The sequence below is a fragment of the Clostridium pacaense genome (assembly GCF_020709765.2).
Lineage (GTDB): Bacteria > Bacillota > Clostridia > Lachnospirales > Lachnospiraceae > Enterocloster > Enterocloster hominis.
In genome coordinates, this window is record NZ_JAJFEB020000001.1 from 1 (window position 1) to 864,381 (window position 864,381).

Here is an 864,381-nt window from a genome sequence, read left to right on the forward strand (position 1 = left end):
TACCTATCTGGGGTTCATATGCATTGCTTCAATCTTAATTTGGTTAAAATGACTAAGGATATATAATTTTCAAACACGCTCTAGGGCCTGATATAAGCATATCCCTGGGACTGCCGCGTCACAAGTTCCATGACTCCGGCAGGAACCGTGACAACAAAGGACTGTAGGTCCTCTTCTGTGAGATGGCTGGCCCTCATGGCATTCCTGCATGCGGCGAAGGTGACGCCTTCCCGGTGCAGGGATGCCATCTTTGCGGTAAGGCTTTGGTCCGATTCATTGCCGTTTCCCAAAATGGAGGAAGCGTACTTCTGCACGGCTTCGCCGTTGGCCAGGACCTCCACGGTCATGTGCCCGGATTCCGAAGCAGCAAGAAGGTTTTCCACGTTTCCTAAGAGCATCTGCCACCTGGCATTCTCATCAATATGGAAGATTACTTTATATTCCATCTTCATTACCTCCTTCTGATTTCATTCTTTTTCATTTTCATATCCATATGTAACATATTCCATCATCTGGTCCGTGGTCTCATCGTTGCGGATGAAATTCATCAGGATGCGGTATAATTTGCCGATGCGTTCATCCGCAGGCTCGCCGCCTATATCGGTATCTAACTGGGCCCGCATATCAAAGAGCGTGTCCTTCCTGGCAGGCATATCCAGTTTCATGGCTTTTGCAATGGTGCCGATGGCGCAGTATGCTTCCAGGGGGGAGGTTATGGGCGCAGGCGGTTCAAAACGTGCTTTGATGTCCAGGGCCATTTTAATTATATAAGACATGTTCTAACACCTCGATTGATTGGTATTCCTTATCATACCACAAAAACGGATGTTTGTGTATAGTTCCTTTCACACCTGTTCCCGATGCCGGTATTCCTGCCTGCGTGTTAAAATTGTGTAAAAATTCCCCCGGAATACGCGGGTTTGTCAAAACACAATTGCTGGAACCATCTGCTTATGTTATACTGAATCTTGAGTCCGGGTGTATGACCTGGAAAAATGACGGTATACTTTAAACATAGGAGCAGAATACATGAAAAACCCAAGATTCAAAAATTATATTTACTGGGGGACAACGGCCCTGGCAGTGATTGCCCTCAGTGTGGCATTTGGATTTTTCCTGTCCCGGTTCGAACTGGTGTCCGGTGCGCTTGGAAAGATTGCATCTATCTTAATGCCCATCATATATGGGGCGGTGCTGGCATATCTGATGCTGCCCATCTACAATAAAACCAGGGCATACACAACCCTGAAGCTCAGCAAGGCAATCAAGGACCAGTCCATTGTGGACCGTCTTGCCAAGGCGGCCGGAACCCTGGTCAGCCTGGTTGTGCTGGTTGCCATTGTGGCAGGCCTGTTCCGGATGATCATTCCGGAGATTTACAACAGTATCATCCGGCTGCAGGAGAGCATTGGCGAGTACATCAACAACCTTACCATGTGGATGAACAAGATGTTTGAGGATAACCAGGATTTTGAAAAGTTTGTCATGCCCTATTATGAGCAGGGGGTATCTGAATTCCAGAAGTGGCTGACTGAAAAGCTGGTTCCCAACATGTCCATGATCATAGGACAGCTGTCCACCGGGCTTTTAAGTGTGGTTACCGTGGTTAAGAACATACTTATTGGCGTGATTGTCATGGTGTATTTCCTGAATATCAAGGATACCCTGGCAGCCCAGTCCAAGAAGATTGTATACAGCATACTCAAGCTTAAGGATGCCAACCGCCTTGTGAGCGAGGTGCGTTTTGCCCACGGCATATTCGGCGGATTCATCACGGGGAAGCTGCTGGATTCCCTGATCATCGGAATCATGTGCTTTTTTGCCCTGCAGTTCATGGATATGCCCTATGTGCTGCTTATCAGTGTAATCATCGGCGTGACCAATGTCATACCGTTTTTCGGTCCCTTCATCGGCGCGGTTCCAAGCGCCTTCCTGATCTTGATGATCAGCCCCATGAAGTGCCTGTATTTCCTCATATTCATCCTGATATTACAGCAGTTTGACGGTAATATCCTGGGCCCGAAAATCCTGGGGGATTCCACGGGCCTGCCCAGCTTCTGGGTCCTGTTTTCCATCCTGCTCTTCGGGGGGCTTCTCGGCTTTGTGGGAATGATCATCGGCGTGCCTGCATTTGCAGTCATATACAGGCTGGTATCCACCTATGTGAGCAATAACCTGAAAAAGAAGGATCTGTCCCCGCGGACAGAGGATTATATGGAACTGGACCATATCGATGAGGAAGAGAAGATATACGTTGACCGGGACGGGGCTGAGTAACAGCCGGACCGTCCGTGTCAGGTGCGGACTATCCTGAGGGCCTGCCCTCCTGCCATGGGGGCAGGCTCTTTTTGACGGGGAGGAGGAAAAACATATGAGCGACCTTGAGACAAGATATCTGGAGCGGCTGTCCGAGCTGTATCCTACCATTGCGGCTGCTTCCACGGAGGTAATCAACCTGGAGGCAATACTGAACCTTCCAAAGGGCACGGAACATTTCCTGACGGATATCCATGGGGAGTACGAGGCATTTTCCCATGTATTGAAAAATGGTTCCGGCGCAGTACGGCGCAAGGTCAACGATGTGTTCGGCAACACATTGAGCAGCCAGGACAAGCAGACCCTTGCGACCCTTATCTATTATCCAAGGGAGAAAATGGACCAGATTTTAAAGCAGGTACATAACAGGGAGGACTGGTACAAGATTACCCTGTACCGTCTGATTGAGGTGAGCAAGCGGGCGGCCAGCAAGTATACCCGCTCCAAAGTGCGCAAGGCCCTGCCGCCGGAGTTTGCCTATGTGATTGAGGAGCTGATTACGGAAAAGGTGGATGTGAGGGATAAGGAATCGTATTACAGCGCCATTGTCGCAACCATCATACGGGTGGGAAGGGCAAAGGAATTCATTGTGGCGCTCAGCGAACTGATCCAGCGGCTGATCGTGGACCATCTCCACATCCTGGGGGATATCTATGACAGGGGGCCTGGCCCGCATATCATCATGGATAAACTGATGTCCTACCACTCCCTGGATATCCAGTGGGGAAACCATGATGTGCTCTGGATGGGCGCCGCTGCGGGCCAGAAGGGGTGTATTGCCAATGTGATCCGTATCTGCGCAAGATACGGCAACCTGGATATCCTGGAGGAAGGCTATGGGATCAACCTGCTGCCCCTGGCCACATTTTCCCTGGACATGTACGGGGATGACCCCTGCGCCTGTTTTGCGCTTAAAGGAACCAATACATGCAGCCCCAGCGAGACGGAACTGAACATGAAGATGCACAAGGCCATCTCCATCATCCAGTTCAAGGTGGAGGGACAATTGGCAAAAGAGCATCCCGGATTCCAACTGGAAAACAGGAACCTGCTTCACCTGGTGGATTGCAAAACCGGCAGTATCTGCATCAACGGTGCGGTATATGAAATGCTGGACAGCCATTTCCCCACCGTGGATCCTCAGGACCCTTACCGTCTGACGCCGGAGGAAGCGCTTATCATGGAACGTCTTGTCAATGCCTTCAGGAACTGTGAAAAACTGCAGCAGCACATGCGTTTCCTGCTGGCCAAGGGAAGCCTGTACAAGGTATATAACGGAAACCTTCTCTATCATGGATGTATTCCGCTGAACGAGGACGGAAGTTTCAGGGAAGTGGAGATATATGGAAGGAAATGCAAGGGGAAAGCGCTTTATGAGTGTCTTGACAGCTATGTGCGGCAGGCCTTTGTGGCCATTGACTGCGAGGAAAGGAAAAAGGGCCGGGATATCTGCTGGTATATCTGGCTCCATGAAAATTCCCCTTTGTTTGGAAAGGATAAAATGGCTACCTTTGAGCGGTATTTCCTGGCGGACAAGGAGACACACAGGGAGAAGAAGAATCCTTATTACAGCCTGCTGGAGGAGGAAGATACGGCGCGGGGGATCCTCAGGGAATTCGGCCTGTCCGAGGAGGACGGGCATATCATCAACGGACATGTGCCGGTTAAGTCGAAGAATGGGGAAAATCCGGTCAAATGCAACGGCAAGGTCCTGGTCATTGACGGAGGATTCTCAAAGGCGTATCAGAAAGAAACAGGGATTGCAGGCTATACGCTGATTTATAATTCCTATGGACTGATCCTGGCCGCCCATGAACCCTTTGAGTCAACGGAGGCAGCCATTGAGAAGGAGAGCGATATCCATTCGGAGAGTATCATCATCAAGCGTGTCTCCAACCGTAAGCTTGTGGGCGATACGGATATCGGATGCCGGCTTAGGGCGAAAATCGTGGATTTGGAAATGCTCCTGGAGGCGTACCACACAGGCCGGATTGTTGAAAAATTCCCTGTCAGGGGAATCTGATATCCACCAGATCCGTCATTCCCAGGGCAGGGGACAGTTTAAGGAATGATATGAATGAATCTTAATGTGATGCTACAGCTTTTCTGCTGTGGCAATCACAATAAGTTGACTTTGTTTCTCCTTTGTGGTATAGTAAAACAACATGATGCACGTGCATCACAAGTCAAGGGCGACATGATGTATTAAAGTCACCCTTATTTTAATTGTAAGAGGAGGAAATATTCATGAAAAAAATCATGGCATTATCAATGGCAGCAGTTATGGCCCTTTCAATGGCGGGATGCGGCTCCAAACCAGCGGCAGATACCGCTGCCGCGACCGAGGCGTCTGCAGACACCACGGCTGCGCAGGCAGAGGATACCACGGCTGCTGAATCAGAGGCGGCTGCATCAGCATCTGGCAAGAAGTATGTGATCAACACAGATACCACCTTCGCACCGTTTGAGTTTGAGAATGATAAGGGCGAGATGGTGGGAATCGACCTGGATATCCTGAAGGCGGTTGCCGAGGACCAGGGCTTTGAGTATGAAGTCATCCCGGTTGGTTTTTCCGCAGCAGTAACAGCTCTGGAGGCCGGTGAGTGCGACGGTGTCATCGCAGGTATGTCCATTACCGACGAGAGGGCTGCAAAGTATGACTTTTCCGAGCCTTACTATGATTCAGGTGTTGGAATGGCGGTGCTTCAGGGTTCCGATATCACGTCCTATGACCAGTTAAAGGGGCAGAACGTTGCTGCTAAGATCGGTACGGAGGGCTGCACCTTTGCCGAATCCATCGCAGACCAGTATGGTTTTGAGGTAACCCAGTTTGAGAGTTCTTCCGATATGTACCAGGCAGTGCTTGGCGGGGAGGCAGTTGCCTGCTTTGAGGATTATCCTGTTATCGGATATGAGATTTCCAGAGGACTTGGACTGACCCTTCCCACACCTATGGAGAAAGGTTCCTCCTATGGGTTTGCAACCCTTAAGGGCGCCAATCCTGAACTGGTTGAGATGTTCAACAAGGGACTGGAGAACATCAAGGCCAGCGGCAAATACGATGAAATCTTAAGTACCTACATCGCGAAATAATTGATGGGATCATGTCTGCCGCCGCCAGGCGGCAGGAGGACGCCGGTTTCTGTCAGGGCACGCCGCTTACGACGTGTCCTGGAAGCAGGGGCCGGCGCCTGAATGTGCGGAAAGGTTATGGATAAATTTAAAGCAGTTATTCAGAAAGCCGGGCTTAAGTGCTTTAAATTTGGCTATAACAATCCGGTGCGGGATGGGGATTGGTTTACAGGATTCCCGTGGCCGGAGCCTGCAGACAGCAGATTAAAAAAAGAAAAGGATGATAGTATGCAGATTATTAACGTTTTAACCCAGTATTACCCGTCATTTTTCAAAGCGCTTGGCGTTACGCTGCAGATGACGGTTATTTCGCTTTTTTTTGCCACGATTCTTGGCGTCATCTTCGGATTGTTCAAGGTATCTGACTTTAAGGCGCTGAAATTCATTGCCAATATTTACATTGACATCATAAGGGGGACGCCGCTGCTGGTACAGGTCTTCATCATGTACTATGGCGTGGGAAGCATGCTGCGCCCGTATGGGTTCCAGTGGAACATGATAGGAGGGGCATTCTCGGCAGGCTGCGTGACCCTGAGCCTGAATGCCGGCGCCTACATGGCGGAAATAATCAGAGGCGGTATTGAAGCCGTGGACAAAGGACAGATGGAGGCGGCCAGAAGCCTTGGCCTTTCCTATGGCAAGGCCATGCGCAAGGTAATCCTGCCCCAGGCGTTCCGTACCATGCTGCCCACAATCATCAACCAGTTCATCATTTCCTTAAAGGACACATCCTTAATATCGGTCATTGGACCAAGGGAGCTGACGCAGAACAGTAAGATCATAGCTGCCAACGCATCCTCCATGGTCATGCCTATATACCTGTCGGTGGCCATATTCTACCTGGTCATCTGCACCATCCTGTCCAGGGTGGCAAAATATGTGGAGAGGAGAGTGTCCTATGGAAAATAAGATTTCTGTAAAGCAGCTGAAGAAGAATTTTGGTGACCTGGAAGTCTTAAAGGACATCAGCATTGAGATAAGGGAAGGGGAGGTCGTGTGCATGATAGGGCCTTCCGGTTCCGGTAAAAGTACGTTCTTAAGGTGTTTAAACCGGCTTGAGAAAATAACGTCCGGGGAAGTGGTGGTGGATGGACACCCCATATCCGACCCCAATACCAATATCAATAAGGTGCGTGAGAACATCGGTATGGTGTTCCAGCATTTCAACCTGTTTCCCCATCTGACGGTCCGCGACAACATAACGCTGGCGCCTACCCAGCTGAAGCTTATGAACAAGGCTGAGGCGGATAAAAAGGCGCTGGAGCTTTTGGGACGGGTGGGACTGTCGGACAAGGCGGATGTGTACCCGGGCCAGTTGTCCGGCGGACAGAAGCAGCGTGTGGCGATTGCCCGCTCCCTGGCCATGAACCCGGATATCATGCTGTTTGATGAACCCACCTCCGCCCTGGACCCTGAGATGGTTGGTGAGGTACTGGAGGTCATGAAGCAGCTGGCGGCGGATGGAATGACCATGGTTGTGGTGACCCATGAGATGGGATTTGCCAGGGAAGTGGCCGACCGTGTGATTTTCATGGATGACGGTTATATTGTGGAGCAGGGCACGCCGGAGGAAGTGTTCGGTAACCCCAGGGAAGAGCGTACCAGGAGTTTCCTGAATAAGGTATTATAGAAGACAGGAACCGGATTAGGTCTGGGAACAGAAGATGTGGACAGGTCTGGACGGGTTTGGAGCAGGATAAACTGGCTCCGGACCTGTTCCGGACAATTAGAAAATAAGAAAAATTTAGGAAAATTAGGAAAATTTAAAAATATACTTGAAATACTAGAAATATATGGTATAATATCCTTGTTGCGCAGATGTAGTTCATCGGTAGAACACCAGCTTCCCAAGCTGGGGAGGCGGGTTCGATTCCCGTCATCTGCTTAAAGGGTCTGAGAACAGACCTGAATGCAAAATAGCTTTCCGATATGGAAAGCTATTTTTGCGTTTATGCCCGGAAAGCGGGAACCATCATCGGCCCATATATCATTTATGGCATAGGATGATTGTATGTTGGCATAGGGCTGTTCGGAAGAGGATAGCCCTGGGGAGGACATTCATACTGGGAAGGACATCCATACTGGGAAGGACAGCCATACCAAGGTGACCATCCGTACTGGGCAGGGCAGCCGGAGTGGGCAGGACAGCCGCACCGGAGAGTGCAGCCATATTGAGCCGGACAGCCGCACCGGAGGGTGCACCCATACTGAGCCGGACAGCCGTGCCAGGAAGTGCAGCCACACCAGGGAGTACAGCCACACCATGGAGTACAGTTGCATTGAGCAGGGCAGCAGTACCGGGAAGGGCGGCAACCGGACGGATAACAGCAGGGATGACAGCAGTGACAGCAGCAGGGCGGGACCGGCGGAGGGACCGGTGGATTAAAGGGCTCCCACACGGCATAAAGGGTTACATCTGTTGCAGGCATCAGGAACGTATCCCCGTCCTGGTATACAGGCCCGGAACCGTCCGGGTCCATGGACCAGCCGGCAAACACATAACCGGATCTGGAGAGATTTCCTGTATTCCCAAGGACAATCACGGTATCGCCCGCCTCATAGGCTTCCGGTCCGGCCGGGATTGTGCCGCTTTCAGCCCCGTTTCCATCATACACCACCGTGTAGGGGACGGGAGGGACGGCTTCCCACAGCGCGTATAGGACCACATTGTTTTCAGGCATCAGGAAGGTGTCCCCTCCCTGATAGACGGTTCCGCTTCCATCGGGAGTGAAGGTCCAGCCAATGAACCTGTATCCCGCGCGCACCAGGTTCCCTGTGTTGCCCAGAACCGTCACAAGGCTGCCTGCATAATAGGGATTGCCGGGATCCATGGGAATACTGCCTCCGGTAGCGCCGTTCCCATCATATGTTACGGTATATTCGGGAAGGGGAGCGGCTGTCAGTTCCACCGGAATATGGATTGTGTGGGTGCTCTCAGAATCCAAAGACACAATCCCGCTGTCCATAGGACCCTGGCGGAAGGCTGTCAGTATGCCGGAACCGCTTAAAACTGCATGGATACCCTGGCCGTCAGGAGAACTGGCAACTGCACCGGATCCAGAGGTGATGTTCCAGGTGTAGTTCCTGTAATCTGTAATGTTTTTTCCTGTTTCATATGGAATCTGGTATGCTTCGTCGAAATATTCCGTCCTGGAATAATTCTCTATGATACGGGAATCCACAGCCGTTATGCTCCCTGCGGCTATGATGGCGCCGTAGCTGCCCTGGGAATCGGCGCCGTAGGCATAGGTATAGCCGTCCGCCGTGCTGCTTCGGGCTGTCAGGCTGCCTCCGGTATAGATACCGCAGCGGCTGCCTTCACCGCGTATCTGGCTGTTTACGGCAGCCAGCCCCTCATTTTCCACATAAATCCCATAACTGCCGGCGGTGGGGCTGCCTGTGGCGGTAAGGGTTCCGTCCGTGACGCGGACCGGGCCGGAGGAAATGCTGCGCAGGCCGTAGATACCGCCGGACGCAGTGAGGGTCCCGCCGTTGATTTCATATCCATAAACCATGATGATACCGGCATATGCGCCGGACTGGGCCGATGCGGTAACATCTGCCAGGGGTCCCACGGCAATGCTGGCCTTATCGCCCTGGATCCCATGGGATATGTTCAGCCCGCCGCCAGTGCCTGAGAGGGAACCGTCCACAACCGCCGGGCCGCCAAGATAGACCCCCACCGCAGCGATGCCGCTGACAGAACTTCCGGCTGAGACCGACATGGCGGTGGTCATGGCGTGTCCGGCATCGCAGAAAACGCCATAGGTACTGTAAGAGTCCATGGCCCCTTCACCGGAAATCCGGCTGTTTTCCGTGACCACGATATTACCTCCGCAGTAAACCCCGTATTTGGAGGCGCCGAGAATGGAAGTATTCATTCCTGTGGTTTTTCCGTAGATGGAACTGCCTCCGGTTACAGTGAGGGTATTGGAGAGTCCTGCGCAGTAGATGCCGTCATTCAGGCCCACGGCTTCAACGGATGCGCCGCCGCTGACCGTGAGGCTGCCGTAGGAGCGGATACCGCTGGCGCGGCTTAGGACAGGCGTATCCTGGTTATCTGTCTGTATGGTTCCGGGGCCTGTGATTTCCAGGCTGCCGTTAGGGATTGAAATCATTTTTGCACGGACCGGCTGTGTGTTCTGAAGCCGGATGGACACGGCGCTGACGGAAGGGGCGGTAATCAGGGTATCCGGCCCAATGGTGTCGGAAGAGACGGTGCTGCCGCCGTCCAGCGAATAGTATCCTCCGTCGTAGATGATCAGGGAATTACCGATGGTTAAGTTTCCCTGGATGGGATTGGCATAAGGCATGTTGCTCATGGTTTTACCTCCTTTTACCCTAAGGTATGTCCGTGGATGGACATTGGTGAAAATGGGTCTGTTATCGGCACCGGCGCGGGTATGCGCCGCCTTCAAAAACCGGATGGAGAAAAATTCTCCGCCCAAAACTTGCCAAAACAAACTAAATATGTTTTAATACTATAAGATGAAACGTACGTATGTACTTATTGGATATGGAGGATTGCAATGGCAAAGGAACAGTATAATGCGGACAGTATTACGGTATTGGAAGGATTGGAAGCAGTACGTAAGCGTCCGGGCATGTATATAGGAGGTGTTGGCTCAAAGGGCTTGAACCATCTGATTTATGAAATCGTGGATAACGCGGTGGACGAGCATCTGGCCGGTTACTGCAGCAGTGTCTGGGTAACACTGGAGGCAGATGGTTCCTGCACGGTGCGGGATAATGGGCGGGGCATCCCGGTGGGGATGCACAAAAAGGGGCTTTCAGCTGCCAGGATTGTACTTTCCACCCTGCATGCAGGCGGTAAATTCGATAATGACGCTTATAAGACCAGCGGAGGACTTCACGGTGTGGGCTCCTCCGTAGTTAATGCCCTGTCAGAGCACATGGACGTAAAGGTGTACAGGGACGGTTATATCTACCATGACGAATACGAAAAGGGAAAGCCCATCATCAAACTTGAGAATGGGCTGCTTCCCGTTGTGGGCAAGACCAGGGAGACAGGCACCCGGATTAATTTCCTTCCGGACGGGGATATTTTTGAGAAGACCAGGTTCAAGGCCGAATGGCTGAAAAGCCGCCTTCATGAGACTGCCTACCTGAATCCCATGCTGACCATCTGCTATGAGAATAAGCGGGCGGGCGAGAATGAGAAGATCACCTACCATGAGCCGGAGGGCATCATTGCCTATGTAAAGGAACTGAATACGGGCAAGGCTGCGGTACATGACCCCATTTATTTTAAGGGCACGGTGGACAGGATTGAGGTGGAAGCGGCCATCCAGTTTGTGGATACCTTTGAGGAGAATATCCTGGGCTTCTGCAACAACATCTTCACACAGGAAGGCGGTACCCATCTGGCTGGGTTTAAGACCAAGTTCACCGCATTAATCAACAGCTATGCCAGGGAGCTTGGGATATTAAAAGAAAAAGATACCAACTTTACGGGAGCGGACACCCGCAACGGCATGACGGCAGTGGTGGCAATCAAGCACCCGGACCCCATATTCGAGGGACAGACAAAGACCAAGATGGCCAGTGCGGACGCTACCAAGGCCGTGTTCACCGTAACAGGGGACGAACTGCAGCTGTATTTTGACCGCAACGTGGAAGTCCTTAAGGGCGTGATTGCCTGTGCGGAAAAGTCTGCCAGGATACGCCGCGCCGAGGAAAAGGCCAAGACCAACATGCTGACCAAATCCAAGTTCTCATTTGACAGCAACGGCAAGCTGGCCAACTGTGAGAGCAGGGACGCGGATAAATGCGAGATTTTCATCGTAGAGGGAGATTCTGCCGGAGGTTCTGCAAAAACAGCCAGGAACCGCCGGTATCAGGCCATCCTGCCCATCAGGGGAAAAATCCTCAACGTGGAAAAAGCCTCCATGGATAAGGTGCTTGCCAATGCGGAAATCAAGACCATGATCAATACCTTCGGCTGCGGGTTCTCAGAGGGCTATGGCAATGACTTTGACATCACGAAGCTGCGTTACAATAAAATCATACTGATGACGGATGCCGATGTGGATGGAAGCCATATTGACACCCTTCTCCTTACATTTTTATACAGGTTCATGCCGGAACTGATTTATGACGGTCATGTATATATTGCCATGCCGCCCCTGTTCAAGGTGATTCCCAAGCGTGGCGAGGAGCAGTACCTGTATGACGAGAAAGAACTGGAACGCTACCGCAAGACCCACACCGGGGATTTCACCCTCCAGCGGTACAAGGGTCTTGGTGAAATGGACGCGGAGCAGCTGTGGGAAACCACCCTGGACCCGGAACGCCGGGTATTGAAGCGGGTGGAGATTGAGGACGCCAGGATGGCTTCTGAGATAACGGAGATGCTCATGGGAAGCGAAGTGGCTCCCCGCCGTACCTTCATCTACGAGCACGCGGACGAGGCGGAGATTGATGCGTAAAGCATTCCAAGCGCATAGGACAAGGAGAAGACAATAACATGGCTGAAAAGATAATAAGGACAGAATATAGCGAGGAAATGCAGAAGAGCTACATGAATTACTCCATGAGCGTCATTACTGCAAGGGCCATACCGGATGCCAGGGATGGATTAAAGCCGGTACAGCGCCGGGTCCTCTACGATATGAGCGAGCTGCGCCTGGACCACGATAAGCCCCACAGGAAGTCGGCGCGTATCGTGGGCGATACCATGGGTAAATATCATCCCCACGGCGACAGCTCCATTTACGAGACACTGGTTGTCATGAGCCAGGAGTTCAAAAAGGGAATGGCATTGGTGGACGGACACGGTAACTTCGGTTCCATTGAAGGGGACGGGGCTGCTGCCATGAGGTACACGGAGGCGCGTCTGGAGAAATTTGCCCAGGAAGTGTATCTGAAGGACCTGGATAAGACCGTGAACTTCATACCCAACTACGATGAGACGGAAAAGGAGCCGGAGGTCCTTCCGGTCAGGGTGCCCAACCTTCTGATTAACGGGGCGGAAGGCATCGCGGTGGGCATGAGCACCAGCATCCCGCCCCATAACCTGGGGGAGGTGGTGGATGCGGTCAGGGCGTACATCGATGACCCGGATATTTCCACGGAACAGCTCATGGAATACATGCCCGGGCCGGACTTCCCAACAGGCGGGATCATTGCCAATAAAAGCGAGCTTCCGGTCATCTATGAGACCGGGGCAGGAAAAATCAAGCTGCGCGGTAAGTTCGAGGTGGAGCTTGGAAAGCGAAAGGCGGATAAGGACAAGCTTGTCATCACCGAGATTCCCTATACCATGATAGGGGCCGGGATCAATAAGTTCCTGGTGGACATCGCAGACCTTGTGGAGAGCAAGAAGCTGACCGACGTGGTGGATATCTCCAACCAGTCCAACAAGGAAGGCATCCGCATCGTGCTGGAGCTGCGCAAGGACGCGGACATTGAAAAGATTAAGAACATCCTTTATAAGAAGACTAAGTTTGAGGATACCTTCGGGGTCAACATGCTGGCCATTGCAGGCGGGCGTCCGGAGACACTGAGCCTCAAGGGAATCCTGCGCAATTTCCTGGATTTCCAGTATGAGAACACGGAGCGCAAGTACAATGTCCTGCTTCAGAAGGAGATGGATAAGAAGGAAGTGCAGGAGGGCCTGATTACGGCATGCGACTGCATTGACCTGATCATTGCCATCCTCAGGGGTTCCAAGAACCTGAAGGATGCCAAGGCATGCCTGACAACCGGCGATGTGTCCAACATCCGGTTTAAGGTGCAGGGATTTGAGGAGGATGCGAAGAAACTGCATTTCACGGAGCGCCAGGCTTCCGCCATCCTGGAGATGCGGCTCTACAAGTTAATCGGCCTGGAGATCCTGGCCCTGGAGAAGGAACACAAAGAAACCTTAAGGAAGATTGCTGGATATAAGAAGATCCTTGGCAGCAGGGGAGAGATGAACCGGGTCATCAAGGATGACCTGGCCGCCATCAAGGAGGAATTCTCCGTTCCAAGGCGCACCCTTATTGAGGATGGCCCGGAAGCCGTGTACGATGAGAGCGCGGTCCAGGTCCAGGAAGTGGTCTTTGTCCTTGACCGGTTCGGATACTGCAAACTCCTTGACAAGTCCACCTATGAGAGGAACCAGGAAACCGTTGATACGGAACAGGTCCATGTAGTCCGCTGCCTGAACACGGACAAGATCTGCCTGTTTGCCGCCAGCGGAAACCTGTATCAGATTAAGGTCATGGATGTGCCTGCCGGCAAGCTGAGGGACAAGGGCGTGCCCATTGAGAATCTGAGCAAGTATGACGGCGCCAAGGACTCCATTGTCTATCTTACATGCGCCCAGGATTTAAAGGGCGCCACCCTTGTGTTTGCAACTAAGATGGCCATGGTGAAACAGGTCCCGGCAGAAGAGTTTGAAACCAATAACCGGATGGTTGCGGCCACCAAGCTGCAGGAGGGCGACCAGGTCATATCCATCCTCCCGGTGGAGGGACAGGAGGAAGTGGTGCTGCAGACCACAAGCGGCGTGTTCCTGCGGTTCCCGCTGGAGGAGATATCCGTCTTAAAGAAGGCGTCCAGGGGCGTGAGGGGCATTAAGCTGGCCAAGAATGAGGAACTGGAGAAATTATACCTGATTGGGGATAACCCTGTCATTGATTATAAGGGCAAGGAAGTCCACATGAACCGGCTGAAGCTGGCCAAGAGGGATGGAAAAGGGAGTAAGGTGCGCCTGTAAGTATTTTCCCACAACATGTATTGGCCTGTCCGCATACAAATGGCAGGACGTGTCCGCGTGCAGGATACAAATGTGCGCAAAAGACGAATTTCCTGTTGCATTTTTACTGGATTTGGTATAGGATAGGGAAAGATTCCCCGATACAGGAATAATTCCCCCACAGATTAAGGAAGGGTTCCTCCACTGGCGGATGAAAAATGGACAATGAGGAGAATGAAGGGACTATGGAAAAGAAATTAAGAGTCGGCGTATTAGGTGCAACGGGTATGGTTGGCCAGCGGTTTATTTCCCTGCTGGAGAACCACCCATGGTATGAGGTGGTGACAGTGGCCGCCAGCCCGCGTTCCGCAGGCAGGACCTATGAGGATGCGGTGGGAGACCGCTGGAAGATGGCCACCCCCATGCCGGAGGCTGTGAGGCAGCTGGTTGTCATGAATGTGAACGAGGTGGAGAAGGTTGCGGCAGGCGTGGACTTCGTGTTCAGCGCAGTGGATATGACCAAAGATGAAATCAAGGCCATCGAAGAGGCATATGCAAAGACCGAGACCCCGGTTGTTTCCAACAACAGCGCCCACCGCTGGACCCCGGATGTCCCCATGGTGGTGCCGGAAATCAACCCGGAACATTTTGACGTGATTCCGTTCCAGAAAAAGCGCCTTGGCACAAAGAGCGGATTCATTGCGGTGAAGCCCAACTGCTCCATCCAGAGCTATGCACCGGCCCTGACCGCGTGGAAGGAATTTGAACCATATGAGGTGGTTGCAACTACATACCAGGCCATCTCCGGCGCAGGCAAGACCTTTAAGGACTGGCCTGAGATGGAGGGCAATATCATTCCCTACATCGGCGGGGAGGAAGAGAAGAGCGAACAGGAGCCGCTGCGCCTGTGGGGCAAGGTGGAGGACGGCGTGATTGTAAAGGCTGAAAGCCCTGTCATCACCTGCCAGTGCATCCGTGTTCCTGTGCTGAACGGACATACGGCGGCGGCATTTGTCAAGTTCAGGAAGAAAGTGACAAAGGAACAGCTGATTGAGAAGCTGGTAAGCTTTAAGGGACTTCCCCAGGAACTTGGACTTCCCAGCGCCCCAAAGCAGTTCATCCAGTATCTGAATGAGGATAACCGTCCCCAGGTAACGGCGGACGTGGATTTTGAGAATGGAATGGGTATCTCCATTGGCCGTTTAAGGGAAGACAAGGTATATGACTACAAGTTCGTGGGCCTGTCCCACAACACGGTCCGCGGGGCGGCCGGAGGCGCTGTGCTCTGTGCGGAACTGCTGACTGCAAAGGGCTATATCCAGGCAAAATAATTACCAGGAGGAGGAACATATGGCAATCGCAAAGGAACTATTCGGGACAATGCCGGACGGCACTGAGGTTTACAGGTACACGCTGGTAAATAAGAACAAGGTATCGGCTTCCTTCATTACCCTTGGAGGCGTGTGGGTGTCCATGATGGTGCCGGACAGGGATGGAAGACTGGGGGATGTGGTACTGGGATATGATGATTTGGACAGCTACAGGAAGAACCCGCCCCATTTCGGCGCGCCGGTAGGGCGCAATGCCAACCGCATCGGAGGCGCTGTTGTTACCATTGACGGCAAGGATTATCCCCTGGCTGCCAATGACGGACCCAATAACCTGCACAGCGGCCCGGACCTGTATCATGACAGGGTGTGGGCGTGCAATGCCTCTGAGACAGGGAAGGGCAGCAGGCTGGATTTCTATCTGGACAGCCCGGACGGGGACCAGGGGTATCCGGGCAATGCAAAGATTACCGTGAGCTATACCTTGACGGATGACAACAGTCTTGTACTGGATTATCATATGGTGTGCGACGCCGACACGGTGGCCAACTTTACCAACCACAGCTATTTTAACATGGCGGGCCATGACAGCGGGGATGTGCTGGGCCAGGAGGTATGGCTGAATGCCAGCCATTACACGCCTGCGGACCAGGTGTCCATTCCCACCGGGGAGATTGTCCCGGTAGCCGGCACACCCATGGATTTTACGCAGATGAAGCCCATTGGACGGGATATTGGCCAGGATTTCGAGGCCCTGGTGTTCGGAAAAGGTTATGACCACAACTGGGTGCTGGACCACCCGGAAGGCGAGCTGGCCCTGGCTGCAAAGGCCATGGATCCTGCCAGCGGACGCGTGATGGAGTGTTATACGGACCTTCCGGGCATCCAGTTCTATACAGCCAATTTCCTGAATGATGAACTGCCGGGAAAGGGCAATGCCCACTATGATTACCGCCATGCATTCTGTTTCGAGACACAGTACTACCCGGACGCAGTGCATAAGCCGGAATTTCCTTCCCCTATCTTAAAGGCGGGGCAGGAATATAAGACCACTACAATCTATAAATTCCTGACCGTATAAGACAATGGCAGGGGCGCTGATGGATGATCCGGCGCCCCTGTATTTATTACAAATATGTAACTAAAGTATGAATTAATTCCTCCCATCATTGCCACGGACCGGATTTAATGGTATACTATACGAATACGCGCTGTGACGGGCACTGGAAAATCTGCCCATTTTGCGCCGCGTATAGCAGAGAAAGCAAAAGAGGGATTGGATGTCAAAGTCATTATACATAGCGGAAAAACCCAGTGTGGCGCAGCAGTTTGCAGAAGCCCTTAAGATAAAGGGCAGGCGTCAGGATGGGTATATTGAATCGGATACAGCGGTTGTCACATGGTGTGTGGGCCATCTGGTGACCATGAGTTATCCGGAAGCCTATGACACGAAATACAAGCGCTGGAGCTTTCAGACCCTGCCGTTCCTTCCCAAGGAATTCAAGTACGAGGTCATTGGAAATGTTGCAAAGCAGTTTGAAATTGTCAAAGGTCTCTTAAACCGCCCGGATGTGGATACAATCTATGTGTGCACGGACTCGGGGCGCGAGGGGGAATATATATACCGGCTGGTTGCCCAGCTGGCTGATGTGAAGGATAAGAAGCAGAAGCGGGTGTGGATTGATTCCCAGACAGAGGAAGAGATATTAAGGGGAATCCGGGAGGCTAAGGATGAAGCCGAATATGATAACCTGTCGGCCTCGGCCTACTTAAGGGCAAAGGAAGATTACCTGATGGGAATCAATTTTTCCAGGGCCCTTACACTGAAGTACGGTCCGGCCCTTTCCAATTACTTGGGGACCAGGTTCACGGTCCTGTCCGTGGGCCGCGTCATGACCTGCGTGCTGGGCATGGTGGTGCGCAGGGAACGGGAAATCCGCAATTTCGTAAAGACTCCTTTTTACCGTGTCATCGGAAACTTTGAGTCACCGGGAAAGGATGGGGCGCCTGTCCCATTTGACGCGGAGTGGAAGGCAGTGGAAGGTTCCAGGTATTTCGGCACCCCACATCTGTACAAGGATAATGGATTCAAGGACAGGGAGCACGCAGAAGAACTGATTGCCATGTTAAGGGAAGAACCGCCCATGGAAGCAGTGGTGGTTTCCAAGGAGAAGAAGAAGGAGACAAAGAATCCGCCCCTTCTCTACAACCTGGCAGAGCTGCAGAACGATTGTTCCAAGATGTTTAAGATCAGCCCGGATGAGACCCTTAAGGTGGTCCAGGAGCTTTATGAGAAGAAGATGGTCACCTATCCAAGAACTGATGCCAGGGTGCTGTCCACCGCTGTCTCCAAGGAGATATATAAGAACATCGGCGGCCTTAAGAATTACGGCCCCATGGCGGAATTTGCCCAGGAAATCCTGGATGGCGGTTCATTTAAGGGAATAGCCAAAACCAGGTATGTGAATGACAAACAGATTACGGACCATTACGCCATCGTGCCCACGGGACAGGGAGCCGGGTCGGCAAGGAACCTGCCGCCGCTTTCAGAAAAAGTATATCAGGTCATATGCAGAAGGTTCTTAAGCATCTTTTATCCGGCTGCCGTCTACCAGAAGTACAGCCTGGAGCTGGAGCGGATGAAGGAACATTTCTTTGCCAGCTTCAAGGTGCTGGCCGAGCCTGGATACCTGAAGGTGGCGGATGTGAACCTGGCTAAGAAGACCGGCGTGGAGGAAACCTTTGAGGAGGGCCAGTCCGGCAAGGCCGGGGACGATGCCCAGAACCAGGAAAACACCGGGGAGGCGGAGGTACAGTCTCCAAAAGTTGACAGGACAGTATTGCTGCAAATGCTTGCAGATCTGAAAAAAAATGATATACTTACTCTTGTGGATCTGAATATAAAAGAAGGGGAGACATCCCCGCCCAAGCGGTACACCTCTGGTTCCATCATCCTGGCCATGGAGAATGCGGGCCAGCTCATAGAGGATGAGGAACTGCGCGCCCAGATTAAGGGAAGCGGTATCGGGACCAGCGCAACCAGGGCCGAGATACTGAAAAAGCTGTTTAACATCAAGTATCTGAGCCTTAACAAGAAAACCCAGGTCATTACCCCGGCCCTGTTAGGCGAGATGGTGTTCGATGTGGTGGAGAATTCCATCCACCAGCTTCTGAACCCGGATCTGACAGCCAGCTGGGAAAAGGGACTTACCTATGTGTCAGAGGGCTCCATCACTTCAGATGAATACATGGAGAAGCTGGAGCGTTTTGTGGCAGGCAGGACAGTGAATGTAATCCGGATGAATAACCAGTACGATATGCGCAGGTTTTTTGATTCGGCTGCCGCACACTATAAAAGACAGGAATCTAATAAAAAGGAGAACTAATTTATGAAACTGGAACAGATGACAATCAAAGAACTTTTGGACACAAGCCATACAATTGCAGAGAAGCTGTTTGAAGGACAGGTATATCCGTGGGAAGTGCTTCCCAATATCGGGGCATTCATTGAAGAGATAGGGCCAAACCTGCCGGAGACCGAGTATAAGAAGGTGGGCAAGAACATCTGGATTCACAGATCTGCCAAGATTGCCCCTACCATTGCCATGGGCGGACCCATGATTATCTGTGCCAAGGCAGAAGTGCGCCAGAGTGCATTTTTAAGAGGCCGTGTCATCATCGGCGAGGGCGCTGTTATCGGCAACTCCTGTGAGATTAAGAACTCCATCATCTTTGACGGCGCACAGGTGCCTCATTTCAACTATATCGGGGACACCATCATGGGCTACAAGGCGCATATGGGCGCCGGCGCAGTTACCTCCAATGTCAAGTCTGACAAGTCCTTAGTCAAGGTCCATGCCGAGGATGGGGATGTGACCACGGGCTTTAAGAAATTCGGCGCAATCCTGGGTGACCATGTGGAGGTTGGCTGCAACAGCGTGCTGAATCCGGGAACCATCATCGGAAGGAATTCCAATGTATATCCCCTGTCCAGCGTAAGGGGCTGTGTGCCTGCTGATTCCATCTACAAGAACCAGGAGAACATCGTAATCAAAGAAGCCAGGGAGACAGAGGAAGCAGCTGAGCCCGCTGCCGAGCCGGGAAAAGGCGGACTGAAGGTCGTTAAGTAATAGGCCGTGTTTGAAAATGCATTCCTGCCCTTGTGCATATTAACCGAATTTGCCCTATCTATTTTGGCAGAATTTAATATTGCAATGTCAAAGACAGTCTGATAAACTTAATTACGTCTTAAGACAATCAATTGAATAACAGTGAATGAGGCTGTTACTGGTAATGCAGGCAAGACCAAATCATATGGACACATATAGTGTCTGTTATGTTTGGTCTTTTTTTTGTGCACTTTTTATGAGTTTATCTGAGAACCGCGAGAGGAGAGATTGGTATGGATTACAGGAAAACAGGGCTGGAGGTCCTGGAGGCAGTTGGAGGAAAGGATAATGTGGCAATGCTGACCCATTGCGCAACCAGGCTCAGGTTTGGGTTCAGGGACAAAGGGAAGGTGGACCGGGAACGGGTGGAGAAAATCCCCGGGGTTATCAGCGTGGTTGACAAAGGGGGACAGTTCCAGGTTGTGATTGGCAATGAGGTACAGACAGCTTACAGGGCCATCAAGGAAATTACCGGCGAAGGACAGGGTGGCGGTTCCCAGCCGGACGGTTCCCATGCAGGCGGATCCGCGGAAAAAGAGAAGTGGCTCACAAGGATTATCAGCATCATTTCCACTACCTTTACACCTGTGATACCTGCGCTGGTGGGCGGAGGTATGATCAAGGCGGTGCTGGCAGTGCTCACCCTTATGAACCTGGTGAACACGGACGGAAGTACCTACCAGATGCTGAACATGATTTCAGACGGCGCATTTTACTTCATGCCAGTGCTTTTAGCTTACGGCGCCGCAATTAAGTTTGAGTGCAGTCCTATCCTGGCCATGACGCTGGCCTGCACCCTGCTGCATCCCACCTGGAGCGGCATGCTGTCAGCCGGGGCGCCCATTACGTTTTTTGGGATACCGGTCATCCTATCGGATTATTCCTACAGCGTGCTTCCCATCATCTTTACGGTTTGGATCATGTCCCATGTGGAGCGGTTCGCGGAAAAGGTATCCCCTTCCATGATAAAGTTTTTCACCAAGCCGTTGATTACATTATTTGTGACAGCGCCCATTGCATTCCTGTTGGTAGGCCCCATCGGGGTATTCCTGAATGATGTCATTGCGGCCGGGGCTGAGTTCATCAACGGGAAGGCCAGCTGGCTGATTCCCGCGCTTATGGGCGCGCTGCAGCCCGTGCTGGTGGTATCCGGCACAGCCTGGGCCATGACACCCATTGCCACCATGCAGCTTACCAAGACCGGGTCTGAGATGATTAACGGACCTGGCATGCTGGCCTCCAATGTGGCCCAGGGCGGGGCAACCCTGGCGGTGGCCTTAAAGACAAAGAACCAGGAATTAAAACAGCTGGCAACCTCCACAGGCATCACTGCTGTCCTGGGTATCACGGAGCCGTCCCTGTACGGCGTCACACTGAAGTTAAAACGCCCCTTGATTGCATCCATGATTGGCGGCGGCATTGCGGGAATCTATGCGGGTCTGTCTGGACTGGTGCGGTATGCCTTCGTATCCCCCGGCCTGGCAGCGCTTCCCGCCTTCATCGGCGAGAATCCCATGAATATTGTCCATGCGGTCATTACCTGCGTCATTGCCTTTGCGGCGGCCTTTGCAGCGGCCTGGTTGATGGGATTTGAGGAGCCGGAAGGGAATGGTAAGGAAGGAAAGCCCGGGGAAGGGGAAGGTAAGGAAGATAAGTCCATGGAAGGGAATGGTAAGGAAGGAAAAGGCGGCACAGAGGAAAGCCTGTCCGTAAAGGCCGTAGCCGGACAGAAGGCATTTTCCATCCAATCCCCTGTAAGCGGCCGTGCGGTTCCCCTTTCAGAGGTCAGGGACGCCGTGTTCTCCAGCGGTGTCCTTGGAAAGGGCATGGCGGTCATACCGACAGGAGATACCATCGTATCGCCGGTGAAAGGACGGATAACCGCTTTCTTTGAGACAAAGCACGCCATCGGCATCACATGCGAAAACGGCGTGGAGGTGCTGATCCATATCGGCATTGATACGGTGAATCTCCAGGGAAAACATTTTACCGCCCTTGCTAGTGTGGATGACCTGGTGGAGCCAGGGACCCCCCTGGTGAAGATTGAGCGCCAGGCAATCCTGGATTTGGGATATGATCTGGTCACGCCCGTCCTTGTGGTGAACAATGGCAGCCTGTCCGAGGTGCTTACGACACAGCCGCGGGACGTGGAAGCAGGGATGGAACTGATGAAACTCTGCTGATGAAAGACATGCCAGGGAAACGGTATGGGAAGAAGGCTCTGGCAGGAACCAATGGGCCGGAGCCGCTTTCCCGGAGCTGTCCGGGCGCAGGTTTTGGCAGACGCATGAATTTGGATGCAGGAAAGGAAGCAGGAGATTAGATGATTTATCAGAGAATAAAAGAGTTTCCAGAGGATTTTTTGTGGGGCGCCTCCACCTCAGCCTATCAGGTGGAGGGGGCATGGGACGAGGATGGGAAATCGCCATCCATCATCGATATGTGTGAACATCCGTCCGGAACAGCGGATTTTAAAGTGGCAAGCGATCACTACCACCGCTGGGAGGAGGACATTGCGCTCATGGGGGAGATGGGACTTAAGGCATACCGCTTTTCCGTGGCATGGACCAGGATACTGCCTGAAGGCACGGGGACGGTGAACCGGAAAGGCATTGCCTTTTATGACCATGTGATTGAAGCGTGCATAAAGCACGGGATTGAACCTGTCATTACCATGTACCACTTCGACCTGCCTTATGTGCTGGAGGAAAAGGGCGGCTGGAGCAGCCGGGATACCATTGAGGCATTTGTCCAATATGCAAAGGTTCTGTATACCCACTTTGGTTCCAGGGTAAAATACTGGCTTACCATCAATGAGCAGAACACCATGATCCTCCATCCGGGAGCCATCGGGGTTCCTAAGGGAAAGGGGCTTCCTGACAAAAAAACACTGTATCAGCAGAACCACCACATGCTTCTGGCCCAGGCCCGGGCCATGAAGCTGCTGCATCAGATGTGTCCCGGCGCCAAAATCGGCCCGGCTTTAAATATAACGGCCATGTATCCTTTCACGTGCAGCCCCGGGGACTCCATTGCAGCCCATAACTGGGAATCCATCCGGTGTTGGAATTTCCTGGACGCTGCCGTGTACGGGAGATACAACAGCCTGGCGTTTTGCTACCTGGAGGATAGGGGAATCGCGCCTTCCATCATGGACGGGGACATGGAAATCCTGTCCGGCGCCAGACCGGATTTCATTGCAATGAACTATTACTCCACAGCCACCATCGGAGCCAGCAGGGGAGATGGTTCTGATGTGGCGCCAAGGGCAGGGGACCAGCAGATCATGCTGGGGGAGCAGGGCGTGTACCGCCCGGAGGAAAACCCCTATGTGGGAAAAACAGAATACGGCTGGGTGGTGGATCCTGAAGGACTGCGCCTTACCCTGCGCAAGGTATATGAGCGATATCATCTGCCGGTGCTCATAACGGAAAACGGCATCGGCGCTCCGGATGTGCTGGAGGAGGATAAATCCATCCACGACTCTTACCGCATTGAATATCTGGCCGCCCACATAAACCAGTTGAGACTGGCAGTGACGGACGGCGTGGAGGTCATGGGATACTGTCCATGGTCTGCCATTGACCTGGTAAGCACCCATCAGGGCTATGGAAAGCGGTATGGATTCATCTATGTTGACAGGGGTGAGTTTGATTTAAGGGAAATGAAACGATATAAAAAAGACAGTTTTTACTGGTACAGGGACGTGATTGCCACAAATGGGGCTTGTGTGAAATAAAAATATCCGTTACAATCATATCTGCAAAGGGGGTGGGATTGTGAAGGTCCTGAAAATACTGAATAATAATTTCATATTGGTTGAAAATGCAAAAGGCCAGGAGGAAATCGTCATGGGACGCGGCCTGCGTTTCAAGACCCAGGTTGGAGGCAGATTGGAAGAAAAGGATGTGGAGCGCCGCTTTGTGTCCGGTCAGGGAGGAATCCTTAAGGATTACAGCCGGATGATAGAAGAGATTCCCCAGGAAACCCTGGAGGCCGTACAGGAGGCAGTGGACGCTGCGGGGAGCAGCCTTTCCTGTCCCCTGGACAGCCAGGCGTTCTTTACCCTTCTGGACCACCTTATCTATGCCATGGAGCGCTGTCAGAAAGGCATCGTTCTCCAGAACCGCCTTCTCTGGGAGGTGAAGAAATTCTATCCCAGGGAATACAGGGCCGGAAAAGATGCGGTGGACTATCTGAACCAGCGTCTGGGGCTTAAGCTTCCGGAAGAGGAAGCGGGCAACATTGCCTTCCATCTTGTCAATGCCCAGACAGAAGGCATGACCATGGAACGCACCATGTCATCGGTGAAAATGGTAAAGGACATCCTGACCGTGGTCCAGTTCCACATGAAAAAGGAACTGGATACGGAAAGTCTGTACTTCTCACGGTTTGTGACCCATCTGCAGTTTTTTGTCCAAAGGCTTTTAGAAGGCCGTATGCTGGAGGAGACGGATTCCTTCCTCTATGAGCAGATCAGCCGCCAGTACCCCAATGAACTGGAGGCCGCCATGAAAATCAGCGGATATGTGGAAAAGTCCACGAAGACCCTTATTACCCGGGAGGAAATCCTGTATCTGACCATCCATATCACGAGGGTGTTCCGGTGAAACAGCTGTATTCCGGTGAAGCAGCTGTATTCCAGTGAAACTGTATTCCGGTGAAACAACTGTATTCCAGTGAAACAATTAAGGCAGAGGATGAGCAACCTATGTTGCATCCCTCTGCCTTTTGGCATTATATCTTTTATTTCATTTTTTCTATTGTAATTCCTTAAAATTTCTTAAACCTACTTGGTTCCGAAAATCCGATCCCCGGCATCGCCCAGTCCGGGACAGATATAAGCGTTCTCGTTCAGGCAGCGGTCCAGATGGCCCACATAAACCTGAATATCAGGATGTGCCTTATGGAGACGTTCAAGTCCTTCAGGGGCAGCGATGATTGCCATGAATTTAATCTTTTTGCCGCCGTGCTCCTTGATGAAATCCACTGCAGCCACACCGGAACCGCCGGTTGCCAGCATGGGGTCTGTCACAATGATGGTGCGCTCCTCAATAGGGTTGGGAAGCTTGCAATAATACTCGTGAGGTTCATGTGTCACCTCGTCGCGGTACAGACCGATATGGCCTACCTTGGCGCTGGGAACCAGTGCAAGGATACCGTTCACCATGCCAAGTCCTGCACGGAGTATGGGTACCACGGCCAGCTTACGTCCGGAAATCATAGGCGTCATACACGTCTCAATGGGGGTTTCAACCTCCACATCCTCCAGGGGAAGGTCGCGCAGGGCCTCATAACCCATGAGCATGGCAATCTCCTCAATGAGGGCGCGGAACTCGTTGGTTCCTGTAGCTTTGTTGCGCAGTATGGAAATCTTGTGCTGAATCAACGGGTGGTCAAAAATCATTACGTTATCCATAGTTGTAGCTGCTCCTTTATCTATTAGAATTAATGATAATTATATATCAAATATCTTATGATATCAACCAGAATGTTTTACCACGGTTATTTGGTTGACGGGTCAAATGCAACTATGACATAATCTCCCAGGGCATGGGGGACCGGCATGGAGAAGTAGATGGTTCCCTGCTTCTCATAGCTGAAGGACTCCGGCCACTGGGTGTCAGATGACAGGGGGAAATCCGCGCCGTCAAACACCGTTGTCAGTGTGTCGATATCCAAGGAACTTCTGTATTCCAGTACCGCGGCTTCCACATCGGCGGAGATACCGTTGAACTTCACATCGTCGCTAAGCACATATCCTGCCATGGTATAGGCATCGGTAAAATCATCAAACCCAAGATCCTGGACCTGCAGGAGGTTCACCGTGTTGGCATAGAACAGGCTGACCGGATAGGAGCCGCCATCCCTTGAAACACTGCCTGTATAGGTGGCGGTGACACGCTTGCGGTCAACGGATATGATCTTGCATTTGACGGAAAGGGTGTCCTTTGCCTCATCAATATCATTGGCCTTGATGACGGAAAGGGCATTGGATTTTAACAGTGCGTTGATTTTATCCTGATTCTGAGTATCATCCATGGTCAGGATGGGGTACTGGATTGAAACCTTGCCTGAGGTGTAGGTCCCTATATCCGCTGTCACGCTGGAAGCGGCATCCGTGTGCTCAGAAGTGGGGGCTGTCTCTGCCTCCGTGGTGGTGGGCGGCAGGGTTTCCCTGGGCGGTTCAGTGGCCGCCTCCGTGTGTATGGTTGTAAGGTCTGCCTTCTCCGGTGTCCGGCTTAAGATCAGGCCGATGGCGACCCCTCCGATTACCACGGCAGCACTGATTGCGCCGATTAATATTTTCTTGTTTGTATCCATCATGATTCCTCCTTTGTATTCCGATGCTAAATAATTATACATGATATTCATGGACGGGGTTTGAAGAAAAACTTACAAATTATTGAAGTACGGAGCCGGTGTCTAAAATCCTGGAAGAAACGTGGACATTAAAGAACTGGACAATAGGCCCCAGGCCAAATGCTGCCAGAAGGGTGCCAAGGCCGATGATACCTCCGGACAGCCAGCATATAAGGGCGCAGAAGGTATCCGTACTGATCCTGTACCAGAAATATGGCACATGAGGTTTCTTACCGCACCATATCAGGGAAATGCTGTCATAAGGCGCCACACCCACATTGGGATACTGGTACAGGGAAACCCCGAAGCTGGTTATGATGACCCCGGTTAAAACAGTGATGACACGTTGGATCATCTGTTCCGGAGTGCCGATGAAGGTAAGCCATATATCATAAAAGAAGGTTGCTATGTACCCCAACAGGAAGGCATTGATAAGCGTACCGGCGCCGATCAGTTTCCTGCCTGCGGCGATTTCATACAGGAACAGGACTGCATTGACCATCACAAGGAAAAGGGCGTATGTGATGCCTGTCCTGTCAGAAAGCGCCATGACCATGCCGCTGAACGGGTCATTGCCCAGGCCGGATAATTTGAATATGCTGATTCCCATTCCGAGAAAAACATTGCCTATTGTCATGACCGCAAAACGGCGCATTCCTATTTTCTTAAAATAGCCTGTTAACATGATCCGTAACCCTTCCATGCTCCTGCATAAGTGGAAATTATAAATTAGAATATCTTCCACATTATATTATATGGCAACTATAAAAGCAAGAGAGGATATGGAAAATCATGTAATAATAGCAGATAAGGCTTGACTCGAACATGTGTTCGTGATATTATGTATGTATAAAGAACATATGTTCTTCGTGGGCGTTTCAGGGATGTGATGACAGGAGCATATGTCATTTAAATATATGTCAATTTGAGAGAAGCTGTGGATAAGGAATGGAGTAAGGAGGTACCCGATGAAAATCACAAAGAACAATCTCAATGAAGTCATGTTTGAAAATCAGGATGCTAGACTGCTCATCGAGGACGTGGTGACCCATACAGGTGCAAGTCTTTATTACTATCATGATATGGAGATAACGGTTCAGAGGGCGCTGGATATCTGGTACAAGGCCATGGGCGCTGAGGAGGAGGAGGACAGGCCTGTCCCGCTCTTTGATTTTCCCAATAGGCTGCGCCTGGAGCCGCTTTTTGCATAATATATAGTATCATGGCAGAAAACTGATTATCATGGAGGAAGACAGATGGGAAACTACACGGGAGGGACTGCCGGATGCCCCGGGGCGGGCGGGGACATCAGCTTTGACAATTTATATCATTTTATCCGTGCCTCGCTGGTGGCGCTGCAGCCCACGGACGGATTCGGCGAAGCTGATTTCGTGTGTCCGGTGTGCGGCAGCCGGGCGCATATCAGAAGGATGAAGGGGGAGATTTACAATAAGGGAGAGATAGAGTGTCCGTGCGGATATTCCTTTCATTTTTAAGTGCCATATTGTATGTCCTGACCTGACGTGGTAAGATTAGGATACCAGGGAATGAATTTTTAAACAGGCCCCAGGTCATGTGTGAGGAAAAGCGATGAGGACACTTATTTTATATCCGTCTGATTATTTTAATATAAGGAAGCCGGATCCGGATTATGAATATGAATATAGGGAAGCAGTCCGCTTCCCTGATTTAATGGCTGTTTTTTATAATTATGATGAATTTGCGGTAACCGGCCGGCTTAAGTTTTATCCTGTGGACCTTAAGCCTGGCCCCTGTATTTACCGGGGCTGGATGCTTAAACCAGATCAGTACGGTTACCTTTATGACACCCTGCTGGAACAGGATGTCAGGCTGGTTAATTCACCGGAAGAGTACAGGCTCTGTCATGAATTTCCCAATGTTTACCCATATATAAAGGGGAGTACGCCGAGGATGACTGTTTTCAGGCAGGATGAACCGGTAGACTGGCAGGAGATAAGGAAGCAGTATGGACGTTTTCTGATAAAGGATTATGTCAAGTCAGTGAAAGGGTCTGACTTTCCCGCGTATTTTGATGCCAGCTATACGGACCAGCAGCTGGATGGATATCTGGAGCGTTTTAAAAACCTGAGAGGAAGTCTTTTTGACGGCGGGATTGTGATAAAGGAATATGTGGATCTTGCAAAGGTACAGGGCAGGACCAATGAATACAGGGCATTTATCCTGGATGGGAATGTGCTGTCTGTAACAGCCAACTCCAACCAGGATGCTTCTCGGCCCAGGGTGCCCATGTCCCTGGTCCGTCAGTTCACCGGGTTGAACAGCCATTTCTATACAGTGGACTTTGCAGAACTGGAAGACGGTTCATGGACAATCATAGAAACAGGGGATGGGCAGGTATCAGGCCTGTCTCCGAATCAGCTGGTATTTCCGTTCTATGAGGGGATAGTGAACCGCGGGTAGTTCCACAGGCGTTTAATACATCATCCATACCTGCAAAGTGCATAAAATTATTTTTCATCCATCCTAAAGTTTGTGCACACTTTTTTTAAAGCCTGTGCTATTATAATAGACGTAACCCCCCCAATACATTATATAGTTTTTGCTACACCCCATAAGAAACGAAATACCTTCTCCTAAAATGACCAGTTCCCCGACTGGTCATTTTAATTTTACCATTTTCCGTTTACTTTCATGGAATCTTTCTTTGTGTCATTGAATATAATATTAGGCCGGCATTTATATTGGCTGGGGAAAACATGTTGAAAGAGGGGGAAACATGACACAATTGGAATTAGTGGCAGAAGTAGGGGGAGAGGCAGCCAGGCTTGCATGGATATACGTTGAGGGCCTGCTGACATTGACGGAGCTGGTTAATATACTGGGGGAAAGAAAGGCAATGCTGATACATCAATATGTAAGTGACTGTGCGGTATGAATGTGGTATAATATTGAGAAAATCCGCATGCAATATCAAGAGAGGGAGATACCATGGAAGGACTGAAGGGAATCATTGTAATTGCTGTCATTGCCGCAGGTCTTCTGTATGCAGGCATATGGGACAGGCATCACAGGAAATAGGACGTATAAACCAGTAGGTTCCAGGTAAGGATCAGGAATATATTGACAATCAGGCATATGGACACAGACGGCCGCCGCGGCCACTGTCTGAATGCACAGATACCGCCAATCAACAGCCAGACAATAAAAGAAAAGCCTAAAAATGGAATGACAGCCAGATAAGGCAGGTAATCCATGGGCCTGTGCAGGAAGAAACCAGCTATATAATAAAGAAGGTTACACAGCGATGTGAGTATGGAAATAACGGCCAGGACGCAGCCCTTTATGTAGCCGCGTACAACCGAATAGACAATCCCGCCTAATAATATAAGTGGAATGATGAACCAGATTGGCTGTAGTTCCATTATTACCCCTCCCGCCGAATGTATGTTCTTATTCTATCACAAATCTACAAAAATTTCACCACTTTTCTTTAGAGAAATAAAATCCTATGGTTTTATGGATGTAACTTTGCTATAATGAAAGAGTCGCACAGAGGAATAAAGCGGAGGGATTATGAGAATAGAAGCCTTAAAATACCGTAATAACAATTTGGATATCATTATTTTTGTGGACTTTGATGTGCTCAGCGGTGAACATACAAAGCGGTGGAGCATTGCGGAGATAGCGTATAAGAAGCTTATGGTGAACAAGTATAATTTTCTCAGTGATACATATTGCGATGACGATGAATATTATCAGATGCCGCCAAAAGAGCGGGAAATGTATATTCTGAAAAAGCAGATGGAATTTGCAGGCGAGGACAGATTAAGGGAAGCACTGACTGCTGCCTGGAATAAGATCAAACCGGATGCAGACCAGATACTTGGATTAAAATAGAACCGGAACCATATCATCATATAATGGCAGGATATGGCAAGAGAGACAAAACCGTTCATGGCTTTGTCTCTTTTTTTATCCATACAGGTTCTGCCATATACGGTCATTCCTATCCATATATGGTCATGTTTAGACTTCTGTATTTTGGGATAAAATATAAAGAAAAGCAGAAAATGGAAATCTGTATACAAAATATAAGGAGTTTACATGAAAAAAATATTGATATCCGGTATGGCAGCCTTTATCCTTTCTTTGGCGGTTCCCTGTGCAGTATATGCAGAGGAATATATGGACGGCCGGACAGAAGATGGAACAGCGCTGTCAGTACAGGCCATGGCAGTAACAGAGGATATCCACCGTGTGGTGGATGTGCTGAAGACAGGGAGGATGGATGAAGGCAGCGCCGGGGATGCTTCCTTTTGGCAGCTGGGCGCAGGAACATTTTCCATGAGCAGGAACATCATGGAGGCAGCCCAGGCCCAGGCGCCTGCAGGCGCCAGATTATCCTCCTACACACAGGATGATTTATATATTTTAGCCCATGTAATCTGTGGTGAGGCACAGTCCTACCCGGATGATGAGCAGCTTTACGTGGGTTCTGTTGTCCTTAACCGGGTCAGCCACCCGTCATTTCCTGATTCGGTAAGCGCAGTGGTGTTCCAGCGCGGGCAGTATGCATGTACCTGGGATGGGAACTATTACAGGGAACCAACGCCGCAGAACTGGGCTAATGCCCGGTATTTACTGGAGCATGGAAGCGTCCTGCCCGGCAATGTGGTATGGCAGTCAGGAGGCAGGCAGGGCAGCGGGGTATATATAAGGACCAGATACCACTGTTATTGTTACTGACTGTTTCCGGCAGCCGGATGCTTCATATCCGGGGACCGTGCTGGCTGAATGGAATGAGGAATTCAGGGATACCCGCCGCATAGGGGGCAATATCGTACTGCTGGTAATAGATAATGATTCCGTCCGGCACTAAGAAGAAGTTCCCGGGATGGAAATCTTCCAGCTGCAGCCGCTTTCCGGATGTAAAATCCCATGTATCGGAATAACGCATGACTGAACCGTGTGCCCCGCCCATATAGGTGGATTCATCCCTGTATAAGCTGGTAATACAGCCGGAGTTAAATGTCACCGTATAGTCTGACGTGAACCCGTACATCTCAAAGGCCGGATGATTGTCCGGGATATAGCGGGCGGCTTCCACGGCCTGGGGATAGAGTACGGTACGGCAATAATCCTCCTTCCCTGCGGCAAGGTCCGCATAATATCCGTTGATAAATGCAGCAGCTGTCTGGCTGCAGTCAGAGGTAAAGACAGGGTAGCGGATGGTATATCTGAAAACAGGGATATCTTTATAATACAGGATGTTGCTTAAGGTGTCAGGGGATATGGTCTGCATATAGGCTCCAGAAGATCGTTTATCTGTTATACATTATATGCAAAAAATACTTGCCAAAGTCCCTATCCTGTGATAAAATAATCAACGTTGCTAAGATAAGCCGGCATGTCGGAATGGCAGACGAGGCGGACTCAAAATCCGTTGATGGCGACATCGTGTGGGTTCAAGTCCCACTGCCGGCACTACACCCTTGGCAGGGAGAAGTCTCAGAATTGACGTGTTTGCGTCACTTTTGGGACTTTTTCTTTTATAGGCGTCCGACGGTGCATATGTTTTGTTGAAAAAGCAAATGATTTATTGTATGATGTAAGAAGATTTGATGATTGGGACAGACAGGAGGTGCGGCTGTGACCTGCAGGGAAGCGGAACGTCTGGTAATGCCTTATATCAACGGCAGCATTACGGATGAAGAGTTGGAGGAATTCCTGAAGCACATTGAAGGGTGCGGGGAATGCCGGGAAGAGCTGGAGATTTATTTCACGGTGGACGTGGGCATACGGCAGCTGGATGAAGGGACCGGGACCTATAATATCAAGGGCGCCCTGGAGACCGCGCTGGAGCTGTCCAGGCAGCGTATCCATACACTTATGCTCCTTAAGACAGCCAGATATGCAGTGAATACCCTGTGTTTCTGGGCGCTTCTCATGATATTGGTGCTCCAGTTCAGGATGTGGGGGCAAAGCGGCTTTTTGGGATTATAGAGAAAGGACTATCAAAGGATGGATAAATTAGTTTTAATCGACGGACACAGTATTCTTAACCGGGCATTTTACGGGGTACCGGACCTGACCAATTCGGAGGGCCTTCATACCAACGCGGTGTACGGTTTTTTAAATATCATGTTTAAAATCCTGGAGGAGGAAAAGGCAGACCATCTGGCGGTTGCCTTTGACCTTAAGGAACCCACCTTCCGGCATAAGATGTACGATGCCTATAAGGGCACCAGGAAACCCATGCCGGAGGAACTCCACCAGCAGGTGGACCTGATGAAGGAGGTCCTGACAGCCATGGGCGTGCCGATCCTGACCCTTGCAGGATATGAGGCGGACGATATACTGGGCACGGTTGCCAGGAAAAGCCAGTCACAGGGCATCGACGTATCGGTGGTCTCCGGTGACCGGGACCTGCTCCAGCTGTCGGATGAACACATTAAGATCCGCATCCCCAAAACCAGCAGGGGAGGGACCGAGGTCAAGGATTATTATCCTGCGGACGTGGAACGGGAATACCAGGTGACACCCACGGAATTCATTGACGTAAAGGCCCTGATGGGGGATTCCTCGGACAATATACCGGGCGTTCCCTCCATTGGTGAAAAGACGGCCACCAGCCTGATTGCTGCCTACAAAAGCATTGAGAACGCCTATGCCCACCTGGATGAGATTAAGCCTCCCAGGGCCAGGAAAGCCCTTGAGGAGCATTACGACATGGCCCGTATGAGCAAGGAACTGGCCACCATATGCACGGACTGTCCGGTGGAATTTAACTATGAGGATACCAGGATTGACAATCTTTATACGCCGGAAGCGTACCAGTACATGAAGCGTCTGGAATTCAAGTCCATCCTTTCCCGCTTTGACGCCTCCGCCATGGGGGATGCGTCCGCTTCCAGCCTGGAAGACCATTTTACCCTTATCCGGGATGAAACGTCTGCTGCGGACGTGTTTGCCAGGGCGGCTGCCAGTGGCGTGACAGGACTTCAGCTTATCATAGGAACCCAGGCAGGCGCCAAGGCGGCAAAGCCGGAGGCGGCAGAACAGTTGTCCTTCAGTTTTGATGAAAACGGGGAGGTAAAGGCAGGCAAGAAGGCAAAATCCGGCCTGAATCCGGTTACCGGACTGGCCCTGTGCCTGGGGGAAGAGGATATCTATTGTATGGCGGCCGGAGAGAAGCTGTCCGGGGAGTTCCTGATCCGGCAGGTGAAAGCCCTGTGCGCCTTAAAGCCTGGCTCCAGCCATGAGGTATGGGTGCTGAACCTTAAGGAAATGCTGCCTTATCTGGAAACAGGGGATACCGCTCCGGTATATGACGGCGGGGTGGCCGGATACCTCTTAAATCCCCTTAAGGACACCTATGGGTATGATGACCTGGCAAGGGATTACCTGGGCCTGACCGTGCCGTCCAGGGCAGATCTGCTGGCCAAGGCGGATCTGGGGGACGCCCTTTGGAATGAAGATGCCAGGGCAGTGACCTGCGCCTGCTATATGGCTTATACGGTATGGAAGGCAGCGGCGCCCCTGACGCGGCAGCTCAAGGATACCGGCATGTACGGTTTATACAAAGAGATTGAAATGCCACTAATCTACAGTCTTTACCACATGGAACAGGAAGGCGTCAAGGTGGAACGGGCCGAGCTTGAAGAGTACGGCAACCGCCTGAAGGTGCGCATCGTGGACCTGGAGCAGGAGATTTACCGCGACACGGGAAAGGAATTCAATATCAACTCCCCGAAACAGCTGGGGGAAATCCTCTTTGAGGACATGAAGATGCCTGGGGGCAAGAAGACAAAGACCGGCTATTCCACGGCAGCGGATGTGCTTGATAAGCTGGCGCCTGATTATCCGGTGGTCCAGAAGATACTGGATTACCGCCAGTTGACAAAGCTGAACTCCACCTATGCGGAGGGCCTGGCCGCCTATATCGGTGAGGACGGCAGGATCCACGGTAAGTTCAACCAGACCATCACTGCCACTGGAAGGATCAGCAGCACGGAGCCTAACCTTCAGAATATCCCTGTGCGCATGGAACTGGGACGGGAAATCCGAAAGGTTTTCGTGCCAAAAGAGGGCTGTGTGTTTGTGGATGCGGACTATTCCCAGATAGAACTGCGTATCCTGGCCCATATGTCAGGGGATGAACGCCTGATTGAGGCGTACCGTTCCGCCCAGGACATCCATGCCATCACTGCCTCTGAAGTATTCCATGTGCCCCTTGGGGAGGTCACGCCCCTCCAGCGGCGCAATGCCAAGGCCGTGAACTTCGGTATTGTTTATGGAATCAGCGCATTCGGGCTTAGTGAGGACCTGAGCATTTCCAGAAAAGAGGCAGTGGAGTATATCAATAAATACTTTGAGACTTATCCGGGGGTAAAGATATTCCTGGACGGCCTTGTAAGCCAGGGCAAGGAACAGGGATATGTGACCACCCTTTACGGCAGGAGAAGGCCGATTCCCGAGCTTAAGTCCGCCAACTTCATGCAGCGCCAGTTCGGCGAGCGGGTGGCCATGAACTCGCCCATCCAAGGCTCTGCGGCGGATATCATGAAGATTGCCATGATTGCAGTGGACCGTGAACTGCGGGCCAGGAACTTAAAGTCCAGGATCGTGCTCCAGATCCACGATGAACTGCTCATTGAGACAGCTGAGGACGAGATTGGGACGGTAAAGGAAATCCTGGTGGATAAGATGAAACATGCGGCTGAACTCAAGGTTTCACTGGAGGTGGAGGCCGAGGTGGGCAGATCCTGGTTTGATGCAAAGTAAAAAGGCATGTCCGGGGATGTAAAAGGAGCAATCAGAATTGGAAGAATGTGGGAACGTTAAGGATAAATTCATTTTAGGCATCACAGGCGGGGTAGGTTCCGGGAAAAGCAGGATCCTGGATATCCTTCAAAAGGATTATGGATTTCATGTAATCCAGGCAGACCAGGTTGCCAAAGGGCTGATGGAGCCGGGAATGGAGGGCTACCATGCGGTGGTGGATTATCTGGGGCCATCTGTTTTAAAAGAGGACAAAAGCCTGGACCGGGCCGTCATGGCCGACATCATTTTCCATGACCCGGTAAAGAGGAGACGGGTGGATGAACTGACCCATCCCCTTGTATGGAAGGCTGCAATGAAGGAGGCCAGGGAGGCCAGGGAAGGGCGGGTGGTCATAGAGGCCGCCATCCCCTCAAAAGAATTCCGTGACAAGTGTAGCAAAATGTGGTATGTTTATACATCGAGGGAGAACCGCATGGAGCGTCTTAAGACGGGCCGCGGATATACCCGTGAGAAGACATTAAGCATCATGGACAATCAGGCCAGTGATGAAGTGTTCCGGTCCTTTTGTGACTCGGTCATTGACAATGATAAAAGCCTGGAAGAGACAAGGATGCAGATTGCCGCGCTGATGCGGCACATATCCCCGTAAGAGGACTAATTAGGAAGAGGACTGTACAGACATGAGAATGGTAAGCATTGCAAGCGGAAGCAGCGGGAACTGTATTTACATAGGTTCCGATGACACACATATCCTGGTGGACGCGGGTATCAGTAACAAGCGGATCCAGCAGGGCCTCAATGAAATCGGGCTGACCGGGAATGATATGAGCGGTATCCTGATTACCCACGAACATTCAGACCATATTAAGGGGCTGGGCGTATTATCCAGGAAGTACCATATCCCTGTTTACGGGACCAGGGAGACATTGGATGAGATTGCATGCTCAAGCAGTCTTGGGGAGTTTGACAGGGAACTGCTTACGCCTGTCTGCCCGGACGTGGATTTCATGCTGGGCGACCTGCATGTGAAGCCCTTCAGCATTGACCATGACGCCGCCAACCCGGTTGCATACAGGGTAAGATGCGGCAGCAAGTCAGTTGCGGTTGCCACGGATATGGGTCATTTTGACCAGTACATAATTGACAACCTGCAGGGGCTGGATGCGCTTTTGCTGGAATCCAACCATGATGTCCGCATGCTGGAGACAGGTCCTTATCCATATTACCTGAAGCGCAGGATCCTGGGCGACCACGGCCACCTGTCCAATGAAAATGCAGGCAGGCTGTTAAACTGCGTGCTGCACGACAAGCTTAAGAAGATTTTCCTGGGCCATCTCAGCAAGGAGAACAACTACGAGGAACTGGCCTATGAAACAGTAAGGCTTGAGATTGACGAGGGCGACTGTCCTTACGGGGCTTCTGATTTTTCCATATCGGTAGCTGGCAGGGACTGTATGAGCGAGGTCGTGTATCTGTAAAAGGATGAAGGATAAGATATGTTTTAATCATATCGGCCGGGTAATATACCTGGCCGGTATTTTTATGGCTGTGTTTTAAGGTCAGTGTTTTAAAATAAAAAATCTCAAAACCAATGCAGACATTTTGGGGAACATATGCTACAATGTACGAAAGATAAATTTACACCCATGTATTTCCGGGAAAACAATGGTATGAGGAGAATGAAAATGAGCAAAGCAATTATCACTGTAGTAGGAAAAGACACAGTAGGAATCATCGCAAAAGTATGTACATATCTGGCTGAGAACCAGATTAACATCCTGGATATTTCCCAGACCATCGTACAGGGATATTTCAATATGATGATGATTGTGGATGTCAGCAACATGACCAAGTCCTTTGGACAGGTGTCGGAAGAACTGGAGCAGGCAGGAGAGGAAATCGGCGTAAGGGTTAAGATCCAGCGCGAGGATATCTTCATCAAGATGCACAGAATCTAATACAGCACCACATAAGAAAGGGACAAGCGGACATGATTAATATATATGAAGTAAATGAAACCAATAATATGATTGAGCATGAGAAACTGGATGTGCGTACCATCACCCTGGGCATCAGCCTCCTGGACTGTGTGGACAGCAATCTGGACGCCCTCAATGATAAGATTTATAATAAAATCACCACCCTTGCCAGCAACCTGGTGGCCACGGGCCGGGATATTGAGCGCGATTTCGGGATTCCCATTGTCAATAAACGTATTTCCGTGACACCTATCTCCCTGGTGGGCGGCGCTGCCTGCAAGTCACCGGAGGATTTTGTGACCATTGCAAAGACCCTGGACAAGGCTGCGAAGGAAGTAGGCGTGAACTTCATCGGCGGTTATTCTGCCCTTGTAAGCAAGGGAATGACGGCTGCGGATAAGAACCTGATCCTTTCCATTCCCCAGGCGCTGGCACAGACCGAGCGTATCTGCAGTTCCATCAATGTAGGTTCCACCAAGACAGGCCTTAACATGGATGCGGTGGAGCTGATGGGAAGGATTGTAAAGGAGACGGCAGAGGCCACCAGGGATAACGACTCCCTGGGCTGTGCAAAGCTGGTGGTGTTCTGCAATGCGCCGGACGACAATCCATTCATGGCCGGCGCGTTCCACGGCGTCACGGAGGCGGATGCCATCATCAATGTAGGGGTCAGCGGCCCGGGCGTTGTGAAGGTGGCTCTGGAGAAGGTGAGGGGGGCAAACTTCGAGGTGCTCTGTGAAACCATCAAGAAGACCGCGTTTAAGATTACCCGTGTGGGCCAGCTTGTTGCCCAGGAGGCATCCAGGCGTATGGGAATCCCGTTCGGCATCATCGACCTTTCCCTGGCCCCCACTCCTTCGGTTGGGGACAGCGTGGCCGAGATACTGGAGGAAATCGGCCTGGAGCGCGTAGGAGCGCCGGGAACAACGGCAGCCCTTGCCATGCTCAACGACCAGGTCAAGAAGGGCGGCGTCATGGCCTCCTCCTATGTGGGAGGGCTTAGCGGCGCTTTCATCCCGGTCAGTGAGGACCAGGGGATGATTGATGCGGTAAGCCTTGGCGCGCTGACCATCGAGAAGCTGGAAGCCATGACCTGCGTCTGCTCCGTTGGGCTGGATATGATTGCCATTCCCGGGGATACGCCTTCCACCACCATTGCGGGCATCATTGCGGATGAAGCGGCAATCGGAATGATTAACCAGAAGACCACCGCGGTCCGCCTGATTCCGGTCATCGGCAAGAAGGTGGGCGATTCGGCGGAATTTGGCGGACTTTTGGGATACGCGCCCATTATCCCTGTGAATACATTTTCCTGTGAGAAGTTCGTGACAAGAGGCGGAAGGATTCCTGCGCCGATCCACAGCTTCAAGAACTAAGGGATGGGAAGGAAGGTTTCAACCGGACTTACGGCGTGTTGGAACCGGAGGAGGATGGATGAAGCTTTATCTGATCCGCCACGGACGCCAGTGCAGCAGGCTCTGCAATGTGGACGTGGATTTAAGTGAAGAAGGATACAGGCAGGCGTCTCTCTTAGGAGAACGCCTGTTTCGTGAAAAGATACAGGCAGTGTATTCCAGCAGTCTCCTGCGGGCGGTGGAAACAGCCCAGGCAGCCAATCTGTACTGGAATGTGGAGCATTTTGTCCGGCCTGAACTGGGAGAGATTTCCTTTGGGGACATGGAAGGAATGTCAGATGAGGAAATTGCAGCGGCCTATAAGGACTTTAAGGCGCAGCAGGGCCGGATGGAGGAGGACCTGCCGTACCCGGGCGGCGAATGCGCTGCGGATGTGGTGCGCCGGGCAGAACCTGTTTTTATGGAAATGGTCCACAGCGGATACGACAGGATTGCCGTGGTGACCCACGGCGGCGTCATCCGCTCCATGGTTGCCCATTACCTGGGCATACCCATGGCCAGGTGGAGGATTCTGGGCGCCAGCCTTGAGAACTGCAGCATAACCCAGCTGGACTGGGATGAGGAGAACAGCCGTTTTTTACTGGAACGGTTTAATGATTACGCGCATTTGGAAGCCTTCCCCGACCTTCTCAGAAGGGCATGGGTGGGTACTGAAAATTAATGCTGTGATGAGAGAGGGGCAGGAATGAAAAAGGGTATCATATTTGATGTGGATGGGACACTGTGGGATGCGGCGGTCCAGGTGGTGGATTCCTGGAATGAGGTATTGTCCATGCATCCGGGACTGGATGTGACCATAACGGTAGAGGACATGAACAATAACATGGGAAAGACCATGGATGAGCTGGGCCGGGCTTTCTTCCCTTCCTTTTCCCATGAGGAGCGGACCAGGTTCATGAAAGAGTGCATGGAGTACGAGAACCGGTATCTTGAGACACATCCCGGAATCTTGTATCCGGGGGTAAAGGAGACAATCATCCGGCTGGCCCGGGACTATGAACTGTTCATTGTAAGCAACTGCCAGTGCGGTTATATTGAGGTGCTTCTTAAAAGCTGCGGTCTTGGGGAATACATAAGGGATACGGAATGCTTCGGCAATACGGGCCTGCCCAAGGGCGACAATATACGGATGGTGGTCCAGAGGAACCATCTGGATAAGTGTATCTATGTGGGGGATACGTCCATGGACCAGGAAGCGGCAGCCATGGCAGGGGTTCCCTTTGTCCATGCCGCATATGGCTATGGCACCGCGGATGCGCCGGAAGGCAGCATTGAATCAATGGAACAGCTGCCCGGAACCGCAAGACAGATGTTAGGTTAGGAGTGGATATATGGATCAGGAAGAATGCAGGGAATTAGGACAGGCTTTGGACCTGTTCCTGGACGAGGCCCTGGAGCGGATACTTTTCAGCAACCCGGTGGACCGGGAACGGATTGCCAAATCCAGGCTGCGTCCGCTGCTCATGAAAGGCAGCCTGGTGTTCCAGGCAGAGGAGCAGGTGGGCAGACAGGCATTCCACCGCAACCTGTCCAGGGAGGAGGCCCTGTCCTATATCAGGGAACTGCTGGACGGAAGCTTCAGGCAGGCAGAGATTGTGTCAGGCCATGGGACCGGGCTGATTCTTGTGAGCAGGAAGGGAAAGGTCACGGTCAAGGTAAAGAGGAAGGCGCACAGCGGGGGAGCGGAGGCCCAGCCCGCCCGTATACAGCCTGCATCCGGGCTTATGTCCCATAACCGCCAGAAACGCTATATCCTTAAGGAGGGCTGTGCCGTCCCGTTCCTGGTGGACCTGGGGGTCATGACAAGGGAAGGGAAGATTGTTAACAGCCGGTATGATAAGTACCGCCAGATTAACCGTTTCCTGGAGTTCATTGAGGACATCCTCCCCAATTTAAACCAGGAAGAGGAGACAACCATCATTGACTTTGGATGCGGCAAGTCCTATCTTACCTTTGCCATGTACTATTACCTGAAGGTGCTGAAGGAATACCCGGTGCGCATCATCGGGCTGGACCTGAAGCAGGATGTGATAGACCACTGCAACCGTCTTGCCAGGCAGTACGGATATGACAGGCTGGATTTCTATCACGGGGATATCGCTTCCTATGAGGGCGTGGACCATGTGGATATGGTGGTGACCCTGCACGCCTGTGACACGGCCACTGACCATGCGCTGGCAAAGGCGGTGAACTGGGGTGCGAAGGTAATCCTGTCCGTGCCCTGCTGCCAGCATGAACTGGCAAAGCAGATAAGCTGTGACATACAGAAGCCGGTACTGCAGTATGGTCTGATTAAGGAAAGGATGGCGGCCCTGTACACCGACGCCATACGTGCGCAGGTGCTGGAACGCTGCGGATACAGGACCCAGATACTGGAATTCATCGATATGGAACACACGCCTAAGAATATCCTTATCAGGGGCATCCGCCAGGGGAAGAAGGCCGGGAATGAAGGGCAGTTAAAAGAACTGCTGGGGTTCCTGGGGGTGACGCCTGCCATTGTGAAGCTGCTGGCTCCGGAACTTTGGATGGAGCATTAGAGGATGCACCAGAGGATGCACCAGATGATGCACCAGATGATGCATTAAATGATGCACTAGATGATGCATACGGGCTGGGTGTATTCATTGCGGCACCTGTACCCATAGGCGTGGGCCAGGATGGCCTGGCGGATATGGGTGGCATAGATATCCTTTTTCAGCATGCTGAGGGAGGTGCCCGTGAGGATGCGCGGGGCGTCGGCCGTCTTTGTGATCAGCGGGATGGAGGACTGCTTCTTTATCATGGAGAGCAGCCCTGCTGAATCCTTTTTAAAACCGAGTATACGGGCGTAGGGTGCATACCCTGCGCTTTTATATTGGGCCATATCCTGGTCTGTCATGCCTAAAAGGATGTGGAGCAGGGCGCGGCTGATTCTTGTATAGGTATACTGGCGCGTCTTGAGCTGACGGATCCGTCCTTCCCAGTTTTCATATTCAAGAAGCCGCGTCCTCAGCCTGGAAGCCATCTCCTTTGACACATCCGCATAAGAGGAAAAATCAATCTCCTGGCTGGCCATGGTAAGCAGTGTGTAGTTCAGCAGCCCTGAAAGGTCATTCACCCCCACGGCCGGTTCCGTACCATACATGGACAGGACAGCCGGGGGCACATGGGCTGAGAGACGGGAGGAAAGGCTGGACAACGGGTCCGTGTGTGCATTACCTTCTGTCAGCAGGCGCCTCAGGGCGGACGCAGAAGCCTGGCCCTGGTCCAGTTCCCTGTCGTGGTAGCCCTGGCCCATGCGTTTGATGGTCACAGGCTTCAGGTGGCTGTTGCTGCGGATGATGGCTTTGCAGTATTCAATCCCCAGCAGGTTGTTGGGGGAGCCAAGAAGACGGTCCAGGCTTTCAGGCTGCAGGGGAAAGTCCGGCACGGTCCCTGCCATCTGGATCAGGGCATGGTTCCTGGCCTGGGGCCAGCTTAAGCCCTGTCTCAGCCCCTGGTCCAGGAGTCCGGAGAAGGCCGGGCTTTCCTCGGCCAGCAGGGAGGCGGCTGTCAGGATTGGCCGGACCTGCCCGTCCTCACTGCCAAAGCATATGGTATCCACGGCGCCAAGGGCAGTAAGGAGGGACACGCCGCAGGCCGCAAAATCCTCAGCGCTGCTGACGGCAAAGGCGGAGGGCAGTTCCACCACCAGGTCCGCGCCGCAGCACAGGGCCATGCGGGTCCGCAGGTATTTGCTATAAAGCGCAGGTTCCCCGCGCTGCACAAAGTCGCCGCTCATGACAACCACGCAGAAGTCGGAGTCTGTCAGTTCCTTTGCTTTTTTAATATGAAATTCATGTCCGCTGTGGAAGGGATTATATTCTGCTATGATTCCGGTCAGTTTCATGGAATACCTCGTTCTTTCTCTCTGCAAATTATCATGTCCATTATATCGGGAATCAGTCAATCCGTCCAGCCTGAATCGTCCGGTCTGGCCCCGCCTGCCCTGAATCCGTTTATTTCCAGTTTATAAATCTATAATATTTCGAACACAATTTCTCCACAATCGCTTCACAATTCCACCATAAATCAAGGGTATATTTATAACTGTCAAAAGGAAATAGATGAAATATCCAAAACATAGAGAATTGTATGAAAGGAGACTTTTTTATGTACGGGAATGAAAACAGGAATTTAAATGGAGATAACAGCACAGAGAGGAACATACCGGAAAGGAACATACCGGAGACAACCGTTAACTGGACCACCCCCAATATGGATGAGGGCCAGGGAAACAGGAACAGCGGATTCAATCCATCCCATGAAGGCAGCCGCCAGCAGGGATACAATGTGTATTCACAGCAGTCCGGGAACAGCGGCAGCGGCGGGAACCGGGAACCAAAGAAAGGCATGTGGATGAAACGGGCAGCCGGAATCACGGCAGCGGCGGTCCTGTTCGGCGCCGTATCCGGCGGGGTGATGACAGGCGTTAATTATCTGGGAGCCAGGATGACAGGCATGTACGGCAACGCAGGCGCCCAGGCACAGGCACAGGTCCAGCCGCAGATCCAGCAGGTGGCGCCCGCCGTGACCACGCAGAACGGCGGACAGGGAGCGACCACGGTGACCGCGGTCACCGATGTGTCAGGAATCGTGGAAACAGTGATGCCGTCCATTGTGGCCATCAATGATACCATGACCGTTCAGCAGCGGGACTTCTTCGGAATGCCACAGACCTACCAGGCCCAGAGCAGCGGTTCAGGCATCATCATCAACCAGAGCGATACGGAGCTGCTGATTGCCACCAACAATCATGTGGTTGACGGGGCGCAGGATTTGAAGGTTACATTTGTTGACAACAACGACGTAAGCGCTGCTGTCAAGGGTACGGATTCCGCCTCTGACCTGGCAATCATCGCAGTCCAGTTAAAGGATATCCCGTCCGACACCATGAGCAAGATTAAGGTGGCTTCCCTGGGAGATTCCGACAACATAAAGGTAGGCCAGCAGGTGGTGGCAATCGGAAACGCACTTGGATATGGACAGTCCGTAACCGTCGGCTATGTCAGCGCACTTGACAGGGAAATCACGGACGGCAGCGGAATCACAAGGACCTTCATCCAGACCGATGCAGCCATCAACCCAGGCAACAGCGGCGGCGCCCTGATTGACTTAAACGGCAATGTAATCGGTATCAATGCGGCCAAGACAGCTTCCACGGAGGTTGAGGGCATGGGCTTTGCAATCCCCATCTCCAAGGCGCAGGATATCTTAAACAGCCTGATGACCAAGAAGACCCGTGTGGCCGTATCTGAGGGCGCCCAGGGGTATCTGGGTATCCAGGGAACCAACATTGACGCATCCGCGGCACAGGAATTCGGCATGCCGGTAGGCATCTATGTCTATAAGATCGTGGAAGGCGGGGCAGCCGCATCCTCTGATTTAAAGGAAAAGGATATCATTACTAAGTTTGACGGACAGTCTGTTACGAACATGGAAGAATTAAAACAGATGCTTACGTATTATGAGGGCGGATCCACCATTACCCTGACCGTCCAGTCCCTGGTCAACGGCGCTTACGTGGAGCATGATATACAGATAACCCTGGGAACAAAGCCGGCAGCTAATTCATAAAATATTAACACCTATTTTATGGAAAATATGATATACTGGACCTAATAGACAATCAATTAAGGAGGTTCAGCTTATGAAATTAGTATATGCAATCGTAAGGAACGACAACGAAGATGACGTAGTAAGCCAGTTAACCCAACAGCACTACAGCGTAACCAGGCTGTCCACCACCGGCGGATTCCTGAAAAAGGGCAATACCACACTGATGATCGGTGCGGAGGATGATAAGGTACAGGAAGTGATTGATATCATTAAGCAGGAGTGCGGGCAGCACCAGAAGCTTACGGTGAATATGCCATATATTTCCGGAACCACCATGGTGAACTACGCAACCATGCCCATGAACGTGGAGGTGGGCGGCGCCACAATCTTTGTAATTGATGTGGACCGGTACGAGAAAATTTAACAAATATTAGCAAGGATTCTCCCATCCTCTAAGGTGGTGAGATGAATTGCCAAAAACAGACTTAACGGTATGAAAGAGGTATCTGCGCTATACGATATGCCCCTTGTCCTGCAGACAAGGGGCATATCGTATCAATTGCAGATGCCTTTTTTTTGATGCAGGAACACAAGGATTCCTGTTTATAATATCATTCGCGCCCTCTAAATGCATTTTCAGACAATAAAAAGGAATTAAAAAGAGGTTTCTTAGTGAAAATGTTCAAAGAGGTATTGACATAACTGACATTAGGTGCTATTTATAATATAAACCTATTTACTAAACCGATTTATTATAATAAAACACTAAATAATTAACAATCAATAGGAAAAAATTAACAGTAAATACAAAAATCATATAATCTAGGAGGGACAGCAATGAAAGAGAGAATGGAAGCAGGCGAGGTCTTAAACAATGTAAAGACATGCTCCTCGCCGTCGGAACTGAGGATTACGGATATCCGCTTTGCAGATATCTGGAATGCCCCCATGCACTGTATCCTGGTTAAGGTATTCACCAACCAGGGACTGGTGGGATACGGGGAGGTCAGGGACTTTGCGGATAAGCGCTATGCGCTGATGCTGAAAAGCAAGCTGATTGGCGAGAACCCCTGTAATGTGGACCGCATCTTCCGCAAGATGAAACAGTTCGGAGGACTGTCACGCCAGGCAGGCGGGGTCTGCGGAATCGAGCTTGCCCTGTGGGATCTGGCTGGCAAGGCATATGGGGTACCGGTGTACCAGATGCTGGGCGGCAAATTCAGGGATGAGATCCGCTGCTACTGTGACACGGATGTGGAAGGGAAAAACAGCGGGAAGAAGATGGGGGAGGCCCTAAAAAAAAGGATGGAAAAAGGCTTTACCATGCTTAAGATGGACCTGAGCATCAGCCTTTTGTACGACGTGCCGGGCGCCCTCAGCGCTCCCCTGGGATTCATTGATAAGCTCAGGGAAGCAGAGGACTGTGATGAAATCATGTGGAAGCAGGGGACCCTGGATGAGCGGTATCACATGAACCGTGTCAGGGAAGTCCAGAACATCGAACATGGGATGACCGCTGTGCAGATCACGCAGAAGGGCCTGGAATATCTGGACCAGTACATGTCGGATGTGCGCTCTGTCATCGGCTATGAGATTCCCCTGGCAATCGACCATATCGGACATATCGGCCTGACCGAGTGCATCAAGCTGGGCAGGATGCTGGAGAAATACAATATTGCCTGGCTGGAGGACGCGCTGCCCTGGCATTATACGAAACAGTACGCCATCTTAAAGCAGTCCGTCAATGTCCCCATATGCACGGGCGAGGATATCTATCTGAAGGAAGGCTTCCGTCCCCTTCTGGAGGCAGGCGGCGTTTCTGTGATACATCCGGACCTGCTCACATCCGGCGGGATCCTGGAGAACAAGAAAATCGGCGACATGGCCCAGGAATACGGGGTGGCCATGGCCGTACATATGGCGGAGAGTCCTGTGGCCTGTCTGGCTGCCGTGCACAGCGTAGCCGCCACAGAGAACTTCCTGGCCCTGGAGTTCCATTCCAACGATGTTCCATGGTGGGATGATCTGGTCATCGGAACCAGGAAACCCCTGATACAGAACGGATATATCAAAGTACCGGATGCCCCCGGATTGGGAATTGAAGGACTGGTGGACGATGTGATACGGGAACATATTGACAATGAGAAAATCCCCGGCCTTTGGGAGGCTACCGATGACTGGAATAACAGCTACAGCCACGACCGTCTGTGGAGCTGAGCATCATATCAAATAAAAATATAAAGGAGGAATACGATTATGTTACCAGAAAACAGGGAGTACACCATACCAAGAGAGGAAATCCGCCATCTGGACATCACGGACCTGGAGCGCATTGAACGTTTTAAGAAAGCCGGGTACGGCGGCAATGTTTCCGACTCACTCTGGTCCCTTGGCGTGTGCGACACAGTCCTGTCGCAGCGTTTTAAGGCGCTTCGTCAGGGAATGCAGCTGGTGGGCCGCGCCCTGCCGGTCAAACTCCATACCCTGTCCATTGACACTTCCTACCTTCCGGGCGAATCACTGGATAAGTTCTATGAGGACTATCTGGACGGCCGGGAGCATCCCCAGAAAATCATGATGCGCACGGTTGCCTCTGAGCCGGATGGGAGCATCTTATGTTTTGACTGCGGAGGGGATATGCAGCCCGCTCATTTTGGGGAAATGAGCTGCCAGCTGGCCTATGCCCATGGATGCCGCGGAATGCTTCTTGCAGGGAACTGCAGGGATACGCAGTATGTGCTGAAAATGCAGGATTTCCCAATGTATTCCTTTGGGACTGCGCCTAACGCGTTCGGCGGATGGATTGTCACCGATGTCAATGTCCCGGCCATGCTGCCCGGCCATGTCACTCATTACGTAACCATTTATCCGGGGGATTTCATATTTGGGGATAATGACGGCGTGCAGGTAATCCCGAAGGATATCGTGGATGAAGTGCTTCTCAGGGTGGAGGCAATCTATGAAAAAGAGAATAAGCAGCGTCAGATGCTGGCGGACGGAATGCCCATTGACCAGGTATATGCAGAATTTGGGGTGCTGTAAAAAGAAATACCGTTTATAATGGAAGGTACATGTTAGCAGATTGTATATGAGGAGGAATAACATGAAGCGGGGAAATAAGGTTTACAGAAAACAGATAGGTACATTATTATTGGCAGCAACCATGGCAGCGGCAGCCATGCTTACCGGATGTCAGGGAACCACAAAAGCAGATACAACGGCGGCAGAACAGACAGGCACATCCGCAGCACAGGCTGAAAGCAGCGGTGAGGATAAGCTGGTTGTATATTTCAGCAGCGGGATGGCAGGGGGAGCTGCATGGGGCCAGGCGGAAAAAGGATTCAATGACGCGTGTGCCGAGCTTGGGTGGGAGGGCCACTACCTGGCGCCCCAGACACAGGGTAATACCCAGGACATGGTCAATAATACGGAAACAGCCCTGACCAATGGGGCGGACATCATATTGATAGCGCTGACCCAGGAGGACGCTGCAGAGGATGTCATGAACCGCGCGGTAGAGCAGGGCGTAACCCTGATTGGTATTGCCACGGATAATGATATTCCCGCGGCATACATAGGCACTGACCCGGTTAACCTGGGATACTCCGTTGCAGAGGCCCTGATTCAGGCCATGGGCGACAAACCCATTAAGGTGCTCACCATGCAGAGCAACCTGACCATGGAACAGCAGAATGACCAGGTGGCTGCATTTGAGGAAAAACTGAAGGAACTGAGGCCGGATGCCATTGTGGCGGATAAGACGGAGTGTATGTCCAATGCAGCCACGGCACAGGATAAGATATCTGCCTCCTATCTGGCGGACCCGGATATCAACTGCATGGTTTCCTTTGACAGCTATGCAGGCCTTGGAGGCGCTGCCTTCGTACAGGAGAACGGGCTTCAGGACAGCTTCTGCGTGGTGGGGATTGATGATGCGCCTGAAATCTTAAGATGCGTGCAGGACGGCAGCATGGTATGTACGGTAGCACAGCACTGGTACAACGTGGGATATGACGGGGCATATCTGGCCAAGGCGGTCCGTGACGGCGGGCAGTACGAGCGCGGCAATGACTCAGGAACAACAACCCTGTTCATCGACGATATTGACGGCTGGGTAAAAGAACGCGGCATTGACATGGGTGAGTAGGCTGGCTGCGGCGGCTGCGCCGGAAAGGAGAAGGAAAATGGAAAAACAACCGGATAATGCCCAGGTTAAGAAAAGTGCGGTCCTACATGCGCTTTTAAACAAAAACGAATTAGGGACAATCCTGCCTCTGTGTCTTCTGCTGATTGTGGTGGGCTGTGTGAATCCCAACTTCTTTGCAATGAACAACATCCTTGATATACTGAAGACATCCAGCTTTTCGTTTATTGTCGCCGTACCTATCACATTTCTGATGGCTTCCGGCGGAATGGATCTTTCCATAGGCGCCGCCACCAGTTTCGGAGGTGTTGTCTGCGCCTTTGCACTGAAGGCAGGAATGCCGATCCCGGTTTCCATTGTGCTGGCCCTTGGGGCCGGCGCAGTGGTGGGGGTCATCAACGGCATTGTAATCGTGTATTTTGACCTGCCTCCATTCATCGCCACCTTGGGTACCCAGTATGCGTTTAACGGAATCATCGCAATCACCACGGAAAACCTGGCAATATCCGGTTTTTCCAGCAGTTTTAAGATGATAGGACAGAATAAACTGTTCGGGATGGTCCCTCTGCCTGTTGTCTATGCACTGATCATCGGTATCATCGGACATATCATACTGGTAAAGACCAAGTACGGCCGCGCCATCCTGGCCATCGGCGGAAACAGGGAGACTGCCTATCTTGCAGGCATCAACGTACGCGCCAAGTGCCTGACGGTTTTCATCGCCACCTCCATGCTTGCAGCCTTATCCGGCGTGCTGATGGCTTCCCGTTTTGCCAGCGCACAGCCGGCAGCCGGAACAGGCACCGAGCTGACAATCATGGCTTCGGTCATCATTGGCGGCACAAGCATGTTTGGCGGCACCGGGACCGTCCTGGGGTCGGCCCTTGGCTGTATCCTGCTGGCCACCATCACCAATGCCCTGATTGTAATGAAGGTATCCACGTTCTGGCAGAACCTGATATTCGGCGTGATTCTTCTTGCCGCCATATTCATTGACAAGTACCGCAGGAAAGCAGGAGGCGCAGAGTAAGGGAAAGGAGGCATACATATGGGCGAAACGATATTGGAGATGCGTAAGGTTACAAAGCGTTTTCCCGGTGTAATCGCGCTGAAAGATGTATCCATCGAGCTGAGGAAAGGGGAAATCCTGGCAGTGTGCGGGGAAAACGGCGCAGGGAAATCCACCCTTATGAAGGTCCTGAGCGGAAGCTACGTGGCCGGGGAGTATGAAGGGGAAATCCTCATCGACGGCAAACCGGCGGAGATGACCTCTGTGGCCTCAGCCGAACGCTATGGGATTGAGATGGTCTACCAGGAGATGAACATGATGCTGGATGCCACCATAGCGGAAAATGTTTTTGTGGGAAACCTTCCCGGCAAAAACGGCTTTGTCAATTACCGCAGGCTCTATGCGGACACCAGGAAGATACTGGATGATATCGGACTGGATATTGAACCGGACACAAAGGCCAGAAGCCTGAACAGCGGCCAGATGCAGATGCTGTCCATCATGAGGGCCCTCAGCAGGAATCCCAGGATCATGGTGCTGGACGAACCCACCAGCGCGCTTACGGACCAGGAAACCGAACTGCTGATGAAGCTGATGGACGATTTGAGGAAACGTGGCGTTTCCTGCCTGTTCATTTCCCATCGTCTGGACGAGGTGTTCCGGATAGCGGACCGGGTGGTGGTCATGCGTGACGGGGCCTTCATATCCTGCCGCGAGATAGGAAGTGTCTGTGAGAAGCAGCTGGTTGAGGAGATGGTGGGCCGTACCATCGAAAACATGTATCCCAAAGAAAAGGCAAGAATCGGCGAGGAAATCCTGCGCGTGGAGAACCTGTCCGTCCCCCATCCGACGATGAAGAATAAGAACATAGTTGAAAATGTAGGCTTTCATGTGAGGAAAGGCGAAATCCTTGGAATCGGCGGCCTGGTGGGAGCGGGGAGAAGCGAGATGCTGGGCGCTGTCTTTGGGCAGATCACAAAAGGCGTGAAGAAACAGGTGTACATCGGCGGAAAGAAGGTTGAAATCAACTGCCCCGGCGACGCCATCCGCAATGGAATCGGTTTTGTGACGGAGGAGAGGAAGAAATCCGGTTTTGTCTGGGTATTCACCATCAGGGAAAACCTGTCCCTGGCCAGCCTTAAGAATATATCAAAAGGCTGCTTTATCGATAAGAAGTACGAAAAACAATGGGTCAAGAAGATGTTTGACCGGCTCCGCGTAAAAGCCCCGTCCATTGAGACTGTAATCGTTAACCTTTCAGGCGGCAACCAGCAGAAGGTGGTGCTGGGAAAATGGCTTTTGGAGGAACCGCAGATATTATTCATCGACGAGCCTACCAAGGGAATCGATGTGGGCGCCAAGACGGAAATCTATAAAATCATGAATGAACTGACGGAACAGGGCGTTGCAATCGTCATGGTCAGCTCCGACATGCCGGAGCTGATATCCATGAGCGACCGCTGTATCGTGCTCAGCAATGGCCGGATTACAGGCGAATTCAACAACGAGGAGATTACCCAGGACCGTGTGATGCAGGCAGCGCTTGCAGAATAGAAAGGGGATTGGAATTAAAATGGAGAGTATGAACGAATGCCTGCAGGGCCGCATCAATACCTGCTCCGCCCCAGGCGGACTGAAGATAACGGATATCAGGTTTGCCCATGTAAAAGCCTCATCCATGCACTGCATCCTGGTGAAGATAGACACGGACCAGGGCCTGGTGGGAATGGGGGAGGTGCGGGACGGGGCCAGCGCCACCTATGCCGCCATGTTAAAAAGCAGGCTCATAGGCGAAAACCCGTGTGATGTGGACCGTCTGTTCCGCAAGATAAAACAGTTCGGCGGTCCTTCCAGGCAGGGCGGGGGCGTCAGTGGGATTGAGATGGCCTTATGGGACCTGGCCGGCAAGGCATACGGTGTCCCGGTGTACAGGATGCTGGGAGGACGGTTCAGGGAACAGGTCAGGGTGTACTGCGACCTTGGCCGGACCCCGCCTTCCCAAAGGGTGAACGGAACCCTGAAAGCCAGGGCCATCAGGGAGCGTATGGACCGGTTCGGGATGAAGATGTGTAAAGTAATCGTGGGCATGGAAGAAATCCAGTACCTGTACCCGGACGAAGAACTTCTGTCAGGGCCTCAGGATTACATTGACCAGATCCTGGCAGGCCATGAGAACCTGCTGAAGGAGGATCCGGTGACAGGACTGGCGGACATAGATGATAAGCCGTTTAAGCGGAGGATGGAGGATTACGGCATGGTGCAGCATCCCTATACCTTCATACGTCCAACGGAACGGGGCCTTGACCGCTACGAGGAACATGTGGCCCAGATAAGGGAAGAACTGGGATACAGGGTGCCAATCGCCATCGACCATCTGGGTCATCTGGGACTGGATGACGCCAAACGGCTGCTAAGACGCCTTGAGAAATACAACCTGATGTGGTGCGAGGACGTCCTTCCATGCACCATGGCACAGGAATACAGGGCGCTCCGTGATTACACATCAACCCCGCTGGCATGCGGGGAGGACCTTACCTATGTGGAAAATTATGAGGCACTGTGCGCACCGGGCGGCGTGGCCGTCATCCATCCGGACATCTGTTCCGCAGGCGGGATCCTGGAATGCAAGCAGATTGGGAATATGGCCCAGAAGTACCATACGGCTATGGCGATGCACATGTGTGAGACGCCGGTGGCGGCCCTGGCAACCGGGCATGTGGGACTGGCAACCGAGAACTTCATTGCCATGGAGTTCAATGCGCCGGATGACGATTACTGGCAGGACCTGGTGACAGGCCTTCCTGAGCCGTTAATCCGGGACGGGTATCTGCATGTGCCGGAAGCTCCCGGTCTTGGGGCCGAAGGCTTTAACGACGAGGTAATCCGCCAGCATACATGGCCCGGGTATCCTGAAATCTGGGCGCCTACCGGGCAGTGGGACCGTGAATATTCCAGCGACAGGCTGTGGAGCTGATGAAAAGAGGAGTGTGTTATGGGATTAGAACATAAAATGGTTGCTGTGACTGATGGAAGGACGGCCGTTGGCAGGGAATGCATCACCATGCTCTGCAGGGAGAAGGCCGGTATCCTTATATTCATGCACGGGGAACCCATGGACCAGGCTTTAAAAGAAGAGCTGGACACCTGCCATGCAGCCTATATGGTTACGGATGCAGGGCTTTCTGACAGGGAGGCCTTAAAACAGGCTGTCAGGGAGGCGGAGGAGGCCCTTGGGCCGGCCTATGGGGTGATTTATAATTATTTTACAGTGGTGGAAGGTTCGGTTTCAAATCTTACAGAGGAACAGTTTGAAAAAAACTATAAGGAAAATATCCAATCCGCCATGACAGCTGCCCAGGTATTCGGCGCTGCTATGGACAGGGAGATGAACGGTAAGCTCATCTTCATCGGCTCCATCCACGATGATAAGCCGTCTGGGGCCTATCCGCTTTTCTCCATGGCAATGGGAGCGGTGAAGAACCTGTCCAGGGAAGCGGCCCTGGGCCTGGGGGTGAAAAACGTGTGTTCCGTATTCGTTGAACTTGGCCCTATTAAAGAGGATGTATTTGCCCCCAAAAGCAGTTACACCACCTTATATGAGGGATACCAGTACAAGATACCGTCCGGTACGGTGGGGAGCGCGTCCGATACCGCCCAGCTGTGCGGCTTTCTGTTGGATAGCCGCTGCCGGTATGTAAATGGCACGGAAATACGCATGGACGGCGGACTGCTGCTGCATTATATTGACGAAAAAGCAAACCACAGGGGATTGATGAGAGGGTAGGGATACGTATGTTTGATTTAAAGGGTAAAACAGCGCTGGTAACAGGAGGGGCCAAAGGAATCGGGGAAGGAATCTCCATGGAACTGGCCAGATGCGGCGCTAACGTGATTGTCAATTATCATACATCGTCTGACGGAAAGGCCATATGTGAGAAACTGAACAGCCTGGGGGCAAAGTGCATTGCGGTGCAGGCGGACGTGACGGATAAAGCGCAGGTGGATTCCATGATTGCGCAGGGAATGGATGCATTCGGCGGTATTGACATCCTGGTCAACAATGCGGCATACCAGTGTAATATCCCCTTTGATGAGTATGATGACCAGCATCTTTCCAGGATTTTCCATACGAACCTGTACGGCTATATCCTGTGTATGCAGGGCGTGCTGCCTTATATGAAGGAAAAGAGATATGGCAAGATCATTAACATTTCCTCGGTCCATGCGAAACGGCCCACCAACTTTGACCCGGGCTACAGCATGACAAAAGGGGCCATCAAGATGCTGACCAGGGAAAGCGCCTTGGAACTGGCGGATTACCACATTAATGTTAATTCCGTGGAATATGGTTATGTCGATATCGGGGTTAAATCCGGCAAGCCCAGGGACGTGGTGGAAAGCGGCCTGGCTGATGAGGAGCGTCTGTTTCCGTTTTCAAAGCTGAGCCTGGCTGACCGTATCAACGAGCCAAAGGACGCGGCCCATGTTGTGGCATTTCTTGCCTCCGACGAGGCGGAAATGATCCACGGCACAGCCATAAGGGCTGATTCAGGAACAATACTGGCATAGGAGGATATATGGATGTCTAAAGTTTATTATACCAATATGCATACAACGCTGAGCGAGAACCTGCTGCAGAAGCTGGCAAGACTTGTGAAACAGGCGGGAATGCTGGAGCAGATTGATTTTTCCAATAAATACACTGCCATTAAGCTTCATTTCGGGGAGCCGGGAAACCTGGCCTATCTCCGTCCCAACTATTCAAAGGTGCTGGTGGACCTGATCCGTTCACAGGGCGGCAGGGTTTTCCTCACGGACTGTAATACCCTGTATGTGGGCCGGAGGAAAAATGCCCTGGACCATCTGGACAGTGCGTATGAGGATGGCTATAATCCATTTGCCACGGGCTGCCATGTAATCATCGGCGACGGGTTAAAAGGTACGGACGATATCCTTGTGCCCGTGGATGGGGAGTATGTCCGGGAAGCCAAGATAGGAAGGGCTGTCATGGACGCGGATATCATCATATCCCTGACCCATTTCAAGGGCCATGAGGCGGCAGGCTTTGGCGGAGCCCTTAAGAACATCGGAATGGGCTGCGGCTCCAGGGCAGGCAAGATGGAGATGCATAACTCCGGCAAGCCCCATGTGGATGCGGGACTCTGCGTCGGATGCGGGGCCTGCGTCCGGCAGTGCGCCCATGGTGCAATAACCCTGGAATCCGGTAAAGCTTCCATTGACACCGCAGTGTGCGCCGGATGCGGCAGATGCATCGGAACCTGTCCCATGGACGCGGTGGCTGCGGATAACAATGAGGCCAATGACATCCTGAACAAGAAGATAGCGGAATATGCGCTGGCCGTGCTTCAGGGCCGTCCGCATTTCCATGTAAGCCTTGTGGTTGATGTGTCGCCATACTGTGACTGCCACTCGGAAAATGATATCCCCATTGTCCCAAACGTGGGCATGTTCGCTTCCTTTGACCCGGTAGCCCTGGACCTGGCGTGTGCCGATGCGGTAAACCGTCAGCCCGTAATAGAGGGCAGCGTGCTGTCCGGCAGAAACCATTGCCATGGGGACCATTTTACGGATACCCATCCCGATACCAACTGGAAGGTTGCCATTGACCATGCGGTTAAGCTGGGCCTGGGAAGCAGGGAATATGAACTCATTACGGTTTAGGAGGTAAAGCGCCGATGAAGACTTGTTTATGGGTGGGGACTTATACATGTGATGTGGAGTCCGGTGAAAGACGCGGCACGGACGGGCAGGGGATTTATGCCTTTGAATTTGACGATGAAACCCAAAGGGCCAGGCTGTGTTCCATCTATGAAGGGTGCCGCAACCCTTCCTTCCTGGCCGTATCCGGCAATATGCTGTATGCTGTCAGCGAGATGGCGGAGGGTGGATGCGTCACGGCCCTCCGGTATGATGCGGGTCAGGGCAGGTTTACCTATGTCAATGAGATGCCCATCCCGGGTTCGGCTGCCTGCCATGTCCTTATCTGGAAGGAAAAGAACTGCCTTGTAATAACCAATTACCTGTCCGGGAGCATGGTAAACCATGCGCTGCTGCCGGACGGATCCATCGGCGCCAGGAACGGTTTTTTCCAATATGAAGGAAGGGGGGAGGACCCTGTGCGCCAGGAGGGTCCCCATGCCCACTCGTCCATCCTGTCGCCGGATGGGAAGACCCTCTTTGTGGCGGACCTGGGTACGGACCGGCTGCATCATTACAGATGGGATGAAGCCAGCCAGGGACCGGTTCCCTGTGAAACCTGTCCTGAAACCTATGTCGGTCCGGGGGAAGGACCCCGCCATATGTGTTTTTCACCGGATGGAAGGTACCTGTACCTGGTCACGGAACTGAAGGGCAATGTTTTCTGCTATCAATATAACAGTGAGGACGGGCACCTTACCTTTGTCCAGAAAATCCCGTCCCTGCCGGCTTCCTACACGGGGTTCAATCTTGCGGCCGACATCCATATGTCATCCGATGGCAGGTATCTGTATGTCTCGGAGCGGGGCGCGGATATCATCAGCGTGTTTCAGGTGGACAGGGAGACAGGACTTCTGGGAACATGCAGGTTCCAGCTGTGCGGGGGAAAGAGTCCCAGGAATTTCTGCCTTTCACCCTGCGGGCGGTATATCGTGGCAGCGAACCAGGATTCCGGTAATCTGGTAATCTTCAGGAGGAATGCGCAGGACGGGCTTTTAGGGGAAGTCGTGGAGGAAATCAGGATACCGTCGCCGGTCTGTGTCAGGATGGCTGACCGGGACAGTCTTCCTTAAAGCATCCGGGATTGGAAAATGGATGTGGGAATATGATTTGAAACGTTGAATTCCGGCGCAGGACATTATATAATAAGAAATAATGTAATTTACCCGGCAGGATGGGCTGCCGGTGCCAGAAAGGAGTTCATGTGAAAAAAGCTAAAATAGCCGATGTCGCAGAGGCAGCAGGCGTTTCCACATCAACCGTATCGAATTATCTGAATGGCCGTTTCCATACAATGTCCGGCCCCACGAAAGAAAAGATTGAACAGGCCATTGCCAGACTTGATTATGTCCCGTCCTTAAGCGCCAGGAGGCTTTCCTCAAAAGGGAAGGGGCAGACGGTCTGTGTCATAGTGCCGACCCTGTTATTTAATAATGGATTATATGACAATGGTTATGGGGCCATGATCCATGCCCTGAGCAGCCTGGCAATGAAAAAGGAGTACCATATCCTGGTATATGTCCGTACCATGCATGACATACAGAAAGAAATTGATTTTATCAGAGGCATGTCGGCCTCCATCATCGATGGGTTCATCTGTTATGACTTAAGGGAATCAGACCCTTACTTCCAGTGTTTTGAAGCAGAACAGATCCCATATGTCTGTATCGGCAAATACCGTAATATGGAGGACTACCACTACGTGGCTTCCGACCATGGAAAGGTGACAAAAGAAGCAGTCATGTATCTGGCCGGCCTGGGACACAGGAAAATACTCCTCATAGCAGAGGGCCTGGGTAATATCGTGTACGATGTCCGCCTGTCAGCGTACGAGGAGGCGGTAAGGGAGGCAGGGCTTCCTTTTGAACCGGATTACATCATGGAAAGCGATTATATAACAGAAGAGGGAAGGGAAGCTGACAGCCGGAGGTTTGAACATCTCTGGAACAGCCCGCGGCGCCCAACGGCTGTCATCGTGGTACAGTCAGCGCTGGGAATCATAGAGCGTGCGGTTCCCAAGTTCCATATAAGGATACCGGAAGAGTTATCCGTCATTGTCCTGAACTACCAGAATAACGGCACGCTGGGTCTTAAGTATACCAACAGCCCCACGCAGATAGCCGATGTGGTGGGCGTTGCCTTCAAAAAGCTTCTCCGGAATATCGATAACCCCAAGCAGCGTTTTAAATCCCAGCTGGTGCAGCTGGACTTTGTGGAAGGCGAGACAACGGCAGGACCCGGGCACCTTGAGACGGACGGCTGATAAAGATGGAATAAGGTTTACCGGGCAGGATAGCGGTTAAAAGAAAGGAGATGGCAGGTGTCATCTCTTTTTATTTGGATATAATATAGATAATCCAATAAATATACTTATGCAGGGTACTTAAAAAAATGCAAGAATTTGTGAAATACAACTTGTTTCCCCCATTCACAACGTATATAATAAGCCTATATGCATTATTTACAATAAGGAAAGGGGTATACCATGGGATTTATTGATGTTATTAAAGAAAAAGCAAGAGCAGATAAGAAGACCATTGTTCTTCCGGAGTCTATGGACCGCAGGACATGGGTTGCTGCTGAAAAGATTTTAAAAGAGGATCTGGCAAATCTGGTCATTATCGGAACACCGGAGGATATCGGCGAGCACAGCAAGGGACTGGATGTGTCCGGAGCAACCATCATCAATCCGCAGACATATGAGAAGACACAGGAATATATTGATTTATTCGTGGAACTGAGGAAAGCCAAAGGAATGACCGAGGAAAAGGCCAGGGAAACCATCCTGAACGATTATGCATACTACGGCTGCCTGATGATTAAGAAGGGCGATGCCGACGGCATGGTATCCGGCGCCTGCCACTCCACTGCCAATACACTGCGCCCCTGCCTCCAGGTCATCAAGACCAAGCCAGGCACCAAGCTGGTATCCGCATTCTTCCTTATGGAAGTTCCCGACTGCCAGTTCGGGGATAACGGAACCTTTGTATTTGCTGACTGCGGTCTGAACCAGAACCCGAACCCGGAAGAGCTGGCTGCCATTGCAGTATCCTCTGCTGAGAGCTTTAAGCTGCTTACGGGAAGGGATGCCAAGGTTGCGATGCTTTCCCATTCCTCCAAGGGCAGCGCAAGCCACGCGGACGTGGACAAGGTGGTTGAGGCAACCAGACTGGCCAAGGAGATGGCTCCTGAGCTGGAACTGGACGGCGAACTCCAGCTGGATGCAGCCATTGTTCCTGAAATCGGCGAGTCCAAGGCACCGGGCAGCAAGGTGGCCGGACATGCCAATGTACTGGTATTCCCGGACCTGGATGCAGGCAACATCGGCTACAAGCTGGTGCAGAGGCTTGGCAAGGCAGAGGCCTACGGTCCCATGTGCCAGGGCATTGCAAAGCCTGTTAACGATCTGTCCAGAGGCTGCTCTGCAGATGATATCGTAGGCGTTGTGGCCATTACCGCTGTACAGTGCCAGAATAATTAATAAGATTAAGGAGAAATTACAAATATGAAGATTTTAGTTATTAACTGCGGCAGCTCTTCCTTAAAGTATCAGTTAATCGATATGGAGAATGAAAGCGTAGTGGCAAAGGGCCTCTGCGAGAGGATTGGGATTGAAGGCTCCAAGCTGACACATCAGCCGGCCGGGAAGGACAAGTTTATTATTGAGAAACCGATGCCTACCCATAAGACGGCAATTGAGATGGTCATGGAAGCCCTTCAGGATGCGGACCATGGCGTGATTAAGGATACAAGCGAGATTTCCGCCATTGGACACCGTGTACTTCACGGCGGTACTGTTTACAGTGATTCCATCGTTGTCAATGAAGATGTGAAGAGGGTCATCCGCGAATGCTTCGACCTGGGCCCCCTGCACAATCCAGCCAACCTGATGGGTATCGAGGCCTGCGAGGCAGCCATGCCCGGAACGCCTAACGTTGCTGTGTTTGATACTGCATTTGGCATGTCCATGCCAGAGAAGGCTTACATGTATGCAATTCCCCACGAGTACTTTGAGAAGTACGGCATCCGCCGCTATGGCTTCCACGGAACCAGCCATAAGTTCGTGTCCGGCGAGGCAATCAGGTTCGGCGGCCTGGATCCTGAGACTGCAAAAGTCATTGTATGCCACCTGGGCAACGGCGCCAGCGTATCTGCTTCCATCGGCGGCAAGTGCGTGGACACCAGCATGGGCTTAACACCTCTTGAAGGTCTGATCATGGGAACCAGAAGCGGTGATGTGGACCCGGCTGTGCTTCAGTTCATCATGAACAAGGAAGGCATCGATATCAACGAGATGCTGGATATCTTAAATAAGAAGTCCGGCGTTTACGGTATGACCAACGGAATCTCCAGCGACTTCCGCGACATTGAAAACGCCAAGGCTGACGGGAACCATCTGGCAGAGGTTGCGCTGGATGCATTCATCTACCGTGTGACCAAGTACATCGGTGCATATGCTGCTGCAATGAACGGCGTGGATGCAATTGCATTTACAGCAGGTGTTGGTGAGAATGACAAGACCGGAAGAAAGGCAATCTGCTCCAACCTGGCTTACATGGGCGTTAAGATTGACGATGAGGCCAATAATGTACGCGGCGAGGAGAGAGTGATTTCCGCTGCTGATTCCAAGGTAAAGGTAATGCTGATCCCGACCAACGAAGAGCTGGCAATTGCAAGAGAGACCCTGGAACTTGTTCAGTAAATTTCCATATAAATTTGCGTAATTTTGGAAACTTTTTATTGACAAACCCCTTGCGCCTATGTATAATAGCATAGGTGCATATCAAGGAGTATGATATGCTGATTAATTTATCGGAACTGTTTCCCGTTGAGGGAAAATCTAAAACATATACCCTGGAATTGGAGATGACGCAGTTTCATGCATCGGATGGTGTTTATGAGGTTGTGGAGAAGCATCCCGTTACCCTGGTGATTACCAACCAGGGGGATAAGGTGCTGACCGTGACAGGTGAAGCTGATGTGTGTCTTGAGATGCCGTGCAGCCGATGCCTTGAGTCGGTAAAGGTTCCATTCCATCTGGAGATTGACCAGAAAGTGGACATGAAGCAGACGGATGAGGAAAGGGCAGCTGATTTGGATGAACAGTTCTATATTAATGGTTATAATCTGGATGTCGACCAGCTGGTTGGTAACGAGTTAACCTTGAACCTGCCTATGAAGGTTCTCTGCAGTGAAGACTGTAAGGGAATTTCTAATAGATATGGTACAAATCCGGGCTCTGGGGAAGGTGACTGTGAAGACGGCCCACTGGACCCAAGAATGTCAGTTATCCAGGATATTTTTAAACAGTTGAAGGAGGTGTAAACCATGTCTATCTGTCCAAAGAATAAATCTTCTAAAGCAAGAAGAGACAGCCGCAGGGCAAACTGGAAGATGAGCGCTCCAAATCTGGTAAAGTGCAGCAAGTGTGGCGCCCTGATGATGCCTCACAGAGTTTGCAAGGCTTGTGGTTCTTATAACAAGAGAGAAATTGTAAGCGTTGAGGATTAATTCCAGACAAATTAAAATTCTGTGAAAAGCCAGTCAATATGCGGTCTTTGGGGGATTCCCCCGGGACCGCATATTTTTTGGTTCCATGAATAAGCCAGGCCATTGGCATGCAGTAATCCTTCATGATTTAAAGAACCGCCTTTTAGGGATATCGATGGCTCCTGTCCATGTGAAACCCTGTCCTTCTAAAGTTAATCTTTATTTCCAGGAAATATAAGGAAAAGGAAAGGAATGCAGAAATCAGAACTGTTATAATAAAAACAGATTAGTAAATGTGGATTTTATCAGAGAGGGGAGGGCCTGCCATGAAGAAAAGTGCAGTATCTGTTTTTATTGCAGCAGGGCTGATGTCTGTCCTGCTGTCCGGTTGCCAGTTTGGGGGAGGGACAAACAAAGAAGCGGAGGAGAATGTATCAGTGCCGGCTGCCGGCACAGGGCAGTAGCCAGGAGCGGAAACATGGGAACCGGAAACACGTGAACCGGAAATACGTGAACCGGAAACACAGGAACCGGTTTCCCTTCTGCCATATCAGTTTGCCGGAGCGTATGGAATCATCCGGTCGGAATACCCGGTTTACGAACTGGATACGGTAATTGAATCGAAGCTGCCTCAAAAAGAAAAGACCATATCCCTGACATCTGCCCTTCACCAGAAGCAGGAGCTGCTTGTAAGCATGGTCCTGGACGATTATTCGGAAGTACATAAAATCCCGGCAGGCGGGGAACCTCCCGCAGATGGTATGTATATAACGTTAAGCGACGGGAGCATGATGATTGTCTCGGAGAAATATCAGGACGGGCTTTGGAAATCAGGCGAAGGCCTGTTCCTGACAGGACCTGGTATTCCGGAAAACGGAATTAAGCCTGTGGAATCAATATATGGGGATTATCCTTCCTATTTTGAGGCATATGGGAACAGACGTCATATCATCGAGGCAAGATTTGAGTTACCAGCCGCTCCGGCGCCTGAAGACACGTTATCCGGTTATGCGCTCCGCCTTCTCGATTTTGAGGATCCGGTGGAATTTACCCTGAAACGTGTGCCTGAATATGGAACGTTGGAGGGACTTGCAGAAGCGGAACACGGAAGCATGGATACCCATGATGGCATTTCTATCATAAGCATGGGGGAAAAGGTAAGGGAGGGAATCCTCATATCCTGGTATGTATACAGTGAAGCTGGGGAAACGCCCATAAGCATTGCATATAAACCGCCTTCCCTGGATATGGACCTGCCAACCATATCCGGCAGCGGGAAACAGTATGCAATCAGGGAATTGTCTGCCAATCCCTATTGGGACAATCTTGGCCACTACCGGCTGTCAGATGTGAGACAATATGGACGGCGTACCAGATGCCTGTTCGATGTTCCGCAGGAAGAGCAGGATGGGTCTTTCCAGATTAATATTCCCGGAATCACGTTCTTGAACCGTGAGGAATCCGCGCCTGTCACGCTGCCCATCCCGGAGGACCGGGAAGGATTAAACGAACTCATTCCCTGGCAGGACGGTTCTGTGCGTATCCTTGGCATTGCAAGGTTGAAGGAACCCCGTCCGGCGGAAACAGGGGGTAAAAGAGATGAAGTTAAAGCGGTGGGCAGACCGGAGGTATACATCAATGTGACGGCAGTGCATGAAGACAGGGACCTTACATTAAAAGGCCTGCTCTGCCAGCGGAAGTTAAGCAGGGGAGGATGGGAACGTGAGCAGTATGACTTTGACGGGAAGGGCAATCTCAGCGGCTTCCATATTTATTATGACGAAGGCGACACTGAAGTAACGCTGAAGTTCCATGGCGCGGCGTTTTACTGGAACCAGCCTTATGTGATGCGGCTTGACGGCGCTGAAATGGCTTCTGTTCCGGTTTTTTGGGAACATCCCTTGTAAATCGGGCCGCGCTATTGCTATTTTCGACTGCTTTTGTTATACTGAAGAACATATATGTATGTGAACAATTAACTGCTTTGTCAATTGGCAGTGTTTGGATATAGGTATAGGGATAGTAAAAAGCAATTCGATATATCAGATCAGGAATAGGTGGTTGAATCATGGTAAACTTGGCAGGGCAAAGCGGGGATTTATTGTTTCAGGATGCAGGGGGGAGCTGTCCGGCCGCGCTGGATATGCTGAAAACTGGTATTATCTGTTGCCTTCTGGATAAGGACATGACATTCCAGTGGGGGAATTCCGGTTTTTTCAGCAGTATCGGTCATTCCAGGGAAAGTTTCCACAGCAGTTTTTGCAGCCTGCGGCAATACTATGCGGCGCTGCCGGATGAGTTTGAGTTGATTCGCAGTGAATTGACGAAGGCGGATGAGGGTGGAAGATGCGATATCGGGATGACCGTACGTCTGCCTCAGAGAGAGGGGGGACATGCCTGGGCCAATCTTAGCGGAACCATCCGGATAGACCCTGCAACAGGAGCGCCGGTGCTGCAGGCCGAGTTTGCGGGCGTGGATACGCTGGTTGCCGTGAAAGAGGAGCAGGAACGGCTTTACCGGCAGAAACTGCAGTATTTCCATTGGATGCTGGATACATACGAGGGTAATGTTTATGTAAGCGATATGGATGACTATGAGTTGCTGTATGTGAACCAGCATTCCTGTGATGTGCTGGGAATGCCTGCCGTTAAGCTGGTTGGACGGAAGTGCTATGAGGTGATACAGGGCAGGACAACTCCCTGCCCCTTCTGTACCAATAACAGACTGACTGAGGATGACTTCTACGAGTGGGAATTTCAAAACCCGGTCCTGGAACGGACGTTCTGGATTAAGAACCGGATCATCGATTGGAAGGGGCACAGGGCGCGGCTTGAACTTTCCCATGACATGTACAGTACGGAATATAAGCTGGCCAAAAAGGATCAGGAAAGAGAGGCGCTGATTCGCAGCATCCCGGGCGGATTGGCCAGGATAGATGGCCGCGATATGCAGACCGTCCTGTGGTACAGCGGCGGTTTCCTGGAACTGATTGGTTATACAGAAGAACAATTTGAGGAGGAGCTGTGTTCCCAATGTGACTACATTCACCCGGATGACATTGAGCGCATAGCCGGTGTCATGGAGCAGTCCAGGATAACAGGCGGGGCCACGGCTGCGGAAATCCGTATCGTGACCCATGACGGTACCGTTAAGATCCTGATGGTAACCTACAGCTATGTCAGCGAAGACAAGAGCTGGGATGGGGTTCCTTCCTATTACAGTGTAGGCGTTGATGTGACGGCGGAGCGCAGGGAGCAGGCCCGGCAGAAGCAGGCCCTTGAAGATGCATGCAAGACTGCGCAGATTGCCAATGATGCCAAGACCAACTTCCTTTCCTCCATGTCCCACGATATCCGTACGCCCATGAACGCCATCATCGGTATGTCGGTCATTGCCCAGGCAAACCTTAAGTCCCCGGAAAAGATACAGGACTGCCTGAACAAGATTAATGTTTCCAGCCGGCATCTCCTGAGCCTCATCAATGAGGTCCTGGATATGTCGAAAATCGAAAGCGGGAAGATTGACCTTATCTCCGAGACAATCTCACTGCCAGAACTGATTGAAGATGTCATGGATGTATTCCGCCCCCTGGCTGCGGAAAAGCATCAGGAGCTGCAGGTTAACGCCGACCATGTGCGGCATGAGAACGTGATAACAGATCAGAACCGCCTGCGTCAGGTGCTGGTTAACCTTCTCTCCAATGCAGTTAAATATACTCCTGATGGCGGATGTGTGGGATTATGGATCCGGGAAGTGCCGTCTTTTGCCAAAGGACGGGGACAGTATGAATTCATTGTCACTGACAATGGTATCGGGATGTCTGAAGAGTTCCTTCCTCATGTTTTTGAACCCTTTGCCCGTGCAAAGGATCCTACAATCAATCAGGTACAGGGTACAGGGCTTGGCATGGCAATCACACAGAATATCGTGCGGATGATGAATGGCACCATTGAGGTCAGGAGCAATCCTGGACAGGGGAGCCGTTTCATTGTGGCTGTTTCTTTTGAACTGTGTGAAGAGGCGGAGGATGACCTGGGGGAGTTGACCGGCCTGCCAGTGCTGGTGGTGGACGATGACCAGATCATCTGTGAGAGTGCAGCAGAAATCCTGGACGAGCTGGGCATGCATAGCAGCTGGGTGCTGAGCGGAAGGGAAGCTGTGTGCCGCGTGGTGGAAGCCCACGAGGCAAAAGAGGACTTCTTTTCTGTAATCCTGGACTGGAAGATGCCGGAAATGGATGGCCTTGAAACCCTTAAGATAATCAGGAAGAAGCTGGGGATGGATATTCCTGTCATTGTCATTTCGGCTTACGATTACTCCGATATTGAAGACGAGTTCCGGCGGGCAGGTGCAGACGCCTTTATTACAAAACCACTGTTTAAGTCCAAGATATCCCACACCTTCCACCAGTTCTGCCAGAGCGGGCGCTCTGACGCAGCGGCATACCCTGCCGCGGAAGCAGGTTCCAGTCTGGAAGGGAAGAAAATCCTGCTGGTGGAGGACAACCGGCTTAACCGGGAAATCGCATCGGAACTGCTGATAATGTTTGGCCTTGTTCTCGATGAGGCAGAGAACGGGAAGTCTGCAGTGGAGAAATTCGAGGCATCCGCGTCAGGTGAATACGACTGCATCCTGATGGACATCCAGATGCCGGTCATGGATGGCTATGAGGCAACCGAGGCCATACGGGCGCTGAAGAGGGAAGATGCCAAAACGGTTCCCATCCTTGCGCTGACAGCCAATGCATTTGCCACGGATATTGGAAAGGCCCACAGCGCGGGCATGAATGACCATGTGGCAAAACCCATTGAAGTCAAACTGCTTATGGAGACCCTGCAAAGATGGATCCGATAGGGGATGGAATGGGGATTCCCGAAGCAGTCCGGAATCAGGGGCAGTCTGGAAGCAGGATGTTCCTTGTTCCCGGAATATGAAGCTGGGACATGGACTCCATGGTCCTGTGGAATTCATCAATGATAAACTCTTCCAGAAGGGCGGAGAACCGGACAAAATCCCGTTTTTCCAAAGACGCGGTCAATGCTTCCTGATACGGGGCGTATATGGCATTGATGGATTCCTGGTTTTTCTCCATCATGCCCCGGAGCGCGTAAGCCCAGAAAAACTGACGGAGCAGTTCTGAATAAACGGTACGTATGGTCTGATAGGGAGCGTGTTGCGCAATCAGATTCAGTATGAAATAAGACAGGGTCTCCCCGTGCCCTGCCTTTTTCTGTGCCTTCAGTTCCTGGCACATCCGTTCGATTGAATCAGGGGAGAGGGAGGAGAGGGTGAGCGTGGATACGTCTTTGCAGGATAATGCAAGCATCTGGAGGCTGTCAGCCGTATCCAAAAGCCTGCGCTGGAGGACCGGTTTGGTAAAATCGCTGTTCTCCGTGGCGTTTTCAAACGGAAGTACCTGCGTGCCCACATATCTGGAAGCCTTGATTGCCCCCACGCTGGCCAGCAGTTCAAGTGCCCTGCGGACCGTGCTCAGCGAAATCCCCTTTTGATTGGCAAGCTCCTTCTGGGAAGGGAGAATGCTTCCGGCAGGATATATTCCCCTGCTGATTGAGATAAGCAGTTCCATGGCAAAGGAGTAGCACATCTGCTGGCTTTTTTTGTAGGAACTCCAGGCAAAAGCCATCTCCTCTTCCGGGGCTGGCATGGTAATCCTGTCCCTGTAAAACCGTGAAATGGCAGTAGACAGGTTTTCAACCGGCTGTTCCACTGCGGCGCGCAGCGCCTTCCAGTCCCTGTTTTGGCAGATACGCAGGATATTCGGCAGATAATCAAGAGAGTGGTCAAAGTACTGCCTGTTTTCCGCAATGCTGAAAAAGGGATTATGTAAAAACATGAAGGACTGCCAGACAAGGCGCATGAGAAGGTTATTTCCAAGAGCATCATATTTCTGGTTGAGGTGTTTCAGTATGGCATAAGGCGCCATCTGATTTATCCCTCCAAAAATCCCTTCCATGGCCGTCAGCATCTCCGGGGAAGCATTTTTCAGCCCAAGGTACTGGGCATTGCAAAACAGAGGCTGTATGGAGCGGCCTAAATCAATGATTGCATGTTTACGTGTAGAAAAAAAAGTTTGGATATATTCCTCTGTCTCTTGGGCATTATAATCCACTTTAACAGTGGCGCCCACGTTTTTCGACAGGGTGATATATCCTTTTTCTTTGAGTTTAAGGTATGCGGACCGCGCCGTATCCACGGATACGCAAAGCCGTGCGCTGGTTTCTTCTATGGTGGGGAGCTTTTCACGGAAATGATAGACTCCAAACTGTATCTGGGTAAGCAGGACATTGTAAACGACCGTACGCAATTCTGTGCTGTTTTCCAAACTTTTTCCTCCATTGTAATGTTAATGTAAAATTTCCTATATAGGTAGTATACCATTTCTGGGACTGCGTTTCCACGATTTTTTCCGGCTTTCAGCAAGAGATTGCTATTTTCATCTTTCTTTGCTATACTTAGCATACATATGTATGTGGACAATTAGGGGTTACCCAGTAAAGACGGAAAAGCGAGGAGCCAGGACCGATGCGTAGGATGAAGAAGAAACGGAAGAATTTTGTAGGGCGCAGCCTGCAGATGAGTGTTGTCAGCACGGTAATCCTGATTCTGCTGATGTTTTGTTATCTGGCCATGACCATCGTGAATTCCACCAAGCTGGCAGATCAGACAGAGGTCATATCAACCCACCCGTTTGAGGTGGTGATTGCTGCTGGCGATATTAAACTTTATGTATCGGAAATGGGCCTGCGCACCGAACGCCTGAAGCGCCACCATGACAGCGAGGATGTGGAGATTGCAGGCGCCAGGCTGAAGGAACTGGTCCTCTCCCTGGAAGAACCGGTTGCGCGGATGGAGGAACTGTATCTAGGGGATGCAGAAGATGTGCAGGCGCTTAAGGATACCCTGGTACATTTACAGGCGGAGCAGGACGGTTACCTGGCTTTTTGCACAAACCGGCATATAACGGAAAAGGAAATCGAGGCTTACGATCAGGAACATCTTGAACCCCTCTATGACCAGGCCCTTCAACAGACCGGGAAGATCATAAGTATTGCCCAGGCCAAGAAAGTGGGATATGGCGTCACCGCTGAAAGGCTGAGGGTTACCAGCCTGACCGGTTCCATTGTACTGATGGGAATGATGCTTGCCGTGCTTCTGGTATCCCAGTATGTGCTGCACCGGCAGCGCAGGGAACTGGTTTACCGCAGTAAGCTTTTTGACAAGCTATCGCTGAGCATTGATGACGCGTTCATCATCCGGGATGCCGATACCGGATATATCAGCTACCGCGGGCTGAACCTGGAACGGATACTGGGAATCAGCATGGCGGAAGTAGAAAACTTTTATAAAGGCCTGAAAGAGGAGGATGCCCTGGCAATCCGGGAGGGAATCAGGAATCCCGGCTTCAGTTCCCCTTATGAAAGACTGGTGGAATATACAAAACCGAATAAGGAAAAATTCTGGATGCTGGTCCGGGTCTACCGGGCGGATGACCTGAACACGCCGCAGCTGATTACCGTATTTTCCGACCGTACGGAAGAGGTACGCTCACGCCAGGCCCTGCAGGAGGCCATGATGTCCGCCGAGAGGGCCAATATGGCGAAAAGCGAATTCCTCTCCAGGATGAGCCATGAAATCCGCACGCCGTTAAATGCCATCATCGGCCTGACCACCATTGCGGCGGCCTCAATCAGGGATACCGCCAAAGCGGAAGACTGTCTTGCCAAAATCACCTTCTCATCCAAGCATCTGCTGATGCTGATTAATGATGTGCTGGATATGTCAAAGATTGAGAGCAGCAAAATGGTTCTGCAGGACGAACCATTTGATATATTTGAGCTTGTCAATGGGTTTGTATCCACGGTATACGCCCAGGCAAAGGAAAAAGGCATTGAGTTCAGGGAAACGATGGAGGGATTCGGGGAGGATACCGTCTTTATCGGCGATTCGCTGCGGCTTAACCAGATTCTTTTAAACCTCAGTTCCAACGCAGTGAAGTTCACCGCGCCCGGGGGCTGTATCCGTTTGGAGGTTTCCCGCCACAGGAACGGGAATGCGGCGGATGTGCTCCGCTTCATCCTCTCCGATACCGGAATCGGTATGACAAAAGATGCAATGGAAAGAATCTTCCAACCGTTTGAACAGGCCGATGCCACCATCTCGAAGCGTTACGGAGGCACGGGACTGGGGATGTCCATTACCAGGAACCTGATAACGCTGATGGGCGGCCAGATCCAGATAGAAAGCGAATCCGGCGTTGGAACAACCTGTATTGTGGATATTCCGTTTAAGAAAGGGGAAGGGAGCTGCCTGCCGGAGCCTGATTTTGCGCAGCAGGGCCTCCAGGCGCTCATTGTGGACGATGAGCAGCAGGTCTGTGAACAGACTGCGGTTCTGCTGGAAAAAATAAAAATCAGCGCAAAGTGGAGCCTGTCCGGCGCGGACGCCGTTGACCATGTTAAAAAAATGCACCGGGAAGGCCGGGATATCGACCTGTGCCTCATCGACTGGAAAATGCCGGACATGGATGGCGTTGAGGTGACCCGCCGCATCCGGCGGGAAGTGGGCAATGACATTCCTATCGTGATGATTTCGGCATACGATATTTCAGAAGTGGAAGAAGAGGCACGGGCGGCCGGAGTGAATGGTTTCCTTCCCAAACCCCTTTACCGTACCTCTGTCTATAATGCCATCAAGTCGGCTTTGGGGGGTAAGGGAGGGACATCCTGTGACGGGGAAGGAAAAACCGGCGGAAAGCCTCTGGATGGTTTCCGTCTGCTGATGGCCGAGGACAATGCGCTCAATCAGGAAATCGCGGCAACACTGCTGCGCATGAATGGGGCTGACGTGGACTGCGTGGAGGATGGACAGCAGGCGCTGGATTCCTTCCTCGCTTCAAAACCAGGTGATTATGATGCCATCCTGATGGATGTGCAGATGCCGGTCATGGACGGGCATGAGGCAGCCAGGCGTATCCGTGCCTCGGGCCATCCGCTGGCCCTCACGATCCCCATCATTGCGACAACAGCCAATGCCTTTAATGATGATATCTCCGCGGCCCTGGCAGCCGGGATGGACACCCATGTCAGCAAACCTCTGGATATCACCCAGCTCTGTAAGACCCTTGTGGACTGCATCCGCAAACAGGATGCCTGAAATTAAGAGGACACCTGGACATCCATATGCCGGTTCAGGGATGAAAGACCTATACGTACTATAAATAAGGATACATCTACAGGAATCCGCCGCCATCATCAGGAGCATTAACCGATATGATGGGGAGCCGGGATTTTTGCAGATGTATTTTATTTGCCCAATCCTAAAAAAGAATGAAACGAATAAAAAGTCCTTGCAATATACCTATATGGGGTATATAATAAACCCATCAGATATACCCCATATGGGTATGTGAGGAGGATGGATATGGAAAAAGAACAATGCTGCTGCCATAAGACAAAGGAGCGTTCCCAAGAAGAATATAAAAATCTGCTGAACCGCCTGAACCGTATTGAAGGACAGATCCGCGGAATCAGGAACATGGTGGAAAAGGATGCCTACTGTACGGATATCCTGGTACAGGTAGCTGCGGCCAATGCCGCGCTGAACAGTTTCAGCAAAGTACTGCTGGCCAATCACATGCGCACCTGTGTGGTGGATGATATCCGCGCAGGAAAGGATGAAACCATTGACGAACTGGTGGCCACTATCCAGAAGCTGATGCGCTGATGCAGGCATCCATCCGGAGAATGCTTTATGGACAAAGAGGAAGGAGAGAAGATATATGGAACAATATACAGTGACAGGCATGAGCTGCGCTGCCTGCAGCGCCCGTGTGGAGAAAGCGGTATCCAAGGTACCGGGGGTTACCTCGTGTTCCGTCAGCCTGCTGACCAACTCCATGGGAGTGGAAGGGACCGCGTCCCCCCGGGACATCGTAAAGGCGGTTGAGGACGCAGGATACGGGGCAGCGGCCAAAGGAGAGGAACCCAAAGGCACGGCAGCCGGGAATGTGGCGGCCCATGATACGGAGGATATGTTAAAGGACAGGGAAACGCCTGTTTTAAAGCAGAGATTGTATGCATCCCTGGGATTCTTGATTGTACTCATGTATTTTTCCATGGGACATATGATGTGGGGCTGGCCGGTCCCGGCATTTTTCGCTGATAATCATGTGGCCATGGGATTGCTGCAGCTGATCCTGACAGCCATTGTCATGGTGATTAACCAGAAGTTTTTCATCAGCGGTTTCAAAGGGCTGATACACAGGGCGCCCAACATGGATACGCTGGTGGCCCTGGGGTCGGGAGCTTCCCTTGTCTACAGCGTATATGCCCTGTTCGCCATGACTGGCGCCCAGGCGCGCGGGGATATGGCCGGGGTCATGGGGTATATGCATGAGTTCTATTTTGAATCCGCGGCAATGATCTTGACCCTGATTACCGTGGGCAAGATGCTGGAGGCGCGTTCCAAGGGAAAGACCACGGACGCCCTGAAGAGCCTGATGAAGCTGGCTCCGAAGACAGCCACCCTGTTAAGGGACGGGGTGGAGACAGAGGTTTCCATTGACCAGGTGAAAAAGGGGGATGTTTTTGTGGTCCGCCCAGGGGAGAACATACCCGTGGATGGTATTGTTCTGGAAGGCAGCAGCGCGGTGAATGAATCAGCCCTCACCGGGGAGAGCATCCCGGTGGATAAGGGGGAGGGGGACCACGTGTCGGCGGCAACCCTTAACCAGTCAGGCTTCATTAAGTGCCAGGCCTTAAGGGTGGGGGAAGACACCACTCTGTCCCAAATCATCCAGATGGTCAGCGATGCGGCGGCTACAAAGGCCCCCATTGCCAAGGTTGCGGATAAGGTATCGGGTGTGTTTGTTCCGGCTGTGATTGCCATATCGGCGGTCACCATCATTGGATGGCTGATTGCAGGGCAGGGCATCGGGTTTGCCCTGGCGCGCGGGATTTCCGTGCTGGTCATCAGCTGCCCCTGTGCCCTGGGCCTTGCCACGCCGGTGGCAATCATGGTGGGCAACGGCATGGGCGCCAGACACGGCATCATGTTTAAGACCGCTGTTTCCCTGGAGGAAGCAGGCAAGATGGAGATTGTGGCCCTGGATAAGACAGGGACCATCACAAACGGAGAGCCAAGGGTGACCGACATCATACCGGCTGAGGGTATCTCGGAGACACGTCTTCTGGAACTTGCATTTACCCTGGAGAAGAGAAGTGAGCATCCACTGGCAAGGGCGGTTATGGTCAGGGCGGAGGAGGAGAAGCTGGACGCCGGGGAACTATCTGATTTTAAGGCGCTGCCCGGCAATGGATTATCCGCTGTCATGGATGGCGTCGTGCTGTGCGGCGGCAACTTCAACTTCATCAGCAGCCAGGCGCCGGTAACGCCTGAGATGAAAGCCCAGTCCGAACGGCTGGCGGAAGATGGAAAGACACCGCTGTTCTTCAGTATGGACAGCCGGATGATTGGAATCATCGCAGTTGCCGATACTATAAAGGAAGACAGCCCACAGGCGGTTAAGGAACTTAAGGACATGGGAATCCATGTGGTCATGCTTACAGGCGATAATGAGAGGACGGCCAGGGCCGTAGGGCAGCTGGCCGGTGTGGATGAAGTGATTGCCGGCGTGCTTCCGGATGGAAAGGAAAGCGTGATCCGCCGCCTGAAACAAAAGGGCAGGGTAGCCATGGTGGGGGATGGGATTAACGATGCGCCTGCGCTTACCAGGGCTGATATCGGCATTGCCATTGGAGCAGGAACTGATATTGCCATCGATGCGGCGGATGTGGTCCTTATGAAGAGCCGCCTTAGCGATGTCCCGGCAGCCATCCGCTTAAGCCGCGCCACCTTACGGAACATACACGAGAACCTGTTCTGGGCATTTTTTTACAACGCCGTGGGTATTCCCCTGGCAGCAGGACTGTGGTATCCTGTCTTTGGATGGAAACTGAATCCCATGTTCGGGGCGGCGGCCATGAGCTTATCCAGCTTCTGTGTGGTGACCAATGCGCTCCGGCTGAATCTTTTTAAGATGTATGACGCTAAAAGGGATAAGAAAATCAAAGGAAAGAGAAAGGAAGGAAAAAAGATGGAAAAGACAATGAAAATTGAAGGTATGATGTGCGGCCACTGCGAGGCAAGGGTTAAAAAGTGCCTGGAGGAGCTTCCCGAAGTAACTGCCGCCGCTGTCAGCCATGAATCAGGAAGCGCGGTGGTCACACTGAATGCTCCGGTGGATGATTCGGTGCTGAAGAAAACCGTTGAGGACCAGGATTACAAGGTGATATCCATCCAGTAAACCGGACGGATGAAATACGGATAAGGCGACAGGCAGTATTTTATCAGCAGCTGGATGCGCATTTCCCTGGACTTAAGAAAAAGTACATGGATACCTATGGAAATGCCTATGCGGTGGGCACTCCCCACAGGAAGGAACTGATGAAGCTGTTCAAGGACGCGTGCAGGGACAGCGGGCTGAAGACAGATATCAGCCCGCTGTTTTCCTACATCCATGAATTTGAGGACAAGAGGGAAGGGGAGCAGTTAAGCTTTATGGATTTCATGGGCGGGTGAGACGCAGGGGATGGGGGTGGGGAAGTGTCATGCCATGCCCCCGCCTTACTCCCACCGGAAGAACCGGAGCGCAACGCCGCTGCAAAGGACGAAGACGGCCCCCAGTATCAGGACAGGAAACCACACCTGGTCCAGGGGCTGTCCCAGGGAGGCTGCCTTAAGCAGCTTGATTCCCTGGGTAAGTGGCATCAGGCCGGCTGCCCTTTGCATGGGGCCGGGCATGATTTCATAAGGCAGCGTGGCGCCGGAAAACAGGAGCATGGGAAAGTAGAGGATACTGGCAATGATACCTGCTGTCTTTGTATCAGGCGCAAGACCGCCTGCCACCAGGCCTATGCTGAACATGGACAGCATCACCAGCAGATAGCTGAGGATGAAAGCCGGGACAGGACCCTGCATCCGGAAACCAAAGAATACAGCCGCCGTCCCATAGACCAGGATCAGGGAGACCAGGGCATAGATGGCATAGATGACAACATGGACCGCCAGGATCAGGGCAGGGCTTACCGGGGTAACCCGGAAACGTTTCAGTATCTTTTTCTGCCTGTATTCGGAAATCAGGAGTGGAAGCCCCATTACACCGCCTGCGCAGATGGCAATGGCGGACAGTGCGCCAAAGGCTTGCTCAAGGAAGGTATGGGAAGCGCCCTCAAAGGCCGGCCTGTTCCCAAATACCGCGCCAAAGATCACAACCATGACCACGGGCAGGCACAGCCCGAAGATGACCATGTCCATACCGCGGACAGACAGCTTTAATTCTGTTTTAAGCATTGTTCTGAATGTGTTCATTTTCTTCCTCCTCCGTAAACCAGATATAGGCGTCCTCCATGGTCCTGTATGGACTCGCATCAATTGCTTCTTTTACCGTGCCCTGAAAGATGACACGGCCATGTGCCAGGATGGCGATGCGGTCGCACAGCGCCTCCACCTCATCCATGAAATGGGATGTCAGGAAAATGGTGGTGCCATTCTGTTTCAGTTCCAGCAGGTGTTCCCATACATCACGCCGAGCCTTTACATCCAGGCCGGTTGTAAGCTCGTCCAGGAAAACCACTTCCGGGTCCATCATAAGCGCAAGGACAACGGACAGGCGCTGTTTCTGCCCGCCGGATAAATCGTTTATCATGCTCCCTGATTTTTCCTCCAGGCCGAACCGGCGCAGCAGGTTCCCATAGGGAATCGGATGCCTGTAGAGGGACATTATTTCCTCACACAGTTCACGGACCCGGATGCGGTCGGGATAACTGGATTCCTGGAACTGGACGCCTACCCTTTGGAACAGCTCCCTGCGGTTCATGATTGGGTCCATCCTGAGGATGGATACGGAACCGCTGTCAGCCTTTCTTGTTCCAAGGATACACTCGATGGATGTGCTTTTTCCTGCCCCGTTAGCCCCCAGAAGCCCAAAGGCTTCCCCTTTCCTTACATCCAGGGACAGGTTTAGAAGGGCAGCTATCCCGTCATAGTATTTTGAGAGTTTTTCCACATGGATGGCTGAATCCATATGGGCCGGATCCGTTTGGGCCGGATCCATATTCGTTGAACCAATGTCTGTTTTCATGACATGACCTCCTTGATTTTTTCTACCAAAGAATAACACCAGGACAAAGCCTGGTGTTAAAGTGGAGGGTTTAAATGATATTTTTCTTTCATCCTGCACAGGTTATGGTGAATCCGGTCCGCATTTGCCGCTGCGCGTGAAAGTGAGGAAAGCAGATTGTCACAGGCAGTGATGACCGTTTCATCGGCCGCATCGATAACGGCGCGGATATCCGTATCCGGGTCAGCGGACAGGGCGGTCAGCATCCGCAGGATGGCGGTAAGGGAGTAGTTGGCGCACCGCAGGGAGCGGATGATTTTCAGCCGTCTGATGTCAGCATCCGTATAGATGCGGTATCCGTTTTTCTTCCGCTTAATCCTTAATAGTCCGTTAAGCTCCCAATTGCGAAGGGTATCAATGGTGATTCCCAGATATGCGGCTGTTTCACTTCTGCCCAGGCAGAGTGTCCCGGCCCCCTCATCCCTTCCGGTCCCCTCATCCCTTCCGTCCCCCTCATCCCTTCCGGCCAGCATGTCCTTCACAATTCCAATGGCTTCTTCCGCATGACCTGTCTCGGTTTCAATCTGGCGGCAATATGTTTGGGAGAGATGGATTGCCTTGTCAAAATCACATTCAGCCGTGGCCCTGACAATATCGACCGCCAGACGGCGCAGGCCATTCTGGAGGATTTCCACCTGAAATGCCAGCCTGGCATTGATGAACTGGTCCAGGTGAAGGTCCGTGAAAATCCTGTAGCCATTTGGTTTTCTCTCTGGCGCTGTTATCAGGTGCAGTTCTTCATACAGGCGCACTGTATTGGGATGGATTCCTATGATACCCGCCAGCTCTGATGTTGTATAAGTCCGTTCCATGGGCATGTCCTCCTGGGTATAGTATAGCACAGAGTATGACACAGATGGATGTTTTCATGCATCTGGATTGCCAAAACCGTCCAATCGCCCTGGACTGGCGCCATGAATGCGTATATAATGGGAGGACAGGAGGTAACGGAACCATGATAATATTAATTGCAGGCTGTTCCCATACAGGGAAGACATTCCTGGCACAGCGGCTGTTGGAAAGGCTTGGATATCCCTATCTGTCCATGGACCATCTGTAAATGGGCCTGATCCGAAGCGGCATGACAAACCTTACGCCGGCGGATGACGAAGGGCTGGTTTCGTATCTCTGGCCAATGGTCAGGGAAATCATCAAGACCGCCATAGAAAACCGCCAGAACCTGATTGTGGAAGGCTGTTACATCCCTTTTGACTGGAAAGAAGGCTTTGGGCCGGAGTATCAGAAGGAAATCCTGTACGGCTGCCTTATCATGACCAGTACCTATATCCGCAGCCATTTTAAGGATATCCTGTCATATGCCGGAATCATCGAACAGCGGATGGACGATTCATACTGGACAATGGAACGGCTTCTTAAGGAAAACAGCAGGTACCTGGAACAGTGCAGGAAATCCGGCTGCCCTTATACCTTAATCAACGATGACTATATCCGGAATACAGATGCGCTGGTCAGCCGGCTGGAAGCTGAAGCAGGGGCATGCGGCACAAACATGGAACATAGGAGGAAAAACATTTGATACCATCCATTTTAAACAGACGCAGTATAAGGAAATACAAAGATACGCCGGTTCCCAGGGAAGCCATCGGGGAAATCCTTTATGCCGGAAGCCTTGCGCCCTCCTCCAAGAACCGCCAGCCCTGGAAGTTCATCGTGGTTTCAGGGGAAGCAAAAAAGGGAATGCTAAAAGCCATGGGCCAGGGCCTTTTGCGGGAAAAGGAGGGGAGGGATGCCCTGCTTCCTGAAAGCAGGCAGCACATAGGCGGCGCAGGGTACACCCTGCGCATCATGGAACAGGCGCCCGTGACCCTGTTCGTCATCAATCCCCTGGGCCTGGACCTGGATTCCCCGGCCACGCCGGAACAGCGCATCTACGAAATCTGCAATGCACAGTCAATCGGCGCCGCCATGGAGAACATGACGCTGGCGGCAACGGAACTGGGGCTGGGCAGCCTGTGGATATGCGACACCTTCTTTGCTTATGAGGAGCTGAACAGGTGGCTGGGCGTTAAGGGGACCCTGGCGGCAGCCATGGCATTGGGATATGCGGATGAAGCCCCTGGGCCAAGGCCGAGAAAATCCATGGAGGAACTGGCGGTGTGGAGGTCTTAGGGCCTTTTTTTAACACCCCCTTCTTTTCAGAAAACCGGATAAAAAACATATTGATTTATAGAATGATATCTAGTATATTATAAGTTGTATGCAGGACCGAAAGGAGAGTCATTATGATTAAAGTAGCCGTAGACGCCATGGGCGGGGATTATGCGCCGGGCGAAATGGTGGCCGGTGCCGTAGACGCCGTGAACGCAAAACCAGGAATCCAGGTGCTTCTTGTGGGGCAGGAGCAGGCAGTAACTGCTGAATTAAGCAAATCCACCTACAATAAGGAACAGATCCAGGTGGTAAACGCCACCGAGGTAATTGCCACGGATGAACCGCCGGTTAATGCAATCAGGAAGAAGAAGGACTCTTCTATAGTGGTAGGTATGAACCTTGTAAAAAAGGGGGAGGCTGATGCCTTTGTTTCCGCCGGAAGCTCCGGGGCCATCCTGGTGGGCGGACAGGTGATTGTGGGACGCATAAAAGGGGTGGAACGACCGCCGCTGGCTCCCTTGATCCCAACGGAAAAAGGCGTATCACTTTTGATTGACTGCGGAGCCAATGTGGATGCCAGGCCATCCCATCTGGTACAGTTTGCACAGATGGGTTCCATCTATATGGAACATGTGATGGGAATCCGCAATCCACGGGTCGCAATCGTCAATATCGGTGCGGAGGAAGAAAAGGGCAATGCGCTGGTGAAGGAGACATTCCCTCTGTTAAAGGAATGTCCGGGTATCAATTTCATCGGCAGCATTGAAGCCAGGGAGATTCCCCATGGCGCGGCGGATGTCATTGTCTGTGAAGCATTTGTGGGCAATGTGATCCTGAAGCTCTATGAGGGGGTTGGGGCCACTTTAATCGGCATGGTCAAGGGCGGCATGATGTCCACCTTAAGAAGTAAGATCGGGGCGCTGCTTGTGAAGCCCGCCCTGAAGGAGACGCTGAAGGCCTTTGACGCCAGCCAGTATGGAGGTGCGCCGCTTCTGGGCCTTAACGGCCTGGTGGTCAAGACCCATGGCAACTCAAAGCGCACAGAGGTGCGCAATTCCATTATTCAGTGCGTGACGTTTAAGGAACAGGGGATTAACGACAAGATCCGTGGATCCTTAGGTACGGACCGCGTGGAATAAGTCCGAAGGACGAATATAAAAACAAGATTTAAGAAAGAGGAGCTAAGAGATGGAATTTGAGAAATTACAGGGTATTATCGCAGAAGTGTTGAACATTGAACCGGAGGAAGTGACAATGGCGGCTACATTCGTAGATGACCTGGGTGCGGACTCACTGGACATTTTCCAGATTATCATGGGAATTGAAGAGGAGTTTGACATTGAGATTCCAAATGAAGCTGCAGAACAGATTGTGAGTGTTGGCGACGCAGTAGAGCAGATTAAGAACGCATTAAATTAATGATGGCACAGGGGCTGTGTGAGCACAGCCCTTTTTGTGCGTTTTACAGCCAGGGCATGGGACCAATCCGGTTCTGGCATTTTGCCTATCATGTAAGAAAGAAGGGATAGTATGAACGGCCATTTGAAAGAATTGGAAGAAAGGATTGATTATCAGTTCAAGGACCAGAGCCTGTTTTCCCAGGCCCTGACCCACAGCTCCTATGCCAATGAGCACCGCCTGGACCACAGCAGGTGCAATGAGCGTCTGGAATTCCTGGGGGATGCTGTCCTTGAAATCGTGACCAGCGATTTCCTGTACCACAAGTATGCCACGCTGCCTGAAGGCGACCTGACGAAAATCCGCGCCAGCATTGTGTGTGAACCCACACTGGCATACTGCGCAGGGGATATCCGGCTGGGGGAGTATCTGTTCCTGGGCAAGGGCGAGGATGCCACCGGCGGGCGGGGACGCAATTCCGTGGTAAGCGACGCAATGGAAGCCCTGATAGGGGCCATCTACCTGGACGGTGGTTTTGCTAATGCAAAAGAGTTCATTCATCGTTTCATCCTGAACGATATTGAACATAAGCAGCTCTTTTATGATAGCAAGACTATCTTACAGGAAATGGTGCAGAGCCGGCAGGCAGAAGCCCTGTCCTATGAAATCCTCAGGGAGGAAGGACCGGATCACAACAAGTCATTTGAGGTCTGCGCGAAAATCGGCGATGCGGAAATCGGCCGCGGCATGGGACGCACCAAGAAGGCCGCGGAACAGGTGGCTGCCTATAACGGTATCCTGAAACTCAGGGCTGAGGACATTGAGACAGACGCAAAATAATAAGCAGGTGAAGTATGTATTTAAAAAGTATTGAGATCCAGGGGTTCAAATCTTTTGCCAATAAGCTGTTGTTTGAGTTCCACAACGGCATCACGGGTATTGTAGGCCCTAACGGAAGCGGTAAGAGCAATGTGGCGGACGCAGTGCGCTGGGTGCTGGGCGAACAGAGGATTAAGCAGCTGCGCGGCGCCAGCATGCAGGACGTCATATTTGCCGGGACAGAGATGAGGAAGCCCCAGGGCTTTGCCTATGTGGCCATTACCCTGGACAACAGCGACCATCAGCTGTCCATTGACTATGACGAGGTCACCGTATCCCGGCGCCTGTACCGTTCCGGGGAAAGTGAATACATGATTAACGGAAGCGCATGCCGCCTTAAGGATATCAACGAACTGTTCTATGACACGGGTATCGGTAAAGAGGGATATTCCATCATCGGCCAGGGTCAGATTGATAAGATCTTAAGCGGCAAGCCGGAGGAACGGCGCGAGCTGTTTGACGAGGCTGCCGGTATTGTTAAATTCAAGCGCAGGAAGAACATTGCCCAGAAAAAGCTGGAGGACGAGCAGGCCAACCTGGTCCGTGTAAGCGACATCCTGTCGGAACTGGAGAAGCAGGTAGGCCCCCTGGAGCGCCAGTCCAAGGCTGCCAAGGAATACCTTCAGTTAAAAGAGGAACTGAAGGTCTGCGACGCCAACCTGTTCCTTATGGATACGGATAACATCAGCAGACAGCTGGAAGAGGTGGGCAGGCGGCGCAGCCTTTTGTCAGGGGACATGGAGGATACCAAAAAGGAATCCGAACGTCTTAAGAACGAATATGAGAAGCTGGAGCAGGGACTTGCTGGTCTGGAAGGACAGATTACATCAGACCGCCAGGAGCTGAACCAGGCGACCGTGTCAAAGGGCAGCCTGGAAGGCCAGATCAATGTCCTGAACGAACAGATACATACCGAGGAGATGAATGAGGAACACCTGGAAAGCCGCAGGACCGTCATCACCGGGGAGTTGGAGGCCAGGAGAGGGCAGCTTTCCTCCTATGAGGAAGAATATGCCAGGATGGAAACACAGGTAACCGATGCCAGGCAGCGCCAGGAACAGGCCCAGGAACAGCTGAACAGCAAGGATGGGCTTATACGGAGCCTGGATGAGTCGATTGAGGCGGCAAAGGGCATCATCATCCAGTCCCTCAACGAGAAGGCAGCCCTGACAGCGCGCCAGCAGCGCTATGAAACCATGCTGGAGCAGGTAAACCTGAGGCGCAGTGAAGTGACCCAGAAGCTGCTTAAATATAAAAGCGATGAATCGGTCCAGGACGAACTGATTGCCAGGGAGCAGGCTGCCCTGGATGAGGTGAGGCAGCAGCTGGAAGACAGGCAGTTTAAGGCCCAGGAGGCGGAAGACGCCATGACGGAGGCGGAAGCCGATGCCAAACGGTTAAACCGCAACCAGAACGACACCCAGCAGGAATACCATATGGCCTATACCAAGCTGGAGTCCTTAAAAAACCTGGCGGAACGGTATGACGGATACGGCAACAGCATCCGGCGCGTCATGGAGGTCAGGGACCGGGTCCACGGAATCCACGGGGTGGTGGCCGACATCATTTCCACGGAACAGAAATACGAGATTGCCATCGAGACAGCCCTGGGCGGAAGCATACAGAACATTGTCACGGATTCAGAGGCAACCGCCAAGCAGCTGATTGAATACCTGAAAAAGAACCGATACGGAAGGGCCACCTTCCTGCCCCTGACCAGCATCAACGGCAGCCAGAACTTTTCACAGCCGGCGGCCCTTAAGGAAAAGGGCGTCCTGGGACTGGCCCACGACCTGGTCCAGGTGGACGGACAGTATAAGGGGCTGGCCCGGTATCTTCTGGGGCGGGTGGTTGTTGTGGATACCATTGACAACGCCATTGCCCTTGCCAGGAAGTACAGGTACAGCCTGCGCATCGTCACCCTGGAGGGTGAGCTTTTAAGCGCCGGAGGTTCCATGACAGGCGGCGCCTTTAAGAACAGCAGTAACCTGCTGGGACGCCGCAGGGAGATTGAGGAGCTGGAGGAAACCTGCAGCAAGGCCCTGGTTCAGATAGAGAAGATCCAGAATGAACTGGCATTAAAGGAAAGCCTTGCCCAGGAGAAGAAGGGCGAGCTGGAGCAGTTAAAAGCCCGGATACAGAAGCTGGTATTACAGGAAAATACAATCCGCATGAACATTTCCCAGCTGGAGGACAAGAAGGCTGAGATTGCGGATTCTTCCAGCGACCTTGTCAGGGAACATGGACAGCTGGAGGAGCAGGTAAAGGAGATTGCCCAAAGCCGTTCCACCCTGGAGGACGATACCCGCGGGCTGGAGCTTAAGAACAGCCAGGCCAATGAGGAGATTGAGGAGAAGAGCCTTCTCCTGGAGGATGCGAGGAAGGAGCGGGAGACAGCCGCCACGGCCCTGTCCGCGGTTCAGATGGAAACAGCCAACCTGACCCAGAAACAGGATTTCATCAAGGAGAATACAATCCGTGTGCGCGGGGAAATCCGCAAGCTGGAGGAAGAATTCCAGTCCCTGGAAGCTGGCAGCGGCAGTTCGGAACAGATCATCCTTGGGAAGAAGCAGGAGATTGAACGGATCCGGGAACAGATTGCAGGCGCACAGGCCAGGATGGAAGAACTGGAGACAGTGATTGCAGGACATACAGCCAGGAAGGATGCAATGGCGGCGGAGCAGAAGGGGTTCTTTGCCAAGCGTGAGGAACTGACCGCCCGTCTTGCCGAACTGGATAAGGATATGTTCCGCGTACAGGCCAGCCAGGAAAAGCTGGAGGAGAAACTGGAGGCATCCACCAGCTACATGTGGACCGAATATGAGATGACCTTCTCCACTGCGCTGGAACTTAAGAAGGAAGAATACCAGTCAGCCTCCGAGGTCAGGAAGCGGATTGATGAGCTGAAGTCCAGGATTAAAGGCCTTGGCAACATCAATGTCAATTCCATTGAGGACTATAAGGAAGTGTCTGAGCGGTATGGATTCATGAAGACACAGTATGATGACCTGATCCAGGCCCAGGCCGAGCTGGAGAAGATCATCGAGGAGCTGGATATGGGCATGCGCCGCCAGTTCCAGGAGAAATTTGCTGAAATCCGGGCTGAATTCGACAAGGTATTCAGGGAATTGTTCGGCGGCGGCCGGGGAACACTGGAACTGATGGAGGATGAGGATATACTGGAAGCAGGCATCCAGATCATCGCGCAGCCCCCGGGCAAGAAACTGCAGAACATGATGCAGCTGTCCGGCGGCGAGAAGGCCCTGACAGCCATATCCCTGCTGTTTGCCATCCAGAACCTGAAGCCTTCGCCCTTCTGTCTTTTGGACGAGATTGAGGCGGCGCTGGATGACTCCAACGTGGACCGGTTTGCCGGGTACCTGCATAAGCTGATTAAGAATACACAGTTCATTGTCATCACCCACAGAAGGGGAACCATGATGGCGGCCGACCGCCTGTACGGTATCACCATGCAGGAAAAGGGCGTGTCCACCCTGGTTTCCGTGAACCTGATTGCAGATGACCTGGAAAATTAAAACGGAATATGATATGATGATTGATAAATTGATATGACAGATAAGGAGTAAAGGTTATGGCTGAGGGAAAAAAGGGTTTTTTCGGACGTCTGGTAGAAGGACTTGCCAAGACCCGCAACAATATCGTATCTGGAATTGACTCTATCTTCAGCGGATTTTCCGCCATTGATGACGACTTTTATGAGGAGATAGAGGAAACCCTGATCATGGGCGACCTGGGCATCCAGACCACCATGTCCATCGTGGAGGATTTAAGGGCCAAGGTAAAGGAGCAGCACATCAAGGAGCCGGAGGAATGCAAGGAGCTTCTGATAAACAGCATCAAGGAGCAGATGGACCTGGGCGAGAACGCCTATGAGTTTGAACACAGGAAGTCCGTGGTCCTGGTCATCGGCGTCAACGGCGTGGGCAAGACCACGTCCGTGGGCAAGCTGGCTGGACAGCTTAAGGATTCAGGACACAAGGTGATCCTGGCGGCGGCGGATACCTTCCGTGCGGCTGCCATCGAGCAGCTGACCGAATGGGCGGGCCGGGCCGGGGTGGACATCATTGCCCAGCAGGAAGGCTCTGACCCCGCGGCCGTCATCTATGACGCGGTGGCTGCCGCCAAGTCCAGGAAGGCGGATGTGCTGATCTGTGACACGGCGGGACGGCTCCACAATAAGAAGAACCTGATGGAGGAACTCAGGAAAATCAACCGGATCATTGACAAGGAATATCCGGATGCATACAGGGAGACTCTGGTGGTCCTGGACGGCACCACGGGACAGAACGCCCTGGCACAGGCCCGCCAGTTCATGGAGGTGGCTGATATCACAGGCATCATACTGACCAAGCTTGACGGTACGGCCAAGGGCGGCATCGCGGTTGCCATCCAGTCTGAACTGGGGCTTCCGGTCAAATACATTGGGATCGGCGAGCAGATTGATGATTTACAGAAGTTCAATGCAGACGATTTTGTCAATGCACTTTTCAACGTACAGAGGAAGACAGCAGAGTAATGGCGCCCAATCCATCCTTGAATTTAATGAATTGACGTGATATAGTAAAGGATATTAAAGGGAAAGAAGGACTGATTATGGAAGAACTGACACTGGAGAAATTTGAGGAGGCGTCCGACCTTGTAAGGGAAGTGACGACAGAAACAAAACTTGTATACAGCGAATATTTTTCATCCCAGACCGACAACAAGGTATACTTTAAGCCGGAGAACATGCAGTATACAGGCGCATACAAGGTAAGGGGCGCTTATTATAAAATCAGTACCCTGAATGAGGAGGAGAAGGCAAAGGGCCTGATTACCGCCTCAGCCGGCAACCATGCCCAGGGCGTTGCATATGCAGCCAAGCTGGCCGGCGTCAAGGCAACGGTGGTGATGCCGACCACGACCCCCCTCATGAAGGTGAACCGTACCAAGAGCTACGGCGCCGAGGTGGTCCTGGAGGGGGATGTGTTTGATGAGGCCTGTGATTATGCCTATAAACTGGCGGATGAGCAGGGCCTGACCTTTGTCCATCCATTTGACGACCTGGCCGTTGCCACGGGACAGGGCACCATTGCCATGGAGATCATCAAAGAACTCCCGACCGTGGATTACATATTAGTCCCCATCGGCGGAGGCGGCCTGTGTACGGGCGTCTCCACCCTGGCCAAGCTTCTCAATCCCAAGATTAAGATCATCGGCGTGGAACCGGCAGGAGCCAACTGCATGCAGGAATCCCTGCGCCAGGGCCAGGTGACCACCCTTCCCGAGGTCAATACCATTGCGGACGGCACCGCGGTCAAACGGCCGGGTGAGAAGCTGTTTTGCTATATCCAGGAAAATGTGGACGATATCATCACCATTGATGACAGCGAGCTGATCGTGGCCTTCCTCGACATGGTGGAGAACCACAAGATGATAGTTGAGAATTCAGGGCTGCTCACCGTGGCCGCGCTGAAGCACATGGATGTGCAGAAAAAGAAGATTGTTTCCATCTTAAGCGGAGGCAACATGGATGTCATCACCATGTCCTCCATTGTACAGCACGGCCTGATCCAGAGGGACCGGGTATTCACTGTCTCCGTGCTGCTTCCTGATAAGCCGGGCGAACTGGCCAGGGTTTCCTCCCTGCTTGCCAGGGAACAGGGCAACATCATCAAGCTGGAACACAACCAGTTCATCAGCATCAACCGGAACGCTGCCGTGGAACTGCGCATCACCATGGAGGCGTTCGGCACCGAACACAAGAATCAGATCGTTGCCGCGCTGACAGGCGCAGGCTACCGTCCAAAGCTGGTTAAGTTCAAAGGCACATACAGCGAGATGTAAGATACAGGGGGGAAATATCATGCAGCCGGAACAACATACGGTTACCCATACAATCAACAGGTACCGGAGTTTTCGCTATGAACTGATTTTGGAAGGAGTGGCAGTGGGTGCCATTGCAGGCGCGGTGGTGGTGGCTTTCAGGTATCTGATCGGATATGCGGATACACTTTTAAATGCCATATTGGATTACGGGAAGGCCAACACCTGGTTCATCCCGGTTTGGTTCCTTATCCTGGCAGCGGCAGCCTTTGTGGTGGCCGGGCTGCTTAAATGGGAATCCCTGATTTCGGGAAGCGGCATACCCCAGGTGGAAGGCGAGATCATAGGCGAGATTGACGAATGCTGGTGGCGGGTCCTGCTTGCCAAGCTGGGCGGCGGGATACTGTCCCTTGGATGCGGCCTGTCCCTTGGCCGTGAAGGCCCCAGCATCCAGCTGGGGGCCATGGCCGCCAAAGGATTCTCAAGACTGACAAAAAGGGTCAGGACAGAAGAGAAGCTGCTCATCACCTGTGGGGCCAGCGCGGGCCTTTCAGCTGCCTTTAACGCACCCATTGCAGGTATCCTGTTCTCCCTGGAGGAGGTACATAAGCACATTTCACCGGAACTGCTGTTATCCTCCATGGCGGCCTCCATCACATCCGACTTTGTATCCAGGAATGTATTTGGCCTGAAACCTGTATTTACCTTTACCATCACCCACATGATGCCCCTGAACACTTACGGGCATGTGCTCCTTCTCGGTGTGCTGATTGGGGCCATGGGAGTGGTCTACAACACGGTCCTGTCAAAGACCCAGGACCTGTACGAGAGGATTCCCTGGCGCCTGGTGCGGGTACTGATACCCTTCCTTCTTGCAGGCGTGTTCGGCTTTCTGTACCGCGGCGTTCTGGGCGGCGGGCATGCGCTGGTGGAAGAGATGTCTGCCGGTGATTTTGTCCTTGGTTCCCTCTGTCTTCTGCTGGTGGTCAAATTCTGCTTCTCCATGGTCAGCTTCGGCTCCGGGGCGCCGGGAGGCATATTCCTGCCATTGCTGGTGCTGGGGGCCATCATCGGAAGCATCTATTACCGTCTGGCGGAACCCTTAAGCCCGTCGCTTTCAGGGCTTTTGGTCAACTTCATCATCCTTGGCATGGCCGGGTACTTTTCAGCCATTGTAAGGGCGCCCATTACAGGAATCATCCTGATCAGCGAGATGTCAGGTTCTTTCTCACACCTGCTGACCTTGTCCATGGTGTCCCTGGCAGCCTATCTGGTGCCTGATATCCTGCGCTGTGCGCCGGTATATGACCAGCTGTTACACCGTCTGTTGGCCAAGCAGAACCCGGATAAGAAGGCCACGCTCACAGGGGAAAAGGTCCTGGTGGAGGGAATGATTTATCACGGAAGCGCCGCCGAAGGACAGAAGGTGGCTGCCATTGCATGGCCCAGGACCTGCCTGGTGGTTTCGCTGATGCGGGGCGACGCCGAGTTCGTACCCAGGGGGGATACGGTCCTGCGTGCCGGGGATAAGATTGTCGTACTGTGCGATGAGACTTCAGAAGGCCAGCTGCACCGGACCCTCCAGGAGTATTGTGAGACAGTTGGGCTGGAGCGCAATTAAGATTGCATCGAAGGGAGGAATGTATATGGATTTTTATATGAAGACCGGTAAAAGGGCAGTCCTGCTCACTGCAGTGCTGGCATCATGCATGATTGGCGGGTGTGCAGGCAAGGAACCTGCGCCAACCGAAGCCACGCCGGCTGAGACGTCTGCCAGGGCGGAGGAATCCACTGGGAATGCGGGCATACCCAACCCCATGGAGGAGGTGGACAATGTCCTGGCCTTTGAGAAAATCGGGGTTCATATGGTGCTGCCAAAGGAAGCAGTGGAGCCGTCCTATTTTATTATTAACGGAGAGGTGGCTGATATCCATTTCACCTTCAATGATATAGGGTATACCTACCGGGCATCGGATACTGCAGAGGATTTTGCTGGAATATTTGAGCGTTTTAAGGACGGCGTCCTGACCGAAACAGCCGGAAGCAGCGGACAGACGGCTGAGATTCAGATCAAGACCACGGAAAGCGGCGGACGGCTGGCTGCCTGGGAATGGGGCAGTACGAAATACACCCTTTACACGGTCAGCCAGGTGGAGGACGGGGATATCAGCAGCCTTGCACTCACCCTGGCAGAACTGGGTGAGAACGAGAAATAATCCCGATTACTTCAGACAGGCAGGTGTGTATTATGCTGGAATTAAAAGATTTCATGCCTGTTAATTTCCTGAAGAAGGAAAAGTTTACGGGCAGCCATCAGGGAATGCGTTTCCGGATGGAAAAGACAGAGGTGGAAGGTGAGGAAAAGCCTAAGCTGGGTGTCTGCGTGTGGCCGGAGCCATATGGATACGATGCTACCCCAAAAGAGGAGAAAGAAAAAATCCTCCTGGAATTTGACGCGGATGGAATCGCCAAAGGCGTGGACTGGCTGAATGAACAGTTTGTGGCCCAGGCCAGCCGCTGGAAAGCTGCAAACAGAAGATGATTTCTACGTTTTGCTGAAAATAGGATATATTTTATGGTTTTTTTATAATTTATTAACGAAATATTTATTTGTGGTTGACTTTTAAAACATGGGACACTATAATAAGCCACATAAAGAAAAGCGCTGGTGCTTAACACCCGGCGCTTTTCCTGTTCTTACGTGAGTAACAGAGTACACAAAGGGGTGTATTGCAATCGTCAGGTACCGGCGGCAATACACCCTTTTGTATTTCAGACATCCCCATTACAAAACTCAAGGAGGAACATTCTATGGAATTTTCAGCAGTAAACACAATCTGGGTCTTGCTGGGCGCAGCCCTTGTCTTCTTCATGCAGGCAGGCTTTGCCATGGTGGAGACCGGTTTTACAAGAGCTAAGAATGCAGGCAACATCATCATGAAGAACCTGATGGATTTTGCCATCGGCACCCCGCTGTTCTGGCTTACCGGATTTGGCATCATGTTTGGCGGGGCAGGCGCCTTGATTGGAGGATTTGACCCCCTGGTAAGGGGTGATTACAGCAGTATCCTTCCTTCCGGTGTTCCCCTTCCGGCTTTCCTGATTTTCCAGACGGTTTTCTGTGCAACAGCAGCAACCATTGTTTCAGGAGCAATGGCGGAGCGCACGAAATTCATATCATACTGCATCTACAGCGCTGTCATCAGCGCGGTTGTATATCCTATATCCGGGCATTGGATCTGGGGCGGCGGCTGGCTGGCCCAGATGGGCTTCCATGATTTCGCAGGTTCAACCGCAGTACATATGTGCGGGGGCGTGGCTGCGCTGGTGGGAGCCAAAATCCTTGGTCCCCGTATCGGAAAGTATGATAAGGACGGAAAACCCAACGCCATCCTGGGCCATAGCCTCACGCTCGGGGCCTTGGGCGTATTCATCCTCTGGTTCTGCTGGTTTGGGTTTAACGGCTGTTCCACGGTATCCATGGATAATGACGCATCTGTTTATTCAGCCGGAAATATTTTCGTGACAACCAATCTGGCTGCCGCAACCGCAACGGTTGCAACCATGATCATCACCTGGCTGCGTTATAAGAAGCCGGACATATCCATGACACTGAACGGTTCCCTGGCAGGTCTGGTAGCCATTACGGCCGGCTGTGACCTGGTAACGCCGGCTGGCGCATTCTTCATTGGTCTGATTGCTGCTTTTGTGGTTGTATTCGGCATTGAGTTCATTGATAAGGTGTGCAGGATTGACGACCCGGTGGGCGCCATCGGGGTCCATGGGATGTGCGGCGCAGCAGGCACCCTGCTGACCGGAGTGTTTGCAGCGGATGGCGGACTGGTGTACGGGGGAGGCTTTCATTTCCTGGGTATACAGCTGATTGGCGTGGCGGCAGTAATTGTCTGGGTCGCGGTAACCATGACCATTACCTTTACCGTGCTGAAGAAGACAATCGGACTGCGCGCCAGCAGGGAAGAGGAGACAAAGGGGCTGGACGCAACCGAACACAACCTTTCCAGTTCTTATGCGGACTTCATGCCAATGGTATTCACGGGTAAGGAAACGGAAGAAGATACACGTGATGTGTCCGTTGAGAAGGCTGTTGCAGTGGAACATTTCCCAGCCTCCGTACCAGTGTCCGGTACAACAAAGTTGACCAAGATTGTCATGGTGTTTAACCAGGCCAGGTTCGTCCCGCTTAAGGATGCGCTGTCGGGGCTGGGCGTGACCGGGATGACGGTTACCCAGGTCATGGGCTGCGGCACCCAGAAGGGCCATGTCAATTACTACAGGGGCATTAAGGTGGAGGAAGTGGCCTTCCTGCCAAAGATGAAGCTGGAGGTGGTCGTAAGCAAGGTTCCTGTGTCCGAGGTGATTGAAACTGCCAGGAAAGTCCTTTATACGGGAAATATCGGAGATGGGAAGATTTTCGTATATGATGTTGAGAACGTGATTAAGGTGCGGACGGGAGAGCAGGGTTTTGATGCGCTCCAGGGCGAATAGGGGATTGCATTCAGGCAGGGACTGTATGACGTTGGGTTGTGCAGCCCCTGCCTGTTTTGCGCCCTCTCACTCCTCGGATACCGACCAAAACATCCGGTTTCCTTCCACATATGCAGTAAGCCTGCCTTCGTCCTTCAGCCAGGAAAGGTAGGAACGGATGGTGGAACCTACCAGGACATGCTGCTGGAAGGTCATGGTCAGGCCATAATCATCAAAAACCATCTTAAGGACGGATTCAAAGGTCTGTGGAATGGTACAGATGTCCAGCAGCTTAAGGGCAATTTCATGGACACATTGTTTATTGTATATGGCAAGGTCCCTGATGCTGTCCGTGGCTTCGGCATGGGCCGGGACAAAAAGCGGGGCTTCCATTTCCATGACCCGGTCCAGGGTTTGGAGATAGGAGGACACATCATAGATGAATGATACCTTGTATTTGTCAAGGGTTGCCCGGCTGCTGAGACAATCTGCCAGAAAAACGGTTCTGTCCGGGGTCCGCACTCCGATCATCTCAAAAAAGTGGCCCGGCAGCGGGATGATTTCCAGTTCAGAAAGCGCCGTATCCTCCTCCATGGCGCTTATGTCACATACCTGGCTTTCCGGGGCCATGAGGAATTTGTGCCGCAGGTCCTTGAAGGGATAGCCGCCGTACAGGAAAGCGGGTTCCAGCTGGGGATGGCTTGTAAATGCCGCCTCCACGCCTTTGGCGTAAATCTTACAGCCGGTCTGCTGCTGCAGGTATTTATTGCCGCCGATGTGGTCTGCATTGGAGTGGGTGTTGACGATGGCGTGCAGGCTCCATCCTTCCCGGTCCATGATCTGGCGCACTTTCCTTCCGGCATCCTTATCACTGCCGCTGTCAATCAGACATATCCGGGTATCATCAATCTTAAATACGCCGATTTTGGCAGGGCAGTTAATATAGAAGCTCCTGGCGCCTGTCTGTATCAGTTCATACATACTATACCTCCTTGCTTTTATGAGTTAAATTAGCACTATGATATCACATAAAAGGGAAAAATGAAATACAGGTTTATATTTTACTTGAAATTCCCCATATTTCATGTATAATTGTGGGGAGAAATCGACAGGAGGGAATTTGTGTGCTTTTAAACGGAATCAGAGGGTTCTGTATGGCCATGGCGGACAGCGTGCCGGGCGTGTCAGGCGGAACCATTGCTTTTCTACTTGGATTTTATGATGAGTTCATTAACTCGTTAAATGATTTGATGGGAAAGGACAATGCCAGAAGGAAACAGGCATTCTTCTTTCTTTTTAAATTAGGCGTGGGATGGGTGGCCGGATTCTGCCTGTCCGTGCTTGTATTGTCGGGACTGTTCCAGGAACATATATATGAAATCAGTTCCGTGTTCATGGGACTTACCTTTTTTGCGGTGCCCATGGTCATACGGGAGGAGAAGGATTCCATCCGGGGAAGATATGGGAACCTGGTGTTCACGGTTCTCGGCATTGGGCTGGTGTTCTGCATCTCCTATTTTAATCCGGCGGGAGGACAGGGCATTAATGTCTCGGTGGAACATCTGTCGATGGGTCTGGTGGCCTATGTGTTCCTCACCGCCATGGTGGCCATCACCGCCATGGTGCTGCCCGGCATATCCGGTTCCACGCTGCTTCTCATATTCGGCATCTATGTGCCCATTATCGGTGCTGTGAAGGAATTGCTTCACATGAACCTGAATTACGTACCCATCCTGTTCGTGTTTGGCATGGGTGTCATCACCGGGATTGTGGGAATCATCAAAATCATTAAAATGTGTCTGGAGCGTTACCGTTCCCAGACCATCTACGCCATCCTGGGTCTGATGGTCGGTTCGCTGTATGCCATTACCAAGGGGCCGACTACCCTGGATGTACCCATGGAGCCTTTGGGGCTTCAGACCTTCAGCATACTGTTTTTCCTGCTTGGCGGCCTGATCCTGGCCGGGCTGGAGTTGTTAAAGACAAGGTTGGAGAAGTAAACAGATATCCATCAGACGGGAGGGGGATGCATGGGAAAGATTGTCCTTCTGGTGCCAAGGGAAGAAATGCTTTACCAGGCCCATAATATTCTTCAGGAAAAAAAGTATGCCATCAGCGACATGCGCGTCATCCAGACTGAAAATGCCGTGATGGAGGCCAGGAAAGCCATTGCGGCAGGGGCCTCCATCCTGATTGCCAGGGGCCTTCAGGCCTCCGTCATCAAGCAGTACACGGACATACCCGTGGTTGAGATTGTTGTCACGGCCCAGGAGATGGCCCTTCTTGTGGTGAAGGCAAAACAGATTGTGGGAAGGGACATGCCGGTCATCGCGGTGGTGGGCGTGAAGAACATGTTCTGTGACATGTCATACTTTGAAAGCATCTATGATATCAGGCTGAGGACCTACTTTGCTTCCAACGGCGCAGGGCTTAAGGAACAGTCCAGGCTGGCCATTGAGGAGGGGGCTGACCTGGTGATTGGCGGGGATGTGGCTGTGGGGACTGCGAAGGAAGCCGGATGTCCGTCCCTGTTCCTATCCATGACAGAGGATTCCCTGCGCACCGCCTTTGCCATGGCGGAGAGCATGGACTTTGCCATGGGGGCAGAGAAAAGGAGCAATGCCCAGATTGAGGCGCTGTTGGATTACTCCTTTAACGGCGTGGTCAACATGGACAAGGATGGAGTGATCACTGCCGTGAATCCTGTGATGAAGGATATCCTGGGACCGGACGGGGGACAGGTGGCCGGCAGGAAGATGGAGGATGTATTTAAGGACATTGACCACGGCAAGCTGACAGAGGTACTGGAGGGAAAGCAGGAGAGTTATTCCTCCTTCATGCAGGCGGGCAGCACTGCTGTTTTTGCAATCCTGGCACCGGTCAGGGTGGGGGATGAGACAGAAGGCGCAATCCTGACCTGCCATAAAGTCAAGCGCCAGGGACAGACCAGGGACCGGCAGGGCGCCGTGGCGGAGGGGCAGTTGAAGCACCACGGCCTGATTGCCAGGGGATGTTTCCAGTCCGTCCTGCAGCAATCAAAAGCAATGCAGGACTGTGTACATCTGGCCAGGCTGTATTCCCAGTCAGGACTGCCTGTACTGATTCTCGGGGAGACCGGAACGGAACAGCGACTGCTGGCAGAGAGTATGCACAATGCAGGGTTATATAATGACGGGGCATTTTTCTCCCTTTCCTGCAACGGGCTTTCGGAAACAGAACAGCACAGCATGATCTTCGGGGACAAGGGCGCCGTATTCCTGGCCAACCAGGGCACCATCTATATAGAAGACGTGGAACAGATGTCCCTGTCCAACCAGTTCGGCCTGTACCAGCTCATACGGTATAAAACCGGCAGCAGCAGGGATTTTGCCAGGACCGTACGCTTTGATGTCCGAATCATGGCATCCACTACAATGGACCTTAAGGGATTATGGGACCTGGCCGGGGCAGGCGGGTTCAGGAAGGATCTGCTGTATCTGATCAGCGGGCTGATGCTGTGTGTCCCGCCCTTAAGGAAACGCCCAGAAGACATGGAATTCCTGACAGAGGCATTATTAAAAGAATGCTGTGACAAATATGCAAGATACCATGTGCTGACCAGGGGCGCCATTCAATGCCTCATGGAATATGACTGGCCAGGCAACCGCCTGCAGCTGGAAACCTATATGAACCGGCTGGTGCTGACAGCGGAAAAGAGAAGTATCGACGAGATAATGGTACGCAGGCTCCATGACCAGCTGTACCCGGACCGCGGGCAGACACAGGATGGTGATGCTGCTTCAGGCCTGTCAGGACCCATCCGCGGGGAAGAGGAACGGCTCATACGCCAGGCCCTTGGAAGGTTTAACGGGAACCGGGAACGGACCGCTGACAGCCTTAACATCAGCAAGGCAACCCTTTGGAGGAAGATGAAGAAGTATGGTATTGATTCTTTTGAGACAAAAATGAAATAAATATTTCAATTATGAAATCATATTTGAAACAATGGGCGGCTTGTATAAAAAAAGCCGCCTTTTTCATTGACAATGCCAATTGTGGGAAAGGGCAGGCTCCGCTATAATGTGGTCATAGGTCATTCACAATGACAAGTCACTAATAATTGAATCTGAAAGGTGAGGTAACGAGATGAAAGTAGGTTTTATCGGATTAGGCATCATGGGAAAGCCAATGAGCAAGAATTTATTAAAAGCTGGTTATGAACTGGTTGTTTTTGATTTTAATAAGGACGCTGTGAACGAAGTAGTTGGATGCGGCGCTGCTGCAGTGAACAGCGGTAAGGAGGTTGCAGAGCAGTGTGAGGTCGTCATCACAATGGTTCCCAACTCCCCACATGTGCGTGCGGCTGTATTAGGTGAGAACGGCGTTGCCGACGGCGCAAAGCCAGGCACGGTTGTAATTGATATGAGTTCCATCGACCCAACCGAGAGCAAGGCCATTGGCGCTGAGCTGGCCAAGAAGGGCATTGACATGCTGGACGCCCCTGTATCCGGCGGGGAGCCAAAGGCAATCGACGGAACCCTGTCCGTCATGGTAGGCGGCAAAAAGGAACTATTTGACAAGTACTATGACATGCTGATGGTAATGGCAGGCTCAGTTGTATACGTGGGCGAGCTGGGAAGCGGCAATGTGGCCAAGCTGGCGAACCAGATTGTGGTTGCCGTCAACATTGCGGCTGTATCTGAAGCGCTTACATTTGCCAAGAAGGCAGGCACTGACCCGGAACTAGTATACCAGGCCATCAGGGGCGGACTGGCCGGCTCCACTGTCATGGATGCAAAGGCTCCCATGATGCTTAGCAGGAACTTTAAGCCGGGATTCCGCATCGAACTGCATATCAAGGACCTGAACAATGCCCTGAACGCTGCGCATGCAATCAGTTCACCGGTTCCGTTAACAGGACAGCTGATGGAAATCATGCAGGGATTAAAAGCAGACGGCTATGAGAAGGAAGACCATTCCAGCATTGTCAAGTATTATGAGAAGATTGCCAATACCACAGTAGAGTCATAATCAGGCCTAAAAGGAGAAGCGTCATGAATACAGATTTTATCAAGGGTGTCATTGTCCCCATCCTCACCCCGATCAATGAGAACGAATTCATTGATGAGGCTAAGTTAAGAGACCAGGTTAATTATGTGATTGACGGCGGCGTGCTGGGCATCCTGGCATTTGGCAGCAACGGCGAGTTCTATATGATTGAAGAAGATGAGATGGAGCGCGGCTTGAAGATCATGATTGACCAGGCCGGCGGACGGGTTCCCGTATACTTCGGCATCGGTGCAATCAGCACTAAGAAATGCTGCAGGCTTGCGAAAATGGCTGCCGCCAATGGCGCTGCCGGTATCTCCATACTCCAGCCCATGTTCTTAAAGCCCACGGAAGACGAGCTGTTCCTTCACTTTAAGACCATTGCGGAGACTGTGCCGGAGACCCCTGTGCTGCTTTACAATAATCCGGGCCGTGTCAATTATACCATGTCCGCCAGGCTGGTAGAGCGTCTTGCCCGCGAAATCCCCAATATCGTGGGAATGAAGGATACCAGCGGCGATATCACCCAGACATCTGAATTCATCCGCAGGACGCGTGACACAGGCTTCAAGGTATTTGGCGGAAAGGATACCCTGTTATATGCATCCATGTGCCACGGCGCCGTGGGCGGGGTTTGTACCGCAGCCAACTTCATGCCTGAGCTGATAGTGGATGTGTACAACAAGTATGTTGCAGGTGACCTTGCCGGTTCCCTGGAAGCCCAGTTCAAGCTGAATCCCGTAAGGCTTTCCATGGACGGCGCAAGCTTCCCTGTGGCAGCCAAGGATATGGCTAACTTAAGGGGCAGGAACATCGGGCTTCCCTATACGCCCAACCTGGCAACTCCCGAAGGTCCTGTATTGGACAGGATTAAGGCTGAGATGAAGGGTGCAGGCCTTATCTGACCGGCTATTTACTGATTATTTACCACCGCCTGGTGCGGATTTGATTACTCCATAGTTTAAATGCAGACAGGCCGTCAGCGCTGGTTACATAGCTGACGGCCTGTCTGCTGTCCCTGTTCACTTTGACAGACTGTTATTTTATGCCTTTTTGTATGAAATACTGGCATCCCCCCTGGTGTCATGTTATAATCTATTTAATGATTTAGAGAAAAAATTATAACATGCTGGGTGGGCGGTATGAGGGAGTGTGGGAGATACATCAAATATATATGGTTAACTGTCTTTTTGGCACTGTCCATCAGTGCCTTGTTCCTGTTTCCGGCCAGGGCCGCTGACAAGGTACGTGTGGGCTGTGTGGATATTGGGAACTTTATCCAGATGGATCCGGACGGCCGTGCCTATGGCTATGGGGCAGAGTACCTGGATAAGATAGCGGAATATGCGGGATGGGAATACGAGTATGTACAGGCCTCATGGGAAGAGTGCCTTAAGATGCTTAAGACAGGGGAGATTGAACTTCTCCTTCCGGCCGAGTACAGTGAGGAGCGGGCCAGGGATTATCTGTTCAGCAGCTACGAATGCTGCTTTGATTTCGTTGCACTTGTGGGGCGCAGGACGGACAACCGTCTGTATTATGATGATTACGCCGGATTTGACGGTATGCGTGTGGGCATGATAAAGGGCAATTATCTCAACGGCCTGTTTGAGGAATATGCGGGAAGCCACGGTTTTACCTATGAAACCGTATTGTATGACACCGGTACAAAGCTTCTCAATGCCTTGGACAGGGAAGAAGTAGATGCCATCATAAACGGCAACATGGAGTTCAATGTCAATCAGAAGCTGTTGGCCAAGATTGACTATATGCCGGCTTATTTCATAACCTCGGTGAAGCGTCCGGACCTGATGGAACAGCTGGACCAGGCGCTGAAACAGGTTTTTATTGAAAATCCCTACTACTCAGCCTCCCTCTATGACAAATATTACGGGGACATGGAAGGCCAGTTTGCGGAGTTCACCCGTGAGGAAATCCAATTCATCAAAGGCAGCGGCCCGGTGACCGTGCTTATTTCGCCTGACGATTATCCCTTTGAATGGTATGACAGGCCTTCTAAAACGTGCAGGGGCGCATTTGTGGATTATATGAGATACCTTGGGAAGATAAGCGGCCTTCGGTTTGATTTCGTTCCAGGCAGTTCAGGCAGTTCCCTCAAGGATGACATTGCCGATGAAGACGCCCAGGTAATCATGAGTATATTCAGGAACCGTCTGGACAGTGATGATGAAGGCCTGTCCTATACCTCGCCTTTTTACAGCTGCAGCTTCAGTCTGGTGGGCAAGCGGGATGAGGCGCTGAACCTTTCCGCCCATCAGCGGATTGCCGTGGTCAGACAGGCGGAAGGCCTGATGGAACTGCTGAAGAAAAAATACCCACTGTGGGAGGTACTGACCTTTGGGACTCCGGAGGACTGCCTGAAGGCAGTGGAGGACGGGACAGCGGACTGTGCCATGGTTTCCTCAATCAAGATTTCAGCGGACAGGAACATGCTGGGCGCCAGGCTATTGGTAGTGGATGGAAGCACGGCCAGTGCCTCGGTATATATGGCAGTGACGGAACAGGCGGACCCGCTGTTAGTCCATGTCCTCTCAAAGACCATTGCCAAGGCCGGTTCCAGTCCCATTGATGAGGCGGTTTACAGGACCGTCCTGTCCGCCGGGGAACGCAAAGGGTTCAGTTACTTTGTGCGCACCTATCCGGTACAGTTCGCGGTCACGGTCATAGCCATATCGCTTATGGTCATGGGAATCATTTTCATAAGCTATGACAGCAGGCACCAGAAGCTGCAGAACCTGATCCTGCAGAAAAAGAATGAGGAACTGAAGGCAGCCATTGCCATGCAGAAGCTTCTGCGCCGCAAAGCCCAGACAGACCAGCTGACAGGCCTTACAAATAAAACCACCACAGAGGAACTTTGCCGTGCCTGCATTGAGGATGCAGATGGAAAGAACCTTGCCCTCTTCATCCTGGACCTGGATGACTTTAAGCATATTAACGATGAACGGGGACACCAGGCAGGCGATACCGTGCTGAAAGCCTTCGGCGCCACCCTTCAGGGCTGCATCCGCCAGGACGATATAGCGGGCCGGATCGGCGGCGATGAATTCATGCTGTTCATGTCAGGGGTAAAGGATAAGGAGCAGGTGGCAAGGTCGGCAGAACGGATTTACACGGCCCTTAAGGAGAATCCTGACTTTAATGCCACCTGCAGCATGGGAATCGTACTTGCCAAAGGCGGGCAGATGCCTTATGAGGAAATGTTCCGGAAAGCAGACGCTGCCCTGTATGCTGCAAAGGACAGCGGTAAGAACTGGTATCACATCACAGAAACAGCATCAGAAGGGGAATCGTGACCAGGGATAGGATGGTGGTCGTCACGATGCACCGGGATGCGTAGTCCTCATCGGCCCCGTATTTGGCTGCCAGAAGCGCGCTGGTGCTGCCTGCCGGCATACCGGTAAGGATCAGTGAGACGCCTGCCAGCATTGGTTCCACGCGGATGATGTTAAGGATGAGAAGTGCCACCATGGGCAGGGCTATGAGACGGATGAAGGCCAGGTAGAAGAGGCTGGGCTCCAGTAACTTTTTCCATGGGACGCCAATCATCATGGTGCCGATCACCATCATGGACAGCGGGGAAGTGACAGCGCCTATGTTGCCGATGGCAGTGTCCAGGAAACCGGGGACAGGGAAACCGCTGATCCTGCGCGCCAGGCCCAGGAATACGGTGATGATACATGGATTCAGCAGGATATTCCTGCATTTTGTCTTAAAGTCGGCGGTGGTGAACACGGCAAGTCCTGCGGTCCACATGAAGATACGGTTCGGGATGATGAAAATGGACGCTGCAAACAATCCGTCGGCCCCGTATACGGAGGATACCATGGGCATTCCCAGGAAACCTGAATTATTCACCAGGGTGCAGTACTGGAGGATGCTTTTCTTGTCCTGGGGATATCTGTTGTAGATTACCTTTCCCAGCAGATAGGAGAGGATGGAGATGCAGAACGCCACTGCCAGGATCATGGCGGTCTGGACCAGGATCTGGGGGGTCAGGGGCTTGTTAAAGGAATTGAAGATCATACAGGGAAGGGTTATCTTAAGGATCAGGTCCACCAGTTTCTTCTTGGTTTCCTGGTCAATGAGATGTATTTTCATGCAGTACATTCCTACTGCCATATAAACTAAAAGGATGAGCTGGGCATTCAGCATTTTTGTGAAACTATCCATGATGTGGGTCCTCCGCGGTATCATTCATCGGCATGCTCTGTCATTGCATACCGTATAAGAGTATACCTCAGTTCATGCAGGAAAGCCAATAAGTTTTTTTGAGAGATAGGATAAGAAATTTTAATAGGACCTTTAATTGATTGACAGGGGACCCGGATTAAAATATAATCATGGGTAGGCTGTTTGATTCTTAAAATATAGAAGAGGTACATATGCGTCGCTTATCATACATCATAGTAAGTTTAATCATGGTCTTAACCATGTCTTCCATAACCGCTTTTGCAAGGCCTGACTGGCCCACGGACACAGGGGTGCAGTCGGAAGCAGGCATTGTCATGGATATGGATTCGGGGGCTGTGCTCTTTGCCCAGAACATACATGAGCAGAAGATTCCCGCCAGCATCACCAAGCTGCTGACCGCCCTTGTGGTCATTGAGAACTGTGATGATCTGGACGATAAGGTTACCTTCTCCCATGATGCAGTATACAACGTGGAGTCTGGAAGCGGCAACAAGCTGGCCTTGGAGGAAGGGGACGTGCTGAGCGTCCGCGAATGCCTCTATGTGATGCTTCTCCAGTCCTCCAACCAGGCGGCCAATGCCCTGGCGGAATATATCGGGGGCAGCCGCTCCGGGTTCGTGGACATGATGAACCGGAAGGTGGCGGACCTGGGATGCCAGGAAAGCCATTTTGCCAACCCTTCCGGGCTGAATGACGACACCCAGCGCACGTCCGCCTATGACATGGCCCTGATTGCCAGGGCCGCGTTCCAGAACCAGCAGCTTTTAGAAATCAGTTCCACAAGGAAGGCATCCATCCCGGCTACCATCAACAATCCGGATGGAAGGACATTTTCCATGGAACATAAGCTTCTGATTACGGAAGACGAGAACAGCGTGGAGTATTATCCGGACGCCGTGGCTGGAAAGACGGGCTGGACCTCCCAGGCAGGCCAGACCCTTGTGACCTATGCCAGACGCGGCGGCAGGGGAGAGATTGCAGTCACCTTAAGAAGCACCCAGAAAACCCATTACTCAGACACAAAGACCATCCTGGATTTCGGCTTTGCCCGGTTCCAGAATGTCAACATAGCTGATAATGAGACAGAATACGTGACAGGCGATACGCCGGTCACCATTGGCGGTGAGACATATCAGCCGTCTGAGCTTTATATCGATAAGACGGCCGTCATCACCATTCCCAATGAGGCCGGGTTCACGGATGCTGAAAGGGAACTGGTGACGGAACTGCCAAAGGACCATCCCAAGGAGGCCGTGGCAAAACTGGTCTATACCTATAACGAAAGGAAGATAGGCGAGGGATGGCTGTTCACCACAAGGGCCCAGTCCGTGGACGCGGCTGCCCCTCCTTCGGAAGGGGAGTCCCCTGCGGGAACAGAACCGTCCGGGGATGGAACGGGCCAGGAGGCCCCTGGCTTCAAACTGCCCACCCCCCTTCTCATGGCTGGGATTGGAGTCCTCTGCCTGGCAGCGGTCATTGCAGGGAGCTGGCTCTGGGTTAAAAAGCGCCGGGACGCAGAGCGTGAGCGCCAGCGCCAGCTGCGCGAGAAACGCAGACAGAGGCTGGCTGATATCGGGTTCACGGAAGAGGATTTTGAACGGATCCTGGAAGAGCGCAGACAGCAGCGCGATATGCGCTGACTGAAGCAGCGTCCAAAGAATGGGTGCGCAGTCATGCCAAAAGGCACGGATGAAAAGACAGGATACTGGATAATATGCTGGAATGAGACGCGGGCAGATGAAAATGTCTGTCTGCGTCTCATTCAGTGTCTTTGGCCTGACAGACCGGGTACAGGCATGAATTGAAGGAGGTATGGATTTGGCTTATTTTCCGTTTTTTGCAGATATTGAGGGAAGGAAGTGGCTGATTGCAGGCGGAGGGGAGGTGGCCTGCCGCAAGGTGCGCGACCTGATTCCCTACGGTCCACTTATCCAGGTGGTATCGCCCTGCCTTTGTGAGGGACTTTTGGATATGGTGCAGGGCGGCGTTTACGGGGATGCCCTGTCCGTGGCACGGCGTGGGTTCGAAGACAGTGATATTGAGGACGCTGATTTTGTGATTGCAGCAACCAGCGACACTGCATTAAACAGCCACATATCCAGCCTTTGCCGTATTAAGAAAATCCCGGTCAATGTGGTGGATGTGAAGGAGGAATGTTCCTTTATCTTTCCCTCCATTGTCAGGGATGATCCTGTGGTGGTGGGCATATCCACAGGAGGGATGAGTCCTGTCATAGCCAGGTACTTAAAGGACAGGATAAAGGCGGCAATGCCTGAGGGGCTGGGAGGTCTGGCCGCCAGGCTGGGCGGATACAGGGCGCAGGTCAAGGAACGGTTTCCCCATTCCCCTGCCATACGTTCTGCTGTTTTCTATGAGCTGGCACAAGAAGGCCTTCAACATGGCTGCCATCTCACGGACACCCAGGCAGAGACTATCATAAACAGAAAGCGGGAACAAGAACATGAGTAATATCATCCGTATCGGCACAAGGAAAAGCGCCCTGGCCCTGATCCAGACCCATCTGATTGCAGACGGACTGAAACGGGCATGGCCTGACATAGAGGTGGAACTGGTCACCAAGGAGACACTGGGAGATAAAATCCTGGATAAACCGCTGCAGGAATTCGGAGGTAAGGGGGTATTTGTCTCTGAATTTGAACAGGCCATGAAGGAAGGCGCCATTGACCTGGCCGTGCACAGCGCCAAGGACCTGCCCATGGAACTGGGTGAGGGACTGGTGATTGCAGCCGTATCCGGGCGCGGGGACCCCAGGGATGTGCTGGTGACCATGAAAGGCGCCCCTAAGGACAGGGAACATATTGTAATCGGCACCTCCAGTCCCAGAAGACAGCTGGAAGCAGTGGAATACCGCGGGCAGCTGTGGCCGGGGGCCGCCAGTCTAACCTGTGCCACCCTGCGGGGAAATGTCCACACACGGCTCAGGAAGCTGGAGGAGGGGCTTTATGACGGTATCATCCTGGCCGCGGCCGGATTGGAACGTCTGGACCTTCTAGGAAACCCTTCCTATGATTTTAAATATCTGGACCCCACGGTGTTCATTCCCGCCGGAGGCCAGGGAATCATGGCGGTGGAGGCCCGGGAGGGCAGTGACGCCGCCAGGCTCTGCCAGGCCATTGACAGCCGGGAGGGGCGTCTGTGCCTGACCCTGGAGCGCATGGTGCTGAAGCTTCTGGACGCGGGCTGCCATGAACCCATCGGCATCTATTCCAATATCATGGATGGAAAGATGGAGGTATGGGGAATCAGCAGGCCGGACCGTGTCACGAGACGGATCAGCCTGGAGGGAGCGGTCACGGAAAAAGAACTGGAAGCGCTTGCCCTGCAGGCAGGAAGGGGACTGATGTAAGATGGATAGATTGGGATGTGTGTATCTGGTAGGAGCAGGCCCGGGAGACCCCGGGCTGATGACGATAAAGGGCAGGGAACTTCTGTCCTCCTGCGACGTGGTGGTTTACGACCATCTGGCGTCGAAGCGGTTTCTGGACTGGGTTCCTGAAACCTGCAGGAAAATCTATGTGGGAAAACAGGCAGGGCATCACTCCATGAAACAGGAGGAGATTAACGACGTCCTGGTGGAGCTGGCCTTATCCGGCCATACGGTTGTAAGGCTGAAGGGCGGGGACCCCTTTGTGTTCGGACGCGGAGGGGAGGAAATCCTGGCCTTGGAAAAACACGGCATTCCTTACGAGACAGTGCCCGGCGTGACCTCCGCAGTTGCCGTACCGGAATGCGCCGGGATACCGGTGACCCACCGGGCTGTCAGCCGAAGCTTCCATGTCATCACAGGACATACCCAGGCCGGAATGGAATGCCTTCCGCCTGATTTTGGGGTATATGGGACATTACCCGGCACCTTGGTCTTCCTTATGGGGCTGGGGCAGCTTCCACTGATTGCAAAGCAGCTGATTGACAGCGGAAAGTCTCCTGACACACCGGCGGCTGTCATAGAGAACGGGACGCTGCCGGGCGAGCGGGTTGTACGGGCCCCATTGTCCCAGATAAGCAGCCGTGTCAGGGAAGCCGGGCTTGGGACCCCGGCCATCATTGTGGTCGGGGATACGGCCGCATATGAGATGAAGTACAGGACCGCAGGCCCCCTTGCGGGCAGGCGGGTGGGGATTACCGGAACAGAGCAGTTTGCCAGGAAACTGGCAGCAGCCCTTTCGGAACAGGGGGCGCAGGTTTCCTGGCTGGTAAACATGAAGGTGGAGGACCACATAGAGGAAGCCCCCATGCAGGCCGCGTACCGGAACCTCCCTTCCTATACCTGGCTTGTGTTTACAAGCGCCAACGGTGTAAGGCTTTTTTTCCAGGGGCTGTTCAAAGACGGAAGGGATTGCCGCTGCCTGGGGCATGTGAAGTTTGCGGTAATCGGGGACGGTACGGGCAGGGAACTGTCCGGGTATGGATTCAACGCGGACTATATGCCGGACACATACTGTGCGAAAGCCCTGGCAGACGGCCTGGTCCATGCGGTAAGCCCGGGGGACAGGCTGCTGATTGCCAGGTCCGCAGGCGGTTCCCCCATACTTGCGCAGACACTCCTCAATGCGGGGATCCACTTTGATGACATTGTCCTCTATGAAGTGACGGGCCAGCCGTCCGCTTCCTTTATCCCGGAGGAGGTAATGGGATTTGACTACATTACATTTGCCAGCGCGTCCGGGGTCAGGGCATTTTTCGACTGTCTGACCCAAGGGGGAACCGGGGATAAGGCGGTTGGGATACAGGGGATTGCAGGACATCCAAAGGATACGAAACTGGTCTGCATCGGCGCGGTCACTGCCCGCGAACTGGAGCGCCAGGGATATAAGGCGGACATCACCGCAGCACAGTATCATATTGAAGGTCTTGTTAAGGCAATCATAAAGGATTCATTTGTATAACCTGAAGTTATTAAAAATATATAAATAAAGTATAAACAAACCGTTAATTTTCCATTGCCATCTTCACGCTGAAGTGATAAACTCCTTGTCATCAAGACTTGATGATAAATACTTAATGTGAGGAGACCTGAATATGAACGGTTTATTGATGATGTTGTTAGCTGTAGTGGTTTTAGGCGGCGCTTATCTGATTTACGGCAGATACCTTGCCAGGAAATGGGGCGTGGATCCCGATGCAAAGACGCCTGCCTATGAGATGGAGGACGGGGTGGACTATGTCCCTGCTGATACCAATGTTGTGTTTGGACACCAGTTCGCATCCATTGCAGGAGCCGGTCCCATTAACGGTCCCATCCAGGCAGCCATGTTCGGCTGGCTTCCCGTGATGCTGTGGATCCTGTTGGGAGGCGTGTTCTTTGGAGCGGTACAGGATTTTGCATCCATGTATGCTTCTGTCAAGAACAAGGGGCGTTCCATCGGCTATATCATTGAACTCTATATCGGCAGGCTGGGAAAACGGCTGTTCCTGCTATTCACCTGGCTGTTTTCCATCCTGGTGGTAGCCGCCTTTGCAGATATCGTGGCCGGTACCTTTAATGGATTCGATGCCGCCACAGGAGAGCGCATCGCTGCCAACGGCGCAGTGGCGTCCACATCCCTGCTGTTCATCCTGTTTGCAGTGGCCCTTGGCTTTTTCCTGAAGTTCGGGAAATGCGGCAAACTCATGAATACACTGGCGGCCATCGGGCTTTTAGTCCTCGCTGTTGCGCTGGGGCTGGCATTCCCGGTATATGTTCCCCAGGGCAGCTGGCTTATCTTTGTATTCCTGTATGTGATCGTGGCATGTGTCACCCCGGTCTGGGCGCTGCTCCAGCCAAGGGACTACTTAAACAGCTACCTGCTGCTGGCCATGATCATCGGTTCGGTCCTTGGAATCTGTGTCTACAATCCATCCATGAACCTGCCATCCTTTACATCCTTTGCGTTCATGGACGGGAACGGCAACATTTCCTATCTGTTCCCAACCCTGTTCGTGACCATTGCCTGCGGCGCTGTATCCGGGTTCCATTCACTGGTTTCCTCGGGAACGGCCAGCAAGCAGATTAAGAATGAAAAGAACATGCTTCCGGTTTCATTCGGCGCCATGCTGCTGGAGAGCCTGCTGGCCATCACCGCGCTGATTGCAGTGGGCGCCCTGGCCACGGGCGGGACGCTGCCAACCGGCACGCCTCCCCAGGTATTTGCCAAGGCCATTGCCATGTTCCTTACCTCCCTGGGACTGCCGGATTCCGTCAGCTACACCCTGATCACGCTGTCCATTTCCGCCTTTGCCCTGACCAGCCTTGACTCAGTGGCCCGTGTGGGACGCATTGCTTTCCAGGAATTCTTTACAAACGATGATGTTGCTCCAGAAAACCAAGGTTCCTTAAACCGGGTGCTGACCAACAAGTACTTTTCCACCATACTGACCCTGGCCCTGTGTTATGCGCTGTCAAGGGCAGGCTATGCAAGCATCTGGCCCCTGTTTGGCTCTGCCAACCAGCTGCTGTCCGCACTGGCCCTGATTGCATGCGCCGTGTTCTTAAAGAGGACCCACAGACAGGGCGTGATGCTCTGGGGACCCATGGTCATCATGCTGGGCGTTACCTTTACGGCCCTGGCCCTTAAGATACGGGACCTGGTAACCGCCCTTTCCAGCCAGTTTGTGTTCGGCAATGCGCTCCAGCTTGTATTTGCAGTCCTCCTTCTGGTCCTTGGTGTGATTGTGGCCTTTGAGGGAATCAGGAAACTTCTGGAAAAGGATACGGAGGCAGCAGATGGTGCGTCCGGTAAAGAGGTGACCGCTTAACACGGCCTAGTGCTCCATCCAGTCAGAAACCGTACTGCCAGTGCTGGATATTTTGTCAGCCTGCAAGGCGGAGGAGGGAAGCGGAGTGGGTCCTCCGCTGACTGACGACAACGCGGCAGATGGCAAAATAGGCAGTGCTGGAAGTACGGTTTCTGGCTGGATGGAGCACTAGATTAAAACAATCGTTAAACAAATGAAATATTTTCCTAAGGAACATCTGCTAAAATAGTAAGCAAACAATTAAGGACAGGGAGGCAGGGTCTTGGGAGATGTAAAAAGGAACCATAAGGTGAGGCAGGGAATCCTGGTGGGTGTTTTGGTGCTGGCCTGCATACTGACAGCGGCAGCTGTCTGGCTGACCAGAAGAGGGAAGGGGGCAAGCCAGGTCACAGGGGACGCCTATTATGCGGGCCGGTTCCCTCTGGAGGCATATTTTGACTACAGCCAGAGGGACGATGACTGGGCCGGCAATACCCTGGGCGGGTCCGGGGATACCATGGCGTCCTCCGGCTGCCTGACCTGCTGTATCGCAGCGTCTTTAAAAGCCCAGGGGATATATGACCATACGCCTGGTGAACTGAACCGGATATTCAATGAAAACGGGGTTTACAATGAAAACGGCGCCATCCTGTGGGCGGCCCTTGAGGAAGCCCTGCCAGGGGTCTATGTGGATCTGTCTGACGATACATCCGCCGCGTCCGTCAACCGCATGATAAGGGAAGGAAGGTATCCCATTGTCAAAGTGAAACGCAAAAGCGGGGCCGTGCACTGGATCATGCTGACCGGCACGGAGGAGGATGGTTTTGACATCACGGCCATGGACCCCATTGACGGATACGTCCATCTGAGCGACTACTCCAATCTGATTTACGGGGTCAGGATTGTATCCGCAGAAAAGGGTATAGGACAGGCATCTGCAGGGGAAGCAGATGATGCTGGTGCTGCTGGTGGTGATACGGGCGGTGATTCCGGCCATCAACCAACGGATGGATCATACAACAATCCTGGCAGCGGTACGGATAGCATAGCCATCAATCCGGACGGAACCTGCCTGGAGGAACGTTTTCCCGCCCCTGCCGGATACACAAGGGAGGATGCGCCGGAAGGAAGCTTCCAGCAGTATCTGAGAAGGTTTCCCCTGAAAGCGGATAAAAGCCCTGTCCTGCTTTATGACGGCAGCGAGAAGGGGAATCAGGGCGCCCACGAAGCCGTATTTGACCTGCCTGTCTTTGACAGCGACCTTCAGCAATGCGCGGACAGCATCATCCGCGTTTATGCGGAATATTTCTGGTCCACAGGGAACCAAGACAGGATTGCGTTCCACCTGACCAATGGTTTTCTGATGGATTATCCCTCATGGAGGGAAGGGAACCGGCTTCAGGTGGACGGGAACCAGGTGTCGTGGGTAAAGAAGGCGTCCTATGATGATTCCTATGAAACCTTCCTCCTGTATCTGAAATATGTGATGATGTATGCGGGAACCCTGTCCCTGGATGAGGAGGGTTCACCCATATCCCCGGACCAGCTAAAGGCAGGCGACATGTTCATCAAAGGCGGCAGCCCCGGGCACTGCGTCATGGTTGCGGATGTGGCCGTGAACGGGGACGGGGAGACCTGTTTCCTTCTGGCCCAGGGCTATATGCCTGCCCAGGAGTTCCATGTCCTGAAGAACCCGGACAGCGAGGGGAATCCCTGGTATTTTACCAAAGACCTATCCTACCCCTTCCTCACCCCTGAATACGTGTTCCAGGAGGGAAGCCTGAAACGATGGGGAGGATTTTGATTTCTCATTGTCACATTTCCTGATTCCTGTTATAATAGTACGGAAAACCGCTGCCAAAAGCAGGTTGTTTCCGGAGGCTTAGGATGATACTTATGAATGAGATACCGGACCGGTTTTGGAGCTTATTCCGCTCCATTAACCGGTCTACTTATATTGAGGCACTGTTGAAAATCAACGAGGAATACGAGTACAGCAACTATTTCCTGAGCAGGGAAATGTGTATCCAGCTTCTGGGCGAATATTTTTCCAGGAAGAAGTATGTGCTCTGGCAGGACGAGACAGAGGATGACTGGGACACCCTGGAACCGCCCGCCACACGCGTCCTCAACTGGCTTTTGAGGAACGGCTGGCTCAGGAAGGTGGATGATTATGCCAATATGACCGTGAACATCGTCATACCCGATTACGCGGCCGTGATGATTGAAGCATTTGCAAGGCTGGCAAGCGATGAGGAAGATGAGACTGAAGTATACATCCAGAATGTCTATGCCATTCTTTTTTCTCTTAAAAATGACCCCCGTTCCAGTATAACCCTCCTGAATACAGCCCTTGTCAATACCAAGAAGCTGAACAAATCCCTTCAGGACATGCTGCACAATATGGATAAGTTCTTTGGAAGCCTGCTGGAGCAGAAGAATTACAGCAGTCTGTTAAAGGAGCATCTGGACCGTTATGTGGAGGAAATCGTCAATAAAAAATACCACATCCTGAAAACCTCGGACAATTTCTATCTGTACAAAACAGATATCAAGCGCTGGATCACCGCCATGCGCCAGGACGAGGAATGGACCAGGCACATGTGTTCCAGGGCCACGGGTTTCTTTGGCCGCAGGCCGCCCGATGTGACGGAGGCCCAGGTCATGGAGAAGCTGGACCAGCTGGAGCGGGGCTTTGATGATATTGAACACCGCATCGCCAATATGGACAAGGAGCATACCCGGTATGTGCGCGCCACGGTCACACGGCTTAATTACCTCCTGAACCAGGAGGACAACATGAAGGGCCTTGTGATCCAGCTGCTGAACCACCTTTCTGAATATGACTGCACGGACCAGGATGTACAGGTAATAGGCGGGAAAATGAACCTGTCCCAGCTAAACATCCTGTCGGAGAAATCCCTGTATAAGAAACGCAGGACAAAATCAGATTTTAAGGAACATCTAAAGGACGAGGACGTGTCTGAGGAACTGTCCATGGAAGAGGTGCTGAACCTGAACAAGGTAAGGAACCGTTACAGCAAAAAGGAAATCGAGGACTTCATCGAGGACAGGATGGAAAACGGGATCATGGAAGTTGACAAGGACACGGCGCGCAGCGATGAGGAGTTTGAGAAGCTGATCCTGGCCTATGATTATTCCACCAGGCAGAAAAGCCCGTACACGGTGGAAAACCCGGAGCCTGAGATGATACATAACGGCAGGTACAGCTATCCCAGGTTTGTATTTGCAAGGAGGAAGAGATAATGGCCCTTGAAGAAGGCATTGCCTATTATGATACGTTGCTGCAGGAGGAACAGGCGCGGCTCACCGCGTCCATACGCCTCCTGCTTCACCAGACCTTTATCCTGGAACGCAAGTTTGACCGCCGTTCGGGGCGGTTCCAGTATAACCCGGATTTCAGGGACTGCAACAAGCATCTGGAATTCATCCGCAGTTATTTTGCTGTCAGCGGGATTGAGGTCATGGAAAATACCCAGACAGGAATCATCTATATCCAGGGCGGGAACCTGATGGGGGATAAGCTGCCCAAGCTGGCAACCCTGTACCTGCTGGTGTTGAAGCTGATTTATGATGAACAGATGGAAAGCGTGTCTACCAGCGTGAATGTGTATACCACCCTCAGGGAGATACACGAAAAGCTGGGGAATTACCGCCTTTTTAAGAAGCAGCCCTCGCCCACGGATATCAGGCGGGCCGTGACACTGCTGAAAAAGTACCAGATACTGGAACCCCTGAATCTGCTGGAGGATTTAAACAGCGAGAGCCGCATGATTATCTATCCCTGCATCAACGTGGTCCTGATGGGCGATGACGCCCGGCAGCTGCTGGCTTTCTTTGACGAAAGCGCGGAGGATGAGGGCGTACAGGTAAAGGCGGATTTGGATGAGGTGGACCGGGAACGTCTGATACAGCCCCCCGGACTGGACGACAGAGGAGATGAGGACGATGGAACAGATGAATATGGGTCAGATGAATATGAATCAGTTGGAACCGAACCAGGCGGAAATGAGCCAGATGAAAATGAACCAGACGGAAATGAACCAGATTGAACTGAACCAGACGAAGATGAATCAGATGGAAATGCCCCGGAAGCGGACGGAGAATAAAGGCCGTTTTCTGGCCCTCTCCAGGATCTGCCTGAACAACTGGCACTATATCAATAAACGTATCCTTTCGTTTAATGAGGACATCAATTTCTTTACCGGACATTCCGGCAGCGGGAAATCCACTGTGATTGATGCCATGCAGATCCTTCTGTACGCCAACACGGACGGCAGGGGATTCTTTAACAAGGCAGCAGCCGATGACTCGGACCGGAGCCTGATTGAATACCTGCGGGGCATGGTGAACATTGGGGAGAATAACGAATTTTCCTATCTCAGGAACCAGAATTTTTCCTCCACCATTGTCCTGGAACTGAAGCGCAGCGACACAGGGGAATGCCAGTGCGTGGGAATCGTGTTTGACGTGGAGACATCCGCCAACGACATTTCCCGCCGCTTTTTCTGGCACAAAGGCCCTATGTGGGACAATGCATACCGCACAGGGAAGCGCACCATGTCCATAGCGGAGGTGGAATCCTATCTCCAGGAACATTTCAACAAGGAGGAATGCTTTGCCACCTCCCACAATGAACGGTTCCGCAGGGTGCTGTATGACACTTACCTGGGCGGACTGGATTCTGAGAAATTCCCCTTACTGTTCAAACGGGCCATCCCCTTCCGCATGAACATAAAACTGGAAGATTTTGTAAAAGAATACATCTGCATGGAGCAGGACATCCACATTGAGGACATGCAGGAAAGCGTCATGCAGTATGGACGCATGCGCAAAAAGATAGAGGACACCTGCGCGGAGATAGAGGAACTGAACCGTATCCGGCAGGCATACGGCGTTTACCAGGAAAAGGAACAGCAGCTGGAGAAATATGCCTACTTCGTGAAAAAGCTGGAAATCCTGGACCTTCAGTCCCAGGTCAGGACACTTGCCGACCGGCTGTCCTTGGCAAAGGAGGACCTGAAACGCCAGGAGGATACGCGAACAGCAGTGGAAACCCAGATTGCGGACCTGACCGAACAGGGGGACGATCTGCTGCGCCGCATTGCCTCAACCGGCTATGAGGACCTGAAAAAGCAGGCGGAGGCCCTGAACCAGCTTCTGGAGCGCCTGGGCAAAAGCGAGGCCAGGTGGCAGCAGACCACCCAGTCCCTCAAGGCATGGGAAGACGAGGATATCACCTCCAATCAGACACTCTGGGATATTGAAGAATTTGAAAACCGCACCATTGACAATAAAACCCTTTGCCGCCTGAAGGAATCCATTGCCTCCATGTGCGCGGACACGGAAAAGCAGCGCCAGGAGGCTGCCGCTGAGATCAGGGACCTGAAAAACAGGGAAAAACAGACAAAGGATGAACTGGAAAAGCTGCGTTCCGGCAACAAGGCATACCCTAAATACCTGGAGCATGCCAGAAGCTTCCTGCAGCGCCGCCTGCTGGAAGAAACCGGAAAGGGCGTGGACGTCCATATCCTTGCCGACTTGCTGGATATCAAAAAGGACCAGTGGCGCAATGCGGTGGAGGGGTATCTTGGCAGCCAGAAGCTGAGCCTTGTGGTCCCTCCTAAATATGCCCATATTGCCCTGGAAATATATGGGGAACTAGATAAAAAAGAGTATTATAACGCAGCTGTCCTGGACACGGAAAAACTGTCCCAAAGCCAGCCCACGGTCCTTGCGGGCGCCCTATCCGAAGAGGTGTCGGTGCGTGAGTCCTATATCCAGCCCTACATCGACCTTTTGCTGGGAAAAGTAATCAAATGCGCCACCACCCAGGAACTCCGCCAGTGCCGGATCGGCATCACCGACAGCTGCCTGCTCTACCACAGCTTCCGGCTCCAGCACATCAATCCTGAAAACTACAGTAAGTTTGCTTACATCGGCAAGGACAGTGTGAGGAAGCGCATCCGGCTTCTGGAGCAGGAGCTTAAGTCCATGGAGGAACAGAAAAAGCCTCTGGAGGAAATCGTACGTGAGTGCCAGCGCATCCTCAGCCTTGAGCGTCTTGGCGGTGAGCCGGAGGAATATCTGGAATGGTTAAGGGATATGGGCGCCTGGAATGAAAAGCAGCGTGAAAAGAAGCAGCTTCTGTCAAAGCTTGAGAAGCTGAAGACCCAGGACGTGGACCAGCTGGAGCAGGAGAGGAAGGCGGTGGTAAGCCTTTGCGACGGCAAGAAGCGGGAGCGGGACGGGCTGATGAACCTGATCCGGGACAAGGAAAATGAAATCAGCCGGTACCAGAATACAGCCATCAGCCTGAATGCGGCCCTGACGGATCAGGAACGGGGCTGGGTAAGCAACAGCGGGCTGGACACGGAACTGGCCGGATACCTGTCGGCCAAGGACCATCCAAGGTATGACCGGGAAAAGGAAAGCTACAGCACAAGGTGCAGCCGGATTTCAGAAAGCCGTGACACGGCCTTCCAGGACCTGATGACCGCAAGGACCGACTACCTGCGCCGTTATCCCAACCGGAATTTCCCGGTGAACCATAAGGATAACCAGGCATATGACCACCTCCTTAAAAGCCTGTCCTGCGACCATCTGGAGGAATACAGGCAGAAGGCAGCTGACCAGGCCCGGGCCGCCGTGGAGCATTTTAAAAATGACTTCATGTATAAAATCCGCAGCGCCATACGGGAAGCCATGCTCCGCGGGGACGAGCTGAACCGCATCATCAGCCGCCTGGATTTCGGAAAGGACAAATACCAGTTTGTCATCGGGCGCAACAAGGGTGCGGACGGCAGGTACTATGATATGTTCATGGACGAATCCCTGGAAGTAAACCCGTCCCAGCTGACGGATTCCTTCGACAACCAGCTGGACCTTTTCACCACCCAGCACGAAAACCAGTACGGGGTTTTAATCAATGACCTGATCGGCATCTTCATACCGCCGGAAAACGCCACGCCCCAGGAGCTGGAGGAGGCGAAGCGCAATATGGATAAATATGCGGATTACCGCACCTATCTGTCCTTTGACATGCAGCAGCTGATCCGGAATGAGGATGAGGTGATTAAAATCCGCTTGAGCCGGATGATTAAGAAAAATTCAGGAGGGGAGGGCCAGAATCCCCTGTATGTGGCCCTTTTGGCCAGCTTCGCCCAGGCATACCGCATCAACCTATCCCCCAGGATGGAGCGCAATCCCACCATCCGCCTGGTGGTGCTGGACGAGGCATTTTCCAAAATGGATGCCGAAAAGGTGGCAAGCTGCATCGAGCTGATCCGCGGCCTTGGGTTCCAGGCCATCATCAGCGCCACCAATGATAAGATACAGAACTATGTGGAGAACGTGGACAAGACATTCGTGTTTGCAAATCCCAATAAAAAGTCCATTTCCATTCAGGAATTTGAACGGGACCGTTTCCAGGAACTGGTAAAAGATTTGGAAGAAGAATAGGAAAGTATTGCAATAATCGGTAAAATATATTAAAATAGTACCATTACTGATTTCATAGGAGGAAACTATATCGAAAACGGAAAGGAGAGATTTGCATGATTCAGACAAAGGAATTTATGGACAATGTAAGTCAGTGGGCAGATATCTGCCTGAATGATGAGAGGATTGATTTGGGGCTCTACGAGAAGTACGAGGTGAAACGGGGGCTCCGCGACAAGAATGGTAACGGTGTTGTGGCAGGACTGACGAAAGTGTCCAAAATTGAGTCCAACAAGGTTGTGGACGGGGTAAAGGTGCCCTGTGAAGGAAAACTATTCTACCGGGGTTATAACATTTATGATTTAATAGGCGGAGTGGTGAGAGACAACCGGTATGGGTTTGAAGAGATTGCGTATCTGCTTCTTTTTGGTGAGTTGCCCGGTGACAGCCAGCTCACAAAGTTCAGGGAAAGCCTGGCATTCAGCCGCACCCTTCCCACGAATTTTGTCAGGGACGTTGTGATGAAGGCCCCATCCAGGGATATGATGATATCCTTAAGCAAGAGTATCCTGACCCTGGCAAGCTATGATGACAAGGCATGGGATATCTCCATCCCCAATGTACTCAGGCAGAGCATGATGTTAATCAGTGTCATGCCTATGCTGGCCGTTTACGGCTACCATGCTTACAACCACTATGAGAGGGATGCCAGCATGTATATCCACCGTCCGGACGAGAACCTGTCCACGGCAGAGAACCTGTTAAGGCTGCTGCGCCCGGATATGAAGTACTCCGAAGTGGAGGCACATGTGCTGGATCTTGCACTAATCCTTCATATGGAGCATGGCGGCGGTAATAACTCCACCTTCACCACCCACGTGGTCACCTCTTCCGGAACCGATACATATTCCGTTGTCTCCGCGGCCCTGGCCTCCTTAAAGGGACCAAAGCACGGCGGCGCCAACATCAAGGTAGTGGAGATGATGGCTGACTTAAGGAAGAATGTAAAGGATTTAAAGGACAGGGAGGAAGTGGAAGATTACCTGAAGAAGCTTCTCCACAAGGAGGCATTTGATAAAAAGGGCCTTATCTACGGAATGGGCCACGCCGTATACTCCAAGTCGGACCCAAGAGCTGAAATCTTCAAACGCTTCGTAAGGCAGCTCTCAGAGGAAAAAGGCCGTGAGGATGATTTTGAACTGTACTCCATGATTGAGGAGCTGGGTCCAAAGGTCATCACCGAAGAGCGTAAAATCTACAAAGGCGTCAGCGCCAACGTTGATTTCTATAGCGGTTTTGTTTACAGCATGCTGGATATCCCGGAAGAGATGTTCACACCTATCTTTGCAATTGCAAGGATTGTGGGCTGGAGCGCACACCGCATCGAAGAGTTAATCAATATGGATAAGATTATCCGTCCCGCATATACCAGCGTAATGCAGGAAGAAGTTTATAAGCCATTGTCAGAGCGGTGAGCATAGTATATCATGCTCTGTAATAGGGTGCGGTTATCCGTTGTAAAAAGTAAATAAGAAGAGGTCCGTCTGCCCTGTGGGCGGAACGGGTCATGGATGGGGATTTGGGCGCCGGACGTTCCATATCCCCATTTTTTTACATAAAAACAGGAATCATTCCTGAATCTATATACAATCTTTATACCCGCCCTGCAAATTCCAATGGTATCTTTATGAGCAATACCATTATAATGAAGGCAAATATCATAAGAGAAAGAGTTGTTGTTATGGGAAAATTTGATTATAAATTCGTGGAAGTTCCCTTAGACGGAAACTTGAAAAATGGCAATATGGAGACTCTGGAGCGGTGTAAGGAAATCATCATGAGCGAGGCTGCCCAGGGATGGCGGCTGATACAGATCATCAGCCCGGCCGGCGAGCGCAGGATGATAAGCGGCGGCAGTTATGAAATTGTATTGGAAAAGGAAAACTGAGGAGGTTTTCCTTTTTTTGTATTCCATTTCCGGTATACCTAGTGTATAATGGATTAGCGTTACCACAACATACAAAGGAGGCCGAATCATGGCAGATGCATTGGATTTACATGAAGGTGAACAGATTGAAAAAGAACTGAAAGGTGATTATTGGGAAAAAACCCTTTGTTTTTACAGCCAGAAATCCGGTAAATATTGGTTCACGAATGAACGGATCATCTTTAGGGGCGGGTTTGTGGCGGCCCTGGACCTTCCATATTCAGAGATGGAATCCGCAGGCCTTTGCAAGGTCGGACCGCTTCTTCAGTTCCTTCCCACCGGAATCAAGGTTTCCATGAAGGACGGGAAAACATATAAGCTGTCTGTCCTTAAGAGGAAGGAAGTACTTGAACTGATTCAGTCCAAACTTTAAGAATAAGAATAAGCCGCATTTATTGACGGGGTCCTGTATATGTCCGGGGACTCCGTTTTTTATTTCCCATGGGACCATATCTCCCCCTCCCAGGGACATTTTGCAATCCTCTTAATTAATGATTGACAAACAATAAAAAACATACTAATATTAGCTGTGTTAATAATAAACGTGAAAAATATGAGAAAAAAGAATAAGTACACAAAGGAGAAGAGAGGGGCATGAAAATGGATGCAAAAACAGCAAGGGTAAAAATCTGGGAAGAGTTACTTAAGGTGGCAAGGCCGGATTCCAAATTCAGCTGGCAGTTTTCAGAGTTTATCGCGGATTATGAAGGCAGTGACAAGGGCGCCGCACTGCTGGCGTCCACGGATATGTATAAGAACGCCAAGGTGATTTTCATAACGCCGGACAATAACCTGGAAACGCTGCGTGAAACAGCATTCCGTGACAGGAAGACAGTTGTCATGACCAACTACGGGATTACCAGGGGATTTTTCCTCATCCGTCCTGAGTACATCCCGGAAGGGAAGGAAGAGGTTGCCTCCCTGCTTGACGGGGTCTCCCGTTACTGGAAGCACCAGACCCTGGAGCAGTTAAAAGAGTCCGTGGGCCACATCGATATGCTGGTGACCGGCGCATCTGCCATCACGCCCAGCGGCATCCGTTTCGGCAAGGGACATGGGTACTTTGATCTGGAGTGGGCTATGTTATATACCATGGGCATTGTGGATGAAACCTCTGTGATTGTGGGGGCCGGCCATGACTGCCAGGTGGCTGACGTGGACGTTACGGTGGAAGAGTATGACACCGCCATTGACTACATCGTGACACCTACGCGCATCATCGAGACGCGCCATGAGTTCCCAAGGCCCACCAAGGGAATCATCTGGTGCCGCCTTGCCCCAGGCATGAGGGAGCAGATTCCTCCGGTACAGGAACTGTGGTGTAAGGTACATTGCAAATAAGCAGGAGGGCATACATGGACAACCAGACTCCGTTACTTGAATTAAAAGGAATAACAAAGACCTTCGGCAGCTTTACTGCCAATGAGGATATCAACCTTACCGTGTATCCTGGAGAAGTCCATGCCCTGCTGGGGGAGAACGGCGCCGGTAAAAGCACGCTGATGAATGTAATCTACGGTATCTATAAGCCGGACAGGGGAGAGGTATTCCTTTCCGGGAAACCGGTCCGGATCCACTCTCCCAAGGATGCCCTCCGCCATGGCATCGGTATGGTCCACCAGCACTTCATGCTGGTGGATGTGTTCTCGGCCATTGAGAATATCGGCCTGATGGGGGATGTGAAGACATTTTCCATCACAAACCGCAGGAAGATTGAGGACACGCTGGAACAGCTGAAGCAGAAATACGGCATTGACGTGGACCTGCACAGCCCGGTGGAACAGCTGAGCATCGGCATGCAGCAGAAGGTGGAGATATTAAAGCTTCTGTATACTGGCGCGGATGTGCTTATATTTGACGAACCCACAGCGGTCCTGCTTCCCCAGGAATGCGACGGCCTGTTTGAAATCATAGCCAATCTGGTCAGCGAAGGCAAAGGCGTCATCTTCATCAGCCATAAGCTGGATGAGGTGCTGAAAATCAGCCGCCGCATCACGGTCCTTACCAAAGGAAGGGTAACGGGCCAGATTGACACAAAGGATGCGGACAAATCCACCATTGTAAGGATGATGGTGGGGGAGGAAGTAACGCCCCCGGAATTTGACAAGATCCGCGGTGACCACAGGGACAGGGTGCCCGTGCTCTGCGCCCAGGACCTGAAGGCGGAGGACGACCGCAGGGTCATGACCTTAAACGGCGTGTCCCTGTCCGTGTATCCCGGCGAAGTGGTCGGGATTGCCAGCGTGGAAGGAAATGGACAGATGGAGCTGGCCGAAGTACTGGCCGGGGTAAGAAGGGCGGCCGGGGGCCGGGTCCTGATTGACGGCGCTGAGGTTTCCACCAGGAATGCCAAGGATTTCATTGACCGGGGGATTTCCTACGTGCCTGCGGACCGGAATCACGTTGGCAGCGTGCCGGACTTCCCTCTTTATGAAAACTGGATACTGCGCAACCGCAGGCCGCCGAAAAAGGGTTGTTTCCTGGATTACCGTTTTATTAAGACCCAGGCAGCAAAGGCCATGTTTGACTTTGACGTAAGGGCCAGGGGAATCACGGACAGAAGCGCCAACCTTTCCGGCGGTAACCTTCAGAAGTTCATACTGGCCAGGGCGCTGAGCAAACATCCAAAGGCCATGATATGCGCCTATCCCACCAGGGGACTGGATATCAAGGCCACCTGGTTCATACGTGAAAAAATCATTAAGGCCAGGGATGAAGGAATGGGACTGCTCCTGCTATCCGGTGATTTTGAAGAACTGTTTGCCCTTTCCGACCGGATTGTGGTGCTCTACCGGGGCAGGATCGTGGGGGAGGTCCTTCCCGAGGAAACAACGGTGCGTGAAGTGGGAATGATGATGATGGGGGTGACTGCCAATGAAACTACTTGATTCCATCCATGAAGCAGGGGCGGCTGCTAAATGCCTCATTACACTGATTGCCGTGGCGGCAGCCCTTTTAATAGGAGGCATCTTCATCAGCATCCTCCATGTCAATCCCCTGGAAGCCTATTATTACCTTCTGATCCGCCCCTTCCGTTCCTTCCGGAGCATTGGGGAAATATCCGTAAAACTGGTGCCCATCCTGATTGTGGGCCTGGGAGTATCCTTTACCTTCCAGGCAAAGCTCAGCAACCTGGGCGGAGAGGGGCAGATATGCCTGGGCGCCATTGGAATGACCATTGTGGGAATCTCGCCCTTTGCCAGGGCCATGGGTCCGGCATGGATTTTCCCGGGGCTTCTTGTGGCAGCCTTGTCCGGCGCATTGTGGGCCGGGATTGCAGGCTTTTTTAAAACACAGTTCAAGGCCAGCGAGATCATCACCACACTGCTTTTAAACTACATAGCGGTCCAGTTCCTGAGTTACTGTGTTTATTATCCCCTGCGGGACTCCAAAGGCAACATCCCGCAGTCCGCAAAGGTGGCGTCCACCCTTCCCAAGCTGTTTGAAGGTTCCCGTATGAACGCAGGCATCCTGATTGCCCTGGCCGGACTCCTCATCTACTGGATTGTCATCCGTAAGACCAGCTTCGGGTACCGTCTCCGGGTCCTTGGCGGCAGCATCCGGGCAGCGGCCTTTGGCGGCATCAGTGAAAAGAAATACTATCTGTCCGCCATGCTTGTCAGCGGCGCGTTTGCAGGCATTGCAGGGGCGGTGGAGATTGCAGGCACCCAGACACGTCTTCTGGAGGGCCTGGCGGGTTCCTATGGTTTTGACGGTGTGGTGGCAGCCCTTCTCGGCATGCTCCATCCCGTTGGTGTCCTGGTGTCCTCCATCCTTTTGGCGGCCCTGTCCTCGGGAGCCGAGACCATGCAGGTGAAGACAGGTGTGTCCTCCCTGTTCCTCAACGTCCTGCAGGCCCTGATCGTGCTGTTCATCCTGCTGGGCTTCAGCTTTTTCGGAACCGCAGGCAAAAAGAAACGCTCTGACAAAAGAGAGGTGAAAAAATGAGTGAGATTTTAACAGCCGCATTTTTAGTTCCTCTTTTTACGGCAGGCGTGCGCATGAGCGTACCCCTGATATTCGGCTCGGTGGGAGATGTGGTGTCTGAGCGTTCCGGCGTCATGAACATCGGACTGGAAGGGGAAATGTTAGTCAGCGCCCTTATATCCTTCATGGCAGCCTATCACACGGGCAGCCTTTTCCTCGGTATCCTGGCCGGAGGCATGGCCGGGCTTGCAGGCGCCCTTCTCATCGCGTTCTGGGGTGTCAGCAGGAAGCAGGACCAGTCCGTGGTGGGAATCATGTTCAACATATTTGCCCTTGGTTTCACCAACTTCCTGTACCGCGCCGTGTACGGCGTCAGCACGGATAAGATCAAGGTGGATATCCTTAAGAACATAGAAATCCCCGTGCTTTCAAAAATCCCGTTTATCGGCGACATTCTCTTTAAGCACAATGCCCTTGTGTACTGTGCCCTCATAGCTGCCGCCGTGGTATGGTTCCTGTTAAAGTATACCAACCTGGGATTAAAGGTGGACGCGGCAGGGGAGAATCCCAAAGCAGCCGCGGCAGCGGGTATTGATGTTGTGAAAATCAGGTATAAGACATATATGTTCAGCGGCTTCATGGCCGGCATCGGCGGCGCCTTCCTGTCCTGCGGCATTGTGGGCACATTTACGGAAAACATGTCCTCGGGCCGCGGCTTCATCTGCCTGGCCATTACCATCCTTGCCAGATGGAATCCTGTATTTGCCGTGTGCGCGGCCTTTATGTTCGGAACAGTGGAAGCCCTGCAGCTGCGGCTTCAGGCCCTTGGTTCAACCCTTCCATACCAGTTTTTCGTGGCCCTGCCCTATGCAGTAACCCTGCTCAGCCTCGTCATATTCGGGCGCAACATCCACGCCCCCGGATATCTGGGCCAGATATACAATAAGGAGAGCAGATAACAATATATTCTAAAAGGAGAAAACAGTTATGAAAAAGTCTACACGCGTATTATCATTCCTTCTGTGCGCAGCCATGACCGTATCCGCCATGACAGGCTGCGGTTCCAAGACAGAGGGGACCAAGGCAGCGGACGCTGCCAAAACAGAGCAGTCAGAGGCAGCCGGTGCCGGCGCTGACACCACAGGGGAAAAGGCTCCTGCAGGGGAAGTGTCCAGGATTGCCATCCTCCTTCCGGGCTTTATCACGGACAAATCCTGGAACCAGGGCGCTTATGAGGGATTAAAGGAACTGGAGGCCCAGGGCTATGGGATTGCATATACCGAGGACGTACAGGCCGCCGACATGGAATCCACCTTCAGAAGCTACTGTGAGGAGGACTATGATTTCGTGATTGGTCACGGTGTGCAGTACGGGGATGCATGCGTCCGGGTGGCGGAAGATTATCCTGAGAAATATTTCTTCATCACAGGCAACCCGCCGGAGGGCGAGGAGACCCCTGGAAACATTGCATTCTATGACTATAAGGAATATGAAGGCGCATATGTGTGCGGGGTCCTGGCAGCCATCCAGAGTGAGAGCGGGGTCATCGGCTATATCGGCGGCGGCGACAATACCACCCAGGCATCTGACAAGAACGCATTTGTCGAGGGCGCCAAGGCAGCAAGGCCTGACGTGGAGGTGAAGACAGTCATAACCGGAACCTTTAACGACTCATCCAAGGGCAAGGAGACTGCCCTGGCAATGATTGAACAGGGTGTGGATGTAATCCTCCAGACCTGTGATGAAACCGGGCTGGGCGCGTTTGAGGCATGTGAGGAAAAGGGTGTATTCTGTATCGGATATACCTCCGACCAGGCGTCCCTTGTAAAGGATGACCTTTGCCTGACCTCCCTTATGGTCAGCATCCCAACCATGATCACCTCCCAGATTGACATCATCAAATCCGGTGAATTCGGCGGACTTGAGAATCCCGGTTTAAAGGAAGGCGTCATCAGCATCGCGCCATACAGCAGCAAGGTAACGGAAGAAGCCGCCGCGGCTGCGGATGAGGCCAGGGAAAAAATCATAAGCGGTGAGATTGTCCTGACACCGAACTATAACAGCAACTAGCAGTCAGATAAAACCGGACGCTGCCAAAAAGGCATGCCGGACACAGACGCGGTCCCGGAAGGTATTTACCTCCCCGGGACTGCTTTTTTGCTGACATTTTTCTTAATATCCCGGGATTTCCTTGACTGTCCAGTTCCTGTATGGTTTAAAATGGAGGTACAGAAAGAGATAGGAGGTATTCCTTATGAAGATAAAGGAAGTGGAAGCCCGTACCGGGCTGGTCCGGAAAAACATCCGGTACTATGAAAGCGAGGAACTTCTGACGCCTGGACGTGAAGAGGGGAACCGATACCGCAATTACAGCGAGGAAGATATAAGCCGCCTCCTGAAGATAAAGCTGTTACGGCAGCTGGGTGTCCCCATCAGGGACATACGGGAATATTTTGAAGGTTCCCTTGGATTGAGGGAAATCATGGCCAGACGGCGGTCCCAGATTGACCAGGAGTTGGAACAGTTGAGGAAAATGGGACAGCTGTGCCTCCGCCTGGAGGATGAGCCGGAACTGGATCCCGGCAATGTGGAGCAATGCCTGAAGGAAATCAGTGAAGAGGAGAAAAAGGGGTCCCTGTTCCAGAACATCCGGAGGGACTGGACCAATTATAATAAGGAACTCCATGAGACCTTCATTTATATTGAAGCGGAGGGAGAGCTGCTGAACCCCCATGATTTTGCGAGGGAGACTGCAATTTATGCCCAGAAACACCATATGGCCTATGAAACGGTGCGCCTGGACCAGACGTATGCCATTGTAAAGCTGGAGGGAATCCAATATCTGGCATCCTATACATGCATCCGTTTCCGCTTTGCCAAGATACCCATGGTGAAGCTGACCAGGTGCAAGCCGCCAAAGGAACGGGTTTCCCTGGGGAAGTTCATCTTTTTAAGTATCCTGCCCCTGCTGCTTATCATGGGCGGCATCGCATTCAATATCCTTGGGAACACATATTTCCCAGGACATCCGCACCTGTACCAGTTCGTGCCCATGGCCTGCTTCGTGGGTTCCTTCTTCCTGGTTTCCAGCAGCAGGAATATCCGTTACCACGATTAAAGCAGCACCATCATACAAATATTTTTTATTGTCAAGTAAAAATGCTTGACATTCATCCCGTCATCGTGTATGATATCACAGGTGGTTGAAATGGAAAAGATTGTGGAACAAGGTTTGTTGTATGATTTTTATGGGGAACTGCTGACAGCGCACCAGCGCAAGGTATATGAAGACGTGGTGTTCAATGACCTTTCCCCCAGTGAGATAGCCGGGGAGCTGGGAATCAGCCGTCAGGGTGTCCATGATCTGATGAAACGGTGCGACAAGATACTGGAAGAGTACGAGGCCAAGCTTCATCTGGTGGCCAAGTTTGTGAAAATCCGTGATATGGCCAGGGAAGTAGAGCAGCTGGCAGACGAATGCGCCCGGACCAGGGATATGGCTCTTATAGAGCAGATTCATGGCCTGGCGGGAAAAATCACCGGCACCCTGTAAGTTGACAGAGGTGCGCCCTTAGGAGGTTATCCATGGCTTTTGAAAGCTTATCTGATAAATTACAGAATGTATTTAAGAACCTGCGCAGCAAGGGAAGGCTGACCGAGGCAGATGTCAAGGCAGCCCTGAAGGAAGTCAAGATGGCCCTTCTGGAAGCGGACGTAAGCTTCCGTGTGGTGAAACAGTTCATCAGCGACCTTCAGAAGCGGGCGGTTGGCGAGGACGTGTTCGGCAGCCTGACACCGGGACAGACCGTGGTCAAGATTGTAACCGAGGAACTGGTCAAGCTTATGGGGTCCGAGACAACAGAGATTGCCCTTAAGCCAGGTAATGAGATTACCATCATCATGATGGCTGGTCTTCAGGGCGCCGGTAAGACCACGACCACTGCCAAGATTGCAGCCAAGCTTAAGGCCAAAGGCAGGAAACCGCTGCTGGCAGCCTGTGACGTATACCGTCCCGCAGCCATTAAACAGCTGCAGGTCAACGGGGAAAAGGTAGGAATCCCGGTTTTCTCCATGGGTGATAAGAACAAACCAGTGGACATTGCCAAGGCAGCGGTGGAACATGCGGCCAAGAACGGCATGAACGTGGTTATCCTTGATACGGCCGGCCGCCTTCATATTGATGAAGATATGATGGAAGAGCTGATTGAGATCAAGAGCAATGTGGATGTGCATCAGACCATTCTTGTGGTTGATGCCATGACGGGCCAGGATGCGGTTAATGTATCTGGTTCATTTAATGATAAAGTTGGTATTGACGGTGTCATCCTTACAAAACTGGATGGCGATACCCGTGGCGGCGCAGCCCTTTCCATCCGTGCAGTCACAGGCAAACCGATCCTATATGTTGGTATGGGCGAGAAATTGTCCGATTTGGAACAGTTCTATCCGGACCGTATGGCTTCCAGGATTTTGGGGATGGGGGATATCCAGTCCCTGATTGAGAAGGCCGCGGCTGAAGTGGATGAGGAACAGGCCAGGGAACTGAGCCAGAAGCTGCGCAAGGCGGAATTCGACTACAACGATTTCCTGACCCAGATGCAGCAGATTAAGAAGATGGGCGGCATGGGAAGCATTCTCTCCATGATGCCGGGGATGGGCAGCCAGCTCTCCGGCGTTGATATGGATGAGGGCGAGAAGTCCATGCACAGGGTGGAATCCATCATCCTTTCCATGACCAAGGAGGAGCGGGCCAATCCCAACCTGATGAACCCCTCCAGGAAGCAGCGCATTGCCAGGGGCGCAGGTGTTGAAATCAGCGAGGTTAACCGTCTGGTCAAGCAGTTTGACCAGATGAAGAAAATGATGAAGCAGATGCCCGGACTTATGGGCGGCGGTAAGAAGCGGGGCGGATTCGGCGGTCTGGGCGGCCTTATGGGCGGCAAGATGAAACTGCCATTCTAGCCGGTATGGTTAAGCTAGTCAAACAGGTTATCCTGTATGTCTAATATAAGAACAATCACAAGGAGGTGAAAATCACATGGCAGTAAAGATGAGATTAAGAAGAATGGGACAGAAGAAGGCTCCTTTCTATAGAATCGTAGTTGCTGATTCCAAATCCCCGAGAGATGGAAGATTCATCGAAGAAGTTGGTTACTATGACCCCACCAGGGAACCAAGCGTAATCAAATTCGACGAGGAAGCAGCTAAGAAGTGGTTAGCAACAGGCGCACAGCCCACTGAGACTGTTGGAAAGCTCTTAAAGATCGCCGGCATTCAGTAAGACGCAAATGAGGTGGAGAGATGAAGGAATTAGTCGAAGTGATTGCAAAAGCACTGGTCGATAACCCGGAAGAAGTTGTCGTTACCGAATCAATGAAAGGCGAAGATACATTGATTGAACTAAAGGTGTCTCCTGCCGATATGGGCAAGGTCATTGGCAAACAGGGCAGGATAGCAAAAGCAATCCGTTCCGTAGTCAAGGCCGCTGCATCCAAAGAAGACAAGAAAGTAATTGTTGAGATTCAGTAATTGATAGACCGCTGGCCCCAAGGCTGGCGGTTTGTTTCTTACTTGAGGTTTTTTCACACATTTCACAGGGAAAGGTTATAATATATGGAAGACATGCTGAGAGTAGGCGTCATCGCATCTACCCACGGGGTCCGTGGAGAAGTGAAGGTGTTCCCCACCACCGATGACCCCGGCCGTTTTAAACAGTTAAAAGAGGTAATTCTTGACACGGGAAAAGAGCATCTGCCCCTTGAAATCCAGCAGGTAAAATTCTTTAAGAACATGGTGATCCTTAAATTCAAGGGCTATGATAATATAAATGACATCGAAAAATACAAGTCCAAAGACCTGTTAATCCCCAGGGACCAGGCAGTGGAGCTGGAGCCGGATGAATACTTCATCACGGACCTGATCGGTCTTGAAGTACGCACGGAGGACGGGGAAATCCTGGGCACCATGAAGGATGTCCTCGAGACAGGGGCCAACGATGTGTATGTGGTCCAGATGAAGGACGGGAAGGAACTCCTCCTTCCGGCCATCGGCGACTGCATCCTCAATGTGGACCTGGAGCAGGGAATCATGACGGTGCACATCCTGGACGGTTTGATGGATCTTTAAAAAAGGGCTTGTTTTTTACGTGGTTTTGTTGTATATAAAGAAGGGGGATTTGTCAGGCGGAAGGCCGCCTGTGTGGCAAGGAAAAGGAAGCCTGTATGAGTGCAGAAGGAACGCTGGACAGAAATCATCCGGCCTGTTATACCATTGACATGAAGATGACCCAGGAATCACTGTACCACATGGTATCAGTGGAAAAGCAACTGAACCCCTCCGCCCCGCTCAGGGTGTGGACCACATTCGGTTTTCTGCTTTGTCTATGCTTTATATGCTTTCTGGCAGCCCTTATCATGTGTGTTATCAAGGTATCCATGGGTGAATACAGGATACGCGGCAGCCTGATGGCGGCCTCCGTATTCCTAAGCCTTACTTTTTTCATCCGCACCCTTGGCCCGCGGTTCATCCGCAGCGGACTCTTTAACTCGGACCGTTCCAACCGGATGCAGCTGGATACGGCATGGAGGCGGTTCCTCATCAAGAACGGGGAGCCCCGCACGGTGACCTATGAGTTTTACCGGAATTATTTCAGTACCTCCGGCGGCCGAGGGACCCTTGAGTACAGCCAGATATCGCGCATCTGCGAGACAAACCAGTGCCTTGTGCTTTATACAAGGGACCATGGAGGCTATCTGCTGGATAAGAAGCAGATAGGCGCAGCCTGTTTAAGCGGCCTGCGCACCTTACTTACGGAACGCTCAGGCAAGACGGTTAAGTGGGTGCAGGTCAGGGAATTTACCCCAGAGAAGAACAATTAATAAAAGCCGGCCCTGGCAAAGGTTTGGGGCCGGCGTTTTTGGAGTTGGCAAGCCACATACAGAAAGGAAGCATTTATGGCCAATATAACCGTATTAGACCAGAATACAATCAACAAGATAGCAGCAGGGGAGGTAATCGAGCGCCCGGCTTCCGTTGTCAAGGAGCTTCTTGAAAATGCCATCGATGCCCAGGCAACCGCGGTGACCATCGAGATTAAGGACGGCGGCTGCAGTATGATCAGGGTTACGGATAATGGCAGCGGCATAGCAAAAGACCAGATTGCCCTGGCATTCCTGCGCCATGCAACCAGTAAGATTAAATCCGTGGAAGACCTTTTCACCGTATCCTCACTGGGGTTCCGGGGTGAGGCGCTGGCAAGCATCGCGGCAGTTGCCCAGGTGGAACTGATTACCAAGACATCGGACAGCCTCACCGGCACCCGGTATCAGATAGAAGGCGGTATGGAAAAGGGGCTGGAGGAGATTGGCGCCCCGGAAGGCACCACCATCATTGCCAGGAATCTGTTTTATAACACCCCGGCCAGGAAGAAATTCCTCAAAACGCCCATGACAGAGGGCGCCCATGTGGCTGCGCTGGTGGAAAAGATTGCCTTGTCCCATCCTGACATCTCCATCCGCTTTATCCAGAACAACCAGAATAAGCTTTACACCTCAGGCAACCATAACCTGAAGGATTTAATCTATACCGTGTTCGGAAGGGAAATCGCAGCCAACCTTCTGTCCGTGGACTTTGAACAGCCGGGCATGCAGGTAACCGGATTCATCGGTAAGCCCGTAATCGCCCGTTCCAACCGCAATTATGAAAATTATTTCATCAACGGGCGTTATATAAGGAGCAACATCATATCAAAGGCCATAGAAGAGGCGTACAAGCCATTCATGATGCAGCACAAATACCCGTTCACCATGCTGCATTTTACCATACAGCCGGATACCCTGGACGTGAATGTCCATCCCACCAAGATGGAACTGCGTTTCAGCGACGGGGAAAGCGTATATAAATCGGTGGTAAAGGCGGTGGGCGATGCCCTTGCGCATAAGGAACTGATTCCCGAGGTAAGCCTGACTGAAAAAAGGGAAAAAGAGGCCGCCAAACTGGCGGAACGTCTGGCCCCCAGACCGGAACCCTTCGAAGTGCGCAGGCGCCAGGCCATGGCACCAGGGGACCGACCCCTTGAAAATGCAGCGACGGGGGACAGGCCCTTGGGAGCCAGGCCATCCCAGGCCGCGGCACCGGAGACCATGCCCTTGGGAGCCAGGCCATCCCAGTCCGCAGCGCCGGGGGCCATGGCGCTGGGAGCTAGGCCATCCCAAGCCGCGGCACCGGGGGGCGTACCATCGACACCACAATCCGGCAGCCAGGCAGTATCCTACAGCCAGACCCCGCCGCCAAAACCGTCCTATGTAAATGACCTGATGCCGGACTGGCTGAAGGAGAGAAGGCGGGAACAGGCAGAAGCCGCTGCAAAGGCTGGGACTGGACAGGCTGGCAGCCAGACGGAACATGGAGGAATATCCACAGAAGAGGGAACCGGGGCTGCGGTGATGACGGAAAGTCCGGCTGGACTTGGAAGGCCAACCACCTCAGAAAGACCAGCCGGATTGGGAAGTTCCATCGAAAATGAACAGAAGGAAATAACCGGTCCAAGCCCCACGACGGCAACAGATTCCTGCGTTTCTGGAGAATTTTCCTCCACCGATATTCCTTCCAGGGCGATTAAAAGAGGAATTTCCTCCACTTCCGATACAGACTCGCCTTTAGGTACTCCTGAGATGATAGAGGAAAATCCTCAGCAGTTGGATCTCTTTGACGGTAAACTGCTGGACCCCAAAGCCCGTCTGAAGCACAAACTCATCGGACAGCTGTTTGATACATACTGGATGGTGGAGTACAATGAGCAGCTGTTCATCATCGACCAGCATGCCGCACATGAAAAAGTACTATATGAAAAGACCATCAAAACCCTGAAGACACGGCAGTATGACACACAGATGGTAGAACCTCCCATCATCCTTACCCTGAATATGAACGAGGAACTGCTGTTAAATAAATATATGGAATACTTTACCGGAATGGGATTCGAGATAGAGCCTTTTGGCGGCAGGGAATATGCGGTGCGCGGGGTTCCTGCAAACCTGTTTTCCATTGCCAAGAAGGACCTGCTCATTGAGATGTTAGACGGGCTGTCCGATGATATGTCGGTACATAACCCGGATATCATTTATGAGAAGGTGGCTTCCATGTCCTGTAAGGCAGCGGTTAAGGGCCATCATTCCATGTCCTTCTCGGAGGCCAATGAACTGATTGACCAGCTGCTGGGGCTGGACAACCCATATGCCTGCCCCCATGGCCGGCCCACCATCATTTCCATGAGCAAATATGAATTGGAAAAGAAATTCAAACGGATTGTGTAAGGCATGGTTTAGACATGACCTGGACATGACCCAATAGGAACGACCAAGATATGACTGAAAGGAGCAGCCCGCATATGAAGCAGCCGCTTATTGTACTGACCGGCCCAACGGCAGTCGGAAAAACATCCTTGTCCATCAAACTGGCCAAGGCCATAGGAGGTGAAATCATCAGCGCCGATTCCATGCAGGTATACCGGCACATGGATATCGGTTCGGCCAAGATTACGGCCCATGAGATGGAGGGAGTCCCCCATCATCTCATCGATGTGCTGGAACCGGATCAGGATTTTAATGTTGTCACATTCCAGCATATGGCAAAGGAGGCGCTGGAGGAGATTTACAGCCATCACCGCATCCCTATCATTGCAGGAGGTACCGGCTTCTATATACAGGCCCTTCTCTATGACATTGATTTTAAGGAGAATGACGATGAGAGCCTTGTGCGCCGGGAACTGGAGGAACTGGCTGCCAGGGAAGGTGAGGCTGCCCCTGCTGTGCTGCACGCCATGCTGGAGGAAATCGACCCGGAATCCGCTGCACGGATCCATGCCAATAATGTAAAAAGGGTCATCCGCGCCATTGAATATTACCGCCTGACAGGTGAGAGGATATCGGTCCATAATCAGGAAGAACGGATAAAGGAGTCCCCATATAATTTCCTATATTACGTGGTGAACACGCAGCGCCCTGTCCTCTATGGACGGATTGACCGGCGCGTGGACCAGATGATGGAAAACGGCCTGGTGGAGGAAGTGCAGGCCTTAAAGGCAATGGGCTGCCATCGTGGACAGACCTCCATGCAGGGCCTTGGATATAAGGAAATCCTGGATTACCTGGATGGCAGATGCACCCTGGATGAGGCGGTCTATATCCTCAAACGGGATACCCGGCATTTTGCCAAGCGGCAGCTGACCTGGTTTAAACGGGAACGGGATGTGCGCTGGCTGAACCTGCCTGATTTTGGGAATGATGCAGCGTTGGTTGTGGAACGGATAATAGAGGATTGCGTTGGGGCGGGGATTGTGCTACAATAGTGAGTCGGCGAAGGTCCGCACCGGATGGTCCATACACCCTGTTCAGACACGCTCGCGCTCGGTTTTGTACGCAGCGGTACTAAGGCGCGTGAGGGACCGCGCCTAAGTGCCGGCGTACAAAGATGGTCTTCACAGGGTGTATGGACCATCCGGCGCTGGGCGTTCGCAAGGAGAAATGGATGATTCTTGAAGGGCCTGGTTCTGCCTTGCGTAATTAATGGGTGCTGTTTTCAACGTTAATTGCATAAGGCAGTACTGGGGCCTGTTTGAAAATTTAGTTCCTCCATCTGCATGCCCTGATTTGGATGGGAGATATATGGTTTGATATGGGTGGTTTATGTCTGGGATATAGTGATTAGGATGTTGGGGAATGATATTTTGTTAATAATGGTGTTTTGTTAGTAATCATATTAAGGATTATATAGATATTAGATTTATAGTTTGTGTTTGGGATGTTAGGTTTGTGTTATTAAGTAGATGAATGGGAATGGAGATACGGAAGGGATATGGAGAATATTGAGTTAAAGGATATGTATAGGGAATTGGGGATTGGGGATGAGGTGCTGGGGTTTGGCGCTGAGATAGAAGAGGGGCTTCGGGAACGGTTTGCGGGGATTGATGCGGTTGCGGAGTATAATCAGATGAAGGTTATACGGGGGATGCAGGTTAACAGGGTCAGTGATATACATTTTGCCGCTACTACAGGGTATGGATATAATGATCTGGGAAGGGATACGCTGGAGGATGTGTATGCCAGCGTGTTTCACGGGGAGAGCGCCCTTGTGAGGCCGCAGCTGATCAGCGGGACACATGCGCTGCATGTGGCGTTGTCGGGGAACCTCAGGCCGGGGGATGAACTGCTTTCCCCGGTGGGGAAGCCTTATGATACATTGGAGGAAGTCATTGGAATCCGGGATTCCGTTGGGTCGCTTAAGGAGTATGGGGTGACTTACAGGCAGGTGGACCTGCTTGAGGACGGGGGATTTGATTTTGAGGGTATTGAGAAGGCGCTGAATGAGAGGACCAGGCTGGTTACAATCCAGCGCTCCAAAGGGTATGCTACACGGCCTACCCTTTCGGTGGAACGGATTGGGGAGCTGATTGCTTTTATTAAGAGCAGGAAGCCGGAGGTTATCTGTATGGTGGATAACTGCTACGGCGAGTTTGTGGAGAAGCTGGAGCCTACGGATGTGGGGGTGGATATGATTGTGGGATCGCTGATTAAGAATCCGGGCGGCGGCCTGGCTCCCATCGGCGGGTATATTGTGGGGAAGAAGGAGTGCGTGGATAAGGCTTCCTACCGGCTTAGCGCGCCTGGCCTTGGCAAGGAGGTGGGGGCCAGCCTGGGGATTAACCAGCAGCTCTATCAGGGGCTGTTCCTTTCACCGACGGTTGTGGCTGGAGCGTTGAAGGGGGCTATTTTTGCGGCGAATGTTTATGAACGGCTGGGCTTTGGGGTTGTTCCCGATGGAAGGGAGTCACGCCATGATATCATACAGGCCATTACCTTTGGCACGCCTGAGGGCGTGATTGCGTTCTGTAAGGGGATTCAGGCGGCTGCGCCTGTGGACAGCTTCGTGACGCCGGAGCCTTGGGACATGCCGGGATATGACAGCCCGGTCATCATGGCGGCAGGGGCTTTTGTACAGGGATCATCCATTGAACTGTCTGCGGACGGGCCGATTAAGCCGCCGTATGCTGTTTATTTCCAGGGCGGGCTTACCTGGTACCATGCAAAGCTTGGAATCCTTAAGTCTTTGCAGCAGCTTTTGGATGACGGTGTCGTGAATATCCATAACTGTCCGTAGGGCGTCATCCTGAAGGGATGTGTGCTGATTTTCGCGCAGTCTGGATTGTTACGAAAATTTTAAGATGACACCTCAGATAACTTATGGTAATATATACTAATCCGGCAGGGGAGTGCGTACACTCTGCTGTCCTGCTGGTGGGACCGGAGGACAAGGCATATGCATTACAGGAATTTCTGGATACTTTTAATCATGCTGCTGGCAGGTATTGTCCTGGGCGGCTTCATGGGACAGATGGCTGAGGGGATTTCATGGCTTGGCTGGCTGAATTTTGGACAATCCTTTGGACTGGATTCGCCTCTTGTCATTAATTTCGGTATCCTGGTCATCACCTTTGGGCTTACGATTAAAATCACCATGGCCAGTATCATCGGAGTGGCCATTGCCCTGATTATTTACCGGTTTATCTGATTTCCTGATTTTCTTAACTTTGTGCTTGGAGAGGTGCGTAGTTAGGAGAGAGATGGAAAGAATAAGAATGAAGGATTTACCAAGTGTGGACCGCCCTTATGAGAAGTGTCTCTGTTTTGGTCCGGGCGTCCTGACGGACGCGGAACTTCTGGCGGTCATCATACGTACAGGCAGCAGGGATCATTCCTCCCTGGACCTGGCAGGAAAGCTTCTGGCCCTTGGCAGCCCGGGTGACGGTCTGCTGGGGCTTTTACACCATTCCCTGAATGATTTCATGAAAATCAAAGGGGTGGGTAAGGTGAAAGGTGTACAGCTCCTTTGCATCGGTGAGCTGTCCCGGCGCATCTGGAAGAAGCAGACAGGCATCAACCGCATTTCCTTTGAACATCCCAGCCAGATATCTGACTATTATATGGAAGATATGCGTCATCTGGAGCAGGAGGAGATACGGGTCATGTTCCTGAATACAAAGCAGGGACTGATAAAGGATCTGCTCATATCCAGAGGAACGGTCAATGCTTCCGTGATGACGCCCAGGGAGATACTGATAGAGGCCCTCAGGTGCTGCGCCGTGTCCATGGTGCTGGTGCACAACCACCCCAGCGGTGACCCCAGCCCCAGCCGTGCAGACCTTATGCTCACGGAACGTGTAAAGGAAGCGGGCGTGCTTATCGGCATCACCCTCATCGACCATATCATCATCGGAGACAGACGGTATCTCAGTTTCCGTGAACAGAAAATATTGTAAGAGGAAGTCAATCCATGGAATCTAAACACAGCAAATATATACTTACAGGCCTTACGGTACTGTGCGTACTGTTAATCTGCATCACCTCCCTGAAAGACGGCGTCATGGATCCGCTGCGCACCGGAGTGGGATATTTCCTTATTCCAATCCAGTCCGGGGTCAACGCGGTGGGTACCGGTATCTACAACGAGATGAAAAATTATGGCACCCTGAAGGATGCCCTTGCCCAGAACGAGGAGCTGAAAGACCAGATTGCCCAGCTGACCGAGGATAATAACCGTCTCCAGGCCGAACAGTTTGAACTGGACCGTCTCAGACAGCTGTATGAGCTGGACCAGGAATATATGCAGTACAACAAGATAGGGGCCCGTGTCATTGCCAGGGACTCTGAAAAGTGGTTCCAGGTATTCCGGATCAACAAAGGCTCCGCGGACGGGGTGGCTGTGGACATGAACGTGGTGGCTGACGGGGGCCTGGTGGGTATCGTGACCGATGTGGGCGCCAACTATGCAACGGTCCGCTCCATCATCGATGACTCTAACCGCGTAGGCGCCATGAAGCTGGATTCTTCCTACACCTGCATCGTGGCAGGGGACCTGACCCTCTATGAGGAGGGAAGGCTTAAGCTTACTGATTTTTCAAAGGATGCCCAGATACGGGACGGGGATCAGATTGTCACCTCCAACATCAGCACCAAGTTCCTGCCCGGCATTTTAATCGGGTATGCGTCGGATGTGACCATTGACCCGGACCATCTGACCCAATCCGGGTACCTGATACCCATTGCGGATTTTGATAACCTGCAGGAGGTACTCATCATCACGGATATCAAAGATACAGGAGAGGCGGCTGCCCAGTGATTCAAGCAAAGGTAAAACAGGTTCTTATCAATATATTGTTCATCGTACTGGCATTTACGGTGCAGAACTGCGTATTCCCTTTACTGCCCTTTCTGTCAGCAACGCCCAATCTGCTTTTAATCCTTACGTTCTCCTTCGGATTCATCCATGGGAAGAATGCGGGGATGCTTTATGGGATTTTATCCGGGCTGCTGCTGGACCTGTTCTACAGCGGACCCTTTGGGTTTTATACCCTGATTTATGTATACATCGGATATGTCAACGGCATATTCACCAAATATTACTATGAGGACTACATCACGCTGCCCCTGATCCTGAGCATTGTCAACGGATTGTGGTACAGCCTGTATGTCTATGTATTCCGGTTCCTGATTCGTGGAAGGCTGAACCTTCCATACTATTTCAGGAATATCATCCTACCGGAAATCATTTTTACGGCAGTGACAACCCTTCTGATTTACCGGCTGTTCTTATCCGCCAGCAGACGTGTGGAGGATATAGGGAAAAGGAGAGACAAGAACCTTGTTTGATGAGCTTTTAGAGATAGTACGAGAATTTTTCAAAAAACTGTTCAGTTCCCGGCTTTTTGCCCTTTCTGTCATGTTTACCCTGATGTTCGCGGGCCTTGTGGGCAAACTCTTCCGCATGCAGATCCTGGACGGCAGTGATTATCAGAAAAAGTACATGCAGAAGACAGAGCGCAGCGTGGACACGCCGGGAACCAGGGGCAAGATATATGACTGCAACGGTTTTGAACTGGCCTACAATAAACTGGCTTATTCCGTGGTAATCCAGGATACCGGGGATTACCCCAAGACAGCCGACCGCAACCAGATGCTCCACAGGCTGGTCACCATCCTGGAGCGGCGCGGTGAGAAGGTGGAAGGCAAGCTTGAGATAGCCATGGACCAGAATGGGGAAATGTTCTACACCTTTACCTCGGACGCGGCAAGGACAAGGTTTTTCCTGAACTTTTACGGCCGTTCCTCCTCCAGTGAACTGGATGACCCCAAGGGCAGATACCCAACCAACATCACGGCCAGGGAGGCATTTGAAATCAAAAAGCACAGCTATAAGCTGGATGAGATGAAGGATGACAAGGGGAATCCTCTTGTACTTCCGGATAACATTGCCCTTGACATGGTCAATATCATCTTCACCATGAAGCTGACCGAATACCAGAAGTATGAAACCACTACGGTGTCCTCCAATGTCAGCGATGTGACCATGACTGAAATCAACGAGAACCTGGCCTATCTGAAGGGTGTGTCCGTGGAACAGTCCTATATCCGGGAATATGCGGACAGTCTGTATTTTGCCCCCATCATCGGCTATACGGGCAAGGTCCAGGAGGACCAGCTGGACGAACTCAATGACCAGTGGCGTGATACAGAAGAAGCCGCAGGCCTTCCCGAGGATGCCAGGAAATATGACCTGAACGACATCGTGGGCCGCACCGGCATCGAGAAGTCCATGGAGCTGGAGCTTCAGGGTGAAAAGGGCCATTCCAGGATGTATGTGGATAATATGGGGCGTCCCCGTGAAATCATTGAAAAGACGGATGCCAGGGCAGGGGATGATGTGTACCTTACCATTGACCATGACCTGCAGATTGCCATATATAAGCTGATAGAACAGCAGCTGGCCGGCATCATAAGCTATAACCTTCAGATAGACGACCTGGATCCCGATAAGACCTATGACTCCTCCAAAATCCCGATTCCGGTCAAGGACGCCTATTACCAGCTGATCAACAACAATGTCCTGTCCCTGGCGGACATGGCCAGGGAGGATGCCTCGGACATTGAAAAGGAGATATACGGCACCTATATGGCCTCCAGGGAACAGATCCTTAATTCCATCCGCAACGAACTTATGAGCGGACATGCCATGGCCATGAACGACCTGCCGGATGATATGTCTACCTATATGAATTATATCTATAGCTTTTTATCAGAATCCTCCATTGGTATCATCCAGAAGGATAAGATTGACCAGTCCTCCCCCCAGTACCAGGCATGGCGGGACGGTACCATCAGCCTGAGGGATTACATTTACAGCGGGATTGCGGGCAACTGGGTGGATACCACACGGCTGGATGTGTCCAGTAAGTATTCGGATGCGGATGATATATTCGGACAGCTGGTGGATTATGTGATAGAATCCCTTAAGAATGACAATAAGTTTACCAAGCGTATGTTCCGCTATCTGGTGAATGACGAGGTCATTAGCGGGAACCAGCTGTGCCTGGCCCTGTTTGCCCAGTGGGTCCTGGATGATAATCCCCAGGAGATTGCCGCCCTCAGGACAGGAGGCAGCGCTTATGCGTTCCAGTTCATCCGTGAAAAGATATCCAACCTGGAACTGACACCTGCGCAGCTGGCCCTGGATCCATGTACGGCAGGCGTGGTGGTGACAGATATCCGCACAGGCGAGGTAAGAGCCCTTGTGACCTATCCAAGCTATGATAATAACCAGATGTCCGGAAGCGTGGACGCGGCCTACTTTGCCCAGCTTCAGGATGACCTTTCAAGACCGTTATACAACAATGCCACCCAGGCATTAAAAGCGCCTGGTTCCACCTTTAAGCCAATCACTGCCGTGGCAGCGCTGGAAGAGGGGGTAATCGGCCTTACGGACACCATTGAATGTACCGGTATCTATGACCAGGTATCCAATCCGATTAAGTGCTGGATATGGCCCGGACGCCATAACGCCGAGAACATAGAGGAAGGCATACAGAATTCCTGTAACTACTTTTTTGCGGAACTGGCCCACAGGCTGTGCATCAAGCCTGACGGTACCTATTCACCGGACCAGGGTCTTACCACCCTTCGCAAATATGCGGCCATGTTTGGACTGGACCACACCTCAGGGGTGGAGATTCCTGAAAACGATCCCCAGATTTCATCGGAGGACCCGGAGCGTTCCGCCATGGGACAGGGTACCCATTCCTATACCAATGTACAGCTTTCCCGCTACGTGGCGGCCCTTGCCAACCGGGGAACCGTATTCGAACTGAGCCTTTTAGACAAACTTACTGACTCGGACGGCAATCTGATAACCGATTACTCGCCTGCAGCCAGTTCCCATATCGAAGCGGCCGACACCACATGGAATGCGGTGCAGACCGGTATGCGCCGTGTGATTACAGACAGCTCGGCCAAAAAGATTTTCTCAGACCTGCCGGTGGAAGTGGCAGGCAAGACAGGTACGGCACAGGAGAACAGGAACCGTGCCAACCATGCCTTTTTCATATCCTTTGCGCCCTACAGCCATCCGGAGGTTGCCGTTACCGTGAACATACCTTACGGTTATGCGGGTACTAACGCGGCTACCCTTGGCAAAAAGGTATATGAGTATTATTATGGATATACGACACTGGAGCAGATCATGGGTTCCGGCGCCTTAGGTGTATCAAATGTAACTATTGGTGATTAAACCAGCAAAAGAGGTGATTGTATGCACAATGCGGTAGTAATCAAAAGCAGTAAAGCGGGAATGACCGTAATCCTGGATCCTGGGCTTCCCTTTGAAGAACTCCTGGAGGCCATTGCCAAGAAGTTCAGTGAAAGCGCCAGGTTCTGGGGATCCGTACAGATGACCCTTACCTTGGAAGGACGGAGCCTTACTGCAGCCGAGGAATTCGAGATTGTTGATACGATTACGAGGAACTCACAGATTGAGATCCTCTGTCTCCTTGACACGGATGCAGAGCGGATTGAGCGCTGTGAAAAAGCACTGAATGATAAGCTGATGGAACTAAGCTCCCAGACAGGGCAGTTTTACCGCGGGACGCTCCGGCGGGGGGACTGCCTGGAGTCGGAGGCCAGTATCATCATCATAGGGGATGTGGAGCATGGGGCCAGGGTGACGGCCAAAGGCAATGTCATCATACTGGGGGACCTTAAGGGGACCGTGACAGCCGGCGTTGCCGGCAACATGGATGCGGTCATCATGGCCTTTGAGATGGCCCCGCTGCAGATCCGGATCGGCAGCAGGAGCAGCCGGTTCAATGAGCGGAACAAGCGTCTGGGACGTGGTCCCATGCTTGCTTTTGTGGAGGATGGAGAAATCCAGGTTCGCCCGCTCAAAAAAACATTCCTAAACAATATGTTAAATTTTGCTTAATGCCAAAAAAATACTGGTAAATTTACGAAATTTAATGTACAATAGGAAGGTAAAGTATTTTTCAGGAGGATTTCATTATGAGTGAGGTCATTGTGGTTACTTCTGGAAAAGGCGGGGTAGGCAAAACGACTACTTCTGCCAATGTGGGAACAGGACTGGCTATACTGGGTAAACGTGTAGTGCTGATTGATACGGATATCGGCCTGCGCAACCTGGATGTGGTCATGGGACTGGAGAACCGCATTGTCTACAATCTTGTGGACGTGGTGGAAGGCAACTGCCGTATGAAGCAGGCCCTGATAAGAGACAAAAGATATCCGAACCTTTATTTACTGCCGTCTGCACAGACGCGGGACAAGACTGCCGTGAATCCGGAACAGATGGTGAAGCTGGTAGAGGATTTACGGGAAGAATTTGACTACATACTGCTGGATTGCCCTGCAGGCATTGAACAGGGATTTTACAATGCCATTGCCGGGGCAGACCGTGCCCTGGTGGTTACCACACCTGAGGTCTCGGCCATCCGGGACGCGGACCGTATCATCGGGCTTCTGGAACATGCGGAGATTGACGAAGTGGACCTTATCGTTAACCGTATCCGGGCCGACATGGTGCGCAGGGGAGACATGATGTCCCTCAGCGACGTCACGGACATTCTGGCAGTAAACATTATCGGAGCAGTCCCCGATGACGAGTACATCGTCGTATCTACCAACCAGGGTGAACCGTTAGTGGGTATGGGTTCCCCGGCTGGACAGGCTTACCTGGACATCTGCCGGAGGCTGTTAGGGGAGAGTGTTCCCATGGCTAATCCCGGACAGTCTGAGACTCTGTTCGCCAGGCTGCGCAGCATATTACGGCGTGCTTAGAAGGGATGGTGTCAAGGTGAGATGGTTTTTAAGGTTTCATACCCGGCGTTCCGGAGAGACAGCTAAGATGCGGCTTAAACTTTTGCTGGTATCCGACAAGGCAGGCTGCTCACCGGAGATGATACTGATGATAAGGGATGACATGATTCATGCCATTTCAAAATACATGGAGATAGAAAAGGACAAGGTCCAGATACAGATGGAAACAGACAGTCCTTTATCCGGCAACAGCCGGGCCCTGCCTGTGCTTCATGCCAACATACCGATTCGTTCCATATCGAACAAGGGGCTATATTAAATGTTTTTGGATTATGATTTTAGACATTTTAACTTCCGGCTGGTTTTTTATATGATTGCACTCAACATCATCGGTGTACTGGTCATCAGAAGCGCCACCAACATGAATGCGGATGCAGTCAATAAACAGCTGTTGGGTGTTTTAGTTGGACTCGCAGTGGCGATAGGGTTGTCACTTATTGATTATCACAGGATCCTGAACTTCAGCATGGTCATATACGGCGTATGTATCGCCAGTCTGGTGGCCGTGCTGATATGGGGGAATGTGGTCAATAATGCGAAACGCTGGATTGAGGTGCCGGTAATCGGACAGCTTCAGCCGTCCGAATTTGTAAAGATTGGCCTGATTGTGACTTTTTCCTGGTATTTCATGAAGTATCAGGAAAGAATCAATCAGGTCAGCACGGTAGCAATTGCAGCTGCCCTGTTCGCAGCTCCGGCCGCCCTGATATTTGAGCAGCCGAATCTGTCCACCTGTCTCGTCATCATGGTAATGGTCCTTGGAATCGTGTTTGCCAGCGGCATCAGTTACAGATGGATCATGGGTACCCTGGCTGTTACAATACCGGTCGTTACCACATTCGTCTACCTGCTGCTCCATGGTATGATTCCTTTTATCAAGGAATACCAGGCAGGCCGTATCCTGGCATGGTTTTATCCGGAACAGTACGGAGAGGCCCGCTACCAGCAGAATAACTCCATCATAGCCATTGGCTCCGGCCAGTTAAAGGGCAAGGGGTTGTTCAACACAACGATTGCTTCTGTAAAAAACGGTAATTTCCTATCCGAGGAGCAGACCGATTTCATCTTTGCCGTTATTGGCGAGGAGTTGGGTTTTATCGGCTGTGTGGTGGTGATTACCCTGTTTTTACTGATAGTATATGAATGTCTTATGATGGCTGCCCGGGCCAGGGATCTGTCCGGCAGGCTCCTGTGTGTTGGCATGGCTACCCTGGTAGCGTTCCAGTCTTTTGCCAATATCGCGGTTGCAACGGGTATTTTCCCCAACACGGGTCTTCCGCTTCCTTTCATCAGTTTCGGAAGCAGTTCCCTGATCAGTATTTTCATTGGGATGGGGCTGGTGCTGAACGTAGGACTTCAAAGAGAGACAAGACATTTCTAATCCAAGGAGGGTTATATAATATGACAATTGGTTTGATTGCACATGACGCAAAGAAAAAGCTGATGCAGAACTTCTGCATCGCATACAGGGGAATCCTGAGCAAGAATACCCTGTATGCTACAGGGACAACGGGACGCCTGATTGAGGAGGTTGCCAACCTGAACATCCACAAGTATCTGGCCGGCCATCTTGGCGGAATGCAGCAGATGGCTGCCCAGATTGAGCACAATGAGATGGATCTGGTCATCTTCTTAAGGGATCCCAACAATCCCAAGCCACATGAGCCGGATGTGAACAATGTGGTCCGTCTGTGTGATATCTATAATATACCGCTTGCCACCAATCTGGCTTCTGCAGAGCTTTTAATCAAGGCTCTGGACAGAGGCGATATGGAATGGCGGGAGGTTGCCAGATAATGGCTGTCAGGGGCAGAGTGAAGGGCATGAAACGGGCATCTGCCCTTTTGTGTGCTCTTTTAATCACTGCGTCCGTTGGCCTGACCGGATGTTCCGGCGGTCTTAAGGATGCCTATGTTGCCGCGGAGCGGATTCCGGCGCTGGAAGAGGAGGCCGCAACCACACGTTTTTCAGATGCCTTTGCCTCTGATCTGTGCGTTGTCACGGATGAGGCTTCATTTGACCCTGGTTTTGCCACATCGGAAGCAGCAGCGCTTTTTGACTTGGATGACAGGGAAGTCCTTTACAGCAAGGATGCGTTTGAGCGTATGTATCCGGCCAGCATCACAAAGATAATGACTGCCCTGGTAGCCATCAGGGAAGGGGACCTTAAGTCCCGTGTCCTAGTGACGGATGATGCTGTCATCACGGAACCGGGCGCAACGCTGTGCGGTATTGAACCAGGAGACACGCTGACACTGGAGCAGCTTCTTTATGGTCTCATGCTTCCTTCGGGCAATGATGCGGGGGCTGCCATCGCAGTCCATATAGCAGGCAGTGTTGACGCGTTTGCGGATATGATGAACGAAGAGGCCCTCAGACTGGGCGCTACCGGCACCCATTTTGTGAATCCTCATGGTTTGAATGATCCGGACCATTATACCACGGCTTATGACTTATACCTTATATTCAATGAGGCCCTTAAGTATCCTGTATTCCGCCAGATTGTGGGGACAACGGCGTACACTGCCAATTACCACAACAAAAACAGTGAACCGGTGTCAAAGACCTGGAAGGGCAGCAACTGGTTCATGACAGGGGAAAGGGAGACCCCGGATGGCTTAAAGGTATTCGGAGGCAAGACAGGCACCACCAAGGCGGCGGGCTATTGTCTGATCATGGCTTCCAGGGATGACTCTGATAAGGAGTATATATCGGTTGTATTGAAGGCAGACAGCCGTCCCCATCTCTATGACAATATGACAAATATAATTTCTAAAATCGTCAAATAGTGATTGCGCTTTCTATGAAGTTATACTATAATTAGAGTAATCTTAATTGATTTTTTATACAACATATATAACTCAAGGAGGAGATTCATATGGTTCAGATTATTGCGGGAAAAAAGGGTAAGGGCAAGACCAAACATCTGTTAGATATGGCCAATGCAGCAATCAAGGGGGCCAACGGCACTGTCGTATATCTGGATAAGAGTGCCCAGCATATGTATGAGTTAAATAATAAGATCCGTCTCATTAATGTCAATGAATTCCCAATTAAAAGCAGTGAAGGATTTTTAGGATTTATCTGTGGTATCATTTCCCAGGATCACGATCTGGAGACAATGTACCTGGATAGCTTTTTAAAGCTGTCATGCCTGGAAGGCGAAGAGATTTCCGATACATATATGACATTGAAAAATATCGGTGAAAAGTATCATGTAACCTTTGTCCTGAGTATTTCCATGGATGCCGCCGAGCTTCCGGACTGCGCGAAGGGCGATGTGATTATTTCATTGTAATGATACATTTTTTGTGATAAGATAGGTGACAGGAGTGATAGGGCTGCCTGCCGTGCCGGGATTTGGATGCCTGGCGCGGCGGGCAGTTATTTGTTGGCTGCTATTTGGACCTGCAGGAAGATCTGCCGGTTTATCGTTCCATTTCAGTAAAAGGAGAGGCCTTGTTCCATGGCTAAAAAAAAGAACAAGAAGGTTGTCCGCTACAGGCGGCCGCTTAATATCAATGTGGGTATGATTATCTTTGCAATCATTTTCCTCTATCTGATATTCAGTGTATATACATATTTGAAAAGGGAGAAGATACAATTCTATGAAGTGGTAGACGGAGGAATTGTTAACAACAGGACATATAACGGTCTGATCCTCAGGGAAGAGCAGGTAAAGACAGCGGACCGTTCAGGATATATTAACTATTATCTGAGGGAAGGAAAGCGGGCCTCCGTGGGAAGCAGGATATATTCCCTGGATGAGACAGGTAATCTGGAGGAGTTATTAAAAGATAAAGCCGAGGACGGTAACGGACTTACGGATGAGAGCCTGTCCGACCTGAAAAAACAGCTTACATCCTTTGTGCTTTCATTTAAGGACCAGGACTTTTCCTCCATTTATGATGCAAGATATTCCCTGGAGGCAGCGGTGATGGAGTATTCCAGTTTCAGCGCTCTGGACCAGTTAGACAAGCTGGCCCAGGAATCAGGCGCTGTCTTTGAGCAGGTGCGCACGGATGTATCAGGTGTGGTCTCCTATGGATTTGACTCCTACGAGGACATGACCACGGCTGATATTGAAGCCGAAAGCTTTAACCGGGAAACGTACAGCAAGACACTTAAAAAGTCCGGTGACCTGATTGACAGCGGCATGCCGGCCTACAAGATCGTAACCTCGGAGAACTGGTCCATCGTATTCCCCCTGACCGAGGAGGATGCAGGCCTGTATGCGGGCAAGGACAGGCTGAGGGTCGTGTTCAGCGATTATTCCATGAACACGCCGGCCGCCTATTCCACCTTTACCGGAAAGGACGGCGCCACCTATGGCAGGCTGGATTTCACAAAATATATGGAACAGTTCATATCAGACCGTTTCATCAATTTCGAGATTGTGACGGAGCAGTCTGACGGGTTAAAGATACCGGTCAGCGCTGTGACGGAAAAAAGCTTTTACCTGGTGCCGCTGGAGTATCTTACCCAGGGCGGGGATACCTCGGAAAATGGTTTCAATAAGGAGGTTTACACGGAAAACGGGCCTTCGGTGGTATTTGTCCCTGCGGATATATATTCTTCTGACGAGGAATTCTATTACGTGGACATGGGTGAGGAAAATGGCTTCAAGGCAGGGGACTATATTGTGAAACCCGACTCACCGGACCGTTACCAGATCGGACGTACCGCATCCTTAAAAGGCGTTTATAATATCAATAAGGGATACACTGTTTTTAAACGGATTGAGATACTGGATTCCAACAATGAATTTTATACGGTGCGCCGCAATTCAACCTATGGCCTTTCTGTTTATGACCATATTGTGCTGGATGCTTCCATGGTGGAAGAGGGGCAGCTGTTATACCAATAATAAGACTGAACTTTACACGGAGGGATAGGATTATGATAAAAGAACATTTAATCGAAGTAAACAGACGGATTGAACAGGCCTGCATCCGGTCAGGCAGGGACCCAAAGGCGGTCACGCTGATTGCTGTCAGCAAGACCAAGCCCGTGCCCATGCTGGAGGAAGCATATGCCGCAGGAGCCAGGGATTTCGGTGAAAACAAAGTACAGGAAATCGTGGCCAAGAAGCCGGAACTTCCTGAGGATATACGCTGGCATATGATCGGCCATCTGCAGCGCAACAAAGTGAGCCAGGTCCTTGGGAAGGCAGTGCTGATCCACTCCGTGGATTCCCTGCGGCTGGCACAGCAGATTGAAACCGATGCAGCCAAAGCAGGTCTGGACGTGGATATCCTTCTGGAAGTCAATGTTGCAAGGGAAGAAAGCAAATATGGCTTCATGCTGGAAGAAGTAGAAGATGCAATTATGACAATTAAGGATTTTCCCCATGTTCATATCAAGGGCCTTATGACAATTGCGCCATTTGTAGAGAATCCAGAAGAAAATCGCGGAATTTTTAAAAAATTATTTGAATTTGCTGTTGACATAGATAAGAAAAACATTGATAATGTTACTATGGATGTGCTCTCAATGGGAATGACTGGGGATTATGAAGTCGCTGTTGAGGAAGGCGCCACCATGGTTAGGGTCGGCACCGGGATTTTTGGTGTACGATAAGGTGTTTGGCCAGGACATGCTGTTTTGATACGCAAACCAGCCTTATGTCCTGTAGACACTTCATATAGAGATTGGAGAGTGTAAAATGAGTCTGTTAGGTAAGTTAATGGATACCATGAGATTAAGTCCTGAAGAGGAAGAGGATGATTACTACCTGGACGATGACTTTGAAGAGGAAGCTCCTCGCAAGGGGCTGTTTACAAAGAAGAGTACGGAATATGATGACGAAGAGGAACCGGACAAGCCACGATTTTTAGGAAGATCCAATCCCAAAGTAGTGCCTATGAGACGCAGCATGGAGGTCACAATGATTAAGCCGACCTCAATGGAAGACTCCAGGGATATATGTGATTATCTCCTGGCCGGCAAGGCAGTGGTACTTAATATGGAGGGTATACATACAGAGGTAGCTCAGAGGATAATTGATTTCACTTCCGGGGCAACCTATTCCATGAACGGCAACCTGCAGAAGATATCCAATTATATCTTTATTGCAACCCCTGATTCCGTTGAGTTATCCGGAGATTTCCAGGATATCCTGGCTGCCGGCGGCGCCATGGGTATGGACGTGTCAGGACTTAATATCCGTTTATAAGATAGGATAAGAAGACGATATGGACGTGAACGCGGCAGACCATGGGAGTCTGCCGATTTTATGTTGTCCTGCACGCTGCCAAAGGGCGGCGCAGGCAGGCTTTTAGGAGGAAACTGATATGGCGGACAGAATGAACGTGTGCAGGGATGGAAAACCGATTTATGACATTGTGATGGATACCTCCTTTTCCGGCTTAAAGGAAGAGGCTGACCGTCTTTCATTAGAAGGACATAAAATATGCATTGTGACAGATTCCAATGTGGCGCCTCTTTATCTGGAGGAAGTGAAAACCATCCTGTCCGGCTGCTGCAGGCAGGTTTCTGTTTTCACATTCCCGGCAGGAGAAGAGAACAAGAACCTGGATACGGTGAAGAAACTGTATGAACACCTGATCCTGGAACATTTTGACCGGAAGGACGTACTGGCAGCCCTTGGCGGCGGCGTTGTAGGCGATCTGTGCGGCTTTGCAGCAGCTACTTATCTTAGGGGCATTGGTTTTTTCCAGATTCCCACCACCCTTTTATCCCAGGTGGATTCCAGCATCGGAGGCAAGACCGGTGTGGATTTTGACGCCTATAAGAACATGGTAGGCGCATTCCACATGCCGCTTTTTGTATACACCAACTTAAGTACCCTGCTTTCGCTGCCCAAGGAGCAGTTCTCTTCCGGAATGGGGGAGGTCATCAAGCATGGGCTTATTAAGGATAAGGATTACTACCAGTGGCTGGTGGATAACCGTGAAGGTATATTAAAACGCGACCTTGACCTGTGCCAGGCCATGGTATATGGAAGTAACCGGATTAAAAAGGATGTGGTTGAAAAGGATCCCACGGAGCAGGGGGAGCGGGCCCTTTTAAACTTTGGCCATACCCTGGGCCATGCAGTTGAAAAACTGAAGGATTTCACCATGCTTCACGGTCATTGCGTGGGGCTTGGCTGTATTGCGGCGGGATATATTTCCCATATAAGGGGAATGATTACAGAGGAAGAGTTCCTTGCGTTAAGGGATGTGTTTGCCGGATTCGGCCTTCCTGTCCATGTGGACGGCCTTGACTGGGAGGATGTAAGCCTGACAGCAAAAAGTGATAAGAAAATGGATGCCGGTGTCATTAAGTTCATCCTTCTTAAGGCCATAGGAGAGGCTTTCGTGGACAAAAGCGTTACCGGCAATGAGATGAAGGCTGGATTTGACATAATAGGAGGACACAGGGAATGACGAAACAGAAAAAATCCATGCTCGCCAGCTTTGTCATCGGATTCATCATCCTGGTGGGGCTGGACCAGTGGACCAAGGGGCTGGTAGTAGCCCATCTGAAAGGCAGTAAACCGTATGTTATCTGGGATGGTGTATTTGAATTCTTTTATTCTGAGAACCGCGGCGCTGCCTTTGGCATGATGCAGGAAAAGCAGCTGTTCTTTTTCCTGATTGCACTGGCAGTGCTGGGGGCTGTGGCTTACCTTATGCTCAGGATGCCCACAGACAGGAGGTACCGTCCCCTGTCCGTATGCCTGATGATGGTCAGTGCAGGTGCTGTCGGCAATATGATTGACCGGGTGACCCAGGGATATGTGGTGGATTTCCTGTATTTTAAGCTGATTAATTTTCCCATATTCAATGTTGCGGACTGTTATGTGACCATTGCTGCCGCATGTCTTGTGCTTCTCATCATGTTTTATTACAAGGATGAGGATATGGCCTGCTTTGCATTAAAAAAGAAGGAGTAATACCCTTGAAACAAGAATTTTATCCCACGGACCTGGAGTCCGATGTGCGTATTGACAGATACCTTGCCGAAACCTGCCCCGAATTAAGCCGCTCCTATATCCAGAAGCTCCTTAAATCAGGGCAGGTTCTGGTTAACGGCAGGCTTATAAAGGCCAGCTATGTGGTTACCGCGGATGACCATATTGAGGTGGATGTGCCGGAGGCAGTGGAGCCTGAGATTGAGGCGGAGCCCATGGATCTGGACATCCTTTATGAGGACCAGGACATCATACTGGTCAATAAGCCAAAGGGGATGGTTGTCCATCCTGCGGCAGGGCATTACAGCCATACCCTGGTCAACGGCCTGATGTATCACTGCAAGGACCAGCTGTCCGGCATCAACGGGGTCATGCGTCCAGGCATCGTACACAGGATTGATATGGACACAACAGGCGTGCTCATTGTGTGCAAGAATGATATGGCACACAACTCCATTGCCGCCCAGTTAAAGGAGCATTCCATCACCCGGCGATACCAGGCCATTGTCCACGGGGTCATAAAAGAAGATGAGGGGACAGTGGACGCGCCCATCGGACGCCATCAGACAGAGCGCAAGAAAATGTGCATCAATTATAACAACGGCAGGAACGCCGTCACCCACTACCAGGTGTTAAGGCGGTTTGAACAATATACCTACGTGGAATGCCGCCTGGAAACCGGCAGGACCCACCAGATCCGCGTGCACATGGCCAGCCTCCATCATCCCCTTTTAGGAGACAAGGTGTACGGCCCTGCCAAGTGCCCGGTGCCAGGCCTTACGGGACAGACCCTTCACGCAGGCGTCCTTGGGATCGTCCATCCCAGGACAGGGGAATATATGGAGTTCACCGCGCCTTTGCCCGAGTATTTTGAAAGGCTTTTAAGGAATTTGAGATAAAATACTTTTTGAGATAAAATGCTCATTAAGAGAGACAGTAGCAGACAAGTTGTCACTTTTGTCGAAAAGTTTTGGGTTATTTTATATTTTATTGCGCATTTCTATATACTTTTCTGAATTTTTGAGTTATAATACTTAATAGATAAAATATGACTCATTCATAACATGACATAGAGTGCAGAAAGGGGAATGTGGAATGACAAATAATCTTATTATCACAATTGGCAGACAGTGTGGAAGCGGAGGAAAATTAATAGGCGAGATGCTGGCTGAGAAGATGGGGGTCAAGTGCTATGACAAGGAATTGTTAGCCATGGCAGCCAAGCACAGCGGCCTCTGCGAGGAATTGTTTGAGAAACACGATGAACGACCCACCAGCAGCTTCCTGTATTCCCTGGTAATGGATTCCTATTCCATGGGATATACCGCATCCGGATATTCCGATATGCCCATTAACCACAAGATATTCCTGGCACAGTTTGATACCATCAAGAAACTGGCAGACGAGGCTTCCTGCGTTATCGTCGGACGCTGCGCGGATTACGCACTGGAGGACTATCCTAATGTGGTAAGCGTGTTCATCACAGGAGATGACAAGGATAAGCTGAAACGTCTTCAGGAGCTTTACAAGGTGGACGAATCCAAGGCAAAGGATATCATGATTAAAACCGACAAGCAGCGCTCCAACTACTATAATTATTATTCCAACAAAAAGTGGAGCGACCCGCGCAGCTATGATTTATGCATTAACAGCAGCAAGGTGGGGGCAGACGGCGCAGTGGACGTAATCATGAATTTTGCAAAAGTGAAACAGACGTGGAACAAACAGAAGTAATATCAGATATGAAAACAGCGGATGCTGCCGTACCAATCCAGTTTGGTGCGGCAGCATCTTTTTGATGGCAGGATGATGTACCCTTATTGGGCAGAAGTTGTGTCCATGTCAATCATTTGTTTTGCCATTGCCGTCAGCTCATCTTTTGAGACAGACTTTTTGATGTCCATAAGCATATAGTAAACATCCCCGTCCATCCAGGATATGGAGTTGGCCTGGTCCGTACTGTAATACAGATTCATTTCCCCATATTCCACAAGGGTGGAATCTTTTGAAAAGGACTGGCCGGATGCCGGTTCCGCGGACAGGGTGACCGTTTTGGCAGTGCTGCCGGATTGTTTCACATATTGGAAGTTGATGCCTTTCTGCCTGTTGACCTGAGCGCCGTCTGCGTCCATATCAAATGATTCCGTAATCCTTCCGCTGTCAAACTGATAGCCTCCCGCCAGTGCGGCCGGAGCCTTTGGCTTGAATCCCGCGTCTCTTTGCAGGGTCCCGCTGTCCGGCAGCGTTGAGTATTCTGTTCCCTGGGAACCCACATAACTGACCTTGACGGACTGGGATGCAAAGCAGGGCACCGTATTCATCAGGCAGGCACCTGTAAGTAAAAATAAAGCGATTCTCTTTTTCATGTTTAACTCTCCTTTATTAATAGTTGAATCATTTCCTATGATTGTAACTATAGCAGATGATTCTCTAAGCCACATCTAAAGGCAGCATGGATCTGAAAAAGAGAGGATTGGGGCGGGATAGCGCCCCAATGGAATCATTCCACGGTAACTGATTTGGCCAGGTTCCTTGGCTGGTCCACATCCAGGTTCTTGCCGATGGATGCATAGTAGGCAATGAGCTGAAGGGCAACGGCAATGGGGAATACGGTGAACCGGTCCTCCAGATCCGGTATCCGCAGCTCCATATCCGCAACGCCGTCCTCCAGCTGGGCCTGCTCTTTTGCGAGAAGGATTACGTAAGCCCCCCTTGCCTTCACCTCCCTGACATTGGAAATGGTCTTGGCAAATACGTGGTCCTGGGTGGCGATTGCGATGACAGGCACATTGTCATAAATCAGGGCAATGGTCCCGTGTTTTAATTCACCGGCAGCATATGCCTCGGCATGGATATAGGATATTTCCTTCAGCTTCAGTGCGCCTTCCAGGGAAAAGGCATAGTCCAGTCCCCTTCCGATGAAGAAGGTGTCCCTTTCACGGATCAGGTGGCGTACAAAGGATCTGATATGGTCCGACTGGCCAATCATTGCCTCCATGGCCGGAATCACCGCCAGAAGGTCCTCCATGAACTGCCCGGCCTGAGCTTTGGTGCAGCGTCCCCTGGTAAGGGCCATGCGGCAGCAGAGCATGTAGAGGGCGGCCAGCTGGACAGAGTAGGCTTTTGTGCTGGCAACCGCTATCTCCGGACCGGCGTGGGTATAAAATACATGATCACTTTCCCTGGCAATGGTGGAACCTTTCACATTGACAATTGACAGTACAGGCGCCCCAAGGGACTGTGCCAGCCGCATGGCAGCCAGCGTATCAATGGTTTCGCCGGACTGGGAAATGACGATTGCCAAGGTTTTCCCGTCCACCAGAGGGTCCTCATACCGGAATTCCGATGCAATGGACACCGTGACCGGAATCCTCAGAAGGGGTTCCATCAGCGCCTTAGCCACAATCCCGGCGTGCATGGCTGTTCCGCACGCAATGATGCGTATCTGGTTACAATCCAGGAACAGCTCATCCGGAATACCGTCCGCGGTAAAGTCCGGCAGGTTCCCTGCCAAGCGTGGAAGGATGGTGTTCCTCAGTGCCTCCGGCTGTTCATGGATTTCCTTCAGCATGAAATGGGGGAAGCCGTTCTTCATGGCCGCGTCCATGTTCCAGCTGACCTCCAGCATTTCCGGCTCAATCCGGTTGTAATCCATGTCATATACCCTTACCTTATAAGGGGTCAGACGGACAATATGTCCCTCGGGCACTACAAAATATTCCTTTGTGTAGGAGATAAGCGCTGTCAGGTCGGAGGCAATGATGGCCCCGGAACGGGTGTAGGCGGCCACCAGCGGGCTTACATTGCGGACTGCATATATTTCCCCTGGCCGGTCATCAAAAAGGATGCAGAAGCCGTAAGAACCAGCCAGTTTCTTTACAAATGCCCCGATGGCAGCTAACGGGTCGTGGCGACAGTCCCTGTACACCGCATCCAGAACCCAGGCAGCCACCTCGCTGTCGGTCTGGGATACCAGTTTATCCCCAAGTCCATATTCTTCTGTAAGCTGGTGGTAATTCTCTATGATACCGTTATGGATCAGGGTTACCTGGCCCGCCCTGTGGGGATGGGCATTCTTATCCGTCACACCGCCATGGGTTGCCCAGCGCGTGTGGCCGATGCCGCAGTGTGACACCTCCGCGGTCTTTTTGACACATTCCCTGAGGGCAGCCACCTTGCCCACGTTCTTAATGATCCTGACCTGGGATGCCGTATTAAAATAAGCAATCCCGGCGCTGTCATAGCCTCTGTATTCCAGCCCTGCCAGACCGTTTAAAAGCAGGTCCCTGGCCTCTAATGGTCCTGTATATCCAATGATTCCACACATAATATGATTCCGCCTTTCTTTTCTCAATTAGTTTACAAGTAAATGTCACATAGACGTGAATGATACATGGCGCGGCACAAAAAAGGCCGCACAAAAATAAGCTGTCACCGCAGGACAGTTCTTTCGTATCCGTAATTCTGTTTTTGAAAAATTTTTCCGGTTATGCTGCCTCTGTTTTGCGGTTACCCGCATATTTAACAGCATATCACACGCCCGGACGGCATGGGAGAGTACCCGCCGAATATCTCGATAATCTCTCCACCTCGTTAACCTTCTTACCGGCAGCATTTGTCCTGCTGTTCACGGTCCCGGTAAAAGGTGCATGGCGCTTAGCTTTGCTATGGGTCCCTATTCCTCCTAAATAGATTGGGATTATTATATCTCACTCTATTTTATGCGTCAACCATATTTTGGGTGTTATGCGGGACCAGGGTAAAGATGGTTATTCCAATCTGTGCTCCTTTTGGACCTCCTCCTGAGGAAATACGGCTTTTATTTTGTCGAAATACGGTGTATGATAGAAACAATATAAGGAGGGGGATGTTATGGATCATGTTGAACTTTTAAAGAGTGCGGCCACAGTCCTGGCGGCAGTCATATCAGCAGTGGCATTGATAAAGGTAAACCGGATAGATAACCAGGACAGGATCAGGCGTTCCCTGTGGGCCATGGAAGAGTATATGCTGGCTTTAGGAAAATGCATTGAAAATCCAAAAGAGGAGAACAGGGAAGCGTACGAAGCGTGTTATATGCTATGTAATCTATATGCGGATGAAGGATTGAGGTGAGATGCAGCGGATATCATTAAATGGTTGTCTTATTAAGGTACTTTAATTAATGATTCTTTAAGAGTTTTGTTCTATTTTTTCTTTTGTCCGTATGATATAATGGGGAACGGTGTAATTGCATATGATACCTGTGACGGTAAGGATTATAAAACAATGCGAGATATAATACAGAATTTCCTGAAACTATTTCATACATATAAACAAAGCATATATAAAACATGTGCCCTGGCCCTTGTGTTCCTGGCAGGCTGCTTCCTGTCATTTACAATGGGCAGGCGTTTTGGGCAGCTTAGTCTGCCGCCTGCCCCAAAGCCTTCGGCCATAGGCACACCTTCCACAGCAGAGACACTGAATGGTACCCCACATTTTGAATTTCCGCCATCCGCATCCTATTCAGATGCCACCCCTTCCAATGCCGTCCTGATGAGCCCGGACATTTTAAACCTGGCTTATCTTTATGAGGATGGGGCTGATACTTCCCAGCCCTCCTACAGTTATGCTGGCCGGCTTTATGACCAGCTGGCCGGACTGGATGCCAAGTGGTCCTCCGGAATATATGATTTATATCACTATACACCGGAACGTCTGGCAGCGCTGTTAGGACTTCCGGTTGAGACAGTGACAACCCCTTCCGGGGTGATTCCTGAATTTAAAAATGTGAACCTGCAGTTCCTGGATGGGGACGGACAGGCCTCCGACAGTACTTCTAATGCAAGGAACATTGTTTCCATGGCAAATATCCTTTATTATCATGGCGTCCTGAATGATTCAGGACAGCTGGAGGCATATGTCTCGGATATGTGGAAAGCTTCCCACAGCTATTCGGTACATATGGGGGAAATCTATTACTGTGACGGAAGCTGTCTGGAACATGAGGAAATATCCACTGATGTATCTGCGGCAGACGGTACACCCCTGAATCCGGCTGCTTCAGAAAGCGGGGAGGCAGCGGACCATGAACAGTCAGCTGATAAATCGTCCCCATCATCATCGGAAGCAGAGGAGGACGTCGGGGCAGAACAGGCGGCCAGTGATGCCGGAACAGCTGACAAAACAGGAGAGATGACCGATCATGCGGCAACTGCAGCATCAGGACAGACGACCAACAATGCGGCAACTGCGGCATCAGGGCAGATGACCGATCATGCGGCAACTTCGGCATCAGATTCCAACCACAACAGCAAAGGGCCGGGTGAAACAATCAGCGCGGAGGCAGAAGCCGTGCCGGACACCACAGATGGAACAGGAATCCCGGTGAATCCATGCCCCGGTCATATAGACTTTTCCATCAACATCACGGTAAAAGGGATTACAGAAGCCAACGGACTCTTCCAATCTGACCAACAGGCTGGCAGCGCAGCAGGACAGGGGAGCTGGAAGGGCTGGGATGAACCTGCGATGGAGCAGGTCCGCTATCTGAGCGGACAGGACTGGTACCAGACATACGGTATCAATACCACGGACCTGTTTGTGCGCAATCCACTGACATCTGCTGAGATAGACATTTACATGACCATGGTTCCGGAAGATGCCAGCCAGCAAAAGAAGGATTTTGTCCGCTATGCCCTTTCCTCTGTTGGGAAAATCCCTTACTACTGGGGCGGTAAGCCCAGTTCACCAGGGTACACGGGCAATGACTTTGGTTCCGTCACAGCGCAGGATGAGGACGGACGTTTCCTGAAAGGCCTGGATTGTTCCGGGTGGATTAACTGGGTATACTGGTCCGTTACTGGCAGGGGACTGGGAGCTGCAAGCACAGGTACCCTGATTTCCAGCGGCAGGGCCATTACAAAGGATCAGCTGGTTCCGGGCGATATCTGTATCCGCACAGGCCCCTCCGCCCATGTGGTCATCTTCCTTGGATGGGCGGCAGACGGACAGATGCTGTGTATCCAGGAAACCAGCGGCAATGTGAACAACGTGGAAGTTGGGATTGCTGCATCGGATTGGCAAAGCTACCGGCGCATCCTTGAGTAGGCCGGATAAACATAACGAGAAAGATAGATGAGGTGTGTGTCATGAATTACAATGATGATGATGAGCTGGAACGTATGCGTGCCAGGAACAGAAGAGGGACAAGACGCGGCCCTTCAGCTTCCAGCCCGGCAGCGGGCAGGCAGGTACCTCCTCCCAGGAATGGGAAACAGGGGTACGGCAGCCGCAGCCATTACGATGAGGAATACTATTATGATGAGGAGTTCGGGCAGGAGGAATACGGGCGCGATGCTTACAGCCACGGAGAACGCCGCCAGAACCGCCATGACCAGGCCGGTTATGATTACGGGAACGATTATGGTTACCGGAACAGGGAAGGTTATGGGGACGAGTATGATTACGGGGATGGGGAAGGTTATAGGGATGAGTATGGTTACGGGGATGGGTCCGGGGGCATCATCCTGGAGGATGAACAGGAATACAGACAGCCCAACGGACGCATCCCGTCATCCGCCCATACTTCCCGCACCGGTAAGACTGCCAGGACCGCTGCAGGCAGCAGCGCTTACAAGGGTAAAGGTTCTGCACGCCAGACAGCGTACACGGCAGAAACAGGGCAGCGCAGGCAATATGACGACATTCATGCAGACAGCAATGGAAGGAGCCGCAACGCCTCAGGAAGGCGGGGACAGGGACAGATGGCAAAAAAAAGGAAGAAGAGAGGGTTAAAAAGCATTTTATTGATATTGCTGGCGGCCTTCATCGCATATGGGGCATGGCTGTTCATCCACAGGCCTACCGGGATATGGAACATAGCTGTGTTTGGCGTGGATAGCAGGGACGGCAATACGAAGAATGCACTGGCTGACGTACAGATGATATGCAGCATAGACCGTTCAACCGGTGAAATCAAGCTGGTCAGCGTATACAGGGACACCTATCTGAAAATCAATTCAGAGGGAACCTACCACAAGATTAACGAGGCATACTTTAAAGGCGGACAGAAACAGGGGGTTGCCGCCCTAGAAGAGAACCTGGATATAAAAATTGACGACTATGCCACCTTCAACTGGAAATCCGTTGCTGAGGCAATCAATATCCTGGGCGGTATCGATATTGATATTACCCCGGCTGAATTTAAATACATCAATGCATTTATTACGGAAACCGTCAACTCCACGGGAATCGGTTCCGTCCAGCTGGCCCAGGCAGGCCCCAACCACCTGGACGGGGTACAGGCAGTGGCCTACAGCCGTCTCCGGCTCATGGATACGGACTTCCAGAGAACGGAACGTCAGAGAAAGGTTGTCATGCTGGCGCTTGAGAAAGCAAAACAGGCGGATGCAGCCACACTGACCTCACTGGTCACCTATATGATCCCGCAGATTTCCACCAGCGTTGGGGTAAATGATGTAATCCCGCTGGTAAAGGATATTAAGAAATACCACATCGGCGACACGGCCGGGTTCCCATTCTCCAGACAGACCATGAGGGTGGGAAGAATGGACTGCGTCATCCCCACCACCCTGGAGAGCAATGTGGTGATGCTTCACCAGTTCCTGTATGGGGAGGATACAAGCTACCGTCCATCCTCAGCCGTAAAGAAGATCAGTGCCCATATCTCAGAAGAAACAGGCTTATATGAGGAGGGCAAGGCAGCTCCTTCCGGGGGAGGTTCCTCCGGCGGATCATCCGGCGGTGCGTCCGGCGGAGGCCAGGTGCCGGTCCAGACCTCCCCTCCTGAAACAGTGCCGGAAACAACCGTAGAAGAGAGCACCCAGGAAGAAACAACAAAAGCGCCTGAAACGACAGAGGCAGAGACAACGGAGCCAGAGGAAACAGAAGAGGTAGGCCCGGGTGTGACAAAGCCTTCCAAGGAACCGGATAAGCCGGAAGAAGGAACCACTGCTCCGGAAGAAGGCGGCCCGGGCGCACAGGACGATACAAAGCCTGCTGTGAAGCCAACCCAGCCGCTGGAAGCAGGAACCACGGGTCCTGGAGGTCCTGGAGGCTCAGAAAACAATTCCGGCGGACCAGGCGAAGCCGGACCAGGAGTATGATAAAACCGTATATCCCGATATGATCCAGGGATGAATGATCATAAAAATGGCCTCAGGCGTTACTTAACCGCCTGGGGCCATCCCTTTATATTCCCATCCAGGATTGCATGGAACATACAGTCCTTCAGATGGGGATTATCCTTCTGAAGCTCTTTGATCAGATCCTTAATGTACTGTCTCTTGGTATATCCGTCCATTGGACATGGATTCTTGCACACGGGCAGCTGATATTTATTCTTGAATCCAACGATATCCGCCTCTGTCACAAACAGGAAGGGGCGTATGACCGTCAGGTCCATGCGGTCCAGGTAGGTGTAAGGTGAGAACGAATAGAACCTTCCCTCATAAAACAGGGACATCAGCATGGTCTCAATCACATCATCCCTGTGGTGGGCATAGGCAATCTTATTACATCCCAGTTCCTTTACCTTTTCATTCAGCGCGCCCTTACGCATCTTGGCGCAGAGGGAGCAGGGATTGGATTCTTTGCGGATATCAAATAGGACCTTTCCAATCTCAGTGGGGATTACCGTATAGGGCACGCCAAACTCCCCGCACAGCTCCCTGACCGGTTCCAGGTCCATGTTCCCTAATCCCAGATCCACCGTAACCGCACACAGTTCATACTTCCTGGGATAAAACCGCTGCAGATGATGCAGCGCATACAGCAGCGCCAGGCTGTCCTTTCCCCCGGACACCCCCACTGCAATCCTGTCCCCGTCCTCAATCAAATCATACTTATCTAGCGCCTGTCTCGTCAGGCTTAATAGTCTCTGAAGTTTCATCCTGTCATTTTTCCTTCCAACTGTTATCTTTCCAGACAATTCCGTAATTCCGCATATACTAACCCCTCTATTCTACATACATACCCGTCATCTTGTCAAGAAATCCTATTCCAATCATTGTGGGGTGATTCCACCCCATCCCATAAACCCTTGTGCACTTTCCCCAACTATGTTAAAATGAGGGGAGGAAAAACAAAGGATGATGATAAGATGATTACTTACAAATATGTTATTTCAGACAGACAGGGCCTCCATGCAACCAATGCCATGAGCCTGTGCCGCGCGGCTTCCGGTTATGAAAGCAGCATTTACCTGAAAAGCGGAACAAAGACAGCTGACTGTAAGAATGTGCTGTCCCTCATGAGCCTGGGCGCACGCCAGGGCGAGAGCCTGGAACTGCAGGTGGAAGGACCGGACGAGGGACAGGCAGCCGGATTCCTACAGGGCCTGCTTCGCACAATTTTATGATTTCCTAGCTGTTAGGAAATATATTTACCTCTCTTTTTTCTGGTAATTGGTTATATTATATATAGCATACCAGATAGAACAGGACTGGGAAACAGTCTTATTAAGAAAGAGGGGTATTTATTATGGCAAGATTAGGTATTTCCGTTTATCCGGAGCATTCTACTGCCCAGCGTGACCAGGAATATATAAGGAAGGCAGGAAGCCTTGGATACAAGCGTGTCTTTACCTGCCTGCTGAGCGTGGGGAATAAGAGCAGGGAAGAAGTGGTAGGAGAGTTTTGCCAGCTGGCAGACACGGCCCATGGGTGCGGCATGGAAATCATCCCGGATGTAAGCCCGGCCGTATTTTCCAGGATGGGGATTTCCTATGAGGATCTGTCCATTTTTAAAGAGATGCACGTGGACGGCATCCGTCTGGACGAGGGCTTTGACGGCATGAAGGAAAGCCTGATGACCTATAATCCACAGGGGCTTAAGATAGAACTGAATGCCAGCACACAGTTAGTCTATGTGGAGAATATCATGGACCATCACCCGGACCGGTCCAAACTTGTTACCTGCCATAACTTTTATCCGCAGCAGTATACGGGCCTGAGCCTGGAGCATTTCAACAAATGCAACATGAAGATGAAGTCCATGCACCTGCCGGTGGCTGCATTCATATCCAGCAACAACCAGGGAACCTACGGCCCATGGCCGGTTAACGAAGGCCTCTGCACCCTTGAGATGCACCGTGGCCTGCCCATGGACTTCCAGGCGCGCCACCTGTTTGCCACAGGAATGGTGGATGATGTGCTGGTGGCCAATGCCTATGCTTCCGACGAGGAGCTGGAGGCCTGTGCGGCCGTGAACCCAAGCATACTGACCTTTGGGCTGGTCCTTGAGAAGGAACTGACTGAAACAGAGCAGAAAATCCTGGATTATGGACCAAGGCACGTGGTACGGGGCGATATGAGCGAGTACATGATCCGGTCCACATGGCCAAGGGTTACCTTTGCAGATGAACCGGTTCCCGCTGCCAACACACGTGACTTAAAGCGCGGGGACGTGGTCATCTTAAATGACGGGTACCTGAAGTACAAAGGTGAACTGCACATTGTCCTTAAGGATATGCCCAATGACGGACGCAAGAACGTCATCGGACATCTGCCGGAATACGAGCATGTGCTGTTAAATTATGTAGAACCGTGGAAGGTATTTGCCTTCTGCAAAGCATAAGCAAAAGAGATAAGGAGTCTAACCATGCAGAACGTGAGACAGGAACAGCTGCTTGCCATACTTTCAGAAAGAGGGGACTGGATGACCAGCAGGCAGCTGGCCGGCCTCCTTGGAGTATCAGACAGGACCATCCGCTCTGATGTGGAGGCTATCAACAAACGGATAACCCCGGCGCCCATTGAATCCAATGTGCGCCAGGGTTATCGTGTTATGGAGGACGCCAGGACAAGTATTCCTGTGCCGGAGAAAAAGAACCTTGGGCCGGAGGTCCCCCAGACCCCGGGGGGACGGTGTATATACATTATACAGAAGCTTTTGTTTGAGACCAGGGAGCTGAACCTGGTCTCTCTTCAGGATCAGATTTTTGTCAGCGGTTATTCCATTGACAATGATCTCAAGCGCATACGCAGGATGCTGGAGCCTTACACCAACCTGAAACTGGTACGCAACAGGGAATGTATTTCCCTAAAAGGGGATGAGGCCAGCAAACGGCGTTTTTACAGGGACCTGCTTGTGGCTGAGGTACAGGAGAATTTCCTCAACATGAACCTGCTTGCGGGCCTTTATAAAAGCTTTGACCTGATTGCGGTCAAGGATATCTTTGTGGATGTGCTGGAGGAATATGATTACTCCATCCACGAGTCCATGTTCCCCATGGTCATCCTTCACGCAGGCACAAGCATTGAGCGGATGAACTGCGCCAATTATGTGAATATGGATAACGGCTCCCAGGGCCTTGAGGATACCATTGAATACCAGATTTCCATGACCTTTTTCGACCGTATCTCAAAACGCCTCCACATCGAGGTCCATGACGGCGAGGTGGGGATGTTCGCCCTGGTCATCATGGGCAAGCGGGCCTCCAACTATACAAGTGATTTTGTGAATTTTGAAGGGAAATGGCTGAATACGAAAAAGCTGGTTGCCGAAGCCCTGGATGGGATCTATTCCCTGTTCGGACTGGATTTCCGGGAGGACGGGGACCTGATTGCCGGGCTTAAGATGCACATCCACGGCCTCATAGACCGCGTCAAGGCCAAAGCCCATATGCAGGATGTATTCGTGGAGGAAATCAAGCGCAAATACCCTCTGGTGTTCGATATGGGCATCTATGTGGTGGAGCTTCTGGAGGAAAAACTGGAGGCTTCCATATCCGAGGTGGAATCCTGCTACATTGCCCTCCATCTGGGCGCTGCCAGCGAGCGCATCAACAGTGTCAGGAAGTACAGGACCATCATGATCATCCCCCATAACCAGACATTTTCCGATATGTGTGTGAAGAAGATATCGGAAATGTTCCGTGAGAGGGTGGAGGTGGTTGGGATTTTCCGCTATTTCGAGGAGGAGACGGTTTCCTCCCTGGACCCGGATCTGATACTGACCACATTTCCCCTGGAACACAAGCTGGATGTGCCGACGGTCCCAATCAACCTGTTTGTGGATTCAGAGACAGAGTCAGGCATCCTCCAGGCGGTCAATAAGCTGGACAAGAAACAGTTCCAGCTGGAATTCACCTCCCATATCGGCAGCCTGATACGCAAGGAGCATTTCCATGAAAACGTGACCCTTGGGACGCCGGAGGAAATCATACGCCTGCTGTGCCGCGGCCTTGAAAAGGAAGGCATCGTGGAGCCGGACTTCAAGGATATCGTACTTAAAAGGGAACAGATGTCGCCCACCTCCTTTGTGAATGCATTTGCGATTCCCCATGCCTTCGGGGCCTTTGCCAGCCATTCCACCATTGCGGTGGCCCAGCTGAAAAGCCCGGTCCGCTGGGGGAACTTCGATGTGGGCCTGGTCATGCTCTTTGCCATCAACGAAGGGGATGAGCGGATGATTAAGATTTTCTTTGACTGGGTCAGCAATGTGGTGAACCGGCCTGAGGAGCTGGCAAAATTAGTGTCGTCCTGCACCTATGAGGAATTTATTGACAGGATAATGGGTTGAATTTCCTAACAGCTAGGAAATCCGATTAATGAAAAAAACTGAATAAAGGCCTTATAATAAAGGCAACTTAATAAGAGATGCAGCAAACAGACGGTTTTGTTGCATTTTCTCATTTACGATTTTAAGCAAAACAGCAAACAGGAGGTAGCATTATGGTAGAGGGATTAGAGATGACATGCTTTCAGATCATTTCCAATGTAGGCGCTGCGCGTTCCAGCTACATTGAAGGAATCCAGAAAGCAAAGACGGGGGATTTTGACGGGGCAAGAAAATGCATCGAGGAAGGACAGAAGCTGTTCTTAGTCGGGCATGAGGCACACTTTGAGCTGATCCAAAAGGAAGCACAGGGCGTTGAGGTAGGCGGCTCCCTTATCCTGGTACACGCGGAAGACCAGCTGATGAGCGCGGAAAGTTTTAAGATCATTGCCGAGGAAATGATTGCCAGCTATGAGCGTATCATTGAACTGGAAAAGAAGCTGGAAAATAAATAATCATTAAAAATAAAAAAACAACCATAATAAAGAATGAGGACATAAGGAGGATTTTATAATGAAACGTGTATATTTATTCTGTAGCGCAGGTATGTCAACCAGTATGCTGGCAAGCAAGATGCAGGGTGTTGCCAACTCCCATGACCTTCCCATCGAGGTAGAGGCATTTCCGGACGGCAAGATTGGTCAGATCATCGATGAGAAGCATCCGGATGTCATCCTGTTAGGGCCCCAGGTTAAATACCGCTATGCCGAGATTGTTGAAAAGTACGGCAGCACAGGTATCCCGATTCAGGTAATTGACCAGACCGACTATGGTATGATGAACGGCGAAAAAGTCCTCAAATCAGCCATCAAGCTGATGAAGTCAGCGAAATAAAGAACCATCCGGCGCCAAGGCGCACAATAAAAATATCTGATATGGGGGAATAGAAAATGTTAAGTAAGTTAGAGTCCGTACTCATGCCGCTGGCAGAGAAAATCGGTAAGAATAAGTATCTGATAGCTGTCCGTGACGGTTTCCTTTTATCCATGCCACTGTTGATTGTAGGTTCCTTCTTCCTGCTGATTGCCAACTTCCCGATTCCGGGATGGAGCAATTTCTGGGCAAGGTTCTTTGGTGAGAACTGGACCTCCTACTTCTCCAAACCAACAGACGCCACCTTCACCATCATGGCAATCCTGGCCGTTATCGGCATCGGTTATTCCTTTGCAGAGCAGATGGACGTGGATAAACTGTTCGGCGCCGCAATCGCCATGGTATGCTGGTTCCTGATCATGCCGTATGAAATCATATCCGGCGACACAACCGTAACCGGCATCCCCCTGGGATGGGTTGGTTCCAAGGGAATCTTCGTCGGTATCATCGTGGCGTTCCTGTCCGTGCATATCTATGCATGGGTGAATAAAAAGGGATGGGTCATCAAGATGCCTGACGGCGTGCCGCCCACCGTATCCAAATCCTTCTCAGCCCTGATTCCCGCAGGCGTGGCAGTGCTGGTGTTCTTTGTGGTCAACATCGTATTTGCCATGACTCCATATAGGGATGCATTTACCTTTATCTTCACCATCCTTCAGACACCGCTGTTAAAGCTGGGCAACACGCTTCCGGCCATGGTAATCGCTTATATATTCCTGCACTTCTTCTGGTTCTTCGGGGTAAATGGCGGTTCCGTGGTGGGCGCGGTGTTCAACCCGATCCTGCAGACACTGTCCGCCGACAACCTGGCTGCATTCCAGGCCGGCCAGGCACTGCCAAATATCATCTCACAGCAGTTCCAGGACCTGTTTGCCACCTTCGGCGGCTGCGGTTCCACCTTGTCACTGTTAATTGCCATGCTGTTATTCTGCCATTCCAAACGTATTAAGGAACTTGGCAAGCTGGCATTGATTCCAGGCGTGTTCGGTATCAATGAACCTATCGTATTCGGCCTTCCCATTGTGCTGAACCCGATGATCCTGATTCCATTCATGCTGGTGCCCACCATCAACATTGTTATTTCCTATGTATGCATGAGCATCGGCCTGGTTCCCCTGTGTTCCGGCGTTGCGATTCCATGGACCATGCCGGTCGTGCTTTCCGGTTTCCTGGCAACAGGGTGGCAGGGCGCCGTGCTCCAGCTGCTGCTCCTGATCCTGGGCGTGTTCATCTACATGCCATTCATCAAGATGATGGATAAACAGTATCTGGCGGACGAAGCCAAGGCCGCTGACAGCAAGGACGACGATGACATCGACTTCGATGACCTTTCCTTTGATGACCTGTAGGACGCAGTCCTTCATGAATGATAAATGAATGTAACAAGTAAACCTGTGACTCCATTAACATGCCGGGCCTGTACCTTTTGTGCAGGCCCGTTATATAAACAAGAGGTGTATGATATGAAGATAATTATGATATATGACCAGATTCAGTCAGGACTTGGCACAAAGGACGATACCATGGTTCCCCTTACAGGAAAAAAGGAGCCTATCGGTCCCGCGGTCATGATGGAACCCTTCTTAAAACAGGTGGATGGGCACGTGGCAGCATGCCTGTGCTGCGGCAACGGGACCTATCTTGCAGACCCGGAGGAAGTAAGCCGCAAGCTCTGCGCCATGGTTAAGAAGCTTCAGCCAGATGTGGTCATGTGCGGACCGGCCTTTAACTATGCGGACTATGCAGCCATGTGCGCAAAGGTTGCCTGTGATATCAATGCAACCACCGATGCAAAGGCATTTGCAGCCATGTCCGTGGAAAATGCGGAGACAATCGCGGCCTACAAGGATAAGGTAGCCATTGTGGAAACCCCGAAGAAGGGCGGAATGGGATTGAACGACGCCCTTAAGAACATGTGCACCATGGCTAAGGCACTGGCTGACGGAGAAGACATAACCGGACTTAAGAATACATTCTGTTTTAAATAATTCATTGGATGAGGAGGAATCTGCCATGTGGGGAATGATTGCAACCTGGCGTATGGCCGTGGAAGGGATTACAAAGGGGTCTGAGCTTTTAAAGGCCGGAAAGGACGCGGGGGATGCCATTGAGACAGCCATCCGTGAGGTGGAGGATTTTCCATACTACAAATCCGTGGGATACGGCGGACTTCCAAATGAAGAGATGGAAGTGGAGATGGACGCCGCGTTCATGGACGGGGATACGCTGGATATCGGGGCTGTTGCGGCCATTAAGGATTTTGCCAACCCGGTTTCCATTGCAAGGCGCTTGAGCCATGAAAAGGTCAACAGCCTGCTGGTGGCCGAGGGCGCTGAGAAGTTTGCACATAAGGAAGGATTTGAGCGCAAGAACATGCTGACGGACCGGGCCAAGGCACATTACCGCAAGCGGGTGAAGGAAGTGGCTGCCCAGGAAATCAAGCCATACTCCGGCCATGACACGGTTGGCATGGCATGCCTGGACATGACAGGTAAAATGACTGCCGCCACATCCACCAGCGGGCTTTTCATGAAGAAAAAGGGACGGGTGGGTGATTCGCCTATCTCAGGTTCCGGTTTTTATGCGGACAGCAAGCGCGGCGCCGCCAGCGCCACCGGGCTGGGTGAGGATTTGATGAAAGGGTGCATTTCCTATGAAATCGTAAGACTCATGGGGGAGGGCATGCATCCCCAGGAGGCATGTGAGACAGCCGTGAATAAGCTGGACGCGGAGCTGAAGGAGAGAAGGGGCCAGGCCGGGGACCTTTCCCTGATAGCCATGAACCCAAAGGGTGAATGGGGCGTTGCCACCAACATTGAAGGGTTTTCCTTCGCAGTTGTCACGGAAAACCAGGAACCCACGGTTTATCTGGTAACCCGGGGAGAGGACGGACACTGTACCTTTGAGGTTGCTTCAGAGGAGTGGATGGAAAACTACATGAAGACGCGTATGGCGCCTATCGAGGAATGATTCATGGGCTTAAATAGGGACTTTGATATGGGTTCGGATATAGGTTTAGATATGGGTTTAGATCAGCGTATCATAGAGGCCGTGGACAGTTTAAAGGATGAGATGATTGACAGCATCCTTGAGCTGGTGCGGATTGACAGCGTGGAGGGGGCCGGGTCAGAGGACGCCCCGTTCGGCCCGGGCGTGAAGCAGGCTCTTTTAAGCGCGCTGGATATCAGCGGACGCCTTGGCTTTGACACGGTGAATCTTGACAACTACATCGGCTATGCCCAGTATGGCAGGGGAGAAGACGGATACGTCTGCGCCATCGGGCATGTGGATGTGGTGCCGGTGGGGGAGGGCTGGAAACAGCCGCCCTTTAGCGGATATATGGAGAACGGGGTCATTTACAGCAGGGGAGTATTGGACAATAAAGGGCCTGTGCTGGCCTGTCTTTACGGGCTGGCGGCCCTTAAGAAGCTGGGCCTTGGGTTAAGGCGCCCGGTCAGGATCATCTTTGGCTGTGACGAAGAAACAGGCTTTGAGGATCTGAACTATTATCTCACAAAGGAGAAGCCCCCTGTATATGGGTTTACACCGGATTGTAAGTATCCGGTGGTGTACAGTGAGAGAGGACGGGCCGTTGTGCGGATCCTTGGGGAGAAAGAAAAGCTGGAACCATTTTTTGAATTTGTGAACCAGTATTTTATCGGGGCCAGGAATACAGGCGACCGCCTGGGGATTGACTTTTTCCATGAGGAATACGGGACCATGGAGATGCGGGGATATAAACTGGGATGCATGGACGGAATGGTCAGTTTTGATGTGACCCTAAGCTATCCGGGCGGATTCTCCATCCAGCAGATCATGGATAAGGTTCAGGGGAAGGCTTTGGAATCAGGGCTTCGTGCAGAACTGGTCATGAATTATGACCCGGTCATATTTGAAAAGGACAGCCCCATGGTAAAGGCGCTTCAGGAAAGCTATGAGATCGTAACGGGACAGGACGGGACGCCGGTTACCACCACAGGAGGGACCTATGCCAAGGGGATGCCGGGAATCGTGCCCTTTGGGCCAAGTTTTCCGGGACAGAAGGGGATTGGACATAATCCCAATGAATGGATGACAGTGGATGACCTGATGACAAACGCACGGATATATGCTTTGGCTTTGTACCGGCTGGGGCAGCTGCAGCAGACAGCGGGGAACGGCTGGCGGACAGGCCTGTGAATCAGATACGGAGGAATGGAACTATGTTGGAAATATGCTGCGGCAGCTACTATGATGCGGTCCAGGCCGCGTCCGGGGGCGCCAAAAGGATAGAGTTAAACAGCGGGCTGCATCTGGGAGGGCTTACCCCCTCCCTGGGCACCCTTGAGCTTGTGAAGGAACACTGCGGTATCAGGACAGTGGCAATGGTCCGTCCCAGGGGCGGCGGCTTCTGTTACTGCAAGGAGGATTTTGAGGTGATGGAGATGGATACCAGGATCCTGGTCAGCCATGGCGCGGACGGAATTGCCTTTGGCTGCCTGAACCCGGATGCCACCATTAACCGTGAGCAGAATGAAAGGCTGGTTTCCATCATCCATGAATATGGGAAGGAAGCCGTATTCCACCGTGCCTTTGACTGCACGGACAATCCTTACAGGTCCATGGAAATCCTGATTGACATGGGGGTTGACCGGGTGCTGACCAGCGGACTGAAGGCCAAGGCAGTAGAAGGCACGGCTCTTTTAAAGGAACTTCAGGCCATGTATGGGGACAGGATTGAGATTCTGGCAGGAAGCGGCATTAACGCCGGTAATGCCAGGAAGCTGATGGATGACACCGGCCTTACCCAGGTGCACAGTTCCTGCAAGGACTGGGTGGAGGACCCAACCACCATTGTAAACAGCGTTTCCTATGCCTTTGGGGCTGCTCCCAATGAACGTGCTTATGATGTGGTCTCGGAGGAGCTGGTGCGCAAACTTCTCATAAGTATTGGGGAAGCAGGGGAGACAGGGCTATGATTGCCAAATACAAGAAGAATATCATGGTGCGCAGGCTCATAACCATTGCAGCGGTCATCGCCTCCGCACTGCTCCAGACCTATGTAATCCAGGCATTCATCCGGCCAGCCAACCTATTGTCCAGCGGTTTCACGGGCGTGGCAATCCTGATTGACAGGATTGCCTCTTTATATGGACATAATATCTCCACGTCCCTGGGAATGCTGGTCCTCAACATACCTGTGGCCATCCTGTGCAGTAAAAGCATCAGCATGCGATTTACCTTTTATTCCATGCTGCAGGTATTCCTTGCCAGCTTTTTCCTGAAGGTGTTCCATTTCCAGCCGCTGTTCAATGATGTGCTTCTGGATGTGGTGTTCGGCGGCTTCCTGTACGGCATTGCCATTGCCATCGCGCTGCGCGGAAATGCCTCCACAGGCGGCACTGACTTCATTGCGCTGTATGTGTCCAATAAGACCGGGAAATCCATATGGGAATATGTGTTTGCAGGCAACTGTGTCATCCTTTGTATTTTCGGATATATGTTCGGATGGCTTTATGCTGGGTACTCCATCTTATTCCAGTTTGTTTCCACCAAGGCCATATCTGCCTTCCACCACAGGTATGAGCGGGTCACGCTGCAGATTACCACCACCAATGCAGAGGACGTGATTAAGGCTTACGTGAAAGAGTACAGGCATGGGATATCCTGCGTGGACGCCATGGGCGGCTACAGCCACAGGAAAATGTACCTGCTGCACACAGTGGTTTCCTCCTATGAGGTGAATGATATCGTCCATTTGATGCGGGAACAGGATCCGCATGTGATTGTGAACATGATTAAGACGGAGAATTTTTATGGCGGGTTTTATCAGGCGCCCATTGAATGAGGTTGCCTGGATGTCTGGATATTTTTTTATTTGGTATTCCATTCTTTCTTTTGTTCCTGTAATATATTTGATATAAGACGGAAAAGGAGGGTTATATGAAACTCTGCATTGCATTAACTGGAATAGTCCCAAAACAATAATTGATGAATCAGGAGGATTATAATGACTATTCCAGACAGCAGCAGGATTTATCCCAGAACGGGAGATGCGCAGATTGTATATTTGAAGAATGTAATTGGGAATCCCAATATTGAAATAGGGGAATTTACCATTTATAACGATTTTGTCCACGACCCAAGGGATTTTCAAAAAAATAATGTCCTTTACCATTATCCAATCAATAAGGACAGGCTTATCATCGGGAAATTCTGTTCCATTGCATGCGGCGCCAGATTCCTGTTCAACAGTGCGAACCACACCATGGGTTCCCTTGCCACCTATACATTCCCCTTGTTTTATGAAGAGTGGGGACATGGCATGAGACCGGACATGGCGTGGGACAATAAGGGTGATATTGTCATTGGCAACGATGTGTGGATTGGATATGAGGCTGTTATTTTAGCAGGGGTCACCATTGGCGACGGGGCCATCATCGGAACCAGGGCCGTTGTCACCAAGGATGTGCCGCCTTATACAATCGTAGGAGGTGTCCCGGCCAGGATGATACGGAAACGTTTTTCAGATGAAGATGTCAAAACATTACAGGAGATGAAGTGGTGGGACTGGCCGGTGGAGAAGATTTCATCTGCCATACCGTTCATACAGGCAGGGGATATTGATTCATTAAAGAGGCTTCATCTGTAGATAGGATGGGTTTATACCGGCAGGCAGCTGTGGATTGCAGTTGTCTGCCGGTTTTTATGATTCCGGATGCATAGGATGGGAGAGTGGTCTGCATAATGGAATGTGTGAAAAATCTCCGTAAAAATAGCTTTACCTCAGCAACATGTTAACATAATATTTTTATGTAAACTTAATGGCTTCTTAATTCATTTTTTAATCCTGTCATATATACCAAATCCCCTTGACAATCAATCCACAATCATATATCATGATAGTATCAAGTTGTTATTAACAATATATTACTATCATTGCAATACGATTGATGCAAATATCCAGCATGATACCATAAGGAGGAGAGTGGCATGGTTTATTCATTGGAAGATTTGAAAAAGGCATATAACAAAGGACAACATTATAAATTCCTGTTCTTTTGGGGCCACACACCGGATTCCAGCGGGCGTATAACCGAGACCTGCCTGAGCCAGTGGTGGATGGCCCGCTTTGAAGTAGATGGGATTACATATTCCTGCGCAGAGCAGTTCATGATGGCGGAAAAGGCAAGGATGTTCCATGACCAGGAGATGCTTTCACTGATTTTGGAGGCAAAGCAGCCAAAGGCCATGAAGGCATACGGCCGGAGTGTCCGTAATTTTGATAAAGAGACATGGGACAATGCATGCTATGGCATTGTCAAACAAGCCAGCATGGCAAAGTTTTCCCAGAATCCGGAATTGTGGGAATTCCTGCGTTCCACTAAGAACAGGATATTGGTGGAGGCAAGCCCAAGGGACCGCATCTGGGGAATTGGTATGGGAAAGAGTAATCCGGATGCGCAATGCCCGGTAAAGTGGAAAGGTACGAATCTTTTGGGATTTGCCCTGACCGAGGCCAGGGATATCCTTATGGAACAGGAAAAGGAGGCATGACAGGGATGGACAGGGACACCAGGATACTTGACCGGAATGGCCTGACTGAAGCCGAGTATTTACAATCCTATGATCCCGGCCACTATGAGCGGCCCTCGATGGCTGCCGACATGGCTATTTTCACGGTTTTGGAGGAAACAGAAGATAATTACAGGAAGCTGCCTGAAAAGGAACTGGGCATACTGTTAATCCAAAGAGGGGTTCATCCCTATCTGGGTTCCTGGGCCCTGCCCGGCGGCTTTGTACGGCCGGACGAAACCACGGAACAGGCAGCCAGAAGGGAACTCATGGAAGAAACCGGGCTTAACCATGTATACATGGAACAGCTGTATACCTTCAGCGACCCGGGCCGCGACCCACGCACCTGGGTCATGAGTTGTTCTTATATGGCGCTTATTGACAGTTCCAAAGTCCGGATAAAAGCAGGGGATGACGCGGATAACGCCCGCTGGTTCCACATTTCCTTCTACCTGATGGATGAACACACGGATTATCCTGTTCCCACGGACGGAGAGGAACCAAAGGTTGTCCGTATCCAGCATTATAAGCTTGAATTAACCTCGGACAACATCTGCCTTTCCTCTGTCATTGAGAAATCCATGACCAAAACAGAAAACGGCACATTTACAGAATATGAGATAACGGAAAACAATGGCCTGGCTTTTGACCATGCCAGGATCATCACCTATGCCCTGGAACGGCTCCGGGGCAAGGTTGAGTACAGCGGACTGGCCCTTCACCTGATGCCTTCTGAATTCACATTGACACAGCTGCAGCAGGTATATGAGGTGATTCTGGGAAAACGCCTTTTAAAGGCAGCTTTCCGCAGGAAGGCAGCATCCCTTGTGGAGGAGACAGATTCCTACACAGGGAACGAGGGCCATCGTCCATCCAGGCTGTACCGTAAAAAATGGAAGGAGTTTTAAGTATGGATAGAAAAGCAACTGCCAGAGAAACACTGGAAATCATGAGACGTGGAACCTACGAAACCCATGGCAGGATAATTGATATAAGGAAACAGCACAGGGCATCTGTGGACAACAGCCTTTTATTCACACCGGAACAGGCAGAGACACTGGCCGCAACATACGTCAAAGGGGAACCTTCCGGTATGTTACCTGTAATGAAGACCATGAACTGTTCTACCGTGGAGGCCATCCTTAGGCTGTCAGGGGATGGGGTGGCGGATCCCGGGGTACTGAACTTTGCCAGCGCCAAGAATCCCGGAGGAGGGTTCTTAAACGGTGCCATGGCACAGGAGGAGAGCATAGCTGCTTCCAGCGGACTCTACCAGACCCTGACCAGACACCCGGAATACTATCAGAACAACCGGAACTGCCCGTCCATGATATATACCAACCATGCCATCTATTCCCCTGAAGTTGTATTTTTCCGTGATGGCCGGTTTGAACTTTTAGAGGAACCTGTGACAGCTTCCGTACTTACCCTGCCTGCTGTCAACATGGGGCAGGTGATGCAGAAGGGGGAGGATATACATAAGGCGGAAACAGCCATGTATGAACGCATGAAGGTGGCCCTGTCCCTGTTCGTGCAGATGAATCACCGTCATCTCATCCTCGGGGCTTACGGATGCGGCGTATTCCGCAATGACCCGTACAGGATAGCCAGCTGGTGGAAGGAACTGCTGACAGGATACTTTGCAGATACCTTCGATACCGTGGTGTTTGCTGTCATGGACCGCTCCAGGAAAGAGGATTGCCTGCGGGCGTTTGAGGAGGTATTTGGCGCGGATGAGGCAGGAACGATTGCCCGCGGAATAAATTGAAGAAGGATTCCAAAAAATCCTTTCAGAAGTTTAAGCATGCCATCACGTCTATTCATGCAGAAAACAGGCTTTTCATGCAAATCCATTGAAAATACACGGAATTTATTATATTGTAAGTATTAAAAAGGGGGGAATGGTAAACGTGTATCTAATTTATGGACGGAAAAGATTCGTTATTCCATTTTTTTTAATCATATTAATAATCTTGTCAATTGGTTATGTTATTCTGAAAAACATAACTCCACAATCGCCTATGGAGTTTGCAGAATTAAAAAGAATAGCGGAAATGAATGGATATGAATGGATTGATATAAGTGAAGCGAAGGACAATTTCATCTTGCATTCCGGAAAAGTATATATAGATGATGGCATCAATATAGAATATGCTGAAACAGACTCAACGGAACATGCCCGTATGTTAAGGGAAAACATGGAAGAAAAAATAAGGGAACAGGCAGGAGGGAAAAACTATACATTAAGTGTGGGCCGGTATTATAAATATTCAAGAAGAAATAAGGATGATACTTATGAACTGGTAATCCAGATTGATAATACTTATGTTTTTGTAAAAGTTCCATATGAACACAAAAAGACCGTACTAAGTTTTTTAAGGAAAATAAACTATGTTTAATCACTTATCCTCAACATATGAACGGAGATATCATGATGGATCGTTCCATTGGATTGTTAATCATGCTTACTGCAATCTATATATCTATTATCATAATACTTTTCAATGCATATAGCACAATTAAGGAAAAGAATATGGATGTAATACGCAGATGTATTAAGAAAACCATAGGGCAGATTGATTATCTATCTACGGGTGTCTATGTTGAGTATCTTAAACGCACTCATAACAGGTATATTACAGCGCCATCCATACCACATCGTTTCACAATATATAAGTTCAGCATTGGGAATCAGGAGTGTAATGGTATGGATTCAAGGGTTCCTTATGCATTTCTTTCAGTTGGAAAGCCTGGGGACGAGGTGGATATTTACTATAACCCGAATGATATAACAGACTTTTATTGCCCCAGAGAGGATAAAAATATAAAGATCATTCCATATTTATTCATTCTAACTGCATTATTGTGTGCCGTTGTTTTATATTTTCTATATTCAATCTTCTGAGAACAAAACATTTTTCTATGGATAGTGGTTGATATTCCTCTTATTAGGGCGTGTTTGAGGAATCAAGGCTGGATATTAATTTATCCAGCCTTGATTGTTTTACCGGACAAGGAGGAAGGGCATTGGGAATCTAATTGTCGGATTTGTATTGATGTACCTATATTTTTCTTTTATTATATTGGTAGGTGCGGCGGATACTTAAAAGTACGGTGGCTGATCCTGATTGGTGATTTGAAAGAATTAACTTGGGTTTTTGCACGAATTATCTTTTTTTTGCATGAGTTGATACCCGGTTATAGTTGTATTTGGTGGAGGAACATGAGAAAATGATAGAAGTAGCCATTAATTTTGTGGAGACGGGCATCTGCTGGTATCTATTTTATCGGATTTTAGGTGGGACTGGCCGTTACCGTTACCGTCAGCTGATAGGTGGGATCTTCCTGGCATTTGTAATTACCTGGATTGATTCACTGTATTTCCATCCTGTTATACGGTTAGCCTGTGTCACCGCACTGCAAATCCTGTATTCCTATACCTGTTTCCCGGGGCGCAGGGGAGGAAAGCTTATATGCGGCTGTTCCTATATGCTGGTTGCCCTGATATCCGAGCATATTGTATTCCGCATAACGGATCTTTTATTGCAGATCAGCATAAAACAGCTATTGAAGCCGTCTGCTGAACGCTATTATATGGTTGCATTATATCTGATCATAAGCTTCATTGTTGCCACAGGCCTTATCCAGCTGTTGAAAAATCAATCCGTCCTGCCCCGAAAGGTACAGATACTGCTTCTTGCCATGACGTTGTCTACCCTGGCCTTACTGGACCAGTTTGCCAATATCTCCATAACCGTCAGCTCCCTGGAGGTTTATGAGGATATTGCCATCATGACAGATATTGCCTACCTGTTCATTATCATCCTTACCATTACAACATTGAGTATCATGATCTGGTTTGCAAAGGTCTGTCAGGAAAGGAACCGCCTTCTGATGAAACAGCAGCGGGATGAAAACAGGATAAAGGAACTGGAAGCCGCCCAGGACGCAGTCACAGCCCTGCGCACCTGGCGCCATGATATGAAGGGCCATATACAGATGGTCACCGGGTTCCTCGAATCCGGTCATGTAGAACGGGCGCTTAGTTACATACGGGACAATTCCGGCTTTACAGAATATGCAGGTCTGCTGACCAACAGCGGCAACCCGGCCTTGGATAATGTGTTGTCCGCCGGATTCATGAAGGCAAAACGGCATGGAATCCATATTATTTATGCCATAAATGACTGCAGGGATTTCCCCATGAGTGATGCGGATATCTCATCCCTGTTTGGGAACCTGTTGGACAATGCCATTGAAGCTGTCCTGCATTTATCCAATATAAATAGCCGTTATATTGAACTAACAGTAACGCAGGTGGATAATATGTTCCGGATTGTCATCAAGAATAGCTGTGACGGTATTTACAATTTTGACGGTGAGGCATTGGAGAGCCGCAAAACAGAACCAGGACATGGAATCGGTCTGTCCCAAATCAGACAGATTGTTGAACGTGCCGATGGATTCTATCGATTAAATCCCCAAGAGACATCCTTTGAAATCATAATAGTTATACCATCACAAAGGAGGCATGGTTAGGAATGCTTTGTATGCAGATTGCAATCGTTGAAAATAATGAATCGGACAGGGAAAAGCTGGAAGAGAAGCTGCATGCCTGGGCGGCCATGAACCGGAAATGTGAGCTGATTATCCGGCATTTCACGACGGGTGAGGACTTTTTAAAAGAGGACTTCAACGATTTCCATTTTATATTCATGGACATCGAACTTGATGGAAAGCTCAATGGCATTGACACGGCACAAGCTCTTAATAAGAACGGCTCCCACACCCCGCTGGCGTTTCTGACCATGCATGATATATATGTGTATGACGGCTATGGGACCAATGCCGTTGCCTTTATCCTGAAACCGGTAATGTATGAACGGATTCATGCATGTATGGATACCGCATTGGAGCGTGTTTCAAATGCCAAATACATTTATAACAGCAAAGATACCATCCTTTCCATCCCATACCGTGACATACTGTACTGTCAGGCTGCTTTGCATTATACAGCGCTGGTAACCGTGTCCGGGACCATCACACACAAAATACCATTTTATCAGATGATGGAACAGCTTCCTAAACAGTTTATCCGCTGCCACAGGACAACGTCAGTCAACATCATGCATGTAAAACAAATAAAAGGCCGGGAATTGCTGATGGGCAATTCCATCTGGCTTACCATCAGCAAGCCTTATCTGACCCAGGTACGGGATGCATACATGGACTGGATCAGTATATGAAACATCCGCAGGGAGACTGGGGATTCAAACAAGGAAAAGCCTGCCGGGATATCTGCATCATATGGGCGGATACGGCCGGGGAAAGGAGGATACGTGGATTATAAAACAAAGTCAGCGTATATTGAAAATGAAATAACCCCCATATTGATGCCCCAGGGATTCCGTTATGAAACTTGGGAAGCGGACGGTGACGGAAACGGTTGGCAGTATGTAAGGGGAAGTCAAAAAATTGATATTTATGATAAATTTACCTACGTTGATATGCGTTTCATGGTTGACTACCCAATCAGAAGAGTAGTCAGCGCAAAAAACCTGTCTACGAAAGAGCTGCATTTGTACGATCCCCGTTGGACTTTTGGTTATGACTATAAAACGCAGGATGACTTTGAAGGGATTGTGATGGGATTTAAAGATATCATCTGTAATTATGGAATTAGAAAACTGGAGGAATTATGTAAGCCTGTCACAGATGAAACGCCCATCAGAAATATGGAATATTTTAAACAACTTGAACGTCATAGAGAACGGGCGGTACGAGATTTTTTAACTACCGGTAAAAGGAATAATCCCAGTTTGGAATTAGCAGGGTTGGAACTAAAAATCAGCCGCCTGAGTGATAATCTGTTTTGTGATGCGGTTGATGCCCTGATAGATATTGCGGCGATCTACGGAGACTGGATCATAAGGAATTTTGGCGGGGAGTGGAAAAACAATAATGGTATTTTGGAAATCATTCATGTAGGCGAAAGAAAAGCAACGATAGTTCCTACAGATGATATCTTTCAAGCATGGTCAAAAAATGCGCCTATCGCATACGATGACATATGCGGAAAATATGGGAACAGAGGCTGAATGTCATAAGCCAACCAGCCTTGTAATAGTCAGGAGGCCCCAATCAATGAAAACCTTCTTCCGGCGTATCAGGGCAGTCAGTCCTATCATGACAATCATATGGATTCTATTTTGCTGCGGATATGCACATGCTGCGGAACCTGCTGAATCAATCGCACAAACTTTTATTCTATCAAACGAAAATGAAATAAAAGATATAAGCAAATATACAGAAGATATAAGAAAGTCAGACAGCGAACATATGACTGACGCCGTACTTAAAGTATTTGATGTTTCTGATGACGGGGATATGATTGTAGGATTCAGGGATGGGTATATGAATGCATATAACCAGAATGGGGAATTTATTTTTGGGCTTGTAATCGATACCAAAGCACATTATTATCTCCAATTCCATGGCAATCATATACTCATATCTTCAATACGGTCCAATATGGTATATGAGGTAACACGGGATGGGGAAGTGTGTAAGGTATGGAATAAAGGAAAGGTGGACACGGATGCCGAAAGCAGGTTAATACAATATTTAGATAAGCCCAGCCGGACGATTGATGGGTATACATATGAACGTTCTGCTTATCCATCCCAATTTGTAAGAATATCCCCAGACGGAGAACGGCAGGTTATATACAAAGCCCCTCACATATATCCCATTGGGGGCTTACTCTATTTCTTATTTTTTACACTGGTCGGATTGCACGTTTTCTGGTCGCTTGGGAAAGGACATTTTAAAACCAGCCATTATGGAAAAAATAATGTATCTTTATGGAAAAGCCAAAGAAATGTACGATAGGAGGGAAAACCATGGCATTTCTAATATGGATATTTTTTCAAATGATTACATCTATAATAAATGGACTCTGTTTTTCTATCTTCTCATCATTGGATTACATAGCTAGGTCTATTATGCTCTATACAACCCAAGGCATATCCTACATAGTGTTCATTATATTTTTTAAAAAATATTTATCTGGTACCAATCTTAAAAAACGTTTTACATCATCCGGGTGGAGACCATATCTTTTATGTCTATTAACCGGCATAGGTATATGTATGTCCCATAAACTGATTTTCATGCTTATTCCACAGATTGGGGCAGGCTTGTTTAATCAGATTGGAAGTGAAACATTCCATGCCATACAGGATAGTTCGAGAAATCCAGTCATTATTATTTATACGTGCCTTATCCTGCCTGTTTTAGAAGAATTATTTTTCCGTGGTATTCTGTATAATAGTATAAAACGTTATCACAGAAATATTTATGCCGTTATTTTTTCCGCCATATTGTTTGGTATAAGCCATATGAATTTGGTCCAGTTCATTAGTGCGGTTTATATGGGTCTGATTATCGGCTATGTGATTTCAATTACAAATGATTTAAGACTAGGTATGCTTATACATATAGCCAATAATACCTATTCCCTTATCTTGAATTATTTTATGAAATCCGATTTTATTCCATATCATGTTATGGTTTCTTCTATTTCCATTGGATTTCTGATTCTTATCTTTAGTTTGATTTTCCTGAAAAAGTATATAAAAGATCAAGCTGACCCGGAACTAATATGAAGAGGTACGGTATTGCCCGATTGAATCCAATCCATGCAATACCGTACCTCTTCCCCAATCATCCGTATCCCGTCATCCTCAGCATCTAGCTGTCCTTGGCGCTATGGAATCCGCATAATCGGCTCCCGGAAGGGTATACCCCCCATTAACCAGCAGGCACTGGCCGGTGATGAAAGACGCCTCGTCGCTGGCCAGGAACAGCACGGCATTGGCCATGTCCTCAGGCTCTGCCACACGCCTTAAAGGGACCGCCCTGGCGTATTGTTCCATGAACTCCGGGGGAAGCACCTTGACTGCGTCTGTTTTTGTAAATGGAGGCATCACAGCGTTGCACCGGATATTCTGGGGACCGTACTGGACGGCAATATGTTCGGTCAGCGCATTGACCGCTGTCTTGGCAATGCCGTACCAGCTTCTGGTCAGCTGGGGGACCACGGCTGTCTCGGAAGATATGTTAACAATGCTTCCGCCGCCTCCCTCTATCATATGGGGAACCGCATACTGGGCACACAAGGATGTGACGATGGTATTGAATTCAAATGCCTTATGTATGGCTTCCATATCGCTTCCCACGATATCCTTGTTCCCGGGCCTGACCCCGCCGCCCAGATTATTTACCAGGATGTCGATACGTCCCTCTGCCTCATAAACAGATTCCACCATGGGCCTGATGGTATCAAGGATATCCCCGTCAAAATAAACCACGTGCACCCTGCGCCCCAGCGCGTTATGGGCGTCTGCGATTTCCTGTCCCGCGTCCACCCTTCGCACAGCCATATAAACAATGGCCCCTTCCTCTGCAAAACGGTCCGAAATGGCCCGTCCGATTCCTCTTGTACATGCGGTTACGATTGCAACCTTGTCCTTAATCCTGTCCATTTTCCACCCTCCTTATCTGTCAGTGGGAACTGCGCCGCGCAGTTCCCATATAGTCCTATATTCCCAGCGCCATAAGCCCTGAATTCCCAGCACCGTAAGCCGTATATTCCCAGCACCGTATTAGCCCTATATCCCCAGCGCCGTATAATACCCGGCGGATGAGGAGGCTGCGAAGCTGTCCGGCATTTGGCTGTCACCGATATTGTAAAATTCCGGAACCATGGATGCCAGCTGGTCACACAGTTCATTGTTGGGTTTATCCCCGATACTGATTAACACGTCATCACAGACAATTTCCGTTTTCTTTCCTTCCTTGTCCTCGATAATGACTCCGGTATCCGTGATTTCCCTGCAGGTACACTCCATATATGCAGTAAGGCCATGTCCCTTTAAATGCCCCATAAGGATGGAGCGGGTAGTAGCGGCCATCTTCCCTGCCAGGGTGTCCAGCATTTCCACCACAGTCACTTTTTTGCCCTGCAAAAGCAGAAGTTCAGCTGTCTCACAGCCAACCACACCGCCGCCGATAATCACCACATGACTGCCTGTTTCCTTTCCGAGAAGCACCTCCTTGGCAGTGGAGACATTGGGTTTTTCAAAACCGGGTATGGGGAGTGCGGCCGGACGGACGCCGCAGGCCCAGATGACTGCGTCCGGTTTCCGGGACAGGATCCACGAAACATCCGCCCTGGTGTTCAGAAGGACCTGTACGCCGTTCAGCTTCAGCTGCTTTTCATAGTAAGGGTATAACTGTTTCAGGTTATCCTTGTAGGGAGGCGCCACCGCGTAGTCCAGCTGGCCTCCAAGGTGGTCATTCATTTCCACCAGGGTGACCTGGTGTCCCCTCATGGCAGACACCCTGGCAGCTTCCATCCCGGCGATGCCGCCTCCTACAACCAGGACATTTTTTTTGACAACGGCTGGCCGGATGGAATAGTCATTATCCCCATTGCCGAGCACTGCATTACAGGAACAGCGGATGTGGCGTCCATGGGAGAGCTGGTCATCGGCGCACAGGTTGCATCCGATACAGGGCCTGGCCTGGTCATAGCAGTCATGTTCCAGATAGTTCACCAGATGAGGCTCCGCCAGAAGCCCGTGTCCCATGAAAATGAAATCGCATTGTCCGTCAGCCAGGGCCTGTTCCGCCAGCTCCGGCAGGTATGTGCGTCCGCCGCCGATGAATACGGGCTGTCCCTTTTCACCCGGCATGGAGAGCACGGTCTTCTTGACAATGGAGCAAAGTCCCAGCATGCGTCCTGGTTTATCCGCCGTACTGGGGATATCGTCCAGATCCGGCTGCGGTTTCCAGGAACCTCCCATGACCTCAATCCCGTCAGCCCCTGCGGTGAGGAAACGGTTGGCGTAGTACATGCCTTCATCCATGGTAATCCCGCCCTGTTCCCCGGCCTCCATGACAGCCTGCTTCACCACAAGCCCGAACTCCCTGCCGCAGCCGCGTCTGATTTTTCCTATGATATTGGAATAGAAACGGCTCCGGTTCTCCGGGCTGCCGCCGTATTCATCCGTCCTTATGTTGGCGGTGGAAGAGAGGAACTGCTGTCCCATATAGTAACCGCAGGCGTGGAGTTCCACACCGTCAAACCCGGCCTTCTTAGCCCGGATTGCAGCCGCTGCATACCTGTCCTCAATCTCCCGGATCTCGCTGGTGGTGAGGGCCTTTGGTTCCTCATTGCCAAAACCCATCATGAAGGAAAATGGCATCGGCACGGCAGATGGTCCCACTGGCTGGGCGTGGATATTCTTCCTGCGCGCGCCGCGTCCGGTGTGGCTCAGTTGGAGAAAACATTTTGCGCCGTGTTCATGGATGGCAGAAGCCAGGCGTGTAAGCCCCGGTATGTACTTATCGTCATCGGCCACAAGCATGTTCAGCGTGTTCAGGCCCAGCGGGGTGTCCACGCAGGTCACCTCCACCATAATCAGGCCAACGCCGCCTTTGGCCCGCTCAACATAATGGTTGACAATGGCATCGTTGACGAATCCATGGTCCGACATGTTGGTTCCCATGGACGGCATGACCGTACGGTTGCGCACGGTAACATGCCCGATTCTTCCCGGTGTGAAAATATGTGGATAACTGCCCATAATAATACCTCCTTGAATGTTTGGTTGATTGGATTATCTTCACAAAAAGCAGCATTCCTGCTATAATAAAACCCGGAACAGATAAAACACGGGAAAGCAGGTAATCAATATGAGCCTTCGCCAAAAAGAAAAATCGGAAATGACCCATCAGGAGATTAAGGCCGCGGCCCTTAAACTTTTCCAGGAACGGGGATACAGGAATACCAGCGTACATGACATCGTGAAGGAATCCGGTTATTCCATTGGTTCATTTTACAATCATTATAAGACAAAGCGGGATGTGCTGGCTGATATCTGGAATGAACATGCCATAACATTCATCCGGCATTCCACAGAGGAAATCGGGAACCTGCGCACCCCGCGGGAGCTGGCCGATTATCTGATTGACAACTCCAATGCCTTTGACCGGGATGAAAAGACCGTCCGGCTTGCCAAAGCAGCCCAGGAGGACCAGGTGACCGTTGGAAAGAACTACGAGGGGGTTAGGGAGGCATCGCAGCTTTACCTGGAGCGGATAGCCGGACTGCTGGGAGAGTTCTGCCCGCATACGGGAAAGGAGATTCTGTTATCCCATGCCAGTGTGCTGGATTCCATCCAGTATGCCCATTCCGAAGTGACCAGGAAGAAGGTTGGATACTTCTTCCATGACGATACCGTTAAAAACGATATATTATCCCTCATAGACCATTGGATAGAGGAAGACCGCCGGACCAGATTTTAACCCGGCGGTCTTTTATGTATAAATACTCCCGCCAAAAGTGAATATGTTCATTTTTAGAATATATTCATTTATGTCCAATGTCAATGCTATTTTTGAAAATGTCTTCTTTTATCACTATTTTTTCTGATTTATACAAACCTTATCCCTTCTTTTTGTACATATTGTCCAAGATATTGATTTCATTTCCTTCATGTCCAAGGTTGTGTTTGAATCTTCATCCCTGTCAGTCTTGCGCCTTGCCATACGCATATTTTTATATTATAATAAGGGTTATTAAACGAATGGAGACATGATCATGAGCGCAGGAGAGTTATTCACAAAGCTGTTTGAAAATCCGGTCAATACGGCCGTTACCGTACTTACCGTTGTAATTGTGATTGAGCTGGTTAAGTATTTCATCAACCGCAAATAAAAGTTTTCTGTTTAGTGGTTGACATTTTCCGGCTTTCCCATTATAGTAAGTTCTAGAATAAGTGGGACGGCGGTCCTTCATAAGCAAAGGAGTGGTTGTTATGTTGGCAAATCAGATGGATCAGGTGAAAACAAGATAACAGTGTAAATCAGACAGGGACTGGCGTATGATATGTTTTTTTGCGCACGGCTTGTTGTCGTGTTTTTTTGTACCCTTTTTTACCTGTCAGCTTATGAAGGAGATTTAAGATTTGAATCAGGAAAATTGCATATTGATCAGTAATCAGAAGAATTGGGTGGAGCAGGCTGCCAAGGACCAGCTCTGCGGCGTGGGCAGGCTGCCCGGGGTCATAAGGGCCGTGGGGCTGCCGGACCTGCATCCGGGCAAGACGCCGGTCGGAATGGCGGTTCTCAGCCAGGGAAGGTTTTATCCCCATTTGATTGGAAATGATATCGGCTGCGGAATGAGCCTTTTTAAGACAGAGGTAAAACAGAAGAAATTCAAGATGGATAAATGGGTAACCCGTTTAAACTCCATACGCGGACTGGAAGACATCCCATGTGACATTCCCTATGAGGAGGCGTGTCCCATCCGGGATTTCGGGACCATCGGCGCAGGCAACCACTTTGCTGAATTTCAGTGCCTGGACCAGGTGTATGATGGGGATAGGGCGGAAAAGCTGGGGCTTATGGACGGAAAGATTTTTCTCTTAATCCATTCCGGCTCCAGGGGCTATGGGCAGGAAATCCTTTCACGTTTTTATTCGCCGGACGGACTTAAGGAGGGTACCTCCAAGGCGGATGCCTACCTGGCGGAACACGACAATGCGCTTTTGTGGGCCGGGCGCAACCGGCTGGCTGCCGCTGTCAAGCTTCTGGATTACCTGAATGTTGACAGCCGGACGGAACGGCTGACGGACAGCTGCCATAATTATGTGGAGCAGACAAGGGAAGGATGGCTGCACAGGAAAGGAAGCGTGTCGGCCGGACACCATGCCCTGGTCATTCCCGGTTCCAGGGGAAGCCTGACCTATGTGTGTGTTCCAGGCAGGGATACACACATATCCCTGGATTCCATTTCCCATGGAGCAGGCCGCAAATGGGCGCGCAGCATCTGTAAAAGCCGGATTGACCGCAAATACGACCGCAATTCCATACGCAGCACCAGGTATAAAAGCCAGGTGGTGTGCCACGACACCAACCTGCTGTTCGCAGAAGCGCCCGAGGCATACAAGAACGTGGAACAGGTTATGGAGTCACTGCTGGAATATGGACTGGTTGATGTGGTCGCAACCCTGCGCCCGCTCATCACATTTAAAGGGTAGGTGAGGATATGAGGGTACAGATCAGCTCCGGGCAGGGCCCGGCGGAATGCGAACTGGCAGTGGGATTATTTTACAGACAGCTCCAAAAGGAGAGGAGGGATATGCGCCTGGTCCAGAGTGTCCACGGAAAAACAGGCAGAGGGTATTCCTCCATCATGTTTGAGACAGAAGAAGATATGCGGGAACTGGAGGGAAGCGTGCTCTGGATATGCAAAAGCCCGTTCCGCCCGGAGCACAGGCGGAAGAACTGGTTCATTGACGTGAGTATCCTGGAACAGCTGCCTGATGCCAGGGAGGATATGAAGCTGCGTTTTGAAACCTTTTGCAGCGGAGGCAAGGGCGGTCAGCATGTGAATAAGGTGGAGACAGGGGTGCGCATCATCCATGTCCCCACCGGGATATCGGTTGTGTCAACTGAGGCCCGCAGCCAGCACATGAATAAAAAGCTGGCCATGAACCGACTGTGTGATATCCTTGCAGATATGGAACTGGAGAACAGACAGAGGGAAAAGGAGCTGGCATGGCTGGAACACACCCGCCTGGAACGCGGGAATCCAGTGAGGATTTACGAAGGCATGCAATTCATCAGGAAAAAATGATCCTGTGTGATTTGTCATAAAATCTTAATAGAATATATACTATCCATATTTTCCTTTCTAACTTAGAATAAAAGTAGTTATCCATTCTGTTTCATAAAACACAGGATTCACACGAAAGGAGAGGCTTATGAGGGCAAATAAATGGCGTCTGTGGGGATTGATTGCATTTCTGTGTTTCATTAACGGCCTTGCCTGCTGCCATATCAGGTACCGGCTTGCCGGGGAACGGTGGCTGGCCAATCCTGACGGCAGGGCCATATTGGTTGTGACGGTTGTTTCGGCAGCCGCCCTGGCCGGTTGTATCGTCATGGATGTCAGGAGGGGCAGGCGGCAGCATGGGCAGGGATAGTCACACCGTATCAAAGATTAAAAAATAATGTGAGGATTACCATGAAAAAACAGACAGATACAGACAAACAGGAGCCAAAGGGCATGAAGAAGGAAATCCTGGAATGGCTTCAGATCATCATCGTGGCGGCAGTAATCGCATTCTGCCTGAATACCTTTGTGGTGGCAAACAGCCGGGTTCCCTCGGCTTCCATGGAGAATACCATCATGACAGGCGACCGGATCCTTGGTTCCAGGCTTTCCTACCGTTTCGGGAACACACCGGAGCGGGGGGACATTGTCATCTTTACCCACAAGGCAGAGCCGGGAAAGGATAAGACACGGCTGGTAAAGCGGGTCATCGGCCTGCCTGGCGAGACAGTTGATATCCGGGAAGACAAGGTCTATATCAACGGTTCAGACATACCGCTTCAGGAGTCCTATCTGCCGGAGGCCATGGATTCAAAGGACTACCACTTTGAAGTGCCTGAGGACTGTTACCTGATGCTTGGCGATAACAGGAATCATTCCATTGACGCACGTGGGTGGGAGGACCCATATGTGACAAAGGATGAGATAAAGGCCAAGGTCCTGTTCCGGTATTTTCCCAACATGGGGAAGATTCAGTGAAACCACGATAACTGACAGGCTTATGCCTGCACAACTCCTGCCGTGAAAGGGGATGTAGTCATGAAAAAAATGATTGGTCCGCTGCTCCTTCCTGCGTGTGCCATAATCCTGATTGTATACGGGCTTGCAAACCACGCAATGACCATAAGGCTTATTGATCCGGAAAAGTATCATTGGGTGGATAGTCTTTTATTCTCATTAGTACCACTGATTGGCGCTAAGATATGCTGCCATAAAGAAAAGTATGGTCAGGCCATTGCCTGTATCATCGCAGCCATTGCGTTCCCGGTCATCTCATTTTTCATGTAAATATCCATGGCCGCACATGGCCCTGAACCGATGACACGAAAGAAAATCCTGGAATCCTGCCTTGGCACAGGAATCCTGGATTTTCTCAATGATTTTAATACATATCAACTTTTAACTGCCCTGTCCGGGATATCTGCCGCGCCTTATCATGTAAATAAACCGCGGAGCATGGTAAAGATACCTGCTGACTGTAAAAACAGGACCGCCATCATGACAGGCGTCACATAGCGTATCATAAATGCGTACATCTTCTTACGTCTGAATACATTTCCATTTACTTCCATCTCTTCGTCAATCCAGGACGGTTTGATGATCCATCCCACAAAGATACAGGTCAGCAATGAGATGAACGGCATCAGGAAGCTGTTGCTGATATAATCCATCAAATCCAGCAGCTGGGCGGTCTGTCCGTTTGGCAGGGGCATTTCAAAGTAAAAAATATTGTATCCCATGCAGATGACTGCGGCAGCGGCAGCGAACAGAACGGCAATGATCAGGCTCATCTGGCGGCGGGACCTGTGGAACAGCTCCATGCAGTTGGCAACCAGCGTCTCCATGATGGAGATACAGGAGGTCAGGGCCGCAAATGCCACCATGATGAAGAAGACAAGGCCAATCAGTGCGCCGGCCCGGCCCATGGCGTTAAATACCTTTGGCAGGGACACAAACATCAGGCTTGGGCCGGAAGCCATGCCTTCGGTTCCTGAGAACACGAACACGGCAGGAATGATCATAAGCCCGGCCAGGAACGCAACACCCGTGTCAAAAAATTCAATCTGGCTTAAGGAGCGGTTCAGGTTTACCTCTTTTTTCACATAGGAACCGTATGTAATCATGATGCCCATGGAAACACTTAAGGAAAAGAACAGCTGGCTCATGGCGTCCAGAAGGATTTCCAGGAAGCGCTTTAAGGTGATTCCATCCAGGCTGGGAATGATATATACCCCCAGTCCCTGAAGTCCTGTACGTGTGACCCCGTTCCCATCCGTGTACCTGAGGGTAAGTGAGAAAAGCGCAATACCCACAATCATGAAAATCAATCCGGGCATGATGATCCTGGAAAACTGCTCAATCCCTTTTTCCACGCCCCGGTACACGATAAAGGCGGTTGCAGCCAGGAATACCAGCATGAAAAAGACGGGAGAGGCCTTGGAGGTGATGAAGGATGTAAAGTATCCGTCCTGGGCCGCCTCCGCGCCCCTGGCAGTCATGTAAGTGACAATGTATTTCGTGACCCAGCCCCCGATTACGGAATAGTAGGTCATGATCAGGGCAGGAACCAGGAATGTGAGATATCCCAGGAAATTCCATTTTTTGTTGATGGCCCCAAATGCCTTGAGCGCATTCTGCTTTGTCTTCCTTCCAATGGCAACGTCCGTGGTCAGAAGCGTAAACCCAAAGGTAAGCACCAGGACCAGATAGATGATTAAGAACAGGCCGCCCCCGTCCTTGGCTGCAAGATAGGGAAAGCGCCATATATTTCCCACACCAACCGCACTTCCGGCCGCGGATAAAACAAATCCGATGGAGCCGCTGAAGCTGCTTTTCTTTTTGGTATCCATAAAATCCCCCGTTTATTCTTATGTTTTTATGATTCCTTATCTAAAAGGAAAACCTCAAATAGTTTATCAGATTTGCTTTATAAATCAAATGTGTCCGTGTTTCATTAAAATAAACTTTTTCGCATAAAAGTTTATTTAGAGTAGAATTATCCGGGAAGATAGTGTATGATAGGGAACTGGACGCATCAGATGCGGACAAGAATATATTTTAAAGAAACTTTCCGGATAGGTCAGGAGGAATCATGAGCAAAATCAATGAACACATTGGCGGGCGCATCCGCATGTACAGGAAGGCCAGGGAACTGACCCTGCAGCAGCTGGCGGACCTGATCCACAAAAGCAGGGCCAGTGTGAGCAAATATGAAAATGGTGAGATTACACTGGACGTGGAAACCCTGTCTGAGATAGCGGATGTGCTGATGGTCAGTCCGGGACAGCTGATGGATTTTACCCCGCCGGTTCCAAAGGCCCCGAAGCAGCCCCTGAACCATTCTGCCAAAAGTCCCTTTTATCAGGCCAAACGGCTGTATTTCTATTTTTATGACGGCCGTTATAAACGGCTGAAGGACGGAATCATCGATATTTATGAAAGGGAAAACTCGCCGGGGAACTTTGAGGCAACCCTGTCCATCAGCGCCGTGACGCCCACGGGAAGAAGCAGTGAGATATATTATACGGGCAAGGTGGTCTACAGTGATATGCTCATACGTTTTTCCTTCGTGAACCAGTGCAACGCCCTGGAGGAAGATCTGCTCTATATCTTCAATCCCCTGGAAATCCGCGATTCCACGGATGGGCTGCTGTGCGGGATATCCAGCGCCGACTTAATGCCCTGTGCATTCAAATGCCTTGTGACCCTGACGCCCCAGGAACACACGGAAAGCTTTAAGCAGCAGCTCCTCATCACCAGGAAGGAGATGCAGAAATGGCAGAAATTAAACATGTTGATAGTGGACAACAGAGGACTATAGAAAGAGGACAAATAGACCATATGACAAATAACTTTGAAGCATATAATTTATCACAGCCAATCCTTGACGCGCTGACACTTCTGGGCTACACGACGCCCACGCCCATCCAGGAGGCCGTAATCCCCAAGGCTCTTAACGGACAGGATATCGCCGCCCGTTCCCAGACCGGGACAGGCAAGACACTGGCCTTTGCAGTCCCTATCTGTGAGCAGGCCGTCTGGGAAGAAAACCTTCCCCAGGCCCTTGTACTGGAACCGACCAGGGAGCTGGCCGTACAGGTAAGCCGCGAGATCTTCCTCGTGGGAAGGAAGAAACGGCTGAAGGTCCCGGCTGTGTTCGGAGGATTCCCTATTGATAAGCAGATCCAGACCCTGAGACAGAAATCCCATATCGTGACAGGCACCCCGGGGCGGGTCATGGACCATCTGCGCAGGGGCAGCCTTTGCCTTTCAAAGGTCCGTTTCCTGGTGATTGACGAGGCGGACCTGATGCTGGACATGGGATTTCTGGATGAGGTGCGGCAGATTCTCTCCCTGCTTCCAAAAGACAGGAGCACCTTCCTGTTTTCAGCCACCCTGGACAGACAGGTGCGGGAACTGATGGGTGAGGCTGTGTCAGAAGCAGTGTTCATTTCCATGGAGGATGAGGTTAAGGCGCCGTCTGCAACCCAACAGTCCGTGTATCAGGTTTTGCAGGAAAATAAATACAACGCGTTTAAGAACATACTCATAAAGGAAAACCCGGACAGCTGCATGATATTCTGCGGAACCAGGGAGATGGTTAATGTGCTGTTCCAGAAGCTGCGCAGGGACCGGATTTTCTGCGGCATGATCCACGGGGAAATGGAGCAGGCGGAGAGGCTTAAGCATGTGGACGCGTTCCGCCGTGGCGGGTTCCGCTACCTGATTGCCACGGATGTGGCTGCCAGGGGCGTTGACTTTGAAGGCATTTCCCTGGTGGTGAACTATGATTTCCCGACAGGGCGCGAGACCTATGTGCACCGGATTGGCCGCACCGGCAGGAACGGGCAGTCCGGACGGGCAGTCAGCCTTGTGACTGAGGATGAACTGAGGATGCTTAAAAAAGTAGAAGAGTATATGGAAACCACCCTGCCGGTCAACCCCCTCCCCGAACCGGACCAGGCAGAGGAAAAGGAATTCTGGGCACTCCAACGGAAAAAAGCAGCGCCCAAAGCAGGTAAGGACGCAGCCCTGAACCATTCCATCCTGCGCCTGTCCATTGGGGGCGGCAGGAAATCCAAGATGCGGACAGGGGATATCGTTGGAACCATATGCAGCATTGACAGGGTGGAGGCAGAGGATATCGGGATCATCGATATCAGGGAAAGCCTTACTTATGTGGAGATACTCAACAGGAAAGGCCCCATGGTGCTGGAGCAGCTTCAGACAAAGACCATCAAGGGGAAGGTTCGCAAGGTAAGGACTGCTGGCAGCAGCGTGATATGACAGGAATGGAAGGACAGCGTTTGCATGTTAGATGATATCATTGTTACGGATTACACGGAGGATAAGAGAGGAATATGAAACGGAATTGGATCAGGCTCCCATTAAAAGGGGCACAGAATGTACGGGAATTAGGAGGACTGCCTGCAATGGACGGGCATCAGACTGCGTGGCACGCGTTTTTAAGGTCGGACCAGCTGTCCGGCCTGACTGCAGAGGACAGGGAAATGCTGCTGGCTTACGGCCTTTCAACGGTAATTGACCTGCGAAGCCCGGGGGAGACTGAAAAACGGCCTGACAGCCAGGAACTGCTGGATAGCATCCTGTACTGCCATATCCCGTTCATGGAGGCGGACATTTCGCCGGAAGGGCAGGCAGGGGCATTAGACAGCCTGCAGGATTTAGGCAGCCTTTATCTCTCCCTGCTGGAACGCAAGGATGTGATCCGACAGCTGTTCCGGCAGATGGATGAGGCCCCGGATGGCTGTATCCTCTTTCACTGTACGGCAGGGAAGGACAGGACCGGGGTCCTGGCTTTAATGCTGCTGATGCTGGCAGGTGTTGACAGACAGGACTGCGAGACAAATTACATGCAGTCATTCACGAATCTGACCAGGAACCCTCAGTTTGCCTATCTGAGCCAGAACGGATACCACTACCTGGTCAGGTCAGATGCAGAGGATATTGACAAAGCTTATGATCATATTGCATCCTGCCCCCATGGGATAAAAGGTTTTCTGGAAGGATGCGGGATTTCCCGCGCCTGTATGGAACGGGTATGCCATCGCATGCTGGGCTAAACCCGCCGGACAACAGACATCCCCGGACAATCCCCGTCCCAGTACAGAAAAATAGCTGATAAATCACAATAAATATTTAATAACTCCCATCCGCGGATATAGTATACTATACCTGTACATTTCAGGAAAAACAACCGCAGGGAGGGAGCGTATCATGACTGAATCCACTAACAGACAACCGGATAACAGGTTCCGGCGTCTTCTTGCCGCCATTACCGCAGTGGTCACCCTTATCATCATATGGGCGCTGTATGATTCGGAATTTCATTATGCCGATACTGCCAAGGGACAGAAGGAGGCGGTTGCTGATTATATAACAGATACCGCTGGGAACAACAGCCGCCATTCGGTCCGGCCCGGTGACCCGCTGCGTGTGATTGCGTCACGGAAAGTAAATAAACATCTTTTCATTTTCTACGGTGCCGGGGACCAGGATAACATTCATGGCCTCGTCCATCTGATACGGGGAATCAACGGCAGATACCGTCCGGTGGATGCAAGTCTCGGTCCGTTTCCATACACCGCTGGAATCCATGCGGAACAGCTGCGGGTTAAGGGAGGCGATATGGAACTGCTGGCGCTGGCAGGCGATGACTGCCAGGATATGGACGCGTTCCGGATTACCTATATAACATCAGAGGAAGGCACTGGGGCGGAAACGTCCTATGAGCAGATTTATCAGATAGAAGAACCGGATTTCCTATGGCTCAAGGACCTTAAGGAAGTGCGGGAAGAACTGGGCCTTAAGGATAATGCACAGATTCGCCTTTCTGCAAAGGAAATCCAGCTGATGGACAGGGATGGAAATGATATCACCCGCCAATTTAAGGATCCTTCCATAAGCCAGGGATGGGGCGGCGGAAAAGGCACGGCAGAAATGGGACTTCTGTATGTATTAATAGGGATTGTCGGAGGACTGGGCCTTATATTGGTCCGCTACCTCCTCTATGACGATAAAAACCATGGGAGGCATTAAATGACAGGAAGCAGGAAAAGACGGACCCGCCGGAGAGGAAGAAGAGGCGGGAAGGGACTCATACTGGCCCTTGTGCTGATTGTACTGGCAGGTGCCGGCATGGGCGGCGCATCTTATTATTATATACAGGCAAGGAATCAGGCAGCCATCCCAAAGCCGGATGAACTGTTTGTCCGGTACGTCTCCTTCCTGTCCCAGGGCAGTTATGGGGAAATGTACGGTATGCTGGATGACCAGAGCCGCCGGGAGATAAGCCTGGAGGATTTTGTTGCGCGCAATCAGAACATATATGAAGGCATTGAGGCCGCCCATATCCAGGCTGACATCAAAAGCGTGGAGGAGCCGCAGGAAAATATTGCCGTGGTGAATTACCAGATGAGCCTGGATACAGTGGCAGGTGCAGTCTCATTCCCCAATCAGGTGACCTTTGTAAGGGATGAGGAGGGATATTACCATATGTCCTGGAATGACCGGGTCATATTTCCTGAGTTCAGCAAAACAGATAAGGTCCGGGTGTATACGGAAAAGGCGGAACGCGGGGAAATCTATGACAGGAACGGAACGCTTCTGGCAGGCAGGGGCGCCGCATCCCTGGTTGGCCTTGTTCCTGGAAAGATGAGCGCCGAGCCTGGCCAAGACATGGAGCACCTTTCATCCCTCCTGGGAATTTCCACGGAGGGCATTGAAAAAAAACTTGGCGCGAAATGGGTGAAAGGCGATTCCCTGGTACCCTTAAAGACGCTTAAAAAGGTAGATGAGCTGAATCTTAAATCCGGGACGCCAAGTGAGGAGAACCTGCAGGACCGTGCCCTTCAGGATGAGCTTCTGACCATACCCGGCATCATGATCACGGATACGCCGGTCCGTTCCTATCCCCTTGGGGAGCAGGCCTCCCATCTGATTGGATATGTACAGAACGTGACGGCAGAGGACCTGGAAAAACATGCCGGGGAAGGATATCTGACTGACAGTGTCATCGGGCGGAGCGGCATGGAGGCCCTGTTTGAAAATGAACTGCGGGGCACCAACGGATGCACGGTTGCCATCATCCGGGAAGACGGTTCCATGAACCGGGTGCTGGCAGCCATCCCCAAGCAGGACGGCAGGAACATTACCCTTACCATAGACAGCGGTCTTCAAAGCGCCATATATCAGGCATTTAAGGAGGATAAAAGCTGTTCTGTTGCCATGAATCCTTATACGGGCGAGGTACTGGCCCTTGTGAGCACGCCGTCCTATGACAACAATGATTTCATACTGGGTATGTCCCAGGAAAAGTGGGACGCGCTGAACGGGGATGGGCGCAATCCGCTGCTGAACCGTTTCAGGCAGAGGTTTGCTCCCGGTTCCTCCTTTAAGCCCATAACGGGCGCCATCGGCCTGGATGCAGGAACCCTGGACCCGAACCGTGATTATGGGGAAGAGGGGCTGAGCTGGCAAAAGGACGAAAGCTGGGGGAATTATCATGTCACCACCCTCCACAACACCAACCCGGCCACACTGGAACACGCCATGGTGCTGTCCGACAACATTTACTTTGCAAAGGCCGCACTGGAAACCGGATATGATGCCTTTGCCTCCGGACTTGACCGCCTGGGCTTTAACCAGGACCTTCCCTTTGAAATCGCCGTGGCCCAATCCCAGTATTCCAATACGGACCGCATTGAGACGGAAATCCAGCTGGCGGACAGCGGTTACGGGCAGGGCCAGGTACTGGTCAATCCAATCCATCTGGCCTCCCTTTATACCATGTTCCCCAATAAGGGAAATGTGATGAAACCCCGGCTGGTCCATGACAAAGACATGGAACCGGAGGTGTGGCTTCCTGGTGTATTTACACCTGAAATCACAGACAGGATTGAAAATGCCATGAAGCAGGTGGTGTCTTCACCGGAAGGCACGGGACGGGCCGCGTACAGGGAGGACCTTACGCTGGCAGGCAAGACAGGGACAGCGGAAATCAAGGCATCCAAGACCGATACCAGCGGAACGGAGCTGGGATGGTTTGCCGTGTATACAGCGGACCCGGGACAGCCCGCGCCACTTCTTCTTGTGAGCATGGTGGAGGATGTGAAGCATGCAGGCGGCAGCGGCCTGGTAGTCAGGAAGGATAAGGCGGTGTTGGACGCCTGGCTGCCGGTTGCACCGCAGTGAGGGACGGGATGCCTGGCTGCCGGTTGCAGATTTTATGGATTGGCGGCTGAGTGGAAATTTCTATAGGTTGGCAGCCGAGTGGAAATTTCACAGTTGAATCATGCCATATATTCTGTTATAATAAAGCTATTAATAAGAGATTTGAAATGCGGATACGTGAAAAACGTGTTCGCATTTCGTCGTTTATGGGAAGATGAACAAATCTGTTCATCCAGCCCGGCACTGTCTTACGGCAACTACTACATATCAGGGGTGAGAAAATGAAAAAAATGGATGAACTGCAGGTGGAAAATGACCGGCTGAGGATACTTGCCAGACATGATTCACTGACAGGGCTTTTGAACCGCGGAGCAATGGAAGAGGAGGTGGGAGACTTACTCAAAAATAAAAAGGGCGGCATCTTCCTTATGCTTGATGTTGACCATTTCAAGGATATTAATGACGTTTACGGGCATCTGACCGGGGACCTGGTCCTTCAGGAGCTGGCCCGTATCATGGGATTTCTTTTTTTCAAAAAGGATATCATCGGACGCATGGGCGGGGATGAATTTGCCATCTTCATACCAGGTGAATACAGGAATGAACTGGTGGATTCCAAGGTGGAACGGCTTCATTCAAGGGCGGTCCAGGCCGGTAAGGATATGGGAATCGGAAACAGCCTGAAACTGACCATAGGCGCTGACCTGGTCCGCAAAAACGACACGTTCCGGACACTGTACAGGCGGGCTGACCTGGCCCTTAGGATTGGCAAACAGCAACGGAAAAAGGCCCTGTATCTCTATGAGTCCTCCATGGAGGACTGCCACCCGGATTCGGCAGCAAGGAACGAACTGCCGGCAGCGCCACATGATATGAGATACATATGCAGGCAGCTAAAGGAGCCTGAGTTTGCCCATGAAGCAGGCAGCCAGGACTACCGGACATTCCTAGCCATTTTCCGTTTTTTAGAAAGGAACCTGGGCAGGACAGGTCTTAATGTACAGATTATCCTCATCTCTGTCACAGACCAGTTCGGTTCCTTCGTCGCACTGGAGGAGCGTGAATTCCTGACAGGCAGGCTGAAGGACAGCATCTGTTCATCCCTGCGTTTCGGCGACCTCTATACCAGGTACAGCAGCTGCCAGTTCCTTATCATGACGCCGGGGGCGGCCTGTGAGAATATGGAACAGATCATCATGCGGATTCAGAAGAAATTCCAGGAATCCATTTCGGACCGCAAGGATATCAAACTTTTCTTCAGTTTTTATCCATTGCAGCAGACCGCACCGAAAAAGCAGGATCTTCTATGATTGACAAACCGCCTGCGTTAGAATATAATTCATGAAACATGAACCGTGTGATTCATTCAATATCAACAGACTCATATGAACCGTTAATTCATTCAATATCAACAGACCCATTCACTTTTTAAATTGGAGGATTATATATGGAGCATTCCTACCGACTGCTGGCAGTCGATGACGAACCGGATATACTGCGGACAAACCGCAAATACCTGGAGGCACGGGGGTATCAGGTGGATACTGCGGTCTGTGCCGCCGATGCACTGGAACTGTTGGGAAGGCAGGGTTATGACTGTATCCTGCTGGATGTACTGCTTCCGGACATGAACGGATTTGAACTCTGTGAAGCTGTCCGCTCCCTTACCAGCGCCCCAATCCTGTTTCTCAGCTGTATGGACGATGAGGCGGACAAGATAAAGGGGCTGATGGCCGGAGGGGATGACTATATCACCAAACCATACAGCCTGAAGGAACTGGCGGCGCGTGTGTATGCGCAGGTGCGCCGAAGTTCCATGAAAGGGTTTGTCATTGACCACCAGAACCAGCTTCTGCGGATTGACAACCGGATCATCCCCCTGGCGCAGAAGGAATTTGAGCTTTTCCTGTTCCTTCTTGGCAATTCCGGCCGGATCCTCTCGGCAGCGGAACTTTACCATGAGATATGGCGTACCGGGAAGCCTGACCCGGCCAATACCGTGGCAGTCCATATCACCCGCCTCAGGCACAAGCTGGAAGAATCAGAATCCGTCATCGGCCGGATTGAAACCGTGCGCGGGGAAGGATACAGGTTCTTACCAAAATCAGAAACGGGGATAAGACTATGAAACGGTTCCTTGCTATATTCCTGCTTATTTTCTCCCTGTGTCTGGCGCTGTTTTTTACTGCCTCCAAGCCCTTTGTCTCAAAAGGGCCGGAGGCAGTGGAAGGTGTCCTTGACGTCCGCGGGACGGATTTTACTTCCCAGGTATATGCACTGTCCGGGCAGTGGGAATTCTATCACGGCCAGCTCTACACCCCGGAGGACTTCCGGCAGGGAACTGCTAAAGGCGGGGAGTACATTGACCTGCCCGGTCCCTGGACCAGGATGGGGTATCCCAAACTTAGCTATGCAACCTACCGGCTCAAAATCCTGACGCCTCCCGGGCAGGTATATCTTCTCCATATCCCCGAAATCATGTCATCTTCCCTTATCTGGATCAACGGAGAAGAATTCTACGGCGCCGGAACGGTAGGTGGATTGGACGCTGATACGGTTACCGGGGTACGCAATGAACTTTTGGCGGCAGCTTCCCCCAACGGCACCCTGGAGCTGGTCATCCAGGCAGCCAATTACCGTATGAACGGCAGCGGCATTTTCTATCCAATCCTGATGGGCCGGGATACGGTCCTCATCCACCATGTGTTCTGGCAGCGCACCGTGGTGGCAGCTGCCCTGGGCGGAATCCTGCTGATTGGGGTATACCACCTGTTCCTCTATTTTTTCCGCAGGCGGGAACATCTGTACCTGACCTTCAGCCTGATCTGCCTGACCACGGTGCTGCGTCTGGGAATGGAGAGCAATGCCTTGGTCCAGTATTTTCTTCCGGGTGGGATTGGCTTTGTGCTCAGCCGGGTGTTTTTATTGCTGTTTACCCTGCACAGCCTGTGCATCTGTCTTTTTATGGTGCAGGCATTCTCCATAAGGCTGGGGCGTTTCCTGCGTGTCCTTTACCTGGTCTGTTTTATCCTGCCCATGGCGGGAATCTGTGTGCTGCCCTATGCAGCAGCAGTGAACGGCATGTTCATGGTCATGATTCCCTATGTCATCTCCATCTTCCTGGCTGTCCGGACCGGAAATATCGGCAGGGATCCCTACCGTCTCCTGTACTTATGCAGTATGGTAACCTATCTGTTTTATGGGCCGTTGACAAAAACAGTATTTGAAGGGGATATGTTTGTCCCTGGAATCGTGCCTAACATGTTCCTGATCCTCAGCCAGTGCGTCATGCTGTCGCGCAGCTACGCCCAGGCCCATGAGGAGGCAGAGCGGCTCAATGCCAACCTGGAAGAGCTGGTCAAGCAGCGCACGGCCCAGCTCAACCATGCCAATGAACAGCTGGAAGCCTCCCAGGCAGCGCTTCAGGAAATGATAAGCAACATTTCCCATGACCTTAAGACGCCCCTGACCGTGCTTAATAACTATCTGGAACTGCTGGGGGATGAGATGATTGCCCCCAGTGAACAGGAGAGGACAGAATACCTTGGGATAGCCTATCACAAGAACCTGGACCTTCAGCGGCTCATCCACAACCTGTTTGAGGTTACCCGCATGGAGGGAGGGACTGCTGTCTATCATCCGGAGTGGGTATCTGCCGATAAGCTCATGGTGGAGGCGGACAGGAAGTACGGCGACCTGGTGCGGGATAAGGGGATTACCTTCCTGGCCCGGGCAGAGGGTATGCTGGAGCTTCAACTCGACAAAAATAAAATCTGGAGCGTTCTGGATAATTTAGTTTACAATGCGCTGCGCCATACTCCGGAAGGAGGCAGTATTTCATTGTGCATATCCAGGGACGTGGACAACAGGGCCGCCCTCCGTGTGTCAGACACCGGTGAAGGGATTGCTGCCGCCCATCTGCCCCATATTTTTGAACGGTTCTATAAAGTATCGCCGGAGCGCGGGGAAAAGGACGGTTCCAGCGGCCTGGGCCTGTATATCGTGAAGACAACGGCCGAGGCCATGGGTGGTTCCGTCCGGGTAGAAAGCACGTTGGGGAAAGGAACTGTTTTTACCGTCACTTTTCCTGCAAGATAGGATTTTTAGCCGGACAGGGATTTCTAACCGTGTTTTAACCTTATATTGTATATAATGAATGCGTGATCACATCTCAGTACTAATAAAAATACAATATAACCGGAGGTAACAGATTATGATGAAACACAGAATGATGACCAGCCTGGCTATTGCAGCCATTGCAGCCGCAACCCTTGGGATTCCTGCATTTGCAGGGGAAATGAAACAGGAGGCTTATACCGTCACGGTAAAGGATGCCGTTGGCAGAGGGACAGACAGGACCTTGCCCGGCTTAAAAAACAGTGACGGCGGGGTTCAGTACTATGATACGGAAGACGGGGTCACGATTTCCGTTGTCCAGGCAGACGGTAATACCGCGCAGGAGGACCTGCCGCCTCAGAAAACCGATGAAAACGGAAACCGGTATTTTGAGATGGCAGATGGCAGCAGGATTTATGTTACCCCGTCAAGAAGCGCTTCTGTCAATTAACGGAAGGATATGATGTGCAATGAGACTTTTAATCATCGAGGATGAGGAAGATATGCGGGAGGCATTATGCTGCGGGCTGAGGAAACGCGGATACGCCGTGGACTCCTCGGGTGACGGCGCAGAAGCCGTCCAGCTGTGTTATATCAACCACTATGATCTGGTGGTACTCGATTTAAATCTCCCAGGCATGGATGGGATGGAAGTCCTCAGGCACCTGCAATCCCAGGAAAAGCATACAAAGGTACTGATTCTATCCGCCCGCTCGGAACTTACGGATAAGATAGCCGGACTGGACGGCGGGGCAAGTGATTACCTCACAAAGCCGTTTCATTTCCAGGAACTGGAGGCGCGTATCCGTATGCTGCTCCGGCGCTCCTTCACCCAGGCAGACGCCGCCCTGATATGGGGCGGCCTTTGCCTGGATACGAATGCAAGGACCGCAAGCTACAACGGTGTTTTGCTGGAACTGACCATGCGGGAATTTGCCATACTTGAATATCTGATGATGCATATGGGCAGACCGGTAAGCGCTGAGGAACTGATGGAACATGTGTGGGACAGTGAGGCTGACCCGTTTTCCAATCAGGTCAAGGTTTATATCAGCGTCATCCGCCGTAAGCTGCTTGCAGTTACCAAGGATGAAATCATAAGGAATATCCGGGGAGCCGGTTATCTCATTGGCGGGGAGGAGAAGAAATGTTAAAAAAGATATCGCTTCGTGCACGCCTGACGCTTCTGTCAGCCATGGTGATGGCATGTGTGGCGGTCATGCTGACCGGGATGTTCCTGGTTGGCGCTGACCGTATTTTTGTCCGCAACCTTCAGCAGCACTTTGTTACACAGTCAGATGAATACGATATTATATTATCCACCACGGAACTGAATCGGTCAGATGCCGGGGAAATTACATTTACCATAAAACAGGCAGGAAGCCAGTTTAATATATGGGGAGCGGCCGGACTGGCCCTCATGCTTTTCCTGGGAACCGGAGCCACCTGGCTCATGGCGGGGAAAGCGTTGAAACCGCTGAGGGAACTGACTGGCACCATTGAAGGAATCGGAGGCAATGACCTGTCCCGCCGTGTTGAGCATCAGGACAGGCAGGATGAGATTGGACAGCTTGCCGTTTCCTTTAATCATATGATGGACAAAGTCAGCGCTTCCTTTGAACGCCAGCAGCGGTTTTCAGCCAGCGCCGCCCATGAACTCAAGACCCCGCTTGCAACCATACTGGTGAACCTGGATGTACTGGACATGGAGGAAAAGGCTTCGGCAGCCCAGATGGAAAGGGTGCTGTCAATTGTCAGGACCAACACCGAACGGATGATCCAGCTGGTGGACAACCTGTTCCAGCTGACAGCAAAAACGGGGGATGGGATGTGTGAAGAGGTGCTGCTGGAAGAAATGTTTGCGGAAATCCTGGAGGAACAGACCCCTCAGCTGGATGCAAAGCACCTGAGTGTGTCCCTCAGCGGCCTTTCAGGAATGAAACTGACCGGAAACCCCACCATGCTCTACCGGGCGATGAGTAACCTGGTTGAAAATGCTATAAAATATAACCGTGAAAACGGCTCCATATCCATCTCTGCCAGCAGGCAGGAGGGGAACACAATCATAAAGATATCAGATACAGGCATAGGCATCCCCGAAGAAGAGTGTGAGCGTATCTTTGAGCCATTCTACCGGGTTGACCAGTCACGGTCGCGGTCTGTGGGAGGGTCGGGACTGGGGCTGGCCCTTGTGAAGGATATCGTGGAGAAACATGGAGGGAGCATCCGGGTAAACAGCAGGGCAGGACTGGGGAGTGAATTTATTTTATACTTATAAATAGACTGGATGGAAAAATGAATATCCATTATCTTTACTTGTATTATCCATACAGCAGAATTATAATGTATCCATGGAAGTGGCTGTATGGAATACATGATATCAAGGGACGCAGGCAGAAGAGGCTGTGGACAGCAGGAGAAAGAGGGCGGATGGTGAACAATGGAAAATAAAATTTTGCTGGTTGACGATGAGAAGGACATTGTTGATTTAGTAGAAGAAGTGCTGAGAAAAGAAGGTTTTCGTGTTATCCAGAAAGCCTATAACGGGACGGACGCGTTGAAAATCTGCCGGGACTTCCAGCCCGATGTAATTGTGCTGGATATCATGCTTCCTGATATTGACGGATTGGAAGTCTGCAGACAGATCCGGCAATTTTCTTATTGCTCCATTTTGTTCCTATCCTCAAAAAATGACGATGTCGATAAAATCCTCGGCCTTTCCTGGGGTGGGGATGATTACGTTACGAAGCCGTTCAGTCCGCGCGAAGTGGTATTCCGCATTAAGGCCCAGCTTCGCCGCCAGCAGTATCAGACTGCTTCCCCATTGCAGGAAGGAACCAGTTTAACTGTCGGTCCCCTTAGGATTGATAAAGAAAGCTGCAGGGCCTATAAAGGTGGGCAGGAGATTGGCTTAACAGGCCGTGAATATCTCCTGCTTACCTACCTCATGGAAAATGCAGATAAAATCATCAGCAAGGAACGGCTCTACGAGCAGGTGTGGGGAGAATACAGTTCTATCTGTGACAACACGATTATGGTGCATATACGGCATTTACGGGAAAAGATTGAGGATATCCCCTCTCAGCCGCAGCAGCTTATCACCGTGAAGGGGTTGGGTTATAAGCTCAAAAAAAGGATTGATTAAATGAAACGGTCTGGCTATCGTACAGTATTCCACATATACATGATTTTCTTTTTATCGCTGCTTGGCACTTTCCTGTTAGCGGGAAGCCTTTTCTTTTTAACGATTACCATTCAAAAGGCAGATGGCCAGATGGCAAGAAGCGACTGGCCCCAGCTATTTACAGACGAATTTAAGGAGCAGATTATTTTTATTGATATGGTCCCCCGGATTAAGCAATCCGGGATTGCTGCCCTGCAGGACAATGGAATCGGCCTTCAGCTTTTAGATGTTTCTGGCCGTGAAGTATTCAGCTATCAGAAACCGGAACAGGCAGATACGGCCTATTCCAGTATGGATTTGTTACAGCTCTGTCAGACCGGCCGGATAAAAGACAGTGGATTAACTGCTTGTATGGGTACGGTTTCCAATGCTGAAAGCGGGTACACTTATATTTTATATTTTCCTGTTAATATCTCAAAGGTTACGATGTATCTGAACGGAGAGCGGTTTACAGGCGGCAGGATGATAATCTTACCGATTTTGTCAGCTCTTTTCCTGCTTGTTCTGATTTCAGGCGTTCTCTATGGGCTTTTTACAACAAGGGCGATGAAACGGCTGACCACTGCCGTCCAGGAAATTTCAGGGCGCTGCTATCTCCCTGTTAAAGATTCAGGCGTGTTCCGTGATTTGTATCATAGCCTGAACACATTAAACGAGGAAATCAGGGCCAGTGACCGATTGCAGGTCCAAACAGAAAAAATGCGCGAGGAATGGATTTCCAACATTACCCATGATTTGAAAACGCCGCTTTCCCCCATTAAGGGTTATGCGGAAATACTCGGGGACACTGGCGGCCAAAGTGAAGAACAGTGCAGACGATATGCTGGAATCATACTAAAAAACGTTTCTTACATAGAAACGCTGATTGATGATTTAAAGCTGACCTATCAGTTGGAAAATGGAATGCTCCCCCTAAACAGGGAAAAGCAGGATATTGTCCGTTTTCTGAAAGAACTGGCGATTGACATTCTGAATACCCCGAAATATGAAAACCGCACCATACATTTTGAAGGCACGGCAGATTCCATAATCTTTTCATTTGACCAGAAACTTTTTACAAGAGCCTTTCGCAATTTAATCATCAATGCCTTTGTGCATGGCGATGAAACTACTGAAATCGCCTTATGTGTATCAGCCTCTGATACTGAATTAAAAATTGATGTATCTGATAATGGAAAGGGAATGGGAGAGGAGATGACCGGGCACCTTTTTGACCGATATTACCGTGGAACCAATACCGGACAAAAACCAGAGGGGAGCGGTTTGGGATTGGCAATCGCCAGGGATATTATCGGGCTGCACGGCGGCATGATATCCGTTGCCAGCATCCCCGATACCGGGACAAAATTCCAAATCGTCTTTTTGACTGATTAAGGTTAATTAAGGTTGCCTGAAAATCAGATTAAGGTTGGCAGACTATCATGATGTTAGTGATAGCTGCCAACCTTTTTGATTGAAGGGGAGGGCAGGATGATGGGAGGGTGCAAAAAGGCCGTCCATTAGAAAGTAGGTGTTCACATGAAAGTCATTTATAAATACATTCTTATGAATGTTAGAGAAAGAAAAACGCGGACCCTTGTGATGCTGTTATCCATTTTGCTTTCCACTACCCTGTTGTTTGTATCATTTTCCATAGGCGCGTCATATGAAAGTGCACAGCGGAAATTGGCGCGGGGGGCAGCCGGCAGTGCAACGGTTTCTGTAACCGCAGTAAATGGGGGGATAGACATCGGAATCATTCCAGAATTGCCTGGCATCCGGACGGTTGCAGGAGTGATGGAAGGCTCGGCCCTCTATCATGAAAACGGCTATTATGAAACCGTTGACCTGATTGCTGCCGACTTAAACCAGCTAAGTAAGATCAATCCTCCCCGTCTTGCAAACGGTGGCGGAATCACGGATTTTATCGGGAATCAGGTCATCCTTCCAGACCGTTTTACCTCAAAATATAAAATTGAAACGGGCGATGCCATTACGCTTCAGATAGAAGGGAAAACGGTGTCTCTGGAAGTTGCGGAAATTGCCGCTTATGATACAATTTTTCTCCGCCATACGAGAGGAGCTACTGCCCTTGTGCCTTTGGCCACATTGTCCGGATTATTAGGCAGTACTGAAGGTTATACAAAAATTTTAATAGAGCCTGCAGAGGGAACTTCCACTGCTGATTTAAAAAATGAATTGGCAGCAATGCTGCCTGACGGGGAATACCGGGTTTCCGAAGTGGTCAACGAGGCGCAGGTTTCCGCAGATGCACGGCAAAAATCCATGCCGTTTTTCCTGATCAGCTTCTTTTCCATGACAATGAGTATTTTTATCATTTATGGCAGCTATAAGGTTATTACCTTAGACCGCTTACCGGTAATCGGCACCTTCCGAAGCATTGGCGCAACGCAAAAAGCCGTAACCCGCATTCTTCTATTAGAAAGTATGCTGTATGGTGTGACAGGCGGCCTGATTGGGATTCCCGTTGGCGCATTGGCCCTGAAACTGCTTTTACAGGGGATGGACCAATCTCTTTCCCAGGGAATCCAGATTCCTGTCATAATCCCGGCATACAGTATCCTGTTTTCCTTTGCCGCCGCAGTCATTGTCTCATTGCTTTCCGCATGGCTTCCTGTGCGCCGGGCCAGCAGATTACCGATTAAGGATGTAGTGTTGGGCCATGTGGAAGAAAACCATATCCCCAGGCGTTTTATCATAGGCGCCGGAACCGTACTTTTTGCAGCCTCAATCATCCTTCCAAAGCTGGTATCTGGAAAGGCACTTTACCTAGCTGGCGGAATCTCCCTGCTGGGGCTGATTGCCGCCGCAATCCTAACCGTTCCGCTGATGACGGACCTGATTTCCAGAGGCCTGGAAGTAATCTATTGCGCTGTTTTGGGAAACGTGGGCAGGCTTGCCGCCCGTAATATGCGGGATAACAAAAATACTGCCCAGAATATAACATTGCTGTTTATCAGTATTTCCGCCGTGATTGCCATTACGAATGTTGGTAACTTTGTAACAACCTATGTGGGCGACGTATTCCGGGACGCAGAGCTGCAGGGCTTTGCGGATGGAACGATGGGACCGGAATTTGTGGAGCAGGTTAAGGAAATGGAGGGAATTGAAAAAGTGCTGCCGCTCTATGTTTACAAAAACCAAATGAAGGCAGACGGCACGATGTTGAGCCGCTTGGAGGCAACCGACAACCTGGTCTGGTACGGCTCCATGATGGGGCTCCATTATACGGAAAAGGACATGGAGGAACAGGCTCTTTCAGCGTTTTCCGATGAACGGGTTATTTTGTTCAGCGAGGCATGTTTGGAACGTACCGGACGTTCCGTAGGGGATGCCATCACCCTGACTGGCGCTGCCGGACAAAATGATTACCGGATTGTGGGGAGTTTCAAATCAAGGGCCACGGACGTGGAAGCGGTGATTTCTTCCACTAACGCGGTTTCCGATTTTAACTCATCCAGCTATGACTTCCTCGCCTACACTGCCGCCGACCCGGACGCCATAATGGTACAGATCCGAGGCCTATTTGGTAAAACCGCAAATTGGAGCCGGACAGTGGAGGAATTTAATGCGGACGCGCTGTCAACCGTAAGCGCCTTTTTACAACCCATGCACAATATGATTTATTTCATCCTGCTGTTGGCAGCCGTGGGAGTAATCAATAATCTGCTTATCAACTACATGCAAAAACGGCGTAGCATTGCCATGTATAAGTCGGTGGGACTTTCCAATTGCCAAAATGTCAAACTGACCCTGATTGAAGGTTTCTCCGCCGGGCTGATTGGTTCGGTCATTGCTATTTTTGTTTCCTATATGGAAATTCAGACAATCTTCCTTGTAGCGGGTCCCAAAATTGCGATGACGCCGGAACTGGACGCCTCCACTTTTTTGACCGCTGGCGGCATGGGAATCATCATTACCCTGATTGGTTCCGTTGTCCCTATCCTTAAGAGCCGCAGCATGAAACTGGTGGAGGAAATCAAATTTGAATGAACAGGAAGACAGGAGGTCTATTCAATGAAACAGAGCATCCGCAATATTGCCGTGGAAGGAAAACATATCGTAAAGGATTTTCGTCTTGGCACCACAACAATAAAAGTGCTCAAAGATGTTTCGTTACAGGTTATGCAGGGGGAATTTGTGTCAATCATGGGTCCATCCGGCTCCGGAAAAAGCACGCTGCTTTATATTCTTGGGGGACTGGATACCCCGACCAGCGGCCGCGTCCTCTTGGACGGCACTGACATTTCCTTTTTGGGGGATGAAAAAATGAGCCGCATCAGGCGGCAGAAGATTGGTTTCGTCTTTCAATTTTACAATCTCATTCCCAACCTGAGTGTCGAGGAAAACATCATGCTGCCATTGCTATTGGACGGCAAAAAGATGGGCAGCTGTAAAGGCAGGCTGGAACAGATTTTGAGGGTTACCGGCCTGTCTGACCGACGCAGTCATACGCCCCGTGAGTTATCCGGCGGCCAGCAGCAACGTGTGGCAATTGCCCGCGCTTTGATTGGTAATCCGGAAATTTTATTTGCAGACGAACCCACGGGAAACCTGGACAGCAGGACCGGGGGTGAAATCTTGGCCCTGCTGCAAAAAATCAATCAGGACATTGGCCAGACAATCATCATGGTAACGCACTCCCAGGAAGCAGCAAAAAGCAGCTCCCGGGTGATTACTGTCCAGGATGGCATGATTATTCAGATAGGCTGATGGATCCTACTTCTCCCTCAGCCTCACCTTATTCCGTGCACTGCGCCTGCGTTCATCCTCCAGGGCCGCATAATGGCGCTTTGTGGTATTCACATCTGAGTGGCCGAGGACATCCGCCACCAGGTAGATATCCCCGGTCTCACGGTACAGGTTGGTGCCATACGTACTCCGGAGTTTATGGGGGGTAATGGGTTTCAGGGGTGAGACAATCCTGGCATACTTTTTCACCAGGTTCTCCACACTGCGCACCGCCATGCGTCTGCGCTGAAGGGAGAGGAAGAGGGCATCTTCATGGCCCTTTTCCGGGATGATGCGGTCCCGTTCTTCCAGATAGTCCAAAAGTGCATCCTCCACCTCGGTCCCAAAATATACAGTCACTTCTTTTCCGCCTTTGCGGTAAATGCGGATTCCCCCATTCTTAAAGTCTATGTCGGCAATATTAAGCCCCACACATTCAGAGACACGGATTCCCGTGCCAAGCAGAAGGGTAAGCAGCGCCAGGTCACGGACCTTTGTCTTCTGGTGGTAGCTTTTCTGCTTATCCGTTAATTTTTCCCCCTGTTCCACTTCATCTAAAAGAAGGGCTACCTCATCAATATCCAGGCGGATGATTTCCTTTTCATGGAGTTTGGGAAGCTGCACGAGGGCAGCAGGGTTATTTTTAATGCGCTCATTGCGGTAAAAATAATTATAAAAACTTTTCAGGGAGGAAATCTTTCTCATGATTCCCCGTTCTTTATTCATCACTTCCTGCTTTTTGTCATTGAAGCGGTACTTAAGGTATTCCATATATTCCTCAAAATCCGTGACCGACAGCTGGTCCAGATGTTCCAGGGTAATGTCCCTTATCTCCAGCTTGGACAGCACGGGATTCTCCCGGTGCAGGAAATCAAAGAATACGTGAAGGTCATAGGCGTATGCAATCCGGGTCCTGGATGAAGTCCTGGGCTCGATGCCGCGGAAAAAATCACCGCAAAAGGGCGGCAGATCCTTGACCAATCCCCGCAGCTTTAATATATTTTCCCTGTCTATCTGTTCATGGTATGATAAATTACTCATTAAAAGCAATGCCTCACTTGTCAGTTGTTGTGTTCAGATACCGTTCTTCATACTCATCCGTGGAAATAGGCCTGCTGAACAGGAATCCCTGTGCCAGACCCACGCCGCAGGAGCGCAGGGTTGAAAACTGTTCCTCTGTTTCAATTCCTTCAGCCACCATGTCAATTCCCAGTTTGGTACAGATTTCCGAAATGGATTCCACAATCGCCTTTGTCTTAGGATTGACGGAGATATTATCAATCATGCTCTTATCCAGTTTCAGGACATCAAATTCCACCTCTGACAGAAGGGCCAGATTCGCGTACTCGGTACCGAAATCATCAATGGCAACCGTAAATCCCGCCTGGCGCAGCTTTGAAATCAGATGCTTAATATCCAAATCTTCCATGTCATGTACCCTTTCCGTAACTTCAATCTGCATATATCCGGGAGAGATATGGTAGGAACTGCAGATAGCAGTAAGCTGCTCAACAAAGGAGGGCTGCATCAGGGACGCAGTGGAAAAGTTCACGGAAACAGGAAACGCCTGCCTGCCCTCATCAATCCATCCCTTCAGCTTTGCACAGACAAACCGGAACACATAAAAGTCAATGAGACTGATGGACTCCGCCTCCTCCAGGAGCGGAAGGAAATTTCCCGGAAGTACCAGCGTATCCGAGTTGGAACGGTAGCGGATAAGGGCCTCGGCGCCTACCGGCGAACGGTCAGAGGAGGAAATCTTAGGCTGCAGATAAACCACGAAATGGTTCTGGTCAATTTCCTTCTGGAGCACGGACGGGTCTGCCAGGTGCAGGATTTCATCACTGTGATGGCGGTACCGGTGGGAAAAAGGATGTGTGCGGTAAAATTCCTTTTTATCTTCATACATTTCAGCATCCGCATTGGCAATGATCTGGCTTAGATTCTCAACCTTTTCCGTCCATTGGGAACCGATGGCCGCCTGATAATGAGGGTCATTCTGGAATTGGGCCTTCAATTCCCGAAGCTTGCTGAAAAAAACATCCTTTTTCATACAGGGGCAGATAATGACAAACTCATCGCCGCCTATCCGGTAAAAATCAGCTCCCATGAATACTGACTTCATACGCCTGGCGCATTCCACAAGAACCTTATCGCCATATTCATGTCCGTACTGGTCATTGATATCCTTTAGCCCATTCACATCCAGATAAGCGATGCCAACCGGTTTGCCTGTATGGGCCAGGGCATTTGTGTCTTCTATGTAACGGTTCCTGTTGTAAAAGGAGGTAAGCGTATCAAAATAACTCATATGTGACAGCTGCCTCTGGCTTTCCGCATGGCGGCGGGCCAGAAGGAGGAAATAACACAGTGTCTGAAGCAGCGGGGCGATATTCATGATCCGGTCCGGAGGAGGATTGTCAACACCGAGATATCCAAGCAGTTTTCCATCCTCCTCCAAAGGGGCTGCCACAAGACTGGATATGGACTGACCGTGCAGTACCTCATATTCATCTGGTTCTGACTCCTTAATCTGCTCCAAATCCTTTATGATGATACATTCCTTCCGGTTGAAATAGGTAATCCACCTCTCAATCAGTGAAAGCGGCAGCTCCTGCAGATAATCTTTCTGAGGTGATATCCCATCCGCACACCACTCATAATCATTGTACATCAGGCCATCCCTGATGTATATGATATAGGTACGGTCCGCTGAAAGGAAGCTTCCGAACAGACGCAGTACCTGTGTTGTGGTTTCCACGATATCATTCTGCTGGTATAAAGCGCTGATACAGTTGGTTACCATTTTTTCAGCATCCAATGTAAACTTCAGCTGCTGCTTTTCCTTTTCAGACTCAGTGGTATCAAATGCGATTTCCATTCTGGCCGGCCGGTTTTCCCATTCAATCAGGCGGTCCTTCAGGATGTAATGACGTCTGGTCAAAGGATTGGTAAATTCCCATGTATAATTCTCGCCTTCCTTCAGAAGATGGGTGGTGCAGAATTCACAGGGCGCATCCTTTCCCTGAAGGACCCGGTAGCATTTCTTCCCCTCCAGTGAATCCACGTGGAAGGTTTCCATGCCTGTCTTATTAAGGAACAACAGATCATAGTTCTCAACATCTGAAATATAGATGAGTTCCGATATATCATTCATAGGTCCCCGAAGGCCTTCTGCCATACGGGACAGGTGTTCCTTCCTTTTCCTGTTTTCTTCTTCCGCTTTCTGAAGTTCCTTCTGGCGTTTTGCCTGATTCGCACTATATATGTATAATAAAATCATGAGCAGCACAAAGGCACAGTTCAGGATGAACATGCTCTTTTCTGCAGAACGTACACTTTTTTCAGAAAACACTTCCGCTGTAACCACGGTCTGGTCCGCCAATCCGAAAAACGCTTCACTGTCCTCGAAAAGAGTATCCGTATCCCCTCCCGCACGTACAAGATAAATTTCCTCTTTCAGCTGTTCCCAGTCATCGCGCATCCTGACAATCAGCTCCTGGAACTCCTCACTGTCCAGGCGCGTAAGTCCGTGCTCCCCATGCCCGGTCTGCAGTTCCTCCAGGATACCTTCTATCTGCCCAATCAGCGCATCATTGGGCGAATGGTTTAATTCCTGTTTTATCAGACGCTGTGTGGCTCCACGGACCACACCGGCATAGTTTATGACCTTGGCATTCCCCTGCAGGTTATGGATGAAGAAGAGTGAGACCAGGCTTGAAACAAGAAGGGCCGCGGTCAATATGATTGGAAATATTTTCTTTTGCATGTGTACCTCCAGATTAAAATATAGCTAATAATCCATTCTTATAATCATAACAAATTGGGAGATAAAGTCAATAAGAACCCAAAACATTCTGCCGCAAAGCAGATATGTGAGAGAAATCAGTGTTGGTATAATTCATTATATTGTAAAAAAATAGTAAAACACTATTGACAGAGGGTATGTATAATGGGTATAACATGACAAGCTACAGATGAAGTGGCGAAGATACATGAAATGAGGGAGGAACGATATGAAAGAAAGAATCTGCTTATACCTGACGGCATTTTTTATGATCATGGGGTTGTCGGCATGCGCGGAAGGGACAGATGGGGTAGCCGCAGATACCGGGGAGATGACAGGAACTGTGGTAACAGAAACTGCGGCAACAGGAACTGCGGTAGAACGCAATTATGATGAATCTAAATTGGCGGGTACGGAGATGGGCAATACACAGACAGTGGCGGCGGAAGAGGATTGGAGGACAAGGGATTCTCAGGAGTCAGCAGGACAGGATGAGGATTTACAGGCCTATCGGGATTTTATGGCTAAATACCATATGAATGGCATCAACAGTACATTGCTGGCTGACCTAACCGGGGACGGCCGAGACGAACTTATCGTGGTCAGCAGTCAGGTCATGGATGGAGATGGTAAGCCACTGGACGAAGATTCGGAGATAGCAAAGGAGGCGAGAAAACATGATGAAGACTTGGGGCAGACAATGTTCGAAATTCGCAATACAGTGACTGAGCACCCATCTGTTTCCGCCTACCCCAGTATTGGCTATACCGGTTTCAATTCCATGATTGAAATTAACGTTTATACCAGGCGTGAGGAAACAAATACAATTGAATGTCTGTATGAATCCTGGGCCGCCTATCCCCATCCAGGCTGGAACTGGCTTTATCTGTACCATGAGAATGGCAGGGACTACCTGATGCAGTTTTCACCAATAATGTGGCAGGGCAGGGGCAGCTATATATATAAGATATTTTCCCTGTCAGACACAGGGGAAGAGCGTACATATCGGTGCGGGGAGGAAAACTATGGAACGGTTGATGTTGATGAGGAGCAGCAGAAACCGTTGTGGGAGCGGATGCATCTGTTCCTGAACCAGGTAGATACATACCGCATGAACAGTATTCCATTGGTGGAAATCGGTAACGATTATTTCGGTGGGGAATACGACTCCCTCAATGGCCGGGATTACAATTATGTGATTATGTGTGATGAGTTGGGGTATGACATTAATGAGTAGGCTCAGAAGGAATCGGGCAGGAACACCTTAATGAACACCTGTCAATTTTATGAACCCTATGCTATAATTAGGACATTGACTATTATTCAGGAAAGATTAAAGGGGAATTTGGGTATGGAAAAGACGGATCAGCAGATTTACGAGGAGTTTGCTTCCCAGCTCTGCCAGTGGGGAGAAAACGGGACCGCGCCTGTGACGGGAAACCAGGATATCAGTTACGGCCTGGAGCTTCAGGAAAAACGCCTGCAAAAGCATCACACCAAAATGGAGTTCCGGCTGACGAAACGGCAGGTCCGGCAAGGAACGGCTGCCACAGCTGTTTTTTCCGATACGCGCTATACCAACAAGCTGGTCTGGAATGCGTTTCACAGAGAAACGGATTATTATAGGGATGGAAAAAAATGTCTGACCGTCGGGGATGATGAACAGCTCTATACCGTCATAACCTGGCTCAACAATCAGGAAGATATCCAGACATCTTATGTCTGCCCCAACTGCGGCGCAATCAGCGCCGTGGGTGTTTTGCTGGAGGGATGTCCTTACTGCCACACCCGTTTTTTTATGTCAGACCTGTTTCCGAAGGTCACAAACTATTATTTTCTTCCGGATTACGGGATGGGAGAGCAGGAAGCCAGGAACCGTGTCGGTAAATGGATGGCGGCAGGAGGGGCAATCAGCTTTTTGCTCCGTCTGCCGGGGTTGGTCTTGGACATGATTCATGGGGAAAATCTGTTTCTTCTGCTTATAGCCCTGGTCTTCACCGTGGGAGTCGGCGCGGTGTTCGGATATTTCGCGCTGTCCATCCGCCTTCTGGTGCGGGTGTTCGGCGGAGCTTTTAAGATGGCGCCCAGAGCCGCAGGCCAGATATCGGCCAAGAAACGTCTGACGGATTTTATGAAGCAGTTTGATCCGGGATTTACATTTGAATATTTCTTCGGTAAGGTACAGGGATTGCTGAAAATTCTCATTTTTACCGATGACAGGAGCAGGCTCGCCGTGTACGACGGCCCGGAATTTGACGGCAGCGGGCTTGATAATATTGTGGATGCCCAGTTTGACGGCGCCGTCAGCCTGAACGGCAGCCGTATCGAAGGGGAATACTGCCATCTGGACCTGAATGTGTATATGACAGACGTGTACTGCCAAGGCGGCGGATTAAAGCGGACATCCGATTGCTTTCAGGTGGGGTTATGCCGGAATATCAGCCGCCCCCAGGACTACGGTTTTTCTGTCAAAAAGGTGAGCTGTAGGAACTGCGGCGCCAGCTTCGATGCCACCAAAGAGCGGTTCTGCCCTTTCTGCAGGACTCGCTATGAACTGCGCGAGGATGACTGGGTGATTACGTTTATCCGAAAGCGGTAGAGGACGGAACGGAATGGAGTGAATGGAACGAAAAACGTTAACTATTCGTTAAAGTTCCATATTGCAAATAATTGACGGCCCAGGAATGACTATGAGTGGGACCATTGTTTGCAAAGGTTCGGTTTAACGAATAGTTTTCAATCTACAAATTACAAGTATTATAGGATACCATCTAAAACATAAGATTCTGTACAATATCAGAGGATTGTATCAGTTGCCATTCGTAATCATCCAGAAGTTCCTGTAGCGCAGTAACATCTAACCAGCGTCAGAAGAGGATGCAACGGACATACAGACACCACCTTTATTCAATTTTTTTCATAATGGATTCAATACAGATATCTGATAGATAACATAGATTTTCCACTAACTATTCGTTAAAGTGGTCACTTTCACGAGTAATTGACGGCCCACGAATGTTGCATGAGTGGGACGGACATTAGTTGTGAAAGTGCAGTTTAGCGAATAGTTATCAATCTACAAATATTATCAGGATACCATCAAAAACATAAGATTCCTTAACATCATTGTTACCAAAACGCTTAATGCAGGATTGAGCAAGACCACCACCCAGGTAATCAATACCACCACCTCGCAGACGTTTCCTAATCGATATCTGGCCTATATAGTTCAGGCCAGTAAGCACCATATCAAGCGGCATACAGTCAACCCCCCATACATTCAGCCATTGCCATATTATACAATGACTTATTCATACGGTTCAGACCATTTTCCAGATTATCTTCTACAAATTCAAGGCTACCACCATCAGCCAGGATGACAGCGGCGAGAGTGGGCATAACCTGTCTTTTTATCCAAGTTTTCTTATCCTCCAAAGACTTTTCAAATTTCGGCACTGTTATTTTCAAGGACGAAATGCCATTGATAAAATCAACCCAAAGAGGATATATGGAGCACCGGGAACGGTTTGAATCGTCAAGTTCTATCATCCTTATGTAATGACTAAGAACACCAACGGCAACAACACCCAACGATAAATCAGAAAGAATCAATTTTACGACATTGACCGCCCTTTCGTTTTTAAGTTCAAGTTCCCAACGTGTCCACGGTGTATCAATACGGGAACCAGAATCAACAAGCTTACGATTGCGTTCCATCTGCTTATCATATACTCTAAGGAAGATATCACTGGTACGACTACCGAAATAGACAGTATGACCAGATTTCCTACCAGGAGCATCCCAGTCCTCAAAGTTACGGACATTACGGGTTTTAGTGACAATCTGTGTATTGGAATACAGAGCATATACATCATCCGTAGAAAAGTACCTACATCCGATATCATCCACAGCAATATCAAGCCGTGTAACATGACCATTATCCACAATACATTCAAGTAATGCTTTCATAAACGTACTATCAAAATCTATGTCATACCCCTCACCAAAAGGAGTATTTATCTTCAATGTTTCTGAGAAGCTACGGACAAGTTCACCTATGGCAGAGCCAGCCACGTCTATATGTATACCCATGTCCGGGTTACCATCGCACAGCACGCTGAGCGAGTAGCCATTGAGCCGGAACATGGTCTTATAGCCACGCGCGCCCCTTGGCATCCGTGTGAAATCCTCCATCACGTAGCCGAACATATCCAGCACGTCCACAACATCAGCCGTTGACATGACCGTGAACGACAGCCAGTCAACGGATACGACTAACCCGTTATCCAGGGTTATTAAGTTTCCTTCCATCCCAACCTCCACTGTATTTAGTACCCCCGTATTACCCTACGGGGGTTTTACAAGCCATCCCTAGCCAGGGATAGCGCAACGCAGGCGCATATACGCCTATCGGCTACCATGACGAATGATAACCACTGACTGACCTGGCACTGTGAGCAGACAAAGGAATGCGGGAAACCCCCAGCAAAGGGGCTGACCGGAACACAGGGGAACCAGCCAGCAAAGAAGAGTGAAAAGCAAAAAATCACTTGCAGACTACCAAGTCACAGACATAGCCACGGTTATTATATTCAACATCAACCATCATCCCCGGACGAATCTCAGCAACAGCCTTAATACCAAGGTTATCACTGACAAAGATAGAAGATACTGACTCACCTTCTACCTGGGCATCCTTGAATGAGGAATGTAACGTAACCCCCTTCACAGGGTTACCAGTCTTACGGCTGATATAATCAACAGCCTGAATACCTAAAACCTTAACTTTCATATCAAATACCTTCCTTTCATTATGCTATTGTCAACGTACCGCCCAGGGCGTTTGCATCAACCTGGGAGGGCAGTATTTCTGCCTAAAACCATCCGTCAGTTTCTCGATAGCCACTGACAAACAGACCGAACCAACAAAAAATCCTTTCCTCTGTGTTTCATGGGCTTGGAACCATCCACCAATCAAGGGGGCCACATTAAAGGGGAAGGGGCTAGGCCCCTTGCTCCACTATATTGTTAAGTTCGTCCCAAAGTGACGTAAGCTGAACAAATGAATCCGTTGCCTTGGCAATAGCATCAGCATCACCAGAATGGAACGCCTCCACCAGCTTACTGCTGGCAACATCCTTATAGCCTTGGAAAACCTGTTTCTCCTTTTTCGTCATGTCATTTTTCCCCTTTCAAAACTGCTATCAATCTGTTATACTTACCTTGGATTACCAGACCAGACCGTCTAGTGAAAATCCATATCTATCTTGTAACTATAGTATAGCACACTTGTGACATAGTGTATATAGGCACTTGTGACAAAGTGTGTATTGATTTTTTGTACACTTGTGACAAAGTGTACAAGAGGATACAAAAATGGGAGATTTTAACAAACAAAAGTATGATAATCAATACGCAAAAGAAAATTATGACCGATGCATATTTAACGTACCAAAAGGCCAGAAAGCAGTAATAGAAACGCACTGGAGAGCGAAAGGATATAAGTCCCTGAACGCCTACGTCAATGACCTGATAACAAGGGACATGGAGAGGGCAGGAGAGAAGCAGGGTATCCATGTCCAGAACAGCAACGGAGTGGTCATTGGCGATAATAACAAAGGCGTGGTAGTAGGAGATATAAACGGTAACATAAACATACAATAATAATCATCCCCCTCCAGCAATTCCATACAGTAGCAGGGGGGGGGGTATATTTTTGACGATTTTTTTACGGATTATCTATGCAGTACTGATGTGGGAATACACAGCCCACGTGTGCGCAATCCTCATATTATTAATCATCATAAGGGCCATGTACAGGAGTATGAAGGATGAATCAGACTGATATTGGGGCATCATCACAAGGAGGGGGAAGCACAGCCAGTCCCTGCGGTTCGGTCGCGCCATCCGGGCAGACCGGGCAGTCGCTCGGCGTGGCCCCCACGCCCCCTTCCTCGCGCCTGTCCGCCCTGTCCAGCAGGGCAAACGTATCATAGATACTGTAGTACCTTTTCCTGCACTGGAAGAACTCACTGCCGACCTTCTCTTTCATGGGATACCAGACCTTGACCTTGATGAAAAGGTTAGTAGGGGAGAGCAGGAGACAGGACAGGAATATACCCTTCAGCCCCATGTTGTTGACCTTCCGATGGATGTATTCGTACTCTATCAATCCCCGTACCTGCCTATCCAGCATCCGGTCAAACTGGGCGCACAGGATGATAAAGAAACCGAAGTGACGGTGCATGGTAAAGAACCAGTTCCAGCGGTCACGGCCCTTGGCAGACCAGTCACGTGCATTGAACAATAACTGGGCCTCGTCAATCACCAGGAGGATGCTGTCCTCCCTGCATGGACGGCCTGAAAAGTATGTCCTGGAAAAGGCCACCAATTCATCCGGATTAAGCTCACCGTTTGGAACAAAATGGATATCCTTCCTGCGCCTGACACGGATGTTATCCTCGTTGAGCGGGAAGTTACAGATGATAGGCGCGCCACGCCTACACCAGTTATAGATGGTCCTGGCAGTGTCCAGGGACTTACCGCTACCGGGCGTGCCGGAATATAACACAATCACACAGACACACCCCCTTAATCAATCGCATTGACCGTGCGCAGGATGGCACTGACAACATAATACAGACCGATTGCAGTCCCCCATGCAGTGAGGATTGCAATGAAATCACTCACTGGCACGAAGTAGTTGAAGAAGCTTATATACGGTATCGATGCAATGCTGTCAATGAATCCCCGGAACGGGGAATCAGGCAGTAAATCAATGGCTATCGACATCATATAGCTTAACGCCTTAAATACAACTGACATATCATCCTACCCCCTTATCATGTCACGCGTGACGGATATCAGACCAGCAATAAACAACAGGTCGAGCATAGTCCTAAGTATCTTAACAGCGGCATCCCAATCAGACATATCGACCACAAAGGTATGCGCATAATCAAACGATTGATAGTGTATCTCAAAGGGCAGTTCAAAGTGTGGTACTTCGACTGATGCATTCATTGCCTTGACCAGATATATCACGTCAAACGGGATACAGAACGGGAACTTATCGGCAATGGATGACGGCATCTTCATGTCCTCTAAGTCCTTGTCACTGTCCTCAGGTTCAAGCTTCTTATCGAACATGGCTTCAATCGCCATGGGGATGGCTTCGACCTTCGCAAGGATAGCCGCAAGGGTCGCCTTGGTTTCCGTGTCCTCACCTTCCCCGGTCGTTGCCGATTCCGTAGGCAGTACAACATCATTCCCCCAGCCAATCACTAAGCCAGCTTCCTTGAGTGCGGCTTCCAACTCGTCAATCCTATCCATGGCATCATCCAGACGTTCCAGCAGTTCAGCGGCATCCACCCCAGACTGAGGTAAGGTTATAACGGATGGCACAACCTTGACTTCCGTGGTCTGCGCCTGTTGGTTGACATTGGACACAGGAAGCCCCTGGCCTACCTTGTTATATACATCCTGCATAGACTGGTCAGCAACATATGAATCAGCGGCGGCCTTGTTCGCAAAGACAGGAAATGGAAGTTTGTGAATTGCTTCAGATGGGAGATAAAAGGCCCCGTCATTCGTATACTGTCTTGTGTCGTTGGATACAATACCGTTCGTCCGCTTATAGGAGTAAAACCAAGTAAAAACCTGCATGGAACGGGATTCACCGATATACGGGGCGATACCGTATATATACCGGGCGCGCAACAACCATCTGCCCTGGGCAGAATCATAAGACTCAAGATAGGCATAGGGTTTATGGAGCGGAGAGAAATCCACAGGATAATAATAGTTATATACCCATGTCACGTTACTGTCATTATAGGGAGTCTGGTAGGAACCAAGGACAGCCTGATATTGACCAGGACCGGGTTTACCCTTAAGGGCAATTTCCTGGAACGGAGTAAACATCTTGATATAATCCAATGCATCCGTGCCATAAGACGAGAATGTCTTAAGATACCCCTGTATACTCGCTGTAACATCAGCGGCAGTCCCCCTGACACCATCATACCAGCCATTCAGGATACCCTTGCCAAGCGGGACTTCCTTGCCGCCGGAACCAGACCAGTCAAGTTGCATCCAGTCCGTAAGGGTGCCTGCGTTCTCAATTGCTTTCTGCTTCAGGGCTTCCGTTTCAGCATTATGGGACAGGTCATACAGGTACTGGCTGTAACTGCCAAGTTCCCCCCGTTCCCCCTGTTCGAGATAGTCGTTATAATCCGACCACTTACCAAGCCAGGAATTAACTGACGTCAAAGGCACGTCAAGCCCATTCGCCGACAGAAGGGTGCTGAAAACATATTCAGCAACCGTGGGGACAGCAGGAGCCGCAAGGGCCGTCAGTGGGAACACGGACAGCAACAGGAGAGAGAGAAGAACACATACAAACCGCTTAAAAACAAGCATATCATTACCCCTTTCAAAATGGATTGGGACAGCCATCCCTATGACGACTGTCCCAATACAGATTAATTACGCCTTTCCAGCAATACGCTTGAACACCTTAAGTCCGATTGTAATCACCAGGCTCACGCCGACCAGCGGCAAAGCAATCGGTATCACACCGTTGATTGCGGCGGACGCACTGGACGCAATGGAAGTGCACGCAGACAGTAATGGGTCGGCGGCTTCGTCAGCCGCAAAGGATGTAACCGTGCCAAGCAGGAGAGGGGCGGCAACCGCCATACCACCAACCGCGCAACGTGCAACACAAACCTTGTCCTCAAATCTCTCTTTCATAGTCATAATTTCTTTCTCCTTTTTTAATTAGATTTTTTTAAATATATTGATAACCGCCTGGACACCCAAACCTGCCAGCATGGGTAGGCATCCAAACAGGAAACCAGCGCCTACATACGGGGCATACATCATCAACAGACCTTCAACCGTCATATCAAAACCCCCCTGTTCATAAGTCCGACCAATGTGATTACCACAAAGGCCGAAACCAGCATAAGGACCAACAAATCATCACCATTGTAACGCATAGCATCAACCCCTTAAGAAACGGCTGAATATAGAGCATAACAGGCAACCCAGAATCAGCGCGAGAAGGAAATCAGCGCACAGAAGAAGCTGTACGATATCAGACGTGTTCTGTGCAGTCTGATAGATACTTGCATTATCAACGGACGTATCCAATGATTCCGACTGCATCACCTGCCATTCGTAATCATCCAGCATTTCCTGTAGCGCAGTAACATCATAACCAGCATCAGAAGAGGATGCAACGGACATACAGACACCACCTTTATTCAATTTTATTCAATATGGATTTAATGATAGATTATCTGATAGATAACATAGATTTTCCACTAACTATTCGTTAAAGTGTTGTTTCGCGAATAGTTAAAGACATACCCTATTTATGCCCAAGCACCTTAAACCATTTTCCGATACACATGGTTTTTACCATATCATTTATGAAATCTGGCGCTACGCACGGCGAAAGCACTTCTTATTGTCGCGGATATGCTGTTTCCACCTGCCGCAGTCATTTAAGTGCAGGATAACATGGCGTGTCGGGGGCATTAGCAGCAGACCTGCTACGTCCTTTTTTTCCCAAAAGTCAAGAAGCCACAATGACTCTTCCTGGTCCGTCACACCGCTGGACTGTTTAACAGCCTCAAGTCCTTGGGCAGAAACCCTGCGCTTCATATCGTCTGCAGAAAGCGACTTTACAATATCCTGTGTCCTTTGTCCAACCGCATTCCGGTATGCAATGAGTTCTTTCATGTCCAGCCCGGCACTTAATTCCATGATTTCATCATCTGACAAAGCATTACCTGTGTCTGAAATGTGGACGTTCAGCTGTCTTTTCCATCTGCTGTCAAACACCTGCCCTCCCCCGTCAACAAGAATTCCCATGGTCAGATCTTCAATTCTTGCAATATGCCATAATACCCATGCAATTGTTTCATCTTTCGAGGTTGGCATGATACGGTATTCGCTGGGCATAAGGTCACCAAGCAGACTATCGGTTTCATTCTGTTCTGCCCCTGTCATTGATGATACATGCAGCTTGGAATGCAGTTCAAAAAACAGTGTCTTTGCCTCCTCCAATTTATCCGCTTTGCGGATAATTGTATTCAACTCTTTGTGCAGTTCACTTAATCCATTACCAAAGTATTTCATCCTAACCCCCATTCTGATCCGCTGACGCTTGCGGTACTTCCCGTTTCCGTCCCAGACGGCATTGGTAATGCCGATACAACCGTACCACTGCCGCCCCTAATCCAGCCCCCATTGTATTTAATACCAAATCATCCAGTTCTGACACGCCCGTCCCAAATATATACTGCAATGTTTCAATGATAAAGGATAGTAATAACCCGCATAATGCCGCACTCCAGATTCCCTTCACCTTACCGGATAACAGAAGCATGCTCCCAAATGGAACAAACCAGATAATATTGCCCACAAACAGGTACAGGAACAGAAACCATCTTCCCTGCCTGATGAAAGGAATATAGTCCTGAAACAAGGACAGGTTGATTGTTCCGTTCTCCATGACATGAAACAGGCTGAAGTTTGAACGGAAAACAGTAATGCGGAACAATGCAACCATATAAACCAGGAAAAATGCACACAGATATTTATCTTTTGTCTTTTTCTTATTTGCTTTCTTATCCTTATTTGCCAGCATCCCTCTTCTCCTCTGCCCTCCAACCATCTTCCGTTAACCCCGGACATCAAACCATCAACCCCAGCACCTCTAATATTTCATCATGCGGCCGTCCGGTATCTGCCTGGAATACCGCAATGTGGTTCAAATCCCCGCTCCTGTCGGTAAAGGCCGGGAATAAAAATCCGCACTCCGGCTTCCCCGGCTCATACTCCCCTGTCAATGGGCAGATGGCGCAAATCATGTATTCAAACACTTCTTCTGATTCCCAGAGTCTTTCATTATCAGAAGCTTTTGCCGGGATATCATACCGGTCATGGAAAACAAGGATGGTATAATCTGAAGATGTACGGTATTTTTCCATAACAACATCATAGAAAGTGTCCATCAAGGCATCGTTTTTCAGACCGCATTCGTTCATTGCCATCAGCAGCTGCCACATGCTGCCTGGTTTGCGCATACTCTGGGTAAATTCATATTTCTTCAGGTTTACATTCGTTGGTGAAAAAGGGATTTCCTTTGCAAGCTTCAGTTTCTTTGTCCGCTCTGCTGCCGATAGCTTTAGGAAATTCGTATTGAAGCTCCCGTCAAAATCACCATCCCTGTCCACATAGCATCCTGCTATCCTTGTAAAGGAGGTCCGTGAAAGCGTCATCCGTCTTGTCAGTTCCAGCATATCTTCTCTGTTTATCATTGCCAGTCATTACCTCTCTGTCATTTCTCTGTATTTTTCTGTTATTCATGGGCATATGGGTAAAGGAGGACAGGTCCACTGCCCCCTGTCACTATACCATAAAATCCCAAAACATGAAACCGGAAATCACTCCAGCGTATCATCCCGCAGGGCATTGGACAGATTGCACCGCAGCACCTTTCTCCCACCAAGATAATAGGCCAGTGCAACAAAACCAAAGATGGACAGACAGAAAACAAGGATTGGTATGATTGGTGCTTCAGCCATGAATTCCATTGGGTCTAAATAGCTGGCCTTTATCATGTATCCCATCACTGCCACAGCAATCGGCAGGGTAATGAGGACCGGGCGTCCTGCAATCACCAATGCTTCGATGCAGAACAGCCTGCGTATTCCTGACGGCGTCATGCCTATGGACATATACCTGGCGAATTCCCGTCTTCTCTGGCGCAGGAAGCCCAAGGTATTGGAAAACACATTGGCGATTCCAATCAGCGCAAGGATGGAACAAAGGCCGCCAAGAATCAGCTGATATCCGAAAATCATATAATCATTGGTGATTTTCTCCTGGATACGGTTTTCAATCCCAATCCCATACTTATTGCCAAGCAGTTCCAATACATCGCCCTCCAGCGCATCCATATCAGCCAGGGATGCCCCCTTTGCAGCCAGTATCCGTATACTGGTATCCTGCCTCACTTCCCCTATTTTCCCGGATATCTCCCCCCACAAAGACAATGGGACAAACTGCACAAATGCATGACCGTCATACTCCTCCCTTAAAACAGGAACTTCCTGCGTATAGGCAATGACCGGGATTTCCACGGTTGTATTTTTCCCGTTTCCTTCCCGTGTCGTCCTTCCTGTTCCATCTCCTGTCTCCCCGGCTTCCTGCAGAACAACCGTCCCAAGGCGTTCATCCACATAAGGAATATATCTGGGATATCGGAAATTGCTGTTCAGGCTGTCCCATATACGGTTCAGGACAATGGCTCCGTCAAGCCGTGGTGATGCTCCAATCCGCCTGCAGTATTCCATGAAGCTGTCATCATCCAGCACAACTACAGGCGCCTGCACCAGCCATGCATCATCCGCTTTCACAGCCAAAGGACCCGCAACCATGCCGATTCCCCCAAGGGCGGCCAGTTCCCGGCTTTGCCCTGTTTCAGGGATGCGGGCCGCAGCCTCCAGCCTCTGATACACGGCCAGGTCCCTTACACGGTCCAGCCCCTGCAGCTCCTTCCATTCCTGCGTCATCCTGAAATCTTCTATGTCCGTATCTTCCACAGTGGCCATGACATCCCACACTGACTGATACTTTTCAAAATAAGTATATCCTGTGCTGATGCCTGAAAGGGTAAAAAAGCACAAGGTCAGCGTAAAACCCAGCAATGAAAGGGTCAGGGACAGCGTTGAGGTATACATTGCCTTCCTCCTGGCCTTTATTGAATTCCCGGCCAGTTCGCCTTCAATCCCAAACAGGAACCGCAGGATATGGGAATGTTTTTCCTTTTTTAGTTTCCACTCACCAGTATTGCGGATGGCTTCCAATGGTGTCATTCTGCTCAGTTTTCCTGCCGGAAGCCATGCAGAACACAGTACGGTAAGAAAGGAGGACAGGATTGTGACCCCGAAAACCATGGGATGGTACCTGAAACCAGCTTCATGCCTGCCTGGAATATCTGCCGCTATCAGTTCAATTGCCTGGGTCACGCCAAAGCTGAGGGCGATTCCCAAAATGCTGCCAAAAAGAATGGGGGCCAGGCTGAGCACCACCGCCTCCTGTATCAGGCAGGTCCGTATCTGTCCTGGCGAGGCCCCCACACTGGAAAATATACCAAGCTGGTGTATCCGCGCATTCATGGACATTGCAAATGAATTGCGGATGATCAGGATCAGGGAAAAGGAAACAATCAACAGGATGACCAGGTAAAATGTCATTAGAAGCGGCGGTGATTCATCCTTTGGGTCATGAATCAGGTATCTGGATAAAAGCAGCAGATTGTAGGATACCGCATCCTCCTCAACCTCCAGCCTGTCTGCAATCAGGGGCATGTCCTGGAAAATGCTTCTGGCGTCCTCAAAATAAATATCAATAACGGTTTCCTGTCCATTGGACAAGTCCTTATTGACCACGGCTTTTTTCACATTACCAAAGCTCTGTATCATCGTCAAATCGTCCGCATCCATGATACCCGTAATACGCCCCTGCCAGTCCCCTTCCTCCAAAACAATCCCTTCTACCTCATACACCCAGAAACCATAAAACAGACTGCACAGAAAAGAAAGGAATAAGGCCGATATAAAGGCTGCCACAATGATGGATATGCTGGAAGCCCGGTTTTTCTTAATATAACTGATTGAATAATCCCTCCACATATCCTTACCCCCGCTTCCGGTCGCTTATGATACGTCCGTCCTCTATGGTTATGACACGGCTGGCTTCCAGAGCAATGGCCTCATCATGAGTTATGAGCAGAATGGTCTGGTTTAAGCTTTGGTTGGATAATTTCAGCATATCAATGATTTCCCTGGAATTCTTCCGGTCCAGGTTGCCTGTTGGTTCATCGGCCAGAAGCAGGGCCGGACGGTAAATCAGGGACCGGGCAATGGCGGTCCTCTGCTGCTGCCCTCCTGATAACTGGCCCGGCAGGGCTTCCAGTTTATCAGAAATGCCCAAAGACTTTACAATATGGTCAAAATATTCCTGGTTTGGCTTCTTTTTATCCAGCAGAAGCGGTATCAGGATATTCTGCCGGACCGTCAGGGTCGGAATCAGATTATAGAACTGGTAGACCAGTCCCACCTTCCTGCGCCGGAAGATGGCTGACTGGGTGGGATTCAGGGCAGCAATATCCCTGCCCTCTATGAGGACCCTCCCCTCAGTGGGCTTGTCCACACTTCCAATCACATGCAGCAGTGTGGATTTTCCTGAACCTGACGCTCCCACAATGGCAGTAAATTCCCCCTTTTGGACCGAAAGATTAATCTTATCCAGGGCAATGACCTTGTTATCCCTGGCACCGTATACCTTACTTAAATCCTCACATTTTAAAATTTCCAAGCTTTCTGCTCCTTTCCCTGTTATATTAACTTTGCTTTCATTATAACAGGCCAAAGTGACTGCTTAGTGACTGTAAAACCGGATTTCAAAGGTTCCGCCTCTGCCTGGTTGATTGACGGCCCGGATTGTGCCATTCTGGCGTTCAATGATTTCCCTGGAAAGGGAGAGGCCGATGCCGGTTCCATTGTCCGCCGCATTCTTCCCTCTGTAAAATCGTTCAAACAGATGGGGGATATCTTCCTTATCAAATCCTTTACCTTCATCCCATAGGATGATTTCCGTGTAAAGCGGGTTTTGGGAACAGGCGCAATGGACCGTTCCCCCTGGCGGCGTATATTCCGCACAGTTTTTGAAAAGATTCATCAATGCTTCCATGGTCCAGTCCAGGTCAGCCATTATCTCCATTTCCCCCATTTCAGGGATATCAACAGACAGTCCGGCGGCATCGAACATTTCCTGTAAATTGTCAGCGGCTAGGCTCACCACAGTATAGACATCCACTGCTTCTGTTTTCAAGGGAAGGGTTCCTGCGTCAAGACGTGACAGGAGAAGCAATGCCTCCTCCAGATGGGTCAGCCGTCCCAGCTGCTTATGCACCTGTGCCAGGTAATCCTGGGATGGATGTATTTCCATCATCTGTGCGCACAGGGAAATGGCCGTTATAGGTGTTTTAATCTGGTGGGCAATGTTGGACAGGTTTTCCGCAAACCCTTTTTTTGCTGTTACGGCAGCCTCCCTCGTCTGATACAGCATGGTAACGGTCTTGTATATCCCATCCTGCAGCTGTGAGAAACCGTCTTCTTTGGTTGTCAGGAGAAGGCCCGGGCTTCCTGTGTCCACTTTTTCAAGGTATTCTGTCAGCTCTTTTATGCGCATGGCCTCCTTTCTGCGCCAGTACCAGAAAACGGTAAAAAGCAGCAGCGCCCCAATGCCAAAGCCCGCCGTTGCAGGAAGGATGCTGTATCCGGATGTGTGTTTCAGAAAGTCAGACTCCCGGTAGCCATATGCCAAAAGCACATTGTCTTCCTCACCCAATGCTTGCTTGTTTTTAATTCTTTTTAAAACAGGAAACAGGGTCTGTTCTAAATCTGGATTTTCTTTAAGGATTCCCTGACACACACTGCCCAGCAGCTGGAACTGTGTCCGGTTATTCAGCCCTGTCATGACTGCGGCTGTAACGGACGATGCCAGCAGGCAGGCTGCCAGCATAACCCCCAGCAGTATTCCCATATTCTTCTGTCCAATCATACGGAGTCCTCCATACGGTAGCCAAAGCTGCGGATAGTCTTAAGGCAGGAGGGCTGGTGCAGCTTCCCGCGCAGGCGCTTGATGGTAACCGTAAGCGTATTGTTATTCACATAATTCCCGTTGCTGTCCCATACCTGTTCTAAAAGCATTTCCCTGGGAACGGTCCTGCCTTTATTCTGCAATAAGACCAGCAGCACCTGATATTCCGGCTGGCTTAAGGTGACTTCCTCATTCCCGCAGAATACCCTCATTCCGCTCGTGTCCAGTGTGATACCGTCACAGGTAAGATACTGCCCAGATACATATCCTGCCCTGCGCAGCAATGCGCAGATACGTGAATACAGGACCTCCAGTTCAAATGGTTTCACCACATAATCATCAGCCCCGTTCCTGAAACCCGATACCATATCATGGGATTCGCCGCGTACAGTGAGGAAAATAACAGGAAGCTCCCTCCACCTTAATCGGATCCATCTGCACAGCATGTCCCCCTGTCCATCCGGCATGTTCCAGTCCACCAGCACCATTGCAGGAACCTGGCGTACCATGGCCTGCCTGGCCTCTTCCATTGTTGTAAAAACCGAAACCCGGCAATTGTGCTGCTCAAGATATTCTTTGACCGCATGTGCAATCGCCTTATCATCTTCAATGTGATAAACTTCAATCATTTTGTCCTCTCCGCTGAATCAAGAAAAGAATCCGCCCACTTGTTAAACGCAGGGTTACAAGAAAAGAATCCGCCCACTTGGCAAACGCAGGGTTATAAGACAGATTGTGCCCCACAGCGCATATACGTTGTGAGGCACGAAGCACCATCCGGTGTGAATCCTATCTGATGTAAATCATCACAGGTCATAATAACGCTGGAACTCTGCCGGATGGGGAATCTGTGACATCTCGCGGCTCTCTTCCCGTTTCTTTTTAAGCCATACTTCAATCAGCCGTTCCGGGAACACCCCGCCCGCGGTCAGATAACCATGGTCTGCCTCCAGGGCATCCAGGGCCTCATCCAGGCTTTTTGGCAGGGACTGGATCTTTGCCTTCTCCTCATCCGGAAGTTCATAGAGATTACAGTCAAAAGGTCCCCACCCATGTTCTGCAGGGTCAATCCTGTTCTTAATCCCGTCAAGGCCGGCCATGAGGATTGCCGCATAAGCATAGTATGGATTGGCTGTTGCATCAGGGTTCCTCAGTTCGAAGCGTTTTGCCTTCGGCGTCTTTGCATAGGCCGGAATCCGGATGACGGCGCTCCGGTTGGATGTGGCATATCCGATGGTTACCGGCGCTTCATATCCAGGCACAAGGCGCTTGAAGGAATTGGTGGACGGGTTTGTAAATGCACACAGGGACGCCACGTGCTTTAACAGGCCGCCTATAAAATAGTGGGCTGTTTTACTCAGTCCGGAATAACCATCCTCGTCATAGAAAACCGGCTCCCCATCCTTCATCAGAAGCATATGGACATGCATTCCATTGCCGGCCTCTTTGTAAATGGGCTTGGGCATGAAGGTACATGTCCTTCCATCCTGGACCGCAGCATTATGGACAACGTATTTGACAATCATGGTCTTATCAGCCATGTCCACCATGTCGCCCAGTTCCACCTCTATCTCCATCTGACCCGAACCGCCCACTTCGTGGTGATGGTACTTCACATCCACGCCCCAGTCCTGAAGCATCATGCACATCCTGCTTCTTAAATTATACGCCACATCCTGAGGGGCGGCAATGTGGTATCCCCCTCCGCCAGGGACCTGGAAACCTTTGTTGTCAGTGCTCTCACGTCCGCTGTTCCAGGCAGCCTGCCTGGTATCCACTGAAAATGCCATGCGCTGCGGTTCCACCATAAAGCTCACATTGTCAAACAGATGGAATTCAAATTCCGGCCCAATGAGCATCTGGTCCGCAATCCCCTGTTCCTTCATGTATTCAATGGCCCTTAAGCTTACATTCCTGGGATACTGGTCAAAGGGCCTGTTTTCCTTTCCAATGACACAGACATCCCCGCACATGGTCAGTGTGGGAATCTCTGTAAACGGATCCACCACAGCAGTTTCCGGATTGGGTATGAATACCATATCACTTTTTTCCACTGGGGCATACCCATAATTGGAACCGTCAAAACCAATGCCCTGTGTAAAAATCCCATCATCAAACCTTTCAACCGGAATGGTGATGTGCCTCCAGCGGCCGCTTAAATCCGTCATCTTGAAATCAATCATCTTGATTCCCTTTTCTTCGCAGATACGTAAAATCCCTGAACTTTTTGACATGTCCTTCCCCTCCAAATCGTTTTTTAAAGCAATTGTGTCCTGCTATGTTGATTTTACCATATCTTCGGAAATTAATCGTCAATTAAATCTGTCTTTATCAACAATTTCTGCATTTTCATAATAGTCCGGGACATCCGGGGCTGTATTGACACGGCCTGTAAAATATGCGCCATATCCATACATCTTCACTCCCATGCGGCGGGCTATGTATTCATAGCCTTCAACCAGGATCCGTATATCCGGATCCGTGCTGTCTGTACCCATCCGCTCCTCAAGCCGGGCCATGGCATGTCCAATGTTTTTTCCTGCATGAAGGTCCGCGTCCATCCACTCTTTCTCAATTATCTGTATCAGTTGGAACTCTTGACCGCCACCGGTCATGGCCAGGAGTCCGGCACCGTAATCATACATCTTTAAACAGATATACTGTATCTTTGATTCAGCACCATCAACAATATCCATTATATCCGGGTCTTCCTCTCCGGTCCCCAGCCGTTTCCCCATACGTACCCGCGCTTCGTATATTTTGTTATACGCCTCCAGGCAGTCAGAACTCTCAGTAAATTCATTTCGCACATGGCGCTCTAATCTCGGATTAGCCCCTGCTATAAAATTCCCATTCATAATCTCAAATATATGTGTCTTATTCATCTTATTCCAACTCTTTCGCAAAGAAATGATGCTTTGTATATACTTGTGCTTCAAACCGGCTGTCGCCCATGTACGTCCTTGTTCATATGCATATATAGCACTTAGTATAGCAAAACATGGCTGAAATATCAATATTATGAATCCTATTCCTGCGCCCATGTCTTTAACCCACCTACCGGATTATGCGATAAAGAAAAGGCACCAATCATTAATATGACTGATGCCCTATGTAATGTTCCTGTTATTCAGCTGCTTCTATCCGAGGATGCTTTCCTTTTTATTAAGGATTGCCTCTACTGCCGCGCAGGCCGGGCAATCACAATATTTCGCCCCTGCAGCCTTGATTTCCTTGGCATGGGCAGCCACAACCCTGGCGTGGTCCGCTCCAAATACCTGTGCTCCGGCATCCGACTCCGCAAATCCGATTAAACCATCAATCGGCATGATGTCTGCTTCCAGTTCCTTCACATATGTTTTGGTTGCTTCCGCCTCGCCGTCAGTTCCCACCGCTGCCAGCCATGCCTCTGCGGCTGCCTTTGTCTCGCTGTTGCAGGATGCTGCGTTTATTAACTCGTTAGTCTTTTCTACAACAAAACTTAATACTTCCTTATCCATAACCAGTACCTTCCTTCTTCTGAATTTTAACTATATATTACCATAATTACCTGACTTTTGCAATTCGACAGCCGGAATTTAAACAATAATTTATGTTTACCGCCCCTATTCCGGCCGCTCCGGTCCATCACGTCTGCCCATATAATCGCATGGACCCTCTTCAAATATTCCGGCTGGAAGGTTTCCCCCACCTATGGTCATATTATAAGAATCACCCCATAACCCGTTATCAGAATCAATACCAGTGTCATGGGGCTGTCTGTTTTTTTGTTTCATTGCATAGAATGAAAACCTTAATTATACTTATCGCCTGTCTTATAATCATCCCTTGCCCAGTTGGGGGCATTGATGGGGCCTGCCTTGGCATTCCCGTTTTTTGCCGCGCCCTGAATCTCCGGCACCTGTGCCTGTTCATTTTTCGGATGATTCATCTTGTGATGGTTTTCTGTCCCATGGTTATCCGGGTCATAGGGACTTGGCCGTCTCATACCTGCTTTTGCCATAATGATACCTCCTGTCTGGTGATAGTTTTTGTATCCTGTCAGAAAGTATGCATGATTTCAAGTCCAAGCCATATTTTCCTTTCCCGCTTTATTCCATATTTCCAATCATTTCCTTGACTGTATCCGTATCCTTTAACCCTATGCATCTTAATGTTTTTTCTTTTCCGTATGATTCGCAATGCATTTCCCCAAAAGTTCCATCATAAGTCCTACCTGGATTGGCTTTGACAGGTGCCCGTCCATACCGCTTTCAATGGATTTCTTCGTGTCCTCATCAAATGCATTGGCAGTAAGGGCTATTATGGGAATGGTCCTGGAATCCGGCTTTCCCGAAGTACGTATCTGTCTGGCAGCCTCCAGGCCATCCATGACAGGCATGCGGATATCCATCAGTATGGCATCAAATTCCCCTGGCCCACTGCCGCAGAAGCAATCCAGGGCCTCGCGTCCGTCAACGGCGCAGGTTACGGAAAATCCGTTCATTTCAAGGATGCTCTGTGCAATCTCCCGGTTGATTTCGTTGTCCTCTGCCAGCAGGATACGGCGTCCATGGAAATCAGGCAGGGGGGCGGCTTCGTCCTGCGGTATATCGGATATGGCTTCCTGGGCATAATCAAAGCCCAGTGTAAAGAAAAATTCAGAGCCTTTTCCTATCTGGCTGCTCACTTCCAGGGTACCGCCCATCATCTGCACCAGGCGGCTGGCAATGGACAGTCCAAGGCCGGTTCCCCCATAGCTGGCCGCTGTTCCTGCCTCCGCCTGTTCGAAGGCGTTAAAGATACGGTCCAGGGCTGACGGTTCTATTCCGATTCCAGTATCGGCAACGGAAAACCTAAGGACTGCCCTGGGCGACTCCTCCAGCTGCTCCACTTTTACCGTGATGCCGCCCTGCTCCGTGAATTTAACCGCATTCCCAATAATGTTGATCAGCACCTGGTTCAGCCGCAGTCCATCTGCAATGAGCAGCCTGGTACTGCTGTATCTGTTCTCAAACCTCATATCCAGGTGCTTTTCCTCTGCCTGTGTACGGAACAGGGCTTCCAGCCCGTCTATCTGCTGCCTAAGGTCCATGGGGCTGGTGCTCAGTTCCATTTTACCGCTCTCAATGCGGGACATATCCAGTATGTCATTAATCAGGTCCAGCAGATAGGTGTTGGCTGATTCAATCTTCTCCAGGCAGTCCAGTGTTTTCTCCCTGTCATCCAGGACATTTTTGGCAATGGTGGTCATGCCGCTGATGGCGTTCATGGGTGTCCTTATCTCGTGGCTCATACGGGAAAGGAAATCCGTCTTGGCCTTGCTGACCGCATCTGCTTTGGATTTCATGACAAAGGATGGGACAATCCTGACCAGTTCCTTTAAGAGTTTGCGCTGTTCCTGTGACCACTGATAATCCGGCTCATCCACCTCAAAGCTCATGGAACCCACATACTCCCCATAGTTCCAGATACCTGCATGGAGGCATGATGCAATCCGTGAGATTCCGTCCCGGACATTATGGTCAGCCAGGCCATCCTCATCATACATATTGGAGCAGATATCAAAATCCTCCTTGGAGGCATAGAAATCCTGTCCCAGCTGAAGGTCCGCCCGGTTGCGCGCCCACTGATAGGAAAAGCGGTAGGACAGATAGGCCTGGCTGGCTTCAATAATGGATACCCGGTCCAGGCAGTACTTCTTGCCGATTCTGGAAAGCAGCAGGAACACAGCGTCATCCAGGTTTTTGGACTTGCCGAGAAGGTCCAGCGCAAAGGATACCAGGTCGTCATCCAGATGTGATGTCTCCATCTCGATTGCATTGAGAGGATGCTCTTCCGTATAGAGCTGTGTCAGGAACACTCCCAGTTCATTGGAAGTGTCCAGATAACAGGCCGCCCGGCCTTTTCCATTCTCCTTAACGTATTTGAGCGTGCTCTCCGCACAGCGGTAAAGGGCATTATATTCCTCTGTCACCTCGGTGCTGCACATCCCGATGCTGACTGAGACATGTATATCCTTTTCCATATTCACAAAAACATTCTGTACCTGGCCTGCAATCCTGGGACCTATGACCGTTGCCTGTGCCTTGTTGCTGTTTTTCACATAAAGCATGAATTCGTCCCCGCCAAGCCGGACCGGGATACTGTCCTTGCCAGCTTCCGCCCGGAGGATATCAGCGACTTCCTGGAGTACCACATCCCCAAAAATCCTGCCCTCCTTCTGGTTCACGTCCTCAAATCCATCCATGTCCAGAAGCATCAGGACCCCATGTTCCCCCGGTCCCCTGTCCGCCATGCATTCCTGCACCAGACGGATACCGCTTTCCCTGTTATAAAGGCCCGTAAGGCTGTCCCGTGTCCTTGCCTTTACAAGCGCCTCCTCCGCTGTTTTCTGCCGTGTGATGTTTTCCACAATGCCGATGACAAGCCTGGGGGAGCCATCATCATTGCGCAGGATGACAGACAAGGTCTGCCTGCACCAGAACGCCTGGTTGCGCCCCCTGAATTCGCAGCTTGCGGTGCGCTCACCATGATGGATGCGCTCATACATCTCATAAAAAGCAGGCCGGAACGGTTCATCCACCCGTTCCATGGCAAAGCTGTAGGGCAGGTTGTCGTAATGTTCCTGGCAGCAATACAGTTCACTGGTCCTGGCCGGCACCATACATTCCCTGGTATCCGGATAATAATAAAATTCACTGGTTGTAGTATGCTCCAATGCCATATGAAGCACCTTATCGCTGGCCTCCAGCTGGTCTGTGAGACGCTGATTGCGCTGCTCTGCCTTTTTGCTCTCATTAATGTCCAGATACACACTTTGGATGTATGCCTGGTTGCTGCTGTCTGACAGTACCTCGGCGCTGCCGATGATCCAGCATGGACTGCCGTCCTGCCGGCGCAGCCGGTATTCATAGCTGGCCTTATCTCCCGGTTTACTAAGCTTTGCAAACACATCCCCAATATAATCCCGGTCCTCTTCTGCAACCAGGTTATCCATCCGCCAGTACTTCCTGGCCCAGAACTCTTCCTCAGTATATCCGAAGATACGGATTGCTTCCCTGTTGGCATTCCTGAACACCACACCCTGGCTGGTTGGATGATACTGCACGATGCCGCAGAGCACGGACTGCAGCAGGTGATTGTACTGGTCTGCCAGCTGTTCCTGTTCCCTGGCCTGCTTTTCCAGGCGTATCCTGGATTCCACTTCCTCGGAAATATCCCGGATAACACTGATACAGACCTCCTGTCCATCCTCAGACCATCCCTTTTTCCCCACATCATTGACCCAGATATAACTGCCGTCCTTTTTCCTCATCCTGTATTGCACCTCGTAGTCAGTGCCTTTCTCAAAGGCCCCTGTCACCAGGTCATCCACCTGTTTCCGGTCATCCGGATGCATGCAGTTAATCACTTTCCCTTCAATTGCCTTCACGAATTCCTCATATGTATATCCCAGATAGGAAAGCATGAAATCATTGACATAATATAAAGGAAAATCCGGTTCCAGATATCCTCCCATCATTCCGCCCGGAATATTCTTTCCCAGGATATCTAGGGCTTTGGCTCCCAGACGGGCCTCCATCTCGGACCGACTCAGACCGGATGACGGAAAGAAACTGCCTTCCTCCTGCCGGCTGTCAGGGGTGGATGCGTGGATGGATGCAATGCGGCATATACCATCCCTATCCTCGACACAGGCAGCAGACACCCTGAACCACATGGCCGTGCCGGATGGCGTCCCCGGATATACCGTGGCAGTGAGAAGTACCAGGGAGCAATCATCCGTCCCATATGCCTCCTCAACGCTCTCATATTCAATCCTGCAGGATTCCGGAGCTTGGGAAAATTCCGCCTGAAGCGCCTCTTCTGCCTGGCTGCGGCCATACACCATCTCCGACTTCCCGGTTCCCACCCAGTGTATCCCCTCGGTCAGGCACCCAAGCGTATTCCCAATATCCCTCTGGTTCAGATACGCATCAAAAAACCGTTTTACGGTTCTTGCAGCCTCCCCTGACTGTATCATATTTGTTACCCCCTTCTGTCCGGGCATGTTCAGATATGGAACATAATCCTGTTTTTAAATTCCTGGGCCTTGCCGTCATTCCAGTCATGCACCGGCCTGTAATATCCGGCAATCCGGCTGTAGATATCCGCGGCAGCCCCACACTTCGGACACACCTCCTGGCTTCCGCGCAGATAGCCGCAGGAAGGACAGATGGAATAGACCGGGGATAAGGTACAGCAGGGGATATCATGTTCCGTGATGATCTTGTGGAGCACATCCCTTGCACTTCTCCAGTCCTCCAGTTCCTGTTCCACATACACATGGAAAACAGTCCCTGTAGTATAAAGAGGCTGCACCGCGTCCTGGTTACCCAGCGCATCATCAAGGGATATGCTGTAATCCGCAGGAAGCTTGGTACTGTTCGTATAGTACGGCGCATCCCCTTCCCTGCCGGCTGTCTTAAGTTCAGGGAACCGTTCCCTGTCAAGCCTTGCAAAACGGAAAGTGGCTGATTCCGCCGGTGTTGCCTCCAATCCATAAAGGGTACCATACTCCAGCTGGTATTCCACCAGTTTTTCACGCATGTGGTTCAGGACAGCCACCGCGAATTGCCTTGTCTGTTCCGCTTCCATGCCTGCCTTCAGCCATGAGGCATTTAATCCGGCCTCATTCATGCCGATGACACCGATGGATGAAAAATGGTGGGAAAAATCATCCAGATAGCAGGCGGTATAGGGGTAAAGCCCTCCCTTTAACAGGTTGCTGATTACCTTCCGTTTAATATCCAGGGAACGCGCGGACAGATCCATCATATAATCCAGGTTCTTATAAAATTCCGTCTCATCCTTTGACTGGTACGCAATCCTTGGAAGGTTGATTGTCACAACGCCGATGGCGCCTGTGTGCTCGCCATATCCAAAGAAGCCGCCGGCCTTTCTGTGCAGCACATGTAAATCCTGGCGGTCATCCCCATAGGTAACCCGGTCTTCCCCCTGTACAGCCCCGCCCCTTACATAGTTGATAAAATACGGGGTTCCATGACGGGATGCCAGCGAGAATAAAAGGCGGTTCTGTTCCGTGTCCGACCAGTCAAAATCCTCAGCCATCCCGTAAGATGGGATTGGATACTGGAACCCCTGTCCATTGGCATCGCCTTCCAGCATGGTTTCCAGGAAGGCACGGTTCACCATGTCCATCTCCTTCTGGCACTCCCCATATGTAAATTCCATCATCTTTCCACCAACAATGGCCTTTTCCCCGGCCATGTCCTTTGGCACCTTAAAATCCATGGAAATGTGTGAAAACGGCGCCTGGGTCCCCCATCTGCTGGGGGTATTCACACCGAACACAAATGCCTCCATGCACTTTTTAACCTTATCATATGACAGGCTGTCCGCCTTCACAAAAGGAGCCAGATATGTATCAAAGGAGGAAAATGACTGGGAGGCCGCCCATTCATTCTGCATGATTCCAAGGAAATTGACCATCTGGTTGCAGAGGGTTGCCAGATGCTTTGCCGGGGAGGCCGTAATCTTCCCTGTGATGCCGCCTAAACCGTCCATCAGAAGCTTTTTTAAGGACCAGCCGCAGCTGTAGCTGGTCAGCATGGACAGATCGTGGATATGGATATCCCCGTTCAGATGCGCATCCGCAATCTCTTTGTCATATATCTCTGTCAGCCAGTAATTGGCTGTCACTGCGCCGGAATTATTAAGTATCAGCCCGCCCACGGAATATGTGATGGTGGAATTCTCCTTTACCCGCCAGTCCTCTACCTTTACATAATTATCCACCACGTCCTTGTAATCCAGTGTGGTCTTTTCCAGGTTCCTGATTTTCTCGCGCTGTTTCCTGTACAGGATATATGCCTTGGCCACATCCGTGTACCCTGATTCCTCCAATACTTTCTCCACACTGTCCTGGATGTCTTCTACCGATATCCGGCCATCCCGCATCTTCCTCTGGAAATCAGAGGTTACCCTTATGGACAGCAGGTCAATGATGTCATCCGTATAGGACTTCCCTGTTGCCTTAAATGCCTTCTTTATGGCTGAAGATATCTTCTCCAGCTGGAACTCCACGGTCTCTCCGTCCCGCTTAACAACTAAAAACATGGCAGTGTCCCTCCCTTGTTAATATTTAGAAGCAATACATCCTCAAAAACATTTTCTTCTATTATATCAAAAACATGTCCGGAAATACAGTTCAGAAACAGTCATTATCCCAGAATTTCCTATTATTTTGCCATCTTACCTGGAATCAGGGACAGCCCAGGGCTGGAGGACGGCTTTCAGCTCCTTATCATAATCAAGACCAATCAGATAACTGTATTCCTCACCCTCCAATGTCCCCTGCGGAAAACCTACCTCCAGATTATCCGGAAACACAATGATATGCTCAGGCTTCATGGCTGCTTCCATTTCAGAAAGAAGTCCGGGGTCATTGATATCAGCGGCCTTTAACAGCCATTGTCTGGCCTCTGCCTCCGGCAGATTAAATAATTCCCAGTTGCTCAGCGCCCTTCCTGTCTCCCTGTCAAATACAGCGCCCAGCCGGATTTCCTGCATGGCTGCTCCGGTCATGGGAAGGGATACCGTTGTGAGGAAACATATGATGGTGTCATTGGAGGCCGTGGGTGAGATGTCCTGGCTTATGTACCGCACCTCATAGCCTGTTCCATTATCCCTGCACATCCTGTATTCACTGTAAGCATCCTCCAGTTCTCTATGGATATCATACAGCAGTCCCTGTTCTTCATAGTATGCCCTTATAGAATCCTGCGCGGTCCGGTTCAAGTCATCAAAGCCGTCAATCCCGCCCACATAAACATGGTCCGGCCCGGCAACGTCATGGACCGTGAGAAGGACAGTCCCATCTGTAAGCCTGTAACAGGAATATGGGCTGTGCACTGCCCGCCACAGATCTGCTGTGCCACCATCCGTGAAAGTGATGGCATGTTCCTGCTCAAGGACATATGTCTCTTCCCTGTACTGAGGTTTTTGAAGACATCCTGTAAGAAAAAACACGGCCGCCGGTAAAACCGCGGACAACGCTTTTATATATAATACCCTTATTCTCTTCATATGGTTCATTTCCTCAAAACCCCGGTATGGGCGGTTGGTGTGCTTTATGATATTATCATGATAAAAATGCAGGTCTGAAGTGAAGTATATCATTGTGTCCTCCTATCTGTCAAATGGTGCGCAATGTCCCTTTCTTCCCTATTATAGCAAATACACGGGTATAAATACAGAACCCCTTCTACGTCTTATCCACCTGAACAGGATATGAACAGCTTTTAATTTATCTTTTGTAATGCAACCATCCTGCCATAGGATGGTTATTTGCATCTATCGCTTTCATTTTTTAACTGTTTTCAAATAAAATGAACAATATATTGACAATATATGGATTAAGTGCTATCATTTCACGTGTTCAATATTTTACTATTTTATATATTTTTGAACGCAAAATTCAGGAGGAATCATATATGCACCCATTCTATCTCCAGAAACAATTAAAGCCAAGGCTTATATTTACCGTGTTTACGGCTCCGGCCCTCATATTCCTTGTTCTGTTCTGGGTGATTCCCATCATTGCATCCATAGGAATCAGCTTCACTGACTGGGATTACATGACTTCGGACTTCCACATGACAGGATTTAGCAATTACAGCTCGCTGTTTAAGGACAAATCCTTCCAGGATGCGCTCATCCATACGCTTTTGTTTGCCCTGGAAACCGTAATCCCTGTCACATGCCTTGGATTGCTGCTGGCGATGCTTGTTTATTCCGCCGGGAGGCATACCATCTACTCCCTGATCCTCTTCTCTCCCTGGATTACACCAGCGGTTGCCGTGTCCATTGTATGGACCTGGATTTTTGAACCGGATAGCGGATTGGCCAATACCCTGCTGCGTCAATTGGGGATGACCGGACTTCCCTGGCTTCACAGTTCTTCAACGGCATTGGCAAGCATTGCCCTTGTAACCGTGTGGAAAAACCTTGGTTATGTGATGCTTCTTTTCGCCGGGGCCTTATCAAGGATTCCCACGGAACTTTACGAAGCTGCCGCGGTTGACGGCGCAGGAAGCCTGAACCGCTTTGTACATATCACGCTTCCAATCCTGCGTCCTGCCATCCTTATGATAGGGATGATCATGACCGCGGATTCCCTGCGCGCCTATGACCAGATCCAGATCCTGACCCAGGGAGGACCTGCAGGAAGTACCAGGACGCTACTCTATCTGTATTACCAGCTGGGATTTGAACAGTTTGACATGGGCCGCGGGGCGGCGGCCGTGGTCATCCTCATGGTTATCGGCATCAGCCTTGCCCTGATCCAGCTTAAGATGAAAAAGGAGGAAAAATCATGACCAGGCCTGTCATTCCATGGGCACGGATCATCCGGCGCGCCGCTGTCCATGTTGTATTGGGATTCACCTGCTGTGTCACGGCATTCCCCTTCCTCTGGATGGCTGTCAGTTCACTCAAGACCAGGGAGGAGGTGATGGACACGGCTTCCTTCCTGCCTTCTGTCCTCCAGTTTGGGAACTACCTTTCCATCCTGGCTGATTCACCGGTTCCACGATACCTTGCAAACAGCTTTTTTGTATCCCTTGCAGTGGTTGCCATACAGCTTGTGTGCTGCGCCCTTTTCACCTACGCAGTAGCCTTCATGAAAGTAAAAGGCAGGAACATGCTTTTCCGGCTGGTCCTGTTTACCTATATGGTGCCCACTGCCGTCACCTACATTCCATGCTATATCATTTTATCCAGGATGGGGCTTTTAGACAGCTATCAGGGCCTTATATTATCCAATGGAGTCAGCGTGTTCGGCATTTTCCTGCTTCATCAGGCATTTGAGGCAGTCCCCATGGAAACCATTGAGGCGGCCAGGATGGACGGGGCCGGACATCTCTCCGTCCTCACAAGAATCATAGTCCCCATGACGCGGCCATCCTTTATGACCTTCATCCTTTTGTCATTCATCAACACCTATAACAGCTACATGTGGCCGTCCCTTATCACGGATTCCCCGGATTTAAGCCTCATATCCCAGGGATTAAGGCGATTTCTCTATGAGGGAGGCGCATACGGAACCCAGTGGTCCCTTGTGATGGCGGCAGGGACCGTTGCCGTACTCCCCCTGCTGGCGGTTTTCATATCTGCCTGGCGTCTGATTGTCCGGGGAATCACGGATTTTGGGTGCAAGGGATGAGCCTGATACAGCTTCGCACAGAAACTACAGCTTTGCACAGAAACCACAGCTTTGCACAGAAACCACAGCTTTGCACAGTAACCAGTACAGCCAATTTCATATAGACATAACAGGAGGAACATCAAATGAACAGAACATTCAGATTCAGTATCAGATTTAAGAAGAAAATCCTTACCGCGGTATTCCTGGCCACTGGCTGCGCCATGATGACGGGCTGCAATGCCCCGGGTCAGGCAAGGGATGCGGCGGTTGACGGAAAAGTACAGATCACATTCTGGTATTCCGGCGGCAAGACAGCCGCCGGCGTGATGGGGGACATCATCCAGGCCTTTAACCAGTCCCAGGACGAATACGAGGTGACGGGAATCCAGCAGGCGGATTATGACGAGACCTACACCAAGCTGCAGGCCGGGATTGCCGGGAAAAATGCCGCTGACATTGCCCTGCTGGATTCTGACAAATCACGCAACCTCATGCAGAAGGACCTGCTGGTTCCCATGGACAGATATACGCAGCAGGATACATCCTTTCACCAGGATGACTTCATCCCTGTTTTTTACAGCCAGTGCCTGGACAGTGACGGGGGCCTGTATGCCATGCCCGCTTACGGCACCACCCAGGTCATGTACTATAACCGGGACCTTTTTGAAAAGGCCGGGATCCAGCCGGATAAACTGGACACCTGGGAAAGTCTGGCCGACGCAGCCAGGGTCATTAAGGAGAGTACGGGCGGAACAGCCTATGGATGGGAACCCATGTGGGGTGAAGATAACCTGATTGACATGGCCTTAAGTAACGGCGGGTCCATGATAGATGAAGATGGAAAAAAGGTGCTCATCAACACGGATGCCTGGATTGATTCCTGGGAAGCTGTCCGCGGATGGATCCACGAAGATAAGACCATGACTGTCCACTACGGCGGACAGGGCTGGGAATACTGGTATGATACAATGGGCGATGTGCTTCAGGATAAGGCGGGCGGCTATACCGGTTCCTCCGGCGACCAGGCTGACCTGGATTTCCATAAGGTAGGCGCCATGGAACAGCCCGGCTTCGGCAAGCATGGATCAGCGCCTGTGGCCAGGGTACTGCAGCTGGTGATGATTGATACGGGCAAGGATAAGACAGTGGACGGCGCTTACCAGTTCATCCGGTATTTCGCAGACGCATCCCAGCAGGCGAAGTGGTCCATGGCCACCGGCTACATCCCGGTCCGAAAGAGCACCCTGGGAATCCCTGAGTATCAATCCTACACTGAACACAATCCCCATGCCCTGGTCCCCATATCCCAGGCCATGCACGCTTCCCCTGACCCGGTAGACCCCACGGGCGGCAAAATCTTTGACGCCCTGGCCATTGCCGCCGATAAGGTGGAGATAGAGAACATTCCTGCCAGGGATGCCCTGGATGAAGCTGCCAGGACAGCCCAGGCAGCGCTGGACGCGGTAAATCAGCCGCAGTAGGCGTCCTGCTTTGTAAAGAACCCATGGCCTCCCATGACGGCCTTTGCCTCAGCCAGCACCTTCTCCTCGTCAATGGTCAACAGCTGCCGGTCCTTCATCACAAGCTTACCATGAATGATGGAATGCTTTACGTCGGCTCCGGCCGCGCTCTCCACAAGGGAATTGACAATGCTGCCCGTTGCCATCAGATGGGGCTGGTCCAGATTCACTGCAATCAGGTCGGCAAGATTGCCTTCCCGGATGGTTCCAAGGTCCTCACGCATAAGGGCGCCGGCGCCTCCTGCGGTTGCCATGGCAAGCAGGGTCTTTGCAGGCATAATCTGGGGATTTCCAGTGGAAAGCCCATGGGTCACATTCATGACACAGCGGAACGCCCGCATTTCCCTGAACAGGTCAAGGCCCCCATGACCGGCCCCGTCGGAGCCAAAGGCCACCGGGATTCCTGCTGCAAGAAGCCTTGGTGTCTGTGGAACACCCTTTCCGCAGTTGCTGAACGGACAGTGTACTGCATGGATTTTATGGCTGCGCACAATCTCAATCTCTGATTCTGATAGCATGATACAGTGGGCCGCAACAAAGGAGTCCGACAGGGCGCCTATGTGTTCAAGGTATTCAAAAGGCCGCTCCTTATACCGTTCCATAAAGTCCAGGACCTCGCTGGCATACTCATTCATGTGGCATTCGGCCGGTATCTGCCTCTCCTTCGCGGAAAGGAAAACCGTACGGAACAGCTCCTCGGTACAGGCCATCAGGGATGTGATTGAATAATAAACGCTGATAAGGCCTCCTTTCCCGTCGTATTCCCGGTGGAACCGTTCCAGCCTTGGTACTGCGTCCTTTGTTTCAACACGCAGGGTATCCGGCACCTTCACGCCGTCCGTGGTCTGCCAGGTGAGGGCCCCCCGGATGCCTGCCTTTATGTATTCCTCGGCAGCCGCCTCTATGTGAGGGCCGCCGGCGTCCACAAAGGAGGTGGTTCCATTTTTAATCATCTCCGCTGCTGCCAGCCTTGCGCTCAGCGCCATGGTTTCCTCTGTCAGGGATGCCTCAAACGGCACATTGATACGTTTCCAGATAACCGGCTTCTCATCCAGCAGGCTCCCCTTTAAAAACTGCTGGCTGGTATGCAGGTGCCCGTCCGTAAGCCCCGGCATCCACAGAAGGCCGGAATCATCAATCACGGTCCCGGCCTCATAATCCCCATCACCTTCTGCAATCCCTATAATCCTGGAATCCTTAATCGCGATTGTCCGGTTTTCCGCAACCGACATATCCGGCATCAGTACCCTTGCATTCTTAATCAGGATATCACATGTAAACATAAATAAACCGCCCTCTTTCCCATAAGATTTTATATAACCATTATAGGAAAAGGACGGTTCATAAAAAAGGACATATGGGCATATTTCACATAAAATTTCAGGCTTCGATACCCAGGTCCGACGGCATGCGGATGGAGGCATCGTACATCTGGAAACAGCTTTTCCCCTTACCCTTTGCCCCATACATGGCAGCATCCGCACGCTGGAACAGTGTGTTGAAGTCATTGCCGTCAATGGGCTGGAAAGCAGCCCCTATGCTGCAGCTGGGGTGGATTACCATACCCTGCTTCAGGCACATGTCCTGAATGGAATCCAGGACCATGGCCATGCGTGTTTCAACGGTTTTTACATCCGGGACATGGGACATGAAAAGAAGGAACTCATCCCCTCCTATCCTTGCAAGGACATCCTCGCTGCGGAACTGCCGGGTCAGTATGTCAGCCACTGCCTTAAGCACACTGTCCCCGAACATATGGCCGTTGCTGTCATTGATTTTCTTAAAGTCATCAACGTCCAGGACCATCAGGGCCCTGTATCCCTGGACACAGGGCTCCTCCAATATGGCTTCAATGAGCCGTCTTGCCGTCCTGCGGTTATAGAGCTGTGTCAGCTCATCCCGCTCCGCCTGATACTGGAGGGCCTCCTCCGCCCGCTTCTGTTCATCCACATCAGCCAGCATCCCAATTACCCTGCTGACCCTGCCCGCCGCATCAAACTGGGAAGAGGCACGGAGCCTGCACCAGCGGTACCGTCCCGCTGCATCGGACAGCCTGAATTCAATCTCCCTGTAAATCGTCCCCTTCATCAGCGAATCCAGCATTTCCGTAAAATCAGGCACGTCAGCCGGATGGATATGGGATACGAACCGGATACGTTTGCTGAAATTGTTTGAAATGGGGGTATATCCAAACTTTTTCTCAAAATTGGCAGAGTGGGTGACTGTATCTTTTTCAATATCCCACTCAAACAGGGCATCCTCTGCCTGCTCCATGATGATTTTATGGCGCTCCAGGGAAAGACGGAGCTCTTCCTGGTCTTTTTTAGAAGCAGTGATGTCCATAAGGGCAAATACCAGATATTCCATGTTGTTTTTTCCGGTAATGGACTGACATCGCTCCAAAACCCAGATAATCCTTCCATCCTTGGCAGTAAGCCTGTATTCCAGTTCAACGGAATTACCAGACTCCAGCTGTCTCCCCGTCTCTTCCATGATCCGGCTCCGGTCAGCCGGGTAAATCATATTCAGGTACCGGTTGTCAAACCGGGTCTTGATCTCACCGTCGCTGTAGCCCAGCATTTTCCTCATACCGCCATTGGTCTCTACGATGGTAAACTCCTTATCGTTCAGGCAGGCCTGGACACATCCCACCATATGGCTTAAGACAGCATCATTAAACATCCTCATCTGCATGGTGCTGCCGGCCGGAACCGCATCCTCCTCTGCCTCCAGTTCTTCCCAGATAATCAGTGCCCTTTTCTGATAAGGGTTTCCTGTATTGATGCGGAGCATGGTGGCCCGGCACCAGCGGTAAACCTGCTCCACCTGGTTATATATGCGGTAGTTACGGCTTCTCTTATTAAATCCTTCCTTCATGAAATCCTTCATATAAGCACCCATAAGGGCCCTTGCCATCTCCCTGTCCTCAGGATGGACGGATGTCTCCACAAAATGATAAAAGGCATCCTTGAAGCTGCCGCCGGATTTCAGGCCGTCAAAGTCATGGTTTGAGAGATAAACCACATGGTAAACGCCTGTGTTAAAATCCACCTCCACAACAGTGGAATCCACATATTTAAGCAGTGTCAGATACTTCTGCTGGCCCATCTGCCTGCTGTCCCTATCCCCATCCATGCAAAGCCGTATATCGCTGTTGATGGCAGGCTGTTTCTGTATCTGCCCATCCCTGTACTCATCGGACAGCTTGGAAAATATTGCCTTTACATTCTTAAAACATTCCAAAAGCCAGGGTGAAAACGTACCGCACTCCCCGTTCAATATCATGTTGATGGCCTGCGCAGGCGGTATGGCCTTCTTATAGACACGGTCGGAGGTCAGGGCGTCATAACAATCAGCGATACCCACCACCTGGGCGCAGACCGGGATATTGTCCCCGCGAAGCCCGTCAGGATATCCCCTGCCATCCCATCGTTCATGGTGATAGCGGCATATATTGTAGGCATATTGCAGATATTCCCTGTCCCCCATGCGGTCAAGATTCACCAGCATCTCACAGCCCTTTGTGGTGTGGCCTTTCATGATCTCAAATTCTTCCTCTGTCAGCCGCCCAGGCTTATTGAGGATTGTATCCGGTATGGCAATCTTGCCGATATCGTGCATGGAAGAGGCACTGGAAATAATGTCAATCTGACGCCGGTCCAGGCCCAGCTCCGGGAAGTTTCCCGATATCTCCTCCAGCAGTATCCTGGTAAACATACGGATACGCTGTATATGCTGCCCTGTTTCCACGCTCCTGTACTCGATGATGGCGGATAATGCGTCAATCATCACCGCATTGGATTCCATTAACCGGGCGGCCTGTTCATCAATCCGCTCCTGAAGGTTCTGCTGGTTCCGGCTGAGGGCAATGCTGTTCTCCACCCTGCGCTTCACAATGACCGGATCAAAAGGCTTCATCACAATATCCGATGCGCCCAAATCAAATGCCTTCACCGTGTTGTCCGGCGAATCCTCGGATGTGATGATGATAACGGGACATTCCGGCAAAAGATGCATATCATTCATCTCCGCCAGGACCTGGTAGCCGTCCTTCTGCGGCATCACAAGGTCTAAAAGCACGGCAGCAATATTCCTGTGGTACTGTTTAAGCAGTACCATGGCCTGATCCCCGTTTTCCGCCTCCAGCAGATTATAATCCTTTTCAAAAATACTTTGCAGTATAATACGGTTTACCTCTATATCGTCTACAATCAGGATGGTATCCCTGCCCCTCAATTCCCTGTCTTTTACAGGGTATGGATTTATATCTTCCAACACGTTTCATTCCCCTTTTTCCAGCAGTCCAAGGGTTCCCGGGCCGCTGCGGATAAAAGCGGCCCTTCCCCGGCAGGGAGTGTCCGGAAATTCATTCCCGCCCTCTGTATTCCCCGGAACGGCCGCTTCATTCACAAATTTTCTATCTATACCATATCATTTTATCCCTGAAAATGCAATCATTCTTCCCCTCCCACATACAAAACCTCATGGGAAAGTCCTCCGGAAGACCGCATTTCATGCTGCCTGCCGGAGGACCCCAAAAACCTGTCAACTCTTTGTATCAAATCCTTATGCCGGTATCACGGCATAAGACCAGCTAATTTACGTCCTAACTCCCTGCACTGTGAAAGCGCGTCCTCATCCGGGGTTTCCTGGGCAATCACACCCTGGCCGCCCACGACAACCGCGCCTGCACCGGCCACACGTTCCTCCCAGTCGCGCATCCACTGTCCGTCCCCCCATCCATAAGAGCCAAACAGGCCAATCTGCTTTCCTCCGGCAAAGGATTCCACTTCAGCCATGAACGGCTCCATTTCATCCTCCTCAAGGACTTCCGCTCCCATGGCCGGGCATCCCAGTGCAAACACAGGCGCATCCTTCAAAACATCCGGGGTTATGGATGAAACCTCCACCGCTGCCCCTTCTTTCCCCGCTTCCTTCACTCCTTCGGCCACCTCATTGGCCATGGCCTGTGTGTTGCCTGTCTGCGACCAGTATACCACCATTATCTTACTCATGTTCCTGTCCTCCTAAATTGTCATTGATTTATATTGATGTAATCCATGGATCTCAAGAATATCCCCTATCCCCAGTCCACGGGAAACCATATGTATGAGCCTCTCCCGCGCCTGATTGTATCTCCTGAATATGCGCCTGCACTCTGACTGGTTGGAATAAACCTTCCAATAACCTGTGCACAGATAATTCCTGCCATTGTTCCGGATGAATCCCAGCACATCTGCAGGCGGGTACCCCAGAAGCAGTCCTATTTCATGTGGGAAGCCTCCATTTCCATTCATGTGTGCCGTATACTTTTCCGAAACACATTCCAGGATTTGTTCCAGCCCCAAGACATGATACCCGAAGCTTCCCATCAGCCTTTCTATATCCTCTTCTGCAAGGTATTCCATGAGCGCGGACCTTGAATACAGCAGGAATGTTGTCTTATCCCCGGAGCCATACAGCAGGTAACAGGATATTGCAGTTCCTTCAAACAGCCCCATGACCTCCTGAGTCCTGCTGCTTCTGACAGTGAGAAGATTGGATATCTTCATCCCGGTCAGAAGCGGCGCGCACTGAAGGGCAATCTGTGTTTCTAATCTGTCATGGTTCATCCTGAGCAGTAAATTCAGGGTCTCTTTGCTCATATCGGGTGCCTCCTTGATGTTATCATTTTCATTCAGTTAGTTTAAGCTAACTTACAATGGTTATTTTAACAGTAAATCCAGGGATTTTCAAGGTATATAGATGGGAATATTTCTCAAATAGGCCCGGAACAAATTTTCCATGCAAAAAAAAGCAATGTGTTATATAATGATTGATGAACAAATGAATAAGCAGAGGTAAAAAATGGAATTATTACAATTACGCTATTTTCTTACAACCGCAGAATACCAGCACATGACAAAGGCTGCCGAGCACCTTCAGATTGCCCAGCCCGCTCTGTCCCAGGCCATACACAGGCTGGAAAGTGAACTGGGGATTCCGCTGTTTGAGAGGAAAAACCGGAGTATTGAATTAAACGATGCAGGACGGCTGCTGCAAAAGCGCCTGATTCCAATCATAAGCGCCCTTGACCGGATTCCCGGGGAACTTATGGCCGGCCAGTACCAGTCCAGCCATACCATCCATCTGAAGCTTTTGGCAGCTTCCACCCTGATTACCAACCGTATCATAGCATACAGGACCCTGCGGCCGGATGTGAACTTCCAGCTGTACCAATCCGATACCAATGCGGACTTTGACCTGTGTGTGTCCGCCATACGCTCAGACCTTAAAAATGACGAATATTCCGACTATATGGTCATGCTGGAGGAGGATCTGTACCTGGCCGTTCCGACCCATTCCCCTTATGGGGATAAGGATTCCATCCGTCTGGCTGACACAAAGAATGCGGGATATATCTGCCTGGCAGGTTCACGTCCCATCCGGCAGATATGCAACAGCTACTTTTCAGAAGCTGATTTCGTGCCAAAAGTAATCTTTGAGAGCGACACCACGGAATCGGTGCGCAACCTCATTGCCGCCGGACTGGGAATCGGCTTCTGGCCCCAGTATTCATGGGGTCCCCTGTCTGCTGAATGGGGTCCGCTGTCCCCCCATTCCCCGGTCAAGCTCCTTCCCATCAAGGACCAGACCTGCCGGCGCCAGATCATCCTTATGTGCTCCGCCCATGGCAAGGAAAATCCCATTGTCATGGATTTCTGCAACTTTTTAATCCAGAACTCAAAATGGCTGTAGGTTTTTACCTGCAGCCATTATCTTATCCATATGAATCCATTTTCCAATGGTTATATCTCAATGGTTTTAACTCAACCGTTTTATCCCAATTCCTTGAGATGGCTTCCCTTAAGCCTTGACAGCGCCCTTGCCATGGATGCCTGGGTCATCCTGAATTCCCGCAGGCTCTGCTTCTGCCGCATCTGTTCCTCGGCCCGCTCAAGGGCTTCCCTGGCCCTTACCGCGTCAATATCTTCCGGCCTCTCCGCCGTATCCACAAGCATGGTCACACGGTTGTTGGCCACCTGTACGATCCCACGTCCCACAATGGCTTCCCTCCACTGTGTTTCCTGAGGCACCCTAAAGCGCAGTCCGCCTTCCTGAACGGCCAGGATCATGGCCTCATGGTGGGGAAGGATACCCATCTCACCATCATGGGCAGGGACCACCAGCGTCTCACAGTTTCCATTATAGAAAATATGGTCGCTGGCAACTATTTTCAGCCAAAATGTAGACATATCCGGGCTCCTTTCTATGCATCAGCCAAACCTCAGGACTCACTGTGTTCCATGGTCCCGGCCTTTTCCACCACCTCGTCAATGGTTCCCACATTGAAGAATGCGGCTTCCGGGTAAGAATCCATCTCACCCTCGATAATGGCCTTAAAACCGCGGATGGTTTCCTTTACAGGTACATATTTGCCGAGCACGCCTGTAAAGTTCTCAGCCACATGGAACGGCTGGGACAGGAAACGCTGGATCTTCCTGGCACGGTTTACCGTCAGCTTATCATCCTCCGACAGCTCCTCCATTCCAAGGATTGCAATGATATCCTGAAGTTCCTTGTACTTCTGGAGCATCTGCTGTACTTTGTTAGCCACCTCATAATGCTCCTTGCCTACCACATCCTCTTCCAGGATACGTGAGGTGGATTCCAGCGGGTCAACGGCCGGATAGATACCCTGTTCCACAATCTTCCTGGAAAGCACCGTGGTTGCATCCAGGTGGGCAAAGGTAGTTGCAGGGGCCGGGTCCGTCAGGTCATCCGCAGGCACATATACGGCCTGTACCGAGGTAACGGAACCGTTCTTGGTGGATGCAATCCTCTCCTGAAGCTCACCTACCTCGGTGGCCAGGGTGGGCTGGTAGCCAACCGCTGAAGGCATACGTCCAAGAAGGGCGGATACCTCGGAACCGGCCTGCACGAAACGGAAGATATTATCAATGAACAGAAGCACATTCTGATGCTCCACATCCCTGAAATACTCTGCCATGGTAAGTCCGGTCTCAGCCACGCGCATACGTGCGCCCGGCGGTTCATTCATCTGCCCGAATACCAGGGCTGTTTTCTCCAGTACGCCGGATTCCCCCATCTCGGTCCAAAGGTCATTACCCTCACGGGAACGCTCACCCACTCCGGTAAAGATGGAATAGCCGCCGTGTTCCGTTGCAATGTTGGTAATCAGTTCCTGAATCAGGACGGTCTTGCCGACACCGGCGCCGCCGAACAGGCCGATCTTGCCGCCCTTGGCATATGGGGCCAGCAGGTCAATGACCTTGATTCCTGTCTCCAGCATCTCCACGACAGGACTCTGGTCCTCAAAAGAAGGCGGGTCCCTGTGAATCACCCACTTCTCCTCATCCTCCAGGCTCTGTCCCCCGTCAATGGTATCGCCAAGGACATTAAAAAGCCTGCCCAGGGTCTTCTTGCCCACCGGCACCTTGATGCCTGCCCCGGTTGGCTCCACCTCCATATCCTTGCACAGCCCGTCACTGGATGCCAGCATGATGCAGCGGACCACATTACCGCCAACATGCTGTGCAACCTCCATGACGCACTTCTTTCCCTGGTTGTCAACAATCAGGGCGTCTTTTATATGGGGAAGGTGTTCATCTTCAAACGCCACGTCAACAACAGGTCCCATGACCTGTATGATTTTTCCCTTGCTCATGGCTGCCTCCTTCTATATCTACGAATTATGTTTCTTTTTCTGTGCCTTGGCACCGCTGATTACTTCCGTTATCTCCTGGGTAATAGCTGCCTGCCGTACACGGTTATATTCAATGGACAGGTCGCTTAAGATGGCATTGGCATTGTCGCTGGCCGACTGCATTGCCATCATCCTGGCATTCTGCTCGCTGCAGAAGGACTCCACCAGCGCGCCGAATATAAATCCTGTCACATAGTTTGGTACCACGTTATCCATGACCGCGCTGGGGGATGGGACCATCTGTATCTCCTCCTGGATGATGTCAGCCGGAATCACGATGTTGCTGAAATCCTCCCGCTTCAAAGGAAGCAGCTGGACAATCTCAGCCTCCATCTTCATGCTGTTAATCATCTGGGTATAAAGGATCCATACCTCATCCAGCTGGCCTTGCTCATAATCCTCCAGCACGGTGGAGGAAATCAGCCTGGCCCTGTGCATGGTGGGATTCTGTACCGTATAGTGGAACTGTTCCTCCACCGGTATGTGCTTGGAAGCAAAATAATGGCGTCCCAGCTCCCCCACCACATAAAGGCGGTGGTTGTCGCCCTGTTCCATCCACTCCTGGGCCATCTTTAACACATTGTGGTTATAAGCACCTGCAAGCCCTTTATCGCCCGTTATGACAATAAGGCCCTTCGTCCTGTCCGCTCCCTTGATTTCGCTTCTGGGATTAAAGTAAAAATGCTCCACATCCGGCATATGGCGCAGGATACGGCGGATTAAATCCTGCAGCGTATAGAAGTAAGGCTCTGTCTCCTCCAGCAGCTTCTTGCTTTTCTTTAGCTTGGTGGAGGAAATCAGGTACATGGCATTGGTAATCTTCCTGGTATCCTGGACGCTTTTCATGCGGCTCAGGATTTCTCTTGCATTTGCCATATTCTCTCCCTCTTCCCGGTTATATGGACGTCTTGTACTGGTTGGCAGCGTCCACGATTCTCTGTACCAAATCATCTGTCAGGGTCTTATTCCCTTCAATCTCCCGGCCAATCTCAGGATGCTTCACGTCAAACCAGCCCAGCATATCCATCTGGAATTCCTTAATCTTATCCACATCCACGTCAAGCATTACCTTGTGGGTTGCCGCGCAGAGCGTGATGACCTGCTCGTGAAGGCTTAAAGGCCTTCCAAGAGGCTGCTTTAACAGTTCCATCAGACGCTTGCCGTAAGCCAGCTGTTCCTTGGTCGACTCATCCAGGTCCGAACTGAACTGGGTGAATACCTCCATCTCCCGGTACTGCGCCAGGTCAATACGGATACTGCCCGAAGCCTTCTTCATGGCCTTGGTCTGGGCAGCGCCGCCCACACGCGATACGGAAAGACCTACATTGACAGCGGGCCTCATTCCGGAAAAGAACAGATCGCTTTCAAGGAAAATCTGGCCATCCGTAATGGAAATCACATTGGTTGGGATATATGCGGATACATCCCCTGCCTGGGTCTCAATGATGGGCAGCGCCGTGATGGAGCCGCCTCCCTTTGCATCACTCAGCCTGCTGGACCGCTCCAAAAGCCTTGAATGGAGATAGAATACATCTCCGGGATACGCCTCACGTCCAGGTGAGCGCTCCAGCAAAAGGGACAGTGCCCTGTAAGCCACCGCATGCTTGGAAAGGTCATCATAGACAATCAGTACATCCTTTCCCTGATGCATGAAAAACTCAGCCATGGCAGTCCCTGAATAGGGCGCTATGTACTGCAGCGGGGCTGCCTCGCTGGCAGTGGAGGACATCACGATGGTGTAATCCATGGCGCCGCTCTTCTTAAGGGTGGATACCAGTTTTGCAACCGTGGAAGCCTTCTGTCCGATTGCCACATATATGCAGACCACGTCCTTGCCCTTCTGGTTCAATATGGTATCAATGGCAATGGAGGTCTTGCCGGTCTGGCGGTCACCGATAATCAACTCCCTCTGTCCCCGTCCAATGGGGAACATGGAATCAATGGCAAGTATACCTGTCTCCATGGGAACGCCCACTGATTTCCTGTCCACGATGCCGGGGGCTTCTTCCTCCACCGGCCGGTAATCTTCCTCTTTTACCGGGCCAAGACCGTCAATGGGGTCTCCCAGGGCATTGACCACCCTGCCTAAAAATCCACTGCCGACCGGCACACCGGCACGTTTTTTCGTGCGTACCACCTTGGTGCCCTGGCTTATCTCAGTATCCTTTCCAAAAAGGATGACGCCTATTTCATCTTTGCGGATGTCCTGGACCATTCCCCGGACACCGTTTTCAAATATTACAATCTCTCCATACATGGCATGCTCCATGCCGTATACAATAGCGATACCGTCGCCAACCCAGATGACAGAACCTGTCTCCTGCTGTGTGGCTGCCTTGGTATCGAAATCCTCAATCTCGCTTTTTATGATGGAGATGATTTCCTGGGAACTGATTGTGCTCATATCAAGACTCCTATCTTACCACAGCCTGGCGCAGCTTTGACAGCTGCCCCTTCAGGCTGTAGTCATATTCTATATCCCCTGCCTTTAAGACGAATCCGCCTATAAGGTCAGGCTGCATCACCAGTTTAAGGCTGATATCCTTTTTATGGTATATCCTGCATAGGAACTGCTTCATTCCTGCAATCTGGGCCGCACCCGGCATGGTCACATAATGAAGTTCTGCCTCCATAACGCCCTCTTTTTCAAGGGAATATGACCGCCATGCATCAGCGATATCTTCCATCTGCCCGATGCACCCCGCATCGCAAGCCTTTTTTAAGAAGTTCACCATGAGTCCGGAGAATTCCGGTTCCCTGAATATCTTTCCTATGATGGCGTGCTTGCTCCTGGCCGGAACCACCGGGCTTGTTAAGGTCTTGATAAGCTGCTGGCTTTCTTTGAATATACCGGCCGCATCCTCAACCATCTGTCCGGGGATTCCTAATTCATATAATACAATGGCATATGTCCTGGCCTTCTCAGTCATTGCTCTCACCTGATCCTGCTAAAAATGAGTTATATAGGTTCCTGTCCCTGTCCGGTCCGGCCTGCTCACTGAGGAGTTTGGCGGCAGCCGTCATGGCCAGCCCTGCAACACCGGCCTGAAGGTCGTTCATGGCTTTCTCCCGCTCCAGCGCAATGGTCCTGTCTGCCTCTTCCATCTTCTTTGCGGCATCCTTCTTTGCCTGGTCCAGGATCCTGTTATATTCCTCTCCCGCCCTTGCCCTGGCATCCTCTATGATCCTTGAGGCTTCCTGGTCCGCGTTGCTCATGGAAGCTTCATACTCTGTCTTCATCTGTTCTGCCTGTGTCCTGGTATCCTTCGCGTCATCCAGGTCACGTTCAATCATCTGCTTCCTCTCATCCAGTATCTTCCGCACCGGCGCAACAAGGAAGTGCTTCATGAACAGGTAGAGCACCAGAAGGTTAATGACCGTACAGGCAATATTCCAAATGTTTAGATTTAACATAATAAAGCGCCTTCCTGCTATCGATTATTTTAAGAACAGAATGATTAAAAGGCCGATTACAAAGCCGTAAATGGCGGTTGCCTCGGCAAGGGCACATCCTAACAGCAGGGCCTTTGTGATCTTGCCGTCTGCCTCGGGCTGTCTTGCTATGGCATCCACTGCCTTGGAAGTGGCCATACCAATACCGATACCTGCACCAATACCTGTAAGAACTGCAACACCTGCACCTATAGCGATTAAACTTGTCATAATAAAATTCTCCTTTTTCTCATAAAATTTTCATTCCATTTGAAGCCATCAGCCTTTACCTCAGTCTTCAATTGCCTCTTTTATATATAGTGACGTGAGGAATACGAATACATAAGCCTGTATCACCCCGTCAAATATATCAAAGTAAAAACTAAACGGCAGAGGCACCACCAAAGGCACCAGATGCTTGATAAGCGCCATGACCACAATGGCTCCCAACACATTGCCGAACAACCGCATACACAGCGAAAGCGGCCTGATGAAAAGCTCCAGCACATTGATGGGGGCTATGATGGGTATCGGCTCCGCAAAGCTCTTGATCCAGCCCTTGACGCCCTTCTTGCGGATTCCCGCTGTCTCCACAAGCACAATGCTCATGACAGCCAGGGATGCGGTTACATTCAGATCCTTGGTCGGTGACTTAAATCCAAACAGCCCAATCATATTGGCTATCCCGATGTAAAGCACCACTGTAATCAGGTATGGTATGTAATCCCTGCCGTCCTTGCCCAGCAATCCTTCGAAGAAGTCATAGATAAAGGAAATACCGCTCTCCAGGGCCGCCTGCTTATTGTTGATCTGCCTGACCTTCAGGCCATGGACCAGAAGCAGGGACGCCGCCATGAGGACCGCCATGATGATCCAGGTCACCACAACCGATTCAAGTATGGGAATACCGCCAAACAGCGGTATGGTAAACACCACGTTGCAGTTAAGCTCCTCCATCAATGATCCCACTAAATCACTCATATCTTCCAACCCCCTTTCTCATCTCTTATGCATTGCCCTATTATAGTCACTGTATTTTATAATTTCAAATACATATTATTTATAAATTAATAATATTAAAGTTATCAAAATTAAATTTGAACAATAAATAATAAGATTCCGCTATAATATTTGTGTTATTTTTATCTGCATCTTATTTCTTTCTTTATACAATTTTAACGCTTCTTAAAAAAATTGTTATAATCACACTAAAAACTCCAGAAAATTATATGCAGATGTAACCGGTACCTCACGTCATACCTGACCCGCATTATACCACTCTATGAACCATGCCGTTCATTCAGACCTGTTATTCCTTATGGAATCATGAAAATAAAAATCCCCTGCAGACAAATATGCGCTTCCATGCACTTCTGTCTGCAGGGAACAACCAATCCCCTGTAATCCTATGATAAACAACAGGCCTTCCTACTTATAATAAACAACGGTCAGATACTGTCCCGCATGGATGGTATCCTTCTTAAGGCTGTTCATCTGCCTGAGCTGGTCCACATACTCATGGGTACTCATGGAACTTCCATCCTTATACTGGCTGGCAAGCCCCCACAGACTGTCCCCTTCCTGTATCTGGACACTCTTATAATACGGCGTGGCCCCGCTCTCCTCCTTTGCCATGGAGGTAAACATAGTACGCCCCATGAAAATGGTGACAAATAAAAGTACAGCAAAACAGGCAGCCACTAACTTAACCATTAACTTTCTCATATGCAACCTCCCTAAGGCGGTTCCGTTATGCGCGCACTACAGAACATGTGTTCTTTCGTATGTATATAATATAGCACCAGAACGCATGTTTGTCAATGGGTTTCCGGCAAAAAAGCGAACAAAGGTTTGCATTTTACCCGAACATATGTTACTATAAGAATAGAAAATGCAGGAGGTTGAATATGGCTCAGGATAAAATTACTTCTAAACAGCAGGAGATATTAGAATACATAAAAGAAACAATACTTAAGAAGGGGTATCCGCCCGCTGTACGTGAGATCTGCGAAGCAGTTCATTTAAAGTCCACATCTTCCGTGCACTCCCACCTCTCAGCGCTGGAGGAAAAAGGATTCATACGGCGCGACCCAACCAAGCCAAGGACCATCGAGATCCTGGATGACACCTTCAACTTCAACCGCCGGGAGATGGTCAACATCCCGCTCATCGGCACGGTGGCTGCCGGGGAACCCATCCTTGCAGAGGAACGGATTGAGGATTACTTCCCATTCCCGGCCGAGGCCCTTCCCAACGCAGAGACCTTCATGTTAAAGGTAAAAGGTGAAAGCATGATCGGAGCCGGCATCCTGCCTGGCGACCAGCTGATCATAGAACAGTGCCCCACTGCATTGAACGGTGAGATTGTAGTGGCACTGGTAGACGACTCCGCTACCGTCAAGCGCTTTTATAAGGAAAAAGGCCACTACCGCCTGCAGCCGGAAAACGAAGCCATGGACCCCATCATCACGGACCACGTGGAGATTCTGGGCAAGGTAATCGGCCTTATACGTATGATGTAATTAATTAGGTTAATGATTTGTATTTAATGATTTAGATGTAATAATTCAGATTATTTAAAAGAGGGCTGCATTCCTGCAACCCTCTTTCCTCTTTTTCAGCCCTATCGCAACCATCCTTCATAACAGCATATAACAAAAAAGCAGAATCCTGCATCCCCACAGCCATCCGCCTTCACTCAAGCCAAATCATCCATGAACCATATGGAAACGGGATACAAAACCCCAATCCCAGCTGCCGCCAATACACAGCAAGGGAAGAGGGAGGCTGAGGGAGGGCGCAGACCGTCCTGTCCTGGTGACATTTGGAGCGGTTCGGCCGGACTAGGGGGCGGGATGCAAAAACAGAAGGCGGATTTGGAGCGCTCCACGCCCAAATCCGGCTGCCCATGGAGGGGCAGGCATCAAGCCTGCGCCGTAATTGACAGCGAACCTTCTGTTTTTGCATCCCGGCCCCTTAGAGCGTGTTTGAAAATTGCTTTCCGTCGGCTGTGCGTCCCACTTTGTGGGAGATTTGGTCCCGATGCTGGAGGCGTAGCGGGCTACGCTGACTGAATTGGGGCCAAATATACCGCGAAGTGGGGCGTGCTTTGTCCGAAGGGGGTACCTCTGGTGGATTCCTTCGGGCAGACGGCGGGAATGAATTTTCAAACGCGTTCCAGTCCGGCCCACCGCGGAAACCAGGAACCAGGGCAGGACGGTCTGCGCCCTCCCTCGGCCTCCCTCTTCCCTTGCGTCCCTCTCAAGACTACAGTTCCTCAACGTCCACAAACGTCTTCCCATCCCTCCAGATCCGTTCCAAATCATAGAACAGCCTGTCCTCCTTACAGAAGATATGGACAATCACATCCTTATAATCCATGAGGATCCAGTTTGCATTCTGATAGCCCTCAATCTGTTTGCACTCACAGCCCTCTTTTCCCAGGATTTCTTCCACGTTATCCGCCATGGCCTGAACCTGGTTGGGGTTGCTTCCATCGGCAATGATGAAGTAGTCAGCCAGGACCGATACGGACTGGATATCGATGATTTTAATATCCTCCCCCTTTTTATCGCTCAGGGCCTTGTATGCCAGTTTAACCATTTCCTTTGAGTTCATTGCTGTCTCCTTTCAGCCTCTTAAAATATTCATATGCTTCTACGGTCATAGGGTCGATGTTCCCGCCCTTTTTGTCCAGATATTCCAGGGTTCCGGACAGGATGGCGTACATGGTGTCATCCAGGTCCTCAAATGCCATCTTCCGTATAATTGGAAGATTCTCCGCCTTATAACGCCTTGGCTCGATATAGTCCGCAATATAAAGGATTTTATCCAGGGTGGTCATATCAGTTTTACCGGTTGTATGGCAGGCAATGGCGTCCAGGATTTCCCGGTCCATTATCTGATATTTATGTTCTGCCAGCCAGGCGCCGTACTTTGCGTGAAGGACCGGCAAGGCCTTCAGCTCATCCTCCGTCACTTCAATCCCGTGTTTCAGGCATTTCCTCAATATTACGTCATCGGAATAACGTTTCCCACAGTCATGCATCAAACCGGCCAGTTCCGCCTTATCCATATCATAACCATAGCGCATGGCCAGGTTCATACAGGTAAATGACACACTCAGTGAATGTTCATAGCGCATGGGGTCCAGTCTTGACTTGAGTTTTTTCCTCATCATCATGATCTGGCTGCATTGTGTCTCCATATAATCCTCCTTACGCATCCTCATACTGGCATTGCAGCACGTTATCGGTATACAATCCATGGGACCGGATGTATTCCTCCACAGGCTCCGGCACCAGACCGCTGATTGACAGCCCCTCCGCCACCGCGGACCTGATTTTCTCAGATGACACATCCATCTGCGGACAGTGGATTGGGTAAATAACAGCGCCGTACTTATGGGAAAGATAGGCAATCTGCTCCTCCATGGTCCTGTGCCGGGTCTTGTATGCCCTCCCGGCCACCAGAAGCACGGCCTGTCCCATCACCAGCTCCGGATGATACCAGTGTTCGATTTCGTACAGTGAATCCGCGCCTATTATAAAATAGAACTCATCCTCACCGCGCTCCTTTTTCAGGAGTGTAAGGGTCTGGGCCGTATAAGTATTGCCCTTCCGTTCCATTTCAAAATCCGAATACAGAAAACAGGGGATATCCGCGATTGCCAGCAGGACCATGTCCCGGCGCATCTTCCCCTCTGTAATCCTATGATCCTTTTTGTGGGGCGGTATCCCGGAAGGCATGAACCAGACATGTTCCAGTCCGAATTCCTCGTATGCCTTTTTCCCTAGTTCCAGATGACCGTTGTGTATGGGGTCAAATGTCCCGCCCAGAATTCCTATCCTTGCCATAGAAATCCCTCTCCCTTATTTTTCAGGCAGCACGATTTTACGTTTCGACTCTTCCTTTGCCGGACGGTAAAGTACAATCTTCCTGCCGATTACCTGCACAACCTGTGAATGGGTGCGCTCTGCCAATACCTCAGCAATGGACCTGCCATCGTCCAGACAGTTCTTAAGGACCGTGATTTTAATCAGTTCCCTGGCTTCCAGGGCTTCATCCACTGCCTGTGTGATTTCAGGCGTAAGGCTGGATTTGCCAATCTGGAACACAGGAACAATGTTCATGGCCAGGCCTTTGAGATAGGCTCTCTGCTTACTCGTCATATTAACTCCTTTTACTTATAATAATCAAACTCCAGTCCATATATACGGACCGTATCCCCTTCTTTGATGCCTGCCTCTTCCAGTTCCTTAAGGATTCCTGTATTCTTGAGGAATTTCTGGAAGAAATCAAAGCCTTTCTCGGAGTCCAGATTGGTGTATCCCAGCATCTTCTCGATTCTTGGCCCTTCCACCACATAAAGTCCTTCCTCTTCCTTGGAAACAGTATATGGAAGGTTCCGGTCACCCTGGTACTCAATCTCGAATTCTTTTTCAAACACAACCGGTGCATCGTCCACTGTCTTTAACAGGTCATTGATATGGTAAAGCAGTTCCTTTACCCCCTGTCTGCTGACAGCTGATATGGCAAATACCTTGATGCCCTTTGGCTCAAATTCAGCCCTCAGCGCATCCAGTATCTCATTGGAATCATCCTCTGAATACACGGCATCCATCTTGTTGGCGGCAATGACCTGGGGACGCTTTAACAGTTCCGGGTTATATGCCTCCAGCTCTTTGTTAATGGTACGTATATCCTCCAGCGGGTCACGGCCCTCCACGGAAGCGCCGTCCACCACATGGACCAGCACTTTAGTGCGCTCAATGTGTTTAAGGAAGGCATGTCCCAGGCCCACGCCTTCGGATGCCCCCTCGATAAGGCCCGGAATATCAGCCATGACAAAACCGGCGCCATCCCCCAGGTCTACCACGCCAAGATGGGGATTGAGGGTTGTAAAATGGTAATTCGCAATTTCAGGCTTTGCATTGCTCACAACGGACAGCAGTGTGGACTTTCCAACATTGGGAAATCCTACCAGTCCCACGTCCGCAATCACCTTAAGCTCTAACTGTACAAACAGTTCGGCTCCCGGCTGCCCCGGCTGGGCGTATTTGGGTACCTGCATGGTTGATGTTGCAAAATGCATGTTTCCAAGGCCGCCCTTGCCGCCCCGGAGGATTACCTCCCGCTGGTTATCCCCTGACATATCGGCAATGACCTTGCCGGATTCAAAATCCTTAATCACGGTACCTTCAGGCACCTTTACTATCAGGTCTTCTGCATCCGCTCCATGGCAGCGCTTCTTGCCGCCCTGTTCCCCGTCCCTGGCAATGTATTTGCGGACATGGCGGAAATCCACCAGTGTGTTCTTACCTTTGTCCACCTGGAAAATGACGTCTCCGCCCCGTCCTCCATCGCCTCCGTCAGGACCGCCGTTGGGGACGTAAAGCTCGCGCCTGAATGACACATGACCGTCTCCGCCCTTGCCGGATTTAATAAATATTTTTGCACTATCGGCAAACATACATAGCACCTCCTGTGGTGTTGTCCCCAACAGGATATTCCCGTTGAAGAAAAAAGAGCTCCATACGCCAAGTATGGAGCCCTTCGAAATTATTCGTTGATTGCCCTTGGATATACAGAAACCTGCTTCCTGTCTCTGCCCTTCCTCTCAAACTTAACAACTCCGTCTACTAAAGCAAATAAGGTATCATCATTACCTCTGCCTACGTTGTTGCCAGGATGGATATGGGTTCCGCGCTGTCTGTACAGGATGTTGCCTGCCAGTACGAACTGTCCGTCAGCCCTCTTGGCGCCAAGTCTCTGGGACTCAGAGTCTCTACCGTTCTTGGTAGAACCAACACCTTTCTTATGAGCGAATAATTGAAGGTTCATCTTTAACATGTGTTACACCTCCTTGCTTTTCCACGATGTATTTTATCGTGGACTTTCCTTATACTTGACATTAATATATGATTTCCCGTAATCCTTCTCAATATTCCGTAATCCCAGAACAAGAGAATTCATAAGGAGCTGTGACTCAGGACTTATATCTGAAGTGAAGCAAAATTCGAACTGTACGTCCTCCTGGCCTGCCCCGCCTTCAAATTCATCTTCCGTAAATGCCTCCACCGAGTTAAAAAAGTTCAGGGCTAATGCAGATACAGCAGCACAGATGATATCCTCACCTTCCTCTGCATAACCAGCATGTCCCTCCATCACGATTCCCCTGTAGATGACATTGCCTGAATCTGTGGAATCTTTTAATACGGTTGCTTTAATCATATCATTTACGATTAAGCATTGATCTTGTCAATCTTAACCTGGGTATAAAGCTGTCTGTGGCCGTTCTTCTTATGATAGCCAGTTTTCCTCTTATACTTGTAAACGATAACTTTCTTAGCCTTACCTTCCTTCTCAACTGTTGCTGTAACAGTTGCTCCGGATACGGTTGGGCATCCAATCTGCAGCTCGCCGTTGTTAACAACCAGCACCTGGTCAAATGTTACGGTCTCGCCTGCGCCTGCGCCCAGTCTCTCTACCTTAATGACATCGCCTTCTGCTACCTTGTACTGCTTTCCGCCTGTTGCTATAATCGCGTACATGAAAGGCACCTCCTATAATCATTACTCGCCAGCTTCGGTGTCCCTGCTTCCCTGTCCTCAGACAAATGGGCAGAATCTTAGAACCTCGCTGTGCGGCATACTTGATTATAATAGCATTTCCATCTGCTGATGTCAACAGGAATTTCCACTATTTTTCAGCTAATTTACTTTTTCTATTGCGCTGACATCCATCAGTTCTATATACTGTCCTTCTGCCACCGTTACCTCCACCGGCTGGAAGAAGGTCTGGTAATCGTCCATGTAATCATAGTAATAGCGCACGTCGTTATACAAGGCATAGTGGGCGCCGTCGGATGTAAGGGGCGTCAGACGGTAGGTCCCAGGCTCCATATCACGTCCTGCCTTATACATTCCTGTGGGTCCGGGGGTAATGCCTGCCTGGTCCGCCAGTACTGCGTACCCCTTTGACAGGATCAGATGCTGGCCATTATAAAGGGTAATCAGGCCGTGGTGCTGGAAACGGAAGGTTCCAATCTTTTTTTCATCTGAATCATTCTTATATAAAGTAAGGGTGCTGGAGGAAAATGCACGGTTCCCCGAAGTATCTTCCGTAAACACGGCATACTCACCAGGGGGCATGTCCCGTCCGATGACATAGCTCCCGCGCCCATATATCTCAGGCATGTCCTCCTGTCCGGCCACTGCTTCTGCCGCGGCCTGTCCTGCCGTCCCCGATTCTGCCTGGATCTGTCCGTCCGTGTCAAAATCTGCCTGAATCTGTCCGTCCGCACCCGGATCTGCCGCAGCCTGTCCATCCGGTAATCCCTCTTGTTCCCATCCTGACGCCGCCAGTCCTTCACCGGCAGCATCCTGCCCATTTCCCTGGCTCTGCGCTGCCACTGTCCCGCTGGCAATCACCGCTGCCAGCAGGGAAGCGCTTGCGGTGTATATCAATTTGTGAATCCCTTTTCGGATCCGTATTCCAGTTTTTCCTGTCAACTGCATCCCTCCTTAATCCATGGATAAAAAAAGCATACAATACCCGTCAGGATCAGTCAAGGAAGGCCGCTGATTTTTCACTTACATTTCACAATTACATGCAATCCTGTGATACCGCCAATCCCCACTGCATCAGCTGCGTTTCCAGGTTCCCGGCGACAGGAGCACCAGCATTGGGAACAGCTCCAGCCTTCCTGCCAGCATGTCGAATATGAGCACGGTCTTGCTCAGATAGGACATCATGGAATAGTTGGAAGCCGGACCAACCACGGACATCCCCGGCCCGATGTTGTTTAAATTGGCAGCCACCGCTGAAAAGGACGTCATGAAATCAAAATTGTCCAGGCTGATGATCAGCGTGGAAATTGCAAATATCATGAAATACACAATGATATAGGCATTGAGGGAACGCAGGGTGTTGTGTTCCAGGGGCTTTCCTTCATACTTCAGTACCTTGACACTGCGCGGATGGATGACGGATGCCATTTCTTTTTTGATTTCTTTAAATGCAATCATGATACGGGATACCTTCATACCCCCGCCCGTACTTCCGGCACAGGCGCCGACGAACATGATAAGCAGGAGTATGCTCTTGGAAAATTCCGGCCATACATTATAATCAATGGTGGAATATCCCGTGGTTGTGATGATGGATGAAACCTGGAAGGCCGCCTGGTGGAAGGCCATGAACAGGCTCGGGAAAAGGGATCGTATGTTAATGGTGATAAGGAGGATGGCAATCACGACAATGGCCAGATATCCCCTCAGCTCCTCACACCGGAACGCATCCTTTGGCTTACGTATCAGCATCAGATAGTACACGTTAAAGTTCACGCCAAACAGCAGCATGAACACGGTAATGACCCCCTGCTGGTACACGGTATAATCAGCCTGTCCTGAATTACGGCAGGCAAAGCCTCCTGTACCGGCCGCGCCAAAGCTCATGCAGATACTGTCAAACAGGGGCATTTTCCCTATCAGGAGCAAAATCATCATCACAATCGTCATGCAGAAATAAATAGTGTACAGAAGCTTGGCCGTAATCCTTATCTTTGGCACCAGCTTTCCCACAGAAGGCCCCGGGCTCTCCGCACGCATGATATGCATATTATAATCCCCTGCCATGGGAAGGATGGCAAGGATGAATACCAGGATCCCCATGCCGCCAATCCAGTGGGAAAAGCTTCTCCACATCAGGGATGCCTTGGATAAATCCTCAACCTTTGGGATGATACTGGATCCGGTGGTGGTAAAACCGGAGACAATCTCAAACATGGCATCAATGATATGCGGTATTTCCCCGCTGATGACAAAGGGCATACAGCCGAAAAAACTCAATACTATCCAGCCAAGGGATACGGTCACAAACCCTTCCCTTGCAAAGAACATTTTCGTCTTCGGTTTTTTCCTGGTACAGGCAATGCCTAACAGTCCGCATACAACCGCCACCCCAAGATAGATAAAACCGATGTTTTCCTTATAAACAGCAGCTGTCAGAACAGGCAGCATCATAAACAGGGCCTCAATGTTCATTATCCAGCCCAGCATATACATAATTATATTCCGATTCATTTCCAGCCCGCCTTTACTTCAGGATATCCTTTAAGTCGTTAAGCCCTGTGTGTGTGGTCACGATGATGACCGTATCCCCTACCTGGATTGTATCCTTGCCTCGGGGAGTGATGAATTTACCGTTCCGGTTGATGCATGCAACCAGAAGATTACTCTTAGTCCTCAGGTCCTCCAGCGGGATTCCCACAACCGGCGATGCCTCCCTCACCCTGAACTCCAGCGCCTCGGCCTTGTCCGCAACGATTTTGTATAAAGTCTCAATGTTGCTTCCCATGGAATTCTGCATGGCGCGCACATACTGAAGTATGATGTCCGCAGTCAGCATCTTGGGGTAAATCACACTTCCCAGGTTCAGGGAATTGATGACATTCTCAAAGGCAATCTTGTTTACTTTCGTGATCAGCTTGGCTTTTGACTGGCTGGCCGCATACAGGGAAAGCATGATGTTCTCCTCATCAAAACCGGTCAGGGATGCAAATGCCTCGGTCTGGCGGATGCCTTCCTCCAGAAGAAGCTGCTGGTCAGAGCCATCGCCGTGGATGATCATGGCCTCCGGAAGCAGTTCACTGAGAAGCCGGCACCGCTCCTCATCCTGCTCAATGATCTTAATCTTTATCTTGGCCCCGGTCAGCGCCTTTGCAAGGTAGACGGTCAGCCTTCCTCCGCCCACGAACATGGCGGTGTTAACCGTATTATTCTCAATCCCCGCCTTGTGGAAGAACTCAGCCGAATCAGAGTGGGGCGCAATGAATGAGATTTTATCCCCGCCCAGCATGACAAAGTTTCCATCCGGTATCACCACCTCATTGCCCCGCTCCACAGCACAGATCAGCACATTGCTTTTTAACCGGCTGACCACCTCCATCACCTTCATCCTGTCCAGGATGGAACCCTGGGGAATCTGGAATTTCAGCAGTTCAATCCTGCCTTTTGCAAAGGGCTCAATCTTGATTGCACTTGGAAAACGCAGCAGCCTGGCAATTTCCCTGGCAGCAGCCAGTTCCGGGTTAATGGCCAGGGACAGGTTTAACTCCTCACGTATATAATTGATCTCGGCTGAATATTCAGGGTTGCGGATACGGGCAATGGTGTGGCAGTTTCCTGCCTTCTTGGCAATCAGGCAGCACAGCATGTTCAGCTCATCTGAGTTGGTGGTTGCAATCAGAAGGTCTGCCTCTTTAATACCAGCCTCCATCTGTACCTGATACACGGCGCCATTTCCCGTGACACACATGACATCGATGCTGTCAGCCACTGCCTGCAGCGCTTCAGCATCCGAATCAATCAGCGTGATATCATGCTGCTCCCTGTTCAGCTGTTCAGCCAGGGTGGTTCCCACCTTGCCGCATCCAACAATTATAATTTTCATTTTCCTTCCCCTTTTGCTCCTTTGTGTGATATTTTATGTTCAGACCTGCTCATAAAGCGGCTTCCTCACTTTTTTCCTGGTCACCTCAACCAGGTTCAGCCTGGTCATATCCACCACCGTGGTCTTGACCGGGTCCTTTGAAACAACGTCCCCCAGATGGCGCATCAGCATTTCCCTGTCCTCTTCCCGCTCCATATCGATAAAATCAATGAGTATGATTCCCGAGAGGTTCCGGAGCCTGAGCTGGCGTCCAATTTCATCTGCGGCCTCCATATTAATCCTGCATATGGTGTCCTGCATCTTTTTTTTACCTGAGTATTTGCCTGTATTCACATCAATGACAACCATGGCTTCCGTAGGCTCAATCACAAGGTATCCACCGGATTTCAGCCACACATGCTTGTTAAGGGCGTGTTCAAGGGCTGAATCCAGGCTGTAAAGCTTGGACAGTGGAAGCAGTTTATCCTCATACAGGGTCAGCTTATCCGCGTCCTCTGCCTGGTATTTCTCCAGATAATCCTTTAGTTCTTCATAATAGGCAGGTATGTCCGTCACGATTCCATCCAGTGTGCCGCTGTAGGAGTCCCTGATAGCCGCGATATATCCCGGCAATGCCCTGTAGATGCAGCTGTAACAGGTACGGCAGGACGCTTCTTTTGACAGTTTCAGATACATATCCTTCAGCTGCCTGTATTCCTGCAAAAGCACCTCATCCGTTGCACCGGCCCCGTTGGTGCGCACAATAATGCCAAACCGGTCCCCATCTTCTGCCAGGGCCTCATTCAACATGCTCCTGACCCTTGCCTTATATTTATTGTCCCCTATCTTATTGGAAAAACCGACTCCCGTCTTCCCAGCGGTAAGTACACAGTACCTGCCGGTAAATGCAAGCTTTCCGGTCAGGACCGGCGCCTTTGTCTTTACCGCGTCCCGGCTTACCTGGACCACGATTTCATCCCCGGCTTTCAGCTTCCCTGTGGAGGGTGAGGCAAACAGATGCTCCTTGTTTTCATCCAGGCTGTAATAGCCTGTCCTGCCACCGCCTATGTCCACGAAGGCCGCATTGATATTGCCGACCACCTTCTGGACCTTGCCGATATATATGTTATTTAACAGGGAGGAGGAATCCTCCGGCTCCATCATAAGCTGGGTAATACGGCTGCCGGATACAGCAGCCGTACATACCCGGTCATTCAATTGTGTTACAATCAGCCTGTCCATTACAATATTTCCTGCCCCAACTGTTCCAGTGATACAAACTCATGGCTTCCCTTTTCCTTCTGCGCATCCATTGCCATGTCGGCATATACCTCTTCCCGCTGCACCAGATAAGCGAAATCCGGCCGTTCCAGGCCCAGATGGGTATAATATGCATCCAGCACCAAATCAGGCTTTATATTGGAGGAACTTCCGGTGGAGATTTTCATGAAAAGGGCTGGACGGTCCTTTTCATGCGGGGATGTTCCTTCCTCCTGGCCCCCTTCCTCCCACCGGTCAAGGTAAAGCTCATAGACCAGGGGTTTTATATCCAGCTCAGTCTGTCCCCTTTTGGTCTTCTTGGTGACAATCACCTGAGGCTGTCCATAGAAATCCACCAGACCCCTGAACCAGTCCTCTGCCGTCATTCCCTCCGGCTCATAGCCGGGGCGGAAGGCAACCCTGTAGTCAGCGGCCGCCACAATGGACATGGCGTTGCCCGCCGTATCCGGCAATTCCCGGTAACTGACAATCTCAAACCCTTCTGACATGACCTGATTCAGGCGGCAAACCATGGATTCAGAATCCTCTGTGCCCTGCACTTCTATGTCCACATACTCCCCGTTGCTGGTAATCCCCACGCCCAGGGGCGCTGCAAATGACATGACCTGATGGGGGCTGAACCCGCCGCTGTAACAGATATCCACCCCTGAACGGCGGATGGCCTTCTGGAAATACCGCATCACATCCAGATGGCCGATAAATTTCATTGTACCGTGTTTTTTAAATTTAATCCGAATTTTCATATATTATCCCTTTACCGTTTCATAACAGACACCGCTGCCAAATGATTTTGCCCCACAGCCGGAACACCGCTGCCTGCAGTTGGGCGTTACCTGTTCATTGACCGCGGCATTCCACTCACGTATCAGGAACTCCTTGGTCACTCCCGCATCAATGAAATCCCACGGGAATATTTCGTCCAGGCTACGCTGTCTGGTGGTATAGAAGCCGATGTCCACACCGCAGGTCTCAAATGCCTTCATCCATATATCATTGTTAAAATATTCTGACCAGGAATCATAGATGGCTCCTGTGCGGTATGCCTCTTCAATCACGGCGCCCACACGCCTGTCGCCTCTGGCCAGCACGCCCTCAAGGACAGTCAGCTCCGCTTCATGCCAGTTGTATTTAAGGCTCTTATAGTTCCTCATCTCCCGGAACTTGCCGCGGACTATGTTGGCGCGCTCAATAAACTCCTCCTTGGTGCACATCCTGGCCCACTGGAAGGGGGTAAAGGGCTTGGGAACAAAGAATGAGGAACTGGCCACAATCTGCACCTTGCCATTTCTCTGGTCCTTCGGTATCTCATAATACTCTTCTGCTATTTTCTCGGACAGCAGGGCAATCCCCTCCATGTCCTCCACGGTTTCCGTGGGAAGGCCCAGCATGAAATACAGCTTCACCCGGTTCCAGCCAGACTCAAAGGCATCCCTGGCCCCCTTGAGGATTACCTCCTCGGTCAGGCCTTTGTTGATGACATCCCTTAAACGCTGGGAACCAGCCTCAGGCGCAAAGGTCAGGCTGCTCTTCTTAATATCCTGCACCTTACTCATGACATCCAGTGAAAATGCGTCAATCCTCAGGGACGGCAGGGAGATATTGACTCCCTTCCCCTTAAACTCATCAATCAGGAAATTCACCAGTCCTTCTAACTGGCTGTAGTCACTGGAGCTTAAGGAACTCAGGGATATCTCCTCATGTCCGGTGTTCTTCAACATATCATAGGCATAGCGCTTCAGGTATTCCAGGCTGTGCTCCCTCAGGGGCCTGTACACATCCCCGGCCTGGCAGAACCTGCAGCCCCGGATACAGCCGCGCTGTATCTCCAGCACCACCCTGTCCTGTGTCACCTTAATAAAAGGCACCAGCGGCTTTTCTATATAGCCCACATCATCCATATTGCTTACGACCTGTTTTGTCACCACCGGCGTGGCATGGCTGTTATTGGGCAGGAAGCTCTCAATGGTCCCGTCTTCCTTATAAACGACATCATAAAATGCCGGCACATAGATACCGGGTATCCCTGCTGCCAGCTCCAGGAAACCGCGTCTGGTCCCGCCTTTTTTCTTATTTTCCTTGTAACGGTCCATAAGCTCAAAATATACGGTTTCACCTTCCCCGATATAGAATATATCAAAAAATCCTGCTAACGGCTCCGGATTGTAGGCGCATGGCCCTCCGCCTATTACGATGGGATGCTCCTCCGTCCTGTCACATGCGTGAAGGGGAATCTGGGACAGATCCAGTATCTGGAGCACATTGGTATAACACATCTCATACTGCAGGGTAATTCCCAGGAAATCAAAATCCTTCACCGGGTCCTGGGTCTCCAGGGTAAACAGCGGAATCTTCTTCTCCCTGAGTATGGGGTCTAAATCCATCCATGGGGAATACACACGCTCGCAGTATATGTCATCCCGCTGGTTGAACATGGAGTATAGGATCTGGATGCCCAGATGGGACATGCCGATTTCGTAAACATCGGGGAAACACATGGCAAAGCGGATATCCACTTTTTTGGGGTCCTTATTCACCATGTTCACCTCACCGCCGATATAGCGGGCAGGCTGCTGAATGCTCAGTAACACTTCATCATTTAATGCTAGTTTTCTCATGATTTTTCCTTATTTATTGTGCTTTTACACAGTATTTTTGATTTATAGTAAAGGCCGGTATGAATTGAAAAGAAGCCGGACCTGTGTCCTGAACTGCTCTTCTTTGCTCCTTTTTTCACCCCTTTTTCTAAAAATCAGGCTTTTTTAATACAACGATTTTTAATCCCAGCTACATGACACGGGACGAAACAATCTGCCACAATGCATAATTATAATTCATTTCACGGTATTAAGCAACACTATTCGGCAGAACATGATTCGGATGATACAGTAAAAATGCACAAATAATTACCTGCAATCCTTCTGTCTGAAGAATCCCATCAATGAAACGGTCATACTCCGGAACACCGTGGCTGATGACCTGGTTCCCCCTCAGGATAAAGAGTATTCCAAATACCGAATATGATAAGTATATCATATTCCACCAAAATACTCCATATATCAGTACGCAGCCATCCCCTGTTTTATAACACGGAAGGTCCCCTTCTCCTTGTGGGCCTGGCGGATGGACCCATGGGCGGTTGAACCAGCTGCTTGGTCATCCAGACAAAGAGGTGCTGCATAGCTGGCTTATTCTGGCTACACAACACCTCCTGTATTGTATTTTTAGGTAAAGAAACCCCATCCACGACAGTATCCGATATACGGCATAATTATGGGGCACTTTTATAAACTAAACAACGCCTATTTACTTATTAGTTCAGAAATCTCACTGTCAATATCGTGTGTCAATTTTCCTAACGGACGTTTTCCCCACTCATTTTTATTAAGGCTCATCAAATACAAAGTGCTTTTAAGTTCATCTTCTGAAGAAAAAAGCCCGCCAAATATCTGATACAGCATTTTCAGATATGAATCATTAAATATATATCGCTTGCTAAACATTTTTAAAATATAATCTTTATGCTCATTATATAATTCTGTTAAATGGAATACCTGGTCAGACTGTACGGATCGGATTACGATATCTGTGTCCACATCATTTACGGCCTCCAAAACCACGCTAAACTCATCTTCTGTCTGTTCTGCCCCTGTCAGATACCGAATTCCGTTCTCTATCTGAGTTCGAAACAGGATATCCGTTCCCATTTCATCAAAATACGGATACAGGATATTGTTCTCACGTTCAAGCTTTGCCTGATTACATAGACCACAACATGGTATCAGATTCAAAAGTGATAATGCAAAATATGGATATTTCATTTTACTTTTAAAATGATCAAACTGTGGACGTGACTTTCCTTTGCCTTTCGAAAGCGTGACTGTGTATGAACGGTTACAATATGGACACACCTTCACATCCATATAGCCTGATAGTTTAGAAATATAGGCACTTCTTGAAAATGCCTTATATCTGAAAACCAGATTCAATAATAACTTGGCATCATCCCCTTGTATCTTTGGCAGTTCTTTTATATCCTGATCCAGATAATCCATTCTCGAAAACAGGAGTCTATGCAGATTTTCCTGATTCACTTTGGGAATTTTCCCTGGATTCTCCTCATCCAGTTTTTCATCATAAATGAAATCATAAAGTTTCTGATCCACACGGTAAACCGTCCTGGCTGCAATCAGATAATCTGCTTCAAATCGTTGATTCTTATCCATATGTTCATCATCTGAACAAGGCCGTTTTCCTGATTGTTCAATAAAATTTTCTGCCCGTATTTCTTCCCCTTCTACTATAATAACATCCGTCCCCAAAATATCTTCGGGTCTGAATGGCATAACTTTTGCAATCATATACAGATACAGATCCCTAATCTTTTTTCCTTCCGGATGCTCCATATATGGTTTAATCCGTATCATTTTTTCCTCCTTCGCTGCTCTGCCTTTAACTTTTTAATTTGACTTATTAATTCATCATCTGACATATCCGCAAACTCCATGTCTTCTTTTTCACTGGTAAGCGTATATATCACAGCGTCAATCTCATTTAATAGTTTATTGCGGACAATAGGTTCTGCTATCAATTCCGCCATAGGCTTATATACATTCTCTAACGGTTTTAGGGTTTGCTTTGCAATTTTGGATAAAGCCTTATTTCTTTTAGAAGAAGGTTGTTTTTTTGCTTTCTCGATTTTCTTTTTTATTTCATTTACAGCAATTATGATATTGTTTATTTTCTCCTGTGCAAAATGCCCCAGCGTACTTTCCAGAAAAAATCCATCTCGTAAAAGAAGGTGTATATTTTGTCCAAATGTCCCGATATGATTATTTCCGTCAATTATTATCTTTCTTGTACTTAAGTCGGATTTTAAATAAATCACATTTGACTCTGGGACATCCCCCAATAAAAGCGGCGAATGGGTCGATAGTATGATCTGTATATTATCGCAACAGGATTCCGGATAAATCCTCGTTAAGAATTGTGTGAGTAACCCGATATACTCCCGCTGCCATTCCGGATGATATGTAAGATCAGCCTCATCTATCAGAAGTATCACACTGTCACATTCAACCATATGAATTCCATACCATCGATTCTCAATTTTATAATTTCCATGTGTCTGATTTGTATAATCAGCGCCAAAAATATAATAAAAGGACGCAAACATACTTAGGAGATTATTTTCCCCACTGCTTAATCCCCATGAAAAATCAAGGAAATAATCCGGCTCGCATATATAGCGGTACTTCTGCAGGAATGACATGAACCATTCCGTATCATCTGTTTTTACGAATATCCTGTAATTGGATATCATATAAGTATATGGTAAATTATTATCTGAACTCTCTATTTGAAAATGATTTTGTAGTTCCGTTGGTTTCTTTACAAAATCCAAAAAATCCAAAAATGCATTCTGCAATCTGAAAAATCGTTGTAGTTCATCATTGAATTCTTTCCCTAATTCAAGCTCCAGGAAATCCCACAATTCTGATATAATCGTCATAAATGTATATGCTGCCGGGTCCTCTTCTATTACTTCCATTAGTGACTTCAGCCACTGAACGAAATCGTCTGTCTGTTTGTCACTCAGGCACCGCAGTATACTTCGGAACGCACAAAGAATGCATCCTCTGCATAGCTGGTATCCCAGATGTAAAACAGGGAAATTGGGAGCATCCGAAGCATTCGGATTTTCTGCCCATCTGTCATATTGCTTTTCAAGCTGTTTTGCATCCAATCCAAATAGTTTAGCTTCAAAGTTCTGTTCCAGTCCCAATTTGTCTGTATCAATCTGATTGTCCAGCAGAAGATTAATATATAAGCGCTCTGGAACAGGAACCGGGTAACCACATTTTTTCATATCCTGCAGTATTTTATACTGATTTCTGTCAAAAACGAATTTAATCTGTTTGTACTGTTCGTATATAAAATATGTTTCCAACTCTGCTATATGTGTATTTCCACTTCTGAATTCCCTGTTCACATCCAATTCAGCATCATTTTTTATGAGAGCGCTTGCTGAACAGTCATAAAAAAAATCGAACTTACCATATCGTTCTAATTGGTTGCGATATAAATCAGCCTGTGTCAATGCATTCGTCATATAAATCAGTTTTGTCTTCTTTAAATAACAGTACATATCACCTTTATCCATAATTGAAACATTCCATGCTCCAGATAAATCGGCTTCAAACTTAATATCTATACTATTTCCATTTACAGTCTTATAAATATATACATGCTTATCTTCTTTCAATACCAGAAAAGCGCTCCCATCACACTGCCTGTTTCCCACCGTCTCACAGAGGCTGTCTATCAGACAATGCATAACGCTTGTTTTTCCAGAACCGTTATTCCCTACAATCAGTGTCAGATTGCTAATATTATCACCCCAAAAACCAGATGGCAATGTCTTCTCAACAGGCCACCCCTTGAGAATCCCCGTCTGCCAGTCATAATGTAAGCGCAAATCCGTTCCAAAGTTAAGTTCCATTTTTTCGATATTTCTATATTTATGGATGTATAAGTAGATAAGTCCCACAGCCGTCCCCCCAGTGTAATATCAGTTTTATCTGTTTCATATTTTCTATAATTAATATTTTGATAGCGCACAAATAATACATCCTCTTCTTTTTCTATAAACCAAATGTATGCTAAAAAATGCTCATCGCATACTCCTTTCAGGTTGCCTCGGACCAATGTTACTTTACCTATGCTAAATTTAAAACATGATATTTATCCATTATAACAGAATTCCTAATTAATTCCCACATCATAATTTCATTTCCCAACACAGGCAAGCACCATGGTCAGGCAGGCCGTGCCGCATTCCATTATCTCCATCTGTAAACCCAAAGAAATCAAAGAAAAAGCCAAAGCCATTCCATTCCAATCACAGTTTAAAAAAAGTAAAATAAAGTCATCAAATTAAGAAAGAGGTGACAACATGAATCCCCACATACTTTACTTAGGTACAGTGCTTGCCGCAGGACTTTTTTCCTTCTTCTCCCCTTGCATCATACCTCTCCTGCCCGTATACATATCCCTGTTTTCTTCCGGCAAAACCGCCGGGGATGACGGTACCTCCAGGAGGAAATTCCGGGTATTCCTTAAAAGCGTCCTTTTCGTTGCAGGCATATCCGTATGCTTCATCCTTCTGGGGTTCGGCGCAGGGGCATTGGGATCAGTGATCAGCAGTAAATCTTTCCTGACTGTGATGGGCCTTATTGTAATTATCCTTGGGCTTCACCAGACAGGACTGATCCATATCAAGTGGCTGTACCATGAGAAAAAAGTGGATTGGGAACGCACCCGCAGGGGTGACTACATCGGGGCATTTTTATTGGGGCTTACATTCAGCTTTGGCTGGACCCCCTGTATCGGTCCGGTCCTGGGAGCAATCCTGGGGTTGTCCGCCACCAGCAGCCAGCCGCTGTACGGCGCTTTCCTGATGGCTGTTTACTCATTAGGATTCCTGATTCCGTTTCTGGCGCTGTCCCTCTTCTCCGATACACTGCTGACAAAGGTAAAAAAGCTCAATCAGTATCTTGGGAAAATTAAGATTGCCGGAGGCATCATCATAATCCTGATGGGAATTTTACTGATGACGGATCGTCTGGGCAGTATACTGGCTATCTTTGGTTAACACTTGAGAAAGGAAGGAATACTATGAGGAAGAATTTAATAGCAGGTGCAGCTTCTATATTTTTACTAATCTCCTTAACTGCCTGCGGCGCCGGAAATACCGCAGACGTCAAGGCTGCCGCCAGTCAAACCATGGAAACACAGGAAACCGGGATGATGGAGGGTCCTGATACGATGAGCGGAAATGAAAAAATGAATCCGGGAAAACCGGCCCCGGACTTCGAGATGATGGATTTAGATGGCAATACGGTTAAACTTTCTGATTTCAAAGGAGAAAGAGTTTATTTAAAATATTGGGCTTCCTGGTGTCCCATCTGTTTAGGCGGTCTGGAGGATATCAATACCCTCTCCGCTGAAGATAACGGCTTTAAGGTCTTAACCATTGTTGCTCCCGGACAGAAAGGTGAAAAGAACACCGCGGATTTTAAGACATGGTTTTCCGGTGTTGAGAATACCGCCGACATCACAGTACTGTTTGATACGGACGGAACCTATGGGACACAGACCGGTGTGCGCGGCTATCCCACTTCGGAATACATTGGTTCCGACGGTGTAATGGTTCAGTTGGTTCCGGGCCATGCAGATAATGATACCATCAGGGCCACCTTTGAATCCATAAAATAACCGTCATGGAAAGGAGAATGGATTATGAAAAATCATCGGACACTATCAATGGGTATAAGCATCGTGACTGCCGCCATGTTCCTGTTAACCGGCTGTTTTGCGGCCCAACAGGATACAGAAGCCATGATTGCGGGTAAAACAGTAAAAACCGCCGATACTATGTCTATGGAACAGGAGGAAGATAAGATGGATAACAATAATCTGCACACAATTTATCTGGCAGGAGGCTGCTTCTGGGGAATTGAGGCCTACATAAAAAAACTGCCAGGCATTTATGATACTGACGTAGGATATGCCAATGGAAACACTGAAAACCCAACCTACGAACAGGTATGCTACAACAATACCGGACATGCAGAAACGGTCAGGGTCGTCTATGACCCCATGAGCATTTCCACGGAACAGCTGTTGGATGGTTTCTTCAAGGTTGTGGACCCAACCAGCACCAACCGGCAGGGAAATGACCGGGGAAGCCAGTACCGTTCCGGCATTTACTATACGGATGAGGCTGACAAGGCCATAGCAAAGGCCGTGGCAGACAGACAGCAGGAAAAATATACTTCCCCTATTGTCACAGAAATCCTGCCCCTTGATAACTTCTATCTGGCTGAAGACTATCATCAGGATTATCTGGATAAGAATCCAGGCGGATACTGCCATATTGACTTAAACGATGCAGATGCATTCATAGAGGAGGAAGGACTGGGTATGTCCAATCTCTCCAGTTTAATCAGGCCCGAGGACTATCCCGTCCCAAGCGATGAAGTCCTTAGGGAAAAGCTTACCGACATACAATATCAGGTAACCCAGAAAAATGATACCGAACGCCCCTATACCAACGAGTATGCCAGCACATTTGAGAAAGGAATCTACGTGGACGTGGTCACTGGAGAACCATTGTTCAGTTCGGAAGACAAATTTGAATCCGGCTGCGGCTGGCCCAGCTTTTCCAAACCAATCATCCCGGAAGTGGTAACAGAAGATTCCGATACCAGCTTTAACATGGTGCGCACCGAGGTACGCAGCCGGGCAGGGAACACCCATTTAGGACACGTCTTTGACGATGGTCCCAAAGAACTGGGAGGACTCCGATACTGCATCAACAGCGCTTCCATCCGCTTCATTGCCTATGAAGATCTGGATACTGAAGGTTACGGCTTCCTCAAGCCCATGTTTGATATGTAATTAGTGATACAGGATATCAGCTGCAAAAATATAAACATAGCGCCGGAGCCAGAAGACTTGCCTTCCATGCTCCGGCGCTATATACTTATTAAAAAGCACAGGAATGATGAGGGAGGAGGACACGCTATGTATAATCTGCTAATAGTTGAGGATGAAAGCCTTATCCGCCGCGGCATCCGTGCCTTCATTGATTTTGACGGCCTTGGGATTGGCGGATTCTTTGAGGCGGAAAACGGTGAGGAAGCCCTGGATACCATCCGCAGACATCATATTGACCTAATCCTGGCAGACATCAATATGCCGAAGATGAACGGCCTTGATTTCTGTCTGCTTGCAAAGGAATGGGATCCGTCCATCAAGATAGCCATACTCACTGGTTACGATTACCTGGACTACGCCATACGCGCAATTAAAATCGGGGTGGATGACTATGCCTTAAAGCCCCTGTCCCGGGATGACATCCAGAAGCTGCTCTTCCATCTCGTTGAAAAGAAAAAGGAGGCGGATGATCTGGCGGCGGTCCGGCAGGCCGTGGACAGATTAGCTGGGAATACAGGCGTGGAGGAGGATTTCGATGTCCGCGCCCAGATGGCCGGCATATTGGAGGAGCATCTGTCTGATTCCGGTTTTTCACTCAGCGTTATGGCGGCAGAACTGGGATATAACATCAGTTATTTAAGTACGCTTTTCAAACGGTGCTTCGGAGAGAATTTCAGGGATTATCTGTTCAATCTCCGTTTAGAACACGCAAAAATCCTTCTGCTGTCCACACAGATGAAAAACTATGAGATTGCTGCTGCGGTCGGTATTGATGACCCCAATTACTTCAGCGTATGTTTCCGGCGCAAATACAAAAAAACGCCAAAGGAATTCAGGACGGAGGCAGGACATGGAAAAGAGATTTAAGCTCCGGGAATGGATCCGGCGTTTCGGTATTCAGCTCTCCCTCTTTTTCCTCGGCGCTGGCCTGGCTGTCATCCTGCTTCTCAGCGGGGCTGTTTACTTTTTTGCGTCCAATCTGCTGATGAACGAGACAGTCTCCAAAACCCATGATTTACTGGAGATGAGCGGCGCCAACATCGGTACATACATTGCCCGTGTAAAAGGGGAATCCAATGTCTTTGCAGCTAATCCCATGCTCCGTCAATATCTGTCCAAAGACGATGAAAGCCTGCGCGCCGGGCTGATGTCCCAGATCCATACGCTGCTGGAAAATGATTCCTATATCAAATCCATTGTCATAGTGTCCAAGGACGGACGGATCCTCTCCAATGAGGAAAATTTAGATATGTCGGTATCCAGTGATATGATGAAGGAAGACTGGTATATCGAGTCCATCCACAATACGATGCCGGTCCTCACCGGAGCCAGGATGCAGAGTTTTTCTTCCGACAAAGACAACTGGGTAATCTCCGTAAGCACTGAAATCACAGGGGATTCCGGCGACAACTTAGGCGTCCTTTTAATGGATATGGAATATAGCGTCATCGAGGATCACCTGCGCAGCCTGGATCTGGGCAGGGAGGGCTATGTCTTCCTCTTAAACGACAAAGGCGAGCCAGTCTATCATAAGGACACCAGTTATTTCTCCAATCCTGACAAAAAGAGGCAGCTGTTGGAAATCCAGTCATCCGGGGATGGCTACGATAAGGCTGGCAACCGGCTCACATACCAGACCCGGATAGGGAATGCCGGATGGACCATGATTGGCGTGGTATCATTAGACACCTTAAGGATGCTGGAACAGCAGCTGTTTGAGGCAGTGCTTCTGACGGGCGGACTGCTATTTTTCATGGTCCTGCTGTTCGGTACCCTATTTGCCCGCCGTCTGTCTAACCCAATTGCGGACTTGGAACATGGCATGAGCGAGATTGAGAAGCTGGCTGAAGTCCATGTACGCAAAAACAGTTTCTATGAAGTGGAACTGCTGGCCGGCAATTATAACCGGATGATCCACCGGATCCGCGGCCTGATGGATGAGATATCCGAAAAGGAAAAAACGCTGCGCCATGCCGAGCTTAATGCCCTGGTCAGCCAGATTAACCCACATTTTCTCTATAATACCCTGGATACCATTGTCTGGATGGCTGAATTCAACGACAGCAGCCGTGTCATTGCCCTCACCAAGTCCCTGGCAGCATTTTTCCGTCTGTCACTCAGCGGCGGCAGGAAACTGATTACCGTGGAAGATGAACTGGAACATGTGCGGCAGTATCTTTATATACAGAAGGAACGGTATGAGGAAAAACTGAATTATGTCATCGATGCCCCCGGGAACTTATTGGATTACACGGTACCCAAAATCATCCTCCAACCCATTGTGGAAAACAGTATCTACCATGGAATCAAACCCCTTAACGGGCCAGGCCAGGTTACGATAACCGTACAGGAAGAAGGGGAACGCCTGATTTTCACGGTTACGGATAATGGCGTGGGCTATGATCCGGCCGCAGTAACGGCTGATGGCTCCCCGCGTTTAGGCAGCGTGGGACTTAAGAATGTGGATGAACGCCTCAAACTTTACTATGGGCCGGAATATGGGGTGACCATACGCTCTGCCCCCGGTGCCGGATGCCGTGTAAGGCTTATGGTTGGGAAACATCTGCCGGACAGCCCCATCCATTCCGAACAGGCAGTCCGAAAAAACAAATAATTGAAAGGTTTTATAAGGTCTTCTATCGCACATAGAAGGCCTTTTATCATGGGATTCATGCCTCCCCTCTCCCCCGGCGTACCTTTGTGGACATATCCTGGGCTTGTGCATATCTTAATATTGTAAGGAACTTTTAAATGAAGAATTAGAGGAGGATCTGCTGTGATTAAAACTAATAATGCAAGACTGCAATCCAGACCATTTATAATCTACCCTGATTCAGATATCAGCGGAACCGCTGGCGGCAATCCCAACAGGGAAAATTACTGTGATTTAGATACCACCTCCGGATCCCGTTACCATCTCAATCGGGATGACCATAATAATATTTTCCAATTTTTTGGGAATATTTTAACTGCCACCAACAAACCGGTATACTGTTTAGATAAATTTGCCGACGGTCCATACAACGATGTCCCCTATGAGAGCAGGCCCTTTGAGACAATCTTCCCTGCGACCACGAATCGCCAAAAGAACATGTTCGGATGGATTATGGCCAATACCTATCCGGCGGTCAGCGCCGATGCCACATTTGCCCTGGCCGGTGTAGATTCTGCCGCGGATCCTGCCCTGGATGACAATGACGCCTACGCCGCCGTCCAGGTGGCCCTGTGGGTACTTCTGGGGCAGATTTCACTGGATGAAGTGTACTTCCTGGACTGCGGCACCGGAGAACCGCATCCCAAATCAGACCGCCTGAGGACAGCTGTGCTGAACCTGCTCCGGCTCGCCGGGGAATACGCTGACGGTGCCACGGATACCTCCCGCCCGTCACCATCCTCAGGCACAGGCAGATGCGCCAATGCCGGGATTAACTGCTGTAATAAGAGCACCATGCCCCCGGATCCCGGCGCTCCTTACTTCATATTCCAGGGATGCCCGGATGAAGTACGGACCGTCTGCGGACGGATGCTCATCGGACCTTTTAAAATACTGTCAAACTTTACCGGACAACCCCAGATTACCGTCACCCCGTTCTGCAGCTGTGGCGATGACTACTCCGTCACATTCATGGATTTCTGCGGCAATCCCATTGCGGATCCAGCGATTGGACAGGAATTCTATATCGCAGTGCGCGCCTGCCAAAAACAGATATGCCTTACCGTCACAGCATCCTATACCGGAACAATCACACGGGTGATTTCGATGGAGGCTCAGAGTACTGCGCTGAATTACCAGCCCATCGGAACCTCATTCGATGATGAACCGGTGACGCTCACGGCAGAACTCTGTCTCTGTGTTAACTCTAAGAAACATGGCAAAAAGAACGGTACCTCGTCTAAATCCGGCCAGTTCGGAGTTAATGTCAATAATAATAACAACAATAACAATAATAATAACAGCAATAACAGCAGCAATGCAGGCCCTTCCTGCGGCTTTCCAGTGCCATGTATGCCGGTTTGCTGGCCATACCCTCCACAATCGCCGTATCCGCCTATACCGCCCTACCCGCCGCAGCCACCGTACCCGCCGTATCCGCCAACACCACCATACCCTCCGTATCCGCCAACACCGCCATACCCTCCGTATCCGCCAACACCGCCGTACCCTCCGTATCCACCAACACCGCCATACCCTCCGTATCCGCCAAAACCACCGTATCCGCCATACCCTCCGTATCCACCAAAACCACCGTATCCGCCGTACCCTCCGTATCCACCAACACCACCATACCCTCCAGAGCCGCCCTGCCCTCCGAAACCGCCCTGTCCGCCAGAGCCACCCTGCCCTCCAAAGCCGCCATACCCTCCGAAACCGCCTTGTCCGCCAGAGCCACCCTGTCCGCCAGAACCGCCCTGTCCGCCAGGGCCTCCCTGCCCCCCGAAACCGCCTTGCCCGCCAGAGCCGTCCTGTCCGCCAGAACCGCCTTGCCCTCCGAAACCGCCCTGCACTCCGAAACCGCCCTGCTGTCAAAAGGCACCTTGCTGTTGCCAAAAGACACCTTGCTGCTGTCAAAAGACACCTTGCTGTTGTCAAAAGCCAGCCTGTTGTCTGCCTTGTAAGTGCGGCTGCTGCCGGCATCGGGATGCCTGACAGACCGGCGAGACCGATAGCCCCCAGAAGCCCATATGAAAATCCGCCTCATCATATACCGAATAAATGATGGGGCGGATCCGTGCTGCCAACACAATTAGCAAATTATGTCCTTCGGTTATTTTAACCCTGGCATTGACTTAAATAAAGAAACGGTTTCATTGGAGGTCAATGCCCACCAGCTTCTGCTGTCTGAACCCGGCGTATTCCTCCGCAAGCTCCAGGAGTCCCTGCCTGCGGTGGATTTCCTTCCACAGCTTCATCTGGATTTCCATTCCCTTTCCCTTTTTCTTACTTGTCCAGATGCCAGCCACCTCACCCCGGTACACCACTGCGCCCGGGTTGGCCACCAGCCTCCATATCTGTTTCTGCAGGGTCGGGTCCGGCTGCAGGACTGCCCGGTCCCGCTGGTCCAGGTATGGATCATGGCCACCCAAAAGGATTATTTCCCTGTCAAAGGATGACGGCGAAAAAAGCATCTCCCTGTCATCAGACAGGATAAAGGACTTTTTCCCAGCCAACGTGACCGGCTCCATTTCCTCTGAAACCATGTTCCATAAACGTCTTCCCTGTTTGCCGGAACATCCCAGCCAGTTCACAAATCCATCCACATTGGACGGGCCATAACAGTGTAGGTAACTGCGGACCAGCTGTTTGGATGCGTTTTCATCTGCTTTTAACATCTGCCCTGTCCAGTTTTTATAGGAGGTAAATGTGGGGCTGATTCCACTGCGCTTCCCGAATACCACCAGGCCGCTGAAGGCGCACGGCCTTAACAGGAAGGAGACAACTGCCCCGCCCACGGTCTGTTTGTCAGGGCTGCCATACATGGAGGGCTGGTTCCACAAATCCCTTTTGTCCGCAGGCAGCAGGGGCAGCATCCACTCAGCCAGTGTCTTATCCAGCGTAACCTTGCTCACGATAGTTGTGTCATCCAGTCGTGTCATGACCTGTTTCAGCGTCTCCAGCAATGTATTGGAATCCATCTTTAGGAAGTCCATGGCTCCGGCCATCCCATGGGTATAAATCCATGGTTCATCCCCGACTGGCACCAGGGCAGACAGGAATACCGGGCTTAGCGGGACCGGGAACAGGGCCGGTACCCCCCGAAGGCTCCACGCCTGCAGCAATGTCTTATCCCCATATAGATGCTGCTCCATGTCCGCCAGCCCGCACTCCGGCGCACGGTTATACATAGCTGTTTCCCATGCGCCTGGCGGGGTGTTAAGCATCCCACATGCACCGGCAAGCATTTCCATGTCCGTGCTTTTGTATACTGCATCCAGATGATGGTTACGCAGTCTGAAACTCCTTATCTGATCAACACAAAGCTCTGCCATATGGATACTCCTTCCGGGACTTTTCTCCTTGTATTTCCTTGCTGTTGCCGTTGGTTCCACATCGGATGGCTGCCTGCGGCACGAAATAATATGTCTATTATATCGGATGCACCATGGAAACGCAAGCGTGTGAAAACTTGACAACACCGCAAAACCTTGCTATAGTATCTTTGTAATATTTCTGTAACATTTACACCAGGAACAAAAATAACTCTATGGATACAGGGGGTTTTAAGAAACAGATGCATAAACACACTGACTGGAAATGGACATCCCTTGCCCTGGCAGCCGTTATAACCGCACTGGGAATATACCCGGCCGGACCGCTTAATCCGGCAGGTATTCCTGAGGCACTGACGGCAGAGGCTTCGCAGGAAGTTTCCATTTCCCCAATACCGGCTGACACGGCGGCGCCCAAAGCCTCCATCAGCCCCAATCAGGTGCCTGTCACCCATGCTCCTGCTGCATCCGAATATGACAACAAGGTGGTGGCCAATGTTACCGATGTCCTGAACCTGCGGGCGGAGCCATCCTTAGAAGGCAAGATCATCGGCAAGTGCTACAGAGGGGCTGGAGGCACCATCCTTGAGAAAAAAGACGGCTGGACCAAAATCCGCTCCGGCAAACTGGAGGGCTGGCTGAACAATGACTACCTTGTATTTGGACAGGACATCAGACCGCTTGCCAAAGAGCTGGGACTGTTTACAGCCAGGGTAACCACACAGACACTGAATGTGCGTGAGGAGCCAACCACCGAATCCGCCATAATCGGCCTGGCTGCCGGGGACGACTACTATCCTGTGCTGGAAGAAAAGGATGGCTGGGCCAAAATCCAGCTGGCCTCAGATACCAGCGGCTATGTATCCACTGACTACACTAAAATCAGCGTGTCACCTGGCAAGGCAATCAGCATTGAAGCGGAACTGGCCGCCCTGAAAGAAACAGAAAAACAGCAGACCAAGAAAAAAGCAGAAGAAGCGCCCAAATATGTCATCAATGTTTCCTCTGATGAGATTTACCTGCTGGCCTCCTGTGTCATGATGGAAGCCGGGGGCTATTCCTATGACGGCCAGCTGGCAGTGGCCAGCACCATTGTGAACCGCGTCAAATCCGGCCGCTGGGGCAGTTCCGTAACCGATGTCATATATGCACAGGGACAGTTTCCCGGAGCCACCTCCGGCCTGTTGGACAAGTACCTGACCAAGGGTCCCTCCTCCAGCGCCCTGAAAGCCACCAAAGCAGCCCTTAGCGGAACCAATAACATCGGCGACTATCTCTTCTTTAATTCCACCAAGAATGCGGATTATGAAAGTTATGCCTCCTATACCGTTGTGGACGGCAACTGTTTCTATAAGAAATAGCATATATCTGCCCTGTATATAGTATAAAAGACAGGCAGCCATGTCTCCAATCAATCCGGAGACAGGCTGCCTGTTTCTATACAGGGATATCAATCCTTATATGATGAATCCAGTCCACAAATGACCTGATTCAGTAACAATTATAACTGTGGGCCTGCGGAAACTAATGCTTTTCCTGCTGCATTGCCCTCATATTTTGCAAAGTTCTTGATAAAGCGCTGTGCCAGATCCTGAGCCTTTGTCTCCCACTGTGAAACATCGCTGTACGTATCACGTGGATCAAGGATTGCAGGGTCTACGCCTGGCAGCTCGGTCGGAATCTCAAAGTTGAAGTATGGAAGCTGCTTTGTAGGTGCATTGGCAATGGAACCATCCAGGATTGCATCGATGATGCCGCGGGTATCGCGGATGGAGATACGTTTGCCGGTGCCGTTCCAGCCAGTGTTGACAAGATATGCCTTTGCACCGCTCTTCTCCATTCTCTTAACAAGTTCCTCTGCATACTTGGTTGGATGCAGTTCCAGGAATGCCTGTCCGAAACAAGCTGAGAATGTTGGTGTAGGCTCTGTGATTCCACGCTCTGTACCAGCAAGCTTTGCTGTAAAGCCGGACAGGAAGTAATACTGTGTCTGCTCCGGTGTCAGGACGGATACTGGAGGAAGAACGCCGAACGCATCAGCTGACAGGAAGATAACATCCTTTGCAGCAGGAGCAGCGGAAACCGGGCGTACAATCTTCTCAATATGGTCAATCGGATAAGATACACGTGTATTCTCTGTCACGCTCTTATCGTCAAAATCAATCTTGCCGTCAGCATCCAGGGTAACGTTCTCTAAAAGTGCATTGCGCTTGATTGCATTGTAGATGTCAGGCTCGGAATCCTTGTCCAGGTTGATGACCTTTGCATAGCATCCGCCTTCAAAGTTGAATACGCCGTTGTCATCCCAGCCATGCTCGTCATCGCCGATAAGAAGACGCTTCGGGTCTGTTGAAAGGGTGGTCTTACCTGTTCCGGAAAGTCCGAAGAAAATAGCGGTATTCTCGCCATTCAGGTCGGTATTGGCTGAACAGTGCATGGAAGCAATGCCCTTTAATGGCAGGAAGTAGTTCATCATGGAGAACATGCCCTTCTTCATCTCGCCGCCGTACCATGTATTGACAATGACCTGCTCACGGCTGGTGATATTGAACATGGCAGCTGTCTCTGAATTCAGGCCCAGCTCCTTGTAGTTCTCTACCTTTGCCTTGGATGCATTATATACAACGAAATCTGGCTTAAAGTCCTCCAGTTCCTCAGCGGTTGGCTGGATAAACATATTCTTAACGAAATGAGCCTGCCATGCAACCTCAACGATGAAACGGATTGCCATACGTGTGTCCTTGTTTGCTCCGCAGAACGCGTCTACAACGAAAAGCCTTTTGTTGGAAAGCTCTTCCAGGGCAATCTTCTTTACCGTATCCCATGCTTCCTGGCTGGCCGGATGATTATCATTCTTATATTCATCAGATGTCCACCATACAGTGTCCTTGGAGTTCTCATCCATGACAATGAATTTGTCCTTAGGTGAACGTCCAGTGTAAATACCGGTCATGACATTAACAGCGCCAAGTTCGCTTACCTGGCCCTTCTCATAGCCCTCCAGTTCAGGTTTTGTCTCTTCTTCAAACAGCATCTCAAAAGAAGGATTGTAAACAATTTCTGTAGTTCCGGTAATACCATACTGACTCAAATCAACATTTGCCATCTTTCATTATCCTCTCTTTCATTTTATCGAAATCCTTCTTATTATCTCATTTTGTTAATTAAAAGTCAATATTTAAAAGGGCAAAATCTAATATAATGTTCGGATATTTATACAATCCCCTTCAGGACCCGGATAAGGGCTGTTTTTAATACTTCCATATCAATGGGCTTGGCAATATGCGCATCCATCCCCGCATCCAGTGCCTCCTGTACATCCTCGGAAAATGCATTGGCTGTCATGGCGATGATCGGTATCTGCCCCGCATCCCCGCGCTCCAAACCGCGGATGGCCCTGGCCGCCTCATATCCGTTCATCTCCGGCATGCGGATATCCATCAGCACAGCGTCATATGTACCGGGAGCAGCGTCCCTGTAGGCCTGTAATGCCAGGGCGCCGTTCTCCATCACATCAGACACTGCCCCCCGCATCTTAAGCAGTTCGCATAGTATCTCCGCATTGATGTCATTGTCTTCCGCAATCAGGAACCTGCGGCCTGCAAACGCCTGGTCCGGCCCGGTCCCCGTACCCCCTGCATCCTCCGCGCCAGCGGTCTCTGTATCCCTTCCACCGCAATCCGCGTACTCACATTCCAGCTCCACCCTGAATGTGGTACCCTTATGGATCCTGCTTTCTACGCCGATATATCCGCCCATGAGATCCACCAGGCCTTTGGTGATGCTGAGACCCAGCCCGGTTCCTTCCACCCTCGCCGTATTGCGGGTAAAGGGTTCAAAAATATGGGATAAGAACTCCTCCCCCATACCGATTCCCGTATCCCTGACCGTAAACCGGTAGCGGGCATAGCCCTGGGGCCTGATTGGCGTTATCTCCTCTGCCAGGAACTCCACGCTGCCGCCTTCCGGCGTGAACTTGACCGCATTGCTCAGAAGGTTTATGAGTATCTGGTTAATGCGCAGGCTGTCGCCATAATAATAGCCATGCTCAATCCCCCTGCTTTGGATGGTAAACCTAAGTCCCGACGCCTTGGCCTGGGGCTCCATGATATCGGACAGTTTTTCCAGAAGGCCGGACATGGATATCTTCATATGGTTCAGGCTGATTTTGGACTGCTCAATCTTGTTCATGTCAAGGATATCGTTAATCAGGCTCAGCAGATGGCTGGAGGAAACCGAAATCTTCTGCAGGCAGTCCGCCACCCTCTCCCGCTCATCCAGATGGGCCTTGGCCAGCACTGTCATTCCCATGATGGCGTTCATAGGGGTCCGGATATCGTGGCTCATGGTGGAAAGGAAGTCACTCTTTGCCTGGCTTGCCTCCCTGGCAACAGCCAGCGCCTCCTCAAGGGCTTTCTTCCTCCTGCGCTCCTCTGCCAGCATATCCGTCACATCCGCCCTTACAAGGCACACGGTACGGTGGTTCTCATCCCCCCACAGCACATTAATCTGCTTATAGCGTATCCCTTCATCCCCATGGTATGGGAAAACAAAATCATACCCCCCTGGTTTTGCTTTCAGGGTCCGGAGGATATGTTCCAGGCAAAACTGGCGGACGGACCCATCCTCCTCTCCTGGGGCATAATGGCCCACAAACCGCTCTGCCGCCTGTTCATAATCGTCCGCAATATAAGGCGGCAGGTTCTCCAGCACGGTCTGGCGCGTATGCATGGTCAGGCGGCCGGTGTATATATTGATAATCCCTACCAGGTCAAAGGTATATGCCATGATGTTAAGGAATCCCTGCTGCTCCCGCACGGAATCCGTTATATCCGTGCGCACCAGACAGACCCGGCCCAGACGAAGGTCTATTGCCGAAACCGTCATGTTCTTGGTACGGATATCCCGGTTCTCATCCATGATGGAAAATGAAAATGTATATGCCTCCTCCTTCTCCAGACGCCGCCTGATTTCCGCCGGGTCCAGGGAGCCTGCAAACTGTTCCCTGTCTTTTGGCACGATTATCGTCTTAAGCATATGTTCCAGATGTTCTGAGTGGCATCCTGACCGGCTGGGAAGGCAGCTGGCATTCTCATTACAGGTCAGGACCGTGTAGGTGTCCTGCTCCAGGTTCAGGTCTATGACAAAATCATAGCTGGTCACGGAAAGCTGATGCATGATACGGTCGCTGATGACCTGCTCCGTGATATCCGTCACGGTCAGGATCCCGGTCACATCACCCGTATCCGGCGCATCCACCAGATTTACCTTAAACTGTGCATAACGGCCATTCTTCTCATTGGGCAGCTTAATAAAACACCGGAGTATCTTCTCCGTATCCTGCTCCCGGAAAGCTTTCAGGGACGGCGCGTTCAGATAGGTATCCAAAAATGTCCGGCGCTCCGCCCCATCTTCCACCAGGCCTGCAATCCCTGTAAAGAACGCCTCCCTGTCATATCCAAAGGTCTCCAGCAAATGGGAACCCGTATGGTCGCTGATTTCAATGATCTGGTTCCGGGTGATATTGCAATGCCCCATGATCAGTACATTGGGGTCCGTTGTGCCATAATGCTGCATCAACCGTTCCTTAAACTGCCGGCGCAGCTGCTCCTGTTCCTCCCGCTCCTTTGTCACATCATGATAAACCGCATAGAACCGGCTCTCACCGCCTTCACTGAGAAGTGTGGAAAGGGTATTCTTCACCCAGACATAACTGCCGTCACCGCGCACCAGGCGGTACACCATTTCAAGGCTGCTTCCGCCCTGGTTTATGAACGCTGTTATCTCTTCAGCCACCCGCTCCTTATCATCGGGGTGGACACCCGACATGGCATCCTGGCTGTAAAGTTCCCAGGCCTGGTTAAGGGGCATGGCTGTCAGGGCCGCAAATCCGTCCGACATATATTCCGGCACCATGCTGCCGTCCTTCTCAAACCTTACCACGGCAATACCGCCCGGCAGGTTTTTTATCACGGTCTGGAAATACTCCTCCAGCCGTTCCTTCTCCCTGCGTGTCCTTACCTCCTCCGTCACATCCCGCACATACTTTATATACGCCGGAATCCCATTCCAGTCGCTCTCCTTGAAACGGGTCACATAAAAACGGTCTGAGCCATCTACCCGCATCTGATGTTCCTGTCCGTCCGCCGCATGGGTTTTTAAGGCGCAGAACCTGCAGGGGCTGTCCTGTCCATGGAGGGCCGCATAGCATTTCTGGCCCACACAGTTCTTTGAATCCGCAAAAAGGACCTCATTCTCATTCACATAGAGAAGGTCATAATTCTCCTTGTCAATCACATAGATGGAATCTGACATCTCATTGGCAATTGTCTGGAACAGGCGTGTCTCTGCCGACATACCTGTAACTACAATATAAAGCCTTGCGTGTCCGGTCAGGGGTCCCATGCGTCTTCCGTTCATATGTATCCAGACCAGGTGACCGTCCTTATGGCGGATCCGGTAAAATACATCCAGCACCATGCCGCTCTTCACTGCATTGTCAACAGCGCCGCGGACCCGCTTCTGGTCAGCCTCATGGACAATATCAAGGACATCCCTCTGAATCAGGGCTTCATACCCACTTCTCGTATATCCGGCAAGGGCAATCACACCGTCTGAAAGGAATTCGGCTTTATAGGCACCTTCTTCTTTTTGGAAAATGGCAATCCCGCCGGGAATGGAGTTAATCAGATGGTTCATTTCCAGCTGTGTCTCTTTCAGGTCGGAAATATTGTGGAACACACAGTGCAGCAGGGGGCAGCCCCTGTCCTCACCAATCCATTTCATCTGCACATGCACCCATACAACATGTCCGTCCCGGTGCTGCTTGCGGAACTCAAAACCATCCACGCCCCTCAGACGGATGACCTCCATTGCCCTGGATACCACCATGGCAGTATCCTCTTTGTAGGTCATCTCCGCCGCATCCCCTTTGACCAGCTCCCTGTACTCCTCCACCGTATAGCCGGACAGTTCCGGAACACCGTCTGAAAAATAAACGGTTTCAAAGATATCCGATACCCTGTAGATGGCCACACCGCCGGGAATGGCATTGATGATGTCCTCCATCTTGGCATTGGCATCAGCCAGTTCCTGTTCCGTCCGCACCTGGCTGCTCACGTCACTGAATACGCCATAAAGCATCATTTCCCCGCCTTCCAGCTTCCTTACGGATCCTTCCAGGCGGATCCAGCGGTATTTATCCTCCTTGTCATTAAACAGACGGAAGGTATGACAAAGCCTGCCTTTGTCTTGAATCAGGGCGGACAGTTTTCCCTTCAGCGGCCCGGCATCCTCGGGATGGACCCGTTTCAGGTCCAGGACCTGGCCTGCATCAGACCTGAGCGCATCGGAACAGCCCAGGATTTCATGAAAAGCCGGGTTGCAGAACCTGGGCAGGATCTGCCCGTCCTCAATCTGGTAAATACAAAGGCCGCAGGGAATGCTGTCAAAAGCCATCCTCATCTGTCCTTCATAAAAAGAAGTGCCTGTCATGATGATTACCGCCCTTCTTTCAGTGTTGCCCGAAGTTCATCCGCCCGTAGGAATTCAGACCGGATGATCTGATATAATGCGGTATAACCATCCGGGTCCTTACCGTTGCGAAGAGGCTCCACAATGGCGCAGACCGCGTTAAAAAGAGGGGTCAGCCCCATATTCCCCACTACCCCCTTAAGCGTATGGGCGGCAGCAAATGCAGCCTCATAGTCCTGCTGCCCAAGGGCTGTTCCCAGCTTCTCAAGGTTGTCATCCTTAAACAGCATGTCCAGAAATTTTACATACATGGCCTCATTTCCCATGAACCGCGCCATTGTGGAGTTGTAATCCGCCCCGTAGGCCTCAAATATTTTCCTGAACTCCCCCATTGTCAGGCCTCCTTTCCAAAAATAAAGTCATATAAGGTTTGAAACAGCCGTTCCGGCTCAATGGGTTTGGCCAGATGGGCATCCATGCCGGCTGCCTTGCTCTTTTCAATGTCATCATCAAAGGCATTGGCCGTCATGGCAATGATCGGTATGGTTCCGGCATCCGGATTACTCAGATGGCGTATGTTCCTGGCTGCTGTCAGGCCGTCCATAAGGGGCATGCGTATATCCATTAAGATGGCGTCATAATACCCATCCGGCGACTTGCCGTACATCTCCATGGCCCTGAGCCCGTTCTCCGCCGTATCAACCCCAAAGCCCTTTCCTTCCAGAAGCATGACCGCCACCTCGGTATTGATGATATTGTCCTCGGCAAGCAGCACCCGCTTCCCTGAAAAATCATAGTCTGATGCTTCCGGCTGGCGTTCCTGTTCTTCCTTTTCCCCCAAGGCCCTTGTGAACGCAGAAATCAGGGATGATTTAAACATGGGTTTGCTCATCAGCAGGTTTACCCCTGCCAGCTTTGCCTCATGTTCAATGCATATCCAGTCATAAGCGGTCATGATGATGATGGTCACATCCGGTCCCACAATCTGCCGGATGCGGCGCGCCGTCTCAATGCCATCCATTTCAGGCATCTTCCAGTCAATCAATATCATGTCAAAATACCTGCCGCCGGCCCACAGCATGCTTACCCGTTCCACTGCCTTGCGGCCGCTGTCCACCCATTCAGCCTTGATTCCCATTTCCTCCAGCGTGACAATGGCGCTTTCGCAGACAGCCACATCATCGTCCACCACCAGGGTCTTCAGATGGGAAAAATTATGGACGGCTTTCCTTTTATTGTGCCGGAGTTTTTCTTCCTCCGTAATTCCCAGCTTCACATCAACGGTGAATTCCGTGCCGATTCCCTTAATGGAGCGGACGTTTATCTTGCCATCCATCATATCCACAATACTTTTGGATATGGCCAGGCCCAGGCCAGAGCCTCCATAAGGAGTGGTGGTGCCTGTGGATTCCTGGGAAAACGGTTCGAAGATATGGGGGATGAATTCCTCTCCCATCCCAATACCCGTATCATTGACAATGAACCTCAGGACGGCGTCATTCTTGGTCTTCCTGCGCAGGGCTGCCGAGAGCGTCACCTTACCGCCCTCCTTGGTAAACTTGATTGCATTGCTCAGGATATTGATCAGGACCTGCTGCAGCTTCATGGCATCGCCCATGTAATAGTCATCCAGCACAGGGTCCACGATACACTCATAATCCACGCCCCTGGCAGCGGCCTGGGCGTAGCAGATGGAATTAATCCCGTTCAGGAAATCTTCTGTTGGTATTTTTTCATTTTTAAGCAGCATCTTCCCGCTCTCAATCCGGCTCATGTCCAGGATGTCATTAATCAGGGACAGAAGGAAACGGGAGGATATTCCAATTTTGGAGATACAGTCTTCCACCTGTTCATCATCCCCGATGGACTGGGCGGCAATGGTGCTCATTCCAATGATGGCGTTCATAGGGGTGCGGATTTCATGGCTCATCCTGGAAAGGAAATCAGACTTGGCTGCATTGGCCTGCTCTGCCGCAACCAGCGCCGCTGCCAGGTCTTCCTTCTGTCTCTGCTCCTTGCGAACAACATCGGTCACATCAGTGCGGGACATGCCCACACGACCCAGGGCCTTATTGATGTAGAAGACCTGAAACCGTTTTACACGCATCACGCCTGCACGGTCCCTCATCTCCACAATAAAGGAATAGCTGTCCTCTTTTTCCAGATGATCCTTAATGTATTGGTAATCCAGTTTCTGAAGATACTCCTCACTGGCCGCCTTTTCCATACACTGGGCCGCAATCCCCCGTATGGATTCCTGGAACCTGCCGGGCTTTGGCACCTGTTCCTTCTGATTGCAGCGGATGGAAACCGGACGGTGTGTGTCTTCCTGTATGTCAATCTCCGTCACTATGTCATAATCCAGTTCAGCTATCCTATAGAGCAGCTGCTCCTGAACCATCTTCTCGGTCACATCAAAGGTATAGAAAAAGCATATGATGTCGCCGCTTTCAGGATTCAGACAGAAGCGCAGGCTGGCGCTGCACCAGAAGGATCCCCGGCGGATGCTCCTGCGCTGGAAATCAAAGTGATAGGTTGTCTTGCCTGAGGCATAGCCGGCCAGCACCCGTTCCCGCTGTAAGTCATGGAGGATTTTCCTGCCGTATGCAGCATCCACCGCGGAACCTGCCAGCTTCGCAACTGCCTCCTCATATGTATCGCCTATTTCCGCAACGGATGCATCGTCTGTGGAGGCATGGCTCTCCAGCCTGTTCTGTGTAACATTAAGCCTTCCCTGTACCAGGCCTCCCTCAGAGGACAGTTCGGCAAAATAAAGCAGTTCTTTCTCATACAGTTCCTTGACCCGCTCCTGGACATTTTTCTCGTCCGTTGCATCTACGAATACACAGTAAAAATACTGTTCCCCATTTTCACCGGTGAACAGCTGCGCTTTAATGGAAATCCATTTTACCTGCCCATTTTTGCAGACCAGACGGTTTTCATTCTGGATGGTATTGCCATGCTTAAGCTGGGCCCTCAGTTTTTCCTCCATGACTGCCAGGTCTTCCGGATAGATGACTGCTGACATCCGGTTGCCCATTGCCGCGAATTCCTCCCGTGAATAGCCAAGGAAATCAAAAAGGCCGTCATTGGCATCAATCACGGAAAAATCAGGATCAAACCGGCAGCGGAAAACTGCTCCCGGGATATTATTGTAGATGTTCATTACCTCTAACTGGGCCAGCTTCTGGGCCGTGATATCACTGCACACGGATGTGATGGCAGGGCGGCCATCCTCTGCTACCGTCTTATGCCCGGTATCATGGATCCAGATATAGGATCCGTCCTTTTTCCTCATCCTGTACTCTACGGTGTACTCTTCCCCCCTGTCCAGCTGGGCTGCAATGGATTGTCCCGCCAAAGCCCGGTCCTCCGGGTGGATGCAGTTACTGATACATCCGTCAATCTCTTCCACAAACTCCTTTTCATCCAGGTAGCCCAGATATCGTAACATTCTCTGATTGATGAAATAAAAAGGGGAGCCATCCCCCATATAGTGGCCCATCATACCGCCTGCAAAGGCTTCATTCAACAGTTCCTGACGCTGCTTAGCTATATTCTCCATGACCAGCACCTTGGGATAATGCTCCCCGTTCCTCTGGCTGGAGGCTGGCTCAGAGAAATTAAGGGTACTTACCAGCCACCTTCCATCCTGGAGGTGGAGTACGAAAAAGCACCGCAAAAGCCAGGAATAAACCGTATTCCTCAATGTGAATTCCGAGGACAGGATGTAAACTGATTCCTCCGGATACTGCTCGTAGACAACGGAAAAATCCACTCCGAATGGTTCCGGTATCTCCCTGATATCCTGTAAGAGATATTGGAACATATCATCTTTTCCGCAGGCATATTCATTGTCCCCCGTGCCCACGAACCGTATATCATCCGCCACATATTCAAGGGCTGCCCCGGCATCCCTCTGTTCAAACCATGCCTGGCAGAACAGCCGCACTGTCTGATTTGCATCTATGTGGTCCATCATATTATTTCCTTTCTCCACAGGCAGTATTTATCCTTGTTTGTATTCTGAACCCCCGGGACCTCAGGATTCATGCGTTTCATGGCTTCCAGGGGCGTTTCTCCCTGCCGGGTCAATGCCACTCCAGCCGATGCGTAAAACAGGGCACTTCTCTGTATCCGTCTTGAAAGGCTCTGCATTAAATGTGGCTTTGCAATAAAATCATCAGCCCCCTGTTCCAGCGCCCTGTACTCCTGTTCCGGATCCGGCCCGGACGTGGTTATGACGGGAAGGTTCCACAGACTCCTGTCCTTCTGTATGGCCTTAAGGACCTTGAAACCGTCTGGTCCGGGCAGGGTCAGGCTCAATACCACCGCGGCGATATCCTGATTGTCCTCAATGAATGCCAGGGTATCGGTGCAATCCGCGGTACCGGCCACACGGTACCGGCCCTCAAATGCCTTATGCACCATGTCCCGGTAATCCTCATCCTCGTCCGCAACCAGCAGGATTGGAAGCTCATTCCTGGCCTCCGCGTCCGTTAAGGGTTCTTCTATCCCTGCTCCCCTGTAATCATCCAACAGCCCTTCGAATTCCTGACATGGCATCGGCTTTGCAAAATAATACCCCTGTACATAATCACAGCCAATCTCCGTAAGCCTTAAGAGCTGCGCCTTTGTCTCCACTCCCTCGGCCACAACGCTCAGGTTCATCCAGCGCGCCAGGTTGATGATGAACTGGAGGATTCCCTGGCTTTTGGGCTTTGCCATCTCGCTCCGTATGAACTTCATATCCAGTTTCAATATATCAATGGGCATGTCATTGAGCATGTTAAGGGATGAATACCCGCTTCCGAAATCATCCATCTCAATCACGAACCCCAGTTCCCGAAGGATTGTCACCGTATCAATGATCTGTTTGGGATTCTCCGTGTAGGCGCTTTCCGTGATTTCCAGGTGAAGACGTGACGGAGCCAGGTCATATTTCTCAATGATCTTAACCAGGGTGTCTGCAAGATCCTCATTATAGATATCTGCCCGTGAGACATTCACGGACACGGATATGGGATAATATCCCCTCTCATCCCAGTCATGGAGCACGGCGCATGCTTTCTCCCATACAAACCGGTCCAGCCTGGTGATGAATCCGTTCTTCTCAAATAATGGTATGAATTCAGCCGGGGATAAAAAGCCCCAGACCGGATGGTTCCAGCGCACCAGGGCCTCAGCCCCCACCAGGGCCTCGTCCTTGATTCTGTATTTGGGCTGGAGATAGACCAGGAACTGGTTCTGTGACAGCGCGGATTCCATGCTGTCCGTAATGGCCTGTTCCCTCAGAAGCTGGTTGCGCAGCGTATCATCATATATAGCAAAATACTTGCCGTACTGGCCTTTGATGCTCCGGGCTGCCAGCAATGCGCGGTCGCAGATCTGTTCAATGGACACAGATCTGTCCTCCACATTATAGATGCCCCATTTCATCACAATATTATGTATATCAAGCAATCCGTTCACCAGGGCGCTGGCCTCAATGAACATGTCATCTGCATAGTCACCCCTGTGCTCTACCAGGCATGCGAACTGGTCGGAATTAAGACGCCCGCAGATACCGATACCCTTTAACCGCTCCGCGTAAGCATTGCCGATTCCGCGCAGCAGGCTGTCTCCTGCCTTGACACCGAATACATCATTAATCAGTTTGAAGTTCTCAATATCCGAACATATTATGTCATACTGCTGGTCAGGGTTGCGCAGGAGCACCTCGCCTGCCTGCTGGTAAAAATACTGCTTGCTGTAAAGTCCCGTAAGCCTGTCATACTGGATCATGTTAATCATGGCAGCGGTTTCGCGCAGCCTGATGATTCCCGCCACCCGGTGCAGGATGACCTGAGGCTTATAAGGCTTTGCAACAAAATCCGTTGCCCCGTGGGACAGGGCCGCCACCTCATCTGACTCAGCATCGTTCTGGGTCGTGACAATGACAGGGATAGAGGAATAAGAAGGGTCTGCTTTCATAATGGACAGGAAGGTATAACCATCCATGACAGGCATGATGATATCCAACAGGATAAGGGATATCCCCTCTCCAAACTGCCTCAACACCCCAAGGGCCTCCTGGCCATTCTCTGCTTCCTCAACATCATAGTCAGCGGACAGAATCTGGCACAACAGGCTCCGGTTAAGTGCATTGTCTTCCACCACCAAAATCTTCTTTCGTGAAAACATAACTTTACTCCTCTTCTTTAGGATATAAATGGTATGAAATATAGATAATTAATCCATTTTATTTTAACATAGTGGTATCAAAAACTCAATGATGGGTTTTGGGGGATTTTAGGGGGAATATAAGGGGAGAAGGGGGAGGTGCATCCGTTCGTGAGCGGAATGGGGATGGGGGAGATGGACGCGGGCTGCGGACCTAGCTGGTCTAAGGGTGTGGGAAGGGGCGCTGGACAAGAGGCTGGCTGCCAAAACTCGCGCCTGGTCTTCTACCAGGTATTTTGGTATCGGGCTCAGACAATGGCGCCAGCCTCTTAGCGCCCCTTCCCACACCCTAAGTCCAGCACGGTCCTGTAGATGCATCCATCTCCCCCATCCCCATCCCGCTCACCCGCTACGTTTTATATTCCCTTCTATACCACTTAAATCGGGCCGGGAATTGAAAAGTATCGGGCTGTCTTTTAAATTTGTCTTTTTTTGGTTTAGATGGCAGATGGCGGAAGGCTCAGCGGCCTCTTCAGGAACCTTGGCAGGAGGAATGGGCGGGGGACAGGCAGGGGGACGGTTCCTTGTGGAGGGGGCTTGGTCTGCTTGCTCAAAAAGGCGGCGGAAACAGGGCCGAGGGAGGGCTTCCAAGCCCGAGTGCAGAGCGCCCACGGACGAAAAATCATGAAGATTTCTTCGGTAGTTGGCGCGCGGTGCCCTGTTTCCGGCGTCTTTTTGAGTTAGCAGGCCATGCCCCCGGAACCAGGAACCGTCCCCCTGCCTGTCCCCCGCCCATTCCTCCGGAGAACACAAAAAAGCAGAGGCTGCGTAACCTACGTCACACTCCCTCTGCCTCTCCCAACATCCCCCTACCGGTTCGCAAGCTCCTCTGTTATTTCTTCCCATGTAACACCTTTATCAGCCATTAACACCATCATATGATACAGGAAATCCGATATCTCATATTTGATTTCCTCCGGGTCCGGGTTCTTGGCCGCTATGATGATTTCCGTGGCTTCCTCACCCAGCTTTTTAAGGATTTTGTCGATTCCCTTGTCAAACAGGTAGTTGGTGTAGGAACCTTCCTTTGGATGTTCCTTCCGGTCCAGGATGACATGGTAGACATCCTCAAATACCTTCAGCGGATTGGTTTCCTTGTATTCCTTTTCCGCCAGGGTGGTGTAGAAACAGCTCCTGTTTCCGGTGTGGCAGGCTGCCCCTACCTGTTTTACCGTGGCAAGGATGGTGTCATTGTCGCAGTCTATCTTCAGGGACTTCACATACTGGTAATGTCCGCTGGTTTCGCCCTTAAGCCATAGTTTCCTGCGGCTCCTGCTGTAATAGGTCATCTTCCCGGTGGTCAGGGTTGCCTGGAATGCCTCCTCGTCCATATAGGCCAGCATCAGAACCTCCAGGCTTTTGTAATCCTGTACGATGACAGGGATAAGCCCGTCGCTGTTCAGCTTGAAATCATTCCATGACACGGCGCTCTCAAAGGTATCCGTTGATATGCCTGCGCTTTTTAATATCTGTTTCATCTCCATGCAGGAGCCTGTTTTTCCTTCCTGAAGGGTAAGGACAGCGCCCTGGACCTGGGGACAGCCGAAATGGATTTTCAACTCGCCGGCCATGTCCTGGATGGAGTCGTGGCCGCCGCAGAATATCAGTGTCCCATGTCCGCCCTCGCCGATTTCCCCCAGTTCCTGTAAGGATGGGACCTGGGCAGAGGTCCTGACAATCATCACGGATGCGCCAAGCTGCGCATACTCCTCCATCCTGGGGATATAGGATACGTTGGGGAGATAGGCATATATCTTTTCCCTTCCGAAACGGTCCGCGGCCTCCTTCATCATGTCCACATTATCTTCCCGGCCCACATCCAGAAAGACCGCGCTTGCACCTGCATAAAGATACTTTTTCACATCCTCCAGGCGTCTTACGCGGCCGCCTGCCAGTATGGGCTCATCGATTGTCCTGGCTGTTTCCTTCATGATGCCGATTACGGACTCGTGGTCCTCATCGCTTTCAGAATGGTCATATATCAGCACCTCGTCCGCCCCGTTGTCGCACCCCTGCCTTGCAAGTACTGCCAGAGGGCTGCCGTACACGGTCCGTCCGTCCCAGGTATATGCCCTGCCTTCCTTTACGCCAAATCCTAATATCAGCTTTTTGTAATCCGTCATAGTATGTATCTCCTAGTTTTCATAAAGCATTACGGCTTCCTTCAGATCAATCCTGTTTTCATAAAGGGCCTTTCCAATGATTGCTCCCCTGATTCCCGCCTCATGCAGTTCCTTCAGGTCCTGCATACAGGATACCCCGCCGGATGCTATGATGTCAAGTCCCGTATCATCGGTCAGACGTTTTGTGGCCTTTACATTGGGGCCGGACAGCATCCCATCCCTGGATATATCAGTGTACACAATATGCTTTACGCCATAGCCTTTCATCTTAAGGCATAGTTCACTGGCAGTCATGGAGCTGACCTTTTCCCAGCCCTCCACCGCCACCATTCCGTTCCTGGCATCCACACCGGCCACAATGGCGTCTTCCCCGAATTTACTGACCATCTCTTCCAGGAATTCAGGATGCTCCACTGCCTTGGTCCCGATGATTACCCGCTTCACCCCCAGGTCAAGCATGCCGCGGACTGCCTCCTCTGAGCGGATTCCGCCGCCTATCTCTATGGGTATGGACACATGATCCACAATCTTCCTGATGGCCTCCTCGTTAACGGAATGGCCCGCCAGGGCGCCATCCAGGTCCACCAGGTGCAGGAAGGTGGCTCCCTGCGCCTGCCACCAGGCCGCCACCTTCCAGGGCGCATCCGAATACACGGTAATGTCCTTAAATTCTCCCTGCCTTAAACGGACACACTGTCCGTCCTTCATGTCTATTGCCGGATATAACTGCATTGATTTCTCCTCTTTCTTTTTATTGTCCTGCCTGCCCGTATGTGTCCGGCATTGCCTGCCCCAGTTTCTTTTGAAGCATCCCAAGAATCTGTCCCCCATGCCTGCCGCCTGACACGATATGTGCATACCCATCCCTGGTGACGGCAATCACAAATCCCCCGCTGGCCTCCATCCGGTCAACGAAGGTGTATGGAATCACATCAAACCGGTAAAAGGATGTCACGATGAAATGCTCTGTCAGGTAAACGCGGCTGCCTTTGACGGCCTCATCCGTGTGCTGCAGTTCCAGGTCCGCCGCCCTAAGCTCCTCCGGCCTTCCAAACAGGCCCGCACGTTGGGCCTTCAGTCCCCTGAAGTACCGGAACAGCCGGTTCCCGCCAAGAACCAGTATGAATGCCGGAATCAAATAGAACAGGACGGACCAGGGATATTGCTCCAGGTAGGTCCTGGGAACCGTGTCCAGATAGTAGTTCCCCACTATCTGGGTCAGATCCTCCATGGTAATGGGCAGCTGGTTTTCCTCCCACAGCTGGCTGTAGTACTCCCTTGCGTATCCAAGCATTTCCGGCACAATGGGTCTTCCATAGCCGCATACATCCACTGCAGGAGGTGGCTCAGAAAGCCCATCCCCATATGTATAGTCCATGAGGGCCATCAGGTTCTCAGGCATATGGCCTTTCATGGAAATGATGTAGGGCCTGAACATAAAATCAAACCCGTAATAATAATTCTCTTCTGATTTTACGTGTTCCGCAAAACTATCCGTCAGATACTGCAGCCTGACATAGCTGTATCCACCCGGTTCACTGGAATCAAAGGGAACCGCGAGGTTCTGTTCCTCCCTGTATCCCCTTCTGGCCTCCTGGTCCAGCATCAGTCCGGCCAGGGCAGAAGACAATCCTAATATCAGCAGCAGGATTCCCGCCATAAGCTTTCTATTCCCGTATGCCAGGCCAATCATCTTTTTGGACAGGACATGGCCTCCTGCCATCCCTTCCCCTGCCGGTGTCCCTTCTCCCACTGCCGGCCTCCTTCCTAAAGGCTTCCTTTGGTGGAGAGCACGCCTGTAAGTCTTGGCTCTGCTGCAACCGCACTGTCCAGGGCCTTTGCAAATGCCTTAAAGGCAGCTTCAATGATATGGTGGTTGTTCATGCCTGCCATCTGCCTGATGTGCAGGTTCATTTCTGCTGCATAGGAAATGGCATAGAAGAATTCCCGGACCATCTCTGTCTCCAAATCCCCTACTTTTTCACGGTCCAGGTCCAGATCATAGACCAGATACGGCCTGCCGCACAGATCCAGGGCGCACAGGACCAGGGATTCATCCATGGGGAGGATCTGGGAACCATAGCGCACAATCCCTTTTTTATCCCCCACAGCCTGTTTAATCGCCTGTCCCAGGACAATCCCGGTATCCTCAATGGTGTGGTGATTATCCACTTCCAGGTCCCCCTTCACCTTTACGGTCAGGTCAAAGAACCCGTGACGGGCAAAACTGTTCAGCATATGGTCAAAGAATCCGATGCCTGTCTGGATATCCGCGTTCCCGCTCCCATCCAGGTTAAGGCTTATCTGGATTTCTGTTTCTTTTGTATTCCGTGTTACCACGGCCGTCCTTTCCATCATATATCCCTCCTAATTTCATGTGGCTTGACGATACCTGGCGCCGTCCGGGAATCCCACCCAGGAACCCCGACCAGGACCCCTGCCCCGGTATCATGAAGCGCGTTCACACCCAATTCCAAAAAACAGGCATTAAGCCTATGGTTCGAACCGTACCCGGATGGAATTGGCATGTGCGGTCAGGTGTTCGGACTCCGCAAACAATTCAATATCCTTATGAGCCTTCTCAAGCGCCTCCCTGGAGTAGTAAATGATGCTGGATTTCTTGATGAAGTCATCCACTCCAAGAGGCGAGAAGAATTTGGCTGTCCCGTTGGTGGGCAGGATATGGTTCGGTCCAGCGAAGTAATCCCCCAGGGGTTCGCTGCTGTATTCGCCGATGAAGATGGCCCCCGCGTTCTGGATCTTCGTCATGATCTCAAAGGGATTGGCCGTTACAATCTCAAGATGCTCGGGCGCAATATTGTTGGCTGTCTCCACCGCCTTTTCCATGGTATCCGCAACCAGGATATACCCGTAATTATCCAGGGACTTTGCAATGATATCGCTTCTGGATAATACCTTCAGGAAACCATCCACCTCATCCGACACCTTCTTAGCAAGCTCCATGCTGGTGGTCACCAATATGGCGCTTGCCAGCTCATCATGCTCGGCCTGGCTTAAAAGGTCGGCAGCCACAAAGCGCGGATTGGCGCTGTCATCCGCAATCACCAGGATCTCGCTGGGGCCTGCAATGCTGTCAATGCTCACATGGCCGTACACAGCCTTCTTGGCAAGGGCAACAAAGATATTGCCCGGTCCCACAATCTTATTGACCCTGGGTATGGACTGGGTGCCAAAGGCAAGGGCTGCCACTGCCTGGGCCCCGCCCACCTTATACACCTCGGTGGCGCCTGCCAGATGGGCGGCTGTGAGGGTGACAGGATTCACCTTCCCGTCCTTCCCCGGCGGGGTCACCATGACAATCCGCTTTACCCCTGCAACCTCGGCCGGTATGATATTCATCAGCACAGAGGATGGATAGGCCGCCTTGCCCCCCGGCACATAAACGCCCACGCTCTCAAGGGCCGTCACCTTCTGGCCCAGTATGGTGCCATCTGGCTGGGCGTCAAACCAGCTGTTCCTCTTCTGCTTTTCGTGGTAACGGCGGATATTGTCCATGGACTTTTTCATGACTGCAAGAAGGCCTTCGTCCACCTGGGCCATGGCCTCTCCTATCTCTTCCTGTGTCACCCGGATGTTGGATGCATCCAGGTCCGCATGGTCAAATTCCCTTGTATACTCAAACACGGCCTCATCCCTGCGGTTCTTTACATTTTCCACAATCGCTTCCACGGTCTTTGTATAGCTGTCATAGTTGTTCGGGTCGCGTCTGAGCATGTCAGCCAGGATATTCTTCATGGATGCATCGTCTAATGTTATGATTCTCATTTAATTATCCTCCTTAAGCAGTGCCTGGAAATCCTTGATTATCTTCGTGATACGCCCGTTCTCCGTCTTCATGCTCACCTGGTTCACCACCATGCGGGCGGACAGGCTGCATACCTCCTCCAGAACGGCCAGGCCGTTCTCCCTGAGGGTAGAGCCGGTCTCCACGATATCCACGATTACCTCTGACAGCCCCACGATGGGTGCCAGTTCAATGGAACCGTTCAGCTTGATGATCTCCACGGTCTGATACTTCTGGTTATAAAAATAATCCTTTGCAATATTAGGATACTTGGTGGCCACGCGTATCAGCTCATGATGCCTTAAGCTCTCCTTTGCCGATTCAGGACCGCACACGCACATCCTGCACCTGCCCATCCCCAGGTCCATGACCTCGTAGAGCTTGCGCCCCTCCTCCAGGATGGTGTCCTTGCCCACGATACCTATATCCGCCGCCCCATATTCCACGTAAGTGGGCACATCATTGGCTTTGGCCAGGAAGAAACGGATCCCCAGCTCCTCATTTACAAATATCAGCTTCCTGGAATCCTTATCCTTCATCTCGTCACAGGAAATACCGATTGCCTCAAACAGTTCCATGGCCTTTTTGGCCAGCCTGCCCTTTGCCAGTGCTATTGTTAAATATCTCATCTGCCTTCAAGCCCTCCGATAATTCAATTCTTACTCATACGCCTCAATGGGAATCTCATCCGCACTGCCGTTCACCATATCCATGGCAGTGACCACCCGGCCGTCATCCTTCAGATACAGGAGGTTCCTCATGTGGCGCCCCAGCGTCATGTCCCTGTAATCTTCCAGGCTCTTATCCTGCCGCCGCTTCATGGACTGGACGGCAAGGCCCTTTTCCTTAAAATAACGGCCCAGGCGTATGGCGTTATCCCTGGCCGGGGCTTCATAGAGGATAACCGTGTTCACCAGGGTCACAGGCGTATCTATCTGCTGTCTGGACAGGGCCGCCATGACCTGGTCCACCACAATGGCGAAGCCGACGGCAGGCGTATCCTTGCCAAACTGGACCAGAAGCTTATCATAACGGCCTCCGGTGACAATATAATCCCCTGTCCCATATGTATATGCCTTGAAAATGATTCCCGTATAATAATGATACTTGCTGAGCATCCCCAGATCATAGGACACATAATCCGCCAGTCCATAGCTTTGAAGGATGGCATGGACCTGCTCCAGCCGTTCAATGGCAGCCAGGGCCTTGGGGGAGGATGTCAGCTTCCTTGCCTGGACAATCTGTTCCAGGGAACCAAACAGCTCCGGCAGTTTCAAGAACACCTGCTTTAAGCCCTCATCAATATCCTGGCCCTTAAGCAGTTCAGCCACGCCAAAGTCATTCTTATTCTCCACCAGCTGGTTCAGCTCCTCTTCCACTTCCTCACTGAACCCCGCTTCTTCCAAAAGGCTGCGGTAAAATGCCACCTGTCCCAGTTCCACCTGGAATTCCTTAAGGCCCGCCGCCTTCAGGCTGTCGATGACCATGGCAATCATCTCGGCGTCCCCGTCGGCAGAATCATCCCCGATAAGCTCGGCCCCCATCTCGGCCCTCTCCTTGAGCCTTCCCTGGTAGCTGCTGTTGTTCTTAAAGGTGCGCTCCAGGTAGCAGAGACGCAGCGGCATGTCATCATCCATGAAATATTTGGCGACACACCTTGCAACGGCCGGGGTCATATCCGGGCGGAGCACCAGGGTATTATTATCCCGGTCAAAAAACTTGAACATCTCCCGGTCCGACACGCTTCCCCTGTCCTTGCTGAATATGTCGAAATATTCAAAGCTGGGCGTCTGTATATGCTCATAGCCGTACAGGTATAAGGTGTTCAATATCTTATCCTGCACCGCCAGTTTCTTTCTGCACTCCGCATTGTAACTGTCCCTCACGCCTTCCGGGGTGTGGATTAAACGGTTCTTTCCTGCCATCATGTCCCATCCTCTTTTATCATATTCTTTGGCTTTTGCCATTGCATCTGCATCATTATACCTGCAGCCTTTGTTATCGTTCACCTTCACTTTTTCGTAGTAAAGTGCTAATTCGATAACGTGATTGTATTATTATAGGGGATATCAGACGGATTGTCAATCAGAAATCCTACTGTCTCCCATAAAAGATTACCATACTCATCTCTGCATTTCCCGTCCCCGGATTGCGGTAACCGTGGGCCGTGTCCGCCTTAAAGCGGATGGAATCCCCCTCTGCCAGCTCCCACTCCTGTCCGGCCGCCTCTATGACGGCCTGACCACAAAACAGGGTTATATACTCCTCGGTTCCGGCCAGGTGCGGCCGGGCCTTTAAGCATCCTCCCGGCTTTATGACAATCCGGTATGTCTCAAACAGCTTCCTGTCATCAAAGGCAAACACGGGATAATTCATATAGTTTCCCCCGTCCTCCATGATAGGCGTGATATCGCCTGCCCTTATGACGGCGGCATCCTCCATGCCTGTCTCAACCAGCGAGGTAAAGGATACCTTATAGCCATTGGCAATCTTCCAGAGTACGGAAATAGTGGGGTTCACATCCCCCTTCTCAATTTGGGCCAGCATGCTCCTGGATACCCCGGTTGCTGCCGCGGCCCCGTCCAGGGTCAGTTTTTTTGCTTCCCTCAGCCGCCTGATATTGCGGCCCACTTCCAGATTAATATTAATATCCATCATTTCCTCCAATAAAGCCAGATACCTGATTGACAATATAATGGATTAATAGTACAATATAGTAGACTTCCAATATATTGGTTCCTACATTCCACTATATTATACTTTTATTTACATTTAAGGTCAATCCCAAGATAGCAAAGGAGGAAAAACACATGGCAGGTACACAATCAGAAACACATTCAGGAACACGTCCCGCATTCAGACGCTCCACGGATAAGGAAATTGACCGTTGCTGGGAAATCATAAAAGAGGCGCGGCAGTTCCTCAGGGACCAGGGGGTGGACCAATGGCAGAAGGAATATCCCAACCGGGATTCCGTGGCAGATGATATCAGGAACAACAACGGATATGTGATGACAGACGGGGACCGTATCATTGCGTATGCCTGCATTTCCTTTGATGGTGAAACATGTTACGAATCCCTCCGGGGGACCTGGAAAAGCCATCAGCCCTACGCCGTGATCCACAGACTGGCCATCGACAATACCTGCAAAGGAAGGGGGCTTGCATCCCTCATGTTCAGCCATGCCGAGGAACTCTGCCTTTCAAAAGGCATATACAGCATTAAAATCGATACGGACCAGGACAATGCCATCATGAGGCATCTCCTGGAAAAGAACGGATACGGATACTGCGGCGTGGTCACCTTTGACAACAGCGACAAGATTGCATATGAAAAACTGCTCCGCCCATAATCCATAAAAGACCTGGCAGCAAGGTCCTGCCATCCGTCACGGCCTTCTGTCCAGGTCTTTCTGTATCCCCTCCAGATAATGCACCAGCATGTCCCGAAAGGAGCGTATCCTCCACGCCTTATCCACTTCATCATAGGTAAAGCTTTTGCGTCCGCCGTCCTCCATCCGCTTCCAAAAGGTATATATATGCTCAAAGGGCATGTAATACATCTCGTTAAGGCTAGTAAAATACAGGATGATGAACGCAATCCCGCCCTGTTCCTCAAACTCCTTCATGAACTGGATCTGATGGGGATGGATGTTCTGAAGGGGAAATGTCTTAGCCGCGCATTCCTTTGCATCAAAGCATACCGGTATTCCCTGCACGGTCCCTATGTAATCCACCGTACTCTTCTGGTCAAAATACGCCAGCGTTATATGCCTGCTTGCCTTATCAATCTCAATGGGTGTTATGGGCGTGGGGATTTTCTGGATCAGCGCCAAATGCCTGTCCCGGTAGCTTTCATTGGTATGGTTGATTAAATCCTCCAGGGTGGATCCCCTTAAGCCTCTTGTGTTCCAGGTTCCCATGCAGATACATTCCTTTCAAAAAAACATTACGGTCAAAGTCATTTTCCCGTGTTCCATCAGTATACCAGAACATCTGTTTTTTCTCAAGTCATTTTCCCGGCCTGTCCTGGTCCTCCAGTCCGTCCTGCCCCTCCGCCCCGTCCTGCCTCTTCAGTCCATCCTGGCCCTCCACTTCATCTGTCTGTCCTCCTGTTTCTGTAAATTCAGCCCACTGCACCTCGTCTCCTGCAAACACGTTCAGGTCAATGAACCGCTCATCCCCCGTATATCCGTCCAGCCGCCCGCGGTTGCTGTACTGCCAGAACAGCCAGTCCGTATCCGTATCCGGCTGCCCCGTCACATTGCGTATCCAAAGGGGATATTCATCAAAGCGTCCCTCCAGATACATGTGGTAGGTTTCCTCCGTGGCATAGAGGATGGGCGTCATCCCATAATGCTGCCTCAGTTTCCCCAGCATGACCCACAGCTCATGCACCGTTGGTTCCACCGGGGGAGGGCTGGCTTTTTTATCACCGTAAAATTCAAAATCCACAACTGGCGGCAGCATCCCGTCAAACCCCTGGACGGTCTTAATAAAATGTTCTGCCTGTGTCTCTGCCGGACTGTCGAAACTGAAGAAATGATAGGCCCCCACCTTCAAATCCGTAACCGTTGCATGGTCCCAGTTTTCCAGGAACCTCCCATCCGTATGGCTGCTTCCCTCCGTGGCCTTGATATATGCGAACCGTATATCCTGTCCGCTTAAGACAGCCCAGTCAATCTCGCCCTGGTAATGGGATACATCCACGCCGCGGATTGGATATAGTTTCCTGGAAGGGTTATTAAGCAGGAACCAGCCCTGTAATATACCGTAACCGTAAATTGCTGCCAGGACTGCTCCGATACAGATAACTGCCAGGACTGCCCTGATTCCTGTTTGAAAAGGCTTTTTCACATCCCATCCTCCTTTCCTGTGTATAGGCAGTCCTGGCCATAAAGCCCACTCCCTGCAGGAATACCGCCTCCCATCGAGGACCAGTACAGCCCTGCATAGACAGCGGACGCCGTCTTCACCGTTCATTGCAAAGGTCTGTACCAGGGTCCTCCACATCCACGAACCTGACATAACGTCTCAGGGGATACTCCCCGTCATGCGTCCCGTCGGCAAATAAGGCTGACATGCTTCCCGCGTCTGTAATCCGGCTCACGCCGCAAGAACACAGAAGCTTCACCAGTTCCTCCCTGCATTCACCTGCACATATAAGTCCTGCTGTCTGCAGATGTCCTTTATGGCGGCGCAGGCATCCAAACGCCTTGTTTCTGGGCAGACGCTTTATCAGGCAGTTCCCAAACATAGGGGACAGTTCCAGTTCCATATCGCCGCATACGGTCACGCTGCATCCTTTTCCCTGGAATATCCTGTTCCCGCCTGTGCCCTCCCCATAAACAATCCGCTCCAGTTCATCATTGTAACGTCTGAGACTGATTGCGCCTGCCACAATAGGATTGCTGCCTGGAAATCTGTCTGCGGCCCGCTCCAGGTAATCCAGGAATCCCCTTCCGAACTCCAGGATTTCCTCATAGGATTCCGTATCAATGAATACGGTCTGGCACGAACTGCACAAAAGCTGCTTTGTGGCCATCATGTGCCCTGCCAGGGCAGCCAGTTCCGCTTCCCTGTCCGTGTATCCTGAAATATACGCAAAGCCCAGTTTATGTCCCCATTCAACCAGCCTGATTCCGGGAGGCGCCAGGCTCCTTACCTGGGTAACCGCCCCATCGCCTCCCCACACCACGATTCCGTCTGCCAGTCCTGCCAGCTGCATCAGCGCATCCCTGTCCTTAGAAGAGGTATCAAAAACATAGATATAATCAGCCAGTTCCGGCTGGATATCAATGAGCATGCGCAGCATTTCCAAGGACGCCCCGCTGTCCGCGCCCGGCAGCTTCAGTATGTTCACATTACAGGTTAGGAGGCCCTCTGCCACACTGTAAGCCGGAAGGAAATCCGCATTGCCTGCCCCGATGTGGAGCAGGGTTCCAAGAGGCATGACACGGGTGGAGATACGGCTATTGGGCGATGGCTTCACGGAACCATATGGACGGGCATTCCCCAGCTCCCGCATAAGCCTGTCCTCCATGGCTTCACGGCTAAACATTCCTGCGGCCTGCGGATACCCGTACCTCTGTTCCAGCTTCTGTCCCAGACAGGCCAGGGCGGATATCACCATGTCCGCCTCCAGATGTTTCCCTTCCATGGTCCTGTTAATCCGCTCCTCCATACAGGCAAGGACCTCTCCCTGCCTGCCGGAATCGTATAATTTTCCATTTGCCAGAATCATGTCCCAGTTCCTTCCCCCTCTCTCCTAAAGCATCCACTCCTGCCCGCGCAGATACGCCTCTGCCCCCGCCGCGCACGTCCTGATTTCCCGGATTCCTGCCCGCCCCTTCAGTTCCAGGTAAGGGGAGGCTATGCCGCATCCGCATCCTGCCCCTTCATGAAGCACTCCCAGATCATCTGTCATCACGCTGAGTATGGGCGTTGCTTTCATCATGGGCGTCACCAGGTTCACAAGTCCCTGCTTTCCATAGCCCAGCGGTTTCAGGGTATCCACATCGCGTATGATGACACGGCTGTAGACCGGGACATGGAAATGATGGTTCTTACAGGTACAATAAAGGACCGGATGCTCCACCGCGCTGAAGAACTCAACGATATCCTCCTCCCCGATTCCAAGCACCTGTCCTGCAAGGCGGTAGAGCACCTTTTTATCCACTTCCTCTGCCCCGTGCTGTTTCCATCCCCCGCTCAGCACAATCCGGGACCCCTTGGGGAAGGAAAGACGGATTCCCTTCTGTTCCAGCAGTTTCAAGGCAAACCATGTATAGGACGGAAACCCCAGTATCCGTACCGGGAAGGAAGATCTGCTGCACCTTATCATTTCCCGGACAACCCCATCCATATCCGGATAATACTGCCCGTCCTTCCATTCCAGGGCATAGGTCCGTCTAAGGGCAGGCGAAAAAAAGGTAGACAGGAACATGGTCCTTGTCACTCCTGTTGGGTTATCCCTATGGGGCCGGTATCCAAGAATGATATAATTAGCCGGTCTGGCAGACACGAGGCGGCTCCTGGCAGCCACCTTAAGTCCCATATATACCCCGCAGGCCATGGCTCCCGCATCATATCCGATACAGCTGGACATTCCGGATGTGCCGGAAGACAGGACTTTTGTCCTGATTTTATCCTCCGGCATGGAAAAGACTGCGTGGCGTTTAAAAAACAGGGTGGGAAGAAAGGGAATTCCCGCAATATCCCCCATTCCTTCTATGGATTCCGGTCTGAATCCGGTATAATCAAGGATCCTCCTGTATTCCGGACAGTTCCTGTAATGGAATGCACAGTTTTCACGGACCGCTGCCGCAAAAAGCCCCTCTGTCCTCTCAATATCATACATATCCCGGGTGCTGAATAGCCTGCCCCGGCATCCTGATTGTCCGCGCGGTACTGTACCTGTCATCTGTCTCCCCCTGTCTCGGCATTAACCCAGTCAAGGGCTGTCCAGCCGTTTTCTCCTTCCTTATTCACAAATACGGATGTGTGGTAAGGCGTTCCTTCATAAACCCGACACCTTTTTCATCGCACAACCTCCTCATGAACTAAGTATATGGTGCCCAGGGTTTCCAGTCAATGGAAGGACAGGCATATTAAGGATATATTCAGAAAATCGAAAATATTACCAGTACCCCATCCGTTCAGGATCCAGGTATTAAAAAAGGACCGGTCTTCCTGACGAAAAAAGACCGGCCCCATCCCTGCCAGATCATGCCTGACAGTCCATTCCCGCCATATGCCCTAAGGAACCCACCAGGCGGGACGCACAGCTGACGGAAAGCAATTTCCTGATACGCCCTGATTACTTCCTGACAGGAAAGAATATCTCTGTCACCCACTCTTCCGGAGGAAGCTTGTCAAAATGTGTCTTCAGATAGATTTCATAGGGCATTCCGTCCATCTTATACCCATTAGCGTTAATCCAGGCCACAATGGCCCCATATGCGTCAGGAAGACCGGAATACGCGCCTTTGTGAATCGTGGTTGCACAGAGGTGGCCCGGCAAAATAAAGTCCGCCTTGTCCCTCTCCGTAATTCCCACACCCAGTTCAATATCGCTGAAGGCCGGGTCAAACTCCTGGTCATGGTATATCGCCATCACAATGCCGTTGACTTCCAGGTGTTCCCTGGCAATCTTCTCATATATCTTCCCATAATAGGTGCCGAACTCTTCCACTGACATCTTCTGCCTGTGGGTGGCCAGTACCTGCTCCCCTGCTTCCTTTACCACTATCTCATAATTATTCTGATAACTCATGATATCACCTGTCCTTTCGAATTCTTCCAGATGATAGCCCATCTCCCTGATGGTAATGGAAATGTGCTCCATCTGCCGCTCCAAGCGGAATCTCTGCTGATGCATCTGGCGCAGCAGCTCCCTGCTATCTTTGACGGTCAACAGGCGTTGAATATCAGTGAGTGTAAAGCCATACCGTTTCAGCCTTCCGATAAGCAGCATGGTACCGATCTGGGAATCCTCATAATAACGGTATCCATTGGCTTCATCTGTTTTCTGTGGTTTCAAAAGGCCGATTTTATCATAGTGATGCAGCGTCTTCACACTCACACCGCAAACCCTTGACATCTGTCCTATGGTCAGCATGCTCCTGCTCCTCCATTCAATTTCTGTTTTACCTGATCCGGATCTGGATTCAGTATAATCTCTTACCTAAGGTCAGGGTCAAGGACTTTTTATCAGATTCTCCGTTTATCAGATTCCTGCAGTCATCCCCCGGCTTCAAGAAGTTCAATCCCGGTCTTATCCTGAAACATTGCCGCCCACTCAGGCGTATTATAAAAAAGGATTGCCCCCTGGCCATTGTCTCCCATGTAATAGAGGCGTTTTTCCTTCCCGCCCTCCATAAGGGAGCGGCCCAGGAATTGAAGGAACGAACTGTCTATCCAGTCATTCTCCATTTCCGCACAAAATCTTAGCGGCCTGCCGTCCAGGGTAAAGGTCACGTCAATGGTGCCTGTTCCATTTTCCCAGTCCACCCCGGACGTGTCCTCCTCCATATCCGACAGGATAAAATCATCCCCTCCAATGGCCTGTACCCCTTTCATGATGTCAATGTAATCCTCACTGATATCCCAGCCTTCAAAATCAAACCAGTACACGGTTCCTGACCAGCCTGTCTTCTCATACGTCTCCTCGTCATACTCCCCTGATCCGATTCCTGATAACAGGGAATAATATGGATAACCCTCCATGAAGGTTCGGCTCCACGGGTCCTGCTCCATCCACTTTTTGTATTCCTCCACAGTCCCTTCCTCCAGTCCGTCAATCCCAAGGGACTTAAGCACCTCCACCTGGATTTCAATGGGGACATAGTCCGGATAATCCGCCGGGTCAAAAACAAAGGCCTCCATGGTTCCCCGCTGCCCTGTTTTTTCCATTTCCATCCCTTTTTCCATTTCCATCCCTTTTTCCAATGACCCATCCTCCACCAGGCGTTCCATCCTCTGTTGGACCGAACCGGCGGCAATGGAATAAGCAATCCTGAGCTGGGCATATAAAACCACAAGCACCAGCAGCAGGACCCCGCATATGATCCATTTCCCTTTTTCCCTTTTCAGTGATGTCTGAATCCGTTCCTTCCTTATGGTCACGCCCCTGCTCCCGCAGAACCTGGCAAAGGCCTGCATCTCCTCCGGGCCGCTGAATACCCATTTGGGAACCGGCAGGAACTGGGCCTGCAGCACGCCGCACAGGCGGACCAGGAGGAACGTATCATCGGACTCCATCAGATATGCGTAATCCTGCCAGCTGCAGTCAAACAGCTGCTGCCCCTTACGGACCCTGATTGTTTCATCCATGAAAGCCATTTCCCAGATGCCGGTCCCGTCATTCCCCAGACGTCCATGTCCAGAGAACCTGGCGTACGCCTTTTCACTTGGCCATGGATTTCCCATGGCATATATGACAATGCCTATGATAAGATACGGCAGGGCATGGATTATGAAGCGCGTGATGCCATACAGCGGGCTTGTCATGAGAGTCCGTATATAGAACCCGGTTAAGACAAAAAACAGGATACACCGGATCCTCCTGATGCGGGGCGCCCTTAAAACACGGACAGCCTGCAGCATCTGGATATAGGCATGTGCCCAGGACCCGGGATCCATCCTGAAATAGTAATTAAACCTTCCCCCGCCTGCATGTTCCTGGCCGGCGGCATGGGCAGCCGGACAAAAGGCTGACAGGAAGGCTTCCATTTCCCCCTTATCCCCAAACACACGCTTCGGTATTGGGGTCGCTGCCAGATTATATCTTCCGCTTTCCCATCCCAGGACTATCAGGTGCCGGCTCTCCCAGCGGCGCACATAATCACTGCAGGGTATCCTGGTCCTGTTCTTTTCACAGCACAGACAGCCATCCTCAATCCAGTAGGCCGCCGGCTCCAGCATGCCTGCCTTAAGCGCCTGGCAATAGTTGATAAGGTACATGACAACAAGGAGGATTGCCAAAACACTCCCCCCGCTTATAAGGCTTAGGACAAAACCCTGCCAGGACCTCTGCAAAGCCACTGTCATGATAAGCTCCCCTGCCATGTACAAAATGAATAAAATCCAGAAAATCCACAGCTTTTGCAAAGCAACCAACGTCATCCTGGCTGCAAACTCCCTAATTTCCGCCTTTGTGAACGTAAATCTCATTACCCTTGACTGTCCCATACGCTTCCTCTCCAGTAAAAATACTTTAAACACATTATATCATAAAGAAAAAAGGATCCCTATGGTTTCAGGAATCCTCTTATGATTTTAATGATTTTCATTCTTCCATTTGACGGAAAGCAATTATCGGATACGCTTACTCCATCTCAGAACGGAACCGCTCTGCCTGCTCTGCAATCAGTTCCTTATCCTCGAAATAATTAATCTTCATGGCCCGCTTCATCTCTGCCAGGGTTTGTGCCGCCTTGGCCTTGGCCTTACGGCTGCCCTCTTCCAGTATGCGGTAAACGGCCGGGATGTCCTTGGCAATCTCCTTACGGCGCTCACGGATGGGGCGGAGTTCATCCTGCAGCACATTGTTCAGGAACTTCTTGACCTTCACATCCCCAAGGCCGCCCCTCATGTAGTGGGCCTTAAGCTCATCCAGGTTCCTGTAATCCGGCAGGTACTCTGCAAAATGTTCATCCCTGCAGAACGCGTCCAGATAAATGAATACCGGGTTGCCTTCCACCTGGCCCGGGTCCTCCACCCGCAGATGGTTGGGGTCTGTAAACATGGACATGATTTTCTTTTTGACTTCTGCCTCAGTGTCAGACAGGTAGATGCAGTTGCCAAGGGACTTGCTCATCTTGGCCTTGCCGTCAATGCCCGGAAGCCTCAGGCAGGCCTTGTTGTCCGGCAGGAGGATGTCCGGTTCAACCAGGGTTTCCCCGTAAACAGAATTGAACTTGTGCACAATCTCCCTGGTCTGCTCAATCATCGGAGCCTGGTCTTCCCCCACCGGCACCGTGGTGGCCTTAAACGCAGTGATGTCAGCTGCCTGGCTGATGGGATACGTAAAGAACCCAACCGGGATGCTCGCCTCAAACCCTCTCATCTGGATTTCGGATTTGACCGTTGGATTGCGCTGGAGCCTGGACACGGTCACCAGATCCATATAATAGAAACTCATCTCACACAGCTCCGGAATCTGGGACTGGATGAACAGCACGGACTTTGCCGGGTCCAGGCCGCATGCCAGATAATCCAGCGCCACCTCGATGATGTTCTGGCGCACCTTTTCCGGGTTGTCCGCATTATCAGTAAGCGCCTGGGCATCTGCTATCATAATATAAATCTCATCAAACCCACCTGAGTTCTGAAGTTCCACCCTGCGCTTCAGTGAGCCTACATAATGTCCTACGTGAAGCCGTCCCGTGGGACGGTCACCCGTCAAAATAATCTTTCCCATTTCAAAAATCCTCTCATTCTCATGTTACGCCAGGGTGTTTGGAACATGCTGCCCCGGTCCACATTTTATCGCTTGTACTATCATAACCTGAAGATGGCTTCCTGTCAAGAATCACAGGGTCATCCCTTCCCCTTTAAGCACCCTGGCAAACTGGTCCGGCAGCCCCGCGACCATCTCTTTCCCGCTTAGGTAATCCAGGGGCTGCGGCAGTTTATCAGGCATCACCAGACGCCAGGAATGGAGCAGCTGGGAACGCACGCCGTATTTCTTCTTCATGGCGTCGTTCAGGTCCTGTCTGCCGTATTTATAGTCCCCCACGATGGGATGGCCGATGGATGCCAGATGGGCGCGTATCTGATGGCTGCGGCCTGTGATTAAGGTCACCTGGAGAAGCGTGTGGCTTCCATTCCCTGCCAGGGGAAGGTACTCTGTCATGATGGGCACGCTGTCCTCCACCTCCAGCGGGTAGATTGTCACTGTATTCGCAGCCTCATCCTTGCGCAGGAAACCGGCTATCAGTTTCTTCTCCTTAATCTGTCCGGCCACCAGGCACTGGTAATACTTGTGCAGGCTCCTGTCCTTAAACACCCCGTTCATGACCTGAAGCCCTGCCAGGGATTTGCCAGCCACCACAAGTCCGCTGGTGTTGCGGTCCAGGCGGTTGCAGATGGAGGGTTTGAAGGTGCGCAGCTGGCTTATGGGCAGGCCGCCGGAATCAATCAGATAATTAAGGATATATTCATTAAGGGACATGTCCCCCTCCCTGGCCTTCTGGGACAGCATGCCTGAGGGTTTGTTCACCACCAATATGTGCCTGTCTTCATAGATGATATCCAGCTTTTTATATCCGTACCCGGCCGTTGACCGGGCCGGGGCCTTTGGGGCTGCCTGGAACTTCTCAATGGTCTCATCGGCCATGAACAGCTGGATTTCATCGCCTTCCTCCAGGTGTTCGGAGCCGTCACATTTCTTCCCGTTAAGGGTAATATTCTTTTTCCTCATCATTTTATAAAGAAACCCCTTGCCGGCCTGGTCCAGGTATTTGGCGAGAAGCTTATCCATGCGCTGCCCGGCCTCATTGGGGGTCACAGTCAATGTCTGCATATGGGGATTCTCCTTATCTTCAGATTATATGGTTGCACCACTCCATCATCCTGAGTATCAGGCGGTGCGGCAGGACCTTGCAGAGTATCCGGAAAGCTTTCATGGTAAGACCGTACACGGAAATTTCCTTTCCGGCCACGCTGTCCCTGATGGCCTTTGACACCACCCGCCTGGGGTTGGCCATGACCAGACGCTTGTACAGGGGAATCTCCCCCGTGGTCTCCGCTATGTCGAAAAATTCCGTTCTGACCGGTCCGGGGCAGACTGATGTCACATAAATGTTCCTGGCTTTCAGTTCCTGGTTTAACGCCCTGCTGTAACTGAGTACAAATGACTTGGTTGCCGCATAGATGGCAAATCCCGGCTGCGGAAGGAAGGCGGCTGAGGATGCAAACTGGATGATGCGGCTGTTGCATGTCATATAGGGCAGCACCAGACGTGTCACGGCGCACAGCGCTTCACAGTTTAAGCGTACCATGTCCGTCTCATCAACCAGGGCCAGGGACTCCACGGTCCCGATCTTGCCAAACCCGGCTGCATTGACCAGGAATTTTACCTGGGGATCCTTCTCTGAAAGCTCCCGCTCCAACACACGCAGATCCTTTTCTTTTGTAAGGTCCAGGGCAAACTTGCGCAGCGGGACCCCCACCTGGCGGTCCAGTTCGTCAAGACGTCCTTCCCTTCTGGCTATGATCCACATTTCATCAAATCCTTTAAAATGCTCCCACAGCTGGATGATCATTTCCCTTCCCATTCCGGAGGATGCTCCGGTTACTACGGCAATCTTCATTATCAGGATCCTTTCTTTTTATGAACGTTGCGGATTGTTTTCTTTGGATGGCCGGCTGCGGCCTGACCCGGCTGCTTCCCCTGGCCTTTTGCGGTCCGGCCCGGTTGGTTCATCTGACCCGCCGCTGTCCGGCCCGGCTGCTTCCCCTGGCCTTTTGCGGTCCGGCCCGGCTGGTTCATCTGGCCCGCCGCTGTCCGGCCCGGTCTGCTTCCCTGGGCGCCCTGTCCCTGGCCGTAGCTGCTTCTTGGCCTTATCAGGCATTTTTTATCAAATCCGATTAAATCCGTCCTTCCGGCAATCTTAAGGGCTTCCGCCACAAGGTCATGGTTCTTGGGGTTCCTGTACTGTATCAGCGCCCTCTGCATGGCCTTTTCATGGGGATTTACCGGAACATACACCTGTTCCATGGTCCTGCAGTCATACCCGGTATAATACATGCAGGTGGAGATGGTGGAAGGCGTGGGATAAAAGTCCTGGACCTGTTCCGGCATATAGCCCAGGTCACGGAGGTATTCAGCCAGTTCCACTGCCTCCTTCATGGACGAGCCCGGGTGGGAGGACATCAGGTAGGGGACCAGATACTGCTCCTTGCCAAGCCTGCCGTTCATCTCCTTATATTCCTTTACAAACTGCCTGTATACGCTGTTTTTCGGTTTGCCCATCATCTGGAGCACCTTATCCGCCACATGTTCCGGCGCAACCTTCAGCTGTCCGCTCACATGGAACTCACAAAGTTCCTTCAGGAATCTGCGGCTGGGGTCTGCCAGCACATAGTCAAAACGGATACCGGACCGGATGAATACCTTCTTTACCTTTGGCAGGGCACGGAGTTTCCTCAAAAGCGCAATATAATCGCTGTGATCCGCCTTAAGGTTCTTACATGGTTCAGGGAACAGGCACTGGCGGCCCGGGCATGCGCCCTTTGTCAGCTGCTTGTCACAGGCCGGGAACCGGAAATCCGCCGTGGGGCCGCCCACATCGTGGATGTATCCTTTAAAATCCGGCTCCTCAGTCAGAAGCTTTGCTTCCCCTATCAGGGATTCATGGCTCCTGGCCTGTATGATCCTGCCCTGATGGAAGGTAAGGGCGCAGAAACTGCAGGCGCCGAAGCATCCCCGGTTGCTGATAAGGCTGAACTTTATCTCGCGGATAGCCGGAACACCTCCCAGTTCTTCATAGGAGGGATGGTAATTCCTCATGTAGGGAAGGTCATAAACCGCATCCATCTCCTCCTGGCCCAAAGGCTTTGCAGGCGGATTCTGGACCACGAACACCTTTCCCTCATAAGGCTCCACCAGGCGCTTCCCGGAAAATGGGTCCGTGTTGCTGTACTGGACATAAAAGCTTCTTGCATACTCCTTCTTGTCCCTTAAAAGCTCCGTATAATCAGGCAGCAGCCTGTAATCATAGACGGACTCCAGGCTTTTGGCCTTATACACGGTCCCGTCGATGAATGTGATATCCTTTACGTCAATCCCGCTGTCCAGGGCATCCGCTATCTCAACAATGGAGCGCTCCCCCATGCCGTAGGAGATGATGTCGGCCTGGGAATCCAGGAGCACGGAACGCTTCAGCTTTCCAGACCAGTAATCATAATGCGCCAGCCTGCGCAGGCTGGCCTCGATTCCCCCGATGATGATGGGCGCATCCTTATACACGGAACGGATTAGGTTGCAATACACCACAACCGCATAATCCGGACGTCTGCCCATGACTCCTCCCGGCGTATAGGAGTCTTCCTTCCTGCGTTTTTTGGATACGGAATAATGATTCACCATGGAATCCATGTTTCCGGCCGACACCAGGAAGCCGAGGCGGGGACGTCCCAGGATTTCAATGCTTTTTTTGTCCTTCCAGTCCGGCTGGGCAATGATTCCCACCTTGTATCCATGTGCCTCCAGTATCCTGGATATGATGGCCGTCCCAAAGGAAGGATGGTCCACATAGGCATCCCCTGATACATAAACAAAATCGCACTGTTTCCATCCCCTGATACTCATATCATGACGGTTCATGGGTAAATAATCGTTTTTCATCCTGCCGCTCCATCTAATAATTCATAGTAATCCTTAATATAGTAATCCGCCAGCTGCATCTTCTCTTCCCTCATGTCCAGGGAAAATGCATCCTCCACCGCAAACACGGTCATCCCGGCATTCTTTCCCGCCTGGATCCCGGCCGGGACATCCTCAAACACCACGCAGTCCGACGGCGCCACCTGCAGGCGTCCTGCCACGTTCAGGTAGATGTCCGGGGCCGGTTTCCCGGCAGCCACCTCGCAGGCCGTTGCCACCACCCGGAAATACCTGCGTATGTCCAGGGAATCCAGGACCGCGTCCACCATGGCCCGGCCATTGCTGGTTGCAATCCCGGCAGGTATCCCTTTGTCCCATATATAGTCCAGGAATGCCCTGGCGCCGGGTTTTAAGGTAACCTCGTTCTTATATTTCTCAATGGACATCTGGACCCAGGCTTCCTTAATGCCATCCAGGGAATCCTCAAGGCCAAACCTCCTTTTAAAATAGGAGGCTGTCTCCGAAAAGCTCATGCCTTCAATCTCCCTCTGCAGATCATCGGGACATTCCAGGCCATATCTGGCAAGATACTCTATGTCAATGGTCTTCCACATCCACATGGAATCCACCAGTGTCCCATCCAAATCAAATATAACTGCCTTTTTCTGATTTATTTTCATTTTCTCCAATTCCTCTGTCCGTTAATCACTTACCTGTTCCCGCTTCCTTCAGGCTGCGGATTTCTTCCTCCGTAAGGGGACGGTATTGTCCAGGCTCCAGTTCCGGGTCCAGCCCAAGCGGCCCCATGGACATCCGCTTCAGATACTCCACATGGCAGCCCAGCGCCTCAAACATGCGCTTTACCTGGTGGAACTTGCCTTCCCGGATGGTGAGGAGGACTTCCGTCAGCCCCTCCGGGCCGTTTCCATGCCCCTCATATTCCAATAGGGCTGGAAGGGTCTTAACCCCGTCATCCAGGACAATCCCTTCCGAAAACCGCTCTTTCGCATTCACTGGAAGCTGGCCGGAAAGCCGGGCCATGTACACCTTATCCACATGTTTTTTCGGGGAAAGCAGATTGTGGGCCATTTCCCCGTCATTGGTGATGATGAGAAGCCCTTCCGTATCCACATCCAGGCGGCCCACCGGAAAAAGGTCCTTCCGCAGCGCATCACCAATCAGCCCCACCACGGTCGGATAACGGCTGTCCGTTGTGGCGCTCACCACGTCCTTTGGCTTATTAAGCATATAATATTCCATCCTGGCATATCCCACCACCGACTGGTCCACCATGACCTGGTCTGTCTCCGGCGCCAGTTTGGACTCGGGGGCCTTTATCACCTGTCCATTGACCTGGACACGTCCTTTCCTCACCATCTCTTTTATCTGGGTTCGGGTGCCGTATCCCATCTCTCCCAGGAATTTATCCAGCCTCATCGGGCCTGTCTTCTGTTTTTTCTTATCTGCCACTCATATCACCATTCTTCCCAAAACCCACATCCCGACCCAGACGGAACCGCCCGGCCAATCCTGGTACCGCTGCAGGAGCCATCCGGCATCCTACTGCCACCGCCAGCCGGGATAGTATTTATTCTTAAGGCTCATTCCGGTGCCCTTGGCCCAGCCCATGGGATAGTCTTCCATGGCCACCAGGCACCAGCCCTTTACAGGGCCTTCTTCCTCTGATAGTTCCACTGTCTCCCCTTTCAGGTAACGCACCACCCGTTCATCCTCATGTCCCAGACGGACAACCGTATCAAACTGGTCCGCCTTAAGGGCCATGGCCAGGGCCTGGGATGGCTCGAACCTGCCCTTTTTCAGTTCCCCAAGCAACAGTCCTGTGCGCAGGAACCGCAGGGGCAGGTTCCACTCCAGCCCCTCCGGCAGATAATACACATGGTCCTGATGAAGCACAATCCGTTCCTCATCCAGCTTGAGGGACAGGGATTCCATGAAACGGACCAGGTCGTCCTGGCGTTTCAGGGACTTTAAGGCTTTCGTGTTTTTCCGCCTGCATTCCGCGGGCATGTCCACATCCGTTTTCTTCTTTCTCAGCAGGGCAAGGAAATGTCCCTCTCCCTTCAGCCTGTGGGGAAAGAGCCGCAAACAGCCCTTAAGCCCGATTCCATCCACTGCGCCGGGTACGGCTGACAGATCAAGCATGCACAGCTCCATCTGCGGATAATGTTCCAGTACATACTCAATGTTCCCCTCATCCTCGGTCCGTGAAAAGGTGCAGGTGGAATAAAGCAGCATTCCGCCCGGCTTTAACATCCGGACCGCCTGGCCCAGGATCTGGCGCTGGATGGGTGCGTAGTATGAGGGTCCATTGGAGGCCCAGTCCTTCACCATGTCCTCATCCCGGCGGAACATCCCTTCCCCGGAACAGGGCGCATCCACCAGGATTTTGTCAAAAAATTCCGGCCACACTTCTGCCAGCTTTTCCGGGCTTTCGCTTGTGACGCAGATATTAGGGACCCCGGCCAGTTCCAGGTTCTTAAGAAGCGCCCTTGCCCTGGAATAGCTGATATCGTTGGACACCAGCATCCCCCGGCCCTTCAGCCTGGCTCCCAGTTCCGTGCTCTTGCCGCCCGGCGCCGCACAAAGGTCCAGGACCCGGTCCCCCGGCTTTACCGGAAGCATGGCGGCCGGGGTCATGGCGCTGGGTTCCTGGAGATAATAGAGACCGCAGTAATAAGCCGGATGCTTGGACGGCCGCGGGCCTCCATCTGCCCCTGCTTCACTGCCGTAGTAGAACCCGTTCTCCGTCCACGGCACCGGCTCCAGCTCCCAAGGGACCATTGCCCTCAGCCGTGAAGGCTCCGTCTTTAATGTATTAACCCTGAGTCCCGGCTGAAAGCCTTCCTCAAAGCTCTTAAGATACCTGTCGTATTCATCCCCCAGAAGCAGCTTCATTTCTGCCAGGAATTCCTTTGGGAGCTGTTTTACATCCGTCATCCTTTTACCTCATCCATCCTATAATCCTACTTATCATATCACAATTCACCTGGCCAGGCCACTCTAATATGTAAATGTCAGCCGCCCTTTTTCCAGATACCGGAGAATCCAGTACGGATTCACGCTCATTTCCTCCAGATGGTCCGTCTTGATATAGATGCCAAGATGGAGGTGCACATCAAAATTCCCGGTGGTGCCTTCCGTCTTCCCGTATCCAGTGTCCCCCATATAGCCCAGCAGTTCCCCGGCCTTCACCTGGTCCCCTTCCTTAAAATCCCTGGCATAACCGTACAGATGGGCATAGTAAAGATATGCCCCGCCCGGGCTTCGGATCCCGATGCGCCATCCCCCCATCTCCAGCCATCCAATCCGCTCCACAATCCCGTCGCTCATACTGACAACCGGATAATATCCCCTGGGCATTTTGGAACCCATGATATCGCAGCCCTCATGGTGGCGCTGGCCCTGGCTTTCGCCGTCCGTCCGGTAACTGCGCCCCTCCAGCCATCCATTTTCATAGACCACGTCCGGCGTTCCCTTATCAGAGCTTAACGGCACCGGAAAATACTTAAGGTCCCCCATCACGGTCTCATATGCCTGCCGCAGCTTCCTGTAATCAGCGGGCCTGGCAGCCATAAGGAGCGTATTGCTGTAGGAGCTGTCCTCCACCCCGGTCAGGTCATAATCGTGCTCTATCATAAGCGTGGTAAGCATGTCATAATCAATGGCCTTCTTCTCCGCCAGCATGGTTCCCAGCTTCATTGACCTGAATTCCCCGCTTTCCCAGGTATAGGGGCCAAGCTGGTAATAATCAGGATTCATGATCAGGTAATTGGTAATGGAACACTGGAACACTGCCAGCAGTAATATGAGAATCAAAGGCATAGCCCGCCACCCTTTACAATATATTGTATAAATCATTGTATTCAGGTGCTTATGAAAAAATCCATCTTAGGCTATCTGTCCGTCCTGTGCCTGCTCATGCTTCTGTTCAATCCGGGACTTGCACTGGAGGGCGCGAGACAGGGCATCCTTCTCTGGGGCAATGTGGTCCTCCCCACCCTTCTCCCATTCATGATATGCTCCGGCGTGATTGTTGCCCTTAACGCCATCCACATACTCACAGGCCCCTTTAAACCAGTCCTTTCAAAGGTATTACAGCTTTCGGACCAGGGAAGCTTCTGCCTGATGAGCGGCCTTTTATGCGGATATCCCATGGGCGCCAAGACCACCAGCGAGTTCATGGACAGCGGGCGGATTCCGGGTGAGGAGGGGCAATACCTACTGGCCATCAGCAACCATCCCAGCCCCATGTTTGTCCTTGGCTACGTGCTGGCGCAGATCCGGGTGATTCCGGGCATTGCGGCCTCCTATCCCATATGGGCGGTTGCTGCGGCCCTGTACCTTCCCGTTCTTCCCATATCCATATTAGCAAGGAAATGCTATCACTACAAAAAGAATCCTTATCCCATACCGGATAATACCGAATCAGCTAATCAGCCCTTTTCCTTTGATGACCATATGATGGGCTGCTTTGAGACCATGGTGAAAATCGGCGGATACATCATGCTCTTTTCCATACTTGCCCTGTACCTCACCGTATTTCCTTTTGCCATGCCTCCCCTTTTGCGCCCTGCCCTTTTGGGAGCCGTGGAAATCACCACCGGCATACAGGCCATTGCCCACAGTGTGCCCGGAATGTCCGGCGCAATGCTTATCATCGGCTCTGCTGCCTTTGGCGGCCTGTCCGGCATCTTCCAGACAAAGAGCGTATTAAAAAATGCCGGACTCTCCATCCGGCACTATATGCTATGGAAGCTGATCCACAGCGCATTATCCATTATCCTGTTTTATGTACTGGCCATGCGCTGATAAGGGAAGATGGTCGGATGCCTGTACTACATCTGTTCCTGGTCCGGTTCCTGCTGCATCTCCTGCTCTTCCTGACGGACAATTCCCCCTGACAGCTCGTTGCGGTTGGAGGATACGATGTCATAGCTGGACTGCATGGAGGTCATGAACGCATCAAAACGGCCCTTGGCCCCTTCCATGGTGTGGTTGATGATGGTCTGAAGGCTGCGCAGCATGTCATCCGTATACTGGATGGAACTCTGTCTGATATTGTTGGCATCATTCACGGCAGCATCCACAATGGCCTGGGCCTGGATGCTGGCCTGTTCCACCACCTGGTCCGCATGGGCGTAAGCCTGCTGCATGATTTCATGTTCATTAATCATCTCCGAGGTCTGTTCACTGACCTGGGCCATCATGGAATCCGCCTGTTTCTTGGCGTCCTCCAGCATGGCATCTGCCTGGGCCTGGGCTTCTCCCAGGATTGTATCCTGCTGGCTGATGATCTTCTGGTACTTCTTAATCTCATCCGGAATCCGGAGACGGAGCTCTACCAGCAGCTCTTCCAATTCTTCTTTATTAACAACAATCTTACTGTTGGATAATGCCTGGAATTTACAACTGTCAATATATTCTTCAATCTCGCTGATTAACTGCTCAATTCTACTCATCATATTACTTCTTCTCCTTATCCTGATAAAGAACCATCCTCAGACAAACGCCGCATACCGGGCCATATAAGCGCAGTGCTAGCCTCTCTCCTTCAGTTTCTCCCTCACGCGGGCGGCAATGGCCGGATGAAGGAATTCGCTGATATCCCCGTCGTATTCCGCAATCTCTTTTACAATGCTGGAACTCAAGTAAGAATACTTAAGGTTCGTGGTCAAAAATATGGTATCAACTTCAGGCGCAATCACCCGGTTGGTCTGGGCCAGCTGAAGTTCGTATTCAAAATCCGTGATGGCCCGCAGGCCCCTTACAATGATGGCCGCGCCATTCTGGCGTACAAAATCAATCAATAATCCCTCAAAGGACTGAACCTCCACATTGGGAAGGGAAGCAGTCACTTCCTTTAACATATTAACACGTTCTCCCGCAGAAAACAACGGGGATTTTGCCCTGTTATTCAATACTCCCAGTATGACCTTGTCAAATATCTTGGAGGTGCGCTCAATAATATCGTAATGCCCTAATGTAACCGGGTCAAAACTGCCCGGATAAACAGCTATCTTCATCTATTCTCCCCTGCCAGCAAACACATGCTTGTTGGTCTTGTACTCCTTGCTTTTTATCATGTGGTATCCTTTTTCCTCAAGCCATCCGAAATCAGTTTCCCTGGACGCCTCTATGACAAAGACGGTTTCATCCGATACCATCGGTGAATGGGCCAGATATCCAAGCACCTGCTCCTCATATCCATGATGATAGGGCGGGTCCATGAACACCAGGTCAAACCTGTAGTTATGTCCCTCCAGCCGCTTAAGGCCTGTCAGCACGTCACATGCCATGACCACGGCCCGTTCCTCCAGCCTGGTGGTTCCCAGGTTCTCCCGGATACAGGCTACGGCCTGGGGATTGTTCTCTATCATCACTGCCAGGTCCGCGCCACGGCTTAAAGCCTCTATTCCGATTGCACCGCTGCCGGAAAAGAGGTCTAAAAACTGACAGCCCGGTATCTGGGGCTGCAGCATATTAAACAATGTTTCTTTTATTCTATCCGTGGTGGGTCTGGTATCCATCCCGTCCACTGTCTTTAAAAGCAGCCTTCTGGCGCTGCCTGCGATTACTCTCATTCAATGCTCCTGTTTATCCATACTGCTAATCCGCAGCAAATTTCATTCCAAACAAGTATAATATGAAAATTCCAGATATACAAGGGGTTTTAAGGATTTTTTAGCATTTTTTTCAATACCTTAAGGGTGGTTCCCATCTTAGTTTGAGGTTGGCAGGCCCTGGGCAATCCTGCCCGTGAATTCGGCAATGTTCATGGTCTGCATATATATCTTGCCAGGTCCTGTAAGTCTGGTAAGAAACAGGCCTTCCCCGCCGAACAGCATGTTCTTCACTCCCTTGATTGTCTCAATCTCGTAAGACACCGTGGGTTCAAAGGCAAAAACATTACCCGTATCCACTTTCATCACCTCGCCCGGCGCCAGGGTCTTCTCAACCACATCGCCGTCCACTTCCAGGAATGCCATACCGCTGCCCTTCAGCTGCTGGAGTATGAAACCTTCCCCTCCAAAGAAACCGGCGGAAAGCTTTTTTGTGAATACCGTGCTCACCTCAACCGTGGGCTGGGCGCAGAGGAATGCCCCCTTCTGGCATATAAGGCTGGTCCTTGACATATCCACCGGCAGTATCCTGCCCGGAACCGTGGATGCGAACGCAATGATACAATCCGGCCTGACAGCCGTATAGGTGGCCATGAACAGGGATTCCCCTGTAAACATCCTTCCTATCCCCTTCATCAGCCCGCCTTTTATATTTGAATCCAGGGTCAGGCCCTCGCTCATCCACGCCATGCCGCCGGACTGTGTGTACATGGCCTCCCCGGCATTGAGCCTGACCTCAACAACCGGCAGTGTCTCTCCAAGTATCCTGTAATCCATCCTGTTTTTCCTCCTATATCATGCTGTTTTTCAGTATAACACAGGTTATGGCGGATTACTTTAAGTAAGTCTTAATATTTCCGGTCACTGCATCTGCCGCATCCCTGAACCATTCATCCTCCGGGTCTGACGACAGCACGAAACCTATCCTACCGCACAGGGACTGCAGGTACCTTAATTCCCCCTCTTCCCCCATGGCCAGATATCCGTTTTCGCCCCTATGCCTTAAATGTTCCCTTACCCCGTATTTCAGGCAGTAGTGGACCTCCTGCCTGAGCGCCCTCCTGTAGGGAAGGGGAACCTGGACCTTATCATTGACCACCATTCCTGTCACGGTCTGGCGCACATGACGGGTAAGGATTTTTGTTTTGGATTTATTAAGTTCAAAGCCCATGGACCCTAAAAATCCATTGGCCTTGCCCCACACCATGGAAGCACTGAAATCCCCTGAAAATGTCATATCGTCACAGTACCTGGTATAAACAATCCCCCTGTCCCTGCACCAGCCGTCCATATACGTATCAAAAGGCCTCATCACCAGGTTGGATATGGCTGCGGACGCAGGGGAACCCTGGGGGAGGCGGTCCTGGCAGCAGCACAGGGAGGTAAGGAGCGTTCCCACGGGAACCGGGAAGTACCGGCTGTTGAAGGCGCCCTGATGCACCATGGGAAAGGTAATGCTTCCAAAGAAATCCTTTATATCCAGCTTCAACACCACCGGCTTATCCATATGGGAGGCGGCATTCAACCGGACCGATGCGCCTTTGTGATAAGCCGTGGCGCAGGGGGAAATCTCCAGACCTTCCAGCACATGGTGCAGGATGTTCCTCTGGACAGTCTTAAGAACAGGGTCAGGCGCCATGATATGCCGCACGCCCCCGTCCTTTTTCACAAGCTTGTGTTTCCTGTAATGTTTCTCCGTATGATTGCTGATTGCGTAAAGACAGGAAAGGATCCTCCCATCCGTCCACTCCTCCCCTTCCAGGAGGCGGAGGGACAGGATCATTTCCCTGCAGTGTCCAGCCGTACAGTATTTCCATAAATCCGGTTCACCCATTTTATTTTCCTCATATGAATGTCCATTATAAACAGCACAAAACAGCAGCGGATGATACAAAAAGGGATTCCGTAAGATGCGCAGATGTACAAGCCGCAGGCGTGTGCACATGGAATGTGCAGTTGTACATTGGAGCAGATTACGGTCTTTCGGCCTTACTATCATGATGTTCCTGACAGCGACTCGCTGCCCGGCCGGATCCGTTCAGGATTCCGGAAATGCTATCATTCCGCTGCTGTTTTATGATTTTTTATTGTATCACACCTTGGACAGGGTTGCAACCTGCCAAGGCATACTATATCCCGGAAGATTTTATAGGATTTTCTTCATAAACCCGCCTGCCATCCTGTAATAAGCTTTTTTAGGGAGGAAATCTGCCAGGATTTTTATCAGCTTTCCCGACAGGTCCGGCACGGAGACTACATTTCCCTTTTCAAAACCCTTCATGGCCTCTTCCACCACCGAAAACCTTCCGATGTCTACCGCGATTTCAGTACCCGTTCCATGAAACCGCGTATGCCATCCGCCTTGTCCTCTGTTGAATACCCGTCATCCAGAATCACAGGCGATACCCCGTACAGCAGGAAGGATGCCGCCATGGGTATGCACGCCGCGTCCGTCAGTCCTTTTTCCTTCATTTTGTAAAGCTTTTTTTCCATATATGGTTTCAGCGTCTCACACAGATCAGCGGACAAAAGCTGGTGGAGGCTGTGGTTTTCCTTCTTATGAAAGAACAGGTGATACTTTTCCCTCCTGTTAACAATCATCCTCATTCTCAAATCCAGTCCTATATTAATATACCGGATATCGGAAGATACTATCAGCATAGCACTTTAAAATGAAGCTATCAATGAACATTGTTCATTCGAATCCATGGTCCATGTAAAACCGTTCTCCCAAAATTAGCCAAAAAACGAAAAACCTTCTAGTTTATTATTTTTGAATCATCACATAATAGGATTGTAGCACAAAACAAGCCGCACACAACTCAAACAAAAGCGGCAAATAAATTTTAAGGAGGCGTTTTATTATGTCTAACAATTCTAACAGAACAAACGTACCAGAAGCAAAGGAAGCAATGGACAGATTCAAGATGGAGGTTGCCAACGAAATCGGTGTTCCGTTAACCAACGGATACAACGGTAACCTGACTTCTGCACAGAATGGTTCCGTAGGCGGTTATATGGTTAAGAAGATGATTGAGTCTTACGAGCGTCAGCTGGCAGGTAAATAAATCCTCCGGTCCTGAAGGTTTTAAGAAGTAAGATCTGAACCTTGCTGGAAACAGCAGAAAGTCCCCAGGCTATGTGAACACACGGTCTGGGGACTTTCATTTTATTTCATTGCTTATATCCTAATCCACAATCACAACCTTGCCAATCCGTTCCTTTTCAGCCTTGGCGTCATCCGCATATCCCAATGCGGCCAATCCATAAACCACATGGTTTTCAGGTATTCCAAAGGATGTGAGTACCTGACGCACGGATGGCTCGTCGCAGATTCCCTGAAGCTGGTTGATCCAAACAGAGCCGATACCCATGGAATGGGCTGCCAGGAATATATTTTCCATGGCGCAGGCGTCATCCTCCCGTCCAAAGGGGCTTTCACGGTCATTGCTTGGAATGATGATGGCCTCCGGCTGGTACATATCGTAACCGTCCCTCTTAAGGACTTTTCTGATCACAGCAGCCAGTTCCTGGATTTTCTCCCTGTTTTTTACCGCTGTAAACTGCCATGTCTGCCTGCCCATGCCGCTGGGCGCGTGAAGCGCGGCCTGTATGATCTGCTGCAGCTCCTGCTCCGGTATGGGTTTGTTCAGGAATTTCCTTGTGCTTCTTCTGGTAAGTATGGCGTTCATTGTTTCGTTCATCCTGCATTTCTCCTTTCATTCCTATGCGCCGGCATACCTTGGCTCTTCTTAAGCATCCTTTATAGATTCAGCTTTTCGTAATTCGTGCCCAGATAATCCTCAATTTTCCGCTTCAGCTCCCTGTGTTCCTCCAGCTCCAGCTGAGGGTCCATGTCAAGAAGGCGGTCCACTTCCTCTGATACCCGTTTAAGGATATTGGCATCTGTAAAAATATCAGCCAGCTTAAATTCCATGTCCCCGCTCTGCCTGAGTCCAAAGATATCCCCCGGCCCCCTGAGCTTAAGGTCCTCTGACGCAATATAGAACCCATCATTGGAACGGTTCAGGATGTCCAGGCGTTCCCCCGTATCCTTGTCATGGGAGCAGTTGACCATGATGCAGTAGGACTGGGCTTTCCCACGTCCCACACGTCCCCTGAGCTGGTGGAGCTGGGCAAGGCCGAAGCGTTCTGCATTTTCTATCATCATCACCGTGGCATTGGGTACGTTGACGCCCACCTCAATGACCGTGGTGGATACCAGTACCTGTATCCCTCCTGCTGCAAACCGTTCCATGATTGCATTTTTTTCCTTAGCCTTCATCTTCCCGTGAAGGTATTCCACCGCGATTTGGGAGGGAAGCTCTGTCCGCAGGGACTTTGTGTAATCCAGCACATTCTCGGCCTCAATCATCTCGCTGGCCTCCACCATGGGGCAGATGATGTAGGCCTGGTGCCCCATCTCCACCTGTTTCTGGATAAAGGAATATGCCTTTGGACGGTATCCCGGGTCCACCACACAGTTCCTGATGGCCTGGCGGCCCTGGGGAAGTTCATCAATGACGGAGATGTCCAGATCCCCATAAATGATGATGGCCAGGGTCCTTGGGATGGGTGTAGCGCTCATGACAAGCACATGGGGCTCCTGTCCCTTTGTGCTGAGAAGTTCCCTCTGTCCCACCCCGAACCGGTGCTGCTCATCCGTAATGACCAGGGCCAGATTGTCATAAACCACCTTTTCCTGGATAAGGGCATGGGTCCCGATTATGATATCTGCTTCGTGGCCAGCTATTTTACCATAGGCCAGGCGCTTTTCCTTAGCAGTCATGGATCCGGTCACAAGCACCGGAACCTTCGTGATGCCATGGGCCTCAAAAAGGGAAATCATGGATTCATAATGCTGCCTTGCCAGTACCTCCGTGGGCACCATGAGGGCGCCCTGATATCCATTATATGCGGCCTGGACCAGGGCCAGGATTGCAATGATGGTCTTACCGGAACCCACATCGCCCTGGATCAGGCGGTTCATCACCAGCCCGCCCTCCATGTCCCTGTACACTTCCTCCAGGGCACGTTCCTGGGCTCCTGTAAGGGCGTAGGGCAGGGAGGATTTAAGGGCCTTGGCCTCCTGCACCCGTTTAATCACATAGGGGGAATGCTTATCCTCCCTGTGTTCCTTCATCCGCCTTACGCCCACCAGGAACATGAAGAACTCGTCAAACACAAGGCGTTTCCTGGCAAACAGCAGTTCCGTGCGGTCTGCCGGGAAATGGATGTGTTCCATGGCATAATTGATTTCCGCCAGTTCATACTTCCTTCTGAGTCCGGCAGGCATATATTCCCGTTCCAGCCTGCGCACCTCAAGGGCCTGCTGCTGTGCCTTTACAATCGTCTTATTGCTGAGTCCCCTGGTCTGTCCATAGACCGGCTGCATGGAATGGGCCACCGCCTCATACGCCTCGGGCGTAAATACCTCGGGCTGTTCCATGACCAGCCTTCCACGCTTTCTCACCACCCGGCCCCGGAATACATAGGTCTCCCCTGATTTCAGGTTGGCGCGCATATAAGGCATGTTATACCAGGACACCTGCAGGGAACCGGTAATATCCTTTAACTGTACAGACACAATCTGGATATGGTTCAAACGGACCAGGTCAGCGCCCTTTAGAAGCACCGACTCCACGGCCATCACTGTCTGGTCCTTCAGCTGGCCGATGCTCACCGGGGCCTCATACGTATCGTAAGCCCTTGGATAATAGGAAAGCAGGTCGTCAATGCTGAAAACGCCGAGCTTTTCAAATAATTTACCTGTCTTCTCACCAATCCCCTTTAATGAGTGGACCGGCTGTCCGTTTAACATGCAGCAATATACCTCCTGGAAAAACTATCGTGATGCATCAAGGGCATTGAGTCCAAGCTTGATGCATCCCATGATGCCCTGATTATCCTTAAGGCTGGCCGGAACAATGTAATTGTCCATATCCCCCAGCTCCTCCGTATTAATATATCCGTTTAACATCTCAAGCACCTTGGCCCGAATCATGGGGAACAGCTGCTCCTGATGCATGACGCCTCCGCCCAGGATGATCTTCTGTGGGGACAGCACCAGGATATAATCCACCAGGGCCTGGGCGATGTAGTAGCTTTCAAGTTCCCAGACCTCAGGCATGTCCACCAGTTCCACTGCCTTTTTGCCCCATCTGGCCTCAATGGCAGGCCCGCTGGCAAAGCCTTCCAGGCAGTTCCTGTGATAAGGGCAGATGCCTCCGTCCGGGTCCTCCAGGTGGCGCGGCAGGAAAATATGCCCTCCTTCCGGATGCAGCATGCCGTGAAGCAGGCCGCCGTTCACCCAGACGCCCACTCCCACGCCGGTTCCAATGGTGATATAGATGACACTGTCAAGACCCTTGGCGCAGCCGTAAGTCACTTCACCCAGACAGGAACCGTTCACATCCGTGTCAAGGCCCACCGGTATGCCAAGGGCCTTTTTCAGGCCTCCCACCAGGTCCTTGTGTCTCCATGCCAGCTTTGGTGAATCCAGGATATATCCAAAGGTCCCGGACTCCGTATTCACATCCACCGGCCCAAAGGCCCCGATTCCCAACGCCTCAATCTCCTTATCCTGAAAATACCCAATCAGCTTCGGTATGGTCTCCTCGGGTGTGGTTGTTGGGATTGATATCTGCTCCAGAATCGTTCCGTCCTCTTTTCCAATGGCACACACCATCTTGGTTCCGCCTGCTTCCAATGCTCCGATTAACATATGTGTTCCCCTTTCATTGTGGTGATTCAATGATTGAATTATACAATCATTTCCTGATTTTGGCTAGAGCGTGTTTGAAAATTGCTTTCCGTCAGCTGTGCGTCACACTTTGTGGGAGATTTGGTCCCGATGAGGGAGGCGTAGCGGGCTACGTTGACTGAATCGGGACCAAATATGCCGCAAAGTGGGGCGTGCAGATGGCGGGAATGAATTTTCAAACACGATTTAGATTAAATTGCATCAGGCCCTGACAGAATACACTGTCAGGGCCTTAAAGAAACCGGCAATAGATTTTAATGATTGTTTATTTCCTGCGGCCCAGCACGCGCAGCAGATAGATGAACAGGTTGATGAAATCCAGGTAAAGCTGAAGCGCAGAGAAAATGGAAGCCTTGGCAGCCATCTCCGGAACCTGGCCATAGTACTCATAATATGCCTGGATTTTCTTCGTATCATAGGCAGTGAAAATCAGGAACAGGAAAATGCCGAACATGGATACCCCTGTTTCAAATGCGCTCAAATCGATAAACATGGCCAGCAGCCAGTAGAACACCAGGAAAATCAATCCGCCGACCATGAATGGACGGAGCTTTGCAAAGTTGATATTCCCAAACCAGCCAATAAGGGCCATGATTCCAAAGAACACGGAAGTGATCCCGAATACCATCCACAGGATGGTCAGGTCAAAAATAATCAGATATGCGCAGAACACAAGTCCGTTCAATACGGCATACAGGAAAAACATGGTCCTTGCCAATCCCACGGACATCTTCTCAATCCTGGCTGAAAGGAACAGGACCACGCCGATTTCAGCTGCAAACAGGATATAGTACCAGTAAGGAATGGAGTACACATATGCTATGGCGCCTGTAAACAATCCGCCCACCGCAACCGCAAAGGTAATCAGAAGGCCGGCAAACATCCAGCCAAAAGTCTTGGCCGTGTAGCGTCCAAGGGACTCCCTCTCTACCTGTACTTCATAGGACCGGTTCATCATCTCTTCATTCATATATCATCTCTCCTCTCTTTATTTAAAAAATGAAAACAAAAATATCATATTAAGTATATAGCCCACAAGGGCGGCTATCACGGCCACTGTCCCCAGGATGACGGAGGCCCTGGCAATATTGCCCTTACTGGAGTTCCTGGCATTCTGCCCAAGTGAAATCCCCACGCTCCCAAGAAGGATTCCTCCCAAAGGCGACAGCATGAGCCCCACTATGATCCCCACGATGGAAACAACCATGGCCGGTACCGCATACTTTGCGTGGTCAGGCACCTGTATGGTGACCACCCTTCCGGCTTCCCCTTCCCGGGCCTCCGGTAACGGCTGGTGCAGGAGCCGGATAAGTTCCTCCAGGCTTTCCCTGAACATCTTCTTGGGCAACGCGCCCACAAATCCCTTCAGGGCATTCTCCCTGCGCTTGCCAATCCATGCCTCCAGATGGAACAGGCCATCGGAATATTCGTACCGGATGAACCGTGCGGAGGCCAGGAATCCCTCACCCTCCTGCCACACTTCCTCACCTTTATGGATTTTCTTTTTAAACCCGCCTTTATTCAGATAATCCTCCATCATGAACCGGACAAAGTCCTGGGGCTGGTCCAGCCTTTCATCTCTCGTCCACCTTGCCATATATTCTGTCCTCTTATCATTCCTTTGTCTTTACTCCGCTGTCTTTATTCCGCGGAAATCATATAATAATAAATGGGCTGCCCTCCGTACTGAAGTTCAATCTCCTTATCCGGATACATCTGCTCAGCCTGGCTCACCAGGGCTTTTGCCGCATTCTCAACCACATCGCTTCCATAATATACGGTGACCAGTTCGCAGTCATCATCCAGCATGCACTTTAAGGCATCCATTGCCACCCGTTCCACGGACTTGCCGGCTGCCAGCATCCCATGGTCCCCGATAGCCATGATATCCCCTTCCTCTATCTCCATTCCGTCGATATTGGTGGTGCGTACCGCATAGGTTATCTGGGCCGTCTTTACATTGTCCATCTCCTCTGTCATGGCAGCCAGGTTATCCTCGGCTGACAGGTCAGGCATGAAGTTTACAAGGGCGGTGATTCCCTGGGGCACTGTTTTGGAAGGAATGACGATAATGTTCTTATCTTCAGTCAGGTCCCTTGCCTGCTGGGCCGCCATGATGATGTTCTTGTTATTGGGGAGTATGAAAATATTGTCTGCGTTCACCTTATCGATGGCGTTGAGCATATCTTCCGTGCTGGGGTTCATGGTCTGCCCCCCTTCAATCAGGTAATCCGCACCGATTCCCTTAAATATCTCACTGAGGCCGTCGCCGCTTGACACTGCTATGAATCCGTATGTCTTGCGCTCGTTTGAAGGCTGCCCCACATCCCCGTCATTCCCGGCCGCCTGTTCCCTTGCCAGCCGTTCGGAGTCCTTGATGATACGCTCCTGATGCTCCTCCCTCATGTTGTCAACCTTCATGCGGGACAGGGAACCGTAGGTCAGGGCTTTCTCAAATGCAAGCCCCGGATGGTTGGTGTGCACGTGTACCTTCACAATCTCGTCATCCGACACAACCACAAGTGAGTCACCGATGGATTCCAGATAGGACTTTAACTGGTTTTCATCCTGGTCTGAATAATCCTTTTCCAGATTGATGATGAATTCCGTGCAGTATCCAAACTTGATATCTGCCGTGTCAATATCCGTCAGGGAGGCTGTTTGGGGCTTCTGCGCCGCCGGTCCCTTCTGCTCAGGAACCGCATCCAGCGAAACATCGGCCATCCTGCCTGTGAGTCCGTCAAATGCGCCTTTCACCACCTGCATCAGGCCCTGGCCGCCGGAATCCACCACGCCTGCCTGCTTTAACACGGGAAGCATCTCCGGCGTCTGGTCCAGTACATAGTCGCCGTAAGCAATGACTTCCCTTGCAAATTCCTCTATATCATCTGTCTTGGATGCCATCTCAAGGGCCTTATCCGACATGCCCTTTGCAACCGTCAGTATGGTTCCTTCCTTGGGCTTCATGACAGCCTTGTATGCTGTTTCAGTCCCCCTCACCATGGCGTTGGCCAGGGTTGTGGTATCAATCTCTGTTACGGATTTTATTTCCTTTGTAAAGCCTCTTAATAGCTGTGAAAGGATAACCCCCGAATTACCCCTGGCCCCTCTTAGGGAACCTGAGGAAATGGCCTTTGCCAGCTGGTCCATGGTCGGATTCTCCAGTTCTGCCACTTCCCTTGCGGCTGCCATGATCGTAAGCGTCATATTCGTCCCCGTGTCCCCGTCAGGTACAGGGAACACATTCAGTTCGTTAATCCAGTCTTTCTTGGCCTCCAGGCCTTTTGCTCCTGCCAGGAAGGCGTTCTTTAATTTCCCGGCATCAATTGTACTTATACCCACAAGTTACTTCCTCCTAATCAATCACTCTCACACCTTCCACAAAGATGTTGATTTTCTCAACCTCCATGCCGGTGAATTCCTCTACTCTATATTTCACGCTTTCGATTAAGTTGTCAGATACTGCGGATATGCTGACCCCATAGGATACGATTACATGAAAATCAAAGGATATCCTGTTATCATTAATAACCACATTAATTCCATGGGTCAGGCTCTCTCTTTTAAGCAGTTTGACCAGCCCGTCCTTCATACTGACTGCCGCCATCCCGACAATGCCAAAACACTCTACCGCTATGGTTCCTGCATATAAAGCAATCACGTCCGGGTTGATCTGTATTTCGCCCATCTTATTGCTGATTCTTCCCTTCATACACATGCCTCCATTCATTTACTAGAGACAGTATACACTATTTTCTGAAAAAAAGAAATAAATTTTTGTTTTTTCACTTGCAAATTTTATCACTTTCTGGTATCATACATTTGTTGTGGATTTTTCTTAATGGAAGAATTCAAGTAACGTGCTAAGGAGGTGCAATAGTATGGCTAAGTGTGTAATCTGTGAAAAGGCAGCTCATTTCGGTAACAAAGTGAGCCATTCCCATAGAAGATCCAACAAGATGTGGAAAGCTAATGTTAAGTCCGTTAAAGTCAAGGTTAACGGTGGAACCCAGAGAATGTACGTATGTACTTCCTGCTTACGTTCAGGCCTTGTAGAGAGGGCTTAATGAAACAGAATCCGGGTAGCGTCTGAGGGCATTGTGAAGCTTAACAGCTTTTACAATGCCTTCTTTAATTGTTTATAAAAGAATCTGTTTATAAAAAGGGCTTCCGCGCCAAAAAGCCACCCTGCAGTACTAGATACTGCAGGATGGCCCTGTATACCTATCTTACTTCCTCTTCGAACCGCTCCATCAACAGCAAAAGAGATTATATCCCAATACAAGACAGCCGATAACGAACAGGAAAGTAAAGATTGTCTCCGGAATAAAGAGCAGCACTGCCATCCCAAATCCGAAGCAGAACAGCATAAGACCGCATATTCTTCTCATATCTTAATCATATCCCCCATTCTGCAACAAGCTATACTTCATCATATGCAGAAATCCGGGATTCATTACCTTTGCCGCTTATTTTACCTGCCGGATCCATTTCCTTCAGTCACTTTATATCCATGTGTTCGGTTTTACCCGTATCATAGGCAGATGCAGTGTCCTTTGCAGCCTGCACGGTCTCATCCGACACCGCCGGCTTGCCGCCCATGAACTTATTGATGAAGTCCGGAGCCATGTCAATCACCTTCGTGATGGCATCCTGGTTCTTCACATTGACTAACTTGGTGACCCCGTTCTGGATTACAAGGACAGCGCTGGGGCTCATCTTGGCGCTCATTCCTCCTCCGCCCTTCTGCTTCTGTTTTGCGCCTTCTGCAAATGCTCCGGCCGCCATTCCGCAGGTTACGTCAATGAGGGGGACAATGATGGTCTCTCCAACCTGCACAGGCTCTCCCACCACGGTCTTGGTGGTGACAAACTGGTCCATGCCCTTGAATAATGTTTCTATTGTAGATGTGAACTGATTCTCTGCCATAGTATGTCCTCTTCTCTTTTATTTTATAAAACCGCGGATCATCCTGCGGGTATGTTTATCCATGAACACCTGAAATGCCAGCCACAAAGGATAGGCCAGACGTACCCTGCCCTTAAAACTACCCTCTGCATCCAATACCTTGTCATCAAACACAGGGTATACGGCAAGCTGTTTATGAAAGAACGGATAAATCAGGCTTACGGCCTGAAGCACCTGTCCCGTGGTATAGGGGTCGTCAAAGCCGAATGTGACGCTTCCCTTACCCTTTCGCGGCCAGATATGGGCAATCAGCCGTTTCACCTGCCTGTAAAGCAGCTTAAGGCTGGCCTGGTTCTTCTCATCCTCCAGCCATGCCTTCTTGTCCAGCGCAAACGCCTGCATCCCTTTTAGCTTATCACGGATGCGGGTAAAAGAAAACCTAAGTTTCTCCCACAGGGCCTTTACCCGGGACTTAATCCGCCCGGGAAGGGACAGAAGTTTTCCAAAAGCAGGTGCAGCATCCTTCCCGAACGCCTTCTCCCCGTCCGTCTCCGGATCATCCGGGGCCTTGGTTCCTTCGGATTGTGTTCCACCGGATGTATTTCCTTCATCCGTTTCCACGTATCCGCCCGAAGCCTTCCGCTCCTGCGCTGATTTCCTGAAATTGGCCTCGTCCTCCTCCAGTTCATCATACAGGGTCTGTTCCTCCTGGCCCAGGACATCCTCCGTCCCGTCTTTCACCGCATCCGCCGCGTCCTTTAAGGCATCCCTGTCATGCTTCCTTAACAGGTTGATGCCCAGGACCCTGACCACGAACTTCAGGCCCTCCTTCGTATAAATCGCGCGGAAGGAAAGCAGATGCAAAAACCAGCTGGCCTTCAGGGACAGATCCGGCTCCCCATGCCAGGAAAAATCAGCCTTATACCGGACCGGAACGAACAGTACGGCAAGTATGAGCACCAGCAGGATTCCCAGGATGACCAGAAGGATGATTCCGATTATTTTTAATATCATAAGCAGAATATGGATCATTTTCCCTCCTTAAATATCATCCCGTCTGTCTGCGGCGTCCAGATATCCCATGTATGCATTCCAGTCAAATGCCCCTGTGGCGCGGTACATGTCGTCTACCATGGACCTGACCACCTCACCGGCTTCCCCATACCCTTTTGCCACCCCCAGAATAAGGAAACTGTCATCTTCCCGTTCCTTTTCCGTCAGCAGCAGGACAGGACGTATGTCAAGTATATGATTCCCACTCTCAGGAAGAGTAATCACATATATGTCCGGGGTTGTCTTTCCCTCACGGATTCCCATAAGGACTTTGGCCCTGTTCTTTAAAGCCCTGTCACCCATATACAAATGCTTCCACCAGCGCATGCCTTCATCTCTCCTGTCACATTTAATCAATGCGCCTAAAATATATCATCCGGTTCCAGGTCTTCCTGCTCCATCATGTCTGTGATCAGCTTCATGGTAATTGCTTTTTCCATGTAATCCGTACAGCTTTCCAGACTGTTCCTGATATATTCCCGTACCTCATCCAGCGACTGGAAGAATACCGGAAGGCTGGAAAGGACCTTGGCCATGACGGCACGCACCAGCACCCTTGGCTGCCCCTCAAAGGCAGAGGAAAACTCTTCAAAGAACCGGCTGGCTGCTGCTGAAAGCATTGCCTGGTCCACAAGCTCCCCTGACTCCTGTCCAGCAGACGCAAGGGACATGAAGGAACTTCCTGACAGGAGCATCTCCACCTTATATAGCTTTGAGGCTTCGCCCTCCTGGCCTTTTATATCCCTCAGTTCACCGGACGAAAGCCCGTCCTCCATCCACTGTTCAAAATAAGCTTCCTGGCGTCCTTCCAGCCTGTCCAAAAGCCCTGTGATCCCATCCGGGATAGGTGCATCCGTTCCCGCCTCAAATAAAGACAGGATTCCTGAAAGGATCCGGTTCAGGCACTGTTCTTCGGAAACCTCCATCATGGCGCTGTCCCTGGAGATAAAAAGCACATACAGGTCATTCACCAGCTCCATCAGAAGCATCAGCTCTGCCGTGTCGTCCATCAGCATATGGCCGGCCCGCTTCATCTCATCCGTAAGGTGCCGGTAGGATTCCGGTGTCATGGACCGGTAGTCCGCTGTCCTTAACTCCTCCAGGATGGAATGCAGCTCCTCGTAACCGGTCACCATATCGGCAGGAACATACAGCAGGGCCTCAGAGCGCAGGATATAGAACATGTCATCCAGGCTTTCCCTGGTACTGCCGCGGTATACCGAAAGCCCTTCCTCCACCAGTGAAAAGAATTTATTCCTGGTCAGACGGACCGGAAGCTGCCCAAGGACAGAACGGATCCGTTCATTCACCGTCATGGCATCCTGCGAATCCGTGATATATCCCATGATGCGTTCCGTCATGGCTTCATCGTGGTCTTCCCCCGCCATGTTTCCTACTGGCTGCGGCGCAAACCTCCCCTCCAGCCGGTTCAGCACATACTCGTATGCCTGGAATGCATCGGTATAGGCAGTGGCTGTCTCCATCTCCGCCGCCACCTGGTTCCTCAGTTCCTCCAGGGCGTCCTCTGGGCAGGTTCCATCCAGGAATCCCCGCAGCAGGCCGTGAAAAGCCGCGTTAAGCGGCTCCAGCCTGTTGTCCAGTAATGAGTCCTCCAGCGAAGTCTCATAATACATATAATAATTCAGGGCCAGCCGTGTATAGGAATAATGGCAGGCCGCTGAAAGCTGTCGTTTCATTCTTTTTGTCTGCAATGTCAACAATCTCCCTGTTCTAATATACACAGACGCACCAGATCAAGGGCCTTCATCATGGATTGTTCCCGTATCTTATCCCTGTTTCCCTTAAAATGATATTCCTGCACCGTTACCTTTCCCTTAAGACAGCATGCCATATATACAAGTCCCACCGGTTTCTTATCCGTGCCGCCGTCCGGCCCGGCAAGGCCTGTGATGGCCACGCAGACATCGGTCCGGCTCATGGCAGCGCCTCCTGCCGCCATCTCAGCGGCTGTCTGTGCGCTGACCGCCCCGTAAGCCCTAAGTGTCTCTTCCTTCACTCCTAGAAGACGCATCTTGGCTTCATTGGAATAGGTGACCATGCCCTGCATGAACACCTGGGACACGCCGGAAACATTGACCAGCTTAGCTGCAACCATGCCTCCTGTACAGGATTCAGCCGTTGACATGGTAAGCTTATGCTTCTTTAACAGCTCCACCACCGCCATCTCCAGGCTGACCTTCTCATCCGTGGTATAGATTTTCTCCTTGAACCGCCTGCTGATTTCCACCAGCACCGGTTCAATCAGCGCCTCGGCCTGTTCCCTGTCCCCAGCCCTGGCCGTGATGCGCAGATGCACCTCAGCGGTCTTGGCATACGTTGCAATGGTAGGGTTGGTCTGGCTGTCAATCAGGTCCAGGATCATATCCTCCACCTGGCTCTCGCCGCATCCGCAGATTTTTACCATCCTGGATACAAGGACGGACTGCTGGCGCTTCTGAAGCCACGGGAACACCTGGTCATTGAACATGGGGTACAGTTCTCCCGGAGGCCCCGGCAGCAGGATGGCGGTCTTGTTGTCCCGTTCCAGGATCAGTCCCGGTGCCATGCCGTTATGGTTATCAAGGACCAGCGCCCCCTTTGGGACGGCAGCCATCTTCCAATTGTTATCAGGTATCTCCTTGTATATATTGTTGACAAAAAATGCTTCCAGATGCTTCCTTGTATGCGGGTCTTCCACCAGCTCCATGCCCATGGCCTCAGCGCATACTTCCTTTGTCAGGTCATCTTCCGTGGGGCCGAGGCCCCCGGTCAGTATGATAAGGTCCGAGCGCTCAAGGGCTGTCTCAATCACAGCCTTCATCCGGCCGTAATTATCCCCCACTGTCACCTGGTAATACATATCAAATCCAAGAAGGGCACACTTCTCCGCCAGGAACTGGGTGTTGCTGTTCACAATGTTCCCCATCAGCAGTTCGGTGCCCACTGAAATCAGTTCCGCCGTCATCCTACATGCCTCCCTCAGTGAGAATCCTGTAATTCTTGGCCACATAGTCCACCAGTGAGATGATGGTCAGGGCCACTGCAATCACCACGGTTATATTGGCAACCAGGCGCAGGGCCGGGATATCAAATATCAGCAGGATGACCGCAATCATCTGGAAGGTGGTCTTGAACTTGCCCCAGTAGCTGGCGGCAATCACCACGCCGTTGTCAGCCGCGACCAGACGGAAGCCGCTGATGATGAACTCGCGGCTGATGATCACAATCACGACCCAGGCTGGAAGCTGTCCCAGTTCAATCAGGCAGATAAGGGCGGAACACACCAGAAGCTTATCCGCAAGGGGGTCCATGAACTTGCCAAAGTTAGTGACCATGTTGTATTTGCGGGCAATCTTGCCGTCAAACAGGTCCGTAAGGCTGGCAATGATGAACAGGACATTGGCAACAATACGCATGGTATAGTTATTGCCATGGTCAAACAGCAGTGCAGCTACAAAAAAAGGAATCAAACACACTCTTACAATCGTCAGTTTATTGGGCAGATTCATCGTACACCTCTCCTATCAGATCATATTCAGCGGCTCCGGTCACCTTTACCCTTACAAAGTCGCCAGACATCAGTTCCATCTCAGCATTCACAAATATAAGTCCGTCCACACCCGGGGCATCCATATAAGTCCTTCCCACATAGACAGGCTCATCCACCACCTTCCCTTCAATCAGCACGGTCAGGATACGTCCCACCATGTCCTCACAGTGTCCAAAGGCAATGTCCTGCTGCAGTTCCATGATTTCATCCCTGCGTTCCTCCTTCACCTCCTGGGGCACCTGGTCCGGATAAGAATATGCAGGGGTGTCCTCCTCTGCGGAATAGGCAAATACCCCCAGCCGTTCAAATTCCATCTCATTGACAAAGTCCATCAGCTCCTCATGGTCTGCCTGGGTCTCCCCCGGGAACCCGGAAATCATGGTGGTGCGCAGCGCTATATCCGGTATCTCCTTTCGCAGCTTCGCAATGCGTTCCGTCAGTTCCTCACGGTTGGTCCTTCGCCCCATGCGCTTAAGGATCCGGTTGCTGGCGTGCTGGATTGGGATGTCCAGATAATGACAGACCTTTTCTTCTGAGCGTATGGCTTCAATCAGCTCGTCCGTAATCTCTTCCGGATAACAGTACTGGATCCGTATCCACTGGATGCCCGGAATCTGCGCCAGCTCATGCAGCAGCTTTGGAAGGGACTTCCCACCATAGATATCCTTGCCGTAAAGGGTGGTTTCCTGGGCTACCAGGATCAGTTCCTTTACCCCGCCGCTGGCCAGCTGCCTGGCTTCCTCCAGAAGCTGCTCCATGGGCACACTGCGGTAAGGCCCCCTCAGATAGGGGATGATGCAGTAGGTACAGCGCTTATCACATCCTTCCGCTATTTTTAAGAACGCATAATATCCGCCCGTGGTCACTACCCGTCCCGCCTGGGTGTCAGGAAGTTCCCCCAGGTCATGGAAGCTGGTCAGATGGGTGATTCCCTTGCCCTCCAGCACCTGTTTCACAATCCCAGCCACATCCTCATAGGACGTGGTGCCCAGGATGGCATCCACCTCAGGAATCTCATCCAGGATTTCCTGCTTATATCGCTGGGCCAGGCAGCCTGTCACGATCAAGGCCCTGCAGGCCCCTTCTTCCTTTAAACGCGCCATTTCCAGGATGGTATTCACACTTTCTTCCTTGGCGTCGCCGATAAAGCAGCATGTGTTGACCAGGATTACATCCGCTTCCATCTCATCATCTGTAAATGTAAAACCGGTCCCGCCCAGCAGTCCCAGCATTTTCTCCGTATCCACAAGGTTCTTATCGCATCCCAGGGACACGCAAAATAATTTCATGTTTTCCATATGTCAAATTTACTCCTAATGAACATTTAAGCCATCTCTGCTGTGCCCGCAGTGCCGGGAATGACCCTGCCTGCTGCGGTGTACAGGAGACGGCTTATGATTTTATGCGTTCTGGTTCTCATCTTCCTCAGATGGGTTTTCCTCTTCCGGAAGGATTTTCACCTTCTGGTGGTACAGTTCGTCAATGGCTATGGACAGCGGCTTCTTGCCTGCGGCGCCGCTTACCATGGGGTCTTCCCCCCCGATGATCTGTCTGGCACGTCTGGAAGCTGCAATGACAATGGAATAGCGGCTCTGTACCACAGGCTGCTCTCCTGGCTCGATATCGCTGTTAACTACGTCAATTAAATCGGTGTATGATGGATGTAACATATTACATTCCCCTTTCAATCTTTATATTTTATTTTCTGTCATCCAAGTGATATAAATCTTCCCGCATCCTGCTCAAGAAATCCAGGTGATAGGAGGTCTTATTGTGCTGGAGCTGGATCAGCTGATGCATCTGCTCCACACAGGACTGGATTTCATCGTTAATCAGCAGATAATCATATGCCTCCATACCTGCCGCCTCCTCTGCCGCGCGGCGCAGCCTTGCGTTAATGACCTCAATGGTCTCCGTGCCGCGTCCAACCAGACGGCGGCGCAGTTCCTCTGCACTGGGAGGCGTCACAAAGAGAAGCAGCGCGTCCGGAAAACGCTTTTTGACTTTCAGGGCGCCCTGGATTTCAATCTCCAGGATCACATCCTTGCCTTGTGCCATCTTCTTCTCAACATAATCCTTTGGGGTTCCGTAATAATGATTGACATACTGGGCATATTCCACCAGTCTGTTCTCCTCAATCATCTGCTGGAAATGCTCCTTTGTGACAAAGAAATAATCCTCCCCGTCCTTTTCGCCTTCCCTGGGCTGCCTTGTGGTGGCTGATACGGACAGCGCATAGTTATCGTATTGCTTCAGCAGCTCCTTCATAAGTGTTCCCTTGCCTGCACCGGAAAAACCGGATACAACCACTAATATTCCCTGATGGCTCATGGTGTACTCTCCTGACTTTCGTGCTGCATTTTATTCGATATTCTGTATCTGCTCCCTGACCTTTTCTATCTCGGTCTTAAGGGCAATGGCCTTGTCCGAAATCGACAGGTCGCTGGACTTGGAAAGGATGGTGTTGGCTTCCCGGTTCATCTCCTGGGCAATGAAATCCAGCTTACGTCCAACGCTCCCGCCGCTTAACAGGTCCTTCCTCGTGTTCTCAATATGGCTTCTCAGACGTACCGTCTCCTCATCCACGCAGATTTTATCCGCATAAATGGTAACTTCCGCCGCAATCCGGCCCTCATCTATGGCTGTGCCGTTTAACAGCTCCTGGACCTTGGCCTCCAGCTTGGCCCTGTACTCTGTCAGTATCTGGGGTGAACGCTCTTCAATGTAATCCACCAGGCCGGTCATATAATCCAGTTTGCCCAGAAGGTCATTCTTTAAATGCTCTCCTTCCACCTCCCTGGACTGCACGAACTTCACCGCAGCCTCCTCAAGTGCCGCTGACAGGATCCCCCACAGATGTTCCTCATCGTCCGGCGCCTGCTCCATGGAAAATACCTCAGGGAACTTGGCCAGTGTGGAAACCTTCACATCGTTCTGTATGCTGAATTCTTCTGCCATCTTGTTGAAATAATCCATATATTCAGCTGCCAGCGCCCGGTTGTACTTAAGGCACATGTTGCCTTCTGTATAGTCCTCATAGTTGATGAACAGGTCAACCTTTCCCCTCTGGATGTATTTCTTAAGAAGGGTCCTGATGGAAGCTTCAAAATAATTAAACTTCTTCGGCATCTTAATACTCAAGTCCAGATATCTGTGATTCACGGCTTTCATTTCGACAGAAATCCTATATTCATCGGTTATATTCTCGCACCTGCCGAAACCAGTCATGCTTTTTAACATAACGAATGCCTCTCTTTCGCTTTTATCCATAGTTAGATAGTATTATAATTCATCTGGGGATTCAAGTCAAGGAAATGATTGGGGATGGGGTTGTATGGGATGACGGGGAGGTGCATCCGTCCGTGAGGAAGGGAGCCGGAGAAGGGGGATGCGGCTGCGGAGCGAGAATCCCTAAGGCTCTGGAAACCGGCTAAGGACAAGAGGCCGGCTGCCCAAACTCGCGCTTTGGCTATCGCATGAATTTTGGTATTGGGCTCAGACAAAGGGCGCCTGCCTCTTAACGCCGGTTCCCACAGCCTAAGGGATTCTAACACTCCTGTAGATGCATCCCCCTTCTCCGGCTCCCTTCCTCACCCACTGGGTGTTTCTGATTGCTGTATCTTCATGCATGGGGGAAATAGCTTGGGGAAGCTCGGGGAGCTGGCGTAGGTTGGCCTTTTCTTATTGGATTTTTTATGTTATTCTTATAGTCAATGGCCGTGGCATAAGGGTGATTTTGGTTTTGTTTTTTGCTTTATGCCAAATCGGGCCTGACAGGAGTGAGATTTTATGGCATTTGACGGAATTACCATTGCCAGTCTGGTGCATGAGTTTAAGGATACCCTGGAGGGAGGGCGTATTTCTAAGATTGCCCAGCCGGAAAAGGATGAGTTGCTTATCGCCATCAAGAATAACAAGGAAAATTACAGGCTTCAGATATCAGCCAGCGCAAGCCTGCCGCTGATTTATCTTACGGATAAGAATAAGCCCAGCCCTATGACTGCCCCGAATTTCTGCATGCTGCTGCGCAAGCATATCGGGAGCGCACGGATTGTGGGTATCAGCCAGCCCGGGCTGGAACGGATTATTGAGTTTGAATTGGAACATCTGGATGAGATGGGGGATCTGTGCCGAAAAAAGCTGATTGTGGAGATTATGGGTAAGCACAGTAATATTATTTTCTGTAAAGAGGATAAGACCATCATCGACAGCATCAAACATGTATCGGCCCAGGTCAGCTCGGTCCGCGAGGTGCTGCCGGGCAGGGAGTATTTCATACCGCAGACCGTGGCTAAGGAGAATCCCCTTACGGTTTCCCAGGAGGAATTTGCAGGCCTGATGGGGAATGCCCCCATGACCGTGCAGAAGGCGCTGTATAACCGCCTTACCGGAATCAGCCCCATTATGGCGGAGGAAATCTGCCACCTGGCCTCCATTGATTCCGACCAGTCGGCCAATCAGCTTTCAGAGGCAGAGCTGGTGCATCTGTACCATACCTTCAGCCTGGTGATGGAGGATGTGCGGGACGGTAACTTTTCACCGGCCATTGTCCATGACGTGGATGGACCTGTGGAATATGCGGCATTTCCCCTTACCTGCTATGAAGGGGCTGATTACCATTTGGAACATGTGGCCTCCATCAGCGCGCTTCTTGAAAATTATTATGCGTCACGGGACACGGTGACCAGGATCAGGCAGAAATCCTCGGACCTTCGCAGGATTGTCCAGACAGCCCTGGAGCGCAACTATAAAAAGTACGATCTGCAGCTAAAGCAGCTGGGTGACACGGAGAAGCGCGAGAAATACCGTATCTACGGGGAACTCCTTAATACTTATGGGTATGAACTTCAAGGCGGCGAGAAGTCCCTCCGGTGCCTGAATTACTATACCAATGAGGAAATCACGGTCCCCCTGGATTCCCAGCTTTCTGCCAAGGATAATGCCAAGAAGCATTTTGACAAATATAACAAGCTGAAACGTACCTATGAAGCCTTAACCGACCTGACAAAGGAGACAAAGGCTGAGATTGACCACCTGGAATCCATCAGTTCAGCCCTGGATATCGCCCTTAAGGAGGATGACCTGGTCCAGATTAAAGAGGAACTGATGGAATACGGTTATATCAAGAAACGCAGGTCCGGTGACAAGAAGCCCAGGATTACCAGCAGGCCCTTCCATTATATCTCTTCCGATGGATATCATATGTACGTGGGCAAGAATAATTACCAGAATGAGGAACTGACCTTCAAGGTTGCCACGGGCAATGACTGGTGGTTCCACGCCAAGGGAATCCCCGGTTCCCATGTGATTGTTAAGTCTGAGGGGAAAACAGACCTTCCGGACCGGGTGTTTGAGGAAGCAGGCGCCCTGGCCGCCTATTATTCCAAGGGACGGGATAATGATAAGGTGGAGATTGACTATATACAGAAGAAGAATATTAAAAAGGTGGCTGGTTCAGCCCCCGGCTTTGTTATCTACCACACCAACTATTCACTGGTGGCAACGCCTTCCTGCAGCCTTAAGGAAGCGGACTGATATGGCCTGGGTGAACAGGAGCAGATAAAGGATTCCCGGACCGGAAAAGCAGGAACTTAAAAAACTAAAAAAACGTGCGCCGCAGGGCGCACGGCAAAAACAGCTGGCTGTTATGTTTCCATAACAGCCAGCTGATTTTACTTACCTCTGACAACCAGACTCACGCAGTGCATGCTGTGAATTAGTTGAATTTACGCTTACGGGCAGCTTCAGACTTTTTCTTACGTCTTACGCTTGGCTTCTCGTAATGCTCTCTCTTACGAATTTCCTGCTGAATGCCAGCCTTCGCACAGTTTCTTTTGAATCTGCGCAAAGCACTGTCTAAGGTCTCGTTATCTTTAACAATTACGTTTGACATCGCTCACACCTAACCTCCCTCCAGTTGTGTAATTGTGCATAATACAACTGTTTGGGTATTTTTAGCACTGCTATGATTATAGCATAAAAATACCGTACGTCAAGAAAAAAATGATATTTCTTGCAGTTATTTTGCATTTTTTTAAAGATAAGACTTATTTCGTCTGTTCTTCCACCACTTCAACTGCTTTCTTAAGGGCATTCTCAATGCCTGCCGGGTTCTTTCCGCCTGCCTGGGCCATGCCCGGACGGCCGCCTCCGCCGCCGCCCACAAGACCGGCAATTGCCTTAATCAGGTTGCCTGCATGGGCTCCCTTCTTCTGTACGGCATCCGTTGCAGTAGCCATCAGGTTTACCTTGCCGTCCTGTTCGGAGACAAGGACCACAACGCCGTCTCCCAATTTATCCTTTAACTGGTCCCCCAGGCTGCGCAGGCCGTTCATATCCACGCCTGATACCCTGGACGCCAGGACCTTGACGCCGTTTACTTCCTTCACCTGGCTCATCACGTCCCCAAGGGAATCATTGGCCAGCCTGCTCTTTAATTTCTCATTCTCAGAATTCAGGGACTTAATCTCATCTAACAGTGCGTGAATCTTTGAGGTAAGGGCTGCCGGCGTTGTCTTGGCTGCCTTGGCTGCCTCATGGAGTCCTGCCTCCATTTCCTCATAATACTTCATAAGTCCTTCTGAGGTAAGGGCTTCAATACGCCTTACACCGGCGGCAATGCCTGCCTCTGACAGGATCTTGAAGGAAGCGATATTGTTGGTATTCGCCACATGGGTGCCGCCGCAGAGTTCTGTGGAGAAATCCCCCATCTCAACCACGCGCACGGAGTCGCCGTATTTCTCACCGAACAGGGCCATTGCACCTGTCTTCTTGGCCTCCTCCAGGGTCATGATTTCAGTCACCACCGGAAGGGATGCCTGAATCTCCTTGTTGACCAGTGCCTCTACCTTTTTAATTTCCTCAGGCGTCATGGCTGAGAAGTGGGTGAAGTCAAAACGGAGCCTGCCCGCGTCCACATAGGAACCGGCCTGTTCCACATGGTCCCCCAGCACCAGGCGGAGCGCCTTCTGCAACAGGTGGGTGGCGCTGTGGTTCTTACAGATAAGGGCACGGTTCTTCTCGCAGACAGAAAGCGTCACGCTGTCATCCACCTTGAGCATACCCTTTGTCATTATACCCACATGGCCCACCTTGCCGCCCTGGAGATGTATGGTATCTTCTACTTTAAATTCACCGTTTTCATTGACAATCACACCCACATCGCCCTGCTGGCCGCCCATGGTGCCATAGAATGGGGTCTGTCCTACAATCACGGTTCCCTTCTGTCCGTCCGTAAGAGCCTGGACCAGTTCATCCTCCGTGGTCAGCACCGTAATCCTTGAAACCGCGCTGAGCTTATCATAACCCACGAATTCCGTTGTGATGGAAGGGTCAATGGACTGGTAAACGGTCACATCCGCGCCCATGTAATTGGTTGTCTTGCGCGCCTTCCTGGCTTTTTCCTTCTGCTCCTTCATGGCAGCGTCAAAGCCGTCCTCATCCACCCCGTATCCCTTTTCCTCCAGGATTTCCTTGGTCAGGTCCAGCGGGAATCCATAGGTATCATACAGTTTAAATGCATTGGTCCCGGACAGTGTCCTGCTGCCCTCCTTCTGCATCTCCTCTTCCATCTCGCCCAAAATCATAAGGCCCTGGTCAATGGTCTTGTTAAACTTATCCTCTTCCTCAGACAGGACCTTGAATATCATGACCTGCTTTTCTTCCAGTTCAGGATATCCATCCTTGCAGAGTTCAATCACTGTCCTTGAAAGCTCTGCCAGGAACCTGCCTTCAATCCCAAGCTTCCTTCCATGACGGGCAGCCCTGCGCAGCAGACGGCGGAGCACATACCCCCTGCCTTCATTGGAAGGCATGATTCCATCCGATATCATGAAGGTACAGGACTTGACATGGTCTGCCACAATACGCAGGGAGACATCTGTCTCATGGTCTTTCTGGTATTCGGTGTGGGACAGTTCACAAACCCTGTCAAGAAGGGCTTTGTTGGTGTCCACGGTAAACAGGGAATCCACGCCCTGGACCACCACGGCCAGACGCTCCAGCCCCATGCCTGTATCAATGTTCTTATGCTCCAGCTCCGTGTAATGGCCATGTCCGTCATTATCAAACTGGGTAAATACATTGTTCCACACTTCTATATAGCGGTCACACTCACAGCCCACCGTACAGTCCGGGCTGCCGCAGCCATACTGTTCCCCTCTGTCATAGTATACCTCGGAACAGGGGCCGCATGGACCGGATCCGTGCTCCCAGAAGTTGTCCTCTTTGCCGAACTTAAAAATGCGTTCAGCCGGGATTCCAATCTCCTTGTTCCAGATATCAAACGCCTCGTCATCCTCCAGGTATACGCTGGGATACAGCCTGTCAGCATCCAGGCCGACCACTTCCGTCAGGAACTCCCAGGTCCAGGCAATTGCCTCATGTTTAAAATAATCGCCAAAGGAGAAATTGCCCAGCATCTCAAAAAAAGTACCATGTCTGGCAGTCTTGCCGATATTCTCAATATCACCGGTACGGATGCACTTCTGGCAGGTGGTCACGCGTTTTCTCGGCGGAATCTCCTGTCCGGTGAAGTACGGCTTCAAAGGGGCCATACCGGAATTGATTAAAAGCAGGCTGTTATCATTATGCGGAACAAGGGAAAAACTCTTCATGGCAAGATGGCCCTTGCTCTCGAAAAATTCAAGGAACATCCGGCGGAGTTCATTCACGCCGCGGTACTGTGGTTCTTTCACTTTATCTTCCTCCATATCATCACATCATAAATTACATAACCGTCATTTTACCATATTGGTATATATTTATCAAGACTCACTTCACAAAATAAGCGGGAAAACCAAGGATTTTCCATTGGTTTTCCCGCTTATCCATTACTTTATGCATTCCCTTTCCCTGCCAGGCATATCAGATAACCGGGGTGAGCGCCTACTGCCCGGATACGGCATCCGTGGTTTCCTCTTCCACCGGGGCAGGAAGGCCGTTGGCCTGCTCATATCTGCCAGCCAGCTCATACGCCCTGTCCCTGGTAAGGCTTGCCAGGGTTGCCGCATATCCGATCCGTTCCACCGAACCGCCGCTTTTACCTGTGTTCTCTGCAGCCTTTGTCTCCCTGGTCTTCAGCCACTCCTGCTGTTCTGCAGCCAGCCTGGCCGCATCTTCCTGGGGCAGAAGCTCAAGGAGTGCATTATAAATGGTATTCAGTTCCCCTTCCCACATCTTAAGTTCGGTTTCAGCTGAGGTTTTGATGGAATAGACATTGGAATCCGTCTCCTGCTCGCGCATCTTCTGTATCTGCGAATCCAGGTCCATCAGGCGCTGCCTGTAATCTATGGTGAGGAGCATCTTTGATTCAGTCTCTTTTGCACCTGTCAGCGGTGATATGGGCATCTGTTCCACAGGCACTTCATCTTCCGAATATATCTGGACCGCCTGGACACCGTCCTCATCCGATGCAGCAGTCTCCTCTGCCGCGGCTTGGGCTTCTGCCCTGTCTTCCATAGGGGAGGAGGCATATGCGGCGCCTGGCCCGGCTCCTGCTGCCGGGGAAGCACTGAGGCTCCTGTCCATGGGGGCGGAAACCTCTGCGGCTTTCCCTGCCTTCTGTTCCTCTTCCTTCACTTCAGATGCAGATGCAGGGGAAGGTGCTCCTGCAGGCATCTCGCCAGCCGTTGTTGCTGCTGTATCCATGGCTGTTGCCTGGCTTTTTACGTAGTACTTGGTATAATGGGTGACCCCGGTCCCTATCACCAGGATGCAGATAATTACAATCCATATTCGTTTATCCTTCATCGTCACACTTCCCTGCTGTGTTCTTGTCACTACATTATCACAAAAAAACAGGAAAGGGAATATGCAGATGAAAGGAGTAATAGATTGTAAGAGATACGTAAGAAATCAGCTTTCCAGTCCCTCATCAACCATCAGGTCATCACCGTCAGCCGCCGAAGTTGCCAGCTGGTCGCAGCGCTCGTTCTGCGGATGGCCTGCATGTCCTTTTACCCAGATAAAGGTGACCTGATGGGGCTCCTTTGCTTTCAGAAGCCGTTTCCACAGGTCAATATTCTTGACAGGACCGCTTTTTCCGCGGTTCCATCCCTTTGCAATCCAGCTGTCAATCCATCTCTGGTTAAATGCATCTGTCAGGTACTTGGAATCGGAATACAACTCTACCTGGCACGGCCGGTTCAGCGTCTCCAGTCCCATGATGGCAGCCATCAGCTCCATCCTGTTGTTGGTCGTGCGCACGTATCCGCCGGACAGGGTCTTCTCATGCAGCTGTCCCTTATTGTCCGTGAAATGCAGCACTACCCCATAGCCTCCCGGGCCGTCAGGGTTCCCTCTGGCTGAACCATCCGTATAAATCTGTACTTTACTCATGTATTACTGTCTCCTGTCCTCACTGTCCTTATCTGGCCCATTTATCGCAGAGGGCCAGTATCTGTTCTGTAAAATGTGTTAAATCCTTATTGGCCCCTCCCTGGTTACGGTTAATCACATCCATAAGAAGCTTCCCCGCATCCACAAGACGTGTATAGACACCCGTTGCCCTGCGTCTGGCTTCCGTCTCTTTCTCAATCAGTACAGGCTCAGCTTCCTTAATCCAGCATCCCCTGATCAAATCAAACTGCGAACCGGAAAAAGGCGCCCTGGCTTTCAGTTTCAGCTGGGTATCCAGCATATCCGCAAATGCGGTGCAGGACTCCTCATCGCCATGGACCACAAACACATAATCCGGCCGTTTCTCAAAGGAGGATATCCATGTAAGCAGGCCATCCCTGTCAGCATGCCCGCTGATTCCTTCAATATTCTCAATATGGGCCCTTACATCAATCTCCTCGCCAAAGATCTTCACGGTCTGTGCACCGTCCTGAATCAGGCGCCCCAAGGTCCCCTCTGCCTGGTATCCGGCAAAAACAATGGAGCATTCCGGCCTCCAGAGATTATGCTTCAGATGATGCCTGATACGGCCCGCATCGCACATACCGGCCGCGGATATGATTACCTTGGGCGTCATATCGAAGTTGATGTTTTTCGATTCCTCACTGGTAATGGAAAGCTTAAGCCCAGGGAAGTCAATGGGGTTGATCCCCTTTTCCACCAGCGCCTTTGTCTCATCGTCATAACATTCCAGCATGTTTTCCTTAAACACATGGGTGGCTTCCACTGCCAGCGGGCTGTCCACATAGACGTCAAAGCCGTCATGTCCCTTGACCAGCTTTTCATCCTTGATATGCCGTATCAGATACAGCAGTTCCTGGGTACGTCCCACTGCAAAGGCAGGGATTACCACATTGCCGCTGCGGTCCAGGGTCTCCTGGATGATGCGGGCCAGGCTCTCCACATGGTTCACGCCTTTTTTGTGGTAGCGGTTGCCATAGGTGGATTCCATCACCACATAATCCGCCTCGTCAATATACTGCGGATCCCTTATGAGGGGCTTATTCTTATTGCCGATGTCCCCGGAGAATACAATCTTTTTAGTATGGCTTCCCTCGCAAGCCCATATCTCTATGGATGCAGATCCCAGCAGATGCCCCACATCCGTAAAACGCAGGGTCAGGTTATCATTGAGTTTGAATTCCTGCCCGTAAGCCACCCCTTCAAAATGCTTCAGCACATCTTCGGCATCCTCCATGGTATAAAGGGCCTCCACCTCGGTGCGGCCTGCACGGCGCGCCTTTCGGTTCTTCCACTCGGCCTCCATCTCCTGTATGTGGGCGCTGTCCTTCAGCATGATATTGCACAGGTCAACGGTTGCATAGGTGGCTATCACCCGGCCCCGGAACCCCCTTGCATAAATCCAGGGCAGCATGCCCGCATGGTCGATATGGGCATGGGTCAGGAATACATAGTCGATTTCACGGTAGCTTACAGGAAGTTCCGCGTTCTGATAGACATTGTTTCCCTGTTCCATGCCACAGTCGATTAATACCTTTGTTTCCCCTACTTCCAGAAAATGACAGCTTCCAGTCACCTCATGATCCGCCCCGATAAATGTTAGTCTCATCTGCATTCTCCCCTCTGCGTATAATATAGTCCCGCCGCATAAATATTCTGTCAATTCTGGCTACAGTATACCATGTTCTCGGTATGAATGCAAATAGTATCGCTATATTTACACAATTTCCTAAAACCTGTCATGCTTTCAACACACCGACGGGTAACTGTTGATTTCAGATAATGATGCATATCATCCCGCCGTTGCTGTCATTGATGATTTTCTGCAGGGTATCCTGAAGCTTAAGCTGACAGTCTTCCGTCATCTGTGAGACCTTTGCCTGAATCCCATCCTCCACAATCTGCTCAATGGATTTACCGAAAATGTTGGTGTTCCAGATTCCGTCATCGCTGTCCCTGGCATTTTCCTTAATGTAGGCAATCAGGTCCTGGGCCTGCTGTTCACTGCCCACGATTGGCGCAATCTCTGTCTCTATATGGGCCTTAATCAGGTTGATGGAGGGGGCTTCCGCCTTCATCTTCACACCATACTTGTTGCCATGCTTGATGACCTGGGGTTCATCCAGGACAATCTCAGAGCGTTCCGGCGTCACTACCCCGTAACCTTTAAGGCGTACCTGGGTCAGGGCGTTCTGGACCTTTTCGTATTCCTTCTGCATATTGGCCAGGCTGCTTAAGGTCTGCATCAGCTGGTATTCCCCCTCAATGGGAAGTCCCACATAGTCACTGAGGATCTGGTAATAATAGCTGTCATCCATATCCACCTGCACGGCCACCCGTCCGTCCGCCATCTGCATATTCTTTACATTCATGGAGCGTATGGTGTCCGTGTTCTGTCCAGACAGTTCACCGGCCACATCCTTCATATGGCTGACCTTCTGGATGACCCCCCTGGCAGCCTGGATGACCTGTGCCTTCAGCCAGTGGGTGGCAGGAAGGATTTCCAGCCACTTAGGAATATGGAAGTCCATCTCCGTGACCGGGAATTCCTTCAATACCCGCTCCAGGATATGGAAAACATCATCCTTTTTCAGCTGTTCGCAGTTGACCGGAAGCACGGATACACCGTATCCTTCCGACATTTCCTTGGCCAGCTTGGCTGTCTCATCGGAGTAGGGCTTCATGGAATTGAGCAGGACCACGAATGGTTTCCCAAGCTTTTTCAGTTCATCAACCGTCTGTTTCTCAGCCGCTATGTATCCGGGACGTTTTATTTCCCCTATGCTGCCATCCGTGGTCACCACGATTCCTATGGTGGAGTGGTCATTGATGACCTTCCTGGTTCCCAGTTCCGCGGCCTGGGTAAAAGGGATGTCGTAATCAAACCAGGGTGTCTTCACCAGGCGTTCCTCGCCGTTTTCCACATGGCCTGCGGCCCCGTCCACCATGAAGCCCACACAGTCAATCAGCCTTACCTTGGCTTCAATCCCATCGGCCAGATTAATCTTGGCTGCTTCCTTGGGGATGAACTTGGGTTCTGTTGTCATTATGGTCTTTCCGGCAGCACTCTGGGGCAGTTCATCACGGCTTAAATTGCGCAGGTTATCATCCTCCATTGCAGGAAGCACCAAAAGTTCCATGAACCGCTTGATGAACGTTGATTTACCTGTGCGCACCGGACCTACCACGCCTATGTATATCTCTCCGCCTGTTCTCGCTTGAATATCCTTGTATACATTAAAATTGTCCATAAATATACCCCCTTGCTATGCTTTTATAATATATGCACAGGGAATTATGGGTATGATAAAGAATTGCGGATGTTTTTTTATTGAATTATCAGTGAAAATATGGGATATATAATCCAGAATTGCCGCAGACGGCATCAAATCCATTGAATCAATCCGATAAACAGATAGGTATATAAGCCAGCCAAAGTTTGACTCCCGGGCTGGCTATGCTGATTTCTTTTCTAGAGCCTCCACTCTGCGCTCCACTTCCTGTATCATCTGCAGTAAAAGAGCCCCGTTAATATCATCCAGTTTCTTAATCCTGTAATACTCGGTCATCTCGTCCAGTCTCTGCTTCATGTCATCCAGCTGATCCTGAAGCTTAATATGGATACGGTCCAATTCGCCCAGTATCAGGTTCTCGGACGCAGCAAAACGCTTGTCCAAATGCTTCTCCAGCCATTCACGCTCTTCGGCAAACCGCATCTCCATCCGTTTTCCAAAGCACTCATCCTGTTCTTCGAAACGGGCATCGTTCCGTTTCTCCTGTTCTTCAAAACGGGCGTCTATACGCTTCTCCTGCTCCTCGAACCGCGCGTCTATCCACTTCTCCTGCTCCTCGAACCGCGCATCCATCCGGTCCTCCATGCGCATCTCTGATGCAGTTATCTCTTCCTTCATAACAAGACGGATCATTTCCAAGTCCTGTCTGTCAAGCATCGCCTCACTCCTTTCAAATATTTATTCCGGCCGTAAATTATATATAGCATAATCACGCAGGGATTTCAAGAGTGGATTTCAGAATATGGAAAGGAGCAGAATCCTGTATCAATCCCGCTCCCTTTCATTCATCTTTTTATATCCTTTATTCGCTCAGGTATGCCTTCTTCACCTGGTCGTTATTCATCAGTTCTTTTGCATCGCCGCTGAGCGCAATGTTCCCTGTCTCAAGCACATACGCCTTATCCGCAATGGACAGGGCCTTCTTGGCATTCTGCTCCACCAGGAGCACGGTAGTGCCGTCCCCGTTAATCTTCTGGATGATATCAAATATCTCATTCACATAGATAGGGGAAAGGCCCATGGAAGGCTCATCCATGACAATCATCCTGGGATGGCTCATAAGCGCCCTTCCCATGGCAAGCATCTGCTGCTCGCCGCCGGACAGGGTTCCTGCGGGCTGGTTCTTACGCTCCTCCAGGCGCGGGAAGCGGCTGTACACCATCTTAAGGGTTGCTTCCATCTCTTCCTTATCCTTCCTGGTGTAAGCCCCCATCTTCAGGTTCTGAAGCACGGTGAGGGTTGCGAACACACGTCTTCCCTCAGGCACATGGGCGATTCCCATGCCCACCAGCTTATATCCGGGAACCTTGGTTATATCCGTACCTTCATAAACAATCTTACCGGATTTTGCATTAATCAGCCCGGTAATGGTATGCAGGGTTGTTGTCTTACCTGCCCCGTTGGCCCCGATCAGCGCCACGATTTCTCCCTGGTCCACATCAAAGGAGATTCCTTTTATGGCCTGGATCACGCCGTAATAGACTTCCAGGTCCCTGACTTCAAGCATAGCCATACTATCCTCTCCTCCTATTCACCAAGATATGCTTTGACAACTTCCGGATTGTGAAGCACGGTGCTGGTAGGTCCCTGGCACAGTACCTGGCCGAAGTTCAGCACGGTCAGTTCCTCACAGATGCCGCTTACCAGCTTCATGTCATGTTCAATAAGAAGGATTGTCATATCAAAATTATCGCGTACAAAGCGGATGGTGTCCATAAGCTCCGCTGTCTCATTGGGATTCATGCCCGCTGCCGGTTCATCTAAAAGCAGAAGCTTTGGTTTTGTGGCAAGGGCCCTGGCAATCTCCAGCTTTCTCTGCTTGCCGTAGGGAAGGTTGGATGCCTTGTAATCGCACTCTTCATCCAGACCGAATACTTTTAAAAGCTCCATGGCCTTCTCATCCATCTGCTTCTCCGTCTTATAGTACTGCGGAAGCCGGAAAATACCTGCTGCCGTGGAATATCTGTACTGATTGTGCAGTCCTGCCTTTACATTGTCCAGCACGGACAGGTCCTTAAACAGGCGGATGTTCTGGAATGTCCTGGCAATGCCGGACTGGTTAATCTCCGTTGTCTTCCTTCCCGTTACATTGATGCCGTTTAACTCGATGCTGCCGGCATCCGGTTTATAAACACCGGTCAACAGGTTGAATACCGTTGTCTTCCCGGCGCCATTGGGTCCGATCAACCCATAGAGCTGTCCCTTATCTATGCTTATCTGGAAATTATCAACCGCCTTGAGGCCGCCAAAGGAAATGCTTAAATTCTTAACTTCAAGTAATGCCATCTTACGCTGCCTCCTTTGCCGGTTTCTTATCTTTCCTGCCAAACCTGTCCATGATGCGTTCACGCATCGTCACGAACTGCGGTGCGGAGTTGAAAAGCATGGCCAGGATCAGTACGATTGCGTACATAAGCATACGGTAATTGCTGAGTCCCCGGAGCATTTCCGGAAGGAGGTACAGGATGACCGTCGCTATGACTGAACCACGGATGCTTCCGATGCCGCCCAGGACCACATACACAAGGATCATGATGGACATGTTGTATCCAAAGTTCTTGGGCTGCGCGGTAAGGGTGGTCAGGTTATGGGCATACAGCACGCCTGCAACACCCGCAAGTCCTGCTGAGATGGAAAATGCCAGCAGCTTGTACTTCGTGATATTGATGCCAATGGACTCTGCTGCAATACGGTTGTCACGGATAGCCATGATGGCGCGTCCTGTACGTGAATTAACCAGGTTCATCACAATGAACAGGGTAATGAGCACCAGGATGACGCCTATGGTAAAGGTGGCTGCCTGGGGCGTGCCCGTGATTCCCTGGGCACCCTTAATGAGGATTTCCCCGCCCTCTTCCAGCTTCAGGGACATGGAATCCTTAAAGGATATGTGGAAACCGGAGGCATCCCGCCCCAGGTAAATGGCATTGACCAGATTCTTAATGATCTCGCCAAAGGCCAGGGTCACGATTGCAAGATAATCCCCCCTCAGGCGGAGGACTGGGATTCCAATCAGCATACCGAACACAGCCGCCGCCGCTGCGCCGATTACAATGGCAATCACCAGGCTCAGGGTGGGATTGATGGAACCCTTCATGCATTTAGAGAACAGGGCGCCTGCAAATGCGCCCACGCACATGAAGCCTGCATGTCCCAGGCTCAGTTCACCCAGAATCCCCACGGTCAGGTTCAGGGAAACCGCCATGATCACATAGATACAGAAAGGAACCAAAAGCCCCTTTAACAGACTGGATACATGGCCGGTGCCAACCAGGACCTGCATGATGATATAGGCTGCAATTACAATCCCATATGTAATCATATTATTGATGAATGTCTTACGTTTTGCATTACTCTTCATACCGGCACCTACACTTTCTCATTAATCTTCTTGCCCAGAATACCGGTGGGCTTGACAAGCAGTACGATGATCAGCACAGAGAATACGATGGCATCGGACATCTGTGAGGATATGTATGCTTTTGAAAGGATTTCAATCACGCCCAAAAGGATTCCGCCGATAAACGCTCCCGGGATGGAGCCGATGCCGCCGAACACGGCCGCAACAAAGGCTTTGATACCCGGCATGGAGCCTGTATACGGGGTAAGGGAGGGGTAAGCAGAGCACAGGAGCACACCTGCAATGGCGGCCAGTGCTGAGCCAATCGCAAAGGTAAGGGCAATGGTGCCGTTTACATTAATCCCCATCAGGGTTGCCGCGCCCCTGTCCTCAGAAACAGCAAGCATGGCCTGGCCTGCTTTGGACTTATTGATGAATGTGGTTAAGCCGAGCATGATGATGATACAGGTAAGGATGGTCACAATGGTCTCACCTGTAATGGTCATCTGTCCGTCTGCCAGCTTGATGGCAGGAATGGTGACAACGGACGTAAATGACTTCGTATCCGCGCCGAATATGAGCAGGGCCACATTCTGCAGCAGATAGCTGACACCGATGGCCGTAATCAGTACGGCAAGAGGTGAAGCGCCGCGCAAAGGCTTATACGCAATCCGCTCAATGGTCATACCCAGCAGCGTACATGCCAGGACCGCCACAAGAATACCCACCAATGGCGGGAACCCCATGGTGCTGACCGTGACAAATACCACGTAGCTGCCAATCATTATAACATCGCCGTGAGCGAAGTTCAGCATTTTGGCAATGCCGTAAACCATTGTATATCCAAGAGCTATGATGGCATATACACTGCCCAGGCTTATGCCGTTGATTAAATAGTTAATAAAGCCCATACCTGCACCTCTTTGTCTGAAGTCTTTTTTGATTTACCGCTGTGAAGCAGCGTAATCCTGTAACTTATGATATCATGAAACCTTACTATAAACAAGAGGGTTGTCATAGTGACAACCCTCTGTTGGGTTTTGTGTTGTGATAGCCCGTCCACTTTCCCGCGGATGGGAAATACTTACATGGCTGCGTATGCTCCGTCCACTACCTTAACGGCCTTTGGCGCCTTGTGCGGCTCACCGTCCTCGGTCCATGTCATGCCTTCACCGGTCAGTCCGTCTAACTTGATGTTCAGCATGGAAGCCTTCAGGGCGTCACAGATAGCGCTTGCATCCATGTCAGCGGTCACATTGGCATCTTCCATGGCTGCCTTCAGGGCATAGATTGCATCGTATGCATCTGCTGCGAACTGTACAGGAACTTCGTTGTATGCATCCTTGTAACTCTTTACAAAGTTAACCGTCAGGTCATCTGTTGCATCTGCTGCAAATGGTGTAAGCAGCATCAGGCCCTCTGCCAGGCTGGTGTCAAAGTTCTCAACCTGAAGGATACCATCCATACCGTCACATCCGAAGAACTGTGTCTCAAAACCGGCCTTGTCAGCCTGCTGTAAGATCAGGGACGCCTCTGTGTAATAGATTGGCAGGAATACCAGCTCTGCGCCTGCATCCTTAGCCTTCTGCAGCTGGGTGGAAAAATCCTTGTTGCTGTCAGCCGTGAACGCCTCAGCCGCAACAATCTCAAGCCCCTGGGCAGCAGCCTCTTCTGCAAACTTCTCATAAATGCCGCTGGAATAGATATCGGAACTGTCATAGATAACGGCAATCTTGGATGCCAGCTTGTTCTCGCCTATGTACTTAGCGGAAGCAGCGCCCTGGTCCGGATCGGAGAAGCAGATACGGAACACGTTAGGATTCGCCGCACACTCCACGGCGGAACCGGATGGGGTAATCTGGAACATGTTGTCAGCAGCCGTCTTATCGGCAACCGCGATACATGGGCCGGAAGTCACGGTGCCCATCAGCGCCTGCATTCCCCAGTCCTTCAATGTATTATAAGCACTTACGGACTTCTCCGGGTCATGCTCGTCATCCTGGAAATTAAATTCAACCGTGCAGCCATTGATGCCGCCTGCCGCGTTAATCTCATCAACCGCCAGCTGTGCCCCGTGCTGTACGGCCAGACCATATACAGCTGCTCCGCCGGTGGTGGGTCCGATACCGCCAATCTTAATCACGCCGCCTGCCGCTGCTTCTGTCTCACTGCTTTCACCAGCCGCATCCTTAGATGCCGCGGCAGTCTCTGCTGCCTTGGTTGTCTCTGCTGTGTTGGAACCGCCGCATGCCGTTAAAGAAGCAGCCATGGCTACTGCCAGACCAAGACTAAATAATCTCTTTTTCATAATTTTTCCTCCTCTTGCTTTTCCTTACCCTTCCGCGTCTGAATAACCGCGGACTTTCTTTATAAAGCTTTCTATATTATAGGTAGTTGCAGGAGGATTGTCAACCTTTTCATAAAAATTATAGGTTATTTTTCGTGAATGACCGAAAATTTGTGCCCAAATTCATCTTATTACCGCAAAAGCCCCCATTTTTTAAGGGAGGGGCGCCAATCCAGGCGTTCCCTCCCTTAATTTTCATGGCATTTGTCATTCCGCTTCCCATTCCAGGCCGGAATTCTCAATCCGTTTGTCCCTGAGCATCAGCTCTGACACGGCTTCCCTGGCCGGCATGCCGCCGAAGAGTATGGCATTGACCTGTTCGACAATGGGCATGGATACGTTATACTTCTCAGCCAGGGCAAGGGCTGCCTTGGCTGAGTAGACGCCTTCCACCACCATCTTCACCTCCGCCATGGCTTCCTCCATGGTGTATCCCCTGCCAATCAGTATGCCTGCCCGTCGGTTGCGGCTGTGCATGCTGGCACAGGTGACAATCAGATCACCGATTCCCGTAAGCCCTGCAAAGGTTTCCAGCCGGCCTCCCATATCGATTCCCAGCCTGGATATCTCCGCAATCCCCCTGGTAATCAGGGCCGCCTTTGTATTATCACCGTATCCCAGCCCGTCAGCCATACCGGCTGCCAGGGCAATCACGTTCTTTAAGGCGCTGCCCAGCTCAATCCCCAGGATATCCGGACTCGTGTACACCCGGAACACCTGGCTCATGAAAATCCCCTGTACCAATTCCGCCACATGCTTCTTATGCGCGCCCGCCACACAGGTGGTGGGCAGTCCCCGGCTTACCTCCTCCGCATGGCTTGGGCCGGACAGGACCGCCACCTCTGCCTCGGGCAGTTCCTGTTCTATGATCTGTGACAGGGTCATAAGGGTGTGCTCCTCGATTCCCTTGGCCACATTGGCAATGACCTGGCCCGGCCGGAGATATGCCTTCATCCTTTTGGCCGTGCTCCTGACAAATACAGAAGGCACTGCCAGGACCAGCAGGTCCTTATCCTCCATGGCTTCCTCAAGATCATCCGTAAAACCGATTGCCTCCGGAATCTCCACCTCCGGCAGGTTCCTGTGGGCATGGGTTGCCTTCAGTTCCTTTATTTCCTCTGGTATTGCCGACCAGATTACCACCTGATGTCCATTGCCATGAAGCAGCACTGCCAGCGCCGTCCCCCATGTACCTGATCCAATTACACCGATTGATGCCATAACTTCACCGTCCATTTTGATATTTTATTGCTTTTTCGCGCCTATCTTATTCTCCCTGCCCTGCACCAGCCTTACAATATTGGCCCTGTGCCTCCAGAAGGCCATGATGGATATCACCGCAGAAACCCCGTAAAATTCTAGTCTTGATGTCTGGGACAGACCATAGGCGCCCATCTGTCCCATCATGATATTCCAGATAAGGAAAATGGTGGAAACCACAAGGGATCCCAGCGACACATATCTGGTGACAGCCACAATCAGGATGAATGCAGCCAGACACAGCGCCGTCAGCCTCCAATCCAGGGAAAACATGATTCCCGCTGTTGCGGCAATGCCCTTTCCACCCTTGAAATTCAGATAAAACGGAAAATTATGCCCCAGGATCACACCGAATCCGGCATAGAGGATCAGGACATAGACATATTCCGGCCGGGATGCGAACAGGATGCGCACCAGGAAACAGGGAATCACGGTTTTCAGGAAATCCCCCAGAAACACAAGGGCGCCAGCCCTTACCCCCATGACCCTCAGGGCATTGGTACTTCCCGAATTGCCGCTTCCATGCTGGCGGATATCAATCCCCTTGACCTTGCCATATATATAACCCGTCTGAAAAAGCCCAAACACATATCCCATGACTAAACATATGATCCGTTCCATTCCATTATCCCCCTTGCTGTGCTTATTGATCCTTTGACTTACGCTCGCGGATAAGGAATTTTAAGGACGTGCCCTTAAACCCGAACGAATTGCGGATCTGGTTTTCCAGATACCTGGTATAAGAGAAATGCATCAGTTCCTTATCATTTACAAAGACTACAAATGTGGGCGGTTTCACTGCAACCTGGGTCATATAGTAAATCTTAAGCCTCTTTCCCTTGTCAGACGGCGGCTGCTGCATGGCCACTGCCTCTGTCATGATTTCATTCAGCACGCCCGTGGCAACGCGCAGGTTCTGGTTCTGCCGCACCGCGTCAATCATTTCGAACAGTTTTGGAAGACGCTGTCCCGTTGCCGCGGAAATGAAGATATACTCTGCATAAGGCATGAAGGAAAGGGTTTCTTTTATCTTATTGGTATACTCATAAATAGTCTTATCCGTCTTCTCAATGGCATCCCACTTGTTCACGGCCACAATGACACCCTTGCCGCGCTCATGGGCAATACCTGCAATCTTGGCATCCTGTTCCGTCACGCCCTCGACGGCGTCAATGACAACCACCACGATGTCCGCACGCTCCACCGCCGTCACGGTGCGGATGATGCTGTAGCGTTCCAGTTCTTCCTTAATCCTGCTCTTGCGGCGCAGGCCAGCCGTGTCGATGAACACATACGGCGTGCCGTTGTACACAATCTCCGTATCCACCGCATCCCTTGTGGTACCCGCGATGTCGCTTACAATGACCCGGTTCTCCCCAAGCAGCTTATTGATGATGGAGGATTTGCCCACATTGGGCTTGCCCACAACCGCAATCCTTGGGCGGTCGTCCTCTTCCTCCTCTATCTTCTCCCCGTCAAAATGCTTCACCACCTCATCCAGAAGGTCGCCGATTCCCAGCCTGGACGCAGCTGATACGGGAACCGGTTCGCCGATACCCAGGTTGTAGAACTCATATACGTCATTGCCGAACTTGGCTATGCTGTCCACCTTGTTTACCGCCAGCACCACTGGCTTGCGGGATTTGCGCAGCATGTCGGCCACCTTGGCGTCCGAATCCACCAGGCCCTGGCGCACATCCACGATGAAGATGATTACATCTGCAGTGGAGATGGCAATCTCGGCCTGTTCCCGCATCTGGGAAAGGATGATATCCTTTGTATCCGGCTCAATCCCGCCCGTGTCAATCAGTGTGAAATTCATATCCAGCCAGGTACAGTCCGCATAAATCCTGTCCCTGGTAACCCCCGGCGTATCCTTTACAATCGAAATGGTATCTCCTGCTATCACATTGAACAGCGTGGACTTTCCCACATTGGGCCTGCCCACAATCGCTACCACTGGTTTACTCATGTCATTTCCTCTCTTTCAAAGCATCCTATATCTGTTTCCTTACAATCCTGTATTCATCATCAGACTGGTAATAAGGACAGGCATACATAGTGTCACTTAAAAAACGGCCCATCTCGTCCTCGTCCAGATTCACTTCGCAGATATAGTAATCATTATCCTCATCATATACATAATTGCCACAGCACTCGCAGCTGGTCCTGCCCGGCTTCCTGCCTGATTCCATTGCGTACCATACCCTTCAGATAAAATTGCATCCGCTTGATTTTACTATACGTGTCCTTACTTGTAAAGTCTTTTAACTTATATAATAACAATATTGCCCTTTTTTGTAAATGACAAGTTCTTTTTAGGAAAATGTTTTGTTTTTTTTGAGGAAATATCTGCAACCCCTTGACCCGGTCAAATAAAAAATGGTATAAATCATATGTGATAATATGCAGACATATGAAAATTAGTAATTATTTACTTATTTGACAAAGGAGTACAGCTATCATGGCTAACAATTTCGTATTTAAAGATTCCCTTCCGGTTGCGCCCCTGAAAATCGCTGCCCTGGAAAGCTGCCAGGACCTGGCATCCAAGGTAAACGACCACGTGGTACAGTTCAGACGCAATGACATGGAAGAGCTTATGCGCCGCAAGGAGGACCTTCACTACCGCGGTTATGACGTGGATTCTTACCTGTTAAAATGCAGCTGCCCCAGATTCGGTACCGGGGAAGGCAAGGCTGTTATCGGAGAATCCGTCCGGGGCGCAGATGTCTTCGTCATGGTGGATGTAATGAACTACAGCATCCCCTATACCGTAAGCGGCTATACCAACCACATGTCGCCAGATGACCATTTCCAGGATTTAAAGCGCATCATCGGCGCCTGCACAAACGCCCACAGGGTGAATGTAATCATGCCTTTCTTATATGAAAGCCGCCAGCACAAGCGCAGCAAACGCGAATCCCTGGACTGTGCCATGGGTCTTGAGGAAGTGGCGGCCATGGGCGTGGAGAACATCATTACCTTTGATGCCCATGACCCGCGCGTACAGAATGCAATCCCGTTAATCGGCTTTGACAACTTCATGCCAACCTACCAGTTTGTCAAAAGCCTCTTCACCCATGACTCCAGCATCCAGATTGACAAGGAACACCTGATGATCATCAGCCCGGACGAGGGCGCCATGAACCGGGCGGTCTACCTGGCCAACAACCTGGGCGTTGACATGGGCATGTTCTACAAACGCAGGGACTACTCCCAGGTAATCGGAGGACGCAACCCCATAGTTGCCCACGAATTCCTTGGTTCTTCCGTGGAAGGAAAAACCGTGCTGATTATTGACGACATGATATCTTCCGGCGAGAGCATGCTGGATACCTGTAAGGAGTTAAAGGAGCGCAAGGCGGAGAAGGTCATCGTATGCTGCACCTTCGGACTCTTCACCAACGGCCTTGAGAAGTTCGATGAATTCCATACCCAGGGTTATCTGGATTATGTCATCACCACCAACCTGAATTACCGCACGCCTGACCTGTTAAAGAGGGACTGGTATCTGGAAGCAGATATGAGCAAGTACATTGCGGCCATCATCAATGCACTGAACCATGACCGTTCCATCAGCGCCTCCCTCTCCCCCACAGAAAAGATTCAGAAGCTGGTACAGAAATACCAGAATGGCGGATATGAGTATTTCCAGAAACTGGTATAATCACAGACCGGTGTGACTGGACCGGGAATGAATTTCCAAACAGATCCTGGTATCATTACAAACAGATAGCAGCCCTGGCTGCAGGGATAAAAGGATGCACGGCCCAACCTGTCATGGAATGGGCCGTGCATCTTTTTATGTATTTCATACTTTGCAAAAACCAGGCTACACCAGGTTCCATGAAGCCGGGTCATCCCCTTTTCTCTCCAGGAGGCTTTCCCCGCCGCCTTCCTTTGCCATTCTATATTCGTCCCCCGTAAGCAGCATCATCCACAGCAGGTTGACCGGTTCTCCCATAAAGCCGCTAAAAGCAGGGCCTGGGCGGACCCGGCACTGGGCCGGATCCAACAGCAGGACCGCCTCATATCCCGGCACCACGCCGCAGGGAATGGTATGTCCGTGACCCAGCCAGCTGATTTCCTTCCAGGGAAGAGAGGACTGGGCTGCCATATAATTCAGCACGGCCATCACACCTTCCTGGCTGCATCCGGCCGGAAACGCTGCCCCAAATTCAATCCTGCGGTACCTGTACGCCTCTTCCTGGTAATATCCTTCTATTTTCGGCTGTGCCAGCGCTCCATTGCCCAGTGTAAAGGCGTACAGATTCCCATCCTTCCCGCCCGTAACCAGGGCTTTGGGCGGGAACTCCTCCCTGTCGATGGCATAGTACTTTTTGTATGGTCCAAAAAACGCTTCCATGGCAGCCAGCTGTTCCTGCTGCATTTCCCCAAAATAATCCCCGTTCATGACATCCCAGTATGTCCTGCACCGGTCCAGCCGCGCCTTCAGGACATCCAGGGCATCTGAAAGCCCCCATGCAAAGGGTCCCATGCCCTTTGCGTAAATGGAATACCCGGAAAAATCCGGTCCGGACCAGCCGGGGATGACCGCAATCAGCCGTTCCCCCTCATACAGGGCCGCCCCGTCCCCTTCCTCAAACCATACGAGGGACAGCTCCCCCTCATCCAGTCTGATTCCTTCCGGTTCATGGGCCACAAAGGGCAGGGGCATTCTGGGCGCCCTGCCGCTTTTCATGGCGGCATGGTCCATGTCCTCTGTGCCGGGAACCGTGTTGCACACCCAGCAGTTCCTGATTTCTGCATGCCCGCTTCCCGGATGGACCCAGAGATAAAAATAGATGCATTCCCCGTTGTCCTCCACAAATGCCTGGATATCACAGACAGGGGACCTGTCCTCCAACAGTATCCTCTCTTTTCCCATACAATCCCATCCTTCCCCACAATGGATTCACGGCAGTTACCTGATACTTAAAAAGGCTGCCAGATTCCCCCGTTCCTCCCCCACCCTGCGGTGTGAAAACAGGTAATCACTGTTGCACATGGTGCAGATATTCGTGGTATGTATCTGCTCTTTTGGCACGCCGGCCTCACGGAATATGATTTCATTGGCCTTCCACAGATCCAACTGGTATTTGCCCGGCTTTCCATTGGCGCTGTATAATTCATCCCTGTATCTGGCATCAAAGGCTTCTGCAAACGCCTCTGCCACCTCTTCCCCTACCTCAAAGCAGTCCCTGCAGATGCTGGGGCCGATGCAGACCGTCAGATCCTCAGGCCGTGTCCCAAAGGCCTCCTTCATGGCGTCCATGGTCACCTGGCCCATGCGCTTAACAGTCCCCCTCCAGCCGGAATGGCTGAGTCCGATTGCACGATGGGCCTGATCTACCAGGTACAGGGGCACGCAGTCCGCATAAAAGGTTACCAGGGTGATTCCGGGCACATCGGTAATCAGGCCGTCCACATCCTTATAATCCCGCTCACGGATGACGCCTTTCCCCTCATCTTCCCGGGTGACCCTGCGCACATTGGTGGTATGGGTCTGGTAGGAAACCACCATGCGGTCACGCTCCACCCCCAGCGCATCCGCCATCCGCGTGAAATTCTCCAGCACATCCGCCGGGTCATCCTTCCTGCTGTAGGAAAAGTTCATGGTGGCGAACCGGCCTTTACTGGCCCCGCCCAGACGGGTGGAGAAGCCGTTTACCACCATCCCCGTGTCCTCCAGCGCCTTAAAAGAAAGGTATGGCACACCGCCGCGCTCCACGTTGCTGAAAACCTTCCTGTCGTCCTTATATATCCAGTTAATTGACATGGCATTCCCTCCTGATTCCTTATATCCCTGCCCGCCGGACAGGCTTTGCTAAAACGCATCCTGGATCAGTTCCACCTGATTCCCCAGGATTCCCACCACATCAAAACGGCAGGGACAGTCCTCCGGGATGTTGTGGCTGAACATATAGTAAACCGCTGCGGCACGGATGCGTTCCTGTTTGACCCGGTTCACCGCCTCCAGCGGCCCGCCCATGCGGCCGCTGGAACGGTACTTGACTTCCACGAACACCAGGTACCTTCCGTGACGGCAGACCAGGTCCACTTCCCCCTGCCTGCAGCGGTAATTCCTTTCAATGATGCGGTAACCTTTTTTCTGTAAACAAACAGCTGCCAGTTCTTCATAGCAGCTGCCTGTCTCCCGTTTATTCATATGTCTGCCCCACAAAATTCCGGATGAACGTCCTCCTGTGGATGGGGCATGGTCCCAGTTCCCTGATGGCCGCAATATGGGCTGCCGTCCCGTAGCCCTTGTGCTTTGCAAACCCGTAGCCGGGGAACATTTCCTCGTACCCCGCCATCATGTGGTCCCTTGTGACCTTGGCCAGGATGCTGGCCGCCGCAATGGACAGGCTTTTTGCATCGCCCTTAATGATGGGTACCTGTAAGATATCAAGGTCCGGTATGGTGACGGCATCGTTGAGCAGCACATCCGGTTTCACGGTAAGCTGGCCCACCGCCTCCCTCATGGCCTCGTAGGTGGCCTGGAGGATGTTGATTTCGTCAATCCTGGCAGGGGTCGCAATGCCCACGGACCATGCCACCGCCTTTTCCTTAATCTCCTCAAACAGTTCCTCCCTGCGCTTTTCTGAAAGCTTCTTGGAATCGTTGAGATAGAGGATCCGGCAGTCCTTTGGAAGAATCACCGCGCCTGCCGCCACAGGGCCTGCCAGGGGACCTCTTCCCGCCTCGTCAATACCGCATATGAAGGCGCTGCTTCCATACTCTTTTTCATATTCAGTCATGGCCTCCAGACGGGCCAGTTCCTTTTCCAGTCTTTCACCCTTTAATACTCTTGCCGCCACTGTCTGCCTTTCCGTGTCCCGTCCTATCCGGTCACTCTTTATCCTTATAGTCTTCGGGCCGCTCCAAGGTGACGCGTCCCAGTTTTCCTGCCCTGAAATCATCCAGCACCATGGCGGCCGCCCTGGCAATATCCAGCTCCCCGCCCTTCATCAGGCAGGAACGCTGCCTAGCCACGTCCTCCAGGATGGCTACCGGTTCCTTATCCTCTGTCTCAAGGCCGAACCGTTGGGTTACCATGCCGGGATACCGCTCCTTCAGGATACGGATGCACTGGCAGGCCAGGTCATCCTTGTTAAGGATCTGGTCGTTGATGGAGCCGATCAAAGCCAGCTTAAGCCCCACGATCTGGTCCTCAAACCTGGGCCAGAGGATTCCCGGGGTATCTAAAAGTTCCAGCGTCTTATTGAGGCGGATCCACTGGTTTCCCTTTGTCACACCAGGCTTGTTGCCGGTCTTTGCACATGCCTTTCCGGCAAAAGAATTGATGAAGGTGGATTTGCCCACGTTGGGAATCCCAACCACCATGGTGCGGATGGGACGGTTCATGATCCCACGTTTCCTGTCCCGCTCAATCTTTTCCTTGCATGCCTCCTGTACAACGGACTGCACCTGCTTTAAGGTCCCCTTGTTTCTTGAATCCACCTTCACGGCGTGGATGTTTTTTGCCTCAAACCATGCGGCCCACTGCGCATTAACCCGCTCATCCGCCAGGTCCGACTTATTCAGCAGCACCATCCTGGCTTTTCCCTTGGCCAAATCATCAATATCCGGATTCCGGCTGGACAGGGGCACCCTGGCATCCACCAGTTCGATTACCAGGTCAATCAGCTTGATATCTTCCTTCATGGCCCGTTTCGCCTTGGTCATATGACCGGGATACCATTGTATATTCATATCATTACTCCTATTCTATTTGGAATGGATGAAATCCAGCTTCAGGAGCGGAAGGATCCTGAACCAGACTTTTCCATATATCTGCTCTCTCTTTACATTGCCTATGTTGGAGAAACGGCTGTCCTCACTGCTGTCCCGGTTATCCCCCAGAAGGAAATATTCATCCTCCTCCAGCTGGATGGGGGTGTCTGCCCGGCCGGCCAGGGACACCTGCTCCAGACCGTTGTCCACACCCAGGACCTCACCGTTGATGAATACGAAACCGCCTTTTATCTGTACGGTTTCCCCCGGAAGGCCGATGACACGTTTCACGTTCTTTTTGTGGTCCTCGCGCTCAAACACCACGATGTCAAACCGCTCCGGTCCACCCACATCATAAACCAGACGGTTCACCAGCACCACGTCATCGGCGCTCAAGACCGGCTGCATGGAATTGCCGGACACGGGGACCTGGGCACAGAACGCATATACCAGGAACCAGGCAAGGGCCAGCACAACCACCACGTTCACGGCCCAGCGCACAATCCGGCGCAGCCAGGCCGTATCCTCATTCACATAAAACTCCATGCACCACACCCATTTCTCTGTATTATTCCATATGGAATTTAAGAAAGGGACAATTTGCATTGTCCCTTGTTCCTGTTTCCACTACCTGATTATATAACCGATTATTTAACTGATTCTTTAACCTTGGCAGCTTTACCGACCCTGTCTCTTAAGTAGTTCAGCTTAGCACGTCTTACTTTACCTTTACGTACGACTTCTACGTTGTCAACGCTTGGGGAATGTAATGGCCAGGTCTTCTCAACGCCGATACCATTGGAATTCTTCCTTACGGTAAATGTCTCCCTTGCTCCGCCGTTCTGCCTCTTAATGACAGTTCCCTCGAAAATCTGGATTCTCTCGCGGTTACCCTCTTTAATCTTGTTGTATACCTTAACGGTATCGCCAACATGGAATGTGGGTACGGTTTCTTTTAACTGGGCTGCTTCAATGTTCTTAATAATGTCGTTCATCGGTGTGAACCTCCTTCATCTATTGGATGTTCTTAATACCATCTGCGGTAAATCAAATTCACTGCGTTTCAGTAACAGAGGACCATCTATTTCTTGTCACAACGACTGATTCTATCATATATTCTTCCAAAATGCAAGCATTTTATGATTTAATCCCTGCCTTTTTCTTCATTCCTTTTTCTTCATTTCCGTAGCAGTTCAATATCTGATGTGAACTGTTACTCATTTTCAGGCAGGTAGATATGGATTTTGTCGATGCGGTTTTTTTCCACCTGTTCCACTACCAGGCGTACCCCTTCCCACTCCACTTCCTCCCCCTCTGCCGGAAGGTGTTCCAACCGGTCAATGACCCATCCGCCAACGGAATCATAATCCTCCGAGGCCAGGTCCAGGTCCAGCTTGTGGTTTAAATCATCCAGTTTCATGGCGCCTTCCACCAGGTACTCACCTTCCGACAGCTGTATGAGTTCATCCTCCTCGTCCTCATCGTACTCGTCCCGGATGTCCCCCACGATTTCCTCCAGGATATCCTCCAGGGTAATCAGTCCGGCCGTGGCCCCGTATTCATCCAGCACAATGACGATGTTGTTGGAGGTCTGGCGCATTTCCACCATAAGCTCCGACAGCTTTTTGGATTCAAAGGTATAAAGGGGCTGGCGCAGGTGGTCCGCAATGGAAAAATGCTCCCTGTCCTCAATGAGCAGCATGTCCTTTATGTTGATGATGCCGACCACATTGTCCGTGGTTTCCTCGTACACCGGGAGCCTGGTATAGCGTTCCTCCCGAAACACCTGGAGCAGTTCATCAAAACCTGCATTGATATTGATGAAAGTCATGTCAATCCTGGGTACCATGATATCCGTGGCCACAGAATCGCCCAAGTCGAATACGTTGTTAATCATTTCCTTTTCTTCTGACTCAATCACACCCTTTTCATGTCCCACTTCCACGATGGTCCGCAGTTCATCCTCCGTCATGTCGTCCCCCCGCTTATTGGGGTCCACATTCAGGGCCTTGAGGACACCAGAGGACATCCAGTTCACTGCCACGATGACAGGGGTCAGGATGACCATCAGCACATATATGATATGCCCGAACCTGAGGGCGTTCTTCTCCGCTTCCAGGGTGGCAATGGTCTTGGGGGTGATTTCACCGAAAATCAATATCAGAAGGGTAAGGATACCGGTAGCCGCGCCTGCCGCCCTGCTGCCGAACACCTCAGTGGCAAGGACCGTAAGCATGGAGGAGGCGGACAGGTTGACCACATTGTTGCCAATGAGTATGGCGCTGAGCATCCTGCCCTGGTCCTCGCCCAGCTTCATGACCCATACGGCAGATTTATTGCCTGCCTCGGCCAGGGTCCTGATGCGGATTTTGTTTACAGTGGTAAGGGCTGTCTCCGATGATGAAAAAAAGGCGGAAAGCCCCAGTAAAATAATGATAACAACTAAACGTATGGCGATCGAGTCACCAGATGGTTCCAAAATCATCAACTCCTATTTTTGCGTATTTTCATGAGATTGTACAATATTATGCCGCTTCTGTCAACGCCGCGCAGCCATTGTACGGGATTTAATAATCCTTTAATAATCCTTTTGGATTAACTTTAACCGCGCTTTACATACTTTGTAATAACTTTTTACATCGTTCAGGGTACAGCCGCCCAAAGCCAGCAGTTTCTTCACCTCGGACATGGCCCTGCGCTTGATTCTCGGCGCGGGTTCCCCCAGTCCGGGAAGCGGGCCGGTCAGGCCGGAAACTTTCCGGTCCTCCCGGGCGGACTGCCGGTCTTCCTGTACGGCCGCCCGGTCCTCTTGAACGGCAGCCCGGTCCTCCTGACCGCAGATTCCGTCCCTCTTACAGAACAACCGCTCCGCCTCAGCCGCATAGCCGTCCAGGATTTCCTCCAGTTCCAAAAGGCCGTCCTCTCCCCCTTTAAGCGAATCCAGGTACCGGTGCTCCTTAAGGGTCAGGCTGGCGCCGGGCAGAAGGTCGGGCCTGCGCTCCAGGGTCCGCCTGATGGACTCCTTCCTGCGCCATTCCTCAATGTTCTTATGGTGTCCGCTTAAAAGCACCTCGGGCACTTCCTTTCCGCGGAACACCTCCGGCCTGGTGTACTGGGGGTATTCCAGCAGATTGTCATGAAAGGATTCCACCTCTGCGGACACCTCATTGTTCAGGACCCCGGGCACCAGCCTGGAGATACAGTCAATCATGACCATGGCCGGAAGCTCCCCTCCGGTCAGGACAAAATCCCCCACCGACAGGTAATCCGTCACAATCAGCTCCAACGCCCTTTCATCTATCCCCTCATAGTGCCCGCACAGGAATACAAGTTCCTCCTCCTGTGCCAGTTCCTCTGCAATGGACTGGTTGAACACCCTGCCCTGTGGCGTCATGTAGATGACCCTGGGCTTTTTTCCCGTCCTGTTACACAAGTCCTCATATGCATCGCACACAGGCCCGGGCTGCATCACCATTCCGGCGCCGCCGCCGTAAGGCGCATCATCCACATGCCTGTGTTTATCCTTTGAATAATCCCTGATATCAATGGCATCCACCGAGATGGCGCCGCTTGCCATGGCCCGGCCCGTAATACTGGTGCCCAGGCCGTTCATGACCATTTCAGGGAAAAGTGTCAGTATATGGAACTTCATTGTGTCTCCTTCCACCGGTTCTTAAGCTTTGTCTGGAGCCGGTACAGGGTGTTGAGGGCGTCGATGGGCGTCATGGTTGACAGCTCCAGCCCATCAAGCTCCCTTACAATATCATCATCCTTCACCGTATCAAAGAAGGTGAGCTGCTGCATGTCCACTTCATCCGGCTTGGGGACCGCCTTGTGCTGTGTAATGTTGGAGCTGATCTCCGCTATCTCCTTGGCCCTGGCCGTGATGTCCGCATCGCTCAGTTCCTCTGCAATCTCCTTGGCCCTGGCAATGACGGAATCCGGCACCCCTGCCAGCTTGGCAACCTGGATGCCGTAGCTCTTATCCGCCCCGCCCCGCACGATCTTGCGCAGGAACACGATGTCGTCCCCCTGCTCCTTTACCGCAATGCAGTAGTTTTTCACCCCTGCGATGGTGCCCTCCAGCTCGGTCAGTTCATGGTAGTGGGTGGCAAAGAGGGTCTTTGCCCCCAGAAGCTTCGTGCTGCTGATATGTTCAATCACGGCCCACGCAATGGACAGGCCGTCAAAGGTACTGGTTCCCCTTCCGATCTCGTCCAGGACCAGAAGGCTGTTCCTGGTGGCATTGCGCAGGATGTTGGCCACCTCGGTCATTTCCACCATGAAGGTGCTCTGGCCGCTGGCCAGGTCGTCGGAAGCCCCCACCCTGGTGAAGATGCGGTCGCAGATTCCGATATCCGCTTCCTGGGCCGGGACAAAGCTTCCTAACTGGGCCATGAGCACAATCAGGGCCACCTGGCGCATGTAGGTGGATTTACCCGCCATGTTGGGTCCTGTGATGACGGACAGGCGGTTCTTCCCGTTGTCGAGGAACGTATCGTTGGCCACGAACAGGTCGTCCCGCATCATCTGTTCCACCACGGGATGGCGGCCGTTCTTAATCTGGATCACACCCTTTTCATTCATCATGGGCTTCACATAGTTCCTCCGGGTCGCCACCACTGACAGGGAACAGAACACATCCACGCCCGCAATGGCCTTGGCTGTTTTCTGGATGCGGACCACCTGGGCCGCAATGCTGTCCCTGACCTGGCAGAACAGGTCGTATTCCAGGGAAACCAGCTTCTCCTCAGCCCCCATGATGATATCCTCCAGATGCTTTAACTCATCCGTGGTAAAACGCTCCGCATTGGTCAGGGTCTGCTTGCGCACAAAGTAATCCGGCACCTGGTCCTTAAAGGAATTGGTCACTTCAAAATAGTATCCGAACACCTTGTTGAACTTGATTTTCAGCGTCTTGATGCCTGTTTTTTCTTTTTCCCTTGCCTCCAACTCCGCCAGCCAGTCCTTGCCTTCTGTCTTGGCCTGGCGCAGCCGGTCCGCCTCCTCATGGTATCCGTCCTTGATGATGCCTCCCTCCCGCACGGTCACGGGCGGGTCCTCCAGGATGGCCTGGTCAATCAGTCCATAGATATCCTGGAGCGGGTCCATTTCCTGCGCCAGTCCTCTTAACAGCTCCCCGGAAAACTCCCCCAGGATCTGCTTAATATGCGGAAGCATTTCCAGGGAGTTCTTAAATGCAATCAGGTCCCTTGGATTGGCTGTCTTATAGCTGATGCGCCCGATCAGACGCTCCAGGTCATAGATGGGATTCAGGTATTCGCAGATTTCCTCCCTGGAAATATAATTCATGTTCAGCTCTTCCACGGCTGTCTGGCGCTTTACGATCTCTTCCTTATGGATCAGGGGCTGTTCGATGTACGTGCGCAGCAGACGGGCGCCCATGGCTGTCTTGGTCTTGTCAAGCACCCACAGAAGGGTCCCCCTCTTCTGTTTTTCCCGCATGGTCTCCACCAGCTCCAGGTTCCTTCTGGTGGACGTGTCAATGACCATGAACTGTCCGGTGGAATAGGGGGTGATGGTGGTGATATGCTCCAGGGTGCTTTTCTGTGTTTCATACATGTACTGCATCACGGCGCCCGCGGAAATGATCCCGGTCCCGTAATCCGTAAGGCCCAGCCCGCTTAAGGAGCCAACTCGGAAATGCTCCCGCAGCACCTTCCGGCAGGACTCTTCCCCGAAGAAATGGCTGTCCAGGGCTGATATGATTACATTATAGCGGTTCTTTAACCCGTCAATGTCCACCCCTGACATATAAAAGGCATTGTTGCAGATGATCTCCGACGGGGAAAACTTGTTGATTTCATCAAACAATTCCCGGTCCGAATCCACCTCCGTGACCATGAAATCCCCTGTGGTGATGTCCGCGGTGGCGATGCCGTATATCCCATCCCTGCCTTTGCCCGTCTGGTTCGTCCGCTGGCCCACCTCATAGACAATGCCCATCAGGTAGTTGTTCTTTGTCTCATCCAGGGCCTGGACGCTTGTAATGGTTCCCGGCGTCACCACCCGGATGACCTCCCGCTTCACAAGTCCCTTTGCCAGCTTCGGGTCCTCCACCTGCTCTGCGATGGCAACCTTATATCCCTTCTGCACCAGGCGGTACAGGTAGGCGTCCAAGGCATGATAGGGGACGCCGCACATGGGCGCGCGCTCCGCAAGGCCGCAGTCCTTTCCCGTAAGGGTTATCTCCAGCTCCTTGGAAACCGTAAGGGCGTCGTCAAAAAACATCTCGTAAAAATCCCCCAGCCTGTAAAACAGGATGCAGTCCGGGTATTCCTTTTTTGTCTCCATGTAATGCTGCATCATGGGTGATAATTGTGCCTGTATCAAAATGCTGACCTCTCTTCTCTATCAGTCCCCGCGCCAAAGCCCGGCGCACGGACTGCTTTTATCTTTGCTGTCTTTCCATACCGGAACCTTATAGCGCCCCGTCCACCTGTTTTCCCATGTAGTAGAATCCCCTGCTTTCCTCCAGGTAAACAGGAACCAGCTTCCCAATCAGGGAGGCGTCGCCCGGGAAATGCACCACGGTATTATTGGACAGGCGTCCTGTCATAAGCTCAGGGGAATGGTCATTGACCTCCTCCACCAGCACCTCCTGTACGGTATGTTCATCACGGCAGCAGACCTCTGCGGAGATATCCTGTACCTCTTTTAACAGGCGGTCAAACCGCTCCTTCACCACGTCCTCCGGTACCTGGTCCTCCATGGCGGCCGCAGGCGTTCCCGTGCGTTTGGAATAGATGAAGGTAAACGCGCTGTCAAATCCCACCCTGCGCACCACGTCCAGTGTCTCAAGGAAATCTTCCTCTGTCTCCCCCGGGAATCCGACTATGATATCGGTTGTCAGGGAAATGCCCGGAACCGCTGCCTTTATCCGCGCCGCCAGGTCGAGGAACTGTTCCTTGGTGTAATGGCGGTTCATCTCTTTTAGGATGCGGCTGCTTCCCGACTGGAGGGGAAGGTGCAGGTGGCGGCAGATTTTTCCGGACCCGGCCATCACCTCGATCAGTTCATCGGACAGATCCTTTGGATGGGATGTCATGAAGCGGATACGGCGGATTCCCTCCACCTTCTCCACCTCCCTTAAAAGCCCGGCAAAGGTCATGGGCGTTTCCAGGTTCTTGCCGTAGGAATTCACATTCTGGCCTAACAGCATGACTTCCACCACGCCGTCGGATGCCAGCCTGCGGATTTCCTTTATGATTTCCTCCGGCTTCCTGCTTCTCTCACGCCCGCGCACATAGGGCACAATGCAGTAGCTGCAGAAATTATTGCACCCGAACATGATGTTGACCCCGGACTTAAAGGGGTACTTGCGCTCCACAGGCAGGTCCTCCACAATCTGGTCCGTATCCTCCCACACGTCTATGACCATCTTATGCTTATGGCCCTTGACAGGGGTCCCTTCGGCTGCCTTCCCGCTTTCATCCTCCCTTTTGCGGCTGTCCAGGCAAAGGGATACCAGTTCCGCCAGCTTGAAGATGTTGTGGGTCCCGAATATTAAATCCACATAGCGGTAGCTTTTCTTAATCTTGTCCACCACTTCCTTTTCCTGCATCATGCACCCGCAGAGCGCAATCATCATCTGTGGATGCTTCTTCTTATAGGCGCCCAGCTGGCCCAGGCGCCCGTATACGCGCAGGTTGGCATTTTCACGCACCGTGCAGGTATTGTAAAGGACAAAGTCAGCCTCCTCAGATTCCACGGCCCTGTAGCCGATGGTTTCCAGAATGCCCAGAAGCTTCTCCGAATCCCTGGCGTTCATCTGGCACCCGAAGGTGTTGATACAGCAGGTCAGGGGCCGTCCCAGACGGTCTGAGAGCTCCTTTACCTGTAATCTGGCCCGTTCCATGAAGTACTGCTGGCGTTCCGGCTCCATGGCCGGAGGTGTCATGTCTCTTTCTTCTATTGTAGTCCTGGATCCTTCCATTCATCTGCTCCTTACTGTTTCTTCCTTTATGCAGCCGGAAACCGGCGGTTTCGGGCATGCTGTAACACGCAAGCTGGCTGGACCGCATGGTCCAGCCAATTATAATCATTAACAGTATGAATTTTATATTAAAATATCCCAGAAGTCAATCCAGGTTTTTCAAAAAACGTTTCCCCTGCATTGTTTCAAAAGGAATCCCGTCAGCCTTCCTGACCGGACAGTTCCAGACGTATGGTGACTGTCTGGCCGTCAATCTCCGGCCTGGAGGTGTGGATATGTATGCCGGCTGTCCCCCTTGTACCGCTTGCGCACGTCCGTACCCAGAAGGCCGCGCAGCCTCCCATGGACGGGATCAGGGACGGCCCGATCAGTTCGATATCCCCGCTTACAGACACGCTGACCGCTTCCATGTGATGGTACAGACGGTTGCCGAACTCATCCATAAAGGTACAGACCACCCGTGTCTCATCCACCTGGTCGTTATAAAGGACCGTGTCATCCGGCTGGACCAGCAGCTGCGACAGTCTCGGATTATCTGAATACCGCTTCTCCGCCACTGCCTGGCCCCCAACATATCCCACAATCCTGGCCCCGGTCCATCTGTGCTGCCAGAACTCGCCGTTCTCAGTCACAAGCACCGGAGGATGGGCAAGCCCCGGAAATTTAACGCTGGGATAATAGGTCCTTGTTATGTCATTTGACAGGGTGACCTCAATATAGTCACAGTTTGTCAGCACATAAAAGGGAACCGGCTCACAGCGTTCCCCCCTTCCTACCATGGAACAGGGAACCAGGACAGCCCCTTTATCCGGGGATTTCTGGCTTGCATACAGATATGCTGCCCACTTGGGCACGCGGAACATATCCAGCACCCCATGGTAACATACCTTGTTAACGGAATTGTGGTCATTGTGGGTGTTGTAGTCAAACATGCACCACCCAAGGCCCCCCAGATACTGGTCGGATGTCATGATCTTACTCATGGCCCTTGCATGGCGGATCGCGAACTCTTCCTGCCGTTCCTCTGAGTCCACCGGCTTCGTGGGAAGGACAGCCCCGGTATGCTCACTCACCAGATACGGCATCCGTTTCGTGCTGCCCGTGGCCTGATGGGCGGTCAGCAGCATATGCTCCCCCTTATCGTCCTCACTGTAATCATTATAGCTGTATATGTCCTCAATCAGGTGGCTGCCGGTCTCCCAGCGCACGCCCGTGGTGGGCCTGGAAGGATCCATGGCCTTGCAGCGCCGGTTGGTTTCCTGGTAAAGCCCGTCATGGTCCGTTGTCTCATTCAGACGCGTTCCCCATATCACAATACCCGGATGGTTAAAATGTCCCAGCACCATATTTTCCAAATCCTGGAATACAATCTTTTTAAATTCCTCATCCCCGATATATCCCCAGCCCGGGATTTCCTCAAAGACCATAAGCCCCAGCTCATCGCACTTATCCAGGAAGTACCGTGACTGCATATAATGGGAGCAGCGCACCATGTTAAGCCCCATGAATTCCTTCAGCAGCAGGGCATCCTTTTCCTGTGCCCGCCTTCCCATGGCATATCCCACATACGGATAAGACTGGTGGCGGTTCAGCCCGATCAGTTTTGTCCGTTTCCCATTCAGATAGAATCCGTCCGGCTCCACCCGTATTGTCCTGAACCCAATCCTGGTCTGATACCGATCCACGCACCGGCCATCTTCATCCTGCAGTTCAACGCTGGCCTGGTACAGCTGGGGGTCCTCCGGCTGCCACAGCGCTACCTGTCCCACATGCCCGGGTTCCAGGGAAATGCTTCCGGTGCCCGGTGAAACCTGTATCTTCTGCCTGTTTTCCCAGACAGGGGCCCCATCCTTCTGCAGGGATGTCACTGCCCACAGTTCCCGTTTTGGCCCATGGCTTCCTATCAGGAGTTCCGGCTCCATGACCGCAGTTTCATGGTCCAGGCTGTAGCGGAACAGGGCCTGCTTCACATATGTCCCTTCCTGGATATACAGGGTCACATCCCTGTATATCCCTCCATAAATCAGGAAGTCCACGGTTGAACCGTTGGGCGGTATATCGCTTCTCTCATGGGAGTCCACGCAAAGGACCATCCGGTTCCCCCCCGCGGTGACATACTCCGTAATATCAAACAGTGCCATGGAGTAAGCCCCTTTGTGGCTGCCTGCCTTATGGCCATTTATATATAAATCATAGCAGGCGGAAACCCCTTCAAATGAAACCAGCGCACGTTTCCCCTCCATGTCCGGGAGCCGGAAGCTGCGTATATAGGTGGATACCATGCAGGTCATGGTCTGGTCAAAGCAGTCATAGGGAATCTCCTTCACCGTATGGGGCACATTAACCAGCCTGCCCTCCTCATCATTGCCGCCTGTTATGTATTCTTCCTTAAATCCCTCTTTAAATCTCCATCCCAGGTTTAAATTGCAGTATTTCTGCATTCCATCTTTCCCTCATCTTTCCCATTTTATGATTTGATTGCGCCTGCCGTGATATCTGCCGTGAACTGGCGGCTGAACAGCAGGAATATAATGAACAGCGGCAAGGTAGCCAGAAGGACGCCGCACATGACCATGCCGTAATCCGTACTGTTGTATGCCCCCTGGAGCTGGGCCAGGGCCACCTGAAGGGTATTCCTACTGGAATCGTTGGTCACGATCAACGGCCACAGATAATCATTCCAGCTGTCCATGAATATATAAATACATAAGAAGGCGCAGCCCGGAACCATGATGGGCAGTCCCACATGGAGGAACAGGCCGAAGGTGCCGCAGCCGTCAATCCTGGCAGAATGGATCAGGTCGTCGTGTATGGACCCAATACAATACTGGTTCATCCAGTAGATGCCAAAGGCCGGAATCAGTCCGGGAAGGATCAGCGCCTTGAAGGTGGAGAGCCAGCCAAACTTATTCATGATGATCAGCTGTGGTATCAGGTTGAGCTGGGGCGGGATCATCATGGTCACCAGGCACAGTGCAAATAAAAACCTCCTGCCGGGGAATTTAAACTTTGCAAAGTAAAAGGATGCCAGGGAACAGAAAAACACACCGCCCACTGTCTTGCATACAGCCACCACAAAGGTGTTGAACATAGCCCTTCCAAACTGGATGGAGTTCAAAAGATTGGTCATGTTGGTCATGAACTGTCCGCCGAACACCATGACCGGCGGGAACCGCATGAATGCCGCTGAACTGTTGGTGGCCATGACAGCCAGCCAGTAAAAGGGGAACAGGGATATAAGCGCCCCCAGGATAATGAATCCGTACAAAAGGATTTTGGATACCGCTTTATTCACCGTCATATCAGTCCACCTCCCGTTTGGTAAGAAGCCAGTTAACCAGGGAACAGAAGCCGATGATCACCACCAGCGCCCAGGAGATGGCTGAACCGTAGCCGAACTGCCGGTTGCCGAAGGCCTGGTTATAAAGATACAGCACCACCGTCATGCCGCTCTTGCCAATCCCGCCTGCTGTCCCCACCAGCATCTGGGCTTCCGCAAACAGCTGCCATCCTCCGATGGTGGAGGTGATTACCACAAACTGGATGACCGGATTCAGCAGGGGTACCGTGATGTAACGGAATATCTGGAACGTGGATGCCCCGTCCAGGCTGGCCGCCTCATAAAGCGAGCTGGATATCTTCTGCAGCCCGGCTAACAGGATGATGGCGTTATAACCGGTCCACCTCCATATGACAATGGCCGCAATGGCCACATGCACGCCCCAGGTAAGGGACATCCACTGAACCGGGTCAAACCCCAGACGGCTGATCAGGAAGTTGAGTATTCCATATTTGTTGCCGAATATATTGGCAAACACAATGGCAATGGCCACGGTCGAGGTGATATTTGGCAGATAGTACACGGTGCGGAAAAAGTTCTTTCCCTTTAAAAATGCGCCGTTCAGCAGGAATGCCAGTATGACTGCGATAATGACCATGGGAATGGTCGACAGCACCCATATGATCAGCGTGTTCTTGATTGACAGCAGGAACGCGCTGTCCTGTAAGAGATGCTGGAAATAAAAAAGTCCTACAAACTTCTTCTCCCCCACGCCTCCCCATTTATGGAATGAGAGAAAAAAAGAATAGAAAATGGGAAATATCCAGAATATCCCGTATATGAAAAAGAACGGGCTGATCAGCAGGTATATCATCCTGTTCTTATAGATGTCATGGAGTAATCCCCGGAGCCTTTTCCCATTTTTTTCCTGTGATTTCATCCTTTGCTTCATTGACTGTTTCCCTCCACGGCCTGCCCTTTCATGAAAATCATACAATCATCCAGGTCAGAATCAAATGATGGGCCACCTTGGCAGCGGCCCATACCATCAAGTTTATTTCATGTATTCCAAATCATAAATCTGTTTTGCCTCTTTTACCGCATCCGCCAATGCCTCCTCAGGATCCTTATCCTGGTCCTGGACCAGCAGGAGCTGCTGCTCAAACGCTGACTGGTAGGAACTGTAGTTGGGAGGATAGTAATAATCCTTGATTTCCTTTGCGGCCTTCACAAAATACTCATTGGCAACCTGATTGCCGAAAAATTCCTCCTCGTACATCAGCGCAGGGTCATCCAGGGCGGAAATCAGGGACGGGAACAGGCCCAGCTGTTCCAGGGATTCCACCTGGTTTTCCGTGTTGGTCATCCAGGTCAGCACCTTGTATGCCGTCTCTACATTTTTACAGTTCTTAGTGATGCCGATGGAAGAACCGCCCACATTGCCGGCCCCGCCCGGTGCGGTGGTCACCCTCCACTGTCCGGCCGTATCCGGCGCAGCGTCCTGAAGCTCCGGCTTCATCCACACAGCGCCCACGAAGGCAGCCACGTCCCCGTTGTTCAGCGATGCAGCCCACTCCGAGGACCATTCGGTGTCGCCGCCGTACACATAGGGCTTTCCTTCCACTGCGGTCATGAATGCCTGCCTCATATGATCCTGGTCCGCAATGAAGTTACCCTCTTCATCAATCATGTGCTGGGGCTGCTGTCCCAATGCCGCCACAAACAGGTGGCCCATGAAATCAAACATCTTTACATCCGGGGTTGCTTCCTGCAGCTTCCTGGCCGCCGCATATGCATCCTCCCAGGTGGACATGGCTGCCGCCACATCCGCCGGCTCCGTGGGAAGCCCCGCCGCCTCAAACAGGCTGGCGTTATAGAACATGCAGGTGGGTCCGATGTCCATGGGAAGGGCAATCAGCCTGCCGTCAACGGTCTCCCCACGTTTCCACTTCCACTCCACATACTGGTCTTCTATCTCCTTTGCATTGCAGGGAGCCTCATAGAGGTCCACAAACATATCCGGATACTGGAGAAGGTTGGCAATCCAGTCATCCATGGGAAGCAGGTCCGGCAGTTCCCCGCCGCTTGCAATGGTGGTGTTGATCTTCTCTTCTATATCGTCGGCGGAAAACAGCTCTGCCCGGATGGTGACTCCCGGGAACTGTTCCGATACCTGTGCAATCAGGTCCTCCCGTATGCTGTTCTTCCAATACCACATGGTTAACACTACTTCATCCGATCCATCCCCTGCATCTTTTGATGCTTCCTGGGATGCCTGAGGTTCTTTTCCCGGATCCGCGCTGTCTTTGGAACCGGAGCACCCGGTCAGCGCGGACATTACCATCGCTGCCGCCAAAAGGGCTGCCATTGATTTTTTTAACATAATCTCCCATTCTCCTTTGTTGTGAATTGGTATAATTATACACACTTACCCTCAGTGTACAAGGGTATTATAGCAAGATAAAAGGGCGCCTGCAAATCGCGGATCCGGACTGGGGGCAATGGCGTAAAAATAGTAATATTTTTCTGTCAGGAGGGCCTGTTCCCGTCCTATGATGGAAATAAAATCATGTATTCTGTCTCCCCATATCAATGGGCGTGTAAAATCCTAAAAATAAATTACTATTACAAATACGGAAAAAGTATCATCCTTAACAGGTTTCCCATATCCTGAGATTAATTTTACCATTTATTAGAAACGTAAAATTTTACTACTTTTTTCCTTTTAACCGTGATACAATAATAGAACTGATAACGGCATTCAGGGAGGGGTGGTTTTCGTGCAGACATACAGGGTCCATATCAATACGGTAAAAATGGTTTCCATTTTAAATCCCATATCAAAACTTTTAAAAACTCCAGTGCTTTTTTATGCAACGGAATCCAAGCAGTGGTTTGGGGCGTCGAAGCGGAACCTCCCCTTCTGCTATGCCATGGAGCGCTGTCCTGCCACCAACGCCTTCTGTGCGCATTGTGACCAGCAGGCGGACCAGCAGTGCGCCCGGCAGAAGCACGCCTATGCCTATCATTGCCATGCCGGCCTGATTGAGGTTGCATATCCTGTATATATTGACAATATCTATATCGGTTTCCTGATCATCGGGCAGTTCCGCACCAGGGATGCCGGACTGGACAAGGAATATGCCAGGAAGCTGGCCCTGCTATGCGAAACAGAGCCGGATGCATTATATAAAAAATACCACTCCCAGCCAATGATCGGTACAGAGGCAGTGGAAGGGATAAAGCTAATCGCCGGGATGATCAACAGCCGTCTCCTGGATGAAAAGGTCTTTTCCCTGGAGTACCATGAAGTCATAAAAAAGGTGGAAAACTATATCAACCAGAATATCTCCGGCCCCCTTCCCCTGAAAGACATTGCCCAGCATGTGTTTATGAGTTCCGCCTACTTAAGCACCACATACAAAAATGTCACCGGACGGAATATCACGGATTATATCCAGGAGCGCCGTGTATCCGCAGCCTGCTTCCTGATCCGCACCACCTCCGGATCCATTTCAGACATAGCACAGGAAACCGGGTTTTCCGATGCCAATTATTTTACCAAGGTCTTTAAGAAAAAAACGGGAATGACGCCCAGGGAATACCGCCAGCGCTGGAAAAACGGAGACATTGAAGAATAAGGGACGGGGACGGGTTGGACATGGGGTTTATTCCCAAGGACAGTAAGGCAGGGGCTTGGTCATCCCGGTCCGTTTGGCCTTGTCAATCCCGCCGCCCATATGGGGCAGGTTCCCGCCAAGAAATACGGCCCGCATGACAGAATCCTCGCCGTATCGGCTGCGTATCCCGTCAATGGCCTCGTCCAGCCTGGCGTATTTCTCATAACGGTCCATATCGAACAGATTGTACTGATAGGCCGTATCATGGGTAACCCGGCTGGTGTGGACCCCCATCTGGCGGATGGGGGCCAGGTCCCACAGTTCTTCAAATATGAGACAGGCCGCCCGGTACATCTCAAGGGTTGTATGGGTGGCCGAGACCAGGGTCCTCTGGCGCGAGGCATGCCTGAAATCCCGGTCCGTAATGGATATGCCCACACAGCCCGCCTTCATCCCATCCGCCCGCAGCCTGGCGCACACTGTCTCCGTAAGGGAAAGGATGACCTGGCGGGCTGTATCTGCATCCGTCACATCCATGGGAACCGTCATGGAATTCCCATATCCCTTATTCTCCGGCAGTTCCTGCAAAAAGGGGGAGGTATCCCTGCCGTTGGCGTAGTCCCAGATAAATTCCCCGTGTTTTTTCAAATGCTGTTTCATCAGTCCACGGTCCGCTGCCGCCAAATCCCCGATGGTGCGGATTCCAAGGGTTCTCAGCTTCCGGCTGGCGGCGCGCCCCACCCAGAACAGGTCCTCCACCGGCAGGGGCCACATTTTCTTTGGGATTTCGCCCTTAAACAGGGTGTGGACCTTGTCGGGCTTCTGGAATCCCGATGCCATCTTGGCCAGCAGTTTGTTATCCGAGACCCCGATATTAACCGTAAATCCAAGGGTACGGCGGATTTCCGCCCCTATCTGCTGTGCAAAGGCCACCGGATTCCCCCACAGGTTCTTCGTGCCGTCCATGGCGCAGAAGGCTTCATCGATGCTGTACTGGTGGATATGGTGGGAATACCGGCTCAGCAATTCCATGAGGGCCTTGGAACATTGTACATACAGGTCATAATCAGGCGGCGCTATGATAAGCCCCGGACACCGGTTCCTGGCCTCCACCAGTGTCTCCCCTGTCCTGATGCCAAACCGCGCCGCCGGTCCTGACTTGGCCAGCACAATGCCGTGGCGGTCCTTCTCACTTCCGCCTATCACGGACGGCACGGTGCGCAGGTCCAGGTCCCCGCCTTTGATCCAGATCTCATGGGCAGCGCTCCAGCTGAGGAACGCGCTGTTGACATCCACATGATACCACAACTCTTCCATCTTCCCTTCCTGTCCGTCCTCCTATCCTGTCCGCCCTCCTATGATAAGGTCCGGAACAATGACCACTTGTGGGTGGACACCCGGTAGCGCAGTTCAATGAGCCGCCTCTGCCCTTCTGCCGCAGCCCAGCACACAAAGCTGATATAATCCATCCCGCAGTATCTTTCTTCCTTTGACGAAACAACTTCCTCCACTTTAACCGTAACAACGGCGTGCTCTTCATTCTCATACCGGAACCACAACGGCGTCATGTCGCCCAGCGTGCTGCACGCCCCAACCAGCTGTATGGGTATGTTCAAAGCAGCCATTACCCTCACCTCCTGTTTTCACTATACAGGAACATATGTTCGTTTTCAAGTGGTAATTACTGCCAATGCCTGATGACAGCCTGATGACAAGCTAATTACGGAACCGTCACAAAATCTGAAAGCGGTTCTTCTCATAGGCAATCACGCCTTCCTTCTGCATTTTAGAAAGCTCCCCGGACAGCGCGCTTCTGTCCACGGAAAGATAATCCGCCATCTGCTGCCTGTTAAAGGGAACCGTGACCGTCCGGTTCCCCTGCTTCACCGATTCCTGGGACAGGTATACCAGGACCCGCTCCCTGAGGGACTTGGGTGTGATCACATCCATCTTCTTTGTGAGGACCAGGTTCTTATGGGCCAGCACATACATCAGGCTGCGTATCAGCCTGGCATGGAAATCACAGGCAGAAGGACATGTGGTCAGGATGCGCTTAACGTCCACAAACAGCACCCTGGCGGGTCCTAAAGCCTGCACGTCCACCATCATGGCCTCCCCCTTAAGGCACGCGTACGTCTCCGCAAAAATCTGGCCCTGCCCGATATTCTCAATGATTTTCCGGTTCCCCCACACATCATCCTTTATGATATTGACGGAACCTTCCATCACGATTCCCAGACGGCCCGTGATATCCCCTGTCCTGTATATATAGGCATCCTTTTCAAACTCCTTTTCCTCCGCAGAGAGGCACTGCAGCATGGCCTCTATCTCCTGCTCCTTGATTCCCTGGAACAGCGGGGTACCCGATAAAATACGGATATTCATATTTTCTCCTTTCCGTTGTCAGAACAACATACATGTTGTCAAGATTATAGTATACTCCACCCATAACAGTCAAGCCGGACATATCCGGATCATCACCCATAACAAGGAGGAAACCATATATGAGTCATGAAATGTTTTGTTTTCAATGCGAACAGACCGCCGGATGCAGCGGATGTACAGGAAAGGCCGGTGTCTGCGGAAAAACCGCAAACACCGCAAAACTGCAGGATGAACTGACCGGAGCCTTAATCGGTCTTGCCAGGGCGGCTGATAACACCACCCCGCCCAAAGAAGCGGACCAGCTGATCCTGGAAGGGCTTTTTGCAACCCTGACCAATGTAAACTTTGATGATGCTTCCCTGAGACAGCTGACACAACAAGTCCGGGAGGTGAAAAACAGCCTTTCACCGCTCTGCCATGGATGCACTTCCCAGTGTGCAAAAAATGACGGCTATGACCTGGATTCCCTGTGGACGGAAAACGAGGATATCCGTTCCCTTAAATCCCTTCTCCTCTTTGGCATGAGGGGCATGGCCGCCTATGCCTTCCACGCCCGCGTCCTTGGCTATGAGGATCCGTCCGTCACTTCCTTTTTCTACAAAGGGCTTTTTGCAGTGGGCTATGACGGCTATGCCATGGAAGACCTGCTTCCTCTTGTGATGGAGTCCGGCAAGGTGAACCTGGAGTGTATGGAGCTGCTTGACAGGGCCAACAGGGAGACTTATGGCATCCCGGCTCCGGCCCGGGTTTCCATGACCATTGAAAAGGGACCGTTCATTGTCATCTCCGGCCACGACCTCCATGACCTGGAACAGCTCTTAAAGCAGACCCAGGGAACCGGGATCAACATATACACCCACGGGGAAATGCTTCCCGCCCATGCATATCCGAACCTCAGGAAGTATCCCCATCTGAAAGGGAACTTTGGGACCGCATGGCAGAACCAGCAAAAGGAATTTGACCATATCCCGGCCCCTGTGCTCTTTACCACCAACTGCCTGATGCCGGTAAAACCGTCCTACCAGGACCGCGTCTTCACCACCTCGGTCGTGGCCTACCCCGGGATGGTCCATATCGGGGATGGGAAGGACTTCACCCCTGTCATTGAAAAGGCCCTGGAATTAGGCGGCTATGACAGGGATATGGCCATGACCGGCATCAACGGCGGGACCAGCCTTACCACGGGCTTTGGCCACGAAGCCATCCTTGCCGCTGCCGGGACCGTGATTGAGGGCGTTAAAAACGGGGATATCAGCCGGTTCTTCCTGGTAGGAGGATGTGACGGCGCCCGTCCGGGCAGGAACTACTACACTGAATTCGTAAAACAGGCGCCAAAGGATTCCATCATCCTGACCCTGGCCTGCGGCAAATACCGCTTCAACGACCTGGACCTGGGAACCGTGGCAGGACTGCCAAGGCTTTTGGACATGGGACAGTGCAATGACGCTTACGGCGCCGTGAAGGTGGCTGTGGCATTGGCCAAGGCCTTTGGCTGCAGTGTCAATGACCTCCCCCTGACCCTGGTGCTCTCCTGGTATGAGCAGAAGGCTGTGTGTATCCTCTTAAGCCTCCTGCACCTGGGAATCCGGAACATCTATCTCGGGCCTACGCTGCCGGCCTTTGTATCCCCGGGCGTGTTAAACTACCTGGTGGAACAGTTTGACATCCATCCGGTTTCAACGCCCAAGGAGGATATCAGGCAGATTCTTGGACAGCAGTAGCATTGTTTCATGTAAAAAGCCGGATAAGATGCAGACATTTCCCGTCCGCGCCTTATCCGGCCCATTCATTCTCAAGGCTTCCCTTTCAGGAACACATACTCCGTTTCACCGGACAGTTCCCCGTGATAGCAATACCCCAGCCCGTCAAAGCCTTTCAGCTCCTCCGGGCTTTCCACCTGGTGTTCCGCCATGAAGCGCACCATCTCGCCACGGGCCATTTTAGCCTCCGTGGCCTTTACCTTTACTTTGGGCCGGCCCTCCTTATCCGTCTCCAGCACACCGAACACACAGGTCAGGTATGTGATGTCCGGCGTCAGGAAAGGTTCTATGGCCTTGCTGTATTCCTTCGAAGCAAGGTTGACCACCACCTTGTCCTCCCTTACCAGTTCCCGGTACAGAAGATCCCCCCAGTATCCATACAGGCTTGTGATTTCCTCCTGCCCTGCGCGTTCCGGCGGCAGCTTTACCTTTGCCTGCATTTCCAGGCGGTACGGCACGATTCCGTCCAGCGGCCGCAAAATCCCGTAAAATCCCGACAATATCCTTAAATGCTTCTGTACATAGTCCCAGTGCCTTGTCTCAAACACCCCCGGCGCCATGTACTGGTACTGGATTCCCTCATAGGACAGAAGGGCCGGTGACAGCCGTCCGGTCAGGTCCATGGTCTGAAAACGCTCATAGTTAAGCCCGGCAATCGCTTCATTGCACGCCCAAAGGGTCCTTGCCTGTTCCAGGCTCAGGCTTCTTATGTATTCTTTTAATGTTTCTGCCTTTGAAAGGAAACAGGGAAGATTGGCCGGATCCAGCTCATCTTCCCTGACATTCATCTTCTTGGCAGGTGATATGATTATGTTCATCCTGTCATCTACTCCACTTTCCCGATTCTTGGATAATAGCAGAACAGTACTTTTGCCATGATATCCTTCTTTGGTACGAACTGGTTCTTCCAGAACCTGGCGTCCAGTGAATTGTTCCGGTTGTCGCCCATCATGAAATAGCAGCCCTCCGGCACCGTGTAGGGACCGTAGGAGCCTTCCATGGGTTCTGGCAGATAAGGTTCATCCAGGGGCGTGTCGGAATCATTGATATAGACCTTTCCGTCAATGATGTTCACGGTCTCGCCCGGAAGCCCGATTACCCTTTTCACATAATAAAGCTCCCTGTTGTCCGGGAACTTGAAAATAATCACGTCCCCACGCTCAGGGTCACTGTTTATATAGGACAGCCTGGAGCCGATCACCCTGCTTTTGGACATGATCGTGTTCTCCATGGAGCCGGTTGGCACACGGCTGTTGGCAATGATGAAGTTGTTAAGGACCAGGGCAATCACCACGGCTGCTATGATGATCTGGATCCAGCTGATGACTTCCTTTTTCCAGCTGAAGGGTTCCTCCTCCTTCTGCCTGCGGCTCCTTCCCCGTTCCTTTTGGTCTTCTGTCTCTTCCATTTCCTCTATGGACATGTTGTTACCTCTTTTCTATGGTTTTACCGGATCTGGCCGTCCCCGTAAATAATGTATTTGGTGGTGGTCAGTTCCTTTAAGCCCATGGGGCCCCTGGCATGGAGCTTCTGGGTGCTGATGCCGATTTCAGCGCCAAACCCAAACTCATCGCCGTCCGTAAAACGGGTGGAGGCATTGACATACACAGCCGCAGCGTCCACCTCGTTCAGGAATTTCTGCGCATTGAAATAATCCGATGTCACGATAGATTCCGAATGGCCTGTATTATAAGTATTGATATGGGAAATTGCCTCATCCACGGAATCCACGATCTTAAGGGACAGGATATAATCCAGGTATTCCTTTCCCCAGTCCTCCTCCGTGGCAGGGACAAATTCCGGAACAATACCACATGCGTCCTCATCGGCCCGGATTTCCACATTTTTTTCATCCAGGCGTTTCTTTAACATGGGAAGGAATTCCTCTGCAATCTTCCTGTGCACCAGAAGGGACTCGCATGCATTGCACACGCCAATCCTCTGTGTCTTGGAATTAAAGACAATATCCAGGGCCATCATAAGGTCGGCAGACGCATCCACATACACATGGCAGTTGCCGGTTCCTGTCTCAATCACAGGAATAGTGCTGTTCTCCACCACTGTCTTTATAAGCCCCGCCCCGCCCCTGGGGATCAATACGTCAATATAACGGTTCAGGCGCATCAGTTCCCTGGTGGTCTCCCGGCTGGTATCCTCTATAAGCTGCAGGGAATCCTCCGGAAGCCCTGCCCTTGAAAGCCCGGTCCTCAGGGCCTGTGCGATGGCCTTATTGGACTGGAGGGCGTCGCTTCCGCCCTTTAATATGACTGCGTTGCCCGACTTGAAACAAAGGCCGAAGGCATCTGCGGTCACATTGGGGCGTGCTTCGTATATCATTCCAATCACGCCTATGGGCACCCGCTTCTGCCCGATCTGCAGCCCGTTGGGGCGCAGCTTCATGGAAAGGACCTCGCCCACCGGGTCATCCAGGGCAGCCACCTTAAGCAGGCCGTCGGCCATGGACTGGATTCTTGCGGGCGTCAGTTTCAGACGGTCCAAAAGCCCCTGGCCCATGCCGCCTGCCTCGGCCCGTTCATAATCTTCCCTGTTGCCTGCGAGGATTTCCTCCTCGCTGTCCAAAAGAGCCCTGGCAGCTTCCTCAAGACCCATATTCTTCTCCCTGGAACCCAGGGTGTTAAGTACCCTTGATACATCCTTGGCACGTCTGCCCATCTCAGTTAATGTCATCCTGCTCTCCTCTCCCTTCTGCACATGGCGGAAAACCCTCTAAACTTCCTTAATCCCGCCGTACTTCTTACCCAGATCCGTGACGGAACCATCCTGTTCCTGTATGGAAATGTTATTCAGGTTGCTTCTCAGGCTCCCGCGTATGGCGGCAATGTATTCCCGCCGCAGCCTTGCCTGCTCTTCCTTTTCCTCATCCGTAAGCCCCACGGACTGGGACTTATGGTACAATTCGTTGATGCGGTCAATTCTGGATGCGTCCATGTCAATCACCTCTTTTAATATTCATTGTTCAGATAATGCATCAAATCAAAATCCAGGTTGGGATGGGCTAAGAACAAGGTGCCCTTTTCCTGACCCGCCATGATATCCAGGATGACCTCCACCTGGTCGCCGTTGGCAATCACCATGTCCGCCCCGCTGTCCGTGGCAATCCTGGCCGCCGCCAGCTTGGCCGACATGCCGCCCGTGCCCACATCGCTGCTGGAGGTGGACTTGCCCATGTTCAGGAATTCCGGGGTAATCTCCGGCACCAGGCTTACAAACCGCGCCTCAGGATTACTTCTGGGATCATCGGAATACAGGCCGTCGATATCGGAAAGCAGGATTAAAAGGTCTGCCCCAATCAGCGCCGCCACGATGGCTGACAGTCTGTCATTATCCCCAAAGCTGTCCACATAGGGAATCTCCGAGGTGGACACGGTATCATTTTCATTGACAATGGGAATGGCTCCCAGATTCAAAAGCTCATCAAAGGTGTTCTGGGCATTGTACCTGGATGAATCATTAATCATGGTATCTTTTGTGAGAAGGATCTGGGCCGCTGTCTGGTTATACTCCGCAAACAGCTTCTGGTAGACCATCATGAGGCGGGCCTGCCCCACGGCTGCAAATGCCTGCTTCTCAGCCAGGGTATCCGGACGCCTGTGGTGTCCCAGGGCCTGGCGCCCTGCCGCGATGGCTCCTGAGGACACCAGGACCACGTCCCGTCCCTCCCCACGCAGGTCACTGATGACCCGTATCAGCTTCTCTATCTTCATAAGGTTCATCTCCCCTGTCTGCGGATGGGTCAGGGAGGAGGAACCGATCTTAATCACAATCCTCTGCTTTTCCTTAAGGCTTTGGCGTTCCTGGATTTCCATGGTATGCTCCTTATGATTCTTATATTGATTCCTGTTTATCTTACACCAATTTACAGGTCACGTCAATTTCTATTCCTTTCCACCATTGATTTTATCGCGGTCTTCACACATTGTTAAGAATCTGTAAACGGCCTATACCTGCGGATGATTTCCTCCGCAATCCGGATACCGTCCATGGCCGCCGAGGTAATGCCTCCCGCATAACCCGCGCCCTCGCCGCAGGGAAAGATTCCCCTGACTCCGCTTTCCAGGTTTCCATCCCTGGGAATGCGCACCGGGGACGAGGTCCTGCTCTCAATTCCCGCAAATATGGCGTCCGGGCGGTCAAAGCCTTTTATCATATGCCCGAAGCCCTCCATTCCCTCCAACAGGGCCTTGGTAATGGATTCCGGGAGCATTTCCCTTAAATTAGCAAAACAGTACTGCCCCTTAAAGGCTGGCTTCACTTCCCCAAACGAAGCGGATATCCTGTTTTCCTTAAAATCCCCGTAGAGCTGGACAGGAATCATCCCGCCTCCCAGGCAAAAGGCGTCCTCCTCCAGTTTCCGCTGGAACGCAACCCCTGCAAGGGCCTCCCTTCCAGCCTCCGCCACGGGGAAATCCTCCGGGGTGACCGTTACGATAAGGGCGCTGTTGGCATTGTCCCCGGCCCTGTCATGGTAGCTCATGCCGTTGACTGCAAGACGTCCCGGTTCCGAGGATGCATTGACAACATATCCGCCCGGACACATGCAGAAGGAATACACTCCCCTGCCTTCTGCCGTCTGCCTTGTCACCTTGTAACTTGCAGGCCCCAGCTCCCTGCACTCTTCCATGCCGTACTGGCTCTGGTTGATGAGCTTCTGCGGGTGCTGTACCCGCAGCCCCACTGCAAACGCCTTGGCCTCCATGGGAATCCCCCGGTCCAGAAGGACCTCAAAGGTATCCCTGGCGCTGTGCCCGATTGCAGGCACCAGGGCCTCCGTGTCAATCCGCTCGCTTCCATTGACCATCACCGCCTTAAGGCGTCCCTGTTCCACGATGAAATCAGTGACCCGGCTTGAGAACCGCACCTGTCCTCCCAGGTCCGCAATCTCCCTGCCCATGGCCTTTACGATCCGGCTCAGCACATCCGTGCCGATGTGCGGCTTATTTACATATAGGATGGATGGGTCGGCCCCAAACTCCACAAGAAGCCGGAGCACTTCCCTGTTCCTTCCTGACGCATCCTTTACCAGGGTATTCAGCTTTCCATCTGAAAATGTCCCTGCCCCGCCTTCCCCGAACTGCACATTGGAATCAGGGCACAGCTTTCCGGTTTCCCAGAACCCAGCCACCCGCTTTGTCCTGGTATCCACGTCCTCGCCCCGTTCCAGGAGGATTGGGCGGTAGCCCTGCCTTGCCAGCAAAAGCCCGCAGAACAGCCCTGCGGGACCTGTACCGATGATGACGGGCGGATGGGAAAGGCCTGCTGTACCCGGCCTGGGCAGGCAGTATCCCCCGCCGTCCTGTACCAGCACATTCCGGTTCCTCAGCCGGTTCACCAGCTTTTCTTCCTTTTTCCCGGCAATGCCCCTCACCGTCACATCCACCGAATAGCTGTAGGAAATATCCGGCTTCTTCCTTGCGTCCACGGACTGCTTCATGATGTCCAATGTATGGATTTCCCCTGCCGGCACCCCCAGGACAGAGGAAACCTTTGCAAGCATGTCCTGCCTGTCATGTCCCAGTGGAAGCTTAATCTGGTTTATGCGGATCATCAGCGGCTCCTTCCCGCAGGCTTCTTCCCTGCCATGTTTTTTGTTTCCCCTGCGGCACTTCTCCCCGCTATGGCCCCGCTGGACCATGCAAACTGCAGGTTATAGCCGCCGCAGATACCGTCCACGTCCAGCAGTTCCCCTGCCAGGTACAGGCCCTTTTTGACCTTGGATTCCATGGTTGTCCCGTCCACCTCATGCACATCCACGCCGCCGCAGCAGACCTGCGCATTGGCAAAGGGGTTCACGGACATGACAATGGCCTCATAGGATTTAATCTGTTCCAGAAGGCGGCCTGCCTGCCTGGCGGATAATTCCCCTGATTTCATGGAAGGGTCCACCCCTGCCAGCCGGATCAGGACCAGGGCCAGTTTCTTATTCAGAAGACCGGTGAACATTTCCTCCACTGTCTTATAATCCATGCGGGCCGCGCGTTTCCTCAAAAGGCCCAATGCCTCCTCCTCCTTCCAGGACGGCATGAAATCCACCTTCACAACCACCCTCCTGCCCTCATCCAATGCCCTGGCCGCGAAACGGCTGACCTGGAACACGGGAATCCCTGACAGCCCGTAATCCGTCAGCTGCAGCTCTCCTTTATCCTCTGCCAGAAGGATCCGGCCTGCACCTTTCCCCGATTTACTTAATTGGGGATTTTCCGCACCTTTCCCCGATTTACCGAATCGGGGACTTTCCATGTACAGGCCCACCCTTGCTTCGGTGCGGATACCTGCCATCTGCTTATACATGTTCCCCTGGCATCTGAGCTGCACCAAGGCCGGAAGCGGCTTTATCACACGGTGTCCCAGGCGTTTGGCCAGTTCATACCCGCTGCCGTCAGAGCCGGTGGAGGGCGCGGCCTTAGACCCAGCAGCCAGGATCAGGGCATCCGCCTCCAGCATCCCCTGGCTGGACGAAATCCTATATGTGCCGTCATGAAGCTGCTCTATCCGGTCCGCCTCACAGGAGAGAAGCACCTGTACGCCAAGGTGCCCCAATTCCTGGCGCAGGACATCCAGCACAGCGGATGCCTGGTCGGAATTGGGATAGATATATCCGTTCCTGTCCCTGGTTTCAATCCCCAGACCCCTGAAAAAGCGCAGGGTATCCTCCACTGAAAAACCGCTTATGACCTTCATGGGAAAGCTCCCGTCGCCGCTGCGGTAGCATTCCGGCTCCATGTAAAGGTTTGTCATGTTACATCTTCCATTGCCCGTGGAGAGTATCTTCTTCCCCACCCGGTCCATATGTTCCACAACCGTCACACGGGCGCCCCGTCTGGCCGCCTCAATGGCCGCCACCAGCCCGGATGCACCGCCGCCTATAATCACAACCCTTTTTTCCATATCTATGTCAGGCTCCTTACTGTCCAATAAAAGTTTACAACTCATTTTATCCGCTTTTCTGTCATATTTCAACTACTAAATAATCCATTGGAAGAGGAATGGATGGAAAGCCGGGGATTTTATCCGGATTCCCGGTCAGCGCCTTATGTATCCATGTAACATAAAAGACGGGGTGGATTCCTGCATCAAAGCAGAAACCCATCCCCGCTCAGCTGGTGAACGACTCCAGGTAATGATACACATCCATCATGGAAGGGAACCAGATTCCCTCCATGAGCCTGGACCTCTCCTTCTCCGGAAAATCCGTCACCGGAATATGGGTGTAAAGGCAGATTGTACTTCTGTCACTGCAGAATACCAGCAGGAAACCGGACTCAGCCACCAGGTAGTACTCCTCTGCCGGTGACTGGCTCTCCAGGATGGGCTTTATCTGTTCCTGGTTCATGGCTGCCTTGTCATCCATATCATTGACAGTCTCAGTCTCAATCACCGTATTGGGAACCGCCTGCTCCTGTCTCACATTATATCTGGTAACCCCATAACCCACGATAAGGCATACAATCGATGTGGCAATAAACAGCAGGACACAGTATAATACTTTTTTCATCAGGCTAACCTCCTAACATGCTGGAGCATTTCTCAGACATGCTCTGGAACACGCTCTGAGGTTAGTATCTGCTTTCTATGCTGTTTTAATCATGTTTTCACAAATTTTTCCTGTTATCCGTCCCGGCATGCCGGAATCAGCGACCGGAATCAGCGGCCGGACACACCGGCGGCGGGAATGGATTATCAGACACGTCCCAGCCAGTCCCTACAGAAGATGGAGCCTGCTTAACAGCCTTACAAGCCTGCGGCCGCCCGGCATTCCATTTAATTCATCCTCGTCCACTGCCCGGAACCGGACCAGCAGCAGGGCATATACTGCAATGGCCACTGCCACGGAAGGCAGGACCACCATAGCCATCCCAAGCCTTCCCCGCATCATGGAGGAGGGAAGGAGGGCATAAATCCCCCTGTACACCCCATATGCCGCGGCGCCCATGAAAATGGAGCACAGGGCGGGCAGGAACACGGTCTTCCTATATTCCTGCTTATATCTGACGAACCGCGCAATGGCATGTCCGTTCAGCAGGCACATCACAAGCGCAAAGACGATATTGGCAATGACCACGCTGTAAATCCCCATCTTAAGCACCATAAGGCACACTTCCAGCACCGCCACATGGACCACCAGGGCAGCCACTGCGTGGCGTATGGGCACATCCAGACGGTTCAGGCCCTGGAGGATGGCGTTGGTGACGGTTGACAGGGAATAGAACACCACTGCCAGGGAACCGATCATGGAAAGGCGGATCAACAGGCTGTTGTCCTCGCTGATGAACAAAAGGTTGCAGACCGGCTTTGCCAGCACCGTGATCCCCACTGCCGCGGGGATGGCAATCAGCAGGGAGAAACGGATGGCGGTTGCGATGCGCTCCAGCTTCTCCTTCCTGTTCCTGCTGGCCACGGCCCTTGTAAGGGAGGGGATAAGGGAAGAGGATAAGGCATTGGACACTGCCACGGGGATATTGAAGAGCAGCTGGTACTGCCCTAATGCGCCCCAGTAGGTGGCGATGGAGTCTTCCATATATCCCAGCTTATCCATGCCCTGCCCGAACAGGTAATTGTCCAGCACATTAGAACAGTTATAGATTCCGCTGCTGATTACAATGGGCAGCACGGTGATGGTAAGGATCTTAACCAGCCGCCGGTAGCTCTCCGTCCTGCCCGACACGTCCTTCCTTGCCTGCGCCCGCATATCCCCGCCCTTTGAGAGGGTCAGGATGATAAAATAAACCAGGGCGGTCAATGCCCCGGCGCCCGTACCGATGGTCCCGCCTGCCGCTCCCAGGGCATAGGAATAGTCCCTTGCGCCCTGGGCTGCATTGATGGATACACCCACATCAAACAGGATGCCGGCAGCCACCACGCTTACGATGGCATTGATGATCTGCTCCAGGATCTGGGATACCGCCGTGGGCACCATGGTCCCCGTTCCCTGGAAATATCCCCTGAGCACGCCCAGATAAGCCATGATCCAGATGGTGGGGGCCAGGGTCTTAAGGGCATAACGGCTAAAGGGGGTCTTAATCAGCTCCGCAAACAGGTCCGCCCCAAACCACAGCACAACGGCTGCCACGCCCCCGATCACGGTGGCATAAATAAGAGCCGCCTTCAGGATGCGGCTGCAGTTTCTGTACTCCCCCCTGGCAATCCTGGCGGATATCATCTTGGATACCGCCACCGGCATGCTGTAGGAGGATAATATTAACAGGATATTATACACATTGAAGGCCGATGTATAGTATCCATTGCCCTGTTTTCCTATGATGTCGTTAAGGGGCATCCGGTACAGCATGCCGATGATGCGTACCAGGATGCCGGCCATTGCCAGGATGCTGCCCTGTATGACGAAGTTGGCAGCCTTTTGTTTTCTGGTTCTTTTCTTAGATGTGCTTACATTCATATCTCTTTATTGTGAGTCCTCATTTCCCAATTATTTCTGACTTGGCAAAATCCTTGGTGGAAATGATGCAGATCCATGTCTGTCCCTGGTTCAGCACCACTTCGTTGTGTTCCTGGTCATAATACCGGGTAACGCCAAACTCCCCATCCTTTTCCCAGCTGATGGGAACCGCCTTGCCGCCTGTCATAAAATACCCGCAGTCAGAGGTATGTACATTAATATTCAGATAATCCGTGGTGGCATAAAAGCCGGACTGGCAATACTGGAATATCACGTTCCTGGCCGTGATGGGACCTTCATCCCCCTGGTGCACACCGCCGTACTGATACCGGTGATACAGCCCGTCCGAGGAATCGTATACAAAATACGCCTGATTCATGGCATACCCCGGCTTTACCGTGCCCGCGTCCATGACCCCGGGACGGCCTTCCAATGATGCTTCCTTCCCATCCCTGGCAAAGAGGTAATGGCCCTTATAGGAGGCATCATAATCAGGAGCATAGCCTAACTTCTGGATGGACTCCGTGATACGCTGGCCGCTGGTATATGCGTTGTGGGGGGACTTCTTATCCTTTGTGCGGTAGAATGCAGTGGTCCCTATCCCTTCCAGGCCGTTGATATTGTCCACATTGTTCAGATAAGGTTTGGCAAATGTGCTCTGCCCGAAATGTACATAGACAGCATCAAATTCCCTGGCAAAATACGTATAGTAAGTCCGGCAGCTGCGCACGGAACCAATCCGCTCCAGATTATCATAATCCTCAATCAGCGACATATAGCGGTTCATCCCGCCCTCCACCGGCGCTTCATAGACCACCCCGGCCCGGTTGATGCCATACTGGGGACGGGCCTCCTTGTCGTTGCTCATCATGACGGCTGCCGGCCGCCGGTTTCCCTGGGACACAGGAACCATTTTCCCGGTCAGGTAGCTGCGTATCATGCCGTCCTTTTCTTCCCGTTCCTCCGGGAGATAGTAGTCCCCCGCCCCGTCTGGCTCCACGCCGTCTGTTTCACGTTCAGAATGTATGATGATTTCAGGCTCAGTGGTCACGGCAGGCGTCTCCACCCCAGCCATACTTGTAACCTCCACGCCTGCCTCCCTGGCACATCCGGCCATAAAGCAGGCTGCCGCCGTCATCACTGCCATCCATCTGAACCATTTCCTCATCTTGTATACCCCCTGGTTTCCAGAATCTTCCTCTGCCTGTCCTCCATCTGTTCCCGCTCCCCTTCCTCCATATGGTCGTAGCCAAACAGATGCAGCATGCTGTGCGCCACCAGGAATGCCAGCTCACGTGTCTCGGAATGGCCGTACTTTTCCGCCTGTTCCTCCACCTTGTCCACGGAAACCACAATATCGCCCAGCATCAGTTCCCCGGTCTCAGGATTAAAATAATCCTCCACAGCCTCCTCCACATGGTCAAAATCCGAGGGCGTCCCGTAATCCACCATGGGGAATGAGAGCACGTCCGTGGGTGAGTCAATCTCCCGGTATTCCCGGTTGATTTCCCGGATGGCCTCATTATCCGTAAGGATCACATTCACCTCTGCCTCATAAGGGCATTCCTCATAATCCAGGGCTGCCAGGACGATATCACGGATGATATCCCCGTAGGGCAGGTCCAGTTTTTTTTCTGCTTCGTATTCAATGGATATTGTCATGGGTAACCTCTCTCCGGCTTTTCCTGCCTACCTCTCCCTGCGGCGCTCACGCTTTACAGGCGGCGTATTCTTCTGTTCATAGGATTCATATGCCTGTACGATTTTCTGTACCAGCGGATGACGCACCACGTCAGAACTGGTCAGGTAACAGAATCCGATATCGTCTATCTTCCTCAGCACCTTAAGGGCCGTGTCCAGGCCGGATACGGCTCCCGAGGGAAGGTCCTTCTGGGTCTGGTCGCCGGTAATGATGACCTTGGAACCAAAACCGATCCTTGTAAGGAACATCTTCATCTGGGCAGGCGTTGTGTTCTGGGCCTCATCCAGTATGATGTAGGCATTGTCCAGTGTACGTCCCCTCATGTACGCCAGGGGCGCCACCTCAATCAGCCCCTTCTCAGAGTTATGCAGGTACGACTCAGCGCCCATGATCTGATACAAGGCATCATATAAAGGCCTTAGATACGGGTCAATCTTGCTCTGAAGGTCCCCTGGCAGGAATCCCAGCTTCTCCCCTGCCTCTATGGCAGGACGCGTCAGGATGATACGCCCCACTTCCCCGTTCTTAAAGGCCTGGATGGCCATGGCCATGGCCAGATAGGTCTTGCCGGTACCGGCCGGTCCGATGCCGAACACAATCATCTTCTTGCGGATGGCATCCACATAATTCTTCTGTCCCAGGGTCTTGGGCTTTACCGGCTTGCCGGTAATGGTCCTGCAGATAATGTCCTTGTCAATCTCCAGGATCTGGCCGTCCTTCTCCGTAAAGGAAAGGGACAGGGCATAGTCCACGTTCTGCTCCGTAATGGTATTGCCCCTTTTGGACAGTTCAATCAGGTTGTTGAACACGCTCCTGGCCTGGCCTATGGTCTGTTCCGGCCCTATGATCTTAATCTCGCCGTCCCTGGCAATCATGGTCACATGCAGGGTGCGCTCTATCTTCTTAAGGTATGTGTCAAACTGCCCGCAGACATTCTTCTCATGTTCAGCGGGGATGTCAATCATGGTCTCAATCACACTCATCTAAGCTTATCTCGTCTCCTCTGGCTCTGTAGTTGGCTGTGTATCCGGTTCCGTCATGGGTTCTGACATGGGCTGGGTCCTTACGATGGATTCCTGGGTCACTAACTCCCCCTTCAGCCTGCATTCAGATACACTTGTTTCTATTCTATCATTATTTTCAAGAATTTGTACCCCCTTTTCCTCTAAATTTTTGACAAATTGGTAATTTATGGCTTTTGATATGTGTTCCAATTCCTCCTTTGTATAATTGCTTTCATAGGAAACCATTTCCTTTCCCCTTATATCCCCTATGTAGACAGGCAGGTAAAAATTGGAAAACAGCCTCAGCTGCTGCTCTTCCATGGCATAATCCCATTCCCCCTGTCCCCTGACCGGAAGCAGGCAGGTGAAGGACCATCTGCCCGCCTTCACATACCATCCCCTGCGCCTGCGCCCTGTCCCTGCCCGTTCCCTGTGGAGCATGGGAAATGTCTTTTCATACTCCCTGGATGTCCTGGCCACCACATCCGCGTCCGCATGGACCAGATAGGCATTGATTTCCTCCTCGCTGTCACCGATAATGGGCACGCGGCCGCTGACCAGTACCTGTCCTTCCTCCACCTCATCCCCAACGGAAACCTGGGCAATCCCCTGGCGCACCACCATGGATGTGATGGTACCCGCCCGGTCAGCCACAATGTCACAGGGTGTCTCGTCCTTCTCAGGGACAATGGACAGCACTTCATTTTCCTTGATATGGATCAGGAGCCTGGTGCCCGATACCCTGGCCGACACCCAGGTAATCTCCGGAAAGCTGGTGCGGATGGACGCTTCCAGGTCCTCACAGTTAATCCTGGATTTAAGCATCCCATAATCAATGTCCTGGGAATCCAGGTAACGTATGAGGGTGTCGTAGGTATACCGGTAATTGCCGTCAAACTGGATATCCCATATGAACAGGGACATCACGTACAGCACCAGGAAAAATGCAGCCAGGCCAGCCCCGAAATACCAGCGTTTTCTGTATCTGTAAATAAAAAAGGGAATACCAAAACGCCCGATGATATGCAGCCTTACCTGGGCTTTGCGTACCAGGGGCTTTACACGGCGGTACCCTTCCACTGTCATATAAAATTCATAGTCCCCGTCCCGGTTGCATATAAGCCCCCAGACTTCCAGCCCCCTGGCATTGCACAGGTTGAGGAAACGTTCCGGCGAATAACCGTGAAGACGGAGTCTTACATATCCTTTCCAGTTATGTAACAGCCAAACAATCAAACAGGCCCCTCCTCGCTATGAGCATTTAGCGTCCGTCCCTCAGACGCTTACGGGCAGCCGCCCACTTATGTTTCGAATTCCAGCGAACCAATCTGACCGGTTATCTTCATCTCCTCAGATGTATAATAATCAATTCTCAAACGGTTTCCGTGGATGAGTACCTTACAGTTTTTCGCCTGAAGTTTTACCAGGGTATCTGTATATATAAGGATGCTCCTGTAATTTTCCACATTCACCTGTCCGCGGCCCACAAAGCTTACAAGCACATCGCCCAGGATCACGTCCCGGGGCAGACCCAGTGCAGACACAGCTGTTTTCTTTGGTTCCCATGACATACGATCCACGCTCCTGATACACTGGTTCTTTTTATTATATGCATAAATGGGTGGAAAATGCAGTTCCATTTCAACCATCCCGGGTATTTCCGTGACATGGATGTTTTTTTGAAAAATCACTCACATTTGGCCCTGCACCTGAATAGACTATACTGAATCAATCAATCAGTGAGGTCGTTATGAATAACCAATCCTATCATATGGACAGAGCAAATGGGTATCCGGACACGTTGGTCAGCGCTGCCGAGGTCAGTGAGGCGGATATGCCCATTACCCCTCTTCCCAATCCAGGCGAAGGCGGTCCTGTGGACAGCGGGAACAACATGGACAATGGCGCCGGCGTCCCTGTCATCCCCCTTCCCAACCCAGGCGAGGGCGGTCCTGTGGACAGCGGACGTCCAAACTTCCCGCCTATTTTCCGTCCCGTATTCCCAGGCGGCACAGGCGGTTCCGTCACCGTCATTCCCGGCATCACCTTCCCATGCTACAACTGCACCGCCACCAGCTTTGGCAGGGTGCGCATCCTCAATGCGTCCACGGGTTACCAGCCATTCTATGTGTACATCGGCAACTGGATGGTGGCAAGCGGGCTTGCAAACGGGGACATCACAAGCTATGTGCAGGCAGCCTCAGGCACGCAGACCATTACCGTGTCCGGCGCCAACGGATATGTCTACATCCAGAAACCGGTCCAGGTAAGGGCCTCCTCCTCCATGACCATTGCCATCATCAACACGGCAAGCGGCCTGGACATCATGGAAATCTCCGATATTTCCTGCAACGCGCCTTCCGGCACCAGCTGCCTGCGCACCTGCAACCTGTCACAGAACCTTGGGCCGTTCGACGTGTCCATTGGGAACCAGAACAATTCCTACGTGGCCTTTACCAATGTACGCTACCGGGAAGTGACGCCGTATACCAGCTTTTATCCGGGATGGTATCAGCTCTATATTGCCAGGACCGGCGCATTCCCATCCACCTATCTGGCAACTGCCGCCGCCAATATGAGCGCCAACAATTCCTACACCCTGTATATTTTCAATGCCCCCAATGCAACCGACGGGCTGCGCACCATGGTGGTCTCCAACTAAAACATAAAAAGGACCGGATGCGGCTGATGATTCAGCCACATGACCGGTCCTTCTGTCATTTCTTCAATATATGTTCCTATGGTAAGGCATTACTCATCCCAGTTATGGTACACGGCCTGGACGTCGTCATCCTCATCCAGCAAATCCAGGGTCTTGTTCAGCTTCTTGATATCCTCCTCATCGGTCAGCTCCACCCACGTCTGGGGAATCATGGTCACATCCGCTTCCATCATGGGAATATCCTGGGCCTCCAGGGCCTCACGCACAGCGCTGAAATCCTCCGGGGCAGTGATTACCTCATAGCTGTCCTCTTCCTCGGCAAAGTCCTCTGCGCCTGCATCCAGGGCAATCATCATCAGCTCATCCGGATCCATCTCACATTCTTCCTTGTCAATGATGATCTGGCCCTTCTTGTCGAACATGTAGGACACGCTTCCAGGGGTCCCTACGTTGCCGCCGCCCTTGGTAAATGCACTTCTCACATTAGCAGCCGTGCGGTTCTTGTTATCCGTCAGCGTGTCGACGATAATGGCTACCCCGCTTGGCCCGTATCCTTCATATGTAAGGATCTCGTAGTTCACGGATGCAGCATCGCCTGCTGCTTTCTTAATGCCGCGGTCAATGGTATCATTCGGCATGTTATTGGCTTTTGCCTTGGCAATTACGTCGCGCAGCTTGCTGTTGTTGGCCGGATCCGCGCCGCCTTCCTTTACAGCCACCGCAATCTCACGTCCGATTACAGTGAAAACCTTGCCCTTTGCCGCGTCATTGCGCTCTTTCTTATGTTTAATATTGGCAAACTTTGAATGTCCTGACATCGATAAAACACCCTTTCCTTCATTCTGCTTAATCTGTTTTTCTATACTTCATACAGCTTATGCTGTATTTTATACACATCTTTTCTATCTTAGCACGATTTTTTTTATATGGCAAGTAAAAAATCCTGCACGCCTTACCGGTCCGCCTATCCCTGCTGCACCTGTGTGGTCAGGTTCCTCAGCCACTTCTTCTGCCTGTAACGGATATAACCCAGCACGGCCTTATACACTTCCTCCAGCATGACCAGGCCATAGACCATATAGATGGGCAGATGCCACACAAGGGCGCCTAAGAACGCCAGGGGCACACCGATGAACCAGACCCCGCTGGTATCCAGGAACAGGCACATCTTCGTGTCGCCCCCGCTTCTTAACACACCCACCACATTCACATAGTTGAACATCTTGGCCGGCATATAGCAGGCAAATATCAGGATGCACATGTTCACATCATGGCCAACCGCTTCCGTGATGTTATAAAGCCCGATAAGCGGGCCTCTGATCCCGATTACCACAAAGGCCGATGCAATGGTGACAATGAACTGCAGGATGAAAAACTGGGTGGCGTATTTCTCGGCCCGCTTTATCTTGCCCGCCCCCAGCTCATTGCCCAGGATGACCGCGGTGGCCGCGCTGAGTCCCTGGAACAGCACCACCACAATATCCTGTATGGTGGTGGCAATGGTTATGGCCGCCACCGCCTCGTCCCCCATCCGGCCGTAAGCCAGGGAATACATGGTGGTGCCAAGGCCCCACATGAACTCGTTGGCAATGACAGGGACGGATGTGAGCGCAAATGCCTTCACAAATGCGGACGGCCATCCGAAAAGTCCTGAAAAGCCGCAGGCAATGGGCATTTTCCTGGTGTAAACATAGGTAAGCATGAGACACACCTCAATCACACGCGCGATGAGGGTTGCCAGGGCCGCGCCCGCCACACCCAGGGCCGGGGCGCCGAACTTGCCGAAAATCAGCACATAGTTAAGGCAGATATTAATCGCAATGGCGATACAGCTGCCAATGACCGGGAACACCACCCGGTTTACCGCCCTCAGCATGGCCACATACACATTGGTCAACGCAATGAAGGGATAGGTAAGGGCCGCTATCTTCAGATACTTTGCCCCAAGCTCTATGCTGTCCTGGCTGGTGGTGAAGATACGCATCACCGCCTGTGGACATAGGATTGCGGGTACCGCAAAAAACAGGGCGCCTCCCAGTGCAAGCAGGATGGACAGCCCCAGGACCTTCCTGATATTCTTTACATCCCCGCTTCCCCAGAACTGGGCGGCCAGGATCCCTGCGCCGCTGACAATCCCGAATACCAGCAGGGAAAACACAAAAAAGACCTTATTCGCCAGCCCCACGGCCGCAATGGCCGTTGCCCCCAGGGTGCCGATCATCAATGTGTCCACAAGGTTCACCACTGTGTTCAACATGCCCTGAAGCGCTACCGGGCAGGCAATCATAAGGGCCTTTCTTAAAAACCTGCTGTCACGGAACATTTCCTTCGTGCTCTCTATGATTCCTGTCATCTTTTCCTTCCACCAAGCCTTTTTTGGATTTATCTGATTGGGGATTGCCGCTGTCCTTCCCCTGTTCTGTCCGCAGGCCTTCCCTGTCCTTCCCGCTGTCCCCTTCCTCCTCCTGGTCCTTAAACACGTGGATGCTCTCTATCATCTTATTGCCGGCCTTGATTACCTCAAAGGTATAGCCGCCGAACCCCACCCGGGGATTCTCCCCCTCCTGGGGTATGCGGTCCAGACGCGATATCAGATATCCGTTCAGGGTATCATATGTATCGCTGTCCTCCTCCGGGAACTCGATATCCAGCACATCCATCACATCATCCAGGGGCGTAAGGCCGCTCATGATAAAGGAGCCGTCCTCCCTGACGGAAATGAAATCCTCTTCCTCATCATACTCATCCATGATGTTTCCTACGATTTCCTCCAGTATGTCCTCCATGGTCAGGAGTCCTGCCGTCTGTCCGTATTCATCCACCACGATTTCCATGTGGATCTTGCCGGACTGCATCTCCTTAAACAGGGTGTCGATGCTCCGCGTCTCAGGTATGAAGTTGGCTTCCCTGAGAAGTCCTGGGACCTCAAGCAATGGCCTGTCCTTATATTCTTCCATTTCCACATACACCATGGCGTCCCTCATATGCAGGATCCCCACAATGTCGTCTATATCCTCCCGGTACACAGGGTAACGGGTGTTGATGCCTTCATTTAAGATAAAATGCACCGCATCCCCCAGCAGCATGGAGCCGTCCAGGGCCGTCATGTTGGTACGGTGGGTCATGATATCGGAAGCTTCCTTGTCCCCCAGTTCAAAGATATTGGTTATCATCTCTGTCTCGTCTGCTTCCAGGACTCCCTGCTCATGGCCTTCATTTACCATGGACATGATGTCTTCTTCCGTCACATTGTCGTCATCGTCCGCTATATCCACCCCGAAAAGCCGGAGTACAAGGGCTGACACCAGTGTGATCAGCCTGGTCAGGGGCAGGAACACACCTGCGGCAAACAGGACCACGGGCAGCATATGGTATCCCCACTTCTCCGGTTCCTTGGCAGCCAGACGTTTGGGGATGATGATTCCGAAGCTGATGATGATAAGCAGCAGCACGATGGCCACGGCCACCATGAACAGGATCTGCTCCCACCACATGGAATCCAGATACCATGGGACCCTGGATGCCCCGTCATACCATCCGGCCATGGGCTTAAAGATATGGATGCGCCTCATCAGCCCGTTGACCAGCACAGGAAGTATGACCGCGCCTGTAATCATACCAATCAGATGGGTTGTGATCTGAATGGTGTGCACGAACCGCCCCGGCCGGTTGACAATCTCAAGAAGCCTGGCAGCCTTCCTGTTCCCCTGGCGTGCCTCATCTTCCAGCTTCCCTTCATTCACGTTCTGAATCGCCGAACCGAATCCATAAAACACAGCCTCCAGAAGGATAAAACCAATCAATACAAGTATACTGACAGGCGAATAACCATCGTCCATAATACTATAAAGACTCCTTTCGTACTCATGCCGCCCTGCTTTTTGTCATGTAAAAAGCAGAGCAACGCCCCTTAAATCACGGCATAACTCTGCTTATCATAACATTTTTCTTATATTTCGTCAATGGTGCCTGTGCCTATGTATGCAGTTCCAGGCTTACCATCAGCGCTTCATCCACCTTCTGCTGAAGCTCCTCGTCTATATGGCATATCTTTTCCTTCAGCCGCTGCTTGTCAATGGTGCGCAGCTGTTCCAAAAGGATGACGGAGTCCTTAATCATGGCACACCGCCTTGTATTCAGTTCCACATGGGTCGGCAGCTTTGCTTTGTTCATCCTTGATGTAATGGCTGCGCATATGACTGTGGGGCTGTGTTTGTTGCCCACGTCATTCTGGATGATCAGCACAGGACGGACCCCTCCCTGCTCGGAGCCCACCACAGGCCGTAAATCCGCATAATAAATGTCTCCACGTCTGATAATCACATCGTCCACACTCCGTCAATTTATTCAACCTTAGTATTGGCAATATCTGACCTGTGTATACATTGCCCTGTAACCTAATAGTATCATATGTTTCAGACGCTTATTTGGAGCATGGTAGGCTTTTACATATATCCGAAGCCTTCGTAAATATCATTAAAATAATCTTTTTTCCCAATCACCCTGCCGTGCCGTATATATACCCTGGGCACCCGTTTCCCGATGCCGCAGATGATTTCATAGTGGAAACCGCCTCCGGCCCCGGCCAGTTCCTCCACGGAAATGAATCCATCCCCGTCCCTTCCGATCAGTGTCACCTCGTCGTCTTCCGCCGCACCCGCAATCCCGGTCACATCCACCATGAACTGGTCCATGCAGATCCGGCCCAGTATCCTGGCCCTCTGGCCGCGGATCAGGACAGAACCGAGGCCGGAAAGGGAGCGCGGATAGCCGTCCCCGTATCCCACCGGGATGGTGGCCACGCGCATCTGCCTGTCAGCCACAAAGGTGCCTCCGTAGCTCACCGCATCCCCGGGTTCAATGGTCTTTATGTAGGTGATGAAGCTCTTAAGCTCCATGGCCGGCGTCAGCTTCACCGCATCCTTTCCCACCTCATCCGACGGATACAGGCCATAGATGGAAATGCCCGCCCGCACCATGTCAAGGCCGTTGGCCCCCAGCGACTCCACGATACCGGCGCTGTTGGAGCAATGCCTGATTGGGATGGTTATCCCTCTGCTGCCGAGCATTTCCACAAAATCATTATATTTCCCAAACTGCAGTCCATAGGTGGTCTTATCCGCCTCGTCTGCCCTTGCAAAATGTGTGAACATGCCCTCAATGCGGATTCCCTCCAGCATGTTGATCCTGTATACCATGTCAGCGGATTCCTGGTCCGGTTTCATGCCGATGCGGTTCATGCCCGTGTCCACTGCCAGATGGATATTGGCCTTCTTCCCCATGGCGGCTGCAACAGCCGACAGCTTTTGGGCCTCCCCGTAACGGAACATGGCCGGACGGATATCGTACTGAACCAGGTCCTCAAACCGGCTTTCATGGGTCACGCCCAGGACAAGGATCATCTTGCGTATGCCGTGGCGGCGCAGGATGATGCCTTCGTCCACGGATGCCACGGCATATCCGTCCACATACGGGTCAATGGTCCTGGCAACCGGCACTGCGCCATGTCCGTAACCGTCTGTCTTGACCACGCCGATCATGGACGTGGAAGCCGGGAGGTTTGCCTTCATGGCCTCCATATTGGCAGCCACCGCATCCAGATGGATGGCCGCATATACCCTGCTGTATGGTTTCATTTTATCTGCCTCCTGTTTTGTCTCATTCCATCGCGGGCTCCATAGCCCTCCCGATTGCATGTGCCAGATCCGATGCCAGAAGGCTGTGCTGCCCTGTCTGCCTGGCTGCCGCCTCTCCTGCCCTGCCGTGAAGGTAGACCCCCATCAGGGCGGCCTGTTCTTCCTCCATGCCAATGGCCGCGAGGCCTGCGATGATACCCGTAAGGACATCGCCGGAACCGGCCTTGGCCATGGCGCTGTTGCCGCTGGAATTAATGTAGAGCGTCCCGTCCTTGCCTGCCACCACCGTGGCAGCATCCTTAAGCACGCAGGTAATGCCGTACCGCCCCGCATATTCCAGCGCTGCCCCGGCCAGATTCTCCTTGATGGCATCGATGCCCTCCCCTGTCAGCCTGGCCATCTCCCCAAGATGGGGGGTGATTATGATGTTTTCCGTGTAGTAGGTGGTCAGGTACGGATGCCCGGCTATGGCATTGAGGCCGTCCGCATCAATGATCACAGGCACAAAGGCGCTGGTCAGTATATCCTCCACCAGGTATTCCACATATGGTTCGCTGCCAAGTCCCGGCCCCAGCACCACCACATCCGCCCAGTTCATCTGCTCCTCAATCATGCGCTTGAACTCTTCCCTGCCCGAAACCAGCTGGTCCGCCGTGTAGGTGACGATGATGGCTTCCGGCAGGCGTTCCTGAAGGATCTGGCGGTTTTCCTCCACGGTCAGGAGCTTAACCAGCCCGGCGCCGGTGCGGTAGGCAGCCAGGGCGCTGAGGTATGCGGCGCCGCACATGTTCCGCGACCCTGCTGCAATCAGCACCTTCCCAAAGGTTCCCTTATTGGAATAGGCGGGCCGGCCTGGAATAAGAGCCAGATCCTCCGGCCCGTAGGTGAAGGCGTATCCACACCCTTCCTCTGCCTCCGCCACGGCCCCAAGGGCTGTTTCCGGGAATCCGATATCGCATACCTTTACCCTGCCCGCGTATTCCCTGCCCGGATAAAGGGCTGTTCCGGTCTTCTCCCAGCCAAAGGTGACAGTGACATCCGCCTTCAGCGCAATGCCCATGACAGCCCCCGTGTCCCCATGGATTCCCGAGGGAACATCCACCGCGATGGTATGGGGAATCCTCTTTTCAGACAGCATTTCCATGCACTGTCTGTACTCCCCCTCGATGGGACGGCTTAAGCCCACGCCGAATACCGCGTCAATGAGAAGGCAGCACTCCCCATCCACTGCCCCGGTCCAGGGCCTGACCTCCATGCCCAGCCTGCGCGCAATGGATACCTGGGCCTTAAACTCCTCTGTCCCCTTTTCCAGGTTCCCCACCACGTAAATACAAGCCTGATATCCTTTCAGATAAAGCATCCTGGCCGCCGCCACGCCGTCCGCCCCGTTGTTGCCGGTGCCGCACACCGCCCAGACAGCATCCCTCTGTCCGGCCAGGGCCTCTGCCTCTTCTGCCACCCAAAGGGCCGCCCGTTCCATCAGGACCATGGACGGTATGCCTATGGTATGGATGGTATGGGCGTCCACCGCCTTCATCTGTTTTGCCGTTACCAGTGTTCTCATCCGCATTTACCTCCTGTAAAAAGCAAAGGCCGGCAAGCATAAAGAATGGCTCCTTTGCTTGCCGGCTGATTCTTACTTTGATGCTTTTCCCTCTTCCGTCTTCTGGTCGTACATGCTGCATACCCTGTATGACAGGCGCATCAGACTTTCAGACAGATGGACATTCTCCACTACCACATCATCCGGAACCACCAGATCAGTATGGGCAAAGTTCCAGATTGCCTTGATACCGGCCTGGACAAGACGGTCTGCAATCTCAGGCGCCTTTGTCTTTGGAATGGTCAGGGCCGCTATCTGAATCTCATTCTCCTTGATGTAGTGCTCCAGATCATCCACGGAGCGGATCTCAATCCCGCGGATTACCAGGCCAATCAGCTTGGGGTTAATGTCAAACATGCCCTTGATGACAAATCCACGCCTTTCGAAATTCGTATAGTTTGCAATGGCCTGCCCCAGATTGCCAGCCCCGATGATGATCAGGTTGTGCTGCTGGTCAATCCCTAAAATCTTTGCTATCTCGGCATACAGGTACTTGACGTTATAACCGTATCCCTGCTGGCCGAATCCTCCAAAATTATTAAGGTCCTGACGGATCTGTGATGCCGTTACTTTCATCCTGGCGCTAAGTTCATTGGAAGAGATGCGTTCCACACCCTCCTCAATCAGTTCACCCAGGTAGCGGTAATAGCGGGGCAATCTTGAAATTACCGCCTTTGATATCTCTTTGCGTTCCATTGTGTTCCACCTTCCCCTTACGCGTTTCTATAAATACCTAATGGTTCTATTATAAACAAGTGTCAAAAAAATGTCAAACACGTTTCAGTATGTTCTTGAAAAAATTTTCCTATTATATTATACTGGTGAAAGTATAATGTGGAAATCCCGGCGGTCTGGAGCCTTGAAAAACAGGCGGTATATGCGGGTTTCCTTCCCATATAAGCGCGTAAAGACAGCGCCCCGGTTCCCCGCCCGGATGGGGCGCCGGTGTACAATGCAAAGGAGTTTAACCATGATTTTATCATGCAGCAATATAACCAAGTCCTTCGGTGACAAACATATCTTAAAGCAGGTTTCCTTCCACCTGGAAGACCACGAAAAGGCGGCCATTGTGGGCATTAACGGCGCAGGCAAGACCACCCTTCTGAAAATCATCATCGGCGAACTGGCTGCAGACGAGGGCGTTGTGGCCCTCAGCAAGGGCTCCACCATAGGTTATCTGGCGCAGCACCAGGACCTGGACAGCGAAAGCACGATTTACGAAGCCCTTCTGGAGGTAAAGCGCCCGGTCATACAGATGGAGGAGCGGATCCGCAGCCTGGAGCTTAAGATGCATTCCGCCTCAGGCGATGCCCTGGAAGCCATGCTGGCGGAATACAGCCGCTTAAACCATGCCTTTGAACTGGCCAATGGCTATGCTTATAAAAGCGAGGTCACGGGCGTATTAAAAGGCCTTGGATTCAGCGAGGACGAATTTACCAAGCCCATCAACACCCTTTCCGGCGGTCAGAAAACCCGTGTCTCCCTGGGCAAGCTCCTGCTCACCAAGCCGGACGTACTGCTGCTTGACGAGCCGACCAACCACCTGGACATGGAGTCCATTGCCTGGCTGGAAACCTATTTGAAGGGTTATTCAGGCAGCGTGATCATCGTTGCCCATGACCGTTATTTCCTGGACCGTGTGGTTTCCAAGATTGTGGAGCTGGATAACGGCATCGGGACCATGTTCTCAGGCAATTATTCCGCCTACAGCGACAAGAAAGCCATGCTCCGGGATGCCAAAATCAGGGCATATCTAAACCAGCAGCAGGAAATCAAGCATCAGGAAGCAGTCATCACCAAGCTTAAATCCTTTAACCGTGAAAAGTCCATCCGGCGTGCAGAGAGCCGTGAAAAGATGCTGGATAAGATTGAGCGGCTGGATAAACCGGTGGAAATTGACGATTCCATGGATATACGGCTGGAGCCGGATGTAATCAGCGGCAATGATGTGCTGACGGTCAGGGAATTAAGCAAATCCTTTGACGCCCAGACCCTTTTTTCCCACGTGGATTTTGATATCAAACGCGGGGAACGGGTGGCTATCATAGGCAACAACGGAACCGGCAAGACCACCCTGTTAAAAATCATCAACGGCCTCCTGGAGGCTGACAGCGGCGAAATCCGCCTGGGTTCCAAGGTGCACATCGGTTATTACGACCAGGAACACCAGGTCCTGCACATGGACAAGACATTGTTTGAGGAGATACAGGATACCTATCCTGACATGAATAATACCCAGATCCGCAATACCCTGGCCTCCTTCCTGTTCACGGGCGATGATGTGTTCAAGCTGATCCGGGACTTAAGCGGCGGGGAACGCGGACGCGTGTCCCTGGCCAAGCTCATGCTCTCCGACGCCAACTTCCTTTTACTGGATGAGCCTACCAACCATCTGGACATCACGTCCAAGGAGATACTGGAAAGCGCCCTCTGCCGCTATACGGGCACCGTGCTTTATGTGTCCCATGACCGTTATTTCATCAACCGCACCGCCACCAGGATACTGGACCTGACCAGCCAGTCCCTGATTAATTATATCGGCAACTACGATTATTACCTTGAGAAGAAGGATGACGTGGAAGCAGCATTCGCAGCAAGGAATGCTGCGGGCCAGGCGCCTGCGGGAACGCCGGACAGGGATCTGGCCTCCTCTTCTGCCAGCGATATAAAGCTGGACTGGAAGGCCCGGAAGGAAGAACAGGCGCGCATACGCAAGCGCCAGAACGAACTGAAGAAAACAGAGGATTCCATCCATGCCCTGGAAACCAGGGACAGTGAGATTGACGGGCTGCTTTCCCTGGAAGAGGTCTACACCGATGTGGACAGGCTGATGGAACTGAACAGGGAAAAGGAAGAAATTGCCCGGCAGCTAGAAGAACTGTATGAGCGATGGGAAGAACTGGCTGAGGATTGATGGTTTCTGAGTGGATGAAAGGAGTAAATGCATGAAATTAAAACGGATCCTGGCCCTGACCGGAGCCTTGCTTCTTGTGGCGCTGTTTGTACTGGCCATTATCCTGGCCGTGACAGGCGCCCCAAAGAATTACCTGATGGCCGTGATTTTCTCCATGGTGTTCATACCCATCATCATGTTTGCCATGGGACTGATGACACGTGTCTTAAAGCCTTCCGAACCAGTGGATATGGAAGCGCTGAAGGCGGAGGCGGAAAAAGCCGGTATGGCCGGTACACAGGCCGGCGGACGGACAGCCCATGACAAAGCGGAGGATAAAGGGGTTGGAAAGACCAAAGGCTGTGATAAAACATCCAGGCCATAGGCTGATGGGGATGACTTTGGGAATGGGATAATCTTGAGAATGGAATGATTTTGAGAATAGAATGAACTTAAGAATAGAATGAACTTAAGAATAGGATAAACTTAAGAATTGTAAATGCCGGGAAAGCTGTGTCCTACAGGTTTCCCGGCATTTTGTATCCTGGATACAAAATGGACATTCAAAAGGTAATCACTCATAAAACAGTATCGGCCAATAAACTGAAACAGGCAGATACCAAATATACCGCAAAGTGGGCGTAATCTGTCCTAAGGAGGTACCTTTGGTGGAATCCTCAGGACAGATAGAGGGAATGAATTTTCAAACACGCTCCAGAAAGGAATCCTGCTGCTTACAGGGAGATATCATATTCCAATTGTTAAAATAATAGAAACGTCCACAATTATGTGATATAATCTCCTACAACAACGGTGCGGACTCCATATATAAATGCATATTCAAAAAAACGAGGTGACATTTATGAGAGCAAATTTTGATGAGATTTCTATACAATACTGGCTTGATAACCGTAAATATATTCAAGCAAAATCATATTCCTGTTTTCACAATGGATATGTTTACGGCGATAATATGCAGTTTGATAAAATTAATTTTGTATTCGTGGCTGGCGATAATGAGATAATAATTGACGGGGAAAGTCCTCGAAAAACATATATTAAATTCGTTGAGGCTGCCTGTAATCAGTCCATTGAGATTATGAATGGATTCCTAACCGCAAAAGCAGATAAATTTAAAATTTATCCGGAAACAGTTGTCCATGGCTTTACAGCAGGGCAGAAAAACAGTACACGGATACAGGATGAGAACAGTGCAATCATTATTTCGGACAAAAAGTATTATGTTGCAAATAATTTAAAGATATGCGAATTTTTCAATGCGGCTGCCAGTGCCCTGACTGAAGAATACAGGAAAAAATGGTATATAAGGATCATCTGTAATGATAAGCACAGAAATACCCCCTTAAAGGCGGTAGATGAGCTTCAACCAGCAGAAACAAAACCGTATAGCAGTTTTAAATTACTCATTGATGATGAGGACACTCCCACCAAAAGGAAATCAGCGCCAAAACAGACCACAAGGCCATGTAAGACAGATTATATCACCCTGAATGAAAAGAAAAAAAGCATTGGCGATTTAGGAGAATATATTGTTATTGAGTTCGAAAAGAAAAAGTTACGTAATGTAGGGTTAGTGGAACTTGCGAAGCAAATTGAACATACATCACAGGAAGTGGGCGATAACGAAGGCTATGATATTAAATCCTTTACCGAACAAGGGGAACTATTATATATTGAGGTAAAGAGTACAGAACAGAACCATGACGGCGGTTTCTATATTTCCCAAAATGAAATCACTGTTGCCAATAAGATGCAGCAGCAAAAGAAAAACTACAGAATTTACAGACTATACAATATTAACAAGAGAAAAGGTGAGGCCCATTTAAAGATATATGAACCTCCATTTGATACCGGGCGGTATGTCATGAAAGTAATGTCCTGGTATATTGAAAACGAAATTTAACAAATTCTTAAAATCAAGTGGGTAATTGGGGAATTAAAATGATAAATGAACATGGACCTGTTGGAAGTCCTGCTGCGTCTTTACTGAATGGGTCTGCATAACAGGGAAACGGCATAGCCCGCAAAGCTATGCCGTTTTCCAGAAAATATTCCTGATACCGTCTTGTAGGTACCTTTCGATTTAAATGTCCTTTTCAGAATTTATTTTCGAACCCTTACTATACTTCCCGAAGCGGCTTGCGCATGATAATGTCATCCCGTCCCGGTCCATTGGAGACCATTGCAATGGGAGCCTCAATCTCCTTTTCCACGAACTCTATATATTTGCGGCAGTTCTCAGGCAGTTCCTCATAATCCTTAATCCCGCGGATGTCGCATTTCCATCCCGGGAGCCTGGTAAGCACAGGTTTAGCCTTCTCAAGCCGTGCGGTGGTGGGGAATTCCTTTGTCACCTGACCGTCAATCTCATAACCCACGCACACAGGAATCTCATCCAGATACCCCAGGACATCAAGCACGGTAAATGCCACCTCCGTGGTTCCCTGGATACGGCAGCCATATCTGGTCGCTACCGCGTCGAACCAGCCCACACGTCTGGGGCGTCCGGTGGTTGCGCCATATTCGCCCCCATCGCCTCCGCGGTTCCTTAACTCTTCCGCCTCATCCCCGAATATCTCGCTGACAAAGGCGCCTGCGCCTACAGCGCTGGAGTAAGCCTTTACAACCGTGGTAATGTCCTTAATCTCATATGGCGGTATCCCTGCGCCGATTGCGCCGTATGCAGCCAGGGTGGATGAGGAAGTCACCATGGGATAGATTCCATGATCCGGGTCCTTAAGGGAGCCAAGCTGGCCTTCCAGAAGGATTTTCCTGCCCTCCTTAATGGCCTCATAGAGATACGCGGATGTATCACATACATATGGCTCAATCATGTCACGGTAACCGTGCAGCTCACTGAGCAGCTCCTCCGGATCTAACAGCGGTTTATGGTACAGATGCTCAAGCAGCACATTTTTCTGCTCACACACCCTGTATGCCTTCTCCTTCAGAAGCTCCTCGTCGAACAGCTCACTGACCTGGAAACCGATTTTGGCATATTTATCAGAATAAAACGGGGCAATACCCGATTTGGTGGAACCAAAGGATTTGCCTGCCAGACGCGCTTCCTCGTAGGTGTCAAACAGCACATGATAAGGCATCAGGATCTGCGCCCTATCCGAAACAAGGACCCTGGGCTTTGGAACCCCTCTGTCCACCAGTGACTGTATCTCATCCATCAGATATGGGATATTAAGCGCCACCCCATTGCCAATCACGCTGGTTGTATGCTGATAAAACACGCCGGATGGAAGGAGATGAAGGGCAAACTTGCCATAATCGTTAATAATGGTATGTCCCGCATTACTTCCGCCCTGAAAGCGTACAATAATGTCAGACTCCTTGGCAAGCATATCCGTAATCTTGCCCTTGCCTTCATCGCCCCAGTTAGCACCTACAATTGCTCTGACCATACAATAAATCCTCCTTCGGGTATCTTCCCGTCCATGCTCATTATCTTCCTTAAGCCCTATTCTGAGTCTGGTACAAACTCAAAAAAGACAGTTCTTACTTTACTACAATGCCCTTCATAAGTAAAGACGTTCTTTATTATGCTTCCCATAATGAGCGCTTATATCATATCCGTATCAATCCTCTGGCCGGTAATCATTTCCAGAAGCTTGCGTCCAGGCATGGATATAAGGTTAGATTCCCCGGTAACCACGCAAATATGCCGGGCAGGCATCTCCATTTTAAATTTCAGTTCAAATACATCCCCTGCTTCCACCGCGTCCTGGGCAAATCCCTCCATCACGCAGCCCACCCCCATATTGCGCTTGGCAAACTGTACGATCATGTCGCTGATAGCCAGTTCAAACTCCGGCTTCAGTTCAATCCCCTGTTTTAACAGGAAATCATCCATGAATGTCCTGGTGCTGGTATTCTTTTCCAGGAAAATGCAGGGCAGGCCTGAAAGCTCCGAATAATCCAGCTCCCTGTCCCTCAGCTTTTCAAAGCTGTTGCCGGCAATGAACACATTGCGTATGACCTTGACCGGAATCCGGTTCATGGTCCCCCTGCATTCAAAGGGAGTGGTGACAACGCCAAAATCAATCCTGCCCTCTTCCAGGCTCTTTATGGTTTCCGGCGTAGGCGCATTTGATACATTGACCTTGATTTTAGGAAACTCCTTGTGGAACTGTTCCAGGTAAGGAAGCAGGAAAAACTGAAGGGTCATATCGCTGGCCCCAATCCGCACCTCCCCCATATCCATGCCCAGGACCCGTTCCACCATCTTCTCGCCTTCCAAAAGGCTCTCCACCCCCACTTTAACATAGCGGTACAGCAGTTCCCCCTCCTTGGTAAGCTGTACGCCCTTGGATGTCCGCAGGAACAGCTTGATTCCCGCTTCCTTTTCCAGCTGGCGCACGGCCTGGCTGACTGCCGGCTGGGAGATACACAGCTCCCTGGCAGCCGCAGTCAGGCTCCCATGAACGCACACATAGTAAAACACCCTGTAATATTCCAGATTTACATTCATTCATGACCTCCCTTTCCTTTGTTCTTGTTGACTTGTCCTTATACTTGCTTATATTAAAACTATACCATTCCTTGCCGAGGTTCGCAATATGGGAACGTGGATTTATGAGGTGTGGGGTGAGGTGCATCCGTCCGTGAGCGGAAGGGGGATGGGGGTACGGATACGGCTGCGGGACTAGTGGCTCTAAGGCTGAGGAAAACGGCGCTGGACAAGAGGCTGGCTGCCAAACTCGCGCTTTAGGTGTTACCACCCATTCAGTCATCGGGTTCAGACAAAGGCGCCAGCCTCTTAGCACCGCTTCCCTCAGCCTAAGACCCACACGTCCCTGTAGATGCATCCACACCCCCATCCCCCTTCCGCTCACCCGCTACGTTCCTCCATCCCTGCATCTCATGAATCCGACTAGAAAAATAAAAAAATCCCCCCGCCAGTCCATCCCATATCTTCTGGAAACAGCTGGCACCGGAGATTTTATTTCCACTTCTGCGTTTGGCGCATGTCATGGCTGGAATACACAGTCCGCGAAGCGGGCCAGGGCGGGTTTTGGGCTGAGGGGGAGCGGGCGGGGACGGGGGGATTCCTTAGGGCGGCTGCGGGGCGGGCGCATTGTGGAGGAGGGAGCAGCTTCTTAGGTTCTGGCAAGCGGAAAGACGGGGTGGATTCCTGCATCAAAGCAAGAATCCAAGGTGCTCTGAGCTGAGAAAGTCCTTCAGGATTTCTCAGCGAATAGCACCGGTCCCCGTCTTTCCGCTTGTCAGGGCCTTAGAAGCTGCCCCTCCGGAACTTGGCGTCCGTCCCGCAGCCGTCCTAAGGAATCCCTCCGGCCCCGGCCGGTTCCCCTTAGGGCAAAGCCCGTCCTGGCCCGCTTCGCGGACGTAGCATCCGCAACTTCCTCACATGCCCCAATCCAACCTACACATTTATTTCCGCAGTCATCCCCAGTTCCCCTGCATTGTCTGCAAGCACCGGGCGGATTACCTCTTCCAGGAACTCTTCTACCTGCCTGGGCGCCCGTCCCACATAGCGGGATGGGTCCATGGCCGCCTTCAGGTCATCCAGGGAAAGATTGAATGCAGGGTCTGCTGCAATCAGTTCAAGGAGATTGTTATCCAGACCTTTTTCTTTTACGTTCTTTCCTGCTTCCATGGACAGTTCCCGGATGCGCTCATGGAGTTCCTGGCGGTCGCCTCCGGCCTTTACCGCATCCATCATGATGTTCTCGGTTGCCATGAAGGGCAGTTCCGCCATCAGGTGCTTTTCGATTACCTTTGGATACACCACAAGGCCGTCCACCACGTTCAGATATAAATCCAGGATACCGTCCACGGCCAGGAAGCCCTCGGGTACGGAAAGCCTCTTGTTGGCCGAGTCGTCCAGGGTCCTCTCAAACCACTGGGTGGAGGCCACCAGCATGGGGTTCATCATATCGCTCATCACATAATTGGCAAGGCTGGCAATCCGCTCGCTCCGCATGGGGTTGCGCTTATAAGCCATGGCGGATGAACCAATCTGCTTTTTCTCAAATGGCTCCTCCACCTCCTTCAGGTGCTGAAGCAGGCGGATGTCGTTGGAGAATTTGTGGGCGCTCTGGGCAATTCCTGCCAGGACGCTGATCACACGGCTGTCAATCTTCCTGGAATAGGTCTGGCCTGAAACAGGATAACAGCCCTCGAATCCCATTTTCCCGGCTATCCGCTCATCCAGGCGGCGGCATCTGTCATGGTCGCCGTCAAACAGTTCCAGGAAGCTGGCCTGGGTGCCTGTGGTACCCTTGGAGCCGAGAAGGCGCATGGATCCGATGAGATAATCCAGGTCATCTAGATCCAGCTTCAGCTCCATCATCCAGAGGGTGGCGCGCTTTCCAACCGTTGTGGGCTGGGCGGGCTGGAAATGGGTGAATGCAAGGGTTGGAAGTTCCTTATAGGTGTCGGCAAACTTAGCCAGTTCAGCCAAAACGTTGAGCAGTTTCTTCCTTACCAGCTTAAGGGCTTCTGTCATGATGATGATATCCGTATTGTCCCCCACATAGCAGGATGTGGCTCCCAGATGGATGATTCCCTTTGCCTTAGGGCACTGGACCCCGTAAGCATACACATGGCTCATCACGTCATGGCGCACTTCCTTCTCACGGGCCTTTGCCACATCATAATTAATATCATCTGCATGGGCCTTCAGTTCCTCAATCTGTTCGTCCGTAATGCCAAGACCCAGTTCCTTCTCAGTCTCGGCCAGGGCAATCCACAGGCGTCTCCAGGTCTTAAATTTCATATCCGGCGAAAAGATATACTGCATCTCACTGCTGGCATAGCGCTCGGAAAGAGGGCTTACATATCTGTCTGTGTTACTCATGTCATTTCCTCCATACTTTTCCACCATTGATTGTCCATCATGGTTTTTCCTCAATTCATGGTTTTTATCTTACCACAACAGGTGCATGTCTTCAACCGCTGTTTATTTATCGTAGCTTCCCCTTATATCCTCAGCCGGCGGATCTATGGGGTAATTCCCGCTGAAGCAGGCCGTGCATATGGAGCGGCTGCATGCCATCTCCTGTAGCCGTTCCATTTTCAGGTAAGAAAGGGAATCCGCGCCAATCATCTCCCGTATCTCCTCCACCGTATGCCCGTGGGCAATCAGCTGGTCCTCTGACGGGATATCCGTGCCAAAGTAGCAGGGATGGAGGAATGGAGGCGCACTGATCCGCACATGGACTTCCCTGGCCCCTGCGTCCCGAAGCATGTTCACAATCAGGGCGCTGGTGGTGCCGCGCACAATGGAATCGTCAATCATGATGATGCGCTTGCCTGCAACCGCTTCCTTCAGGACGTTCAGCTTAATCCGGACCGCCGACTCTCTGCTGCTTTGCTTGGGCTTTATGAAGGTCCGTCCCACATAGGAATTCTTCACGAATGCGGTTCCATAGGGAATCCCGGATTCCATGGAATAACCAAGGGCTGCCCCGTTCCCGGATTCGGGCACGCCCACCACCAGGTCTGCCTCCACCGGCGAATCCAGGGCCAGGAAACGGCCTGCCTGGATTCTGGAGTGATACACGCTTACCCCGTCAAAAACACTGTCCGGCCTGGCAAAATAAATATACTCGAAAATACATCTGGCCTCTTTTTCCGTATCCCTGAAACACATTTCAGTATTGGACGCAATCCCTTCCCTGGTAATAGTGACAATCTCCCCTGGCTTTACGTCCCTCACAAACTCCGCTCCGATTGTCTCAAGGGCGCAGGTCTCTGATGCAAGGATATAGGCATTATCCCTCTTTCCAATGCACAGGGGCTTGAATCCAAAGGGGTCCCTGGCCCCAATCAGCTTGCGCGGGCTCATGATGACAAGGGAATAGGCGCCCTTCAGCTTGCCCATGGCTTTTGCCACCGCACTCTCAACATTGGGCACGGACACCCTGGCCCTTGCAATATGGTAGGCAATCACCTCAGAATCAATGGTTGTCTGGAAAATGGCTCCCGTGTATTCCAGTTCCTGGCGCAGCTGCGGCGCATTGACCAGGTTGCCGTTGTGTGCCAATGCAAGGGTGCCTTTTACATAGTTGAGCACCAGGGGCTGTGCATTTTCCCTGGTACTGCTTCCGGCCGTGGAGTAACGCACATGCCCGACCCCGATGTTGCCGTGCATCTGCTCCAGATGTTCCGTTGAAAACACCTCGTTGCAAAGGCCCATGCCCTTGTGGGCGCTTACCTTCCCCTTCGGTCCCTCCGTGTCGCTGACCGCAATGCCGCAGCTTTCCTGCCCCCTGTGCTGCAGGGCAAAAAGCCCGTAATAAATAGTAGATGCCACATCATTCCCATCAAAATCATAAATCCCAAAAACCCCGCACTCCTCGCGCAGTTTATCTGCCCCAATGTCAAAGTCCAACTGGTTCTGCTCCATTCAGTCAAGTCCCTTTCTCTATAAGTCATGTGGAAAGTCCCCGATTGATTTAATCGGGGAAAAGCATTGAATCAGGCAACGCCTGGGTAATCAATGCCCAGGCGTTGTATGTAAGTTCATTACTGGATTCCCAATCTGCGGAACACTTCCTCATATGCATCCTCTACATTGCCAAGATCCCTTCTGAACCTGTCTTTGTCCAGCTTCTCATGGGTGTCCTTGTCCCACAGGCGGCAGGTATCGGGGGAAATCTCGTCAGCAAGGATTATCTTCCCGTGGTAACGGCCAAACTCAATCTTAAAGTCAATCAAATCGATGTTCAGGCCGTCAAAATACTCCTGAAGCACTTCGTTTACCTTGAAGGTATATTTGGTAATGTCATCAATCTCTTCCTGGGTGGCAAGGCCAAGTGCCAGCGCATAGTAGCTGTTGATGAACGGATCGCCCAGGTCATCATTCTTGTAGCTGAATTCCAGGGTCGGGCATTTGAACCTGATGCCTTCCTCCATTCCCATTTTCTTGGCAAAGCTGCCGGCGGAATAGTTGCGCACGATTACCTCAAGGGGCACAATCTCCACTTTCCTGACAGCAGTCTCCCTGTCATTTAATTCTTCCACCAGGTGGGTGGGCACACCCTTTTCTTCCAGCTTCTTAAAGATGAAGTTGGTCATACGGTTGTTGATGGCTCCCTTGCCCACAATGGTCCCCTTCTTTAATCCGTTAAATGCAGTGGCATCATCCTTATAGGATACGATTAAAACATCCGGGTCCTCAGTTGCATAGACTTTCTTAGCCTTTCCTTCATAGAGCATCTCTTTCTTTTCCATGGGTATCCACCTGTCCTTTTCTTTTATTCATATGGTAACATAGATATAAGATATAGATTTATAAGCTGACGCTATAAAAGAATACCATTTCAGAAGAAATTATAATACAATATCCAGTTGAATACAAGAAGTGCAATCATTAAAATTCCTAATGAATTTTCTATCCCCTTCTAATCACTCCCTGGTTCCATGTGTTCCTCCAACCGGAAAATACTCACAGACCCTTTGTCCAGAATGATAGTCACGCCTTCCTTCTGAATCTTCCCCTCATGACGGCCGTCCTTTTCCATCCTGTCCCCATCCGGTGCAGGTTCCACCCGCCCATTGCTGGTCATATGATCCCGTACCGCATCCTGTTCTTCCATATAACGGATCTGGACCATGTCTTTTAACGATGCGAAAAATCCTCCACGAATGGATGCATTCCAATATACAACCATCCCTATGGCAATTATAAGGATTTTTCTCGTAATGTGTTTTTTCCTCTTCACCGTCCTGTTTATGAGTTTTTTTCTCTTCCTTGTTTTTTGCCTGTAAATCCGCCTGTGTCCCTCATTCTCCCTGCCCTTCCACATCTTAATCATATGGCTTCTGTACAGGCGAAGCCATCTTCTGCGCCAATATGACTTCCACCATACCATCCTATGATTCCAGCCACATATCCTCCGGTTCAGGAATCCCATTCCTGGCTCCTTTCCCGCATCCTCTCCAATCCGGCCGCATATGGTCATTATAGTTCATCCCCGGTTCCATATCAAGACCAGAACACCCATTCCTCAGGACCCTGAACCAAGTTAAAAACGTTCTTTTCCTGCCCCGCCAGATACGCAAAGGGGATTCTTCCCCAGCTCCGGCAGATAAGCTAAAAGTCCCCACTCCCTGTCCCGCCAGCAATGCAAAAGGAACCCTTTCCCTGCCTCACCGGCCAAGAAAGGGTCCGCCCTGCAATAAATACCATAGAATAATGATTAGTGTGTTGCCTCTGTTGTGGCAGTGTTGCTGGTCTCACTGGTATTACCTGATTCGCCGGTCATGTCCTTGATGCCGTTGCCCACATCATCCACGCCGTCTTCCACGTCATCTACAAGATTGTCAAGCACGCCTCCGGTGGTTTCGGAACCGGATGTATTGCTGCTGCTCTCATTACTCCCTGCAGCGGTTGTGGATGTTGCTGCCGATGAAGAAGACTGGCTGGAACCTGTGGTGGACTGGGTGCCTGAATTATTGCTTCCGCAGGCCGTCACAGATAGAACCATAACGAATAGTAACATAGCTAAGATAGCAGGTCTGATTTTTTTCATAATAACATTCTCCTTTCTATTTCTACCCTTATTATGTGCGTTTGGAGAATATATTATGGTGGTATATCCTGCTATCTCAGGAAAATATTTCCTACAATTTAACCACGTCAGCCATAGTATAGAGTCCCGGGCCTTTTCCTGCCAGGAACTTCGCGGCCTCCAGGGCGCCTTTTGCGAAAATGGCTTTGGAATAAGCGGTATGGCTGAACGTGACCACCTCATCCCTGCCGGCGAAAATCACATCGTGTTCCCCAACAATGGACCCGCCCCTGACAGCGCTTATGCCGATTTCCGACACGTGTCTTTTTTCACGGCGGGTGCTTCTGTCATAGATATACCCGTAAGGCTCATCCATGGCCTGGTTAATGGAATCCGCCAGTGCAATGGCCGTGCCGCTGGGCGCATCCATCTTCTGGTTGTGGTGTTTTTCCACGATTTCGATGTCAAAGCCGGAACCGGCAAGTACCTTTGCCGCATCCTTCACCAGCTTAAGGAGCAGGTTGACGCCCAGGGACATATTGGCCGAGCGCAGCACAGCAGCGCTGGCGCTGGCGCGTTTGAGTGTCTCCAGCTGTGCTTCCGACAGCCCGGTGGTACACAGCACCACCGGCATACCTGTTTCGGAGCAGTATTTTAAAAGTCCGTCCACGGCTTTTGCCGAAGAGAAATCCACAATCACGTCTGCCTTCACGTTACATTGATCCAGGCTTTCAAATACGGGATAACCGCTGTCCTTTGCGGGGTGTAAGTCAATTCCCGCCACAATCTCAATAGACTCATCCTCTGCGGCCAGCCCTGTGATTACCTGTCCCATGGCCCCGCCGCAGCCGTGCATTATCATTTTTACCATCTGTGTCTTATCCTTTCCAGCCTTGGTTTACAGGATGCCGTATGCAGTCATGGCTGCTTTTAACTTCTCCTGGTTCTGGGGTTCCATCTCGGTCAGCGGAAGGCGCATCGGTCCCACATTCTTGCCCATCAGGTTCATGGCCGCCTTTACCGGAATGGGGTTCACTTCCGCAAACAGCTCTGTAATCAGCGGAATGGCATCCAGCTGCAGCTTGGTGCTTTTCGCCGTATCCCCTGCAAAATAAGCGGCGCAGATGTCATGGGTCTGTCTGGGAGCCACGTTGGAAAGCACGGAAATCACGCCCTTCCCCCCCAGGGAAAGCAGGGGTACGATCTGGTCGTCATTGCCGGAATACAGGTCCACCTTGCCGTCAGCCAGGCTCATCAGGGTTGCAATGGCTGAGAAATTACCGCTTGCTTCTTTTACGCCCACGATGTTATCCACATTCTTACAAAGGTCGGCTATGGTCTGGGGAAGGATCGTGACACCGGTCCTTCCAGGAATGTTATAAAGGAGGATTGGAATCTTCACGGCATCGGCAACCGCCTTAAAATGCGCCTTCAGCCCGTTCTGTGTGGCCTTATTGTAGTAAGGGGATACCAGTAAAAGGCCGTCGGCCCCGCGGCGCTCAGCCTCCACGGAAAGATAAACGGCTGTCTCCGTGCAGTTGGATCCGGTTCCCGCAATGACGGGGATGCGTTTTCCGGTCACCTTGCACACATATCCCACCACATCCAGGTGTTCCTCATGGCTCATGGTGGAAGCTTCTCCTGTGGTTCCGCAGACAATGATGGAGTCCGTACCCCCGGCAATCTGCTCCTCCACGATTTCTTCCAGCTTTTCATAGTTAACTTCCCCATTTTCCTTAAATGGTGTTACCAGCGCAACGCCTGCTCCTTCAAAAATAGCCATAATTTATTCTCTCCTTTTCTCTTGGTTCAATCACAGGATAGCAAAAAAGGGCTGAGGTAAATGTCAGCCCTTCACGTACGTATCATATCGTCATTCACGAATCCACGTTCTTCGGTAGCTCTCCATCCACCCGGATGACAGTCATATGGATGTTCACCATATGCCCAGAAAGAAACATGTTCCAGGTATGCTTCCCCCTTCGGCGTCTTTCCCTTTCCCCAAGCCGTCCTCTGTGCCTGCCACATCGGGCCTGGTTACTCTTGATTGACGCAACCTCTACTCTATGATTGTTGGTATTATATTATCATCCTATGATATGGATGTCAACAGGAAATCTCATTCATATCTGGTCTGGAGCTTCGTAACCTCATCCACATATGCATCCAGTGAATCCGGATACACATTGCCGGTGAGTATGAGCCTGATTTCAGCCTGCCTTGCCTGGCCGATAAGGGCGCACAGCTCATCCTGGGTAATGACGCCTTCATCCAGGATCCCAAGTATCTCATCCAGGATAAGGATATCGCATTCACCTGTCACCAGGACCTTCTTAGCAAAATTCAGCCCGTTGCGGATGCAGATCCTTGCCTCATCCTTTTCATCCTCTGACAGCTGGTCAAAAAAAACAGGAGTCTTCTCAAATCTGAAAATTTTAAATTCCGGTTCCAGGCGTTTCAGGATTTCCATGTTATCCATGTCCAGGGAACCTTTTAAAAATTGTACCATGATTACATTGCTGCCCTTGGCCAGCGCACTGATTCCCCTGCCCATTGCACTTGTTGATTTACCCTTGCCCGGCCCGCAGATAACCTGTATCATGCTTTCTTTCATCATCATGCACCTCATGCTTTACTTGCTTTTTCTTAAGAATGATGTTTCATTCATAGACTTTGCTCATAATAGCATAGTTTGACCAACTTTGCAAATATTTCTTACTTTTTCCGAAAGAAATTCCAAAGAGTCTTAAAAGATTATTCCTCGTCACATTCCAGTTTGCTGATGGAAACCTCATAGGCAATCCGCTTCTCACACTCGGTCTCGCTGAGTTTTTTGGTGTACTCCCTGCTCTGTACGCGGCCCCATATGCGCACCCTGGCGCCCACCTCAAAGCTGGATGCATAGCGGGCATTCCGCCCCCAGCTGATGCATGGTATGTAATCAGACTTGCCGTATGGACGGTTGACTGCCAGAAGGATATCTGCAATTTCACGGCCCAGAGGAGTTTTGCGGTAAATCGGCGGCTTGCAGATATAGCCGTCCAGGAATATCTGGTTTGTTTTTGTATAGTCCGTAAATTCTTCCATGAAATGGACCTCCCGGACAAAGATGGAAAGCATCAGCCTGTTCTTCACCCCTTCGTGGCGGTTATAGGAACGGAACTGGCCCAGCGCCTCAATGGTGCTTCCTGAATAGTCCTGGTGTACGTCCAACAGCCGCTCAGACACCATAAGCGGGATGATATCCGCCTGCTCGCTGAGCCGGTTCACAGCAACATCCACCATATAAAAGCCTTCTCCAAATACCTCGTGGCTAAAGGTAAATCCCGATACGATCTCACCGATAACACTTACCTTGTTGTTTTCAATCATTTTTTCTGACATAGTACATCTCCTCTTCGCTTCTAAATAAATTCTCACTTGGCCGTTTTTATTTTTTTCTTTCTGTTCAGCTTGCTTTCGTACGGCACATTGATAGTTTATGAGGAAATTTACCATAATAGACCAAAAAATAAGCGGATCCTGCCAGAACATTTCGACAGGATCCGCCTTTTTGTGTTTGATTATGTCGTTTTTACTTCTTAAAGGACGCCCTTTTACGCATGGTGGGGTCCAGGATCTTCTTGCGGATCCTCAGGCTTTCCGGCGTTACCTCCAGGAGCTCATCCGTGTCAATGAAGTCCAGGGCCTGCTCCAGGCTCATGATCTTCGGCGGCGTCAGCTTCAGCGCCTCATCCGCGCTGGAGGAACGTGTGTTGGTCAGCTTCTTGGTCTTGCAGACATTGATTTCAATGTCCTCCGCCTTGGGGCTTTGGCCTACGACCATACCTGAATATACCCTGGTTCCCGGTCCGATGAACAGGGTTCCCCTTTCCTGGGCATTGAACAGGCCGTAGGTAATGGCCTCTCCTGCCTCAAATGCAATCAGGGAGCCGGTCTGGCGGTAGAACAGGTCGCCCTTGTACTCTGCATATTCATCAAAAATAGTATTGAGGATACCATTTCCCTTTGTATCTGTCATGAAATCACCGCGGTATCCGATAAGTCCCCTGGAAGGGATGGAGAATTCCAGCCTGGAATATCCTCCCGCTGCCTGGCTCATGCCCTGGAGCGCGCCCTTGCGGCTTGTAAGCTTCTGGATGACCACGCCGGTGTATTCCTCCGGCACATCCACATAAGCCAGTTCCATCGGCTCCAGCTTGCGGTTCCTCTCATCATACCTGTACAGTACTTCCGCCTTACTCACCGCGAACTCAAAGCCTTCGCGGCGCATGTTCTCGATGAGTACGGACAGATGCAGCTCGCCGCGGCCCGAAACCTTGAAGCAGTCAGCGGAATCCGTCTCCTCCACACGCAGGCTTACGTCGGTGTTCAGCTCCCTGAACAGCCTGTCACGCAGGTGGCGGGAGGTGATGAACTTTCCTTCCTGGCCAGCCAGGGGGCTGTCATTTACCATGAAGTACATGGCAATGGTCGGCTCGGATATCTTCTGGAACGGGATTGCCTCAGGATGGTCCGGTGAACAGATGGTATCGCCGATATGGATGTCCGCAATACCGGAAATAGCCACGATGGAACCAACGGATGCCTGCTGTACCTCCACCCTCTTAAGACCGTCAAACTCATAGAGTTTTCCTATCTTGATTTTTTTGAATTTATCCGGGTCATGATGGTTGACCAGGACACATTCCTGGTTGACCTTAAGGCCGCCGTTGTCAACCTTTCCGATTCCGATACGGCCCACGAATTCATTGTAATCAATGGTGCTGATCAACACCTGGGTGTCCGCGTCCGGGTCACCTTCCGGGGCAGGCGTATGGCTGATGATGGTCTCAAACAGGGGACCCATGTCCATGTTGTCATCTTCCATGTGATACCTTGCAAATCCGCCCCTTGCGGACGCAAAGATAAACGGGCAGTCAAGCTGCTCATCCGATGCGTCAAGGTCCATCATTAGCTCAAGCGTCTCGTCAATCACCTCTGAAGGACGCGCTTCCGGGCGGTCAACCTTATTGATGCACACAATCACGGATAAATCCAGTTCCAGCGCCTTCTGAAGCACGAACTTGGTCTGCGGCATGGGGCCTTCATAGGCATCCACCACCAGCACGACTCCGTTCACCATCTTAAGCACACGCTCCACTTCCCCGCCAAAGTCGGCATGTCCGGGAGTGTCGATAATGTTGATTTTAGTATCTTTATAAAATACAGCCGTATTCTTGGACAGGATGGTGATACCGCGCTCGCGCTCAATGTCATTGGAGTCCATGACGCGTTCCTGGACCTCCTGGCCCACACGGAATACGCCGCTCTGCCTTAACAGCTGGTCTACTAATGTGGTCTTGCCATGGTCTACATGGGCAATAATAGCAATATTTCTTACATCTTCTCTTTTCATCTTCATAGTGATTACTCTTCCTTAATTATATACGTCTACAGCCACGGTTTTATAGTATAGCATTGCTATTTACATAATGCAAGGGATTTTACGGGAAAATGCCGCTGATTACGGAATTTTCTTCTAAAAAACAATGACTTTTCCGTCAACAACGCCATAATAGACCTCATCCACGTTCTTAATGGAAGCCCGCCCATTGGTCCCTTCCGTCAGCTGGGCCTTAAAACGGCCTTCCTCAGCAGCAGGCACCAGGAAGGTAAACAGAACCTGGTCCGTGTACTGGCTGTCCAGGGTATCAATGCCTGACTGGGCTGCAATGTACTGGATTTTCCCAACGCCGTTGTAATCCGTCCTGACCTCCAGGCAGGAGGCCAGCTTTTTCTCCACCACCACGCAGGCCTTAAGACCTTCCTTCAGCGCGCCGGAGTAGGCCCTGACCAAGCCTCCTGTGCCGAGCAGGGTTCCGCCAAAATACCGGGTCACCACGGCGCACACATCGTGAAGCCCCTCTCCGGCCAGCACGTCCATCATGGGCTTGCCCGCTGTCTGGGAGGGTTCCCCGTCATCGCTGCACCTGGCCGTCTGCCCCCTGTCGCCTATGATATAGGCAAAGCAGTGATGCCTTGCATCCCAGTATTTCCTTCGCATCTCCTCCACAAAGGCCAGCGCATCTTCCTCACTGGCCACTGGTTTTATATCCGCAATGAACCTGGACTTCTTCTCAACCAGCTCCCCGGTTCCGCCCTGATATACTATTTTGTAACGCTCTACCACTTTCCATACTCCTTTGTTCCAATTTAAGGGTATCATTCCCCACATTCCGACCTGTTTTTGCCTATTTTTTATCATAATATAGAAATACGGCGATGGCAAGGGCATATTTAAACCTTTTCAATTTTACAAAACTGGTGTATAATCTACAGGATAGACTTTGAAGGTAATCTTTATGTAGGAAAGGCCACGGTTTAGGGAACCGTGGAAAGGTAAAGGAAAACCCACGAAAAAGGAATCGTGGGAAGATTAAGGAAAGTCCACGAAAAGGAATCGTGGAACGATAAAGGAGAATATATGAACTATGGTAAGTATGAGACTGAACGCAGGATCAAGTCTCTCCACTCCAAATCAGGCAAATACGCCTCGCGGCTGTTCCTTAATATATTTAAGGCCCTGTTTGTCCTGTTTCTTTTCTTAGCAGTAGTGGGCGCGTCCATCGGTTTCGGTATGGTTAAGGGTATTATTGACAATGCCCCCTCCGTAGATATCTTAAACATCCAGCCTGACCGCTTTGCCACCACGGTTTACGATGCTGCAGGCAACCTGACGGACACACTGGTCACCAGCGGTTCCAACCGTGAATCAGCCACATATGAGGAACTTCCTCAGAACCTGGTCAATGCCTTCATTGCCATTGAGGATTCCCGTTTCAGGAGCCACAACGGCATTGATATCCGTTCCATTGCCCGTGCCGTAAAGGGCGTCATCAGCGATGACTATGCAGGAGGCGGGAGCACCATCACCCAGCAGCTCATCAAGAACAATGTATTTTCCGGCGGCATGGAGTCAGGCTGGGGCGCCAAGATTGAGCGGAAGCTGCAGGAACAGTACCTTGCGGTCCAGCTGGAGAAGAATTCCGGCATGAGCAAGGAAGACACCAAGAACCTGATCATCACCAACTACCTGAACACAATCAACCTGGGCAACAACACCCTTGGTGTGAAGGTGGCTGCCAAACGTTATTTTAACAAGAACCTGTCCGATCTGACCTTGTCCGAATGCGCGGTGCTGGCTTCCATTACCAAGAATCCGTCCAAACTGAACCCCATATCCGGACGGGAGAAGAATGCGGAGCGGCGCCAGATCGTACTGCAGTACATGTATGACCAGGGTTTCATTTCCAAGGAGGAGCAGGAGGAAGCGCTTGCAGATGATGTCTATGACAGGATCCAGAATGTGGATACCGCTACCAAGGAGACCAATAACCACTACAGTTATTTTACGGACGAGCTGATTGAGCAGGTCATAACAGCACTGATGGAAAAGCTGGATTACACGGAAAGCCAGGCCAGCAACCTTCTGTATTCCGGCGGACTTCAGATTTACACCACCCAGGACCCGGAACTTCAGGCCATCGTGGATGAGGAAATCAACAATCCGGACAACTATTCCGTTGCCAAGTATTCCGTGGAATACAGGCTCAGTGTCACCCATGCGGACGGCACCACGGAGCATTATTCCGAGGAGAACCTCAAGAGCTACCGCAAGACAATCCTGCGGGACACCTCCTTTGAGGGCCTTTACGCAAGTGAGGACGCAATCCAGTCCGATATCGACTCCTACAAGGAGTGGCTGTTAAAGGATGGGGACGAAATCATAGGCGAACGTCAGAACCCAATCCTCCAGCCACAGGCTTCCTTTGTGCTGATGGACCAGCACACAGGTGAAATCAAGGCGCTTTGCGGCGGCCGCGGTGAGAAGAAGGCCAGCCTTACCTTAAACCGTGCCAGCAATGTCTACCGTCAGCCTGGTTCCGCATTTAAGGTCATCACTTCCTTTGCACCTGCGCTGGATGCCTGCGGCGCTACCCTGGGAACGGTTTATTACGATTCCACTTATACCATCGGTACCAAAACCTTCAGGAACTGGTGGAACTCCGGTTATGGATTTGTGGGCTATCACAATATCCGTGACGGTATCATCTATTCCATGAATGTGATTGCGGTCCGCTGCATGATGGAGACAGTCACTCCACAGCTGGGCGTTGAATATGCGGAGAACATGGGCATCACCTCCCTGGTCAAGGACGACCTGGGCGCGGCCACTGCCCTGGGCGGCATCACAAAAGGAGTTTCCAACCTGGAGATGACTGCTGCCTATGCTTCCATTGCCAATGGCGGCGTGTATACCAAACCGCGTTTCTTCACAAAGATACTGGACCACAACGGCAAGGTGCTTATAGACAATGAACCGGAAACCAAGCAGGTCCTGAAGGATTCCACTGCATTCCTCCTCACGGACGCCATGGCTGAATCCATGAAGAGCAACCGCCTGTTTGCAAGATCCGGGATATCCATCAACTCCACCAGTACCAGGTCAGCGCTGACCGGAATGTCCGCTGCCGGCAAGAGCGGTACCACTACCGCTAACAATGATATCTGGTTCGTGGGGTATACGCCTTACTACACAGCAGGCATCTGGGGTGGATGTGACAACAACCAGAAGCTGAAACACGGTAATGTCAATAACGGCGGAACCTCCTTCCACAAGGATATATGGCGCAACATCATGAACCGTATCCATGAAGGCAAGTCCGACCCCGGCTTTGCCATACCGGACAGCATAGAGACCGCGGAAATCTGCCGTAAGTCCGGCAAGCGCGCCGTTGCAGGCGTATGTACGGCCGACCCAAGAGGCAACGCGGTTTATACGGAATATTTTGCAAAGGGAACAGCTCCCACGGAAGTGTGCGATAAGCATGTGGCGGTGACTGTATGTGCTGACTCAGGCATGCGTCCAACGCCCTACTGCCCCAACAAGACCACCAGGGTCTGCATGGTGCTTCCGGATGGAGAGACAGGCGCCACGGATGATTCAGCATTCTCCATCCCAGGCTACTGCAACATCCACACGGATGTTTCCACCATCATCAATCCAAATCCGGACGAGACCGGAGGCGACAGCCCCATTGTTTCACCTATCGGGCCTGGCTACCAGCCTTCCACGTCGGCGCCGGCCACAGAGGGTTATGGACCGGGGAATATACCATATTAGGCCCATTGCTTATGTGCGGATAAGTAATTAAGAACAATAATGAAGAACAACAAAAATAAGCCCGGGGCATTCCTGGGCTTATTTTTGTTCTGCCTCCACTGCTTTTTAATCCTGCTTCCTCCCCTATCTGATAGTAAGGAAATCGTGAGCGGCCCATAATATGATAAAAAAGAAGCCTTGGTAAAGTTCAAAGTTTTACCTGCATGGATTTCCAGGCAGACAGCCTCTTATTTCATCTTAGGCTTAAACACCAGGGATGCCAGATATCCGAATACCAGCGCCCCGCATATACCGGCGGAGCTGGCTGTCAGGCCTCCTTTAAAGATTCCCAGCACCCCGTCTTTCCCGATGGCCTCCTTAACCCCCTTCCAGAGGGTATTGCCAAATCCCAGAAGGGGTACCCCTGCTCCTGCTCCTGCCCATTTTGCAAACGGCTCATATATGCCGATGGCTCCAAGGATACATCCGGTTACTACCAGCGTTACCATGATCCGGCCAGGCATCATTTTTGTTTTTTCCATCAGGATCTGCACCAGTGCGCAGATAAGTCCTCCAATTAAAAATGCTTTCACATAATCCATGATGTCGATACCTCCTTAATCGTCAATGTGCTCAATGATGACTGCGTGGGCGATTCCGGGAATGCTCTGGCCTTCATTGAAGCTAACCGTAGACAGAAGGGCGCCAGTGGGGACAAACAGCACCCTTTTCCATGTGCCGTCCTGTACCTTAGGCAGGATATAGGAACAGAGTGTAACCGCACTGCAGCCGCAGCCGCTCCCGCCTGCATGTGTGTCCTGCTGTTCCTTATCATATATCTCAATTCCGCAGTCCATGTGGATCTGGCTCAGGTCCCTTCCTTTGTTCTTCATGAACTCCAAAAGGATGGTCCTGCCCACTTCTCCCAGGTCCCCGGTGATGATCTTGTCATACCATGTTTCATTGACCTGGAAATCCTCCAGGTTCTGTTCTATGGTATGGAACGCGGCAGGCGCCATGGCAGCTCCCATGTTCATGGAATCCTTGGCTCCCATATCCACCATACGGCCCGTGGTGATGCCTGCAATCCTTGCAAGGCCGCTCTTCCTGTCCCCTGCAATGACAACAGCGCCGCAGCCGGTTACGGTCCAGGTGGCTGACATGGGCCTTTGGTTGCCATAGGCCAGCGGAAAACGGAACTGTTTCTCAGCCGTTGCAAAATGGCTGGATGCCATGGACATGACCTGGCTGGCATATCCCCCGTTCACAGCCATGGCGCCAAGGCTCAGGGCCTCCCCCATGGTTGAACAGGCCCCATAAAGGCCAAAGAGAGGTATCTCCAGATCCACGGTCCCAAAGGACGTGGCAATCAGCTGTCCCAGCAGGTCCCCTGCGAAGAGGTAGCGCAGGTCGCTTTTCCTGATCCCGCCCTTTTCAATCACAAGGTCCGCGGTTCTTTTCTGCATGGCGCTCTCCGCCTGTTCCCAGTTATCCTTGCCGAACATGTCATCCTGCTCCACCTGGTCAAAAAGCTTTCCAAGAGGCCCGTCCCCTTCTTTTTTACCAACCACCGCCCCGGCGCTTATAATGACCGGCGGGTGTTCAAACTCTATACTTGCCTTTCCTTTCATCTGTCCCATCTTATGCATTCTCCTTCCTCTGACAGGATATATTCATTATCAGTATCTCTCATTTCCCGAAAATTAGTCATAATAGGCAATTGACAGGATAAAATATTTCTGTTAGAGTAAATTCACATGAAACATATGAAGGAGGCCTGTCTTATGGTATGGTTCTTTGTTACGGACAGGATGAGAAGGCGAATCAGCTCTGTACAATTGTATCCGGTGAAGCATTGTACGGAGCTTAAACTGGGCGTTTAACTGCTTTTATTCATCGGGAAATGGTCGGCCCTGCGCGTATGGTCTGAACGATTGCATACGCCTTGTTTCTGTACCATTTTCCCGGAGCAGCGGACGTCCTTATGGATTGGGCTGTGGACAGTGTCTGTCCGCAGCCCTTTTATTATGCCAAAATCCCAAAATAATCATAGAAAGATGAGGTTACACAAATCATGAACCAATCCTGGAAAAATACAGCCGCACGATTCCTGACGGCCCAGACCATATCGCTCTTTGGCTCCTCCCTGGTGCAGTATGCCATTGTCTGGTATGTGACGCTCTCCACTTCCTCAGGACGTATGCTGACCATATCCACCGTATGCGGATTTGCACCGCAGATTGCCATATCCCTGTTTGCAGGCGTATGGATTGACCGCTATGACAGGAAGATGCTGATCATGCTCTCCGACACGGTCATTGCACTCTCCACCCTGATACTGGCCATTAACTTTTTATCCGGGCACAGGAATATCTGGCTGCTGTTTACCGTGCTCATGATCCGTTCTGCCGGGACGGGAATCCAGACACCGGCAGTCAATGCAGTCATTCCCCAGATTGTCCCGCAGGGGCATCTGATGCGCGTAAATGGCATCCAAAGCACCATAACCGCCCTTATCATGTTCCTCTCTCCGGCAGTCAGCGGCGCCATACTGTCGGTATCCACCTTGGAAACAACACTGTTCATCGATGTATTTACCGCCCTCATAGGCGTGGGGATTACCTCTGTCCTGGCCATACCCGGATACAGGAAGGACAGGATGGAGGATCATGCCGGGACATCATCCGGAATCAGCAGCCTGAAACAGGGCTTCCTCTATCTGAAGACAGATTCCTTTGTACGGCATCTCCTGTTATTCCAGATAGCGGTGCTGTTCCTTATCAGCCCCTCCGCCTTCCTGACGCCCCTGATGGTCAGCCGCACCTTCGGCCCGCAGGTATGGCGCCTCACTGCCTCGGAAATGACTTACAGCATCGGCTCTGTCCTGGGCGGCATCCTGATTACATCCTGGGGCGGATTTAAGAAGCGGTTAAAAACAACGGTCCTGGCCGGATGGCTGTACGGCGTGCTGATGGCGGGCCTTGGCATGGCCCCGGCATTCCTGATTTACCTGGCATGCAATATGATGATTGGAATCACATCCCCCTGCTACAATTCCCCCATCACGGTATCCATCCAGGAACAGGTCCCCGCTTCCATGCAGGGCCGGGTATTCAGCTTCATGCAGATTTCCACCTCCTGTGCCCTTCCCCTGGGGATGATGGTATTCGGCCCCCTGGCCGATGTGATAAGAATCCAAACCCTTCTTATAGGCGGCGGGGTTGCCGTCATGGCCTGTACGGCTGCCTTTTATTTTGCTATAATATAAAATAAAATGCAAAAAGGCAGGCGGCCGGAATGTCTTCCCATCCCAACCGCCTGCCAAAAAACGGCACGTATTCCGTTTTAAATCTGGAATATCCCCATCAGTCCCCCAACCCAGTAAATCAGTCCCAGGACCCAGCTGGTCAGGACCCCGTACAGGATAACCGGACCTGCAATGGTAAATATCTTACATCCCACGCCAAACACCTCGCCCTCAGCGTGGAACTCAATGGCTGGCGCCACCACGGAGTTGGCGAATCCTGTAATCGGCACCAATGCGCCTGCGCCGCCGAATTTTACAATCTTGGGGTAAATGTTAAGGCCGGTCAGGACAATACTGATAAGGATCAGGGCCAGAAGGTTCCAGGCCGCTGCTGTCTCCTGTTCCATCCCCATCCCGTTCATCAGATAATTGGTGATAAGCTGTCCGATGACGCAGATGACGCCCCCTACCAGGAAGGCGCAGGCCATGCTTTTGGGCAGGCTGTGGACCGGGGTTATCTCCTTGACATATTCTTCATATTTTTTCTTGTCAACTTCCATTACTTTTCTCCTTTTCAATCAGTACCAGCGCCCATGGCATCACTGACCTATCCCAGCGACGCCATATGGTACCAGAAATAAACCAGGGAACCGGTAAGCTTGCCAGCCGCCAGGCCAAGTATCAGGTACTGCAGCCCCACGGACAGGTGGATCCTCCTGCTGATGACAGGCAGGGCCTTTAAGGTTTCAGCCAGGGACATGACAAGGCAGCCCACGAAGATTCCAACGGACAGCCCGGCCGCAATCAGGAAAACAGGGCCTATCAGCGCGCCCATATAGATGGGGAACTCATAGATATCCAGGATATTGCCCAGGACTCCCCCCAATATGATGACTGTCTCATACAGCATGATATGCTTTCTGGTGCCTGTCTTTCCCATCAGGCGTACGAACACGCCGATGATGGCCAGGAAAGCATATACGCCGGCCGCAATCACGCCGCCGGCGCACAGACCAAAGAATGCCAGCAATGCCTTTTTAAGTAATATCAATTTTTGACTCCTTCCTGCCGTCCTCGGCAATCAGGGTCTTACTGATATTGTCCTCATAAAGACGCATTTCCACTTCCAGGGGAGTGGGGTCGGTGTTCAGCTTGACCGAGGCAAAATGGTTAAAGAACCCAATGATCCCCACTGCCAGCCCCACACTATAGCTGACTTCCAACACAGTGAATCCTCCTGATTCATACCCCATCACAAGGCGGTATACCTCGCTGAACACATCCGTCACGCTGACATCGTTATTAAATGTCATGATGGCAAATGCCGCCCCAAAAAAACAGACAGCACAGACAAAAACCGTTTTAGTCCACTGCCAGATGTAAGCCGGGGGAGAGGGTGGTTTATACGCAATGATAAAATCCACTTCCCCCACATGGTTCACATCCAGGGTGGAATCCATCTCAATCAGCTTCCGGGTGACATCCAGGGCGCTCATGATGTAACGCCGCTTTTCATCCAGCTTAATGGTCTTGACCTTCATGGCATTGCACTTATTCATTATATTCTGGTCATCACAGTAAACCTGGGCCACATCCTTTAAAACCACATCCTTGTGGGTCAGCTCCGTAATCTGGTTGAGTTTCACATAGACGGTGTTCTTCATAGTCCTTTACCGCTCCTTTGTATCTCCTGCTCCCCATAAATCATGGATGAAGGGTCTGTCACAAAAGCAGGATATGCCGCCTCCTCAACGTTCCACGCTTCTTCTAACCTCGGGCTATCCCCAGCCAGCTGATTCTGTTCTTCCCATACCAGGGTGCCTTCCTTTTCATATCCCCTGTCCCTCATACCGGAGGAGAGATACCATACCAGGATTCCAATCAGGACAATTGCCCCGATTACAGCCAGAATTTCACATACACGTTTAGCAAAACCCATATAATCACATCCTTTTCGTAAACTGGTTTGATTGGTTCTGGTGTTAGTATGGATGGAAAAATTAATTTTATACTTTTTTATTTTTCATAGCGCATTCGCATTTCTTTTAAAATCCGCTTTTCAAGACGCGATACCTGGACCTGCGAGATGCCCAGCTCCTTGGCAATCTGGGTCTGGGTCTGGTTGTAAAAATACCGCCTGACAATGATTTCCCTCTGCTCCTCGCCCAGGTCCTCCATCAGTTCTTTTAAAACCATCCTGTTAAGCAGTTCCTCATGGTCATTATTCTCTTCCTCCAGACGGTCCATGAGGAACATGGTATTATCATCCCCATTGCCTGTGGGCCGGTACAGGGATTCCACCTCGGCGCCCGCTTCCATGGATGCCGCCACTTCCTCACGGCTTGTATCCAGTCTGGCCGCAATCTCCTCGATGGTGGGTTCCCGTCCCAGGCTGTATGTCATCTCCTCCCTTGCAGCCCTTACCTTAAACCCCAGTTCCTTGATGGAGCGGCTTACCTTGATCATGCCGTCATCCCTGAGGAAACGTTTGATTTCCCCTGTGATCATGGGCACTGCATAGGTAGAGAACTTCACCTCGAATCCCGTGTCAAATTTATCGATTGCCTTGATAAGCCCGATGCTCCCTATCTGGAACAGGTCCTCCATCTCATATCCGCGGCCGGAAAACCGTCTCACAATGCTCCATATAAGACCTACATTGTCCATTACCAGCTGGTCCCTTGCCGCTTTATCCCCTTCGTGAGCCATATTGATTAATTTCATGGTCTCATCCATCGCCGTCACCTGCCGATGAATTTCTTCATTGATACCAGGGTTCCCTTGCCCGGCTCCGACTGTACCTCTACCTCATCCATAAACGCCTCCATGAAAGAAAAGCCCATGCCGGAACGCTCGCCTGACTCATCCGTGGTAAACATGGGTTCCATTGCTGTCTTCACATCCGGTATTCCCACACCCTGGTCTTCTATGCATACGGTCAGTATTCCCTCAGCTGTATCTGCCGTTATGTCCATACAGATAACCCCTCCCTGGTTCCCATAACCATGGATGACCGCATTGGTCACGGCCTCGGACACGGCCGTCTTGACATCATCAATTTCTTCCAGGGTGGGATTCAGCCTGCTCATGAACACGGCTGTCACCACCCTGGCAAACTCCTCGTTCTGTGAAAGGCTGTCCATCATAAGCCTTAAGTGTTCCTTACCATTCCCCGCTTTGTCAAACCGGGGACTTTCCATCATTGACTCCATTTTCTTATCCTCCATTTTTTCTTCTCCCCTCTTATCCTTTAAGGGCTGATTCCCTGTCCTCATATCCTTTTATCAGGCGGTTGATCCCGCCCATTTCCAGTATCCGCTTAACCTGGGCGCCCGCCCCATAATAGGATACATGCCCCCTGCTGGCCGCCATCTGCTTATAACGGCTTAACAGCACGCCGATTCCAGAGGAATCCATAAAGGATGTGTGCGTAAAATCAAATACAATCCTGTTAATATAATTTTCTTCCAGAAGCAGGTCCGTATCGCTTTTCAGGTTCCTGCAGTTGTGATGGTCCAGTTCCTTAGGAAGGTGTATCACAAGAGTCTGCTCCCTGGCTTCATAGGTAAACATTGTATGATCCATGTCCTCATACTCCTTTCTTCTGCGCTGTGTCTGGATTTTTGTATAAAAAAAGATACTACAAAAGACGCGTCATGCTTATCTTCCGTAGTATCTTGATTTTTAAATGTCTGGTTTAATATCCTCTTGCGTTCCTGGCCCTTTCCACATAAGGGGAATCCGGGAACTCATTGACCACCTTATCAAACATGGTATTGGCATTGTCCATGTCGCCCGCATCCTGGTACAGACGCCCTACATAGAACAGGGCCTCGGGATTATCCGGCTTTATGGTCAGGCTGGCCTGGAAATAATCCATGGCCTCTGTCTTATTGCCTGCGTTCCACAGGGTCAGTCCCCGGTCAACCAGGTTCTGGTATATATTGGCCGTCATATCCTGGCGTATGCTTTCCACGATAGCCTTTATATTCTCATCCTCAATCAAATCAAAGCTGGCCTCTGCAAATGCCTTGGCGGCAGCCACCAGGTCTCCTGTCCTGTAGTTCTGCAGGATCCAGATAAGCCCCTGGTACTGGGCCATGATACTGGTATTGCCGGTTGTCAGCTCGTCCAGCCTGGCCTGTACTTCTTTTGCCTGGGCATCCAGCCTGTCATAATCCGTTTTAAGGATATCATACTGCTGGTTTGCATTGTTCAGCTTCTGGCTATAGGCAATGACTTCCTGGTTCCTCTCATTGTTCAGCGCCTTGGTCCTGGCAGGAAGGATGAGGAAGTAAAATGCAGCTATGCCAAGAACCAGTCCGATGATAATGTGCAGTATGGTGGAAAGCCCTGTGCTCTCCTTATAAGTATTGGGGATGATGACATCGTCATCCTCCATTTTCCTGTGGGAAAATGCTTTTACCATCTTGCGCTTCTCAGCGTCCGCCCGGCCCGTGTTCTGCTTTACAATGGACATATAATACAGGGCCTTCTGGTTGCTCTTGTCTATCTGTAAAATCTTATACAGGGAACGCCCGGCCTTATTATAATCCTCCCGTCCCATATAAAGCAGGGCCAGGAGAAGGTGGGCCTTCACAAAATGCGGGTTGGATTCCACCACCCTGGCAAGCTGCAGGATGGCCAGGTCATCGCTTCCGCCCTGGGCATGCCACAGGGCCTGGTTAAAGGTCTTTACATTCTGGCTTTCCCGTTCCAGCTGACCGGGCTTTCTCTGGATCTCGTCCAGATAATGGTCAGCCAGGTTGTCTTCCGGCTGCAGGTTCAGGCTGATGACCCACTGTACCAGGGCATCGGCAACCTCGCCGTTCTCGTAGTATATAAGCCCCAGCAGGTTGCGGGCGTCTGTCTGATATTTGTTAAAATGAAGGCTTTTCTTCAGACACTGGGCTGCTCCGGACAGATCCCTGATCCTGGACTTCTCCAGGCCAAGGTTATAGAAGCTGTTGGCAATCTGCTGGTTTCTTCTTGCATAGTCCATATCCACCGCCTATTTTTCGCCTCTTTCTTTTATCAGTTCCATCATGATGTCTGTCATATCCGTCAAATCGCTTTTTACAATGGCGTCCTCCACCTGCTCCACATCAAGGCTGGGTTTAAAACGCTCAATCTCCTCTTCAAAATCAATCATGTATGCTCAACTCCTATCTCGTTTAAAACTGCCTTAATCTCCCCAATCAGATACAGGGATCCCACGCAGAACAGCACACCGTCCCTGCTCCGCTTCCTCATATCCATTACAGCCGTCCTGGTATCCTCAAAAGGAACCACGGGACAGCCGGCTGTTTCTTCAAACTCCCTTGCCAGGGTTTCGGATGAAAGCCCCCTGTCACTGTTAATATGGACCACACCGATGCATTTCCACGGGATTCCTGCGGAAAGCCGGGCCTCCATATCCCTGTAATCCTTATCTGACACAGCTGCGAACAAAAGGAAGGGCTGTTTTTCCAGACGTGCGGAAATCTCCCTTGCCGTCTGTATGAAGGCCTTGATTCCCCCGGGATTATGGGCTCCGTCCAGATAGATGCCAGGAACCACCTGTTCCATCCGTCCCGGCCATACCGTCTTTAAGATACCCCTGGCAATCTGCCCATCCCCAATGTTCCAGGTAATGCACCTTGCCGCGCCCACCGGCCCATGGCCCGGGACCCGGCTGCCTTTCCTGCTGCATTCCCCGCCGTGCCTGAGCACATCCAGGGTGCGGACTGCAAGCATGGCATTCTCAGCCTGGTAAAGCGCCTCAAAGGGAATCTGAAGCTTCAGTCTTGCCTCATCCTTCATCCTGGCGCTGATTTCCAGTCCATCGCCGCCAACATGCACCACCCTGAAATCATCCATTCCCACCGGATAGCGGGCAGCTCCCCTGCGGAACGCACATCCCTCCAGTATGGTGGACACCCGGGGCTCATTATTGTCAAATATAAGCGGAACCCCCGGTTTGATGATTCCGGCTTTTTCACCGGCTATCTCCTCCAGGGTATCGCCCAGATACTTGGTGTGGTCCAGGCTGATGGAGGTGATGACGCAGGCGCAGGGGTGCTTTAGGACATTGGTTGTGTCCAGCCTGCCTCCCATTCCTGTCTCCAGGATCATTACGTCCACATCCTGTCTTTTAAATATGACCATGGCCATATAAAACAGGAACTCAAAAAAGGTGGGATGGCAATATCCCTTTTCCATCATCTTCCTGCCGGCCTCCAGCACGGTTTCAAACCCATCCTCGAAATCTGCCTCATCCACCATGACACCGTTTATCAGGAACCGTTCCCTCACCTCAATCAGATGGGGGGATATGAAGGTTCCTGTCTTATACCCGGCTTCCTTAAGCATGGATGTAAGGAAAGCACACACAGATCCCTTTCCATTGGTTCCCGCCACATGGATGGCCGGTATGTCCTGGTCCGGCGCCCCCATGGAGTCCAATACGTCCCTGACATCCTCCAGGGAATTCTTTTTCCTGGTCCACATAGGAATCTGATTTAAATATTCCTCTGCCCTGCCCATATCAGTACCATTCTTTCTTAAAAGCCTGTCCTCTGGACAGGCTTTTATAATCTTAACCTAATTTCCTGTAATTATCAACCGGATATTCTCGCCAGGCTTCGCCCGGATACGACAAATTGCGCTCCTGCGCAGGAGGCACGGCTAAATACTGCCGCCTGCCGGACCTGGCGGATATCATCCTTCCTCTGCCACGGCAGGACTTTTCCTTCCCACAGGCAGCTGGGCCAGTATGATGGCCCCAAACATCAGGGCGCAGCCTGCCAGTTCCTTGGCGGAGAGCTTCTGTCCCAGGATGGCCCAGCCGGCCAGGACGGATATGCTGGATTCCAGGCTCAGTATCAGGGACGCCACGGTCGGGTTCACGCCCTTCTGTCCTATGATCTGAAGGGTGTATGCAACACCGCAGGACATGACGCCCGCATAGAGCACCGGGGCCCAGGCCGCCAGGATCTGTCCCATATCCGGTGTCTCATATAGGAGCATGCCGATTCCCGAAATTGCCCCGCACACAAAAAACTGGATACATGACATCTTGACCCCGTCCACCACCGGTGAGAAAAAGTCAATGACCATGATATGGACGGAAAAAAGCAGGGCGCACACCAGCATCAGCAGGTCTCCCTTATTCACAGCCAGGTCCCCGCCGGTCATGCACAGCAGGTACAGACCAACCACGGACAGGGCAACCGCTCCCACAATCACAGGGCTGCACTTCTTCTTAAAGAAAAGTCCCAGGATAGGGACAATGATGATATAGCAGGCAGTGATGAAGCCCGCCTTTCCCACAGTAGTGTACTGGATGCCGAACTGCTGGAAATTGCTGGCAAGGCACAGGGCCACGCCCCCAATCAGGCTTCTGACACAATTAAAGGTCAGCGGACCCACATAGTCCATCCCAACGCTCTGGGCCACAAAAGCAACGCCCCAGATGGCGGCTGTCAAAAGCAGCAGAACTGCATTCTTTATCTTCATGGTAGTATTATCCTCGCTGTAATATTCATGCTTCTATGGTGTCTTCCTTTGGAAGTACTACATTCAGGCTGTAGGTGACCGCAACATCCTTGCGCACATATGCCTTGTTGAACGCCGACATGATACGGCGCATGACCTGCTCCCCATTCTCGTAGGTAGCTGATGGGAGAAGGATTATGTACTGGCTTACACTGTAACGGGAAAATGCATCACTGGAACGGAGGGAAAGGTTAATCACGCTCTTTAACCGTTCCATGGCCCTGGCCTGGATCTCAGGTTTCAGGGTGCGGCCTCTCCTGTCCCCCACCGTAAGCAGGCACAGGTATACGGAGTCGCCGCTGCGCTCCACACCGCGGCGTTCCAGCTGCACAAGGCGCTTAAATACAGCGTACTCGCACTGGTAAGCCCCATGCTCCCTTTCCTCCTCAATGGTTCCCGGGCAGCCAAGGGATGCCTGGATGACATCCAGGTCCGTGATGATTTCCTGCTGGCGGTCACTGATGGTTTCATATAATTCCTTGAAACGGTCCGAAGGCGTTATCAGACGTTCCCGGTAAAACAGTTCCGTGGTGGACTTATATTGTTCCAGTGCCTTTTTCTGGTTCCCCTGCTTATAAACAGCATAAATCATATAGTAATAGAAATCCTCTGCAAACCGGTCAATCCCTGCCGCCCTGGAACAGATATCCTCCACCTGTGCATATTCCTCCCTTTCCAGAAGGTATTCGCAGGCAGCCTTCACCAGTTTCTGGTACAGGGAATGATAATATGTGTTCAGCGGCACCACCCAGCTGTCATCCGCTGACTTTGGGAGGAACATGCCCTGATACAGATCAAAGGCTTCCTGCCATTCATTTTCCATATCCTTTATGTCATCCTGGGATGCCAGTATGCGTCTGCAAAGGAACTCGAAACGGTCCGTGTCAATGGACAGCTCCCAGGAAGGGTTCCACATATAGGCCCCCTTCTGGTTGAGTATCAGGTCCTGGGAGGGAAAGCCTGCTGCCTCCATCATCTTCCTGACACGGAAAACAAGGGTCTTCAGCGCCCCGTAAGGGTTGTCCTGCATCCCTTCCTGCCATATGGCATTAAACAGCTCATTGATGCTGACGTCCTTACGCCGGTTGATGATCAGATAACTGAGCAGGTTCCATGCTTTCCTGGAACGGTTATCGCTGTCGCTCATGGACTTATCATCCATTGTAATGGTAAATCCGCCAAACATCTTCACCTGGATGACCGGCTTGCTTCCTGATGTATCAATCATGCTTTGCTCTCCCTCTCTATCCTGAATTACTTCCCATCCCGGCAGGGCGTTCCAAAGACGCCCTGAACTCCCGGAACTGCTTACTTCTGAAGCTGTGCCAGACGTGTCTTGACCTGTTCCATCATCTGGGTGTACTTCTGAAGCTTGGCTTTCTCCTCTGCAATCTTGGCTTCAGGCGCACGGCTGACAAACTTCTCATTGTTCAGCATGCCGTTGGACCGGGCCAGTTCTCCTGCCAGACGCTTCTCTTCACCCTGAAGTCTCTCTATTTCCTTTTCAATATCCACCAGGTCCGCAAATGGCATATAGATGACAGCGCCCGGGATGACCGCTGAAACCGCGTCCCCTGCAATCCCTGTCTTATCCTTCTGAAGCACGACCTCTCCCGCGTATCCCAGCGTGGCAAAGAAGCTGATGCTGTGTTCAAATATACCTAACAGGCCCTGGTCCTCTGATACGACATATACAGTGGCCTTCTTGCTGGGCGGGACATTCATGGACGTGCGCACGCCGCGGATGGCCCGTACCGCTTCCTTGATGGTCTCGGTGGATGTCTCCTCCACGCTGTAATCCCACTCATCCCTGTACCGGGGCCACTGGGAAACCATGATTGTCTCCTCTTCCTCCTGAAGGTTGCAGAATATCTCCTCGGTCAGGAAAGGCATGAACGGGTGGAGAAGCTTTAACGCCTGGATCAGGACGGTCCTTAAGGTCCAGATGGCGGCCGCCTTGGTGGTATCATCTTCATTGTACAGCCTTGGCTTCACCATTTCAATATACCAATCGCAAAATTCTTCCCAAATAAAGTCATAAACCTTCTGAAGGGCGATTCCCAGCTCATATTTGTCCAGGTTTTCCGTTACATCCTTTGTCAGGGTGTTCACCTTGGACAGAATCCAGCGGTCGGCCATGGTAAGGCTGTCCAGGGAAACCGTTGTTACATCCGGCGCCTTCCCGATATTCATCATGATGAAACGGGAAGCGTTCCATACCTTGTTGGCAAAATTACGGCTGTTCTCCACACGTTCCCAGTAAAAACGCATATCATTGCCAGGCGCATTGCCCGTAATCAGAGTCATGCGGAGGGCATCTGCCCCGTACTTGTCAATGACCTCCAGGGGGTCGATTCCGTTGCCCAGGGACTTACTCATCTTGCGGCCCTGGGAGTCCCTTACCAGTCCGTGGATCAGCACTGTATGGAAGGGTGTTTTTCCGGTCTGCTCAATGCCTGAGAATACCATGCGGATGACCCAGAAAAAGATGATATCATATCCGGTCACCAACACATCCGTTGGATAGAAATAATCCAAATCCTCGGTGTGTTCCGGCCAGCCCAGGGTTGAGAACGGCCAAAGGGCTGAGGAGAACCATGTGTCCAGGGTATCTTCATCCTGCTTAAAGCTGGCACCGCCGCACTGGGGGCAGGTGTGGGGTTCTTCCCTGGAAACCACGATCTTACCACAGTCCTGGCAGTAATAGGCAGGAATCCTGTGGCCCCACCACAGCTGGCGCGAGATGCACCAGTCACGGATTCCCTCCAGCCAGTGCAGGTATGTCTTGCCAAAGCTCTCAGGCACAAAACGCAGGGTGCCGTTCTTCAGGGCTTCAATGGCAGGCTTTGCCATCTCCTCCATCCGCACGAACCACTGCTGTTTTACCATGGGTTCAACCGTGGTCTTGCAGCGGTCATGGGTGCCCACATTGTGGGAATGTGGAACCACCTTCACCAGCAGTCCCTGCTTCTCAAGGTCGGCCACAATGGCCTTCCTGGCTTCATAACGGTCCATGCCTTTATACGGTCCCTCTGCGCTGACCGTGGCGTCATCATTTAAGATAACAATCTCCTCCAGGTCATGGCGCTTTCCAACCTCGAAGTCATTGGGGTCATGGGCCGGTGTGATCTTCACGCAGCCGGTGCCGAATTCCTTATCCACATACGCGTCCGCAATCACCGGGATCTGGCGGTCCGTAAGGGGAAGCTCAAGCATCTTGCCCACGATGTCCTGATAGCGCTCATCCTCCGGATTCACGGCTACCGCGGTATCGCCCAGCATGGTTTCAGGCCTGGTCGTGGCAATCTCCACAAACCGGCCCGGCTCGCCCGCCACCGGATAATTAATATGCCAGAAGAATCCGTCCTGCTCCACATGCTCAACTTCCGCATCCGAAATGGAGGTCTGGCACACAGGACACCAGTTAATGATCCTGGAGCCTTTATAAATATAGCCTTTTTCATAGAGTTTTACAAATACTTCCAGTACGGCGTCAGAGCAGCCCTCGTCCATGGTGAAGCGCTCCCTGTCCCAGTCAGCGGAGGATCCCAGCTTGTGAAGCTGCTTCACGATCCTGGTACCGTACTCATCCCTCCACTTCCAGCACTCCTTAAGAAAGCCCTCGCGTCCAAGGTCAGCCTTGTCAATGCCTTCCTTTTTCAGCTTGTCAATTACCTTGACCTCGGTGGCAATGGCCGCATGGTCCGTACCTGGCTGCCACAGGGCCTCATATCCCTGCATCCTCTTATAGCGGATCAGGATGTCCTGCATGGTGTTGTCCAGGGCGTGCCCCATATGGAGCTGTCCTGTGATATTAGGCGGGGGCATCACGATTGTGAACGGCTTTTTGCTGCGGTTCACCTCAGCGTGGAAATACTTCCCCTTCAGCCACTTCTCGTACAGACGGTCCTCTATGTCCGCCGGATTATAGGTTTTCTCCAGTTCCTTCATAACTTTTTCTCCTTTACCTTTCCACACTTCTTTTATGGTAGACGTTTTGTCCTGAAAAATAAAAAGGCCCCTTGCCCATATGGCCGTCCGGCCGGGCAAAGGGCGGATATTCCGCGGTACCACCTTTACTTCTGCCGGAACAGACCAATGCCCGGCAATCTCTCTGGCCAGTAACGGAGCCGCCCGTGTGACGGCTACGCAGAACAGGCATCTTCCCTGTCCCTTCACCATCCAGGTTCAGAAGCTACCTTCCACCCTCCTCTGCCAAGGCCGCCTTCCAGCCCGGATTGTGTCTGGATATCCATCCCACACCCGGAGCAGCCATCTCTGCTGGTCTGAAGCAGTGTACTCCTCTTCCTCATCACCTTTTATTAATTTTATATAATTATTTATGATAAAGACTATTATCCTGTTTGTCAAGCGGTTTTTGTCATGCCTGCCATGCCGGACGGTTCCGTCCCCTGTTTTCCTTCCTCCTGCCATGCCTTGCACACATCCACCCATACCGGGCTTCCCGAAGCCAGCTCCAGTTCCGGGATGGTCAGGCGCACCGCGCTGCTGGCGCTGCCGCAGGCCGGGAATACCTCGTGGAAACGCTTCAGGGACTCATCCAGATAAACCTTCACCCCGTCCTTTATCCCAAAGGGACACACGCCGCCCACGCCATGGCCCACCAGATCTGCCACCTCGTCCGGGGAGAGCATCTTGGCCTTAACCCCGAACTGGTCCTTATACTTATGATTGTCCACCTTGGCATCTCCTGCAGCCACTACCAGTATCGGGCTGCCCTGAACCATGAAGGACAGTGTCTTGGCAATGCGGGCCGGTTCACAGCCGACTGCCTGGGCAGCCAGTTCCACGGTTGCGCTGGATACCTCAAAGGTATGGATCCTGTCACCCAATCCCAGTTTCTCAAGATGTTCCTTTGCAATGTCAAAAGCCATGTCAGTTACCTCCGTTTCATCATACCATCATCCTGTATTCCTGTTTCCACCGCTGCACCATGGCAGAGGCGCCGTTCATGCGTTTGATGGGGTCTTTTTTAAACAAGGCCCTCAGGGCGCGCACATCCTCATCCTGGCCAGCATCCAGGCTGGCCCCGTCAATCTCAATCTTCCACTTGCTTTTCAGTTCCTCTGTGAACAGGGCCTGGTAGCGGTCCTTCACATCCAGTTCCGGCGCAAAGACCGTAAGGAAATAAATCCGCTTCAGCACATCCATGTCCTTACCCAGCCCGTACGCCTTATCGTAGGCCCCAAGGGCCTTCCTGAACTGGAACATCATGGCGTAGGACGCGCCCAGATTATTGTATACCTTTGCAAGGAACGCATCATTGACCTGTTTATCGGCGGGATATTCAAGCACCCTGCCGTATCTCTGCGCCGCTTTACCATACTGGCGCGCCCGGAACATATAGTCCGCGCGCTCCTTTTCATATTCAGCGGGGTGGAGGGCGCGCAGGGCCGCCACCGTGGTCTTATATTTCTGTATTTCCTTATCATTGTAATAGTCACACTCGGACAGGAACAGGAACAATACGTCCTCATGCCGGCTGCCTGTTTCCAGAAGCTTTTCCATACGGCCTGCCAGATAGTCCATATCCAGGTCCCTGCGTATGAACTCAATCAGCAGCTCATCTATGAAATCATCCATCACCAGGATGGGATGGTTGTAAATCACATAGCACAGTTCCTGGGAAGAATGGATGTGGATTCCCAGCACATCGATATAATAAGGATGTTTCACCGGCTCATGCCTGCATAGTATCAAACTCATAAGCTTACCTCTTGTCTCACCACTGCGCCTGAGGCAGGAAACAGTTCCCCGAATCCCTTGTCCTCAATTACCATCATCATGGTCTCCTCGTTGGTAAATCCCACTTTCAGCCCCACCCGGGTGGTTCTTGGGGGACGTTCCGGGAAACCGCTTAAGGGTACGCGCACCAGCTTGCGTTTCTTGGAATCCAGGGGTGTGATGGTAAATTCAATCTCGTTCTGCCCATCCACAATCAGGTCCAGTGAACTTTTTGATTCATACCAGTTGTCGCCATAGGACGCCACCACCAGGCTGCTCTCCCTGCCCCGTCTCATGACGCGCAGGGCCACCTCGGCCCGGAGCCGCCCCTCACATACAAAAATATACGGGTAGGACGTGGCATCATGGGTATAATCCGCCCCTTTATAGGCAGCTCCCCTGGCAAATAGATATTCTTCTACAAAAACCTTTCTCCGGTTGCATGCAAACCGCATGAAACCGCCTGCCCAGTTCTGGCGTTCAAATCCCTTTCCCGTAAGGAACACGGTGGAAAACAGCTTCCTGCCAAGCAGTTTCTCCCCGCAGGAGCAGAGAATCTTGTCCGCCAGCTTGCTTCCGGAAGGCGAATCCAGGATATCCAGGTTAAATGCCTCCTCCTGGTTCTGGGCTTCTGCCTGGACCATGTTCCGCCTCATGCCCCTTATGACCTTCATCTCATAATAGCACAGGCGCTCAGAGGACAGTTCAAACAGTCCCACCTGGTTGGTCCACAGTTCCTTTTTCTGGCTCAGCACATAATAGATGAAACTTTCCGTGTGGCTGATGACATGGACGCGCTCCCTTGGGATTTCCAGGAAATCAGCACAGTACATCAATGTATCCAGCAGCCTGGCATCCACGCTCTGAAGCGTAATGACCAGCTGCTGGATTGTGTCCTTTCCAAATTCCCTTTTCGGATACTCCAGCATTTTCTGGATGAACAGCTTTAAAAGCGTGCTGCCGCTGTAGCATATGCCTCCGATTGTGGACGTCCCGTCCTTTGCAGCCAGTTTCAGAAGCTTATCTACTATTATCCCTTCCCCCAGAAGGGTAGCCGCATATGCCTCCTCCCCTGAAAGCCAGGTTTCCTCTTCCTTCCTGCGGCAGATGACCGTAGGAATGGTCCAGGACTTTTCTTTATCATAACAACAGATCTGGGTATAATCATCATTCAGATCCAGACCGATCACAAGTCCGTCCATAGACAGCTCCTCCATACTTTCCCCCGGCCCATCTATCCGGGGACTTACCTCAACAATTTCACAGGCAGCCCTATTCAATGGGGAACAGGCGGCCAAGGGCAGCGGACTTTTTCAGGTAATCTTCCATTGCCTTCAACAGTGCCTCGCTGTCTTTATGGTTCAGTGCGGTCCCCATCTCATTCAGGCAGGCAAAACGGCTGTTTTCCTTGCCCTCCAGCTTGTGGTCGCACTCCACCCGGCCTTCTGCCGCCAGCACGCGGCTTACCTCCGGGCCTTTCCCTGATGGATTGCAAAGCCCGGCTGCCTTATGGTCATATATCCTGTACTCCATGGTTTCACCCTCAAAGAGTACCTTCTGTTTTACATAGATTCCCTGATAGACCCTGCGGAAATCCTCACTATGCCAGTCTTCCTCCTCAGGAAGTATCCTGACCTGAAGCTCCGGATGCCCGTCCCTGCTGCCCCTGTACTCCACCATGGCCTTGTCCATGATATCCTCCGGCACCGGGATATGCCTGGACAGTTCCCTTGTGTAGGGGAATACCAGGCCTTCCTCCAGAAGCACTGCAGTCACGCCCTTGAGCAGTTCCACATCTTCCGCGTCAAGTTTATCAAGGGTGGAACAGTACCTGGTCAGGGCCAGCAGGTAAATGGTGGGCATCCTGTCCTTTTCAAGGCTCCCCGCCACTGCCTGTTTCAGATATTCGAATACCCTCTCGTCCATCTCCTGGTTTTCCAGGAAATACTGTACGCACTTCTGGGTAAAATATGCCTTTACAATGATTTCCCTGGTAGGCTTCCGCTTCATATAAAGCTCGAACACAGAGTCCATCTGCTCACAGCAGCCCGTAAACAGCATCTGGCACAGCAGGCGTTCTTCCAGGTCATATGTCTCCACATGCTCCCGCACCCCCTGAATCAGAACCTCATACATCTGGAATCCGGTCCCGTTAAAATGTTCGCAGAGATAATCCATGATGACACTGTCATAGGCTCCGGCCTGGAACACCCTGTACGCCATATTAAGCAGCAGGTCATCCTGGTCAAACAGCCGCATCAGTATGGTCCGGGCGCAAAGCTTCATCAGTCTGTGCGGATTGATGTACTGGCTTCCGTACTCCCTTATCATGTCATATGCTTCCCGCATATAATTCTGGCTGATCAGTGTCTCGCAGATCTGCTGTCTCTGCTTTACCCCAAGACGCTTTTTATCCAGCTGGATCAGATAGGAGCAGTTAAATCCTCCTGTCCCGGCTTTTTCTTCTGAGGCCTTTTTACAGTAATATCCGGTCACTGCCTGCAGGACAGAGGCTTCAAACACAGGGGACAGGTGCATTTCCACCATGGTCTCTTCCAGAAGCTCCACCTGGCTGTCCGTCCCCACGCCCTGTTCCAGTATGGCCCTGCACTCACGCAGGCGCAGCATGGGATGGTCAGGATATACCTGGTAACACTGGTCCAGAAGCTCCTGCCTGTCCATCACCGGCACCTTCCAGTGTTTCACGTCCAGATACCGGTTGCCATAGGCATCCTGGAACAGCAGCACATTGCGGTCAGAGAAAATCGGGACATAGGCTGCCTGGTCCTCCAGCAGGTATGCCTCCTCCTCTTCCAGTTCCTCGTAACGGACAATCACATACTTCATCCTGGGATCCTCACAGCGGACCCGGCAGGACCTTAAGATACCCGGCAATACCCGGGCAACCCGCATGTCAATCATGTCCTTGTATATCATGTGCTCGTAAATCACGGCCATGCGGCTGTTAATCTTGGAACGGAACAGCTGTTCCATGGCAAACTGTTCCATATGCCGGGTGTATGCCTGATACAGCTCGGATGACGGATTCATATAAAGCAGTATGTTCCGGTAGAGCACGGAACGGCTGTGATTGTCCAGGTCCTTGTCATAGGAAAAATACAGCAGCACCTCCCTCGGCAGCAGATGGCTGTAATCCCCGGGCAGGGAATACAGGAAATACTCATACAGCCTGGTCAGGTTAACCCCCTGCTCCAGCGCCTTCTCATACCACTCAAATGCGTCCCTGTTCTTGCGCTCCCCCTTAATGAGGATGCTGCACAATGCCTCCAGCAGGCCCACATCCGGATACGCCTCATAAAGCTTCACCACCAGACGTTCCAGCAGCTTTCTGTAATGCTTGATTCCCAGAGCCAGCCCGGCCGCCTTAAGCGCCAGCCGTGAACTCACCATATTCTTCTGTATGCCCAGATACAGGACCTGTATCTCAAAATCGCCCAGACGGACCAGCAGGTCAGGATGTTCCTCCATAAGCCTGCAGGCCGCCGTGTATAAGAATGGGCTGTTGCTTCCGTTTTCAAACAGGGATGACATTGTCTCATAAAGCTTCAGCGGATTCTGCGCCATGGTCCCATCCAGCCTTACAAGGAGCAGGAACAGATAAGGGCGGACCATGCCGTCCTCCCACAGAAGCTTCCTGATATAGCGGATCAGGGATTCCTTCTGATCCGTGGAAGGCTTTACCTGCAGGCGCAGATACTGATAAAAGCAGTATATCTCCACCTGCTTCTCCCTGTTCCTCAGCACGCTGTCCCTTGTTTCCTCCAGGACCATGAATGCATTATCCTGTTTGCCGTTAAGAATCATAAGCTCCGCCTGAAGGAGCCTGGTGCGCATGTCATCCGGGTAATCCGCCCGCAGACGCTCTGCTTCCTTTGTCATCTGGTTCAGCAGAAGGGCCGGCTCATATATCCCTGTCTCGTAATTCAGCCTGAGGGACAGATAACGCAGCAGGCTTTCCCTGTCCATCCTGCCATCCTTCTTGGGGCCGCGTCCGGTGATGTCCGCCGCTCCATCCCCCATGGCCTCAATCTCCAATATGAATTCTTCCCTCAGGGACCGTACCCTGATCCGTCCGAAATTCCGTCCCCTGTGAAGCCGCGCAGGCACAATCCTGTAGTGGATGCGGCACCTGCTGTTGATGAAATCCTGATCCGTTATCTTTGTCTTCACCAGTTCAATAAAGGGGGCATCTGTTTCAATATCCGCAGACACATACCCCCAGCTGCCGGCTGCAATGTCAATGGAATCCCCCACCGGTTCCTGCGGATTCCCGTATGTCCTTTTCCCTGTGTCCATGGACAGCCTGACAGGCTCCTTTACATGGAGCGCCACCAGGAATTCCTCAAGCAGGTTCCGTCTGCCCGCCCTGCCCTTTAATCCTTCATAGATGGTACGGACGCGCGCATCCTGCATGAAGGGCGCTTCTGTAAAATCCTGATATTCAAACACCCTCAGGGCTGTCTCCAAATCCCTCTTTGCCAGGGCCGCAAAATCCCTTGGCGTGGCAAGGGAGCCGAATACTTCCCCCCCGTTTCCGGCCTGAACGCGCAAAGAATAAGGAATCTCCCTCTCACCTCCATTGGTGACAAGATAAAAAGATCCCTTAATGACGTCCCCATGCTCAGTATACCGGCTGTTGACTTCGTATATTATTCGGTTGCGCAGGCCGCCAAAGGCGTTCTCCACAACCTGCACCCTTGCATGGCTGGAATACACCAGCCCTTTGATATGCAGATTGTTTCCGCTGCTCACCACAATCTCACCACGGATGACCTCACCCGCCGGAACCACTGCCTCCACCTTATCCGGAGCCAGCACCAGTTCCGGAATCCCGCTGTCAATAATTCCCCTGGCCAGACGGTTAATCCGTTCCCTCATAGTACCACCTGTATCTTTATCCTTATGTGTATATTGTTCACACTTATGTAACATGATACCACATTTTATTTTGATTTAAAAGTTTTAATTGAATAATTCTTTAAAGCTCATGAAAAACATAATCTGAAAAGGAACTTGATTATGATTGTTAAAATTGTTATGATATAGGAAAATGCATTTTTAATTCTATATATCATAGGAAAAGGACGGAATCCATCATGACAACCAATGAAAAAGCATTGATGCTCCACGAAGAATGGAAAGGGAAACTTGAAACAGTATCAAAAGCAACCGTGGCATCCAGGGAAGACCTGGCCCTGGCCTACACGCCCGGCGTGGCTGAACCGTGTAAGGTAATCGCAAAGGACCCTGAGGCCGCTTACCTTTATACCATCAAGTCCAACACCATTGCCGTTGTATCCGACGGAAGCGCGGTCCTGGGACTGGGCAATATCGGGCCTCTGGCTGCCATGCCGGTCATGGAAGGCAAGGCCGTGCTGTTTAAGGAATTCGGCGGGGTCAACGCGTTCCCCATCTGCCTGGACACACAGGACACACAGGAAATCATCGAGACAGTGGTCCGCATCGCACCTGCTTTTGGAGGCATTAATCTGGAAGACATTGCCGCCCCCCGCTGTTTTGAGATAGAAGAAGCATTAAAGAAACGCCTTAACATACCGGTATTCCATGATGACCAGCACGGAACCGCCATCGTTGTCCTGGCCGGCGTCATCAACGCCTTAAAGGTAACCGGCCGCAGGAAAGAGGACTGCCAGGTGGTTGTCAACGGCGCGGGTTCCGCAGGCGTGGCCATCACAAGGCTTCTCCTCACCTATGGGTTCCCCCATATCATCATGTGTGATAAATCAGGAATCCTCTGTAAAGGCGCAGAAGGCCTTAACTGGATGCAGGAAAAAATGATGGACTTAACCAACCTGGAACACAGGACCGGTTCCCTGTCGGATGCCATGAAGGGCGCCGATATCTTCATTGGGGTTTCCGCCCCCGGTATCGTGACAAAGGATATGGTTGCATCCATGAATCAGGACGCAATCATATTTGCCATGGCCAACCCGGTTCCCGAAATCATGCCGGACCTGGCAAAAGCAGCCGGTGCAAAGGTGGTCGGGACCGGACGTTCCGATTTCCCCAACCAGGTCAACAACGTGGTTGTATTTCCCGGAATCTTTAAGGGCGCCCTGGAAGGACGTGCCACCGCCATTACGGAAGAGATGAAGCTGGCTGCCGCCAATGCCATTGCAGGGCTTGTGGATGAAAAGGACCTGAATGAAGATAATATACTTCCGGAAGCCTTTGACCCCAGGGTGGCTGATGTGGTAAGCAGGGCTGTAAAGGATTATATCTGACAATATGTAATAACCTGATGGAGAGTGTATGATATGCTGACTGAACCTATGACCTTGTATAAACTGATGAATCTCTATATGTTAAAGCAGGTGAACTTCCCCCTCACCAATGCCCAGTTGACCAACTTCTTTACAGAGCATGAGTACACCACATATTTCACCCTCCAGCAGGCTTTAAATGAACTGGAAGACGCTGGTCTGGTCCACAAGGAGGCCAGCCATAACAGTACCCGCTATGATATCACCAAGGAAGGCGAGGAAACCCTGAACTTCTTTGGGAAGAACATATCCTCGGCCATCATTGAGGACATGGACCAGTATCTTAAGGAGAACAAGTTCCGCCTCCGGGAAGAGGTAGGCACCACCGCTGACTTTTACCGCGGGACCAATCAGGACTATATCGTCCACTGTGAGGTCCGTGAAAACAAGACCACCTTGATTCGCCTGGATTTATCCGTTCCTGATAAGGAGCAGGCCGAATCCATGTGCAATGCCTGGAAAACAAAAAGCCAGGAGATATATGCGCATGTGATGCGCACCCTCCTGTCCTGAAGCTGGCCCCGGAGCCTGTCGGTACGGCTGGCAATTGCCCCGGTTCCATCCTTGTTGTTTCATACAGACATGATCTGTTCCTTTATCAGTTCCAATATCTGCCGGGCATTGAGGCCTGGCTTTTTTTCGCAGATATCATACACGGTCCCGGCAAGCTTATACTCATCTCCCAGATTCCGGATGACCCAGTCCCTTGTTTCCCCTGCCTTTTTCAGCCGCTGGATTTTAGCTATCATGAACAGGCTGTCCCGTTCCGCCTCTTTCCTCCGGGAATCACGCTGTTCCTTATCCGCTGCCTGCTTTCCGCCCGCCGCTTTTCCAGCCTTCTGCTTATAGCGTCGCTGCTGCTTTTCATACTTGCCCATCTTGGACGTTTCCATCTGTGCCTTGGCCGCTCCAGGGGTTCCATAGCCTTTTTCCAGCCATATGGTCTCCACCTCATAGTTACCGTCCTCAATGGTCATCACAGCCAGGGACAGGGGCAGGGTAAACCGTTTATAACCGCAGCTTCCCGGATTCAGCCAAAGCCTTCCATTGATTTCCTGCTGGTAATACATGTGTGAATGTCCGAATATGACCACCTGGACATCCTTCAGCGAACTGGGGATATCCACCCTTTCATGGGCCATGATGAATTTAACCCCGCCAATCTCAAACCGCTTAACCGTGGCAAGCCCCCCGGACCATCCCCTGTCATTATTCCCCCTGACCGCATACAAGGGCTGGTCCACATCCAATTTATGATACAGCATCTGGCTGTCAAAATCGCCAGCATGGATGATTACGTCGCAGGTTTCAAGAATCCTCTCAACCTCAGGCCGCAGCACGCCATGGGTATCTGCCATGACCGCTGCCCGTATAGGTCCCCCTTCCATTACTCATACCTCCAGATAATAATCAGTTTCTTTTGTTTCCATACCGTATTCCAGTATATATTATACGCTAAATGCAGGATATGTCGAGTTGAATCTTCTTTACACCATCCCCCATCTATGGTATATTTAATGTTAAGATAGCGTTAACACATAACAAAGTCGCTTAATGTTGCTCACAGCAACAGTGGGAGAACCAATTTTTTGGGGTGTATTTGTCCAGGCATGTCCTTGGGATATCCTGACATCAGGGAACCTTCTTTTCCCTAACCCGGCAGCTAATCTCATAGGCGGAAGAGGGACACGGACATTCTGGTATATTGTAGTTTCATATGGATTATTTATGATTCCATATGTCCAGCATTGCTATATTGCCGCATACTTTTCCGCCTGCATTCATTGCAGGCGGATTTCTTAATTAAAGTCCATTCTTTTTTCCTTACCAACTAAAAAATTGAATCCTTCTCCCACAGGCGGCGCCATTCAGAAAGGAGACCTGTTTTATGCATGAACTAACCGTATTGGATCTGACTATCATCGTCCTTTATATGATTGGTATGCTGCTGGTAGGAGTATGGTTTGTGAAACGGATCAGGAATACAGGCGATTTCTACGTGGCAGGAAGGACCCTGGGTCCCTTCGTGCTGACAGCCACCGTGTGCGCGTCCATCATCGGCGGAAGCGCCATGATGGGCCGGGCAGGCATCGCATACACCACCGGCTTCAAGGCCATCATGACGGCAATCCCCTATCTCATCGGCATGTTCATCTTCTCCGCCATCGCAGGAAGGATCCAGGAGGTGGGCGCGGCCCGCAACATCAATTCCATTCCCGAACTCTTCCACTACCGTTTCAGCAGGAACGCCCGCTGTGTCCTGGCCCTCATGATTGTCTTCACCATGATGGGCACCGTGGCTGCACAGGTAACCGCCACAGCCACCATCATCAAGATGCTGGGCAGTGAATTCGGGATCAGCTATGAGGCCGGCGCACTGGTGGCCACCGTCATCTTCATCATCTATACGGCGGCCTCCGGATTATTCGGCGTGGTGTACACGGATGTACTTCAGTTTTTCATGCTGATTATCTTTGTATACATCCTTATCCCCATATCCAGTGTCCGTTACCTGGGCAATTTCTCCGTGTTCTGGCAGAACCTGGACAAATCCTATCTGGTTCCCCACATCAACGGCAGTATCCTGGGCGATATCGTCACCTACCTGGTATTCACCCTGGCCGGCGCCGAGATGTGGCAGCGGGCATTTGCAGCCAAAAACAAAAAGTCAGCAACCCAGGGCATGTTCTGGGGCACTTCCATCTACATGGTGACCATTGCCCTGGTATTCTTCATGGGCCTGGTTGCACAGCAGATCCTGCCCAATGTGGTGGCACAATACGGCAGTTCCGATGCAGTGGTGCCCGCGCTTGCAATCAGCATCCTTCCACCCGGGCTTACAGGCCTGGCCCTGGCCGGAATCCTGTCCGTCATGATGTCCACGGCAGACAGCTACCTGCTTGTATCCGTCCAGACCTTTGTCCATGACCTGGGCAAGAACTTCATGCCTGAAATGACAGAAAAACATGAAATCCTCATGTCCCGCATCATGTCCGTTGTCCTGGCCATGGGCGCCCTCATCATTGCCCTGTACATAAAAAATGCCTACAATGTGCTCATGTTTGCCTGGTCCTTCTATGCAGCCGCAGCCGGCCTCCCGGCCCTTGCAGCCTTATACTGGAAAAAAGCCACCAACCAGGGCATCCTGTCCGCCATGATAGGCGGCTTTGCGGTATGTGTGGGATGGAAGCTTGCGGGCAATCCCTTCGGCCTTGGAGAAACCGTTCCAGGCGCTGTTGTATGCGGCCTGTTATTAGTGATTGTAAGTCTGGCAACTTATAAGAAGTCCCCCTGCAGGATGGCATAGGAACAAGGTACTAAAAAGACGGGGTCACATCCAATCAGTGATGACCGCCCCGTCTTTTCTGTTATCATGGCTTTAGAGGCTGCTCTTTTATAGCCTGGCCTCCGGGCCGCCGCCAATTCGGGGAACCCTCCCCGGCTCCGGCCCGGGGTGTGCTGCGGGCACATCCTTCACCGCTGTTTCACATCCCCAGGCACCCATCCTACATATTACCTTCAATCAGATCCCATATCTCATCCCGCCCCTGTTTTGTCTCGGCAGAAAACGGGATGATGATTCCATCCTTTTCCATGCCCAGGCCCTCGCGGATCATCTTCACATGCTTCTGTACCTGGCTGCGGTTAATCTTATCCAGCTTGGTGGCGATGACAACGGGATGGTATCCATTATATATGATCCACTCGTACATCATCCTGTCATTGGCCGAAGGTTCATGGCGGATGTCAATGAGCAGGAACACCATCTTAAGCATGGCAGAATTCCTCAGGTAACGCTCAATCATCTTCCCCCATTTTTCTTTTGCCTCCAGGGCCACCTTTGCATAGCCGTACCCCGGAAGGTCCACGTAATAAAGCGCGCCATTAATATTATAAAAATTAATGGTCTGGGTCTTACCTGGCTGGGAAGAGGTCCTGGCATATGACTTCCTGTTCATCAGCGCATTAATCAGGGAGGATTTCCCCACGTTGGACTTGCCTGAAAAGGCAAATTCCGGCAGGATATTTTCCGGCATCTTGCTGGTAACGCCGCAAACGGTCTCCAGATTCACATCTCTTATAATCATAAATATCTCCTTATTTCCCTACTCTGTAACAGCTGGTACGAATGCTTCCCTTGCCACATCAACCATGGACTTCACATACACGATTTCCAGTCCCTTGGTTATCTCCTTGGACAACTCTCCCATATCCGGCCGGTTCTTGTCAGGCACCAGCACCTTGGTTATATGGGCCATCTTTGCTGCCAGGATTTTCTCCTTCAGGCCGCCGATGGGAAGCACCCTTCCCCGCAGCGTGATTTCCCCTGTCATTGCAACCTTGGCAAGCACCGGCTTTTCAGTAACAGCCGAGAGCATGGCGGTAGCCATGGTGATGCCGGCCGAAGGACCGTCCTTTGGCACTGCGCCTTCCGGAATATGGATATGCAGGTCATGCTTCTCAAAATAATCATCCGCAATCCCATGATCCGGACACACGGAGCGCACATAGGTCAGGGCTGTCTGGGCTGATTCCTTCATCACATCGCCCAATTGCCCTGTCATAAGGAGATTCCCTTTTCCAGGCATCACATTGACCTCAATCTGAAGCGTATCCCCGCCCACGCTGGTCCAGGCCAGGCCGCGTACGATTCCCACCTGGTCCTCCTCATTGGCATCCTCAAACGTAACCTTTTCCTTGCCCAGGTATTTCTCCAGGTTGGACTCAGTTATCTTGATGGATTTCTTATTATTTTCCAGGAACTGCCTTGCAGCCTTCCTGCACACATCCCCAATGCGGCGCTCCAGGTTGCGGACGCCTGCCTCCCGGGTATAGTTGTGTATGATTTTTTCCAGGCTTTTATCGGAAAATGTAATCTGGCTGTCCTTTAACCCGTTGCGTCCCATCTGTTTGGCCACCAGATAATCCCTGGCAATATGGAATTTTTCATTTTCCGTATAGCTGTTGACCTCAATCAGTTCCATGCGGTCTAATAACGGTCCCGGTATGGTCTGGGTGGTATTGGCGGTTGCGATGAACAGTACCTGGGAAAGGTCGATGGGCACCTCCACATAATGGTCCCTGAACTTTACATTCTGTTCCCCGTCCAGCACCTCCAGCAGGGCGGAGGAGGTATCTCCCTTGTAATCACTGCTGACCTTGTCAATCTCATCCAGCAGCATCAGGGGATTGCTGTACCCGGCCTGTCTCATGCCCTCCACGATCCGGCCCGGCATGGCCCCCACGTATGTCTTCCTGTGGCCGCGGATCTCCGCCTCATCCCTGACCCCGCCCAGGCTGATGCGGACATACTTCTTGCCCAGGGCCCTTGCCACCGAGCGGGCAATGGATGTCTTTCCTGTTCCGGGCGGGCCAACCAGACAGATGATGGGGCTGGTCCCCTTCTTCGTCAGTGTTCGCACGGCCAGATATTCCAGTATCCTTTCCTTCACCTGCTCCAGACCATAGTGGTCTTCATTGAGGATTTTTTCCGCATGCCGGATATCGTCATTATCCTTTGACACTTTTTTCCAGGGAAGTTCCAGCAGCGTCTCAATATACGTGCGGAGCACATTGCCTTCCTGGCTTCCGGCAGGCATTGTACGGAACCGCTCTATCTCCTTGTGGAGTTTTTCCTTTACTTCCTTGTCAGCCTTCATGCTGTCCAGTTTCTTCTGGTATTCATCCGCATCTGACAGGGGGTTGTCCTCCCCCAGCTCCTGACGGATTACCTTCATCTGCTCCCTGAGGATGTACTCCTTCTGGTTCTGGTCAATGTCAGACTTTACCTTCTCCTGGAACTCCTTCTTGATCCTGTATATTTCCATCTCTGTCATAAGGGTATGCATCACTACTTCATACCTGGCTGACAGGGAACTATTCTCCAATACGGTCTGCCGGATTGTGTAATCCCAGGGAAGCTGGATTGCAATCTGGTCCAGCATCTCATCCAATCCGCTGACAGACAGCAGGTTTGGAAGGATTTCCTTCGTAATCTTCGGGTTTACCCTTCCATATTCTTCCAGCTTGTCCTTCACAATGCGCAGCATTGCTTCCTGGGTCAGATAATCCAGCTCTTCCCCGTCCGTCTCAATGGAGCCGATTTCCCCTATAAGGGCCGGTTCCTCTGAGTCCAGACACAGCAGTTCACCCCTCTCAAGGCCTTCCACCAGCACCCTGACAACCTTGCCAGGAAGCTTGACCAGCTGTTTCACAACAGCTACCGTGCCCACCTGGTACAGTTCTCCAAGTTCAGGGTCCACAATCTCAGGATGTCTCTGGGCCACAAGGAAAAGCCTCTGGTCCCCTACCATGGCCTTTTCCACAGCGGCTACGGACTTGGGCCTGTTCACATCAAAATGCAGCACCATTCCCGGAAGTATGGTTAGTCCTCTCAGTGCCACTACGGGCATTATTATCACTTGTTCTGCCATTCTTAAACTTCACCTCTTGTATGTCAAACATCCAAAGGGCCGCTGCAATACAGGTGCCGGACAGAGCCTTGACGGCTTTCATCCGGGTCATATCTGGTTTGCAGCGGCCCTTTCCCTTTGTCTAAATTGTCACAGAAACGAACCGCATCTTTCCCGGTTTCATTAATCAGGAATCATCCTCCTACGCAATCTCGCCTGTCTTTCCCTCTCCCCGCATCCTGTCGGACATCGGCTTACGGGCAGACGCAGGAGGCATATCGCGGTATACCAGTTCCGGCTGTCCTGTCTTATCCACTACCCCTTTGGTAATGGTGCAGATTCCGATTGTATCATCTGATGGAATCTCATACATCAGATCCATCATAACCGTCTCAAGGATGGAGCGCAGTCCCCTGGCGCCGATTTTACGGTCCACGGCCAGCTGTGCAATCTCATCCAGGGCTTCCCTGGTGAACTCCAGCTTTACATTGTCCAATTCGAACAGCTTCTGATACTGTCTTGTCAGGGCGTTCTTCGGCTCGGACAGGATGCGTACCATGGCGTCCTTGGTCAGGGACTGGAGGGACACCATCACCGGCACACGGCCAATGAACTCAGGAATCAGCCCGAACTTGGTAAGATCCTTTGGTTCCACCTTCCTTAACAGGTCATCAATGTCATTATCATTCTTATTAACCACCTCTGCGTTAAATCCAATGGAGCCGGCGCTGATGCGCTGTTCCACAATCTTCTCCAGCCCGTCAAAAGCGCCTCCGCAGATGAACAGGATGTTGGTGGTGTCAATCTGAAGCAGTTCCTGATGCGGGTGCTTCCTGCCTCCCTGGGGAGGAACACTGGCAACCGTTCCCTCCAGTATCTTTAAGAGGGCCTGCTGGACGCCTTCACCTGATACATCCCTGGTGATGGAAACATTTTCAGACTTCTTGGTAATCTTATCAATCTCATCAATGTATATGATACCGTACTCAGCACGGGAAATGTCATAATCAGCCGACTGGATCAGCTTTAACAGTATATTTTCCACATCCTCGCCCACATACCCTGCCTCTGTAAGAGCCGTGGCATCCGCAATGGCAAATGGAACATTCAAAATCTTTGCCAGGGTCTGGGCCAGGTAAGTCTTACCGGAACCAGTAGGACCAACCATGAGGATATTACTCTTCTGTACATCCACATCCATGTTCTGGCAGGATGTGACACGTTTATAATGGTTGTAAACAGCCACGGACAGCACTTTCTTTGCCTCATCCTGCCCAATGACATATTCATCCAGGAATGTCTTGATTTCCTTCGGCTTCAGAAGGCGGATATCTGCCAGGGCCGGGGATGCTGAATCTTCCTGCCCCTCCAGCTCTTCCTCCAGGATTTCTGAGCACAGCTCAATACACTCGTCGCAGATATACACATTGTTGTTGCCTGCTCCGGCAATCATCTTCCGTACCTGATCCTGAGTCCTTCCGCAGAAGGAACAGCGGATCGTGTCATCTGGTCTAATTGGCATACGTTACCTAACCTTTCATGCTTTTACCCAATTTATCCAACCGGGAATCATCCTTACTTCTGTCCGGCCTTCCAATTAATGATGAGCGATGATTTCATCAATAAGACCGTATTCCTTTGCCTCTTCGGCAGACATATAATTGTCTCGCTCCGTGTCGCGTTCAATCACTTCTATGGGCCTTCCGGTGTTGGCAGCCAGGATATCATTTAACTTTTTCCTGGTCTTTAAAATGTTCTCGGCCACAATCTTAATCTCAGTGGCCTGGCCCTTTGCACCGCCTGATGGCTGGTGGATCATGATTTCGGAATTAGGAAGCGCGAAACGCTTACCCTTTGCACCGCCTGCAAGAAGGAATGCACCCATGCTGGCTGCCATGCCGATACATATGGTGGACACATCACACTTGATGTAGTTCATGGTATCATAAATTGCAAAGCCTGCAGAAACAGAACCGCCTGGGCTGTTGATATACAGATGGATATCCTTGCCCGGGTCTTCCGATTCCAGGAACAGGAGCTGTGCAACCACAAGGCTTGCGGATACATCATTTACTTCCTCTCCCAGGAATATGATCCTCTCTTTTAATAATCTTGAATAGATGTCGTAGGAACGCTCCCCACGGCTGGTCTGTTCAATGACATAGGGTACTAAACTCATATAATCATCCTCCTGTCACACAGTCATATTATATACTCACTTACAAAAACCCAGGAGATTCACAGTATGGCCCCCACACTGTAAACCCCCCGTATCATAACTTTCCACGATTCTTTCCATCGTGGACTTTCCAGTGTGAATTATACCAGTTTTGCTTCAGCAACCAGGAAATCGACTGCTTCCTGAACAGCAAGGTCTTCCTTCATCTGCTCTTTGTCGCGGTCTGACATGTATTCTTTTAACTTATCGACTTCCATCTGGTAAGCTGCAGCCATCTTGGCAAGCTCCTCATCCAGCCTCTCGTCAGAGACCTGGATGTCCTCAGCCTTAACCACTTCCTCCAGCACCAGTCTGGTCTGGATCCTCTTAAGTGCCTGCGGCCTCATCTGGTCCCTCATGGTATCCATGGTCATGCCTGTATACTTCATATACATATCCATGGACAGGCCCTGTCCCTGCATACGGCGGGCAGTATCCTGGACCATGTTGTCAATCTGGCTTTCCACCATCTTATCAGGAATCTCCAGGCTTGCGTTGGCAGCAACCCGGTCAACCACCCTGTTCTCATTCTCAGTGGCAGCTTCTTTCTGCTTCCTCTCAAGAATCTTTGCCTCAATATCCTTCTTGTATTCATCCATGGTCTCAAATTCGGAAACTTCCCCTGCGAATTCATCATCCAGGGCAGGCAGTTCCTTTACTTTGATTTCCTTTACGGTTACCTTGAAGGTAGCCGGCTTCCCAGCCAGTTCAGGCGCATGGTACTCTTCGGGGAAGGTTACGTTTACTTCGCACTCTTCGCCGATATTCCTGCCAACCAGCTGCTCCTCGAATGTATCGATGAAAGAGTGGCTGCCGATGGTCAGCTCATAATCCGTTGCCTTGCCGCCGTCAAATGGCTTGCCGTCAACAAATCCTTCAAAGTCAATGACAGTCTTGTCGCCGTCAGCAACCGGTCTGTCCTCAACGCTCAGAAGCCTTGCATTCTGCTCCTGTACCTTCTTAAGTTCTGCTTCCACATCCTCAGCTGTCACAGCCGCGTCTGCCTTCTCAACTTCAATGCCCTTGTATTCGCCCAGGGTTACCTCTGGCCTTACAGCTACAAGTGCGGTATAAATGAATGGCTTGTCCTTGCCTATCTGCTCCACGGCAACTTCCGGTCTGGACACGATCTCCAGTCCGCTCTCGTCCATGGCCTGCATGCAGGTTGCATTGATGGCTTCATCAGCAGCATCCTCATAAAAAATGCCTTCGCCATACATCTTTTCAATCATGGCACGCGGTGCTTTGCCCTTACGGAAGCCTGGAATATTGAATTTATTCTTATTCTTATTAAAGGCTTTCTTCATTGCATCCTCAAACTGCGCTGCATCTACTTCTATTGTCAGTTTGGCCATGTTTTTTTCTAATTTTTCTACTTGTACACTCATTTTTACGGGTTCCTCCTTAAAATATATGTGATTCGCCCATGAACCATGAGGGCGCTACACTTCAATGTACCATTATAGCATGCTCAAAATGAAAATACCAGCATTTTTTCATAAATTTCCTGTACATATTTCCCTGTATATCCAGCCCCAGTCAGAAACACAGTTTTCGGTCGGATAGTCCATGCCTATCAATATTGAAGGGAGCCAAGACGATGCAGACCACCATTACAGGCGCGGCGCAGCCACGCGGGAACGCCCAAGCCCCATGCTTCACCAAACGGATTGGCTCCGCGGTTTACAATGACATATACGGCAGGGTTACTCGTCATATAAGAGACTGATTCGGGCTTTTCATTCCCTTGGCGCCGTGCTATACTTTATACTCCACTCTATATAGTAAGGAGGAAAAGCACTTGTATACCATTCGACAGGCGATCGAAGACGACGCCGCACAACTGGCCGCGCTGCGGCCTATATTGGATGCAGAGACAGAAAACATGGACCGCGAACCGTGGGAAGCCCACCTGGATGAAGCCGCCTGGCGCGCTATAATCGCCGGGGATAAGGCGGAAAATAACCACCTGTTTTTGGTGGCGGAGGATGGCGGACGGCTGGTGGCCTATTGCCGCTGTGCCGGCTCCCGCTTGGTCCGCCTGCGACATCAGGCCGAGTTTGGTGTATGCGTCTTGAAAGAATACTGGGGGCAGGGAATCGGCGGGGAGATGCTGCGGCGGTGCATTACCTGGGCCGAGACGGGGTCCCGCTTGCACAAGCTAACCCTGCGGGTGATGGCGACGAATACTTCTGCCATCAAGCTGTATGAAAATCAGGGATTTGTACAGGAGGGCATTTTGCGCGATGACAAGCTGCTAAGCGATGGGCGGTATTACGACACCCTGCTCATGGCGCGGATTTTCAAATAGCCGTAAGCTGCGCGAATAAGACCACTGCGGATCATGAGCACGTCATCCTGGCTATCCTCCCGGAGTCACTTGGATTCCCGCTGGAGATTGTGGGCCTGGCAGCCAGCGTCCACGCCTTCAACGACATGGGGAATGACCATGATTAACTGTCTGGATGACCTGGCAGGCACTACCATTGTAGGCCATGCAGAGAAAAAGCGGGTGCGCAAGGAAGGATGCACAGGAAACAGGACGCAGCCGCCAGACAGGTCCTGAGGTTCCCATGCGCAATCCGTCATGCCTTACGTTTAAAACGATATACTTTGCATCACATCAAAAAAACTCCCCCGCTTGTGCCGCATCTTCCATCGATGCGGCACAAGCGGGGGAATTCCATTATTCCTGCGGATTTCATCACTCCTGCAGTTTCATCACTCCTGCAGTTTCATTATTCCTGCGGGTTCCATCACTCCTGCAGTCAACCGCGGCTGTACTGGATGGCTGCCGCAATCTTCTGGGCCTGCTGGGGTCCCTGAAGAAGACGTATCAGTTCAAGGCCAAGATCCAGCGCATATCCCAGGCCCCTGCCAGTGGTGATATTGCCGTCAGTGACAACGCCCTGGCTTGTGTAGGATACCCCGGTAAGCTGCTCCTCAAATCCAGGATAACAGGTGGCTGTCCTGCCCTTTAACAGCCCCATGGCTCCAAGGACACTGGGTGCCGCGCAGATGGCAGCCACCCTCCGTCCCTGCTTATTCGCACGTTCAATGGCTTCCCTAAGCCCCCGGTGTTCCCTCAGGTTATTGGTACCAGGCATCCCACCCGGCAAAAACAGCACATCAGCCTGATCAGGATCCGCCTCCTCAAACAGCGCATCCGCCATTAACCGGATTCCATGGGATCCTGTGACCTCTTTCTTTCCGGACACGGAAACCATTGTCACCTCAACTCCGGAACGGCGAAGCACGTCCACTACCGCAAGACATTCAACCTCTTCCAGCCCTTCCGCCAGAAATGCATAAACCTTTGCCATGATTTTCTCCCTTTCCTGCCATACTGACACAATACAACATAACAACGCACAATATTTTTATTTTATCATTTTAGTCTTTTTCTGAAAAGTGATAAATGATATGATAGTAAAATGGAAAAAATAACATTCCTTAGTAAAATCCACTAATTGCATTATGTATACAGTATTTGGAGGTATGAAAGATGGAAATTGAAAGGAAATATCTGGTGAATCAAGTCCCCGCAGACTACATGGAATTCCCCTGCCATGCCATTGAGCAGGCTTACCTGTGCACCAGCCCCGTGGTGCGCATCCGCAAGGAGGATGACAGCTATTATCTCACCTACAAAGGAAAAGGCCTGATGGCCAGGGAAGAATATAACCTTCCCCTCAATGAACAGGCTTACACCCATCTGCTTAAAAAGGCGGACGGCATCATCCTGACCAAGACGCGTTATCTGATCCCGCTGGAAGGCTCAGATCATCTAACCATAGAATTGGATATATTCGATGGAACCTACAAGGGCCTCATACTGGCCGAGGTAGAGTTCCCCACTGAAGAAGAGGCCCTCACATTCACCCCGCCCCAATGGTTTGGCAGGGATGTAACCTTCTCCGGCGAATACCAAAACAGCAGACTGGCCTGCGGACTGTAGCCCGGCCAGAGGCTGGCTGCCTTTGGCGGGCCTGACCATAGGACAGAAAAAGGCCGGCTGCAGATCAGCCAGCCTCATTCCACTTACGGACGGATGCGCCTCACTCCCCGCATCCCACAAATCTTACTTCTTCTGGACATACTTCAGACAGTCAAGCGTTACTGCCGTGATGATGATGATACCTTCGAATACGAACTGAAGGTTTGTATCAATACCAAGGATGGTAAGGGAGTAGATAAGTACGGTGAATATCAGCACACCGACTACCACGCCAGAAATCTTACCGATACCACCGGTAAAGGACACGCCGCCCACCACGCAGGCTGCGATTGCATCCATCTCCCAGCCCTGGCCATAAGCAGCGGAGCCGGAACCTACCATTCTTGCGCATTCCAGCCATGATCCGAATCCATAAAGGATACCTGCCAGGATGAACGCCCCCATGGTTACCCCGAATACGGAGATACCTGAAACAGCAGCAGCTTCCGGGTTGCCGCCCACTGCGTATAAGTTCTTGCCGAAGGTGGTTTTATTCCAGATGAACCATACGATTACAATTGCCGCCACTGCCCAAAGGATGATGGTTGGGAATCCGTTTACCTTTGGAATGATCATCTTCGGGATTGCCGGTTCAATGGCACCAAAGGACACGCCCTTTGTGGCATAGGTGACAAGACCAAAGATAACCAGCATGTTGGCCATGGTTGATATGAACGGATGCATCTTGAATTTGGCTGTAAAGAAACCTCCAATTGCCGTAAAGCACGTACAGAGGACAATACACATAAACAGTGCGAATACAACCCTTAAGCCGATGGGCATCCCTGTGAAGTCAAACACGTGTCCGAACACAGCGCCTGTATTAATACCCTGGTGCATGATGATGGTTGCGGTGGTCATACCCATACCGACCATACGTCCGATGGAAAGGTCCGTACCGGTAAGGAGGATAAGCCCTGCCACGCCCAGCGCAAGGAACATCCTTGGGGAAGCCTGCTGCAGGATATTCAAAATATTGTTATAGGTAAGCAGTTTTACATTCTTCACCACCGGTGCAGCAATACACAGTCCGATGAAAATCAGGATGATGGCAATATACAGACCGTTCTGCAGTAAGAATGTCCTGCGGTTGAATGTATATTTATAATTTTCCCATTTCTGCGCCCTGGTCTCCATGAAGGTGAATTTGGACAGACGGAGCATATCAATCAGATGATACTGCCATGCAAAAGCAGCATGCCTTCTGTCCTTAATGCGCTGAAGTTCCTTATCTAAGTCCATCTTCGCGTCAAACAGACGGTTCTTATGGACGTACTTCTCATCCTTAATCTCCTGATGGTCGGTAAGCTTTGACAGTGTCTTTTCATGCTCCTTGTTAAGCTCAGCAACCCTGGTGTCATATTTTTCCTTTGCCAGCGCCTTTTCCTGTTCGCAGCTTGCCTTTAACGGCTGATAATAGTCCTTATCAAAATGCGCCTTGAGGTAACCCTCCGCATCGGAAATCAATTTTGCGATTTCATCTTTATTCTTTGCCTCAACAGCCTTTGCCTTTTCCATCTCCGCGCTGTTGGCAGCAATCCTGTTCGCTCTTTCTTCTTTTGTAAGGGAACGGTCCCTCTTTGCCGCATCGATACTGTTCTGCAGGGCTACTACCCTGTTCGTACCATCGGTCCTGAGGCTGTCAATCTTTTTCTGAATTTCACCAACATAATCCTCAATTGGCTGACGCAGCTGCATCTCCTGTTCAGCCGTAAGAGTCTCATTGTTTCCTTTCGCCATATCCATGAATCCCCCTTATAGGTATTTTGCACTGAGCCTCAAAAGTTCTTCCTGATCCGTCTCTTTTGTATTGACAATTCCTGAAAGACGTCCATTTGACATAACACCAATACGGTTCGTGATACCCAGTATCTCCGGCATCTCAGAAGAAACAACGATGATTGTCTTCCCCTGTTTCGCCATATTGATGATCAGCTCATATATTTCATACTTTGCACCCACATCGATACCTCTTGTGGGTTCGTCCATCATAAACACCTGCGGACTGCGTTCCAGCCATTTTCCAAAGATGACCTTCTGCTGGTTGCCGCCGGAAAGGCTGGAAATCATGTCATCAGGACCCATACACTTGGTATGCATGATTTTTATTTCCTTTGCCGTGGCCTTTACCATCTTTGCATCGGAAAGCGCCATTCCTGACATGTACTGCTGCAGGTTGGCAATGGTGGTATTAAAGGTAAGGTCACCCTTTAAAAACAGGCCGTTTGCCTTCCGCTCCTCAGTAATCATGGCAAAGCCATGCTCCATGGCTTCCTTTGCGCTGCTGAAATTCATAAGACGGTTATTGAAATAAACCCGCCCTGCCGCTCTGGTGCGGACACCAAAGATTGTTTCCAAAAGTTCTGTCCGCCCTGCCCCCACCAGGCCGTAAAGCCCGAATATCTCGCCTTCTTTTACGTCAAACGAAACATCCTGCAGATGAGGTTCAAACTTCGTGGATAAATTCTGTATGGACAGGATCACATCCCCAGGGGTATTGTCAACCGGAGGGAACCGGTTATCAAGGGAACGGCCCACCATTGCCGCAATCAGCTCATTCATGTTTGCATCCTTGGTGCTCTTTGTCATGACCAGGTTGCCATCCCGAAGCACTGATATCTCATCGCAGATTTCAAAAATCTCATCCATCTTGTGGGAAATATAAATCAGGGCGATTCCCTGCTCTTTTAACATCCTCATCATCTCGAAGAGCTTATCAACCTCCTGTACGGTCAGGGAGGAAGTAGGCTCATCCAGAACAATCACTCTGGAATTATAGGAAATGGCCTTAGCGATTTCACACATCTGCCTCTGTGATACGGACATGCGACCCATGGGCTGGGTAAGGTTAACGGTCATGCCCAATTTCCTAAAAAGCTCAGCGGCTTCCTTTTTCATTCTGCCTTCATCAATTACACCCATGGAATTGACCGGATAGCGTCCAAGGAACAGATTATCAATCACATTCCGCTCCAGACACTGGTTGAGTTCCTGGTGGACCATTGCAATGCCGTTTTCAAGAGCATCCTTTGGTCCGGAAAAGCTTACTTCCTTGCCATTCAGGAAGATATTTCCCTCGTCTTTCTGGTAAGTGCCGAAAAGGCACTTCATCATGGTTGACTTGCCGGCGCCATTCTCACCCATAAGCCCCATAACGGTTCCACGCTTCACATCCAGGTTGATATGGTCCAGAACCCTGTTACGGCCGAAGGACTTGCTCATACCGCGTATTGATAAGACGATATCATCTTTCTTATCTGCCATTATTTTACTCCTGTATACATAGATTGATTGGTTTCAGTATTAAGTCTAAACCGATTATTAGGGAGAATTTCTTCTCCCTAATAACAGTTAACAGTACATTTTTATTTCAATGATTATTACTGCTCAAGCAGAGATGTGTATGAAGCTGCGTTATCTGTCTTAACCATGTTAATGGCAAATGCGTCATACTGGCTTGGATTTCCAAGACGGTTTGTGATGTTGGACTCAGTCTGTCCGTCACCGCCGATGTAGTCAACCTTCAGGTTGAGAAGCTTATCATACTTCTGAAGCAGTGGCTGATAGGTGGAACCCAGGAAGTTATCAGCTGAGTTGTAGATGTTCAGCCATACAGCCTTTTCAGGGCTTGTGCTGGCATCCAGCTGGTTGGATACAGGCGCATAAACCATGGTGGAATCCATGAAATCCTGATAGTTGTCAGAAGTAACAGCAACGTTCAGGGCGTAGTAGGAACGCTCATCTGCCCTGTATACATATACATCGTCACTCAGGACATTGCCTGCTGGATCTGGTGTTGCAATACCGGTGTTAATGTCAACTCCGTCCAGTGCATTACGAAGCACACGAAGTGTAAGGTATGCCTGTACGTCTGCATGCTGGCTGATTGTGCCGCCGTAGCCTTCTGCGATGGCAGCAACTGCGTCGCTGTTTGCATCATAGCCGAATGTTGGAACGTTGTTATCCTTGGACCATGCGTTGAACATGGACATGCCCATGCCGTCGTTATTGGATACAACGATATCAATCTGGTCGCCGAAAGAGGAAGACCATGTGCCGATTCCGTTACCAGCGGTAGCTGCATCCCATGTAGCTCCTGCGGAGTTCTTCATCTCCTGGGAAGCCAGCTCGCGGACCACGTATGTCTTGCCGCCCACTTCAATGGAGCCGTCCTGTACAACAGTGGCTGTGCCATCTGCGTTTGTACCAACCGGATCGCTGTTGATGTTGCCGTCTTTATCAACGCCTGTTCCAAGAGCCTTACGGACGCCTCTTGTACGTGCAATGGAGTCATTATGTCCGATATCCCCGATTGCCAGGACATAACCGATGATTCCGTCGCCGTTGCGGTCGATTGTGTCAATGTTCTTCTCGATGTAATCCTTAACCATGGTACCCTGAAGCTCAGCGCCCTGGTTGGCGTCGAAACCTACATAGTATGTATCCTTATTGAAATTCAGGGCTGTCATATCCAGCTGTCCTGTAGCACTGCTGGATGGCTGGCGGTTAAACCATACCAATGGTTTGTCTTTGTTGGCCATTTCTGCGCCGCTGTCAGCTGCTGCTGCCTCGGTCGTCGTGTCAGCTGCTGCCTCAGTTGTGGTATCACCACCAGCGGCTGCTGTTGTTGGTGCTTCCGTTGGCTTGCTTCCGCCGCCGCAGGCAACGAGTGATAATGCCATGGAACACGCAAGGGCAACACTTAATGCTTTTTTCATTTTGAATTCCTCCCTTATAAATATTATGATTGTCTTTGGTTGTTTTTGCTTAACAACAAGGCCATTATACGGCCTGGTTGTGCATTTTTCCATAGGATTTTTAAAGAATGATTATAAAATTTCTTTGATTCTGTATTTTTTTATCAGGTTTTTATGGGAGCTTACTTATTTTTAAGCAGTTTTGCCTCCTCCTGGGTCAGGACCCGCTGGGGACACCAGTAATATTTCCCATTGACCAGCGGTACCACGGACTTGGGGTCCTGGTCCAGGGACAGGCTCCAGGCAATGTCGAATATGGCCTGGGCGTAACGTTCCTTGTCCGATTCCACGGTGGCGAAGAGGGTTCCCTCCTCCAGGGCCTTTATGCCCACCGGGGTGCCGTCAATGCCCACCACCTTGATGGAATTGGCCCCTATCCCGGCCCGGTTCATGGCGTCGATAGCGCCCAGGGCCATGTCATCATTGTTGCTGACCACCAGTTCTATCTGTCCCGGGTATTCCTTCAGCCACTGTTCCATCAGGGCGGAAGCCTGGCTCCTGTCCCAGTTGGCAATCCCCCCTGTAATCTTCTCCAGGGGAACCCCTCCGTCCTTCAAGGTCTGGATGGACCACTCCGTACGGATCAGGGAGTCCTGGTGGCTGGTCTCCCCCTCCAGGAGCACATAACTCACCAGACCGTTCCCGTTGGCGTCCAGGGTGCGGGAATCCTTCCTGTATGCATCCACCAGGGCATCTCCCTGCAGCACCGCCGATTCCTTTGCATCCGCGCCCACATAGTACAGCTTTTCCCAGCGGTTCATGTCCTCCTCCACCGGTTCCCGGTTAAAGAACACCACAGGGGTCCCCGCATCCATGGCTTTGTCAATGATGATGGAAGCCGATGAACGGTCCACGCTATTGATGCACAAAGCATCACAGCCCAGGGAAATCAGGCGCTCCACCTGGCTGTTCTGGGTATTCTGGCTTCCCTTGGAGTCCAGGATATCCAGCTTCACCTTAATTCCTGTTTTCTGTTCATATTCCTTTGCCTTATCCTCCAGGCCTGCGCGCAGGGTTCCGATGAAGGTATCATCCCCGCGGTAGAGAAGGACCCCGATGCGGATGGAATTCTTCTTTGTCTGCCGCTGTCCTTCATTTTCCCTGTACTGCCAGAACCCTATGAGGATGCCGATTCCTAAACAAACCGCCAGTAAATAAATCCAATTCCGCTTCATGGCCCATACCCCTTTCATTTTCCCGATTTCCGCTACTCAATGGGATAGAACATTTTCTCATATGTCTTATCCCTCAGCCTGTCCTTATCCACGTAGATGGCCGTAAGCCGCGTCTCCTGCTTCTGGTGCGTGCCCTGTATGGCTTCCACCGCCTGCTTCACGCTTAAATATCCCTCGTCAAACTGGTTATAGGCCGTCATCCCCGTGACAATCCCCTTTTCCAGCGCCCTGAGTAAGGATGTGGTGCTCCCCACTCCGTAAAGCCCTGACACCCTGCCCTGGTATATGGTGTCCTCCTCCAGTATCTGGGCTGCCTGGTCCAGGGACTGTACATCCAGGGCTATGATGGTGATCTTGCCGCTGCCGGGGGAATCCGTTTCCTGGACAGCCTGCCTATATGTGTCCTGGTTCTTCTTCTCAATGAGCCGGTAATCATACCCATGTTCCTCCAGCACGCCACTGACCCCCTCATAGACCAGGGCGCCATCCCCATAGTCTAACCCCTTGCAAAAGAGATAGACCGGGACGTCCTTCGGGGCCTGGGATACAGCGGCCTCCCCCAGCATCCTTCCAATCTCCTGGCTGTCCACACCGATGGTATCCGCCACCCTGCCGCTGGACTGGGGACGGCCAAGAAAGAGGACCGGGCAGCCCGGATTCATGGCCTCCAGCTCCTTGACCGCCGCCTCCGGCTTCACCGGAGCCAGGATGACAGCCCGCGCCCCATCCCTGATTTCCCGTTTCACCAGCTCCGTCTGCTGTGCCTGGTCATGGTCGGCGTAAAGGGTGATGAAGCTGACGTCCCCGTGGAACTCCACCGCCGCCTGTTCCATGCCCTTTTTTAAATTAACATAGTAGTCATCATTGTCCCCGTCGATGATGACGGAAACCGGGTATACCTCGATTTCCTTTTCCTTGATGATAAGGTCCGTGGAGGACATCAAAAACAGCAGGACCAGGATACCGGCCCATATGCACCAGAGAATCTTCCCTTTATTTGACATAGGCTTCCTCTTTCTTTGCTTCCTGATAGGAAATGGCCGGCAGATGCGCCGTCACCGTGGTTCCCTCATCTGGTTCCGACTGGATTTCAAGGCCGTAACCAGTTCCAAAATAGAGCTTGATCCGCTCATTCACATTCTTCACGCCGATACCGGAACCCCTGCCTGAGGGCATATGGTCCGCGGCTGAGAACAGGCGGTCCACCTGCTCCTGGGTCATGCCTAAGCCATTGTCGGACACGCTCATATAAAGGTCATCCTCCCGGCGCCATGCCCTGACCAGGATTTCCCCGTCCCCGTCCATGAACTCCATGCCGTGGTAAATGGCATTTTCCACCAGGGGCTGGAGCATGAGCTTTAAGCTTGCCAGTTCCAGGACATCCTCATCTGCCTCAATGGCATAGGTGAATTTATTCTTATAGCGCATATGCTGGATCATCAGGTAATTGCGCACGTGCTCCAGCTCGTCCCTTACCGGGATGATGCTCTTTCCCTTGCTTAAGCTGATGCGGAAGAATCTTGCAAGGGCCGTCACCACCTTCACGGCCTCGGACTGCTTTTCATTTTCAATCATCCACACAATGATATCCAGGGTATTGTAGAGGAAATGGGGGTTGATCTGGGACTGGAGGGTGTCAAATTCACTTCTCCGCTTGGATTCATGCTCCGCCACAATATCGTTCATCAGCTTCCGGATCCGTCTGGCCATGCTTTGGATGGAAGTGCCCAGATGCTGTATCTCATAGGAACCGGCGCTTTTCACCTCCACCTCCAGGTTTCCTTCCTCAATCTCATTGACCGCCTTCTCCAGCTCCTTGATGGGATCCGTGATCCTGGTGGAAATGTAGGAGTTGATGATGGAGAGGATGAACAGCACGAAGGCGATGATGAACACCATCAGAAGCTTTGTCTTGATGTTGTTGAGGGACATGCCGTCAAGAGGCGTCACGCCCACAATCTTCCATCCCGTATATCCCACGGTCTTCACGGACACAATCCGCTTTTCCCCGCCGAATACCTCCTCGTAATTGCCGTCCTTAAGGCCGGCCGCCTCCAGGTTGTTCTCCCTGACAATGCCGGAGTCGATAAGCTGGGCCTTTGGGTGGTAGATGATTTCCCCATCGCTGCTAATCAGGTACGCATATCCGCCGTTGCCCAGGTTCACGCCGTCAAACAGCCGTTCCAGGCTGTTGTAGCGGATATCAATGAGCAGCACGCCCTGGTCCGTATAGGGACCGTTGGTGATTTCCACTGCCCTTGACATGGAAATGACCCAGCGGTACTGGCTTTCGCTTCCATCGAAGATTGTCTGTACATGGGGTGTGGAGAAATGAAGGTTCTCCGTCTTTAAAAGGGTGTTCTGGAACCAGTTCTCGTCGATTACGTCTATATTGGATTTGAGCCTGGCCGCGGGCACGGATTCCAGCATCTGCCCGGTCTTGGACAGCAGGGCGATATTTTCAATATTATCCTTGTTATTGTCATAGAGAAGGGTAATCTCGCTGCCAATGGAACCGTCCGAAAGGTCTGCGTTCTTGATTACGCCGTAATAAAGGGAATCGGACAGCTTCATCACCGTCTGCAGGTAGGAATCCATGGAACGGTTAATCTGGTTAATCAGTATCTGGTTCTCTTCCTGTATGGTGTCCGCCATCTGTCCCGACAGCCTTGTATAGAGGGAAATTCCGATGAATACGCTGGCAGCCAGGGCGGTCAGCGTAAAATAAATGAATATGATGTAGCGGATGCTGGCCTTCTGCACCCCCTGCCTCTGCTTTTCAAAAAGCATGTCCATCTCCTTACCTTTTCGCTCCCCTGAACTTAGTGGGGGAAATCCCGAAGCGTTTCTTGAACACATAGCTGAAATAGTTCTGTTCCTGATACCCCACCTTGGATGCAATCACATAGGTCTTGTCATCGGTCTTATTGAGCAGCTCCACCGCCTTGTTGAGCCGGACCTCGGTCAGGTAGGCGATGTAAGCCTGTCCCGTCTCCTTCTTGAACATGGTGGAGAAATAGGCCGGGCTCATATGCAGGTGGCGGCAGATTTTCTCCACGGAAAGGTCCGGATCCTGGTAATTGTCCATGATATATTCCTTGGCCTCCTGGATTACCTGCTTCATGGTGTTGTCACGTTCCTGGTTCATCACCTGGTTCATCCGCAGGGCCACGGACAGAAGCCACTGGCTGAAATCCTCTTTTTTCTGCATCTTGGGAATCAGGGCAAAGGTATCCTCGTGCTCCTCCCCCTCCTCCAGGATCTGGGCCATATCCAGGTCATGCTGCTGGATCCTCTGTATGATGCTGCTGGACACGCTCAGCATATAAGCCTGGCACTGGCGGAAATGCACCTTTGCATCGCTCATCTTATCCATGACGCTGCGCACGGCTTCCTCTATCTTTTCCCTGGGGCCGAACTTGATGGCCGCAATCAGCTCCGCCTCGTCCTTGCCGTCAAACTGCAGCTTACCGCCGCTGACCGGCTCCACGTCATTGATGTAGATGGTGCTCCCGCTTCCCACGATGGCCTTGTATCCAAGGGCGTCCACCGCAGCCTTGTAGGAACTGCTGATTTCAGACAACGCCTGGCACCCGTGGCCGATTCCCACCGTGATGGGGACCTCCAGGATTTTCTTTGTCTCCTTGCAGATATCACCCAATACATCAATCAGCCCGGTCTGGCTGTTCTCCCCGTCAATGGCCGCAATGACCGCAATCTCCGCCGCCGCCGTCCTGGCCGAGGTGGCCAGGGCGCAGCGGCAGTAATTCCTTAACTTCTCCTCCACGATCTGCATCACGGAGATGGGAATCAGGTCCTTCTCCTTGTGCAGGGGGAGCATGGCGCTGCCCCGGATTTCCTCCGGCTCGATATCAATGGCGGCAGCCACCCACTTCTTGGCCCCGGCAAGGGGTATGTCATATTCCTGCAGACGGTCGGCCACGGTTTCTTCCGGCACCGGATAACTGATCAGCTCGTTGATGAACTGTTCGCGCAGGATGGGAAGGCTTTTGATATAGTTCTCCCGCAGCAGGCTTACATTCCGCTTCTGTTCAATTTCCTCGTCCAGGTTGGATTTGATGCGCTTTAAGATGGCGGTCAGCTCCTCCACGTTCACGGGCTTTAATATATACTCCGTCACATTCAGCTTGATGGCCTGCTTGGCGTATTCAAAGTCATCGTATCCGGAAAATATGACGATTTTGATGGAGGGATATTTCTGGCGCACCTTCTCCGCCAGGGTCAGCCCGTCCATGTACGGCATACGGATATCCGTAAGGATCAGGTCCGGCTCCAGGGCCTCCACCTTCTCCATGGCGTCCTCCCCGTTCTCCGCGTCCCCCACAACCTGAAACCCTGCTTCTGTCCAGTTAATCTTCCTGATGATGCTCTGTCTGACCTCTTCCTCGTCATCCACCAGAATAATCCTGTATAAGTCCATATGAATGCCCCTTTTCTCCTCTATGATAAAATATCTTTCTGAAATCCTGGCTGTTAATATATCCATTAATTATACAATGAGTCCTATTATTTTGCAATTCCCCGGATGTCCTGCACTGCTTATGAGGCATTATAAGTATAAATAATATATCATTCATATTGTCCTTTAATGCTAATATATGTTATGATAAGTCCTGTAACAGGCAGAATGACAGACCACTACTATCAAAGAGGGAATATACATGGGCGGAATATTTGGTGTTGTATCTAAGAACAGCTGTACATTGGATCTTTTTTTCGGAGTCGATTACCACTCCCATCTTGGTACAAAGCGCGGCGGCATGGCCGTGTATGGGGAACAGGGCTTTGCCCGCTCCATCCATAATATAGAAAACAGCCCGTTCCGTACAAAATTTGACGGCGATTTAAACGAGCTGGAGGGATATTTTGGGATTGGATGTATTTCCGATAACGAACCCCAGCCCTTATTAATCCAGTCACACCTGGGAAGTTTTGCCATCACCACGGTGGGCAAGATCAACAACCAGGACGAGCTGATACAGGAAGCATACAGGAACGGACATATACATTTTATGGAAATGAGTCACGGGCGCATCAATTCCACGGAGCTGGTGGCTGCCCTGATTAACCAGAAGTCTTCCCTGGTGGAAGGGCTGTTGTATGCCCAGGAGCGGATTGAAGGCTCCATGACCATACTGCTGCTGACCCCAAAAGGCATCTACGCTTCCAGGGACAGATACGGCAGGACACCTGTTGTAATCGGAAAAAAGGAGGACGCTTTCTGCGCCTCATTTGAGAGCTTTGCCTTTATCAACCTGGGCTACTCCGACTACAAGGAGCTTGGCCCCGGCGAAATCGTCTTCATGACCCCGGAATCAGTGGAAACCATGAGTCCCCCAAGACAGGAGATGAAAATCTGTTCCTTCCTCTGGGTCTACTACGGCTATCCCACCTCCACCTACGAAGGGGTGAACGTGGAGAGCATGCGCTATGAATGCGGAAAGCTTCTGGCCAAACGGGACGAGGCAAGGCCTGACGTGGTGGCCGGCGTACCTGATTCGGGAATCGCCCATGCCATCGGCTATGCCAATGAATCCGGCATCCCCTTTGCACGCCCCTTCATCAAATACACACCTACCTGGCCCCGTTCCTTCATGCCCCAGAACCAGGGCCAGCGCAACCTGATTGCGAAAATGAAGCTGATTCCCGTGGACGCGCTGATCCGAGGCAAAAAACTGCTGCTGATTGACGATTCCATTGTCAGGGGGACCCAGTTAGGCGAGACCTCTGAATTCCTATACCAGAGCGGCGCAAAGGAAGTGCATATCCGGCCCGCCTGCCCGCCCCTGATGTTTGGCTGCCCCTATCTTAATTTCTCCCGCTCCTCCTCGGAGCTGGACCTGATTACCAGACGTATCATCAAGGACCGGGAAGGTGACTGCGTATCAGATGAACTGCTGGCAGACTATGCCAACCCGGACAGTGGTAATTACAAGGAGATGATGGAGGAAATCAGGAAACGCCTTAACTTTACCACACTCCGCTACCACAGGCTGGACGACCTGGTGGAATCCATCGGCATTTCCCCATGTAAGCTCTGCACCTACTGCTGGAACGGAAAAAAATAAATCATTTACCCAATCATCCAATCTGATAAAGGAGGGCATTGCAGATGGCGGCCGCCACGTTGCTGCCCCCCTTTCTTCCTTTTGCCACGATGTAGGGCGTATCCCCAAGCGTGAGGATCAGTTCCTTGGACTGGACCACGTTCACGAAACCTACCGGCGCCCCTATGACCAGGGCCGGGGTAATGCTCCCCTCCTTCACCAGTTCATAAAGACGGATCAGGGCAGTGGGGGCATTGCCGATGGCAAAGATACAGGGACGGTTCCTTCCAAATAACCGGGCCGCCTTCTCCATGCTGGCCACTGCCCTGGTGGTCCCCTTTTCAGCCGCCTCCCTGGCCACGTCCTCATCTGCCATGAAGCAGAGCGCTTCCCCTCCCAGGGAAGACAGTTTCTTCTTATTCACCCCGGACCATCCCATATTGGTGTCCGTGATGATTACAGCCCCCTGTCTGAGGGCGTCAATCCCCTTTTGCACCGCGTGTTCAGAGAACACCAGGTTCCCGGCATACTCAAAATCAGCCGTTGTATGGATGGCCCGCTTGATGACCGGCTCCTGTTCCGGCTCCAGGCGGATTCCCATGGATTGCAGCTCCTGGTCAATCAGTTCAAAACTGCGGCGCTCTATCTCCGAGGGAAGCACCTGTTCCAATTGTATATTTAACATTCTGTCTTGTCTCCTTATATGGCAGTCTGGAGCATGGTATCCCAAAGCCCCTGCTGCCGTTCTGTTACTGTTTCGTCTGACATCCCATGGCCGGTCTGCTATTGGTCTGTTACGGGTCCATTGCCGCCATTACCTTAAAAAGCTGTCTTTGCGCCCTATAACCCCATCATCTTATAAATGGCATCCATATCCAGGCTGGACCGCAGTACATCTGCCAGCTTATCATACTGCTGCTGGCGGTAGGCTTCATAATCCCCTTCCCTGACCTCATCCATGGATATCCCTTTCCGTGCCGCCAGTGAGGATACAATCGTCTCCGCTATCCCCGGATGGTCGAACATACCATGGATGTAGGCCCCGTAGATATTCCCCCGGTTCCATCCGTCCTCCTTCACCCGTTTCCTCTCACAGCCCTGCTGATCCGTATCCTGTACCTCCATCACATAGGAGGCCGGGCGGCAGATGACGGGTTCCCGGCGCCAGGACACCAGCATTGCGGTATCCATGGCCCCATGTTCCCGGTCAATGGACGTGCGGCCCATATGGATTTCATAGCCGCTGATGCATCGGCCTGATAAGGGCGCCAGGACACCGTCCAGTTCTCCCAGGGAACCTTCCACCTGGGTCCTTACCTTTTCCTCCTGGAACTCAGTCCTCAGCGGCAGCAGCCCCATACCTGGAACCTCCCTGCCGCCTGCGGACTCCACACCGGAAACATCCCTGAGCACTTCCCCCAGCATCTGGTATCCGCCGCAGATTCCCCATATGGGTATCTGTTTATGAGCCAGCTTAAGCACTGCGGCCTCCAGGCCGTTCTGGCGCATCCACAGCAGGTCATCCATGGTATTCTTCGTACCCGGAAGGAATACCAGATCCGGCGTCCCCAGTTCTGAAACCCTGGAAACATAGCGCAGGGATACCCCGGGTATCCTGGAAAACACATTAAAATCCGTGAAATTGGATATCCTGGGCAGACGGATGACCGCCAGGTCCACCAGACCGGGGGCCTGACCATTGTCCAGACGGGCGCTTAAACTGTCCTCATCCTCAATATCCACATCCATGTAGGGCACCACCCCCATGACCGGTATGCCGCACAGCTGTTCCAGCATCGCGGTCCCGGGGTCCAGTATGGACCTGTCCCCCCGGAATTTGTTGATGATAAGCCCTTTAATCCGCTGCCGTTCTTCCTGCTCCAGAAGGGCCACGGTGCCGTAAAGCTGGGCAAACACACCGCCCCTGTCAATATCACCTGCCAGCAGCACCGGGGCGTCCACCAGCTTTGCAAGGCCCATGTTCACGATATCGTCTGATTTGAGATTGATTTCCGCCGGGCTTCCCGCGCCCTCAATGACAAGGATGTCATAGGCATTGGACAGCCGTTCATAGGATGCCATGATTTCCGGAATCAGGCTGCGTTTCATGGCAAAGTAATCCCTGGCCTTCATGTTGCCCCTGGAAATGCCATGGACAATCACCTGGGATCCCACATCCGTGGTGGGTTTCAGCAGGATTGGGTTCATATCCACATGGGGGCGTATGCCTGCCGCCTCTGCCTGGACCACCTGTGCCCGTCCCATCTCCAGGCCCTCCGATGTAATATAGGAATTCAATGCCATGTTCTGGGATTTAAAGGGCGCGGTCCTGTATCCGTCCTGCATGAATATACGGCAAAGTCCGGCTGCCAGGATACTTTTTCCCGCATTGGACATGGTTCCCTGAATCATGATTGGTCTCGCCATTATCGTTCTCCTCTGTTCGCTCTTTTGGGGGCTGTGCTGTTCACTTTAAGCCATCCCGCCTTGCCCTGTTTCTTCTTTTACTGCTTTCGTCATGTACTCCATCAGCCGTTGGTTCTCTTCCCTTGTCTTTACACAGACCCGGTAAAAGGAGGAATTGAGTCCTGGATAATTGCTGCAGCTCCGTATGAGCACCTTGTGCTTCAACAACCGGTGGTACAGCCAGCCTTTTGCGGGCATTTCCATGTCCCGCCCCGCGGGGCTGCCTTGTCCGGCATCTCCATTGTCCGGCCCAGTATCCCCTCTGTCCGGCCCGGCATCCCCTTTTCCTTGAAATACCTTAAAAAACAGATAGTTGGCCTGGGAGTCATATACGGTAAACCCAAGTTTTTCCAGTTCTACCCGCATCCATTCCCGTTCCGTCCCAACCACTTCCCTCGTACGTCTGACGAAATCCTGCTCTTTAAGGGCTGCCTCGCCTGCCTTTTGGGCAAGGCCCGACACGGACCAAGGCTGCCTCACCTCACCCAGGCGTTCAAGGAGGTGTCCATCACTGCAAAGACCGTATCCCAGCCGCAGTCCTGCCATGGAATACAGCTTGGTAAATGCCTTGAGCACAAAAAGATTGGGGTATTCCTCCAGGAACGGAATCACGGAGCATGCCTCCGGTCCATCCAGGAAATCACAGAAGCATTCATCCATGATAAGGCGCGTGCCAGAACCACGGCATACCTGCGCCGCCCGTCTGATTTCCCCTGCCGGTACAGGTATGCCTGTTGGATTATTGGGATTGCACAGGAATACCATGTCATATGGCCTGCCTTCCCCTGCCGCCCCTGTAATCCGCTGGAGAAGGACCTCCGTATCCAGCGAAAATCCTTCCTTTTCCTCCAGGAACAGGTGGTCCACCCTGCATCCGCATGTCACCATTGCCTGTTCATATTCGGAAAAAGCCGGGGCTGTCACCAGTCCTCTCCTTGGCATACAGGCATGGACCAGTCCGAACACCAGGTCCGCCGCTCCATTTCCACAGATAATCCATTCTTCCGGCACTTCATGAAACCGGCCCAGCGCCTCCCGCAGCTTCCCGCAGCGGCTGTCCGGGTATACGCTGCACACATCCGTATGTATACAGGATTCCAGTACCTTCCTTACCCCGTCCGGAAGCCCCAGGGGATTCAAATTGGCGGAATAGTCCATATCGATTTCCCGGGTGTAAATATCCCCGCCGTGCTGATACTGCATGAATCGGTTCTCCTCTCAAGCCATTCTTTACAAACCTTTACAAACACTGCTTTTTGTCCATTTTATTTTCCATGAATCTTCACAAACACTGTTTTCCGTATAATCCTATTTCCACAAATACTTTTTCCGTATAATCACCTTTTATATCGTGTACAGGTCATGTCAGGACCAGGATGGCTGCCAGCGCGGCCATCAGGATCATCTCCACTGTAAACATGAGCTGGTTGGCCTTCTTAATATCCATCGGACACACTGGGCGGTCATCATCCCCGATAAAGGGCTTTCTGTGCAGTGTCCCGAAATACCAGGCATCCCCTGCCAGCCTCAGATGCAGGGCGCCTGCACATGCAGCCTCGGCCTGGGCTGAATTAGGACTTGCATGTTTATGCCTGTCCCGCATCAGGATGCGCCATCCATGGATTCCGTCCATTCCCGGAAGGAGAAAGGCGGCCAGCACCATAAGGCCTCCGGTCAGGCGGGACGGAATGAAATTTAAGATATCATCCAGTTTTGCCGCCGCCCTTCCAAAGAGGATATATTTCTCATTCTTATACCCTATCATGGAGTCCATGGTGTTAACTGCTTTATAAAACATTCCTCCCACCGGTCCAAACAGGGCCATGAAAAGAAAGGGGGCAACTACCCCATCGGACGCATTCTCCGCCACGGTCTCAATGGCAGCCCTGGCAATACCGGACTGGTCCAGCACCGCCGTATCCCTTCCCACAATCATGGACACATGGGTCCTGGCCCCTTCCACATCCCCGGCCTCCAGGCTGCGGAATACCTTCATGCTCTCCGTGCACAGGCTTCTGGCTGCAAGCATCTGGTAACAGATGATTGTCTCAACGCAAAAGGGGAGGATCCAGAGGGAAGGAAATGAAATCTGCCGCAATGCATACAGTACGCCCCACGGAACCAGGCACCACACCACGCACATGGCGGCTGTGAGGGAAAAACCGGCTGCCAGTTCCCTGCCGCCCATCCATTTCCTGATGCATCCTTCCAGCCATGTAATCATCCGCCCCATCAGGCGGACCGGGTGCGGGAAATGATACGGATCGCCGAGGATCCAGTCCAGGACACATCCTGCAAGCAGCGCCATCCCATGTAATTTCCATAATCCAAACCATCCAGCCATGTTCCTATTCCGTCCTCCATATGGTCACTTTATTCCCTGTCCCAGCATAGTCATTTTACTCCCCGTCCCAGTATAGTCACTTTATTCCCTGTCCCAGCATAGTCACTTTATTCTCTGTCCCAGCCCGCATAAGACCCGCCAGACCTCATCGGCCTCCTTTGCCGCCAGGCAGCACAGGCGTCCTGTTTCCTCCCGGTACTGCCGTTCCATGGCATCTGCCGGAACAATCCCATAGCCAATCTCATCCGTCACCAGAATCCGGTCCGGGGCATCTTCCCGCAGGGCTTTCAGGATTTCTTCCATCTGTTTTTCATCCCCGGGCTTCCAGGGATCCCCGTTGGCTCCAACCCCAAGCTCATGGCTCATGAGGCGTCTGATAAACAGATGGAAATCACAGCAGTACCTGCTGTTCATATAGGATTCCCATCCCCCGTCCCCGCCGGACGCCCACCGGACCGTCCCTGCATCCGCCTCCGGTATAAGGTTTTGTTGGACAAATTCCCTCTTGCCCTGGCTTCTTCCTCCGATAACCAAAATCATATGACATGACCTCCCAGTATCCCTGTCTTTAACAGCGCCGCCAGCACAGCCAGTCCGGCCAGTTCACACACCTGAAGGAAACAGCCTGCCAGATCCCCTGTGATTCCTCCAAATTCTTTTAATGACATCCTGTAATACCACCAGAACACAAGGAGCTGGCCCAATCCCAGGCCAAGGCTTAAAACAGCCGCCCCGGCCAATCCGCCTGCCCTCCATCCCAGGGCAGCTGCAACGGCCAGGCATATGACCAGCCAGACGGCCAGCACAATCCTGTCCGTACGCTTTTGTGCGGTCCGTGCAAACCCAGCAGCCAGCCCGTCCTTTTTGGCAGATGGGAATGTGACCACCGAGAGCCCGCTGAATGCCCGCTCCATCACAAATACCAGTCCAGGCATCACGTAAAGCAGGAACCTAAAATCCCCTTCGCAGCCGGACAGATACAGCACGTACTCATTCACCACCCCCAGATACAGGAGAAGATAGACTGCCAGTGATATGACGGCAAATGCCCCCAGATGGGGGTCTTTCAGGATTTCCAGTTTTTTCTCCCGTTCACCATAGGAGTGGATGGCATCCATGGTATCCATGAAGCCGTCCATGTGGATTCCGCCTGTAACCAGAAGAGGAATAGCTGCCGTTATCAGCGCAGCCGTCAGGGGATTCAGTGCAAACACATCCAGCCCCAGATAAAACCACAGTCCCAGTACTCCCCCCTGGGCCAGTCCCACAAATGGAAAAAAGCACATGACATGGCGCATCCGTTCCTCTGTCCATTCCACCGCAGGCATGGGAATCTTGGAATACATGGAAACAGCTATTATGCAGGAATAAATTCCATTCATACCATTACTCAGCTCCTCTCCTTTATCCTTTTGCGTATAACAGGATTTTTAACCTTACCCTTTCCATACAACAGGGATTCCATATACCACTTCCACAACCCGGTGGGAACATGCCCCAAGGCGACTGTTGACAAGTCCCATAAGGCGTATGTACCCTGCCGTCCCTGAATCATATATGATACCGTCGGACGCCACCTCATTGGTCACAATGACCATATCCTTTACCTGGGATGCCAGGCAGAGGATGTCTTTGAGCAATTTGTCTGCCAGCTTGTCAATGGAGACATTTCCCTGTCCCTCCCCCCCATCTGCAAACATCTCGTTGGCAGCCAGGTTGGACACGCACTCCAGAAGCAGGATGGCCTTCTCCTGATTGCTGTTCCTGATACCGCGCAGGGCCGTACCCACATCTGCCTGGCATTCCACTGTGATGAATCCCTTTCCCCTGCGCAGTTCCTGGTGGCGGAGGACCTTCGCCTTTCCCTCTTCCCCATACACGGTCATGGTTGCCACATAATAACGCACAGGGCAGCCTGAGGCCATCACAAGGTTCTCCGCGTATTCTGATTTGCCGCTGCCGCTGCCGCCTGTCACGAGATAAATCACAGGCCACTCCTCCCTTCGGATTTCATGGAATACTGTTCCGGTACCGTTGATGTCAGATATGTATCAGACCAGGTGTTCATACTGGCCCACCTGGATTTCCTCAAAACTGCTCATCTGCGTGTATACGGCTGCCGCCATGTCAAGAAGCGGAAAAAGTGCAGCCGCCCCAGTCCCTTCCCCCAGACACATCCCGGCCCGGATGGCAGGCCGAAGGCCCAGGGCGTCCAGCACCATTTCCCCTGCAGGCTCTGCCGAAACATGGGAAGCCAGCAAAAAATCCCTGACCTGGGGACAGATCCTAACTGCTGCCAGGGCTGCCGCACCGGTAATCAGGCCATCCAGCACCACAGGAAGACGTACCATACCGCATCCTATGTAAAAACCAGCCAGGGCCGCCAGATCAAATCCCCCCACCTTGGCAAGCACGTCCACCGGATCTGACCGGTCCGGCCGGTGAAGGGCAATCCCATTTTTTATGACCTGGATTTTCCGGCTGTATCCATCCGTGGTAAGCCCTGCGCCGCGCCCGGTTACCGCGTCCGGCTCCTGGTCAAGAAGCACGGACAGCACTGCGCTGCTGGTGGTTGTATTGCCAATCCCCATCTCCCCGGAGCCGGCCAGCCCATATCCCTTTTCCTTCAGTTCATACGCAAGCCTGATTCCCACCTCCATGGCCCTTAGGGCCTGGCCGCGGCTCATGGACGGGGCCTTCAGGAAATTCTGCGTGCCCTCTTTAATCTTTCTTGGAAGCACGCCGGGAATGGGGTCATGACCAGCTATCCCCACATCAATGGGGATGACATCCGCACCGGCTTTCCCGGCCATGATGCAGACACAGGAACAGCCCTTTGCCATGTTTCCCGCCACAATGGCAGTGACCTCCTGTCCGGTCTGGGTCACCCCCTCCTCCACGATTCCATTGTCAGCGCACATCACCACAATGGCCTTCTTACTGATATCGATTGCGGCTGTGCCGGATGCCCCCGCAATCCGCACAATGTCCTCCTCCAGGACCCCCAGGCTGTTAAGGGGTTTTGCCACCTGGTCCCAGCGCCTGAGGGCCTGTTTCACGGCTGCCTCATCAGCCTGTTTTACTGACTTTACCACTTCATCAAGATTCATGTCCCATTTTCCTTCCAAATATGATGCATCTGTCTGCAAACCGCTCTGTAAATCCAGGACAGGAGGGATAATAAAGATGGGGGAAGCCAGCCATCACATCCCCCCTGGTCCGCATGCAGCGCCATGACCTGCCGCCCACCGGTTTCCTGGCTGTCATCCTGTATTCCTCATCCCCGCATTCACAGTCCCAGTAATGAAACTCATGGCCCTTTATCTCCATGCCCGGCAGTATGTACGGAAGGGTTCCGTCCGGGCTAAGGGTGATGTAACCGAAACGTCCCTTTTTATCTCCCCTGAAGCCGCGGCCGGGCAGCACGCCCGCCATCGGATAGTCCTTCCCGTCAATGCCCTGCAATGTCTCAAGCAGGTATAGATAACCTCCGCATTCTCCCAATATGGGCATTCCCCGGCCCGCCGCATCAGCCACCGAAGAACGCATGGATATACCGCCAGCCAGTTCCCCTGCATAATTCTCGGGATATCCCCCTCCAAAAAGCAGGCCGTCCAGATAATCCGGTATCGTTTCATCGTGGAGGGGACTGAAGTATACCAGCCTGGCCCCTGCATGTTCCAGGGCGTTCAGGTTGTCCCTGTAGTAAAAGCAGAACGCCTCGTCCAGGGCCACGCCCAGGTAAAACTGTCTGTCTGAGTTTTTTTCACATCCATGAGCAAAAGGTGCCGTTCCACTTTTTCCACACCACATCTGACGGCAATTCATCTCATCGGAATCCGCCTTCCCTGGATTCGGATATTGATTTCTGTCAGAATCCGGATTCCCCTGCTGGGCACGATGCTCCCTGCCTGAATCCGCTTTTCCCGGCCGGGCACGATGCCCCCTCCCAGGATTTAATTCCGCTGCTTCTCCCTTACCGCCGCTAATCATGGAGAGCACATCCAGATCCACTGTCTTTTCCATGCAGTCAGCCAGCCGCTCCATCTGTCCCTTAAGCCCGTCTATCTCATCCGGCAGGACCAGGCCCAGGTGCCTGCTTCCCACCTGGAGGAAATCAAGCTCCGGCACATAGCCGATGACCGGAACGTGGAGCTGTTCCTCTATGAGCGCCTTTACCCTTCCATATATCATGGGGGATATGCGGTTAAACAGGATACCTCCGATCCGGTTGACACACTTGATTTCTTTTCCTTCCTCATCCCTGGGGACATATTCCAGGAATCCCTTGACCTGGGCCGCCAGAGACAGGCTGGCTCCCTTGGCATCCACCACCAGGATGACAGGCAGTTCAAGGATCTGGGAGATTTCCCACGTACTGCCCTTCGCGGAAATTCCTCCTAAACCGTCAAAGTAACCCATGACTCCCTCGGCCACCACAAAACGGCCTGCAGATATGTGAGAAATTTTCTCACGCATATGGTCCGGTTCCTCAAAAAAGCTGTCCAGGTTCCCGCTTTCCAATCCCAGAACCTTGTTGTGGAACAGGCCGTCAATATAATCAGGGCCGCATTTGAAGGGGGCCGGGTTCCATCCTTTCCTGTCAAGGAGTTTAAGGAGGCCGCAGGTAATCATGGTCTTTCCGCTGCCGCTTTTAGGAGCAGCTATCATAACTCCTGCCATTGGATCTCCTCACTGTCCAAAGACGGGTTCTGCATCACTGCAACATAAACCGGATTCTGTGCTTTTGGCATATGATAGGCGCCAACCACTTCCACCTTTGCCGCCAGTACCTGGGTCAGTTCCGTATCCTGGAATCCGAACTTCCTCATGCAGTCCAGAATCTCCCCAACAGTTTCCAGCGTAATGGCATTTGCCACAATCCTTACCTGTGGATTGGCTGCCAGAAGCGCCTCCACGATTGCCGGCATCTTCCCGCCGCTTCCTCCGATAAACGCATGGGTCGGCATCGGCAGTCCGTCCATTGCCTCCGGCGCCTCGCCCTCCACAATATGGAAGCCCTGCCAGCCTCCATGGAATTTCTGGCAGTTGGACTGTATCAGCTGAAGGGCGTCCAGGCTGCGCTCAATGGCATAAACCTCCCCATTGCCTCCCCTGCGCCGGATTTCCAGCCCCATCTCCACTGCCACGGAACCAGTCCCTGCCCCGATATCATAGCAGACAGCCCCATCCCCAATGCGGAGCTTTTCCAATGACAGCCTGCGCACCTCTGCCTTTGTCATGGGAACCTGTCCCCGGATGAACTCACTGTCCTCAGGCCCCTTTACCGGATAAAGCTGTCCCTCAAGCGCTTCGTCATTTTCCACCAGGACACATACCAGGCTTCCAAAGGGCCGGTGCTCATCCTCCATGATAAGTTCAGCAGGCGTCATCGCCCAGGTAATACGTTCATCTTCATATGAGAGATTTTCTCCGGCCCATATATTCACATGGCTCATATCGCTGCTCACCAGCTGCCTGCACAGGGAGGACACGCTTCCTGGTCCGCCCAGCAGGATAAAGCAGGACCTGTGGTTCCTTATATGGGCCACCACATCGCACTCCCGCCCATGGCTGCTGATTGGATGGACGTTCTGCCAGCTCTTCCCCAGCCTGGCGCAAAAGTAGGACAGGCTGGACACACCCGGAACATATTCCACATCCCATCCTTCCCTCATGAATGCCTTGGCAGCTGCTTCCGCACCGCTGTAGAATCCGGTGTCGCCGGAAAGCACCAGCGCCGCCTCCTCCCACTTAAAGCTTCCCAGCCATTGTACCATCTCACTGGGCTTGTAGGCGGAAAACACACGCTTTCCCTCGGTGTAAGGGTGCACACTCTCAAGCATCCGGTCAGCCCCGGTTATGACCTGGGCAGCTTCCAGGCAGTCCATGGCCCGTCCGGTGAGCTGGTCCTCCCCTCCCATACCGATACCGACCAGATACACGACCGGCCGAAGCTCCTGGGAAAATGTGTTCTCATCTCTCATGTTCCATCCACTCCTTTATCTGTATTTTTACATCCTCCAGGGAAATACCCCCGGCGCGTTCCGGCCTGTCAATCAGCACGGCCTGTACCCCTGCCGCCCTGGAAGCCTCCAGCTTCCCATCCATCCCCCCGGCCCTTCCGCCGTCTTTTGTCACCAGGAACCGGCACTGAAACTCCCTTAACAGGGCCAGGTTCATTTCCGTTGAAAACGGTCCCTGCATGGCAATGATATGCCGTCCTTCATATCCCAGCTTCCTGCATATGTCCACGGATTCCACAGACGGCAGCACCCTGGCGAATATCCTCTGCCGGTAATCCGGAAGACTGCTGAAAGCAGAAAGCTCCTTAACGCCTGTCGTGACCAGTATGCTGCCCTCCCGTCCTGCCAGCCACCGAACCGCGGCTTTTACATCCGGCACATGGATGACATCATCACCTGTGGGGCTGCTTTCCCTTCTCAGGCAACGGATGAACCGGATCTGAGGAAATGCCTTACATGCCTGTTTAATATTCTCCGTCACCTCCGTTGCATATGGATGGGTGGCGTCAATCACCATCCCCGGCCGGACTTCTTCCAGCAGTTCCTCCATGGACTCCCGGTCCAGGCGGCCCTGCCGGATATCCAGAAGGCTGTTATCCGGGTTGCTGTTATCCGGGCTTCCCCCCTCCAGAACATCCCGCCCATACTCCGTTGCCACACACACAACCGTCCGGCAGCCAAGGCCTGCCAGATACGCTGCAAGCAGACGCCCTTCCGTTGTTCCTGCAAAAAGGACTGCCTTTTTCTGCCTTATCCGGCTGCCCTTTTCCGCCATATCATTCCATGCATTGTCATCCCTCATACCTGTAGCCTCTGGGAGTTACCATATACTGCCCGATTTTCCTTGTCTGCGGGCTGCCTATATAGACGGTTGTAAACATATCCACAGCCCTGTCCTTCATTTCCCCCAGGCTCATCACCTCCATGTGCTGTCCGTCCCTGCCTATATTGGATACAAGGCCGCACACCGTATCCTCACCCCGGTACTTAAGGATCCGCTCACATGCCTGCCTGAAATAATCCGGTCTTCCCTTGCTGGCCGGATTATACATGCAGATGACAAAGCCCGCCTGGGCAGCCGACTCCACCCGGTTCCATATGGCATCCAAAGGAGTCAGCCTGTCACTGAGGCTGATGACCGCAAAGTCATGCATCAAAGGCGCTCCCAACACCGCAGCGCCTGCGCTGGCAGCCGTAACCCCCGGCACGATTTCCACCTGTACTCCGGGATATTGTCCCGCCAGCTCCAGTATCAGACCCGCCATGCCATAGATGCCCGCGTCTCCGCTGCATATCATGGCCGTGTCCTTGCCCTCCATGCAGCATTCCAGTGCCCTCCGGCACCGTTCCTCTTCCCTTGTCATTGCCGTTGTCAGGAACTGTTTATGAGGAAAATGCTCACGGATTAAATCCACATAAACCGTATATCCGGCAATGACCTGACAGCGCTTTAACGCTTCCAGGGCAGCGCCTGTCATCTGGTCCATGCTCCCCGGCCCCATTCCCACCACATACATGGTGCCTGGCCTGATATTGCCCATACCAGCATCTTCCCGCCCTGTCCTGAACTCAGTCGTGAATACAGGGTCATACAGCTTGGACCGTTCATATCCGCTTTGAGCCACACTATCCCCCACGATAATCAGCGCCGTCTTCCTTATCCCTTCCCGCTGCGCAGACTCCTTAAGCGTACCCACGGTACAGCGCACCACCTTTTCCCCGGGCCACGTGGCTTTGTAAACAATGGCAGCGGGCGTATCCTCCCTGTATCCGCCTGCCGTCAGTTCCTGTGACAATTCCTCCAGCATACCCGTGCTCAGGAATATCACCATGGAAGCCCCATGGGCTGCAAAGCTGCGTATGGATTCCTTCTCCGGCACCGGCGTCCTGCCGGCCATCCTGGTGATTACCACGCTCTGGGTCACATCCGGAAGGGTATACTCCATCCCAAGGGCAGATGCAGCGCCGCAGAAAGAGCTTACACCAGGGCATATGTCATATGGGATTCCTTTCCTGTCCATCCAGTCCATCTGCTCCCGGATGGCCCCATATAAACATGGGTCGCCTGTATGCAGCCGCACAACAGCAAGGCCTGCCCGGTGGGATTGCTCCACAACATCCATCACCTCTTCCAGCGTCATCCTTGCGCTGTCATACACAGCCGCCCCTTCCCCTGCAAGGGCCAGAAGCTCCGGATTCACCAGGGAACCTGCATAAATAACCACGTCAGCTTCTCCAAGAAGCCGTTGTCCCCTTACCGTTATCAGGTCCGGGCTGCCCGGGCCTGCTCCTACTATATGTACCATAGAATATCCGCCTTTCATGATTATGGGTTATCTGCAATGCGTTCCAGCATCACGGCAGCCCCGCTGGTAGCACCAAGAATCCCTCTCTCATTGGTAAATACCACTGCTTCAATCTCAAGCCGCCCTGCTGCACGCCCTTTTAAATGTCCCTCTATACGTTCCATCACCCGCTCCATCACCTGGTCCCTGAGGCCTTCCCTGGTTTCCAACAGCCGCAGCCCTTCATCCACCGTAATGGCCTCCAGGATCTGGTTTACCAGACAGGAATCAGCCCCGCAGGCCGCGCCATAAGCCGCCAGCACTTCCATGCGCCCATCGGCCGCGGACGAGTGCGTGTTCATGATTCCTGCCGCCAGCTTGATAAGTTTGCCTCCATGCCCCACCAACAGGATTCCCCCTGCCCCTTCTTCCACAGCCATATCAATGGTGTTTCCGATGAAATTGCTGCATTTCACAGCCTGTTCAAGCCCAATCTTCAGATGATCCCTCAGGAATGCCTCCCCATAATTCCCGGGCGTCACCACCAGCCGGCAATGTCCCGCCAGCACGTTCTGCCGCAGCTCCAGGCGGATGGTTTCCAAAAGCGCTGTTTCACTCATGGGTTCCACCATGCCGCTGGTTCCCAGGATAGAGATTCCTCCCAGGATTCCCAGCTTACTGTTAAAGGTACGCCCAGACACCTCCAATGCCCCCGGTACGCTGATTTCAATCCACAGCACACCCCGGTACCGGTATCTGGCACAGATGTCCTCCACCTGTCTGAAAATCATCTGGCGCGGCACAGGATTGATGGCTGATTTTCCCACTTCGCAGCTTAATCCTTCCTTTGTAACCCGTCCCACTCCCACCCCACCAGTTAATTTGAGGCAAATATCATTATTTTTATGTTCATAATACCCACCATCATGTTCCCCCACATCATCCGGGCCATCTTCTTCCCTGACAAAGCTGACCCTGGAATACACTACAAGGCCATCCGTCACATCCGGGTCATCCCCCGCGTCCTTCCTCACGCCGCAGGAAACAGCACGCTGCCCCATGGAAATATCCTCCACTTCCAAATCCAGCCTTATGCCCTTTGGTGTTTCAACCGACACCTGCTCCGTCCTGTTCCTCCCAAGCAACATAACGGCAGCCGCCAAGGAAGCCGCTGCCGCACAAGTACCCGTGGTATATCCCCATCTCAATTTTTTCTGATTCTTATAGATGTATGAGTCTCCCATCGTATCACCTGCTGTCTATCCTCTGACTTATAAACTAAAAGTATAACATATCTATATGTATTTCTCAATGTCTAATTTGAAAGGCTCCACGGCCGCGGCCACCGTAACACCTCCCCCAGCCTCCTTGCCAAACAGCATCCTTCCTCCTTCTGCCATACATGCCCGCTCACAGACATTACCGATTCCAACCGTCTGTTCCACAAAGGCGGACTCCGTGAAGGTACCGCCCACATCCCCAAGCTCAGCCGCACTGTAAAACCGCAGGGTCCAGCCCCGCTTTTGCGCCAATGCAAGCAGGGCAGGTTCCTCCTTCTTTATGTCAATGGTTGCCAGCGCCTTGACTGACGCCGGGTCTATCCCATGTTTCCTAAAGCATTCCAGGACCTGCCGTTCCAGGACGAAAGGCTCCACTCCCCTGCGGCAGCCCACTCCCGCCACAACTGCCTGCGGAATGAGCCTTAGGACATGGCGGGAACCGACAGCCCCCACACGCCTTTCAAACTCCAGGCTGCTGTCCTTTACCGTAACCCATATATTATATTCACTGGGATTTTTACAGCAGCCCCTGGGCACGCCCGGCTCCCCACCCTCAAACTCATTGAAGAATCCCACATTCCCGCCGTCCAAGATCCTGGCAGACACCTGTTTAGCCGCCTCCCGGTCCGTCAGGACCAGTCCGTTCTCAGCTGCAAATACATCCACTGCAAACAGTCCGTTTACATCAGTCGCCGTTGTAATCACAGGCACTGCCCCGATGCATTCCCCAATCCGGCTGGCAAGGGCATTGGCCCCGCCCACATGGCCGGACAGGATCGGGATTGAAAAGCGGCCCGCTTCATCCACCACAACTACCGGGGGGTCTGTCATCTTGTCCCGCACAAACGGTGCAATGGCCCGCACCGCAATCCCCACCGCCCCCACAAACACCATGGCCCTCTGTTCCCGGAACATGGTTTTTGTCCACTGGCCCAGGGGCATGTCCTGGCATCTTACAACCCCTTCCATATCCCCCGTCTTATCATATGTATCGCTGTAACGCTCAGGCACAAATGCAGTGCACTCGTCCACGCCGCCGCTTAACCTGCTGGCCAGATGACAGCAGAGCCTGGTCCCCCTGGCTGTAAAACTGATTATACCAATCTTCAATCCCGTACTCCTTTATCCGGACTCTTTTATCCGCGCAATAACCATAAAAGTACCAGTCCGGCAGGACCATCCCCCGTCAAACAAGCCAGAGCCATCCCCCGCCGGACAAACCATAAGGACTTCCCTGGAGTTTTCCAATCACACGCCTCCAGGGCATCCTCTGAATCGAAATGAACACATTTCAGTATAATAGATATTTATTCCTGTTGCAATGCCTCATTTTTCATTTCCCGCTTCCGCTTTGTGATCAGGCCCCCGATCCGGCCGCTCTCCTTTGCCGTAAGGCTTCTCCATCCGCTTTCCATCACCTTTGAATCCAGGCCCAGTTCCTGGGCAATCTCGAATTTCAGTTGGTCCTGGGGACTTAAATTATGAGGGTCAAAAGGCTCTGCCTTTTTTGCTTTTCCCATGCTGTCCACAACTCCTTTCATATAAGTACAAAAGGATTATGCCCAGGCAGGGGGTACCCTATACGGCTCTTACAACTAATTCCAATTACTCTTGCTTTTTAACTTGTTGTATATTATACTGAATTTGTATCTGTTGTCCCATTATATACAGTTGTTTGATTAAATTTTCACAAAAGTCATGGGATTCCCTGATTAAATGATAGAAAGGAAGCGCAATGTGAATATCGCAGTAATTGATGACTCCATAGATGATGCGCGACAGCTGGCCGGATTCGTGTCCACTTATTTTTCCGATGCCCACATCAGTCAGAAAACCACTATCTTTAATACGGCAGCCGACTTCCTTAACGCCTGGCACATCGGCGTATATGAACTTGTTTTCATTGATATTTTCCTGAAGGGGGAGGCGTCCGGAATCCGGATTGCCGAGCATATCCGGCGTGACGATGACCAGTGCACCATCATCTTTACCACCAGCAGTACGGACTTTGCCCTGAAGGGATACGAGGTGCGTGCCCTGGATTACATGCTAAAGCCACTGCGCTTCGGAAAGTTCTGCCAGACCATGGACTATTTCCGCTCCGTATCCCAGAGGAAGCGCAGCCATTATATAGAAGTAAAAGAAAGCCGGATCATGGTCAAGCTGCCCATCGATGATATCCTCTACACGGATTACAGCAACCATTACATCCAGATCCATCTGCCGGGCAGGCTTGTGAAGACTTACATGCGTTTTCACGATTTTTCCAGCCTGCTGCTCTGCTATCCCCAGTTCATATGCTGTTACAGGAACTGTATCATCAATATGGACAAGGTGACATCCCTGGAAAAGGCTGAGTTTGTCCTGAATACCGGAGAGCATCTGCCAATCACAAGGACACTGAGGCCGCAGATCCATCAGCATTATGCTGATTACCAGTTCCAGAAGTTAAACGGAGGTATCTGATGTATCCTGTCAATATCCTGCTGGTATGCACCATCCTGGCTGAGTTACTATATGTCATCCTTCCCTTCCTCTTTACGTTCCGCAAAGAATGGAGGTATTCTGCGTCTAAAATTACAGGTATTCTCTTGGGATACCTTTTTTTTGTGTGCCTCCTCACCTGTGCGGCATTGAAGTTTTCCAGGGAAAGGATTTATCTTCCATGGAGCTGCATCATCATGCTGTCACATGTCCTGGTCTGCAGATGGATGGTGAAAACAGATCTGAAGGTCACCGTCTATTCCCTGTTCCTGTTCAAGAACTTTGTGGACATATCCACGTTCATTGCAGGCATGCTGGATATCTCATGGAATATCCCGGCAAATACGGCCACCATATCCAGCGCAGGTTTTGCGTACCAGCTTCTCTTCCTCACCCTTATTGTTTCCAGCGCATATTATCTGCTGCACGGACACCTGATCCAGGCCGTGGAATACACACGTCCCCTTCCGGTGTGGAGCCGCCTGGTTTCCATCCCTGTCCTGTTCTTCGTCGTATATCACTTTGATGTGGGATATATCACACCAAAGCAGTTCATGGCCACCCATACCAACGCCTTCTTTTCCGTTATCTGCTGGATGGTATGTATCTACACCGTGCACTACGTAACTTTACGCATACTTTCCAGGCTGGCCCAAAGCTATGCTGCCAGCGAGCAGTACAGGACCACCCGTCTCCTTGCCGGCGTGCAGACCTCCCAGATGGCTACTCTCCAGTATAACCTGGACCAGCTGAAAAAAACACGGCATGACTACCGCCATCACCTGATAACCATAAAAGGGCTTCTGGAGGAACAGAAACCGGATTGCGCCCTGGAATACATCAATGAATACCTGGGCAGCTTCGAGGCCCTTTCCACGGTCCAGTATTGCTCCAACATTTCCTCCAACGCCATTTTAAACTATTATATCCACCTGGCCAGGAATCAGGGCATCGGTGTGGAAACCTCCATCTCCCTGCCCGAGGCCCTCCCCATGCCCGACACCGACTTCTGCACAATCCTGGGCAACCTTCTCTCCAACGCAGTGGAAGCCTGCGAACGCCAGACATCCGGTATCCCCTCCATTGCCATCAATATCGGGCAGGCGGGTAAATCCATGATTGCCCTTTCCATCCGCAACACCTATACCCACGCCATCCGCCTGAAGGACGGACGTTTCCTGTCCTCCAAACGGGATGACCTGGGTACCGGGACCTCCTCTGTGCGTTATCTTGTGGAGCGGTATCACGGCATCCTTAAATTCACGTATGAAAATGGGATTTTTGAGGCATCCCTGCTTCTTAACCCATTGATGAAATAACCCTGTTCCTGACTTTTCATGTACCAATCCGCCCCTGACAATCATCAATTTCCCCCTGACAATCTCCCCCCTGACAATTCAAAAAAGGCTATGGACGCTTACCGCGTCCATAGCCAGTCCCTTAATACTCCTGCACATTCCCACGATGCTTTCACCGCGGACTGATTGCATTATTCTTCTGTGTACTGTGTGATGTCCACATCAGCCACATCCGCATCCTGCTGTACCGGTGCCATCATGGCCTTGATGCTCAGGCTGATCTTGTGGTCTGCCTCGTTGAAATCAACGACCCTTGCCTCAATCTCCTCGCCAATCCTCAGGACATCAGAAGGCTTCTCCACATGCTCCCTGGAAATCTGGGATACATGAAGGAGTGCGTCCACGCCTGGCTCTAATTCAACAAATGCGCCGAAATCAGTCATACGTGCCACGCGGCCAACCACCACGTTGCCAACCGCATACTTCTCAGCTGCCTGTACCCATGGATTTGCCTCCGGGAACTTCAGGCTCAGGGCAATCTTCTCGCCCTGGATGTCCTTAATCAGGACCCTTACCTGGTCGCCGGCCTTGAATACCTTCTTAGGATTCTCAACACGGCCCCAGCTCATCTCAGAGATATGAAGCAGTCCGTCAGCGCCGCCCAGGTCAATGAATGCGCCGAAGTCAGTTACGTTCTTAACGGTTCCTTCCACTGCATCACCAATCTGGATCCTGGAAAACAGTTCTTCCTTCAGCTGTGCCTTCTGTGCAACCAGCAGCTGCTTCCTGTCGCCAATGATCCTTCTTCTCTTAGGATTGAATTCGGTAATAACGAACTCGATATCCTGTCCTGCATACTTGGACAGGTCCTTCTCATAGCTGTCAGATACAAGACTGGCCGGAATGAATACCCTTGCGCCCTCAACCTCAACGCTTAAGCCGCCGTCCAATACCTGTGCTACCTTTGCAGTCAGGACTTCCTGGTTCTCAAATGCTTCCTCCAGGCGCTTGTTGCCCCTGTCTGCTGCCATACGCTTATAGGATAATGAAACCATGCCTACACCGTCATTCAGCTTAATGACTTTGGCTTCCATCTCCTCACCAATCTGTACTTTGGTGGTCAAATCTACATTACTGTCGTTGCTGTATTCATCACGGGTAATAACGCCTTCCGACTTATTCCCTGCAATACTCAGTATAATCTCATCTTTGCTGACTTCGATGACCTGACCGGTGACTATCTCTCCTGTACGTATTGGTTTGGTTGATTCTTCCTCTTCCTTTAATAACTCTGCAAAACTCTGCTCTGCCATTCTGGTATGAACCTCCTCAATAATCTTTTTTGGGGTGGATGCCCCAGCTGTAATACCTACGCTGCGCACAGAAGATACACTATCAGGATCTAAATCGCCGAGTGTCTGAATGTAAGACGTATTCTTACACTCCTTGAGGCAAATTTCAAATAGCTTCTGGGTATTGGATGAATGCCTTCCGCCAATCACAATCATGGCGTCTACCTGAGAAGCAATCTTCGCCGCCTCCACTTGTCTTTCCTGTGTTGCATTGCAAATCGTATTTAAAACACTACTATCATAACCCTTTTTTAAAAATTTTTCAACTAATTCTTTAAATTTGTTGTAATTAAATGTCGTTTGGGACACGATACAAAGCTTTTTGCCCTGGGGAAGCACATAGTTATCCACCCCCGCCCCATCATTTATGACCGTGGTATACTCATTTCCCCAGCCCCTGATTCCTTCCACCTCCGGATGGTCCGGGCTGCCTATGATCACAACCGCGTCCCCTGCCTCCGAGTGCTCCGACACAATGCGGTGGATTTTCTTCACGAAAGGACAGGTGGCGTCCACTATCTCCACGCCCCGATCTTCAAGGATATCATAAATGTGGCGGCTGACACCGTGGGAACGGATGATCACGGTCCCCTGTCCCTTTGGAAGTGACCGGAGGGCAGCCTCGTCCTCCAGCACCATGACCCCCTTTTCCTCCAGGTCCCTTACCACCTCTTCGTTGTGTATGATGGGGCCGAACGTGTAGATAGGCCCTTTGGCCTTCCCCGCCTTCAGGGCGTCTATCTGCTGGTATACCCGGTCCACCGCCCGTTCCACGCCAAAACAGAACCCGGCGCTCTTCGCCACCACTACCTGGCGCCCTGTCCCTTCCCGGCTCACGCGCCCACCTCCAGGCCGCGCTCACAGGCAATACGGATAATGGCATCCACCACCTGGTCAATGGTCATCGCGGAACTGTCTAACATAACGGCATCCTCTGCCTGCTTTAACGGGGAATGTTCCCGGTTCATATCCCGGTAATCGCGTTCCCTGATGTCTTCCTCAATCTCCTTAAGGCTGCACTCCACGCCTTTTTCCGTCAGCTCCTTGAAACGGCGGCCTGCCCGTACCTCCACCGAGGCGGTCAGGTATATCTTGGCAGGTGCATCCGGAAGCACGCAGGTACCGATATCCCTGCCATCCATGATTACATCCGCCTTCTTTGCCAGTTCCTGCTGAAGTTCCACCAGCTTCTTCCTCACCGGCGCATACACGGAGGTAGCCGAAGCCATACGGCCCACCTCCTCGGTGCGGATAAGGCCGGAGACATTTTCCCCATTCAGCATGACCTGCTGCGCCCCATCCTCGTAGCAGATGGTCACATCCACATCCCGGCATGCCCGGGCAATGGCTTCCTCATCTCCTGAACCGATTCCCAATCTGATAAAATGTAATGCCATGGTACGGTACATGGCGCCTGTATCCACATACACGAATCCAAGTTTCTTTGCCACCATCCTGGCGATTGTACTTTTGCCGGCTCCTGCCGGACCGTCCACTGCTATGTTAAAATGTCCCATGTATCCAGTTCCTCTCCTGTCTTTTTATCTCCCGGGCCGTGTCCGGAAACTGCTTCTGCCGGCTAAGCCTCCCTGGCAGCCCCTTTGCCGGCAGCCCAGCCTGTGGACCATGCAATCTGCAGGTTAAACCCGCCGGTAACCGCATCCAGGTCCAGTATCTCTCCTGCAAAGTACAGACCGCGGACATGTTTGGATTCCATGGTCCCGGGATTCACATCCCGGACCGAAATACCGCCCTGGGTAATGATTGCCTCTTTGTAATCCCTGAGGCCTGTGAGGGTAAACTCCAGTCCCTTGGTGGCCTGCACCAGTCTGGCCCGCTCTTCCTTTGTGATTTCGTTGACCTTTTTATCCGGGTCAATGCCGCTGCGCCGGATGATGACCGGAATCAGCTTGGCCGGATACAGGTGGGTCAGTGAATTTTTAAACTGCCTGTTCTTGCTCTCTGAAAAGTCCCGCAGGATCCTGTCATCCAGATGTTCCCTTGAAAGCGCCGGCTTCAGGTCGATGACCAGCCGCAGGGGCTGCTTCCTGATGGCCTTGGCTGCATATGAGCTGGCGCTCAGGAGCAGGGGCCCGCTGACCCCGAAATGGGTGAACAGCATTTCCCCAAAATCCCGGTACAGCTCTTTCCTGCCGTCGTATACGGCTGCTTCCACGTTTTTAAGGGAAAGTCCCTGCAGTTCCTTTACCGTATCCACTTCCTTTGTCTCAAAGGCCACCAGGGCCGGGGACAGGTCTGTAATCTTATGACCGCTTTCCCTGGCCCATCCATAGCCATCGCCCGTGGATCCGGTGGACGGATAGGACAGGCCGCCTGTGGTCACGATCACGCGGTCCCCGTCCCACACGCGGCCGCCCACGCGGATTCCCCTGCACACACCGTCTTTTACCACCAGGCCCTCCACCTTATGGTTCAGATGGATTTCCACCCCCTCCTTCCTTAAAATAGAAGAAAGGGCTGCGATTACATCAGATGACTTATCCGACTCAGGGAATACGCGGTTGCCCCGCTCCACCTTCAGCCTGAGGCCGGCCTGTTCCAGCAGCTGCATCATATCCTGGTTTGTAAACCCGTAAAAGCTGCTGTACAGGAACTTGGAGTTACTCACGACCGCTGCCAGCATTTCCTCCATGTCACAGGCATTGGTCACGTTGCAGCGCCCCTTGCCCGTGATGAAGATTTTCTTGCCCAGCTTCTCATTTTTCTCAAACAGGTGCACGTGTGCGCCTTCCCTTACCGCGGCAATGGCAGCAACCATGCCGGCCGCCCCGCCGCCTGCCACTATTATCTCTTTTGTATCACTCATCTTTTTTCTTTTACTTCCTTAATTTTCTTTTCCAGGGCATCCACAACCGTCTTTAGGACCTTCACCCTGGCATACCGTTTATCATTGCCCTCAACCACGATCCACGGCGCATAGGTGGTGGAAGTGCGCACCAGCATCTCGTTGACCGCTTCCTCATACTCGTCCCACTTCTCACGGTTGCGCCAGTCCTCGTCCGTTATCTTCCACTGCTTCATGGGGTCTGCCTGGCGCTCCTTGAACCTGCGCTCCTGTTCGTCCTTGTCAATATGGAGCCAGAACTTAAGCACCACCGCGCCTGCGTTGGCCATGTGGGATTCCATCTCGTTAATCTCCTGGTAGGCCCGTTTCCACTCCGCCTCACTGCAGAAGCCCTCAATCCGTTCCACCATGACCCTGCCGTACCAGGTGCGGTCAAAGATGGCAATATGGCCTGCCTTCGGCACATTATTCCAGAAACGCCACAGATAGTGATGTACCTTCTCTATGTCATTGGGCGCTGCCGTGGGGTTCACCCTGTAACCCCTGGGATCCAGCTGGCTTGTCAGACGTTTGATGGCGCCGCCCTTGCCGCCTGCATCCCAGCCCTCAAACCCGATTACCACAGGAATCCTTAACCGGTACAGTTCACTGTGCAGTTCCGATAACCGCTTCTGAAGCTTTTTCACCTGCTCCTTGTATTCTTCTTCCGTCAGGCTCTTAGAAAGGTCGATTCCGGACAGCACGCCGTTCTTGAAGCGCTGCCTGGTTGTGGCCGGCGCTGTCTTTACTGCCTTATCATCTGCCAAAGCCTGCCTTTTTTCCAGTTCGTACTGAAGCCTGTCCATGACAGCGGACACAATCTTGGTGGCCGCGTAATCCTTGTCCACCGACTCAATGATGGCCCAGGGCGCATAATCCGTGTCCGTCTTCTCAAGCATCTCCTCATTCATCCTGAGATAATGGTCAAACTGTTTGTTCCTCTCCCAGTCCCCCTTTGTGACCCTCCAGGAGGTCTCCTTGGAAGCGTCCAGCTTTTTAAACCGCTTTTTCTGTTCTTCCTTATCGATATACAGGAAAAACTTGATGATGACCATCCCGTCATCGCTCAGCTGCTTTTCAAAGGACAGGATGTCCTGGTAGGCGTCAGCCAGCTTATCCTCCGGCGTCAGTCCGTCAAACCGGTCCACCTGCACGCTGCGGTACCAGCTTCTGTCAAATATGGCAATCCTGCCGTTGGCCGGGGTCTTGGTCCAGTAACGCCAGAGGAAGGGACGCATCTGTTCGTCCTCAGTGGGCCTGTCACAGGCATACACGTCAAATCCCCTTGGGTCCAGGGACTGGATCAGCCTGTTGATCTGGACCCCCTTGCCGGCCGCTCCCATGCCCTCAAACACAATCATGACCGGAATCCCCGCCGCCTTGCACTCCCGCTGCAAAAGCCCCAGCTTCTGGGAAGCCTCGTCCATCACCTTGCGGTACGATTTCTTATCCACGGTTTTATTTAAATCAATTTTTTCCAGCATATGCAGCTCCTCCTTGTTTTGAAGCACATCACCATAGGCTCTTTACTATTTTATCCAGTATACCATATTTTTTATCATTAGAGAACAAATAATCCTTTTATGCCCCTGTATATGACGCAGGCAATGAACACAAGGCCCAGATATCCTACCAGGGGATAGAACAGGTTCACCAGTTTACTGAAAGGAAGCATGCCAAGGACATAGGTAAATGCAGCTATCACAACAGCCATCCCGTGTTTTCCGGCTCCGGGAGGAGAAGGAATCCGGTTACAGACCGTCCACATCATGGTGGAGCAGGAGGAAAAGATACCCAGGACCAGTACGATGGAGAACACGGCCCCCAGCACAAAGGAGATTTCCTTTGCCAGGTAAAGGGTTGGTACGGACAGGGATGCCGCTGTCCCTCCATGGAGCAGGATGGCCGTGTTCATGATTGCAATTGACAGGACCAGGGTGGCCGCGCCCCAGACCGCACCCCATTTTGCATCCTTCCTGCTTTTGGCCGTCATCCCCAGGGCGGTAAAATATGTGCTGCCGCTGAGGAAGTTAAGGGACAGGTATAAAACGGAGCTGACCAGCCAGCTGGGCGACGGCCTCAGCCCTGCCAGCGCCGCCCCATACATGCCTGCCTGGGTAATATTCCCAAAATCACGGATCACGGTAACCACCCCCACCAACAGGGTAAACAGGATGATTACAGGGCCGATGGCAGACACAATCCGGATCAGACGCTCAAACCCGACCAGATATGCCCCTAAAACCAGCGCCGACATGATCAGGGAACCAATATACCGGTTCAGTCCGTAATACTCATACAGGGTTGCCCCAGCCCCTGAGACAAGGACAGCGATAAGCAGCAATAAGGTTGCCAGGACCAGCCAGGAATAAAAGTCCCCCGCCCTTTTTCCGCAATAGTAGGTGAAATGGTTGAACCCGCTGTCCTTTTTATGGTCATATCCCGTGGTCAGCAGGATGTTCCCCAGAAACAGGAACCCAATCAGGTTCAGTATCACCACCCCATAGCTGTAATAGCCGTAGCTTGTGAAGAACTGGAGGATTTCCTGTCCGGTTGCAAAGCCGGAACCAATCACCCAGGCAATAAACGCCCCCGCGTATTTCACTACCGCTTTTTTATCACATCTGCTGTCCATATCCCCCATGTTCCTTCCCCTCTTAATCCGGCGTTGCATTTTTATCTTCCCGGCCGGCGCCGGGCAGAGGGCCTGCCTGAAGATCCATCCCCTCCGCCTGCACGTTCCACAGGCCAATGCCGCAGGATCATCTGCAAAGAGTGGCACGGTGTCCCACCGTGCCACTCCATTCCTCAGCCAAGCTGGCTTTTAACCCTGCGCCCATTCCCGCAGGTATCATTCACATCACAGCTCCGTAACCACAAATATGTCATAGATGGCGCGGATAGCTGTCTCAAAATCATCATTCTTCACGCCGATGATGATATTCCACTCACTGGAGCCCTGGTCAATCATCTTCACATTGACCCTTGCGTGGGCAAGGGCGGAGAATATCCTTCCGGCCGTGCCCCGGTTGGACCTCATGCCCCGGCCAACCACTGCAATCAATGCCAGGTCGGACTCCAGCTCCACCGTATCCGGCTCCACCGCCCTGTGGATGCCTGCAATCACGGACTGCTCATATTCCTCAAACTCGGACTGGTGCACATACACGGTCATGGTATCAATACCGGAAGGCATGTGTTCAAAGGAAATGCCGTACTGTTCAAATACGCTTAAGACCTTCCTGCCAAATCCCACCTCGGCATTCATCATGGCCTTTTCAATGTTGATGGAGCAGAATCCCTTCTTGCCTGCAATACCGGTTACGGTATGGCGCGGCTTGCGGCAGGTACTCTCCACGATCAGGGTGCCTTTGTCCTCGGGACGGTTGGTGTTCCTGATATTAATGGGGATGCCCTCCTTGCGCACCGGGAAGATGGCGTCCTCATGAAGCACGCTGGCGCCCATGTAGGACAGCTCGCGCAGCTCCTTGTATGTAATGGTCTCAATGACCTCAGGGTCATCCACGATCCTTGGGTCCGTGACCAGCACGCCGGACACATCCGTCCAGTTCTCATACATATCCGCATGGATGGCCTTTGCCACGATGGAGCCGGTGACATCGGAACCTCCCCTGGAAAATGTCTTGACCGTGCCGTCATGCCTGGAACCGTAGAAGCCGGGAATGACAGCCTTCTCCACGTGCTCCAGGCGCTCGGACAGTTCCTTATTGGTCAGGTCGGCCTCAAAATTACCGTTATCGTCAAAGAAAATCACTTCCGCGGCATCAATGAATTCAAATCCCAGATAATTGGCAACGACAATACCGTTCAGGTACTCGCCTCTGGAAGCCGCATAATCCCTTCCTGCCTTTGCCAGGAAGTTCTCCTCTATCCGTTCAAATTCGTGGTCCAGGTTCAGGTTTAAGTTCAGGCCGTCAATGATATCCATGTACCTGCTTTTGATTTTCTCAAGGATTTTCTTGTAGGACCTGCCTTCTGCCACTGCATCATAGCAGGCGTACAGCATATCCGTGACCTTCTCATCCTTATCACTCCGCTTGCCTGGCGCGGAAGGAACCACATATCTCCTGGACTTATCAGCCCTGATGATATCCGCAACCTTCTTAAACTGCCTTGCGCTGGCCAATGAACTCCCGCCGAACTTCACCACTTTTTTCATCGTATCTGTCTCCCTTGCTCTTACTTTGCACTGCCTCTATCCATAACAAATCCTAACAAATAAAACACGCTCTGGCCTTTACTGCGTTACAAGTGCAAATAATACCTTACTTTATCAAGGATGTCAATAGGTTTCGATGAAAAAATTTGTGTACAGAGGACATTTGTTTTTACAGGACGGACTTTCTTTATGAAAAATGTCTGCCCGCCATAGGAATCCAGCCACGGTTTTGGGCATATCCACAGGCACAGCCAGCGCGGACATACCCCGCAGCCCTATATGCATCCCCAGCCAATCCTACAAAAGGTGCACCGCCACCACCAGCCCTGCAAACACAATGGACACCATGGATGTCAGTTTGATCAGGATGTTGATGGACGGTCCGGAGGTGTCCTTAAAGGGGTCGCCCACCGTATCGCCGATGACCGCCGCCTTGTGCTGCGGACTTCCCTTTCCTCCGTAAGCGCCGCCCTCAATGTACTTCTTGGCATTATCCCAGGCACCGCCTGCATTGGACATCATCACGGCCAGGACAAAGCCGGTCACCGTGTTGCCCGCCAGAAGCCCTGCCACGCCCTGAGGCCCCAGCAAAAGCCCCACGGCCACGGGAACCGCCACAGCCACCATGGCCGGCGCAACCATAAGCCTTTGGGCTGATTTGGTACACATATCCACACATGCGCTGTAATCCGGCTCCGCCTTTCCTTCCATCAGCCCGGCAATCTCCTTGAACTGCCGCCGCACTTCCACCACAATGGACTGGGCCGCCTCCCCCACCGCCTCCATGGTCAGGGATGCGAACAGGAAGGGAAGCATGCCGCCGATGAACAGTCCGATCAGCACCGGGGGATTGGTGATGGACAGGTCCAGATCCAGTCCCGGCGCGATCTGCCTTACCTTGTCAATGTAGGATGCAATCAGGGCCAGGGCCGTAAGGGCCGCGGAACCGATGGCAAATCCCTTACCGGTGGCAGCCGTGGTATTGCCAAGGGAGTCCAGGGCATCCGTCTTGCGCCTGACATCCCCGGGCATGTGGGTCATCTCAGCTATGCCGCCCGCATTGTCCGCCACCGGGCCGTAGGCATCCGTGGCAAGGGTGATGCCCAGGGTGGACAGCATTCCCACGGCGGAAACGCCTACCCCGTAAAGCCCTGCGTTAAAGTCCCCCTTCCCGCCTGCGCAGAAATAGCTCACCAGCACGGAGATTCCCACAATGATGACAGGGGCCACCGTGGACATCATCCCCAGTGACAGTCCGCTTATGATTACCGTGGCCCCTCCTGTTTCACTGGAGGCAGCCAGCTTCCTTGTCGGCGGATAGGAATCTGATGTATAATATTCCGTGATGGCGCCGATTGCCACACCTGCCGCCAGGCCGGACAGGATGGCTGCATACACACCCATATGTCCCGGAAGCAGGATGCGGATGGCAAAAAAGGCTGCCAGCACCACCAGCACGGCGCTGATATAGGTCCCTGTCCTCAGGGCTGTCAGCAGGTTTTTCTGGGTCGCGTCCTCCTTTGTGTTCACGAAAAATGTTCCTGCAATGGATGCAATCACGCCCAGGGCAGCCAGCATCATGGGCACAGCCACCCCCTTGACGCCGTAACCCGCGGCCACCGCCAGGGCGGACGTGGAGACAATGGACCCCACATAGGACTCGTAAAGGTCAGCGCCCATTCCGGCCACATCGCCCACGTTATCCCCCACATTATCTGCAATCACTGCCGGGTTCCTGGGGTCATCCTCAGGAATGCCCGCCTCCACCTTGCCCACCAGGTCGGCCCCCACGTCCGCGGCCTTGGTGAATATGCCTCCGCCTACCCTTGCAAAAAGCGCCATACTGGACGCGCCCATCCCAAAGGTAAGCATGTTGGCTGTTATCTGGGCAATCCGTTCCCCCTCAGGCAGGGCGCCAAAGGCCATGTTCAATATAAAATACCACACAGTCAGGTCAAAGAGCCCCAGTCCGACCACGGTAAACCCCATGACGGAACCGGCTGAAAACGCAACCCTCAGGCCTTTGTTCAGGCTTTCCGAAGCGCCCTGGGCGGTACGGCAGTTGGCCATGGTAGCCGTCCTCATGCCGATGAACCCGGACAGTCCGGAGAAAAACCCTCCTGTCAGGAAAGCAAAAGGTGTAAAAAAACTCAAAAAGCCGCAGATTGCCATTCCCATAAGGATGACAAATACCACGGCAAAAAATATTCCTACGCCTTTGTATTGACGTCTCAGATACGCATTAGCACCTTTCTGTACCGCGCTGGAGATACCCAGCATCTCTTTGCTGCCTCCGGGTTCCTTCTTAACCCTGAAAAACATACAGGCGGCAAAAGCCAGTGCGGCCAGCGAACCGATAGCCACATAATACATAGCATACATAACACCCCTTCTTTCTCAATGTGCAACGAGTTATCCAACGATTCACCCTAATTATAAGATATTCATTGACACTTTTCAATATGTATCCTATTTTTTCTTGCAAATTGTCCCAACCTCATCTGCACAAAGGAATATGGGGTCCATCCATCCCTTAAGCTTCCAGCTGTTCCATCTGCTCATTCACGGACGCCTCGCAGGAACGCATGGCAAGGATGGCCTTTTCCATCAGTTCCTCCAGGGTCCAGCCCAGTTCCTTCGCCCCATCCTGGATCACGTCCCTGGAACAGCCGGCTGCGAACCGTTTATCCTTGAACTTTTTCTTCAGGCTGGATACCTCCATATCCATCACGCTCTTGGACGGGCGCATCCTGGCAGCCGCGCCGATCAGCCCCGTAAGCTCGTCCACTGCGAACAGGATCTTCTCCATCTGGTGCTCCGGCTTAATATCCACCATGATGCCGTATCCATGGCAGCAGACCGCACGGATGAAGTCCTCCTTTGCCCCTGCCTCCTTCAGCAGCTCCGGCGCCTTGATGCAGTGCTCCTGGGGATACATCTCAAAGTCAATGTCATGAAGCAGCCCCACAAGCCCCCAGAAGTCCGCCTCATCCCCAAAGCCCTGGTCCTGGGCAAACCATCTCATGGCGCCCTCAACGGTCAGCGCATGGAGGATGTGGAACGGCTCCTTGTTGTACTGCTTCAGGGCCTTCAGTGCCTGTTCTCTGGTCAGTTTTGTTTCCATATCGTAGTCTCCTTCCTGCCCGGTCCTTGCTGGAGCGTGTTTCTGAATCCAATCCGGATCCGGGAAAATGCTACTTTCCAGTATAGCACCCTGATGCAAAAAATCAAGACGGTGTTGGGGCGGTTCCATCCTGTCTGCGGGCGTTCTCAATTTTGGCTATTGGCGCTCCCCGCTTTGTCCGTCGGACAAACTTATGGTTGCGGATGCTGCTGTTTTTCTATATACTGGCTTTATGGAATACGCGCCGGTATCCTGACCGGCCGGAACTTAAATCAAACCCAGAATCAGGGAGGTACCACATGATATACCGTTTAGCAGACAGAAATGACCTGCCCAGGCTTCTTTCCATGGTGGAGCAGGCCAAGGAATCTTTCCGGGCACGGGGCATCGACCAATGGCAGAAGGGGGACCCGGATGGGCCGGGGCTTCTTGCGGCCATTGGCCAAAAGACCGTCCATGTGCTGGATGAAGAAGGACAGGCCATCGGAATGATAACCGTGGTCCGGGGGCCGGAAGCCAGCTATAAGGACATAGACGGCGCATGGCTCAATGATGGACCATACGCCGCCTTCCACCGCGTATGTGTGGAGGAAAGCCGAAAGGGCCAGGGGCTGGCCGCCAGGCTGTTCGCAGAATCAGAAGACCATGTCAGGGCCAGGGGATTGCACAATGTGCGGATCGACACCCATCCGGACAACCTTTCCATGCAGCATGCGCTGAAGAAAAGCGGTTACCGCCTCTGCGGCAGCCTGATCCTGCAGGAAGGGACGGAAAAAGGGGACCCCAGGCTGGCATACCATAAAGTGCTTTAGGATTTTCCTGCACTCCCCCACGACAGACAGGGAATGCCCGGCTGGAACCGTGCCAGCCGGGTATTCCCTGTTTTCATATCCTGTCCTGAAGCGTGTCTGAAAATCACTCTGAATAAGCTGCTGATTTACAGCTGGAAATATTTTACTCCTGATTCGAATATCTTCATATCCTGTTCCCCGTAAATGTTCATGGCAACCGCCTCCCCGCGCCGCTCGGAGTGGGCCATCTTGCCCAGGATACGTCCGTCCGGGCTGGTGATGCCCTCTATGGCCATGTAGGAGCCGTTGGGATTCCAGTATTCGTCCATGGTGATATTGCCCTTGTCGTCCACGTACTGGGTTGCCACCTGGCCGTTGGCCATGAGCCTGTGGAGCCATGACCCATTGGCCACGAAACGTCCCTCGCCGTGGGATGCGGGGTTGCAGTACACACCGCCAAGCTCTGCGCCAGCCAGCCATGGGGACTTGTTGGTCACCACCTTGGTGTATACCATCTTGGAGACATGGCGTCCGATGGTGTTCATGGCCAGGGTGGGGGAATCCGGTCCCTGCTCCACGATCCTGCCCTCCGGCACCAGGCCCAGCTTAATCAGGGCCTGGAAGCCGTTACAGATGCCAAGCATCAGCCCGTCACGTTCATTTAACAGCTTTTCCAGTTCCTCCTTCATCACCGCGTTGCGGAATACGGTGGCAAAGAACTTGGCTGAACCTTCCGGCTCATCGCCCGCTGAGAAGCCGCCCGGGAACATCACGATCTGGGCGCCTGCTATGGCTTTCCTGTACTCGTCCACGGACTGCCGGATGTCCTCGGCGCCCAGGTTCCTGAATACCTTCGTAACCACCTTTGCCCCTGCCCGTTCAAATGCCTTCGTGCTGTCATACTCGCAGTTGGTGCCCGGGAACACAGGGATGAACACGGTGGGCTGTCCCAGCTTATGACCGCACACATATACTGCATCCGTGCGGTAAAGCTTCTCTTCCAGGACAGCTTCGCTGCCGCAGGCCGCCTTGCCCGTAACGGTGGGGAATACGTCCTCCAGCGTATGGGTCCATGCATGGAGGGCCTCGTCCATGGTGATGACCGTGCCTCCGTACTCAAACACGCCGCTGTCCGTGACCTCACCGATAACCGTATAGGAGATGGAAAGCTCCCCTGTCTTACCGTCCGCAACCTCGCAGACAATATTGCCCCAGCCGGCCCCGAAGAAGTCCCTGGGGTCCACATTGTGCTCTATCTTCACACCCAGCTTATTGCCGAATGCCATCTTGCTCACTGCCTCCGCCACGCCGTTTCCTTCCACTGCATAGGCGGAGATGATCCTGCCGGCCAGTATATCCTCACGCAGCTTTTTGTAACCCTCCATTACCTGGGCGTAATCCGGCAGGTCATACTGGTCCCGCGCAATCCTGAATTCCACAATCTTGCTGCCCGGTTTCTTAAACTCAGGCGTAATGATATGCCTGCTGCTGTCCACATCCACTGCAAAGGACACAAGGGTGGGTGGCACGTTGATTTCCCCTTCCTCCGTGTCAAAGGTGCCGGACATGCTGTCCTTGCCGCCGATGGATGCAAGGCCCAGTCCAAGCTGCGCGCCGTAGGCGCCCAGAAGGGCTGCAAAAGGCTGGCTCCATCTGGCCGGGTCTGAGTTCATCCTGCGGAAATACTCCTGGAAGGTGAAATGGATCTTGCTGTAGTCACCGCCTGCGGCCACAATCTTGGCAACCGAGGACAGCACCGCATATACGGCTCCATGGTACGGGCTCCAGCTGGAAAGGTACGGGTCAAACCCATAGCTCATCATGGTGACCGTGTCCGTGTGTCCCTTCAGCACAGGCAGCTTTGCAACCATGGCCTGTGTCTCGGTGAGCTGGTATCTGCCACCGTAAGGCATGAACACGGATCCGGCCCCGATGGAACCGTCAAAACGCTCTACCAGTCCCTTCTGTGAACACACATTCAGTCCGGCCAGCATTTCCATCCATTTTGCCTTCACATCCCCGGGCTCCCTGCGCTCAAAGAGATTGCCTTCACGGTTTGGCACTTCCAGGGTCACGTCTGCTTCCTGGTGGGCGCCGTTGGTGTCAAGGAAGGCGCGGCTGATATCCACGATGGTCTTCCCCCTCCAGCTCATCACCAGACGCGCATCTTCCGTCACCACTGCCACGGTCACTGCCTCCAGGTTCTCCTCGGCAGCATAGGCCAGGAAACGGTCCACATCCGCCGGGTCAACCACAACCGCCATCCGCTCCTGGGACTCGGATATGGCGATTTCCGTTCCATCTAACCCTGCGTATTTCTTCGGCACCTTGTCAAGATCGATCTTAAGCCCGTCAGCCAGTTCACCGATGGCAACCGACACACCGCCTGCGCCAAAGTCATTGCACTTCTTGATAAGACGGCTCACCTCAGGACGGCGGAACATCCTCTGTATCTTGCGCTCCGTGGGGGCATTTCCCTTCTGCACCTCCGCGCCGCACACTTCAATGGAAGCCGTGGTATGGACCTTGGAGGAACCGGTGGCCCCGCCGATGCCGTCGCGGCCCGTGCGTCCGCCTAAAAGGATGATGATATCGCCTGGGTCGGAAGTCTCACGGATTACATCCTTTCTTGGGGCAGCGCCCATGACCGCGCCGATTTCCATCCTTTTTGCCACATAACCGGGATGGTAAACCTCTTTTACATATCCGGTGGCAAGTCCGATCTGGTTGCCGTAGGAGGAATATCCCTGGGCAGCGCTGTTTACAATCTTCCTCTGGGGCAGCTTGCCCTTCAGGGTCCCGCTTAATGGCTGGGTCGGGTCTGCCGCTCCTGTCACACGCATGGCCTGGTACACATAGGTACGGCCTGACAGCGGGTCGCGGATGGCTCCGCCCAGACAGGTGGCCGCGCCGCCAAAAGGCTCAATCTCAGTAGGATGGTTGTGTGTCTCATTCTTAAAGTTGACCAGCCACTCCTCTGTCACCCCGTCGATTTTAACGGGCACCACGATGGAGCAGGCATTGATTTCATCGGAAACCTCCATATCCGTAAGCTTCCCGTCACTGCGCAGCTTCTTCATGGCCATCAGGGCCAGGTCCATCAGGCAGACATACTTGTCGTCCCGTCCCTTATATATCACTTCCCTGTCCGCCAGGTACTGGTTATAGGTCTTCTCAATGGGCTCCCTGTAATCCCCGTCCGTGAAGCTTACGTTCTTAAGTTCAGTGGAAAATGTGGTGTGTCGGCAGTGGTCGGACCAGTATGTGTCCAGCACCCGGATTTCCGTGACGGACGGGTCCCTGTGTTCTTCCTTTTTATAGTATGCCTGTATGTGGAGGAAATCCTTAAAGGTCATGGCCAGGTTCAGCGTGTCATAAAGGGCCTTTAACTCCTCCTGGGAAAAGTCCGTAAAGCCGCCAAAGTCCTTGATATCCTCCGGCACCTCAAACTCAGTCACCAGGGTTTCCGGTTTCCCTTCCCCTGCCTCACGGCTGTCCACCGGGTTGATACAGAAGCTTTTGATGGCAGCTTCCTGGTCCGCGCTCAGGGGCGCGGTAATCACATAGGTGGTTGCGGACCGGATGACAGGCTCCTCGTCCTCCTTTAAGAGCTTGACGCACTGCTCGGCGGAATCCGCCCTCTGGTCGAACTGCCCCGGCAGGTATTCCACGGAAAACACAAGGTCCCCAGGATTCTTCGGGAATTCCTCCTCATATACCTCATCCACGGGCGGCTCGGAGAAAATGGTCCCCAGGGCCTTCTTATATGTCTCCTCTGACAGGTTCTCAATATCGTAACGGATCAAGACACGCACATTCCTCACATCCAGGCCCAGGTAGCTTTCCAGCTCTTCCCTCAGCTCACCTGCCTTAACTGCATAATCCGGTTTCTTCTCCACAAATATTCGCCTTACGCTCATTTAGCAACCTCCTGCTTTTTTCGTGACCTCTTTATTGATATAACCAAAAAGGGCTGACGCCTTTTTATCTGTCCTTATCATAACACACGCCGTATAAATTAGTAAAATTAATATATTTAATCTTTTATTGCGTGTTTTCTTATAAACAATCCCCTGCATCCTGGATGTATCCAGCCAATCATCCGTATATCATGGATCCGTATATCATCTTCAGATTCCGTGGAAACTATTATGGCGCACACAATTAAATTGTGCTATACTAAAACGGTATGTGGTTAATTTTAGGACAGGGAGAATACAGAAGAAATGAAAATCGGATTTGATAACGAAAAATATCTGACCATGCAGTCAGAACACATCAAAAAGCGGATTGGTGAATTTGGCGATAAGCTGTATCTGGAATTCGGCGGCAAACTCTTTGACGATTTCCACGCCTCCAGGGTGCTTCCGGGCTTTGCCCCTGACAGCAAGCTGCGTATGCTCCTTCAGCTGGCCGACCAGTCCGAGATTGTCATCGTCATCAATGCGGCTGATATTGAGAAGAATAAGGTGCGCCATGACCTGGGCATTACCTATGACGAGGATGTGCTCCGCCTGATCCAGGAATTCAGGGACAAGGGACTGTATGTGGGAAGCGTGGTGATTACCCAGTACAGCGGACAGAACGGCGCTGACCAGTTCAAGGCCAAGTTAGAGCACAGGGGCATCCGGGTATACCGCCACTACTGCATTGAGGGTTATCCCAGCAATATCCCCCTTATTGTCAGCGATGCCGGCTTTGGCATGAACGATTATATAGAGACAACCAGGCCGTTGGTCATCATCACGGCTCCAGGACCCGGCAGCGGCAAGATGGCCACCTGCCTTTCCCAGCTCTACCATGAGAACAAGCGCGGGATTAAGGCCGGATATGCCAAGTTTGAGACATTTCCCATCTGGAACCTTCCGTTAAAGCATCCGGTGAACCTGGCCTATGAGGCTGCCACGGCGGACCTTAACGATGTGAACATGATTGACCCCTTCCATCTGGAAGCCTACGGCAAGACAACGGTCAATTATAACAGGGACGTGGATATCTTCCCTGTGCTCAATGCGATTTTCGAAGGGATTTACGGCACCAGCCCTTACAAATCCCCAACGGACATGGGCGTCAACATGGCCGGCTTCTGTATCATTGACGACGACGCCTGCCGGGAAGCATCCAACCAGGAAATCATCCGCCGTCACTACCATGCGCTGAACCGTCTTGCCATGGAGGAAGGGGATCAGGATGAGGTCTACAAGATCAACCTCCTCATGAACCAGGCCAAGATCACCACTGCCATGCGCCGCGTCATCGCCCCCTGCCTGGAACGTGCCCAGAAGCTGGGCGCTCCTGCGGCGGCCATGGAACTGGATGACGGACAGCTGGTAACCGGCAAGACCAGCAGCCTTTTGGGCGCTTCCGCCGCCCTGCTGCTGAACGCCATCAAGGTATTGGGCGGCATTCCGCACAATGTACACCTGATTGCCCCATCCGCGATTGAGCCTATCCAGACCCTTAAGACCCGGTACATGGGCAGCAAGAACCCCCGCCTCCACACGGACGAGGTCCTGATTGCCCTGTCCATGAGCGCGGCCACGGACGACACAGCCAAAAAGGCCCTGTCACAGCTCCCCAAACTGCGGGGCTGCCAGGTCCACACCTCGGTCATGCTGTCCGACGTGGACATCAAGGTGTTTAAAAAGCTGGGCGTGGAGCTTACATCCGAACCGGTCTATGAGCATAAGAAGCTGTATCATTAAGGTATATGGATTAAGATGCATGGATTAAAATATATGGATTGAGATTTATGGATAAAAACAGGGCCCCGGCCCCACTGGAAAGCCAGTGGCCGAAGCCCTGTTTTTATTTTACCATCCGCTACTTCTTCTCCACATCCGTGTAATACAGGTGTCTTGGAAGCCCGTCCGTCATGATTGGGGTAAGCTCTGCCTGGATTAAAGGCCGTATGTAATTCACAAATTCTTCCGTCACATAATCCCCATCCTTATTAATCCACTCCCTGGGAACCTTTTTCTCCACATTGGCAACCTTATGTACGTCATAGATATCCGTGACGCACACATAGGGATCGTCGGAAACGCGCTTGAGGATGATCATCTTGCCAGTCTCACCGTCAAAGGCCTCCTTCACGGCCGCCCCTCCCACCTGGAACGCCTCCGTGATATCCACCCTGGAGACAATATGGGAAGCGCATCTTTGAAGGGAGTTGAACTCAATGGCCCTTGTCTTGCAGCCAACCTCCCGGTTGATTTTCTCCGCCAGGTATCTGGCCGTCCCTGTCAGCTGTTTATGCCCAAAGGCATCCACAAACTCAATCCCCTCTGTCAGTTCACAGACATAACGGCCATCCGCCAGCTTCACTCCCTCTGACACGGCAACCACCACCGATTTCTTGCGCCGGTGAAGCTCCTCCACCTTCTTCATGAAGGAATCCACATCAAAGGTGACCTCGGGAAGGAAAATCATGTCCGGCCCCTCGCAGTCCTCGCCCTTTGCAAGCGCTGCCGCCCCGGTCAGCCATCCTGCATTCCGTCCCATGATTTCCAGGATGGTCACGTTCTGCTGGTCATAGACAAGGCCGTCCCTGATCACTTCTTTTGTTATGGCGCCAATGTATTTGGCCGCGCTTCCATATCCAGGTGTGTGGTCCGTTGCCGCAAGGTCATTGTCAATGGTTTTAGGCACGCCCATGAAGCGGATCCTGCTGCCATTCAACAAGGAGTAGTCGGACAGCTTCTTGATGGTATCCATGGAATCATTGCCGCCGATATAGAAGAAATACTCCACTTCCAGCTTGTTAAGGATTTCAAATATCTTATCGTAGACAGCCCTGTCCTCACATATCTCCGGAAGCTTGAAACGGCATGAGCCGAGATAGGCGGAAGGGGTCCGTTTCAATAGCTCGATGTCCAGATCCGTCTTGATGTGGTCGGACAGGTCCACATACCGCTCCTGCAGCAGTCCCTGGATTCCGTGAAGCATGCCGTATACCTTCCTTGCCCCTCTGTCCTTGGCAGTTTTATAGACCCCCGCCAGGCTGGAGTTGATTACCGCGGTCGGCCCTCCGGACTGTCCTACGATTACATTGCCTTTAACCTCTGTCATAAGAATACCTCCCATATTTAATTGTAAGCGCTTACAAAACTATCTCTATTCTAATACAAAGCCACAGGAAATACAATACATCCGCGGTACTTTTTTATGATTCATCCCATTTTATTGCACCCGTCCAGGTGGCTGCAGTCATTCAGGTCCACAAGGCGGCAGGCGCCGGATGCAGGGTCATAATCCATGGTGGTAATGCTTGCATTGCTGACCACGATTTCCTTCGCTTCCGGCTGTCCCTCCAGAAGATGTACGATAAAATGGGCCAGGGTCCCCCCATGGGCCACCACCGCCGTGTCCCCATCCATCCCTGCGCGTATCATGTCCCATGCCTGGCGGCAGCGCCCGTCCACCTGGTTCAGCGTCTCGCCGCCCGGAGGCGCCACCGTTGCGGGGTGCTGCCACCAGGACTCATACAGTTCCCTGTCCGTGGTCAGGATATCCTCGGCGCTGCGGCCTTCCCAGTCCCCATATCCAATCTCCATCAGCTGGGGCACGGCCCTGACCGTCAGGCCCAGGGGTGCTGCTATGGCCTTTGCCGTCTCCATGGCCCGTTTCTGGGGGCTGGAATAGACAGCGGTCACCGGGCGGGACTTCATGCCTTTTGCCAATGCCAGGGCCTGCCTGCGGCCCGTTTCATTCAGCGGGATATCCTGCCTTCCCTGTATCTTCCCCTCCACGTTCCAGTCCGTCTGTCCGTGGCGTATAATATATAACTTCATGACTCTGCTCCCCCTACAGTTCTTCCATGCTCCATCCATCCTTAATGGGATTGGAGGAATCCGTGTCATCTTCCGTATCCACAAAAGCCTGCCCTTCCCCATTGACCGTCAGGGCGTCCAGGGCCAGCTTCATGATGTCCTTGATTTCATCCTCCGTCATCTTCATCTTGGCTGCCAGTTCCTGGAGCGTGGCCTCCCGGCCCAGTTCCCTGGCCAGCATCTGGGATACGGTCTGGAGTACATTGACCCTGGCGGCCATGGTTTCCTCAATCTCAGCTTCTGCTTTCTGCTCCTCAAGGGCCAGCTCCACGGCCTCCCTTACCCTGCGCGCCAGAAGGCTGTCCCACTCCTCACTTCCGTCATATTCAATGGCTGCCAGCATCAGGGCCGTGTTCGCTTCCTGGACAATATCAGACATGGGAAGTTCCCTGCCCTCATACTCCGCCGCCAGATCAAGCACATGCCTTAAACTGCCTTCCACCAAGCGGTTGCGCGCCCCGGCATTCCCCTTTGCCGTCTCCTTCAGAAGGTCCGGTTTCTCCTGGCCTGTCAAAGGTGCGATGCCGCCCATCTCTTCCAGGTACATTTCATAAAAATTCTCTGCCATATCAATCCTTATTCCTTTCAAGATATGTATTAGGATAATCCATCCACTTATATAAGTCAAGCAATCACACAGAAACCTCTTTACAAACACTTGTCCATCGTGATAAGATAGGCTTAGTTTATAAGGAGGACTTAATAATGGATATCAACTATGAACTATATAAAGTATTTTACCATGTTGCAATTACACTGAGTTTTTCTGAGGCGTCCAAGCAGCTGTTCATCTCCCAGTCAGCGGTGAGCCAGTCCATAAAAGTCCTGGAGAAAAAACTGAACCAGCCTCTTTTCATACGGAGTACCAAAAAAGTGCAGCTCACGCCTGAGGGCGAGATCCTGTTAAAACACATCGAGCCAGCCATGAACCTGATCAAGCGGGGGGAGAACCAGCTTCTGGAAGCCCACACATTAAACGGCGGCCAGCTGCGCATCGGCGCCAGCGATACCATCTGCCGCTATTATCTGGTGCCCTACCTGAACCGTTTCCACAAGGAATTCCCCAACATCCATATCAAGGTCACCAACCAGACTTCCATTGAGTGCGCCCGTTTCCTGGAAAACGGACAGGCCGACTTCATTGTGACCAATTATCCCAACTCAGCCCTGGCCGGCAACATGAATACCCGGGTCATCAATGAGTTCCACGACGTATTCGTGGCCAGCCGTTCCGCGTTTCCTTTGGAAGGAAGGAAGCTGGGTCTGGAAGAGCTTCTGGACTACCCCATCATGATGCTGGACCGCAAGAGCACCACCAGTGAGTTCCTGCACCAGATTTTCCAGAAAAGCCAGCTTGACCTGGTTCCTGAGATTGAGCTTTCCAGTAACGACCTTCTCATCGACCTGGCCCGCATCGGGCTGGGAATTGCATTTGTCCCGGACTTCTGCATCCCTGCAAAGGACAGGAACCTGTTCATCCTGGATTTAAAGGAACAGCTTCCCTCCCGGCAGATGATGGTTGCCTACAACGAAAGCCTGCCTGTGTCCCAGGCAGCCAGACAGTTCATGGATATCCTGTAGACAGCATATGGCCCTTTATGGGCACATGGTCAGAAACGGTTCCAGAACCCTTCCACTGCCTGTCCCACATTATACCGGTTGACCACTGTGTAGGACCCCCATTCCCTTGGGAACAGGGCCACACATTCCGGACGCAGGAACCGGTCGTCCAAAAGGGCAATCACGCCTTTGTCATGGATGGTCCGTATGACCCGGCCGGCTGCCTGCATCACCTTGTTCATTCCCGGATACTGGTAGGCATAATCAAACCCGCAGCCTCCGTGTTCATCAAAATAATCCTTGAGGATTTCCTGCTCCGTATTCACCTGGGGCAGGCCGGTCCCGATTATCACAGCGCCAATCAGGCGGTCCTCCTTCAGGTCAATCCCTTCGGAAAAGATTCCCCCCATCACACACAGGGCCGCCATGGACTGTTCCCGCTCCCCGTCAAAGCTTCTCAGGAATTCCTCCCTTTCCTCCTCAGTCATGCGGTTCTTCTGGGCCAGCCACGTAAAGGCCAGGCCGCCCTCCTCCTGCCTTCTGGCAAGAATCCCCTCAATGGCGTAAAGATACTGGTAGGACGGGCAGAACACCATGTAATTCCCCCTTTTCCCCTCCACGATCCTGCATATATAATCTGCAATCTTCTCATATTCATAGGCGCTTCTGCGGCTGTAGCGGCTGCTCACATCGCTGGCAGCCAGCACCAGGCGGTTTTCCTCAGGGAACGGTGACTTCGCATAGACCGCATATTCCTCCTGGCTGCCGCTGAGCAGTTCCTTGTAATACTGGATTGGCAGCAGGGTGGCGGAAAAGAACAGGGTGCTGTTCCCCCGGTCCAGGCATTCCTTCAGGTTGACAGCCGGATTCATGCAAAGAAGCCTGACCATGAAGTGTCCGTCCGGCAGAAGCCTGGCATAAATCCTGTAGTTATCGTCCAGCCTGTCATAGACATACAGGAAATCCCGGACCGCAAAGTAAAAATCCAGCACCAGGTCCCTGTCCCCGAACTCCACATTCTCATTCATGAAGCTTTCCAGTTCGCCGAACATGGTCATGAGCTGAAGGGCCAGCAGGTTCACATCCGGCAGCAGCTCATAATCGCTTCCAAGGACTTGGCGGTAGATGACCCCCTCCCCGCTATCCGAACCATAGGCCCGCTTGATGTCCAGGAACTTCTGGTTGCACCTGTCAAGCTGTGTCAGCACCTTTCCCGCGCCTGTCTGGGACTTGAGGATCCGCCTGACCATGAGCACGTCTTCTTTTATCAGGCTGGCGCTGTACATCTCCCTGGCCCTGGGGACCAGGTTATGGGCCTCGTCCACCAGGAACAGGTACCCCTGTCCCGGCTCCCCCTGGTCAAAATACCGCTTCAGCCTTACATTGGGGTCAAACACATAATTGTAATCACAGATGATTCCATCCACCCAGTTGCTGATATCCAGGCAGAACTCAAAGGGGCATATCTGATACCGCTTGGCATATTCCAGGACCTTCTCCCTTGTAATCCCATCCACATCCCCGATAATTTCATAGACCGCATCATTGACCCTGTCATAATGCCCCTTTGCCCTTATGCAGGCCTGTGGATTGCAGTCCGGCTTCTCCATGATGCACAGCTTTTCCTTGGCAGTGATGGTCACGGTGTTAAAGTACAGCCCGCTTTCCTTCCTGAGGATGGAAAATGCATCCTCTGCCACGCTTCTGGTAATGGTCTTGGCCGTCAGGTAGAACAGCTTCTCCCCATGGCCCTCCCCCATGGCCTTCAGGCTGGGATAGATGGTGGAAAGTGTCTTGCCCACACCGGTGGGCGCCTGTATGAAGAGGTTGCGCTTCCTTGCAATGGACCGGTATACGTCCACCGCCAGTTCCTTCTGCCCATCCCTGTAGGGATAGGGAAACGGAAGCTCCTTTAAGCATTCCTGGCGCCGCATGCCGTGATGGTGAATGTACCTGGCCCACTTCACATATTCATGTATCAGACCTTCAAACCAGACGGACAGGTCGTCAAAGCCCCTCTCCTCCTTAAAGCGCCTGATTTCCTCTGTCTCTATATTGCAATAGGTAATCTGGATCCCAATGGTGTCAAGTCCGTTATCACAGCTGTAAAAATATCCATAGCACAGGGCCTGGGCCAGATGCACCGGGTCCGGCTCCTCCAGCCGTCCCACATCCATGTAGATGCATTTGATTTCATCAATCACAACACCGGCCGGCTCCGTGATAATCCCGTCAGCCCTTCCCTCCACCAGGATTTCAAACATATCCTCCCGTACCCTGTGCTTTAAAACCACTTCCGGGCGGTAACTGCTTCCCATCCGTTTCTGTATCTTCCGGTGCAGCCTGCTGCCAGCCTGCATGGCCTCCTTCTTTGCCCCGGCGGTCCTGCGGTTGTCCAAATCACCACTTCGCATCACGAATTCCACCAGATTACGTACCGATATCTTAATTGGCGGCTGTGCCTGTACCTGTGTCTGTCCGTCCAAATCCCGCTACCTCCCTGCTGCCTGCAAAAAACGCATGCCCATCATACAATCTGACGATATCATACCATAAAAACAGGAGGATTGCAAACAGACGTTCGCAGTCCTCCTGATTTAGCCGGCAGGTCCTTCTTTATGCAGCTGTGATTGCTGATTCCGGTGAAAGGGTATCCAGATACTCCTCAAAGACTTCATCGGTTCCGTTGAACTGGACCGTAAGCACCCTGGTCAGATCCAGGCTCAGTACTCCCAGGATGGACTTGGCATCAATGGTTACCCTATTATAAAATACATCAATATCAAAGTCACACCTGGTAGCTTCCTCTACAAACTTCCTTGCTTCAGCTATTGTTGGTAATATGATTTTCTTTTCTTTCATGATCAAAACTCCTTTTTGGGGACGCCCGGCCTTTCACATGGAAAGCCGGTGTGTCCATAAATGACAAATGGAAAGGTTGACATATATATATCACTATTATATTCAATTGTCAAATTCCGTTCCTCCCCCCATCCCTGCCAGGGGGCTGTTTTTTATTGTGCATGTTGATTGATTTTTCCGGTTTTTCCTTTATTGAATTATGATATTTTAAGGGGCGGTCCCCAGTAATCTGGAAACCGCCCCTGATTCTTATCTGCCCTGCAGGGATTTCATCCGGGCAAATTTAAGCTTTTCATAGAAAATTCTGCCTTTACAGGCATGTTACCGCTTCAAAACCAGGTGCTGGGGCAGTCCGTTTACCATGAACGGCTGGTAATCCCCCTGTATCAGCGGCTCCACATAATTGACAAATTCCTGCGTCACATAGCTGCCATCCTTGTTTACCCAGTTCCTTGGGACTACCTTTTCATTGTTGGCAATCTTATGGACATCATAGATGCCTGCCGCGCTCATATAAGGGTCATCGGATACCCGGTCAATGACCACCATCTTACCTGTGTCGCCTTCATCCGCCGCCTTAACAGCCGCGCCGCCCACCATGAATGCTTCGTTGATATCCACCCGGGAAGCCACATGGGAAGCGCTTCGCTGAAGGGTTGAAAGCTCCACGGACCTGGTCTTGCAGCCCAGCTCCGCGGCCAGGAACCCGGCCAGGTAATCAGCGGTGCCGGCCAGCTGTTTATGCCCGAATGCATCCACATAATCGCTTCCCCCTGACAGCTGGCATACATACCGTCCGTCCGGGACCCTGATTCCCTCGGATACCGCAATGACGCTGGATGGTTTCTTAACAATAAGGTCCTTACACTTTTTAAGGAACTTATCAATATCAAATATGATTTCCGGCAGGTAAATCAGGTCGGGACCGCAGCAGTCCTCTGTCTTTGCAAGGGCCGTTGCTCCGGTGAGCCAGCCCGCATTCCTTCCCATGCACTCTATGATCGTGATGGTCTTGCGCTTATAGGAAAGCCCCATGGCATCCCGGATCACCTCCTTGGTGGAGGTGGCTATGTACTTGGCTGCGCTTCCAAAACCAGGGGTGTGGTCGGTCAGCGCCAGATCGTTGTCAATGGTCTTAGGCACGCCCAGGAACTTCTGGCTGTGTCCCTTGACAATGGCATAGTCCGACAGCTTCTTGATGGTATCCATGGAGTCATTGCCTCCGATATAGATGAACACCTCAATCTCCAGCTTATCCAGGATTGCGAACAGCTTCTCATAGATATCCGGGTTCTCATGGATGTCCGGCAGCTTATAGCGGCAGGAGCCCAAGAATGCGGAGGGCGTCCTCTTTAAAAGCTCAATATCCATATCCGAATGGATCTGGGTGGATAAATCCACATACATTTCATCCAACAGCCCTTCAATGCCGTGGAGCATGCCGTACACCTTGTAAAATCCCCTCTCCTTCGCCGTCTTATACACACCTGCCAGACTGGAGTTAATAACTGATGTAGGTCCCCCTGACTGTCCAACAATTATATTGCGTTTTTTACCCATACAAAATCCCCTTTCTTAGTAGTGTCTTTTATTAATAATGGCCATCCGGCTCATCAAATCCATCGTCCCCGTCCTCATAGCCGCCTATGAACTCCCTTGAGGATACGCGCTTGTTATCCCTCTCCTGCTCCACCAGCTGTGAAAGCTGCTCCTTTACATTCTCGCAGTCACGTATATTATGTATGTCAAATGCCTTCATGGTCTTGTCACTGCTGTCCACATGGATGGTTCCCAGTCCCACAATCCTCTGCCAGAAGGTCTTACGCAGGGACAGATCCAGTATCCTGTATAAGCGCACCTCGTCTTCATGGATATTCAGTATCCCTGTCTTAATGAAAAGCCGGTCCTCTGTCAGGCCATACACTGTAAATGTCCAGGGAAGTCCCAGCCAGTTCCTCTTCCTGTCACTCCATACCATATCTTCACGTTTCATTTCCTGTTCCTCCTCCGGCAATATCCAGGTCAGTATTCTCTCATCTATTGTACTATAAATTCTCGCAAATATCCACAGAAATCTCGCAAATTCAATCAGGTTTCTGCGTTTTTTCTCTTTTGTCTGTATAGTTTCCATACAAAAAAATTACAGCCGCCCCAAGGGCGGCTGTTCGGTCATACCTGTTCCTTCTATATTATAATGGATGCATATCCCTTATATGTAATATACAATTCCAGGCCTTACTCATCCTGTGCTGATTCCTGCTGCTCACCAGCTGTTTCCTCCGGCCCTTCCGGCTGGACCGGCTGTTCTTCCCACACAAACCCTCCGGCTGTCTTCTGGGCGCCGCTCAGGGCGCAGGACAGGCTCCTCCGGCTGATTTTAAGTGCACGGCTGGCATGGGCAATTGAGAGGAACTGTCCAACTACCTCGCCATCCAGGGTCTTCTGCAGCAGCGGACGTTTATCATGATTCCCTATTTTGCTGGTCAGGTCTATCTCAATGTTTTCCTTGGGGGATTCTGCCAGAACCTTCCTCCACACAAATCCGCCCCCGCTCCTGCGCTCACCATGAGCCGCCCTGGCTATGGAGCCAATGGATACCCCTGTGGCCTCATGGGCTTCCCTGGAGCTTTTATAGTCTGCCAGATACACACCTTCAGTAGAATATTGACGATATACATAACCTGCACTAATTGTACGACTCATCTCTAGTTTTTTCCTCCCATTATCTTTAGATTACCTGATGCACATGGTCATTATATCAACTATTGACTTTTTTGTCCAGACAACTTCTTACCCATATATTACCCCCTATTTACAGTGTATTCGCTTTTTCGAAGATATTTTTAGGGAATCGATGTCTGCCTTTTCTCAAAAGTGGTTATATTTGTTGCAAAAGTCATAGCAATTTACAATTAATTGTGATAAATTATAAATATCAAATATTCAGGAGGTATCAGACCATGTATGCAGAATTTACAGATGACCTGGTTACAGGCAACACTTTAATTGATTCCCAGCATAAGGAGCTGATTGATAAGATTAACGATCTGCTGAAAAGCTGTGAGGAGCGCTCCAATCAAAGCGGTGCGGCCAGGATGTTGAATTACCTGGCAGATTATACAGAATTTCATTTTAACGAGGAAGAAGGACTGCAGGAATCCATCAGCTATCCCGGCATAAAGGAACATAAGCAGAAGCATGAGGAGCTGCGGAAAACCGTGCAGGAGCTTCATGACATGCTGGTGGAGGAGGAAGGCCCTTCCGACGCGTTTGTGAACGCGGTCCAGGAAAAGGTAAGGGACTGGCTCTACTACCATATCCAGACCTTTGACCGCTCGGTTGCCGAGTACAAGTTCATGCGCGATAATGCAGAGCGCATCTGACGGAAAGTAATTTTCAAATTCGCCCAAGGGCGAATCCGGAAACAGCCGGTCCGGGAATCCAGGATTCCCAGGCCGGCTGTTTTTAATGGGTATTTTTACTTATGAACATCCTGAAATCATCATGACTCCTCATCCTGTCCCTGGGCCGCCACCGGCCGAACGGAAATCCCGTTGATTTCCACATGCTCGCTGATGGTTATGACAATACACGGCCTGCCCTCAATCATACGGTTTTCCACAAGATGGGTCTTGTCCGGGGCCACCTTGATGCTGACATCCGGTGTCTTGATTTCAAAGCTCCTGGTGTTGATCACATTGGCCGCCACAAAACTGGTTCCCGGCCCGTCCTCCACCTCCGCATAGCGCTGTTCAAATTCCTCCAGCTTTTCAGGAGCCGCGCCGTTTGTCTCCAAAAGCTTTTTCACCTGATACTTGTCCAGGGTCAGGGGAACCGGCTCATCCTTGGTCTCCTCTACCAGTTCGGCCAGGTTCTCATGGATGTTCTTCACTGTCTCGAAATCACAGTTTTCCCCCAGGGTTTCCTCCACAAGGGCCTGGAACGTCTCCTTCTGGCTCTTGGCCGACATGGGGATGACGCAGCCTAGCAGTTCATCAATCAGGGTTTCCGGCATCTGTTCCGGATTCTTTGCATAATACAGAAGGCTGTGAAGGTCCGTGTTCCTGTCATTAAACGCAGGGAACAGGAAGCCCTGTTCAGGCGCCTCCACCAGCCAGTCCCGGCTGCGGTTCTCAATGGAATTGGTCAGCGGGTTATAGCTCAGGCCTGCTTTGGCAAGCTTCACCGGACAGATGGTACACTGGATGAACTCGTACACATATTCCGAGGCGTCAAACATCTCAGTCCCGTCCGTGGCCTTGGCCGGAATGTCATAGGCACAGTGTATGAGGATGATATAATAATTCTCACCATAGTCATAATTGGCAATGACTTTATCATAGAATTCCTCAAGGATGGCATCATCCTTTAACTGGCTGTCCCTCAGCTTCATGAGGAAGTGGTGGGTGCCGCCCTCCGCCTCTGTATGTAAGGGGAATTCCATATTAATCAGGTTCTTCCCAACGGTTCCTGAAAGCGCGTTCCTGAAAATAGTAAAATACTTAAACGCCTCTTCCTCAGGAAGCGATAGGAACGCCTCCTTAAGTTCCGTCTTCTTGTTCTTCTCCGCATCCACATAACAGCCGCAGATGCGTGTGATGGCGCAGTTTGCCGGTGTAAACAGCTTTTTTATTTCATTGGCTTCTTTCTTATTCATTCCGTATCTCTCCCGTCCTTGCCGCGGTCCGGTCATTCATATTAATCCCTTAGGCCGCTGCTTATATTGACAGTTTTTATACTAGAACATATTTTTGCATAAGTCAAGCCTTTAACAGTCCAAGGTCACAAGGGTCCATCTTCCATTCTGCCACATGACAAAGCATGGCCTCCTGATCATGAACCGGTAATAAGCTTCAATCAGATTCTGGAATACGCCGAATTTCATCAGGCTCCGGCAGGGTGGATGGATGGTCATATGTATTGTCTCCTTTCAAGGGTTGATATTACATTCTATGCTGCCTGTCCAGGAAATATGCAGCCTTTCAAATGCATCGGCCGGAAGGGGTTTTGAGAAAACATAACCCTGCACCATGTTGCATCCAATGGACTTAAGATACTCCACGGTGTCCCAATCCTCTATGCCTTCCGCCACGGTCTTTACCTTCAGACGCTTTGCCAGATCCACCAGGCAGGCAATCACCTCCCTTGCCTTTGGCCCTGACATGTTGAGGAAAAAGGAACGGTCCATTTTAATGGAATCCACGTCAAATTCCTTTAAAAGGCCCAGGGATGAAAAACCGGAACCAAAATCATCCAGGGAACAGGCAAAGCCCAGCTCATGCATCCTTTGTATGGCATCCCTGACCCGTTGAATCTGATGACTGTCAAAGAAAATGGACTCTGTCAGTTCAAACTCAATCATGCCTGCCGGAATATGATATTGTCCGGCAATATCCGCAAACCGGTCCAGGAAATCCTCATCCGTAAAATGCTGCCTGGACAGATTGACGGAAACAGGGATTATTTCCTTCCCTTCCTCCTCCCAGCGGCTTATGATCCTGCACACCTCCGTAAACACGTAGATGTCCAGTTTACATATTTTACCATTCCGTTCAAACAGCGGAATGAAGTTAGAGGGATATATGACCCCCCTCTTTGGATGTATCCAGCGGACCAGGGCCTCAGCGCCTTCCAATGCGCGGCTTTCAAGACCCACCTTTGGCTGAAGGTATACCTGGAAATCATGGTTTTCAATGGAACCTTGGAACAGGCCGTTTAACTCCTCCTCCATTTTCAGTTCCACGGTCAGACTGTCATCATAGAACACACATCCAGACTCCAGATCCGGATTCCTGCTCTGTGAGGCCAGCCTTGCCCTGTCCTGGAGGATGGCAATCTCCAGACCCGGTTCCTCCACCACACAGGCGCCCTGCCTGAATGAAAAGGTGTATCCGGGAAGATCCGGATTGCAAAACGAATTGATATCCTGGACCATATCATCCATCCTGTCCCGTATTTCCTGATGTCCGCCTCCCTTCAGGCACAGGAAGAAGCAGTCTGACTCACTCCTTGCCACGAATTCGCCGTCTTCAGCCCTCATATGACGCTCCATCACATGATAAAGATATGCAAGTACCTGGTTTCCTTCATGGATTCCAAAACGTTCATTAATCATTTTAAAATGTCTCACATCCATGACCGCAATGGTATATCCGCCCGGCTTCATGCTTCCGGCCAGTTCACGGTACCTGAGTCCAAAAGCAGCCTGGTTGGCGCCGCCTGTCAGCGAATCCACAAAAGCCAGCCGTTCCAGCTGCATCCTGTGGGAATGGTAAAAACGGTACATGGCATTCAGGAACAGAAAGAATATCACAATCAGGATGCCGATGATAAAAAATGTCTGCAGGATATAACGGTTTGCGTCTCCTGAGATAATACCTGCGGGAATGATGGTCAGCAGGAACCAGTCATTTAAATCCAGACTGTTATAGGACAGGAACAGCTCCTCTCCCGTTACAGCGGAAAACTCCAGGATACCGTCCTTCCCCATTCTCATATCATCCTGCATTTTCCTGATGTCCCCCACCACCTTCTGCTCCTTATCACTTCTGAAAATATCATCCAGACGCAGGAAAGGTTTCAGTTCAGATGGCGAGATTACCACCTGTCCGCGGCTGTCAACAATGCAGCTGAGCATCTGTCCATTAAAACTTTTGGACGCTATCATGGACTGCATGTTCTTCTTGCTGCGCACCCCTACCAGCACCCCGCTTACCGTCCCATCCATACCGTATACAGGAACAGAGTAGAAAATGCTCTCCCCTCCCATGTAACCGGCCCGTACCTCCCCGTCAAAGGAGGAGCGGACGCTGGATATCCCGAAAAAGCGTTCGGGATCCATATCCCGGGACACTTCTTCTGAACAGACATAATCCCCTTTCCTGTCCAACAGGATAAGAGGGTCGAATTCAAGGATTTCCGCCTTGCGGGCCAAAAAATCCCGGATGGATGTTTCATTTTCAGGGATACCCATCCGCATTACGGAATCCGCAACCATGATCAGGCTGTTCATCTTATTATGGATTGCTTCCTGGATATCCCTTGACAGATTCGTCGTGACATCATTTAAATATGACCTGGTGCTGCGGTTCATGGCCATCCGGAGTTCTGATGCATTCCATATGGAAACCCCAAACACAAAAATAAGGATTACTGATAGTAACCCCACCTGTACCCTCCTGATGAGAGGTCTTGATTCCTCCGGCAGGATATGTCTCTTATGTTGCATGATTGCATAATCTCCACATCATTCGAATATAGTTTCATTTTAGTTTACGGCCAGCGATTAATCAAGGCGGAATCTGTGTACAATAGCACATAGTACCGGACATTTTTATGGCGGAATCCATAGAACATGTTATAATGTCGTATGATACCGGACCGCTTATATGCGGTTAACCACCAGAAACAGCGGAGGACTTATGGATGGAAGAAAAAAGAACTTTATTTGACTATCTGTACCGGAATTTAAAAGAGCAGATACTGACCGGATACTTAGGCTACGGCGAACTGCTCCCCTCTTTAAACGGGCTTTGTGAAATATACAATGTGGGGATACGGACCGCAAAAGATGTAATCCGTGCCCTGAAGGAGGAAGGACTGATCCAGACTGAGGAGAGGAAACCTTCCCATGTGATATACCGCAGGCCCCAGTGTTCCCCCGACATCCATGTGATACAGTCCGTCCTCAAAAAAAGGACATCCATACTCCAGGTCTACCAGACCATGGAGTTACTGCTCCCCTCCATCTTTTCCTTTTCATTGGCGGTATGCAGCAGCGATATACAGAGGCTGTGTTTTGCACAGCTGCGCAAGGACAGCAGGAAGGACCTTCGGACCAGGTGGAAATCAGCATCCATTTCACTGCATCATTTACTGGATGCGTCCGGCAACCTGCTGTTCAGGGACGTACTTACCAACCTGGAACTGTGCGCCCGGGTTCCATTTTTCCTGGAGCAGGGACAGGAGGTATGCTTTTCCACTCCCTGCAGCAGATACGGGAACCCGATGTGGATCCTGGATGCCGCCGGCGCAGGAAGTCCGGCAGGAATCCACCAGCAGTTCCGTTTGATGTACGCTTCACTTACCCAGGCGGTTGAGATGTATCTGGCGGATATATGCTCCCGCTATCCCAATGTGGACGAGGAGCAGACAGACATGTTCCCATGGCATATCCAGCTGGGCCGCGACCATTATTATATGCAGATCACGCGGTCCCTTATTGACCAGATCGGCCTTGGTGTCTATGGGGACGGCGATTTCCTGCCTCCCGAGGCAGCGCTGGCAGAGCAGTACAATGTGTCGGTTTCAACGGTCCGCAAGGCTATTGCCATGCTGAACAAGACCGGTTTCTGCCAGACTTACAATGTAAAGGGCACACAGGTAACCTTATTCAACGATAATGCAACCGTGCGCTGCATGAAAAACAAGGTGTTTAAAAGGGATACCCTGACCTACTTAAGCGGACTCCAGTTCATGGCCATAGCAATCCGTCCCGCTGCCCTGCTGGCCTTTGAACAGATTGATGCCGGACGGCTGGAGGAACTGAAGCATGCCCTTAAGGCCCCCTATGCAATCCCTCTTGACCTTCTCATCCGGTATGTCATTGAATGCCTTCCCCTGTACCCGTTCAGGGCCATACTGAAGGAGGTTACGGGCACACTGCGGTGGGGTTACTATTATTCCTTCTTCAGCGCCGGAATCCAGGCAGACAATCCCCTGGACCGGAAAAGCATGACTGCTTACCATTACCTGATTCGCGGGGATAAAGAGGCCTTTGCCGGCCAGCTGTCCCTGTGTTACTGTCATATCCTGGAATTTGTCCGGGACTTCCTGGCTGACTGCGGGCTGCCGGAAGCCAGGAACTTCGTCACGCCCATACCGGAACTGTTGGGATGGTAAAACCCTGGGCCGGGATTGTCCGGGCTGGAAAACCGGGGGCCAGGGCCATCCGGACTGGAACTGCCAGGAATAGGATAATCCCCTTGCGGATATAGGCTGGAAATGATATAATCACACCAAAACGGCGTGATATGCGCCGGAAAACAGGAGGAATAAAATGGATTTTACGTATTACCCAAACCGGATTGCCCTGCTGGACGGCAGCGGACAGGCCATTGCTGAAATCACATTCCCGGACCTAGATGGGAATACCGTGGATATTAACCATACATTTGTGGACGAATCCCTCAGGGGCCAGGGAATGGCCGGCAAACTGATGGAAGCTGCCGCGGACCAGATCCAGTCCCAGGGCAAGAAGGCTGTGCCCACATGCTCCTATGCGGTAAAATGGTTTGAAAAACATCCGGAATACAGCAAACTGGTGAAATAGCCCCCGGGGCTGTTCCACCAGTTTGCTTTTTCTATTTCTGTCTTTCTATATTATTTTCCCTGTTATTTTCCAAAAACAGATTCTTCCTTTATATCCAGCTTCCTGCACCACGCCTTCAGCTTATCCTCATCATAGCCGGAAACATGGAAATCATCCAGGGACTCCTCAATTGCGATATCTGTTTTAATGGTTGCCAGCCGCTTTGAAAGCAATGCCGCTGCTTCGCCGCAAAGTTCATCCTCTTCCCCTGTCTTTGTAAGGGCCTTATAGGGCGAACGGCTGATTCCCAGGCCGGATTTCCAGAAGTCCTGCAGCTCCTTTAAGGAGGCCTTATCCTTCTCAGCCTCGTGGATGGCGGCATAGATTTCCTCAATGGTGCCATATTCACCCAAAAGGATGGGGGCAGCGCTTGCCACGCCCTTTACACCCGGTATATTGTCAGAGGTATCTCCCTGGATTCCCTTTAAATCCGTTATCTGATGGGGCCATACCCCTTCCTCCGCCAGGACATGCTCCGCTGTAAACTCAAATGTCTTTTCCGGAAGGTTGACGCTTTTTTTGTCCATCCCATAGGGCGCGTAATATTTATCATACAGTTCGTCCGCCTTCTCCTGCCTGGACTGCACCATCCAGGCCCTTACATTATGCCCATCATCTACAAGCTGCAGATAGTCATGGTCCTTGGTCATCACAACCATGGGGATCTGGTCCCGGAACTTCATCACCAGGCTGCCTGCGTAATCATCCGCCTCATACCGGCTGCTGTAAAGCACCCTGAACCCTGCATCCTCCAGGATCTGCTCCAGCAGCACGAACTGCTGCTTCAGAGGTCTTGGGGTTTCCGACCTGGTTCCCTTGTAATCCGGGTACAGTTCCCTGCGGAACGTGTCCCTGGTCTTGTCGAACACGAAGGCCACATGATCCGGCTGCTGCTTCTTGAGCAGGGACACCACCGCCTTTAACACGCCAAATATCCCATTGGTATAGGTGCCATCCGCTGCGTGCAGTATCTTATCATAATGCTTCTGCTTTTCCTCATCTGTTTTGGCAAACATGATTTCCCTGGGCAGGACAGCATAATAACAGGTGGACAGCAGTGATGAGCCGTCCACAATCACAAACTTATTCTCTGACATATGAATTCCTAACCTTCCTTTGCAATACTTAAATACTCCGGCTTAACATACCCGGTCAGCCATACACCGTTTTCAGACAGATAAAAAACCGCGCCGTCCCGTGCCATCCGTCCGGCGTCCACCTCCAGCACCATTGGCTGTCCGTGACGGCTTCCCACCTTAACTGCCGTGCTGTAATCCTTTGACAGATGTACGTACAGACGGCTCATGGGCTTTAATCCCTGGCCCTTAATACTGTCCATAAAACGGCTGGCCGTCCCGTGATACAGCTTTTCCGGAGGAACCGCCTGCTTCAGTTCCACATCCACCGGTATGCTGTGCCCCTGGTTTGCGCGGATCAGGGTCTTATCCTCATTAAAGCTGTACCGTCCCTTTTCATCCGTGCGCACAATCTCCTCCAGCATTTCCATGTCAAGCCTCCGTCCTGAGGCATTGACGCCTGCAATCAGCTCCTGTGTATCCGCCCATCCGTGACCGTCCAGGGAAATCCCTGCCGCGTCCGGGTCGTGGCGGAGTACCAGGCTCAGGAATACGCTTAACTTATCCTGTTTACTTTTACCCATCTCCATCTCTCCCGTCAATGATTCTTCCAAATATACCCTTAGTCATTATGCCAGACAAGCTGGTCCGAAGGCACCGACACATATTCGTCCGCCTTCTCCCCCACCCGCATGATTACATTGCGTATGCCTGCCTGGATGATCATCCTGGCGCATACCGGACATGGCTTTGCCCTGTGGACCGTGTTATCGGCAGGGTTTACGCCTGCCAGATACAGGTCTGCCCCCATGGTCTGCTCCCTTGAACAGTTTAACAGTGCATTCTGTTCCGCATGGATGGCCCTGCACATGCCATAGCCCTCCCCCTGGTGCAGTCCAAGCTTAATCCTTGGACAGGAGCCGATGTCGCAGCAATTGTCATAGCCCCTGGGGGAACCATTGTATCCGGTTGAGACCACCACATCGTCCTTGACAATCACTGCACCGTATTTGCGTTTGATGCAGGTGCTTCTGTAAGCAAATGTCTCAGCCACGTTCAGATATGTGTCGATTTTGGATATCCTCTGTATCCCGTCCGGTTTAACCATGAATCTCCCCTCATGTCCCTGCTTTAAAATTATAAATAGGTTTTATCACTTTTTCTATATCAGCCGTGTCCCCGATATTGTCCACAATATCCTTCATGCCTTTGTATGCCATGGGACATTCATCCAGTGTCTCCATGCTGACCGATGTCGTGTAGATTCCCTTCATCTGCTTTTCAAACTCAGATACGGAAAATGAATTCTTTGCCTGGATACGGCTCATAAGCCTCCCCGCCCCATGGGGAGCGGACTGATTCCAGTCATCATTGCCCTTTCCGATGCAGATCAGGCTTCCATCCCTCATGTTAATGGGGATTATCAGCCTTTCGCCTTTCCTTGCGGACACAGCGCCTTTCCTGAGTATCATGTGTTCCGTATCAATATAGTTGTGGATGGTCGTAAACTGGCTGACCACATGCAGCCCCATCCCACTGACCAGTTCATCCATCATGGCCTGACGGTTATAAACCGCAAATTCCTGCACCAGCTTCATATCATGGATATACTGCCCAAACAGAGGTCCCTCCACATAGGCCAGCTGCCTGGGAACCTCCGTGCGTACCCCGGTCTTTAATTCCTTCAATGCCTTCTGGATTTCCTTCTCCCTGCCCTGGGCCTTCAGTTCCATGATCAGCTTCTGCTGGTCCTCCCGGGAACTGCCGTTTAAGGCCCGGTATCCCTCGGCCTGATAATGCCCCGCAACCTCCAGTCCCAGATGCCTGCTTCCGGAATGCACCACCAGGTAGATATTTCCCTCATCATCCTGGTCAGCTTCAATAAAATGATTCCCGCCACCCAGTGTCCCCAGGCTTTTCCCTGCCCGGTCCAGGTTAATGTTTTTTGCACAGCCCAGTTCATCCAGCCTGCACCGGTCATAATATCTGTGTGTCTGTGTCCTTATGTTAAAACCGGACGGGATCCTGTCATAGATAAGCCGGTCCAGCTTCTGAAGGTCAATACGCCGCTCCTCCAGCCGTACCACTTCCATGCCGCAGCCAATGTCAACCCCACCAGGTTGGGCACTGCCTTGTCCTTGATTGTCATGGTGGTGCCAATGGTGCATCCTGCCCCTGCATGGATATCCGGCATCAGACGTATCCTGCTTCCGGCCGCAAATTCCTGATTAAGTAAAAGCATGACCTGTTCAACCGATGTGTCATCCACCACATCCGTGAAGATTTTTGCCTCGTTGTATCTGCCCTTCAGTTCAATCACCGCTGTCCTCCTTAAATCCTGCCTGATGGAGCGTATTCCATATCTGATCAGAATGCCCATGGATGCCCCTTTGGCAGGCAGTCATCGCAAAGCAGCTCACCATCCACCACCGCGCCGTTGGTCAGTTCCCTGACCGGGTCCGGCTTCTCCCTGTCCGTTGTCCATGCATTACATTTATGGCACCGTCCACAGTTCATGGTTCCGGGATTCAGCAAAAGCTCCTGGGTGGAATACCACTCCGCGGTATGGGCACTGTCTATGGCAATATCCTGGTCTGGAAGCGCCTTCCAGATCCTCTTCCTCAATTCCTCTTTATCATGATTCGTGGAAATTTCCCTGTCTTCTACCTCCACCAGATATGCTACCTTGTATAGCAGCGTTTCGGTGGCATCCGGTTTCTCCTGCTGACCACAGCCCTCATCCCCGGCCATGACCAGGCCCAGATAATCCAGCAGTTCTTTCTTAGTCAGTGGCCCTGCATGGCTTAATATGCAGTACCTGCAGTCCATGCGTTCAATGGTCCGTACCAATGTCTTCAGCCTTTCCTTATCCATATAGCCGCCATTGTAAAAATCCCCACAGGTGGAATCCCCCAGGAACAGCACCTTTTCTTCAGGAACATAAACCAGCACCGTGTCCTCTGAATGCGGGGAAACCGCATGGAAAATATCAGCTGTCAGACCGCCCAGTTTAAGTGTCATTTTATCAGTAAATGCGATATCCGACGGGATTGCCACAATCTCCCTGCCACCCGCATATTCCTGTTTCAGGCACGGGTCCTCTTCCTTAAGCGCGTCCGCATAAGCGCTGTCCGCCAGCCTTATCCGCTCCTGCTTAAGCATTTCATTGGTTTTCACATGGGCGGCTGATAAACCGTGGATATGATGCATCCCAAACGTATGGTTCCAATGCCAGTGGGTAATGACCGTCATATCAGGCAGCTTCAAACCCGCTGCTTCCAGCGCCCCATAGAATCCATCCACATGGGCAGCCGAATTGCCTGCGTCTATTGCAAGGCTTATGCGGGAGCCATTAATATATGCCAGCATGGGGCGGTCTGTCTCCGGCTGATGGGGATAATAGAAAATCCTATCGGTTAATTGTTCCAGTTTCATCTGCCAAACTCCCTGCTGACTACAGAATCATATATCAGCTTTGTCCTGGTGTCAAAAAGCACCCATGTAATCTCATCCAAAGCCCCGTCATGCTCCAATAGGAACTGCTTAACCGCAGCCGCGGCGCTTTCTGCGGCCAGCTCCACCGGAAAATGATAAATTCCCGTTGAAATAGAAGGAAATGCTATCTTTTTAATACCCTTCTTTACTGCAATATCAAGTGAATTCTGATAACAGGAGGCCAGAAGCCCTGCTTCATTGTGCGTTCCCCCATTCCATACCGGACCAACCGTATGGATGATATAGGTGCAGGGCAGGCCATACCCCTTTGTAAGCTTGGCCTGCCCGGTCTTACATCCCCCAAGAAGCCTGCATTCCGCCAAAAGCTCCTTGCCCGCTGCCCGGTGAATGGCGCCATCCACTCCCCCGCCTCCGAGTAAGGAGGAATTAGCCGCATTGACAATGGCATCCATCCCCTGTATCTTTGTTATATCGCCTAGCACTGTCTGTATCTTTGTTTTCATTAATATCAACCCCCTAATGATGGTTCAGGTTACATTCTGATTGGAACTATCTATTTTGCCCTCATAATATTATATCAAAACCATTTCTAATATCATAGCATAATCTTAAGCAAAACAATAGCGGCACTATAAAAGTTGTAAAAAAACGGAAATTTTTGTAATAGAGACTTGTAATAGAGGGATTTGTAATAGAAACGGAATAAATCAAAAAAAGTGGTTGACACTTTTCAAATCATATGGTATCCTTATTGAGGTTCAGAAATGCAGCCGACAAAGGGGAATAGTTCAATGGTAGAGCAGCGGTCTCCAAAACCGTAGATGGGGGTTCGAGCCCCTCTTCCCCTGCTGACTATTTTAACGAATAGCCCAACCCGAATGAGGTCAGAAGTCCTTTATCTTAAAGGTTTTCTGGCTTTTATTTTGTTTATTTCGGGGAGGGCTGATAAATTAAAACAGGGCGGTTGGGTTTAATCCCTCTGCTTTCATTTTCTTCCCCGTCTGTCCTCCCCCTGAATTCCACAGTACACCGCCAAAAATGCGGACACACATTTCCGCGTATCCGCATCTCTTTTCTTATATTTATTCAATTACCGTCAATTCCCTGGGCAGATGGTTTAAGGATAATGCCCCATCTTCGGTCACGACAAAAAGGTTCTCAATACGTACACCACCCTTTTGCGGCAGGTAGATTCCCGGTTCCACGGAGAATACCATGCCTTTCTGCAATGGTTCGCTGCAGGACAGGCTGATATCCGGAAACTCATGGGAATCCAGGCCAATGCCATGTCCAGTCCTGTGAGTAAAGTACTGCCCGTAACCTTCATTGGTTATGATATCCCTGGCAATCCTGTCAATTTCCGAACACGCAACGCCTGGTTTGATTGCGGCAGATGCCTGCAGGTGGGCCTTCAGGACGATGTCATAAATCTTCTCCATTTCAGGAGATACTTCCTTGTAAAAGACAGTACGTGTCTGATCGGAACAGTAATGTCCATAGGGCGCACCTAAATCAAACATGATACAGTCACCAGGAGTTAACCTGGTATCATCTGATACATGATGGGCTTCGGCACAGTGGGCGCCATAGGAGAATATCACATTGGTCCCATAGGCATCTGCCCCATATTGGGCAAATAATCCATAACGCATACGGGACAGTTCCAGTTCACTGATATCACCATTGATATTCTCAAATATTTCAGCCAGGACCTTATCATTAATCAGGGAAGAGGTTTTTAGGATATCAAGTTCCTCCTCATCCTTAATCATGCGCAAATCATCCACCAGTTTCGGCATATTGACATACCTGGCATTAGGCTGGGCGTTCATTAAGCCTAACAGGAACCTGGCCTGCCAGTCCTGGTCCACCACAACCGTGCCGCCTTCCTTAATGGCCTTTCCCATTAACTGTGTGGGGTCCTGGGTATCATCCCACAATACAAGCTCTGCCATGACACTGGGATCCACGTGGAATAAACGGTTTACATAGTAGATTGCACTGCCGTCTGCATTGATGATCAATGCCAGCAGACGCCGCATGGGATCCATATACGCACCTGAAAAATAAAACACATTGGCTTTTGATGTGACGATTACCTGGTCTACCCCATACTCTTTCATTTTACTACAAAGCTTCTGTACACGTTCAGATTTCATATCATACCTCCTGTTATTTATATCCTTTTAATCTTATAGTAACATAGTCCACAGCCTGTACAGAAGATTAGCCGAAATCCCGGCACATAATCCTCCAATAGTATGGCAGGCAATGGCTGTTCCGGTAAACCTCCTCTCATTCAGGCTGTCCATCATGGCAACATGGGTGCTGAGGTATCCGCTCCAGCACATGCACATGGCGGTAAATACGGCAATGTCATTGGCATGGGCCAATCCGCCTGCCACCATGGCGGGTATCAGGCTGATTGCCGCCCCGGCAGAACCAAGTGAAGTCACTGGTACGGATATTGCTGCCGGAGAAGAAAATCCAAAGAGCGGGACAAAAATAAAACCTAATTTTTCTCCTATCCAGGGAAAAAATGCCACCCCCTCATAGGCTGCCCCAGTATATATCCCGCCGTCCCCAGGCCCATTGGTAAGCATCAATACAATAGTACAGATAATCAGCACACCTGGTATGATGGCAACCCCCATCTTTACACCGGACTGTCCGCCTTCCAACAGCGCATTAAGCAAACGGCCGGCCCTGGTTCCCTCCCGTACTTTTCTGTAACGGATAAGGTCTACCTGCTCACTGTCCTCATTTTCATATCCCTGTTCCACGCCATAAAACCTGCTGGTCCTGCTTATCATAAGTCTTGTACTGATAATGCTTCCTATGACAGCCGCAATATTCCCTATCATGACAGCTGATGTAAATGAACCTCCATCCGCCAGGGGCAGGCTGACCAGGAAAACGGATATGATAAGACCCATCCCAAATGCTGTACCCAGATTTGTCAGGGCCGGAAGCTGATAACGTTTGAAATACCTTCGGAACCGTACATCATCACATAAAGTCAGGACCGCAGGATTATCAGAAAAATAAGTAGCAAATACACTGATGATACTGGCTCCCGGAAGGCGGTATAAAGGATACATAAGCGGCGAAATCAGCCGGTTTGCAATTGAAATGACGCCAAATTCCGCCAGAACTCCGGACAAAGCCCCTGCCACCACTGCAATTGCCGTAATATACCATACGGTTTCCATCAAAAGCGAATAGGCTGTGTTTAACATGGTGTTAACCATATTGACCCCGCCCATCTTTATACCGATAATCCCAAACAGGATGCTAATGGAACATATACATACCCCGCCTTCCAGACTGACTGCCTCCTTATACCCGGCAGGGGGAATCTGTTGTTTGTTAAGCTTCATCTAACTCCTTTACATTTTGGAAATCTGCTTGCAATCGTTATTAGCATTGTATCACATAATACCCATAAAAACTTTACCATACTTCAGGTACAATCATCCGTTTTCTCATGCAAGGATTTAATTTATACTATTTTCTGATTTTTTACCCCCCCCCCCCACTAATTTTACATAATTTTATCAATATCTCATAAATACCATGCGTTTTCTCAGGTTTTTATATATTTTGTACATATATATTGTATTTTTTTGTTTTTTTATATATAATTGTTGCAGGTTCTGAAAAAATATAGTTTGTTTTTTCCAATCTTTTTAATAATTATCAGACTTTATATTGGCGTACAGAAGAAAAATATACAAATGCAATTGGGAATCTGCATGATATCAATCGTTACCTTCTGAATATTTCTGAGATAAAGTCAAATCAGGACGGAATAAAACAATATATTAAAATCAGGATACAACACATCATGTTATTGGGAGGTATTAAAATGGATTATCTGCAGATAGCGAACAGCCCAACCCTATGGATTGCCTGTGCGATTCCAGTTTTACTGATTGCTTTTCAGGCAGTCATATTTGTCTGTAAATCACTGAACGCGGCAAATGCCCTTGGAATCACGAAGCACCAGATTAACAGCGCTGTGCGCAGCAGCGCAATTGCATCATTTGGACCATCTGTTGTTGTGGCCATCGGGGCTTTAGGACTGGTTCTGGCCATGGGAGGACCCATCTCCTGGCTCCGCCTGTCTTTTATCGGAGCTGTGCAATATGAATTGACCGCAGCCACATTCGGCGCCCAGGCAGCCAATGCCACATTTGACACAATGACACCCCTGGCATTTGCCAATGCCGTATGGACAATGACCATCTGTTCCGTTGGCTGGCTGTTAATGACCGTCCTGTTTGCAAAAAAATTCGACAAAATGACCCACATGATTGCTGGCAATAACCAGAAGGTCCTGGGCATGGTATCGGTAGGCGCAATGCTTGGATGCTTCGGTAATTTATGTGCGGGTCGTCTGGTCAATCTGGATGCCGGAACCGTTGCCGTCATCGTGGGATTTGTTGTAATGTGCACCATGGTGACACTTGCTAAGAAGACCGGTAAACAATGGGTCAGCGACTGGTCACTTACCATTGCAATGGTGTCCGGAATGGTGGTCACCATACCAATCACACTTTTAAATTAAGGAGGGATATGCATATGAGTACAGAAGCAGCCATTGCCGCAGGAAACGGAACATCCGCTGCATATTATGAAAAAGAATATATTCCCGGTATTTATAAATGGGGCATGATTACTAATACACTCGGAATCATCCTTGCATTCCTGCCGGCCATGGTAATCTCCATGGTGTTCGGTATCACCCCAAGCTTCAGTATGATTGTGGCCGGAAGTACGCTGCAGCTAATGTCAGGTACCCTGGTTTCCTGGCTGGTGGACCCCATTGCCATGTATCCCATGTTAGGTATGCCCGGTATGTTCATGTCTTTCCTTTCGGGCAATATTTCAAATTTAAGGCTTCCGGCCCTGGCCGCTGCCCAGCAGGGTGCCAACGTTGATGCCGGTACCGAAAAAGGCAATGTAATAGCAACCATCGGCATTGCTGTTTCCAATATAGTCAGCCTCCTCCTTATCACAGGCGCTGTATTGGGCGGCTCTGCCCTCCTTGCCAAACTTCCTGCCAATGTCGTCACCACATTAAACTACATATTGCCCGCATTATTCGGCGGGATTTTCGGCCAGTTCTTTATGAAAAACAAGAAGCTTGGCATTGTTGCAATCTCCCTTGCAGTGGGATTAACCATTCTTGTGAATCTCCATCTGTTTGACTGGCTCCCGTTTGCACCTTACAATATTGTAGTAATCGTAGCTGTGTTCGGAACAATGTTCGTAGGCAAACTGATGGCCGACAAAGAAGTCCAGAAAGAGGAAAGCAACTGATAACATATCACCCAGCCCCCTCTCAGAGCTGACCGGGGGCTAATTGATAGAAGGACGGCGAATACAACATGACAAATAAAGTAATCTGTAAAATGGTGGATTTTCCCAGCCACGAACAGGGACATTCCCATCCCCACGCGCATATCATCATCCCCATAAAAGAACCGGTTCATCTGACGCATGACGGGATGAGCTATTACCTTATGCCTGGCAGCATGTCATTCATCCTGCCCTACTCCTATCACACCTTCAGCGGCAAGTGCCAGAAAAATAACATTGTGATGGATATTCCGGAAACAATGATAAAAAAGAAGGATTATGCCATATTCTCCGCCAACCGGATACTTCCAATCAGCAGTACCTTAATGCCCGTCATAGAACTGATTCACCACGAAATCACCATGAATCCGGCTTCTGATTCCGTGCGGTATTTATTTTATTATATTTATGACAAGTTTGTGGAAAAACAGAGTTTCCGCTCCCTGAAGTATATCGCGGAAAATTTTTCAGAAAATATCACGGTAGCCAAGCTGGCAGAAATAGAGAACTATAACCGGTTCTACTATACGGATTGGTTTAAAAGCAAAACCGGCATCCTGCCCAGCGAATACATCCAGATTGTACGGATTGAAAAGGCCAAGGCCCTGCTGGCGGATACCGGCTATAAAATCATTGAAATAGCCCTTCAGGTAGGCTATGACAACGCATCATCCTTTACCAGGACATTTAAACGGTTGGAACACATATCCCCACGTGAATACAGGAACCTGTTCCAGAAACCATCTCCATCCAGGAAAGCCATGTGACGGCCTTCCTATTTCTTCCATGCCCTAGGCTTGTGTTTATTTTACCAGCCCCTTTACTCAAACGGCTGTATATAAAAATTCCCCACCACGTCACTGGAATTGATGACGTTCACGAACGTATCCGGATACTGCTCACGGATACGTTTTTTCATTTTCCTCACATCACCATCCGAAAGCACGGTATATATCAGATATTTCTTATGGGCCGTGTAAGAGCCAAAGCCTTTCAGTATGGTACTGCTATGGTTAGTAAGTTCCAGCAGGTCCGCCGAGACAGCGGCCGGATTGTCCGTGACAATCATCAGGGTCTTTTTCTTATATTTCTTATAGAATGTATTGATGACCTGTGTGTTGCAGAACTGGAAAATAATGGAATACAATGCTTTATCCATTCCAAATATGGCGCCCGAAATCAGGATGATGACAGCGCTGAACAAAAGCATGTAGTTAAATGTGGATACCTTATACTTAGCGGAAAGGGACATGGCTATGAAGTCCGTTCCTCCGCCGCTGGCATTGCTGTTCAGGACAAGGCTCATCCCCAGGCCATTGATGATTCCGCCGAAAACCGAAATCAGCAGGATGTCCCCTGTAATCGGGATGACAGGCAGTTCATCCACCAGGATGGATACCGTAAACAGGCTGACGCAGGAAAGGATGGTGAACTTCTTTCCTACCAGGCGGTAAGCGAACACGGCAGGCACTGCATTGAACACCACGTTGAGCAGGGTAAATGAAATCCTGGTATCATAATAAGTCAGACCCACCCTCTGTATCAGCTTGGCAAGTCCTGAGAAACCTCCCGGCACCAGTTTTCCCTGTTCCACAAAGGTATTCATATTGACTGCCACGATAAAGCTTCCCAGCAGGATGCAGACAATTGAAGCTGCATTCCTCCACCTTTTGTTTTTTTCCAACTTCTCCAGATTTTTCTGGTATAACCCGGAAACCGTCCCATGTTCTTCCATCTATATACCTCCTGCTGCTTAATTAATCCGCTGCCCGTCATTCCCGGATATAATGCCCGGATACGATTTCCAGGCATCATTTCCAAACGTACATAAAATAATAGATGATTCCAATAACCGCGGCCGCAAAACCGGCCACGATTAAATCCGCATATATTATATTCCTGTCTTCACTTGGACAATAGAATTCCGTGACATCATGGGGGTTATAATAAATTTCCGCCTCTTCCCCACGGTTCCTTCCCCCGGACAATGTAAGGGGATTCCTGGCGTCAATGCCTAAATACCTGGTTCCGTCCACACTGTATGTATAAACGGCATGACTGGTAATCACAAAAGATGGGCCGTACATATAATTCCCCCACCCGTGTTTGGATAGTTTAAATCCGTTAAAGTAACATCCGCGGTCCACATATTCCAGTGTGCCGGATGTCTTCCCGGTACACCTCGACTTTAACCTCTTCCCGGATTCTTTCTGTCCATGGCGCAAAAACAGGGCCATTCCTGCCAACAGCAGGATCAGCACCATAAGAAAAAAAGCACCGTTACCCAGTCCAGACAATTTCATCGCCTCCAATCATCCGGTTCCTTTTCCGCATTCTTTTATACATCAGGAACCGTTATCTGCAGTTCTTCCAGATACCTTCCCAGCATCCTATAGAATTCATCCAATGCCTCCGGCCCGTCACCGGATCCATTTTCCAGCACAATCCCCCACCAGGAAAAACGGTTCGTATGCTCCATGCCATAACAGTCCAGCAGCCAGATGCGAAAATTTTCCAGGAAGTCATCCTCTTCCTGATGTATGGCATTTAAGGTGCAGCACAACCGGTATCCATTTATGTAGTTTCCAAGGGAGGAAAGGGTTAAAGGATACAGAAACATCCCCGGGCGTTTCCTAACCGTATAAAATGCCTTAAACAGCTCCTGAGTCGATATATATGTCATCCTGCACTCCCCCTGCATTTAAAACCGTTACTGCCAATCCGGCGCACGGTCCAGTATCTGTACGGAATTTTCTATATGCCATAATAACACAGAAATGCATAAAAATATAGTGATGAATATCCATATTCCGGATATCCACCACTATATCCCATTCATTTATCCTCTTCAACCCATCCCGTTTAATTCATCTCGGTAAATCAATCCGGTAAATTTGTCCCGTCATTTTGTCCCGTCATTTTGTCCCGTCATTTTGTCCCGTCATTTTGTCCCGGTCAACTTATCCCAATGTCATAAATGCATATCTTACGATAAACACAGCCGAAATCATCAAGGTCAGCGCCTTGACGTCCTGCTTCCTGCCTGTGGTAAGCTTCATCAGGCAGTATGTAATCAGGCCGAATGCAACCCCGTTTGCAATAGAGTAGGTAAAGGGCATGAACACGATGGTACAGAAAGCCGGAAGTGCATTGCTCATGTCGCCAAAGTCCACGTCCCTGATATTACCCAGCATCAGGATGCCTACAAAGATCAGGGCCGGGGCTGTTGCCGCCGCCGGGATGATGCTGACCACCGGAACAAAGATAATGGCTGCCAGGAACATGACTGCCGTGACAAGGCTTGTAAGCCCGGTCCTTCCGCCTGCAGCGATTCCTGCGCTGGATTCCACCACGGTCGTGACGGTGGAGGTTCCGACCATTGCGCCTGCTGCCGTGGATATCGCGTCTGACATCAGCGCCTGCTTCATGTTGATGACTTCCCCGTTTTCGTCAATCATGCCTGACTGTTTGGCGGCCCCAAGAAGGGTGCCGATGGAATCAAACATATTGACCAGGGAGAAGCTGATTACCAGCATGGTGACCGTGAATAAGGTCTCGATGAAGTTCCCCCCTGCGAATAACCCTGCAAAGTCCATTTTCATAAAGGATACTTCCGCAAAATCCCTGAATTTTACCCCAATGTTCATATCCAGATTGGAAATGTGGGTGATGCCCAGGGGAATCCCAATCAGGGTGGCTGCCACGATGCCCAGCAGGATGGAACCTTTTACTTTCCTTGCATGCAGTATCCCCATGGTGACAAGGCCTAACAGCGCCACCAGCGCCCCGTTGATCAGGGCCATGTCCGCGCCGTCCGCCTTCCACTGTGAGAAGTCCACAAGACTGACAAGGGTGGCCGGATTGGCAATGACAATGCCTGCGTTCTTAAGTCCTATGATGGTGATAAACAATCCGATACCCGGCGTGATAGCTGTCTTCACCGCATCCGGTATGGACCGGATGATTGCCTCCCTGAGTCCGATGGCAGTGATGACAATAAAGAAAATACCTGATATGAACACGACTACCAGGGCCTGGCCATATGTATAGCCCATCCCCAGCACCACCGTGTAGGCAAAAAATGCATTCAGGCCCATGCCCGGCGCCTGGGCAAAGGGAACCTTGGCATACAATGCGCAGAGGGCTGTTCCCACAAATGCCCCGATACATGTTCCGATAAATACGCCGTTTGCAATTTTGCCCGCCATTATGGTATCGCCCATAATCATGTACGGGTCAGATAAAACCTGAGGGTTTAAAATTAATATGTAGGCAATGGTTATGAATGTGGTGATTCCTGCGAGTACCTCTGTCCGGATGGTTGAGTGATTCCGGGATACTCCAAAATAGCGGTCTATCAATCCTTTTTTCTGATCCAATGCTATGTCCTCCATGTTTTGTTTTAATCTGTATGATGTCATCAGATTTCTAGGGCTGTGATTCATGTAGCTGGACCTTACAGGCTTTCTGTCACCACTCCTTTCCGCCAACCGTTTTCTGGCACCAAAAAAAGAGCCAACTACATCAGGGCATTGTCCTAACGTACCCCATCCATGTAGTCAACTCTTTACGGCAGTTGGTAGAAACTCTGAGCCAATTCTCAGGATATACATAGTGAATAGCACCAATATTGAATACAAAAATAATTATATACCCTAAAAGTTTTTTAGTCTATTGGCTTTTTTTCTCAATATTTTTCATCCGTTTTTGTGCAATATGCACACAACCATTCCCTGGCCTTGTCCAGCAATAATTCCGGCTCATTGGATACGGCGCCGGAAGATACTGCCTCCCATAGCCGCTGCAGCATTTCCCCCACCTGCCTTCCCTGTGGGCAGCCCATCCGGATCAGGTCATGGCCCGTGACTGCCAGATCTTTTATCCTGAAACAGTTTTCCGTTGCAAGTATTTCATCTAATACAGCTTCAACCCGGTCTGTCCTTGCATTGTCCGCCTCAAGATATTCAGGATTCTGTCCCGCCGCATCACACCGGAATACCTCTAAAAGCCGGTAAAACTGTTCTTTCCCCAGCCGGTTCAGCCAGGTCCTCACGCTTTTATGCTTCCCATGCAGGTCCAGGTCATGATATTTTACAAGCTCCACCACCTTTTCCCTTGTATCATGGTCAAAGCCCAGACGGTCCATTATCCTGCCTGTCATTCCCGCGGATACGGCCCCGTGTCCATAGAAATGTCCGGTACCGCGTTCATCTTCCGTATAGCACTGGGGCTTCCCGATATCATGGAATAAAACAGCCAGGCGGACAATTGTATCATCACCTGCAGAGGACAGCGCCTTCATGGTATGCCGCCACACATCATACACGTGATGGATGTTATTCTGTTCATATCCAACCATGGCTTTCAACTCCGGAACCATGTCAAAAAGAAACTCCTGGGCCTGGGAATCATCTGGCAGTCCTTTATCCAGGACAGCCTTTGTAAATGCCGCACAGCCGTTTTCCGCCTCCATGGCCCATCCTCCTTCCTACAAAACGTTAATGGCCTCCCTGACATTGGAAACCCCTATGAGTTTCAGGCCTTCCACCGGCTTCATCTTATCCATGCAGACCTTTGGCAGCATGCAGGAGGTAAAGCCCAGTTTGGCGGCTTCATTCACCCGCTGGTCGGCCTGGGACACGGCCCGGACCTCGCCTGAAAGCCCTACCTCGCCGAATATGATCATCCGCGGGTCCACAGGCCGGTCCTTGTAGCTGGAGATAAGGGCCATGACAATGGCCAGGTCCAGGGCGGGTTCATTCATCTTCATACCGCCTGCAATGTTCACATAAGCATCCAGGCGCGACATCTCATAGTGGCAGCGTTTTTCAAGAACAGCCATAAGCAGGTTCACACGGTTATAGTCCGTTCCGGCTGCCGTACGCCGGGCCATGCCGAAGCTGGTCTCGGCAACCAGGGCCTGGACCTCCAAAAGGATGGGCCTTGTCCCCTCCAATGAGCAGGACACCACTGCGCCTGACGCTTCCTCCGGGCGCCCGTCCAGCATGTATTCCGAGGGGTTTTCAACCTCCGCCAGCCCCTCCTCCTGCATCTCGAACACACCGATTTCATTGGTGGACCCAAAGCGGTTCTTGACGCTGCGCAGGATGCGGTAGGAGGCATTCCTGTCCCCTTCAAAGTACAGTACCGTGTCCACCATGTGTTCCAATACCCGGGGGCCTGCAACCACGCCTTCTTTTGTCACATGGCCCACCACAAAGATGGCAATGCCCCGGCTCTTGGCTATCTGCATCAGTATGGCGGTGGACTCCCTTACCTGGCTTACGCTTCCCGGTGCAGAGGATATCTCTTCCCGGTACATGGTCTGGATGGAGTCTATGACGGCAATCTGAGGCATTTCCGTCTCAATGGCATGCTCAATCCGGTCTAAGCTGGTCTCACACAGAAAACGCAGCTCCCCTGTCACCGGGCCAATCCGGTTGGCCCTCATCTTAATCTGCTTCAGGGATTCCTCGCCTGATATGTACAGCACCTTACGGCCTGCCCCGGCCAGATGCCTGCACACCTGAAGCAGCAGGGTGGATTTGCCGATGCCGGGGTCGCCTCCCACCAGCACCAGGGAACCGGATACGATCCCGTCCCCCAATACACGGTCCAGCTCCCCAAAACCAGTGGATATCCTGTCCTGTTCCTCAATATTAATCTCCGACAGCAGCGCGGGCTTTACATGACCTGCACCGCTTCCTGACTGGCTTATAAGGCTGCTCCGGCCTTTTGTTCCCGAACTGCCCGAAGACGGGGCCAGCGGTTCCTCCACCATGGTATTCCAGGATCTGCAGCCCGGGCACTGCCCCATCCACTTTGATGATTCATAACCGCATTCCTTACAGAAAAATGCAGTTGTCTTTGCTTTTGCCATCTCTTCCTCCTGTCCGCATGTTCACGGAGGCATGTTCCAGACACGCCCCGGTTCACAGAAAAAGGCCGGAATTGCTTCCGGCCCTTTAACTTACATTCCTGACTTACTTTCCCAACTTACACCCGCCTGATAGCCTTCACCTGAACGGAAATACCTTCCTCCAGTTCAACACTCACGCTGAGTTTGCCGCTCATATTGGTCATCATGTTTCCAACCGCTGAGTCATTCACATAAATATCATAATCCGTATCGTTCTCCAGCTGCACCGTAATCTGCGCATCCTTGCTGCCTTCCACAGTGAATTCCACGCCTTCATCCGTAACCCTGAAGTGCTCTGCCGCGGTTCCCGGAACAGATTCATATACAAACATGTCATTGCGCTCCAGCTTGGTAATCTCGTTGTAGGTCTTGACCTTATACATGTCTCCCTGATATTCAAAATCGGACTTCTTTGCCTTCTGCCCTAACTTGTAATTGCCAAAACTAATGGTGCCATCCTGCTCCGTGCAGATTAATTCTTCAATGACCGGCATCTTCTTATCCTCCTGCTAATTGTGCTTAAGTAACTTCCTCATAAAAATTATACATCAATCCATCCCAAATGACCAGTGAAATAATTCTTAAATTGATTTCCCCGCAGAGGCCTTGCCTGAACCGGACTTGGCCGGACCTGGCCTGGCACCGGTCTTGGCGCCTGACCCGGCGTCTCCCTTTGTACCAGTCTTTGTGCCGGTCTTGACGCCGTTCTTACTGCCCGCAGTCCTGGCTCCTGCCTCCTTGCTCCCCGCTGCCTTACGTCTGGGAGCTGCTTTTGACCTGGCTTTAAAAGTCAGCTTCTCGCCATCGAAATCCACGGTCACCGTGTCTCCGGCCTTGATGCTGCCGTCCAGCATTTCCTCTGCCATCTTATCCTCTACCAGGTTCTGGATGGTACGTCTTAAGGGCCTTGCCCCATATTTGTCGTCGTACCCCTTGTCAATCAGGTACTCCCTGGCCCCATCCGTTACAGCCAGCTGAATCCCCAGCTGTTCCTTGCTGCGCTTCCCGATGGTCCTCAGCATGATGTCGGCAATTCCGCGGATATGCTCCTTGGTCAGCTGGTGGAACACGATGATTTCATCAATCCTGTTGAGGAACTCCGGCTTAAAGAGGCGTTTCACCTCATCCATCACCCGGTCCTTCATGAAATTGTAATCTGCCTTGGCATCGCTTGTCATGCCGAATCCAAGACGCTTGGGGGATATGATGTTTTCCGCTCCCGCATTGCTTGTCATGATGATGATGGTATTCTTAAAGTCAATCTTACGGCCCTGGGCATCCGTGATATGACCGTCGTCCAGCACCTGGAGCAGGATATTGAATACGTCCGGATGGGCCTTCTCTATCTCATCAAAAAGAATCACTGAATAGGGGTTGCGCCTGACCTTCTCGCTGAGCTGTCCGCCTTCGTCGTAGCCCACATATCCTGGCGGTGATCCAATCATTTTGGACACGCTGTGCTTCTCCATATATTCCGACATATCAACACGTATCAGTGCATTCTCGGTGCCGAACATGGCCTCGGACAATGCCTTTGAAAGCTCTGTCTTGCCCACGCCCGTTGGTCCTAAGAACAGGAAGGAGCCAATGGGGCGGCCCGGGTCCTTAAGTCCTACCCGTCCTCTTCGGATGGCCTTGGAAATCGCGGTCACCGCTTCTTCCTGGCCCACCACGCGCTCGTGGAGGATGCCTTCCAGGTTCATCAGGCGCTCGGACTCCTCCTCCGCCAGCTTCCTCACCGGAATCTTGGTCCAGCCTGATACCACATCCGCAATCTCGTTCTCACTTACAACCAGTTTCCTGGTTTCCTTTTCCTTCTGCCACTTTTCCATGGTCTGGGCAATCTTTTCCCTGAGTTTTTCCTGCTTTTTCTTAATCTCCCCCGCCTTTTCGTAGGCTTCTTTCTTGATGGCCTCTTCCTTGCCCTCCTCCAGGGCGTCAATCTCCGCCTCATAATCCTTAATCTTGGCAGGCTTTGTATAATTCATCAGCCTTACCCTGGATGAAGCCTCGTCAATCAGGTCAATGGCCTTATCCGGCAGGAACCTGTCATTGATATAGCGGCTGCTGAGTTTCACTGCCGCCGCCAGGGCGTCGTCCGTGATTTCCACCTTGTGGTGTTCTTCATAGCGGCTGCGCAGGCCCTTAAGGATTGCCTCGGATTCCTCTTCCGTGGGCTCATCCACCGTCACCGGCTGGAAACGCCGCTCCAGGGCGGAATCCTTCTCAATATACTTGCGGTACTCATTGATGGTGGTTGCGCCGATCAGCTGCAGCTCGCCCCTGGCCAGGGAAGGCTTTAGGATATTGGAGGCATCCAGGGCGCCCTCTGCTCCGCCCGCGCCGATGATGGTGTGGATTTCATCGATGAACAAAAGCACATCCCCTGACTCGATGACCTCGGAAATCACCTTCTTTATCCGCTCCTCAAACTCGCCCCTGTACTTGGAGCCGGCCACCATGCCGGATAAATCCAGCGTCATGACCCTCTTGTCCGCAATGGTATCCGGCACATTGCCTGCCGTAATCATCTGGGCCAGGCCTTCCACAACCGCGGTTTTGCCCACCCCTGGTTCACCGATAAGGCATGGGTTATTCTTGGTGCGTCGGCTCAGGATCTGGATGACCCTCTGAATCTCCTGTTCACGGCCGATGACAGGATCCAGCCTGCCCTCTGCCGCCAGCTGGGTCAGGTTGCGGCTGTAGCTGTCCAGGGTAGGGGTTGCATTGCCCTTCCTTGCGCCCTTGGCGCCAATCTCGTCCTTTACCGCAGGCGCATCCTCGCCCATGGCTGCCAGCAGGTCGATGTACAGCTTCTGTATGCTGACCCCGATGGTGTTCAGCAGCCGGCTTGCCACACAGTCGCCTTCCCGCAGGATGGCAATCAGTATGTGCTCGGTCCCTATCTGCGCCGCCTTAAAGCGCACTGCTTCCCTGTAACTGTTCTCTATGACCCGGCGCGCCCTTGGGGTATAGGTGGTCTGCCCCGTGGTCTGGATGGTGGGGTTGGGCGCGATCAGCTGGCTTACCAGCTGGGTCACCCGGTCCTCCTCCACCCCGTTGTCATCCAGTACCTTTGCCGCAACGCCGGTGCCTTCCTGCAGAAGTCCAATCAGCAGATGCTCGGTTCCCACATATCCATGGTTCAGGCCCTCTGCCACTTCCACTGCAAGACCCAGCGCTTCCTGGGCCTGTGGTGTATATCGTTCCATCATATATTCCGTGTCCTCCTTACAAGTATTACTTATCTGCTATCTCAGGTAAATTCTGTCTCACATAGGCTGCCCTTACCGCATCCATCTCATCCTTATCCAATGGCCGTTTGGCCCAGAGATTTAAATTGGCAGGCTTGATTCCGATAATCAGGCTGTAAAGGGAGCATTTTTTATCCAGCCTCATAAGGCCGTCCTCCTCCCCTGCCATGAGCTGGGAAATGAAGATGCGCGCATCCTTTTCCGATATTTTCCTGGCATACTTAAGTACGCCGTAGGACTTATAAACCTCGTCCTCCCGCTCCAGCCTCTGGGTATTGAGGGTGGCATTCCTCACCCTCATCTCCTGGTTGTTAAGCTGGGCCGCCGCCTTGGTCACCAGCTCCACAATCTCCCGCTCCGACTGTCCCAGGGTCCTCTGGTTGGAGATTTCATAGAGGCTGCCATAATTATCGCCGCCCTCCCCATACAGTCCGCGGATTGCAGTCCCAAAACGGCTCATGTCGCCCACGATGCTCTGGAACTTCCTGACCTGGGACAGGGTTGGGAGGTGAAGCACCACACATGCCCTTAGCCCGGTTCCCACATTGGTTGGGAATGAAGTAAGGTAGCCGTACTTCTCATCAAAGGCATAGGAAAAGCGCTCATTCATATAGTCATCCATCACATCTGCCCTGTGCCACAGTTCATCCAGCTTAAGGCCCGATGCCAGGAACTGCATCCTGATATGGTCGTCTCCGCCCAGCACGATGCTGCTGCCCTCGTCCTCTGACAGGAACAGACCGGCCGGTTCCTTCTTATTCACAGCGGACAGGTTCAATATCCTGCGCTCCCTGAGCGCCAGCTTCTCCAGATCCTGCATCTCGTCCAGCTGTCCGTAACGGTATTCCATTCCGTCCAGGCTGCTTATGTCCTTAAGCCCATCCCTCATGCGTTCCAGCATTTCCCCGCACTGTTCCCTGGTCATCCTGGAAGGAAATGTATACTCATCCCAGTTGCGCGCCAGGCGGATGCGGCTGTAAACAATGTTGGAACTTTTGTTGTCCACGCTGTCATACCATCTGCTCATGGATTCACGCCTCCTTCTTCAGTTCCCGGATCTGGTCCCGGCACTGCGCAGCCAGTTCATATTCTTCCCGCTCAATCGCTTCCTTTAACCTGCCCTCCAGTTCCCGGATCTGCTTATTCACGGCGGCAGGGCGGGTATTCTCCACCGGCCTGGCATCCAAGGTCTCCGGCGCATCCTGGCCATCTTCTTCTTTTGCCGCGGACACATCGGGATGTTCCTTTTCAAACGTGCTCCTGAACTTGGGGTGCTTACCCTTATGGCTCTCGCTTCCCTGAAGCTGCTTCATCTTGTCATTGATGAACAGGTCAAACACGCCATAGCAGTCAGGACAGCCGAACCGGCTGTTCTCCACAAAATCGTCAAAGCTGGTGCCGCAGGTAGGGCACACCACCTTGCCGCGCACATCTGTCTCCTCCTCATCGTCCTCCAGTCCCAGAAGGCCGGACAGGAGTTTACCCAGAGGAAATTCACCGTCCAGAATGGCGGCGTACTGACCAAAATCCATCTCCCTTGCACAGTGGGAGCAGAGGTTGTGTTCTGTCTTAATCCCATTAATGATCTCTGTGTATTTGATATTGGCTTCCCGGATCTTGCATCTTTCACATAACATACGAATCCTCCATTAGTCATTCAGGGCGTAAAAACGTCCTAATTTTCATCTGCCTCATCTTCTTCCGTATCCATACACCCCCTGGTGTATTTATCGTAAATCTCATCAACCACCTGGTGAACCTCATTCCTGGTAACATTCTTGCAGATACCCCAGGCAAGCACCACATCCAGGTTCCGGCGCAGTTCGCCCATGGACTGGATCTTATCAATATCCAAACTCACCACGGCTCCCTTACGGCGGTCCAGCTTCACAAAACCCTCCTGCTTCAGCACGGAATAGGCCTTATTAACTGTATGCATGTTGATGCCGATATAATCAGCCATCTGGCGCACAGAAGGAAGTGTATCCCCCTCCCGTATCATATCCGTGGCAATCCCCATGATAATCTGGTTGCGCAGCTGTATATAGATTGCTTCATCACTGTTGAAATCAATCTTTAACACCATAAATCCACCATCTTTCGTCTTATGCTGACATAAAAGTTATATTTGTTCTACAAGCAATATAACAATTGCTGTTATTATTAATATAGCAAGGGATGGGCGTTTCGTCAAGCAGAAAAAGGATGGAAAATCCCCTCTCCCCCGGAGGGGTATTGCCAGGGCATGGATTTATCTGCTATACTCAGATTATACGTATCGTGAACCGTACAATGATACGGAATTCCATATAATCCCATATATTTCAAAACAATGAATCGGGGAAAGGGAAATGATGAAGGACTTTATGATGATGGATTTTACGATAAGAGAGGCCAGGATGGATGATGCTCCTTCCATCCATGAATTGAACCGGGACGGGATGGGATATGAATATGACTACGTGATGACACTGGATAAATTAAGGCTGCTCCTTGGCAGTGATAAGGACAGGATATTGGTTGCTGTTTTTCAGGGTACTGTCATTGGATATATCCATGCCAATGATTATGATGTCACCTATGCACCGCACATGAAAAATATCATGGGAATCGCGGTCGCGGATTCATATAGGAAGCGCGGCGTTGGAAAAGCCCTGCTGGAAGGAATCGAAACATGGGCAAGGGAGTCGGGTGCCCACGGTGTCCGGCTGGTTTCAGGCGCGGCACGGACCCAGGCCCATGAGTTCTATAATCGCTGCGGATATGGCGGGGGCAGGCAGCAGGTTAATTTTAAGAAAATGCTGCATTAATAACTACATCAATAACTGCCTTAACTAAGATGCCGCCTAAACCGGACAGGAAGCCATGCATACAGTATCCTGTCTGGGTTCATTTACAGGCTTCCGTCCATATGCCCTATGACCAGTTCCGCCACCTCATCCATCTGGTCAAAGGTGAATACCCTCCTGGGTTCCCGGGCACCCTCCTGGTCCACCTGGCAGTCCGCCACATAGGCCAGCACGGTCTGGGGCCGGCACACGGGGCTGCATGAGGTTTCCTGTCTCAGCACTTCGATTTTGGGGTAGGAAGAATACTTCTGCCCTTCCAATAAAATCAGATCCGCTTCAGGAAAAAATCCAAAGAAATCCCCTGCCTCCATTCCCGCCTGGCTCTTGACCAGGGCATACTGGCTGCCGGAATAGACCACGGTCCCAAAGGCCCCTGCCTTTTTCATCCGGTGGCTGTCCGTGCCCGGCACGTCTGCCTCAAACTCATGGCCGTCATGCTTAATCACAGCCACGCGCACACCCGACCGGGAAAGCATGGACACCAGATGTTCCAGAAGCCATGTCTTTCCTGTATTCTTACTTCCGCTGACAGCCAGGACGGACGGCGTTATCTGCTTGAGCTTTCCATATATTTCAGGCGTGTTCACATTCATGAACCACTGGTCCGGAATATGCTCCTTTGATGTTTCCACCACCACGCACTCCAGATGGTCCAGTAACCCCATCATCCTGTAGTCCTGCTGTTCCATATGCTGTCTGAGGACCGGCACACAGGACCTGGAATAAAGACCGCACATGGGCTGGATACGCCCCTGCCTGGTCCTCCACAGGACCACGTCAACCCCCGGCTTCATATATCCCAAAAGCCGCTCCGCCATCACGGAACGGAACATCGGCATGTCACAGGACACAAAGAACAGGCAGTCTTCCCCTGTCCTTTCAAAACAGGACCAGATTCCTCCCATGGGACCGATCCATTCCCCATCCTTCCCCTTCACCGTGTCCTCAATCACAGTAAAACCATGATGGGCCTCCCCTGCCTTATAGGCAGCCCTGGAAAGGTAACAGGCCCCCCCGAGCATGCCAAGCTGCCGGCTGATTGCTTCCAGGAATGTCTCTCCCCTATATGACAGCCCGCTTTTATCCTCATATCCCATCCTGCGGCCCTTGCCGCCTGACAGGATTACGCTTCCCCAGCTTTTATCCATCACTGCCCTCCCCTTTCGTTAACGCTCCATGGTCCAGTTCGCCTTCATTGGCTTCTTCCCTGCATATATTATCCTGTATCTGGTGTTCCAGTACCGCTATTTCCATCACTGCCTGAAGATAATTCACGGACAGCCGGATGTATTTCCCCTTCTCCTTTGCAGCCTCAGAGGCAATCCCTGCAATCTGCTCCAGGACAGCGCGGTTAAGGGCGCCTCCCCGCCAGTGAAACACGAAATATGGCTGTTTCTTCCTCAGCACAGCCTTCATGCGTCCGGCCACGTCCTCCATCTTAGTGAGGGACAGCCGGTTTTCTTTATAATAAAAATGCGTCCCGTCCGTGCACTGTGGTATCTGGTAAACCAGCGGCTCATGGTCCCGGAACATCATCCTGTCATCCAGATTATAATAATCAAACCGCTTCTGTCCGTACCTTCCAAGGGAATTGTCAAAGGTGGCATCCAGGTGGTACCATGTATTCTTAAGCTTTACCACGTTCCAGGCATGGCGGTAGCGCACACCCTTTTCAGGATTGGCCTGGCTGATGGCGATGATGCACTCAAGCCCCAGACGGTCACAGAGTATCTTCACCGTCTTTGCAATCCCTTCGCAGACCCCGACTCCCTGCTGGAGCGGGCCAATGATTTCATGGGAATACTGTTTCTTCAGCTTATCATACGTGACATTGGTGCAGATGAAATCATGGATATACTGTTCCTTTCCTTCCGGTGAAAGGTTCCTTGCCGGCTGGATCAGACGGTTCATCCTGGCCTCCAGGGCTTGTTTCATTTCCTTAATCTTTTTCTTCTCAAACATATACTGGGGTATGAGCTGGACATAATCCGAATGTTCCGCATAGCGGTAACGGAACCCCTCCACATAGAACACAGACGGATGGTCCAGGCGGAGCCTGAAGAACAGCTCCGACAAATCCCTTCCATCCAGCCGCAGCACCGGGAATTCCGGCGATATCATCTCAAATCCATCCAGCATGGCGCGGTATACGGACTGCTCCGCCTTATCCATATGCTGGTAATAATATTCCTGTTTCATATTTTATCCTGATACTTCCTGTATTTTTCATGTTCCAGTATAGCATGAAATATTTTATGGCACAAGACAGCCTTTGCACGCAGGTGTTCCTGTGGTAACATATGAATATAAAAGGATTTGCTTCAAACAATACGTAAACACGTTCAGGGGAGGGTATATGGGATTCATTACATATTCTGATGATGAAAAAAAGATTGTGGAAAGCGGCGTTACCGCCATAGGGGACGTACTGGAAGGAAATGACGTAAATGCCAAGGAACGGCTCCTGTTATGCCTCGATTATTATCTTGATCCATACTATAAAAACACACTGCCGTACGGGAAAGAAATCACAGGACTGCTGGAGCACGTGATCATATCCAATAATCCCCTGTCCCTTAAGGAGGATGCCCTTAATCTCCTGACCAGCTACGGATATCCTCCCTTCCCCATATTGGAACAGAATCTGTCATGTATTGAGGACCAGCTGATGCCCGATGTCATGTATGCGCTTAACATGGGAAGGTCCGACGGGCTGTTGTATGCCCTGCTGGATAAGTGCTGCAGCATCTTCCGTGAACTTGCAGGATATGCCAGGGGCCAGGACGCTTCGTACTACGGGGAAATGCCCCAATCGGCCATCATCCAATATTGTCAAAACCAGACCACCGAAATCGCAGGCTACCTAAAGAACAGTCCATGCTGCACCTGGAGACTGGATCATCTGCCTGATGATTCCCCACGGACCGGCAAGGAGAGCGGTCCCCTGCCTGTTGTTGTGGTCGGAAATGATGTGAAGCACCGGATAAGCCCGGTATCCGGAATGTATTATCCTGAAGCCGGATTTTGGATCAGCTTCCATCTGGACAAAGCAGAGGCATATCTGATTTACCAGATGGGCCCAAGGTTTGGCCGGTGCTTTACATATGACGTACGCTTCCATGATGGGTACAGGGCAGAACTGACCAATGAACAGGTAATCTGGGTTTCATAGGTACAGGGACATACATCCGGACCAAATACAGGCCCCGCTGTTTCCAGCGGGGCCCACGCTCATTTACATCTATAATCCGGATATGCTGCTTACGGCTGATTCCGCCAGATTATCCGCCATTTTTGTCCGTCTGGTTCTATTTTTCCGGTTCTGCCTATCCGGTTCTGCCTATCCGAATCCGTCCATCTGGTTCTGTTTATCCGGTTCTGCCTATCCGGTACATCCATGCCATCAGGTAATAGAAGCCTCGTAGATTTCCTTAATGGACTGGGCCAGCATGCGGTCAAATTCACCGGCTGTCTGGTCCACATTAAGGCCCTCGGACAAGGCCCTGGAAAAGCTTGCTATCAGGCCCGGGCTGCGGCTTAACCGCTCATTAGCCTCCTGCCTGGAATAGCCGCCGGACAAAGCCACCACCCGGATGACATGAGGGTCTTCCATGATATCGCTGTAGAAACCATGTTTATCCGGAATGGACAGCTTAAACATGATTCTGGTATCCTGGGGAAGCTCCGCCAGATGTTTCTTCATCTCCTCTTTCATAATCCTCTCACACTCAGCCTTATCCGGGCTGTAGATATCAATCTCCGGCTCCAGGATGGGAACCAGGCCCGCCTGCGCAATCTTAAGGCCAATTTCAAACTGCTGGTCGATAATCTTCTTAATTCCTTCCGGGTTGGCTTTTTTAATCACGGAACGCATCTTTGTACCGAAAATATGGCGTTCCTTTGCCCTGGCAAGAAGGTCATCAAGGCCCGGTATGGGCTTCATGGGACGCACCCCGTCCTCCTCCTCTGCCAGCCCCTTATCCACTTTCAGGATAGGGATGATTCCCTTTACCTCCCACAGGTAATCGGCTGTAAGCCTGTCGTCAATCCTGCGCTCCATGGTATTCTCAAACAGGATGGCCGCCAGGATATGCTGTGATGTAAAAGAAGGGCTGGTAATGATCCTGGTCCTCATCTCATGAACCAGGTTGAACATCTCCTCATCCGTGCTGTACCTGTCCTCATTAATACCATAGTTCTTCAAGGCCTTCGGCGTGCTCCCGCCGCTCTGGTCCAATGCTGCAATAAACCCCTTGCCTTCACTCATACGTTTCAACTGGTCCTGGTTCATATGGCTACCTCTCTTTCTTATGGAAAATAAAAACAGAACAGAAAGACGCTGACCGCGCCGTCCTGTTCCGGGTTCTTTACTGTCTTATTGGCCGCGGGGCGCAGACCTAACACATCGAAAACAATCGCACTAAACAAACCTATTTATACTTACTATCATTATAGTAAAATCCACACCCCATTGTCAATAGGGGTTTCCAAAAGTTGCTAATTCCGTGAATCGTGGTACAATACTATCATGCAGATACCTGCCTGACCAGAAACACCGAAAAGGAGCATACCATATGTCTACGGAAAAGAACATCCAACCTTCACGTGAAGAAAAACCTGCTGGAACAGAACTGCTTCCCGGATATACCCGGGTCTTCCACACCCTGGAACCGGTCTATGACGGAAACTCACGGATACTGATCCTTGGCAGCTTCCCATCTGTCAGGTCTAGGCAGCGGGACTTCTACTACGGCCATCCCCAGAACCGGTTCTGGAAGCTGATGGAGCGCCTGCTAAAAGAACCCTTTCCCCCTGATTATGAATCCAGGAAGGGCATCCTGCTCTTGAGGGGCATTGCGCTTTGGGATGTGATAGAGTCCTGCGATATCAAGGGTTCCAGTGACCAGAGCATCCGCAACGTGGTTCCCATGGACTTAAACAGGATACTGAAAGCCGCCCGCATCCGCCAGATCATCACCAACGGCGGCACCGCCCATGGACTGTACATGAAATACTGCCGGGAACAGACCGGACGCGACGCAGTCAGGTGCCCTTCCACCAGCCCGGCCAACGCCGCATTCACACTGGACCGCCTGGCTGAAGCATGGGCACCGGCCCTTTTGCCGGCCCTGCATGATGGCTGGATGGAGTACTAGAGTGTGCACAAAGAACAGGTATCGATTCAGATTTCTCTTCCTCGATACCTGTCTTTTTGTTTCTTCTGCTCTCCTTACTTTGTTTTCCAGGTGTTCCATATACATATGTTGTTTTATCTTCACCTTTCATTATCAAGTTCATTTAAATGATACTTTCTCGTCATATCATTCAAATGTTCACGTTCCTTGATAACCTACTTGGTTTTCGAAAATAAATACTTCCATTGTATCTGGTTTCCTATTTAACATTTCATCAGGCAGGTTTGTTATTCACTGTTTTCACATATGATATGAAATCATATGGAAAACGATAAATCTGTTTCTGGTGGACTGTACCTCCTTGTTTTTATTTCGTTCCTTTTGTTAATTTTAGTATACTCAATCAGGGCTGTTTTGTCAATACTTTTTCAAAATATTTTTATTCTTATTAGTTTATTTGTTTTTAATTGTCTAAATAATCTGTTTTTTATGATAATATAAACAATATCACCAACATCATGTGATATCAGATGCATTTTCCTATAATCTGGAAAAAGTTACATCAAAAAAGTCCTGGGGACTGCCATGTTTTTCTTGCCAAAGTCCGGTAAACCAAGTATGATGGATATGAAACCGTTGTATCTGGACGCCTTACAGATGAAAGGAGGTGCATAGCCCATGCATTGGAAAAAAATCATTGCCCCGGTCGTCATAACGGTACTGCTGGTACTGTGGTTTGCATTTTACCTCTGTATCTGGACCATAGCGCCCATTCCCCTGCTGCTTAAGCTGATACTGTGTCTTATCTTCATGGGATTGATCGGCGTTTCCATTTACAACCTGGTATGCAGGATATTAGAGATAAGGAGCGGTGAAGAAGATGATCTTAGTAAATACTGATTATATTACAGGAAAGGAACTGGAGATGCTGGGCCTTGTAAAGGGAAGCACAATCCAGTCCAAGAATATCGGTAAGGATATTACCCAAAGCTTCAAGACCATTGTGGGCGGCGAGCTGAAGGCCTACAATGAAATGATGAATGAGGCGCGGGCCCTGGCTACCAAGCGCATGGTCATGGAAGCCGAGGAACTGGGCGCCGATGCAATCGTCAATATACGTTATGCGTCTTCCGCTGTCATGCAGGGAGCCGCAGAGGTAATTGCTTACGGCACGGCAGTCAGATTTATCGTTTAAACAGAAACCTAAGGAGGAAACAGACATGCTGGACAAAACAGTTGCTGAGTTATTAAACACACAGATTAACAAAGAATTCTACTCCGCTTACCTGTATCTGGATTTTGCAAATTATTATAAGGATGCGGAGCTGAATGGATTTCATAACTGGTATCAGGTACAGGCCCAGGAAGAACGGGACCATGCCATGCTGTTCATCCAATACCTGCAGAACAACGATGCCGGTGTCACATTGGAGGCCATTGATAAGCCGGACAAATCATTTGAGGATTTCAGAGGCCCTCTGGAGGCCGGGCTGGAACATGAAAGGTATGTAACCGGGCTTATCCATGTGATTTATGATGCAGCTTATTCTGTTAAGGATTTCCGTACCATGCAGTTTTTGGACTGGTTCGTAAAAGAACAGGGCGAGGAGGAGAAAAATGCCAGTGAGCTCCTAAAACGCTATGACCTGTTCGGCCACGACCCCAAGGGGCTTTATATGCTGGATTCCGAACTGGCCGCAAGGGTCTATGCCGCTCCCTCCCTGGTGCTGTAATGGGAAAGGATAAGTACATATGCCCTTGTTTTAAAGTGACAAAGGCAGATATCAAAAAAGCGATTGCGGACGGCGCCGGTTCCTTTAAGGAAGTGAAGAAGGCCACCCGTCTGGCCGCCGGGTGCGGGCATTGTAAATGCAAGGCCAGGAAATATACAAAAAAGAGGCTGGAGAAATGTTCCGGCAAATAAAAAGACGTGGGGACAAATGCATGAATGAATGCATGGGTCCGCCCACGTCTTTTTCTTATCTATATTCCGGCAATCACCCGGCAATTTCCAGCGCGCACTGAATCATTGCATCCAGGTTCTTTTCCCGCTCTTCATTGCTCAAAGCCCTGTCATGGTGGATGCTGCTCCCCACGGTCAGCATGGCCAGGGCCCGCTTACCGGCGCGGGCGGCCGTGCAGTAAAGGGACAGGGTTTCCATTTCCTGGGCAAGGATGCCCATCTTCTCCCACTCTCCCTTTTCCCCTTTCCGGTCTTCGTAAAACACGTCCGAACTAAATACATTGCCCACCCGGATGGGTATGCTGCTGCTGCGGGCCTGGGCCGCCGCCGCCTCTAACAGGCCAAAGTCCGCAATTGGGGCAAAGGTTCCCGGCAAATGATACTGGCCCGCAAAATTGGAATTGGTACAGCATCCCATGGCCAGGATCAGCTCCCCTATCCCCACGTCCCTGTGCACGGCCCCGGCTGTCCCGATGCGGATGATGGTGTCCACGTCATATTCATGGTACAGCTCATAGGCATAGATGCCCATGGACGGGATTCCCATCCCGCTTCCCTGGACCGAAACCCGTTTTCCTTTATAATAACCTGTATAGCCGTTCATTCCCCTTACCCGGTTATAGCACACCACATCTGAGAGATATGTGTCTGCAATATATTTTGCGCGCAGGGGGTCGCCCGGCATCAGGACAGTACTTCCTATCTGCCCTGGTTTTGCTTCATTATGGAATGTCTTCATCTCACTGCTCCGATTTCTTTATTATATTCCTGTCATTCTTCCTTCGGATACTGAGTTCATGCTGGTCCGGCCCGAAAAACAGCTTCTGTGACAGCACAGGCGTGTCATATTCCGTGTAGAGCACCTCCTCTAACAAAAGCAGCGGTTCCCCTTCCTGGATGTGTAATATGTTGGCCAGACGCTCCCTGGCCTGTCCCAGGCGGATTTTCGTATCGCTGTACAGTCCGCTTGTTTCCAGCAGTTCCGTATAATAACGGTAAACCGTATCCGTGTCCTCCAGATCCACATTGCTGTTGTCCAACACCTCATGGGGCATATACACCATGGAAAACCCGGCCGGCGTATCCCCGGAATAGTAGGTGATGTCAATGACAGCCACCACGCTGGAGGGCCGCAGTTTAAGGACCTGCTGGTGCTTTTGTGTGGCTGGCTGGAAGCCGATGGTGGTCACCACCCGGTCCACCGGCTCACTGCAGAAATCCACGATGGGATTCCCAATCCGCTCCAGCCCGCTTTTACTCATATCCTGGTTGGAAAGGACGATATTGCCCTTTCCCTGGTGGTTGATGATTAAACCGTCTTCCTGCAGGAGCAGCATGGCCTGACGTAACGTACCCCTGCTGACCTGCAGCTGTTCCGCCAGGATGTTCTCTCCCGGCAGCTTGTCCCCAGCTTTGTATTTCCCATCCTTCAGCCATTGGCTGATGGTCTCATATGCAGCCACATACAGCGGTATCTTTACATTCTTTTCATTAATAACAGTATCCTTCACAGGTCCCGTGCTCCTTTCGTGCGCCTTGGCGTCAGTTCTTATACATGTCCGGCACAGCATATATCTTGTTCAACAATGCCGCGCTTCCTGTATACTAGTATAGAACTAATCCACCAGTTTGCCAAGTGCTTCCGGACCTTTTACCCGTTTTCCCACAAACAGCAGCACAATCAGGGTCACTGCATAGGGCAGCATCTGCACGAACTGGGACGGAATGGATAAATCCGTGAGATAGAACCTGGCTGCCTGGGCAATGGCAAATATCATGCCCGCGCCCATGGAGCCAAGGGGCTGCCATCCGCCGAAAATATTGGCGGCCAGGCCCATGAAGCCCCTTCCCGCCGTCATGTCCACCACGAACAGGTTGTTCTGGGATATGGACAGATAGGAGCCGGCCAGGCCAGCGATGCTGCCGGCCAGTATCATGGCCGTGTAGCGGTAGCGGTTTACCGGCACCCCGGCTGTCTGGACCGCATAGGGCTGGTCGCCCATGGCCCTGTACCTAAGGCCGAATTTTGTCTTATAGAATACCACCCAGACCCCTGCCACAATCAGGAACATGGCGTAGAGGTAGGGGGACTGTTCCTTAAACAGGGCGCCTATGATGGGAATCCGGGACAGTCCCGGTATGGTCAGGTTGGGGATGGATGCCACGGATTCAGACATGCCCTCTGTCTGCCAGACCGCTTTTAACATCACTGCCGTGATACCGCTGGCAAACAGGTTGATGCCCACGCCAACCACGGACTGGTGTGCTTTCCATTTCAGGCAGAACAGGGCGTAAAACCATCCGATCAGGCCCCCAAGGACCAGGGAGAGCGCCACGCCTGCCAGGGCCGAGCCGGTGACATAGGAACCCAGGACCCCTGAGAATGCGCCTACCAGCATGATTCCTTCCACACCCAGCAGTATGATTCCCCCGCGCTCCGCAATGGTGCCGCAGAGGGCGCCCAGGACAATGGGGACGGACAGCTGCAGGGTCAGGCCGATAAAATTATTGATCATTTCCATATGTCATCCTCTCTTTCTGCCCCATTTAATCAGTTCCGGGGCCGCTACTAACAGGATTACCAGGCTCTGTATGACAATTACCATGTTGGTGCTGACCATGGTTTCCCTGCTCATGCGCAGGGAGCCCATGTCCATGATTCCAAAGAGCAGGGCCGTGAGAAGCACTCCTGCGGGGTGGTTCCTGCCAAGTATGGCCACCGCGATTCCCGTGAACCCGAAGGAGGGGGAGAAGCCTTCTATGAACCTGTGATATTTTCCAAATACTTCTGTAATTCCGGCCATGGCCGCAATGCCGCCGCTGAGTGTCATGGACATGATAAGGAACAGGTTCACCCGGATGCCCGCTGTCCCTGCAGCGGATGGATTGGCCCCCACGGCGCGGAGCTGGTATCCCACCGATGTCTTCCACAGGAAAATGTACATGGCCACAGCGATGAAGATTAACAGGAACAGGGCATATGTCAGCTGGGTCCTTGGAAGCAGCTTGCCAAACCAGATTCCCTCTGCAATCAGTTCTGTCTGGGCCGTGGAACCTTCTGTCTTAAAGGGACCATTGACCAGGTAGGATGTGAACAGGGTACAGATATAGTTGAGCATGATGGCCACGATTACCTCGTTGGTACTGAACCTGGCCTTGAAAATGCCTGGCACGCTTCCCACCGCCATCCCCGCAAGGATTCCTGCCAGGATGCTGACAACCAGCAGTATGGGGGCAGGAAGGAAGTTAAGGGTCAGGGCCGTTATGACACTTGCCATGGCCCCGGCGTGAAGCTGTCCCTCTGCTCCTATGTTTAACATGCCGCACCGGGAGCCCATGGCCACTGCCAGGCCGGTAAATGCCAGGGGAATGCTTTTACTGATTGTGTTGGCAATGGACTGGGGCGTTCCCAGCGCGCCCTGTATCAGGGAGGCATAGGCCCTGATGGGTGACTCCCCTGCCAGAAGGATGAACAGGGCTCCGATTAAAAGCGCCAGCCCAATGGCTGCCAGGGATTTGCCTATCTCTGCGGTCTTCTTGTTACATATCCACTTCATGAGCATTTACCTCCTGCTTCTTTCCTGCCATGAACAGGCCGATTTCTTCCTTTGTATATTCCCCATTGGTAAACTGGGCGCTGGCCTCCCCTTCGTAAAACACGGCGATGCGGTCGCTGAGGTTCATGATTTCCGACAGTTCCGCCGATATCAGAAGGATGGCCTTGCCCTGGTCCTTTAGCTCAAGCAGGGTCTTATGTACCTTTTCAATGGCTCCGATGTCCAGTCCCCGCACGGGCTGGGCCACCAGTACCAGACCTGGATCGTGGCTGATTTCCCTGCCGAGGATTACCTTCTGCTGGTTCCCCCCTGACAGCTGGCCGATTTCCTGGTCCACACCAGCGATTTTTATCTCAAATGCCTCCACCTGCTTCCCGGCGTCCTGTTTCAGCTTATCATAGTCAATAAAGCCCTTTTTGCAGTACTGAGGATTTTTCTGGTAACCCAGAAGGAAATTCTCAGTGATGGAAAAGCTGGAAATCATGGCATTCTTGTGTCGGTCGGACGGTATATAGCCAAGGCCCATGGCCTTCCTGTCCTTTACAGGCATGGTATGGATGGGGGTCCCGTTCAAAAGGATGCTTCCCTCTGTCACCTTGCGGTTACCCACTATCATTTCCTCCAGTTCCTGCTGTCCGTTGCCGTCCACGCCCGCAATGCCAAGTATCTCCCCTGCATGCACGGTCAGGCTCACTGTGTTCCCGGCCCGTTCATGAAGGCGGACATCCCTGATTTCCAGGACCACGGGGCCGGCCTTTCCTCTTCCCGCCACCACGGATTCCACCTGCCTGCCCACCATCTGTGTGGCCAGTTCCTTCTCGTTGGTGTCTGCGGTGTCACAGCAGAATACCACTTTACCTTTGCGGATAACGGTTATCCGGTCGGACAGGGACATGGTCTCGTTAAGTTTGTGGGTGATGAATACGATGGTCTTGCCGTTCTCCTTGAGCTGACGCAGGATTTTAAATAATTCATCTACCTCCTGGGGTGTCAGCACGGCGGTAGGTTCGTCCAGGATAATGATATCCGCTCCCCTGTACAGGGTTTTCAGTATCTCCACCCTCTGCTTCATGCCCACGGAGAGATTCACCACTTTCTCATCCAGATCAATCCGGAAGCCGAACCGCTCCACCAGTTCCTCCACCCGTCTGCGGCTCTCTTTCCTGTCCAGTAAGAAACCGCCGGATTCCTTGCCCAGGATAATGTTCTCCAGGACCGTCAGCTGGTTTACCAGCATGAAATGCTGGTGCACCATGCCGATTCCCAGTCCATAGGCATCATTGGGATTGGCAATGGATGCCCTTTTTCCATTAATATGGATCTCTCCTGCGTCCGGATGATACAGCCCGAAAAGGATATTCATCAGGGTGCTTTTACCGGTTCCGTTCTCTCCCAGAAGACAGTGGATCTCCTGGTGTTTAACAGTAAAGTCAATGCCGTCATTGGCGCGTACCGGCCCGAAACATTTTACAATGCCAACCATTTTGATTGCGTCCATACCTGCCTCCTGTCTCCTAGTTCAGTTCAGATGGTATCTCTATCTCCCCTGCAATTACTTTCTGTTTCAGTTCCTCCAGCTGTGCCAGCATATCATCCGTAACCTTGATATTGCTGTTTTCCACGGTCACGTCCACTCCGCCGTCACTTAAGCCTAACATCTGGTTCTCCCCTGTATAGGTTCCCTCCACAACACTGGCAATGGCATGGTATGCGCAGGAATCCAGCTTTTTAAGCATGCTTGCCATGATATAGTCCGGTGCAATGCTGTTCTGGTTCAGGTTCACGCCAATGGCCACAAAGCCCTTTTCCTCTGCTGCCTGGAACATGCCCATGCCGGAGGCCCCTGCGGCGTGGAAAATCACATCAGCGCCTTTTTCCACAAAGGTATTGGCAATGGTCTTGGCCGTAGTGGGATCATTAAAGCCGCCTGCATAGTCAATCAGCACATTCATATCCGGCTCTATGTACCTGGCCCCGGCCTGATAGCCTGCTGCAAACCGGTTGATAAGGGGATTGTCCACGCCGCCGATGAAACCGATGGTCCTGCCGTCCCCCAGCTTACTGTCAATGGCTTCCTGCTTGGCCAAGGCTGCCAGGGCGCCTGCCAGGAACGCGCCCTCCTGCTCCTTACAGGAATAGGACGCCACATTGGACAGGTCGGAATCAGCGTCCAGAAGCGCAAAACGCTGTTCCGGGTAAGTGGCTGCCACGTTGGTAAGGGCGTCCACCTGTTCCGCGCCAACACAGATGATTAAATCATAGTCACCGGAGGATGCCATCTCGTCCTGGATGATTTCCTCATCCGACACTGACTTTGGCTCCACCTCATCATATGTAATCCCAAAATCCTGGGCCGCCTTCTTCACGCCTTCCAGGGCCAGGTCGTTGAAGGAATTCCCCCCAAGCCCTGCTTCCGTGAAAATGATTCCCACATGGACCGCGCCTTCTGCTGTTTCCCCTGCCGCCTCTCCTGCTGTTCCTGATTCCTGTCCTGACTGTCCTGCCTTCTGTCCTGCGCTGCCTGCGGATGCAGAACCGCATCCCATGATTGCGGTGCCCGCCACACTGGCTGCTGCCATGAATGCTGCTAATTTTTTCATTGTTTTCATTGTTTTCTTCATTTACTTCCCCTCCGTTTTTATACTTGTTATAATACTTTTTGTATATGTGTACAAACTTGTTTTACAAGTTATTTAAAATGTATCACCAATACTGTATTTTGTAAATCATTATTTTCATCATCCATTCCATTTCGTTAAAACCTCACGAAAACCGGAGAGGGATTTTGTGCATTTTTACAATGTATCTATCCTTTTTTGCATGTTTGAAGATTTAAGGCATGTTTGAAAATTGCTTTATGTCAGCTGTATATCCTGCGTTGCCCTAACAGGGCACCTTGGGTGCATTCCTTAGATTGGATAGCGGGAATGGATTCTGGGATTGGATATTAGGACTGGATATTGGAAATGGATTCTCAAACATGACCTACGGCAAGGTAAAAGTTCATTGGGTGGAAGGAAATGATTTAAAGGAATTTTCTTTAGAGGAATTTTCTTGGTTTTTAATTTATAGGTTTTTAATTTATATTTCAAAAGTATCTTGTTTTGGCATCTTAATGGCGCTATACTCTATTCATCCGGACATCAGCAGGCTTATCAGGAGGCTATTCCAATTACACATATCTCATTATGATCCAATCATTCTGATAGTAAGTTTCAAGTTATTTCCAACTATATTTTCCCAAAAAGCAAAACATTCAATATCCATCTTAATTATCAACGGTATGAAGCTGCCCTTATTGAATAAGGGTATTGTCCGGCATTTCAAAAGAAGTTATAATAGGAGTAGCTTACCTATGGCCTACCGGTAAAGGAGGCTATATGGAACAAAGCAACGTATCTTACAAACCCCGGGATGTCTTAGACGCCCCTAGCCAGATTGAGGACAAAGTACTGAAAACAGCAGCCATGTTCTTCGGACAGGAACTGCTCCCCTACCTTGGGGTTAAGGGCCGCATGACTGCAATCGCCCCCACGGAACAGGTCCACCTGGATGTGCGCAGGATGGAGGAAGATTTTAATTTCATCATGGAGGATGGGGTATTACGGCATTTGGAATTTGAAAGCGACCCGATTACTGAAAAGGATTTAAGACGTTTCCGGGAATACGAGGCATTCTTAAGCCTGACATCCGGCCGCCAGGTCATCACCACTGTCCTTTGCAGCGCCGATGTCAGGAATCCTAAAACAAGCTTAAATTGTGGGATTAACGTATACCGGATAGAATTAGTCCGGATTAAGGATGATGATGCAGACCGTGTATTCAATGACCTGGAAATGAAGATGGGGCAGGGAGGACGCCTCACCAGAAGCGACCTATTTCCCCTGCTGCTGGCGCCGCTTATGTCCGGCAACATGGATATATGCGGACGCATCTGCCGGGGAATGGATATCCTGCGCATGGCACAGGTTGATGCGGATAAAGATGATATCCGGCATATGGAAGCCGTGCTCTACGCATTGGCAATTAAGTTCCTGAATAAAACAGATTTGGCAAAGGTAAAGGAGATGATGGGTATGACACTACTTGGACAGATGCTTATGGAAGATGGGATTAAGAAAGGACTTAAAAAGGGAGAAATGACTAAGCTGATTTCCCAGGTCATGAAAAAAGCTAAAAAGGGATTATCCCCAGAAGAAACAGCAGAAATACTTGAAGAGGATCCGATGGTCATCAGCCGGATTTATCATGCGGTTAAGGAATATCCGGATATGGATGAGGATGGGATATACAGACAGTTGTATAATTAACCATAGGCTGACGGTCAGGGTGGCGACGGGGAAATAAGACCCATCCAGAGAATATTTATATCAATGCACAGGATGCCAAAGAGTATGGTTTGCCGGGCTGTCCGTGAATTTTTCACTTCCCAGCATTCCTTTTCTCACAGATATCTTGATAATTTCCCCTGACCCGGTTTATACTTTAATAGCCGGACATGAACAGGCACATCAGGAAGCTATTCCAAATAACATATCATTTCATCTTTTATGATTCTGATAGTAAGTTTCAGTTTATCTTACTTTATAAATTCCAGAGTTTAGAAAATCACAATCTACATATTCATTTTAATTCACCAACGGTAAAAACGACTCTTAGTTAATAAGGGTATTGTCCGGCATTTCAAAAGAAGTTATAATAGGAGTAGCTTACCTATGGCCTACCGGTAAAGGAGGCTGTATGGAACAAAGCAACGTATCTTACAAACCACTGGATGTCTTAGACGCCCCTAGCCAGATTGAGGACAAGGTCCTGAAAACAGCAGCCATGTTCTTTGGACAGGAACTGCTCCCCTACCTTGGGGTTAAAGGCCGCATGACTGCAATCGCCCCCACGGAACAGGTCCACCTGGATGTGCGCAGGATGGAGGAGGATTTTAATTTCATCATGGAGGATGGGGTATTACGGCATTTGGAATTTGAAAGCGACCCGATTACTGAAAAGGATTTAAGACGTTTCCGGGAATACGAGGCATTCTTAAGCCTGACATCCGGTCACCAGGTCATCACCACTGTCCTTTGCAGCGCCGATGTCAGGAATCCTAAAACAAACTTAAATTGTGGGATTAACGTATACCGGATAGAATTAGTCCGGATTAAGGATGATGATGCAGACCGTGTATTCAATGACCTGGAAATGAAGATGGGGCAGGGAGGACGCCTCACCAGAAGCGACCTATTTCCCCTGCTGCTGGCGCCGCTTATGTCCGGCAACATGAATATATGCGGACGCATCTGCCGGGGAATGGATATCCTGCGCATGGCACAGGTTGATGCGGATAAAGATGATATCCGGCATATGGAAGCCGTGCTCTACGCATTAGCAATTAAGTTCCTGAATAAAACAGATTTGGCAAAGGTAAAGGAGATGATGGGTATGACACTACTTGGACAGATGCTTATGGAAGACGGACTTAAAAAGGGGGAAATGATTAAGCTGATTTCCCAGGTCATGAAAAAATCCAAAAAGGGATTATCACCGGAAGAAACAGCCGAAGTCCTTGAAGAGGACCTAACCGTAATCAGCCGGATTTATAATGCGGTTAAAGAGCATCCTGATATGGATGAAGATGGGATTTACAGACAGCTGCATAATTAACCCCAGAGGTACCACCTTGCCGGGGTGTCCATGCCCCTTCACTTCCCGGCATACCTTCTCCCACAGATAGATTCCGGCCAGCTCAATCAACGTCCATCTACAAAAAACATGATGATTTCAAAAAAGGCAATCCTGGGCGGAGTACTATCCGTACCAGGATTGCCTGCATCCGTAAATACCATAAAATCTTTATTACCAGGGACGTACTTAGATGGGACTGAAAGCTTAAACAATCCCTGATACCGTCCCCCGTATCACGAACCCAAATTCGATATCCTCATCCGACGGAACGTGGTATTCCTCCTCCACATCCGACCCCCAGCTGTCAATCCCTCCTACGCCCCGCATGGCGCCCAGCACCGATACCACGGTCCTGCGCGGTACCGGAAGTTCTTCCCTGTGAAGGGCATTTTCCAGTTCATGGGGAGTATATGGGATTGCGGAAAAATGAAAGGGATTTTCTTCCATGGCTATCTCAAGACAGCGTTTAAGGCCGTCCTCAGGCTCTTGAAGCCGCAGCCACTGTGTATCCACATGGCAGCCATATTCCTGCGGCACCAGATAATCCGGTTTTTCAACCTGGCTTTCCCATATCCCCCATGCACCGCCCTTTTTCCTGTCAGGGTATGTCTCTCCCCGGCGCCCTTTCCACTGTACATTCCCCGCCACAAAGGGTACGGAAAAGCGCAGGCCGAATAACGGCAGCTGGGGCAGTCCATCCTGCCCGTGATAATGGCAGTGCACCCGGATTGTCCCGGCAGCGTCAACGGTATAGCTGACACTCACCTGGGCCGCCGGTACCGTGCTGGCAGCGTACTCATAGGTAATACGCACCTGGTCAGGGCTTTCCTGGACATGCCATCCCGTGCAGCTGATAAACTGGTCAGCGCCGCACCAGACAGCGCTCCTGACAGCAAACCCATTCCCCTTGTCATTCTCCGTGGATGCCCTCCAAAAGGCAGGCATTGCAGGACGGTAAACCCACTCCAGGCCATCATACACCAGTGACACCATGCCATGCTCCGAGTAGGAGAAAATCACATGAAACCCGTCACCCTTTACTCCCAGTGTAACATCCCCGTGAATGACGGTAAGACGCTTATGCCCTGTCCCATTGCCACCCGGCCTTCCGCCATCCCCCGCCTCTGCGTCCCGGCCCTCCCGGTCAAACCGTTCCCGCTCTTCTTTTGTGCTGTACCAGTAGCGTACCTCCTGCATGGCAGGCTTTTCCCTTCTGTCCGCAAAAACAATCCCGTTTCCGCTGAAGGCGTAATCCGTGGGTCTGTCCCCAAAGTCCCCGCCATATCCCAGGACTTCCGTTCCATCCACATCCTTCCTGTAGATGGCCTGGTCAATATAATCCCAGATGAACCCGCCCTGATACATGGGGAATTCATCCGCCAGCCGGATATAGCTCTCCATGCCGCCAATGGAATTGCCCATGTCGTGCATGTACTCGCACAGAAGATACGGTTTCTGGGGATTGTCCTCCAGGTATGCCCGTACCTCTTTGGGAGGCGCATACATACGGCTCTCCACATCGCTGATTTCATTAAACTTCCGGTTCCAGTACACCCCTTCATAATGAACCGCCCTGGACGGGTCCTTTTCGTGGAAATACCGGCTCATGGCCAGGATACAGGTTCCTGCATAGGATTCATTTCCGCAGGACCACCACAGGATGCTGGGATGGTTCTTGTCCCGCTCCAGCATGGACGCTGCCCGGTCCACCACACAGGCCTCCCACTCCGGCAGGCTGCCCGGAACATTCCAGGAGGGTTCACATTTTCCCATTTTCTGCCAGGAACCGTGGCTTTCCAGGTTTGCCTCATCCATGACATAGATGCCGTTTTGATCGCAGAGACTGTACCAAAGGCTTTGGTTGGGGTAGTGGCAGGTGCGAACCGCATTGATGTTGTTGCGCTTCAGGATTTCGATATCACGGCGCATATCCTCCTGTGTGACGGCACGTCCCCTTTTGGGATTCCACTCATGGCGGTTCACGCCATTAATCATGATGCGTTCACCGTTGATGAGCATGATTTTATCCTTGATTTCAAAACGGCGGAACCCGGTTTTCAGAGGGACCACCTCGATAACCTCCCCACTATCCCACTTAAGGCTTATATATAGCTGGTACATATATGGGTCTTTGGATGACCATGTCCGGACGCCGGGGATTTCCTCCTCCGCCAGCATCAGATACCTGCCATCCTTCATACTGTCCGGACCTGCATCATCCCCGACAGTCCTGCCTGACGCGGCCACAGTTCCGTCCTGTCCGTACAGCCTCCACTCAGCCGTGACACCGCTTCCGTCCAGGCTGTCAATCCATCTGGTTTCCTGTCCCCCTCCGCCATCTTCAGCAGAAGAGACCCTGATGCCCAGGGCAAATGTACCGGTCCGGTAATCCTCCTTAAGCCCTGCCCGTACCCATACATCCTCCACATGGAACATGGGTTTTGCATACAGGTACACACTCCGGAAAATGCCGGAGAACCGGAAGAAATCCTGGTCCTCCAGCCAGGCCGCCGAGCTGCGCTTATACACCTCCACACAGAGGCGGTTCCCTGTCTCCCGTATCATCGGGGTCAGGTCAAAATCCGAAGGCGTGAACGAGTCTTCCCCATAGCCCACAAACTGTCCGTTCAGCCATACATAAAACGCCTGTTCCACGCCCTGGAAGGAGATGCACACACGCTTTCCCCTTAACCCCTCCTCCAGGTCAAACTCCTTTACATAGCTTCCCACCGGGTCATGGTCCCAGTCAATATGGGGCGGGCGCATCTCTACATGGCCTTCCCATGGATACATGGTATTGATGTAGTGGATCCGGTCATAGCCCTGCAGTTCCATGTGCCCTGGTACCTCTATGGTATCCCAGCCGCTGTCATCAAACCCTTCCTCAAAAAATCCGGCGGGCCGGTCATCCGGCCGCCTGCTCCAGGCAAATCCCCATTCCCCGTCCAGGCTCTGGATGAGCGGGCTTTCCCCAGCCTCCGCCTGTGCCTCTGTTTCGTAGAATCCATGGTCTGAATGTGCATCCAGCCGGTTCACCTGGAATACCTGGGGATCCTCCAGCCATCCAATATCTGCTTTCCTATGTTTCATTCCAAATCCTCCTGGTTCCAATCAGATATCAATCTCCCGCTCTTTATAATAAAACTTCCTGTCCCGCTCCCCGATTTCCCTGAGGACCCGGCAGGGGTTCCCCACAGCCACCACATTGGCCGGGATGTCCCTGGTTACAACGCTTCCCGCTCCGATGACTGAATTGTCCCCAATGGTCACTCCTGGCAGGATGACTGCCCCTGCCCCGACCCACACGTTCTCCCCGATACGCACCGGAATGTTATACTGGATTGCCTGCCTGCGAAGCCCCGGCTCCACAGGATGTCCGGCCGTGGCAATTGTCACATTCGGTCCGAACATGCAGTGCGGCCCAATGTGGATTTCAGCGTCATCCACCAGGGTCAGGTTAAAATTCGCATAGACAAAATCCCCCATGAACACATGCTTTCCTCCCCAGTTACAGTGCAGGGGCGGTTCAATGTAACAGTCCTGCCCCACAGAACCCAGCATTTTCTCCAGGAGGATCCTGCGTTTTTCCCCCTCACCCGGTCTGGTGGCATTGTAATCATAGAGCAGTTCCATATACTGTTCCTGCTCTTTCAGGATCTGCGTATCTCCTGGATAATACAGCTTTCCCTCTTCCATCCTCTTTCTTGTCCCATCCTGACACATAGGCCCTTTCCTCCCTGTCCGTCATGTAATAAGAAATGTCTGCCACATGCACTGCGCGCCATTCTTTCATGCAATTTTACTCCTTAACCGCCCCGGCCGCAATGCCTGCAAGGATATATCTTTGGAAAAATAAGTATATGCATATGGTTGGCAGCATGACAATGATGATCCCGGCCGCCAGCTGCTGCCAGGACCCCCTCTGGGCATTGGCATAATCCATCAGGAAGGTGGTCAGGGTGCGCAGCTTGTTCTTAGGCATATACAGATATGGGATGTACATGTCATTGATGATGTTAATGGCCTTGATGATTACCACCGTGGCCGTGGCCGGCGCCAGAAGCGGGAATATGATCCTGGTAAACAGGCCAAAGTACCCGCAGCCGTCCAACAGTGCGCTTTCATCCAGGGACACGGGCAGGGTGGATATGAACTGCCTGTATATGTACAGCTGCATCAGGTCGGATGCCACATAAATCACAATCGGGGCGCCCAGGGTATTGTAAAGATGGAGCCCCTGTATGACCTTAAAACGTGCAATCTCAGTGACAAAGCTGGGAATCAGCATCCCTACAAAGAACAGTCCCACAATGAATCCCTTAAACCGGAAATTAAACCGTTCAATGATGAAAGCCGTGATGGTGCCGAACATCACATTGAAGAAAATACTAACCGCCAGTATGATGCCTGTGTTCTTAAATCCCACCAGAAGGTATTTGTTGCCCAGCACCTTCTGGAAATTATCCAGTGTGAACCGGCTCTTTGGCGGCAGGAGCAGCGGGGATATCCTTACCATGTCGGCCTTGGTCTTAAAGGAGGCAAATAACACCAGTATGATGGGTGCCAGCACAATGGCCACCATGGCCAGGCAGATAAGCTGCTTCAGGATCTGGGTTGTTGTACGTTTTACCATAATCACTTATCTCCTTTCAATACAATGCCATGGATGATCTTGTTCTGAATCAGGTAAATCACCACGATCATGACCATGATGGCCACTGCCATGGTTGATGCAAGGCCAAAATTACTGTAGGTAAATGCCGTCTCAATGGTATACAGGGTAAAGGTGGAGGACGCGTAGCCAGGCCCGCCCGAGGTCATGACAAACGGGATGTCGAACACCTGGAGCGCACCCCTGATGTTGTCAAACAGTACAAAATCAACCATCAGCATGATGGCCGGGATCTGGATGAACTTAAACATCTGCCATGCATTGGCCCCGTCCACCCTTGCCGCCTCCTGCACATCCTGGGGCAGGGACTGAAGGGCGGCCATGAACAGGATGACATGGTAACCGGAGAACCTCCACAGGGACACAAAGGCCAGCACGAAGTTTACGATTTTGGGGTCGGACAGCCAGTTCTGGGACAGCATCCCCATGTGCAGCGCTTTTAAAATCGCATCAAACGCACCGTTAACCGGTGAAAAGAAATAGGAAAAGGCGTAAGAAATCGCAACGCCGTTGATGATATAAGGCATGAACACCAGGGTCTTATAAAACTTGGCGGCCCTGAGCCTGGAGGTGAGCAGCACCGCAAAGGCCAGCTCCACAGGAATCATGCACAGGTGGACCACGAAATAAACCGCATTGTTTTTAAGGGACTGCCACAGGTCCGCATTCCTGAACATGGATATATAGTTATCCAGCCAGATGAATTTACTGGAAGGCGACATTCCGTCCCAGTCGGTAAAGCTCATCCGCATTAAATCAAAGGCCGGGAGCACCACGAAACAGATCAGCAGCAGGGTGGGGATGATTAGGGACAGTATGATAAAATTCCTCTTTTTCCTTTCAAGGGAACTCATTGTATTTTCCTCCTTGTCATGAGCACATAGTGGATGAATCTCCATAAAAAAGGATACAGCAAAAATGATTCAGGGTTCGGTTCCTGTTCCTTTTGCTGCATCCGTTACTGTCATGTAGCAGGGCCTGCCTGCCCGGCTAAGCTATATCTGAAAATCCCTGCCCTTACTGGATTCCCAGCTTCTGCCTTGCAGCCGCCCACTTGGTATTGAGTTCATCCAGCCTTGCATCAAGGTCAAATCCCTTGGTAAACATCTCTGCCCCCAGCTTCTTATAATCAAAGGCAGTCTCATTCTGGATGGCCTGGAAATCATCTCCTCCTCCATCATACATGACCAGCTCCATATCCGGCTGCGCATTGTCCGCCTCTGCCAGAATCGGGTCTTTTTCTTTGGGGAAATTGGTCATGGATGAAGCGCTTGTCACATAATTTATGTAGCCTGGATACCATGCGTCACTGTAAAACCATTCCACGAACGCCTTGGCAAGTTCAGGATTCTTGCTGTGGGTGGTAACGCCCATGAAGGAATCGCCCTGTACGATTACCCGGAAGGGGTCGCTCTCCGAATCCCTTACAGGAAGGTAGAAGGTCCCAAGCTGTGAGTAATCATCCGTACCGTTCTGGATATTCTGAAGGCCCCAGTCTCCTAACGCGGTGATGGCAGCCTGTTTCTGTGCAAACAGGGAGGTGGCCTGGTCGCTGCCAAGCCCCAGCGGGTCTTTTCCGAACACGCCGGAGGTAAACAGGTCATTTACCTTGTGGTATGCCTTGGAAATATCAGTGCCGTCCGCAAATGGCGCGTCTGTCCCCGCCATGTCATTCCAGTTCTGCCCATTGCCGTTTTCCAGGGCAGGCATGAATTCCATGAACGGATAATCCGGCCACTCTTCCTTTGCGCCCAGGGCAATGGCCATGAAGTCCGGGTTGTCCTTGCCGTAGTAGTCCTGAAGCGTCTTTGAAACCTCCTTTAACTGTTCCCAGGTAGTAGGCACCTTGACACCGGCTTCCTCAAACATATCCTTCCAGTAGTATACATATTCATAACCAGCTGTCATGGGCACGCCAAGGACTTTTCCATCCAGGGCATATCCTGCCGCCAGTTCATTATTCTTCGTTGCTTCCAGATCAGAAAGGTCTGTCAGGTAATCCTTAAAGCGGGACAGGGTAAATGCCTTATTAAACATCACATCCGGCAGCTGGTTAGCGCTTGCGCGCATCTTCATGGCATTCCAGTATTCAGAGTCATCCTTAATCTTCTCCACCTCAATGCTGGCATTAGGGTAGCTTTCCTGGAACCTGGCCTCCATGTCATTGGCGTCAATGTAATCCATCAGGTTATTATCCCAGATAGCAAAAACCAGGTCGCCGCTCAGTTCCTCATTCACCTCTGCCTTGGCTGCCTCCGTGGCGCCTGCCTCTGCCTGGGTCCCATCGGATGGCTGGGCCTGTGTTCCTGCCTTGGTTGTCTGTGCCGTACCTGCCCCATCCTCCGGGGCACACCCGTACAGGGACCCTGCTGCCAGTGCCGCACACATGGTAAACGCCAGTAATCTCTTTCTCATAATAAAACCTCCCTTTCCTGTTTTCCTTTGATTCTGTCCACATTTTACCAGTTTAAGAGGCTGTTATCCATGAAAAATGGTTTGATTTCTTGATGTTTCGTCAGGTCCTGCCCCGTTTATAATCCCGTGGGCTGATTCCATACGTCTTTTTGAACATCCGGTTAAAATGCTCCACATTATGATATCCCACCCGGTCACTGATCTCATACATCTTAAGGTCCGTGGATTCCATCAGGCGCTTTGCCTTTTCCAGGCGCACGCTGGTCAGGTAGGTGCTGAAGGTCATGCCTGTCTCTTTGGTGAATCTGGTACTGAAGTATTTTTCATTCAGCCCCACATAGTCAGCCGTGCTTTTAAGTGTCATCTCCGGGCTGGCATAGTTGTCCGCAATAAAATGGCGGGCCCTTGGTATCACGTCCTCCTGCCGGTCCTCACGGCAGTTCTCCAGATAATCCCACACCCAGCGGAAATAATTATTCATCCACAACTCCAGTTCCTTTACCTGGGTCAGGCGGCTTATCTTCTCAAAGTAGTTGACCCGTTCAGGAAGCAGGGTTGAAAATTCATTTTCATAAACATGGAACTGGTCCGCCAGCTGACAGAGGATGTGGAGGCACTCCTGTGTGGCTGACTGCATGTCCATGGTATTGATTGTGGACAAAAGCCTGTCTTTTTCCTGTGCGGCAGCCACCTTGTCCCCGGAGAACAGGGCTGTCATGAATGCCTGGCAGCCCTGCTTTTTTTCCTCCATGACGGACAGATACCCCTCAAAGTCCCATGCAGCGCACATGCCGTACTCCCCCGCCAGGGCGCTCCACTTAAGAAGCCGGATATCCTGGTCAAGGGCCTGTCCGATGTCCCTGTAATCCACGATACCGCTGATGGCGGCCTGGGTTTCCAGGTTCATGTAGTCCCTCCACACCTTCTGTATCTGACGCACAAGGGAAAGGATGCCGGAGGGATACTGGACCGGGTCCGTCACCCTGTAATACATCAGGAACTGGGACGGATATACCTTAATGATACCTCCCTTGGCGGCCAGCCTTGGAATCTGCCTGGCCAGGTCCAGCATGGGTCTTGACATCTCCTCCTCCACATTGTCGGCAAAGCGCATGGACTGGCGTTTGAAGTCCACCACTTCAAAAAGGATGATCCCATACCTGCCGTCCTTAGGAAGGTTGATTGCCGCAAGCCCCATATCCATGGGGTCCATGTCCCCTAAAGCCATGTCCGGCCGTCCCGGGTCCTGGTCCTTAAAATACTGGCGGTTCACCTTATCCAGCAGTTCCTCCAGCACCCGCTGGTTTAAATCCCCCTTCAACATATAGTCATAAACCCCCAGCCGGAATGCCTCCCGGACCAGTTCAAATTCATTGTAACCGGAAAGCACTACCGTAACGGGCAGAAGTCCCATGTCCTTTAAATGGCTGATAAGCTTAAGCCCATCCATTCCCGGCATCTTCATATCCGTTATCAGCAGCTCCACCGGGTTTTCCTTCATGTATTCCACGGCCTGAAGGCCGCCCATACAGTCCCTCACGACCGTAAATCCGTATTTCTCCCAATCAGCCAGGGAACGCAGCGCCACCCTGACAATACTTTCATCATCCACAATCAGGACACGTTTCATCCTGTTCCTCCCCCTGTCCAACAATTCTCAAAGCTTTGGAATACGCAGGAATGTCCTGGTATACCGTCCAATCCGGCTCTCCATCCAGACCTGGCCACGTTCTCCGAAGTTCAGCTTCAGGCGCCCCAGCACATTCTCAATCCCGATACTGGTATTGTCATCCTCCTCCCTCTCCTTTGGATGAAGGAGTGCCTCTATTTCCTCCTGTGTCATGCCCCGCCCGTCATCCTCCACCGTGAAGAGAAGGGATTCCACCTCCTCTTTCAGGCTGATTTTCAGATGGCCGATGTCATCCTCCTTTTCCGCCAGGCCATGGACAATGGAATTTTCCACAATCGGCTGGAGGATCAGCCTGGGCATCTTATAATCCAGGCATCCCTGGTCAATGTGGTACTCCACCTCAAAGCCGTCGGAATAACGTATTTTCATCAGATAGATGTAACTGTCCAGCACATCCAGTTCTTCCCTTACCGTATAGAAGCTGATGCTGCCCCTGAAGGAGCAGGAAAGGATCTTGATTAAAGCCTCCGCCATCCTGCGGATGCCCTCGAACCTGGACACCTGGGCCATGAAACGGATGGAATTCAGGGTATTCACAAGAAAATGCGGGTTAATCTGGGACTGGAGCGCATTGACCTCCGCCCGGTGCTTCTTCTGCTGCACCCGTTCATTTTCCTCTATGGATGCCTTAAGTTCCCGGACCATCCGGTTAAAGGAGTGGATCATGGTCCTGATTTCGTTCTGGCCCGCCGGCTCCACATGGACGGTCAGGTTCCCCTCCTCCATCTCCTTCATCCCTTCCATCACCGAGTGAAGGGGTGTGATGATTTCTCCCAGGAAATACCTGGAAAAAAGATAGAACAGCAGGAGCAGAAGGCTGATGACCAGGAGGGAGATTCCCATGACCCGGTTATAGGCAGCGGTCAGGCGGGAGGTGCTGACCATGGACACCACCTTCCACCCATTCTCTTCCACTGAGGAGACAACCGCCGTATAATTCATAACATGGCCCGTGCCCTGGGCATCCACCGGGGTCCTGTAAATGCCCGCCTGCGTGGACGGCAGCCCCTTCATAAGGCGTTCTGCCTCCTGGCTCCTGTCCCCTGCAAAGAGGAGCCTCCCTTCCCTGTCCAGGATAAAGGTGGTGCCCAGCTGTTCATCCCTGTTGTATCTGCGGATGACCTCACCCACATGGGTAACGGAAAACAGGCTGACCATCTCCAGTTTCCCGGAGCGGTCCGCCTGATAATCAGGAGCAAGGGCTGCCGCCAGCACAAACTCCCCCTTTTTAAGACGCGAATATGTAATGGTCTGCCTGGCCGTGTCAAAAGCGCCCACGCTGACCACATTTTTATGTTCCAGGGCCTGAAGGTACCAGTTCTCCCGGCCAATCTCCTCCCTGGAAAGGATTACCTCGTCTTTCAGATATACCGTGTTCCCGCTTTTCAGGTAGAACATGGCAGACACCGTGTCCTGGGAAGGGACCATGGAGACACGGAACATCTCATCCAGACGGCTGCTGAAATCATAGCGCTGTTCCTTGTCATCCGTATCCATGCCCGATACCAGTCCCATGATTTCCCCGTTATTCACAAAGACCAGATGGGACAGCTGAAGGGATATGTCCCGGACAGACTCTGAAAGGCTGGTCTCTATGCTGGCCTGTGCGTTCTGGATGTTGGCAATGGCTGATTTCTCCATCATATACCGGATGATGCCCAGGGTGACCACGCCCACCAGCAGGATGGGGATGACAATCAGAAGGAAAAAGCTTCTGTAATATACGGTTTTTAATGAAAATCGCTTGTTGAACAGCATGGTATCCAATCTCCTGTCATACTTGTACAGCATTGCGTAAATAACAGTGCTATACTAATGCTCCATCCGGCTGGAAACCATACTGCCGGCACCGGGGGGGGCGTGTCCAGGGCCCTAAATACTCAGCAGGCTGCAGGCAAGCTGGAAATAGACCACCAGGCTCACCGCATCCACGATGGTGGTAATCAGGGGCGCGGCCATGATTGCCGGGTCCAGATGGAGGATCTGGGCAATGATGGGCAATGTGCAGCCAATGGTCTTGGCAATCACCACGGTGGCCAGAAGACTCAGCACCACGGTCAGGCACAGCATCTCCTGTCCCGGGAAACGGATGAGTAACTGCACATAATTCACCAGCCCCAGAAGGATTCCCACAATGATGCCAACCCGCAGTTCCTTCCACAGTACCCGGAGGATATCCCCTGCCTCTATCTCACCCACGGCCATGCCGCGGATGATCATGGTGCTGCTCTGGCTGCCTGCATTGCCGCCCGTATCCGTCAGCATGGGGATAAAGGTCACCAGCAGGGGAATCACTGCAAAGGCCGCCTCGTATTTAGCCAGGATACTGCCTGTTATCATGCTGCTGACCATGAGGATTAAAAGCCAGGCCAGCCTGTTCTTTGCAAGTGAGAACACCCCTGTCTTCAGATATGGCTTTTCACTTGGAAGCATGGCTGCCATCTTCTCAAAATCCTCCGTGGCCTCCTGTTCCATGACATCCACCACGTCGTCCACCGTGACGATTCCAACCAGACGGTCCTCATGGTCCACCACGGGCAGGCTTAAAAGGTCGTACTTGCGGAAGCTTTCCGCCACCTCCTCCTGGTCGTCCGTGGTCACCGCCTTGATCACATGGGTATCCATGATGCTGCCTATGACCTCATCATATGGGTTCATCAGCAGGTCCTTGACCGTGACCACACCCTCCAATGTCCGCTTTGCGTCCATCACATAGCAGGTATATATGGTCTCCTTATCCACCCCGTTCTTACGGATATAGGCAAATGCCTGCTCCACGGTCATGGTCTTCTTGAGTCCCACGTACTCGGCTGTCATGATGCTCCCGGCGCTGTTCTCCGGGTACTTAAGGAACTGGTTAATCAGCTTCCTTGTGTCGCTTGTGGAGTTCTTAAGCACACGCTTCACCACATTGGCAGGCAGTTCCTCCAGCATATCGACCGCGTCATCCACAAACAGGTCGTTGACAATGGCGCTCAGCTCGTAGTCCGTAATGCTGTTAATGATATGCTCCTGCTTTTCCACCGGAAGGTTGGCGAACACATCGCTTGCAACCTCCTTGGACAGCATGCGGAACACGACCACGGTCCGCTCTGAATCCAGTTCCTCGATGAAGGAGGCGATATCCACCTCATTCATCTCCGACAAAATCTCCTTGAGCCTGCGGAGCTGCCTTGTGTCCAGCAGCTCCATCAGCTGTTTTAAATCAAAATTCTCCTGCATCTTATTCCTTTCATGAATGGTACTATCATGAAAGCAGCACACAAAATAGCCATAATTACAAAAAGTCCCCGTGACCGGGCGTTCCCGTAATCCATGGCTATCATCATAAACGTATCTCTATATAGACGGTTAACGGCAGTGAAAGCAAAGCGGAACCAAAGCCGTCCCGGGGCATGCCTGATAAAACACAGCCACACCGGCAGCTCCCACTACCATACGCTTATGATAATTGTCTGCTTCCATCTTACGACTTCGACCTTCCACTTAGGTTCACTTCCTTTCATCATTTATTTTAATCCTTATTAAGCATACCAGCCCCTGACCATAAAATCAACCCCCAAAAACAGGATTATTTCACCGGGGCACGGATTTTCTCATACTATAGATTATATTCTTAGATACAGGAGTGACTGTTATGATTGAATCCACCATAGTGCTGACTCCCCTGCACTATGCTTATCTCATCGGCGTCATCGTCATCCTGGCTGTCATGGTCATGAGACGGGACACGCCGGCTGTCTGCATTGCTTTTCTTTTCATCCTGGGCCTGATTGGCTTAAAATCCTTTACAGGCGCCATCATGACCGTGTTTAACGCCATCCTCTACGCTGGTAAGGAATTCATGGAGGTACTGGCCACCATAGCAATGGTGACCGCCCTTTCCAAATGCCTCAAGGACCTGGGCAGCGATTACCTGATGATGGTCCCCATGTCAAAAATCATGAAGACGCCTTCCGTCACCTGGTGGATACTGGGGCTTACCATGTTTTTATTTTCCCTTTTCCTGTGGCCCAGCCCCTCGGTTGCGCTGGTCGGGGCCATCATGCTCCCCTTTGCCGTCAAGGCCGGCCTGAATCCCCTGGCCGCGGCCATGGCCATGAACCTGTTCGGCCACGGCTTCGCCTTAAGCTATGACTTTGTCATCCAGGGCGCGCCCGCTGTTTCCGCCGGGGCGGCCGGAATCACCACCACCGGCATCCTCCATCAGGCATGGCCCGTCTTCTGGGTCATGGGCATTGTCACGGTGGGCAGCGCATATCTGTTAAACAGGGATGAAATGGAAGGACGCGGACTGCGCCTGACCATCCAGACCGGGGAAGCAGATACTCCCAAGGGCGGGAACATGGCACTTCTCATGGCCATCCTCACCCCGCTGGCATTCGTGGGCGTGATTGTGCTGATGCTGGTATTTGACTTAAAGGGCGGGGATGCCACCAGCATGGTGTCCGGAACAGCCCTTATCCTCATGTGCCTTGGCGCCTTCCTTGGCTTTGGGAAGGACTCCCTTGAAAAGGTGACCGGCTATGTGACGGACGGTTTCCTTTTTGCCATTAAGATATTTGCCCCGGTCATCATCATCGGCGCCTTCTTCTTTTTGGGCGGCGAAGGCATCACCTCCATCATGGGAACAGGCTTTTCCCATGGAATCATGAATGACTGGGCCATGTGGCTGGCCCAGAACGCGCCTTTGAACAAATATATGGCGGCCTTTATCCAGATGGTGGTGGGCAGCCTGACCGGCCTTGACGGCTCCGGTTTCTCCGGCCTTCCCCTGACCGGTTCCCTGGCCCGCACCTTTGGCTTTGCCACCGGCGCCTCCGTGCCCGTGATGGCTGCCCTTGGCCAGATTGCCGCCATCTTCGTGGGCGGGGGGACCATTGTGCCCTGGGGTCTTATCCCGGTGGCTGCCATCTGTAATGTAAGCCCGGTGGAACTGGCCAGGAAGAACCTGGTTCCGGTATGCCTGGGCTTTGTCTGTACCTATATCGCGGCCTGTTTCCTGATTTAGGGCCGCAGCATCAATCCATGACAGGAGGAACGAACTATGTGCGGAATTGCCGGTTTTTATAACCCCCATGACCATTACCTCAAAGAGAAAGAACACTGCAGGGAAATCCTTACATCCATGGCGCAGTGCCAGAAACACAGGGGGCCGGATGACTCCGGCCTGTTTTTAAGCGAACACGGCGGACTGTCCCACGCCCGCCTGTCCATCATCGACCTGGCCGGAGGCCACCAGCCTATGGTAAAATCCGGGTCCGGTCAGACATTTGCCATTGTCTACAACGGCGAACTCTACAATACCGGGGAGCTGCGCCAGGAACTGCTGGGACGCGGCCTTGTATTCCAGACCTCCAGCGACACCGAGGTCATACTGGCCGGCTATATGGAATACGGGCCGGACTTCGTGAAACGGCTCAACGGCATATTCGCCATTGCCATCCTGGACACTGCCAGGAACCGTCTGTGCCTGTTCCGTGACAGGGCAGGCGTCAAACCCCTGTTCTATATGGTCAGGGGAGAGGAAATCATCTTTGCCTCCGAACCCAAGGGGATCCTTGCCTATCCCGGGGTCCGCCCGGTCCTGGATAAAAAAGGGCTGAACGAGATTTTCTCCATCGGACCTGCCAGGACCTATGGCTGCGGTGTGTTTAAGGATATGGAGGAACTGCTGCCTGGACACTTCCTTATGTGCTCGGCAGAGGGCTTAAGGCTTAAAAGTTACTGGAAACTGGAAAGCCGTCCACATGAGGACAGCTATGAAAAAACCATTGAAAAGACATCCTTCCTGGTCCAGGACGCCGTGCGCAGGCAGATGGTCTCCGATGTGCCCATCTGTACCTTCCTCTCCGGAGGCGTGGACTCCAGCCTGGTGTCTGCCATCTGCGCCTCAGAATTAAGGAAACAAGGGAAACGTCTCACCACATTTTCCTTTGACTTTGTGGACAATGACAGATTCTTCAAGGCCAACTCCTTCCAGCCCTCCCAGGACCGCCCCTTTGTGGACCGTATGGTACGGTTCCTGGATTCGGACCACCACTATCTGGAATGTGACAACCTGACCCAGGCAGACCGCCTGTATGATTCCGTGCTGGCCCATGACATGCCGGCCATGGGGGATATTGACTCCTCCATGCTCCAGTTCTGCTCCATGGTAAAGGAACACAACAAGGTGGCCCTTACCGGCGAGTGTGCGGATGAGATTTTCGGCGGCTATCCCTGGTTCCACAAAAAGGAGTGCTTTGAGGCGCATACATTTCCATGGACCATGGATCTGGGGGCCAGGAAGGTGCTGCTCAATGACAGCTTCATAGAATACCTGGATATGGACAGCTATGTCAGGAATACCTATGAGCGTTCGGTAGCCGAGACACCAAGGCTGGCAGAGGATACGCCGGTGGAGGCAAGGCGCCGCGAAATCGCCTGGCTGAACCTGCGCTGGTTCATGCAGACCCTGTTAAACCGCATGGACCGCACCAGCATGTACTCCGGCCTGGAAGCCAGGGTCCCCTTTGCGGACCACAAGATCATGGAGTATGTCTGGAACGTGCCCTGGGATATGAAGACCAGGGACGGTGTGGTCAAGAACCTGCTCCGCCAGTCAGCAAAAGGACTCCTGCCCGAAGATATCCTCTTCAGGCGCAAGTCCCCTTATCCCAAAACCTATGATACTTCTTATGAAAAGCTTCTGGCCGGACGTGTCCGCGAAATGATGGGCGACAGCCATGCGCCTGTGATGCAGTTCCTAGACAGGAAGAAGCTGGAACAGTTCCTGTCAAACCCGGGCGATTACGGCAAGCCATGGTATGGACAGCTGATGGCAGGTCCCCAGATGATGGCCTATATCCTGCAGATTAACTACTGGATGAAAACCTATGACATTGAACTGGAGCAGTAACCGTTCTTCAGCTCCAGACCCGGGGTATAAAACACGTACCGGTTCTTTCCCTGCCGTTTTGCCTCATAAGCAGCCGTATCCGCCTTTACGAACAGGGTGTCGTAATCATTGCCGTCCTTAGGACATACGGCGCCGCCTATGCTGCATGAAAGCTTAAGCCCACCCATGTTGGGGTCTTCCATGCTGCTGACCGCCTCACAGAGCCGTTTCGCGCATTCCACGCCTCCCTTTTCCGCGGAAATCCCGGTAAGGAGCGCAACGAACTCATCCCCGCCAACCCTGCCGACCATATCCGTGGCGCGCAGGGTATGGCGGAACAGGTCAGCCACGCAGCGCAGGGCATAGTCCCCGCTTCTGTGTCCCATGGTATCATTAATGTTCTTAAAATCATCCAGATCCATGAACAGCAGGACTGCGCGCGAGCAGGCGGGGGATTCCAGGAAACGGCTGATTTCCCTGCATATGGCCTGCCGGTTGTAAAGCCCGGTAAGGGAGTCCACCCTGGCATTCTTAAGCGCATCCTTTAACCGTTCCTTTTGTCTCAACTGTTCCTGGTATTCCTCCGTGATGTCGCTGCGCATAAGGAACACGATCCTGCCCGGCCTGTCATAATACACATATTGGAACCGCTTGCGCAGATAACCTTTTTCCGGGTCTTTTACGCCATATGTTATGATGTGCTCGCCTTCCGCGTCCAGTACGGAAAGGACATGCCTGATCTCCATCTCCCTGTCGACCATCTCCCTGTCCTCAGGCACCACATAACCCTTGATACATGTCTGGACCATCTGGCTGTAACTGCCCGAGGATTCCTGAGGAAGCAGGTCAGAGCCTTCATTCCTTTTAAACATGGTATAGGAATCCTTATCCGCATCCAGACATATGAGATAATCGCAGTTCCTATACACGTACCGTTCCACAATCTGCCTTAACAGATAGTTTTCCCCATCCTTATCCCCCAGGTCCGACACATAGCAGAGCACAGTGTCACCTCTGCCTGATTCCGGTATCAGGAGTATCCTGAGCCATATGTAATTCCTTCCGATGTCCCGGCACCGGAATTCATGGCGCAGCGGTTTACCCTCCTCCATAATCTTCCTCATATGTTCCCTGTTAAATATCCCAAGAAAATCCCTGCACTCCTCAGGGTGGATGTTCTCCCAGGCAAATGTCCGGAAGTCCTCAAAGGATTGGTTCACCGAAAGGCGGCATCCCCCTTCCGTATAAAAGACTCCCCTGCACCGCCCTGTTTCCATGCTGAATTCCATAAGTTCATCAAAAATCCCGGAAAGGGAGCCCGCGCATTCTTTCTCCCGCTTTGCATCCATTACAATGCGGACGCCGGATTTTCCATTACCTGCATTCCCATCCATGAACCTGCATCCCCCTTTCCTTTATCTGCTTTCCATGTTGTATATCAGTGTATCTGGATTCATAAAATATATGTATCGCATAGTAATTCATAATATGTAAACTGTAGTGTACACTAGTATTGAGGTGAATCACAATGCATGATTACGTTAAAACATTAGGTACGGTCATCCGCAAAGCCCGTGAAGAACAGGGGCTGTCCCAGGCGTCACTGGCTGAAAAACTGGGAATTGATGTCCGTACCATTATTAATATTGAAAACTTCCGCGGGAATCCCAAATTTGAGGTTCTCTATCCTTTGATTACCGCGCTCAGGATTCCGGCAGACAGGATATTCTATCCTGGCTCCGATGCCATAGGCGACGCCAAGCAGCAGCTTTTCTGGGAGCTGCACAACTGCAGCGAAAGCGAAGCCAGGGCCATCCTTCCTGCTGTCCGCTATATTACGGAACTCCTGCGGGGCCAGCCCTCTGATTTCCTGTAATTTCCTAATTATTTTACTACGTTATCTAAAAAAACACAACCAGATATTCATTGTAATTCATATTTTTAATGTACTGTAATGTATTCTGGTGCCAAAAAAGGAACCAGCGGATGCAATTGGCCTGCCGCCGGTTCTTTTCCATCTGTCATCTTTTATAGTCCGGGGCCATCCTAAGACCGCGCCGGGACATTGATGATCAGCGCAATGATTTCCATGGGCTCCTCCCCATAGCATGCAATGCCATGGCTGTCCCCGTCCTTACACATGTGGTAATCCCCCGGATTCAGTATGGATTCAGTCCCATTGTCAGTCACAAGGGCCTGTCCCTTCAGCACATAATAGCCTTCAAATTCCCCGTGGTGCCCATGCACCCCGATGGATGTGCCCGGAAGGAACTCCACCCTTGCGAAGGTCCTTCCCGCGCCGTAAGCCTCGTCTTTTGTCATGAATGTGTGGAAAACCACATCCCCGTTCCCCTTCTGTACTTCATGCATGACTTTTACTTCAGCTTCATCTTTTCTCCTAATCATGATCCGTCCCCTCTCCCCGTTTTTGCGTCGTTACCGTTCCTGCGTCCTTACCGTTCTTACATCCTTACCATCCTACTGCTGATTCATGGTTCTGACAATGGCGTCCGCCATGCCCTCCAGAATGGCCAGCTGGTCCTCCTTCAGTGCGGACTTTACGGTCACTGTCTCGTCCAGGATTGTCATGTTCTTCATGGAGCCGATGATTTCCCTCATCTGCTTTCCTGACAGCACGCCCCATGAGCCGTTCTCCATGATTGCAACGGTCCTGTTCTGCAGGTTATGTGCCTTAAGGTCCATGAGGAAATGTTCCATGTTGCTGAAAATCCCTCCGTTATAGGTAACGGACGCAATCACCAGGTGGCTGCACCTGAATGCCTCGGATATCATGGTGGACGGATGGGTGGAGGAAACATCGTACATCGCAATATTCCTCACGCCCCTGTCAGCCAGCATCCCTGCCAGTATGTTGGCCGCATTCTCCGTGTTGCCGTAGATGGAACCATATGCAATCATGACCGCCTTTTCTTCCGGCTCATAGCTGCTCCAGGTCAGGTACTTGTCCACATACCAGTCAATGTCCTTCCTCCACACAGGACCGTGGAGCGGGCAGAGGGTATGGATTTCAAGGGCGGACGCCTTCTTAAGCAGGGTCTGCACGGAAGGACCGTACTTGCCCACGATATTGGTATAATATCTTCTGGCGTCATCCAGCCAGTCACGCTCAAAATTAACCTCATCCGCAAACAGGTTGCCGTTCATGGCGCCGAAGGTGCCGAAGGCATCTGCTGAAAACAGGGTCTTGTCCGTGGTATCATATGTGACCATGACCTCCGGCCAGTGCACCATGGGAGCCATGATGAAGGTAAATGTATGCCTTCCGGTGCAGAATGTATCATTCTCCTTCACGATCATGGCCCTGGAATCAATATCAAAGTTATAAAACTGCTTGATGATTGGAACGGTCTTGGGGTTGCAGACCACCTTTACCTCAGGATATCTGCGTACAATCTCTCCCAGGGTGGCGCAGTGGTCCGGCTCCATGTGGTTCACTACCACGTAATCCAGGGTGCGTCCCTTTAATATAGCCTCTATGTTTTCAAAAAACTGTTCCGTAATGGCACGGTCCACGGTATCAAATAACACGGTCTTTTCATCTACAAGCAGGTAGGCATTGTAGGAAATGCCGCGGGGAATAGGGAAGGCATTTTCAAATAATGCCAGCCTGCGGTCTGTCCCGCCAACCCAGAACAGGTCGTCTTTAATGCGCTTTACACAGTACATATTCAGTCATCCTTTCGTTAAATGATGGTCAATGTTTCATTTCGTTTAGAAGTATACTACATTTTACCCCAAATGTCACTGTATTATTTAGTGTACACTTACTCACTGGAGTATTGTCACGTCATCGCTTAAAACACGGACGTTCCCCACCGGATTGCCGGAACAGTCAAGGGTCCCAAGCCTGCCCAGTCCCTCCAACGGTTTGATATCCGTCACATAATTATCACTTATGTCAAGATACTCGAGATTGGGAAGGGAGGCTGCAAAGCTTATGTCCGTCAGCATGTTATCTGCCAGGCTCAGCCTTCTGATTCCCGGGAACGCGGTCAAAAAACCTGTATTATCATTCAGGTCCACCTTATCGTAATCCACGTATACAATCCCTCCCCCGCCGCTGATCTTCACATTCTCATACAGCTTCACCCCGTCCATCTCAAGGACCTCCAAGTGTTCATTGGGGGATATCTTTGAAAAATACAGTTCACACTCCACCCCGTTCAGATACAGTTCCCGCAGGGCGGGCATGCCGAACAGGCCTGATATATCCTTATAGGTCCTTATTCCATTGAGGTTCAGCACTTCCAGGGATGGTATCCTGGCCACAAAATCCCATTTTGTCTCATCCGGGATGCGGGAACAGGTTAATTCCTTCAGGTTTGCAAGCCCTGCAAAGGGCGCCGTGGAATCAATATCCACCCATTCCAGTTCCAGTTTCTCAAGCCCTCCCATCCCTGACAGGTAGGAAACCGTGTCCATGCCGTTCACCTTAAGGCGGCGCAGGCCGGTGAGGCCGGAAAGGTCCGGCTGGGTACAGTTGTAAGGCACCTCCAGGGACAGTTCCTCAAGCCCGGTAAGTCCGGATACCGCGCTCAGGTCCTTTACCTCGCTGCACCTTGTAATGGAAAGGGAGGTCAGGCCTGTATTGCCCTTCAGGCTGTCAAGATCCAGTATCTTGGCCCTGGACAGTGAAAATGACGTAAGCTTTGGCATATCCTTCACAAAACCTGCATCCCTGACCCCCTCTGATTCAATGGACAGCTCTTCCAGCCAGTCCATCACGGAAAGCACGGAAAAATCCTTTAATTCATTGCAGTATTCAAGGGTCAGGGACTTGACGCCCTTCATGGCGGCCAGAGGCTTGATATCCGTCAGGTCGGAGCCTTTGAGGGCCAGTTTCTCCACACCCGTCAGCGCGCCCAGCCCATCCAGGCTTTCAAGTCCCGCGCTGATGCGAAGCTCCTTTAACTGTCCCGGGTCCTCAAACAAAGCAGCCACCTCCCCCGGGGACTTGCCGTAGCAGCTGAGCCGTTTCAGGTCCAGCCCCTTTATATCCCCTGCCGACAGATAGCCTGCCGCGCTCAGGGACTTAAGCCCGGTAAACCGGGACAGGACCTTACTGTTGATTTTTGCGCTGTCCCTGTCAAATTCCAGCCATGTAAGGGCTGCCTCCGGCTTTTCCATGGGATCATCAAAGCTGTATCCCACCATGATATGGTCGCCGGAATATTCATATTCAATCCACCGGAAACGGGCCAGTTCCTCATCGCTGAGCAGATCTGCCGCCTTACCAAAAGCAGTGGCTGCCATATCCCCGAATATGCCTGTCAGCTCTTCCTTTTGCGCTTCCTTCCCGTCCGCTCCTGCCGTCACCTCAGGATCCCGGCCTGTTCCTTTCCCTGCATACCTGGTGGCAGACGGCGGATTGCCGGAAGCCGGGGCATGTTTCCCATTCCGGACTTTATTTACGGCCAGGCCGGATATCACCACCACAAGCAGGAACAATACAGCCAGAGCGGACGCAACACGCTTCCATCCGTAGGCTTCCCACCCAGTGGCTTTTTTAGAAAGCTCCGGCCGGATGGTGGTATGATTCATCTTTGCCGGTTCACCGGCCAGCCGTACGTTCCCTTCCCCTTCATCCTCCAGCACATAGCGTGTCCTGCAATACTCGCAGACAGCTATATGGGGATTGTTCTCATCCAGTTTCAGGCTGCCGTTGCAGGCAGTGCATTTGAGTTCTGTCAGCTTCATGTTCCCTCTCTCTTTCATCCTTCTTATCTCCGTAACAATTGTACCATACTCGGACATGTTTGAGAATTCCTTTCCTCAACTTATGTGAAAACGGATTTACGCCCATCCCATCCGGACAATGGAATCCCCGCCGGAAATTTCCATTTCAAAATACTGGAAAGTATTTGAATTCTTCTGCTCCTTAAGATATACTGTTTCAAGAGGGAGGTGCCCACCATGGATTTAGTAAACCAGTTTATAGAAAATTACAGGAAGAAATACACATTTTATGAAAATGCCGGGCGCCTGGCTGCGAAACAGCTGGAGACAGCGCTGCAGTCTGCCGGTATCCGTGCCATTGTCACTTCCAGGGCCAAGAACCCGGGAAGGCTGAAATACAAGACCTTCCACCGGAACGCCGAGAGGGAGACCCCCTACAAAAACATGCGCGAGATATACGATGACATGTTTGACCTGGCAGGTGTCCGCGTATCCCTCTATTTCCCTGGTGACCGCGACAAGGCGGACGCCCTTATCAGCGACCTTTTTACTGTCATGGAGAAAAAGCAGTTCCCGGAACAGTCCAAGACACCCACTTACAACAAACGTTTTTCCGGTTATTGGGCCAACCATTACAGGGTACATATCAGCGAAGAGAATATATCGCCCAGCCAGAAGAAGTATGTCCAGGCCCGCATTGAAATCCAGGTAGCCTCCGTCCTCATGCACGCCTGGTCCGAGGTGGAGCACGACCTGATCTACAAGCCCCTCCAGGGCGCCCTGTCGGACGAGGAGCTGTCCATCCTGGATGAGCTTAACGGTCTGGTGCTGACCGGGGAGATTGCCCTTGAACGGCTGCAGAGCGCGGGCAATGAGAGGATAAAGAACAAGGAGACCACATTTACCAGCCAGTACGACCTGGCCTCCTACCTGTACAATTACCTGAGCAATCATTTTAAGGAAGAGGACATTGAACTGCGTATGGGCAATATTGAACTGCTGTTCAAGCTTCTCAGCCGCTTAAAATTTTTCAAGGTAAAGGACATTGAGCCTATACTGAAATCCGTCAAATTTGAAAAAGACCGCAGGAACATTTCCCAGCAGATCATCGACCAGATCATCACCGGCAACGAGAAGCGGTACCATGTTTACCAGGAATTAAGGAGCAGCGATGATGTCTCCGACCCGGAGACCCGCCAGGCCGTCAACTACTTCTTCGGCCAGTGGGTCCCACTTGAGAACCTTCTCAACCGCGCCACCGGCCGGAACACGCCCAAGTCCTACAGTGCCTTCAATATCAACACCTTAAAGCGCATGGACATCCTGGACAAGGACCTGTCCAACAAAATAGGCGCCCTCAGAAGGACCAGGAACGTGCTGATACATGACATTGAGAAACCGGATGTGGAGGAACTGATGCGGCAGGGGGATGAGATTCATGAGGTTTATGAGAAGTTAAACCATAAACTGAACGATGAATAAACAGTTTGACAACACGTCATGGCATGAACACGGGAGCCGGGCTTAACCGCCCGGCTCCCATATCTTTTCTTCCTGATTCCTGCCTCATCCGCACACATCCGCGCGTCTTACTTATTATTTCTCCTGAGGTCCCGCATGTTTATGCTCTGACAGCGGCATCACATGCATGTTGCCCCTCTGCTCATTCTCAGCCCAGAAAATATTGTCAGCCACCTTGGCCTCAGGGTTGAACTCCACGCCTTCAAAGATATGCTTTGCAAATTCCTTGTACCCGGCCCTGTCAATCAGGTGTCCGCCATGGAGATATTCCGGCTTATAATCAAGGACCCACGCAGAGAACTTCTGCCAGTTGGAGAATACCCCAAGGACCACGTCCTCTGTCACCCAGTTTAAGAACAGCTTTCCTGCCCTTGGGTTCTGCTTGCCGGTACGGCCGCCCAGGGTTACACGGTAAAGCTTCTTGCTTCCCCTGGTCCATGCGCCGGTGGGACAGATTAAGGAACATTCGCCGCAGCCCACGCAGCAGCAGGCATCCTTGTCAATCTTCCCGTTCTTGTTCAGGCTCAGCACGCCGGTGGCGTGATGTTGGCAGGCCTCCACACAGGAACCGCAGCCGATGCAGCGGTCAATATCATAATCCTGCTTGTTGATGCCCATGATGCCAAAATCGTTGAAGTTTGCTTTTACACAGTCATTGGGGCATCCTGCCACCGCAACCTTGATATGGTAATGGGAGGGGAAAATGATTTTCTCAATCTTCCTTGCCAGTTCGTATGTATTGATGTTGCCCTTGATACAGTGGGCATTGCCGATACAGGACATGATATTGCGGGCGCCGATGGTTGGGTATCCGTAGTCATTGACCTCCATATCCACGTCGCACATCTCCACATCAACCTCTTTGATGTAGCCCTTGATGAATTTATTTACCTCTTCGATATTCTCATACTTGATTCCCGGTACATCCAGGGTCTGCCTGGTGCCCATATGGAAGGTCCCGTTTCCGAAACGCTCACAGATTTCCTGCACCATGGACAGGTGCTTTGCCTCTATCATGGCTCCGGGTACACGCATCTGAAGCATGAACTCCCCAGCCACCTTGGACTGCCTGAAGCAGTTAATCCTTACCTTTTTGATATCTATATCATGATTCATTCTTTGCCACCCCTCTCTTAATCAACCAGATATTTGGCCTGTGTATAATTGAATACAGGTCCGTCCAGACAGACGTAAACCTCATCAATACGGCAGTGGCCGCATTTGCCCACTGCGCAGGACATCTTGCGCTCAAAGGACATCCATATCTTCTCCTCAGGCACGCCCTGCTTCAGGACCTCGAAACCTGTGAACTTCATCATTGGAGGCGGACCTACCACTACAACCGCATAATCGTCCCCAAAATCACCAAAGGGAATCCTTGATACGAATTCAGTCACGAATCCTGTCTCCCACCCGTCCTTATGGTCTTTGTCCAGGGCATAGATGGTGTCGAAACGCTCTTTCCAGCGCTCTAAATCACCTTTGAAGATGATTCCCTCCTCATTTTTAAAGCCGCTGATCAGATGCACGCTTTTTGTGAAATCAGGCTCATCATAAAACTTGTTCAGCATGCTCTTTACAGGCGCCAGTCCGGTCCCTCCTGTAATCACCACCATGTGCTTATCCTTAAACTGGTCAACAGGCCAGCCCTTGCCGTAAGCGCCGCGTAAGAACAGGATATCCCCTGCCTGTTTTTCAAAAATCTCATCTGTCACCTTGCCCACGGAGCGGATGGTGAAATCCATGTATCCGTCCCCAAAGGAGCTGACTGAGATGGGGGCTTCCCCAATCTTTGGTATGGAAAGCTGAAGGAACTGTCCGTGTTCCGGCTTTATATCTGTCTCTACCCTGTATGTATACTCGTGAAGGCTTTCACGCTTAACTTCCAATATCTTACATGCCACAGGCTTTACAATATTCTTCATGGCTTATCCCCTCTCCTGTCCATTTTCCCCTGCTTTTATTTCTTCAATGGCATCCGCCATCTTGTTCACCGTAGCCACGATGGATATGTACTCAGGACAACGGTCGATGCAGCGGCCGCATCCAACACACATATGGTAATCCTTAAACCGCGCCTTGTAGTCGTGGAACTTGTGGAGCACCTTGTAACGCATCCTGTCCCCAGCCCGGTTCCTGAAGCTCATCCCGCCTGCCATATCGGTAAAGTCCTTTACCTGGCAGGAGGCGGATGTCCTCTTCCTCTCGCCTACGTTGGCATTCTCATTGTATATGATGTCGGTGGTGGTAAAGCAGGTACAGGTGCTGCATGCAACGGTACAGGCTCCGCATGAGATACACCGTTTGTCGTACTGTCTCCACATGGGATGGTCTTTCAGCTTTGTAAGGATTTCCTTGTCAGGAATCTCCGGCACAGTTACCTTGAGTTCATTTTCCTCCACAAAGGCGGGCGTGAAATCTTCATCCTCCATGCCTTCAAAATACGGGGCGAAGCTTTCATCCTTTACCTGGAAGGAAAGGCCGTCCTCACCGAAACGGACTGCCATGGAATAATCCTCTGCCTTGTTGGTGCCCATGCTGACACAGAAACAGGTGTCCCAGCCTTCCTGGCATTCCATCATGACGATCTTGACCCGTTCATTCATCCTCTTATAATACATATCCTCAAAACCGCCGTTCTGAAGGTATATCTTTTCCTGGTGATGCTGGGCATGGATGTCGCAGGGGCGCATGAATATCAGGAGCTTCTTTGAGCCGGCTTTGCTCTCAATGAATTCATCCTCGGTAAAATAAAACAGGGACTGGGTTATGGGGCTTAAGACTTCCTTTGCCGGAAAGTCTGATTTCTCCTTGTACTCAATCTCCTCTGCACTTGCCACCTGGGCATACTTAATCAGGTCTGTGTCTGAATATCTTCCTTTTCCCACAAACCGCTTGGGTGCCCAGATCTCATACTCGTCCTGAAGCTGCCCAAAAATCCTGTCGGCATCCTTAAATCCAACCTTATATCCCATGAAATGCCTCCTCCTTTACTGGTTATCCATCTTTATTATATAATCTATTTTTAAACCTATGTTATTATTATAACAAATCCAAAATGGTATGCCTAATTATATATTGTAATGGTTTGATAATAAAAATTTATCATTAAGCCAAAAAGGTACTAAAATCCACAAAAAATACAGCGCCCCGCCTGCCACGGAACGCTGTATCCCTTATCTGTATATGTTTCCCTTACTATAAATCGAATATCTCAAAATCATCATTCCCATCCACCTGGGCCTTTACCGGCTCAGATGGCTGGCCTGGCCTGGCCGGCTGGGCTGCCGGGGTCTGGCGCTGTACTGCCGGGGCTGGCTGGGGCTGGCCGGATGCCGGCCTTACCGGCTGCTGGCCCGGGCGGGCCGGGCTGGCTGGCTGGGAGGATCTTGGCGGAGCAACTGATTTGGGAGGCTGTACTGCCTTTGGAGGCTGCACCGCTTTAGGCGGTTCCACTGGCCTTAATGGCTGGGACGGCCTGCCAGACGGCCTGGCTGCCTCCTCATAGCGGTCTGCATCCCCGTGTCCATCCGCATCCTCATAACCGTCTTCATCCACGTAGTCATCCGTGTCCTCATAACCGTCTTCGTCCGCGTACCCATCCTCATAATCCATCTGGTACTTGCTGGCGCGGCTGTCATCGTAAGCAGGATCATCCTCATCCTCATAACCGTCTGCATCCTCCTGGTCATCAAAGGCATCACCGTATCCGTCATCTTCACCATAACCGTCATCTTCATAATCCTGATACCCTTCGCTGTCCTCAGACGGAAGCTGGTCCTTTTTCCTGGCGGCTGCTTTGGCCCTGCTGCCTCTTGAACCTGTGGTGCCGTCACCACCCGTTCCTCCATCCCTGCCCTTCTTATTCATCACAACCACAAGCAGGATGATTAAAAGCACAAGTGCAATGGCAACCGTGACTGCCAGCAGTATCTTAAACAGGTTGAAGTCATCGCGTATGCTGTCGTACTGGTCAGCCAGGTTATTGAATACGTCCGTGCTCACCGTGTCACTTGCAGCCGGATCCGCAAAATACCTCTGGATGGTCCGCTCGTTATCCTTCATATCATAGCGGTAGAAATTCTTCTCACCAGCTTCATTCATACCGTAAACAACACAGTATTCAGGCTTCTCAGAAGCGCCCCATACCCAGCCCTGTACCTTGTGGCCGTCAATGTTAATGGTGGTAGGTTTGAATCCGATGGGAACCTCAACCGATGCATCCGGCTGTAATATGGTGATGACCCGCTTGGAAATCTCCATCTTCACCTCGGCTGCCGAAGCATCTCCGGACGCAGCGCTGGCGCCGCCCTCTGCCTTGGTTACCACAATGACATATTCCTTCGTGGTCTCGCCGTCCTGGGCCGTAACCTTACAGGTAACACGGTTCTCACCCATCTGCAGCCCGTCATTGCCAACCACTACATTCTGGGCATTCCCGTCTGTAGTATCTGCATAGACAATCAGTTTGTCCACATCCGTCCCCACGGTCACCGCATAGGTATCCACATCCGGTGAAAAGGCCGGGGTCAGTTCGCCCGGTGAAACCTTAAGGCTCTTTAAGGTGGCATCCTTGGATGCTGTCTGAAGCGCGCCTACGGTTACCGTTGAACTTCCCTCATGCTCCACTGTCACCAGCTGGGAGCTGGAATCATAAATCTCCTGGCTGGTCACCGTAATCTTACTGGTTCCGGCGGTCAGGGCATTAAACTGCAGGGTAAATGCAAGCGTCCCCGTGCCGGGCGTTCCCGCATCGCCGTGGACGCGGACCGCACCCGCGCCTCCGTCCGCATTGGTACCGCTGACAAATTCCAGCGCACTTGAATCATAGGCCAGCATCACATCTGCATTGGCAAGATTACTGCTGCTGGTTATCTTCATATTGACCTTGACCTGGCTTCCCACGGTGGCGGAAGGGTCAGAAAATGTTATTTTGGCATTGGCCGCAAATGCAGTCAGCATCTGGGCCGGCATCATGACTGCAATCATGCATGCCATAATCAGGACTGCAATCCCTTGTCTCATTCGTCTTATCATCATTTATTCCTACTTTCAGATTATCATGTATTTCTTATCAGGACTGCACCTGTACAATCGTTACATTGCTTCCGCCCGGAGTGCTGCCGCTGTCGGCCGGACCGGAACCGCCGGGTCCTCCTGAACCGCCCGGTCCTCCTGAGCTGCCTGGGCCGCCGGGGCTTCCCGGACTGCCGGAACCTGAACCACCGCCCGGTGTCACCGGGCTTCCGGAAGTCGGCCCTCCGTCCTGCTTCACCACATGGATGGTGTAGGTCCGGACATTACCGTTCTGTGCAGTTACCGTTATGATGACATCCGTGCTGGCATTCTGCAGGGAAATGCTTCCCGCCCCAGTTACCCTGGCGCTTGAATCAGCTGCCGTGGCATTGACCATAAGGCTGCCCACGGAGGAATCCACAATCAGGTTATACTCATGGGTATCCCTGCTAAAGGAAGGCGTCAGGCCAAATCCATCCACCCCAAGCCCGGAAAGCTTGTTATTGGGGCTTCCGTCCCCGGTGGGGGCCACACATGCCTGCTCCGGCATATTGTTGAACACCGGGATGTGGAATTCCAGGGCCACATTCTTCATATCCGACGTATATGCCTGGGCCAGTCTGGCTGCCTCTGAAGCAGCTCCCTGTATATTGCTCATATACTGGTGCTTATAGGGATTGCTTCCCTGTACGTTAAATTTCTTAAGATAGAATGTATTCTGGCCGGCTTTCACGTAATTATCCCCGTAATTCTGGGCGCCGCCGCGGATGGATTTCTCCACGGTATTCCAGGGACGTCCATAGGTGCCGGACTGGGATGCATAGCGCAGGCCCATCTCAATGGCCGACATGGAACCGGACTGGTATGCTTCCACATTGAAAAAGTTATAGTAGCCTTCATATCCTGAATAATTGCCGGATATAAGGGGACTGGTGCCGTTATTTCCCTGCTCCTGTAAGATCATGGCGGCCAGCACGTATGGGCTGACCCCTGACTGGGATGCCGCATTCATGATAATGTCAATATAGGGCGATGCCTCGCCGGATGACGTCCCTGACGGGGATGTACCGGATGGCGTACCGCCAGAGGGGGATGTGCCCACCGACGGACCGGATCCGGAAGGGCTGCCGGATGACGGGCTGTTGCCGGATGACGGACTATCGCCAGAGGAACCCGTGCCACCCACTGCTACCGGACCATTCGCTGAAGAGGAATTATCCTGTCCAGGCGCCACCAGGCTTACATTAGAAGCCACAAACCGGCGCTCTTTTGGCGTGATGGATGCGTGAGGCGCTTCCAGGCTGACCTGGCCTCCGCCGGAGGATGGCTGGCTGCTGCCTGAAGACGGCTGGCTGGTGTCCGAAGACGGCTGGCTGGTGTTCGGGGAACCGGAAACTCCCGGACCATGCTGGCTGTCATCATACGTGCCTGCCCTTCCCGGGCCGCTTGATGAGCTGCCCGAGGAACCGGAACTGCTACCCGGGCCGCCGGATGAACCAGGACCGCCCGTGCCTCCCGGGCCGCCGGAGAAATCGCTTCCCCCTGTCCCGGTGGAGTTGGTGCTGCCGGAAAGGAAGGTGCCGTTTACCATACTGTTAAGGCCCTCCCTGGTCTGGGTGCTTTGGTTATATTCATGCGCAAGGAACTGGAACACATAGGTCTCATCCAGGAAATTCCTCGGGTCCATATAATACCGGATGATGTCCGGTGAAGCCGCCACCCAGTTGCTTCCGTCCAGACCGGTCCATGTGCTGTTATCCCAGTTATAAGCGCCGTCCGCAACCGACTTCCAGGAGGAAACGCTGCCGGAGGATACCAGGTTACGGCTGAGCACCGACTCGTTCTCAATGACCGTATTCCAGTCCAGTCCCGTATTCTTGGCTTTAAACACCCAGTTCGGGTACTGCTGGTGCAGCTGTCTGAGCCCGTTCTTATAACTCTCCGGAAATCCCTGGGAATTCAGATATGCCTCGAAATTAGAATCTGTCGTGTAAGAAACAGGGAGCCGCACATAAACGGATGACACATACCCCGTGTTCACCGCCCCGTTGGTTCCCGTGTATTGAATCTGATACCATGTATTGCCATCCGTCCCCCGCTGCTCCCCAATAACAGTAATGGCAGCTCCTGCTGCCAGCCTTCCCACGGAGGAATATCCGGTGCCTGCGCCGCTGCGTACATTCAGTGATGTGGCTTTTACCGTGGCGGACCCTGTATATGCATAGGAATTAAGCATTGTAAAAGGCGTGGCCACGGATGCCGGAAGATTTGCTGCCATCATCACCCCAAGCATAAGGGCCAGACCCCTTTTTAATTTCTTTGCCTTCATTATGTATATATCTCCTGTATTTTCATTCATAACCAATAAAATCATGAATTTCTATTTTATGACATTAATCCTATTATAATGACAAAAGGCTTCATATGTCAACAAAAACGCAGGAAACTTCACATAATACAAAGATTCGTAAGAAAAGATTAAATAATGTGGTAAGTCTTTCCAAAATCCATGAAAATTCCCAGTATATGCCAAACAACCCGGGAAAATGTCATCTTATCCACCCCTCTGTCAGCATAGACAGGATACTGCCTGATGACCGTTCCATTCAGGCTGTAATCAATGGTCCCAATCTTCTGTCCTTCCCTTACAGGGGCCTGGAGCACGGCAGGTATTTTCTTTGTCACCTGCACCTCTTCATCCTCCCCCAGCAGCAGGGGCAGGTGCATCTCCTCCTCCTTCAGGTGAAGGCTTGCGCCTGTGGATTCCTGGCATGTTCCCTCCTCTTCCCAGCACAATCCCCCTGTGACCGGAATATCCGGCAGGACTTCCTCCCGGAACACGTCTTTTAACCGGAAATGCTCCAGCCCATATGTATACAGCTTCCTGGCGTCCGCCCATTTATATGTCTTGTGCGGCGGCCAGCCGCATCCTAACAGTGCGATGATATAGGTCCTTCCGTCATTTTCCATGGCGCCCACATAGGAATATCCCGCCCCGCCCGTAAACCCTGTCTTGCCTGACAGCACTCCCTCCATCATATTCAGAAACGCATTGTGGTTGAAACAGCTGTAGGAACGTCTGCCGCTGCTGTCCGTAAAGGTGTGGTTCTGGGTCCTGGTAATACTCAGGAACTCCTCCTTTTTGGGGGATTCCATGACGCAGTAACGCATGATGGCCGCCAGGTCGGCGGCTGTGGTGGAATGGATGTGTTCCACGCCGTCTTTGTCCTTCTTTACCCCGTCCAGTCCATTGGGCGTGATGAAATAGGTGTCCCTGCATCCCAGTTCCTCTGCCTTTTGGTTCATAAGGGCGGCAAAGTCCTCCACGCTCCCCCCGATGTTTTCAGCAATCATCACAGCCGCGTCATTATAGGACTCCAGCATCAGGGCGTACAGCAGGTCCTCCAGCCTGTATTCTTCCCCGGAGCGCACCCCCAGATGGACCTTGGGCTGGGACGCGGCATAGGAGGAAGCCGTCACCTTATCGTCCAGGTTACCAAGCTCCAGCGCCAGGATGCAGGTCATGATTTTTGTGGTGCTGGCCATGGGACGTATGATATCCTGTCCTTTTCCATACAGGATGCGGCCGCTGCTCCCGTCCATCAGGACAGCTGACTGGGCGTACAGTTTCAGGAAATCCGCATTTTCCGTCTGGCTGGCCTGCGCCTGGCCTGACTGCGCCTGCACTGACTGTGTCTGGCTTGCCCGGCTCTGTACTGCCTGTACCTGCACTGCACGGCTCTGCGCTTCCTGTACCTGCACTGCCTGTGTCTGTACTGCCCGGCCCTGCACTTCCTGTGTCTGCACTGCCCGGCTCTGTACTGCCTGTACCTGCACTGCACGGCTCTGCACTTCCTGTACCTGCACTGCACGGCCCTGCACTTCCTGTACCTGCACTGCACGGCTCTGCACTTCCTGTGTCTGCCCTGCCTGCTCCTGCCCTGCCAGCTCCTTTCGTATACTATATTCCCCTCCTGCCGCCTCCAGATGCCCGCAGACAAGGGATATCGATAACGCAGCCGTAAATATCCATTGCTTCATGATTTGCCGCCTCTTTGCCTTTATTTTATCGTATTCACAGGCAGTGTGATTTATTCTGTGGTGTGATATAATAGCTTCATGAATAGGAGGGACTGGCTGTGCTGAAAAATTTCTGCTGTATTGAATACCGGGAAGGAAGCAAAGAAGAAATACTGCCTGACTTCATGCCTGATTTTCCTTATATCAGTTCCTATATGGAGTTTGACATCCAGAAAGCCGGACGTTTTGTGCCCTGGCACTGGCATAAGGAAGTGGAACTGTTTTATGTTGAGTCCGGCGTGGTTGAATATTATATACCCAAAGGAAAGGTGGTTTTCCCCGCAGGCTCCGGGGGGATGGTTAATTCCAATGTGCTCCACATGACAAAATCCAAGGACAGTGCTGCCAATACAATCCAGCTGAACCATATTTTTGACGTTTCCCTCATCGGCGGGTCTCAGGGGAGCCGGATTGAAAAGAAATTTATCCTGCCCCTTACGACCGCATCCCATATTGGAATCATCAGCCTGGATCCAAACCAGCAGGAGCAGGATGCCATCCTTAAGGATATCAGGAAATCCTTTCAGATATCCTCCGGTGAATATGCCTATGAGATAAAGCTGCGCTCTGCCCTGTCTGATATATGGGCCAGGATATTCGCCCTGTCCTCCCCCCTGTTAAAAGAAGGCAGGGATAAGGATAAGACGGATGACAAGCTGAAATTGATGATCATATACATACAGGAACATTTCTGGGATAAGGTTTCGGTCAAGGATATTGCCTCTGCTGCTTTTATCAGTGAGCGTGAATGCTACCGTACCTTTAGTGAATGCCTGCACACCACGCCCTTAGGATATCTGAGGAACTACAGGCTCCAGCAGGCCTGCCGCATGTTGACACAGGGCCAGGACGCAGTCACGGCGGTCAGTCATGCCTGCGGACTTGGAAGCAGCAGCTACTTTGGCAGTGTATTCAAGGAGAACTTCGGGTGCTCTCCCATGGAGTATAGGAAAAGATGGCAGAATCATGATATTACAGGGCAGATATGATATATAAACCGCATGGATCCTGCACTATAATGATATTAGCAAAGATGACAGGCGGCAAAAAGGAGGTTCTGTTATGATTAAGCTGGGTATCATTAACGTGGAAGAATTCCTGCGTACGGTAAATGCATGTGAGGGCGCTGTCTATATGATCCATCCAGATGGCAGGAGGACCGATATAGGCAGACAGTATGGTATTCAGGATGACCTGCGCAGGCAGCATTCTGACAACAAGGGGTATCTGAAGCTGATGCTGGATATTCCGGCTCCTTCGGATTATATGAGCATCATCAGCTATTATGCCGGGGATGTATAGGAACACGGCGTCATTGCGGCGCAAGAGGACTCCACCCTCGCAGGCCAAGCCCGGGAAACAATTTCCCGGGCTTCTGCCTTATCTTCTGCTTTTTCTTATGTTTTTCCTTACGCGTTCCCTGTAAAAACCATGATGATGAATCAGGGCGTATCTGCCTGCCATGAAACGGATTGACAAGATGCCCGGTTAACCTTAAACTATAATGTAGGAAGGGAATATATGTTCTGTTTTCCTGATCCAGGTTTTCAGACGGGGACAGGGACGGCATGTTTCTTTATACATGTGGACCGGAAGGACAAAAAGGACGGTGGTATCAATGGGGAATGCCCAGGATAAAAGAGGATCAGGAAAAGGTATGGAACATGGGGACAGGGAGCGGCTTATCTTTCATATTGACGTTAACTCTGCATTTTTAAGCTGGGAGTGTGTCTACCGGTTAAGCCATGATCCGGATGCGCTGGATCTGCGCACCATACCTTCTGCTGTCGGCGGGGACGCCAGCATGAGGCACGGGATCGTACTGGCCAAATCCCCCCTGGCCAGGAAGTACGGGGTCACCACCGGGGAACCCCTGGCCCAGGCCAGGCGCAAGTGTCCCAACCTGACCGTTGTCCCCTCACGCTTTGACTTCTATATTAAGTGTTCCAGGCGCATGATGGAACTTCTGGAGGAATACACACCTGACCATGAGAAATTCAGCATTGATGAGATATTCCTGGACATGACGGAAACCATCCACCTCTTCGGGGATCCGCTGGCCACTGCCAGCCAGATACGGGAGCGGATCAAGAATGAACTTGGCTTTACCGTGAACATCGGTATTTCCAGCAATAAACTGCTGGCCAAGATGGCATCTGACTTTGAAAAGCCTGACCGCTGCCATACCCTGTTCCCCCATGAGGTTCCCGGGAAAATGTGGCCGCTGCCCATACGCGAGCTTTTCTTCGTGGGCAGCGCTGCCCAGAAAAAGATGGAGGCCCTTGGCCTTCATACCATCGGACAGCTGGCTGCCTGCGACCTGGAACTGCTGAAAGCCCATCTGGGCAGAAGTTACGCAGTCCTGATACACCAGTACGCCAATGGCGTGGATGAGGACCCGGTTGAGGAACGGGACCCTGTCAATAAAGCCTATGGCAACAGTATTACCCTGTCCAGGGACATCTCTGATCATGACAATGCATGCCAGGTGCTGCTGTCCCTCTGTGAAACCGTGGGGGCCAGGCTGAGGGCGGACCATGTTCTGTGCAGCAACGTATGTGTGGAACTGCGGGACTGGGAGTTTAAGAACCAGTCCCATCAGATGACCCTTGCAGAGCCAACGGATTCCACTTCCGTGCTCTATGAATGTTCCTGCCGGCTGCTTAAGGATTTCTGGGACATGACCCCCCTTCGGCTCATGGGCGTCAGGGCGGGCAAGATTGCAGATGATTCATTTTCCCAAATCAGCCTTTTTGATGACCCCGGACTGTTAAAGAAAAAAGAATTCGAAAAAACAGTGGATAAAATACGAAACAAATACGGCATTGACAGCATCAAACGCGCCAGCTTCCTCCAGAAAGACTCCATTGTGGACCATGCGGCCAGCAAGAAAAAGCATCTGAACCGCCAGGAGGACATGGACAGGTAATTACCTGGAAAGTGACTATAGATACCGATAACAGGAGATTCCATGATTAAGAAATGCATCGAATACACAATCACAGAACCATATACCGGCTGTACCGTGGAAGAATTCCTGAAAAGCCGGGGCTATTCCCACCGCCTGGTGGTATATCTGCGCAATACGGAGGGCAGCCTTACCGTAAAGGGACAGCCGGTTTATACCATACACAGGCTGCAGCCCGGCGAGGTCCTAAAAGTGGTTCTTACAGAAGACAATCCATCCCGGTCCATTGTACCGGTTAACCTTCCCCTCTCCATCGTATATGAGGATGAAGACATACTGGTCATCAACAAGGAGGCCGGAGTCCCCATCCATCCGTCCCAGGGCCATCATGACAATACCCTGGCCAATGCCGTGGCCTGGTATTACAGCCAGAAAGGGGAACCCTTCACCTACCGGGCCATCAACCGCCTGGACCGGGATACCACCGGCCTGCTCATCCTTGCCAGGCACATGCTCAGCGCCTGCGTCCTTTCCAATGATATGCTAAACCGCAGGATTAAACGTGAGTACAGGGCCATTGTTTGCGGCAGGACAAGGGACATGGGAACCATCGATGCCCCCATCGCCAGGGTGGAAGGCTCCACCATCGAACGGCAGGTGGATTTTGAAAAAGGAGAATCCGCCTGTACCCATTACAGACGGATTGCTTATAATGAACATCTTGATTTATCCTGTGTCAGTCTCTGGCTGGAAACAGGCCGGACCCACCAGATACGGGTCCATATGAAATCCATCGGCCATCCCCTGCCCGGTGATTTCCTCTATCACCCGGATTACCGGTATATCAGCCGCCAGCCCCTGCACTCCTGCCGTTTAAGCTTCACCCATCCCGTGACAGGAGAGCCCATGGAATTCACGGCCGGACTTCCCGAGGACATGAGGCGGCTTCTGGAGTAGCACTACATCCATCTCAATCCCTTTGGATAATGGTTCTTGACCATCCCTCCTGCCATCTTGCACCAGCCAAGGCTGAAACCGTCTGTCAGTACCAGTCCCCAGCCCTTGCCGCTTCCTTCTGACAGGAGCCCGTCTGCTGACAGTGTCTCCCCTTTCAGGTAACGGATTACCTCCATACCATCGGAAGGCAGTTCAATCCATTGCTTCACATCTTCCTTTTTAAGGGCCAGGGCCAGTCCGTGGGAAGGTTCAAACCGTTTCTTTTTCAGGGTTCCCATGTGAAGCCCTGGGCGCAGGATTTTTAATCCCTTCATATCCGGCATGTCCGGCGGCAGCAGGTATAGCTGGTCACCGAATAATACATATTCTTCCCGCATAAGGTAATGTTCAGGTCCTGTCAGGCTGTCTGTTAAAAATTCCCTGTATTCTTTCAGAAGCTCTTCTTTTTTCCTGCCCTTCAGATAATCCGCTGTTTTCATGCAGGGATACCCTTCATGGACATCCGGCCCTTCCTTTTTAAGGACCGCTATGAAATGTCCCTCTCCCTCCAGGTTCTGGGGCATGATACGGAACGCCCGTTCCAGATGATACCGGTCCACTGCAGGCTCATCCGCCAATCCAGCGCCGCCATATGCGGCCCATCCTGCATTTCCCCTTGAAAATCCTTCATACCCCTCCACTGCCTCCAGGCAGAACCCACTGTGGCGCTTGAGAAAAGCCAGGATGGCGCCTTCATTTTCCTCCGGGGCAAAGGTACAGGTGGAATAGACCATACGGCCGCCCGGTCGGAGCATGGCTGCAGCATTGTCAAGGATCTGTCCCTGGCGCCCTGCGCACATCCTCACATGTTCCTCGCTCCACTGCTCCCTGGCAGCCTCATCCTTGCGGAACATCCCTTCGCCGGAGCAGGGGGCGTCCACCACAATCCTGTCAAAGAATTCCGGGAAATGGGACGCCAGGTTTCCTGAATCCTCATTGGATACCACGCAGTTCCTGACACCCATGCGCTCCATGTTCTGGGACAGGACCTTTGCCCTGGCCGGATGGATTTCATTAGACAGAAGGAATCCCCTGGCTTTCAGCCGTGACGCGATATGGCTGGACTTGCCTCCCGGGGCAGCGCACAGATCCAGGATCCGCTCTCCCGGTCTGGGATCCAGAAGCTCTGTTACCGCCATGGCACTTGGCTCCTGGATATAGTACAGGCCAGCCTCATGATAGGGATGCTTGCCGGGTCTTTTAGCAGCGTCATAATAAAATCCTTCCTTTACCCACGGAATCTTCCCAAGACAAAGCCCTGCCTGCGCCGCCACCTGTTCAGCCAGTGCGCGGACACCGTCCTCCTCCCAGCCTTCCCTCATTCCTTCTGCTGTCTTAAGGCTGTTCAGGCGCAGTCCCTGGACACGTTCCCTGTCATAGCTGGCTTCAAATGCCTCATATCCCTCTCCCAGCAATTCCTTCATCCGCTCTTTAAACCGAACCGGTAAATCCGCCATCTCATATCCATCCTTTATTCTTCATACACACCTTTATCCTTCACACGCATACCTTGCATTCAATGCAAATGAGCTGCCGTATCCCAATGATACAACAGCTCACCTCATCCTTCAATCCCTATTGCCAAGGATTACAGCATAATCTTGAAATCATCGTTTCCTTCGCCATTCACCACATAATAAGCAGCTCCTTCATTGGCAACGATATACAGCTCAATGTTCTTAATCTCAACGCCCTTGTGTGTGCTCTTATATGCCTTAACTGCCTGGTCCAGGACATCCTTTGCAACCAGGTCTTTTCCGTCAAACTGGAAATGTACGGCTGCTGCAGGCTCTGCCTTCTTAGCTGCTGGCTTTTTAGCCGGTGCCGCCTTGGCGGCTGCGGTCTTTGCCGGCGCCTTCTTCTCAGTTTCCTTCTTAGCGGTTTCTTTCTTAACAGCCTCTTTCTTGACAGCTTCTTTCTTAACTGTCTCCTTCTTGGCTGCCGCTGTCTTGGCCGGTGCCTTCTTGGCTGCAGGCGCTGCCTTCTTAGCCGGTGCCTTTGCCGCCTTTGCTGCCGGAGCCTCTGCCTTTACTTCTTCCACCGGAGCAGCCGCCACCTCTTCATTCACAACTGGCTTAACTGTTTCTTCGGCTGGCTTTGCTGCTGCCTTGACATCTTTCTTAGCTTCTACCATAGTCCATATCCTCCCTAATTTTGAATAATGGCTTTACAAGTAATCCCCTAGATGCATTAAGGGCATTATAAAATGCTTTCCCTGATTTGTCAATAAATTCACCAGAAAAAGGGCCCCGCACCTCAAAAAAGTCCCTTTTTTCTACATTCTTCCAATCCTAACCCACGCCAGGGCCGCCCTCACCGCTGGGATGGGTTGTCTGAAATGCAGGCCCATACCCCTCCGCCGGATTGGAGGGCTGCGCACCTTCGGTGGATGCGGGTGTGGATTGGCCCACAGGGTCTATGGATACCTGCGGCTGCGTCCCGCCAGACGCCTGGGATGGCGCCGACGGAACAGGCTGGGGCGGTGCAGGCACGGACGGCTGGGGTGTCTGTTCCGGGGCTGCCCCAACTGAAGGTGCAGGCTCTGGCTGGGGCGGTGCGGGAACCGGAGCCTGGGTCGGGACTGGCGCCGGTGTCGGGGCTGGGGCTTTGCCGGATGACGTGCTGGAACGGCTGCTCTCCGTCCCCGGCAGTTCATAGCAGATCACGGGCATGCCTGCGTACACATTCTCAAACAGTTCCTTTGCTGCCGCATATGGCATGTTCACACATCCATGGGAACCGCCTGTTTTATAGATGGAGCCGCCGAAGCTGGAGCGCCAGCTGGCGTCATGGAAACCGATACCGCCGTTAAAAGGCATCCAGAACTTCACCGGGCTTGCATAGCCTTCCCCTTTTAACACAGCATCCCTCTGCTTATAGGTCAGAGCAAATATACCTGGCGGCGTGGTATGTCCCTTGGACACATTCCCGGACACAAAGTCCGACTCCAGTATCTTCTGCCCATCCTTATAGAAAAACAGGTGCTGGGCCGTCAGGTTCACCTCCGCGTATGTACCGCCATAATCCGCCCCGTCATGGCTGGCAGCTGTCTGGGAGTAAACCGGTTCCCTGACAACGCTCTCCCCTGCCTCCAATATCCTTACCAGTTCCTCTGTTTCCGCTGCCTGGTTAATCCTCCATCCGTAGAATCCGCTTACCTCCACGGTCTGTCCGTAACTGGTCTTAAAAGGACGCTTCTTATATGCGGTGTTATATCTGGACGCCAGGTTTTTCACGTAATCCCCTGCCATATCCCTGTTAAGGGTCACGCTGTCCCCCTCAGCCAAAAGCCACTGGTGGATGGTGCTGCCATCCAGGACCTCGCTGGTACTGCCAAAGGTATAGGTCACGGTCATGTTCACATACCGGTTCCTTGCATCCCTGGCAGCCACCAGCGAGCTGTTGCCGGAGCGGATGCGGGGCTCCCGGTAGCATCCCAGGGACTCAAGGTCCAGTTCCGGTGTAAGGGTGCGCACGCCTTCCCCTGCAGCTGCCTTGACAAGCTGCAGATCCAGTTCATTGCCTTCTGTCTCCGGGACAACGCTGTATCCCTCCCCGCCCACATAATCGGACAGGTATGCATCAGAGGGCACCACGATATTGGCTGCCTGGAAGCAGTCCAGGGACTTAAGTCCTTTCTCCAGGGCCGTCTCATCGTATGTAATCATGGTCTGTATATCATAGGACGGTCCTTTTAACAGGTATCTTGGCCAGGCATAAGGGTTCTGCTGCCGTATGATTTCCTCCAGGCTTCCGTCGAACACGGTGTGCAGGCCGATATCCGCGCCGTATATGGCTTCCTGTCCACCGCCCCTCAGTTTCAGGACCAGACTGTAATCCTTTACCCCGGACGCCATCATTTCCTTAACCTGCGCAGCGGTCCTGCCGGACACATCCATGCCGTTGATGACCGTGTGCGGCAGGTACGCATCCCGGTAACCCACTGCGTGATAGATATAGCCGCCCACACAGATTGCGGCTGCCAGCGCCAGCAGGGCCGCTGCCGCCTTCCCCAATCCGTGCTTTGGCGTGCCTGGCGCCTCATCCGTCCGGGCCTTGGCCTGCCCGCCGTTTCTCTCCCTGAAGGCAGCCCGGCTCCTGCTTTTTCCCCGCTGTCCGTTTTCCTTCTTCTCCTGTACTGATGTCCCTTCCTTCTTATCCAGTTCTTTGCTCATGCATCAATACCTTTCTGATTCCTCCAGGAGTCTTTCAATCTGGCTCTCCCCATACACCTTAATTCCATGGGACTTCAAAAGTCCTGCACAGACCCCTTCTCCTTCTGTCAGTTTTCCTGTAAATGTTCCGTCATATATCTGCCCGTTTCCACAGGAAGGGCTCCTCTCCTTAAGGACGGCTGCCCTGCAGCCGTAAAGCATGGCAAGCTTCAAGGCTTCCTCCGCCCCTTTTTCGTAGGCAGGGGTCACATCTTCCCCATCCCTGGTAATGACACGCCCGCAGGCGCGCTCCGCGGGTGTGCGCGGGGTTGCAAGACCTCCCATGATTTCCGGACACACCGGGATGAGGCAATGTCTGTCCATCAGTGCCTTCACAGCCGGATCCAGCACGCCCTTGCCGTTATACCTGCATTCCACGCCAAGCAGGCAGGCGCTTACCAGTATATTCATATTCCGCTTCCTTCCGATTATGTATGATTTTATTTACAGGCGCCGGTTATCCCCCAGTACCCTGCCGCTTAACAGCAGGAAGGTGCAGGATGACATGACGCATGCAATGATATCCGATATGGGTTCTGCAAAGAATACCTTCTCCACCCCGAACAGCATGGGCAGGAGGAGCATCCCCAGAAAATAAACGAATTTCCTGAACATGGACAGGCTGACAGCCACCTTCGCAATCCCCATTCCAGTAAAACCGTCCACTACCGTATACTGGACCTCCAATGGGATCACGGCCAGCGTATACATACGGATTGCCCACTCCGTAATCCCCACATAGGATGCTTCCCTTGTGAAGATACGCACGAAATATCCGGGCGCTGTCTGGGCAATCACAAACATGACGGCTGTAAATGCCAGGCCCAGGGAAACAATATGCTTCTCAGCCTTCCTGATGCGGTCAGGCCTCCCCGCCCCATAATTATAACCTAAAACAGTCTGGGTTCCACCGGTAATTCCTCCCAGCGGCATGGTGATGAGGAGCATGAAGCTCTGGACAATGGTATTGCAGGTAAGCAGCATGTCCCCGTCTGCCGGGTTGGAGAACTTGCGGATTACCATGTTCATGACAATGATAAGCAGGCTGTCCGACGCAATGATGAGGAAGGGGGAAAGCCCCACCACCAGCACCTGCTTCATGGTATTCCACCGGTACCCGCCAAAGGTAATGCGCACCAGGGGCATTTTCCCGAACAGGAATACCAGCACATAGATGCAGGAGGCCATCTGCGAAAGCACCGTGGCAATGGCCGCTCCCTTAACCCCCATGTTGAGGGCAAAAATAAAAACAGGATCCAGGGCAATATTGCATACGGCCCCTAATACCACGGATTTCATCCCCACCTTGGCAAATCCCTGACAGATGATGAACTGGTTCATTCCTGCTGCCAGAAGCGCGAACACGGTTCCGGACAGGTACCAGCTCATGTACTCGTCGGCATAGGGGAATATGGATGGGCTGGCGCCGAAAAATACCAGCAGCGGTTTCCTGAACAGGAAGGTAATGGTCATGATGACAACCGCCATCCCTGTTAAAAGCGCAAAACAGTTTGCCACCATCTGAGTGGCGGCCCTCTCATTCTTCTGTCCCAGGCGGATGCTCATCAGGGGCGCCCCGCCCACTCCGATCCAGCTGGCAAAGGAGGATATAAGTGTCACCACAGGTCCGCAGATTCCCACCCCGGCCAGGGCCAGTGCCCCGATCCCCTCTATATTTCCAATGTACATCCGGTCCACTATGCTGTACAGCACATTCACAAATTGAGCCAGCATGGAGGGAAATGCCAGCCTCCAAACCAGCCCGCGTACTTTATCCGTATCCAGATTATTTTCAACTTTCATCTCACTTAAACCTTCTCCTGCTAATCAAACTTATTCCTTCTTCCGGAAGGTATTCATATCCTTAATCAGGATACCCAGGCTGTCCGTCATTTTGCGGAAAGCCCCATAGTCATACAGACTTACAAAAAACAGGCCGATGGGCACTGCCAGGATCATCCCTGCAATCCCATTTACCTTAAATCCCAGATATAAAAGCAGCAGGGTCAATAGCGGGTTAAGTCCCATGCTGTCCCCCACCAGCTTAGGCTGCACCAGCTGGCGCGTGACCTGGGTCAGGACATAAATCAGCAGAAGCCCGGCCGCAAAGGCATATTCGCCGCCCAGCAGCTTGATTAAGCCCCATGGAATCAGGGCCGTACCCGTACCAAACACAGGAAGGAAATCCAGGAACGCGATGAGGAATGCCCAAAGAGGGGCGTATCCCACCCCAAGCACCAGGAACCCAACCGTAAGAATCAGCCACACCACCACCATGATCTTAAACTGGGCCATGAAATATCCGCCAACAAGCCTGCGGACCTCCCCCTTTAAGTAGCTGGTATACCGCTGGCTCCAGGCAGGCGTATGGGCTTTGACAAAAGCCAGGATATTGTCCCTGTCAACAATGAAGAAGTATGCGGACAATATGGTGACCACCATATAGACCAGAATGGCAGGAATGCTCCTGGCCACGGATCCGGCCGCCTCAACGGTGGGGGACGCAATGCCCTCCACCACCTTGCCAAGATAAGTTCCCAGATTATTCCCAATCTCCGACCAGGTCTGCTGGATACTGTCCGGCAGGAACTGGAACACATGGTCAATCTGCTCCATGCTCCTGGACACATCCCCCTCAATCCCGGCGTACAGGGCCGGAAGATCTTTTATGAATCCATACAGCAGCGCAAAGCTTCTGGATATGATCAGGTATAAAAGGCCGATGACAAGGGCCAGGGCCGCCACCACGATGACGATGGAACTGTGCTTGCGCACCAGCCTCATCCTCCGCTCCAATAGACGCACCAGGGGATTGGCAATCATGGCAATGATCCAGCCAATGACAAAGGGCATGAAAAACTTTAAAATCTTTGGTCCCAGAAAACACAGGAGAATCCATCCTGTCAGTGGGATCACAATATTAAGCACGAGTCTCAGATAATGTCTCCACCCTGCTTCTTCCATACATATCACCCATCCTGTCTTTTATGAAAAATCCTTCAGATACCGCTCCAGGAATGCGAACAGCTCCTCCATCTCCTCATCCGACCCTATGCTGATACGAAGGCTGTCACACAGCCTTTCCCCGCCAAAATACCGCACATAGATCTGCTCCTGCTTAAGCGCCTCAAAAAGCTTATATGCAGGCACGCGGGGATGGGACGCAAAGATGAAATTGGCCTGGGAATCCGGATAGGTGAATCCTAGCCCGCTAAGCCGCTTCTTTGCCCGTTCCCTGGTAGCTATTATCTTGTCCGTTGTCTCCTTAAAATATGCCTTATCCCTCACCGACTCCGTGCCCATCACAATGGAGGCCAGATTCATGGTATAGGAGTTATAGGAGTACTTCACATCATTAAGGGCCTTGATCAGGCGCCGGTTCCCAATGGCAAAGCCGATTCTCATGCCCGCCATGGAACGGGACTTGCTGAAGGTCTGTACTACCAGAAGGTTCTCGTACCGTCCAATCAGTTCCAGCGCGGACCTCCCTGCAAAATCAATGTATGCCTCGTCCACGATTACCACCACGTCCTGGTTGGCCTTTATGATCCCTTCCACCTGTTCAAGAGGCATATAGATACCGGTAGGCGCATTGGGGTTCGGGAAAATGACTCCCCCGTTTTCCTTTTCATAATCCTCCGGGATGATATTAAAATCCCCATCCAGGGCAGGCGTCTCATATGGAATCCGGTACAGGTCCGCCCACACCTTGTAGAATGAATAGGTGATGTCAGGAAACAGCACCGGCTTATCCGAATTAAAAAACGTGAGGAAGGACATGGCTATCACGTCATCAGACCCAACCCCCACAAACACCTGGTCCGCCTCCACCCCGTAATATCCGGCCAGGGCCTCCACCAGCATGGAAGCCGCCGGGTCAGGATATTTGCGCAGGCGGTCCGTCTCCAGTTCCCTGAGGGCCTTAATGGCTCCCAGGGACGGAGGATACGGATTCTCGTTGGTGTTCAGTTTTATCAGTCTATCACCGCCCGGCTGGTCCCCCGGCACATAAGGCACTACCTGGCGTATATTTGCTTCCCATGGTCTCATACTCTGGATTCCTCCCTTTCCTCTGACCTCATATACTTTACTTCATCAGCCGTTTTTCATCCCTTGCCGGCTGTCCTTATCCTATACCAGACCGTAATCAGACGCCACTTTCCTGAATGCAGGAAGTGAACGTTCAATCTGCCCATAGGACACGCAGTATGAAATCCTTACATATCCCGGGCATGCAAAGGAACTGCCCGGAACCACCAGCAGGTTATACTTCTTGCAGTTGGCGCAGAACTGCTTTTCATCTGCTTCCGGTGATTTTACGAAGAGGTAGAACGCGCCCTCTGGCTTGATACACTCAAATCCCAGGTCCCTTAAGCCATTGTACAGCAGGTTCCGGTTCCGGTCATATGCTTCCAGGTTCACCTTCTCGTCCACGCACCGTTTGATGACGCGCTGCATCAGTGACGGCGCGTTCACTGCGCCCATGACACGGTTGGCAATGGTTGCGGCGTTAAACACCTCTTCGCTGTCCTTAAGAGCGTCCGGTATCACCAGGTAGCCGATACGCTCGCCCGGAAGGGACAGGGACTTGCTGTAGGAATAGCAGATGACGGTGTTATCATAAAACCCTGTCACATAAGGCACCTCCACGCCGTCATAAGCCAGCTCGCGGTACGGTTCATCTGAAATCAATACAATATCCGTCCCCAGCTGGGACTGCTTCTCCCTCAGGATATCCGCCATCCTGGACAGGGTCCCTGCGGAATACACGACTCCGGTGGGGTTATTGGGGGTATTGATGATGACCGCCTTTGTCCTTGGGGTAATCTTCTCCCCGAATTCGTCAAGGTTTGGCTGGAAATCCTTTGTGTTAGGGGAAATGACCACCAGATTGCCGTCATAGTTGCGCACATAGCTGCCATATTCCACAAAGTAAGGAGCAAATGCAATGACCTCATCCCCCGGATTCAGGAGGGTCTTGAGGATGATATTCAGTCCGCTGGCAGCGCCCACGGTCATAAGTATATTATTCTGGTGGAAGGATGTGCCGAACCGGCGGTTCAGGGACTGTGCAATGGTATTCCTTACATCCTCATAACCGGCATTGCTCATATATCCATGGACAAAAGTAGACTCCTCTTCTTTCAGGATATCACAGATTGCCTGTCCTACGGAATCCGGCGCAGGCACATTGGGGTTGCCGAGACTAAAGTCATATACGTTCTCCGCGCCGTATAGGGCCGCCAGCTTTTTGCCCTCTTCAAACATGGCCCGGATTGCGGAATTATTATTTACCAATGGTTTCATTTTCTCTGATATCATACTTATGTCCTCTCTTTCTCCCTTGGGGCAGGCGCGTTTTTTGGAGCCTTCCCATCTGTTGATATGATTGTAGCTTTCCATGGATGGATTGTCAATAAAAAGAAACGGAAAGCCATACATGCCCTACATGGGACAGATGGTCCTGTACGGCCAGGACAGGCCTGCGTCCATGAAGACAGATAGGAAACCGAAAACATGGAAACCGAAAAATGCACCGGATCCCATGAAGCAGGCTTCATAAGCACCGGTGCATCTTCCTTCATCCTTAAAGGATATTCTCCAGAGGAAGTCCTTCAAAGATTCCCAGCATCCCAGGCGTCATCCTGTCTAACAGCAGGATGCCCGAAACATGGATATTGCCTTCCAATTCCACATCACAGTAGGAGACAGCCCCTGAAACCTGATGGAACTGGTCCATTGATTGGAATTCATCTTCCATCACAGCCCCCATAAGCTGCGCTATCCCAGCCGGATCCGTAATCACCAGATTCCCTTCTTCTGTATAATAGGGATTCTTCCTCTGTAAATCGGCCAGTTCATCGTCCTGGGGAAGCCCGCTGCCGGAATCCCGATTGTAGAAAAGGGACTGTACATTGATGGTGACCGATCTGGTATTGTCGGCAGCAAAATGTTTTCCCGGCTCAGCGCCCTCTCCTTCCAGGATCTGAAGGGTATGGGTAAAGGATGGGTATACCGGCCAGTACTGGATGAAATCCTCCATACTCATGTCCCAGTAGCCGCCCCTTCCGCCGGAGCGCATCTGCTTCAGGTTCCGGTCCATGTAATCCCGGGCCTCCTTCGTCACAAATGAAATGGCGCCCACAGGAGCCTCTTTAATCCGTGTCTGTGTATCCAGGGCCATGAAGTCAGTCTGGTAGGCATCCAGCAGTTTTTCAATCGTCCTGCTGTCCTCTCCGGTATAGGCGGACATCCCCCCTTCCCGGTAGATTACCTTTACCAGATTTCCCGGCGTTTCATGAAACACAGGGTAAAGCCCTTCTTTATAAGCAGCCTCCTTGTACAGCCGTCCGTAAACATCCATCACATCTGAGAGGGCAATCTGATAGGAACGCCTTACACTGCGCCCATTGTCCATCTGATAGCATACGGTCATGCCCGTATGGTACGCCTTGATTCCCGTATCAGACGGGCCGTCTTCCCCTCCGGTCTTTCCCGCTATGAAAATAGAGGTGGGTCCGTCTGCTCCCCCGATATAAGATACATTCCGCACCTGGGTGACTGCTTTGACAATCCCCAGCCGTTCATCCCTGTTAAGAAGGGTGCTGCGTCTTCCCTCTTCCACCAGGGGCATGACCAGGTCCATATCCGTAAGCTTCATATCCTTTTCAATGTTTTCATAGGCCTGTTTATAATCCAGCACATATTCCCCCTGGTCATCCCGGCTTACAAACTGGTTATTCAGCCAGCCGCTGTCTATATCCAGATCCAGGCTGGCAGACACCACCTTATCCGTATCAGGAAGGTAGGAGTCATATCCATACCAGTCATAACGGAAACTCAGGAACACAAGGACGCCGGCCGCAAGGCAGAGCGCCAGCTGCAGCTTACTGCCAAGCAGTTTCTTAAAATCAAAATTATAGATGATTTCCACAATGCAGTGGGTAAGGATTATGAATACAATGGTGCCGAACAGACCCCAGCGCAGCTTGCTCTGCATGGCCCAGAAAAACAGTCCTCCGGCAAGGCCGCACCCCAGCACAAGAAGGATACGGATGGGCGCCATGGTGCGCTTAAAGGCCATGGCCTTCCCGGCTGCCTCCGAAGGCCTGATGCGGTAGAGCTGCAGGCCCAGGAAGAAAAGCGCCAGGACGCCGAATCCGGAACAGATAAGCTCCGGCACATGCTTTACGATTTCGTCCAGCCGCCAGTCAAGGGCTGTCAGATAGACGCTGAATGGGGACAGGTATTTCATTCCCCACATAAACGGCGAGCCATCGGAGGTCCATGCATTCCTGGCTGTTGTCACGAAAAAGATATCGCAGTACCCTTCCAGCACCAGCATCACTGCGGGAAAGAAGAAAAAGAACACACCGGATGCCAGGATCCCAACCACCATATTACCTGTCATCATCATGGCTATCACCACTGCTGCGTACATCAGCAGGAAAAACAGCATGTTCAATGCCAGGCCTCCGGCCATTGCGCCGGCTATACCTGCGGTGCCCACACCGTAAGAAAGGGCAACCCCGTACATAAGGATCAGGTTTATGAGATAGGAAATGCCTACAATGAGGATGCCTCCCACGTACCGCGCACTGTAAATCAGTTCCCTCCTTACCGGGATACTGTGGTAAAAATCAACCTTTTTCCTGTTATGCAGATAAGAAAAGCTGGATACCCCCATGACAACCGCTGCAGCCATCATAAGGAATACCACCATGCCGTTTCCGAATTCCGCCTGGCTTAAAACCACCTTTGTCTTCAGTTCCAGAAGCTTTTCCTGGTAGACAGCCAGAGGCATGGACGGGTCCTGTACAAAATCCCTGTAGCCGTTATATACATAATACTGTGTATTGGCCGCATCCTCCATGGCAAGGGCCAGGCCTATGGGAAGGATGAAGAAAAAAGCCAAAAAGACCAGGGCAAAGGCCCATGTGCGCCGCTTGCAGTCCTCCCTCATAAGCTTAGAGAACAAGTTTCCTGATGTCATAACCAGCCACCTCCGTTTCACTGATAAATATCTCCTCCAGGGACAGAGGAATGCACTCATAGAACACCGGGTCATAGGAGGATAGGATGGCCTCCACCTCCTGCCTGCTGCCGCGGACAGTCACCGTGCACAGCCTTCCGCGCTGCTCAATCCCCACCTTATCAAGGGCCACCAGGTCCTCGGGCTTCATGCCAGGCTGGAGCACGCACTGGACCTTATGGATGTTAAGCTTCATGTCATCCAGGTCTTTTGACAGAAGGATTCCTCCCTTGTGCAGAAGCCCCACATGGTCGCAGATATCCTCCAGTTCCCTCAGATTATGGGATGCGATGATGGGGGTCAGGTTCCTGTCCTCCATATCCGCTGCAAATATACTCTTCACGGTCTGGCGCATGACGGGGTCCAGGCCGTCAAAGGTCTCGTCGCAGAACAGATAGTCCGTGGACGCACACACGCCGCAGATAACCGATACCTGCTTCTTCATTCCCTTGGAAAATGTATGGATCCTGCGCTTCTCATCCAGCCCGAAGTTCTTCATAAGCTTGTGGAACCGCTCCTCATTAAATCCCTCATATACATGCCTGTAATAATGCATCATCTCCAAAGGCGTTGAGTTGTTGAAAAAATACTGCTCATCTGAGATATAAAAGAACCGCCTTTTCGCAGGCGTATTCTCAAACACCTCATGTCCGTCTATGGTGATACATCCCTCGTCCGGTTTCAGCACACCGCTGGCCAGCCTGAGGAACGTGGATTTGCCGGCCCCATTGGTGCCGATCAGGCCAAAAACACTTCCATCCTTTATGGTGGCGCTTATATGGTCAACCGCCACTATATCATCGAACCGTTTGGTCAGGTTCACTGCCTCAATCATGCCCATCTCCCCTTTCTGTCATATGCCCACGGAATGTCTCTTCCATAAGCCCTGTCATATCCTCTGCCGTAACGCCGATCTTCATGCCCTCTTCCACGGAAGCAGTAAAACGGCCCTTCCACTCCTTCAGCTTCCCGGCCCTCATGCGGCTGCTGTCAGCCACAAAGCTTCCCTTTCCCTTAACTGAGTAAATATATCCCTGACGTTCCAGTTCGCCGTAGGCCCGCTGGATTGTGTTGGGATTAATGGACAGGTCTGTGGCCAGGCTGCGCACGGACGGAAGCTGCGTATCCTGCGGAAGCACTCCGTTAAACATCATCTCCTGCAGGCGCTCCGCCACCTGTTCATATAAAGGTCTCCGGTCCCTGTAATCCAGTACAATCATCCCTTCCTTCCCCCCTTTCTGAAATATCATTGTATCGACTGTATTAATTATATTAGTACAGTTGCCCTTGAACATAGATTAGCATACCTCAAGATGAAATACAATAAAAGATTTTCTTAAGATTCCCTGTTCTGCAAATATTTGGTATACTTATACTACATTCAGTAATAAAACAATTCCACCAAGGAGGACTGCCATGTCCAACACCATGTTTTTCAGCCTGCTTCTAAATATAGGGCTGCTGGTTCTCATCGCCACCATGCTGACCAAGATTCCCGTTGTCCGCAGCATGCTGCTGGGTGAAAACAATCCCATCGGCAGCCGTGCGGCCCTTGCAGTCATCTTCGGACTTGTCAGTATTGTTTCCACCTATACAGGGATGCGGGCCCAGGGCGCCATTGTAAACACACGTGTAATCGGCGTCCTGGCAGCAGGACTGTTAGGCGGCCCCTATGTCGGGATGGGGGCTGCCATCATCGGCGGCCTGCACCGCTACCTGTTTGATATCGGGGGCTTCACCGCTGTTTCCTGCGCCATATCCACCTTTGTGGAAGGGCTGATCGGTTCTGCATTTTCCCGGCGCTTTAAAGCAGGCAAGATTGACAACACCGGAATCTTCCTTATCACGGCCCTGGCAGAGGTCTGCCAGATGGTCATCATCCTGTTCATCTCAAAACCATTTCCAGCAGCCCTGGAGCTGGTGGGGCTGATTGCATTTCCCATGATAACCATGAACGCCTTGGGCATGGTTGCCTTCATCGGCACCTTCAGCATCGTGTTCATGGAGGAGGACAGCCAGTTTGCGGAGAAGATGCGGCTGGCCCTGGGAATCGTGGAGCAGAGCCTTCCCCATCTGAGGAAAGGGCTTTACAGCACAAGGGATATGGAAGCTGCCGCTGAGATCATCTACAATTCCACCTCCTGCGCAGCCGTGATGATAACAGATACCCAGAAGGTACTGGCCATGAAAGGGGAAGCCAGATACAACGATTTAAAAGGCGGGGCCCTCCTAAAGCCCATCCTGGAATCCATCCATGACCGTAAGACCACCACCTTCACCTGTGCCGAGAAGCCGGACCCGCTGTACCACATACTGAAAAACCACATCATCGTGACAGCGCCTCTGATAGAGATGGACAAACCCATCGGCAGCCTGACCATGGTGGTCAGGAAACACTGGGTCACTTCCCAGCCCAACCTGAACTTTGCATCCGAACTGGCCAGGCTTTTCTCCACCCAGCTGGAACTTTCCGACCTGGACTACCAGAAACAGCTGCGCCGCAAGGCGGAGTTCAAAGCCCTGCAGTCCCAGGTCAACCCGCATTTCCTTTACAACGCACTAAACACCATATCGTGCGTGTGCAGGGAAAACCCGGACCGGGCCAGGGAACTGATACTCACCCTTTCCGCCTACTACCGCCAGACCCTTGAGAACGACCAGTACATGCTGAACCTGCACACCGAGCTGTACCATGTGTCCAGCTACCTGGAACTGGAACAGGCCCGTTTTGAGGAAAAGTTACAGGTAGACATGGATGTGGAAGACGACTTAAACTGCCTGGTGCCATCCTTCATCCTCCAGCCCCTGGTCGAAAACGCGGTGCGCTACGGCGCTGATGCCAGGGGCATGCGCACGGTTTCCATACAGGCCCGCACCATCGATGATTCCGTGGAAATCTCCGTCTCCGACAAGGGGCCGGGAATCCCCAAGGACATCATCATCCAGATGTATTCCGGCGAGGGCAGGGGCGGTGTGGGCTTAAAGAATGTGCACCGCCGCTTAAAGAGCATATACGGCGAGGATAACGGACTGAAGATAGAGACATCGTCCGCCGGTTCCAGGGTATGGTTCCGTGTGCCGCGCACCACGGGAAAAGACAAGGAAAATTGCTGAATAAGGGGGATTTCTCATAATGAAGATTGCTGTGATTGATGACGAGAGGCCGTCGAGGAAAGAACTGATCCACCAGATCCTGTCCACCATGCCGGACAGCCATATCGAGGAGGCTGACAGCGGTTCCAATGCCCTGGAGCTTATCAGCAGCCAGCCTTTTGACCTGCTGTTCGTGGATATCAATCTCAATGATATGGAAGGAACCACCCTGGCCGCTGCGGCCAGACGTATCCTGCCGGACGCCCAGATTGTGTTTGCCACCGCCTACTCCCAGTACGCGGTCAAGGCCTTTGAACTGGGTGTCAACAATTACATATTAAAACCCTTTGACCCGGACCGTGTCCGCAGGGTACTGGAAAAATGCTGCCACGATTTAAACCAGTCCAAAGCCAGCCCTGCACCTGTACCCGGACCCGGACCATCCGCCAGCCAGCCTGCAGCCCCTGTCCCGCCCTCCGCCAGGATGGCAATCAATGTGAACCGTACCATCGTAATGCTGGACATACCACAGATTGTCTACATTGAGACCTCCGGCAGAAGCTGCATCATCCATACCGCCACCAGGGACTATACGGAAAACCAGCTGCTGGGGGAATATGAAAAACGGCTGGCGCCCCACGGTTTTTTCCGCATCCACAAAAGTTACCTTGTAAACCTGGGATATATCACGGAAATGTTTCCCTGGGCCAACAACAGCCTGGCTGTAAAGATGCAGGGCTTTGAAAAAGAAATCCTGCCCGTTGGAAGGGAGAAGGTAAAAAGCCTGCGCCAGCTGTTGGGCATATGATTTCCTGCCAGCCGCCCTATCCTGCGCCCAGGGTGCGTTTGAAAATCACACCCCGTCAGCCGTGGATTCCAGTGCCTGTTAATGAACATTTTCCTACCGTTTGTGCATCCAGTAATGCATTTTACACAAAAAGTCTTTCTTTTTAACGGCTTTTTAGTACAATAAGTGCATACAGATGAATTCATTAATACAAAACAGGAGGTAGGTTTATGATTAGTTTCTTTGTATGTCTGGCACTATTAATCGGGGGATTCACAGTGTACAGCAAGATTGCGGAAAAGGTTTTTGGCCCTGACGACAGGAAGACGCCTGCGCTTACCATGACGGATGGAAGTGATTACGTCCCAATGGGCACTCCGCGTATCTTCTTAATCCAGCTGCTCAACATCGCCGGCCTCGGACCCATCTTCGGCGCGCTGGCAGGCGCGTGCTGGGGACCCAGCGTATTCCTGTGGATTACCTTCGGAACCTTACTGGGCGGCGGTGTCCACGATTACATGGTGGGCATGATGTCCATGCGCCACAAAGGGGCCAGTGTTTCCGAGCTTACCGGGACATATCTCGGAAGTGCCATGAAACAGGTCATGCGTGTGTTCTCCGTTGTGCTCCTGGTCCTGGTAGGCGTCAGCTTCTCCACCGGACCAGCCAATCTTCTGGCCATGCTCACACCCAATGTCCTGGATACCAGGTTCTGGCTGGCCGTTGTACTGATTTACTACTTCATCGCCACCTTTGTCCCCATTGACAAATTAATCGGCAAGGTTTACCCGTTCTTTGGTATATGCCTGATTATCATGGCCCTTGGAGTCGGCGGAGCCATCCTGTTAGGCGGATACCATATACCTGAAATCACACTGGAAAACCTGCATCCGGCCAATACGCCCATCTGGCCAACCATGTTCATCTCCGTTGCCTGCGGCGCAATATCCGGATTCCACGCAACCCAGTCCCCGCTCATGGCCCGCTGCCTTACCAATGAAAAGGACGGCCGCAGGGTGTTCTACGGAGCCATGGTGGCAGAAGGCATCATTGCCCTTATCTGGGCAGCGGCAGGCGTTGCATTCTATAACGGCACAGGCGGACTTCTGACAGCTCTTGGCAACGGACAGTCCAGCGTTGTATACGAAATCTGCTTCACCCTTTTAGGGCCTGTCGGCGCAGTAATCGCCATGATCGGTGTTATCGCATGTCCCATCTCTTCCGCCGATACCGCATACAGAAGCGCAAGGCTCACCCTGGCAGACTGGTTCAAGTTTGACCAGAAACCCATCAAGAACCGTCTGATGCTCACGGTTCCCCTGCTGGCAGTCGGTTCCGTACTGACCCAGATTGATGTGCAGATAATCTGGAGATACTTCTCCTGGAGCAACCAGACCCTGGCCATGATTGCACTGTGGTCTGCAAGCGTATACCTGTTCCGCAAAAAACGCTTTTACTGGCTTACGGCCCTTCCCGCAACCTTCATGTCAGCCGTATCCTGTACATACATCCTGATTGCCAAGGAAGGCTTCCAGCTCCCCACATCCTTTGCATACCCGGCAGGAATCATATTCGCGGCTGTCTGCCTCGGCACCTTCGTCTTCACCTGTGTCCTGGGCAAAGGCAAAAATGCAGAAGCCGACACAGCCGAAGAGGCATATTCCGTGTAACCGGCCAATTAAATATAGGATAAAAAGGAGGGAGCAGCTTCTTAAGGTTATCAGAACCTTTAAAGCTGCTCCCTCCTAGACCATGTATCCAAGCCGCCATGTGTCCAGGCCACCGTCCGCCCCGGCCCGCTTCCCGGATATATCCCCGCATCCACCCCATGCCCGCCGGGCCGTGTCCTCACCCCTTCTTCCTACTGTCAAAATACACAAACCGGTCAATTGCATCCAGTATATCCTTAAACTCCTCCCTTGGGGCCATATCAATATATGCTTTCAATATCTCCTGCTCCCTGTCGCGGAAAGGGCCGTAGAACAGGTCATAGAGATTGTGGCCCCTCATATAGGTGAGGATTTCTTCCATATGTGCCTTCATGTCTTCCGGCGAAGTGAAATCCCGTCCCATGACCTCCATAAGCTGCTGGCCGCTGCGGATACGGTACAGGTATTCATGCCACTTATCATAGAGCGTGTCATAGAATGTGTCCTCGCTATCCACAATGCCCAGCTTTGCCATAATGGACGGATTGAAGAAGTAATTCTCAAAGGAATAATATTTTAATATGAGCACGTTACGCCTTGTGACCTTGGGCAGGCGGTCCGCATCCTCCAGACTCCGCTCATCATAATACCTGCACAGCTGGGATGCAAGTTCTTCCGGGTCCTTGCCGTCCCCATCCCGTATCATCAGGAACTGGTCCCGCAGATAGACCTGGTTCATATACTTTAAATTGGCATATGTCTTGATGTTGGTACAGCTGTTGGTTGTGATGATGGATATCCTGGTCAGGTTGCCTTTATCATCGTATATCTCAGAATAATACTTTTCCAGAAGCAGGGGCAGGCGGCTTTTGTCCTGCTTTCCTTCCACGATGAACACAAAGCTTACATTTAACAGGTCATTGGCCCCGTACCCAAGGTCATCCAGTATCTGGCCCAGGTCTGTCCTTTCCCGGATAACGGAATACCTCTCCCCGTCCAGCACCACCTGGCGTATCTGGCGGATGCTGAAATTAAACAGCAGGTCCGGACTGTGTGTCTTAAAGATGACCTGGTTTTTCTTTGACAGACGGTATAATATCTCGCTGCAGGTCTTCTGGAGCTGGGGATGCAGGAAAATCTCAGGGTCCTCCACCACGATGATGCTGGGAATGCGGCTCTGTTCGCTGATATAGGTTTCCAGGAGGGAAAGCATGTAGATGCTCCTCATGCCCTTGCCCATAAGCTCCACCGGCTTCACACTGCCCCGCTGCTGGTTGTGGGCCGTCACCTCAACGGAAAACATCTGGTCTATGTCACAGTTTAAAGTGTACTGAATTTCCTCATAGCCTCCGTTCTTGAAGAAATTCTCATTCACCTTCCGGGAGAAGCCGCTGAGGTTCAGCTGGTAGATCTTATGTTCCAGCAGGCGGGCCGTCTCAAATGCAGTCAGCTCCTCCGGCTTTTTCTTATTAATCAGGCCGATACACTGGAAACAGTGGTTGCATGTTTTAGATGCCTCAAAGATACATCTTCCGGACCGCAGACGGCTTAATTCCTCATCCTCCTGGAACATCAGCAGGTCGTTCTGCAGCTGCCTTAATTCCCGGTCCGCCGTAATCCGGTAAATATGGGGCAATACCATGGGAATGTATGGGTTATTCTTCCTGTAGGGATCCTCATAGCGCACCCTGCCGTCCAGGTTCACGTGGAACGTGAAGGACAGCCCTCCATCCTTAAAGGAGGGAAGCCGTTCCCCAAACACGCGCCTCCACACATCAAAACGCCTGTACTGGCTCACAAGCCCCCTTCGGTGGAACAGCCTGAGGTCTTCCTCCTCAATGCGGAACGCAGCGTCAATGCGGATGGCCTGCCGTTTCTCATTAAAGTCCTCTTCCTGGATTTCATAGCAGCCGCACACAGCACATACCGCGTCCAGCACCGATGTTTTCCCTGTGTTGTTTTTTCCAACCAGGATCAGCGCCCTGTCAATATCGCGGATTTCCAGGTCGCGGATGGATTTGAAATTGCGTATATGTAGATAGGTGAGCTGCATATGGTTACCTCCGCCCATGAAAGTCATGTGTTCTTTCTATAAAGAGTATACGCCAGAAACCCGCCTGTAACAACCCCTGTTTTTCAGGATGGTCCACAGGGAAATATTAACCCGGGCCAATGCCTGGCAATCATAAAAGCCCGGCAGCTTTCACACTGCCGGGCATGGCCGGTACCGCCGGGTACAATCCCCCGTGGCGCCGGGTCCGCTGAAACGGATTAATCTTCCTTGATTTTCACAATCACTTTCTTAATAGGCGCCGGCTCCTTGTCAGCTGCCTTTGGCTTATGGGCATCCCATGGATTGAAGATCAGGTACTGGTCAGCCTTTGTCACAATCTGAAGCCCTGGGGTGGTATTCTCAAAAAACACAACATCCTTGTCAGGATTATATGGGGTCTTCACCGTCATCTCATGGACAGGTGCATAGGTCATGACCTCACTTCCCTCAATCACATACTGGATATCCGTATAATGCTCATGTGCCTCATACTTTGCCTCTTCCCATGGAATGGTGGTATAAGCCGTTACATTGGCATAAACATTCTTGCCGTCAATCTCATACTTGCCCGGCTCCAATGCGCTCAGGTCCGTATTCTGCAGGAAATCCACTGCTTTTGCATACCTGCCGTCCACGCCCAGGTTTCTGTAAAAATCAAGATTTTTTTTCTCATCAAATATCATATCCCATTCTCCTTTGTGTGATTATTTTCCATTACAAGTATACACCTAAAGCCATGGGAAACTCAATCATTTTTTTATCCGGTCCCTGTCCCTCCACTATCGGAAGAATTCATGGCCGTCATGGGCAAAAAGATAGGTAAGGTGCCTGTCAAACCAGGCCGCCGCGCTGCCGGAACCTCTCCGGTTCATGAAATACAGCGCACCGTTGGAATAATCCTCTCCATCCAGGGCGCGGTCCACGCACTCGATTGTCTCGGCCGTGACCTTCACAGAGTTAATGGCGCCGTTGGAAACGGGCTGAAACTGGGATGGCTCGTATACAACTGCCTTTACACTGTTTGGGAATTCCTTTGACAATACACGGTTAATGATCACATCCGCCACAAGTATCTTGCCTCTCTTATCACAGATGCCTGCCTCTGCCTGGACAATACGTAAAAGGACCTGGTAATCCTCATCCGTATAGCGGATCCTTCTGGATGCCCTGCGCTCTTCCTCAGCTTTCTTCCTTGCTTCCTCTTCCTGTTTCTCTTTTAATATCTGTTTCTGAAGTGTCTCAATCTGGGTCTGTGCAGCTGCCTGCTGTCTCTGCTTTTCACGGACATTTGCTTCTAACAGTGCACCAGCCAGTTGTTGGCCTTCGCTGTCAGTATCTAAAAGTCCGAATTGTACTTTTGCTTCCGTAACCAGACCGCTTCCCTCAGGTTCCTCTGTCTGTACCTCCTCCTGACTTTCATCCGCAATGGGCGCTGCCAGGGCATTCTTGCCCCCGCCGCCAAACCCTTCGGCTGAAAATGCAATGATGGCAACAACCATCATGCCGGTCAGCAGGACTGACGAGGATCGGTACATCTGCTTTGTGACTTTCACTGTAAGTGATTTAACAAAGAGGACAACCGACTGAAGGAATGAATGTAATGTAAGCATACATACTCCTCTTTCCTGGACTCCCCTATCTCAACATGCCGGAGCCCAATTCTTGTTTTTGTTCCAGTGGGTCAATCCCCACTTTGTGCATGTTTTTCCGGGATGTATGGCTAATTATATGGGATTTAACTTTTGCCGTCAATGGAGATTTAACATCTTTGTTACATTTTTTATTATATTTGAAATATTTGTAATTATTTTTATATATTAGTTATATTTTTCCAGTGGTTTTAATTACATAATTGTACAATTTGACCTTTTTATTTTTACATTTATGTTACATTATTATTAATTTTTAAACACATACTTTCTTTTCCTTTTTTTGTAATTTGTGTTATGTAAATTATTTTTTACTTATATTTAACTTTTTATACCATTATCTATTTTAATACACAAGCACATTGAAGCATATTTTTTGTCGAATTATAGCGTCCTTCCCCCACTTTGGCTAAAAAAACCTGTTTTAAGTGCAAATCATCCCATCCTTATATGTGCATTTCAACCAAAGAATGGAAAACAGCAAAAATCTCTTTGACTTTCCGCCTTTGCTCTGATACATTAAAGTTCAGAAGTTTTAATTAGTAAAGTAATAATAAAATACTCCCGGAGGTTAATAAAATGACAATCAAACTGCTGATGCTGATCATCTTCTTTTCCATTATGATTGGAGTCGGGTTCTATTCCAGGCGTCATGCCACCAATGTCAATGATTTTGTCCTTGGCGGCAGGGGGGTTGGGCCATGGCTTACCGCTTTTGCCTACGGCACATCCTATTTTTCCGCGGTTGTCTTCATCGGTTATGCCGGACAGTTCGGATGGAAATACGGCCTGTCCTCCACATGGATTGGGATTGGCAACGCCCTTATCGGAAGTCTTCTTGCATGGGTCGTACTGGGACGGCGCACCCGGGTCATGAGTAAACACCTGTCCTCCGCAACCATGCCAGAATTTTTCGGAAGCCGTTTTAACAGCCGGTGGCTTAAGATTGTGGCCTCTGTAATCATTTTCGTGTTCCTGATTCCCTATACTGCTTCCGTATACAATGGCCTGTCCCGCCTCTTCGGCATGGCCTTTGATATCCCCTACGGCGTCTGTGTGCTGGGCATGGCGGTCCTGACCGCCGTGTATGTCATCCTGGGCGGCTATATGGCCACTGCCATCAATGACTTCATCCAGGGTATCATCATGCTGGCCGGGATTACTGCCGTCATCCTCAGCGTGTTAAGCGGCCAGGGAGGGTTTACGGCCGCTGTCGGCAATCTGGCCAGGATTCCAAGCGAGGTGCCTCTCACAATGGGACAGCCCGGCGCCTATACCTCCTTTTTCGGGCCTGACCCCATGAACCTTCTGGGTGTCGTCATCCTGACTTCCCTGGGCACCTGGGGACTGCCGCAGATGATCCACAAGTTCTATACCATACGCAGTGAAAAGGCAATTGCGACCGGCACGGTCATTTCCACCATATTCGCCATCGTCATATCCGGGGGAAGCTATTTCCTGGGAGGATTCGGCCGTCTCTTTGACGGTCCGGCCATCTACAACGGTAATGGGGGCATTGCCTACGACACCATCATCCCGGCCATGCTTTCCGGCCTGCCAGATATCCTTATTGGCATTGTGGTAATGCTGGTGCTGTCCGCCTCCATGTCCACCCTGTCCTCCCTGGTACTCACCTCCAGCTCCACCCTCACCCTGGATTTCATCAAAGGAAACCTGGTAAAGGACATGAAGGACAGGACCCAGCTCATCCTGATGCAGGCCCTGATTGTGGTCTTCATCATCATCAGCGTTGTCCTGGCACTGGACCCGCCTGATTTCATCGCACAGCTTATGGGGATTTCCTGGGGCGCACTGGCCGGCGCATTCCTGGCGCCATTCCTGTACGGCCTATACTGGAAAAAGGTGACCCCGGCCGCTGTGTGGGCCAGCTTTGCAGCCGGCGTGGGCATCACGGTGTCCAATATGTTCCTTCATTATATTGAATCCCCCATCAACGCAGGTGCATTTGCCATGGTAGCCGGACTCATCATTGTCCCAATCGTGTCGCTACTCACCCCGGGGATGGAGCCTGCACATGTGGATAAGATATTTGCATGTTATGACGATCTGGTGGAGGCCACAAGCCGCAAGGTGCTGCCCGATGACAGGTCCTTTGACTCCCCGGCTTTCCAGAAAAAGAAGAAAAAACGTTAAGATATACCGATGGAATAAGCCTGGCAATACGCATTCAGACGCGTTAATTGCCAGGCTTATTCCATATCGCCCTTTCCAATATGATACTTCTGAGATTTACTGATTTAATTCGTGTCCCCGATTCCCGCAATGCGTAGAAGCCCACTGACAGAGAACGGCATATCCCTAACCGGGCTGACCGGAATCATATTGAATCCGGGATATTCCTTCAGGCAAAGTCCATGGTATATCTTTTGCTGAATCCTGTCCCCGGCAACTGCCAGCCTGATTACAGGTCTGCCATCCTGTCCCCTATGATTCCTGATTTCTTTAAAGCCAAAGGCTTCCGTTACCGCATCCATTACCCCTGTATTCAATACGCCTTCCAGGTAAGAGCGTCTCTGGTTCAGGGAAGCTTCTGTGAACAGATCTAAAATGCGAAGGATATACAATGCCCGGTTGAATCCATGGAGATGCGCATTGAAAGCCCCCAGACATACCATCCCTTCATCTATCTCCCATTCCTCTTCCCCGGTAATACTTGCCCCCAAAATAGTCTCGCAGACAACCGCCTTGAATAATTCACCTGTGATATTGGAAGATATATCCTTTATACATCCATCCTCCAGCAGTACGGCCTGGGTATGGCTTCCTGGCAGTATCAGGACAGCTGTTCCCTGTTCCAGGTCATGATTCCCACGCAGTACCCCAAATACCTCAATTTCTTCCCCGCGCATCATGTTGACCCTGTCCGCGGTTTCCGGAATGACCTGTGCATTATAAGGAACGGTTTTGATACCAGGGATGATTTCAAGCGTTCTTTTAAAGAACCGTTCCTCCTCATAACAGACAATTGAATCCCGCAGTTTTTTCCAATCCACCGGAACAGGAAGATGCTCAATTTCCACCAGCCCCGACGGGCAGGAAATCATTCCGGACAGATATATGTGGGCAATATCTTCATTATGTATATGGGAATCCTCCATCAGGACATCAAGCATGTTCCGCAGTTCCCTGACCAACACTGAATTATCCTGCATAAGAGCGGAATTCCTTGCGCCGATCTGCCGCTCCAGCCGCGCTGTAATCATACCATCTTTTATCAGATAAGCCCGGGTATTGGTTGTTCCTGAGTCATAATAAACAATATACATATGGTTTTCTGTCCTTTTATCTGATTTTTGCTGTATATGCCGCGGCAAGGTTTTCAATTCCCTTGTAATCCCCTGTTTCTATCATCTTCCGGTTCACTATATTCCCGCCGATTCCCACAGCGCATACACCGGCATCAAAAAAGTCAAGTATATTATCCAGGTCCACACCTCCCACCGCTGCCATGGGTATGTATGACAATGGTCCCTGCAGTGCCTTGATATAACCGGCACCCAGATTATCGGAGGGGAAAACTTTTACAATATCGGCTCCCCACCTGTAACACTGTTCGATTTCACTGGGTGTCATGGCTCCCGGCATTGCCACCATTCCCAGGGCCTTTGTCTCTTTTATCACATCCTCACGGGAAGTGGGGGTGATGATATATCCTGCGCCTGCCGCCTTAGCCGCCTGGACCTGCTGGATGGTGAGTACGGTCCCGGCCCCAACCAGCACCCGGCCGTCCGGGTATCTGTCAGCAACCGCCTTTATTTTATCTGTAGTATATGCCAGGGGTTGTCTCTGGTCAAATGGAACTTCCACAAGACTCAGGCCGCCTGCCGCTGCCGCATCCGCTGTCTTAAGTGTCTCCTCCAGTTTAAGGCCACGTATGATGGCAATTATCTTCTTCTCTAAAATCCGTTCCAATACATCCATCTTAACCTCCCTGCCTTTACAGCTCCCTCATGGACTGTACCCAGGCCGCCGTATCCTTCAATATAATATCCGCAGAAGGCTGGTTCAGGCACTCAAAGGAACAGTACTGGGAATATCCGGAATCCTTAACTGCCTTCAATATGGCTGCAAAATCAGTATGTCCATAGCCCGGGAACATCCGGTTGGAATCAGCCAGGTGCACATGCTGCAGCTTATTTCCCATAATATCAATGCTTCGCTTAAATCCGATATCCTCAATATTGGCGTGGAACAGATCCCATAGGATGCCTACACAATCTGGATTGCCAAGGTCATTCACAATAAAATCCATGGTGGCTTCTGCCGAATTAAGGAGGGCTGTTTCATAGCGGTTAATTGCCTCCAGGCAGAGGGTGACCCCCTTCTGGTCTGCATATGAAATAAGCGGCTTCATGGCCTCGCTTAAATCCCCCAGATCCTTATCCATGGTTTCCAGTGACCCCAGCCCCCGCATCAGCCCTATGGTAACCTTGCTGCCCAGGATCTTAGCCGCGTCAATGTGCTGCATGAACCGTTCCTGGGTCTTCTTCGTGATATCCGCGGGAACCCCGATCAGGGAAAGGCCCTCAAGCCCCCTGGCCTGGCCTGTGGAAAGGGTGGAACAGCCCAACCCCCTCTCATCCAGTTCTGCCTTCACCTTCCCCAGGTCAATATCCGAATAGCTGCTGATACACAGCTCTGCGCCGTCCAGGCGGCTCTGCTGCATCCAATCCAGCCCTTTCAGGTAATCCTCATGGGAGAAGGATGAAAATATAGTATCATATTGTAATGTAACGGTTGCGCTGAATTTCATATCAATCTATTCCTCCAATCAATTTATGTCCTGCTTTTACAGGGTTACCCCATCCCTGAAAATAGATATCTCCTGATATCCATATTGCTCATTTTTTGTCTGCCGATTACCGCTGGCCACTTCCAGCATAAAGCCAAACAGCTCCTCTGCGGTCTCTTCCAATCCAAGTCCGTCCAACACCTGTCCCCCATTGAAATCAATCCAATCCGGCTTTTTATGCGAAAGCGCCGTGTTTGAGGATATTTTAATGGTCGGCACCACCGCGCCAAAGGGATTGCCGTTTCCGGTGGTAAACAACACCAGATTTGCACCGCTGGCCGTGAGGTTGGTAACGGAAACCGCGTCATTCCCGCTTCCGGTCAGAAGGCTCAGCCCTGCCCTGCATACCTGGTCACCATAGTACAGAACATCCACCACAGGTGCAGACCCTCCCTTTTGGATATTACCCAGGGACTTATCCTCATCCGTGGATATCCCGCTGCGTATATTACCCGGACATGGGTTCCTGTCTATGGGCTGTCCGTAACGCATGAAGTATTCTTTGAAATTGTTTATAAGGCCCACTATTTCCTGGAATACTTCCTTGTCCTCCGCCCGTTCCATCAGACGGGCCTCCGCCCCAAACATCTCCGATACTTCCGTCAGTATGGCCTTGCCTCCACACCGTACCAGCCTGTCAGTAATCCTCCCGCAGAGCGGATTGGCCGACACCCCTGAAAATGCGTCGGAGCTGCCACATTTTAAGCCAATCTGTAAAAGGGACGCACTGAGTCTCTGACGTCTGAATCCAGCGGCATATCCGGCCAACTCATCTAAAAGCCTCATTCCCTCAGCATATTCGTCACCGCAATCCTGGGTCACCAGGAACTTTACCCTGTCAGGATCCACTTCACCTAATACGGGTTTAAAATACTCCAGGCAGTTATTCTCACAGCCCAGGCTGACCACCAGGACTGCCCCTGCGTTCGGATGGCAGATCAGGCCCTTTAACAGCTTCTGGGTAATCAGCATATCCTCCCCCAGCTGGCTGCACCCCGCATTATGTGTCAGGGCCTGTATTCCGTCCACCATGCCCCCATACCGTTCTTCCGCCTTCCGGGCAAGGATGCGAACCGTGCGGTTCACGCACCCGACTGTGGGTATGATCCAGATTTCATTTCTTGTACCGGCCCTTCCGTCTTCCCTCAGGTAACCGTCAAACCAGGCCTCTTCCTGCGGACAAAAGGCGGACCAGACATTGGGGAGCGGCCTGTACTCATAATCAATCAGGCCATCCAGATTTGTAACCACATTGTGTATATGGACATGTTCCCCCGGCTGTATCTCCCTGGCTGCCTTTCCTATGGGCAGACCGTACTTGATGACCTGCCCTCCTTTTTCAATCCGTTTTAAAGCAACTTTGTGCGCCGCTTCTATATCCTCTGTAATCCTGACCTGCATGTTCCCTGCCCGGTAAACCCCGGCGCCTTTCAGCCTGGTCAGCGCTATGGCCACATTGTCATCCGGATGTATCAGCAAAAGCTTATTGTCCTCCATCCTTCCTGCCCTCCCATCATGTACATCATCCCGCTCCATACATCAGGGACGGCAGCATAAGCGATATCTGCGGAATATATGTAATGAACTGCAGCAGGATATAGAACATGATGATAAATGGAACCGTAGCCTTGCATATGCGTTCAAAGGGAACACTGGATACCTTGGACAAAACATACAGCACCATGCCTACCGGAGGTGTCAGAAGGCCTATCATCAGATTCAGTATCATGATAATGCCAAAATGGACCGGGTCCACGCCCATGGCCGTGACAACCGGCAGGAATACCGGAGTCAGGATGATGATGGACGGGGTGGAATCCATGAACATCCCCACAAATACCAGGAACATATTGATTAACAGTAATGCGATGTATTTGTTGTTACAGTACATAAGGAACAGGTTGGCCACAAACTGGGGAAACCGTTCAAAAGAAAGGATCCAGCAGAAAATCGTTGCCCCGCACACAATCATCATGACCGTACAGGTTGTCTCGCTTGCCTCCTTAAGGGCCAGCACCAGTTTTTTAGGTGTCAGCGTATGGTAGAAGAATCCCAGGAAAATTGCATAGAAGGTTGCAATCATGGCCGCCTCGGTGGGTGTGAAGATACCTGCAAGGATACCGCCCAGGATGACCACCACGGTCAGCAGGGACAGAAATGCCCTTCTGAAGGAGTGTAAAAGAGCGCGGAACCCGCACCATCCTTCTTTCTCATAGCCCCGTTTCCTGCTTATAAGATATACCATGATACACATGGCCGTAGCCATGATGGCTCCCGGGACAGCCCCTGCTATAAACAGCCGTCCAATAGAAACAGATGCAACCGTACCGTATACAACCGCTGGAACACTGGGCGGGATGATTGGCCCAACCAGCGAGGAAGCCCCCGTAACCGCAAGTGAAAAATCATCGTCGTAACCAGCGTCATGCATGGCTTTCAGTTCAATGGCCCCAAGGCCGCCCGCATCTGCAATCGCCGCCCCGGACATTCCTGCGAAAACAACGGATGCCAGGATGTTGGCATGGGCCAGGCCTCCTGTAATATGCCCCACCAGCTTCCCACAGAAGTCAAAGATGCGGTCTGTCACCTCGCCGCTGTTCATCAGGTTGCCCGCCAGGATAAAGCCAGGCACTGCCAGAAGGGTAAAGGTATTGGCGCCTTCGGTAAGGCGCTGCACCAGCATGATTAACGCCATGTCATTGGTTACAAAATATAAAGTACCGCTGCACAGAAGACAGAATGCAATCGGGCATCCCAATATCATCAGCACCAAGAAACTTATCAGTAATACAGCCATCTCCTACTCTCCTTCCTGTTTCATATAACGGGCCTGATAGCCTTCCCAGTCCAAAGCGGCAAAAAGGAAGTCCACAAACCATTGTATGGCTATCATCAGGATTCCTACTGGTGCCGCTATATACTCAATCCCCAAACTGACCCCCAGTGTAACTGCTTTCAGTTTACTCTGCTTCATGAATATCTCACAGGCATGCGGAAACAGATAGAAGCAGGTAATGGAAATCAACAGGCTGATGGCAATCTGCAATCCATGGATTACAGGCGCCGGAAAACGGTTTACCAGGGCAGTCATGCGTACATGGATATGTCCTCTGCCACACCATGCGGAACCTAGCAAAGCCAGCCATACAAACATATATCTTGCCAGTTCCTCGGACCAGGTCAGCGGCTTCCCAAAAATATATCTGGATATGACCTGGGCCAGCAGGACCAGACACATGGCAGCCATCAGCCCGATGATAAAATACTCATTCATCTTGTTAAATTTGTCATAAATCCTGTTAATTCGGTTCATTATTGCTTTCAACTTATATCCTCCTGACACATTTTCCTGATATGTAATTCCCCCAATTATCGTATCCGTTACAATAACCGGGGGAATCTGCCATCATTTATCCGCTATTACTTGTTATAGGATTGTGCAACTGCCAGCCAATCACCCCAGGTATCGGCATATTTCTCATAAATATCCTGGACATTTTCCTTGAACGCATCCTTGTTAACCTCAATTACGTTCATGCCCTTCTCTTTCATCGTGTCTACCAGGCCGGCTTCCTGGTCCTCAATTGCCTGGGTAATGGATTCACAGCTCTCGTATACACAGTTCTGCACGATTTCCTGCAGGTCTGCCGGCATACTCTGCCATACCTTTTCATCCATTGTATAGGTGACGGCTGCAATGACATGGTCGGTCATCAGCAGATTATCGCACACTTCGTAAAACGCATTGGCATCAATGGTTGGAAGCGGGTTCTCCTGTCCATCGACAACGCCCTGCTGGATGCCCATATACACCTCGCCAAGAGACATGACAGTAGGGGTTGCCCCTAAGGCAGCGCCATATGCCATGGCCATCTCTGAGTCCGGCACACGAAGTTTGCATCCCTTTAAACCAGATGGTTCTGTGGCAGGGAACCCTTTGACAGTCACCTCCCTGGAGCCATAATAATACATGCCTAACACCCTCAGGTTACTGGACTCTGCCAAACCATCATAAAGCTTCTGTACTTCATCACTATTGGCAAAAGCAGTCATGGCATCCCCGTCATTGAATACATAGGGGGCGTCAAACAGTGAAAACGCAGGGTCATATTTGGACAGTTCGGACGGTCCGCACATTGTAAAATCACAGGTACCTGCTCCCATGGAAATGGAGGAAGTCACATCGCTTTCCTTACCCAGCTGCTCTCCTGAATAAACAGTCACCTTTACATGTCCATCCGTTGCTTTTTCCACTGCATCTGCAAATGCATAATACCCCTTACAGGCCACATGGTCCTCAGCCAGATTCGTGGCCAGCTTCAGTTCGTAATTATCCCAGCTGCCGGATGCCCCTTCACCTGCGCCCTGTCCCTGAGTACCTGAAGGTGCTGCCGTTGTTGCTGCTGTCGTAGCTGCCGCTCCCCCGCCGCATGCTGTCAGTGAAACTGCTGAAATAAGCGCCATTGAAATTCCCAATACTTTTTTCATATTTGCTCTCCTTTTTTAGATGATGCAGTGATATAAAACTTAAATACTATTGATATATCACAGTTTTTATATGTGATATTATACATATATATCACAATAAAATCAATAGTTTTTATCTAACTTTTTAATAATTTTAATTTGTCAGCCGGAAAACGTTAATTATTTCACACATTTCATCCGTCAATCCCCGTATTCTTGTATTATTCTTCCAATTTTTCGTTTTTTCTGTATCCTTCATGGATTCACTGGCATAAGGGCTTAATCACCTCCAGGGAACGCCTGGCTGCTGTTTCCGGATCAGGGTACTGAAACGACTCCAGGGCCACTGCTCCCCTGTATCCAATCTCCTGCAATGCCCGGAACGTGGATTCAAAATCATAATGGGCATGACCCGGATACCATCTGTCGCTGTCCGCTACATGTATATGCCCAACCTTCCCTCCCGCCCTGCGGATACTGTCCGCGCAGTCAGGTTCCTCTATGTTCATGTGGAATGTATCAAGGTGCAGCAAAAGGTTATCTGAGCCAAGGGCATGCAGCAGCCCCAGCCCCTCGTCCACCGTATTCAGCCAGTCGCTTTCAAAACGGTCAATGACCTCAAACACCAGGTTCACCCCCAGCCGTCCAGCCTCCCTGATACAGGCTTCCATCCCGTCATTAAAGTAATCCATATAGTGTCCCGGATCCGCACAGTCCTTTTTCTGACCCTTTATCAGGCCAATAATCACCACTGCCCCGGTTTCTGCCCCAAACCGGATATGGCCTGTCATACGCCGCACTGCCTCCTTGCGTTTTTCCGGAAACGGACTGGTCAGGAATATCCCCTGCTGGCTGTAAGACGGACCAGTGCCTATGGATGTAAGGGAAATGCCATGGGATTTCAGCGATAGGATAAGCGCCCTTTTATCCACTGCATCTGAATCCAGCAGATGCAGTTCAATGCCGTCATATCCCCACTGTGACGCACAGGCGATACCATGTTCTAAATTACCGTGAATGACCAAAGGGGTACTCCATCCGGCCCGCTCAACCGCTGTTATGGAAGTGTTCATCTTATAATTCCTCCGCATTAAAATCCATGGGACGTGGCCCCGCCATCCACGGTAAAATCATGGCCCGTAAGATAAGTGGATGCTCCGGATAAAAGGAACAGCATCATATAGCCAATCTCCACCGGCCTTCCGAACCTGGGAAGCATGGGTTTACTGAGCGCTGCCGCCTTGCGGTCAGGATTCTGTCCGAACATCCCCTCATTCAGTTTTGTCAGGAACCATCCCGGCGCCACACTGTTAACCAATATATTATCATTTTTCCACTCTTCCGCCAGCCCCCGGGTCAGTCCGAGGATACCTGATTTGGTCATATCATAAGGAAGTACCTCTGTAAAACCCATATATGCAGCCATGGAGGAAATGGAGATGACCCGTCCGATATACTCTGATTCCTTTAAATACGGATAGCAGATTTTGGCCATCATGAGAGGTGTCTTCAGGTTGATATCGAGAATTTTATCCAGCCGCTCCTCAGGAAAATCCTCTGCCCTGCATTTAAATGTGATTCCAGCATTGTTTATCAGGAAATCAAGATGCCCTTCTTTTGCCGCAACCTCCCCTACTTCTCTTTTTACTTTGTCATGATCCGTCACATCGCATATTACATCAATCAGGCTTCCATCACGGATTATTTCCTCATTGGAATGAGGCGCAATGTCAAAATTATACACTGTGGCCCCTGCATCCGTCAGTACCTTTGCCTGTCCCAGCCCTAATCCCCGGCTGGCTCCGGTAATGATGCCCACATGACCAGTCAGATCAAACAGATCTGCAACATATTCCTGTGAAGTCATTTCATCCCCTCCTAAAACGTAATTATCACCTTACAGGCCCCGCTGTTTTTATCCATGGCTGTTTCAAATGCCTTTTTGGCTTCCTCCACAGGAAACACATGGGTAACAAGCCTGTCAATCCTGTCCCTGCGCCCCGGAAGGCTTTCCACCACCTCTTTAAATTTGCTGTTCTGGTTGCGGGTTCCTGCAATAATCAGCTCATTCTTGTTTACCAGCCTGAAATTAATAGGTACCGGCTCGGGTGTGAACGTAAGAGGGACCAGGCGTCCATGGGGACTCAAAAGTTCCACTGAAAGACTGGTCAGGGCCGGGACGCCGCTTGTCTCAAATACCACATTCACGCCTTTTCCATCCGTGATATCCATCACAGCCTCCCTCAAATCCTGCCGGCCTGGATTGATGGTATGTTTTGCACCAAAGTTCTTTGCGATTTCAAGCCTTGCCTCATTTACCTCGCTGACAATGACGGTTGCACCAAGGCTCTCCGCCATGTCACAGATAATCATCCCAATGGGTCCTGCGCCATGGACCAGCACCAGATCTCCCGGCATGGTGCCAGCCTGGGCATTGGCCTGGGCGCCTATGGTATATGGCTCTGCCGTGGCTGCCTGGACAGGTGTAAGCGCCGGGTCATATTTATAAAGCTGCCGGCTTTCAACTACCATATATTCTTCCATCACACCGTCTGCATGGACACCGGCTACCACAATATCCGGGCAGCAGTTATACCGTCCATTGCGGCAGGCATAGCAGGTATTACAGCCATGTATGGGTTCAATGATGACAGGATCCCCGGCTTTTAAGCCCGTGACATCATCCCCTGTCTTCTCAACAATGCCGCATCCCTCATGTCCGATGATACGTGGATAGGTGGCATAGGCATGGGTTCCATGGAAAATATGTATGTCACTTCCGCAGATACCTGCCGCGGTTATCTTCACCAGCACCTGTGTACTGCTCTGGATCTGCGGCATTTCCTTTTCAATTACTTCCAGTTTACCTGGCTCTGATACATATACTGCTTTCATCTACCTAACCTCCTCCAATGCTTCTTCTTTAAATCTGAATCCCCAGCCTGCGCCTTCCCTTGGGTAAGCATATCCGTCCTCAATCCGCATGGTATTGTCGATGATTCCGTCAATCCAGTCAAAGGATTCCGCGCCATAGGGCCTTGCAACAGTGCACAGCAGGGGAACATCATAATCCTTGTAATAGTGCGGAAGTACCGGCAGCTGGTAAGCGGATGCCAATGCCGCGGAATTGCGCCACTCTTCCACGCCGCCTAAACGGATCAGGTCAGGCTGCCATAAGTCCAGGGCATTTCTTGCAATCAGGTTTTTCAATGCCTCACAGTCATACTCACGTTCCCCCATGGCCAGGGCAATGCCGCATTTCTGCCTGAGCAGTTCATATCCTGCAAAGTCCGTATGGGGTACGGGTTCTTCAAACCATTGGAGTCCGATACCCTTTGCCTGCTCTGACAGTTCAAGGGCGTCCACCACATCCATGCCCTGGTTGGCATCCATCATGATTTTCACACGGCTCCCAAGCCTTTCACGGCAGATACTTAACCGGTGCAGATCCCGTTCAATCCCGTCAGGATGCCCCACTTTAATTTTGACAGCGGTAAATCCACGGCTCTTGTAATCCAGCACCTCATCCAACAGTTCCTCATCCGTATAACTGATCCATCCGCCGCTTCCGTATACCGGAACCCTGTTCTGGTTACAGCCCAGCAGTTTGTGGACAGGCTGTCCGATGCAATGTCCCCATGCATCCCACATTGCAACGTTAAATGCGGCAACCGCACAGGTATTCAGTCCTGTATTGCCAAAATACTCTGCCTCCATATCCCACTCTTTTTTGGCAAGGACGGTCTGGTATACATGGTATTCCCTGTCAAGAATGAAGCTGCAGCAGTCCTTTAATGCTCCCTCAATGGCGCCTGGTGAGTAATGGAACGAAAGAAGATAACCCTGTCCCTTCACTCCGTCTGCGGTCTCCACCTCCGCCACATAAAAAGCAATCTTACTGATTGTGTGGGTGGAATCAGCAATGGGTTTCGTAATCTTGGATACGGCCCGGTAAATCCTTGCTTTCTTGATTTTTGTGTCCATAGTTCCTCCTTATATTTTATTGATATTTATATAATATATATATTATATCTAACTGATATATCTGATATGATAAATATTTACCATATCACCCGGATATAATCCTTTCGGTTCTACCCAAGTGATATGGTTGTCCCATCTTTATCCTGAAGTGTGTTTTAAGGCACTGGGTTAACGGAAACTGCGGATTGTCCTCTCCTTGGACTGCTCCAGATGGATGGCCAGTGTCCTCTCCAGTTCTTCCCTGTCCCCCTCTAAAAGCGCATCCAGGATTGCCACATGTTCTTCTGTGGTCCTGTCATCCATGGCATCGGCGCGGGAACACGCAATCCTCAGGCGCTGGTTCTGGTCATATATATTCCTCATCATCCTGCGCATATAACGGTTGGGGCATCCTGCCATGATATAGCTGTGCAGCTCCGTGTCCAGGTCTATGTAGTATCTTCTAAGCTGCTCCCCCTTTAGGTCCGGATCCGGTTCCAAAAAGCGGCGCCGCATATCCCTTAGCCAGTTCTTATCAATCTGATGCATGGAACTTACAACCATCTCAGGTTCAATCAGGCGGCGGACCTGATAAATATCCTCTATCAAATCCTGTGTGACATCTGTTATGATGGTGCCTTTTCTGGGATAGACATATACAAAATCCTCTTTCTCCAGGCGCAGGATTGCCTCCCTTACCGGGGTCCTGCTGATATTCAGTTCCTTCTGAAGCTTATCCTCGGACAAATCACTCATAGGCGGATATTCGCCACTTATTATCTTTTCTTTTATATAATCGTATGCACTATCTGTTTTTCCCAAAATCGTTCTCCATTTCCCTCAATCTGATATACCGTTTCCCGGAAGTCTGGAACAAAAATATTCCTCTGTCTGCTCATACAAAAAGAAAAAGCAACAGATATATCAGTTGCCTACATAATAACATTTTCTTTGCATTTTTTCAATATCTATTATATAATATTTTCAAATTATTTTCTATCTTTTTTTATTTCATGGAGGATTGCTTATGGACTATCTTAACACTCTGACAAATGGGGATATCCTTACCATCTGTCTGATCATCTTTGCCTGCATACTTATCTTTCCCCGGTTAATCCGCATGCGGAGGATAAAAAAGGAAATCTACCATAAAATAAGGTGCGGGGAAACCATTGCCCCGGAGGATTTATCCGAAAAGCAAAAACCATTCCATACCCACAACGGCACTTCAAAAGAAATTGAGGAACTGCTGGTAAAGCTGAAAAGCCATGCCTTCAAACATGGGATGAAAATCATTTTCCCAGGAAGCTTCCAATATAAAGACACCATCAGCCCAACTACCATGATCCTGGCCGGCAGTTTTGGCCTGCTTCTGATCCGCTGTTATGGTTTTGGCGGACATGTCTATACAAAAGGCAGTCCGGTCCGCTGGGTGCAGGACATGAATCAATCCATCAAGGAAATCCCCAATCCAGAGGATTCCATGGAACAGGAAAAAAGGCTTATGGAGTCAGCCCTTATGGATAGTCCTTATGAAAACATCCCCATATATGCCGCCTCTGTATTTACCCGTCATAACCTGATACTCAGCGTTCCAAAAGACTGCCTTGTCTTTAACCGCAGCGGCTTCATGGAGTGGCTTAAAACAGAACCTGATTTCCAGGCTGATAACCAGGTCCCTGTTAAAGAAATCAGTGATTATCTGGTAGGTATGGTCAAAGCAAAAGCTGCTTCTGCCAGCACATAAAATCAGATATGTCCATAATCCCATCCCATACAAAAAGGCGGTCCATCGGTATCACACCGGCAGACCGCCTTTCATACTGCATATTAAATTCCTTACTGAATCACCTTAACCGGGCACTTCTCTGCGCACTTGCCGCAGTTGGTACATTTCTCATAATCAATCACTGCCAGGTTATCCTCCATATGGATGGCGTCAAACTCACACTGCTTTGTACACAGGGTGCAGCCGATACAGCCGGATTCACATACGGACTTCACATCCTTGCCCTTGGCATGGGAACTGCACTGTACCAGATGCCCTGCCTTGTAGGGAACCAGCTCAATCAGGTGGTTGGGACAGGAGGACACGCACTTGCCGCAGGCAACGCACTTCTCCTTGTCAACCACTGCCACGCCGTCCACCACATGGATGGCGTCAAAGGCGCAGGCCTTTACACAGGAGCCGTACCCCATACATCCGTAGGTACATGCTTTCTCACCTGCCCCAGGCACCACCGATACTTTCTTACAGTCATCCACGCCATAGTAGTTGTACTGCACTTTTGTCTTATCGCATGTGCCTTTACATTTGACAAATGCAACCTTCTTCTCAGCAGAGCCGCCGGCAACGCCCATGATGGCCCCAATCTTTTCTGCTGTGGAAGCGCCGCCCACCGGACATGCGCCTACGTCTGCCTGGCCTGCCGCAATGGCCTTTGCCAGGGCGTCACATCCCGCATAGCCGCAGCCGCCGCAGTTATTGCCGGGCAGTTCGTTGCGGACCAGGATTTCCTTTTCATCTACTTCTACTTTGAACTTCTCGCTGGCAATGCCCAGGAAGATACCGATTAGGATACCGAGGATACCTACCACTGCTGCCGCTATAATAATACCTGTTACCATTTTCCTTCTCCTCCTTCTAAATTAATCCGGAAAATCCGAAAAATGCGATTGCCATAAGACCTGAGGTAATCAGAACAATGGGTGACCCCTGGAAGGAATATGGTACGTCATTATGCTCAATCTTCTCGCGGACACCAGCTAACATGACAATAGCAATGGTAAAACCAACGGAGATACCGATACCGTTTACAACGCTCTGTACGAAGTTATAAGACTTCTGCACATTGGTAAGAGCCACACCCAGAACCGCACAGTTGGTGGTAATCAGAGGCAGGTACACGCCCAGGGCCTCATACAGTGACGGCATGGATTTCTTTAAGAACATCTCCACGAACTGGACCAGGGCCGCAATGACCAGGATAAATACAATGGTCTGCAGATATTCCAGGTGCAGGTTCACAAGGATACCGGTGTAAACCAGGCTGGTCACAGCGGATGCAATGGTAATGACGAATATAACCGCCGCACCCATGCCGGCTGAGGTCTCCACCTTCTTTGAAACACCGAGGAATGGACAAAGTCCTAAGAACTGGCTCAAAACAACGTTATTGACCAGAGCGGAACCAATGGCAATTAATAATAATTCTTTCATCTATCCACCCTCCTAATTCTCTTTCTTGGAAGTAGCTGACTTAAGCTCTGCTTCCTTCTTAGCTACGGCTGCCTTCCTGGCTTCCAGTGCCTTCTCCTCTGCCTGACGCTTCCTGGTCTCCAGGACTTCATGGTTGGACATGCAGGAGGAACCGGAACATTCCATACAGTTGCCGCCGCAGGCCAGCTTGGACTGTGGCACGGAACCGTTGGTTGCAGACGGCGCCTTGAACTTGTTCTGAAGGGCTGTCAGGATTGCCAGCACAAAGAATGCGCCAGGAGCCAGTACAAAGATGGCGATATGGTAATCCTCAGGGATGACCACGTTGCCGAACACGGCGCCGGAACCAAGGATTTCACGGACAACACCGATACAGGTAAGGGCGATGGTAAAGCCCAGTCCCATGCCGATACCGTCAAATGTTGATATGACAGGCCCGTTCTTGGACGCATAGGACTCTGCACGGCCAAGGATGATACAGTTAACCACTATCAATGGGATATAGATACCCAGGGCAGCGTAAAGGCTCGGCACATAGGCCTGAAGCAGCAGCTGCACGATGGTAACCAGGGAAGCCACGATAACGATGTAGGCCGGAATACGCACACGGTCCGGTATAATCTTACGAAGGGCTGAAATTATCATGTTGGAAAAAAGTAAAACCACGGTGGTGGAAAGTCCCATACCAAGACCGTTGACCGCTGATGTGGTGACGGCCAGGGTCGGACACATACCAAGCATCAGGACGAAGGTAGGGTTTTCTTTCACAATACCGTTATATAAACGTTCTGAACAGTTATTCATCATCCCACCTCCTATTCATTGACACAGTTATGCAGATAATATAAGGCTGCATTGACTGCGTTGGTTGTTGCATTGCTGGTAATGGTGGCGCCGCTGATTGCATTAATCTGGGTGTCATCTGCATTACCTGACTTGGTGACACTTAAGGACTGGGCATTCTTGCCGGTAAACTGGTCCTTGAACGCCGGTTCCTTGGCCTTAAGACCCAGGCCCGGGGTGTCGTTGATTTCCAGGAACTCGATTCCCGTGATGGTGCCGTCATCCTTAAGGCCCACGGACAGCTTCACCACCCCGCCGTAACTGTCATTGGAAAGGGAGGTGACCACAAATCCCAGTTCATTGCCGGATGCGTCCACTGCCTTTAACACATTCTCCACTTCCACCCCGCCGAAATCCATGCCTGCCAGGTCTGCATTGCAGCCCTCGATGGCAGCTGTCAGGGCTTCGTCGGTCTCAAAGGTCTCAGCCTCGTTAAACACAGCCTTATACGCCTTATTGTTGGCCGCGATGGTGGCCATTGCAATGGGTTCCTTTGTCACCTGGTATACGCCGCCAAGAAGGCAGCCGGAAACCAGTGTGATGGCAAAAAGGATGGCCGCGTCTTTCATAAATCCTGCTTTACTCATAATTACCTGCCCTCCTTTCCAAATGCCTTGGGAAGGGTAATCTTTTCAATCAGCGGCACAAGGATGTTGCTGATGATGATTGCATAGGAAACGCCTTCCGCGGAACCGCCGAAGATACGGAACAGTCCGGTCAGTACGCCTAAAAGGATACCGAATACAATCTGCCCCTTTGGTGTGATCGGGCTGGTCACATAGTCGGTGGCCATAAAGAACGCGCCGAAGATAAGACCGCCGCCGCACAGATGGGCCAGGATATAATTCACATCGAATCCATGTCCGCCAAAAAGGGCTGCAAATACAACAACCGTCAATATGTATGCCGCCGGAATACGGATGGAGATTACCTTCTTGACCAGAAGATAGGCAGCGCCTACAAGCAGGGCGATGACGGATACCTCTCCGATGGTTCCCGGGATGTTGCCCACGAACATGGCAGGGATATCCACTGTCCCGCCGCTCTTAAGCACGGCCAGGGGCGTTGCGCCGGAGATGCCGTCAAAGCCGCTGTAGCTGAAGTTGGTCATCTTGCCTGCAAAGGATATCAGGAGGAAGCATCTTGCCGCCAGGGCCGGGTTCATGAAGTTCTGTCCCAGGCCGCCATACAGCTGCTTAACCACGATGATGGCAAATATGCCGCCCAGGGCCGGTATCCATACCGGGATTTCCGGAGGCATGTTCAGCGCCAGGATCATACCTGTTACCAGGGCGCTGCAGTCATATAAGGTGTTGGGCTTCTTCATCAGCTTCTCATATACGTACTCGCTGAGCATACAGGCCGCAACCGTGACAATCAATACTAATAATGCATGTAAGCCGAAATGATATACGCCGAACGCAGATGCAGGCAACATGGCAATGGCCACATCCAGCATGATGCTGTGGGTGGTCTCATGGCTTCTCACATGCGGGGATGATGATACATTTAATAATTTAGTCATTTCTTATGTCCCCTCCTACCCTTTCTTCCTGCGGTTAGCCGCAACCGTCTTACGCATTTCCTTAAATGCCTGTGTGAGCGGACGCTTAGCCGGACATACATAGGTACAGCTTCCGCATTCCATACATTCCATACCGTTTAATTTCTCAAAGGTGTCACAGTCATCCCTGAGGGCTGCCTGCATCATCATCACGGGAATGATATGGCTTGGACATACGCTGACGCACTTGCCGCAGCGTATGCATGCAGAAGGCTCCATCTCTGCCACCTGGTCCTTTGTGAAGCAGGTCAGGGCGGATGAAGTCTTGCTTACCGGTATATCAAGGCCAAACAGCGCCTGTCCCATCATGGGACCTCCGGATATGATTTTCTCCGGCTCTGTCTTAAAACCGCCGGCTGCTTCTAACAGTTCCTGGTAATTAGTTCCCAGTTTCACGCTAAAGTTCCTGGGGTCTGTCACTGCATCGCCGGTAACGGTAATGATCTTGCGCATCAGAGGGGTTCTTTTGCACACTGCCATGTAGATGGCAATCACGGTGTCGATGTTGTCCACAATACATCCTGCGTCGGCCGGAAGCATGGAAGAGTTGACCTTCCTTCCTGTGACCGCATAAATCAGGGAACGCTCGCCGCCCTGAGGATACTTGGTAAGAAGGGGACAAACAGTGATACGCGGCTCGTCCTTAACAAGTTCCGTTAAGATCTTAATGGCCTCGGGCTTATTGTTTTCAATGCCGATTACGCCCTTTGCATTGTCGAACAGCTGCAGGATGACCTTTAAGCCGCCCACGATCTTCTCCGGCTCCTCAAGCATCATGCGGTAATCGCTGGTAAGGTACGGTTCGCACTCCGCGCCGTTTACAAGTATGTACTCAATGGCGTTCTCGTCCTTGGGGGTCAGCTTCACATGCGTGGGGAAACCTGCCCCGCCCAGGCCTACGATACCTGCTTCTTTTACAATACTACGGATTTCTTCCTTGGAAAGCGTGGACGGATCCCTGTCCTCCCCCACTCCCTCGATTGTCTTATATTCCCCATCATTTTCCACGATAATGGAGGGTACCATTGCTCCGTTTGCCATACGTCTCGGCTCAATGGCTTTCACTGTTCCTGATACGGAAGCAATGACATTGGCTGATATGAAACCGCCTGCTTCTCCAATCTTCTGGCCTGCCAGTACATGGTCCCCTTTTGCCACCAACGGCTTTGCAGGTGCACCGATATGCTGTGACATAGGATACACCAAATCGCCCTTTGGCATCAGAACCTGTACCGGTTTGTTCTCTGACAGCTCTTTTCCCTCATACGGATGGATGCCGCCTATAAAAGTCGCCAAACCCATGGATTCTCTCCCTCTTTCTTTCATAATATTCCTTTGGCGGCAATGCCGCCGGTAAAACGCCGGAATACGGGAAGAGCTGCCTGGTCCCTTCCCGAATTCACCAACTTAGTATAGCATAAATATACATTGTATACAATACAGAATTTAATCGTTATTTTTTTAATTTATATGTTAATTTCATGGCAATTAATCCAGTTCTTTCATGCCCGTGTACAATTCATAGTACCGTCCCTTCATGGCCAGGAGTTCATCATGGCTTCCCCGTTCAATGATTTCCCCCTGTTCCAGGACCATGATGGCATTGGCCCCCCGGACCGTGGACAGTCGGTGGGCAATGACGAAGGTGGTGCGGTCAGCCATAAGCCGGTCCATGCCGTGTTCAATATGCTTTTCCGTCCTGGTATCCACGGAGCTGGTGGCCTCATCCATTATGAGCACCGGAGCCTTGGAGATGGCTGCCCTGGCTATATTAAGCAGCTGCCTCTGTCCCTGGCTTAAATTGGCCCCGTCCCCTTCCAGCATGGTATCGTATCCATGGGGAAGGCGCATGATGAAGGAGTGGGCGGAGGCAGTCTTTGCCGCCTGGATTACCTCTTCGTCCGTGGCGTCCAGCCTGCCGTAACGTATATTCTCCATGACAGTGCCTGTAAACAGATGGGTGTCCTGGAGCACCATGGCAATGTTCCTTCGCAGCTCATCCCTCTTCATGTGACGTATGTCCGCCCCGTCAATGGTGATGGCGCCTGACTGTATATCATAGAAGCGGTTGAGCAGGTTGGTGATGGTGGTCTTACCGGCCCCTGTGGAACCCACAAAGGCAATCTTCTGTCCCGGTTCGGCATAAAGGTTAATATCCTTAAGGATTATCTTATCCGGCTCATATCCAAAGGTCACATGGTCAAGGACCACATGGCCTTCCATGGGATTAAGGACCACCGCATCCTGGTGGTCGGCCGGTTCCGGCTCCTGATCCATGACCGCAAATACCCGCTCCGCTCCTGCCAGGGCCGAGAACACGTTGCTCACCTGCATGGAAATCTCGTTAATGGGACGTGAAAACTGTCTGGAAAAGTTGAGGAATACCGTAAGCCCTCCCACGTCAAATCCCCTGAGCACACACAGCAGCCCGCCGATACAGGCTGTCAGCGAATAGTTAATCTGACTTAGATTGCCCATGACCGGCCCCATGATACCGCCAAAAAACTGGGCGCGGATCTGGTTATTCCTCAAGTCCTGGTTTAAGATCCTAAATTCCTCCTTTGCCGTGTCCTCATGGCAGAACACCTTAACCACCTTCTGTCCGGTCACGGTTTCTTCTATATAACCATTCACAGCGCCCAGGGAGGTCTGCTGGGCCGTAAAATACTTCTGGCTCCGTCCTGCCACCGCCCCGCCCGCCTTCATCATGAGCGGGATAAGGACCAGGGTAATCAGGGTCAGTATGACATTGGTATAAAGCATCAGCGCCAGGGTGCCCACGATACTTAGTGCGCCGGAAAACAGCTGGACCAGGGTGCTGCTGAGCATCTGCCCGATGGTATCCACGTCATTGGTAAAACGGCTCATCAGGTCACCGTTGGAATTGGTATCATAGAAACGGACCGGAAGCTTCTGCATTTTCCCGAATAAATCATTACGGATCTTCTGCAGGGCATTCTGGGCAACAGTCAGCATGACCCTGGCCTGGGCGTAGTTTGCAATGACCCCCACCACGAAGATGACGGCCAGGACCGCTAAGGCCCTGAACAGTCCTGACGGATTGCCCGGGCTGCCGTCAAGGGGCGCGATGAAGGTATTGATGATGGGCCGCAGCATATAGGATCCGGCCAGGGTAGCCGCCGTATTCACGATGACGCAGAAAAATGCAAGCATCATCTTAGGTTTATCCTCGTTCAGATAATGCATGAGACGTCCTATGGTCCGTCCGCTGTTGCGGGGCATCCGTTTTCCCATGGAAGCCATCCTGGCAGCTCCGTGGCGGCCTCCCATAGGCCCCCGCCTGGGAGCCGCCGCAGGAGTGCGCCCATACCGCCGTTTTAAGCTTTCAATCCTATGCTGCTCTGTTTTATCCTGCGCAATTGTTTCTTTTCCGCTCATGACGCACTCACCTCCTCTGTTTCCCGGTCCCTCTGGGAATAATAGATTTCCTGGTATGCTTCGCAGTCCTTAAGCAGCTCTTCATGGGTGCCCTGGCCGATGATCCTTCCATCGTCCAGCACCAAAATCAGGTCCGCCTCTTCCACTGAGCCGATTCTCTGGGCGATGATGATCTTAGTGGTATCCTTTAAGGTGGTGCGGAAACATTCCCTGATTTTCGCCTCGGTGGCAGTGTCAACGGCGCTGGTGCTGTCATCCAGTATGAGGATTTTCGGACGTTTCAGCAATGCCCTTGCGATACAGAGCCTCTGCTTCTGTCCGCCGGATACATTAACGCCGCCCTGCCCCATATCGGTATCATATCCATGGGTGAAGGAGGTGACAAAGCCGTCTGCCTGGGCGCTTGCCGCCATTTCCCGTATCTCCTCCGGTGTGGCATCCTCCTTGCCCCAGCGCAGGTTCTCTTCTATGGTCCCGGAGAACAGGACATTCTTCTGCAGCACCATGCCCACGCCTTCGCGCAGGTTCTTAAGGGAATATTCCCTTACATCCACCCCGTCCACAAGGACCTGGCCCTTCGTGGCATCGTAAAGCCTTGGGATTATCTGCACCAGGGAGGTCTTGCCGCTGCCCGTGGAACCGATGATGCCAATAGTCTGCCCTGGCCTGGCTGTAAAGCATATGTCCTCCAGGACCAGTTCCTCCCCGCTGCCCGAATAGCTGAAATCCACATGCCGGAATTCCACCCTGCCCTCTGTCACCTGAAGGTCCTTGTGGGACGCATGATCATCCGTCAGGTCAATCTGTGTGTCCATGACCTCATTCACGCGCTTCACGCTTGCCATGGCCCTGGAACTCTGGAGGAACACCATGGAAAGCATCATCAGGGACATGAGGATCTGTACGATATAGGTTGTAAATGCAGTCAGGTTGCCCACCGGCATATCCCCTGCAATGATGATATTTCCCCCATACCACACCACGGCCAGGGTGGTGATGTTCATGGCCAGCATCATGACGGGCATGGTTGCAATGACAATCTTCATGGCATTGAGGCTGGACTCCTTAAGGTCCTGGTTCATTTCCCTGAATTTATTTTCCTCAAAATCCTCCCTGACAAAGGACTTGATCACACGCACATTGGTCAGCGCCTCCTGGATGCCGGAGTTGAGGCGGTCCAGCTTTTTCTGCATGATGGTAAACCTGGGAAATGCCGTCCGCAGGATAAGGGCAATGGCAAGACTCAAAAGTGGGATGACCACCAGTATGACAATGGCCAGCCTGGCGTTCATGATGAATGCCATGATGAGCGCACCCACGAACATCCCCGGGGCGCGGAGCATCAGGCGCAGCCCCATCATGACCACATTCTGGATCTGCTGGATGTCATTGGTCAGTCTTGTGACCAGGGAGCCGGTTGAATAATTGTCGATGTTCTTAAAGGAAAACTCCTGTACCTTGGCAAACAGGTCCTCCCTTAAATCGCTTGTAAAACAGATGGATGCCTTGGCCGAGAAATAGGCGCCGCCGATTCCCCCTAAAGCCATCACGAAGGTGGTAAGCACCATGACGATACCGATGGTCATGATATAACGGATATCCCGTCCCGCGACCCCATTGTTAATGATAAGGGACATGAGCTTTGGCAGCATGATTTCCCCGACTACCTCCGTGAGCATCAGCAGGGGGCCTATGATAAAGGCGCTGAGATAGGGAGTCATATATTTCTTATACCGCTTCACTTAATTCTCCTCTCTTTCTGCTTCAGATGGAACAGGTTGCAGGTCCCGGTCCAGATTGCCGTAGATCCGGTCCAGCAGGTTCCCCAATACATTCATATCATGTTCAGAAAACCCTTCAAACATACAGCTTTCCAAACGTTGGAATATCAAAACGCTTTCCTCCACGACCGTCCTGCCCTTTTCCGTAATGCATATCTGGTTGCAGCGGTTATCATCCTGGTCCACCAGCCGCTTAATATAGCCTCCCTTTTCCAGCTTCTTAAGCGATACAGCTATGGTGGCCCCTGAGACACCATACATCTTAGCCAGGTCCTTCTGGGAAACATTCGGGTTATTGGACACGTACATGAGTATCTGATGCTGGCTGCGGTATACCCCGGTCCCCTCCAGCTGGTGCTCAATCACACTTCGGTGTAAACGTGTCACACGGATATACTTCTCAATCAGACGGTGCTGCGGCGAGTCAAAGGGCCATCTGCATTCTGGTTCTTTCATGGGATGATTCCTCCTTTTCCATATTATTTGTTTATGAATGGGTTGGTGATTATCCGGTTAATAGTTAGCCGGTTAATAGTTAGCTATAATATGATTAGCTAATTAATCATTTTCATAGTATAACTCAGTTGAAAAATAAAATCAAGAGCATCCATCTGGAATCCCCGCCATCTCCTGAAACAAAAGGATGCAAAAGGCAGGAAAAGGCAGGGGCCGCACCCCAATGGCCGCGGCCCCTGCCATAAAAATCCACTATCAGCTACCTTATGAAATTCGTCCTCTTCTTTTCCTTCTCCATCTCCGGCACAGTGATGCCCGATGCCTTACCCGCCTCAATGGATTGGATCAGCCACGCCATGTTGCGGCCCAGGACCCGCATGATCTGCAGGCCTTCCTCATCCTTCCTCACATCCTCCGGACATCCTCCGTGTACCATGTTCCAGTACTGGGAAGAAACCACCGGCATCTGCGAGATCATGAAGTATTTATTCAGCTGGTCCAGGGTGGCCGTGGTGCCTGCCCGGCGGGCGGAGGCAACTGCTGCCGCCGGCTTATGGGCGGCATATGCGCCGCCTGAATAGAAGAACCGGTCTAAGAAGGAGGTGATGGCGCCTCCCGCGGACGCATAGTGCACCGGGGAGCCAACGATAAGTCCCTGGGCTTCCTTCATCTTCCCCACTGCCTCGTTGACCTTGTCATCGTTATAAATGCATCTTCCCAGCTTGGAACAGGCGCCGCAGCCCATGCAGCCATGGACCAGATCCCCGCCCACATGCATGATTTCCGTCTGGATCCCGGCTTTCTCCAGTTCTCCCGCCACTTCCATGAGCGCTGTGTAGGTACAGCCCTTTTCATGAGGGCTTCCATTTAACATCAATACTTTCATTCCTCTACCTCCTGGGTTACTATGTTCAGGATATCTTCCTTTGTCAGGCTGCCAAAGCTGACCGTGCCTTCGGTTACGATCTGGTCGGCCAGGTATTGTTTGGATTCCTGAAGCTTTAAGATATTCTCTTCTATGGTATTTCGCGTAATGAGTTTATAGACCGTAACCTGTTTTTCCTGGCCGATCCGGTGGGTCCTGTCCGTGGCCTGGTTCTGGGCCGCCACGTTCCACCATGGGTCGTAATGGATGACAATATCAGCCGCGGTCAGGTTAAGGCCCGTGCCTCCCGCCTTCAGGCTGATTAAGAATACCGGGACATCATCCCGCTGGAATTCCCCCACCATGCGGATCCGCTCTTCCTTGGACGTGGCCCCTGTAAGCTTATGGCTGGCCATGCCTTCCTTTGAAAGTCTCTTCTCAATCAGTTCCAGCATGGAGGTGAACTGGGAAAACAGAAGGATTTTGTGCTCTCCCGAGATTCCCCTTCGGACCAGGTCCATGCAGGTCTCCAGCTTTGCCGATTCATGTTTATAATTCTCGTAGCACAGGCGCGGGTCGCAGCAAAGCTGCCTCAGGCGCATCAGCTCTGCCAGTATCTGAAGCCTGCCGTCCCCTGATTCGGAAAATCCTCCTGATTCCAGCTTTTCCTTCAGATTCATGGCATTGGCTGCATACAGTTTCTTCTGCTCTCCCTCAAAGTTTGAATATACCACCTGTTCCAGCTTGTCAGGAAGCTCCTTCAGCACATCCCTTTTCACCCTTCTGAGCACAAATGGGCCGATGATCCGTCTCAGCCTGAAAAGGGCATCCTCATCCCCATCCCTGACAATCGGGGTCTCAAACTCCTTTTTGAAGTACTGGCTCCCGAACAGGAACCCCGGCATCAGGTAATCAAATATGCTCCAAAGCTCGCTGAGCCGGTTCTCCACCGGCGTACCGGTCAGGGCAAAGCGGGTCCTGACATCAATGGCTTTGACTGCTTTTGCACTTTGGGTGGCTGCATTCTTGATATACTGGGCCTCGTCAATGACCTGGTATCTGAAATGGATGTCCTCATAGAACCGGATGTCACGTTTCAGTAAATCGTAGGACGTGACCAACACTTGATAACCATCCCCTGCTTCTCCTGAAAGCTGCTCCCGGACGGCTGAAAGCCTTGCTTCCCTCTCCAGCCCGTTCCCGACAATGGAAAGCACCCGCAGATCCGGTGCGAATCTGCCGATTTCATGTTCCCAGTTATACACCAGGGAGGCCGGGCATATGATCAGGGAGGGCTGCCGTTCCCCTGTGCCGTAAGCATCTTCAAGAAGCGTTATGACCTGGATTGTCTTCCCCAGTCCCATGTCATCTGCCAGTATGCCGCCAAATCCATAGCTGTCCAGCGTCTTAAGCCAGCAGTAGCCCACCCGCTGGTATTCCCGCAGTACACCCCGCAGACTCTCCGGCACGGGATAGTCGCTGTCCTCCACGGACTTAATCCCCCGGACCATGGCCTTTAACATCTGGTCCCTGTAGTATGCCACCCCGGGACTTTCCTTCATCAGGTGGTCCAGATACAGGGCGCGGTAAGCCGGAAGCCGGAAATTCCCCTTCTGCAGGTCTTTGCGGCTGACTCCCAGGTCGGAGGCCATCCGGCTGACCGCGTAAAGGCCGCCCTCTTCCAGTTTCAGGAATTGGCCGCTTTTCAGCCTGTAATACTTTTTCTTCTGGCTGTAGGCGGCCAGGATCCTGGACAGTTCCTCATTCTGCAGGTCCCCCATGTCCACAGACAGCTCAAGCCACCCCGAGGACACCCCCACTCCCACGCTTACCTTGGGGGACGGGGCCACCTTCCACTGTTTCAGGCTCTCTGATATATAGACCTGGCCCATCAGACGGAATTCCTCCAGTCCCACGTCCAGAAGACGGTACATGGCATCCTCATCTTCCTTAATCAGCAGCTTGATCCCCTCCGGGTCCTTATATTTAAAATACTTCTGGATCAGCTGGCTCACACGGAACTCCCCCGGCACATCCCGGCAGATGGTCTTAGGCAGGTTCTCATCCTCCAGCGGATGGAACACGTACTCACCGTACGAAAGCTCTGGTTCCATGAGAAGCTCCCCCTGTTCCCCGGTGTCAAACCGGAAGGCCGCCCTGAGGGGCTCCGGTTCATACTCCCTAAAATCCACCTGTTCCAGGATCAGCCGGCTGTAAGGGCTTATATGTTTCACCACACGCTCGTAAAAAAGAGGGATGTCCTTCTGCCCAATGAGCACATATCCCTCCCGTTCCTTGGATATCTGTTCCAGGAAAGGACCTGCCGTTATGGTAAATGCCTCACTGCAGCAGTAAACCGCGCTTCCCGTGATGGCATAGAGGCGGCGTTCCCCTTTGAAACAGGCATTCATCCTCTTTGGCTGTCCCTTTTTTTCCTGGGAAAGCCCCTCAAAGGCAACCTTCAGTCCGTCCCTTCCATACCGGGACACCCGGATGACCATGACCGGGTCCCCATCCAGGACAGCCATCCTGGTGCGCAGTCCTCCTGCCAGCTGCACATCCATCTCCCGTCCGGTGAACATTTCAAAAAAACGGTCCCTGTCCATACGGCTGAGTACGATATCCCGCACAGCCTTCTGGTTTTCCGTCACCCCGAGAAGCAGGGACAAAAGGCCCTGGCTCTCCTTCGCAAAGGCTGATTTCTGATGATGGAACCCCAGATCCTTACCGTATTCCACATACGTCCCGTTTTCCACCGCTTCCCTGAACGCGCCCAGATCCCTCAGCACATAAAAGCGGCTGATACCGGCCTTAAATTCCAGCCGCATCTCCCGGCTGCTTATGATAAGCACCGGTTCCAGCCCCACGCGCCCGGCCTCATCCTCAGCCAGTATCTGGGCCACCTCCCGGTTGGTGTATTCACGGATCATGGTGTGGGCCTGGTTGGATGTATGGACCGGCGGCTTTGATTCCTCTTCCTTCTGCTGCTTATAATACGCAAAAAGGGCCTCCCCATGGGCACACATGCCCTTATAAGAATTGCCCTTTGCGCAGGAACAAGAGTAATCCTTTACACGGCCACTCCCTAAATATAAAGTTACATTATATGTCTTGCCCTGGTCTTCCACCAGGCCTTTCACACCAGCCTCCCCTTTCCAGAAGCTGCTGGTGTTCATCCTGACTATTTTCATTGGACTGACGCTTCCTTTCGGCGTTCCTCTACATGCGGTCCGGTGCCTCGATTCCCAGCAGGCCGATGCAGGTTTCCAGTACCCGCTTGGCAAGGGTTATAAGACCGATGAAGCTGTCCTTCCTGGCCTCATCCGGCTCTGTCAGAATCTTGGTTTCATGATAAAAGCTGTTAAATGCATTGGACAGCTCATAGATGTACTGGCATATCTTATGGGGCGCTGTCTCAGCGAAACCGGATTCCAGCACCTCGTTGTACCTGGAAATCAGAAGCATCAGCGCCTTCTCCGAGTCATTGGCCGCCGGCAGGATATTCTTCTCCAGCGCATCTTCACTGACAATGCCGCCATTTTCCCTGTACTTGTTAAGGATGGATTTGATACGCACAATGGTGTACAGGATGTACGGTCCTGTATTTCCTGAAAATGCGGTAAAACGCTCGATGTCGAACACGTAATCCTTGACAGCCTGATTGGACAGGTCCCCGTACTTAAGGGCTGCCAGGCCCACGATGCCCGCCGTCCTCCTGGCTTCTTCCTCGGACACAGTGCGCTCTTCATCCTCCATTATCCTTGCATATACTGCTTCGTTAATCTCTGCGATCAGGGTCTCCAGGCGCATGACGCCGCCCTCACGGGTCTTAAAAGGCTTTCCGTCCTTGCCGTTCATGGTGCCGAAGCCCAGGAATATCATAGGGGTGTCCTGTTTTACGATCCCGGCCTTCTTGGCAACCCGGAACACCTGTTCGAAATGCATGCCCTGGCGTTTATCCACCACATAGATATAGCGGTCCGGATGGAAATCCTGCTCACGCTCAACAATGGTGGCAAGGTCGGAGGTGGCATACAGGGAAGCGCCGTCGGATTTCCTTATGAGGCAGGGAGGGATTTCCTTGCTGTCTGTCTCTTCTGCAACATCCACCACAAGGGCGCCCTGGCTCTCATAAGCCAGGCCTTTATCCACCAGCATCTGGATCATGTCCGCAATATATGGCTCGGCATCGCTTTCGCCCTTCCACAGGTCAAATTCCACATTCAGGTTGGAATAATTCTTCTTAAGGTCCTCCACTGACACGGACATGATATGCTGCCAGATGGCCCGGAACGGGGCATACCCCTTCTGAAGCTTCAGGGTTGCCTGGTGGGCCCTTTCCTTAAACGCCTCATCCGTCTTTGACTTGGCGCTGGCAGCCGGGTATATCTCTTCCAGTTCACTGATGGTAAATGGCGCCTCTGCCGGGAATTCCCCTGTAAAGGATTCATCAAAATACACCAGTCCCGGCTTCCTGTCCCTCAGCTCCTCAATGATAAGGCCCATCTGAAGGCCCCAGTCCCCCAGATGCACGTCCCCGATTGTCCTGTGTCCCAGGAAACAGCCCATGCGCTTAATGCTCTCGCCGATGATGGCCGCCCTTAAATGGCCCACATGAAGGGGTTTTGCCACATTGGCGCCGCCGTAATCCACCATCACGGTCTCAGGCTTTTCCGGGGCTTCCAGACCCAGTTTTTCCGCCGCAGCCATGCGCACCATATATTCAGCAAGGAACTGCCCAGACACCTTCAGGTTGATGAAGCCCGGCATCACAGCCACTGCTTCGCTGAATACGGGATGGGGGCTGCCTGACTGCATACCGGCCGCATCCGCGCCGCCTGTCTGTGCACCAGCCGCATCCGCGCCGCCTGCCTGTGCACCAGACGCATCCGAGCCTGCGCCTGTCAGCTTCTCCACCACTGCGGTGGCAATGTCAATGGGCTTCTTCTTATAGGCCTTGGCCGCTGCCATGGCGCCGTTACACTGGTATTCACACAGGTCCGGGCGGTTGGACAGTACGACCTTGGCGAACTTCGCTTCATACCCGCAGGCTTCAAAGGCCTGTCTTAGTTCCTGCTCCATTAAGTCCAGAATTTTCTTCACGATTCACGTTCTCCTTTGCTCTAACATTTCCTTCCGGGAAAGCTAAAAGTGCCCCGGCTGACGCCGGAGCAATCTTTAAGCTCTTTCTCTACAGACCATTATACACGTGAGAGATACTCGCCGGTCCTGGTATCAATCTTAATCTTGTCGCCAATCTCCACGAATAAAGGCACATACACGGTCGCACCGGTTTCCACGGTGGCAGGCTTGTTGGCGCCCTGTGCCGTATCACCCTTGAATCCAGGCTCTGTCTCGGTAATCTCCAGTTCTACAAACAGGGGCGGCTCCACGGAAAATACGCTGCCGTTGTAAGAAACAACCTTACATACCTCATTCTCCTTAACGAACTTCAGGGCGTCACCGATGATATCCTTGTTCAGCGCTACCTGGTCGTATGTTTCCTGGTTCATGAAGTTATACAGCTCGCCGTCAGCGTAAAGGTACTGCATGTCAACCCTGTCAATCCTTGCTGCCGGGAATTTTTCTGTTGGACGGAAGGTGCGCTCCACAACGCCTCCGTTGATTACATTCTTAAGTTTGGTACGCACGAAGGCAGCGCCCTTGCCTGGCTTAACATGCTGGAATTCCAATATCTGAACAACCTGTCCATCAATTTCCAGTGTAACACCATTTCTAAAATCACCTGCTGATATCATAAAGATATTCCTCCTTGAGTTCGTTCACGGCGCCAGACACAGCGCCCAATAAGTCTTTAATCTTTTATATTCTATACTATGTAGACAGCATTTTCAAGGTTTTTTTTATTGGCAGTGTAAATTTCTCCAAATTTCTTCTAAATCCCTGCCCTTTTATGGATTTCCCCCACAATTTCCTCCACCTTCCGGCCGTTTACATCCACAATCAAATGGGAGGCATCCACGTAGACCGGGCGCCGGTAGGAAAGCAGTTCGCGGATCCTTCCCTCCACATCCTCCGACTGAAGCATGGGACGGTCGGACACATCCCTTCCAATCCGCTCCATCACGGTCTCCGGCGATACATCCAGATAGACCACGCAGCCCAGCTGTTTTAAAAGGGCCCGGTTTTCCTCCCGCAGGGGAAGTCCGCCCCCAACGGATATGATGGCATGGTCCGTGTGGGCCAGAAGCTGGTTTAAGACCCCTGTCTCAAGCTTTCGGAACGCATCCTCGCCCTGGGTGGCGAATATATCCGCAATGGCCATGCCCGCGGCCTCCTCAATCCTCTGGTCCGTGTCAATGATGGGCATTCCGTACTGCCTGGCATAGGCCAGTCCCACACTGGTTTTTCCCGCACCCATGAACCCGATGAGGATCAGGTTGTGCTTGGACCTGGCCCCGGCCAGCTGTTCCTCAATCAACCGCCTTGCCATGCATATGCTTTCCTCATCCACCCGCACCTGGGGATTCCACAGTTCATAAGCAATGATTCCCTGGTACAGCAGCATATCCAGGCCATTAACCGCCTTGCCTCCAGCTTCCTCCACCAGTTCCATGAACCTGGTCCTGGCAGGTGTGTACACAATATCCACACCGGTGTGGACCAGCTCATAAAAACGCGGGTCCTCTATCACCACCTGGTCCCCATGGGGATACATGCCCACACTGGTAGACTGTACCGCCAGATAACCGGACCTTATCCGGGGCAGGGCACCATATCCGTCAAGCGGCAGGGCGGACGCTATGGCGCGGCCCATCAGCCCGTTGATATAATCCGCCAGCTCACCGGCCTTTTCCTGGCTCCGGTTCAGTATGAAGATGGACTTGGCGCCTCCCCTGGCCAGCACATAAGCGGCGGCCTTGGCAGCGCCTCCCGCCCCAATCAGGATGCAGTTTTCATTGCAGATCCCGATACCAGCCGTATCCAGGGCGCGTTTTAAACCTGCACCGTCCGTATTATAACCCTTATACCCGTCCTGTACCCGCACCAGGGTATTGACAGCGCCGATTGCCCGGGCATCCTCATCAATATCCGCCAGGTACTCCATCACCCGCTGTTTGTGGGGTACCGTCACGTTCAATCCCAGGATATTCAGGGCAAATGCACCCCTGACCGCATCGCCTACCCCCTCATCCTCCACCTTAAACGGCACATATGCCAGGTTCACGCCCGTGCGCTCCGCATAAAAATTCTGCATCAGTGGTGACATGGAATGCTCCACCGGGTTTGCTATCAGTCCGCATACTCTTGTCTTTCCGTCCATTTTCCGTCTCGCTCCCTGCTGTTCATTCTATGATAATAACATGATCTGTCACGGTCCGGCGCCTGCCTCATGGCTTCCTGCGGCGGTGCTTTTTGTAGAAATACAGTACCGGCTTTTCCAGGTACCGTTTCAGGACAATCTGTATCTCTTCTTTTGGATTGATGGGTTTCACTAAAATACTCAGGATACCAGCCCGGTTGGCCCCATATACATCCGTAAACAGCTGGTCCCCCACAAAAAGCGTGCTCTCCCGGTCCGTGCCCATGCGCTCCATGGCCTTCCCATAACCGGCTGTCCCCGGCTTCCCGGCCTTATGGATATAGGCAGAACCCACATCCTCCGCAAAGGCCCTGACCCTTGGTTCCTTATTATTGGACAGCAGGCAGGTATCCATCCCCATCTCATGAAGATGCCTGAACAGTTCCCTGGCCTGGTCATCAGCCGGCGCGTCATGGGGAACCAGCGTATTATCAATATCAAATATGACGCCCCTGATTCCCTGGGCATGGTAATGGGCATATGGAATCACATAGGCAGAAACCTCATACCGCTGTGGATAAAACATTTCCAGCATAATCCGCGTTAATCCTTCCTTGTCTACTTTTTAAGCAGTTTTCCAATCTCATCTATAAATGTGTTCACATCCTTGAATTCCCTGTATACGGAAGCAAAACGCACATATGCCACCTCATCCAGCATCTTAAGCTTCTCCATGACCAGCTCACCGATGACAGAGGTGGGGACTTCCTTTTCCTCCATGTTGAATATCTGGTTTTCAATCTCGTCAATCACCGTGTTGATCTGCTGAGTGGACACGGGACGCTTATGGCAGGAATGGATGATTCCGGCTTCAATCTTGGAGCGGTCATACGTCTCCCTGGATTCGTCCTTCTTAATCACCATTAAGGGCATGGTCTCCAGCTTCTCATATGTGGTAAAACGCTTGCCGCAGCTCTCACACTGGCGGCGCCTGCGGATGGAGCTGTTGTCATCGGCAGGCCTGGAATCGATAACCTTTGTATCTGATTCGTTGCAATAAGGGCATTTCATCTGTTCAATACTTCCTTTCCTCTATTCACGGCTTTCGTGCTGCATTTATTTTAACCGAATCATCTATGAATCGCAAGGACTTTGTATTTATTTTCATAACTGTATGGACGAATCTCCCTCCCCGTTTTATAATAAGACCCATAGCAGAACATAGAAAGGCTGGTTCCATATGAATAATGTGAAGATAAAAGATGTAATACTGGGGGAAGGGATTCCCAAGATATGCGCGCCTCTGGTGGAAACCGGCTTTGATTCCCTTATACGGGAAGCCGGACGTTTTACCACCCTTCCTGTGGATGTGGCTGAGTGGAGGGCTGACTGGTATGTCGGCATACTGGACCCCGGCGCCGTTGACAGGGTGATGCCCGTCCTGGCCCGGACCCTTGGCAGGATTCCCCTGCTCTTTACCTTCCGGACCCATGGGGAGGGCGGGAACCTGCCTGCATCCGCGGCCGATTACCGGACCCTCCTTGAACGCGCCATCTGTTCCGGCTCAGCCGACCTGGTGGACATAGAGCTGTTTTCCGATGACCATGCGGTCCGGGACCTGATTAGGCTGGCCCACGAAAACAACGTGGGCGTCATCCTCTCCAACCACGACTTTACCGCAACGCCCGATGAAAAGGAGCTGTTAAAACGTCTGGAGCGGATGGACTTCCTGGGCGCTGATATTGCCAAGATTGCCGTGATGCCGGGTTCGGCCAGCGATGTACTGACCCTTTTGTCAGCCACGGAAAAAGCTTCCCGCACACTTTCCTGCCAGGTCATTTCCATGTCCATGAAAGGCACCGGGCTCATCAGCCGTTTAAGCGGCGAGGTCTTTGGTTCCTGCCTGACCTTCGGCTCTGCGGGCGGGGCCTCGGCACCCGGGCAGATTGATGTGGGGGAACTGCGCGGGATTCTGGAAACCATCCACAGGAACCTGTAATCCGGCCCGCCGCTTTTCTGGTCATTTGCCTGTTCCTGCAGCCGTGCCATATGCAATGCGGTTTTTGTATGATTTAATTAAGGAAAATGAAATACGCCCTCCTCCTGAATCTGATACAATGATATTATAAGAACCCTGTTACCATCATGTCAGGAGGGATTGCAATATGATAAGGAATACAATTACCCAAATGACGGCCGGGCTTCTGGCCGTCTCTTTTATGCTCATCCCCGCCATTCCCGTATCAGCAGAAGCCGGACCTGGCGCTGCCGGTTCCGGCCGTCCTCCGGTACAGCAGGAGGCTGGCATCCCTTACCGCCAGGAGGCATTTGCCGCCCGTCCGGCTGCCGCTGCCTATGGCGATGCCGGAAGCCAGCGGGCCATCCAGCAAAACAGCACGCTGAGCGATGGATTCCTGGCCGGAATCACAAGCTTTTCATACAAGACAGCCTCCGCCGTGTTAAAGGACAGCCAGGTAAACCAGTGTTACTCGCCAGTCAGCCTCTACTACTCCCTGGCCCTGACGGCCCAGGCCGCGGGCGGCAGTACCAGGAACCAGTTATACGGACTGCTCACATCCCCCGGACAGGATGCCAGCCGGATGGCGGCTGAATGCGGCAGCCTGTACAGGCTCATGTACCGTGACAACGAAGCCAGCATGATTAAACCAGTCAGTTCCATGTGGCTGAACGATGGAAGTCCCCTGGATGCCAATCTCAGAAGGATGATTGAACAGCAATACCATTCCGATGTCTTCCGCATGGATTTGACCCATGCCAATTCAGCCGCAGTCATGAACCGTTGGCTGATGGATCATGGAAACCAGGGCATTTCCCCCGGGCTTGTACTGTCGCAGGATGAAACCATGCACATGTTGGATACCATGTCCTACAGCAGCCAGTGGGTATTTCATTTTGACAGTTCAAAGAATGTATCCGGCCAATTCCATCCTGCGGACGGCCAGGCAGTCACATGTGAATATATGACGGACAGCAGGAACTGCAGCTACTACCATGGTCAGGGATTCATGAGGGCCGTCATTTCCCTGAAAGAAAACAGTACCCTGATCCTCGTACTGCCTGATGAGGGCTTTACCCCTCAGGCCCTGCTGTCATCTGAGGAACGGATGGCGGAGATGTTCGGGCATATTATCAATGAACCTTATGGGCGGATAACCTTAAACATCCCCAAATTCCAATACGGCACCTGTCTGGAACTGCGTCCAATCCTGGAAGATCTTGGGGTAAGTCAGGTATTTACACCGGGCCAGGCTGATTTTTCCGGCCTTGCTGACAGCCCCGCCTGCCTGTCAGGCATTAGCCAGGCATCCGGCATCCGGATGGATGAAAATGGCATCAATGCCGCCTCCTGCCTTGTCATCCCCCCGCTGGACGGTTCCCTTCCAGGGGAAGCGTCAGGGGAAATGATACTGAACCGCCCCTTTATCTACGCAGTGATGGCGGCGCCAGGGGTGCCTGCCCTCATAGGCGTGTGTGGGAATCCCAGCATATAGACATACTCTAATGCAGCTTCACATTTTTTTCACATTTTCCACATAGAATCATCACATTTTTTATGTATCCTTGAAAATGTAAAAAAGCTAATGCTTTTCATACAACTTTTTCTCACAAACCGGCCGGCAGGATGAATCCTGCCGGCCACTCCTCCCTTTCATGCAAATACCGCCAGACATCAGATGGTTCTGTGCCTGGCGGCGGGATTCAGCATTTTATATTTTCCGACACATCTTTTTCTTTTATATCCACCAGTATAATATCATTTCCAACCTGACAGATATCACAGAAGGGAATTATATACTCTTTTTCCCTGCCCAGGAAACCGCAGATACATCCGGGACCGGGTACGATAAGGGCCAGCATGCAGCCAGTCTCCATATCGAAATCCACATCCCCCACAAACCCCAGACGTTTGCAGGTCTTCACATTAATAACTTCTTTCTGTTTGAGATCATAAATTCGCGTAACTATCCCTCCGGCAGCTTCTTACTACTTATATATGCAGCCGTTACGGGTATTAGAATCCCGGATCCGGTTCAGGATGATTTTCAGGACACGGACCAGGACAACGGTTTAAAACGTATCCGGAATGATGGATAACATCTGCAGCCCAATATATGCAAGGATTACAAGGATTGCAATTGAAACGCCTATTATGGAAAGGATCAATCCCGCCTTGGCCTGGCTGCACATACTGTCTTCACCCCTTGATAAGATGGCGAATATGATGCCCAGAATCCCCAGCACAAGTGCAATCCAACCGCAGCAGCATGTGACAAGGGACAGGATTCCCATGACAAGGGAAGTGATTGCCATCCCATTCTTTTCTTCAGACGGTTTCTGATATTGGTTCCGGCCGCTGGTCTGGGTCTGATACTGAGTTTGATACTGGGTCTGATATTCATCCTGCCCCTGATACTGGCTTTGGGAGCGGTTCTGTGACCGGCCTGCACTTCCCTGCCCGTAATACTGGTTCCCGGCCTGTCCTGAATAGGAAGGAGGCGCTGTCTTGTACTCCGGCTTATGTTCCGGCTGTCCTTTGTCCTGGTTCCTTCCCTGATCCAGTGCGCCTGACTGGCAAGGGCCATCAGACTGCCCGCTGGAACTGTTCCGGTTCCGGCTGTCCTCCGGGCAATTCTGCCTGTCCTCCGGGCGGCTCCAGATTTCCTGCCGGGGCGGCACCTCTCCCGGCTGGCTCCAAGCGCTTTCCTCATATCCACGGGGACCTGGCTGGCTCCATCCATTGCCGCTGTCATCCGTGCCGGGATCCACCGGACATGCCGGCTGTTCCGCCACGACCACCGGTTCATTGGGTGCCTGGTTTCTGTCTGTCCTATTTGAATCAGGGGTACTGCCTTCCCCTGACTGGCTGGTATTACCATGTCCGTAATCCATGTATAGTCCCCTTTCTTATGCCGGTACAATCCGGTCCAATCATACGTGAAGAGTATATCATAACTTACAAAAAAATACAATCCGCCGGGAACCTGTCCCGGCGGATTACGGCTTACACACCACATATTATAAGGTTGGTTTAGAACAGAGGAACAACTGCCCCTTCGTATCTCTCCTCCATGAACTGCTTTACCTCCGGGCTGGTCAGCGCCTCTACCAGCGCCTTGATGGCATCGCTGTTTTCCTCGCCTTCTTTTACAGCCACAATGTTTCCATAAGTGGTTGCTGCCAGGGACTGGGAGTCTTCGGTTGCCAGTGCATCGCTTACCTTAAGCCCTGCTTCAATTGCGTAGTTGCCGTTGATGACAGCAATATCCGCATCCGGAAGGGAACGGGGAAGCTGCGCCGCCTCCATCTCCACGATTTCCAGATTCTTCGGGTTCTCCACAATGTCATTCCTGGTTACTTCCAGGCCCACGCCCTCTTTCAGCTTGATTAAGCCCTGAGCTTCCAGAAGTAAAAGCGCCCTTGCCTCATTGCTCACATCATTAGGTACCAGCACGGCTGCCTTGTCCTGCAGTTCATCCAGGGAAGACACCTTTCCGCCATAGATGCCGAACGGCTCATAGTGGATGGCTCCTGCGCTGACTAACTTAGTTCCGTTCTGTGCATTGAAGGAATCCAGGTATGGCTTATGCTGGAAATAGTTTGCATCCAGGTCGCCTGTGTCCAGTGCGTTGTTCGGCTGTACATAGTCCGTGTATTCAACGATTTCCAGCTCATAACCCTTGGATGCCAGCACTTCCTTGGCTGCATTCAGGATCTCAGCATGGGGTGCAGGGCTTGCGCCTACAATGATTTTCTGAAGGTCCGCGGCAGCTGTGGTATCTGCTGCTTCAGAACCTGCCTCAGTGGTTTGCGCGTCTGCTCCGGCTGCTGTTGTTTCTGCTGATGTCCCTGCCGCTGTCTCAGCTGCCGTGGTTTCCTTTGCAGTTCCTGAGCAGGCGGTAAGTGCCCCTGCTGCCAGTGCTGCAGCCAGTACGGCTGCGCCTAATACTCTCTTCTTCATAATGATTTCCTCCTCATTTCGGGGCTGCCCCCTTATTTACCCTTTACGGGCATTTTATCATCAGCCGGCAGGTGTTCCCTTCGTTGCCGGATCATTCCGGCAACGGCAGTACACAGTTGTTCCGCCGGATTGACTTCCTTTAAAACCTATCGGATCCTCTTGTCGCTTCTCCTGGACATGCGCATGAATATCTCCTGAATCAGCTGTACGATGATGACCAAAAGCACTACGGTCACCAGCATCATATCCGTTTGGTACCGATGGTAACCATAGCGGATAGCGATATCTCCCAGTCCGCCGCCGCCGGTAAATCCCGCCATGGCAGAATATCCTAAGATTGTTGTCACGGAAATGGCTGCCCCCACCAACAGGGACGGCTTTGCCTCCGGCAGCAGGACTTTCACGATAATCTGCCAGGTGGAGGCCCCCATGGACTTGGCCGCCTCGATGACGCCTGCATCCACTTCCTTCAGGGAAGACTCCACCATGCGCGCAATATAAGGGGATGCTGAAATCACCAGCGGGACAACGGTTGCGTTGGAGCCATATATCTTACCTACAATCAGCCTGGTGATGGGGATTACCATGATTAACAGGATGATGAAAGGCACGGAACGCAGAAGGTTGATTACCACTCCAAGAACCTTGTTGAAAACAGGAACCGGGCTGATTCCGTCCTTGTCCGTGACGACCAGTGCAATTCCCAGCGGAATGCCTATGATATAGGACAGGGCAGAGGACAGCAGCACCATATAGAATGTTTCCCCAATTCCCTTTATGAGCATGTTAATGGTTGTTGAATCAAACTGCATCTTAACGCACCTCCTCAAATGCCACGTGGGCTGTCTTTAAATAGTTGCAGATCCTTCCGGCGTCCGTCTCGTCCTCCGGCAGCTGGATGATCATCTGGCCCATGGCTTTTCCTTCGATATCCCTGGTGTCCGCATGCATGATATTGACCGGGACCTTACACGCCAGGACCATGTTGGCGATGACGGGTTCCGAGGATTCCCTTCCGTCAAAGATAATGCGGATCTGCCGGGACTGTCCGAAGCTGGTTCCCTGGGCTCCCACATCCCCCAGGATCAGCTGGCGGCCGATATCTGATTTGGGTCCTGAGAATATCTCAGACACCTTTCCCACTTCCGCAATATGGCTGTGGTCAATGATTGCCACCCTGTCGCAGATTGCTTCGATTACAGCCATCTCATGGGTTATGACAATCACCGTGATTCCCATTTCCCGGTTAATCTTCTTAAGAAGTTCCAGGATGGATTTGGTGGTGTTGGGGTCCAGGGCGCTGGTTGCCTCGTCACACAGAAGCACCTTGGGGTTGGTGGCCATGGCACGTGCAATCGCCACCCTCTGCTTCTGGCCGCCTGAGAGCTGGGCCGGATATGCCTTCATCCTGTCCTCAAGCCCCACCAGCCTCAGTAACTCTTCCGCCCGTTTTTTTGCTTCTGATTTGGATACCCCGGATATCTCCAGCGGGAAGCACACATTCTGAAGCACATTCCTCTGGGCCAGAAGGTTGAACTGCTGGAATATCATTCCCATGGAGCGTCTTGCCAGGCGCTTCTCCCTGTCCTTCATGGCTGACAGGTTCTCTCCCTCGAATATTACCTTGCCCGATGTGGGCACCTCCAGATAGTTGATGCAGCGTACAAGGGTGCTTTTGCCGGCCCCGGACAGTCCGATGATTCCAAATACCTCCCCGTAGCGTATCTCCAGGTTGATATCCTCCAGCGCCGTGACCGGACCGCCGGATGTCTGGAACTGCTTACCCAGCCCTTCCAGCCGGATAATGGGATTTTCTCTGTTCTCTTCCATGATTTCATTTCCTTTCTTTCGTTCATCTGGATCCTGACCTTGTGGACCGCCTGCACTCCAAAAAAGCCGCACGTCCTGCACGGACTTGCGGCCTCGAAGCATTTTCCTCAATGCAACTCAATCTCAATTAATCACAATCCATACAGATGAAACTTACATTCAGTTTTTTGCCCATGCGGATACACAGCACATCATCATGTACATGCCGTTCATCATATCCATATTCATCTGCATGGCTTTGAACTGATTCATAAGATCCTCCTGTACTTATTCTCTATTAATCAACTAGGATTTGTCTTAGTTAAGAAGATACATCACTCATACTCATTTGTCAAGACTTTTTTGTACCCAGTATGTAAGCATCTGCAATTTCCTGCAGTTCCCCTGCCACTGCCTGGTCCAGGTCCGACACAAATGAATTGCCCACTGGCGACTCCTGGAACAGCAGCGCGTAAGCCGAGCATGCGGCCAGATATGTGCCTTCCTCCGATGGGTGCTGTCCGTCCTCACCCCACAGTTCCAGGCCTTCCGCCTGCTTCCTTGCTGCCTCAAATACTTCCCCACCGGGAATCAGCAGTGCATCCAGTTCCTCAGCAATGGTCCTGTATCCCAGTGACAGCTGGGTCTGTACCATCTCATGGCTGAGGACGCCGGCCCCGTCCTTTGGCGCCCAGGTCATCAGGAATACGGTCTGTCCGCCTGCCTTTTGTATCATCCCATCCAGTTGGCGGGCGTATGGATACATATCCTTCTTTGCATTGAGGGCAATGGAGGCATTGGTATTCTCCTGTAATACAACAAAATCCCAGCTTTCACCCTTAAGCGCATCCGTCAGCACGCTTCCCAGTTCATCCTCAGGATCAGAGTACATCTTAAGCGTGTAGTAGCCTTCCGTCAGGTCGTATACGTCTACCTTGTGTCCCCCTGCCTCTGCCATTGAATAGAACATGCCGGGAAGGTCATTGGTGTAGGTATGGCTGTTGCCCACGAAAAGTATCTTACTTCCGTCTGATGCGGGAGGATCCGGTATCCTGCTGTAGGCCTCCTCCGCGCCGCCTTCTCCTGTTTGGCCGGATGGATCCGTATCCTTGGTCTTATCTTCCGTTTCAGTTTTATCTGTTGCTCCGGCTTTATCTGCCCCATTGGCTGCATCTGCATTCCCAGCCCCATCTTCCTCACCGGATCCATCCCCTGCCCCACCGGCCGGATTGGCTGCCGGGGAAGACGTGACCGCAGGCCCTGCCTCAGTTTCCTTTACTGCCTGGCTGTCATCCCTGGAACCGCAGCCAGCCGCCGCTGTCATGACAATAGCTGCAGCTAATAGTACCGGCAATAATTTCATCATTTTCATACCCGTCTTTACATCCTCCATCTTCTTCCTGCCTGCCCCATGACACAGCGGCTCCCATTTCCCTATAAGGAGGAATCGCTGGAAACCACAACCTCTCCCTGAATGATTTCCCCGCCGCTTTCAGCTGCCACGCCGCTGCCCACGCTGCTGCCCATACCACTGTCAATGCCATTGCCCATGCCGCCGGGCAATACCGGGGCAGTCATGTTCCCTGTCCCCGGAACCGGCTGGCCGTATGCATCCCTTGCCATCCTGTATCTGCGGTAACCACGGATATATGCCTCATCCGCCATCCCCTCCTGCACCAGGGTATAATCACTTCCTTTTCCAGCTGAACGCATGCGTTTTAATTCCAGCTTCAGTCTGCGGCTTTTCCGCTCTTCCCTCTGCTTCTGCGCCTTTTTCTGCGCACACTGCTTCAGCTTTTCCCGGTTTAACCGCCTTAGCTTCCTGCCGCCTCTGCCCAACAGCTGCTGAAGGGAACGGACAGCCCTGGCGGCTTTAACCCTCTGCTCATCATCACCATATACCGCTGCTGTCTTAAGACGTATGATGCTTTGCTGTATATCCCCCATGACCTGCTGTACCTGGGCGGTGGAACGGGCAGATGCCATCTTGCCGTACTGTTTGGATACCTGGAACGATGATTGTGTAGAAACCTGGATCACACCAGCCTTCACAGCGGATTCATCCAATGTCTTCCCACTGCTTCCCATCAGGTTCCCGGACAGCATATCCTCAGGCAGTCCCCTATTCCCGGACCACTGGAACCGGTCCGTCCGGGCATTGCCTTCTGTCTCAGACATCTCACCGTTTACTTTCTGCCCCGGCACTTTCTGTCCCAGTGCATCCTGCCCCTGTACCTTCTGCCCCGGCATATCCTGCCCCTGTACTTTCTTTCCCGGTACATCCTGCCCCTGTGATTTCTGTCCCAGTACATCCTGCCCCTGCAGATTTCCTTCCTTCGCACCACGCAGACGGGACAGCCGCAAAAGGCTGTTTTCCATACCTTTAAAGGGCTGTCCCGATAATCCGATTAAACCGCCCATGCTGCTTTCTCCTTTCCATGAATCCATATCAATCCGGTCATCAGGTCCAGTCATCCAGTCAGCAAGGGGGTCATGATCATGCATATATTTTAGTATTTAAAACTAGTGTACTGACACGATGACATTCAGGCAAACCTCCTTGTCTATTTTCCTGATAGCACAAATCAAAAATACTCAGCGTAGCCCGCTACGCCTCCGTTTTTTGACCTGCACCCTCAGAAAAATATCCTGCGGAGTTTTACCAGAAGTCATCGTGCCAGCACACTAGCTGCACAGTTCCACGATGACCTGTGCAAATATCTTTGCGCTCACCAGCAGCTCATCCACAACCGCAAACTCATCCGCGCCATGCATATGGTTATCGGTTCCCGGAAGCGCCGCGCCAAATGCCACTCCGTTCTCCAGATGATGTACATATGTGCCGCCGCCTGTGGATTCACAGCTTCCCTTAAGTCCGGTGTACTCCTCATATACGGCCAGAAGTGTCCTGACAAAATGGGAGTTGCCGTCCACATGATGAGGCGGGACCATGGTTTCATTTTCCAGTGTCAGGCCCTTGGCAGCCATGTTCTGCTTAACCGCTTTCAGCACATTATCCTCATTGGAGCAGATTGGGCAGCGGCTGTCGAATACGCCTTCCAGGCTGTCTGAGGATACGGTCAGCATGCTGAATGCCAGGGTCAGGGAACCGGACAGCTCATCCTCCATGGCAATGCCGGCAGCCTTTCCGCAGGTGTCGCCATGAGGGAACAGTTCCACAAGGGCGCCTACGGCGTCCATCTGCGGGCACTGCGCAAGAGGCAGACGGGTCAGGTATAAGAGCAGTGCGGTCAGCGCATTCCTGCCCTCCTGAGGCGTGGATGCATGCGCGCCGTCACCCTGGGCCGTAATCTGTATTACAGGGAAATTGCCTTCAAAGCCAAAGGATACCCCTGTCCCTGCTTCCACTTCCCTGGCAGTCCCTTCCAGTGTTGCAAGGTCAACGCCCTCCACCACTGCCTTTGCCTTGCCTGGGACCACATTGGCCTTGATTCCGGCTTCCACCTTCACAAGCCTGGGCACTGCCTCAGAGGCCTGGAAGGATGCGTTAAAATGTCCCTCCAGACGGCCTTTCTCAATGTTGATTACAGGGAACTCAGCGTCCGGTGAAAATGTCATGGGCGCTTCCTTCTCCCTGCCGTAATAGTATTCAATGTCAGAGCTTCCGCACTCCTCATCCGTGCCCAGGATCAGGCGTACATTCTTTGACAGCGGGATTCCCAGTTCCTTAACAGCCCTCATGGCATAAAGCGCTGCCACCGCCGGACCCTTGTCATCCGCGGTTCCGCGTCCGTAAAGCTTACCGTCCTTTACCATCGGTTCAAAGGGCGCTGTCTCCACCCAGCCCTCTCCTGCCGGGACCACATCCAGGTGGGCCAGGATGTCCAACTGCCTTTCCTTGTCATTTAAGTCGGCTGTCCCCACATAATTGTCATAATTGTTGATGGAGAATCCATATCCCTCAGCCATGGTAAGTGCTGCATTCAGGGCTTCAAATGTTCCCTCCCCATAGGGCTTTCCCTCCACATAGGGTTTCTTCTCGCTGTTAATCCTGCAGAGCGTACAGATATCCTCAATCATCTCATCCCTGTGGGCATCCATAAATCCTTCAATTTCTTTTCTGTAATCCATGTCAAATCTCCTTCATCCGCGAAGACGGCTCCGCGTTATTATATTTTACAGGTCATAACAATATCTGCCTTCCTACTTAAGCATGGAGGCCAGGGTCTCATTGACCACCTTGCCGTCCGCCTTGCCCTTTACCTTGGGCATCAGCACCTTCATGATGGCGCCCTTATCCTTGGCCGTGGGTTCGGTCAGGCCCAGTTCGTCAAGTACGGACCGGATGACCTGGGTGATCTGCTCCACGCTCATGTCAGCCGGTGCAAATTCCCTGTAAACGGCCAGACGGGCAGCAGCCTCCCCCCGGATGTCCTCACGGTCAGCCGGAGCCAGGTCATAGGTTTCCTGGGTCTGTTTGATTTCCTTTTTCACGATTGCATTTTCTTCCGCCTCCGTGAGAGGCTCCCTTTTATCTATCTCGGCATTCTTCAGTGCTGACAGCAGCATGGAAAGGGAATCCTTCCTTGCCTTGTCCTTGGCTTTCATGGCTTCTACCATGGCGGCCCTTACAACGTCAATCTTACTCATGTCAGATACCTCCTGCTTTCCCCGGTACGATGGACCGGAATACTTCATGATAATCCACATACCGCTAATAGGGCATGCTCATATTATGCCCTGCCAAATTCGCTGAGTTCAAGGCCCGGATTGCGGTCCAGGACCATGCCCACGCTCCAGCTGTTGATGAACAGGAGCAGGGGATTGTCCTTTAAATCCTTGATACGCTTCATATCAGAAGTGCCCTGGATCCTTGCCACATCCACCTGGCCCGGATTCTCCACCCAGCGGATATGCTCAAATGGAAGCTTCTCCAGTATGACCTCCACATTATATTCATTCTGGAGGCGGTAGGTCAGCACCTCAAACTGCAGCACGCCCACCACGCCCACAATGATCTCCTCCATGCCGGAATTAAATTCCTGGAATATCTGGATGGCGCCCTCCTGTGCAATCTGGTTCACGCCCTTGATGAACTGCTTGCGCTTCATGGTGTCCACCTGGCGCACCCTTGCAAAATGCTCCGGCGCAAAGGTAGGGATGCCCTCAAATTCAAACTTCTCACTGGAACTGCACAGCGTGTCGCCGATGGAGAAGATGCCCGGGTCAAACACGCCGATGATATCCCCTGCATATGCCTCCTCCACAATCTTGCGGTCCTGGGCCATGAGCTGCTGGGGCTGGGTCAGGCGGATTTTCTTGCCGCCCTGGACATGGTTGACCTCCATCCCCGCCTCAAACTTGCCGGAGCAGATACGCATGAACGCAATCCTGTCCCTGTGGGCCTTGTTCATATTGGCCTGGATTTTAAACACAAAGGCCGAGAAATCCGGACGGAATGGGTCGATTTCCCCATCCAGCGTCCTTCTGGACAGGGGCGGGGTGGTCATCTTGAGGAAATGCTCCAGGAATGTCTCCACACCGAAGTTTGTCAAAGCAGAACCAAAGAATACAGGAGACAGGTTGCCCCGCTGTACACGTTCCATGTCCATCTCGTCGCTGGCCCCGTCAAGCAGCTCGATATCATCCATCAGCTGCTGATGGTAGGAAAAACCGATCACATCCTCCAGGTTCCCGTCATCCAGCCCATACTCCTGGCTTGCAACCTCCTTGGCGCCGCCCATGGCAGCCGTAAAGGTGGTTATCTTCCTGGTAAAGCGGTCATATACGCCTTTAAAATTCTTGCCGCAGCCAATGGGCCAGTTTACGGGACAGGTGCGGATGCCCAGGACATTTTCAATCTCATCCATCAGTTCATATGGGTCCCTGGCCTCACGGTCAAACTTATTGATGAATGTGAAGATAGGGATATGGCGCATGACGCAGACCTTGAAAAGCTTGATGGTCTGGGCCTCCACACCCTTGGAACCGTCAATTACCATGACTGCCGAGTCAGCCGCCATCAGGGTACGGTATGTGTCCTCTGAGAAATCCTGATGCCCCGGCGTATCCAGGATATTGATGCAGAATCCCTCATAATTAAACTGCATGGCTGAAGAGGTGACGGAAATACCTCTCTCCTTCTCTATCTCCATCCAGTCCGAAACAGCATGCTTGGCTGCCTTGCGCCCCTTGACCGTACCGGCCAGGTTGATGGCGCCTCCGTACAGCAGGAACTTCTCCGTCAGTGTGGTCTTACCTGCATCGGGGTGGGATATGATTGCAAATGTCCTCCGCTTTTTTATCTCTTCTGCCAGCTGGCTATCTATCTTTGACAAAATGTTCGTCCTCCGTTTTCCATTGTGTAAAATAGGACGTACCTTGGAAGTACGCCCAAAATCATCCATTCTTTATTTTATTATGGTTGTAAACAGAAGTCAAGGCATTTGGGTATACAAAGATAAGGAATCAGACACTCCCTCCCCTCATCCCTGAGAAAAACCGGCCGGGTAACGGTTGGGAGGAAATACGGAAGCTGGTTTCCATTCACTGTCTGGAATCAGAAGTTCCCCAATCATTTCCTCAACAGCCGCCCACTCTTCTTCTGAAAGTTCTTTTTGTCCGCCAGCAGGGTGGTCATCCATATACTCCTGCACAAAATGAAGGGTCTCACCCTGATGGAACACCCTGTCCTTACCATATGAATTTTCGTACCAATCCCTGTCATAAAAGTAATCTTCGTTAGAAAGATCTACATATACCAGGTGATATGCTTTTTCAATTTCACTCAAGCCGGAGTATCTGGAATGGGACGCGCCAAGATAAAGGTCTTCTGTAACAGCATAACCTTCCATATGAATCATCTGTCCATTCCGCAGTGGTATGAAGCGTACGCCTGTAGCTCCATCGATGATCCATCCATAGGGGTTTCCATCTGCATAGCTGAAAAAACCGATGCATCTGCTTACGTTTTCATAGGAAAAGTCAGCTGTGGTATAATTCGCAGGGGATGGATCATACTGGATGAATAAATCCTGGCTGCCATCGCCATTAAAGTCCATCAAAATATATTTTAAGTTACTTCTTCCGGTAGTTTCATCCAGACTGGCCATATATCTGGAATGGAACCTGGACTGGGATGCCGCATCAAACCATTGATATTCACCGGATAGCAGCCGTTGATAGAACGCCCATTCCCCGCTGTCCATATCCTCCTGGACACCATTTCCTTCTTCCATGGCATCTAAATAGTCCCATTCTTCTTTGGGGAAAATATACTCCCATGCCATCTGTTTTGACTCATCTTCCATGATTTCAAGGCAGATTCCCACTTCTTTTTCCCATTCTGCCTTTGTACATTCCTTTTCATTCATATGATAAAGATACTTCCCATCACTTTGATTTCCCTGATAGGTACTGGTAAAATACTGGGATTTGGAATCCATTGGATAGCCGTATTCATCAAGTACCAGGTAACCATAATAATCCCTGCTTCCTTCTACCCGCAATGTTTCGGCAAAAGGGTCATCCGGTTGTGGTATCCGATAGCTGGACTGGATGGTATCATCTCCGGTTTCAGAGCGTTCCGATACTATGATTGCCCCATTTTCAGCCGGAATTACCAGGGGATACCGGGAGAAATCCCGCAGAAGTACAACCTCCTTATCCCGGTATGTATAAATGTAATAGTTTGTCCCAAAGGTCAAATGGAGTTCCGGCACATTATCTCCGGTACAGTCACCAATTGCATATTTTGCACGGCTGTCTCCCCGCGGATATGCTGCAGTGGCAGTAAGTGCATACATATCCTCCTGTTCCAGAAAGGCTTTGTATCGTTTCCTGGCTTCCCGGGCTTCATCCATGGTATCTATGGTATGCATGTCAGCCGGTTGTGCTGCTTCGTCCGAATAATCCGGGGCAGCCGGGGCAGAACAGCATGATAATAAATTCATGCAGGCCAGCCCCGGAAGGAATAGGGCTAATAGTTTCTTTGTCAGGGCATTCATCATTCCAGACTCCTTTTTCGCAGATGAATCATACAATCTGCCATGATTGAGGAAAGGGAAGCAATGGTATCTTAATCATATCCCTAAAGCAGAAACATGTCTATGATGACTATGATGATTTCACGAAATATTTCCACATCCATAATCCAAACTTAAAAATGCCAGAGTCCCAATCTTTTTGAGTCTCCGGCATTTTATAACAATCCAATCGATTCAATTACATTTTAAATAACTCCTTCATCCACACAACCATTTCCCCCACTCCCCTGTTATTCCAGCAGGCATAGGGAACCGCCTTCAGCTTCACGTCCTCCCAGGTGACGGGGTGCAGGCCGTAGAGTTCGTCCCCTCCCCATTCACAGCCGGATATCTTCTTACCGGCAAAGGACAGCCCGATGATTCCTCCGAACAAATCCTTTTCTTCCTCCGCCACGGGAGTGCCGGGATCCACATAAACCGCCGCCAGGTTGGAGCCGTTATCAGCCTCCTCCAGACAATATACGATGGGGCCTCGGACAAGGGCCACTTTGCCGCTGTCGGCCCGGACCAGCGGATTGCTGTGCACGAACCTGGCCGGCGCGTCCCATGTCACATGCAGGCACACATCCCCTGTAAGGGAAATGATTCCATAGCCTTTTTCCCGGACCAATGCAGGGCCATATCCATCTGTCTGCCCTGCATCCCCAACATACCTTACCGCAAAATTCCCGGCATAATCCGGTATCCTTACAGCCAGCTTCATGCCGCTTTCAGGCACTCCCCTTAAGGTAATGTCCACCTCCATCTTCCACGGGAACCTGGTCTCCATGGTCACGGATACTTCCCTGCCGCCCATATCCACCGTGGTTTCATTGGAAATGAACAGGTTCACATAGATGCTTTCCCCGTCCACGCCATAGATATACTGCCCCATGGACGCCAGCGTCCTTGCAATATTGGGCGGACAGCAGGATACGCCGAACCATTTCTGGCGGATGGGTTTCACGTGCTCCTTTGACGTGCGGGGCAGGCAGTTATCCGGCCACACTTCCAGGGGATTGACATAGAAAAAACTTTTTCCGTCCAGGGCAATGCCTGCCAGCACCGTGTTGTACAGGGCGCGCTCCACCACGTCATAGTATTTTGCCTCCCGGGTGATGTTGCCCATGCGCTGACCGAACATGGCCATGCCGATGGATGCGCAGGATTCCGAATAATTGCAGTCATTGGGCAGGTCGTAATCCGTGGTAAACCGTTCCAGGATACCGGATGAACCGATGCTGCCCGTGATATACATGCGCTTCTGGGTCATGTTGTCCCACAGGATGCGGCAGGCCTCCATCAGGGAATCGTCCCCGCAGGCCTCAGCCAGGTCGGCCATGGCGCTGTACATGTACATGGCCCGCACCGCATGGCCCTCCGCCGTCTTCTGTTCACGGACCGGCAGGTGGGACTGGGAATAGATTGGCTCATAATCCTTGAATTCCGGGAAAATGTACCGGAATCCCGGGCGGTTCAGTTCCTTCAGGAAATAGTTCTCCCCCACGCCCCTGGCGTCAATGAAGTATTTTGCCTGCTCCAGGTATCTGGATTCCCCTGTCACCTGATACAGCTTGATCAGGCCCAGCTCCACCTCCTGATGGCCGGGGTATCCATGGATTTTACCATCCTCAAAGCCGAAGGTATCGCAGATCAGATCCGCAAACCGCAGCACCACATCCAGGAACTTCCTTTTGCCCGTTCCCATATAATAGGCCACGGCCGCCTCCATCATATGGCCTGCCGTATACAGTTCATGCCCCTCGCACAAATCGCTCCAGCGTTTTTCCGGCTCCCTGATGGTAAAGTAGGTGTTCAGGTAACCATCCGGGCACTGGGCCTTTGCAATGATGTCAATGACCTGGTCCGCGGTGCGCTCCAGCTCCTCATCCGGTTGTGCCGCAAGGGCGAACCCCACTGCCTCCAGCCATTTGGCCACATCCGTGTCCTGGAACACGGCCCCGTAAAATTCCCCTTCGCACAGGCCCGCCGCAATCTTGAAATTCATCAGGCTGTGGCTTGGCTCCGCGTCCTTTATCCTGTCATTGATGGCATCCCACTGATAGGGGATGACCGCCTCCTTTACAAGGGAAACATGTTTTGACCAGAATGGGTCATTGATATGTATTTTCTTTAAATCTACCGGATGCAGTTTCATTATCCCTCTCCTTTTTTGTTTTTAATTCCCGCAGGTCCATCACGCCTTCACCGCGCCGTTGGTCAGTCCGCTTACAATGTACTTCTGCATGAAGATGAATATCAGCACCACCGGCGAAATGGCAATGATCCCAAATGCCATGGTGGAATTCCACAAGGTCTGGTACTGCTGCACATAATTATAGATGCTGGAGGTAATGGGCCTCATATTGGGGTTCGTGATGAAGGTGATGCCGTAAATCAGATCGCCCCATGCATATACAAATGAGAACACGGCTGCAACCACGATTCCCGGTTTGGCAATGGGCAGCATGATTTTTGTAAATGCAGACACATGGCCGCAGCCGTCAATCTTGGCCGCCTCATCCAGTTCCTTTGGTATGGATACGAAATACGTGCGCAGGATGATGATGCTGAAGGGGATGCCCAGGGTGGCGTCGGCCAGGATGGGCGCCCAGTATGTGTTCAGCAGATGCATTTTAGAGAACATGATGTAGAGGGAGGTCAGTACCAGGGTGGATGGAAGCATCTGGGTAATCAGGAAGAACAGCACCAGTCCCCTCCTGGCCCCGAACCGGAACCGGGCTAGGCCGTAAGCAGCCGGAATCGAAAGCACCGTTGCAATGACCGTCGCGCCGCAGGATATGATCAGGCTGTTCTTAAATCCCCTCAGGGTATCCCCTGAAGTGGACAGCTGCTTGGCAAACGCCTCAAAGGTCAGGTTCTTTGGCCACAGCGGGGTCGGTATGGAGAATATCTCCACCTGGGTCTTAAGGGCAGTGACAATCATCCAGTACAGCGGGAAAATAAAAATCAGGAACACCAGACCGCCTAACAGGAATGAAATCAGTTTACTCCTATTCTCTTTCTTCATATCACATCACCTCATCATCGCTGATTGTCTTAATATAGAAACATCCCACCACCAGCAGGATTAAAAACAGCACATTGGCGGCAGCCGCGCCCTGGCTGAACTGGAATTCCTCAAAGGACAGACGGTAGGCGTAGGTGGACACCAGCTCCGTGGAATTGACCGGCCCGCCCTTTGTCATTACCCATACAAGGTCGAATACCTTGAAGGTGTATACAAAGCCAAGGGTCAGTACCGACATGATGGCCGGTTTGATCATGGGAATGGTAATCAGGAACAAGGTCTGGAGCTTGCCCGCCCCGTCCAGGCTGGCGCTCTCGTATATATCTCCGGGAATGGTGGTCAGACCAGTGATGAGAAGCATCATGTTAAACGGGATTCCAATCCATATGTTGGCCACCACTGCCGCCGTCATGGCAAGGCCCGGCTTTAAAAGCCAGTCCATGGGTTCCTTTACAAGCCCAAGCCCCATAAGGAACTGGTTGACGATGCCTCCGCTGCTGGCAAACATGAACTTGAATAAAAGCCCGGCAACCGTCACGGGCAGAAGCCAGGATATCATGGTCACGCCGCGGAAAAAGGAACAGCCGGGGAATTTCTTATTGAACAGCAGGGCCAGGCCAAAGCCAATGATGAACTGGAAAAAAATCGATCCCACCGTAAAAACCAGGGTGTTCATGATGGCCTTTGACAGGATGGAATTCTTTCCTGTAAACAGTTCCATATAATTACGGAACCCTACAAAATTCTGTTTTGTGGCATCTGAAAATGTGTAAACATCCACATTCTTAAAACTCAGTATGATATTCTGTATCATCGGATAGCCGATGAACACAAGCATATACAGCACTGCCGGGACTGCAAACAGGAAGCCCATCTTGGCAGCCGTGTCCATTCTCTTATTTCCCTTCATCCGGATCCTCCCTCTCCATCTGGCGGTGTATTTAAACATTGCTTCCCACAAGCCAAGCTGCCCTGTTTATGGAAATGAATGTCCAAACACACCTGCGCCCCCTGTGGGGGCGGACATAAAACAGGCCGTGGCCCGTGAATCGTGTCAGTGGTCCGTGAACCGTACCGGCGGCCCGTGAACCGTACCGGCGGCCCGTGAACCGTACCGGCGCCGCGTCATCCGCGGCGCCCCAGGGCGTGTCTGGTCATTCATCCCGCTATCTGCACAGCTGACGGAAAGCAATTTTCAAACACGCCCTGGCATGAAAGCCATTTTCTTTTAAACATGTGTCTTTATGAACGCGCCATTTCCCTACTTAACAGCATCCACTGCGGCCTGTGTATCCTCTGCCACCTGTTCAGGTGTCTTTGCCATGGTAAGCGCTTCCTGGAAGCCCTTCTGGATTGCGGATGAATAGGATGGCCAGGATGCGGACGGTCCTCTTGGTATGGATGTCTCCAGCTGGGTGATGAATTCTGCCTGGACCGGATCCTCGGTCCAGTATGCGTCCTTGGCGGCTTCTGTCTTTGGAGGGAAGGAGCCGTACTGTTTCATGGCTTCCACCATCACATCGGTCTGGTCATAGTATTTGAGGAATGCAACCGCGCCCGCTGTGTCGTCCTTTGCAACCACGCCCATGTTCTCGCCGCCCAGGATAGAGGTGGCCTGCCCGCTTGCGGCGTCCTTTTTCGGAAGCACGGTCACGCCGTAGTTTAAGTCCGGGGCATCCTTTGCTATGCCGGGGATCTGCCATGGTCCGTTCTGCTGCATGGCCAGGTTGCCTGCAATGAAGTTGTTGTTAACATCCGACTGTGTCCAGTTGACCACCTCTTTGGTCCAGGAACCGTCTGAAATCATTTCCTGCATCAGTTCATACGCCTCGGTGCCGCCCTTGATGTCGGTATAGCTTCCTCCGGCCGTATAGAGCCACTGCAGGCACTGGAACGTACCCTCATCCGTGTTGGTGGCCGCATTACCAAAACCGGTTACCCCATCCTTGGTCAGGGCTTTCGCCATCTCGTGGAAATCATCCCATGTGGTATTCTCATCCGGGTATGCAAGCCCGGCCGCGTCAAACATATCCTTATTGTAGAACAGGGCCGTACAGTTGGTTGCGAACGGGATGCCGTAATGCCTGCCGTCGGCCATGGTGGATTCCATTGGTCCGGCTATGTATTCATCCCATTTAATATCGGCATCCGAGATGTCGCCGAACAGTCCCAAAGAGATAAAGGACGCCATGGAGCAGCCATCCAGGATGACCAGGTCAGGAAGCTCTCCTGACGCGATTCCCAAAGTAAGCTGTTTCTCATAATCAGAGAATGGCACGTACACATGGCTTGCCACGAATTCATCCTGGGATGCATTGAATCCGTCCAGTAAGGTGGTCATCATTGCCTTCTGGGCATCCGTCTCAAAATAATCCCAGATGACCACTTCCTTTTTGCTGCCCGTATCCGCTGCAGCCTGTGTGTTTCCGCCGCCGGACGCCGTCCCCGAACCGCATCCCGTAACCAGTGAAGCAGCCATGGCTGCGCATAATAATGTACTGACGAACCGTTTCTTCATTCTAAAAACCTCCCTCTCAATATTGTATTGCTTTTGGTGATTTCATTATAAGAGGAGGTCTTGTTGTTTGTTAGGGGAAAATATTAAAGAGGGTGGACATATTTTAAATCCGGCAAAAAAACGGTTTAAAATTATCCACCCTCTTTAATTTTCTCTACCTAAAGCGTGTTTGAAAATTCATTCCTGCATGCATGCCTGTATCCTGTCACGGATGTCATCTGCCGCTTCCTCCGGCGATGTCCCACCCACGATTACCCCGTACAGGCTTTCCGATAAAACCCCTGTTATCTTTGGCCAGTAAAGATAGGCGCTTCTGGTGATGCAGTGCTCCATCTGCTGTGCAAACACCTGGTAGGCAGGATTGGACTCCTGAAGCCTTACGGCCAGCCGCCTCACAGGAGGCAGGGCATACATCTGTTCATTGAGCCGCAGCATCACGTCATCTTCATAATAATAGGCCAGCAGCGCCATGGCCCCATCCACGTTTTTTCCTTTGATGATCCCGAAGTTCTCTCCTCCGGTTACCACGATGCTCCGCTCATCCACAGGCAGTGTCACCACCCCGTAATCGATTCCTGCCTCCTCCACCAGAGGAAGGGCCCATGGACCATTCTCCATCATGGCGCATTTCCCCGCCGCAAACTGTCTGGCCACGTCCACCTGGGACCAGTTGATGCAGTCCCTGGGCATATACCCCTTATCCACCATCTCCTTAATCATGGAAAGGGCCTCCACCGTCCCTTCCCCGCCCAGATCCTCCATGTCCTCACCTGTGGACAGGAGCCATGGGGCCAGCTGGAAGGAGGACTGTTCTTCCAGTATTGCGGACATGGCAAAACCATACCGTTCTTTTGTGGTCATCACCTCTGCCGCATGGAGGAACTGCTCCCAGTTCCCCGGCGGCTCCATCCCCGCCTCCCGGAACATGTCCTTGTTATACACAAGGCCCACATTATTGCAGCAGAAGGGCACCCCGTAATACCTGCCGTCATACCGCACGGATGAGATGACCTCGGGATAAAATTCCGTCAGGTCATAATCCGCTTCCACGGTCCGTGTTATATCCTCGAAAATGCCCAGCTCCACATATTTCCTCATGTCCGGATTATCAATGATGACAACATCCGGCAGGCTTCCCTCCGCCACACCGATGGAAAGCAGTTTTTTAAACTCCGAGGAAGGCCCCTGGTACTCCCACCGGGCCACATAGTCCTTCTGCCGGTTGTTAAAACCTTCCACCAGCCGGTCCAGACCTTCTTTTTGTTGTTTTGTCTCATAGTAGGACCAGATGACCACTTCCCCTGCCCCGGCATCCGCCTTCCCTGTTCCGGCTTCCGGCCGTCCCCCACAGCCGTTAAGCAGAAGCGAAACAGCCAGGACCAGGACAACCGGAACTAAAATGGCCGGTACCAATCCGCCCGCAGCCCTCCATTTTCCCACATCATCCTTCATGTATCCTTCCTCCTGTCACTGCTGCCTGTAATCTCCCGGTGATATGCCTAATTCCTCTTTGAATACCCTGGCAAAATATTTGGGATCCGTATATCCTACTTCCTCCGCGATTTCATACACCTTCATATCCGTGCCCTTTAACAGCCGCTTGGCATGGCTGATACGGAACTTTCTCAGGAACGTGGAAAAGTTTTCCCCCATCTCCCGGTTAAACAGGGTGCTCAGATACTCCGGCGTGATTCCCAGCCTTCCAGCCACTTCCTCCAGGGATATCCCTTCTTTGTAATGCTCCCTGATGTAGTTGATGGCCCGCTTGATGGTGTAATTGCTGATATCCTCTTTCATGCGCCGCGGACTGCACAGGAGGGCCAGGCCATCCCGGTAGCTCTGCTCCATTTCCCGGAGGGTGACTGCTTCCGTACATTTGGACAGAAGGTCCGCATTCTGCATCTGCGTATAGGCCGTGCCGTCGATTTCCCGGATTGTGTCTAACAGCAGGTAAACCGCCTTCAGATACGCCTGTCGGATTTCCTGCTCCTTGTATGGCCCGTCCTCCATATACCGGATGAACAGTTCCCCTGATTTCCCCACATCCTCCGGCAATCCGCGGCACAGGGCGTTCTTTATATCCATACTGATATCCGCCGGGAAATGGAACTCCTTCCACTGGATCCGGTCCATGCGCTCCCTTGTGAGAAGCCCGCCATCGGTCACGGGCATGGCTTCCTTTAACAGGGCCTCCGCATCCCTGGCCGCTGCCGGTATGTCCTCCCATCTGCCTGCGGATACCTCCGCCCAGACAGCCCGCCCGCTTCTCTGCTTGTACGGCCGCACAATCCTGCGCTCCACTGCCTGCCTGAGCGGGCACGGGACAAGGTCCCCTTCCCCATCCATTCCCTCCTGAAGCGCCGCCAGGCATATGATCTGCCGCCGCACCTTATCAGACGCCACATGCATGGTAATGGAAGGCAGCTGGTCTTTTATCTGCTCCCATTTCTCCTTTATCTCTTCCTCATAGCCAATGGGGGCCTCCCCTGTATATCCCAGATACAGCTTATAATGACTGGTCATGCCAAAGCCGCAGATGGACCGGATACGCCTGTCCTCCTCCTCTGTCAGGGGACCGCCGTATACCAGTTCCTTTATGCACTGCCCGGGCGTGCCTGCATTTTTCTGTTCCTCCTCCTCCATCTTCTTCTCGATGCGCTCCAGCACATCCACGATGTCCTCGGCTGCCAGGGGCTTTAACAGATAGTCCTCCACCCCGTAGTAGATTGCCTTCCTGGCATACTCAAATTCAGAATAACCGCTTAGTATCACAGCCCGGATGTTCAGGTTCATCTCATGGAACTTTTCTATCATCTGAAGTCCGTCCATGACCGGCATGCGGATATCCGTGATGACCAGTTCCGGCTTGAACCTGACTGCCAGGTTCAAGCCCTCCTGTCCATTGGAAGCCTCGCCGATTACCGTGTGCCCGGTATGGAATTTAATAAGCTTTGCCAGGCCCTCCCTTATCATCACTTCATCTTCTACAATCAGTATCCTCATAACACCCTCCCGGTCCATCGTACAGCCTTACAGTAAGCATTTCCTCTGTCAGAAATCTGTTTCCACAGGCAATGTCAGGGTAACGACCGTCCCCATGCCTTCGATGCTGTTCACATTCCACACGGCTTCCCTGCCATAATACATGTCCATCCTTGCAAATGCATTGTGCAGTCCAATGCTTCCGCCCTCATCCTTCACTGCCTGTTCGCGCACATTAAAGGACTCCGCCATGTCCTGGGGCATCCCCTTCCCGTTGTCCTCTATGATGATGTTAAGCCGCTCCCCTGTCTCGGACAGGAATATATCCACCCGCAGCACACCGCCCTTCTCCGTATCCTTAAACCCATGGATAATGGCGTTTTCCACAAATGGCTGCAGCAGCAGCTTATATATCCTGACCTTCCCGGCTGCCTCCGCCACATTCAGCTCAAACCGGAAGGACTGGTTAAACCGCATCTGCTGGAGGCTTATGTACTTCTCCAGCCAGTCAGCCACCTCCGTGACGCTGACCATCTGGTTGCTGCGGTTCACGCTGTAGCGCAGTATGACCCCCAGGTTGCGCAGCATGCGGCTGATTTCGTATTCTTCCTTTTCAATTGCCATCCAGTTGATGGAATCCAGGGTATTATACAGGAAATGCGGGTTAATCTGGGCTTCCAGGGCGCGGATCTCCGCATCTTTCTGCTTATCCTTTGCCTCCGATACCTCGGCAACCAGATTCCTGACCTTCCCTGTCATGTCGTTGAAATTGCTGGCAATCTGTCCAAGCTCATCCCTGCTCTCCAGCGCAACGGATACGTTCAGGTTGCCTTCTTTTACCTGGTCAATGCCGTCTGTGATCAGGGCCACCGAGCTGCCGATCCTGCGCACGATATAGCTGATGAGGATGCTGGAAAACAGGATGGCCGCCAGGCTGATAAGGATGAACATGATCTGGTTATTCCTGATATCCCGCATCATGTAATCCTTGTTATAGACATTATAATAGACCCATCCGCGGTTCTGGTTGACATACTTGTTGACCGCTGTGTTCTGCCCTTTCAGCAGGCCGGTGACCTGGACGAATTCCTGAACCGTCAGCCTTGGATTCATGTTGATTCCAGTATAGAAGGGATTGGGGTAGGATATGACGAACCCATCGGTATCCGTAATGAAATTAATGTTGTACTCAGCCTCATCCTCTGCAATGGCAACCGCGCATATGTCCCGCAGCACCCCCTCATCCACGCTCATGACAATGGTGGCAATGGTTCCCCTGTCCAGGTTATTATAATCATACATGCACTTGGAAATATGGAAATAATACGCATCCCCATCATATCCCTTATGTCTGGTGGTAGGCGTCACCAGCATGCCGGGCAGCCCCTGCACTGCCTGGTAAGGCTCTATCTCCCGCAGGTCCCTGTAATCATCCCACAGGTTCTCGATGGAAGAACCCGTGCCGGCATCATAGGTGACAGACTGCCCGTTGGCGCAGATCACGCTGATGCTGCGGATGCCCTTGACGGACTTTTCCGCCTGCTGCAGACGGTTGTAGATGGAATGGAAGGCCACCTCCCGGCCCTCCCCATTCCCGTCCAGAAGGATGTTGACATTTTCTATGATCTTATCATCCACATAAATCTGATAAACCAGGTTGGAGTATATATCCATGGTCAGATCCACCCGTTCCGAAAGCTGGGTCAGGTTGTCCACCATCAGCGTGTCAATCTTGCGTTTCAGGGAATTGGAGTTCATATTATAGCCAATGAACTGAATGGTCAGGATAGGCACGATGGAAGCCAGGACGAAAGCAGACATGATTTTCCTGCCTATTTTCATATTGTTGAAATGTTCCAGCATGCGGAATTTACGTTTCATGGACACAGCTCCTGTCTTTTTGTCATACTCCAACACGCCCCAGGAACCATCAGATACGGCCCGGTTCCCGGCAGGCCATGATTTCGGTCAGCAGCGCATCCGCCACCTCATCCTTGCCCATCAGGGGAAGCTCCTTCTCACGGTCCCTGGTAATGATGGTCACCACGTTGGTATCTGTCCCGAATCCCGCGCCCTTAACCTTCAGGTTGTTGGCCACAATCATATCGATGTTCTTCCGATTAAGCTTTGCCCTGGAATTCTCCAGCATGTTCTGGGTTTCCATGGAAAAGCCGCACAGGAACTGGCCGTCTTCCCGGTGGCTGCCCAGCCAGCCAAGGATGTCATCCGTGCGCTCCAGGGCAATGGAAAGGTCGCTGTCAGACTTTTTAATCTTCTCCGTTCCAACGGCTGCAGGACGGTAATCCGCCACGGCCGCCGCCTTTATGATTATGTCCTGTCCGCTGCTTCGCCCTGTGACAGCCTCATACATCTCCCGGGCGCTCTTAACCTGCACCACCTCCACGAACATGGGCGGGGCAAGGTCCACCGGCCCGCTTACCAGCGTGACATCCGCGCCGCGGTATGCTGCCGCTTTCGCAATTGCATATCCCATCTTACCTGTGGAATGGTTGGTAATGAAACGCACCGGGTCAATGGATTCCCTGGTCGGCCCGGCGGTTACAAGGATCTTCTTTCCTGCAAGGTCCTTGGGGTATCCGGCCTCCCTCAGAATATACTGGAACAGCACCTCAGGCTCCGGCATCTTACCTGCCCCCGTATCCCCGCAGGCCAGATAACCGCAGGCCGGGGCAATGACCTCCATGCCGTACCTGCGGCAGATGTCCAGGTTATCCTGGAGGATCGGGTTCTCATACATGTTGGTATTCATGGCCGGGGCAATGATTTTCCTGCACCTGCAGGCCATGATGGTCGTGGTCAGCATATCGTCCGCAATGCCGTGGGCAATCTTGCCGATGACATTGGCCGAGGCAGGGGCGACCATGACCACATCCGCCTGCTTTGCAAGGGCCACGTGCTCCACGCTGAATTCAAAGTTCCGGTCAAAGGTGTCCACCAGACACTTATTGCCGGTAAGGCTCTCAAATGTTATGGGGTTGATGAAATTCGTGGCATTCCTTGTCATGAGGACATGCACCTTCACCCCCTGCTTTACCAGCATGCTGGCAAGGCTGGCTATTTTATATGCGGCAATGCTGCCTGTTACTCCGAGAAGTACGGTTTTTCCTTTTAACATAACTTCCTCCCTTGGGACCAAGACTGTTGTTTTTCAGATTGTTCTATGATACAATCCATGGTAAAGTATATCATATATTTTTTCCAATGGAAAGGAGTTCCCCCGCATGATTTTAGCCATTGACATGGGCAATACCAACACGGTTATCGGTGGTATTGATGAAGAAAGGACCTATTTTATAGAGCGTGTCACCACGGACCAGGGCCGCACGGATACGGAATACGCAGTAAGCTTTAAGAACATCCTGGAGATGAACCAGATTGATATCGGTTCCATTGAGGGAGCCATCCTGTCATCCGTGGTCCCTCCCCTTAACTCCACCATCATGAGCGCCGTTACAAAGGTCACCGGCATCTCTCCCCTCCTTGTGGGGTCCGGCATGAAGACCGGCATGAACATCATCATGGACAACCCAAAGACCGTTGGAAGCGACCAGATTGTGGACGCGGTGGCTGCCAGCCATGAGCATCCCCTTCCGCTGGTGGTCATTGACATGGGCACTGCAACCACCCTGTGCACGGTGGACAAGAAGGGCAATTATATTGGCGGCGTCATCCTTCCCGGCCTCAAGGTATCCCTTAATTCCCTGAGCAGCAAGACGGCCCAGCTTCCCTACATCAGCCTGGAGGTACCAGGCCACGTCATCGGCAAGAATACCATTGACTGTATGAGGTCCGGCATTATCTACGGCAACGTGGACATGATAGACGGCATCCTGGACCGCATGGCCCTGGAATTGGGCGAGGAGCCAACGATTATCGCCACAGGCGGTCTGGCCAAGTTCATCACTCCCCTGTGCCGCCACAGGATTATCGTGGATGATGCGCTTCTGCTGAAGGGATTATTGATATTATACCGGAAGAACGCGCAGTAGGATGCCGGAAGGGTAGATACCAGAAAGGTAGGATACCAGAAGGATACATGCGTAACAGTACGTCATAAAAGGCTTTAGACAGGGAAACAGCGCCAGGAATTCAATCCCGGCGCTGTTTCCCTGTCTAAAGCCTTTTTATGAGTCTGTCCCTGAAAAGGGCAGGAGGAATTCCGTTATGCCGCTGGAATAAGGGGCTATGTCATATTGCTGGTAATAAATCACTATCCCCTCCGGCGTAAGATAGAAATTCCCTGCCTGGAATGTGCTTCGCAGCAGTTCGGGGTAATCATCAAAGTACGTGGAAGGCCCTGCCTTTAACCTCCCGGCAATCTCATACTCAATCCATTCCTGGATCTCTTTAATGTAGTCTGGATCATCCGGATAAAAATCACCCAGCGTAAGCTGCCTGCCGGTTTCAAGATCCCAGGTCTGAGAGGTGCGTATGGTCGAGCCGTGTGCGCCTCCTGTGAACTCATACTGGTCAAAATACAGGCTGGCAAAACATTCCTCATTAAAGGTCACGTTATAACCCACATCAAACTCATAAGGGAAAAAGGGGAAATTCCCGGCGCGGCTGTATTCTAATCCGCTGACCGCCTCAGGATACAGGCTGCTGCGGCAGTACGCCCCCTTTTCCTCTGACATGGAACGATAGAATTCATTCACCTGCCATTGGGCATCCTGACCGCAGGCAGTGTCAAACCGTGGATAGCGGATCTGACAGTTCAAGACCGGGGTCCCCTGGTAATCCATCTGGTCCGTCAACGTGTATTGTGTTATGGTCTGCATGGAAACCTCATATATGTTTTTTATAATATATGAACGGCAGCCCTGCATTATTACGTTTACAGTTCCTCTGCCATACTGCCTGCAACTGCAGGCCACATCATCATTTCCGCCAAGGGACACGCAAAAACTCCTTAAGCCCCTATAAAAATAAAATCTGCAAACCGGTTCATCGATTTTCCTTTCTCCGTTTCCATTATCTTCCATCCTATCATTCCATCAATCAGACGGGAATCCAAACCGCCTGGAAGTGCCTGATTTTAAACAATTTTCCAGAATCACACGCCCAGATGTGCAAAAAATGGAAATCTTTTTCTGCCCCCAAATCGTATAAAACCATCCGAATCAGTACATCATTTCGTTATAGCAGATTCATCCAGTGCAGTCCTGCCATTTTTTTATGTCAGGATGTATGGCAATATAACGGAGGTAAGGATTATGTCGGGCTACAAAGTTGAGATTTGCGGAGTCAATACCGCCAAGCTGCCTTTACTGAGTAATGAAGAAAAAGAGGAACTATTCAAGAGGATACTGAACGGGGATAAAGATGCCAGGGAGCAGTACATCAAAGGGAACCTGCGCCTGGTACTCAGCGTGATACAGCGTTTTTCAAACAGCCAGGAGAACATAGACGACCTGTTTCAGATTGGCTGCATCGGCCTTATCAAAGCCATTGACAATTTTGATATCACCCAGAATGTCAAGTTTTCTACTTATGCAGTCCCAATGATACTGGGCGAGGTCCGCCGATATCTGCGTGACAACAACTCCATCCGCGTAAGCCGTTCCTTAAGGGACACGGCCTATAAAGCCCTCTACGCAAGGGAGCAGCTGACCAGGGTCAATTCCAAGGAACCCACCCTCGTGGAAATAGCCCAGGAAATCGGTGTATCCAAAGAAGATATCACCTATGCATTGGATGCCATACAGACACCCGTCAGCCTCTACGAGCCTGTGTACACGGACGGCGGGGACCCGCTTTATGTAATGGATCAAATCAGTGACAAGAAAAACCTGGAGGAAAACTGGGTGGAGGACCTGTCATTGGTGGAAGCCATGAAACGCCTGCCGGAGCGGGAACGCCATATCATCGATATGCGTTTTTTCGAAGGAAAGACCCAGACTGAGGTGGCCGAGGAAATCCACATCAGCCAGGCCCAGGTCAGCCGCCTGGAAAAGAACGCGTTAAAGAGCATGAAGACCTATTTGAGCTGAGCATGTACAAAATATATACGTTTGTCGCTCACTTCTCCTTGAAGCCCCTCCCGTGATGTGTTAAACTGGATATGTTAAGAAATAAATAAGAAAGTGAACATATCTATGGAGCAGAGTGAAAGAAGATTTGCAGTATTAATTGATGCGGACAACGTATCACCTAAGTATATCAAGTATATCCTGGACGAGGTCTCAGACCAGGGAATCGCCACCTACAAACGAATATACGGGGACTGGACGGACAATGAGAAACGCAGCTGGAAGAACGTTTTACTGGACTGGTCCGTGAATCCCATCCAGCAGTACAGCTATACCACGGGAAAGAATGCCACGGATTCAGCCATGATCATCGATGCCATGGACATCCTCTATTCCGGCAATGTGGACGGCTTCTGCCTGGTATCCAGTGACTCGGACTTTACCAAGCTTGCCCAGCGCCTCAGGGAGGCCGGGATGTTTGTAATGGGAATCGGCGAACAGAAGACCCCCAAGCCGTTCAGGGCTGCCTGTGACACCTTCAAGCTTCTGGAAATCATCTCTTCCGATGATGCGCCTGAGGCCACCGTAATTGAGAACCAGAAGACCATTACAAGTATCGATGAGATACAGAAAGCCATCACCAAGCTGCTGATAGAGAATAACAGCCAGAACCAGCCCATCATCCTGGCCCGCGTAGGCAATTTCCTGACCAAGCGTTTCTCGGATTTTGACGTGCGCAACTACGGTTATTCCAAGCTTTCCACCTTCCTGGAAAGCTTGGACAACAATGATTTCCAGGTGGTGAAACTCCACGGCGGTTACTTTGTTCAGGAGAAAAGCGCCAGCATCTCCAAGGCTGAGATTGAAAAGGAAATCATCCGTATGATACGGGAGAATAAGGGACATGTGGACAACCTGAGCATTGTCCATGACGAGCTTAAAAAGGCATTCCCGTCCTTCGATGTCAAGCAGTATGGATTCAGCCGTATATCCAGCTTCATCCGCAGCTTCGGCACATTTAAGATTAAGGATAATATGATACAGATGCGGTGACACAGCGACACCCGCGGACAGGGGATTCAAAGCAATCCATGTCCTGCGGGTGTTTTTTGTCTTTTTATCCCAATATGCCGCAAAGTGGGGCGTGCTTAGTCCTAAGGTGGTACCTCTGGTGGATTCCTTAGGGCAGATGGCGGGAATGAATTTTCAAACAGACCCTGATATCGTCCGCCTGGATACCCCAATCCTTTCCGGCCTCACGGTTCCCAGACCCCATAATCATTCACCCGGTATCCGTCCGGCGTCACGGTGTCCTTAAGCATGGCGCCGTCCGCCCCCAGGTAATACCACCATTCCCCATCCTGAAGCCATTGGCTGGCATACATGGTCCCATCCGGTCCCAGGTAATACCATTTGCCGTTATCCGCAAACCATCCATTGTCCTTATAGGTACCATCGCCCATTTTATATTTCCATTGACCATTCTCCTGAATCCAGCCAATGTCCGTACCTTGTCCGCCAGAAGCAGCTGTCACATAAAAATTCCCCATATTCACCGCTGCCCCGCTCTCAACCACCACAATGAGCTGGGCCGTTCCCGGTGATTTGGCCGTGTACTCGATTACATTAAGCCCGTTATCTCCCGGTACCACTTTCGCGGTTATGACGCTTATATCCGTGGTCCTTATGGAACTTTCAGACGCCCAGCTGCTTTCCAGCTTGGACAGCACCAGCTGTCCTGTGGTTCCTGCCTCTGCCGTGGTGCCGTCAAACATGAACGCATTGGCTTCCTGGCAGCTGATTTCATAGTACTCCCCCTTCATCTGAAACCCATAGGAAGTAACCGGCGCGGCTGCCAATACAATTGCCGCCGTAAACGCAGCGGTACGCTTCACTGCGGCGGTGGTCCGTTTTCCCCCCGTCATAATCCATTTTCCATCCTCCGTGGTCCGTTTTCCACCCGCCGCTTTTGATAATCCGTTTCTTTGCTTTTCCATCACACATGCCCCTTTCTTTCCATATATCTTCCAATACATATCTTTGCATACATGTCTTTCCATACATACCTTTGCATACACATCTTTGCATACCACATCTTTGCATACCACATCTTTGCATACCACATCTTCCACCGCTATTGCCGTATCACCTCAAAACCATCCCCAAACACAGCAATATCCCACATACCCACGAACTCCTGTGGTATCGGCATCCTGGTCATATGGCTGGTCAGCGCCTCCCATTTCTCTATCTGGAATACCACATCCATCCCCTCCCATATGGCAGAAGCCTCTTCCCTGGTCAGGTCCATATATTGCAGCAGTCCCTCCGGGAATTTCTGTTCCTCGCCATAGCACTGGAACTCCTGCTCCAGCATTCCTTTACTAAACGACGTGGCCCTCTGGCAGGAGTCCTTCTGGTCCTTACTGCAATAAGCCACCATGAGCAGGTCCCCGTCAAATTCATCATACAGGATCACATCCGCCTGAAAGATTTCTGACACCTTCCTTGCATTTGGTTCAAAACAGTTTTGCTGCAGGCTGGGACAGTCGATTCCCAGCCATCTGCTGTTTTCACTCCGGACAGCCAGGGCCTGTCCCTCCCTTGACCCGAAAAGCCCCTTATCTATCTCCTTTACCTTGTCCAGGCATTCCCTGATATCATCCTCCTCCATGTCCTCTTCCATAAGTACCAGACAGCTGGTCATGACCGTGTTCCTTCCATAATAACCGTGGAACACCTCATCCTCCATCTGCTTACAGATTCCCGTGGAAATGTCCAGGAGACGGAAGGTATCCAGGGCCGTCCTGGCTTTTTCGATATTTTCCTGCGTCTCCTCTTCCAGCCAGATATTTACCGTGTAGGAATACTCAGGGGCCATCAGGCTTAAATCCAGGCTATAGCCCCCATCGCCCTCCGTACTGCGGATTTCCTTCCTGATAAGGATACAGCCATCCTTTTCCTGGTATGTATATCCTTCCACCTGGGGTATGGGCACCTCACGCTTAAACAGATTTCCGCTGCCTGTTATATTGGCTTTCATCTGCTTCACATATTCATCCTTTGTCTTTGGGATTCCTGTTCCCGCCATCTTATGAGGCCTGCCCTCGGTGCGGTAACCGCTGACCATGACCTGTCCCCAGGAGGAAGCCAGACGGTCATCATCACTTGACAGGCTGCGGTCTTCCCAATCTCCCGGCGGAAGCTGGATGGTAAAATACTGTTTGGAGGACACATAGGTTCCATCCCTGCCCACCTGGTCAAAGACCGTATCATCCGGCACAGTCACCATATACTGTTCCTTCCAGGAATCATCCATCCCACCGCTGTCCGCGTCCTTCCCATCTATCTGCAGGATTTCCGCCCGCATACGCTCTGCTTCAGCAGACACTTCCGCTATCATATCGGCATACTCAGCACCACTTAAAAATACTCCGGGGTTATAGAAATAATCCAGATGACCGCCAGCCCTGAGACTCACCGCCATGCTCCGTCCCCAGATTGCAATGGCCAGTGTGATGAGGGCCGCCGTTCCAATCAGTATGTATCCGCTGACCGGATTGCCAATCCCCCTGAACCCCTTTTGTTTATTCCGCTTTTTCTGTTGTTTCCACCAACGACGGCCGGATTGTTCTCCTTTTCCATGTTTTGAAAACCTGCCCGCGCCGGATTTCCTGTGCTTTCTGTAAGGGTTCATCACAATCAGTTTATCCGTATTCTGCTTGGACTGCATCCGTACGCGCTGCCTGGACCGCGCCTGTGCCTCTGGTGTGTCAAGCTTTTCAGGATGCAGTTTTGGAAGGCCAGACGGACGCCGTCCATTACATGCCGCCAGGAACTGATTGATACGCCAAAGCAGCTCCTGATCCGCTTCCTTCCGGCCTTCCGGCCACTCCGGCCCTGCTTCCTTCCAGCCTTCCGTCCGCTCCTGCCCTGCTTCCTCCAGAGCGTCCAGACATTCCACAGGCAGTATGATTTCTTCCCCGTCCCCTTTTATCAGATACAGGAAGTCCCGGGTATAAGCCACGGATTTCACATCCCCATACAGATGCCTTGCCATGGAGCGCTCACCATATTCATGGATTCCGTCCGGTTCCAGGGTAAGGGCCTGGACACCTATATAGCGGTAGGGAAATACTGCCAGGTTCCTCAGGTTCTGCAAATCCTTTTCTTTCCTGCCAAGGTCCACGTATGCTTCCAAAACCTGGTCCACGGTCCTGGTATAATAAAAGCAGCAGCTTCCATTCCTGGTGCACCGCTCCCTTATTACATCAAAATCCGTCCGGTCAGATATCCCCCGGCCGCAGGCTGCCTTTAACTGCCCAAACCACCTCCCTGCGCCATCCTCATCCCCAAATACGCGTTTGGGTATTGCCCAGAATTCCTTCTGGGCAAAGAATATAATCAATGTCCCTGTCTCTTCCAGCTCCGTCAAGGCGGAATACAAAAGTGTCAGTTCCTTTTGTCCTGACCATATATGAATACACCCGGGTTCCATCCGGATTTTTGTATCCTCCTGCAGGTTCGACACATCCGGCCTGGTAGTACGCACCTTTTTCCTTTTGAGGAACGACCGGCTGAACCATTGGTTAAACTCCTTCTGTTCCCTGTTATCCAGACGGTAAGATACTGCGGCCTCCATTGTCTGTTCCATATCTCCTGACATTTACCTCCCCCCCCCCCTGCCCCTATCTGACTTCCAAACCCTGATGTCACAAAGCGCGCTGCAATGCCGGTCAGATATTTCTATATCTATAATTTAGTCCATTTTCCTCCCCATGGCAAGTACCCGGTCATAAAATCAGTGAAAAAGGCAAAAGAAAAAGCCAGCGCCGCGGCTGACTTTTCCACCCTATTCAAATCTTACAATTTCTTTTTTAAGACGTTTCATGATTTTCTTTTCCAGTCTGGAAATGTAGGATTGGGAAATGCCCAGCAAATCAGCCACTTCCTTCTGCGTCATCTCCTCCCCGTCCTCATTGGTAAGGCCATACCTGAGTTCCACGATCTTGCGCTCCCGCGGGTTCAGCCGGCTGATTGCATTGTTCAGCAGGTTTTTCTCTATCTCATCCTCAATATCATGGTATATCACGTCCTCATCCGTCCCAAGAATATCCGAAAGCAGAAGTTCATTTCCATCCCAATCCACATTCAACGGTTCATCGATTGATACCTCCAGCCGTGTCTTGTTATTCCTTCTCAGATACATGAGTATCTCGTTTTCAATACACCTGGATGCGTAGGTGGCCAGCTTGATGTTCTTATCCGGCTTAAAGGTATTGATTGCCTTGATAAGGCCAATGGTGCCGATGGATATCAGGTCCTCCACGCCCACGCTGGTATTATCAAATTTCTTTGCTATGTAAACCACCAGCCTCAGGTTGTGCTCAATCAGGGTTGACCTGGCGCCTTTGTCGTCTTCTCCTCCCAGAAGCCCTATCATCCTGCTCTCTTCCTCTGATTCAAGAGGAGGAGGGAGTATATCGGCGCCCCCGATATAGTGGACCTCGCCCTGTTTGGGCATCAGGACGGTCCTGAAGCTGGGCACGGTCTTTAACTGAAAGCGGTTTGGTATGGATACTTTTATAATCATGGAAATGTCCTCCTGTACGTTGTAAGCTGCGTGTTATTTAGGTTCCTTCATCGGTTTTCTGTATCAATATCTGATACTCTCCTGAGGGAGACAAACTCTGTTTCGTGATGGCCACCAAAGGTTTTTCCAGGCAATACGCCCTTCCCTCCTGTTCCACCTCCATCCGGTCAATGAACACAGCCGGAAGTACTCCATGGCTGGTTCCCACGGACTGGTACGGCACATATACCACACCCTTTACCGCCGGACACAGCCGGGTCATGAGCCCGGCTGTGGCAACGTGTACCGGCTGTCCGCTGGCTGGTTCCCTCAGGCGGTTGCCTGTGTCAATTAATCCAGTAACTGTTTCTTCTCTTTCCCCGTATTTTAATATGACCCTGCAAAGGTCTTTTCTCCGGGCCATGGAACAGATAAGCCCCTTTATACCTCCTGAAAAGCCATAGCAGGCCAGTGCAGCCCCTGTCATCATCAAAATCCAGGCCATGACCGGGATTCCTGTATCCCTTCCCGCCTTCATGATCCTCCATGCATAATATCCGGCCCGTGTATGCTCATACAGCACAAGCATCACACCCCCAAGCACCACGGATACAAGATAAATGCCTGCCACGGATTTAACTACTTCCCTAAAACTTTTGAGATGATAGGCAGCCACCGCCATAAGACTGCTCACTGCCACGTAGGTTCCCAGTATCTCCACTGCGGGAGGAAGACCGGGAACCACACTCACCACACAGGACCATATCCCGCCAATCACGGCGCCTGCAAACAGCCGGCCCTTGGTAGTCCTGTATGACAACACCCTGTTCAATATGGCCAGCACCACCATGTCCATGATGGTATTGACCGCAAATACCACGTCTATGTATACTGTATAAACCACTCAGTCCGGCCTCACCTCCTTGAAAAACTTTCTGAAAGCCATTATAGCTATTCTGAAGTACGAATGGTGTCGAAAGAACAGAGGAAGAGGGGAAAATTTATCGACAAAAATCGGCAGGGAGCAGGCTGTCAGTGTAATGACAGCCTGCTCCCTGTGATGGAACCATGCCCGGATTCTTTTGTTTATAAGGTTTTTATGTGGTTTACAAGCTTTTTATGACAACTGAAAAAAGGGCATGTATCCCTACATGCCCCTGTACACAATCATTCTCTATTATCTCTTATTCTTCAGGAAATCCGGTATATTAATCTGCATCTCCTTATTGGCCGCCGGCCTAAAGGAATGTGTGGGTGCCGGATTCGGATTCTGGCCCTGGCCCTGTGTATTACCGGCAGAATACCCCTGGTTTGGGTTATATTTAGGCGCGGTATATCCGCCCTGGCTTGCGGAACCAGCTGGATTGTAGCTTGGTGTATATCCCTGGACCGGTCTGTTGTATGGTGTGGAGGCGGTTGCTGCAGCCTCAGGCGCTGCTGCGTGAGGAACCTGGGCAACGGAAGCCGCCGGGCTTGTCTTGCCCTTGAAGCTGGTAAAGCCCTTCATGGCATTGGACACGGACGCATTGGCGCCGTGCTCGTCCAGACCGGTTGCAATCACGGTAATGGTCGCCTCATCCTGGGCATTCTCATCATACATGGCGCCAAAGATGATGTTGGCCTCATCCCCTGACAGCTCCTGGACATAGCTTGCAGCCTCATTGGCTTCAATCAGGCTGATATCACCGGATATATTGATGATGACATGGCTTGCGCCTTCAATGGTGGTTTCTAACAGAGGACTGGACACAGCCTGCTTAACAGCCTCGATGGCCTTGTCGTCTCCCTTGGCCTTACCGATACCGATGTGGGCGATACCCTTGTCAATCATGACGGTCTGTACATCGGCAAAATCCAGGTTGATTAAGCCGGGAACGTTAATCAGGTCGGTAATTCCCTGTACTGCCTGCTGAAGCACTTCGTCTGCCTTCTTAAGGGCATCCGGCATGGTGGTACGCCTGTCCACAATCTCAAGCAGCCTGTCGTTGGGAATCACAATTAAGGTATCGACACTGTTCTTCAGATTCTCGATACCTTCAAGAGCATTGCTCATACGCGTCTTAGCTTCAAAACGGAACGGTTTGGTAACAACGCCTACCGTAAGGATACCCATATCCTTTGCAATCTTGGCAACCACAGGAGCTGCGCCCGTACCGGTACCGCCTCCCATGCCGCAGGTCACGAACACCATGTCCGCACCCTTAAGGGCCTGTGAAATCTCTTCTGAGCTTTCCTCAGCCGCCTTCTCGCCGATGTCAGGTCTGGCGCCTGCGCCTAATCCCTTGGTCAGCTTCTCGCCAATCTGCATGGCAGTAGGCGCCTTACAAAACTGAAGGGCCTGCTTATCGGTATTCACACCAATAAACTCTACCCCTGCAATGTTCTCATCAATCATACGGTTCACTGCGTTGTTGCCTGCGCCACCCACTCCTACTACTATGATCCTGGCGGCGTTGTCCGACTCATTTATCTTAATCTCTAACAAGATTCATATCCTCCTTTTATTCCCATACTGCCACTTTAAGCCATGCCTGTACTTCTATTATCATATCAATTTCTCTTTGATTTCTGGTCTAACTAATACTATATTTGATTTTACAAAAAATATCAATAGCTTTTTTCACATTTCCGTAATATTTTTATAAACACAACATCACTTTCTTTTAAAGGTAATTCCTGCCCTGCTGTCCGCCTCTGAATAATTTTCCAGCCGCATGGTCCCGCTTATCTGGGTAAGCTGGGGCTGGGCCGTGAGGATGTCGCTGAGTGTGGAAATCTTGCCGTCAATATCCGTATTGCTTCCCAGGGTAACCTCCATCTGGCCGATGAAAAGGGAAGCCTGTCCACGGGCGTCATACTGTATCCTGTCCACTGCAATCTCATAGGAGGACAGCTGCTGGGTCAGGTTGAGGATTTCCTCGAAAATATTCTTATCCTCCACCGGAAGGGCCTTGTGGAGTACAATCTGTCCAAAATTAAGCCCCGTAACCCATGGCACCCCCTCCAGCTGGCTGCTGGAACTCTCCACCACGATTCCGTCCTTGTCAAAATACATGTAGCTGCTCATATAGGAAACGTATCCCACAATGCTCTTTTCATATATGATGACCTCCACGTCAAAGGGGCCGTGGAACACCACCTTATAATCCTCCACAAAGGGAATCTGGCGGTGCGGGCGGAACCTGTCCGCAAAATATGCGTAAGCCGAGTTCTTCCCCCATCTGCCGGAAAACAGGAATTCCTCCATCTGTTCCGCGTTATACCGGCTGCTTCCCGTGACCGAGACATTCTGTATGTGCACAGACAGAAGCAGGATTGCCGCAAGCAGTATGATTGTCACGGCAATTCCCGCTCCCGTGTGATGTTTTCTCCAAAAATTCCTCATGCAGTACCTCACCTGGTTATGAATTTATTTATCCAGCCACCGGATATCAGCGCCAAGAGCCGCCATATCCCGGCATATATCCTCATACCCCCGCTCAATATGCCGGCAGTCATTGATAAGGGTTTCCCCCTCTGCTGCCAGGGCCGCCACTGCCAGGGCTGCCCCGCCTCTTAAATCAGAGGCATATACGTCTGCACCCTTTAAAGGATAGCTGCCCTTTATCACGGCCCGCTGCCCCTCTGTCTCCACCACTGCCCCCATCTGTCCCAGGGCTTTTGCCGTGGCAAACCTTCCCTCAAACACCTGCTCCACAATGGTGCTGGTTCCCTGTCCCGATGCCAGGAAGGCCATATAGGGTGACTGAAGGTCCGTGGGGAATTCAGGATATGGACCAGTCCTTATATCCAGGGGCTGGGGACGCTTTTTCATCTCAATGCGGATCTGCCTGCAGCAGCTGTCCTTCCGGACCGATGCGCCTGAACGCTTAAGCAGCTCCAATGGAAGCTCCAGTTCCGCTGCCCTCACCTCTTTCAGGGTAATGCTTCCCGTGGCGGCCATGACTGCCGCTGCATAGGTTCCTGCCACAATCCGGTCCCCTTCGACGCGGAAGCTGCTGTCATGGAGCTCCTCCACTCCCTGTATCATCACATGGTCCGTGCCCATGCCGCAGATGACCGCCCCCATATTATTAAGGAAACGGCACAGCTGGCTGATTTCCGGCTCCTTTGCAGCTCCATGGATGACCGTAACCTCCTTTGCCAGCACGGAGGCCAGGATGGCCTGTTCCGTTGCGCCCACGCTTGGATATGGCAGATGGATTTCCGTTCCCTTAAGCCCTTCTTTATTCCTGCACCTGGCTTCGATCAGCCCGTCATGTTCCTTTATCTCGGCTCCCAGGGCTTCCAGGGCCATCAGATGCAGGTCGATGGGGCGCGCGCCGATGAGGCATCCGCCCGGATAACAGCTCCTGCCTTCGCCCATCCGTCCCAGCAGCGCGCTGAGTACCACAATGGAGGAACGCATGGCCGTCACATACTTTTCCGGGATACTGGTCCCGGTGATATGACGGGCGTCGATGACAAGGCAGTCGCCTTTGTGGCAGCATCTGGCTCCCAGATACTCCAGTATGTCCACCATACAGGCCACGTCCCGGATGACCGGGACATTGGTCAGCACCGTGATACCTCTGTGAAGCAGCGATGCTGCCGCCATGGGCAGGACTGCATTTTTAGAACCTTGTATGGATATCTCCCCTTCCAAGGGAGTAAGACCAAAAACCTGAATAACAGACAATAGGGGCACCTCCTGGTATATATGCCTTCCGCAGAAAACACGATCTACTTAAAGCATATGCCGGGACGCGCCCGCTTGTGCGTCACTTTTCCAATTTAATCTGATTGGACACGCTCAGGACAATCCCCATCTCCATGAGCAGGAACAGGACCGACGTGCCCCCGTAACTGATAAAGGGCAGTGTGATTCCTGTATTGGGAATGGTATTGGTGACAACCGCAATGTTCAGGATGACCTGGATTGCAATGTGTCCCATGACGCCGACCACTAAAAGCGCTCCAAAGAGGTCGGGGGCATTATTGGCAATGAGCATGAACCTGTATATCATGAACAGGAATATCAGGATGATGGATACCGCCCCGAACAGCCCCAGTTCCTCGCATATGATGGCAAATATCATATCATTCTGTGACTCGGGGAGGAAGCCAAGCTTCTGGATGCTCTCCCCCAGCCCCTGTCCCACCAGGCCGCCGGAGCCAATGGCATACAGCCCCTGAAGCACCTGGAACCCCTTGTCCGTGGGGTCTGACTCAGGATTCAGCCACGCCTCAATCCGGCGGAACTGGTATGGCTGAAGGAGCTTGATGGTCATCAGGAACTTACCGATGGGACCGGCAAAGGCCAGGGTACCAAGGCCTAGCGCCCCGATGGTGAAAAAGGGCCATTTGACCTTACATGCCACGAAGAGCATGACAAAGGCAATACCGCAGACAATGATGCCGGAACTCAGGTTGTTCATGGCAACCAGGCCTGCAATGGGAAGGGTCAGGGCTACGATATAGCCCATGTTCTTCCATTTGTTGATTTTCATACCCATGGTGGTAATCATGGCCGCCAGAAGCACGATCAGGGCAATCTTGACGAATTCCGTGGGCTGGAAGCTGAAGGGTCCCAGCGGAAGCCAGCGCTTCTTGCCGTTTACCTCCTTGCCCACAAAGCTTACCGCTATCATGAGTATGTAAGACATCAGATAGGCTGCGACGGAAAACCTGGCAAATATATGGTAGTCTATCTTGGAAATGATGAGCATGCCCACAAACCCGGCTGCCGCAATCATGGCCTGACGTTCCATGAAGTATGCGCCGTTCCCCTTATAGTTCAGCTGGGCCGAATAGGAGCTGGCGCTGTAAATCATGACCAATCCAAAGGATGTCAGGAAAATGATGCAGAATAAAAGGCTGTAATCATAGAAATGTTTCGCCTTCTTTTTCTTCTTTGGCATCTGCTGTTCTCTTATGTCCTGTGTCCCGGCCGGGCGGCCCGCCTGTCTTTCAGGCCGGGCGGCCGTCTGCACCTTTCCCGCCATACGCAATTACCTCCTACAGCGCCATGACGCACTCCTTAAAGACGCGCCCGCGCTCTTCATAATCCTTAAACATTCCCCAGCTTGCACAGGCCGGGCTGAGCAGCACATAATCCCCGATGTCCGCATAAACCGCGCACACCTGCACCGCCTCCTGCATATCTTCCGCATACATGATTTCCGTGAATCCATGCTTCTTGGCACACTCGGCAATCTTATCCCTGGTCTGCCCGATAAGGACAAGATAGCGCACCTTGCCTTCAAACTCAGCCACCCAGTCATCGTACTCGCTGTTCTTATCATAACCGCCTGCAATCAGAAGGGTCGGTCCCGGCATGGCCCGAAGCGCCTGTATGGCTGCATCCGGGTTGGTTCCCTTGGAGTCATTGTAATACCTGACCCCAGTCCTCTCACGGACGAATTCAATCCTGTGCTCAACCGGATTAAAGCTTTCCGCCACCCGGCCGATATCCGCCAGGGCAACGCCCATTTCAAGGCCAATGGCAGCCGCGGCCATTACATTCTCGTAATTATGGCGGCCCAGAAGCTTCATGTCCCGGACATTCACCAGGATGGTCTCGCGCCCCTTCTGGCAGTATACAATGTTATCCCCGCTCATGCAGAAGCCGTCAGACAGCTTTTCCCGGCTGGAGAACCAGATTACCCTTGGCTTAAGCTCCGGGTCCTGTCCAAACTCTCTTAACACCGGGTCATCGTAATTGAGCACCACCGCATCCTTTTCCGTCTGGTTCAGGGTAATGCATTCCTTGATGCGTATATAGTTCTCCATGGTGCCGTGGCGGTTCAGATGGTCCGGGGTGATGTTCAGTATGGCGCTTACATCCGGGCGGAAATCCATGATGGTCTCCAGCTGGAAACTGGATACCTCTGCCACGGTAACGGAATCCTCCGTCATCTCCAGCACCTTGGAGGTGTATGGGTCGCCGATATTGCCCACCACGAAGGTCTCCTCATACTTTGCCTTGAGGATTTCCCCTGTCAGGGCTGTTGTTGTCGTCTTGCCGTTGGTTCCCGTGATGGCTGCCAGCCTTCCAAGGGCGCACTGGTACGCCAGCTCTATCTCCCCAAGGATGGGGATCTTGGCATCGTCCACCACGGCCACGAAGGGACTGTCAAGGGGTATGCCGGGGCTGATGATGCAAAGCTCCACCCCCAGAAGGTCGGAGCGCTTCATCTCGCCAAGCACCACACTGACCTTTGCCTCCTTATCAAACTTAGCCTTAATCTCTTCTTCCTTTAACGAGGCATTGCCGTCATAGAGCACTACCTCCCCGCCTCTGTCAAGCACGAGCCTGGCCGCCGCGGTTCCGCTTAAGCCTGTTCCTGCAACTAATACTTTCTGACTTTGGTTCATTTGTCAATTAACCTCCTTACATCTCCAATACGGTACACGTCTAATGCTCCATCCAGCCAGAAACCGTACTGGACGGACCACTGGTACAACCTTGCGTAAATACGCCCGGCTACAGTCCAAGATAGGCGACCATGCATAATATGGCAGTCACGATGGCAAATACAGCCACCACCCTGGTCTCCGACCATCCGCACAATTCAAAGTGATGATGGATTGGCGCCATCTTAAATATGCGCTTTCCTCCGGTGCGTTTAAAGTATGTTACCTGAATGATTACAGACAATACTTCCACAAGGTAAATCAGGCCGATGATCGGGATGAACAGGGGCATGCGCATCATATAGGCCGAAGCCGCCACAAAACCGCCCAGCGCCAGGGAACCCGTGTCCCCCATGAACACCTTGGCGGGATACACATTGAACAGAAGGAATCCCAGAAGGCTTCCGACCACGGCTCCCGTCATGGGACTGATGCCCATATCCTCGCCGATTGCCACAATGGTAAGGAAGGTGGCAACCAGGATGGTGACGCTGGTGCAGAGTCCGTCCAGTCCGTCCGTAAAATTCACCCCGTTATCCGTACCCAGCACGATGAAGAACAGGGCCGGGATAAAAAGGATTCCCAGTGAAAGGAACTTGCCCCCGTCAAACCCGCCGGTAAAAGGGATGAGCATATCCGTCCCCACTTCCCCGCTGTTTAACAGGTACCAGGCAAATATGCCTGTAATAACAAACTGTCCAACTAACTTCTGCATCGGCTTCAGGCCTTCGGAGCGCTTCATCACGATCTTGATATAATCATCCAGGAAACCGATGATGCCGAATCCCACGGTCACAAACAGGACCGGGATGATCTTGGGATAACTGGGGATATAAAAGATGGATGTAATGATGATGCTGCACAGGATGATCAGTCCGCCCATGGTGGGCGTTCCCTGCTTCTTCAGATGTGTCTGCGGTCCGTCATCCCTTACCTGCTGGCCGAATTTCAGCTTGTGCAGAAAAGGGATGATGATGGGACATAGCAGTGCGCTGATGGCAAATGCAATAATGATAGCTAGTATGGTTTCATGAATCATAAGGGCACCTCAATCTCATATGTATGTCTTATTTGGTAATTAGTATACGTCTTTTTCCGGGAATAATCAACTATGGATTAGAAACGTGCACAGCAGTTTCTTCCTCTGTTGCCTGAATTCCCAGATAAGGAAGTATATTCTTAAATAAATCTCCTATTACCGGAGCAGCGATGGTACCGCCGTAATAAATGCCCTCCGGTTCATCGATTGTTATCAGGGCCATGACCTGCGGATTGTCCGCCGGGGCAAAGCCGATAAAGGACGAAATGTATTTTTTAAGGCTTCTTGGAAGCTTTTCAGAGGTGGCTGTCTTTCCCCCGATTTTATATCCTTCCAGTTTTGCTTTTTTACCGCTTCCTTCCGATACCACCTGTTCCAGCACATACCGCATGGTGGCGCTGGTCTCCTCAGAAAGGATACGCCCCTTGCTGGGATATTTGAACCCATGGACCGAGGACTGGTCCGCGCTGACAGCCTCCACGCCGAAATGGGGCGTGACGCGGTTCCCTCCGTTGACAATGGAAGCAGCTGTCGTGATCAGCTGGACCGGCGTGATCTGGAAGGACTGGCCAAAGGATACCGTGGCCAGCTCCACAAGACCCATGTTCTCTTTTTTGTGCATGATGGTGGCCGCCTCGCCCGGCAGGTCGATTCCCGTCTTTCCCTTCAGTCCGAACTGGGTGAAATATTTATAATATCCATCCACGCCCAGCCTCTGGCCCACATCGATGAACACAGGGTTGCAGGAATTCATGGCTCCCTGGAGGAATGTCTCCGCGCCGTGTCCCCCCACCTTATGGCACCGTATCTTCCGGTCCTCCACAACCCTGAATCCGGGGCAGGAAAACTGGTCCGTAAGTTTTACCACGCCGGATTCCAGCCCGGCCGCGGCCGTGATGATCTTAAAGGTGGAACCAGGTTCATAAGTATCATTGATGCAGGTGTTCCTCCACATCTGGTTCAGCTGCTCCTGCTTCTTGGACGCAGGCAGGCCGTCTGCCTGGGCCGCCATCTCCTGAAGGCTCTGGCTGCGCAGGTTCTGGTTCAGGGTAAACGGGTCGTTCAGGTTGAACTCCGGCACGTTGACCATGGCCATCAGCTCGCCGTTCTGGGGGTTCATGACAATGATGGACACCTTTTTTGCATTTTTCTTTTCCAGCACCTGGTAGGCCAGCTGCTCCGCGTATTTCTGTATATTGACATCCAGGCTGATGTGCAGGTCATTGCCCGCAATAGGCTCAATCCTGTCCTCGGCGGCATTCTCAATCTCCACTCCCTTTGCATCCGACATGGTAAGGATCTTGCCGTTCATTCCCTTCAGGTACTTCTCGTACTTTACCTCCAGGCCGATGATGCCCTGGTTGTCGCCTCCGGTGAATCCCAGCACCTTGGACGCCAGGCTGTCGTAAGGATAATAACGCTTGTAATCTTCGTCCACTTTTACCCCGTCCAGCCGGTAGGCGCGGATCCTGTCGCCCATCTCCTTATCCACGTTAGTCTTTATGATTTCCCTGGAACTGCGCTTCTCCACCCGCTTACGCACCGGTTCCTCATCCATCCCCAGCTCACTGCAAAGGACCTGGATCACATGCTCCCGGTCCGTCACCTGGTTGTAGATGACGGAAATCGTACACACCGTGCGGTTGTCAGCAATAACCACCCCGTTGGCATCTATGATGCGGCCCCTGGCAGCCTTAATCGTACGCTCCCTCTGGTGCAGGTCCTCTGCCATTGCGCTGTAATGCCCGGAACGGAATATCATAAGATAAGCAAGCCGCCCTGAGAGACTCACCATGACAATGGCAATGAGCAGTGCAAGGACGGCTATATTCTTTCTGTGCTTTGTAAGGTTTGAATTCATGATTGTCTCCAGCGTCCATCATTGTTAATAATATATTGGAGCCGGTGTCATTTTATGAATCTTTCTATATGGTCTGTACCATTTACTGCGTTTCTTCCGTGCTGGCGGCCGTGCTGTCCAAGGCCGCATCCTGGCCGTCCCGGCCTTGATTACTGCCATCGGACGTCTTTACGGGCTGGGTCCGGCCAGTCTGCGCAGGCGCTTCTTCCGGCCCCGACGGGTCTTTCGGGACCGCGTCCGGTACGCCGCTTCCGGCACCGCCGTCATCCGGCACATACTCGTCTGTCTCATATTGTTTTTCTGTTTCTTCCACCAAATCCCCCTGGCCCTCGCCGCTTTCCTCTGTACCGGCTTCATTGATGCCCTCGGAGGATGGCAGGTTCTCCTGGATGGATTCATCCTCATCCAGATTATTGGTTGGGAATATATTTAAATAAGGAAGTGTTTCTGTCATGATCTTTGAAAAAACCGTACTTGCATAGGAGCTGTGGGCCTGCTGTTCCCCGGGAGGATAGTTGGGCGTATCAATCACCACATAGACAAATACCTGGGGATCCTCAATCGGCGCAAAGCCTGCAAAGGATACCAGATAATTCTTGGCGGAACGCGGCTGTTTTTCCGCGGTTCCCGTCTTGCCGCCCACATCGTACCCCGCTACCTGGGCCGCTTTTCCGGTTCCCACCTCAACGGTCTGGAACATGGCCTCCTTAAGGAAGTCGGACGTGGACCGGGATACGGTTTCCCGCACCAGGACCGGTTCCTTCTTCTCCACCACGGAGCCCTGCTCATTCAGTATCTGTTTTACCACATGAGGCTCATAATAGGATCCCCCGTTGAGTACGGAGCAAAATGCAGCCGCCATCTGTACCATGGTACAGTTATAGTTCTGTCCAAAGGCATTGGTGGCCAGATCCGTAGGCCCTATATCATCCGCCGTGTGCACAAGGCTGCTGGTATCTGCCTCGCCCGGCAGGTCTATGCCGGTCTTGTCGCCAAAGCCGAAGATGGACTGGTATTTCGTAAACCGTTCCCTCCCTATCATGGCTCCGATGCGCATCATGGCCACGTTACAGGACTGCATCAGCGATTCCTGGACATTCAGCCACCCATGCCCGCCCCTGCGGTATGCCGTACACTTAATGTCCCAATCCCCCACATGAAGGAAACCGGTACATTCAAAACTGTCGGTGGGCTTTATTACCCCTTCCTCCAAACCGGCTGCAACCGTGAATATCTTGGACGGGGATCCCGGTTCATACGTATCGCTGACGCAGAAGTTCCTCCATATCTGGTTCCATGCGACCTGCTGGCCGTAGGACAGCACCTCCTCGCGGCTGTAATGGTCAAGGACCTGGTCTTCCGAGATGGTTTCCCCGTTGTTTTCCCTTCTGTATACATGGGCGGCTTCCTTTTTGCCCAGGGCCATCAGGTCTTCCTGGGTGTATCCGCTTACATCCCTGGGATTATTAAGGTCGAACACACTGCTGGTGCCCATGGCCAGTATCTCACCGTTATTGGGATTCATGACAATGGCAGCCGTGACCTTGCTGCCCACGGTTGTCTGCCACTCATTGATATATTTCTGTACGATATTCTGGATGTTCACGTCAATGGTGCTTACCACGGTCTTGCCGTTGGTTGCGGATTTCACCACGCCCTCCAGATTGGAGTTCTCATCCAGATAACCGTACTCGCGTCCATTCACTCCAATCAGGCTGCTGTTATAGTACTGCTCGATACCGCCGTTGCCAACGCTTCCGTCACTGCTGGTAAACCCAATCACGCTGCAGGCCATTGAGTTATAGGGGTAAATCCGCTTATATTCATCCTCAAACCAGATTCCCTTAACCCGTTTCTTGCCCTCCACCTCATCCTTATCTTTGATGTAGGCATCGTTCTTTTCCTTTGCCAGCTGTTCAAACGCAGTCCTCTGGTCATAGCTGAGCTGTCGCCCCTTGCTGTACCTGAGATAGGCGGAATCCTTCTTTTCCTCAATCATAGCGCGCAGTTCCCCTGCGTCAAAGCCAAACGTAGTCACAAGGGCATCCACCGTGGGTTCCAGATAGCGCTCCGGGGCCGACATGATCTGCCTTGGGTCAATGATCAGGTTATAGACCTTCTCGCTGGTAGCCAGATAGGTCCCGTTCCTGTCCACGATATCCCCCCGCCTGTAGGGTATGACACGGCTCTCGTATTCCTGCTGTCTCTGGGTCAGCACAATCTTATTATATTGCTCGTTGTTGTCCCTGATGATTCTGTAAAGCACCATTATTAATGCAAATAAAGCCAGCGTAATCACCAATACGGTGATTGCCAGCTTTTCCTGCAGGTACTTGGGGTAAAAATATTTGCCTTTCTGGTTATGTCCGTCGCGGCCGTTTCCACTTCCCTTGTTCTGGGAACGGCCGTTTCCATTAGTGTTCCGGGATGTCTTCATATTGTCTTACATACTCACTTTCTGTCTTATCATACAGCAGCACCTGGTTCTTCTTGGCGTATACCATGCCCAGCTCCTTTGTTGCAATCTCATAAATCTTATTCAGGTCAATGCTGGTGTTGATACTGGTTTCCAGGGCATCATTCTCCGCCTTAAGCTTCTCTAAATGGGCCTCCATGGTCTCGATATGATGCATTCTTGCCGTAATGGATGACTGCACATGGAGGTAATTGATACAGAGGTATAAGGTAAACACTGACGCAATGGTAAGCATGATCACATATGGAAGGTCCATATACAATGCACGTTCCTGATTGCGGCGTATCCGGTGGTTATGCCGGACGGATTGGCTGCCTGCCGGTTTCCTTGCCGGCCGCTCCGGTCTTGGAGCTTCCTGTGGTTTAAGCTGTGGTGCCGCCGAACCATACACATAATCATGCCTCTGTGCCGGCCTGCGGTTTGTCTGTGTGTGTGTGCGTCCTGCTGACGCCTGTCTTCTTGCAGCCATGGCCTTATTCCTCCCTTCTGTCTTAGTCTTGTCATCCTTTGTACGCATTGGGCACTTAACGTCTGTATTTTAAACGCTTAAAATCATGGTATCTACATCTCACCCCGCTCAAACACGCGCAGCTTTGCGCTCTTTGAACGGCTGTTCTCTTCCAGTTCTTCTTTGGACGGCAATATGGGTTTCCTTGAAACCACCTTCCCCTTACTCTTCCTGCCGCACACGCATACAGGAAACTCATGGGGGCAGATACAGGGATTTTCATTGGTCCTGAACCGGTTCTTCACAATCCTGTCTTCCAGCGAATGGAAGGTGATGATACTGAGCCGTCCTCCCGGGTTTAAGAGTTCAATCATGGTATCAATGGACTGTTCCAGCACATCCAGTTCATGGTTGCACTCAATCCTTATGGCCTGGAAGGTACGCTTGGCCGGATGTCCGCCCGTGGCCCTTACCCTGGCCGGAATGGCTGCCTTGATTATCTCCGCCAGCTCTCCTGTTGTCTCAATGGGGTGTTCCCCCCTTGCCCTTACAATGTGCTTTGCTATGTTCTTCGCAAAATTGTCCTCACCATAATCCCGGATGATCCGGTACAGCTCCATCTCGGTGTAGGTATTGACAATGTCTGCGGCCGTGGTGGTATTCCTCTGGTCCATCCTCATATCAAGAGGCGCGTCCTCCCTGTAGGTGAATCCCCTGGAAGCCGTGTCCAGCTGGTAGGAGGAAACCCCCAGATCCAGGTAAATCCCGTCCACCTTTAAAAGCCCCAGTTCATTCAGCACTGTCCTGATATTCTCATAATTGCTTCTTACAATGGTAACCTTATCCTTAAAATGCTCCAGCCGCCTGCCTGCCGCCTCTATGGCGTCCGCGTCCTGGTCAATCCCAATGAGCCGGCCGCTTCCCAGACGCTTGCATACCTCATAGGCATGTCCGCCTCCGCCCAGCGTGCCGTCCACATAGATTCCTCCGGGCTTTATATTCAGGCTGCCCACTGTTTCATATAAAAGTACGGACTTGTGTACAAATGCTTGTTCCTCCATTAAATTCCCAAACCTTCCATGTGTTCTGCAATCTCTTCCATATCATCAAAGGTGTTCGCCTCAATCCATTTATCCTTGCTCCAGATTTCAATACGGCTTCCCACACCTACCAGTACTGCGTCTTTCTCAATTCCGGCAAACTCCCTAAGGATGGCCGGAAGAAGGATTCTTCCCTGCTTGTCCACTTCACAGGTGGTAGCGCCTGCCAGGAGGAAACGTGAAAACTTACGTCCGGCGGCATTGGTAAGGGGCAGTGTGCGCAGTTTCTCTTCAAGGGCAGTCCATTCGGAATTCTCATACACAAAAAGGCAGTTATCAAGGCCCTTCGTAACAACGAATTCGTCGCCTAACTGCTCTCTGAACTTGGAAGGCACGATCAGGCGTCCCTTCGCATCTACTGTATGATTGTATTCACCCATGAACATAACTTATCACCTGCCGTACGTCAGTGATGTCCCGTGGATGCCCATGGGGGAATCCGAAACCCCCACTTCATCCACATAACAACCATCCTCTACCACTTTGCACCACTTTCTACCACTTGTATGTCCATCATAGTACAGAAATTGGGAAATGGCAAGGAGTTTTTACGAATTTCTTATAAAAAAATTTCAAAAAAACAAGGCAGCTGCGTGGTTTTTCGCAACTGCCTCTACATGTGGGATACCCCCACTTACAAGTACTAAATATTGATTTTTTTACTTAATCCCCCCTGGAATATCCCCCACTTTCCTCCCCTTTTTCAGGTTTTGGTGTTTATAAATGATAATTCCGGCTGATATCAGTACCAGGGCGGCCGAGAGCAGCTGGGACACCGCGAATCCGGTGCCGGGAATCAACAGCTGGTCCGTGCGCAGACCCTCAATCCAGACCCGTCCAAGGCCGTAACCCAGGAAATAAATCCAGAGCATTTCCCCTTCAAACTTCTTGTGTTTCCTGTACCACAGCATGAAACCAAGGACACACAGGTTCCATACCGACTCATAGAGGAAGGTGGGATGGACCTGGATGTAGGCAATCCCATTCTCCACAATCTCATGGTCAATCAGCTGCTGTGAGATCATGGACGGGTTCACCAGGCTCTTCTTAATGCGCATGGCAAAAAGGTTGTTGGTAAATCCCCCGAACGCCTCGCAGTTAAAGAAATTCCCCCACCGGCCGATGATCTGGCCCGTTATCAGCCCCAGCACGCCGCTGTCCGCCATGGAGAAAAAGGACATCTTCCTGACCCTGGTAAACACGATAAGGGTAATGACCGCGCCGATGACGCCGCCGTAGATTGCCAGTCCGCCTCCCCGGGTGTTAAATATCTGCAGCAGGTTATTCTTATAGTTATCCCAGTCAAAAATCACATAATAAGCCCTGGCACCGATAATGGAAAATATGATGCCGTACAAGGCAAAATCCAGATAGACATCCGGATCCTGGCCCCTGCGCCTTGCGTCCCTGAATGCAACGGCCATCCCGGCCAGCATCCCCAGCCCGATGATGATTCCGTAATATGCAATCCTGAAACCAAACACCGTGATACTGTTCGGCAGGTGCTGTATGGTAATGCCCAGGTTCACAAAGCTTAAATCTGCTCCTGTCACTGCTTCCATAGAAAAATCTCCTTCCTTACATCCTGCACCAGGGCGTGTCTGTCCTTGGGACACCTGATGCTATACTTTCCCATTTTACCCCGAAGTAACCTAAAATGCAAGAAGGGATTTCCCTGCCTCTCATCCGCGTTCCATCTACCCTTCATCAACCTTTCATCTGCCTTTTATCTGGCTGCCAGGGCTGCCATGGTGATATAATTATAGGGTTTATTAAAATGAGGCAGGAAAAACAGGTCGAAGAGCTTCAGTTTATCAATGTCCACCTGCTCTTCTATGGCCATGGAGAACAGGTGGATGCCCATGGAAATATCATAGTCTGAACACATCTGTGCCCCCAGTATGATCCTGGTATCTTTGTCATAGACAATGCGTATCTTCACACGGTTGTTCCCATCCTCCATGAACTCCGCCTTCTGCCAGTCCTCGTAATCCGTCACGGCAGCCGCATATCCCATCCGTCCTGCCCTGGCCAGGCTGATTCCCGTGCTGAGCATGTGAAGCCCCCATATGCTGATGCCGTTGGATCCCTGCACGCCCGGGGATTCCAGCAGCCGGCCGCAGGCATTGTGGGCCGCAATGATACCCGAGCGGACCGCATTGGTTGCCAGCGCAATATAGTCCGTGGCCTGGATGGCATTATTGTAGACCGTGGCGCAGTCACCGATGGCATAGACTCCGGGAATACTGGTTTCCTGCTTCCGGTCCACCAAAAAGGCATGATTCTTATAAAGCCTGAGCTGTCCCTGCCCCAGCACTGTATTTGGTTTAAATCCAATGCCGAAAACCACCATGTCAGCCTCATGGCTTCCCTTGTCCGTGATGACGTTCTGGACCTTCCCGCCGCCTTCCAGTCCCGTTACTGTTTCCCCGAATGCCAGCTTTACGCCGTGGCTCTCAAGGTTCTTTGCCATGATATCGGAAAACTCCCTGTCATAGTATCCGGATAAACAGGTATCCGCACAGTCAATCAGCACCACCTCACGCCCATTCCGCCTGAAAGCCTCGGCCAGTTCCACCCCGATGTATCCTGCCCCCACAACGGCAATCCTGCGGATGGATCCATCCTTTAACTTCTCAATCACGTCCTGGGCATTCTGGAACAGCTTTACGAACTGGACATTTTCCAGGTCCATGCCTTTTATCTCCGGGCGGATGGGTATGGATCCTGTGGCCAGTATCAGCTTATCATAGGACTGTTCAAAGTCCTTTCCGGCGCTGTCCCGCGCATGCACGATCTTCCTGTCATAGTCAATGTGGGTAATCCTGGTCTCCATGTGGATGGCCGCGCCCTTTTCCTCGAATATTTCCTTGCTGGAATAGAACAGGCCGTCCGGGCCTTGGATCTGTTTCCCAATCCAAAGGGCCATGCCGCACCCCAGGAAACTGATATTTGAGTTCATGTCAAATGCAATGACGCGGTTGCCCGGAAACTGGTCCAGTATTGTATTGATGGCGGCTGTTCCCGCGTGGTTGGCTCCGATTACTACGATTGTCTCTCCCATCTTGTATCTCCTTAAACTGTTTTGGATTGCTTCATGTCCTTCATGTGCCTGTGCTTATATTCTTCCCGCCAAACCTGATTTTATTGACATTTGGCAGTTAAACATTTTCTGCTTTCATTCCCCCATGTTTTATGATATGATAATAAGGCTGTAATTACTTATTATAATAGGAAGGTAATCATATGAAATTAGGTATCGTAGGACTTCCCAATGTCGGAAAAAGTACTCTTTTTAATTCATTGACCAAGGCAGGCGCGGAATCAGCCAACTATCCGTTCTGTACCATTGACCCCAATGTAGGCGTGGTGCCTGTTCCTGACGTGCGTCTGGACAGGCTCACTGAAATGTATAACTCTGAAAAAACCACTCCCGCCGTCATCGAATTCGTGGACATTGCAGGACTTGTAAAGGGGGCATCCAAAGGCGAGGGCCTGGGCAACCAGTTCCTGTCCAATATCCGCGAGGTGGACGCCATCGTCCATGTGGTCCGCTGCTTCGACGACCCCAATGTCATCCACGTGGACGGCTGTATCGACCCCTTAAGGGATATTGAAACCATTAACCTGGAGCTGATTTTCTCTGATATCGAGATTCTGGAACGCCGCATTGCAAAGCAGTCCAAGGGCGCTTTCAACAATAAGGATCTGGCCAAGGAAGTGGAACTGTTAAAGGCCATGAAGGCCCACCTGGAAGAAGGCAGGCTGGCCCGCAGCTACGAGACAGAGGATGAGGATGAGCGCGAATTCATCGGAACATTGAACCTGCTCACCTGGAAGCCCGTCATATTCGCTGCCAATGTTGCGGAAGGCGACCTGGCAAATGACGGCGCTGACAACAGCTACGTACAGTCCGTACGCGGTTTTGCCGCTGAAAACGGATGTGAGGTATTTGTCATCTGTGCTGAGATTGAGCAGGAAATCGCAGAGCTGGATGAGGATGAGAAGAAAATGTTCTTAGACGACCTTGGCCTTACCGAATCCGGACTGGAGAAGCTGATTGCCGCCAGCTACCGTATCCTGGGCCTTATGAGCTACCTGACGGCCGGTCCTCAGGAAAGCCGCGCATGGACCATCAAGGTGGGCACCAAGGCGCCCCAGGCAGCAGGCAAGATCCACAGCGACTTTGAGCGCGGCTTCATCCGCGCCGAGGTGGTGAACTACGACGACCTGATGAACTGCGGCAGCATGGGCGCTGCCAAGGAAAAAGGCCTGGTCCGCTCAGAAGGCAAGGAATATGTGATGAGGGACGGGGATGTGGTTCTCTTCCGTTTTAATGTATAAGACCAATATCAAAGCCGGTCCCCTGAAAACGGGTAACCGTCAGGGCATGTCTTAAAATGCCCTGGCTGGATTCCCTTCAGGGGACCGGCTTTTGATTTGTACGGTACCATTATGATACGCTGTCACCATAATCCGCAGCCCTCATGACCCATCCAGGTCAATGGGGCCGAAAAATGCCTGGTGCAGGTCCACCTCAAAATCTTCACCTGTATAAATCTCTCCTTTAAGGATCTGGTAACCGATGACGGCATCAGGCCCATCCCCATCCAGAAACGTGATGCCGACGCTGCCGTTTAAGCAGCCGCCGGTATACCGGACCATGGCATCCGTCATTTTATTAAGCTGCGCCTCAAGGAAATCCACTTTCTCCTGCCGTTCTGCCGCGGACAGGTCCCCGTAGCGGACATAGCCGTACATGGAAAGGGTTACCGGATACTCATCAAATACGGTTTCATACCGCATTTCATCCAGTCTGGCATGTTCCAGTATATCCGTTTCATATTGAAGCCGTTCCTCAAACATTATACTTGTCTCCGGACGTTTCCGGTCGGAAAACAGCGAATAAAAGCTGCAGTACATTGAAACACTGTCCTCATCCACATATGGTACGATATATGGCTGAAGGAAATTCTCATCATAGTAGGCTTCTACCCTGGCCTTAAGGTGGCTGCGGACAGCCCCTGTGATATTCTCCGCATAATTGCTGAACACAAAAGCGGCCGGACATCCGTAGGCATCCGTGTAATCCAGTTCCCACCTGGTATATCTGTATGGCTTGTTCCAATCCGGTTTATCCGTATCCTTATTCCAGAAATACCCTGTGATGGTTTCCCCGGGAAAAATCCGGCTGTCCTCCCCGAAAACCGCTGTCAGCTGCCGCCCATAACGGAGCGCCAGGTCTTCCTCATAGATTTTTGTTTCCGGCGGCTGGAGGAAGGACAGGCAGGAAATCATGACGAATGCCGTTAATGCTGCTTTTTTCAGTCTCATGATTTCCCTCCTTCATTACAAGCGCTTTTCCATCACCAGGTAAGCCATCCATATGTCTTATAGTCATGAGGGACAACCCTGTAATATGCCTCGTTATACAGTTCCCGTTTCAGTTTTATGCGCAGGCTTCTTCTGGTCTGCCTTCTTACTTCCTTGCACTCATGTTTATAAAACCATTTGGTGCCGCGGCGGTGGCGGTAGTCTTCCAGGGCCTTTTCCCTGGGGTCACGGCAGTTCCTGGCAGTCTTGTACATCCGCTTCATATTGCGCCTGTACAGCTCCCGTTCCCATTCGCTGACCTGTCCGTTAAACTCCTTTTGTAAACTTCTGTCCATTCTTATCCCTGGTATGGGCTTTAGATTTACCCTTTCGGGTACTTACTCCATACCTAGAACAGACACATTCTGTAAAAAAGCATCATGCTTATCACTCCCCATTCTTTTCCGGATTCATACACTGCCTTTATTATATAATGCCCTGCCGCATTATGCCAATTGATTTTTTCGGTCAGTTTACTACTTGTTTTGGTCAGTTTCTTACTTTTTTATCTTTTCCCTCCCCTCCCGTTCTACGATTTTCCATTTCCCTGCAAGGTAGCCATGTATCCGTGTTTTCGTATCCTTCCGTAACTTTTTCTGTTTACCTTATATTTTTTCAAAATATTTTCTGTTTTACCCTTCTATTTTGGCCTGAAAACATATTTTCTTGCTTTTTCCATTTTACTGTGCTAAATTATTAATATTATTGACTCAGAAAACGGGGGATTTGATATGGAACTGTTTAGCACCATTGTGGAAACCATCAATAACTATCTTTGGGGGATTCCCATGATTGCACTTCTTTTTGGAACACATCTTTTTCTCACGATCCGTACGGGATTCATCCAGAGGAAAACATTGACCGGCATCCGGCTCTCTGTCACAAAAGATCCCGACTCCAGCGGCGACATCAGCCAGTTTGCAGCCTTAACAACCGCCCTTGCCTCCACCATAGGAACCGGCAACATCATTGGCGTGGGGACCGCCATTGCCCTTGGCGGTCCAGGCGCCGTACTGTGGTGCTGGCTCACCGGCGTGTTCGGGATTGCCACCAAGTACGGTGAATCCCTCATAGCCGTCAAGTTTTGGTCAGTTTCTTACTTTTTTATCTTTTCCCTCCCCTCCCGTTCTACGATTTTCCATTTCCCTGCAAGGTAGCCATGTATCCGTGTTTTCGTATCCTTCCGTAACTTTTTCTGTTTACCTTATATTTTTTCAAAATATTTTCTGTTTTACCCTTCTATTTTGGCCTGAAAACATATTTTCTTGCTTTTTCCATTTTACTGTGCTAAATTATTAATATTATTGACTCAGAAAACGGGGGATTTGATATGGAACTGTTTAGCACCATTGTGGAAACCATCAATAACTATCTTTGGGGGATTCCCATGATTGCACTTCTTTTTGGAACACATCTTTTTCTCACGATCCGTACGGGATTCATCCAGAGGAAAACATTGACCGGCATCCGGCTCTCTGTCACAAAAGATCCCGACTCCAGCGGCGACATCAGCCAGTTTGCAGCCTTAACAACCGCCCTTGCCTCCACCATAGGAACCGGCAACATCATTGGCGTGGGGACCGCCATTGCCCTTGGCGGTCCAGGCGCCGTACTGTGGTGCTGGCTCACCGGCGTGTTCGGGATTGCCACCAAGTACGGTGAATCCCTCATAGCCGTCAAGTACCGCGTGCGCACCAAGGACGGCACCATGCTGGGAGGCGCCATGTATGCCCTGGAGCGCGGACTGGGCATGAAGTGGCTGGGCATCATCTTTGCAGTGCTGGGCACCCTTACATCCTTTGGAATCGGATGCGGCGTCCAGGTCAACGCCATTTCCAGTATTGTGAACAGCAATGTGAAACCGCTTATGACATCCGGCGGCCTTAAGGCCCTGCTGGATACATATCCATGGATCATCAGCCTTGCAGTGGGCCTTATCACAAGCGGGGTTACCTGCCTGGTTATCTTCGGCGGGGTGAAATCCATTGCAAGGGTGTGCGAAAAGCTGGTGCCTTTCATGGCGTTTTTCTATGTTGTGGGATGTATTTTCATCCTCTTCATCAACCGGGCATTCCTGGGTGAGACATTTTCCATCATATTCCGCAGCGCCTTTACGGAAATGCGCTCCATCGCAGGCGGTCTGGTGGGCTCGGGTATCATGATGTCGGCCCGGTACGGAATTGCCCGCGGGCTTTTTTCCAATGAATCCGGTATGGGTTCCGCCCCCATCGTGGCCGCCGCTGCCCAGACCCGCAATCCGGTGCGCCAGGCCCTTGTATCTGCAACCGGAACCTTCTGGGATACCGTCGTGGTCTGTCTCATGACCGGCCTTGTCCTGGTCAGCAGCATCATTGGCTATGATTCCATCAGCGTCACCAACCTGTCCGGCGGAGAACTGACCAATGCGGCATTTTCCCTGATTCCTTATATCGGGCAGCCCATCCTCATCGTGGGTATCATCACATTTGCATATTCCACCATCCTGGGCTGGTCCTATTACGGCGAACGGTGCCTGGAGTACCTGATGGGCAAGAAAGGGCTGATTCCTTACCGCGTGGCCTGGGCCGTGGTGCTGGTGGCTGCCCCTGTAATCCAGCTGGAGCTTGTATGGAGTATTGCGGATACGCTTAATGCACTGATGGCGATTCCTAACCTGATTGCCGTGCTGCTGCTGTCCGGCGTGATTGTGAAGGATACGAAGTATTATCTGGCGCATCTGGATGAGAAGGATGAGACTCCGATTCCTTTGGTGGAGGATAAATAAGGATTTAAAAAGGTTGGATGTTTGGCCGCACTGCCAAAATCCAACCCTTTCTTTTTGTTCGGTCATATCACATTCTTGTCATCCGTCAGTTTATATATTCTTCTCCATCCATAAAGCATATCTTTCTATCCCTTCCTCAATTGATATGCCAGGTTTCCAACCCGTATCCTCTTCTATACGCCGGATTGACATTGCTCCCAAATCATCATAACCAAGGCCGCCGGCCCCCACTTCAATCCGGGACCGGGGATACAGTGCCTTTACTTTATCAATCACCCGGCTATAAGGTACCAGCTGTCCTCCGCCTATATTATAGGCATCATAGTGTAATGTTCGGCTGCTGACAATCCGGGCGATTGCCTCCACACAGTCATCAATATAAATGTAATCCATCTTCTGGTCAGCGCCTTTATCCAGCAGCATTTCCTCTCCCTTTACAGCATGGCGCAAAGCCTGTTCAACCGGACATGACATACTCCTTCCAGGACCGTATACAAAGGCTACCCTTAGTGAAGCTGACTGCACCCCATAGTTCCTCACAATCTCCTCACAAGCCACTTTGGAAGCGCCATAAGGACTTTCCCCATGAAGCTTCTGTTCTTCATACACCACAGGGGCATCCGTGTTTCCATATACAGCACCGGAACTAATGTAGATAAAACGGCTGACATCAAAGAGTTTTGCTGCCTCTAATACATTTAAGGTTCCTGTCACATTTACACGGTAAACCTTATAAGGATTGTCCCTATACAGCATGGGATGGGAAATAGCCGCATTATGTATGACCTGTTCTATCCTGTATTTTTTCATGATTTGATACAAGAGGCCATATTCACCCAGGTCACCTGTCTCATATATACACTGTTCCGATACGCCGCGCGGTATGGTGCGGTTAAAACATATCACATCATTCCCCTGTTCTGCCAGATAGGATGCGAGTCTGGTGCCAACCAGCCCGCTTCCCCCTACCAATAAAATCCTCATGATTTCAACCTCCTGATTATCCTGCAGTATTGCCTCCGTCAACCACTAATGTCGTACCCGTCGTGAATGCCGCCTCATCACTGATTAAATAAAGAGCACCATAAGCGGATTCCTCTGATGTCCCAAAACGCCCTAAAGGATATGTACTGAGCATGCGTTGCTCCAATTCCTCCGGATTCGGGCTGTTTGCAATATCCTGCCTGAGCATCGGAGTTTCTGTCGCACCTGGACAAAGGACATTTACCCGTATATTATATTTTCCCAGTTCCATTGCCGCACTCTTTCCCATAATTACAATACCGCCTTTAGCCGCATTATATGCAATGGAGCCAGTGGCACCCAGGATTCCACGCTGCGATGCCGTAAGCACGATGGAACCGCCCTGTTCCATCATATTCAGCGCTGCTTTTTGCAGACAAAGAAACGTCCCCTTAAGATGAACATTCATGATTTTCTCAAAATGCTCCTCTGTGCAGGAAAAAAGGTCAGAGGAAGAAACAATTCCGGCAGTGTGAAACAGGCCATCTATCTTACCCATAAAGTCCACCGCTTCCTCGAACAGTCGGTTCACCTGTCCCGAATCGCAGATATCAGCGGGAACAAAATGGCTTCCAGATAACTGTGATGCCAGCGCTTCCCCCTTATCCACATCTATATCTGACAGGACCAGCCTTGCCCCCTCTTCATGGAACAACTCTGCTGCCGCCCTGCCAATCCCTCCTGTTGCCCCTGTTATTATGATACATTTCCCATCTAAACGCATATCCTTCCCTTATCCTTTCATCTGTCTAATCCGCATTTTTAAAGCCTTCATCTGCTCCGGCTGCAGCAACAGCACAACAATTACCATGAGATATGGCAATGTCAGGATTAAGTGCGAAGATATCGCTGTCAGCTGTGCCTGGTTAGATAGACCTTCCGCCACGCCAAACAGCAAGGCAGCTACAAACATGGCAATGGGCCTTCCGCCAGAAAGCATGATGGCAGCCAAAGCAATAAATCCCCTGCCTGATGTCATATTCTCAGAAAACATGCTTAGATATCCCAGGGATATCTGTGCGCCTGCAAGCCCGCTCATAATGCCTGAAATCATGATAGTACTCCACCTTATGGTTGTAACAGACACACCAACAGATGAGGCTGCTGTGGGATTTTCACCGCAGGCCCTTATATTCATACCATATTTTGTCCTGTAAAAAATGATATATGTCAATATAATAAATATCCAGGAAAAGTAGGTACACAGGGTATGGTTGGTGAACAGCTGCTGCAGGATGGGGATATCCTTCAGGATAGGGATACTGTACTTTGGTAATCCTACGATGCGGTCATCCACCAGTGTTCCTGTAACATTAAACATGGACCGTAAAAGGAATGTGGTAAGGCCAAGACACAGGGAATTAATAGCGAATCCTGTAATGGTTCCTTCTCCGCCCAGCCTAAGATGCAGGAAACCAAATAAAAGATTAATTAAAAGCGAACCTAATATAGCACATAACAACCCCACCAGGGCACTGCCTGTATAATAGCTGCCTGCCACTCCAGCAAATGCAGCCATCAACATGGCCCCTTCCAACGTTATATTCGGAGTCCCTGCCAGCTGGCAATACAATCCGCCGGAAGCACAAAGAACAATAGGGGTTGTAACTCGTGCAACTACCGCTAAAAGTGTAGCATTAATAAACATTTTTTACCTCCTTTGTTCCTTTCCCCTTATTTCGCAATACGCGGTTTCCCGGCCATCTAAACGAAATCCTGTCCAGTAACCCCAGCGTCCTGACAGAAACAAAACAGATAATGATACCCTTAATCACATCAGCCAAAGCCCTGGATACATCTGTAGTTCTTTCAATGGATAATGCCCCTGCTTTCAGCGTCCCAAAGAATACGGAAGATAATGTTACCCCAAGAGGAGTGCTATTACCAAGCAAGGCGGCCAGCATCCCGTCAAATCCGAAATTCGGAGAAAAGCTTGCCATCAGACGTTCCTGAACCCCCATGATTTCAACAGCTCCGCCTAATCCGGCAATACATCCGCTAATCAGCATGACACCTATCCTTACCCGGTCCACCTGGATTCCCCCATATCTTGCAAATTGTGGATTTACGCCAGATATATGGAACTCATATCCCAGTTTACTCTTATTGAACAGTATGTAAAAAAGGACAATCATGAACGCTCCGATTATAAGTCCGGTATTGACTGAGTAAGGCGGCATGATAGACGTCAGCTTTGCACTCGCCTCAATCTCATTGGTGGCAATGGTCGAAACCATGCTGTCTGTTGCAAGGAAATACTCCTGAATGATAAAATTGTTTAAATTTATTATCATATAATTCAACATCAGGGTTGTAACTACCTCACTGGCATTCAGATAGACCCTCATCAATGCAGGTATCATGGCATAAAACATACCAGCCGTCATGGCAGCCAAAAAACAAAGGGCAACATGTGCCAGATGCGGAAGGCCCTTGCAGGAAACCCCCACAATGGTTCCAGCCAGTGCCCCTATATACAGCTGGCCCTCAACTCCCATGTTAAACATACCGCCTCTAAACGCAATAGCGGATGCAACAGAAGTAAACAACAGGGGCGTGATCCATCTTAAAGTGGATGCAATCGCAAATTTACTCCCCAAAGCTCCTTTAAATAGTTTATAATACACCTCCGCAGGATTATATCCGCTGCTCAGCACAATCAAACCGCCTACCAGAAAAGAGATTATGATGGCTGATATGATTGTCTTTATATTAACCGATCTTAATTTAAACTCCAAGCTCAAATCATTATCCTCCTATCATCTTTCATCTTTTATTCCAGCCATCCACAGACCCAGTTTTTCTTCCGTTGCATGGATCTGGTCCACTTCACCTATTATCTGTCCCCTGTACATAACAAGAATCCGGTCACTAAGGCTGATTATCTCTGATAGTTCATTGGAAAACAGCAAAACCCCGCTTCCCGCATCCCTCTGAGCCACAATCTGTTTATGGATGAATTCCGTGGCTCCTATGTCAACTCCCCTAGTGGGCTGTGCCGCAACCAGTAAATGAGGCTTGGTATACATTTCCCTTGCAATAATCAGTTTCTGGAGATTACCTCCTGACAGTGAGCTGGCATTATCCTGAATCTTATTGTATCTCACATCATACTCAGCCAACCCCTCTATACAAGCCTTGTCAAATTCCTTATAGTTCAGGAATATCCCTTTATGGAACCGTCTCAGTGTGTGCAGATACAGAAGATAGTTATCCCTTATGCTTGCATATCTGGCAGCCCCCACCTCCTGCCTGTCCTCTGGGATATGCCCCACATGAAGGTCCCTGCACTGTCTGGATGTGTTCTTTCCACCCAGGATATTGCCGCCTATGCTGATTTTGCCACTGCGTATTTTCCGCAACCCTGTGATTGCTTCTATCAGTTCGGTCTGGCCGTTCCCCTGAACCCCGGCTATGCCTACTATTTCCCCCTGCCGCACACAAAAGGAGACATCATTCACAGCAGGAATGCCCTGGTCATTACTACAGGATATATGATTCACATCTAATACGATTTCCTTTGGCTCAGATATGTCTTTTTCAACGTTCATCAACACTTCACGCCCCACCATCATCCGGGCGATTTCATGTTCCGTGGTTTCCTTTGTATCTATGGTCCCCACTGTTTTGCCCAGCCGCATAACAGTTATCCTATCTGTAATGGCTGTGACTTCCGAAAGCTTATGTGTGATTAAAATAATGGATTTTCCCTGATTTCTTAATTCATCCAGGGTAATAAACAGCTGATTGATTTCCTGTGGCGTCAATACTGCCGTGGGCTCATCCATAATCAATATATTTGCTCCCAGATATAATGCTTTTAAAATCTCTACCCTCTGCTGCAGGCCTACCGGCAATTCTTTGACTAAAGCGGACGGATTTACTATCAGATTGTACTTCTTGCTGATTTCTTCTACGATTTCAATGCTTTTCTTTTTATCAATCAAACCATTTTTTGCGTGAGGAGGTTTTCCCATTACTATGTTTTCTGCCACTGTCATTGACGGGACAAGGCTAAAGTGCTGCTGTACCATCCCAATCCCCAGGGCAATCGAGTCCTTGGGACTGTGGATAATTACCCGTTTCCCATCAATATATATCTCCCCGGCAGTAGGCTGATGCAGACCGTAAAGAGTGTTCATAAGCGTGGTCTTTCCTGCCCCGTTCTCACCACAAATGCCATGGATTTCAGCCCACTTCAACTGGAGGTTCACTTTATCATTGGCAGTGAAATTACCAAACTTTTTGGTAATATCCTGCATTTCAACTGCTAATGCCACTTTTTTGCTCCCCTTTCACCATAGTGTCATTTTTGCGGCAATGCTGTTTTTCATTGCCGCAAAACGTCATCCAGGTTCTATTTATCTTTTTCAGCAACAGGGTCTACTGTTATTTCTCCTGATACCACCTTTTCTTTGGCATCCTCAACTGCTTTCAGCACATCTTCTGGCAAATCATACTGCTCTTTGGTAGGAAGCGCCAGATACACATTATCATTTTCCAATCCATACCAGAACACGCCAACTTCAAATTTATCTTCTGCAATTTCCTTCATGGCATTGTATATCCATTGGTCATATGCAATTGCCATTGAACCGATGACCTGTCCGGGAAGCACATCATTCTGGTTAACATCAACACCGATGCACAGTCCTCCTGTTTCCTTTGCAGCGTCAAACATCCCGAGACCGGATTTAGCCGCCGCAGCATATACAATATCACATCCCTGGTTATACAGCATTAATGCCAGATCCTTCCCCTTTGTGGGATCTTCAAAGGAACCTACATACACAGGATCCACAACGATATCAGGATTCACGGATTTGGCTCCCTGCTCATAACCTGCCAGGAAACGGTTAATCTCAGCGTTATCCTGTCCGCCTATAAAACCGATATGGTTTGTCTTGGTAATCATACCCGCTTCTACTCCTGCCAGATAAGAGCCTTCATGTTCCTGTCCTAACAGACACTTTAAATTATCCAGTTCTACCTCACCTAAGGTCAGTACAAAATCCACATCCGGATAATCCGGCGCCACCTTTGAAGTTGCATCTACCAGTTCCACATTCAATGCAACAACGATGTCATATCCATCTTCACAAAGTGCCCTTATACTTTCCTCATATTCGCCCTTCTGTACCTCCACTATCTGGGTCTCCATACCATATTCATCTGCCGCCTTCATGAATCCACTGTGGCAAAGGTCCGTAACACCCTGGTCCCCCAATTTCTGAGCGGTTACCAAAGCAGCCTTCATGCTCTTTTTATCCTCTGTTTTCTTCTCAGTTTCTTTTTCCTGGTTGTCTGGTTTTGCTTCCGTACCCGCGGCTGATGCCGGTGCCTGGGTAGCGGCTGTACCTGATTCTCCACATCCGCCCATGGATGCTGCCAGCATTGCCATACACATAACTAACGTGAGCCACTTCTTTGTTTTCTTCATATTCTTTTTCCTCCTTGGAATATATTAAATTTGGCGTGGTATGAACATACCATAGCCTGAATCCACGGTAATTGTGTCATCCTTATAAACAGTGGAACCTCGTACAATGGTCTCGCAAACAGCTGCTTCAGAATGATACCCCTCAAATATCCCGCAATCCAGTAATGTTTTGGAAAATGATTTCATTCCTTCATAAACCCACTTCCTGTTTAAGTCCACAATAGCAAAATCTGCATCCTTTCCCACTTCTATTGCCCCTTTTTGCTGCAGGCCGAAAATCCTGGCTGCATTAATCGATGTCATCCTGGCAATTTGGTGCAAAGGCAGGCCGCGTTTTACATATCCTTCTGTAATCATGATGGTGAGCATAAGTTCAACACCGCCAAATCCCGGCAATGCATCCCAGATATTATCCGCCTCCAGTTTTTCTTCCTTAGAATACGGCCCATGATCTGTTCCAATCACATCAATATTACCGTTCAGTACATGTTCCCATAACCGCTCCAGATTATCCCTCGGCCTGATTGGCGGATTGCATTTTGCAAATGCACCGCACTCATCCATACGGGTATTGTCATATGCAAGATAATGAGGGCATGTTTCTGTATATACATGCTGCCCCTGCCTTCTGGCCTCCAGGGTTGCATCCACTCCCTCCGCAGCGCTCATATGGCAAATCAGCAAATCCGTTCCATATACCTTGGAAAACAGAACGGCCCTCTGAATGGCTTCCACCTCTGAAAAAGCTGGACGGCCTTCATGATACCTGGATGGCTGCCGGACCCCTTCTTCCTTTTTCCATTGACAGAAATTACTCACAATATCTGCATTTTCAGCATGTACTGCAATCATACCTCCAAATTTGGAAACCTTTTCCATTGCACGGCATAATTCATGGTCCGGCAAATGGGGATAATCCGGATTGGCATAGGAGATAAATACCTTAAATGCACAGCAGCCCAGTTCATCCATCTCTTCCAGACGGTCTATGGATGCAGGTATGCAGCCTCCCCATAGTCCAAAATCAATGACAGAATTTTCTTTTGCAACATTGTATTTCAGTTCAAATGATGTCTTATCCACCACAGGCGGAATACTAAGGGGCATTTCGAGGGTGGTTGTCACGCCTCCCCTTGCACAGCACCTTGTAGCGTGATGAAAATCCTCCCTGTAATTCTGGGGACCTGGTTCCCAATAATGGGCATGGGTATCAATCAGTCCCGGAAATACCGTAAGGCCCTCAATTTTCTTTATCTCTTTTGCCTCAACCACAAACCCAGGTGCCAGGATTGCCGCAATTTTTCCATCTTTAACAGCTATATTGGCTTTCCTGACCCCATTTTCAAAAACAACATCCCCGCCAGCCAATAACAAATCATAACATAACCCCACGTTTCTCCCTCCTACTCTGCCACACCGCATACGTCAATTGCCGTCAATGCATAAATCAGGGCCGCCTTAGCCAGCTCACCTGTTTCTACCCATTCCACATCCGAATGTGCACAGCCAATGTCCCCCGGTCCATACATAATGGATGGGATACCCGCCAATGTGCATAGCAATCCGGAATCTCCCCAATACGTTTCTCCCTTTATAGGATATTCCTTTTTTAGCACTGACTTACTGTTGCTTTGAATGGATTTAACCAGTATATTATCTGGTGATATCTCCATTGCAGGCCTGTACATGTCAATAAATTCAACAGTTGCACGGATACCTTCACGTCCTGAGGCAACTTCCTCGGCTAATTTTCTAAATTCCTCCTCAATTCCCTTGATTGTCTGCGTGGGTATCCATCTGACATCGATATGTACCTTACACAAATCCGGTATAATACCTGCAAATGTAGGGCTTTCACCCAAAAGATAAGGCATATTGGCTTTTGCAGCTCCCTGGACTAATCCGACATTAATCGTGGGCGGGCTGCAGAAAGGATGCTTTTTAGAAGACCACTCCGGAATCATTTCATTTTCCACCCTGCGTATGAACTCTGCCGCTGCGTAATTGGCATTGGCGCCGTTCCAGGGAACGCTGGAATGAACGGATCGTCCATAGAAGGTAACGGTAAAATAATCGCACCCCTTGTGGGCCACCACCGGTTGCAGGGATGTGGGTTCTCCTACAATAGCCAGGTCTGTCAAAGGTCCGTTTCTTACTATATAGCGTGTCCCCTCACTTCCAGCCGCATCTTCATCAATTACTCCTGCATACACCAGGTCCCCCTTCAGCTTCACATCTGCATCTTTAAGAAGTTTCATGGCGTATGCCATTGTGGCCACACCGCTCTTCATATCAGCAGTACCACGCCCATACATTTTTCCATCCTTAATTACAGCTCCAAACGGATCCTCCATCCCAAAAGGCGGCACAGTATCGATATGTCCGTTAAACATCAGGCTCTTTCCTTCTCCTGTCCCATGTAATACTGCCACCACATTGGGACGCCCGGGATAGACTTCCTGTTGATATGCGTCAATCCCCGCTTTCATAAAATAATCCAACAGATAATCTGATATCGGCTTCTCCCTTTTTTCCTGTGCCCAGTGACTGGGTATCTGCACGATATTCCTTACCAGATTAATCGCTTCTTCATCCTTGACAAGAGCTTTCACCCGTTCCTTCGCATCCATTTTCCCACCCCTTTTCTCGTTATCGGCAAATAGCAACCGCTTCTATCTCAATTACCATATCCCCATTAAATTTCCCAACCTGCATTGTACTCCTTGCAGGCGGATCATTAGGAAAATACTGTTTATACACCTCATTAAATTTTGCAAACTCATCAATATCCTTAACAAAAACAAGTGTCTTCACTACATGCTCCAAATCCGATCCCGCTTCTTCTAAAATTATTTTCAGGTTTTTAATAATTTGTTCCGTCTGCCCTGCAATGTCTCCTGGCGCAATCATTTCCTGGGTAACCGGGTCATTGGCGGTAATACCTGCCGTATATATCAAGTCACCCACCTTATAAGCCTGTGAGTACCATCCCCCTGGTTTTGCCGCTTTGTCGGTTTTGATTACAACCTTCTCCATCGTACATCCTCCTCCTGTTTTTTTATATTCCAAAATCCTCACGGAATTTTGGGTACAAAAAATACACCTTCTTCAATTCCCTGAAAAAGAATCCGGTTCCGGTGTATTTTATTGTGCTGCTTGTGTCGTCCTGCGCAGATGACAGATTCTGTATGTCTGGGATTCTGTATCCTGATCATCCACACCAGGTGGCACTGGTTAACAAGCTGCCCGTTTATTCAGTTTTTGTTCCTGCTTCTTCCTTTTTTATCATATCCAGATATGCGTACATGGTATATTTGGATATTCCCAGAAATGACTGTATGCGCTCTCCTGATTTGGTTATGAGGAATGCTCCCTTATCGTTCAGATATTTCAGGAACTGGAGCTTTTCTTCCCTGTTCATGACGCCTGCGGGTTTGCCCACCAGCTTCTGGCCTTCCTGAAGAAGATATTCCAATAACTGATTCACTTCCGTTACAAACACTTCCTGTTTGTCTGTTGCATTGATATCATAGTGGTTCATTTCCTTCAGATAGCTTTCCAGCTTAACGCTTTCTGTAATATCCGTATTCACACAGAGACATCCGATTAGACCGCCTTCCTCATCCTTGATGTACAGGGACGAGGACCTCAATATCCTGTTATCCCTCAGCTGTGTGATGTAATTAAACCGGTTGCCATCCTTTACCGTTCCCTGAAGGACCTCAAGTCCCAGATTGCTTCCCGTGCCTCCTATCTCACGCCCTGTTATATGACCGTTCCGGATGTCCACGATTGTGTTGGCATAATCCTTCTTCAGGTCATGCAGGACCACTTCTGTATGTGGACCCAGCTGCTGTTCCAGCATGTCCATCAACTGTGTTAAAAACTTTTTTTCATCTTTCAACTCTTTCATATCCCTGTTTCCTTTTCTGATTGTATAATAGCACACTTTTTGTCTGCCGTAAAGACTTTTTGTAAGATTATTGTGTTTTTGTACTTTATATACCATTTTAGTTGTGATATTTTATGTATATTTCACATATTTTATCTTGTTTTTAAGCTAGTTCAAAACTTTTTGTCTTGTTTTCTCCTTCCTTTCCGTTTGATGCATCCAGTCATGGGGATATATCCTTCCATATCTTACAAAAAGTCAGCTTCCCCCCTATTGTACCTAATATTACCAGCCGTATCAACCCCCTCCCATCATTCCGCAAAAATACCTTCAGAAAAAAGGCACCGGATAACCTGCAAGGTAATCCAATGCCTCATTCCAATGTCTTATTACAATGCCTTATTGCAATGCCTTATTACAATGCCTTATTACAATGCCTTACTGCAATGCCTTACTGCAATGCCTTATTGCAATGCCTTACTGCAATGCCTTGCTGCAATGCCTCATTCCAATAATCCGGCCCCCCAGAAGTCTTATATGAGCAATCATGAAACACACCCTGGCGCCGCCCGGTACCTATCGGCTATTCCTCTTCCTTATCCTTCATTTTACCTGTAATCTTACCCAGCACCATGACCGCCGCCATGATAACCACAATTGCCACAAAGATTCCACCCATGCCCTTTGCCATGATTTCCAGAGCTATCTCCACATTTGCCATATTCATCGATTCCATCCTCCTTTGATACCTTTACAGATACTGGGTTACAATGCTGATTACAAGGCCGCCTGCGATAACCGATGCCACCTGGCCTGAAACATTGGTCCCCGCTGCCTGCATCAGGATGATGTTGCCTGGTTCCTCCTTCGCGGCCATCTTCTGCACAACCCTGGATGACATGGGAAATGCAGAAATGCCGCAGCCGCCAATCATGGGATTCACCGGTTTCCTGCCCGCCATTTTCAGGAACACGTTCACAAGTTTTGCAAAAAGCACGCCGCCGATAGTGTCAAACACAAATGCCAGCAATCCCAGAGCCATGATCATAAGGGTGGCAGGATTTACAAACTGCTCCGCCCTCATGCTGAAGGAGATGGTGATGCCAAGAAGCAGGGTTATCAGGTTCGCCAGTTCATTCTGTGCGGACTGGCTTAGGGTATTCAACACACAGCACTCCCGCAGCAGGTTGCCGAACATGAGGAAACCGACCAGAGCCACGGACTGGGGTGAAATCAGTCCCACAATCATGGTGACTGCAATTGGAAATGAAATCCGCAGGGCCTTATTCACACTCTTCGGATTATAATCCATATGGATGCACCGTTCCTTGTGGGTGGTGACAAGGCGGATGGCAAATGGCTGGATGATGGGAACCAGCGCCATATAAGAATACGCCGCCACTGCAATAGGCCCCATGTAATTTGATTTAAGCACCTGGGATACCAGGATGGAGGTAGGTCCGTCTGCTGCCCCGATGATTCCTATAGACGCCGCGTCCTTCAGGTCAAATCCCAGCATACAGGCCACAAGGATGGCCACGAATATACCAAACTGGGCAGCCGCCCCAAACAGGAACAGCACTGGCTGGCTTAAAAGCGGTCCAAAATCAATCATGGCCCCAATTCCGATAAACAGGAGGATTGGCATTGCCTCCGATGCCTCTATCCCGGTCTTAAACAGCCACTCAATGATACCGGCCGCAGGCACTTTTCCCTGCACCATCTGGTCTATCACACCGGAATAGGGCAGATTAACAAGAATTGCACCAAACCCCAATGGAAGCAGCAGGGACGGCTCATACTCCTTTTTCACTGCCAGCCAGATAAGACCGATTCCTATGGCATACATAAATATCTGCTGCCATGTAACTGCCATGACTCCGTCCAACAAAAAGCCCATGTTCTTTTCCTCCTTGCCGTATACGGCTATATTTCCTCAGCCGCTTCCTCTTTTTTTGTCTCCTTTAAGGTCATTTTCACATAGCTGATGACCCTTTCGTCCATGCCTTCCACCTCATAGTCCGCCTCAGCTGTCACAACCGTGATGGGAAGTTCCGTCTGGCCAGGTATGTAGCCCAGCTGTTCCATAAGATAACCGGATAAGGTATCGCAGGAACTATCCATATGCAGGTGCATCTCTTCCTTTAAATCAAACAGGGAAATGCTGCCGGATACCCGGTAAACCCGGTGTGGCTCCAGTTCCAGGATTTCAGGCTCCACCTCTTCATATTCCTCATGGATGTCACCCACAATCTCCTCAATCAGGTCCTCCAGTGTCACCATACCGGCCACGCCGCCGTATTCGTCAATGAGGATGGCAAGCTTTGTTTTATTCTTCTGCATTTCCCTAAACAGGGCGTCCGTCCTTCTGTTTTCCGGCACAAAGTAGGGGGCCATGAGAAGGGATTGGATATCCAGGCCCTCAAAGGACTTTTTCCTTGCCTCGATGGTCAGGGCCTTGATGGACAATACACCGATGATATTGTCAATATCCCCTTCATATACAGGGATTTTTGAATGCATGGACTGGAGGATCCCATCAATATAATCCTCCAGAGGCTCATTAATGTCAATGGCCACAATATCCTGTCTGGGGACCATGACTTCCTTTGCCCGCTTATCATCAAAGGAGAATATGGATGTAATCATCTCCTTCTCAATATCATTGAACACACCTGTCTCACTGCCGGTTTCCAGCATGGACTTGATTTCCTCTTCCGACACATCTGTCTCAAGGTTCTCATTATGCATGCCAATCAGCTTTAAGAAGCCACTGGTGGACAGTGACAGCAGTTTTATGAACGGGTTCATGATGCGGGAGATATAGTATATGGGACGTACACAGAAAAGGCTGAATCCCTGCGCCTTCTGAAGGGCAATACGCTTTGGCACCAGTTCACCGAACACCAGGTTAAAATATGCCAGTATCAGCGTGACCACCACGCCTGCCAGTGTCTGGCTGTATGGCATATTCCACTCTGCCATCTTCACCGCCAATACCTGGGCGATGCCGGTTGCCGCAGATGCACTGGAGAAAAATCCTGCCAGCGTGATGGCTACCTGGATGGTGGACAGAAAGACAGTGGAGTCTTCCATAAGCCGCTCTATGAGCGCCGCGTTTTTGTTGCCCTGCTCTGCAAGACGGCGGATCCTGTTCTTGTTGACAGACACAACTGCCATCTCTGAGCCTGCAAAGAATGCATTGATAAGTGTTAAGATAATTAAGATTGTGATTTGGAATATAATATTGGCCGCTTCCGGGTCAGATTCCATAGTGTTTTGTTCCTCCGTTTTTTATTAGTTTGATTGGTTCTAATGGGTATTATACATAAAAAATGGGGAATTGTCAGCTAAAGATTGTATTAAGATGAGGGGATTTATGGGTGGGGTGGGTGGGGGATTCCGTCCGTGAGTGGAATGGGGATGGGAGGGATGGACGCGGGCTGCGGGGCTAGCAGCTCTAGGGCGTGTTTGAAAATTGCTTTCCGTCAGCTGTGCGTCCCACTTTGTGGGAGATTTGGTCCCGATGAGGGAGGCGTAGCGGGCTACGTTGACCGAATTGGGACCAAATCTCCCGCGAAGTGGGGCGTGCAGATGGCGGGAATGAATTTTCAAACACGCCCTGAGCCTTCGGGAACCGGCGCTGGACAAGAGGCCGGCGCCCAAACTCGCGCTCTGGCTTTTCCAATGATTTTGATATCGGGCTCAGACAAAGGACGCCGGCCTCTTAGCACCGCTTCCCGAAGACTAAGACCTGCACGCCCCTGTAGATGCATCCATCCCTCCCATCCCCATTCCACTCACCCACTACGCTTTCCCACTTGCTCCACCTCATGAATCCGGATAGCGGGATAGGGTCGCATGCTGAAGTAATCCCCTCTCCCGTTCATAAATCCTATCTTAAAGATATATCCTATTCTAAATATATATCTTATTCTAAATATATCTTATTCTAAAGATATATCCTATCCTAAATATACATCCTATCTTAAATATGCATCCTATCTTGAATATGCATCCTCTCCTGATTATATCCCGCGCGCTTTTATCTACTCCTCCGTGTTTTGTGTATGCAGCGTTTGGAATGCACAGCCCGCGAAGCGGGCCAGGGCCGGGCGGACGAGGGCGGGTTGGAGGCATAGTGGAGGAGGTCGCAGCTTCTTAGGGCCTGGCGGATTAAAAGACGGGGGTGGATTCTTGCATCAAAGCAAGAATCCAAGGTGCTCTGAACGTAGAAAGTCCTTCAGGATTTCTACGTGAATAGCACCGGTCCCCCGTCTTTTAATCCGTCAGGGCCTTAGAAGCTGCCCCTCCGGAACTTGGCCTCCAACCCGCCTCCGGCCGCCCGGCCCTGGACCGCTTTGGGGGCGTAGCCTTCACACACCCCCACATACATACCCAAAATCACCCCCGCGCAAACTGACTGTTGTAGATTTCCGCATAGAATCCCCCCCGCTCCAAAAGCTCCTCATGCCGTCCTTTTTCTACAATGTGTCCGTCACGCATGACCAGGATTACATCGGCTTCCCGGATGGTGGACAGGCGGTGGGCAACGATGAAGCTGGTGCGGCCTTCCATCATCCTGGCGAATGCTTTCTGTACACGGATTTCCGTCCTTGTATCAATGGAGGAGGTGGCTTCGTCCAGTATTAACATGGGCGGCAGGCACAGCATGACCCTGGCTATGCAGAGCAGCTGCTTCTGGCCCTGGGACAGGTTTCCTCCGTCCTCACTGATGACCGTGTCATATCCTTCGGGCATCCGCATGATGAATCCATGGGCATGGGCTTCCTTGGCTGCGCGGATGATTTCTTCTTCCGGCGCATTTGGACGGCCGTAGGCAATGTTCTCACGGATGGTCCCTGTTTTGAGCCATGTTTCCTGCAGGACCATTCCGTAGTTGGTTCTCAGGCTTTTTCTGGTTATGTCGCGTATGTCCATGCCTTCCACCTTGATGGAACCGCTGTCCACATCGTAAAAACGCATGAGAAGGTTGATGATGGTGGTTTTCCCGCAGCCGGTCGGACCCACGATTGCCACCCTCTGACCGGGTTTTACATCCAGGTCGAAGTTTTCAATAAGCTTGCGGTCCGGTGTGTAGGAGAAATCCACATTGGTAAGTTGTACTTTACCGTCCACGTGGGCAAGCTCTGCGGCATCCGGTTTATCGTCCAGGATGGCTTTTTCATCAATCAGCTCGAATACACGGGCAGCGGAGGCCAGGGCGTTCTGCAGCTCTGTCACCACGCCGGAGATTTCGTTGAAGGGTTTGGTATACTGGTTGGCATAGCTTAGGAAACTGGTCAGCTGGCCCACGGTCATGAAGCCGCGGATGACGGCGTACGCGCCGGTAATGCCCACTGCCGCGTACACCATGCTGTTGACAAACCTGGTGCTTGGATTGGTGATGGACGAGAAGAATGTGGCCCTCAGGCTGTAACCTGCCAGACGGTTATTGATTTCCTCAAACTGTTTCTGGGTTTCCTCCTGGTATCCAAATGCCTGCACCACCTTCATATTGCCCAGCATCTCATCGGTCAGCGCTGTCAGCTCCCCTCTTGTCTCGGACTGGTGGCGGAACATGATGAATGTTTTTTTAGCGATGAAGCTGGCAACGAAAAGGGAGACAGGGGTCAGCACCACTACCACAAGTGTGATGGCGGGATGGATGGACAGCATGAAAAGCAGGGTTCCCGCAATGGTCAGGACACCGGTAAACAGCTGGGTAAAGCCCATGAGCAGTCCTTCTGAGAACTGGTCAATGTCCGCTATGATCCGGCTGATGATGTCGCCGGACGGGTGGGCGTCAATATAGCTTAAGGGCAGTGTCTCCAGATGGTTGAATGCCCTGGTGCGGATATCCTTTACCACCCGGTAGGTGATGGTGTTGTTGATGTGGTTCATCAGCCACTGGGAGATTGCTGTCAGTCCCACTGCGCCCAGGATCTTCCACAGTATCCGGGTCAGTCCGGCAAAGTCCACATTTCCCTGTCCCACAATATGGTCCACCGCACGGCCCGTAAGTATGGGGACGTACAATGTAAATGCCACCGTGATGAGGGCCAGGATCAGGGACATGATGACCCCCCATCTGTACTGGCCTATATAGTTCAGGATACGTTTCAGGGTTTCCATGCTCTTGTTTTTGTCTGAATCCTTATGTTTATTCTGTTTACTGCTCATCACGTTCCACCTCCTCCCTGGATAACTGTGACAGGCAGATTTCCCTGTACACATCACATGAGTTAAGCAGCTCCCTGTGCGTTCCCATGCCTGCCAGCGTTCCCTCGTCCAGCACAAGAATCAGGTCCGCCTGCTTAATGGTGGTCGCCCTCTGGGATACAATGAACACGGTCATGTCCTCCGTACCTTTACGGATTGCCTTTCTCAGCCTGGCATCCGTGGCAAAATCCAGGGCGGAGGCACTGTCGTCCATAATAAGGATTTCCGGCCTGCGCACCAGGGCCCTTGCAATGGTAAGCCGCTGGCGCTGTCCTCCGGACAGGTTCCGCCCTCCCTGATCAATGTGCAGCATAAGCCCCTGGCCTTTGTCATTCACGAATTCCCTGGCCTGGGCCATGTTAAGGGCATCATATATCTCTTCATCGGACGCGTCTTTCTTGCCCCACCTCATGTTGTCCCGCAAGGTTCCCTTAAAGAGGACCGGGCGCTGGGGAACCACGCCGATTTTGGAGCGCAGACCGTCCAGTGTATAATCCCTTACATCCACGCCGTCCACCAGCACCTGCCCTTTGTCTGCATCGTAAAAACGCGGGATTAGGTTTACCAGCGTGGTCTTGCCGGAACCAGTGCCCCCAATCACACCGATGGTCTGTCCCGGCATGGCCTTAAAGGAAATGCCGCTTAAGGCCGGCGCCTTGGCCCCGCTGTATATAAAATCCATATCCCTGAACTCAACCTTGGGCGCCGGGTCTTTGGCAGTTGGGCTGATGGGTGACAGGGATTCAACGGGACCTTCACTTCCACGGCTTCCCTCTCCGCGGCCTTCACATCTCCCTCCGCCTTCCTTCACGCTGGTCTCTACCTGGAAAATGCTGTCCACCCTGTTCATACAGGCGGTTGCCTTGGATATGAGGATGATCAGGTTCGCCATCTTGATTAATTCCACCAGTATCTGGGACATGTAGTTTACAAGGGCAATCACCTTGCCCTGGGTAAGGATCCCGCTGTCCACCTGCTCTCCTCCCACCCAGATGACGGCCACGATGGCCACATTGATGATTACATAGGTGACGGGATTCAGGAGGGCGGATATCTTGCCCACAAAGACCTGCATCCTGACCAGACGGTCATTTTCCCCTTCAAACTTCTCAGTCTCGCTTTTCTGACGGTTAAAGGCCCGGATGACCCTGACTCCCATCAGGTTCTCCCTGGTGGTCAGAAGCACCTTATCCAGCTGTCTCTGGACCGACCGGTAAAGGGGCATACTGACCAGCATGATGCCGAATACCACCACGCAGAGCACCGGTATGGTCACCACGAATACCATGGCGGAGCGAAGGTCCACTGTAAATGCCATAATCATGGCGCCAAACACCACGAACGGGGAACGCAGCAGCAGGCGCAGCGTCATGTTTATACCGTTCTGCACCTGGTTGATATCACTGGTCATGCGTGTAATCAAGGTGGCCGTGCCCACGGAATCTATCTCCGCATAGGACAGGGTCCCGATGTGCTTATACAGGTCATTCCTGAGGGCGGTCCCCGCGCCCGTTGCCGCCTTGGCCGCAAAGTACTGGGCGGTCAGCGAACAGGCCAGGCCCACAAGGGCCAGCAGCAGAAGCAGGCCGCCCATTTTCATGATATAGCCCCCATCCCGGTTCCTGATTCCCACATCCACCATGCTGGCAACCACAAGGGGTATGAACAGCTCAAAACTGGCCTCCAGCATTTTAAACAGGGGACCAAGGATGCTTTCCTTCCTGTAGTCCTTCATGTAGCTTAACAATCGTTTCATACCGATGCTCCATTCCCGGAACATGGCCGGATATGCTGCTTCATATAAACAGGAAGCTTCCTCCGGACATGCCCTAAAATATTGTCATTTCACACACTGTCTGGTATTATATCATAGGAGTAACCATATTTAAAATATTGTTTTAATATATCAGATATACGTTTTTAATATAAGGAGGGCTGTGCCGTGAACCTGAAACAGATGGAATATTTTACAACAATCGTCAATGAAGGAAGCATTTCTGCTGCTTCCAAAATCCTCCATATATCCCAGCCGCCCCTGAGCACCCAAATGAAACTCCTGGAAAATGAACTGGGCGTCACACTCTTTGAGCGCGGTTCCCGTGCCATTGCCCTGACCGATGCGGGCAAGGTGTTCTATGAGCGCGCCCAGGGGATACTGGATATGGCCGGGGCCGCACGGCAGGAGATGGAGCAGATGGGACGCGGACTGCACGGATTTTTACGGCTGGGCATGGTCTCGTCCACGGAAACCAGCTCCATCATCGGACGCATCGCGGACTTCCGCGCCCAGCATCCCGGGATTTATTTCCGTATCTACGAGGGAAATACGTATCAGCTTATGGATAAGCTGAACACCGGACTGATTGAGGCAGCCATTGTGCGGACCCCCTTTCCCGAGGATTCCTATGAATGCTGCTATCTGGCGAAAGAACCCATGATGGCAGTGGGGATGCCGGGACATTTCCCGGATGTGGCGGCAGACAGTATCAGCCTGGAACAGCTTTGCACCTGCCCGCTGATCATCTACCGGCGCTGGGAAGGGGAGCTGAACCGCCTGCTCCCCCGTGAACGCCAGGATTACCTGTGCATCAATGACGATGCCCGCACCAGCCTTACGTGGGCCGGCACGGGCATCGGTGTTGCCATTGCTCCTGCTTCCATTGCCCGGCGCGCGCATCCGGGAATGCTTGTGAAAACCATTACCACCCCGGGCTTCACTTCACGTATCACGCTGATACGGCAAAGGGATAGGGCCATGTCCTCCATCGGGCAGGATTTCATCCGCTTTTTTAAGGAGGGATGGGACATCATTCCCTCCCAAACAGCTCTTTCCAGTAATAATTGATCTCGGCCCCGAAAAACAGGATGCACATGCACATATAGAGCCACAGCAGCAACAGCACGATGGCCGTAAGGCTGCCATACATATAGGAATAGTTCCTTCCCCCGATATGGTTGAAATACAGGGAAAATGCAAAGGAAAATGCCATCCATCCCACCGTGGAAAACACGGCTCCCGGAATCTGATCTTGCAGCTTCAGTTTCTTATCCGGCACAAAGGTATAGATTCCAAGGAAGAACATGATCAGGATCATCAGCGCCCAAAGGGCCCTGAAATTAATGATGTGGGTGACCACATCCGCTACAATGGGGAAACGGTTCACCATAAATGCCTGGATCATGTTGCCGAAGACCAGAAGGCCAAGGGAAAGGATGCATACCAGTATGAAAACGATGGTATATCCCGAGCAGATAAGCCTGCCCACCACATACCAGCGCTTCTCCCCATGCCCATGGACCCGGTTAAGCCCCCTGGCAACGCTGAACATCCCCCTGCCCGCCGACCACAGGGCCGTGATTGCGGTAACGCTTATCATGGTGGCCGGGGATTTAAGGGACAGGTCATTCACCACCCTGAAGGCAAGGGATTTGTAATCCACAGGCACCAGCCCTACAATCAGTTCCATGAACTGTGCATTGCTGATGCTTGGTATCATCTGTACGGCTGTAAGCAGCAGCATGATGAACGGAACCACGGACAGGATAATGAAAAAAGAAACCTGGGCCGCGTACACAGTCATCTCATCCTCTGCATATTTATCATATACCTGTTTCACTGCCACGATTAAACCGAACATAAACACTCCTCTGATACTTAATATATTTCCCTGAAACTGCTCTCTTTAATCACCGGGATCACCTCTGTTTCCATGCGCTCTATGCGTATGAACCGCCCCTCATGAAGCCGCTCCACCAGACGTGATATGGATGCTTCGTCCCCCTGGGCCTCCATCTCCACATCCCCGTCCCACAGATTCTTCACCCATCCCGTAAGTCCCAGGGAACTGGCCAGATAGCATGCCGTGTACCTGAATCCAACGCCCTGTACCCGTCCGGAAAATATGATATGTTTCCTGACCACATTCATAAAACCATCACTCCATTATAATAACCTGTCACCCCATCACGTTCTTTGGGGTGCCGTCCAGATATGCCGCCACATTGTCAAATACAATCACTGCCCGCTTCACCAGCGCTTCCTTTGTGGCAAATGCCACGTGAGGTGTGACGATGATGTTGGGGGCGGAAAACAGCGGATGACCCGTTTCCACCGGAGGTTCCTTTTCAAACACATCAATACAGGCTCCCCCAATCCTGCCCTCTGTCAGTGCCTCTGCCAGGGCGTCCGAATCCACCACCGGACCTCTGGCCGTGTTGATGAGGACTGCGTTTTTCTTCATCCATCCAATGCTTTCACGGTTCATAAGGCCGCGTGTCCCGTCATTAAGGGGCGTGTGCAGGGACACGATGTCACATTCGGATAACAGTGTCTTAAGGTCCACGAAGCGGACCCCCTCCACATCCCTGACCGTCCTGCTGTATGCCAGCACCTCACATCCAAATGCCTGGGCAATCCTGGCCACCCGGAGTCCAATGGCCCCGGTTCCAACCACACCGAACTTCTTGCCCTCCAGTTCAAAGCCAACCAGGCCGTCCTTTGTTCCCCCCTCGCGGCATACACGGTCGCATGGGATCACGTTCCGGTAAAGGCTGATCAACATGCCGAACACCAGGTCAGCCACTGCACTGGTGGAATAGCCCGCACAATTGCACACCGTGACCCCGTTCTTCCGGCAGGCGTCCATTGCAATATGGTCGATGCCTGTAAATGCCACTGCCAGAAGTTTCAGGTTCCTGCACCCGTTTATCACATCCTCATTTAACGGCAGGTTGGATACCACAATGATTTCCGCATCCTTTCCGCGCTCAATCAGCTCCTCCGTGCCGGTAACCTTTGTATCGTGATATACAATCTCCACCCGGCTGTCCAACGCTTCCTTTGCCATGGATAAAAGCTTATCCTTCTCCACTCCAAGCGGTTCAATTATTACCATTTTCATCTCAATCTACCTCCGATATTTTATGCAGGGATTTATGGCCGCGCTGCAGGGCCTTTATTTCCTATCAATTATATAGCACCGGATTGGATTTTACAAGCCAAAGACAGTTTGGGGGGATTTCCGGCAGGCAATGCGGGGGACACGTAAACATCCTCCTTCCCATCCGCCAAAAATGGCTCCCCGCCGGATTTTCCCTGATCATTGTTCCAGCTCCACCGCCAGTTCCAGATTGGCCTTCTCATATTCGTTAAACACGCCTGCATCAAACTTATCTGCGGGATATATACCGGAATACCATGTATAGGCGCTGAAAAAATCATTCCATAAATCATTCTTGAAAATGTATCCATGCCGGGCATAAACCTCATTGCGGAAAACCGCTGTCAGCTCCGGCGCCCAGCTGATCTGCTGCATTTCCTCCCTTGTGTAATATCTGGAGTCTGAATCAAAGACAGGCAGACCGTAATCCACAGGATATCCCTCCGCAGGATACCCGCCTGTGGTGCCTTCCTTAAGCTGCCGTTTATAAGCCGATATGATATAATGGAGTGCTTCTGCCGTTGGTTCTGACGCATCTGCCTTACGGTATCCATGATAATCCCATATGATTTCATTGGACAGGAACTGATACCCGGATGATACCTTCTTAAGGGTCACTATACACTCCTGGGTAAACTGAGTGTATCCGTCGGAAAGGCACCATATCCGGTACCTGTTTCCATCCACCTCGCCTCTGGGGCAGAAAAAGCTGCGTATATTCGTATCGCCATGCTCCGTATAGTACCGGTCATACTGCGGCAGGTAAACCCACCCAAGCCCAGTCTCCATCCGGTCAAGGGTAAGTCCTGTCTTATCCGCCAGGAACGCATCAATCTGCGCCTTGCCCAGACGTACCATATCCGTCATTATCTCCGTCTGTCCCACTGCCTTGAGAAACGCCTCCCTTTCTTCCCCTGTCATGGCAGGCTGGTCCATGCCTGCGCCTGAATAAAAAACCTCGTTCAGATCCAGGTATTCCGGGGACTTGTATTCAGACAGAAGAAAGCCGTAATTGTCAATCCGGTTCAGATATTTTTCAAAATACCGCAGTTCATCTTCATTGAGCTGGCGCGGTGCCGCAGATTCCGCTTCCGGTTGTGCAGACTCCCCTTCCGATTTTGTATCCCCCTCTTCCGGTTTTGCAGATTCCTCTTCCGGTTTTTCAGATTCCCCTGACGGATCATAAAACCCTTCTGTGTCATAGGATTCTGATGGTTCCTCATTGCTTCCATCCATCCCTTCCTCACCGCTACCATCCATCCCTTTCATTCCATCCCCCTCCGGACCAGACTCCGGATGGTCCGTTCCCTGCACGTCTGTCCCCACCGCCCTGCCGGCAGCGGGATTACATGCCGACAGTCCAGACATGGTCAGTGCCATTGCTAAAATAATCATGGTCCATGGTGCTTTTCCTTTTGTAAAACGGCATTTCCGCCTTAAGTCCTTTCTCTCCCTTAAACCTCTTCCCATCATGCGCCTCCTGAATTTATTACCAATATTTTACCATGGTTTGTGAATTACAATTATGAAATTATCTTTAATTTTACAAGCCCTCCCGGCAAAGGACAAGCCTGCTGTCATTACAACAGCAGGCTCCTTCTTTGATGGGAATCACTTCGTGGTCCCTTTCTATTTCTCAAATCCCTTCCATGTGACCTTCCACTCCCCATATGCATACTTCAGTTCAAGGTTCAGGTAGGTGTAGCTGTCCTCCCCTTCTTCCTTAAACCGGTATACTGCTTCCGCATACACCTCCTTTAAGTCCGGATGGTACTGTATCCTCAGTTCCGGCAGTTCTGAGTCATCCACGGCCACCGTATCCTCCAGCTCCTTACGGGAAAATGTACTGCATTCCCCGGCTGTTTTAACATCCCCGCTTAAATAAGCCCGGCAGAACCGCATGGCAGTGTCATAAACCTTTGATGAAATCATGTCCACGCCCAATGCAGAATAAATGCCTGACTTCAGCCCGTCCCGGAGGACCGCAACACGCTTGACGTCCGCGTCAGGGAACACATCTTCATCAAAGCAGAACAGAAGATAGATATCCCTTCCATCCCTCTGCTGGATTACCGGCTCATACAGGTGTTCTTCATCCCCGTATCCTTCCAGCTGTATCCCAATCTGGTGATTGTCCGCAAAACCAGCAGCCTCATCCTCATCGGCTCCCTGAAAATGCATGCTGAACGCATTGGGGTACTCTTCCACCGCCACCAGGGCTGCCTGGGTCTGGTCCGGTCCTTCTATGAGCTGATGGCAGGTATATGCGTCCAACAATTCCCTGTCATCCGTTGTAAACAGGTATTCCACGCTCCTGTCGTCCTGTGTAATGGATATCTTAAACGCGCCTGCATGTCCTGCATTCCATATGCTGATTACAAATTCCTCCGGTCCGGCCTGCATATAACCATAGCCGCGGTCCGGTCTGCCGTCCCCTGACAGGACGGTGCCATCCGCATCCATATATGATGTGACCTGGATGGTTTCCCTGTAATCACGTGGGACGGGCAGTGGCCTGCCGCTTTCCGCCTCCCGCCGTTCCATGGTCAGCTCATAGAAATTTCCCCACTGCTCCACCCCCACCAGGGCCAGCATATCCCCCTGCCCGATGGGCACTGCCTCTGTTTCCCTTTGTTCCTGAGACGGCTGGGACTGTGTATCAATTCCCCGGATAACATTTTCCGCAACAGACGGAACATCCTGCGTCCCTGTGGTTTCCACACTGCCTGTAAATGTACATGCCCCCAGCAGCAGGACCGCTCCCGCCACCGCCGCCATCATGGCCCCGGTCGTCTTCGGGTGTGCCGCAAGGATCCGGATACGTTCCCTGACGGTCCGCGGCCCGGCTGTCATTGTGGTGGCAACGGAACATATCCCTTTTCCCCTTCCCCGCGCCTCAATCATGCCTACCAGGGTCCTTCCATAGGCAAACCGTTCCCTTTCCCCCAGAAGCTTAACCGCTGCCTCGTCGCATGCCAGTTCACAGTCCTGTCTGGACAGCACTGCCGCCAGCCAGATCAGCGGATTCACCCAGTAAAGGCATAACAGCCCGCACCTTAGGATTCCCCAGTAACGGTCCCCATTGGACACATGGCTCATCTCATGGGCAAGGATATGGCACAGTTTTTGGTAATCATCGGAGGCGGAAACCGGGATATAGATTCCCTCATCCGTCCCCCACCCGTAATAACAGGGGGATTGGATCCCTTCCACCACATAGACCCGTTCTGTCACAAAAACCGGCATGGTTCCGTAAAATGCCTTTCTCCTGCTGACCAGCATCCTGTGGAAGCGCCGGTTGACCATAAACATCCACAGCCCCAGAAGCATGCTTCCCAACACCCATATAACCATGATCCAAAGCTGCCAGTCAATTCCCGCTGCCCTTTGGGCCAGCGTCACGGTCTGCCCCGCACTGTCAAAGTGATAGACATGGCCGGTAGCCACATTATCTGCCAGATATTCCAGGCTGGTTCCCGCAATCACCTGCCGGTGGACCGCATCCGCTGCATTCATCACGCTGAACCGCGACCGCAATGGGTCCGCCAGCCCCTTAAGGGGGCCATAGATATATGGACCAAACACCGGCCAGGCCAGACGGAGGACCACCAGCCCCCACAGGCCGTACCGGATATTGGGACTGATTTTATCTTTCAGTATCAGACGCAATGCAGCAATTGCCAGTATCAATACGGAAGATGATATCATGGTATCTATCATAAGCCTTCCTCCTCTGCCTTCCTGAGCACTTCATAGAGTTCTTCAATTTCATGCCTGGAAAGCGATTTTGAATTTGCCATGGCATCCACCATCAGGCTGACGCTTCCTTCATATACCCGCTCCAGGAATCCCTTTGTCTCCTGCAGGGCCGCATCCGCCCTTTCAATGGATGGATAGAACTGTTTGGCCCGCTGCCCTTCCTCATGGTGCACGGCCGACTTTGCCTCCAGACGGTTCAGCATGGTAATGACTGTATTCTTGCTCCAGCCCCTGTCCTTTTTCAGCGCCCTTGTCAGTTCCATGATGGTCTGGGGCGGGTTCTCCCACAACAGGTTCATTATCCTCCATTCACCGTCAGACAGACTGACCTTCCCGTTTTCCTCCATGAATACACCTCCTCTATAATCCCTGCAATCCATATTCTGATTCCGTGATGTAATGCTTTTTAGGTATACATATGTCTACTTAAAGCTTATCATGATGGTAGACATATGTCAACCTTTTCTTTTCTGACAGGTGCACATCATCCCCGCTTTTCCGGGAAGATTGCATCACAAAAAATGGATGCCCTCATTCAAGGTACATCCATCCCATCCTTTGACGCTGCATCCGGTTCTTTACTTCCCATCCGGTCCTTTACTTCCCATCCGGTTCCGGCAGCATTTTCACATATTCAATAAACGCAGGAAGGGGCAGGGGCCTGCTGTAATGATACCCCTGGTAAATCCTGCACCCAAGTCCGTCCAGGACCTTCACCTGCTCCTCTGTCTCCACACATTCCGCCACCGTGCTGACTTTCAGGATACGGGACATGTTCATGATATTGCCTATCAGTTCACAAGTCTGGGCATGGCCGGGCAGACGTTTAATCAGGGAACCGTCAATCTTCACCTCATCATAATCAGCAGAGTTAAGATAATTCAGGGAGCCATGGCCCATGCCGAAATCATCCATGCTGATACGGATTCCGGCTTTCTTCAGCTCCTCCAGCTGATGTTCCAGGTTGGCGCCGGGATTCAGGGCCACCTGTTCTGTCAGCTCAATGGTCAGATACCTGCCCTCCACATGCATTTCCCTCAGAATATCAATCACCTTTCCTGCAAAGCCGGGGTCCTCCAGCTGCAGCGGCAGGATATTAACAGAAAATGGAATTGGATGCCCAGTCTCCTGCTCCGCCATTTTCATGTCCCGGCAGGCCATGGAGACAATGGATAATCCCAGTTCGTCAACAAACCCGCCCTGGGTGGCCAGGGCAATCACCAACGGGGGATAGATAAACGTATGCCCCATATAATCCCACCGCAAAAGGGCCTCACACCCATAAAGTGTACGGTCCCGGTACATCTGGGGCTGATAATACAGCTGCAGCTCCCCCTTCATAAGCGCATACTGAAGGTCCGAGGACAGAAGCTTTGCTGTCTGCCTGTTCTCATATGTCCTCCAATAAAAATCCCTGACCCATACAGACTGCTCCTCTTCCTTCATGGTGTTTTCCAGGTTCTTTATCTTGGAAAGGAATTCCTTTTCCTGGATGGCCTCGCTATGCCTGACAAAAGGGATATAAATCAGGGTGCCCACTGCAAGGTTAAACAGCTGGAGCAGGCTGCCCCTCACTGAACCAGTGGCCAGGTAACCGCTGAACAGGGCGGGCACGGTCCACTCCACGCTGTTCGACACGGCGGGGACCAGGCTGAAATAGATAGCCATGCCGCTGATAACCGACAGGACGATGGGGGTAAGGATAAAGGGGAGTATCATATCCGCGCTGAATATAATGGGGAATCCGAACAATACCAGTTCATTGGTATTAAATACAACCGCGGGCAGGGACAGTTTGGCAAGACGCCTGTTGTTCTTTTTCCTGGCCGCAAGAAACAGCGCCAGAACCAGACAGACGGCGCAGCCGCTTCCTCCCATGAATACAAATGTGTCCAGGAATGTCTTGCTGAAGATACGGTCCGGAACAAGCCCCTGGGCAATCATGCCCTGGTTGACAGCCACCTCTGACTCAAAAAGCCTGCGCGAAACAGCTTCCAGGGTGTTGGTCCCGTGAATCCCGAAAAACCACAGGACATGGGATATAAGGATATAGAGCAGGATGGAAAACATGCCGTTGCCCAGATGCTCAAATAATTGCAGGAACAGGTATGAGCCGAAATTCATGATATTGGCGTCTTCAAACAACAGGTACAATACCAGTCCTGAAATACCGCACACGGCAACGGTGACCACAGCAGGTACCAGGCTCTGCATGGAGGCATTGAAATTATAGGCAACCCCCATGGTATACAGGCGCTGATGCCCCGCAACCCACCGGTAAATCATGGTAAGCAGCCAGCAGCTGACCAGGGTAATGCAGATTGCGGTAAAGCTCCACTCAGGCCCCCAGATGGAAAGCCCGCCGCTGGGATAACAGAACGCAATAAAAGAACAGAGGGACACCGCCGGAAAAAACACGGGGGTATTGTCATAAACCGTCTGTTCCTCCCCATAGGCATACGAAATCATCAGGGCAAAAATAAAGCCCAGTGAACCAAAGGTGGCCTGGTAAATCCCCATCAGGAACATATCCAGAAGACTGCCCGCCCCAGAAGCAAGGTAAGCCTGCCATATCTTCACAGGAAAATTCATGATGATCAGGGAAAATGACCCCATGATCAGGAATGGTATGGTCAGCAGAAGCCCCTGCCTGACGGAAAATATGAATATATTATGATTAAGGAACCGGCGGACTTTTTCCATTGGCTCACCCCCACCCTCTGGCCGCATCATTCATCCGGCAGCCGATAAATTCTCAATAGCCATTATACCATTCTTTCTCATCAGACACAATCCGGCTGTTGGGTGATTTTTACATTTATCCTGTAATCCATCCTATAAAAAAGCCCCTCTGCATTGAATTGCAGAAAAGCTTTTTACCCCTCCCGGTTCCCTCCGGCGAAATGTCCCCAAATCAGGAATCCGCCCGAAGCACCAAGGGAACATACTGCACTGATCATGGTCCTCCTTTTAAGTTGTTCCAGCCATTCCACCCGGTACGCCTCCCCCATCCTCCCCATACGGTCATGGAGTTCCCCTGCTTTCCGGCTCCAGAAGTCAAAATCAGACCATTTTCCCGGAATCAGCCCGGCCGGTATCTTCAGTTCCAGCTTCCACAGAAGGAGGATTCCAAGAAAAAGCAGGGATAATGCCAGGATTGCCAGACCAAGACGCCTTCTTTTTCCCACCCCTCTGCGCAACAGCTCCCGGCACAGCCAAATCAGTACCGCCACAGGGGCAGACATCACTGTCAGGCAGGAAAATGAGAAAAAGAGGAATCCGTCCACACACACATAGCCGTTTCCTATCCCATGACGGAACAGGATACGTTCCGCCGCTGTTTCGCCGGAGCTGTCTTTTCCGCAGCTGATGATCATGCAGCGCATCCCTTCCTCCTTACCTGCCGGTATCAGGATGACGTATCCGGAATCATCCGTCACCCCCCGTACCACGTATGCCTGGTCACGGCACCATACCTGTTTGCCGGACACTGACACGGAGCCGAACAGATCCATGGCCAGCCCCCTGCTGATGATACATCCCTCCCGGTCCGACCGGCAGCCGTAGGTCCCATCCACCAGGCGCCTGAAAGCCGCCATATCCCTGGAACCATGGACCGACATACATTCCGCCTGCTTCTTCCTTCCCAGTTCACGGTTTTGGACTAAGACGTCCTCTGTCAGGGTCCAGGCCGTGATCTCCTGGCTGACCAGACGGGCAAGTTCCTCCTGTGACGGCGCGTCATCCTCCCGGTAGTACATAAAAACCTGTCCCCCGTAATCCCCGGTGCTCCACGCAGTCACCGCGCCAAATCCCCACAGGGAAAACAGCAGCAGCAAAAAAATCCATTTTCTCATTTCCCCACCACCCTGACGCGTTCACCTTCACTGACCGCTTTATCCGACGTGGTAATCAGCCTGGCATCCCGGGCCACCGGTCCTGAGACGGCGGCTCCTGTACTGCTTTTCTCCAGTACTTCAAGGTTAATCCTGACAGCGGTCAGTTCTTCGCCCAGGATTGTCTTCGCAGGCTCTGCCGCCAGACAGTAGAATCCTATGTTGTCTTCCCTCAGGGCTTCGATGGGGATTACCAACGGATAGATGTCTGATTCCATATAGACGGAAAAGGATGCGCTGCCCCCAAGGCTTCCCTCCCCATCCGGCATCGCAGCCGTCACCTGCGCTTTATCAGTCCCTGCTGTCTGGTCCACCGACTCCACCTCTGCCTCCACCTCCCCTGGCTGCCCTGTGATTTTCACCTTCATTTTGGTACCCTGTTTTAATAGTTCTGACTTATCCTTATCCATCTGTGCAATCAGGTTCAGGTTTCCCACTGCCAGCCTGACCTGGGAACCGGCCTGGGTCCTGTCCCCTGCCTCCAATCCAGAGTCCGCCACGATTCCGTCCACCGCCGCCTCCACACGTCCTTCACCCGCAATCAGGGCATCTGTTTTTTCAAGTTTTTTCTCTAGCTGCCGTATATCCAGTTCCATGGATTCCTGGCGCAGCCGTGAGATTTCCTTCCTGGCCGCTTCCTCTGCCATCACGCCGGCATCGGACACCTTTGCGTTCTCCAGATTCTCCATGGACCGGTACAGGCTTTCCTCCAGCCCCTTGACCGCATCCCTTGCGTTTTTAAGCTTATCTTCCTCTGCCTTTACCGCATCTTCGTAAGCCTTGCGAAGCTCCTCCCTGGCTGTCTCTTCCCCGTAATCTATGTCCTCATATGTTTCCTCGGCCGCATACATGGCCGCCCTTTTCTCTTCCACCTCAAGGTCCTGCCCATCGCGGATGTCCTCCAGGTCTTCCTCCGCCCGCTCCAGTTCCAGCTGCGCCCGATCCAGGTCCTCCTCCGGCGCATCCTCCCGTGCTTCCAGCTTATCCAGTTTTTTCTGCCTGTCTTCCACTTCGCGCTCCGCCTTTTTTACCGCGGCATCCCTGGCCAGCCGCGCTGCCTCATAGGCCCTCCTGGCGCTTTTCATGGCTCTTCTGTTATCTTCCTTTACCTCTTCCCTGGTCCGGTTCTTCTTCTGCACATAGTCATGCTCCAGGTCAGCTGTGGAAACCAGGTAATCCTCTTCGGCCTCTGCCAGGTCTTCCTGACCGGCTTCAAGCGCCCTCCTGGCAGCGGCCAGCTGCTGCATGGCCAATGTTTCCTCCGTCACCCTGGGAACCGGTATGCCGGAAAGCTTTTCCTGCTCCAGCAGAAGCCTTGCCTTCTCAAGTTCCAGGGACAGGTTCTCCCTTTCTTCCACCAGCCGTTCCATCTGGAGCAGGAGGATGGTATCTCCTGCCTGTACCTTCTGGCCGGGCCTCTTAAGTATTTCCCCAATCTGCATGTCCTCCGGCAGTGTGATATAGACAAAACGTCCGGCCGCGAACTCCCCTGTCCCCTCTATCTCATAGGATACGATTCCCTGTTTCCCATATCCGGTTTCAACCCTGGTAACGGTAACGCTGTCAAGCGCCCTGGATAAAAAGGTCAGGACTGCCATGATTGTCAGGAACAGTACTGCTGTCTTCTTCATATTGATTGCTCACTCCTTGATTCCTGATGCGGCAATTCCCTGTTCCAGCGATTCGGTCCCCATGACAAAGAGGATGACAGGAAGCATCATCATGATGACCGAGGCCGCCCAGGCAACCCCTGCTTTGTCCGATGTGATTTCCGGCAGATAAAGGGACAGGGGCCAAAGCCGCCTTTCTTTTAAAAATGTCATGGGCTGCTCAATGGCATTCCAGCTCTCTAAGAATCCAAGGACCATCACAGATACGATTCCCGGCTTTCCCACAGGAATCCCCACCCTGGCAAATATGGAAAACTCCCCAGCCCCATCCAGCCTGGCCGCCTCAATCAGCGGCCTTGGAATGGACTCAAAGAATTTAGCCATGATAAATACCGGGAATGCGGAAAAAATCCCCGGAAGTATGACTGCCAGATGGGTATTTAAAAGGCGCATCTGTTTTAACACTAGATATCCCGGCACCATTGTCACCTGGAAGGGCTGTATCATCAGGATGATATAGAGGAAAAACAAGGCCTTCCTTCCCCTGAACCCAAAATGTGCAAATGCCCAGGCAGCTGGCAGGGCCGCCAGCAGCTGCCCTCCCAGCACCGCGCCTGTCTGCAAACAGGAATTCCAGAACATCACATAAAATCCCGGCGAGTCCAGAAGCAGTTCCACAAAAGGGCGTAGGGTGGGATACTCCGGAAGGAACACAGCCTTGACCGGGGAATTGCCCACCCCGAACAAGGCTCCGAAACGCTCCAGCATTTCCCCCTCTGACATCAGCGCATTGCCTGCAATCAGCAGAAGAGGCAGCCAGACAAAGAGACACACCGCCGTAAGGATAAGATTAACCAGTACACGTTTTACCATTGCTATCTCCTTAAAGGCCCTCCCTGCGTCAGTCATCCAGGGACCTTTCGGCGTATCTGCGCCGGAAGACGCCTGCACACACCAGGACCGGTATCAGGACCGCCGCCTCCACCAATACGGAAGCAGCGCTCATTTTCTGTATGTCCAGGGATACGAACCAGTTGTTGAACAGATGCTGCAGCATATAGATGCTTTCATGGGGATAATCGCCCGCCACAAGATAGGCTTCCCTGAATACTTTAAAGGAATTGATGATTGACAGCACTGCGGTCAGGAAGGCCGTGCCCTTTAACCCGGGCAGTGTGATGAAGCAGAAGCACTGCCATGGACCGGCCCCGTCCACCCTGGCCGCTTCATGAAGTTCCTGGGGGATGGCGTTCAGCCCGGCCAGCCAAAGCATCATATCATACCCTGTATTTTTCCATATGTAAGTAACCACCAGGATGCCAAACGCGCTTGGCTGGTTCAGCCAGTCCTGTCCGGCCAGCCCCACCAGCCCGGCCAGCTGTCCCAGAAGTCCCTGGGGATAAAAAAGCAGCTTCCATAGGAGGACCACCGAGGCAACCGGGATGGCCATGGGCAGGAGGATGGAGGTCTTATAGACATTGCCCCCTCTGCCTGACGGTGATGCATGTCCGGAGCAGGACTGTATCATCACGGCGGTACAGAGGGAAAATGCCATCAGCGCAGGGATGCACACCAGGATGAAACGCAGCGTATTTAAGGCCGCCAGGAGGAATGCCCGGCTCTCCAGCACAAGCCTGAAGTTAGCCAGTCCCACGAACCGTCCCCCAACCGCCTGCCTGAAGGAGCGCGCCACCATATCCGCAAACGGAATCAGGATGAAGACAGCCGTCCCTGCCAGGCTGGGGGCCAGGAACAGCCATGCCTTCCTATTCCGAGAAATACAAATCCGCTTTGTTCTGCGCATTTGCAGCTGCCTGCTCCAGCGGCATGGTTCCATCAAAGAATCCCATTGTCTCATCAACTATGATCTCCACAAGTACCCGGTCCGTCCTGATTGGGTGCGTGGCCATGGCCGCGGTTTCAAATAACATTTGGCACTCTTCCCTGGTAGGCGAACTGCCGGTGATACTATAAGAACCGTCGCCCAGGGTCACACTCAAGCCCCCGCCCTTATCCCCGCGGTCCACCCATACGTCTACTGCCCTGGTATTCACCGGGAGGCCGTCTGAGAGGTCACTGGACTGCACCTCCTGCCCCAGCACAAAGAGGACGAATTCCTCTGCCAGTCCTTTCCTCGGGCTTGCCTGGTTGATTCCAATGGTACCGTTTGGCAGATAGGATGCATTTACACCCTCCATCCTGTACCCATTCTTTTTCTGTACCGCCAGCAGAAGCGGCATGTCAAACATCCCTCTTACTTTATCCACGGCGGCAGCCGACAGGTTCCGGTCCACACGGTCGAATTCACTTCCAGGGAATCCGTCCGCACTGTCAACACGGTTATAGACACGCCCTCTTCCCCCATCCTCGGATTCATCAAAGCTGACCCTGGCCCCGCCGGCATCCCCCAGTATCTTTACGGTCTCAATCAGCTCCTGGATTTTGCCCGGACGCAGCTTACCCGTGGCGCTGTCCACAATCTCGTCATAGGTCAGCGCGATTACCTGCCGCATCAGGTTCTCATAGCTGCACTTAGGACGCAGCGGAAGGTGGGACGGGTCGCTCTGGTAGTTCCGCATTGCTTCCAGGGATGACAGGCTTCCTATGGCCTCCTGGTCGCCGTATGCAACGAACAGGATCATTCTGGACGGTATATGGTATATGCTTTTATCTGCCTGCGTATAAGGTCCTGCGGCCTGTTCCATCAGCTCCCCTGAGGATATCATCGGCTCCAGGATTCCCCGCATATCCTCCAGCACGCCTTTTTCAATGTAAGATTCCACCGGAAGGCCGTCCAGTATCAGGACATCCGCGCCATTACCGCCCAGAAGCTCAGTATTCAGCGCGCGGATGGTGTCTGAGGCCGTGGTGTTGCCGCCGCCTTCCTGCCCTCCGATCAGCTCCACCTTCACGTCCGGATGCTTCAGCTGGAACATGGAAGCCGCCTGGCGTATGGTGGACATGTTTTCCAGGTCCAGACCATATACGGTCAGCGTTTCAAGGGGCGCGGAGGGCATATCCCTGTCATATGTGTAATGTTTTATCTCATGCAGGTCAGATTGGGACATCCACACATAGAAATCAGTTTCATTTCCCACAAACAGTTTCCTGATGTATGCACTGGGAAGGCTCAGGGAGTTAAGGGTCCCGTCCGCCACTGTCTCCCAAAGGCTCCCGCCCTGGTTCATATGGTGGATACCCTCTGGATCAGCCGTGTAAAACCCGCCTTTCCCATCCGGCGCCATGGCCACATACATACTGCTAAGGTCCGTGGACCGGTACGCGTATTCGGTTGTGGCGGCCGCTGACTGACTGGAGATGTCATATTCCAGAAAGCCCTTGCTTCCATTGGTAATATACTGGTTTCCGGCAAGAAGACCGGATGTCTTCCATTCTGATGCGCTGGACTCCTGAGGCAGGGAGAACAGCTTTTCCCCTGTCTGGCTGTATGCAGACGTTTCCCGTCCGGTTGATAACAGGATTGTCCCGTCTTCTGTAACAGCCCCAAAATCAACCTGTGTGTCGTAATATCCCCGGTCATTTTTCACTGAGAATACATGTTCCAAAAGGGCCTGGGGCGCCTGCCCCTCTGACAGCCTGGCCATATTGCATTTGTAGTCATCCCCGCCCTGATATAACACATAGCGGTTTCCATCCCCGCCATATATCATGTGCAGGCTGTCATAGGGAAATGTCAGCCCTTCCATCATGCTCTCTTCCTGTTTCTCCCAGCCATCCCCTGTCCACACGTACCGGATGGCCGTCTTATCCTTATCCCTGATTGTATATAGTTCCAGTTCCTTATCCCAGGTCTGTCCCACATCCGCCACATGTTCCCCGTCTTCCAGGGGAATGCCGATACTGCTTTCCACGTATCTTCCCCTGGGTATGTCCTTCTCCTGGCGCGCCTGGTTTTCCCCTGACGTACCCGGTTCAGGCGTTCCAGGGGCTGAACACCCCCACAGTCCTGTTACCATGATACATGCTGTAAGGCAAAGGCCCATCAGCTTTTTTATCATTGCAAATCCCTCCCTCATGATCCGTGATTTTTGTGATACCCGTATCATATCAGACAAATCTCTAAAAAACCTTAAAAAATGGAAGAATTTCTTTTAGGATTTTTAGAGATTTGTCTGATATAATGTTTTTGATGATTTAACACAAGCTTCAATACAATAAGGATACCGGTACCGCGTCACATCAACATGGGTACTGGTGGCGCGAGGTATGAACATGAGGATTCTGCTGGTTGAAGATGATAGGGAATTAAGTGGTACCATAAAGCTGCAGCTGGAACAGGCAGGCTATGAAACTGACTGCTGCGGACAGGGACAGGAGGCATTCTATTATGCGTCTGAATATCCCTATGATGTGATAATATTGGACCGGATGCTTCCCCAGATGGACGGGCTAAGCGTGCTCCAGGGACTGCGGCGGATGGATATCACCACACCGGTCATCATTACCACTGCGCTGGACGGCGTCAATGACAGGATAGACGGGCTGGACGCCGGGGCCGACGATTATCTGGTTAAGCCATATGCTGCCGGTGAGCTGCTTGCCAGGATCCGGGCAGTCACCAGACGGCCCGGCAGGCTGGAACAGGGCCGCGCAAAAACATTTTCCAATATAACCATGGACACGGACCGCCGCGAACTGGCCGGGCCTTCCGGCACTGTCAGCTTAAGCAGGAGGGAGGCCGCCCTCATGGAATACCTGATGCGCAATGCCGGACAGGTACTCCCCCGGGGGCTGATACTGTCCTACATATGGGGGCCTGACTCCGAAGTGGAGGACGGCAATCTTGACAACTATATCTATTTCTTAAGAAGGCGCCTCAAAGCCGTTGGCACGGCTGCCCAGATCAAGACCGTGCACGGGATTGGCTACCGCCTTGAGGATGGAGGCGGCCATGATTAAAAAACTGCACCGGCAGCTCACCGCCCTCTTTACCATGGTAACCGGCCTTATCCTGACCCTGGTGGTCATAGGAAGCCTGGTGGTCAGTTCCAGGGAACTGGAGAAAAAAACACTGGAAGCCTTCCAGAATGATGTCCTTAACATCACCTCCAGGCTTCAGTCCGGCGCCACCATCAGCTGTACCTGGCTGTCACAGCTTGAAAGCAGCGGCAGGCTCATCATACACATCGAGGACAACGGGATTCCCCTGCTCTATTCCGGCTCCTGGTCCCCGCTCACCGACCGGGATCTCTTGATTGGACGCGCCAGGGAAATGGCCCTGGCCCAGCACATCGACCCATCCCTAAGGCCGGTATCCTCCTCGCTGCTGCGCAGCCCCGTATATACGGTGGAGGGAAACCACAAGGATTCCTATCTTGGATGTGTCCTTGTACTTCCGGTCGGTAAGGGGTTCCAGAGCCTGACCCTGCTGGCCTATAAAGATCCTGCCTCATCCAGCCTGTACAGTCAGGGATTCCTGTTCCTCCTCCTCAACCTGGCGGGAATCGTGGCCCTTATGTCAGTAAGCTGGATCCTGGTGGGGAAATCCTTAAAGCCGCTGAAGGAAAGCCAGCAAAAGCAAAATGAATTCATTGCGGCAGCCTCCCATGAACTGAGGGCGCCCCTGGCCGTCATACGTTCCAGCCTGTCCGCGGCCCGGTCAATGCCGCAGAACCGGGAGCAGTTCATGGATAATATCGATAAGGAATGCTGCCGTATGTCCTATCTGGTGGGCGATATGCTGCTTCTGGCATCCGCGGACGCGGGACACTGGGTCATACGCATGGCGCCCCTGGACATGGATACCCTTCTCATCGATATGTACGAACGGTTCGAACCGCTCTACCGGGACAAAGGGGTTCATCTGCTTTTAGAGCTTCCGGAATCCTCCCTGCCCAGGATAAACGGGGATGGGAAACGCCTGGAGCAGATTCTGTCCATCCTTTTGGACAATGCCCTGCGGTATACCCCAAAGAGCGGTTCCGTCAGACTTTCCGCCTCCGTGGAGCAGGTTACCCATCTGCTGGCCGGAACCAAAAAAAGCCTGTGTCTGACCGTGTCAGACCAGGGCTGCGGAATCGATGATCATGCAAAAAAACATATTTTTGACCGTTTTTACCAGGCCGACAGCTCCAGAAGCGACAAACAGCATTACGGACTGGGACTGAGCATTGCCAAAGAGCTGGTGCAGAAACATGGCGGCTCCATCAGCGTTGTGGATTCACCATCCGGAGGCGCGTGCTTTGTGGTGCGCCTGCCGGTGATGCCGTGAATCAGCCTTGTCCGCCCTCCCCATCCAGTGTGAAACGCTGGGTGGGATATCCGTATTCCACCAGCAGTTCCGCCTCTGCAAACCCCAGGCTTTTGATTTCTTCCCGCTGCCCATTATCCGCCCTGTCACCTTCCCGGAATGTGGTGATGCTGATTTTCCTGTCCTTCATCCACTCACCCATAAGCCGGTCCAGCAATGCCCTGGGAATCCCCTTCTTCCTGTACAGCGGATGGCTGCCCATAAAATCAATGCTTCCGTCCTCGCGGGAGAACAGAAGGATACCCACGGCAGTCTCCCCGTCCTTCATGACCAGGGCCTGTCCCCCGGCAATCTTCTGCTTCAGTTCGCGGACATACTCCGTCTCATCCAAATACGGAAACCCATCCACAATCAGGCGGACCAGTTCCATCACGCATGGGACGTCCGCCTCTGTTGCCAGCCGGATATCCATCCGTGCGCTTTCCTTTTTCTCCAGCATGGCGTATGTTCCCTGAAACTCAAACCGCAGCTGCAGAGGATAGAATTTCTCATTTTCCCGGTATCTGCTGGGAGGAATCTTATACATGGCTGAAAATATATCCGTAAATGCCTGCTGGCTTTCATATCCTGACGCCAGCGCTATGTCAATGATGGGCTGGCTGGAGAAGACCAGCAGTTTAGCGGCCTCTGTCAGCTGCCTCCGCCTGACATAATCATGGATGGTAAGTCCCACTGTCTGGGAAAATACCCGGTGCATATGATATTTGGAGTAATGGACCTTATCTGCAATCTGTTCCAAATCCAGTTTCTGCGTCAGATTGGATTCAATGATGTCAATAATCCGTGTTACTTTTTCAATACGGTTCATTCCTGCTTTTCTCTCCTTCCCCCTGTATTGTGGTCCTTGTCATGGCTTCCGTCAATTATAGACATGGTGCGATATCCTGTCTTCATTATTCTTGCCCTATTTTATTTTTTCCTGACTCATTTTAGCTCTGATTCATTCTTGCCCTGACTCATCCTTGCCCTGATTCATTCTTATTCTTCCTATATATATGTCCCATCTCCTGTTCCGGCAACAGCCCTTCGATGGAATACGCAATCACAAATACGACTGCCAGGTTAAGTATAAAACGGCTTGCTGCAAACCGCAATCCCAGGGAAGAGATTTCGAAAAGCAGAAGCGGTACACGGATACTAACACTGGAACACAGGAAAATAAGTACATTGGAAATGCGCCCGCCCTTCTTCAACAGCAGTCCTGTAATGGGAAGCAGCGCATAGACAGGCACTGCTGTAAGCATTCCCATAAAAAGTGACAGGAATGCGCCGGACACACCGGACCGGTTCCCCATCATCCCCATCATTCCATCCTTTTCCACCCATACGTCCATCAGCCCCACGCAGAGGAACACAGGAGCCAGGTTCCATACGAACTGCGCGAGTCCTGCGCCCGTATAGGAAATGACGCCGTACCACATACCAGGCAGAAATACCAGGACCAGAAAAAGAACCAGCAGACAGACCAGGATTGTCATGATCCATGCCCCTGACTTCTTCATAATACCGCCTCCAATATAAGGGCTGTCAGCAGGGAAAACAGGAAAAAGAACAGGTTCCGCAGGACTGCTGCCCGGATTCCCAGATATTTTGTCTCAAGAGGCAGCGTTACAAGGCCCACGGTTGTCAGGGCGGATATGAATGCCGCCATCTGCGCTGTCCCCGCCCCGTTCTTAAGCAGCTCAGAAACCACCGGGAATACTGCCAGGACCGGTACCAGGGTCACTGCCCCCGCAGCAGCCGAGAGAAGGATTCCGCCAAATCCCGTTCCTGTCCCAAGAAAACCGTGTATCGTCCCCGGTGTCAGTACCAGAAGGACGGCGCCCGTACACATGAGGATTGCAAGAAAATAAGGCAGCACTCCCTTCATCATAAGCAGCGCCCTTTTTACTGCCATCTTTGTCTTCTTCCTGTCCTTATGGTATGAAACCGCCAGCAGCACGGCGGACAGGCCGTAATAAAACATTGTGAAACCAATATCCATTCCCGCTCTCCTTTTCTCTCCTGTCATCTTGCATATATGTGTCAATTATAATACAATCATGTCAGGAGGTAAGTTGCCCAGGCAACGTAATTGCGATGAAACCAATGATTGAGTATTTAGAAGGAACCAGGCTGTTTGCAGGCATTTCCAGGGAAGATACCGGCCGTCTTTTATCGTGCCTGAACGCCTATCCTGTGGAATATGCACATGATACTGTCATTATTGAGGAAGGCAGTAAGGTCCGGGCCTTCGGTATCCTTTTGTCAGGGCGGGGCAGATCTTATAAAACAGACCTGGACGGCAACATCCTTACCGTCACGCTTTTAAACACAGGAAGTGAAATCGGTGTGATCCTGGCAGCCAGCCCTGATCATCCAAGTCCCGTGTCAGCCGCAGTGGAACGCGGAAGCGCTGTACTGTTTATTTCCTATGACAGTTTGATGAACAGCTGCGCCAGAAACTGTGCCTGCCACAAGAGACTTATCCGTAACTTCACAGCAAGCGTGGCACAAAAGGGCCTGGTGCTCCATGAACGGCTGGACTGCCTGCTCCGCCCATGTGCGCGGGATAAAATCATGGCTTATTTAAAAAATGCCTCCTGCCCATCGACCGGAGGTACCTTTACTGTCCCTTTAGACAGGAATGCCATGGCCCAGTACCTGAACATGGACCGCAGCGCCCTGTCCAGGGAACTGTCCAAAATGAAAGCAGACGGAATCATGGATTTCCATAAATCCACATTCCGTCTGCTGGATTAGATTGTTCCGGCTAACACCTGGAGAATGGAAACCAGTTCTTCACGGCTGTCAGCCGGATATGTCAGGAACCAGACAAAATCATCCCTGACCGCAATGCATTCCAGCCGTTCAGCTACCCATGCCTGGTCAAGCCCAGATATATCTACTGAAGCAAAGTCCTCTGGAGAACCGGCAAATACAGCATCCCTCATCAGAAGTCCCGCCATTTGGCTGGTCATGCCTGCATCCTTCAGACGATAGACATCCTGCCGCATCCAGACCTCCCTGCCGTCTACATCAATCACCTCAAACGTATCCCAATGCTCTGTTAAAAGTGACTGTCCATATTTTACCTCACTGACCTGGTTTTTTATAAAACTCTGTGTCCGTTCCCCATTTATCCCAATATCTGAAAGTACAAGATATGGTCCATCCGTTTCAGACGGCATTGCATGTTTATAGCTTCCTGCCCACTGGCAGATTGCCAAGACGCCAAAGACAGCGGTAAACAGCATCAGGGAACCGTTCAGGAACTTTGATACTTTGCAGCCCGGTACCTGCAGATAATCAGAAAGCTTCCCCGCCTTCATCCTGCGGCACAAACGGACAAGATACCATACACCCCGTAAATCCCTGTACATCAGCCATAAAAATAAAAAGATGAATCCGGTCACGGCCGCTGTATTCTCAATCCATCCCCTGTATGCAGATGCCGCCAGGTGGCTGTGTCCTCCATAGCCTCCCAGCATACTCCCTAATAACAGAAAGAATGCAATGGACAGCGGCAGCTGCAGAAACGAAACCATATATTGTTTTTTCAGCCCCTTCAATGCAGCTGCATACGCCTCCGGCTCCAGGTACAATTCCGATGCGCCGCCGTTCCCGGTTGCACTGAACACGTGGATAAAACCGCGTCCTGTCACATATTCCCAGCCAGACTCCTTATAGGCAGCAATCTGTTCTTCTGTAAAAGGCGGTTCACCTGATTGGGCGGGGACTGCAGGAACAATCCCATACCGTATCGTTTCCGGCTCCGAACGCCTGAAACTGCTTAAAAATGCGTCGCGTTTTACAAGAAGCCAGCCCTTCCCAGCCATTTTTGTATAAAACTGCCTTGTCTCCCCTATCGCAAACTCCTGGGGATGAAATGCATACTTTCGTTCCATTATCTTTTATCCTCCACACTTTTCTGCTAGGTTGGGTACCATTTGGGCACCATATTAAATGTATCTGCACCGCTTAAATTCCGGGTACGGCTCTGCCAGAATCAGATGGATATTGTCAGAGTAATCTACGTTTTGGGTATTGTCATCAATAAATGAAATATCCCGGCAGAGAGCAAAAAGGCCCAGCAAGGTCCGGAAGGGATTTTTTTACGCCTCCATTTCCAGCGCCTCCATCAGCATTTGGGCCCAGCGCAGAAGTTTAGGCTGCTGGTACTGCCGGGCGTAAAGCACAAGTTCTTCCTCGGAGGAAAAGAAACTATAAAAGTAAGACTTTGAAATGCCTACCTTCCTGCATATGAACTCTATGCTGTTGTGGATAAGCCCTCTCTCATTTCTGGACATACCTCTCCTCTTCATTTAAAGTATGAGAACAAAATTTCTTCATTTTACTGCATCCTCTTTGATTTACTGATAAATCTGATTGATTTTCCAATAACCATTCACCTTTCTAAGATTGATACCGGAATCACCGCCCATCATGACTGCTACATTTCTTTTTGTGATTTTCATTGTCTTTATTCCTCTTTCCATATGATTATTTTAATTACGTGTAATCATTAGACGCAGGAGCAGGGGAAAAGTTTCATAGTTACGATTTATTTTTTCTCACATTCCCCGGTCCGCCTATCTTGCCAGAAAAAACGCCCTGATCCACGGCTTTCGTCCCTCGTTCATCCACAGCAATACTCCCTTCCTCATTCCAAACATTTTCACTATATCTTAGCTGCTTTACTCCGTCCTCTTGGATATAGGGGTTTTATGTTCTATTACTATTTGAAAATTCCTGTAGCTCCATAGTTACAAATCGTGAAATCATTTCCCGATATAAAGCTTCTGCCATATTGGCATCTGCTCCATATTCTTTTGCCATATTCCGGACTTTGGCAATGACTGCATCCACACGATCAGGGGCTTTGACACTGGCCTCGTTCTTCTTAAATTTGGAAGCCTGAATCACATAATTCCCCCTCTCTGCTATCAGTTTTATGATTTCGTTATCGATTCGGTCAATATTGGAACGTACTTCTTCTAAACTGCTGCACTGCATAATCGTTTCTCCTTTTGCCATATCCATTATAATGTTACTTTATTTCTGCAGAACAATTTCCTTCCACCTTTCATCCTCCTTTAAAAATCCATAGCTTTCTTCATCCCGAAAGCATTTTAATAAATTATTCTTCAGTTCAGCCAGGAACTCCCCCCTCATTCCCTTAAATTCCATATGCCCGTAAAGAGGGGACCTATAAAAGCTGCCTATCTGCCCTATGCTGGAAAGCATTTCTTTCATTGTAGCAATTACTGTATCTGCATCCTGTTCCGCGGTTGCAATATCAAGCCGGGAAGACGCCTCACAGTATTTTCCCATTTCAAAGCACCTCGCCAGCTCCTCCTGCTTCCTTACCAGCATATGCGCCCGGTCCATCTCACCCTGATTCATTGCCAGCATATACATTCCATGAAGCACTCCGCTTGCCAGCTGATAATGTGAGTAAAGAAGTTCCTCATAGGCTTTATATGCCTCGGAAATCCGGTTGGTTTTGCCGTAAATCTGTGCCTGTTTCATTTTCTTTACCGGGTCCTGCATCATACGTTGTGCATCCAGTATTACAGCCAGCTGCAAAATCAGCTGTTCACAATTTGGATACTGTTCCAGTTTCTTCTTTACCCACAGAAACGCCTCTTCATAAGGCTTTTCCTTCAGCATGGAGTCTGCTTCATAAACGAGCGCTTTTATTTCCTCTGCTGTCAGCTCCTCACGGAATGACAATAAAATATCTGTCGTAATGCCTAAAAGCCTGGCAATGGGCGCCAGCAGCATAATATCCGGCATAGAAGCCCCATTTTCCCACTTATTGACCGCCGGTGCCGTAACTCCAAGCCTGCCCGCTATCTCTTCCTGTGTCATGTTTTTATTTTTACGATATTTACGGATTACCTGTCCTAACTGCATATCAGTGCCTCCTTATTTTATGTATTGGCCTTTGCTGGTTTCATGATAGCAGACAGCTGCATTCTTCACAACTGAACAGGCGTTAAGTATCTTTCAAAAATATTAACCATCGCTCATATTCAAGATAGCCGCCTCTTTTCGACGAGACATAGGTAATCCGGCCGTATGTACTGCAATCTGTCACTCCGCATTCTTAAAATAAGTCGAATAGCCATTATTTACAATTGTTCCATTTTGGAGGACTTCCCCCGCAATAAGAAACATATTCAAAACATCAACACATGAACCACCGGCATTTATAATACAAAGGAAAATAATGAACCAATTTGAGATTCCAAAAATTGATAAAACCGCAGGAAGTATGAAAGATAACAGCAGCAGCGGCATGATCGATATAAGCATGAATCTCTTTTTTGTCATTATTTCTTCTGTATACACAAAACCGAATCCACCGTTAAATCCCCAATAGGTACATGGGGAATGAAATACATGGGGGATAAATAGGGCATGTATCAGCTCATGTATGAGCAGGAACAGAATGACAGCCAAAATATATACCAGGCTTTTTATATTAATTTGAAATTCCACTATAAAACCGTCCGAATAGATAAAACTTTTAAATACAGGTGAGAGTAAAAAAAGCCATATTCCATTGACCGTCATCAATATGATTGATATTGGAAGCGAATACAAAATTGCTATACCTAAATTGGAGGGTTCCTTTAATCTATTCCAGCCAGATAATAGTAATTCTTTTGTTCTCTCTTTATTCTCGCCAGGTATTTTTTTCACAAATTGCATGTTTAAGTGTTCTCCTCAGCTTCCTATTCATGTTCCATTGAACCATCCTGCAGACGGAAAGCTGCTTTACGGGAAGTAGTGGTTTACCATGCTCCTGGCCTGAGTTAACCATTCTTCCCGTTCAGTGAAGCTGCCTTCATATGGATGTCCTAAAATAACAGATACTTTCATTGATACCTCCTTGTCAGCTTTCCATTTATCCTTAGTTCCGCCCGTTATCCGCACCACCACCAATCCACATCCATGGAACCAACTCCTTTCAAAAAACAAAAAGCTCCTGTCCCCAAAGGAACAGAAGCCATAAACCCTGCAATGCCACCTACTCGGTTTTTCACATACAAACATATGCTCTCATCATAACGGTTAGAGTTTCCGTCAGCGCCTACTTGAAATTCAGGCTGCCCTCATAAGCCCATTCACCGCAGCTTGAAATGCCTTCTTCCACCAATAAAGGCTCTCTGTAATTTCTCCGCCATGGTTACTCCTCTTACTCAACGGTTTTCATGTAAAATTGAACTTATTGTACTCCTATGAAGAAACGCTGTCAATAAGGCATTTTTAAAAACTAAAATTCATAAGCCGCTCATAGTCAATTCATAACCTTTTCATGACTCAGCCTGAGATTTCACAGCTTTCTGATTATGCCTGGAATTTCCCGCACAGTCTAAACTCAAAGGTTTCCCGGTCAACCGCGCCAACCACCTGGTCACTGTCATATAGTTCCAGCAGAAACGCTGCCATCTGCCGGCTGGTGTGGCAGGTCCCAAAGAGCCTGTCATAATCATACTCACAGACATTGTTTGCCACTTTTCCAAATTCTGTTTTTGTGGCTGCCGGCGCCAGAACCTTGGCCCGCATCTTTGCCCCAGCTTCCTCCAACTCCCTTGCCAGACCTTCCGTGAATGTGCTTACATAAAATTTTGCCACACAATAAGTAACGGCAGTAGGTACAATCGTGTACCCGCCACAAGAGGATATATTAATAAGCTGTGTCCCCTCTATGTCCTTATAATCCCGCACAAACAGGGACGACAAAATCGTGAGCGCCTCCACGTTTAAGTGGAGCATGCTTTCAATCTTTCTCAAATCCCGATGCGCCACGCTGTCATAGTTCCCAAAGCCTGCATTATTAATCCATGTATCCAGCGGATACTCCTTCAGGCTTTCATAGAACTGATACACGTTTTCCATAACGGACAGATCCGTGGCTCTGACCACCACATCCAGCTCAGGATTGTTCGATAAAATGTCTTTCTTCAGTGCCTCAAGGTTATCCTGGCGGCGGGCTGCCACAACCAGGTTCCTTCCACGGGCGGCAAATGCCCTGGCAATCTCATAACCGATGCCGGAACTGGCGCCGGTGATTACCGTATATGCTCCTTTTTTCTGTACCATTTGAAAATCCTCCTTTATCCTGATATAATCGACTATACAATGTAGAGTAAACTCTATGTCAAGAAATTTTACCTGGAGGTGAGGTGGAGGTGAATACCTTGGAATATTCAATCGGTGAATTTTCCAGGCTCACGGGCCTGGGAATCCATACCCTGCGCTACTATGAACAGGAAGGCCTTATTGCCCCGGAACGTAATTCCGGCAACCGCCGCCGGTATTCAGAACGGGACGTTGCATGAATCAGCTTTATTAAACGCCTCAAGATACCGGAATGCCCATTAAAGAGATTAAACGGTACGCACATCTGCGGGCCGGGGGGAATCCCACGTTAGAGGCACGGCTGGAAATGCTGGTACAGCACAGGCAGGCATTAAATGAACAGATTATGCAGCTCCAGGAGCATCGGGACCGGCTGGATGAAAAAATTGATTTTTACAGGAACGAAATAGGGCATAGGGCAGATGAAGACTAGACAGCGGATCTTTTGCCCTTTGGGAAAACCCATTCATGACTAATCATTTGCAATTTTACCATGTGGGGATAAATCTTACCTCTTTTCATCAACTCCTGTGGTGTACCTTGCTCAGCAACCGTACCTCCAGACAGCACAACGACTTGATCCGCGCCGCTTACCGTACGCATACGGTGGGCGATAACAAGTACCGTCTTATCTTTTATCAATCTTGACAAAGCAGACTGAATTAAGGTTTCATTTTCTACGTCGAGACTTGCCGTAGCTTCGTCCAGCAAAATGACAGGAGAATTTTTCAGGAAAGCACGGGCGATTGATATACGCTGTCTTTCGCCGCCGGACAGTTCACAGCCATTTTCACCAATCATACTGTTATAACCATCTGGAAGTTTGGACGCAAATTCTTCACAGTTTGCCAGTCCTGCCGCCGTAATCACCTCTTGATCAGTCGCATCTTTTTTCCCTATCCTGATATTCTCCATGATTGTATTATTAAACAGCGTAACATCTTGAAACACGATAGAATACAACGATAACAATGTTTCAGGCTCTATCTTCGATATATCCATACCGCCGACTGTAATTTTTCCTTTATTTACATCCCAAAATCTCGCGGCAAGGCGTGATACCGTGGTTTTGCCGCCGCCGGACGGACCAACTAAAGCGGTCACTTCTCCCTGTTTCGCGGTAAATGATACATCGTCCAAAACAGTTTCCCCTGTATTGTAGGCAAAACCTACATGGTCGAACACAATGTCATATCCTTTATTTGTTGTTCTGTCGCTGCCTGTCTGGATTGGCTGGTCAAGAATTTCATTCATACGGTCTATGTTCGTTTTGGTTGAAATAACCGCCGCAAGATTCTGCAAAGCACCCTCAAGCGGGGAATACAGTCTTGAAGCAACAAGCAGGAACATAAAAAACAGCGGAATTTCTATCTCACCTTGAATAAGCAATGCAGAGCCTGCAAGTGCAACAGTGGCAATTCCAAACTTTAATATCAGTGTTGATGAAACAACAAAAAGGGCAGTTCCAAGTTCCGTGATAATGTGACGTTTTTCCACATAATCAATTTTTTTATCAAGCCCGTTCAGATAGTCTGCTTCCGCATTATTTGCTTTTAAGTCCTGTAAGCATTCAATGCACTCCTGCACACCGCTTTCAAGCGCAACATTCGCCGCTACGGATTTTCGGTTAAAATATCCTTGTATACGGGCTGAAAAAAATGTAATTGCAAATGCAATCGGCAAGACCCAAACCGCTGCAAGTGCCATACGCCAATCGTAAGTAAACAGGCAGATAGCAATCAGTGTTGTTGAAATAAGAGAACCAGCCAAAGCGGGAACATAGTGGGAAAACGCCTGTTCCAGTGTGGCACAATCACCCATGATTGCATTTGTTAAATCGGCAAGGTCTTTTTTCCCGAAAAAGGACAGCGGGATTTTACGGAGCTGTTCTGCTAAGGAAATGCGCCTTACACCGCTTTCCACATATGTGGCTAAATAGGTGGCATTGTATTGAAACCAAGTCACAATAAAAATAAGGAAAAGGAAAATCAGGGCGCTAACCGCATAGAACATAACACGGTTTCCCTTTATGCCCCCGTTCATCATATCAATGACAAATTGATACAGAAGCCCGACGGGAAGCATAAAGGAAATATCCTGCAAAACGCAGGCAATACACCCTTTTATCAAATCAACAGCCCCCTGCCTTGATAGTGCAAAGCGCCTTTGCAATGTCTGAATCATGCCGTTACCTCCTTTACAATTTTCCATTCCGCCGCTTCAGAATAAGTTTTCCACATGCGTGTGAAGATGCCGTTTCTCTCAATCAGATTGCGATGCGTGCCGCTTTCAGCAATTTTACCGTCCTGCAGTACATAAATACAGTCTGCGTCCGTGATTGATGAAAGCCTATGTGCAATCATGATAACCGTTTTTCCCTTTGAAAGAGCAGATAATGCCTGTTGGATCAGCACCTCATTGTCGGGATCGGCAAATGCCGTCGCTTCATCAAGAATAAGGATAGGCGCATTTTTCAAAATAGCGCGTGCAATTGCAATTCTCTGCTGTTCACCGCCGGACAGGTACACGCCGTTTGTGCCGACAACCGTATCGATGCCATCCGGCAATTTTTCGATAATGTCCAGGCACTGTGCGGCTTTTAAAGCATGAACGATCTCCTCGCGTGTTGCCGCCGGTTTTGCCATACGCACATTTTCCAATATAGACGCTTTGATTAAGCGGCTATTCTGAAAAACGAAAGACACCTTATTCATCAATGTTTCTTTCGGAATATCGCGTATATCCACATTTCCTATTAGAATGCGTCCCATTTGCGGATCAAAAAATCGCGTAACGATATTTGCAAGGGTCGTCTTGCCGCCGCCGGACGCGCCAACTAATGCGATTGTCTGTCCCGTTTTAATTGACAGAGATACATCATTTAATGCGTTTTTCCCACCATCATGCCCCAGGGCACCCTGTCCGCCTCCTTCGGAGTCATTCACCTTGTAGCTGTAACTGACGTGCTCTAATATAATCGAATTATCAGACGGTATATGATCCACTCTGCTATCAGGCAGGGGCTTTTCGTTCAGAATTTCATCAATCCTGCCCATTGCGTCACTCACAATCATGGCGTCCTCACTCATAAACATGATTTTTGTGAGTGTCGTACCAATAACTGGCGTAACCACAATATAAAAAATAAGGTTTAACAGCAAATCATCTGATACTCCGCCCCTTGTAAAGACAATACCTCCAGCAATCAGAAACGCAAATACGCCATTGATTGCAGTTGTATAGAACATCATAGGCAAACGCAATCCCCTTGTGTACGCCATTACCCATGTTTCATAATTGTCTATCGCATCTTTGAAGCGTTTAAAAGAAAAGATTGTCTGCCCGAAGGTTTTTACTACAGGTATGCCTCTTACATATTCAACGGCTTCATTTGACATATCAGACAGTGAATTTTGGTATTGTTCCATTCTCTGCTCCATATCTTTTCCGGTCATTTTCATCATGATCAGAAAACCAAGCACAACAGGAATAAGGCTTAAAAGACCTAACCGCCAATCAAATGCAAGCAGTAAAAAGAGCAGTCCTATGGGCGTAGCAATCGCACCCGCTTTGTCGGGCAGCCTGTGTGCAAGATACGTTTCAGTAGCGGCACTGGAACTGTTTACGATTCGCCGCAGCTTTCCGCTTCCATACTTTTCTGTGATTCCAAGGGGCAGGGCTGTAATGTGCCGCATAAGCTCCTTTCGGATATTAGCGGCAACCCGGAACGCAGCTATATGAGAACACATCAAAGCGGATATGTATACAACGATTGAGATAACCGCAAACAATACAGCATGCCAGCCGTAGCTTGTGACATTCCCCGCCTGCGAAAAATCCGGGGAAACCTCCAGTATGTCATGAACGATACGCCATATATACACGAATGGTACAAGTGCCAATAGTGCGCTCGCAACTGACAGCACCCAGGAAAGATACGTTAAAATTTTATGTCCTCCGGCATACCCCATCAATCTTGATAGATTAGACTTTTTTTTATCCATAAAAACCTCCTTCATATCTATTGAAGAGCAAAGTCTTTGTTCATTCAATAAATTCACTTTTTCTGTTTTGCCAACTGGGATATATTATGAAATTCCCCTGCAAGCATTACGATAGCTAGAACTAAAACAAGTAAATCAGTTACCGCCGGAGCTAGAAATACACCATCTATACCCAGTCCGCCAATTTGTGGAAGAATGATTGCCAGCGGAACAAAAAGAATGATTTGCCGCATTAAAACCAAAACACTTGCTTTTGACGCTTTCCCCAGAGACTGCATTAAAGTAATGACCATAAGTACAAAACCAAGTAGAATATAAGTGCTGAACAAAATACGGAAATCTGTCACACCCTGGCTTACAATATCCTTATCTTTGATAAACCATGAAAGAATTGTTCCAGGAGCCAGTTGTATGGGTACATAGAAAATAAGTCCAATCACTGTCGCACCAATAATAAATGCTTTTGTGACCTGTTTTACCCTGTCATACTGCTTTGCACCGAAATTCGTGCCTGCTGCATAGGCTGCACCTTCTACGCCCTTTCCCTGATTTTTCATAATGATAATCATAATCGGGTCAAGAATAATATTGAGAACCGCACCAGTGCCCGTAATCAGCATTGCCTTTTTTAAGATTCCTTCGCCACGCATAATCATATTAGCGGACTGTCCAAAATTCACGAAAAGGGAACCTGCAAAAATAATGCGCAAGTAGCGTTCTGCGGTATTAAGGATTTCTCCCTCTGCACCACTTAATGTCAGAAGCTGGCGTGTAAATATCATTCCAAGGACAGTAATGATAATGCCAAAAATCAGATTTAAAGCAATCAAGTTTCCCATGATCCTATCAATTATATCTTGATTTTTTTACCAACCGCCCGTGAAAGAACAGATGCCGAACCTACCCCAATCAATGTGGAAACGCCAGTATTTATCAGCGTAAAAGGATAGGAAATGGAAACCGCCCCCATCGCAACTTCATTGATGAGCTGTCCCACAAAAACCCTGTCCATGAAGTTGTATAGCCCGACAACCACCATACCAATAATAGCCGGTATACTTAAAGACAGCATTAGCTGAAATGGTGATTCCGTCAGCAATTTTGTACGGGTGTCTGTTTTTTGAGTCATGATGACAACCTCCTTTAAAATTTTTATGATATGAGGGAAAAATAATCTCCCTCTAATATCACGATCTTTGTTAACTGATTTTCAATAGTTAGTTTTAGCTAACCAATGTGTTAAATATAATGGAAAGCATACACTTTCCATTATCATATCTAAATTTACTTACTGCCCCATAATTTTCATCCATCCGGCCGTGTAAAAAGCAATCATTTCTTTTAGGTAATATTCTGCTTTTTCAAGTGGCATTTCATGTATGATCAGTTCAAAAAACGTTTTAAACATTCCTGTTATCAACATATGCTCCAGTTGTTCATCAATAGGAGGGGAAGGCCTGCCCAGTCTTTTAAGTATTTCCAGATAGTCATGTGTCCCCTTTGTTTCTATTTCTGCCATTTCATCAATGAGGTTTGAAAAACGTGTTCCCTCTGATTTGCAGAGAATGATTTTAAATTCATTCAGATATTCGTAAGCATATACAAGCATATCGTGCATACATGCGCCGGAATCTGTAAGATGGTCTGGTTGTTCCTCCGGAGGTAAATCAGCAAACTCTTGATGTGCCTTGCAAAATCTATTCATGATATAATCGTACTGATCACCAACCAGCGCCTCAAGTAAATCCTCTTTGCTGTTGTAATAGCCATAAAATGCACCCGTTGTCACGCCTGCTATTTTAACAATATTCCGTAAAGAAGCTGACTTAAAATCCTTATCAAGAAACTCCTGCATAGCTGCTTTATGTACCAGATTTAATGTTGTATTCTCCTGTTCACCCATAAAATTGCTCCTGTTTATAACACCGTTATATAACACTGTTATATTTTAAGACGCATTAAGACATTTGTCAATAGTATTTTGAATTTTTTCTGAAAAGGGAAGCGGGAAAGGTTACAGCCCCGGCATTCTTTCATTCAGGAGAATAGCAGAGATGGAAAAAACCGGTTCAATATCATTAGATAGTGCAGCTTGTGAAATATTGCTTATCCTGTGCCAAACTACAGCGCCTCCGAAAAAGTACCTGCTGTCTATGCATTTAGGACATTAACATAATCCGGGCAGGGAAGCTTTGTTTAGCAGCTTCCATGTCCCGATTATTGTTTACATCTTGTCGTATCTGCCCTTTAACGTATACTGGGCTAAAATATGCCCTTCCATCCTGTGATACAGCTCATTTAGGTAAAATCCCGTCTGCAGCTTCAACAGGCTGTCAAGCGCAAAAACATGCAACTCATAAACATGTGCCTGATCGGGCGGTGTCATCCCTCCGTAGAAGCTGGACAGTTCCCTGCTTTGCCGGCTGCCCTGGATACTCGTCCAGCTATTACAGCCCTGTATGAAGTCACTGGCCATCTGGCTCTCATTACCTTGCAGCTCATTACGCGTGATGTTCGCAGCCAGCCAGTGAATCCATACAAATCCACCCGTAACCGGATAAGAGTCTTTGTCTTCCAGGATGACTGCAAAAGAAACGGTCCCCTCCGGAGCCTCCTCAATTTTAAATGGAAGGGAATACGTTGGAATCCCGTTTTCGTTAAACTGGGTCCCACGCCCCCCATATTGGTCCTGGATTTTTCCCCCGATGATTCCTGTACTCGTCACAATCATAATTCTACCTCCATGCGATTTACTCAATACCATCATAACCACATGGATTCCCGGCGTAAATTACCCACTTTTTCGTAAGTATTATTCTGGGACAACTCCCTTTTCAATCAACAGTGCTTCTTTTCCCTGCGCTTTCAGGTATTCAATTCCGATATGCTGCATGATTTTCAGTGCCTGCAAAAGTTCCCGGCCCTGTCCGTCCGTTAAGGAATACTCCACATGCAACGGATAGCCCTCAAAGGATTCCTTCTCTACAAAACCGTAGTCAATCAGCTCCTTTAGCTGCTCCAACAGCATCTTCTGTGTAATCCCGTCAATATCCTTTTCCAGCTTGGCAAGGGAGGTCGGTCCCAGGCGCAGACGCCATATAATGATTGGCTTCCATTTGCCTTTTATCATATCATGTACCAGTTCCAGAGGGCATGTAAATTCTTCCCGCATTTTCATATTACCATCACATCCTTTGCACCCTATCTTACCTCAAATTCTATTTTTTCTCAATGCCGTTAGTAGCTTTGTAAATCAGATCAGCATCCCATTATTAGGGCTTATGATCTGTCCTGTCATGGAATCCTGGGCCAGAACCGCACAGATTAATTCCGCAATGTCTTCCGCTGTTGAAATCCGCTGTAACGGGAGATTGCCGCTGAGCCGGTACATTTTCTCTTCCTCACCGGACCACCATCTTGTAGAAATAGCCGCTGGCGCTATGCCGTTTATCCGGATATCAAGTGCCAGGGCGCGGGCCAGCGATTTCGTCAGGCAATGGACGGCAGCTTTTGAAGCGGCATATGGCAGCGAGAATCCGGATCCTGTCATGCCGGCAATACTCCCCAAATTAAGAATCGAACACCCTGTCTGTGTTTTCATGAATGGGACCACGGCACGGGCGCAATAAAATGCGCCCTTTTACATTGACTGAAAATAATCTTTCCCACATTTCATCTGTAACCCCCTTCAAGTCAGCCAAATCCAGCTGCTCTGTTATACCTGCATTATTAACCAGGTAGTGAACTCCGCCAAATTGATCCTGCGCCTCCAAAATCATCTCACTAACCTCTGGATTTTTAGAAATATCCGCCCTGATTGCAGCCGCATTACCTCCGTTCTTTGTTATCATCTGAACCGTTTCCAGCGCCTCCTCATGGGAGTGTGCGTAATCAACAAGAACAGAAGCCCCATATTCCGCCAATTTCATGCATGCGGCCCGTCCAACTCCCGTCCCTCCTCCAGTGACAAGGGCCACTTTATTTTTGAAAGTTATCATACACTTAAAATCCATCTTTTCTTTTAAAGAAATGCTAAGTATCCTTGCGCCGGCCGGCAGCAAGTTTGAAGACATATGCAGGTACCCTCTTATCGTAAACACGATAGAAACCTGCCCCTATAGGAGAATGCTCCAGAACTGGGTGCTTTCCCAAATACATTCCATGCCTGTTTTGATAGATCTAGATACCGTAGAGGCAATATCCCGTGCAGTCGCTCTGGGAACCGGTATCTCCCTCCTCCCGACAGCCGTGACTGACGGGAATCGTAAATTAAGCACATTTCAGGTGCCTGGGATTGATGATCTGACAATCCATATGGTGACAGCCTGCAATTTACAGAAAAAAGAAATCTATCAGTTCAGGGATGTAATTACACAGGCTCAAATGAGGAATGATGGGATACTTTTCTGACAGGACGAAAGCTGCTTCAAGCCGTAGAAATCATGCTGGAACTCGGTATCGAATACATGCCGGAATCCATAGTTTCTTCTATATCCATATCCTTGCATTCTTCGTACAATTTCCTAGCGGTTTCCGCCTTTGACATAAAATCCCTCTCCTCCTTTGCGTCTAAAAACAGAGGTGATGCTGAATGTCATAGCTACTGACTCTTCCAGCATATCAATCCATACCACCTTTGTAGGTGGTAATATTTTTTCCATATGTGTCATGTGCCACATGAGGATTACAGTTCAATCCATATCACGTTCGAAAGTAATAACCAAAAGGATACCTTACATTATACAAAAAAATATCAAAAAAGGCGTAAAGAAATTTTCCCTACGCCTTTTCATATTCAATAAAATCCAGTCTATTTACTGCACCCAGGCTTGTGTCAAGTTAATGACACTTTTTCTACTATTTTTTATACCATTCAAAAGTATTCTCTGATAGTCTGACAAGTTCACCACTTTTATATATGGCAAACCTGCGAAATCCACCTCTGTTATCATATTATGTAATCAAATCACACCTATTGATAATTTCACAAAGGTTTTTCAGACTTTTTTCAACATCCTTATCCGATATAAGTAATTACTACCATAGTAACATCTTCTGCCTATTTTTACAATCAAGATTTACCTATACCTCTTCTCCCACCTCGTCATAATCATAGGTGTCTTCATCATCAGCTTTATCCTCTTGGTTTACAGCGTCCATCAATCCAGTCATTGTTTTGAAAATCCCATGCACAGATTCGGGAATTTCAAAATAATCATTTGCTATGCTCTCCAACTGCATACCAAACCGTCCAATCGTTTCAACCGTTTCCCTCATGTCATCATATTCTTTAGAGATACGGCCCACACTGCAGACTATCAAAGTATCCACCTGTAATTCCTCCGCGGCTTTTCGTAATCCTTCCATCTCCGGCCCATCATTTTTAAGATTGCCACCATTGACCACTGTATATCCCAAAAGTTCAAAACCGTGGTCCTGTACATACTTTTGGATTTTCCGCTTCTGTCCTTCGATTCCTTCGTCATCAGGAGTACTCTGTCTGCAATACCCCCATACCTTTTTGGATTTCATATCCAATTTCTTTTCCCCCAGTCTTTTTTATATTCCTATACAGATAAATTTTTTAATCGGTATTCCGGTATATCAAGCAGATGAGTCACGTTTCAATATCCTGTTGTCTCCTGATTCTTATCATGCCGGCATCTTACAAGTCTTTCTATCTCATCCATATAACGGAACTGGATTTCTACATGCTCCTTATCATAAAGGATAATCCTGTCCACTAACTCTTCTACAAGTTCCTTTGTCAGCTGATGTACCACCTGCTTACCCTCATACAGATCAAGACACCCCCAGCCCTCCTCTTCTGTATCCTTTGATTGACTTTCTAATGCCGCATATTCCTTCTCCACTTCCTCCAGGCTTTTGGAATTCTCTCCCTTTAACGCCTGATATTTTTCCTTTCCAATCACCCCGGCTTGATATTTTTCAAATAGTTCCAGCTTTTCATGCTTAAGGGACAACCGTCTATGCTCCAGCCTCTTCCGTTCCCCCTGGACCGCTCTTTGATGTTCCTTACGCTTCTGCTCCTCAATATCGCGATATTTGCGCAGGTCAGCAACCGCGGTAATCTGCTGGTTGATAGATGCCAAAACCAGTTCCATTAACCGGTCTTCCCTGAAACCACCTCTCATACAGTCTCCCTGGGCGTTATGGTATCGGTAATTGCATAGATAATAGATTCTTTTTCTTCCTAAATGCCGCATCATCTTATTCCCACAGTTTGCACACCATACCTTACTTTTTACTGGTGAATCCCTTAATTCTTCTGGTAGCATATGTTCCCCGGATTTGATGCTAGATATCTTTTCCCTCTTAATTATCCGCTCTGCCATACCTTGCGGCAGATGTCTCCCTTCACTGACATCCGGATTATAAACGTCCTGGATATCCTTCATTTCTGTCATGGGATTATTTTTTTTCCGTCCTCTTAAAGGCTTTTGGTTTTCAAGCCATATCCTCCACGGCACAATTGGTTCATGGGTTCTTTCTATCACCAGCCAGTTCTCCCTGGGGGTTGTTACCTTCCTATTTGAACCGGTTTCCATTGCCCTTGATTTTTCTGAGACTGTAACGCCTAAATAGATGCTGTTCCGCAGGATACGTTTCACAGTTCCTTGATTCCACCCTTTGATATCCCTAACGTTAAAATATACCTTACTTCCTCTCTGTTTCAGATATTCACATGGGATTGGTATACCCTCTGCTTCCAGGATACGGGCAATCTGCTGCGGGAATAATCCGTCAAAAAACTTCATGCAATGTATCCTATATATTATTTCAGCAGCCTCTTCATCTGGTTCGATATGGTTTTTAATTGTCGCACTTTTTTGATACCCATATGGTGCAACAGGACCTAAATACTCCCCGCGTAAATGTTTCATCTGGAAGACCGCCCTGACCTTGACCGGGTGTACAGTCTCTCCCTTTGCATATGGGAGCTATATAAATATAGAAGTATCATAATGAAGCCTTGGAGGTCATGGCATTCTGCCCCGCCACAGGGCATATCAGCCACGGACATGTATCGCTTGGAATGTGGGATTATTAATTCCTGTTTCCGCCTGGCGCTGTCCTGGCGCGTGCTTTCCGGTAAAACCGCTCCTTCGGCATTGTATCTGTCACACTGGATATTCTGTTATCAAGGTGCTGGGAAGGGATAAAAATAACCCCTTCACTTACTTTGCCGTTAAGTGAAGGGGTTGGTCCCTGATATTTTTAATTTTCTTCTAATAATTTGCGGAGTTTAGACAGAAGTTTTTCTTTCCTCTTATGTAAGGTGGTTTTTCCAATCTGCATTTCTGCACAAAGTTCCCGTTCCGTCCTTTGCTTAAAGAATAATTCATGAACTAACCATCGTTCCTCCTCTGTCAATGTTTTTAAGGCCATATTTAAGTGTTCCAGCATGATAGATTTCATCACTACGTCCTCAACACTATCAGAATCAGATGAAAATTGCTTTTCTGTTTCTAAAAGCCGCTCATATGAGTCTTCACGGCTAGGGATAGTAATTCTGGTTCCACTTCTGCAATCTTTTTTTACACGTTCTGACTTTAAATCGATAGAAAAATACCGTTCTTTTCGTTCTCCCTTGTTGTAGACATCATACACTTCCTTGCTGACCTCAACTGGCTGCTTACATATGTAAATAATATATATTTCTTTCTCTGACACGTTCTTTCCTCCTGATTTTCATTGTTTTTAGATTGAAAATCAGGAGGTGGTGGACCTCGTATCCTGTCAAGTATGACTGGTCGACATGCCTTGTCTATTTTTGTCGAATTAAAAAAGGCTACAACCCTATAGATTAGGATTATAGCTTTATATACTTTTTCTTTATTTATATCTTGTGGGTATCCCAAATAGCAGATTTTCCTTCAATAAGAAAACACGCCTTTTATCTTCTACAAGCATATTAATTCAAAACCGAACACAATAAATGTCATTATCTATTTTTCAGTGCCGCATCAAAAAAGGATTCCATAGCATCGAATCTTTTTCCATCTTTAATCTCCGACTTACTTAATAAAGCATAAGATTGCTTGACAGAACTGCACAAGATAAAAACAGCTTTATCAATAAAACTTCAGCTCTACGACCTCTTTGTATTTTGGATTCGCTTAAGTTTTCTTCCAAAAAATATAAACTTAAGCATCTCTATTTGTCAGCATCCTCAAATATAGATATTGCACATCTTCTTTTCAGGCTTTCCACCATCTCTCCCTTCTATATCCTACCAACTCTATCCGCCCTTCCTGGTGCCATTTGTGACAGTATTTAATACATATCTGAAACCGCTGTGTCTGCAAGCGATTGGTACTGCAGCGTTTCCATATAACAGTAGCGTTCTGACTAGAAGACATAATCACTATAAACACTACCCTTCCTTAAGTATGTATCCTTTTCTGCGCCCCATAACTATCGTTTGAGGGATTCTCACTGGATTTTCTGTCTGATGCCCTCCCCCCACTCACCCTTACAACATACTCGGCTGATGAATCAGGCTGTCCTGATGCCTGTTTTATCACGTGGCGCCAACATTCAAAAAACAGAAAATTTTAATGCATCACACCTATCTGATTAGTTTTTCAAATTCTTTAATCGGCAGCGGTTTAGAAATGATATAGCCCTGCACATAATCACATGCTGTATGATTCAAAAAATCCATCTGTTTTTCCGACTCAATTCCTTCCGCTACGGTAAGCATATCCAATGCCTTGGTCATATCTATAATACTTTTTACAATAATATTTTCTTTTTTATCTTCCATTGTTTTTGAATTGAAGAATGCGCCATCAAGTTTAACTGTATCCAAATCTAAGTTTTTCAGCATATTCAGTGATGAATATCCACTTCCGAAGTCATCCATTGAACATTTGAAACCGGCCTCATGGATTTCTCTGATTATTTTACTAAACGCCTGAGGATTTGAAAATACCATTGTCTCGGTCAGCTCAATTTCCAGATACTCCGCAGGGACACCATATTTATCTCTAATCTGGATATACCTGTCTAAAAAATCATCCTTGACAAAATGAGCCCTTGACATATTAACAGAAATAGGATGTGCCTCTACTCCGTTGTCCATCCACTTTTTAATCAGAGCACACACTTCCTCAAAAACGAAAAGATCCAATTCTATAATAAATCCATTCCTCTCAAATAAAGGGATGAATTCTGCCGGTGGAAGAAGCCCCTTCGTTGGATGGACCCATCTAATCAGTGCCTCGGCGCCATAGATTTTCTTTGTGTCTAATGAATATTTAGGCTGTAAATATACCTCGAACTCTTTATTTTTCAAAGAATCCCTCATCCTGTTTTCCAGGATTTTTTCATTAATTAATTTAGAACGCATTTCGTCAGCATAATAGTTGCAGACACAAAGTTCGGAACGGCTGCTGTCATTCGATTTTAATGCAGTATGGGCGCGGTCCTCCATTGCAGTAACTGACAGTCCGATATCATCTATATGATAAACACCGCAAACAAATGTAAGATAATATTTTTCTTTTTTACCGATGTTATAGGAATTCATTTCATAAATCATTTGTAATATTCTTTTCTCTATATCCATGTTATCGTTTTCCTTGAAAAGAATAATGAAATTATCGGAAAACAGCCTGCACACATACTCATCCGGATTTAAAAACAGATCAATCTTCTCATAAATATACTTTAAGACCCTGTCTCCCGCTTCTATCCCTCCCGCATCATTAATTAATTTAAACTTTTGAAGATTCATCCAGACCATGCTGTATGAGCCGGCTTTGCTGTTATTTATGGCGTTCAAGGCAACCTGGTCAAATTTCCTTCGGTTATACCCTTCAGTAACCTCATCGGAATAGGCAAGCTTATGGATAGATTGATTATATTCTTCAAGTTTTTGCTGTTGGATGATTAAATCGGTAATGTCCGTGTAAAGCAATAAATAAATCGGGTCATCTTCAATCCAGTCAACACACTCTGCATTGACTTTGAAATAATGGTTTTTTTCATCATCATCTATATGCGTGACTGTGAAGGTTGTAAAATCCCCCTTCCGCAGATCGTATTCTTTGCCTTTCAATTCACCAATAGCGTTATCTGAAAAACTGTCACTGTGACTAAATGAAATCTTTCTATTCCCAAATATTTCATAAAATTTCTCATTTCCCTCTAAAAAATCATAACGGTCCTTCGTGACCCTATATTTTGAAATCGGCCCTGGAAAAACATTTTTAATAACATCCTTTTCTATTTTATTCTGCATCAGATCGCTAATATCAATCATTATAATATAGGCTACCTGGCATCCATCTATGTACTCATCCGTAAATCGGGCGACAAGCTTAACCCATATCTTCCTTCCGCTTTTATGCTCTATACGCCCTATATAAGTAAACTCATCTTCATTGTTTTGTATGGCAGTATTAACCACACTAACAAGTTCATTCCACCCTTCCTGATAAGTTGCATAATACACATCCACACAGTTTTTATATAAGCGTATATATTCTTCCTTATCATATCCAAACATCTCATAAAAACGGTTATTGGCCGCTACTAAGGTAAAGTGTTCGTCCAATAAATGTTTACTTACGCTTGCATCCATAGCTTTAGCAATATAGCTGCTTTCAGCGGCCTTTGATAAAACAGTGACTTTTTTCATGTTCCCTCCTGTAAGGTTTAATTTCTACCGTTTATCAAACTTCAAACCCAATGAGAATATAAGGTGACGATTCCACACAAAAACATAAAAATTCTCAAATGAGGCTTAAACAGGATTGACTTTTTATCTTTACATTCCAGTAGAAAAACCTGCCGGCATCTTGCCTGTGTTTGCAATAGTTAGTTGTGGCAGTTCTGACTATGTATTCTTATGATTATATATCCCTGTAAAAAGTATTACAATTGGTAAATTTTTACATATACAGATCTGTAAATCTTTTACACTCCCCCTTGGAAACAGGGTGGATGTAGTTCTATGATTGGTTCAGAATAAAATCCGCTTCAAAATCTTTTACGGGAATCGGCCGGGCAAATAAATACCCCTGTCCATTCGGGCAGTCAAGTGATTTCAGGATATCCTCCTGACGGCTTGTTTCCACACCCTCTGCAATCATTTCTATATCTAACTCCCTGCACATCTGTATGACATTGCGCAGGATAATGCGGCTCCGCTGTTCGCTGACCAGGGTTTTGATTAAGCTCTTGTCTAGCTTCAGTGTATCAAAACGGATATCATTCAGTACAGACAGATTACTATAGCGGATACCAAAGTCGTCCAGGGATATGCGCAGACCCAGGTCACGGATTCCCTGCACGGTCTTATAGAGCATGGCCGGACAGTGTTCCACGGTACTCTCTGTCATTTCAATTTCAAGGCATTTCCTTGGGAAATCGTAATGATCCAGAATTTTCTTCATACTGTTGATAATATCATCCTCCATCAGCGTGACCCTTGAAAAGTTCAGGGATATGATGAAATCGTCCCGGTTCCACTTCTGCAGCAGCCTGCATACCTCTTCTAAGACGAAAAGGTCAATATAACGGATGATTCCGTTGGACTCTAAGACAGGTATGAATTCCGAAGGAGGAAGGATGCCGAGTTCCGGGTGCCGCTGGCGGATTAGGGCCTCCGCACCGATTCCCTGATGGTCTTGCAGATGATACTTGGGCTGCAGATAAATCACATACTCTCCTCTTTGTATTTGCTTGATCAGATTTCTAAGCAGCTGGCGGTGCTGTATATCATCACTCCCGTGCATTTCATCATAATGGCGTTTCTTATTTAACTTCATCACATTGTCTGCAGTATGGATCAATGCTGTCAGATTGCACTCCACGCTATCCCATGAAAATCCCAGGGATACGCTAAAATTCTCATTTTTCTCAATTTTATCCCGCAGCTTTTGAACCTTTTCCTCCAGCATGGCTTTCTCACTATCCACGGATATGAGCAGGAATTCATCCCCATTGAATCGGTAGATATCCGTCTGCGTAAAAATCATTTTCATCAGATTTGCCAGGTGGCGGATATACTGATCCCCGGTAATCGTGCCATAATCCTCATTAATCTTCTTCAGGTTATCTATGTTTGCGACAATCACACCGAGCGAATGGACTGCATCTTTCTGATAATGCGGCAGATTATTCTCATAGCTGTTTCTGTTCAGTACATCGGTCAGCAGATCATAACGGTTGGCATGAAGCGTTGCCTGAAGCAGACGGTTCCGCTTGATTTCATTCACGATAAAACCGGACAGGGATTCCAGGAATGAAACATTCTGAAAGTTGGCATTGATATTATTTATGACAAGACAGCCGTATTCCTCCCCATGTTCTTCCAGATGGATCCAGCGCTGGTTTTGCACATGGTGTCCCTGCATCAGCTGATACATGTCGAAGGACTCCCCAATCATCGCCTGTGGATTTTCCAGACTCACCGGCCCGCTCCACTTCTGCGCACTCAGCCATGCACTGAGTACTGCAGCTTCCTCCCCGCTCCATGTCCATACATCATTTGAATCCCCGGCAGACCATTCGCTGTTCAGCGCATAAAGACCGCTCTGTTCATCCATCATCCAGATTCCCGCTTGATACGCCTTGAAAAAATGGCAGATTGTTTCCAGGATGCTCTGCATCGCCTCATTAAAATCCATACATTCCTGCATATGTTGGATACCGCTGAGCAGAAAATGGCTTTCTGTCGCATGGCTTTCCAGGGAATCCACAATGCTCTTATCATTGGAAATATCAACAGCAATTGCCAATAAAACAACCTGTTGCTTCCATGTAATCAGCCTATTTTTAATAAGAAATTCCTGCTCCAGTGCAGTATTCATGTCCTTCCATAAATAAAATTTATCCTTGGACCAGTTTGCCCTTGCACAGAACGGGCAGGGCGTCTTCCTCCTCTGCATGATTTCGTAGCACTTTTTACCGCGGCACTGGCTTTTCGTAAAACCGACCCGGTCATAAAAAGCCTGGTTTCCTAAGATCAGATCATAATTATCCGGGTCAACAAGATAGGCGATATCTCCGAACTCTCCCAGATAGGTATCAAAATCCTTTTTTTCCATCAGTTCCAGGTTCTCATAGCCTGCATCTGCACGTTCCGCAGTTTTCAATGCCTGGAGTTCTTTTATATCCGGTCTGGGATTTACTTCCCTGTTGTAATACTGATACACACCCTTCTGTGAATTTTTCACCTGATACAGCGTCTTATCTGCCTGCTCAAACACAGTCTCATAATCCACGCTGCCTTTTATCAAAGTAATACCGGCACTGAATTTAATACCATACCGCTTATCCTCCTGCAGTTTCCGGTACAGGATCATCAATGCTTCATCCACCTCCTGGTCGGTCGAAATCCGTTCCATAAGGACGATGAATTCATCACCGCCGAAGCGTCCTACGATACAGTGATTGTAAAAGACTGCCTTCAGATGCGCCGCAAACAGGATTAGTGTCTCATCGCCGGCTTTATGCCCATAGCTGTCATTGATTTCTTTGAAATTATCAAGATCCAGAATCAGGAAGGCCCGCAGCCCTGCCGGTTCACGGAGACACTGGATAATTTTTGTTTCGGCGCTCTTTTTATTATACACATCCGTCAGCTGGTCGAATTCTGATTCATAGCGCAGTTTAAAGCTGCTTTTCTTCCGTTCATCAATATCCGTCAGATACATCAGTGCCATCAGTTCATCCTGCAGCGGCTCTTTAAACAATAGGATTTTAATCTCCATCCACATCATCTTATTCTGTTCGATGATCCTCCGGAATTCAAACTTCAATCTGGTAATGCCGTTTTGATAAGACTGCATAAGGTTATTGCAGTCCATCAGCTCCATATAGCTCCTGCGGTCATCCGGATGTACCACCTTCTGGTTGAAACGAGCAAACAGCTGTGTATAGCTCATCTTCTCTGTCAATTCATTATAAAGATTCCAGATCCCGCCCATTCCATAAAACTTATCTTTTGTTATATTGATATGTCCGTATGCCATTTTCTCCGAGAGAAGCATATGATAAAACTGCGTTTCCTCCAGATAGGTTAAATACTCCTGCTTTTCCCTGGATATGTCTTCCATAAAACCCATGATGACAGGCTCACTGTCCTCTTCTTTCTCATAGGCGCTGAACTGGAGACGGATCCATTCACCGCCCGTCAGCCTTACATCGTTTATGGTACGGACATGCTGCTCCATCGTTTTATGGTACGCATGCTGCAGTTTGGCATAATCCTCCTTATCCAGCGGCAGGGCCTCTTCTGCATACTCTGAAAAGTATGCAGAAAAAGTAAACTTTTTAGGAAAGCCCGAAAGAAATTTTTTCTGGCTGACCATATAGACAGTCTGTTTTTTGACATCTATGACAAAAGATTCCTGCCAGAGCTGTGTTAACATCATGTGCAGCAGCTGAAGCATATCTTCTTTTTTTGTTTTATCAAGTACAAAATCGCTTACATCCAATGACATGCAGCAGTATATCCCCTCCGCCTCAACCAGCTTTATCCGGGTATAGAAACGATGTTTTATATTATGGATTTCTGCATCATGAAGAAATTCCCTGCTTTGAATATCCTCCCGGTATCCCTCAAAAAACTTTTCTGTAGAAAGTAAGGATGAAAGACTGTTTTTATATTTATATCTGACATCCTCCCTTCCCTGCTCCAGTAATGTATAAAAAGCTTCATTACCATACAGTATCGTAAGTTCCATATCCCTTTTTAAGAAATAACAGGCCAGGGGAAAACATTCTATCATATTTTTTAGCTGTTCCATATATTCAGCCGATAAAATTCCATCATATTCATTCATAATAATTTCTCCCTTACTTATGAGCCGCAATCTGCAATGGGCAATTTTTTCATTTATATGTCATAAAACAGACATCCTGCCTAACACCCAACTTTTCTATCGCAGATGTTTTTATAGGAATGCTGCAGTTCGTTACGAAGCATATATGAAATTGTCCGGATATTTTTTATAAGTCAGGATACGCGTCTCTGTAGAAACAGACAGGGAACCCTGGAGGAGAAGCCCATACAGAAAAGACATGATACAGCCTTACCATTTCTGTATGCTCTCATAGAAAATAAGTACGCTTTGTATGAATAAGCGTCATCGGCTTTGTCAGCCCTTCCATACAGATGTAATCAACTTTTATCCTGCTACAGGACTCCCTGTTTTAAACGGATAAGATATGGTTCAGTATTATGAACTGGCAGCTGGCCACGAGGAAGGCCGCAAGTCCAAAGAATTGGAAGCCGGTCCTCCTGCATGTCTGCCAACACCAGTTCCCTGATTACCCAATTATGCTATGTACTTCTTCAGTACCTGGAGCAGCTTATCCACCTCAATGGGCTTGGAAAGGTGGCCGTTCATGCCGCTGGCCATGGACTTCTTGGAGTCCTCATCGAATGCATTGGCCGAGAGGGCGATAATGGGGATGGCGCGTGCGTCTGCCCGGCCAGAGGTTCGGATGAGCCGGGTCGCTTCCAGGCCGTCCATGACCGGCATCCGTATGTCCATGAGGATTGCGTCAAACCGGCCAGGATCCCCGGAGCAGAACAGGTCCACCGCCTCCCGGCCATTGGCGGCACAGGTTACGGTGAAACCGTGCATCTCCAGTATGGTCCGGGCAATCTCCTGGTTGAGCTCATTATCTTCCGCCAGCAGGATATCCCGACCGTTAAAATCCGGTATTGGAACAGGCAGGGCCGTCTCCATCTCCGTGCCGCCAGTCTCTGCGGCATAGTCAAATGACAGCGTAAAGAAGAACGTGGAGCCCTTGCCGGGCTGGCTGCGGACTTCGAGATTTCCGCCCATTATCTGGACCAGCCGGAAGGAAATGGACAGGCCGAGTCCCGTACCGCCACGCCGGGAAGCGGTGCCTGCCTCAGCCTGTTCAAAGGGGTTGAAGATGCGCCGCTGCGCGGCAGAGTCGATGCCGACGCCGGTGTCTGTAACGGAATATCGCAGGACGGCCCGGGGGTCTGTTTCCAGCTCTTCAACACATATGGTGATACTGCCGGAATCTGTGAACTTGACCGCGTTCCCAATGATGTTTACCAATACCTGGTTGAGACGGAGGCCGTCTGCCTGGAGCGGCTGCTTTTTTGTACGTCCATCCCTTACGCTTAAGGTCAGTCCTTTCTCAAGGGCCTGTGCATGGAACAGGGATTCCAGGCTGGCCAGAAGCTGCGTTAAGTCCAGTGGTCCGTAATTCAGTTCCAGCTTCCCGCTCTCGATACGGGACATATCCAGGATGTCGTTGACCAGACCCAGCAGGTACTGGTTGGACGACTCAATCTTTTCCAGGCAGTCGAGTGCCTTGACAGGATCCTGTACAACGCTCTTGGCAATGGTCGTCATCCCACTGATTGCGTTCATCGGTGTGCGGATTTCATGGGACATCCGGGACAGGAAGTCTGTCTTGGCCTGGCTCACCGCGTCGGCCTTGGACTTCATGATAAAGGAAGGCACAAGCCGCACCAGCTCCTGGAGGAACTTGCGGTGCTTCGGCGTCCACTGGTACCCCGGCACATCGACCTCAAAGCTGATAGAGCCGACGTACTCACCATAGTCCCATATGCCGGCGTGAAGGCAGGAGGCAATGTCGGAAATCCCATCCCTCAGATTATGATCGGCCAGGCCGTCCTCATCATACATCGCCGAGCATAGTTCAAAATCTTCATCCGAAACGTAGAAATCCTGTCCCAGCTGCAACAGCGTGCGGCTGCGCGCCCACTGGTAGGCAAAATGGTACGTGAGATAGGCCCGGTCAGCCTCGATGATGGAAACCCGGTCGAATTTACAGGCGTTTCCGATACGGGCCAGTAACAGGCTGACCGCGTCATCCAGGTTCTTGGACTTGCCCAGCAGATCCAAAGCAAAGGAAATCAGGTCGCCGCCTGCAAGCGGGCTCACGGTCTCAATCTCATTGACCGGATGTTCCCCGGTGTAAATCTGGGTCAGGAACATGCCCACCGCATTGGAGGTGTCCAGATAGCAGGCGGCCTGCCCCTTTCCATGCTCCTTGACGTACTTGAGGGTACTCTCAGCACAGCGGTAAAGCCCGTTATAATCCTGCGTCACCTCGGTACTGCACATGCCGATGCTGACGGAGATATGGACCTCCCGGGCCATATCTGCCAGGATACCCCGGACCTGGTCCGCGATACGGGGACCGATGATGGTGGCATGGGCTTTATCGGAGTTCTTGATAAGGAGCATGAATTCATCGCCGCCCAGCCGCACCTGGATATGGTCCGGCCCTGTCTCCGCCCGCAGGAGGTCGGCCACCTCCTGAAGCACTGCATCGGCAAAGATATGGCCCTCCTTCTGGTTGACCGCCTCGAAGTCGTCCATATCCAGCAGCATCAACACCGCGTGCTCGCCCGCGGGCCGGTTATCCAGATACTCCTGTACCAGACGGACACCATATTCCCTTTTATATAGTCCGGTCAGGCTGTCACGGGACCGGGCATCATCCAGCGCCTGCTCTATCTCCTTCTGATGGGTGATGTCTTCCACGATGCCGATGACCAGCTGGGGGACACCTGCCTCATCACGGCGGATGATGGACAGTGTCTGGCGGCACCACTGGCTGCCATCCAGGCTGCAGAACTCGCAGGCAGTGGTGTGTTCTCCCCGGTTTATGCGTTCATATGATTCGTAGAAGGATGGGCGGTATGCCTCGTCTACATGTTCTTCTGCGAAGTCCTCCGGCATCCGCGCATAGTGGGATTTGCAGTGATAGATGGAACAGGTGCGTTCAGGCACCATACAGGAGCTGGTCCCAGGGTAATAGAAGAACTCGCAGGTGGTGGTATGTTCCAACGCCAGGTGCAGGATCTCGTTGCTGGCCTCCACCTGATCTGCCAGCTGCTCATTGTAAAACTCCACATTTTTCCGCTCGTTGATGTCGAGAAAGACGCTTTGAATCAGCTGTTCCCCATCCAGGTCCACAATCACTTCCGCGCTCCCGATGATCCAGCAGGGACTTCCATCCTTTTGAATCACACGGTACTCAAAAGCTTCCCTGTCACCGGGACTGCACAGGCGGCTGATGCTTTTCAGCACACGTTCACGGTCTTCCGCCGCGGTCAATTCTGCCATGTCCCAATCCTGTTTGGCCCAGAACTCCTCCGCCGTGTAACCGAAGATATGGATACACTCCCGGTTTGCATTCTTGAACGTTACCTGCCGTCCGTTGATACGGTATTGGGCGATGCCGCACAGCATGGACTGGAACAGGCGGTCATACCGCTCTGCCTGTCGTGTTAGATGTTCATGGGCCTTCTTTTCTGCCGTGATGTCCCGGATGACGCTGATGCAGACCGCCCGCCCGTCCCTGGATGACGTTTTTTTGCCAACATCGTTGACCCAGATGTAGCTGCCATCCTTTTTCAGCATCCGGTACTGTACCTCATAGGTACTGCCAGCTTGGAAAGCCTTTGCGACAAGCATATCCACCTGCGCCCGGTCATCCGGATGGATGCAGTTGATGACCTTCCCGCCAATCGCGGATATAAACTCCTCATAAGTAAAGCCGAGATAGGATAGCATGTAATCATTCACATAATAGAGGGGGTAATCTGGTTCCAAGTAGCCGCCCATCATGCCCCCTGGGATATTTTTTCCCAGGATATCCAGTGCCTTCTGGCCTATCTGCTGTTCCAGTTCAGCATACTCCGGCGAAAAAGCCGTAAAAAAACCACCCTCATCGTACTGGCCCCCTGGCGCGGAGGTATGGAGTGAGACAATCCGGCACAGCCCCTCCTGGCTTTCCACACATGTGGCGGTTACCTGTAAACAGATTGCGTCGATGTCCTTTGCCTGTGGGGATACGGACATGGTAAGCAGGACCACCTCACAGGTATCTGACACCACAGTTTCCTGGATGCTTTCAAATTGAATCCGGAACGCGGCTGTCATCTGTGGAAGCTGCGCCCGCAGAACCTGCCCAGCCTGCGCCCGCCCCTTGGCCATCTCAGACCTGCCCGTTCCGACCCACTGAACCTCTTCTGCGAGGCACGCAAGCGAATCCTCCACATCCCGTTTAACGAGGCACGCGTTAAAAAATGTTTTTACCGCCTTCGTCGCGGTACCTTCATGTATCATCTTGTTGTTTCCCCCTGGAATCTGTTCTTTTTTCAACGTCTCAGCCCACTCCACACTTGAAGTGCAGAGGCAAATTCTCAGCCACAGTCATGTCGTCGGTTTTGAGCCGGGATAGGTTTATCCCAATGCGTTTAAGGATTTCGCGCATCTCCTCGGTCCCCTAAATATAGTCTACTTTGCTCATATATGATACTCTTGATTATAATGCAGGAACCTGGAAAATTCAATGTGTTTATTTTGAGTCAGCAAAAACCTCAGAACAGCATACGCTGAGCTGAGGTCCCTTTACTTATGTAATATGTAGCCTGCCTGCTATAGCATTCAATATCCACGGCATTCATTTTGTTTCAAATGTCCCGGACGGCCCTGTTCTTACGTTCCGAAAGCAGGGCCCGGAGCTGGGTTTTGTCCATTTTACGCTTTTCTCCTGCTTCCTAAAGGTTTTTATCTGGCTACAGATCCACGGCTGAGCTGGCGGCAGCCACCATAGGTCTGCTCTTATGCTTACGTCTGGTCAGGATCAGGCATGTAACGGCACATAGGATACCCATCTGTGCTGCGAAGGCCGCCCCAATGCTGCCTGTATATCCGATTACCAGGAAACCGGCCGCAGCTACCGCAGCTGAGAATAAGGCATAAGGCAGCTGGGATACCACATGGTCGATGTGGACACACTGGGCGCCTGTGCTTGACAGTATGGTTGTATCCGATATAGGGGAACAGTGGTCCCCGAAGACAGAGCCTGAAAGCACAGCCCCGAGGCAGCAGTAAAGCATTGCGTCCCCCATGCCCAGGGCGGAAGCCATCTGTACGCTGATGGGAAGCATGATTCCGAACACGCCCCAGGAAAAGCCGGTTGCCAGCGCCATGACTGCGGAAAATACAAAGAGGAGGCATGGCAGGAGCTGGGAAGATATATTGTACTGGACCAGAAGCCCGGACAGGAACGCTCCTGGCTGGAGCATCCCGATCATATCAATCAGCACCCATGCAAAGAGCAGGGCGGTGGTCGCTCCCGCCACCTTTTTCATGCCGGAAAAAGCAGTGGCAAACAGTTCATTTCCATGGAAATGCCAGTACCGGTATACCGCCCACCCAAGACCGGCAATGCAGCCCGCGCACAGTGACAGATAGGTGGAGGCATGCTGGAGTATCTCAAATATATCCCAAGAACCCGAAAAGATGCGTCCCGTCATGTACATGGTCCCCACACTTACCACCACCAGGATGCTGATGGGCATGATCAGGTCGGAGGCATGCGTTTTATGGGTGTCGTCAGGCGGTACATCATCTGCCTTGATGGACGCTACATCATTCATCCTGCCCAGGTTGATATTCCATACAGCGCTGAGGAACACCACGGCCAATGAAAAAATAGCATAGAAATTATAGGGGATTGTCTCTATGAACTGGTTTAACGGTGCCGCCGTCCCCGGCAGTATGATGGCAAACAGGGCAATGATATATGCCCCCCAGCTGGACAGCGGACAGATGGAGCACACAGGCGCGCTGGTGGAGTCAATGATATACGCCAGTTTTTCCCTGGAGACCTTGTAGCGGTCTGTCAGGCTTCTGGAAACCTCGCCCACGGTCAAAGCGTTAAAATAGTCATCTATGAATATGATGATTCCCAGCACAACCGCCAGAAGCTGGGCCATGGCCGCGTTCTTAACCCGTTTCTGGGCCCACCTTGCAAAACCAATGGTCCCGCCGTTTTTGTCAATGAATGCTGTCAGCATCCCAAGGCCGAGGATAAAAAGCACCAGCAGCACATTGTCAAAATTCCAGTTCCCCTCCGCATAGAAAATCCGCGCAGCTGAACCCATGACGGCCTCAACCATCTCACCCGGTTGGAAATTGCATAATATAAGCGCGCTGGCAATAATGCCGGCCGATATGGAAATGACCACCCTTCTTGTAGCAATCACCAGTAATATGACAATCAGGGGAGGAATTAAAGAAATCGCAGTTGCCTCCATCACGTAACCCACCTTTCATTCACTCTATAAAATCACTCTGCACAGCCCGCCGCGCCTATCGGCAGCTCTCTTCCAGAATCATCTTCCCGCCGTCAATCACCCGGCAGCCCTCCAGCACGCTGTCCTCTGTTTCCAGCACCAGCGGTTTGATGAAAAGTGATACCTTTTCGCTGATGAACTCCGATGCGCTTCTGTAAAACAGGCTTGGGGAATGATCCAGGCAGTAATGCGCAATTCCCTCTTCCATGTAGAGAGGGGCCTCCACAGCCGTTGGGTGGGAAGTCTCGATGGCACCGTGCTCGTCACAGCTTACATCAATCAGCAGCGCGCCACTTTTTAAATGTCTCAGATCCTCCCTGAATATGATATGGTCCCTGCGCCCCGGGTCCCACAGCACGGCGTTCACTATGATATCAAACTGTCCCATCTCCTTTTTAAACTGCTGTTCCTGCCTTCGTCCATATACAGTGGTCAGCGCGGCATTGGAGGCAAGCGTCTTATAGGCCCCCATAGCCGTGTTGCCGCGTCCCAGCACGGCCGCCTTCTTTCCTTCCATTAATATGCCATAGGTTAAACAGCCATGGATGACCGATGCCTCGCCCGCGAGGATATTGTTCCTGTAAAAAATCTGGGTGTTATTTTCCAGCATTTCCTCCCATGCATATACCTTAAGCTTCCTCTCCAGCAGAAGTTTCTTCATATCAGGGTCCACATGGGGATGGACCCACCCGAAAATCGTGGCGCCTTCCCTAAGTTCCCCCAGATACTCCGCGTCCCCTGCCTTGGGGTCACAGATAATATCACATTTCTGGAGGATTTCTTCCCTGGGCGCGATGGACGCTCCCATTTTTCCGTATTCCTGGTCGGATATTCCCAGTCTACTCCCATAGCCCTGTTCAAAGAACAGATATCCGGCAGCATCTCCCAGTTCCTTCATGTGGCATGGCAGAAGTGCTATCCTGTTTTCATTTTCCTTATGGCTGTTTATAAATCCTATGGTCTTCATAAACAAGACCCTCCTTTTTTTTGTTTAGTTATACCATCATTTTATAAAACGGCAAGAGCAATTGGCAATGTTTAATCCTATCTTTATACAAACCGGCTAATCACTATATGTTATTAACTATCAAGAAGGATTTTTGAAAATATAAACTTTTTTAGCTTTTTTGTTTCTTTCCATAAAACGGAAAACTGACCCTATCCTTTAGAAAATTCTGTGTGCCATTATAAGTGTAGGTTAAGATTTTATAAGTCTCCAATAGATTTGCATGACCAGGTATGTTATAATTCATCCTATAATCATCGACACAAAGGGGGTATAAGGTGAAACAGGGGAGAGCAAGCCTAATCTACCAGTTTTTCAAGTACCAGATTGAATTTGGATACTTCCAGAAGGGGGACCGCCTGCCTTCTCTCGACATGCTTTGCGGCGTATACCACGCCGCCCTCCAGACGGTGCGCAATGCATATCTGAGGCTGCAGGAGGAAGGCTATATCAGAATCAGTTGGGGGAAGTATACGGTTGTGGAATATGATGCGCCAATGGAGGTGTGCTATCAGAAACTACAGGACTACTACCTGGCCCGCGAAGAGTCAATCCTGTGCCTGAAAGAAAACCTCCATCTGATTATGGAGCCCCTGCTGCACGAGGGCGGCAGGCGTCTCCAGGCGAAAGATATGCTCGTGATTAAAGAGCTGGCGGAAGAGATATCATGGGATTCCCTCTATATCTCGTTCTACTGCTGCCGCCAGATGCTGCTGATGCTCAAAAACCGTCTGCTTCTTGACCTGTTCTATGAGCTGACCCTCTTCCACCAGTTCCCGCACACACTGGCGAAACGGATTCCGCTGCCGGATGCGGAACAGAAACACCGCGCCCTTACCCAGAAACTGATATCGGCCTGTGAGCAGGAGGACAGGGATGGCCTCGAACAGGCGCTCATGCAGATCATCTGTCTGCTCAACGAGGTACTGTGTGAGTTTATCGGGCGTTCAAGGCAGGAGCGGCCCAGACCCGAACCAGTCACGTTCCAGTGGCGCGTCTATCAGGAGCACACTCAAAAATGTTATTCCGTGGCCGCCCACTTAATCGGGCGGGTTTACATCAAGAGCGAATATAAAATCGCTGATATGCTTCCCTCTTACAGGACACTGGCCGACGGCTATGGGGTCTCCTTCAGCACCATCCGGCGGGTCATGGATCTGCTGGGCTGTCTGGGCGTGGTTTCCTCCAGCCAGGGGTTAGGCGCCTGGGTGACGGTCCCAACCCTGGAGGCGGTCCGTCCTGAAAAAAAGCCTGTGCAGAAAATTCTCTCGACGTTCCTGCAGGCATTACAGATTCTATCCATTTCCATGGATTGGCTCTTAGGCCGGTTTTTCCCAGGGGACAGGTGCCGGGTCGAGGCATGCCTGGCGTGTCTGAAGGCGCAGCAGGCCACAAGGGATGGCTTCTGCATTTTTTTGACCGGCGTGGGACTTGTCCTGGACGGAAACGATGGCCGGCCGATGAAGGATATCTGGGATAAATTCTATGAGGCTCTGCTGCTCTGCCTTCCGCTTTTGGAAGCGCAGGCTGACTCCCAGCCGGAACTCATGGCCCGGATAGAACACGATACGGAACTCTTGATTCAAAGCCTGGAACAGGAGGACAACAACGGATTCGCGGATTCCCTAAAAAGGCTTATGGGCCTAGCCGAATCAGCTGCCAGACAGACACTCAGCCATATTCCATGAAGCGGGGTTCTGACTATTGGGCTCCGAAAATCAATTGTTGCGATTGTAAAAGATTGTAAAATGCCGTTCTGCTTGTTTTTTTTGGCCTGTTTATCCTATACTTATCTCACTAATAGACAGGAAGCTTCCCATGGATTCAAAATTTCCGGAGGGATTACGGTAAAAATATATCCAATCCTCGCCCGCTGTTTGCCTGCCCGCATTCAGCGGGCTTTTTTTCGGCAGTCCGTCAATCGGAGAACTTTCCTGCCAGCATAGAAATACATTTTTTATAATTTTAAAAATTTGCAACCTTTTACCTGTGTAAAACGTCTAACTAATATAAAATCAAACAAAGGATATATATACTTATGGTATTCAGCAGCTTAACATTTATCTTCGTATTCCTTCCTATATTTTTTCTTATCTATTTTGCAAGTCCTTACTGCCTGAAAAATACATGCCTGCTGGCGGGCAGTCTTTTCTTTTATTCTTATGGAGTTATGGATCATCCGGCCTATATGGGCCTTTTTGTTTTGTCACTTCTGGTCAACTACAGGCTGGGGGCGCTGATCGGCCGCAGGAGAAGGGGACCTGTCCGTACCTATTGGCTGGCATGTGGGATTGTGTATAATCTGTCATGGCTGTTTTTGTTCAAATACTCCGCTTTCTTTGCCGCTAATATCAATGGGTTGCTGGATTATGCCGGAGTCCATGTTTCACTTCCGGTAAACGAATGGCAGCTTCCAGTCGGAATCAGCTTTTATACCTTCCAGGCCATTTCCTATCTGGCGGATGTCTACAGGAAGGATGCTCCCTACGAGAAATCATGGATTAACTTCGGGATGTACATCTCCATGTTTCCCCAATTAATTGCGGGACCTATCGTAACCTATACCTCCATCCGCGGCCAGCTTACCGGACGCCGGCACAATTTTAAGAATATCGAGGATGGCCTGCGGGAGTTTACCCTTGGTCTGGGATTTAAGGTGCTCCTGGCAAACAGGCTGGGCGGGCTGTGGAGTGAGGTCGGAGGGATCGGATTTGAAAGTATTTCCACACCGCTGGCCTGGATGGGGATTACCGCGTTCAGCCTGCAGATTTACTTTGATTTTTATGGATATTCGCTGATGGCAAAAGGATTGGGGAAAATGATGGGGTTTCGCCTTCCCGATAATTTCAATGACCCCTATATGGCATTGTCCATGACGGAGTTCTGGAGACGGTGGCACATCACCCTGGGCAGCTGGTTCAGGGAATATATTTATATTCCCTTGGGCGGGAACCGCCATGGCGTGGTCCGGACCTGCCGCAACATGCTCATTGTATGGCTTTTAACCGGTTTCTGGCATGGAGCCAGCTGGAACTTTATATTATGGGGACTCCTGCTGTTTGTTATCATATCCATCGAAAAGCTTGGTCTGCTCCGGCTGCTGGAAGGGGCGCCGCTCATTGGGCATTTATATATGATACTGGTCATTCCCACCAGCTGGCTGCTTTTTGCTGTTACCGACCTAAACCAGATGGTGGTTTACTTAAAGCGCCTCTTCCCATTCCTGACACCATCAGGAACCTTTACATATTTTGCGGGTGATTATCTGAAATATGGGACACTTTATGCCCTTTCCCTAGTTATGGGGCTTATTTTTATGACCGGATTTCCGATGAAGCTATATAAAAAACATGAGTACAATATTGTCACGGCGCTGCTTCTGCTTCTTGTTTTCTGGGCCAGCGTATACTGCATGAAAATAGGGATGGATGATCCGTTCCTTTATTTTCGGTTTTAGAAGGAGATTTCGGGTATGAAACGTTACAGCTATAGTATTTTTCTGTTTCTCAGCATTGTAATTATGGCCCTGACATACTTTCTTCCGGGCAGGGCTGAACAGAATCCGAACCAGACGGAACGCCTGCAGGTATATCCGGAGAACGATAACCAGGAAGCAGAATCACCTGCAGCACCCACGGTGGCCAGGCAGGATTCGTATGAAGGTTGGGAAGCGTCATCCGAAGAGGCGGCTCCCATGCCGGAGGAAACAGGAAATGAGGGAACAGTCTCCATGCCGGAGGAAACAAACGATGATGGGACGGCTGCATGGCCTGAGGCGGCAGATGATTTTTCAGGGACCTTATTTATTGGGGATTCAAGGACGGCCGGGCTTTCTGAATACGGGGATTTTGGCGAGGCCGAAGTATTTGCAAATTCGGGGATGAGCGTCTTTAATCTTTTTGATGAGAAGGTAAAACTGAGAAACGGAACAAAGACAGGGTTGGAAGAGCTTCTTTCCAGCCAAAGCTATCAAAATATCTATATCATGCTGGGGATTAATGAGCTGGGCTATGATTTTTCATCCATTGTAACAAAATATCAGAGTATGGTGGAGAAGATAAAGGAACTGCAGCCTTCGGCGGTCATCATTTTGGAAGCCAATCTGCATGTAACAAGCGGAAAATCCTCCCAGAGTTCCCTATATAATAATGAAAAAATCAACCTGCTGAATTCGGAAATCGCAAACATCGCGGCAGCTACCGGGAGCTATTATATTGATGTCAATGGCATCTTTGATGATGCCTCCGGAAACCTTGCGGCGGAATACTCATCAGACGGTTCCCATGTCCTTGGGAAATACTATTCTGTCTGGGTGGAATGGATACGGGGAGGCCAGTAAGTCTGCCTGCCCCGGCAAATATCCCATCGTACAGGAACGGTTCAGGCTTTTATAAGGAATGGTATATATTCTCAGAACACAGCCATAATAATTATGGCTTAACTTATTTCAAGGGAGGTTCTGATGAAGAAGGCAGTCAAACGGGTTCTTATAACGATATCCATGATACTATGTATCGGTTTTATCGGCTATCAGGGCATTTATTCCAGGGTCTATAATCAGTCCAATACAAAAAGGGATACCGGGATAGGAACGGATGTCGAGCAGCTCACCGCGGAAAAAATCATCCGGGATATGGCTGGTTTTTCTAACCGCTATGCAGGTTCAAAGGATAATTCCAGCGCGGTTCAATATATCCGGAATTACTTCAATGGAATCGGATTGGAGCCATTTTATGACGGGAACTATTATCAGAGCTTTGAAAGCGATTATTTAAAATGCTCCCGCTATTTTCTGGTGAATGTCCAGGGGACCATAGAAAATGTCATTGGAAAAATAAAGGGGAAAAACAGCACAAAGGCCGTGGTCATCTCTGCCCATATGGATTCCTTCCTGAGTAAGGGGGTGCTGGACAACGCTTCAGGGACCGCAGTGCTTTTAAAAACAGCCCAGAAGCTTTCACAGGAATTTCAGCCGGAAGAATATCCGATTGATATCATATTCGCCGCTTATAACGCGGAAGAAAACGGTCTGATAGGAAGCCGCGCATTTTATCAAGAACTCTCAAACAAGTACCGTGATTTTTATAATATCAACCTGGACTGCGTGGGTGCCAGGGACAAACCGCTTGCGGTGAAAAATGAGCATGAAACCTCAGCGGAACTGTACAGGGAATTCATACCCTATTTGGATCAATATGGAATACCATATAAAAACGTAATGTATGCGGCCAATCCGGATGGCGAGGTGACTGGGACCAGCGACCATGAGATATTTCAGGAACACGGACATACGGCTATTATTCTGGGGGAGGATGATATTATTGATATCGTTCATTCAAAACAGGATAATAACATGGAAAATCTGGATTTTGACGAGATTGACAGACTGATTTCTGCTGTCGTTGAGTTTATCAAATCATCGGACGGAAAGATTTTTCCCCCACAATAGCCCAAACAGCCATACGATAGCTTCTGCTTTAAATCATACTCCTATAAGCATCATACAGTTAGATTCAGAGACAGGCAGCCCGCAAAGAGCTGCCTGTCTCATATACTCATTGAAACATATTTTTCTACAATCACCATTACTGGAATTCCGGAGCGAGGCTTTGTTCTGCATCAACGGGGGTACCATCACCATTGGTGGCAAAAGAAAACGAATAGCCAAACGAGGGACTGGCCTCAAAATCCTCAAGCTGCTCTTTTGTAAAATATCCAGCTAAATAATGCAGGTCAGCCTTTTCCCATTCACCCTGGTAGGTCCAGGCGGTGGCGTAACCGGCCTTATAACCACAGCCCTTTAGCCGGTTCAGCTCCTCCTGGGCCGCATCACTTCCAGACTCCAGAGGCGCCTTATCCTGAAAGAGATTGATTGCGACAAAATAAAGTGTATTATTTTTTGTTCCTTCATCCAGGGCAGACCGTACATCTGTCTGAAAAATTGTTTTCCCATTTTCCGGCGCAGCGTACATCCCTGATACCAGCCCGGAGTCGCCGCTGGAAATAATCGTTGGGCTGCCGCCCCCTGTCAGTGAGTTTTTAAAGGTAACTCCTCCCACCGCCAGCAGACACACACAGGCGGCCGCGGCCCCCCATTTCAGCCAAAGTATATTCCGTGCAGGTTTCTCTTTATGGTTCTCACAGCGCTCCAACAGTTCCTCATCGGCATGGCCGATTGCCTCAAAAATCCGTTCACTCTTCCTATTGTCATTCATAATAAAATCCCTTCCTTTTCCAGATATTGTTTCAGTTTGGCCCGGCTCCGGAACAAACTGGCCTTCACGTTGTTTTCTGCCATTGAAAATTGACCGGCAATCATTTTTATGGGATTGCCATACCAGTATCGGGACAAGAAAATACTGCTCTCCCGCTCGGGAAGTGAGTGGAGGAACCGGTTGATCCCCTCTTCCAGCTCCTTGTCAAGAACCGCCTGTTCCGTATTGTTCCCAGAAGGAACGCACTCATCCAGTTCCTCTAAAACCAGCATGATTTCTCCTCCTCCGCGCTTTCCCGCCCGGTTCGACTTATACTTATCGAATGCCAGGTTGCGTGTAATCCTGCCCAGGAACAGGGAAAGCCTGTTCGGTCGCTGCGGCGGGATTGCATTCCATGCATGCAGCCATGTATCGTTGACACATTCATCGGAATCCTCGCGGCTGCCTAGAATGTGCTGGGCAATGGACCGGCAGTATCTGCCGTACTGTTTTTCGGACGCAGAAACCGCCGTTTCCTCCCGCTCCCAATATAACTTGACAATTTCTTCATCCGTCAAATTCTTATACCTCCTGTTTGATTTAATTGCTTTTAAAAGGCCCTTCACCTATATAGACGGGAAAACTTAGAAAAGGTTATTTTAATTTATAATTATTTTACACCATTTCTCAAAAAAGATATGGTACAAAAAGCTTTGATGTTTCTTAATCTGTAATGGAATACCACTTAAACCTTCAGATATTATGGGAGCGGGGCAAGTTCTGCATGAGTATGGAGATATCAAGCCGCTCACTTCGTGTGTAACCTTTTTGCATCTGAATACCAATCAGGTGCACGCGATTTTCAACAATGATTCAAGAAAATAGTAGTATCCATATTAGAGCGTGTTTGAAAATTCATTCCCGCCGTCTGCACGCCCCACTTCGCGGTATATTTGGCCCCGATTCAGTCAGCGTAGCCCGCTACGCCTCCATCATCGGGACCAAATCTCCCACAAAGTGGGACGCACAGCCGACGGAAAGCAATTTTCAAACACGCTCTAGTGTAAAGGTGATAAAATTAAAACGTTGGCTTTAGGAGGAAATGAAACTTTGGATAAAATAAATTTATACAATATTGCTTATAAACATCTAATTAACTGTATTCATTTTGGCTTGTACCCCACTGGCTCAAACCTTCCTACAATACCTGAATTATGCAAAACCTTTAATGTTTCAAAAGCCACAATCCACGGTGCTCTAAGACTTCTAAAGGAAGAAAATTATATCTCCCTGAGCCAGGGACGCAGCGCAATTGTAACTTATAATGTGAATAAGGAGGAGTGCCGGACAAAGTACAGGGCTTACAGTTATGCCACAAAAGATGCTCTCCTGGACCTATGTGATACGATGCTGCTGATTTGGCCGGAGGCTATGCTGCTGGGACTTAAATTGTGCAGTGATGATGATTTGGAAAAGCTCGATGAGATTTTGGGGCGGATGTCGCCCGATAACGAATATCCATTCTTTGAATTTTTCTTTTATATCCTGAAGGTCCTGGAAAATCCTTTATTCATCAACTTATATTTAAGCACCTGTTTTTTTGGACATCCTACAATCATGATCTTAAGGGATGAATCGTATATCCATGATTGTATGGCCTATTTTAAAAAAACATCCTCACAGATACTTTCTCTATGTAAGGAATCGGATTACGGGAAGATAAAAGAACTGCTGCTTCTCCTGTATCAGAAACAGATGGAAGGGGTACACCTGTATTACGAATCTCTGCCCCAGCCTAACTGTCCAGTAGACCCCATCCCATATGAATGGAATTATTTTTCGGAACGGCCGCTGGTCAGTTTTAATTTGGCAATGGAATTCCTCTGGAAAATCTATTTCTCGTACAGAAACCAGGGATTCCTCCCATCATTTGCTTCCCTGGCGAAACAATATTCCGTGCCATTAATAACAGTCCGCCGCGCTGTGAAAGTTCTCGGCGACATTGGAATCGTAGAGACCGTCCCCGGAAGAGGAATACGTATACTTGCAGGTTTGGATAGTCAGGTGTCAATATCCAAGTTCACCACCCCCAATCTCAAAAAAGCCCTGATACAATATCTGCAGAGCGCACAGATTATTCTGGTAATCTGTAAAGATGTAACCTATTCTGTTTTTCCTGCGCTCGGGGACTGTTCGATTCAAAACACAATATCGTGGCTGCAAAATATACATGATTCCAAAGATTACTACATGACATTCGGTATCTGTTTCAGCCTGCTGAGCGAAAAAGCGCAATCACCCGCTTTAAGACAGATCCTGGTTGGACTGATGCACTTTCAATATCTAGGTTATCCACTTAGTGATATAAAGCCTTATGATTACAGGTTTGATTCCCAATCAACCTTAAACCTGCTGAAAAGCCTGGAAGAAAAAGATATGGATTTGTTTGTGCAGGAACTGATGCTCCTCGCCATGGAAGTTTTTAAGGTTGGAAAGGAAAAACTCATTGCTGGTGGCATCCATGAAGCCGAAGCCATTGCGCTACCGCCCCTCAGATGAAGGACCAGCCTTAGTTGTGCTGATATTAATATACCATGTGGCCTCTGGGTCTATAGGTGGCAGGAATGTTTTTAAGTACACTCCTGTCAGATAAGATTAAAACCTGGCTGTCTCAGCAAACCGTGAATAAGTCTCCATCGCCGTGGGGCAGGGCCTTCCAGTCCCGGAAGGTAGGTTGTTGAACACAGGCGGCACTACTTATTCAGAATCGTGTTTCGGTGGAACTTCACTTAATGCAGTTATTTTAAAAGCATTATTTTCCAGGTTGAAATATATAGAAATCAATCGGTTGCAATCATCAAAATGTTTCGTAATCTCGTAGTCAGTCGCAATCCCAAACTCCGGATAATCCCTATAGTTGGATGGGGCATGTGTCCAGCCATCACTCACGGTATAGGCCGCAAGTAAAGATTCCGGTGTTATACTGTTTAATTCCATGTTATTCAACTGGATACTTGTATGAGCTTCGTCATAAAAAACAGTTATAGCGTCAACAATCCCATCCTCAATCTTCTGGCAGCTGTCATCCGTCTCCGGGTCTGATTGATTTGCGATTGTGACTTCCAGAAGCACCCCGTCTTTTTCTAAAAGCCGGATGATTGAACCGCCTGCACGGATTCCTTTGCCATCCTCAGATAATGACAGGTCAGCACGCATTTTATAATAATCCTCACTGACCATTGGCTGCAGAAAATATGGTGTCTGACTGCTGACGCTCCAGCCATCATCAAGGAACTGCTTCAGGGCGCTTGGGATGGGGTAATATATATTGTTAATGGTAAGTCCAAAGTCAATTACGTCCTGCGGCATTTCATATTCACCCTCTTTTCCTTCTGTTTCACTTGTGCTTGTGGCTGTTATTTCCGTAATTGGCGCAGCCTGGACCTGGTTACTGCTTCTATTGCTGCATGAAACCATTGGTATAGATAGACAAATACATATCGCAAACACTAAAAGTTTTTTCATGTGTCTCCTGCTCCTTTCGTAAAATACAAACGATTGCTTTTACTACCCGCATGTCAGCCTTAGCTGTACAGTCTAATATACCGGGATTCGTTCCTGGGCATACCAATGGCAGGAATGACCTTTTTAAGTACACTTCTGCCGGATAAGGATTAAAAACTCCTGGCTGTCCTCAGCAAGCCGCGAATGTGGTTCCATATCCTCTGCCCGCAAAAAGGCCTGTTCCGCCTAGTGCAGGCACCTCATGCGCTGACGCCTGCTGCACGCCTTTTCAATCGCAAAAAAGCAGAGCGCCTGTCCAAGATGATAGTGATATAAAGGGTTATAACTAAGCCGTTCCCGTTGTTCCTCCAAAACGGAAACGGCCTTTTTATAAAATCCAACCTTGATGTACGCATCGGCGAGGTGCAGCTCCACTTCATCGGTGCGGTCTTCCGGCGGGCCTTCTTTTAACTCTATTTCCGGCTGTTCACCGATAAAGTCCTCTTCCGGGATTAACCCGCATATAAATTTCTCAAAGGAATCAGCCAGAGGCGTGATATGGAAGTGCCAGTCTGAATCCACATAGACAACCTTTGGCTCTCCGGTTGGCCCACATTCCCGGTAATCGAGGAAAATATCCGCTTCACTTGCCACCGGCTCTGCAATCATCAGGCCAATGGATGGATACTTGCGGAACTGGGTGACAAAAGATGTGCTCCAGACGGATATTGCACTTCCATACTCTGGATGGTCTACCTTGGCGGCAACCTCTTTTCCTGTGCCGAGAATCGCCCCAACGGCGATATGGTCGATGGCCCAGCCGGTTGGTTCCCCTGTTGGGAATACGTGCCGATGTATTGCACCTCCGTTGTGCTGACGCATCAGCCAAAGATAGGAAGCAGGCAGCTGATACCCCAGCGTTGTTTTCAGTTCTGATATTTCTTCTGCTGTTGGTGGATTGCACATATATAGAAACCGGGAATTATTGCTGTCATCCCATAATTTTGAAACATCCTTTCCTGCAAAATACGATGGAATTCCATCCTTTCTCCAAATGTTTCATACTTTAAATAATCCCCAATCCGACTCCCGGACCACCGTTACTCCATGACCAGTCAGGACAGCGTGATCGAAAATCCATATCCCTGCTGTAAAAGGCCCGCGTATTCCAGGGTGTCGTGATAATCCTCACGGAATTGCCGGACACTGTCCGCGACAAGCCTGCTAAGGTCAAATCCAATTTTCTCCCGTGAACAGCCGGAACATATAATAATGGGGTCACTCCAGGGAGAACGGTTCACTGAAACCCGCAGGGCATAGTCCCCGTTTTGAAGTTCTGTATCCGCCTGTTCAGGGGTCCGGTGCTGGATGATTGGCACAAAATGATTTTGTCTGTCCTGCTCATAGTTAAATCCTTCCGACCATGCCGTTTCCGTCATTAAAAGGCCGAGGGAGGAGCGGATTGCTACTCGGAAACAAACCTCCCATGGTACCAGAAAATCAGCCACCACTGGAGGGATGTATTCTGCTGCTTCCTCAAAATACATAGCGTCAACAGGAGTACCGTCCCCTTTGTATCTCTGTACTTTTCCAAAAACTTTTCCTTCTTTCAGGGTTGTTTCTATCTGCGGGTTTCCCGCCTCATAGTACATTGTATAGGGACCATTGGGGATGCCGTGCTCATAGTTCATGTCAATCTGAAGCTGCCCATTCTCATAATACTGCCTTGCCGCTCCATGGAGCGTTCCGTTCCTCTCGTTCAGTTCCATTTTCAAGGCGCCGCTGGGATAAAATTTCCTTCTGAGCATCTGTGCCTCACTTTCTCTGCTTTTATCAAAGGCCGGCAGACTGCTTTACTTCCCTTTATCTGTCTGTTTCATTCCCGCCAGCATGGAAAAGGAGCGGTAAGCCCGTCTGACAAATTCTTCCGGCAGTTCTTCCGGCGCGCACCGCCTGCTTTCAGGAATGTAATCAGAAAGATAAAGATAATGAAAACGATAAAAATACACGCCCTGCACTTCTGCCGTTGTATCATAATACTCTGGTCCCTTATTCAGAGGCGTAAAACAGATGGCCGCGCCACATCCGCTCTTTTTATCCGCCAGATGAAATGACATGATGTAATGAGGATTTTCCTCGTTCCCCTTATAGAGCTTTTGCCTGCCAGCGGAACGTATTACATGGTCCTGCTGCAATGTGATATTCTGAAAAACAGCAAAATCGGGATAATCTGCCGTTTTATTGGAACCTTCTGTCTCCGTTGGTCGCTGTTCCAGCTTTTCCTGTACTTTTTCACAATATTTGCACAGCCGCTTGCTTTTATGCTTTTTCTCTAAAAATGTCCGGTCAGCATATTCCATAAAGCAGTACATGAAGTCAATCCACTCAAAGTGACGATAGATCTGATAGGAAGTGTGGTAAAATGGGAATAACTGCTCGTAGTCTTTTCCCTCCAACAACTGTAGGGCGGTATCCCAATCCTCTTTTGCGGCCTCTGCCGCCACATCCGGCGACAGCCTTAACTGTGTGGCGGCAACGCGGCTGTGGATGTAGGCCGCCATAATATCCCTGGCAGTCCAGCCGCATTCTTTCATTTTATGGACGCTTTCTGTATGGGACATTCCCAAAAGCTGTTCACAGGTGTTTACAAACCGGATCAGCTTCTGATACTTGTATTCTATATCGGTAATGGTGGGATAGATGGTATTCCAGTAGCGTTTCACACTCGCGCTTACATCATACAAAGCATCCACACTGTCCAGGATTTCTGCGCATTTTTCAAGGATGTTGTCGTTACGGATTTCACAGAACCGTTTAATCTTCGGCTCTATTTCGGCTGCAGCGTCGGTGACGTCTTCGCCTCTTTTTATTGCTTCACAAATTCCTGTTACATCAATCATTTTATCCTCCTTACGTCCTGCTGTATATTGCTTCTATGGTTCAAGATTAAGATCATGCCAGCCGGAACTGCTGTCAAAATAGCTGTCCAAATCGTTCTCAGGAAAACCATCGCTTTCACTGACCACCCGGATCAGTATATCAAAGGGTTCGGAATCCGGCTCGTTCCAGCACAACACCTGTAAAATTTCCGGAATCAGCGTTTCCGCGTCAATATCCTCGTTCTCGAATCCCTGCAGAAGATAGCGGGACGTATCACGCCTGGTATGGCAAATGTCAATCCGTAAGATTTTGTTTTCCGCCAGTTCCAGTTCGCTTATAATATTCCCAGCGCCATCAGAACCCTGCTCATAAAACTTAGAAATGACTTCATCCCCGGTCTGAATGGAAAATTCGGCTGGGTAGTCGGTTTCCGGATCCACCCACATCCGAAAAGCCGCCTGGAGCGCGTCTGTGATGGCATAGGATACAGGGATACTGTCGCCATCCGGTATCTCTGTTATGGTGATTCCATCGTCATCCGACGGATCACCGTAAGAATCACCGCCGTCCGGCTGGTTCTGGTACATATCCATCGGGTTCCCATTTTCGTCATACATTTTTGTGTCGCTGCTGTAAGAGCCGTTTTCCAAAGCCCCGTCAATGCCGATCTGCCCATCCGGGTAATAGGATTTATAAGGTCCGCTTGGTATGCCGTCTGCATAACTCATGTCAATCTGAAGCTGGCCGTTCTCATAATACTGTCTGGCAGGACCGTTAAGTATGCCGTTTTGATAGGTCTGCTCCATTGCGATAGTCCCGGAATCCGGATAATACTGCGTCCATGTCCCATCCAGTTGCCCATTGTTATAGCTGCCTTCGACCGTGATGCCTCCGGTTTCAGAATCAAACTGCTGTGTCAGTCCATGCCGCTCCCCATTTTCAAAATTTGCATAGTCAACCAAAATACCGGAAGGCGTATAGAGCAGGAACAGTCCGTTCTGTTTTCCATCTTTCCAATGACCGGTTTCTTTCACAATCCCATCGTAATAGACCACATCAAGGCCATCAAGCTGGCCGTTTTTATAGGAATACACAGACAGGCTCTGGTCCGTATGGGACTGCATCCTTCCGGAGAATGGCTTCCCATCATCACGGCGCACCATCACGCCATCGGAATCGACGCAGGTTTCCTCATCTGCGGCCGGAAAGTAACGGTACAGGGTATAAAGATTCTGATATACCAGAAGGCCAAGCGCCAGCAGCAGAAGTACAGCTTTGGAGCCAATGGAGACAATCCATCCCGTGGAACCCATGGAGGCAAAAAGCCCTTTGCTCATAACCGCAATTACAATAAAAATAAGCAGACCGAATCCGATTGCCGCAATTCCTTTTATAAGCTGGGCATTGGAACTGGCATCCGTGATCTGTGCCGGGGCTTCTGGATTATAGTAAATTTCAACTTCATCGCCGACAGGATAGCGGTCTTCCGATTCTCCTTTTGCATATAAGCGGGACTGGACCTCTCTGCCGCTTTCCGTAGTGAAATTTACAACTTCAAAATAGGAATAAGAAGCCGGTTCCCTGACACTCCCGTTTTTCCCCGGGCGCATCTCACAGGCAATCCGGGTGACCTCCGCGGTGGTTCTAATTCCGTTTGCCCGAAGATTTACAGCGCTATATGTAACCCCCGCCCCATACAATAAAATATAAAGTGAGAACCATGTAAACAGGAGGGAACCTACGAAAAATAAAGCTGTCATTTTTTTACTCCGTTTCTTTTTGGATTGGGCTTCCAACTCATTAGCAGCTTTGTCCAGGTCCGGATTGGCTGGGGACTGCTCAGGAACTGCCTCCATGATTTCAGCCGCCAGTTCCCCAATATGCTGCTGCCAATCCCTCAGTGTCCCTTCCTTCTCCCACTGTGCAGTCAGCACTCTGGTCCGGTTATTGATTATACCGGACCCAAGGTCTGTGAGAACGGACATCATTTCCTGTTTGGACGCTTCATCCATCGTGAAGGAGCGTACCCTTCTCAGGGACTCCGGTACATCTGCCATCTGGCCGTACCGTTTAAATTCCGAGTACAGCTCCGCCAGGATCAGATAGGTACTGTCAAAATAATCTGCGTTTTGGGGATCGTCATCAATAAATGAAATATCCCGGCAGAGTGCAAAAAGGTCCTGCAAGGTCCAGAATGGATTTTTTTGCGCCTCCATTTCCAGCGCTTCCATCAGCATCCGGACGCTGTCGTTTTGTGTCTGCTTGTAGTGCTTGTAGTACATCATAGAATCACCTCACATTTTATCATTGATCCGCTTTGCAACAATCCATTCACGTCTGATCCAGTGGCCATCCTCATATTCTTCATAGAACCACTCAAAGCCTTCTGTCTGACGCGCAGAAAAGCGAAACCGCGAATCAGGAATCGACGGATATAGGAATGTCAAATCATCTGATTGGTTTTGATCCTGCACCACCGAACCTAATGAACCATTTTGAAACAGCATAGTTCCAACCCAGCCCATGACGGGCAGGAGCGTAAACAGCACGGTACCCTCATCCACCGGGAGAGGAAGCGTTGTATCACGTTCCATACCCGGGCAGCACCACTGTGACAGAATTCCCGTTACCCCCTCAGAGGTATGTTTTGAAAAATGCCAGGTACCAGTCCTGCCATCAGGCACGGACTGGCTGTGCCACTTAATTTCCCAAAGGCCAAGTAAGTGTTCCAACAGATAACCTCCCTTCCTAATATAAAGCGTTTGTAACCTCCGTATTCTTTGCCTGCTCCATCTTATCAATCAGGGAATCGATTTGAAATTCCACCATATCTCCTGCAGTTTCAGGAAAAAGAAACGGCATGGTATCTGGTATTGCCTTGTGGACCATGATCATGGTCAGGATCATATTCCCAAACAGTCTGGGATCCATGGCACTAACAGGAACGCCAAAGATCTTCATGAGACTGCTGAATAAAGCCATTTGGTTTTGCTGGAATACCTGAAAGTTTTCCGGATTCAGACAGTGATAGACTTCCTGTGCCTCTTCTATGGAAAGGACAGCGATTCCGCTTCTGTTTCCATAGCAGCAGTTTTTCAGGAACTCCCCAACACCTTCGCGCCAGCTGAGTCCGGGATGATCCATCAGCATTTGGGCATACTGCAGAAGTTTGGGCTGCTGGTACTGCAGGGCGTACAGCACCAGTTCTTCCTTGGAGGAAAAGAAGCTGTAAAAATAGGATTTTGAGATGCCTACTCTTCTGCATATGAATTCTATGCTGCTGTGGATGAGCCCTCTCTCATTAATGCACTGAAGCATGGTAACAAGAAGGGCTTCTTTGATTCGTTTCCGTTCCTGTTCGGAATATGCTTTTCTGGACATACCTCTCCTCTTCCTCTGCACTTAAAATACGAAAATAGATAATGGTATTTATATAATAAACCCAAAACGACATCCATACAACAGTGTTTTTATAAATACTTCAGGAATTTTTCCGTTTTCAGCCTACTTTTGCTTATACTGCTTAACCGCTTTTACTTTTCTGGACATGACAATACCCCCAGGCAGGTTTTTAATTTCAGCGTCCTGCCTGAGGGTATCATAGCACCCAGTAACTGCTCCTTATAACGATGGGCAGACCACCCATCTGTTATGGAACATGATTGACTTCATTATTTCTTTGTGACAGAAATTATGGTTCCTGTAAATGCCTCAGTCTCGTCTAACACACCTGTATATACAACAGTTACGGTATCCCCCTCTTTTACGGAAGATAAACCTTCTGGTGCCTGACCCTCAAACCCAATCGCATATGCGGTATCATTTTCATCTGTGATGACAAACATGGATTCCTTGATCTCACTGATGGTTCCCGTTATAGAGGACCCTGTCTCATCCGACATTTTTTCGGTTTCCACAGTTGTCTCCGGTACAGTAGTCTCCACTTCGGCCTTGGCTGCGGAAGTGCTGACTGCCTGGGTTGGAGCCGCAGATGATGTTGTTCCACCCTGTGCGGAACAGCCGGTAGCCAGAATTAATGTGATGAATGCTGCAGCTAATACATTTCTTTTTTTCATGATTAAAATCCTCCATTTTTATTATTTCATCTTATTAGACGTAGTACATCTGGATAAAGTTGCATCATTTTTAAATTTTTTTATTTTTTTCTGTGGTATTTTGCAGGCTGCTTTTTTATGATGGCATTTTATCTGGCCCATACTTCCACCATACGAAGAAATTCGACAAGAAACAGAGCCTTTTATGATAAACTCAACGCCACGAATTTCCTGCATTGTTTCATTTCTGGCTGACAGCTTTTGACGTTTCCCTAAAGGGTAGTGGAAAACAGTCCATCCACAATGAATATCACGGGTTTTCAGTGATATGCGTGTCTATATAATTCCGATTTATAATGGCTAAATCCATACTGGAAAAAATGAATCATCATATCCGGTGCCTTTGCTGCTGCACTGATAAAAAATAACAGAATAAATGGAAGCTCCTGGATACGACTCCAGGAAACCGGACACGCCGCTGTACCTGACTGAGCGAAGTTCTTCGTCATTCACCCTACCCATACTGATTAATCTAATACCATCTGACGAGTGGCAGCCGGTTATTAATACCCTCTGTAAATAAGATCTGATGCAGGTCTATAATTCCATTATGGAATGTCGCTGCACAAGCAGATAAGTATAAATCCCACATACGCACAAAACGCTCATCAAACAACTTCCGCACTTCACTGATATGTTCCTGGTAGTTCTTTTCCCAGCAGAGCAATGTCCGGTTATAATGGTTACGCAGATTCTCTACATCAATCGTATGGAACCCATCCTCGGCCGCACAGGAAAGCATTTCACGGAGGCTTGGTACTGTCCCGCCTGGAAAAATGTATTTCTTAACCCACGGGTCTCCTGCATGCTCTTTTAAGGCGCTGATAAAATGCAGGAGGAACAGCCCGCCTGGTTTTAACACTTTATTTGCGCAGTCCATAAAAAGCTGGTAATTATCACGCCCTACATGCTCAACCATCCCGACGCTTACGATCCGGTCGAATTCCCGGCCGGATTTTGGCAGGTCACGGTAATCCATCAGTTCCACCTCGATGAGCTGTTCCAAATGTTCCTCGGTAATCCGCCGCTTAAATTCTTTGTACTGCTCCTGGCTCAATGTAATCCCCATTCCATGCACACCGTACTTTTTAGCAGCTTCAATCAGCAGGAACCCCCAGCCGCATCCAATATCAAGCAGGGACATCCCCTCTTTCAGATACAGTTTTTTTAGGATATAGTCCACTTTGTTGACCTGGGCCTGGAACAGGGTATCTTCTGGATGTAAAAAGTAGGCACAGGAGTAACTCATCGTCTCGTCCAGCCAGAGCTTATAAAAATCATTGCCGATATCATAGTGGCTCTGCACCTCCTTCTGTTGGTTCTTTTTTGTCGTTGATGAGAACATGAGTTTTTTAAGTGCTGATTCATCCGTGGAGAATTTATCCATCTGTCCTAAAAAGTGATCCAGGGCATAATAAAGATCTCCTTCAACTTCCAAATCCCCATCCATATATGCCTCCCCTAATGCAAGAGAGGTGCTTGTCAGAAGGGAAGACAGGGGAATCGGCTTCTTGAAATCCACAGTAAACTCCGGCTCTCCGGTTCCTATTCTGTACTCCTTCTGATTTATCTTTACACAGAATGGGTATTGGTCAAATTTTTTAAAAAATGGTATTAAAACGTTTTCTTCCAGCATATTAAATTGTCCTTTCTAAGTAAGTAATCCGTCATGGTGTTATCCTGTTATTTTTCCCTGATTGGCGACAGCCTGCATTTTGGCCTGGATTGCTGCATAGTCACCTAAGTATTCTTTCGCTTTCACAGCAAGTCTTTTATCTAAGTGATAAACAAGCGGAACACCTGTCGGCAGGTTCAGTCCAACAATTTCCTGCTGGGAAAGATGTTCCAGATGCATGACCAGTGCACGGAGTGAATTCCCATGCGCAGCAATCAGCACCCTCTCATCCTGTTCAAGTCTCGGCCTGATTTTCTCCTCAAAATAAGGAACCGCACGTTCTATCGTATCTTTCAGGCTTTCCGCGAGTGGCAGGGTATCTGACGCCACTGTCCGGTAAGGAGGCTGCCTCGCCGGATTCCGTTCATCCTGTGGCGCAAGCGCCGGGGGCTGGACATCAAAAGAACGGCGCCAGATCTTCACCTGTTCCTCCCCATATTTTTGGGCTGTTTCAGACTTGTTCAGTCCTTGCAGCGCTCCATAATGGCGTTCATTCAGCTTCCACGTCTTGATGACGGGCAGCCATTCCATATCCATTTCCTCCAAGGTAAGGTTTAAGGTATGGATTGCCCGTTTTAGGTATGATGTATAGCAGATATCAAAACCATATCCACCATCCTTCAAAAGCTTCCCTGCCTGCCGTGCTTCTGCTTTCCCTGTATCAGACAGATCCACATCCGTCCAGCCAGTAAACAGGTTTTCTTTATTCCATACGCTCTCGCCGTGGCGGAGCAGTACTAATGTAATATCCTCCATGTTGATCTCCTCCTTCGTATCAGTTAGCTTCCGCTAATCGCATTTTGAATATTAAAACATAGTTTAGTCCTTTTTTTTTAAGAATGCAAGACCGTCAAAAAAAATAATTTTTCAATATCGTTTTCCACTCCTAAGGGAATCTATAGTAAACAGTTGCTTGAAAAGGGAGAATCACAGCTTTCCTGCCTTGGTGTCATAAGCTGACAATCCGCCTTTCCACTAAAAAAGCTGCGGATCTCCGCAGCCATTTCTACAATAAAAAAGCAGTTGCCAAAAACAACTGCTTTTCTGGTTATGCATCTTCAGTCCATACTTCTATGCATATATTTTCTTGCCTATTAACCTAATACTCTTAAAGAACCTGCTTGTTCTGCAGATACCTCATAACCTCTCCGATAAACTCCTTGGCCCTCTCAATCTGCTCCTCCGCGTCCTGCCTTAACGCAATAAAAAAGTCCGAATATTCTGATTGCTCCCGCATAATAGAAGCACCCTTGATTATTTTAGAAGCCTCCTTTGCAAAGATTCCTGTCTTTACAAAATTCTGGTTAAAATAAGCGATAACCCCGCTATGTTTGCTGGAATCAAATCCTTCCAATGCTGTAATTGCACGCATCGCATGAAAAATCGAATAATAGGAACAGTTTAGCGACGGTTTATACATACCACTTGAGACCATTTCTTTTGCCGCAGCCAAGTCTTCCAATGCCCGCTGATAGCGGTATTTTGCTAATGTCTCTACGCTGCCCACAGTACAACCCCTTCCTCTTTCACATTTTTATAGAATGGCAGGGTATCCTCCCACTCCAAAAAGTTTTTATAGTCAATATTCAGGACGGAGAACACCTGATCATATTCTAAATCCATATCTACCGCCAAATTTACCATGCGATTGTGCATATCTTTTGTTTCCTCACCATCCAATAAAACTGCTATGTCTATATCTGATTCTTGGGTATTGGTTTTACGGGCAAATGAACCATAGAGCAAAACCCTTACCAGTATGTCCCCATAAATATCACGCAGACCCTTTACCAGCTTATCAAACATTTCTTTATTCTCGTCCACGCCTTTTCCCTCCTGTCTTATTATATGGATATTGTACCGTATTTTAGGATTTTATTTAATCCATGTGTGTATGAACCAATTTATCCGATGCCACACTATTTCCTGTTTTCGCAAGGTGGGCAGCGCTTGATTATATATCCACATTTACCATTATTTTTTGCCTCATACATAGCAGTGTCCGCCAGGTTTTCCAACCGTTCGGCTGTAATCTCTTCGAGGCAGGATCCATTAAAATCTACGAACACCACACCAATGGAACAGGCGATTGGAAGGACCTCACCGCTGCCGCGCAGGACGAACTGGCTGCGGGCCGGGTCATTGACCCATTCCAGGCAGGACTCCAGCATTGCCAGACGTTCCTGATTCTCTATGATTGTCAGGAATTCGTCGCCCCCTATCCGTCCCACAATCCCACCTGTCTCATGCGCCAATACGGAAGCGATGTACAGCAGCGCCTGATCACCTACGCTATGCCCGTAGTTCGTATTAAATGCCTTAAAATCATCTACATCCACAAACAGCACAGCCATGGGGGAGCCGTCTGACTGGTGACGGCTTATGGCGCCGCGAAGATACTCACGAATGTTTTCGGCATTGAGCACATGGGTCAGGGCATCTCTCTCTGCCTTTTCCCGCAAAAGCCGTTCCTGTTTGGCTTTATAAAGATTTTCCGTCTCAATGAAAGAGAGCAGTTCATTGATTTTCTCCGACAGGGTCCCCAGCTCGTCTTTCCTGACAGCCCTTATGCGCAGGGAATAATCCTGCTTTTGCTGGATCCCATCCAGCGTATCGGATATATGCTGGACAGGCCAGACAATCCGCTTGTACATAAACCGTTCCAAAAGCAACGTCGATATGGCGCACAGAAGCACCAGGGTCCCAATAAAAAAGAATGAAACCTGTCCTTTATTCAGAAACAGGTCCATATTCACGGACAGCAGGACGCGCCAATCCGTATATCCTACATTGGAATAATATGTAATATAGGTGTTTCCGTCAACCTGATAGTTGAAGCTCCCTTTTGGATATTTTTTAAAGTCAATGGCGTCATATTTTTCATGATAGTCCTTCCGCTCCGTATCGGTCGTAACGAAAGACTCCCGTCTATCCTCCTGTGTACCAGCGCTGATGATATTCTGTTTTCCGTCCAGAAGATAAAAGGTGGATTCATTCCAGAGCTTTGCCTGTCTACGGATATTATCGTAGAAATCCAGATTAATCTCTGACAGGGCATAGCCCAGAGATGTTTCCCCATCCGTGATTTTCGCGATTGCCACGACCGACTGGACTTCCTAGCCATACCGTTCATAGGTTAAAACATTGGAGATATAAAACGGATTCCCCTTCATCCGTTCAACCAGCATATCAAACCCTGGATTGGCAAAAGGCGCATAATCCTGCGTGCTGCATGCAACCAGCCGATAGTCTGTATCGAGCAACGCGACACAATTTAAGTATGGGGTAGCCTGCGCATAGGAATCCAGTATGTTATCAAGGTATTGGAGCATATCCTGATTTAACTCCCCATGCAGTGCTGTCCTCGTTACCTTCATACTGCCCAGAATATTCAGGTTGTTTCTTTGCAGTTCGCAAAAATCACTCATTTCCGCAAGTTGGGAATTTGCCACAGCTTCAAGACTTTCCTGGATTACCTTTTTTAATTTGCTACTATATGTAAATGATAGTAATGAACTGAATATCAGAAATGGAACAATAACCAGAATAATAACCAACCGATACATAGAACTCCGTATATTCATTATGCATTTCCCTTCAAACCCTTTTCTATTCCATCAATTATATCATATTTTGCAAAAAATGGACTACACATGGTTAAAAACTTTCCTAAGCTTTCCAGATAGTGCAGCCAGAACCAATGGACAAAGGGACTTTATATGATTACAACAGCCATTGCATGGGCAGAAATTCTTGTAAAAACCACTTTATATCCGTTTGTTTTCGGCGGATAATATTGCTTGACTTTTCGCGAAAAAATATGTTATCATGACTAAGTCGGACAGCTAAGTGCGTAGAATTCCAAATGGATTCTACGCACTATTTTTTTGTCCTTCGTAGTTTTTAGGTAGCTTTTCTCTGATAAAGACTCCAAATCTTGTATGCATTCATTAGGAGGAAGATCATGGAACAAACAAATCAAAACCGTATGCTTGGTGAGGAAAAAATTTCAAAACTGCTGATAAAATTTTCAATTCCCTGCATACTCTCGCTGCTCATCAGCGCACTTTACAACATTGTAGATCAAATTTTTGTCGGCAACAGTGAGTTGGGCTACCTCGGCAATGCGGCCACAGGTATTGTCTTTCCAATTCTCATTATCACGCAGGCCTTTGCATGGTGTATCGGTGATGGCAGTGCCGCCTATCTTAGCATTTGTCAAGGGAAAAAAGATACACAAAATGCGCACCATTGTATCGGTACAGGGATTATGATTACGCTGATTCTTAGCATTATCATGTTAGCGTTCTGTGCGGTATGGAAAGAGCCGTTGCTCCGGCTGTTTGGCGCCTCTGACCAGACGATTACAATGGCAATGGAATACTTTACGATTGTACTTTGCTTCTTTCCGGCATTTATGCTGATGAACATGATGAACGCTGTCATTCGTGCAGATGGAAGCCCGGCTGTTTCAATGGCATCTATGTCACTGGGCGCAATTTTGAATATTATTCTTGACCCGATATTTATCTTTTCGCTAAACTGGGGGATTGCAGGTGCTGCATGGGCTACCGTCATTGGGCAGACAGTATCTTTCCTTGTCAGTGTACTGTACTTTTTTAGAACAAAGAGTTTTCGGCTGGCGAAGGGCAGCTTTATACCACATTTCAAAATTTTCAGTAATGCCTTAAAATTAGGTGCATCTTCGTTTATCACGCAGATGTCCATCGTTGTCATTTCCTTAGTCTGTAATATCATGCTTGCAAAATATGGATCGTTGTCAATTTATGGGCAGGATATCCCCATCTCGGTAATCAGCATTGAAACAAAGGTGTTTACCATTGTCATCAACATCGTTGTCGGTATTGTCCTGGGCGGGCAGCCAATTTTAGGCTATAATTACGGCGCAAAGAAATACAGTCGGGTTAAGGAAACGTACCGGGCGATTTTAATTGCAACGCTTGTTGTCGGCATTGTGTCCACTTTGATTTTTGAGATTTATCCGCAGGGTGTCATCAATATTTTTGGCTCTGGAAATGATACTCTCTATCTTGAATATGCAAGACGGACATTCCGGATTTTTCTGTCACTCGTCATCTTTACCTGTGTGATTAAAATGTCCTCAATCTTCTTTCAGGCTGTGGGCAGGCCAGTTATGGCGGTCATTGCGTCTTTGACACGCGATATTGTCTGCTTTGTACCGCTTGTGATACTAATTCCGTCTATTTTTGAAAGAAATCAAGCTGGTAGTGGTATTAACGGAATCCTGTTTGCTGCGCCCGCGGCAGATCTCATTGGCATGATTGTTGCCGTATGCCTGACTGTCCACTATTTTAGAACAATGGAATCAAGTGAGGGCCTCGAACCTGTCCCGGAAAATGCGGTAATCCGTCCATCGCATAAAGGAGTAATTGTCACAATCGCCCGTGAGCATGGCTCCTGTGGTAAGCGGATTGCACAACTTGTAGCAGAACGGATGGGGATTGCCTGTTACTATAAGGAAATGACAGCGCTTGCCGCACAGGAAACCGGGTTAGACCGACATTTTGTATCTGACATCAACGAAAACTCCCCGGAATTTCTACGTTCCCTGTATCTAAGTACAACCGTTATACAGCAAGCGATTGTGGCACAGGAACAGATTATCCGTAAGATTGCCGATAGTGGTTCCTGCGTCATAGTAGGCCGCGCCGCTGATTATGTCTTGAGCGATTATCCCGATGTGGTTCGTATATTCATCTATGCACCCAAAGAATACCGCGTCAAAAAGATAATGGAAATGTATGGCGATACGGAAGAAGCAGGCCGAAAAAGCATTGCCCGCTCTGATGCGGCACGCTCCGCATACTATAACAGCATTTCCGGCGGGGAATGGGGGAATCCGCATGGTTATCATCTCTGCATTAATAGCTCTTGTGGCGTGGACGCTGCTGTCAGCATGATTTGCGATTATATCAAGCTGCGAAGAGTGGTTTAATTTACCATTCTTAGTAAGGCGTATTATACTACCTGGCTGTTTCTATGGTAACAATCAAAGCAAAAATGAGAAACATTTTGCGATTTCCACTTTTTCACCTCTGCAAAAACCTGTAAACTCCTCCTGTTTGGGGCGCCCCCAATCCCCTGACAAGAGTCACCTGCTCTCCTCAGTGAACACTCCGCAAGTGGCTTGGCAGCACGCCCTTATAAACAAAAGGATTCAACAACTGGGATGATGGGTGTTCCTCCATTTGAAAGTATCCGTAGGGCGCGCAGAATCCTGGTTACGATAAACTGGTTGCGAAAAAAAAGACCGTCGCTGGCGGTCTTTTTCTGGAGTTTCTGTTTAACGGTACCTTCGTCATCCCTGGCACTCTGGACCCCCCCTGACCCTTTCCCAGTTCCAACAGACGATGGGTTAAAGCAGGGTATATAAAAGGAGAATCAGGCACACAAAAGCTGCTCTTTTTTGATTTACTGATAAATCTGATTAATCTTCCAATAACCATTTACCTTTCTCAGGTTTATACCCGAGTCACCGCCCATCATAACTCCTGCCTCCCCTACTTCCTGGAGCTTTGATACATCTACCTGATCAATCGCTTTTAATAACTTTTCTGTAAAAACGTTCTTCTCCCCAAGGTTTATCAACTGCTGCTGCGTACTGATATCCTTATTCGTGCCATCCGCAAAGGAAACGGTCATAGGGTAATTGCACATTCTGGCAAGTGTATCCAGATTCCCATAGGAACATGTTTTCTGAATCTGCTCTCCCATTTCTGCCAGATTGCTGATATTCACTGCCTGTGTATCTGTGTTTGCGCCTGCATCCAGATAGAAATTATTGATTTTCCATTTCCCCTTGAATTTAAACAGCGCAAGGCCGCAGTCCCCACCCATCTGCACTCCAGTCTCACTGTTGCCAGTCAGTTTGGCCACATTCGTGGAGGCTATCGCATCCAACATCCCTTCTGTAAAGAAAGTTCCGCTGCCAAGGGCTAAAAACTCGGATTTATCCTTCACTTCAGCCAGACTTCCATCCGCATAGGAAATAGACACCGGATAATTGCATAATTTCGACAGCTTCTCTAAATCCAGCTTATCATACGCTTTCTGTACCTCTTCCGCCGCATTTCTCATTTTCTGGGTATCTGAGCTTTTTGAACGCGCTTCGACTCCATAGGTCTGGTTGCCCTTTGCATAAACAGGGGTGGCAGGTATCACACTCACCATTACAAGGGTGCACATCATAACTGCTGCATTTCTTTTTGTGATTTTCATTGTCTTTATTCCTCTTTCCGCTTCTTATTTTTATTACGTATAATCTTTAGACGCAGGAACAGGGGAAAAAGTTTCATCGTTAAGATTTTTTTCACATCCGCAAAATTCAAATGGCAGGCAGTACCTCAAAATCCAGTTTCCCCTGCTCAGTGCCATTGACAATAAGTGTAATGGAATGGATTCCGGGATAATGCTTTCTTGAACTTAAATCTGCAAAGGAATGAGTTTTTATATATGTCTTTTCTTGATTTTCCATGAATGATGTATCGGATATCTGGAATATTTTTCGGTTTTGACCACCATTCGCTTTCACATAATGAATGCTATACTCCATCCGTACCTTAGATGCTTTTTTCGCCCTGATTTTAAAGGAAAAAATCATATTCTCCCCAATGGAAATGGATGCAGCTCCCAACGCGAAGTCATAAACCTCCACACAACTGGCATCTGCAACCCCAAAGAGATCCAATACAGCCTTATTGCCCTTTTTTAGAAGTGTCCTGCATCCATGTTTTAGGATCCAATCTGTGTACTCATTTTTACCATACCAATCCATTGCAGTTTCTACAACAAGGTCAGGATGTGTTTTTGAAATATCGTTTAGGTTATTAGCCACGCTTTTACGGACATACAGCGATGGGTCTGCTTTCAGCTGATTCAAAATACCAAGAACCAATGATGGGTCCCTTTTAAATCTGGTCAATGCCGGCCCCCATGGTAATGCAGGCCGGCAGCCCTCACTGGCAAGCCGCCGGACATACTCATTGTCATTCCCGGCCCATACGGACATCTGTGCCATCATACGCTCTTCATGGTTTATAATAAACGGCCTCACGGCAAACTCAGCGGTTGAGTATTGGGTATACTTCTCTAATGCAACAATTGACAAATTCCAATAGCGCTCATCCTGCCCATAAACTTCAACAAAATCCGGGAAGTAAATTAAAGCATTGTCATTAAACCCTGCGGGATAGCCCGCAACAACCTGATCAAGGATGGCAAGCGCCTGTTCATAATCATTTGGCAGATATCTTCCCAGATTAATGGTAATCTGCCGCATACGGCCTTTCAGTGCCAGGCCATCCCATGTTTCGTCCATAATGCTGCTTACAAAATCACTATCCTGAAACGAATGATATACCGCCTTAATGCGTAAAGCCAATTCATGGATTGATTTATGATTATAATATCTGTCTTTCATTAATTCCGGCATCTGCTTCCTCATTTCATTTAATACATCTTCTCCGCCGCCCTGTTCAATAACCGCCATTTTGGCACAAGCCCCACTTCAAGATTCGTTCAGATCCAATTGGTGGATTATTGGCCTATTTCAGTGAATGTTCCAGTGGCGCCAGCGGGGAATTTGCTATGAAATAATCCCGCACTACCTCAACTGTAACTAACTCCGTAATCTGTACCTTCCCCAGTTCACCTATCTGGTCAGAATAGTCGCCTTCATCCACGGCCACAGTATAATAGGCTGTATCTTCAAAAGCGGAGCCATCCTCAAATATAATCTCCCTTACCGAACCATCTTTGTCCTTGATAACTGTAATACCGGCGGGAATATATGGAAACCCTTCTTCGCCTTCCCCGGCAGCATACCCTATTTCCAGCATTTTTTTAATCTCTTTGCCAGAAAGTGTGAGAATGCAGACAGGCTCGTTATAGTTGGCTGGAACAAGCCCGGGGACTATATCATGTGAAATATTCCCCTGGAAGATCCGTCCGCAGACACCTGATCGATTCTCTACGCCATTATGATAACCGCCCAGGGAAACCAGACCAATATCCGTCCCAGCCGCCTTGCGGAAGGCATCCGCTTGAAGCTGTGCTGTTTCCTCCTGCGTGAAGTCCTGGCTGGCTGTGGCTATTGCAGGAATTCCTTGATTCTCAAGATAGTCACTCTGAAGCTGGTCCATAAGCGCCAGCACATCGGTGCCGTTACATTTGCCCGCTACCCAGTCCTGCACCTTTTCCCCTACGCCGACAATGACAGGCTCGTATCCCGCGTAAGCCAGTGTGGAGGTATGTCCGTTCTGCAGGACATCATGCACCTCATAGAACGGGGAATTTTCCGAAATAGTGGTATTTTTCAATGGGGATACATAGTTGTCTTCCATTGTTGCCAGCGTAGACATCCCCTCCTCCGTGGATAAAAAAGACATAATGTTCAGTGCATCTTCCAGCTTCTGTTCATTGCCCGGTTCGGACAATGTCCGGGACAGACCGAAATAACGCAAAGGAAGCGTAATCAGCACGGAATCATCCTCCCCGTGGCCATAAAAAGGCATGATGCCGTATTGATCCCCGCTGCCGTCCTCATTCTGTGTGAACCGAACGATAGTACCGGCATTCAGATACATGGCGGACTTCCGTGTACGAAACCGGTCTCTTGCCTCCTCGTAATTGCGTTTCGTATCCTCTTCGTCCAGAAAACCACAGTCAATCAGTTCCTGAAGAAGCCCTGCCGCATCTGCCAGTCCCTCCTCTGCCGTGGCTTTCCCTTCCTTAAAATCCTGCTCCCACTGAATGCCGTCCGGGGTGGAGAGAAAACCGGTCTTTGCAAATGTAAACAGGTCAAAAAAGCCGTTTCCGGGCAGTTCAAACTGCGCCGATACCGGATCCAGACCCGATGCCTTGATTTTCCGTGTCAGCTCCTTCAGTTCCTCAAAGCTCTGTGGTTTTTCCCAGCCGTTTTCCTCAAACAGGGTCTTATTATAATAGAGTCCAATCACACTTCTGGCAATAGGCACCAGATATACGGCCCCATCCAAGGATACCTGGTTGATGTCAGCGGTTCTGTAATTACTTAAAAATTCATAGCCGGATAAATCCAGCAGATATTTTTTCTGTTCTTCGCGCATGCCGAAAACACTCATAGGAAAGATATCCGTCGGCTCCCCATGCTCCAGAAGATACTGGGAATAACCAGTGCCATTTCCAGATGTATAACTGACAAATTCCAGATTAATCTCCGGATACTCTTCCTTAAGGGCCTGCTCAAATTCCTGGTAGTTCATTGCCGATGTCAGTAGCGTGATTGGCTCATGCTCTTTTTGATCCGTATCCGGAGATACCTTCCCGCATCCTCCCAACAATAAAGCGGACAGACCTGCTGCCACCGCCAATACAGTTAACCGGATTTTATTTTTTTTCATTTTCTTTGCCATTCTTTCCCCTGTTTTTCTCATAAACTAATTCACTCAATGTCCGGATTAATTCATCCCGTTCAATGGGCTTTGCCAGATGCCTGTCCATGCCGGCGGCCATCGTTATCTTCCCGTCTTCCGCATATGCATTGGCAGTCATGGCCACGATGAGAATCTCCTTAGCATCCGACTTCCCACTGGAACGGATGGCACGGGCCGCCTCCACGCCATCCATAACCGGCATCATGACATCCATGAGAATAATATCGAAGCTCCCCGCTTCCTGCTGTACGAACTGGTCCAATGCCTCCTGACCATTGAATGCCGGGGTAACCTGCATTCCACATTCCTCCAGGATATAACATGCAATCTCCATATTCAGTTCATTATCCTCTGCCAGCAGTACATGCAGACCGGACAGATTATCCGCCTCGCCATCAGAAGGGTTTATCTGGACAGGGGCTTCCTCTATGGGCAGACGCAACCGGACTATAAAGGTGCTCCCTTTACCAATGGCGCTCTGCAGATTAATTTCCCCGCCCATCAGGTCTACCAGCTGTTTGACAATCGACATGCCTAAGCCTGTACCGTTATACTTGCTCCGTGCCACTCCTGCAGCCTGGGAAAAAGGTTCAAATATCTTCTTTTGGAATTCTTCACTCATTCCGATTCCGTTATCACGGATAATCACGGTAAGTTCACTCTCGCCAGAACTGATGGTTCTGTCCTCTGCTAAAAATTCAACCTTGCCTTCTTCTGGCGTAAACTTAATGGCATTTCCCAGAATATTAATCAATATCTGCCTCAGGTGCAGTTCATCACCCAACAGATAATGACAGGTAACTCCGGAAAAGTCCTTATACAGAACAAGCTTCTTTTCCGCCGCCTGTCCCGCAACAACGCTGTAACAGCCATCTAACAGATCGTCTAAGCAGAAGGGAGCGTTTTCAATTTCCACTTTGCCGCTCTCAATGCGGCTTATGTCCAGGACATCATTGATCAGGCCAAGCAGATGACGGGAGGCTATGGAAATTTTGCCCAGGCAATCCGTGACTCTCGACTGATTCCCCATATTCCGCAGGGCTATATCAGTCATCCCCATGATACCATTAATCGGGGTACGGATGTCATGTGACATATGGGAGAGGAACACCGATTTTGCACGATTGGCCTCTTCTGCTGCCTGGGCAGCCTCTGCCGCCGCCTGGGCAGCCTCCCGCAATGCCGCATTGGCCCGTGCCTGCTGCCGCATGATCCGCTGTCCGGTGCGATAATATATGGTCAGAAATATAGTCAGCGTGACTGCCACAATGATGATGAATGCAATGATGCCCGCTCCTAACAATACCATATTCATGAACTGCTGCATCTTTACGTTGATACCCTCTGCCGGAACAAGGCTCAGCAGGGACCAGTTATTCCTCCCGATTGGCGAACAGGTCACATACCATTCCCGGCCATCAGGAGCGGAAAATTCCAAACTACAGGTTTTTTCTGCAGAAACAGCCTCCCGCAGCCCCTCATAGGAACCTCCATACTTAAATTTTACGGATTCCAAAGGCTTAAGTATGTTATATATATTTCCAATCAGCTCGCTGGCCCCCTGCCCCCGGTAGACGCCTGTCCCTTTATTGCTGATGATATAGCTTTCTCCCTTCCCGTTGAAAGAAGGGACGCGAAAGGTCTCGCTGAACAGGCTCATATTCCGCACAACCGCAACATGAGTCAGAACAATACCATCCTCTAATGAAACTGATTGGGGCATCCTCTTCATAAAAACCATCTCGTCATCGCTCTTCTCAGAGGTTGGCAGTGTCGTAATCTCAACCTGATTTTCCGGAGCCTCATCACTGATCATGGCAATGCTTCCAGCCCATTTAGCCTGATTTCCTTCCGCGTCATAGTATCTTCCATCCTGATTGAATACCAACAGCGTAAGCCCCGACTGTGAAAATGCTGCCTGCTCCTGTGCAATATATGCAGATAAATCTACCACCTCCTTAATTTTCTCATTAAGGAGGTGGTTGGCAAAGATATCCGAAAAATACCACTGTTCACTTGAAATCGTGTTCGTACTGGACACAATTTGGGCCGTAATCTCCTCAAGATAAGCAGTGCGTTCCGTATAGATCTGTTTCTCTAAAGCATGGTAAAATCTGAAAATAAATAAGAGCACTATAACAATTAAAACAATGTTGACCAAAATAAGGGTTGACAAAGGGTGAAACGTTTTCTTTTCAGAATTTTCTGATTCTATCCGTTCCACCGGCCATTCCGCTTTTTGCTCCACTTCCCCACCCCCTGCAATATAAGTACACTTATGTGCTTTTTCTTTTATATCCTATAGCGATTATACTTTATTTACAATAACAATGCAATATTGCCTTTTTGCCTGACAATCGCCGGATTCCACATGAAGGCATCAGGTCTCCCAATTAACAGATATCTGATGTTTTAATTACTCATTTTTTTATTAAGATTTAGATTATTTTACGATAAGAGGAATATGTCAAAATAAGCTTGTACCTTCCTATTTTTCATGAAGTAAACTTCATATTTTGTTGACATTTATTAATGAATATGCTAATATGAAGTTTACTTCATATATCTAAAATAGGGGAAATTATGAAAACAAAAGTTAAAGAACTACGAACAGCCGTTAAAATGACACAACAGCAGCTGGCCGATTTGGTCCACGTTTCTTCACGGACCATTATCTCTATCGAGAAAGAGCAATACAACCCCTCTCTTATGTTAGCCTATCGAATAGCTGAGGTGTTTGGTGTAACTGTTGAGGAATTATGCTGTCTAAAAGAGAATAAGGAATTGGAGGATAAACAATATGAAAATCTATAATAAAAAGAAATTTGGCTCTGGTTTGGTTTGTATCGTTTTAGGCCTGTTGAATGTAATAGCCTGCATGAATACTGGTTTTGATATAAGCGGTATGATATTAATTCTGGCTATTATGTTCATTGGGGGCGGATTGATCATACGCAGCATTTCATGCAATCTGTCAAAAGAAGATAAATTAGAAGAAATGGATGAGCGTAACCAGCTGATTGAACTGAAGACAAAAAGTCAATCCTTTCGGTTAACACAGTGGATTTGTTTCGGACTCATGCTTGCTTTTCTTATTATGGCAAAAATATCCGGGGAAAAAACATTTATCGGTATGGGAGTCGGACTTGCATTTGCATATACCATTTCCATGTTTACAGAGATTTTCACTTACTGCTATTATGAAAAACATACTTAAAGGAGGCAGCCGCCAATATGAAAAAGAACTTACAGTGTCCATTGAAAGATGAGCGTGACGAGCAAATTGATGTCCGTTCAAAATACCATGCTTTAGATTTTTTAATAGCTGCAACACAAGTATTAACTGTGATGTGCCTTATAAAAGGGAATCCCGCGTGGAAAGGCAGCCTGTCCACCCTGTTTTTTGGCGGCGCGGCAATGCTATTTTATAAATATGACAAGTATGAGGAAAAAACCTATATTCATATTGGAATCGTGTTAGGCCTTATTGGAGCCGCCTTACTTGTTTGGTTTGGAATCACAGGATAAAATGGAGTATCTACGTGCAGGTACAGGATGCCAGTATTGAAAAAATCTGTTGACTATTCTGTTTCAAACAGCAGGTTTCCCAATCCCCAATCCCAGCACGCCAAGAATTGATTTTGCATCAATCACATATCTACCAAGTACCATGTCAATATCAAAAGAATATTTTGAAAGAATCCCAATTAATTCTACAGCGTCGCGCTCTGTTATTAAAAAAATCATCATTTCCGTCATATATTTTGTCCTCCTACTGTTCCAACGCTTTCATAACTGGTTGAAACCTAACCTCAATTTCCTGTCCATCCTCTTTAACAGAGATATTTCCCTCATGAGCCATGATAATCTGCCGCACAATCCGCAGCCCCATCAGGTGTACATCCCTGTCAGGCATCTGTCCCTCATTTAAAAAACGGCAGATAACCGATGGAATGCCCCGGCCGCTGTCATAAAATACTACGCAAGGACAGCCGTCCTCCAGCCAGGCACGCACCCCCAGGGTACATCCATCTTCATTATGGCGGACTGAATTTCCCAGAATATTCCGGAATGCGCGGAACAGAAGCTGTTCATCCGCTTCAAACGGGAATGTCTCAAATTCAGGCTCAATACAGATGGACAGCGGATAATGCTCCGCCTGTTCCAAAGAGTTCAGTAAATCCGCAGCGACCTTACGCAGGATTGCTGCCAGGAAGACCTTTCTCTTTCGCAGCGGCTGTGCATGATACTCCAGCTTGGATGCAAGGTTCAAATCCTCAATCAGATTCCGGATGCGGATGCTCTGCGCACGGATCAAGCCGGCCTTTTCCCGGATTTTTGGATCTGTATCCGATTGGCGCTCTATCATATCCGCATATCCCATGACCAAGGACAGAGGGGTGCGTATATCATGGGATACCCCGCTGATCCACTCCGTGCGCGCCTCATCCCGTTTTTCAAGCTGTTCCCGCTGCGCGGTCAGACGGTCGGAGGTCCGGTTGATGGTATAGGCAATCTCCTTCATGTTCCCGGTTTCCGCCAGATGGACGCTCCCTCCTGACGCCAGCTGTCCAATTGAATCCGCGATCATCCGCATCCGTCTGTAATAGCGGAATCCAGATACCAATAGAATCAGAACCGCTGCTACTAATGTAGTGATAAAGCTCAATGATAGGAATGTAAAAATCCCCTTTAACTGATTCATATCCTGATGGACTGCATAATTCCATATGCTCCCTTTGGGATAGCCGACCACTAAAAGTCCCTTCTCCCCGCCCCATACATAAACCGGATAATCATCCAGATACCAGCGTGTAAAAGAGGCAACCTGGGAGGTTGTGTATGTGTGGTTTAACTGCTCCGGCAGCTGATAGCTCCAGAACGGAGTTCCCGCATTATCCAAAAGCACGGCAAAGGAAGCGCCCATCTCCTGCAGGCAGGCGGCCGCCTCCTGCCCGTCTTCATCTACCGCCTCATATACCCGGGCGATGGAATACCTCTTTCCGCCGCTGTCATTATCATATAGCTTTGAGGTAATGACGGCCAGCAATACAAACTGCAGTAAAACAAACATAAAAATGATCACCAGTGCCGTAACAATATAATTAAAATAAATCCTCATCAGGCTTTTCATCTGTTCATTCGATACCCTAATCCTTTCACCGTAATTAAAAACGCCGGTTCCGATGGCTTCTCCTCTATCTTTTCCCGCAGTTTGCGGATATGTACCATCAGTGTATTCTCATAATCAATATAATTCTCTCCCCAGACCGACTCCGACAGGACATCAAATGTCAGTATCCTTCCCCGGTTTTCCAGAAACAGTTTCAGAAGCTGGTATTCTTTATTCGTCAGTGAAATGGTTCTTCCTGATCCGTCCAGAACCCTCACCACCCCTGCAGACAGGTCCACCTCCCGGTCGCCCAGACGGTAACATTCTGACTGCTCCTCCAGCCGGTAGGTCCGTTTTAAGATAGCCGAGATGCGCAGTACAAGTTCCCTTGGCAGAAATGGTTTCGTCATATAGTCATCCGCTCCCAAATCAAGTCCCTGGAGCCGGTCCTCATCCTGATCCCGAGCGGATAAGAACAGAACCGGAACCCGCTGATTTTCCAGCACTCTCTTGATCCGCTGGAAGAAAGAAAACCCGTCCTCAAACGGCAGATTGACATCCAGAATCAGAAAGTCCACATTGCCGCCCTTTATCCTATCTTCTGCTTCCCGGCAGGAAAAGGATGTCTCCACATGGGAAAAACCCTCCTGCCTACAAACATTTTCCACCAGGCTACATAGCTCCTGGTTGTCATCCACCACTAAAATGCGCGCTTCCGTAAGCTTCATTCCAATCACCTGCCTTTTGGTTTATTATAGCCGATTTACCGTGACTGGGAATCACTTTTTCAATCATTTAAGGTAAATTTAAGGTTAGAGTAAGGAAGACATAAGGATGTTCCGGTATCCTAAATCCTATAGAAAGCGGCGTCAAAGAAAACGGAAGATGCTCTGCACCTTAATGCCGCCTGTCTGACAAGGAGGATAACAAAATGGCACAATATATCATTGAAACCAGCCAGCTTACAAAGACCTACCGGGGTACTCCTGCCGTGGACCATCTGGATCTTCGCGTTCCGGAGGGCGCCATTTATGGATTTCTAGGCCCCAACGGCGCAGGCAAAAGCACCACCATGAAAATGCTCCTGGGATTAATCAGCCGGGACGGCGGGAGTATCCGCATTGGCGGAACAGAGCTGAATGACCGCAGCCGCATTTCCATCTTAAAACAGGTAGGTTCCCTGATTGAGAACCCTTCTTATTATGGCAATCTCACCGCTTATGAGAACCTTCAGATCAGCTGTATGTTGAGGGAGCTTCCTTACACGGAGATTGACCGGGTCCTGTCCATCGTGCGCCTGGACGGGCAGAAAAAGAAACGGACCGCCCATTACTCTCTGGGTATGAAGCAGCGCCTTGGCCTGGCAAATGCCCTCTTAGGCGCTCCCAAACTGGTACTTTTAGATGAACCTACCAATGGACTGGACCCGGCCGGTATCCATGAGATGCGGGAGCTGATTAAGCGCCTCCCGAAACAGTTCGGAATGACGGTGATGGTGTCCAGCCACCTTTTGTCGGAAATGGAACAGACCGCCAATCACATCGGCATCATATCAGGCGGACAGCTGATATTCCAGGATGCGATTGCCATGCTCCAGGCACGCAGCACAAGCCAGATTTACCTGCGCACCTCGGATGACACAGGCGCCGCCTCCCTGCTGCGGGAAGATGAAACGCTCTCCGGCCTGCTCTGTGAAAAAAAGGATACCAATTCCTCTGACAGCTTCTGTTATTTCACCGCCGACGGCATCCGCCTTCCCTTCCTTCCGGACCGGATACTGGCACAGGTCATCCGCAGCCTGCTGGACCACGGAATTGAACTGTACCGGGTGGAGGAAAAGCGGCAGAACCTGGAGGATATCTATCTTGGCATGGTAAAGGAGGCGGGACTATGAGTAAAAAGACAGAATTTACCCTGGAAATGCGCAAACTGCGCCGTCGCCACATCCCGCTTCTGTTCCTGATGGTATTTGTCCTCATCACGGCCTGGACCTACTGGTGTATCGATGACCTGGATGTCTCCCGTCTGAATGATGTAAGCGCCATGGTATTCACCAACCTTCTTCTGATGAACACGATTCTGTGTCCCATTGTCATGGCGGCCCTGGCCAGCCGGATGTGCGATATGGAACAGATGGGGAATACCTACAAATGGCTCTGCACCATGCAGAAACCGGAGCATATCTACCGTGGAAAAGTGATGGCAGGCAGTTTTTATATCCTCCTGTTCACCCTGATGCAGACGGTTCTGTTCTGGATCATTTCACAGCCATATGGCGCGGGTATCTTGTCACGTCTGCCGGGATATTTTACAACGATATTACTGACCTCTCTCTGCATCTTTATCCTTCAGCTGAACCTTTCTCTCAAGTTTACCAATCAACTGACGCCTGTCTTTATCAGTATCGGAGGCACGTTTACCGGACTGTTTTCCTGGTTCCTGAACCGATGGCCGCTGCGATATCTGATTCCATGGGGCTACTATGCGTCACTGTGCAATGCCGGGTATAACTATGATGAGACAACACGGTATACTACCTATTACTGGGATATGTATCCATTTCTTTGGATGGCTGTCTTGATTGGCGCAATTATCATCCTATACCGCTATGGGCAGAAACATTTTTTAGAAACGGTCCGCGAAACCATATAAGGAGGAAAATCTGATGATCGTAAAAGCAATCATATGCGAACGCATGAAATGCAGGGGGACCCTGATATGGCCGGCCTTTCTATTGATTCCCGTCATACCAATTTTACTCGGGGCGGGGAATTACCTGTCCAACCTGGAGATTTTGAAATCCGGCTGGTACTCCTACTGGACCCAGGTGACCTTATTCTATGCCACCTTCTTCTTCGCTCCCTTAATCGGAGCATACTGCGCATTTTTGTGGAGATATGAGAATTTCAACAGCTGCCGGAATACCCTGTTCGCCCGCCCGATTCCATACCGCACCATCTACTTATCCAAGTTCCTCCTGGTATGCGCCATCTCTGCTATGACCCAGATATGGTTTGCCCTACTCTTTATTGCCTCCGGGAAGCTCATCGGCCTGCCGGGCCTGCCGCCCGCCGCCCTCTGTTTCTGGATGATCCGCGGACTGGCTGGCGCCTTTGTAATCGCAGCCCTGCAGTTTCTGGCTGCCACTGAAATACGGAATTTTACCACCCCCATTGCTATCGGATTAGTGGGCGGCGTTACAGGCATGATTGCCGCCAATACCAAGGCAGGCATCCTCTGGCCCTATTCCCAGATGCTTTTAGGTATGAATTCCAACAAATCGGAGGATGTGCTGGGACAGAATGCCGCAATCTTCTTTGTGATATGCGTGGTTTATCTGCTGGGGGTATCTTTGATAGGGATTAAAAGAATAAAGCGGAATAATTGAATTCAATAAAACAAAGATATCTTTAAAATAAGCAGGCTGAAAGAAAAAACAGCCTGCTTTTCATTTGAAGCCTATTACCTTCTTTTATCCATTTTATGGGGCCTGCCTGTGCATTTTCTTCACTGACAGCGTTTTATTCTCTGATTCAAATTCCGGACGGAGTTGCCCCGTTTAGTGCCAAATTCTTTTTACCACTGTCAGTTTTCTATATCCATCATGGTACCGATAAATATGGGGGTATTCGTATTGCAGTCGATTAGCATATAAAGGAAGGGGCGGTCGAGATATACGGTTTTATAATCCTTCGGCTCTATGGCGCTGCCTTCTGATTTCATTTCCACAGCCGTCGAAGCCCCAGCCTTCGTTCCTTGTTCATCCACGGCAATATAAGTCTTGTGCAGCACGCGGGAAATATAAATGTTCCCATCCACTGAATGACCGATACCGGAAAAATCTGCCGCGGCAGGGTCAAATGCATCCATCATTCCCATCCCCGTAAGGATACCGCTCATTTCCGCGTCATATTCGCTCCCAAATTTAGGAATGGCCGCATTGACCTGAATCTCTTCTGGGGTACTGAGAAGAGCCAACAGACCATCTCCTGTAAGAGAAGAGATATAGTCCGCTACTGAAACTCCCTCATTGGGCAGCAATACAGCAAAAGCATACTTCCGGTCTGTGTAGTATTTAATAAACCCAGTGGCATTTTCATCTTCCAGATAATCGGATTCTTTTGAATACATCAGTTCTATATTTTTTGTAGTTCCGTCTTCCAGCGTAAACACACCGTCCCGCACCTGATTTTTTTCATAAATGTTCTGCCACTCCGCATCAAAGGCAATTGCATTAACAAGGTACATGACCGAATCAGCAGAAATTTTATCCACAATTTTCTCAATCATGCCATCTGTATGATCATTAACCCAGCCGTTCATATCTTTTAATGTACTGTCATCAAAAGCTGCCTTAAAGATATCTGCTCCATAATAATCAGCATTGGTTTGTAAAAATTGTGGCTCCACAGTAAAACCTTCGCTGTCTTTAAACCAAATGGAATTGGCTATATGCAGTTTATATTTTTCGCTGGACGGCAGAGTGTCTTTGTATGCGAAAAGGGTTGTATTGACATTTTTAATGGACATGCCAAATGTATCTTCCATCTGCATAAGCGTATTACCACCGGCTCCATTTACAGTCATACCGAGAGCATTCAGGACAGACAGCGGGGAAATCAAAATGCTTTCTCCTTCTACAGCACTTTGCTTGAAAAGCCTCACTGTAAAATCAGTGATGGCTCTGGAATCTTCCACGGTGTTGTCCGTTTGCGTAGTGACAGAATCGGCCGATATATCCTCCATCAAGTCTTTCGTCCCAACTTGTGTACTACAGCTGGAGAGGACTGGCAGCAAAGATAATGCTGCCACAAGGCATAGAGTTTTTACCGCTGTTTTTTGTTTCATTATGTTGTCTCCCTTCCTCATTTGCCACATTCTTCTTTGCCAAATGTATAATCAAATATACCGTACCTATTCCTATCGTTCTCACAATTATCCGGCTGTCGGACTGGTTTCCTCCCCGGCTGCCGCAGTCTCCCCTTCCAGCTGATTCCAGAACAGGATATATCCGTCCATGTATATCATTTTAATGAAGAGTTCCCCATTTTCACCAATTACTGGGGTCATAGTCAGCTGTTCTTCCTGTACATCCGGTTCATATGTGGTAAAGTCAGCCGTAATCATGTCTCCCTCTAATTTCCATGTGCCTTCTCCGCCCTGGTTGATTGATATATAGTAAGAAAAATCACCATTTTCAGAAAGGACCATTTCATGTCCCATATGAATTCCGCTTCCAAATTCCCCCAGAAGAGACATTTCATTCGCCGCTTCTGTCTTCTGGGCATTGATGTGCCACGTGCCGGCAACATCCTTTACCTCATAATCTCCTCCGTGTTCTGCTGTAGCTGCATCTGTATCGGCAGCTGCCGTAATGCTGCCGGTGACTTCCTGTGCAGTTTCATCGGCTGTGGTGCTTTCCACAATATCTGCCTCCATCGGGGTAAATGCTTCAGAAGTGACTGTCTCTGCATCAGCCGACATACTCTCCGGCAGCGGCTGTTTTGCCTGGCAGGCAGTAAGAAGCACAACGCCTGCCACAATCATAAGTCTGTATGAATTCACAATCTCACCTTTCCCGGCCAAACTACTTTTGGGTTCAGCCTGTCAAATTTTCTTATTGATTACGCTAATTATCCTCTGCAAACGGAATAAATACCGGATGCTCATAGACATACTTGTCCATGATTTCCATCGCCCTCTCTTCGCTTATGGGTTCCGCGTCCTCCGCATCATATTCAGACTTTGTGGAATAAAACCAAGGATGGTCCGCATCCCTCATCCCATCATATATAACTGCTTCCACCAGATGGAGTTTTGATTCTTCATAGGTAAAGTAAGAGTAACTGGAATTACCAGCGCCACTGGACCCCTCATTAGCAAGCATCCCATTTTCACAGAGAAAATATCTGTTCCGCTCCCATCCCTTTAACACACGGACAGGCTTTCCATTATAAGTTGTATAGATTTCATAGACGACACCATCCCACATATCATCCGGATTGTTTCCGTTCTCCCCAAAAATCAGTTCGTCTATTCCGTTCCCATCGATATCTTCTATCAAATATCCCGATATCTCATAAGTCCCAGTTGACATAAGTGCAGTGCTGAAATCGTAATCCATACGTATTTTATCATTATGCTTTACGATATATTCTCTTGCGGCCGCTATCAGTTTCTCATAAGAATCGCCGTCTTTTATCCGATACTCCCAATCACCGTCCTTCCCTTCTTTAAATGCGGTGAATCCGTTATAATAATTAAACAGATACACGGTGCCGTGTTCATCTTCTGCTTCCATATTAAATTCTTTAGCAGCTTCTTCGTCAATTACAGACAGGCTGCCACCTTTAGAAGGTGCCAATATCTGCCTGGAATTGGTAATCGTGTTATCTGGACTTACATCAATGATATTGACACTCCCCTGTTCCGGATCATCTTTCAGCGCCCCAAAAACTGCAATTCTATATCCTGCGTCAGCTGCATGAATCCACTGGTTTTGTATGATGACATCTGGTAAATAGCTGTCCCAGAAACCATCCATATCCTCACCGTCAATAACAAAGATATAGGGTTCCTCTAATTTTAAGTTCTTATCTGTGACTTTCTGTTCCTCCGGCTGCGCGCTGCTCTCTGCCGGGGTCTTCTCCTGCGAAGTTTCCACAATCTCAGTTCTGCTGTTTGCCATAGGCTTTTCCGATGCACAGCCAGATAATAAAATAGCTGCTGCCATAGCCGTCAATAATAAACCTGCAATCTTGTTTTTTGTATACACTCTTCTCTGCCTCCTTACCCGGCAACTGGAATATTAGTAAACAAGCTTATTACAATACCATCTTTTACAAGGGCTGTTATACTGATCCGTCCCCCTGTTATAATGGAATTTTCTTTAACCGCCTCCTCTGGTATCCCGCCAAACTGGTAAAGATAAATCATATCATAATCCTGTGTCTGAAACGGACTGCTGGGATCTTCCAGGAAAAGAGAATCTCTGGGATAATCCTCCTTACTGCAGACGGTATATGGAAGTTTGAGGGAAGCTATCTCATCTTCCTTCATTCCAATTTTAAGCCCACATCCCAGCTGATACTGATCCGTTGTAAGGATAATCGCGTATAAATCGCCCTCCATTGTAGAATGGGTGACATAGTCGATCCCCTCCCCTTTCCAGTAGATAAAATGGCCATTTATAAGTTCTTCTCCGCTATTCTGCTTCAAATCATCCTCTATATTCTTGATATCATCAATATTGACTTTTAAAAACAGGCAGTCGGACAGTATAGGATTTCCTATTACATATACATCCCCCTCGCTGAATTCATCGCCATTTACCTGAGTATTAACCTGATTCGCCTTATATTCAAGCCCATAATATTGTCCATAGAAAAAAACGAGCTGTTCTTCTAACTTCTGTAATGCCTCCGAAACGGAACTGTCTGTCAAATCGGCATTTCCCATATAAATGTTCTGGGCTGTCTCAGAGATAAGACGCCCCATCTCATAGTAGCGGCCTCCGCCATTATCAATTCCCTTAGAGTCTTTGTAAATGGAAACGAGGTAATGACCATACTTTATACTTTTTTGAAACAGTTCATCGCTGGAAAAGTAGTCTGGATATTGTTCCTGGATAAAACCACACGCCTCGCTCCAGCGCCCATCCGCCCCCTCATCTCCAAGCGCTTCCAAAATAAAATGCCTATCCTGTTCCGCCTCGTCCTCCGCCTGCTTTTTCAGGTTGTTTATAATCTCTTCTTTCTCCGTCCCGGTACTGCCGGCTGGGTCTTCAGCCTGAGGTTCGGAGCTCTCTGACAAAGGGACCGTTATGGAAGCCGGTTCTGTTTCAACCTCTGCCTTCTGTGAGCATCCTGTGCCTAAATTACACACCATTAAAAGAGCCAATACCGTAATCATTTTCTTCATACTAATTTTCCTCCGATCATTCTGCACTTTCTGACACGGGTAACTGCATAGAAGTTGATTCTGTTTCAAAGGTTCCAACCTCCAGAAAACCAATATCAAACTTCACTTTTTTTCCCAGGCTATCCTGCACAGATTTAACCATTACAGGCGCCGTCATTGTTACAGGATTATCACTGTACCATGGGGACATCCAGCCAGCCACGGTCAGTCCCGGCTCCACCTTTAAGTTCACCTGTGCTCCATGAATATCAAATGTACACAGATTGCTGAGATTCAGACCGCTTATTGTTTCATTGGCAATCCCGGAGATATCCTGTACGGCCATTACATTGCCCTGCAAATCCAGAATTTCCACCTGTTTTTTTTCTTCTGACTGATGAATTTGAAGCCGGCCCTCCATCTGATTTAAGTAATCCTTTTCCGTGAAAGACTCCGCCTGCATTGTCCCGCCCGTATCTGACCAAAAACAATAGAGTTCATCCGAATCCAATGAAGTTCCTGTCTTGCTTCGGCAGGATAAATATAACAGTTCTTTTTCCCCATCCCAGCCAACCTGCGGCATAATCTGTATGGGTGACATGTAGCATATATCCGGGAAACGGCTGACAATTCCATTTTTATCAATCAATATCCCCTGGAATTCCGAATCATATATGTATCCGTATATATGGATATTGGCCTCTGGAATATCTCCCAGTTTCAGGCACAATCCATCTTCTTCCAATGCTTTTGGAAGTTCTTTTTCTGTAATGATTTTCACATTTTTTAAATCAACCTGGTTAAACCTGTCTTTGAACCCCGACTCCTGGTCATGATACTCTCTGCCCTCTGTTGATTCATCCTGTACATTGTTTTCCTGCCCTCCGCTTGTGGCGTCAATCTCCAGCCTGTTCTCCTCCCATGTAGGATTCCCCTCCTTCGCATCAAATCCCAATGGCAGATATTTTTGAGGAATCACTTTCTCATAATCAATATCTGTAAAATGATTACAAAAGGTCAATTCTACATATACGATTTCCTGCTGCGCTTCATCTGCCAGTGCATAGATATATCCGTAATAGCTGGCATTCACAGCTAGAAGCGGATAGGGAAAATCCGTTGCACCGTAAATCAGATAATCCGTTGGCCGCGGAATCTGTTTTAGCCGCTCTGTCTCTGCTTGATAGTCATTTTCATCGCAGCGATACACCAGATAACTGAGATAACATGGATCCCAGGGATTATAATACTCATAATAAAAATCTTCTACTTTTGCCGATTCCGGCAATTTTTCCGGAAATATGTTGTCAATTACCAGATATGACTCACTTGTTTTCTTCAGCTTGGAAGTATTTTGGGTTCGATGGATTCCCTGTACACCAAAATATGTCTCATAATCCTCAATATCCGTAACTATATTTTTTTCTACCCAATGGGTGATAATACAGACCACCGGGGTTACTATAATTCCTACCAGTAAAATAACAATCAGAACGATCCTCAGCTTCACTTTTGTTCTTTTATCCATTGCATGCTCCCATCTATCCCTCTAACGTAACAACATAAAATTATTAACATATGCATTGTGAAAATCTGTGCCGTCGTATATTAATTCAATTTCTCCGTTTGCAATACAATAACGGTATATACCCTGAGCATAACCCTCCCCACTTCCAATAAACAAAATTGTATCTTTAGATTCGTAAACATACTCATCATAGATAGTCAATGGGAAACTGCCGCCAAATAAATCCGCAATTTGTGGCTGGCTTCCTGTTTTGTATAAATAATTTTCCATGGGGATATTTGCATGTTTTAACGCATACCCGCTGTACGTTATTTCATCAGCTCCTTTTACTCCAATATTTTTAATTTCAAAGTCTTCTAATTTCAAAAGCAGATTTAATTTATCATTCTGTATCAGTTCAAAAATATAAGTGTCCGGCGGATAATATGTATTATTAGTTTTTTGCATCACCTGGCCTCCATTCCACTTTTCTCTTAAATATTCCGCCTCTGCATAGGAAGTCCCGACCATGATAATCCTGTCTGCCTCTGCATCGTAAGCACATATCCGACAATGAAAATCAATATCGGTCTCTAATTGCCGGAGGTCACCGGTTTCTTTATTAAATACAAAAGGCGTTCTTCCTATATTTTCTGTACAGAATTGTAAATTTATCACACTCCTCTTTCGTATCAAATACAAGCAATATCATCTTCAGTCTCCTCCCGGTTATCAATGCTTTTCCTCTGTCAATCATTCTTATGTCGGTGTATCACAAGGATTCCAGTATATTGGAACCATCCACTATGAATACATTAACGCATTTTTTTGCATTGTACTACAGATTTCTATCAATTTACACATTTTTTACAAAATACGCAGTAGATTTGACTCAGCAGAATCAAATCTATTGCGTATTGGGCAGATATCCTTCTTTATTTAAAACTATTTTACTGTATAGGCTGCATTTGAAGCCGAACCCTCTATCCCATTAAAAATAACCGCATAGTAGTCATTACCCTCGACAGAAATATCTGTCACATATTTCCCATCTCTTTGAACTGCGTCGATTGTTGCCGCATATGCTCCGTCTGCCGCATAAATTTTCACGCGGTGGGCGCCGGCAGCTGATGTGCTAAAACTACCTTCCGCATAATATGTGTTGGGGAACAGAAAATTACGGATTCCACTCCAGTTTTGGGAATACGGCAGTTCCGTCTTTTTTGTTTCCGGCAGTGTTGTCTTTTCTGCTGCAACCAGTTTCTGATCTTCAATCCATTTTGCCTCATCTTCCAGATAGAGAGTTCCGGTCTGGGCAGTAATATGTAACTTGGTAACCTCATAAATATCATCTTTTATCTTCTCATCAGACTTCTTATTATTGTTTCCATCTAATGACGGGCAGGCCTCATATGCAAAGCCGCGGCCTGGAAACTCAAACCCCAAATCGTCAGCACCAGACTTAGCTCCTGTACCGGGATAACTTCCCGGTGATACCGTTACAGAACGCGCTTCCCCGTTTTCTGTTGTCCAGGACCATACCCAGTTTCCATTTACATCAACAGTTTTGGTATACCGGGGACTGCCATCCGCCGCAGTCGTTGTTCCCTGTGCCTCAAAAGCTGGCGCTGAATTTGTAATTGCCAGAATCAGCACTAAAATTAATCCGCCTTTTCCTCTAAATGTTTTCATTTTCCACCGTTCCTTTCTGCTACTGTCATAATGTGTCTTCTTCTTTTCAACCATGGTTTCATTTATTTCTGATAAACAATGATTGGTTCCGTCAGCTGTATGCTGACTGCCCTGGGCTGCGCGCTTTGCCCAAAGCGGAACCATGTCACTGTATCATTCTCACAATACTCTCCCAGAATATCATCCTGGTCTTCTGTACTCTCTGTCAGATCAAGAGCCAGATACTCCGCCCATTTTTGTGGGAGGCTGGACATATCCGGACCGCCGCTTTTCATCTCATTTCCCATGTCAACAATAAAACCATAGATTTTACTGCTTTCGTCCTCCAGTGTTAAATTCACCGAAAAACCGGGATAGGATAAGAACACGTTCCACTCCAGCACATATACCGATGAATCTTCTGTGTCAATATAGGTATATAAAACATAATTCGTCATTAACGGCCACTGCCCAATTTCCAGTTCAGGAATGATTCCGGCCCCCTTTAATATATTCAGTTCCCGTATGCTGACATCAATAATATCTTCTTCCTGGATTGCCGTATTCCGGTTCTGTAAATGATTCTGTGTGGGGAGATAAACCCGCTCTTCTGCCCGCACCGTGACATTACTTATTTTCTTTTCCGCCTCCTTTGCCAGACTCAGCTTAGAAATCGTATCCAGCTGGTTTTTCTGAAATACCAGCACCTCCCCGTCCACAGGAATAACCTGGCCTGCCTGTTTCAAATCCCGCCGTTCCGCCAGATTCGCAGGAAGAAAGATACAGATCAGAATGACAGCCGCCACTCCGGCCACTGACAGAACATATTTACACCGTTTCATTTTCAGCCTTCTTAAGCTCTAAGATGACGGAAGTGCCGGTCTTTTCTTCACTGACAATACGCATTTTTCCACGGTGCAGTCTCATGATGGTCTCGCAAAGCGCCAGTCCAAGTCCGGCTCCCCATGGGCCCGTGACCGCGATTTATCCACCATGTAAAATGCTTCCGTAATCCGTTCCAGTTCACCTGCGGGTATTCCAGTTCCGGTGTCCCGCACACAGATGCAATATGTTCCTTTCTGCCGGACTCCAGTGATGAAAATTCCCCCGCCGCCTTCCATAGCCATCCTGCTGTTGTCTATCAGATTGAGAAGAACAGTTTTTATAAGGTCATAGTCCGCCGCAATTTTGGACTCCTCCGCTTGGATTGACAAGGAGATACGGGAATGCTCCAGACCGGGAAGAACCGTGCGTTTCATCGATTCCATTAATACGCCAACAGAAACCGGCTGCAGACATATCTCCGTTTTTCCCAATACAACAATTTCCATCAGCTTTGATCCCAGGGCCTCCAGGCGCTTCCCCTCCTGGACAATCGTATCGGCGGCTTCATAGGTTCTTTCCTCCGTCATCTTTTTTGAACGGAGCATGTCGGCGTATCCTATGATTGAGGTTAGCGGGGTTTTCGTTTCATGTGCAAAACTGGTCATAAATTCCGTTTGGCGTATCATGGTTTCATTTAACTGATGGATCTGTGTCTCCAGCTGGTCCGCCATATGATTGAAGTCCGCCGCAAGCTCTCCCACCTCATCATGACCACCACGGCAATCAGAAGTACCAGTCCTGTCAGTATCTGTCGGAACAACCGAAACTGCCCCTCACGGAATTTAAAAATATCCGTTACGTCCTTTGTTGTCTCCACATAATAGATACTGTCCTCTATTTTTAGGGGTTTCAATGTCTTAATCTGGTACTGTCCGTCCTGCATCACTATCTGATGTGCGGAAGTCAGTCCCGGTATCTGCTCCTTTTCCACCGTACTCCGGAGTGTTCTCTTATCTTCCCTGACATCCTCTGACTCTTTATAGGAATAAGCTGCTCCCCCGCCCGGATTTTCTATTTTCCGGTAGGCTTCTTTTTGGGGTCCTAACGATACTCTGCGGTCCTTCGCAGCCTGCCCACCCGCAGGATGTACGGCCTGCCCCAACATTACTGCCAGCCAGTCTTCTTTAGAATCCCATTCCTCATCTCCTTCCGCCGGACCAATCAGGCCATCCCCCAACCTTCCAATCCGGAACGGCACAGTCCCGTCCACATGGATATCAGATAACAGCTTCCCCAAATCTTTTGCGCTAATCTGTCCATTGTGCGGAAAATCAATGACCAGCCGGCCTATTTTCTCCTAAATGTTTAGGTTCTCCTGAAACGCCTGATTTACCTTTCCCCCCATAAGTGAATCGAAGGATGATTCAATCAGAAGATAGCTCCCTGCGCTGAATGTAATAACGGTTACAGCAACCACTACCAGGCTCACTTTCCAAAAAAAACTCATACCCACTCCTCTAATCTGTAGCCAATTTTATAAACAGTTGCTATATGATTTCCTAACCCGGTCTTACTTCTGAGGCGCTGGATATGGATATCCACCGTTCGGCCGTCCCCATCGTATTCCTTTTCTGTCAGCTTAATTGGCTGTTCCTGTTTCAATACGGTTCTGGAAACGATATTGACTGTCAAATCGTATAGCTTGAGTATTCCGGGATCCCTGTGTCTCCGGCGGAGAACCGTCCTGACCCGGGCCAGCAGCTCCATACATTCAAATGGTTTCGTCATATAATCTTCCGCCCCCATCTCCAGTCCCCGGACTTTATCCTCTACTGTTTCTTTGGCCGTCAGGAATATCCATCGGCCTGATATATTCCATCAATTCATACCCATTCACCCTGGGCGGCATGATATCCAATAAAATCAGGTCGTAATTTTTTCCTCCAGGTATCTTGCTGCAGCCTCCCCGTCATAGACGCAATCGCAGCAGTACCCTTCATCCGTAAGGTTTATTTCAATTAAACGGGAAATGTTCATCTCGTCCTCTACCACCAATATCTTATTCTCATTCATAATCACACTTTATTCTCCTAATATCAGGAATCATCCTCCATCATAATTTATCAGACTTGATGTTCTCTTTCCACCATAGGATAGCACAGACTTATTTCAAAGTTGTTTCAAAAAATCAAAATGATAAAACATATCAACTTGCAACCAGAAGAAAGTAATGATGTGTCTACAGAACTCGTCAGAGAAATCGGAGATTGGCTATGAATAATAGAGTTAAAGAATTGCGAAAAGTATTAGGAATCTCTCATGGCCTATTGAAACAGTTTTACTGTATATTTTTTTTTCATACTTTTCCTTTACTGCTTAATGCTTCTCTTGCGCCCATAAGGGACAGGCCCGTCTTCCATTTCAGTTTCTGCCTCTAATCTGCTGGATATGCATTACTTTCTTATTGTGGACACACGAAAGCCATGGTGCAGGCATGGTGCAGACGGTGGACGGATGTCCTTTTAGGAATGCCTATTATATGCTATAATATCCTTATATACTAGAACTGAAAAGTTTAATACAAGTAATGACCGGATGGAATAAGTTAGGGAACAGGGAGTGACCAGTGCCATTCTCGCCCCATTTAAGCAATACGGGGCCTTGAGACCCTTGAATACATCACAGATGCCGTATTGGAGGTAACAGGGATACCTTCCGGATGGTATGGAAGATTACCAGACCCAATGCAGTAGTCTGCATAGTAGACTGTCATAAAGAGCCGCAAACGCCCTACTTCCGGACATAAACGGGAAGAACTCAAGGAGGGGTAAGGAAAGATAAGTCTGGACATCATGCCCCCCCCCCCTGATATGTTTAAGAATAAACGGTGGGGACCAAGAGATATAAAATAAAGTACGCAAATGAGGTATGATAACATTTAAAGTCATTTAAGGACATTTAATTTAGAAAGAAGGGATGAGAATGGGCAGGAACTGTAGTATCACCATCGAGCGTCAGTATGGGAGCGGGGGAAGGGAGGTAGCCCGTATCCTGTCGGAGCGCCTGGGCATTCCATATTATGGGCAGGAGCTGTTAGCTGTAACGGCGGAAGAATATGGAATCAGCATCGGGGAACTGAAAAAACTGGACGAGAAACGGACCGGAAGCCTGCTTCATGATTTAGTGCTGTATGCCTTCCGGTTTCAGAATTACAATAAGATGCAGGAGCCATTTGACATCAATAAGGAGGTGTCTGACACCATCCGCAGGCTCGCACGGAAGGGACCGTGTATCTTTATCGGAAGATGCGCTGATTTTGTCCTGGACGGAGAATGCGACGTACTTAAGCTGTTTATCTATGCTTCATCCATGGAGAAGCGCAAACGCCGTATATGTGAGGTGGATGACATAGCCATTGAGAAGGCAGAGGAAGAATTACAGAAGAAAGACAGCCAAAGAAGTGACTATTATCACTATTTCACCGGCAGGAACTGGGAAGATATGGGAAATTATGATGCCTGCCTGAACACCTCAGTATTCGGATATGAGGGCTGTGCAGATTTAATCATGAAAATGATGGAGTGAAATCATTGAATGCCATCCCAGAAGACACGATTAAAAAAACATGATAATGCCATGAATTAACTGGATTCCAAACCAGCTAATCCATGGCATTTTTCTTTTTCCTCAATGTTCAGATGGACTATACCGTCAATTAAACAAAGAAATAATAAAAGTAAGGCCATAATTTTGTGAAAAATAAACGGGTTGATTTTCAATTGTAAAATGCATATAATGTTTGTCAAACACAACAGTTGTTAAATACATATGATGGCTGCACAAAGCATTCCTTAGCAATATCTGCGTCAGCCCCTGCAGGGAGGTGGGTATCATACAGGAAATAAACACCATGATAGAAAAGAGTAAGCGTAGGTTTCTGTGCATTAAATTCAGGGCCTGTGGCCTTTCCTTTTCCGAAGGAATTGTGCTTCTGGTCATAGGCTACAGCAAATACAGCAATCAGAGTACCATATCCAGCCTGTCCGGAATCGATAAGTACCAGACAGCCAAAGTACTGGCTGCCATGGAGGACCGGGGATATATCAGGAGGGAGATTAACCCTGGGAACAAGCGTGAAAAGCTGGTCTGTCTGTCGGAAAAGGGACAGGAGGCAGCCAATACACTGAAGAATATCATGGACCAGTGGGAAAAAATCATTTTTTCCGGCATCACACCGCAGGAGGAACGGGTTCTTGAACAGATCATGTGCAAAATAGTCGGAAATGTAAGGGAGTATGAAAAAAATACCGGAAAGGAGAAACTGTAATAACAATGAAACTGACAAAATCCAAGAAGAAAATCATGGGGGCAGCGGCTGCCGTCATTTTGTGCGCCATTGTCCTGGTAATCATCTTCGGTCATGTGACAGGGGATGACCTGTTATTTAAGAATAAAAAAAATCTGGTGGTGCAGTCCTATGTGACCATGGACGAGAGCAACATCAACGCCCTGACAGGAGGACAGATTAAGGATGTCCTGGTGGAGGAAGGGGATCTGGTGACGAAAGGCCAGGAACTGGTCCGTCTGGACAGTGATACCCTAATGGCCCAGAGGGAACAGGCCCAGGCAGCCATGGCCCAGGCCCAGGCCTCTTATCAGAGCCTGTTAAATGGTGCGACAGAGGAACAGATGAGACAGCTGCAGCTAGCAGTCCAGATTGCCCAGGCAAACCTGGAAAATGCCCAGGCAGCCTATACCAGGATGGAGGCGGATTATCAGAGGACCTTGGCGCTGGTTCCGGCGGGGGCCGTATCCCAGTCCTCCGTGGATGCGCAGAAGGCAGCCCTGGCATCTGCCAAGGCTTCCCTGGACAGCTCACGTTCCAATCTGGAGATTTCCCAGAGCAAGCTTACCGAGGCCCAGAACGGAGCCACGCCAGAGCAGATTACCCAGGCCCAGGCCGGGGTGGACCAGGCCAGGGCTGCCCTGAAACAGATTGACACCACCCTGGATAAATGCGTCCTCACCTCCCCTGTGGATGGTCTGGTGACAACGGTGAATGTCAAGGCGGGTGATGTGGTGTCCTCCGGACTTCCCTCCATGGTGGTTGCAGACATTTATACCCCCTACATCACATGTGATGTGGATGAAATGAAGCTTCCGCGGATAAAGCTGGACCAGGAAGTGGATATCTCCCTGGCGGCGCTGGGAAAGGACAGGTTTAAGGGAAAGGTGGTACGGATTAATAAGGAAGCGGATTTTGCCACCAAGAAAGCGTCCAATGAAGCTGACTGGGATATCCTGACCTACGGAATCAAGGTGACCTTTGACGACCTGATGGGGCTGCAGGATGAACTGCGTTCCGGTATGACAGCCTATGTTGACTTTGGAAAGTGATGTGATGGTATATGAGAGAATGGATGAAACGGGCAGGGTGCCTGGCATCTTCTATAAAAAAACGGTACATAATGATTCCCATGCTGATTCTTCTTCTGGCACCTACCATCCTGAGTCTGCTCATGGGCGCAGAGTTCGTCCACCTGCCTTTTCAGAAAGTCCCCACAATCATTGTGAACCATGACCATTCTGAAACGGTCCAGGGACTGATTCAGATGATTTCGGATAACAGGACATTTGACGTCATTGCGTGTACGGATGAGGAGGATGACCTGAAGGAAGCATTTTACTACAATAAGGCACTGGCGGGTATTGTAATCCCGGAGCATTTTTCAGAGGACTTATTAAATGGCAGGGAAGCCAAAATCATGATTTTTAATGACGGCGCCCTGTCCACGGTTGCCAGCGGCATGAGGGGAACCATAGCCGAAGCCCTGGGAACCATTAAGAGCGGTTATATGCTGAAGCTGGCGGAGGGAACGGGCATGCCGCCCCAGGCAGCCATGAGCCTGATTGCGCCCATGGGATATGTGACAAAAGCCATCAGCAATCCATCCAAGAATGTGGCATATATGATGATGGAGGGCATCCTCCTCACCATTGTCCAGATTGGGGCCGCATCCGTAGGGGCCTGTGTATGTGAAAGGGACAGCTTTGGAAGGCTGATGAAAAAGGCCGGATTCATTACCGGCATTGCCTGCGTCTCAGCCCTGGGATGTATGGTGACCCAGACCCTGTGTTTTGGGTTCCCATATAAGAGTTCACCCTGGGCCGGCGTTCTGATGACTATTTTCACCTGCTTCGGCATTACCCTTTTCGGGATACTGCAGAACCTGGGAACCGGGGGGAACTGCGAGGAGGCAGTGCAGAAATGCGGCATCATAGGTTTTACCATGTTGTTAGCCGGTTACACATTTCCGGTCATCTCCATGCCATGGCCCTGTAAGTTCCTTACCTGGTTCATGCCCAATACCCACTTCATCGTGCCTCTGAGGGACATGGCCCTGGTGGGGCGCAGCTTTCTGAGCGAAGCCCACCATGTTCTGTGGCTCATGGGCTTCTGCGCGGTGATGGTGCTTGCGGTTGCGAAGAAATTCAGGGATGCCAGGGCAAAGACGGTAAGCCTTGCGGCGGAAAGCGGGGTGCCCATCATATGATAAGCAGGATATGGAAGGAAGAGAAAAATACAATCATCGGTCTGTTTATCTCCGTGCTGGTCGGTATGCTCCTGATTACTACCATCTGGAAAAATGATTACACGCAGGATATTCCTTTTGGGATCCTGGATGAGGACCGCTCCTCTCTGTCACAGTCCATTGTAAAACAGTTTGGCATCAATCCCTCACTGGACATTGTATACTATGCGGATTCGGAGCAGGATTTAAAACAGGCCATCCTGGATAAGAAGATTGAGGCTGGGGTCATGATACCCGGAAACTTCAGCCGGGATATGTCCCTGAAGAAATCACCACAGGCAGTGATATTCGCGGACTGTTCCAACATCATCACCGGAGGAGGGGCAGTGGGGGCAGCATCATCCGTGCTGGGTACCATGAGCGCGGGGATGCAGCTTAAGATGCTGGAGGGAAATAATTTTTATCCATCGGCGGCCCAGACCAGTCTGGGTACATTTTCTTACGTGGACAGGACCTTGTATGAGCCACAGGGCGATTACATCAGGAAAATGAGCTATCTGCTGGTTCCCTCCATTACCATGCAGACCTTCCTCATCTCATTTTTTATTCCTCTCATGATTCGAAAGAGGAAAGCCCTGGCTATGGCTGCACCGGAACGCCGGGGGGATGAACTAAAGGATGGAATCATCCGGACAGCCGTGGTGGCGGGCGGCGCCGTGGCGGCCCAGTCCGCGGTTCTGTGCGTGGTGGCATTGTATAAGAACATTCCCCTGAGAGGAGAAATCGGGCTTTATCTGTTCAGCACGGTCCTTTTCATGCTGGCTGCCGTGGCCTTTGGCGTGATGTTAGGGTCATTTACCAGAAGACTGGCCTGCTTCGCACAGCTGTATATGATGTGCAGTAACCTGATTATATTTACCTCGGGGCTTATTTTCCCCTACTATCTGATGCCGAAATGGCTCAGTATTGCTTCCAGGATATTCTCGCCCATTGCTAATATCGCCGTAGAGTTAAAGGCTGTGAACCTGAAGGGAATCAGCTGGGACGCTGCCTGGCCCCAGCTGGCGGGAACGGCCCTGTATACCGTATTCTGGCTGGCGGCGGGAGGCATCATGTACGCTTTGAGCATTAAAAAGGAACGGCGGCTTGCCAATGCTACGGAGTAAGGGATGGGATATTTGGGGTATAATAGGGAAGGTCCGCCACTTGACGGGCTTTCCTTGAATAGCGGATAAAAAAGTGTCTTCGACACTTTTTTCTGGATGATTGGTCTCTTCTTGACTGCCTTTTCCAGTCTGCCCGCAGTGTTGTCCTGCATATGTTTCATAACCTCAACAAATCTAAAAACTTCGTTCCCGGCTTTGTCTGCGTCCTTCACACTTTTGGGAGGCCTCTGGAATGGGACACATATCCACTGTCTCATTACGGAAGGTGGCTTCTCTGATGATGGCTTCAGGCATGTCGTCAGGCATTTTAACTATACCCTGTTAAGAAAGTCCGTTCAGACAGCACTTCTCAATCTTCTCAAATCCCGCATTGAATCTTCTTTCAAAAAAGCGAAAGCCCTTATCTACCATAAGGATAAAGATGGTTTTTATGTTTATACCAAACCGGGTCTCTGTGATACAGATGCGGTGATTAAATATATCAGCCACTATCTCTCCCCCCGTCCAATCTTCTAGTAATGAGCTTATAATATCACATCCATGACTAAGGACACCATAAATCAATCTTATCTCACCAAAACCAAATCCTTCATTATATCTACATTCGCATCGTTTATGATTCAAAGAATTTAATAATTCTATACTGGCTACACTTTTAGTATCAACGGTACCCATTTGCTTCCCGTTATCTATTAATTCAGGCTTCTTTTTCTCATTATTTTCTATCAGAATAATCGTATATAAATTAGAGGACTGACCCCTATTCTCTCTAAATCGGCTTTCTTTAACGATAAAACCTGCTTCAATTAATTCCCCTAAAGCTCTTTTTACCGTAGACACACCAATATGTAATTCCCTTGCAATCGTTGGAATTGCAGGAAAACATGTCCCTTCCTTATTGGATCTGTCAATCAAATATAAAAGTACCTGCAATGCCCTGTTTTTCAAATCTGAACCATATGCTATCTTCTTCATTTCATAACGATTCATACAAAATCCTCTATCTATAAAGACAAGTCATCCCTCGCCTATATACTTTCTAATAATATTTTTATATTGGCCTGCATTAGGAACCCCGTCCAGACAATCTGGCTGATAATTTATAAATAAAACTCTCTGTCCACTTGTTTGAAATGTTTTCCTATACGTTTCCCTATGCTCCTGTGCCACAAAAGGAAAGAGGATTATCAGTTCCTGTTCATGGTAATATTGTACAAGTCTAATCGTATTCACCAGCTCATACGGCTTTGTACCACACACTAAGATAAGTATATCCTGCATGGTTTACGGTATATTCACCACAAAATCATTGATTATAAACTGATACTCCCTCTCTGGCTGTCCCTTATAATACCCCACCCCATCAAGAACATATCCTCCCCCTTCAGTCTCCATCTCATAACTTTCCGCAATGCACTCCATATGACCGGAATCATTCCCCTCCACATAACACGCCGTCCCCCCAGCCATGTTGATCCAGTTAGCAAGTCCCAATGCCACCGTGGTAGTCCCAATCCTGTTCTGTGCCCCCACCACCGCTATCTGCACCCTGCTACACAAAAACGTATATTTATCCCCTTTACAATAAACTTCTTCCTTTTCCCTGACGTGATATTTTCCCAAACCAGAATCACAGAAACATAGACAGATTTCTTCCTGCATCCGTTCAATATCCGGTTCTGTCACAATATTTTCCACTCCGGCATGCAATAACCCCTGGAATAAACCATCCGGCTCCGAAAGTCCCTCCACTATGACTGTAACCCTGGCATGATACATGGTCTTGAATTCCTCTATGGCCTCCACAAATTCTTCATCGCTATCCCCAAAAGCCAGCCTGTCCAATACCAGCTCACTACAGTGCGAGAATTTTCTCATATCATAAACCACAAACTGCTTCAGGACAAAATCCCCGATCATTTTCTTGATAGGTTTTCCATCCTCCTTCTGGCTATAAAAATCCAGAAGGTTCATATGCTGCTGCGAAGTAAGATACAGAATCATGTCCATCACCTCCTTCTTCCGATTGCCCAGAAAGGGCCGCCTGCCCGGCCCCTTTCCTGGCTTCACCCAATATGATTGATAAGTCCCAGTCCTGTCTGCTCCGGTCAATGCTGGCCGAATCCGCCACCAATATCTTTCCACTGCCTGTAACCCCCCTCAATACAATGAAATGTCCACCTTTTGTGAAATGCCCTTTAGCCATGATTGCGACAACCAGTTTACCATCTGCCAGGGCATCCACAATCCCCTGCGCACTCAGGTCACCCTCTACCGACAGCCCATAATGTTCAGCTGCCCCTGGTATCAGGCTATGGTAAGACCCATTCCCTTCACAGTAATATCCATTGCTATATGCCCATCCTGCCATATGGGGCGGGTCTATCACCATATCCGTCAACGTGGACACCACGATACTCATGGAAGCCGGCCCGCATCCACTCCTGCTGACCGTACTGCTGCCATATGCAGCCCCGGCCCACCGTTCATCCAGCTGGCTGAAATAGGTAACCTGGTTATCACCTTCCTCACCGAATACCACACCGTCATAGTTCTGTCCGCTCCCGGTAATGTAATCATTATCATGAATACCGATATTCTGGTTATATCCGTAACCAATCTGGAACTCCTCCACCAGCTCCAGTTCGTCTTCATCCAGGAAGGATGCAAACACTGAAAGCGGACTCGTGACCAGGTACAGCACAAACGCTGTCAATAGCAGGGTGAAAATGACCGGGGCCAGAATGACAGTCAATATCCTGGTCCTGGTCTTTTCATCTGATGCTGCCTTAACTGCTATCCCCACAACCGTCTTCACTACCACTGGGTTTGCCATCTATCTTCCACCAGCCTTTCCCATATAACGGAACTTATATTCCGGTATCTCAAACTGGACATGAATCCGCTTCGCCCCCACAATGAACAGTGCATGCCCCCTCCGCCGATTCGTACTTCCTTGCCCTCTTCATCATGTTACGGAGGTACACCATGGCCTGTGGCACCTTCTGGTCCACCATAAGGTATGCCTCATCTGCGATGAACAGGAGACGCTCCTCCCTGTCCCAGCTCATCATCCTCCAGCTATAGAGCATGATGAGGAAATACTGTGCACGCTGGATGTTCTCTCCCATTTCCTGTAATGCGTGGGTATCCATCACAAGAAACCGGCTATGGCTCTCAATGGTACTGTGTCCATTCCAAATAAAACTGTCCGCACCAAGTACCACATCATAAAGCAAGTTCATCAGCTCCCTATAAATCACCGCATCCGGTTCAGCCGTGGCTTTTTCTTCAATCATCTGATAAAAATCAGAAAAAACCGGGTATTCTTCCGGAGCCAATTGGGCAGCATCCGTCTCCCAGCTGATATGGAACCTTCCATACACCTCAATCAGGCAGCGTTTCAGCATGGCCTTCTGCATATCTGTCAGGGAAGGAATATACAGGCTGAACCATATGTCCAGGTTCTTGATGTGCATGGCCAGGTCATTGATGCCATGTCCTTCATCCTGGTACAGCCTCTGTCCATCCTGCTCCATCTCATCATCCCTGGGGGATGGGAGTACCTGAAGGGGATTTATCCTTCCTTTTGCCCCACCTGTCGCATTGACCCAGTCCTCATGGAGCATATGGCACATCTCCTTATACTCACTCTCCGGGTCTGCCACAATAATCCGTGTCCCCCTCATATATTCGGACAACATTATATGTTTCACGGTGGTTGACTTCCCCACCCCTGAGTTCCCCATGATACAGAGGTTTGAATTGGTGCGGTCACCGCCACGGATCCACAGATCCACGATGATAAGCCCTCCGTTGGTATCCTTGGCAAAATAATACCCGCTTCCATCATTAAAACCACTGCTTGCAAAGGGGAATCCTCCTACAAAGGTGGATATGGGCACCACCTTCTGAAGTATGGATTCAATCTTATTATTGGTCGGGAACATAGGACTCAGGTGCATGAAGCATTCCTTCTGCAGGTTTGGTATGACACGCATCTTACACTTCAGGACACTGAGACAGCTTTCTGCCCGGCGGCATACACGTCTGAAATCCTTTTCCTCCCGGCTCACTGGCATGATTTCCACACTCATCAGGCCAACCGTCTCCCCCTCCCGGTCAATCTGCATGATGATTTTCTCCCCATCTTCCGCTGCCTTCTCAGCCCTTTGACGTGACAGCGGGTCTTTTGCCCCGTCTGCCAGCCCCCTCTGCTGCACGACACTTTTAGATATGGCATTGATCAGTTCCGCATTATCGACCGGATTGAACCCAATGGAAGCAATGGTACCTGGTATGTTCGTGATCTTGGACAGCCACTCCGGCTCCACTGTCTGCGGGTAGCGGATAATCCCATATATCTTCCCCATATTCTCACCCACTGACAGCTGGTTTTTCTGGAATTCCAGGCCTACTGGTGTGATTACATTCAGGAGGGCAGCATTTTCCTGTACATCTTCTGTTGCCTGTCTCCTCATGCCATACCACCCCCTTCTAACAAAGGAATGGCAGCTGCATATTCCGTGTCCTCCAGATGGGTGTAAGAGGGATTATGGAACAGGTTCAGCAGACGCACGATTTCCTTTTCCTTCAGGATATCGCATGGGATACCGCATCCACTGAATTTCTCACATAGCAGGGCCGCCCGCTTGGATAGTTCCGTCCCGCTCCCTTCCTCCTGTTTCTCCCATATGGACAGGTAAAACTGACGTTCCACGATGTCCCCCGATAATGCATAGCCGCTCATCTGAAGGATTTCCTGCCGGAGCAGTTCCTTCTGTTTTTCTTCAGCTTCCCCCAACATTGCCGTCATCTCATGAATGATGGGTGAGATATCGATTGGCCGGGAGGCTGCCATGAACTTAAAAGGGTACTGTACATCGGACAGTTCTGCCGTCAGCGTCTTGATGAGTGTGTCCTTCTCCGAATCACTGTACAGGTCGGTACTGATGGAATAGACCCTCAGATACATGAATATCTGGCCATCCCTGGTATACAGGAACCTGTCCCGGATGTCCTTCACGTTAATGAACTGCTGGGCTGTCATCAGGGCCGCCTGTTCCCGGTCCATTGCCTGTTCCTTCCTGCCCCGGCCTAAAAGGTATAGTAAAATACCGCCACCTGACAGGGTGACGGTAAGCATGATGATTGGTACAAATAAATGATCCATTTGGTTTCCTCCATATTCAGTTGATTGGGCGTATATGCCAGTCTGAAAAAACATTGTCCCGTACTGTCACTTCATCCGTCAGGTACATCTGCAGCATCCCGGCCGGTGTCCATGCATCCTTAATCTCCCCATATACCACATAGGGTCCATCAGGATACCGGACCGGACTGAAATGCGACCTGCGTCCGTAGGTACTGTACTGGTTTTTCCTGAATTCAGATGTGGATGAATATCCGCTGGTCATACGCTCCAGGTGACGCCAGTATGTCTTATATGAAAACTCCGGGAAATATGCCACCACAGTCTGGGCGCCTGTCACATCCGGGGAGGGCGCATTGGATGTCAGGTCCGCTGATGCCTTCATGTTAATCCCATACCCGGATTTCATGGTCCTTCCTTCTGCGGTTGGGTTCATATCATCCGGCTGTATCCCCATGTCTGCTGTTATGGAAGCGGAATAGGGAATCTAGTCAAATTCAAACCCCCCATGGTCGCACCAATATCCATCCTCACCACCATCATGATAGACCCAGTATTCCTGCCACCAGCAGTACCACTCCCCCCATGTAAGGGAGGTCACATCTGTTTTCCCTGGTACTGCAGGCCGTATATATCCATCATTCCTGTCATCAGCCTGAGGGTCCGGCGGCGGGTCCCCATTCAGGTCCACAATCCTTACATTCAGTCTGTCCGTGCTGAGTGTTCCCTTATTGGAAGAGATTGTTATGGTCATCTCCTGCGGTGTGGAAGGGGTATGCCACTTTACCCATACCAGCTGGCTCCCTCCTTCCGGAACCACCACATCCGTCATCCGATAGGTATCCCCGTTCATGCGGAATGTAACAGCAGCTTTACTCCGGTTATTAATCTCATTGTCCGCATGCAGCCTGACTGCGGTTATCACATCCGTATCCACCCTATATTCCTGGTCATATGTATGCCCTGTGGCTGGCGGTATTTCCTCCGGCCCTGATGCGTAACTGACTATCCCAATACCCAGGATGGATATCATCTCTGACGTGGTCCTCGCACTTCCTTTTGGGCCTGTCCAGGCCGGGAATCCCAGGTCCTCCCGTTCCAGGAACATGGACAGGGCAAAGTTCTTCATGATTACCGTAGGGAAACGGCTGCCTAAATCCCCTCCTGTCATCTGGTTATATAAGCCTGCTTCCGTGACAGTCATGGCAAAATACAGATGGTCATACCAAAGATAGATGATGGGTTCTATCACCATCTTATATTTCCCCGACACCATATCCTCCGGATGGATTCCTGTATAGGATGCGGCCATATTGGCCGCTCCCTCTGAACAGAAATATTTTTTAATGACATCCATATCTGCCTTCCCGCTGTTTGTGGATATGATTTTAGGCAGCGGTGTCTCCGGGATATGGTAATGGTAATCTGTCTGTATAGCCAGGGCCGCCCCGCTCCTATACTGCAGCTTACTCACCTTCCCAAAATTAAAAATGACCGCTGGGACAGCGGATAAATCACAGTTCGTAAAATCAATAGGGGGGCCGGACTGAATCCCGGTTTCTGCATCCACCAGCGTCAGCCGTACCCCCTCAAATCCTGTATACCACATATACCCCTCCACTCCCTGGTTGATGTTTCCCCCACCCCCGTCAATATTCCCGCTTCCTTCTGCGGCTGCTGCAGTCCCTGACGCCGCCATAGCCAGGCAGATGACAAGGGAAAGTATTTTCTGGACCGTTCTCATGACATTATTTCCTTCCTGCTTTGGAATTAAAAAAAGACACCGTTATGGTGTCCTCAGACTATAGACTTGTATTTTAAAGATTTACTTCATACATTACCTGACATTTTATGTAGACGAAAGTCGTGATCACAAACCGTCACGGCTTTCAACTTAAATTAGAATTTAGCGGGCCACATATCTTATGGATAATACAAAAATATGATCCCGATAAATAATTAATGTATTCTAGTTAAGTCGAACATATCATATTCAGACTTTCTCAAAATAATATATATTTTACTTTGTATTGGTATATCTGCCATTTTAATAATTGCTATTAAATATTCTAATATTGTTTGTTTTTCTCTGTTGAGACGTGAAAATCCTGCTCCCAATAATGGAATATAGACATCACGGCCATTCGCTTCTTTATTTATAAATCTTAATAACGAAATCATTGATTTATGGAGCATTTCCATATCACAGAATGATTTGCAATCCTCATCAATATCAGTTAGCGCAACAAAGTAATATTCATTACTACCTTTTAAAACTTTAGCTATGGTTCCAATCGGATATGACTCGCATTTACCTTCTTTTGTTATCTTGATTTGCGGCAAAATCCCCTTTATTGATGAAGAGATTTCTTTATCCAGTTCAACAACATTCCCAGCAAAAACTTCTTTTATACACTGGCCCATCATTGATTTTTCGTTTATCACTTTATCATTTACATGTGTATCGAAAAAACGATTACACGGAATTACAATTACCCCTTGTTTCTCAAACACAGAGCCAAAATGGATATGAATACTGCGGTCATTTCCTGCCCTAATCACAACACTGTTGTGGAAATAGCATCTCAAGAAAGCTATTATATATGATAGTACTAAAATAGCTATGACACAGAAGATCCGTTGCAAAAAGCTATTAAAAATTTTATCATATCCAATGATACCCAGAATTGTTACAATTATTGAAAATATGCTAAGATAAATCCCCGTTTTCGTAAAAGCTTGTTTGGCACTTTGAAGTACTTTCTTCATTGTGTAACCCCCATGTAAAAATTTATTATTTCTAAAAACTTCTTCGCATATCACAAGGTATACTTGGGTTTCGCAATTCCTTAAGAAATCGTGAATTGTCGTAGTGGCAATAATTTATTGACCCTACTTTTGGGTAATCATAACTACCACTTAAATCCAAAAGAACGATACTAAGTATCTATATTCATATTTACAATTTCACTATGTATCATGGACGTTGTTAATAGTCTGAAGACACCTTTACCGCGTCCATCCCAATTACTGCATGGTTCCTACCTGTTTATCCCAGTCCCCATCGGAATGGGCCTGCTCCGATGTGACGCTTCCATTGCCGTCCACATACCCAAAGCCCGGCACATATACCTGCCCCTGTCCATTTGAGGTACCTCCTGCCGGAGGCTGTGGCTCTGCTGATGGAGGTGCCTCTCCTTCATGGGCCGGCCCCACCTCCTGAGGTTCCGGCTCCCTCATGGGTTCTGACACCTGCTCCGGAAGCTGAGGCTTTGTCCCGTCCTGGATTTGATTAGCCTTTGCTGTCTCCTTCAGAGGCTCCCGGTCTGTCTCCTCTGTTCCTTCTGGCACCATTGCTTCCGAACCACCACCAGATGGTTCCACTGTCTGTTCTGTCTGGGATACCGCCTGCATCTGGGCCGTGGTTTCCACAACCTTAATCCCAGGTACGGTAACAGTCTCTTTGACCGTCTCCATGGTTTCTTCCGCAGAAGGCTCCGCATGGCCATCCCTGCTTCCGGTAAAGTAAAACAGACCGGCTGCCAGGCAGATAACTGCTGCGGTCAATCCGGTTATCAACATCTTCCTATTCATCATCTTTTCTTTCATCATGGTCCGCATCTCCTTTTATGGCAGGACTCAGCACCGCTCTTTTCCTGTTTCATCCAGTTCCATCATACATGAAAAATGATGCTGCGTCCAGCCTTTTATTACCTGTCCGTCATTCCAGGTTCCGCATGATACATCCTATGACCTTATCAGCCCTTCCTCTCTTAATCATCCCGGCCAGCATCTTTAACGATGCATCTTCATATATATTCCTGACATAATTCTTTTCCTTATGGACCTCTAACATGAAGAAAATAACATCATACAGGCCCTCCTCCGCTAACATACACACCATCTTCCTCATCTTATCCATGCTCATATGACCGCAGCCCGGATCCGATATCATCTCCCAGAAGCCCGGATACCTGTCAATCCAGGTTAACAGACGGATGAACTGCTTCTTCCCTGCCTTTTTCTTAAACATATGCTCTGTCTCCTTTTTCGTTTATCACTATCCAGCAATAATTTTACTCGGTTTAAATGCTACAATCAATGGCAATAAATCACTAAATAGTGATAATTCAGGAGTGCATGATGACTAAAATAATACAGGATATAAACCTTGGAAGAAAATTACAGGAATTACGTAAGGCCAAAGGACTTACCCAGGAAGATATCTGCGCACAGCTTGCAGTCAACGGCAGGCCAATGCTGCAGTCCACCTATGCCCAGATTGAAACAGGCAAAAGGAATATCTTCCTCAGTGATTTGATTGTCTTAAAACGTATATTCAACGTTTCATTTGACGAAATCTTCAGGAATCTGGAACCTGTCAATAAATATGATTCCGAGGATGGGAAGCAGTGACAGGTACCGTACGGGTGCCTGTCTGTTACCCATGGATTCTCATCTACCTTATGTCTGGTGATGGACTGAACTTTGGCATATAGGCCGACCTGGTCCTTATTTCCATATCCACTGCCTGCATGCCTGCCCAGGCAAATGACAGGGGGACCTCCAGCCTGACACCTGCAGTCACTTCCAGATTCGTCTCCGCATTTCCCGGCCTCAGCCCCACATTCACTATATCCACGGAGAGTCCCGAAATTCTGTATTCGTAGGTACCATCTCCCGGCTTCACATGATATCCGCCTTCATTCTCCATCCCCAGCAGTGCATCCAGCTGTCCATAGATATCCCCCTCATCCAGGTTTTCCTCCCAATCTTCACCATACAGCCAGTAGCCCCCGCTGTATCCTTCCCTCAGTCCGTGATAGACTTCATCATAATTTGCCGTGGCAACAGCAATGGCTGCGCCCTGCATGGCATCCCTTACCCCCTTCACTATGATGGACAGACGCAGCAGTTCCGCCATGGCACAAAGCAGGAACAGCAGGCCCAGCACAAGCGCTATCGTCAATGGGGTGGTATTCCCCTTCCTGTCTTTCTGTATCCTTCTTACAATTGCCGGACACCTCATTTATAATACACCTCGCTCCTTCCACTGGCGCGCGCCTTAATCACAATGGGGAATGAACCAAATTGGAAGAACCCGATATCCACCGTGTCCTCCAATGTAACGGCTATGCTTCCATATGCAAGAAAAATATCAAAAAGAAAAGGCGTAAAGAAATTTTCCCTACGCCTTTTCATATTCAATAAAATCCAGTCTATTTACTGCACCCAAACGCCAGAACCATTCACATAGAATCCGTCAGGTGTCCATGTATCCTCATACATCACGCCATCTGTGCCAAGATAATACCACTTTCCGTTAATGGCCTGCCATCCGGTCAGCATGGCCCCGCTGTCTGCCAGATAGAACCATTGGCCGTCCAGTCTCAGCCAGCCTGTCTGCATGTACCCGGAACTGTTGAAATGGTACCATGCACCGTTAATCTGCTTCCAGCATGAGGAAGGATAACCGCCTGTATCATAGGAATACCACCAGCCATTGCCATCCTGGACCCAGTGTCCACTGCCGCCGTAATTGGCAATCTCATCCTCGTCAATGGACAGTGTGTCGGAATCATCTGACCATTCCCCTGTCTTGCTGTTGTAGGTTGCAATAGCCCTTACGCGGAAGGTATAATCGCCTTCCCGGTTAAAATAGCCTGCAAAATCATAAGATGTCCCGGTGGTACTGACGGTTGTCACTGTCTTTTCGTCACGGAGCAGCTTCACATCATAGCTTTTGGCCCCCTCGATTTCGTCCCACACAGCCACGGTATCCTCCCATTCAAGGTTGGACGTACCTTCCAGCTTGCCGCCAATACGTTTCAGTTCCGCATATATCTCTATGTAGGACCCGCTGTCATAGACTTTTGCCCTTTTAAACGTAGCATTGCACCCGCTCAGTGTAAAATGGCTCTTGCTTGTATAGGAAAAACGGTAACCGTCCTTTGCAGAAAGCTCAATCTTCACCTCCGGCACATCGCCAACCGTCCATGTGTCCTGATCATCCGAGTTGGTGTACTCCGCGGACTCCACATAGTATTCACTGTCTTTTGCCCTTACAGTAATGTCGCCTATGTCATCTCCGCTTTTAGGCGCCTCGCCATACGAAAACTCCAGCCTTACCTTATCAATTTTTGTGTCGGCTGCATATGCAGTAAACGCGGTACTGACCGTCATCGCAGCAGCCATCAGCAGACATAACGCTTTTCGTTTGTTCATAACAATCCCCTCTCTGCGTAAATATAAATTATTTCCAGATACATACATTTATTATAATAAATTTGTTGCAGCTATTCAATTTAACAATACTTACAATCTTATTAATATATTTTCTGTCAAATGGCCCGGAATGCTTATATGCCTGGTCTTGTACAGCGCCGGTTCCATGACATAAGAATATCCGGAACCGTTTTTTACTCCCGGCTCCGGATATTTTTTACATAAGTCGCTGATTTTTAATATGAAGGGTTATTCGTGAGAAGCAGGATCCATATTAGTAAGACATGCAAAAAGGATTGCAAGAAATTGGCTTGATGTTGGTCTTTTCTCAAGTGTATGGCCCGCCATTTTCTGAAGGAGTCCTGGTTCGGATTTCCAGGCCACCTGCGACAGCGTCCTTATATTCCGTTCCACTGCGTGGCATGAAGTCTGATAGCGTCTGGCGATTTCAGGATACAGACATTTTGTGACGGAGTGGATACACTGCTCATCTTCTTCCATTAACAAAAGGGCGTATTCCGTATACCGGAAACCGATATAATGCAGGTCTGCCCAAAGTAGTGTCAACAACTTATGTATTTGTGCAGAATCAAATATGGCTTTATGCAACATCTTCTTTCCTCCTCCCCATCAGATACCTCAGTTCCCTGATGAAAGTAAGGATTTCTTCATCATTCAGCAGGAAAATATAGTATACCAACGTCATTGCTGAAAAGCCATATCGCCCATGCTCCTGGTCAATATAGGACCTTGGCGAGATACGCAGGGCTTCTGCCATATGTTCTTGGGAAAAAGCATGAACGCTACGATACGAATGAATTTGGCTTCTAAGAAAATCCTGAAACACAAGCTTATTCTCATTCATAAAGATGTCCTCCTACATTTCGACAATTATATGGGAATTTTACCCGTTAGCAGGACGAATTACCATGAGGTGTACCTCAGGGAGGGGAATATTTATTTGATTACAGGTTACTAATTTAAGATGCAAACATCCAAATCATGCAAATTTCTCACTTCCATATTGACCTTATTTTAACCGGCCGGCTTTTCAGGTAATTTACCCATAGATAAACAGTTCCTGATGATTATTATACAATGGATTTTCAGGGTTTACAGGAAATAAAAAGGCCCGTGAATATGCACTCCGGCTGCATACTCATGGACCTATTCAGATATCTATATTACAAAGTTTCTTCCTCTTCCTCATCCAGCACATAAGGCGTGGTCTGATACACATAATAATTCAGCCAATTCGTATACAGCGTATTGGATGTATTCCTCCAGGTCAGGGCCGGTACTGAGAACGGGTCATTATGCTCATAGTAATTACAGGGCACTTCAGGATTCAGGCCCTTGTTCAGATCCCTGTGGTATTCATTGTTAAGGGTCATCCTGTCATACTCCGGGTGCCCCTGTACAAAGACCTGGCTGCCGTCGCGGCTCATCACCAGGAATACGCCGGCCTCCTCTGATTCTGCCAATATCATAAGCTCCGGGTGCTTTAAGATATCGCTTTTGCGCACTTCCGTATATCTGGAATGGGGCGCCAGGAAATAATCATTGAGGCTGCGCACCAGCGGCACCTTCCTGTCCAGCACTTTGTGGTTGTAGATGCCAGACAGTTTCTTCTCTATGGGATATTTCCGGATTCCATAATGATAGTACAGGCCGGCCTGGGCTCCCCAGCAGATATGTATGGTGGAGGTCACATGGGTCTTGCTCCACTCCATGATTTTTGAAAGCTCGGGCCAGTAATTCACCTCTTCGAACTCCAGGTTCTCCACCGGCGCGCCTGTGATAATCATGCCGTCGAACTTTTTCTTCCGTATATCGTCATAGGTTATGTAAAACTTATTCAGATGGCTGGCCGAGGTGTTCTTGGACACATGGGTGGACAGCATGAGAAAGGTACAGTCCACCTGAAGGGGCGTGTTGGAAAGGGCGCGCAGAAGCTGGGTCTCCGTTTCCTCCTTTAACGGCATCAGGTTCAGGATTAATATCTCCAAAGGCCTGATATCCTGGCGCATGGCCCGGTCCTCGTCCATGATGAATATATTCTCTGACTCCAGGATGGTCCTGGCTGGAAGTTCTTTTTGTACTTTAATCGGCATATCATTCTCTCCCTTCAAATGTTGTGTGTTGTGTGGTTTATGCACAATCAGCACAGCTTCACCGGCAGCCTTTAAACGTTCCGGATAGCAGCTTCCAGACATCCCCCAGGGCCTGCCGGCGGAAACTGTGCTACAACATTCGCAGGAACTCCTCTTCTGATATGATTGGGACCCCCAGGTCCTTTGCTTTTTTATTCTTTGATGAATTGGAGGCCACGTCATTATTAATCAGGTACGTCGTCTTGGCAGTGACGGAGCCGGTGGCCTTGCCGCCCCTGCTCTCGATAACCTCCTGCAGCTCCTTGCGGTTTGCAAAATGCTCCACGGAGCCGGTAATCACAAATGTCATGCCTTCAAATATGGCATCCATTGTCTCCACCTTCTCCGCCTCAATGGTAAGTTCCTTTAACAGATGGTCCACTGCCAGGTTATTCTTCTCTGATGCAAAATAATCCATCCATGCCTGGGCCAGGACGCCGCCGATTCCATCCACGGCAACCAGTTCATCTGCCTGGGCATGGCGCATTTTCTCAAAATCAGATTTAAACTCCCTGCAGAGCATCTTGGCATTGGCAAGGCCGATTCCCGCGATTCCCAGACCATACACCATCCTTGGCAGGGTTGTATTGCTTGCGGTCTTAACGGATGCAATCAGGTTGTCATAGGATTTCTGTCCAAAGCCTTCCATCTCCACAATCGCATCCTTATGCTCCTCCAGATGGAAGATATCCGCATACTCATGGATAAAGCCCGCGCCTATGAACTTCTCCAGGGTGGCTTCGGACAGCCCGTCAATATTAAGGGCGTCACGGCTCACGAACAGGGTGAAGCTTTTTATCTTCTTGGCCTGACAGTCCGGGTTGGTGCAGTACAGGCTTTTCACATCATTCATCTGCTTTATCTGGGTCTCGCCGCCGCACACAGGACATTCTTTTGGTATATCCCTTACCCCGCTGCGCGTCAGGTTATCCGCAATCTGGGGGATGATCATGTTGGCCTTGTACACCGTAATGGTATCGCCCTGGCCCAGGTCCAGTGCTTCCATGATACTCAGGTTATGGACACTGGCCCTGCTCACCGTGGTGCCCTCCAGCTCCACCGGGTCAAATACGGCAACCGGGTTGATCAGGCCGGTCCTTGACGCGCTCCACTCAATGTAATCCAGCCTTGTCTCCCTGATTTCATCCTGCCACTTAAATGCAATGGAGTTGCGGGGGAACTTGGCTGTCCTTCCCAGGGCTTCCCCGTATGCGATATCGTCAAAGGTGAGCACCAGCCCATCGGAAGGCACGTCATTGCCCTCCACTGCCTCTGCAAATCCATTGACCGCCTCAGGCAGGTTTTCCGCCGTCACTTCTTCGTAGTGTACCACTTCAAAGCCCTGCTCCCTCAGCCATTCAAACTGGCGCTTCCTGGAATTCCCAAAATCCACGCCATCAGCCCTTACCAGGGCAAATGCCTCAAAATGCACGTTTCTCTCAGCCGTTATCTGGCTGTTCAGCTGGCGCACCGAACCGCTGCAGAGATTGCGCGGATTCTTATACTTGGCGTCCACGTCCTCGATTTCTTCGTTAATCCTCTTAAAATCCGAATAGGTAATGACTGCCTCTCCCCTGAGGATCAGCTGTCCCTCGTAGGAAATATTAAGAGGTACGTTGGCAAACACCCGGGCATTGGGGGTGATGACCTCGCCAATCTCCCCATTTCCCCTTGTAACCGCCTTTGTAAGCCTGCCGCCTTCATAGGTAAGCACAATGGTCAGCCCATCCATTTTCCAGGACAGAAGTCCCTTCTGATCCCCCAGCCATGACTGAAGGTCCTCCACGCTCTTTGTCTTGTCAAGGGAAAGCATGGGGGACTCATGGGTCTCCTTGGGCAGCTCGCTTAACACCTCGTATCCCACCCTCTGGGTGGGGCTTCCTGACATGATGATTCCTGTCTCTTTTTCCAGGGAACAAAGTTCATCGTAAAGCCTGTCATATTCAAAATTGCTCATGATTTCCCGGCTTTCCTGATAATAAGCCTTTCCTGCCTGTCTCAGGGTGGAAACCAACTCTTTCATTCTCTGAATCCTGTCTTCCATTCTGTTCTCCTGATCAATCTTTTACTGTCCTGGCCTTATGGGGCACGGCGCAGCCGCGCCCTCCCGGCAGGCTGCTGGAGTCCTTTAAAAGCCTCATAAGCTCCCGGTATTCCTCCCGGCCCGCTTCCCTTGACGCCCCTGTCTCCAGGCCGTCCAGCCGTATATTCATGATGCGCACCCGCACAAGGCGCTCCACATGGCAGCCGCAGGCTTCGCACATACGGCGTATCTGACGGTTCAGCCCCTGGGTAAGGATGATGGAAAATGTTTTCCCATCCACCCGTTTCACCTTACAGGGCCGTGTCACTGTTTCCAGTTCCCTGAGATAAATCCCCTTTGCCATCCTGTCCATGGCATCATCTGTCAGCGGACGGTCCACCGTGACAATATACTCCTTTTCATGAGCATTGCCACTGCGCATGATTTTATTCACCAGGTCCCCCTGGTTTGTCATAAGCAGAAGGCCCTCTGAATCCTTATCCAGCCTTCCCACCGGATAGATGCGCTCCGGATAATCCAGATATTCCACGATATTCATTGCCCGGTCCTTATCCGAAGTGGTACAGACAATTCCCCTTGGCTTATTCACAACAAGAAGCACCGGCTTCGGCTTCCGGCTGTCCGCGCCGCTGCCCCCATTGACCGGGACACCGTCGCATACCACCATCTGCCCCGGCTTCACCTTCTGGCCCATGGCAGCCGGACTGCCGTCCACCCACACCTTCCCGGCCTCAATCAGGCGGTCTGCCTCACGTCTGGAACATACTCCCATCTGGCCCAGCCATTTATTGAGACGTTCCTCTCTTTTTTCCTCTTTATTTTCCACATCCGTTTTACTGTTTAAATCCATTTTACCGTTTACATCCATGCCGTCTTCCCTGCGCCCATCCATATCCATGGTCCATTCACCGCTTTTGGGCCGCTGGGTGGGATGCAATGAACATGGCGTCCCCAAATGAGAAGAAACGGTAGCGCTCCCTCACGGCTTCCTTATACGCATCCAGGATATGCTCCCTTCCCGCAAGCGCGCTTACCAGCATGACCAGCGTGGACTCCGGAAGGTGGAAATTGGTTATGAGGGCGTCCAGCACCTTAAACCGGTATCCTGGATAGATGAATATCTCGGTCCATCCTGTTTTAGCCTGCAGGATACCGTCGTCCGTGGAAGCAGACTCAACGGTGCGGCAGCTGGTGGTCCCCACACAGATGACCCGCCCTCCGGCCGCCTTTGTGTCGTTTACCTTTTTGGCCTCGGACTCTTCCACCACGTAGAACTCGGAATGCATGTGGTGGTCCAGGACATTTTCCACCTTCACCGGACGGAAGGTGCCAAGCCCCACATGAAGCGTCACATGCGCAATCCTGACCCCCATATCCTCAATCTGTTTTAAAAGCTCATTGGTAAAATGCAGTCCAGCCGTGGGGGCTGCCGCGGAGCCTTCATGCTTTGCATACACGGTCTGGTAGCGGTTCTTGTCCTTCAGCTCATGTGTGATATAAGGAGGAAGGGGCATCTGGCCCAGCTGGTCTAAAATCTCCTCGAATATGCCCTTGTAGCTGAACCGGATCAGACGGTTGCCGTCGTCCACCGTCTCCACCACGGTGCCGCTCAGCAGGCCTTCCCCAAACTCTATGACGGTCCCCGGCCTGCACTTCTTGCCCGGACGGACCAGCGTTTCCCATATATCATTTTCCCTGCGCTTAAGAAGCAGGACCTCAATCTTGGCCCCCGTATCCTTCTTGACGCCAAAAAGCCTGGCCGGTATTACCTTTGTATCGTTAATCACCAGACAGTCCCCCGGCCTTAAATACTCCACAATATCCCGGAATACCCTGTGCTGCACTTCCCCTGTATCCTTGTCCAGTACCAGCAGCCGTGAGGACGAGCGGTCCTTAAGCGGGTCCTGGGCAATCAGTTCCTCCGGTAAATCAAAATAAAAATCCTTTACATCCATGTCCTGTCTTCCTCCAGCTTTATTCAATCTTTACCTCAGAACCACCTGTTGTCTCCGGGGCCGTATCCTGTCCTTGGGATGCATCTGCCTGTCCGGCGCCAGGCGTCTGGCTTTCTCCGCTGCCGGCGTCCGCCCCGTCCTGGCCGGATGCCGCGTCTGAAGGAGCTGCGGCATTACCGTCCTGGCCGGCGCCATCCCCTGCATCCGTACTGTTCCCCGCTGCAGCGCTTTCACCGGCTCCCGAAGTCCCGGCCCCGTCATCCTCAAGGGATACCATGCTGTCCTGGCCGTCCTCCTCTGAGCTGCTTACCACTGCCCCGTTCCTCAAATCGCCGTAAATCCCCGCAAGCAGGGTATCCGATTCAATGGCCTGGCGCAGGCGCTCATTGACCTGCTTGGATAAAAGGCGCACATCCTCAGACTGGTTCTGCTTTGCCACGTAATCGGCTTCATCCCCCACTACATTTTCGCGGATGATGTAATTGCCATTGTCATCCTTCAGCACATAGCACCACATAAGTCCCGGCGCCAGGGTATCCACCCTCCTGAACTTCACCTCATAGGTCACATAGGCCACATAGGAATCCGCGGTCAGCCCCGGCTTTGTATAGCATACAATGTCCTGGTAATCCTCGATGTAGACAGCCTCGCTTTTCAGTTCTTCCCGGCGCGCCTCCAAGCTCTCATCCGCGGCCTTGCCGAAAAGTTCAAATAACTTTTCCGCATCCTGGTCAATCTTGGCCTGGAAATACTCGCTGATCAGCAGGTTAACCTGGGGAACCGCGTCCTTCTGAAGCTCATAATGGGAAAAATCCGTGGTATACTGGCTGTTGTCCGGTTCCACACCTGCGTCCTGCGCTTCAGTCCCGTCGCCGGAAATACTGATATCCCCGCCGGATGGGCCGGACTCAGTGGATACCCCTGTTCCGGGCGTGGCCGCCGTCTCCTTGTCACCTGGCTTTTTATCCATGACCATTATGATAATCACCAGCACAATCACCACCGCAAGGGGGATTGCCGCCATCCGGATGTATTTTATCTTGTCAGCGTCAGACCTTCTGCCGCGTGTCCGTCTTCTGTTCTGTCTCATATATAAGTCCTCCAGTCCTCATGCTTCTATATGCATCATTTGGGTATCATAACCACTTCGTCTTATTCTAACAAAAAGCGTGGGAAAATGCAATGGGATAAGAACATCGGCAATCAGGTCCGGCACGCCGGTTCCCGGGATACAGGGCGCAGCGGCATGGGCTTTGGGGTAAAATAAAAAGCTGTTATATGCGGATTTCCGGTTGCATACGGCAGCTTTTCAGTAAAAGGGCTTTTTCAGTTTATAAAAATTTTTATTCGGATGGTTCCTTTTTGTATAAAATAAGGGCAATCATCTCCACAGGGCCTTCCATGGCTTCAATTGAGTGGCCTTCCCCGCTTCCGGTAAAGGCCACGTCGCCGGGATGGAGGATGCGTTCGGTTCCGTTGTCATTGAATCTGGCGGTGCCCTCCAGTATGTAGTAAGTCTCTGATTCGTTGGTGTGGACGTGGTAACCGATGGCTGAACCGGGATAGACCGTGGTGTGGGCGAAAACCCTTCCTTTGCCATACATTTCATCCGGCCCGTTTAACAGGTCCCTGACACAGATTTCACCTGTCCCGTTAAATGGGGCCGGTTTGGTTGTCTGTATTACGGATTCCTTTGCTCTGACCATTCTCATGCCTCCTTCTGCCGGAAATATACGTAAGCGGCATTGTTATAGTAAAGGGCGTTAAGCTCGTCTTCCGTCCAGCCGCCATAGGTCAGGTAATCGGTCAGATGACCGTAGCTGTCCTGGGTGGCTGCAAAGGGTGCATCGGTCCCCCACAGGAGTTTTCGGATGCCAAGGCGGGATGCGGCCTGGTGGAGCAGGGTGTTCACATCAGGATACGGATATGTATCCGGGGCATAGATTTTGGGCACGGAGGAGATGTCAAACCATACATTATCCTGGTTTAACAGCTCCAGGTCGGACCAGAGACGGTCCTCTTCCCCTCTGGTGGGGGCAAGGAGGTGGCACAGGACCATTTTCATGTTTGGAAATGCCTTTGCCACACGGGCCAGTTTCTCCGGCTGGTAACTGGCCATCGTCAGGTCCCCTATATCAAGGGCCACCACGGCATTGCACTGGTCTATCATTTCATATATCTTCATCATGCGGCCGGAATCCAGGTCAAAGGGGTCGTGACAGCCCATGAGCCCGCCTCCGGAGCTTACCTCGAATTTGACCAGGCGGAATCCCTGTTCTTTTAACTGAAAGGACAGGATATCCAGGTAATTGGTCATGAAGGGATCCACGGTGCAGGACGGGCAGAAACGGTCCGGGTACTTTTTCATGATTTCATAGTGGTACTGGTTCTGGAACCCATACATGCTTCCCTGCATCAGGACCGCCTTTTCCACCTCATGATGGTCCATGATTGCAAGGGCGGCTTCCGCGGTAAAGCTGGTATCCCCATAGCCTTCGGGCAGCAGGCGGAAAATCTCGCCGTTGCCCCACTGGGCCATGCCGTTTCCCGCAGCCCGTAATTCCCCTCTGCGGCAGTATCCTGCTATGATTTTTGCTATATGCAGGTGTGAATCTATTTTTTTCATTGAACAGCTCCTCCTTGTTTGCGGAATAATGATGCGAATAAACCTTTTTTCTTTTCCTGATGTCCCATGATGTCCACTGCCACCGCAACGATGATTACCAGGCCTTTTACCAGGCCGTGGTGGGTGGACGGCACATTCATCAGGTTCATCCCATTATTCAGAAGCCCTACCAGGACAGCGCCGAATATGGCTCCCATCACCGTGCCTTCGCCGCCGGCCAGACTGACGCCGCCAATGACCGCCGCGGTGATTACCTCTGTCTCATATCCGCTGCCCGTGCTGGCCATGGCCTGCTGGGTCATGGAGGCAAGGACAATGCCGCCGATGGCAGCTGTCAGGCCGGAAAAGATATAGGCCATCATGGTGATGCCGTTATCGGAAATGCCGGACAGCCTGGATGCCTCCGGGTTGCCTCCCACCGCATAGACATAGCGGCCCAGCTGGGTCTTATCAAGGACATAGAAGCTTATAAGGGCAACCGCCGCCATGATGAAGACAGGCACGGGCAGTCCAAACAGCTTGCCGATCCCGATATAGGTAAATGCCTTCGGTTCCAGGCATCCCAGGATTTTATTATTGGTAAGTATCATGGAAATCCCGGATATGATGCTCTGGGTCGCAAAGGTAATGAGGAATGCAGGCACCTTGAATTTTGTTATGATGATGCCGTGCACCACGCCCACAAGCACGCCGCACAAAAGGGCGGCCAGGATTCCTAAAAGGACGCCTGTGACCGAATAATCGAAAAACCGGATGATCCTCACCACGATGATTCCTGTCAGGGCCAGCATGGAGCCCACGGAAAGATCGATTCCGCCTACCAGGATAGCAAAGATGGAGCCGGATACCATGATGCCGATTACGGATACGGACCACAGCACATTGGACAGGTTGGCAATGGTGGGGAAACTGTGGGGCGCGATGATGGTCAGCACCAGCATGAATCCCAGAAGAATGAATATCTTACTGTATCTCTTTAAACTGACTTCCCGTTTCATGATCCATCCCTCCTTAACCCAGAAGCCCGGATGCCGCGGCCAGTATATCAGCCTGGGTTACCGTTCCCTCTGCAAATTCTTTTACTATCCTGCCTTTGCGCATGACAAGTATCCTGTCCGAAACCCGCAGAAGCTCCTGAAGGTCGGAGGATACAAGGATGACCATCACACCCCTGTCAGCCAGTTCCCTGAGGATATGGTAGATTTCGTCCTTGGCCCCCACGTCGATTCCGGCGGTCGGCTCATCTACAATCAGAAGCTTCAGGTCCCGCATCAGCCATTTGCCCAGCACAACCTTCTGCTGGTTGCCTCCTGATAACAGTCCCACTGCCTTGTCCGGGTCCTTGGGACGGATATCCACCGCCTCAATAGCGTTCAGGCACATCTGAAGCTCTTCCTTCTTTGATATGGCCCCGCCGCTTTTGCGGATCAGGTCATAGTTGGTCAGGGCCGTGTTCCTGTTAATGGACAGAAGCGGGATGAATCCCTGGTTCCTTCTGTCCTCAGGCACGAATCCAAACCCTCTCTTAATGCTCTTCTTCACCCTGGGGACATATTTCTCCCCTTCCAGATAAATCTCACCGCTGCTGTATCCATCTATGCCGTAAAGACAGCGGACCAATTCTGTCCTGCCCGCTCCAATCAGGCCGCCAAAACCAAGTATCTCTCCCCTGCGGACCTGAAAGCTCACTTTGTCAAATACTCCCCTGCTGCTTAAATCCCTGACTTCCAATGCAGCCTCGCCGCCGGTTTTCCGGAAGGTCTTGACCGAGCCTTCCGACTCATCCACCACCTTGCCGATCATCAGACGGATGACTTCCACCGGATTGATTTCCTCTTTCTCCAGGACCACCACATTTTCCCCATCCCGCAGTATGGTAAGACGGTCAGCCAGACGGTAAACCTCCTCCAGCCTGTGGGAAATGTAGATGATGCTGACGCCCTTATCCCTCAGGGCTTCTATGATGGAAAACAGGATTTCCGCCTCACGGCCGCTTAAGGACGCCGTGGGTTCATCCATGATAAGCAGGTCTGCGTCCGAGGACAGTCCCTTTAATATCTCCACCAGCTGCCGCTGTCCGATTCCCAGGTCATTGACAAAATCTATTGGATTGAGCGGAAACTCATAGCGGTCAATCAGTTCCTGGACCATTGCGTTCATTTTCTTATGGTCAATCAGATGCGTCTTCCCAATCCTTGGCTCCTTGCCAAGAAGCACGTTCTGTGCAACGGTAAGGGCCGGTATGACGGAAAGCTCCTGATACACGCAGGAAATGCCCAGTGCCTGGCAGTCGCTCCTGCTGTTGATTTCCACATTATTCCCCTTCCATTTAAGCTGTCCGCTGTCCTTGGAATACGCCCCTGTTATGATCTTGATCAAGGTGGATTTGCCCGCCCCATTCTCTCCCATAAGGGCATGGACCTCGCCTTTTTTGATGTCCAGGTTCACATGCTTTAAAACCGGCACACCGCCAAAGCTCTTATCGATATCCAGCGCCTGAAGGATTGTTTCCCTGGAAATGTTCCCCTCTGGAATGCTCCCCTCTGGAATGTTCCCTCCGGAAATGCTCCCGCCGGATATGTTCTCTTCGGAAATGTTCCCGCTGGAAATGCTCCCTCCGGATATGTTCTCTTCGGAAATGTTCTCTTCGGAAATGTTCCCGCCTGAAATAGTTCCTCCTATCATGAGGCCGTCACCTCCTCGCAAAGCCGTTTCCTGTTCTTGGATGCCTGCTCCATCCGCTTGTTGTACCATGCGTCAAACACAACCACAAGGATGATGATGACGCCCTTGATAATGGGCTGATATGCAGTATTAATCTGGTATTTGTAGATGCCGTTGTCCAGCACCGACATGAACAGGGCACCGATGACGGTTCCTATGACATCTCCCCTGCCCCCGTCCAGGGCGCAGCCGCCTACCACAACCGCCGCAATCACATTGAATTCCAGGCCGGTACCCAGAACAGCCGTGGTGCTCTGAAGCCTGGATGTGGTGAAAATGGAGCCGACTGCCACGCAGAAACCGACAATGACAAATGCAGCCATCCTGGCCCTGTCCGTGTGGATGCCGGACAGCTCCGCCGCCTTTTTATTGGAACCCACTGCATAGAGGTTCGTGCCAAACCTGGTCTTTTTAAGGATGACCTGCCCGATGACAGCCAGCACGAAGAATGCAATGGTCACATAATAAATACCGCCCACAGACCCGCCAAACACGGTAAACCTGTAATCCTTCATGGGCTGGCTGGTAATGATTCCATTTTCCTTAATGGCAATCACATAGGTAAGTGCCCTGTATATACTTAAGGTGGACAGGGTGGCTATGAATTCGGGAAGGCTGAACCTGGTTATGATAAAACCATTGAACCAGCCAGCCGCCAGACCCACAAGTATGCCCGCGGCCAGCATAAGCCATATAGGAAGCGTGGTATAACGGTAAATATTAGCCATGACCATTCCCACAAGGGCCAGGGCAGAACCCGTGGAAAGCTCGATTCCGCCCGTGATGATCACATATGTAACCCCAATCCCGATAATCCCGATGACAGATGCATCCCTGAAAATGGAGATGATGTTCTTTGCCTGCAGGAAATAGTCACTGGTGGCAGAAAATAAAATCACCAGCACAAACAGCATGGCCAGGGAAATAAAACGTCTGATTGTATTCTGCTTCATAAATTAACTCCTTGCATTGAGTACTCAGCGTCCCGCTTTTGGGCGCCCTGTGCGAAAGCACTTCACGATATGGGGCAAGGTCTTATCACAAGCCTGGTATCATGAAATTCCCAAGGGCAGGAGCTGCCAATGCCGCTCCTGCCGCCATTTCCTTTTCCAACGTATCTAATTACCAGCGGTCTTCCGGAAGGATCTGGGCTACCGTATCTTTAGTGACCACAACCGGCTCCATGTTGATGACCGGGGTCTTGGACAGCACGTCATAGCTGTATTCCGAACCGATCATGAGAAGCGCGACCTTGGCAGCAGTGGAACCTTCATCCCAGCAGTTGGTATAAATGGTGCCTGTCAGCTGTCCGCTTTCAATCATTGCAAGAGCGTCCTTCTCACCGTCAGCGCCCCAGATTACCATTCCATCCAGACGGTTGGCTGACTCGGCTGCAAGGGCAGCGCCCTCTGCCATGGCATCGTTGATTGCAAATACACCGTCAATCTTGTCATTGGCCTGCATGAAGCTGTTCATCACACTCATGGCTGTTTCCTTCTCAAAGTTGGCTGCCTGGGAACCGATGATCTCAATGCCTGAATACTGGCCGATTGTATCACGGAATCCTTTTTCCAGGTTATCTGTACGGATGATTCCGGGAAGGCCCTGGATGATTACAATCTTGCCTGTCCCGTCCAGCTCCTTTGCAATCTCTTCTGCCGCCAGACGGCCTGCATCATAGTCCACCATCTGTACAAGGGCTGAATGGACTGAATCCACGTCCATATTGATGGTAATCACAGGGATGCCTGCTTCCTCTGCTTCTGTTACAGATGCCGCAAGGGCTGAGTTATCGCTTGCCTGAAGGATGATTGCATCATACTTCTGTGTAATGATTTCCGACATGATCTTAACCTGCTCTTCCGCACTGCTCTTAGCGTCAAAGCCCTGGACCGTTATATTGTCATAGTAAGCACACTCCCGCTCAATGCCTTCCAGCCATGCCTGGTTTACAGGTGTCCCGATATCGTGTGCAACGTATGCAAGCTTAATGTCATCCTTATAAGGATCCTTCACCATCTTATTGCTCTTCTTCTCAGTCTGGGCCGCTGTATCGCTTCCCTGGGGTGCGGCTGTGGTGGCCGGGGCGGTCTGTTCCTGCCTTCCTCCCTCACCGGAACAACCGGCTAACATAAATACTGACATGGCTGCAATCATTGCTGCTGCTAATAATTTTTTCTTCATATCATACTCTCCTTACTGTTGCTTTGTTTTCTGATGTTGCATTGCCTTAATGATGTTGCTTTGCCTTAATGATGTTGCTTTGTCTTAATGATGTTGCTTTGCCTTAATGATGTTGCTTTGTC

At 50.7% G+C, this 864,381-nt stretch carries 776 protein-coding genes, 3 tRNA genes, 13 pseudogenes and 3 riboswitches; of the genes and pseudogenes, 275 read left to right on the top strand and 517 right to left on the bottom strand.

The genetic code is table 11. The annotated features are described in order from the left end of the window. Positions 1-80 precede the first annotated feature (80 nt). Together LK536_RS29660 and LK536_RS29665 are read right to left on the bottom strand one after the other, a co-directional pair. Positions 81-446, bottom strand: a complete 366-nt coding sequence (locus LK536_RS29660) for a DsrE family protein (protein ID WP_008716177.1) — start codon at positions 444-446, stop codon at positions 81-83. A 21-nt stretch (positions 447-467) separates the two neighbouring features. Further along, positions 468-776: a DUF3837 family protein gene (locus LK536_RS29665; RefSeq protein WP_008716175.1), complete on the bottom strand. Its 309-nt coding sequence runs from the start codon at positions 774-776 to the stop codon at positions 468-470. 253 nt (positions 777-1,029) lie between these two features. Between LK536_RS29665 and LK536_RS29670 the strand changes: the two genes are divergently transcribed. From LK536_RS29670 to LK536_RS29695, 6 genes are all read left to right on the top strand, one after another. Further along, on the top strand, positions 1,030-2,277 hold the full coding sequence (locus LK536_RS29670) for an AI-2E family transporter (RefSeq protein WP_120055964.1): 1,248 nt from the start codon (positions 1,030-1,032) through the stop codon (positions 2,275-2,277). A gap of 94 nt (positions 2,278-2,371) precedes the next feature. Continuing rightward, the gene (locus tag LK536_RS29675) at positions 2,372-4,339 is read left to right on the top strand and encodes a fructose-1,6-bisphosphatase (RefSeq protein ID WP_227794779.1); all 1,968 of its coding nucleotides are present in this window, start codon (positions 2,372-2,374) and stop codon (positions 4,337-4,339) included. Between the two features lie 224 nt (positions 4,340-4,563). Further along, positions 4,564-5,409 carry a transporter substrate-binding domain-containing protein gene (locus tag LK536_RS29680; RefSeq protein ID WP_120055968.1) on the top strand — a complete coding sequence of 282 codons (846 nt, stop codon included), beginning with the start codon at positions 4,564-4,566 and terminating at the stop codon, positions 5,407-5,409. Positions 5,410-5,526: 117 nt separating this feature from the next. Then, a complete protein-coding gene (locus LK536_RS29685) occupies positions 5,527-6,357 on the top strand; it encodes an amino acid ABC transporter permease (RefSeq protein ID WP_331472068.1) in 831 nt (276 codons plus the stop codon). Further along, positions 6,347-7,078, top strand: a complete 732-nt coding sequence (locus tag LK536_RS29690; protein ID WP_008716170.1) for an amino acid ABC transporter ATP-binding protein — start codon at positions 6,347-6,349, stop codon at positions 7,076-7,078. Before LK536_RS29685 ends, LK536_RS29690 begins: the two co-directional genes overlap by 11 nt. Positions 7,079-7,262: 184 nt before the next feature. Continuing rightward, positions 7,263-7,333: transfer RNA gene (locus LK536_RS29695), tRNA-Gly, on the top strand. Positions 7,334-7,439: 106 nt separating this feature from the next. Here the strand turns inward: LK536_RS29695 and LK536_RS29700 are convergent. Continuing rightward, positions 7,440-9,770 carry an InlB B-repeat-containing protein gene (locus LK536_RS29700; RefSeq protein ID WP_227794780.1) on the bottom strand — a complete coding sequence of 777 codons (2,331 nt, stop codon included), beginning with the start codon at positions 9,768-9,770 and terminating at the stop codon, positions 7,440-7,442. Positions 9,771-9,977: 207 nt separating this feature from the next. Here LK536_RS29700 and LK536_RS29705 point away from each other — a divergent pair, with 207 nt between their 5' ends. The 10 genes from LK536_RS29705 to licT all read left to right on the top strand — a co-directional run bounded on the left by LK536_RS29705 (position 9,978) and on the right by licT (position 24,256). Next, entirely contained in the window at positions 9,978-11,897 is a 1,920-nt protein-coding gene (locus tag LK536_RS29705; protein ID WP_008716168.1) for a DNA gyrase/topoisomerase IV subunit B, read from the top strand. 38 nt (positions 11,898-11,935) lie between these two features. Beyond that, positions 11,936-14,170 carry a DNA gyrase/topoisomerase IV subunit A gene (locus LK536_RS29710; protein ID WP_120055972.1) on the top strand — a complete coding sequence of 745 codons (2,235 nt, stop codon included), beginning with the start codon at positions 11,936-11,938 and terminating at the stop codon, positions 14,168-14,170. Between the two features lie 224 nt (positions 14,171-14,394). Continuing rightward, positions 14,395-15,480 (top strand): aspartate-semialdehyde dehydrogenase, encoded by a 1,086-nt coding sequence (asd, locus tag LK536_RS29715; RefSeq protein WP_120056113.1) that lies wholly within the window; start codon positions 14,395-14,397, stop codon positions 15,478-15,480. A 19-nt stretch (positions 15,481-15,499) separates the two neighbouring features. Further along, complete coding sequence (locus LK536_RS29720; RefSeq protein WP_227794781.1) at positions 15,500-16,558, top strand: aldose epimerase family protein; 1,059 nt, start codon at positions 15,500-15,502, stop codon at positions 16,556-16,558. Positions 16,559-16,757: 199 nt separating this feature from the next. After that, entirely contained in the window at positions 16,758-18,863 is a 2,106-nt protein-coding gene (locus LK536_RS29725; RefSeq protein WP_227794782.1) for a DNA topoisomerase, read from the top strand. Positions 18,864-18,866: 3 nt separating this feature from the next. After that, positions 18,867-19,607 carry an LbetaH domain-containing protein gene (locus LK536_RS29730; protein ID WP_008716159.1) on the top strand — a complete coding sequence of 247 codons (741 nt, stop codon included), beginning with the start codon at positions 18,867-18,869 and terminating at the stop codon, positions 19,605-19,607. Positions 19,608-19,879: 272 nt separating this feature from the next. Next, positions 19,880-21,829: a beta-glucoside-specific PTS transporter subunit IIABC gene (locus tag LK536_RS29735; protein ID WP_227794783.1), complete on the top strand. Its 1,950-nt coding sequence runs from the start codon at positions 19,880-19,882 to the stop codon at positions 21,827-21,829. Continuing rightward, positions 21,829-21,969 carry a hypothetical protein gene (locus tag LK536_RS29740; RefSeq protein ID WP_155858526.1) on the top strand — a complete coding sequence of 47 codons (141 nt, stop codon included), beginning with the start codon at positions 21,829-21,831 and terminating at the stop codon, positions 21,967-21,969. The genes LK536_RS29735 and LK536_RS29740 overlap by 1 nt, the downstream gene beginning before the upstream one ends. Next, entirely contained in the window at positions 21,970-23,385 is a 1,416-nt protein-coding gene (locus LK536_RS29745) for a glycoside hydrolase family 1 protein (protein ID WP_227794784.1), read from the top strand. A gap of 40 nt (positions 23,386-23,425) precedes the next feature. Further along, a complete protein-coding gene (licT, locus tag LK536_RS29750; protein ID WP_008716153.1) occupies positions 23,426-24,256 on the top strand; it encodes a BglG family transcription antiterminator LicT in 831 nt (276 codons plus the stop codon). Between the two features lie 179 nt (positions 24,257-24,435). Here licT and upp read toward each other — a convergent pair whose 3' ends face one another. From upp to LK536_RS29765, 3 genes are all read right to left on the bottom strand, one after another. Beyond that, on the bottom strand, positions 24,436-25,065 hold the full coding sequence (upp, locus tag LK536_RS29755) for a uracil phosphoribosyltransferase (protein ID WP_008716151.1): 630 nt from the start codon (positions 25,063-25,065) through the stop codon (positions 24,436-24,438). A gap of 86 nt (positions 25,066-25,151) precedes the next feature. Next, positions 25,152-25,973 (bottom strand): hypothetical protein, encoded by an 822-nt coding sequence (locus LK536_RS29760; RefSeq protein ID WP_227794785.1) that lies wholly within the window; start codon positions 25,971-25,973, stop codon positions 25,152-25,154. Between the two features lie 76 nt (positions 25,974-26,049). Next, positions 26,050-26,694: a YczE/YyaS/YitT family protein gene (locus tag LK536_RS29765; RefSeq protein ID WP_008716146.1), complete on the bottom strand. Its 645-nt coding sequence runs from the start codon at positions 26,692-26,694 to the stop codon at positions 26,050-26,052. A 283-nt stretch (positions 26,695-26,977) separates the two neighbouring features. On the opposite strand from LK536_RS29765, the gene LK536_RS29770 reads away from it, so the two are divergent. The 4 genes from LK536_RS29770 to LK536_RS29785 all read left to right on the top strand — a co-directional run bounded on the left by LK536_RS29770 (position 26,978) and on the right by LK536_RS29785 (position 28,926). After that, a complete protein-coding gene (locus LK536_RS29770; protein WP_040379356.1) occupies positions 26,978-27,220 on the top strand; it encodes a hypothetical protein in 243 nt (80 codons plus the stop codon). Between the two features lie 45 nt (positions 27,221-27,265). Further along, entirely contained in the window at positions 27,266-27,505 is a 240-nt protein-coding gene (locus LK536_RS29775; protein ID WP_227794786.1) for a Lar family restriction alleviation protein, read from the top strand. Between the two features lie 94 nt (positions 27,506-27,599). Further along, complete coding sequence (locus tag LK536_RS29780) at positions 27,600-28,451, top strand: ATP-grasp domain-containing protein (RefSeq protein ID WP_227794787.1); 852 nt, start codon at positions 27,600-27,602, stop codon at positions 28,449-28,451. 316 nt (positions 28,452-28,767) lie between these two features. Continuing rightward, positions 28,768-28,926 carry a hypothetical protein gene (locus LK536_RS29785; protein ID WP_008716138.1) on the top strand — a complete coding sequence of 53 codons (159 nt, stop codon included), beginning with the start codon at positions 28,768-28,770 and terminating at the stop codon, positions 28,924-28,926. Between the two features lie 130 nt (positions 28,927-29,056). Here LK536_RS29785 and LK536_RS29790 read toward each other — a convergent pair whose 3' ends face one another. After that, positions 29,057-29,413, bottom strand: a complete 357-nt coding sequence (locus LK536_RS29790) for a hypothetical protein (protein ID WP_008716136.1) — start codon at positions 29,411-29,413, stop codon at positions 29,057-29,059. A gap of 151 nt (positions 29,414-29,564) precedes the next feature. Here LK536_RS29790 and LK536_RS29795 point away from each other — a divergent pair, with 151 nt between their 5' ends. Both LK536_RS29795 and LK536_RS29800 read left to right on the top strand, forming a co-directional pair. Beyond that, entirely contained in the window at positions 29,565-29,888 is a 324-nt protein-coding gene (locus tag LK536_RS29795; RefSeq protein ID WP_008716134.1) for a hypothetical protein, read from the top strand. A 207-nt stretch (positions 29,889-30,095) separates the two neighbouring features. After that, positions 30,096-30,737, top strand: coding sequence for a cell wall hydrolase (locus tag LK536_RS29800; protein WP_025487233.1), 642 nt, complete (start codon positions 30,096-30,098; stop codon positions 30,735-30,737). Between the two features lie 22 nt (positions 30,738-30,759). On the opposite strand, the gene LK536_RS29805 is transcribed toward LK536_RS29800, so the two are convergent. Then, positions 30,760-31,293 (bottom strand): DUF3298 and DUF4163 domain-containing protein, encoded by a 534-nt coding sequence (locus tag LK536_RS29805; protein WP_227794788.1) that lies wholly within the window; start codon positions 31,291-31,293, stop codon positions 30,760-30,762. Positions 31,294-31,392: 99 nt separating this feature from the next. Here LK536_RS29805 and LK536_RS29810 point away from each other — a divergent pair. The 10 genes from LK536_RS29810 to LK536_RS29855 all read left to right on the top strand — a co-directional run bounded on the left by LK536_RS29810 (position 31,393) and on the right by LK536_RS29855 (position 40,709). Continuing rightward, a tRNA-Leu gene (locus tag LK536_RS29810) sits at positions 31,393-31,475 on the top strand. Positions 31,476-31,616: 141 nt separating this feature from the next. Further along, the gene (locus tag LK536_RS29815) at positions 31,617-31,994 is read left to right on the top strand and encodes a zf-HC2 domain-containing protein (RefSeq protein WP_268886806.1); all 378 of its coding nucleotides are present in this window, start codon (positions 31,617-31,619) and stop codon (positions 31,992-31,994) included. Positions 31,995-32,012: 18 nt separating this feature from the next. Beyond that, positions 32,013-34,775, top strand: a complete 2,763-nt coding sequence (polA, locus tag LK536_RS29820; protein WP_227794789.1) for a DNA polymerase I — start codon at positions 32,013-32,015, stop codon at positions 34,773-34,775. 37 nt (positions 34,776-34,812) lie between these two features. Beyond that, positions 34,813-35,424, top strand: coding sequence for a dephospho-CoA kinase (gene coaE, locus LK536_RS29825; protein ID WP_227794790.1), 612 nt, complete (start codon positions 34,813-34,815; stop codon positions 35,422-35,424). Positions 35,425-35,455: 31 nt separating this feature from the next. Then, positions 35,456-36,253, top strand: coding sequence for an MBL fold metallo-hydrolase (locus LK536_RS29830; protein ID WP_008716120.1), 798 nt, complete (start codon positions 35,456-35,458; stop codon positions 36,251-36,253). A 207-nt stretch (positions 36,254-36,460) separates the two neighbouring features. After that, complete coding sequence (locus tag LK536_RS29835) at positions 36,461-36,733, top strand: ACT domain-containing protein (RefSeq protein WP_227794791.1); 273 nt, start codon at positions 36,461-36,463, stop codon at positions 36,731-36,733. A 32-nt stretch (positions 36,734-36,765) separates the two neighbouring features. Continuing rightward, entirely contained in the window at positions 36,766-38,130 is a 1,365-nt protein-coding gene (locus LK536_RS29840) for a PFL family protein (RefSeq protein ID WP_008716116.1), read from the top strand. Between the two features lie 58 nt (positions 38,131-38,188). Further along, a complete protein-coding gene (locus LK536_RS29845) occupies positions 38,189-38,830 on the top strand; it encodes a histidine phosphatase family protein (RefSeq protein WP_227794792.1) in 642 nt (213 codons plus the stop codon). 24 nt (positions 38,831-38,854) lie between these two features. Beyond that, a complete protein-coding gene (locus tag LK536_RS29850; protein ID WP_120056010.1) occupies positions 38,855-39,490 on the top strand; it encodes an HAD family hydrolase in 636 nt (211 codons plus the stop codon). A gap of 10 nt (positions 39,491-39,500) precedes the next feature. After that, complete coding sequence (locus LK536_RS29855; RefSeq protein WP_025487238.1) at positions 39,501-40,709, top strand: class I SAM-dependent methyltransferase; 1,209 nt, start codon at positions 39,501-39,503, stop codon at positions 40,707-40,709. A gap of 56 nt (positions 40,710-40,765) precedes the next feature. On the opposite strand, the gene LK536_RS29860 is transcribed toward LK536_RS29855, so the two are convergent. Continuing rightward, complete coding sequence (locus LK536_RS29860) at positions 40,766-42,040, bottom strand: nucleotidyltransferase (RefSeq protein ID WP_227794793.1); 1,275 nt, start codon at positions 42,038-42,040, stop codon at positions 40,766-40,768. Positions 42,041-42,303: 263 nt separating this feature from the next. Between LK536_RS29860 and LK536_RS29865 the strand changes: the two genes are divergently transcribed. The 20 genes from LK536_RS29865 (at position 42,304) to LK536_RS29960 (ending at position 64,965) form a co-directional block, all read left to right on the top strand. After that, positions 42,304-43,767 carry a S1C family serine protease gene (locus tag LK536_RS29865; RefSeq protein WP_040379354.1) on the top strand — a complete coding sequence of 488 codons (1,464 nt, stop codon included), beginning with the start codon at positions 42,304-42,306 and terminating at the stop codon, positions 43,765-43,767. Between the two features lie 73 nt (positions 43,768-43,840). After that, positions 43,841-44,173 (top strand): cyclic-di-AMP receptor, encoded by a 333-nt coding sequence (locus LK536_RS29870; RefSeq protein ID WP_008716104.1) that lies wholly within the window; start codon positions 43,841-43,843, stop codon positions 44,171-44,173. A gap of 413 nt (positions 44,174-44,586) precedes the next feature. Next, entirely contained in the window at positions 44,587-45,966 is a 1,380-nt protein-coding gene (locus tag LK536_RS29875; RefSeq protein WP_040382522.1) for a mandelate racemase/muconate lactonizing enzyme family protein, read from the top strand. Between the two features lie 39 nt (positions 45,967-46,005). Then, entirely contained in the window at positions 46,006-46,791 is a 786-nt protein-coding gene (locus tag LK536_RS29880; RefSeq protein WP_025487239.1) for an RraA family protein, read from the top strand. Between the two features lie 61 nt (positions 46,792-46,852). Continuing rightward, positions 46,853-47,896, top strand: coding sequence for a sugar ABC transporter substrate-binding protein (locus LK536_RS29885; RefSeq protein ID WP_227794794.1), 1,044 nt, complete (start codon positions 46,853-46,855; stop codon positions 47,894-47,896). A 37-nt stretch (positions 47,897-47,933) separates the two neighbouring features. Then, positions 47,934-48,923 carry an ABC transporter permease gene (locus LK536_RS29890; RefSeq protein ID WP_008726016.1) on the top strand — a complete coding sequence of 330 codons (990 nt, stop codon included), beginning with the start codon at positions 47,934-47,936 and terminating at the stop codon, positions 48,921-48,923. Between the two features lie 18 nt (positions 48,924-48,941). Next, positions 48,942-50,456, top strand: a complete 1,515-nt coding sequence (locus LK536_RS29895) for a sugar ABC transporter ATP-binding protein (protein ID WP_008726014.1) — start codon at positions 48,942-48,944, stop codon at positions 50,454-50,456. Between the two features lie 19 nt (positions 50,457-50,475). Then, positions 50,476-51,876, top strand: coding sequence for a mandelate racemase/muconate lactonizing enzyme family protein (locus LK536_RS29900; protein WP_008726012.1), 1,401 nt, complete (start codon positions 50,476-50,478; stop codon positions 51,874-51,876). Between the two features lie 18 nt (positions 51,877-51,894). Beyond that, entirely contained in the window at positions 51,895-52,686 is a 792-nt protein-coding gene (locus LK536_RS29905; protein ID WP_227794795.1) for an SDR family NAD(P)-dependent oxidoreductase, read from the top strand. An 8-nt stretch (positions 52,687-52,694) separates the two neighbouring features. After that, the gene (locus LK536_RS29910) at positions 52,695-53,471 is read left to right on the top strand and encodes an SDR family NAD(P)-dependent oxidoreductase (RefSeq protein WP_025487243.1); all 777 of its coding nucleotides are present in this window, start codon (positions 52,695-52,697) and stop codon (positions 53,469-53,471) included. 6 nt (positions 53,472-53,477) lie between these two features. Further along, entirely contained in the window at positions 53,478-54,584 is a 1,107-nt protein-coding gene (locus LK536_RS29915; RefSeq protein ID WP_025487244.1) for a DUF362 domain-containing protein, read from the top strand. 14 nt (positions 54,585-54,598) lie between these two features. Then, on the top strand, positions 54,599-55,693 hold the full coding sequence (locus tag LK536_RS29920; RefSeq protein ID WP_227794796.1) for a lactonase family protein: 1,095 nt from the start codon (positions 54,599-54,601) through the stop codon (positions 55,691-55,693). A 131-nt stretch (positions 55,694-55,824) separates the two neighbouring features. After that, positions 55,825-56,883 carry a LacI family DNA-binding transcriptional regulator gene (locus tag LK536_RS29925; protein ID WP_227794797.1) on the top strand — a complete coding sequence of 353 codons (1,059 nt, stop codon included), beginning with the start codon at positions 55,825-55,827 and terminating at the stop codon, positions 56,881-56,883. Positions 56,884-57,105: 222 nt separating this feature from the next. Further along, the gene (gene pta / locus LK536_RS29930; RefSeq protein WP_025487247.1) at positions 57,106-58,101 is read left to right on the top strand and encodes a phosphate acetyltransferase; all 996 of its coding nucleotides are present in this window, start codon (positions 57,106-57,108) and stop codon (positions 58,099-58,101) included. 24 nt (positions 58,102-58,125) lie between these two features. Beyond that, positions 58,126-59,322, top strand: coding sequence for an acetate/propionate family kinase (locus LK536_RS29935; RefSeq protein WP_008725999.1), 1,197 nt, complete (start codon positions 58,126-58,128; stop codon positions 59,320-59,322). A 95-nt stretch (positions 59,323-59,417) separates the two neighbouring features. After that, the gene (locus tag LK536_RS29940) at positions 59,418-59,945 is read left to right on the top strand and encodes a YceD family protein (protein ID WP_227794798.1); all 528 of its coding nucleotides are present in this window, start codon (positions 59,418-59,420) and stop codon (positions 59,943-59,945) included. 3 nt (positions 59,946-59,948) lie between these two features. Next, positions 59,949-60,131: a 50S ribosomal protein L32 gene (rpmF, locus tag LK536_RS29945; protein WP_002564324.1), complete on the top strand. Its 183-nt coding sequence runs from the start codon at positions 59,949-59,951 to the stop codon at positions 60,129-60,131. Positions 60,132-60,436: 305 nt separating this feature from the next. Beyond that, a complete protein-coding gene (locus tag LK536_RS29950; protein ID WP_227794799.1) occupies positions 60,437-60,574 on the top strand; it encodes a hypothetical protein in 138 nt (45 codons plus the stop codon). 231 nt (positions 60,575-60,805) lie between these two features. Further along, entirely contained in the window at positions 60,806-62,017 is a 1,212-nt protein-coding gene (locus tag LK536_RS29955) for a hypothetical protein (protein ID WP_227794800.1), read from the top strand. Between the two features lie 161 nt (positions 62,018-62,178). After that, a complete protein-coding gene (locus LK536_RS29960) occupies positions 62,179-64,965 on the top strand; it encodes a PAS domain-containing hybrid sensor histidine kinase/response regulator (RefSeq protein ID WP_120056048.1) in 2,787 nt (928 codons plus the stop codon). 34 nt (positions 64,966-64,999) lie between these two features. On the opposite strand, the gene LK536_RS29965 is transcribed toward LK536_RS29960, so the two are convergent. Next, a complete protein-coding gene (locus tag LK536_RS29965) occupies positions 65,000-66,454 on the bottom strand; it encodes a GntR family transcriptional regulator (RefSeq protein WP_227794801.1) in 1,455 nt (484 codons plus the stop codon). A gap of 209 nt (positions 66,455-66,663) precedes the next feature. On the opposite strand from LK536_RS29965, the gene LK536_RS29970 reads away from it, so the two are divergent. The 4 genes from LK536_RS29970 to LK536_RS29985 all read left to right on the top strand — a co-directional run bounded on the left by LK536_RS29970 (position 66,664) and on the right by LK536_RS29985 (position 72,711). Continuing rightward, on the top strand, positions 66,664-69,285 hold the full coding sequence (locus tag LK536_RS29970) for a response regulator (RefSeq protein WP_506092010.1): 2,622 nt from the start codon (positions 66,664-66,666) through the stop codon (positions 69,283-69,285). Positions 69,286-69,552: 267 nt separating this feature from the next. Further along, positions 69,553-69,855: a metal-sensing transcriptional repressor gene (locus tag LK536_RS29975; RefSeq protein ID WP_025487249.1), complete on the top strand. Its 303-nt coding sequence runs from the start codon at positions 69,553-69,555 to the stop codon at positions 69,853-69,855. A gap of 55 nt (positions 69,856-69,910) precedes the next feature. Further along, complete coding sequence (locus LK536_RS29980) at positions 69,911-72,436, top strand: heavy metal translocating P-type ATPase (RefSeq protein WP_227794803.1); 2,526 nt, start codon at positions 69,911-69,913, stop codon at positions 72,434-72,436. 86 nt (positions 72,437-72,522) lie between these two features. Beyond that, complete coding sequence (locus LK536_RS29985) at positions 72,523-72,711, top strand: hypothetical protein (RefSeq protein WP_227794804.1); 189 nt, start codon at positions 72,523-72,525, stop codon at positions 72,709-72,711. A gap of 45 nt (positions 72,712-72,756) precedes the next feature. Here the strand turns inward: LK536_RS29985 and LK536_RS29990 are convergent, their stop codons facing one another. From LK536_RS29990 to LK536_RS30000, 3 genes are all read right to left on the bottom strand, one after another. Next, positions 72,757-73,500, bottom strand: a complete 744-nt coding sequence (locus tag LK536_RS29990; RefSeq protein WP_227794805.1) for an ABC transporter permease — start codon at positions 73,498-73,500, stop codon at positions 72,757-72,759. Beyond that, complete coding sequence (locus tag LK536_RS29995; RefSeq protein WP_025487251.1) at positions 73,475-74,215, bottom strand: ABC transporter ATP-binding protein; 741 nt, start codon at positions 74,213-74,215, stop codon at positions 73,475-73,477. The genes LK536_RS29990 and LK536_RS29995 overlap by 26 nt, the downstream gene beginning before the upstream one ends. 113 nt (positions 74,216-74,328) lie before the next feature. After that, on the bottom strand, positions 74,329-75,123 hold the full coding sequence (locus tag LK536_RS30000; protein WP_227794806.1) for a MerR family transcriptional regulator: 795 nt from the start codon (positions 75,121-75,123) through the stop codon (positions 74,329-74,331). A 248-nt stretch (positions 75,124-75,371) separates the two neighbouring features. On the opposite strand from LK536_RS30000, the gene LK536_RS30005 reads away from it, so the two are divergent. The 12 genes from LK536_RS30005 to LK536_RS30060 all read left to right on the top strand — a co-directional run bounded on the left by LK536_RS30005 (position 75,372) and on the right by LK536_RS30060 (position 89,032). After that, a complete protein-coding gene (locus LK536_RS30005) occupies positions 75,372-75,848 on the top strand; it encodes a hypothetical protein (protein WP_227794807.1) in 477 nt (158 codons plus the stop codon). Beyond that, on the top strand, positions 75,845-76,441 hold the full coding sequence (locus tag LK536_RS30010; RefSeq protein WP_008725972.1) for a nitroreductase family protein: 597 nt from the start codon (positions 75,845-75,847) through the stop codon (positions 76,439-76,441). The genes LK536_RS30005 and LK536_RS30010 overlap by 4 nt, the downstream gene beginning before the upstream one ends. Positions 76,442-76,554: 113 nt before the next feature. Continuing rightward, positions 76,555-77,562, top strand: a complete 1,008-nt coding sequence (gene plsX, locus LK536_RS30015) for a phosphate acyltransferase PlsX (RefSeq protein ID WP_008725971.1) — start codon at positions 76,555-76,557, stop codon at positions 77,560-77,562. A 49-nt stretch (positions 77,563-77,611) separates the two neighbouring features. After that, positions 77,612-77,842 carry an acyl carrier protein gene (acpP, locus tag LK536_RS30020; RefSeq protein ID WP_008725969.1) on the top strand — a complete coding sequence of 77 codons (231 nt, stop codon included), beginning with the start codon at positions 77,612-77,614 and terminating at the stop codon, positions 77,840-77,842. Between the two features lie 111 nt (positions 77,843-77,953). After that, complete coding sequence (gene rnc, locus LK536_RS30025) at positions 77,954-78,661, top strand: ribonuclease III (RefSeq protein ID WP_008725968.1); 708 nt, start codon at positions 77,954-77,956, stop codon at positions 78,659-78,661. 14 nt (positions 78,662-78,675) lie between these two features. Further along, the gene (gene smc, locus LK536_RS30030) at positions 78,676-82,236 is read left to right on the top strand and encodes a chromosome segregation protein SMC (protein WP_227794808.1); all 3,561 of its coding nucleotides are present in this window, start codon (positions 78,676-78,678) and stop codon (positions 82,234-82,236) included. Between the two features lie 56 nt (positions 82,237-82,292). Further along, entirely contained in the window at positions 82,293-83,237 is a 945-nt protein-coding gene (gene ftsY, locus LK536_RS30035; protein WP_008725965.1) for a signal recognition particle-docking protein FtsY, read from the top strand. Positions 83,238-83,314: 77 nt separating this feature from the next. Beyond that, positions 83,315-84,547, top strand: coding sequence for a threonine ammonia-lyase (gene ilvA / locus LK536_RS30040; protein ID WP_227794809.1), 1,233 nt, complete (start codon positions 83,315-83,317; stop codon positions 84,545-84,547). 19 nt (positions 84,548-84,566) lie between these two features. Next, positions 84,567-86,147, top strand: a complete 1,581-nt coding sequence (locus LK536_RS30045) for a ClC family H(+)/Cl(-) exchange transporter (RefSeq protein ID WP_025487256.1) — start codon at positions 84,567-84,569, stop codon at positions 86,145-86,147. A 25-nt stretch (positions 86,148-86,172) separates the two neighbouring features. Then, a complete protein-coding gene (locus LK536_RS30050) occupies positions 86,173-86,742 on the top strand; it encodes a hypothetical protein (protein ID WP_227794810.1) in 570 nt (189 codons plus the stop codon). A gap of 32 nt (positions 86,743-86,774) precedes the next feature. Further along, complete coding sequence (locus LK536_RS30055; RefSeq protein WP_227794811.1) at positions 86,775-87,068, top strand: hypothetical protein; 294 nt, start codon at positions 86,775-86,777, stop codon at positions 87,066-87,068. Between the two features lie 269 nt (positions 87,069-87,337). After that, the gene (locus tag LK536_RS30060) at positions 87,338-89,032 is read left to right on the top strand and encodes an ammonium transporter (RefSeq protein WP_040382505.1); all 1,695 of its coding nucleotides are present in this window, start codon (positions 87,338-87,340) and stop codon (positions 89,030-89,032) included. A gap of 66 nt (positions 89,033-89,098) precedes the next feature. Here the strand turns inward: LK536_RS30060 and LK536_RS30065 are convergent, their stop codons facing one another. Continuing rightward, the gene (locus tag LK536_RS30065; protein WP_120056060.1) at positions 89,099-89,992 is read right to left on the bottom strand and encodes an MBL fold metallo-hydrolase; all 894 of its coding nucleotides are present in this window, start codon (positions 89,990-89,992) and stop codon (positions 89,099-89,101) included. Between the two features lie 143 nt (positions 89,993-90,135). On the opposite strand from LK536_RS30065, the gene LK536_RS30070 reads away from it, so the two are divergent. The 5 genes from LK536_RS30070 to LK536_RS30090 all read left to right on the top strand — a co-directional run bounded on the left by LK536_RS30070 (position 90,136) and on the right by LK536_RS30090 (position 97,356). Beyond that, entirely contained in the window at positions 90,136-91,011 is an 876-nt protein-coding gene (locus LK536_RS30070; protein ID WP_329602184.1) for a DUF368 domain-containing protein, read from the top strand. 30 nt (positions 91,012-91,041) lie between these two features. Next, positions 91,042-92,964 carry a PrpR N-terminal domain-containing protein gene (locus tag LK536_RS30075; RefSeq protein ID WP_227794812.1) on the top strand — a complete coding sequence of 641 codons (1,923 nt, stop codon included), beginning with the start codon at positions 91,042-91,044 and terminating at the stop codon, positions 92,962-92,964. A gap of 172 nt (positions 92,965-93,136) precedes the next feature. Continuing rightward, positions 93,137-94,021, top strand: coding sequence for a 2-hydroxy-3-oxopropionate reductase (gene garR, locus LK536_RS30080; RefSeq protein WP_008725947.1), 885 nt, complete (start codon positions 93,137-93,139; stop codon positions 94,019-94,021). A 23-nt stretch (positions 94,022-94,044) separates the two neighbouring features. Further along, positions 94,045-94,944 (top strand): dihydrodipicolinate synthase family protein, encoded by a 900-nt coding sequence (locus tag LK536_RS30085; protein WP_227794813.1) that lies wholly within the window; start codon positions 94,045-94,047, stop codon positions 94,942-94,944. 285 nt (positions 94,945-95,229) lie between these two features. Then, positions 95,230-97,356, top strand: coding sequence for a diguanylate cyclase (locus LK536_RS30090; protein ID WP_506092011.1), 2,127 nt, complete (start codon positions 95,230-95,232; stop codon positions 97,354-97,356). Here LK536_RS30090 and LK536_RS30095 read toward each other — a convergent pair. Next, entirely contained in the window at positions 97,325-98,233 is a 909-nt protein-coding gene (locus LK536_RS30095; RefSeq protein ID WP_008725941.1) for an AEC family transporter, read from the bottom strand. The two genes, LK536_RS30090 and LK536_RS30095, sit on opposite strands and share 32 nt — an antisense overlap. 212 nt (positions 98,234-98,445) lie before the next feature. Here LK536_RS30095 and LK536_RS30100 point away from each other — a divergent pair, with 212 nt between their 5' ends. The 46 genes from LK536_RS30100 to LK536_RS30325 all read left to right on the top strand — a co-directional run bounded on the left by LK536_RS30100 (position 98,446) and on the right by LK536_RS30325 (position 147,230). Beyond that, entirely contained in the window at positions 98,446-99,894 is a 1,449-nt protein-coding gene (locus tag LK536_RS30100) for a D-alanyl-D-alanine carboxypeptidase family protein (RefSeq protein ID WP_227794815.1), read from the top strand. A 172-nt stretch (positions 99,895-100,066) separates the two neighbouring features. Beyond that, the gene (locus LK536_RS30105; protein ID WP_227794816.1) at positions 100,067-100,723 is read left to right on the top strand and encodes a precorrin-2 dehydrogenase/sirohydrochlorin ferrochelatase family protein; all 657 of its coding nucleotides are present in this window, start codon (positions 100,067-100,069) and stop codon (positions 100,721-100,723) included. After that, positions 100,716-101,621: a hydroxymethylbilane synthase gene (gene hemC, locus LK536_RS30110; protein ID WP_227794817.1), complete on the top strand. Its 906-nt coding sequence runs from the start codon at positions 100,716-100,718 to the stop codon at positions 101,619-101,621. The genes LK536_RS30105 and hemC overlap by 8 nt, the downstream gene beginning before the upstream one ends. Position 101,622: 1 nt before the next feature. Continuing rightward, positions 101,623-103,161, top strand: coding sequence for a uroporphyrinogen-III C-methyltransferase (gene cobA / locus LK536_RS30115; protein WP_227794818.1), 1,539 nt, complete (start codon positions 101,623-101,625; stop codon positions 103,159-103,161). A 133-nt stretch (positions 103,162-103,294) separates the two neighbouring features. Then, complete coding sequence (locus tag LK536_RS30120; RefSeq protein WP_227794819.1) at positions 103,295-105,010, top strand: carbon starvation CstA family protein; 1,716 nt, start codon at positions 103,295-103,297, stop codon at positions 105,008-105,010. A gap of 262 nt (positions 105,011-105,272) precedes the next feature. Continuing rightward, a complete protein-coding gene (locus LK536_RS30125) occupies positions 105,273-106,793 on the top strand; it encodes a DUF4846 domain-containing protein (RefSeq protein WP_227794820.1) in 1,521 nt (506 codons plus the stop codon). Positions 106,794-106,876: 83 nt separating this feature from the next. Further along, positions 106,877-108,256: a Wadjet anti-phage system protein JetA family protein gene (locus LK536_RS30130; RefSeq protein ID WP_008725927.1), complete on the top strand. Its 1,380-nt coding sequence runs from the start codon at positions 106,877-106,879 to the stop codon at positions 108,254-108,256. Next, a complete protein-coding gene (locus tag LK536_RS30135) occupies positions 108,256-109,062 on the top strand; it encodes a DUF4194 domain-containing protein (protein ID WP_227794821.1) in 807 nt (268 codons plus the stop codon). The genes LK536_RS30130 and LK536_RS30135 overlap by 1 nt, the downstream gene beginning before the upstream one ends. Continuing rightward, complete coding sequence (locus tag LK536_RS30140; protein WP_331472071.1) at positions 108,959-112,471, top strand: ATP-binding protein; 3,513 nt, start codon at positions 108,959-108,961, stop codon at positions 112,469-112,471. Before LK536_RS30135 ends, LK536_RS30140 begins: the two co-directional genes overlap by 104 nt. A 95-nt stretch (positions 112,472-112,566) precedes the next feature. Beyond that, positions 112,567-113,925 (top strand): citrate/2-methylcitrate synthase, encoded by a 1,359-nt coding sequence (locus LK536_RS30145; RefSeq protein ID WP_008725922.1) that lies wholly within the window; start codon positions 112,567-112,569, stop codon positions 113,923-113,925. Positions 113,926-114,191: 266 nt separating this feature from the next. Next, positions 114,192-114,398 carry a DUF4177 domain-containing protein gene (locus LK536_RS30150; protein ID WP_025487271.1) on the top strand — a complete coding sequence of 69 codons (207 nt, stop codon included), beginning with the start codon at positions 114,192-114,194 and terminating at the stop codon, positions 114,396-114,398. 88 nt (positions 114,399-114,486) lie between these two features. Further along, positions 114,487-114,810 (top strand): PH domain-containing protein, encoded by a 324-nt coding sequence (locus LK536_RS30155; protein WP_008725920.1) that lies wholly within the window; start codon positions 114,487-114,489, stop codon positions 114,808-114,810. A 221-nt stretch (positions 114,811-115,031) separates the two neighbouring features. Next, positions 115,032-115,778, top strand: coding sequence for a 5-formyltetrahydrofolate cyclo-ligase (locus LK536_RS30160; RefSeq protein ID WP_008725919.1), 747 nt, complete (start codon positions 115,032-115,034; stop codon positions 115,776-115,778). 14 nt (positions 115,779-115,792) lie between these two features. Then, complete coding sequence (locus LK536_RS30165; protein ID WP_008725918.1) at positions 115,793-117,325, top strand: ABC transporter ATP-binding protein; 1,533 nt, start codon at positions 115,793-115,795, stop codon at positions 117,323-117,325. Beyond that, positions 117,312-118,385, top strand: coding sequence for an ABC transporter permease (locus tag LK536_RS30170; protein WP_227794822.1), 1,074 nt, complete (start codon positions 117,312-117,314; stop codon positions 118,383-118,385). Before LK536_RS30165 ends, LK536_RS30170 begins: the two co-directional genes overlap by 14 nt. Beyond that, positions 118,382-119,323 carry an ABC transporter permease gene (locus LK536_RS30175; RefSeq protein ID WP_227794823.1) on the top strand — a complete coding sequence of 314 codons (942 nt, stop codon included), beginning with the start codon at positions 118,382-118,384 and terminating at the stop codon, positions 119,321-119,323. Before LK536_RS30170 ends, LK536_RS30175 begins: the two co-directional genes overlap by 4 nt. Positions 119,324-119,351: 28 nt before the next feature. Continuing rightward, positions 119,352-120,434 carry a BMP family protein gene (locus LK536_RS30180; RefSeq protein ID WP_025487274.1) on the top strand — a complete coding sequence of 361 codons (1,083 nt, stop codon included), beginning with the start codon at positions 119,352-119,354 and terminating at the stop codon, positions 120,432-120,434. 184 nt (positions 120,435-120,618) lie between these two features. Then, on the top strand, positions 120,619-121,482 hold the full coding sequence (locus LK536_RS30185; RefSeq protein ID WP_268886846.1) for a MerR family transcriptional regulator: 864 nt from the start codon (positions 120,619-120,621) through the stop codon (positions 121,480-121,482). A gap of 90 nt (positions 121,483-121,572) precedes the next feature. Continuing rightward, entirely contained in the window at positions 121,573-121,917 is a 345-nt protein-coding gene (gene ylxM / locus LK536_RS30190; RefSeq protein ID WP_040382500.1) for a YlxM family DNA-binding protein, read from the top strand. Positions 121,918-121,949: 32 nt separating this feature from the next. After that, positions 121,950-123,326 carry a signal recognition particle protein gene (gene ffh / locus LK536_RS30195; RefSeq protein ID WP_008725911.1) on the top strand — a complete coding sequence of 459 codons (1,377 nt, stop codon included), beginning with the start codon at positions 121,950-121,952 and terminating at the stop codon, positions 123,324-123,326. A gap of 76 nt (positions 123,327-123,402) precedes the next feature. After that, positions 123,403-123,645, top strand: coding sequence for a 30S ribosomal protein S16 (rpsP, locus tag LK536_RS30200; protein WP_008725910.1), 243 nt, complete (start codon positions 123,403-123,405; stop codon positions 123,643-123,645). A 20-nt stretch (positions 123,646-123,665) separates the two neighbouring features. Continuing rightward, the gene (locus LK536_RS30205) at positions 123,666-123,893 is read left to right on the top strand and encodes a KH domain-containing protein (protein ID WP_002567740.1); all 228 of its coding nucleotides are present in this window, start codon (positions 123,666-123,668) and stop codon (positions 123,891-123,893) included. A gap of 84 nt (positions 123,894-123,977) precedes the next feature. Next, positions 123,978-124,490, top strand: coding sequence for a ribosome maturation factor RimM (gene rimM, locus LK536_RS30210; RefSeq protein ID WP_227794824.1), 513 nt, complete (start codon positions 123,978-123,980; stop codon positions 124,488-124,490). A gap of 95 nt (positions 124,491-124,585) precedes the next feature. Then, on the top strand, positions 124,586-125,242 hold the full coding sequence (locus LK536_RS30215) for a YcxB family protein (RefSeq protein WP_025487277.1): 657 nt from the start codon (positions 124,586-124,588) through the stop codon (positions 125,240-125,242). Between the two features lie 75 nt (positions 125,243-125,317). Continuing rightward, positions 125,318-127,678, top strand: a complete 2,361-nt coding sequence (gene mutL, locus LK536_RS30220) for a DNA mismatch repair endonuclease MutL (RefSeq protein WP_227794825.1) — start codon at positions 125,318-125,320, stop codon at positions 127,676-127,678. 74 nt (positions 127,679-127,752) lie between these two features. Next, positions 127,753-128,712 (top strand): tRNA (adenosine(37)-N6)-dimethylallyltransferase MiaA, encoded by a 960-nt coding sequence (gene miaA / locus LK536_RS30225; RefSeq protein ID WP_227794826.1) that lies wholly within the window; start codon positions 127,753-127,755, stop codon positions 128,710-128,712. Between the two features lie 506 nt (positions 128,713-129,218). Beyond that, positions 129,219-130,520: a methionine gamma-lyase family protein gene (locus LK536_RS30230; RefSeq protein ID WP_227794827.1), complete on the top strand. Its 1,302-nt coding sequence runs from the start codon at positions 129,219-129,221 to the stop codon at positions 130,518-130,520. Positions 130,521-130,679: 159 nt separating this feature from the next. Next, complete coding sequence (locus LK536_RS30235; RefSeq protein ID WP_008725895.1) at positions 130,680-130,931, top strand: DUF4321 domain-containing protein; 252 nt, start codon at positions 130,680-130,682, stop codon at positions 130,929-130,931. A gap of 52 nt (positions 130,932-130,983) precedes the next feature. Next, positions 130,984-131,679: a RadC family protein gene (gene radC, locus LK536_RS30240; RefSeq protein WP_008725893.1), complete on the top strand. Its 696-nt coding sequence runs from the start codon at positions 130,984-130,986 to the stop codon at positions 131,677-131,679. A gap of 14 nt (positions 131,680-131,693) precedes the next feature. Then, on the top strand, positions 131,694-132,539 hold the full coding sequence (gene mreC, locus LK536_RS30245; RefSeq protein WP_008725891.1) for a rod shape-determining protein MreC: 846 nt from the start codon (positions 131,694-131,696) through the stop codon (positions 132,537-132,539). After that, positions 132,536-133,069 (top strand): rod shape-determining protein MreD, encoded by a 534-nt coding sequence (gene mreD, locus LK536_RS30250; RefSeq protein WP_008725889.1) that lies wholly within the window; start codon positions 132,536-132,538, stop codon positions 133,067-133,069. The genes mreC and mreD overlap by 4 nt, the downstream gene beginning before the upstream one ends. Continuing rightward, entirely contained in the window at positions 133,062-135,980 is a 2,919-nt protein-coding gene (locus LK536_RS30255) for a penicillin-binding transpeptidase domain-containing protein (protein WP_227794828.1), read from the top strand. Before mreD ends, LK536_RS30255 begins: the two co-directional genes overlap by 8 nt. Positions 135,981-136,001: 21 nt before the next feature. Then, complete coding sequence (locus LK536_RS30260; RefSeq protein WP_008725885.1) at positions 136,002-136,670, top strand: septum site-determining protein MinC; 669 nt, start codon at positions 136,002-136,004, stop codon at positions 136,668-136,670. 77 nt (positions 136,671-136,747) lie between these two features. Then, positions 136,748-137,539 carry a septum site-determining protein MinD gene (minD, locus tag LK536_RS30265; RefSeq protein WP_008725882.1) on the top strand — a complete coding sequence of 264 codons (792 nt, stop codon included), beginning with the start codon at positions 136,748-136,750 and terminating at the stop codon, positions 137,537-137,539. 16 nt (positions 137,540-137,555) lie between these two features. Beyond that, entirely contained in the window at positions 137,556-137,837 is a 282-nt protein-coding gene (minE, locus tag LK536_RS30270) for a cell division topological specificity factor MinE (RefSeq protein WP_008725880.1), read from the top strand. Positions 137,838-137,888: 51 nt separating this feature from the next. Beyond that, complete coding sequence (locus tag LK536_RS30275) at positions 137,889-138,959, top strand: FtsW/RodA/SpoVE family cell cycle protein (protein ID WP_506092012.1); 1,071 nt, start codon at positions 137,889-137,891, stop codon at positions 138,957-138,959. A 20-nt stretch (positions 138,960-138,979) separates the two neighbouring features. Next, positions 138,980-139,375, top strand: coding sequence for a methylglyoxal synthase (gene mgsA / locus LK536_RS30280; RefSeq protein ID WP_007864855.1), 396 nt, complete (start codon positions 138,980-138,982; stop codon positions 139,373-139,375). After that, positions 139,375-140,367: a D-alanyl-D-alanine carboxypeptidase family protein gene (locus LK536_RS30285; protein WP_331472625.1), complete on the top strand. Its 993-nt coding sequence runs from the start codon at positions 139,375-139,377 to the stop codon at positions 140,365-140,367. The genes mgsA and LK536_RS30285 overlap by 1 nt, the downstream gene beginning before the upstream one ends. A gap of 89 nt (positions 140,368-140,456) precedes the next feature. Beyond that, the gene (locus tag LK536_RS30290) at positions 140,457-140,876 is read left to right on the top strand and encodes a hypothetical protein (RefSeq protein WP_008725872.1); all 420 of its coding nucleotides are present in this window, start codon (positions 140,457-140,459) and stop codon (positions 140,874-140,876) included. A 168-nt stretch (positions 140,877-141,044) separates the two neighbouring features. Further along, on the top strand, positions 141,045-142,445 hold the full coding sequence (locus tag LK536_RS30295; RefSeq protein ID WP_008725869.1) for a biotin/lipoyl attachment domain-containing protein: 1,401 nt from the start codon (positions 141,045-141,047) through the stop codon (positions 142,443-142,445). A gap of 32 nt (positions 142,446-142,477) precedes the next feature. Beyond that, positions 142,478-143,158, top strand: a complete 681-nt coding sequence (locus LK536_RS30300) for a YggS family pyridoxal phosphate-dependent enzyme (RefSeq protein ID WP_008725867.1) — start codon at positions 142,478-142,480, stop codon at positions 143,156-143,158. Between the two features lie 85 nt (positions 143,159-143,243). Continuing rightward, on the top strand, positions 143,244-143,753 hold the full coding sequence (locus LK536_RS30305) for a cell division protein SepF (protein ID WP_008725865.1): 510 nt from the start codon (positions 143,244-143,246) through the stop codon (positions 143,751-143,753). A gap of 118 nt (positions 143,754-143,871) precedes the next feature. Continuing rightward, positions 143,872-144,969: a 3-dehydroquinate synthase gene (aroB, locus tag LK536_RS30310; protein WP_227794829.1), complete on the top strand. Its 1,098-nt coding sequence runs from the start codon at positions 143,872-143,874 to the stop codon at positions 144,967-144,969. Continuing rightward, positions 144,966-145,478 carry a signal peptidase II gene (gene lspA / locus LK536_RS30315; RefSeq protein ID WP_008725860.1) on the top strand — a complete coding sequence of 171 codons (513 nt, stop codon included), beginning with the start codon at positions 144,966-144,968 and terminating at the stop codon, positions 145,476-145,478. Before aroB ends, lspA begins: the two co-directional genes overlap by 4 nt. A gap of 5 nt (positions 145,479-145,483) precedes the next feature. Beyond that, complete coding sequence (locus LK536_RS30320) at positions 145,484-146,395, top strand: RluA family pseudouridine synthase (protein WP_025487283.1); 912 nt, start codon at positions 145,484-145,486, stop codon at positions 146,393-146,395. 196 nt (positions 146,396-146,591) lie between these two features. Further along, positions 146,592-147,230, top strand: a complete 639-nt coding sequence (locus tag LK536_RS30325) for a cytidylate kinase-like family protein (RefSeq protein WP_008725857.1) — start codon at positions 146,592-146,594, stop codon at positions 147,228-147,230. A gap of 83 nt (positions 147,231-147,313) precedes the next feature. Here the strand turns inward: LK536_RS30325 and LK536_RS30330 are convergent, their stop codons facing one another. Next, positions 147,314-147,862 carry a DUF4367 domain-containing protein gene (locus LK536_RS30330; RefSeq protein WP_227794830.1) on the bottom strand — a complete coding sequence of 183 codons (549 nt, stop codon included), beginning with the start codon at positions 147,860-147,862 and terminating at the stop codon, positions 147,314-147,316. Between the two features lie 134 nt (positions 147,863-147,996). Next, complete coding sequence (glmS, locus tag LK536_RS30335) at positions 147,997-149,823, bottom strand: glutamine--fructose-6-phosphate transaminase (isomerizing) (RefSeq protein ID WP_008725852.1); 1,827 nt, start codon at positions 149,821-149,823, stop codon at positions 147,997-147,999. 545 nt (positions 149,824-150,368) lie between these two features. Here glmS and LK536_RS30340 point away from each other — a divergent pair. The 3 genes from LK536_RS30340 (at position 150,369) to LK536_RS30350 (ending at position 154,606) form a co-directional block, all read left to right on the top strand. After that, positions 150,369-150,611, top strand: a complete 243-nt coding sequence (locus LK536_RS30340) for a hypothetical protein (protein ID WP_025487286.1) — start codon at positions 150,369-150,371, stop codon at positions 150,609-150,611. A gap of 153 nt (positions 150,612-150,764) precedes the next feature. Further along, positions 150,765-152,588 carry an NlpC/P60 family protein gene (locus LK536_RS30345; RefSeq protein WP_227794831.1) on the top strand — a complete coding sequence of 608 codons (1,824 nt, stop codon included), beginning with the start codon at positions 150,765-150,767 and terminating at the stop codon, positions 152,586-152,588. Positions 152,589-152,629: 41 nt separating this feature from the next. Next, positions 152,630-154,606 carry an LCP family protein gene (locus LK536_RS30350; protein ID WP_227794832.1) on the top strand — a complete coding sequence of 659 codons (1,977 nt, stop codon included), beginning with the start codon at positions 152,630-152,632 and terminating at the stop codon, positions 154,604-154,606. Positions 154,607-154,665: 59 nt separating this feature from the next. On the opposite strand, the gene LK536_RS30355 is transcribed toward LK536_RS30350, so the two are convergent. Beyond that, the gene (locus tag LK536_RS30355) at positions 154,666-155,391 is read right to left on the bottom strand and encodes a tRNA lysidine(34) synthetase (RefSeq protein ID WP_008725844.1); all 726 of its coding nucleotides are present in this window, start codon (positions 155,389-155,391) and stop codon (positions 154,666-154,668) included. A gap of 210 nt (positions 155,392-155,601) precedes the next feature. Between LK536_RS30355 and LK536_RS30360 the strand changes: the two genes are divergently transcribed. From LK536_RS30360 to LK536_RS30465, 22 genes are all read left to right on the top strand, one after another. Then, positions 155,602-155,859, top strand: coding sequence for an HPr family phosphocarrier protein (locus tag LK536_RS30360; protein ID WP_008725843.1), 258 nt, complete (start codon positions 155,602-155,604; stop codon positions 155,857-155,859). Positions 155,860-155,981: 122 nt separating this feature from the next. After that, positions 155,982-157,076 carry a DUF871 domain-containing protein gene (locus LK536_RS30365; RefSeq protein ID WP_227794833.1) on the top strand — a complete coding sequence of 365 codons (1,095 nt, stop codon included), beginning with the start codon at positions 155,982-155,984 and terminating at the stop codon, positions 157,074-157,076. A gap of 24 nt (positions 157,077-157,100) precedes the next feature. Further along, the gene (locus tag LK536_RS30370) at positions 157,101-159,023 is read left to right on the top strand and encodes a BglG family transcription antiterminator (protein ID WP_227794834.1); all 1,923 of its coding nucleotides are present in this window, start codon (positions 157,101-157,103) and stop codon (positions 159,021-159,023) included. A 152-nt stretch (positions 159,024-159,175) separates the two neighbouring features. Beyond that, a complete protein-coding gene (locus LK536_RS30375) occupies positions 159,176-159,514 on the top strand; it encodes a PTS sugar transporter subunit IIA (RefSeq protein WP_025487291.1) in 339 nt (112 codons plus the stop codon). Positions 159,515-159,572: 58 nt separating this feature from the next. Further along, a complete protein-coding gene (locus LK536_RS30380; RefSeq protein ID WP_007864812.1) occupies positions 159,573-159,893 on the top strand; it encodes a PTS sugar transporter subunit IIB in 321 nt (106 codons plus the stop codon). Positions 159,894-159,949: 56 nt separating this feature from the next. Then, complete coding sequence (gene celB, locus LK536_RS30385) at positions 159,950-161,281, top strand: PTS cellobiose transporter subunit IIC (protein ID WP_227794835.1); 1,332 nt, start codon at positions 159,950-159,952, stop codon at positions 161,279-161,281. A gap of 114 nt (positions 161,282-161,395) precedes the next feature. Next, a complete protein-coding gene (locus LK536_RS30390; RefSeq protein WP_025487292.1) occupies positions 161,396-161,920 on the top strand; it encodes a GrdB-related putative oxidoreductase in 525 nt (174 codons plus the stop codon). Positions 161,921-161,945: 25 nt separating this feature from the next. Further along, a complete protein-coding gene (locus LK536_RS30395) occupies positions 161,946-162,902 on the top strand; it encodes a glycosylasparaginase (protein ID WP_227794836.1) in 957 nt (318 codons plus the stop codon). A gap of 51 nt (positions 162,903-162,953) precedes the next feature. After that, a complete protein-coding gene (locus LK536_RS30400) occupies positions 162,954-164,111 on the top strand; it encodes a Sapep family Mn(2+)-dependent dipeptidase (RefSeq protein WP_227794837.1) in 1,158 nt (385 codons plus the stop codon). Between the two features lie 23 nt (positions 164,112-164,134). Continuing rightward, positions 164,135-164,890 carry a copper homeostasis protein CutC gene (locus tag LK536_RS30405; protein ID WP_008725823.1) on the top strand — a complete coding sequence of 252 codons (756 nt, stop codon included), beginning with the start codon at positions 164,135-164,137 and terminating at the stop codon, positions 164,888-164,890. Beyond that, the gene (locus LK536_RS30410; RefSeq protein WP_227794838.1) at positions 164,887-165,759 is read left to right on the top strand and encodes a YitT family protein; all 873 of its coding nucleotides are present in this window, start codon (positions 164,887-164,889) and stop codon (positions 165,757-165,759) included. Before LK536_RS30405 ends, LK536_RS30410 begins: the two co-directional genes overlap by 4 nt. A 162-nt stretch (positions 165,760-165,921) precedes the next feature. Continuing rightward, positions 165,922-166,563: a CatB-related O-acetyltransferase gene (locus LK536_RS30415; RefSeq protein WP_227794839.1), complete on the top strand. Its 642-nt coding sequence runs from the start codon at positions 165,922-165,924 to the stop codon at positions 166,561-166,563. A gap of 341 nt (positions 166,564-166,904) precedes the next feature. Next, entirely contained in the window at positions 166,905-167,468 is a 564-nt protein-coding gene (gene ybiA / locus LK536_RS30420; protein ID WP_227794840.1) for a riboflavin biosynthesis intermediates N-glycosidase, read from the top strand. Between the two features lie 5 nt (positions 167,469-167,473). Continuing rightward, positions 167,474-168,394, top strand: coding sequence for an NUDIX hydrolase (locus tag LK536_RS30425; protein ID WP_227794841.1), 921 nt, complete (start codon positions 167,474-167,476; stop codon positions 168,392-168,394). Positions 168,395-168,396: 2 nt separating this feature from the next. Beyond that, complete coding sequence (locus LK536_RS30430) at positions 168,397-169,254, top strand: TIGR02452 family protein (RefSeq protein WP_227794842.1); 858 nt, start codon at positions 168,397-168,399, stop codon at positions 169,252-169,254. A 205-nt stretch (positions 169,255-169,459) separates the two neighbouring features. Further along, complete coding sequence (locus tag LK536_RS30435; protein ID WP_506092013.1) at positions 169,460-169,885, top strand: hypothetical protein; 426 nt, start codon at positions 169,460-169,462, stop codon at positions 169,883-169,885. 17 nt (positions 169,886-169,902) lie between these two features. Next, a complete protein-coding gene (locus LK536_RS30440; protein ID WP_040382485.1) occupies positions 169,903-170,391 on the top strand; it encodes a hypothetical protein in 489 nt (162 codons plus the stop codon). Positions 170,392-170,717: 326 nt separating this feature from the next. Continuing rightward, positions 170,718-172,025, top strand: a complete 1,308-nt coding sequence (locus LK536_RS30445) for a sensor histidine kinase (RefSeq protein WP_227794844.1) — start codon at positions 170,718-170,720, stop codon at positions 172,023-172,025. A 2-nt stretch (positions 172,026-172,027) separates the two neighbouring features. Further along, on the top strand, positions 172,028-172,732 hold the full coding sequence (locus LK536_RS30450; protein WP_008725805.1) for a LytR/AlgR family response regulator transcription factor: 705 nt from the start codon (positions 172,028-172,030) through the stop codon (positions 172,730-172,732). Positions 172,733-172,825: 93 nt separating this feature from the next. Continuing rightward, the gene (locus LK536_RS30455; RefSeq protein WP_227794845.1) at positions 172,826-173,584 is read left to right on the top strand and encodes a hypothetical protein; all 759 of its coding nucleotides are present in this window, start codon (positions 172,826-172,828) and stop codon (positions 173,582-173,584) included. 46 nt (positions 173,585-173,630) lie between these two features. Beyond that, complete coding sequence (locus tag LK536_RS30460) at positions 173,631-174,377, top strand: hypothetical protein (RefSeq protein ID WP_227794846.1); 747 nt, start codon at positions 173,631-173,633, stop codon at positions 174,375-174,377. Positions 174,378-174,388: 11 nt separating this feature from the next. Then, on the top strand, positions 174,389-175,153 hold the full coding sequence (locus LK536_RS30465) for a CPBP family intramembrane glutamic endopeptidase (RefSeq protein ID WP_227794847.1): 765 nt from the start codon (positions 174,389-174,391) through the stop codon (positions 175,151-175,153). A 78-nt stretch (positions 175,154-175,231) separates the two neighbouring features. On the opposite strand, the gene LK536_RS30470 is transcribed toward LK536_RS30465, so the two are convergent. Next, complete coding sequence (locus LK536_RS30470; protein ID WP_227794848.1) at positions 175,232-176,032, bottom strand: SDR family NAD(P)-dependent oxidoreductase; 801 nt, start codon at positions 176,030-176,032, stop codon at positions 175,232-175,234. A 126-nt stretch (positions 176,033-176,158) separates the two neighbouring features. Next, complete coding sequence (locus LK536_RS30475) at positions 176,159-178,138, bottom strand: oxidoreductase (RefSeq protein WP_227794849.1); 1,980 nt, start codon at positions 178,136-178,138, stop codon at positions 176,159-176,161. 109 nt (positions 178,139-178,247) lie between these two features. On the opposite strand from LK536_RS30475, the gene LK536_RS30480 reads away from it, so the two are divergent. The 6 genes from LK536_RS30480 to LK536_RS30505 all read left to right on the top strand — a co-directional run bounded on the left by LK536_RS30480 (position 178,248) and on the right by LK536_RS30505 (position 182,460). After that, the gene (locus LK536_RS30480) at positions 178,248-178,859 is read left to right on the top strand and encodes a TetR/AcrR family transcriptional regulator (protein ID WP_227794850.1); all 612 of its coding nucleotides are present in this window, start codon (positions 178,248-178,250) and stop codon (positions 178,857-178,859) included. A 662-nt stretch (positions 178,860-179,521) separates the two neighbouring features. Then, complete coding sequence (locus LK536_RS30485) at positions 179,522-180,595, top strand: RNA ligase RtcB family protein (RefSeq protein ID WP_008725785.1); 1,074 nt, start codon at positions 179,522-179,524, stop codon at positions 180,593-180,595. 8 nt (positions 180,596-180,603) lie between these two features. After that, complete coding sequence (gene prfH / locus LK536_RS30490; protein WP_120057282.1) at positions 180,604-181,194, top strand: peptide chain release factor H; 591 nt, start codon at positions 180,604-180,606, stop codon at positions 181,192-181,194. A gap of 127 nt (positions 181,195-181,321) precedes the next feature. Next, positions 181,322-181,543, top strand: a complete 222-nt coding sequence (locus tag LK536_RS30495; RefSeq protein WP_227794851.1) for a hypothetical protein — start codon at positions 181,322-181,324, stop codon at positions 181,541-181,543. Positions 181,544-181,584: 41 nt separating this feature from the next. Continuing rightward, entirely contained in the window at positions 181,585-182,151 is a 567-nt protein-coding gene (gene lepB, locus LK536_RS30500; protein WP_227794852.1) for a signal peptidase I, read from the top strand. Between the two features lie 60 nt (positions 182,152-182,211). Next, complete coding sequence (locus LK536_RS30505) at positions 182,212-182,460, top strand: hypothetical protein (protein WP_227794853.1); 249 nt, start codon at positions 182,212-182,214, stop codon at positions 182,458-182,460. A gap of 146 nt (positions 182,461-182,606) precedes the next feature. On the opposite strand, the gene LK536_RS30510 is transcribed toward LK536_RS30505, so the two are convergent. Next, positions 182,607-184,022, bottom strand: coding sequence for a sodium-dependent transporter (locus LK536_RS30510; RefSeq protein WP_025487313.1), 1,416 nt, complete (start codon positions 184,020-184,022; stop codon positions 182,607-182,609). 242 nt (positions 184,023-184,264) lie between these two features. On the opposite strand from LK536_RS30510, the gene LK536_RS30515 reads away from it, so the two are divergent. From LK536_RS30515 to LK536_RS30585, 15 genes are all read left to right on the top strand, one after another. After that, the gene (locus tag LK536_RS30515) at positions 184,265-184,993 is read left to right on the top strand and encodes a helix-turn-helix domain-containing protein (protein ID WP_227794854.1); all 729 of its coding nucleotides are present in this window, start codon (positions 184,265-184,267) and stop codon (positions 184,991-184,993) included. 20 nt (positions 184,994-185,013) lie between these two features. Then, the gene (locus LK536_RS30520) at positions 185,014-186,459 is read left to right on the top strand and encodes a DEAD/DEAH box helicase (RefSeq protein WP_227794855.1); all 1,446 of its coding nucleotides are present in this window, start codon (positions 185,014-185,016) and stop codon (positions 186,457-186,459) included. Between the two features lie 74 nt (positions 186,460-186,533). Continuing rightward, positions 186,534-187,256 (top strand): tyrosine-protein phosphatase, encoded by a 723-nt coding sequence (locus LK536_RS30525; protein WP_227794856.1) that lies wholly within the window; start codon positions 186,534-186,536, stop codon positions 187,254-187,256. A 154-nt stretch (positions 187,257-187,410) separates the two neighbouring features. Continuing rightward, entirely contained in the window at positions 187,411-188,232 is an 822-nt protein-coding gene (locus LK536_RS30530; RefSeq protein ID WP_227794857.1) for a hypothetical protein, read from the top strand. Further along, positions 188,233-190,386 (top strand): penicillin-binding transpeptidase domain-containing protein, encoded by a 2,154-nt coding sequence (locus LK536_RS30535; protein WP_227794858.1) that lies wholly within the window; start codon positions 188,233-188,235, stop codon positions 190,384-190,386. A 260-nt stretch (positions 190,387-190,646) separates the two neighbouring features. Continuing rightward, positions 190,647-191,675 (top strand): GGDEF domain-containing protein, encoded by a 1,029-nt coding sequence (locus LK536_RS30540; RefSeq protein ID WP_008725764.1) that lies wholly within the window; start codon positions 190,647-190,649, stop codon positions 191,673-191,675. A gap of 137 nt (positions 191,676-191,812) precedes the next feature. Continuing rightward, entirely contained in the window at positions 191,813-192,493 is a 681-nt protein-coding gene (locus LK536_RS30545) for a response regulator transcription factor (protein WP_008725762.1), read from the top strand. Further along, positions 192,490-194,463 carry a sensor histidine kinase gene (locus LK536_RS30550; RefSeq protein ID WP_227794859.1) on the top strand — a complete coding sequence of 658 codons (1,974 nt, stop codon included), beginning with the start codon at positions 192,490-192,492 and terminating at the stop codon, positions 194,461-194,463. The genes LK536_RS30545 and LK536_RS30550 overlap by 4 nt, the downstream gene beginning before the upstream one ends. 115 nt (positions 194,464-194,578) lie before the next feature. Continuing rightward, complete coding sequence (locus LK536_RS30555) at positions 194,579-194,932, top strand: hypothetical protein (RefSeq protein WP_227794860.1); 354 nt, start codon at positions 194,579-194,581, stop codon at positions 194,930-194,932. A gap of 19 nt (positions 194,933-194,951) precedes the next feature. Further along, positions 194,952-195,635, top strand: coding sequence for a response regulator transcription factor (locus tag LK536_RS30560; RefSeq protein ID WP_227794861.1), 684 nt, complete (start codon positions 194,952-194,954; stop codon positions 195,633-195,635). After that, a complete protein-coding gene (locus LK536_RS30565; protein ID WP_227794862.1) occupies positions 195,629-196,759 on the top strand; it encodes a sensor histidine kinase in 1,131 nt (376 codons plus the stop codon). Before LK536_RS30560 ends, LK536_RS30565 begins: the two co-directional genes overlap by 7 nt. A gap of 162 nt (positions 196,760-196,921) precedes the next feature. Then, the gene (locus LK536_RS30570; RefSeq protein ID WP_025487322.1) at positions 196,922-197,626 is read left to right on the top strand and encodes a response regulator transcription factor; all 705 of its coding nucleotides are present in this window, start codon (positions 196,922-196,924) and stop codon (positions 197,624-197,626) included. A gap of 39 nt (positions 197,627-197,665) precedes the next feature. After that, positions 197,666-199,039, top strand: a complete 1,374-nt coding sequence (locus LK536_RS30575; RefSeq protein ID WP_506092014.1) for an ATP-binding protein — start codon at positions 197,666-197,668, stop codon at positions 199,037-199,039. Positions 199,040-199,210: 171 nt separating this feature from the next. Next, the gene (locus tag LK536_RS30580; RefSeq protein ID WP_506092015.1) at positions 199,211-201,658 is read left to right on the top strand and encodes an FtsX-like permease family protein; all 2,448 of its coding nucleotides are present in this window, start codon (positions 199,211-199,213) and stop codon (positions 201,656-201,658) included. Positions 201,659-201,682: 24 nt separating this feature from the next. Continuing rightward, the gene (locus LK536_RS30585; RefSeq protein ID WP_227794865.1) at positions 201,683-202,378 is read left to right on the top strand and encodes an ABC transporter ATP-binding protein; all 696 of its coding nucleotides are present in this window, start codon (positions 201,683-201,685) and stop codon (positions 202,376-202,378) included. 6 nt (positions 202,379-202,384) lie between these two features. On the opposite strand, the gene LK536_RS30590 is transcribed toward LK536_RS30585, so the two are convergent. Together LK536_RS30590 and LK536_RS30595 are read right to left on the bottom strand one after the other, a co-directional pair. Further along, positions 202,385-203,437 (bottom strand): tyrosine-type recombinase/integrase, encoded by a 1,053-nt coding sequence (locus LK536_RS30590; protein WP_008725740.1) that lies wholly within the window; start codon positions 203,435-203,437, stop codon positions 202,385-202,387. 13 nt (positions 203,438-203,450) lie between these two features. Then, positions 203,451-206,165: a sensor domain-containing phosphodiesterase gene (locus tag LK536_RS30595; protein WP_008725739.1), complete on the bottom strand. Its 2,715-nt coding sequence runs from the start codon at positions 206,163-206,165 to the stop codon at positions 203,451-203,453. A 247-nt stretch (positions 206,166-206,412) separates the two neighbouring features. Here LK536_RS30595 and LK536_RS30600 point away from each other — a divergent pair, with 247 nt between their 5' ends. Together LK536_RS30600 and LK536_RS30605 are read left to right on the top strand one after the other, a co-directional pair. Next, positions 206,413-207,420: a hypothetical protein gene (locus tag LK536_RS30600; RefSeq protein WP_227794866.1), complete on the top strand. Its 1,008-nt coding sequence runs from the start codon at positions 206,413-206,415 to the stop codon at positions 207,418-207,420. A 114-nt stretch (positions 207,421-207,534) separates the two neighbouring features. Beyond that, positions 207,535-208,782 carry a hypothetical protein gene (locus LK536_RS30605; protein WP_227794867.1) on the top strand — a complete coding sequence of 416 codons (1,248 nt, stop codon included), beginning with the start codon at positions 207,535-207,537 and terminating at the stop codon, positions 208,780-208,782. A gap of 472 nt (positions 208,783-209,254) precedes the next feature. Here LK536_RS30605 and LK536_RS30610 read toward each other — a convergent pair whose 3' ends face one another. The 4 genes from LK536_RS30610 to LK536_RS30625 all read right to left on the bottom strand — a co-directional run bounded on the left by LK536_RS30610 (position 209,255) and on the right by LK536_RS30625 (position 211,360). Beyond that, positions 209,255-209,443, bottom strand: a complete 189-nt coding sequence (locus LK536_RS30610; RefSeq protein WP_227794868.1) for a hypothetical protein — start codon at positions 209,441-209,443, stop codon at positions 209,255-209,257. A 4-nt stretch (positions 209,444-209,447) separates the two neighbouring features. Continuing rightward, positions 209,448-210,494 carry a replication initiation factor domain-containing protein gene (locus LK536_RS30615; RefSeq protein ID WP_227794869.1) on the bottom strand — a complete coding sequence of 349 codons (1,047 nt, stop codon included), beginning with the start codon at positions 210,492-210,494 and terminating at the stop codon, positions 209,448-209,450. Positions 210,495-210,729: 235 nt separating this feature from the next. Continuing rightward, positions 210,730-210,975 (bottom strand): hypothetical protein, encoded by a 246-nt coding sequence (locus tag LK536_RS30620; protein ID WP_227794870.1) that lies wholly within the window; start codon positions 210,973-210,975, stop codon positions 210,730-210,732. 211 nt (positions 210,976-211,186) lie between these two features. Then, positions 211,187-211,360, bottom strand: a complete 174-nt coding sequence (locus LK536_RS30625) for a hypothetical protein (RefSeq protein ID WP_227794871.1) — start codon at positions 211,358-211,360, stop codon at positions 211,187-211,189. Between the two features lie 199 nt (positions 211,361-211,559). Here LK536_RS30625 and LK536_RS30630 point away from each other — a divergent pair, with 199 nt between their 5' ends. After that, positions 211,560-211,847: a hypothetical protein gene (locus tag LK536_RS30630; RefSeq protein ID WP_227794872.1), complete on the top strand. Its 288-nt coding sequence runs from the start codon at positions 211,560-211,562 to the stop codon at positions 211,845-211,847. 52 nt (positions 211,848-211,899) lie between these two features. Beyond that, positions 211,900-212,028 carry a hypothetical protein gene (locus tag LK536_RS30635; RefSeq protein WP_268886847.1) on the top strand — a complete coding sequence of 43 codons (129 nt, stop codon included), beginning with the start codon at positions 211,900-211,902 and terminating at the stop codon, positions 212,026-212,028. Here LK536_RS30635 and LK536_RS30640 read toward each other — a convergent pair. The 20 genes from LK536_RS30640 to LK536_RS30735 all read right to left on the bottom strand — a co-directional run bounded on the left by LK536_RS30640 (position 212,020) and on the right by LK536_RS30735 (position 233,030). Continuing rightward, entirely contained in the window at positions 212,020-212,760 is a 741-nt protein-coding gene (locus tag LK536_RS30640) for a zonular occludens toxin domain-containing protein (protein WP_227794873.1), read from the bottom strand. The genes LK536_RS30635 and LK536_RS30640 overlap by 9 nt on opposite strands. A 14-nt stretch (positions 212,761-212,774) precedes the next feature. Next, a complete protein-coding gene (locus LK536_RS30645; protein WP_227794874.1) occupies positions 212,775-213,008 on the bottom strand; it encodes a hypothetical protein in 234 nt (77 codons plus the stop codon). 6 nt (positions 213,009-213,014) lie between these two features. Continuing rightward, positions 213,015-214,604 (bottom strand): hypothetical protein, encoded by a 1,590-nt coding sequence (locus LK536_RS30650; protein WP_227794875.1) that lies wholly within the window; start codon positions 214,602-214,604, stop codon positions 213,015-213,017. A 66-nt stretch (positions 214,605-214,670) separates the two neighbouring features. Further along, positions 214,671-214,943: a hypothetical protein gene (locus LK536_RS30655; RefSeq protein ID WP_227794876.1), complete on the bottom strand. Its 273-nt coding sequence runs from the start codon at positions 214,941-214,943 to the stop codon at positions 214,671-214,673. A gap of 21 nt (positions 214,944-214,964) precedes the next feature. Beyond that, a complete protein-coding gene (locus LK536_RS30660) occupies positions 214,965-215,090 on the bottom strand; it encodes a hypothetical protein (RefSeq protein ID WP_268886848.1) in 126 nt (41 codons plus the stop codon). Positions 215,091-215,189: 99 nt separating this feature from the next. After that, positions 215,190-215,435 carry a hypothetical protein gene (locus LK536_RS30665; protein WP_227794877.1) on the bottom strand — a complete coding sequence of 82 codons (246 nt, stop codon included), beginning with the start codon at positions 215,433-215,435 and terminating at the stop codon, positions 215,190-215,192. 198 nt (positions 215,436-215,633) lie between these two features. Continuing rightward, on the bottom strand, positions 215,634-216,332 hold the full coding sequence (locus LK536_RS30670) for a DinB family protein (protein ID WP_227794878.1): 699 nt from the start codon (positions 216,330-216,332) through the stop codon (positions 215,634-215,636). A gap of 1 nt (position 216,333) precedes the next feature. Continuing rightward, positions 216,334-216,843 carry a VanZ family protein gene (locus tag LK536_RS30675; protein ID WP_227794879.1) on the bottom strand — a complete coding sequence of 170 codons (510 nt, stop codon included), beginning with the start codon at positions 216,841-216,843 and terminating at the stop codon, positions 216,334-216,336. 46 nt (positions 216,844-216,889) lie between these two features. Beyond that, positions 216,890-217,516 carry a DUF4317 family protein gene (locus LK536_RS30680; RefSeq protein ID WP_227794880.1) on the bottom strand — a complete coding sequence of 209 codons (627 nt, stop codon included), beginning with the start codon at positions 217,514-217,516 and terminating at the stop codon, positions 216,890-216,892. A 126-nt stretch (positions 217,517-217,642) separates the two neighbouring features. Then, on the bottom strand, positions 217,643-219,895 hold the full coding sequence (locus LK536_RS30685; RefSeq protein ID WP_227794881.1) for an ABC transporter permease: 2,253 nt from the start codon (positions 219,893-219,895) through the stop codon (positions 217,643-217,645). A gap of 4 nt (positions 219,896-219,899) precedes the next feature. Then, on the bottom strand, positions 219,900-220,580 hold the full coding sequence (locus LK536_RS30690) for an ABC transporter ATP-binding protein (protein ID WP_227794882.1): 681 nt from the start codon (positions 220,578-220,580) through the stop codon (positions 219,900-219,902). A 63-nt stretch (positions 220,581-220,643) separates the two neighbouring features. Further along, the gene (locus LK536_RS30695) at positions 220,644-221,828 is read right to left on the bottom strand and encodes a sensor histidine kinase (protein ID WP_227794883.1); all 1,185 of its coding nucleotides are present in this window, start codon (positions 221,826-221,828) and stop codon (positions 220,644-220,646) included. After that, positions 221,825-222,496, bottom strand: a complete 672-nt coding sequence (locus tag LK536_RS30700) for a response regulator transcription factor (RefSeq protein WP_025487333.1) — start codon at positions 222,494-222,496, stop codon at positions 221,825-221,827. Before LK536_RS30700 ends, LK536_RS30695 begins: the two co-directional genes overlap by 4 nt. A 177-nt stretch (positions 222,497-222,673) precedes the next feature. Further along, complete coding sequence (gene glnA, locus LK536_RS30705) at positions 222,674-224,101, bottom strand: type I glutamate--ammonia ligase (protein WP_120057301.1); 1,428 nt, start codon at positions 224,099-224,101, stop codon at positions 222,674-222,676. A 78-nt stretch (positions 224,102-224,179) separates the two neighbouring features. After that, on the bottom strand, positions 224,180-224,752 hold the full coding sequence (locus LK536_RS30710) for a hypothetical protein (protein ID WP_050927378.1): 573 nt from the start codon (positions 224,750-224,752) through the stop codon (positions 224,180-224,182). A gap of 255 nt (positions 224,753-225,007) precedes the next feature. Then, a complete protein-coding gene (locus LK536_RS30715) occupies positions 225,008-225,367 on the bottom strand; it encodes a molecular chaperone Hsp90 (protein ID WP_040382467.1) in 360 nt (119 codons plus the stop codon). A gap of 293 nt (positions 225,368-225,660) precedes the next feature. Next, on the bottom strand, positions 225,661-225,870 hold the full coding sequence (locus LK536_RS30720; RefSeq protein ID WP_008725688.1) for a hypothetical protein: 210 nt from the start codon (positions 225,868-225,870) through the stop codon (positions 225,661-225,663). A 147-nt stretch (positions 225,871-226,017) separates the two neighbouring features. Further along, positions 226,018-229,872, bottom strand: a complete 3,855-nt coding sequence (locus LK536_RS30725) for a PAS domain-containing protein (protein WP_227794884.1) — start codon at positions 229,870-229,872, stop codon at positions 226,018-226,020. Positions 229,873-229,901: 29 nt separating this feature from the next. Beyond that, entirely contained in the window at positions 229,902-231,968 is a 2,067-nt protein-coding gene (locus LK536_RS30730; RefSeq protein WP_120057304.1) for a ribonucleoside triphosphate reductase, read from the bottom strand. A 135-nt stretch (positions 231,969-232,103) separates the two neighbouring features. After that, positions 232,104-233,030 (bottom strand): hypothetical protein, encoded by a 927-nt coding sequence (locus LK536_RS30735; protein ID WP_329602185.1) that lies wholly within the window; start codon positions 233,028-233,030, stop codon positions 232,104-232,106. 314 nt (positions 233,031-233,344) lie between these two features. Here LK536_RS30735 and LK536_RS30740 point away from each other — a divergent pair, with 314 nt between their 5' ends. From LK536_RS30740 to LK536_RS30750, 3 genes are all read left to right on the top strand, one after another. Continuing rightward, complete coding sequence (locus tag LK536_RS30740) at positions 233,345-234,229, top strand: carbohydrate ABC transporter permease (RefSeq protein ID WP_227794885.1); 885 nt, start codon at positions 233,345-233,347, stop codon at positions 234,227-234,229. Beyond that, positions 234,226-235,074 carry a carbohydrate ABC transporter permease gene (locus tag LK536_RS30745; RefSeq protein ID WP_227794886.1) on the top strand — a complete coding sequence of 283 codons (849 nt, stop codon included), beginning with the start codon at positions 234,226-234,228 and terminating at the stop codon, positions 235,072-235,074. Before LK536_RS30740 ends, LK536_RS30745 begins: the two co-directional genes overlap by 4 nt. Positions 235,075-235,199: 125 nt before the next feature. Further along, a complete protein-coding gene (locus LK536_RS30750) occupies positions 235,200-236,537 on the top strand; it encodes an ABC transporter substrate-binding protein (RefSeq protein ID WP_227794887.1) in 1,338 nt (445 codons plus the stop codon). On the opposite strand, the gene LK536_RS30755 is transcribed toward LK536_RS30750, so the two are convergent. The 4 genes from LK536_RS30755 to LK536_RS30770 form a co-directional block, all read right to left on the bottom strand. After that, positions 236,525-237,859: an amidohydrolase family protein gene (locus tag LK536_RS30755; protein ID WP_227794888.1), complete on the bottom strand. Its 1,335-nt coding sequence runs from the start codon at positions 237,857-237,859 to the stop codon at positions 236,525-236,527. The genes LK536_RS30750 and LK536_RS30755 overlap by 13 nt on opposite strands. Before the next feature lie 97 nt (positions 237,860-237,956). Further along, entirely contained in the window at positions 237,957-240,854 is a 2,898-nt protein-coding gene (locus tag LK536_RS30760) for a diguanylate cyclase domain-containing protein (RefSeq protein WP_227794889.1), read from the bottom strand. Positions 240,855-241,153: 299 nt separating this feature from the next. After that, on the bottom strand, positions 241,154-241,591 hold the full coding sequence (locus LK536_RS30765; RefSeq protein WP_008725654.1) for a flavodoxin: 438 nt from the start codon (positions 241,589-241,591) through the stop codon (positions 241,154-241,156). Between the two features lie 12 nt (positions 241,592-241,603). After that, positions 241,604-242,221 (bottom strand): DUF3793 family protein, encoded by a 618-nt coding sequence (locus LK536_RS30770; protein ID WP_227794890.1) that lies wholly within the window; start codon positions 242,219-242,221, stop codon positions 241,604-241,606. A 202-nt stretch (positions 242,222-242,423) separates the two neighbouring features. Between LK536_RS30770 and LK536_RS30775 the strand changes: the two genes are divergently transcribed. Beyond that, positions 242,424-243,314 (top strand): LysR family transcriptional regulator, encoded by an 891-nt coding sequence (locus tag LK536_RS30775; protein WP_008725651.1) that lies wholly within the window; start codon positions 242,424-242,426, stop codon positions 243,312-243,314. Between the two features lie 80 nt (positions 243,315-243,394). Here LK536_RS30775 and atpC read toward each other — a convergent pair whose 3' ends face one another. The 9 genes from atpC to yneA form a co-directional block, all read right to left on the bottom strand. Further along, on the bottom strand, positions 243,395-243,811 hold the full coding sequence (atpC, locus tag LK536_RS30780; protein WP_008725649.1) for an ATP synthase F1 subunit epsilon: 417 nt from the start codon (positions 243,809-243,811) through the stop codon (positions 243,395-243,397). 32 nt (positions 243,812-243,843) lie between these two features. Further along, on the bottom strand, positions 243,844-245,244 hold the full coding sequence (gene atpD, locus LK536_RS30785) for a F0F1 ATP synthase subunit beta (RefSeq protein WP_227794891.1): 1,401 nt from the start codon (positions 245,242-245,244) through the stop codon (positions 243,844-243,846). Between the two features lie 18 nt (positions 245,245-245,262). After that, the gene (gene atpG / locus LK536_RS30790; RefSeq protein ID WP_025487344.1) at positions 245,263-246,159 is read right to left on the bottom strand and encodes an ATP synthase F1 subunit gamma; all 897 of its coding nucleotides are present in this window, start codon (positions 246,157-246,159) and stop codon (positions 245,263-245,265) included. 19 nt (positions 246,160-246,178) lie between these two features. Next, entirely contained in the window at positions 246,179-247,687 is a 1,509-nt protein-coding gene (atpA, locus tag LK536_RS30795) for a F0F1 ATP synthase subunit alpha (protein WP_008725643.1), read from the bottom strand. A 10-nt stretch (positions 247,688-247,697) separates the two neighbouring features. Beyond that, positions 247,698-248,213 carry an ATP synthase F1 subunit delta gene (gene atpH / locus LK536_RS30800; RefSeq protein WP_227795172.1) on the bottom strand — a complete coding sequence of 172 codons (516 nt, stop codon included), beginning with the start codon at positions 248,211-248,213 and terminating at the stop codon, positions 247,698-247,700. After that, positions 248,206-248,697, bottom strand: coding sequence for a F0F1 ATP synthase subunit B (atpF, locus tag LK536_RS30805; protein ID WP_008725640.1), 492 nt, complete (start codon positions 248,695-248,697; stop codon positions 248,206-248,208). Before atpF ends, atpH begins: the two co-directional genes overlap by 8 nt. A gap of 24 nt (positions 248,698-248,721) precedes the next feature. Beyond that, entirely contained in the window at positions 248,722-248,946 is a 225-nt protein-coding gene (gene atpE / locus LK536_RS30810; protein WP_008725639.1) for an ATP synthase F0 subunit C, read from the bottom strand. 60 nt (positions 248,947-249,006) lie between these two features. Continuing rightward, entirely contained in the window at positions 249,007-249,696 is a 690-nt protein-coding gene (locus tag LK536_RS30815; RefSeq protein WP_025487353.1) for a F0F1 ATP synthase subunit A, read from the bottom strand. Between the two features lie 447 nt (positions 249,697-250,143). Further along, positions 250,144-250,440, bottom strand: a complete 297-nt coding sequence (gene yneA, locus LK536_RS30820) for a cell division suppressor protein YneA (RefSeq protein WP_025487354.1) — start codon at positions 250,438-250,440, stop codon at positions 250,144-250,146. Between the two features lie 182 nt (positions 250,441-250,622). Between yneA and lexA the strand changes: the two genes are divergently transcribed. Continuing rightward, positions 250,623-251,237 carry a transcriptional repressor LexA gene (gene lexA / locus LK536_RS30825; RefSeq protein WP_008725634.1) on the top strand — a complete coding sequence of 205 codons (615 nt, stop codon included), beginning with the start codon at positions 250,623-250,625 and terminating at the stop codon, positions 251,235-251,237. A gap of 31 nt (positions 251,238-251,268) precedes the next feature. On the opposite strand, the gene LK536_RS30830 is transcribed toward lexA, so the two are convergent. Beyond that, positions 251,269-251,403, bottom strand: a complete 135-nt coding sequence (locus LK536_RS30830; protein ID WP_506092016.1) for a hypothetical protein — start codon at positions 251,401-251,403, stop codon at positions 251,269-251,271. Positions 251,404-251,570: 167 nt separating this feature from the next. Here LK536_RS30830 and LK536_RS30835 point away from each other — a divergent pair, with 167 nt between their 5' ends. Then, positions 251,571-251,789 carry a DUF6783 domain-containing protein gene (locus LK536_RS30835; RefSeq protein WP_329602186.1) on the top strand — a complete coding sequence of 73 codons (219 nt, stop codon included), beginning with the start codon at positions 251,571-251,573 and terminating at the stop codon, positions 251,787-251,789. Here LK536_RS30835 and LK536_RS30840 read toward each other — a convergent pair. The 17 genes and pseudogenes from LK536_RS30840 to LK536_RS30920 all read right to left on the bottom strand — a co-directional run. Then, a pseudogene (locus LK536_RS30840) lies at positions 251,748-252,041 on the bottom strand (DUF6783 domain-containing protein); the annotation flags it as partial. The gene LK536_RS30835 and the pseudogene LK536_RS30840 overlap by 42 nt on opposite strands. Next, positions 251,983-252,333, bottom strand: a complete 351-nt coding sequence (rsfS, locus tag LK536_RS30845; protein ID WP_008725630.1) for a ribosome silencing factor — start codon at positions 252,331-252,333, stop codon at positions 251,983-251,985. The pseudogene LK536_RS30840 and the gene rsfS, both read right to left, overlap by 59 nt. Then, positions 252,311-252,946 carry a bis(5'-nucleosyl)-tetraphosphatase (symmetrical) YqeK gene (gene yqeK, locus LK536_RS30850; RefSeq protein ID WP_506092017.1) on the bottom strand — a complete coding sequence of 212 codons (636 nt, stop codon included), beginning with the start codon at positions 252,944-252,946 and terminating at the stop codon, positions 252,311-252,313. Before yqeK ends, rsfS begins: the two co-directional genes overlap by 23 nt. Beyond that, the gene (nadD, locus tag LK536_RS30855) at positions 252,933-253,571 is read right to left on the bottom strand and encodes a nicotinate-nucleotide adenylyltransferase (protein ID WP_227794892.1); all 639 of its coding nucleotides are present in this window, start codon (positions 253,569-253,571) and stop codon (positions 252,933-252,935) included. Before nadD ends, yqeK begins: the two co-directional genes overlap by 14 nt. Positions 253,572-253,586: 15 nt before the next feature. Continuing rightward, the gene (yhbY, locus tag LK536_RS30860; RefSeq protein WP_008725624.1) at positions 253,587-253,886 is read right to left on the bottom strand and encodes a ribosome assembly RNA-binding protein YhbY; all 300 of its coding nucleotides are present in this window, start codon (positions 253,884-253,886) and stop codon (positions 253,587-253,589) included. 11 nt (positions 253,887-253,897) lie between these two features. After that, positions 253,898-255,187 carry a GTPase ObgE gene (obgE, locus tag LK536_RS30865; RefSeq protein ID WP_025487358.1) on the bottom strand — a complete coding sequence of 430 codons (1,290 nt, stop codon included), beginning with the start codon at positions 255,185-255,187 and terminating at the stop codon, positions 253,898-253,900. An 89-nt stretch (positions 255,188-255,276) separates the two neighbouring features. Further along, positions 255,277-255,567 (bottom strand): 50S ribosomal protein L27, encoded by a 291-nt coding sequence (gene rpmA, locus LK536_RS30870; RefSeq protein ID WP_008725620.1) that lies wholly within the window; start codon positions 255,565-255,567, stop codon positions 255,277-255,279. Positions 255,568-255,600: 33 nt separating this feature from the next. After that, on the bottom strand, positions 255,601-255,948 hold the full coding sequence (locus LK536_RS30875; protein ID WP_008725619.1) for a ribosomal-processing cysteine protease Prp: 348 nt from the start codon (positions 255,946-255,948) through the stop codon (positions 255,601-255,603). Positions 255,949-255,959: 11 nt separating this feature from the next. Next, complete coding sequence (rplU, locus tag LK536_RS30880) at positions 255,960-256,268, bottom strand: 50S ribosomal protein L21 (RefSeq protein WP_007864499.1); 309 nt, start codon at positions 256,266-256,268, stop codon at positions 255,960-255,962. 159 nt (positions 256,269-256,427) lie between these two features. Continuing rightward, entirely contained in the window at positions 256,428-257,228 is an 801-nt protein-coding gene (locus LK536_RS30885; protein ID WP_227794893.1) for a hypothetical protein, read from the bottom strand. Between the two features lie 132 nt (positions 257,229-257,360). Then, positions 257,361-258,800 (bottom strand): TrkH family potassium uptake protein, encoded by a 1,440-nt coding sequence (locus tag LK536_RS30890; RefSeq protein WP_227794894.1) that lies wholly within the window; start codon positions 258,798-258,800, stop codon positions 257,361-257,363. Positions 258,801-258,813: 13 nt separating this feature from the next. After that, positions 258,814-260,169 (bottom strand): Trk system potassium transporter TrkA, encoded by a 1,356-nt coding sequence (trkA, locus tag LK536_RS30895; protein ID WP_008725611.1) that lies wholly within the window; start codon positions 260,167-260,169, stop codon positions 258,814-258,816. A 39-nt stretch (positions 260,170-260,208) separates the two neighbouring features. Next, positions 260,209-261,390: a ribonuclease E/G gene (locus LK536_RS30900; RefSeq protein ID WP_227794895.1), complete on the bottom strand. Its 1,182-nt coding sequence runs from the start codon at positions 261,388-261,390 to the stop codon at positions 260,209-260,211. Continuing rightward, entirely contained in the window at positions 261,390-262,172 is a 783-nt protein-coding gene (locus tag LK536_RS30905) for a TIGR03936 family radical SAM-associated protein (RefSeq protein ID WP_227794896.1), read from the bottom strand. The genes LK536_RS30900 and LK536_RS30905 overlap by 1 nt, the downstream gene beginning before the upstream one ends. Before the next feature lie 3 nt (positions 262,173-262,175). Then, the gene (locus tag LK536_RS30910) at positions 262,176-264,044 is read right to left on the bottom strand and encodes a TIGR03960 family B12-binding radical SAM protein (protein ID WP_227794897.1); all 1,869 of its coding nucleotides are present in this window, start codon (positions 264,042-264,044) and stop codon (positions 262,176-262,178) included. A gap of 684 nt (positions 264,045-264,728) precedes the next feature. Next, complete coding sequence (locus LK536_RS30915) at positions 264,729-265,853, bottom strand: hypothetical protein (RefSeq protein ID WP_040382448.1); 1,125 nt, start codon at positions 265,851-265,853, stop codon at positions 264,729-264,731. Further along, the gene (locus LK536_RS30920; protein WP_008725598.1) at positions 265,850-267,976 is read right to left on the bottom strand and encodes an AAA family ATPase; all 2,127 of its coding nucleotides are present in this window, start codon (positions 267,974-267,976) and stop codon (positions 265,850-265,852) included. Before LK536_RS30920 ends, LK536_RS30915 begins: the two co-directional genes overlap by 4 nt. Positions 267,977-268,381: 405 nt before the next feature. Between LK536_RS30920 and LK536_RS30925 the strand changes: the two genes are divergently transcribed. The 6 genes and pseudogenes from LK536_RS30925 to LK536_RS30950 form a co-directional block, all read left to right on the top strand. Then, positions 268,382-269,080: a cytochrome c biogenesis CcdA family protein gene (locus tag LK536_RS30925; protein WP_227794898.1), complete on the top strand. Its 699-nt coding sequence runs from the start codon at positions 268,382-268,384 to the stop codon at positions 269,078-269,080. A gap of 23 nt (positions 269,081-269,103) precedes the next feature. Continuing rightward, the gene (locus LK536_RS30930) at positions 269,104-269,703 is read left to right on the top strand and encodes a redoxin family protein (protein WP_227794899.1); all 600 of its coding nucleotides are present in this window, start codon (positions 269,104-269,106) and stop codon (positions 269,701-269,703) included. Between the two features lie 24 nt (positions 269,704-269,727). Continuing rightward, positions 269,728-270,888 carry a peptide-methionine (S)-S-oxide reductase MsrA gene (gene msrA / locus LK536_RS30935; protein ID WP_227794900.1) on the top strand — a complete coding sequence of 387 codons (1,161 nt, stop codon included), beginning with the start codon at positions 269,728-269,730 and terminating at the stop codon, positions 270,886-270,888. A 126-nt stretch (positions 270,889-271,014) separates the two neighbouring features. After that, positions 271,015-271,794 carry a response regulator transcription factor gene (locus tag LK536_RS30940; protein ID WP_227794901.1) on the top strand — a complete coding sequence of 260 codons (780 nt, stop codon included), beginning with the start codon at positions 271,015-271,017 and terminating at the stop codon, positions 271,792-271,794. Next, positions 271,778-273,541 carry a cache domain-containing sensor histidine kinase gene (locus LK536_RS30945; RefSeq protein WP_227794902.1) on the top strand — a complete coding sequence of 588 codons (1,764 nt, stop codon included), beginning with the start codon at positions 271,778-271,780 and terminating at the stop codon, positions 273,539-273,541. The genes LK536_RS30940 and LK536_RS30945 overlap by 17 nt, the downstream gene beginning before the upstream one ends. 162 nt (positions 273,542-273,703) lie before the next feature. Then, positions 273,704-274,117, top strand: a pseudogene (locus LK536_RS30950) (thioester domain-containing protein); the annotation flags it as partial. Positions 274,118-274,128: 11 nt separating this feature from the next. On the opposite strand, the gene LK536_RS30955 reads toward LK536_RS30950, so the two are convergent. The 3 genes from LK536_RS30955 to LK536_RS30965 all read right to left on the bottom strand — a co-directional run bounded on the left by LK536_RS30955 (position 274,129) and on the right by LK536_RS30965 (position 276,915). After that, the gene (locus tag LK536_RS30955) at positions 274,129-274,377 is read right to left on the bottom strand and encodes a hypothetical protein (protein WP_025481997.1); all 249 of its coding nucleotides are present in this window, start codon (positions 274,375-274,377) and stop codon (positions 274,129-274,131) included. Between the two features lie 599 nt (positions 274,378-274,976). Then, on the bottom strand, positions 274,977-275,630 hold the full coding sequence (locus tag LK536_RS30960) for a hypothetical protein (protein WP_227794903.1): 654 nt from the start codon (positions 275,628-275,630) through the stop codon (positions 274,977-274,979). A gap of 103 nt (positions 275,631-275,733) precedes the next feature. After that, complete coding sequence (locus tag LK536_RS30965) at positions 275,734-276,915, bottom strand: winged helix DNA-binding domain-containing protein (protein WP_227794904.1); 1,182 nt, start codon at positions 276,913-276,915, stop codon at positions 275,734-275,736. A 242-nt stretch (positions 276,916-277,157) separates the two neighbouring features. Here LK536_RS30965 and LK536_RS30970 point away from each other — a divergent pair, with 242 nt between their 5' ends. Next, positions 277,158-278,276 carry a cell wall hydrolase gene (locus LK536_RS30970; RefSeq protein WP_150846393.1) on the top strand — a complete coding sequence of 373 codons (1,119 nt, stop codon included), beginning with the start codon at positions 277,158-277,160 and terminating at the stop codon, positions 278,274-278,276. Positions 278,277-278,416: 140 nt separating this feature from the next. Here the strand turns inward: LK536_RS30970 and pckA are convergent, their stop codons facing one another. From pckA to LK536_RS31035, 13 genes are all read right to left on the bottom strand, one after another. Beyond that, positions 278,417-280,021, bottom strand: a complete 1,605-nt coding sequence (gene pckA / locus LK536_RS30975) for a phosphoenolpyruvate carboxykinase (ATP) (RefSeq protein ID WP_025482001.1) — start codon at positions 280,019-280,021, stop codon at positions 278,417-278,419. A gap of 107 nt (positions 280,022-280,128) precedes the next feature. Beyond that, the gene (locus LK536_RS30980) at positions 280,129-284,409 is read right to left on the bottom strand and encodes a PAS domain-containing protein (protein ID WP_227794905.1); all 4,281 of its coding nucleotides are present in this window, start codon (positions 284,407-284,409) and stop codon (positions 280,129-280,131) included. Positions 284,410-284,414: 5 nt separating this feature from the next. Beyond that, positions 284,415-284,780 (bottom strand): Hpt domain-containing protein, encoded by a 366-nt coding sequence (locus tag LK536_RS30985; protein ID WP_008725575.1) that lies wholly within the window; start codon positions 284,778-284,780, stop codon positions 284,415-284,417. Between the two features lie 2 nt (positions 284,781-284,782). Continuing rightward, the gene (locus LK536_RS30990) at positions 284,783-288,370 is read right to left on the bottom strand and encodes a response regulator (RefSeq protein WP_227794906.1); all 3,588 of its coding nucleotides are present in this window, start codon (positions 288,368-288,370) and stop codon (positions 284,783-284,785) included. Continuing rightward, positions 288,367-290,571 (bottom strand): EAL domain-containing protein, encoded by a 2,205-nt coding sequence (locus tag LK536_RS30995; RefSeq protein ID WP_008725571.1) that lies wholly within the window; start codon positions 290,569-290,571, stop codon positions 288,367-288,369. The genes LK536_RS30990 and LK536_RS30995 overlap by 4 nt, the downstream gene beginning before the upstream one ends. 848 nt (positions 290,572-291,419) lie before the next feature. Next, on the bottom strand, positions 291,420-292,733 hold the full coding sequence (gene hisIE / locus LK536_RS31000) for a bifunctional phosphoribosyl-AMP cyclohydrolase/phosphoribosyl-ATP diphosphatase HisIE (RefSeq protein ID WP_025482004.1): 1,314 nt from the start codon (positions 292,731-292,733) through the stop codon (positions 291,420-291,422). Positions 292,734-292,745: 12 nt separating this feature from the next. Next, on the bottom strand, positions 292,746-293,465 hold the full coding sequence (hisA, locus tag LK536_RS31005) for a 1-(5-phosphoribosyl)-5-[(5-phosphoribosylamino)methylideneamino]imidazole-4-carboxamide isomerase (protein ID WP_227794907.1): 720 nt from the start codon (positions 293,463-293,465) through the stop codon (positions 292,746-292,748). A 19-nt stretch (positions 293,466-293,484) separates the two neighbouring features. Continuing rightward, a complete protein-coding gene (locus tag LK536_RS31010) occupies positions 293,485-294,486 on the bottom strand; it encodes a hypothetical protein (protein WP_227794908.1) in 1,002 nt (333 codons plus the stop codon). A 14-nt stretch (positions 294,487-294,500) separates the two neighbouring features. Next, the gene (hisB, locus tag LK536_RS31015) at positions 294,501-295,091 is read right to left on the bottom strand and encodes an imidazoleglycerol-phosphate dehydratase HisB (protein ID WP_008725564.1); all 591 of its coding nucleotides are present in this window, start codon (positions 295,089-295,091) and stop codon (positions 294,501-294,503) included. Between the two features lie 135 nt (positions 295,092-295,226). Further along, positions 295,227-296,519, bottom strand: coding sequence for a histidinol dehydrogenase (gene hisD / locus LK536_RS31020; RefSeq protein ID WP_227794909.1), 1,293 nt, complete (start codon positions 296,517-296,519; stop codon positions 295,227-295,229). Continuing rightward, positions 296,520-297,167 (bottom strand): ATP phosphoribosyltransferase, encoded by a 648-nt coding sequence (gene hisG, locus LK536_RS31025; RefSeq protein WP_008725559.1) that lies wholly within the window; start codon positions 297,165-297,167, stop codon positions 296,520-296,522. A 30-nt stretch (positions 297,168-297,197) separates the two neighbouring features. Continuing rightward, positions 297,198-298,553 carry an ATP phosphoribosyltransferase regulatory subunit gene (hisZ, locus tag LK536_RS31030; protein WP_506092018.1) on the bottom strand — a complete coding sequence of 452 codons (1,356 nt, stop codon included), beginning with the start codon at positions 298,551-298,553 and terminating at the stop codon, positions 297,198-297,200. A 79-nt stretch (positions 298,554-298,632) separates the two neighbouring features. After that, positions 298,633-299,196: a helix-turn-helix domain-containing protein gene (locus tag LK536_RS31035; protein ID WP_227794910.1), complete on the bottom strand. Its 564-nt coding sequence runs from the start codon at positions 299,194-299,196 to the stop codon at positions 298,633-298,635. Positions 299,197-299,348: 152 nt separating this feature from the next. Here LK536_RS31035 and LK536_RS31040 point away from each other — a divergent pair, with 152 nt between their 5' ends. Next, positions 299,349-299,891, top strand: coding sequence for a GNAT family N-acetyltransferase (locus LK536_RS31040; RefSeq protein ID WP_008725554.1), 543 nt, complete (start codon positions 299,349-299,351; stop codon positions 299,889-299,891). A 36-nt stretch (positions 299,892-299,927) separates the two neighbouring features. Here LK536_RS31040 and LK536_RS31045 read toward each other — a convergent pair whose 3' ends face one another. The 14 genes from LK536_RS31045 to LK536_RS31110 all read right to left on the bottom strand — a co-directional run bounded on the left by LK536_RS31045 (position 299,928) and on the right by LK536_RS31110 (position 316,213). Then, entirely contained in the window at positions 299,928-300,461 is a 534-nt protein-coding gene (locus LK536_RS31045; RefSeq protein WP_008725553.1) for a Holliday junction resolvase RecU, read from the bottom strand. A gap of 88 nt (positions 300,462-300,549) precedes the next feature. Next, positions 300,550-301,395, bottom strand: a complete 846-nt coding sequence (locus LK536_RS31050; protein ID WP_227794911.1) for a glycoside hydrolase family 25 protein — start codon at positions 301,393-301,395, stop codon at positions 300,550-300,552. A gap of 115 nt (positions 301,396-301,510) precedes the next feature. Then, on the bottom strand, positions 301,511-302,782 hold the full coding sequence (locus LK536_RS31055; protein WP_227794912.1) for an acyl-CoA reductase: 1,272 nt from the start codon (positions 302,780-302,782) through the stop codon (positions 301,511-301,513). A 24-nt stretch (positions 302,783-302,806) separates the two neighbouring features. Then, on the bottom strand, positions 302,807-303,961 hold the full coding sequence (locus LK536_RS31060) for a LuxE/PaaK family acyltransferase (RefSeq protein ID WP_227794913.1): 1,155 nt from the start codon (positions 303,959-303,961) through the stop codon (positions 302,807-302,809). Between the two features lie 396 nt (positions 303,962-304,357). After that, positions 304,358-305,158 carry a MerR family transcriptional regulator gene (locus LK536_RS31065; RefSeq protein WP_227794914.1) on the bottom strand — a complete coding sequence of 267 codons (801 nt, stop codon included), beginning with the start codon at positions 305,156-305,158 and terminating at the stop codon, positions 304,358-304,360. A gap of 122 nt (positions 305,159-305,280) precedes the next feature. Next, entirely contained in the window at positions 305,281-307,107 is a 1,827-nt protein-coding gene (locus tag LK536_RS31070; RefSeq protein WP_506092019.1) for a hypothetical protein, read from the bottom strand. A 259-nt stretch (positions 307,108-307,366) separates the two neighbouring features. Beyond that, positions 307,367-308,461 (bottom strand): tryptophan--tRNA ligase, encoded by a 1,095-nt coding sequence (gene trpS / locus LK536_RS31075; RefSeq protein WP_008725539.1) that lies wholly within the window; start codon positions 308,459-308,461, stop codon positions 307,367-307,369. Positions 308,462-308,572: 111 nt separating this feature from the next. Next, a complete protein-coding gene (locus LK536_RS31080; protein ID WP_120057337.1) occupies positions 308,573-309,565 on the bottom strand; it encodes an RluA family pseudouridine synthase in 993 nt (330 codons plus the stop codon). Positions 309,566-309,584: 19 nt separating this feature from the next. After that, the gene (locus LK536_RS31085; protein ID WP_025482015.1) at positions 309,585-310,355 is read right to left on the bottom strand and encodes an SDR family NAD(P)-dependent oxidoreductase; all 771 of its coding nucleotides are present in this window, start codon (positions 310,353-310,355) and stop codon (positions 309,585-309,587) included. Positions 310,356-310,357: 2 nt separating this feature from the next. Next, positions 310,358-312,391 (bottom strand): YgiQ family radical SAM protein, encoded by a 2,034-nt coding sequence (locus tag LK536_RS31090; protein ID WP_227794916.1) that lies wholly within the window; start codon positions 312,389-312,391, stop codon positions 310,358-310,360. Then, positions 312,388-313,050, bottom strand: coding sequence for an HAD family hydrolase (locus tag LK536_RS31095; RefSeq protein ID WP_025482016.1), 663 nt, complete (start codon positions 313,048-313,050; stop codon positions 312,388-312,390). The genes LK536_RS31090 and LK536_RS31095 overlap by 4 nt, the downstream gene beginning before the upstream one ends. Positions 313,051-313,075: 25 nt before the next feature. Next, positions 313,076-313,840 (bottom strand): pseudouridine synthase, encoded by a 765-nt coding sequence (locus LK536_RS31100; protein WP_120057340.1) that lies wholly within the window; start codon positions 313,838-313,840, stop codon positions 313,076-313,078. Positions 313,841-313,930: 90 nt separating this feature from the next. Continuing rightward, the gene (locus LK536_RS31105) at positions 313,931-315,328 is read right to left on the bottom strand and encodes an RsmF rRNA methyltransferase first C-terminal domain-containing protein (protein ID WP_227794917.1); all 1,398 of its coding nucleotides are present in this window, start codon (positions 315,326-315,328) and stop codon (positions 313,931-313,933) included. Between the two features lie 63 nt (positions 315,329-315,391). Beyond that, positions 315,392-316,213: a M23 family metallopeptidase gene (locus tag LK536_RS31110; RefSeq protein WP_227794918.1), complete on the bottom strand. Its 822-nt coding sequence runs from the start codon at positions 316,211-316,213 to the stop codon at positions 315,392-315,394. A gap of 51 nt (positions 316,214-316,264) precedes the next feature. On the opposite strand from LK536_RS31110, the gene LK536_RS31115 reads away from it, so the two are divergent. After that, positions 316,265-317,200 carry a nucleoside recognition protein gene (locus LK536_RS31115; protein ID WP_227794919.1) on the top strand — a complete coding sequence of 312 codons (936 nt, stop codon included), beginning with the start codon at positions 316,265-316,267 and terminating at the stop codon, positions 317,198-317,200. Between the two features lie 26 nt (positions 317,201-317,226). On the opposite strand, the gene LK536_RS31120 is transcribed toward LK536_RS31115, so the two are convergent. From LK536_RS31120 to LK536_RS31150, 7 genes are all read right to left on the bottom strand, one after another. Further along, a complete protein-coding gene (locus tag LK536_RS31120; protein WP_025482022.1) occupies positions 317,227-317,853 on the bottom strand; it encodes an ATP synthase subunit B family protein in 627 nt (208 codons plus the stop codon). Positions 317,854-317,928: 75 nt separating this feature from the next. Further along, complete coding sequence (gene coaD / locus LK536_RS31125) at positions 317,929-318,414, bottom strand: pantetheine-phosphate adenylyltransferase (protein ID WP_008725522.1); 486 nt, start codon at positions 318,412-318,414, stop codon at positions 317,929-317,931. Then, positions 318,415-318,972 carry a 16S rRNA (guanine(966)-N(2))-methyltransferase RsmD gene (rsmD, locus tag LK536_RS31130; protein ID WP_008725521.1) on the bottom strand — a complete coding sequence of 186 codons (558 nt, stop codon included), beginning with the start codon at positions 318,970-318,972 and terminating at the stop codon, positions 318,415-318,417. A 138-nt stretch (positions 318,973-319,110) separates the two neighbouring features. After that, positions 319,111-319,788 (bottom strand): TIGR00266 family protein, encoded by a 678-nt coding sequence (locus LK536_RS31135; protein WP_008725519.1) that lies wholly within the window; start codon positions 319,786-319,788, stop codon positions 319,111-319,113. Between the two features lie 55 nt (positions 319,789-319,843). Continuing rightward, a complete protein-coding gene (locus LK536_RS31140) occupies positions 319,844-320,845 on the bottom strand; it encodes a reverse transcriptase family protein (protein WP_227794920.1) in 1,002 nt (333 codons plus the stop codon). Positions 320,846-321,157: 312 nt separating this feature from the next. After that, positions 321,158-321,292: a hypothetical protein gene (locus LK536_RS31145; RefSeq protein ID WP_268886849.1), complete on the bottom strand. Its 135-nt coding sequence runs from the start codon at positions 321,290-321,292 to the stop codon at positions 321,158-321,160. A 32-nt stretch (positions 321,293-321,324) separates the two neighbouring features. Beyond that, positions 321,325-321,672, bottom strand: coding sequence for a hypothetical protein (locus LK536_RS31150; RefSeq protein ID WP_506092020.1), 348 nt, complete (start codon positions 321,670-321,672; stop codon positions 321,325-321,327). Positions 321,673-321,875: 203 nt separating this feature from the next. Here LK536_RS31150 and LK536_RS31155 point away from each other — a divergent pair, with 203 nt between their 5' ends. Beyond that, the gene (locus LK536_RS31155) at positions 321,876-322,079 is read left to right on the top strand and encodes an alpha/beta-type small acid-soluble spore protein (protein ID WP_008725513.1); all 204 of its coding nucleotides are present in this window, start codon (positions 321,876-321,878) and stop codon (positions 322,077-322,079) included. A gap of 120 nt (positions 322,080-322,199) precedes the next feature. Here LK536_RS31155 and LK536_RS31160 read toward each other — a convergent pair whose 3' ends face one another. From LK536_RS31160 to LK536_RS31175, 4 genes and pseudogenes are all read right to left on the bottom strand, one after another. Then, positions 322,200-322,715, bottom strand: a complete 516-nt coding sequence (locus tag LK536_RS31160) for a nitroreductase family protein (RefSeq protein ID WP_227794922.1) — start codon at positions 322,713-322,715, stop codon at positions 322,200-322,202. A gap of 59 nt (positions 322,716-322,774) precedes the next feature. Further along, a complete protein-coding gene (recG, locus tag LK536_RS31165) occupies positions 322,775-324,832 on the bottom strand; it encodes an ATP-dependent DNA helicase RecG (RefSeq protein WP_227794923.1) in 2,058 nt (685 codons plus the stop codon). A gap of 24 nt (positions 324,833-324,856) precedes the next feature. Beyond that, complete coding sequence (locus LK536_RS31170) at positions 324,857-325,735, bottom strand: ROK family protein (protein ID WP_227794924.1); 879 nt, start codon at positions 325,733-325,735, stop codon at positions 324,857-324,859. A 38-nt stretch (positions 325,736-325,773) separates the two neighbouring features. Then, a pseudogene (locus LK536_RS31175) lies at positions 325,774-325,893 on the bottom strand (DUF6783 domain-containing protein); the annotation flags it as partial. On the opposite strand from LK536_RS31175, the pseudogene LK536_RS31180 reads away from it, so the two are divergent. After that, a pseudogene (locus LK536_RS31180) lies at positions 325,870-325,986 on the top strand (DUF6783 domain-containing protein); the annotation flags it as partial. The pseudogenes LK536_RS31175 and LK536_RS31180 overlap by 24 nt on opposite strands. A 53-nt stretch (positions 325,987-326,039) precedes the next feature. Here the strand turns inward: LK536_RS31180 and LK536_RS31185 are convergent. The 4 genes from LK536_RS31185 to LK536_RS31200 are packed head-to-tail and all read right to left on the bottom strand — an operon-like array spanning position 326,040 to position 329,486. Further along, positions 326,040-326,744, bottom strand: coding sequence for a Bax inhibitor-1/YccA family protein (locus LK536_RS31185; protein WP_008725505.1), 705 nt, complete (start codon positions 326,742-326,744; stop codon positions 326,040-326,042). An 18-nt stretch (positions 326,745-326,762) separates the two neighbouring features. Further along, a complete protein-coding gene (locus tag LK536_RS31190) occupies positions 326,763-327,371 on the bottom strand; it encodes a hypothetical protein (protein WP_008725503.1) in 609 nt (202 codons plus the stop codon). Positions 327,372-327,415: 44 nt separating this feature from the next. Next, the gene (gene fakA, locus LK536_RS31195) at positions 327,416-329,116 is read right to left on the bottom strand and encodes a fatty acid kinase ATP-binding subunit FakA (RefSeq protein ID WP_227794925.1); all 1,701 of its coding nucleotides are present in this window, start codon (positions 329,114-329,116) and stop codon (positions 327,416-327,418) included. A gap of 13 nt (positions 329,117-329,129) precedes the next feature. Then, positions 329,130-329,486 carry an Asp23/Gls24 family envelope stress response protein gene (locus LK536_RS31200; protein WP_007864323.1) on the bottom strand — a complete coding sequence of 119 codons (357 nt, stop codon included), beginning with the start codon at positions 329,484-329,486 and terminating at the stop codon, positions 329,130-329,132. A gap of 169 nt (positions 329,487-329,655) precedes the next feature. On the opposite strand from LK536_RS31200, the gene rpmB reads away from it, so the two are divergent. Next, positions 329,656-329,841 carry a 50S ribosomal protein L28 gene (gene rpmB, locus LK536_RS31205; protein WP_007864321.1) on the top strand — a complete coding sequence of 62 codons (186 nt, stop codon included), beginning with the start codon at positions 329,656-329,658 and terminating at the stop codon, positions 329,839-329,841. 433 nt (positions 329,842-330,274) lie between these two features. Here the strand turns inward: rpmB and LK536_RS31210 are convergent, their stop codons facing one another. The 10 genes from LK536_RS31210 to LK536_RS31255 form a co-directional block, all read right to left on the bottom strand. Next, positions 330,275-330,703: a GerW family sporulation protein gene (locus LK536_RS31210; RefSeq protein WP_008725492.1), complete on the bottom strand. Its 429-nt coding sequence runs from the start codon at positions 330,701-330,703 to the stop codon at positions 330,275-330,277. Positions 330,704-330,721: 18 nt separating this feature from the next. Further along, positions 330,722-331,696 (bottom strand): DUF2953 domain-containing protein, encoded by a 975-nt coding sequence (locus tag LK536_RS31215; protein WP_506092021.1) that lies wholly within the window; start codon positions 331,694-331,696, stop codon positions 330,722-330,724. Positions 331,697-331,723: 27 nt separating this feature from the next. Further along, positions 331,724-332,062: a hypothetical protein gene (locus LK536_RS31220; protein ID WP_331472076.1), complete on the bottom strand. Its 339-nt coding sequence runs from the start codon at positions 332,060-332,062 to the stop codon at positions 331,724-331,726. A 35-nt stretch (positions 332,063-332,097) separates the two neighbouring features. Next, positions 332,098-333,447 carry a hypothetical protein gene (locus LK536_RS31225; protein ID WP_227794927.1) on the bottom strand — a complete coding sequence of 450 codons (1,350 nt, stop codon included), beginning with the start codon at positions 333,445-333,447 and terminating at the stop codon, positions 332,098-332,100. Positions 333,448-333,449: 2 nt separating this feature from the next. After that, entirely contained in the window at positions 333,450-334,700 is a 1,251-nt protein-coding gene (locus tag LK536_RS31230) for a competence/damage-inducible protein A (protein WP_227794928.1), read from the bottom strand. 1 nt (position 334,701) lies between these two features. Further along, positions 334,702-335,244 (bottom strand): CDP-diacylglycerol--glycerol-3-phosphate 3-phosphatidyltransferase, encoded by a 543-nt coding sequence (gene pgsA, locus LK536_RS31235; protein WP_008725482.1) that lies wholly within the window; start codon positions 335,242-335,244, stop codon positions 334,702-334,704. Continuing rightward, positions 335,228-336,574, bottom strand: coding sequence for a 30S ribosomal protein S12 methylthiotransferase RimO (rimO, locus tag LK536_RS31240; RefSeq protein WP_474912136.1), 1,347 nt, complete (start codon positions 336,572-336,574; stop codon positions 335,228-335,230). Before rimO ends, pgsA begins: the two co-directional genes overlap by 17 nt. A 111-nt stretch (positions 336,575-336,685) precedes the next feature. Next, positions 336,686-336,955, bottom strand: a complete 270-nt coding sequence (rpoZ, locus tag LK536_RS31245; RefSeq protein WP_008725479.1) for a DNA-directed RNA polymerase subunit omega — start codon at positions 336,953-336,955, stop codon at positions 336,686-336,688. A 28-nt stretch (positions 336,956-336,983) separates the two neighbouring features. After that, positions 336,984-337,616, bottom strand: a complete 633-nt coding sequence (gene gmk, locus LK536_RS31250) for a guanylate kinase (RefSeq protein WP_227794930.1) — start codon at positions 337,614-337,616, stop codon at positions 336,984-336,986. Positions 337,617-337,646: 30 nt separating this feature from the next. Beyond that, complete coding sequence (locus LK536_RS31255; RefSeq protein WP_008725474.1) at positions 337,647-338,525, bottom strand: YicC/YloC family endoribonuclease; 879 nt, start codon at positions 338,523-338,525, stop codon at positions 337,647-337,649. Positions 338,526-339,074: 549 nt separating this feature from the next. On the opposite strand from LK536_RS31255, the gene LK536_RS31260 reads away from it, so the two are divergent. Next, positions 339,075-340,820, top strand: coding sequence for an Rqc2 family fibronectin-binding protein (locus tag LK536_RS31260; RefSeq protein ID WP_227794931.1), 1,746 nt, complete (start codon positions 339,075-339,077; stop codon positions 340,818-340,820). A 181-nt stretch (positions 340,821-341,001) separates the two neighbouring features. On the opposite strand, the gene rpsU is transcribed toward LK536_RS31260, so the two are convergent. From rpsU to LK536_RS31340, 16 genes are all read right to left on the bottom strand, one after another. Further along, entirely contained in the window at positions 341,002-341,178 is a 177-nt protein-coding gene (gene rpsU / locus LK536_RS31265) for a 30S ribosomal protein S21 (protein WP_004613829.1), read from the bottom strand. 154 nt (positions 341,179-341,332) lie between these two features. Further along, entirely contained in the window at positions 341,333-343,996 is a 2,664-nt protein-coding gene (gene alaS / locus LK536_RS31270) for an alanine--tRNA ligase (protein WP_235712054.1), read from the bottom strand. Between the two features lie 175 nt (positions 343,997-344,171). Then, entirely contained in the window at positions 344,172-345,035 is an 864-nt protein-coding gene (locus LK536_RS31275) for a lysozyme inhibitor LprI family protein (RefSeq protein ID WP_227794933.1), read from the bottom strand. Between the two features lie 105 nt (positions 345,036-345,140). Continuing rightward, positions 345,141-345,623, bottom strand: coding sequence for a ribonuclease HI (rnhA, locus tag LK536_RS31280; RefSeq protein WP_008725463.1), 483 nt, complete (start codon positions 345,621-345,623; stop codon positions 345,141-345,143). A gap of 28 nt (positions 345,624-345,651) precedes the next feature. Continuing rightward, complete coding sequence (locus LK536_RS31285; protein WP_331472077.1) at positions 345,652-347,253, bottom strand: MBL fold metallo-hydrolase RNA specificity domain-containing protein; 1,602 nt, start codon at positions 347,251-347,253, stop codon at positions 345,652-345,654. 166 nt (positions 347,254-347,419) lie between these two features. Continuing rightward, a complete protein-coding gene (gene spoIVA / locus LK536_RS31290) occupies positions 347,420-348,895 on the bottom strand; it encodes a stage IV sporulation protein A (protein ID WP_008725461.1) in 1,476 nt (491 codons plus the stop codon). Between the two features lie 204 nt (positions 348,896-349,099). Next, positions 349,100-349,594 (bottom strand): hypothetical protein, encoded by a 495-nt coding sequence (locus LK536_RS31295; protein WP_227794935.1) that lies wholly within the window; start codon positions 349,592-349,594, stop codon positions 349,100-349,102. A 145-nt stretch (positions 349,595-349,739) separates the two neighbouring features. Then, positions 349,740-350,450, bottom strand: coding sequence for an ABC transporter ATP-binding protein (locus LK536_RS31300; protein ID WP_025482044.1), 711 nt, complete (start codon positions 350,448-350,450; stop codon positions 349,740-349,742). A gap of 14 nt (positions 350,451-350,464) precedes the next feature. After that, entirely contained in the window at positions 350,465-351,223 is a 759-nt protein-coding gene (locus tag LK536_RS31305) for an ABC transporter ATP-binding protein (RefSeq protein WP_025482045.1), read from the bottom strand. Position 351,224: 1 nt separating this feature from the next. Continuing rightward, positions 351,225-352,298, bottom strand: coding sequence for a branched-chain amino acid ABC transporter permease (locus LK536_RS31310; protein WP_008725458.1), 1,074 nt, complete (start codon positions 352,296-352,298; stop codon positions 351,225-351,227). An 8-nt stretch (positions 352,299-352,306) separates the two neighbouring features. Further along, positions 352,307-353,188: a branched-chain amino acid ABC transporter permease gene (locus LK536_RS31315; RefSeq protein ID WP_008725457.1), complete on the bottom strand. Its 882-nt coding sequence runs from the start codon at positions 353,186-353,188 to the stop codon at positions 352,307-352,309. A gap of 173 nt (positions 353,189-353,361) precedes the next feature. Beyond that, entirely contained in the window at positions 353,362-354,585 is a 1,224-nt protein-coding gene (locus tag LK536_RS31320) for an ABC transporter substrate-binding protein (RefSeq protein WP_008725456.1), read from the bottom strand. A 246-nt stretch (positions 354,586-354,831) separates the two neighbouring features. Next, positions 354,832-355,845: an NAD(P)H-dependent glycerol-3-phosphate dehydrogenase gene (locus tag LK536_RS31325; protein WP_025482047.1), complete on the bottom strand. Its 1,014-nt coding sequence runs from the start codon at positions 355,843-355,845 to the stop codon at positions 354,832-354,834. A 24-nt stretch (positions 355,846-355,869) separates the two neighbouring features. After that, a complete protein-coding gene (gene plsY / locus LK536_RS31330; protein ID WP_008725454.1) occupies positions 355,870-356,505 on the bottom strand; it encodes a glycerol-3-phosphate 1-O-acyltransferase PlsY in 636 nt (211 codons plus the stop codon). Positions 356,506-356,527: 22 nt separating this feature from the next. After that, complete coding sequence (der, locus tag LK536_RS31335) at positions 356,528-357,856, bottom strand: ribosome biogenesis GTPase Der (protein WP_008725453.1); 1,329 nt, start codon at positions 357,854-357,856, stop codon at positions 356,528-356,530. Positions 357,857-357,881: 25 nt separating this feature from the next. After that, positions 357,882-358,079, bottom strand: coding sequence for a DUF6472 family protein (locus tag LK536_RS31340; RefSeq protein WP_008725450.1), 198 nt, complete (start codon positions 358,077-358,079; stop codon positions 357,882-357,884). A 269-nt stretch (positions 358,080-358,348) separates the two neighbouring features. Here LK536_RS31340 and LK536_RS31345 point away from each other — a divergent pair, with 269 nt between their 5' ends. Beyond that, positions 358,349-359,554: a ribose-phosphate pyrophosphokinase gene (locus tag LK536_RS31345; protein ID WP_008725437.1), complete on the top strand. Its 1,206-nt coding sequence runs from the start codon at positions 358,349-358,351 to the stop codon at positions 359,552-359,554. Positions 359,555-359,719: 165 nt separating this feature from the next. Here LK536_RS31345 and LK536_RS31350 read toward each other — a convergent pair whose 3' ends face one another. The 15 genes and pseudogenes from LK536_RS31350 to LK536_RS31420 all read right to left on the bottom strand — a co-directional run bounded on the left by LK536_RS31350 (position 359,720) and on the right by LK536_RS31420 (position 377,244). Next, positions 359,720-360,775, bottom strand: a complete 1,056-nt coding sequence (locus LK536_RS31350; RefSeq protein ID WP_227794936.1) for a suppressor of fused domain protein — start codon at positions 360,773-360,775, stop codon at positions 359,720-359,722. A gap of 36 nt (positions 360,776-360,811) precedes the next feature. After that, entirely contained in the window at positions 360,812-361,666 is an 855-nt protein-coding gene (pgeF, locus tag LK536_RS31355; RefSeq protein ID WP_025482051.1) for a peptidoglycan editing factor PgeF, read from the bottom strand. Between the two features lie 48 nt (positions 361,667-361,714). Continuing rightward, positions 361,715-362,056 (bottom strand): YraN family protein, encoded by a 342-nt coding sequence (locus tag LK536_RS31360; protein ID WP_025482052.1) that lies wholly within the window; start codon positions 362,054-362,056, stop codon positions 361,715-361,717. Then, positions 362,049-362,708 (bottom strand): ribonuclease HII, encoded by a 660-nt coding sequence (gene rnhB / locus LK536_RS31365; RefSeq protein ID WP_008725427.1) that lies wholly within the window; start codon positions 362,706-362,708, stop codon positions 362,049-362,051. Before rnhB ends, LK536_RS31360 begins: the two co-directional genes overlap by 8 nt. A gap of 31 nt (positions 362,709-362,739) precedes the next feature. Then, entirely contained in the window at positions 362,740-363,603 is an 864-nt protein-coding gene (gene ylqF, locus LK536_RS31370; RefSeq protein WP_227794937.1) for a ribosome biogenesis GTPase YlqF, read from the bottom strand. 15 nt (positions 363,604-363,618) lie between these two features. After that, positions 363,619-364,158, bottom strand: coding sequence for a signal peptidase I (gene lepB / locus LK536_RS31375; RefSeq protein ID WP_506092022.1), 540 nt, complete (start codon positions 364,156-364,158; stop codon positions 363,619-363,621). 113 nt (positions 364,159-364,271) lie between these two features. Further along, positions 364,272-364,619: a 50S ribosomal protein L19 gene (gene rplS / locus LK536_RS31380; protein WP_008725424.1), complete on the bottom strand. Its 348-nt coding sequence runs from the start codon at positions 364,617-364,619 to the stop codon at positions 364,272-364,274. A 218-nt stretch (positions 364,620-364,837) separates the two neighbouring features. Next, complete coding sequence (locus LK536_RS31385; RefSeq protein WP_474911972.1) at positions 364,838-366,109, bottom strand: HlyC/CorC family transporter; 1,272 nt, start codon at positions 366,107-366,109, stop codon at positions 364,838-364,840. 456 nt (positions 366,110-366,565) lie between these two features. Beyond that, positions 366,566-367,276: pseudogene (gene trmD, locus LK536_RS31390) on the bottom strand (tRNA (guanosine(37)-N1)-methyltransferase TrmD); the annotation flags it as partial. Further along, positions 367,273-369,954, bottom strand: a complete 2,682-nt coding sequence (mutS, locus tag LK536_RS31395; RefSeq protein ID WP_034575870.1) for a DNA mismatch repair protein MutS — start codon at positions 369,952-369,954, stop codon at positions 367,273-367,275. The pseudogene trmD and the gene mutS, both read right to left, overlap by 4 nt. A 112-nt stretch (positions 369,955-370,066) precedes the next feature. Next, positions 370,067-371,581 (bottom strand): tRNA (N6-isopentenyl adenosine(37)-C2)-methylthiotransferase MiaB, encoded by a 1,515-nt coding sequence (gene miaB, locus LK536_RS31400; RefSeq protein WP_227794939.1) that lies wholly within the window; start codon positions 371,579-371,581, stop codon positions 370,067-370,069. Positions 371,582-371,781: 200 nt separating this feature from the next. Then, positions 371,782-374,022: a glycoside hydrolase family 2 protein gene (locus tag LK536_RS31405; RefSeq protein WP_227794940.1), complete on the bottom strand. Its 2,241-nt coding sequence runs from the start codon at positions 374,020-374,022 to the stop codon at positions 371,782-371,784. Between the two features lie 26 nt (positions 374,023-374,048). After that, on the bottom strand, positions 374,049-374,882 hold the full coding sequence (locus LK536_RS31410) for a carbohydrate ABC transporter permease (protein ID WP_008725418.1): 834 nt from the start codon (positions 374,880-374,882) through the stop codon (positions 374,049-374,051). Position 374,883: 1 nt separating this feature from the next. Then, on the bottom strand, positions 374,884-375,813 hold the full coding sequence (locus tag LK536_RS31415) for a carbohydrate ABC transporter permease (protein WP_227794941.1): 930 nt from the start codon (positions 375,811-375,813) through the stop codon (positions 374,884-374,886). A gap of 102 nt (positions 375,814-375,915) precedes the next feature. Further along, a complete protein-coding gene (locus tag LK536_RS31420; protein ID WP_227794942.1) occupies positions 375,916-377,244 on the bottom strand; it encodes an extracellular solute-binding protein in 1,329 nt (442 codons plus the stop codon). A gap of 397 nt (positions 377,245-377,641) precedes the next feature. Between LK536_RS31420 and LK536_RS31425 the strand changes: the two genes are divergently transcribed. After that, positions 377,642-378,502, top strand: a complete 861-nt coding sequence (locus LK536_RS31425) for a PocR ligand-binding domain-containing protein (RefSeq protein WP_120057360.1) — start codon at positions 377,642-377,644, stop codon at positions 378,500-378,502. 27 nt (positions 378,503-378,529) lie between these two features. On the opposite strand, the gene LK536_RS31430 is transcribed toward LK536_RS31425, so the two are convergent. The 3 genes from LK536_RS31430 to LK536_RS31440 all read right to left on the bottom strand — a co-directional run bounded on the left by LK536_RS31430 (position 378,530) and on the right by LK536_RS31440 (position 380,866). Further along, a complete protein-coding gene (locus LK536_RS31430; protein WP_227794943.1) occupies positions 378,530-379,798 on the bottom strand; it encodes a DNA polymerase Y family protein in 1,269 nt (422 codons plus the stop codon). A 38-nt stretch (positions 379,799-379,836) separates the two neighbouring features. Then, the gene (locus LK536_RS31435; protein WP_040382419.1) at positions 379,837-380,106 is read right to left on the bottom strand and encodes a hypothetical protein; all 270 of its coding nucleotides are present in this window, start codon (positions 380,104-380,106) and stop codon (positions 379,837-379,839) included. 106 nt (positions 380,107-380,212) lie between these two features. Next, positions 380,213-380,866 (bottom strand): Crp/Fnr family transcriptional regulator, encoded by a 654-nt coding sequence (locus LK536_RS31440; RefSeq protein WP_227794944.1) that lies wholly within the window; start codon positions 380,864-380,866, stop codon positions 380,213-380,215. Positions 380,867-380,985: 119 nt separating this feature from the next. Between LK536_RS31440 and hcp the strand changes: the two genes are divergently transcribed. Continuing rightward, a complete protein-coding gene (gene hcp, locus LK536_RS31445) occupies positions 380,986-382,587 on the top strand; it encodes a hydroxylamine reductase (protein ID WP_227794945.1) in 1,602 nt (533 codons plus the stop codon). 71 nt (positions 382,588-382,658) lie between these two features. Here hcp and yaaA read toward each other — a convergent pair whose 3' ends face one another. From yaaA to LK536_RS31515, 14 genes are all read right to left on the bottom strand, one after another. Next, complete coding sequence (gene yaaA, locus LK536_RS31450) at positions 382,659-383,444, bottom strand: peroxide stress protein YaaA (protein WP_227794946.1); 786 nt, start codon at positions 383,442-383,444, stop codon at positions 382,659-382,661. An 8-nt stretch (positions 383,445-383,452) separates the two neighbouring features. Further along, positions 383,453-384,049 (bottom strand): signal peptidase I, encoded by a 597-nt coding sequence (gene lepB, locus LK536_RS31455; RefSeq protein ID WP_227794947.1) that lies wholly within the window; start codon positions 384,047-384,049, stop codon positions 383,453-383,455. A gap of 23 nt (positions 384,050-384,072) precedes the next feature. Beyond that, the gene (locus LK536_RS31460) at positions 384,073-385,314 is read right to left on the bottom strand and encodes a glutamate-5-semialdehyde dehydrogenase (RefSeq protein WP_008725396.1); all 1,242 of its coding nucleotides are present in this window, start codon (positions 385,312-385,314) and stop codon (positions 384,073-384,075) included. Positions 385,315-385,353: 39 nt separating this feature from the next. Beyond that, the gene (locus tag LK536_RS31465; RefSeq protein ID WP_008725386.1) at positions 385,354-385,575 is read right to left on the bottom strand and encodes a DUF896 domain-containing protein; all 222 of its coding nucleotides are present in this window, start codon (positions 385,573-385,575) and stop codon (positions 385,354-385,356) included. A gap of 14 nt (positions 385,576-385,589) precedes the next feature. Beyond that, the gene (gene proB, locus LK536_RS31470; RefSeq protein WP_008725384.1) at positions 385,590-386,453 is read right to left on the bottom strand and encodes a glutamate 5-kinase; all 864 of its coding nucleotides are present in this window, start codon (positions 386,451-386,453) and stop codon (positions 385,590-385,592) included. 113 nt (positions 386,454-386,566) lie between these two features. Continuing rightward, positions 386,567-388,192, bottom strand: coding sequence for an NAD(P)/FAD-dependent oxidoreductase (locus tag LK536_RS31475; protein WP_227794948.1), 1,626 nt, complete (start codon positions 388,190-388,192; stop codon positions 386,567-386,569). After that, complete coding sequence (locus tag LK536_RS31480) at positions 388,192-389,532, bottom strand: BaiN/RdsA family NAD(P)/FAD-dependent oxidoreductase (RefSeq protein ID WP_235712055.1); 1,341 nt, start codon at positions 389,530-389,532, stop codon at positions 388,192-388,194. The genes LK536_RS31475 and LK536_RS31480 overlap by 1 nt, the downstream gene beginning before the upstream one ends. Before the next feature lie 208 nt (positions 389,533-389,740). Next, the gene (locus tag LK536_RS31485) at positions 389,741-390,139 is read right to left on the bottom strand and encodes a hypothetical protein (protein ID WP_008725377.1); all 399 of its coding nucleotides are present in this window, start codon (positions 390,137-390,139) and stop codon (positions 389,741-389,743) included. A 207-nt stretch (positions 390,140-390,346) separates the two neighbouring features. After that, positions 390,347-392,041: a putative polysaccharide biosynthesis protein gene (locus LK536_RS31490; RefSeq protein WP_227794950.1), complete on the bottom strand. Its 1,695-nt coding sequence runs from the start codon at positions 392,039-392,041 to the stop codon at positions 390,347-390,349. A 19-nt stretch (positions 392,042-392,060) separates the two neighbouring features. After that, positions 392,061-393,209 carry a DUF3048 domain-containing protein gene (locus LK536_RS31495; RefSeq protein WP_227794951.1) on the bottom strand — a complete coding sequence of 383 codons (1,149 nt, stop codon included), beginning with the start codon at positions 393,207-393,209 and terminating at the stop codon, positions 392,061-392,063. Beyond that, the gene (ybeY, locus tag LK536_RS31500; protein ID WP_008725374.1) at positions 393,206-393,703 is read right to left on the bottom strand and encodes an rRNA maturation RNase YbeY; all 498 of its coding nucleotides are present in this window, start codon (positions 393,701-393,703) and stop codon (positions 393,206-393,208) included. Before ybeY ends, LK536_RS31495 begins: the two co-directional genes overlap by 4 nt. A 27-nt stretch (positions 393,704-393,730) precedes the next feature. Next, positions 393,731-394,726, bottom strand: coding sequence for a PhoH family protein (locus LK536_RS31505; protein ID WP_008725373.1), 996 nt, complete (start codon positions 394,724-394,726; stop codon positions 393,731-393,733). A gap of 6 nt (positions 394,727-394,732) precedes the next feature. After that, positions 394,733-395,983, bottom strand: a complete 1,251-nt coding sequence (locus LK536_RS31510) for a sporulation protein YqfD (protein ID WP_040382412.1) — start codon at positions 395,981-395,983, stop codon at positions 394,733-394,735. A 65-nt stretch (positions 395,984-396,048) separates the two neighbouring features. Continuing rightward, positions 396,049-396,318: a YabP/YqfC family sporulation protein gene (locus LK536_RS31515; RefSeq protein WP_025482076.1), complete on the bottom strand. Its 270-nt coding sequence runs from the start codon at positions 396,316-396,318 to the stop codon at positions 396,049-396,051. Between the two features lie 200 nt (positions 396,319-396,518). Between LK536_RS31515 and LK536_RS31520 the strand changes: the two genes are divergently transcribed. Next, a complete protein-coding gene (locus tag LK536_RS31520; RefSeq protein ID WP_506092023.1) occupies positions 396,519-397,409 on the top strand; it encodes a DUF4397 domain-containing protein in 891 nt (296 codons plus the stop codon). 89 nt (positions 397,410-397,498) lie between these two features. On the opposite strand, the gene LK536_RS31525 is transcribed toward LK536_RS31520, so the two are convergent. From LK536_RS31525 to LK536_RS31555, 7 genes are all read right to left on the bottom strand, one after another. Continuing rightward, entirely contained in the window at positions 397,499-398,227 is a 729-nt protein-coding gene (locus tag LK536_RS31525) for a YebC/PmpR family DNA-binding transcriptional regulator (protein WP_008725355.1), read from the bottom strand. Positions 398,228-398,373: 146 nt separating this feature from the next. Then, the gene (locus tag LK536_RS31530; protein ID WP_025482077.1) at positions 398,374-399,762 is read right to left on the bottom strand and encodes an MATE family efflux transporter; all 1,389 of its coding nucleotides are present in this window, start codon (positions 399,760-399,762) and stop codon (positions 398,374-398,376) included. After that, positions 399,722-401,248 carry a hemolysin family protein gene (locus LK536_RS31535; protein ID WP_025482078.1) on the bottom strand — a complete coding sequence of 509 codons (1,527 nt, stop codon included), beginning with the start codon at positions 401,246-401,248 and terminating at the stop codon, positions 399,722-399,724. The genes LK536_RS31530 and LK536_RS31535 overlap by 41 nt, the downstream gene beginning before the upstream one ends. 136 nt (positions 401,249-401,384) lie before the next feature. Further along, the gene (locus LK536_RS31540) at positions 401,385-401,732 is read right to left on the bottom strand and encodes a type II toxin-antitoxin system PemK/MazF family toxin (protein WP_025482079.1); all 348 of its coding nucleotides are present in this window, start codon (positions 401,730-401,732) and stop codon (positions 401,385-401,387) included. A 122-nt stretch (positions 401,733-401,854) separates the two neighbouring features. Further along, the gene (alr, locus tag LK536_RS31545; RefSeq protein WP_227794952.1) at positions 401,855-403,045 is read right to left on the bottom strand and encodes an alanine racemase; all 1,191 of its coding nucleotides are present in this window, start codon (positions 403,043-403,045) and stop codon (positions 401,855-401,857) included. Between the two features lie 22 nt (positions 403,046-403,067). Then, positions 403,068-404,609, bottom strand: a complete 1,542-nt coding sequence (locus LK536_RS31550; protein WP_227794953.1) for an NAD(P)H-hydrate dehydratase — start codon at positions 404,607-404,609, stop codon at positions 403,068-403,070. Between the two features lie 72 nt (positions 404,610-404,681). Next, positions 404,682-405,344, bottom strand: coding sequence for a redox-sensing transcriptional repressor Rex (locus LK536_RS31555; RefSeq protein WP_008725346.1), 663 nt, complete (start codon positions 405,342-405,344; stop codon positions 404,682-404,684). A gap of 274 nt (positions 405,345-405,618) precedes the next feature. On the opposite strand from LK536_RS31555, the gene abc-f reads away from it, so the two are divergent. The 3 genes from abc-f to LK536_RS31570 all read left to right on the top strand — a co-directional run bounded on the left by abc-f (position 405,619) and on the right by LK536_RS31570 (position 409,465). Continuing rightward, a complete protein-coding gene (gene abc-f / locus LK536_RS31560; protein ID WP_025482082.1) occupies positions 405,619-407,562 on the top strand; it encodes a ribosomal protection-like ABC-F family protein in 1,944 nt (647 codons plus the stop codon). Between the two features lie 31 nt (positions 407,563-407,593). Next, positions 407,594-407,926, top strand: coding sequence for a hypothetical protein (locus LK536_RS31565; protein ID WP_227794954.1), 333 nt, complete (start codon positions 407,594-407,596; stop codon positions 407,924-407,926). 477 nt (positions 407,927-408,403) lie between these two features. Continuing rightward, on the top strand, positions 408,404-409,465 hold the full coding sequence (locus LK536_RS31570) for a protein NO VEIN domain-containing protein (protein ID WP_227794955.1): 1,062 nt from the start codon (positions 408,404-408,406) through the stop codon (positions 409,463-409,465). A gap of 217 nt (positions 409,466-409,682) precedes the next feature. Here LK536_RS31570 and LK536_RS31575 read toward each other — a convergent pair whose 3' ends face one another. Further along, positions 409,683-410,975 carry an adenylosuccinate synthase gene (locus LK536_RS31575; protein ID WP_008725343.1) on the bottom strand — a complete coding sequence of 431 codons (1,293 nt, stop codon included), beginning with the start codon at positions 410,973-410,975 and terminating at the stop codon, positions 409,683-409,685. A gap of 158 nt (positions 410,976-411,133) precedes the next feature. After that, a complete protein-coding gene (locus tag LK536_RS31580; RefSeq protein ID WP_025482094.1) occupies positions 411,134-412,042 on the bottom strand; it encodes a LysR family transcriptional regulator in 909 nt (302 codons plus the stop codon). 392 nt (positions 412,043-412,434) lie between these two features. Here LK536_RS31580 and LK536_RS31585 point away from each other — a divergent pair, with 392 nt between their 5' ends. After that, complete coding sequence (locus LK536_RS31585) at positions 412,435-412,674, top strand: hypothetical protein (RefSeq protein WP_008725341.1); 240 nt, start codon at positions 412,435-412,437, stop codon at positions 412,672-412,674. Between the two features lie 280 nt (positions 412,675-412,954). On the opposite strand, the gene purB is transcribed toward LK536_RS31585, so the two are convergent. The 11 genes from purB to LK536_RS31640 form a co-directional block, all read right to left on the bottom strand. After that, positions 412,955-414,391, bottom strand: coding sequence for an adenylosuccinate lyase (purB, locus tag LK536_RS31590; RefSeq protein WP_025482097.1), 1,437 nt, complete (start codon positions 414,389-414,391; stop codon positions 412,955-412,957). 102 nt (positions 414,392-414,493) lie between these two features. Further along, a complete protein-coding gene (purF, locus tag LK536_RS31595; RefSeq protein ID WP_227794956.1) occupies positions 414,494-415,942 on the bottom strand; it encodes an amidophosphoribosyltransferase in 1,449 nt (482 codons plus the stop codon). Between the two features lie 119 nt (positions 415,943-416,061). Further along, positions 416,062-416,769, bottom strand: coding sequence for a phosphoribosylaminoimidazolesuccinocarboxamide synthase (gene purC / locus LK536_RS31600; protein WP_227794957.1), 708 nt, complete (start codon positions 416,767-416,769; stop codon positions 416,062-416,064). A gap of 170 nt (positions 416,770-416,939) precedes the next feature. Further along, positions 416,940-417,353 (bottom strand): hypothetical protein, encoded by a 414-nt coding sequence (locus tag LK536_RS31605; protein WP_506092027.1) that lies wholly within the window; start codon positions 417,351-417,353, stop codon positions 416,940-416,942. A gap of 384 nt (positions 417,354-417,737) precedes the next feature. Then, on the bottom strand, positions 417,738-418,070 hold the full coding sequence (locus LK536_RS31610; protein WP_008725336.1) for a hypothetical protein: 333 nt from the start codon (positions 418,068-418,070) through the stop codon (positions 417,738-417,740). A gap of 91 nt (positions 418,071-418,161) precedes the next feature. Continuing rightward, positions 418,162-418,920 (bottom strand): 4-hydroxy-tetrahydrodipicolinate reductase, encoded by a 759-nt coding sequence (dapB, locus tag LK536_RS31615; protein ID WP_120058257.1) that lies wholly within the window; start codon positions 418,918-418,920, stop codon positions 418,162-418,164. A 27-nt stretch (positions 418,921-418,947) separates the two neighbouring features. After that, a complete protein-coding gene (dapA, locus tag LK536_RS31620) occupies positions 418,948-419,832 on the bottom strand; it encodes a 4-hydroxy-tetrahydrodipicolinate synthase (protein ID WP_227794959.1) in 885 nt (294 codons plus the stop codon). Between the two features lie 107 nt (positions 419,833-419,939). Continuing rightward, positions 419,940-420,119, bottom strand: a riboswitch (Lysine riboswitch). 49 nt (positions 420,120-420,168) lie between these two features. Next, positions 420,169-420,666, bottom strand: coding sequence for a cob(I)yrinic acid a,c-diamide adenosyltransferase (locus tag LK536_RS31625; RefSeq protein ID WP_227795173.1), 498 nt, complete (start codon positions 420,664-420,666; stop codon positions 420,169-420,171). Between the two features lie 137 nt (positions 420,667-420,803). Beyond that, positions 420,804-421,433 (bottom strand): single-stranded DNA-binding protein, encoded by a 630-nt coding sequence (locus LK536_RS31630; protein WP_008725330.1) that lies wholly within the window; start codon positions 421,431-421,433, stop codon positions 420,804-420,806. 190 nt (positions 421,434-421,623) lie between these two features. Further along, positions 421,624-423,453: a translational GTPase TypA gene (gene typA, locus LK536_RS31635; RefSeq protein ID WP_008725328.1), complete on the bottom strand. Its 1,830-nt coding sequence runs from the start codon at positions 423,451-423,453 to the stop codon at positions 421,624-421,626. Positions 423,454-423,570: 117 nt separating this feature from the next. After that, positions 423,571-424,221, bottom strand: coding sequence for a YigZ family protein (locus LK536_RS31640; RefSeq protein WP_227794960.1), 651 nt, complete (start codon positions 424,219-424,221; stop codon positions 423,571-423,573). 294 nt (positions 424,222-424,515) lie between these two features. On the opposite strand from LK536_RS31640, the gene LK536_RS31645 reads away from it, so the two are divergent. Next, positions 424,516-427,215: a transglycosylase domain-containing protein gene (locus LK536_RS31645; RefSeq protein WP_008725318.1), complete on the top strand. Its 2,700-nt coding sequence runs from the start codon at positions 424,516-424,518 to the stop codon at positions 427,213-427,215. A gap of 227 nt (positions 427,216-427,442) precedes the next feature. Here LK536_RS31645 and LK536_RS31650 read toward each other — a convergent pair whose 3' ends face one another. Then, the gene (locus tag LK536_RS31650) at positions 427,443-427,796 is read right to left on the bottom strand and encodes a SpoVA/SpoVAEb family sporulation membrane protein (RefSeq protein WP_008725314.1); all 354 of its coding nucleotides are present in this window, start codon (positions 427,794-427,796) and stop codon (positions 427,443-427,445) included. A gap of 15 nt (positions 427,797-427,811) precedes the next feature. Further along, entirely contained in the window at positions 427,812-428,843 is a 1,032-nt protein-coding gene (gene spoVAD, locus LK536_RS31655) for a stage V sporulation protein AD (RefSeq protein ID WP_474911993.1), read from the bottom strand. A gap of 425 nt (positions 428,844-429,268) precedes the next feature. Here spoVAD and LK536_RS31660 point away from each other — a divergent pair, with 425 nt between their 5' ends. After that, on the top strand, positions 429,269-430,462 hold the full coding sequence (locus LK536_RS31660) for an MFS transporter (protein ID WP_227794961.1): 1,194 nt from the start codon (positions 429,269-429,271) through the stop codon (positions 430,460-430,462). 77 nt (positions 430,463-430,539) lie between these two features. On the opposite strand, the gene LK536_RS31665 is transcribed toward LK536_RS31660, so the two are convergent. From LK536_RS31665 to LK536_RS31750, 18 genes are all read right to left on the bottom strand, one after another. Beyond that, positions 430,540-431,001, bottom strand: a complete 462-nt coding sequence (locus LK536_RS31665) for a SpoVA/SpoVAEb family sporulation membrane protein (protein WP_120058254.1) — start codon at positions 430,999-431,001, stop codon at positions 430,540-430,542. A gap of 47 nt (positions 431,002-431,048) precedes the next feature. Continuing rightward, the gene (locus LK536_RS31670; protein WP_025482109.1) at positions 431,049-431,492 is read right to left on the bottom strand and encodes a stage V sporulation protein AB; all 444 of its coding nucleotides are present in this window, start codon (positions 431,490-431,492) and stop codon (positions 431,049-431,051) included. Continuing rightward, positions 431,479-432,105 (bottom strand): stage V sporulation protein AA, encoded by a 627-nt coding sequence (locus LK536_RS31675; RefSeq protein WP_008725303.1) that lies wholly within the window; start codon positions 432,103-432,105, stop codon positions 431,479-431,481. The genes LK536_RS31670 and LK536_RS31675 overlap by 14 nt, the downstream gene beginning before the upstream one ends. Beyond that, positions 432,102-432,380 carry a hypothetical protein gene (locus LK536_RS31680; protein WP_008725300.1) on the bottom strand — a complete coding sequence of 93 codons (279 nt, stop codon included), beginning with the start codon at positions 432,378-432,380 and terminating at the stop codon, positions 432,102-432,104. Before LK536_RS31680 ends, LK536_RS31675 begins: the two co-directional genes overlap by 4 nt. 77 nt (positions 432,381-432,457) lie before the next feature. Continuing rightward, positions 432,458-433,165, bottom strand: a complete 708-nt coding sequence (locus tag LK536_RS31685) for a SigB/SigF/SigG family RNA polymerase sigma factor (protein WP_331472079.1) — start codon at positions 433,163-433,165, stop codon at positions 432,458-432,460. Positions 433,166-433,182: 17 nt separating this feature from the next. Then, positions 433,183-433,587 carry an anti-sigma F factor gene (spoIIAB, locus tag LK536_RS31690; RefSeq protein WP_034575891.1) on the bottom strand — a complete coding sequence of 135 codons (405 nt, stop codon included), beginning with the start codon at positions 433,585-433,587 and terminating at the stop codon, positions 433,183-433,185. A gap of 97 nt (positions 433,588-433,684) precedes the next feature. Then, complete coding sequence (locus LK536_RS31695; RefSeq protein ID WP_025482111.1) at positions 433,685-434,026, bottom strand: STAS domain-containing protein; 342 nt, start codon at positions 434,024-434,026, stop codon at positions 433,685-433,687. A gap of 112 nt (positions 434,027-434,138) precedes the next feature. Next, positions 434,139-435,443, bottom strand: a complete 1,305-nt coding sequence (locus tag LK536_RS31700; RefSeq protein ID WP_034575888.1) for a tetratricopeptide repeat protein — start codon at positions 435,441-435,443, stop codon at positions 434,139-434,141. 9 nt (positions 435,444-435,452) lie between these two features. Beyond that, the gene (locus LK536_RS31705) at positions 435,453-435,593 is read right to left on the bottom strand and encodes a hypothetical protein (protein WP_008725289.1); all 141 of its coding nucleotides are present in this window, start codon (positions 435,591-435,593) and stop codon (positions 435,453-435,455) included. Further along, positions 435,590-436,966, bottom strand: a complete 1,377-nt coding sequence (locus LK536_RS31710) for a bifunctional folylpolyglutamate synthase/dihydrofolate synthase (RefSeq protein WP_008725287.1) — start codon at positions 436,964-436,966, stop codon at positions 435,590-435,592. Before LK536_RS31710 ends, LK536_RS31705 begins: the two co-directional genes overlap by 4 nt. 174 nt (positions 436,967-437,140) lie before the next feature. Beyond that, positions 437,141-437,938, bottom strand: coding sequence for a DMT family transporter (locus LK536_RS31715; RefSeq protein ID WP_227794962.1), 798 nt, complete (start codon positions 437,936-437,938; stop codon positions 437,141-437,143). 25 nt (positions 437,939-437,963) lie between these two features. Beyond that, positions 437,964-439,205 carry an AfsR/SARP family transcriptional regulator gene (locus tag LK536_RS31720; RefSeq protein ID WP_008725284.1) on the bottom strand — a complete coding sequence of 414 codons (1,242 nt, stop codon included), beginning with the start codon at positions 439,203-439,205 and terminating at the stop codon, positions 437,964-437,966. A gap of 80 nt (positions 439,206-439,285) precedes the next feature. Next, on the bottom strand, positions 439,286-441,928 hold the full coding sequence (locus LK536_RS31725) for a valine--tRNA ligase (protein WP_227794963.1): 2,643 nt from the start codon (positions 441,926-441,928) through the stop codon (positions 439,286-439,288). Positions 441,929-442,165: 237 nt separating this feature from the next. Then, positions 442,166-442,348, bottom strand: coding sequence for a hypothetical protein (locus LK536_RS31730; protein ID WP_506092031.1), 183 nt, complete (start codon positions 442,346-442,348; stop codon positions 442,166-442,168). After that, the gene (locus tag LK536_RS31735; protein ID WP_227794964.1) at positions 442,345-442,872 is read right to left on the bottom strand and encodes a YbaK/EbsC family protein; all 528 of its coding nucleotides are present in this window, start codon (positions 442,870-442,872) and stop codon (positions 442,345-442,347) included. The genes LK536_RS31730 and LK536_RS31735 overlap by 4 nt, the downstream gene beginning before the upstream one ends. Positions 442,873-442,891: 19 nt before the next feature. Next, a complete protein-coding gene (locus LK536_RS31740) occupies positions 442,892-443,704 on the bottom strand; it encodes a hypothetical protein (protein ID WP_008725279.1) in 813 nt (270 codons plus the stop codon). Next, positions 443,701-444,924 (bottom strand): DUF5716 family protein, encoded by a 1,224-nt coding sequence (locus LK536_RS31745; RefSeq protein WP_227794965.1) that lies wholly within the window; start codon positions 444,922-444,924, stop codon positions 443,701-443,703. The genes LK536_RS31740 and LK536_RS31745 overlap by 4 nt, the downstream gene beginning before the upstream one ends. A gap of 70 nt (positions 444,925-444,994) precedes the next feature. After that, positions 444,995-448,621: a DUF5717 family protein gene (locus LK536_RS31750; protein WP_227794966.1), complete on the bottom strand. Its 3,627-nt coding sequence runs from the start codon at positions 448,619-448,621 to the stop codon at positions 444,995-444,997. Between the two features lie 218 nt (positions 448,622-448,839). On the opposite strand from LK536_RS31750, the gene LK536_RS31755 reads away from it, so the two are divergent. Both LK536_RS31755 and LK536_RS31760 read left to right on the top strand, forming a co-directional pair. After that, positions 448,840-449,988, top strand: coding sequence for an NAD(P)-dependent malic enzyme (locus LK536_RS31755; RefSeq protein ID WP_025482116.1), 1,149 nt, complete (start codon positions 448,840-448,842; stop codon positions 449,986-449,988). A 33-nt stretch (positions 449,989-450,021) separates the two neighbouring features. Continuing rightward, the gene (locus tag LK536_RS31760; RefSeq protein ID WP_008725275.1) at positions 450,022-450,540 is read left to right on the top strand and encodes a DUF4364 family protein; all 519 of its coding nucleotides are present in this window, start codon (positions 450,022-450,024) and stop codon (positions 450,538-450,540) included. 59 nt (positions 450,541-450,599) lie between these two features. On the opposite strand, the gene LK536_RS31765 is transcribed toward LK536_RS31760, so the two are convergent. Beyond that, positions 450,600-451,415, bottom strand: coding sequence for a metallophosphoesterase family protein (locus tag LK536_RS31765; protein WP_008725268.1), 816 nt, complete (start codon positions 451,413-451,415; stop codon positions 450,600-450,602). 150 nt (positions 451,416-451,565) lie between these two features. Then, a riboswitch (cyclic di-AMP (ydaO/yuaA leader) is annotated at positions 451,566-451,720 on the top strand. 195 nt (positions 451,721-451,915) lie between these two features. Here LK536_RS31765 and LK536_RS31770 point away from each other — a divergent pair. After that, positions 451,916-453,334 carry a sodium:solute symporter family protein gene (locus LK536_RS31770; protein ID WP_008725263.1) on the top strand — a complete coding sequence of 473 codons (1,419 nt, stop codon included), beginning with the start codon at positions 451,916-451,918 and terminating at the stop codon, positions 453,332-453,334. A gap of 199 nt (positions 453,335-453,533) precedes the next feature. Here the strand turns inward: LK536_RS31770 and yihA are convergent, their stop codons facing one another. The 5 genes from yihA to tig all read right to left on the bottom strand — a co-directional run bounded on the left by yihA (position 453,534) and on the right by tig (position 460,046). After that, a complete protein-coding gene (yihA, locus tag LK536_RS31775) occupies positions 453,534-454,115 on the bottom strand; it encodes a ribosome biogenesis GTP-binding protein YihA/YsxC (protein ID WP_008725261.1) in 582 nt (193 codons plus the stop codon). Between the two features lie 18 nt (positions 454,116-454,133). Next, positions 454,134-456,461, bottom strand: coding sequence for an endopeptidase La (gene lon, locus LK536_RS31780; RefSeq protein WP_008725260.1), 2,328 nt, complete (start codon positions 456,459-456,461; stop codon positions 454,134-454,136). A 181-nt stretch (positions 456,462-456,642) separates the two neighbouring features. Next, positions 456,643-457,962 carry an ATP-dependent Clp protease ATP-binding subunit ClpX gene (gene clpX / locus LK536_RS31785; RefSeq protein ID WP_227794967.1) on the bottom strand — a complete coding sequence of 440 codons (1,320 nt, stop codon included), beginning with the start codon at positions 457,960-457,962 and terminating at the stop codon, positions 456,643-456,645. A 75-nt stretch (positions 457,963-458,037) separates the two neighbouring features. Continuing rightward, a complete protein-coding gene (gene clpP, locus LK536_RS31790) occupies positions 458,038-458,619 on the bottom strand; it encodes an ATP-dependent Clp endopeptidase proteolytic subunit ClpP (RefSeq protein ID WP_008725253.1) in 582 nt (193 codons plus the stop codon). Between the two features lie 140 nt (positions 458,620-458,759). Next, the gene (tig, locus tag LK536_RS31795; protein ID WP_120058249.1) at positions 458,760-460,046 is read right to left on the bottom strand and encodes a trigger factor; all 1,287 of its coding nucleotides are present in this window, start codon (positions 460,044-460,046) and stop codon (positions 458,760-458,762) included. Between the two features lie 413 nt (positions 460,047-460,459). Between tig and LK536_RS31800 the strand changes: the two genes are divergently transcribed. Beyond that, entirely contained in the window at positions 460,460-460,969 is a 510-nt protein-coding gene (locus tag LK536_RS31800; RefSeq protein ID WP_227794968.1) for a GNAT family N-acetyltransferase, read from the top strand. A 457-nt stretch (positions 460,970-461,426) separates the two neighbouring features. Here the strand turns inward: LK536_RS31800 and LK536_RS31805 are convergent, their stop codons facing one another. Continuing rightward, positions 461,427-461,981, bottom strand: a complete 555-nt coding sequence (locus tag LK536_RS31805) for a DJ-1 family glyoxalase III (RefSeq protein WP_025482120.1) — start codon at positions 461,979-461,981, stop codon at positions 461,427-461,429. A gap of 182 nt (positions 461,982-462,163) precedes the next feature. Between LK536_RS31805 and LK536_RS31810 the strand changes: the two genes are divergently transcribed. Then, complete coding sequence (locus LK536_RS31810; RefSeq protein WP_227794969.1) at positions 462,164-462,616, top strand: CYTH domain-containing protein; 453 nt, start codon at positions 462,164-462,166, stop codon at positions 462,614-462,616. Between the two features lie 123 nt (positions 462,617-462,739). Here LK536_RS31810 and LK536_RS31815 read toward each other — a convergent pair whose 3' ends face one another. The 7 genes from LK536_RS31815 to LK536_RS31845 all read right to left on the bottom strand — a co-directional run bounded on the left by LK536_RS31815 (position 462,740) and on the right by LK536_RS31845 (position 473,028). Then, on the bottom strand, positions 462,740-464,401 hold the full coding sequence (locus LK536_RS31815) for an ABC transporter permease subunit (RefSeq protein WP_474912006.1): 1,662 nt from the start codon (positions 464,399-464,401) through the stop codon (positions 462,740-462,742). A gap of 9 nt (positions 464,402-464,410) precedes the next feature. Further along, on the bottom strand, positions 464,411-465,919 hold the full coding sequence (locus tag LK536_RS31820) for a sugar ABC transporter ATP-binding protein (RefSeq protein ID WP_008725240.1): 1,509 nt from the start codon (positions 465,917-465,919) through the stop codon (positions 464,411-464,413). 116 nt (positions 465,920-466,035) lie between these two features. Next, positions 466,036-467,373 carry a substrate-binding domain-containing protein gene (locus LK536_RS31825; RefSeq protein ID WP_025482124.1) on the bottom strand — a complete coding sequence of 446 codons (1,338 nt, stop codon included), beginning with the start codon at positions 467,371-467,373 and terminating at the stop codon, positions 466,036-466,038. Positions 467,374-467,534: 161 nt separating this feature from the next. Beyond that, positions 467,535-468,587, bottom strand: coding sequence for a galactose ABC transporter substrate-binding protein (locus LK536_RS31830; RefSeq protein ID WP_008725236.1), 1,053 nt, complete (start codon positions 468,585-468,587; stop codon positions 467,535-467,537). 32 nt (positions 468,588-468,619) lie between these two features. Continuing rightward, complete coding sequence (locus LK536_RS31835) at positions 468,620-469,591, bottom strand: substrate-binding domain-containing protein (RefSeq protein ID WP_227794970.1); 972 nt, start codon at positions 469,589-469,591, stop codon at positions 468,620-468,622. Further along, positions 469,581-471,377, bottom strand: coding sequence for a sensor histidine kinase (locus LK536_RS31840; protein WP_227794971.1), 1,797 nt, complete (start codon positions 471,375-471,377; stop codon positions 469,581-469,583). Before LK536_RS31840 ends, LK536_RS31835 begins: the two co-directional genes overlap by 11 nt. A 10-nt stretch (positions 471,378-471,387) precedes the next feature. Continuing rightward, positions 471,388-473,028, bottom strand: a complete 1,641-nt coding sequence (locus LK536_RS31845; RefSeq protein WP_008725233.1) for a response regulator — start codon at positions 473,026-473,028, stop codon at positions 471,388-471,390. 241 nt (positions 473,029-473,269) lie between these two features. On the opposite strand from LK536_RS31845, the gene LK536_RS31850 reads away from it, so the two are divergent. After that, on the top strand, positions 473,270-474,676 hold the full coding sequence (locus tag LK536_RS31850) for an amidophosphoribosyltransferase (RefSeq protein ID WP_008725232.1): 1,407 nt from the start codon (positions 473,270-473,272) through the stop codon (positions 474,674-474,676). A 13-nt stretch (positions 474,677-474,689) separates the two neighbouring features. Here the strand turns inward: LK536_RS31850 and LK536_RS31855 are convergent, their stop codons facing one another. From LK536_RS31855 to LK536_RS31930, 16 genes and pseudogenes are all read right to left on the bottom strand, one after another. Next, positions 474,690-475,340, bottom strand: coding sequence for a precorrin-8X methylmutase (locus tag LK536_RS31855; RefSeq protein WP_120058246.1), 651 nt, complete (start codon positions 475,338-475,340; stop codon positions 474,690-474,692). A 155-nt stretch (positions 475,341-475,495) separates the two neighbouring features. Next, on the bottom strand, positions 475,496-477,082 hold the full coding sequence (locus LK536_RS31860) for a cobyric acid synthase (protein ID WP_227794972.1): 1,587 nt from the start codon (positions 477,080-477,082) through the stop codon (positions 475,496-475,498). A 45-nt stretch (positions 477,083-477,127) separates the two neighbouring features. Next, entirely contained in the window at positions 477,128-478,324 is a 1,197-nt protein-coding gene (locus LK536_RS31865) for a pyridoxal phosphate-dependent aminotransferase (RefSeq protein ID WP_227794973.1), read from the bottom strand. Between the two features lie 157 nt (positions 478,325-478,481). Then, positions 478,482-479,465, bottom strand: a complete 984-nt coding sequence (cbiB, locus tag LK536_RS31870) for an adenosylcobinamide-phosphate synthase CbiB (protein WP_227794974.1) — start codon at positions 479,463-479,465, stop codon at positions 478,482-478,484. 102 nt (positions 479,466-479,567) lie between these two features. Continuing rightward, positions 479,568-480,005, bottom strand: coding sequence for a bifunctional adenosylcobinamide kinase/adenosylcobinamide-phosphate guanylyltransferase (locus LK536_RS31875; protein WP_008725225.1), 438 nt, complete (start codon positions 480,003-480,005; stop codon positions 479,568-479,570). Further along, complete coding sequence (locus LK536_RS31880; protein ID WP_227794975.1) at positions 480,002-480,847, bottom strand: adenosylcobinamide-GDP ribazoletransferase; 846 nt, start codon at positions 480,845-480,847, stop codon at positions 480,002-480,004. The genes LK536_RS31875 and LK536_RS31880 overlap by 4 nt, the downstream gene beginning before the upstream one ends. Positions 480,848-480,901: 54 nt before the next feature. Next, a complete protein-coding gene (locus LK536_RS31885) occupies positions 480,902-481,453 on the bottom strand; it encodes a bifunctional adenosylcobinamide kinase/adenosylcobinamide-phosphate guanylyltransferase (protein WP_227794976.1) in 552 nt (183 codons plus the stop codon). Between the two features lie 63 nt (positions 481,454-481,516). Continuing rightward, on the bottom strand, positions 481,517-482,575 hold the full coding sequence (gene cobT, locus LK536_RS31890) for a nicotinate-nucleotide--dimethylbenzimidazole phosphoribosyltransferase (protein ID WP_227794977.1): 1,059 nt from the start codon (positions 482,573-482,575) through the stop codon (positions 481,517-481,519). Then, positions 482,565-484,148: a cobyrinic acid a,c-diamide synthase CobB gene (locus LK536_RS31895; RefSeq protein ID WP_227794978.1), complete on the bottom strand. Its 1,584-nt coding sequence runs from the start codon at positions 484,146-484,148 to the stop codon at positions 482,565-482,567. Before LK536_RS31895 ends, cobT begins: the two co-directional genes overlap by 11 nt. Continuing rightward, a complete protein-coding gene (locus tag LK536_RS31900) occupies positions 484,133-485,452 on the bottom strand; it encodes a bifunctional cobalt-precorrin-7 (C(5))-methyltransferase/cobalt-precorrin-6B (C(15))-methyltransferase (RefSeq protein WP_025482138.1) in 1,320 nt (439 codons plus the stop codon). The genes LK536_RS31895 and LK536_RS31900 overlap by 16 nt, the downstream gene beginning before the upstream one ends. Beyond that, positions 485,442-486,293, bottom strand: coding sequence for a precorrin-6A reductase (gene cobK / locus LK536_RS31905; protein ID WP_227794979.1), 852 nt, complete (start codon positions 486,291-486,293; stop codon positions 485,442-485,444). Before cobK ends, LK536_RS31900 begins: the two co-directional genes overlap by 11 nt. Next, positions 486,283-487,032 carry a precorrin-3B C(17)-methyltransferase gene (gene cobJ, locus LK536_RS31910; RefSeq protein ID WP_474912139.1) on the bottom strand — a complete coding sequence of 250 codons (750 nt, stop codon included), beginning with the start codon at positions 487,030-487,032 and terminating at the stop codon, positions 486,283-486,285. The genes cobK and cobJ overlap by 11 nt, the downstream gene beginning before the upstream one ends. A gap of 9 nt (positions 487,033-487,041) precedes the next feature. Then, a pseudogene (cobM, locus tag LK536_RS31915) lies at positions 487,042-487,797 on the bottom strand (precorrin-4 C(11)-methyltransferase); the annotation flags it as partial. A 20-nt stretch (positions 487,798-487,817) separates the two neighbouring features. Then, positions 487,818-489,020, bottom strand: coding sequence for a cobalt-precorrin-5B (C(1))-methyltransferase CbiD (cbiD, locus tag LK536_RS31920; protein WP_227794981.1), 1,203 nt, complete (start codon positions 489,018-489,020; stop codon positions 487,818-487,820). Between the two features lie 51 nt (positions 489,021-489,071). After that, positions 489,072-490,166, bottom strand: coding sequence for a cobalt-precorrin 5A hydrolase (locus LK536_RS31925; protein ID WP_227794982.1), 1,095 nt, complete (start codon positions 490,164-490,166; stop codon positions 489,072-489,074). Positions 490,167-490,363: 197 nt separating this feature from the next. Continuing rightward, positions 490,364-490,576 carry an alpha/beta-type small acid-soluble spore protein gene (locus tag LK536_RS31930; RefSeq protein ID WP_008725198.1) on the bottom strand — a complete coding sequence of 71 codons (213 nt, stop codon included), beginning with the start codon at positions 490,574-490,576 and terminating at the stop codon, positions 490,364-490,366. Positions 490,577-490,793: 217 nt separating this feature from the next. On the opposite strand from LK536_RS31930, the gene LK536_RS31935 reads away from it, so the two are divergent. Together LK536_RS31935 and LK536_RS31940 are read left to right on the top strand one after the other, a co-directional pair. Continuing rightward, positions 490,794-491,522 carry a LytR/AlgR family response regulator transcription factor gene (locus tag LK536_RS31935; RefSeq protein WP_025482143.1) on the top strand — a complete coding sequence of 243 codons (729 nt, stop codon included), beginning with the start codon at positions 490,794-490,796 and terminating at the stop codon, positions 491,520-491,522. Next, the gene (locus LK536_RS31940) at positions 491,522-492,859 is read left to right on the top strand and encodes a sensor histidine kinase (protein WP_025482144.1); all 1,338 of its coding nucleotides are present in this window, start codon (positions 491,522-491,524) and stop codon (positions 492,857-492,859) included. Before LK536_RS31935 ends, LK536_RS31940 begins: the two co-directional genes overlap by 1 nt. Before the next feature lie 170 nt (positions 492,860-493,029). On the opposite strand, the gene LK536_RS31945 is transcribed toward LK536_RS31940, so the two are convergent. The 8 genes from LK536_RS31945 to LK536_RS31980 form a co-directional block, all read right to left on the bottom strand. Continuing rightward, positions 493,030-495,027 carry a bifunctional 4-hydroxy-3-methylbut-2-enyl diphosphate reductase/30S ribosomal protein S1 gene (locus tag LK536_RS31945; RefSeq protein ID WP_227794983.1) on the bottom strand — a complete coding sequence of 666 codons (1,998 nt, stop codon included), beginning with the start codon at positions 495,025-495,027 and terminating at the stop codon, positions 493,030-493,032. After that, positions 495,024-495,707 (bottom strand): (d)CMP kinase, encoded by a 684-nt coding sequence (cmk, locus tag LK536_RS31950; protein ID WP_227794984.1) that lies wholly within the window; start codon positions 495,705-495,707, stop codon positions 495,024-495,026. The genes LK536_RS31945 and cmk overlap by 4 nt, the downstream gene beginning before the upstream one ends. A 62-nt stretch (positions 495,708-495,769) precedes the next feature. Then, a complete protein-coding gene (locus LK536_RS31955; RefSeq protein WP_227794985.1) occupies positions 495,770-497,017 on the bottom strand; it encodes a BaiN/RdsA family NAD(P)/FAD-dependent oxidoreductase in 1,248 nt (415 codons plus the stop codon). Further along, positions 497,014-498,519 carry a polyphosphate:AMP phosphotransferase gene (gene pap, locus LK536_RS31960; RefSeq protein WP_120058232.1) on the bottom strand — a complete coding sequence of 502 codons (1,506 nt, stop codon included), beginning with the start codon at positions 498,517-498,519 and terminating at the stop codon, positions 497,014-497,016. Before pap ends, LK536_RS31955 begins: the two co-directional genes overlap by 4 nt. Positions 498,520-498,596: 77 nt before the next feature. Next, the gene (locus tag LK536_RS31965) at positions 498,597-499,709 is read right to left on the bottom strand and encodes a YkvI family membrane protein (protein WP_227794986.1); all 1,113 of its coding nucleotides are present in this window, start codon (positions 499,707-499,709) and stop codon (positions 498,597-498,599) included. Between the two features lie 186 nt (positions 499,710-499,895). Then, complete coding sequence (locus LK536_RS31970) at positions 499,896-501,215, bottom strand: aspartate kinase (RefSeq protein WP_008725171.1); 1,320 nt, start codon at positions 501,213-501,215, stop codon at positions 499,896-499,898. Positions 501,216-501,512: 297 nt separating this feature from the next. Beyond that, positions 501,513-503,597, bottom strand: coding sequence for a sodium-translocating pyrophosphatase (locus LK536_RS31975; protein WP_008725168.1), 2,085 nt, complete (start codon positions 503,595-503,597; stop codon positions 501,513-501,515). 151 nt (positions 503,598-503,748) lie between these two features. Continuing rightward, positions 503,749-504,339 carry a hydrolase gene (locus tag LK536_RS31980; RefSeq protein ID WP_008725153.1) on the bottom strand — a complete coding sequence of 197 codons (591 nt, stop codon included), beginning with the start codon at positions 504,337-504,339 and terminating at the stop codon, positions 503,749-503,751. 299 nt (positions 504,340-504,638) lie between these two features. On the opposite strand from LK536_RS31980, the gene LK536_RS31985 reads away from it, so the two are divergent. Continuing rightward, positions 504,639-505,151, top strand: a complete 513-nt coding sequence (locus LK536_RS31985; RefSeq protein ID WP_227794987.1) for a GNAT family N-acetyltransferase — start codon at positions 504,639-504,641, stop codon at positions 505,149-505,151. A 125-nt stretch (positions 505,152-505,276) separates the two neighbouring features. Here LK536_RS31985 and LK536_RS31990 read toward each other — a convergent pair whose 3' ends face one another. Beyond that, complete coding sequence (locus LK536_RS31990; protein WP_227794988.1) at positions 505,277-509,050, bottom strand: phosphoribosylformylglycinamidine synthase; 3,774 nt, start codon at positions 509,048-509,050, stop codon at positions 505,277-505,279. Positions 509,051-509,356: 306 nt separating this feature from the next. On the opposite strand from LK536_RS31990, the gene LK536_RS31995 reads away from it, so the two are divergent. Continuing rightward, the gene (locus LK536_RS31995) at positions 509,357-510,835 is read left to right on the top strand and encodes a DUF1846 domain-containing protein (RefSeq protein ID WP_008725146.1); all 1,479 of its coding nucleotides are present in this window, start codon (positions 509,357-509,359) and stop codon (positions 510,833-510,835) included. A gap of 118 nt (positions 510,836-510,953) precedes the next feature. Here LK536_RS31995 and LK536_RS32000 read toward each other — a convergent pair whose 3' ends face one another. From LK536_RS32000 to LK536_RS32010, 3 genes are all read right to left on the bottom strand, one after another. Further along, on the bottom strand, positions 510,954-512,201 hold the full coding sequence (locus LK536_RS32000) for a 6-phosphofructokinase (protein WP_040382384.1): 1,248 nt from the start codon (positions 512,199-512,201) through the stop codon (positions 510,954-510,956). 101 nt (positions 512,202-512,302) lie between these two features. Further along, on the bottom strand, positions 512,303-512,923 hold the full coding sequence (locus LK536_RS32005) for a histidine phosphatase family protein (protein WP_120058224.1): 621 nt from the start codon (positions 512,921-512,923) through the stop codon (positions 512,303-512,305). A gap of 13 nt (positions 512,924-512,936) precedes the next feature. Next, positions 512,937-513,530: a sigma-70 domain-containing protein gene (locus tag LK536_RS32010; RefSeq protein WP_025482156.1), complete on the bottom strand. Its 594-nt coding sequence runs from the start codon at positions 513,528-513,530 to the stop codon at positions 512,937-512,939. A gap of 137 nt (positions 513,531-513,667) precedes the next feature. Between LK536_RS32010 and LK536_RS32015 the strand changes: the two genes are divergently transcribed. After that, complete coding sequence (locus tag LK536_RS32015) at positions 513,668-514,543, top strand: LysR family transcriptional regulator (RefSeq protein ID WP_008725140.1); 876 nt, start codon at positions 513,668-513,670, stop codon at positions 514,541-514,543. 29 nt (positions 514,544-514,572) lie between these two features. On the opposite strand, the gene LK536_RS32020 is transcribed toward LK536_RS32015, so the two are convergent. The 5 genes from LK536_RS32020 to LK536_RS32040 all read right to left on the bottom strand — a co-directional run bounded on the left by LK536_RS32020 (position 514,573) and on the right by LK536_RS32040 (position 520,087). Continuing rightward, on the bottom strand, positions 514,573-517,008 hold the full coding sequence (locus tag LK536_RS32020; protein WP_331472080.1) for an ATP-dependent DNA helicase: 2,436 nt from the start codon (positions 517,006-517,008) through the stop codon (positions 514,573-514,575). Between the two features lie 130 nt (positions 517,009-517,138). Continuing rightward, the gene (locus tag LK536_RS32025) at positions 517,139-517,384 is read right to left on the bottom strand and encodes an HPr family phosphocarrier protein (protein ID WP_008725138.1); all 246 of its coding nucleotides are present in this window, start codon (positions 517,382-517,384) and stop codon (positions 517,139-517,141) included. 321 nt (positions 517,385-517,705) lie between these two features. Further along, a complete protein-coding gene (locus LK536_RS32030) occupies positions 517,706-518,944 on the bottom strand; it encodes a 6-phosphofructokinase (protein ID WP_227794989.1) in 1,239 nt (412 codons plus the stop codon). 31 nt (positions 518,945-518,975) lie between these two features. Beyond that, positions 518,976-519,377 carry a PH domain-containing protein gene (locus LK536_RS32035; RefSeq protein WP_008725136.1) on the bottom strand — a complete coding sequence of 134 codons (402 nt, stop codon included), beginning with the start codon at positions 519,375-519,377 and terminating at the stop codon, positions 518,976-518,978. 242 nt (positions 519,378-519,619) lie between these two features. Further along, positions 519,620-520,087 carry an NUMOD1 domain-containing DNA-binding protein gene (locus LK536_RS32040; RefSeq protein WP_008725135.1) on the bottom strand — a complete coding sequence of 156 codons (468 nt, stop codon included), beginning with the start codon at positions 520,085-520,087 and terminating at the stop codon, positions 519,620-519,622. Between the two features lie 257 nt (positions 520,088-520,344). On the opposite strand from LK536_RS32040, the gene LK536_RS32045 reads away from it, so the two are divergent. Further along, positions 520,345-520,767, top strand: a complete 423-nt coding sequence (locus LK536_RS32045) for a bacteriohemerythrin (RefSeq protein ID WP_120058222.1) — start codon at positions 520,345-520,347, stop codon at positions 520,765-520,767. Between the two features lie 119 nt (positions 520,768-520,886). Here LK536_RS32045 and LK536_RS32050 read toward each other — a convergent pair whose 3' ends face one another. From LK536_RS32050 to LK536_RS32060, 3 genes are all read right to left on the bottom strand, one after another. After that, entirely contained in the window at positions 520,887-522,041 is a 1,155-nt protein-coding gene (locus LK536_RS32050; RefSeq protein ID WP_025482157.1) for a DUF4317 domain-containing protein, read from the bottom strand. Between the two features lie 111 nt (positions 522,042-522,152). Continuing rightward, the gene (locus LK536_RS32055) at positions 522,153-522,299 is read right to left on the bottom strand and encodes a hypothetical protein (protein ID WP_168164739.1); all 147 of its coding nucleotides are present in this window, start codon (positions 522,297-522,299) and stop codon (positions 522,153-522,155) included. Between the two features lie 15 nt (positions 522,300-522,314). Then, complete coding sequence (locus LK536_RS32060) at positions 522,315-524,552, bottom strand: bifunctional diguanylate cyclase/phosphodiesterase (RefSeq protein WP_331472081.1); 2,238 nt, start codon at positions 524,550-524,552, stop codon at positions 522,315-522,317. A gap of 257 nt (positions 524,553-524,809) precedes the next feature. Here LK536_RS32060 and LK536_RS32065 point away from each other — a divergent pair, with 257 nt between their 5' ends. Then, positions 524,810-526,285, top strand: coding sequence for a GntR family transcriptional regulator (locus tag LK536_RS32065; protein WP_227794991.1), 1,476 nt, complete (start codon positions 524,810-524,812; stop codon positions 526,283-526,285). Positions 526,286-526,442: 157 nt separating this feature from the next. Next, a complete protein-coding gene (locus tag LK536_RS32070) occupies positions 526,443-526,715 on the top strand; it encodes a GNAT family N-acetyltransferase (protein WP_227794992.1) in 273 nt (90 codons plus the stop codon). 62 nt (positions 526,716-526,777) lie between these two features. On the opposite strand, the gene LK536_RS32075 is transcribed toward LK536_RS32070, so the two are convergent. From LK536_RS32075 to LK536_RS32100, 6 genes and pseudogenes are all read right to left on the bottom strand, one after another. After that, positions 526,778-527,851 (bottom strand): 5'-3' exonuclease, encoded by a 1,074-nt coding sequence (locus tag LK536_RS32075; protein ID WP_227794993.1) that lies wholly within the window; start codon positions 527,849-527,851, stop codon positions 526,778-526,780. 8 nt (positions 527,852-527,859) lie between these two features. Further along, the gene (locus LK536_RS32080) at positions 527,860-528,414 is read right to left on the bottom strand and encodes an RNA 2'-phosphotransferase (RefSeq protein WP_227794994.1); all 555 of its coding nucleotides are present in this window, start codon (positions 528,412-528,414) and stop codon (positions 527,860-527,862) included. A gap of 38 nt (positions 528,415-528,452) precedes the next feature. Then, positions 528,453-528,938 carry a deoxycytidylate deaminase gene (locus tag LK536_RS32085; protein ID WP_120058218.1) on the bottom strand — a complete coding sequence of 162 codons (486 nt, stop codon included), beginning with the start codon at positions 528,936-528,938 and terminating at the stop codon, positions 528,453-528,455. Between the two features lie 10 nt (positions 528,939-528,948). Continuing rightward, positions 528,949-530,150, bottom strand: a pseudogene (locus LK536_RS32090) (RtcB family protein). A 47-nt stretch (positions 530,151-530,197) separates the two neighbouring features. After that, entirely contained in the window at positions 530,198-531,265 is a 1,068-nt protein-coding gene (locus tag LK536_RS32095; RefSeq protein ID WP_227794995.1) for an MBL fold metallo-hydrolase, read from the bottom strand. Beyond that, positions 531,262-531,789, bottom strand: a complete 528-nt coding sequence (locus LK536_RS32100; RefSeq protein ID WP_008725113.1) for an O-acetyl-ADP-ribose deacetylase — start codon at positions 531,787-531,789, stop codon at positions 531,262-531,264. Before LK536_RS32100 ends, LK536_RS32095 begins: the two co-directional genes overlap by 4 nt. A 274-nt stretch (positions 531,790-532,063) precedes the next feature. On the opposite strand from LK536_RS32100, the gene LK536_RS32105 reads away from it, so the two are divergent. Then, positions 532,064-532,134, top strand: a tRNA-Trp gene (locus LK536_RS32105). Between the two features lie 234 nt (positions 532,135-532,368). Here LK536_RS32105 and LK536_RS32110 read toward each other — a convergent pair. Together LK536_RS32110 and LK536_RS32115 are read right to left on the bottom strand one after the other, a co-directional pair. After that, positions 532,369-533,445, bottom strand: a complete 1,077-nt coding sequence (locus tag LK536_RS32110) for a M24 family metallopeptidase (RefSeq protein WP_120058215.1) — start codon at positions 533,443-533,445, stop codon at positions 532,369-532,371. 33 nt (positions 533,446-533,478) lie between these two features. Continuing rightward, positions 533,479-534,666, bottom strand: coding sequence for a CD0519/CD1768 family membrane protein (locus LK536_RS32115; protein WP_120058214.1), 1,188 nt, complete (start codon positions 534,664-534,666; stop codon positions 533,479-533,481). A gap of 488 nt (positions 534,667-535,154) precedes the next feature. Here LK536_RS32115 and LK536_RS32120 point away from each other — a divergent pair, with 488 nt between their 5' ends. The 3 genes from LK536_RS32120 to LK536_RS32130 all read left to right on the top strand — a co-directional run bounded on the left by LK536_RS32120 (position 535,155) and on the right by LK536_RS32130 (position 537,417). After that, entirely contained in the window at positions 535,155-535,856 is a 702-nt protein-coding gene (locus LK536_RS32120; protein ID WP_227794996.1) for a DUF5058 family protein, read from the top strand. A gap of 14 nt (positions 535,857-535,870) precedes the next feature. Continuing rightward, positions 535,871-536,611, top strand: coding sequence for a hypothetical protein (locus LK536_RS32125; RefSeq protein ID WP_227794997.1), 741 nt, complete (start codon positions 535,871-535,873; stop codon positions 536,609-536,611). Between the two features lie 68 nt (positions 536,612-536,679). Continuing rightward, complete coding sequence (locus LK536_RS32130; RefSeq protein WP_120058211.1) at positions 536,680-537,417, top strand: helix-turn-helix transcriptional regulator; 738 nt, start codon at positions 536,680-536,682, stop codon at positions 537,415-537,417. Positions 537,418-537,470: 53 nt separating this feature from the next. Here the strand turns inward: LK536_RS32130 and LK536_RS32135 are convergent, their stop codons facing one another. The 11 genes from LK536_RS32135 to LK536_RS32185 all read right to left on the bottom strand — a co-directional run bounded on the left by LK536_RS32135 (position 537,471) and on the right by LK536_RS32185 (position 548,909). Further along, the gene (locus LK536_RS32135) at positions 537,471-538,385 is read right to left on the bottom strand and encodes a YitT family protein (RefSeq protein ID WP_025482169.1); all 915 of its coding nucleotides are present in this window, start codon (positions 538,383-538,385) and stop codon (positions 537,471-537,473) included. A 76-nt stretch (positions 538,386-538,461) separates the two neighbouring features. Further along, entirely contained in the window at positions 538,462-538,947 is a 486-nt protein-coding gene (locus tag LK536_RS32140) for a DUF3592 domain-containing protein (protein WP_227794998.1), read from the bottom strand. Positions 538,948-538,988: 41 nt separating this feature from the next. Beyond that, on the bottom strand, positions 538,989-539,333 hold the full coding sequence (locus LK536_RS32145) for a hypothetical protein (protein ID WP_227794999.1): 345 nt from the start codon (positions 539,331-539,333) through the stop codon (positions 538,989-538,991). 277 nt (positions 539,334-539,610) lie between these two features. Beyond that, complete coding sequence (locus LK536_RS32150; protein ID WP_420315211.1) at positions 539,611-541,044, bottom strand: NCS2 family permease; 1,434 nt, start codon at positions 541,042-541,044, stop codon at positions 539,611-539,613. A 142-nt stretch (positions 541,045-541,186) separates the two neighbouring features. Next, positions 541,187-541,283, bottom strand: a riboswitch (purine riboswitch). 54 nt (positions 541,284-541,337) lie between these two features. Further along, positions 541,338-542,123: an HD domain-containing protein gene (locus LK536_RS32155; RefSeq protein ID WP_227795000.1), complete on the bottom strand. Its 786-nt coding sequence runs from the start codon at positions 542,121-542,123 to the stop codon at positions 541,338-541,340. A 15-nt stretch (positions 542,124-542,138) separates the two neighbouring features. After that, entirely contained in the window at positions 542,139-543,530 is a 1,392-nt protein-coding gene (radA, locus tag LK536_RS32160) for a DNA repair protein RadA (RefSeq protein ID WP_008725062.1), read from the bottom strand. Positions 543,531-543,646: 116 nt separating this feature from the next. Continuing rightward, positions 543,647-544,063: a hypothetical protein gene (locus LK536_RS32165; RefSeq protein ID WP_008725060.1), complete on the bottom strand. Its 417-nt coding sequence runs from the start codon at positions 544,061-544,063 to the stop codon at positions 543,647-543,649. An 87-nt stretch (positions 544,064-544,150) separates the two neighbouring features. After that, positions 544,151-546,784, bottom strand: coding sequence for an ATP-dependent Clp protease ATP-binding subunit (locus LK536_RS32170; RefSeq protein WP_227795001.1), 2,634 nt, complete (start codon positions 546,782-546,784; stop codon positions 544,151-544,153). 25 nt (positions 546,785-546,809) lie between these two features. Further along, a complete protein-coding gene (locus LK536_RS32175; protein ID WP_227795002.1) occupies positions 546,810-547,850 on the bottom strand; it encodes an ATP--guanido phosphotransferase in 1,041 nt (346 codons plus the stop codon). 4 nt (positions 547,851-547,854) lie between these two features. Beyond that, a complete protein-coding gene (locus LK536_RS32180; RefSeq protein ID WP_227795003.1) occupies positions 547,855-548,460 on the bottom strand; it encodes a UvrB/UvrC motif-containing protein in 606 nt (201 codons plus the stop codon). A 38-nt stretch (positions 548,461-548,498) separates the two neighbouring features. Continuing rightward, entirely contained in the window at positions 548,499-548,909 is a 411-nt protein-coding gene (locus tag LK536_RS32185; RefSeq protein WP_008725053.1) for a GntR family transcriptional regulator, read from the bottom strand. Between the two features lie 265 nt (positions 548,910-549,174). Between LK536_RS32185 and LK536_RS32190 the strand changes: the two genes are divergently transcribed. After that, positions 549,175-549,633, top strand: a complete 459-nt coding sequence (locus LK536_RS32190) for a GNAT family N-acetyltransferase (protein WP_227795004.1) — start codon at positions 549,175-549,177, stop codon at positions 549,631-549,633. A gap of 83 nt (positions 549,634-549,716) precedes the next feature. Here the strand turns inward: LK536_RS32190 and mobB are convergent, their stop codons facing one another. Both mobB and LK536_RS32200 read right to left on the bottom strand, forming a co-directional pair. Then, positions 549,717-550,820 carry a molybdopterin-guanine dinucleotide biosynthesis protein B gene (mobB, locus tag LK536_RS32195; protein WP_227795005.1) on the bottom strand — a complete coding sequence of 368 codons (1,104 nt, stop codon included), beginning with the start codon at positions 550,818-550,820 and terminating at the stop codon, positions 549,717-549,719. Beyond that, a complete protein-coding gene (locus LK536_RS32200; protein WP_120058200.1) occupies positions 550,813-551,871 on the bottom strand; it encodes a transglutaminase domain-containing protein in 1,059 nt (352 codons plus the stop codon). The genes mobB and LK536_RS32200 overlap by 8 nt, the downstream gene beginning before the upstream one ends. A gap of 157 nt (positions 551,872-552,028) precedes the next feature. Here LK536_RS32200 and LK536_RS32205 point away from each other — a divergent pair, with 157 nt between their 5' ends. Then, a complete protein-coding gene (locus LK536_RS32205) occupies positions 552,029-552,844 on the top strand; it encodes a hypothetical protein (RefSeq protein WP_227795006.1) in 816 nt (271 codons plus the stop codon). A 231-nt stretch (positions 552,845-553,075) separates the two neighbouring features. Here LK536_RS32205 and LK536_RS32210 read toward each other — a convergent pair whose 3' ends face one another. Further along, entirely contained in the window at positions 553,076-553,963 is an 888-nt protein-coding gene (locus tag LK536_RS32210; RefSeq protein WP_227795007.1) for a fructose bisphosphate aldolase, read from the bottom strand. A gap of 283 nt (positions 553,964-554,246) precedes the next feature. Here LK536_RS32210 and LK536_RS32215 point away from each other — a divergent pair, with 283 nt between their 5' ends. From LK536_RS32215 to LK536_RS32235, 5 genes are all read left to right on the top strand, one after another. Further along, entirely contained in the window at positions 554,247-554,828 is a 582-nt protein-coding gene (locus LK536_RS32215; RefSeq protein WP_081738997.1) for a DNA-deoxyinosine glycosylase, read from the top strand. 657 nt (positions 554,829-555,485) lie between these two features. After that, positions 555,486-555,707: a hypothetical protein gene (locus tag LK536_RS32220; protein ID WP_008725037.1), complete on the top strand. Its 222-nt coding sequence runs from the start codon at positions 555,486-555,488 to the stop codon at positions 555,705-555,707. Next, complete coding sequence (locus LK536_RS32225) at positions 555,688-556,002, top strand: YbjQ family protein (RefSeq protein ID WP_008725036.1); 315 nt, start codon at positions 555,688-555,690, stop codon at positions 556,000-556,002. Before LK536_RS32220 ends, LK536_RS32225 begins: the two co-directional genes overlap by 20 nt. A 25-nt stretch (positions 556,003-556,027) precedes the next feature. Continuing rightward, the gene (locus LK536_RS32230; protein WP_008725034.1) at positions 556,028-556,540 is read left to right on the top strand and encodes a ferritin; all 513 of its coding nucleotides are present in this window, start codon (positions 556,028-556,030) and stop codon (positions 556,538-556,540) included. Beyond that, a complete protein-coding gene (locus tag LK536_RS32235) occupies positions 556,540-556,731 on the top strand; it encodes a (2Fe-2S)-binding protein (protein ID WP_227795008.1) in 192 nt (63 codons plus the stop codon). Before LK536_RS32230 ends, LK536_RS32235 begins: the two co-directional genes overlap by 1 nt. A 73-nt stretch (positions 556,732-556,804) precedes the next feature. Here the strand turns inward: LK536_RS32235 and deoD are convergent, their stop codons facing one another. The 6 genes from deoD to LK536_RS32265 form a co-directional block, all read right to left on the bottom strand. Further along, a complete protein-coding gene (gene deoD, locus LK536_RS32240) occupies positions 556,805-557,509 on the bottom strand; it encodes a purine-nucleoside phosphorylase (protein ID WP_227795009.1) in 705 nt (234 codons plus the stop codon). 1 nt (position 557,510) lies between these two features. Beyond that, positions 557,511-558,281 carry a GntR family transcriptional regulator gene (locus tag LK536_RS32245; RefSeq protein WP_008725027.1) on the bottom strand — a complete coding sequence of 257 codons (771 nt, stop codon included), beginning with the start codon at positions 558,279-558,281 and terminating at the stop codon, positions 557,511-557,513. A 105-nt stretch (positions 558,282-558,386) separates the two neighbouring features. Then, entirely contained in the window at positions 558,387-559,292 is a 906-nt protein-coding gene (locus LK536_RS32250) for an ABC transporter permease (RefSeq protein ID WP_227795010.1), read from the bottom strand. A 3-nt stretch (positions 559,293-559,295) separates the two neighbouring features. Beyond that, positions 559,296-560,327, bottom strand: coding sequence for an ABC transporter permease (locus LK536_RS32255; protein WP_040382357.1), 1,032 nt, complete (start codon positions 560,325-560,327; stop codon positions 559,296-559,298). Further along, positions 560,311-561,825: an ABC transporter ATP-binding protein gene (locus LK536_RS32260; protein WP_008725021.1), complete on the bottom strand. Its 1,515-nt coding sequence runs from the start codon at positions 561,823-561,825 to the stop codon at positions 560,311-560,313. Before LK536_RS32260 ends, LK536_RS32255 begins: the two co-directional genes overlap by 17 nt. Positions 561,826-561,841: 16 nt before the next feature. Then, complete coding sequence (locus LK536_RS32265) at positions 561,842-562,948, bottom strand: BMP family lipoprotein (protein WP_008725018.1); 1,107 nt, start codon at positions 562,946-562,948, stop codon at positions 561,842-561,844. A 275-nt stretch (positions 562,949-563,223) separates the two neighbouring features. Between LK536_RS32265 and LK536_RS32270 the strand changes: the two genes are divergently transcribed. From LK536_RS32270 to LK536_RS32280, 3 genes are all read left to right on the top strand, one after another. Beyond that, positions 563,224-563,697: a hypothetical protein gene (locus LK536_RS32270; protein WP_506092050.1), complete on the top strand. Its 474-nt coding sequence runs from the start codon at positions 563,224-563,226 to the stop codon at positions 563,695-563,697. A gap of 10 nt (positions 563,698-563,707) precedes the next feature. Next, complete coding sequence (locus LK536_RS32275) at positions 563,708-564,637, top strand: hypothetical protein (protein ID WP_227795011.1); 930 nt, start codon at positions 563,708-563,710, stop codon at positions 564,635-564,637. A 430-nt stretch (positions 564,638-565,067) separates the two neighbouring features. Then, positions 565,068-565,985, top strand: a complete 918-nt coding sequence (locus LK536_RS32280; protein ID WP_227795012.1) for a hypothetical protein — start codon at positions 565,068-565,070, stop codon at positions 565,983-565,985. A 225-nt stretch (positions 565,986-566,210) separates the two neighbouring features. Here LK536_RS32280 and LK536_RS32285 read toward each other — a convergent pair whose 3' ends face one another. The 8 genes from LK536_RS32285 to mgtE all read right to left on the bottom strand — a co-directional run bounded on the left by LK536_RS32285 (position 566,211) and on the right by mgtE (position 578,005). Then, on the bottom strand, positions 566,211-569,096 hold the full coding sequence (locus tag LK536_RS32285; protein ID WP_227795013.1) for a glycoside hydrolase family 2 TIM barrel-domain containing protein: 2,886 nt from the start codon (positions 569,094-569,096) through the stop codon (positions 566,211-566,213). Positions 569,097-569,117: 21 nt separating this feature from the next. Further along, a complete protein-coding gene (locus tag LK536_RS32290; protein ID WP_008725009.1) occupies positions 569,118-569,729 on the bottom strand; it encodes a sugar O-acetyltransferase in 612 nt (203 codons plus the stop codon). 76 nt (positions 569,730-569,805) lie between these two features. After that, the gene (locus tag LK536_RS32295) at positions 569,806-570,639 is read right to left on the bottom strand and encodes a carbohydrate ABC transporter permease (RefSeq protein ID WP_008725006.1); all 834 of its coding nucleotides are present in this window, start codon (positions 570,637-570,639) and stop codon (positions 569,806-569,808) included. A gap of 2 nt (positions 570,640-570,641) precedes the next feature. Further along, on the bottom strand, positions 570,642-571,532 hold the full coding sequence (locus LK536_RS32300) for a carbohydrate ABC transporter permease (RefSeq protein WP_008725004.1): 891 nt from the start codon (positions 571,530-571,532) through the stop codon (positions 570,642-570,644). Positions 571,533-571,695: 163 nt separating this feature from the next. Beyond that, entirely contained in the window at positions 571,696-573,093 is a 1,398-nt protein-coding gene (locus LK536_RS32305; protein ID WP_008725002.1) for an ABC transporter substrate-binding protein, read from the bottom strand. 100 nt (positions 573,094-573,193) lie between these two features. Next, complete coding sequence (locus tag LK536_RS32310) at positions 573,194-574,723, bottom strand: response regulator transcription factor (protein WP_227795014.1); 1,530 nt, start codon at positions 574,721-574,723, stop codon at positions 573,194-573,196. 27 nt (positions 574,724-574,750) lie between these two features. Further along, positions 574,751-576,574 (bottom strand): histidine kinase, encoded by a 1,824-nt coding sequence (locus tag LK536_RS32315; protein WP_506092052.1) that lies wholly within the window; start codon positions 576,572-576,574, stop codon positions 574,751-574,753. 81 nt (positions 576,575-576,655) lie between these two features. Further along, entirely contained in the window at positions 576,656-578,005 is a 1,350-nt protein-coding gene (mgtE, locus tag LK536_RS32320) for a magnesium transporter (protein WP_120058371.1), read from the bottom strand. Positions 578,006-578,420: 415 nt separating this feature from the next. Here mgtE and LK536_RS32325 point away from each other — a divergent pair, with 415 nt between their 5' ends. Both LK536_RS32325 and asnB read left to right on the top strand, forming a co-directional pair. Then, positions 578,421-579,794 carry a hypothetical protein gene (locus LK536_RS32325; RefSeq protein WP_008724992.1) on the top strand — a complete coding sequence of 458 codons (1,374 nt, stop codon included), beginning with the start codon at positions 578,421-578,423 and terminating at the stop codon, positions 579,792-579,794. Between the two features lie 36 nt (positions 579,795-579,830). Then, a complete protein-coding gene (gene asnB, locus LK536_RS32330; RefSeq protein ID WP_227795015.1) occupies positions 579,831-581,684 on the top strand; it encodes an asparagine synthase (glutamine-hydrolyzing) in 1,854 nt (617 codons plus the stop codon). Here the strand turns inward: asnB and LK536_RS32335 are convergent. Further along, the gene (locus LK536_RS32335) at positions 581,660-583,057 is read right to left on the bottom strand and encodes a GGDEF domain-containing protein (protein ID WP_227795016.1); all 1,398 of its coding nucleotides are present in this window, start codon (positions 583,055-583,057) and stop codon (positions 581,660-581,662) included. The genes asnB and LK536_RS32335 overlap by 25 nt on opposite strands. Before the next feature lie 134 nt (positions 583,058-583,191). Between LK536_RS32335 and LK536_RS32340 the strand changes: the two genes are divergently transcribed. Next, positions 583,192-583,539: a helix-turn-helix domain-containing protein gene (locus LK536_RS32340; protein ID WP_008724986.1), complete on the top strand. Its 348-nt coding sequence runs from the start codon at positions 583,192-583,194 to the stop codon at positions 583,537-583,539. A 170-nt stretch (positions 583,540-583,709) separates the two neighbouring features. Here LK536_RS32340 and LK536_RS32345 read toward each other — a convergent pair whose 3' ends face one another. From LK536_RS32345 to LK536_RS32355, 3 genes are all read right to left on the bottom strand, one after another. Next, positions 583,710-584,069, bottom strand: a complete 360-nt coding sequence (locus tag LK536_RS32345) for a cupin domain-containing protein (RefSeq protein WP_025482196.1) — start codon at positions 584,067-584,069, stop codon at positions 583,710-583,712. 72 nt (positions 584,070-584,141) lie between these two features. Continuing rightward, on the bottom strand, positions 584,142-585,350 hold the full coding sequence (locus LK536_RS32350; RefSeq protein WP_008724982.1) for an FprA family A-type flavoprotein: 1,209 nt from the start codon (positions 585,348-585,350) through the stop codon (positions 584,142-584,144). 102 nt (positions 585,351-585,452) lie between these two features. Then, the gene (locus tag LK536_RS32355; protein ID WP_227795017.1) at positions 585,453-587,399 is read right to left on the bottom strand and encodes a leucine-rich repeat domain-containing protein; all 1,947 of its coding nucleotides are present in this window, start codon (positions 587,397-587,399) and stop codon (positions 585,453-585,455) included. Positions 587,400-587,597: 198 nt separating this feature from the next. On the opposite strand from LK536_RS32355, the gene LK536_RS32360 reads away from it, so the two are divergent. Then, complete coding sequence (locus LK536_RS32360; RefSeq protein ID WP_227795018.1) at positions 587,598-588,842, top strand: RelA/SpoT-related domain-containing protein; 1,245 nt, start codon at positions 587,598-587,600, stop codon at positions 588,840-588,842. A gap of 114 nt (positions 588,843-588,956) precedes the next feature. Here the strand turns inward: LK536_RS32360 and asrC are convergent, their stop codons facing one another. The 6 genes from asrC to LK536_RS32390 form a co-directional block, all read right to left on the bottom strand. After that, on the bottom strand, positions 588,957-589,997 hold the full coding sequence (gene asrC / locus LK536_RS32365) for a sulfite reductase subunit C (protein WP_008724977.1): 1,041 nt from the start codon (positions 589,995-589,997) through the stop codon (positions 588,957-588,959). A gap of 17 nt (positions 589,998-590,014) precedes the next feature. After that, the gene (asrB, locus tag LK536_RS32370; protein WP_227795019.1) at positions 590,015-590,806 is read right to left on the bottom strand and encodes an anaerobic sulfite reductase subunit AsrB; all 792 of its coding nucleotides are present in this window, start codon (positions 590,804-590,806) and stop codon (positions 590,015-590,017) included. 3 nt (positions 590,807-590,809) lie between these two features. Continuing rightward, positions 590,810-591,856 carry an anaerobic sulfite reductase subunit AsrA gene (asrA, locus tag LK536_RS32375; RefSeq protein ID WP_227795020.1) on the bottom strand — a complete coding sequence of 349 codons (1,047 nt, stop codon included), beginning with the start codon at positions 591,854-591,856 and terminating at the stop codon, positions 590,810-590,812. A gap of 223 nt (positions 591,857-592,079) precedes the next feature. Next, positions 592,080-593,918: a cadherin-like beta sandwich domain-containing protein gene (locus LK536_RS32380; protein ID WP_329602193.1), complete on the bottom strand. Its 1,839-nt coding sequence runs from the start codon at positions 593,916-593,918 to the stop codon at positions 592,080-592,082. A 37-nt stretch (positions 593,919-593,955) separates the two neighbouring features. Then, on the bottom strand, positions 593,956-596,226 hold the full coding sequence (locus LK536_RS32385) for an SH3 domain-containing protein (RefSeq protein ID WP_227795022.1): 2,271 nt from the start codon (positions 596,224-596,226) through the stop codon (positions 593,956-593,958). A gap of 149 nt (positions 596,227-596,375) precedes the next feature. Then, positions 596,376-597,938, bottom strand: a complete 1,563-nt coding sequence (locus tag LK536_RS32390; protein ID WP_227795023.1) for a serine hydrolase — start codon at positions 597,936-597,938, stop codon at positions 596,376-596,378. A gap of 98 nt (positions 597,939-598,036) precedes the next feature. On the opposite strand from LK536_RS32390, the gene LK536_RS32395 reads away from it, so the two are divergent. The 4 genes from LK536_RS32395 (at position 598,037) to LK536_RS32410 (ending at position 601,842) form a co-directional block, all read left to right on the top strand. After that, on the top strand, positions 598,037-598,966 hold the full coding sequence (locus tag LK536_RS32395; protein ID WP_329602187.1) for a helix-turn-helix domain-containing protein: 930 nt from the start codon (positions 598,037-598,039) through the stop codon (positions 598,964-598,966). A gap of 73 nt (positions 598,967-599,039) precedes the next feature. Further along, positions 599,040-599,279: a hypothetical protein gene (locus LK536_RS32400; RefSeq protein ID WP_008724960.1), complete on the top strand. Its 240-nt coding sequence runs from the start codon at positions 599,040-599,042 to the stop codon at positions 599,277-599,279. 280 nt (positions 599,280-599,559) lie between these two features. Then, positions 599,560-600,906 carry a Y-family DNA polymerase gene (locus tag LK536_RS32405; RefSeq protein WP_506092056.1) on the top strand — a complete coding sequence of 449 codons (1,347 nt, stop codon included), beginning with the start codon at positions 599,560-599,562 and terminating at the stop codon, positions 600,904-600,906. A 42-nt stretch (positions 600,907-600,948) separates the two neighbouring features. Continuing rightward, on the top strand, positions 600,949-601,842 hold the full coding sequence (locus LK536_RS32410) for an RluA family pseudouridine synthase (protein WP_008724954.1): 894 nt from the start codon (positions 600,949-600,951) through the stop codon (positions 601,840-601,842). 2 nt (positions 601,843-601,844) lie between these two features. Here the strand turns inward: LK536_RS32410 and LK536_RS32415 are convergent, their stop codons facing one another. The 11 genes from LK536_RS32415 to LK536_RS32465 form a co-directional block, all read right to left on the bottom strand. Then, complete coding sequence (locus tag LK536_RS32415) at positions 601,845-603,338, bottom strand: RsmB/NOP family class I SAM-dependent RNA methyltransferase (RefSeq protein ID WP_227795024.1); 1,494 nt, start codon at positions 603,336-603,338, stop codon at positions 601,845-601,847. Between the two features lie 131 nt (positions 603,339-603,469). Beyond that, entirely contained in the window at positions 603,470-604,015 is a 546-nt protein-coding gene (locus LK536_RS32420) for a DUF6465 family protein (RefSeq protein ID WP_120058360.1), read from the bottom strand. 157 nt (positions 604,016-604,172) lie between these two features. After that, complete coding sequence (locus tag LK536_RS32425) at positions 604,173-606,056, bottom strand: L,D-transpeptidase family protein (RefSeq protein WP_227795025.1); 1,884 nt, start codon at positions 606,054-606,056, stop codon at positions 604,173-604,175. Between the two features lie 3 nt (positions 606,057-606,059). Beyond that, positions 606,060-606,506, bottom strand: a complete 447-nt coding sequence (locus tag LK536_RS32430) for a 2-thiouracil desulfurase family protein (protein ID WP_008724947.1) — start codon at positions 606,504-606,506, stop codon at positions 606,060-606,062. A gap of 33 nt (positions 606,507-606,539) precedes the next feature. Beyond that, a complete protein-coding gene (locus LK536_RS32435; protein WP_227795026.1) occupies positions 606,540-607,898 on the bottom strand; it encodes an MATE family efflux transporter in 1,359 nt (452 codons plus the stop codon). A 30-nt stretch (positions 607,899-607,928) separates the two neighbouring features. Then, a complete protein-coding gene (gene ytvI, locus LK536_RS32440) occupies positions 607,929-609,059 on the bottom strand; it encodes a sporulation integral membrane protein YtvI (protein ID WP_227795027.1) in 1,131 nt (376 codons plus the stop codon). Positions 609,060-609,080: 21 nt separating this feature from the next. Further along, positions 609,081-610,145, bottom strand: coding sequence for a histidinol-phosphate transaminase (gene hisC, locus LK536_RS32445; protein WP_227795028.1), 1,065 nt, complete (start codon positions 610,143-610,145; stop codon positions 609,081-609,083). An 81-nt stretch (positions 610,146-610,226) separates the two neighbouring features. Next, on the bottom strand, positions 610,227-611,417 hold the full coding sequence (locus tag LK536_RS32450) for a pyridoxal phosphate-dependent aminotransferase (RefSeq protein WP_227795029.1): 1,191 nt from the start codon (positions 611,415-611,417) through the stop codon (positions 610,227-610,229). Positions 611,418-611,682: 265 nt separating this feature from the next. Continuing rightward, positions 611,683-614,088, bottom strand: coding sequence for a DUF6449 domain-containing protein (locus LK536_RS32455; RefSeq protein WP_227795030.1), 2,406 nt, complete (start codon positions 614,086-614,088; stop codon positions 611,683-611,685). Then, positions 614,063-614,962 (bottom strand): ABC transporter ATP-binding protein, encoded by a 900-nt coding sequence (locus LK536_RS32460; RefSeq protein ID WP_008724933.1) that lies wholly within the window; start codon positions 614,960-614,962, stop codon positions 614,063-614,065. The genes LK536_RS32455 and LK536_RS32460 overlap by 26 nt, the downstream gene beginning before the upstream one ends. Next, positions 614,955-615,347, bottom strand: a complete 393-nt coding sequence (locus tag LK536_RS32465; RefSeq protein ID WP_008724932.1) for a GntR family transcriptional regulator — start codon at positions 615,345-615,347, stop codon at positions 614,955-614,957. The genes LK536_RS32460 and LK536_RS32465 overlap by 8 nt, the downstream gene beginning before the upstream one ends. Before the next feature lie 196 nt (positions 615,348-615,543). Here LK536_RS32465 and LK536_RS32470 point away from each other — a divergent pair, with 196 nt between their 5' ends. The 3 genes from LK536_RS32470 to LK536_RS32480 all read left to right on the top strand — a co-directional run bounded on the left by LK536_RS32470 (position 615,544) and on the right by LK536_RS32480 (position 619,677). Further along, entirely contained in the window at positions 615,544-617,241 is a 1,698-nt protein-coding gene (locus tag LK536_RS32470; RefSeq protein ID WP_008724930.1) for a LytS/YhcK type 5TM receptor domain-containing protein, read from the top strand. A gap of 19 nt (positions 617,242-617,260) precedes the next feature. Further along, complete coding sequence (locus tag LK536_RS32475; protein ID WP_227795031.1) at positions 617,261-618,028, top strand: LytR/AlgR family response regulator transcription factor; 768 nt, start codon at positions 617,261-617,263, stop codon at positions 618,026-618,028. A 209-nt stretch (positions 618,029-618,237) separates the two neighbouring features. Next, positions 618,238-619,677 carry a carbon starvation CstA family protein gene (locus tag LK536_RS32480; protein WP_025482219.1) on the top strand — a complete coding sequence of 480 codons (1,440 nt, stop codon included), beginning with the start codon at positions 618,238-618,240 and terminating at the stop codon, positions 619,675-619,677. Positions 619,678-619,855: 178 nt separating this feature from the next. Here the strand turns inward: LK536_RS32480 and LK536_RS32485 are convergent, their stop codons facing one another. From LK536_RS32485 to LK536_RS32495, 3 genes are all read right to left on the bottom strand, one after another. Then, positions 619,856-621,727, bottom strand: coding sequence for an AAA family ATPase (locus LK536_RS32485; RefSeq protein WP_506092058.1), 1,872 nt, complete (start codon positions 621,725-621,727; stop codon positions 619,856-619,858). 200 nt (positions 621,728-621,927) lie between these two features. After that, on the bottom strand, positions 621,928-622,392 hold the full coding sequence (locus LK536_RS32490; protein ID WP_008724922.1) for a NanQ anomerase/TabA/YiaL family protein: 465 nt from the start codon (positions 622,390-622,392) through the stop codon (positions 621,928-621,930). Between the two features lie 96 nt (positions 622,393-622,488). Beyond that, the gene (locus LK536_RS32495; RefSeq protein ID WP_025482222.1) at positions 622,489-623,319 is read right to left on the bottom strand and encodes a cell wall hydrolase; all 831 of its coding nucleotides are present in this window, start codon (positions 623,317-623,319) and stop codon (positions 622,489-622,491) included. 618 nt (positions 623,320-623,937) lie between these two features. Here LK536_RS32495 and LK536_RS32500 point away from each other — a divergent pair. Next, entirely contained in the window at positions 623,938-625,512 is a 1,575-nt protein-coding gene (locus tag LK536_RS32500) for a sodium:solute symporter family transporter (RefSeq protein WP_227795033.1), read from the top strand. A gap of 104 nt (positions 625,513-625,616) precedes the next feature. Here the strand turns inward: LK536_RS32500 and LK536_RS32505 are convergent, their stop codons facing one another. The 12 genes from LK536_RS32505 to LK536_RS32560 form a co-directional block, all read right to left on the bottom strand. Further along, positions 625,617-626,645, bottom strand: coding sequence for a 2-dehydro-3-deoxygalactonokinase (locus LK536_RS32505; protein ID WP_025482224.1), 1,029 nt, complete (start codon positions 626,643-626,645; stop codon positions 625,617-625,619). A gap of 16 nt (positions 626,646-626,661) precedes the next feature. After that, positions 626,662-627,300: a bifunctional 4-hydroxy-2-oxoglutarate aldolase/2-dehydro-3-deoxy-phosphogluconate aldolase gene (locus tag LK536_RS32510; RefSeq protein ID WP_227795034.1), complete on the bottom strand. Its 639-nt coding sequence runs from the start codon at positions 627,298-627,300 to the stop codon at positions 626,662-626,664. A gap of 16 nt (positions 627,301-627,316) precedes the next feature. After that, complete coding sequence (locus LK536_RS32515; protein WP_025482226.1) at positions 627,317-628,132, bottom strand: sugar phosphate isomerase/epimerase family protein; 816 nt, start codon at positions 628,130-628,132, stop codon at positions 627,317-627,319. Positions 628,133-628,168: 36 nt separating this feature from the next. Continuing rightward, entirely contained in the window at positions 628,169-629,668 is a 1,500-nt protein-coding gene (locus LK536_RS32520) for a UxaA family hydrolase (RefSeq protein ID WP_025482227.1), read from the bottom strand. A 25-nt stretch (positions 629,669-629,693) separates the two neighbouring features. Then, on the bottom strand, positions 629,694-630,968 hold the full coding sequence (locus LK536_RS32525) for a TRAP transporter large permease (protein ID WP_025482228.1): 1,275 nt from the start codon (positions 630,966-630,968) through the stop codon (positions 629,694-629,696). A 3-nt stretch (positions 630,969-630,971) separates the two neighbouring features. Continuing rightward, the gene (locus LK536_RS32530; protein WP_025482229.1) at positions 630,972-631,496 is read right to left on the bottom strand and encodes a TRAP transporter small permease; all 525 of its coding nucleotides are present in this window, start codon (positions 631,494-631,496) and stop codon (positions 630,972-630,974) included. Positions 631,497-631,591: 95 nt separating this feature from the next. Next, positions 631,592-632,659, bottom strand: a complete 1,068-nt coding sequence (locus LK536_RS32535) for a DctP family TRAP transporter solute-binding subunit (protein WP_227795035.1) — start codon at positions 632,657-632,659, stop codon at positions 631,592-631,594. Between the two features lie 242 nt (positions 632,660-632,901). Next, positions 632,902-633,711 (bottom strand): sugar phosphate isomerase/epimerase family protein, encoded by an 810-nt coding sequence (locus LK536_RS32540; RefSeq protein ID WP_227795036.1) that lies wholly within the window; start codon positions 633,709-633,711, stop codon positions 632,902-632,904. A 17-nt stretch (positions 633,712-633,728) separates the two neighbouring features. Further along, a complete protein-coding gene (locus LK536_RS32545; protein ID WP_051400521.1) occupies positions 633,729-634,505 on the bottom strand; it encodes an SDR family NAD(P)-dependent oxidoreductase in 777 nt (258 codons plus the stop codon). 11 nt (positions 634,506-634,516) lie between these two features. Continuing rightward, positions 634,517-635,533 carry a zinc-binding alcohol dehydrogenase family protein gene (locus LK536_RS32550; RefSeq protein WP_227795037.1) on the bottom strand — a complete coding sequence of 339 codons (1,017 nt, stop codon included), beginning with the start codon at positions 635,531-635,533 and terminating at the stop codon, positions 634,517-634,519. Beyond that, on the bottom strand, positions 635,534-636,622 hold the full coding sequence (locus LK536_RS32555) for a mandelate racemase/muconate lactonizing enzyme family protein (protein ID WP_025482233.1): 1,089 nt from the start codon (positions 636,620-636,622) through the stop codon (positions 635,534-635,536). Positions 636,623-636,790: 168 nt separating this feature from the next. Then, positions 636,791-637,423: a GntR family transcriptional regulator gene (locus LK536_RS32560; protein ID WP_227795038.1), complete on the bottom strand. Its 633-nt coding sequence runs from the start codon at positions 637,421-637,423 to the stop codon at positions 636,791-636,793. Between the two features lie 205 nt (positions 637,424-637,628). On the opposite strand from LK536_RS32560, the gene LK536_RS32565 reads away from it, so the two are divergent. Beyond that, positions 637,629-638,348, top strand: a complete 720-nt coding sequence (locus LK536_RS32565; RefSeq protein ID WP_227795039.1) for a hypothetical protein — start codon at positions 637,629-637,631, stop codon at positions 638,346-638,348. A 92-nt stretch (positions 638,349-638,440) separates the two neighbouring features. Here LK536_RS32565 and LK536_RS32570 read toward each other — a convergent pair whose 3' ends face one another. The 16 genes from LK536_RS32570 to nrdR all read right to left on the bottom strand — a co-directional run bounded on the left by LK536_RS32570 (position 638,441) and on the right by nrdR (position 657,064). Then, a complete protein-coding gene (locus LK536_RS32570) occupies positions 638,441-639,229 on the bottom strand; it encodes an RnfABCDGE type electron transport complex subunit B (RefSeq protein ID WP_008724915.1) in 789 nt (262 codons plus the stop codon). A gap of 16 nt (positions 639,230-639,245) precedes the next feature. Next, a complete protein-coding gene (gene rsxA / locus LK536_RS32575) occupies positions 639,246-639,821 on the bottom strand; it encodes an electron transport complex subunit RsxA (protein ID WP_008724912.1) in 576 nt (191 codons plus the stop codon). A gap of 12 nt (positions 639,822-639,833) precedes the next feature. Then, positions 639,834-640,625, bottom strand: a complete 792-nt coding sequence (gene rsxE, locus LK536_RS32580; RefSeq protein WP_008724911.1) for an electron transport complex subunit RsxE — start codon at positions 640,623-640,625, stop codon at positions 639,834-639,836. Between the two features lie 11 nt (positions 640,626-640,636). Next, a complete protein-coding gene (locus LK536_RS32585; RefSeq protein ID WP_008724909.1) occupies positions 640,637-641,251 on the bottom strand; it encodes an RnfABCDGE type electron transport complex subunit G in 615 nt (204 codons plus the stop codon). Between the two features lie 2 nt (positions 641,252-641,253). Next, entirely contained in the window at positions 641,254-642,189 is a 936-nt protein-coding gene (locus LK536_RS32590; protein ID WP_025482237.1) for an RnfABCDGE type electron transport complex subunit D, read from the bottom strand. A 15-nt stretch (positions 642,190-642,204) separates the two neighbouring features. Continuing rightward, on the bottom strand, positions 642,205-643,530 hold the full coding sequence (gene rsxC / locus LK536_RS32595; protein WP_008724905.1) for an electron transport complex subunit RsxC: 1,326 nt from the start codon (positions 643,528-643,530) through the stop codon (positions 642,205-642,207). A gap of 186 nt (positions 643,531-643,716) precedes the next feature. Beyond that, entirely contained in the window at positions 643,717-645,627 is a 1,911-nt protein-coding gene (locus LK536_RS32600; protein WP_227795040.1) for an ABC transporter ATP-binding protein, read from the bottom strand. Further along, positions 645,624-647,348 (bottom strand): ABC transporter ATP-binding protein, encoded by a 1,725-nt coding sequence (locus LK536_RS32605; RefSeq protein WP_235712075.1) that lies wholly within the window; start codon positions 647,346-647,348, stop codon positions 645,624-645,626. The genes LK536_RS32600 and LK536_RS32605 overlap by 4 nt, the downstream gene beginning before the upstream one ends. 21 nt (positions 647,349-647,369) lie before the next feature. Continuing rightward, positions 647,370-647,864 (bottom strand): MarR family winged helix-turn-helix transcriptional regulator, encoded by a 495-nt coding sequence (locus tag LK536_RS32610; RefSeq protein WP_008724899.1) that lies wholly within the window; start codon positions 647,862-647,864, stop codon positions 647,370-647,372. 259 nt (positions 647,865-648,123) lie between these two features. Beyond that, entirely contained in the window at positions 648,124-648,750 is a 627-nt protein-coding gene (locus tag LK536_RS32615) for a flavodoxin family protein (RefSeq protein WP_008724895.1), read from the bottom strand. Further along, entirely contained in the window at positions 648,747-651,920 is a 3,174-nt protein-coding gene (locus tag LK536_RS32620) for a DEAD/DEAH box helicase (RefSeq protein ID WP_227795042.1), read from the bottom strand. Before LK536_RS32620 ends, LK536_RS32615 begins: the two co-directional genes overlap by 4 nt. Before the next feature lie 28 nt (positions 651,921-651,948). After that, a complete protein-coding gene (argS, locus tag LK536_RS32625) occupies positions 651,949-653,832 on the bottom strand; it encodes an arginine--tRNA ligase (protein ID WP_227795043.1) in 1,884 nt (627 codons plus the stop codon). A gap of 98 nt (positions 653,833-653,930) precedes the next feature. Beyond that, positions 653,931-654,488, bottom strand: coding sequence for an elongation factor P (gene efp / locus LK536_RS32630; RefSeq protein ID WP_008724890.1), 558 nt, complete (start codon positions 654,486-654,488; stop codon positions 653,931-653,933). A gap of 137 nt (positions 654,489-654,625) precedes the next feature. After that, complete coding sequence (gene aroE, locus LK536_RS32635; protein WP_227795044.1) at positions 654,626-656,014, bottom strand: shikimate dehydrogenase; 1,389 nt, start codon at positions 656,012-656,014, stop codon at positions 654,626-654,628. A 67-nt stretch (positions 656,015-656,081) separates the two neighbouring features. After that, positions 656,082-656,588, bottom strand: a complete 507-nt coding sequence (locus LK536_RS32640; RefSeq protein ID WP_008724887.1) for a YqeG family HAD IIIA-type phosphatase — start codon at positions 656,586-656,588, stop codon at positions 656,082-656,084. A gap of 23 nt (positions 656,589-656,611) precedes the next feature. Then, positions 656,612-657,064: a transcriptional regulator NrdR gene (gene nrdR, locus LK536_RS32645; RefSeq protein ID WP_008724885.1), complete on the bottom strand. Its 453-nt coding sequence runs from the start codon at positions 657,062-657,064 to the stop codon at positions 656,612-656,614. A 169-nt stretch (positions 657,065-657,233) separates the two neighbouring features. Here nrdR and aroD point away from each other — a divergent pair, with 169 nt between their 5' ends. Then, the gene (gene aroD, locus LK536_RS32650; RefSeq protein ID WP_025482242.1) at positions 657,234-657,992 is read left to right on the top strand and encodes a type I 3-dehydroquinate dehydratase; all 759 of its coding nucleotides are present in this window, start codon (positions 657,234-657,236) and stop codon (positions 657,990-657,992) included. A gap of 166 nt (positions 657,993-658,158) precedes the next feature. Further along, positions 658,159-659,505 carry a serpin family protein gene (locus LK536_RS32655; RefSeq protein WP_227795045.1) on the top strand — a complete coding sequence of 449 codons (1,347 nt, stop codon included), beginning with the start codon at positions 658,159-658,161 and terminating at the stop codon, positions 659,503-659,505. 208 nt (positions 659,506-659,713) lie between these two features. Here the strand turns inward: LK536_RS32655 and LK536_RS32660 are convergent, their stop codons facing one another. The 19 genes from LK536_RS32660 to coaBC all read right to left on the bottom strand — a co-directional run bounded on the left by LK536_RS32660 (position 659,714) and on the right by coaBC (position 683,434). Further along, positions 659,714-659,980 carry a YlmC/YmxH family sporulation protein gene (locus LK536_RS32660; protein ID WP_120058343.1) on the bottom strand — a complete coding sequence of 89 codons (267 nt, stop codon included), beginning with the start codon at positions 659,978-659,980 and terminating at the stop codon, positions 659,714-659,716. A 102-nt stretch (positions 659,981-660,082) separates the two neighbouring features. Then, on the bottom strand, positions 660,083-660,904 hold the full coding sequence (locus LK536_RS32665) for a hypothetical protein (RefSeq protein WP_227795046.1): 822 nt from the start codon (positions 660,902-660,904) through the stop codon (positions 660,083-660,085). A 139-nt stretch (positions 660,905-661,043) separates the two neighbouring features. After that, on the bottom strand, positions 661,044-661,973 hold the full coding sequence (locus LK536_RS32670) for a MetQ/NlpA family ABC transporter substrate-binding protein (protein WP_227795047.1): 930 nt from the start codon (positions 661,971-661,973) through the stop codon (positions 661,044-661,046). A gap of 146 nt (positions 661,974-662,119) precedes the next feature. After that, positions 662,120-662,785 (bottom strand): methionine ABC transporter permease, encoded by a 666-nt coding sequence (locus LK536_RS32675; protein ID WP_025482246.1) that lies wholly within the window; start codon positions 662,783-662,785, stop codon positions 662,120-662,122. Between the two features lies 1 nt (position 662,786). After that, on the bottom strand, positions 662,787-663,803 hold the full coding sequence (locus tag LK536_RS32680) for a methionine ABC transporter ATP-binding protein (protein ID WP_040382320.1): 1,017 nt from the start codon (positions 663,801-663,803) through the stop codon (positions 662,787-662,789). 331 nt (positions 663,804-664,134) lie between these two features. Then, complete coding sequence (locus LK536_RS32685; protein WP_506092062.1) at positions 664,135-665,148, bottom strand: DUF4886 domain-containing protein; 1,014 nt, start codon at positions 665,146-665,148, stop codon at positions 664,135-664,137. Positions 665,149-665,216: 68 nt separating this feature from the next. Next, positions 665,217-666,257 (bottom strand): hypothetical protein, encoded by a 1,041-nt coding sequence (locus LK536_RS32690; RefSeq protein ID WP_506092063.1) that lies wholly within the window; start codon positions 666,255-666,257, stop codon positions 665,217-665,219. A gap of 210 nt (positions 666,258-666,467) precedes the next feature. After that, positions 666,468-667,874 carry a dipeptidase PepV gene (gene pepV / locus LK536_RS32695; RefSeq protein WP_227795050.1) on the bottom strand — a complete coding sequence of 469 codons (1,407 nt, stop codon included), beginning with the start codon at positions 667,872-667,874 and terminating at the stop codon, positions 666,468-666,470. 72 nt (positions 667,875-667,946) lie between these two features. Then, entirely contained in the window at positions 667,947-668,393 is a 447-nt protein-coding gene (locus tag LK536_RS32700) for a GatB/YqeY domain-containing protein (RefSeq protein WP_008724867.1), read from the bottom strand. Positions 668,394-668,476: 83 nt separating this feature from the next. Continuing rightward, the gene (locus LK536_RS32705) at positions 668,477-670,081 is read right to left on the bottom strand and encodes a peptide chain release factor 3 (RefSeq protein ID WP_008724866.1); all 1,605 of its coding nucleotides are present in this window, start codon (positions 670,079-670,081) and stop codon (positions 668,477-668,479) included. A gap of 147 nt (positions 670,082-670,228) precedes the next feature. Further along, entirely contained in the window at positions 670,229-671,695 is a 1,467-nt protein-coding gene (locus tag LK536_RS32710) for a hypothetical protein (protein WP_227795051.1), read from the bottom strand. A gap of 271 nt (positions 671,696-671,966) precedes the next feature. Next, on the bottom strand, positions 671,967-673,925 hold the full coding sequence (locus tag LK536_RS32715; RefSeq protein WP_227795052.1) for a glycoside hydrolase family 127 protein: 1,959 nt from the start codon (positions 673,923-673,925) through the stop codon (positions 671,967-671,969). A 39-nt stretch (positions 673,926-673,964) separates the two neighbouring features. Then, positions 673,965-674,798: a carbohydrate ABC transporter permease gene (locus LK536_RS32720; RefSeq protein WP_008724861.1), complete on the bottom strand. Its 834-nt coding sequence runs from the start codon at positions 674,796-674,798 to the stop codon at positions 673,965-673,967. Between the two features lies 1 nt (position 674,799). After that, positions 674,800-675,708 (bottom strand): carbohydrate ABC transporter permease, encoded by a 909-nt coding sequence (locus tag LK536_RS32725; protein WP_227795053.1) that lies wholly within the window; start codon positions 675,706-675,708, stop codon positions 674,800-674,802. Positions 675,709-676,059: 351 nt separating this feature from the next. Next, a complete protein-coding gene (locus LK536_RS32730; RefSeq protein WP_008724857.1) occupies positions 676,060-677,316 on the bottom strand; it encodes an extracellular solute-binding protein in 1,257 nt (418 codons plus the stop codon). A gap of 177 nt (positions 677,317-677,493) precedes the next feature. Further along, a complete protein-coding gene (locus LK536_RS32735) occupies positions 677,494-678,768 on the bottom strand; it encodes a sugar ABC transporter substrate-binding protein (RefSeq protein ID WP_227795054.1) in 1,275 nt (424 codons plus the stop codon). Positions 678,769-678,783: 15 nt separating this feature from the next. After that, on the bottom strand, positions 678,784-680,319 hold the full coding sequence (locus LK536_RS32740) for a response regulator (RefSeq protein ID WP_227795055.1): 1,536 nt from the start codon (positions 680,317-680,319) through the stop codon (positions 678,784-678,786). Between the two features lie 48 nt (positions 680,320-680,367). Further along, on the bottom strand, positions 680,368-682,179 hold the full coding sequence (locus tag LK536_RS32745; RefSeq protein ID WP_227795056.1) for a sensor histidine kinase: 1,812 nt from the start codon (positions 682,177-682,179) through the stop codon (positions 680,368-680,370). 49 nt (positions 682,180-682,228) lie between these two features. Beyond that, positions 682,229-683,434, bottom strand: coding sequence for a bifunctional phosphopantothenoylcysteine decarboxylase/phosphopantothenate--cysteine ligase CoaBC (coaBC, locus tag LK536_RS32750; RefSeq protein WP_227795057.1), 1,206 nt, complete (start codon positions 683,432-683,434; stop codon positions 682,229-682,231). 106 nt (positions 683,435-683,540) lie between these two features. Between coaBC and LK536_RS32755 the strand changes: the two genes are divergently transcribed. Then, positions 683,541-684,308 (top strand): type III pantothenate kinase, encoded by a 768-nt coding sequence (locus tag LK536_RS32755; RefSeq protein WP_008724848.1) that lies wholly within the window; start codon positions 683,541-683,543, stop codon positions 684,306-684,308. Positions 684,309-684,443: 135 nt separating this feature from the next. On the opposite strand, the gene LK536_RS32760 is transcribed toward LK536_RS32755, so the two are convergent. Next, positions 684,444-685,097: a DUF3298 and DUF4163 domain-containing protein gene (locus LK536_RS32760; protein WP_008724846.1), complete on the bottom strand. Its 654-nt coding sequence runs from the start codon at positions 685,095-685,097 to the stop codon at positions 684,444-684,446. A 435-nt stretch (positions 685,098-685,532) separates the two neighbouring features. Between LK536_RS32760 and sigG the strand changes: the two genes are divergently transcribed. Together sigG and LK536_RS32770 are read left to right on the top strand one after the other, a co-directional pair. After that, on the top strand, positions 685,533-686,309 hold the full coding sequence (sigG, locus tag LK536_RS32765; protein ID WP_008724845.1) for an RNA polymerase sporulation sigma factor SigG: 777 nt from the start codon (positions 685,533-685,535) through the stop codon (positions 686,307-686,309). A 105-nt stretch (positions 686,310-686,414) separates the two neighbouring features. Beyond that, on the top strand, positions 686,415-687,341 hold the full coding sequence (locus tag LK536_RS32770) for an NYN domain-containing protein (protein WP_008724842.1): 927 nt from the start codon (positions 686,415-686,417) through the stop codon (positions 687,339-687,341). Positions 687,342-687,544: 203 nt separating this feature from the next. On the opposite strand, the gene LK536_RS32775 is transcribed toward LK536_RS32770, so the two are convergent. From LK536_RS32775 to nox, 17 genes are all read right to left on the bottom strand, one after another. Then, on the bottom strand, positions 687,545-688,285 hold the full coding sequence (locus tag LK536_RS32775; RefSeq protein ID WP_227795058.1) for a hypothetical protein: 741 nt from the start codon (positions 688,283-688,285) through the stop codon (positions 687,545-687,547). 137 nt (positions 688,286-688,422) lie between these two features. Further along, positions 688,423-690,954, bottom strand: coding sequence for a YcxB family protein (locus tag LK536_RS32780; protein ID WP_227795059.1), 2,532 nt, complete (start codon positions 690,952-690,954; stop codon positions 688,423-688,425). Between the two features lie 186 nt (positions 690,955-691,140). Then, positions 691,141-691,881, bottom strand: a complete 741-nt coding sequence (gene sigE, locus LK536_RS32785) for an RNA polymerase sporulation sigma factor SigE (protein ID WP_008724837.1) — start codon at positions 691,879-691,881, stop codon at positions 691,141-691,143. A 37-nt stretch (positions 691,882-691,918) separates the two neighbouring features. Then, positions 691,919-692,764: a sigma-E processing peptidase SpoIIGA gene (locus LK536_RS32790; RefSeq protein WP_227795060.1), complete on the bottom strand. Its 846-nt coding sequence runs from the start codon at positions 692,762-692,764 to the stop codon at positions 691,919-691,921. 273 nt (positions 692,765-693,037) lie between these two features. Then, positions 693,038-694,345, bottom strand: coding sequence for a cell division protein FtsZ (gene ftsZ, locus LK536_RS32795; protein WP_025482277.1), 1,308 nt, complete (start codon positions 694,343-694,345; stop codon positions 693,038-693,040). A 168-nt stretch (positions 694,346-694,513) separates the two neighbouring features. Further along, entirely contained in the window at positions 694,514-695,245 is a 732-nt protein-coding gene (locus LK536_RS32800) for a cell division protein FtsQ/DivIB (protein ID WP_025482278.1), read from the bottom strand. 24 nt (positions 695,246-695,269) lie between these two features. Next, on the bottom strand, positions 695,270-696,538 hold the full coding sequence (murA, locus tag LK536_RS32805) for a UDP-N-acetylglucosamine 1-carboxyvinyltransferase (protein ID WP_040382310.1): 1,269 nt from the start codon (positions 696,536-696,538) through the stop codon (positions 695,270-695,272). A gap of 82 nt (positions 696,539-696,620) precedes the next feature. Beyond that, positions 696,621-697,844, bottom strand: a complete 1,224-nt coding sequence (locus tag LK536_RS32810) for an FtsW/RodA/SpoVE family cell cycle protein (protein ID WP_025482279.1) — start codon at positions 697,842-697,844, stop codon at positions 696,621-696,623. 13 nt (positions 697,845-697,857) lie between these two features. Then, positions 697,858-699,216, bottom strand: coding sequence for a UDP-N-acetylmuramoyl-L-alanine--D-glutamate ligase (murD, locus tag LK536_RS32815; protein WP_227795061.1), 1,359 nt, complete (start codon positions 699,214-699,216; stop codon positions 697,858-697,860). A gap of 109 nt (positions 699,217-699,325) precedes the next feature. After that, a complete protein-coding gene (gene mraY / locus LK536_RS32820; protein ID WP_008724821.1) occupies positions 699,326-700,294 on the bottom strand; it encodes a phospho-N-acetylmuramoyl-pentapeptide-transferase in 969 nt (322 codons plus the stop codon). A gap of 70 nt (positions 700,295-700,364) precedes the next feature. Then, entirely contained in the window at positions 700,365-702,155 is a 1,791-nt protein-coding gene (locus LK536_RS32825; protein WP_008724819.1) for a peptidoglycan D,D-transpeptidase FtsI family protein, read from the bottom strand. Between the two features lie 82 nt (positions 702,156-702,237). After that, positions 702,238-704,592, bottom strand: a complete 2,355-nt coding sequence (locus tag LK536_RS32830) for a peptidoglycan D,D-transpeptidase FtsI family protein (protein WP_227795062.1) — start codon at positions 704,590-704,592, stop codon at positions 702,238-702,240. Further along, positions 704,570-705,100, bottom strand: a complete 531-nt coding sequence (locus LK536_RS32835) for a septum formation initiator family protein (protein ID WP_008724815.1) — start codon at positions 705,098-705,100, stop codon at positions 704,570-704,572. Before LK536_RS32835 ends, LK536_RS32830 begins: the two co-directional genes overlap by 23 nt. 92 nt (positions 705,101-705,192) lie before the next feature. Further along, on the bottom strand, positions 705,193-706,140 hold the full coding sequence (rsmH, locus tag LK536_RS32840; RefSeq protein ID WP_008724813.1) for a 16S rRNA (cytosine(1402)-N(4))-methyltransferase RsmH: 948 nt from the start codon (positions 706,138-706,140) through the stop codon (positions 705,193-705,195). Further along, positions 706,140-706,565, bottom strand: coding sequence for a division/cell wall cluster transcriptional repressor MraZ (gene mraZ / locus LK536_RS32845; RefSeq protein ID WP_008724812.1), 426 nt, complete (start codon positions 706,563-706,565; stop codon positions 706,140-706,142). Before mraZ ends, rsmH begins: the two co-directional genes overlap by 1 nt. A gap of 273 nt (positions 706,566-706,838) precedes the next feature. Further along, positions 706,839-707,741 carry a prolipoprotein diacylglyceryl transferase gene (gene lgt / locus LK536_RS32850; RefSeq protein WP_120058764.1) on the bottom strand — a complete coding sequence of 301 codons (903 nt, stop codon included), beginning with the start codon at positions 707,739-707,741 and terminating at the stop codon, positions 706,839-706,841. 164 nt (positions 707,742-707,905) lie between these two features. After that, the gene (nox, locus tag LK536_RS32855) at positions 707,906-709,243 is read right to left on the bottom strand and encodes a H2O-forming NADH oxidase (protein WP_025482286.1); all 1,338 of its coding nucleotides are present in this window, start codon (positions 709,241-709,243) and stop codon (positions 707,906-707,908) included. A gap of 182 nt (positions 709,244-709,425) precedes the next feature. Here nox and ychF point away from each other — a divergent pair, with 182 nt between their 5' ends. Next, positions 709,426-710,523: a redox-regulated ATPase YchF gene (gene ychF / locus LK536_RS32860; RefSeq protein ID WP_025482287.1), complete on the top strand. Its 1,098-nt coding sequence runs from the start codon at positions 709,426-709,428 to the stop codon at positions 710,521-710,523. Between the two features lie 141 nt (positions 710,524-710,664). On the opposite strand, the gene LK536_RS32865 is transcribed toward ychF, so the two are convergent. Beyond that, complete coding sequence (locus LK536_RS32865; RefSeq protein ID WP_227795063.1) at positions 710,665-711,513, bottom strand: hypothetical protein; 849 nt, start codon at positions 711,511-711,513, stop codon at positions 710,665-710,667. A gap of 32 nt (positions 711,514-711,545) precedes the next feature. Beyond that, a complete protein-coding gene (locus LK536_RS32870) occupies positions 711,546-711,848 on the bottom strand; it encodes a hypothetical protein (RefSeq protein ID WP_120058770.1) in 303 nt (100 codons plus the stop codon). Positions 711,849-712,283: 435 nt separating this feature from the next. Here LK536_RS32870 and LK536_RS32875 point away from each other — a divergent pair. After that, positions 712,284-712,637 (top strand): annotated as a pseudogene (locus LK536_RS32875) (alanine:cation symporter family protein); the annotation flags it as partial. A gap of 245 nt (positions 712,638-712,882) precedes the next feature. Next, the gene (locus tag LK536_RS32880) at positions 712,883-714,316 is read left to right on the top strand and encodes an alanine/glycine:cation symporter family protein (protein WP_120058771.1); all 1,434 of its coding nucleotides are present in this window, start codon (positions 712,883-712,885) and stop codon (positions 714,314-714,316) included. Between the two features lie 90 nt (positions 714,317-714,406). On the opposite strand, the gene LK536_RS32885 is transcribed toward LK536_RS32880, so the two are convergent. The 14 genes from LK536_RS32885 to LK536_RS32950 all read right to left on the bottom strand — a co-directional run bounded on the left by LK536_RS32885 (position 714,407) and on the right by LK536_RS32950 (position 728,280). Then, the gene (locus LK536_RS32885; protein WP_025482291.1) at positions 714,407-715,300 is read right to left on the bottom strand and encodes an NAD-dependent epimerase/dehydratase family protein; all 894 of its coding nucleotides are present in this window, start codon (positions 715,298-715,300) and stop codon (positions 714,407-714,409) included. A gap of 16 nt (positions 715,301-715,316) precedes the next feature. Further along, a complete protein-coding gene (locus LK536_RS32890; protein WP_025482292.1) occupies positions 715,317-716,063 on the bottom strand; it encodes an SDR family NAD(P)-dependent oxidoreductase in 747 nt (248 codons plus the stop codon). A 9-nt stretch (positions 716,064-716,072) separates the two neighbouring features. After that, positions 716,073-716,987, bottom strand: coding sequence for an ABC transporter permease (locus LK536_RS32895; RefSeq protein ID WP_227795064.1), 915 nt, complete (start codon positions 716,985-716,987; stop codon positions 716,073-716,075). Continuing rightward, the gene (locus LK536_RS32900; protein WP_227795065.1) at positions 716,977-718,083 is read right to left on the bottom strand and encodes an ABC transporter permease; all 1,107 of its coding nucleotides are present in this window, start codon (positions 718,081-718,083) and stop codon (positions 716,977-716,979) included. Before LK536_RS32900 ends, LK536_RS32895 begins: the two co-directional genes overlap by 11 nt. Before the next feature lie 15 nt (positions 718,084-718,098). Then, positions 718,099-719,619 (bottom strand): ABC transporter ATP-binding protein, encoded by a 1,521-nt coding sequence (locus LK536_RS32905; RefSeq protein ID WP_227795066.1) that lies wholly within the window; start codon positions 719,617-719,619, stop codon positions 718,099-718,101. Positions 719,620-719,696: 77 nt separating this feature from the next. Then, positions 719,697-720,779, bottom strand: coding sequence for a BMP family ABC transporter substrate-binding protein (locus tag LK536_RS32910; RefSeq protein WP_227795067.1), 1,083 nt, complete (start codon positions 720,777-720,779; stop codon positions 719,697-719,699). Between the two features lie 24 nt (positions 720,780-720,803). Then, the gene (allB, locus tag LK536_RS32915; RefSeq protein ID WP_025482297.1) at positions 720,804-722,171 is read right to left on the bottom strand and encodes an allantoinase AllB; all 1,368 of its coding nucleotides are present in this window, start codon (positions 722,169-722,171) and stop codon (positions 720,804-720,806) included. An 11-nt stretch (positions 722,172-722,182) separates the two neighbouring features. Then, complete coding sequence (locus tag LK536_RS32920; RefSeq protein WP_025482299.1) at positions 722,183-723,409, bottom strand: M20 family metallopeptidase; 1,227 nt, start codon at positions 723,407-723,409, stop codon at positions 722,183-722,185. 19 nt (positions 723,410-723,428) lie between these two features. Further along, positions 723,429-723,815, bottom strand: coding sequence for a RidA family protein (locus tag LK536_RS32925; protein ID WP_025482300.1), 387 nt, complete (start codon positions 723,813-723,815; stop codon positions 723,429-723,431). A gap of 214 nt (positions 723,816-724,029) precedes the next feature. Next, positions 724,030-724,692: a helix-turn-helix transcriptional regulator gene (locus LK536_RS32930; protein ID WP_025482302.1), complete on the bottom strand. Its 663-nt coding sequence runs from the start codon at positions 724,690-724,692 to the stop codon at positions 724,030-724,032. 562 nt (positions 724,693-725,254) lie between these two features. After that, a complete protein-coding gene (locus LK536_RS32935; protein ID WP_227795068.1) occupies positions 725,255-725,398 on the bottom strand; it encodes an OadG-related small transporter subunit in 144 nt (47 codons plus the stop codon). A 24-nt stretch (positions 725,399-725,422) separates the two neighbouring features. After that, positions 725,423-726,571: a sodium ion-translocating decarboxylase subunit beta gene (locus LK536_RS32940; RefSeq protein WP_227795069.1), complete on the bottom strand. Its 1,149-nt coding sequence runs from the start codon at positions 726,569-726,571 to the stop codon at positions 725,423-725,425. A gap of 26 nt (positions 726,572-726,597) precedes the next feature. Then, positions 726,598-727,944, bottom strand: coding sequence for a hemolysin family protein (locus LK536_RS32945; RefSeq protein ID WP_227795070.1), 1,347 nt, complete (start codon positions 727,942-727,944; stop codon positions 726,598-726,600). Positions 727,945-727,983: 39 nt separating this feature from the next. Next, complete coding sequence (locus LK536_RS32950; protein WP_329602194.1) at positions 727,984-728,280, bottom strand: DUF6783 domain-containing protein; 297 nt, start codon at positions 728,278-728,280, stop codon at positions 727,984-727,986. Here LK536_RS32950 and LK536_RS32955 point away from each other — a divergent pair. Further along, the gene (locus tag LK536_RS32955; RefSeq protein WP_329602195.1) at positions 728,164-728,508 is read left to right on the top strand and encodes a DUF6783 domain-containing protein; all 345 of its coding nucleotides are present in this window, start codon (positions 728,164-728,166) and stop codon (positions 728,506-728,508) included. The two genes, LK536_RS32950 and LK536_RS32955, sit on opposite strands and share 117 nt — an antisense overlap. A gap of 567 nt (positions 728,509-729,075) precedes the next feature. Here LK536_RS32955 and LK536_RS32960 read toward each other — a convergent pair. After that, complete coding sequence (locus tag LK536_RS32960; protein ID WP_227795071.1) at positions 729,076-730,854, bottom strand: ABC transporter ATP-binding protein; 1,779 nt, start codon at positions 730,852-730,854, stop codon at positions 729,076-729,078. Continuing rightward, entirely contained in the window at positions 730,844-732,649 is a 1,806-nt protein-coding gene (locus LK536_RS32965) for an ABC transporter ATP-binding protein (RefSeq protein WP_227795072.1), read from the bottom strand. The genes LK536_RS32960 and LK536_RS32965 overlap by 11 nt, the downstream gene beginning before the upstream one ends. A 186-nt stretch (positions 732,650-732,835) precedes the next feature. Between LK536_RS32965 and LK536_RS32970 the strand changes: the two genes are divergently transcribed. Beyond that, entirely contained in the window at positions 732,836-733,738 is a 903-nt protein-coding gene (locus LK536_RS32970) for a LysR family transcriptional regulator (RefSeq protein WP_227795073.1), read from the top strand. Here the strand turns inward: LK536_RS32970 and LK536_RS32975 are convergent. From LK536_RS32975 to LK536_RS33030, 12 genes are all read right to left on the bottom strand, one after another. Continuing rightward, positions 733,701-734,531, bottom strand: a complete 831-nt coding sequence (locus LK536_RS32975; RefSeq protein ID WP_025482309.1) for a YihY/virulence factor BrkB family protein — start codon at positions 734,529-734,531, stop codon at positions 733,701-733,703. The two genes, LK536_RS32970 and LK536_RS32975, sit on opposite strands and share 38 nt — an antisense overlap. Positions 734,532-734,548: 17 nt before the next feature. Further along, the gene (locus LK536_RS32980) at positions 734,549-734,821 is read right to left on the bottom strand and encodes an acylphosphatase (protein WP_227795074.1); all 273 of its coding nucleotides are present in this window, start codon (positions 734,819-734,821) and stop codon (positions 734,549-734,551) included. A 28-nt stretch (positions 734,822-734,849) separates the two neighbouring features. Further along, entirely contained in the window at positions 734,850-735,794 is a 945-nt protein-coding gene (locus LK536_RS32985; RefSeq protein WP_227795075.1) for a 2-hydroxyacid dehydrogenase, read from the bottom strand. A gap of 198 nt (positions 735,795-735,992) precedes the next feature. Continuing rightward, positions 735,993-737,303, bottom strand: coding sequence for a YARHG domain-containing protein (locus LK536_RS32990; RefSeq protein WP_506092064.1), 1,311 nt, complete (start codon positions 737,301-737,303; stop codon positions 735,993-735,995). A 159-nt stretch (positions 737,304-737,462) separates the two neighbouring features. Then, positions 737,463-739,553, bottom strand: a complete 2,091-nt coding sequence (locus LK536_RS32995; RefSeq protein ID WP_227795077.1) for a M56 family metallopeptidase — start codon at positions 739,551-739,553, stop codon at positions 737,463-737,465. Beyond that, positions 739,550-739,939, bottom strand: a complete 390-nt coding sequence (locus LK536_RS33000; protein ID WP_008715995.1) for a BlaI/MecI/CopY family transcriptional regulator — start codon at positions 739,937-739,939, stop codon at positions 739,550-739,552. The genes LK536_RS32995 and LK536_RS33000 overlap by 4 nt, the downstream gene beginning before the upstream one ends. 250 nt (positions 739,940-740,189) lie before the next feature. Next, positions 740,190-742,295: a PTS sugar transporter subunit IIC/EAL domain-containing protein gene (locus LK536_RS33005; protein WP_120057495.1), complete on the bottom strand. Its 2,106-nt coding sequence runs from the start codon at positions 742,293-742,295 to the stop codon at positions 740,190-740,192. A gap of 173 nt (positions 742,296-742,468) precedes the next feature. Then, the gene (locus LK536_RS33010; RefSeq protein WP_227795078.1) at positions 742,469-743,449 is read right to left on the bottom strand and encodes a hypothetical protein; all 981 of its coding nucleotides are present in this window, start codon (positions 743,447-743,449) and stop codon (positions 742,469-742,471) included. Next, positions 743,446-745,119: an HlyD family secretion protein gene (locus LK536_RS33015; protein WP_227795079.1), complete on the bottom strand. Its 1,674-nt coding sequence runs from the start codon at positions 745,117-745,119 to the stop codon at positions 743,446-743,448. The genes LK536_RS33010 and LK536_RS33015 overlap by 4 nt, the downstream gene beginning before the upstream one ends. A 9-nt stretch (positions 745,120-745,128) precedes the next feature. After that, entirely contained in the window at positions 745,129-745,971 is an 843-nt protein-coding gene (locus LK536_RS33020; protein ID WP_120057498.1) for a carbohydrate ABC transporter permease, read from the bottom strand. 28 nt (positions 745,972-745,999) lie between these two features. Next, positions 746,000-746,902: a carbohydrate ABC transporter permease gene (locus tag LK536_RS33025; RefSeq protein ID WP_227795080.1), complete on the bottom strand. Its 903-nt coding sequence runs from the start codon at positions 746,900-746,902 to the stop codon at positions 746,000-746,002. Next, a complete protein-coding gene (locus LK536_RS33030; protein ID WP_227795081.1) occupies positions 746,865-749,117 on the bottom strand; it encodes a type 2 periplasmic-binding domain-containing protein in 2,253 nt (750 codons plus the stop codon). The genes LK536_RS33025 and LK536_RS33030 overlap by 38 nt, the downstream gene beginning before the upstream one ends. A gap of 208 nt (positions 749,118-749,325) precedes the next feature. Here LK536_RS33030 and LK536_RS33035 point away from each other — a divergent pair, with 208 nt between their 5' ends. Together LK536_RS33035 and LK536_RS33040 are read left to right on the top strand one after the other, a co-directional pair. Further along, entirely contained in the window at positions 749,326-750,018 is a 693-nt protein-coding gene (locus LK536_RS33035) for a response regulator transcription factor (protein ID WP_331472087.1), read from the top strand. Beyond that, positions 750,011-751,330 (top strand): sensor histidine kinase, encoded by a 1,320-nt coding sequence (locus LK536_RS33040; RefSeq protein WP_227795082.1) that lies wholly within the window; start codon positions 750,011-750,013, stop codon positions 751,328-751,330. The genes LK536_RS33035 and LK536_RS33040 overlap by 8 nt, the downstream gene beginning before the upstream one ends. Before the next feature lies 1 nt (position 751,331). Here the strand turns inward: LK536_RS33040 and LK536_RS33045 are convergent, their stop codons facing one another. The 3 genes from LK536_RS33045 to LK536_RS33055 form a co-directional block, all read right to left on the bottom strand. Continuing rightward, positions 751,332-752,177: a GNAT family N-acetyltransferase gene (locus LK536_RS33045; RefSeq protein ID WP_227795083.1), complete on the bottom strand. Its 846-nt coding sequence runs from the start codon at positions 752,175-752,177 to the stop codon at positions 751,332-751,334. Between the two features lie 148 nt (positions 752,178-752,325). After that, the gene (locus LK536_RS33050) at positions 752,326-752,871 is read right to left on the bottom strand and encodes a permease (RefSeq protein ID WP_227795084.1); all 546 of its coding nucleotides are present in this window, start codon (positions 752,869-752,871) and stop codon (positions 752,326-752,328) included. After that, positions 752,868-753,353, bottom strand: a complete 486-nt coding sequence (locus LK536_RS33055; RefSeq protein WP_120057504.1) for a hypothetical protein — start codon at positions 753,351-753,353, stop codon at positions 752,868-752,870. The genes LK536_RS33050 and LK536_RS33055 overlap by 4 nt, the downstream gene beginning before the upstream one ends. A 104-nt stretch (positions 753,354-753,457) precedes the next feature. Between LK536_RS33055 and LK536_RS33060 the strand changes: the two genes are divergently transcribed. Beyond that, entirely contained in the window at positions 753,458-754,111 is a 654-nt protein-coding gene (locus LK536_RS33060; RefSeq protein WP_506092065.1) for a cyclic nucleotide-binding domain-containing protein, read from the top strand. On the opposite strand, the gene LK536_RS33065 is transcribed toward LK536_RS33060, so the two are convergent. The 7 genes from LK536_RS33065 to LK536_RS33095 form a co-directional block, all read right to left on the bottom strand. Then, positions 754,108-755,256 carry a DUF2812 domain-containing protein gene (locus LK536_RS33065; protein WP_227795086.1) on the bottom strand — a complete coding sequence of 383 codons (1,149 nt, stop codon included), beginning with the start codon at positions 755,254-755,256 and terminating at the stop codon, positions 754,108-754,110. The genes LK536_RS33060 and LK536_RS33065 overlap by 4 nt on opposite strands. A 207-nt stretch (positions 755,257-755,463) precedes the next feature. Further along, positions 755,464-755,658 (bottom strand): hypothetical protein, encoded by a 195-nt coding sequence (locus tag LK536_RS33070; protein ID WP_227795087.1) that lies wholly within the window; start codon positions 755,656-755,658, stop codon positions 755,464-755,466. A 415-nt stretch (positions 755,659-756,073) separates the two neighbouring features. Continuing rightward, positions 756,074-756,385, bottom strand: coding sequence for a chorismate mutase (locus LK536_RS33075; RefSeq protein ID WP_506092066.1), 312 nt, complete (start codon positions 756,383-756,385; stop codon positions 756,074-756,076). 18 nt (positions 756,386-756,403) lie between these two features. After that, positions 756,404-757,267: a helix-turn-helix domain-containing protein gene (locus tag LK536_RS33080; protein WP_227795088.1), complete on the bottom strand. Its 864-nt coding sequence runs from the start codon at positions 757,265-757,267 to the stop codon at positions 756,404-756,406. A gap of 180 nt (positions 757,268-757,447) precedes the next feature. Next, on the bottom strand, positions 757,448-758,068 hold the full coding sequence (locus tag LK536_RS33085; RefSeq protein WP_227795089.1) for a DUF3267 domain-containing protein: 621 nt from the start codon (positions 758,066-758,068) through the stop codon (positions 757,448-757,450). 66 nt (positions 758,069-758,134) lie between these two features. Continuing rightward, a complete protein-coding gene (locus LK536_RS33090) occupies positions 758,135-758,413 on the bottom strand; it encodes a hypothetical protein (RefSeq protein WP_227795090.1) in 279 nt (92 codons plus the stop codon). Positions 758,414-758,707: 294 nt separating this feature from the next. After that, positions 758,708-759,463: an SDR family NAD(P)-dependent oxidoreductase gene (locus tag LK536_RS33095; protein WP_227795091.1), complete on the bottom strand. Its 756-nt coding sequence runs from the start codon at positions 759,461-759,463 to the stop codon at positions 758,708-758,710. Positions 759,464-759,561: 98 nt separating this feature from the next. On the opposite strand from LK536_RS33095, the gene LK536_RS33100 reads away from it, so the two are divergent. After that, complete coding sequence (locus tag LK536_RS33100) at positions 759,562-759,702, top strand: MerR family DNA-binding transcriptional regulator (protein ID WP_331472088.1); 141 nt, start codon at positions 759,562-759,564, stop codon at positions 759,700-759,702. A gap of 32 nt (positions 759,703-759,734) precedes the next feature. Further along, on the top strand, positions 759,735-759,935 hold the full coding sequence (locus LK536_RS33105) for a MerR family DNA-binding protein (RefSeq protein WP_331472089.1): 201 nt from the start codon (positions 759,735-759,737) through the stop codon (positions 759,933-759,935). Here the strand turns inward: LK536_RS33105 and LK536_RS33110 are convergent. From LK536_RS33110 to LK536_RS33150, 9 genes are all read right to left on the bottom strand, one after another. Next, the gene (locus LK536_RS33110; protein WP_025482338.1) at positions 759,932-761,686 is read right to left on the bottom strand and encodes an ABC transporter ATP-binding protein; all 1,755 of its coding nucleotides are present in this window, start codon (positions 761,684-761,686) and stop codon (positions 759,932-759,934) included. The two genes, LK536_RS33105 and LK536_RS33110, sit on opposite strands and share 4 nt — an antisense overlap. After that, the gene (locus tag LK536_RS33115; RefSeq protein WP_227795092.1) at positions 761,683-763,506 is read right to left on the bottom strand and encodes an ABC transporter ATP-binding protein; all 1,824 of its coding nucleotides are present in this window, start codon (positions 763,504-763,506) and stop codon (positions 761,683-761,685) included. Before LK536_RS33115 ends, LK536_RS33110 begins: the two co-directional genes overlap by 4 nt. A gap of 53 nt (positions 763,507-763,559) precedes the next feature. Then, entirely contained in the window at positions 763,560-764,345 is a 786-nt protein-coding gene (locus LK536_RS33120; RefSeq protein ID WP_331472090.1) for an MATE family efflux transporter, read from the bottom strand. Between the two features lie 11 nt (positions 764,346-764,356). Further along, positions 764,357-764,635 carry an MATE family efflux transporter gene (locus LK536_RS33125; protein WP_331472091.1) on the bottom strand — a complete coding sequence of 93 codons (279 nt, stop codon included), beginning with the start codon at positions 764,633-764,635 and terminating at the stop codon, positions 764,357-764,359. A 159-nt stretch (positions 764,636-764,794) separates the two neighbouring features. Beyond that, positions 764,795-765,409: a TetR/AcrR family transcriptional regulator gene (locus tag LK536_RS33130; RefSeq protein WP_227795093.1), complete on the bottom strand. Its 615-nt coding sequence runs from the start codon at positions 765,407-765,409 to the stop codon at positions 764,795-764,797. A gap of 321 nt (positions 765,410-765,730) precedes the next feature. Further along, positions 765,731-766,237 carry a YbhB/YbcL family Raf kinase inhibitor-like protein gene (locus LK536_RS33135; RefSeq protein ID WP_120057513.1) on the bottom strand — a complete coding sequence of 169 codons (507 nt, stop codon included), beginning with the start codon at positions 766,235-766,237 and terminating at the stop codon, positions 765,731-765,733. 81 nt (positions 766,238-766,318) lie between these two features. Further along, positions 766,319-766,684 (bottom strand): winged helix-turn-helix transcriptional regulator, encoded by a 366-nt coding sequence (locus tag LK536_RS33140; protein ID WP_227795094.1) that lies wholly within the window; start codon positions 766,682-766,684, stop codon positions 766,319-766,321. Between the two features lie 75 nt (positions 766,685-766,759). Beyond that, positions 766,760-767,107 carry an SDR family NAD(P)-dependent oxidoreductase gene (locus LK536_RS33145; RefSeq protein ID WP_235712058.1) on the bottom strand — a complete coding sequence of 116 codons (348 nt, stop codon included), beginning with the start codon at positions 767,105-767,107 and terminating at the stop codon, positions 766,760-766,762. Then, positions 767,076-767,504: an SDR family NAD(P)-dependent oxidoreductase gene (locus LK536_RS33150; RefSeq protein WP_506092067.1), complete on the bottom strand. Its 429-nt coding sequence runs from the start codon at positions 767,502-767,504 to the stop codon at positions 767,076-767,078. Before LK536_RS33150 ends, LK536_RS33145 begins: the two co-directional genes overlap by 32 nt. On the opposite strand from LK536_RS33150, the gene LK536_RS33155 reads away from it, so the two are divergent. After that, a complete protein-coding gene (locus LK536_RS33155; protein ID WP_506092068.1) occupies positions 767,491-767,916 on the top strand; it encodes a LysR substrate-binding domain-containing protein in 426 nt (141 codons plus the stop codon). The two genes, LK536_RS33150 and LK536_RS33155, sit on opposite strands and share 14 nt — an antisense overlap. 113 nt (positions 767,917-768,029) lie before the next feature. Here the strand turns inward: LK536_RS33155 and LK536_RS33160 are convergent, their stop codons facing one another. From LK536_RS33160 to LK536_RS33200, 9 genes are all read right to left on the bottom strand, one after another. Next, positions 768,030-768,167 (bottom strand): hypothetical protein, encoded by a 138-nt coding sequence (locus LK536_RS33160; protein WP_506092069.1) that lies wholly within the window; start codon positions 768,165-768,167, stop codon positions 768,030-768,032. Between the two features lie 421 nt (positions 768,168-768,588). Beyond that, positions 768,589-769,038, bottom strand: coding sequence for a recombinase family protein (locus LK536_RS33165; RefSeq protein WP_227795095.1), 450 nt, complete (start codon positions 769,036-769,038; stop codon positions 768,589-768,591). A 92-nt stretch (positions 769,039-769,130) separates the two neighbouring features. Next, positions 769,131-770,411: a recombinase family protein gene (locus LK536_RS33170; protein WP_227795096.1), complete on the bottom strand. Its 1,281-nt coding sequence runs from the start codon at positions 770,409-770,411 to the stop codon at positions 769,131-769,133. Positions 770,412-770,745: 334 nt separating this feature from the next. Beyond that, a complete protein-coding gene (locus LK536_RS33175; RefSeq protein ID WP_227795097.1) occupies positions 770,746-771,201 on the bottom strand; it encodes a sigma-70 family RNA polymerase sigma factor in 456 nt (151 codons plus the stop codon). An 898-nt stretch (positions 771,202-772,099) separates the two neighbouring features. Next, positions 772,100-774,175, bottom strand: coding sequence for a sensor domain-containing protein (locus tag LK536_RS33180; RefSeq protein WP_227795098.1), 2,076 nt, complete (start codon positions 774,173-774,175; stop codon positions 772,100-772,102). A 313-nt stretch (positions 774,176-774,488) separates the two neighbouring features. Next, entirely contained in the window at positions 774,489-778,328 is a 3,840-nt protein-coding gene (locus LK536_RS33185; protein ID WP_227795099.1) for a bifunctional diguanylate cyclase/phosphodiesterase, read from the bottom strand. Between the two features lie 495 nt (positions 778,329-778,823). Next, positions 778,824-782,636 carry a PAS domain-containing protein gene (locus LK536_RS33190; RefSeq protein ID WP_227795100.1) on the bottom strand — a complete coding sequence of 1,271 codons (3,813 nt, stop codon included), beginning with the start codon at positions 782,634-782,636 and terminating at the stop codon, positions 778,824-778,826. A gap of 452 nt (positions 782,637-783,088) precedes the next feature. Continuing rightward, entirely contained in the window at positions 783,089-784,615 is a 1,527-nt protein-coding gene (locus tag LK536_RS33195) for a Na+/H+ antiporter NhaC family protein (RefSeq protein WP_227795176.1), read from the bottom strand. Between the two features lie 55 nt (positions 784,616-784,670). After that, on the bottom strand, positions 784,671-785,621 hold the full coding sequence (locus tag LK536_RS33200; protein WP_227795101.1) for a N(5)-(carboxyethyl)ornithine synthase: 951 nt from the start codon (positions 785,619-785,621) through the stop codon (positions 784,671-784,673). 317 nt (positions 785,622-785,938) lie between these two features. Between LK536_RS33200 and LK536_RS33205 the strand changes: the two genes are divergently transcribed. The 4 genes from LK536_RS33205 to LK536_RS33220 all read left to right on the top strand — a co-directional run bounded on the left by LK536_RS33205 (position 785,939) and on the right by LK536_RS33220 (position 791,109). Next, a complete protein-coding gene (locus LK536_RS33205) occupies positions 785,939-787,348 on the top strand; it encodes a GntR family transcriptional regulator (protein ID WP_227795102.1) in 1,410 nt (469 codons plus the stop codon). 500 nt (positions 787,349-787,848) lie between these two features. Continuing rightward, positions 787,849-789,117 carry an MBOAT family O-acyltransferase gene (locus LK536_RS33210; RefSeq protein WP_506092070.1) on the top strand — a complete coding sequence of 423 codons (1,269 nt, stop codon included), beginning with the start codon at positions 787,849-787,851 and terminating at the stop codon, positions 789,115-789,117. 15 nt (positions 789,118-789,132) lie between these two features. Next, a complete protein-coding gene (locus LK536_RS33215) occupies positions 789,133-789,999 on the top strand; it encodes a GDSL-type esterase/lipase family protein (RefSeq protein WP_227795104.1) in 867 nt (288 codons plus the stop codon). Positions 790,000-790,122: 123 nt separating this feature from the next. Further along, positions 790,123-791,109 carry a M28 family metallopeptidase gene (locus LK536_RS33220; protein WP_227795105.1) on the top strand — a complete coding sequence of 329 codons (987 nt, stop codon included), beginning with the start codon at positions 790,123-790,125 and terminating at the stop codon, positions 791,107-791,109. Between the two features lie 136 nt (positions 791,110-791,245). Here LK536_RS33220 and LK536_RS33225 read toward each other — a convergent pair whose 3' ends face one another. From LK536_RS33225 to LK536_RS33235, 3 genes and pseudogenes are all read right to left on the bottom strand, one after another. Beyond that, a complete protein-coding gene (locus LK536_RS33225; protein WP_227795106.1) occupies positions 791,246-791,875 on the bottom strand; it encodes a hypothetical protein in 630 nt (209 codons plus the stop codon). Continuing rightward, positions 791,872-792,432, bottom strand: a complete 561-nt coding sequence (locus LK536_RS33230; RefSeq protein WP_227795107.1) for an RNA polymerase sigma factor — start codon at positions 792,430-792,432, stop codon at positions 791,872-791,874. The genes LK536_RS33225 and LK536_RS33230 overlap by 4 nt, the downstream gene beginning before the upstream one ends. Positions 792,433-792,716: 284 nt before the next feature. Next, positions 792,717-792,845, bottom strand: a pseudogene (locus LK536_RS33235) (DUF6783 domain-containing protein); the annotation flags it as partial. On the opposite strand from LK536_RS33235, the pseudogene LK536_RS33240 reads away from it, so the two are divergent. Together LK536_RS33240 and LK536_RS33245 are read left to right on the top strand one after the other, a co-directional pair. Beyond that, positions 792,822-792,950 (top strand): annotated as a pseudogene (locus LK536_RS33240) (DUF6783 domain-containing protein); the annotation flags it as partial. The pseudogenes LK536_RS33235 and LK536_RS33240 overlap by 24 nt on opposite strands. A gap of 14 nt (positions 792,951-792,964) precedes the next feature. Further along, entirely contained in the window at positions 792,965-794,413 is a 1,449-nt protein-coding gene (locus tag LK536_RS33245; RefSeq protein ID WP_227795108.1) for a GntR family transcriptional regulator, read from the top strand. 198 nt (positions 794,414-794,611) lie between these two features. On the opposite strand, the gene LK536_RS33250 is transcribed toward LK536_RS33245, so the two are convergent. The 14 genes from LK536_RS33250 to LK536_RS33315 form a co-directional block, all read right to left on the bottom strand. Beyond that, positions 794,612-795,379 (bottom strand): hypothetical protein, encoded by a 768-nt coding sequence (locus LK536_RS33250; RefSeq protein WP_227795109.1) that lies wholly within the window; start codon positions 795,377-795,379, stop codon positions 794,612-794,614. A gap of 225 nt (positions 795,380-795,604) precedes the next feature. Beyond that, entirely contained in the window at positions 795,605-796,324 is a 720-nt protein-coding gene (locus LK536_RS33255) for an SMI1/KNR4 family protein (protein ID WP_227795110.1), read from the bottom strand. Between the two features lie 149 nt (positions 796,325-796,473). Further along, a complete protein-coding gene (locus LK536_RS33260; RefSeq protein WP_227795111.1) occupies positions 796,474-797,166 on the bottom strand; it encodes a toxin-antitoxin system YwqK family antitoxin in 693 nt (230 codons plus the stop codon). 45 nt (positions 797,167-797,211) lie between these two features. Further along, positions 797,212-798,258, bottom strand: coding sequence for a hypothetical protein (locus tag LK536_RS33265; RefSeq protein WP_227795112.1), 1,047 nt, complete (start codon positions 798,256-798,258; stop codon positions 797,212-797,214). A gap of 33 nt (positions 798,259-798,291) precedes the next feature. Continuing rightward, positions 798,292-800,523 (bottom strand): DUF3592 domain-containing protein, encoded by a 2,232-nt coding sequence (locus LK536_RS33270; RefSeq protein WP_227795113.1) that lies wholly within the window; start codon positions 800,521-800,523, stop codon positions 798,292-798,294. Positions 800,524-800,532: 9 nt separating this feature from the next. Then, on the bottom strand, positions 800,533-800,832 hold the full coding sequence (locus LK536_RS33275) for a hypothetical protein (protein WP_227795114.1): 300 nt from the start codon (positions 800,830-800,832) through the stop codon (positions 800,533-800,535). A gap of 154 nt (positions 800,833-800,986) precedes the next feature. After that, positions 800,987-801,619, bottom strand: a complete 633-nt coding sequence (locus LK536_RS33280) for a TetR/AcrR family transcriptional regulator (RefSeq protein WP_227795115.1) — start codon at positions 801,617-801,619, stop codon at positions 800,987-800,989. A 290-nt stretch (positions 801,620-801,909) separates the two neighbouring features. Further along, the gene (locus LK536_RS33285) at positions 801,910-802,314 is read right to left on the bottom strand and encodes a hypothetical protein (RefSeq protein ID WP_227795116.1); all 405 of its coding nucleotides are present in this window, start codon (positions 802,312-802,314) and stop codon (positions 801,910-801,912) included. A 511-nt stretch (positions 802,315-802,825) separates the two neighbouring features. Continuing rightward, positions 802,826-803,989, bottom strand: coding sequence for a class I SAM-dependent methyltransferase (locus tag LK536_RS33290; RefSeq protein WP_227795117.1), 1,164 nt, complete (start codon positions 803,987-803,989; stop codon positions 802,826-802,828). A 39-nt stretch (positions 803,990-804,028) separates the two neighbouring features. After that, positions 804,029-804,775, bottom strand: a complete 747-nt coding sequence (gene gpmA, locus LK536_RS33295; RefSeq protein ID WP_474912144.1) for a 2,3-diphosphoglycerate-dependent phosphoglycerate mutase — start codon at positions 804,773-804,775, stop codon at positions 804,029-804,031. Positions 804,776-805,136: 361 nt separating this feature from the next. Then, positions 805,137-805,535 (bottom strand): HEPN domain-containing protein, encoded by a 399-nt coding sequence (locus tag LK536_RS33300; RefSeq protein ID WP_227795119.1) that lies wholly within the window; start codon positions 805,533-805,535, stop codon positions 805,137-805,139. Continuing rightward, the gene (locus LK536_RS33305; protein WP_227795120.1) at positions 805,523-805,852 is read right to left on the bottom strand and encodes a nucleotidyltransferase domain-containing protein; all 330 of its coding nucleotides are present in this window, start codon (positions 805,850-805,852) and stop codon (positions 805,523-805,525) included. Before LK536_RS33305 ends, LK536_RS33300 begins: the two co-directional genes overlap by 13 nt. Positions 805,853-805,947: 95 nt before the next feature. Continuing rightward, on the bottom strand, positions 805,948-807,129 hold the full coding sequence (locus LK536_RS33310) for a sensor domain-containing diguanylate cyclase (protein WP_227795121.1): 1,182 nt from the start codon (positions 807,127-807,129) through the stop codon (positions 805,948-805,950). Positions 807,130-807,144: 15 nt separating this feature from the next. After that, positions 807,145-807,405 (bottom strand): hypothetical protein, encoded by a 261-nt coding sequence (locus LK536_RS33315; RefSeq protein ID WP_506092071.1) that lies wholly within the window; start codon positions 807,403-807,405, stop codon positions 807,145-807,147. A 587-nt stretch (positions 807,406-807,992) separates the two neighbouring features. Between LK536_RS33315 and LK536_RS33320 the strand changes: the two genes are divergently transcribed. Then, on the top strand, positions 807,993-810,005 hold the full coding sequence (locus LK536_RS33320) for an MATE family efflux transporter (protein WP_227795123.1): 2,013 nt from the start codon (positions 807,993-807,995) through the stop codon (positions 810,003-810,005). 476 nt (positions 810,006-810,481) lie between these two features. Here the strand turns inward: LK536_RS33320 and LK536_RS33325 are convergent, their stop codons facing one another. The 4 genes from LK536_RS33325 to LK536_RS33340 all read right to left on the bottom strand — a co-directional run bounded on the left by LK536_RS33325 (position 810,482) and on the right by LK536_RS33340 (position 816,523). Further along, on the bottom strand, positions 810,482-811,288 hold the full coding sequence (locus LK536_RS33325; RefSeq protein WP_227795124.1) for a hypothetical protein: 807 nt from the start codon (positions 811,286-811,288) through the stop codon (positions 810,482-810,484). Between the two features lie 106 nt (positions 811,289-811,394). Continuing rightward, positions 811,395-812,558, bottom strand: a complete 1,164-nt coding sequence (locus LK536_RS33330) for a DNA alkylation repair protein (protein WP_331472093.1) — start codon at positions 812,556-812,558, stop codon at positions 811,395-811,397. 55 nt (positions 812,559-812,613) lie between these two features. Continuing rightward, positions 812,614-814,461: an extracellular solute-binding protein gene (locus tag LK536_RS33335; protein ID WP_227795125.1), complete on the bottom strand. Its 1,848-nt coding sequence runs from the start codon at positions 814,459-814,461 to the stop codon at positions 812,614-812,616. Further along, positions 814,436-816,523, bottom strand: coding sequence for an ATP-binding protein (locus LK536_RS33340; protein WP_227795126.1), 2,088 nt, complete (start codon positions 816,521-816,523; stop codon positions 814,436-814,438). The genes LK536_RS33335 and LK536_RS33340 overlap by 26 nt, the downstream gene beginning before the upstream one ends. A gap of 542 nt (positions 816,524-817,065) precedes the next feature. Between LK536_RS33340 and LK536_RS33345 the strand changes: the two genes are divergently transcribed. The 3 genes from LK536_RS33345 to LK536_RS33355 are packed head-to-tail and all read left to right on the top strand — an operon-like array spanning position 817,066 to position 818,010. Then, on the top strand, positions 817,066-817,296 hold the full coding sequence (locus tag LK536_RS33345) for a helix-turn-helix transcriptional regulator (RefSeq protein ID WP_227795127.1): 231 nt from the start codon (positions 817,066-817,068) through the stop codon (positions 817,294-817,296). Continuing rightward, on the top strand, positions 817,283-817,699 hold the full coding sequence (locus LK536_RS33350) for a DUF2178 domain-containing protein (RefSeq protein WP_227795128.1): 417 nt from the start codon (positions 817,283-817,285) through the stop codon (positions 817,697-817,699). Before LK536_RS33345 ends, LK536_RS33350 begins: the two co-directional genes overlap by 14 nt. Positions 817,700-817,716: 17 nt before the next feature. Continuing rightward, positions 817,717-818,010 carry a DUF6442 family protein gene (locus LK536_RS33355; protein ID WP_227795129.1) on the top strand — a complete coding sequence of 98 codons (294 nt, stop codon included), beginning with the start codon at positions 817,717-817,719 and terminating at the stop codon, positions 818,008-818,010. Between the two features lie 63 nt (positions 818,011-818,073). On the opposite strand, the gene LK536_RS33360 is transcribed toward LK536_RS33355, so the two are convergent. Genes LK536_RS33360 through LK536_RS33370 form a run of 3 tightly spaced genes read right to left on the bottom strand, consistent with a single transcriptional unit; the run spans position 818,074 to position 820,323 of the window. After that, positions 818,074-818,241 carry an HPr family phosphocarrier protein gene (locus LK536_RS33360; RefSeq protein ID WP_227795130.1) on the bottom strand — a complete coding sequence of 56 codons (168 nt, stop codon included), beginning with the start codon at positions 818,239-818,241 and terminating at the stop codon, positions 818,074-818,076. Positions 818,242-818,254: 13 nt separating this feature from the next. Next, positions 818,255-819,556: a histidine kinase dimerization/phospho-acceptor domain-containing protein gene (locus LK536_RS33365; RefSeq protein WP_227795131.1), complete on the bottom strand. Its 1,302-nt coding sequence runs from the start codon at positions 819,554-819,556 to the stop codon at positions 818,255-818,257. 56 nt (positions 819,557-819,612) lie between these two features. Then, positions 819,613-820,323: a response regulator transcription factor gene (locus LK536_RS33370; protein ID WP_227795132.1), complete on the bottom strand. Its 711-nt coding sequence runs from the start codon at positions 820,321-820,323 to the stop codon at positions 819,613-819,615. Positions 820,324-820,526: 203 nt separating this feature from the next. Between LK536_RS33370 and LK536_RS33375 the strand changes: the two genes are divergently transcribed. The 3 genes from LK536_RS33375 to LK536_RS33385 are packed head-to-tail and all read left to right on the top strand — an operon-like array spanning position 820,527 to position 822,983. Beyond that, positions 820,527-821,489, top strand: coding sequence for an ABC transporter ATP-binding protein (locus tag LK536_RS33375; RefSeq protein WP_227795133.1), 963 nt, complete (start codon positions 820,527-820,529; stop codon positions 821,487-821,489). Beyond that, positions 821,486-822,247 (top strand): ABC transporter permease, encoded by a 762-nt coding sequence (locus tag LK536_RS33380; protein ID WP_227795134.1) that lies wholly within the window; start codon positions 821,486-821,488, stop codon positions 822,245-822,247. Before LK536_RS33375 ends, LK536_RS33380 begins: the two co-directional genes overlap by 4 nt. Positions 822,248-822,260: 13 nt before the next feature. After that, positions 822,261-822,983 (top strand): ABC transporter permease, encoded by a 723-nt coding sequence (locus LK536_RS33385; RefSeq protein ID WP_227795135.1) that lies wholly within the window; start codon positions 822,261-822,263, stop codon positions 822,981-822,983. A gap of 197 nt (positions 822,984-823,180) precedes the next feature. Here the strand turns inward: LK536_RS33385 and LK536_RS33390 are convergent, their stop codons facing one another. The 14 genes from LK536_RS33390 to LK536_RS33455 all read right to left on the bottom strand — a co-directional run bounded on the left by LK536_RS33390 (position 823,181) and on the right by LK536_RS33455 (position 833,576). After that, positions 823,181-824,443: a serpin family protein gene (locus LK536_RS33390; protein WP_227795136.1), complete on the bottom strand. Its 1,263-nt coding sequence runs from the start codon at positions 824,441-824,443 to the stop codon at positions 823,181-823,183. Positions 824,444-824,530: 87 nt separating this feature from the next. Then, positions 824,531-825,160, bottom strand: a complete 630-nt coding sequence (locus tag LK536_RS33395; RefSeq protein ID WP_227795137.1) for a hypothetical protein — start codon at positions 825,158-825,160, stop codon at positions 824,531-824,533. A 64-nt stretch (positions 825,161-825,224) separates the two neighbouring features. Then, positions 825,225-826,370: a hypothetical protein gene (locus tag LK536_RS33400; protein ID WP_227795138.1), complete on the bottom strand. Its 1,146-nt coding sequence runs from the start codon at positions 826,368-826,370 to the stop codon at positions 825,225-825,227. 14 nt (positions 826,371-826,384) lie between these two features. Then, the gene (locus tag LK536_RS33405) at positions 826,385-827,515 is read right to left on the bottom strand and encodes a hypothetical protein (RefSeq protein WP_227795139.1); all 1,131 of its coding nucleotides are present in this window, start codon (positions 827,513-827,515) and stop codon (positions 826,385-826,387) included. 16 nt (positions 827,516-827,531) lie between these two features. Then, a complete protein-coding gene (locus LK536_RS33410) occupies positions 827,532-829,022 on the bottom strand; it encodes a hypothetical protein (protein WP_227795140.1) in 1,491 nt (496 codons plus the stop codon). A gap of 21 nt (positions 829,023-829,043) precedes the next feature. Continuing rightward, positions 829,044-829,679 carry a hypothetical protein gene (locus LK536_RS33415; protein WP_227795141.1) on the bottom strand — a complete coding sequence of 212 codons (636 nt, stop codon included), beginning with the start codon at positions 829,677-829,679 and terminating at the stop codon, positions 829,044-829,046. 267 nt (positions 829,680-829,946) lie between these two features. Next, complete coding sequence (locus LK536_RS33420) at positions 829,947-830,747, bottom strand: hypothetical protein (protein ID WP_506092072.1); 801 nt, start codon at positions 830,745-830,747, stop codon at positions 829,947-829,949. Positions 830,748-830,755: 8 nt separating this feature from the next. Beyond that, positions 830,756-831,514 (bottom strand): hypothetical protein, encoded by a 759-nt coding sequence (locus LK536_RS33425; RefSeq protein WP_227795143.1) that lies wholly within the window; start codon positions 831,512-831,514, stop codon positions 830,756-830,758. Next, a complete protein-coding gene (locus LK536_RS33430) occupies positions 831,501-831,599 on the bottom strand; it encodes a hypothetical protein (protein WP_420315207.1) in 99 nt (32 codons plus the stop codon). The genes LK536_RS33425 and LK536_RS33430 overlap by 14 nt, the downstream gene beginning before the upstream one ends. After that, positions 831,596-832,258 carry a sensor histidine kinase gene (locus LK536_RS33435; protein ID WP_420315208.1) on the bottom strand — a complete coding sequence of 221 codons (663 nt, stop codon included), beginning with the start codon at positions 832,256-832,258 and terminating at the stop codon, positions 831,596-831,598. The genes LK536_RS33430 and LK536_RS33435 overlap by 4 nt, the downstream gene beginning before the upstream one ends. Beyond that, the gene (locus LK536_RS33440; protein WP_227795144.1) at positions 832,192-832,794 is read right to left on the bottom strand and encodes a hypothetical protein; all 603 of its coding nucleotides are present in this window, start codon (positions 832,792-832,794) and stop codon (positions 832,192-832,194) included. The genes LK536_RS33435 and LK536_RS33440 overlap by 67 nt, the downstream gene beginning before the upstream one ends. Positions 832,795-832,854: 60 nt before the next feature. Beyond that, positions 832,855-833,004, bottom strand: a complete 150-nt coding sequence (locus LK536_RS33445) for a hypothetical protein (RefSeq protein WP_227795145.1) — start codon at positions 833,002-833,004, stop codon at positions 832,855-832,857. Beyond that, complete coding sequence (locus LK536_RS33450) at positions 833,001-833,285, bottom strand: winged helix-turn-helix domain-containing protein (RefSeq protein ID WP_331472094.1); 285 nt, start codon at positions 833,283-833,285, stop codon at positions 833,001-833,003. Before LK536_RS33450 ends, LK536_RS33445 begins: the two co-directional genes overlap by 4 nt. Positions 833,286-833,420: 135 nt before the next feature. Then, positions 833,421-833,576 carry a response regulator transcription factor gene (locus tag LK536_RS33455; RefSeq protein WP_331472095.1) on the bottom strand — a complete coding sequence of 52 codons (156 nt, stop codon included), beginning with the start codon at positions 833,574-833,576 and terminating at the stop codon, positions 833,421-833,423. Between the two features lie 903 nt (positions 833,577-834,479). Between LK536_RS33455 and LK536_RS33460 the strand changes: the two genes are divergently transcribed. The 6 genes and pseudogenes from LK536_RS33460 to LK536_RS33485 all read left to right on the top strand — a co-directional run. Further along, positions 834,480-835,082 (top strand): cytidylate kinase-like family protein, encoded by a 603-nt coding sequence (locus LK536_RS33460; protein WP_227795146.1) that lies wholly within the window; start codon positions 834,480-834,482, stop codon positions 835,080-835,082. A 325-nt stretch (positions 835,083-835,407) separates the two neighbouring features. Then, a complete protein-coding gene (locus tag LK536_RS33465) occupies positions 835,408-835,824 on the top strand; it encodes a MarR family winged helix-turn-helix transcriptional regulator (RefSeq protein WP_227795147.1) in 417 nt (138 codons plus the stop codon). Between the two features lie 5 nt (positions 835,825-835,829). Then, positions 835,830-836,894 carry an HlyD family secretion protein gene (locus LK536_RS33470; protein ID WP_227795148.1) on the top strand — a complete coding sequence of 355 codons (1,065 nt, stop codon included), beginning with the start codon at positions 835,830-835,832 and terminating at the stop codon, positions 836,892-836,894. Positions 836,895-836,905: 11 nt separating this feature from the next. Beyond that, positions 836,906-838,051, top strand: a complete 1,146-nt coding sequence (locus tag LK536_RS33475; RefSeq protein ID WP_506092073.1) for an ABC transporter permease — start codon at positions 836,906-836,908, stop codon at positions 838,049-838,051. Continuing rightward, a complete protein-coding gene (locus tag LK536_RS33480; RefSeq protein ID WP_227795150.1) occupies positions 838,048-839,196 on the top strand; it encodes an ABC transporter permease in 1,149 nt (382 codons plus the stop codon). The genes LK536_RS33475 and LK536_RS33480 overlap by 4 nt, the downstream gene beginning before the upstream one ends. A 65-nt stretch (positions 839,197-839,261) precedes the next feature. After that, a pseudogene (locus LK536_RS33485) lies at positions 839,262-839,694 on the top strand (transposase); the annotation flags it as partial. A gap of 303 nt (positions 839,695-839,997) precedes the next feature. Here the strand turns inward: LK536_RS33485 and LK536_RS33490 are convergent. The 9 genes and pseudogenes from LK536_RS33490 to LK536_RS33530 form a co-directional block, all read right to left on the bottom strand. Continuing rightward, positions 839,998-840,186, bottom strand: a pseudogene (locus tag LK536_RS33490) (helix-turn-helix domain-containing protein); the annotation flags it as partial. Between the two features lie 294 nt (positions 840,187-840,480). Further along, positions 840,481-841,200, bottom strand: coding sequence for a hypothetical protein (locus LK536_RS33495; RefSeq protein WP_227795152.1), 720 nt, complete (start codon positions 841,198-841,200; stop codon positions 840,481-840,483). Continuing rightward, a complete protein-coding gene (locus LK536_RS33500; protein WP_329602190.1) occupies positions 841,148-842,032 on the bottom strand; it encodes a C39 family peptidase in 885 nt (294 codons plus the stop codon). The genes LK536_RS33495 and LK536_RS33500 overlap by 53 nt, the downstream gene beginning before the upstream one ends. Positions 842,033-842,081: 49 nt before the next feature. Continuing rightward, complete coding sequence (locus LK536_RS33505) at positions 842,082-843,677, bottom strand: VirB4 family type IV secretion system protein (protein WP_331472096.1); 1,596 nt, start codon at positions 843,675-843,677, stop codon at positions 842,082-842,084. After that, a complete protein-coding gene (locus LK536_RS33510; RefSeq protein WP_227795153.1) occupies positions 843,674-844,369 on the bottom strand; it encodes a TraC-like domain-containing protein in 696 nt (231 codons plus the stop codon). Before LK536_RS33510 ends, LK536_RS33505 begins: the two co-directional genes overlap by 4 nt. A gap of 16 nt (positions 844,370-844,385) precedes the next feature. Beyond that, positions 844,386-846,092, bottom strand: a pseudogene (locus LK536_RS33515) (DUF8195 domain-containing protein). Positions 846,093-846,307: 215 nt separating this feature from the next. After that, positions 846,308-847,117, bottom strand: coding sequence for a macro domain-containing protein (locus LK536_RS33520; protein ID WP_227795156.1), 810 nt, complete (start codon positions 847,115-847,117; stop codon positions 846,308-846,310). A gap of 258 nt (positions 847,118-847,375) precedes the next feature. Continuing rightward, positions 847,376-847,960: a DUF6550 family protein gene (locus LK536_RS33525; RefSeq protein WP_227795157.1), complete on the bottom strand. Its 585-nt coding sequence runs from the start codon at positions 847,958-847,960 to the stop codon at positions 847,376-847,378. Positions 847,961-848,069: 109 nt separating this feature from the next. Further along, positions 848,070-848,381 (bottom strand): hypothetical protein, encoded by a 312-nt coding sequence (locus LK536_RS33530; RefSeq protein ID WP_227795158.1) that lies wholly within the window; start codon positions 848,379-848,381, stop codon positions 848,070-848,072. Positions 848,382-848,491: 110 nt separating this feature from the next. Between LK536_RS33530 and LK536_RS33535 the strand changes: the two genes are divergently transcribed. After that, on the top strand, positions 848,492-848,764 hold the full coding sequence (locus tag LK536_RS33535) for a helix-turn-helix domain-containing protein (protein WP_506092074.1): 273 nt from the start codon (positions 848,492-848,494) through the stop codon (positions 848,762-848,764). A 43-nt stretch (positions 848,765-848,807) separates the two neighbouring features. Here the strand turns inward: LK536_RS33535 and LK536_RS33540 are convergent, their stop codons facing one another. The 16 genes from LK536_RS33540 to LK536_RS33615 all read right to left on the bottom strand — a co-directional run bounded on the left by LK536_RS33540 (position 848,808) and on the right by LK536_RS33615 (position 864,259). Then, positions 848,808-849,377 carry a hypothetical protein gene (locus LK536_RS33540; protein WP_227795160.1) on the bottom strand — a complete coding sequence of 190 codons (570 nt, stop codon included), beginning with the start codon at positions 849,375-849,377 and terminating at the stop codon, positions 848,808-848,810. After that, positions 849,374-849,550 carry a DUF4320 family protein gene (locus LK536_RS33545; RefSeq protein WP_227795161.1) on the bottom strand — a complete coding sequence of 59 codons (177 nt, stop codon included), beginning with the start codon at positions 849,548-849,550 and terminating at the stop codon, positions 849,374-849,376. The genes LK536_RS33540 and LK536_RS33545 overlap by 4 nt, the downstream gene beginning before the upstream one ends. Before the next feature lie 21 nt (positions 849,551-849,571). Then, positions 849,572-850,573, bottom strand: coding sequence for an N-acetylmuramoyl-L-alanine amidase family protein (locus LK536_RS33550; RefSeq protein ID WP_025482385.1), 1,002 nt, complete (start codon positions 850,571-850,573; stop codon positions 849,572-849,574). A gap of 249 nt (positions 850,574-850,822) precedes the next feature. Continuing rightward, positions 850,823-851,185 carry a sporulation initiation factor Spo0A C-terminal domain-containing protein gene (locus LK536_RS33555; protein ID WP_227795162.1) on the bottom strand — a complete coding sequence of 121 codons (363 nt, stop codon included), beginning with the start codon at positions 851,183-851,185 and terminating at the stop codon, positions 850,823-850,825. Further along, positions 851,175-851,438 carry a hypothetical protein gene (locus LK536_RS33560; protein ID WP_008726028.1) on the bottom strand — a complete coding sequence of 88 codons (264 nt, stop codon included), beginning with the start codon at positions 851,436-851,438 and terminating at the stop codon, positions 851,175-851,177. Before LK536_RS33560 ends, LK536_RS33555 begins: the two co-directional genes overlap by 11 nt. Positions 851,439-851,757: 319 nt before the next feature. Further along, a complete protein-coding gene (gene metA, locus LK536_RS33565; RefSeq protein ID WP_025482388.1) occupies positions 851,758-852,687 on the bottom strand; it encodes a homoserine O-acetyltransferase MetA in 930 nt (309 codons plus the stop codon). A gap of 130 nt (positions 852,688-852,817) precedes the next feature. Beyond that, entirely contained in the window at positions 852,818-854,770 is a 1,953-nt protein-coding gene (ligA, locus tag LK536_RS33570) for an NAD-dependent DNA ligase LigA (protein ID WP_227795163.1), read from the bottom strand. 13 nt (positions 854,771-854,783) lie between these two features. Beyond that, positions 854,784-855,668, bottom strand: coding sequence for a pseudouridine synthase (locus LK536_RS33575; protein WP_331472097.1), 885 nt, complete (start codon positions 855,666-855,668; stop codon positions 854,784-854,786). Positions 855,669-855,675: 7 nt separating this feature from the next. Further along, on the bottom strand, positions 855,676-856,725 hold the full coding sequence (gene queA / locus LK536_RS33580) for a tRNA preQ1(34) S-adenosylmethionine ribosyltransferase-isomerase QueA (RefSeq protein ID WP_227795164.1): 1,050 nt from the start codon (positions 856,723-856,725) through the stop codon (positions 855,676-855,678). Positions 856,726-856,744: 19 nt separating this feature from the next. Continuing rightward, positions 856,745-857,815 carry a hypothetical protein gene (locus LK536_RS33585; RefSeq protein ID WP_227795165.1) on the bottom strand — a complete coding sequence of 357 codons (1,071 nt, stop codon included), beginning with the start codon at positions 857,813-857,815 and terminating at the stop codon, positions 856,745-856,747. Between the two features lie 253 nt (positions 857,816-858,068). After that, a complete protein-coding gene (locus tag LK536_RS33590) occupies positions 858,069-858,431 on the bottom strand; it encodes a cupin domain-containing protein (protein WP_025482398.1) in 363 nt (120 codons plus the stop codon). Between the two features lie 2 nt (positions 858,432-858,433). Continuing rightward, positions 858,434-859,351, bottom strand: a complete 918-nt coding sequence (locus LK536_RS33595; RefSeq protein ID WP_025482399.1) for an amidohydrolase family protein — start codon at positions 859,349-859,351, stop codon at positions 858,434-858,436. Next, the gene (locus LK536_RS33600; protein WP_008726051.1) at positions 859,348-860,349 is read right to left on the bottom strand and encodes an ABC transporter permease; all 1,002 of its coding nucleotides are present in this window, start codon (positions 860,347-860,349) and stop codon (positions 859,348-859,350) included. The genes LK536_RS33595 and LK536_RS33600 overlap by 4 nt, the downstream gene beginning before the upstream one ends. 13 nt (positions 860,350-860,362) lie before the next feature. Then, positions 860,363-862,036, bottom strand: a complete 1,674-nt coding sequence (locus LK536_RS33605; RefSeq protein ID WP_227795166.1) for a sugar ABC transporter ATP-binding protein — start codon at positions 862,034-862,036, stop codon at positions 860,363-860,365. Next, positions 862,033-863,028: an ABC transporter permease gene (locus LK536_RS33610; protein WP_227795167.1), complete on the bottom strand. Its 996-nt coding sequence runs from the start codon at positions 863,026-863,028 to the stop codon at positions 862,033-862,035. The genes LK536_RS33605 and LK536_RS33610 overlap by 4 nt, the downstream gene beginning before the upstream one ends. 169 nt (positions 863,029-863,197) lie before the next feature. Next, positions 863,198-864,259, bottom strand: a complete 1,062-nt coding sequence (locus LK536_RS33615; protein ID WP_040382531.1) for a sugar ABC transporter substrate-binding protein — start codon at positions 864,257-864,259, stop codon at positions 863,198-863,200. Positions 864,260-864,381 lie beyond the last annotated feature (122 nt).

Excerpts from the sequence above, each read along its gene's own strand:
- LK536_RS29660 (WP_008716177.1), bottom strand. The coding sequence starts at position 446 with ATGGAATATAAAGTAATCTTCCATATTGATGAGAATGCCAGGTGGCAG.
- LK536_RS29665 (WP_008716175.1), bottom strand. The coding sequence starts at position 776 with ATGTCTTATATAATTAAAATGGCCCTGGACATCAAAGCACGTTTTGAA.
- LK536_RS29670 (WP_120055964.1), top strand. The coding sequence starts at position 1,030 with ATGAAAAACCCAAGATTCAAAAATTATATTTACTGGGGGACAACGGCC.
- LK536_RS29675 (WP_227794779.1), top strand. The coding sequence starts at position 2,372 with ATGAGCGACCTTGAGACAAGATATCTGGAGCGGCTGTCCGAGCTGTAT.
- LK536_RS29680 (WP_120055968.1), top strand. The coding sequence starts at position 4,564 with ATGAAAAAAATCATGGCATTATCAATGGCAGCAGTTATGGCCCTTTCA.
- LK536_RS29685 (WP_331472068.1), top strand. The coding sequence starts at position 5,527 with ATGGATAAATTTAAAGCAGTTATTCAGAAAGCCGGGCTTAAGTGCTTT.
- LK536_RS29690 (WP_008716170.1), top strand. The coding sequence starts at position 6,347 with ATGGAAAATAAGATTTCTGTAAAGCAGCTGAAGAAGAATTTTGGTGAC.
- LK536_RS29700 (WP_227794780.1), bottom strand. The coding sequence starts at position 9,770 with ATGAGCAACATGCCTTATGCCAATCCCATCCAGGGAAACTTAACCATC.
- LK536_RS29705 (WP_008716168.1), top strand. The coding sequence starts at position 9,978 with ATGGCAAAGGAACAGTATAATGCGGACAGTATTACGGTATTGGAAGGA.
- LK536_RS29710 (WP_120055972.1), top strand. The coding sequence starts at position 11,936 with ATGGCTGAAAAGATAATAAGGACAGAATATAGCGAGGAAATGCAGAAG.
- asd (WP_120056113.1), top strand. The coding sequence starts at position 14,395 with ATGGAAAAGAAATTAAGAGTCGGCGTATTAGGTGCAACGGGTATGGTT.
- LK536_RS29720 (WP_227794781.1), top strand. The coding sequence starts at position 15,500 with ATGGCAATCGCAAAGGAACTATTCGGGACAATGCCGGACGGCACTGAG.
- LK536_RS29725 (WP_227794782.1), top strand. The coding sequence starts at position 16,758 with ATGTCAAAGTCATTATACATAGCGGAAAAACCCAGTGTGGCGCAGCAG.
- LK536_RS29730 (WP_008716159.1), top strand. The coding sequence starts at position 18,867 with ATGAAACTGGAACAGATGACAATCAAAGAACTTTTGGACACAAGCCAT.
- LK536_RS29735 (WP_227794783.1), top strand. The coding sequence starts at position 19,880 with ATGGATTACAGGAAAACAGGGCTGGAGGTCCTGGAGGCAGTTGGAGGA.
- LK536_RS29740 (WP_155858526.1), top strand. The coding sequence starts at position 21,829 with ATGAAAGACATGCCAGGGAAACGGTATGGGAAGAAGGCTCTGGCAGGA.
- LK536_RS29745 (WP_227794784.1), top strand. The coding sequence starts at position 21,970 with ATGATTTATCAGAGAATAAAAGAGTTTCCAGAGGATTTTTTGTGGGGC.
- upp (WP_008716151.1), bottom strand. The coding sequence starts at position 25,065 with ATGGATAACGTAATGATTTTTGACCACCCGTTGATTCAGCACAAGATT.
- LK536_RS29760 (WP_227794785.1), bottom strand. The coding sequence starts at position 25,973 with ATGATGGATACAAACAAGAAAATATTAATCGGCGCAATCAGTGCTGCC.
- LK536_RS29765 (WP_008716146.1), bottom strand. The coding sequence starts at position 26,694 with ATGTTAACAGGCTATTTTAAGAAAATAGGAATGCGCCGTTTTGCGGTC.
- LK536_RS29770 (WP_040379356.1), top strand. The coding sequence starts at position 26,978 with ATGAAAATCACAAAGAACAATCTCAATGAAGTCATGTTTGAAAATCAG.
- LK536_RS29775 (WP_227794786.1), top strand. The coding sequence starts at position 27,266 with ATGGGAAACTACACGGGAGGGACTGCCGGATGCCCCGGGGCGGGCGGG.
- LK536_RS29780 (WP_227794787.1), top strand. The coding sequence starts at position 27,600 with ATGAGGACACTTATTTTATATCCGTCTGATTATTTTAATATAAGGAAG.
- LK536_RS29785 (WP_008716138.1), top strand. The coding sequence starts at position 28,768 with ATGACACAATTGGAATTAGTGGCAGAAGTAGGGGGAGAGGCAGCCAGG.
- LK536_RS29790 (WP_008716136.1), bottom strand. The coding sequence starts at position 29,413 with ATGGAACTACAGCCAATCTGGTTCATCATTCCACTTATATTATTAGGC.
- LK536_RS29795 (WP_008716134.1), top strand. The coding sequence starts at position 29,565 with ATGAGAATAGAAGCCTTAAAATACCGTAATAACAATTTGGATATCATT.
- LK536_RS29800 (WP_025487233.1), top strand. The coding sequence starts at position 30,096 with ATGAAAAAAATATTGATATCCGGTATGGCAGCCTTTATCCTTTCTTTG.
- LK536_RS29805 (WP_227794788.1), bottom strand. The coding sequence starts at position 31,293 with ATGCAGACCATATCCCCTGACACCTTAAGCAACATCCTGTATTATAAA.
- polA (WP_227794789.1), top strand. The coding sequence starts at position 32,013 with ATGGATAAATTAGTTTTAATCGACGGACACAGTATTCTTAACCGGGCA.
- LK536_RS29830 (WP_008716120.1), top strand. The coding sequence starts at position 35,456 with ATGAGAATGGTAAGCATTGCAAGCGGAAGCAGCGGGAACTGTATTTAC.
- LK536_RS29835 (WP_227794791.1), top strand. The coding sequence starts at position 36,461 with ATGAGCAAAGCAATTATCACTGTAGTAGGAAAAGACACAGTAGGAATC.
- LK536_RS29840 (WP_008716116.1), top strand. The coding sequence starts at position 36,766 with ATGATTAATATATATGAAGTAAATGAAACCAATAATATGATTGAGCAT.
- LK536_RS29845 (WP_227794792.1), top strand. The coding sequence starts at position 38,189 with ATGAAGCTTTATCTGATCCGCCACGGACGCCAGTGCAGCAGGCTCTGC.
- LK536_RS29850 (WP_120056010.1), top strand. The coding sequence starts at position 38,855 with ATGAAAAAGGGTATCATATTTGATGTGGATGGGACACTGTGGGATGCG.
- LK536_RS29855 (WP_025487238.1), top strand. The coding sequence starts at position 39,501 with ATGGATCAGGAAGAATGCAGGGAATTAGGACAGGCTTTGGACCTGTTC.
- LK536_RS29860 (WP_227794793.1), bottom strand. The coding sequence starts at position 42,040 with ATGAAACTGACCGGAATCATAGCAGAATATAATCCCTTCCACAGCGGA.
- LK536_RS29865 (WP_040379354.1), top strand. The coding sequence starts at position 42,304 with ATGTACGGGAATGAAAACAGGAATTTAAATGGAGATAACAGCACAGAG.
- LK536_RS29870 (WP_008716104.1), top strand. The coding sequence starts at position 43,841 with ATGAAATTAGTATATGCAATCGTAAGGAACGACAACGAAGATGACGTA.
- LK536_RS29875 (WP_040382522.1), top strand. The coding sequence starts at position 44,587 with ATGAAAGAGAGAATGGAAGCAGGCGAGGTCTTAAACAATGTAAAGACA.
- LK536_RS29880 (WP_025487239.1), top strand. The coding sequence starts at position 46,006 with ATGTTACCAGAAAACAGGGAGTACACCATACCAAGAGAGGAAATCCGC.
- LK536_RS29885 (WP_227794794.1), top strand. The coding sequence starts at position 46,853 with ATGAAGCGGGGAAATAAGGTTTACAGAAAACAGATAGGTACATTATTA.
- LK536_RS29890 (WP_008726016.1), top strand. The coding sequence starts at position 47,934 with ATGGAAAAACAACCGGATAATGCCCAGGTTAAGAAAAGTGCGGTCCTA.
- LK536_RS29895 (WP_008726014.1), top strand. The coding sequence starts at position 48,942 with ATGGGCGAAACGATATTGGAGATGCGTAAGGTTACAAAGCGTTTTCCC.
- LK536_RS29900 (WP_008726012.1), top strand. The coding sequence starts at position 50,476 with ATGGAGAGTATGAACGAATGCCTGCAGGGCCGCATCAATACCTGCTCC.
- LK536_RS29905 (WP_227794795.1), top strand. The coding sequence starts at position 51,895 with ATGGGATTAGAACATAAAATGGTTGCTGTGACTGATGGAAGGACGGCC.
- LK536_RS29910 (WP_025487243.1), top strand. The coding sequence starts at position 52,695 with ATGTTTGATTTAAAGGGTAAAACAGCGCTGGTAACAGGAGGGGCCAAA.
- LK536_RS29920 (WP_227794796.1), top strand. The coding sequence starts at position 54,599 with ATGAAGACTTGTTTATGGGTGGGGACTTATACATGTGATGTGGAGTCC.
- pta (WP_025487247.1), top strand. The coding sequence starts at position 57,106 with ATGGGATTTATTGATGTTATTAAAGAAAAAGCAAGAGCAGATAAGAAG.
- LK536_RS29935 (WP_008725999.1), top strand. The coding sequence starts at position 58,126 with ATGAAGATTTTAGTTATTAACTGCGGCAGCTCTTCCTTAAAGTATCAG.
- LK536_RS29940 (WP_227794798.1), top strand. The coding sequence starts at position 59,418 with ATGCTGATTAATTTATCGGAACTGTTTCCCGTTGAGGGAAAATCTAAA.
- rpmF (WP_002564324.1), top strand. The coding sequence starts at position 59,949 with ATGTCTATCTGTCCAAAGAATAAATCTTCTAAAGCAAGAAGAGACAGC.
- LK536_RS29950 (WP_227794799.1), top strand. The coding sequence starts at position 60,437 with ATGAAGAAAAGTGCAGTATCTGTTTTTATTGCAGCAGGGCTGATGTCT.
- LK536_RS29955 (WP_227794800.1), top strand. The coding sequence starts at position 60,806 with ATGGTCCTGGACGATTATTCGGAAGTACATAAAATCCCGGCAGGCGGG.
- LK536_RS29960 (WP_120056048.1), top strand. The coding sequence starts at position 62,179 with ATGGTAAACTTGGCAGGGCAAAGCGGGGATTTATTGTTTCAGGATGCA.
- LK536_RS29970 (WP_506092010.1), top strand. The coding sequence starts at position 66,664 with ATGAAGAAGAAACGGAAGAATTTTGTAGGGCGCAGCCTGCAGATGAGT.
- LK536_RS29975 (WP_025487249.1), top strand. The coding sequence starts at position 69,553 with ATGGAAAAAGAACAATGCTGCTGCCATAAGACAAAGGAGCGTTCCCAA.
- LK536_RS29980 (WP_227794803.1), top strand. The coding sequence starts at position 69,911 with ATGGAACAATATACAGTGACAGGCATGAGCTGCGCTGCCTGCAGCGCC.
- LK536_RS29985 (WP_227794804.1), top strand. The coding sequence starts at position 72,523 with ATGGATACCTATGGAAATGCCTATGCGGTGGGCACTCCCCACAGGAAG.
- LK536_RS29990 (WP_227794805.1), bottom strand. The coding sequence starts at position 73,500 with ATGAACACATTCAGAACAATGCTTAAAACAGAATTAAAGCTGTCTGTC.
- LK536_RS29995 (WP_025487251.1), bottom strand. The coding sequence starts at position 74,215 with ATGGATTCAGCCATCCATGTGGAAAAACTCTCAAAATACTATGACGGG.
- LK536_RS30000 (WP_227794806.1), bottom strand. The coding sequence starts at position 75,123 with ATGGAACGGACTTATACAACATCAGAGCTGGCGGGTATCATAGGAATC.
- LK536_RS30005 (WP_227794807.1), top strand. The coding sequence starts at position 75,372 with ATGGGCCTGATCCGAAGCGGCATGACAAACCTTACGCCGGCGGATGAC.
- plsX (WP_008725971.1), top strand. The coding sequence starts at position 76,555 with ATGATTAAAGTAGCCGTAGACGCCATGGGCGGGGATTATGCGCCGGGC.
- acpP (WP_008725969.1), top strand. The coding sequence starts at position 77,612 with ATGGAATTTGAGAAATTACAGGGTATTATCGCAGAAGTGTTGAACATT.
- rnc (WP_008725968.1), top strand. The coding sequence starts at position 77,954 with ATGAACGGCCATTTGAAAGAATTGGAAGAAAGGATTGATTATCAGTTC.
- smc (WP_227794808.1), top strand. The coding sequence starts at position 78,676 with ATGTATTTAAAAAGTATTGAGATCCAGGGGTTCAAATCTTTTGCCAAT.
- ftsY (WP_008725965.1), top strand. The coding sequence starts at position 82,293 with ATGGCTGAGGGAAAAAAGGGTTTTTTCGGACGTCTGGTAGAAGGACTT.
- ilvA (WP_227794809.1), top strand. The coding sequence starts at position 83,315 with ATGGAAGAACTGACACTGGAGAAATTTGAGGAGGCGTCCGACCTTGTA.
- LK536_RS30045 (WP_025487256.1), top strand. The coding sequence starts at position 84,567 with ATGCAGCCGGAACAACATACGGTTACCCATACAATCAACAGGTACCGG.
- LK536_RS30050 (WP_227794810.1), top strand. The coding sequence starts at position 86,173 with ATGGATTTTTATATGAAGACCGGTAAAAGGGCAGTCCTGCTCACTGCA.
- LK536_RS30055 (WP_227794811.1), top strand. The coding sequence starts at position 86,775 with ATGCTGGAATTAAAAGATTTCATGCCTGTTAATTTCCTGAAGAAGGAA.
- LK536_RS30060 (WP_040382505.1), top strand. The coding sequence starts at position 87,338 with ATGGAATTTTCAGCAGTAAACACAATCTGGGTCTTGCTGGGCGCAGCC.
- LK536_RS30065 (WP_120056060.1), bottom strand. The coding sequence starts at position 89,992 with ATGTATGAACTGATACAGACAGGCGCCAGGAGCTTCTATATTAACTGC.
- LK536_RS30075 (WP_227794812.1), top strand. The coding sequence starts at position 91,042 with ATGGGAAAGATTGTCCTTCTGGTGCCAAGGGAAGAAATGCTTTACCAG.
- garR (WP_008725947.1), top strand. The coding sequence starts at position 93,137 with ATGAAAGTAGGTTTTATCGGATTAGGCATCATGGGAAAGCCAATGAGC.
- LK536_RS30085 (WP_227794813.1), top strand. The coding sequence starts at position 94,045 with ATGAATACAGATTTTATCAAGGGTGTCATTGTCCCCATCCTCACCCCG.
- LK536_RS30095 (WP_008725941.1), bottom strand. The coding sequence starts at position 98,233 with ATGGATAGTTTCACAAAAATGCTGAATGCCCAGCTCATCCTTTTAGTT.
- LK536_RS30100 (WP_227794815.1), top strand. The coding sequence starts at position 98,446 with ATGCGTCGCTTATCATACATCATAGTAAGTTTAATCATGGTCTTAACC.
- LK536_RS30105 (WP_227794816.1), top strand. The coding sequence starts at position 100,067 with ATGGATTTGGCTTATTTTCCGTTTTTTGCAGATATTGAGGGAAGGAAG.
- hemC (WP_227794817.1), top strand. The coding sequence starts at position 100,716 with ATGAGTAATATCATCCGTATCGGCACAAGGAAAAGCGCCCTGGCCCTG.
- cobA (WP_227794818.1), top strand. The coding sequence starts at position 101,623 with ATGGATAGATTGGGATGTGTGTATCTGGTAGGAGCAGGCCCGGGAGAC.
- LK536_RS30120 (WP_227794819.1), top strand. The coding sequence starts at position 103,295 with ATGAACGGTTTATTGATGATGTTGTTAGCTGTAGTGGTTTTAGGCGGC.
- LK536_RS30130 (WP_008725927.1), top strand. The coding sequence starts at position 106,877 with ATGATACTTATGAATGAGATACCGGACCGGTTTTGGAGCTTATTCCGC.
- LK536_RS30135 (WP_227794821.1), top strand. The coding sequence starts at position 108,256 with ATGGCCCTTGAAGAAGGCATTGCCTATTATGATACGTTGCTGCAGGAG.
- LK536_RS30140 (WP_331472071.1), top strand. The coding sequence starts at position 108,959 with ATGGAACAGATGAATATGGGTCAGATGAATATGAATCAGTTGGAACCG.
- LK536_RS30145 (WP_008725922.1), top strand. The coding sequence starts at position 112,567 with ATGATTCAGACAAAGGAATTTATGGACAATGTAAGTCAGTGGGCAGAT.
- LK536_RS30150 (WP_025487271.1), top strand. The coding sequence starts at position 114,192 with ATGGGAAAATTTGATTATAAATTCGTGGAAGTTCCCTTAGACGGAAAC.
- LK536_RS30155 (WP_008725920.1), top strand. The coding sequence starts at position 114,487 with ATGGCAGATGCATTGGATTTACATGAAGGTGAACAGATTGAAAAAGAA.
- LK536_RS30160 (WP_008725919.1), top strand. The coding sequence starts at position 115,032 with ATGAAAATGGATGCAAAAACAGCAAGGGTAAAAATCTGGGAAGAGTTA.
- LK536_RS30165 (WP_008725918.1), top strand. The coding sequence starts at position 115,793 with ATGGACAACCAGACTCCGTTACTTGAATTAAAAGGAATAACAAAGACC.
- LK536_RS30170 (WP_227794822.1), top strand. The coding sequence starts at position 117,312 with ATGAAACTACTTGATTCCATCCATGAAGCAGGGGCGGCTGCTAAATGC.
- LK536_RS30175 (WP_227794823.1), top strand. The coding sequence starts at position 118,382 with ATGAGTGAGATTTTAACAGCCGCATTTTTAGTTCCTCTTTTTACGGCA.
- LK536_RS30180 (WP_025487274.1), top strand. The coding sequence starts at position 119,352 with ATGAAAAAGTCTACACGCGTATTATCATTCCTTCTGTGCGCAGCCATG.
- LK536_RS30185 (WP_268886846.1), top strand. The coding sequence starts at position 120,619 with ATGAAGATAAAGGAAGTGGAAGCCCGTACCGGGCTGGTCCGGAAAAAC.
- ylxM (WP_040382500.1), top strand. The coding sequence starts at position 121,573 with ATGGAAAAGATTGTGGAACAAGGTTTGTTGTATGATTTTTATGGGGAA.
- ffh (WP_008725911.1), top strand. The coding sequence starts at position 121,950 with ATGGCTTTTGAAAGCTTATCTGATAAATTACAGAATGTATTTAAGAAC.
- rpsP (WP_008725910.1), top strand. The coding sequence starts at position 123,403 with ATGGCAGTAAAGATGAGATTAAGAAGAATGGGACAGAAGAAGGCTCCT.
- LK536_RS30205 (WP_002567740.1), top strand. The coding sequence starts at position 123,666 with ATGAAGGAATTAGTCGAAGTGATTGCAAAAGCACTGGTCGATAACCCG.
- rimM (WP_227794824.1), top strand. The coding sequence starts at position 123,978 with ATGGAAGACATGCTGAGAGTAGGCGTCATCGCATCTACCCACGGGGTC.
- LK536_RS30215 (WP_025487277.1), top strand. The coding sequence starts at position 124,586 with ATGAGTGCAGAAGGAACGCTGGACAGAAATCATCCGGCCTGTTATACC.
- mutL (WP_227794825.1), top strand. The coding sequence starts at position 125,318 with ATGGCCAATATAACCGTATTAGACCAGAATACAATCAACAAGATAGCA.
- miaA (WP_227794826.1), top strand. The coding sequence starts at position 127,753 with ATGAAGCAGCCGCTTATTGTACTGACCGGCCCAACGGCAGTCGGAAAA.
- LK536_RS30230 (WP_227794827.1), top strand. The coding sequence starts at position 129,219 with ATGGAGAATATTGAGTTAAAGGATATGTATAGGGAATTGGGGATTGGG.
- LK536_RS30235 (WP_008725895.1), top strand. The coding sequence starts at position 130,680 with ATGCATTACAGGAATTTCTGGATACTTTTAATCATGCTGCTGGCAGGT.
- radC (WP_008725893.1), top strand. The coding sequence starts at position 130,984 with ATGGAAAGAATAAGAATGAAGGATTTACCAAGTGTGGACCGCCCTTAT.
- mreC (WP_008725891.1), top strand. The coding sequence starts at position 131,694 with ATGGAATCTAAACACAGCAAATATATACTTACAGGCCTTACGGTACTG.
- LK536_RS30260 (WP_008725885.1), top strand. The coding sequence starts at position 136,002 with ATGCACAATGCGGTAGTAATCAAAAGCAGTAAAGCGGGAATGACCGTA.
- minD (WP_008725882.1), top strand. The coding sequence starts at position 136,748 with ATGAGTGAGGTCATTGTGGTTACTTCTGGAAAAGGCGGGGTAGGCAAA.
- LK536_RS30275 (WP_506092012.1), top strand. The coding sequence starts at position 137,889 with ATGATTGCACTCAACATCATCGGTGTACTGGTCATCAGAAGCGCCACC.
- mgsA (WP_007864855.1), top strand. The coding sequence starts at position 138,980 with ATGACAATTGGTTTGATTGCACATGACGCAAAGAAAAAGCTGATGCAG.
- LK536_RS30285 (WP_331472625.1), top strand. The coding sequence starts at position 139,375 with ATGGCTGTCAGGGGCAGAGTGAAGGGCATGAAACGGGCATCTGCCCTT.
- LK536_RS30290 (WP_008725872.1), top strand. The coding sequence starts at position 140,457 with ATGGTTCAGATTATTGCGGGAAAAAAGGGTAAGGGCAAGACCAAACAT.
- LK536_RS30295 (WP_008725869.1), top strand. The coding sequence starts at position 141,045 with ATGGCTAAAAAAAAGAACAAGAAGGTTGTCCGCTACAGGCGGCCGCTT.
- LK536_RS30300 (WP_008725867.1), top strand. The coding sequence starts at position 142,478 with ATGATAAAAGAACATTTAATCGAAGTAAACAGACGGATTGAACAGGCC.
- LK536_RS30305 (WP_008725865.1), top strand. The coding sequence starts at position 143,244 with ATGAGTCTGTTAGGTAAGTTAATGGATACCATGAGATTAAGTCCTGAA.
- aroB (WP_227794829.1), top strand. The coding sequence starts at position 143,872 with ATGGCGGACAGAATGAACGTGTGCAGGGATGGAAAACCGATTTATGAC.
- lspA (WP_008725860.1), top strand. The coding sequence starts at position 144,966 with ATGACGAAACAGAAAAAATCCATGCTCGCCAGCTTTGTCATCGGATTC.
- LK536_RS30325 (WP_008725857.1), top strand. The coding sequence starts at position 146,592 with ATGACAAATAATCTTATTATCACAATTGGCAGACAGTGTGGAAGCGGA.
- LK536_RS30330 (WP_227794830.1), bottom strand. The coding sequence starts at position 147,862 with ATGAAAAAGAGAATCGCTTTATTTTTACTTACAGGTGCCTGCCTGATG.
- glmS (WP_008725852.1), bottom strand. The coding sequence starts at position 149,823 with ATGTGTGGAATCATTGGATATACAGGACCATTAGAGGCCAGGGACCTG.
- LK536_RS30340 (WP_025487286.1), top strand. The coding sequence starts at position 150,369 with ATGGATCATGTTGAACTTTTAAAGAGTGCGGCCACAGTCCTGGCGGCA.
- LK536_RS30345 (WP_227794831.1), top strand. The coding sequence starts at position 150,765 with ATGCGAGATATAATACAGAATTTCCTGAAACTATTTCATACATATAAA.
- LK536_RS30350 (WP_227794832.1), top strand. The coding sequence starts at position 152,630 with ATGAATTACAATGATGATGATGAGCTGGAACGTATGCGTGCCAGGAAC.
- LK536_RS30355 (WP_008725844.1), bottom strand. The coding sequence starts at position 155,391 with ATGAAACTTCAGAGACTATTAAGCCTGACGAGACAGGCGCTAGATAAG.
- LK536_RS30360 (WP_008725843.1), top strand. The coding sequence starts at position 155,602 with ATGATTACTTACAAATATGTTATTTCAGACAGACAGGGCCTCCATGCA.
- LK536_RS30365 (WP_227794833.1), top strand. The coding sequence starts at position 155,982 with ATGGCAAGATTAGGTATTTCCGTTTATCCGGAGCATTCTACTGCCCAG.
- LK536_RS30370 (WP_227794834.1), top strand. The coding sequence starts at position 157,101 with ATGCAGAACGTGAGACAGGAACAGCTGCTTGCCATACTTTCAGAAAGA.
- LK536_RS30375 (WP_025487291.1), top strand. The coding sequence starts at position 159,176 with ATGGTAGAGGGATTAGAGATGACATGCTTTCAGATCATTTCCAATGTA.
- LK536_RS30380 (WP_007864812.1), top strand. The coding sequence starts at position 159,573 with ATGAAACGTGTATATTTATTCTGTAGCGCAGGTATGTCAACCAGTATG.
- celB (WP_227794835.1), top strand. The coding sequence starts at position 159,950 with ATGTTAAGTAAGTTAGAGTCCGTACTCATGCCGCTGGCAGAGAAAATC.
- LK536_RS30390 (WP_025487292.1), top strand. The coding sequence starts at position 161,396 with ATGAAGATAATTATGATATATGACCAGATTCAGTCAGGACTTGGCACA.
- LK536_RS30395 (WP_227794836.1), top strand. The coding sequence starts at position 161,946 with ATGTGGGGAATGATTGCAACCTGGCGTATGGCCGTGGAAGGGATTACA.
- LK536_RS30400 (WP_227794837.1), top strand. The coding sequence starts at position 162,954 with ATGGGTTTAGATCAGCGTATCATAGAGGCCGTGGACAGTTTAAAGGAT.
- LK536_RS30405 (WP_008725823.1), top strand. The coding sequence starts at position 164,135 with ATGTTGGAAATATGCTGCGGCAGCTACTATGATGCGGTCCAGGCCGCG.
- LK536_RS30410 (WP_227794838.1), top strand. The coding sequence starts at position 164,887 with ATGATTGCCAAATACAAGAAGAATATCATGGTGCGCAGGCTCATAACC.
- LK536_RS30415 (WP_227794839.1), top strand. The coding sequence starts at position 165,922 with ATGACTATTCCAGACAGCAGCAGGATTTATCCCAGAACGGGAGATGCG.
- ybiA (WP_227794840.1), top strand. The coding sequence starts at position 166,905 with ATGGTTTATTCATTGGAAGATTTGAAAAAGGCATATAACAAAGGACAA.
- LK536_RS30425 (WP_227794841.1), top strand. The coding sequence starts at position 167,474 with ATGGACAGGGACACCAGGATACTTGACCGGAATGGCCTGACTGAAGCC.
- LK536_RS30430 (WP_227794842.1), top strand. The coding sequence starts at position 168,397 with ATGGATAGAAAAGCAACTGCCAGAGAAACACTGGAAATCATGAGACGT.
- LK536_RS30440 (WP_040382485.1), top strand. The coding sequence starts at position 169,903 with ATGAACGGAGATATCATGATGGATCGTTCCATTGGATTGTTAATCATG.
- LK536_RS30445 (WP_227794844.1), top strand. The coding sequence starts at position 170,718 with ATGATAGAAGTAGCCATTAATTTTGTGGAGACGGGCATCTGCTGGTAT.
- LK536_RS30450 (WP_008725805.1), top strand. The coding sequence starts at position 172,028 with ATGCTTTGTATGCAGATTGCAATCGTTGAAAATAATGAATCGGACAGG.
- LK536_RS30460 (WP_227794846.1), top strand. The coding sequence starts at position 173,631 with ATGAAAACCTTCTTCCGGCGTATCAGGGCAGTCAGTCCTATCATGACA.
- LK536_RS30465 (WP_227794847.1), top strand. The coding sequence starts at position 174,389 with ATGGCATTTCTAATATGGATATTTTTTCAAATGATTACATCTATAATA.
- LK536_RS30470 (WP_227794848.1), bottom strand. The coding sequence starts at position 176,032 with ATGGACAGGATTAAGGACAAGGTTGCAATCGTAACCGCATGTACAAGA.
- LK536_RS30475 (WP_227794849.1), bottom strand. The coding sequence starts at position 178,138 with ATGGGCAGTTATCCACATATTTTCACACCGGGAAGAATCGGGCATGTT.
- LK536_RS30480 (WP_227794850.1), top strand. The coding sequence starts at position 178,248 with ATGAGCCTTCGCCAAAAAGAAAAATCGGAAATGACCCATCAGGAGATT.
- prfH (WP_120057282.1), top strand. The coding sequence starts at position 180,604 with ATGAGGGTACAGATCAGCTCCGGGCAGGGCCCGGCGGAATGCGAACTG.
- LK536_RS30495 (WP_227794851.1), top strand. The coding sequence starts at position 181,322 with ATGAGGGCAAATAAATGGCGTCTGTGGGGATTGATTGCATTTCTGTGT.
- lepB (WP_227794852.1), top strand. The coding sequence starts at position 181,585 with ATGAAAAAACAGACAGATACAGACAAACAGGAGCCAAAGGGCATGAAG.
- LK536_RS30505 (WP_227794853.1), top strand. The coding sequence starts at position 182,212 with ATGAAAAAAATGATTGGTCCGCTGCTCCTTCCTGCGTGTGCCATAATC.
- LK536_RS30510 (WP_025487313.1), bottom strand. The coding sequence starts at position 184,022 with ATGGATACCAAAAAGAAAAGCAGCTTCAGCGGCTCCATCGGATTTGTT.
- LK536_RS30515 (WP_227794854.1), top strand. The coding sequence starts at position 184,265 with ATGAGCAAAATCAATGAACACATTGGCGGGCGCATCCGCATGTACAGG.
- LK536_RS30520 (WP_227794855.1), top strand. The coding sequence starts at position 185,014 with ATGACAAATAACTTTGAAGCATATAATTTATCACAGCCAATCCTTGAC.
- LK536_RS30525 (WP_227794856.1), top strand. The coding sequence starts at position 186,534 with ATGAAACGGAATTGGATCAGGCTCCCATTAAAAGGGGCACAGAATGTA.
- LK536_RS30530 (WP_227794857.1), top strand. The coding sequence starts at position 187,411 with ATGACTGAATCCACTAACAGACAACCGGATAACAGGTTCCGGCGTCTT.
- LK536_RS30535 (WP_227794858.1), top strand. The coding sequence starts at position 188,233 with ATGACAGGAAGCAGGAAAAGACGGACCCGCCGGAGAGGAAGAAGAGGC.
- LK536_RS30540 (WP_008725764.1), top strand. The coding sequence starts at position 190,647 with ATGAAAAAAATGGATGAACTGCAGGTGGAAAATGACCGGCTGAGGATA.
- LK536_RS30545 (WP_008725762.1), top strand. The coding sequence starts at position 191,813 with ATGGAGCATTCCTACCGACTGCTGGCAGTCGATGACGAACCGGATATA.
- LK536_RS30550 (WP_227794859.1), top strand. The coding sequence starts at position 192,490 with ATGAAACGGTTCCTTGCTATATTCCTGCTTATTTTCTCCCTGTGTCTG.
- LK536_RS30555 (WP_227794860.1), top strand. The coding sequence starts at position 194,579 with ATGATGAAACACAGAATGATGACCAGCCTGGCTATTGCAGCCATTGCA.
- LK536_RS30560 (WP_227794861.1), top strand. The coding sequence starts at position 194,952 with ATGAGACTTTTAATCATCGAGGATGAGGAAGATATGCGGGAGGCATTA.
- LK536_RS30565 (WP_227794862.1), top strand. The coding sequence starts at position 195,629 with ATGTTAAAAAAGATATCGCTTCGTGCACGCCTGACGCTTCTGTCAGCC.
- LK536_RS30570 (WP_025487322.1), top strand. The coding sequence starts at position 196,922 with ATGGAAAATAAAATTTTGCTGGTTGACGATGAGAAGGACATTGTTGAT.
- LK536_RS30575 (WP_506092014.1), top strand. The coding sequence starts at position 197,666 with ATGATTTTCTTTTTATCGCTGCTTGGCACTTTCCTGTTAGCGGGAAGC.
- LK536_RS30580 (WP_506092015.1), top strand. The coding sequence starts at position 199,211 with ATGAATGTTAGAGAAAGAAAAACGCGGACCCTTGTGATGCTGTTATCC.
- LK536_RS30585 (WP_227794865.1), top strand. The coding sequence starts at position 201,683 with ATGAAACAGAGCATCCGCAATATTGCCGTGGAAGGAAAACATATCGTA.
- LK536_RS30590 (WP_008725740.1), bottom strand. The coding sequence starts at position 203,437 with ATGAGTAATTTATCATACCATGAACAGATAGACAGGGAAAATATATTA.
- LK536_RS30595 (WP_008725739.1), bottom strand. The coding sequence starts at position 206,165 with ATGCAAAAGAAAATATTTCCAATCATATTGACCGCGGCCCTTCTTGTT.
- LK536_RS30600 (WP_227794866.1), top strand. The coding sequence starts at position 206,413 with ATGAAAGAAAGAATCTGCTTATACCTGACGGCATTTTTTATGATCATG.
- LK536_RS30605 (WP_227794867.1), top strand. The coding sequence starts at position 207,535 with ATGGAAAAGACGGATCAGCAGATTTACGAGGAGTTTGCTTCCCAGCTC.
- LK536_RS30610 (WP_227794868.1), bottom strand. The coding sequence starts at position 209,443 with ATGCCGCTTGATATGGTGCTTACTGGCCTGAACTATATAGGCCAGATA.
- LK536_RS30615 (WP_227794869.1), bottom strand. The coding sequence starts at position 210,494 with ATGGAAGGAAACTTAATAACCCTGGATAACGGGTTAGTCGTATCCGTT.
- LK536_RS30620 (WP_227794870.1), bottom strand. The coding sequence starts at position 210,975 with ATGAAAGTTAAGGTTTTAGGTATTCAGGCTGTTGATTATATCAGCCGT.
- LK536_RS30625 (WP_227794871.1), bottom strand. The coding sequence starts at position 211,360 with ATGACGAAAAAGGAGAAACAGGTTTTCCAAGGCTATAAGGATGTTGCC.
- LK536_RS30630 (WP_227794872.1), top strand. The coding sequence starts at position 211,560 with ATGGGAGATTTTAACAAACAAAAGTATGATAATCAATACGCAAAAGAA.
- LK536_RS30645 (WP_227794874.1), bottom strand. The coding sequence starts at position 213,008 with ATGTCAGTTGTATTTAAGGCGTTAAGCTATATGATGTCGATAGCCATT.
- LK536_RS30650 (WP_227794875.1), bottom strand. The coding sequence starts at position 214,604 with ATGCTTGTTTTTAAGCGGTTTGTATGTGTTCTTCTCTCTCTCCTGTTG.
- LK536_RS30655 (WP_227794876.1), bottom strand. The coding sequence starts at position 214,943 with ATGACTATGAAAGAGAGATTTGAGGACAAGGTTTGTGTTGCACGTTGC.
- LK536_RS30660 (WP_268886848.1), bottom strand. The coding sequence starts at position 215,090 with ATGACGGTTGAAGGTCTGTTGATGATGTATGCCCCGTATGTAGGCGCT.
- LK536_RS30665 (WP_227794877.1), bottom strand. The coding sequence starts at position 215,435 with ATGTCCGTTGCATCCTCTTCTGATGCTGGTTATGATGTTACTGCGCTA.
- LK536_RS30670 (WP_227794878.1), bottom strand. The coding sequence starts at position 216,332 with ATGAAATACTTTGGTAATGGATTAAGTGAACTGCACAAAGAGTTGAAT.
- LK536_RS30675 (WP_227794879.1), bottom strand. The coding sequence starts at position 216,843 with ATGCTGGCAAATAAGGATAAGAAAGCAAATAAGAAAAAGACAAAAGAT.
- LK536_RS30680 (WP_227794880.1), bottom strand. The coding sequence starts at position 217,516 with ATGATAAACAGAGAAGATATGCTGGAACTGACAAGACGGATGACGCTT.
- LK536_RS30685 (WP_227794881.1), bottom strand. The coding sequence starts at position 219,895 with ATGTGGAGGGATTATTCAATCAGTTATATTAAGAAAAACCGGGCTTCC.
- LK536_RS30695 (WP_227794883.1), bottom strand. The coding sequence starts at position 221,828 with ATGATTGGACAGAAGAATATGGGAATACTGCTGGGGGTTATGCTGGCA.
- LK536_RS30700 (WP_025487333.1), bottom strand. The coding sequence starts at position 222,496 with ATGATTGAAGTTTATCACATTGAAGATGATAAGGCGATTGCACATGCG.
- glnA (WP_120057301.1), bottom strand. The coding sequence starts at position 224,101 with ATGTCAAAAAGTTCAGGGATTTTACGTATCTGCGAAGAAAAGGGAATC.
- LK536_RS30710 (WP_050927378.1), bottom strand. The coding sequence starts at position 224,752 with ATGAATAAGACACATATATTTGAGATTATGAATGGGAATTTTATAGCA.
- LK536_RS30715 (WP_040382467.1), bottom strand. The coding sequence starts at position 225,367 with ATGGATAAGGAAGTATTAAGTTTTGTTGTAGAAAAGACTAACGAGTTA.
- LK536_RS30720 (WP_008725688.1), bottom strand. The coding sequence starts at position 225,870 with ATGGCAAAAGCAGGTATGAGACGGCCAAGTCCCTATGACCCGGATAAC.
- LK536_RS30725 (WP_227794884.1), bottom strand. The coding sequence starts at position 229,872 with ATGATACAGTCAGGGGAGGCTGCAAGAACCGTAAAACGGTTTTTTGAT.
- LK536_RS30730 (WP_120057304.1), bottom strand. The coding sequence starts at position 231,968 with ATGTTTTTAGTTGTTAAGCGGGACGGAGAGACCGTGGAGTTCCAGCTG.
- LK536_RS30735 (WP_329602185.1), bottom strand. The coding sequence starts at position 233,030 with ATGATATACTTCACTTCAGACCTGCATTTTTATCATGATAATATCATA.
- LK536_RS30740 (WP_227794885.1), top strand. The coding sequence starts at position 233,345 with ATGCACCCATTCTATCTCCAGAAACAATTAAAGCCAAGGCTTATATTT.
- LK536_RS30745 (WP_227794886.1), top strand. The coding sequence starts at position 234,226 with ATGACCAGGCCTGTCATTCCATGGGCACGGATCATCCGGCGCGCCGCT.
- LK536_RS30750 (WP_227794887.1), top strand. The coding sequence starts at position 235,200 with ATGAACAGAACATTCAGATTCAGTATCAGATTTAAGAAGAAAATCCTT.
- LK536_RS30755 (WP_227794888.1), bottom strand. The coding sequence starts at position 237,859 with ATGTTTACATGTGATATCCTGATTAAGAATGCAAGGGTACTGATGCCG.
- LK536_RS30765 (WP_008725654.1), bottom strand. The coding sequence starts at position 241,591 with ATGAGTAAGATAATGGTGGTATACTGGTCGCAGACAGGCAACACACAG.
- LK536_RS30770 (WP_227794890.1), bottom strand. The coding sequence starts at position 242,221 with ATGAGCAAAGAGACCCTGAATTTACTGCTCAGGATGAACCATGACAGA.
- LK536_RS30775 (WP_008725651.1), top strand. The coding sequence starts at position 242,424 with ATGGAATTATTACAATTACGCTATTTTCTTACAACCGCAGAATACCAG.
- atpC (WP_008725649.1), bottom strand. The coding sequence starts at position 243,811 with ATGTCTACATTTTGGCTGAAAATAGTTGCCAGCGACCATATTTTCTAT.
- atpD (WP_227794891.1), bottom strand. The coding sequence starts at position 245,244 with ATGAGCAAGGGAAAAATCATACAGGTCATGGGACCTGTTGTTGACGTG.
- atpG (WP_025487344.1), bottom strand. The coding sequence starts at position 246,159 with ATGGCAAATGCAAGAGAAATCCTGAGCCGCATGAAAAGCGTCCAGGAT.
- atpA (WP_008725643.1), bottom strand. The coding sequence starts at position 247,687 with ATGAGCACAATCAGTTCCCAGGAAATCATCTCCATCATAAAAAGCGAG.
- atpH (WP_227795172.1), bottom strand. The coding sequence starts at position 248,213 with ATGACTGAGAAGGCCAGGACATATGCCATTGTATTATATGAATTAGGA.
- atpF (WP_008725640.1), bottom strand. The coding sequence starts at position 248,697 with ATGTTAAATCTAAACATTTGGAATATTGCCTGTACGGTCATTAACCTT.
- atpE (WP_008725639.1), bottom strand. The coding sequence starts at position 248,946 with ATGACAAGTTTAATCGCTATAGGTGCAGGTGTTGCAGTTCTTACAGGT.
- LK536_RS30815 (WP_025487353.1), bottom strand. The coding sequence starts at position 249,696 with ATGAGTGATTTAGTGGGATCATTGATGGAGGAGCTTAACTGCAACGTG.
- yneA (WP_025487354.1), bottom strand. The coding sequence starts at position 250,440 with ATGAGAAAGTTAATGGTTAAGTTAGTGGCTGCCTGTTTTGCTGTACTT.
- lexA (WP_008725634.1), top strand. The coding sequence starts at position 250,623 with ATGGCTCAGGATAAAATTACTTCTAAACAGCAGGAGATATTAGAATAC.
- LK536_RS30830 (WP_506092016.1), bottom strand. The coding sequence starts at position 251,403 with ATGGCTGTGGGGATGCAGGATTCTGCTTTTTTGTTATATGCTGTTATG.
- LK536_RS30835 (WP_329602186.1), top strand. The coding sequence starts at position 251,571 with ATGCAAAAACAGAAGGCGGATTTGGAGCGCTCCACGCCCAAATCCGGC.
- rsfS (WP_008725630.1), bottom strand. The coding sequence starts at position 252,333 with ATGAACTCAAAGGAAATGGTTAAACTGGCATACAAGGCCCTGAGCGAT.
- yqeK (WP_506092017.1), bottom strand. The coding sequence starts at position 252,946 with ATGAGGATGCGTAAGGAGGATTATATGGAGACACAATGCAGCCAGATC.
- nadD (WP_227794892.1), bottom strand. The coding sequence starts at position 253,571 with ATGGCAAGGATAGGAATTCTGGGCGGGACATTTGACCCCATACACAAC.
- yhbY (WP_008725624.1), bottom strand. The coding sequence starts at position 253,886 with ATGACGAGTAAGCAGAGAGCCTATCTCAAAGGCCTGGCCATGAACATT.
- obgE (WP_025487358.1), bottom strand. The coding sequence starts at position 255,187 with ATGTTTGCCGATAGTGCAAAAATATTTATTAAATCCGGCAAGGGCGGA.
- rpmA (WP_008725620.1), bottom strand. The coding sequence starts at position 255,567 with ATGTTAAAGATGAACCTTCAATTATTCGCTCATAAGAAAGGTGTTGGT.
- LK536_RS30875 (WP_008725619.1), bottom strand. The coding sequence starts at position 255,948 with ATGATTAAAGCAACCGTATTAAAAGATTCCACAGATTCAGGCAATGTC.
- rplU (WP_007864499.1), bottom strand. The coding sequence starts at position 256,268 with ATGTACGCGATTATAGCAACAGGCGGAAAGCAGTACAAGGTAGCAGAA.
- LK536_RS30890 (WP_227794894.1), bottom strand. The coding sequence starts at position 258,800 with ATGAATCGGAATATAATTATGTATATGCTGGGCTGGATAATGAACATT.
- trkA (WP_008725611.1), bottom strand. The coding sequence starts at position 260,169 with ATGAAAATTATAATTGTTGGATGCGGCAAGGTGGGAACCACCCTGGCT.
- LK536_RS30900 (WP_227794895.1), bottom strand. The coding sequence starts at position 261,390 with ATGGACAGGCTGATTGTAACACAATTGAATGACCGGGTATGTACGGCT.
- LK536_RS30905 (WP_227794896.1), bottom strand. The coding sequence starts at position 262,172 with ATGAAAATTCGGATTAAATTTAAAAAACACGGTACAATGAAATTTATC.
- LK536_RS30910 (WP_227794897.1), bottom strand. The coding sequence starts at position 264,044 with ATGAGAAAACTAGCATTAAATGATGAAGTGTTACTGAGCATTCAGCAG.
- LK536_RS30915 (WP_040382448.1), bottom strand. The coding sequence starts at position 265,853 with ATGATACGGATTAAACCATATATGGAGCATCCGGAAGGAAAAAAGATT.
- LK536_RS30925 (WP_227794898.1), top strand. The coding sequence starts at position 268,382 with ATGAATCCCCACATACTTTACTTAGGTACAGTGCTTGCCGCAGGACTT.
- LK536_RS30930 (WP_227794899.1), top strand. The coding sequence starts at position 269,104 with ATGAGGAAGAATTTAATAGCAGGTGCAGCTTCTATATTTTTACTAATC.
- msrA (WP_227794900.1), top strand. The coding sequence starts at position 269,728 with ATGAAAAATCATCGGACACTATCAATGGGTATAAGCATCGTGACTGCC.
- LK536_RS30940 (WP_227794901.1), top strand. The coding sequence starts at position 271,015 with ATGTATAATCTGCTAATAGTTGAGGATGAAAGCCTTATCCGCCGCGGC.
- LK536_RS30945 (WP_227794902.1), top strand. The coding sequence starts at position 271,778 with ATGGAAAAGAGATTTAAGCTCCGGGAATGGATCCGGCGTTTCGGTATT.
- LK536_RS30955 (WP_025481997.1), bottom strand. The coding sequence starts at position 274,377 with ATGGTGCTCTTATTACAGCAGTTAATCCCGGCATTGGCGCATCTGCCT.
- LK536_RS30960 (WP_227794903.1), bottom strand. The coding sequence starts at position 275,630 with ATGATGAGGCGGATTTTCATATGGGCTTCTGGGGGCTATCGGTCTCGC.
- LK536_RS30965 (WP_227794904.1), bottom strand. The coding sequence starts at position 276,915 with ATGGCAGAGCTTTGTGTTGATCAGATAAGGAGTTTCAGACTGCGTAAC.
- LK536_RS30970 (WP_150846393.1), top strand. The coding sequence starts at position 277,158 with ATGCATAAACACACTGACTGGAAATGGACATCCCTTGCCCTGGCAGCC.
- pckA (WP_025482001.1), bottom strand. The coding sequence starts at position 280,021 with ATGGCAAATGTTGATTTGAGTCAGTATGGTATTACCGGAACTACAGAA.
- LK536_RS30980 (WP_227794905.1), bottom strand. The coding sequence starts at position 284,409 with ATGACAGGCACTTCTTTTTATGAAGGACAGATGAGGATGGCTTTTGAC.
- LK536_RS30985 (WP_008725575.1), bottom strand. The coding sequence starts at position 284,780 with ATGGGGGAGTTCAGGAAAATATTTGAGGCCTACGGGGCGGATTACAAC.
- LK536_RS30990 (WP_227794906.1), bottom strand. The coding sequence starts at position 288,370 with ATGATGGACCACATAGATGCAAATCAGACAGTGCGGCTGTTCTGCCAG.
- LK536_RS30995 (WP_008725571.1), bottom strand. The coding sequence starts at position 290,571 with ATGTTTTCACGAAAGAAGATTTTGGTGGTGGAAGACAATGCACTTAAC.
- hisIE (WP_025482004.1), bottom strand. The coding sequence starts at position 292,733 with ATGACGGATTACAAAAAGCTGATATTAGGATTTGGCGTAAAGGAAGGC.
- hisA (WP_227794907.1), bottom strand. The coding sequence starts at position 293,465 with ATGCAGTTATATCCGGCAATAGACATGAAGGACGGACAGTGTGTCCGT.
- hisB (WP_008725564.1), bottom strand. The coding sequence starts at position 295,091 with ATGATGGAAAGGACGGCCGTGGTAACACGGAATACAAAAGAAACAGAA.
- hisD (WP_227794909.1), bottom strand. The coding sequence starts at position 296,519 with ATGAGAATCATAACATTAGACGATGCATCCATGAAGAATATCCTGGCT.
- hisG (WP_008725559.1), bottom strand. The coding sequence starts at position 297,167 with ATGAGATATTTAACAATAGCACTGGCAAAGGGCAGGCTGGCCAAAAAG.
- LK536_RS31035 (WP_227794910.1), bottom strand. The coding sequence starts at position 299,196 with ATGATGGATATTAATATTAATCTGGAAGTGGGCCGCAATATCAGGCGG.
- LK536_RS31040 (WP_008725554.1), top strand. The coding sequence starts at position 299,349 with ATGGCAGGTACACAATCAGAAACACATTCAGGAACACGTCCCGCATTC.
- LK536_RS31045 (WP_008725553.1), bottom strand. The coding sequence starts at position 300,461 with ATGGGAACCTGGAACACAAGAGGCTTAAGGGGATCCACCCTGGAGGAT.
- LK536_RS31055 (WP_227794912.1), bottom strand. The coding sequence starts at position 302,782 with ATGATTCTGGCAAATGGAAAATTATACGATTCCGGCAGGCAGGGAGAG.
- LK536_RS31060 (WP_227794913.1), bottom strand. The coding sequence starts at position 303,961 with ATGACAGGTACAGTACCGCGCGGACAATCAGGATGCCGGGGCAGGCTA.
- LK536_RS31065 (WP_227794914.1), bottom strand. The coding sequence starts at position 305,158 with ATGCTGACCATAGGACAGATGTCAAGGGTTTGCGGTGTGAGTGTGAAG.
- LK536_RS31070 (WP_506092019.1), bottom strand. The coding sequence starts at position 307,107 with ATGGCAGGGGAGCTTATCATGACAGTGGCTTTGCAGAGGTCCTGGCAG.
- trpS (WP_008725539.1), bottom strand. The coding sequence starts at position 308,461 with ATGGGAAAGATTATTTTGACGGGTGACCGTCCCACGGGACGGCTTCAC.
- LK536_RS31080 (WP_120057337.1), bottom strand. The coding sequence starts at position 309,565 with ATGCAGACATTGACTGTGACCCCCAATGAGGCCGGGCAGCGCATGGAT.
- LK536_RS31085 (WP_025482015.1), bottom strand. The coding sequence starts at position 310,355 with ATGAAGATTGCCGTAGTAACCGGAGCATCCTCCGGAATGGGAAGGGAA.
- LK536_RS31090 (WP_227794916.1), bottom strand. The coding sequence starts at position 312,391 with ATGAAAAACGATTATTTACCCATGAACCGTCATGATATGAGTATCAGG.
- LK536_RS31095 (WP_025482016.1), bottom strand. The coding sequence starts at position 313,050 with ATGAAAATAAATCAGAAAAAGGCAGTTATATTTGATTTGGATGGGACA.
- LK536_RS31105 (WP_227794917.1), bottom strand. The coding sequence starts at position 315,328 with ATGACGGATGTAAAACAGCTCCCAAAGGAATTCCTGGCAGAAATGAAG.
- LK536_RS31110 (WP_227794918.1), bottom strand. The coding sequence starts at position 316,213 with ATGCCTTTGATTCTCATATTACTGCTGGCAGTGTTCCAGTGTTCCATT.
- LK536_RS31115 (WP_227794919.1), top strand. The coding sequence starts at position 316,265 with ATGAAAAAATCCATCTTAGGCTATCTGTCCGTCCTGTGCCTGCTCATG.
- LK536_RS31120 (WP_025482022.1), bottom strand. The coding sequence starts at position 317,853 with ATGATGAGTAGAATTGAGCAGTTAATCAGCGAGATTGAAGAATATATT.
- coaD (WP_008725522.1), bottom strand. The coding sequence starts at position 318,414 with ATGAAGATAGCTGTTTATCCGGGCAGTTTTGACCCGGTTACATTAGGG.
- rsmD (WP_008725521.1), bottom strand. The coding sequence starts at position 318,972 with ATGAGAGTAATCGCAGGCAGCGCCAGAAGGCTGCTTTTAAAGACAGTG.
- LK536_RS31135 (WP_008725519.1), bottom strand. The coding sequence starts at position 319,788 with ATGGATTACAGGATACTTGGAGAGACACTGCCGGTTGTTGAGGTCAGG.
- LK536_RS31140 (WP_227794920.1), bottom strand. The coding sequence starts at position 320,845 with ATGGGTGAACCGGATTTATGGAAATACTGTACGGCTGGACACTGCAGG.
- LK536_RS31145 (WP_268886849.1), bottom strand. The coding sequence starts at position 321,292 with ATGAAGGGTTTTGAAAAGGGAAATGTAGTCTCCGTGCCGGACCTGTCG.
- LK536_RS31150 (WP_506092020.1), bottom strand. The coding sequence starts at position 321,672 with ATGCTGATAGTATCTTCCGATATCCGGTATATTAATATAGGACTGGAT.
- LK536_RS31155 (WP_008725513.1), top strand. The coding sequence starts at position 321,876 with ATGTCTAACAATTCTAACAGAACAAACGTACCAGAAGCAAAGGAAGCA.
- LK536_RS31160 (WP_227794922.1), bottom strand. The coding sequence starts at position 322,715 with ATGAACGAAACAATGAACGCCATACTTACCAGAAGAAGCACAAGGAAA.
- recG (WP_227794923.1), bottom strand. The coding sequence starts at position 324,832 with ATGTTAAACGGACAGCCGGTCCACTCATTAAAGGGGATTGGTGAGAAG.
- LK536_RS31170 (WP_227794924.1), bottom strand. The coding sequence starts at position 325,735 with ATGTTAATCGGAGCATTGGAAGCAGGCGGAACCAAGATGGTGTGTGCC.
- LK536_RS31185 (WP_008725505.1), bottom strand. The coding sequence starts at position 326,744 with ATGAATGAAGAGATGATGAACCGGTCCTATGAAGTACAGGTAGAGAGG.
- LK536_RS31190 (WP_008725503.1), bottom strand. The coding sequence starts at position 327,371 with ATGGCAAGGTGGACGAGAGATGAAAGGCTGGACCAGCCCCAGGACTTT.
- LK536_RS31200 (WP_007864323.1), bottom strand. The coding sequence starts at position 329,486 with ATGAAGGGAAGAATCAGCAATAAGATGGGCGAAATACAGATCAACCCG.
- rpmB (WP_007864321.1), top strand. The coding sequence starts at position 329,656 with ATGGCTAAGTGTGTAATCTGTGAAAAGGCAGCTCATTTCGGTAACAAA.
- LK536_RS31210 (WP_008725492.1), bottom strand. The coding sequence starts at position 330,703 with ATGGCAGAGAATCAGTTCACATCTACAATAGAAACATTATTCAAGGGC.
- LK536_RS31215 (WP_506092021.1), bottom strand. The coding sequence starts at position 331,696 with ATGATATTAAAAATAATCGGAATCATCCTTCTGGTCATCCTGGGAATC.
- LK536_RS31220 (WP_331472076.1), bottom strand. The coding sequence starts at position 332,062 with ATGCGCTGGTGGAAGCATTTGTATATGGGTGACAGGGCTTTAAAGAAC.
- LK536_RS31230 (WP_227794928.1), bottom strand. The coding sequence starts at position 334,700 with ATGACGGCGGAACTGATTTCAGTGGGCACCGAACTGCTGATGGGGAAC.
- pgsA (WP_008725482.1), bottom strand. The coding sequence starts at position 335,244 with ATGAATCTGCCCAATAAACTGACGATTGTAAGAGTGTGTTTGATTCCT.
- rimO (WP_474912136.1), bottom strand. The coding sequence starts at position 336,574 with ATGAAATTATTTTGCGTGTCCCTGGGATGCGATAAGAACCTTGTGGAT.
- rpoZ (WP_008725479.1), bottom strand. The coding sequence starts at position 336,955 with ATGTTACATCCATCATACACCGATTTAATTGACGTAGTTAACAGCGAT.
- gmk (WP_227794930.1), bottom strand. The coding sequence starts at position 337,616 with ATGAGCCATCAGGGAATATTAGTGGTTGTATCCGGTTTTTCCGGTGCA.
- LK536_RS31255 (WP_008725474.1), bottom strand. The coding sequence starts at position 338,525 with ATGTTAAAAAGCATGACTGGTTTCGGCAGGTGCGAGAATATAACCGAT.
- LK536_RS31260 (WP_227794931.1), top strand. The coding sequence starts at position 339,075 with ATGGCATTTGACGGAATTACCATTGCCAGTCTGGTGCATGAGTTTAAG.
- rpsU (WP_004613829.1), bottom strand. The coding sequence starts at position 341,178 with ATGTCAAACGTAATTGTTAAAGATAACGAGACCTTAGACAGTGCTTTG.
- alaS (WP_235712054.1), bottom strand. The coding sequence starts at position 343,996 with ATGGAGGAAGATAAAGTGAAAGAACCACAGTACCGCGGCGTGAATGAA.
- LK536_RS31275 (WP_227794933.1), bottom strand. The coding sequence starts at position 345,035 with ATGAAGGATAAACGAATATGGATTGTAATTATCTGCATCCTGGTGATA.
- rnhA (WP_008725463.1), bottom strand. The coding sequence starts at position 345,623 with ATGAGTAAAGTACAGATTTATACGGATGGTTCAGCCAGAGGGAACCCT.
- LK536_RS31285 (WP_331472077.1), bottom strand. The coding sequence starts at position 347,253 with ATGAGACTAACATTTATCGGGGCGGATCATGAGGTGACTGGAAGCTGT.
- spoIVA (WP_008725461.1), bottom strand. The coding sequence starts at position 348,895 with ATGGACAATTTTAATGTATACAAGGATATTCAAGCGAGAACAGGCGGA.
- LK536_RS31295 (WP_227794935.1), bottom strand. The coding sequence starts at position 349,594 with ATGCTTGACAGACAGGACTTGGAAATGATCCGTCTTGTTATGAAGGAA.
- LK536_RS31300 (WP_025482044.1), bottom strand. The coding sequence starts at position 350,450 with ATGGCTATGCTTGAAGTCAGGGACCTGGAAGTCTATTACGGCGTGATC.
- LK536_RS31305 (WP_025482045.1), bottom strand. The coding sequence starts at position 351,223 with ATGGCATTACTTGAAGTTAAGAATTTAAGCATTTCCTTTGGCGGCCTC.
- LK536_RS31310 (WP_008725458.1), bottom strand. The coding sequence starts at position 352,298 with ATGAAGAGTAATGCAAAACGTAAGACATTCATCAATAATATGATTACA.
- LK536_RS31315 (WP_008725457.1), bottom strand. The coding sequence starts at position 353,188 with ATGGGCTTTATTAACTATTTAATCAACGGCATAAGCCTGGGCAGTGTA.
- LK536_RS31320 (WP_008725456.1), bottom strand. The coding sequence starts at position 354,585 with ATGAAAAAGAGATTATTTAGTCTTGGTCTGGCAGTAGCCATGGCTGCT.
- LK536_RS31325 (WP_025482047.1), bottom strand. The coding sequence starts at position 355,845 with ATGGCATCAATCGGTGTAATTGGATCAGGTACATGGGGGACGGCGCTG.
- plsY (WP_008725454.1), bottom strand. The coding sequence starts at position 356,505 with ATGGAACGGATCATATGTTTAGTCATGGGATATGTGTTTGGGCTTTTT.
- der (WP_008725453.1), bottom strand. The coding sequence starts at position 357,856 with ATGAGTAAACCAGTGGTAGCGATTGTGGGCAGGCCCAATGTGGGAAAG.
- LK536_RS31340 (WP_008725450.1), bottom strand. The coding sequence starts at position 358,079 with ATGGAATCAGGCAGGAAGCCGGGCAGGACCAGCTGCGAGTGCTGTGGC.
- LK536_RS31345 (WP_008725437.1), top strand. The coding sequence starts at position 358,349 with ATGGCTAACAATTTCGTATTTAAAGATTCCCTTCCGGTTGCGCCCCTG.
- LK536_RS31350 (WP_227794936.1), bottom strand. The coding sequence starts at position 360,775 with ATGGGAAAAGAGAGGATACTGTTGGAGGACAGGTCCCCTGTCTGTGAT.
- pgeF (WP_025482051.1), bottom strand. The coding sequence starts at position 361,666 with ATGTCAATTAACTGGATATATAAGGACGACAGGAAGGTTTTCAGCAAC.
- LK536_RS31360 (WP_025482052.1), bottom strand. The coding sequence starts at position 362,056 with ATGAATAAACGGGAGACAGGCAGCTGCTATGAAGAACTGGCAGCTGTT.
- ylqF (WP_227794937.1), bottom strand. The coding sequence starts at position 363,603 with ATGAATATACAATGGTATCCCGGTCATATGACCAAGGCGAAACGGGCC.
- rplS (WP_008725424.1), bottom strand. The coding sequence starts at position 364,619 with ATGAACGACATTATTAAGAACATTGAAGCAGCCCAGTTAAAAGAAACC.
- LK536_RS31385 (WP_474911972.1), bottom strand. The coding sequence starts at position 366,109 with ATGATTTTGGAACCATCTGGTGACTCGATCGCCATACGTTTAGTTGTT.
- mutS (WP_034575870.1), bottom strand. The coding sequence starts at position 369,954 with ATGATGCAGCATTACATGGAGACAAAAAAGGAATACCCGGACTGCATC.
- miaB (WP_227794939.1), bottom strand. The coding sequence starts at position 371,581 with ATGGAAGGATCCAGGACTACAATAGAAGAAAGAGACATGACACCTCCG.
- LK536_RS31405 (WP_227794940.1), bottom strand. The coding sequence starts at position 374,022 with ATGCAGAAATACTGCAATTTAAACCTGGGATGGAGATTTAAAGAGGGA.
- LK536_RS31410 (WP_008725418.1), bottom strand. The coding sequence starts at position 374,882 with ATGACGGTGAATAAAGCGGTATCCAAAATCCTTTTGTACGGATTCATT.
- LK536_RS31415 (WP_227794941.1), bottom strand. The coding sequence starts at position 375,813 with ATGAAGCAAAGGATGAAATCACAGGAAAAAAATGGGAAAAGGCTCCGG.
- LK536_RS31420 (WP_227794942.1), bottom strand. The coding sequence starts at position 377,244 with ATGTTAAAAAAATCAATGGCAGCCCTTTTGGCGGCAGCGATGGTAATG.
- LK536_RS31430 (WP_227794943.1), bottom strand. The coding sequence starts at position 379,798 with ATGGAAGAGTTGTGGTATCATGTGGATGTCAACAGCGCGTTCCTCAGC.
- LK536_RS31435 (WP_040382419.1), bottom strand. The coding sequence starts at position 380,106 with ATGGCTGCTTTGAACATACCCATACAGCTGGTTGGGGCGTGCAGCACG.
- LK536_RS31440 (WP_227794944.1), bottom strand. The coding sequence starts at position 380,866 with ATGAATATCCGTATTTTATCGGGTACCCCGCTGTTCCAGGGAATCAAG.
- hcp (WP_227794945.1), top strand. The coding sequence starts at position 380,986 with ATGAGTCATGAAATGTTTTGTTTTCAATGCGAACAGACCGCCGGATGC.
- yaaA (WP_227794946.1), bottom strand. The coding sequence starts at position 383,444 with ATGAACATAATCATATCACCTGCCAAGAAGATGAATGTCAGGGAAGAT.
- lepB (WP_227794947.1), bottom strand. The coding sequence starts at position 384,049 with ATGTCCATAGAGGAAATGGAAGAGACAGAAGACCAAAAGGAACGGGGA.
- LK536_RS31460 (WP_008725396.1), bottom strand. The coding sequence starts at position 385,314 with ATGACATTAACTGAGATGGGCAGACGTGCCAAGGATGTATCAAGGGTA.
- LK536_RS31465 (WP_008725386.1), bottom strand. The coding sequence starts at position 385,575 with ATGGACGCATCCAGAATTGACCGCATCAACGAATTGTACCATAAGTCC.
- proB (WP_008725384.1), bottom strand. The coding sequence starts at position 386,453 with ATGGAAATCCAGGAACGCCAAAGCCTTAAGGAAAAGCAGAGGATTGTG.
- LK536_RS31475 (WP_227794948.1), bottom strand. The coding sequence starts at position 388,192 with ATGATCCGCATAAACCAGATTAAGCTTCCACTGGGACATGACAGGCAG.
- LK536_RS31480 (WP_235712055.1), bottom strand. The coding sequence starts at position 389,532 with ATGGAAAAAAGGGTTGTGATTATAGGCGGCGGTGCATCCGGGCTGGTG.
- LK536_RS31485 (WP_008725377.1), bottom strand. The coding sequence starts at position 390,139 with ATGAAAAAAGTATTATACTGTGTCCTGCTGTTTATTGCCACATCGATT.
- LK536_RS31490 (WP_227794950.1), bottom strand. The coding sequence starts at position 392,041 with ATGAATGTAAGCACATCTAAGAAAAGAACCAGAAAACAAAAGGCTGCC.
- LK536_RS31495 (WP_227794951.1), bottom strand. The coding sequence starts at position 393,209 with ATGAGGAAATGGTTCAGATGGATGGCAGTGATGACGGCGGCAGCCTGC.
- ybeY (WP_008725374.1), bottom strand. The coding sequence starts at position 393,703 with ATGACAATATCCATTGAATACGAAGCAGAAAAAAAACTGGACCTGCCC.
- LK536_RS31505 (WP_008725373.1), bottom strand. The coding sequence starts at position 394,726 with ATGAGTGTGATTGAGACCATGATTGACATCCCCGCTGAACATGAGAAG.
- LK536_RS31515 (WP_025482076.1), bottom strand. The coding sequence starts at position 396,318 with ATGTCATGGGAACCAAAGAAAACAGCTGTGTCTGCACTGGGTCTGCCC.
- LK536_RS31520 (WP_506092023.1), top strand. The coding sequence starts at position 396,519 with ATGGACAGAGCAAATGGGTATCCGGACACGTTGGTCAGCGCTGCCGAG.
- LK536_RS31525 (WP_008725355.1), bottom strand. The coding sequence starts at position 398,227 with ATGTCAGGACATTCAAAGTTTGCCAATATTAAACATAAGAAAGAGCGC.
- LK536_RS31530 (WP_025482077.1), bottom strand. The coding sequence starts at position 399,762 with ATGACAGGAATCATAGAGAGCACGAAGGAAATGTTCCGTGACAGCAGG.
- LK536_RS31535 (WP_025482078.1), bottom strand. The coding sequence starts at position 401,248 with ATGGACGATGGTTATTCGCCTGTCAGTATACTTGTATTGATTGGTTTT.
- alr (WP_227794952.1), bottom strand. The coding sequence starts at position 403,045 with ATGAAACCATACAGCAGGGTATATGCGGCCATCCATCTGGATGCGGTG.
- LK536_RS31550 (WP_227794953.1), bottom strand. The coding sequence starts at position 404,609 with ATGAGAACACTGGTAACGGCAAAACAGATGAAGGCGGTGGACGCCCAT.
- LK536_RS31555 (WP_008725346.1), bottom strand. The coding sequence starts at position 405,344 with ATGGAACGCAAAGAGATATCAAAGGCGGTAATTTCAAGATTGCCCCGC.
- abc-f (WP_025482082.1), top strand. The coding sequence starts at position 405,619 with ATGATTTTATCATGCAGCAATATAACCAAGTCCTTCGGTGACAAACAT.
- LK536_RS31565 (WP_227794954.1), top strand. The coding sequence starts at position 407,594 with ATGAAATTAAAACGGATCCTGGCCCTGACCGGAGCCTTGCTTCTTGTG.
- LK536_RS31570 (WP_227794955.1), top strand. The coding sequence starts at position 408,404 with ATGAGAGCAAATTTTGATGAGATTTCTATACAATACTGGCTTGATAAC.
- LK536_RS31575 (WP_008725343.1), bottom strand. The coding sequence starts at position 410,975 with ATGGTCAGAGCAATTGTAGGTGCTAACTGGGGCGATGAAGGCAAGGGC.
- LK536_RS31580 (WP_025482094.1), bottom strand. The coding sequence starts at position 412,042 with ATGAATGTAAATCTGGAATATTACAGGGTGTTTTACTATGTGTGCGTT.
- LK536_RS31585 (WP_008725341.1), top strand. The coding sequence starts at position 412,435 with ATGAATCCGACTAGAAAAATAAAAAAATCCCCCCGCCAGTCCATCCCA.
- purB (WP_025482097.1), bottom strand. The coding sequence starts at position 414,391 with ATGAGTAACACAGACAGATATGTAAGCCCTCTTTCCGAGCGCTATGCC.
- purF (WP_227794956.1), bottom strand. The coding sequence starts at position 415,942 with ATGGAGCAGAACCAGTTGGACTTTGACATTGGGGCAGATAAACTGCGC.
- purC (WP_227794957.1), bottom strand. The coding sequence starts at position 416,769 with ATGGAAAAGAAAGAGATGCTCTATGAAGGAAAGGCTAAGAAAGTCTAT.
- LK536_RS31605 (WP_506092027.1), bottom strand. The coding sequence starts at position 417,353 with ATGATTAAGATGTGGAAGGGCAGGGAGAATGAGGGACACAGGCGGATT.
- LK536_RS31610 (WP_008725336.1), bottom strand. The coding sequence starts at position 418,070 with ATGAAAAAAATCAGACCTGCTATCTTAGCTATGTTACTATTCGTTATG.
- dapB (WP_120058257.1), bottom strand. The coding sequence starts at position 418,920 with ATGGTAAAAATGATAATGCACGGCTGCGGCGGGGCCATGGGACAGGTA.
- dapA (WP_227794959.1), bottom strand. The coding sequence starts at position 419,832 with ATGGCTATTTTTGAAGGAGCAGGCGTTGCGCTGGTAACACCATTTAAG.
- LK536_RS31625 (WP_227795173.1), bottom strand. The coding sequence starts at position 420,666 with ATGATGAAAGAAAGCATGATACAGGTTATCTGCGGGCCGGGCAAGGGT.
- LK536_RS31630 (WP_008725330.1), bottom strand. The coding sequence starts at position 421,433 with ATGTCAGAAAAAATGATTGAAAACAACAAGGTAAGTGTTATCGGTGAG.
- typA (WP_008725328.1), bottom strand. The coding sequence starts at position 423,453 with ATGAAGATGAAAAGAGAAGATGTAAGAAATATTGCTATTATTGCCCAT.
- LK536_RS31645 (WP_008725318.1), top strand. The coding sequence starts at position 424,516 with ATGAACTATGGTAAGTATGAGACTGAACGCAGGATCAAGTCTCTCCAC.
- LK536_RS31650 (WP_008725314.1), bottom strand. The coding sequence starts at position 427,796 with ATGGATTATGTGAAAGCATTTTTAATTGGAGGACTTATCTGCGCACTG.
- spoVAD (WP_474911993.1), bottom strand. The coding sequence starts at position 428,843 with ATGCATAAGATGGGACAGATGAAAGGAAAGGCAAGTATAGAGTTTGAA.
- LK536_RS31660 (WP_227794961.1), top strand. The coding sequence starts at position 429,269 with ATGAACCAATCCTGGAAAAATACAGCCGCACGATTCCTGACGGCCCAG.
- LK536_RS31665 (WP_120058254.1), bottom strand. The coding sequence starts at position 431,001 with ATGGAAGTTGACAAGAAAAAATATGAAGAATATGTCAAGGAGATAACC.
- LK536_RS31675 (WP_008725303.1), bottom strand. The coding sequence starts at position 432,105 with ATGAAGAACACCGTCTATGTGAAACTCAACCAGATTACGGAGCTGACC.
- LK536_RS31680 (WP_008725300.1), bottom strand. The coding sequence starts at position 432,380 with ATGGGTTTTGCTAAACGTGTATGTGAAATTCTGGCTGTAATCGGGGCA.
- LK536_RS31685 (WP_331472079.1), bottom strand. The coding sequence starts at position 433,165 with ATGAAATTAATCAATATGGCTCACGAAGGGGATAAAGCGGCAAGGGAC.
- spoIIAB (WP_034575891.1), bottom strand. The coding sequence starts at position 433,587 with ATGATGGACAGCCTTTCACAGAACGAGGAGTTTGCCAGGGTGGTGACA.
- LK536_RS31695 (WP_025482111.1), bottom strand. The coding sequence starts at position 434,026 with ATGGATCATACAATGTTTACCTATGAAGCCAGGGAGCAGACTCTTGTG.
- LK536_RS31700 (WP_034575888.1), bottom strand. The coding sequence starts at position 435,443 with ATGGACTATGCAAGAAGAAACCAGCAGATTGCCAACAGCTTCTATAAC.
- LK536_RS31705 (WP_008725289.1), bottom strand. The coding sequence starts at position 435,593 with ATGATTGATTTTGAAGAGGAGATTGAGCGTTTTAAACCCAGCCTTGAT.
- LK536_RS31710 (WP_008725287.1), bottom strand. The coding sequence starts at position 436,966 with ATGGGCAGGGCAGAGGAATATTTAAATCAGATTCCTATGTGGACCAGG.
- LK536_RS31715 (WP_227794962.1), bottom strand. The coding sequence starts at position 437,938 with ATGAAGATAAAGAATGCAGTTCTGCTGCTTTTGACAGCCGCCATCTGG.
- LK536_RS31720 (WP_008725284.1), bottom strand. The coding sequence starts at position 439,205 with ATGATTGATACATCAGGAAGCAAGCCGGTCATCCAGGTGAAGATGTTT.
- LK536_RS31725 (WP_227794963.1), bottom strand. The coding sequence starts at position 441,928 with ATGAAGGAACTGGAGAAAACCTATAATCCGGCGGACATAGAGGACCGT.
- LK536_RS31735 (WP_227794964.1), bottom strand. The coding sequence starts at position 442,872 with ATGGCTTTTGACATTGCAAAGGAACATCTTGAGAAACTGGGATTGGGT.
- LK536_RS31740 (WP_008725279.1), bottom strand. The coding sequence starts at position 443,704 with ATGAGTTTGATACTATGCAGGCATGAGCCGGTGAAACATCCTTATTAT.
- LK536_RS31745 (WP_227794965.1), bottom strand. The coding sequence starts at position 444,924 with ATGGACGGACTTGTGATCGGTCTGGATCTGAATGATGATTATACCCAG.
- LK536_RS31750 (WP_227794966.1), bottom strand. The coding sequence starts at position 448,621 with ATGAGGGAACGGATTAACCGTCTGGCCAGGGGAATTATTGACAGCGGG.
- LK536_RS31755 (WP_025482116.1), top strand. The coding sequence starts at position 448,840 with ATGACAACCAATGAAAAAGCATTGATGCTCCACGAAGAATGGAAAGGG.
- LK536_RS31760 (WP_008725275.1), top strand. The coding sequence starts at position 450,022 with ATGCTGACTGAACCTATGACCTTGTATAAACTGATGAATCTCTATATG.
- LK536_RS31765 (WP_008725268.1), bottom strand. The coding sequence starts at position 451,415 with ATGGAAGGGGGACCTATACGGGCAGCGGTCATGGCAGATACCCATGGC.
- LK536_RS31770 (WP_008725263.1), top strand. The coding sequence starts at position 451,916 with ATGCATGAACTAACCGTATTGGATCTGACTATCATCGTCCTTTATATG.
- yihA (WP_008725261.1), bottom strand. The coding sequence starts at position 454,115 with ATGATTATAAGAGATGTGAATCTGGAGACCGTTTGCGGCGTTACCAGC.
- lon (WP_008725260.1), bottom strand. The coding sequence starts at position 456,461 with ATGGCAGAACAAGTGATAATAATGCCCGTAGTGGCACTGAGAGGACTA.
- clpX (WP_227794967.1), bottom strand. The coding sequence starts at position 457,962 with ATGCCAATTAGACCAGATGACACGATCCGCTGTTCCTTCTGCGGAAGG.
- clpP (WP_008725253.1), bottom strand. The coding sequence starts at position 458,619 with ATGAGTTTAGTACCCTATGTCATTGAACAGACCAGCCGTGGGGAGCGT.
- tig (WP_120058249.1), bottom strand. The coding sequence starts at position 460,046 with ATGAGTGTACAAGTAGAAAAATTAGAAAAAAACATGGCCAAACTGACA.
- LK536_RS31805 (WP_025482120.1), bottom strand. The coding sequence starts at position 461,981 with ATGGCAAAGGTTTATGCATTTCTGGCGGAAGGGCTGGAAGAGGTTGAA.
- LK536_RS31810 (WP_227794969.1), top strand. The coding sequence starts at position 462,164 with ATGGAAATTGAAAGGAAATATCTGGTGAATCAAGTCCCCGCAGACTAC.
- LK536_RS31815 (WP_474912006.1), bottom strand. The coding sequence starts at position 464,401 with ATGGATATGGCGAAAGGAAACAATGAGACTCTTACGGCTGAACAGGAG.
- LK536_RS31820 (WP_008725240.1), bottom strand. The coding sequence starts at position 465,919 with ATGGCAGATAAGAAAGATGATATCGTCTTATCAATACGCGGTATGAGC.
- LK536_RS31825 (WP_025482124.1), bottom strand. The coding sequence starts at position 467,373 with ATGAAAAAAGCATTAAGTGTTGCCCTTGCGTGTTCCATGGCATTATCA.
- LK536_RS31830 (WP_008725236.1), bottom strand. The coding sequence starts at position 468,587 with ATGAAGCGGAATTGGATTTATTTACTGGCGGTTTGTTTAGGAATCGGC.
- LK536_RS31835 (WP_227794970.1), bottom strand. The coding sequence starts at position 469,591 with ATGTCAAATAAAGGGAAGATTCTCTGGTGCATATGGGCCGGTATCCTG.
- LK536_RS31840 (WP_227794971.1), bottom strand. The coding sequence starts at position 471,377 with ATGCTTTTTGAAAAGCAGAGGCAGGGGGTGCAGAAGGCCAGCATCCGC.
- LK536_RS31845 (WP_008725233.1), bottom strand. The coding sequence starts at position 473,028 with ATGGACTTATACAGGATTATTCTGGTGGATGACGAGGAAGAGGTCAGA.
- LK536_RS31850 (WP_008725232.1), top strand. The coding sequence starts at position 473,270 with ATGGGCGGAATATTTGGTGTTGTATCTAAGAACAGCTGTACATTGGAT.
- LK536_RS31855 (WP_120058246.1), bottom strand. The coding sequence starts at position 475,340 with ATGTTAAATATACAATTGGAACAGGTGCTTCCCTCGGAGATAGAGCGC.
- LK536_RS31860 (WP_227794972.1), bottom strand. The coding sequence starts at position 477,082 with ATGGCGAGACCAATCATGATTCAGGGAACCATGTCCAATGCGGGAAAA.
- LK536_RS31865 (WP_227794973.1), bottom strand. The coding sequence starts at position 478,324 with ATGCAGTATCAGCACGGCGGGGATATTTACACCCGGGAAATCGATATG.
- cbiB (WP_227794974.1), bottom strand. The coding sequence starts at position 479,465 with ATGGCTGGATGGTTTGGATTATGGAAATTACATGGGATGGCGCTGCTT.
- LK536_RS31875 (WP_008725225.1), bottom strand. The coding sequence starts at position 480,005 with ATGATTTTGGTTATCGGAGGAAGAAGCCAGGGCAAGAGGGAATTTGTC.
- LK536_RS31880 (WP_227794975.1), bottom strand. The coding sequence starts at position 480,847 with ATGAATGGAATTTATTCCTGCATAATAGCTGTTTCCATGTATTCCAAG.
- cobT (WP_227794977.1), bottom strand. The coding sequence starts at position 482,575 with ATGAATCTTGATGAAGTGGTAAAGTCAGTAAAACAGGCTGATGAGGCA.
- LK536_RS31895 (WP_227794978.1), bottom strand. The coding sequence starts at position 484,148 with ATGGCAGGAGTTATGATAGCTGCTCCTAAAAGCGGCAGCGGAAAGACC.
- LK536_RS31900 (WP_025482138.1), bottom strand. The coding sequence starts at position 485,452 with ATGAGAGATGAGAACACATTTTCCCAGGAGCTTCGGCCGGTCGTGTAT.
- cobK (WP_227794979.1), bottom strand. The coding sequence starts at position 486,293 with ATGAGGGATGACAATGCATGGAATGATATGGCGGAAAAGGGCAGCCGG.
- cobJ (WP_474912139.1), bottom strand. The coding sequence starts at position 487,032 with ATGGGCAATATCAGGCCAGGCACCATGTATGTGGTGGGAATGGGGCCG.
- cbiD (WP_227794981.1), bottom strand. The coding sequence starts at position 489,020 with ATGGGAGACTCATACATCTATAAGAATCAGAAAAAATTGAGATGGGGA.
- LK536_RS31930 (WP_008725198.1), bottom strand. The coding sequence starts at position 490,576 with ATGGGAAAAGCAAAAAAGGCAGAGCCTTTTGACCCTCATAATTTAAGT.
- LK536_RS31940 (WP_025482144.1), top strand. The coding sequence starts at position 491,522 with ATGTATCCTGTCAATATCCTGCTGGTATGCACCATCCTGGCTGAGTTA.
- cmk (WP_227794984.1), bottom strand. The coding sequence starts at position 495,707 with ATGGGACATTTTAACATAGCAGTGGACGGTCCGGCAGGAGCCGGCAAA.
- LK536_RS31955 (WP_227794985.1), bottom strand. The coding sequence starts at position 497,017 with ATGAGTGATACAAAAGAGATAATAGTGGCAGGCGGCGGGGCGGCCGGC.
- pap (WP_120058232.1), bottom strand. The coding sequence starts at position 498,519 with ATGCTGGAAAAAATTGATTTAAATAAAACCGTGGATAAGAAATCGTAC.
- LK536_RS31965 (WP_227794986.1), bottom strand. The coding sequence starts at position 499,709 with ATGCAACGCCGGATTAAGAGGGGAAGGAACATGGGGGATATGGACAGC.
- LK536_RS31970 (WP_008725171.1), bottom strand. The coding sequence starts at position 501,215 with ATGAAAAAAGTGGTGAAGTTCGGCGGGAGTTCATTGGCCAGCGCAAGG.
- LK536_RS31975 (WP_008725168.1), bottom strand. The coding sequence starts at position 503,597 with ATGTATGCTATGTATTATGTGGCTATCGGTTCGCTGGCCGCACTGGCT.
- LK536_RS31980 (WP_008725153.1), bottom strand. The coding sequence starts at position 504,339 with ATGGAAACAAAACTGACCAGAGAACAGGCACTGAAGGCCCTGAAGCAG.
- LK536_RS31985 (WP_227794987.1), top strand. The coding sequence starts at position 504,639 with ATGATATACCGTTTAGCAGACAGAAATGACCTGCCCAGGCTTCTTTCC.
- LK536_RS31990 (WP_227794988.1), bottom strand. The coding sequence starts at position 509,050 with ATGAGCGTAAGGCGAATATTTGTGGAGAAGAAACCGGATTATGCAGTT.
- LK536_RS31995 (WP_008725146.1), top strand. The coding sequence starts at position 509,357 with ATGAAAATCGGATTTGATAACGAAAAATATCTGACCATGCAGTCAGAA.
- LK536_RS32000 (WP_040382384.1), bottom strand. The coding sequence starts at position 512,201 with ATGACAGAGGTTAAAGGCAATGTAATCGTAGGACAGTCCGGAGGGCCG.
- LK536_RS32005 (WP_120058224.1), bottom strand. The coding sequence starts at position 512,923 with ATGAAGTTATATATTATACGCCACGGACAGACGGACTGGAACGTGGAG.
- LK536_RS32010 (WP_025482156.1), bottom strand. The coding sequence starts at position 513,530 with ATGGCAGAGAATTTTTATGAAATGTACCTGGAAGAGATGGGCGGCATC.
- LK536_RS32015 (WP_008725140.1), top strand. The coding sequence starts at position 513,668 with ATGGATATCAACTATGAACTATATAAAGTATTTTACCATGTTGCAATT.
- LK536_RS32025 (WP_008725138.1), bottom strand. The coding sequence starts at position 517,384 with ATGAAAGAAAAGAAAATCATATTACCAACAATAGCTGAAGCAAGGAAG.
- LK536_RS32030 (WP_227794989.1), bottom strand. The coding sequence starts at position 518,944 with ATGGGTAAAAAACGCAATATAATTGTTGGACAGTCAGGGGGACCTACA.
- LK536_RS32035 (WP_008725136.1), bottom strand. The coding sequence starts at position 519,377 with ATGAAACGTGAAGATATGGTATGGAGTGACAGGAAGAGGAACTGGCTG.
- LK536_RS32040 (WP_008725135.1), bottom strand. The coding sequence starts at position 520,087 with ATGAGTCGTACAATTAGTGCAGGTTATGTATATCGTCAATATTCTACT.
- LK536_RS32045 (WP_120058222.1), top strand. The coding sequence starts at position 520,345 with ATGTATGCAGAATTTACAGATGACCTGGTTACAGGCAACACTTTAATT.
- LK536_RS32050 (WP_025482157.1), bottom strand. The coding sequence starts at position 522,041 with ATGAATAAGAAAGAAGCCAATGAAATAAAAAAGCTGTTTACACCGGCA.
- LK536_RS32055 (WP_168164739.1), bottom strand. The coding sequence starts at position 522,299 with ATGACCATCCATCCACCCTGCCGGAGCCTGATGAAATTCGGCGTATTC.
- LK536_RS32065 (WP_227794991.1), top strand. The coding sequence starts at position 524,810 with ATGGAAGAAAAAAGAACTTTATTTGACTATCTGTACCGGAATTTAAAA.
- LK536_RS32070 (WP_227794992.1), top strand. The coding sequence starts at position 526,443 with ATGGATTTTACGTATTACCCAAACCGGATTGCCCTGCTGGACGGCAGC.
- LK536_RS32075 (WP_227794993.1), bottom strand. The coding sequence starts at position 527,851 with ATGTCAGAGAATAAGTTTGTGATTGTGGACGGCTCATCACTGCTGTCC.
- LK536_RS32080 (WP_227794994.1), bottom strand. The coding sequence starts at position 528,414 with ATGGGTAAAAGTAAACAGGATAAGTTAAGCGTATTCCTGAGCCTGGTA.
- LK536_RS32085 (WP_120058218.1), bottom strand. The coding sequence starts at position 528,938 with ATGGTTAAACCGGACGGGATACAGAGGATATCCAAAATCGACACATAT.
- LK536_RS32095 (WP_227794995.1), bottom strand. The coding sequence starts at position 531,265 with ATGAAACTGGAACAATTAACCGATAGGATTTTCTATTATCCCCATCAG.
- LK536_RS32100 (WP_008725113.1), bottom strand. The coding sequence starts at position 531,789 with ATGAAAACAAAGATACAGACAGTGCTAGGCGATATAACAAAGATACAG.
- LK536_RS32110 (WP_120058215.1), bottom strand. The coding sequence starts at position 533,445 with ATGAAATCTGAACGTGTACAGAAGCTTTGTAGTAAAATGAAAGAGTAT.
- LK536_RS32115 (WP_120058214.1), bottom strand. The coding sequence starts at position 534,666 with ATGAAGCTTAACAAACAACAGATTCCCCCTGCCGGGTATAAGGAGGCA.
- LK536_RS32120 (WP_227794996.1), top strand. The coding sequence starts at position 535,155 with ATGGATTATCTGCAGATAGCGAACAGCCCAACCCTATGGATTGCCTGT.
- LK536_RS32125 (WP_227794997.1), top strand. The coding sequence starts at position 535,871 with ATGAGTACAGAAGCAGCCATTGCCGCAGGAAACGGAACATCCGCTGCA.
- LK536_RS32130 (WP_120058211.1), top strand. The coding sequence starts at position 536,680 with ATGACAAATAAAGTAATCTGTAAAATGGTGGATTTTCCCAGCCACGAA.
- LK536_RS32135 (WP_025482169.1), bottom strand. The coding sequence starts at position 538,385 with ATGGAAGAACATGGGACGGTTTCCGGGTTATACCAGAAAAATCTGGAG.
- LK536_RS32145 (WP_227794999.1), bottom strand. The coding sequence starts at position 539,333 with ATGACATATATATCGACTCAGGAGCTGTTTAAGGCATTTTATACGGTT.
- LK536_RS32150 (WP_420315211.1), bottom strand. The coding sequence starts at position 541,044 with ATGGAGGACATAGCATTGGATCAGAAAAAAGGATTGATAGACCGCTAT.
- LK536_RS32155 (WP_227795000.1), bottom strand. The coding sequence starts at position 542,123 with ATGGAGGCGGAAAACGGCTGTGCGGCATTTACAAAGGCTGTCCTGGAT.
- radA (WP_008725062.1), bottom strand. The coding sequence starts at position 543,530 with ATGGCAAAAGCAAAGACAACTGCATTTTTCTGTAAGGAATGCGGTTAT.
- LK536_RS32165 (WP_008725060.1), bottom strand. The coding sequence starts at position 544,063 with ATGCCGGTCATTGAAGAATTAATCTGCACGGAGCAGGATGGCACCATT.
- LK536_RS32170 (WP_227795001.1), bottom strand. The coding sequence starts at position 546,784 with ATGATGGAACGATATACACCACAGGCCCAGGAAGCGCTGGGTCTTGCA.
- LK536_RS32175 (WP_227795002.1), bottom strand. The coding sequence starts at position 547,850 with ATGAGCAGATGGTATGACAGCGTGGACAACAAAAGTTCCAACATTGTT.
- LK536_RS32180 (WP_227795003.1), bottom strand. The coding sequence starts at position 548,460 with ATGTTATGTGAAAGATGCAAGATCCGGGAAGCCAATATCAAATACACA.
- LK536_RS32185 (WP_008725053.1), bottom strand. The coding sequence starts at position 548,909 with ATGGTGTTAAAGATTGATTTCAACAGTGATGAAGCAATCTATATACAG.
- LK536_RS32190 (WP_227795004.1), top strand. The coding sequence starts at position 549,175 with ATGATGAAGGACTTTATGATGATGGATTTTACGATAAGAGAGGCCAGG.
- mobB (WP_227795005.1), bottom strand. The coding sequence starts at position 550,820 with ATGGATAAAAGCTGGGGAAGCGTAATCCTGTCAGGCGGCAAGGGCCGC.
- LK536_RS32200 (WP_120058200.1), bottom strand. The coding sequence starts at position 551,871 with ATGAAACAGGAATATTATTACCAGCATATGGATAAGGCGGAGCAGTCC.
- LK536_RS32205 (WP_227795006.1), top strand. The coding sequence starts at position 552,029 with ATGGGATTCATTACATATTCTGATGATGAAAAAAAGATTGTGGAAAGC.
- LK536_RS32210 (WP_227795007.1), bottom strand. The coding sequence starts at position 553,963 with ATGAACCAGGACCAGTTGAAACGTATGAGTGAAGGCAAGGGGTTTATT.
- LK536_RS32215 (WP_081738997.1), top strand. The coding sequence starts at position 554,247 with ATGTCTACGGAAAAGAACATCCAACCTTCACGTGAAGAAAAACCTGCT.
- LK536_RS32220 (WP_008725037.1), top strand. The coding sequence starts at position 555,486 with ATGCATTGGAAAAAAATCATTGCCCCGGTCGTCATAACGGTACTGCTG.
- LK536_RS32225 (WP_008725036.1), top strand. The coding sequence starts at position 555,688 with ATGATCTTAGTAAATACTGATTATATTACAGGAAAGGAACTGGAGATG.
- LK536_RS32230 (WP_008725034.1), top strand. The coding sequence starts at position 556,028 with ATGCTGGACAAAACAGTTGCTGAGTTATTAAACACACAGATTAACAAA.
- LK536_RS32235 (WP_227795008.1), top strand. The coding sequence starts at position 556,540 with ATGGGAAAGGATAAGTACATATGCCCTTGTTTTAAAGTGACAAAGGCA.
- deoD (WP_227795009.1), bottom strand. The coding sequence starts at position 557,509 with ATGAAGACATTCCATAATGAAGCAAAACCAGGGCAGATAGGAAGTACT.
- LK536_RS32250 (WP_227795010.1), bottom strand. The coding sequence starts at position 559,292 with ATGGAAATGATCAATAATTTTATCGGCCTGACCCTGCAGCTGTCCGTC.
- LK536_RS32255 (WP_040382357.1), bottom strand. The coding sequence starts at position 560,327 with ATGAAGTGGATATGTAACAAGAAGACCGCAGAGATAGGCAAATCCCTG.
- LK536_RS32260 (WP_008725021.1), bottom strand. The coding sequence starts at position 561,825 with ATGGACGCAATCAAAATGGTTGGCATTGTAAAATGTTTCGGGCCGGTA.
- LK536_RS32265 (WP_008725018.1), bottom strand. The coding sequence starts at position 562,948 with ATGAAGAAAACAATGAAAACAATGAAAAAATTAGCAGCATTCATGGCA.
- LK536_RS32275 (WP_227795011.1), top strand. The coding sequence starts at position 563,708 with ATGGAACAAAGCAACGTATCTTACAAACCCCGGGATGTCTTAGACGCC.
- LK536_RS32280 (WP_227795012.1), top strand. The coding sequence starts at position 565,068 with ATGGAACAAAGCAACGTATCTTACAAACCACTGGATGTCTTAGACGCC.
- LK536_RS32285 (WP_227795013.1), bottom strand. The coding sequence starts at position 569,096 with ATGAAACATAGGAAAGCAGATATTGGATGGCTGGAGGATCCCCAGGTA.
- LK536_RS32290 (WP_008725009.1), bottom strand. The coding sequence starts at position 569,729 with ATGTGTCAGGATGGGACAAGAAAGAGGATGGAAGAGGGAAAGCTGTAT.
- LK536_RS32295 (WP_008725006.1), bottom strand. The coding sequence starts at position 570,639 with ATGGTAAAACGTACAACAACCCAGATCCTGAAGCAGCTTATCTGCCTG.
- LK536_RS32300 (WP_008725004.1), bottom strand. The coding sequence starts at position 571,532 with ATGAGTTCCCTTGAAAGGAAAAAGAGGAATTTTATCATACTGTCCCTA.
- LK536_RS32305 (WP_008725002.1), bottom strand. The coding sequence starts at position 573,093 with ATGAGAAAGAGATTACTGGCGTTTACCATGTGTGCGGCACTGGCAGCA.
- LK536_RS32310 (WP_227795014.1), bottom strand. The coding sequence starts at position 574,723 with ATGAAACGTGTCCTGATTGTGGATGATGAAAGTATTGTCAGGGTGGCG.
- LK536_RS32315 (WP_506092052.1), bottom strand. The coding sequence starts at position 576,574 with ATGCTGTACAAGTATGACAGGAGATTGGATACCATGCTGTTCAACAAG.
- mgtE (WP_120058371.1), bottom strand. The coding sequence starts at position 578,005 with ATGCAGGAGAATTTTGATTTAAAACAGCTGATGGAGCTGCTGGACACA.
- LK536_RS32325 (WP_008724992.1), top strand. The coding sequence starts at position 578,421 with ATGATTGAATCCACCATAGTGCTGACTCCCCTGCACTATGCTTATCTC.
- asnB (WP_227795015.1), top strand. The coding sequence starts at position 579,831 with ATGTGCGGAATTGCCGGTTTTTATAACCCCCATGACCATTACCTCAAA.
- LK536_RS32335 (WP_227795016.1), bottom strand. The coding sequence starts at position 583,057 with ATGGATGGGAATGCAGGTAATGGAAAATCCGGCGTCCGCATTGTAATG.
- LK536_RS32340 (WP_008724986.1), top strand. The coding sequence starts at position 583,192 with ATGCATGATTACGTTAAAACATTAGGTACGGTCATCCGCAAAGCCCGT.
- LK536_RS32345 (WP_025482196.1), bottom strand. The coding sequence starts at position 584,069 with ATGATTAGGAGAAAAGATGAAGCTGAAGTAAAAGTCATGCATGAAGTA.
- LK536_RS32350 (WP_008724982.1), bottom strand. The coding sequence starts at position 585,350 with ATGTACTGTGTAAAGCGCATTAAAGACGACCTGTTCTGGGTTGGCGGG.
- LK536_RS32355 (WP_227795017.1), bottom strand. The coding sequence starts at position 587,399 with ATGAAAGAGAGAGGGAACATGAAGCTGACAGAACTCAAATGCACTGCC.
- LK536_RS32360 (WP_227795018.1), top strand. The coding sequence starts at position 587,598 with ATGGATTTAGTAAACCAGTTTATAGAAAATTACAGGAAGAAATACACA.
- asrC (WP_008724977.1), bottom strand. The coding sequence starts at position 589,997 with ATGAATCATGATATAGATATCAAAAAGGTAAGGATTAACTGCTTCAGG.
- asrB (WP_227795019.1), bottom strand. The coding sequence starts at position 590,806 with ATGAAGAATATTGTAAAGCCTGTGGCATGTAAGATATTGGAAGTTAAG.
- asrA (WP_227795020.1), bottom strand. The coding sequence starts at position 591,856 with ATGGGATATAAGGTTGGATTTAAGGATGCCGACAGGATTTTTGGGCAG.
- LK536_RS32380 (WP_329602193.1), bottom strand. The coding sequence starts at position 593,918 with ATGATAAGACGAATGAGACAAGGGATTGCAGTCCTGATTATGGCATGC.
- LK536_RS32385 (WP_227795022.1), bottom strand. The coding sequence starts at position 596,226 with ATGAAGGCAAAGAAATTAAAAAGGGGTCTGGCCCTTATGCTTGGGGTG.
- LK536_RS32390 (WP_227795023.1), bottom strand. The coding sequence starts at position 597,938 with ATGAAGCAATGGATATTTACGGCTGCGTTATCGATATCCCTTGTCTGC.
- LK536_RS32400 (WP_008724960.1), top strand. The coding sequence starts at position 599,040 with ATGATTAAGCTGGGTATCATTAACGTGGAAGAATTCCTGCGTACGGTA.
- LK536_RS32405 (WP_506092056.1), top strand. The coding sequence starts at position 599,560 with ATGTGGACCGGAAGGACAAAAAGGACGGTGGTATCAATGGGGAATGCC.
- LK536_RS32410 (WP_008724954.1), top strand. The coding sequence starts at position 600,949 with ATGATTAAGAAATGCATCGAATACACAATCACAGAACCATATACCGGC.
- LK536_RS32415 (WP_227795024.1), bottom strand. The coding sequence starts at position 603,338 with ATGGCGGATTTACCGGTTCGGTTTAAAGAGCGGATGAAGGAATTGCTG.
- LK536_RS32420 (WP_120058360.1), bottom strand. The coding sequence starts at position 604,015 with ATGGTAGAAGCTAAGAAAGATGTCAAGGCAGCAGCAAAGCCAGCCGAA.
- LK536_RS32425 (WP_227795025.1), bottom strand. The coding sequence starts at position 606,056 with ATGAGCAAAGAACTGGATAAGAAGGAAGGGACATCAGTACAGGAGAAG.
- LK536_RS32430 (WP_008724947.1), bottom strand. The coding sequence starts at position 606,506 with ATGAATATACTGGTAAGCGCCTGCCTGCTTGGCGTGGAATGCAGGTAT.
- LK536_RS32435 (WP_227795026.1), bottom strand. The coding sequence starts at position 607,898 with ATGAAAGTTGAAAATAATCTGGATACGGATAAAGTACGCGGGCTGGTT.
- ytvI (WP_227795027.1), bottom strand. The coding sequence starts at position 609,059 with ATGGAAGAAGCAGGGTGGAGACATTATCTGAGACTCGTGCTTAATATT.
- hisC (WP_227795028.1), bottom strand. The coding sequence starts at position 610,145 with ATGAGACCATGGGAAGCAAATATACGCCAGGTAGTGCCTTATGTGCCG.
- LK536_RS32450 (WP_227795029.1), bottom strand. The coding sequence starts at position 611,417 with ATGATATCAGAGAAAATGAAACCATTGGTAAATAATAATTCCGCAATC.
- LK536_RS32455 (WP_227795030.1), bottom strand. The coding sequence starts at position 614,088 with ATGACATCAGGAAACTTGTTCTCTAAGCTTATGAGGGAGGACTGCAAG.
- LK536_RS32460 (WP_008724933.1), bottom strand. The coding sequence starts at position 614,962 with ATGATTGAGGCAGTGAACCTGACCAAACGGTTCGATGATATAGTGGCG.
- LK536_RS32465 (WP_008724932.1), bottom strand. The coding sequence starts at position 615,347 with ATGATTGTACTGGATTACAGGGACCGGAGACCTTTATATGAACAGGTG.
- LK536_RS32470 (WP_008724930.1), top strand. The coding sequence starts at position 615,544 with ATGTCCAACACCATGTTTTTCAGCCTGCTTCTAAATATAGGGCTGCTG.
- LK536_RS32475 (WP_227795031.1), top strand. The coding sequence starts at position 617,261 with ATGAAGATTGCTGTGATTGATGACGAGAGGCCGTCGAGGAAAGAACTG.
- LK536_RS32480 (WP_025482219.1), top strand. The coding sequence starts at position 618,238 with ATGATTAGTTTCTTTGTATGTCTGGCACTATTAATCGGGGGATTCACA.
- LK536_RS32485 (WP_506092058.1), bottom strand. The coding sequence starts at position 621,727 with ATGGGCGGAGGTAACCATATGCAGCTCACCTATCTACATATACGCAAT.
- LK536_RS32490 (WP_008724922.1), bottom strand. The coding sequence starts at position 622,392 with ATGATATTTGATGAGAAAAAAAATCTTGATTTTTACAGAAACCTGGGC.
- LK536_RS32495 (WP_025482222.1), bottom strand. The coding sequence starts at position 623,319 with ATGCTTACATTACATTCATTCCTTCAGTCGGTTGTCCTCTTTGTTAAA.
- LK536_RS32500 (WP_227795033.1), top strand. The coding sequence starts at position 623,938 with ATGACAATCAAACTGCTGATGCTGATCATCTTCTTTTCCATTATGATT.
- LK536_RS32505 (WP_025482224.1), bottom strand. The coding sequence starts at position 626,645 with ATGTATATTGTTTATTATGACTCAGGAACAACCAATACCCGGGCTTAT.
- LK536_RS32510 (WP_227795034.1), bottom strand. The coding sequence starts at position 627,300 with ATGGATGTATTGGAACGGATTTTAGAGAAGAAGATAATTGCCATCATA.
- LK536_RS32515 (WP_025482226.1), bottom strand. The coding sequence starts at position 628,132 with ATGAAATTCAGCGCAACCGTTACATTACAATATGATACTATATTTTCA.
- LK536_RS32520 (WP_025482227.1), bottom strand. The coding sequence starts at position 629,668 with ATGGAGGACAATAAGCTTTTGCTGATACATCCGGATGACAATGTGGCC.
- LK536_RS32525 (WP_025482228.1), bottom strand. The coding sequence starts at position 630,968 with ATGGCTGTATTACTGATAAGTTTCTTGGTGCTGATGATATTGGGATGC.
- LK536_RS32535 (WP_227795035.1), bottom strand. The coding sequence starts at position 632,659 with ATGAAAAAAGTATTGGGAATTTCAATGGCGCTTATTTCAGCAGTTTCA.
- LK536_RS32540 (WP_227795036.1), bottom strand. The coding sequence starts at position 633,711 with ATGAACACTTCCATAACAGCGGTTGAGCGGGCCGGATGGAGTACCCCT.
- LK536_RS32545 (WP_051400521.1), bottom strand. The coding sequence starts at position 634,505 with ATGACTTCACAGGAATATGTTGCAGATCTGTTTGATCTGACTGGTCAT.
- LK536_RS32550 (WP_227795037.1), bottom strand. The coding sequence starts at position 635,533 with ATGAAAGCAGTATATGTATCAGAGCCAGGTAAACTGGAAGTAATTGAA.
- LK536_RS32555 (WP_025482233.1), bottom strand. The coding sequence starts at position 636,622 with ATGGACACAAAAATCAAGAAAGCAAGGATTTACCGGGCCGTATCCAAG.
- LK536_RS32565 (WP_227795039.1), top strand. The coding sequence starts at position 637,629 with ATGGACTATCTTAACACTCTGACAAATGGGGATATCCTTACCATCTGT.
- LK536_RS32570 (WP_008724915.1), bottom strand. The coding sequence starts at position 639,229 with ATGGTAACAGGTATTATTATAGCGGCAGCAGTGGTAGGTATCCTCGGT.
- rsxA (WP_008724912.1), bottom strand. The coding sequence starts at position 639,821 with ATGAAAGAATTATTATTAATTGCCATTGGTTCCGCTCTGGTCAATAAC.
- rsxE (WP_008724911.1), bottom strand. The coding sequence starts at position 640,625 with ATGAATAACTGTTCAGAACGTTTATATAACGGTATTGTGAAAGAAAAC.
- LK536_RS32585 (WP_008724909.1), bottom strand. The coding sequence starts at position 641,251 with ATGAGTAAAGCAGGATTTATGAAAGACGCGGCCATCCTTTTTGCCATC.
- LK536_RS32590 (WP_025482237.1), bottom strand. The coding sequence starts at position 642,189 with ATGACTAAATTATTAAATGTATCATCATCCCCGCATGTGAGAAGCCAT.
- rsxC (WP_008724905.1), bottom strand. The coding sequence starts at position 643,530 with ATGGGTTTGGCGACTTTTATAGGCGGCATCCATCCGTATGAGGGAAAA.
- LK536_RS32600 (WP_227795040.1), bottom strand. The coding sequence starts at position 645,627 with ATGAGCGGAAAAGAAACAATTGCGCAGGATAAAACAGAGCAGCATAGG.
- LK536_RS32605 (WP_235712075.1), bottom strand. The coding sequence starts at position 647,348 with ATGACTCCCTATCTCAGCGCCTTTATCATAGGCCCCCTGCTGATGCTC.
- LK536_RS32610 (WP_008724899.1), bottom strand. The coding sequence starts at position 647,864 with ATGAAAGAACCAGAATGCAGATGGCCCTTTGACTCGCCGCAGCACCGT.
- LK536_RS32615 (WP_008724895.1), bottom strand. The coding sequence starts at position 648,750 with ATGAAAGTATTGATGTTAAATGGAAGCCCTCATGAAAAGGGCTGTACC.
- LK536_RS32620 (WP_227795042.1), bottom strand. The coding sequence starts at position 651,920 with ATGAAAATAGTCAGGATGAACACCAGCAGCTTCTGGAAAGGGGAGGCT.
- efp (WP_008724890.1), bottom strand. The coding sequence starts at position 654,488 with ATGATATCAGCAGGTGATTTTAGAAATGGTGTTACACTGGAAATTGAT.
- aroE (WP_227795044.1), bottom strand. The coding sequence starts at position 656,014 with ATGGACGGAAAGACAAGAGTATGCGGACTGATAGCAAACCCGGTGGAG.
- LK536_RS32640 (WP_008724887.1), bottom strand. The coding sequence starts at position 656,588 with ATGCTGGAAATGTTTTATCCACAGCGGTATGAGGTTTCTGCCTATGTG.
- nrdR (WP_008724885.1), bottom strand. The coding sequence starts at position 657,064 with ATGAAATGCCCTTATTGCAACGAATCAGATACAAAGGTTATCGATTCC.
- aroD (WP_025482242.1), top strand. The coding sequence starts at position 657,234 with ATGAATAATGTGAAGATAAAAGATGTAATACTGGGGGAAGGGATTCCC.
- LK536_RS32655 (WP_227795045.1), top strand. The coding sequence starts at position 658,159 with ATGATAAGGAATACAATTACCCAAATGACGGCCGGGCTTCTGGCCGTC.
- LK536_RS32665 (WP_227795046.1), bottom strand. The coding sequence starts at position 660,904 with ATGGATTACGGACATGGTAATACCAGCCAGTCAGGGGAAGGCAGTACC.
- LK536_RS32670 (WP_227795047.1), bottom strand. The coding sequence starts at position 661,973 with ATGAAGAAGAGAGTATTAGGCGCAGCCGTACTGGCTGCAGCACTGGCA.
- LK536_RS32675 (WP_025482246.1), bottom strand. The coding sequence starts at position 662,785 with ATGCAGTTTGATTCAACAACCATTAACATGCTCATAAAGGGAATTGGG.
- LK536_RS32680 (WP_040382320.1), bottom strand. The coding sequence starts at position 663,803 with ATGGAAGAGAACAGAGAAAATCCCATTATCCGGCTGGAAGGGCTGGGT.
- LK536_RS32685 (WP_506092062.1), bottom strand. The coding sequence starts at position 665,148 with ATGATGAAATTATTGCCGGTACTATTAGCTGCAGCTATTGTCATGACA.
- LK536_RS32690 (WP_506092063.1), bottom strand. The coding sequence starts at position 666,257 with ATGACTGGACCTGATGACCGGATTGATATGGATTCATGGAAAGGAGAA.
- pepV (WP_227795050.1), bottom strand. The coding sequence starts at position 667,874 with ATGGATTACAGAAAAGAAATTGAAGGATTTATGGATGCCCACAGGGAT.
- LK536_RS32700 (WP_008724867.1), bottom strand. The coding sequence starts at position 668,393 with ATGAGTAAGATTGACGTTGTAAGGGCCGCCATGGTAGAAGCCATGAAA.
- LK536_RS32710 (WP_227795051.1), bottom strand. The coding sequence starts at position 671,695 with ATGAATTTATTATCATGCTGTTCTGCCCCGGCTGCCCCGGATTATTCG.
- LK536_RS32715 (WP_227795052.1), bottom strand. The coding sequence starts at position 673,925 with ATGAAACTGCATCCGGTAGATTTAAAGAAAATACATATCAATGACCCA.
- LK536_RS32720 (WP_008724861.1), bottom strand. The coding sequence starts at position 674,798 with ATGAAGAAAGAGAATAGGAGTAAACTGATTTCATTCCTGTTAGGCGGT.
- LK536_RS32725 (WP_227795053.1), bottom strand. The coding sequence starts at position 675,708 with ATGAAGGGAAATAAGAGAATGGACACGGCTGCCAAGATGGGCTTCCTG.
- LK536_RS32730 (WP_008724857.1), bottom strand. The coding sequence starts at position 677,316 with ATGAAGAAACGGTTCGTCAGTACATTATTATGCGCAGCCATGGCTGCT.
- LK536_RS32735 (WP_227795054.1), bottom strand. The coding sequence starts at position 678,768 with ATGAAGGATGATGTGGGAAAATGGAGGGCTGCGGGCGGATTGGTACCG.
- LK536_RS32740 (WP_227795055.1), bottom strand. The coding sequence starts at position 680,319 with ATGAGGATACTGATTGTAGAAGATGAAGTGATGATAAGGGAGGGCCTG.
- LK536_RS32745 (WP_227795056.1), bottom strand. The coding sequence starts at position 682,179 with ATGAAACGTAAATTCCGCATGCTGGAACATTTCAACAATATGAAAATA.
- coaBC (WP_227795057.1), bottom strand. The coding sequence starts at position 683,434 with ATGTTAAAAGGAAAAACCGTACTTCTCGGAGTAACAGGCAGCATTGCC.
- LK536_RS32755 (WP_008724848.1), top strand. The coding sequence starts at position 683,541 with ATGATTTTAGCCATTGACATGGGCAATACCAACACGGTTATCGGTGGT.
- LK536_RS32760 (WP_008724846.1), bottom strand. The coding sequence starts at position 685,097 with ATGCAGACCATAACACAATACACGTTGACGGACCAGATGGATTACCAG.
- sigG (WP_008724845.1), top strand. The coding sequence starts at position 685,533 with ATGTCGGGCTACAAAGTTGAGATTTGCGGAGTCAATACCGCCAAGCTG.
- LK536_RS32770 (WP_008724842.1), top strand. The coding sequence starts at position 686,415 with ATGGAGCAGAGTGAAAGAAGATTTGCAGTATTAATTGATGCGGACAAC.
- LK536_RS32775 (WP_227795058.1), bottom strand. The coding sequence starts at position 688,285 with ATGGAAAAGCAAAGAAACGGATTATCAAAAGCGGCGGGTGGAAAACGG.
- LK536_RS32780 (WP_227795059.1), bottom strand. The coding sequence starts at position 690,954 with ATGTCAGGAGATATGGAACAGACAATGGAGGCCGCAGTATCTTACCGT.
- sigE (WP_008724837.1), bottom strand. The coding sequence starts at position 691,881 with ATGATTATAAAAGTATCCATACCAAACCGCTTTCAGTTAAAGACCGTG.
- LK536_RS32800 (WP_025482278.1), bottom strand. The coding sequence starts at position 695,245 with ATGAGGAATTTTTGGAGAAAACATCACACGGGAGCGGGAATTGCCGTG.
- LK536_RS32810 (WP_025482279.1), bottom strand. The coding sequence starts at position 697,844 with ATGGCGGGAAAGGTGCAGACGGCCGCCCGGCCTGAAAGACAGGCGGGC.
- murD (WP_227795061.1), bottom strand. The coding sequence starts at position 699,216 with ATGAACCAAAGTCAGAAAGTATTAGTTGCAGGAACAGGCTTAAGCGGA.
- mraY (WP_008724821.1), bottom strand. The coding sequence starts at position 700,294 with ATGATTCATGAAACCATACTAGCTATCATTATTGCATTTGCCATCAGC.
- LK536_RS32825 (WP_008724819.1), bottom strand. The coding sequence starts at position 702,155 with ATGAATTCAAACCTTACAAAGCACAGAAAGAATATAGCCGTCCTTGCA.
- LK536_RS32830 (WP_227795062.1), bottom strand. The coding sequence starts at position 704,592 with ATGAAGACATCCCGGAACACTAATGGAAACGGCCGTTCCCAGAACAAG.
- LK536_RS32835 (WP_008724815.1), bottom strand. The coding sequence starts at position 705,100 with ATGGCTGCAAGAAGACAGGCGTCAGCAGGACGCACACACACACAGACA.
- rsmH (WP_008724813.1), bottom strand. The coding sequence starts at position 706,140 with ATGGAGGAACAAGCATTTGTACACAAGTCCGTACTTTTATATGAAACA.
- mraZ (WP_008724812.1), bottom strand. The coding sequence starts at position 706,565 with ATGTTCATGGGTGAATACAATCATACAGTAGATGCGAAGGGACGCCTG.
- lgt (WP_120058764.1), bottom strand. The coding sequence starts at position 707,741 with ATGGAAGCAGTGACAGGAGCAGATTTAAGCTTTGTGAACCTGGGCATT.
- nox (WP_025482286.1), bottom strand. The coding sequence starts at position 709,243 with ATGGGAGAGACAATCGTAGTAATCGGAGCCAACCACGCGGGAACAGCC.
- ychF (WP_025482287.1), top strand. The coding sequence starts at position 709,426 with ATGAAATTAGGTATCGTAGGACTTCCCAATGTCGGAAAAAGTACTCTT.
- LK536_RS32865 (WP_227795063.1), bottom strand. The coding sequence starts at position 711,513 with ATGAGACTGAAAAAAGCAGCATTAACGGCATTCGTCATGATTTCCTGC.
- LK536_RS32870 (WP_120058770.1), bottom strand. The coding sequence starts at position 711,848 with ATGGACAGAAGTTTACAAAAGGAGTTTAACGGACAGGTCAGCGAATGG.
- LK536_RS32880 (WP_120058771.1), top strand. The coding sequence starts at position 712,883 with ATGGAACTGTTTAGCACCATTGTGGAAACCATCAATAACTATCTTTGG.
- LK536_RS32885 (WP_025482291.1), bottom strand. The coding sequence starts at position 715,300 with ATGAGGATTTTATTGGTAGGGGGAAGCGGGCTGGTTGGCACCAGACTC.
- LK536_RS32890 (WP_025482292.1), bottom strand. The coding sequence starts at position 716,063 with ATGCGTTTAGATGGGAAATGTATCATAATAACAGGGGCAACAGGAGGG.
- LK536_RS32895 (WP_227795064.1), bottom strand. The coding sequence starts at position 716,987 with ATGTTTATTAATGCTACACTTTTAGCGGTAGTTGCACGAGTTACAACC.
- LK536_RS32910 (WP_227795067.1), bottom strand. The coding sequence starts at position 720,779 with ATGAAGAAAACAAAGAAGTGGCTCACGTTAGTTATGTGTATGGCAATG.
- LK536_RS32920 (WP_025482299.1), bottom strand. The coding sequence starts at position 723,409 with ATGGATGCGAAGGAACGGGTGAAAGCTCTTGTCAAGGATGAAGAAGCG.
- LK536_RS32925 (WP_025482300.1), bottom strand. The coding sequence starts at position 723,815 with ATGGAGAAGGTTGTAATCAAAACCGACAAAGCGGCAAAACCAGGGGGA.
- LK536_RS32930 (WP_025482302.1), bottom strand. The coding sequence starts at position 724,692 with ATGAAAGAGTTGAAAGATGAAAAAAAGTTTTTAACACAGTTGATGGAC.
- LK536_RS32935 (WP_227795068.1), bottom strand. The coding sequence starts at position 725,398 with ATGAATATGGCAAATGTGGAGATAGCTCTGGAAATCATGGCAAAGGGC.
- LK536_RS32940 (WP_227795069.1), bottom strand. The coding sequence starts at position 726,571 with ATGGGCTTTTTGTTGGACGGAGTCATGGCAGTTACATGGCAGCAGATA.
- LK536_RS32945 (WP_227795070.1), bottom strand. The coding sequence starts at position 727,944 with ATGGAATCTGACCCGGAAGCGGCCAATATTATATTCCAAATCACAATC.
- LK536_RS32960 (WP_227795071.1), bottom strand. The coding sequence starts at position 730,854 with ATGAGCAGTAAACAGAATAAACATAAGGATTCAGACAAAAACAAGAGC.
- LK536_RS32965 (WP_227795072.1), bottom strand. The coding sequence starts at position 732,649 with ATGAAACGATTGTTAAGCTACATGAAGGACTACAGGAAGGAAAGCATC.
- LK536_RS32975 (WP_025482309.1), bottom strand. The coding sequence starts at position 734,531 with ATGTTCGGTTTAATCGTGGCAGTGAAACAGGTATATGATAAATATGCA.
- LK536_RS32980 (WP_227795074.1), bottom strand. The coding sequence starts at position 734,821 with ATGAATGTGGTCAGGAAACATATCATATTTTCCGGACGGGTACAGGGC.
- LK536_RS32985 (WP_227795075.1), bottom strand. The coding sequence starts at position 735,794 with ATGAAAATGGTAATAATTGAACCGCTTGGAGTGGAGAAGGATAAGCTT.
- LK536_RS32990 (WP_506092064.1), bottom strand. The coding sequence starts at position 737,303 with ATGGGAAGAGGTTTAAGGGAGAGAAAGGACTTAAGGCGGAAATGCCGT.
- LK536_RS32995 (WP_227795077.1), bottom strand. The coding sequence starts at position 739,553 with ATGATAGATACCATGATATCATCTTCCGTATTGATACTGGCAATTGCT.
- LK536_RS33000 (WP_008715995.1), bottom strand. The coding sequence starts at position 739,939 with ATGGAGGAAAACGGGAAGGTCAGTCTGTCTGACGGTGAATGGAGGATA.
- LK536_RS33005 (WP_120057495.1), bottom strand. The coding sequence starts at position 742,295 with ATGGAAAAAGTCCGCCGGTTCCTTAATCATAATATATTCATATTTTCC.
- LK536_RS33010 (WP_227795078.1), bottom strand. The coding sequence starts at position 743,449 with ATGAGAAAATGGATTTTTTTGCTGCTGCTGTTTTCCCTGTGGGGATTT.
- LK536_RS33015 (WP_227795079.1), bottom strand. The coding sequence starts at position 745,119 with ATGAAGAAGACAGCAGTACTGTTCCTGACAATCATGGCAGTCCTGACC.
- LK536_RS33020 (WP_120057498.1), bottom strand. The coding sequence starts at position 745,971 with ATGGTAAAACGTGTACTGGTTAATCTTATCCTTACGGCGGTGTGTCTC.
- LK536_RS33025 (WP_227795080.1), bottom strand. The coding sequence starts at position 746,902 with ATGCGCAGAACAAAGCGGATTTGTATTTCTCGGAATAGGAAGGCATGG.
- LK536_RS33030 (WP_227795081.1), bottom strand. The coding sequence starts at position 749,117 with ATGATAAAAAAGCTGATGGGCCTTTGCCTTACAGCATGTATCATGGTA.
- LK536_RS33035 (WP_331472087.1), top strand. The coding sequence starts at position 749,326 with ATGAACATGAGGATTCTGCTGGTTGAAGATGATAGGGAATTAAGTGGT.
- LK536_RS33040 (WP_227795082.1), top strand. The coding sequence starts at position 750,011 with ATGATTAAAAAACTGCACCGGCAGCTCACCGCCCTCTTTACCATGGTA.
- LK536_RS33045 (WP_227795083.1), bottom strand. The coding sequence starts at position 752,177 with ATGAACCGTATTGAAAAAGTAACACGGATTATTGACATCATTGAATCC.
- LK536_RS33050 (WP_227795084.1), bottom strand. The coding sequence starts at position 752,871 with ATGAAGAAGTCAGGGGCATGGATCATGACAATCCTGGTCTGTCTGCTG.
- LK536_RS33055 (WP_120057504.1), bottom strand. The coding sequence starts at position 753,353 with ATGGATATTGGTTTCACAATGTTTTATTACGGCCTGTCCGCCGTGCTG.
- LK536_RS33060 (WP_506092065.1), top strand. The coding sequence starts at position 753,458 with ATGATTGAGTATTTAGAAGGAACCAGGCTGTTTGCAGGCATTTCCAGG.
- LK536_RS33065 (WP_227795086.1), bottom strand. The coding sequence starts at position 755,256 with ATGGAACGAAAGTATGCATTTCATCCCCAGGAGTTTGCGATAGGGGAG.
- LK536_RS33070 (WP_227795087.1), bottom strand. The coding sequence starts at position 755,658 with ATGTCCAGAAATGAGAGAGGGCTTATCCACAACAGCATAGAGTTCATA.
- LK536_RS33075 (WP_506092066.1), bottom strand. The coding sequence starts at position 756,385 with ATGGCAAAAGGAGAAACGATTATGCAGTGCAGCAGTTTAGAAGAAGTA.
- LK536_RS33080 (WP_227795088.1), bottom strand. The coding sequence starts at position 757,267 with ATGCAGTTAGGACAGGTAATCCGTAAATATCGTAAAAATAAAAACATG.
- LK536_RS33085 (WP_227795089.1), bottom strand. The coding sequence starts at position 758,068 with ATGCAATTTGTGAAAAAAATACCTGGCGAGAATAAAGAGAGAACAAAA.
- LK536_RS33090 (WP_227795090.1), bottom strand. The coding sequence starts at position 758,413 with ATGTTTGTATGTGAAAAACCGAGTAGGTGGCATTGCAGGGTTTATGGC.
- LK536_RS33095 (WP_227795091.1), bottom strand. The coding sequence starts at position 759,463 with ATGGTACAGAAAAAAGGAGCATATACGGTAATCACCGGCGCCAGTTCC.
- LK536_RS33105 (WP_331472089.1), top strand. The coding sequence starts at position 759,735 with ATGCCCATTAAAGAGATTAAACGGTACGCACATCTGCGGGCCGGGGGG.
- LK536_RS33110 (WP_025482338.1), bottom strand. The coding sequence starts at position 761,686 with ATGATTCAGACATTGCAAAGGCGCTTTGCACTATCAAGGCAGGGGGCT.
- LK536_RS33115 (WP_227795092.1), bottom strand. The coding sequence starts at position 763,506 with ATGGATAAAAAAAAGTCTAATCTATCAAGATTGATGGGGTATGCCGGA.
- LK536_RS33120 (WP_331472090.1), bottom strand. The coding sequence starts at position 764,345 with ATGGGAAACTTGATTGCTTTAAATCTGATTTTTGGCATTATCATTACT.
- LK536_RS33125 (WP_331472091.1), bottom strand. The coding sequence starts at position 764,635 with ATGACTCAAAAAACAGACACCCGTACAAAATTGCTGACGGAATCACCA.
- LK536_RS33130 (WP_227795093.1), bottom strand. The coding sequence starts at position 765,409 with ATGGGTGAACAGGAGAATACAACATTAAATCTGGTACATAAAGCAGCT.
- LK536_RS33135 (WP_120057513.1), bottom strand. The coding sequence starts at position 766,237 with ATGATTGTGACGAGTACAGGAATCATCGGGGGAAAAATCCAGGACCAA.
- LK536_RS33140 (WP_227795094.1), bottom strand. The coding sequence starts at position 766,684 with ATGAAAATGCGGGAAGAATTTACATGCCCTCTGGAACTGGTACATGAT.
- LK536_RS33145 (WP_235712058.1), bottom strand. The coding sequence starts at position 767,107 with ATGAAAACACAGACAGGGTGTTCGATTCTTAATTTGGGGAGTATTGCC.
- LK536_RS33150 (WP_506092067.1), bottom strand. The coding sequence starts at position 767,504 with ATGATAACTTTCAAAAATAAAGTGGCCCTTGTCACTGGAGGAGGGACG.
- LK536_RS33160 (WP_506092069.1), bottom strand. The coding sequence starts at position 768,167 with ATGGAAAAAATATTACCACCTACAAAGGTGGTATGGATTGATATGCTG.
- LK536_RS33165 (WP_227795095.1), bottom strand. The coding sequence starts at position 769,038 with ATGAAATCCAAAAAGGTATGGGGGTATTGCAGACAGAGTACTCCTGAT.
- LK536_RS33170 (WP_227795096.1), bottom strand. The coding sequence starts at position 770,411 with ATGAAACATTTACGCGGGGAGTATTTAGGTCCTGTTGCACCATATGGG.
- LK536_RS33180 (WP_227795098.1), bottom strand. The coding sequence starts at position 774,175 with ATGAAAAAAGTCACTGTTTTATCAAAGGCCGCTGAAAGCAGCTATATT.
- LK536_RS33185 (WP_227795099.1), bottom strand. The coding sequence starts at position 778,328 with ATGAATGAATATGATGGAATTTTATCGGCTGAATATATGGAACAGCTA.
- LK536_RS33190 (WP_227795100.1), bottom strand. The coding sequence starts at position 782,636 with ATGATACATGAAGGTACCGCGACGAAGGCGGTAAAAACATTTTTTAAC.
- LK536_RS33195 (WP_227795176.1), bottom strand. The coding sequence starts at position 784,615 with ATGGAGGCAACTGCGATTTCTTTAATTCCTCCCCTGATTGTCATATTA.
- LK536_RS33200 (WP_227795101.1), bottom strand. The coding sequence starts at position 785,621 with ATGAAGACCATAGGATTTATAAACAGCCATAAGGAAAATGAAAACAGG.
- LK536_RS33210 (WP_506092070.1), top strand. The coding sequence starts at position 787,849 with ATGGGCCTTTTTGTTTTGTCACTTCTGGTCAACTACAGGCTGGGGGCG.
- LK536_RS33215 (WP_227795104.1), top strand. The coding sequence starts at position 789,133 with ATGAAACGTTACAGCTATAGTATTTTTCTGTTTCTCAGCATTGTAATT.
- LK536_RS33220 (WP_227795105.1), top strand. The coding sequence starts at position 790,123 with ATGAAGAAGGCAGTCAAACGGGTTCTTATAACGATATCCATGATACTA.
- LK536_RS33225 (WP_227795106.1), bottom strand. The coding sequence starts at position 791,875 with ATGAATGACAATAGGAAGAGTGAACGGATTTTTGAGGCAATCGGCCAT.
- LK536_RS33250 (WP_227795109.1), bottom strand. The coding sequence starts at position 795,379 with ATGAAAAAACTTTTAGTGTTTGCGATATGTATTTGTCTATCTATACCA.
- LK536_RS33255 (WP_227795110.1), bottom strand. The coding sequence starts at position 796,324 with ATGTGCAATCCACCAACAGCAGAAGAAATATCAGAACTGAAAACAACG.
- LK536_RS33260 (WP_227795111.1), bottom strand. The coding sequence starts at position 797,166 with ATGCTCAGAAGGAAATTTTATCCCAGCGGCGCCTTGAAAATGGAACTG.
- LK536_RS33265 (WP_227795112.1), bottom strand. The coding sequence starts at position 798,258 with ATGATTGATGTAACAGGAATTTGTGAAGCAATAAAAAGAGGCGAAGAC.
- LK536_RS33270 (WP_227795113.1), bottom strand. The coding sequence starts at position 800,523 with ATGATGTACTACAAGCACTACAAGCAGACACAAAACGACAGCGTCCGG.
- LK536_RS33275 (WP_227795114.1), bottom strand. The coding sequence starts at position 800,832 with ATGGAACGTGATACAACGCTTCCTCTCCCGGTGGATGAGGGTACCGTG.
- LK536_RS33280 (WP_227795115.1), bottom strand. The coding sequence starts at position 801,619 with ATGTCCAGAAAAGCATATTCCGAACAGGAACGGAAACGAATCAAAGAA.
- LK536_RS33285 (WP_227795116.1), bottom strand. The coding sequence starts at position 802,314 with ATGAAAAAAAGAAATGTATTAGCTGCAGCATTCATCACATTAATTCTG.
- LK536_RS33290 (WP_227795117.1), bottom strand. The coding sequence starts at position 803,989 with ATGCTGGAAGAAAACGTTTTAATACCATTTTTTAAAAAATTTGACCAA.
- LK536_RS33315 (WP_506092071.1), bottom strand. The coding sequence starts at position 807,405 with ATGAAGGTAACGAGGACAGCACTGCATGGGGAGTTAAATCAGGATATG.
- LK536_RS33320 (WP_227795123.1), top strand. The coding sequence starts at position 807,993 with ATGGAACAAACAAATCAAAACCGTATGCTTGGTGAGGAAAAAATTTCA.
- LK536_RS33325 (WP_227795124.1), bottom strand. The coding sequence starts at position 811,288 with ATGAAAATCACAAAAAGAAATGCAGCAGTTATGATGTGCACCCTTGTA.
- LK536_RS33330 (WP_331472093.1), bottom strand. The coding sequence starts at position 812,558 with ATGGCGGTTATTGAACAGGGCGGCGGAGAAGATGTATTAAATGAAATG.
- LK536_RS33335 (WP_227795125.1), bottom strand. The coding sequence starts at position 814,461 with ATGGCAAAGAAAATGAAAAAAAATAAAATCCGGTTAACTGTATTGGCG.
- LK536_RS33345 (WP_227795127.1), top strand. The coding sequence starts at position 817,066 with ATGAAAACAAAAGTTAAAGAACTACGAACAGCCGTTAAAATGACACAA.
- LK536_RS33350 (WP_227795128.1), top strand. The coding sequence starts at position 817,283 with ATGAAAATCTATAATAAAAAGAAATTTGGCTCTGGTTTGGTTTGTATC.
- LK536_RS33355 (WP_227795129.1), top strand. The coding sequence starts at position 817,717 with ATGAAAAAGAACTTACAGTGTCCATTGAAAGATGAGCGTGACGAGCAA.
- LK536_RS33360 (WP_227795130.1), bottom strand. The coding sequence starts at position 818,241 with ATGACGGAAATGATGATTTTTTTAATAACAGAGCGCGACGCTGTAGAA.
- LK536_RS33365 (WP_227795131.1), bottom strand. The coding sequence starts at position 819,556 with ATGTTTGTTTTACTGCAGTTTGTATTGCTGGCCGTCATTACCTCAAAG.
- LK536_RS33370 (WP_227795132.1), bottom strand. The coding sequence starts at position 820,323 with ATGAAGCTTACGGAAGCGCGCATTTTAGTGGTGGATGACAACCAGGAG.
- LK536_RS33375 (WP_227795133.1), top strand. The coding sequence starts at position 820,527 with ATGGCACAATATATCATTGAAACCAGCCAGCTTACAAAGACCTACCGG.
- LK536_RS33380 (WP_227795134.1), top strand. The coding sequence starts at position 821,486 with ATGAGTAAAAAGACAGAATTTACCCTGGAAATGCGCAAACTGCGCCGT.
- LK536_RS33385 (WP_227795135.1), top strand. The coding sequence starts at position 822,261 with ATGATCGTAAAAGCAATCATATGCGAACGCATGAAATGCAGGGGGACC.
- LK536_RS33390 (WP_227795136.1), bottom strand. The coding sequence starts at position 824,443 with ATGAAACAAAAAACAGCGGTAAAAACTCTATGCCTTGTGGCAGCATTA.
- LK536_RS33405 (WP_227795139.1), bottom strand. The coding sequence starts at position 827,515 with ATGAAGAAAATGATTACGGTATTGGCTCTTTTAATGGTGTGTAATTTA.
- LK536_RS33410 (WP_227795140.1), bottom strand. The coding sequence starts at position 829,022 with ATGGATAAAAGAACAAAAGTGAAGCTGAGGATCGTTCTGATTGTTATT.
- LK536_RS33420 (WP_506092072.1), bottom strand. The coding sequence starts at position 830,747 with ATGGTTGAAAAGAAGAAGACACATTATGACAGTAGCAGAAAGGAACGG.
- LK536_RS33425 (WP_227795143.1), bottom strand. The coding sequence starts at position 831,514 with ATGAAACGGTGTAAATATGTTCTGTCAGTGGCCGGAGTGGCGGCTGTC.
- LK536_RS33430 (WP_420315207.1), bottom strand. The coding sequence starts at position 831,599 with ATGAGACTGCACCGTGGAAAAATGCGTATTGTCAGTGAAGAAAAGACC.
- LK536_RS33445 (WP_227795145.1), bottom strand. The coding sequence starts at position 833,004 with ATGAGTTTTTTTTGGAAAGTGAGCCTGGTAGTGGTTGCTGTAACCGTT.
- LK536_RS33450 (WP_331472094.1), bottom strand. The coding sequence starts at position 833,285 with ATGACGAAACCATTTGAATGTATGGAGCTGCTGGCCCGGGTCAGGACG.
- LK536_RS33460 (WP_227795146.1), top strand. The coding sequence starts at position 834,480 with ATGGGCAGGAACTGTAGTATCACCATCGAGCGTCAGTATGGGAGCGGG.
- LK536_RS33465 (WP_227795147.1), top strand. The coding sequence starts at position 835,408 with ATGATAGAAAAGAGTAAGCGTAGGTTTCTGTGCATTAAATTCAGGGCC.
- LK536_RS33470 (WP_227795148.1), top strand. The coding sequence starts at position 835,830 with ATGAAACTGACAAAATCCAAGAAGAAAATCATGGGGGCAGCGGCTGCC.
- LK536_RS33475 (WP_506092073.1), top strand. The coding sequence starts at position 836,906 with ATGAGAGAATGGATGAAACGGGCAGGGTGCCTGGCATCTTCTATAAAA.
- LK536_RS33480 (WP_227795150.1), top strand. The coding sequence starts at position 838,048 with ATGATAAGCAGGATATGGAAGGAAGAGAAAAATACAATCATCGGTCTG.
- LK536_RS33495 (WP_227795152.1), bottom strand. The coding sequence starts at position 841,200 with ATGATTCTGTATCTTACTTCGCAGCAGCATATGAACCTTCTGGATTTT.
- LK536_RS33500 (WP_329602190.1), bottom strand. The coding sequence starts at position 842,032 with ATGGCAAACCCAGTGGTAGTGAAGACGGTTGTGGGGATAGCAGTTAAG.
- LK536_RS33505 (WP_331472096.1), bottom strand. The coding sequence starts at position 843,677 with ATGAGGAGACAGGCAACAGAAGATGTACAGGAAAATGCTGCCCTCCTG.
- LK536_RS33510 (WP_227795153.1), bottom strand. The coding sequence starts at position 844,369 with ATGGATCATTTATTTGTACCAATCATCATGCTTACCGTCACCCTGTCA.
- LK536_RS33520 (WP_227795156.1), bottom strand. The coding sequence starts at position 847,117 with ATGAAGAAAGTACTTCAAAGTGCCAAACAAGCTTTTACGAAAACGGGG.
- LK536_RS33525 (WP_227795157.1), bottom strand. The coding sequence starts at position 847,960 with ATGATGAAAGAAAAGATGATGAATAGGAAGATGTTGATAACCGGATTG.
- LK536_RS33530 (WP_227795158.1), bottom strand. The coding sequence starts at position 848,381 with ATGTTTAAGAAAAAGGCAGGGAAGAAGCAGTTCATCCGTCTGTTAACC.
- LK536_RS33535 (WP_506092074.1), top strand. The coding sequence starts at position 848,492 with ATGACTAAAATAATACAGGATATAAACCTTGGAAGAAAATTACAGGAA.
- LK536_RS33540 (WP_227795160.1), bottom strand. The coding sequence starts at position 849,377 with ATGAGGTGTCCGGCAATTGTAAGAAGGATACAGAAAGACAGGAAGGGG.
- LK536_RS33545 (WP_227795161.1), bottom strand. The coding sequence starts at position 849,550 with ATGAAAAGGCGTAGGGAAAATTTCTTTACGCCTTTTCTTTTTGATATT.
- LK536_RS33550 (WP_025482385.1), bottom strand. The coding sequence starts at position 850,573 with ATGAACAAACGAAAAGCGTTATGTCTGCTGATGGCTGCTGCGATGACG.
- LK536_RS33555 (WP_227795162.1), bottom strand. The coding sequence starts at position 851,185 with ATGTTGCATAAAGCCATATTTGATTCTGCACAAATACATAAGTTGTTG.
- LK536_RS33560 (WP_008726028.1), bottom strand. The coding sequence starts at position 851,438 with ATGAATGAGAATAAGCTTGTGTTTCAGGATTTTCTTAGAAGCCAAATT.
- metA (WP_025482388.1), bottom strand. The coding sequence starts at position 852,687 with ATGCCGATTAAAGTACAAAAAGAACTTCCAGCCAGGACCATCCTGGAG.
- ligA (WP_227795163.1), bottom strand. The coding sequence starts at position 854,770 with ATGGAAGACAGGATTCAGAGAATGAAAGAGTTGGTTTCCACCCTGAGA.
- LK536_RS33575 (WP_331472097.1), bottom strand. The coding sequence starts at position 855,668 with ATGGATATGGATGGGCGCAGGGAAGACGGCATGGATGTAAACGGTAAA.
- queA (WP_227795164.1), bottom strand. The coding sequence starts at position 856,725 with ATGGATGTAAAGGATTTTTATTTTGATTTACCGGAGGAACTGATTGCC.
- LK536_RS33585 (WP_227795165.1), bottom strand. The coding sequence starts at position 857,815 with ATGAGACAGAACAGAAGACGGACACGCGGCAGAAGGTCTGACGCTGAC.
- LK536_RS33590 (WP_025482398.1), bottom strand. The coding sequence starts at position 858,431 with ATGGTCAGAGCAAAGGAATCCGTAATACAGACAACCAAACCGGCCCCA.
- LK536_RS33595 (WP_025482399.1), bottom strand. The coding sequence starts at position 859,351 with ATGAAAAAAATAGATTCACACCTGCATATAGCAAAAATCATAGCAGGA.
- LK536_RS33600 (WP_008726051.1), bottom strand. The coding sequence starts at position 860,349 with ATGAAACGGGAAGTCAGTTTAAAGAGATACAGTAAGATATTCATTCTT.
- LK536_RS33605 (WP_227795166.1), bottom strand. The coding sequence starts at position 862,036 with ATGATAGGAGGAACTATTTCAGGCGGGAACATTTCCGAAGAGAACATT.
- LK536_RS33610 (WP_227795167.1), bottom strand. The coding sequence starts at position 863,028 with ATGAAGCAGAATACAATCAGACGTTTTATTTCCCTGGCCATGCTGTTT.
- LK536_RS33615 (WP_040382531.1), bottom strand. The coding sequence starts at position 864,259 with ATGAAGAAAAAATTATTAGCAGCAGCAATGATTGCAGCCATGTCAGTA.